Raw genomic sequence first — 845,663 nt, forward strand, 5'->3', positions numbered from 1 at the left:
CCACTACCTCGAGGTCGAGCTGGACCTGTCCGACGTGCTGTTCCTGGCCACGGCCAACGTGCTCGAGGCCATCCCCGGGCCGCTGCTCGACCGGATGGAGATCGTCACGCTCGACGGCTACACCGAGGACGAGAAGGTCGCGATCGCCCGCGACCACCTGCTGCCCAGGCAGCTGGAGCTGGCCGGGCTGAGCGCCGAGGAGGTCAAGGTCGAGGACGACGCGCTGCGCAAGCTGGCCGCCGAGTACACCCGCGAGGCGGGCGTCCGGTCGCTGGAGCGCTCGGTCGCCAGGATCCTGCGCAAGGTGGCGGCCAAGGACGAGCTGCCCGTCACGGTCGGCGAGGGCGACCTCGTGGGCTACCTCGGACGGCCGCGGTTCGTGCCGGAGTCGTCGCTGCCCGAGTCCACCCAGCGCACCTCGGTGCCGGGCGTGGCCACGGGCCTGGCGGTCACCGGAGCGGGCGGCGACGTCCTGTACGTCGAGGCGTCCATGGCCGACCCGGAGACCGGCGAGACCGGCCTCACGCTGACCGGCCAGCTGGGCGACGTGATGAAGGAGTCGGCCAGGATCGCGCTGTCCTACCTCCGCTCGCACGGGGCGGAGCTGGAGCTGCCGGTCACCGCGCTGAAGGACCGCTCGGTCCACGTCCACTTCCCGGCGGGCGCCGTGCCCAAGGACGGCCCCTCGGCCGGTGTGACGCTGACGACCGCGCTGGCCTCGCTCCTGTCGGGCCGTCTCGTACGCGGTGACGTGGCCATGACCGGCGAGATCTCCCTGACCGGGCGGGTCCTGCCGATCGGCGGCGTCAAGCAGAAGCTCCTGGCCGCGCACCGGGCGGGCATCACGACCGTCCTCATCCCGGCCCGCAACGAGCCGGACCTGGACGACGTGCCCGAGGAGGTTCGCAACGAGCTGACCATCCACGCGGTGAGCGACGTGCGCGAGGTCCTCGACATCGCGCTGACCCCGGCGCAGGTGGCCGCCACGGCCGCCGCCTAATTGGGGCATAAATGGGCGAATCATTCAGTCGTTTGACTGGATGATTCGCCCATGCTGTCATGAGGGCATGTTGTACGAGACCCCGGCGCTGGAGCCCGTGGACAAAGCAGTCCTCGAGGAGATCGAGGAGATGCGGCGCGACCTGAAGTACCGGCTCGCCGAGACGCACCGGTGGGACGGGCAGCTGCGCAGGCAGCTGCAGGCTCGGGCGATCCAGGGCTCCAACTCGATCGAGGGCTACCAGGCCGGCGTCGAGGACATCCAGTCGATCATGGCGGGGGAGGAGCCGCTGGAGACGTCGGCGCCGGTGGCCCAGGAGATCGCGGGATACCAGCAGGCGATGACCTACATCCAGGTGCTGTCGCGGGCGCCGGTGTTCCGCTACGACGCCGGGATGCTCAACGCGCTCAACTTCATGGTCATCGGTCACCATCGCAACAAGGGGCCGGGCGTCATCCGGCCGGGAGCCGTCTTCATCCGTGACTCCGACACGGGGGAGGTCGTCTACGAGGGGCCCGACGTCGAGCTGGTCCCCGGTGCGATGAACGAGCTGGTCACCTGGCTGAACGAGGGCGACCTCGACGTCCCCGGCTATGTCCGGGCGGCCATGGCCCACTTCAACCTCGTCAAGATCCACCCATGGCGTGACGGCAACGGCCGGATGTCCCGGGCGCTGCAGACGCTCGTCCTCGGCCGGGAGCAGATCCTTCTGCCCGAGTTCTGCTCCATCGAGGAGTGGCTCGGCCAGCAGCGCGTCACCCTCGACTACTACGACGTGCTGGGTGAGGTCGGAGGGCGGCGATGGGGCCCCCACGGGGACACGCTGCCGTGGGTGCGGTTCTGCTTGAGGGCGCATCACATGCAGGCTCAGCGGGTCCGCCAGCGCCTGGTCGAAGCCGGAGAGATCTGGATGCTCCTGGGGGAGCAGATCGACGCCGACGGGCTCAACAGCCGCACCGTCTCCGCGCTCTACGAGGTCTTCGTCAACAGGCGGCTGCGCAGGAGCCGCTACCAGTCCGACGAGGGCCTCAGCCAGGGGCAGGCCGCGCGTGACCTGCGCGATCTGGCCGCCAAGGGCTGGCTGCGGCCGTACGGCGAGACCAAGGGCCGCTTCTACGCCCCGGGGCCGCGCATGGAGCGGATCAAGGCCGACTTCGCCGAGCGCGTCACCCCGCTGCGCGACCCGTACCGCTAGGTCTGGAGCTGTTCGAGCAGGTCGGCGGCCACCGCCAGGATGCGGCACTCGGCGGGGGTGAGCTTGCCGGCCATGGCCTCGGCCAGCCACAGATCCGTGGTGCCGACCTGCCGGGTGAGCGCCGCCGTGCCCTCCTCCGTGAGGACGATGTGGTGCCTGCGGCGGTCGCTCTCGCCGCGCGAGCGGCGGATCAGGCCCTGCTCCTCCAGCGAGGCGAGCACGCGGGTGACGGACTGGGGCTGGAGATGCTCGGCGGCGGCCAGCTCGCCCGCCGTCATCGCGCCGCGCCGGTGCAGGTGGCCCAGCAGGGAGAGCGCCAGGCGGCCGAGGCCGTGCGCGGGGCGCTCGTCGCGCAGCCGCCGCGCCAGGCCGATGGTCGCCCGGCGGAGCGTCACGGCTGTCGCCCTCAGTTCCTCGTCGTCCATGATTATTACGATAACACTTACTAATTCATCGGCATTTAACGACAAAATTGCGAAACTTACTACGCAATGCGTAGGAAGGTGAGGTAGGCTCCCGCGTCGGGAGGTGCCGCGTGCGGATCGAGCTGCGACACATGGCCGCCGCCGGGCTGGGGCTCGGCGGGCCGGTCGCGTGGGGAGTCGTCTCCGGGCGGCCCGCGGTCGGCGCCCTGGCCGCCGTCGGAGCCCTCGCCGTGAGCGGCCTCTTCATGGGCGAGGTCCGGCCGGGCCTTCGCCGCATCCTGGTCCATGGAGCCGCCCCGGTTGCGGGCGGGCTCGCCGGGGTCCTGGTCGCCGGGCACGGGTGGCTCACCGCCGTCGCCGTCGTGCTGGTCGCGGGCCTGCTCGCGGTGGCCGGCGGGATCAGCCGCCCCATGGCCGAGCACAGCACCCGCTTCATCGTCTTCATGGTCATCGGCACCGGCGTGGCGAAGGGTGTCGAGCCGGTCGCCGCCGCCGTGCTGTTCGCCGAAGGGGCGGCCTGGGGCCTGCTGGTCACCGCGCTCTGCCTGCACGCCCGGAAGGCGCCCGCCGAGCCGGGGGAGCCCCGCCCGGCTCCCCCGGCGAGAGCGCTGCTGCGGCGCTGGTGGAGGACGCTGGGGAGCGCTCCCGGGTGGCAGTACCCCATCCGCCTGACCACCTGCCTCGCCGCCGCCGAGGCCGCCGGGCTCCTGTGGCCGCAGCCGACCGCGTCGTGGATCGCCGTCACCGTGGTGATCGTCGTCCGGCGCCGCCTGGACGGCGCGGCGCGGCGGACGGCCGAGCGGGCCGCCGGCACCGCCGCCGGGGTCGTCGCCGGATCCGCCGTGCTGCTGTGGGTGCCGCCGTCGTGGCTGTTCGTGCTGCTCGTCGCCGCGCTCGCCGCGGTCAGGCCGGCGCTCAAGGAGCACCACCACACCTTGTACGCGACCGTCATGACCCCGCTCGTCCTGCTGCTCATGGAGGGCGGCGCACGTGTGGCACCCGCCACGATCGGGTACCGGCTGGCGGACACGGCCATCGGCTGCGTACTGGCCCTGGGGCTCGGGTATCTGCCCTGGGTGGTACGCCGGGAAAGGAGCATTCGTGCCGTCGTGGGCTGAACATGCGATCTGGTGGCACGTCTACCCGCTCGGCTTCACCGGAGCCCCCGCCACGGCGGGCGACGCCGGCGGCGTGCGGCACCGGCTGCGCCGGCTCGAGTCGTGGCTGGACTACGCGGTCGAGCTGGGCTGTTCGGGCCTCCAGCTCGGTCCGATCTTCGCCGCCGAGTCCCACGGTTACGACACCGTCGACCACCTCAGGATCGACCCGCGCCTCGGCGACGATCGCGACTTCGACGCCCTCGTCGCCAAGGCGCGCGAGCGCGGGCTGCGCATCGTCCTCGACGGCGTGTTCAACCACGTGGGCCGCTCCTTCGCGGCCGGCGACGGGTGGTTCAAGCGCGGCCCCGGCGGCTACGAGGTCTTCGAGGGTCACCACGGGCTCGTCACGCTCGACCACGCCCTGCCCGCCGTCCAGCGGTACGTGGCCGGCGTGCTCGACCACTGGCTCGGCCGCGGCGCCTCGGGGTGGCGGCTCGACGCCGCGTACGCCGTGCCGGCGTGGTTCTGGCGGAAGGTCCTGCCGGAGGTACGCGAACGGCATCCGGAGGCGTGGTTCGGCGGCGAGGTGATCCACGGCGACTACGCCGGTTACGTCAGGGAGTCGGGGCTCGACTCGGTCACCCAGTACGAGCTGTGGAAGGCCATCTGGAGCTCGCTCAACGACCGCAACCTCTTCGAGCTCGCCTGGGCCCTCGACCGCCACGACCAGCTGCTCGACACGTTCGTGCCGCTCACGTTCGTCGGGAACCACGACGTCACCAGGCTCGCCACCCGGCTCGACGACCCCCGCCACCTGGGCCACGCGCTGGCCGTGCTGTTCACCGTCGCGGGCCTGCCCAGCGTCTATTACGGGGACGAGCAGGCGTTCCAGGGGCTGAAGGAGGAACGGGCGGGCGGCGACGACGCGATCAGACCGGCGTTCCCCGCGGAGCCGGGCGGCCTGGCGCCGTCCGGGACCGAGACGTACCGGCTACACCAGCGGCTCATCGGCTTCCGCAGGCGCCACCCATGGCTGCACCGGGCCCGGACCACCGCCGAACAGCTCACCAACACCACCGTCGCGCTCCGCAGCCGCGGGGGACCCGGCGAGGAGGTCGTCACGCTGCTGAACCTCGGCGACCAGCCGCACCGCTTCCACCTCGGCGAGGCCCGGCCCGCCTTCCAGGACGATCGGGGGGACCCGGCCGAGGTCCCCGCCCACGGCTGGCGCATCGTGACTCAGATCACCAAAGAAGTAGGGAATAAGGGGAGTCAAGGGATCCGTTGAATCGGGCGTGAACGAGGCATACGCGTACGACACGAGCGCCCACCGGGACGGCTCGTGTTGTCGTATGGGGCGAATGCCGAGCTGAAGCAGAGATCCGTCCGTTCCTCCGTGAAGGTCACCATGATCGCACCTTGTTTCGTGCTGCGCAGGCTGAGCCACCTGCCCTTCCACCCCGGCACCCGCTGACGCCGGCCCCCTTTCTTCCTGAATGTGATGTACGTTTCCGCGGCCCGCCGACGGGCCGCTCTCAGTCGTGGGGATATTCCGTGATCCAGGCTTCAGGCCTGCGCAAGCAGTACGGGGAGACCGTCGCGCTGGACGGCGTCGACCTGCACGTGCGCGAAGGCGAGATCTACGGCGTGCTCGGCCAGAGCGGCGCCGGCAAGAGCACGCTTCTGCGCTGCGTCAACCTGCTCGAACGCCCCACCGCGGGCACCGTCACCGTCGCCGGGCAGGACCTGACCGCGCTGCGCAGCGCCGAGCTCAACCGCGCCCGCCAGCGCATCGGCATGATCCACCAGCACTTCGCGCTGCTGAGCTCGCGCACGGTCGCGGGCAACGTCGCCTTCCCCCTGGAGATCATGGGGGTGCCCAGGGCCGAGCGCGACCGCCGCGTGGCCGAGCTGCTGGAGCTCGTCGGGCTCGCGGGGCGCGGCAAGGACCGCCCCAACCAGCTCTCCGGCGGCCAGAAGCAGCGGGTCGGCATCGCCAGGGCGCTCGCGGGCAACCCGTCCGTGCTGCTGTCGGACGAGGCCACCTCCGCGCTCGACCCGGCCACCACCCAGTCGATTCTCGCGCTGCTCAAGCGGCTCAACGCCGAGCTGGGCCTGACGATCCTGCTCATCACCCACGAGATGAACGTCGTCAAGAGCGTCTGCGACTCCGTCGCCATCATGGCGAACGGGCGCATCGAGGAGTCGGGCGCCATCGCGGACCTCATCCGTACCCCCGGATCCCGCTTGACCAGGGAGATCTTCCCGCTGCCCGAGCCCGCCCCGGCCGGCTCGGTGACGCTGACGTTCACCGGCGACCCGCGGCAGCCGGTCGTGTCGGAGGTGGTCAGGAAGTTCTCGGTGGACCTGAGCATCCTGGGCGGTTCGATCGAGGACCTCGCCGGCGGCTCGGTGGGCCGGCTGCGGGTCGCGCTCGACGGCGCCGAGAGCGCCGCGGCGCTGGCGTACCTGCGTGACGCGGGGCTGATCGTGGAGGTGGAGGGCATATGACCGAGCTTGTCGAGGTCATCGATAAGCACAGCACCTTGGTCATGAGACCGACGAAGGAGGGCTCATGACGTGGGATGAGATCCTGCCGCTGCTCGGTCCGGCGACGCTGGAGACGGCGCAGATGGTCGGCTGGTCGACGCTGTTCACGGCGCTGCTCGGGCTGCCGCTCGGCGTGGCGCTGGTGGTGTTCGACCGGAACGGGCTGCGGCCGGCGCCGGCGCTCAAGTCGGCCCTCGGGTTCGTGGTCAACATCGGGCGGTCGCTGCCGTTCATCGTGCTGATGATCGCCGTCATCCCGTTCACCCGGCTCGTCGTCGGCACCACCATCGGGACGGCCGCGTTCGTGGTGCCGCTCACCGTCGGCGCGGTGCCGTTCTTCGCCCGCCTCGTCGAGACGGCGCTCAGGGAGGTCGGCCCGGACGTGGTGCAGGCCGCGCAGGCCATGGGCGCGAGCCGGGCCACCATCGTGCGCAAGGTCCTGCTGCCCGAGGCTCTGCCCGGGCTGGTCGCGGGCCTGACCGTGACCGTCGTCGCGCTCATCGGCTACAGCGCCATGGCCGGCACGCTCGGCGGCGGCGGGCTGGGCGACCTGGCGGTCCGGTACGGCTACCAGCGGTTCGAGACGCTGCTGATGATCGTGACCGTCGTCCTGCTCCTCGTGATCGTGCAACTTCTGCAGAGCCTGGGCGACTGGGTCGCTCGGCGCCTATCTCACAAATAAGGAAAAATCATGAAATTTCGTTATATAGCGGGTGCTGTTGCGCTGGCCTTGTCGCTCGCCGCATGCGGATCGTCGCAGCCCGCGACGAAGGCCGCCGAGTCGGCCGACACCGTGCTGAAGGTGGGCGCGAGCCCGGTGCCGCACGCGGAGATCCTCAACTTCGTCAAGCAGAACCTGGCCCCGGCCGCCGGGCTCAAGCTCGAGATCGTGGAGTTCACCGACTACGTGCAGCCGAACGTGCAGCTCGACGAGGGCCAGCTGGGCGCGAACTTCTTCCAGCACAAGCCGTACCTGGACGACTTCAACGCCTCCAAGGGCACCAAGCTGACCTTCGTCACGCCGGTGCACCTGGAGCCGCTGGGCCTCTACTCCAAGAAGATCACCTCAGTGTCCGCGCTGGCCGGTGGCGCGACCGTGGCCGTGCCGAACGACGCCACCAACCTCGGCCGCGCGCTCAAGCTGCTCGCCGACAACGGCCTGGTCAAGCTCAAGGACGGCGTCGGCACCGCCGCCACCGAGCGCGACGTCGTGGACAACCCGAAGAAGCTGCAGTTCAAGCCGCTCGAAGCCGCTCAGCTCCCGCGCTCGCTCGAGGACGTGGACGCCGCCGTCATCAACGGCAACTACGCCATCGAGGCGGGGCTCAAGCCCGCGTCGCAGGCGCTGGTGCTGGAGAAGACCGAGGGCAACCCGTACGTGAACGGCCTCGTCGTCAAGGCCGGCCACGAGAAGGACGCCAACATCGTCACGCTCGGGAAGCTGCTGCAGGACCAGAAGGTCAAGGACTTCATCAAGCAGAAGTACGAGGGCTCCGTCATCCCGGCCGAGTGACCGCCGAGGGGCGGCGGGCCTCACCCCGCCGCCCCTCGGTGCTGGCGCGGGCGCGGGGCACCGAATAGTGTTCGGTCATGTATCCGGGAGCCATCGCAGCAGTCACCCCAGACAAGCCCGCTGTGATCATGGCGGGCTCCGGACGGATCATCACCTACCGCGAGCTGGACGAGGAGTCCAACCGGCTGGCCCACCTGCTCCGCGCCGCCGGGCTGCGCCCCGGTGACCACATCGCCTTCATGCTCGCCAACCACCCCCTCTTCCTGGCCGTCGCCTGGGCCGCGCAGCGCTCGGGGCTGTACTACACGCCGATCAGCTCCCGCCTGCAGACCGGCGAACTGGCCTACATCATCGGCAACTGCGGCGCCCGGGCGTTCATCTCCAGCGCCGACCTGGCCGCCGTCGCCACCTCGGTCACCGCCGTCACGCCCGGGGTCGAGACGCGGCTCATGCTGGACGGCACGGCCGAGGGCTTCGAGTCGTACGAGGAGGCGGTCGCCAAGCAGCCGGCCACCCCCATCGACGACGAGTGCATGGGCGTGGACATGCTCTACTCCTCGGGCACCACGGGACGGCCGAAGGGCGTCAAGATCCCCTCGGCGCACGGCCCGCTCACCGAGCCCGGCATGCTGCTCCAGCTCATCCAGGCGCTGTTCGCGCCGTCGGCGGACAGCGTCTACCTCTCGCCGGCCCCGCTCTACCACGCCGCCCCGCTGCGCTACAGCCTGACGTTCCAGCGGCTCGGGGCCACGGTGGTGGTGATGGAGCGCTTCGACCCCGAGCAGTTCCTGGCGCTGGTGGAGCGGTACGGGGTGACGCACGCGCAGCTCGTGCCCACGATGTTCATCAAGATGCTCAAACTGCCCGAAGAAACGCGGACAAAGTACGATATTTCCTCGCTCGCGTACGCGATCCACGCCGCCGCCCCCTGCCCCGTCCCCGTCAAGGAGCAGATGATCGACTGGTGGGGCCCGATCATCCACGAGTACTACGCGGGCACCGAGGGCAACGGCTTCCTCTACGTCAACTCCCAGGACTGGCTCCGGCACAAGGGCACGGTCGGCCGCTCCTTGCTCGGCGTCGTGCACGTCTGCGACGAGGACGGTAACGACCTGCCCCCGGGCGAGCACGGCACGATCTACTTCGAGAAGGGCGGCCGGTTCGAGTATCACGACGACCCGGACAAGACCCGCTCCGCGCAGGACCCTCAGGGCAGGGGCTGGACCACGCTCGGCGACATCGGCCGCCTGGACGCCGACGGCTTCCTCTACCTCACCGACCGCCGCTCGTACATGATCATCTCCGGCGGGGTGAACATCTACCCGCAGGAGGCCGAGAACGTCCTGTCGGTGCATCCGAAGGTGGCCGACGTGGCGGTGTTCGGGGTGCCGGACGAGGAGATGGGCGAGCAGGTCAAGGCCGTGGTCGAGCCGGTCTCCATGGCCGAGGCCGGCCCGGGGCTGGAGGCGGAGCTGATCGCGTACTGCCGCGAGCGGCTGGCCCACTACAAGTGCCCGAAGTCGGTGGACTTCCGCGAGCAGCTGCCCCGCCACCCGACGGGCAAGCTCTACAAGCGCCTGCTCAGGGACGAGTACTGGCCGGCTTCCGGGTAAATTTTCCGCATTTTCTCCTGGCTGTCGCCGGCGGTCCCACCTTGGCTGATAAGGCTTCCGTTCCCTCTTCTCATGAACCTCTGATCAGCCGCTTAACCAGCTCTTACGCGCCTCTTGGCACCCTTGAGTCATCGGTACTCGAGGGAGATGACAGATGAACGCGAACGAGCCTCACGAGCAGGGGACCGGTGGGTGGAGCCAGTTCGGCAGCACCCCGCCGGCCGCCGGGGGCTTTCCCCGGCGGGACACGCAGATCATGGAGCAGCCGGCCCCGCCTTCCTCGCCACCGAAGAAGCCCGGCTTCGTCACAGGCCGCAAGGCCGTTGCCGGGCTCGCCCTGGCGGCCACGGCCATCGGCGGCGGCGTCGTGGGGGCCGTCGTCGCCAACGCGTTCCAGCCGACGCAGCTGGCCAGCAGCGCCACGCCGAGCCCCGTCTTCAAGACGGCCTCCAACCAGCTCACCGTCGCGCAGGTGGCCGCCAAGGTGCAGCCGACCGTCGTGATGATCCAGGGGCAGAGCGGTGAGGGCTCCGGCGTCGTGCTGTCGGAGGACGGGCTCATCCTCACCAACAACCACGTGGTCGTGGGCGCGGGCCAGGGCGGCGGGCAGATGACCGTCAAGTTCAACGACGGCAAGACCGCCAAGGCCACCGTCGTCGGCACCGACCCCTCCACGGACCTGGCCGTCATCAGGGCGGAAGGCGTGTCGGGGCTGACCAAGGCCACGCTCGGCGACAGCGACATCGTCAAGGTCGGCGACCCCGTACTGGCCATCGGAAGCCCGCTCGGCCTCGACGGATCCGTCACCGCGGGCATCGTCAGCGCGCTCGACCGCACGCTCACCGTCGGCGGCGAGCAGCGCCAGCAGATCCCGCCCGGCTGGGGCTGGGGCCAGCAGGACCAGGGGAGCCAGACCACCACGATCGGCGGCGCCATCCAGACCGACGCCTCGATCAACCCCGGCAACTCCGGCGGCGCGCTGGTGAACGCCGCGGGCGAGCTCATCGGCATCAACACCGCGATCGCCTCGGACGCCGCGGGCGGCGGCGTCGGCTTCGCCATCCCGGTCAACACCGCCAAGCAGGTCTCCGAGCAGCTCATCAACAGCGGCAAGGTCAGCCACGCGTTCCTCGGCGTGAGCGTCACCGACGCGACCGGCGACGTGCCGGGAGCCCTCGTCAGGCAGGTCACCGACGGGAGCCCGGCGGCCACGGCGGGACTGCGGCAGGGTGACCTGATCACCAAGATCGGTGACAAGGCGGTTGACGGGGGAGATACTGTAGTTGGGCAGGTCAGAGGTTTTAAACCCGGCCAACAGGTCAAGATCACATACATGAGGGACGGCAAGACGTCCGACGTCACCGTGACCCTCCAAGAGAAGAAGTAACCAGGACCCCCTCCCGGACGGGTGTGCCGTTGAGATCGCTGCGGACTCGGCGGCACACCCCCCTCTCAGGAGAAGCGCCGGCCCTCGTCGCGGCGGTAGGCCCAGCCCGCGGCGAGGGCGAGGACGACCGTCCAGACGGCCAGCATGACGAGGGCGACCACGTTCGGGGCGCGGTCCGCGGTCACCGCCCAGAGCAGCTCCGCCGCACCCCGGGTCGGCACGTACGGGGAGACGCTTTCGATGAAGCCGGGCAGGACCTGGGGCGGCAGCAGCAGCCCGCCCAGCACCGCCAGCGGGAAGAACAGGATCTGCGAGACCGCGATGGCCGCCTTCGAGCTCAGCCGGAAGCCGATGAACAGGGCCAGCAGCATGAACGGGATCCCGCCGGCGACCAGCACGGCCAGCCCGAGCAGCAGCTTCACCGGCGTGATGGTGGCCTCCGTGAGGAACGCCGCCACCAGCAGCACGGGGATCACCGAGACCAGCATGACGGCCACCGTCGACAGGATCCGCCCGGCGAAGCGGGGGAACGGGCCCGCCGGGAGCGTGCGCAGGTAGGGGTTCCAGGGCTGCTCGCGGTCCTGGGCGACGGTGATGCTGAGCCCGATCAACGCCCCCGACATGGCCCCGAAGAACATCAGCGACGCCGTCGCCATCGTGGCCTGCTGCGGATCCCGCCCCGCGAACGGCACCACGAACGCCAGCATCGACACGGCCGGGAAGAACGCGCTCGCCAGGAGGCTGATGGGCACCCGGAGCTGCTCCAGCATGAGGTAGCGGGTGTGCGCGAGGACCAGGCTAGGCATGGGCCGTCTCCTTCGAGGTGATGGTGAGGAAGGCCTCCTCCAGGGTGGTCGGCCTGATCTCGAGGCCGGAGAACGGGGTGCCGCTGCGCACCAGCTCGACGACCAGCCGGTCGGGGTCGGTGGTCATCAGGTGGGTCCGGCCGTCCTCGTGCTCGGTGCCGATCACGCCGGGCAGCTCGGGCAGGCTCTCGGCGACGAGCGAGACGCGCCGCACGCCCACCATGTCACGTACGGCCCGCACCGTGTCGTCGGCCAGCACGCGGCCGTGGCCCACCACCACGACCCGCTCGGCCAGGGCCTCGATCTCCTCCAGGTAGTGGCTGGTCAGCAGGACGGTGCCGCCGCCCTCGTGGAAGGACCTGATGCCCTCCCACAGCGAGCGCCTGGCCTCGACGTCCAGGCCGGTCGTGGGCTCGTCCAGGAAGACCAGCCGCGGCTCGCCCGCGAAGGCCAGCGCCACGGCCAGCCGCCGCTTCTGCCCGCCGGACAGGCCGCCGACCTGCCGCCTGACCAGGTCGGCGAGGCCGAAGCGGGCCAGCAGCTCCCCTTTATCCACTTTTTTCGGGAAATGTGCGGAGACGAAGTCGACGATCTCGCCGACGCGTAACGACTCGGGCAGCCCGGTCTCCTGCGGGGTCACGCCGATCCCGCGCCGCATGACCGGGTCCTGCGGGGAGCCGCCGAGCAGCTCGACCGTGCCGGAGGTGGGCCGGCGCAGCCCCACGAACAGGTTGATCAGGGTGGACTTGCCCGCGCCGTTCGGGCCGAGCAGCCCGACGAGCTCGCCCGCCCGGATGTCGAGCGAGACGCGGTCGAGCGCCAGCACGTCGCCGTAGCGGCGGGTGGCCTCGATCGCTCTGGCGAGGATGGTCATGGCGTCACTCCAGCGTTGTCCAGCAAGGCGCGGATCGCCTTGGTGTAGTCGTCGAAGGCCAGCCGCCCGCGCTTGGTCAGCGCCACGAACGTGACCGGCGTGCGGCCCTTGTGCGTCTTGGTGATCTGGACGTATCCGGCGTCCTCCAGCTTGGTGAGGTGCACCGACAGGTTGCCCGCGGTCATCCCCAGCAGGTCCTTCAGCGCGGGGAAGGCCATCTCGCTCCCCTCGCCGAGCACGTTGAGCGCGGCGACCACCCGGAGCCTGGCCTGCGCGTGGATCACCGGGTCGAGCTCCGGCGGCGCCTTGTCCGCGGTCACCGGCAGCGCCGCCTGAGCCACAGGCCCGCGACGATGAAGCCGCCTCCGAGCAGCACCGCCGTCAGCAGCGCGTGCCAGCCGGCCCCGAGCAGCACGCCCACGGCGTCGACCCCCGCGACCCACGCCCCGATGAAGAACATCGGCCAGTTGAGCCAGATCGCGCCCCCGGCCATGTGCATGACCGCGACGACCATGAGTGACGCGCCTCCCCAGACCAGGCCGCTCTCGTCGGGCGGTAGCAGGGGACTCACCCTGGAGGCGATGACGACCACGAGCATCATCCCGGCGAACCACGCGTAGCCGTACATCGTGCCCCTGGCCGTGAGGTCGCCGCGGATGCCCTTGTTCATCCGCACGATCCCGAACGCGGCCACCGCCCCGGCCACCATCTGCGCGCCCATCAGCACCGCCAGCGCCTGCATCTGGGAGATCGGCGCGTACGGGCGGCCGTCGAGGCCGTAGTGCAGGAAGAACGCGGTGAAGCCGAGCAGCCAGGCGACGCCCCAAGGGGCGTAGAGCAGGAGCGGATCGCCGTGCAGCCACTTCGCGGTGGCGGCGCGCTGCTCCTCGATGACGCGCAGCATCTCCTCAGGGCTGGTCACCTGGTCGTCGTCGCTCATCATCGCAAACTCCTCGATACCTCAAACTGGTTTGTACTTTAAACCAGCTTGCCACGCCGACTCAATCCCCCTTTCGTCAGAAGGCTCAGCGCCTGGTCAGGACCTCGGATTCCCACAGATCGCGGTAGTAGCCGGGCACCGAGACGAGCTCGTCATGCCAGCCCCGCTGGATGACCCGGCCCTCTTCGAGCACCACGACCTCGTCCACGCTCTCCAGCCCCTTGAGCCGGTGCGTCACGAGGAGCGTGGTGCGGTCGCGGGTGACGTCGAGCAGGTCGCCCATCAGCCGGTCGGCCGTCTCCTCGTCGAGCGCCTCGGCGGGCTCGTCGAGCAGCAGCACCGGCGGGTCGTACAGCAGGGCCCTGGCCAGGGCCAGGCGCTGCAGCTGCCCGCCGGACACGGTCCTGCCGTCCTCGCCCAGCTCGGCGTCCCAACCGGTCCGCCCGACCCAGCCGTCGAGCCTGGCCTCGCGTACGGCCCGCTCGAGTTCCTCCTCACCGGCCTCCGGGCCCGCCAGGCGCAGGTTGTCCTTCAGGCTGGCGCGGAAGATGTACGGGTCCTGGGTGAGGCCGGTCATGAGCGTCCGCACGTCGTCGCCGTCGAGGTCGCGTACGTCCACGCCGTTGACGCGGATGCTGCCCGACTCCGGCTCGACCAGGCGCATCAGGGCGGCCAGCAGCGTGCTCTTCCCCGCCCCGCTGGGGCCCACGATCGCCACCCGCCTGCCGGGCGTGAGCGTCAGCGACACCCCGTCCAGGGCGGCCCGCGCGGACCCGTGGCGGACCACCAGGTCGTCGATCTCGACGGTCAGCGGGGCCTCGGGCCGGGGCGCGGGCCGGGCGGGCTCCGCGACGGCCGGGGTGGCGGAGCGGACCTCGCGCAGGCGGCGCAGCGCCGCCGTGATCCCTGCCAGGCGCTCGCCCGCCGCCGCCAGCGGCAGCACCGGCTCGAACGCCACCAGGGCGGTCAGCGCGAGCACGGCCGTCGCGACCGAGCCGGCGCCCGCGCCCTGCGCGAGCAGGACGACGGCCGCCACCGTCAGGCCCTGCACGAGGGTGCCCCCGGCCAGGGCGGCGGCGTGGACGAGGGCCTGGCGGCGTTCGAGCGCGGCCAGGGACTCGTCGGCGGCCTGCGCCTTGGCCAGCGCCTCCTCGTCGGCGCCGTAGGCGGCCAGGTCGGCGGAGCCGTGCACCAGATCGGCCACCCGGCCCGCCAGCGCCGCCCTGGCCGGGGCGATCCTGGCCGCCCAGCGCCGGGCCGCGGCGGCCGTGCCGGCGGGCAGCGCCACCCCGGCCAGGAGGAGCCCGGCCACCAGCACGAGCGCCGACACCGGCAGGATGGTCAGCCCGACGACGACGGCGGCCAGCCCCGCCAGCGCCGCCGCCGTGGCGGGGAGCAGGCAGCGCACGAGCAGGTCCTGGACGGCCTCGGTGTCGTCGACCATGCGGCTGAGCAGGTCGGCGCCGCCGTGCCGGGGCTGCTGGGGCGGGATGAGGGCCCGGTAGAGCTGCTCGCGGGTGCCCGCCTGGGCGCGGAGCGCGACGTCGTGGCCGGTGAGGCGTTCGGCGTAGCGGAAGACGCCCTTGCTCGTGGCGAACGCCCTGGTCGCCACGATGGCCACGCTCAGGGCGGCCAGGCCCGGCTGCTGCGCGGCCCTGGTGATCAGCCACGCGGCGGCGGCGATGAGCCCGAGCCCCGCCAGGTCCGCCGCCGCGCCCGCCAGCACGGCCCAGAGCAGCCGCGTCCCCATGCGCCGGTTCATCGCCCGCTCCCTTCGCCCGACCGCGCCGCGGGCTCGGCCTCGTGGTGCGTGCGGGTGGTGTCGGAGACGACCCGGCCCTCGTGCACGCGGATGACGCGGTCGGCCAGGTCGATCATGGCCGGGCGGTGCGCGACGATGACGGCCGTACGGCCCTGGGCCAGGTCCGAGGTGGCCGCCACCACGGCGGCCTCGCTCCGCCCGTCCAGGCGGGCCGTGGGCTCGTCGAGCAGCAGCACCGAGGCCGCGGGCCGGCAGAAGGCCCGCGCCAGCGCGATCCGCTGCCGCTGGCCGGCGGACAGGTTGGCGCCGCGCTCGCCCACCATCGTGTCGAACCCCTGTGGCAGCGCGTCCACGAAGTCGGCGTGCGCGGCGGCCGCGGCCCTGCGGACCTCCTCCGGGGAGGCCGCGGGAGCCCCGAGCCGGATGTTTCCGGCCACGGAGGTGGCGAACAGGTGGGGCCGCTGCGCCACGAACGCCAGCCGCGCCCGCCAGCTCCCCAGGTCGAGCTCGCGCAGGTCGGTGCCGTCGATGAGTACCCGGCCCTCCGACGGCCGGACGAACCCGAGGACGAGATGGAGCAGGGTGCTCTTGCCCCCGCCGCTCTCGCCGACCAGCGCCACGCGTTCGCCCGGGCCGATCGTGAGCGAGACGTCCTCCAGGGCCGCGACGTCCCGGCCGGGGTAGCGCACGGTCACGTTCTCCAGGCGGATCTCCGGCGTCCCGGACGGCGGCGCGCCCTGGCCTGCCCCGCGGATCGGCTCGGGCTCGCCTTCGCCGTCCAGCACGGCGAAGGCGGCGTCGGCCGCCGCCACCCCCTCCATCGAGGCGTGGAAGCGCGTCCCCATCGCCCGCAGCGGCAGGTACGCCTCCGGCGCCAGCAGCAGCACCAGCAGCGCCGTCGTCAGATCCAGCGACCCCCCGAGCAGCCGCAGCCCGATCGGCACCGCCACCAGCGCCAGCGACAGCGACGCGCACAGCTCCAGCACCAGCGACGACAGGAACGCCACCCGCAACGTCCGCATCGTCGCGCTCCGGTGCGCTTCCGCGACCTGCTGGATGACGCCGGCCTGGTACCGGGCCCGGCCGAAGGCCCGCAGGGTGGGCAGCCCGCGCACCACGTCGAGGAAGTGGCCGCCGAGCCGCGACAGGGCCAGGAACTGGCGCTCGGTGACGGCCTTGGTGGTCATGCCCACCAGGGCGCCGAAGACGGGGATCAGGGGCAGCGTGATCAGGACGATGAGGGCGCTGGCCAGGTCGGCGGCGAACAGGCGTACCAGCACCGCGAGCGGCACCACCCCGGCCACCGCGATCGACGGCAGGTAGCCGGTCAGGTAGGCGTCCAGGCCGTCCAGGCCGCGCCCCGTGAGCGTGACCAGCTCGCCCGAGCGGTGCTGCGTGAGCCGCCCGGGGCCCAGGTCGCGCAGCCGGGCCAGCAGCCGGTGGCGCAGCGCCGACTTCACGCCGGTGGCGGTGCGCCCGGCGAAGACGCCCTGCGTCCAGGCCAGCAGCGCCCGCACGCCCACCACCGCCGCCAGCCCCGCCAGGGCGACGGCGGTGAACCTGCCGGACAGCACCCCGGCCAGCAACTCGGCCTGCACCAGCACGAGCAGCCCCGCCAGCACCGCCGCGACCATGGTCACGGCCAGGTGGCGGCGGACCGACCGCTCGGCCCGCATGAGCCGTAGGAGATCCTTGTGCACGAGCCCTCAGAAGCCCTCAGAAGAACGACGGAAGCAGGACGGCGTCCTTCCCTGGGCGGAAAGTGCGCCACACCCATACTTGCGCGCCGAGGATGATGGGCGCGAACGGCAGCACCATGACACTGAGCACATTCAACGTGGCCGCCGGCGCGCTGTTCGCCAGCAGGTACGGCATCGCGCCCACGAGCACGCCCACCGCCGGGACCGCCGCCACGACCCCCGACACCGCCAAGGCCCGCCCCGACCGGGACGCCCCGAAGACCCCGGGCGCCCGCCACGCCAGGAACGTCCACCCGTGGAAGGCGAACAGCAGCGTCACGACCGCCCCCAGCATCACCCCCACCGGATGCACCACCGGGCCCGCGAACCCCGTGGCCGCCGCGTGGATCGCCATGCCCCACCCGAACGACAGCCCCAGAGACCCGAACGCGATCATCGCGTCCCAGAACCCCCGCCACCTGAACCCGTCCAGCCTGCGCCGGAACCACAGCCCCGCGTCCCGCAGGATCCAGCTCAGCAGCATGGCCACCACCAGCGGGTACAGCTTGAACAGCACCTCGCCTTCCAGCAGCGGATAGACGCCGAACATCGTCCCGGCGACGGCCACCAGCCACACCTCGTTGGCCAGCACGTACGGCGCCATCGCGGCCACCATGCGGTCACGGCCCTCGCGGGTCCTGCCCAGCAGCGGCAGCAGCAGCCCCACCCCCAGATCGAACCCCTCAAGGGCGAAATATCCGGCCAGCAGCACGGCGAAGAGAACGAACCAGATCACTTCCATGTCGGCACCTCACTCAGTAGCTCAGGGCGGGGGAGCGGCTCTCGCCGGCGGGGACGGCGCCCAGGGCCACGTCACGCGGCCCGCGCCGGACGATCCTGGCGATGAGCACGTAGTCGACGACCGCCAGCAGCCCCAGCACGCCCGCGAACCCGACGAGCGAGGCCGTGACCATGCCCGAGGTCAGCCCGGGGGACATGGCGTCGGCCACGGTGAGCTTCTCCCAGATCATCCACGGCTGCCGGCCGACCTCCCGCGCCAGCCAGCCCATGATCGCCAGCACGAACGGCAGCGGCGTCATCAGCATGAGCAGCGGATGCGTCCACCGCCACCGCGGCAGCACGGCGATCATCGGCAGCATCACGAACAGCACGACCAGCGCGAGCAGCTGCCCGAACTCGATCATCAACCCGAGCGGGAGCGCCGCGCCCACGTTGTCGTTGAACTTGCCCTCCTGGACCCCGGCGAACTGCGCGTACCCGAACCCGGTCGTGACGAAGATCCCGATCGCCGCCGCGACCACGCCGGTCCGCAGCGACCGGGTGAAGAACTCCACGTGCTCGGTACGGCGGCGCAGCTGGTACGCGCTCGCCCCCACCAGCACCATGGCCCCCGTGAACAGCCCCGCCCCGATGACGTGCGGGAAGGAGAAGACCAGGCTCTTGTTCGTGAGCAGGGCGCCGAAGTCGACCAGCTCCAGCCGGTCGCCGCGGGCGACGGAGCCGACCGGGTTCTGCAGGAACGAGTTGGCGAGCATGATGTAGAAGGCGCTCGCGTACGCGGTCAGCGTCACGAGCCAGATGCAGGCCAGGTGCGCCCACCTGGGCAGCCGTCCCCAGCCGAAGATCCACAGGCCCAGGAACGTGGACTCCAGGAAGAAGGCCACCAGGGTCTCCATGGCCAGCGGCGCGCCGAACACGTCGCCGGCGTAGTGGGACAGGCCGCTCCAGGCGAGGCCGAACTGGAACTCCATCACCAGCCCGGTCACGATGCCCAGCGCGTAGTTGACGACGTAGATCTGGCCCCAGAAGCGGGTCATGGCCTCGTGGAGCGGGTTGCCCGACATCGCCCAGCGCGTGTTCATGATCGCCACGAGTGGCGCCAGGCCCAGGGTGAGGACGACGAACAGGAAGTGGAGGCTTCCCGTCACGGCGAACTGTGTCCTGGCCAGTTCGAGTACATCCATCGCGAACTCCGTTGTTGTGTCTGTCTACATATAGACAGCCTACATGTAGACTAACTACATGAGCACACACGCCCGCACTCCGGCCGATGTCCCTCGGGCGGAAGGGGCGCGGCGGGCAGGGCATGCCGGGTCGCCTGTGCGGTGTCTAGGATCGGAATCATGAATCCGGACGCGCTGCGCGGGCATATGGACGCGCTCCTGCTCTCCGTGCTGGAGCGGGAGCCGCTGCACGGCTACGCCATCATCGAGGCGCTGCTGGAGCGCAGCGGCGGCGCGCTGAACGTGCCGACGGGCACCGTCTACCCGGCCCTGCGCAGGCTGGAGCGCATCGGCTACCTGTCCAGCGAGTGGGCCACGGTGGGCGGGCGCAAGCGGCGCACCTACCGGCTGACGGATTCGGGCAGGAAGCAGCTCCAAGGGGAGCGCTCGGCGTGGCAGGAGTTCGCCACCGTGATCGGCAGCGTGCTCCGCGCGGACGCCGTGGAGGCCGGGGAGGTCAGCGGCGCGCGAGGGGCGGCCGGCTGATGCGCAGGCAGCGCGTCGCGCCGTAGATCTGCAGCCCCCAGCAGGCCGACGTCACCGCGTTGGCCAGCATGCTGGGCAGGACGTCCAGATGGCTCGCCCCGTTGGAACCCAGGGTCAGCAGCATGCCCAGCAGCACGGTGACGGGCAGCATGCTCCAGACGACCACGCCCAGCGACCTGGTCACCAGCCGTGGCCGGCGGATCCAGCGGGCGCCCCGGCTCAGCGCGAACAGCGCGAGCCCGCCGTACAGCCCCACGCAGAGCTGCAGGACGTCGAGCAGGCGCGAGACGGGCCGGTACCACGCGGGAGCGAGCCGCCAGGCGGTGTCGTCGCCGGGATAGATGCGCCAGATCACCGACCACATCAGCGCGGTGATCGGCACGCTGATGAACAGCAGGAAGCCCAGCCGGCGCCCCGCCACGGCGGTCAGCTCGGACTGGTAGCCGGGGGCGACCTGCGCGACCTCCCCGAACTCCGCCACCGCGACCCGCTCGGCCTCCGCCCGTTCGAGCCCCTCGGCCTCCAGCGCGTCGGCGGTGTCGGTCAGGCTGTCGCGCGCCTCGACGACCAGGTCGCGCTTCGCCCCCTGCGGGCCGGCCAGGGCACGGTCGAGCTCCGCCACGTAGTCGTCGATACGCATGAACCCCAGTCTACGGAGGGCGATCTCGCTCTCCCATCGGGGAATTCCCCGATATTTTCCAGGACCCGGGTTGATGTGTAGGAAAATTCCTACGTATAGTGTCCGACATGCCGATATCCCAAATCCTCACCATCACCGTGCCCGTCGCCGACCAGGAGCGGGCGCTGGCCTTCTACACCGGCGTCCTCGACTTCGAGGTGCGCGCCGACAACCCGTTCCCGATGGGCCGCTGGCTCACCGTCGCCCCCAAGGGGGCCGGGACCGCGCTGCTGCTGGCCTCCTGGTTCCCGGGCATGGCCCCGATCGGCGGCCTGGTGGTGGCCGCGCCCGACCTCGACGCCCTGGCGGCGCGGCTGCGCGAGCACGGCGTCTCGTTCGAGGGGCCGAGCGACGAGCCATGGGGGCGTCAGCTGCTGTTCCAGGACCCGTTCGGCAACGGGTTCGTGGTCAGCCAGGCATGACGGCCGACCACGTGTTCACCGCGCTGGCCAGCCCGGCCAGGCGGGAGCTGCTGCGCCTGCTGCTCGACGAGGGCGCCCAGCCGGCCGGCCGGCTGGCCGAGCGGTTCGACATGAGCAGGCCCAGCGTGTCGGAGCACCTCAAGGTGCTCAGGGACGCCGGGCTGGTGGCCGAGACCCGCAAGGGGCGGGAGCGGCACTACCGGCTGGAGGCGGCGCCGCTCATGGAGATCCGCGACTGGCTCACCCCGTACGAACGGTTCTGGCGGGAGAAGCTGGCCGATCTCACGACCCTGCTGGACGAGATGGAGGACGACGACCATGCCCCGTGACACGGCGGCCGAGGACCTGCGCGCGATCAGGATCGACCAGTTCATCGCGCATCCCCCGAGGAAGGTGTGGCGGGCGCTCACCGAGCCCGAGCTGGTCGCCCGCTGGCTCATGCCCAACGACTTCAGGCCGGAGGTGGGGCATCGGTTCACCTTCACCACGGAGCCCAAGCCGCAGGTGGGCTTCGACGGGATCGTCTACTGCGAGGTGCTGGAGCTGGAGCCGGAGAAGCTGCTCAAGATCAGCTGGAGCGACCGCAAGCTGGCAGACTGGACGGTCACCTGGCGGCTGGAGCCCGAGGGCAGGGGCACCAGGCTGTTCCTCGACCATGAGGGCTTCGACCCGGACGACGAGCTGCAGCAGCTCTCGCGCCGCATCATGGGCGGCGGCTGGCGCTCGCGCCACTTCCGCGCCATCGCCGCCGTCGTGGACGAACTGGACGCCTAAGGATGTAACGCCGGGCTCGGCGGTTCCGCCTGGCGCTCGGCGTGCGAGGTGGACGTCCACATGACGGCGGCCGTGGTGATCGCCAGCAGCAGGGCGAACCAGCCCGCCGCCCGCCCCATGCGCATGCCGTAGCCGCACAGGAGCCAGGAGACCGACAGCCACCAGCGGTGACCGGCCTGGCGGCGCATCTCCATGGCCGCGAACGCGAAGTCGGCCGAGGTGGCGCGGTCGCTGGGCTGCAGCCCGGCGTAGAGGTCGGCCAGCCGGTCGGGGGTGGCGCCGGGGTCGCCCGGCGGGCCCCAGCCGCGCAGGGTGTGCTCGTCGGCCAGCGCGCGCCGGCGGGAGAACCAGCGCAGCATCGGCCAGCGCAGGCTCACCCGCAGGCCGCGCGGTGTGAGCGCGAACGTGCAGTCCTTGACCCGCACCCCCGACGGACGGGCCAGCCCGGCGAACCGGCACGCCGACAGGTCCAGCCCGTACAGCGCCAGGTCGGCCGCGTCCACCTGCCGCAGCGACGTCAGCGCGGACCTGCCCCGGCCGGTCACGGTGGCGGGGCCGCGCAGCACCGCGCCCTCCAGGTCGGCCTGGGAGTCGGTCAGCCGCAGCGTCGTCGTGCCCGCCACCTCGACGCCGCGCAGGTCCACGCCGCACCGGGACACCGTCACGTCCAGGAGCCCGTCGGCGCGGGCCCTGGCCGCCGACAGCCTGCCGGTGGCCGACAGGTAGGCGTCGGCGGCGAAGTGCGCGGCCTCGAACCCGGCGTGCCCGCTGACCTTGCGGAAGGACAGGGTACGGCCGAAGCGCGCCCCTCTGAAGGCGCCCCCGTCGCCCAGCCGGGCCCCGTCGAAGGTGGCGTACCCGTCGAACCTGGCCCCCTCGCACGACAGCCCGTGACCGAACACGGCCTGGCTGAACAGCGCGTCGCGGGACATCACGGCCCGGTCGAGGGAGACGTGCCCGCGCACGGTGACCCCGTGGAAGGACAGCTCGCGGGTGAACCTGGCGCCGGCCAGCGACACGTTGCCCTCGAAGCGGGCGCCGAAGAACGAGGCCAGCCGCTCGAACCTGGCCCCGTCGAGCGACACGTCGCCCGTGAACGTCACGCCGGACAGCCGTACGTCGCCGGTGAACCTGACCCGGTCGAGCCGGGCCCTGCCGGGCCTGCCGCCGGTGGCCTCGAGCACCAGGGACAGCAGCTCGCCGCTGACGGTGGTGCCGCGCAGGTCGAGCAGGCGGCCGGGGGACATCTCGTCGAGGGCCTGGGGGAGTTGGTCGGGTGCGAGGTGTGCGAGGCAGAAGCCGGTCGTCCGGCTGGCGATTCCGGTGCAGGCAGCCGAATACGCGCAGGTGACCCAGTCCATGAAGAGGTCATACCCGCCGGGGACGGTGTCAAGGTTCGATGTTTTAATGTTCTATCCCGTTTTATGTGGAAATATGCGCTCTAAATGGGCTCTAAAGTGCCGGGCATGCGCGCTTTATCCCGGGCATCCCGCGACCTCGGAGGGGCTGTTCGTGTTCGCCCGGGAGTCGGTCAAGGACGTCAAGGTCGGTGATCGGGTCCTGGTCACCGGCCGGGCGACCGAGTTCAACGGCTGGACCGAGCTGTCGCCGGTCACCGCCGTGGACGTGTGCGGCGCCGGGAGCGTGGCGGCCCAGCCGTACAAGCTGCCTATCGAGACCACGGGCGGCCTGGAGCGGGTCGAGAACGTGCTGCTCACGTTCCCGCAGCCGCTGACCGTCAGCGAGCACTACAACCTGGGCCGCTTCGGCGAGGTCACGCTCTCCTCGCAGGGCCGGCTGTTCCAGCCGACCGACCGGCCGGGCGTCGACGCGGCGCCGGACGCCCGCCGCTCGCTGCTCGTCGACGACGGCTCCACCAGGGAGAACCCGGCCACCCTGCCGCCCGTCGTGCGCACCGGCGACGTCGCGTCCGGCGTCACGGGCGTGCCCGGGTACGGCTTCGGCAAGTACCGGCTGCAGCCGACCGAGCCGATCGGCTACAGAACGCCAACCCGCGCCCGCCCAAGCCGGTCCCCGTGATCGGGAACGTCAGGTCTCGACGCCGACGCGGTCGCGCTCATGGAGGTCGAGAACAACGGCCAGACCGCGCCGCGGACGCTGGTGGACGCCGTGAACGCCGAGGTCGGCGCCGGTACGTACGCCGCGCTCACGCACCCGTACCCCGGCACGGACGCATCCAGGTCGCGCTGATCTACAAGCCCGGCCGGCTGACCCCGGTCGGCGAGCCGAGGGCGTCGCAGGACCCGGTGTTCAGCCGCCCGCCGCTGATCCAGACCTTCCGCCGCACGGGCGGCGGCCGGCCGTTCACGATGCTGGTCAACCACCTCAAGTCCCAAGGGCACCTGCCCGGCCGACGGCCCCGACGCCGACCAGGGCGACGGCCAGAGCTGCTGGAACGCCACCCGCGTCAGGCAGGCCCAGGCCCTGCTGGGCATCATCGCGGACCAGGACCTGCCCCGCCCGATCGTGCTCGGCGACCTCAACGCCTCCGGCGAGGAGGACCCGATCGACACCCTTGAGGCGGGCGGCCTGGCCGGCGTCACCAAGCGGTTCGTGCCCGCGCCGCTGCGCTACAGCTACCTGTTCGACGGCCTGGCCGGCGAGCTCGACCACGCCATGGTCGGGCGGCAGCTGCTCAAGCGGGTGACGAGCGCGCCGATCTGGCACATCAACGCCGACGAGCCGCGCATCCGCGACTACAACACGGAGTACAACCCGCCCGGCCTCTACCAGCCGGACGCCTACCGCTCCTCCGACCACGACCCCCTGGTCATCGGCCTGACCCTGCCGGGAGGCAAGGGATAGGTCCGGCGCCGGCCTGGACACTGGAATGCGGGTGAGAGGGTAGGGGTTCATACCCATGGACAGTTTTCAGAGAGGAACGAGGAGCCACTTGTGGCGACCATCGAAGTAACAGAGCAGAACTTCAACGACATCGCCGACAAGGGGATCGTCCTGCTCGACTTCTGGGCGGAGTGGTGCCCGCCGTGCAAGAAGTTCGGTCCGATCTTCGAGCAGGCGTCGGGGCTGCACGAGGACATCACGTTCGGCAAGATCGACACCGACGCCGAGCAGGGGCTCGCACAGGGCTTCGACATCACCTCGATCCCGACGCTCATGGCCATCCGCGACGGCATTGTGGTCTTCGCCCAGGCCGGCGCCATCCCGGCGCCCGCACTCGAGGACCTGATCAGGCAGGTGCGGGCGCTCGACATGGACGCCATCAGGGCCGAACTCGCCGAGGAGATGAAGCAGAACTGACCCTTCCCAGGGGGCTCAGGGCTTGCGGGCGACCCCGACGTACCCGAACGTGATCCCGTTGCCGGGCGCGTCCGGGTCGTCGGGCCGCCAGCCGTTCGGGTACGTCAGCCCGGGTTCCTCCAGTTCGTACCCCTCGAAGAAGCGCAGGATCTCCTTGTCCGTCCGCAGGCTCAGCGCGGCCGTGGCCCGCCGGTAGATCTCGACGGCCTGCGGGGTGGTGTCCGGCGTGGTGTCGATGGCATGGCTGATCACCAGCCGGCTCCCGGGCGCGCTCGCCGCACGCAGCTTGCTCACCATGTCGTACGCGACGTAGTCCGGGATGAAGTGCAGGATCGCCAGCATCAGGAACGCCACCGGCCGGTCGAAGTCGATCAGGTCGCCCAGCTTGTCCAGCAGCGCGTCGGTCTCGCGCACGTCCGCCTGCAGGAAGTCCACGTTCCCGGTCCTGGCCAGCAGCGCCCTGCCGTGCACACAGACGACGGGGTCGTTGTCCACGTAGACGACCCGCGCCTCAGGAGCGATCTCGTGCGTGTTCCCCTGGGTCGGCAGCCCGGCGCCGAGGTCGATGATCTGCCGCACCCCCGAATCGACCAGGTGCCGCACGGCACGGCGCAGGAACGCCCTGTTCGCGCGGGCGCCCTCCTTGGTGTTGGGGAACGTCTGCAGGATCTGCTCGGCGGCTGCCCGGTCGGCCGCGAAGTTGTCCTTGCCGTCGAGGAAGTAGTCGTACATCCGCGCGACGTTGGGGACGTTAGGGTCCACCCCCTCCGGGGCACTGTCCACGATTTCTCCTGAAATATCGCCCTTTTTGCGGGCGATCATAGCCGCGGTTTCCCCGATTTCCCCGGAATTTGGTTCTACTCGCGGTGCCAGTGAGACGTACATCACCCCCTTCCCTCACCCCCCGCTCCACCTCCCTCGCACCGCGTGACACACCACCCCCGAAAGCCGCCGACCACCCCCTGGGCTCCCACGGGGACCACACCGTCACGGACGGGTTTCCGCTACCGGGCGGGCGTCGCGGGCGGGTTACCGCCATCGGGCGGGCGTGGGGGCGGGGCGCTGCTCTTGGGCGCGCGTCGGGGCGGTCCGCTACTGCCGTGCGGGCGTCGCGGCCGGGCCGGTGCTATCGGGCGGGTGTCGCCGGGGGCGAGGCGTCCGGTCGGGTGCGGCTTTCAGCGGGCGGGGGCTCGTTGGCGAGGGGGTGTGGTGCTGGCGGCTCGCCCCGGCCCGGGCGTGAGTGACGAGCGTCCTCGTGCGCCTGCTCGCCTGCGGTCGCATGCCGCCGAACGCCGCCCCCGCCCCTCGCCCGCCGCCGCGCTATCGCCCCGCGCCAGCCCCCTCGCGCCTCGCCCCGCCCCGCAGGCGTGGGATGGCGTGCGGTGCCGCTCGCGCAGAGGTGGCGCCGAAGCCGGGCCTGCAGCGAAAGCCGGGCGCCGAAGCCGGGGGCGCGCCGAAGCCGGGCGGGCCGCTACCGCCGGGCGGGCGTCGCGGGCGGGCCGGTGCCTATCGGGCGGGCGTCGCCGGGGGCGAGGCGTCCGGCCGGGGCGGGCAGCAAAAGGGGACGCGTGCCTGATGAGGCGGGCGCGTCCCCTCGGGTGCGGTGGGGTCAGCCGCGGTAGAGCTCGGCGACGCGGAAGGCGAGGTCGAGGGACTGGCTGCGGTTGAGCCGCGGGTCGCAGGCCGTCTCGTAGCGGGTCGCGAGATCGTCCTCGACGATCTCGTGCCCCCCGCCGACGCACTCCGTCACGTCGTCACCGGTGAACTCGATGTGGATCCCGCCGGGATGCGTGCCCAGCGACCGGTGCACCTCGAAGAAGCCCGCCACCTCGTCCAGCACGTCGTCGAGCCGGCGGGTCTTGTGCCCGCTGGGCGCCTCGAAGGTGTTGCCGTGCATCGGGTCGCAGATCCAGGCGACCCGCGCCCCCGTGGCCGTGACCTCCTTGACCAGGGCCGGCAGGTGCTCGCGGATCTTGGAGGCGCCCATGCGGGTGATGAACGTGAGCCGCCCCGCCTCGTTGCCCGGGTTGAGCTTCTCGATGAGGCCGAGAGCCTCGTCCGGCGACGTGCTGGGCCCGAGCTTGACGCCGATCGGGTTGCGGATGCGGGCGAAGAAGTCGACGTGCGCCCCGTCGAGCTGGCGGGTGCGCTCGCCGATCCAGACCATGTGCGCCGACACGTCGTACGGCAGCCCCGTACGCGAGTCGATGCGCGTGAGCGCGCGGTCGTAGTCGAGGATGAGCGCCTCGTGCGAGGAGTAGAACTCGACGGTGTGGAACTCCTCGGGGTCGGCCCCGCAGGCCCGCATGAAGGCGAGTGCCTGGTCGATCTCCCTGGCCAGTTGCTCGTAGCGGCGCCCGGCGGGCGACTCGGCCACGAAGTCCTGGTTCCACGCGTGCACCTGGCGCAGGTCGGCGTAGCCGCCCTTGGTGAACGCGCGGGCGAGGTTGAGGGTCACGGCCGAGGAGTGGTAGGCCTTGAGCAGCCGCCACGGGTCGGGCCGGCGCGCCTCGGCGGTGAAGTCGAACCCGTTGACCATGTCGCCCCGGTAGGCGGGCAGCTCGATCCCGTCACGGACCTCGCTGCCCTTGGAGCGCGGCTTGGCGAACTGGCCCGCGACCCGGCCGATCTTCACGACCGGCACCTTGCCCGCGTACGTCAGCACGATCGCCATCTGCAGCAGCGTCTTGAGCTTGTTACGCACGTTGTCGGCGGTCGCGCCGGAGAAGGTCTCCGCGCAGTCGCCGCCCTGCAGGACGAAGGCCTCGCCCCGGGCGACTGCGGCCAGCTGCTCCTTGAGCTGGTCGCACTCGCCGGCGAAGACCAGTGGGGGCAGGCCGCCGAGCTCGGCGACGACCTTGTCGAGCTCGCCGCGGTCGGGCCAGTCAGGTTGCTGCGCCGCGGGGAGGGCTCGCCAGGAATCGAGATCCACGAGATTGCTGCTCACGAGATACGAGGGTAATCCACTGGCTCCGGGCCCACGGACCTCGTTGTCCACGTTGTGAGAATGCGCTTATACCTCTGGGGACTCGGAGGCGGTCAAAGTTCCTTTACGGACACGTGCTCGGGGCGCACCCCCAGCCCGATGAAACGCCGGGCCACCCGCTTGAGCAGGGGGATCCGCGTGAGGTCGCGGGGCATCCTGGACGGGTCGAGCCGGTTGCTGAGGGCCCGCTTGATCACCAGGTTCTGGAACACCCGCTGGACCGCCTGCGTGACCCGCGTGGGCGGCATCCGCCGCTTCTGCACCAGGCGCAGGGTGGACTCGGGGATCGGCGCGCCGGACCTGAGCGATCCGGCCAGCAGGTTGGCGGTGGCGACGGCGTCCTGGACGGCCAGGTTGATCCCCACCCCGAACACCGGCGACATGGCGTGCGCGGCGTCCCCGATGCACAGGAATCCGGGCCGGTGCCAGCGGCGCAGCCGGTTGAGCGCGACGGTCAGCACGCTGACGTCGTCGAAGCTCCCGATCTGCCCGACCCGGTCGGCCAGCCACGGCAGCAGCGCCGCGACCGGCTCGCGGAGCGCGTCGATCCCGGCGCGCACCAGCTCGTCGAACCCGCCCTTGGGGATCACGTACGCGAGTTGCCAATAACTTTGCCGGTTGATGGCCACCATCATGCGTCCGCCGGAGATCCGCAGGAACGTGTCGTCGCGGTCGGACGGGTGCCGGGGCAGCCGGAACCACACCACGTCCATCGGCGCGCCGAGCTCCTCCGGCACGAGCCCGGCGCGCTCGCGCAGGGTCGAGTGCCGCCCGTCGGCGGCGACGGTCAGGTCGGCCCTGATCTCGTGCTCGCCCGACTCGTCCCGGTAGCGCAGGCCGCGCACGGTCCGGCCCTCGCGGATCAGGTCGTACGCCTCGGCGTTCATCACCAGCCGGAAACTCGGGTAGCGGGCGGCGGCCGACGTGACGAGGTTGAGGAAATCCCATTGCGGTACGAACGCGATGTAGTCGTACTTGCCGGGCAGCCCGCGCAGGCTCGCCATCTTGGCGTCGCCGCGGTCGGTCACCATGGTGATCCCGTGCGCCTTGCGATGGGGGATCTTCAGGAACTCCTCGGCCAGCCCCAGCTCGTCGAGGACCTGCAGCGTGGACGGATGGATCGTGTCGCCCCGGAAGTCACGCAGGAAGTCGCCGTGCTTCTCCAGCAGCGTGACCTCGACGCCTGCCCTGGCCAGGAGCAGCGCCAGCACCGCGCCGGCGGGCCCGCCCCCTGCTATTACACAGCTCATAATTCATCACCCGATGAGATTGTCTCACGTCATGAGAAAAGAGCAAGCCCCGCAGCCATCCGACATGCCCGAGTCGCCGAAGTACATGCGTGAGCCGCCTCTCACAAAGGGAGTGGATGATGACGGACGACCTCCACGCCCTCTCCGGCGCCTACGCCGTGCACGCACTGCCGTACGCCGAGTGGGTGCTGTACGAGGAGCATCTGCCGGCGTGCTCGGCCTGCTGGATGGAGGTCCGGCGGCTGCGGGAGACGGCGGCCAGGCTCGCCGAGGCGGTGGCCGAGCCACCGCCCGCCCCGCTCCGGCAGCGCCTGCTCGACGCCGCCCACGACCAGCGGCGGCCCGACCAGCGGCCCGACCAGCGGCCCGAGCGGCGGCGGCCCGAGGAGCGGCCGGAGAGGGGGTCAGGAGCGGTGCCCGACGACGGCCCGACCATCTGGTGGCCCCCGGCGTCCCGCACGCCCGCAGCCCCGCCTGCGGCCCCGCCCGCGCCCCTCAGGCGCCGCCGGGCCAGGGTGACGGCGGGCCTGGCGGCCGTGGCCGCGGTGGCCGCGGTCGCGCTCGGCGCCGTCGCCGTGGACGCCCGCCGTGACCTGAGCGACCTGACCGCCAGGAACGACGAGGTGATCGCCGTGCTGGCCGCGCCCGACGCCGAGACGGTACGCAGGCCCGCCACCTCCGGCGGCACCGGCACGGTCGTGATCTCCAGGGCCAGGGGACGCCTGGTGTTCGCCTCGTCCGGCCTGGCCGAGCTGCCCCGGTCCAAGGGGTACGAGCTGTGGCTGATGGGCCCGGACGGCCCCCGCCCCGCCGGGATGCTCGACCGGGCCGGGGGCGGCCTGACCGCCCCCCTGCTGATCACGCCGGAGCGGGGGGAGGACCGCGTGGCGCTCACGGTCGAGCCGGCGGCCGGTTCCGGCAGGCCCACGACGCGGCCGATCCTCCTGGCCGAGCTCCCGGAGGCCTGACACGCAGTTAGGGGGTTGGTCACGGGCGTTTGATCGTAGATAGTGCTGGGCATGCGTATCTTCGCGGCCCTGGCGCTGGCCGCCGCACTGTTACCCGTGTTACCCGTGCCCGCGGCGGCCGCCGAGGCGGGCGCGGCCACCGTGGCGCCCGTCCAGGTCACGGGCTCTCCGGCCAGGCGATTCAACCTGATCATCATGGGCGACGGCTACACCGAGCCGGAGCAGGCGAAGTTCCGGGCGGACGTGGACCGGCACCTCAACGTGATGTGGTCGATCGAGCCGTTCAAGACGTATCGCAACTACATCAACGTCTACCGCGTCGACATCGTCTCCGGCGAGTCCGGCATCAGCTGCGACCCCGGACTGGACGCGCCGAGGAAGGTCACCCCGCTCGGCATGGGCTTCTGGGGCCGCTGCAACCCCGCCAGCGTCCAGCGCCTGATCACCATGGACAACGCCGCCGCCACCCGCTACGCCGACCTGGTCACCGGCACCTCCTCCGGCAACCGGCAGATCCTCGCGCTCGGCAACAGCGGCACGTACGGCGGCGCCGGCGGCTCGTACGCCACCGCCTCGGGCAGCAACAGCATGTCCGCCCTGATCAGCCCGCACGAGCTGGGCCACTCCCTGGGCGGCCTGCAGGACGAGTACGACTACTACCAGCGCGGCGTCCCCGGCGGCGCCTACCCGGGAGCCGAGCCGTCCAGCCCCCACCACACCCTGCTGACCGAGCAGCAGCTGAAGGACCAGCAGAAGAAGTGGTGGCGCTGGCTGGGCGAGCCCAGCGAGTCGGGCGGCCCCATCGGCCGCTACGAGGGCGGCCTGTACTACACGACCGGCGTCTGGCGGCCCAGCCGGCACTCGATGATGAAGACCCTCGGCTATTACTTCGACCAGGTCAGCCGCGAGGTCATGGTCCAGCGCATCACCGCCAAGACCATGGTCATCCAGGACGCCACACCCAACCAGCAGCCCGTCGGCGCCGACCGGGTGCTCTGGGTCGAGCCGATGCGCCCCGTCGGCCACTCGCTGACGACCACCTGGAACGTGGACGGCAAGGACCTCGCGAGCCACGACGACGCCCTCGACCTGCGCACCCTCGGCCTCAGCCCGGGCACGCACACCGTCACGGCCACCGTCTCGGACCCGACCGAGTTCGTCAGGGACCCGGCGATCAGGGCGGCCATCACCAAGTCCCGCACCTGGACGGTGGACACGTCGCTGACCACCCCGCCGGACGGCGCCGAGGCCGCGTTCGTCTCCTCCACCCCCACCGACCGGCCGCTGGGCCGCGCCGACGTCGTGTACGTGGAGACCACCCATCCGGCCGCGACCGTGCCCGAGGTGACGTGGACCGTGGACGGCCGCCCGGCGGGCGCCGGCACCGACCTCGACCTGGGCAAGCTGGACCTGCGACCGGGCACGCACACCCTGACCGCCGCCCTCGGCGGCCAGACCCTCAACTGGCAGATCGACGCGAGCCGGCCCGACACCCGCTACGAGCTGTCCGAGCCGCTCGCCGCGGCCGGCGACGCCTACGTCTACAACGGCCCGTTCTCCATGCGGCTGGCGGGCGAGGACGACCGCGGCGGCTACGTGGTCTCGGAGTCCAGGATGGACGGGGACGGCTGGTTCAACTACTTCGGCTGGCCCACCTCCTCGGAGCTGCCGTGGACGTTCAGCGAGGAGGGCACGGTCATCGACTCCCTCGTGTACGGGAAGCTGCCGCGCGGCCGGCACACGATCGAGTACCGCTCGATCGACGCCGCGGGCAACCAGGGGACGCCGAAGAGCTTCACCGTCACCACGATCGCCCCGCCGCCCGCCTGCACCCGCACGGTCACCGGCCTCCACCAGGGCGCCATCGTCGTCGCCGACGGCGTCACCTGCCTCGACGGCGCGCAGGTCAGCGGGCCCATCACGGTGCGGCCCGGAGCCTCGCTCGTGGTCAAGGGCGGCCGGATCGCCGGCACGCTGACCGCGGCGCAGCCCGCCGCCGTCCACCTGCTCAAGGCCTCCCTGACCGGCGCGCTCAACGTCAGCGGCGCCAAGGCGCTGGCCATCGTGGGCGCCGACCTGCGCGGCGCCGTCCTGCTGGCCGGCAACACGGCGCCGATCCTGTCGGGCAGCACGATCAGCGGCGCGCTGCTGTGCACGGGTGACAGGCCCGTCGACCTCGGCGTGCCCAACAAGGGCGCGCGATCGTGCGTCCGGCTAGCCGCGGCCGCCAGAGGAGGCGCTTACGAGGCGGTCGAGCACGGCGGCAAGTGAGCCGAACGAGGCCTCGCGGAGCCTGGCGTACTCCTCCTCCGGATACTGCCGGGGTCCGTTCTCCACCAGCAGGATCAGGTAGAGGTAGGCGCGGTAGAGGTCGATGCGGGTGCGCGCCGCCGGGGTGAGCTCCAGCGGCGTCACCTCGCGGTAGCCCGCCAGCAGCGGGTCGTCCTCCGCCAGCTCGCCGAAGATCGTCGGCGTGACGAACTCGGCGAGCGGGTCGCCCCAGAAGGCCCGTTCGTGGTCGATGATGGCCTGGATCCGGGGCGGGCCGCTGACGTCGAGGAAGACGTTGCCCGGCCAGACGTCGAAGTGCACCAGCCGCGGCGTCGTCACCTCGTCGAGCACCGGCGACGCGGCCTCGACCACCGCCATGATCTCGCCGGGGGAGCGCGGCAGCGGCGTCGGGTAGCGCTCGGTGTCGCCGACCAGCGCCCCCACCATCGCCAGGAACGCCTGCCGCCACGTGGCGCCGACGATCCCGGCGTGCGGGTAGCCGAAGACCTCGCCGCTCACCGCGTTGAACCTGGCCAGGTGGCGGCCCAGCTCCTGGCGCAGCGCCTGCTCGCCCTCCGGCTTGACGTCGTTCCACGAGACCCCGTCGAGCGCGTCGAGCAGCAGGTAGTCGCCGCCCAGCACCGGGTCGTCGAACCCGGCGCACAGCAGCGTGGCCACCGGCACGCCCGCCTGCGCCGCCAGCTCGTACGCGGCGGCCTCCATGCGCAGCAGGTTGCGCTCGTAGCTGAGCTGGTCGAGGTCGGGCGGCGGGGACAGCTTGAGCACCACCTCGCGCCCGTCGTCGAGCTTCAGCCGCCACACGGCGTTGGCGTAGCCGTCGGTCAGCTCGGTGACGGCCACGACGCCCGTGCCCAGCGCGCGGCGGAGCAGGGCGTCGAGCTCGGCGTCGGATAAGCGGCGCTTGGTTCTACTGTCCACGAGGGCCTTTCACGCTGACTGCCGGCGTACCAGGTGGGTGTCGAGGATCACGACGGGCTGGCGCAGCTCCTCGCCGTTGATGCGGGCCACCAGCAGCTGCGCCATCTGCCGGCCCATCTGCTCGGTCGGCTGGTGGACGGTGGTCAGCGGCGGGTCGGCGTGCAGCGCGGCCTTGGAGTCGTCGAACCCGATCACCGCCACGTCCTCCGGGATCGCCCGCCCCGCCGCCTTGAGCACGCGCATCGCGCCCAGGGCCATCGGGTCGGACGCGGCGAAGACCGCGTCGAGATCGGGATGGCTCGCCAGCAGCTGGGTCATCGCCGCAGAGCCGCTCTCCTCCGAGAAGTCGCCGTACACCACCAGCTCCGGCAGCCCGGCGGGCAACAGCGCGTCGCGATAGCCGGCCAGACGGTCGACGCCCACGCCCATGTCCTGGTGACCGGCGATGGTGGCGATGCGCGTGCGGCCGAGGCCCAGCAGGTGTTTGACCGCCTGCCGGGCCCCTGCCCTGTTGTCCATGTCGACGTAGCTGTAGGGGTCGAGCCCGACGGGGCGGCCGCCGAGCACGGTCGGCACGCCCATCTCCTCGAGCCGCCCCGGCAGCGGGTCGGCGCCGTGCAGCGACAGCAGCAGCACGCCGTCGACGTGCTGCCCGGTCAGGTACTGCTCCAGCCGGTCGTACTCCTCGGTGGTGCGGGCCATCGCCAGGATGAGCTGCAGCCCGGTCTCCGAGAGCGCCGAGCCGATGCCGCGGATGGTGCCCGCGAAGAACGGGTCGTCGAACACCCGCAGCTGTGACTCGGACACCACCAGGGCCACCGCGTCGGTGCGGCGCGTCACCAGGGCGCGCGCCGCGCGGTTGGGCACGTAGCCCAGCTCGCGGATGGCCAGCTCCACGGCCTCGCGGGCCTTGGAGCTGACGTTCGGCGAGCCGTTGATGACTCTAGACACCGTGCCCCGGCCTACACCGGCCCGAGCCGCGACTGCCTCAAGAGTCGGTCGGTTCATGGCGCCTATTCTGCCGGATGATCTCCGAGTACCAGAGCGCGCTGTCCTTGATCAGCCGTTCCTGGGTCTCGAAGTCCACGCGCACCAGGCCGAACCGCTTGCCATAGCCCCAGGCCCACTCGAAGTTGTCCATCAGTGACCAGGCGAAATAGCCCTCCAGGGGCACGCCCGCCTCGATGGCCTGCTTGCAGGCGCCCAGGTGCGCCTCCACGTACGCGCGCCGCTCGGCGTCGTGGATCCGGCCGTCCTCGAGCACGTCGTCGAAGGCGGCGCCGTTCTCGGAGACCACCATCGGGATCGGCGGGTACTCCCGCGCCACCCTCGTGAGGACCTCCACCAGGCCGCCCTCGTCGATCTCCCAGCCCATGGCCGTCACCGGCTGGCCACCGCTGACGAACGACACGTGCTCGCTGCCCACCCACGGAGACCCCGAGTCCGTGGGGGCGGCCGCCGCCGACTGCCTGCCGCCTGGTGCTCCCGAGACCGTGAAGCGGCTGTAGTAGTTGACGAGCAGCACGTCGATGGGCGCGTTGATGATCTTCAGGTCGCCCGGCTGGATGAAGTCGCCATCGCCCGGCACGTCCTCCAGCACGTCCTCCGGGTAGCGGCCCAGCAGCAGCGCGTCCAGGAAGAACCGGTTCTGCAGCCCGTCGATGCGCCGCGCGGCGTCCAGGTCCTCCGCGCTGTCGGTGGCGGGCGTGACCGCGTACAGGTTCACGCAGCCGCCGACGCGCCGGGCGTCCATCGCCTGGACGGCCAGCCCGTGCGCCAGGTTGAGGTGGTGCGCGCCCCTGATCGCGTTCTCCGGCTCGCGCCGGCCAGGGGCGTGCTCGCCCGAGGCGTAGCCGAGGAACGCGGCGCACCATGGCTCGTTGACGGTGCTGAAGGTGTGGATGTGGTCCTTCAGCGCCTCGTGGACCGTCGCCGCGTAGTCCGCGAAGCAGTACGCCACGTCGCGGTTCGGCCAGCCGCCCTTGTCCTCCAGCTCCTGCGGCAGGTCCCAGTGGTAGAGGGTCAGCCACGGGTCGATGCCGTGCCCGCGCAGCTCGTCGGCGAGCCGCTTGTAGAAGTCCAGCCCCTTCTGGTTGACCTTGCCGGATCCGGTCGGCTGGATGCGGGGCCAGGAGACCGAGAAACGGTAGGCCGACAGGCCCAGGTCCGCCATGATCCGGACGTCTTCCCGGTACCGGTGGTAGTGGTCGATGGCCACGTCCGCGTTGTGGCCGTTGAGAATCCGGCCCGGCGTCCTGGTGAAGGTGTCCCAGATGGAGACGCCGCGCCCGTCCTCCTCGACCGCGCCCTCGATCTGGTACGCCGAGGTCGCCGCGCCCCACGCGAAGCCCGCAGGGAAGCGCAGCCCGGCACGCGTCTGTTCCTCTTGTGTCGTCACGCCTTGACCGCACCTTCCATGAGGCCGCCGACGATCTGGCGGCCGAATGCGACGAATACTGCGATGAGCGGAATGATGGACAACGCCGTTCCCGCGAAGATCAACGTGTAGTTCGTGGAGAACCTGGCGTTGAGCGAGGTGATCGCGATCTGCACGGTCGGGTTGTCCGGGGTCAGCACGATCAGCGGCCACATGAAGTCGTTCCACATGAGCATGAACGTGTTGATGCCGAGCACCGCCATGCCCGGACGCACGGCGGGCAGGACGACGTTCCACCAGATCCGCAGCGTGGCGGCGCCGTCGACCCGGGCGGCCTCGACCAGCTCCATCGGCACGGCCTGGCGAGTGTACTGCGTCATCAGGAACACGCCGAACCCGTTGAGCAGGTACGGCAGGATGACCGCCTTGAGCGTGCCGGTCCACTCCAGGCTCACCATGAGCCGGTAGAGGGGCACCACGCCCATCTGCTGCAACGGCACCGCCATCGTCAGCAGCACGAGCACCAGCAGCAGGTTCCTGCCCTTGAAGCTCAGGTTCGCGAAGGCGAAGCCGGCCAGCGTGGAGATGATCACCACGGAGACGGTGACGATGCTCGACACGATGAACGAGTTCGTCAGGCCCAGCAGGAACTTGGCGTCCTCGTTGTTGAGCACCGCGACGATGTTGTCGCCCAGGTTCCCGCCCGGCAGGAACGGCGGCGGCACCGATACGGCGTCGGCGTTCGTACGGGAGGCGATGACGAGCATCCAGTACAGCGGGAACGCCGACAGCAGGACGGCCAGGGCCAGCATGAGCCGGGTGGCGAGGGTCGGGGAGAAGTTGTTCATCTGGTGCCCCCGATCCTGCGCACGAACAGGAAGTTGATCGCCGCTCCTATGAGGATGAGCAGGAACAGCAGCCAGGCGGCCGCCGCGGCGTAGCCGTAGTCGAACTCGCGGAAGCCCTGCTTGACGATGAACATGGCCACCGTCTGGAACTGTCCCTGCGAGCCGCCGTCGACGTTGCCGTTGTAGAACGTGGTCGGCTCGGAGAACAGCGTCAGGCCGCCGATCGTGGAGTTGAGCACCACGAAGATCATCGTCGGGCGCAGCATCGGCAGCGTGATCTGCCAGAACTGCCTGCGACGCGACGCGCCGTCGATCGCGGCGGCCTCGTACAGGTCGCGCGGGATCGTCTGCATGCCGGCCAGGAAGATGATCGCGTTGTAGCCCGTCCAGCGCCAGTCGACCATGGTGGCGATGGCGATCCACGACGGGATGCGCTCGGCCCGCCAGTTCGTCTTGTCGACACCGAGCCCGCTCAGGACCCAGTTGACCAGGCCCCAGTCGCGGGCGTACAGCTGCGTGAACACCACCGCGACCGCGACCACCGACGTGACCAGCGGCAGCAGCACGCTCATGCGGATGGCCAGGCGGAGCTTCAGGCGCTTGTTCAGCGCGTTGGCCAGGAGCAGCGCGAGGATCATCTGGGGGACGGTGGCGAGGATGAACATGCCCACCGTGTTGACCACGGCGTTCCAGAAGTCCTCGTCGCCGAGCAGGGCGGTGTAGTTGCCCAGCCCGGTCCACTCCACGGTCCCGGCCAGGTCGTAGTCGTAGAGCGAGTAGTACAGGGTGAAGGCCAACGGGAACAGCCCGAAGGCGGCGAAAAGCAGGAAATAAGGGGACACCAGGGCGTACGGCATCGCTTTGACGTCGAATCGTGAACGCCAGCGGTGGCCGGGCGGACGGGCGCGGCGATGGTTGTTCCGCGCCGCCCGCGGGAGGGTGTCGAGGCTCATGGCAGACCTTTCGGCGGCAACAAGCCCGGCCCGCTGCTCGCGGGCCGGGCGGGGAGACTAGCCCGCGGCCTTCACCGCGTCGTCGACCAGCTGCTGCCAGGCCTTGTCGTACGGGACGGAGCCGTCGTCCATGCCCTGGATGACGGACTCGATGGCGTTCTTGACCTGGGCGTGCTTCACGCCGAGGAAGACCGGCTGCAGGCTCGACGCGGACTTGGCGAAGATCTCACCGATGGGGGCGTCGTTGAAGAACTCGTTCTTCGCGCCCTGCACGGCCGGGTCCTGCTGGGCCTTCGTGTTGCTCGGCATGTTGCCGAAGTCGGCGAAGATGCTCGCCTCGGTCTGCGCGTTGGTCAGGTAGTCGGCGACCATCGCGGCTTCCTTCGGGTGCTTGGACTGCTTGGGCACGGCCAGCCAGGAGCCGCCCCAGTTGCCGCCGCCGCCCGGCACGCTGGCCACGTCCCACTTGCCCTTGCCGCCGTCGCCGGCGTTGCCGCTGACCACGCCGAGCATCCAGGACGGGCAGCCGACCGTGGCGAACGCGCCCTTCTGGGTGCCCGCCGCCCACTCGTCGGTGAAGTTGCGGAGCTTGGCGGTCAGGCCCTGCTGGCTCATCTTCGTGGCGAAGTCGAAGCCCGCCTTCACCGCCGGGTTCTTGTCGACGATGAGGTTGTTGTCCTTGTCGAAGTACGTCACGTTGCCGTTCTTGGCCGCCTCCTGGTAGAGGACGACCTGGTAGAGCGTGTTCGTGCCGTCGGTGAACTTGGTGTCCTTGACCTTCGACTGGAACGTCTTGGCGACGTTCATGAACTCGTCCCAGGTCGGCCAGAGCGCGCTGACCTTGTCACGCTCGGTCGGCAGCCCGGCCTTCTTGAACAGGTCCGCGCGGTAGCAGAGGCTCATGCCGCCGATGTCGGTGCCCAGGCCGAACAGCTTGCCGTCGGCCGTGACGCCGTTCTCCCACTTCCACGCCGGGAAGTCCGCCTTGCGGGACTCCAGCCCGAACTCCTTGAGATCGGCCCACCATTCGGGGTGCGCCTTGGCCAGGCCCATGCCGCCCTCGTCGATGCCCACCACGTCGCCCGCGCCGTTGCCGGCCTGCAACCACTGGATCATCTGCGGCCAGTACTGCTGCTCGAACTGGTCGGTCAGGTGCTCTTCCTTGATCTGGATGTCCTTGTGCTCGGCGTTCCACTTCGTGATGGCGTTCTTGTAGCCGAAGTTGGTGCCGCCGCCAAAAGTCTGAACGCGGATGGTGACCGGCTCAGCCGCCGCGGAGGAGGCGGGAGCGCTGCTGGACCCCGTCGCGGTGCCGCCGCCGGAGCTGCAGGACGCGACGGCCAGCGCCGCCGCGGCCAGGGCAGAGGCCGCGGCGAGACCGCCGCGACGCTTGCTGATCATCATGGGTGACCCCTTCTCGGGTGAATGTTGGGGGAGTGCACCGCGGCTCGCGCTCCGCCGCGGTGGGAGTCTTTGGGAGCGCTCCCACAAAGGGTGCACTTACGTGGTCTGCACGTCAATCCACCGAAACGCAACCGTTACCAATGAGGCGGTTTGTCACTCTAGAACGGGATTTTTGGCGTTATACCTCGCAAAGGGCGGCTTGGGAGCGCTCCCACCACAAGAGGCATCTTTTGTGTCGCATCAAGGGCATGTCACCCGCACCGACCACGCTTTCTCCCGGTCACACCACCAGTGAGAACCCCGGTCGGAGGGGCGGGAGCCGTCCCGTCCCCGACCGGGGTTCGTGGGCGTCGGAGGTCTGCCGGCCGTCCCGCCGGCGACCTCACCCGACGGAGACGAGCTCGGCCAGGTGGCGCAGCGAGTTGCTGAGATGCTCCGGGCCGAACGGCGGGAACCGGATGTGCTCCCGGAGGTACGGCGACACCGCCGACCAGTCATAGGAGAGCGTGACCTCGGTCTCGGACGGCCCGAGCGGCGCGAGGTCGTAACGCCAGATCCAGCCGCCGAACTCCAGCCGGCCGTCGTCCTTCTCCGACCCCGTCAGCCAGGCGATGGCGCGCGGCGGGTCGAGCACCTGGACCTTGTTGGCCACCCGGTAGTCGCCGTTCGGATGGTTGTCGTGATACATGTCCATCCGGAAGATCTGCCCCACCTCGGTCAGCGGCGCCCGGTTCACGGCCTTCTGGACCCAGCCGGTGCCGTCGATCGCCGCATGGGTCGCCGGGTCCGCCAGCACCGCGAACACCCTCGCGGCGGGCACGGCGACGGTCAGGCTGGCGCTCACGTTCTCCTGGTCCACGGTGTGCACGCTCCTCGTCATCTCATCGCGGGCCTCCCGCGGGCGCGGAAGGTCCCCCCATGCAGACGACGCGGCGAGGCGGAACTCATCGGTCGTAGGGCCGAATCTCACCCGGCCTCCCGGCAGGCGGTGGCGCGTTCCTGGAGTAGGGCGCGTTCGCGGGCGTTGCGGGTCATGTCCGCCGCTCTCTCGAACTCGGTGCGGGCCTCCTCCCTCCGGCCCAGCTTGAAGAGCAGGTCTCCTCGTACGCTCGGCAGCAGGTGGTAGTCCTTGAGTGAGGGCTCGCCGGCGATCTGGTCGAGGAGTTGGAGGCCGACCGCGGGGCCGTAGGCCATGGAGAGGGCGACGGCCCGGTTGAGCTCGACGATGGGGGAGCGGGACAGCTTGGCCAGCGCCTCGTACAGGCTCGCGATGCCTGCCCAGTCGGTGTCCTCCGGGTCGAGCGCTCGCGCGTGGCAGGCGGCGATGGCGGCCTGGAGGGTGTACGGGCCGGGCGCTCCGTCCCCCAGCTTCTCGGCCCGCTCCAGGGCGGTGAGGCCGCGGTGGATGAGAAGCCGGTCCCAGCGGGCGCGGTCCTGGTCGAGGAGGAGGACGGGCTCGCCGGACGGGCTCACGCGGGCCGCCGACCTGGAGGCCTGGATCTCCATGAGGGCGACCAGGCCGTGCACCTCCGGCTCCTCGGGCATCAGGCCGGCCAGGACCCGGCCCAGCCGGAGCGCGTCCTCGCACAGGGCGGGACGCATCCAGTCGTCGCCGGCCGTCGCCGAATAGCCCTCGTTGAAGATCAGATAGATGACCTCCAGGACCGATTCCAGGCGCGCGGACAGCTCGGCGGCCTGGGGGACCTCGAAGGGGATCTTCCTGTCGGCCAGGGTTCGCTTGGCGCGGACGATCCGCTGCGCCGCCGTGGACTCCGGGACCAGGAACGCGCGGGCGATCTCGTCGGTGGTCAGGCCGCCGAGCACGCGGAGCGTGAGGGCCACCCGGGCGTCCATGGAGAGCGTCGGGTGGCAGGCCGTGAACACCAGCCGCAGGAGGTCGTCTTCGATCTCGTCGACCTGGGGCAGGTCCTCCTCGGTGCCGAGCCGGTGGCCGAGCTCGATCAGGTTGCGTTCGAGGCGTTCGTTCCTGCGGATCAGGTCGATGGCGCGGCGCTTCGACACCGTCATCAGCCAGGCGCCGGGGTTGCGGGGCACGCCGGACTCCGGCCACTGCTCCAGGGCGGCGACCAGCGCGTCCTGGGCCAGCTCCTCGGCCAGGCCGACGTCGCGCACCAGCCGGGCGAGCCCGGCGATGAGCCGGGCCGCCTCGATCCGCCACACCGCCTCGATGGCCCGATGGGTCTCCGCCCCGCGGCGAGCGGGGGGCTGGTCGTCGGCGTCGGAAGCCATCACCGGCCCATGAGAGCAGCGCGAAGCCACCGATGGCAACCCGCGTCTCGTCATGCGCCCCGGCGGGTGATGGCCGGGGCCTTCGTGAAGGCGGCCTGGCAGTGCCGGCGGGCGGTGGCGGGGGCCTTCCTGGGCGCGGGCCCGGCAGTGCTGGCGGGTGGTGGCCGAGGCATTCCTGGGCGCGGGCCCGGCAGGCCGGCGCAGGCGTGTGGGTGGGTCAGGTGCCGGGCGTGTCGACGCCGAGGCGTTCGCGCAGGGCTTGTTCGCGTTCGCGCTCGTCCGCGGGCAGCGAGTCGTCCGGCACGTCCGAAGCGTCGAACACCCGCCACACGTCCAGCCCGATCCCGTCAGACCCCGGCGGCACCGGCACGCGCATCGCCCATTCGATCGCCTCTTCCCGGGACTTGACCTGGATCAGCCAGAAGCCGGCGATGAGCTCCTTGGCCTCGGCGAAGGGGCCGTCGATCACGGTCGCCTTGCCGCCGCTGTACGCGATCTGGGCCCCCTGCGAGCTCGGGTAGAGCCCTTCGGCCGCCAGCAGCACGCCCGCCTTGGCCAGCGCCTCGTTGTAGGCGTGCATGCTGTCCACGACCTCCTGGCTGGGCAGCGTCCCCGCCTCGGTCTCCGCGCCGCCCTTGCCGACGATCATGAATTTCATGGCTGTCTCTCTTTCATCCGGTTCCGGCTCTCGCAGAACGCGTCGAACGACGGCAGGCGGAATCGACACGTCCGCGAGAGATTCATCTCGCGGACAGCCGGCCCGCGATGCCGTCCAGTGACTCCCTGCGTGTAGGAGCTGACGTGTTGACGATGGCCATTTCGGTGTCGGCGTCCAGGCCCGCCGCGGCCATGGATCGCCCTCCTCTGGGGCAAGTCGGCGTACACGTGAATCTACAATGTAAAGGCGGCGAGCTGGTCGAGAAAAGCACGGGCGGTCGGGGCGCAGTCGTCCGCCGATGGAACAGCCAGGGCCAGCGAGCGGGTCATCTTCGGCTCCAGGGGCCGGGTGACGACGGTGCTCAGGTCGGCGGGCAGGCCGAGGGTGGGGACGATGCTGACGCCCAGCCCCGCGGCCACCATCTCCAGGATGGCGGCGGGCCCGCTGGCCTCGAAGGCGACGTCGAGCCGTACCTGGGCCGTCAGTGCCGCACCCATGATGAGGGGGCGGCAGCCGGCGGTGGTCAGGATGAACGGCCTGCCCGCCAAATCGGCGAGAGTGACGGCCGGGCGGGCGGTCAGAGGGTGGTCGGCGGGCAGCACGGCGACCATGTCGTGGGTGCTCAGGTGGACGGTGTGCAGGCCGGGCGCGGGGAGGGTGACGACGCCGACCTCGGCGGCGCCGCGCTGCAGCCATTCGCGGATGTCGTCGTCCATGCCCTCGAAGAGGCGTACGCGGACTTGCGGGTAGCGGTCGGTGAATGCGCGCAGCAGCTTGGCGACGAGCGTGCCGGTGGCGCTGGGGAGGCTGGCCAGGCGGAGTTCGCCGGTGATCTGGCCGCTGGCGGCGGCCACGTCGGCGCGGATGAGGTCGAAGTGGCGCAGGGTCTCGCGGGTGCGGGCGAGGGCTCGCCGGCCGGCCTCGGTGAGGGCGATGCCGTCGCGGTGGCGGACGAACAGGGCGGCGCCGAGCTCGCGTTCGAGGGCGGCGATGGCGCGGCTGACGGCGGGCTGGGACATGCCGGTGTGCTCGGCGGCGGCGGTGAAGCCGCCGTGTTCGGCGACTGCGACCAGGGCTCTGAGCTGCGCCAATGTCATACCGGCATACCTTAATTGGTATTTGACCGGGATACTTCCAGAACACGATGGTTATGTCCATGTTCGAGCGAATGACGATCGAAGTCGACGGCCGCGTGGCCAGTTATCTGACGGCGGGCGAGCGGGGCCCGGTGGTGTTGCTGTTGCACGGCACGTACTGGAGCCGGGTCTGGGCGCCGGTGATCGACGGGCTGGCTGCGGCGGGGCTGCGTCCTGTGGCGGTGGATCTGCCGGGGCTGGGGCGTTCCGGCGGGGAGCTGACGATGGAGACGGCGGCGGTTCCGGCGCTGGCGGCGTGGGTGGCCCGGTTCGCGGCCGCGGTCGGCGCGGGGGAGCGGCTCTCGGTGGCGGGCCACGACATCGGCGGTGCGGTTGCCCAGCAGCTGCTGGTGGAGGGGGAGCCGGAGGTGCGGCGGCTGGCGCTGGTCAACTCGGTCACATACGACTCCTGGCCGGTGCCCGGCGTGGCCCGTTACCGGGATCCGGCCGTGGTGGCGGCCACGACCGTGGAGGAACTGCTCGCCGCCCGCCGCAGGGCGGTCACCACCGCGCTCGCCCGGCCGGCCACCGAGGCGGAGCTGGCCGATTACCTCGATCCGTGGAACGACCCGCGGGTGGGCCGGTCGTGGATGGCGCTGGCGGGCGCGGCCGACAGCCGTTACACGCTGGACCTGGTGCCCGCGCTCAAGGCCGATCAGACGCCGAAGCTGCTGGTGTGGGGGGAGGACGACACGTTCCAGGAGGTCCGGTACGCCGAGCGCTTCGCCGCCGAGGTGCCGAACACGACGCTGGTGCGCGTTCCCGGGGCGGGGCACATCCCGATGGAGAACGATCCGGCCGGGGTCACGCGGGTCCTGGCGGAGTTCTTTCTCGGCTGAGACCGCCGCGGGCCATGAGGGCGGCGGTGGCGAGCAGGATCAGGGCGGCCGCCAGGGCGGGGGCCGGGCCGGTGGTGAGGTGGAAAGTGGCGCCGGCCAGGGCGCCGAGGAACATCGCGGCCACGGAGGCGACCCGGCGCAGGGCGGCCCGGCCCGGCGTGTCGGCGGCCAGGCCCGTGAGCGTCGTGGTGAGGACGTTGGTGACCAGGTCGGGTACGCCGAGCGCCCGTACGGACGCGTTCTGCAGGCCCATGCCGCAGGCCAGCAGCGTGATGAGGGCCGCCTGGGGCCAGGTCGCGCGGTGCCCGGCCGTGAGGGCGACGGCGAGGGCGGCGGCGACGAGGAGCGCGTGTACGGCGGTGGCGGCGGCGAACGCCCGTCGCGCGTTCGCGGTCCACCTGATCACCCGCCCGGCGCTCCAGGCGCCGGCTCCGAAGGCGGCGAGGGCCGCCGGCGAGGCCCATCTGGACATCTGGGCCTCCCCGGCCAGGGCGAAGCTGAGGAAGACGATGTTGCCGGTCATGTTGGCGACGAAGACGCGGCCCAGGCCGAGGAAGCTGACGGCGTCCACGAGGCCGGTGACGAAGGCCAGCAGGATCAGCAGGGCCGGCAGGACGCCGTGCGGGTTGGCGCCGCTCGGGAAGAGCCCGTCGGCGACCCACCGCAGCCCGCCGCGCACCAGCCGTCCTGGGCGTCTGCGCGCGGCTGGCATGGTGGGCGGCTCCTTGGCGAGGTCGCGGGCGGTTCGCCACGGGTCTTTCCCCGGTGGCGGGCCGCCGCACTCGCCGCACCGGGACCGCGGCCGAGAAGGAGCCGACGCGGGGGTGAACGCGACGAGCGCGCGTCCCGTTGCGGGACGCGCGCTCGTTCGGCGCCGGGCAGGAGGCGCCGAGGGGGAGGCTGGAGGCCTCGGGGGAGGTCCGGTCAGGAACGGTACTGCGGGTAGCCGTAGCCGACGACCTGGGACTTGGGACGGACGCGCTCCTCGACCTTGCCGTTGCCGGTGTTGCCCTCGACGGTCGAGATGGTGCCGTCGCCGTTGTCCTTCTCGACGAACCCGACGTGGTTGATGTCGTTGAGGTCCTTGCTGCCGCTCCAGGCGAAGAACACGACGGCGCCGGGCTTGGCCTCGGTGCCGAAGCGGTGGTTGGCCTGGAACCACTTGGCGTGGGCGACGGTCCAGGCGTCCCAGCCGATCTGCGGGCGGGCGCCGGTCTGCTCGCCGACCCAGGAGACGAACATCGCGCACCAGGCGGCGTTCAGGTAGTCGGCGCGGCTGCCGCCGTCACGGGCGATGGTCTCCGCGGCGCGCTGCGAGCTGGCGTACCACCGCTGGAACTTGGTGCCGCCGCCGGCCGCGTTCTCGGTGATGCCGACCTGGGACTTGGCGAGCGCCAGGACCTGGGCGGCGGTGACGCCGGCCTTGGCCTCGCGCGAGCGCTCGGCGTGGTCGGCGACGGTGGCGGTGTCGATCGGCTGCTTCTCCGCTGCGGTGGCGCTGGTCATGTGGGCGCCGAACGCGGTTCCGAGGATGGTTGCGCCGAGAAGGGCGCGGGCGATGTTGGTCTTCGCAGCAGAGGTAAAGCGGAAGGTGGCCATCGAGGGGGTTTGCTCCTTGCTTCCATGCCGCTTACCGGGTTAGCTGACGGGTTCGGGCGTGGAAGCTGCCCTACGGCACCGAAGTGCCGATTCACCCCAAAGGACGTGGGTCCCCGGTTCCGCCCGAGGGCGGATTCAGCGGTCACAGGACGGTCCTGTGATGTGTCTTGCGATGGTCGGACAAGTCCGGACAAACCGGACGTATGTCTCAAGAATGCCTTAAACGTAATGCATAAGGCAAGAGCGTTACAAATCGATAAAGGCCCAGCTAGACGACCTGCCTCCGGGCCTCGGCCAGAAGCCCCATCATGGCAAGGGATTCGTCGAGCGGCATGATCGAACTTTCGGTCCTGCCTTCGGCCGTCGCGGCCCGGACCTCGCGGAGCTCTCCGGCGTAGCCGTTGTCCGCCGGATCGAGGGTGTACTCCTCCGGCTTCATGGAAGGCCCGGACAGCCGAATCCGCGGCGTAGCCCAGAACGGCGCCTGGAGGTCCGCCCGCATCTGAGTCCCTACAACACTGGCCTGGTTCGGGTAATTCCCGAGCAACGAGGTCTCCACGAGAGCCTTCCTGCCACCCGGGTAGAGCAGGACGCCGCCGGCCTCCGCGTCGACGCCGTTGGGCGCCAGAGCGCCGGTGATCCGCAGGTCGGAGGGCATGCCGAGGAGCAGCTGGGCCAGCCCGAACGGGTAGATCCCGAGGTCCAGGAGCGCCCCGCCGCCGAGCTCCGGCGCCCACAGCCGGTGCTGCGGGTCGTAGGGCTTGGCGAAGCCGAAGGAGGCGTGCACCGAGCGCAGGTCGCCGAAGCGCTCGTCGGCCGCGATCTTCTGGATGAGCGGGTTGAACCTCATCCACATCGCTTCCATCAGGAACACGCCCGCCTCGCGTGCCAGGCGCACCATCTTCTCCGCGTCGTCCACGGTGGCGGCCAGCGGCTTCTCGCACAGCACGGCCTTGCCCGCGGCGATGGCGACCTCGGCCACCTCCAGGTGCTGGGCGTGCGGCGTCGCCACGTAGACGGCGTCCACGGCCGGGTCGGCGCAGAGCCGCTCATAGGAGTCGTACGCGGACTCCGCCCCCAGCGTGGCGGCCAGCGCCTGCGCCCGCCCCAGGTTCCTCGATCCGACGGCGGCCACCCGCATGCCGGGTTCGGCCGCGATGGCCTTCCCGACGGTCCGCGCGATATTCCCTGTCGCCGCTATGCCCCACGCAAAATCCCGCACGCGGGAGATCGTAGACGAATCAGGTCATGTTGAACGTGTCGGGGTCGGGTCCGATCCGCTGGCCCCTGCTCATCGCGCCGATGGCGGCCATGTCCTCGGCGTCGAGGATGAAGTCGAAGACGCCGATGTTCTCGGCGATGCGCGCCGGGGTGACCGACTTGGGGATGGCGACGTGGCCGAGCTGCAGGTGCCAGCGGAGCACGATCTGCGCGGGCGTCTTGCCGCACTTGTCCGACAGCTTGGCCAGCGCCGGGTCGTTCAGCAGGCCCTGGCCCTGGCCGAGCGGGCTCCACGCCTCGGTGAGGATGCCGTTGGCCTCGTGGAAGGCGCGCAGCTCGCGCTGCTGGAAGTAGGGGTGCAGCTCGATCTGGTTGATGGAGGGCACGAGGTCGGTCTCGTTCATGAGGCGGGTGAGGTGGGCGATGGTGAAGTTGGAGGTGCCGATGGCCTTGGCGCGCCCGTCACGGTAGATCTTCTCGATCGCCTTCCACGCCTGCACGTACTTGTCCTGCTGCGGCACCGGCCAGTGGATGAGGAAGAGGTCGATGTAGTCGAGGCCGAGCCGGGCCAGGGACTCGTCGAAGGCCGCCTCCGCGCGGCCGTGGTCGGCGTTCCACAGCTTGGTGGTCACGAACAGCTTGCGGCGCGGCAGCTCACTTTCGCGTACGGCCTGACCCACGCCCTCTTCGTTGCCGTACGCGGAGGCGGTGTCCACGTGCCGGTAACCGGCTTTGAGCGCGGTCGTGACGGCCTGCGCGGCCTCGTCGGCGGGGACCTGCCAGACGCCGTAGCCGAGCTGCGGGATCTGCACGCCGTCGGTGTTGAGCATGAGCGAGTTCATACCCTCCATTGTTCACGTCGCGTTTCTGGTGGCTTAAGGCGGCGGGGCTAGCTTGAAGCGGTCGTGAACGGGCCATCACCCGGCGGGGAGGACAGGAGTGGTCGAACAGGCGTCGGCCTGGGTGGAGTCACCGCTCCAGATGCTGTGCGCCGTCGAGGCCCATCACGCGGGCGTGCTCGGCCCCGAGACGGTGGTCGTGCCGCGCGCCGGTCTGCGGCCGCTGAAGGCCACGCGCCGGGAGCTGAGGTCTCTCGGGCTGCCCGACGGCCTGGAGCTGGCGGAGCCGCTCGAGCGCATGCCCAGACGCGTGCAGGCCGTCGGCGACGCCTTCTCCGGCAGGGTGCAGCTGCGCTGGCTCACCTCGCGTCCCGGACGCATCGTCATCGTGGACGACGGGCTGGCCACGCTCCGGCTGCTGGAGCTGCTGGCCGCGGGGCCGTACCGGCCGCTGCTGCGGGCCAGGGCCCAGCCGACGAAGCTGCGTTCCGCGCTGGGCCTGGCGGCCGCGCTGCGGCTGCGCCTGAGCGACGTGTCGGTCTTCACCGCCCTGCCCGTGGACGAGGCCCTGGTGGAGGGCGTACGGCGGGCCGGGATCAACCTGGTACGTCACCAGTTCGCCTGGTTGCGTGCCCAGCCGCCCAGCGCGGAGGGGCCCGCGGAGCGCACGGTCGTCCTCGGCACCTCGCTCGTCCGGAACGGGCTCGTGCACCGCGGCCACTACCTGCGCTGGCTGACGGAGCTGGCGGCCCAGGAGCCGCTCGCGTACTACCCGCACCGCCGCGAGGACCCCGTGGACGTGGCCCTGATCAGGGAGCGCCCCGGCATCACCGTGCACGACGTGGGCGCGCCGGCCGAGCTGACGCTGCGCGGCCTGGACGCGAGCCAGCGCGTGCTCAGCCTGCCCTCGACCGCGATCACCTCGCTGCGGGTGCTGCTCAGCCCGCGCGGTGTCACCGTGGAGCCCGTGGACGTTCCTGACGACTGGTGGACCAGCAGGGCGGCCCCCGCCCTTCGCTCGCATCTGACAGGAGTGTCCGGTTGAAAGTGTTGGCGGTCGCCGACTCCGACTCGTATCTGAAGTGGGCGGCCTGCCTGCTCGGCGACCTTCCCCCCGGCGGCACGGCGGAGCTCGTGGTGGTACGCACGCCGATCGCGCCCTCGCCGGAGCAGATCGCCGCCGCCGTGGGCGGTCTGGAGCCGCCGCCGGTGATCTCGGCGCGGTCCGTGCGGCGGCTGGCCGAGCGCACGCGTCCGGACGTGGTGCTGGTGGCCTGCACGGGCCCGGTGGTGGACGTGCTGGTGGCCGACGTGCTCGGCGACCTGCGGCCGCGGCCGGTGTTCGTGAGCGGGCTGCCGGGCATCTCGGTGCCGGCGACGGAGAAGGCGTGGCTGTTCCGCAGCGGGTGTGACCTGTTCGTGGTGCACAGCGAGCGTGAGGTGGCCGAGTTCTCCGAGATCGCCGGCCGGCTCGGCGGGGGAGGGGCGGTGGGGCTGGCCAGGCTGCCGTTCCTGCGCTCCGACGTGGTCGCCGGGGGCGGGAACCGGGTCGTGTTCGCCACCCAGGCCAAGGTGCCGCGCGAGCGCCCGGACCGCGAGCGGATCCTGCTGGCGCTGGCCGAGCTCGCCCGGCTGCGGCCGGAGCTGGACGTGGTGGTCAAGCTGCGGGCCCTTGAGGACGAGCGGCAGACGCACAACGAGCGCCACCACTACCAGCGGCTGTGGCGGGAGATGGGCGAGCCGGGGCGGGTGGAGTTCGCGGCGGGGTCGATGCACGACCAGCTCGAACGGGCGGCCGGGTTCGTCACGGTGAGCTCGACGGCGGCGCTGGAGGCGATCGCGCTGGGCGTGCCGTCGCTGGTGCTGGAGGACTTCGGCGTCAGCGCCGAGATGATCAACCTGGTGTTCGAGGGCAGCGGGCTGCTGGGCACGCTCGACGACCTGGCCGAGGGCGGTTTCCGGGCGGCCTCTCCGGAGTGGTGCGAGGCCAACTACTTCCACCCGCCGGCGCGCAACGACTGGGCCGGGCGGCTGGCCGGGCTGGTGGCGGGCGGGCCGCGCGTACCGGCCCGGTCGCTGCTGGACGGGCCGGAGCACGCGGCGGCGCGGCGGCGGGCCAGGCTGCGGGTGGAGGTGCATCCCTCGATGCTGCGGGCCGGCTACCGGGCCAAGCGCCGCGTGCGCCGCTACCTCAGGGCCCTCGGCTGACCGCCGCCTGAGGCGCGGCTCACCTGCGCCGGTTCCTCCAAGGGGCCGCCTGGGCGCGGCTCACGCGCGCTTGTTTTCCCGCAGGACCGCCTGGGGCGCGGCCGTTCGCGCTCCTTTCCGCCGAAAGGACCGCAACCCCGGACGGCGGGAGAGGGTCCCTCCCGTCGCCCGGGGTTGCGGTCCCACGGGAAGCGCGGCGGCGGGATCGGCCGGGGAAAGCGGTCGCCTGGGACGCGCGGTGGCCGGGCGGGCCGCGGTGGGTAGCCGGATCGGCCGGGGTCGCGGTCCCCGAGGAAGCGCGGGGGCCGGAGGTCTCGCCACCGGTCCCATGACGAAAGGCCGCAACCCCCGTCGTCGGGGTTGCGGCCTTGTCGTGGGCTGTCAGATCGCCGAGCGGATCTTCCGGCGCAGCCGGGTGAGCGCCGTGGGCCGGGCCACCAGGCCGAGGGTCTCCAGGCGCTTGCGCTTGAAGTAGCGGGCGTCGAACTCGATGCTCGCCGGCCGCAGCTCCGGATACGTCTCGGCCTGCATGCAGTAGCCCACCGCCCGGACGAGCCCGCGCAGGTCCACCGCCGTCGGGTGCTCGATGCCGCCGTCCGGCGACAGCCGGGGCAGCAGCGCGTCCACGATCGTGACCGGGATCCGGTTGCTGTTCTCGTACGGCGCCAGCCGGTCGAGCACCAACTCCGTGCCGTACGAGGCCACCTGCAGCCCGAAGTAGCGCTGCGCGGTCAGCAGCCCGGTCGAGAAGCAGCCCACGACCAGTTCGGGCCGCAGCGCCGCGAAGCACACCTCGGCGGGCACGCTCTCGGCGGCCACCGACAGCCGGACGCCCAGGGGTTCGGCCGCGGCCCGCAGTAGCTGGGCGTGGCGCCGCCCGGCGGCCGGGTGCGGCTTGAAGACGATGTCGGTGTAGCCGCGGGCGGCCAGGGCCTTGAGCATCGTCTCGTGCAGCGCCGCCTCCTCCTCCGGGGTGACGATCTCCAGCGCCGACAGGTACTGGCCGAGGATCATCGCCTGCCCGGGCCGCATGTCGGGGGCGGTGGCGGTGACCTCGTGCACGATCGACATGAACCGCTCGTCCGGCAGGATCGAGGGCGCGACGTCGTACTCGCTGAGCAGCAGCGGGGTCAGGCCCGGCACGAGGTCCAGGTGGAGCAGGCGGCCGATGCGGCGGTAGATCTCCGCCGGCAGCGGGTCGCGGGTGGGGCCGTAGCTCATCAGGCCGTCGGAGTAGACGGTGATCGGGCAGTCGCGCACCAGCCCGGCGATGGTCCGGGCCGGGGGCACCGCGATGGACTCCAGCACCAGCTCCTCGACCCCGTCCAGACCCCAGACCGAGCGGAGGAGGCGCTCCATCATCGGCACCTCGATGACGCGGGCGCGCCAGTCGGAGGGGTGCAGCGGCGCGATGAGGTCGTTCCACGAGTGCACGGCGTCGAAGCGCGAGCGCAGCACGGCGAAGCCGGGCGACTTGTCGAGCGGCGCCGTCACCTCGGGGATGGCCGCGTTGTTCGAGACGATCAGGACGCGGCGCCCGTCGCCGAAGCGGCCGTCGTCGATGGCCGCGGCCAGCGACATCGCGCCGAACAGCGTCGAGGCGTAGAAGACCTTCACTATGTCTCCTCCCGGTCGCGGCGGACCCGGACGTGCGGGCTGGGCGGCAGGTCGGGCACCAGGGCCCGCAGCGTGGTCTCGCGTTCGGCGGACATGCGCGCCACCGACTCCGACACCAGCTCGGCGGGCAGGGCGCGCACCATGTGGGCGCCGCGCTCCTCGAAGCGGGAGCGCAGCGCCGGGGTGAACCGGTCGGCGATCTCCAGGTGGTGGGCGAGCAGCGCGCAGAAGTTGCGCACCGCCTTGGGCAGGAACTCCGGCTCGAGATCCTTGAACACCAGGTCGAACGCGTCGAAGAAGTGCAGCTGGCGCTCGTCGCCGACCTGGGTCAGCGACCCGGACACCAGGCGGCGGTAGAACACCCCGGCCAGCGACACCACCGCGAACGTGGCGGCCTCCCGGTGCAGGCGCCAGATCCACGGCCGGTCCTCGGCGGTGTGCAGGGAGCCGGGGAAGTGCAGCAGGTCGCGCAGGGAGCGCCGGTAGATCCCGGCCCACGCGTACGGGTAGTCGACCATGGTCCGCACGCCGGCGGGCAGGATCGCCTCCCGTGGGTCGAGCACCACGCCCCTCCGCGCCATGGGGGCGCGGTGCACGACCCGTTTGCGGCCCTCGACCTGCACGTGGTCGGCGCGTACGAAGTCGCAGCCGAGCCCGTCGATCGCCTCGACGAGCCGTGCCAGGTAGCCCGGGGCGAGCCAGTCGTCGGCGTCCATGAACGTGACGTACCGGCCGGAGGCGGCCGACAGGCCCGTGTTGCGGGCGTCGGCCAGCCCGACGGGGGCCGGGTTGCGCAGCATGGTCAACCCGGGCAGGTCGCGCGTGAAGTCGTCGACGATGTCCCCGGTGGCATCCGTGGACCCGTCGTTCACGACGATGAACTCGAAGTCGTGCCGGGCGTTGCGGCAGAGCGACGACAGCGCGTCGGCGATGTACCGCTCGCCGTTCAGCACCGGCACGACGACCGAGAGAGTGATCAAGAGTGGATTCTCCAGAGTGCGGACGAGGTCAGACGGTCACCCGGCGCAGGCGGGCCTTGGGGGCCTCCTCGCCGGGGAAGACGCGCTTGACGCCGTCGCCCATGGCCTGCTCGATGATGCGGATGTCACGGACGAGGTGCTCGAGGCCGGCCGGCTCCAGGGAGGCGGCGTGGTCGGAGCCCCACATGGTCCGGTCGAGCGTGATGTGCCGCTCCACGGTGACCGCGCCGAGCGTGACCGCGGCCAGGGAGATCTGCAGGCCGCGCTCGTGGCCGGAGTAGCCGACGGGCACGCCGTAGCGCTCCTTGAGCGTGGTGATCGTGCGCAGGTTCGCCTCTTCCGGCGGCAGCGGGTAGGTGGACGTCGCGTGCATCATGATCAGCTTGTCGGTGCCGAGGATCTCGACGGCCGCGTCGATCTCCGACAGCGTGGACATGCCGGTGGACAGGATGATCGGCTTGCCGGTGGCGGCCAGGACCCGCAGCAGCTCGTGGTCGGCGACGCTGGCCGAGGCCACCTTGTGGACGAGGACGTCCATCTCCTCCAGGAACTCCACGGAGGGCACGTCCCACGGCGAGGCGAACCAGTGCAGGCCGCGCTCGTCGCAGTATTTCGCGATCTGCCGGTACTCGTCGTAGCCGAACTCGGTCCGCTCCTTGTACTCCAGGTACGTCATCTCGCCCCACGGCGTCTGCCTGATCTGGCCCTTCTGCTCCTCGGGCACGCAGATCGCGGGGGTGCGCTTCTGGAACTTGACCGCCTGGCAGCCGGCCTCGGCCGCCACGTCGATGAGGCGGCGGGCGATGTCGATGTCGCCGTTGTGGTTGATGCCGATCTCGCCGATCACGTACACGGGCTCGCCGTCGCCGACCAGGACGTCGCCGATCGCAACGTGCTCATGGTCGCGGCCGCTTCCGGGCTCGTTGGCTCGTCCCTCGCTCTCTCCCCCGGAGCTCCTCCGCTCCGGCCCGAGCCTGGGCCGCGTGCGGACCTCGGCGGCGGGCGGCTCGGGACGGGCGGCCACGACGCGGTCGCACAGCTCGCGCACGGCGCCGGACCCGCCGGCCCTGGTCAGCACGACCCTGGCGGCGGCGCGGACGCGCGGGTGGGCGTCGGGGGTGGCGACGGGCCAGCCGACCTCGGCCATCGGGCCCAGGTCGTTGACGTCGTTGCCGACGTAGGCGACGCGGGCCGGGTCGAGGCCCTCGATGGTCAGCCAGTCGCGCAGCACGGTCCGCTTCTCGGCCAGGCCCTGCAGCACGGGGACGCCGAGCTTGCGGGCGCGGGCGGCCACCACCGGGTTGTGCTCGGTGGACATGACCAGCACCTTCACCCCGGACCGCTTCAGCAGCGCGATGCCCATCCCGTCGGAGCGGCTGACGAGCACCATCTCGCGGCCGTCGGAGTCGACGTAGGCGCGGTCGTCGGTGTGCACGCCGTCGAAGTCGGTGATGACGGCGTCCACGTCGATCGGCTCGGGCTCGTCGATGAACGGGGCGAGCGCGCGCACCAGCTCGAGGTCGTCCGGGTTGTCGATCTCGACGCCGTGCTTGGGCGAGACCGGCTGGACGGCGACCTGGCCGAAGAAGCGGTGGCCGTGCTCGCGCAGGCCGGAGGTGCGCATGACGTAGAAGGCGCCGTTCTCGCGGAACTCGGGGTCGCGGTCCTGGCGGCGCTGCCGGATGGCCGGGTCGTGGTTGATGCCGGCCCCGGCGGCGGTCCACAGGAACTCGTGCGTCGGCAGCCCCGACACGACCGAGTCGGCCTCCCCGTCCAGCACCTTGCGCACCGCCTCGGAGAGGTTCTCCGGGTCGATGAACGCGCTGGTGCACTGCACCAGCACGACGACCTCGGGGTCCTCGCCGAGGGCGTCGAGCGCGTGCAGCACCGCCGACTCGCTGGAGGCGGTCGCGCCGCTCAGCTCCTCGGGGCGGTCCACGACGATGGCCCCCGCCTCGCGGGCGGTCTCGGCGATGCCCGCGTGGTCGGTGCTGACCACGACCTGGTCCACGAGCTCGGCCCGCAGGGCGGCCCGAACCGCTCGGGTGACCAGCGGGACGCCGCCGACCAGGGCGAGGTTCTTCAGGGGTACGCCCGCCGAACCTCCGCGGGCGGGAACTACGGCCAGGACTCGCAAGATCTGTCTCCTCAGTGCATCGGACTGCACCCAGAAGCTAGAGGCCCGGATTGAACGGCCAGCGTCACCATCATTAACTTTCCATGGGGATCCGGTAGAGGAGTTCTGGCCGGCCGACTCCTCCGTATTGCGGGATGCGGGCCGCCACCCCCAGCTCGACCAGGTATTCCAGGTAGCGGCGGGCCGTCACGCGGGACACCCCGATCGCGTCGGCGACGGCTTGGGCCGCCATGCCCTCGGGGCTGTCGCGCAGCTTCGCGGCGACCGTGTCGAGGGTGTCGCGCGCCATGCCCTTCGGCAGCTCCGAGCTGCCCCGCAGGGTGCCGAGGACCCGGTCCACGTCGCCCTGCCCGACGGCCAGGCCCGCCTCGTCCTTGAACCGGGCGTAACGCGTCAGCTTTTCGGAGAGTGTCGCGTAGGTGAACGGTTTGAGCAGGTACTGGGAGATGCCGAGCGAGACCGCCGAGCGCACCATGGCCAGGTCGCGGGCCGAGGTGACGGCGATCACGTCGCACATGAGCCCGCCCGCGCGGATCGCCCGGCACACCTCCAGCCCGTGCATGTCCGGCAGGTACAGGTCGAGCAGGACGAGGTCCACGGGCCTGCCGCGCAGGAACCGCAGGGCCTCGCCGCCGGTCCTGACCACCCCGGCCACCTCGAACCCGGGCGTGCGCTCGACGTAGATGCGGTTGGCCTCGGCCGTGATCTCCTCGTCCTCCACGACGAGCACGGAGATCTTCGCGCCCGATCCCGGCGCCGGGATGGTCATCGCACCCGCTCCGGCACCGGCAGCCGCACGGTGAACACCGAGCCCTTCACGTCGATGGTGCCGCCGAGCCGCCGCACCGCCTGCCCCACCAGCGCCAGGCCGAGCCCGCGCCCGTCGCCCTTGGTGGTCCAGCCCTTCTCGAACGCCTGCGGGTCGGCCGGCCCGGGGCCGTTGTCGGCGACCCTGATGAGCACCTCGCCGCCGCCCGCGCTGAGGTGGACCTCCACCCGGGAGGCCGCGTCGATGGCGTTGTCGATCAGGTTGCCCACGATCGTGACGAGCTCGCGCGGGTCGAGGCCCAGGTCGTCGAGCTCGCTGTCCTGGCTGATCACGAGCTCGGCGCCGCGTTCGGCCGCCTCGGCGCTCTTGCCCAGCAGCAGCGCGGCGAGCACCGGCTCGCGCACGGCGCCGACCACCCGGTCGGTCAGCTCCTGCGCGGCGCGCAGCTCCGCCGTGCCGAGCGCCACGGCCTGTTCGGTACGGCCCAGCTCCACCAGCGTGATGACGGTGTGCAGCCGGTTGGCGGCCTCGTGGGCGGCCGAGCGCAGCGAGTCGGCGAAGTCGCGCTCGGCGTCGAGCTGCCCGGTCAGCGCCTGGAGCTCGGTGTGGTCGCGCACGGTCACGACGGTGCCGAGCCGGCTGGCGGCGCTGTTGACCGCGAGGACGCGGTCGCCGACCAGGTGGACGCGCTCGTCGTCGTCGGCCAGCACCTCCGACAGGCCGAGCTCGTCCACGTGCCGCCCTTCGGCGTCGGCGGGCAGGCCGAGCAGCATCCGGGCGGCGTCGTTGCACAGCGTCAGCGTGCCGTCCTTGCCCACCAGTAGCAGGCCCTCCCGGACGGCGTGCAGGACGGCGTCGTGGTGCTCGTGGATGCGGCCCAGCTCCACCGGGCCGAGGCCGTGCGTCTGGCGGCGCAGCCGCGCGGTGACCAGCCACGTGCCGGCGGCGCCCAGCGAGAGCGCGAGCGCGACGATGAGGCCGCCCCAGGCGAGCTGGTCGCGGACCCTGGCGCTGATCTTGTTGATCGTGATGCCCGCGCTGACCAGCGCCCGCACCCGGCCGTCCGACATGACGGGGGTCACCACCCGCCTGGACTCGCCGAGGGTGCCGGTGTAGGTCTCGGTGAACGTCTCGCCCGCCAGCGCCCGCTCGGTGTGGCCGAGGTAGTGCTTGCCGATCTCGGCGGGGTTGGGGTGGGTGTAGCGGGTGCCGTCCGGTTTCATGATGGTGATGAAGTCCACGCCCGTCTGGTGGCGTACCCGCTCGGCGTACGGCTGCAGCCGTACGGACGGGTTCGGGTCGTCGAGGGCGGCCAGCACGCTGGGCGAGGCCGCCACGCTCACCGCGACGGCCCTGGCCTTGCTGCTGGCCTCGTCGGTGAGCAGCTCGTGCGCCTGCACGAGCGCGAGCACCGCCAGGCCCGCCACCGTGACGGCGACCACGAGCAGCTGCAGGACCAGCATCTGGCCCGCCAGGCTCCAGCGCCGCATCTGACATCTCCCCTGTGAACGAAACTTACTCAATCGTGACCTATGTCACTGTGAGGGGCATACTCGGGCGTCTAGAAGGTCATTCCATCACCGCTGGAGAGCCCCCCATGCGTGATCGCACTCGCTACCTCTATCTGGCCGTCATCGGGGCGGTCCTACTCGGCATCCTGGTCGGATTCGTCTGGCCGGACGTGGGCAAGGAGCTCAAACCGCTCGGCACCGGCTTCGTGGCGCTGATCCAGATGGTGATCGGGCCGATCATCTTCTGCACGATCGTGCTGGGCATCGGCTCGGTGCGCCAGGCGGCCAAGGTCGGCAAGGTCGGCGGCCTCGCGCTCGGCTACTTCATCGTCATGTCCACGGTAGCCCTGCTCATCGGCCTGCTGGTCGGCAACGTCATCGACCCGGGCTCGGGGCTGCACCTCAGCGACGCCGCCAAGCAGGCGGCCGAGGCGCAGGCGGCCAAGGGCGGCGAGTCCAGCACGGTCGACTTCCTGCTGGGCATCATCCCGAAGACGCTGGTGTCCTCGCTCACCGAAGGCTCGGTGCTGCAGGCGCTGCTCGTGGCGCTGCTGGCCGGGTTCGCGATCCAGGCCATGGGCGCCAAGGGCGAGCCGATCCTGCGCACCATCGAGCACTTCCAGCGGCTGACGTTCCGGATCCTCGCCATGATCATGTGGGCCGCGCCCGTCGGCGCGTTCGGCGCGATCGCGGCGGTCGTGGGGGAGACCGGGCTGGAGGCGCTCAAGAGCCTGGCGATCATCATGATCGCCTTCTACATCACCTGCCTGCTGTTCGTCGGCGTCGTGCTCGGCTCGATCCTGTGGCTGGTCGCCCGGATCAACCTGTGGTCGCTGCTGAAGTACCTGGGCCGCGAGTTCCTGCTCATCCTGTCCACCTCCTCCTCGGAGACGGCCCTGCCCAGGCTCATCGCGAAGATGGAGCACCTGGGCGTGAGCAAGACCGTGGCCGGCATCACCGTGCCGACCGGCTACTCCTTCAACCTCGACGGCACGGCGATCTACCTGACCATGGCCACGCTGTTCATCGCCGAGGCCACCGGGGCGCCGCTGCAGTTCGGCGAGCAGATCGCGCTGCTGCTGTTCATGATGATCGCCTCCAAGGGCGCCGCGGGCGTGACCGGGGCCGGGCTGGCCACGCTGGCCGGCGGGCTGCAGGCGCACCGTCCCGCGCTGGTCGACGGCGTCGGCCTCATCGTGGGCATCGACCGCTTCATGTCCGAGGCCAGGGCGCTGACGAACTTCGCCGGCAACTCCGTCGCCACCGTGCTGGTCGCCGTCTGGACCGGTGACTTCGACCGGGAGCGCGCGAACCAGGTGCTCGCCGGGAACGCGCCCTTCGACGAGGCCACGCTGCTGGACGAGGACGACGACAACGACGGCAACGGCCGTCCCGGGCCCGACGAGTCGGGCGACCGGGAACTGTCGAAGGTCTAGGGCTTGCGGGCGATGCCCGCGTAGCCCATCCGCGACATGTCCGCGTCGAGGAAGATCGGGACGTCGCGGTCGAGGTACGGCCATCCCAGCTCCGGCCCGATGCCGTTGGCGAGGTAGCCGGGCGGGATGAACTCGAAGTCACCGAAGAAGGCCGCGATCTCCTTGCCGGGTCGCGGCCTGAACGGCATGTTGGCCCGCTGGTAGAACTCGACCACCCGGTCCGTCAGCTCCGAGTGGGAGTCGCTGCCCACGTGCGAGATGGCCAGATAGCTGCCCGGCGCCATCGCCTCGCGGTAGGCGGCCACGAACGCGTTCGGGTCGTCCTCGTCGGGGATCAGGTGCAGGATGAACATCATCAGCACGGCCACCGGCCGCTCGAAGTCCAGGAGCGCGCGCACTTCGGGGTTGGCCAGGATCTCCTTCGGCCGCCGCACGTCGCCCAGCACCATGGCCACCCGGTCCGGGTCGGCCAGCAGGGCCCTGCCGTGCGTGGCCACCACCGGGTCGTTGTCCACGTAGACCACGCGGGCGTCGGGGGTGTGGCGGAGCGCGACCTCGTGCACGTTCTCCTGCCCCGGCAGGCCGGAGCCGAGGTCGAGGAACTGCGTGATGCCCTGCTCGCACAGGTAACGCACGAACCGGCCCACGAGTGCCCGGTTCTCCCTGGTGCCGTCGCGGGTCTCCGGAACCGCGCTCAGGACCAGTTCGGCCAGATCCCTGTCGGCTTGGAAATTGTCCTTGCCACCCAGGAAGTAGTCGTACATGCGCGCCGCGTTAGGGATGTGCGGGTCGACGCCCTGCGGCGCTTGTTCCGTCATGGCACCATGATCTATGACTTGAGCACCGGAAATCTACGAAAAGCGGTCAAACGGCGGGAAGTCTCAACACAAACCGCGCCCCGCCCACACGGTCCTCAACGGTGATCTGTCCCCCATGGGCCACCGCGACGTCGCGCGCGATGGCCAGGCCCAGCCCCGTTCCGCCGGCGTCGCGGCTGCGGGCGGCGTCCAGGCGGGTGAAGCGCTGGAAGATGCGCTCGCGATCCTCCTCGGCGATCTCCACGCCGTCGTTCTCGACCGCCAGCAGCGCCGTGTGCCCGCCCTCCCTGCGGACCTCGACCTGGACGGTGTGCTCGGCGTGGCGCTGGGCGTTGTCCAGCAGGTTCGTCAGCACCCTGGCGAGCTGGAGCCGTACGCCCTCGACCACCACCCCCTCGGCCAGATCCACGTGCACGGGCACCTTGTCGCAGCGCACGGACAGCTCCTGGCGCACCAGCTCGGCGAGGTCCACCCGCTCCTTGACCACGTCCACCCGGGAGCCGATCCTGGCCAGCAGCAGCAGGTCGGTGATGATGGCCTCCAGGCGGTCGGTGTCGCGCAGCGCGCTGTCCACCAGCGCCTCGACGTCGGTGTCGTCGGGATAGAGCTGGGCGCTCTCCAGCTGGGCGCGCAGTCCCGCGATGGGGGTGCGCAGCTCATGGGAGGCGTCGGAGGCGAACTGGCGCTGCTGCTGGGCCGAGCGCTCCAGCCGGGCCAGCGTGCCATTGACGGACCTGGCGAGCTGGGCCACCTCGTCCCCGCCCGGCGGCTGCGTGACGCGCCGGCTCAGGTCGCCCGCGTGGACGGCGTCCAGCTCGGCCCGCATGGTCGCCACCGGCCGCAGCGCGCGCCCCGTGACCAGCCACGTGGCCCACGACGCCAGCCCGATCAGCACCCCGACCTCGATGAACACCACCACTTCCAGGCCGCGGTTGGCCAGCAGGTCGGGCGTGCTGCGGCCCGCGTAGACCACGGGGGAGTCGGCGAACATGCTCACCCGGACGGCCGTGACGTGGACGCACTCGGTCGGCAGGCAGTTCATCACGCTGATGACCCGGTTCTCGGGCGTGGGGCGGATGTCGCTGAGCGGCGGCAGGTTCCTGGCCGCGTCGCTGCTGGCCAGGATCTGCCCGTTGGGGCCGACGACCTGGATCAGGTCCACCGACGGGTTGGGGACCGGGATGGCGGCGCCCATGGGCAGCGCGCCGCCGCGCATCTCGTATGCGATCCGCTCGGCGGTGTCCCTGGTGTCGCGGAACACGCTGGCCGTCATCAGCGACCTGGCGGTGATCACCCCGGCGACGGCCACGGGGATGAGCACGAGGGCGGCTACCGCCGTCGCGATGAGGGTGACGCGTCCGCGCAGGGATCTGGCCCACCAGGGTGGCACCCTGTGAGGTTACCGAGCGTGATTACCGGCATTTGCCGCGTTAAGGGAAAGATTCCCCCAACCTGGGGTCGGATCCGGTCAGCGCTGGATCCACACCGCGGTGTCCGGCGGGAGGGCCCCGTCCTCGGCCAGCGGGCCGCTGGACAGCAGCACCTCGCCGCCCAGGTCGAGCCGGACCGGCTCCTCGCCCGTGTTGAGCACCACGACCAGCCCCGGGTCACGCTCGATGGCCAGCACGTCCTTGGGGGAGTCGAGCCACGTCACGGTGCCGCCGCCGAGCGCCGGGTGCTGCTTGCGCAGCCTCAGCGCGGCGCGGTAGAGGTTCAGGGTGGAGGCGGGGTCGTGCTCCTGGGCCTCGGCCGACAGCGGCCCCCACGAGGCGGGGATCGGCAGCCACGGGTCACGCCAGCCGAAGTCGCCGGAGGCGGTCCACGGGATCGGCACCCGGCAGCCGTCGCGGCTCTCGCCGGTGCGCCGGAAGGCGGGGTCCTGGCGCAGCTCGTCCGGCAGGTCGAGCACCTCGGGCAGGCCCAGCTCCTCGCCGTTGTAGAGGTAGGCAGAGCCGGGCAGGGCCAGCATGAGCAGCGTGGCCGCCCGGGCGCGGGCCAGGCCGCCGTGGCGGGTGACGTGGCGGGGCTTGTCGTGGTTGGACAGCACCCATGTGGTGGGCGCGCCGACCAGCTCCGACTCCTTCAGCGCCTTCTCGATGACGGTACGGAACGACTTGGCGTGGAAGTCGGCCATCATGAACTCGAACGAGAACGCCTGGTGCAGCTCGTCGGGCCCGACGTAGCGGGCCAGCCGCTCGGGGGAGGACACCCACGCCTCGGCCACCGCCATCCGGCCGCCGGGGTAGGAGTCGAGGATCGGCCGCCACTCCCGGTAGATCTCGTGCACGCCGTCCTGGTCGAAGTACGGGAGCTGCTCGTCACCCAGCATCTCGGCCTGGCGACCCTCCTTCGGCCCCACGTCGGGCAGCCCGGCGGCCTTGATCATGCCGTGCGCCACGTCGACCCTGAAGCCGTCCACGCCCCGGTCGAGCCAGAAGCGCAGGATGTCGCGGAACTCGGCGCGCACGTCCGGGTTCTCCCAGTTGAGGTCCGGCTGCTCGGGGGCGAACAGGTGCAGGTACCACTGCCCGTCCGCCACCTGCGTCCAGGCGGGGCCGCCGAAGATCGACTCCCAGTCGTTGGGCTCGTCGCGGAAGATGTAGCGATCGCGCAGCCCGGCCTGGAACCACGGGTGCCGGTCGGAGGAGTGGTTCGGGACCAGGTCCACGATGACCCTGATGCCCTTGTCGTGGGCGTCGGCGACGAGGGCGTCGAAGTCGGCGAGCGTGCCGAACATGGGGTCCACGTCCCGGTAGTCGGCCACGTCGTAGCCGCCGTCGGCCATGGGGGAGGTGTAGAAGGGGCTCAGCCAGATGGCGTCCACGCCCAGTTCGGCGAGGTAGCCGAGGCGGTCGCGCACGCCGGCGAGGTCGCCCATGCCATCGCCGTTCGCGTCGGCGAAGCTGCGCGGGTAGACCTGGTACACGACGGCGTCACGCCACCAGTCGTCGTTGCCGAGCATGGCTGTCCTCCCTGGATGCCCGAGATGTCCTGCGATGTTCTGGTGAAGGATGTCGCGCTCGTTCGGGCACGGTCAAGCGCAACTTGCGGAAAGTTGCATAGGTCACCTTGACCCGCCCGTATTCGCCCCGAGCCCTCGTGCGGGAGGCGCTTTCGTCGGGTTCGGTGAGGATCACGTAACGCTCTTTCGCAAGTTCTTCCAATTCTTGCAAAGAGCCGCTAACGTCCCGGAAACGTTAGAGCTTTCTTCCGGCGGCGCTCGCGTGGCACCGCCGTTCCTGCGTGACCTCAGGAGGTCCCATGCGCATGCGGGCTCTGGGTGTGGCCGCTCTCGCGACCCTCGCGTTCGCCGCCACGGCGTGCGGCGAATCCCAGCCGGCTTCCCAGTCGGCGTCCCCGGCGGCACCCGGTGCGTCCGCCTCCGCCCCGGCGGCCAAGAGCGGCGGCACGCTCGTGATCTGGGCCGACCCCAGCCGCGTCAAGCCGCTCAAGCCGTTCGCCGACCAGTTCGGCACCGAGAACGGCGTGACCGTCGAGGTGAAGGAGATCAGCAAGGACAACCAGACGACCTTCCTCACCGCCTCCCAGCAGGGCAGCGGCCCGGACATCATGATCGGCGCGCACGACTGGATCGGCAACCTCGTGCAGAACGGCGCCATCGACCCCGTCACCCTGACCGACGAGCAGAAGGCCGCCTTCTCGGCCAAGGCGATGCAGGCCGTGACGTTCAACGGCCAGGTCTACGGCGCCCCCTACGCGGTGGAGAACATCGCCCTGATCCGCAACACCAAGCTCGCCCCCGACGCGCCCGCCTCGATCGAGGACATGGTCGCCAAGGGCAAGGAGCTCAAGGCGGCCGGCAAGGTCAAGGAGGTGCTCTGCATCCCCGTCGGCCAGAAGGGCGACGCCTTCCACGTCTACCCGATCTTCGCCTCGGCGGGCGGCGCGCTGTTCGGCGCCACCTCCACCGGCGACCCCGACCCCAAGCAGGTGCTGGTCGGCTCGCCCGACTCGGTCAAGGCGTTCGGCAAGCTCAAGGACCTGGGCGAGAAGGGCGACGGCGCGCTGCGCACGTCGATCACGAACGAGAACTACATCGTGAACTTCGCCGGCGGCAAGTGCGCCTACCTGATCTCCGGCCCGTGGGCGATGAGCGAGGTCAAGAAGGGCGGCATCACGTACGACATCACGGCCGTCCCGTCGTTCAAGGGCGGCAAGCCCGCCACCCCGTTCGTCGGCGTGCAGACGTTCTTCGTGGCCTCCAAGGGCAAGAACAAGGCCCTGGCCCAGGAGTTCGTCGCCAACTACGTGACCAACAAGGACGTCGCGAAGGCGCTGTACGAGGCCGACCCGCGGCCCCCGGCGCTGACCGCCGCCCTCCAGGAGGTCCAGGCGAGCGACCCGGACGCGGTCAAGTTCATGGAGGCGGGCAAGGACGGCCTGCCGATGCCGGCCATTCCTGAAATGGCGGCCATCTGGGAGCCGTTCGGCATCGCCGAGAACGCCGTCGTCAAGGGCGGCGACGCGGCCAAGGCCGCCGCGGCCGCGCAGAAGGCCATCGACGGCTCGCTCAAGCACTGATCATGGCGCTCGACGTGCGCGAGGTCCCGAGAAAAGGCGGGGGGCCCAAGGCGGCTCCGCGGCCCCGCCGGGAGATCACCACGGCGTTCGTGGTGAGCAGGATCGCGGTGCTGGCCGTGGCCGCCGCGATCCTGCTCTACGCCGTGCCGCCGCTGGTCGCCGCCGAATCGTGGGTCTCGCTCGCGCTGCTGGGCGCCGTCAGCGCGGCCATCGCCTACCTCTACCTGACCCGGCGCTTCATTCCGGCCAAGTATCTGGTCCCCGGCACCGTCTTCCTGATCGCGTTCCAGGTGTTCCCGGTCGTCTACACGGTCACCACCGCGTTCACGAACTTCGGCGACGGGCACCGCGGCGACAAGGCCGCCGCGGTCACCGCCATCGAGACCGGCTCGGTGCGTCAGACCCCCGGCTCGCCCGAGTACGCCATGACGGCCGCGCTGCGCGGCGACGAATTGGTGTTCCTGCTGGTCGACCCCAAGACCAAGCAGGTGCGGCTGGGCGACGCCAAGGGGCTGTCGCCGCTGGCGGGCGCCCAGGTCGGGACCACCGGCAAGGTGCTGGCGGCCCCCGGGCTGACCGTGCTCAAGGCGCCCGAGGCCGCCGCCCGCGGGCAGGAGATCTCCGCGCTGGCCGTGCCGGCCGGCGACGGCGTGATCAAGGCGAACGGGCTCAGCCGGGCCGTCGAGGGCAAGGCGGCTCTGGTGTACGACGCCGGGTGCGACTGCGTGCGCGGCAACGGCGACACCTGGATGGCCGACGAGAGCCAGGGCTTCTTCGTCAACGCCAAGGGCGAGCACCTGGCGCAGGGCTGGCAGGTCGGCGTCGGGCTGGACAACTTCGCTCGGGTGCTGACAAATCCGACTATTTCGGGATATTTCGCGGGGGTGTTCGGCTGGAACCTGGTCTTCGCCCTGGCCTCCGTGCTCGGCACGTTCGCGCTCGGCATGTCGGTCGCGCTGGCGCTGCACCACCCGAGGATGCGCGGCACCCGGTTCTACCGGATCGCGCTGATCCTGCCGTACGCGATGCCCGCCTTCGCCATGCTGCTGGTCTGGCGTGACATGTTCAACCGCGACTTCGGCCTGATCAACCAGCTCCTCGGCGCCAACGTCGACTGGCTGGGCGAGACGGCGACCGCCCGGTTCGGGGTGATCCTGGTCAACCTCTGGCTCGGCTTCCCGTACATGTTCCTCGTCACCACCGGCGCGCTGCAGGCCATCCCGCGCGAGCTGACCGAGGCGGCGGCCATCGACGGGGCCACGCCGTGGAAGGCGTTCCGGCGGGTGACGCTGCCGCTGCTGCTGGTGGCGCTCACGCCGCTGCTGATCTCGTCGTTCGCCTACAACTTCAACAACTTCAACGCGATCGCGCTCACCACCGAGGGCGGGCCGTTCCCGGCCGACAACCCGCAGGTGGGCGGCACCGACCTGCTGATCACCTACACCTTCAGGCTGGCGTTCGGCGCGGGCGGCGCGCAGTTCGGCTTCGCGGCGGCCGTCTCGGTGTTCATCTTCACGATCGTGGCCGTCATCTCGGCCGTGGCGTTCCGCCGTACCCGCAAGCAGGAGGAGGTCTACGCGTGAAGCTCGCCCTCAGGCACGTCTTCGTGCTGATCGTGTGCGCGTTCGCGCTCTTCCCGATCCTGTTCGTGGTCTCGGCCGCGATCAACCCCATGGGCACGCTGGCCTCCACCGACCTGCTGCCGACCGGGGCCAGCCTGGTCAACTTCGCCCACCTGCTGACCTCCGACAGCTACCCGTTCGGCCGATGGTTCTTCAACTCGGTGTTCATCGCGCTGGTGGCCTCGTTCGCGAGCCTGCTGCTGTCGATGCTCGCCGCGTACGCCTTCAGCCGCATGCGCTTCGCGGGCCGCCGGGTCGGGCTGCTGGCGCTGCTGCTCATCCAGATGTTCCCGCAGTTCCTGGCCATCGTGACGATCTTCATGATCTTCACCAGGGTGACCGAGCTGTACCCGGCCTTCGGGTTCAACACGGTGTGGGGGCTGATGCTGCTCTACCTCGGCGGCGCGCTCGGCGTGAACACCTGGCTGATGAAGGGCTTCCTCGACACCGTGCCGAAGGAGCTGGACGAGGCCGCCACCGTGGACGGGGCCACGCACGCGCAGATCTTCTGGCGGGTCATCATGCCGCTGGTCACGCCGATCCTCGCGGTCACGGCGCTGCTGGCGTTCATCGGCACGATGAGCGAGTTCCTCATGGCGAACGTGTTCCTGCGCGACCCCGAGAGCAAGACCCTCGCCGTCGGCATGTACGGGATGATCGCCGGCGACCACCGCAACGCGAACTTCGGCATGTTCGCCGCGGCGACGCTGCTTACCGCGATTCCGACGGTCAGTGTGTTCCTCTGGTTGCAGAAGTACATCGTCTCCGGGCTCACCGCCGGGGCTGTCAAGGGATAGGTGGATTTGCGCTTCATCGGGGAGCCGCATCACGACGGCTCAGCTCTGTACGTCTCCGAGCAGGAGCCCGCCCTCGGCTCGCGGGTGACGCTGTGGCTGCGGGCGCCGCTGGCCGCCGGGATCACGGGCGTGCACGTGCGTACCGTGCACGACGGCGAGCCGCGCTACGCCGAGGCGGCGCCGGACCCGTCGCGGCGGGAGGCCGGCAGGTACGGCGGCACGGACGTCTGGTGGCGGGCCGAGATCACCGCGGTCAACCCGGTGACCCCGTACCGGTTCCTGCTCGCCACGCGGGGCGGCCAGGCGTGGCTGACCGCGGCCGGGCTCGTCGCCCACGACGTGACCGACGCGGGCGACTTCCGCCTCGTGTGCCACCAGCCGCCGCCCTCCTGGATGTCGGACGCGATCGTCTACCAGATCTTCCCCGACCGCTTCGACCGCTCCCGGCCCATGCGCGACCTGCCCGACTGGGCGCTGCCGCGCGACTGGGACCGCGACCCGGTCATCCCCGCCGGCCCCGGCACCTCGGACCAGTTCTACGGCGGCGACCTCGACGGCGTCGCCCAGCGGCTCGACCACGTCCAGAGCCTCGGCGTGAACACCGTCTACCTGACGCCGATCTTCCCCGCCCGCTCCAACCACCGCTACAACGCCTCCACGTTCGAGCACGTCGATCCGCTGCTCGGCGGCGACGAGGCGCTGCACCGCCTGTCCGGCGCGCTGCACGCCCGCGGCATGCGCCTGCTCGGCGACATCACCACCAACCACTGCGGCGACACGCACGAATGGTTTACCGCGGCCGTCTCCGACGTGAACGCGGTCGAGCGCGAGATGTTCTACTTCGACCCCGACTCCGGCGACTACGAGTCCTGGTGGGGCGTCAAGACGCTGCCCAAGCTCAACTGGGGCAGCGAGCTCGTCCGCGCCCGCATGCGGGCCGTGCTGAAGAAGTGGCTGGGGCCGCTGGACGGCTGGCGCGTGGACGTGGCCAACATGACCGGCAGGCGCGCCGCCGACGACCACAACCACGAGGTCGCCGCCATGCTGCGGGCCGAGCTGGGCCCAGAGGCCGCGTTCATCGCCGAGCACAACCACGACGCCTCCTCCGACCTCGACCGCGACGGCTGGCACGGCACCATGAACTACGGCGGCTTCACCCGCCCCGTCTGGACCTGGCTGCGCGGGCCCGAGCTGGACCTCGACCACTTCCTCGGCGTGCCGGGCGGCGTGCCGTCGCGCGACGGGACGGCCACGCTGGCCACGTTCCGGTCGTTCGCGTCCCACATGTCGTGGCGCTCGCTCGTCCACTCCTGGCAGCTGCTCGACTCGCACGACTCGCCCCGCATCCGCACCGTCACCGGCTCGCGCGAGCGCCACCTGCTCGCCCTCGCCCTGCAGGCCACGCTGCCGGGCACGCCGATGGTGTTCGCGGGTAGCGAGTTCGGCCTGACCGGGGTGAACGGCGAGCACTCCCGCACGCCGATGCCCTGGAACCGGCCCGCCGACCAGGACCTGGCGACGCTGGCGGCCTACCGGGAGCTGTTCGGGCTGCGCCGCGCCGAGCCCGCGCTGCGCCACGGCGGCCTGCGCTGGCTGCACGCCGACGCCGACTGCCTGGTCTTCGCGCGGGAGACCTACGAGGAGTCGATCCTGGTGTGCGTGCGGCGGGCGCCCGGCACGCCGCTGCGCCTCGGCGTCCACGCCCGCGGCCTCTACAACGCCGAGGACGGGGATCTGCTGCCCGGCGACGGACCTTCGGTGCGTCTCTGGCGTCTCGCGCGCTGATCACGCTACCTTGAGCTACCCCCCCATCCGCTCCAACTCGATAGTGGTGTGCTCGAATGAGGTTGCTGCCCGTCGCCGTCATGGCGGCTCTCCTGCCCGGTTTCACTCCGGCGGCCCCCGCGTACGCGCTGGCGGGCACCACGTACTACGTGGACTCCAAGTCGGGCAACGACGACGCGGCGGGCACCAGCGCCACCGCGCCGTGGAAGTCCCTCGACAAGGTCAACTCCGCCGACCTCAAGCCGGGCGACGCGGTCAGCTTCAAGCGCGGCAGCTCCTTCACCGGGCCGCTCAAGCTGGAGGCCAACGGCACCGCGGCCAGGCCGATCGTCGTCCAGGCGTACGGCACGGGCCCGCTGGCCAAAATCAGCGGCATGGACGACGACTGCGTCGTGCTCAGCGGCGACCACTGGCGCGTCGGCGGCCTGCGGGCCTCCCGCTGCCGCTGGGCCGGCTTCCAGCTGGCCGGTGACAGCAACGAGCTGGCCGGCGTGCAGGCCGACGGCAACATCGCCGGCGTCTACGTCACCCCGTCCGGCTCCCACAACGTCATCCGCGACAGCGTCCTGACCGACAACAACCGGATGAGCGTCAACGACGAGGGCGGCGACAACGACTCCGGCGCCTTCGGCGTGCTGCTCAACGGCGACGACAACCTCGTGACCGGCAACACCATCACCGGCAGCTTCGCCAAGAGCGCCGACTACGGCACCGACGGGGCCGCCGTCGAGATCTTCGACGGCGACCGTAACCGCGTCACCCACAACATCTCCAGGAACAACGAGACGTTCACCGAGCTCGGCGCCAAGAAGGGCAAGACCGCCACCGGCAACGTGTTCGCCTTCAACGTCGTGACCTCCTCCCGCAGCCGCGGCTCGTTCCTCATCACCCGAGGCCCGCGCCACATCGTGGGGCCTGTCAAGGGCACGATCGCCGTCCACAACTCGGTCTACCTGCCGGCCAGGGACACCATCGGCTGGTCCTGCCACGACGGCTGCTCCCCGTCGATCCTGAAGCTGCGCAACAACGTGATCGTGGTGGGCGGCGAGGCCGGCTGGGAGGACGGCAAGGGGGCCGACGAGGGCGGCAGCGTCTACCGGGGGCGCGTGGACAAGTTCAAGCTGGGGCCGAAGTCGATCGTGGCCGACCCGAAGTTCGTCTCCCGTACCGACCTGCGGCTGCGGCCCGGCTCGCCGGCGCTCGGCCGCGGCCTGCCCCTCACGTCCAAGTGGTACGGCGGCAGCGCGCTCAGCAAGGACATGGCCGGCAAGCCCCTGGCCGGTGCCCCCGACGCGGGCGCCTACCAGCACTGACGCCGTTCCCCCGCACCAACGCCGCTCTCTGCGCTGGTGCGGGGCCTCGCCGCCGGAGCGGTGTAAAGATGCAGTGAGTGTAAGCTTGCCGCCTATGGAGGAGTCGCGGCGCGAGCGTAAGAAGCGGCAGACCAGGCAGTTGCTCGTCGGCACGGCGCTCAGGCTGTTCGCCGCGCAGGGATACGAGCAGACGACCGTCGCGCAGATCGCCGCCGCGGCCGACGTCGCCACCAAGACGTTCTTCAACTACTTCCCGACCAAGGAAGACGTGCTGTTCGCCGAGGTCGTGGAGTACATGGAGCAGATGGCCGGCGTGGTCGCCGAGCGCGAGCCGTCGGACCGCGTCGCCGACGTGCTGCTCAAGACCTACGACCGGGTCATCGCCCACTACCTGACCAAGGGCCCGGTGGCGGGCGACCCCGAGCTGGCGAAGGTCTACGAGCACCTGGTCGCCACCGTGCCCGCCATCCAGGCCAAGGCGCTGCACATGATGTTCGGGGTGCAGCGCGAGGTCGCCCGGCACCTGCTGGAGGCCTTCCCCGACGTGCTCGACCCGATCAGCGCCGCGGCGGTGGCGGGCGCGTTCGTGGGCGCGGTCCAGGGGGCGGGCGGCGCCGCCCGCGAGGCAGGCCAGTCCGATGAGGAGATCGTGGCCTCGATGGCCCGCGCCGCCGAGATCGCCATCGGCGGGCTGCGCCCGTTCTAGAGTGGACGGGTGCTTCCAGATCTTCGCCAGCCGCTGGTGCGGCAGCTCGCCGAGTCCGACGCCCCCCGGCGCTACTGGCACCTGGGCGACGACGACGGGCGGGCCTGGCTGTTCGAGAGCGTCGAGGGCGACGGCGCCGAACAGTGGGCGATCAGGCAGGTGCTGGTCGGCGCCGACCGGGCCGCCCGCCGCTACTGGTGGCGCCACCTGCAGGACGAGCACGGCTTCCTCACCGACCAGCCGCTGGAGGTCTGGGAGCTGACCGAGATCACGGAGCAGGCGTTCGAGGCCGTCTGGGAGGCGAGCGGCTGAGGCGTCAGCCGCCGGCGGCCAGCGCCGGGTAGAGGCGCTCCAGCTCGCCCGAGAGCCCGGCCTTCGACTGCCGGCTGAGGGCGTCGGCCAGCACCTCGTAGGCCCCGCTCTCCAGGGCGTCGAGGGTCTGCGCGACGACCTCCCCCGGAGCGATCTTGGGTCCGGTGACGTGGGCGGCCATGTCGGTGTCGATGTAGCCCGCGTGCACCCCCAGGACGTGGGTGCCCTGCTCCTTCAGCTCCAGCCGCAGGGCGTTGGTCAGGGACCACGCCGCCGCCTTCGACGCGGCGTACCCGCTCACCTGGGGCAGCGTGATGAACGACAGCACCGACAGGACGTTCACCAGCGCCCCGCCGCCGTTGCGGGCCAGGACGGGGGCGAAGGCGCGGCTCATGGACAGGGTGCCGAAGTAGTTGGTGTCCATCTCGGCGCGCGCCGAGTCCGGGTCCGAGCTTCCGGAGCGCGAGATGCCGGCGTTGTTGACGAGCAGGTCCACGTCGGCGCAGCGCTCGGCCGCGGCCGCGACGGCGGCCGGGTCGGTGACGTCGAGCTCGATCGGGGTGAGGTTCGTGCCGGTGATCGTGGCGGGGTTCCTGGCGGCCGCGTAGACCGTGCGGGCCCCCCGGTCCAGGAGGGCCTGGGCGAAGGCGGCGCCCAGGCCGCGGTTGGCGCCGGTGACGAGTGCGACGCTGCCGGAGATCTTCATGACGACTGCTCCCAAGGTGTGGTCAGGGACGTTCGAGGATGAGGGCGTTGGCGAGGCCGCCCGCCTCGCACATGGTCTGCAGGGCGTAGCGGGCGCCGCGCTCGGCCATCGCGTGGACCAGGGTCGTGGCGATGCGGGCGCCGCTGGCGCCCAGCGGGTGGCCGAGGGCGATGGCGCCGCCCTTGACGTTGACCTTGGCCGGGTCGGCGCCGGTCTCCTGGAGCCAGGCCAGCACGACGCTCGCGAACGCCTCGTTGACCTCGAACAGGTCGATGTCGGCCAGGCTCAGCCCCGCGCGGCGCAGGACCTTCTCCGTGGCCGGGATGACGCCGGTGAGCATGAGGATCGGGTCCGAGCCGACGACGGCGAAGCTGTGCAGGCGGGCCAGGGGCCGCAGGCCCAGGCGGGCCGCCGTCTCCGAGGTGGTGACCAGTACGGCCGCCGCCCCGTCGTTGATCGGGCTGCTGTTGCCCGCGGTCACCGACCAGTCGATCTGCGGGAACCGCTCGGCGTAACCGGGGTCGGTGAAGGCCGGCCTGAGCCCGGCCAGGATCTCCGGCGTCGTGCTCGGGCGTACCGACTCGTCCCGGTCGAGCCCGCCGACGGGCGCGAGCTCGCCGGCGAAGGAGGAGGCGGCGGCCTTGCGGTGCGAGCCGGCGGAGAACTCGTCGAGCTGCTCGCGGCCGAGCGACCACTTGGCCGCGATGAGCTCCGCGCTGATGCCCTGCGGCACCAGGCCGTCGGGGAAGCGCGCGGCCAGCGCCGGGCCGAACGGGTCGGCGCCCGCGGGCACGTTCGACCACATCGGCACCCGGCTCATCGACTCCACGCCGCAGGCCACCACCAGGTCGTACGCGCCCGACATCACCCCCTGTGCGGCGAAATGCACCGCCTGCTGTGACGAACCGCACTGCCGGTCCACCGTGACCGCGGGCACCGACTCCGGGAGCCCGGCCGCCAGCCAGGCGTTGCGGGTGGTGTTCATGGCCTGCTCGCCCACCTGGTCGACGCAGCCGCCGATCACGTCGTCCACCAGGGACGGGTCCACCCCGCTGCGCTCGATCAGGGCGCGCAGCGTGTGCGCGAGCAGGTCCACCGGGTGGATCGCGGACAGGCCGCCGCCCGGTTTGCCCTTGCCGATCGGAGTACGTACGGCTTGCACGATGACGGCATCACGCACAGCGCCCTCCTCATCAGTTGGAAAACTGAACCCACTCTAGACCCGGTGGGTTGGATTTTCCAACGGACCCCTCCGGGTCAGGAGGTGGCGCTCGCCAAACCGCCGATGATCAGCTGGATGGCCGCGTCGAACGTGCGGCCGATCTCCTCAGGATCGTCCGACATGTGTCCCTGGGTCTCGGCCAGGATGAAACCCGAGACGAACGCGTGCAGGATGTCGCTCGTCCGCCGCAGCTCCGGGTCCGGCACCCCCGCCAGTCGCAGGATGCGGTAGAGCGTCTGCCAGATGGGCAGCCGCCGGTCGGCGATGAGTCTCGGATGGGTGTGGAGATATCCCCAGATGGCGGGGTGTTCCTTCGCGTGCCGGTGGTAGGCCAGCGCCAGCGCCATGAGCTGCTCCTGCCACGGGGCGCCGTCGTCCGGCGGCATGTGCATGCGCTCGGCCGCCGTGGCGCAGATCAGTGCCAGCAGCGCGTCCTTGCTCTCCACGTGGTGGTAGAGCGACATCGGGTTGACGTTCAGCTCGGCTGCCAGCTTGCGCATGGACAGCCCCTCCACCCCGCTCGCCTCCATCAGGCGAACCGCCGTGGAGCTGATCTCGTCGAGGGTCAAAGGGGCACCTCTGCGCGCGCTCACTGCCATACACCGTATGGTAGCGTCAGCCATACGGTGTATGGCTACTCGAAGGGAGCAATCATGGCGGAGATCCCCGCCCCGCAGGGCCTGCCCATCCTCGGCAACACGCTGCAGATTCCCTCTCACTCGCCGATGGAGCACTTCGCCCAGGTCGCGTCCCGGTACGACGAGGGCATCTACCGGCTGGAGATCGTCGGCCGCACGGTCGTGCTGGTGTACGACCCCGACCTGGTCGCCGAGGTGTGCGACGAGAGCCGGTTCGTCAAGCGGATCAAGCCGCCGCTGACGATCGTGCGCGACTTCGCCGGTGACGGGCTGTTCACGGCCGACCCGGACGAGCCGGTGTGGGGGCACGCGCACCGCATCCTGATGCCGGCCTTCAGCCAGCGGGCCATGAAGGCGTACTACGGGCAGATGCTCGAGGTCGCCGAGCAGCTCGTCGAGTCGTGGGCAGCCCGCCAGGGGGAGGACCTGCCCGTCTCCGACGACATGACCAGGCTGACCCTGGACACGATCTCGCTCACCGGGTTCGGCTACCGGTTCAACTCCTTCGACTCGCCCGAGCTGCACCCGTTCCTACAGGCCATGGGCGGCGCGCTCACCGAGGCCATGCTGCGCAACCAGCAGCTGCCGTTCGTCACCAAGCTCAAGCGCGGGCGCGAGGAGGCCTACCGGCGCGACATCGCCACCATGCAGTCGCTGGTCGACGACGTGATCAGGCAGCGCCGCGCCGAGGGCGCCACCGGCTCCAAGGACCTGCTCGGCCTCATGCTGGAGGCGTCCGACCCGCAGAGCGGCGCCCGCCTTTCCGACGAGAACATCCGCAACCAGGTCCTCACCTTCCTCATCGCCGGCCACGAGACCACCAGCGGCCTGCTCTCCTTCGCGCTCTACAACCTGCTGCGCGAGCCGCACACCCTGGCCCGCGCCTACGAGGAGGTGGACCGGCTGCTGCCGGGCGACGAGCCGCCCACGTACGAGACGATCATGAAGCTCGACGTCATCGCGCGTGTCCTGGAGGAGACGCTGCGGCACTGGTCGCCGATCCCGGGGTTCAGCGTCAGCGCGCTCGAGGACACCACGATCGGCGGCTACCCCATCGCCAAGGACCAGGGCGTCCTCGTGCTGCTGCCGGTGCTGCACCGCAGCCCCAAGGTGTGGGAGCGGCCGGACGAGTTCGACATCGACCGCTGGCTGCCGGAGAACAAGAAGGACCACCACCCCGGGGCGTACAAGCCGTTCGGCAACGGCGAGCGGGCCTGCATCGGCCGCCAGTTCGCGCTGACCGAGGCCAGGCTGGCGCTGGCGATGATCCTGCGGCGGTTCGCGATCTCCGACCCGAACGTCTACCGCATGAAGATCAAGCAGACCCTCACCCTCAAGCCCGACGGGTTCACGCTCAGGGTCCGCGAGCGGCGGGCGCACGAGCGGGCCGTCGTCGTGGCCCAGGAGGTCGAGGAGAGCGCGCAGCAGGAGATCGCCGTCACCGGCGTGCCGCTCACCGTCGCCTACGGCTCCAACCTCGGCACCAGCTCCGACATCGCCGAGCGCCTGGCCGAGCGGGCCGGCCGCGCGGGCTTCGCCACGACGCTGACCTCGCTCGACGACATGACGCCGCCGAGCGAGGGCCTGCTGGTCGTGGTCGCCTCCTCCTACAACGGCAAGGCCCCCGACAACGCCCAGCGCTTCGACGCCCTGGAGGCGCTGCCCGACCTGTCCGGGGTCCGGCTGGCCGTGCTGGGCTGCGGGAACACGCAGTGGCCCACGTACCAGGAGTTCCCGAAGCGCGCGTACGAGAAGCTGACGGCCGCCGGAGCGGTGCCGCTGATCGAGCGCGGCGAGGCCGACGCGGACGGCGACTTCGACGGCGACGTGACCGCCTGGACGGCCGGGCTGTGGGCGGCGCTGGCCGAGGAGTACTCGACTCCCGCGAATCTGGGCACCGAGAGCGCCGGGCCGCGTTACGAGATGGAGGTGCTCAGCGAGGCCGAGGTCAGGCCCTCGGTCGTCTCCGCGCGCGCGTTCCCGCTGACCGTCGTCTCCAACGAGGAGCTGACCTCCGACCCGAGCGGCCTCTGGGACTTCTCGACCGAGGCGCCGCGCCCCGGCGTGCGCTCCATCGTGGCCCGGCTGCCCGAAGGCGTCACCTACTCGGCGGGCGACCACGTGGCCGTCTTCGCCAAGAACGACCCCGAGCTGGTGGAGTGGGCGCTGCGCTGCCTGCGCGTCCCCCGCGAGCAGGTGGTACGGCTGCGCGCCGCCGGATCCACCCACCTGCCCGTGGACACGGCGGTCACGGCGGGCCTGCTGCTGACCGAGTTCGCCGAGCTGCAGGAGGTGGCCACCAGGTCCGACCTGGAGGCGCTGGCCGCGCACACCGCCTGCCCCTGGACCAAGGGCCAGCTCGCCGAGCTGACCGCGAACTACGCCGACGAGATCCTCGCCAAGCGCGTCTCCCCGCTCACCCTGCTCGAACGCTTCCCCGCGATCGAGCTGCCGCTGCCGGTGTTCCTGGAGATGGCCGGGCCGATCAAGCCGCGCTACTACTCCGTCTCCTCCTCGCCGCTGGCCGACCCCTCGCTCGTGCGCCTCACCGTCGGCCTCGTCGAGGGCCCCGCCTGGTCCGGCTCGGGCACCTACCAGGGCATGTGCTCGGCCTACCTCGCCGGGCTGAAGGAGGGCGAGGTGTTCTACGGCTACATCCGCGTGCCCGCGCCGCCGTTCCGGCTGCCGGACGACCCGGCCACGCCGGTGATCCTCGTCGGCCCCGGCACCGGCTTCGCGCCGCTGCGCGGCTTCATCGAGGAGCGCCTGCTGACCGGGGCTCCCGGCCGCGCCGCCGTCTTCACCGGCAGCCGCCACCCCCGGCACGACGAGCTGTACGCGGGCGACCTGGCCCGCTGGGGCGTGCCCGCGCACGCCGCGTACTCCGCCGTGCCCGGGCACCCGTACCGGTTCGTCCAGGACGCCATCGCGGCGCACGCCGACGAGGTGTGGGAGCTGCTCTCCCAGGGGGCGTACGTGTACGTCTGCGGCGACGGGCTGCGGATGGCGCCCGCGGTGCGGCAGACGCTGCTGGACATCTACCGGTCACGGACGGGGGAGGACGGGGCCGGGTGGCTGGCCGAGCTGGAGTCCTCCGGCCGCTACCAGCAGGACGTCTTCGCCTGATCCCACCCGCCCGCAGCGCGCTCCCGGCCGGTCGGCCGCCACGGCGAGCCGCGGTGCGACGGAGGCCGCTCGCCCTGCGGAGATCACGGCGGCCGGCCTCCGGGCGCCGCGTCGGCGGGGCGGGGAGGGGCGTACCGTGACCTGCGGAAACCTGCGACAGCCCTTTATCGACATTCCGGACTTAACACTGCATGCTGGGATATAAGCGCAGCATGCGCGACATGTCCGTGGAACATGCTCGAAACTTTTCCACGGCACTGTGAGAGCCTCTGAAAGGGGGCGGCAATGCTGCTGCGACTGAGGGTGTCGCTGCCGGACCGGCCGGGCGGCCTTGGCCAGGTCGCCAAGTCTCTTGGAGCGCTGGGCGCGGACATCCTGCAGGTCACCGTGCTCGAACGCGAGGCCGGACGGGCCGTGGACGATTTCACTGTTTCCTGGCCGGGCCCGGTGACCGCCTCAGAGGCTCGCGAGCGATTGTCGGGCATACCGGGGGTACGGGTGGAGGGCGTCTGGGCGACCAAGGAGGTGCCGGGCTCGGCGCTGGACTACGACCTTCTCATGCACGTCGTGTCCCAGCCCGCCCGGGGATTCGCCGCGCTGGTGGACGCGTTGCCGGGATTGTGCGGGGCGGAGTGGTCGGTGGCGCTGGCCGACGGCGCCGTGCGGCACGCCTCGCTGGCCGCTCCCGCGACGTTCGAGCTGAACCTTCCGGAGCCCCCGCCGCGGGCCGCCACCATGGACGCCAACGAACTGCGCCTGATGTTGCTGCCGGTGGTGGCGCAGGGGCTGCACCTGGTGGTCGCCAGGGCGGACGGGCCGGTGTTCCACCGCGCCGAGCTGGAGCGCGCCTCCCGCATCGTGGACGTGGTCGCCAAGCTGGCCGCCCGCGCCCGGCCCGGGGCGGCTACCGGCTAGTCGTGGCCGGGCAGGCCGGACACCTCGTGGCCGGCGTGGAACAGCGCCTCCGCGATGAGAGCCCGTACGTGGGAGTCGCGTGCCCGGTAGAGCACGCGACGCCCGTCCCTGCGGGTGTCCACCAGTCCCGCCAGCCGGAGCTTGGCGAGGTGCTGCGACACGGACGGGCGGGGCACGCCGATGGCCTCGGCAAGCGAGTTCACATCCTTCTCGCCGGATGAGAGCAACCACATCAGCCTCAGCCGGGTGCCGTCGCTGAGCATGCGGAAGGCGTCCACGGCCGCGTTCACCTGGGCGGGAGTGGGTTGCTCCTGCGACTGTTTGGCACCTGAGACGTTGTCGCGTGCGTACATAACTACATATCCTGGTCAAAAGGGTCGAATTGCGCAAGCGAGGAATGCGATGACTGACCACAGGGACCATGAGGCACACGGGCACGGCCACGGGCATGGGCACTTCGGCGGGAGCCGGGGGTGGTTCGCCCGGGTGGCGCACGCGGTCGCGGCGCACAGTCCGCTCAGCGCCCACTCCCACGACAGCGCCGACAAGACCGACGCCGCCCTGGAGACCAGCAGCCGCGGCATGCGCGTGCTGGCCGTCTCGTTCGCCGTCCTCATGGTCACCGCCGCCGTTCAGGCGGTGATCGTCCTGGCCTCCGGGTCGGTCGCGCTGCTCGGCGACACCCTGCACAACGTGGCCGACGCGCTCACCGCCGTCCCGCTGGCGATCGCGTTCTCGCTCGGCCGCCGCGCCGCCACCCGGCGCTTCACCTACGGGTACGGCAGGGCCGAGGACCTCGCGGGCATCGTCATCGTCCTGCTGATCGCCGCCTCGGCGGCCCTGGCCGGGTACGAGGCCGTCACCCGCCTGCTGAACCCCCAGGATCTCCGGGCCGTCGCATGGGTGGCCGGGGCGGCCGTGGTGGGGTTCGCGGGGAACGAGTGGGTGGCCCGCTACCGGATCAAGGTGGGCCGGGAGATCGGCTCGGCCGCCCTGGTGGCCGACGGGCTGCACGCCAGGACCGACGGCTTCACCTCGCTGGCCGTCCTGCTGGGCGCGGGCGGCGCAGCGCTCGGCTTCCCCCTGGCGGACCCGATCGTGGGCCTGCTGATCACGTTCGCCATCTGCTTCGTGCTGCGGGACGCCGCCCGTGAGATCTACCACCGGCTCATGGACGCCGTGGACCCCGCCCTCGTGGACCAGGCCGAGCGCATCCTGGGCGGGGTGGCCGGGGTCCACCGCGTCGGCTCCGTACGCCTGCGCTGGATCGGCCACGCCCTGCACGCGGAGGTGGAGATCCTCGTAGATCACGACATGTCGGTGGTGGACGCCCACGCGGTGGCGGTGGAGGCCGAGCACCGGCTCATCCACGAGCTGCCGCGCCTGAGAGCCGCCACCGTCCACACCGACCCGCACGGCCCCGCGGGCGCCGACCACCACGCCAGCCTGTCAACCCACCGCTCGCGCTGAGACGCAACCGGCCACGGAACCCTGCCTTGACCGCACGCCGACCGTGAGGAACGCTGAAGCGGGAGACGATGCCGGGGGCATTACGCGTGAGGCGTCCATTCATCACCTTGTTGTCCGCCAACGCCCTGTCCGTCACCGGAAACGTGCTCTCCATGCTCGCCGTCCCCTGGTTCGTCCTGGAGACCACGGGAAGCGCCGCGCTCACGGGGCTGGCCGCCTTCGCCACCACCTTCCCCATCGTCATCTCCGCCGCGTTCGGCGGCACGCTGGTGGACTGGCTGGGGTTCCGCGCGGCGAGCGTGGTGTCCGACCTGGTCAGCGGGGTCGTCGTGCTCGCCGTTCCGGCGCTGTTCCTGACGACCGGGCTGTCCTATCCGCTCCTGCTGCTCCTGCTGTTCGTACGGTGGCTGGCCGCCACGCCGGGGGAGACCGCGCGCAAGGCCATGCTGCCCGACCTGTCGGCCCTCGGCCGCGTCCGCATCGAGCACGCGACGGCGGCCTACGACGGCGCCAGCCGCGGCGCGACCATGGTGGGCGCCCCGCTCGCCGGGGTCCTGATCCTCTGGGCGGGACCGAGCACGCTCCTCATCGTCGACGGCGTCACCTTCCTGCTGTCGGCGGCGCTCGTCGCCGGCGGAGTCCCGCGCATCGAGAACGCCGACCGCGAATCCGGCGGCTACCTGCGCGACCTGCGCGACGGCCTGGCCTTCCTCTGGCGCGACCGCCTGCAGCTGAGCGCCACCAGCATGATCGTGGTCGTCAACATGCTCGACACGGGCGTGACCCAGGTGCTGCTGGCCCTGTACGCCCGGGACGTGGCCGGCGACCCCCGCGCGTTCGGCCTGCTCACCGGCGCGCTCGGGGCGGGCGCCGTGGCGGGGACGATCGTGTACGGGGCCGCCGGCGAACGATTACCCATGAGGCTGACCTACGGAGTGTGCTTCCTCATCGCCGGCGTCCCGCGCGTGCTGGTCCTGGCGCTCGGCGCGCCGTTCCCCGTGGCGCTCGCCACGGCCGCGCTGTCCGGGTTCGCCGCCGGCGCGATCAACCCGATCCTCGGCATCCTGCAGTTCGGCCGCATCCCCGCCCCCATGAGAGCGCGGGCGCTCGGCACCATGACGGCCGCCGCGTACGCCGCCATGCCGGCCGGCGGGCTGCTGGCCGGCTCGCTCACCGAGCTGACCGGCCTGCGGACCACGCTCTACGCGTTCGCCGCCCTCTATCTGATCACGTCCATCCCGCCGTTCGTCTGCCGGGCCTGGCGGGAGCTGGATCAGCCGTCTACCGCGAAACCGTAGCCAACAGCGCGGACTCCGTGATGGGGGACTCGTGCGTGCCGGCGACCGTGCACGCGTGCGCGCCGGCCACCGCGCCCAGGCGTACGCACTCCTCCAGCGACCGGCCGCGCAAGGTGCCGTACAGGAAGCCGGAGACGAACGCGTCGCCCGCCCCGTTGCTGTCGGCCACCGGCCCGGGCAGCGGCGCGGCCGGGAAGGCGCGCACGCCGCGGTCGCGCGTCAGCACGAGGCAGCCGTCGGCCCCGCGCGTGCAGACGACGGTGTGGGCGCGGCCGCGCTCGAGGATGTCGCGCATCGTGGCGGCCGGGTCGGCCAGCGCGGTGGCCGACAGGAACACCAGGTCGGAGCGGTAGGCGAAGTCCTTGTGGTAGTCGTTGGCGCCGTCCCAGTCGTGCAGGTCGGTGGAGATCGGCGTGCCGTCGAGGTCGGGGTAGACGTGGCGGCAGAAGTCCATGATCGACAGGTGGACGTGCCTGGCGCGCGTGTTCGCGTACAGCTCGCGCGGCAGGCGCTCGTCCGGCGTGACCTTCGGGTCGTGGAGCGAGGTGCGGCGGCCGTCCGGCCCCACGAGCAGGACGCTGCGCCGGGTGCCCGCCGCGGCGGGCCCGAAGGAGCAGTCGACCTCGCGCAGCGCCTGGCGGACCAGCGCGCCCTGCGGGTCGTCGCCGATCAGGTCGGCGAAGGCGACGGCGAGGCCGAGCGCGTGGCAGCCCAGCGCCACGCCCGCGCCCGTGTTGCCGATCCGGTCGACGACCGGGGGCACGTGGTAGGTGTCCTGGTACGGCAGCGGCAGCTCCGGCACGTACACCGTCGTATCGACCCCGGCCCCTCCGAGGACCAAGATATCCGTATTCATGGCTTCCACTCCGTGGAGGCGGGCTCGGTCGCTGGGGAGCCGTCGCCTTCCCTCGTCGCTCTGGTCGCTGCGCTCCCGCCGCTCCTCAGTCCAGGCGACGGCGCTCCCTCGCCGGTCACCGGTTGACCAGCGGGCCGGAGCCGGTGGAGCCGCGGACGACGAGCTCTGGCTGGAAGATCAGCTCGACGTGCTTGGCGGGGGCGCTGTTGACCTCTTCGAGCAGCGTCTGCACGGCCGCCGAGGCCATCGCGCCGATCGGCTTGCGCACGGTGGTCAGCGGCGGGTCGGTGAACGCGATCAGCGGCGAGTCGTCGAAGCCCACCACGGACACCTCTCCCGGCACCGACAGCCCCTTCTCCCGGCAGGCGCGGATCGCGCCCAGCGCCATCAGGTCGCTCGCGCACACGATGCCGGTGCAGCCGCGGGCCAGCAGCTGCGCGGCGGCCGCCTGACCGCCCTCGACGGAGAACAGCGAGTGGGCGATCAGCTCGTCGACGTCGGTCGCGCCGAGCAGCTGCGCCATGGCCTGCTTGTAGCCGTCGATCTTCCTGATCACCGGCACGAACCTGCGCGGCCCCAGCGCGATCCCGATCCGCTCGTGGCCGAGGTCGACCAGGTGCTGCACGGACAGCCGGGCGGCCATGCGGTCGTCGGGCGAGATGAAGGGCGCGTCGATGTGCTCGCTGTAGCCGTCGACCAGCACGATCGGCAGCCCGCGGTCGGTCAGGCGGGTGTAGCGGTCCATGCGGGCGGTGCTGTCGGCGTGCAGCCCGGAGATGAACACGATGCCGCTCACCCCGCGGTCGACCAGCAGCTCGGTGAACTCGTCCTCCGGCGCGCCGCCGGGCAGCTGGGTGCACAGGACCGGCGTGTAGCCGTGCTGGGTCAGCGCCTTCTCGATGGCCTGCGCGAACGCGGGGAAGATCGGGTTGTCCAGCTCCGGCGTCACCAGGCCGACCAGCCCGTTGCTGCGCTGGCGCAGCCGGGGCGGGCGCTCGTAGCCCATGAGGTCGAGCGCGGTCATCACCGCCTGGCGGGTGGCGGCCGAGACGCCGGGTTTGCCGTTGAGCACCCTGCTGACCGTGGCCTCACTCACCCCGGCCTGGGCGGCGATGTCGGCTAGGCGAGCGTGACCGTTCATGCCACTCACTTTACTTTCCACCAGGCCGCCGAATCCCCTGCTCCAGGGACATCCGACGCGATCAGGAGCTCCCCGCCGATCCCGAAGTCCACCGGCGTCGCGGTGAGGTTGACGGCGCAGACGAACGGCCCCCTGGAGAACACGAGCGTGCCCTCGGGCGACTCGTGCCAGACGAGGTCCCCGCTCAGCGCGCGCCGCAGCCCCAGCGCCTCCCGGTACAGCTCCAGCGTCGAGCCGGGCACCCCTTCCTGCGCCTCCACGCTCAGCTCGGCCCACTCGGACGGGATCGGCAGCCACGGGTCCCGCCAGCCGGACTCGCGCGTCCACGGCAGCGGGACGCGGCAGCCGTCCCGGCCGCTGTCGGGGTCGCGCAGCCGCTGAGGGTCCTGGCACACCTCCTCCGGCAGGTCGAGCACCTCGGGCAGGCCCAGCTCCTCGCCCTGGTAGACGTAGACCGAGCCGGGCAGCGCGAGCGTCAGCAGCGCGGCCGCGCGGGCCCTGGCCAGGCCGCCGTAGCGGGTGACGTGCCGCTTGACGTCGTGGTTCGACAGCACCCAGGTGGTCGGGGCGCCCACGGAGCCGGCCGTGGCGAGAGAGGAGTCGATCACCGCCCTGAGCTCGGCGGCGTTCCACGGGGTGAACAGGTAGTGGAAGTTGAACGCCTGGTGCAGCTCGTCCGGGCGGACGTACATCGCCAGCCGCTCGGCCGTCGGCGCCCACGCCTCGGCCACGCCGATGCGCTGGCCGGGATAGGAGTCGAGCACGCGCCGCCACGCGCGGTGGATGTCGTGCACGCCGTCATTGTCGAAGTACGGCACCGGCTCCTTGCCGATCAGCCTGGTCTGGTCCGGGTGGCCGATGTCGGGCAGGTCGCGCGGCTTGACCATGCCGTGCGCCACGTCCACGCGGAAGCCGTCGACCCCCAGGTCGAGCCAGAAGCGCAGGATCGACTCGAACTCGCCGCGCACCTCGTCGTTGTCCCAGTTGAGGTCCGGCTGCGCGGGGTCGAACAGGTGGAGGTACCACTGCCCGTCCTCGACCCGCGTCCACGCCGGGCCGCCGAAGATCGACTCCCAGTCGTTCGGCCGGTCGCGGAAGATGTAGCGATCCCGGTGCTCGCCGCGCAGCGCCTCCTGGAACCAGGGGTGGGCCGAGGAGGTGTGGTTGGGGACGATGTCCACGATCACCCGCAGGCCGACGGCGTGCGCCTCGTCGATGAGCGCCTTGGCGTCCGCGAGCGTCCCGAACAGCGGGTCGACGTCCCGGTAGTCCGCGACGTCGTACCCGAAGTCGGCCATGGGGGAGGTGTAGAAGGGCGTCAGCCAGATGGCGTCGACGCCGAGCCCGGCCAGATAGGGCAGGCGATCGCGAACGCCGATCAGGTCGCCCACGCCGTCGCCGTCGCCGTCGGCGAAGCTGCGCACGTACACCTGGTAAATCGCGGCGTCTCGCCACCATGCGGTCATAGTCTCCCCTTGACGGTCCCGACTATGAAATCCCTTGCCGCAAGTTTACGCAAGCCCTTACATACCCCTCCAATACGGAAATTCCGGCGTAAGAACGCACAAAGCCCTCGACCGAAAGGCCTGCGCAGGAGATTCTTTATGTCAAGGGTGGACATCTAGCGTTAAGGCGCGATGTACTACCTCTTCAATCAGCCTCGTCACAGGTGACACGCGCGCAAGGTGTGGGCCCATGAGCTCGGTCGTTCTCGACAAAGTGACCAAGGTGTATCCGGGCGACTACCTCGCAGTCGACCGGTTGAGCCTGCGGGCCGAAGACGGCGAGTTCCTCGTCCTCCTCGGGCCCTCCGGCTGCGGCAAGTCCACGCTGCTCCGCATGATCGCGGGCCTGGAGGAGATCACCGACGGTGACCTGTGGCTGGACGGCGAGCTCGCCAACCATCTGGCCCCGCGCGATCGTGACGTCGCCATGGTGTTCCAGAACGGCGCGCTGTATCCGCACCGGACGGTGCGCGGGAACATCGCCTTCCCCCTGGAGATAGCCAAGTCGGACCCGGCGATGGTGCGCGAGCGGGTGACCGAGCTGTCGAAGGCGTTACACATCGACGAGACGCTGGACCGCCGCCCCGGCACGCTCTCCGGCGGCCAGCGGCAGCGCGTGGCCATGGGGCGGGCCATCGTCCGCCAGCCCAAGCTGTTCCTCATGGACGAGCCGCTGTCGAACCTGGACGCGGGCATGCGCACCGAGCTGCGCATGGAGATCTCGGCGCTGGTCAGGTCGCTCGGCGTCACCACGATCTACGTGACGCACGACCAGGTGGAGGCGCTCACGCTCGCCGACCGGATCGCCATCCTGAACCGAGGGGTGCTCCAGGACGTCGGCACCCCCGCCCAGATTTACAACGATCCAGCCACCGCGTTCGTGGCGGCGTTCCTCAACTCCCAGCAGTTGAACCTGTTGGCGGCCACTGTCAGGACGCCGCAGAACCAGTACGTCATGCTCGACTTCGGGCCGCACCAGCTCACGATGCCGTGGAGCGATCCGAGGGCGTACGCGATCTCGCAGCACACCGGCGGGCAGGTGCTGGTGGGCATGCGCCCGGACGGGCTGGCGCCGGTGCAGGAGTCGTACGACGGGCCGTCGTTCTTCGGGCGGGTGCGGGCGCTGGAGTACCACGGGCACGAGTGGCTGGCGTACCTGGAGTGCGGGGTGCCCGCCGTACCGGTGCCGGAGCCGCCGGACCCGCGCCAGCGGAGCAACGCGAACAAGAACGGCTCGGGGAAGCTGTCAGGACTGGTACGGCGGATCTTCTCCGCGCAGCGGGAGGAGGAGCACCAGGAGCAGGAGCAGGTCGGCCAGCACCCGAACAGCGGCATCCACCGCCGCTCCGACCTGATCGTCCGCCTGGGCAACCGCCCCGTCTGGCGCGCGGGCGACGCCGCCAAGGTCGCGATCGACCTTTCCCGCATCATGATCTTCACCCTCGACGGCGCCCGCATCGACCCCCCGCGCCGATAGCCCGCCGCCACCGCCCCGCGGTTCACTGCTGGAGGGTCTGGCTGCGTTCGATGAGGTCCAGCATTCCTTTCCGGATCTGGCGCAGGAAGACGAGGACCTCCTCGGCGGCCGCGGCGACGGCCTGGTCGCCGGGGGCGACGGCGGGTTCGAGCAGCCGGGCCACGGTGTCGGCGAGAACCTGGTCGGGATCGACGCCGAGGGCGGCGGTGGCCGGGTCGGACAGGGCGGCGCCGAACCCGGTGAGCACGGCGTGCACGGCGTAGGTCAGCTCGGGCAGCGGACGGTCGTGGCGGATCAGCCCGTGGCGGTGATGGATCGGCATGCCCGCCTCGCACAGGGCGCTGGGCGTGGTGCGGGCGAACAGCTCGCGGTCGCCCGCCTGCTGGGTGAGCAGCCGCAGCAGGTCGGCGTCGCCGCTCTGCACCCGGCGGGCCAGCGGGAACTTCAGCCCGGTGCGGACCAGCAGCGGGGCCAGGCGGTGCGGCAGCACGGTGGCGGGGTCGGCGCTGACGCGGGTGGTGATCTCGTCCAGGAAGGCCAGCAGTTCGCGGGCGAACAGCCCGAGGATGAGGTCCTCTTTGGCGGGCCAGTACAGGTAGACGGTGCCCTTGCCGACCCCCGCCGCGCGGGCGATCTCGCTGACCGTCACCTTGTGCACGCCGTGATCGAGCACCAGCTCCCGTGCGCTGTCCAGGATGCGGGCGGCTTTGCGCGAGTGGCGCTCGATCAGCTGGCTCACGTGGGCTGTCCTCTTTCGTGTGCTTCCGTGCCGGCGTCGGTCACACGGCGGCGACGTCGAAGGTCTTGTTCCTCATGTCCGGACCGTTCATTATCTTGCCCATGGCCGGCCCGATGACCGGCGCGCGCATGAGGCGCAGCATCGCGCCGCGCATGACCTGCTCCTTGCGGTCGTGCGGCGTGAAGATCCTGCGCATGATCAGCGCGCTGTCCTGCTCGGTCTGGATGAAGGGCCGCATCCGGGCCTCCCACGCCCGCAGCGCGCCGGGCAGGTCGCCGGGGTGGCGCTGCAGCATGGTGCCCAGTAGCTCGCCGCCGGCGATGCCGCTGGAGGCGCCCATGCCCGCGTACAAGGTCACGCACCAGGCGGCGTCGCCGACCAGGACCACCCGGCCGTGGTGCCAGCGCGGCATCTTGACCTGGTTCACCGAGTCGAACAGGAACTCCGGGGCCTGCTCGAACGCCGTGAACAGCTTCTCCAGGAGCGGTCCGGCGGGCTGCGGGCCGAACGCGGCGCGGATGGACTCGATCGGCGGGCGGGCGAACTCGGCGTCGATGTCGCCGGTGCGGTAGGAGAACAGCAGGCCCGGCGGGTGGTCGGAGAAGGGGAAGATCCACGCTGAGCGTCCCGGCTCGGCCAGGGTCAGGCCCTGCCCCTGGCCGAGGCCCTCGATCGGCTGGTCCAGCACGGTGGCGCCGATCATGTAGTTCAGCGGGTGCAGGTGCTCCTCGGGGCCGAAGGCCAGCCTGCGCACGGTCGAGCGCATCCCGTCGGCGCCCACCACCAGGTCGAAGCGCTCGGTGACGGTGGCGCCGGAGGCGGTGTCGCGCAGGGTGACCTCCGCCGCGGAGTCGTCCTGGGCGATGTGGGTGGGCACGGTGGAATAGCGGATCTCCACATCGGCCGGGAGCGCGGCGAACAGCGCCCGCTCGATGTCGCCGCGCAGCACCACCCGCGGCTTGCCGGGCAGGTTGGCCAGGCTCATGCCGGCGGTGTGGCGTCCGGCCCGGTTCACCTCGTACGGGGGAAACCGCGGGGTGCGGTCGCCGATCGCCTCCAGCACGCCCAGCCGCCCCGCGGAGGCGACACCGGTGCCGAACAGCAGGATGAAGTACCCGCCTGAGCGGCGTGCCGGAGCCCGCTCCACCAGCACCGGCTCCCAGCCCACCTGCCGCAGGCGCAGCGCGGTGGCGATGCCCGCGATCCCGAGCCCCACCACCAGCGCACGGCCACGCCCGACTGCGTCCTTCATACCGGACTCCCCTTCTGTCGTGTTGGTACGACTCTATTCGACGAACTGACCAGATTGGTTCTGTTGGTCAGTTCGCGCAGTCGTAGAGGGTGAGGCCGCCGGTCGTGGAACTTCCGCCATAGGCGGCGGCGGGGACTACGGCGCAGTTCGCTTTCATCCATTGCGAGCGGTTCGTGCTCGACCCGCCCATCCCGCCCCAGCCGGTGTCCAGGACGAAGCGCAGCTGCCCGGAATCCGTCCAGTCCTTCAGCTGCTGGACGGCCGGGGCGTCGTCGATGCCGATGAAGCCGCCCATGCCGATGACGGTGGCGTCGCTGCCGAGGATGAACGTGGAGGCGAACATGGCGCCACCCTCGACGGCGAGCTTGATCCGGGCGGAGCCGGAGTTCCTGACGGCATGGTCGAGGATCTTGCGCTGGTCGGCGGTGAGCTCGGCGCCGCCCCCGGGAAAGCCACCCGGGAAGCCGCCCGCGAGCCCGGACGGCATGCCGCCCGAGCTCCCACCGGGAAAGCCCTCGGGGAGCTCCATGCCGGGCGGGAGCTCCATACCTGGCGGGAGCTCCATACCGGGCGGGAGTTCCATGCCCGGTGGGAGCCGCATCCCTTCGGGGAGCCCGGAACCGGCCGGGGCCGAGCCGGGTCCGCCGCCGCGGCCGAAGGGCATGACCGGCGGCCCCGCGGTGGGGTTGGCGCCGCCCAGCACCGACGTGGCGCCGGGGACGCTCATCGCCCAGGCCGCGGGCGCCGCCAGCACCGCCAGGACCGCGACGCCGAGGGCCGCGGGCAGCAGCCGTCGCCGGCCGGCGGACAGCAGGAGCAGGACGACCGCCACCACTCCGGCCGCGCCCACGGGCCACACCAGCCAGCCGTTCCAGGACGGGACCCGCCCGATCATCGCGCAGGCCCAGACCGCGGTCACCGCGACGGTCCCGGCGCCCAGCGGAAGCGCCCAGCGAGCCCCCGCGCGATGGGCGCGGGCCAGCGTCGTGACGAAACCCGCGGTGACGGCGGCGATCGCCGGGGCGAGCTGCGTCGTGTAGTACGGGTGGAAGATCCCCTGCTGCGTGGCGAACACCAGCCCGCAGACCACCAGCCAGGTGCCCCACAGCACCCATCCGGCCGCGGCCAACGGCTCACCGGGGGTCGCGACCCCGCGCCGGCGCAGCACGGCGACGGCCAGGACCAGCGCCAGCGCCACCCCGCACAGCGGCAGGAGCCAGCTGATCTGCCCGCCGACCTGCTCGTTGAAGAGCCGCCCCGGACCGGCCGCCCCGCCGAAGGAGATGCCGAAGCCGCCCATGCCGCCGCCGCTCCCGCCGAAGACCCGGCCGAGGCCGTTGTAGCCGACGACCAGGTCCCAGGCGCCGCCGTCGGTGCTGCCGCCGACGTACGGCCGCTCTCCCGGCCAGAGCGCGACCATCGCGACCCACCACAGGGAGGACACCGCGAGGACGGCGCCGCCGGCCAGCAGCCTGGCGAGCCGGCCGGGCCAGGGGCCCCGGGCGCCGGCCAGCCAGGCCGCCGCGAAGGCGGGGATCACCATCCAGGCGGCCAGCATCTTCGTCAGGAAGCCGAGTCCGATCAGGAACCCGGCGACGCACAGCCACCGCAGGGCGGCCCGGCCGGAAGCCGTCCGCAAGGCCCGCGTGAGCGCGTACGCCGCCGCCACCAGCGTCAGCACCAGCAGCGTGTCGGGGTTGTTGTCGCGGTTGATCGCCACCGTGATCGGGGTCAGGGTCAGGACCAGCGCGGCCAGCAGCCCCGCCGCCTCGCCCGCCCACAGGCGTACGGTGCGGTGCAGGAGGAACACCGTGGCGACGCCCTCCAGCACCTGGGGGAGGATCAGCGCCCAGCCGTGCAGGCCGAAGACCTTGGTGCTGAGGACCTGCGGCCACAGCGCCGCCGGCGGCTTGTCGACGGTGATCACGCCGGCCGGGTCGTAGGCGCCGAACAGGAAGTTCGTCCAGCTCTGGCCCATCGACTTCACGGCGGCGGAGTAGTAGCTGTTGCCCCAGCCGAGGGAGCCCAGGGCCCAGCCGTACAGGCCGGCGGCCAGGAGCAGGATCGCCGCCAGCGCGGCCGGGGCCGCCCAGCCGGGCAGGTGACGGCCGGTGGCGCGTGGCGGCGACGGCAGTTCGGTGATGTCGGTCATCTGTGCTTCGCTTCTCCGAAGACGATCAGGGGGTGGTACGGCGGAAGACGGCCAGGCGTAGCGCCACGAAACGGACGGCGGTGACCAGGACGGACGAGGCGGTGAGGACGAGCGTCTCGGCCGCGGCCGACGCCTCGGGCTGGGCGTTGCGGAACAGCAGCACGGCGGCGGAGGTGACGACGTACCCGAGCACGAACAGGGCTCCAGCGCCCAGGTGCGCCCGCCCGGCCCCCGTGCCGGACCAGCGGAAGGTGAGACGGCGGTTGGCCTCGGTGTTGAGCACGGTGAGGACGAGCAGCGACACCAGGTTCGCGATCATGGGCGGCCACCACGCGCGCAGCAGCCAGTAGAGCAGGGCCTGACCGGCCGTCGAGAGCACGCCGATGGCCACGAAGCAGCCGACCTCCCAGGTGATGCGGGAGCGCGCCCCGGCGGGGGCCAGCACGGCGTCGGGATGCTCGGCGGCGGGGGCGGGGCGCCTCGGCAACGGGGCCCGCGCGGCGCCCGACGCCTTCATGCGGGCCACCCGCCACAGCCCGCGCAGGTCGTCCGCGGCGGTGCTGACGACGTCGACCCGGGTGTCCACGTCCTCGACCCAGTCGACCGGGACCTCGTGGATGCGCAGCCCGTTGTGCTCGGCGAGCAGCAGCAGCTCGGTGTCGAAGAACCAGGCGTCGTCCTGTGTCCTTTCGAGCAGCGGGCCGAGCACGTCCGTACGGGCGGCCTTGAAGCCGCACTGCGCGTCGCTGAAGCGGGCTCCGTGGGTGAGCCGGATGATCGCGTTGTAGCAGCGGGAGATCAGCTCGCGGCGCGGCCCGCGCACGGTGCGCGCGCCGGCGGCCAGCCTGCTGCCGATCGCGAGATCGGAGTGGCCGCTGGCCAGCGGGGCGATCAGCGGCAGCAGCCCGTCCAGGCGCGTGGACAGGTCGACGTCCATGTAGACGACGATGTCGGCCTCGCTCGCGCCCCACACCGTACGCAGCGCGAGCCCGCGCCCCTTCCTGTCGAGGTGGACCACGTTCGTGCCGGGCAGTTCGGCGGCCAGCTCCCGGGCCACCTCCAGCGTCCGGTCACGGCTCGCGTTGTCCGCCACGGTGATCCGCCAGGGGAACGGCATCCGCTCACGCAGGTGCGCGTGAAGGGTGCGCAGGCATCCGGGGAGCGCGCGCTCCTCGTTGTAGACGGGGATGACGATCTCGACCGTGGGGTTCGGCAGCTCCGCGCGCTGGAAGTCGCACAGGGCGCCCCGGCCGCGGATGGCGTCGGTCATCGCCGACCTCGCGGCGCGCGTGCTTCTTCAGTTCGCCGGTGTCCGGGGCGACGACCGACATCTGGGGGAACGACGGCAAGGGCAGCAGGCATCTTTCCACTTCTCTTCGCAGGGAGGTCAGACCGCACGGTGGGACGGCTCCGTCACCGGCGATCAGCACGACGCCGGGCGCGACCCTGCGCCGGGGCCGTCGTGGTTCACCCTTCAAGCCTCGTGGCCTCGCCCCGGGGGAACGTCCGCCTGGAGGAGGGTTCTGAACTGCGGCGATCGCAGTAGACGCGGGCGCCGGCTACCGCGCTCGCGGTTCCCGGCCGATCAGCGGGCCTGGGGACGGACCAGGCCGGTCTCGTAGGCGATGATCACCAGTTGGGCGCGGTCGTGCGCCTTCAGCTTGGTCATGGCCCGGTTGACGTGCGTCTTGGCGGTCACCCGGCTGATCCCCAGCTGGTCGGCGATCTCGTCGTTGGTACGCCCGCAGGCGACCAGGGTCATCACCTCTCGCTCGCGCTCGGTGAGCACGGCCAGGTCTTCGGGCACGTACTGGGCCGAGACGCCGGGGCCGGCCAGGAAGCGGGTGATCAGCCGTCTGGTCGCCGACGGCGACAGCAGCGCCTCGCCCCTGGCCACCACCCTGATGGCCTCCTGCAGCTCGCCGGCCTCCACCCCCTTGCCGAGGAAGCCGCTGGCGCCCGCCCGCAGCGCGGCGAAGACGTACTCGTCGATCTCGAACGTGGTCAGGACCAGCACCCGGACCCCGGACATGGCCACGTCGCCGGTGATCTCCCTCGTCGCGGCCAGGCCGTCCATCCCGGGCATGCGGACGTCCATCAGCACCACGTCGGCCATGGTCTCCCGCGCCAGCCGTACGGCGTCGTGACCGTTGGCGGCCTCGCCGACCACGTGCAGGTCGGGGGCCGAGTCGATCAGCACCCGGAACCCCGCGCGGACCAGCGCCTGGTCGTCGGCCAGCAGCACTCTGACGGTCATCGCCTGTTCTCCCTGGAGGTGGGCAGCACCGCGTGCACCCGGAACCCGCCGCCGTCCACGGGCCCGGCGAGGAACGCGCCGTCGACCGACAGGGCCCGCTCCCGCATGCCGATCAGCCCGTGACCGGACCCGGGGGAGATCCCGCCCGCACCACCCTGACCGTCGTCGGTCACGTTGACGGTCACCTTGTCGGCGGCGTACTCGATCCGCACGGTGGCGGTCGCCCGCGGCGCGTGCTTGCTCACGTTGGTCAGCGCCTCCTGGACGATCCGGAACGCGGCGAGGTCCACCGGGGCGGGCAACGGCCTCGGGTCGCCGTAGAGCAGCCAGCCGAGTCTCAGCCCGGCGGCGGTGAAGGATTCGACCAGTTCGGGCAGCCGATCCAGCCCCGGGGAGGGCTCGGTCAGGAGCTCGTCGCGGCTGCCCGGACGGCGCAGCAGCCCCACCGTCGTGCGCAGCTCGTCCAGCGCCTCCTTGCCGGCTTCGCGGACATGCCCCAGCGCCGTGCGGGCCTGCTCGGGTTCGCTCGCCAGCATGAACGAGGCCACCTGCGCCTGCACGTTGATCAGCGCGATGTGGTGGGCGAGCACGTCGTGCAGCTCCCGCGCGATGTGCAGCCGCTCCTCCATCACCCGGCGTTCGGCCTCCTCCTCGCGCGTCTCCTCGGCCCTGCGCGCCCGCTCCTCGATGGCGGCCACGTAGGCCCGGCGGCTGCGCAGGGAGTCCCCGACGGCGGTCGCCATGCCGATCGCCGCGATCGGCGCCAGCATCTCGGGCGCCAGCCACGCGCTGTCGCCGAACACGACCCTGGCCACGGCGACCACGAGCGCGGCGAGCCCGCCGTAGATCCAGGCGTGCCGGCGCGGGCATCGCGAGGCCAGCGTGTACATCGCGACCGCCGACGCCAGGTCCAGCGCGCTCCGCCCGCTGTCGAGCATGGCATGGGCGGTGAACCCGGTGAGCGTGACGGCGAGCACGGCGTGGGGCCATCGCCGCCGGAAGACCAGAGCGCCGCAGACGACCGCGGCCAGTGCGATGTCGTACGAGGTGAGAGGCCGCATCGGGTCGTGCCACTCCGCGCCCGGCGGCGGAGGTGCGCCCGGCGCCAGCAGCGTCATCGCATACACGCACACGGCCAGGGCCGTGTCGGCCACATAGGGCCGGGAAAGGAGCTCCCGTCTCAGCCAGGTCAGCGTACGCACCTCTCAAAGGGTAGGTCTGACCTGGGCGAAGTCCCTCATCCCCTGGTACCCATCCGCCCTACTGCGACCGCAGTACCAAGCCGCGTGCGACCCGCTTGACTAATCGGACCGCAGTCCGTATTTTCGTGGGCAGTAATCGGACCACGGTCCGGAAAGGATGGGAAACCATGAGCAGACTGCTGCACATCTCCGCCTCTCCCCGCGGGGGCGAGTCGATCTCGCTGGGCATCGCGCGGACGTTCGTCGAGGAGTACCGCGCCGCCCGGCCCGGCGCGACGGTCGACCACCTCGACCTGTGGGACGGCACGCTCCCCGAGTTCGGCCCCGCCGCCGCGGGCGCGAAGATGACCGTGTTCGGCGGTGGCACGCCCGAGGGGGAGCAGGCACGGGCGTGGGCGGCGGCCGTGCGGACGTTCGAGCGCTTCGACTCCTACGACCGTTACCTCTTCAGCGTGCCGATGTGGAACGGGGGCGTGCCGTACAAGCTGAAGCAGTTCATCGACGTGGTCAGCCAGCCGGCGATGGTCTTCGACGTGCACCCGGAGACCGGCTACCGCCCCCTCCTGACCGGCAAGCGCGCCGCCGTCGTCTACACCAGCGCCGTCTGGGGTCCCGGCCTGGGGCCGGAGTTCGGCAACGACTTCCAGTCGACGTACTTCGGCGACTGGCTCCGCTGGGCCGGCATCGCCGACGTCCAGGAGATCCGCCACCACCCCACGCTCACGGGCTCGTACGAGGCCGAACGCAAGCAGGCCGACGAACACGCCCGCCGGCTCGCCAGGACGTTCTAGCCCTGGGTCGTCGATCGCCGCCCGGTCAGCACGGCCGGGTCGAAGGACAAGGGGAAGGGCTGGTCGAGCGAGAGGACATTGCCCGCCTTCCCCTCCGCGACGAGCTCGTAGCCCTCGCCGCTCAGGTTGAAGACCTCGACGCGGGGTGCGTCGTCGCCCTCGAGGTCGACTCGGATGAAGACTGCTATCCCTGCTGCGGCGTACTTGGGCGGCTTGATCGTGTAGTCGCGGTCCCGGCTCACCTTGCCAGGGCTGACAACCTCAGCCACGCACACGGCATCGGACGCCGGGAGCGCGACAGGGCCTTCGAGTATCGCCTTGGCACGTCCAAGAACGACGTCGGGGATGAGGCCGTCCTCTCCGACCTTGAGGTTGCCCGCCCCGACCACCTCATAGTCCTGAGGACGCGCGTCATCCAGGATGCGGACCAGCCGACTCGCCACGAGCGCGTGGCCATAGGAGGGCAGGGGACTGACGACGAAACACCCGTCGATCAACTCGATCCGTTCCCCTGTTTCGGGCAGTTTGAGCCAGTCATCGAGCGTGTAGCCATCAGTGGTGAGCGGCAAGGCGAAAAGCCTGGCACGCCGTGGTGGCGGATGGGCAACCAGCCAACCTTCATCCGGCACAGCAGTCATCGCCTCATCACCTTCCACAGATGACAGAGGGCATTTGGGTGAGCACCTTGAGTGACGGGATCACGTTACCCCCCTTTTACCGATCCCGTCAGTGGATGTCTCAGGAGGCGCAGGTCCAGCGGGGCCCGTCCGGGGTGTCCTCCACGAGGATCCCGCCCTCCTGCATCGCCGCCCGCACCGCGTCCGCCACGTCGTAGCGCCCCTCCTCGCGCAGCCGGGAGCGGAGCACCAGCAGGGGCTCCACCAGGGAGGGGAGGCTCTGAGAGCGGAGGCGGGCGGTCGAGGCGAGCTCGCCGAGGCGGGCGATGAGCAGCCGCATCAGCTCCCTGGCCTGGTCGACCCCGCCGGCGTCCTCCTCCGTGTCGGCCGCCCACTTGACGATCTCGGCCTCCAGGTCGAGCACCGCCTGGGCCGCCGCCACCAGGTCCGGACGGGCCAGCGCCGCCTTGAACAGCTCCTCGCACGTGTGGATCGTCTCCTCCAGCGTCACCTCGGCGGGGGCGGGGTCCGCCGGGGGCGGCGGGGTGGCGGCGCCCGTGCCGGGGCCGCCCTCGGCCAGGCGGCGCAGCTCGGCCAGGTCGGTGTGGGTGCCCGTGGGCAGGACCGTCGCGGAGCCGGGCAGGCGGACGGTCAGGCCGCCCCGGCCCGCCACCCGCACCGACTCGGTCTCGAGGTCGATCATCAGGGCGGTGTGCTCGTCGAGGCCCAGGACGGCGGTGCCGGGCGGCAGCTCGCGCTCCATGCGTGACAGCCGGCGCTCGCCCAGATAGCAGTAGCGGGTGTCGTGGGTGCCGCCCTCGGCGTTGTCGAAATGGGGGATCAGCACCGCCCGCAGCCCGAGCGGCTCCAGCAGGTCGACGCCCTCGCGCCAATGGGGGTCCGCGCCCACCTTGTAGATCTCGTAGACCGGCACGGTGGCCAGGCCCGCCGTGCAGGCGGCGGCCGAGGCCAGCACCGTCACCCCCTCGCGCGCGCGGATCCGGGCACGCAGGTCGCCGGCCACGCCCGAGCCGGCCCACCGGTCGAGCGCGTACGTCGGGCTGCCGGGACCCGAGAAGACCCAGTCGGCGCCCGTGATCCCGGCCGCCACCTCGACCTCCAGGCCGACGCTGCGCGCGAAGTAGCGGCGGGCGCGGGCGGAGATGTCGGCGGAGTTTTCCTGGAAGGCGTAGGGAGTGTCGAGCAGCACGGCCCGCGCTCCGGCTCGCAGCGAACGCGCCGCCGCGCGGTGGATCTCGACCATGGTCGGGCTCGTCTCGCCCGACCCCATCAACACCAGCAAACCCGGCATGGCTGTCGGCCCCTCTCTCGCATGCCATCGACTACATCCGGGCCCGCCACGGCTTTCAAGAGCATCGAGACAATGCGTCTGGGACGTACTTGCATATGATTGGCAGTAAGTTGGTGGCGGTGACGGGAAGACACGTGATCCTGGTTGAGACGCTCATGCTACGGGTGGACACCGACAATCGCTGGTCCTACCGGCATGCCCTTACCCGGCAGCGGCGAGGGGAAAGCCCCGACGAGGCGGCCCGCCGGCTCGGCGGGGTCGAGCCCCAGGACCCTGACACCGTCGTGCACTCCACGAGCTGGCGCTACGAGCCGGACAGCGGGGTCGTCCTGACCTATGTGGTCTGCCCGGACCCGGCGCCGTGGCTGCCCGCGGTCGAGGCGCCCGAGCTGGAGATCGCCAGGGGCCGGGCGCCCGCGACCCCGTCACCTGAGCGCGTCGCCCTGGCCAACGTGGTCGCGCACGCGGTCCGGCACCTCGGCCTCCTCATGGCCGAGGACCCCGTCGTGTCGCGCGTCCTGTCCCGCCACCCCGCGATCGCCCTCGCCCTGGAGCCGGCGGGCGCGCCGGCCTGAGAGGCGGCGGCCCAGCGCCTGCATGGGCCGTTCGACGTATCTGTAGGTGAGCGCGCTGACGGCCAGCACCACGACCAGGGCCAGCGCCGCCATCATGAGCTGGTACGCCGGCTCCGCCCGCCGCAGGTCACCGGTGATCGCCACGAAATACTTCAGCAGCGGGTGGTGCACCAGGTAGAGCGAGTAGCTGATCAGCCCGAGCCAGGTCAGCACCCTGGGCAGCCGCCGTCCCCGCAGCGCCATCCCCGCCGCGAACGTGGCCCCGGCCAGCGCGAGCGTCGTCAGCCACACGTCTGCCCGCACCCACCACCAGCCGCCCTGGGCGGCCCACAGCGGCGCGATCCCCACCAGCGCCGCGGCCACCGCGACCGGCCACAGCCGCCCGCGGCCCCGCTCCCACCGGTGGATGGCCGTCCCCGCGAACATCACCGCCAGCACCGCCACCGCGAGCCACGGCACCCGGCTGCTCAGCGGCAGCAGCGCCAGCGCCATCAGCCCCAGCACGCAGGCCGCGGCCGTGCGCAGCCGCCCCCACACGACGCAGGCCAGCCCGGCCACGAACACCGCGGCGGAGACGTAGGCGGGCCACCCGCCCGTCAGCACCGCCCCCGACGCCACGAGCCCCACCACCACGGCCCCCGCCGCGAACGACACCGACAGCAGCCCGCTGCGCCCGTGCCCCCCGATCAGGAACAGCGCGGTGACCAGGAGGTAGAAGACCATCTCGTACGACAGCGTCCACATCGTGTCGGCCACGCCGCCCACGTTCACGACGTCGAGCAGCATGGTCGCGTGCGCCGCCACCGCGCTGGCGTCCCTGGGCACCTCCGGCCGCACCGGCACCCACCAGGCCAGGGCCAGCACGAGAACGGTCACGCCGAGATAGAGGGGATAGAGCCGGAAGAACCGGCTGATCCAGAACTTGCGCACGTCGCCGTGGCGTTCCAGGGACGTGGGGATGATGTAGCCGCTGACCAGGAAGAACACGACGATGCCGTAGATGCCGAGGCTGAACCAGTACGGCCTGAGCTGCGGCAGGAACCACGGCAGCAGGTGCTCGGCCACCACGGCCAGCGCGCCGATCCCCCGGAGCGCGTCCAGCCACGCGAGCCTGGCGGCGGCGGGGACGGGGGCGGTCACGGGCTGGGCGGCGACGGCGGACACCCGCCCCAACCTACCCACGAAGGCTGAAGAGATGCTGGCATCGGCGAACGTCGTGCTCGGGCATCACCGATACGCTGGTGATCCCGTGGCGAGAAGGAGGCCCCAGCATGACCGTCGCCGTCCATGTCGGACCCGAGCCGGTGCCCGTGCTCATCGAGGCGGTGCGCCGGGCGGGCGGCCGGGTCGTGCCGCTGGAGGAGGCCGAGGCGATCGTCTTCTTCGGCGGCGGCCCCGACGAGCTGCGGCCGATGCTCCACGAGGGCATCCGCTGGGTGCAACTGCCGAGCGCGGGCATCGAGCGGTTCGCCGACGCCGGGCTGATCTCCGAGCACCCGCTGTTCACCGCCGCCACCGGCTCCTACGGCCTGCCGGTGGCCGAGCACGCGGTGGCCCTGATGCTGGCGGCCGCGCGCCGGCTGTACCGGTCGGCCCGGGTCGAGTCGTGGGAGCCGAAGACGTCCAGGGAGTTCGCGGGCTCGACGGTCGCGATCGTCGGCTACGGCGGCATCGGGCGGGTGCTCATGCGGATGCTGGAGCCGTTCGGCTGCCGGGTCCTGGCGGTCACCGACAGCGGCGAGGCACCCGGCGCGGACCTCGTGCTGCCGCGCGCCCGCTACCGCGAGGTGCTGCCCGAGGCCGACTACGTGGTCGTCCTGGCGCCGGCCACGCCGGAGACCAGGGGGATGTTCGGCAAGCGGGAGTTCGAGCTCATGCGCGAGGACGCCTGGCTGGTCAACGTCGCCCGGGGCAGCCTGGTCGTGACCGACGAGCTGGTGGACGCGCTGCGCGCCGGCCGCATCGGCGGCGCGGCGCTGGACGTCACGGACCCGGAGCCGCTGCCCGACGGGCATCCGCTGTGGAGCCTGGACAACGTGCTCATCACGCCCCACTCGGCCAACCCGCCCTCCTCCTACTGGCGCGGCCTGACCGAGCGCGTCACCTCCAACGTGCGGCGCTTCGGCGACGGCGCCCCGCTGGAGGGCGTGGTCTCCCCGTCCGAGGGTTTCTGAGGCGCCCCCAGACGGCTCAGCCGAGGTTGAGGCGGGCCCCGTCGCTCAGCTCCGAGTCGTGCACCTCGAGCGCGGCCGGGGCGAGGTCCTTCGGCAGCTCGAACACCAGCGCCCCGGCGAACGACTGGCCCCCCTCGATGCGGATCGGCGTGATCTCCTTGCCGTCCTTGTCGAGCAGCTTCGTGCCGCCGTGTAACTCCTTGTCCTCGTCGACCAGCTTCTGCTGGCCCGGGTAGAGCACCCTGGCCTCCTGGCCGACGTTGCTGACCCGCACCCCGATCTGGCACGTGCGGGTCAGCGCGGACTTCGCGGGCTTGGGGCACTTCGTGCTGGTGACGGCGAAGCGCAGCTTGCCGTCCTGCACGGGCCCGTCCTCGCCGGCCGCCGAGGGCCGCAGCACCCAGACCAGCACGACGATCAGGCCCACCACCAGCACGAACGCGATGATCAAGGCGGTCATGCAGCCCGTGAGCACGCCTCGCTTGGGCTTGGCGGGCGGGTAGCCCGGCAACGGTCCCTGGCCGGTGGCGGCGTGGTGGGGCAGCGGCCCCTGCCCGGTCTGGTGGTGGGGGACCGGCCCGGTGAGATCCGGGTGCGGCCCCCGCGGCCCCATCCCGGTCTGCGGCACGGGGCCGGTGCGCTCGGCGGGCGGCGGCTGCATCATGCCGGGTTTGGGCCCGGTCCGCTCCGCGGGCGGCGGCTGCATCATGCCGGGCCTGGGCCCCGTGCGCTCGGCAGGCGGCACCTGACCCGGCTTGGGTCCCGTGCGCTCGGCGGGCGGCGGCTGCATCATGCCGGCCTTGGGCCCGGTGCGTTCGGCGGGCGGCGGCTGCATCATGCCGGGCTTGGGGCCGGTGCGCTCGGCGGGCGGCACGTGGCTCGCCGCCCCCGGCGTGGGGCCGGTGCGTTCGGCGAGTGGCGGAGGCTGCGGGCCGCGGGGCTCGGCATGCGGGGCCCGGCCGTCGGGGCGGCGGGGCGGATGACCCGCGCCCGGCGGCCGGCCCGTGCGGTCGGGCGGCATCGGGTGCGGCGGCCGCGGCATCATCGGGAAGTCCGACGGGTTCCACGAGTTGGTCAGGTGCTTGGTGGCGGCGAGCTGCGCCGCGGGCTCGTCGGCCGCTCCCACCAGCTCCAGCAGCAGCTGCCTGGCCGCCGGCCGGCGCGCCGGGTCGGGGTGGATGGCCGCGGCCACCAGCCGGTCCAGGGGCGCGGGCAGCCCCCGCAGGTCGGGCGGCGCGCTGCGGGCCCGGGCCGCCATCACGTACGCGTCGCCCTCGCCGAACGGATGCCCGCCCAGCCCCGCGTAGGCGATCAGCGACCCCCAGGCGAACACGTCGCCCGCCGGGCTGGTGCGCCCCTCGAAGACCTGCTCGGGAGCGATCCATCCGGGAGTGCCCATCACCATGCCGGCGTTGGTGTGCCGGGAGCTGACGTGCGTCGAGCGCGCCAGCCCGAAGTCGATCACCCGGGGCCCGGCCAGCGTCAGCATCACGTTGGCCGGCTTGAGGTCGCGGTGGACCAGCCCGGCCGCGTGGATCGCGGTCAGCGCGGCGGCCACGCCGACGGCCGCGGAGTGCAGCACCGACGGCGACAGCGCGCCGTGCTCGATCAGGTGGTCCTCGAGCGAGATGCCGTCGATGTACTCGGTGACGAGGTAGAGGACGCCGCGGTCCTCGCCGTGGTCGAGCACGCGCGCCGTGCAGAACGAGGCCACCTTGCGCGCGTTGGACACCTCTTCGTGGAAGCGCGCCCGGTAGACCGGGTCGGCCGTGTAGTCGCGCCGGATCGCCTTGAGCGCCACCCGCTGCCCGTCGGCGGCCTTGGCGAGGTAGACCACGCCCATGCCGCCGGTGCCGAGACGGCTGATCAGCTCATAGGGGCCGATCGCCGGCGGATCTTCCGGCTCCAGAGGAGTGCCTGCGGAGCGCCCCAACGTCGCCGTCCTCTCGCCGTCGTCATCCCGTCTCAACCCGAACCGTTCCTCCGCCCGGCACGTCGTTTTGTACCCAAGACTCTAACGGAGGAAGTGCCTGTCCGGTGGCGACTAGCTCTGAGCAGGCGAGGCAGCGCCGTGGATGCGCAAGGGGCGCATCGTCACCCGCAGGCGCGCGAGGTTGAGGGTGTGGGGGAGGGGGCGGTGCGGGGACAGCAGCCGCCCGACCGGCTTGGGGCGGGCGGCGCGGACGATGCCGGCCAGGAACGCGGTCCCGACCGCGAGCGAGAGGTGCACGCCGTCGCAGCCCGGGCCCTTGAACGACCGCGCCCACCACTCGTTCGCGGCGGTGCCGTCCAGCCAGATCTCGGGGGCGAAGGTGTTGGCGTACGGCAGGCGCGGGCTGCGCTGGTGCGCGGCGATCGGCACGAGCACGGTGGTGCCGGCGGGCAGGGTGGTGCCGTACCAGTCGGTCCTGGTGGCGGTGACCCGCGACAGCGCCGGCACCGGCGGCCACAGGCGCAGCCCCTCGCGCAGGCACGCCCGCAGGTAGTCGGCGTCGCGGCGGGCCGACTTGCGCTGGGCCGGGTGGGCGGCCAGCAGCGCCAGGGTCTGCATCAGCCCCGCCGACATCACGCCGAGGCCCATCAGCCAGAACGCCGCCTGCATGAGCCCGCGCGAGCGCGCCACCCCCGGCGTCTCGGCGATCAGGCCGGCCAGGCTGCCGGGTTCGGCGCGGTGCAGGTGGTCGAGGATGCGGGCGTCGTACCGGCCCGAGAGCAGGTCCTGGCGCCGCCTGGCGCGCCACCTGCCGGCCCGGGTGAGGTCCGCCAGCAGGCGGGTGAGCTCCACGTCGTCGGCGGCGCCGTCGCCGTAGACGCAGCGCCTGGCCACCCGCTGCCACCGGGCGTTGAGCCGGTCGTGGTCCACCACGCCGGAGGTGAGCTCCCCGGCCTCCTCCCGGGCGATGTCGATGAACGTCGGCCGCAGCACGTCCGTCGGCAGGCCGAAGGGGCGCTGCCCGACGCCCTGCGCGTATTCGTCGCTCTCCGACAGCACGCGCAGGGCGTCCCGCTTGGAGATGACCAGCAGCGCGGGGCCGCGCAGGCCGCGCACCAGGACGGGGCGGCCGCCGTACCTGGTCTCGAGCTCGGCCAGCAGCGCGCGGGAGCGCAGCGGGTCGCGCCCGGGCACCAGGTGCGGCACGCCCGGCGGGACGATCGTGGCGGCCAGGCGCAGGCTCTCCAGCACGGTGGCCCGGGGCAGGCCCCTAGGCACGCGCGGCCTTCCGTGTTCCGACCGGCGCCCGCGGGTCCGTGGCCATGCGGGCCCTGACCTCGCGGCCCGCGGGCGCCTCCTGGGTGGCCGGAGCAGGATGGAAGTCCATATGCCGATGTGATCTCCCGTGGCGCCGCGTCCGCAATCGGGGGTCTCGGCCACCGGAACACTTCCGGGTGGACACCGCGGAGATGTTCCGATGGCCGGAACGCTTTCAGGCGCCGAGGAGGGCGGCCGAGATGGCCTGGGCGGCGCCGCGCACGGAGATGCCGAGCTTGGCGAGCGGCGCCGCGCCCGCGGGGGCGGCCACGCCGAGGGACATGCAGATCCGGCCGCCCGGCCCGAACACCGGCGCGGCCACGCACGCCACGCCCTCGGTGAACTCCTCCTGCGAGTACGCCACGCCGTGCCGCCGGACCTGGGCCAGCTCGCGTTCGAGCCCGCCCAGCGTGGTGATCGTGCGGCGCGTCATCCGCTCGAACGAGCCGCGCGCCAGCAGCTCCTGGCGCAGCCTCGGGTCGAAGGCCAGCAGCGCCTTGCCGGTCGCCGTGCAGTGGAGCGGCGCGCGGTCCATGCCGTCGGAGCGGGAGTCGACGCGGTTGTGGCCGTAGAGGCGCTCGACGTAACGGGCCTCCAGGCCGGACGGGACCGCCAGGTTGACCGTCTGCCTGGTGGTCTCGCACAGGTAGAGCAGGTACGGCAGCACGACCTTGCGGCTGCCCGGCACGCGGGCCCGGGTGATGCCGGCCATCGTCTCCAGCAGCTCGCCCGGCAGGTAGCCGTTGCCCACCCGCCTGGCCAGCTCGCGCGAGCACAGCACGCCCAGGATGCGGTGGGCGGTCGACTTGGGCAGGCCCGTGCTGCGGCACAGCTGCGAGAGGCTGACCGGGTGGGAGGCGGAGTTGAGCGCCAGCAGGATGTCGATGCCCCGCTCCAGGCTGCCCGGCTGGGCCACGGGGCGGTCGTCCGCCATCCTCTGCACTTGGCGGACAAGTTCGGTCGGCATTGATGTCCTTTCGCTCTCCGGAGAGCGAAAGGGGCTTCCCGGGGGCTGCGGTTGTCCGTTCCTTGGCGTACCCGGCTGCCGCCCGTTAACGCAGGCCCCATTCAGCGCAGAGCCGCGGCCTCCGAGGCGAGCTTCTCCACGCGGCCCCAGTCGCCCGCGGCCAGCGCGTCGGCCGGGGTCAGCCAGGTGCCGCCGACGCAGCCCACGTTCGGGAGCGCGAGATAGTCGGCCGCCGTGTTCACCCGGATCCCGCCCGTCGGGCAGAAGCGCACGTCCGGGAGCGGCCCGGCCAGCGCCTTGAGGTAGGGGACGCCGCCCGCGGCCTCGGCGGGGAAGAACTTCAGCTCCTTGACCCCCCGCTCGACCAGCGCCATCACCTCGGACACGGTGGCCGCCCCCGGCAGGTACGGGACGCCGCTGGAGTCCATCGCCTCGACCAGCGACAGGGTCGTGCCGGGCGAGACCAGGAACCGCGCCCCGGCGGCCACCGACGCCGAGATATCCTCCGAGCTGCGGATGGTCCCCGCGCCCACGGTCGCCTCGGGCACCTCGGCCGCGATCCTGGCGATGGCCTCGCGCGCGACCGGGGTCCGCAGGGTCACCTCGATGACCGGCAGGCCGCCGGCGACCAGCGCCCTGGCCATCGGCACGGCGCTCTCCACGTCGTCGATCACCACGACGGGGATCACCGGGGCGAGATCGAGCAGGCTCATGGGTTCTTCTTCTCCTCGTCGGCCCGTTGACGGCCGTCTAGTCACGTACAGGTCCGCCCGGGCAGGTCCGCGCGGTCATCCCACCAGTTCCCGGCGGGCGCGCTGGGCCAGCCAGGCCGCCGCGCCCGTCAGCGCCGGTTGCGGGGCGACGATCAGCGCGGTGCCGATGGCCTCCAGGTAGTGGGACATATCCGGATTTTCGGTGAAGCGCGTCCGGAAGCTGCTGGTGCGCACCCGTTCCACGATACGGGGGAGCACTCCGCCGCCCAGATAGACCCCGCCCCTCGCGCCGAGGGTCAGGGCCACGTTCCCGGCGAAGCTGCCCAGCATGCCGCAGAACACCTCCACCGTCTCCGCGCACAGCGAGTCGTCCAGCCGGGCCACGATGTCCGAGGCGGTCAGGTCGGGGGCGGCGACGCCGTTCACCTGGGCGAGCGCCCGGTGCAGCCGGACCAGCCCAGGCCCGGACAGCACGTGCTCGGCCACCACGTGCGGCAGCCCCTGCGACTGCAGGACCTGGACGATCTCCAGCTCCCGCCGGTCCACCACGGGCACCGTGACGTGCCCGCCCTCGCCCGGGATCGGCGTCCAGCCGTGCTCGGCGGGCACCAGCCCGCCCACGCCGAGGCCGGTCCCCGGCCCCAGCACGGCCTTGACCCCGTGGCCCGGCTCGGGGCCGCCCAGCGAGACCAGGTCACCGCCCTCCAGGTGCGGCAGCGACACCGCCAGCGCCTCGAAGTCGTTGAGCAGCACCGCGTACGGCACGTCGAGATCCCGTACGGACCCGGCCCACGCGGAATTCGTGAGCCGGTAGCGGTCGCCGTCGATCGGCCCGGCCACGGCCAGGCACGCCGCCCCCGGTCGCACTCCGCCCGCGTGCTCCGCGAGATAGGCGGCTACGGCTTCGGGGAGGGTCGCGTAGTCGGACCCGGCCAGGACCGCGACGTTGGCCGGCCGCGCTCCCGACGAGGTGACGAGGCCGAACCGGGCGTTGGTCCCGCCGATGTCGGCGACCAGCCACGGAAGGTCAAAGGCACTCACGCATACCTCCGGCGTCCAGGGCGGCGTCAAGATCGCTCGCCGTATACCGAAGGATCCCACGAACGCTCACATCGCCCCAGAGCGGGCGATGAGCCATCGGACTCCGATCCGTCACCTCGCCAGCCCGGCGTGCTGGGCGCCGACCGGGGCGCCCGTCTCCAGGTGCGAGGCGCCGGCCTCGGCGAGGAAGCCCAGGCCGGGGCCGTGGTCGGGCGACTCGGCGCCGCTGACGCCGAAGATCCCGGCGCCCTGCTCCGCGTGACCCGCCATCCGGCGGAAGGCCGCGAACAGCTCGCGCCCGGTCCCCACCCACTGCGCGTCGCTCAGCGGGCGGCCCTGCGGCGCGCGGCGCGCCAGCTCCTCGGCGGGCACCCGCAGCTCCAGCGTCCCCGCCGCCGAGTCCAGCCTGATCGGGTCGCCGTCGCGCACCAGGGCGATCGGCCCGCCGTCGGCGGCCTCGGGCGACAGGTGGATGGCCGCGGGCACCTTCCCGGACGCGCCGGACATGCGGCCGTCCGTGACGATCGCGACCCGCTGCCCCCTGTCGAGGAGCACGGCCAGCGGCGGCGTGAGCTTGTGCAGCTCGGGCATGCCGTTCGCGCTCGGCCCCTGGTAGCGGATGACCGCCACGAAGTCCTGCCCGTCCAGCTCGCCCGCCTCGAACGCCCGCAGCAGCTCCAGCTGGTCGTCGAACACCTTCGCCGGGGCCTCGATCACCAGGTGCTCCGGCTTGACCGCCGAGACCTTGGAGACGGCCCGGCCCAGGTTGCCCGACAGCATGTGGATGCCGCCGTCCGGGGAGAACGGCGCCGCGACCGGCCGCAGCACGTCCAGGTCGGAGCTGCCGCCGGTGACCGGCGCCCACACCAGCTCGCCGTCCACCAGCTCGGGAGCCTCGCGGTAGCGGTCGAGGCCGGGCCCGGCCACGGTCATGACGTCCCCGTGCAGCAGGCCCTCGTCCAGCAGGTCGCCGATGAGGACCTGCATGCCGCCGGCGTCGCGGAAGTGGTTCACGTCCGCCTGGCCGTTCGGGTAGATCTTGGTGAGGGACGGCACGACCCCCGACAGGCGGGCGAAGTCGTCCCAGGTCAGCACGATGCCCGCGGCGGCGGCCATGGCGACCAGGTGGATCGTGTGGTTCGTGGACCCGCCGGTGGCCAGCAGGGCGACGCAGGCGTTCACGATGGCCTTCTCGTCGACCAGCTCGCCGATCGGCGTGTACTCCGAGCCGTGCGCGGTGATCTCCACCGCGCGGCGCCCGGCCGCCTCGGTCAGGGCGTGGCGCAGCTCGGTGTGCGGGTTGACGAAGGTCGAGCCGGGCAGGTGCAGGCCCATGACCTCCATCAGCGCCTGGTTGGAGTTGGCGGTGCCGTAGAAGGTGCAGGTGCCGGGGGAGTGGTACGACTTCGCCTCGGCGTCGAGCAGCTCCTGGCGGCCCACCTTGCCCTCGGCGAAGAGCTGGCGGGTGCGCGCCTTGACCTTGTTCGGCAGGCCCGAGGTCATCGGCCCGGCCGGGACGAAGATCGCGGGCAGGTGCCCGAAGTGCAGCGCCCCGATGAACAGGCCGGGCACGATCTTGTCGCACACGCCCAGCAGCAGCGACGCGTCGAACATGTCGTGCGACAGCGCGATCGCCGCGGCCATCGCGATCACGTCGCGGCTGTAGAGGGACAGCTCCATGCCGGGCCGCCCCTGCGTGATGCCGTCGCACATCGCGGGCACGCCGCCCGCCACCTGTGCCACGCCGCCGGCCTTGCGCACCGCGGCCTTCAGCTCCGGCGGGTACGTCTCGTACGGCTGGTGCGCCGAGAGCATGTCGTTGTAGCTCGTCACGATCGCCACGCCCGGCTTGGCAGCGTTGTTTCCAACGCCCCGCAGCACGAGCTTGTCGTCAGCGGGCGCGCCGGCGAAGCCGTGCGCCAGGTTCGCGCAGCCGAGGTGGGCGCGGGCCGGGCCCTTGGCCCTGGCGGCCTCGCCGTCGCGCCGGATGCGCGCCAGGTACGCGGCCCGGCTCGTGGCGCTCCGCTCGATGATGCGGTCGGTGACGTCCTGGATGACGGGGTTCACGGTGCCTCCTTCGTCGGGTCCATGAACCCGGAATCGATTGTTCACACGTCCTCCTCGTGCCATTCGCGACCGCTGCGGCCGAGCAGTTCGTGGGCTCCGGCGGGACCGGTGGTCCCGGCGGGGTAGGGCTCGGGCAGGTCGCCGGAGGACTCCCAGGTCGACAGGATCGGGTCGATCCAGCGCCAGGCCGCCTCCACCTCGTCACGCCGCATGAACAGCGTCGGGTTCCCGGCCAGCACGTCCGTCAGCAGCCGCTCGTACGCCTCCGGCACCCGCGCGGTGAACGTCTTGCCGAAGCTCAGCGACATCGGCACCGGCTTCAGCGTCACCTCGCCTGCGCCCGGCTCCTTGGCCATGATGTGCAGCTCGATGCCCTCTTCCGGCTGCAGGCGCAGCACCAGGCGGTTCGGCGTGCCGCCGGGGAAGATGGAGTGCGGCACGTCCTTGAACTGCACCACGATCTCCGACCTGCGGTACGGCATCCGCTTGCCGGTCCGCAGGTAGAACGGCACCCCCGCCCACCGCCAGTTCTTGATCTCGGCCCGGATCGCGGTGAACGTCTCCACCCGCCGCGAGGCCTCCGTCGGCGGCGTGGAGGCGGGCTCGTCGAGGTAACCCGGCATCCCGCCGGCCTCGGTGTACTGGCCCCGCACGGTGAAGCGGCCGACCTCCGTGCCCGTGATCGGGCGCAGCGCCTGAAGGACCTTGACCTTCTCGTCGCGGATGGCCTCGCGGTCGTTGCGGGCCGGCGGCTCCATCGCGGTCAGCGTGAGGAGCTGGAGCAGGTGGTTCTGCACCATGTCGCGCAGCGCGCCCGCGTGGTCGTAGTAGCCGCGCCGGCCCGGCGTGCCGACGGTCTCGGCGGCGGTGATCTGGACGTGGTCGATCCACAGGGAGTTCCAGATCGGCTCGAGGAAGGCGTTGGCGAAGCGCAGGACCAGCAGGTTCTGGACGGTCTCCTTGCCCAGGTAGTGGTCGATGCGGAAGATCTGGCGCTCGTCGAAGATGGCGCCGACCTCGTCGTTGATCCGCTGCGCGCTCGGCAGGTCGTGGCCCAGCGGCTTCTCCAGCACCACGCGCGAGCGCGGCGTCACCAGCCCGGCCTCCTCCAGCTCGCGGCAGAAGGGGCCGAACGTCCGGGGCGGGCTGGCCAGGTAGAAGACCCGGTCGCGCTGCTCGTGCCCGGCCAGCAGCCGGCTCAGCGCCCCCCAGCCCGATTTGTCGGCGCCTCCGACGTCGACCGACACGTGGTGCAGGCGGCCGAGGAAGCGCTGCCACGTGGCGGGGTCGTCGATCGGGACCTGGTCGCGTACCTCGGCGTCCACCTTGCCGCGGAAGTCGGCGTCGGTCAGGCCGCCCCTGGACATGGCGATGACGCGGGTCTCCGGGGAGAGCCGGCCGTCCCTGTCGCTGTGGTAGAGCGCCGGGAGCAGCTTGCGCATGGACAGGTCGCCGGTGCCGCCGAAGACGACGAGGTCGGCGGTGTGGGCGGGGCTGGTTGTCGACACGGGGGACACGGTTACGGGCTCCGATGATCTACCAAGCAGGGACAGAACGGACACTAACGAGAGTTTGGGTCTCACACAAGCGGAGTTTTGGCATTTGAGATAAAAAAGTCTGGACTTTTCATGACCTAACCCCATGTGATTCACTTAGCCGATGCCTCGACGTACCGCCGCGACCCTCGCCACCAGTGGCGAGGTGCTCCGCCTCATCCGCGCCGGAGAGGCCGTGACGCGCGCCGACCTGGGCCGGGTGACCGGCCTGTCGCGGCCCGCGGTGCAGCTGCGCGTGGGTGAGCTGCTGGAACGCGGCCTGGTCCTGGAGCGCGACGACGCCCCGTCCACGGGCGGGCGGCCGCCGGTCCGGCTGGAGTTCAACGCCTCGGGCGGCGTCGTGCTGGTGGCGGCGCTCGGCGCCAGCCGCACCCGGGTGGCCGTCTGCGACCTGGCCGGGCGGGAGCTGGCCGGGCGCGAGTTCGCGATGGACGTGGAGCAGGGGCCCGACGTCGTGCTCCCGGTGATCATGGATTCCTGGGACGAGCTGCTCGGCGACCGGCCCCGCTCGATGCTCAGGGGCGTCGGGATGGGCGTGCCGGCCACGGTCGAGTTCGCGCAGGGGCGCGCCGAGAGCGCCCGCGTGATGGCCTCGTGGACCGGCGTGGTGATCCCGCCGATCATCCGCGAGCGCTTCCCCGTCCCCGTGCTCGTGGACAACGACGTGAACGTGCTGGCCATCGGCGAGCACCGCGGCGCCTACCCCGACCTGGACGACCTGATGTTCGTGAAGATCTCGACGCGGATCGGCGCGGGCGTGATCGCCGGGGGCGGCATCCTGCGCGGCGCGCTGGGCGCGGCGGGCGAGATCGGGCACATCCCCGTGCTCGACGGCGGCGACGTGCTGTGCCGCTGCGGCAACACCGGCTGCGTCGACTCCGTGGCCAGCGGCACCGCGCTGCTGCGCGACCTGCGGGCGCAGGGCAAGGACGTCAAGACGATCGCGGACGTGACCGCGCTGGTGCGCGCGGGCGACGCCGAGACGATGGCGACCGTGCGCGAGGCCGGGCGCCGGATCGGCGAGGTGCTGGCGGGGGCGGTCAACATCCTCAACCCGTCGGTGGTGGTGCTGGGCGGCGACGTGGCCGAGGCGTTCGGCCCGCTGGTGTCGAGCATCCGCGAGGTCGTCTACCGCCGTTCCACTGCCCTGGCCACCCGGCGGCTGCGCATCGAGCCGAGCCGGCTGGGGGCGGGCGCGGGCATCAGCGGGTGCGCGGTGATGGTGCTGGACCACGTGCTCTCGCCGGAGGCCGTGGACGAGACCATGACGATCTCGTCCCTGCGCCGCGAGCGCGTCGCCGCCCCGTAGGGTCAGAGGTCCCAGCGGGGGACGTCGCTCTCCCGTACGAGCCCGTCCGCGCCGAAGACCAGATGGCGGTCGAGGTCGGCGGCGAACCAGCGGTCGTGCGTGACCGCCAGCACCGTCCCCTCGAAGCCCGCGAGCCCCTGCTGGAGCGCCTCCGCGCTGGCCAGGTCGAGGTTGTCCGTCGGCTCGTCGAGCAGCAGCAGCGTCGCCCCCGACAGCTCCAGCAGCAGGATCTGCAGCCGGGCCTGCTGCCCGCCCGACAGCGTCTCGAACGGCTGCCCGCCCGCCGGCGCCAGCTCGTAGCGGGCCAGCGCCGCCATCGCCTCGTTGCGGGTCAGCGCGTACTCGCGCATCACCACGTCGGCGGCGGCCCGCCCGACCAGGTCGGGCCGCACGTGGGTCTGGGTGAAGTGCCCGGCTGACACCCTGGCGCCCAGGCGGGCCACGCCGGTGTGCGCGATCGGCTCGCCCGCCAGCAGGCGCAGGAAGTGGGACTTGCCGGTGCCGTTCTGGCCCAGCACGCCGACCCGCTCGCCGTACCAGACCTCGGTGGAGAACGGCCGCAGCAGCCCGGTGAGCTCCAGGTCCTCGCAGGTCACCGCCCGCTTCCCGGTGCGCCCGCCGCGCAGCCGCATCCGGACGTTCTGCTCCTTCGGCGCGCGCCGCGGCGGCCCCGCCCGCTCGAAGCGCTCCAGCCTCGTGACCGCCGACTGGTACGCCCCCGCCAGCGCGTCGTTGTTCGCCGAGCGCTGGCGCAGCGTGTGGACCAGGCGGCGCAGCCTGGCCCGCTCGTCCTCCCAGCGCCGGCGCAGCTCTTCGAGGCGCTCCCTGCGCCGCCTGCGGGCCTCGGCGTACGTCGCGAACCCGCCGCCGTGCACCCACACCTCGCGCCCCTCCACCGTGATGATCCGGTCGGCGGCCTCGGCCAGCAGCTGCCGGTCGTGCGAGACCAGCAGCACCGTCTTGGCCGAGCCCCTGATCGCCCGCTCCAGCCACTGCTTGGCCCGCACGTCCAGGTAGTTGTCGGGCTCGTCCAGCAGCAGCACCTCGTCCGGCCCGCGCAGCAGCGCCTCCAGCATGAGCCGCTTCTGCTCCCCGCCCGACAGCGTGCCCAGCTCCCTGTCCTTCACCCGCTCGTACGGCAGCCCCAGGGCCTCGGTGGCGCACACGTCCCACACCACCTCCAGCTCGTAGCCGCCCGCGTCGGCGTAGTCGGCGATGGCCTGGGCGTAGGCGAGCTGGGCGGGCTCGTCGTCGCTGCGCGACATCGCCGCCTCGGCCGCCTCCAGCGCGGCGGCGGCGTCGCGCACGCGCCTCGGGGCGACGCCGATCAGCAGGTCGTGCACGGTGCCCGCGCCGAGGAACTGCCGCATCACCCCGATCCCGCCGCCGCTGGCCACGCGTCCGTCCGACGGGGCCAGCTCGCCCGCGATCAACCGCAGCAGCGTGGTCTTGCCCGCGCCGTTCGGCCCGACGAGCGCCGCCTTGGCGCCGGCGCCCACCTTGAAGGACGTCTCCAGCAGCAGCGGCCGCCCGTCCGGCAGCAGGTACGTCAGCCCGCTCACCTCGATGTGCCCCATGACGGCCACCTCCACTCGATCGTCGTTCGACTAACTAGACCATCGATCCGGTCTCTAGAACAACGTATTATCTCCAGGTGGAATCCGTGTGGTCGCGCCCCCAGAAGGCGCCGAGACAGACGCTGACGCTCGACCGGATCGTGGCCGAGGCGGTCGCGCTGCTCGACGAGGAAGGCGTGGGCCGGCTGACCATGCGCCGGCTGGCCGAGCGGCTCGACACCGGCTCGACCACGCTCTACTGGCACGTCAAGACCAAGGACGACGTCCTCGACCTGGCCCTGGACGCCGTCTTCGGGGAGGTGCGGCTGCCGGCGGGCGGCTCCGGGTGGCAGGCGGCCGTCCGCGAGCTCATCGGCGGCTGGCGCGCGGCCCTGCTGCGGCACCCGTGGTCGGCCACCATCCTCGACCGCCCGCTCATGGGCCCGAACGCGCTGGAGCGCACCGAGTTCCTCTACGCGACCCTGGCCGCCGCCGGCTTCGCCGCCCCCAAGCCCGCCGCCTACAGCCTGTCCAACTACGTCATGGGCTCGGTCGTCATGCAGGTGACCTGGCAGGACCGCGACGGGGACGACACCGGCGAGTTCCTCAGGGAGCGCGCCGAGCGCTACCCGGCCCTCGCCGAGCACGGCCTCGACCACGCGTGGGACGCCACGTTCGACGAGGGCCTCGGCTACCTGCTGGAGGGCATGGAGCAGTCCCGCGGACGCGAAGGCGGCCGGCTCGGGTGAGCCGGCCGCCTTCGGGGGGTCGTCAGTCCTCGCGGGCCTGCTTCGGGAGCATCAGGCCGACCGCGAACGTCAGGGCGATCATCCCGGCCGCCACCCACAGCGTGATCGCCACGCTCCCGGTGCCGAAGTAGAGGGTGCCCAGCAGGGCCAGGCCCAGCGCCCCGCCCACCTGCTGGAGCGCGGTCAGCGCGCCGGAGGCGGAGCCGGTCTCCTGGGGCTCGACGGCGGCCATCACGATGCTGAAGTACGGGCTCATGATCAGCCCGCTGCCCAGCCCGGACACCACCAGCGCCGGGGCGAGCTGCCAGGGCGAGACCCCGGGGGAGGCGACGGCGATCACCCCGATCACGCCGAGCCCCATGACGATCGCGCCGGCCAGCAGCACCTTGCGGCCGTGCCGCCGGGCGGCCTGCGCGACGCCCATGCCCGCGATCATGCCCAGCGACGAGGGCACGCCGGTCAGCGCCGCCTTGAGCGGGGAGTAGCCCAGGCCGAGCTGGGTGTAGAGGCCGATCACGAGGAAGAACCCGGTGAAGGCGGCGAAGTAGATCGTGCCGGTCGCCATGCCGGAGACGAACGCCCGCTTGCCGAACAGGCTGGGCGCCACCAGCGGGTCGCCGCCGCGCCTGGCCCTGCGCTTCTCGTAGGCCGCGAAGACCGCGAACACCGCCGCGGAGGCCGCCATCATCGCGAACGCCCACGCCGGCCAGCCGCTCTCGCGCCCCTGGACCAGCGGGAAGACCATGAGTACGGTGCCCGCGCAGGCCAGCAGGGCACCCGGCAGATCGAGCCGCACGCCCCTGACCGGGCGGGAGGCGGGCAGGAAGCGCAGGGCGGCCAGCGCGGCGGCGGCCCCGATCGGCAGGTTGATCAGGAAGATCAGCCGCCAGTCCACCCCGGTCAGCGCGCCCGCCAGGATCGGCCCGCCCACCGCCGACAGCCCCATGACCGGCCCGAACGTCCCCATCGCGACCGCCAGCTCCTTGGGCGGGAACATCTCCTTCATCAGCCCCATGCCCTGGGGGATCATCGCCGCCCCGAACAGCCCCTGCACGACCCTGGCCGCGATGATCGTCTCGGGGGAGGCGGCCAGGGCGCACAGCAGCGACCCGACGGTGAACCCGATGACGCCGATGAGGAACATGCGCTTGCGCCCCACGATGTCCCCGAGGCGTCCGCCGGTCAGCAGGCCCGCGGTCATGGCGAGGGTGTAGGCCGCGCCGAGCCACTGGATCAGGGAGGTGCCGCCGCCGAGGTCGGCCCGCATCGTGGGGCCCGCGACGGTGGTGACGGTCGCGTCGAGCAGCTCCATCACGGAACCGGCGAGGACCACCGCGAGCGCGGGCCAGCGCCACTTGTAGGGCGCGGGGGTGGCGGGTGCCTGCGCGGGGCGGGTGTCGAGGACGGTCATTCACGGCCTCCTGAATTGGAACGGCTTGTTCTGTTCCAGATTAGCAGAACGGAATGCTTCATTCCACAAGCTGGCCGAGGTTCTTTTCGCGGAGGCGGTCAAGAGTGCGCGTCGTCACGGCGAGCAGCCCGTGAGCCTTCACGGCCGGCCATGACGGACGGCCAGGGGCGTCGGCGCGTGCGGCCCACCGTGCGCAGCCGTAAAAAAGGGGGTTTTAGTGCTTTCTGGGGTGGCGCGTCTGGCCGGGCGGCACGTGCGTGCGGCCAGGGGGCGTGGCGTCGGTGGGAGGTGGCGCCACGGACGGGCGGGTCGGCTGCGCCGCCGGAGTGATCGTGGCCGGCGCCGGCGTGGGCGTGCGGGAAACCGGGGCCGGGGTCGGCCGTGTGGGGGTCGTCCGCCGCGCGGTCGGGCGCGCGGATAGCGCCTGCTTCGGGGTGGGGCGGTGCGCGACGGAGCGGGAGCGCGTCGGCGGCGCGGAGGGGCCGAGGCCGGTGGGAGTGGTGGTGGCAGCGGTGGACGCGGTGCGGAGGCGGGATTCGGCGGCGACCGGGACCGAGCTGTCGCGGGCGCCGGGGCCGGTGCCGTGCCAGTCGACCGCGTCCGGCCGCCTGGCGGTGGACGCCCCGCCCACCAGGATCCCCGCCGAGGCCAGCATGAGCGTGCCGATCAGCGCGCCGGCGATCATCAGGATCCGCCCCCGCCGCCCGCCCTCGTCGGCGAACCGGGTGGGCTCCGATGATCGCTCCGTGCCAGTCACCCCTCAAATGCTAGAGAGGTGCCGCCGACGCCAGGGCCGATCCGGACAAATGGGCGAGCCAATTGTGATCATCAACAGGAGCACAGCAGCCCGCGCAGCGCCGTCTCCAGGCACAGGCCGGAGTGGGCCGGCGTCGGCCACGGGAAGCGGATCAGCGACTCGTCCACCCGTACGGTCGCCCCGAACCGGTCCAGCTCCCACAGCCACACCTCGCCGGCCTCCTCGCCGAGCTGCCGGGACACGCCCGCGGTGAGCTGCGCCCGGTGCGAGGCGTTGACGTGCGCGAGCACCCGCTCGGCCGTCTCCGCCAGCGGGTCCGGCGCCGCGTCCAGGTAGTCGTCGGCGTCCAGCAGCCCCGACTCCTGCCCGGTCAGGTACACGACCTGCCCCACGTCCAGCCGCAGCAGCCGGGGCGCGGAGCGCTCCCCGAACCGTTCGAGCGCGTCGAACAGGCTCTCGTCGGCGCTGTGGGCGGCCACCGCGACCGCCGCGCCGCGCGCCTCGCTCTCCGGCACGGCCTCCGCCCACCCCTGCACCTCCAGCAGCCCGCGCGGATGGGTGGCGTCGCCCAGTTGCCGCATCGACGTCAGGTTCACCGCCACGACGGCGTCCTCGCGCAAGGGGTGCAGGGGCTCGCCGGGCAGCACCAGGAGCACGGGCCGGCCGCGCTCGTCCACGCCGCCCCGGGCCGGCGAGGGGGCTCCGTCCACGGACAGCTTGGCGACGTTCGCGCTCGCGGCGAGGGTGCGGACCCGCTCAGGGATCGGCAGCATGGGCTCTCCGTTCAATGATAGGTTAGGCTTCCCTAAGTAAGGGTTACCTAATCACATTGAGGTGAACGTGCGCTACACCGGCCCCAAGGTGCGACTGTCGCGTCGCGCGGGCGTCCCGCTGACCAGGAAAGCCGTCCGCTACTTCGAGCAGCGCCCCTATCCGCCGGGCGAGCACGGCCGCAAGACCAACCGCCGCAGCACCGGCGACTACGGGTTGCGGCTGATGGAGAAGCAGAAGCTGCGCTGGTACTACGACGTGTCGGAGCGGCAGCTGCGCCGCTACTGGGACCTCGCCCTCCGCAAGCCGGGCGCGTCCGGCGCCGAGCTGGTCACGCTGCTGGAGAGCCGCCTGGCCTCGCTCGTGCTGCGCGCCGGGCTGGCGCCGTCCATCTACGCGGCGCGGCAGTACGTCAACCACGGCCACATCGCCGTGGACGGCCGCAAGGTGGACATCCCCAGCTACCTGGTCAAGCCCGGCCAGGTGGTCACGGTGCGGGAGCGGTCGCGCGGGATGCAGCCGTTCGTGGCCGCCGCCGAAGGCGTGTACGCCGACGAGCGCCCCGCGCCCTACCTCTCCGTGGATCACGCCGACTTGACGTTCACGCTGGTGAACCGCCCCGAACGCGGGCAGATCGTGGTACCCGTGGAGGAGCAACTCGTCGTGGAGTTCTATTCTCGTTAGCCGTGAGCGAACCGGTGGAGCGTCATGCGAGTTGGTTAGAGCTGTTCTTCGACCTGGTGGTCGTCGTGGCCGTGGCGCAGCTGGCCCACCGGCTGGAGCATCCCACATGGGAGAACGTCGCGTTGTTCGCGGTGCTCTACTACGCCGTGTGGAGCGTGTGGACGACGCTGACGCTCTATTCCAACGCCGAGGCCGAGCGCACCCGCACCCGCGGCATCCTGATCGGCATGTTCGGCATCGCCGTGATGGCCGCGGCCGCGCCCGACGTGGCGCACGTGCTGGAGGCGACCGGCGACACGCATGACGGCTGGTTCATCGCCGCCTACATCACCTGCAGGATCGGCGCGTCGCAGACCCTGCAGCGCGCCGGCACGATCCTGACGGCGTGGCCGGCGGCCCAGCTCGGTGCGGGCCTGATCCCGTGGTTCGCCTCCATCGGCGTCCAGGGCCCGGCCCGCTACTTCTTGTGGGGGCTGGGCGCCGTACTCGACCTGATCTTCTCCGTGCTCCAGAGCCGCAGGCCGGAGCGCCTGATCAAGGAGCTGCAGCATCAGGCCCTGCGGCAGGCGCAGCGGCTGGAGCAGCGCGAGCGGCGCAGGGGCAACGTGCCGGCTCTGAGCCCGGCGGTGCGGGTCAAGGCCGCCGTGCTCGACCCGGCGCACCTCGGGGAACGGCTCGGCCTGTTCGTGATCATCGTGCTCGGCGAGGCCGTCATGCAGGTCGTGATGGCCTCCTCCGGGCAGTCCTGGGACCTGCAGCTCGGCCTGGCGGCGGTGGCCGGGTTCGGGCTGATCGTCTCGCTGTGGTGGCTGACCCTGCAGTACGGCGTGAGCGCGGTGCCGGGCGCGGCCGAGCGGGGGCTGCGCGCGTACGTGGCGCTGCCCGCGCACTTCGCGATGACCGCGGGCATCACCGCGACCGCGGCCGGGCTCGGCGCGGTCGCCGCGGACCCGGCCGCGCACCCGCACGGCGGCGTCGGCTGGGTGCTGGCCGCCGGTCTGGCCGTCTACTTCGCCGCCTCCACCGTGCTCGGCGTGGCGAGCGGCGCCGAGCGGCGGTGGATCTGGGGATGGGCGCTGCCGTCCGTGGCCGCGCCGCTGGCGGTGGGCGCGGTGTCCGGGTTCGTCGAGGGCTGGGCCGTGGTCGCGCTGCTGCTGGTCGTCGCCCTGTGGCGGGTGGCCTACCGGCACGGCGGCGGCACGGCCCAGCAGGGCTCAGTCCGGCCGGCGTAGCTCGGCGACCTCCTTGCGCAGCTCGGCCAGCTCGTCGAGGATCCGCTGGGTGTGCTCGCTGGTGTCCTCCAGCACCGCGCGCTCCTCGGCGCGTTCCTCGGCGCTCTCCTCGTCCATGGCGCTGACGACCACGGCCATGAAGAGGTTCAGGATCACGAACGTGCAGATCAGGATGAAGATGGTGAAGAAGACCCAGGCCGACGGATGGCGGGTCATCACCTCCCTGGCGATGTTGCCCCAGTCGTCGCCGGTCATCGTCTGGTAGAGGGTGAACAGCGAGGTCGGCAGGCTGCCGAAGCGCTCGGGGGAGGTGCTCCCGTAGAGCTTGGTGGCCATGACGGCGGCCACGTAGAGCACCAGGCCGAGCAGCACCACGATCGAGCTCATGCCCGGCATCGCGCGAAGCAGCGCCGAGACGACGCGGCGCAGGCTCGGCACGACCGACAGCAGCCGCAGGGCGCGCAGGATGCGCAGGGAGCGCAGCACGGACAGGCCGCCCGTGGCGGGCAGGAAGGCGATGGCGACGATGGTGGCGTCGAAGACGTTCCACGGGTCGCGTAAGAACCTGGAGCGCTCGACGTAGATCTTGGCGATCAGCTCGACGGCGAAGACGTACAGCGCGATGTGGTCGACCACGGTCAGCAGGTGGCCGAAGCGCGCGACCACCGCGGGGAAGGTCTCGAGACCCAGCGTGGCCGCGTTGAGCAGGATGACGCCGACGATGAACCGCTGGAAGCTTTCGCGGGCGAGGAAGGCGGCGGTGCGTTCACGCACGGGGGCAGGCTCCTAAGGGCTTGGTCATGTGCCCCACCATGATGGCGCAACATGATCAAGCCGGTGTCTGTGGTATAAAAACGCAGCTGAGCGACGAATGGTGAGGGCGCCGAGAGACTATGTCCTATCCCAACTACGGTCCCTCCTCTTACGGACCGCCACCCCAGAGCCACCCCCAGGGCACCACCATCCTGGTGCTGGGCATCCTGAGTCTGGTGGTCTGCTCGTTCATCGGCCCCTTCGCCTGGTCGATGGGCACCAGGGCGCTGCGCGAGATCGACGAGAGCGGCTACTACTACGAGAACCGCGGCATGGTGCAGGCCGGGCGCATCTGCGGCATCGTCAGCTCGGTCCTGATGATGATCGGCCTCGGCTTCGTCGTCCTAATGTTCGGGCTCATGCTGGTCACCGGCGCCCTTTCCCGATAGCAGCTCGCCGAAGCCCGACTCCAGCAGGTCGAACGCCTTGTCGGCCTGAACCCTGAGGTCGGGCTCGATGCTCTCCCACGGCTCGCCCGCCAGCTGCCTGCGCACCGAAGAGTGGGTGAGGATCCTCGTCGTGTTGAGGATGTGGGTGGCGACCAGGCGGGGCGTGAGGTCGTCGGCATCGGCCTCGAGCTCGTCGGCCAGCGCCCGCGTCAGCGCGTCCTCCCGCTTCTCGTGCATCTCACGCAGCTTGGCCACCAGCGAGGGTGCTTCACTGACGATCCGGGCGAACACGTCGGACCCCTGGCTGAGCCCGTAGCGCCAGTGGCGCGTGTCGAGCGCGTCGAAGAAGTCGCGGCGGAACGCCCCCACCACGCTCTCCCCGGGCTCGCGCTCGCGCAGCACCTGCGGCGCCAGGTCGATCGCCACGTCCTGCCGGTCGGCGAACAGGTCCTCCTTGGTGCCGAAGTAGTTGAACACCGTGTTGACCGACACGTCGGAGACCCGCGCGATCTCGGCCACGGTCACGTTGTCGAACCCCTTGGCCATGAACAGCCCCATCGCCATGTCCGCGATGCGCTGCCTGGTCTCGCGCTTCTTCCGCTCCCGCAGCCCCTCTTCCATGCCGTCATCGTACCAAGCTTGCAGTGACTCCAAAATTGTGGCTACTCTAATTTTGGAGGCGATGAAATGATTACTACTTCAGGTCTGAGCAAGACCTTCGACGGCGGCGTGGAGGCCGTCAAAGGCGTCGACCTGTCGGTCGGGCCCGGCGAGATCGTCGGGTTCCTCGGTCCGAACGGCGCCGGCAAGACCACGACCATGCGCATGCTGACCACGCTGCTGCGCCCCACCTCCGGCACCGCCACGGTGGCCGGCCACGACCTGCTCGGTGACGCGAGGCAGGTGCGCAGGCGCATCGGCTACGTCTCCCAGACCGGCGGGACGTCGCCGACCTCGCCGCTGATGGGCGAGCTCGTGCTCCAGGGCATGCTGTACGGCCTGAGCAGGGCGCAGGCGGAGGCCAGGACGCGGGAGGCGCTGGAGCGGCTCGAACTCACGGGCCTGGAGTCGAAGCCGGGCGCGGCGCTGTCCGGCGGCCAGCGCCGCCGCTTCGACATCGCGTTCGCCCTGCTGCACGACCCGGTCCTGCTCTTCCTCGACGAGCCCACGACGGGCCTCGACCCGCAGAGCCGGGCCAACCTGTGGGAGCACATCCGCTCGCTGCGCGGAGAGCGGGGCATGACGGTCTTCCTCACCACCCATTACCTGGACGAGGCCGACGCGCTCTGCGACCGGATAGTGATCATCGACCACGGCCGGATCGTGGCCGAGGGCGCCCCGGCCGAGCTGAAGACCGGCGGGCGCACACTCGACGAGGTGTTCCTGGACATCACCGGCAGGTCGCTGCGCGAGGAGAGCGTGCTCACCGGAAAGGGCGTCTGATGCTGCGCGACACCTGGGTGCTGTTCCGCCACGGCGTGCGCGTCACGCTCCAGCAGAAGGTCGGCATGGTCTTCGGCGCGATCCAGCCGCTGCTCTTCCTGGTGCTGTTCGGGCCCATCTTCACCACGTTCGGCACGTGGGAGACGCTCGTCCCCGGCCTCATCATCCAGCTCGGGCTCATGAGCATGGGGCTGGCGGGCTTCGGGGTGGTGTTCGAGAAGCGCTCCGGCGTGCTGGAGCGCATGCGCGTCACCCCGGCCAGCCGGCTGGCGCTGCTGCTCGGGCGCGTGCTCAACAACGCGCTCACCATGACGATCCAGACGCTGCTGCTGCTCGCGGTCGCCTTCGCCTTCGGCCTGCGGGCTCCCGCGCCGGGGCTGGCGGCCGGGTTCGTGCTGGTGATCGTGCTCGGGAGCAGCCTGGCCGCGCTGTCGTACGCCATCGCCCTGACCATGAACGAGCACCTGTTCGCGCCCGTGATGTCCACGGCGGTGATCCCGCTGGTCCTGCTGTCCGGCTCGTTCCTGCCGATGTCGATGGCGCCGGGCTGGCTCGACGCCATCTCGCACCTCAGCCCGTTCAGGTACACGCTGGAAGCGCTGCGCGACCTGTTCGCGGGGCGCTACCTGACGGGCACCGTGGGCCTGGGAGTGGCCGTGACCGTGGTGTTCGCCGCGGTCAGCCTCACGGTCGGGACCAGGGTCTTCAACCGGGAGAACGCCTGAGAGCGCCGTTCAGGCCGCGTTCCTGGCGCGCCGCCGCAGCGCGGCGATGATCCCCGCCGGGTCCACGTTCCCGTAGCCGTAGTCGTAGTCGAAGCCCACCTCGCTGCGGTCCTCGGCGGTGCGCCGCAGCAGCGCCCGCAGCTGGGTGGGCGACAGCCGGGTCGAGGGCCACAGGGTGCGGACGGCGGCGACGAGCCCGGCGGCCACCGGCGTCGCCGCGGAGGTGCCCGAGTCGGGCTCGTCGTCGCCGAACGCCTTCGACCCGGAGAAGTGGGTGTAGGCGCAGAAGTCGGGCTTTCGGGCGGTCAGCCGCCCGGGGCCCTGCGAGGAGTAGCCCACCCGCTCCCCGTTGATGTCGACGCCGCCGACGGACAGGGCCTTCGGGTGGGAGTTGGCGCCGACGATGGGCCGGTTGGGGTAGACGCACCGGCCGTCGGGGCACTGGGTGCCGCAGTTGCCCGCCGCGAACAGCACGTCCGCGCCGGCCCGGTCGAGCTCGGCCACCATCAGGTTGAACGGATGGGCGGCGTTGTCGGAGTAGTTGCCCGGATGCCCGACGGGGAAGTCCCACTCGGGGGAGAAGGAGCCCCACGAGTTGCTCACCACCAGCGCCCTGGACCCGGCGGGCTGGGCGGCGAGCACGGTGCGCAGGTGCGCGAACGCCGACACCGCGTCCGACAGCAGCCCGTCCAGCGCCGAGCCGCCGGGCCGGGTGGACAGCAGGACGGGGATGTCGATCAGCGACGCCTGGGGAGCGGCGATGAGCGTGTCGAAGGCGCACATCGTCCCGTGATCGACCTCGAACTCGCCCGCCTTGCCCGACACCCCCTGCGGGCTCCAGGACCGCTCGGCGTCCAGCGTGACGCCCCTGCCGAGCTGCCTGGCGGTGTGGGCCGCGTTGATCCCGGTGTCGAGCACGGCCAGCGCCACCCCGCTGCCGTCGAGGCCCTCGGCGCTCAGCCCCGGCACGTTCAGCAGCCGCTCCACGTCGTGCCAGGTGCCGACCGGCGGGTCGCCCCCGCAGGTGCGGGTGGTGCCGATCACCGGGTCGGCGTAGACGCCGACCACGTCGGGCCGCAACGCCGGCAGCAGCGTGACCCTGGAGGCCAGCTCGTCGTCCGAGATCGTGCCGCGCACCAGCACGGAGGCGTCCTCGGCGGCCAGCGAGAAGTCGAGCGGCTGGTTGAGCGAGAGGGGATCGCCCCCGGCGGCCGGGACGGGCCGCGCGACCGCCACGGGGACGTACGCGGTGTCGAGCTCGACCCCGGGCAGCCCGTCGGCCACGTCGGCCGTCGTGGCGCTCTGATCCGGGTCGGCGACCGCCGCGACCAGATCAGGGGAGGGGCGGAGCTGGATCAGGACCCGCATGTGTCACCACCGAATCTCGGGGAGGAAATGAACTCCCCAAGATTCCTCCATTCATCGCCCCGGCGTCCAGCGCCTTTCAGGGGTTTGACCTGCGCAAACACCGTAATTGGTGCGAACCGGATGACATTTCTTCCGGGCGTCAGGCTTCCGTGTTCCCGGTCTGTTCACTACGGTGTCGAATCATGACGCTCCAGGCGCAGAAGCCGGTCGACGACGGAGAAAGAGCTCACTGGCTGGCGGTGCGGCCGAGGCTCGTCCTCGCCAGCGCCTTCATGCTGTTCCTCGAGCTGGCGCTGATCCGGTGGACCGGGTCCAACATCGTCCACCTCAGCTATTTCACCAACTTCGTGCTGCTCGGCTCGTTCCTGGGCATCGGGCTCGGCTTCCTGCGCGTGGGGCGGTCGCGGCGGCAGCCGTACTACTCGCCCGTCGTGCTGGCCGCCCTGGTCGCCGTCGTCCTGACGTTCCCCGTGACCGTCGACAGGAACACCGAGGGCGTCCTGTACTGGACGAGCCTGTCCACCAGCGGGCCGCCCGCGTGGCTGATCCTGCCGGTGATCTTCGGCGCCGCCGCGCTGGTGCTCATGGGCCCCGCAGAGCTCGTCGGGCGCTGCTTCCCCGAGCTGCCGCGCCTGGAGGCCTACCGCTACGACCTCATCGGCAGCCTCAGCGGGATCGCGGCGTTCACGGCGCTGTCGTTCCTGAGCGCGCCGCCGGTGTTCTGGGGGCTGATCGCGGCCATCTGCTACGGGCTGCTGCTCACGCCCCGGCCGCGCTCGCTCTATCTCGGCCTGGTGACCGTGCCCTCGCTGGCCGTGGTGGGGCTGCTGCTGATGGAGACGCTGACCGCCGGGGCCATCTGGTCGCCGTACTACAAGGTGACCACGCGGCAGCTCACGCAGCTCGGCGTGCTCGTCACCGACATCGCCGTGAACGGCATCCCGCACCAGCAGGCCGTGCCCGCCGCCGCCCGGCTGCAGTGGGAGGCCCAGTACGGCCTGCCGTACGAGAGGACCAGCAAGCCGCCCAAGGACGTGCTCATCGTCGGCGCGGGCAGCGGCACCGACGTGGCCATCGCGCTGTCCAAGGGCGCGGGCCGGGTGGACGCCGTGGAGATCGACCCCAAGCTGCGCGAGCTGGGCGGCTCGGTCCACCCCGACAAGCCGTACGACGACCCGCGCGTCACCACCCACATCACCGACGGGCGCGCCTTCCTCGAGCGCACGGGCGACAAGTACGACCTCATCCTCTTCGCCCTGCCCGACTCGCTCACCCTCGTCTCCGGGGCGAGCTCGCTGCGCCTGGAGAGCTACCTGTTCACCGAGGAGGCCATGAAGGCCGCCCGCGCCCACCTCAAGCCGGGCGGCACCTTCTCGATGTACAACTACTACCGCGAGAGCTGGCTGGTCGACCGCCTCGCCTCGACCATGCAGCGCGCCTTCGGTCACAAGCCGTGCGTCGACGTCGTCAGCACCGCCGGCCAGCAGGCCGTCATCACGGCGGGCGTGACGGCCGACGCGCAGCGCTGCGCGTCGGAGTGGCCCGGCGCCGCCCCCGGCACCCCGCAGCCCGCCAACGACGACCGGCCGTTCCTCTACCTCAAGGACGCCACGATCCCGCCGATCTACATCATCACGCTCGGCCTCATCCTCGTCGTCAGCCTCCTCGCCGTCCGCGTCGTCGCCGGGCCCTACCAGCGGATGCGGCCGTACGCGGACCTGTTCCTGCTGGGCGTGGCGTTCATGCTGCTGGAGACCAAGAGCGTGACCGGGTTCGCGCTGCTGTTCGGCACCACGTGGGTGGTCAACGCGATCGTCTTCGCCGGCGTCCTGGTCGCGGTCCTCGCCGCCGTCGAGATCACCCGCCACTTCCGCACCCCGCCGCTGCCCGTCATGTACGGCGTGCTGCTCGCGGGGCTGTTGCTGGCCTGGCTGGTGCCGAACGCGTGGCTGCTGTCCCTGCCGGTGCCGCTGCGCGCGGTGGCGGCCGTGGTGGTGGCGTTCCTGCCGATCTTCGCCGCGAACGTCGTCTTCGCCAAGCGCTTCGCCGAGACGGCCGACGCGACCACCTCCTTCGGCGCCAACCTGCTGGGGGCCATGGTGGGCGGGTGCCTGGAGTACGCGGCGCTGGTGATCGGCTACAAGGGGCTGCTGATCGTGGCGGCGGTGCTCTACATCGGGGCGATGGTGCTGCTGCCCCGCAAGCCGGTCACCGCCTGACGGCCGGGCGGCGGGGTGTAACCCCGCCGCTCACAGGCCGCAGAGCTCGTCGAGGGACTTGGCGCCGCCGCCCTTCTGGGTGTTCCTGGTCGGCGTCTGCGTGGGCGTCAGCGGGCGCGTACGGGTCGGCGAGGCCGAGGACGTGACGCTCGGGGACGCGCTCACGTTGGCCGTCTGGGCCTGGCGGGCGGGCCGGTTGGAGTCGGCGATCGCCTTCCTGGAGGCCACGCGGATCTTCGCCCAGTCCGGCGAGCCCGGCCAGAACTCCGGCGGCACGAACTGCATGCTCGTGATCCGGGCGTCCTTGACCTTGACGGCCAGCTCCACCAGCGGCTGCACCAGGTGCTGGGGGATGTTGGTCTGGGCCAGCCGCTTGGCCGCCCCGGCGATCTTGGTGAAGTTGGTGAGGATCACGGTGGGGGTGGCCTGCTGGGCGAAGGCGCCGATGACGCAGCGCTGGCGGGCCATGCGGGAGAAGTCGTCGCTGTTGACGCGGGAGCGGCCGTACCAGAGGGCCTGCTCGCCCGTCAGCTTCCGGTAGCCCGCCTTGATGGTGCCCGCCGTGCCGAAGTGGCCGCCCCACTTGACGTCCTGCTCGACCCGGATCTTGAGGCCGCCGATGGCGTCGACGAGGTCCGCGAAGCCGTACATGTTCATCAGCATGTAGTAGTCGATCTTGAGGTTCAGCGTGTAGCCGATGGCGTCCATCAGCGCCCGGGGGCCCTTGTTCTTGCCGCCCATGAGCTGCGGGTTGTCGTTGGCGTACTGCCAGACCTCGTTGAGCAGGCCCCCGTTGGGGAGTTCGGCCATGAAGCCGTTCGGGAACTGCTTGTGCAGCGGCGAGCTCGGCGGGAAGCGCACGTGCTGCAGGTTGCGCGGCAGGCTGAACAGGACGGTGTTGCCCGTCTTGAGGTCGATGCTGGCCACGTTCATGCTGTCGGTGCGCACGCCGGTGCGGTTGCCGGCCGCGTCGCCGCCGATCAGCAGGAAGTTCACGCGGTCCTTGCCGCTCCACGGGTCCTCGCCCTCTTTGACCGGGGCGGCGACTTCGGGGTCGGACACCGAGGGGAAGATCTGCTTGATCGCGTCCCGCGCGGTCAGCACGTAGTTGGCGGTCAGGGCGAACGGCGACATCACCGCCACGCACAGCACCCCGACGACGATGCCGGTCAGCACCTGGCCCTGCTGGTTGAGGCGGTTGGGCCCGAGCGCGACGTACGAGGTCACCAGCACGGCGAACCACATCAGCGCGAGGACCGAGGCCACCACGACCACGGTGATCATCATCCCGTCGCCGGCGAACGCGGTGAGGTTCTGCAGGTTCCGGGTCAGCCCGTAGGCCAGGGCCGCCAGGAGCAGCACCGCGTACACGCTGAGGAGGATCAGCCCGGTACGGCGGCGCCCGGCGCGCAGATGTGCGGCGCCGGGCGCGATGGCGGACAATGCGGTCCACCCGAGTACGGATCCGGTTGTCAGGGGCTTGGCGAAGCGAGGGGATGAGGAGCCACCAGGGCGCGGCCGGCGAACAGGTCGCCGTTTCTTGCCCCCTGGCACGGTTTCTGCCCCATCGCGATTGCTCACACCCGGCTCCTTACACGCCTACCAGGCAAAACTGTCGTTGCCCCCCGTTGGGCACAAGATTGCCAGGATTCTAGTCCCCATATCTGGACATCAGAGACACGTGCCCAAGCTGAGATGAACACTACGTGCACGATGGGCCGCATTTAGAGGGTTTTGGGTAGGTCGTAACTTTTTTTCAGGAGACGGTCGAGGACGGCGCCATCCAGGTGTTGCACTGGTACGTCTTGTCCCGCTCCCAGCCCTGACGGAACCACCGGTTGTTGTTCGCGGGCGTGCCGTGGTCGCGCGGCCACCCCGGATAGTCGCCCACCTGGGCGTAGAACGAGAACAGGCGGCTGCGCAGGGACGTGTTCACCGGGTACGACGCCGCGACCGACCGCATCCACATGCCGCCGAAGCAGGTCGCCTGCAGCTCCAGCCGCCTGCTGAGCGCCAGCTTGCCGCTCTGGCTGGAGGAGTCGAGGGTGGCGCGCCACCAGGAGTCCATCAGGCCCGTGATGTTCTGGATGTGATGGCCGTACTCGTGGGCCATCATGCTGATGATGCCGCCGTGCCACTGGATGATCTGGCCGTACCCGCGGGCGTTGCCGTTGCCCCGGGCCATGGCCGAGGTGGAGGCGTAGATCGTGTTGTTGCGCGGGCAGTAGTACGGCACCATGCTCCCGGCCGACGGATAGTCGCCGCACGCGCCCCGGCCCCGCTTGGCGGCGATGGCGTAGTTGGGCGGGCTGAACTGGATGCCCTGCTTTTCCAGGATCGGCCCCCATGCCCGGTCCATGCACTTGCCGGTCTTCAGGATCAGCGCCTTGAGCTGGCCGTGGTTGAAGATGTTGGCGTTCCCGCCGGAGCAGCTCAGCCTGGGCAGCGAGCCCGCCCGGTACATGGTGTTGCTCTTCAGGCTCGTGTTCAGCGTCACCTGGGGAGGCTGCGTCGGGGTCGTCTCCGGCTCCTGGGTCTCCTCCTGGGTGGGCTGCCGCGTCGGCGAGTCGGACTCCGTCGGGGCCGGCCGGGAGCGGGTGGGGAACGGCTCGCTGGTGGCGCGCTCCGAAGGCTCGTACGTCGGGATCGCGACCGGTGTCGTCGTCTCCGACCTCGACGCGCTCTTGAGCAGCGCCGACGCGACGACGATCAGCACGAACAGCGCGGCGATCCCCCCGAGCACGCCGCCGATCACGCCGAAGACGCCCATGCCCGACTTCCTGCGCTGCGGCGGCCCCCACTGCGCCGGCGGCAAAGGCGGCGGCGGTGGGGGAGGAGGCGGGGGCGGCGGTTGCCGGTATTGCTGCTGCTGCCCGTAAGGTGGCGGCGGTGGCGGGTACTGCGGGCCGCCCTGGGGATAGGCCTGCTGCGGGTACGCCGGCCCCTGAGGGTAGGCCGGCGCCTGCTGGTACGGATTCCCCTGCTGAGGTGGCGGAGGCGGGGGAGGGGGCTGCGGAGGCGGTGGCGGCGTCGGGTACGGCTGCCGGCTCGGCGGCTGCGGCTGGCGGTAGTTGGGCGGCGGCCACGGCAACGAGGGTGGCCTCTGTGGCTGCCCTGGCCCTTGTGGCGGGGGTGGATATTGCCCGTTCCCTGTCACCGTGTCTCCCCGTTCGCCCGGTTGTCTGGAATGGAAGGCTTTGCGCCGCGACTTGCCGGACCCTTGCCAAATTTGGGGCAAAAGCATACTCATTTCTCACCCGTCACGGATGTAGCAGTGATCGGTTACGGTCCGAAATCATTCGAGGTGATCTCGGTTATCTCCCGGTCCGCGCGGCGGGCGTTGCCCTAGCTTTTCTGGCATGAATCTCCAGCAGCTCCGCTATGTGGTCGCGACTGCGGAGCACCGCACCATGACCGACGCGGCAAGATCGCTTTACATCGCGCAGCCTGCGCTGTCCCGCGCGATCCGCGATCTGGAGCGGGAGCTCGGCATGACGCTCTTCGCTCGTTCAGGCCGCGGCGTGGTCGTCACCGCGCAGGGCCGTCGCGTGGTCAAGCTGGCGAGGGAGGCACTCGACGCCGTTCACGAGATCGAGGGCCTGGCCAACCACAGCGGCGTCACGGAAGCGGAGCTCCGCATCGCGTCCACGCCCAGCCTCGAACCCGGCCTGGCCGGGAGGCTGCTCCCGGCTTACGCGGCCGAGCATCCGGGAGTACGCGTGCACATCGTCCGCTGCGACGGCAGAGACAGCGTCGTCAGCGCCATCAGAGATCAGCGGGCCGACCTCGGGCTCACCGATCTTCCGGTCCCCACGGACCTGATCACCCATCCGCTCGAGCGCCAGGAGATCGTGCTGATCTCCCCGCCCGGGCTCGACCTGCCCAACCCGGTGCCGATGGGCAAGCTGCACGGCATGCGCCTGGCGCTGCCGGCCCGCGGCAGCATGCGGCGCAGGGAGCTGGACGCGATGTTCGGCAAGTACTCGGTGAGCCCTGTGGTCGTGCTCGAAACCGACGAGCGCAACGGCTGGCTCAACGCGGTACGCGCGGGCCAGGCGTCGTTGCTCTGGTACCGCGGCCTGGCCGAACAGGCCAGTCGCGCGGGCCTGATCGTGCGCTCGCTCGAACCCGCCGTGCGGCGCGTCATCGCCGTCGTGCACGCCCGCCGCCGCCTGCCGCTGATCGCCCAGGACTTCCTGGCCACCGCAGAAAAGGGGACAGCGGCCTGACCCGATTAGGAACGATCCATGCTCATGGCCCCCACTCCGTGGGGGCGGGGTTCGGTCGCTGGGGAGCCGCCGCCTTCCCTCGTCGCTCCGGTCGCTACGCTCCCTGCGCTCCTCAGTCCAGGCGGCGGCGCTCCCTCACCCGGACCGCTACCGGGAGACCGGCAACCGCACCACGGCCCGCAGCCCAGGCGCGGCGTCCTCCAGGACGACCGTGCCGCCGTGCGCCCGCACGGTCTCTCGCACGATCGCCAGCCCCAGCCCGGCGCCGCCCTCATCACGGCTGCGCCCGGAGTCCAGCCTGGTGAAGCGGTTGAAGACGCGCTCGCGATCCTGTTCGGGAATGCCGGGCCCGTCGTCGGTCACCGTCAGCACTCCGTCCGCGGTCAAGGCCACCTCGACCTTGGAAGAGGTGTGGCGTACCGCGTTGTCCATCAGGTTCGTCAGCACCCGGCTCAGGTCGAGGGCGTCGCCGCGCACCACGACCGGGTCACACACCATCAGTCGCGCCTCGGCGTACCTGTCGACGGTCTGGCGGACCACCTCGTCCAGCTCGACGGGTTCCCGCCTGGCGGGCACGCCGCCGCGCTCGTCCAGCCTGGCCAGCGCCAGCAGGTCCTCGGCCAGCCTGGACAGCCGCATCGTGTCCTCCAGGACGCCCTCGGCGGTCTCCCGCCAGTCCTGACCCTCGGGATGCCCCAGCGCGACCTCGAGCTGCAGCCTGATGCTGGCCAGCGGGCTGCGCAGCTCGTGCGCGGCGTCGGAGACCAGCGCCCGCTGGCGCTGCTCGGCCTCCTCCAGCCTGGCCAGCATGCCGTTGAGCGTGGTGGCCAGCGAGTAGACCTCGTCACGCGACTGCGGCACCGGCAGCCGGCGCGACCTGGCCGTGTGCGTGATGTCCGCCGCGCCCCTGCGCAGGGCCGCGATCGGGCGCAGCGTGCGGCCGATCATGAGCCAGCTCGCCACCGCGAGCAGCACGATCAGCGCGGGCGTGCCCACCAGCAGCACCCGTCCGGCCGTGACCAGGCTGGTCTGGATCTCGCTGATCGGCCGGGCCGCGATGACGGTCTGCCCGCGGTCCGCGCTGAGCACGATCACCCGCAGGAACCCGGGCACCGCGTACGGCCGCCCGTCCAGGAGCGTGGCCTGCCCCCGCTGGAGCACCTTGGCCCGGGCCTTGGCGTCCAGCAGCGGGACCAGCCGGTCGGTGCCGTACGTCACGTGCGTGATGCGCCCGCCGGCGTCGATGACCTGCACGATCGTGCCGTCGTGCGTGCTGATCGGGCTGGTCAGCGTCCCTGCGTCGGCCGCCACGCGCACGGCCTGCGCCGTCTGCCTGGTGGACTCGTCCACGGTGTCCATCAGCGCCCGTTCGAGCACGCTGACCAGCACCGACGCCGACACGGCCAGCGCCAGCGCGAGCACCGCGGCGGCCGCCACCGTGAGCCTGAACCGCAGCCCCTGCCGCCGCCACCAGGCCAGCGGGGAGTCAGCCACCGTCGCCCGCCAGCCGGTAGCCCGCGCCGCGCACGGTCTGGAGCGCGTTCCTGCCGAACGGGGCGTCGATCTTGCGCCGCAGGTAGCCGACGTACACCTCGACCACGTTCGGGTCGGTGTCGAAGGTGTCCCAGACGTGCTCCAGGATCTCCGCCTTCGACACGACCTCGTCCCGCCGCCGGATCAGGTATTCCAGCAGCGCGAACTCCCTCGGCGTCAGCTCGATCGAGCTCCCGTCCCGCTCGACCCGGCGCCGGGCCGGGTCGAGCGACAGGTCGCCGGCCACCAGCACCGACGGCCGCCGCCCCGCGTCGCGCCGCAGCAGTGCCCGGAGCCTGGCCACCAGCACCACGTACGAGAACGGCTTGGTCAGGTAGTCGTCGGCGCCCAGGTCGAGCCCGTCGGCCATGTCGTATTCGCCGTCCTTGGCAGACAACATGAGGATCGGCACCCAGTTCTCCTCCGCGCGCAGTTGCTTGCACACGTTGTAGCCCGAGAGCCTGGGGAGCATGATGTCGAGCACCACGACGTCGTAGTCACCCTGTCTGGCCGCGTGCAGGCCCTCCTCGCCGTCGTGGGCGAGGTCCACGGCGAACCCCTCAGCCTGGAGCCCCCGCTGGAGCGCGGCGGCCATCCGCCGCTCGTCCTCGACGACAAGTACTCTCATGTGGCAATTCTCCTGTTCCCGCCCTGAGACAACGCTGAGAAGGCTGAGAGCCGTCTCAGACAGTCTCAGGTCCGCCTAAGGATGCATCACGCAGGCTCTGAACATCGACATACGGTTAAGGAGTGAGATGCGTAGAGGCACGTTCGTGAGGTGGGGAGTGCCGATCGCGGCGGCGGCCGTGATCGGAGCCGCGATCGGCGCCGGCCCCGTCATAGCCGCGGTGAGCGGCGAGCCCGTGCTGCCGGAGCGGTCGGCACAGCAGCTGCTGGCCGACGCCGTGGCGGCGACCGGCAAGGAAGGCGGCATCGCGCCGATGTCCGGCACGGTGCAGCAGACGGCCTCGCTCGGCCTGCCGGCGCTGCCGCAGACCGGCGAGGCGTCACCGCTGAGCCTGCTGTCCGGCTCGCACGAGGTGAAGGTCTGGTACGGCGGCGCCGACAAGGTCCGGGTGGCCCTGCCGACCCAGCTGAACGAGACCAACCTGATCGTGAACGGCGACACGGCCTGGTACTGGGAGAGCGCCACCAACACCGCCACCAAGCTGACCATCAAGGCGGAGGCGAGGCAGGACAAGCGCGCCCTGCCCACGCCGCGGCCGACCGACGTGACGCCGCAGCAGGTGGCCGAGCACCTGCTGGCCAACGTCGACCAGCACACGGCGGTCCGCGTGATCAACACCGCCCAGGTGGCGGGCCGGCCGGTCTACCAGCTCGTGCTGGCGCCCAAGGACGCGGGCTCGCTCGTCCAGGAGATCCGCATCGCGCTCGACGGCGAGACGTACGTCCCGCTGCAGGTGCAGGTCTACGCCAAGGGGTCGGCCGAACCGGCGTTCCAGGTCGGGTTCACGCAGGTGACGTTCACGCCGCCGGCGGACGAGAACTTCACCTTCACCCCGCCCGCGGGCGCCAAGGTGGAGGAGAAGACCCTCGGGGCCGGCATGGAGCAGGAGGTCGCGGCGGATCGCGCCGAGCACGCCAAGGACGTCGCGGAGCGGGCAAAGGTCGTGGGGCAGGGCTGGACGACCGTGGCGGTCGTGCCGTTCTCGCTGTCGGACCTGAAGACCGCGACGCCGTCGGACGGGCGCCAGGGCCGCGGTCCGGGCTCCGGCGCGGGCGCCGACCCGAGCGCGCTGATCGACAGCGTGCTGAAGTCCGCCACCCCGGTGAGCGGCACGTGGGGCTCCGGCAAGCTGATCAAGACCAAGCTCGTCACCGCCCTGCTGACCGACGACGGCCGCCTCCTGGTCGGCGCGGTCACCCCGGAGGAGATCACCAAGGCGGCGGGCACCAAGTGACCACCGTCACGCAGGAAGCAGGGGCGCCCTCCGGGGCGGCCCTGCCCCCGGGGGTGGACGCGGGGGAGTCCGCGATCGTCACGGAGGGGCTGACCAAGCGCTTCCGCGGCGGCCAGATCGCCGTGGACACGCTGGACCTGGCCGTGCCGCGCGGCTCGGTGTTCGGCTTCCTGGGGCCCAACGGCTCGGGCAAGACCACCACGATCCGCATGCTGCTCGGCCTGGTCGCGCCGACGTCGGGTGGATACTCCGTGCTCGGCCTGCCCCAGGCGCAGGCCCTGCCCAAGGTCGGGGCGCTGGTCGAGGGGCCGGCCTTCTACCCGTACCTGTCGGGCGCGGCCAACCTGATGCGCTTCGACTCCGCCGACCCGACCGCGCGCCGCGCGAGCGCGAAGCGGCGCATCGCCGAGGCGCTCGACCGCGTGGGCCTGTCGGCCGCGGCCGGCAAGCGCTTCCGCAACTACTCGCTCGGCATGCGCCAGCGCCTGGCCATCGCCGCCGCCCTGCTGGGGCCGCGCGAGCTGCTCATCCTGGACGAGCCCACCAACGGGCTCGACCCGCAGGGCACGCGCGAGGTCCGCGCGCTGGTCAAGGAGATCGCCGCCGACGGCACCACGGTCTTCGTCTCCTCCCACCTGCTGGCGGAGGTGGAGCAGATGTGCACGCACGCCGCGATCATGCGTACCGGCAAGCTCGTGGCGCAGGGCACGATCGCCTCGCTGAACGGCGGGCTCGTGACACGCATCCGGGTGGAGACGCCGGACGCGGCGGACGCCGCGCGGGTGCTCGGCACGCTCGGCCTCGCCGACGTGCTGACCGGGGACGGGGAGGTCACGGCCGAGCTGGGCGGCCACGCGCCGGAGCGCGTCAACGCCGCGCTGGTGGGGGAGGGCGTGGCCGTTCGCGGGCTGGCCGTGGTGCGGCCGAGCCTGGAGGACGTGTTCGTGGGACTGACAGGGGAGGGCTTCGATGTCGACGGCTGAGTCGATGGCTGGGACGGCGGGGACCTTGGGGTCCGCCGTCGGGACCACGGAGGCCGGGACCCAGGACGAGCGCCGCACGCCCGGGCTGGTGCCCGTCGCGGAGTCCCTGCGCTCCACCGAACGCCGCCCGCCGGAGCCGCCCGCCGAGGCCCCCGCCCCCGCGGCGGGAAGGGCGTGGGCGTTCTGGCGGCTGCTCGGCTCCGAGCTGGGCCTGACGTTCCGCAGGCCGCGCAACCTGACCATGCTGGCCGTGCTCGGCGTCGTGCCGATCGTCATCGGCGTGGCGCTGCGGCTCGTCGCCTCCGAGGAGGGGATGGGCGGGCTCGTCCAGGACGTCGTGGGCAACAGCCTGATGCTGACGTTCGTGTCGTTCTCGTTCCTGGTGCTGCTGCTGATGCCGGTCGCCGTCAGCGTCGTGGCCGGCGACTCGATCGCGGGCGAGGCCGGGGCGGGGACCCTGCGCTACCTGCTGGCCGCCCCGGCGGGGCGCACCCGGCTGCTGCTGGTCAAATACCTCAACGCGGTCGTCTTCGCGTACGCGGTCACCGCGGTGGTGGCCCTGACGGCGCTGCTGACGGGCCTGGTCCTCTTCCCGGCCGGGGACGTGACGCTGCTGTCCGGCACCACGATCTCGATGGCCGACGGGCTGCTGCGCATCCTCATCGCCGTCGGGTACGTCGGCGCCGGGATGGCCGCCCTGGCCGCGGTCGCGCTGGCGCTGTCGACGTTCACCGAGGTGTCCATCGGGGCCATCGCGGCCACCATGGTGCTGGTCATCGTCTGCCAGGTGCTCCGGGCGATCCCCGAGCTGGGCTCGATCACGCCCTACCTGCTGCCGTCCAAGTTCACGAACTTCGACGCCGTGCTGCGCAGCCCGATCGACTTCGGGAGCCTGCGGGACGGGCTGCTGGCGTTCGGGGCGTACATCGTGCTGTTCGGCTCGATCGCCTGGGCGCGCTTCTCCGGCAAGGACATCACCTCCTGACAGCGCGAGCGCCCCGACCGCGGACGGCCGGGGCGCGCCGTCGTGGACGTCAGGCGGCGGGGCGGCGGCGCAGGCCGAGCGCGCCGATCACGACGCCGATGACGCCCACCACGAGGCCGGCGCCGCCGAGCAGGCGGGCAGTGCCGTCGGAGGCCGACGTGGCCGCCGCCACCGGCGTCACCGAGGGAGCGGCGGCGGCCGGAGCGGCCGAGGCCGACGCTGAGGCCATGCCGTGCCCGTCGCCCCCGCTCGCGGGGACCAGCTTGAGCGTCGGGGCGGGGTGCTCCGCCTCGGTCCCGTCCGTCTTGGGCGCGTCCGCCCAGTCCACCACCTCACCCTTCGAGTACGTCTGCTTCGTCGGGAACACCAGCGCGTCCGTGTCCTTGGGCAACTGCCCCATGGACACCTCGAACTCCTGGAACTCGCCCGGGTTGATCTTGCCGCCGGACCACACGACCTTGGTCACGGCCTCTTCGAGGTCGCCGTACTCGGTCTTGACCGGCTTGGGCAGCTTGCCCTGCGTGACCTTGACGTCCCAGCCCGGCAGGGGCTTGACCGACACGAACGCCAGCGGATGGTCGACGGGGAAGGAGACCTCGACCTTGGTGGTCGAGGCGTCGTCGCGCTCGTTGGGCACCCGGAACGCGACCTTGGTGAATCCGCCCTGCTCGGCGGTGCCCGGCTGGATGGTGACGTGGGCCAGGGCCGGGATGGCGAGGCCGACGGTGAGGGCGGTGGCGGCGGCGAGCACGGTCGCCGCACGGCGTACGAAGGACATGGGGGAACTCCACTTGGTGAACGGGGATGAAAAAGGGGTGTCAGACGGTCAGGCGGGAAGTGGAGGACCACGCCTGGCCACGCAGAGCCGGAACTCCGGCTGGAGCGGGACGACCCTCGCCCGGACGATCGGCGCGGCGGGCCGCGTGAGCGGCGGCACGGCGAACGCCGGGAGCAGCATGAGACGGCGGCCGACCAGGCGCAGCAGCGACCAGAGCGCGACCTCGCCGCGCGCCAGCCACAGGCCCGTGATCAGCGTGGCCGTCACGTGCGTGAGCAGCATCCCGGTGTTGACCGCCAGGCCGCCCTGGCCGTGGCCGTGCGCCGCGGCCACCGGCTCGAACAGCCCGCGCACGGAGAAGTAGGCGGCGCCGTCGCCCGCGAACAGCTCGTGCAGCGCCAGCTGCGCCCCCACCAGCATGACGTTGATCGTCGCCGCGGAGCGCTCCCTGCCGCACAGCGCCAGCCCCAGCGCGGACACGCCCGCGAGCCCCAGGCCGGCGACCCACGGCGCGGGCGCCGAACCGCCGCCCAGCACGTGGGCGAAGGCGGCGAGAGCCACGCAGACGGCGGCGAAGGCGGCCGTCCGCGCGAGTCTGAGGGGAAGGTGCGCACGCATGGGTGTGCCCCATGCTCTCACGGGGCAGTGAGTCATGAGACCCGAAGTCCGAAGGTGCACATTGGCTGGTCCAAAACGGGCATTTAGGGCTAGGGTCGTGCCGACCGCGTTGACATCGAGGTGAGAACGTTGCGGCACTTAGGTGGTTTCCTCATCGGCTTGGTGGTGACGGCGGCCGTGCTGGCGGGCGGTGGCTGGGCCGTCCAGCAGGCCCTCGGTAACGCCGCGGCGACACCACCGGACAACCAGAAGATGTGGATCGCCCTGGGCGCGATGGCCGCCGTCGGGCTGGTCTTCGGACTGGTGGTGGCGGGCCGGATCTCGCCCATGGCGACGTTCGTGCCGTCGATGGTCCTGCTGGCCTGGACGGTCGTGTACGCGCTCGACGTCAACAGGGCGATCTCCCTCATCCCGAGCGCCCCGTCGGTCAACCAGATCATCCTGGACGCCGGCCTCGGCGCCAAGACCCTGCTCACGTCGGGCGTGTTCGCCCTGCTCGGCGTGGCGCTGTTCATCCCCGTGCTGATGCCGTCGCGCTGGTCGCGCCCGTACGACGACGACGTCGACGAGGACTACGAGGCCACGCCGGAGGGCAGCTACTACTGAGCTTGTCCCTGCTGGGCCGTACCTGTGTAGAGGCGGGTCACCACGTCCTCGATGCTCGACTGGCCGGGGGAGGTGGCCATCAGGTCGTCGAGCGTGCCGTCGAAGGCCAGCCGCCCGTGGTCGATCACCATGACCCGGCGGCACAGGCGCTCGATGTCGCCGAGGTCGTGCGTGGTCAGCAGCACGGTCGTGCCGCGCTCGGCGTTGACCCGCTGCAGGAACTCCCTGATGCCGGCCTTGCTGACCACGTCCAGCCCGATCGTCGGCTCGTCGAGCACCAGCACGTCGGGCGCGTGCAGCAGCGCCGCCGCGAGGTCGCCCCGCATGCGCTGGCCCAGGCTGAGCTGGCGCACCGGCGTGCGCATGAACTCGCCCAGGTCGAGCGTCTCGGTCAGCTCGCCGAGCCGTGATCTGAACGTGGCCCGGTCCACCCTGTACAGGTGGCGGATCAGCTCGAAGCTGTCGACGAGCGGCAGGTCCCACCACAGCGTCGTCCGCTGCCCGAACACCACCCCGATCCGCCGCGCCAGCGACGTGCGCCGCCGCGACGGGTCGAGCCCGGCCACCCGGACCCGGCCGGACGTCGGCGTGAGGATGCCGCAGAGCATCTTGATGGTGGTGGACTTGCCGGCCCCGTTGGGCCCGAGGTAGCCGACGAACTCTCCCGCCGACACGGTGAACGACAGGTCGCTCACGGCGTGGACGACCCTTCTCTTGATCTTGAACGAGCGTCCGGCCCGGTCAAGTTCGATCATCCTCAACTCCCCGTGGATCGGTAGTGCCTGATGCCCTGCCGCCAGGCCAGCGCGGCCAGCAGGGCGAGGACCAGCGCGGCGACCGGCGCGGCGAACCGCAGGAGCTCCGGCGTGCCGAACGGGTCGTCCCGGCCCAGCACGTACAGGCCGGGCTGCCAGTTGACGAAGGCCAGCGGGAGCACATATGTCACGCCCCTGACCAGGTCGCGGCCGTAGATGCTGAGCGGGTACTGGCTGAGCTGGTTGCTGCCGTAGGTGAAGGCGTTGGACACCTCGGGGGCGTCGGTCAGCACGAACTGGACCGCGCCGCCGAGCGTCCAGAGCGCCGCGAAGATGACGATCCCGGTGACCAGCATGACGGGGATCATCCAGGCGCGCCGCCAGTCGAGGTCGAGCGCGGCGACGCCGTAGCCGAGCACGACGCACGCCTGCAGGATCCGGCCCACCCTGGCGGGCACGAACCGGTCGGTGGCGAGCTGGATCCACGGGCTGACCGGCCTGATCAGGAACGTGTCGAGGGTGCCCGCCTTGATGTGCTGGCTGATCCGGTCGATGTTGCTGACGAACGTGTCGCAGATGGCGAACGACACGCCGGCGGCGCCGTACAGGAAGAGGACCTCCTCGCGGGAGAAGCCCGCGAGCGTGGTGGTGTTGGCGAAGACGATCAGGATCACGGCGACGTCGAGCCCGGAGGTGAGGACGCCGAACAGGGTCATCAGCGCGAACGACACCGGATACGCCGCCGCGGCCCTGGTCCAGGTCCACAGCAGCAGGAAGTAGGTCCTAACCACCCTGGATCACCACCTTGCGGCGGATCGCCATGGTGCCGAGCGCGCCCAGCCCGAGCAGGATCGCGGCCCAGAGCGCCTGGAACGCGAGCGTCTCCAGGATCGGGGCCCTGCCCAGGTAGAGGTCGGTCGGGAGCTGGACCATGGCCGCCCAGGGCATCGCCATGACCAGGTCGCCGAACCAGCCGGGGAACAGGTGCAGCGGCACCATCATCCCGGAGAAGAAGGTCGTCAGGAGCATCGACACCACCGCGACGCCGCGGTCGTCGAGGAGCCAGCAGGTCGACAGCGCCACCAGGTAGCGCCAGCCGAAGCTGACCACCACCGCGACGGCGAAGCCGGCCAGGAACGCCGACCACTGCCCCGGCCCGGCGGGGACCGTGATGCCGAACACCACCGCGCCGACCAGCATGGGCGGGACGCCGCGGACCAGGAACAGGTAGGCGGCCCTGCCCAGGTCCTCGGCCAGCGTCCAGAGCTGGAGCGAGGCGGGCCGGACCAGGTCGAGCGCGATGTCGCCGCTGCGGATGCGCTCGGGGAGGCCGAGTCCGCCCCCGAACAGCTGCATCGGGCCGATGAACGCCTGGGTGACGAAGCAGAACGTGACGGCGTCGGCCACGTCGTAGCCGGCCAGCCCGGGGCGGGCCTGCCAGAGCGCGATGAGGATGTAGGCGCGGAGGATGCCGAAGACGCTGTTGGTGAAAGCGCCGGCGATCGCGCCCCAGACGTAGGTGGCGTGCTTGCGGAAGCCGTACCGGACGAGCCGGGCATAGAGGGGTATGGTTTTGCACCTCCGGAGGGTGAGGACACGGTGACCGACCGTGTACGGACCCGCGCACGGGTCTGCCGATGGGAAGCATGGAATTATGCGTCGCGGGCCTGGCGCCCCGCAACGCAATTAATCGTTCGGCGGTCGGCGAGACGGTACAGGCCGCCGCTCTTCGCCGGCAGGGCCAGGGCGGATGGGAAAGCCTCGTGAAGGGCGGCCGAGTCGGGGCAGAAGACCAATATGACGTCGTCACCGCACCGAAATATCCAGGTAAGAGATGAGATACTTACTGGCCGGTAGAAGGATCTTCATCCGGGGAAGGAGATTCATCGGAGGGCCGATATGCAGATCGACCGGGACGTGGTCCCCGACTATCCCTTGAGCTGGCAAGCCCGCGCCCTGACCAGTCTGATGTGGGGCACCCTGAAGCCGGCGTCCAGCGTGCTGATGCGCCATCCGCTGGCCCTGGTCTGCGCGGCCCGGCTCGGGGACCTCGGCCGCCTGGTGCGCGTACCCCAGCCCGAGCACGTCATCATCGAGCCCGCGGAGTTCTCGGCCTGCGGGGGCGAGTGGGTGCGGGGCAGGCCGGGGCTCGACGAGGGCAAGGCGGTGCTCTACTTCCACGGCGGCGGCTACTTCTCGTGCTCGCCGCGTACCCATCGGTCCATCACCTGGCGGCTGTCGGTGGCGGCCCGGCGGCCCGTGCTGGCGCTCGACTACCGGCAGGGGCCCGTGCACAAGCTGTCGGACTCGCTGACCGACGCGCTGGACGCGTACGAGTGCCTGCTGCGGCGCGGCCACGCGCCCGGGGACGTCATCCTGGCGGGGGACTCCGCGGGTGGTCACCTCACGCTGGCCACGTTGCTGGCACTGCGGGACCGGGAGCTGCCGATGCCCGGCGCGGCGATCTGCCTGTCGCCGTGGGCCGACCTGACCGACATCCCGCGGACCGCCAACCGCTGGCAGGACCCCATGCTCCCGGCCGGGCGGGTGCGCTGGCTGGCCCGCCGGTGGACCTCGGGCCTCGACCCGAGCGATCCGCTGGTCTCCCCGGTGCTCGGGGACTTCACGGGGCTGCCGCCGCTCATGATCGTTACCGGCTCGACCGAGGTGCTGCGGGACGAGGCCAGACGGGTGGCCGAGCGGGCGCGGCAGGCCAAGGTGCCGGTACGGTACGAAGAGTGGAACCGGATGCCGCACGCCTTCCCGATCCTGGCGGACGTGCTGCCCGAGGCGCGGCTGGCCTTCCGGCACATGGCGTACTTCCTGCGGGCCGTGGCCGCCCGCCGCGCGTCCAGAGGGGACATCGCGGCGGCGTGAGTTTTCGGCACTGCCCTTTTTGTGGTTCCCGGCGTACGCTGACAGCTTGGAGAACGTGTAAGGTTAGGTATACCTAACCTGAAGTCAGGGGGCTGTGCATGACCGAGAAGCCCACGGATCACCATCGTGGCGTCGTCCTGCGGACCGAGTGGATCTCGCGGCACATGGTCCGCGTCGTGGTCGGGGGCGACGGGCTGGCCGACTTCGCCACCGCCGGACTGACGGACCACTACGTCAAGCTGGTCTTCCCCTACGAAGGCGTCGAATACCCCACCCCGTTCAGCGTGAAGACCTGCCGCGAGACGATGCCGCGCGAGTTCTGGCCGCGGCTGCGGACCTACACCGTACGCGCCTGGGACCCCGACAGCCGCGAGCTGACCCTCGACTTCGTGGTGCACGGCGACGAGGGCCTGGCCGGCCCGTGGGCCGCCCAGGCCCGTCCCGGTGACGTCGTGCTCATGCTCGGACCCGGCGGCGGCTACGCGCCCGACCCCGAGGCCGACTGGCACCTGTTGGTCGGCGACGAGAGCGCGCTGCCGGCCATCGCGGCCGCGCTGGAGGGCCTGCCGGAGGGCGCGCAGGCGCACGTGCTGGTCGAGGTGGACGCGCCCGAGGACGAGCAGAAGCTCGAGACGGCCGCCGACGCCCGGATCACGTGGCTCTACCGCGGCGGCCGTCCCGTCGGCGAGAAGCTCGTGGCGGCGGTGCGGACGCTGGAGTTCCCCGAGGGGGACGTGCACGCGTTCGTGCACGGCGAGGCCGGCTTCGTCAAGGAGCTCCGCCGTCACCTGCGCGTCGAGCGGGGCATCGGGCTGGACCGGCTGTCCATCTCCGGATACTGGCGCTCGGGGGCCGACGACGAGGCGTGGCGCGCGATGAAGCGCGACTGGAACCGTCAGGTCGAGGCCGAGGAGGAGTCCGCGATCGCCTCCTAGGCCCGCAGGGCACGCCAGGGTCGAAACACCACTTCAGACCACTCAACCCCAGCACTTACTGACCCCAGAGGAACGAACGCCTTACCTCCAATACCCCTTATGGCAGACATGCGGAAAGCCTCCGCGGATCCGGCCACAGTGTGCTTTGCCGAGTCCCGGATCAGAGAGGCGAAACCCGTATGGCGCGTGGTGCTGGCGACATGCCTCCTGGCGTGCGGCCGCTTACGGTGGGCGACCCGGTCATCATCGGCCGATATCTGCTCCTCGGCCGCCTCGGCACGGGCGGGATGGGAGTGGTGTATCTGGCCGAACACCCTCGGGGTGGCCTGGTCGCACTCAAGACGCCGCATGCGGTGCATCTCAACGATGCCACCTTACGCGCGCGCTTCGCCGAGGAAGTGACTTTCTCGCGAAGATTGGTGCCGTTCTGCACGGCGGCGGTCCTGGAGGACGGCACCGACAAGGACCGTCCGTACCTGGTCACCGAGTACATCCCGGGTCCGGCGCTCTCCCAGGTCGTCGCGGCCAAGGGGCCGCTCACGCCCGATCTCGCGTACGGCGCGGCGCTCGGCGTGGCCGCCGCCCTGGTGGCGGTCCACGAGGCGGGCCTGGTGCACCGGGACCTCAAGCCCGGCAACGTGCTGCTGTCCACGCGGGGGCCGCGCGTCATCGACTTCGGCATCGCCCGCGACGTCGACACGCTGGCCGCGCACACGCAGGCCGGACAGGTCATGGGGAGCCCCGGGTGGGTCGCTCCCGAGCGGCTGACGGGTGGCCCGGCGGTGCCCGCGTCGGACGTGTTCGCGTGGGGGTGCGTGGTGGCGTTCGCGGCCACGGGGCACCACCCGTTCGGGGGCGGGGAGGCGGATGTGCTGACCCGGCGCATCCTGTTCGACCCGCCGCGCGTCGGGGGCGTGCCCGCCATGCTGCGGCCCGCCGTCGAGGCGGCGCTGGCCAAGGATCCCGCCGGCCGTCCCACGTCCGCCGAGCTGCTCCGGGCGCTGCTGGCCGCCGGGGGCGTCGGCGAGCCGTGGGATCTGCGGCAGGCGGTGGCCGGGGTGCTGGAGGAGATCTGGACGCCCGTGCCCTATCCGCCCGGCGGCGGGCGGGTACGTCTCGCCTCTCCGACCGGCGAGTCCGGGACGCCGGGGGAGGGTGTGGAGCGTTCCCGTACGCGCGGGCGCAGGGCCAAGGCCGGGGCGCAGCTGTCGCACGCCAGCTTCGCCGCCCTGGCCACGGTGTCCATCGCGGCCCTCACGGTGATCGCGGCGGGCGGCGACGGCACGAGCGTCGGAGGCGGCTCGCTGCTGCCGGTCGACCCGCCGATCGTGCGCTCCTACGGCAGCGCGGACTCGACCGTCCGCCCCCCGTCCACGCCCGCCGCCACCCTCCCGCCGACCAAGGCCGCCGCCCCGCCCACACCGGCGGGCACGCCCACGACGCCCGTCCCGCGCACCCGTACCAAGGCGCCGCTGACGGTGCGCAGCCCCTCGCCCGGCCGGCAGGACACGTTCGGGCCGGCCAGCAGCAGCGGACCGGGCGGCGAGGACCCCGGCGACTGCGCGAGCCCGATGCGCAGGCGCGGCGGCGCGGTCAGGAGGGACTGCCCGCAGCCGTCGCAGTCGATCAGCACGATCCCGCAGGACGGGCCCGGCGAGTCGCCGGACCCGTCCGTGTCCGTCCCGGAGACGCCGACGGCTACCGGATCTTAGACAGGTCGATCAGGTAGAGGTCGTCCCCGAGCGTGTAGCTGAGGAGCCTGCCGGTCGGATCCGTGGACGGCATACTGATCCAGTCGCCCTTTGATGGGATGCCCAGGTCGCCCGACTTGTCGGTGTCCAGGTCGTAGAGTCCCACGCCCTCGATCTTCCCTTCGCCGAACGTCGAGAGGTAGAAGCGGTCCTGCGTCGGCAGGTTCGGCGAGTGCACGGAGCGGGGCACGTCCTTCTGCGACGAGCCGTCCCGATGACGGAAGAAGGCCACGCCTTCCGCGGTCCTGCCCTGGCAGATGGTCACGCCGCAGAAACGCAGCTCCTCGCCGGGGTTGGTGACGGCCGTGCGGGTCTCGCCGGTTTCCACGTTCTGGATCCGGGCGTACGGCAGGCCCTGGGGCTCGCCCCCGCGCCCCGGCGCGCCGATCCACGGCCAGTCCAGCAGATGCATCCCGGCACCGCCCTGGACCGGCTCCACCGTGCCGCCCCCGAGAGGGACGGTGAAGACCCCTCCGGTGTACAGAGAGAAAACGATCTTGCCGTTGACCACGGCGAGTCTGTCGATTCCGCTGCCGTCGTCGGCCGTGTCGAGACGCTGGTCGGCGACGATCTTCGGGGTACCGCCGTCCAGCGGCACCGTCCAGAGGTGCGCGACGGAGTCCTTCGTCCCGGACCACCAGGCCACCTGGCCGCCGCCCACGGCGAAGCCGTTCGCGAAGCCCACCGTGTCCTCGGAAGCCGGGACGTCGGCGATCTTGCGTGGTGTGCCGGAGTCGAGGTCGTAGGCGTAGACGGCGTTGATCGTTCCGGATTCGCCTCCCTGGGCCTCCATGAGCAGCGTACGGTCGTCGACGAACGTCCGCGGCCGCCACGGCACCCCGTCGGGGGACTTCGCCGAGACCTTCCGCACCGCCTCCGGCCAGACCTTGTCCACCTGTCCGGCCGGCGCCTCGGTGTCGCGCCCGCTGGCGGGGACGGCCGTGATGGTGTCGCCGCCGCGCAGCACGGCCGTGGCCCCGGCCCCGGCCAGCACGACCGCCGCGGCGGCCAGCGCGATCCGGGCGCGCTGCCTCCTGCGCCGGTGGATCCGCTCCAGCCGCTGGGACAGCAGCGGGGGCATTCCCGGCGCCTGCTCGGCGGCGTGGCCGAGCGTCCTGCGCAGGGTCTCCTCAACCTCGGTCATCGTACGTTCCCCCTGGTCATCGGCTCACTCGGGAGGGCCACGCGCAGCTTGTCCAGCGCGCGGGCGGCCTGGCTGCGTACCGTGCCGCGGGAGATCCCGAGCACGGCGGCGATCTCGGCGTCGTCGAGCTGCTCGTAGTAGCGCAGCACCAGCACCGCGCGCTGCTTGCGCGGCAGCCCGGCCAGCGCCTGCCACATCCTGCGCTCGTCGCCGCTGGGCAGCGGGTCGTGGTGCTCGCCTTCCGGCAGGTCCCAGGCGAGCAGCTCGCGCCTGCGTAACCGCCAGGTGGCGATGTGCAGCCTGGCCATGGTGGTGCGCGCGTAGCTCTCCGGGTTCTCCTTCAGCCGCAGCCGGGACCAGGCGCCGCGCAGCTTCAGCAGCGCCTCCTGGACCAGGTCGGCCGCGTCGTGCGGATTGCCGGCCAGCACATAGCCGTAGCGCAGCAGCGCGTCGCCGCGTTCGGCGACGAACTCCGCGAAACGGGGATCACCTTCCAACAGACCTCGCCCTTCGTCGTTCCTTCACCTCCGAGAGGAACAGAGCGCGAAAACTGTTGCACGCCGCGCCGGGGCCAGGGGCGACACGTACGGCGGGCTACGCTCGGAGATGGATCGACTCTTCTGTGAAAGAAGACCATCATGAGTACGAAAGCGTTCCCGCTCACGCTGCGCGTCACGGTGAGCGGAGCGACGCCGGACGAGATCAGGGAGAAGGCCGTGGCCCGGGCGCTCAGCTTCTTCGGCCTTGGCACCGAGCTGGACGTCATCAGCGCCGAAGCCGAGCCCGACGCGGAGGCGGAGGGCCGCTACCGCGCCACCGTGCTCTTCCGGAAGGTCGCCTGACGAGCCGGGGGCTCGTGATCCGGCGGCGGCGTACGTGCGGCCCGGCCGCCGGCGTTCCGGGGTGAAAGCGAGGTGTGCTCGGGCTAACGGCCGGTGGACCAGGGCATCAGCTCGGCGACCACGGTCTTGCTCCACGGCCGGGCGAGAGAGCGCAGCTCCTCGCAGCCCGCGGCGCCGAGCGCGGTGTACGGCGCCATGCCCATCCGGTCCGTCGCCTCCTCGATCTCCTCGCGCCTCCTGCGGCCCTCCTCGGTGAGAGCTCCCTCGACGAGCCAGCCACGCTCCTCCAGCCTCCGCACGGCGGCGGCCCAGTCGGCCTCGGGCCACCCGCGCGTGCCTCGGAGCACCTCGGCCGTGACGGCGCCGGTCGCCGCGTGGGTGACCAGCGCCTCGATGCCGCTCAGCCCGGCCGCCAGGAGGGCGGCGAGATGACCGTCGCCGCGATACTCGCGCAGCAGGGTCTGGGCGTGCCAGAGCACCAGGTGGGGAGCCTCGGGCCAGGGCAGTGCCGCGTGCGCGGCATAAAGAGGCCGCCCGCTGAGCTCGCCCGCGACGCTCTCCGCCGCCCGGCGGGCCAGCGCCGCCGCCCGTGACATCTCCGGGGAGTCCACGGCGTCGCCCAGCACGCGGCGCAGCGTGGCGCCGGCCGATTCGAGCCGGGCGGCCAGGATGTCGGCCGGCGAGGCGATCCGCCAGGCGGCCGGGATCGCCCGCCGTACCAGGTCGGGGTTGAAGTTGTAGAAGGTCGCGATCACCGCTTCGGCGGGCACCGGACCGAGAGCGGCGGCTCGGGAGGCGAAGTATCCCATCCGGCCGCTCAGCCCGAGGCTCTCGTAGGCGGCGCTCGCCTCGGGGGAGAAGTAGATCATGCCGTGCAGGGGCTCCAGAGTGCGCCAGGTCCGGCGTTCCAGCGTCATGCCGCCGAAGATACCGACCAGTCAGTATGGGTGTCCACAGCCTCCCATGTCAGCGAAGCCACGCGTACAAGGCTCCTGTCACCGAGATGGCGCAGGCGAGGATGAACATGATCAGGGAAATCGGCGTGGTGAACGTGCGGTGGGGATTGCGCCGCACGAGACGGAGCGAATCCAGGTCCAGGGTCGCGGCCAGCCGATCCTCGATCTCCGCCATCGGCTGCAAGGCCAGCCGGGCAAGACCGCGGGAGCGCCAGCCCGCAAGTGCCGCCGCGACGGAGACCAGCGCCGCCACGAGCCCGACGGCGCCGGCTACGGCGTCGAGTTTGGCCTGGAGAGCGGCGACGTAGGCGGCGGAATTCACGGCAGTCGACACGAGGTAGAAGTTGAGGACCTGGAGTCCTTGGCTCATGCGGTACTCGTACCAGCGGGTGGCATGTTCCAGGGCGGCCACGAGCGACTCATGATCATTTTTTCCGGGCGGCGGCGGAACTGAGGGTAACCACTGAGCGAGCGCGGTCCGGACAGAGGAGATCGTTCTGCGCACCAAACCCTCCGTTGAAGGTCAGCCACTCCTCCAATGAGAGCACACCACACCATGAAAGTGGGCCGCGCCAGTGCTGGGGGAGACTGGCGCGGCCCGTTTCGCCGGGGAACCGCCGCATGCCCGGAGGGCGGTCCCGGCAGATCAGTGGGCGAACTGCTCCTCCTCCGTCGATCCCCGCAGCGCGGTCGTCGAGGAGTCGGGCGCCACTGCCGTGCTGATCAGGTCGAAGTAGCCGGTGCCGACCTCGCGCTGGTGCCGGGTCGCGGTGTAGCCGCGCGACTCGGCGGCGAACTCGGCCTCCTGCAGCTCCACGTACGCCGTCATGCCGTCCGCGGCGTACCCCTGGGCCAGGTCGAACATGCCGTAGTTCAGCGAGTGGAACCCGGCGAGCGTGATGAACTGGAACTTGTACCCCATGTGTCCCAGTTCCCGCTGGAACTTGGCGATGGTGGAGTCGTCCAGGTGCTTCTTCCAGTTGAACGACGGTGAGCAGTTGTAGGCGAGCATCTTGTCCGGGTACGCCGCCTTGATGGCCTCGGCGAACTCGCGGGCCACGTCCAGGTCGGGCGTGCTGGTCTCCATCCAGAGCAGGTCCGAGTACGGCGCGTACGCCAGGCCGCGGGCGATGCACGCCCCCAGCCCATTCCTGACCTGGTAGAAGCCCTCCGGGGTGCGCTCGCCGGTGGTGAACGCCTGGTCGCGCGGGTCCACGTCGCTGGTCAGGAGCGTCGCGGCCTGTGCGTCGGTCCGCGCGATGATCAGCGTGGGGACTCCGGCGACGTCCGCGGCGAGGCGGGCGGCGGTCAGGGTCTTGATGTGCTGGCCGGTCGGGATGAGCACCTTGCCGCCCAGGTGGCCGCACTTCTTCTCGGAGGCGAGCTGGTCCTCCCAGTGCACGCCCGCGGCGCCGGCCGCGATCATGCCCTTCATCAGCTCGAACGCGTTCAGCACCCCGCCGAACCCGGCCTCGGCGTCCGCCACGATCGGCGCGAGCCAGTGCGGGGCGTCGGTGTCGCCCTCCGACCAGGTGATCTGGTCGGCGCGCAGCAGCGCGTTGTTGATGCGGCGCACGACGGCGGGCACGGAGTTGGCCGGGTACAGGCTCTGGTCCGGGTACGTCTGCCCGCCCAGGTTCGCGTCCGCGGCGACCTGCCAGCCGGACAGGTAGATCGCCTTCAGTCCCGCCTTCACCTGCTGGACGGCCTGGTTGCCGGTCAGTGCGCCGAGGGCGTTGACGTAGTCCTCGCTGTTCAGCAGGTCCCACAGCCGGCCGGCGCCGAGCCGGGCCAGCGTGTGCTCCTCCTGGACGCTGCCGCGCAATCTGATCACGTCTTCGGCGCCGTAGGTGCGCTCGACGCCCTCCCAGCGAGGGTCGTTGTCCCATTCGTCCTGCAGCTGCTCAGCAGCTCCCTTGAGGCGATCGATCATTGTTCACTCCCTTGTCGTCCCCTGGGGCTCACTGCCGAGTGTGTGCCCTGGGAGGGGCCGCCCATAGTCATGAGCAGAGAGAAGAACGGCGAAAGTTTCCAGACTCTGCATTACCGGCGGGTATTCAACAGTGAAGAAATCGATAGTTTTCCCGTTGGCCTAGACCAATCCGAGCGACACGGCGGCCGGGCCCGACCTGTTCAGGAGACTAGAAAATGAGCCGAATTTCTGTCTAAGATGCCGACATGGCGCCCTTGCTAGGTGAAGAACCGCTGTCTTTGACGCAGGAGCTTGATCTGATCGCGTTCGGGCAGCGCCTCCGGCACCTGCGCAAACAGCGCGGCCTCACCCTGTCCGACCTGGGCTCGCGCGTCGGCAGAGCCCCCAGCCAGCTGTCGCTGCTGGAGAACGGCAAGCGCGAGCCCAAGCTCTCGCTGCTCAAGGGGCTGGCCTCCGCGCTGGGCGTGCCCATCGAGGAACTGCTGCGCCGCCAGCCGCCCAACCGCCGCGCCCAGCTGGAGATCGCGCTGGAGGAGGCGCAGCGCGACCCCATCTACGCCGGGCTCGGGCTGCCCCGGCTCAAGGTCTCCGCCCGCGTCCCCAACGACGTGCTCGAACACCTCCTCGGCCTGTACGGCGAGCTGCGCGCCAGGCAGGCCCGCGGCACCGCCACCCCGGAGGAGGCCAGGGCCGCCAACGCCGAGCTGCGGCGCAGGCAGCGCGAGGTCGGCAACTACTTCGGGGAGATCGAGGAGGCCGCCGCCAAGGCGCTGGCCGCGGTCGGCTACCGTACGGGCGCGCTGTCGCAGAGCATGATCCAGAGCCTGGTCACGCACTTCGGCTACACCGTGCACACCGCGCAGGACCTGCCGCGATCCGTACGTTCCATCACCGACCTCCGCAACCGCCGCATCTACGTCAAGCACGAGCAGCTCGGCATGCACACCCCGCGCACGATCCTGCTCCAGACGCTCGGCCACCTCGCGCTCGGCCACGACAAGCCCCGCGACTTCGCCGACTTCCTGCGCCAGCGCACCGAGGCGAACTACTTCGCCGCCGCCGTCCTCGTCCCCGAGAAGGCCGCCGCGCTCTACCTCCAGGAGGCCAAGGCCGACCGGGCGCTGTCGGTGGAGGACCTGCGGGACGTCTTCGCGGTGTCGTACGAGATGGCCGCCCACCGCTTCACCAACCTCGCCACCCACCACCTGGGTCTCGTCTGCCACTTCGTGCGCAACGACGCCGGTGGCACCATCTACAAGGCGTACGAGAACGACGGCATCGTCTTCCCGGCCGACGAGCAGGGGGCCATCGAGGGGCAGCGGATGTGCCTGCAGTGGTCGGGACGGCAGGTGTTCGCCTCGCCCGACCGGTTCTCGGTGTACTACCAGTACTCCGACTCGCCCACCGGGACCTATTTCTGCGTGGCGCACGTGGATCCCTCGCGGGAGCGGGACTTCGCCATCACGCTGGGGGTGCCGTACAAGGAGTCGCGCTGGTTCAGGGGCCGGGAGACCACCAGCCGTACCAAGTCCAACTGCCCCAACGGCGACTGCTGCCGCCGCCCGCCCGCCGAGCTGTCCGAGCGCTGGGAGGGCTACGCCTGGCCGTCCGCCCGTGCCAACTCCCACGTCCTGGCCGCGCTGCCGCCGGGGTCGTTCCCCGGGGTGGACGAGGCGGACGTGTACACGTTCCTGGAGCGTCACGCCGCCACCGCATAATCTGAAATGTGGGATACGGGGGGAGGGGTCGCATGCTGCCTGAAGTGCGAGGATGGTTGCGGCACCGTACTTCGTCCGCCGCGGACTGGCCGCTCCGGGACCTGAAGGCCGCCAAGGGGGAGACCACGGTCAGCGTGGTGCTCCCCGCCCGCGACGAGCGGGAGACCGTGGGCCAGATCGTCGGGGTGATCCGGCGCGAGCTGGACGGGCTCGTCGACGAGATCGTGGTGATCGATTCGCGTTCCTCCGACGACACGGCGCTGGTGGCGCGCCGCGCGGGGGCCTGCGTGCACGCCCAGGACGAGATCCTGCCGCGGCTCAAGCCGATGGACGGCAAGGGCGAGGCGCTGTGGAAGTCCCTCGCCGTGACCTCGGGGGACGTGCTGGTGTTCGTGGACGCCGACATCCGGAAATTTCGTGCTTCTCTGGTATTCGGCCTGCTCGGACCGCTGTTCGCGGACCCCACCGTGGTCTACACGAAAGGGTGTTATGACCGCCCCTTGCACGGCACCGCCAACGGCGGCGGCCGCGTCACGGAGCTGGTGGCCCGCCCGCTCATCAACCTCCACTGGCCGCAACTGGCCGGTTTCGTCCAGCCCCTGGCCGGGGAGTACGCCGGCCGCCGCTCGGCCCTGGAACGCGTGCCGTTCCTGACCGGTTACGGCGTGGAGCTGGGGCTGCTGATCGACCTGCTCGAACTGGCCGGGCTGGACGCGTTCGCGCAGGTGGACCTGGGCTCGCGCGAGCACGCTCCGCAGTCGACCGAGGCGCTCGGGAGGATGGCGTCCCAGATCATGCTGGCCGCCTGGTCACGCCTGCTGCGTCAGGGCAAGATCGAGACCCGCCACGAGCCGTCCGTCCGGCTGGCACAGTTCCGGAGGGGGCTGGACGGGCACGACATCCTGCTCCGCGACATCGGGATCGGCGAACGCCCACCCATGATCACCGTGACGCCCTGAACCCGATCACCGTGACTCCTTGAACCCCGACGTGACGAACGCGGCGATCTGGTCGCGCATGGCCTCGTGGTCGTCGGCCGCCTCGCCCAGGATGATGCGCCCGAGCTGGCGCATCATCGATGGGAACAGCGCCAGCCCGGTCATCATGAACACCATCCGGGCCACCTCCGGCGACGGCTCCACGCCCAGGCCCTCCGCCAGCGAGGCCGTCTTGCGGCGGCAGCGCTCCACCCGCACCTCCTGCCCGGCCGGCAGCCCCTCCTGGTCCCGGTAGTTGAGCGCCTCCCACATCAGCAGCCGCACCAGCTCGGGATGCGAGTGGTAGTAGTCCGTCAGCCGGGCCACGTAGTCGCCGGGATCGGCACCGGGGAGGGAGATCTGCGTCGTCAGGTCGTCGAGCGCCTCCTTGATGACCTCGTCGAACAGCTTCTCCTTGCTGCCGAAATGCCCGTAGATGCGCTCCTTGTTGACGCCGGCGCGCTCGGCGATGCGATCCACGCGGGCGCCCGCCACGCCGTACGCGGCGAACTCCTCCCGCGCGGCCTCCAGCAGGGCGGTGCGCGTGGCGGTGGTCGAGACCTTGGGTGCCATGCCGCCCATGATAGCCACCAACCAGTTGGTTGTTATCCAACCGAACAGTTGACATCCAACTAGTTGGTTGGCTACCGTCCCGACACATGACGACCACCTTTTCCCCCGCGCCACACGGCCTGGCGGCGACCTTGCCGGCCGGCTTGCCGTACGGGCGCACGCTGGCGGCCCTCACCCTCACCGCCGTGCTGGTCAGTGGCCAGCTGTACATCGTGATCCCGCTCCTGCACGACATGGCCGCCGGCTGGGGCGTCTCGGCCGGCGGGCTGACCTGGCTGGTGACCGCGTTCGGCATCGGGTACGGAGCCGGTTTCCTGATCTTCGGCCCGCTGTCCGACCGGTACGGCCGCCGCCGGATGCTGATGATCGGACTGCCGCTGGCCGCGCTCACCTCGGCGGCGGTGGCGTTGAGCCCGAACCCCGAAGTGGCGCTGGCGTTGCGGGCGGTACAGGGGCTGGCGGTGGCGATGTTCCCGCCTGCGGCTCTGGCGTACCTGGCGGAACGGGTCGAGCCGCGCCGCCGGGTGGGCGCGATCGCGGCGATCACCGGCGCGTTCCTCGCCTCGGCCGTGCTGCTCCAGGTCGCCGCCCAGCTGCTGGTGGACGTGATCGGCTGGCGCGGGCTGTTCCTGCTGTCGGCGGCCGGGTTCGTGCTGGCGTTCCTGGGCGTGCGGGCCGTCACGCTGCCCGACCTGCCGCGCGCGGGCGGCGGCTCGCCGCTGTCGGTCTACCGGGCGGTGCCGGGCCTGCTCTTCCACCGCGTCCTCGGCCTCCGGTACGTGGCCACGGTCATGCTGATGGCGGGTTTCGTGGCCGTTTACACCGGTCTGCAGATCTACGGCGTGTCCTCGTCCTCCGAGCTCCTCGCGCTCCGCGCGGCGGGGCTCCCGTCGATCGTCCTGGTGCCGCTGCTCATGCCCTGGCTGGCCCGGATCCACGCGCCGATCAGGGCGGCGGCGTTCCTGGCGGCCGGAGCCCTCGCCCTCGCCGCCGTCGGCCTCACCGGGACGGCCGTGCTGGTGCTGCTGCTGGCCGCCTACGTCGCCGCCATCACCGGCGGCCTGCCCAGCCTGAACGAGGCGATCTCCGCCGACGCCGGACCCGCCCGGGGGACCGCGCTGTCGCTGTTCTCCTTCGCGCTCGCGGTCGGCGGCAGCGTCGGCCCGCAGCTGGCCGCCGCGTTCGGGGGATTCACCCCGCTCCTGTACGGTCTCGCGATCGGCATGGCGCTGGCGGCCCTGGCCACCCTGCTCTCCGGGGTATTCCACCGTGTAGCTACTGACCGGTAAGGTGTTCTGTTACCACTGGTAACATCGGGTCGAGGAGGGTGCGCACATGACCGGCTTCTGCCCGGAACCCAGCGACGACGTGGTCGAGGTACGCGACTGGGTGCACGCCTTCGCCCGCGACGTGATCCGCCCGGCGGGCGCCGAATGGGACGAACGCGAGGAGACCCCCTGGCCGGTCATCCAGGAGGCGGCCAAGATCGGCCTCTACTCCCTCGACTTCTTCGCCACCCAGTGGTTCGAGGAGAGCGGGCTCGCGCTGCCCGTGGCGTTCGAGGAGATCTTCTGGGGCGACGCGGGCATCGGCCTGGCCATCGTCGGCACCGGCCTGGCCGCCGCCGCCCTCGCCGCGAACGGCACCCCCGAGCAGATGGGGGAGTGGCTGCCGCAGATGTTCGGCACGGAGAACGACGTCAAGCTGGGCGCCTTCTGCGCCTCCGAGCCCGACGCCGGCTCCGACGTCGGCGCCATCCGCACCCGCGCCGTCCAGGACGGCGGCGACTGGGTGCTGGACGGCGTCAAGACCTGGGCCACCAACGGCGGCATCGCGAACGTCCACGTGGTCGTCGCCTCCGTCGACCCCTCACTCGGCACCCGGGGACAGGCGTCTTTCGTCATCCCGCCCGGCACGCCCGGCCTGTCCATGGGCCAGAAGTTCCGCAAGCACGGGATCCGCGCCTCCCACACGGCCGAGGTCATCCTGGACGGCGTGCGCGTACCGGGCTCCTGCCTGCTCGGCGGCCAGGAGAAGCTGGACGCCCGGCTGTCCCGGGTCCGCAACGGGGAGCGGGCGGGGGAGCAGGCGGCGATGCGCACGTTCGAGACCACCCGCCCGTCGGTCGCCGCCATGGCCGTCGGGATCGCGCGGGCCGCCTTCGAGTACGCCAGGGACTACGCCCGCGAGCGGGAGCAGTTCGGCCGCAAGATCGGCGAGAACCAGGCGATCGCCTTCCTCCTCGCCGAGATGGCGACCCGGGTGGACATGGCCCGCCTGCTGACCTGGCGGGCCGCCTGGATGGCCCGCAACGGCAGGCAGTTCTCCCAGGCGGAGGGGTCGATGTCGAAGCTGGTGGCGGGGGAGACGGCGGTGTGGGTGACGGAGCAGGCGATCCAGATCCTGGGCGGCGCCGGATACACCAGGGAGCACCCGGTGGAGCGCTTCCACCGGGACGCCAAGATCTACACGATTTTTGAGGGGACGTCGGAGATCCAGCGCCTGATCATCGGCCGCGCCGTCACCGGCCTGCAGGTTCGCTGAAAATGCGACGGAACGTCAGTCCGGCGGCGGAGGTTGTGCCGCAAATGGAGTGATCAAATTCCGCTGGGAACGACTCGGCCAGCGCGTTGTCCCAGCACTGACCGGTTCGACCGGCCGGCAACCGCACCCCCGGCCGTGCGGCCAGGGCGGTGTAGTCGGCGCTGGTGTACTGGCAGCCCTTGTCCGACTCGGTCGGTAGTTCCCGGGAACTAGACAGGTCAGTGCCCGTGGGCGATGTGGCGTCCACGGTCGGATTCCTAGGCTCAAGGCCGTGATCAAACGTCTGGCCCTGGCCCTGCTCGTGCTCGCGGCCCTGCTCGCCTGGCCGTCCCCCGCGACCGCGCACGGCAGGTCCGCCGAGGCCGACGTGCGTTTCGCGCAGACGATCGCCGGCATGGAACTCACTGTCGTGGTGCGGGCGAGCATCCGGGTGCCCGCGCCGCTGCAGGTGGACGTGGTCGCGCACGACCCTGGCCGGGGCGGTCCGGTCGAACTGGCCGTCCGCTCGGTCGAGGACGGAGCTTCGTCCGCGGCCTCGGTACGGATCGAGGCGGGGCGCCCCGGCATGTACCCGGCGATCCTGCGGGCCGGGCGGGTTGGGCCTCACGAGTTGGAGGTGCGGGCGGGTGCGGAACGGTCGGTGCTGCCGTTCACCCTGTCGGTCCCGCGCGCGCCGCTGTGGGAGGTGATCGTGTACGCGTCCTTCGCCTGCGCGGCGGTGGCGCTGATCGGCGCGCTGGTAGGAGCGGCGCTGCGGCGCAGGGCGGTCGCGTCGGGGTTCGCGGGGGCGTTCGCGGTCGCCATCGTGGTGGCGTTCACCACCGGAGCGCTTTCGCCCTGGTTCGCTCCGGAGGGGGCGCCTGATCCGCGGACGCTCACCCGTCCGAACGCACAACCGCTGGTGGAGGTGGCGCCGGGGCGGCCCGGGCTCGGGGCGGCCTTCCGGCTGCGGGTGACGCTGTTCGACGGCTCCACCGGAGGTCTGGCGGACGACCTGGCCGAACACCACGCCGCCCTGACGCACCTCGTTGTGACCAGTGACGACGGCCGCTTCTTCCGGCACGTGCACCCAATCAGAATCGCGCCGGGCGTCTACGAGGTGGGGCTGCGCGCCGAGCGGCCGGGAAGACACCACGCGTACGCCGAGTTCGAACGCACCGGCGCGGGCGGCCAGCTCGTGTCGGGCGCGTTCACCGTGGACGGCACCGGCCATCCCGGGCATGCCGGCCATCCGGCGCCCACCGGGGCCGCGCCGGTGACCGAACCCGCGCGGCCGGTCGCCGGGCGGCCGGTTCGCATCACGCTCGACACCGGCGCCACCGCCCTGCGGCCATGGCTCGGCATGGCCGGTCACCTGATCGTGCGCAGTCAGGACAGCGGTTACCTCGGCCACGTCCACGAGGCCCGGTCGATGGCCGACGCCACCGCCGTCCCGGCGCCGGACGAGTCAGTCGCCCGCTACGGGCCACGGCTGGAGTTCGTCTTCAGCTTCCCCCGGCCAGGCCGCTACTCGGCCTGGATCCAGTACGTCCGGGACTACCGGATCGTCACCGTGCCCCACGTCATCGAGGTGGCCGAGGAAGGGAGCGGGCGATGAGCCGGCGACGCGGGTATGTCGTCCTGCCCCTGCTGCTGATCGCGGCCGGGGTCGCCTGGCTCGTTCTCGGGGGTCCCGCCCCCGGCCCGGCCGAGCTGCACGGCAGAGGCACCCGCCACGCCGTCACGGTGCGCCTGGAACCCCGTCCCGGCCTCCTCGAAGCGCGCGTCGAGATCCACCCGGCCGCCCCCGCCGAGGTCTCGGTCTTCGCGGTGATGCCGCACATGGGGCACACCACGCCCGAGATCGCCGCCCGGGGCGACGGGCCGGGCCGCTACGTGGCCCGCGGCGAGCTGTTCACCATGACGGGCGTCTGGGAGATCGGCGTCCGGGTGCGGGACACCTCAGGTACCGAGGTCATCAAGGTCACCACACTGGTTGGAGAATAGGAGAGAATCCGAATGTCACCCGAACCTTCGCACTTACCCCGCCGGGAAGTCACCGGCGCCTGGTTCCTGCTCCTCGGCTATGCCACGTTGCTGACCGGCATGGTGTGGGACGGGCAGTGGCACGGCGACGTCGGTCCCGACAACTTCTGGACCGCCCCCCACCTGCTCCTCTACGCGGGCACCGGCGTCATCGGGCTCACCTGCCTGATCGTGGTGCTGCTGTCCACCTGGGGGCGTGGCCCGGCCACCGGCACGCCGTCGGTGACGGTGTTCCGCACGTTCCGGGCGCCGTGGCCGTTCCTCGTGGGCGGGCTCGGCGCCTCGGGCAACCTCCTGTACGCGGGCTCCGACCTGTGGTGGCACGAGGTGTACGGCTTCGACATCGCCGCCGGGCCCACCCCGTCGCATTTCGGGCTCGGCCTGTCCATCCAGGTCGAGATCTTCGCCATGATCATGGCATTCGCCGTGCTGCGGCGCACCCGCTCCGAACGGTGGGGTCTGGCACTGGCCGTCGGTCTGGCCACCCTCGGTTCGACGTCGGCGTTCGGCATGGTTTCCGAGCTGGTCTTCGAATGGCTGCCCGGGATCGCGCCGCGTGTGCTCGGGCTGGGCGCGGCCGCCGCGCTCATTCTGAGCCTGGTCGTCGGGCTTGCCCGATCCTGGCACTGGCCCGCCGCCACTGGGCTGACGTTCGTGCTCGTCCAGGGCGGGCTGTCGCTGTTCGCCCCGGCCGCCACCCGCTGGTACGCCGAGGCGATCGGCCAGCCGATGCGCGACTACGCCGCGAACCTGCCGCAGGCTCTGATCGGGTTCCCGGCCACGTACCCGCTCGTCGCGCTGCTGGCCGGCGCCATGACGGCCTGGGCGGTGCGGCGCGGCGTGCACCCGGGACGGATCGCGGTGGCGGCCGGCGCGCTGGCCGGCGTCAACACGGCTCTCTTCTACGGCGGGATCGGCATCATGGAGATGAACCTGCCGGTCACCCTGCTCGCGGCGACCGCCCTTGGCACGGTGATGGGCTCGCTGGGCTGGCAGTGCGCCGTTCTGCTGCGCCGCTTCGGCGAGCGCGCGGCCTCCGTCCCGCAGGTGGTGACGGCATGAAGCGCATCCTGGTGATCCCGGCGGTGGCCCTGGCAGTCCTGGCCGTCGCGGGCCCGGCCGCCGCCGCCCCGCTGCCGGGCGAGATCGTGCACACCGAGACCGTCTCCATGAGCGACGGCGCCCCGATCACCGTAGGGTTCACAAAGTGGCCGATCCGCTCCCTGCAGTCGCTCGACTTCACCTTCGAGCCGGCCGGCGGCATCGACGGGCGCACCGGCCTGCTCACGACCGTGTCGCCCAGCGGCGACCGCCGAGGGTTGAAGGGCATCGTCCTGCAGCGTCGTGGCGATGCCATCGTGCTACCGCGGCACCCCCGGGCGGATCAGGTCTGGGGGCTGGACGTCGTCTCACTGCCGGAGGAGGGCACATGGCGGTTCGAGTTCGCCGTGGAGAACGCGGGCAGGACCTCCAGCGGGGTCCTGCCGATCCAGGCGATCGAGCAGCCCGGCCCGCCGCTCGGGCTGAGCTGGACGATCGCGTTGCTGCCCTGGGCGCCGGTGGTGGCGTTGGCGGCGGCCGGCTGGATGCGCACGCGGGCGATCAGGCGCGGCGCGAAACCCGGATGGAGTGGCTGAGCGACGGCGTCCCGGCCCTGCTGCCGCCGCTGGTCGGCTGGCTGGTCGCGCCCGGTGCCGACCTGGGCCTGCAACTGGCCCTGACCGGCGCCCAGTCGGTGGCCCTGACGTGGTCACGCCGCTTCCCGCTCACCGTCCTGGGCGCGAGCGTCGCCCTGGAACTGATGCTGATCCTGGTCAAGATGCCCGTCCTGGTCGCTCCCCTCGTCGCCGCGTCCCGCCTCGGGGCGTGGGGCCGGGGAGCCCACAGGGTGATCGGCGTCGCGGCGGTGCTGGCGCTGCTGGGCATCGGTCTGCCGGTCACGCTGGTGTCCCTTGGCGATCCGGTGCGGGTCGTGGTGACGTACGCGGCGGCGGCGGTGCTCGTCGTCGGGTTCTGGGCCATGGGGCGGCTGGACGGGCGGCGGCGTGACCGCATCCACGAGTTGCAGGCCCGCTCGCGGCGGCTGGAGGCCGAGCGCGAGCTCGCCGAGCGGCGCGCGGCCGAACGCGAGCGGACGCTGCTGGCCAGGGAGCTGCACGACATCCTCAACCACTCGATCACCACCATGGTGGTGGACGCCGAAGCGGGCGCCGACACGCGTGACGACATGGAGGAGACGCTGCGGCGCGTGGCCCGCACCGGCCGGGAGTCGCTGGCCGAGCTGCGGCGGCTGCTCGGCGTGCTCAGACAGGCGCCGCCCGGCCACGACCCGCTCGCCCCGCCCCCACGGCTGGAACACCTCGACGCCCTTGTGGCGGCCATCCCACCGGGCGGGCCGCGGGCGACGCTGACCCGCTCGGGCGCCGTACGCCAGGTCGACACCAGCATCGAACTGGCCGCCTACCGCGTCGTCCAGGAAGCGCTGACCAACGTCGCCAAGCACGCCGGCCCCGTGGACGTGCGCGTGCTGCTGCACTACGACGCCACCCGCCTGACGGTCACGATCACCAACCCGGTGACGTCCAGGCCCATCGGCACGGCGGGCGGAGTGGGGCTGGTCGGCATGCGCGAACGCGTCGGACTGCTCGGCGGCTCGGTACAGGTGCGCGCGGGGCGCGAGACGTTCGAGGTGCGCGCGACGCTGCCGCTACGGGAAGTGCCATGACCGTCATCCGCGTCCTGGTCTGCGATGACGAGCAACTCCTGCGCGAGGCGCTGGTCCGCCTGGTCGGGGCCGCCGACGACCTGAGCGTGGTGGCCGCCGTGGGCGACGGCGCCACCGCCGTGGCCGCCGCCGCGGAGCTCCGGCCGGACGTGGTGCTCATGGATGTCCGGCTACCCGGAATGGACGGCATCGAGGCCACCCGCCGCATCGTCGGCGGGCCCAGCCGAGTCCTCATTCTCACGACGTACGACCTGGACAGCTACGTCTACGCCGGCCTGCAGGCCGGCGCCAGCGGGTTCCTGCTCAAGGACGCGCCGGGTGAGCGCATCCGCGACGGCATCAGGATCGTCGCCGCCGGCCAGTCGGTGCTGGCGCCGGAGGCGACGACCCGGATGATCGAGGCGTTGCAACCCGCGCTGCCCACCGAGGCCGACCGGGTCCTCCTGGCGGCGGCGGAGCGGCTCACCGACCGCGAGCGGCAGGTGTGCGAGCTGATCACCGAGGGCCTGTCCAACGACGAGATCGCCCGCCGGCTCGTCATCAGCCGCTACACCGTGAAGGTGCACGTGTCGAGCATCCTGACCAAGCTCGACCTTCCGGACCGGGTGCACGTGCTGCTGTCGTGGACGCGGCTGCGCGGTCTGCGCCTGCCATGAGGCCGATGCGCGGAACGCACGACTGGTCGGCCAGGCCAAGCACCGCAAGCTCGCCCCGGCCTGCTGGTTGGCCGGCACCGCCAGCCGTGGCGCTCAGAGCACCGTGGTGACCTTGAGCGCCCATTCGCGCTGTCTCCCTAGGGTGTCGTCCACCCAGGCGATCACCGGCCGCCCCCGGCCGTCCAGGGTCATGGTCAAGACGCTGCCGAGGCTGTTGCGGATCCTGGCCGCGACGGCGGTCTCGCACTTGCCGCCCGAGCAGGTGGCCAGCACGATCTGCCGGGCCTTGGGATCCTGGTAGGCCACCAGCGCCCGCCCGGCCTTGTCCACTGCCAGGGCCGGCAGCCAACGGGCGAGAGCCGGACCCGCCAGCGCGACCTTGTCGATCTGAGCGCAGGTCCGGTCCCGGCAGTCGAGCAGGCTGATCGAGCCGTCCATCACGTCGCGGCGTACGATGACCGGCCGCCCGTCTGCGCGCATGGCCATGGTCAAATGGCCGCGCTTGTCGCTGGCATACATGTACCTCAAAAAGTCGCCATCGGCATCTTCCTTGTCGCTGCCCTCCTCGGGCTTTGCCACCCGCGGGGTCGTGCAGGCCGCGTCGGCGCAGGCGATCACGAACATGGCGCCGGTCTTGGAGTCGGCACGCGCGGCCACCGGCCGATCGTCCGCGCCGACCACGAGCGCCAGGACGTCATCCTCGTAACTCCCGAAGTCCGCGTCCAGAGTGGCGGACATCCTGCGTTCGGGCCGGGAACAGATCGGGTCGTCGCAGTACGTAAACGAAACCGTCTCCGAATCCGGCTCGTCCCGGCTGCCCTCGTTCTCGCGCGTTTGCGCGATGACCAGGCCGCCGTTCGGCCGTACGGCGATGGCCACGGGGTCGGTGTTTCCGAATACGTAACCGTCGGGCTCGGAGAGCGGCTTGCCCCCCTCAGGGGACCTGCACCCTTCCCGGTCGCAGATCAGCAGGCCGAGCCGGACCATGGGGACGCGCCCGGGCGAGTCGCCGGGGTTCTTCGTCCAGACGGCCAGGACTAGGCGCCCGTCGGCCAGCCGCGCGCTGCCCACCACAGGTCCGAACTGGTTCGGCCCGCGTGGATACGTGAGGGTGTTGTCGCGGCAGTCGGCATCCTCGCAGGTGAGCACGCTGGTCCTGATCCCGCTGCGGTGGCTGAGTGTGTTGTTCATGACCATCGTCAGCGGCCGGTCAGTGCCGGAGTACAGGGCACGCAGGTCAACGGAGTAGGGGCCGAGGCCGCCGCCGCCCGAGCTTTCCGAGTCCCGCGTCCATCCCTCCGCCAGGGTCTTCTCCGTGACCTCCACCCAGCCGAGCGGGTTGATCAGGGCGACGCCGCCGTACAGCAGACCCGGCAGCGCCAGCGCCGCGACCACCCGGACGGGCCTGGCGGGAACGGGAGGACCGTGCGGGAGCAGGCGCAAGACCTCCTCGGACACCCTTTCCCGCTCGCTCTCGTCCGGCAGGAACAAGAACATCCTGGCCAGCACGACCGCCTGGAAGACAGTGGCCAGCACGCCCACCAGGCCGTACCCCACACCCGTGACGGCCGCCGCGATCGAGTCGGGCAACTGCGGCATGAGCCGGTCCAGTCCCTGCCAGGCGAGCGCGGGCACTCCCAGCACGCCCACGAGCAGCGTGACCCCGCCATACGCCAGCCGGTCGCCCAGGCGCCAACCGCGGCCGAGCGCCCGCCATCCCGAACGCCCTTCCAGGATCACGGCCGGCACGGCCAGCAGGAACGGCGCCGCGAGCGCCGCGAACCCCAGCATGACAAGGATCGCCAGCCACACCTGAGCGGTCACCCAGGCCACGCCGAGCCCGGCGGCCACGATCGCCACCCACCCGAGCAGCATGATCGCACCGGCCGCGAGCATGGCGGGCGCGCGCCGTAGCGCGGTCCGCAGCGCGACGGACGGCGACACGGAGCGGTCGAGCATCAGCCCCGCCGCCATCAGCACAGTCGCGGGCAGCACCACGGCGTGCGCGAGCATCGAGACGACCCCCATCGCGACCGTCCAGCCCACCAACGGTCCAGGGAGCGCGGACAGCAGCGCGAACTGCCCGTTGACCAGGCCGCCCGCATCCCCGACCAGCGGCATGGCTGCCAGGTACACCACGATGGCCGCCGGTAACGACGCGATGAGGGCGGGCCCTGCCAGGCGTGCCAGGTGCCGTCCCGTCCACCGAGCGCTCTGCAACAGGACACTGGTGCGCCATATATGTCCGACGGTGTCAGAGATGGTCATCCCGGAGATTCTCCCACCGAAGATCTTCGTCCGCGCGATGCCAGCTCACTCGGTCCTCACCCCGCGCCCGTGCCGACCTTGTCGGCGATCGCCTTGGCCGCGTCCAGCGCGCCTCTGGCCAGCCGGCCCTCGGGGTCCCCGGTGACTCTGCGGTCATACCTGACCTCGATCACCGCGTTGCTCAGCCGGACGCCCACGACCGCCGTGGTGGGCCCCCTGCCTGTGCCACCGGGCATCGTCCACCTCGTGACATAGGAATCATCCCCGATCGCCGGGTCGGCCTTGGCATATCCCCTGGGTATCAACTCCGCCTTGTACCGGCGCGCGATCAACTGCTCATGCGCCTTCGCCACCCCCTCGGGGAACACCTTGGCGTACACCTTCACAGTGAAGCTCATGTTGTCGGGAAGCGAGGTTCCGTACTCGGGCGTGGTGTTCCACTCGCACTCCTCCTTGTAGATCTGCGACTTCCTCGGGAAGAGGACGAGCTTGGCCAGCAGGTCCTCGGTGAGGAGGCCACACGGATCCAGCTCCTTGGTGAACTTCGCCTCCCCGGTCGGGACCGGCTCGCTCGTCGAGGGTTGCGCCTGGGGGACGTCTGTTGCCGGGGGACGGTCGGTCGCGCTGCGCACCGGAGCGGGGGCCGTCGTGGCCGCGGAGGCGGTCGGGACCTGCGGCCGCTCCCGCGTCAGGAGGAAGGCGATCGTGAACACCATCAGCACGAGCACCGCCATGGCCCCGCTGAGCAGGACTGGCGTCATCCGGATGCCGGGTCGTGGGGGACGGGGCTGGGTCGGTCGATCGTTCATCTCGTTCGCGGCGCGGAGATCCGGTTCTTCGGTAACCGGGCGAAACGCCACGTCTCCTCTCGGGGGCTCTGGGGAAGGTGCTCGGTTGTCTCGCCGATCTGTACGGGGCCCGTTGCCGGGGACACCGCCCGATCGCGCCCGCGTGGCCGGTGCCTGGCCATCCTCCCGTGGGTCGGGCGCATCAGCCGGTGTCCGTCGATGCGACCTCCGCCAGCGCGTCCGCCAGCGCGCGGGCCGCCTCGACCGCCCGGTCCTGCTGCCCGGGTCGCAGCTCGGAGCTGTCGTGGGCGGCAGAGTCGATCTCGACGACCAGGTTGCTGACGCGTACCCACACGATGCTGTGGGCCTGCGTGGACGTCGTGTCCCACCAGTTCTGGCCGAAGGCCTCGTTTCCGATGCCGGGCAGGTCACGCACAGCCTGACGGGTGATCGAGGACTCACTGCCCTTCATGGAGGCCTGCGCCTGTCTCCTGCCGGTGAAGATCTTTTGCGTCACCGCCACCTGCGCCGAGTGCGAGATCTTGATGCTGACGACGTCCTTGAGGGTTCCGACGACCCAGTCGCACTTGGTGGGGTCGAGCCTGACCTGCCGCCTGGACAGCCCAGGCATGATCTTCGACGCCCGCTCGTCGCTCACGAGCCGGCAGGCGTGCGGCGCCGTCGCGAAGGCGCCGTCTCCCCTCGGGGCCTGGGACGGAGCCGCGGTCGTCGTGGCCGTCGGCTGCGGGGCGGGCGACGACCGGGTGGCGGACTGGTCCGGCGGGAGCTCGGTCATCTGGGCAGGGGCGTTGACCAGCAGCACAGCCGTGACGGTGATCGAGGCGGCGACCGCCAGCCCGCCCAGCGCGAGGGGAAGCCTGCTCTTCCGCCGCGGCACCGGCGCAGTGGTCGGTGCCGTAACCGCCGACTGGCGCGTGGGCAGCGCAACCGCCACCGGCTGGAGAACCTCCCTGATCACTTGGGGATGCGGCCGCGTGGCCGGGTTCGCGTTCAGCAACGCCACCAGCAGCTCGCCGAACGGTCCCGCGTTGACGGCGGGCGGTGGCGGCTGGGTGAGCACTGCCGCGATGCTCGCCATGGGGGAGTCGCGCTGGTACGGCCCGCGCCCCTCCACCGCCGTGAACAGAGTGGCGGCCAGCGACCAGAGGTCGGAGGCCGGCCCGGCGGGCTCGCCACGCAGTCGCTCGGGAGCGATGTACCCCGGCGTGCCCGCCGTGCCCGGCCGCCCGGTCGCCGTGCCCGCCGGGGACGCGGCCGCGGTGTCGGTGATGTGCGTGGCGATGCCGAAGTCGGTGAGGATCGCCTCGCCGGAGTCGGTGACGATCACGTTGCCCGGCTTCACGTCGCGGTGCAGGATGCCGTGCCGGTGCGCCGCCTCCAGCGCGTCGAGCACCCGCAGCCCGATCGTGGCGACCTGACCGGCGGGGAGCCTGCCGTGTTCCTTGATCAGGTCGGCCAGCGACCGGCCGGCGAGCAGGTCCATGACGATCCACGGCTGGCCCGACTCGGCGATGACGTCGTGCACGGTGATGATCGCGGGGTGGTTCAGCGACGCCGCGGAGCGGGCCTCGCGCAGTGTGGCCGCGAGTGCCTGCTCCGTGAGGGCGAGGTCGGACGGCAGGCGTACCTGCTTGACGGCGACCTCGCGGTGCAGCACCGCGTCGTACGCCCGCCACACCGTGCCGGCGCCGCCGGCGCCCAACGGTGCGAGCAGGTGATAACGAGCAGCGACGACGTGCATGCCTCAGGCCTTGGCGTCGAGGTTCTCAGCGAGGTACTTGACCGCCTGAGCGGCCTTGTCCCGCAGTCCCGGCTCCTGCGTGACGTTGCGGGTGAAGCGGATCTGGCCCACGATGTTGCTGGTCCTGAAGACCGAGTAGACCGTGTGCTTCTTGGTGCTGAACGTGGTGTCCTGCACCTCCCAGGCGACTGCCCCGTCACCCGCGCCGGGGATGTCGAAGACCTCGCCCAGCTTGGTGCCGGTGCCGCCCCGGCCCGCCTCCGACTCGGCCTCGGCCTTGGCGCCTTGCACGTGATCCTCGGCGAGCCTGGTCTCGTAACCGTCGCCCTGCTGCGGGTACAAGTAGAGAGTGAGATACATCGTGAGTGCCTTGTCGTCGCGGACCCGGCTCCACGCGCAGACGACCGTGGGCTCGAGGGCGGTGGTCCGGTACGTGCCCACCACCTGCGTGGCCTGATCCCGGGTGAGCAGCTGGCATGGCCTGGGGATCGTGGTGAACTTGCCGGGCGTGCGGACGACCGGCGTTCCCGTACTCGACGGGGAGGCGGTCCCCGTGGCTGCGCCGGTCGGCGTCGCCGTGGCCGGCGGGGACTCTGCGCCCGTCGCGGCCGCAGGCGGGGAGGTGGATAAGGGGGCGGACGGTGACGAGGTGGCCAGAATGAGCGTGACCGACATGACGAAGGCGACGATCACGGCTGCCGCGAACCCGTACACCGGAAGCCGAGGCAGCACCCACGACGTCGCGCGCGAAGCGGGAACTGTGGCGGCGGTGCCTTGCGTGATGGAGTTCAGGGCCGCCCTGAGCGTCACCGTGTCCGGGCGCCGTGCCGGGTCCTTCTCCAGCAGCCGCATGAGCAGGGGCGCGAGCGGGCCCGACCGCTGCGGCGGTCTTGGTGGCTCGGTCATCACCGCACCGTGCGTAGCCAGGGCGGTCGGACGGGAGAACGGCGGCACGCCCTCGACGGCCGTGTAGATCGTCGCGCCGAGCGACCAGAGGTCGGAAGCGGGACCAGCGGCCCGGCCGGGCTCTTCGGTGAGCGCCTCGGGGGCGGTGAAGCCGGGCGTGCCCATCGGCGCGCCGCCCGGTTGCCCGCCGGCCCGCGTGGCGATGCCGAAGTCGGACAGCATGACGCGGCCGTCGTCGGCCAGCAGCACGTTGGCCGGTTTGACGTCGCGGTGCTGCAGACCGCGGCTGTGCGCGGAGGCCAGCGCGGACAGCACGAACAGCCCGATCGAAGCCGCCCACTCCGGCGACATCGGCCCGCCCGACCTTACGATCTGGTCGAGCGAGCGGCCCTTGACGAGCTCCATGACGATCCACGGTTCGGCGCCGTCCTCGACCACGTCGTGGATGGCGACCACGGAGGGGTGCCTGACGTGCGCTGCCGCCCGGGCCTCGTGCAGCGTACGCGCGCGCAGCCGCGCATGGTCGTCCGGGGACAGGTCCGGCGGAATATGCACCTGCTTGATCGCCACCTCGCGGCCGATCGCGGTGTCGTGGGCCTGCCACACCACCCCCATTCCGCCCCGGCCGATGGGCGCGAGCAACCGGTAACGCCCGCCCACGAGGCGTGGCTGGTTCATCACATCACTCCTGGCTTCCTAGCGCCGCCGCGACCCATCGGGCGGCGTCACGCGCGCCCTTGCGCAGGGCTTCGTCGTCCCCGACCTTGCTGAGGTCGACGTACTTGATCTCGATCACGACATTGCTGAGGCGGAAGACGACGTCGTGCCGTTCCACCTGGCCCTTGGGGTTGACGTACACGTAGCTGAACGCCTCGTCCCCGATGCCATCGACCTCCTGGGACGGGCTGCGCCCCTGCGTGATCATCTTCTCGAGGCCGATGTCCGGCCACTTCCAGGGGATCCTCGACCCGGACGCCGCACTGTTCAGTCTGTTGACGAACGCCTCCGAGGCCTCGTCCAGGCTGCGCCCCCAGGCGCTGTCCGCCTTCCCCGGCTTCAGCGGGGACACTCCTACGCCGTTGCCGCGCGCCGTCCAGTCGCAGCCCTCGCCGTCGCGCCGGCCCTCGGCGGCGGCCTTCGGGACCAGAAGGCGCACTTGCGTTGGCGTCATGAGCGCGCAGGGATTCACGGGGACGGTGAACCGCGCGACGGGCTCGGAGGTCGCCGCGATCGGCGTCGCCGGTGCCGTCGGCGTGCGGCCGGGGACGGAGGTGGCGGCTTGCGCGCCCGCGTCCGACGTGGGCCGCGTCGGGGCCGGCGCGGACGTGGGCAGGAGCGCGACGGTGACGACCACGGCGGCCACGGCCGCAGCCCCGGCGACGGCGAGGATCGGCCCGTGCCTGCGCCACCTGCGCGGTGCGGTCAGGGGCGCCGTGGCGTCCTGGCCCTGCGCCACCCGCTGCAGCAGGTGCGCCGCGGTCCGGGCATCAGGACGCTGGTGGGGTTCGCGCGCCATCATGTGGATGAGCACCGGGCCAAGGCTCCCGGCACGCGTGGGAGCCCGCGGCGGCAAGGTCAGCGCGTCACGCAGGACCGCCATGGGGGAGGTGCCGGCGTAGGGGGCCATGCCCTCCACCGCGGAGTACAGGGTGGCGGCCAGCGACCACAGGTCGGAGGCCGGGCCGCCGCGTTCGCCGCGGAGCCGTTCCGGTGCGATGTAGCCGGGGGAGCCGAGGAGCAGGCCCGACTCGGTGATCGTGGCCTGGTCCTCCAGCCGGGCGATGCCGAAGTCGGTGAGCACCACCCGGCCGTCGTCGGTCAGGAACACGTTGGCCGGTTTCACGTCACGGTGCTGGATGCCGTGGGCGTGCGCGGTGGACAGCGCATCGAGCACCTGGAGCCCCAGCATCGCCACACGCTGTGGGGCCCACGGCCCCTCGGCGGCCACCGCGTCCTTGAGGTCGCGGCCCGTCAGCAGTTCCATGACGATCCAGGGCATGCCGTTGTGGACGAGCACGTCATGAATCGTGATGATGTTCGGGTGCCGTAACTGCGCGGCGGCCATCGCCTCACGCATCGACCGCTGCACTGCCTCCTCGCGCTCGGAGGCGGGGAGCGACTCCGGTATGCGTAATTCCTTGATCGCGACTTGGCGGTCGAGGAGTTCGTCGTGGGCCAGCCATATCGTCCCCATGCCCCCTTGGCCGAGTGCTGTCAGCACGCGATAGCGGCCCGCCACCCTCTCTCCTCGAACATCAGCAGCCACAGGGGAAACAATATTGAGGGCCGGTTTCAGTTCGCTATATTTCATGCCTTGACCGGTCCAGACGTCCGAGCTCCGGAGCGAAGATGACCACTGCCCCTCCCGTTCCTCCCGCCTCCTACTGGCCGGACAACGGCAGTGAGCAGCCGTCGAGCTCGCCCCCCCCGGGCTGGGCGATGTGGATCATGGCGACGGCCGCAGCGGTCGCGGTGATCGGCGGCGGGCTCATCGCCGTACGGAACGCCGGCTCGCAGCCTCCTGCGGCGTTACCCTTCGACACGGGCAGCCAGGTGGAGCCGCCCGCCTCCCCGCCCTCGGGGCACCTGTCCCCGGACCCCACTTTCGATCGTTCCACAGAACCCACGGATGACCCGGCGGAACCGTCGGCCTCCCCGACCGTCACCTCCACCTTCCCGCCGTTGCAGGATGTGCCCGAGGTGTGCGACCTGCTGCCCGAGAGCTTGATCGCGCGGCTCGCCCCCAAGACCGCGTCGGGGCCGGGCGTCGCCAAGGACGGTTACGGCGCCAAGCGGAAGGACTGCGAGTGGAAGCCGAAGGGCTACGACATGAAGGGCGGCTACAACCAGACGCGCTCGATCAGCGTCAAGGTCAACGTCTTCCCCGACCACGAGAAAGCCATGCGCAACGCCGAATCCGACTGGCGTTTGATGCGTTACTTGTCCGGGAGGAGCGAGGGCGACCCGCCCATCATGAAATATGGGGAGATCAAGCAGATCTCCGGCCTGGGAGACGGGGCCAACGCGATCTACTCCGAGGGCACCCGCAGGCGCGAGGCGGTGGCCTGGATCTACGTCGTCCGGGGCAACGCCACGATCGAAATCCGGTTCCGAGGCTCTGACGACAAGGGACGCACGATGTTCCCGAACGAGGACAGCCGGCCGGTTCCCGAGGCGGAGCTCCTCGAAGGCGTGGAGGAGATCGCTGGAGAGGTGGTCAAGAACCTGGCGGGGTGAGGGCCCATACGCAGGATGAGGGCCTTGACCGCGGCAGCGGTGGATGGCCGTCCCGGACGGCCCAGCGGCGGTGCCCACGGTCGGGCGGTTGCTGCGTGAGAACGGGTTCAGCTTGCAGGGCAACGCCAAGACCTTGGAGGGGAAGCAGCACCCAGAGCGGGACGCGCAGTTCCGCTATATCAACGAACAGGTCAAGGACCATCAGGCCGCAGGCGAGCCAGCGATCAGCGTCGATACCAAGAAACGCGAGCAGCTGGGTCGGCTGCCCAACCCGGGCCGCGAGTGGCGGCCGAAGGGCGACCCGATCGAGGTTGAGGACTACAGCTTCTTCACTGGGCCGGAGGTCGAGCAGGCCATCCCGTATGGGATCTACGACATCAGCGCGAACACCGGCTGGGTGAACGTCGGCATCGACCATGACACCTCAACGTTCGCGGTCGCCTCGATCCGCCGCTGGTGGCAGGCCCGAGGCCGCCTGGACCATCCGGACGCTTCCCGGCTGTTGATCATCGCGGATGCGGGAGGCTCCAACGGCTACCGGTTCCGGGTCTGGAAGGCCGAGCTCGCCGCCCTGGCCGACTCCCGGCTGACCGGCATGACCGAAGCCCAACTGGACGACCTGACGCGCCGGCTCGCCCCCGCCCAGGCCGCTTGGGCCGAGCAGCGCAGGGCTTCGGGTCTTTCTTGAGCTCCGCTGACACAGCAAGGACGTGCCGACGTATCTCGGCTGACAGTGGGGTTCGCATGGATCAGGACGACTCATGTGATCATCGCCGACGTTCAGCCCGAGGCCGGAAGCGAAAACCCAGACAGAGCAGGCGTTGGTGAACGCCTGCGCCTACTCCACTTCGTCGCGTGGTGCGATGCTGGTGAGCAGGGCCGAGGTGCTGCGGCCCGCTGCCCCTTCGCGAGGGCCGGGGGCGGGGCGAGTCGGAAGGCGGCCCCAGCTTTTGGGCTGTCCCCATGGGCGGGCTCCGCCGCGCGGCCGACGCCCACGCCCACCGCCGGTGCGAACCCTGTCGGCCCGGCTGTGCCCCGATCAAGAAGAGCCTGTCCGGCATCTCCGGCAAGGGGCTCGGTACCGCCCTGGCCCAGATTCCGGAGCCGTCCATGCTGTCGCAGGCGGTCACGACGGCCGGCTGGCAGAAGAAGTTCAACGATGCCGCCCACCTCACGCTCTTCGCACCGGACAACCACGCCTTCCAGGCGATCCCGGTCAAGACCCGGGACAAGATCATGGCCAACAAGCAGGAACTGACCACGATCCTCGGCTACCACGCGGTCCAGGGCAGACTGACCCCGGCCGAGCTGAAAGCTCATCTGCGGCAACATCCAGGCCCGCAACGCCACCATCTACATCATCGACAAGGTGCTCATACCCCACTGAATCGCCACCGGCCTGGCAGTGGCCGGTCAGCTGGCGCCGGGGACGGTGACGGGCTGCTCCTTGATCTGGACGCCCGTTTTGGAGGCGTTGTGGACCAGGCCGTCCAGCGAGGCCTTGCCGGCGTCGAGGTCGGCCGGCGTGGCGGTGCCGCTCTTCAGCTTGCCGGTGAGGTTCGTGAACGCGCCGTGGACGGAGTCGAGACCCTTGCACAGCGTCGGGTTGGCCATGGCGAAACCCCTGGCGACCTTCACCTGGTGCAGGGCGAACGCACCCGCCACCGCCGCCTTCAGGAAGCTCCGCTTCCGCTTCTCCGCTCCGGCCTTGAAGCCGCCGCTGCGCAGGGGCTTGTAGATGTAGCGGTGGAAGGCACCCAGCGCGAGACCCGCGTGCAGCGCGAAGCGCGTCTTGGCGAGCCGCCTGTTATTGCCCGACGCCGGGCATGTGGCGCCGGGCGAGCTCGTGAAGCCCGGGGTCGGCGTGGCGAACGCCGCAGGGCCGGTCGCGACCGCGGCTTCGCGTGGCACGGTGGTGGTCGTGTTGCCGCCGCAACCAACGAGCAGCACCGCCGCCAGCAGAGCCGACGCCGCCTGCATGGCAACGGATCGAGTACTCCGTACAGCCACGTCTTCCCCCTATGAATGCCATGCGGCGCATCGGTCTGCGGTCTCGAGGCCGGCGGCGCACGCGTGACGCTGAGCACGATGCGAGCTTCGGATGGCGCCGCCGGGAGTACCCGTGAGTGAACTTGCCACCCTGAACGTGGAGTAAGCACTCCTTTGCCGCGCCCGAGCCGTTTCAGCACCCTGTTCAGCCGGACACTTTTGAGCGGGCTGACCATGACTCCGAACGTCATGCGGCGCAGTCTGCGGAAACCGCGGCGTGAAGGTTAGCGCCGCGTTAACCGAGTGATGAGCCGGCGTTGTGGCGTCCCTCCGTACCGTGCGTTCATGAGATCAGGCAGCAGACTGACGGTCCCGGTGCCGGTCTCCGCGGCGTTCCTGGGCCTGGGGGTGGTCGTCGGCTTCGCCGCGCGCACGCCGGCTTGGACCGCGGTGGACATGAGCCTGAGCCAGGCGGTGCAGTCGCTACGCGGCCCGTGGCTGACCGCCGTGGCGCAGGTCCTGAACGTGGGCTTCGGCACCATCGTGGGCGCGGTCCTGGCCGCCCTCCTCGTCGTGGGCGTCGCCGTATCGGGACGGACGCGCGCAGCCGGAGGCGTGCTGCTGGTGATCGCTGCCGGGTGGGGCGTGGGTGCTCTGGTCAAGCTCGTCGTCGCCCGGCCCCGGCCTCCGGCGGCGCACGCCCTCGTGCGGGAGTTCGGCCCCGACAGCTTTCCCAGCGGTCACGTGTGCCTGACCCTGTCGATCGTGGTCGCCGTGGCGCTGCTGGCCAGGAAGACCCGGTACTTCTGGCCCGCGGTGGCGGCGGGCGGCGTGCTCGTGGCCGGTCAGATGGCCGCGAGGATCTATCTCGGTGCGCACTATCCCACCGACACCCTGGGCTCGGTCATCCTGACCCCGGCCGCCATTCACCTCGTCGTCAATTCGCGACGGCTCGGCTTGTTCCTGCTGCGCGCGGACAACCGGCGCAGGGCGCGCCGGGCCGGCCCGCGCAGCACCCGGCAGGTGAAGATCCTTCTGCTGCACGCGCACGGCATGGGCGGCACCGTCAGGACCGCCTTCAACCTCGCGGGCACGCTGGTGGCCGATCACGACGTGGAGATCGTCAGCGTCATCAAGACCAGGGACAAGTCCTTCTTCGAGGTGCCGCAGGGCGTTCGCGTCACCTTCCTGGACGATCGCATGAACCGCCGGCCCCGCGGCGCCCTGCTCCGGAGCAGGCTCATCCCGCCGGAGGAGGCCGCGTACGACAGGTTCGACCTGCGTACCGACCTCGCCCTGCTGCGCTTCCTGCGCGGCCTGCGCACCGGCGTCCTGATCACCACACGGCCCGGACTCAACCTGGCCACCGCCCTGCTGGCTCCGCCCGGCGTGATCACGATCGGGCAGGAGCACACGGGCTTCGGCTCGCACAAGCCCTCCGTCAGGAAAATGATCACCCGCAGGTACGGCCGGCTCGACGCGCTCGTCACCCTGACCGAGGCCGATCTGAGCGCCTACCGCGCGGCCCTGGGTGCCCGCGCGCCGCGACACCTGCTGCGCATCCCCAACGCCACGCCGCCCCTCACCGGTGGGCCTTCGGCCCTGACCGCCAAGACCGTCGTCGCGATCGGCCGCCTGACCAAGGTCAAGGGCTTCGACCTGCTGCTGCACGCCTGGCGACAGGTCAACGGCGTACGTCCCGGCTGGACGCTGCGCATCGTCGGCTCAGGCCCCGAGCGCGCCCGCCTGCTCAAGCTGGTCGGCGAGCTCGGGCCGGCCTGCTCGGTCGAGCTTTCCGGCCCGTCGCGCGACATCGGCGCCGAACTCGACGACGCTTCGATCTTCGTGCTCAGCTCCCGCCGCGAGGGATTCCCGATGACCATCCTGGAAGCGCTGAGCAAGGGCGTGCCCGTGGTCGCCTTCGACTGCCCGTACGGTCCCGGCGAGATCATCACTCACGGCCACGATGGCCTCCTTGTCCCCCGACGGGACGTCGTCGCCCTGGCCGCAGCGCTCGGTCTCCTCATCGACGCCGAGACCGAGCGCCAACTGATGGGAAGGGCCGCGCTGACCACCTCGAAGCGGTACGACCCGGAGATCGTCGGCCGACGCTGGAGCGAGCTCCTGGCCGAGCTTGAGGCAGGCCGCTGACCGTCACAGGTCACGCAGCGCGGTCAAGGGCGGGCGACGCGCGGCCCGTACCGTAGCGGCTCCTGCGGCCAGCAGCGCCGCGACACCGAGAACCGCCAGCACGACCAGATACGCCCACGGCACGGCCAGCGCGTCGGGAGGCGGGTCGAACACCCCGCTGAGCACGGCCACCAGCATCCGCGACAGCGCCCACCCGCACAGCCCGCCCAGCACGGCCGCGGCCACCCCGACCAGCCCCACCTCAGCCCACACGAACGAGCCGAGCTGCCGTGGAGTGGCCCCCAGCACCCTGGCCAGCGCGTACGTGCGGCGCCGCTCGGCGAAGCCCAGCACCAGCAGCAGACCGGTGGCCAGGGCCGCCAGCGCCAGCGCGTAGCCCAGCTCGATGGCGGTCAGGCCGGACAGGTCCACGGCGGTGAGGCTGCTGCCGACGACCTGGCGCGTGGTCTCCACGTCGGTGACTTTCGCGGTCGGCCCCAGCCTGTGGCGCAGGTCGGCGGCGACCTGGTGGGGTGGGGTGCCGTCGGTGGTGATGAGATAGGTGGTGCCGGCGGGCATGTGGCGGGCCAGGTAGGCGGCGTTGGCGACGAGGAAGCTGTCGCGTGGCGCAGTGGGGAACTCGGTGATGATGCCCGCGTAGTGGAAGGGGACGGTGGTGCCGTTCTCGGTGCGCAGCCGGACCTGGTCGCCGAGGTGGAGCTGGAAGTCGTTGACGGTCTCCTGGCTGACCAGCAGCGCGTCCGGCTGCCGGGCGAGCCGGTCGAGGATCTCCCTGGCGGTGCCGCCGGAGACATAGGTGTCGTGCAGGCGCGTCGTGGCGGGGCGGATGCCGTACAGGTCCTGCAGGTCGGAGCCGACGTAGGCGAAGCGGTGTCGCAGCGGCTCGACCCCGGCGACGCCGGGCACGGCCGCGAGCTGCCCCTGCGTGGCGGTGGTCTGTGAGACGGTGACGTCGGCGCCGTTGGTCAGTTCGGCGTCCACCTGTGCCTGCTGGCGGTAGGTGGTGTCGAAGACGGACGTGGAGACGGCGAACGCGACGGCCAGCGCGGCCAGGGTGGCGGCGCGGGCCAGCGGGGCGCGCTGGCGGGTCAGCATGGCGGACACGGTGTTCGCCAGTCCTCCGGCCAGTGGCCGCACCGCCCAGGTGATCGGCAAGGTTCGGGTCAGGCGCCAGATGAGCAGGCCCGCGCCCGTCCACAGCAGCGCGGGCCCGGCGAAGGCCCAGTAGTCGACCGACAGCTGGGGCAGGCCCTCGGGGACGAGGACGAGCTGGTAGCCGTTCCCGCTGGTGATCCAGAAGATCACTGCGGCTCCGGCCAGCAGCCACAGGTCCAGCCCGTACCGCATCCAGGCGGGGGCACGGCGGCGCTCGCCGACGGGGCGGCGGGCCGCCGCCACAGGGCTGGCGTGCAGGGCGGGCAGCAGTACGGTGACGGCCGCTACCAGCAGGCCCAGCGTGGCCGCCCACCACGAGACGTTCGCCGAACCGAACAGCGCCCGGTCGGCCACGGCGGCCAGACCGAGGCCGGCCAGCACTCCGGCGACGCCCACCAGAGCGGTTTCGGCCAGTGCGAGCCGCACCAGCGTGCCTCTGGACGCGCCCCTGGTGCGCAGCAGCGCCTGCTCGGCCGTCCGCCGCGGCGCGCCGGCCCGCGTCACGAGGCCGGCCAGCAGGGCCGCGAGCACGACCGCCGGCGCACCCAGGAACAGGAACAGCACCTGTGAGTACAAGGCGTCCTCGCGGGCGGCGTCCAGAGCCGCGCCGAGGTTGTCGCCGACCAGGCCGCTGCCGGCCATCCGCTCCTCCAGGTTGCGCGCCTGCCCGGTGACCGCGGTGTAGGCCGCCGCCGGGTCGGGCGGCAGCCGGTGGCCGATGCGGACGTGGTACTGGGTGCGCACCCGGTCGCGGGGGATGCCGTCGAACAGCCGGTGCCAGTCGGCGGCAGGCAGCAGCAGCACGTTGTCGGGGGGCGCCTGGGGCTGCGCGCCCGGCGGTGCGCCGACGCGCTGGAACAGGGAGTCGGCGGCGGGCAGCTCCACCACGCCGGTGATCGCCACCGCGGCGTCCGGCAGCCCCGGGCGGCGCACGGTGACACGCGCGCCAGGCTGGGCGTGCAGGTTGGCGGCGGTCTGCTGGGCCAGCAGCGGCCCGTTCGCGTTCCCCGAGAGCAGGCGTAGCTCGCCGGGAAAGGTCGCGGCGTAGCCGGCGGGAAGGCCGAGGACCTGGCCCGCGCCGGTGGTCAGCGTCTGACCGGCCTGGCGGGACTCGAACCCGTCGATCCTGGCGAAGCTCACCTCGCGTGACGTGCCGGGCATCGGGACGGACACGGTCTGGCCGGGCTGCTGCTCCACCTGCCAGTCGACCGCGACCCGCTGGATCGAGCGGGCGGTCATGGTGGCCTTGGCGGTGGCGAGGAACGCGCCCAGCATGGCGGGAAGGGCCACGGCGAGCGCGATGCCCGCCGCGGCGGCGGCCAGTCGAGCCGTCCGGCGGGTCAGCAGACCGCGCAGCCAGATGAGGATCAGCATGCGAGTGCTCCGTCGCTCATGGTCCAGGTCTTCGGCAGCCGCGCCGCGACCCGCGGGTCGTGGGTGGCGACCACGAGGGCCGCGTCCAGCCGGCACGCCACCTGCGTGAGCAGGTCCACCACCTGGCGGGCGAGGTCGGAGTCGAGCTGGGCGGTGGGCTCGTCGGCGATGATCAGCCGAGGCTCGGCGGCCAGCACGCGGGCCACCGCGACGCGCTGGGCCTGCCCGCCCGACAGTTCTTCGGGCAAGGATCCGGCCAGGTCGGCCAGGCCGATGGCGCCGAGTGCGGCCAGTGCCCGCTCCTTGGCCTCGGTGTCTGTCAATCCCGCGATGAGCAGCGGCAGCGCCACGTTCTCGACGACGTTCAGCGGGGGCAGGAGGCTCGGTCCCTGGAAGACCACGCCGACGCGGCCACGTGGGCGGTCGTCGAACGCGGGCCAGCCGATCCGCCCGGCCGTGGGGCGGTCGAGCCCGGCCAGCAGGTGCAGCAACGTCGTCTTGCCCGACCCCGATGGTCCAGTGATCGCTACCTGGTCGCCCGGCCGCAGCTCGCAGCTGACCTCGTGCACGGCGACCAGGGCGTTCGTCCCGTGGCCGTAGACCCGGGCCAGTTGCCGGCAGGCGACCAGCGCGGTCACGTCGCCCGCCCGTCCTTCAGTTCGACCACGCGGTCGGCCAACCGCCGTACGGCCGGGCTGTGCGAGGCGATCACCACGGCGGTCCGCTCGCCGGCCTGCTCGCGGATCAGCCGCAGCACGGGCGCCTCGGTGTGCTGGTCGAGCTCGCCGGTGGGCTCGTCGGCCAGCAGCAGCGCGGGGCGGTTCGCCAGCGCGACGGCCAGCCCGGCGCGGGCCGACTCTCCTCCGGACAACTCGCTCGGCCACGCCCGTGCCCTGGCCGAGAGCCCCAGCCGGGCCAGCAACTCGTCGCGCAGACGCCGGTCCTGCCGGCCCGCCAGCCGCTGGGCCAGGTCGACGTTGGTCGCCACCGTCAGGTGCTCGATCAGGTTGCCGTTCTGGAACAGCACGCCGACCAGCCGGGCCCGCAGCGCGGCGCGCTCCGCCTCCGGACGGTGGCTGATGCGGTGCCCGTCCACCCTGACGATGCCGCCGTCGGGGTCGTCCAGCCCGCCCAGGCACGCCAGCAGCGTGGACTTGCCCGACCCGGACGGGCCGCTGACCAGCACGACCTCGCCCGCGGCGGCGTGGAGGCTGACGCCGCGCAGCGCCCGGGTCTCCTCCTCGCCCGACCGGTAGAAGCGGTAGAGCTCCTCGGCCTGCAGGATCACGGCGCCGTCGTCCATCGGAAGGAGTCGGAGACCGTGCGCCACGGATCCACGTTGTCGGCGCCGACCGGCCCGGACAGCGTCAGGATCGCCTCGTGTCCGGCGTGGTAGAAGACGTAGCGCTCGACCTCGTCCTTGACGGCCTTGCCGGTGACCGGATCGGGCTCGCTGTCGGCGCGGTAGACGATCCGCACCGCCTTGCCGCCGTTCCTGCTCACCGTGCCGAGCGTGCGGATGTCGCCGCTGTGCACCTGGTTCCGGACCGAGGCCTCGGTAGGCTGCGCGGTGGCGGGCTTGGTCTCGATGCGGATGCTGTTCAGCTTGTCGGTGAAGGCGGCCCCGGTGGGCAGGTCCGTGCGGGCCCACCCCTCGGGCACTTTCACCTCGTACGGCTGTCCGGGATGCCGGTAGCGCACGAAGACCGTACTGTCCGGAATGTCGCCCGGCGGATTCGACTCCGTGGGCTGCGGAGCCGGTGCTGGTGGCTGCGCCTGTGATTGCGTCTGTGATTGCGTCTGCGTCGTGGATTGGGCGGGCGCCGCAGCTGCGCAGCCCGCCGCCAGTCCTGCGATGGCCAGAGCCATGACGCTCTGCCGTACCTTCATGTTCTCCACGCTAGGAGCGGGCGGGGAAGCGTCCGCTGAGCATCGGGTTAGCGGGGCGTTTACCTTGCGTCTGCCACTCTGGAGGGGTGACAGCGCAGGGCGTGCCGCTGCGGCGGCGGGTGCTGGTGGTGATCGTGAGTGTGACCGCCCTGGCCGTCGCGCTCTTCCTGGTGCCGCTGGCGGTCGCGGTGAGCCTGCTCTTCCACGACCAGACAGTGGCGGCCCTGCAACGCGACGCCGCCTGGGTCGCCGCCGCCGTGCCCGACGAGCCGCGGACGCCGTTGAGACTGCCGACGGGCCTGCCGGGTGACCTGGCCATCGGCGGCTACGACGTGGCCGGCGCCCGGCTGTTCGGCGACGGTCCCGCCCACTCACGGCTGGCCGTCTCCAGCACGGACGGACGCGTCCACGACGCCGTCGAGGGCGGTTTCCTGGCCGTGTCCGCGCCGGTCCCGTCCGACGAGGGCACCGCCATGGTCATCCGGGTGGCGACACCGAACTCGCAGGTCGAGGAGCGCGTTCACGAGGCATGGTTGCTCCTGGGCGGACTCGCGCTGACCGTGATCGCGTTGGCCGCGGGCGCTGCCGTGCGGCAGTCGGCCAGGCTCGCCGCGCCGCTCGAACGGCTCACCACCGCCGCGCAGGCCCTCGGCGGCGGCGACTTCAGCGTCCGCGCCTCCCCTTCCGGCCTGCGCGAGACCGACCAGGCCGGGCAGGCCCTGGAGTCGACCGCCCGCCGCCTCGGGGCCGTGCTGTCGCGCGAGCGGGCCTTCAGCGCCGACGTCTCCCACCAGCTCCGCACGGGCCTGACCGGCCTGCTGCTCGGCCTGGAATCCGCCCTGTCCCGCCCCGGCGCGGACCTGGCCCAGGCGGTACGGGCCGCGTTGAGCAGGGGCGAGCGGCTGCAGGAGGTGATCGACGATCTCGTACGGCTCAGCCGCGACAGCCGCGTGCCGACCGAACACCTCGACGTCAGCGCCCTGATGGAGGAGGTCCGGCAGGAGTGGCACGGCCCGCTGGCCGAGCACGGCCGCCGCCTGACCATCACCGTGGAGCCGGAACTGCCGCCGGTGACGGCTCAGCCCGCGGCCGTCCGGCAGATCCTGCGCGTGCTGATCGACAACGCGGTACGTCACGGTCGCGGGGAGGTCGCGGTCACCGTCTCCGACGTCGGCCCCGGGCTGGCCATCGAGGTGGGCGACCACGGGACGGGCGTGGCCGAGGGCGTCGATCCGTTCGTCAGGTCCAGCGGCGACAGCCACGGCATCGGCCTCGCCCTGGCCCGCTCGCTGGCCGAGGCCGAAGGCGGCAGGCTGGTGCTCAGCCGGGCCGGGCCACCGCTGTTCAGCCTGCTGCTGCCCGGCCATGACACGTGACGGTCATGGCTCGTAGCGGTAGCCTCGCCCCCGCACCGTGACGATCCGCTCCATCCCCTCGCCGTGCTCGGCCAGCTTGCGGCGCAGCGCGAACACGTGCACGTCCAAGGTCTTGGTCGGGCCGAACCAGTTCTCGTCCCACACCTCGTCCATGAGCTGCTCGCGCGTGACCACCTCGCCCGCTCGGCTCACCAGCGCCGCCAGCAGATCGAACTCCTTGGGTCGCAGCGCCACCTCCTCCTTCCCGACGTAGGCGCGCCGGGCGGGCAGGTCGAGCCGCAGCCGCCCGGCGGTCAGCAGGCGTTCCCCCTGGGCCGGTCCGCGCCGCCGCAGGTGGGCGCGGATCCTGGCCATCAGCTCGGTCAACCGGAACGGCTTGGTCAGGTAGTCGTCGGCACCCGCGTCGAGCGCCACCACGACCTCGAACTCCTGGGTACGGGCCGTGAGTACGACGATCACCGTGTCCGGCACCGCCGACCGCAGCCGCCGGCACAGGGCCACCCCGTCCACGTCGGGCAGCCCCAGATCCAGCAGGACCAGATCCGGCTCGTGCCGCTCCGCCGCCTGCAGCGCCGCAGCGCCGTCCGCGGCCGGCTCCGCCTGGTAACCCTGGGCGGCCAGCGCCTCGACCAGCTCGGACCGGATGACCAGGTCGTCCTCCACGACCAGCACGCACGTCATGCGCCCGATGGTACGGGCTGCGCCGTCAAGGGAGGTCGAGTGGCCAAGAGACGCCGAAGCGGCCGTCGCCTGAGCCGGCCTTTGTGCTGCAGCCGTAGGAGCTCAGCGGTTGCGCCCTCGGAGAGCGCCGCCCTCCGCTGAGGCAGCGCCGATCCGAGTCAGGCGCCAGGCCCTTCGACGGCCGCCATGGCGCTTACCCCGGCCCGAGCGGAGTCCTCCGGCGAGCAGGCCCGAGAGTCGTTTTGGGTGCAGACCGCCGAGGCCGACAGCGTTGACCGCCACCTCCTGCAGACCGCTCCGGAAACGCCCGGACCATCGTGACACCATAGGCGTCGTGATCTCCGCTGATGAGCTTGTCAGCCGAAGGCTGCTCCAGGTGACGGTGTCGTGGCACACCCACCCCAGCGGCCAGGTCACCGTCGGTCCCGCCCCAGACGATTTTCTGATGAGCCGATTCATCGGCCAGTCGATCCGAGCCGTTCACCGCATCATCGACCACCGGATCGAGACGGAGATCGGCCTCCGGCTCGAACTCGATCACGGCGAGGTGCGCATCCTCAACCTGGGCGACGAACTGGTCATCACCGACACTGCTCTGCCGGACGCGCTCGAAGCCGCTCTCCGCTGACACTCTTCGCGACATCGGGCCTTGACGGCTGGCGCACATCCCCCTCAGCGACCTGCGGCGATCTTCTACCTTGTCCCCCAGTGACGCCGACCCGAGAACCGGGCCGGCATGGCGGTCGAGCTGTACAGGTGATCGCGATTTGACCTCGAGTTCGGTTGAGGTTGCATGCTGGGACCGACATCAGCTGAACAGGGGAGAGTGTTGTGCGTGCGGTGTGGCTGAAGGAGTTCGGCGGGCCCGAGGTGCTCGTACCTGGAGACGCCCCCGATCCGGTCCCGGGGCCGGGGCAGGTGTTGATCGACGTCGCCTACGCCAACATCACCTTTGTGGAGACCCAGTTCCGGTCGGGCGCCCCGTCGCCGTTCAAGTCGGAGCTGCCGATGATCCCGGGCAACGGCGTCGGGGGCATCGTCACGGCGGTCGGCGAGGGCGTCGACTCCGGCCTGGTCGGCCGTCGGGTGGTGACCTCCACGGGGGGCTCCGGCGGTTATGCCGAACGGGCCGCGGTGGATGCCTCCGGGCTCTTTACCGTCCCCGACGGCCTGGAACTGGACGACGCGGTCGCGGTCTTGGCCGACGGGCGTACCGCGACCATGATGATCCGGGCGACCGCGCCACAGCCCGGGGAACGGGTTCTGGTCGAGGCGGCGGCCGGCGGCGTGGGCTCGCTCCTCGTGCAGCTCGCCAAGTCGGCGGGCGCCACCGTCGTCGGAGCGGCCGGGGGCTCGCGCAAGACCGGTGTGGCCCGCGACCTGGGCGCCGACGAGGTGGTCGACTATATGGCTCCGAACTGGACCGACGAGGTCGACCCCGTCGACGTCGTTTTCGACGGGGTCGGCGGCGACATCGCTCGGGCCGCCTTCGAACTGCTCGGCCAGGGCGGGCGGATGGTCAGCTTCGGGCTGGCGAGCGGAGAGTGGGCCGCCATCGAGGCGGAGGCCGCTGTTGCGCGCGGCATCACACTCGTCCAGGCGAAGCCCACCCCGGAGACGATGCGCGAGTACACCGAGAGCGCCCTCGCCGAGGCCGCGGGCGGACGGCTGCGGCCGCTGATCGGGCAGCGCTTCCCCCTCGACCGGGCCGCCGACGCGCACGCCGCCATCGAGTCGCGCGCCAGCGTCGGCAAGACCCTGCTCGAGGTGCGCTGATGCTCAAGGTCGGCGTGAACCTACCGTCGTTCGGCGTGGACGAGACCGCCGGGGTGCGCGAGCATGCCCGGCACGCCGAGGAGCTCGGCCTGGAGTCGGTCTGGGTCGGCGACCATCTGATCCCGGTGCGGCCGTTCCTCGACGGCACCATCGTGCTGGCCACGGCCGCCGCCGTCACCGAGCGCGTCAAGATCGGCTTCGGGGTGATGGTCCTGGCGCTACGCCCGGTCGCCTGGGCCGCCAAGCAGATCGCCAGCCTGCAGCACCTGTCCGGCGGTCGGGTGCTGCTCGGCGTCGGCTCGGGCGGCAGCGTGCACGGCGACGCAGCCTGGCGGGCCGTCGGTATCCCCTACGCCGAACGCGCGCAGCGCACCGACGCCGCCCTGGAGATCCTGCCGAGCCTGGTCGAGGGCAAGCCCACGAACGTGAACGGCGAGGTGATCACTCTCTCGCCGGGCGCGACGATGCCGCCCGTCCTCATCGGCGCCGGCCCCATGCGCCGAGCCGCCCGTTTCGCCGACGAATGGTATCCGGCGTTCTCCACGCCGGCCGAGATCGCCGAACAGACCCGCCAACTGGCCGGCCTCGCCGCCGAATACGGCCGTCCGGCGCCGCGCGTCACGATCGGCCTCAGCATCGGTCTCGGCGACCTGCCCACGTCGGTGATCGACGCTCAGGCCCGGTCGCTGATGGAGTACGGGATGACCGAGGAGGAGGCCCGTGGCGGCCTGGTCACCGGCCCACCCGCCGCGGCCGCCGAACAGTTGGCCGCACTCGCCGAGGTCGGCGTGCACCGCGTCATCGCGATGCCGTTCCCCGCCGACCGCCTCCGCCAGAGCGAGCTGCTGGCCGAGACCAACCGCCTCCTGAACCCCTGAAGGTCTGGGCCTGCCGCTCGGGTCAGTGCCACCAGCCTCAAAGTTGCGCTGGCCACTGCGAGCGACGGCTGCGGTGCCCGATCCTCCGCCCAGAAGCAGTCCGGCGTACGTTCAGGGCGAGCGGATGCCCGTCGCCGCCGACGTCGCCGAGCGAGCTTGAGAGCTCAGGTGCAGCAGCCGCCGCCCCACGCCTCGCACCAGTCGATGCCGTGGGTGTCGCGCAGCTCCCAGTAGAACCTGGTTCTAGGCCTTCGTCGCGGGGCCAGCTCGTCCAGCGAGTAGGCGTCGTGGAGCCGCCCGTTGACCATCGTCATCGCCACGGTGGTGGAGTTGCCGATGTCGTCGAGAGGGTTCTCGCGCAGCACGATCAGGTCGGCGAGCTTGCCTGCTTCGAGCGAGCCGATCTGGTGATCCACCCCGAGGCTCTCGGCCACGTTGATGGTCGCGGTCCGCAGCACCCGATGCGCCGGCATCCCACCCGCGGCCAGCAGGGCCATCTCCCAGTGCATGGCCAGCCCCGGGATCTCGCCGTGCGAACCGGCGTTGATCCGCACGCCCGCCTGGTCGAGCCGGTTGACCGAGCGGGAGACGGCCAGGACGCCGATGTCGTACAGCTCGTCGGCCACGTGGATCGTGGTCATGGCCCGCGCGTAGGGCGGCGCCTCGTACGGCGTGTTCAACGGGCTGTAGCCGCTCAGGCAGGCCTGGACATACGTGCGGACCCGGGGGTCCTTCCACACCTCGGTCCGCTGGTACATGTAGTTCTCGCCGAACAACTCGCCGAACGCGACCACCAGCGTGGGCGTGTTGGACACGCCGGACAGGGCCATGAGCCGCACCACGTCGTCGTAGAGGGTCGCGACGGGCAGGTTGTGCTCGAGGTTGGTGTGGCCGTCCAGGATCATGCTGATGTTGTTGTAGAAGTGCGTCTCGCCTTCTACGACGATGTTGACGCCATGTTCCCGGGCGGCCTTGACCAGCATCTGCCGGTGCCGGCGCGCGGGCTGCTTGTAGCTCTTGACGCTCAGCGCGCCCAGGGCCTTCTTCCTGCCCAGCACGCCCGCGGCGTCCGCGTAGGTCTCGATCGGGCTGTAGAGGTGGAAGACGTTCTGCGGACGGCCGTGGATGGCCGAGCCGGTGCCGATCCAGCGGGGACCGACCGTCAGCCCGGCCTGCGTGGTCTCCGTGCTCTCGAAGCTCGGCAGCTCGGAGGGGAACGGGTCGAAGTTCGTGGTCACGCCGAAGGCCAGCGCGGCGAACCTGGCCGCCTGCTTCTGCGGGGTCAGGCCGTTCTCCGAGCCGCCGTCGATGTGCCCGTGGGCGTCGATGAGCCCCGGCATCACCGTCATGCCCGAGCAGTCGATGACGGTGGCGTCCTCCGGCACGGTGACCTGCCCGACCGCGACGATGCGGTTGCCCCGTACGACGACCGTGCCCTGGCGGTGGACCTCCTCGCCGCGCATCGTGATCACGGTGCCGCCGACCAGCGCCACGCACCCGTCGGGCACGTCGGCGTCCACGGTGAGCTTCACCGGCGAGGGCCGCTCGATCAGTGACCAGTCGCCGGTCTCCCGCACGTGCAGCTCCGGCCCGACCGCCCAGTGCACGCTGCGGCCGTCGGCTGCCCAGGCCAGCGCGTAGCCTCCGTGCTCGGTGAGCCGGTGGCAGGGCAGCTCGCGGGTTTCCGCCGTGACGAGCAGCTCGTGGCCGGTCTCGCGGTACGGGATGACGTGGTACTGGTCGGCGTTCCGAAACGCCAGCCACCCGCGGTCCGGGCTCAGCCGCAGCTCGTAGGTGTCGGGGTCGGCCGCGCGGGCGTGCACCCTGCGGTCGCCGCCGCGCAGGTCCACGCTGAAGAGCACCTCGACAGGCATGTCGCCGGAGGAGTCCACGGCGGTGGCGTAGACCCGGGAGCCGTCCGGGCCGAAGGCCGGGGCGTCGTCGGCCGGGCCCAGGTAGCGGGGTTCGCCGCCGCCGCTGCTCACCACGTACAGGCCGGGGCGGGCGGAGGAGCCGCCGAGCTGCACGTCGTGCTCCTGCAACCGGTACGCGATCAGTGTCCCGTCGGGGCTGAAGGCGGGCTGGCGCAGCACCCCGGACGACGCGGTCACCTCGAGAGCCTGGTCCCAGCGGTCCCGCCGGCACACTCGCAGCGTGCTGCCGCGTTCGTCGTCCCACTCGACGTAGGCGAGCCGGCGGCCGTCGCGGCTGTAGGCGGGCTCGACGGCGTGCAGCGTGTGGTCGCCGACGGGGACGACGGCGTCCTTGCCCCGGGTGGTGTGCCAGAGCCGGCCCAGCGCGGTGAAGGCCACGTCCTGCCCGCCGGGCGCGACGGCCAGGTGCCGCACCGCGCGCGCCACCACCTTGTCCGGCGCCAGGTCGTGCCGGACGCGGACCGGCTCGGTGACCGTGTGGCGGCACTCGGCGGTGAACGGGATCGGCGCGTGCTCGCCGCTGTCCATGTCGATCCGCCGCAGGCCGCCACCCGCCCAGATGGCGACATGGCGGCTGTCGGGGAACCAGGAGAACCTCGGGTAGTAGTTGCCCTGGAGCTCCCAGACCGCCTGATTGTCGCGGTCGAGGCCGTCGAAGACCGGGCGCTGCCTGCCGTCGCCGGTCAGGTCCAGGCAGAACAGCACGGTCTTGGCCATGACGCGGCGGATGAACGCGAGCCGCCTGCCGTCGGGGGAGAGGGCCGCCCGGATGGCGCCGCCGAAGCCGCCGACGACCGTGTCGGTGTGCCCGTCCTCCAGCCTGCGCCGCCGGATGGAGTAGGTGGCGTGGTTGGCGTCCACGTAGATCTTGGGGTTGACCAGGCGCTCGGTGTAGTAGAGCCAGGCGCCGTCCGGCGAGAGCGCGGGTTCCAGCACGTCGCGCCCGCTCGGCGGCACGTCCACGAGGAGCCGGCCCTGTCCGGGGCCCTCGAAGAGGCGGATCTGGGAGGAGAAGAGCTTGCGGTGCGCGCGGAAGATGGCCGGCGCGATCACGCTGCGCCCGTCCGGGCCCCAGATGGGGTCGGTCAGGAGCATGTCGGTGTCCCGCGTGAGCCGGCGCGGGTTCGAGCCGTCGATGCCGCAGACCCACAGGTTGTCGAACCCGTCGGCGTCGCTGAGGTAGAGGATCTCCGTCCCGTCCGGGCTGACGGACGGCATCCGGTGCATCGCCGGGCCGCCCAGCAGCAGGGTGGCCGTGCCGCCGCCGGCGGGAACGGAGTAGAGGTCGCCGAGCAGGTCGAAGACGATCGTCGTTCCGTCGGGGGTGACGGAGACGCTCATCCAGGTGCCCTCGGAGGTGGTGAACGAGATCTCCCGCGAGGGCTGTCCGGTCGCGGCGATGTCCCAGGTCATACGGCGACCTCCGTCCAGCCGTCCGCGGTGACCGCGCATGGGCCGCCCTCCTGCAGGACCAGGGTGCGGCGATCGAGGTCGAAGCTGATGAGCATCTTCGTCTCCCACCGGTCGGTCTCGGGAGCGCCGGGCCGGGGGTGCGCGCAGACCGGCGCGCCGTCCTCCCAGTGGTGGATGAGCCCCTTCGCCCATTCGGTACGGCTCTGCGCGGTCATGACGGACCTGCGCTCGCGCAGCACCTCCATGCGGGGCAGGGTGTCGTCGCCGATGGCCGCCAGCCGGTCGCCCCTGGCGAGGCCCGGGTCGAGGAAGTGGTTGGTGTGCAGCAGGAATCCCTCCTCGGGCGGGAGCACCACGACCTCCTCGGGCGAGGCCTCGATGACGGCGCCGTCCGCGCTTCGCCCGTCCCAGGTGAGCACCGTGAACGAGGCCGAGGCCGTGAGCGGGGCCGAGCGGACGATGTCCACGGCGTCCTGTACGGATCGCGCGGTGTCGAGCACCTGCCTGGCGACCGCGTGGATGGGCACACCTTCCCGCGTGCCGTCGGAGGTGTGGCAGAGCAGCGTGAACAGCAGCCCGAGCCCGGAGCTGTTGATGCCGGCCTTGCCGAGCACGCCGTTCTCGGCGAACGTGGCGACCGTCAGGTCCGCGGGCGAGGTGTGCTTCAGCACGGTGAAGTTGCCGACCGAGGGGATCCAGTCCCAGGTCTGCAACGCCCTGGGCGGCTCGCCCGGGGGCAGCCAGGCCGCCGCCGTGCACTCCTTGAGCCCGGCGATGGAGCCCCTGACCAGGATCTCGGTCCGGCAGTTGAGCGCCGCGACCTCCCACAGCTCCAGGCCCGTGCCCTGGGCCACGCCCTCCAGCTCGGTGGCGAGCCCGGGGGACCAGGCGCGCAGGTGCTCGTAGCCCTGCTCGGCGATGCGGCGCACGGTGTGCCGGTCGAGCTTGGCCGCGTCGAAGAGCCAGGCGTAGTCCTTGGCCGTGCCGTGGATCTGGGCCCGCCAGCGTTCCCCGATGCCGCGGCCGCGAGTGAGCGGGTCGCGTTCGTCCGAGAAGTGGTAGTTGATGGACATCGGCGCCTCAGAACCGCAGGTGGCGGCCGATGGGCACGACCATCGGGGTCTGCGAGACCGGGTCGGGGATCACCTTCGACTTCAGCCCGAAGACCGCCTCCACCAGCTCCTCGGTGACGATCGCGCCGGGCTCGCCCTGGGCCACGATCTCCCCCTTGCGCATGGCGATCAGGTGGTGGGCGTAGCGGCAGGCGAGGTTGAGATCGTGCAGTACGACGGCGATGGTCCGTCCCTCCTCGCGGTTGAGCTGTACCAGCAGGTCCAGCACGTCGACCTGGTGTTGTACGTCGAGATACGTCGTGGGTTCGTCGAGCATGAGGATGCCGGTCTCCTGGGCCAGGGCCATCGCGATCCAGACGCGCTGGCGTTGCCCGCCGGACAGCTCGTCCACGGACCGGCCCGCGATCTCGGCGGTGCCGGTGGCCTGCAGCGCCCAGGCGACGACCCGCTCGTCCTCGTCGGTCCACTGCCTGAACCACTTCTGGTGCGGGTAGCGGCCCCGGCACACCAGGTCGGCCACCGTGATCCCCTCGGGTGCGGTGGGCGTCTGCGGCAGGATGCCGATCTTGGTCGCGAGCTGCTTGGACGGCATCTCGTGGATCGCCTTGCCGTCGAGCGTCACGACGCCGCCGCGCGGCTTGAGCAGCCGGGCCAGCGCCCGCAACGTCGTGGACTTGCCGCAGGCGTTCGCGCCCACGAGGACGGTGATCTTGCCGGGTGGGATGTCGATGTCCAGGCCGCTGACGATGTCGGCACCGTCGTAGCCGAGCCTGAGCCGGCGGCCGCACAACTGCTGCTCCCGCTCCGGCGGTCCGGCGGGGGAGTCCAGGGTCACCGCGTGCGGCAGGTCGTCCGCTCGGAAGGATGGCATCGCCGTCAATCTCCTTGTCCTGAGCTGTTCGTGGTGGCCAGCAGCCAGAGCAGGTACGGGGCGCCGGCGATGCCGGTGATGATTCCGACGGAGACCTCGGTGCTGGCCAGCGCCGTACGGCCGACCAGGTCGGCCACGCACACCAGGACGGACCCGGTCAGAGCGGCCAGCAGCAGCGCGGGCCCCGGTGACCTGGCCAGCCGCCGGGCCACCGGAGCGGAGACGAACGCCACGAAGGCCACCGGCCCGGCCGCGCCGATCCCGGCGCCGGCCAGCGCCACCCCCGCGACCAGCAGGAGCAGCCTGGCCCGCTGGACGGGCACGCCGACGGCTGTCGCGGAATCGTCGCCGAGCTCCAGCACGTTGAGCTGCTTGCCGAGGGCCAGCGTGACCGGGATCAGCACCAGCAGCATCAGCACGACCGGTTCGATGTTCTCCCAGCCCCGCCCGTTGAGGCTGCCGCTCAGCCAGAGCGCGGCGGAGGCCGCGTCGTGCGTGTGGGCGCGGGTCCAGAAGAACTGCGTCAGCGCGGTGGCGACCGCCCCGACGCCGATGCCGATCAGGACCAGGCGGTAGCTCGACAGCCCGCGCCGGTAGGCGAAGCCGTAGATGAGGGCGGCGGTGAGCAGCGCGCCGATCGTCGCGGCGAGGGAGAGCGGCAGGCCGCTCAGCCCCAGCAGGGTGAGCCCCATCACCGCGGCCAGGCTGCCGCCCGCGGTGATGCCGAGGACGTCCGGGCTGGCCAGCGGGTTGCGCGCGAGCGACTGGAAGACCGCGCCGGACATGCCGAACGCGGCCCCGACCAGCACGGCGAGCAGCGCCCTCGGTAGGCGCAGCGACTGGATCACGAACACCTCGCCGCGCTCGCCCGACCCGAACGCCGCGGGCAGCACGCGCAGGAGCGAGATCGTGAAGTCGCCGACGGACAGGCTCAGGCAGAACGCCAGCAAGGCGGCCAGCGCCAGGCCGATGGTGACCGCGCGCTTGCGCCCGGCCACGCGGGCGCGCGTACGCGACACGTGGAGGAGGACGTCGTAGGTCGTCATAGGGAGGCCAGATTCTTGCGGCGGACGAGGGCGATGAACACCGGCGCGCCGAGCAGCGCGGTCACGATGCCGACCTGCAGCTCGGCCGGCGCCGCCACGAGCCGGCCGACCACGTCGGCGGCCAGCAGCAGCACGGGGGCCAGCACCGCGCTGTAGGGCAGGATCCAGCGGTAGTCGGGGCCGACGATCGCGCGGGCGATGTGCGGCACGGTCAGGCCGATGAAGACGATCGGCCCGGCCGCGGCGGTGGCGGCGCCCGCCAGGATCATGACCGCGACGCCGCAGACGATCCGAGCGCGGGTCACGTTCTCGCCGAGAGAGCGGGCCACGTCGTCGCCGAGCGCGAGCGTGTTGAGCACCCGGCCGCTGACCAGCGCCAGGACGGCTCCCACGGCGACGAAGGGCCACACCTGTGCGGCGATGTCGGCGCCGCGGCCCGCCAGCGATCCGGTGGACCAGGCCCGGTAGGCGTCCATGGTCCTGACGTCCAGGAGCTGGACGAGCGTGGTGAAGGAGGCCAGCAGGGCCGTGACCGCCGTGCCCGCCAGCGCGAGCTTGACGGGCGTGGCGCCGTCCCTGCCGATGCTGGAGATCAGGTACACGACCACCACCGCGACGCCGGCGCCGAAGAAGGCGAACCACACGTAGCCGAGCAGGGTCGTGACGCCGAAGAACTGCACGCCGGTCAGCACCGCGAGCGCGGCGCCCGCGTTGACGCCGAGGATGCCGGGCTCGGCGAGCGGGTTGCGGGACACGCCCTGCATCACGGCCCCGGCCAGCCCGAGCGCCAGCCCGGTGAGCAGTCCGATGGCCGTGCGCGGGAGGCGCAGGGAGCGGATGACGGTCTGCGCCTCGTCCGCGGGGTCGAAGCGCAGGAGCGCGTCGAACACCGACGACGCCGGCAGATGCCGGGAACCGAGCACCAGGCCGGCCAGGGCGACCGCGGCCAGCACCGCGATCGCGACGACCAGCCCGGCGGGGCGGCCCAGCCCGGTGACCAGGCCCTTGCGGGGCGCCGCCTGGCTCTGCCGGAAGGAGGTCCGTACGGTGGCGGCCATGCGGGCTACACGCTCCCCGAGCGCTTGAGCACGGCGGTGAGATCCTGGATCTGCTTGGTGTAGTCGGCGTAGTTGAGCGAGACCCGCACCCAGCTGCCGACCTGGCCCGCCTGCACGGCCTTCATGGCGTTCCAGGTCGGATACTTCTTCAGCGCCTCGTTGCCGAGGGTGTAGCCGCGGGCGTCCACCAGGACGACGCTCGGCTGGTACTTGGCGGCGTTCTCCCAGCTGACCGCCTCGTAGTAGGAGCTGACGAGCTTGCCCTTGGGAGTCATCACGTTGACCCCCCAGTCCTTAAGGTCGAGCAAGTCGGGGAACAGGTCGGGCACGGCGAAGTAGACCTGCTCCTGCGCCGGGGTCACGGCCAGCACGGTGAGGTTCGAGCGCTCCTTGGCGGTGCTCTTCAGCTCGTCGACCGCGCTCTGCCACGTGGTGCGGGCCTGCGCGATCGCGCCTGCGTCGACGTCCGCGCCCAGGGCCTTGGCCAGCTCGGAGAAGCGCTGGATGACGTGCGAGGACGGCTTGGTCGAGTCGACGGCCAGGATCGGGGCGATGGCCTTGGCGTCGTTCTGCATCTTCTCGGTCTGGAAGCCGTACACGCCGCCGGGGAACAGCACCCCGTCGCCCGTGTAGAAGGTCGAGACGATGACGTCCGGCCTGAGCGCCGCCAGCTTCTCCATCTTGACCTCGCCGAAGACCTCGCCGATCGACTCGACGCCGCTCAGGTCGAGCCCCTTGAGCATGGGATTGCCGGCGAAGGGCGCGCCGCCGAAGATGCCCACCGGTTTGATGCCGAGGTGCATCAGGGCGTTGGCGGCGTCCTCCTGGGCGACGACCCGGATGTCCTTCTTGTCGAGCCGAACCGTTTCGGCACGGTCGTCGGTGAAAGAGAACGAACCTGCCGCCGCGGATGCCTCCCTTGCCGGCTCGGGCTGTGACCCGCAACCGGTCACGACAAGCAACGCTGCGGTAACCAGAGCGATAAGACGAGGGCGAATGCTGAAACTGTCAGGCGATGTGGGGGGCGCGCTCATGTTGTTCCTCTCTCGGCGCCTGTCCGGTGCTCTCTCAGCCCGTTGACGTGCAGCGCTGGCGGCCGAAGCGTTCTATGCCTGAACGTTTCGGCACATACAACCACCGGCCATTGGCAGTGTCAACGGTCAATCAGGAAGCGAAGTCGCCGAGCTGATGACGGGCTGTCCGGAGACTGTTGCGTCTTTCGGGGGAGATGCCTATGGTTGCCGAAACGTTTCGGCATATGCGAGGCACGTGTGACGATCCACCTCCCCCCACGGACGGTCACGGACCGGCCCACGCTGGCCAACTGGCTGCGGGCGCCGTACAACCGCTGGTCGTTCCAGCACGTCAGAGAGATCACACCGACCGCGGCCATCGCGCGCGGCACGGGGCCCGTCATGGAGCTGCCGGAGGCGCCCCTGCCGCTCGGCGAGCGCGAGGTGACCTACACCTCGCATCCCGACGACGGCGGCGCGACCGGCTCGGAGCCGCTGGCCCGGCTGCTCGAGCGCACCTACACCGACGGTTTCCTGGTGCTGCACCGGGGCCGGCGGGTCTTCGAGCACTACGACAACGGCATGACCCCGGCGACGGTGCACCTGTGCATGTCGATCTCGAAGTCCATCACCGCCACGGCGGTCGGGCGCGCGGTCGCGGACGGGACACTGAGCCCCGAGGACCTCGTGGGCGACCTCGTCCCCGAACTGGCCGGCACCGGCTTCGCGGACGCGACCGTGCGCCACCTGCTCGACATGCGCACGGGCACCGCGCCGATGACGGCCGGGCAGGCCAGGACCGACATGGAGGCGACGCTGTGGGCGCCCATGTCGCGCCCGGGCGTGAACACCGACCTGACCTCGTACTTCGCCGAATGGCAGAACGACCGGCCACACGGCGGCGACTTCCAGTACCGCTCGGCGCTGACCTGCGTGCTGGCCCGGGTGGCCGAGCACGTGACCGGCACCCGGCTGCCCGAGCTGGTCTCGCGCGAGGTCTGGCAGCGGATCGGCGCGGAGCGCGAGGCCGAGATCTGCGTGGACGGCCACCGCAACGCTCTGGCGGACGTCGGGGTCTCGTGTACGTTGCGGGACCTGGCCCGCTTCGGGGAGGCCATGCGGCGCAACGGCTCCGTGGACGGCGTCGAGGTCGTCCCGCGCGCCTGGGTGGCGGACACGCTGGTCCCGGACGCTGACCAGCGGCCGGCGTTCGTCCGGCACGGCGCCCGCTACCTGCCCGGTCCCGGCGCCTACTACCGCAATCAGTGGTGGGTCGTCGAGTCCGGCCCGCAGGGCGCGATCTACATGGCGCTGGGCATCCACGGGCAACTGCTGCTGGTGCACGAACCGGCCGAGGTGGTCGTCGCGAAGTTCTCGACCTGGCCGCAGGGCTGGTCCACGCTGCTCGCCGAGGACACCATCAGCGCCTGCGTGTCCCTGGCCGCGTCGCTGGCGGACGGATGAGCGGGCGCGGCGCTCAGCGCCTGGTGGTCGATTCGCGTACCCGCAGCGCGGTCTCGATGACGACCGGGCCCGCGGCCTTCTCCCCGCTCACCCGCCTGGCCAGCAGGTCCACTGCCGCCCTGGCCATCTCCACGGGCCGCAGGTCCACGGCCGTGATGGCGGGCGAGGAGCCCTGCAGTATCTGCCCGTCCATGCCTCCGGCCAGCAGGATGTCGCCGGGCACCGAACGTCCGGACTCGACGATCGCGTCGAGCGCGCCGAGCGGGGTGCCGTACGGGATGGCGAAGATGGCGTCCGGCGGGTTCTTGAGGCGCAGCAGGCTGCGCACGCCCGCCGCCGCGGTCGCCCTGGGCCGCTCCACGTCGATCAGGCGCACCTGCGACTTGACGCCGTGCTCGGCGCACCAGCGCGCGTACGCCGCGGAGGTGTCCTCGAACCACGCCCACGGCGCGTCGGCCGTCACCAGCGCGATGCGCTCGGCGCCCTGGGCGGCGAGATGGTCGAGGACCTGCACGGTGCTGCCGGCGTTGTCGGTCTCCACCCACCAGCCGTCGGTGCGCTGGATGTCGCGGTCGATGGTCACCGCGGGCACGCCCGCGTTGTTGAGCACGGTGAGCGCCTGGTCGCCCTCGCGCGGATCGGCGATGATCACGCCGTCGACGTCGAGCCGGGCGAGATCCCTGACGTCCGTGGGCCGCGGGGCAACCAGGAGCTGCCGGTCGGAGTCGACGGTGGCCGCGGCGCAGGCGGCCACCAGTGCCATGTCGTACTCGGCGTTCACCAGCCACTCGCCCACGCCCACGTGGCCCACCGGCAGGCACATGGCGAACACGCCCGTGCGGCCCGAGCGCAGGGCGCGGGCCGAGCGCCGGGGACGCCACCCGACCTGCGAGACGGCGGTCAGCACCCGTTCGCGGGTCGCGGGATCCACCCGTCCCTTGCTGTTGACGACGTCGGAGACCGTCGTCATGGACACCCCCGCCTGGATCGCCACATCACGGATCGTGGGGCGGGCTCGCTTCGTGGCCATGCAGGGACTCCGTCTGTGTCGGGGGCCGCGCAGCGGCGAGGACAGGCCATTTGTAGCCGTGCCGAAAGGTTTCGTCAAAGGAGGAGAGAGCGGTGCCTGCTGAAGCGGTGACGTTGGAGAACTGGATGCGACCGCCGTACAACGTCGTGGGGTATCAGCGCATCAGGGAGCTGATACCCACCGCGGTCATCTCCCGAGGTGAGGGGCCCGCGTTCGACCTCGAAGGGGGCGGGAGCAGCCTGCTTCTCAGGGGCTTGGCCGACCGGACCCACACCGACGCCCTGGTCGTCCTGCACCGCGGCCGGGTGATCCACGAGCAGTACGAGAACGGCATGGGGCCCGGCACGCGGCATCTGTGCATGTCGGTCTCCAAGTCCATCACTGCCACGGCCGTCGGCTCGGTGATCGCCTCGGGGGCGCTGTCGCCCGATGACGAGGTCTGCGCGATCGTGCCGGAGTTCCGCGGCACCGGGCTGGAGGGGGCCACCGTCCGCCATGTGCTGGACATGCGTACGGGGACACGCGAGGACATCACCACCCTGGAGCTCCAGCGCGCCTACTACTCCACCTGCCTATGGGCTCCTCCGGCGAGCTTCCCCGAGTCACCGGGGGAGGAGGACTCGCGCAGCCACCTGTGGCGGCTGACCCAGGTGCGCCCGCACGGCGGCGACTTCGAGTACCGCTCGACCCTGACGTGCGTGCTGGCGATCCTGGCCGAGCGCGCGACGGGACTCCGGCTCCCCGAACTGGTCTCCCAGCACCTCTGGCAGCGGCTCGGCGCCGAGCACGACGCCGAGATCACGGTCGACCGCAACGGCAACGCGCTGGCGGACATCGGGATCTGCTGCACGGCACGCGACCTCGCCAGGCTCGGCGAGGTGCTGCGGCGGGGCGGCCGGCGCCCGGACGGGGCGCGGGTGGTGCCGGAGCCCTGGGTGGCCGACACCCTGAGCCCCGACGCCGGTCAGCCGGCGGCCTTCACCAGGCACGGCTCGGCGTACCTGGACCTGCCCGGCGCCTACTACCGCAACCAGTGGTGGGTCGCCGACAAGGGCGGGATCTACCTGGCGCTCGGCATCCACGGCCAGCTGCTCTTCGTGCACGAGAAGGCCGAGGTGGTCATCGCCAAGTTCTCCTCCTGGCCGGAGCCGTGGATCGAGGACCTGGCGCGGACGACTGTCGAGTTCTGCATGGACATATCAGCGGATATATGCGCAAACTAACGACTGTTACGTTTCTAACGCAACGGAAGGATGTGGGCCGATGAACGCGGCCGCATGGGGTCTTGGCGCGGCGGTGCTGCTGGCCTCGATCGTGGAGATGGTCGAAGCGCTCACGATCGTCATGGCGATGGGCATGACGCGGAGCTGGCGATCGACGCTCATGGGCGTGGCGGCGGCCCTCGTGGCCCTGACCGCCTTCACCGCCGCCGCCGGCTACGCCCTGGCGACCTGGCTGCCGGAGGCGGCGCTGCAGCTCGCGATCGGCGGCCTGCTGCTGATCTTCGGCCTGCAGTGGCTGCGCAAGGCGATCCTGAGATCGTCGGGGCGCAAGGCCATGCACGACGAGGACCAGATCTACGCCGAGGAGGTGGCCGCCGCCAGGAACGCGGGCGAGGTCAGCGCCAAGGGGCTCGACTGGTTCTCGTTCATGATCAGCTTCAAGGGCGTCTTCCTCGAAGGCGTCGAGGTCGTCTTCATCGTGATCACCTTCGGCCTGAGCGCCGGCAACCTGCCGGTGGCGATCGCGGCGGCCGTGGTCGGTGTGCTCCTCGTGCTCGTCGTGGGCATCGCCGTCAGGGGACCGCTGTCGAAGGTGCCGGAGAACACCCTCAAGTACGGCGTCGGGCTGCTGCTGGCCGGCTTCGGCACGTACTGGTCGGTCGAGGGGCTCGGCATCTTCACCGCGAGCCGCGAGAGCCTGGAGTGGCCGGGCGCCGACCTGGCGATCCTGGTGCTCATCGCCGCCTGGTACGGGCTGTCGCGCCTGATGGTCCGCGCGCTCAGACGGCCGTCGCCGGCTCAGGCCGGGGCTGTTTCCACCACGTCAGGGAGCTAGACATGGGGTTCATCCGAGGGTTCGGACAGTTCTGGTACGACCTGATCGTCGGCGACGACTGGAAGATCGCCGTCGCCGTCGTTGTCACGCTGGCGCTCGGCACGGTGGCGCTGCTGGGGTTCGCCGTGCCGACGGTGGTCCTCACGCCGGTGGTCGGTGTGGGCCTGATGGCGGCCTTCGCCATCGCGTTGCGGATCGACACACGCGACCGCTAGATCTCTCATGTCCCGTCGCCCCGACAGCGATCGGACCGCCAGGCTCGCCACCGCCTGGCGGTCCGCCGCCACGTCTCGCCGGGCTGCCGCAACAGCATCCGCCGCGCCCGCTTCTACAAGTGGCAGCGCCACTACCGGGACGGGGGGCGCCACGCCGCGTGTCCGTGCGGCTGGAGTAACCCCGCTGAGTGCGAACGCCCCGTCCGCCTCCGGGGCGGCGCCCGATGCCGATCGACCGCGTGCCCAGCGAGCCGACCAGGCTGCGGGCCGCGGTCTGGCGCAAGCTGTATGGATCGCCCACCTCCCGCTATCCGTGGTTGTCTTCCCCGTCCTGCGCATCAACACCGGGAGGCCAGAGAAGCGATTGGGCAAATGTCCGGCTTATGTCCGGGTAGCGCCCTGGTCGGCCGATGGTGTGATCTTCACAATCGTGCCGTGAACCTCCAGCGGATCATTCGGTCCTTACACATCACGGCCCTCTCCCTCCTGATGGTCGCCTCCTCAGCGGTGCTCTGGGCGGGGGCGACGCCGGCCCAGGCCGTCACGGGAGCCGGCCCGGTGGCCGACGGCACGTACGGTTTCGTAGCGAAGGTGAACGTCGGCGAGACGCATAGCTGCACCGGAGCCCTCGTCAGCCCGCAATGGGTGATCACCGCCACCAGTTGTTTCGCCTCCCCAGGGCAGTCCGTCACGAGCGGAGCGCCGAAGACGGCGACGACGGTGACGGTCGGCAGGACGGACCTGTCCGGTTCGGGCGGGCGGGTGCTGCCCGTGGAATGGATCCACCCGCACAGCGACCGGGACGTCGTGCTGGTCAAGCTGGCGCTGCGGGCCGTCGGCATCACGCCTGCCCTGGTCGGCTCCACCGTTCCTGCCGCGGGGGACGCGCTGCAGGTCGTGGGCTATGGACGAACGGCTGGGCAGTGGGCGCCCAACCGGGTGCATGCCGCGCCGATCGTGGCGGGGGCCGTGGCCGCCGGCTCGTTCGGCTGGACCGGAGCGAACGGCAGTGACGTGAGCGCCTGTCAAGGCGACGCGGGCGCGCCGGTGCTGCGCACGAGCGGGGACCGCACGGAGCTCGTCGGGCTCAGCTCCGGCGCGGGCCAGGGAGGCTGCCTGGGCGCCGCCGGCGACGGGGCGCGCGGGGGCGACGCGGCGCGGCTGGACGACCTGGCGAGCTGGATCCGCACGGTCGCGATCGAGCCCACCACGTCCTTCGCACAGTACGGCGGCAGCGTGACCGGTATCGGCGGCTATGACCTGAAGGACAACCGTGATCAGGCGGTGGCCTTCGATTACGACCATTCGGGAAAGCTGGATCACCTGCTGCTCTACCGCCCGGGCTCGCAGATCGTCTTCATCGTCAAGCGGAGGACGGACGGCACCTACGCCCCGGTCTTCTCCTCGACCACTGGTATCGGTGGCTATGACCTGAAGGACAATCGGGACCGCATCATCGCCTTTGACTACAAGGGTTCGGGAAAACTGGACCATCTGCTGCTCTACCGTCCGGGCGGGCATACGGCCTGGATTCTCGAGCACGGCGCGGGCAACACCTTCAAAGCCGTCTTCAACAGCTCGGCAGGCATCGGCGAATATGACCTGCAGGGCGCCGAGGACCAGATCATCGCCTACGACTACCAGCATTCGGGGAAGCTGGACCATCTGCTGTTGTACCGGCCGGGGACCGGTATGGCCCGCATTCTCCGGCACAACGGTAATGCCACGTTCACGACGGTCTTCGCCACGGCCGACGGTGGGATCGGCGGATACAACCTGAAGGATGTCAAGGACCGGATCATCGCCTTCGACTACACGGGTTCGGGGAAGCCGGATCACCTGGTGCTCTACCGTCCGGGCGGGCAGACGGCCTGGGTCCTCGAGCACGGTGCGGGGAGCACGTTCAGGGCCGTCTTCAACAGCTCGGCCGGCATCGGAGGTTATGACCTGAAGAGCACGGCGGATCAGATCATCGCCTACGACTACGAGCACACGGGCAGGCTGGATCATCTGCTGCTCTACCGTCCGGGCGGAAAGACGGCCTGGATCCTTCGGCACGGTGCGGGCAATTCGTTCGCGGCTGTGTTCCACAGTTCGACCGGCATCGGCGGTTACGACCTGGAGCTGGCGAAGGACCGCATCATCGCCTTCGATCTCACGAGCACGGGCGGGCAGAGCCATCTGTTCGCCTACCGTCCGGGTGACCAGATCGCCTATTTCGCGGGACGGGCTCTTCCTCCTGTACGGGTGGTTCCGGTCACCGTGACGCCCGTCATCGGCCCGGACTCCATCGTGGAGAGGTTCGCCTACCCCGCGCACTTCCCGCACGAATACGCGGGCACCTCCGGTCAGACCGATTGGGGTACGGAAAAGGCCGAGGAGAAGAACTTCGAGCTGATCTCCGGGAACGGCGGGATCATCTGGGTCTCGTGCAGCTCGTCCCCGGAGAACGGGGTCGGCGTGCTCAAGGTGTTCCCGGGCCTGCTGAACGGCGACACCGAGGTCGGCGAGCCGCACCTCGGCGTGACGGCGGTCTGCTTCAAGGTCCTCGGCTCCGGCGGATGGGTGAAGCTCCGGATCCCGAACGTCTTCGAGGTGCAGGGAGACAGCCGCTCGCCGGGCGCCGGCCACGACGTGGACGCGACAGTCGTCAACGTGGAGACCGGGACGGAGCGGACCAAGCGCGTCGAGCGGGACGAGAGCGAGCAGTTCGGACGTACGGATGTCACGTGTGACGAGAGTGACCCGGACTATCCCGAGAACTGCAGGGAGACCCTCCTGGAACTGCGGGTCGTCGGCTGAGTACGAGACGGCCGGTCGGGCGCATGAGCTCCGGCCGGCCGTTCCGCCCATTCATTGACCACATCGATGGAAATGGTGGAAGTGAATACGATTCGAGCGTTATGTGGTGGTGGCAGGACGGCAGGGGTCATCGGCACCGTGCTCTCGCTGCTTCTCGCAGGCAGCCCCATCACCGAGGCAAAAGCGGCGGCGAACCCGCCCCCGGCACCGGTGTGCGAACGTCAGGTGGTTCTGGAAGCGTGGGTGACGGGCGGCGTGAATGTGCGTCCGGCCGCCGAGAGGGCGCTGCTCGGGGACAGAGCGGCGGTCTGTGCCCTGCTCGCCGAGCTTCCCCGGCTCGTGGCGCAGGACGATCGTGAGCAGGTCGGCCGCATCAAGTCCCGGGGCGAGCCTGAGGTGGCCGCCGCTGCCAATGCCGCCCTGCTCTCGGACGACCCCGGCGCCGTGGCGAAGTTTCTCGACGGTGGCTGGGAGACCGCCCGGGAGATCGACCTGCGCGCCAGCGTGAACAAGATGAAGGCGGCCGGCGGACCGGAGGTCAAGGCCGCCGCGAACGCGGTGCTGCGCAACGGGTCCCGTGCGGACCTGGGGAAGTTCATCGACTCCGGCTGGCGGGTGCCGTACCGGATCGACCTGCGCGTGGTCGTCAACCGGGCGATGTCCGAAGGGGGCCCGCAGGTGCAGGCCGCGGCGAACCGGGCACTCCAGGACGGCAGCCTGGAGATGCTGGAGCGTTTCGCCCAGATCGACTGGGGTGTGGCCCAGGCCCGGGACAACGAGAACCAGACCTTGAACGATCTCCGGGCGAGCGCCACCGAGGCGACCCGCCGCGCGGCGTTCGAGACGATCTCCGCGGTCGCGCAGGCCGACCGTGCGAAAGCCGAGGCCGCGGCGGCCAAGAGCGACGCGGAAGAGGCGCAACGCCTCGCCTCGCTGGCCGGGCAGGAGTCGGCGGAGGCCAAGCGTCAGGCCCAACGCGCTGCTGAGGCCGCCGACCGTGCCGCGGCCGCGTCCCGGGTCGCCGTACAGGCCGCGCGGACAGCGGCGACGGCCGCGCGCGCAGCCTCAGGGGCCGCCGCACGCGCGGCGACCGCGGCGGCGCGGGCGCACACGAAGTCGGACGAGGCGTGGGCGGCCGCGACGGCGGCGGAGCTGGACGCGGCAGCCGCTGCCAAAGCGGAGCAGTACAACCGGGACATGCAGCGGATCGGCCCGGAGATCACCGCGTTGATCTCGCCCATCAATCAGATCATCATCGTGACCGAGCAGGCGCGCGCCGCGGTCGCCGCCGCCGATTCGGCCAGGGCGAACACCGAGGCCGCCGGACGCGCGGCCGAGGCCGCCGGGCGTTATGCGGGGCAGGCCAGCGCCGAGGCCCGGAACGCGTTCGCAGCGGCCGCGCGGGCGAAAGCGAGCGCGGACCAGGCGAGGCGCGCCACCGAGGAGACGGTACGTCAGGCCGACATCGCCAAGGACGCGGCCGGAAAGGCGCGCGACGCGGCGACGCGCGCCGTGACCTACGCGGAGCAGTCGGCGAGCGCCGCGGCGAGCGCTGCCCAGCACGCGGGCAGCGCCGTCAACGCGGCCGAGCTGGCGACGCAGCACGCGAACAACGCCTACCGCGCGGCGGAGGACGCGTTGCAGGCGGCTGAGACGGCCCAGATCGTTTACAAAGCGGCGCGTGAGGCGGACGCCGAACGACTCCAGAAGGAGCTGGAACTTGAGCTGTCCTTCGCCCGGTACATCAGCCAGAAGGCCGCCGAGGCCCGTTTGGGGGAGGCTCGCGGCTTCGATGTGCCAATGGGCCAGTACCACACCCCGCAGATCGACGCGCTGATCGCCGAGGTCGCCAACGCGCCGGAGACCGAGGCCGCGTCGGCGGCCCTCAAGGCGCGGGAGGTGGCCCGCTACTTCGCGACCGTGCCCGGCACGTGGACCAGTTCGGCGGCCATGAAGGCTCTCGGCGAGGACGATGACCTCCTTGTCATCGGGTTCGTCAAGAGCGGACTCGCGTCCGCCGAAGAGCAGGACGACCGCACGACGCTGACCGGCCTCATGATCACCGGCAGCGCGGCCATGAGAGCAGCCGCTCAGGACGCTCTCGACAGCGGATGGTCCGACGTCATCGAGTTCCTCAAGGACCCGGACTACCCCGAGCGAGCCGCCGAGAACCGGGAGGAGGTCAACGGCATCCTTGCTGACGCCCGCAGCACCGGCGACACCCACATCGAGGAAGCGGCGAACGTCGCCCTGCGTTCGGACGACCCCGACGCCCTCAAGAAGTTCCTCGACAAGGAGCACAACACCGCTTACGCGATCGACGTCCGGGCGAAGGTCGGCGCGATCGCCGGGGACGACTCTCACGGGACCGAGGTGCGCAACGGCGCCCAAATCGCGCTGGCCGGCACGACGGCGATGCAGGTCGAATTCCTGGAGGTGGAGCGGCACCGTGCGGCCCAGCGCGACTACGCGACCGCGACGCACAACTACATCGCCAGTTCCTTGATGATCGAGACCTCGCAGATCGCGCAGCAGGCCGTCGACTTCGCGCGCACCGCGCAGGCTGCGGCGGCGGAGGCCCGCGGTGCGGCGGAGGAGGCCATCGGTTACGCGAACGACGCCGGCAAGGCGGCCGAGGAGGCGAAGAAGTTCGCGACCGATGCCGTCGCCCACGCCCGCGACGCCGCCGCGTCCGCGGAACGGGCAGCGGCGGCCGTCCGCACCGCCGCCGCAGCGACCAAGCAGGCCCAGCAGTCGGCCAGATCGGCGTCCCTCTCGGCCCGCTGGGCCCGCGCCTCGGCCGTCTCGGCGGCAAAGGACGCGGCCAGCGCCTACGCCGCCTATGACACCGCGTACGCCGCGCAGATCGCGGCCGGCGAGAGCGCGTCCGTGGCGGCTCGCATCGCCGCGGAAGTGTTCGAGACCTATCGGCTGGAGGCCGAGGGACATCTGCGCGAGCTCAAGCGGGAATTGAAAGAGCACTGCGAGAACGCACCCGAACTCGGCAATCCTGGATACCACGACTGCGACGCACGCGCCGAAGAGATCCTGAACGACCCCAAGGGGCCGCTCCACGATCCGGACGGCTTCGCCAAGGACAACGTCGAGCACTGCAAGAGGCAGTTTGTCGGCAAAGCCCAGGACGCCTGCATGTCCATCGTCCTGAGCCCGATATTCTCCTTCGCGGCAAGGGAAATCGGCAACCGGGAGACCGACGCTCAGCGCCTCGCCGAAGAGTACATAGCCCTGACCGGCATGGACCTGATCAACGCCGCCTCCCAGTACGGCTTGGTCGGCGATTGCAAGAACGCCCTCAAGGGCGGTGTCGCGGATGCGGCGCAGTCGTTCACGGACTGCATCACTGGAGCCCTGGAACTGTCCGAAGATCCCGACTGGGACGAGTACGCGTCCCAGTGGAGGGGGACCTTCGTGGCGTCGCACGTCCCGGAGGAACTCCGGTTCGGCGAGTACAACTCGATCTGGGGAACGATGTACCTGCTCGCGCGCCAATCTGATCTGTCCATCCTCTGGGCGACCCGCGAGACCGAGCTGGCAACGTCGATACTGCGCACTGTTCCGATCGGATGCGTCCAGGAAGGCGGGCACTGCCCGTTCGAGGACGCGGCGCAGCAGCTCAAGGACGTGAGCGAGACCATCAAACGGCTCAACAACCAGGGCTACATCGTGGACGCGTCCGGGCGGGTGCTCGATGCGAACGGCCTGCCGATCGCGACCCTGCCACCGGTCACCGATCTGGAGAAGTGGGCCAACTACACCGTCGAGAGCGGTCTGCACGACGACCTCGCGGCCCTCGAACAACGTCTCAGCCTGCTGTACACGCAGCAGTTCGGCCTGCCCATGGCGCCCCCGGCCTGGCACCTCGAGACGCAGCTCGCCTACCGTGTCGCCACGCGGGAGGTGGCGCTGAAGGAGAACACGCTGCGGCTCGTCATGAACAACCGCGGCGGCGTCTGCGACGCGGTGCCGATCAGCGGCACTGGGCCCGATGCGCAGCGTCAGATCGTGGCCGGGTGTGTCCAGGCCATCAAACTGCTGCTGCCGGCCGGCACCACCATGATCATCTACTATCCGGATCCGGACAATCCGGCGGAACTGCTGGAGGTCACCGTGCGTGGGGTCGGCCGCTGGCTGGACTGATCCTGCGGGATGCGTACGGATGGAGGCGCGGTCGTCGAGGGACGCCGCGCCTTCATCCTGCGGCTCCTTCGCCTGGCCGCTCACCCCACACGCGCGAGCTTTGACGCCCTACAGCCGGCGCCGTTCCAAACAAGATCAACTCGGCAGGCCCTAAGGACGGGTCTGACCCGACAGTCGCTGCACGCCGCGTAGCAGCGCGGAGTGGTCGAGGGCGCCGTCGCCCGAGGCGTTCGCTGCCGCGACGAGCTGGGCGACCAGCGCCCCCAGCGGCAGTACGACGCCGGCCTCGCGGGCGGCCGAGGTGACGATGCCCATGTCCTTGTGGTGCAGGGCGATGCGGAACCCCGGTTCGAAGGAGTCGTGCAGCATCTTGTCGCGCTTCTGCGTCAGCACGGCGGAGCCGGCCAGCCCGCCGCCGAGCACCTCCAGAGCCGCCTCCAGGTCCACGCCGTACGCCCGCAGGAACACCACCGCCTCGGCCAACGCCTCGATGTTGGCGGCGACGATGAGCTGGTTGGCGGCCTTGACCGTCTGGCCGGAGCCGCTCGGGCCGACGTGCACGACCGTCTTGCCGACCGCTTCGAAGACGGGCCTGGCCGCCTCGAAGTCGGCGCTCTCTCCGCCCACCATGATCGACAGGGCGGCGTTCCTGGCGCCGGCCTCGCCGCCGGAGACGGGCGCGTCGAGGTAGCGCAGGCCGCGCCGGGCCGCCTCGTCGGCCAGCTCACGGGTGACGTCGGGGCGGATCGTGGAGAAATCGATGATCAGAGTGCCGGGAGCGGCGCCCGCGAACACGCCGTCCTGTCCGGTCAGCACCTCGCGCACGTCGGGCGAGTCGGGCAGCATGAGCGCGACCACCTCGGCGCCGCGCACCGCGTCGGCGACAGACGCGGCCGCCCGCCCACCGGCTTCGACCAGGGGTTTGGTCTTCTCCGGCGAGCGGTTGTAGCCGGCCACATCATGCCCGGCCTTGACCAGGTGGACGGCCATGGGGCTGCCCATGATGCCGAGTCCGATGAAGGCGATGGTGCTCACGTTGATCCTCCCGCGCGTTGCTCGCGTGGTAGCCGGCCGAAGGCGTCGGGGCCCTCGGAACGATATTCGAGACCGACGTGGCCGCGGTATCCGGCGGCGCGCACGTCGTCGCCGTTGACAGCCAGGTGGTGGAAGTCGGCGACCAGGCCCGCGTTGGGCGCCTGGCCGAGCCGGTCGAGCACGGCCACCGTGTCGTCGGCGGTCGGCAGCGGGTAGCGAGGCGCGCCGCTGACGGGTTCGAGCAGCACGGTGCCGTCGACGCCGCGCGCGCACGCCATCAGTTTCGTCACTCGGGAGCCTCTTCCGATCGTTCGCGACGGAGCTGGCCGAGCAGGCGCTCCTGAGCCTGGTCGAGGTGGTGGGCCAGGCAGCGCTCAGCGCGCTCGGGGTCGCCGTCGCCGATGGCCTTCAGGATGTCGTCGTGCTCGTGCACCACGTTCATCGGGTGGGTGGTGCGGTGGGCCTGGAACTGGCCCATCGTCAGGTGCACCTCACCCAGGATCACCTCGTGCATCCGCGACAGCCGGCGGCTGCCGACGGCGGCGACCAGCGCGGAGTGGAAGGCGATGTCGGCCTCGACCTGGCTGGCGAACTCCATGTCGCCGGCCGCGGCCTTCATCGCCGCCTGCGCGCGCACGGCCGTGGACGGCACGGTGGCCGAGCGGGCCAGCGCCGCGACGGCTGCCCGCTCGACGGTCTCGCGGCTGAAGTACAGGTCGCGGATCTCCTCCTCGTCAAGTCTGGGGACCACGGCGGTCTTGTGAGTGGTGCGGCGCAGCAACCCGAGAGTGGTCAGCCGCTCCAGGCACGCCTTGGCGGTCGGGCGCGCGACGTTGTATTCGCCGGCGATGCGGATCTCGGTGAGCTTCTCCCCCGGGGCGATCTCGCCGTTGACGATGCGCCTTCTGACCGACTCATAGAGCGCATCCGTCAGAGACGACGGGCCGAGAGAGAAGTCGGTCTGACCGTCCACGAAACTCCTCCCAGATCGCTGAAATCGTCAGACAAGTATACTAGGCCTCTCAGTATCCGGCGGCCTTGTCGACGATGTTCCGCAGCGGCTCGCCCCGCGCGAACCGGCCCACATTGTCCAGCATGATGTCGAGGCCGCGGCGGGCGGTCTCGGCGGTGGTGGCGCCGTTGTGCGGGGTGACGATGACGTTCGGCAGGGTCCAGAACGGGCTGTCGCGGGGGAGAGGTTCCACTCCATGGGCGTCCAGCCCGGCTCCGGCGATCTTCCCCTCGCGCAGCGCCTCGAGCAGGGCTCCGTCGTCGGCGATCCCGCCGCGCGAGACGCAGACGAAGAACGCCGCCGGCCGCATCGCCGCGAACGCCTCGCGGTCGAAGCGGCCCGCCGTGGCCGCGGTGAGCGGCGCGGTCACGACCACGAAGTCAGACTCGGCCAGGAAGCGCGGGAAGTCGTCCTGGCCGAACAGCTCGTCCACGCCAGGGGCGCAAGTGCCCGGCGACCTGCGCATGCCGAGCACCCGCAGGTGGAACGCCTTCGCCTTGGCGGCCAGGTCGAGGCCCGCGTGGCCCAGCCCGTACAGGCCGACGGTCTTGCCCGCCAGCTCGCCGTGGGCGTAGCGGTCCCAGCGGCGCTCGGACTGGGCGCGCAGCCAGCGCGGCGCGTCCCTGTCGAGCATGAGCATCAGCATCATCGCGTGCTCGGCCAGCGGGATCGCGCCGTTGCCCGTGGAGGAGGTGAGGATCACCTCGCTGGCCAGCAGCTTGTCCGACAGGACGGCGTCCACGCCGGCCGACGGGCTGTGCACCCAGCGCAGCCTGGGCGCCCTGGCCAGCAGCGGGTCCGGCACGTTGCCGACGACGGCGTCGGCGAGCTCGATGCCCTCCGCCGGGTCGGACGCGAACGCGACCTGCGCGTCCCCGGCGGCCCGGCGGATGCGCCGGCGGGTGACCTCGTCGTGGTGACCGATGACGGTGATTCTCATTTGAGCCCCGTGGTGGCGATGCCGCGGATGAGCTGTTTCTGGGCGACGGCGAAGAAGATGAGTACGGGCAGCAGCGACACGAGCGACATCGCGAACAGCATGCCCACGCCGGTCTGCGACTCGGAGTCGACCATGGAGTTGAGCGCGACCGGCACCGTGAACATCTTCGGCGAGGTGAGGTAGATCAGCGGGACGAAGAAGTCGTTCCAGGTCCAGATGAAGGTGAAGATCGTGGTGGTCACGAGAGCGGGCCGCATGAGCGGCAGGACCACCGACCAGAAGGTGCGGAACGGGCCGCATCCGTCGATCCAGGCCGCGCGGTCGAGGTCGCGCGGGATGGTCCTGATGAACTGCACCATCAGGTAGATGAAGAAGGCGTCGGTGGCCAGGAACTTGGGGAGGAGCAGCGGGAAGTAGGTGTTCACCAGGTCGAGCTGGGAGAAGAAGATGTACTGCGGGATCACCAGCACGTGCAGCGGCAGCATCACCGAGACCAGCGTGATGGCCAGGTAGACGTTGCGCATCCGGAACTCCAGCCGGGCCAGCGCGAACGCCGTCAGCGAGCAGGAGAACAGGTTGCCGATGATCGAGCCGACGGTGACGACCAGGGAGTTGACGAAGAAGACCGAGAACGGGCGGTTCAGCGCGTTCCAGCCTTCGACGAAGTTGTCGAAGGTGATCTCGCTGGGGATGAGGCCGGGTTCGGTCAGGATCAGGTGGTCGGGCTTGACCGAGCTGACGATCATCCAGACCAGCGGATAGAGCATCAGCAGCACGAAGGCGCCGAGGCCGAGGTGCTTGAGCAGGTCGCGGCGGCCGCGCCGCAGAACGGCCGTCCTGGAGCCGGCCCGCGCGGACTCGAACGAGGTGGTCGCGGTCGTCATCAGTCGTCTCCGTAGAAGACCCAGTACTTCGACAGGATGAAGTGCACGGCCGTCACCAGGCCGATCGCGGCCATCAGCACCCAGGCCAGGGCGGAGGCGTAGCCCATGTCGAAATTCGTGAATCCCTGCTGGTAGATGTAGAGCGTGTAGAACAGCGTCGAGTTGGCGGGGCCTCCGGTGCCGCCGCTGACGACCTGGGCCTGGGTGAAGGTCTGGAACGCGCCGATCGTCTGCAGGATGAGGTTGAAGAAGATGATCGGGGTGAGCAGCGGGATCGTGACGTGGGTGAACTGCCGGATCACACTGGCGCCGTCCACCCTGGCGGCCTCGTACAGCTCCTCGGGGATCTGGCGGAGCCCGGCCAGGAAGATGACCATCGGCGAGCCGAACGTCCACACGTTCAGGACGATCAGCGTCGACAGCGACAGGCTCGGGTTCTGCAGCCAGCTCCCGAGCTCGAGGCCGAACACCGACAGCGCGCGGTCGATGAGGCCGTCATCGCCGAAGAGCTGGCGCCACAGGATCGCCACGGCCACGCTGGTGCCCAGCAGCGAGGGCAGGTAGAAGGCGCTGCGGTAGAAGGCCAGCCCGCGCAGCCCGCGGTCGAGGATGAGCGCCAGCAGCAGCGCGAAGCCGAGCTGCAAGGGGATGGAGACCACGACGTAGACGATCGTCACCCGGACTGCGGCCCAGAAGTTCTCGTCCTTGAACATGCGCTCGAAGTTGGCCAGGCCGTTGAACTCCGGCGTGCTGAGGATGTTGTAGTCGGTGAAGGCCAGGTAGAGCGAGGCCAGCAGCGGTACGAGCGTGACCAGCACGAGCCCGAGCCACCATGGGATGAGGAAGACGTGCGCGGCGCCGCCCTGGCTTTGGAGGCTGCGTTTCGCCATGGCGGCCTCCTAGCGGGCCCGGGAGATGCCGGCCTGGATCTCGTCGAGCAGCCGTTTGGCGCCGTCGGCCGTGCTGAGCCGGCCGAGCGCGATCTCCTCGCCGACCTTGGACATGGCCGTACGCCAGGTGCTGGTGCCAGGGGGCGCCTCGAAGCGGGGGCGGCGTTCGGCCTCGCGACCGGCCTGTACGACGGTGAGCATCTCCTTCTCGTCCCCGCTGGCGCTCTGCAGGGACTGCTGGAAGACCTTGGGGTTGACGGGCGCGCCCATGGTCATGCCGACCGTTTTGATCATCGCGGGGTCGCCGGTGTTGTAGCTGACGAGCTTGCCGGCGGTCTCGACCTTGTCATCGTCGATGCCCTGATATATCGCCATCCGGGGGAAGTAGAGGAACGGGTGACCGGCCTGGGCGTCCTTGGCCGCGGGGATCGAGCGCAGCTTGAAGCGGTAGTCGGGGAACATCTTGGCGTCGTCGATGAGGTGGTTGGAGTTGCCCACCTTGGCCAGCACCTTCTTGCCGACCAGCGCCCAGTCGGGGCCCATGCCCTCCTGCTCGCTGAGCGTGGTCACGGCGCCGGCCTTGTACAGCTTGTCCCACCAGTCGAGCCAGGCGCGCAGGGTGTCGGCGGTGAACCCGGCCCTGCCGTCCTCGGTCCAGAGCTGCTCGCCGTGCTGGCGCAGCCAGGATTCGAAGCTCAGGTCGTGGTCGGGCTCGTACGGCATGCCCTTGCGCTTGTTCGGGTTGTCCTTGGCGTAGTCGATGAGGAAGGTCGCCCATGCGTCCCAGTCGGCGTCCTTCGGCGGGAGCTCGACGCCGTCCTGTTCGGCGAAGGTCTCGTTGTGGCGGATGACGGCGACGAAGATGCCGAACGGCATGGTGTTCAGCTGCCCGCCCAGCTTGAACGACTCCAGCTCCTCCTTGGAGTAGTCGGCCAGGTTGAGGGACGGGATGTCGTCGAGGCGGCGGTAGAGCTTGTTCTTGTGGTAGGTCATCACCTGGGGCGAGGCCACCCAGAAGATGTCGGCCACGTCGCGGGCGGCCATCTGGGTGGTCATGCGCTCCTGGAAGGCGGCGTACTCGGCGAACTCCGGCTCGACCTGGATGCCCGGATTCTTGGCGACGAACTCCTTGAGTGCCTTGGTGTAGTTCTGCTGCCGGACGTTGTTGCCCCAGAAGGCGTATCTCAGCGAAGTGGCGCCGCCCTCGGAGCCCGCGCCGCATGCCGACAGGCCCGCGCCCAGCGCTCCGGCCGCCGCCAGCTTCAGGAATCCTCGCCGATCGAGTCCGCTCATCGTGTTCTCCCGTCGTTCTCACAGGGGACCGGCTACCCCAGTGATGACCTAGTGTTTATTTGTCTGACGGGTACGTCAATAGGTCATGAATACTTGTGTGACAATCTGCCAGAACGATCACCTCGTACAGATCGATCCCGGGGAGCCGCACCCTGCGCGCGTCGATCTCCAGCTCCCGGCCCGCCCTCAGCGCGTACGCCCGCCACTCGCCCGGCCACGGGAGCTCCAGCCACGCCGGGGCGATCGGCACCGGGCGGCGGAAGCGCTGGTCGGCGTCGCCGGAGCGGTTGAGCAGGTGAATCACCTTGGCCTCGCCCGAGCGGGCGGGCACGATCTCCACCTGTTCCGGCAGCCCGGTCTCCAGACCGGGGCCCGCGTGGTCGGCGAACAGGTCGCGATGCGCGCTCAGCCCGCTCTCGCGGTAGCCTCGGCCGACCGTCCACGGCAACAGCACGCCCCGGCCTCTGCCGTAGGGCCTGCTCAGCCAGCCGGGGTGATCGGTTTCGTGGTGGCCATGGCATTTCTCCGGCGGGCCGTACCGGGCTCTGGACAGCGCGTACAGGCCCGTCTCGGCCTGCTCCGCAGGCTCGATCACATGGAAGGCGCCGATCACGGGCACCATGCCGCGCTCGCCGCGCAGGTGCAGCGAGCGCACCGACTCCTCGCTGTCCCAGCTCGCCAGACGACGGGCCGCGGGCAGGCAGGCGAGCTGGGGCCGGTCCACCTCGAATCCGCTCGAACCGGTCGCCAGCACGGTCCCGCCCGACTCGGCGTAGGCGTCCAGCACCTCGGGGCCGGCCAGCGGCCCGAGGTCGGGCAGCACGACCGTCCGATAGCGGGACAGGTCGCTCACCAGCAGCTTGTCCACCGGTAGCACATCGAAGGGGATATGCCGCTCCAGCAGCGCCAGGTACAGCCCCTGGAACTCGGCGGTGTCCCCCTCAGGACGGACGAGCAGCGTGCGCGCCTCGGAGACCAGGTCTCGGTACAGGCCGGCGTGGTCGCGGTGGAAGCGGGTGATCTCGCCCGCGATCCCCAGGCACTCGTACGGGCTGTCGTCGGGCGTCCCCATGATGTAGGTGGACGGGATCGCCCCACGGGAGATCGCCTGCAGCAGGTACTGGGCGAAGTGGTAGGGCTCCTCTCCCGCCATCCGGTACGGCATGTCCACGAACCCCACCGAGTTCACCAGCACCGGCACCTGCGGCCGGTACGACTTGGCCGCGCTGACGTGCTCGCTGGTGCGGTGGTGCCACAGGGGCCGGCCGACGGCGTTGTTGGCCTCGTGGAAGACGATGTCGGCGTGCTCGCCCAGGATCAGCGCCGCCTGTGGCCGCCGCCGGGCGATCTCGGCCCTGATCCGCGCGTTGAGGTCTTCGAGCGTGTCGCGGGCGAATTCCCGCCAGCGCCCATAGTTGGGCGAGTCCGGCCCTTCGGGCAGTTCCTCGCCGAACCGGCGGGCGCACGCCAGACACTGGCACACGCCCCAGTACCGGCGGCTGTAGTCGACTTCGTTGAACGACATCCAGTTGAGGAAGAAGCCGTCGATCTCGTACCTGTCGAGCACCTCGCCGATGACCTCGAACAGCTTGACCTGGTAGTAGTCGCCGCTCGGGCACACGCTGGTCAGCCCGTTGTAGACCTGGGGCTCGCCCGAGGGCGAGACGAAGCACCACTCGGGATGCGCCTCGGCCCGCCGGTGGTCGATCTTGGAGAAGTCCATGCGGGCCAGCACCCGCACGCCCCTGCGGCGCGCCGCCGCCACGGCGTCGCCGATCAGGTCGCCGGACGGCCGCTCGGCCAGATGTGGGTTGCGCGTCTGGAAGTCCAGATCGGTCGGGTAGTTGGACAGGATGCCGCCGACGCTGATCAGCCAGGCGTTCGCGCCGAACTCCTCCAGGTAGTCGAGCACCCGCTCGACATCGAGCCCGGCGTCCACCTCGCGGAGGTTGGTCTGGAACATCCGGAACGGCTCACGCCACCACTGCCTGCTCACAGCCGCTCCCAGGTCAGGTGCACGACCTCGACGAGTCCCGTGCCGATCAGCTCCACCTCGGCCCGGCCGTCGCGGACCGTGGCCGGGGCGTCGGCATCGGCGACCAGCAGCCGGGCCTTGGCTCCCCGGACGCCCGGCGGCAGGGCGACGGTGACCGTCTGCGGGGGTAGCGGGATGGTCTCCCTGATGGGGCCGCGCATGGTCATCGGGTTGGTGAGGTTCACGACGGTCACCGCGACGCCGTCGGCGTCCGCGCGTACGGCGAGATCGGCCAGGCCAGGGCCGCGCACGGTGGCCTCGGGCTCGGCGCCGAGCGCCCACCGCACCGCGTTGGCGATCAGGCGGCCATGGTCGGCCTGGAGCGACCCCCAGAAGACGGCACCGAGGTCGAACGGGAAGTAGACGACACGGCCCCCGCTCTCCCGGGTGATGACGGCCGGGGCATCGGGGGCCTGCCTGGCATACAGCTCCTCCATGGGCAGGTCGGGAAAGTCCGGGACGAAGCGGAACGGCACCCGCGTGTCTGTCCCGGCCGCGACCCGCAACAGCCGGGTGCCCCCGATGAGGCGCTTGGCGCCGCCGAAGCCGGCGTTCACCGGGTGGTCGCCGGTCAGGGCGATGTAGTTGTTCTTCACCGGCCCTCTGACCGGTTCGAGCAGGTCGGCGCCGAACACGTCGGCCAGGCCGAAGTTCTCGCGCGGCTCGCCGTGCTCGTCGTACAGAGAGGACTGGTGCGCGGCCACCAGGCCGCCGCCCGCGGCGACGTACTCGCGGATGACCTCGCACTGCGCCGCGCCGAGCTGCTCGGCGTTGGCCAGGACCAGCACCTTGTACGGCCGCAGCCGCTCGGCGCTCAGCGCCTGGTCGGCGAGGAGCTCGAACGGGATCCGCGCCTCGACCAGCGCCTGGTAGAAGCCGTCCTCGTCGGGGAAGGAGTGCGCCGCTCCGGGCACGAGCTTGCCCGACCTGCTGGGGTCGAGCAGCGCGACCTCGGCGGTGACCGGCATCGCCGACAGCACGGGCTCCAGCCGCGCGTGCAGCTGGAACGCCTCCACCACGGCCGGCACCCAGCGGGGGTCGGAGACGGTGGCGTTGAACTTGGTGAACCACGGGAACGCGCCCTGCGCGAACCCGTCCACGATCCAGGTCCGCACCTCCTCCGGCGGGGCCACCGAGTCCTTCCACCGGTGCTGGTGGTCCTCGGGGCCAACGGAGGTGATCAGCCCGATCGGCCGCTCGGGGAACAGGCCGCGGCTGCGCTTGGCCACCCGCCCGGCCACCCAGGGCGCCTCGATCCCCGAGCGTCCCTGCTTGTCGACCACGAACATCGGGTAGACCCGGTGGACCAGCTCGGGCTCCAGGTCGCGGGCGGCGAAGGCGCCCAGGTTGGGGATGAAGCGGGCGTGCGGCCGCAGGTCCTTGACTGCCGCGTCCCAGATCGCGACCAGCTCGCTCAGCTTGCGCCGGCGCCAGGCCACGTACGCGCGCCAGGCCGGGTCGGACTGGTCGTGCTCGCGTTTGGGCAGCTCGAACCCGGTCTCGTCGCGGAAGGAGCGCCGGGCAGCCTCGCTGTAGGAGATGCCGCCGTAGCCCTCCCATCGGTTGGCGAAGACGGCGTCCACGTCGTACTCCCGCACGATCTCGCGTGTCACCTCGGTGATGAACTCGCGGTGATAGCCGGTGAAAGCGCAGGTCAGCCAGATGTCCGGATACGACCAATGCTCGATGGGCGCCCCCTCCGGGTCGCACGCCAGCCACTCGGGGTGCGCCTTGGCCGCGTCGGCGTGCACGGCGTGCGGGTCCACCCTGGCCATGACGTGCATGCCCAGCCCCCTCGCCGCTTCGACCAGCGCGCCGAACGGGTCGGTGTCGCCCATGAAGGAGCTGCGGTGATGGAAGGGGATCCGGGTCGGATAGTAGGCGACGTAGCCGCCGGCGCTGATGCAGGCCGCGTTGGACCGGCTGTCGCGCATCACTTCGGTCCAGAAGGCGACGTCGAGATGCGCGGGGTCGTCTTCGGCCAACGTCAGTTGTGTCCAGCGGGTCGCCGTTTGTGGCCAGTCGGAAGTTCGCATCGTGACAGACCTCTCGTCAGGCTTTTGTCAGGCTAGAAATATTGTCATACAAGAGTTCAAGCCCGACAAGTCCCTGAGGGCTACCCGCGTCGGTCGCCGTCACTACCGGCAGCGGGCGGGCGGTCCAGCTCAGCACCGAGGGTGAGCCGGTGTCCCTGCCCGTGGTCGTGGACGCCACGGCCTGCCGGATCGTGCAAGAGTCGCTGACCAACTGCCTGCGGCACGCCTGGGCGGCCAAGGCCGAGGTCCGGGTGCGCTACGAGCGCGACCGGATCGGCATCACCGTCGCCGACGACGGCCGCGGCGCCGACCTGTCTCGCGAACCGGTCGGGCGCGGGATCACCGGGATGCGGGAGCGCGCCGCGCTGCTGGGCGGTCACCTGTCGGTGAGCTCGTTGCCCGGGGCCGGGTTCCGCGTCGAGGCGTCGCTGCCGCTGGAGACGCTGGCGGTCGCGGAGCGGCCTGACGTCGCCCTCGGTCACCCGACGCGTGCTGGCGGCTGTCGCCCACCGGCATCCTCCGCCTCGCGCGCAACTGCCTGCGGCGCTCACCGAACGTGAGCGGGAGCTGCTCGCTGAGATCGCCACCGGGCGCTCCAACGACGAGATCTCCCGGCGCCTGTTCCTCAGCCAGGCCACCACCCGCACGTATGTCAGCCGGCTGCTGACCAAGCTCGGCGTACGCGACCGGGCCCAGCTCGTACATCTCGCGTATGAGAGCGGCCTGGTCCAGCCGGGCGACGGTGACGGCTCCCCGGTGACCGGCCCTGCCGGGGACGCGCTCCGCTAGATCTTGCGCGGATGCACCAGGACACGGACGATCGCGCGGGCCCCGCTGTCGTGGGGCTGCCCGGCGTTTCGGGCGCGGCCGGCCCTGTGCCCCCGGGTGTGGCCGGGGGCCGAAAACGGTCAGTGGCGCTGGCGGAGTTCTTCGTTGATGCGCAGCGCCTCGGCGAGCTGGTCTTCCAAGATGATGATGCGGCAGGCGGCTTCGAGCTGGGTGCCGGCGTCGACGAGTTCGCGGGCGCGGGCGGCCAGGCGCAGCTGGTAGCGCGAGAAGCGGCGGTGCCCGCCCTCGCTGCGTAGCGGCTCGATCAGCTTGGCGGCGCCGAGGCTGCGCAGGAACGCCGGGGTGACGCCGAGGATCTCGGCGGCCCGGCCCATGCTGTAGGCGGGATAGTCCTCGTCATCGAGCCGCTGCCCGAGATTGCCGGCCGCTTCGACCGCCTGGACCGCGTGATCGGCTGGGTGAGCGCCGGTGGGGCGGGGCGGCTCCCGCCTGGAGACGGTGACCGTTGCCTGAGGTGCTTGATCCATTCAACCTTCCCGAATGCGAACAGGGGCCCCGGCGCCATGATGCGCCGGGGCCCAGAGGTTAACACCATCGACCGGCCCTGCCTGCGTGCTGCAGGGGCGGTTCACTTGTGCCGCACCAGCCGCCCGATGCGGGGGTGCGGGGATCGCGTAAGCGTGACCGTAGACCACCGTCCTGTTCGTGGAGCTGCGGTACCCGTGCGGCGACATGCGGCCGGCGACGGGCGATCCTGATGGCGTTCAACACTCCCTTCCAGTTATCCGTACCTCGGCACCCCGACCGCTGGTGCCGACTTCCTGCAAGCGGCAGCGCGTCCACCGCCCCGGCCCTCTTCCTCAACCACACTGGCCGCGGCAGTCCGACCTTCTGCCCTCTACCTCGTTCTGTACTGCTGTGTTCTGTACTGCTGTCCACGTCCGTCCGGGCAGCCCCATCGTGGTGCTCGTGCTGCGCTGCCCTCGTGGATCCGTCCCTTGCGATGTCAGGAACTCTAGCCGCCTACAGCGCGAATGTCTACCGTGGCGACTACAGATTTTCTTTCGCTTTTGAGGTAGGGCCGCCGCCTCGCCCGGTCCATCCGAGGCACCTCAACATCGTTCGGCAGCTTGCATCCATTCATGGGTGGAGTTAACATACAAACCAAGTTGGAGGTTCTTCTCGGAGAGCTCGCGAAGGGAGCTGGACATGCTGCTCACATCCGTCGACCCGTTCATCCAGGAGTTCGAGCGCCAGTTCGACCAGCTGGCCCGCCGGACCTTCGGCACCGGCACAGGCGCCCTCATGCCGATGGACGGCCTGCGTCGCGACGACGACGTGCTGCTGACGTTCGACCTGCCCGGCATCGACCCCGAGTCCATCGAGGTCACCGTCGACCGCGGAGTGCTGAGCGTCAGCGCTCGCCGCGAGGAGGAGATCCCCGAGGGCGAGCGGGTCTTCGTCCGCGAACGCCCCATGGGCACCTTCACCCGCCGCGTCTACCTGTCGGAGTACCTCGACAGCGACAAGATCGACGCCGGGTACGCCAACGGCGTGCTGAAGGTCCGCATCCCCGTGCTCGAGCGGGCCAAGCCCCGCAAGGTCGAGATCCAGCAGGGCGACGTCAGGGCCATCCGGGCCTGATACGCACGTCCATGGCAAGGGCGGGTGCCGACGGGCCCGCCCTTGCCATTCGAGAGGAGGTCCGGATGGCCGGCATGCCGTTCGACGACGAGCACGCCCCGCTGTACTCCCTGGGCCAGGTCGCGGAGATGCTGCAGGTGCAGCAGGCCTTCCTGCGCCGGCTCGACCAGCACGACGTGGTCAGCCCGCACCGCTCTCCCGGCGGGCAGCGCCGCTACTCCCGCCACGACATCGGGCTGCTGCAGCACGTCACCACGATGACCGGCCAGGGAATGACGCTCAACGCCATCCGCCGCATCCTCGAACTGGAGCAGGAAGTCCGCGAACTGCGCGCGGCCCTGAAGCGACTCACCTAGGAAGGATGCACCTGTCATGATCGAGACCGCTCCGGCGATCGCATCCGCGGCCGCGGGCGGCGACCGGCCGGTGGTCGGCTCCTACGACACCTGCGAACAGGCCCGTGAGGCGGTCGCCTTCCTGGCCGACAACGGTATTCCGGCACACCGAGTGGGCATCGTCGGGAAGAACTGGCGTCTGATGGAGGACGTTCTGGGCCGGATGACCACCCCCCGTGCGGCGGGCATGGGCGCTGCGCTCGGCGCCGGGTTCGGCCTGCCTTCCAGCCTGATGGTCCTGCTGGTCGCGGGCCCGTGGGCGGCGCTGCTGGCGGGGATGGCCTTCGGCGCGCTGCTCGGCGCCGCCTTCGGCGTGACCGCGTGCTGGGCCGCGCGCGGCCGAGGCGACCTGTTGACCAGCCAGTCGCCGGTAGCCGCCCGCTACGCTGTCGTGGCCGACGTGGCCATCGCCGACGATGCGCGCAACCTCTTGATCAAGCACGGCCGGCGCACCGGCTGAGCCGGCAGCGCCTCCCTGCCGATGTCCGTGCCTCATCGTACGCGGGAACAGCCCCGGACGGGGTCAGCCCGTTCCGGGCGGTTCCCGCGCAGCTGCACGACGTCCTCGACGTCGCAGGGATCGCGGACGTTCACGCGGTACGGCACCACGTCACGAACCTTTCTTCCGCACGCTGGCACCGCGTGGGCGGGGAATCGCCATGCACGAAGTCCGAGGGTGCCGGGCCGGTCCTGCCCGGCACCCGCCGAGGGCGGAGGCTTGGGGGCAGGCGGTGCTTACCAGGTGGAGTGTCAGCCCGACGGGATGCTCGACCGACTCGAATGAGGTAACGCTCTCCCGTGGAGTGTTGACGGTCCGTAACACCGGCCCGCACGTGCCCAAGGAACGTCTCGGCGATCTCTTCGAGCCCTTCCGGCGGCTGCGTAGGACCCCTGGACAGGGCGCCGGGCTCGGGTTGTCGATGCTCATCGTCGATGTCCGTCTCCCGGGCCCTGGGCCCGAGACCGGCGAACGGTCAAGGTGCATCGCGGGTGACGATCCCGTGTTCGTATGCGTAGATCGCCGCGTGTACGCGGGTCCGGAGGCCGAGTTTGGTGAGAATCCGGTTGACGTGGGTTTTGACCGTGCCCTCCTCGATCGTGCACGCGGTGGCGATCTCGCCGTTGCTCAGTCCTCGGGCCAGGAGGCGTAGCACGTGGTGTTCGCGCGGGGTCAGTAGGTCGAGTTCGGGGGTGGCGGGGCTCGGGGACAGCGCGGCGAAGCGGCTGATCAGGCGGCCGGTGACCTGCGGGTCGATCAACCCCCTGCCCTGGTGCAGCTCGCGGACCGCCGCGACGAGCACGTCGGGATCAGTGTCCTTCAGCAGGAAACCGGCCGCTCCTGCGCGCAGCGCGCCGAACAAGTACTCGTCGAGGTCGAACGTGGTCAGGGCGAGCACGCGGGGGCCGGATTCGGCGGCGGCGAGGCGGCCGATGGCGGCGATGCCATCCATGCCCGGCATCCGCAGATCCATCACCACCACGTCCGGCCGGCGCAACAGCGCTTGGTGCACCGCCTCGGCGCCGTCGGCGGCCGTCGCGATCACGTCGATGTCGGGTTCGCCGTCGAGGATGAGCCGCAGCGCCTCCCGCGCTGCCTCCTGATCGTCGGCGACCAGCACCCGGATCGTCACCACACGTTCCCTTCCCTGGGCAGGTCGGCGCGGACCCGCCAGCCGCCCGTTTCGACAGGTCCCACCGACAGGGTGCCGTCGAGCAGGCGCACCCGTTCGCGCATGCTGCGGATGCCCCGCCCCTCGGCCTGGGGCGCAGGGGCCGGGGCGCCGTTGTCGAAGACCTCGATGCGCAGACCGCGGTCATCCTGCCGCAGGTGGACGGTGACCTCGGTCGCGTCTGCATGCCGTACGGCGTTCGTCAGCGCCTCCTGGACCACCCGGTAGGCAGTGTGATCGACGGCTGGCGGCAGCGCGTCCCCGGTCCCGGAGCGGCATATGGTGATCGTCCGATCCGCGCAGGTGAGCCGTCCGGCCAGCCGCTCCAGGTCGGCGGTGCCGGGCTGGATGGCGGCCGGGTGCTCGTCGAGCGTCCGCAGCAGGCCGCGCACCTCGGTGAGCGCCGACTGCGACAGGTCCGAGATCGTCTGCAGGGCCTGCCTCGCATGCGCGTCGCCGGGCGCCCGCCGGCCCGCCGCGGCCTGCAGCCGGATCGCGGTCAGGTGGTGACCGACGCTGTCGTGCACGTTCCTGGCCAGCCAGGTACGCTCCTCGGCCAGCACGCGCTCCACCTCGGCCCGCTGCAATCGCAGCGACTGGTCGGCCCTATCCCGGTGCAGCCGCAGCGCGTAGCCGGTGGCCACGGGCGCGACGCTCATGATCACTATGCTGGTCGGCTCCGGGACGCCCTCGCCCCCCAGCACCGCCAGGGTCCCGAGAACCCAGCTCGAGGAGACCGCCAGCACCAGGCCCGGACGCCGGGGCCGGTGGTAGACGGCCGCGCAGAACAGAGCCATCGTGACGAGCATCCCCTCCCAGCAATGCAGCTGCGCCATCCCAGCCAGCGCGATCACCGCGGACGTCACCGCGGCGGCCAACGGCAGCAACCGCCGGACGAGCAGAGGGAGGCTGACGCCGACACTGAAGACGATCAGAAGCGGGACCCCGGCCGGGACCGGCCCTTTCAGTGCCGTCAGCAGCGCCGCAGCGGTCGCGGCGCCGGCGACGAGCAGAACCTCCCTCAACCACGGCATGTCACGATGATGCCGGACCACAGGTCGTGCCCGCGGGCGGGAGTTGCCCGGTGGTCAGGTATCGGTGAACGTGATCGCGGACGCAGGGATTGCCTGCCAGGTAGAGCGCGTGACCACCTTCGGCCGCCAGGTAGCGGGCGCTGTCGAGTTGTGCCGTGATCCGGCGGGCGGACGCGGGCGGTGCCACGTCGTCGTACAGGCCGGCGGCGACCAGGATCGGGGGCAGGCCGCGGGGGTGAACCGGATGGGGCGGGAAGGACGCCTTTTGCGGGAGTCCTGAACAGAAGTTGGCCAGCGGCCACGCCACGGTCCAGCCGATGCGCGGCGCCGCGTGCCTCAGCCGCTTTTCCAGAGCCTTGACCTCGCTGAATGCGGTCGGGTAAGGGAAGTCGGCGCAGTTCGCGATCCTGCTGAAATCCGGATCGGCCGCTCCGGTGGACGGCTTGGCGAACCGGGTGGCGTCGCCCGCGTACGCCTCGGCCAGGGACTTGGCCAGTTCGGGCCAGGTCGCGTCAAACGTGACAGTCGCGCGGGAGGCGATCAGGGTCGCGCTGGCCGCTGCTCCGGCTCCGGCACCGGGCGCGGGGATCGGCCGCTTGGCGGCGCGGTCCATGACCTCGTCCCACACCTTGAGCACGTCGCGGCCGTGGAGCGCGCAGCTCTGGTCGGTGGCGCACCACTCGGCGAAACGGCGCAGGTTGTCTTCCTTGACCTTCGCTCTGGGCAGGAGCCATTCGGTCCACGATCGGTTGGTGTGGTCAATCGGGCTGTCCAGGTACATGCGGCCGACGCGGGAGGGGAACTTCTCGGCGTAGGCCACGCCGAGGACGGTGCCGTAGGAGTTGCCGTAATAGTTGAGTCTCTGTTCGCCCAGCGCCACCCGGACGGCCTCCAGGTCGTGGGCCCCTTGACCGGAGTCCAGGTTGCCCGCGAGCGGGCCGGCGGCATCGGCGCAGCCGAGGCCGAAGCGACGGTTCTGCTCCGTGTACCGGGCATAGGTGGCGCGGTCGGGGAACACCCACTCCGCGTTCGCGGCCCACGGTGCCGGGTCGGGGCAGCGCACCCCGGTGCTCGCCTCGAATCCGCGCGGGTCGAAGACCACCACGTCGAACCATCGAGTCAGGTCGGCGAAGGCCTTCTTCGCCACGCGCAGGACCGAAATCTGCTGGGCGGGGCCACCCATGTTGAGGACAAGCGTCCCCTTCTTGGCAGCCGGGTCACTGGCGGGCAGCTTGGCGAGCCCCAGGGTGATCTGCTCGCTCTTGGGAGCGGCCCAGTCGGCGGGCACGGTGATCCGGCCGCATTGCAGGCCGTCGCCGCAGTCCTGCCAGGACAGCCCGGTATCCGCCGCCGCGGGCGTTGCCGCCGCTAGGGGGAGCAACATTGTGCCGAGCACGGCAATGATCGTCTTCTTCACGGCCCCCAGCTTTGCCGAGAAGACTGCCGCCGGTCGTCCACCTTTCGATAGATCCTTACGCGTGCGTATCGGCGATCACTTGCGGAAGGAGGGCTGGGGTGGGGAGCCGGGCTCTCTTGCACTCGTCTTCCTGTGGCCAGGCCGGGAACAGCACGCGTGGTTCGAGGTCGAGCCGGGTGGTGGGGTTCTGACCCGGCGGGGTCAGGTCGGGCGTCCAGTTGCCGAACCGGCGCACGGTGTGGGTGATGTGGGGCGGGACGTGGCCAGATCGTCGAGGTCGACGGGCCGACCTTCAGCGTCCCACCTGGCCTTCCTAGCCCGCCACTACCGTCGATCCCGGCATTCCAGCCATCAGCCCCGACCGCTGATCGGCGACACGTGCTCTGAGGCTCCTGGCCGGGGGCTGGGAGATCAGCGCCGAGGACGTCGCGCAGCTGTCGCCCTACCTGACCGCGCACATCAGCCGCTTCGGCCTGTATGCCACCGACGTGCTGCGACTGCGGCCTGATGACTCGACCTGCCCGAGATCGACTTCACCACCCTGGCCGAGGCGGCGTAGCGGATCCGAGCCCCCTGCTGATTCTGGTTCGCAGGGAGTGCAAGGCTTGCCGGAGTTCGGCCGGTTCGATGTCGGTGATGTCGGCGTCGAAGGTGAGGATCAGTCCTGCCAGTCCTGGCCATGACCATGCGCCGAGGGTGAGGCGGCACGTGGTCTCGGTGCGGTACTCGACTGTTGATCCGCCGGGGGCGAAGCGAGCGACGGTGGAGGCGGGCAGGGCGAGGACGGCTGAGCCGCGGCATGGCCATTCGGCAGCGGCGTCTCCGCGGTCGTGTGCGGTCATGACGAAGACGACGGGATCAACGTGCGGGATGTCACGCCGGTCGAAGGGGGTGTGCGTGGGCAGGTGCGCCTGGATGCGATCCACGCGCATCGCGCGCCATCGGTCCGCGTCCGGGTCGAAGGCGACCAGATACCAGCGTGCGGCCCACACCACGAGGTCGTGCGGCTCCAGCGTGAGCGTGACGGGTTCGCCGTCGCCGCTGTAGTCGACGCGTACGAGGTGCTGCCGGTTGATCGCGCTGCCCACGGCGCGCACGATATCGGCGTCGATCGGGGGCGCGGGGAACTCCCAGTAGTTGCGGGCCGGAAGGACGGTGAACGCTTCGGCGTGCAGGCGGCTACGCGCCGGCATCGCCTGGTGGAGAGTGGCCAGAGCGCGGGTCGCGTTCTCGCGGATGCCGGACAGGAGCGCCGGCACGGTCTGGAGCGCGACGGCGGCGGCGACGGCCTGGTCCTCGTCGAAGACGACCGGCGGCAGGCGGGTGGCACGACCGAGCCGATACCCTCCACCCGCTCCGCGGACGGCCTCGATCTCGTACCCGAGGTCCCTGAGCGTATCGATGTCGCGGCGCACGGTTCTCACCGACGCTCCGAGCCGGGTGGCCAGTTCCTCGGCGGTCAGGGTCGCACCGATCCCGAAGATGGACAGCAGCTTGAGCGTCCGCGCGGAGGTAGTGGCCATGATTCTCCGATTTTTGCACCGATAGCGGTCACTCGATGGCAACTATGCCCGACATGGTGGCCGCCATGACCGATTCACCGAGTACCCGAGAGGGCGCCCGCGAGGGCGCCGGCACCACTGAGGCTTCTCCGACACTCATCGCCGGCGGCGGCGGCGGCGCGACCGCGGCGCTGCTGGTGGTGCTCTTCGGTTCGTTCATGGACCTTCTCGACGCGACGATCGTCACCGTCGCGGCCCCGGCGATCGCGCAGGATCTGGGAGCAGGCGACGCTCAGATCCAGTGGACGATCGCCGCCTACACCCTCGCCCTGGGCGCCGGCCTGATCACCGGCGGACGGCTCGGCGATCAGTACGGCCGCAAGCGGCTGTTCATGATCGGGCTGGCCGGGTTCATGGTCACCTCGGCGCTGTGCGCGCTGGCCGCCGATCCGGCGATGCTCATCGGCATGCGGGCCGCGCAGGGACTGACCGCCGGGATCATGATCCCGCAGGTGTTCGGGATCATCCGGGCGTCGTTCGCCCCTGGCGAGCGTGCCAAGGCGTTCGGCGCCTACGGAGCGGTCCAGGGCCTCGCCTCGGTCGCCGGCCCGCTGCTGGGCGGGCTGCTCGTCGAGGCCGACCTGTTCGGCCTGGGATGGCGCACGATCTTCTGGATCAACGTGCCCGTCTCGATCCTGGCGCTCATCATCGGCGCCAAGGTCTTGCCGGAGTCCCGCTCCGCCTCGACCGCGCGACTGGACCTCCCAGGCGCGCTCCTCGCGGCCACAGGCATCCTTCTCCTGCTGCTGCCGATCATCCAGACCGAGGCATGGGGATGGACCTGGGGCAGCTATGCCCTCCTGGCGGCCGGGATCATCGTGCTCGCGATCTTCCTCGCCCACGAGCGACGTCTCATCGGGCGCGGGCATGAACCCGTCTTCGACCCGGCTCTGCTGAGGATCCGCGCCTTCGCCGTCGGCCTGGGCGCGTGCGTGCTCTTCTTCGGCGGCATCGGGTCGTACTTCCTCACCCTCTCCGTTTACCTCCAGAACGGAACCGGCCGGACCGCGTGGGAGACCGGCCTGGTGATCGTCCCGTACGCGCTCGGCTCGATCGTCACCTCCGGCCTCGGCGTCGCGCTCGCCGCCAAGGCGGGCAGAGCCCTGCTGATCGCCGGCTCGCTCACGATCGCGGCGTCGCAGCTCGTCCTGTGGTTCATCGTCAAGGACGGCGACGATCCCGGATACTGGCTCCTCGCCCTCCCCCTCTTCATCGGCGGTCTCGGGCTCGGTCTCGCCGCGCCCGTTCTCGTCAACGTCGTGCTCGCAGGCGTGCCCGGGCGCAACGCGGGCGCCGCGGGCGGCGTGCTCTCCACCGTCAACCAGATCGGCGGCGCCGCCGGCATCGCCGTGCTCGGCACGCTCTTCTTCACCTCCGTCACCGGTTCGGCCACCGGAGCACCGGCGCTGCCCGACTACGGTCACGCGCTCGGCATCGTCCTGATCGCCTCCGCCGCGCTCTACCTGATCACGGCGCTCGTGATGCTGGCACTCCCGAAAGCCGCGGTCGAGCACTCCGAGTAGAAGTGTCCCGTGCCGGCAGAACGTCCTCCGTCTACCTGGCGGTGAGACGACCGGTGGCGTCGCTGGACCTCCATCTCACAATCCCATGTGAGCCGAGGCCAGGCTGACCGGCTTTCCGTCGGTGCCGGATGGCAGGCTAGGCCAGCTGCCAAGATCGTATGACGGGAGGCCTTATGGCCAGTTGGCGTGAAGTCGTCGAGTCGGCGTCGGAGTTCGCCGCCCAGGTTCGGAGGTCGTTCGAGTCGCACAAGCACAAGACCATCGCGACCCTGCGCAAGGATGGTTCACCGCGAGTCAGCGGCATCGAGGCCTATATCGTCGCGGACGAACTGTGGTTCGGATCGATGCCTGGTGCTGTGAAAGCCCGTGATCTGCGGCGTGATCCGCGCTTCGCTCTGCATGGTCCTCCGGTTCTCCTCAGCGTTGACGGTTCTGCCACCTCAACGGGTGACACGAAGCTGTCCGGGTATGCGGTCGAGGTCACCGACCGGGACCAGATCACGCCGATGCTGGCCGCACGCGGCTTCGGCCCCGATGCCTTCCGTGAGTCCCATTTCTTCAAAGCCGACATCCGCGAAGTCGTATTGACTCGGTTTGAGGGATCTGCCATGGTGATCGACCTTTGGCGTCCTGGCCTGGGCCTCCACCGCCTCAAGGGTGCATAGGCCACCGTTAGTTCCCCTGGTGACGGCACCTACTTTTCTCGGCTTGGCCGCCGACGTCGGCCCTCAGCGACCAGGAGAAGCCCTCCCCGGGGCGGTGCGCGACTCCGGCACGTTATCCGGTACATCACCGCGGGCGTCGCGCGGCGGTCGCAGCGTGGGCTTGCGGAGCGGCCCGTCCTGGGCGTCAGGCTGTGGGCCGGCGTGCAGTTGGACACGACCAGCTGTCTACGCGCAGGCGCGGGCCGAACGGGGCATCTTCGGGTTGCTCGCCGAGCGGGCAAGGGCCAAGGATGGTGGCCATGAACGCCGATGACGACGACAGGCCCGGCGAGCGGTTCACCGTCTCGATCGGGCTGCACGAGGACTTCATCGTCGCGCGCGCCGCGGGTGAACTCGACTACACCTCTGCCGGACTGCTGCACCAGCAGCTCAAGGACGCCTGGGCGATGCAGCCGGGCGGGCTGGTGGTGGACATGGGCGGGCTGACGTTCTGCGATTCGAGGGGCGTCGGCGTCTTGGTGCTGCTGCTACGCCAGAGCCGGGAACAGCACAGCCCCCTGATCTTGTCGGCAATCCCGCCCCGTCTGGAGCGCATCTTGACCATCACGGGCCTGCGGACCGCCTTCCAGGTCGAGGCGTCGGTGGAGGAGGCCATCCAGGTCGTCCAGGCGGCGCCGAAGCCGGCGGCCACGCCGCAGCAACCCAGCGAGGCCGAGCCCGGCTGAGGCTGAGGAACTGGCCCGAGCCCTCCGACGAGAACGAACGCCAGGACCAGTGGTTCGGGCTCTGCTGGAAGACCAGAACACTGGTGGCATGGGCCGACCAGCGTCCGTTCGCCTGGGTCGACGACGAGATCACCGATGCCGATCGGGACTGGGTGTCCGGACACCATCCCGGCCGAGCCCTCCTCCATCACGTCCCGTCGCCCCAGGGCCTCACCAATGATGACTTCATAGCCCTCGATCGCCGGCTACGAGCAGTCTGATCCGCCGAAGATCCACAGGGATCGACAATTGCTCGGCCTCGCCGACCACCGATGAGTTCGACCGGCACGCCGAGTCGTACACAGCACAACGAACCTACGGAATGGACATCCAATGACCGAGCTGAACGCGGAACATGCCCGGCGAGCGATCGTCGAACACACCCGACGTCTGGCGGAATCAGCCGCTGCGGCCGGACCTGACGCCGCCGTGCCGACAGCCCCGGAATGGACCATCACTGACCTGGTCGAGCACGTGGGCCAGACCCAGAACTGGGTCGCGGAGATCATCGAGCGGCGCATCACCGACCCCGCACAGCTGCCCACGGAGATGGCCGTACTCCCCACCGACCCCCGCGAGTGGCAGGCGTGGCTGTCGGATTCCGCGCAGCGGGTCGCGAGCGCGTGCTCCGACGACGCGCTCGACGCGCCGGTGTTCAACCCCGCGGGGGACGAGCGGCCCGGGACGCGATTCTGGATGTCCAGCATGCTCAACGAAGCGGTCGTCCACGGCTTTGACGCAGCCGCCGCGGCGGGCCGACCGGCCGACATCGACGCCGACATCGCAGCCGCGCTCATCAGCAACCACCTCGCGATGCTCACCTCCCCCACCTGGGAGATGCAGCGGCCGAAGTCCGCCCACGCCATCCGGGGCACCGGGCAGACCCTGCAGTGGCTGGCCACCGACACCACCGACGACGCGGGCGCCTGGTTCATCGAACAGCGGCCTGACGGGGCGAGGTGGCAGCCCGCAACCAAGCAGGCCGATGTGACGGTGACCGGTCCGGCACGATCGCTGCTGCTGACCTTGACCCGACGACTCCCTCTCACCGACCACAAAGCCACCAACATCAACGTCGACGGCGACACCGACCTCGCCCAGCGCTGGCTCGACAACACCGCCCATGTCAGCGGCTGACCGGCACCGAGGCGTTCAACTTGTCTGACACGCCCGATCCACAGGTCTTGACCATTTCTCCACGCGCGGCACATGGAGGACGCCGAGCTGACGCGCCAGGAAGAGGAGCGGGCCCAGCAACTGCTCCCGGACGCCCACGCCCGTTTCCAGGCCGCCCTGCAGGCGCTGCCCGCCGATCAGACCGCCGGCCCGTCGGTGCAGCCGCGGGGCATGGCCAGTTGCGTGCGGCTGCCGACGTACAGGTGATGCAGCCTCTGGCGTCGATGCCGCGGCCTTGGTGATGGGGGCACTCTGTGCGCAGGGGGAAGTCACGGCTGTTGGCCGGCGGAGGTAGCCGACGAGGCGGTGGTCGGGCCAGAGCCGGTAGGCGCAGTTGTAGCAGTTGGTGTGCAGGTGCCAGTCCACCGTGGGGGCCATCACAGTGGCGTGGTCGGGGACCTCGGACCCGCACACGGTGCGCGAGCCGTCCAGGCTCACGTGAACCTTCAGCGCAACGCGCTGCCCGGTGTCGAGGTAGCGGTTGCCCTCGCGGCGTTGGCGGGGCCGGGTCCAGGTGACGATCGTCGCCGTCGCGGGTACCCGCCCAGCGGGCGCTTGCCGGTGCGGCGCGCGGCCGGGGCGGGGCAGCCTCGGTCTGGAGGGCGTCCGGCGGTGCGGCGCCTGCAGCGCGGCCGTGACAACGTCCAGGGCTCGCCTGACGCGCTCGGAGGCATCGGCCAGGCGGTCCCGGGCGTAGTCGTCCAAGGCCTGCTCGCGTAGCTGATGGGCCAGCAGTTCCAGATGGTCGGCCAACAGGACGCAAGCGCCGGCGGCAATCTCGACCGGATCGCTGGGCCTGAGGGGGTTCGGCACCGTCACGAGCGTGACGTTGTGCCAGCGCCCCACCCGTGCGCAGTGTCAATAACGAAACAGCGTAGGTGCCGTTCGTTGCCGAGACGCTGACCTGCGGCGCAGCTCGACACCACGGTGGCCGCAGACGCCGAGCTTGGTGTCAGTGCATGCCCGCTGACCTGCGGTAGCAGTTATTGACACGGCAGGGGGTTCGCCGTGCACGGGTACCACGAGAACTCGCCGTGGATGGAGCCGCTGGAGACGAGGGCCGCCGCCGGGGTGTGATCACTGCCGTTTGCGGGCCTGGCCTGCCACGACCAGGGCCAGCCACGCCCGGTCGGCCACACCTCTCCGGACCTGACCACCACCGGAGCGGGGCTCCAGGGACGTGTTCCCTGGAGCCCCGAACTTCACGAAGGCACGCGCCGGCGGCTAGTTGATCTGGACGCCCGCGCTACTTCCACTGGATCGTCTTCACGTCGATCCCGCACCACCATGCGCCGGTGGTCAATGCCCACCCTTCCATGGTCGTCTTGGTCGCTCCCCACCCGATGGAACTCAGCGTGTACCACGCCTGTCCCGCCGTGTCGTTACCGACGCTGGCACCGCTGACGCCGAAGGACTGCTTGTCGGCGGTGTCGGGGAGGGGAGAGTCGGTAGAGATCGTTACGCCTCCCAGGGCGGCGGTGCCGACCTGCTCGACTCTGAAATCGAGGCCGAAGCTGTAGTGCCCGTAGCTGTCCCCCCAGAGCCTGGCCTCGCCGCACGGGCCGGTGGACTTGCCGCTACCCGAGGCGTTCGCGCCGACCTGACCGCGAGCCGAAACGATCTTGGCCGCCTGGTCACGGGTGAGGCCGGGGTCGGCGGCCGCGGCGTGGCGCAGCGCCTTGGCCTGCGCGGGGGTGAGCTGGACGCCCTGGACCTCGACCTGCGCCGGTGAAGTATCCGAAGCGGCAGAGGTGGCGGAGACCGAGGCGGTGGTGCCGGCCAGCGCCGCCAGCGTGCTTGCCGCCACTACCAGAGGTGTGAGGAGTTTCCTCATGATGCGGATGCCTTTCCTTCGTTGGGCACCGACGGGTGGTCCCGTCCGTGCCGATCACTGCTTCCGCCCTCCACCACAGCCGTGCAATTGTTGATCAGCCAGTGGGCGGCCGGGTGCTGATCAATGACTGGTCACTGGCTGATCAAACGGACATTCCTCGCGGTGAGGGGCCTGCCCATGGCGCCTGCTCACCCAGGCGAAGGAGGTTGCGAGTGGGGCGGCGAGAGGAGCCCATCGATCCGGCCACCGGGCCGCTGGCGGCGTTCGCAGCTGACTTGCGCCGGTTGCGTGAGGCTGCCGGATCGCCGAGCTACCGGCAGTTGGCCCGTACGGCGCATTACTCCGCCAGTGCGCTGTCCAGTGCGTGCAGTGGCAAGAGCATGCCGAGCTGGAACGTCACCCGGGCCCTGGTGCAGGCGTGTGGGGGCGATGTCGGGCAGTGGCAGCCGCGATGGCAGCAGGTGGTGGCCGAGCTACAACGCGAGCTCGAGGCCGAGCCTGGTGACCAACAGGCGCAGGCCGGGCACGCTGTCATCGAGGAGAGCACATCGGCCTCATCCAGCGAGCACGGCCAGGACTCGGTGCCTGGGATCTCCTCGCCGGACGGCCAGAGGCGGACGCAACCGGCGAGGTGGCCGCGGGGTCGCGCGGCGGCGGTAGCAGTCATGGCCACTCTGGCCATGACTGTGCTGTTCGTGCTGGTCCGAGCGGGCGGCTATGCCGGCACGGCCCAGCCGGCAGCCGCGAGCAGTTCGGCACCGCAGGCGGTGACCACAACACCCTCCGGCAGCCGGGACGGGGCGGCCGCTCCTGCGCCCTCCGTCGTCACAAGCCACGACCCGGTGCCGCGCGTGAGGTCGTCACCTCCTGTAGGCGGTGTGGTGGTGGGACCCGGATGCCCTCTGGACAACCGACGCGACTACAGCATCAACGAGCAGCACGACGACGGCTGGCATCCAGCCACCGGCGGATGGACGGGCGATGGGTGTAACGGGCGCATCTTCTACACCGCTCTGGCCGACAACAAGCCCAGCCCGTACGCCTATCCGCTGCGGTGGAAGGAGTCGTTCGTGTGGCAGGCCACCACCGCGGTCGCCGGCCCGGCACGCTGCACGGTCGCCGTGCACGTGCCCGACTCCCCGTATGCCGACGCTGTCGCGATTTACCGGCTCCATCAGACGGCCGGCGCCGACAGCGACTCCATCATCGACATCCCGGTCGACCAGGCCGCACACCGTGGCGCCTGGGTCGTCCAGGACGTCACGGTTCCCGACGCGAGCGACCTGCTGGTCAAACTCGTGGACAGCGGTTCAGATGATCACACCATCGCCGCCGACGCGATCTCTATCAGCTGCCCCAACAACCGGACCCCCTCATAGGCGTCCTCCAGCACCCATGATCATTCTCGGCGCCAACGGCTGTTCCTGCCAGTCTCAACCCCGCAATTCCTCAGGCCCTTGCTCATGAGCGGAACTCCCGAGGCCGGGCCGTTGCGGCTGAACTGCGACGTGCTCATGGTGCCTGACGACGACCAGCAGGTCGTCTTGAGGGGTCCCCGAACGCCCGTGCCCTGCGCCACCTCCTGACCGCAGGCGGCCATCGGGCCGCTTTGAGCTGACGGTCGGCCTCGGACGCCGGCGGAAGGCGGGTCACGGTCGGATGGCGGCGGGCAGGGTCACGAGCGGCCATTGCTTGGGGTTCCGGGTTCCGGCCGGTCGTCCGCGGGCGTCGTCTCACGAGCCAGCCGATCGAGGAGTTCGATGTCGGGTGCCCGTACGAGGTTCTCCGGGGGGCTGAAGAGGCGGTCGCTGGTGATCACCGCCAGCGTCCTTCGTGCTCTGTCGGCGATGATCTGGTCCTCCGCCCTCGCGGCCCGGCGCAGAACTCGCTGCGCGGCACGTAAGTCGCCCAACTCGGCCAGTACCAGCCCGAGCACGAGCCCGACCACCGCACGCATGGCAGGAGCAGCCAGGCGAGCTGCCCTGCGGTAGGCGATGACCGCGCCGAGCATGTCACCTTGGGTGTACAGAGTGTTGCCGAGAAGCGTCAGCTCGCTCGCCGCGTGTGCCCGTTGCTCATGTCGCCGCATACGCCCACCATGCCGGACTCGCCATGACCTGCTCCATATGGTCGCCGAAGGTGCGGGTCCCTATCGTTTCCCGGACGCGGGCAGGACAATGACCATTATGACGCCGAGCACCGGGAGCACCGAGCGGGCCGCCCGCTACTTCCCGTTCCGCACCGGCCCGGACGCCGACCGCATCATTCGCGACGCACCGGACACGGATCGCGACCAGCAGTGCAGGGCGGTCCGGCTGACGTCTCGCCACACCCGGGCGATGGCCACGGCCCGCCCGCTGTGGCTGCCACCGCCGATCCTGATCGCGGTCTGCATCGGCACCGGCTTCTGGTGGATCGCCGCGCTGGGCACAGCCGTCTGTGCCTTGGCCTGCGTGATCCTCTACGGCATCGCGAAGCGAGCCCGCGACGACATCCGGCTGCTGGACGGCACCGTCGGCGTACCGATCCCGGACGACTTGGTCAAGAAGGTCATGACCACGGGCAAGGCGATGCACGCTCTTGCGGTGCTCCATCAAAGAGCTCCGATCGGTGGTGGCCTGGACGAAGGACTCAGTCATCACCGACGGGAGATCGTCACGCTCAACTCCCGCTATACCGACCACCTGCATCTGGCGCGCCGCCACTGGGTGCGCGGCGACATGCCCCGATGGCGCGACACCGCGCAGCGACTACCAGTGATCGCCAACGAGGTCTCCAAGCTGGTCGACTCCATCATCCTTTTCGCCGACCACGACTTCTGAGTGGGCGTCTGCAACGGGTGCTGCTCGTAGCCGGCGCCGAGCAGAGCGGACAGGTGTCACGCCTGCGCAGGCAGCATGCGGGCCTGGCCCGCCCGTGCGTCGGGGCGGTGCGGCCCCGGTGGTCCAGGGACGAACCGGCGAGGGCATTCGCACGGATGCCGTCGGCCCCGGAATCGACCTGCTCCGTCAGGCGTACGACGCGAGCACGAGGCTCGGCGACAGACATCCGCTGCGCCAGGACATCGCCAAGAACCTCGACCTAGCACTGCGTAACTCGGCATGGCGTCATACGCCCAGCCCGGCTCCATCACCGCTGCCGGGTTCCTGCTCGTGCTTTCGGCTCTGGCCTGGGCTCCGCTGGTCAACGACTTCCTGCTCCAGGTCATGGGCTTGTTGCTGCTGGTCTATGTTGTCTTCGCGTTGCTTGCCATCGGCGGCCGGCGCAAGGCCAGGTCTATCGTCACCATCGCGGCCACCCTGCTCATGGTGCAATTGCTTCCTTTTGCCTGGTGGGGCTTCACCAACTCGACCCCGTCGTCGGTAGGCCAGGACACCGCAGTGGTGGACATCCTCGCGATAGCCGCCTCCTGTGCTGGACTTCTGCTGCTGTACCTGCGGGGCAATGACGCCTATTTTCACAACTCCGAGGAACGACGCCGACTTCGCAGGGCATCGCGACGACGTTGACGCCTGCCTGGGTGCGCTTGCGTGTGCCCATGAGTTGCTCATGAGCACGGCGAGTGAAGTAGCTCTAGGTGTACTTGGTGTCAGGTATGGGACAACGGGCCGCTGACGCGCAACGCCATTCGAGATGTCATCGACCTGCTGTACCCGGCTGTGCGATTCTGATGATGAAGCCGGTGCCCAAGTACCTATGTCCCGGTGGTCCGGCTGGTCGCGCACATGGGCAGACCCGGTGACGGCGGACTGTACATACATGTCGGGCGGCCGCTCGAAAGAGGTCGGCACCTGATCGACGTGACCATTCAAGCAACCGATCCGCAGACGCGTCAGGGAATGGAGAAGAACTGCTGATTTGTACGGCATATCACGACCCACGTAAGATCCGTGGCCATGGCCGCTACACGCTGTGCATACCCCATCACCCCTCCGCCCCCATAAGCGCCCTGTCGTCATGAACGGCGGACGAGCACCCGCGACCACCGATCATCTGGATTCCATCCGCGTGCCATGGAACGCGGCAGAAGCCTGGGCCAAGGTCGTTTCCACCGGTACTCGGGCGTGATGGGGAGGACATGTACGGGGCAGGCGATGTGAGCAGGTCCGGCGACGCGGCGGGCGCGGCGCTGCGCGAGGTCGCCGGGCCCGAGCTCTACCGGCGTAACGCGTTCCGAATCACCGGGTTGTCGACGTACGCGGACCGGCGCGCCATCCGGCAGCGCAGGCAGCGGGTCAACACGGCGCTCCAGGTCGGCGCCGACGCCGATCTGGACCACGGCCTGCCGGTCGGGCCCGACGAGGTCCGCGCCGCCTTCGACCGCCTTCTCGACGACCCCCGCCGTCGCCTGGTCGACGAGCTGCTCTGGTTCTGGGACACCCCCGACGCCACCTGCTCCTGCGCCAAGGCCCTGCACCAGGACCACGACGCCGCCGTACGCGCCCACAGCGCCGCACTCGACCGGGAGATCGAGGGCACGATGACGGGCGACGACGAGCGCAGGACCTTATGGGAGGAGGCGGCGCGGCAGTGGCGGGGGGTCCTGCGCAAGGCCGCCTTCTGGGACCACGTCAGGAACCGCATCGACGCGCTCGACGACCGTCAGCTCGACGAGTCGGCCGTGGACGCGCTGCGCGATGCGCTCGCCGCGGCGCTGCTCAGGCCGCTGGCCGAGCTGGCCGGACAGCGCGGCACGACGGCGACCCAGAGCCGCCTGGCCGGCCTGGCCCGCCGCTGGCCCGCGCCGCGACGGGTCATCGACGACCAGCTCGAAGAGGTCGCCGCGCCGATGTACGAGTCGGTGCGCGCGGCCCTGTCGGAGTCGACCGGCCTGCTCGACGAGGGCGAGCCGAAGCGTGCCGCCTCCAACGTCTATGACAAGGCCCTGCCCGACCTCAACCGGCTGTCCGCGCTGGTGCCCCCCGAACGGCACCGCCGCACGGCGAAGCTGCGCAACGACACCGCCATCCTGTTCAACAACTGCGCCATGGCGCTCATCGACTCCGCCGGGCCCGCAGCGGCCGATCAGGCACGCAAGTGGTTCGGCGCGGCCCGGCGGCTGAGTCCCGACTCGCACACGTCGGAGGCCATCGGGGGGAACGAAGCCTCGCTGGACGAGCTCATCCTGGTCTTCACGACGATCGAGCAGGAGGCCAGTGCCCTGCTGGCCATAGGCCAGTACGACCAGGCAAACGTCTATCTGGCCACCCTCGAGCAGGAACTGGGCGACCTGCCGGGCCGATCGGAGCTCGACCGGATTCGCGCCAAACTGGGCCTGAACCGCTCCCGATACAGACCGGCACCGACCCGCATGGTGCCGACGCGTCCGGCGCCGGCCTACCGCCCCGCCGGTTACGGCGTCAGGCGGCGCCGCCGCGGGCTCAGGCTGCTCTTCTGGCTCGCGGTACTGGCCGCCCTGGGGTTCCTGCTGACCCAGTACGACGTCTTCGGCAACTCGACCGTCGCGTTGTTCGCCCCCAAGAAGGCGGACAACGCGCCCGTGGGGGAGTGCCTGGTCGAGCCCGTCGACTGGATCCAGCACGACATCGCCCACGTCCCGACGATCACGTGCGACGAGCCGCACTGGGGTGAGGTGCTGGGTTACGTGTCGCTCGGCGAGGTGCCTTCGACGTACCCGGGCGGCGACCAGGTCGCCGCACTGGCCGAGTTCGAGTGCAAAGTTCTTCAACTGCGTCAGAAGTTGCCGCTCGACGAGTATGAGACCGACACCGTGGTGCCGAGGGAGGAGGATTGGAACACCGGCGACGGCGAGTACGAGAACTATGCGCCCTGCCTGGTGAGCCGGAAAGACGGCAAGCCCATCCCGTCGGGCAGGCGCGTGGCCGATCCTCCGCCGGGGGCGGACAACGAGGCCGTGCGGATGGACGTTCTCTCCCCGGCCCTCTACGACAATCCGCCGGCGGACAGCTGCATTCAGTCGCAGTCACAGTGGGACAAGTCGCCGCACAGCGTCGACATCGTGAAGTGCGACCACCCGCACTGGGCGCAGATCGCGGCCTACGTCAAGCTGTACGGCGCCGCGGACAAGATCCCGGCTGACGACAAGGTCGAGGAGAAGGCCGAGGAGATGTGCGACCCCGCCACCGCGCACCTGGAGATCGGCGTGGGCACCCCCTACCGGGTGACGGTGCGGGTGCGCAAGGAACGCGCGATCCAGGAGAGCCTCATCTACGCCGTGTGCCTGGTCCACCGCGAGGACGACCGGCTCTTCAGCGGGATGCCGCGATGAGGCGTCCATCTGGTTTCCGCCTGGTTCCCATGGCCTGCGGCGGCACCTTCAGCGAGATTCGTACCAGCACGATCAGGAGGTTCAGGCAGTGGTTCGGGCGGTGACCTTGCGCATCAGCTCACCGGAGGGCGTGATGAGCGGCGTCGAGCTGGGCAGCGGGCCGATCACGGTGGGCCGCGCCTCGCCCGACCACGCCCCCGACGTGGAGCTGGGACCCGACCCGCAGCGCTGGGTGGGGCGGCTGCACTGCACGCTCGACTTCGCCGACGGCATGTGGTCGGTGACCGACAACGCCAGCGTCAACGGCACGCTGCTGCGGCACGGTGACGTCACCGAGCGGCTGCAGGGACGCAAGCGCGTTCAGCACGGCGACAAGCTGCTGATCCTCGGCGACATGACGGCCGACGGCGAACCCCTGTACTGGGAGCTGACCTTCCTGGACCCGCACACCACGCAGCCGGCGCCGTTCGGGCCGCCGTCCGAGGTCCGCCACACAGGGCCGGGACTGCGCTACGACTGGGTCGCCGCGCGCGCCTACCGCGTCGAGAACGGCGTGGAGACGCCCATCACCGGGCTGCGCCCGCAGGGTCACCAGCTCCTGCGGTACATGGCCGGCCGCGGCACCGGCGGCGAGTCCGTGGCCTGCGACCACGCGGCCCTGATCGCCGCTCTGTGGGGGCCGCCGGAGGAGTGGGCGCCGCACCGCTCGTACACCAGGTCCGACCTGGCCGGCGTGGTACGCGCCGTACGCCGCTGCATCGAGGTGGACCCTTCACGCCCGCGGATCCTGGAGACCGTCACGGGCATCGGCTACCGGCTCAACGTCAGCGGATCACCGGCGTGATCACGTACGCGTCCGGCACCCGGGCCGGCGGCCTGCACGAGGAGAACCAGGACCGGCTGGCGGCCGATCCGGCAGCGGGCACGTTCGTCGTGGCCGATGGCATCGGCGGCCTGGCCGACGCGGCCCTCACAGCGCGGGCGGTCGTCGAGCAGCTCCCCCTGCGGGTGTGCGAGCGCGTGACCGCCATCGGCGCCCCCGGGGCGGCCCGTGCCGCCGCCGAGGCCGCGGCCGAGCTCAACGACCGCGTCAGGGACACCGCCAGGAGCGGGCCGGGCACCACGGGCGCCGCCACGGCCCTGCTGCTGGTTCGCGGCGGCCTGGCGCTGGCAGTGCACCTGGGCGACAGCCGGATCTACCTGGCCCGCGACGGGCTGCTCGCCCGGCTCACCGACGACCATGTGCACGAAGGGCGGCTGACCAGGTTCGTGGGCATGCCGGGCCGCGCCGATCCGGACGTGTCGGTGCACGAGCTGAGCGCCGGCGACCGCGTCCTGTTGTGCACCGACGGGCTAGTCCACAGCGTCGGCGATGAGGAACTGCGGGCCATCCTGACCACGGCCGGCGACGTCGAGGGGGTGTGCGAGCGGTTGCTCGGCGCGGCCGCCGCGGGCGGGGCGATCGACGACGTGTCGGTGATCGCTGTGCAGTACGGCACGGGGAGGTGGGACGATGGCGCTGCTCAACAGCGGTGACCGGGTCACCGACACCCTCGTGATCGATCGGCTGCTCGGCGAGGGCGCGTTCGCCGAGGTGCACCGGGTACGGCACGCGTACCTGGGGTTGCAGGCGATGAAGCTGTTCAAGAAGGTCGCCTCGCTGGAGGAGACCCACCAGATGCTGGGCGAGGCCCGGCTGCTGTCCACGCTCGGGCACGCCAACATCGTGCGGCTCTTCGACGCCAACACCGTGCAGACGCCAGAAGGGCTGCGCGGCTTCTTCACGATGGAGTACGTCCCCGGCGGCAGCCTGGAGAGCCTGATGGCGGCCTACCCGCACGGCGTGCCGACCGACATCGCCGTGGAGGTGATGGGGCAGATCGCCGGCGGCCTCGCGGTCGCCCACGAGCAGGACCCGCCCATCGTGCACCGCGACGTCACGCTGGCCAACGTCCTGGTCGGCTACGACGGAAGCGTCATGCGGGTGCGCGTCAGCGACTTCGGCCTGGCCAAGCGGGCCGACCCGTTCACGCACATGGCCAGCGCGCGCGGCACCCTCGTCTTCATGGCGCCCGAGGTGGTCACCAACGGGGGTTATTCGTGCGCGAGCGACGTGTGGTCGGTGGGGACGATCGCGTACCTGCTGCTCACCGGCCACTTCCCGTACGACGACGGCGCCGGCCCCTTCGCCTCCTACTCCTTCGCCCGGTTCAACCGGCCGCTGCTGGCGCCCAGCAGGTACAACGACGAGGTCGATCCCCGGCTCGACGAGATCGTCATGGCCACGCTCGAGCGGGACCCGCGCAACCGCCCCGCCAACGCCGGCGTGCTGGCCGCCGCGCTGCGCGAGCGGCGCGAGCCCGCCGCCAGGCCGCCTGACGAGCACGCCCGGCGGCTGGCCGCCGAGGCGCTGCGCCTTTACCGCGTACCCGGCCAGCTCAGCCGGGCCACGGAGCTCATGGAGGAAGCCATCGCACTCTGGCCGTCACTACGCGAACAGCACCTGCCCAGGCTGCGGCTCTGGCGCAGGGGGGTGGTGATGTGAGGTTGCTGCCCCGGCTGCGGGAGGAGTTCCGGCAGCGCCGCCACCACCGGGCCTTCCGCATCCCGCCACCCCTCTGGGACGAGCCCGTCCAGGACCTGCTCGACCGGTTGCTCGCCGCCTCGGATTCCGCCGCCCCAGGCCCCGCCGCCCCAGAGTCCGCCTCGTCGCTGGACGAGAAGGCGCTGGCCACCGCGGCCACGAACCTGTGGCGGGCCGAGCGCAAGCTCGCCCAGCAGGGCAAGGATGCCACCAGCCGCCAGGCCGGGCGCTACCTGCGCACGACCCGGGGCGCACTCTCCGACGCCGGGCTGGTCGTCCAGGACCACGATGGCGAGACCTTCCACTCCGGCCGCGCCATCGAGGTCCTGCTGTTCCAGGACGACCCGTCGCTCAGCGTCGAGACGGTGCTGGAGACCGTACGACCGTCGATCTACCTGGGGGATCGGCACATCCAGATGGGCCAGGTGATCGTCGGCTGCCCACCCCGAGACCACGTGAGGAACGAGCATGCGTGACACCATCGACTTCGGGATCGACCTCGGCACCACCAACAGCGCGATCGCGGTGGCCGAGCAGGACACGGTCTCGGTGATCAAGAACAACGACGGGTGGGACACCACGCCGTCCGCCGTGTGGATGCCCAAGCCGGAGCTCATTCACGTCGGGCGCCGGGCCCGGGACCGGGTCGAGGTCGACCCCGAGAACGCCGCGGCCGAGTTCAAGCTGGAGATGGGGCTGGCCGACGCCCGCAAGAGGTTCGTCAAGGGCGGGGTGGAGCTGTCGCCGCAGGAGCTGTCGGCCGAGGTGCTCAAGGCGCTGCGGGCCGACGCGGCCCACCACACGGGCACGGCGCCGGACGCCGCGGTGATCACGGTGCCGGCGGCGTTCACGCTCAACCAGAACAAGGCCACCACCGACGCCGCCATGCTGGCGGGCTTCACCACGGCGTGCCCGCTGGTGCAGGAGCCGACGGCGGCGGCTTTCGCGTACGGGTTCCACGACGCCGACGAGCGGGCGTACTGGATGGTGTTCGACTTCGGCGGCGGCACCTTCGACGCGGCGGTGGTCAGCAAGCATGACGGCGACCTGCGCGTGCTCGACCACTCGGGAGACCCGTACCTGGGCGGCAAGCTCATCGACTGGGCGCTGGTGGAGCGGATCCTGGTCCCCGCCGTGGCCCGTGAGCTGGGCTTCGCCGAGTTCCGCAGGGACAACCCCCGGTGGAGCGTCAACTTCGCCAAGCTCAAGGCCGCCGCCGAAGAGGCCAAGATCCGGCTGTCGCGCTCCGACACGGCCGACATCACCGTTGATCTCGCGGGCGAGGACGGCGAGGTCGAGACCTTCGAGTACCTGTTGCGCCGCGGCGAACTCGACTCGATGGCCGAGCCGTTCTACGATCGGGCGATCAACCTGTGCCGGAACGCGCTGCAGCAGGCCTCGCTGAGCCCGTCCGACATCGACCGGCTGCTGCTGGTCGGCGGCGTCACCCTTTCGCCCGGGCTCAGGGAACGGCTCGCCGACCCGCGCCACGGCCTGGGCATCGAGCTCGACTCCAGCCTCGACCCCACCACCGTCGTCGCCCGCGGCGCGGCCATTTTCGCCAGCACGCTGCGGCGCCCGCGGAAACTGACCCGCGCCGAAGGAGAGTTCGTGGTCGACCTCGCCTACGAGCCCATCGTCACGAACCCCACGCCGACCGTCGCGGGACGGGTGAGCGGCCCGGCCGACGACCTGAGCGGCTACTCCGTCGTCCTCAGCAACCCCGAGGGACGGCCCCCGTTCACCACCGGCCGCGTCCCCCTCAACGCCACCGGCCGCTTCGTCACCGAGGTGGACCTCGACAAGGGCCGGACCTCCCGGTTCAGCGTCGAGCTGATCGACGAGCAGGGCGCGCCCCGGCCGCTGACGCCGGACTCCCTGTCGATCAAACTGGGCGAGGTCGAGTTCGGCGGAGTACGGCTGGCGCACTCGCTGGGCATCCAGCTCGCCGACCGCGCGTTCGCGCCCATGCTGCGCAAGGGCGCGACCCTGCCGGCCTCCGTACGCGAGGTGTTCCACACCTCCAGCGCCCTGCACCGCTCCGACAGCGAGGCCCTGATCAGCATCCCCATCCTGCAGGGCGAGCGCAGCCGGGGCGATCGTAACCGGGAGGTCGGCAAGCTGGAGATCAAGCCGAGGGACGTCACCATCGACCTGCCCGCGGGCACCGAGGTCGAGGTCACCTTCGAGGTCGACAACTCCAGCCTGGTCACGGTGGTGGCGGACGTACCGCTGGTGCAGACGCAGTTCGAGGCCGAGATCAACCTGACCGAGGTGCGCACGCCCGACGCGGACATGCTGGAGCGGCTGCTGGCCGAGGTCGAGCAGCGGCTGGCCGCACTGCGCGGCTCCTCCGCACCCGAGGCCGTGCGCCGCCTGGAGAAGATCGACCAGGAGGGCGGCCTCGAGGTGGCCCGCGCGCAGGTACGGGCGGCCAGGGTGGACGCGGGCGCGGCGGCCACGGCCGAGGAGCGGCTACGGGAGCTGCAGAGCGAGCTGGACGCCGTCGAGGACGCCGCGCAGTTGCCCGCGCTGGTGGAGGAGCTGGAAGGGCTGCTCGCCGAGGCGGACCGGCTGATCCTCGCGGCGGGCGACGCGGGGGATCGGCAGGAGCTGTCCGCGCTGCGCCAGCGCTCGCGCGACGCGATCCAGGCACAGGACTCCACGGCGATTCGCACCCAGATCGACCGGGCCTACTCGCTGTTGATGGACCTGGAACGGCGCCGGCCGGACTGGCCGGTCAAGGTGTTCCAGGCGCTGCGGGAGGCGCTGGCGTCCACGGGGCGGTCTCGCGACCTCATCCGGGAGGGCGAGCGGGCCATCACGCGTGGTGACCAGCAAGAGCTCGAAGGGGTGAACCAGCGCATGATCCGGATGCTGCCCAAGGAGGAACAGGACAAGATCATAGGGTTGATCAGGCGATGAGCGACACGCTGCGGGCGCAGCTCACCGTCAACCGGGCCCGCTCGGCCGCCCGTGCCGGAGACCTGGCCACTGCCACCCGCCTCCTGGAGGCCCTGGATGTACCCGACACTGCCGATACGGTGAGCACGGCTGGAGACGCCGCCGTGGCGGTGCTGGACCTGCGGGCCAGGCTGCACGCCCAGCGGGGGGAACTGGCCAAGGCCGACCAGTGCTGGGCCGCCGTACAGGCCCTGTCGCCGGACGACCCGGGGGCGGCGGCGGGGCGGCGCACGATCGAGGCGATCAACGCCGGCCGCCGCAGGAAGCGCCCGCTCGTCCACACCGGCTGGCTCGGGGTGGCCGCGGCGGCGGTGGCCGCCGTGGTTCTCACGGCGGGGATCGTCGTCCTCGTCCCTGGCGGTCAGGCCACGCGCCCGGGAGGCGGGGAGGCCGCCGCGACGTCGGCGACCGGCGAGGCCTCCGGGGCGGAGGAGGCGCGCAGGCGGTTGGCGGCCCTCGAGGCCGAACGCGCGGCCGCCGGCGAACGCCGGGCCGCGGCGGAGGCCCGCCGCGCCGAGGAAACCGCCCGCCGCAAGCGCGAGGTGGCCGCCATCGCGCGGAGGCTGACCATGCCGGGCGTGCTCGTCCATCGCCATCCCCAGTACGTACGGGTGCGGTTCGGCACAGGACTGTTCCCGGTGGACGACAAGGTCAGCGTCGCGGGCGCGGAGCTGCTGAAGGGACTTGGCCGCCGGATGGCGGGCATGGACGCGGAGATCACCGTGGTGGGGCACGCGGTGGCCGTGCCAGGCGGGCGGGCGCGCGACGGCTCCGTGCTCGCGCTGGCCCGCGCCGTCGTGGCCGCCGCCCATCTGGCCGAGGGCGGCGACCTGCCACGCACGTCGTTCAAGCTGGTCAGCGGGGACCAGCGCGCGCAACCCTTCCGTGACGACCGCCGCAATCGCACCGTCACCCTCCTGATCGCTCCCCGGCCATGAGAACGCCGGCCCGCCGAAGCGGCGGGCCGGCGCCGCGCGACGGCACTGTTCGCTCTCCTCAGGGTGCTGGTCCGCGCTGATCTGTCCATGGACGTCGAGCTGCTGGTGCTCCGTCACGAGAACCAGGTGCCCGCCTGCGGCTCGGTGGCCGGCCGCGGCCAAGCTCACGCCCCATCAAGTGCACCAGACCCACACACGTCGACGAGGGCGTCGAGCTGTGACTGGAGTTCCTGTACGAGGGTGGAGCAGTGTTTGTGAGAGCCGTACGTCACCCGGCGGGTTCGATACGGAGGACGGCGGCGGTGTCGCGGATCTTGACGACCTCCAGGCTCATGGCGTCGTTGATGGTCGCGACGGTTCCCCGGTCGCAGCTCAGCCGGACGCCGCCGCCACCCTCCGACGACACGCTGCCGCCACCGTTACAGCCCGAAATGCTGTAGCCCGACCCTGTCAGCGGCGCGACCATCTCAACGGCGCCGCCGGTGATCGCCGTCACCTCGATCGGCCCGAGGCCGTACATTTTCGGCACTATCACGACGTCCCCTACAGCGACCTTGATCTCGCACGTCCCGTCAGCGCACGGCCCGGTCGGCGATGGCGACGACGTGGCCGTCTTCATGGGAGTCGGCGTGGGGTCGGACGCCGGTGACCCGGGGCCGGACCTGCTGGGCTGGCCGTCCGCGGGGGATGCGTTCGGAGAATCCGAGGAACACGACGTGAGAGCGGCGAACACGACAGCGACCAAAACAGCGGCGGCGGCGGATGACCTTCTACGCATCATGGTCACCATGGAACCGCGCCCCGACCGGTAACGTCCATTTCTGAGAACGTCCATGCCTGGGGCCACTCGGCGTTTTCGGCGGCTCAGACCGGCGCGCTGGCCAGCAGGACCGTCGGGTCGGTGTCGTAGGTGGTGGGCGATGAGGACAGCCGCCACGCATGCCGCCAGCACCGACGCGACCACGAACGCTTCCGGCGACCAGATCTCGAGCTTGACCTCGCGTCCAGCGCGGCCCGAGGCGCCTTCGGCCCGACGTGTCATCCTGGTCGGCGGCCGGGCCTGTGGGTGACCTGGAGCTGGTTCACCGCCTCGACGACGGGCGCCGTGCCGTCCTCTGCCGAGACCCGGGCCGAAAGGGCCGGGGCCCCTGCCGGTAGGCCGAATCGGTGACCGCGGTGGTGAGGGCGGCGGCCAGGCGCGTCCGTGTGCTCGGCACCACTGTGCATCCGAGCGCGAACTGGGTCACCCGGGCGATAAGGAACCTCGTGATGGATCTGGACGATGCGGCCCGCCGGGCGCGCTTTCTGCGCCGAGATCGGGATGGGACGAGGCCCTCGCCGAGGCCGGTATCCAGACGGTGCTCACCGGTATTCGGATGCCGAGGATGAACGCTATCTTCGGCTCGCCCTGCGCGAGCACGAATGGTTCTACAACCAGCACCAAGCGCATCAAGCCCTGAACCAAGCAGCCCCGCTGTGGCTCCCTGCCCCGATCACAGACCCCTGGCGAATCGCCGGCGTGAACATACGTCGACGAGACCGGCTCGGTGGCGTCCTCCACGAGTACTCACATACCGCTTGAACTGCATGGATGGAATTTCCGGCAGGCGCATCCTTACCGTCCCGCGTCGTTCGGCGCTTCTTGCCGAGCCGAAGCGCCGATCGCCGTCTGTAATCGTTCTGCAGCGATGAGAGGGAACCTCTCCGCTTCTCTGTTCCGTCGCTGTTCCGTCAGGGGCGCTGGCCTGCAGGTTCGCTGATAAGGAAGAGGTTCCAGGTTGAAGTCCTGGTAGCCCCACAGAGTTTCACCAGTTCAGAGGGTAGATCCCGAGATCGCGGATCTGGCCTCTTGATCGTTTGAATGGCTCGTACGACTTGCGCTGTGGGGTGGACGGCGCCCACGCACCCACTCCCCGTCGGCCAACGTCGCCTCATGTAGCGGGATCGACACTGATCCGTGAGCATCACAGGGCCGCTTGACCACATGCAAACGCGAGTCAAGTGTCACTCCAGGGGTTCGGGCCAGAACTGGGCAGACTGGCTACGGTTCATCCGTTACGGGATCGATCCGTAGCCAGGAAGGCGCGCACGGCGCGGTCATAGCGGGCCCGGTCGACGTTCCACGCCTCGGTGTGCTCGCCCTGCGGGAACTCCTCGAATCTGATGTCCCAGCTCAGCCGCCTGCCCGTGGCCACCAGGCCGCGGGCCTCCTCGATCGGGTGCTCGGTGTCCGGACTGGTGTGGATCAGCAGCAAGGGCGGTCTGACCTTCGGCGGGTAGCGGCTCATGCTGAGCTGGTCTACGTCGACGCCGGTCCGCCACTCGACAACCAGATCCGACAGCGCGGCGATGAACGCGGGCAAGTGGTAGTTTCGCGCGCCTTGCTCGGACGTCGTCCGCACGTCGACCATCGGCGCATCCATGATCACCTTGTCGACCAGCCTGGCCAGGCCCGACCTGGCCAGGAACTGCCCGACGATCTGCCCGCCCATCGACGTCCCATACAGGACGAACCGAGTGGCCCCGAGCTGCTGCGCCCTGCGTAGCGCCGCCTCCAGGTCGCGCCACTCCGAGTCGCCCAGGTGCAGGAGCCCATCGGGGGAGCGCGGCGCGCCTTCGTCGTTGCGGTAGCTGATGTCCAGGTAGGGCAGGCCGAGCTCGTGCACCACCGGTAGGACCTTCAGCTCGGCCTTGCGCCGCCCATTCTGCCCGTGGACGGCCACGAACCACGTGGTCCCTTTGCCGGGCACGTGCCAGGCCGGGGCGGGGCCCAGCTCGGTCGGGATCATGACCTCAGAGAAGTCGATGCCCCAAGCCACCTTGGGATCGCCCGGTGGAACGTTGCCGAAATAGCCCGGCGTTCCCAGAGAGGGCGTGGACCCGAGCAGCACCCTGCGCGTCACCTTTCCCGGTGATCGCGACACGACGTCGCCGAGCATGGTGAACGAGCCCGTCCATTCGAGCCAATAGATGCCGGGTTTGGTCGTCTCGTGCGTTTCAGTCAGTGTGACCGTTCCGTCCCCCGTGGCGAGCACGTACGTGTTGCTCGTGCCGTAGTGGACGACCTGCACGCTGGCCTCGCTGCCGAACCAGGCGCCGCACCCGGCCGCGATCACCAGCAGCGCGAGGCCGGCGACCAGAGCCTTCCTAAGCATGGAGGCCATCGAGGATCCTCCGCACGTTCCGCTCGCACAGGTCCCGGAAGGCGGGCTCGTCCAACCCGATGCGCCCGCCCAGGTAGAGCTGGACCAGCCCTTGGGTGGAGGAGGTCAGCGCCAGCGCGGCCTCCAGCGGCACGTCTGCGCGCAGGATCCCGGCCGCCATGCCCTCCTCGACGATCGCCACGATCCGCTCGAACGCCGGCGAGCCGCCGCCCTTGAAGTCGTCAGGGAAGTGCCTGGCCTGCTCGCGCCGGTCGGTCATCAGGAACGTGTACAGGTGCGGGCTGCCCAGGGCGAAGTCGAGGAAGTCGTGCAGGAGGCCGAACACCCTGCTCTCCCAGGCGCCCTCGGGGACTCGGGTTCCCCAGCCGGCCGCCAGCTCGCGGAAGGTTGCATCGGCCACGCCCTGCAGCAGCGCCTGCCGGTTCGGATAGTGCTTGTAGATGGCCATCGCGGTGACGCCCACGGCGTCGGCCACCCGGCGCATGCTCACGGCCTCGGAGCCTTCGCGCACGAGGATATCCCGGGCCGCCTCGGCGATCTTCTCTGCAGTACTCATGTTTACACCGTACACTAGCCAGGTTAACGGCGTATACCGCCCGTCGTGGAAGGAGAGGGGTCGCGGCAGGGGAGCGCTATTACCTAATCACCCTTGAGGTGTTTCTGGCTTCCCTGGCCCCTCAAGCCGCGGGGCCGGCAGCGTGCGGTCGCCCGGCAGGACCGGGAAGGGATTGACATCGTGACCGCATTTCTCGCCGGACCGGCCTGCGACTACTGGGGCCGCCGCGGGCTGGCGTGTGCGCTCACGCTCGCCGCCACGGGACCGCCCTGCGTCCTGGCCTCCGAATGGCTCAGGTGGATGATGGCATGGTCGATGCCCACTCGCGACGAAAGGTCAGGCCGGTGCCGCCGCGCCGGGCCGAGCCAGCCGGTACGCGGTCAGGAGCGACGTCCATGCCATGACGAGCGCGATGGCGAGGGCGAAGGCGACATTGGCCACCCGGGAGCCCTGCATCGTGAAGATCGAGATCCAGGCCGCCAGGAAGAGCGCGCCGTTCACCATGCTGAAGGCAGCCCAGCCGCGGCGGCCGGTCGCCGCGAACCGCCGGCCGAACGCGAAACATGCGGCGATCAGCGCGAGAAAGGCGACCGCGGAGACGAGGAAGTGCACCATCCCGTGCGTGCTCATGCTCGTGGGCGGGCCGAGGGGTGTCCCCGGCGGGAAGCCGTCGGCAGGGTCCGCGGAGAAGAAGGCGGCGGCGACCATCCCGGCGCCGAAGACGCCGACCAGCCGCGGGCCCCAGGTGCCGCCCCGGCCCGCCGGACCGCGTGCCCGGTGCAGGCCGACCGCTCCCGCCATGAACAGCAGGCCGCTGACCGCGAAGTTGGCGATCTGAATCCAGCCCTGGTCACCGTTGCTCAGCATGCTGGCCGGGTACCGGCTGATGTCGAACCCGTCCCTGGTGAGCATCTGCAGCAGGACCACGACGATGTAGAGAGGGCCGGCGACGGCGCCGCACATCAGCAGCGTCCGCGTCGCCCCGCCGGCCGCTGTGGTGGTGAGGTTCTCGGTCATCCGGTCCACTCCTCTCATGAGAACGAGATGACTTACCGCGCGGCGGGTCATCTGTCGCCGTCCCTGCCGGTCTCCGGAGCGAAGTGCTGCACGGCGAACGCGACGGCCGCGGAGATGTCGTCGTCGCCGGTGCCCCAAGCGGCTTGGACCGCGCGTCCCCAGGCGTGGCAACCGGCGGTGACGAACTCTTTCGCCTCGGGTGTGTCCCCCCAGGTCGCGGGGTCGAACGTGACGCCGTGAAGGAACAGGTCGAGTCCGAGCAGCGTGAGGTCCCAGCCGACTCCGATGCCGATCGTGGCGCCGGGTCCGTACGTGCGCGCCATCTCGTCGACGATCTCGGCGGGTGCGGCGTGCTCCAACTCCAGGACGGTCCCACCGCCGCCGCCGGGCGCCAGGCGCACCTCGACCTCGGTCGGCATGCCCTCCCCCAATACCCAGGTCACTTTGATCAGACGGGGCTTCTCGCAGCGCAGGATCTCCCCGCCGGCGTTGTTCTTGAGCTGGAACGTGCCGCCGATCCGCAGGTCGCCGTCGATCGGGGTGAGCCATCGGCTGATCCGGTCGGGGTCGGTGCAGGCGCTCCACACGTCCTCGATCGAGGCGTCGTACGTGCGCCGCAGCAGCAGTGAGCGTCCCGCGCCGGCGGTGACCGGCTGGTTGCCGATCTCCCGCTGGGTGGCGTTGATCTGGTTGATGATGTCGATCATTCGTCTTCTTTCTCCTCGTTGTTCGAGCCTGGTCGTCCATCCGCGGACGGCGTCTCGTCAAGCGGATGGTGGCGCTCGCGCCGGGCGCGTGCGAGTTCGGCGCCCAGCGCGTCCAGGTGCCGGCTCCAGAACCGGCGAAAGCGCTCCAGCTGGATGCCGACCTCCCGGGTGGTACGGAGCCGACGCCGTACGGGCACCGGGGTGCCGGCCACGCCGCCGAGCACGTCGAGTGCGTGCACGGGGCCAACAATCCCACTCGCGACTTATATAAGTCAAGCCTTAGAAACATCGAGACGCGCCGCCGAAGCCGTCATCGCATTCGGCAACCAGATCGCATGACACCCACGCCGCCCCCATCCCATGAGTCAGGACGCCCTCTTCGACGTCGCCGGCCTCACCGAGATCATCACTGTCTGGTCGGTCATCGGCCTGCTCTGGGACCAGGAACGCCTGACCCTGGCTGATCCACTCGGCACGCTCATGCCCGACCTGAACGGCTACCAGCTGGCCCCCGTGACCGTGCACCAACTCCTCCCTCACACCGCAGGCGTCCCGCTCCCCGCCACCCTGATCGGCCAGGCGGCTCCCGCTGAATGCGACCTGGAATCGGGCGAACGGCTCAGGGGCGTCGCCCACGACTACTCGGCTCGGCTGCTGGGCGGGGTCTGCGGCATTGCCGGTGCTTTCTCCATCTTGGGAGATGTCGAGACGTTTCTGCAGCATCTGATCGCAGATAGCGGTGCAGCCGAGGCTGGCTTTGGGAGCAAAGCGAGGGCCTCTTCGTCCACTACGGGTTCACCGGAACCGCGATGTGGGTGAATCGTGAACAGGGTCGCTGGGCGGCGTTGCTGACCAACGAGCTGTACTACAGCCCAGAGCGGGAGGCGATCGCGCAGGTCCGCCACGCGTTCTGCGCCCTGGCCTTCAGCTGAAGGGCCGGGGTCCCGGAACCCAGGAACAGCCGTTGGCGGTGAGAATGATCTTGGGCGAAGTGTGACGTCGGGCTTCGCTGTGTGATCGCTCTCCGCCGGCCGGCGAAGTCAGGGGTGTACGTCGTCGTTCCCGAGGCCGTGTCGGACGGCGTCGTTGACGGCTAGGACACGCTGCAGCAGCGAGATGAGGGTCTCCCGCTCGGTCGCCGACAGTGCACTGAGGAATTGTCGCTGCGACTCCTGTGCCGCTGGCCGCAGCTTGTCCACGAGCGCTTTGCCCACGGGGGTCAGCGCCACCTGGTGCCGACGCCGGTCCACCCGATCTCTGGTTCGGGTGACGAGGTCGCGCTCCTCTAGATGGTCGATGCGACCCACGAGGTGGCTCTTGTCGAAGTCGAGCGAATCGGCCAACTGCTGCTGGGACAGCGGGCCGAAGTCGTCAAGGGCGGCCAGGACCGCGTGGTGTCCCAGCAGAAGGTGATGCTCGGCCAGTACCGCTTCCAGTTGCCGGTACCCGTACTTGGCCGCTTGTGAGGCTAGGTACGACGCCAGAGCGAGCAGCGACGGAGGTCGGGTACCAGCATCAGCCATGGGCTTACAGTAGCACAGCCCAACCGTCATTTGACGCAATAGTTGCGAGTGGCTACTGTTTCGGCGTCGTGCAAGGCATCGCTACTCGAAGCGGAGGGGGCACCTGCATGGACGTTGCGCCGGGAACCCATCGTCGTGTGGAGCGACATCGGCTGCCCCAAGGGGCATCTGGCGACGCTGGTCGCGGGCCGGGCGCGACGTGTCCCGCAGGACCAGATCGCCATCGCACGCACCGACGTCGTACGGGGAAGCCCGCACGTCTTCACGCCGGACGGCGGCCACGAGTACAACCCGGCGTCGACATGCACATGGTTCACGACTGGGGCGTCGGCTTCCCGATGATCGACAAGGACGACCCAGCGTCTACGAGGATCTGCTGCGGCGAGCCGTGGCCTGACACACCGGGCCGGCACCGCTGGACCGGCCCCGCAATTGGACACGTTCAGATTAAGGAATAGACGAGGGAGTTGTCCGACATGAAAGCTCTGGTCTCGCGCGAATACGGTCCTGTCGAGGATCTGGTCATCACCGATTTACCCACTCCTGTTCCCACCGCAGGGCAGATCCTGCTGAAGGTGCAGGCGGCCGCGCTCAACCCGCTGGATGTCAAGCTCTCCACAGGCGAGATGCGTGAGCACATGCCGGTGAAGCATCCGTTCCTGCTCGGGCTGGACGCGACCGGAATCGTCGAAGCGGTCGGACCGGGCGTCACGAACTTCGCCGTCGGCGACGAAGTGGTGGCGTTCACGTACGGCGCCGCCGGCGCGCTCGCCGAGTACACGCTGGCCAACGATGGGCCGAACGTCGTACGTCGCCCGGCTGGCCTGGATGCCGTACGGGCCGCGGCGCTGCCCGTGGCCGGGATGACCGCCCACGCGGTCCTGACCGCCGCCGCGGTGAACCCGGGAGACAGCGTGCTGGTCGTCGGCGCCACCGGCGGTGTCGGGTCGTTCGTCGTCCAGCTGGCCGCGCACGCCGGCGCCCAGGTACTGGCCACCGCCGGCCCATCGGAGGCCGACTACGTACGCGGCCTCGGCGCCCAGGAGATCATCGACTACACCTCGGGTGACACCGCAAAGCAGGCGCTGGCCCTGCGACCGGGTGGGGTCGACGTGGTTATCGACCTGGTCAACGCCGGTCCTGGCCTCGCGGCCACCGCGGCGGCCGCGAAGCCAGGCGGCCGGCTGGTCTCACCGCTCGGTGGCCAGCCCGAGTTCGACCGTGGCGTCGGCGCCGTCTATACAGGTGTGGAGGGCGGCTTTGGGAAGCTCCAGGATCTGGTCGACCGGGCCGCCGCCGGCACGTTCGAGGTCGAGGTCGGTGCCACCCACCCGTTCAGCAGCGCGGTCGATGCCGTCGGCGAGTTCGCGACCAAGCACACCCGCGGCAAGGTTGTCATCACCTTCTGAAACTAGGGCCAGCCGGACGTCCGGCTGGCCGACACTTTCCTGAGCTGGCGAAGGACGACAGATGAAGCAGCACACTCTTGGTCAGGGGCTACGCACGTCGGTGCTGGGCCTGGGCTGCATGGGGATGAGCGAGTTCTACGGCCCTGGCGATGACGCCGAGTCGATCGCCACCATCCACCGCGCCCTCGACCTCGGCATCAACTTCCTCGACACCGCGGATATGTACGGGCCGTTCACGAACGAGGAACTGATCGGCAGGGCCATCGCCGGTCGCCGTGACACGGTCATATTGGCCACCAAGTTCGGCGTCAAACGCCTCGCGGATGGTACGTGGCAGGGCATCAGCGGCCACCCCGCGCACGTCAGGAAGGCCTGCGACGCGTCGCTGGCGCGGCTCGGCGTGGACTACATCGACCTGTACTATCAGCACCGGGTCGACCCGACTGTACCGATCGAGGACACCTGGGGCGCGCTCAAGGAGCTGGTGGAAGCCGGCAAGGTCCGGCACCTCGGCATCTCGGAGGCCGAGCCGGCAATCGTACGGCGGGCGCACGCCGTGCACCCGATCACCGCGGGCCAGTACGAGTACTCCCTGTTTACCAGGGACATCGAGGACGAGCTACTGCCGGTGCTACGGGAGCTCGGAATCGGACTAGTGGCCTACAGCCCGCTCGGCCGGGGTTTCCTGACCGGCGCGTACCCCGATGTCGACCAGTTCGCCGCCGCCGACTTCCGACGCGGGAACCCACGCTGGCAGGGTGAGAACTTCACCACCAACAGAGCGCTTGCCGCCACCGTGGTAAACCTGGCCAGGGACCGTAACGTGGCCCCCGTCCAGGTCGCTCTGGCCTGGGTGATCGCCCGGGGAACGGACGTCGTACCGATCCCCGGCACCAAGCGCGTGCGTTACCTGGAGCAGAACGCGGCGGCCCTGGCTGTCGAGCTCACCGCGGACGACCACGCCGCCCTCGATGGACTCGCCCGGCAGGTCGTGGGCGAGCGCTACGCCCCGCGGGTCTGACCCGACTGTCCGCGCCGGCGTATCGGCGGAACGCTTACGCTTGGGCGATCGGTTCGGCAGGATCGTCTCAACGAGGAGGTACGCCGTGCCGAACGCCCGGGCACTTAAGATGGTGAACGCGGCGTCGAACGGGACCCTGTGTGCAAGGCTCAGGTAGCTGAGATAGCCGACGGCATCGAGGCTGACGCCGCGGCGCCGACGCTCGCCCTCGTGGACGTCCAGCCGGACCGGCAAAGGTTCGGCGAACCAGTCTTCCAACACCGGCCAGCGGGAGACGAAAACGTCGTAGGCTCGCCGACCTCGTGCGGAGACGTCGACCAGCGTCCGCTCGACCCATCTCGCCCCGCTCCCGGCAGACCTCATTCCACGCTGCGCCCCTACCGAGCACGACGACGAAACCGGCACATGCCTCAAAGGCAGCGCGCATGACTTCTCGGCACGAGTGCTCGGCGGAGTATGCGGAATCGCCGGCGCCTTCTCCACAGTGGCCGATCTGGCGAAGTTCCTGCAGCACCTGCTCGAACCAAGCGCCGGAAAAGCGTTCAGCCCCGCCTGGGTCCAGGAATCCCTGCAGATCCACACCGGTGGCCTCCAACCAGCGCGGGGCCTGTTCTGGCATCCGGCTTCCGGCACTGACTCATTGGACGGCCTGTATGAGCACTACGGCTTCACCGGGACAGGTATGTGGATCTCCCTCAAGCAAGAACGCTGGGCCGTCCTCCTGACCAACAAGCTCTACTACAGCCGCGATCGCCACCCATTGACTGAGATCCGCAACGCCTTCCGAGCCGGTCGGCGCCGTTGTCGCCGCAGACCCGCCGGCGGTACCAGCCATCGGCCCGCACCATGCCCTCGGCCAGGTTCACGCGGCCCGGATGGCTGGTGCGAGAGGAGGTCGTCACCGTGAGGTAGGCCAAGCGCAGAACGAGCGAACAGCATGCTGCTTGCACAGCGATCGAGGCGCTCACCTGAGGGACTGAATCATCCACCAGCCCTTGACTCGCGCGGATGAAGATCCAGCCCCCGCCCCTGCTCGCCGTCCCCCAACGAATCCTCAACAAGTTCTCAACACCGCCCGGCGCACCATGTGGATCGCCAGTTGGTCAACAGGACAAAGGGGGCAAGATGCGATTCTGGATCAAGGCGGTAGGAATGCTGGTTACGACCGGCGGGATCATGGCGGCGACACTCGTGAACGGGCCGGCCGCGTCGGCCACCCCGTCTCCGTGTTCCGTGTACGACGCCTCCATCTCCAACCTGGACGGCGGTTACGGCGTGATGAAGGGTTCCTACAACCTCAAGAAGGGGCCCTACGCGGATCGGTGCGGGAACGTGACCAGGCTCGGCAGGGGCCGGGTCATCTACTTTCACTGCTGGGTACGGAACGGTCGCGGCAACCTCTGGGCCTATGGCCGAGTGAAGGGGACGGCGAAGTACGGGTGGATGTCGATCGACAACTTCAGTTCCGTCCGTCACTCGAACTACGAGACGTGCAGGCCGAACGCCGATCGCGATCACACATAGAAGAACCCCTCGTGAGAGTCGAGAACCAGGGCCATCGCCTTCATCCTGGCGGTGGGTCTGCGACGTACCGAGGGCCACTGCGGAAAGCGGCACAGGTGTGCCTTCCCGACCGACGCTGTAACCTCGGCCTTTCCCGAAACCAGGCTGGAAAGCCTGATCTTCCCGGCCCCCCTCCTCGCCATCCCGGAACGCGAGGCCCAGCCCGACCGCGGCACCGCGATCCTGCCCCTCGCCTTCAAAGCCCAACAGAGCCGGAAGACATCACATGGATCACTGTCACTGGTGGGCCGGGCATCGTCACCATGATCAATAACGTCACCGTGGCCTCGGACAGCAACAGCGCTTGGTCGCGGTCGGAACCGGGAGGCTGTCGAACACGCTCTGCGGGGTCGGTCACGCGGTCGGCCAGTGGCGAGTGCGTCGCAGTCATCAGGGATTGATCGCGTTCGTACCGGGGGCAATGGGTGAGCACCGGTGCCAGATCCGCGACCTGTGCAGGTCGAAAGCCCCCCGGAGCCTTGCGGCGATCTCGGCGGTCGAACCGACCGATACGTTCTGCTGAATGGAGGATTCGTGTGAATCGGCCCAGGTGCGTGCTGGCCGCAGTGGTGGCTGCCGGCCTTCTCACCTCCTGCGGAGGAGGTGCGGGAAGAGATGTCTCGGGAGGGTCGCACGGGTCCCGGGCCGGCACGGGGACGCCGTCCTCGTCCGCCTCCCCTGAGCGTGTCGCGCCGAAAACGCAGCTGTCGGTGCCCAGCCTCTATGACACCTCCCGCGGCTGGGAGTCAGATCTGCCGGGAAACCAGATCCCGCTGCCGCATTCCGGGGCGGTCGCCGTCTTCCGGGAAGGCGGCAGGAACAACGGCACCTTCACTGTCCTGGACGTGACCAGCGGCAAAATCTCGTGGAAGACCGAGGTGAAGAGCCCCGGCATCGTGTCGGCATTCTCGGTCACCGTACAGGGAAAGGACTACCTGGTCGCCTCCGCGTCCGGTTTTCAGGGCGCCGACGTGGTCAGCAAGGGCCGGCAGGTCACGACGATCGACATCTTCCCGGCCCGTGCCGCTGGAGACGGTGTCAAGCCGGCTCACCATCTCGAACTGGACGGCGAGGGCGCGGTCACCAACGGCGGTGGCGGACTGCTGGTGAAGCTGGACAACGACGTGGTGATGACCGTGGATCCGGCCACAGGCGCGACGAAGACGTACGACCTGAGGAAGATGAAACCCCCAGCCAGCGAGTGCAAGCTGTGTTTCGCCTCGACCGAGGCCGTAGCGGTCACCCCTCGCGGGCCGCTGCTGGCCACCGACACCCAGCCCCGCCGCCACTACTGGGTGCCGGGAGGCTGGGCGGGCGGAACTCTCACCACCAACAGCGATCACAAGATCTTCATCGCCCCGGTCAAGGACTCCCTCGTCGCGCAGTGGCGCGACGAAGGCGCGCCCAACGACACGTGGGCCGTCCTGGACCCCGCCACGGGAAAGGTCCGCGCCAAGGTCGAATGCGCGCCGGATCAGCGCGTGACGGCCGACGACTCCAAGGGAGCCTCCCTGTCCGCCGCCGGACGCTATCTCGTCCGCAGCCACACGGCCTTCGACCTGGACAAAGGCACCGGCCACTGCTTCGAGGAGACCGACCAGGACAAGCCGGTCCATCTCAACGGTGTGACCGATGACGGCGTCGCCTTCGGTATCGGCGCCTCGACCGCCGACCAAGCCGACCCGCGGGTCACCATCGACCTCGCCACGGGTCAGGTCCAGCTCGGCAACTACGTGGTGGCTCCCTTCGGTGACTACTCCGGATACGGCCTGTTCTGGGACGACTCCACGAACACCATGGTCGCCTATCCACACGCCAAGTGATGTAGGTGTCCGGTCGTGCTCAGTGGTGCAGGCGGCCCCAGCGGGGGCGCGGCCCGTCTCCGGCACAGGTGATCCGTAGCACGGCCGGAGCGGAGCCGGTGGTCGGCTACCGCTTCTCCCACTCGAAGTCGAAGCAGACGGTCGCAGCAGTGGCGACGGCTGCTGCGGCACTGATAGAACAGTACGGAACCTCCTGGTCGCGACGGTGCGGATTGTGGTGATCGGCCTGTCCACCAGGAGTTCCTTCATGTCCCCGGCCCAAGACCGGCATCGCGATCATGCTGTGACCAGGGCACTTGCCGCGGAGCCTGAAAAGGTTCATTGAGCGCGTGCGGCTGACGCAGGATGGAGAGGCCTGATTCGGGTTCGATGAGGACGCCCCGGCCGACCATGCGTTCGAGCTTGGCGCGTACGCTCTCGGCGTGCTTGGGCTCCACGCCGATGTTCGGCATCCGGCAGATGTCCTTGACCTTCAGCCCATCCGGAGTTTCCCGAAATGGCACGCTCAATGGTTCCCCTCACCCCATCCGACCCGCGGCGTTTGGGTCGTTACTGGCTGGCCGGCCGGCTGGGCGCGGGTGGCCAGGGCGTCGTCTACGAGGGCTACGGGGAGGTGGGAGAGCGGGTCGCGATCAAGGTCCCCAGGTACGACAGCGCCGAATCACGCGCCAGACTCGCGAAGGAGGCGGCGGCGGCCCAGCGGGTGGCCTCGTTCTGCACCGCCAAGGTGATCGAGGCACAGGTCGATTCGGCGCCGCTGTACATCGTCAGCGAGTTCGTGCCAGGGCCGAGCCTGAGGCGGGTGGTGGCGGAGTCGGGGTCATACGAGAAGGACGCGCTGCGCCGGCTGGCGATCGGGGTGGCGACCGCGCTGACAGCCATCCACCAGGGCGGGATCGTGCATCGCGATCTCAAGCCGGACAACATCATCATGGGGCCGGACGGACCGCGCCTGATCGATTTCGGTGTGGCCCGTGAGGTGGGGCCGACGACGAGCGGGCCGATCATGGGCACGCCCGGATACATGCCGCCGGAGGCGTTCTCGGGGCGGGGCGCGAGCGAGGCGGCCGACCTGTGGGCATGGGCCATGGTGGTGCTGTTCGCAGCCCGGGGCAAGGACGTGATCGAGGCGCGGGATCCGGCCACCGTCATTGGGCGGGTGATGGAGTTGGAGCCGGACGTGTGCGGCCTGCCTGAACCCCTGGATGTGTTGGTGGCCGCAGCGCTTGCCCGGGATCCCACAAAGCGGCCGGCCGCCGGGGAGGTACTGCTGCGGCTGCTGGGCCATGGCGGTGAGGCGCTGCTCCGCCGCGGCGATGACCTGCTCGAACGCGGCCTTACGCAGGCGGGTGCCCTGACCGGACGGCCTGAGCCCGATCTCGGCGCGATCGCGGAGGAGCTCTACGGCGAGCTGACCGAGGCCGAGCGTGCGACCGCGCCCGAGGTGTTCCTGCGGATGATCGACGGCGACGAACTCCGGCCCGTAGGCAGGGACGAGCTGCCGGAATCCCAGGCCGTGGACGCGATGCTCACCGTGTTCGGCGCCGCGGGCCTGGTCACGCGGTCCGGTGCCACGTACGAACTGGCCACGCCCGGCCTCCTGCACGCCTGGCCCCGGCTGCGCGACTGGGTGGCGGGCAACCGCGAAGGGCTGCCCGTCCACCGGCGGCTCGCCGAGGCGGCCGCGCTGTGGAATGAGCACGGCAGAAGACCGGCCGACCTGCTGCACGGCTCGGCACTCGACCGGACGCTGCAGTGGGCCGCCACCGCGCACAAGGACCTCACGCTGGGACGGCGCGAACGCGAGTTCCTCGACGAGGCGGTGAGCCTGGCCCGTAAGAGGGCGAGGAGACGCCGTCTGGTCGCGGCGGCCCTGGCCGTACTGCTCGTGGTCGCGCTCGGCGGGCTCGGCACCGCTGAGTACCTGCGCAGGGAATCGAGCCGCCAGCGCGAGGACGCGCTGGCGCGGGAGCTCGCGCTGCGAGCCGCCGACCTGCGGCAGAGCGATCCTCAGGTCGCGAAGCTGCTGAGCGTGGCCGGCTGGCGGCTGCGCCCGGAGCTGCCCGAGACCCGCGGCGCGCTCTACGACTCGCTCTCTCAGACCGCGACCTCCGTCTTCCTCGACCCTGACTACACGGCCGCGACCGTGCAGAACCTCAGCCAGGACGGCCGCGTGCTCGTGTCCGTGGACGGCGGGACAGCCAGGATCTGGGACGTCGCCGGCCAACGGCGGATCGGCGTGCTGTCCGGGGTGAGCGCGGAGGTGTCCCAAGCCGCGCTCGCCCCCGACGGGCACACCCTGGCCCTCCTCGACCACGAGGGGGTACGGCTGTGGGACACGCGCACCGGAAGATCGCTCGGCGCCCCCATCGCCCGTCAAGGCAGGCGATCGGGCGGCGGCACGCTGAACTTCGACAGCTCGGGGCGCTACCTCGCCATCCCCTGGGGAGCGAAAGCCCTGCCCGAATGGTGGGACGTCGCCAAGCGTAAGCAGCTCACCGCTCCCTCGGGAGCCGCGCTCAACGCGATCAGCCGGGACGGCCGCTTCGGCTACGTGGTGAAGGGCCATGACGCGGAGTTGTGGGACCTGCGCCGGGGCAAGAGGACGCCGATCCCGCCTGAGCGGGACAAGGGCGTCATCAACCAGACCACCTTCAGCGACGACGGCAAGCTGATGATGACCACGGAGCTGGTGAATTCGAGAGAGACGAGCAGGATCCGTATGTTCGAGCTGCCGTCCGGTGAGGGGGTGATGGGCCAGGAGGGCGGGGCGGGCCCGGGGGGCGGGGTGGGCCCGGAGGCCGGTTTCGTCTTCGGCGACGCTTTCATCGCCAACTGGGGCGGCCGGGAGCGACTGACCTTGCAGCGGCGCTCCACCCCTGACACGGTGTTCAGCGAGGCCATGCCCGCCTTCTATGTCACGGTGTACAGCCAGGCCATGCCCGCCTTCGTCGGCGGGCTCCGCTTCGACCTCGCCGGCCGGGCCGTCCGCTATCTGGATGAACACGGCGCCGTCCATACCGAGGACGTCTCGATGGTGTTCGACCCGCCGATCAGCGGCGGCAGCGAGAGCGGGAACGTACGGCTGGCTCCCTCCACGCGCGTGCTGGCCGCGATCTGGGAGGACCGGGTGGAGGCCAGGGACGTGGCGACGGGCCGCGTTTTGATGAAACTGATCAGCCGGTCGGGCGGTGGCGGTGCGACCGCCTTCAGTCCCGACGGCCGCCGGCTCGCCCTGGCCGCCGACAACACGGTCCACATCGTGGATCTGACCGGGTCCAAGGCGCCGGCCCGGCTCAAGCTGGAGGGCGACCGCGAGCAGGGCACCCAGGCGCTGGCGTTCAGTCCGGACGGACGCACGCTGGCCGTGTCGCGCTACGGGGAGCACGGTCGCGTCGAACTGTGGGACCTCGAACACGGATCTCGACGAGCGGAGACCGGGACGGGCGCGAACAACCTCGCCTTCCGCCCCGACGGACGGCTGCTCGTGACCGGAAACCCGCTCCAGCTCATCGATCCGGAAAAGGGCGCCACCCGGCCTCCCGAACAGGGCACCGGGCAACTCGCCGGCGCCTTCGCCTTCAGCCCGGACGGCCGGCAGGTGGCCTTCTCCGGGCCCGGCCGGCTCACTCTGTGGGACGGCGACGTCAGGACCCGGATCGCCGAGTTCCCCGCGGTGCCGGGCAGCGAGGTCACCATGCTGGCCTGGTCGCCTGATGGGCGCACGATCGCGACGTACGAGAAGGGCTTGCGCGTCCGTCTGTGGGACGTGCCGAGCCGGCGACCGCTGGGCGTCGTCTTCGACGGCAAGCAGGCGGCGGACGGCGCCGACGGCGGGTGGGTGGCGTTCTCTGCGGACGGCACGAAACTTCACACCGCCGCCCCCGACGGCACGATCCGGGTGTTCGACGTGGACGAGCGGCACGTGGCCGCGACCCTGTGCGTGCGTGCCGGTCGTACGCTCACCGCCGGTGAATGGTCCCGCCACCTGCCTGGCATCGAACCGTTCACGATGTGCCCCTAGCCAGTAGGGCCTCGAGGTATGCCGGAGCGACCTGGTGCCTGGGTTCAGCCAGATGCCGGCCGGCTCGTCGAGGATGAGCTTGCCCGTGGCGATGGCCGAGCGGCCCGCGTAAAAGCTGTCGGCCTGAGTGACATGCCCCGGATGTGCTGGACGCGCCAGCCCCAAACTAGCCGAGAGCCCTTCGGGCTACTGCGGCGCTCACCGTGGTGCCGGTCTGTGCCTCAGCGGACCATCTTGAGCCCGGTGTGCCAGATGTACCCGTGCCCTCCGCCGTTCAGGTTCCAGACTTCGGTCCACTTCCAGACGGGTTTGTTGTCCCAGCAGTAGCCGTGGAACTTGGTGCCCTTCTTGGCCACCCGGTAGCCGGAGCTGAGGCTCTTGCGCTTGTGTACCTTGACCGCCCACTTCGCCTGGACGATGCAGGGCCACAGAGCGGCCGAGGACTTGGTGGCGCCTTCGGTGGCGCTGGCGGCGTGCGCTGAGGAGACCAGCACGCCGGAGGTGAGCGCGGCCGCGACGGCCAGTGTGGCGATCTTTCCTACGGATCTCATGTCCGGAAATGTAGGTTTACAAATGTTGAGGACATGTTGAGAAGCTGTCGAGCTCAGGGCCGACGAAGGAGGCCCCACAGCCGCGATGATCGCCCGCGGCCCCGTACGGCGGGCGCCGAAGTGAGGCGATCGTGAGCTCTCAGGCCGGTGCGGTCGCGCCTGGGCCGTGCGGCGCTCGGGCGCGGGGCTTGAGCAGCAACCGAACGACCAGTGGCGTTGGCGAGCTCGGGGGTGCGCAGCGTGCCGTCGGACATCAGTCCGGCGTGCGGCCGTCGCGGGTGAAGGCGAGCTCACTGATCTGTTCTGCCCCCTTGGTGACGGCCGCCTGGTACGGCAAGGCTCGTCAGCCGCCCGCCCGTTCGGCGTGGTGGCAGGCGGCGTAGTGGTCGCCGACCGCCTCCAGCACGGGCTCGACCTCGGCGCACCGCTCGGTCGCCTTCCAGCAGCGCGTGTGGAAGCGGCATCCGGGCGGCGGGGCGACAGGGCTCGGCGGGTCGCCCGCCAGCATGATCCGCTGCCGGCCGCGTAGCCGGGGCTTCGGTACGGGCGCCGCGGAGAGCAACGCCATCGTGTACGGATGCGCCGGCGCCCCGTACACCCCCGCCGCGGGCCCGACCTCGGCCAGCCGCCCGAGGTACATCACGCCGACCCGGTGCGACACGTGCCGCACCACGGCCAGGTCGTGCGCGATGAACACCAGCGCCACGCCGAGCGTGCGCTGCAACTCGGCGAAGAGGTTGACCACCTGCGCCTGCACCGACATGTCCAGCGCCGACACCGGCTCGTCGCACACGATCACGTCCGGCTCGGTGGCCAGCGCGCGGGCGATGCCGATCCGCTGCCGCTGCCCGCCGGAGAACTCGTGCGGGAACCGGTTCATCCGGTCGGGGGACAGGCCCACCAGCTCCAGCAGCTCGCCGACCCGCTCCCGCATGGCGCGCGCGTCCGGGCACAGCCGGTGCACCCGCAGCGGCTCGGCGACGATGTCATGCACCGTCATGCGGGGGTTCAGGGAGGTCAGCGGGTCCTGGAAGACCATCTGGACGCGCCGCCTGATGTCGCGCGGCACGCCGCCGCGGGCGAAGAACGGCCGGCCGCGGAAGGTGACCTCGCCCTGGTCGGGGCGTTCGAGGCCGACGAGCATGCGGGCCAGCGTGGACTTGCCGCAGCCCGACTCGCCGACGATGCCCAGAGTCTCGCCGGCGCGCAGCTCCAGGTCCACGCCCGCGACCGCGCGCACGGCGCCGCCCCTGGACAGCATCCCGCCGCGGTAGGTCTTGTGCAGCCCGACGGCCTGCAACACGGGCTGATCAGACGCGGGCTGGTCAGACGCGGGCTGGTCAGACGCGGGCTGGTCAGACGCGGGCGGCATCGAGCATCTCCTTCGAGTGGTGGCAGGCGGCGTGCCGGCCGGTGCCGGTCGGCAGCAACGTCAGTTCCGGGCGCGTGGTCGAGCACAGCTCGCTCGCCCGCGCGCAGCGCGGCGCGAACGAGCACCCGGGCGGTACGTCCGCCGGGCTCGGCGGCGCCCCGGGGATGGCGCGCAGCGACGCGGCCGGGCTGTCCAGGTCGGGGATGGCGGCCAGCAGCGCGTCGGTGTAGGGATGGGCCGGCAGGTCGTACAGCTCGCCGACCTCGCCGCTCTCCACGATGCGCCCGGCGTACATCACCGCCACCCGGTCGCTGACCTCGGCCGCCACCCCCAGGTCGTGGGTGATGAGCAGCACGGCGGTGCCCAGCTCGCGCCGCAGCCGGTCGATGAGCTCCAGGATCTGCGCCTGGACGGTCACGTCCAGCGCGGTCGTCGGCTCATCGGCGATGATCAGGTCGGGTTCGAGCGCCACGGCCATGGCCACGAGGATGCGCTGGCGCATGCCGCCGGAGAACTGGTGCGGGTAGTCGTTCACGCGCGTGGCGGCGGCCGGGATGCCCACCAGGTCGAGCAGTTCGACCGCGCGGGCCCTGGCCTGCTTGCGCGAGGCGCCCCGGTGCACCCGGAACAGCTCCCCGACCTGGTCGCCGACGCTGAGCACCGGATTGAGCGCGGACAGGGCGTCCTGGAAGACCAGCGTCATCGCGCTGCCGCGCAGGGCACGGCGCTCTTCGGCGGACATGGCCGTCAGGTCCCGGCCGCCGAGCCGGGCGGCCGCGGAGCGCACCCGGACGTTGGGGCCGTCGAGCAGTCCCATGACGGCTTTGGCGGTGACGGATTTGCCCGACCCAGACTCGCCCAGCAGCGCCAGTGTCTGGCCGCGTTCGATGGTCAGGTCCACGCCCCGCACCGCCGGGATCTCGCGTCCGTGGGCGGTGAAGGTGACGTGGAGGTCGCGGATGTCCAGGACGGGTGCCTCGCTCACTGCACCCCTTTCTCAGATGTGACGAAACTTGGCGTTGACTTAGCCGAAGTTGCCGAAAAACAACTCTCATATTGCCTTTCACGCCCGATCCTGGCAAGCTTCCTCGAAATCGGATGAAGGGGATTGCCAGTGCTGGAAGCCGCGAAGAGCTACAAGGGTTACCGTTCCTACGAGTACCTGGAAGCAGGCGTCGACTACCGGGAGTTCGAGCTGGCGCCCGAGTTCGGCAGGGTTCCGGCGTACCAGGGGCCCGAGCTCACCACCGAGCAGGCCGAGCGCGTCCGCCGCCTGCTCACCGACAGCCTGGTCGTCTCGCTGCACGACCACCCGTCGATCTTCCCCGACGACATCGGCCAGACCGTCGACTACAACCGCACCGCCCGCCACCACACCGGCTACGCCGGGCTGGCCCGCTCCGGCATGACGGTCGTCTTCGACAACCTCATGGACGGCACCTGCTGCATCACCAGCCAGGCGGGCTGGAAGTGGAACGACGTGATCGCCGACATCGGCATGCGCCTGTCGGACCTGGCCCACCAGGACTTCCTCATCAAGGTCGAGCGCCTGGCCGACGTGCGTGAGGCGCACGCCGGCGGCCGCATCGGCCTCGTGCTCGCCCTGGAGGCGGCCACGATGATCGAGAACGAGGTCGACAGGATCGACATGCTGTACGGCTTCGGCGTCCGCCAGATGGGCATCGCCTACAGCGAGGCCAACACCCTGGGCAGCGGCCTGAAGGAGCGCGGCGACGGCGGCCTGACCCTGTTCGGCGAGAAGGCCGTGCGCCGCATGAACAAGCTCGGCATCGCCATCGACGTCTCCCACTCGGGCGACCAGACCTCGCTCGACACGATCCGCCACTCCACCAAGCCGATCCTCATCACCCACGCGGGCGCCCGTTCGGTCTGGCCGACGAACAGGATGAAGCCGGACTCCGTCATCAAGGCGGCGGCCGAGCGCGGCGGCGTGATCGGCCTGGAGGCGGCCCCGCACACCACGCTCTCGCCCGGCCACCCCCGCCACAGCCTGGAGTCGGTCATGGACCACTTCACCTACTGCGTGGACCTCGTCGGCATCGACCACGTCGCCTTCGGCCCCGACACGCTGTTCGGCGACCACGTGGGGCTGCACGACACCTTCGCCGAGCACCTGTCGCTGAACGAGGCGCACGCGGGCACCCCGTACGAGAAGGTCGCCTACGTGGACGGCCTGGAGAACCCGGCCGAATGCTTCTGGAACATCATCTCGTGGCTCGTCGCCCACGACTACTCCGACGACGAGATCACCAAGGTCGTCGGCGGCAACGTCATGCGGGTGCTGGAAGAGGTCTGGTTCTGATGAGACGCTCCATTCTCGTCTTCGCCGCGCTGGCCATCGCCACGGCGGCCTGCGCCCCGAGCGTGCCGGGACAGTCGTCGTCCCAGAGCGCCGCGCCGGCCAACGCCGACCGGCTGACCATCGGCACGACCGCCGACGTGGTCAACTACAACCCCCTGGTCGGCAACAGCCGTACCGACTCGTGGGTCACCAACCTCATGTACCCGCACCTGACCCAGATGGACGAGTCGGGCAAGCGCGTCCCGTACCTGGCCACCGAGTGGTCCTACTCCGATGACGGCAAGAGCGCCACGGTGAAGCTGCGCGACGACATGAAGTGGTCCGACGGCAAGCCGGTCACCGCCGACGACGTGGTGTTCTCGGTGACGACGGTGCAGAAGGAGAAGTTCGGCGTGGTCGCCGGGCTCATCACCGCCCTGGACAAGGCCGAGGCCGTCTCGCCGACCGAGGTGCGATTCGCCCTCAAGCGCCCCGACGGCACGTTCCTCGACAACGTCGGCTTCTGGCTGCCGGTCGTGCCCAAGCACGTCTTCGAGAAGGCGCCCAGCGTGCAGAAGTTCGCCAACGACGCCGACTGGGTGAGCGCGGGGCCGTTCAAGCTCACCAAGGTCGAGCGCGGCCAGCGCTACATCATGCAGCGCGTGGACGACTTCGGCCCCGGCCGGCCCGCCGTCAAGGAGATCGTCTTCCGGGTCTTCCCCGACGTGAACACCGAGGTCCTCGCGCTGCGCAACGGCGAGATCGACCTGATCGGCAACGTGCTGCCGCCCGCCACCGCGACCGAGCTGAAGAACGACCCGAAGGTCACGTTGCAGCAGATCCCGTCGCTGGGCTGGGCGCACCTGCAGTACAACACCAAGCGCAAGCCGCTCGACGACGTCCGCGTCCGGCAGGCGCTCGCGCAGGCCGTCGACTACGAGGCCATCAGGAACATCGCGCTCAAGGGCTTCGCCAAGTCCTCCAACTCCAGCGTGCTCACCCCGTCGCTGCCCGACTACGTGGACCCCTCCTCGAAGGAGTACGTCTTCGACCCGGAGCAGTCCAAGAAGCTGCTGGCCGAGGCCGGGGTGAGCAACCTCAGCCTGAGCATGATCTACGACCAGGCCGACCCGAACATCGCCCGCTGGGCCCCCATGGTCCGCGACTCGGCGAAGAAGGCCGGGATCACGATCAAGCTGCAGGGCCTGGAGCGCAACACGTACCTGGACAAGACGCTCAAGCGCGACTTCGACATCTACGCCGGCTCATGGGCCGTCATGGACAATCCGCCCGCGAACCTCGGGCTGGCCTTCAAGACCGGCGGGTTCATCAACTACGCCCAGGTCAGCGACCCCAAGCTGGACGACCTGATCGACCAGGCACAGCGGGCGCTCAGCCCCGCCGACGCCAAGGCGCCGATCCAGGAGGCCGCGCGGATCATCCACGACCAGGTCTACGACAACGTCCTGTACGTGGAGACGTTCAACATCGCGCACTCCACGAAGTGGACCGGGTTCAAGCCGATGCCCAGCGAGCTGCTGTCCATCCTGAACCCGCTCTCCCTCGCCGCGGCCAAGCCGGCGGGCTGATCGCCATGCGGTTCATCGGCCTGCGGCTGGCCCGCGGCCTGCTCACCCTGTGGTTCGCGGTCACGGTCACGTTCTTCCTGGTGCGCCTGCTGCCCGGCGACCCGGTGCTGGCCGTCGCCGACCCGAACATGACCGAGGAGCTGCGCCAGAAGCTCCTGGCCGACTTCGGCCTGGACAAGCCGCTCGGCGCGCAGTACGTCGACTACCTCGGCCAGCTCCTGCACGGCAACCTCGGCATGTCGTTCCGCCAGTCGGTCCCCGTCACGACCGTGCTGATGGAGCGGCTGCCGTGGACGCTGATCCTGACGGTCTCGGCCATGGTGGTGACGATCGCGCTGGGCATCCCGCTCGGCGTGCTCGCCGCCACCAAGGCCAAGGGGTGGCTGGACCGCCTGATCCAGGTCACCGGTGTCACCGCGCAGTCCCTGTTCGTGCCGAGCGTCGGGATCTTCCTCATGTACGTCCTGGGGGTCTGGCTCGGCTGGTTCCCCATCGGCGGCGCGGTCGACCTCGACGCCACCGGCTTCGGCGCCACGCTCAGCATGCTGCACCACCTGGTGCTGCCGTGCCTGTCGCTGGTCCTCATCCAGCTCGGCGGCTACGTGCTCACCATGCGCACCACGCTCATCGACGCGCTCGGCGAGGACTACGTCGCACTGGCCAAGGCCAAGGGCGTCCGCCCGGGAAAGGTCGTGTGGAAGCACGCCCTGCGCAACGCGCTGCTGCCGACCACCACCATCGCCGGGCTCCAGCTCGGCACCCTGGTCGGCGGCGCGGTGCTGACCGAGACGATCTACGCCTACCCGGGCATCGGCCGCGCCATCTACGAGGCGGTCGGCCAGCTCGACTTCCCCGTCCTGCAGGGCGCGTTCGTGCTGCTCGCGGCGGCCGTCGTGGCCGCCAACCTGATCACCGACGTGGCCTACGGAATCCTCGATCCCAGGGTGCGCACCTCATGACCCTCGCCGCCATCGAGCTGACGCCCAGGCAGCGGACCTGGAGCGCGTTCCGCCGCAACCCGCTCGGCCTGGCCAGCGGCGCCGTGCTGGTGCTGCTGGCACTGGTCGCCGTCCTCGCCCCGCTGATCGCGCCCTTCCCCGAGGGGTACGGCGCCGACACCTCCCAGCCGCCGTCGGCCGCCCACTGGTTCGGCACCGACGACATCGGACAGGACGTGTTCGCCCAGGTCGTGTGGGGCACCCGGGTCAGCATGGCGGTCGGCGTCAGCGCCTCCGTGCTGGCCATCGTGATCGGCCTGCTCATCGGCGTCAGCGCCGCCTACTTCCGCCGCCTCGACACGCCGCTCGGCGTGCTGGTGGACCTGTCGCTGTCGCTGCCCGTGCTGCCGCTGATGATCCTGGTGGCGGCGCTGGCCGGGCCGAGCGTGCGCACGCTGGCTGTGGTCATCGCGCTGTTCAGCTGGCCCGAGGTGGCCCGCGTGGTCCGCTCGCAGGCGCTGGCGATCGTACCCATGCCGTTCGTGTCGGCGGCCAAGGTCGTCGGCGGCTCGTCGCTGTGGATCGTCCGCAAGCACCTGCTGCCCGGAGTCGCCCCCGTCGTCGGCGTGTCGGTCGTGCTGACCACCTCCCGCGCCGTGCTCGCCGAGGCCGGGCTCTCCTTCCTCGGTCTCGGCGACCCCAACAGCTGGTCGTGGGGGACGATCCTGCACAAGGCACAGCAGTCAGGCTCGCTCGCCTCCGCCTGGTGGACCACGCTCTTCCCGTCGCTGGCCATCTTGCTGCTCGTCCTGTCCACGACGCTGCTGTCCGTGGCCTACAACGACGCCCGCAACCACAGGAACGGCTCATGACCTTCACCCAGCGGCTCCCCGACGCCTTCTACGCCGGCGCGCTCGCCCGCGTCCGCGAGGAGATGGCCGCGGAGGACCTGTCGGCACTGCTGCTCGACGACCCGCTCGACGTCGCCTACCTCACCGGCTTCCACCACTTCCCGAACGAGCGCCCGGTCGCCTGCTGGCTGCCGCTCGACGGCGACCCGGTCCTGCTCGTTCCGGACCTCGAACGCGAGTACGCCCAGGACCAGCGGGCCCACGCCGAGATCGTGGCCTATCCCGAGTTCCCCGGCCGCCGCTCGCCGTTCGCGGTGCTCGCCGGCCACGTACGCCGGCCCGCGACCGCCGCGTACGCGGCCTCCACCAGCGTCGCCCGCGCCCGGGCCCTGGCCGAGGCGTTCCCGGGCACCCGCTGGAGCACCTGCGAGGCCGTCGGCCGCGTCCGGCTGCGCAAGACGCCCGAGGAGATCACGCTGCACGAGGAGGCCGCGCGCATCGCCGACGCCATGCTGGAGGCCGGCGTCGAGCTGGTCAGGGCGGCCGTCGAAGCCGGCGGCGAGCTGCCCGCCGAGACGGAGCTGGCCTCCCACGTCATCGCCCACGGCGCCCGCCTCATGTACGCCAGGCACCAGGACGTCGTCGTGGTCCCCATGCTCACCGGCGGCCTCGTCTACGGCGGACCCAACTCGGCGCAGCCGCACCGGCTGCCCGGCGGCGACCGGCTGCGGGCGGGGGAGACGTTCATGCTCTCGCTCGGCTGCGCGGTCGGCGGCCGGTTCGTCGAGAGCGAGCGCACGTTCGTCATCGGCGAACCCACCACGCGGCAGGCCCGCTACTACGAGAGCGTCCGCGAGGCCCAGGAGATCGGCACCGAGGCCCTGGTCGCGGGGCTGACCTGCGAGGAGGCCAACCGCCGCTGCCTGGCGGTGATCGAGGAGGCCGGGCTGGGCGCGTACATCCGCCACCGGCAGGGGCACGGCATCGGGCTCGGCTTCCACGAGCCGCCGTGGCTGTCCGACGGCGACACCACCGAGCTGGCCCCCGGCATGATCCTGTCCAGCGAGCCCGGCGTGTACGTGCCGGGGCACGCCGGCTACCGCATCTCCGACACCGTCCTGGTCACCGAGTCGGGGCCGCGCCGGCTCACGGCGTACCCGCGCGAGCTCACCGACGTCATCATCTGAAAGGCAGACACGTGTTCGTCGACATCAACGGCAACCCCCTGAACGTCGAGGTCCTCGGCAACGGCGAGGAGACGATCATCGCCCACCACGGCGCCCCGGGGCTCGGCTCGCTCACCGAGCCCAAGGCCAGCTTCGGCCGGCTCGCCGATGCCTACCGGGTGGTCGTCTTCGACGCCAGGGGATCGGGCAAGAGCGGACAGAACGGGCCGTTCACGCACGAGCAGTGGGCCGCCGACGTCGAGGGCCTGCGCGAATGGCTCGGCGCCGAGCGCATCGTGATCGCCGGCGGCTCGTACGGCGGCTTCATCGCCATGGAGTACGCAGCCCGCCACCCTGACCGCGTCAGCGCCGTCGTGCTGCGCGACACCTCGGCCGACAACGCCAACCAGGAGCTCGCCACCCGCAACGCCGCCGCCTCGTCCCGGGTGCGGATCGACCCGGCCAAGCTGGAGCGGATCATGTCCGGCACCGTCCGCGACGACGCGGACCTGAAGGACTGCTGGCGGGAGATCCTGCCGCTCTACGACCACGACTACGACCCGGCCAAGGTCGAGCAGCGCGTGGCCGCCACTCCGTACCACTACCTCACCCACAACTACGCCTTCGCCGTCAACCAGCCGAACTACGACATCAAGCACCTGCTGCCCGGCATCACGGCCCCGGTCCTGGTGACCGTCGGCAGGCACGACTGGATCACGCCGGTCGAGTGCAGCGAGACCATCGCCCGCCTCATTCCCCAGGCTGAGCTGCGGGTATTCGAGAAGTCCGGCCACTCGCCGCAGGTCGAGGAGGCCGAGCTGTGGGAGGCGACCGTCCGCGACTTCCTCGACAAGGTGCGCGAGCGGCGCTGAACACGCGATGATGCCCCCGATGGAAGATCTCGACGACCTCGACAGGAAGATCCTCGCCGCGCTCCACGTGAACGGCCGGGCGAGCTGGACCGACATCGCCCAGTTGCTGGGCATCTCCACCACCACGGTGGCGCGGCGGGCCCAGCACCTGTTCGCCGCGGGCCTGGCCCGCGTGGCGGTGCTGCCGCACCTGGAGCACGACGGGCCCGTGCACGTGTTCATCGTGCGGCTGTCCTGCGCGCCCGGCAGCCAGCTCAGGGTCGCCGGGTTGCTGGCCAAGAACCCCGACATCCGGTACGTCTCCATCGTCACCGGCGGCTACGACATCGTCTTCGAGCTCGTCGCGCCCAAGGAACGCGACCTGTACTCGATGCTGGTCGACGCCGTGCACGCCATCCCCGGCACCCAGCAGAGCGTCGCCGACCTCGTGCTGCACACCTACAAGCGCAGCTACGACTGGAGCGTCCCCGTGGTCGGGGAGCAGGCGGCGCCGTTCGCACTGGAGCCGCCCCTGCACACCTGCGAGCGCGGGCACCTCGACGACGTCGACCGCGCCGTGCTGGCGGCGATGCGCGAGGACGGGCGGGCCAGCTTCCAGTCGGTCGGCAACCGGCTGGGCATCAGCGAGAGCACGGCCAGGCGGCGCTTCGAGGCCATGATCGAGCGCGGCTGCGCCATCACGGCCACGTTCATCCCGGCCGCCGCACTCGGCTACGAGGCGGAGCTGCTCTTCTGGCTGTCGGTCGAACCCAGCATGCAGGATGCCGTCGCCGAGCGGCTGGCGAACGAGCGCGGCGTGCGGATGATCGCCTCCCTGCTGGGCCAGACGTCGCTGATCTGCGAGGTGATCGTGCCGACCACGGCCGACATCCACCACTTCACCTCGCGCACGCTGGCCTCCGTGCCCGGCATCCAGTCGTGGACGGCGGGCGTGCAGGTGCTGACGGTCAAACGCGGCTTCCTCATGGTGCCCTGGGCGGAGGATCGGATCGCCGCGGCGCTGGCCGTCTGACCGTCACGCCAACGCGCGTACGACCAGGAGAACCACCACCGACGCCAGCACCAGGACGTCCATGGCTATCATCGCCGCCGGGTCGGACACCCGGATCCGGCTGATGATCGCACCCGCCATCAGCATGACCAGCCCGATCGACGCGGCCACGCCGAGCGACGGCACCGCGAGCCCGGCGAGCAGCCCCACACCCCCGGCCGACTCGCACACGCCGATCAACTGCCACAACCTCGGCTGGAGTCCGAGATGATCGCGAATCGCCAGCGATCGCGGCAGACCCAGCACCTTGATCCCGCCGGTCCAGGCGAACAGCAGGCCGAGGAGGATCGACAACACGACAACGACAGTGCTCATCGGTGGCAACTCCAAACTGCCAGATCACGATGAGTATGCCAGCCGTGCCCGTCGCGTCCCCGACGGGATGGGAATCGTCACCGCGTGAACACCAGGGCGGATGCACGGCGGCACCGCCCTGGTGCCCGGGGACAAGGCCGTCAGCGGAAGTCGGAGATGCGCAGTACCGCCAGCATGTCCGTCGCACGGGAGCCGGTCGAGAAGGACGCCTCAGCGCCGACCCAGCCGCGGAAGGCCCCGGTGTCGTCGATGATCTGCATGAGCGGTTTGACGTGGGAGTTGCCGGTGTAGCAGAACTCGTCGCGCTCCATCGCCAGGCAGGTGCACCAGTGCCACAGCGTGTCGCGGCGGTCGGACTTGGAGATCATCGTGAGGTAGTACTGGATGGAGGTGATGTTGGCGCTCGTTCCGCCGCCGTACTTGGGGCAGCCGCCCTCCTTCTTGCAGGCGCTGTTCGAGGAGGGCTGCAGGTAGGTCAGGCAGGAGGTGGTGCCGGAGCAGGCGCGAAAGGAGGACAGGCCGAACGGCTGGTCGTCGGCGGTGACGAGCTTGCCGCCCGCCCAGCTCGTCAGGTCCTGCCTGAGCGAGCCGGGGAACGCCTTCACCGAGCTCATCGCGCGGCGGGTGCTGATCGCGGCGTTGCTGCCGTAGCCGTACCCGTTCGTGGCCAAGGTGCTCTGCTTGAGGTCCAGGCGGGCCAGCTTGCCGTCAGGCGAGGTCTGTACGTACCACTGCTCCGTCCACGTCTGGGCGATCTTCCACCGGATGGTGAGCACGTTCCCTGACATCGTGTACGTCCCGGTGCGGCTCTCGTCGGGGGCCCCGGTGAAGCCCCCGGCGGTCAGCACCTCGCAGGTGCGAGGCCGCGACTGCTTGCCACCCGCCTTGGTGGTGCAGCTCGAGTCGGGGACGGTGCCGGTGCGCTGCCTGGCCTGGGGATGACGCTGCCACCACAGGTACATGGAGGCGCTCACCGTGCCGTTCGCGGCGAAGCGGTAGTTGCCCAGGCGTAGCCAGTTCTGCTGGGAGGCGGCTTTCAGGTGCCCCTGTGAGATGACGAAGGTGGTCTTGCCGCCCGGCAATGAGGCGGCCGTGGCGGGTTGTACGGGCAGGATGGAGATGGCGAGTATGAAGGACAGAATTGCCGCTGCGGTACGCATGTAGAAGCTCCGGAATGCTTACGGGCTTGGCCGGTCGTCAACGGGCCACCATATTCGGCCGTGACCGAAAAAGTCTTCAAAACCGAACATAGAGTTACCGAACGTACGGTCGCCGGTCGCGGTGACGGCAAGCTACCGGAGCCCAGGAAGGTCAGGGCGGGGGCCGTTCCGTCACCGTTGATCGGCGTGTTCCTGCTCGGCGGCCGCTTCCTGCTCGGCGGCCGTGCCGTAGGTGGCGTCGAGGCCCCAGTTGCCGAGGGCGTAAGTAGCGGCGGTCGCCGAAGATGACGTCGCGCAGCACGAGCTTCGATGCAGGTCTCCCTCGACCTGCGGATCGAGCAAGTTCCTGGGGACAACGGCGCCGGCGAGTGGCTGCGCATCGACGAGGAGCCGCACCGCGAGTGCAACGCGCTGACGCGGGCGTTAGCGCTCATGGTCCACGGCCGGGTCTACTACGAGGTCATGGAGGAGTACCAGCCACGGGCGCGCGAGGACGCGTCGCCGCCGGACGTCCTGCGGGCCGGCACCGACGGCAGCGTCAGCGTGGGCGGCGCGGCGCTCGCGACGCAGCTGCTCCGGGCGGGACTGCTTGACGAGTTGCTGCTCTTCACCCATCCCGCGATCCTCGGCTTCGGCAGGCCGCTGTTCGACGACTACGACGTGCCGATCGACCTCGACCTGCTCGAGCAGCGATCGTTCAAGCAGGGCGTCACGACGCATCGCTACGCCATCCGGGACGCGAAGGAGACGGGCTCGTGCTGAGGCAGGTCGCGGAGGGCGTGCTGGTCCACGAGAGCGAGTTCGTGCAGAGCAACGCCGTTGTGGTGCGGGGCCGGGCCGGCGCGCTGCGCGGCCACCGTCCGGGATCAGCTGTCGGACGCGGATGCGAAGGCCCGCGTCGCAGGTCGGGGCCGGTGGTGGCGCGGGCGCGTCGAGCCGGGTGGCCAAGGACTGCCGGACGGTAGGCCGGAGAGCAACCGTCGTCACGTTGGCGCTAGGCGGGAGCGTGCGGCGCGTTGCCATCGGTTGAAGTGTCGTCTCCGGCTGCGGAGGCTTCTCCGGTGAAGTGGCGCAACTGCGGGCTGAGCGCGGCTGCAGCGGCGGTCAGGCAGAGCAGCCCGCCCAGCACGATGAGTGCCGCCGCGCCGCCCAGCGCCGCAGCCGCCGCACCGCCGAGGACCGGCCCGAGGGGCTTGAGCGCCATCCCGCCCATGCTCAAGACCGCGCCCATCCGGCCGAGCATCGCTTCAGGCACCATTCGTGCGACCACCACGTTCATCACCACGTTCAGTGAGGGCGTCGACAAGGTGATGAACACCAACGGAACCATCGGCCACCACGCCCCCCAGGGCAGTGCCGTGGCCGCCAGCGCGACACCGAAGACCGTCACGACGGCCAGCAGGAGCCTGCCGGGAGGCAGGAGCCTGCTGATACGGCCCGACAGCAGCGCGCCGGCCAGCCCGCCGATACCGAGACCGGCCAGGACCGTGCCGGTGATCCGGGCATCACCGCCGCGTTCGCCGACGAGCACGATCAGCGGGATGAGGAACGCACCGCCCAGCAGGTTGAGCACCATCACCGCCGCGGTGACCTCTCGCAGGCCAGGCCGGCGCCACAGCCATGCGATGGCCTCAGCCGCTTCCCGGCGCATGCTGCGCCGGATCGGCCGCGGCTCCTCGCCATCATCTCGTACAGAGGCTTGCGGCTCGTCCGCCGGGCGGCGCGGCACCTTCGCGCAAGCGTAGAAAACCGTGGCGGCAAGGAAAGTGATGGTGTCGACGACGAAGGGCACTGCCCGCCCCACGCCGTACAGCAGGCCACCGAGCGGAGGGCCGATCAGCCCGGCCGCGTGGGTACGGGCCTCCTCCTGCGCATAGGCACTGTGCAGCTGGCCCGAGGGGACGATGCCGCGGATCGCCGTTTCCCGGACGGGACCGACGAACGCGGCGCACAGCCCGTCCAGCACTGCCAGTGCGACGAACTGCCAGACCTGTACATGACCGGTGATGATCAGCACCGTCAGCAGCGCGGAGACAGCAGCCTGGAGACCCTGAGCAGTGATGAGCGTGCGGCGGCGGTCCCACCGGTCCACCCAGACGCCGGCCGGCATCTGGACCGCGAGGAAGGCGACGGTGCGGGCTCCGGCGACGATGCCCGCTGCTCCGGGCGAGCCGGTGAGCGCCAGCACCAGCAGTGGCATGGCGAGCCTGGTGAGCTCCGACCCCAGCTGGGAGACCGCACTGCCGACCCACAGCAGTTGAAAACGCGCGTTCTCGCGCAGCGGGACGATGTCGGTCACGAAGCGTCTTCCTTGGATGCGGGACCCGGAGAAGATACCTACCGGAGATGACGCTGTCCAACTTTCACCACCGAGTGGTCTGCACGCCCGCTCTGGCGAACGTGCAGACCACTTCGCACATCCGTGCGACGACTTCGGAAACTGACAGGGTGACTGGTAATCAATGGAGTACGACAGTTCCTACGAAGGGCCGTAGAGCGCGGCGATGTCCTTGGAGGAGGCCCATCGGCTGTAGGTGGGCGACTGCGGCCAGCCGTCAGGCGAGTCCTGCCACTCCTCCTGCCGCCCGTACGGCAGCAGGTCGATCAGCGCGAAGGTGTGGGTGAGCTGCTCGGTGCCCCGGCCGTTGGTGTGCCAGGTGCGGTAGACGGTGTCGCCATCGCGCAGGAACACGTTGACGGCGAAGCCTTCGCCGGGCGGTGCGCCGACGTCGGTGCCGAACGGGCTGTTCGCGGTGGAGTACCAGGCCATCGTGTTCCCGACCCGCCGCTTGTAGGCGAGCGCCTCGTCGATCGGGCCCTGGGTGACGATGACGAACCGGGCATCGTAGTCGTCCAGGAACTCCAGCCGGGTGAACTGCGAGGTGAACCCCGTGCAGCCCGGGCACTGCCACTCCTTGCCCGCGAACCACATGTGGTTGTAGACGATCAGCTGCCTCTTGCCTTCGAAGACGTCCGCCAGCCGAACCGGTCCGTGCTCGCCTTCGAGGGTGTAGTCCGGCATCCGCACCATGGGCAGGCGGCGGCGCTGGGCGGCGATGGCGTCGAGTTCCCGGGTCGCGGCCTTCTCCCGGGCGCGCAGTGCGTCGAGCTGACGCTGCCAGGTCTCGGCGTCGACGACGGGCGGTAGTGCGTTTGTGCTCATGGTCCCTCACTGATCATGTGCGCGGCTTGCAGGTGCGTAGGTATGGACCTGGCCCGGTCGCCGAATTCATCGGTGGCAGGCTGATTCGAGCGGAAAAGCCACGGAACGAAGGCACAGCAGAGGGTCCAGGGCGAACAGCCGTTCACTCGGGCGTCCGGCCGCGGTCAGCGTACGGACTTGACGCGCAGCACGATCACGCCGCCTGCCACCGTGAAGGCGGCCGCGACGAGATACAGCAGCGTGTAGTTCTTCTCCCCCGGTCGCACCCGCGCCCACCGCGAGGAAGAGCGGGGCCACGAGCGGGGCGAGCGCCTGCGGGACGGAGGTGGCGAACCCGAAGATGCCCATGAAACGACCCGCGGAGGTCTCCCGCTCGGGCAGCACGTCGAGCGCCAGAGCCTGGTCCACGGCGGAGAACATGCCCAGCCCCACCGAGCAGATCAGGGACCCGGTGAACAGCAGCGGCACGCTCGACGAAGTGGCCATCACCACGGTGCCCACGCCATAGATGCAGCCGGAGGACAGGACGAAGACGCGGCGGCTGCGGAGCCTGTCGGACAGGAACCCGCCGCCCAAGGCGCCGCCCGCAGTGGCCAGCACGCCGATGCCGGAGACCGTCGCGAGGGTTCCCGCCACCTCCTCGACCGTGGCCCCGAGGCGGGAGGCGAAGAAGAACGCGGTGAAGGTGGTGTTCAGCGTGAGGCCGAAGTAGAAGGCGAAGCGGCCCAGCCAGTTCCACGAGAAGTCGGGGTACTTGCGCGGGTCGACCACGTACTTCGAAGCGAGCGACCGGGCGGTCAGCGGCTCGGCGACGGCCAGGCCGCGGCTGTCCTTCTCCCACACCAGCCAGGCGAAGAGCGTCACCAGCACCGCGCCGACGACGCCCGGCACCATGAACAGCAGCAGGTTGTCACCGGCCAGGGCGCCGGCGGCGACGACGCCGATCACCGGCGCGATCAGGGTGGCGAAACCGCACAGCCCCGCGACCTTGCCCCGCTGCTCCTCGGGCAGCCGGTCGGCCTGCGAGTTCATCAGCGCGCCCAGGGCCGAGCCCCATCCGAGCTGGGCGAGGACCCAGCCGGCGCCGAGCAGGAGAACGCCGGGGGCCAGTGCCATCACGATCAGTGAGACGAGGCCGAGCAGCGTCCCGCCGATCATGTACGGCGTGCGACGCCCGAGCCGGGTGCGGGTGCGGTCGCTGAGGACCCCGATCAGGGGCCCGGACAGGACGGAGACGGCGGCGCCCGCCCCGGTGATGTAGCCGAGGGACTCCTCGTGTCCGGGGGCGAGCTGGGAGAGCCTGATCGACAGGGAGATCGCCACCGGCGTGATGAAGGCGAGGAATACGCCGAACTGGGCCAGCACCATCAGCCAGATGTAGCGGGGGCCGACCTTCGGCAGCGGCTCTGCCGTGTCCGCCGGGGGCGGGGGAGTGTCGAGGTTCATGGGGCTCCGTCCCAGGTAGCACGCTCGACGGGTGAGCGCAGGGGGTGTGGACGGATGTTACGCAGCGATTACTGACACGTGCAAGTAGCCAGGCGCGGAAATTACACGTGTCAGTGGCCGCGTGCCGGCGTCGGCCTCGGGACGCTCTACCGGCTTTCCTCAGCAGGGCGGCTCTCGCTCGGGCCGGCGCTCGCGCTTGGCCCCGTCAGGCGGATTCTCGGACGATCAGGCGCTCGGCCGTCTCTTCCACGCCGGGCACGGGAAGGCCCTTGATCTGTGCGGCCAGATGGGCCGCCAGGGTGCGGCCGTGCGCCGGAGCGTCGATACCGACGGTGGTCAGCGCCGGGTAGGCCAGTTTGGCCATCGGGCCGTCATCCACGCCGATGACGGCCACGTCGTCGGGTACGGCAAGGCCCAGAGAACGCGCCCCGGCCAGCAGCGCGATGGCGACGTCGTCGTTGTACGCGCAGATCGCGGTAGGGGAGCCGGGTTCGGTCCGCCAGGCCGTGACGGTGGCGGTGGCCGCGGAGGGCTCCAGCGGGAGCCGGCGGGCTGTCGGCGGCTGGAGGCCGTGCTCGGCGCAGGCGGCCGCCACCTGTGCCAGGCGGGCTCGGGCGATGCCGTACAGCCGGGGATGCTCGGGCAGCGCGTACCCCAGCCGAGTGTGTCCCTGTTCGATCAGATAGTGGGCTTGTATCCGGCCCGGGGAGCCCATCCAGGACAGCGCCTCCGGCGTGCCGGCGTCCGCGCCGGGGAAGATGATCTCCACGCCGGCCCGGCGCAGTTCGGCGTCCTCCTCCTCGGTGAAGGGGACCACCCCGGCCACGGCGGCCGGCGAGATGGCCGCGCACATGCGGGCCATCGGCGCGAAATGCGATGTCGCGCTGTGATGGGTCAGGAGCGTCAGACCGAGGTCGGCCAGGGCATCGGTCGCCGCCTCCACCATGTCGATCATGGTGGAGCCCTGCGGCCAGTCCGGCAGGAGCATCAGAACCAAGTCGCTGCGACCGCTGCGCAACGCGCGGGCGGGGGCGCTGGGCGTGTAGCCGAGTTTCCGGGCGACGGCCAGCACGCGCTGGCGGGTCGGTTCCGGGATGGACTGGCCGGGGGTGTCGTTGAGGACATAGCTGACCGTGGCTCGCGAGAGCCCCGCTTCGCGGGCCACGTCGACGCTGGTCACTCGACGACGGCGGGAATCGGTCAAAGCTGAGCCTCTTCTGCGCACCTTCTGGCGATGACACGTGCAAGTAGCAATTCTAGCGCGATCAAGGCGGCTTTTCGGTGCCGGTTGAACAGGCGCCCATCTGGGCGGACGGCAATGACGGACCGGCCCGAACGGCCCGACGCCAAAAGCTAGTAACACTCGGTTTTAGTGTTAGTGTCTCCCTCGTTCCAAGACCGGCGAACGGGTCGGCGAACCCGGCTCAACCCCTGGAGCTGCCCATGTCCGTCCCCACCAGCCTGCGCGTCGAGCATCTCGACGTCCCCCTGGGCATCCACGTGTCACGTCCACGCCTGTCGTGGACGCTGCCGGCGGGCAGCGAGGTCCAGCTCGCGTACAGGATCCGCGCCGGCGGATGGGACTCGGGACGCGTGGAGTCCGACCAGTCGGTGCTGGTGCCTTACGGCGGCCCCGCCACCCGGTCCGGAGAGCGCGTGGAGTGGCAGGTCAAGGTCTGGACCGACGCGGGGGAGAGCGACTGGTCGGCGCCGTCATGGTGGGAGGCGGGCTTGCTGGAGCCCGCCGACTGGACCGCACGGTGGATCGAACCGTCCGAGCCGCAGCCGGGAGAGCCGGGACAACGCCCGGCGCACCTGCTGCGCCGGACGTTCGCGGTGCCCGCCGCGGTGAAACGGGCACGGCTGTACGCGACGGCGCACGGCATCTACGAGGCCTTCCTGAACGGACGCCGGGTCGGCGATCTGGAGCTGACCCCCGGCTTCACCGCGTACCGCCAGAACCTGCACGTCCAGACCTACGACGTCACCGCCCTGCTCACCGAGGGAGCAGCGGTGCTCGCGGCGGTGCTGTCGGACGGCTGGTTCCGCGGCCGGACCGGCGCGATGCGGATGGCCGACGGCTTCGGCCCGCGCACCGCGCTGCTGGCTCAGCTCCGGATCGAGCACGCCGACGGCTCGCTGACCGTCGTGGGCACCGACGGCGAGTGGCTCTCGACGACGGCGGAGATCACCGCGGCGGACCTGATGGACGGCGAGCGCCACGACCTGCGGCTGGCGCTGCCCGGATGGTCGGCTCCCGGCTTCGACGCGACCGGCTGGAGCAAGGCCGAGGAGGCCACCGGAGACCTGTACGCGGACTTCGCCCGGCTGACCGCCTCTCCCGCCCCGCCGGTGCGCGTCGTCGAGGAGATCAGACCGATCGAGGTCACGCCCCTGCCTTCCGGCGCTCACCTCGTCGACCTCGGTCAGAACATCAACGGCCGGCTCCGCCTGAGGCTGCCCGTCCAGAACGGCGAGCTGACGCTCACCCACGGCGAGGCCCTCGACGGCGACGGCGACCTCACCACCGAGCACCTGCGGGGCATCGACTTCTTCACCGGCGACAAGCTGCCCGCGGGCCAGGTCGACACCGTCATCCCGTCCGGCCGCGAGGGCGAGACGTTCGAGCCCCGGCACACCACCCACGGCTTCCGGTACGTCCGCGTCGAGGGCGCCGCCGGCCCCCTGACAACGGCCGATGCGACCGGCGTGGTGGTCCACACCGACCTGCGCCGCACCGGTGCCTTCTCGTGCTCCGACGAGCGGCTCGACCGGCTGCACGACATCGCCGTGTGGTCCTTCCGAGGGAACGCCTGCGACATCCCCACCGACTGCCCGCAGCGCGAGCGGGCCGGATGGACCGGCGACTGGATGCTCTACGTGCCCACGGCCGCCCTGCTGTACGACGTGGCCGGGTTCTCCGTGAAGTGGCTGCGCGACCTGGCCGCCGACCAATGGGACGACGGCTGCCTGAACAACTTCGCCCCCGACCCCGGCGGCACGGCGGCGCAGCACCTGCCCGCGGAGCTGCTCGACCGCTTCGCCGGCTCCTCCGGCTGGGGCGACGCCTGTGTCATCGTCCCCTGGGACCTCTACCGCGCCTACGGCGACCTCGACCTCCTGCACGAGTTCCGGCCGATGATGGTCCGCTGGGTCGAGTTCGCCGCCGAGCGCGCCCGCACCCGCCGCCACCCCGGCCGTGTCGAACGCCGCCCCGAGCCCGCCCCCCACGAGCGATACCTGTGGGACGGCGGCTTCCACTGGGGCGAGTGGACCGAGCCCGGCGTCGACCCTGAGGCCTTCCGCACCGCCGACCAGGGCGCGGTCGCCACCGCCTACCTGTACCGCTCCGCCTGCCTGCTCGCACGGATCAGCGAACTGACCGGTCACCACGAGGACTCCGCGCGCTACACGGACCTGGCCGCGCACGTGCTGGACGCCTGGCGTACCGAGTTCCTCGCCGCCGACGGCTCGCTCACCCCCGCCACCCAGGCCACCTACGTCCGTGCCCTGGCCTTCGGCCTGGTCCCCGATCACTTGCGAGCCGCCACCTCCGAGCGCCTGGCGGCTCTGATCCGGGAGGCGGGCACGCATGTGGGCACCGGGTTCCTGGCCACGCCGTACCTCCTCCCCGTCCTGGCTGACCACGGCCATCTCGACCTCGCCTACCAGCTGCTGCTGCGCGACGGCGAACCGTCCTGGATGACCATGCTGGAGCGCGGGGCGACCACCATCTGGGAGCACTGGAACGGCATCGACGCCGACGGCCGTCCGGACGCCTCGCTCAACCACTACAGCAAGGGCGCGGTCATCAGCTTCCTGCACACGCACACCGCCGGTCTGCGTTCCGTCGAAGACCCCGGCCCGGACAGCGCCGGATACCGCCGCTTCACCGTCCGCCCCCTTCCAGGAGGAGGGCTGACCCGGGCGGAGACGACCCTCGACACCCCGTACGGCACTGCCCGTTCCGCCTGGCGCGTCGACGCCGACGGAGGCTTCGAGCTGACCGTCACCGTCCCCGCCGGCACCGAGGCCGAGGTCGTCCTGCCCGACGGCCGCGCCTTCCACGCCCGTCCCGGGACGCACGTCTACCGCTGACCGGCGCCGGAGAACCCCCGCCGACCTCGCAACTCCTCAGAAAGGCTCCCTCCGGGAGGAGCCGGCAAGCGTCCAAGACCGAGAGCCCTCTGGAGTACCGTTCTTCGGTGAGCACCCAGCGCAAACCCCGTGGCCCCTACCGCAAGGGCATCCAGCGGCGCGCACAGATCCTCGACGCGGCTCTGGAGGTCTTCGCCGAACAGGGCGATCGCGGCTCCTCACTCCAGGAGATCGCCGACCGGGTCGGGCTCTCCATTCCGGGCCTCCTGCACTACTTCGGTTCCCGCGAGGAACTGCTCCTGGCCGTCCTGGAGCGGCGCGACACGCTCGAAACCGACCACCTCACCACCGATGGCGAAGGCAAGATCACCAGCGCGGGCGAGGCGGTCGTCCGTACCATCCGCCACAACATGGACCAGCCCGGCCTGGTGAAGCTGTTCGTGGCGCTGTCCGCCGCCGCCACCGAGCCGGACCACCACGCGCACGCCTTCTTCGCCGACCGCTACCGGCGCCTCACCGAGACCACGAAGGCGGGCATGGAGTCCGGCCAGGCGAACGGCACAACCCGCACTGGCGTGAACCCCGAGCACCTGGCCCGCCTTCTCCTGGCAGTCTCCGACGGTCTCCAGGTCCAATGGCTCATGGACCCCACCGTCGACATGGCGGCCATCGTCGAGACATTCAACCGCCTCTGTGAATCCGAGTAACGCTTCGCCTCATAGTCAGCGGTTTGCAGTGCGTCGTCGAGGCCCGCCCGCTCTGGTCGGCGACGGGCGCGGGATGCCGCTGGCCCCCGGCGCCGAGCCCCGTGAGCTCCTTCGCCCTGGCGGCCGAGGAGACCGCCGGGCGGCCGTCTTCTCAGCCCTGCGCGGCGAGGGAGACGTGCTCCCAGTCGGCCCAGGTCCGCAGGCGCTGCCCGTACAGGGCCTTCACCAGCTGGGTGGGCTGCTCGCCGAAGAGCACCCGCAGCGGCGGTTCGTCGGCGTCGACGATCGTGAGGAGGGCGGAGCCGGCGGTCGCGGGATTGCCGGGGCTGCCGGCGCCTCTTCGGGCAGCCATGGCGGCCCTGACGCCGTCGTAGGCGGGGTCAGGTTCGGCGTGGACGGCGGAGGAGCCGGCCCAGTCGGTGCTGAAGCCGCCGGGTTCGACGAGGGTGACCTTGATGCCGAAGCCGGCGACCTCCTGGGCCAGCGATTCGGTGAGGCCTTCGAGGGCCCACTTGGAGGCGTGGTAGCCGCCGAGGGCGGGGAAGGCGCCGATGCCACCGATCGTGGAGATCTGGATGATGTGCCCTGAGCCTTGCGCGCGCAGGTAGGGCAGGACCGCCTGGGTGACCCAGACGGCGCCGAAGAAGTTGGTCTCCATCTGGTCGCGCAGACGCTGCTCGTCCAGCTCCTCGACCGCGCCGAACAGGCCGTAGCCGGCGTTGTTCACGACGACGTCGATCCGGCCGAAGTGGTCGTGTGCCGCCTCGACGGCCTTGGCGACGGCGCTCTTGTCGGTCACGTCGAGCGGCAGAGGAAGGACGAGGCCGCCGAACCGTTCCACGAGGTCGTCGAGCGTCTGGACGTCGCGGGCCGTCGCCGCCACGCGGTCGCCTCGCTGGAGTGCGGCCTCGACGAACGACCGGCCCAGGCCGCGGGACGCACCGGTGACGAACCAGATCTTGTCCATGGATGTCTCCTTTCATCGCCGACTCGGGCGCAGGTCCCGACTCGCGCGGAAGTCCTGACCAGGGCTGCTGCCGTACGTCCGGACCGCTGCCCTGGGCACTCACCATACTGCGATTCTTAGACTGAGTCTAATTCTAGATGTAGTCCAGGGTGGTGTAGACTGTTCGCGTGACCGCCGACTCTCCCGACTCGCCCCGGGCGCCGCATGGGCTGCGAGAGCGCAAGAAGTGGCGAGCGCGCCGCGCCATCCGGGAGGCGGCGTTGCAGCTGTTCGCCGAGCACGGCTACGAGTCGGTGACCGTCGAGCAGATCGCCGCGGCCGCGGAGGTGTCGCGGGCCACGTTCTTCAACTACTTCGCCGGCAAGGAAGCCACGATCACCGAGCCGGACCCCGACGAGATCGCCGCCTGGGCGGAGATCCGTGCGCGCCGTCCCGCCGATGAGCCCCTGTGGCCCGCCCTCACCGCCGTGATCATTGAGAGTTTCCGGTCCAGCGAGCGATCACTGGCGGCCCAGAAGCGCATCAAGGCCGCCTCGCCGGACCTGGCCGGCACCTTCATCCGCTCGAGCCAGTGGATCGCGCGAGACCTGCGCGAGTGGGTCGACCAGCGGACCCCGGCGGAGCAACGTCCGTGGGCCCGCCTGCAGCTCAACGTCGCCATGGCGGCGCTGGTGACCGCCTACGAGGAGTGGCAGGCCGACCAGCCCTTCGAGCAGTTCGTCGAGACCGCGCACGCCTACCTTCAGCGACTCGCGGACGGCGTTCACCCGTCCGGCCGATAACGCGCGCGCCGGCTGTGCAACCCTTCTTCAGATCGCCGTGAAGGCGGCTGCCACTTCTTCCCGGTGCTCGGCACACCACGCCAGCAGTCGCTCCGTCGGGACGATCAGCTCGGCGGCGCCGTGGTTGCCCCGGGTGTAGTGGAAGTCCAACTGCCAGAAGCTCGTCATCCGTCTCCACCACAACCGGTCGAGAGCGTCCGCCGCGTCCTCCGGCCGCAGCAGTATGAGACGGCGGTAGCCGGCGACGAACGCGCCGACACGTTCCAGATCCAAGAGGCCTTCCTTGGACATGAACTGGACCATCGCCGTGCGGGTGAGTTCTTCGGCGAACGTCCGGACCTGGATGCGGTCCCAGTCCAGCACTGCTGCGATCTCCCCGTCGTGCCACAGAAGGTTGCGGTACTGCAGGTCGCCGTGGGTCCACCCGGCGGGTCCGGCAGGTGAGTCACTGGCGGGCCGTCGCTCGCCGTACTCCTGGAGCAGCATCTTCCGCTGCTCCAGGAGCTCGGCCACGGTCACGTCGAACGGCAGCCGGACCTCAAGGGAGGAGATGAGCCGCAGGTAGCGGTCCGCTTCGGCGATGGCGGCACCCTGGTCGGCGACCTTGGAACGTGGAGCGGCGGTCATCCGGGCCAGGCCGGATCCTGGCGGGAGGCTGTTCAGCCGGTGGTGGATGTGCCCGGCCAGCTCGCCCAATCGGCCGGCCTGCTCCAGCGACAGCTCCGGGCCCCGCAGATGGGAGCCCTCGGCCCAAGGGAGGAGAACGTACGCGACTGCCGTGCAATGAGTTCCGCGGAAGGAGGCCAGGTCGAGCACCACCGGGACAGAGTCGTCGGCGCCCTTGACCTGCGCGGACCTCATGAGGCCGGCGGCGAGGGACAGGAGCTGGGTGGTCTTGCCCCCACCCGGAGCTCCCAGCAGGAGGAGCGACCGGCTCGCCGCCTCGAACGAAGTCAGCACCCGGTCCGGAGCCTCCGCCTGCTCGGCCGCCACGGTGAGCTCGTCCGGAGGCCGCACTCGCTCAGGGGCGTCCTGCAGGTCGATGCCGGCCCAGGCGGCCGGCTGATAGGCCAGCCTCGCGTCCAGCGCAGAACGTGCTTTGCGCAGTGCCCTGTCTCGGAATCCGGTGGGGAAGGTGCCGGGCGGCGACGCCCTGCGGTCGGCGCGGTATTGCGCGGAAGCGAGCCACGTGGCCACCGCTCCCAGGAGGTGCACCGCCGGTATCGCCCACGGGGGCCAGGGCCGATTTCAGACTGTACGCTCGCCGATCGGCGGGAATTCAGCAATACCTCCGACCCGGGGGATCGAGCCGGCCGTGCACCATGACCAGCCCATCCGGTCCCAGACGGCGGGGTGATGGGCCGGCCTCGCCCGGTATCCCGCCCCCCGCCGGACCGCCAAGCCACCTCCGCCGTCTTGGCGTACGGGCCCCTGCGCCGCGCCCGTCCTTCCCTTCTTCGTGCAACAGGGGTGACGGCCGGAAATACCACCGTGGCACCCTTTTCAAAGTCGTGGGCCGAGCCGAGCAGCAAACCGAGCAGCCGAACGTCTCTGGAATGTGAAAGTCGAACTGCTCTCCGAAGGAGAGCCCTTGGCGCGAGAACGCGTGGATGTCGCGGCGATCTTCGCCGCCCATCATGTGGGTCTTGTCCGGCTGGCGCTGATCATGCTGGGTGATCAGGCGACCGCCGAGGACGTGGTCCAGGAGACGTTCGCGCGCGTCCACGCGGGAAGGTCCAGGATTCAGGACCCTGACCGCGCGCTCGCCTACATCAGATCGGGTGTGCTCAACGGCTGTCGATCGGCGCTCAGACGCCGGGCGCTGATGCTCCGGCGAGCCGTACCGTACGATCCGCCGGCCGGGTCCGCCGAAAGCGCCGCGCTGGTGAGCGAGGACCGCCGGATGGTGCTGGCGGCACTGCGCCGGTTGCCCCGAAGGCAGCGGGAGGCGCTGACGCTGCGCTACTACTTCGACCTCTCCGACCAGGAGGTCGCCGAGACCATGCGGATCAGCGCGAGCACGGCGCGGTCCACGATCGCCCGGGGGATCAAGGCCCTCGGCCGTGTACTCGAGGAGGACGCGTGAACAGTTCCGTGGAGACCCGGCTGCGGGACGCCCTGGCCGCGGTCGGAGACACCGTCGACCGGGCGAGCGTGCGGCCGCTGATGCCGCCTCGGCGGCGCAGGTTCCGCGTGCGAGCCCGGTTCGCGGTCATCGGTGCCGGGCTGGCGATGGCGGGGGCCGCCGGCGCCGTCACCCTGGCGCCGGCCGACCGGCAGCCGGTCGTGCTGGCGGCAGGTGTGTCGCCGTTCATGGCGGGAGACTGGACGGAGGGCAAGCCGGAGATCGCTGTCTTCCTGTGCAAGGCAGGATCGGAGTCCCCCTCGTGCGGGGCGGTCGTCGAATCCAGGCAGGGCGCCGTCGCTTCAGAGATCATCGCCGAGGGGAAGGGCATCACGGTCGCTCAGCAGGCCGATCTCGAACGAGTCCTGCGGGCCAGACCGGAGCTCGCGTCGGTCACTTTCGAGGACCGGCGCGCGGCCTACACGAAGTTCCGGCAGGAGCTGCGGCAGCGCGGCGACACCAAGCTGGCCGCCGCCCTTTCCGTCAACGACATGCCGAGCTCCTTCCGGTTGAAGATGAAGCCGGACGCTGACTGGAGCGCGGTGGCCGAAGCGGTGAAGGGCATGCCGGGGGTGGACGCCGTCATCAACCAGAAGTGCGTCGACGAGCGTGACGGGTCGGTCCCCACGGAGTGCGTCGTCAGGTAGCCGAGGCGAAGAGGTCTCCGGACGCGACACCACCAGTGACGTGACGGAGACCCTTCGAGCGGGACAGCCTCAGTCGTGCAGCAGGGCGCACAGCTCGTCTGTCGCGTCGTCGAGCGAACCGGTGCCGTCGACCACCAGGTCGGCGTGCTCCGGCGGCTCGTACGCCTGCCCGAGGCCGGTCAGGTTCGGCAGCGTGCCGGCCTTCGCCTGGGCGTACAGGCCCTTCGGGTCCCGGCGCGCGCACACCTCGGCCGGGGTGTCCACCCAGACCTCGGCGAAGTCGCCCGGCTGGAACAGGCTCTTGGCCACCGCCCGGTCCGTCCGGAACGGCGAGACCAGCGCGACGATCACGATCAGCCCGGCGTCCAGCAGGATGCGCGTCAGCTCGGCGACCCGGCGCACGTTCTCCGCGCGATCCTCCGGGGTGAACCCGAGGTCCTTGTTCAGCCCGCTCCGGACGTTGTCGCCGTCGAGCACGTACGTGTGCAGCCCCATGGCGTGGAGCCGCCGCTCCAGCGCGTTGGCGATCGTCGACTTGCCGGCGCCCGGCAGGCCGGTCAGCCACAGCACCTTGGCCCGCTGCCCCTTCAGCCGCTGCCTGGCGTCGCGGTCGACGGTGTAGGCGTGCGGAACGACGTTGCGGCCGCGCCGCAGCGCGTGCCGGACCATGCCGGCCGCCACGGTCTCCTTGCTGACCCGGTCCACGAGCAGGAAGCTGCCCGTCTCCCGGCACGTCCGGTAGCCGTCCAGGCAGATCGGGGTGTCGGTGGTCAGCTCGACCGTGCCGATGTCGTTGAGGCCGAGCGTACGCGCGGCGAACTGCTTGCCGGAGACCACGTCCATCCGGCCGCGCACGCTCGTGACCACGGCGGGCACGCTTCGCGACCCGGCCAGCAGCAGGTAGGAGCGGCCGTGCCGCAGCGGCTCCTCGGCGGTCCAGACCAGCGTGGCGGAGTACGCCGTCGCCGGGGAGAGCCCGTTGCCGAGGGCGCCCGGTGTGGTCAGCAGGTCACCGCGACGGACGTCGACGTCGTCGGCCAGCGTCACCGTCACGGGGGTGCCGGGGCCGGCGTGGTCGAGGTCGCCGCCGCCGGGGCCGAGCAGCCGCTCGATCCTCGACTCCACGCCGCCGCCGGCGACCGCGACGCTGTCGCCCGGCCGGACCGGGCCGCCGACCACCGTGCCCGCGAAACCGCGGAAGTCATCCGCCCGGATCACGTACTGGACGGGCAGCCGGTAGTCGCCTTGCGGCCGGTCGGGCGGCTCCCAGGCCGACAGCGCGCCGAGCAGCGTCGGCCCGTCGTACCAGGGCAGGTTCGGCGAGGGGTCGACGACGTTGTCCCCGCTGAGCGCGCTGGCCGGGATCACGCTCGCCACCTGGTCGAGGTCGTCGGCCGCCGACAGCACCTCGCTCGCGAGCTTCTCGAACACCGCCTGGTCGTAGTCCACCGCGTCGAGCTTGTTGACCACGGCGATGACGGCCCGCACGCCCATCAGCGCGCAGATCGCCAGGTGACGGTGGGTCTGCTCGCGGACCCCTTTGGTGGCGTCAACGAGTAACACGGCGACGTCCGCGGTGGAGGCCGCGACCGCCATGTTGCGGGTGTACTGCTCGTGTCCCGGCGCGTCGGCGATGATCACCCGGTGCCCGGACGGCAGGTCCAGGAAGAGGTGGGCGACGTCGATGGTGATGCCCTGCTCGTGCTCTGCCTCCAGGCCGTCGGTCAGCAGCGAGTAGTCGACCTCTCCGGCAGGAATCGTGGAACCGCCGCGCCTGGTGTTCCGCGCGTAGTCGAGCTGGTCCTCGGTGGCGCTGCCGGTGTTGGCGAGCAGCCGACCGATGAGGGTGGACTTGCCGTCGTCGACCGAGCCGCAGGCGATCACTCGAAGCACCGGAATCATCAGAAGTACCCCTCCGACTTCTTGCTCTCAATGGATGTGCCGCCCTCGCCGTCGATGAGCCGGCCGGCGCGTTCGGACCTGCGGTCGAGCCGCATCTCGTCGATGATCTCGTCGAGGGTCTCGGCCTTCGACTCGACGGCCGCGGTCAGCGGGTAGCAGCCGAGCGTGCGGAACCGCACCTGGCGCAGCAGCGGCCGCTCGCCGGGCGACAGCGGGAAGCGCTCGTCGTCCACCATGATCAGCGAGCCGTTCCGCTCGACGACCGGGCGGGGTGCGCTGAAGTACAGCGGCACCACGGGGATGCCCTCCCGCCTGATGTAGCGCCAGACGTCCAGCTCCGTCCAGTTGGACAGCGGGAACACGCGCATCGACTGGCCTTCGGCCAGCTCGGTGTTCGCCCACCACCAGAACTCCGGACGCTGCGAGCGCGGCTCCCAGCGGTGGCCGGGCTCGCGCAGCGAGAAGATCCTCTCCTTGGCCCGCGACCGCTCCTCGTCGCGCCGCGCGCCGCCGATCGCCGCGTCGAACCCGCCCTCGTCGAGCGCCTGGCGCAGCGCGACGGTCTTCATGATCCGCGTGTGCTCGTGCGCGCCGTGGGTGAACGGTGTCACCCGCTCGGGGTTGGTGTGCACCCGCAGGTCGAGCCCCAGCCGCCGGGCCGTGTCGTCCCGGAAGGCGATCATCTCGCGGAACTTCCAGAGGGTGTCGATGTGCAGCACCGGGAACGGCATCCGGCCGGGCGCGAACGCCTTGATCGCCAGGTGCAGCAGCACCGAGGAGTCCTTGCCGATCGAATAGAGCAGCACCGGCCGGCGAAAGGCGCCGGCGACCTCGCGCATCACGTGGATCGCCTCGGCTTCGAGCATGTCCAGGACGTCTTCTTCGGCCACGTATCGGCCCTCCGTCGTCGCTAACGGTTCTTCGTGGTCCAGCCGCCGGCCGCGGTGTCGAGCGACCTGAAGGGCGGCGGGCGGGTCGGTCCCCCTGATCCCCGCGGCCATGCTCCTCTATAGTAACCTATAAAAGCCTTATAACGGTTATTCGCGTCAGATTGGCGGTGCGGCGATGAATGCGACGGCATCCGGCTCCCTGACTGTCAAGGAGCTGTCCAAGAAGACCTGGAGCGACTTCGAGGCCGTTCTAGGAACGAACGGAGGCGCCCGCGGGTGCTGGTGCATGCACTGGCGGCTGTCCATCGCGGAGTGGACGGAGGGAAAGGGCGAGGGAAACAAGCGGGCCATGAGCCGCCTCGCCCAGCGCGATCCGGCGCCCGGCGTCGTCGTCTACGAGAACGACACGCCGGTGGCGTGGTGCTCGCTCGGGCCGCGTTCCTCGTTTCCCAGACTTGAGCGTTCGCCGCTGCTGGCGAACATCGACGACGAGCCGGTCTGCGCGATCACGTGCGTCTTCGTGCAGAAGAAGCGTCGCGGCTCCGGGCTGCTGCCGGCCATTCTCGAAGCCGTCTGCGAGTACGCGGCCTCCGCGGGCTACCCGGCCGCCGAGGGCTATCCGATCGAACCTCGCGCCGGGAAGCGCGCGGGCGCGGACACGGCGATGACCGGGATAGCCAGCGCCTTCCTCGACGCCGGATTCTCCGAGGTGGCCCGCCCGCGTGCCGATCGGCCGATCATGCGGCGCAAGCTCCGTGCCGCCCGATGACGCGGGTCAGCGGTGCGTCCGGCCGATCGCGCGTCGCCGGGTGACGCGAGCGGCGATCAGCGGTGCGTCCGCCCCTGACGGTGGCGGCGCGCCTTCTCGCGATTGCCGCAGATGTTCATGCTGCACCAGCGGCGGCGCCCGCCCCGAGAGGAGTCCAGGAACAGCCAACCGCATCTCCCGCACGCCCTGATCCGGTCGCGCGGAAGGGTGAACAGCGCCTGGACCACCAGCAGTGACAGGGCCGCGGGGATCGCCCCCGGCGCCGTCCAGTCCACGGTGAAGCGGTCGAGCGCGGGATCGATCTGCTGGACCTGCTCGGCCCGCACGCCCGCCCCGGCCCGTTCGAGAAGCGCCCCGAAAGGTCCGGCCGGCACCGCCTCGCCGTGCGCGACGGCGCTGAACACGGCCCACGCCTGCTCGCGGACGGCCTGAACCTCCGGCACGAGGCCGCTCGCGGAGGTCTCCGTCAAGGACGGCACCTCCTCGAACAGCCCCGCGGACGCGCACCACGTCAGGACGTCCGAGGGTGCCTTCAACAGCTCGCCCTCCTCGGCCGGGTGGGTGCGGTCGAAGACGGTGTTCGTGAGGTCCAGGACCGGGTGGCCGCCGATGAAGTGGGCGTCCTGCCAGGGTGACCGGGCCTTGGTAGCAAGAGTAACCATTATAAGCAGTATATATGGTTCTCGGCCGTAGGCCAGGGCGCAGGCGCATCGGGAGTATCGGGAGCCCGGGCTACGCGATCTCTCCCTGGAAACGTCTCCGGAGAAGGACGGTCGTGATGACCGCCGCGACCGCGAACCCGACCGAGCACCACAGAGACCAGCGCCAGCCCGCGAGGACGGCGTCGGCCCCACCGGTGACCCTGGCGAAGTGGGCCGCCACCGACGTCACGACTCCGACGCCCACGGCCAGCCCCAGCTGCTGGGAGACGTTGATCAGAGCGCCGGCCGTGGCCCGTCGCCCCTCGTCGGCGCCGTTGGTGCCGGCGATGCTGGTCGTGATCAGCGCGAGGATGTGGCCGAAGGCGTTCACGGAGGTGCCGATCAGGATGAGGGCGAGGCCGTAACTCTCCGGCAGGCCCACCATGATCAGGATGCCGATCGTCTCGATGACGATCCCGGTAAGGAGGACTCGGTAAAGCCCGAAGCGCTCGACGAGTTTGCCCGCGTAGATCCCGGTGACGATCGCGATCGCGCCCGAGACCGCGAACGTCAGGCCGGTCGTGAGCGCGCCCAGGCCGAGATGCGTCTGCAGGTAGAGGGTGAGAATGAACAGCATTCCGCCGTAGGAGCAGATCAGCAGGACGTTGACCAGGTTGGCCGCGCCGATGGCGGCGGTGCGGAAGATGGAGATCGGCACGAGGGCGTTGTCCTTGCGGGACTCCACCCAGACGAACAGGGCCACGGCGGGCACCGCGATCCCGGCGGCGAGCAGGATCGGAGCCGACACCCAGCCGTACTTCTCCCCGTCGGTGAGGGCGAACACCAGCGCGACCATGCCCGTGGTCGCCAGGGCGACGCCGATGAGGTCCAGGTGGCGGGAGGCGTGCGTGTCCCGGCTCTCATCGAGATAGGCCCTCGCGAGCAGGCCGGCGACCAGGACGATGGGCACGTTGATCAGGAAGACGGACCGCCAGCCGGCGTACTCGGTGAGAATGCCCCCGAGCACCATGCCGGAGACGAACCCCGCCGACAGCGCCGACCCGTAGATGCCGAGCGCGCGTTCGCGCTGCGCTCCTTCCGGGACGGCCGCCTGGAGCAGCCCCAGACCCGCCGGGGCGATGAACGCGGCGGCGACCCCCTGCAGGGCGCGGCCCGCGATGAGAGCCGCCGGCGACCAGGCGAGGCCCGCGAGGAGCGAAGCGAGGACGAAGCCGGCCATGCTCCAGATGAACACCCGCTTTCTCCCGAACAGATCGGCGACCCTTCCCCCGAGGAGGAGGAAGCCGCAGAAGGCAAGGGGATAGGCGGAGAGCACCCACGCGATGCCGCCCCCGGTGAATCCCATGCCCTCGCGAATGCTCGGGGCGGCGACGTTGATGATCGAATAGTCGAGGGCGACCAGGAACTGGGTGCCGCAGATGACGGTGAGCTGCCAGAACTGCCGTGACTGGAATCTGCTCTCCACCCTTCCAGTCGCGTGCGACGATGCTTCGCTCATTTCACATCCTTTTCGCGGGTGTCGGGTCGAGGAACGTCCGGTGAAGGTGCGTCACGGCGTCGAGTACGTCGTGTTCGGCGCAGGTGATGGAGATTCGCCGGGCCTGGACGGTCAGGTCCCCCACGATGACGCCGCGGGCCTTGAGCGTGTCCAGCAGGAGGTGCACCTGGGGATGGCGGGTACGGAACCCGCGGCCCACCAACGACACCTTCCCCACGGGCCCGGACCAGTGGCGGCTGGTGAAGGCACCGGTCGCGCGCAGGTCGGCGAGCACCCCGTCGACCTGGTCCCGGTCCGCGGCGTTCACGACGAACCGCAGCGAGCAGGGCGGGCCGGCGGCCAGGCGGCCGAGCATGTCCACGTGCAGCAGCGGATCGGACAGCGCGGCGGCGACCGCGGCCAGGGCGGTGGGGGCGACCCCGTCGAGTCGGCAGCGGAGCTGACCGGTCCGGTGGGCGACCCCCACGGCGGTGAACCGCTCGCCGTCGAGCGGCGCGGCCGGGCGGAGGCCGGTCACCCAGGTGCCGGCCGTCTCGGTCGTGCTGGATCGCACATGTACGGGAACGCGATGGGTGCTGGCGTACTCCACGCTGGAGTGTGCGAGCACCGTGGCGCCGCCGGCGGCCAGCTCGGCCATGTCCTCGTAGGAGAGCTCGTCCAGCTTGCGGGCTTCGGCGATGAGCCGTGGGTCGGCGGTGAACACGCCCTCGACGTCGGTGAATATCTCGCACGCCTCGGCCCGCAGCGCCGCGGCCAGGGCGACGGCGGTGGTGTCGGAGCCGCCCCGGCTCAGCGTGGTGAGCTCGCCGCTGTCCGCGGCGATGCCCTGGAAGCCGGTCACCACAGGGACATGGCCGGTCGCGACGCATTCGCGGATCCGTGCCGGGTCGACGCTGACGATACGCGCGCAGCCATGCACTCCGTCGGTGATGATGCCGCCGTCGCGGGCGCTGAACGAGCGGGCCGGCACGCCCAGTTCGTGCAGCGCCAGCGCGAGGGCGGCCGCGGAGGCCTGCTCACCGGTGCTGAGCAGGAGGTCCAGTTCCCGGGCGTGTGGCCTGGCCGTGAGGTTGCGGGCCAGGTCGAGCATGGTGTCGGTGGCACCGCCCATCGCGGAGACCACGGCGACCACCGACCCGTCCGCGGCGGCTATGCGCTTGGCCGCGTGACTGATCCTGCTCACGTCACCCAGTGATGTTCCGCCGTACTTCTGTATCACCAGGTCCATCGGTCTACTCCTGCGCCACGTCGTCTTCCGCAGGCTTCCCGGCCGCCGTCATCACGTCCCCCAGCTTTCGCGGCGCAGCCGGGACGGGGTGCCGAGCCGCACCGACTCGGCCGCCGCCCGCCTGTAGTACAACTGCGCGTCGTTGTCGGAGCGCATGCCCGCGGCACCGTGGACCTGCATGGTCCGCGTCGTGACGGTGCGGGCCAGGTCCGACGCCGCCGCGAGGTTGGCCGCCGCGTGCGCGGCCGCGTCGCGGTCGTTCACCAGCAGGCGCGTCGCGTCGATGTGCATCGACAGCTCGCTGAGCCGGAACGCCAGGCCCTGGAACTTGCCGATGGGCTGGCCGAACTGGCGGCGCGTCTTGGCGTGGTCGACGGCGTGATCGAGCGCCGCCTGGGCGAGGCCCACCAGGTACGCCGCCTGGCGCACCCGCGCGTTGGCCAGCGCCGCCTCCCACTCGGCGGAGGAGCCGGCCCAGGCGGTCACGGGCGTGCCCGCGAACTCGACCTCGTACGCCTCGCCGCGGCTCGTCTCCTCGTGCCGCCGCATCGTGATGGACGGATGGTCCGCGCTCACGAGCGCCAGGCGCATTCCGGCGCCCTCGTCGACGCCGCCCACGACGAAGTGGTCCACCTCCGCCGCGAACCCGACGAAGGCCCGCCGCGCGGAGATCGCCCCGTCCTGGCCGGACCATGGCTCGGCCGCGACCGCCAGCGCCACCGGCGCCTGGCCGAGGTCGTGGTCCGGCAGCAGCTCCCGGGCGGTGAGGGTGTCGAGCAGCGGCCCCTGGTACAGCACCGAACCGAGCAGCTCGGCCAGCCGTACGGTGTCGGAGGCGCGGAGCGCGCCGAGCCCGACCAGCCCCTCCCACACCATCGCGCGGATCTCGCGGCTGTCCTCGCCGCCGCCCTCGGCGCGCGGCCGGTCGGCCATCCGCCGCACCAGCGGCGCCAGATCCTCGTCGAAGAAGTCGGCGATCGCCGTGGTCTCCACTGCGGTCATGACGGCAACCCCAATTTCGATGTGGCGACAAAGAACAGCATGATCTCCGAGGAGCCCTGCGCGAGCGTGAGCCCCGGGGCCTCCCGGAGCGCGGCGTCGAAGACGCCCTCGGCGATCGCCTCGGGATCGCGTGCGTCCAGCAGCGCCCGCGGTCCGAGCAGTTCGACCGCGGCCACCGACACTTCCTTGGCCGTCTCCGACGTGTACCACTTGGCGGTCGCCGAGTGCACCTCGTCGGGCCGTCCCTCGTGCAGGTTGGTCACGCACCGCCAGGCCAGCAGCCGCGCCGCGCGCACGCGCGTCTCCAGCTGCACCAGCCGCTGCTCGCACCCGGGCGGCGCGTGCTCGCGCAGCGCGGCCAGCGTGCGCTCCGCCTTGGCGGAGTGGTCGAGCCCGGTGCGCTCCAGCGGGAGCACCTTGCCCAGCACCTGCCAGCCGTCGTCGACCTCGCCGAGCACGTCCTCGGGCCCGACCCGGATCCCGTCCAGCGTCACCAGGTCGAAGCGCTCCTCGGACAGGTTCCACACCGGTTCGATGACCACGCCCATGCTCTGCAGCGGCACCAGGAACAGCGTGATCCCGAAGAAGTTCACCGGGCCGGTCGAGGTGCGGGCGGCGCACAGCGCGAAATCACTGTGCTGCGCCTTCATGTTGTAGATCTTCCGGCCGTACAGGCGCCAGCCGTCGCCGTCCGGCTCGGCGCGCGTGGTCAGCGACGCCAGGTCGGATCCGACATCCGGCTCGCTGAACAGCACGTTGGCCGTGATCTCGCCGCGCGCCAGGCGCGGCAGGAACCGCTCCTTCTGCTCCTGCGTGCCGAACAGGTGGATGGCCATCCCGACGATGTCGATGCCCAGGGAGTGCACGTTCTCGGGCACGCCGTGGCGGATCATCTCCTCGGTGAGGATCGCCTTCTCCACGATCGTGGCGTCCGCGCCGCCGTAACGCTCGGGCCAGTTGACCGCGAGCCAGCCGAGCTTGCCCAGCCGCTGGTGCACGTCGAGCAGCCCGCTCTCCTGTCCGTACGGCATCCGCCGGGACTGTGCGATCTCCGCGCGCACCGCGTCCTCGCACAGCAGCCTGCAGACCTCTTCCCGGAAGCCGTCCTGTTCCGGCGTGAAGGCCGGCATCATCGGACACTCACCTCGCCTAGTCTGTCGCGCATCGCTTCCGCCAGCGCTTCGATGTGTGGGGATTGGAGCATGGTGTAGTGGTCGCCCCGCACCACCTCGATCTCGTCGGCGTAGGCACGCCATCGGTCGAGCCGTCCGGGCTCCGAGCCCTCGGCGCACAGCAGCACCACGCGGCTGTCCACGCGCGACGGACGGAACGCCAGGAGCGCTCGCACGTTCGCGGCGAACACCGGGAACCGTTCGGCCAGCTCGGCCTGGCCCGGCTCGGCGCCCATCGCCGCGACGTCGGCGGCGAACCAGGCGCTCAGCTCGTCGTCGCCGGGGCGGGGTGGCGCGTCGTCCGGGATGGCGGTGTCGAGCACGAACGTCAACGCCACCTCGCCGTCCTGACGCGCCATTTCGAGCGCCACCGCTCCGCCGACCGACCAGCCGCCGACCTGCAGCGGCCCGTCGGGCCGGACCTCGCGGACCGCGGCCAGATAGTCGGCCGCGAGGGCGGGCAGCCGCCGTTCCCCGATCGCGGCGCCGTGCAGGCCCGGATCCTCCAGCGCGTAGACGGGCTGGTCGTCGCCCAGCAGCGTGGCCAGCACGGCGTAGGGCGCCACCGATCCGCCCGCCGCGTGCACGAGGAACAGCGGTGGCTTCGTGCCCGCGGGGCTGAGCGGCACCAGCGGAGAGACCGTCCGCTGGTCCCGTCCCTCCGGCGGCGCGGAAGCGACCCGGGCGAGGGCCTCCTCCCGTTTGTGCCGCAACCGCCGCTGCAGCAGCGCGCGTCGTTTCTCCTCCACCGTGGAGGCAGGCGAACCGGCCATCAGCCCGACTCCTTCAGCAGCCGATCGAGCTCGTCCTCAGAGAGGTCGGCGACCTGGGCCTCCAGCTGCGCCACCTCGTCCTCGCCCAGCAGGGCGCGCTGCGCGTCGTCGATCTGGGCGGCGAACTGGCTGAGCAGCGGGTAGCTGAACAGCCGCCGCGGGTCGAGCGTCACCTGGAAGGCGTCGCGCACCCGCGAGATCATCTGCGTCACCTGCAGGGAGTTGCCGCCGAGGACGAAGAAGTTGTCCTGCGCGCCGATGCTGCCGGCGTCGAGGCTCAGCAGGCCCTGCCAGATCTCGGCCAGCCGGCGCTGCGTCTCGGTGGTCAGCTCGACCTGTCCCGTCTCGCCGTCGGGGCGAGGATCGGGCAACCGCGCGTGGTCCACCTTTCCGGTCGAGGTCAGCGGGAGCTGCTCCAGCTGTACGTAGTCGGTGGGCACCATGTGCAGCGGCAGCAGCCCGGCCAGGTGTTCGCGCAGCGCGTCCGGCTCGAACTCGCCGACCACGTAGGCGGCCAGCCAGGCCGACGTCGTGCCCGCGTCGCGCACGGTCACGACGCACTGCCGCACGCCGGTGAAGCTCTCGATGGCGTGCTCGATCTCGCCGAGCTCCACGCGCAGCCCGCGCAGCTTCACCTGGCGGTCGACCCGGCCCAGGAACTCCAGCTGGCCGTCGGAGTTCCAGCGCACCAGGTCGCCGGTGGCGTACATGCGCTCGCCCGGCGTGGCGGCGAACGGGTCGGGCAGGAACTTCTCGGCGGTCTGGTCGGGCCGGCCGAGGTAGCCGATGGCCAGACCGGCGCCGGCCATAAAGAGCTCCCCGGGAACGCCGACCGGCACGGGCCGCAGCGCCTTGTCCAGGACGTAGGCCCGCTGATTGGCCATCGCCCGGCCGATCGGCGGCGGCCCGTCCAGCGGCTCCGGCGGGCACAGGTAGTCCACGCACGTGACCGTGACCTCCGTGGGCCCGTACCCGTTGTGGAACTCGCGCCCCGGCTTGCTCCACCGGTTGACCAGATCGGGGCCGAACGGCTCCATGCCGATGAAGCAGACCCTCAGATCGTCCAGAGCGGACGGGTCGAGCAGCCCCAGCACCGCGGGCGGGATGTCCACCATCGTCACCCGCTCGCGGGCCAGCAGCCGCTGCAGCGCTTCGGGGTCGAGCAGCTCGGAGCGCGGCGCGCCCACGATGGTCCCGCCGGCGGTCAGCGTCGAGAACACGTCCGACACGCTCACGTCGAAGGCGGGGTTGGAGAACTGCAGGATCCTGTCGTCCGGCGTCACCGAGAACATCTGCTGGAAGGTGGTGCAGAAGTTGACCACCGCCCGGTGGGGGACCAGGACCCCCTTGGGGGTGCCGGTCGAGCCGGAGGTGTAGATGACGTAGGCCGTGTCCTCCCGTGCCACGCGCACCGAAGGCGGCGAAGCGGGCCTCCCGTCGAGCGCGTCCGTGTCCAGCAGGATCCGCCCCACGTCCGCGGGCACGCGGTCGGCGAGATCCGACGTCGTCACCACCGCCGCCACGTCGGCGTCGCCGAGCTGGTAGGCCAGCCGCTCCGGCGGGTACTGCGGGTCGAGCGGCAGCCACGCCCCGCCCGCCTTGAGCACGCCGAGCTCGGCGGCCGGCAGGTCGAAGCCGCGTTCGAGCAGCACCCCGACCACGCGCCCTGGCGTCACCTTGAACTCCTCGACGAGCGCGTGCGCCAGCCGGCTGGACCGCTCGTCCAGCTGCGCGTAGGTCAGGTCCTCGTCCCCGAACCGCATCGCGACCGCGTCGGGCGCCTCGGCCACGCGCGCCGCGAACAGCTCGTGCAGCAGGCGCTCGTCGGGCTCGCCGGGCGTGGGATTCCACTCGGTGAGTACGCGCAGATATTCGCTGTTGGACATGACGTCCAGCGCGTCCACCCGGGCGTCCGGCCTGGACAGCGCGTCGGCCATGACGGTGGCGAAGTGTTCCACCAGCCGCTCGATGCGCTCGTGGTCGAACAGCTCGGAGGAGTACTCGATCCACACGCCCAGCCCGCCGTCCGGCAGGTCGTTGATCTGGAACGTGATGTCGAACCGGGTCGTCTCCGGCTGCGGGGTCAGCATCTCGACCTCTACGCCGGGCAGGCGCCAGCGCGCGATCATCGGCTCGGGCAGCAGCGTGAACAGGTGCGCGACCAGCGGATTCCGCCCCGGCAGCCGCTCCGGCTTGAGCTCCTCCACCAGGCGGCCGAACGGCACGTCCTGGTGGGCCATCGCCTCGAGGATGTTGTCGTTGGCGGCGTGCACCAGGTCGCGGAACACGGGGTTGCCCTCGAGATTGCCGCGGACCACCACCGTGTTGGCGAAGAACCCCATCATGGGTTCGATCTCCGAGCGCGTCCGCCCGGAAAGGACCGAGCCGAGCGCGATGTCCTGCTGGCCGGTGTAGCGGTTCACCAGGACCTGGTATCCGGCCATCGTCAGGGCGAGCAGGGAGACGCCCTCGGCCTTGGCCAGCTCGCGGATCCCGCGTGCGAGGTCGTCGGGCAGGCGGGTCTCGTAGATCCGGCCGGCGCCGGTGGGCGCCGACGGGCGCTGCCGGTCGGTACGCCACTCCAGCGGTTCCATCCCGTCCGCCACGGAGTGCCAGTACTCGATCTGCTTGGCCGGCTCCTCGCTGAGCAGCCAGAGCCGCTGCCACGCCGCGAAGTCGGCGGGCTGAAGGGTCAGCTCGGGGAACTCCGCGCCCTCCGGATCCGTGTAGCGGGCGGTCAGTTCCTCGGCGAACTGGCGCGAGGACCATCCGTCGATGACGATGTGATGCCAGACGATGGACAGCACGTGGTCCTCGGGGCCCAGGCGCAGCAGGGCGAACCGGTACGGCGGGCTGTTGCGCAGGTCGAACTCCTCGCGCACCTGCCCGTCGATCCAGTCCTGGATGGACTCCTCGCTCCCGTCGGTGACCGGCAGGTTCCACGTCTCGGGCGGCGGATCGACGGTCTGGAAGGGCACGCCGTGCTCGTCGCCGAACCGGGTGCGCAGGCTCTCGTGCCGCGCGACTATCCCGCGCAGCGCCGCCGAGAGTGCGGCCACGTCGAGCGGCCCGCGCAGGCGCATCGCGAACGGCACGTTGTAGACCGGCGCGCCCGCGACCATCTGGTGCAGGAACCACAGGAACCGCTGCTGCTCGGCGATGGCCATCTTGCCCGTACGCGGGACGGCGACGATCCGCTCCCGCTCGGCCTTCTCCGCCACGCGCTGGCGGACCTTCATCTCCAGCAAGGCACGCCTGATGTCGGCGACGTTGCGTTCTTTCGGGGCAGTCATGATCTCGGGTTCCTCCTTCACCGTCGCACGCTCAGCGGGCGCAGATCGGTCCACACCTGCGCGATGTGTGCCAGGCACTCGCTCTTGTCGCCCTCGGCTCCGGCCTCGCGCCAGCCGGTCGGAATCTCCCGGCCGGCGGGCCAGATCGAGTACTGCTCCTCGTGGTTGATCACCACGACGAATTTCTCTTCCATTGCGCCTACCTTTCTTGCGGTACGAAGGCGGGAATGTCGGTCAGCTCACCGAGGTAGCGGTCGAGCGTCCTGAGCCCGTCCGCCACCGGCCGCGCCAGCGAGGCCGCGTGCCGGCTGAACCGCCGGGCGTCGAAGTGCCGGGAGCCGTCGGTGAACAGCTGGTCGAACTCGGCCGGCGCCGCGTCGCAGTCGCCGGTCGGAGGCGGCAACAACAGGCGCAGCCCGGCCAGCCTCTCGTCGGGCTCGGCGATGGCCTCCAGGCGATCGTGAAACTGCGCGTAGCCGACCCGGTCGAGCCCGCACCGGTCGGCGAGCACGCCGAACGCCTCGGCGAAGCGCAGCCGCGCCGGCCACAGCACGTGCATCGCGCCGTCGGGCACCTTGATGTCGCCGGTCGCCGCGCGCGCCACGAACTGGCCGACCACGTCCACCGGCGTCACGTCGGTCTCGGCCTCGGTCGGGAACACGCAGCCGGTGCGGGCGCACGCGTACAACAGGTTGTGCGCCAGCGAGTCCGGGTTGGCCACGCCTGTCGCCTGGTGCGGCCAGACCTCGCCGAGGCGGTACACCACCGAGCTGACGCCCTGCCGGCGCGCGTCGGCGAGCAGGCTCTCCGCGACGTACTTCGATCTGTTGTAGCCGTCCGCGGCGACCTGGTCCGCCTCCGGGAGCTGGTCCTCGGTGATGCGCGGGGCGGCCCGTCCGGCGGGCGGGAAGATGCTCAAGGTGGACAGGGCGTGCACGCGGGCGCCGCCCGAGGCGAGTTTGATGAGCTCCTGCACGCCGAGCACATTGGCCGGGCGGTGGTCCAGGTAGCCGGACAGGAAGTTCACCGCACCCGCGGCGTTGACGACCCCGGACACGGCCGACGCGATCGCGTCGAACCGCCACTGCGGCAGGCCGAGCAGCTCGCTGCCCAGGTCGCCGGGGACCACCTCGACCCGGCCGGTCTTGAGCGCCATGGGCAGCAGCTGCCAGGCGGACGTCAGCCCGTACTGTTCGAGGACCTCGGTCAGCCGCCGGGCGCCGTCAGGCGGGTCGGAGCACCGAACCAGGCAGATCAGCTCGGCGTTGGAGTGCATCAGCAACTCGGCGAAGATGTGCGCCCCGACGAACCCGGTCGCCCCGGTGAGCAGCAGCGTCTGCGGCGGGCGCCAGGCCAGGTCGTGCTTGATGTAGGCCAGTTCGGCGCTGTCGTCGTCGATGCCCTTGGTCAGCCGCGCCGCCTGCGCGCGCACGGTCGAGGCGACGAGCAGATCCCTGGGACGCACCGGCCTTCCGAGCCGCCGGCTGACCGCGGTGGTGAGCCGGTAGGCGATCAGCGAGGTGCCCCCGTAGTCGGAGAACGGGACGACCACCGAGACCTGCTCCCGTTCGAGCACTTCGCGCCAGGCCGAGCAGACCAGCTCCTCCATCGGGTTGGCCGGCGGCTCGATGTGCTCGTCCGGCTCCTCCTGCCACGCGGACTCGGTCACGATGAGCGCGGCCAGCGCTTTGCGGTCCGCTTTGCCGTTGCGATTGAGTGGAAGCGCTTCCAGTGCCACGATTTTATGCGGGACCTGCTCGGCGGGCAGTTTTTCGGCCGCGTACGCGCGAAGCTGCTCCGCGGACGGCGGGTCGTCCGGCGAGCGCGGCGTGACGCAGCAGACCAGAGTGGACGCGGGCGCCTCACCGAGCACGACCGCCACCGCGCTGCCCACGAGCGGATGGTCGGCCAGGGCCGACGCGACATCGCCGAGCTCCACCCGCACCCCGCCGAGCTTGACCTGCTCGTCGAGCCGGCCGATGAAGTACAGCAGCCCGTCTTCGCCGACCCGCGCCAGGTCGCCCGTCCGGTACAGTTGCTCGCCCGGGATCTGGGGGAACGGGTTGGCCACGAACACCCGCGCCGTGCGCTCGGGATCGTTGAGGTAGCCCGCGCCGATGCACTCGCCGCCGAGATACAGCTCGCCGGGCGTGTTCACCGGGACCGGCCGGAGGTCGTCGTCGAGCACGATCGCGGCGGTGTTGTCGATGGGGCGCCCGAGGGGGATCCGGTCCAGGTCGGCGTCCGTGACGTCGTGGAACACCGAGCCGATCGAACACTCCGTCGGCCCGAACGTGTTGGTGACCTTGAGGCCGGGCAGCAGCGCGCGCAGCCGGTGCACCACGCCGGGGCCGGCCGCCTCCCCGCCGATCAGCATGCGGCGCAGGCTCGACGCCGCCTCCCGCAGGTCCTCGCGCGCCTCCAGCAGCGACACGAACGCCGCGAGCACGGACGGCACGAAGTCGGTCATCGTGACGCCGTAGCGGCCGATGGTCATCGCGGTCTCCTCAAGGTCGAGGATCCCGTCGCGGTGCGGCAGCACGACCTGCCCGCCGGACACCAGAGGCCACAACACCTGCCACATCGAGGAGTCGAACGTGGAGCGGCTGTTCTGCAGCGTCACGTGGCCGGCCCCGTCACCGAACCGGCGCGACATCGTGGTCAACCTGTTGACCAGGCCGCGGTGGTGGTTGAGCGCGCATTTGGGCGTGCCGGTGGAGCCGGAGGTGTAGAAGCCGTAGATCAGGTCTTCGGGGCCGGGCGCACGGTCGGCCGGCGCGGGTGTGCGGTCAGCCGGATCGTACGGCTGCTCCGCGCAGTCGACGATCACCGTCGGGAGGACCGAATCGAGTTCGGTGATGGTCTCCACGGTCGCCGGCGACGCCACGATGGCGGGCGGCGACAGCTCGGCCAGGATCGCGCCGAGCCGGTCGATCGGCCAGGCCGGATCCAGCGGCACGAAGGCCGAGCCTGTTTTCAGCACCCCGAAGAGGGCGGTGGGAAATTCGGGCCCGTCCGCGGCCAGCACGGGTATCAATTGCCGGGGCGGCACGCCGGCGCGGATCAGCCGATTGGCCGTCACGTCGGCCGCGGCATCGAGCTCGGCATAGCTCATCGTGGTGTCCCGGTAGCGGACGGCGGGACGGTCCGGTGCGTTCTCTTTTTGTGCGCGGAACAGGTCGAGGACCGTGCTTTGCCGGGGGAACGCATTCTGCGGTCCCAGAGATAAGTGAATGGCGGTCAGGGCAGGTTCGCTCAGGTGCGTCTGCTGATGGCGTGGCATCATGCTCCCATAGTCTCGGCCGGCAACAGATCCTCGTGTCAGGCAGATCGGTCACTATTCAAGTCTGCGAGTTCCAGGTAGCAAGGGCCGGCCCGCGGCGAGAAGTGTTCGCCGTTTTTCGGCGGCCGTTAATGGGTGGCTACGTATCGCGCAAAATTGCCGGGCTCGGGCGAATGCGCGCTGATATTTCTTCGCATTACCGCGGCAGCGGCTTCGCCGGCATCGGCCGGCTGATCAGGTGTCGGAACCGGCTGTCTCGGTCTTGACGACATGCGCGGCGATCCGCGGCCCGGACCGCACCGGCGCCGTCACGCCCGCCGGTGATGGCTTCGAAAAAGCGGCGACTCCTTGGCGATCAGCTCGCCGACGTGCCGAAACATGGGTGCTGAGCTGGGGCATCGTGAAGCCGGGTGAACACGTGATCCTCCCTTCGGTGGACATCCGAGGGCTACCGGATAACCGGTATTAGGCGTCTAACGGGTTACTCACATACTGGAACACGTGGCGCGGATTCGCAACCCCGGGTGCCGCCACAGCCGGTGCGGCCCGGCGCGCAGGGCGTTATGGCCTGCGGAAATGAGGGATTGCCTGCGGCGCGAAAAGGCTTCGGCGGCGGCCTGTCAAACGGCGGGTCAGGCGAGCGCGGCACGGAGCGGGCCAGAGAGGCATACCCGGCCATACCCGAGCCGGCACCCGCCAATCATGGAAGCGTTCTCCACGACCGGCCGCGACATTCTTCGATGACATATCCGCTGGCTGCATGAGTATGGCAGGCCAAATTCTAGATCATTGGCAGATTGGGTGTGAATGCGCGCGGTCCGTGGGTAGGGCGGTGGCGGTCGGCATATGGAGTGCCGACATCGCCCCCGTCCACCAGTGTTAGGGGAAGGCTGTGCGGCAGGCCAATGGCAACGCACGTGTCGGATTATTTCAATCGGGCGGACTTTCCGCCCTCGCCGTCGGGGTCTGGCTACACGAACGGTCCACTCCGGTGCGGCACTATATCGCCGACATTGGTCAATCGGAGCGCGCGGAGATGGACGCGCTCGCTTCTTCGCTGCGCGGATCCGGGGACGAGGTCGTCGTCATTGATCTACGGCCGTCGATGGCCGCCGTGGCGTCGGATCTGCTGCGGTACCGGGCCCGCCACGACGGCGGCTACTGGAACACGACCGGTGCGGCCCGCTTCGTGCTCGTCAGCGAGCTCGCGCCGCTGATGCGGGCCGACGGCTGCCAGACGCTCGCGCACGGCTGCGTCGGCGGGGGCAACGACCAGCGCCGCTTCGCGCGTTACGGCGGCCAGGTCGCACCGGGGCTGTCCGTCATCGAGCCGTGGACGGATCCGCAGGCGCTCGAACGCTTCCCCGATCGCGAGGCCATGCTCGCGGCCGTCACGGAGCGCGGGCTGCCGCTCGACCCGGGCAGCGGCGCCGAGTGGTCCACCGACGCCAACCTCGCCGGCATCTCGCACGAGTCGGCCGAGCTGGAAGACCTCGAAACGCCGGTCACCCGGCTCCGGCCGCGATGGAGCAACTGGCCCGGGCAGGGCCCGGCCGAGCCCGAGACCGTCACGGTCACCTTCCTCGACGGACGGGTCGCCGACGTCAACGGCAGCGGCCCCGAGCCGCTCGCGTGGATGACGCTGGCCAACGAGATCGGCGCACGGCACGGCGTCTGGCTGCGCGACGTGGTCGAGCGGCGCATCATCGGCACGGTCTGCCGGGGCATCTACGAGGCGCCCGGCCTGGAGCTGCTCGAACGCGCGTGGACCCGCATCCTGCAGGCCAGCCTCGATGCGGCGGGCCGCGAACTCTACGATCGGCTGGCCGCCGTCCTGGGCGCCGCGATGTACGAGGCGCGCTGGCTCGAACCCGCCGCGCACGCCGCGCGGCACGGGATCGACCGGCTCGTCGGCGACGTCGGCGGCAGCGTGACCCTGTCCGTCCACCGGGGCCTCGTCCAGGTCGAGCGGATGAAGGTCGCCGGTCCTGTGGTGCAGCAGACCCGGTTCGGCTCGGGCGGAAACCGTTGGAGCTAAACAGTCGCCGTTCAGGCGCGAAAGGAGGAAGTGATGCATGAACGTCGATTCGGCCGGTTGGGCTGGATGGTCGGCGACGTGGGTTGCGGGATGTGGGGCATAGCCGGCGGCGAGGGCGGATGGACCGGCGCCGACGACGAGACCGGTGACACCGCGCTGGACGAAGCCGTGCGGCTCGGGTGCGACTATTTCGACACCGCCTGGATCTACGGCCGCGGACACAGCGAAAGGATGCTCGGGCAGCTGGTGAAGCGGCACCCGGATCGCCGCCTCTACCTCGCGACCAAGCCCCCGCCGAAGGACCGCGCCTGGCCGTCCACCCGCGACTCCAAACTGTCGGAGGTGTACCCGCCCGATCATCTCTGGGAATACCTGCACCGCAGCCTCGAAGGGCTGGGCACCCGGTCCGTCGACCTGTTCCAGTTCCACGTCTGGGAGGACGCCTGGGCACACGACGCGGCCTGGCAGGACGCCGTCATCGAGATGAAGGAACGCGGGCTGATCAAGGGCGTCGGCATCAGCGTCAACCGATGGGAACCCTGGAACGTCCTGGAGACCCTGAAGACCGGGCTGATCGACGCCGTACAGGTCATCTACAACATCTTCGACCAGGCACCCGAGGACGAGCTGTTCCCGGCCTGTCGCGAGCTGGACGTCGCGGTGATCGCACGGGTGCCCTTCGACGAAGGCACGCTGACCGGCACCCTCACCCGCGAGACCCGCTGGCCCGAAGGCGACTGGCGCAACACCTACTTCGTGCCGGAGAACCTCGTGGCGAGCGTGGAGCGCGCCGAACGGCTGGCGCGGATCGTGCCCGAGGGCATGACCATGCCCGAACTCGCGCTGCGCTTCATCCTCCAGAACCCCGACGTCACCACCGTGATCCCCGGCATGCGCAAGCCGGCACACGTACGGGCCAACCTCGCCGCCAGCGACGCCGAACCACTGAGCGAAGAGCTGATGGCGCAGTTGCGCGAACATCGCTGGGACCGCCGGCCCACGGAGTGGTCGCAATGAGCGCCGCGCCGAAGCCCATCCTGCTGTGGGCCGTGCCCCGGTCGCGCTCCACCGCGTTCCTGCGCATCATGCTCGAACGCGGCGATCTCGAAGTGGTCCACGAGCCGTTCTCCTACCTCCAGGTGGACGGCCACTTCGAGCTCACGGGCCGGCGCGCCACGTCGGCGGTCGAACTGCTCGGCATGATGCTCGAGGTCAACGCCGACGGGCGCCGGGTGTTCGCCAAGGACACCTCCGACTACACGTACACGCCGCTGCTCGAGGACGAGCGCCTGTTCACCGACGTCATCAACACCTTCATGATCCGGGAGCCGCGCAGCGCGATAGCCTCGCACTACGCCATGAACCCCGAGGCCACCCTGGACGAGTACGGCTTCGAATACCTGCACGCCATCTTCGACGCCGTGCGGTCGGCCACCGGCGAGGTCCCCCTAGTGATCGACGGTGACGATCTCGTGGCCAACCCGGAGGCGACGGTCCGGGCCTACTGCGAGCGGGTCGGGCTCGAGTTCGTGCCCGAGGCGATGCGCTGGGATCCCGGTCAGCAAACGAACTGGCAGCGTACGGACCGGTGGCACGCGGAGGTGGCCGAGAGCAGCGGGCTGGTGGCCAAGGCGTCCGGGCACCGCGAGACGCCCGACACCAACGAGCACCTGCGCCGCGTCGCCGAGCACCACCAGCCGTTCTACGACGCGCTCGCGCGCCACCGCCTCTGTCCCGGCTGACCGGCGGGGTTGTACGACCATGCCCGAAGGCCCGATCGCGTAGCCTGCCCGAGGGCGGGTGTGCCCGCCTCACGCTGACGCTTTGCGCGCGGTTCCGGGGAGGGCGATGTCCGCCGAGCTCCTGGCCCGGGTCCAGGTGCTGCTGCGGGGGAGGCAGGCGACGCCGCGGGCCTCCGTGCTGCGACATGGCGACCTCGTACTGGACGAGATCGTCTACCAGGCGTGGCGCGGCGAGCGGCGGCTGGAGGTGACCCCGGCGGAATCGGCCCGGCATCGCTCTCCATCACCGGCACCGACCTCCTCATCGACGGCGGCCAGGCCGCCTGGCTGCGCTGGCACCGGCCCAGGTAACCGCCCTGCGCGGTGCGTGCGGCGACTCGGCTGGGACGCCCACCTCAGCTCCTGCTCATGTTGGTCACCGGCGACGGGAACCTCGTCAGGAACGTGCCCAAGCCCCTCCTCAAGGTGCCGCATGACGCTACGGTCCAGGCCGGCGCGGGCCTCTGACCTCCTTCCCGGAGTCAGGGACTCTGCCGCCCGGCCGGGCCGCCGAGCTGAGCATGAGCGGCCGATCGGCTACGCCGCCGGTACTCGGTGGGCGTCAGCCCGACCAGCGCCCGGAAGCGGCGGGCGAAGTACGTCGGGTCGTCCCAGCCGACGGCGGCGCCGACCCGGGCAGTCGGCAGGGTCGAGTGCGCCAGTAACGTGGCGGCGCGCTCGGCCCGCAGCCGGGCCAGGAAGCCGAGCGGCGTCAGCCCGACGTACTGCCTGAACAGCCGCCCGAGATAGGCGGGATCCAGGTTGACCGACCGGGCGAGCTCGTCCAGCCGCCACGGATCGGCGGGCGCGGCCTCCAGCCGGGCGATGACGGCGGCGACGGCGGGGTGGATGGCGGACTCGGGCGTCTGCCACTCGGAATCGCGGCCGTCGGCCAGGACGCCGAGCACGGTGACCAGCCGGCCCAGCACCCGGCCCGGCCGGCTCCGATCGGCGGCCAGGTCCCGTTCGAGCAGGCCGATCTCCGCGATGGCCTCGTCGGCGGCGGCCGGATCGACGGTCGTGACCGCCACGCCGTGCGTACCGGAGGCCACCGGATCGGTCCACAGCATCCGGCGCAGCATCGGGATGTCGTACAGCGCCGCCAGTTCGCCCCGCAGTGCCTGGGCGGACAGGCAGCAGTTCGCGACGGTCAGGCCGGTGCAGTCGCGGAACCCGTGCCAGGCGCCGGGACGGAGCACGATGACCTGCCCCTGCCGCAGCGGGCGCGCGCCCTGGCTGGTCAGGTGCCGGCCGTCGCCGGCTCCGATCACGGCGATCTCGAGGAAGTCGTGCGCGTGCGGCTCGATGTCGGGGTTCAGGTGGTGGACACCTGCCAGGACCGGGCCCCCGGCGAACAGCGCGTGCTCGTGCAGCATGGCAGGCATGTCGGGATCGTACGGCTAATCGCCGGGATCGGCCTAGTCCTGAACGGCACCTCTCGACGAGGCTTGCGGTATCCCAACAGCAAGAACCCTGGAGGTCAGCGATGGCAACGCCCACGACCGAGCAGTTCGTCAGCGACGTCGGCGCCGATGGCCGGGTGCCGGACGAGCTGGTGGCGGCCTACCGCGAACACGGTTTCGTCCGAGTACGTGGCGTGCTCGAGCCCGGCCAGGTCGAGCGATTCCGGGCCGGCGCCCAGGCGTTCCTGGAGGCGCACCGCGCGGAGAGCCTGGAGAAGCAGGGCACCTTCAGCCAGCTCGTCAACGTCTGGCAACGCGACCAGACGCTGCGGGAGCTCACGTTCGACCCGCGGATCGGCCGGATCGCCGAACAGCTGGCCGGGTTCTCGCTGCGGCTCTGGCACGACCAGATGCTGGTCAAGGAGCCGCACAACAACGCCGCCACGGAGTTCCACCAGGATCGTCCGTACTGGCCGCACACGGGGGACCGGCTCCCGCTGTCGGCGTGGATAGCGCTGGTCGACGTTCCCCCGGAGCGGGGCTGCATGACCTTCCTCCCCGGCACCCAGGACCGCACCGGCCTGCGTCCGCAGGACCTTCACGAAGAGGATGACCTGTTCGAGGTGGACCCGTCCCTGCGCTGGATCCCCCGCGTCACCGTGCCGCTCCGCGCGGGCGACTGCACGTTCCACAGCGGCTTCACCGGCCACATGGCGCTGCCCAACCGCACCGACCTGGCCCGGCTCGCGCACGTCACCATCTACATGGACGAGGCGACCCGCTACAGCGGGGACGGGCACGTCGTGACGGATCCTCTCGGACTCGCCGCAGGCGACAGGTTGGACGGCGACACCTTCCCCCGCCCCTGGGCTTAGCGGGCCGGCGCCGGCGCGATCCCGGGCGCGCGGCACCTGGCGCCGAAGCCCAGCGAAACCGGTGCCGGTGGGCGGGGTGTGGTGCCTCGCGCTGATGCCCGTCGGGACGGGTGTCGTTGGTCCGGGTGAGGCACCTCGCGCTGATGCCCGTCGGGGCCGGCGCCGTTGGTCCGAGCGCGGCACATCGCGCCGAAGCCTGCCGGGACGGGTGCCGGTGGTCGGGGTGTGGGGCCGCTGCACCGGTGCGGCGCCCGGGATTGCGCTTCGGTCACCGGGCGTCACACTGGTCGTCATGATGCGATCTTGCGCGGTCATGGTCCTCCTGGGACTGGTGGCCGGTACCGCAGTGATCTCCTTCATCGTGTGGCCGGGCTGGGCGACGGTGCTGCCGCTCGCCGTGATCATCGGCCTCGGCCGGCTCCTGCCGCCGATCTGGAAGTGGTGGCGGATACGCAAGCTCGCCACCACGGCCGACTCCCTGCGCACCCGCTCCCAGGCCGACCCTGAGCGCCACCTCCCTCAGCTGGCCGCCGCCCTGGACCAGCACGCCAGGGCCCTGCTCGGCACGGGCCGGGTCGAACAGGCGCTGAAGGTGAGCGCCGAACGGATCGGGCATCATCGCAGCCTGCTGGACAGGGCCCCCGACCGCCGCCGCGAGCACCTCGACGACTTCGCCGACGCACTCGACGCGCACCAGGTCATGCTCCAGCTGGCCGGACGGCCCCAGGAGGCCCTCGAGGTGAACGCCGAGGCTCTGCGGATCCGCAAGGAGGGCCTCGGACAGTGGCGCGGAGGTCCCGACCACGAGCGTGACGTGGCCATGACCCTCGCCACCCGAGCCGGCCTGCTCACCGTCGCCGAGCGGCACGACGAGGCCCTGGCCACGAGCCAGGAGGCCCTGGCGGCGTTACGTACGATCAGCGCGCGCGACGACCACCGCCACCTGCCCGCCCTGGCCGGCGTCCTGGACATCCGCGCCACCTGCGAGCTCGCCGCCGGTCGAGAGCAGGACGCGCTCATGGACGCGCAGGAGGCGGTCGAGTGCTGCGAGCGGCTGATCAACCTGTACCGGGGTGAGTATCTTCACCTCCTGGCACGCGTCACCGGCACCCGCGCGAAGATTCTGTGCCGGACGGATCCCGACGAGGCGATCTCCAGCAGTGGTCGGATGGTCCAGGTGACGCAGTCAGCGGCCAGGCAGGACGCCCTGGCCTACACCCCGGCGCTGCTCTCGGCGCTCACGGCACACGCGCTCGTGCTGAGCGCCGCCGGTCGGACGCGCGACGGCCGCCGCTTCGCGCGCAAGGCGATCTCCCTGTCCCGCCGTACGGTTCCCGAGCTGCTCGTCCAGACGCGCCAGCAGCTGACCGGCCCTGGAGAGCTCGCCGCGTGATCGTGCACCGCCCGTTCCTGAAGCCGGCGTAGGCCGGCGAGACAACGAAACGATCAACGTCGAGTCGGGCGGCAAGAGCGATCGATAGGCTCCCCCGGTCCGCGCCTGGCCGCCGGTGGAGTGACGGGGGTCCGGTCCGATGGTCCTGGAACGGGAGCGCCAAATGAGCTGGACCTACGCGGGGCACTACCGGAATCACCCGGCCGATGCCGAGTCTCCCACCACCTTCGTCGGCCGCGCCGTCGTCGATTTCGGCGGCGACGAACCGGCTGACCGGCAGTCCGACGAAGCCGTGGCCTGGAGGATCAGCATCGGCCCCCAGGCGGATGACGATGCGGGCGAAGAATGGGAGGTGCTGGCAGAGTTCGAGGGCGATCGTACTCATCCGATCTTCCGGGCGGTTTTCGAGGGCTTCCTCGACACGGTGCCGCCCGCCTCCGTCGAGGCGCTGGTGGTCGGGCGCTGGGGGCCTGAGCTGGAGGAGGACGAGGCGCCGATCCAGATCCTGTGCGAGGCGGCCGAACGGTTGACCGGGCTGAAGGCGATGTTCGTCGGCGAGCAAGCCGGCATCGACCAGTGGTACGACGCCCACGTGGAGGAACTGCTCGCCGCGTATCCAGGGCTTGCGACATTACGGGTGCGCGGCGGCATGGGCGACAGCACGGGCCTTCGCCACCCGCTCACGCATGCGTCCCTGCGACATCTGGCGATCGAGTCCGGCGCCCTGTCGCGCGACACGTTGGTCGCGATCGCCGAATCGGACCTTCCGGCTCTGGAGCACCTCGAGCTGTGGCTGGGCGACGAGCTCCAGGACGGGCCGACGATCGCCGATCTCGCGCCGATCCTCTCGGGCGCGGTGGCCGCGGCTGCGGCATCTGGGCCTGCGCAACGCCGAACTCGCAGATGAGATAGCCGCGGCGCTGGCGACAGCGCCGGTGGTCGCCAGGCTGGAGACGCTGGACCTGTCGCTGGGCACGCTCAGCGACACCGGCGCGGAGGCGTTGCTGACCGGTCAGCCGCTGACCCACCTGCACGAACTCGACCTGCATCATCATTTCCTGTCTCCGGCGGCGCAGACCCGCCTGACCAGTGAACTGCCCGGCATCGTGGACGTCTCCGACGGGCAGGGCGACGACGCGCCGCACCGATACACAGCGGGCAACCGCCTCTGAGACCGACCTGGCCCCCGGGCGCCCGAGCGGGCCCGGGCCGGGCAGCAGGCGCCTGGCGCGACGTCAGGCACGGCTGACCCTGATGTCAGGCATGGCTGATCGTGATCTCAGGCTCGGCTGATCCCGATGTCACACACGGCTGATCGCGACGTCAGGCACGGCTGATCGTGATGTCGCCGTCGTGGCTGCGGGCGCGGATCTCCACCGTCTCGTCGAACCCCTCCGGGCCCTCGCGGACGTCGAGGGAGTTGAGCAGCCTGCCGTTGGCCGTGCTCACGTCGAGGAACGCCGCCGTGCCCTGTCGGATGCCGACCTCGAGATCGCCGGTGGTGCTCGTCAGGACGACCGAGCCGCGCGCGACCTCGCCGATCCGCACGCTGCCATGCACGTTCTTCGCCTCGACGCCGCCGTGGGCGCGCTCGACCTGCATGTCGCCGGTGGTGCCGATCAGCCGCAGGTCGCCCGTCACCTCGCCGATGTAGCACTCGCCGTCGTCGTTCCTGATCGAGGCGGAGCCGTCCACCTCCTGGATCCTGATCTCGCCGGACGCGCTGGAGATCTCGGCCCGGCCGGTGGCGCGCTCGACGCCGATCTCGCCGCTGTCGCTGGTCAGCTGGATCGAGCCGGCCTCGTCGAGCCGGATGTCGCCGTGGTCGGTCTGCAGCCGGCAGTCTCCCAACCGGCCCGTGCAGTGGAACTCGCCCGACACCGTCGAGCCCTGCACGTGCGAGCCCGACGGCAGCTCGATCGTCACGCGGACCGACTCCCCCCAGTCGCCGAACAGGCCGGCCAACGCCGACAGGCCCCACCCCTGGCGCCGCGCGCCCGCTCCGGCGCCCGCGTACCGGGACTGGACGGACTCCTGCTGTGCGCCCTTGACGACCAGCTTGCCGGCCGCGTAGCCGATCTGGACTGCGGCCGCCCCTCCCTCACCGTCGTCAGGCCGGGCGTCGACCACCGTGGTGGTGCGGTCGCTCGCGATGATCCTCACCTCGGCGCCGGGCAGGTCGATGCTGACCGAGATCGGCTCGGGTGTGTCGAATGTCGGCATGAAACCCTCCTCGTGGTTGCGTACGTCCGGGCCTCAGCCGGCCCAGCCGGTGTAGCTGCGCCCGCTCGCCGAGCCGCGCCCCGCCGACCGGCGGCCGCCGGGATCCAACGTGGCCGCGACGGCGCGGACCAGCCAAGTGTTGACCGACAGGCCCTCCCGGCGCGCGGCCTCCTCGACCTGGACCTTCAGGTGCTCAGGGAGCCGGAGGCTGAAGCGGGCCGTGCCGCCCTCCTGGATCTCCACGGGCTGGACGTCCGCGCCGGACGGCCCGCCGCCGTCATCGGGGGCGTCCGGGTCGAACGGGTGCTGCGCCGGAGACCGGGTCAGGACGAAGTCGGGATCGCCGCGGCGCAGGCGGACCTCCACCGAACCGGGCGCCAGCTCGCGCGTGATCTCGTCGGCGGCCGCCGACAGGACCTCCAGCAGGATCAGCCGGACGGAGGACTCGAGAGGTGAGACAAGTCGCTCGGCGAGGGCGCGCGCGTCCTCGCCGCCTGCTTGCGCGGCGACCGCGAGGTCCCTGTGAAGCCTGTCGACGTACGGCTTGAGATCCATGGCGCCATTATGGCGTCAAAATGACGCCAGCGCCAGCATCGCCGCGGCGTGTCCTGACAGGAGCGCTCCCGAGAGCGTTGCGCAGTTTGTTCGAGCCGGTGCGGGACAGGTCGTCCACGGTGTCGAGGTAGGCGGGGAGCTCGTACCTGGCCGGCCGCTAGGCCCGGAACGCCCGCAACTCGCCGATGGTCAGACCGCACCCCGGAACGGTGATCACGAATGCCCGGCCGACCTCTCCCCACGTGGCGTCCGGTACGCCGATCACCGCGATCTCGGCGACCGCGGGGTGCTCGTAGACCGCCGTCTTGACCTCGGGGCCACCCCGGTCTCCCTCGCGCAACTGCCCGGCCGCCCGGGTGGTGCGGTCGAACACCTCCGCGTACGTCATCACGCGGGTCGCGGAAGACGAACGCGGTGCGGCCCGCCTGCCCGGCCACCCGCCGAGCCCTGCGTTCGACAGCGTCCCGTCACCCCTCAGGCGTAGTGGCGGTAAACGGCACGGGCCACGCAGGCGGGCTTGCCGACGCCGTCGATCTCGACGGTGAAGTCGCAGAGCATCTGTACGCCGTCGCCGGGCACGTCCTCGACCTCGGCGACCTTCGCGGCCAGTCGGACCTTGGCGCCCACGCGCACCGGGCTCGGGAAGCGGACCTTCTCCAGCCCGTAGTTGATGCTCATCTGCACGCCCCGGATGTCGAGCACCTCGTTGAACAGCGGGATGACCAGCGCCAGGGTGAGGTAGCCGTGGGCGATGGTGCCGCCGAAGGGGCCCTCGGCGGCCCGCCGGGTGTCGACATGGATCCATTGGTGGTCGTTCGTGGCGTTCGCGAAGGTGTCGACCCGCTCCTGGGTGACCTCCAGCCAGGAGCTGTGGCCCAGGTCGCGGCCGGCCAGGGCCTTGATCTCCGCGAGTCCGTCAACCGTGATCATGAGGTCTCCTTGTCGAGGCCGAGCAGTCGGGCGGCGTTGTCCTTGAGGATCTTGGGGCGGACCTCAGGCTTGATGTCGAGCTTGGCGAAGTCGGCCAGCCAGCGGTCCGGGGTGATGACGGGATAGTCGGAGCCGAAGAGCACCTTGTCCTTGAGCAGGCTGTTGGCGTACCGGACGAGCTGGGGCGGGAAGTACTTCGGCGACCATCCGGACAGGTCGATGTGGACGTACGGCTTGTGCGTGGCGACGGCGAGCGCCTCGTCCTGCCAGGGGAACGACGGGTGGGCCAGGATGACGCGCAGCTCGGGGAAGTCCACGGCCACGTCGTCGACCAGCATCGGGTTGGAGTACTTGAGCCGGATGCCGCCCCCGCCGGGCACGCCCGCGCCGATGCCGGTCTGCCCGGTGTGGAAGAGGGCGGGCACGCCGAGCTCCTCGATGACCTCGTACAGGGGGTAGGCCATCGGGTCGTTCGGCGCGAACCCCTGGATGCTGGGGTGGAACTTGAAGCCGCGCACCCCGTGCCGCTCCACCAGGCGGCGGGCCTCCCGCGCCCCCGCCCTGCCCTTGTGCGGGTCGACGCTGGCGAAGGGGATCAGCACGTCGGCGTGTTCGGCGCAGCTCTCGGCGATCTCCTCGTTGGCGATGCGCGGGTGGCCGGTGGCGTGCTCGGCGTCCACGGTGAACACCACCGCGGCCATCTTCCGCTCCCGGTAGTAGGCCGCCATCTGGGGGATGGTGGGGCGCTCGTGCGAGCCGAAGTACTCCTCGGACGCGCCGAACAGCACCGGGCTCAGCGAGCCGTGGCCGTCCTTGGAGACCTCGGCATGGGTGTGGACGTCGATCGCGACCAGCTCGTCGAGGTTCACCGTCAGGCTCCCTTGGGGGCGGGGATGCCGTAGGTCTCGGGTTCGGCGCCGACGCCCGTGTGCCACTGCCCGGCGATCGCCTCGGCGCTCCAGCCGCCGTCGGCGTACGCCACCGCCTTCTCCTTCGGGTGCGCCCACAGGGCCAGCCGGTCCCCGCCGACGCCGATCGCCTGCCCGGTGACGCCCTTGGAGTCGTCCGAGGCCAGGTACGTGATCAGCCCCGTGACGTCCTCGACCGTGCCCAGCCCCTCGTCCCTGCGCAACCATGCGGGCAGCGGCTGCCCGGTGCGCTCGGACTCCTCGATGACCGGTGCGAACGCCGGGATGGTCTTGGTCATCTCGGTGGCCGCCACCGGGATCACCGCGTTGACCGTGATGCCGGCCTTGGCCAGCTCCATCGCCCAGGTCCTGGCCATCGCGACGATGCCGGCCTTGGCCGCGGCGTAGTTGGTCTGGCCGAAGTTGCCGCGCTGGCCGGCCGGCGAGCCGACGAGGATCAGCCGCCCGCCGGTGCCCTGCTCACGCATCCGCACCGCCGCCGCGCGGGCGCAGGTGAACGTGCCCCGCAAGTGCACGTTGACGACGTCGTCGAAGTCCTCGTCGGACATCTTCCACAGCACCCGGTCGCGCAGGATGCCCGCGTTCGTGATCAGCACGTCGAGGCGCCCGAACTCCCGTACGCTCGCCCCGATCAAATGATCGGCCGCCGCCGTTGCGCCGACCGCGGCGACCACACCGACGGCCCGGCCGCCCGCCGCGGTAATCTTCGCCACCGCGGCGTCCACCGCCTCCTGGGCGACGTCGTTCACCACCACCGCGGCGCCCGCCGCGGCCAGGGCCTCGGCGTAGGCCAGGCCGAGACCGCGCCCGCTGCCGGTGACGATCGCCACTTTGCCGGTCAGATCCATGTGGGACACCTCTCAGAACGTGATCACGGGGTCGATCGCCTTGCCCTGCGCGGCGCGATCGACGTCGTCGAACGGGTGGCTGACCAGTTTCCGCATCGGCAGCCGACCGGCGCGGACCAACCTGACCAGGTCGGGAACCGCGATCGGCGTCTCGGCCGCCCGTGCGGTTGGTTGGCGCGGATGAGCGGGACCGGGCCGGCATCTCGGCGGCGCCGGTGGCCGGTTGACGAGGACGAGCAGGACCGGAGCGGGAGTCGCGGTCGGCGTTTCGGCCGCACCGGCGGCGCGGTCGAGCGGGACCGGGCCGGCGTCTCGGCGGCGTGGACGAGCGGGACACGGGCGGGGTGCCGCGGCCCGCGTTTCGGCTGCACCGGGCGTCGGAAGAGCTGGCCGCCGCTGAGGATCGGGCCGGTCAGGCGCCTGTCCCTGCGGCATGGCGGCCGCGCGGCCAACGCGCGGGCGCGTTCGGGCCGCGCGGCCAACGCGCGGGCGCGTTCGGGCCGGGCGCGCTTCGACGTCGAGGGCCCACGCGGTGCCGACCGGCGGCGCGCAGACCAGGGCGAGCGCGCGGCGGGCGGCCGTCACGGTCTCGTCCGCGGCGGGCACGGTGGGAGCCACCTGACCGGCGGACGGGTCGATCACGTCGGTACGGCCGCCCTCGGTCGCGTCGACGCTGGTCTGACCTGCACCTCTGGCAGCGTTGACGCTGGTCTGACCTGCACCTCTGGCAGCGTCGACGCTGGTCTCACCTGCGCCCCTGGCAGCGTTGACGCTGGTCTCACCCGTGTCCTTGGCCGCGTCGACACAGGTCTCACCGGCCGCGGCCACGGCGGCGGCCACTTGGCCATGGCAGCGCTGGGTCGCCTCCCGCCACTGGCCTTCCTCGAACTCGGGTTCCCTCATGGTCGCGCTTCTCTCTCACGGATTCCGTCCGTGGCAGGGCCCCGGAGTGGCCCCGGCCACACGGCGGAAATACCGGGTACGCCGAGGACAAGCTGCCTTCAATTGACAGGAAACCTGTCGATGGGCAGTCTTGTTGCCAACAGGTTTCCTGTCAATGGCCTAGCCTGGATCTCCCCGAAGACGACCCAGGAGCACGTGATGACCGCAACGGCGGAACAGCAGGCGGGAGCGGCCCCGGACAAGGCGCCGCCGTCGCTGCTCTACATGGTCAAACAGGTGGAGCTCGTCGTCCGCGCACGCCTCGACGAGCTGGTGCGGCCGGCCGGCATCACGGTGACGCAGTACACCGCGCTCACCGTGCTGGAGCGGCACGACGGGCTGTCGGCCGCGCAGCTGGCCCGCGACTCGTTCGTCACCGCCCAGTCCGTGGCCGACCTGGTGCGCGCCCTGGAGGAGCGCGGGCTCATCCGGCGCGAGCGCAACCCGGCCAACCGCCGAGAGCTGCACATCCTCCTCACCGGCGCGGGCCGCGAACTCCTGGCCGGCCTCGCCGGGCCCGTACGCGAGCTCGAGGAGCTCATGATCGCCGACCTGTCCGCGCGCCAGATCGGCCAGCTCCGCCACGCCCTCTCCAAGGCATGGCGGGCTCTTTTGTGAAGCCCTTCGACGACGGTCACCCGACGGCGATGGCGATGGCGATGGCGTCAACCGTAGGTCGGACCTGAAAGCCAGACCCCAGGTGGACGCGGTGCGAGGCACACCTCCTCAACAATGGCCGGGTGACGTTGGGCATGTCGTTCCCGGAGATCGTCGTGGTGCTGGGCGCCGCGCTGCTGGTGGTCGCTCGCCGGCTCCCGTCCCGTGCCCGCCGGCCGGCCACGATGGGCGCGGCGGCGGTTGTGCTGCTGTCCGCGACGGCGCTGGTCCTGGCCGGGGTGCGCTGGCAGTTCGTGCCGGTTCTCGCGGGAGCCGCCATGCTGCTGTCGTTCACCCTCCCCACGCTGCTGCGCCGGTCCGCAAGCCGGCCCGCGTGGCGGTCCGCAAGCCGGCCCGCGTGGCGGTCCGTGTGGTGGCTCGGGTGGCGGCCCACGCGTCGGCCCGTGTGGTGGCTCGGGTGGCGGTCCGCGAGTCGGCCCGCGTGGTGGCTCGGGCACCGGCCCGGGCACCGGCCCGCGCACCGGCCCGCGTGGCGGGCTCCGTGGTGGCTGGCGTTGCCCGGGTGGGCGGCGTGCGCGGGCCTCGTCGCCGCGGGTCCGGTGGCGGCGTGGGCGTTTCCGGTGCCCGATTTCCCCGAGCCGTCGGGCCGGTTCCCGGTCGGCACCCTTGTGATGGAGTGGACCGATCCGGCGCGTCCGGAGCCCGCGACCTCCGCCCCCGATGACCGGCGCACGGTGGTCGTCCAGTTCTGGTACCCGGCGCGGGGGAGCGCCACAGGCACCACGCGGTCTCAGTATCTCGGACGTACGGTGCGGGAGGCGCGCGTCGTCTCCCACGCCGCGGCCGACTACCTCGGAGTGCCTGGCTTCCTGTTCGACGGAGCCTCGACCGCCCGCACCCGCTCGGTGCCGGGTGCCGCCGTGGCCGGGGCGGGAGGACGGTTCCCCGTGGTGCTGTTCTCTCCGGGACTCGGGGGAGTGCGCACCCAGAACACCGCCTGGGCGGAGGAGCTGGCCAGTCTCGGCTACGTCGTGGTGGCCCTCGACCACCCGTACGACTCCGCCGCCGTCGTCCTCACCGGCGGCCGGACGATCCGCACCAGGGTCGCCGCGACCGGGGACGAGCGGGAGGACGAGCGGCGGGCGGCCGGCTGGACGGCGGTGCGCGCCGACGACCTCGGTTTCGTCCTCACCCAGCTGGGCCGCCTCGACCGAGGTGAGATCGCAGGCCCGCTGAGCGGTCGCCTCGACACCGCTCGGGCCGCGGTGACCGGCCACTCGATCGGTGGGGCCGCCGCGTTGGTGGCGGCCCGTCAGGATCCCCGGTTCGCGGCGGTCATCGACCTGGACGGCGCTCCCCACGACCCCGAGCCGCGGCCCTTCCGCCAACCGGTGCTCGCGCTCACCCACCCGGTAGACCCGGCGGACAACCCGACCTACATCCCCCGCCTCACGCAGGTGCTCGACCTCAGCACCGCCACGAGTTACCGGCTCACCGTTCCGGGGACGTCGCATCTGACGTTCACGGACGCGCCGCTCTACCTTCCGCCCGTGCCCGCGCTGGCCGGGTCGCTGGGCCGTACCGAAGGGCTGCGCATCACGGCCGCCACCAGCGCCGCGTTCCTCGACGCGACGTTACGCGGCAAGCCAGGCGATCTCGCCGCGCGGCTGTCACCGTACGGCGACCTCACCGTCCACCACGCGGACAGCGAGGTACGATCCGACGGGTGAACGGGCAGCGCTGGACCGACTACCTCTACGAGCGACACCCGCCGGCCCGGCTGCACGCGTGGGCGCGCGAGCTGGCCTACTTCCGCTTCTGCCGCGCGTACGGCGGGCACGCCAACGACGGCGACCAACTGCTGGCCGGGCTGCGCGTCGAGACGCAGAACGACCTCGTGCGGACGCTGTCCACGCTCGGCGTGCCCGTGACATGGCTCGACCCCGACACCCCTCGGCCGGTCCCCGGCGTCGCCTACGCCGCGGCCGAGTTCGCCCGCTTCCCGGCCGCCATGCCGCGCTTCCCCGGGATCGGGCAACCGGGGCACGTGGAGATCGCCGGGCAACGCGCCCACGTCTGGTCGCACGGGGATCGGCTGGACCTCAGCGTGGCCGACACCGTCGATCCCTACAACGTCAGCGATGCCGCGGTCGCTTCAGCCAAGGCGATCGAGGCGCTGCTGGCTCCGATCGCGGGCCAGGTCGTGGACCCGCCGCAGGATGACAGGAACTGCGTATGTCCTCGCTATTACCCGGATCTCTGGTCCGATCGGCGAGGGTGACGCGACGGCGAGGCGCGCCCGCGCTGCCGGGCCGATCGGTTGGCGATCCTGCTCGTGCTGCCGGATCGGTCAGCTGGCGATCTGGGTCGCGCCGGTGGGTGGGTCGGTTGGCGGTGTGGGTCGCGCCGGGCGGTCAGCTGGCGGTTCGGAGGCGCGCCGTTGGGCCGGTCGATTGGTGGTGGGGGTCGTGTCGTCGGGGTGGTCAGCTGGCGATGCGGGTCGTGCCTGCCCGTTCGTGGAATGTTCGGCGGTAGGCGGTGGGGGATACCCCGACGATCCGGGCGAAGTGTGCTCGCAGGCTGGCCGGGCCGCCGAACCCGCAGCTGTCGGCGATCCATCCGATCGGCCGGTCACTGGTCTCCAGGAATTGCTGGGCACGGCGTACCCGTTGCTGCAGCAGCCAGCGCAGCGGCGACATCCCGAGCGCCTCGGCGAACCGGCGTTCGACGGTGCGCACGCTGACATTGGCCTGGGCGGCCAGGTCGGCGATGGACAGCGGCAGATGCAGATGCTCGGTGGCCCAGTCCAGCAGGGCCGCCAGCCAGTCGTCTCGGACCACGGGCGAGGCAGGGCGGTGGTACTGGGCCTGCCCGCCGTCCCGGTGCGGCGGGGTGACCAGGCGGCGGGCCAGTTCGGCGGCCACTGCGGCGCCGTGGTCGACCCGTACGACGTGCAGGCAGGCGTCGATCCCGGCCACCGTCCCCGCGGAGGTGATCACGTTGGCGTCCTCCACGTAGAGCACGGACGGGTCGACCCGGACGGCGGGATAGCGGCGGCTCAGCTCCTCCGCGTGCAGCCAGTGGGTGGTCGCCCGGCGCCCGTCGAGCACTCCGGCGGCGGCCAGGACGAAGGCGCCGGAACAGATGGACAGGATCCGGATCCCCCGCCGGTACGCCTCCCGGACGACGTCCACCAACTCCGCCGGCGGGTCGTCGTGCACATTGGTGCAGGCCGGGATGACGAGGGTGTCCGTCGAGTCCAGATTCCACCCGCCGCTCACCGGGGCGAGGGTGAATCCGGGGCTCAGCCGCACCGGCGCGTCCCCGACCGGGACCGCCGAGAACTGGTACCACGGATCGGCCAGGTGCGGCCGGTCGACGCCGAAGACCTGACACGGGACGGCTGCTTCGAAGATCGGCATGTCGTCGGTGACGGCCATGACGACGCGATGGGCGCGCATGTCGCGAATCTAGCGCACGTTGACGTATGCGACGGTGGCCCCCGGCGACACCGTTCAGCAAGATCGGAAGGAGCCCTTGAACAGCTGAAGGAGATCTGATGACGGAGTTCGCCGGCCGGTCCGGACGCGGAAGCGTGAAGCCGGTGGTGGCGGTGTTCGGCGCCTACGGGCACACCGCCCGGTTCGTGACGGCGGAGCTGCTGGAGCGTGGTTGGACGCCGGTGCTGTCCGGGCGGGACGCGGTGAAGCTGGAAGCTGCCGCCGCCCACCCCGGCGTGGAGTGGAGGATCGCCTCGGTCGACGACCCGGCCTCGCTCGACCGCGCGATCGCCGGCACGGCAGCGGTGATCAACTGTGCCGGGCCGTTCGGCGACACCGCGCCGCCGTTGATCGAGGCCGCGCTGCGCGCCGGGATCCACTACCTGGACGTCACCGGAGAGACCCTGGTCGCGATGAGCACTTTCGACACCTACCGGGATGACCCGCGGGTGAAGGAGGCGGGCATCGTGGTGGCGCCGGTGATGGCGTTCTACGGCGCGCTGGGGGACCTGCTCGCGACCGTCGCGATGGGTGACTGGCCGGCGGCCGACGAGATCTCGATCGCGGTGGCCCTGGACAGCTGGCACCCGACCCGGGGCACCGTGCTGGCCGGGCAGCGCCGGGCCGGGCGGCGCGTGGTCTTCTCCGACCACCACCTGCAGGTCGTCGCGGGCGACGAGCCGCAGCCGAAGGGGACCTGGACCTTCGCCGAACCGTTCGGGACCCAGGACGTCGTGGGGCAGTTCTCCAACGCCGACGTGATCACCGTCTCCCGCCACCTGGACACCCCGCGGATCGACGCCTTCCTGAACGTCGCCCCGCTGAAGGACCTCGGCGACCCGGAGACCAAGGGACCGCAGGCGGCCGACGCCGACGGGCGATCGGCCCAGGTCTTCCTGGTCGAGGTCGTCGTCCGCCGGGGGGAGGAGCGGCGGCGGGTGGCGGCGCGTGGACGTGACATCTACGCCATCACCGCGCCGATCGTGGTGGAGGCCGCCGAACGCATCCTGACCGGCCGCGGCCGGGCGACCGGGGTCGTCACCGCCGGGGAGATCTTCGACGCCGAGGACTTCCTGCGGTCCCTCCCGCTGGACGAACTGTCGCTGGGCGGTGAATGAAATGCCACGCCCCTCTTGAGATCGACGTGCGCGGATGCCGACGGATTCTCCCCAGTGTCGTGAGTCGTAAGAACGCCTGAGATTGCCGCCGCCTATGACCAGCAGGTTGCTGCGGTCCTGGCCCTGCGGCATGCGGGCGAACGGCATGCGGGCGAACGGCATGCGGGCGAACGGCATGCGGGCGAACGGCATGCGGGCCAACGGCATGCGGGCCAACGGCATGCGCCGGACCAGCAACCGGTCGCCGGGCTCGTGTGTCGGTTTCGGGCTGGGATCGTTCACGGCCGCGAGCGGAAGGTGCGGGCTCGAGTGTCGGTTTCGGGCTGGGGGCCGTTCAGGGCTGCGGACGGTGGGTCCGGGGTCGTGTGTCGGTTTGGCTGGATTGTTCACGGCCGCGAGCGGGGGGATCCGGAGTGGTGTGCCGGCTTCGTGCTCGGACCGCTCACAGTCACGAGCGCGAGATCCGGGCCGTTGGTACGAGTCTGCTCGTCTCCCACCGGCTCGGCTTCGTACGCGATGCGGATCCTATCGTGGTCCTCTCCGGCGGCGTGATCATCGGATGCCGACGGCACACGGACCCGACGGGACCTGCCGCCGCCTGTTCACTCCAGGTATCCGGCCACGCGGCGGCTCAGTACAGCCAGCGATAGGAGCGGACCACGTCCGCCGCGTCGCGGTCGGCTGCCCGGGCGGCGTCCGAGACGCGTACCGCGCGGAAGGCGTCGGCCAGTTCCTCGCCCAGCGCGGACCGGATGCGCTCGTTGGTCAGCAGCGCGCCGAGCTGCTCCTCGACGGTGGTGGGCAGCCGGCGGATGCCGCGTTCGGCCCGCCGTTCGTCGGTCCAGGTGCCGGGGTCCTCCTGCACCGGGTCTGGGGGTGTGAGACCGTCCTCGATGCCGGCGAGGCCCGCGGCGATCACGGTGGCGAGCGCGAGGTACGGGTTGGCCGAGGCGTCCGACGGCTTGAGCTCGATGTTGGCGTGCCCGGCGCCGAGCAGGGGAGTGGCCGGTACGAGCCGCAGCGCCGCCTCCCGGTTCTCCACGCCCCAGAACGTGTACGCGCCGGACCAGTAACCGGGCCGCAGCCGCTGCAGCGAGGACAGGCTGGGCGCGGTGACGGCCACGACGGCGGGCAGGTCGCGCAGCAGGCCGGCCAGGTAGGCGCCGCCGTCGGCGGTCATGCCCGCGGGTCCGTCGCCGCCGGACAGCAGGTTCGTCCCGGCGCGGTACAGCGAGGTGTGCAGATGCCAGCCGTTGCCCACCTGCCCGAGGGTGACCAAGGGGGCGAAGCTCGCCCGCAGGCCATGGGCGCGGGCGGCCGCGTGTACGGTCTGCCGGGCCAGCAGTTGCCGGTCGGCGGCGGTCACCGGGTCGGCGGGCGCGATGTTGAACTCGAACTGCCCCGGGCCGTACTCCCCGTGGAACTGGCCGACGGGCACGCCGTTGCGGTCGAGGTCCCGCAGCAGCTGCTCGGCGAAGGCGTCGACGGCCAGCATCTTGGCCGGCCCGTAGGAAGGCCCCTCGTAGACGGGGCGTACGTCGTCGCCGTCGCCCCCCTCCGCCCGGCTGAGGTGGAACTCCATCTCGTAGCCGGCCAGGAAGTCCAGCCCGAGAGCCGCAGCCCGGGAGACCTGGCGCTCCAGCACGCCGCGCTGGTCGTACGGCCACGCCGAACCATCTGCCCCGACCTGCCGTCCCGGCACCCACGCGAACCCGGGCTGACCGGCGAGCCGGACCAGCCGGTCGGCGACCGGTATCAGCCGGATGTCGCCCGAGGGGGTGCCCAGCGGGGGATGCCCGAAGGTGATGCCGTCGTGGGAGTCGAACACCGCGAACAGCGGCGTGACACCCACCCCCCGCTCGACGGCCGCGCCGAACTGACCGACGGGCACCGTGCGCGACCTGGGGATGCCGTTGTTGTCGGCCCAGACGATCGTGACGCCGACGACACCAGCTTCGGTCAGGTCCAGATCGTCCGTGCCGGCCTGTGGCTCGCCGGCGGTCATCTGGTCGAGCATCGGCATCCCCTCACGATCGGCCCCACTCCACGACCACACCCGAGTGTGTCCCGTTTCGGGGGATAACGCCTGGTCAGAGCGTCGGACGCCGTGCCGTTCGACGCGCGGGTCACTTTATAGACAGCGGACCCACGGTCGGCGACGCCACGCCCAAGACCCGCGCGGCGTCCACCCCGATCCGGGCGGCCCTCAGGCGAGCGTGCGGACGAGGTGCTCGGCGAGCGCGACGACCGGGAGGTTCGTGGTGGCGCGCGGGATCACCGGCATGATCGAGGCATCGATGACCCACAGGTTGTCGCTGCCGTGCACGCGTCCGGTGCCGTCCACCCCGACGCCCGCCGCCGGGTCGGAGCCGAGCGCGCAGGTGCCCACCGGGTGCCAGTAGTGGGCGGCGGCCGCGCATCGCGGCTCGCGGGCCGGCACTGAACTCGTCCAGCGCCGGCCCGCTGAACTCGTCCAGCGTTGCCTGAGCAGCGACGCTCCGAGCAGTGACGCTCCGAGCAGTGACGCTCCGAGCAGTGACGCTCCGAGCAGTGACGCTCCGAGCAGTGACGCTCCGAGCAGTGACGCTCCGAGCAGTGACGCTCCGAGCAGGGGGCGCCGTCGCCGGGAAAGCGGTCATGCTCCGGCGCAGGCCGATGCTGTGGCGCAGTGCCGGCAGGTCGCTGTCGTTCGCCAGGTGGGCGTGCTCGGTGACGGGTTTGGCGCTGGGGCCGGGGGAGGAGAGCCGGAGGGTGGCGCTGGGAGCGCGGGGTGAGGCAGGCGGCGGGGAGCACGCAGGTCCAGTCGTTGTCGGTGCGGGTGGTCTGCGGGAGGAGGGGCAGGTCGTACAGGGCATGGCCGCCGGTCGAGCGGGTCTTGCCGATGACCTGCTCGACCGGCACCGGCCGCAGCCTTCCGTACGCGGTGAGCTGGCGCGCCAGCTCGTCGCTCGCCGCGAAGCGCAGATCGAGGGTGGGATGGTCGGGCAGGTTGCGGCCGACGCCGGGGAGATCGAGGCAGGGGCGCACGCCGAACGCTGCGCAGCTCGTCGGCCGGGCCGATCCCTGCGTCAGCAGCACCCCCGGGCTGCCGTAGGCGCCCCCGCAGAGCATGAGCCGGTTGGTCTGGACAAAATCGATGGTATTTGTTCGGAGATGCGCTGAATGTCCTGACGGTGGGGGTGTGCTCTGGCAGCATGGCGGCGTGCATGTCGGCCATCCCGCGATCCGCGCGCTGCGCGCGGCGGTGTTCGCGGCTGGCTGCGTGCTGGCCTCCGCCGCCCTGCACGTGCTGGTGGGCGGAGGCGGGATGCGGCCGGGCGGGCTCGCGGCGGCGACGGCGGCGATCTGGGCCGGTGCCTACCTCTTGGCCGGTCGCCGGCGTGAATGGCCGGAGCTGCTGGCCCTGTGCGCGGTGTGCCAGTACGGCCTGCACCAGCTCTTCTCGGGCGCTTCTCCGGTGAGCCCCGTCTTCTCCTCCGGCCACGAGCACGGCCCTGGGCTCGCCATGCCGATGATCCACCTGGCCGCGGCGATGTGCTCGAGCTGGTGACTGGCGCGTGGCGAGCTGGCCCTGGCGATGCTGCTGCACCTGAACGCCGTGTGCGCGGCAGGCGTGCGTACCCTGCTCGCGGCCGCGATCACCGTCCTGGCGCCGCTCGCGGTCATCGGGCGTTCCCGGTCCGCGCCGGTGCGGCGGGAGCCGGTCACTCGCGTCCCCGCCCTGCTCGCCGTCGTCGTGCCGCGTCGCGGACCGCCCGCCTTCCCGGCGGCGCGCGGCTGCCCCGTCTTTCCGGCAGCTCGCGGCTGACCGGCCTTCCCGGTGGCGCACGGCTGACCCGTCTTCCCGGCGGCCTGTGGCTGACCGGCCTTGCCGGCGGCGCACGGCTGACCCGTCTTCCTGGCGGCCTGTGGCTGACCGGCCTTGCCGGCGGCGCACGGCTGACCCGTCTTCCCGGCAGCCTGTGGCTGACCGGCCTTCCCGGCGGCCTGTGGCTGACCTGCGGGCCCGCGAACGCCTGATCCGGCCCCTCCCCGACAAACGCCTGATCCGGTGCCTCTCCGACAGGCGCCATGACCTTCTCCGGCGTGCAGCCGGGACCCGTGACTTCGGAGTTCACCCATGACCTTCCTTCGGCGTGCCCTCGTTCCGGCCGTCGGCGCCGTACTCGTGCTGCTCCTGACCTCCCCCGCCGCCCTGGCCCACGACCGTCTCAAGGCCAGCAACCCGACCGACCGGGCCGAGCTGAAGAGCCTGGAGACGATCGAGCTCGAATTCACCTCGCACATGCAGCTGCCCACCATCGTGCTCGACGGTCCCGGCGGTAAGCCGGTCCCGCTCAACAAGCCACGCGTTCAGGGCAACAAGGTCTTCGCCCGGCCCACCGACGCGTTGCCGGAGGGCCGCTACCGGATCGCCTGGCGCGTGGTCTCCTCCGACGGCCACCCGATCCAGGGCGAGCTCGCCTTCACCATCACCGCCCCGGCCCCCTCGCCCAGCCCCTCGGAGGAGACGCCCACCGAGACGCATACTGAGACGCCCACCCCGGCGAGCTCTCCCGAGCCGCAGCCCGCCTCCGCCCAGCCCGCCTCCGCCCAGCCCGCCTCCGCCCAGCCCGCCTCATCCCAGCTCGCCTCCTCCTCCTCCTCCTCCTCGCCGGCGGCGGCCACCCGGGCCGGCGGCACGTCGGGGCTGCCCGGATGGCTGTGGGCGGCGCTGGCGGTGGTCCTCGCAGGCGGCGCCGCCGTCCTGTTCGCCGCGCGTCGCAAGCCCCACCCCGACCGCGGCTGATCGCCGTGGATCGGCGTGCCCGCACCGTTGGCGGCACGCCGATCCGTCGGCGATGATGATCGCTGAAGGAGGCATTTTGCGCCGTGATATGACCCGGGACCTCGCCGGCGAAAGGGACTTCCGGCGCCTGTGGGCGGGGACGACGGTGAGCCAGCTGGGCTCGGCGGTGAGCATGGTCGCACTGCCCGTGGTCGCCATCACCGTGCTGGACGCCTCGGCTTTCCAGGTCGCCCTGTTGTCGGTGATTCAGGCGGTCACAATTGTCTTCGTCGCATTTCCCGCCGGGCGGTATATCGAATTCCGGGCCAAACGCCCGGTCATGATCTGGTCAGATATCGGCAGATGTATTTTGCTGTTCAGCATTCCGCTCGCGGCGTTCTCCGGGCTGCTGACATTCGCGCACCTCTGCGTCGCCGCTCTGGGCAACGCCGCCGGCCAGATCGCCTCGTCCGGGGCGGCGCAGGCGCATCTCAAGGCTCTCGTCCCCGCCGAGAGGCTCATGAGCGCCAACAGCCGCCTGGAATCGACCCGCTGGCTGAGCGTGCTGGTCGGCCCGTCCCTGGCGGGTCCGCTCATCGGCGTCCTGTCGGCGGCCGGCGCGCTGATCGTCGACGCCGTGTCGTTCGTCCTGAGCGCCTGGTCGATCCGGTCGCTGCGCACGCCCGAGCCGCCGCCGCCCGCGCGCGAGCCGAGCCCCTCCCGGCGCGCGGAGCTGTTCGCCGGGTGGAGCTTCGTACGCGGGCATCCGGTGCTGCGGCGCATGTTCGCGAGCTGGCTCGTCTTCGCCGGCGCGAGTGCGATGGCGACGCCGCTGAGCTCGCTGTTCTACCTGCGCGACCTGGGGTTCACCCCCTGGCAGTACGGCCTGCTCATGGGGCTCCCTTCGCTCGGCGGCCTCCTCGGCGCGCGGCTCGCGCCGAGGGTGAGCAGGCGGGTCGGCCTGGTCCGCGGCCTGTGGTGGGTGAGCCTGTGGCGCGGCCCCTGGTACGCGCTCATCCCGCTGGCCTCACCCGGCACCGCCGGCCTGCTCCTTTGCGGGTTCGGCTTCGCGGGCGTGCTGTTCTTCTCCGGCCTGGCGAACTCCACCATGACGACCTACCGCCAGCTCGGCACCCCGGACCACCTGCTGGCCAGGGTGTCGACGCTCTGGATCTTCGCCACCAACGTCACCCAGCCGCTCTTCATCGCCTTCGGCGGCCTGGTCGCGAGCGCGCTCGGCACGCGGGCGGGCCTGTTCCTGGTCGCGGTCTTGATGTGCGGGTCCGGCCTGTTCCTGCCCTGGCGCTCGAAGGATCACGACTGAGAGCCCAGCCGGGCGCGCAGCCCGAGCAGGACGTCGATCACCAGGAACGCCGCCAGCGAGATGCCCATCAGCGGCAGGAAGACCCCGACGGCCACGGCCAGCAGAGCGAGCGGCGCCAGCAGGGCCCAGGACACGTTCCGCCAGCCGCCCCGGGCGTACGGCTTGCCGAAGCCGCGGGTGGGCCGGCGCCGCCACCACATGCGGTAGCCGAGCACGATCAGCGCGATCAGCCCGATGGCCAGGAGCGCCAGGAGGACCTGGTTGACCAGGCCGAACAGCAGCCCCATGTGTCCGTCGATGCCCCACCGGGCGAGCTTGGCGGCCGGCGAGTAGTCGGCGAAGCGCAGCTCGGCGGTCACCTGGCCGGAGGTGGCGTCGACGGCGACCTGGTCCAGGCGGGTGGGCGCGGTCTTGTCGATCTCCTTCACCAGGTAGGGCGCGCCGGCCTTGGCGGGCCAGGTGATCTCCAGCGGGCCGGACAGCCCCTTGGCGGCGGCCGCCTGGGCGACGCGGTCCACCCCGACGTCGGCCCCACCGGCATGGTGTCCCGCGGTCGCGGTGTGCGCGGCGTGGTCGCCGCCCGAGACGTCGATCGACGGCGTCGTCCAGTCGAGCGCCGCGCGCAGCTCGTCGACGTTGGCTCCGGCGTACTTGGACCAGGTCAGGCCGGTGGCGGACAGGAACAGCAGGCCGAGCACCGCCCACAGGCCGATCGAGCCGTGCCACGACAGCGTGCGGCGCAGCCCGCTCGCGGCGCGGTCGGGGACGATGAGGTGGCGTCGGTTGCGGCGGCGCCGGGCCACCCAGAGGGCCAGGCCGCCGAGCGCGACCACCCACAGCCAGCTGGCGGCCAGCTCGCTGTAGATCCGTCCGGGCTCGCCCAGGTGGAGCTGGCGGTGGAGGGTGGAGATCCAGGCGCGTACGGGCAGCGCTCCGGAGCTGCCGTAACTTTCCAGCGTGCCGCGCACCTGGCCGGTGGAGGGGTCCACGAAGACCGCCAGCTGGGTGCTCTCGGCCAGCCCCGGCTCGTTGATCAGCACGCGGGTGGTCTCTCCCGGCTCGGCGCCGGGCCGGACCGCCGCGACGGTGCCCTGGGGGTGGACCGCGCGGGCCGCCGCGACCTGCGCGCTGAGGGGCAGGCTGGTCTGGCTGGCGGGCGCGGTGAGCTCGTGCTGGTAGACGACCTGCTCGATCTGGTACGAGGCGGCGTACATCAGTCCGGTGCACGCGGCCACGAGCAGGAAGGGGGCGATGAGGACGCCCGCGTAGAAGTGCAGCCGCAGCACCAGCGGGCGCAGCGCGGCCCAGGCGGTCCGCTCACGGGACGGCGGCGGGGCGTGATCGACGGTGTTGCTGACGTCGGCGGTCGAGGTCATCAGGCGTTTCTCCACTCACAGCGCGACGCGACACGGGCGCGCGCGCTCTCGGCAAAGGTTCGAGGTCCGCCAGGCCGTACACAGGGCGTGGCGGAACACGGGCCGCAGGCCCGAAAAGGGATCAGCTGAGGGAGAGACGCGCCGGCGGGCCCCGCCGGAAGTTCGCCGCCGCGAACAGGCGCTGGAGGAAGACGTCGTGGTAGCCCCACGCCGCGGGCCGGCCACCGTACGGGCCCGGCTCGACCGGCCCGCCCGTCAGGACCGACAGGACGCCCCACCAGCGGCCGACGGAGGCGACGGCGAGATGGAGCAGCGCGGCCAGCGCGGACTCGCCCCGCGCCAGCCACCAGGCCGAGATGACCGCCGTCATGGCGTGCACCAGGAACATGCCCACGCCCGAAGCGTGCTCATGAGGCGGCGGCACGTCGGCGCGGCCCGCGCCGAACAGGAGATGCATGCCGTACTGGGCGGCGAAGCAGGCCGCGAGCAGCACCTCCATGCCGCGCTGGCGGCCGGCGAGCAGGAACGCGCCCGTCCAGGTCAGGGCGAGCGCGCCGAGCAACGTGCCCGCGCGCACCGGATCGCCGCCGGCCAGTCCGTGCAGGGCAGCCGAAACCAGCACGCAGACCGCCGCGAACACCGCGGCGCGTATTGCGCGCAAGAAGGGCCGGCCGACATGCACCCGGTCATAGTGCCATGTGAGCGTGCATTCGTATATGCGGAATTTGGATCATAAAAATATTGCGTGTCGTTTGAACCCGGCGGCCGGAACCCGCGTATCTCCCCTAAAGGCGAGCCATGAGCGCGTCTGGTGGTTTACGGGAAAGGTTCGCGCCAATGACCCTGTCCGTTGCGGTTACGGGAATGAGCTGTGGCTGCAGTGCCTCGACCATCCGGGCGCAGGTCCTGCCACTGCGGGGCGTCGAGCGGGTGGAGGTGGACGTGCTGGGGGGCCGCGTCACCGTGAGCGGAGGCCCGCTGCTGGAGGAGTCGCAGGTGCGCGCGGCGATCGTCGAGGCGGGATACAAGGTGGCCTCCTGACCGTCCGCGGCGAGAGGCGGCTGATCTGAAGACGGCGGCTGATCCGAAGACGATGGCTGATCTGAAGACGGCGGCTGATCTGAGGACGGCGGCTGATCTGAGGACGGCGGCGCAGGTGTGCGAAGATCTGTCCGCGATGGGTCCGTTGTCGGTGGTGCGGTGGGTGCGCGCGGCGAGCTTCGCCGCCACGTGCGCCGCCCTGGCCATGCTCGGGCACCTGGCGGGCGGGGGCTACTTCGACGCGGTGTCGACACTGGGCGGCTTTCTGCTCCTGCTGCCGGTCGCGCTGGCCCTGACCGGGCGTGAGCGCAGCCTGGGCGCCATCCTGCCCGCGACGGCCCTGTCGCAGGTCGTCCTGCACGTCCTGCTGAGTCAGGGCGCCGCCCACCACGCGATGGCCTCCCTCGGGGCCGTCCCGGGCGTGGCGCAGCTCCATCACGGAGGCTCCACGAGCTTCGGGATGCTGGTCATGCACGCGCTGGGCGTGCTGGTGACCTCCGCCTGGTTGCGGTGGGTCGAGTCGGGCCTGTGCGCCCTGGTCCGGCAGGTGGCCGGACGGGTGCTGCGCCCGCTGCTGGTCCTGGTTTTCACGGTGGCCGGGTGTACGGCCACCGGACCGAAGCCGATCGCGTACGCGGGTGAGGACGAGACCCCGCCGATTCGCGCCTTCCTCCGGTATGCCCTCGCGGGGCGGGCACCTCCTGGAGCGCACGCAGGGATCGCCTGACCCGGCGCCGGCCGTCTGAGCCGGCCGTCTGTGCCGGTCGTCTGTGCCGGTCGTCTGTGCCGGTCGTCTGTGTCGGCCATCTGTGTCGGCCATCTGTGTCGGCCGTGCCGGCCGTCTGTGCCGGTTCCGGGCGCCGTTCCCCGTTCCCTTTTTTCCCGACACCGGGCGTGCCGTGGCGCCGCCCGGTTGCCGCGATGCGCCGGTCACCGTCGTGACCGGCGCCGGTCTCGCGTGCCTTCAGACTCGACCTCGAAGAGAGCATCATCGATGAACCCTTGTCATGTACGCCGCCCGCTGGCCGCAGCGCTCTGCGCCCTGGTGGCCCTGACCGCGGCCGGTTGCGGCGACCCCGGCGGCCCGCAGAGCGCGGCCGCCGCCGTCCCCACCACGTCCGGCTACCCCCTGACCTTCGACAACTGCGGCACGAAGGTCACCTTCCAGCGCCCGCCGCAGCGCGTGCTGATCCTCAACGGCACCAGCGTGGCCGAGGTGGAGAGCTTCATCATGCTCGGCCTGGACAAGAGCGTCCTGGCCAACGCCCAGAGCTACGGCGTCTCTGACGACCCCTCGATGATCGGCAGGATCAAGGCGCTGCCGACCGGCGGGCTGACGATGAACAAGAACTTCGACGTCCCCGCCGAGCAGGTGCTCAAGCTCAAGCCGGACCTGGTGGTGTCCACCTGGTCCGGCGGGTTCGACGCCAAGAACGGCTTCGCCACCCGCGAGCAGCTCGCCGCCGCCGGGATCACCTCGCTGGTCAACCCGGTCAACTGTGCGATGGGCAAGCCCGAGGCCACGGAGGAGGAGAAGCGCGCCTACCGCAACCAGTCGATCAACTCCTCGCTGGAGTTCATCGCGCTGCTGGGGCGCGTCTTCGACGTCGAGGACCGCGCCCTCGACCTGATCGGCAAGCTGCGCGCCCGCGTCGAGGCCGTACGGGCGCGGGTCGCGGGCCGGCCCGCCAAGAAGGTCCTCATCGCCTATCCCGGCATGGCCATGATGAACGCCAACGGGCTGCCCGCCGTGATGACCGGCGGCATCTACGACGATGTGATCAAGGCCGCCGGCGGCGTCAACGCCTTCGCCGGGCAGAGCTCGGACACCACCCGCACCCTCAACACCGAGCAGCTCGCCACCGCCCAGGTGGACGTGCTCGTGGTCGGGCAGTTCACGCCGGACGAGCGGCCCGAGGCGGAGGCGGCCAAGCTGTTCGCCGCCTACCCGCACTGGGCCGCGTCGAAGTCCAGGACGTACGCGGTGGTCTCCGACGGGGTGTATCTCGGCCCGCTCAACGCCGTGGCCGTGGAGAAGCTCTCCAAGGTGGTCCACCCCGGTGACTGACACCCTCACACCCGCACCGGTCACCAGGGCCGCGCCGTCGCGGCGCCCGCACCTCGTCTCCGGGCCCGCCACCGGGCTGCTGCTGGCCGCCCTGGTCGTCGCGCTGGTCGCGGCCCTGGTGGCAGGCATCTCCGTCGGCTCGGTGAACCTTTCGCTCGGCCAGGTCTGGGGCGTGGTCTGGGCCCACCTGACCGGGCGCGGCGGGCAGGCCGATCCGCTGCTCAGCCAGGTCGTCTGGGACCTGCGCACCCCTCGGGCGCTGCTGGCGGCGCTCGCCGGGGCCGGCCTGTCGGTGGCCGGGGTCGCGCTGCAGTCCCTGGTGCAACCCGCTCGCCGACCCGTACGTGCTGGGCGTGTCGTCGGCCGCCTCGCTCGGGGCCGTGCTGGTCCCCGCGCTGGGCAGCGCCGTACTCGCCGGCACGCTCGGAATCACTGGGGCCGCCTTCGCCGCCGCCCTGCTGTCGGCGCTGCTGGTGTACGTGCTGGCGCAGCGCGCGGGCCGGCTGCTGGACTCCTGGCTGGTGCTGACCGGCGTCGCCGTCGGCTACCTGTGCGCGGCGGCCACCACGTTCGTGCAGCTCCAGCTCAACCCGACCGAGCTGCAGGGCATGATGTTCTGGCTGATGGGCAGCGTCGCCGGCGCGTCCTGGGCCGACCTGGGCGTGCCCGCCCTGATCGTCGTCTGCTGCCTGGCCTGGCTGTCCCTGCAGGCCCGCGCGCTGAACGCGCTGCTGGCCGGCGAGGAGGCCGCCATCGCCGTCGGCGTGCCGGTGGCGGTGCTGCGGATCGGGCTGCTCGTGGCCGGCTCGCTGCTGACGGCCACCGTGGTCAGCGTGGTCGGCGGCATCGGGTTCATCGGGCTGATGATCCCGCACATGGCCAGGTTCGTCGTGGGGGCCGACCACCGTCGCGTGCTACCCGTGTCGCTGCTGGCCGGGGCGCTGTTCCTGGTGCTGGTGGACCTGGCGGCGCGGATCGCCGACCGGCCGAACGAGCTGCCGGTGGGCATCTTCACCACCGGGCTCGGCGTGCCGTTCTTCCTGTGGCTGCTGCGCCGCCGATCGAGTGGAGGCACCGATGCGGCTTGACCTGGCCGGCGTCAGCGCCCGCATCGACGCCCGCCCCATCGTCGAGGACGTGAGCCTGACGGCGGGGCCGGGCGAGTTCGTCGCGCTCATCGGGCCGAACGGCAGCGGCAAGTCCACCCTGCTGCGCACCGTCTACCGGTCGCTGCGCCCGTCCGGCGGCGTGGTCCGGCTCGACGGGCAGGACCTGTGGGGGATGCGGCCCCGCCAGGCCGCCCGCCACCGCGCCGTGCTGCCCCAGCACAGCCAGGTCGCCGACGGGCTGTCCGCCGCCGACGTCGTCGCCACCGGCCGTCACAGCCACCAGCGGCTGCTCGACCGGGAGAACGCCGCCGACCGCGCGGCCGTCGCCACCGCGCTGGAACGGGTCGGCATGGCCTGGGCGGCCGACCGGCTGATGACGACGCTGTCGGGCGGGGAGCGGCAACGCGTGCTGCTCGCCCGCGCGCTGGCCCAGCAGGCGCCGCTCCTGGTGCTCGACGAACCCACCAACCATCTGGACGTCGGCTCCCAGCTCCTGCTGCTGGACCTGATCCGCTCGCTCGGCCTGACCCTGCTGGCCGCCCTGCACGACCTCGACCAGGCCGCCGCCTACGCCGACCAGGTCGTCGTCCTGCGCGACGGCCGGGTCGCCGGGCACGGCCCGCCCCTGGAGGTGCTGACCCCGGCGTTCATCGAGGAGGTCTTCGGCGTGCGCGCGCACATCAGCCCGCACCCGATCACCGGCCGCCCGCACATCGCCGTGGCGTCACCGGCACCATGAAACCGCGCCGGCCGGCCCCGTCAACGGCACCGTGAAAGCGCGCCGGCCGGCCCCGTCACCGGCACCGTGAAAGCGTGCCGGCCGGCCTCAGGGCCGGCCGGCGCCCAGGTCAGTGGCCCGCGTGCTGATGAGGCTTGGCCGCGACCCACTCCCTGGCCGCCTCGGCACGGTCGCGCAGCGCGGCGAGGAGCTCGGCCAGGTTCTCGTGGTCCATGTACGACGTCTTGCCGATGTCGTCGATGTGGGTGGTCACCTGGCCGGACAGACCGGTCACCTCGCTGAGTGATGCGATGATTTCGCGGGTCTCCGCAGCGTTCAGATCGCACATGGCCTCACCGTACGCATCGCGGGACCGGTCGCACATAGGCGGGCGGGCGAGGATTCCCGAGCCGGCAGGCAAGAAAGAGGCACTTTCCCACGCGCTGCTTTATCGATAAATTAGCCGCCGCCGCTTACCGAGAAAAGGTGTGAACCATGAGTGACACTGTCGTGTCCGCCGTGCTCAACGTTGACGTCAAGGGCCCCGTGATCAACCGGCACGTGTACGGCCACTTCGCCGAGCACCTGGGCCGGTGCATCTACGGCGGCTTCTACGTGGGTGAGGACAGCGACGTCCCGAACGAGGGCGGGATCCGGCTGGACGTCGTCGAAGCGCTGCGGGCCTTGAACATCCCGAACCTGCGCTGGCCGGGTGGCTGCTTCGCCGACGAGTACCACTGGATGGACGGCATCGGCCCGAAGAAGCAGCGCCCGGCGATGGTGAACACGCACTGGGGCAACGTCGAGGAGAACAACCACTTCGGCACCCACGAGTTCATGGCCCTGTGCGAGCTGCTCGGCGCCGAGCCGTACATCAGCGGCAACGTCGGCTCGGGCACGGTCAAGGAGATGAGCGACTGGGTCGAGTACCTCACCCGCGACGGCGACTCCCCGATGGTCCGCCTGCGCAAGGCCAACGGCCGCGAGGAGCCGTGGCGGGTGCGCTTCTGGGGCCTGGGCAACGAGGCGTGGGGGTGCGGCGGGCACATGAGCGCCCAGCAGTACGCCGCCGAGGCGCGCCGGTACGGCACCTACTGCCGCGACCACGGCGACAACCGGCTGTACCGCATCGCCGCCGGCGCCAACAGCGACGACTACACCTGGACCGAGACGCTCATGAAGCAGCTCGGCGACCTGGGCTGCGCCTACCGGCCCCAGGCCTTCTACCAGGCGCTGTCGCTGCACTACTACACGATTCCGGGCACGTGGCAGGACAAGGGCGACGCCACGGTGTTCGACACCGACGAGTACTACCGGACCATGGTCAAGGCCGCCCACATCGACGAGCTCCTCACCGGCCACTCCAACGTCATGGACTGCTACGACCCCGGCAAGAACGTGGGCCTGGTGCTGGACGAGTGGGGCACGTGGTGGAACGTCGAGCCGGGCACCAACCCCGGCTTCCTCTACCAGCAGAACACCCTGCGCGACGCGCTGGTGGCGAGCGTGCACTTCGACATCTTCCACCGCCACGCCGACCGGCTGGTGATGGCCAACATCGCCCAGACGGTGAACGTGCTCCAGGCCATGATCCTGACCGACCCGGACTCCGGGGCGCTCGTGCTCACCCCGACGTACCACGTGTTCGAGATGAACAAGGGGCACCAGGACGCCGCGTCACTGCGGGTCGATCTCCTGTCGGGGGTGCCCACCCGCGAGGTGGGGCCGGACGCGCTGGCGACCGTCTCGCTGTCGGCGAGCCGCAAGGACGACAAGGTGCTCGTCTCGCTGTCCAACCTGGACGCGGCCGGCGCGGCCGACGTCGAGCTCGACCTGCGCGGCGGCAGCGTCGGCGGGGTCGTCTCGCGGATCCTCACCGCCGGGGCGCCGCAGACCCACAACACGCCCGACGCGCCCGCCGCCGTCGCCCCGCGCTCCCACGAGCAGGTCACGGTCACCGGTACGCGGGTGCGGGTCCACCTGCCCGCCCACTCCTTCGTCACCGTGCAGGTCGACGTCGCATAACCGGCGCCCTCGCGGGGCGCAGTAGGCTCGAACCAGCGGCGGCCACAGTCGGAAGCGGCCGGATCGGATCCGGCCGAGGGCAGGACCTGAGGAGTGGCATGGTCACCATGGGCGACGTCGCCAAGTTGTCCGGGGTGTCGAAGATGACGGTCTCCAACGTCATCAACGACCGCGCCGGAGTCAGCGACGAGGTCCGCCGCCGCGTGCTCGAAGCGATCCGCCAGTCGGGCTACCGCGTCAACCTCTCCGCCCGGACCCTCAGATCCGGGCGGACCGGCGTCATCGGGCTGGCCGTCCCCGAGATCGACCGGCCCTACTTCGGCCAGCTCGCCGCCCACGTGATCGCCGAGGCGCGGGGGCGCGGCTTCCACGTCGCGATCGAGCAGACCGGCGCGGCCGCGGCCGGGGAGATCGACGCGATCTCCCATTCGTACACCATGCAGTTCGACGGGCTGATCCTCAGCGCGGTCGGGATCGACCCCCAGGACTCGCGGCTGACCGGCGGCGGCTACCCGATCGTGATGCTCGGCGAGCAGGACTTCGCCGCGCGGTTCGACCACGTCGCCATGCCCAATGAGGAAGGCGCGAAGGCGGCGACCACGCACCTGATCGACCGCGGCTGCCGCCGGATCGCGATGGTCACCGGCGACTCCCTCGACGGCGTCAACGTGGTGACGCGCCGCCACCGGGGCTACCTCGCCGGGCTCGCCGAACGGGGCCTCGACCCCGATCCGGCGCTGCTGTTCCCCGTCAGCGGGATGACGCTCGAATCGGGCCGCGAGGCGGCCTACCGGCTCGTCGACTCCGGCCGCGAGGTGGACGGCGTGGTCGCGGTGAGCGACACCGTCGCCCAGGGGGTCTTCCGGGGCCTGGCCGACCGCGGTGTCCGGGTGCCCGGCGACATCCGACTCGTCGGGTACGACGACATCCCGGAAGCGGCGTACATGGTGCCCTCGCTGTCCACCGTGGCCCCCGACCACCGGTGGATGGCCGCGAAGGCGGTCGAGCTGGTGACCGCCCGCATCCAGGACCCGTCACGCCCGGCCGGCGAGCACACCGCGCCCTTCGAGCTGATGGTCCGCGAATCCACCCGCTGACGCCCCCCGGTCGCCGCCCGGCGGTGGGTCACGTCGAAGGCGTGGGGGCGGCGGGCGGCGGCCGGGCCGCGGTCTGAGGCGGGCGTCCACCCGATCTCGTACGGTGGTCAGCGCGGGACGTCCCCGGTGGGCGCGAAGGTCTGCCGGTAGTGTTCGGCCGCCTGCGCCATGTCGGTGCTGATGAGCTCGAAGAAGCGGCTCGCGGTCGCGAGCCGGACGCCCGCCGGGGTGTCGGCGCCGAGAATGTCGACACCCTCCCGGACCGTCTCGGTCCAGAGCATCATCGACCGGGTGCCCAGCAGCCACGCCCGGTACCAGACCTCGGCGTCGATGATGTAGCGCTCGCGCCGGTTGTCCCGCTCGCGCCTGACGAGCCCCACCTGTTCGAGCCAGCCGACGCCCTTGGAGATCGAGGCGGGGCTGACCCGCAGCCGCTCGGTCAGCTCGGCGACGGTGAGATTGCCGGTGTCGCTGGTGAACAGGCAGGCCATCACCCTGGCCGCCATCGTCGGCACGCCCCCGAACGTCGCCGTGAGCCGCTCCTCGAACTCCCGCACCGCCTGGGGGTCGCGCCTGACCGCGCCCCCCGCGGCCGTGCTCGCCGGCGCGGCGGGCCGGCGGCGGGCGCGCCATCCGGTCGCCTGCTGCGCCCGGCCCGCGTGGTAGCCGTGCGGGCCGCCGTTGCGCGCGATCTCGCGGCCGATGGTCGACCTCGGCCGCCCCAGGCGACGGGCGATCTCCGCGTAGGTGAGCCCTTCCGCCAGCCCCTCCGAGATCTTGCGGCGGTCGTCGTACGTCAGGTGGCCTCCTGGCATGCGCCCTCCCGGCACGTCATCGTCACGCGCAAGTATCGCCTCCGGCGCACCTGATTGCGACACCGCGTCGGGGATTGTTGCATTTGACGACACTGTCGTTGCGCCAATTGCTCCGCTCTGACCTGCGGAAACGATGTTCGCAACTTGCCGAATCCGCGAACGCATTCGTAGCTTTTCCCCGTGCGTGAACATCAAGGAGACCCTGGCATGGTTGCCAAAGTATGCCTCGTGACCGGCGCCTCGTCCGGCATCGGCCACGCCACCGCGCTCGAGCTCCTGCACGCCGGCCACTTCGTGTACGGCGCGGCGCGGCGGGTGGGCAGGATGGCGGCGCTGCGCGACGCGGGAGGCCGCACGCTGCCGATGGACGTGACCAAGGAAGAAGACCTGAAGCGGGCCGTCGACACCGTCCTGGACGAACACGGACGGATCGACGTCCTGGTCAACAACGCGGGAGCCGTCGTCCACGGCGCCGTCGAGGACACGCCGCTGGCGCTGGCGCGAGACCTGTTCGAGGTCAACGTCTTCGCCGCGGCCCGGCTGGCCCAGCTCGTCCTGCCGGGGATGCGGGAGCGGGGCTCGGGCACGATCGTCAACGTCTCCTCGGTCGGCGGCGAGCTGGCCTTCCCGCTCGGCGCCTGGTACTACGCCTCCAAGCACGCCCTGGAGGCCTTCTCCGACTCGCTGCGCATGGAGACCGCGCAGTTCGGCGTGGACGTCGTCGTCATCCAGCCCGGCATCATCAAGACCGATTTCGAGGCCGGGACCGCGCGGCAACTGCGGGAGATCTCCGGGAACGGGGCCTACCGGCAGATGGCCGAGGCCATGGCGGGCGCCGCCGAGGCGCCGGTGGGCCACCAGAGCGACCAGGCCACCGACCCCGCCGTCGTCGGGGCGACGATCCGGGAGGCCGTCGAGTCGGACCGGCCGGAGACCCGTTACGTCGTGGGCTGGCAGGCCGAAGCCCTCCTGCGGCTCAGCAGATCCCTCCCGGACCGCGAATTCGACGCGCGCATCACCGGCTCGCTCCGATGACCGAGCCGCCGGCTCAACCAGACCTGCAATCCGGAGAAACCCATGACCCCAGCCATCGCCGTTTCCGGCCTCGTCAAGGCCTACGGGCCGGCGCGCGCCCTCGACGGGCTCGACCTCACCGTGAACCCCGGAGAGGTGCACGGCTATCTCGGCCCGAACGGAGCGGGCAAGAGCACCACCATCCGCATCCTGCTGGGCCTGATCCGGGCCACCTCCGGCAGCGCCAGGCTGCTGGGCGGTGACCCCTGGGCCGACGCCGTCGAGCTGCACCGGCGGCTGGCGTACGTGCCGGGCGACGTCGAGCTGTGGCCCAACCTCACCGGAGGCGAGGCCATCGACGTGCTCGGCCGGCTGCGGGGCGGGCTCGACGAGCGGCGCAGGAACGAGCTGATCGAGCGGTTCGAGCTCGACCCGAAGAAGAAGGCGCGGACCTACTCCAAGGGCAACCGCCAGAAGGTCGCCCTCGTCGCCGCCCTCTCCGCGGACGTGGACCTGCTGATCCTCGACGAGCCCACGAGCGGGCTGGACCCGCTGATGGAGGCGGTGTTCCAGCAGGTCGTCGCCGAGGTCAAGGCCGCCGGCCGGACCATCCTGCTGTCCAGCCACATCCTCGCCCAGGTCGAGACCCTCGCCGACCGGGTCACCATCATCCGGGACGGAAAGGTCGTGGAGTCGGGGACGCTGGCGCAGCTGCGGCACCTGACCCGGACGACGGTCGTGGCCGGGACCGCCACCCCGGTGACCGGCCTCGACCGGCTGCCCGGCGTACACGACGTGAAGACCGAGGGCGGGAACGTGCGGTTCGGCGTGGACGCCGAACACCTCGACGCCGCCATCCGGCACCTCACCACGTTCGGCATCGACTCGCTGGTCAGCCACCCGCCGACGCTGGAGGAGCTCATGCTCCGGCACTACGCGCACAAGGAGGCGGCATGACCACGACGGTGACGCGGGCGCGCGGCCGTACCGGATCGAGGGCGGCGAGCAGCCACCTGACCGGCACCGGCGCGATGGTACGGCTGGCGCTGCGCCGCGACCGCATCAAGCTGACCCTCTGGCTGGTCGCCATCACGGCCCTCGTCCCGCGCTTCTACTACGCCGCCGTCAACGCGGTCGTCCCGACGCCCGAGGCCCTGGCCGAGGCCTCGCAGATGATCCGCGTCTCCTTCATGAGGGTGCTCGGCGGGCCCCTGTTCGGCGAGGTCAGCACGCAGAGCTACTTCCTGGCCGCCTACTGGGTCGAGTTCCTGCTGGCCGCCGCGATCATGAACATGATGCTCATGACCCGGCACACCCGGGCGGAGGAGCAGACCGGCCGGGCCGAGCTCATCAGGGCGGCCGTCGTGGGCCGGCACGCCCAGCTGACCGCGGCGCTGATCGTCGCCGTGATCAGCAACGCCGCGCTCGCGGCCCTGACCACCGCCGCGACGATCAGCATCGGGTTCCCCGCCGGCAGCGCCCTGCTGTTCGGCGCCTCCCTGGCCGCGACCGGGCTGCTGTTCGCCGGGGTCACCGCGGTCACCGCCCAGGTCACCGAGCACCCCCGGGGCGCGAACGGGCTGGCGGGCCTCGTGCTCTTCACGGCGTGGCTGCTGCGCGGCGCGGGGGCGCTGCAGAGCCGGGAGGGCGGCCCGCTGTTCTGGCTGTCGCCGATCGGCTGGTCGCAGCAGACCCGGGTGCTGGGCGAGGAGCGCTGGTGGCCGCTCGGCCTCTCGGCCGTTCTCGCCGGGCTGCTCGTCGCGGGCGCCTACTCGCTGGCGAGCCGCAGGGATCTCGGCGCCGCCTTGGTGGCCCCGCGCCCCGGCCGGGCGTCGGCGCCCTCCTGGCTGCGCTCGCCGTTCACGCTCGCGCTGCGGCTCCAGAAGGCGGCCATCCTCGCGTGGGGAGCCGCGTTCCTCGCCGTCGGCCTCGTCCTGGGCGCCATGACCGGGGGCATGGCGGAAACCGACCTCCCCATCTTCTCCGGCGCGGACTTCGGGCGGGCCTGGATCAGCCTCATGGTGTTCACGGGGTCCCTCTACACCGGCGTCTTCGCGGTCCTGTCGGTCATCCGGCTGCGGGCGGAGGAGGTGCGCGGCCGGATCGCTCCCGTGCTGGCCGGGCCGACCGGCAGATCGACGTGGTATTGGTCGTCCCTGCTGGTCACCGCGCTCGCCGCGGTCGTCCTGCCGGTGGTGTACGGCGCCGCGCTCGGCGTCGGCGCCGCCCTGTCGACCGGCGAGATCGGCCTCGTGGGGGAGGTCGCCTGGGCGAGCCTGATCCGCGCCCCCGAGGTGCTGGTGCTGCTCGCCGTCCCGGCCGCGCTGCTCGGGCTCGCCCCGCGGGCCGTGAACGCGGCCTGGGCGGTGCTCGTCTACAGCGGGTTCATGCAGGTGCTGGGGTCCTACATGAACCTGCCGGACTGGCTGGTGAACACGTCGGTGCTGTCCCACCTGCCCTGGCACCCGCTGGGGTCCTTCGCCCCGGTGGCCACGGTGGTGCTGACCGTGCTCGCCGCGGCGCTGGCGATGCTCGGCCTGTACGGGCTGCGCCGCCGCGACCTCGCCGCGGGCTGACGGGGGACCTGCCCGGGAGCGGCGGTTCCCGGGCAGGTCCACCCCGCGGCGCGGCCCCTTGCGGCGAAGCCCTGCCGCCGGCGCGGCCGCTGTGTAAGTCTGTAAGCATGACCGAGCCCCCCATCGTCATCGAGCACCGCGAGCACGTGTGGTACCTGCTCGTCCAGGCCTCGCAGCTCGAGCACATGATCATGTGCCAGTACCTCTTCGCCGAGTTCAGCCTCAAGACCGATGGCCTGACCGAAGAGCAGCAGGCCGCGGTGGATCGCTGGCGCCAGGAGCTCCACGGCATCGCCGTACAGGAGATGCTCCATCTGGCCCTGGTGGCCAACCTCATGTCGTCCATCGGCGCCGCCCCCACCTTCGGCAGACCGAACTTCCCGCAGTCCTCCGGCGCGTTCCCGCCCTCGATCCAGCTGCGGCTGCTGCCCTTCGGCGAGGCCGCCCTGGCCCATTTCCTCTACCTCGAACGGCCCGAGGGCATGGACCGGCACGACGCCGCCGAGTTCATCTCCTGCGACCCGCCGCCCGAGCCCGTCGCCACCGGCGAGATCTTCCCCCGCGCGCAGGAGTTCGCCACGGTCGGCCACCTCTACCGCGGCATCAAGGACGGCCTGACCGCGCTGGTCGCCAAGTACGGCGAGGAGCAGGTGTTCTGCGGTTCGCCCCGGGCCCAGGCCACTCCGGAGCTGTTCCGCTGGCCCGAGATGGTGGCGGTGACCGACCTCGCGTCGGCGTGCGCCGCCATCGAGGAGATCATCGAGCAGGGCGAGGGAGCGCAGGGCGCCTGGCAGGACGCCCATTACGGGCGCTTCCTGAAGATCTGGGAGGAGTACCACGCGCTGCGGGCCGCCGACCCGGCCTTCGAGCCCGCCCACCCCGCGCTCGGCGCCTTCACCCGCCAGCCCTTCGACGTGCGGGAGCCGCAGCCGCTCATCGGCGACCCGCGGACGCTGGCGCTGGCCGAGCTCTGCAACCTCGCCTACGAGGCGATCCTGTGGCTGCTCACCCGCTACTTCACGCACACCGACGAGAGCGAGGAAGAGCTCGACGTGCTGATCAGCGCGGCGATCACGACGATGGCCGCCGTGCTGCGGCCGCTCGGCACCGAGCTGTGCCGGCGGCCCGCCGGCCCCGCCCATCCGGGACGCACGGCCGGGCCGGCCTTCGAGATGTACTACCTGATGGACAACGTGGTCCCCTGGCGCGAGGCCGCCTGGACGGTGCTGGTCGAACGGCTGCGCCAGATCGCCGAGCGCTGCGCCTCCCACGCCGCCGCGGACCCGGTGATCGCGCAGGCTTCGGAGCAGGTCACGGCGGTGGCCGACGCGCTCGACGCCGTCCGGGCCAAGGCCGCCTCCGGCATCACGACCCCCGGTGGGACAGCGTGACTCGCAGCGCGCAGGCCGCCCCGGCCACGAGGAGGGCGGCGACGGCGGCGACGACCCGCAGGAGACCTTCGGCTGAGGAGGGGGCCGCGAAGTAGACGGTGCCGAGCCCGGCGACGGCCGTCACCCCGGTCAGCGTCGGGCCGGTGGAGTTGAGCGCCGAGATCGCCGAGGCGAGCCGCGGCTCCACCAGGTACGTGATCCGCGCGATCAGCGGGCTGTAGCCGGCGGCGTGCCCGGCCCCCGCGAGCAGCAGCAGCGCTACGGTGCCGTACGGATGCCACTGGTCGCGACAGAGGAGCACCAGCAGGCCCGCCCCGATCGCGAAGGCGATCGGCCCGGCCACCGGCAGCGCGTTGCGCAGCCACCGGGGGTAGCGGTTCCAGGTCAGGCTGAGCATGCCGAAGCCGACGGCGTACGGGACGAACGCGAGCCCCGCCTGGAGCGGGGAGAAGCGCAGCGTGGACTGCAGATGCAGGGTCAGGGTCAGCAGGAAGACGGTGTAGCAGCCCATGACGATCCAGCAGGCCACCAGCCCCGGCTTCACCCCGCGGGGCCGCAGTGCCGCCAGGTCCAGCAGCGGGTGCCGCGCCCGGGTCTCGTAGCGGACGAACGCCACCAGCAGGGCGGCTCCGCAGGCGAGCGAGACCCATGTCCAGGCGGGCCAGCCCTGGTCCCGGCCGAAGATGAGCGGCATCGTGAACGCGGCCATGGCGACGGTCAGGAGAGCTGTTCCGGCCGGGTCGAGGCGTACCCGCTCGTCCGGGCTGGAGCTCAGCAGGACGCGCGGTCCGACCGCCAGCAGTACCGCGCCGATCGGCACGTTGATCAGGAACACCGGGCGCCAGGAGAGGCCGAACAGGTCGGCGCCCGCGACCAGCCCGCCGATGACCTGCCCCAGCGCGACTCCGAGGGCGAGCACCAGACTGTAGAGGCCGATCGCCCGGCGGCGGGCCGGTCCGTCCCAGTGCCGCTGGATGAGCGAGAAGACCTGCGGCATCAGCAACGCCGCCCCCGCGGCCTGGGCGACGCGGGTCAGCACCAGCAGGGGCGCGTTCGGGGCCAGCCCGCACAGCAGCGACGCCACGGTGAACCAGCCCAGCCCGACGAGGAACGCGCGCCGGTGCCCGACGATGTCGCCGATCCGCGCGCAGGTGACCAGGAGCACGCCGGTGGTCAGCAGGTAGCCCGACACGACCAGCTGGATCGCGGTGCTGCCGGCGTCCAGTCCGTCACGGATGGTCTGCGCCGCCACGGACACGATCGAGCCGTCCATGGACGCCATGGCCTGGCCGGTGAGCAGCACGGCCAGCATCGGGCCGCGGCGGGCGACGGTGACGGCGGGAGGAACGAGGGCGGTCATGCGGCCGAGTATCGGCCGAGCGCGACCGGCCGGTCTTGAAGATATTTGCACGCCGGACGCCGGCGCGGTCCTCGCCGGATCGGTGGTGCCGGGCGGTGGCCACGACGGATCCGTCCGGCGGTGACGCTTTCAGGCCCGCTTTCAGGCAGGGGCGGGGCCGACCGACTGGCCCGGCACCAGCGTGCAGGGGATGAGGATGTTCGGAGGGGCGTCCGGCACCCCTTCGAGCTGGTCGATCAGCGCGTTCACGCCGAGGCGGCCCAGCTCGGTGGCCGGCGCCGTCATGACGGTCAGGGACGGCTCGATCATCTCGCCGAGCTCGGCCGTGGTGGCCGCGGAGATGATCGACAGGTCGTCCGGCACGCTGCGCCCGAGCGCCCGCGATTCCTTGACCAGCCCGGCCGAGGCGCCCTCGTTCACCACGACGACGCCCGTCACCTCCGGGAAGTCCTCGCTGAGCCGGCGCGCCGCCTTCCGCCCCCCGGCCGACGTGCCCTCCACGGCGATGACGGTGGGCGGCTCGCCGGCGGCCGCCATCGCGCCGCGGTACGCGGACTTGACCCGCATGATCCAGCCGGGCTCGTTCCCGGTCGAGGCCCTCATCCGCAGGGTGACGAGCGCGATGCGCCGGTGGCCGAACGAGCGGAGATGCCCGACGGCCTGCTCGATCGTGGTGGTGAAGTCCATGTCGACGAACGGCAGGTCTTCGTCCTCGGTCCGGCCGATCAGCGCGAAGGGGAGCCCGGAGGCGATCAGCCGGTCCACGCGGGGGTCGCGGAGCTGCACCTCCATGAGCAGCGCGCCGTCCACGAGACCGCCGGCGAGCAGGTGGGACATCTGCTCGTCGTCGTTGACGGGCCACAGCACGAGGTCGTAACCGCGCTCGCGGGCGCCGTGGGCGGCGCTCATGAGGAACTGGTTGGCCGTGGCGATCGGCCGTGCCTCGAGGTAGGGGTGCAGCAGCGCGAGGATGCGCGTGCGCGAGCTGGCCAGCGCGCGGGCCACGACGTTACGCCGGTAGCCGAGCTCCCGGATGGCCGCCTCGATGCGGGTCCGGGTCTCCGGAGCGACCCGCTTGGTGCCGTTGATGACGAAGGAGACCGTGGCGATGGAGACGTTCGCTCGCTCGGCGACATCGCGCATCGTGACCATGGATTGTCCCGCCTCCCACCTCGTGAGGACGCGCGAGCACTCTATCGCGGCGTCATCGGTAAATCGCTTAACTAGTTATTGACATCACAATGCGATGAGCGCAACATACTTCACAAGCAAGCGCGGTTAAGCGCTTTACCGACGATGTCCAAGTGCCCAGGAAAGGTCGATCGTGACCGCCGCGCTCTTCACCTTCCTCCGGGCGTGGAGCGACTTCCTGTTCGCGCTCACCCTGACCAGCACCCCCGAGGTCCGGCCCATCACCCTCGGCATCTACGACTACATCAACGCCAACCGCGAGGACTGGTCGGCCGTGATGGCCACCGCGGTGCTCGCCTCCATCCCGGCGGCCCTGCTGCTGATCTTCGCCCAGCGCTACATCGCCTCCGGCGCCATCAACGGCGCGATCAAATGAGAAAGGAACACGTGTGAAGACCCACGTCACCGTATGGGGCGAGAACCGCCACGAGCAGCTCGAACCCCGGGTCGCCGAGATCTACCCGGACGGCATGCACAACGCCATCCGCCGGGGGATCGAGGGCTGGCTGGGTGACAGCGCGACCGTCGCCACGGCCACGCTGGACGATCCCGAGCACGGCCTGACCGAGGAGGTGCTCGCCAACACCGACGTGCTCATCTGGTGGGGTCACGCCGCCCACGCGGAGGTGGCCGACGAGGTGGTGGAGCGGGTGCACCGGCACGTCCTGTCGGGCATGGGGCTGGTGGTGCTGCACTCCGGCCACTGGTCGAAGATCTTCACCAAGCTCATGGGCACCACGTGCACGCTGCGCTGGCGCAGCGACAACGACCGCGAGCTGGTCTGGACGGTCAACCCGACCCACCCCATCGCCCGCGGCATCCCGCACCCCATCGAGATCCCCGCCCAGGAGATGTACGGCGAGCAGTTCGACATCCCCACGCCCGACGAGCTGATCTTCATCAGCTCCTTCAGCGGCGGGGAGGTCTTCCGCAGCGGCTGCACCTTCCGGCGCGGCAACGGCAAGATCTTCTACTTCAGCCCCGGCGACCAGGACTATCCCGTCTACCACCACCCGGACGTCCTGCACGTCATCGCCAACGGCGCCGAGTGGGCGGCCGGCGACCGGTCGCGGCGCGAGCTGCCGATCCTGCTCCGCTACGAGACGGGCGACTTCTTCAACGGGCACGGCTACCGCGGCGCCCTGCACAACAAGGAGAACGCCGAGTGAACCGCTCCGGCGCGCGCCCGCTCCGCGTCGTGCAGGTCGGGGCGGGCGCGATGGGCCTCGCCTGGACGCGGACCCTGGCCGCGTCCGGCGACGTCGAGCTGGTCGGGGTGGCCGACCTCGACACCGACCGGGCGGCGCAGGCCGTACGGGCCGTCGGCGTGGACGCCGAGGTCGGCGCCTCGCTCGGCGAGCTCCTGGCGACCGAGCCGGACGCCGTCGTCAACGTCACGATCCCGGCGGCCCACACCGCGGTGAACGTCGAGGCGCTGTTCGCCGGGCTGCCGGTGCTGTGCGAGAAGCCGGCCGCGCCGACCCTCGCCGAGGCGCTCGTCCAGGCCGCCGCCGCCGAGGCGACCGGGCGGTTACTGATGATCAGCCAGTCGCGCCGGTACTTCGCCGCCCTGGAGGCGTACCGGAGCCGGATCGCCGAGCTCGGCCCGATCGGGCTGCTCACCACCGGGTTCTACCGCGCCCCGCGCTTCGGCGGCTTCCGTGACGAGATGGAGCAGCCGCTCCTGGTGGACATGGCCATCCACGCCTTCGACGCCGCCCGACACCTGCTCGGCGCGGAGCCGGTCTCGGTCGGCTGCGAGAGCTGGAACCCGCCGTGGAGCTGGTACCGGGGCGACGCGGCGGCGACGGCGACCTTCCTGTTCGAGGAGGGCACCCGTTACGTGTTCACCGGTAGCTGGTGCGCGGAGGGGGCGGGGACGTCCTGGAACGGGGAGTGGCTGGCCAGCGGCGCCAAGGGCACCGCCACCTGGGACGGCGAGGACCGCGTCACGTCCAGCGCGGGCGGCGCCGCTGACGTGCCGCGGGGCGACCGGGAGCAGATCGCCGGGGCGCTGGCGGAGTTCGTGGCGGCGCTGCGGGCGGGGGTGGAGCCGCCGGGGGCGATCGCGGGCAACGTCCGCAGCCTCGCGATGGTCGAGGCGGCGGTCCGCTCCGCCGAGTCCGGCCAGCGCGTCGAGATCGACGCGCTGCTGGAGCGGGCCTACCGGGACGCGCTGTCGCACCCCGTACGAGAGGAGATCCGTACGCGGCTCGAGTCCTGGGGAACGGCGACGGCGGCGCTGCCGAGACAGCGGGCCGTCACGAGCTGAGGTGACTACGGAGTCAGGGCGGGCGGGAAGAGGAGCCGGACCGCCTTGACGACGGCGGCCCGGCGGGCCTGCGTGCCGGGGTCGCGCGCCTGCCGGGCGGACAGCTGAGCCACCTCGGGCTGCCCGACCCAGGACATGGTGATCTGGCTGACGAGCGAGAGGATGTCGACCGGGTCCCATGCCGGGTCGAGGTGGCCGGCCCGCTGGGCTTCGCGGAGCTGTTCGAGCTTGCGGGTCATGGCCGCCCAGGTGGGGCCCTCGGCGTCGGGCGTCTCGCTCAGCTCCAGCCGGCCCCACGCGAGCAGCCGGTAGTGCTCCGGGTGGCCGGTGAAGTAGTCGAAGACCCGCCCGGCATAGCCGGGCAGGTCGGTGGGGTCCATGCGGGTGGCCTCGGCCATGACCGTCAGCTCCTGTCCCGCGACGAACGCGTAGAGCGCCTCCTTGCTGCGGAAATACGCGTAGACGCGCTCCTTGCTGGTCCGGGCCTCCCTGGCGATCCGGTCCACCCGCGCCCCGGCGATCCCATGCCGGGAGAACTCGGCCTTCGCCGCGGTGACGATCCTGTCGCGCGTCGAGTCGGCGGGGCCCCGGTCGGTCATGGACCAAGCGTAGTCAACCGAACCGTTTGGTTTGGCACTTGTCCCTTCCTCGGAGTAGCTTCAAACCAAACAGTTTGGTTTGACCCTATGCAGGAGGGCACCGATGCAGCACAGGACACTCGGCCGGCAGGGACTGCGCGTCTCCGCGCTCGGCCTGGGCACCATGGGCATGTCCATCGCCTACGGTCCCGCCGACGACGAGGAGGGCATCGCCACCATCCGCCGCGCCCACGAGCTGGGCGTGACCTTTTTTGACACCGCCGAGCTCTACGGGGGCGGCGCCAACGAGGCCCTCCTCGGCAGGGCCGTCAAGGGCTTCCGCGACGAGGTCGTGCTGGCCACCAAGTTCGGCTTCGACCTCACCAAGGAGCCGGTCGGCCTCAACAGCCGTCCCGACAACATCCGCAAGGTCGCCGAGAACAGCCTCAGATTGCTCCAGACCGACCACCTCGACGTGCTCTACCAGCACCGTCCGGACCCGGACGTGCCCATCGAGGACGTGGCCGGCACCGTCGGCGAGCTCATCGCGGCCGGCAAGGTCCGGTACTTCGGGCTCAGCGAGGCGGGCGAGGACACCATCCGCCGCGCCCACGCCGTCACCCCCGTGTCGGTGCTGCAGACCGAGTACTCGCTCTTCGAGCGGGACGTCGAGGACAAGATCCTGCCCGTCGTGCGGGAGCTGGGCATCGGCTTCGTCCCCTACTCCCCGCTGGGCCGCGGCTTCCTCACCGGCGCGGTCAAGCCCGGCCACGAGTACGCCGAGGGCGACATGCGCCGCTGGGACGAGCGCTGGCAGGGCGACAACTACGCCTACAACCTGCGCGCCACCCAGCGGCTGACCGAGCTGGCCGCCGCCAAGGGCATCACCGTCGCCCAGCTCGCGCTGGCCTGGCTGCTCGCCCAGGGCGAGGACATCGTCCCCATCCCCGGTACCCGCAGCCCCCGGCGCATCGAGGAGAACGTGGCCGCCGCCGACGTGGACCTCAGCCCTGCCGACCTGCGGAGCGTCGTCGAGATCCTCCCGCACGGCTCGGCCGGCGGCCGCTATCCCGCCGCCTACATGCCCACCGACTGGTAAGGCGCTCAGGGCGCCGGCGGTGGTCCAGATCGGGCCGCCCCCTCTGGCCGGACGGGACCGCGCGGCGCGTACAGTCCTGCGGGTGGAGGTGCGGTGATGCCGGAATGGCTGGAGGCTGGGCTGTGGGGTTCGGTGGCCGGCGGGGCCCTGGTCGTGGGGGCCGCGGTCGCCTGGTGGGTGAAGGTCCCGGCGCGCTGGATCGCCATGATCATGGCCTTCGGGGCGGGTGTCCTGATCTCGGCGCTGTCGTTCGAGCTGATGGACGAGGCCGAGCGCGCCGGCGGGCTCTTACCGGCCGCCGCCGGCTTCCTCGCCGGCGCCTGCGCCTACGTGGCGGCCAACGCGCTGCTGGCCCGCTACGGCGCGCGGCACCGCAAGCGTTCGGGTGACCAGCAGCCGAGCGAGGCCGACGTCCAGGGGAGCGGCGCGGCGATCGCCATCGGCGCCCTGCTGGACGGCGTGCCCGAGTCCGTGGTGCTCGGCCTGTCCCTCGTGGGCGGAGGGAAGATCGGGCTCGCGGTGCTCGCCGCGGTGTTCATCTCGAACGTCCCCGAAGGGCTCTCCAGCGCCGCCGGGATGAAGCGCGCGGGCCGCGGCGCCCGCTACGTGTTCGGCATCTGGGGCGGGATCGCGCTGGCCAGCGGCCTGGCGGCGCTGCTCGGCAATCTGACCATGCAGTCCGCCTCGCCCGCGGTCACCGCGGTGATCATGGGGGTGGCGGCGGGCGCGATCCTCGCCATGGTGGCCGACACGATGATCCCCGAAGCCTTCGAGCGCGCGCACACCCTCACGGGGCTCGTCACCACGATCGGGTTCCTGGCGGCCTTCGCCGTCGAGCGCCTGGCCGAGTGAGCCTCACCGGCTGAGCCACCGGCGCGAAACGCGGATCCGCAGCCGGCCGTAGGGGATCGTCCCGGTGACCAGAACGTGCGGAGCGCCGGGACGCGGCCGGCCCGGCGCCTCGCAGGTCACGCGGCCCCATTCGGTGCGCACCCCGTCGGCGTTCGCGCTCGCGCCGCGCGGCAGGACGATCGTGGCGGACCCGTAGCCGAGCCGGAGGCCGATCTCGATCTCGGCATGCGCGATGACGGCGCGGGACAGATCCAGCCGTACCTGGCCGTACTCGGAGTCGATCCGCAACCGGCGCGGGACCTGCCAGTCGCCCGCCCGCCTGATGCGGCCACCGGCGGAGCTCAGCTCCACCGTCTCGTCCGGGAGCTCCGGCAGGTCGGCGGTGACCGCCACCAGGTCGCCGTGGGAGGTGGCGGTGAGCGCGCGTTCGAGCCGCTCCTCCATCTCGGCGGAGCCGAGCCGGCCGTCGGCGAAGGCCTGCTGAAGTCGCTGAACGGCCATGTCGCGGTCGCCGTCGGAGACCCGCGTCCGGAGTTTCATGGGTGCCTTCCTGTTCGGTCGTGGCGGCTGGCCGGTCAGAGGTCGAGGTCTTCCACGACGGGGCGTTCGGCGATCCTGGCGATCCGGTCGTGGAACTCGGCGGGGATCCTGCCGCGCAGCTCCTCCATCGTGCCGACGACCTCCACGGTGGCCTCGCCCGGTACGAAGCCCCAGGCCTGGGTGAGACGAAGCCGGTCGCCGGACTCCGAACCGCTCACCCACTCGGGCGACCGATCGACGTGCAGGACGAACGTGCCCTGGCCCGAGCGGTACACCCGGAACGTCTCCACCCGCCCGCTGCGGCCGGCGCGGCCCCACTCGCCGAGCAGCACCCCCGGGAAGCGCCGCTCGTCGCCGGCGACCTGGATGACGATCTCGTCGTAGCCCTGCCGGCGGCCCTCCTCCGCCTCGACGTAGCGCCTCGCTGATCGCCGCCGCCGGCGTGCCGCCCGCCAGGTCCTGCGCCCGCTCCAGCAGCGGAAGGTCCTCGTCCGGGATCTCGATCGTCGTGTCGCGCGCCATGGTCGCCCTCCTCGTGTATACGTATAAGCCTACGTATAAGAGGGAGTGGTGGCAACAGGCTTCAGAACAGGCCCGGCTGCTCGCTCGGCCGGTGCGGTGGCCGTTTGGGCGCGAGGCCGCCGACGGCGTCGAGGTCGTACAGGGACCTCCAGCGCGTGCGGCCCCCCTCGGCCAGCAGGCGCCGCAGCAGCAGCGCCGTCACCTCGGCGTCCGGCAGGGCCCGGTGACGACCGGCCGGGCGGGGGATGCCCAGGTGCGCGAGCAGCGTGTCCAGGCTGTGGGAGGGCAGCCGCGGATACAGGTGACGGGCCAGCCGTACCGTGTCGAGCAGGGGGACGGCGGCCAGCCGCGGGCACCACGACCGCAGCCCGGCGATCAGGGCCGCCTCGGTCGCGGCGTGATGGGCGACGAGCCGGTACGGCGGCTCCGTCAGGCGCTCGTCGAGAGCGGCGATGACCTGCCCGGCCGGCGGGGCGGTGGCGAGCATCGCGTCGGTGATGCCGGTCTGCCGCACGTCCCACGGGGTGACGGACACGCCCGCCGGCGGTGCCATCAGCGACTCGAACCGCCACACCTCGGCCAGGTCGCCGCCGCTCGCCTTGACGGCGCACGCGCCCACCTCGACCGGCACCAGGGGACGGCCCTGCGGCGTCAGGCCCTCGAAGTCGATGACGACCAGGGTGTGGCGGGTGAAGACGGCGTCGCCGTACAAGGCGATCCGTGCCGCGGGCGCATCCACGCGGTGACGGTACCCCGTCGCCCGTCCGGGACACCGCGCTCAGGAGGTCGCGGGCTCAGAAGGTGAGGAGGGAGTGGCAGTGATGTGCCACGAACGCGGCCAGACCGGGCACCAGCGCCACCGCCGCGGGCCCGCTCAGCAGCAGGGCCACGCTCGCCACCCCGGTCAGGCGCTCCACGCGCCGGAGCGGGGAGGCGGGGTTGAGCATGCGGCGTACGCGCAGGAGCGCGGTGTCGCCGCCGGCGCCGAGCGCGAACGCGGGCGCCCGCCCGGTGGCCAGGCCGACGAGCGCGGCGGCGATCTGCACCCGGGGATGGCGCCGCGCCGCGACATCGTCGGCCAGCAGCTCGATCAGCCGGGCGATCTCCGCCCTGGCCGCCCCGAACACGGGCACCTTCGGAAACGCCCTGGCCAGCGTGTGGGCCGCGGCGAGCGCCAGGTGATGTCTGCCGCGCAGGTGGGCGCGCTCGTGCGCCAGGACGGCGGCGACCTGCTCGGGAGTGAGGCTGCGCAGGGCGCCGGTGGTGATGACGGTCTGGGCGCGCCTGCCCGGCAGGCAGTAGGCCAGCCGCTCGTCGTGGTCGAGCACGATCGCGTCGAGGTCGCGGTCGCGCCGGCCGAGCAGGCCGAGCATCTCCGCGTGCGTGCGCCGTTCCCTGCTCGTCCTGGCCAGGACGGCCGCGCCGCACGAGAGCAGGCGCGCCAGCACCGCGCCCGCGGCCAGCAGCGCGCCCGCGCCGGCCACGGTCAGGCCCTGGCCGTCCGACAACATCGCCGCGCAGATCTCGAACAGCCCGGCCAGCCCGTGGCCCACGACGTCGGCGGGCACGGCGAAGGCGAACGCGGCCAGGACGGCGGAGGCGACCACGGAGGCGCCGGCCGCCTGCCACATCGCGATCGCCAGCCGGGGCGCCCGGTCGGCCCAGCGCGCGGTCCGCATCAGCCGCGGCAGCCAGATCGCGGCGGCCACCGTGTAGAGCGCCAGGACGGCGGCTGCGATCACGCCTGCCCGCCCTTGGGCGGGAACACCTGCAGGGCCGCCTCCAGGGCGGTCGCCTCCTCGGGGGTGAGGCGTTCGAGGAAGTGCACCAGCGTGGCGGCCTGGTTGCCGCTGCCGGCCAGCGCGGCCCGCATCAGGTCGGCCGTGTAGGCCTCCTTGGAGGCGACCGGCTCGTAGATGTAGGCGCGGCGGACGGGCTCGCGTTTGAGCAGGCCCTTGGTGTGCAGCTTGTCCATCACGGTCATGACCGTCGTGTAGGCGATGGTGCGCTCCTGCTGCAGTTCTTCCAGCACGTCCCGGACGGAGGCAGGCTGCCGCCGGGCCCACATGCGCTCCATGATGGTGGATTCGAGCTCTCCTAGGCCGCGCATCATGGCACGAATGCTATCCGCGGTCGTAGTCCCCGGAACAGCGCTCATACGGAGGGAGGGTATAGTCGGCCCGGTAAGCCGTACATAGGTGTACGAGTTAGAGGGGTTTTCGGATGCCATCCATACAGGTCTGCTTGTCGGTGAACGGCCGCCGGCACGAGCTGGAGCTCGACACCCGCGTCAGCCTGCTCGACTGCCTGCGCGAACACCTCGCCCTGACCGGGACGAAGAAGGGGTGCGACCAGGGCGCCTGCGGCGCCTGCACGGTGCTGGTGGACGGCGAGCGGGTCAACTCCTGCCTCGTGCTCGCCGCCCAGTGCCAGGAGGCGGAGATCGCGACCATCGAGGGGCTCGGCGAGCCGGGGCGGGCGATGCGGGAGGCGTTCGTGCGCCACGACGGCCTGCAGTGCGGCTACTGCACGCCGGGGCAGATCTGCTCGGCGGTCGCCATGCTCGCCGAGTACGACGCGGGGGTGCCGAGCGCCGTCGGGGCGGCCGGCCTGACGGACGCCGAGATCAGGGAGCGCCTGGCCGGGAACCTGTGCCGGTGCGGCGCGTACAACGGGATCCTCGCGGCCGTGCGGGAGGCCGGCCGGTGAACCCGTTCTCCTACGTCACCGCCACCGACCCGGCGGCGGCCCGCGCCCTCGCCGCCGAGGGGGCGAAATACCTGGCGGGCGGCACCAACCTCGTCGACCTGATGCGCGAGGGCATCGAGACGCCGGAACGGCTGGTGGACATCGGCCGGCTGCCGCTGGCCGGGATCGAGGACCTGCCCGGCGGCGGGCTGCGGATCGGCGCCCTGGCCCGCAACACGCGCGTGGCCGCCGACCGGCGGGTCCGCGACCGCTACCCGCTGCTGTCCCAGGCCATCGTGAACGGCGCCTCGCCCCAGCTCCGCAACCGGGCGACGGTGGGCGGCAACCTCCTGCAGCGCACCCGCTGCGGCTACTTCTACGACCGCCACTCGGCCTGCGGCAAGCGCGAGCCGGGCGCCGGCTGCGACGCCCTCGACGGCTTCAACCGCATGCACGCCGTCCTCGGCGCGGGGGAGAGCTGCATCGCCGTACACCCGTCGGACATGTGCGTGGCCCTGGCCGCCCTCGACGCCGTCGTCAACATCGCCGGCCGCGACCCCGTGCCGCTGGTGGACTTCCACCTCCTGCCCGGGGACACCCCCCACGTGGAGACGGTGCTCCGGCCGGGCGAGCTGGTCACGTCGATCGACCTGCCGCCCGTCCCGCCCGGCCACTCGGCCTATCTGAAGGTCCGCGACCGGGCCAGTTACGCCTTCGCGCTGGTGAGCGTGGCCGTGGCCACCCACCTGGAGGACGGGCGGGCGAGCCGGGTGCGCGTCGCGCTGGGCGGGGTCGCGCCCAAGCCGTGGCGCGCGTACGAGGCCGAACGGCTCCTCACCGGCACCTCGCTCGACGACCACCTCATCGACCGGGCCGCCGAGCTGGCCCTGGCGGACGCGCGGCCGCGCGAGCACAACGCGTTCAAGCCCGAGCTGGCCCGGCGGCTGATCCGCCGAGCCCTGAAGGGAGCCCTCTCATGACCCTCGCATCGCGCGGGTTCGCGCTGGCGAGCAAGGCGATGACCAGGCTGGGCAGGCTCCTCCCGGACGGCAGGCCCGACCCCCTGGCCCACCGGCGCGCCGAACTGGGCCGCCCCGCCGACCGGCTGGACGGCCCCGCCAAGGCCGCGGGCGCCGTCCGCTACACGGCCGAGCACCGGCTCCCCGGCCTCGTCCACGCCGTCGTGGTGGGCAGCACCATCGCCAGAGGCCGCGTCACCGCCATCCACGTGCCGCCCGCGCCCGGCGTGCTGCTCGTGATGACCCACCACAACGCGCCCGCGATGAAGCGCACCGCCGCCTACGCCACCCTCCGTGGCCCGCTGGGCGCCGCCGCGACGAGCCTGCCCGTGCTCAACACCGACGAGATCTTCTGGTACGGCCAGCCCATCGCGGTGGTCGTCGCCGAGTCCCTGGAAGAGGCCAGGTACGCGGCGTCCCTGATCCACGCCGACTACCAGCGCCGGCCCGCCGCCCTGTCGATGAGCGGGCAGCGGCCCTTCACGCCCGCGCACGCCGTACTGGAGGAACCGGTGACCAGGGTCGGCGATCGCCGCACCGCCCGGGCGGCGGTCACCGTCGAGGCCGAGTACGCCACCCCGCTCGAGTACCACAACGCGATGGAGCCGCACGCCACCGTGGCCCACTGGGAGGGCGACCGGCTCACCGTCCACGACACCTCGCAATACCCCTACGGAGTCAAGGAGATGCTGGCCAGGAAGTTCTCCCTGGCCGAGGAGAACGTGCGCGTGCTCGCGCCGTTCATCGGCGGCGGCTTCGGCGGCAAGACCGTCGCCTGGCCGCACGTCTGGCTCGCCGTGGCCGCGGCCAGGCTCTCCGGCCGGCCGGTCAAGCTCGTCCTGTCGCGCGCCGACCTGTTCGCCATGACCGGCGGCCGGGCCCCGACCCGCAGCCGCGTCTCGCTCGGCGCCGACGACTCCGGGCGGCTCACCGCGCTGGAGCACCACGCCCTGTCCTCGTGCAGCGCCGACGAGTTCGCCGAGGCCGCGGTCATCGCCTCCCGGCATCTGTACGCCTGCCCCAACCTGCACAGCGCCCAGCAGGTGGTACGCCTGGACCGCATCCAGAACGCCTTCTTCCGCGGCCCCGGCGTCGCACCCGGCTCCTTCGCCCTGGAGTCGGCCATGGACGAACTGGCCGGGCGGCTCGGCCTGGACCCGCTCGAACTGCGCCTGCGCAACGAGCCGGACCGCGACCCGGCCACGGGCAACCGGTTCACCAGCCGTCACCTGCGCGAGGCGTACCTGCTCGGCGCCGACGCGTTCGGCTGGTCGCGGCGCCCGCCCGCGCCCCGCGCGACCCGCGACGGCCGCTGGCTCGTCGGGTACGGGATGGCCGCCGCGATCAACCCCGACGCCGTGCTCATCGCCGGGGTCAGGCTGCGCCTGTCCGCCGACGGCACGGTCACCGTGCGCAGCAGCACCAACGAACTGGGCGCCGGCACCTCCACCGCGCAGAGCCAGGCCACCGCCGACCGGCTCGGCCTGCCCCTCGACCGGGTCCGCTTCCACCAGGGCGACTCCGACGTGGCCAGGACCCGCATCCCCGGCGCCTCGGCCGCCACCACGACGCTCGCCTCCGCCATCTGGTCGGCCCGCGACAACCTCGTCCGCGAGCTGCTGAAGCTGGCGCGCGGCACCGGTTCGCCGCTGGCCGGCCTGTCGCCCGGCGAGGCGGAGACCCGCGACGGCGGCCTGTTCGGCCCGCGGGGAGGCGAGACCTACGAGCGCATCCTGGCCAGGGCCGGGCTGGACGCGGTGGAGGTGGAGGGCAGGTCGGCGCTGCCGTACCAGACGATCAAGCGCGGCACCTACTCCTACGGCGCGCACTTCTGCGAGGTGCGGGTGGACGAGGACACCGGCGAGACGCGCGTCACGCGCTGGGCCGGGGCGTTCGACGGCGGCCGGATCGTCAACCCCAAGCAGGCCGCCGGCCAGATGCGCGGCGGGATCATCATGGGCATCGGCATGGCGCTGACCGAGGAGGCGCTGCTCGACGAGCGCACGGGCCTGATCGTCAACCACGGCCTGGCCGACTACCACGTGCCCACGCACGCCGACGTGCCCGACATCGACATCCGCTTCGTCGACCGGCCGGACCCGCAGACCCCGCTGGGCGCCAAGGGCATCGGCGAGCTCGGCATCGTGGGCGTGGCGGCCGCCGTCGCCAACGCCGTCCACCACGCGACCGGCGTACGCGTCCGATCCCTGCCCATCACCCCGGACAAGCTCATGTTTTGAATACGGTAGGGGGGTATGGTACGTTGCAGGGGTCGGAAGGGGGAGACATGGTCGGATACAGCGGCAGCAAGCAGGACCAGCTGCGCCGACTGCGCCGGATCGAGGGTCAGGTGCGGGGGCTGCAGCGGATGGTCGAGGACGACAAGTACTGCATCGACATCCTCACGCAGGTGTCGGCGGCCACCAGCGCCCTGCAGTCGGTCGCCATCTCCCTGCTGGAGGATCACCTGGCCCACTGTGTCGCCGAGGCCGCCGCCCAGGGCGGGCCGGAGGCCCAGGCGAAGGTCAAAGAGGCTTCCGACGCCATCGCGAGACTTGTTCGTTCCTGACATGCATCACCGGAGAGGGCTGATCGATATGGCTACCGCTACCTACACCGTCAAGGGCATGACCTGCGGCCACTGCGTGAGCTCGGTGAAGGAGGAGGTCGGTGAGGTCTCCGGGGTCACCTCGGTGGAGGTGGACCTGGCCAGCGGCCTACTGACCGTGGAGAGCGACAGCCCCGTGGACGCGGCGGAGATCGTCGCCGCCGTGGAGGAGGCGGGCTACGAGGTGGCGGGCCAGTCATGAACGCGGCGACCAGGCTGGGCGCCGTCGCAAAGGGCCGCTTCACGTAGGGACGGCTCAGCCGCAGGCCACGCCGAGGACTTGGCGCTGGCCGTTGTATCCGGTTTCGGGGCCGGTGTGGTCGCCGTGCAGGGCGTGGATGTACATGCACAGGTTCTTCCCGTAGACCCGCACGGGGCCCGCGTAGTACTTGAAGCGCCCGCTGTCGGAATCCTTGTTGTTCTTCACGTTGTCGTCGGTCAGGCGCGAGTTCCACAGGTGGATGGCCATCGGCGTACGCTCTCCGTACCGCGCCTGGCCCGGCCGCTTGGCGAGGACGGCGCAGTTCCAGCCGGTGCTCGCGTCGTAGAAGAGCTTGATGTCGCTGCGGTAGTAGGTACCCCCGGTCACCAGGTCCCGCAGAGGCACGGCCCAGCTGCCCACCTGCGACCCCGAACAGCCGTAAGCGCCGGCGCTCGCCGGTGCGGACGCGACCGCCTGCGACGCCGTGACGACGACTACCGGCAGCATGATCGACAGAACTCTGCGGAACATCCGACTCCCCTTGCGACGGCTCTGGACCACCAGGATGGCAATGCCATGGCCGGAGTGTCGTTGGCGGAGCGTCCACAATCCCTTGACGATGAGTGCCCTGAGGAGAGATCACATGCGACGGCTCGCCGCGCTCGACCCCGCCGAAGCCCCGGAGAAGTCCCGGGAGCTGCTGAACGACATCATCGGCCGCACCGGCTCGGTCGGTGAGATGGTCTCCACCATGGCGCACTCCCCGGCGACGCTCCAGGGCTACCTGGACCTGTCGCGGGCCATGAAACGCAGCAAGCTGCCCCGCGCCCTCAGCGAGAAGATCTCGCTGGCCCTGCAGGAGTGGATCGGCTGCGGGCTCTGCCTCGACGCGCACGCGGCGGGCGCCCGGGCGGCGGGGCTGAGCGAGACGGACATCGCCCTCGCCCGCCAGGGCACCTCCACCGACGCCCGGGAGGCGGCGCTGATCGCGGTGGCCACCCGGGTGCTGGCCGAGCCGTCGTCGCTGAAGGACGAGGACGTGGCCGAGTTGCGGGCTCACGGCTGGAGCGAGCGGATCATCGCGGAGCTCCCCGGCCTGGTCGCCCTCAACCTGCTCACCGGCGCCTTCAACCTGCTGGCCGGCCTGGAGCCGGCCGAGAAGGCTACGTGAGCGGGCAGAAGTGGCTCTCCAGGAGCGTGCCGAAGGTCGTGAGGAAGTCGTTCCAGTCGCCGTTCAGGTTGGCGACCAGCGTCTGGGCGCCCTGACGGTCGCCCATCGCGTACGTCGTCGAGCCCTGGATGAAGCCGCCCCCGCCCCAGAGCGTGACCCCGCAGGAAAGGCGCTGGGAGTAGACGCCGAGGCCGTACCTGGTGTTCGGGACCCAGTCCGCGCCCTCCGTCGAGACGGTGGTGAACATCTCCTCCTGCTGCGCCGGCGCGAGCAGGCGGCCGCGCAGCAGGGCCCGCAGGAAGCGGTGCAGGTCGGAAGTGGTCGAGACCATCCCGCCGGCGGCCCCGGCCCAGCTCAGGTCCGCGTGCGTCACGTCGTGGACCTCCGCGGGCCGGCCGGCCTCGTCGAACTTCGAGTAGTGCCGGGCGTGCGGGTCGCGGACGGTGTTGTCGGCGCCGGGCAGGTACGTGCCCGTCAGCCCCAGCGGGCGGGCGATGCGGCGGTCGATCTCGTCGGCGAGGGTCGAACCCGTCGCCGACTCGACGATCATCCCCGCGAGGTTGTAGTTGACCTTGGAGTAGATGAAGCGCCTGCCGGGCTCCTCGGGGCGCGGGGTCTCCTGGCCGGGGAGGGCGTCGGGGAGCCCGCTGGTGTGGTTGAGCAACTGCCTGACAGTGATCTTGGTCCCGTCCCCGCCGAGGTGCTCCTCCACCACGCCGGGCAGCCACTTCGCCACCGTGTCGTCCAGGCTCAGCTTGCCGTCGGCCGCCACCTGCAGGACCACCGTGCCCACGAACGCCTTGGTGAAGCTGCCGATGCGGAAGTGCTCGCCCGGCCGGCGGTGGCGTCCGGTCTCCAGGTCGGCCACCCCCGCCGTCCCGAACCACGGCGCCGCGTCGCCGTCCCTGAGCTCGGCGACGATGCCGGGGCCGCCGCCGTCGGCCACGGCCTGGTCGAGCGCGCGCCGGAGCCTGGCGTGGCCACGGTCGGCCGCGGCGGCGGGGATCGTCATCGTGGTGGCCGTCGCGGCCAGGGCGGCGACGAGCAGGCCGGCACGGAGCATGGACATGGAGCCTCCATGGAGGTCGGAAAAGGGCGTGGTCATCCGCCGGGCAGAGGCGCCGGCAGTGACAAGCAACGCTAGTTGACTAATCCGGGCTTAGTCAACATGAGTTGCTTGTCCGCTCTCTCTGGCCCCGGGCTCACGAGGGGCCGCTGACGTGACGGCCTCGTCCTCGCGAGCGAACAGTGGGACCGCCCGCCCCGGGCGAAGGTCCCTCTGTCGGCCCAGCTCGGCGCGGCCATGCGGTCACCAGGGTCCGTGGTAGGCCAGGTTCACGGCCAGGGCGGCCACCGCCAGGGAGGAGAACGCGGCCCACGGGCCGAAGTGGTGGTCGCGGGCCCGCAGGTGCACGGCGAACGCCCCGATGAAGTACAGCACCAGGCCGGCGGCGGCGAGCGTGCCCAGCACCGGCAGGGCGAACCCGGCCAGCAGCCCCAGCGAGCCCGCCCCCAGCAGCAGGCCCAACGGGAGCATCCAGGAGCGGGGGACGCCCATGCTGTCCGCCTGGCGCTTGGGGTAGTCGTGGCCGACGAGGTTGGCGACGGCGGCCAAGCCGATGATCGCCGAGGCGAGGAGGGTGATGACGAGGTAAACGGCGAACACGGAGGTCTCCTTCTCTGTGAGAACGGTCGCCTCACGGACGGGGCAGCGCCCCGGGGAGTGACAACGTGCGCGTGTGACATAGGTCATGGCGCCACGCCGGCGAGCTTCTCCGGGTTGCTGACCACGTGCACCGTCTTGATCGCCCCGTCCAGCAGGTGCAACGTGATCGCCAGCACCGGCGTGCGTCCCGAGCGGACGACGATCCCCGGGGCGCCGTTGACCTGGAGCACCTGGGCGTGCGAGCCGGCGGGCATGCGCCTGGAGAGGATGACGATCGCGCGGGCCACGTACTCGTGTCCGTGGATCGGCTTGCGGGGCGCGCCGGTGAGGCCGCCGCCGTCGCTCACCATCGTCACGTCCGGCGCCAGCACCGCCAGCAGGCTCTCCAGGTCGCCGCCGAGGCAGGCGGCCAGGAACCGCTCGGTGGCCTGCTGCCTGGTCACCGGGTCGGTGTCGTAGCGGTGGCGCCGTTCCTCGACCGCCTTCCTGGCGCGGTGCGCGATCTGCCGCACCGTTGCGGGGCTGCGCCCGACGAAGTGCGCTATCTCGGCGTTGCTGTAGCCGAAGGCCTCGCTCAGCACGAACACCGCGCGCTCCGTCGGCGAGAGGATCTCCAGCACGAGCAGCATCGCGGTCGACACCGAGTCGGCGAGCACCACGTTCTCGGCGACGTCCGGAAGGGTGAGCATCGGCTCGGGCAGCCACGGCCCGACGTAGGACTCGCGCCGCACCCGCGCGCTGCGCAGCCGGTCGATCGCCAGCCGGGTGGCCACCCGCACCAGGTAGCCTTCGGCGTCCGCGACGGCGGCCACGTCGACGCGGCTCCAGCGCAGCCAGGCGTCCTGCACCACGTCCTCGGCCTCGGTGACGCTGCCCAGCACCCGGTACGCCACGGCGTGCAGCAGGCCCCGGTGCTCGGTGAACTTCCGCTCGGCCTCAAGCATTCGCGTCATGAGGAAGGGCTTACCAGGTGAGCCCATGGACGGAGCTCCCGCCCCCGCCACGGGCGGCCACAAGCGGGCCGCATCTCTTGTCAAGGTGTGGTGTCAGGGCTACGATCACACCGACCTTTAGGAAACTTTCCTAAATAAGGAGTGGGGTCCGTGGTCCGTCCCCGTCGTCGCGGGATCCTGTCGTCGCTCGCCATCGCTCTGGCGATCCCCCTGATCACCGCCGTCCTGTCCCCGCCCGCCGCCGTGGCCCGGACGGCGCCGGCCGCCTTCGCGCATCCCGGCGTGCTCGTCAGCAAGGCCCAGCTCGACTTCGTCCGCGCCAAGGTCAACGCCGGGGCCCAGCCGTGGAAGGGCGCCTACGACCAGATGATCGCGAGTCCGCTCGCGTCGTTGTCGCGGACCCCGAAGCCGCGGGCCGTCGTGGAGTGCGGCCCGTACTCCAACCCCAACAACGGCTGCACGGACGAGCGCCAGGACGCGCTGGCCGCCTACACCGACGCGCTGGCCTGGTACATCTCGGGAGACAGCCGGTACGCGCAGAAGGCGATCCAGATCATGGACGCCTGGTCCGCCGTGATCGCCGACCACACCAACAGCAACGCGCCGCTCCAGACCGGTTGGGCGGGATCGTCCTGGCCCAGGGCGGCCGAGATCATCCGCTACACCTACACCGGATGGTCCGCCACGGGCGTCAACCGCTTCACGACCATGCTCCGCGACGTCTACCTTCCCGAGATCATCAACGGCAGCGCCCGCACGAACGGCAACTGGGAGCTGACGATGATGGACGCGTCGATCGGGATCGCGGTGTTCCTGCAGGACAAGGCCGCCTATGACAAGGCCGTGAGCACGTTCCGGGCCCGCGTGCCCGCCTACATCTACCTCACCACCGACGGCGCCTTCCCCAAGGGCCCGGCGGGCAGCGGCATCGACACGCGGGCCGAGGTCGTCGACTACTGGCAGGGCCAGGACACCTTCGTCGACGGGCTCTCCCAGGAGACGTGCCGCGACTTCACCCACACCGGGTACGGCCTGGCGGCGATCGCGCACATCGCCGAGACGGCCCGGATCCAGGGGCAGGACCTCTACCCCGAGATCGCCGACCGGCTGCGGCACGCGCTCGGCCTGCACGCCAAGTACCAGCTCGGCACGGCCGTGCCGGCGTGGCTGTGCGGCGGGAGCCTCACCCTGGGCCTCGGGCCGGTCACCGAGGTCGGCTTCAACGCCCTGCACAACCGCATGGGCATCGCGATGAGCAACACGCAAACCCTCACCGAGCAGCAGCGCCCGGCGGGCACCAACAACCTCTTCGTCGCCTGGGAGACCCTCACCCACGCCGGCAATCCCAACTAACTAGCTGCTACATATGTCTTTCGCATCGCTGTGAATGTGTGGCAAGTTGAGTATCTGTGAGCGTACGGGGCATGGCCGCGTCCAGCGCGTCGGCGCTCCGCATACAGGAGCTCGCCACACTCGACTCAGTCGTGAAGCAACGGCAAATCAGCGTAGAGAGAGCAGCGATGAGCACCGACTCCCGTACCGGCGCCGCCCCCCTGCCCGGCGGCCCGCTCAGCCGCGTGGACTACAGCGAGCGCATCCCCAACAACGTCGACCTCGCGGGCGACCGCCGCCTGCAGCGGGCGCTGGAGGGCTGGCAGCCGAAGTTCCTGGACTGGTGGAAGCAGCTCGGCCCGGCCCTGCCGACGAAGGACGTCTACCTGCGCACGGCGGTGGCCGTGGGCCGCGACGGCTGGGCGCACTTCGAGCACGTCCCCATGGAGGAGTACCGCTGGGGGATCTTCCTGGCCGAGCGCGACCCCGACCGCAAGGTCGGCTTCGGCAAGCACAAGGGCGAGCCCGCCTGGCAGGAGGTGCCAGGCGAGCATCGCGCCGACCTGATGCGGCTGATCGTCGTGCAGGGCGACACCGAGCCCGCCAGCGTCGAGCAGCAGCGCGTCCTCGGCAACACCGCGCCCAGCATCTACGACCTGCGCAACCTCTTCCAGGTCAACGTGGAGGAGGGCCGCCACCTGTGGGCCATGGTCTACCTCCTGCACGCCTACTTCGGCAGGGAGGGCCGCGAGGAGGCCGAGCAGCTGCTCAAGCGCAACTCCGGCGACCTGGACGCGCCCCGCATCCTGGGCGCGTTCAACGAGGAGACCACCGACTGGCTGCAGTTCTTCATGTTCACGTACTTCACCGACCGCGACGGCAAGTACCAGCTCGGCACGCTCAAGGAGTCGGCGTTCGACCCGCTGGCGCGCACCTGCCAGTTCATGCTCAAGGAGGAGGCCCACCACATGTTCGTGGGCACCACCGGGGTCCAGCGCACGGTGGAGCGCACGGCCGAGCTGATGAGGGCGCACGGCACGGCCGACGTCCTGCCGCACGGCGGCATCCCGCTGGACATCATCCAGAAGTACCTGAACTTCCAGTTCTCGGTCTCGATGGACCTGTTCGGCTCCGAGCAGTCGACCAACGCCGGCAACTACTACACCTCCGGGCTGAAGGGCCGCTGGATGGAGACCCGGCGAAAGGATGACCACGTGCTGCTGGAGGCCACCCGCGAGCTGTGCCACGTCGAGGGCGGCGAGATCAGGACCAGGACGGTGCCGCTGCTCAGCGCGCTCAACCTCGACCTGCGCGACGAGTACGCGGCCGACTGCGCCCACGGCGTGCGCCGCTGGAACCAGGCCCTGGAGGAGGCCGGGCTGGACGAGCGGCTGTACCTGCCGCACGAGGGCTTCAACCGCAAGGTCGGCGTCTATGCCGGCCACCACGTCAGCCCGCACGGCGAGGTCCTCGGCGAGGCCGCCTGGCAGGCCCGCGCCCACGAGTGGCTGCCCACGCCCGAGGACCGCGAGAAGGTGGCCGCGCTCATGGTCCCCGAGTACGAGTACGGCAAGTTCGCCGGCTGGATCGCCCCGCCGAAGACCGGCATCAACGACCAGCCGGTGGAGTTCGACTACGTGCACCTGGCCGACGAGGGCCTCCTCTAGTGCCGGGCGGCGGCCTCTTCGTCCATGAGGTCCCATTCGGCCTGCGCGCGCCGGTGCCAGCGGTTGTGCAGGTCGTGGAAGACGGCCGCCGCCCGGGGCCCCGGCCAGGCGTGGTCGAGCAGCTCGGCCGGCAGGTCGGGGTCGAGGAACGGGAACCGGCGCCACTCCTGGATGAGCAGCACCTGGTTGACGAACGCCTCCCGGCCGGAGGCGACCGCGCGGCCCTCGAACTGCTCGATGAAGCTCACGTACCGCTTCTCCACGTCGTCGAGGTCCCACGCGGCCGAGATGAGCTTGGCGGTGTCGCCGATGGCCGCCGACGGCCCGGTCCAGGCGTAGGCCCGGTCGGTCAGGTCCAGCTCGCGGATGACCTCGCGTACCGCGGCCTCCTTGGAGGCGTCGGGGATCACCCAGAGCGCGGGGGAGGGGGAGCCGAGCCCGAGCCAGGTCAGCTTGGTCCGCAGCCGGTGGCGGAGCCGGCGCTGGGTCTCCGGCACGCCCGCGGTGAGCACGAGCCAGCGGCCGTCCCACTGGTGGGGGGCGCGCATGAAGCCGTAGATGCGCTCGGTGCCCTCGCGCAGCAGCCGGTCGCCGGCCTCGGTCAGCCTCCAGCGCACCTTGCGGCCGTGACGTTCGGACTCCAGCAGCTCCTCGGCGGCGGTGCGGGCCAGGGCCTGGCGTGCGGACTTCTCCTCCACGCCGAGCGCGCCGAGCGCGGCCACCAGTGTGCGCGTCCACACCTCGCCCCCGCGCGGCAGGACGAACTCGCCCAGGACCGTCAGCAGCGTCGACCGTGCGCTGGCGGACGCCTTCTCGCGCGGGCGCTCCACGGACTCGGCCGGCAACGGTTGCCCTCCTGTCGTTCGACACGCTCGTGACGCGCATTCTGCCAGGTCGGGCGCCCTCGTGAATGCGCAGGCAGGCGGAAGCACTACAAACACTTGACGCCTCTAATGATAGACGTCGAGTATTTAAAGCAAGGCCCCACGCCTCTCCGGAGCACGCATTGACTGTCACCTTCGCGACCTCCCCGGACCGCTACCGCCACTGGACCCTCGCGGTGGACGGGCCGGTGGCCACCGTCACGCTGCGCGTGGACGAGCACGGCGGCCTCGTCCCCGGCTACGAGCTGAAGCTGAACTCCTACGACCTCGGCGTCGACATCGAGCTGTACGACCTCGTCCAGCGCCTGCGCTTCGAGCACCCCGGGGTCAGGGCGGTCGTGCTCACCGGCGGCCTGGACCGGATGTTCTGCGCCGGAGCCAACATCCGGATGCTGGCCCAGTCCACGCACGCGTGGAAGGTCAACTTCTGCAAGTTCACCAACGAGACCCGCAACGGCATCGAGGACGCCACCGAGCACTCCGGCCAGACCTGGATCGCCGCGCTCAACGGCACCGCCGCCGGCGGCGGCTACGAGCTCGCGCTGGCCTGCGACCAGATCGTCCTGGTCGACGACGGCTCCTCGGCCGTCTCCCTGCCCGAGGTGGCGCTGCTCGGCGTGCTGCCGGGCACCGGCGGCCTGACCCGCGTGGTGGACAAGCGGCACGTGCGCAAGGACCGCGCCGACCTGTTCGCCACCAGGGCCGAGGGCTTCCGCGGCCGCACGGCCATGGAGTGCGGGCTGGTGGACGCCGCCGTGCCGCGCCGCTCGTTCGAGGAGGAGGTGGCCAGGCGGGCGGACGCGGCGGTGGCGGCCTCCGCCCGGCCCTCGGACGCCACGGGCGTGGCCCTGACGCCGCTCGACCGCAAGGACGACGGCGACGCCATCACGTACCCGTACGTGAGCGCCCGGATCGACCGGGCCGGCCGCCGGGTCGAGATCACCGTGGACGGCCCCCGCGACGCCCCGCCCGCCGAGCCCGCGGAGCAGGGCGCCGGCTACTGGCCGCTGGCCGTGACCCGCGCGCTGGACGACCTGATCCTGCACCTGCGCACCAACGAGCCGGAGCTCGGCATCTGGGTGCTGCGCGCGGCCGGCGACCCCGGCCGGGTGCTGGCCTACGACGCCCAGCTCCGCGAGCAGGCCGGACACTGGTTCGTCAACGAGGTGCGCCACTACTACAAACGCACCCTCAAACGCCTCGACGTCACCAGCCGCAGCCTCATCGCCGTCATCGAGCCGGGCACGGCCTTCGCGGGCCTGCTGGCCGAGCTGGCCCTGGCCGCCGACCGGCAGTACATGCTGGAGGGCGTCTACGAGGACCGCGACGAGGCCGCCGTCCCCGCCACCCTCGTCCTCACCCCGTCCAACGACGGCCTCTTCCCGATGGGCAACGGCCTGTCCCGCCTGCACTCCCGCTTCTGGGGCAACGACCGGGACCTGGAGGCCGCCCGCGCCCGGTTCGGCGAGCCGCTGGAGGCGGGCGCCGCGATGGAGCTCGGGCTGGTCACCCTCGCCCTGGACGACATCGACTTCGAGGACGAGCTGCGCATCGTGCTGGAGGAGCGCGCCTCGCTCTCACCCGACGCGCTGACCGGCATGGAGGCCAACCACCGCTTCGCCGGCCCGGAGACGCTGGAGACCAAGATCTTCGGCCGCCTCACCGCCTGGCAGAACTGGATCTTCGTCCGGCCCAACGCCTCCGGCCCCGACGGCGCGCTGCGCCGCTACGGCACCGGCCGCAAGGGCGACTACGACCCCGGGCGGGTCTGACCATGCCCGGGTTCGACGCCGGCGACCGGCTCGTCCGGGTGGACACCCCCATGGTCGCGGGCAGGTAAGGAGCATGATCGACGGCATGCCCCTCATCGACGCGCACGTCCACGTGCCGCTGCTCGGCACCCTGAAGCCCGCCTGGCTGCGCTGGGCCCGCGACTTCGGCGAGCACGGCGTGCTGGAGGACGTCTGGGACCGCGCGGGCCGGCCGCGCCCGGACCGCCTGGACGAGCTCTTCGCCGCCCAGGGCGTGGACGTCGCGCTGCTGTTCTGCGAGTACAGCCCCAAGGCGACCGGCACGCAGGCGTTCGAGGACCTGCTGCCGATCGTCGAGCACAACCCGGTCCGCTTCCGGCCGGTCGCCAACGTCAACCCGCACCTGCACTTCCCGCTCGCCGAGGAGCTGCGCCGCCAGCTCGACCTCGGCGCCGCCGCGCTCAAGCTGCACCCCGTGCACGGCGGGTTCCGCTGCGACGACGCCGCCCTCTACCCCGCCTACCACGTGCTGGAGGAGCGCGGCGTCCCGCTCGTCGTCCACTGCGGCACCAGCTCCTTCCCGGGCGCGGCCAACGAGAACGCCGACCCCGGCTTCCTCATCCCGGTCATCCGCGACTTCCCCGGCCTCAACGTGGTGCTCGCGCACGGCGGGCGCGGCTGGTGGTACGACACCGCCGCCTTCCTCGCCCTGTCCAACGACACCGTGTGGCTGGAGCTGTCCGGCCTGCCGCCCAAGCGGCTGCCCGAGTACTACGCCAGGTACGACCTCACGCGGCTCGGCCGCAAATGGATCTTCGGCACCGACTGGCCCGGCGTCCCCGGCACCGCCGCCAACGCCCGGGCCGTCGCGGGACTCCTGCCGGACGAGGTGGCCAGGGCCGTGCTCGCCGGGAACGCGGCCAAGGTGTACGCCGGCCTGCGCGCGGGGGAGTGACCCGCGTCAGGGGCGCTCGCCGGGCCGGGGCCAGCGGGCCTTCAGCTCGAGCTCGGCCTTGGCCATGGCGGCCTGCAGCTGGTCGGGGCTGCCGGCCTCGAGGACGGTGCAGCGCAGGGGGTCGCGGCATTCGAAGGCGGTGTAGGCCTGCCGCCAGGCTCCCCAGGTGATGACCCAGCCCGGCCACCGTGCCTGCAGGGCGTCGAGGTTGCGATCGATGGCGGCCGACGAGTCGGGGGTGCCGGCGTCCTGCCGCGGAGGTGGCTGGGCGGGGCCACCGCGCGAGCGTCGATGGCGGGGTCGCTGCGGTCTGTCTACGGGGTCTTCCCGGGAGGGCTCCTCCCGGTCGGGCGGTGGGGCGGGCGGCGTGGGTGCCGGCATCAAGATCTCCATCGAGGGGGTAGATCGTGGTGCGTGCGAGGGCTAATCCTTCCCACTCGTCATTCCCCGATGCAAGTACGTCTGCACATGCATTCCAAGAAAATTGCATATGCACGTGCACGGGCCGCGCGTTGAAAGGAAGAAAGGGATGGCGAGTCCCATTTACAATGACGTGTCGGCTTCTGTGTTGTATGGGGTGAAGTGTGCGGCGCGAATATCGATGCATGGTCGGAAGGAGCATGAAACAGTAGGTAACGTAAGGAACAATGAGTCCTCGCCCGGCAAAAGGATCGATGATGATCGTTGCAGAGCCTGACGGAGACGGCGTCCCCGCCGGCGTCTTACGTGGTGCCCGAAGCGGGCCGACCGCGTTGCGGATCATGGTGGGTACGCAGCTGCGCCGGCTGCGCGAGGCCAAGGGCATCACCGGCGAGAAGGCCGCGGAGACGATCCGCGCCAGCCACTCCAAGATCAGCCGGATGGAGCTGGGCCGCAGCCCCTTCAAGCAGCGTGACGTGGCCGATCTGCTCACCTTGTACGGCATCACCGCCCCCGGCGACCGGGAGAAGGTGCTGGAGCTGGCCCGCCAGGCCAGCGCTCCGGGATGGTGGCACCAGTACAGCGACGTGCTCCCCGGTTGGTTCGAGCCCTACCTCGGGCTGGAGCAGGCGGCGCGCACGATCCGCAACTACGAGGCGCAGTTCGTGCACGGCCTGCTGCAGTGCGAGCCGTACGCGCGGGCCTTCATCGGCATCCGGCACGGCGACGCCGACCCCGACGACCTCGAGCGCCGGGTGGCGATGCGGATGCGCCGCCAGGACCTGCTCACCGACGGCGACGCGCCCACCCTGTGGGCGATCATGGACGAGGCCGTGCTGACCCGGCCGATCGGCGGCCGCGACGTCCAGCGGGCCCAGCTGGAGCACCTGCTCGCGGTCTGCGACCTGCCGAACGTCACCCTGCAGATCATGCCCTTCCACATCGGCGGGCACGCGGCGGTGGGCGGCCCGTTCACGCTCTTGCGCTTCGACGCCCCCGACCTGCCCGACGTGGTCTATCTGGAGCACCTCACCAGCGCGATGTACCTGGACAAGCCCACCGACATCGACGACTACAGCAAGGTGATGAACACCTTGACCATCCAGGCCGCTCCGAAGGAGGCGACCCCGGCGCTGCTCAAGGGCATGCTCGACGAGCTCTGAGCGGCTAGCGTGCCACGTCGCGGGCGGCCGTGTGCCAGCTCGTCGACCTGCGCGCCAGAGCGCCGAAGCCGAGGAAGACGGCCAGCCCGAGCAGAGACGCCAGAGCGACCGCCGCGAACAGCTGCTCGGACTGCAGCCGGGACCGGTAGAGATCGATGAGCGTGCCGAGGCCCGGCTCGCCCTGCCGGAAGAAGAAGTCCCCGACCACCGCGCCGATGACCGACAGGCCGGCGGAGACGCGCAGGCCGGTGAGGATGTGGGGCAGCGCCGCCGGCAGCTGGAGCTTCCACAGCCGGGCCGCCCACCCGGCCCGCGCCAGCGTGAACAGGTCGTGGTGGGCCTCCTCGACCGACCGCAGCCCGAACAGCGTGTCCGTCACGATGGGGAACAGCGCGATCAGCGCGCAGACCAGGACGCGGGTGAAGAACCCGAAGCCGAACCAGAACCCGAACAGCGGCACCAGCGCCAGGATCGGGATCGTCTGCAGGATCACGAGGTACGGGTGCAGCGACCGCTCCAGCCAGCTCGCCCGTGCCATGGCGATCGCGCACCCGACGCCGGTCACGGCAGCGATCGCCAGGCCCAGCAGCGCGACCTGGCCCGACAGCAGCAGGCCGGCGAGCAGCTCGGCGCGGTTGACGGGGTCGAGGAGCCCCACCCGCACGACGGCGTCCGGCGGGGGCAGCAGGAACCGCCGGTCCGGGGTCAGCAGCACGTACGTGACCGCGTACCACAGGGCGATCACCAGGACGAAGACGATCAGCGGCGGAACCCACCGCGGCCACCTCATGCGGCCGTCCCCCGCAGCCAGGCCGACACCTGGCCCGCGATCCGCGCGAAGCCGGGGCTGAAGCGCAGCTCGGGCGGGCGCGGGTAGGGGAAGGGCACGTCGCAGGCGCCGACGATCCGCCCCGGCCGTTCCGACAGCACGATGATCCTGGTGGCCAGGAAGACGGCCTCGCCGACGGAGTGGGTGACGAACACCGCGGCGAAGCCGCGTAAGCCGAACAGCCGCAGCAGCTCCGACTGCAGCCGCTCGCGCGTGATCTCGTCCAGCGTGCCGAACGGCTCGTCGAGCAGGAGCAGGTCGGGCCGGACGGCGAGCGCGCGGGCCAGCGACACCCTCATCCGCATCCCGCCCGACAGGGTCCGGGGACGGTGGTGGGCGAAGCCGGCCAGCCCCACCAGCTCGATCGCCTCGTCCGCGCGCCGCCGCCGCTCCGCCCTGGGCAGGCCGCCCAGCTCGCCGAGCAGCTCCACGTTGGCGCGGGCGGTCCGCCACGGCAGCAGGGCATGGTCCTGGAAGACGTAGCCCACGGAGGTGGTGTCCCGGCGCACCGAGCCCTCGGTGGCGTCGGTCAGCCCCGCGGCCAGGCGCAGGAGGGTGCTCTTGCCGCACCCGGAAGGGCCGACCACCGCGACGAACTCGCCGGGGGCGACGGCCAGATCGACCTGGTCCAGCGCCCGCGTGCCGTCGTCGTAGCGCTTGCCCGCGCCGGAGAACGACAGCAAGGAAGTGGCGGCCTGACCGGGCACCCGGCCACTAGACCACATCGGACAGGACACGGGCAACACGCCGATCGGTCAGCCGGCGCGGTAGCCGATCTTCGGGTCGACGAAGTCGTTGGTGACCACGTCGGAGGGCTGAAGGCCGTCCTTCACCGGCTTGTTCTGCTTGGCGAAGATCGGCCTGGTGATGTCGATCAGCCGCTGCACGCGGGCGGTGTCGAAGTTGCCGACGGTGTCGTCGGGGCCGTTGCCGGCCAGCTTGAGTGTCTTCATCTGCTGGACCGAGAACTCCGAGCTCGGCCTGGTGTACTGGGTGGCGACCTTGTACGCCTGGTTGAGCCGCAGGGTGAGATCGATCGTGGGGCCCGGCTCGGCCAGCACGTCGACCTGCGCCTGCTGGAAGATGGGAATGAGCTTGCGCAGGCACGGCGCGAGCTTCTGCTTGTCAGCCGGGCGGATCACCAGCGGGGGACCGTAGTTGGGGTAGCCGGCGTCGTAGACCAGCTGATACTTCACCGGTTTGCCCCACTGCGGCACGTCCTTCTCGTAGATGTACGGCTCGGCGTTGGCATAGCCGGCCACCGCCGCCTTGCCTCCGGCGGCCACGAAATGGGACGGCGAGCCGTCGTAGGATCCGTCCACCTGGCCGCGCTTCAGCAGCCCCGCCCCCACCAGATACTCCATGTAGGTGTTGCCGCCGAAGTAGAGCACCTTCGTGTCCGTCCGGCCGATGTCCTTGATGGTGTTGAAGGTGGGGTACGTGGCCGGGTCCCACAGGATGATCTGCGGGTGGATCTCCAGCAACGCCATGACCGCGAGGGTCGGCTGGGTGGCCGACATCTGGATGCCCTCGTCCATGCCGCCCAGCACGCCGAGGGTGATGCCGGGGTCGGTGTACAGCTGCGCCGACGACTGGGTGAAGCCGATCGCCGGCCCGCCCGCCCGCAGCTCCAGCGTGACCCCGGTGTCCTTGCCCCGGACGACCAGCGGCGCGCTCACCCGCTTCCTGCCGGCGTCGATGGCGGGGTTCGCGCCGAGCAGGTGGTACATCCCGCCTTCGACGGTGATGTGCGGCGTCCACTGGGTCTGCACCACGACGGTGGCCGGGCAGACGCCGCGCAGGTCGGTCGGGTCGCCGGGGTTTCCCGACGCCGCCGCCGGTTTCGGCTGGGGCGGCTGTTGCGTGCCGGTGCACGCCGCGAGCAGGAGGAACAGCCCGGCTATCGCCGTGGTCCTCGCCGTGTTACGTCCCGCATGCCGTGGCCGGCGCACGCGCATGGTGCCATCCTTCCGATGGGCGGCGATTGAATATTCGCGGCAGAAACCATGTCAAGCGCTGTTCCGATATTCCTGGTCCTGCGCGAGCGGAAGACAATTCCCGGAACTTACCATGCTTTCTCGGGCAGACGGCATTTCAGATGAGGGCCTATGACGCCTCTGTGGGTGGTTTGTCCAGTCGTGTGAGATTTAGATTCGGGAGAAGTTCACTAACGGCGACTTCCGTGGCAAATGGGTATGATCACCTTGCGGGTGCGTCGCCGCCGGGGACCTTATGCTCAAGCCTGGAGACCTCTGAATGACAGCAGACAACTCGACCACGGACCGGTGGCCGCCGGAGATCGACACGACCGTGGCACACTCGGCGCGGGTCTGGAACTACTGGCTGGGCGGCAAGGACCACTACGCGGTGGACCGGGAAGTCGGCGACCGGTTGAGCCGGATAAATCCGGACATCGCCTTGACGGCCCGTGCCGACCGCGCCTTTCTCCACCGCTCCGTGCGCCATCTGGTGGCCGAGGCGGGGGTACGGCAGTTCCTGGACATCGGCACCGGGCTGCCCACGGCGGGCAACACGCACGAGATCGCCCAGAGTCTGGCTCCGGAGACGCGCGTCGTCTACGTCGACAACGACCCCGTCGTCCTCGCCCACGCCAAGGCCCTGCTCGTGGGCACGCCGCAGGGCCGGACCAACTACATCCAGGCCGACCTCCACGACCCGGACACCATCCTGAGAGCGGCCGCCGACACGCTCGACTTCACCCAGCCGGTCGCGATCATGCTGCTGGGGATCGTCCACTTCATCAACGACGACGAGGAGGCGTACACGATCATCAAACGCCTGCTCGACGCCGTCCCCGCCGGCAGCCACCTGGCGCTCGTCCACATCACCGCGTTCTTCAACCCGGAGGCGAAGCGCGAGGAGGTACGCCACTGGAACGAGCACGGCACGCCCAAGCTGACCATCCGCACGCCCGAGCAGATCGGGCGCTTCTTCGAAGGTCTGGAGGTCCTGCCCCCCGGCATCGTCTCCACCACGCGTTGGCGCCCCGACATCGACGACGTCCCGGAAGTGGACGGATTCTGCGGGGTCGGCAGGAAGTAGGACCGTCCTGAAACTTTCACCGAGGGGAATCGGCGGCCGGCGCGCTCCGGCCACCCCATAACCGCCGGTGAGCGGAGAGGCCGGCCCCCTTATCAGCCGGGCGTTCGGCCTGGTTAGCGCGCGCCCGATTCCGGCCCGACGAATCCTCTGGTGGACGGCTCGGCGGTCTCCGGCGCAGGGTGATGCCGACGCCACGTCAGACAGAAGGGGACGGGAATTGTTATCCGACATCCTGCGACGCCGCACGACGAGGCTCCTGACCGTCGTTCTCACGCTGCTGGCCGCGGTCGCCCTGCCGGTCGCTCCGGCCCACTCGGCCACCGCCCAGGTGCCGATCTTCCTGGAGGTACGCGGGGACAACAGCCAGAAGCTGGCCGGCATCTACGGCTGGATCGAGTTCAACGACGGCACGACGTACACCTACCAGTTCTACCTGTGCCGCGAGTCGAGCTACAGCGCCGCCGGCGGGTACGTCCTGATCAACGACCGCGCCACCCTGCGCGCCTCGTACAGCCTGAACTGGGGCGACACGCCGATAGCCGAGTGCAAGTATCCGGCCCAGCTGTACGGCACGACGGACGCCGCCGGCGGCACCGTCAGGAACGTCACGGTCGAGGTGGAGGGCGTCAACTTCAACGGCCAGAACCAGGCCACCTGGAAGAGGAGGTCGTCCACCTACGACAACCCCTTCAACTGACGATCCTCTCGCCCACCGATCCGCGCACCACGATGTGCGTGCCCAGGATGACGTGCTGCGGCCGGCCGAGGTCCAGGGCCAGCCGCACGGCGGCGCGGCCCAGCTCCTCGGTGGGAATGTGCACCGTGGTGAGCCCGGGGACCAGGTCGGCGGCCAGCGGGATGTCGTCGTAGCCGGCGACCGACACGTCCTCGGGCACCCGCAGGCCCGCCTCGCGCAGCGCGGCCAGCACGCCGGCGGCGACCATGTCGGTGCCGGCGAAGATGGCGGTGAACTCCGTCCCCGCCGCCAGCAGCCGCCTGGTCCCCTCGTAACCGGCGGCGCGGGAGAAGTCGCCGGGCAGGACCAGGCCCGGATCGCAGGGGATCCCGAAGTCCTCGTGCGCGCGGCGGAAGCCGGTCACGCGGTCGATCTTGGTGGTGCTCTGGTCGTCGGCGGTGGCGGCGCCGAGGTAGACGATCCGGCGGTGGCCGCGCGAGAGCAGGTGGCCGGTCATGGCGTACGCGCCGGCCTCGTTGTCGTACTCGACGACGGTCGTCGGCACGTCGTCGCCGAGCGGCGGGCGCCCGCACAGCACGAGCCGGGAGCCCGCCTTGTCCAGGGCGTGCGCGAAGTGCGACATGCGCGCGCGGTAGGCGTCGTCGGCCGAGCCGCCGCCGACCAGGATCACCGCGTCGGCGCGCTGCTCGCGCATGGCCTCGACGACCGCCAGCTCGCGCGCCGGGTCGCCGTGCGTGGCGCACACCAGGCAGAGCCGGCCCTCCTCGGTGGCCTGCTGCTCGACGCCCTTGGCGACGTAGGCGAAGGAGGGCCCGGTGACGTCGTCGAGCACGAAGGCGACCATCTTGGTGCCGGCCCCGGACAGGGCGCGGGCGTGCACGTTGAGGACGTAGTCCAGCTCGCGCATGGCCCGCAGCACGCGGGCGCGGGTGGCCTGCGCGACCGGATAGTCCCCTTTGAGCACCCGGGAGACCGTGGACGCGGAGACCCCGGCGCGGGCGGCGACGTCGCGGATGGTGGCCCGCTCCAGGTCATCCACAGGCGCGGCGGGGTCCGGCTTCGGGGACGTCAGCTTTCGTGGCAAGGCGCACCTTTCGTCAGGCGGAGCAGCGCCGCGGAGTACGGCTCGGGCAGCACGACGCCGAGCGTGCCCGCCTGCCAGCCGGCCTCGGTCGCGGACGGGAAGAGCGGGGTCACCTCGTAACCGGCGGGCCAGGGGAGCTCGATCTTCGCGGACGGCCCGCCCCTGCGCCACACGGCGAGGTAGGCGGTGTCCCCGCAGTCCACGGCCAGGGCGAGGCGGTCGTCCCGCCAGCCGGGCAGCCCGAGCGGCCAGCGCGGCAGGCCGTGCGCCAGCTCGCCGCGGTAGGTCTTGTAGACGCCGATCGCCTCGGCGACCTCGGCCAGCCGCTCCGGGGCCAGCAGGTCGAGCCGGCCGCTGAGGTGGATGCGGCCGAGCATCGCGGTGACCATGGACCAGGCGACCCGCTCGGCGGGGTAGGCCCACATCGCGCCCTGCTCCGGCGGCACCGCGGCGGGCGCGGCGGCGGCGATGGCGGGCAGCAGCAGCTCGTCCTGCTGGTCGGTGAGCGAGGCGATGGAGTGCCTGGCCAGGGTGGCGCCGTCCAGCCGCATGCCGCCGGCCGCGCAGGACTCGATCACCAGACCGGGGTGGCGCTCCAGCAGGTGCTCGACCCAGGCGAGGTAGGCGCGGTTGTGTTCGAGCAGCCGATCGGCCGGGCCGACGTCGATGTTGTAGTCGAACTTGAAGTAGCCGATGCCGTGCTCGCGGACCAGCCGGTCGATCACGGCGTCGAGGTGGGCGACGGCGGCCGGATGGCTGAGGTCGAGCTGGTGGCGGCCCCACTCGGCCAGCCTGGTTCCGGCCCGTCGCAGGAACGCCTCGCCGGGCAGGACGACCCCGCTGCGTACGCCGATGACCTCGGGCTCCAGCCACAGCCCCGGGACCATGCCGTGACCCTTGATCGCGTCGATGACCTCGCCGATTCCCCCGGGGAAGCGCACGGTGGACGGCTCCCACGCGCCGACCGTGTCCCACCAGCCCGGCACGCCGCCGTCACCGGGCCCGGCCAGCGAGTCGTCGTACCAGCCGGCGTCGACGCAGAAGTACTCCGCGCCCGCCCGGGCGGCCGCCTCGACCAGCGGCAGCAGGCGCTCGGTCGAGGGATCGCCCATCAGGCAGTTCATGAAGTCGTTGAAGACCACCGGCAGCTCGGCGTTGTCGCGGTGCGGCCGGCGCACGGCCCGGCGGTAGGCGGTCAGGGCGGCGACGGGGTCGCCGGCCACGGTGAACGCGGCGGTCGCGGTGGTGAAGCTCTCGCCCGGCGCCAGCCGGGCCGACCAGCCGTGCTCGCGCTGGGACGGGCCCGACAGCGCCAGGTAGACGTCGTCGAACCGGTCGGCCAGCTCGGCGTGCCAGGGGCCGTTGTGCTCGATCTGCCAGGCGAGCGTGCCGCCGTCGCACTCCAGCCACCCGGTCGGCAGGTGCTCGGAGGAGGGCCACGAGCCGGTGCTGGTGAGCGCGACGCGGTTCTTCGTCCCGGTCTGGCCGAACCGCGTCATGCCGACGTCGTGCAGCTCCAGTGGCCGGCCCGACCAGCGGAACTCGCCGCTCCACGGGTTGCGGGCGCTCCACACCGTCAGATCCCAGGGCAGCCCGGCGAACGCGAAGCTCGACACGTGCTCCAGGACCAGCTCCTCCGTCGCGGTCACCGTCGACCAGCACCGGACGACCTGTCCGATCACTGGGCCGATCACTGGGCCGGTCGCTGGGCCGGTCGCTGGGCCGATCACTGGGCTGGCCGCTGGGCTGGCCGTTGGGCCGGTCGCTGGGCCGACCGCTGGGCCGACCGCCTGGAAGACGGTCGTCACGCGGACGCCGTCGCCGCCGGAGCGGATCGTCAGCCGGTCGTCCTCGGCGCGGTGGCTCTCGTAGCGCAGCTTCAGCCCGTCCACGTGCCGCTTGCCCGCCGTGCCGCTCCTGCCCCGGCCGGTCACCTCGATCTGCACCACCGGCAGCGCCGAGCGGCCGTTGCCCCGGAACGGGCCGATCGCCAGCAGCCGGGGCGGAGCGCCGGCGGTCAGGTCGAGGACGAGGTCGCGCCAGGTCACCTCCATCAGGCCACCCGGTCCAGGTCCTCGTGCGTCACCTGGTGCGCCAGCGGCAGCCCGGCGACCAGCCGTTCCAGCTCGTCCAGGGCGACGGCGCCCATCCGGGACAGCTCGTTGCCGTGCGAGCCGGCGATGTGCGGGGTGAGGAAAACGTTGGGCAGGTCGAACAGGGGCGAGTCGGGCTGCAGCGGTTCGGGCTCGGTGACGTCGAGGATCGCCGACAGCCGGCCGGCCTTCAGCTCGCTGATCAGCGCGCCGGTGTCGACGAGCGACCCGCGCGCGGTGTTGATCAGCACCGCGCCGTCCGGCATCAGCGCCAGCCGCGCCCGGTCGAGCATGTGCTCGGTCTCGGGGGTGGCGGGGGCGTGCAGGCTGACGATGTCGCTGCGGCGCAGCAGCTCCTCCAGCGAGACCTGCCGTACGCCGGGAACCCGGGTGTAGGGGTCGTACAGGCACAGGTCCAGGTCGTACGGCGCCAGCAGGTCGAGCACCTTGCGGCCGATGCGGGAGGCGCCCACGACGCCGACCGTGCGGCCGTTGTTGCCGATGCCGGGCTCGATCTTGCCCAGGGTGAAGGAGCGCTCGCGCCGGTAGCGCCGGTTGAGGGCGAAGACCCCCTTGCCGGCCAGCAGGATCGCGCCGACGGTGTACTCGGCCACCGGGACGGCGTTGGCCTCCGCGGCCGAGGAGACCAGCAGGCCGCGTTCCCACCAGGCGGGGCTGATCATGCCCTTCACCGAGCCGGCCGCGTGCAGGACGGCGCGCAGGCGGGGGGCGGCGGCCAGCAGCGCCTCGTCGATCGGCGGGCAGCCCCAGCCGGTGATGAGGACCTCGACGCCGGTCAGGTCCAGGCGCGGATCGTCGAACCGCTCGGCGACCACGGCGACGTCGATGTCGGCCAGCGTGTCCAGCCGCCGCAGCAAGGGCGCGGGGAAGAGCAGAGCGAGATGTTCCTCGCGCATGGCGAACAGCGCCTTCGGGCGTGGGGACACGGGGGAAGCCCTCCATTCGATAGAGACCGGTTTCTAAAGTAGGAGCGCGGCCCTTCGCGGTCAACGGGCAATCCCTGATTAACCTCTAGGGTGCGTCTTACCTGGATCTGTCGGTTGTCCTGCGCCGATCTGTAACGTCTCTGTAACGCAGCCTTGAACGTGCTGGCCGCTCGGACGTAGCGTTCGCAGCGACCGGTTTCTATCAACCTTGAGAGCCAGCCTGCTGCCGCCTCAGACGGGACTTCGGTGATGAGCACGCTACAGACGAGGCCAGAGCCTCAGACGAGACCGCCTTCCGGGGCGCCGGACCGGCGCCGCGTCCGACGCAGGGCGGTCCGTACGAACTGGACGATCGGGCTGCTCGCACTGCCGGCCGTCGTCTTCTTCCTTGTCTTCAGCTACCTGCCGATGTCCGGCCTGGTGGTGGCGTTCAAGGAGTTCGACGTCAACCTGGGGATCTTCGGCAGCCCGTGGAACGGGCTGGAGAACTTCACCTACTTCCTGGAGTCCGGGGACGCGGCGAGGATCCTGTTCAACACCCTCTTCCTCAACATCCTGTTCCTGGGCGCGACGCTGGCCGCCGGGATGGTTCTGGCGATCATGCTGAACGAGATCCGCAGCACCTTCTTCAAGCGGGTCTCCCAGTCCGTCGTCTTCTTCCCCTACTTCGTCTCCCCGGTCGTGATCAGCATCATCCTCCAGGTGCTGCTGGCCGGGGCCTCCGGCGGGGGCGGGGCGGTCAACGACGCCCTCGGGGGCCTCGGGTTCCCCGCCGTCGACTGGTACACGGAGCCGGGACCGTGGCCGTGGATCCTCACCGTGGTGAAGATCTGGCAGCTCGGCGGCTACCTGAGCGTCATCTTCCTGGCCGCGATCACCGGCATCCCCGAGGAGGTCTACGAGGCCGGGACGATCGACGGGGCCTCGCGGGCCCAGATGGCCTGGCGCATCACCCTCCCGCTGCTGAAGCCCACCGCGGCGGTCCTGCTGGTGCTGGGCGTCGGCCGCATCTTCTACGGCGACTTCGGCACCATCTACGCGATCGTCGGGGACAACGGCACCCTGTTCGACAGCACGGACGTCATCGACACCTACGTCTTCCGCGCCCTGCGCCAGCTCGGCGACTTCGGCACCACGGCCGCGATCGGCCTGTTCCAGTCGGTGGTGGGTTTCGTCCTCGTGGTGATCGCGGTGCTGATCCAGCGCAAGTACTCGAAGGAGACCAGCGTCCTATGAGCGGCAAGAAGCTGGAACCGTTCACGATCGTCAGCATCATCGGCGTCTCCTTCGCCGTGCTGGCCTGCGCGATCCCGTTCTGGATGATCATCTCGGGGTCCCTCACCAGCGAGTCCGAGCTCGCCACGACGGGCTACAGCCTGTTCCCCGCCGCCTTCGACCTCACCGCGTACAAGATGATCTTCACGGGCCCGGCGGTGCTCGACGCCTACTTCGCCAGCGTCTTCATCACGGTCGTGGGCACGGCGCTGTCCCTGGCGGTGACCTCGGGGCTGAGCTGGGTGATCGCCCGCAGGCTGCCCGGCATCAGCCGGCCGCTGACCGTCTTCTCCTACCTGCCGATGCTGTTCTCCGGCGGCCTGGTGCCCCTCTACCTGCTGGTCACGCAGTACCTGAAGCTGCAGAACAGCTACTTCTCGGTGATCCTGCCGCTGCTGGTCATGCCGTTCCTGGTCTTCGTCCAGGTCAGCGCGTTCCGCCAGCTGCCGGAGTCGATCTTCGAGTCGGCCAAGATCGACGGCGCGGGGGAGCTGCGCATCTTCTTCACGATCGCGATCCCGCTGTCCAAGCCGATCCTGGCCGTCGTCGGCCTGTTCTACGCCGTGCACTACTGGAACGACTGGTTCATGGCGCTGCTGTTCATCGACGACGTGCACAAGTTCCCGCTGCCCCTCGTGCTGCAGAACCTCATCTCCAACATCTCGTTCACGCAGATGCTGCCGCAGCTGGCCGAGGCGGCCACCCCCGTCTACCAGCTCCGCCTGGCTCTCACGACCGTCGCCATCGGCCCGATCCTGCTCGCCTACCCCTTCGCCCAGCGCTACTTCGTCAAGGGCATCACCCTCGGTGCCACCAAGGGCTGATCCCGCTCCCCCCACCTCAGGAGTTACCGTGTCCCACCACCTCATGTCGCGGCGCCGCCTGCTGGCCACCGGCGGCGGTCTGTCCCTGGCCGCCCTCCTCGCCGCCTGCTCGGACGACTCCCCGAAGTCGCAGGCCACCGGCGGCGCCCAGAGCGCCGGCGCGCTCGCGCTGAGCCTGCTGCTCCCCGGCGACGTCCCGGCCGGCTGGGACGCCGTCCTGGCCGAGGTCAACAAGAAACTCCAGGCGGACCTGGGCTTCACCATCAAGCCGCAGTTCATCCCGTGGACCAGCTACGGCCAGCAGGCACTGCTGAAGTTCACCGCGGGGGAGAAGTTCGACACCGCGCTGCAGGCGCGCTGGCTCAACATGACCCAGCTCGCGGCCAGCGGCTCGATCGTCGAGCTGAGCAGCCTGCTGTCGAGCGGCAAGTACCCCAACCTGACCGCCACGATCGACCCGAAGATCATCGAGCTCAACCGGTGGAGCGGCAAGCTCTACGGCCTGCCCCAGATCAACTCGGTCGCCCGCTTCCACCACTTCAGCATCCGCCAGGACTTGGCGGACAAGCTCGGCATGAGCGACATCACGGACTTCGCCGGGCTGGAGAAGTTCTGGTACGACGTCAAGCAGAAGAACAAGGACATCATCCCGATCGGCGTCAGCTCCCGGATGCCCAAGCTGCTGGTGGCCTGGAACCCGGTCGGCTGGCTCAACCCCTACATGTGGGACAACCCCACCATGAGCATCGCCTCCTTCACCGGCGACTCGCTCAACTTCGTCCTGGCCGCCGACGGCAAGCAGACCGGCTCGTCCAACCCGATCCCGTGGTGGGAGGCCCCGGGCATGGTGGACGCGCTGCGCAAGATCCGCAAGTACTACCAGGACGGGCTGATCAACAAGAACGCCCTCACCCTGGACTCCAAGGCGCTGGACTCCCAGTTCAAGGCCGGCCGCGTCGCCACCGGCTGGGCCATGACCGACGGCCTGTCCTCCACGGGGCTGCCCGAGCTGACCAAGAACGTGCCGGGCGCGATGATCGCGAACGTGATGCCGCTCAAGGGCGGCGAGAGCGCCAAGCCGTACCAGACCTTCCAGAGCGACAACTTCGTCGTGCTCAACGCCAAGGGCGAGAGCAACGAGAAGGCCATGCAGCTGCAGGACTGGGTGTCGATCAAGGAGAACCACGACCTGCTCAACTACGGCCTCCCCGGCAAGGACTGGAACCCCGTCGGCGACGACAAGTACGAGCAGCTGTCCACCTACGCCTTCCCCGGCTTCGCCCTCTCCTGGCGGGCCAAGCTGGAGCGCCGGGTCAAGGGCATGACCGAGTCCGAGGCCAAGTGGTTCGACTGGGCGCAGGACATCGACAACTTCACCGTCGACCCCTACGCCGGCTTCGTCCCCGATCCGGAGCCGATCAAGCGGGAGAACACCCAGGTCACCGCGGCCATGACGCAGTTCGCCAACCCGCTGTTCATCGGCGCCGTGGACGTCGACCAGGGGCTCGACAAGCTGAAGAAGGCGTTGGAGCGGGCGGGCCTGGCCAAGGTCCAGGCCGAGATGGCCAAGCAGGCCGACGCCTACCTGAAGGGCCAGTGACGATGGCGCTCCCCATCAGCCGGAGGACCGCGCTTGCGTCCTCCGGCACGCCGGCCGCCGCCACCTGGTCATGGAACGGCGAGGCCGCCGCCACGAAGGGCCGTGCCGCACGGCACCAGGTCCCGTGACCTCGTGACCGGCCGCCGCGTCCGCCTGGGAGCCCCGACCGAGGTCGCGCCCCTCAGCACCGTGGTGCTCTTCCTGGAGGACTGATGCACTCCTCGCCCGGGCCGTCGCGCCCCCTGGGCCGACGGCGTCCGGGCCGGGAGCATCTCGCTGATCGACCAGACCGTTACCGTTGTTCACCGTGCCTCGGGCCTGCGCCGAATAGTTGAGCTGTCCGCTGGAAAGAGTGTGGAGATCGTATGATCCGCAATCCCGTCCTGCCCGGTTTCGACCCCGACCCCTCGATCGTGCGGGTGGGAGAGGATTACTACCTGGCCACCTCGACCTTCGAGTGGTGTCCGGGCGTCCGCGTGCACCACTCCCGTGACCTGGTGAACTGGCGCCCGCTGGGCGGCGTCCTGACCGAGCGCAGGCTGCTCGACCTGTCCGGCGTGCCCGACTCGGGGGGCGTCTGGGCGCCCGACCTGACCTATCACGACGGGCTGTTCCACCTGGTCTACGGCGTGATGGACAACTACGCCCTCGGCTACAAGGACATCGCCAACTACCTGATCACCGCACCCTCGATCGAGGGGCCGTGGTCCGACCCGGTCCGGCTGCCGGGCCGCGGCTTCGACGCCTCCCTCTACCACGAGGACGGCCGGAGCTGGCTGCTCAACATGGTCTTCGACTCCCGGCCGGGCCGCGGGTTCGCCGGGATCGAGCTGCAGCCCCTCGACGGTGGCAAACCCGAGCTGATCCTGCCCAACCGCAGCGTCACCGAGGGCCCGCACCTCTACAAGATCGACGGCTGGTACTACCTGATGGTGGCCGAGGGCGGCACCGGCTACGAGCACGGGGTCACGGTGCTGCGCTCCCGCTCGATGTCGGGGCCGTACGAGGAGGACCCGGCGGGGCCCATGCTCACCTCCCGTCACGACCGCAGCCTGGAGCTGCAGAAGGCCGGGCACGGCTGCCTCGTGCGGACGCAGACGGGGGAGTGGTACCTGTCCCACCTGATGGCCCGGCCGTACCACAACGGCCGGTGCGTGCTCGGGCGCGAGACCGCGCTGCAGCGCGTGACCTGGGAGGACGGCTGGCCGCGCGTGGCGGGCGGCGTGCCCGCCGTCGAGGTGGCCGCGCCCGAGCTGCCCGCGCACCCGTGGCCGGCGAGCGAGGGCTGGAACGGCTCGCCGTCCGCCGGCGGGCTCGGCCCGGACTGGAGCACGCTGCGGCGGCCCGCCTCGCCCGACTGGCTCTCCGCCGACCAGGGCGGGCTCACCGTCCAGGGCGGTCAGTCCCCGTACGGCCTGCGCACCCCGAGCCTGGTCGCCCGCCGGGTCACGGACCGCACGTGCTCCCTGGAGACGGTCATGCGGTTCGAGCCGGACAGCGTCCACCAGTGGGCGGGCATCGTCGCCTACTACAACTCGCGCAACTGGCACTACCTGGCCGTGACCGCCGACGGCCTGGTGCTGACCACCAGCGACCAGGGGACCCGCACCGAGCGCCTGCTCGGTCCCGCGGGAGGCCCCGCGGGAGGCCCTACGGGAGGAGAGGTCGAGCTGCGCGTGGAGTTCGACGGGCCGGTCGTGCGCTTCAACCACGGCCCGGACCTGGACGCCACGATCCTTTCGGACGAGCACGCCGACGAGTTCATCGACGGGAAGGTGCGGGCCTTCGGCTTCACCGGCGCGTTCGTGGGGTTCTGGGTGCAGGACCTGGCGGGGGAGGGCTGCTCGGCGCGCTTCGAGCGGATCAGCTACCGCACATGAGCAACAGCATCTCAAATGTGCACGTCGAGACCTGGGGCAGCGGCGGCCCGCCGCTGCTCCTGGTGCACGGCTGGGGCGGCGACCACCGGCTGTGGCGCGCCCTGGACTTCGGGGGCCGCCGGGTGATCGCCCCCGACCTGCGCGGCCACGGCCGCTCCCCGGTTCCGGCGACCGGGTACCGGCCCGTCGACCTGGCCCGCGACCTGGTGCCGCTGCTCGACGAGCCGGTGCTGGCCGTCGGGCACTCCATGGGCGCCCAGGTGGTCACCGCGCTGGCGGTCGAGCACCCGGAGCTGGTCAGCGGGCTGGTCGTCGTCGCTCCCGCCTACGGCGCCGACGAGGAGGAGGAACGGCTCATCCCCGGGCGCCTGGCGGCGTTGCGCGCCGACGGCGTGGCCGCCGCGCTGCGGCAGCTCGGGCCGCTGCCCGCGCCGATCACCGGGCAACTGCTGGCCACGCCCGGTCACGTGCTGGCCGAGTGCTACGCCGGGATGTACACCGTGCCGGGCGCGTTCGGGGTGCGCCGGGAGTCCGAGCGGTATCTGGCCGGACGCGCCTGCCCGGTGCTCGCCGTGCACAATGTGCCGGAGGCCGCGCGGTGGGAGGCGGGCCTGACCGGCCACCCGCGCTCCAGGACCGTGGTGTGGCCGCAGGCCGGGCATTTCCTGCATGTGGAGCGTCCGGCGGAGTTCGTGGAACTGGTGGCCGGCTGGGGCGGGTGAGTCTCCTGGGGCCGGTGCCTCGCCCCTGACTGTGGCCTTCACAACTCGGGTTCGGCAAACGTGAAGACCATCACATACACTCTGACCAGCGGTTACGCGGTGGCCGTTCGTGCCGCCGCCCGGCCTCAGCGCAGCGGCCGGGCGGTCACGGGTGCGTGTGTAGCGCGCCCGCCGCCCGCGTCGGTGCCCTTTCGCAGCAGGGCTGAGCCCAACGAGAAGAAGAATCATGCGAAGTCTCGCGTTCGTCATAGCCGGGGTCGCGCTGGGCGCGGCCGCCTGCGGTGCGTCCGCCAGCAGCGAGTCTGCGGCGGATCTCACCATCGGCCTGTCGGTCTCGACGATGAGCAACCCGTACTTCGTCCAGTTCCGCGACGGGGCGGAGGCGGCCGCTCAGCGTTTCGGGGCCAAGCTGTCCGTCTCCGACGCGCAGAACGACGCCTCGCGGCAGGCGGCGCAGGTCCAGGGCTTCACCAGCCGGAGGATGAGGGCGGTCATCATCAACCCGGTCGACTCCAACGCGCTCGCCACGCAGGTCAAGGCGGCCAACCTGGCCGGCATCCCGGTGATCGCGGCCGACCGCGCCATCAACCACGCCTGGGTGGCGGAGACCCTGACCTCGGACAACGCCGCCGGGGGCCGGCTCGGCGCGCAGGAGCTGGCCAAGCAGATCGACGGGAAGGGCGACGTGGTCGTGCTCCGCGGCACGGCCGGCACCTCCGCCTCCCGGGACCGCAGCAAGGGCTTCGACGACGGTCTCGCCGCGTACCCGAAGATCAAGGTCGTGGCCACGCAGCGGGCCGACTTCGACCGGGCCAAGGGCCAGAACGTCATGACGGGCCTCATCCGGTCGCATCCCGGCCTCGACGGGGTGTTCGCGGAGAACGACGAGATGGCGCTGGGCGCGATCCAGGCCCTGGGGCCGAAGGCGGGCCACCGCGTCAAGGTCGTCGGCTTCGACGGCACGCCGGACGGGATCAAGGCGGTGCGGGCGGGCACCATGGCCGCCACGGTCACCCAGCAGCCGCGGCTGATCGGCTGGCAGGCGGTGCAGGACGCCATCAAGGCGGCCAGGGGTCAGACGGTCGCCAAGACGGTGGCGGTCCCGGTGAAGCTGGCGACCAAGGAGAACGCGCACGAGTTCTGGACCTTCTGAGCCAGAGAGCGTAGTTACCGGTTCCTATCAGAGTGCGCTCAGCGTAAATGCGGACCGGCGGGGCAGCAAGAGGGGGAAAGCGCATTCCGATCTGCGCGATCGTCAATCATGCGTGTGAGCAGGTAAAACGTTCGGCCTGAGTTGATCGCCTGTGTAACGCCTGGGTAACGGGTGCTTGTCGGGCCTCTCGCTGCGGCCTAATCTCCGGGGAGAACGTTTTCTATCGGGAGATCCGCCATGCTCATACGGCACCGGTTAGGCGGCCCGCTCGCCGCGATCCTGCTGCTGCCCTTCCTCGCCGCGCCCCCCGCGATGGCCGCCCCCTTGCCCGCCGGATACGTGGACGTGGTCACGTTCGGCGACACCGACTCCGAGAGCGCGCACGCGCTGCAGGCGGCCTCCACCGCGGTGGTCGAAGGGGCGCTGGGGGAGCCCGCCCGCGTCGCCAAGCCGACCTCCCCGGCCACCGTCAAGGGCGGTGAGCTGCGGTTCAGGGTCGCGGTCGATCCGGTCGCGCAGAACTACTTCACGCTGAAGTTCTGGGGGAGCGACGCCTCGCCCTACAAGACGATCGCCTACGTCAACGGCGAGCAGATCGGCTACCGGCGCTCGGGCGACTACGAGGCGATCAACCTCGGATCGAGCAGGGCGCTGCCGGGCCGGTTCTACTACAACACGATCATGCTGCCGCTCGGCCACACCCTGGGCCGGCGGGTCGTGGAGATGACCGTCCGGACGTACGACGCCGGGTTCGCCCAGCCCGTGACCGCCGACTCGCGCGGCTACTACCGGGCCTACACGCACACCACCGCGTACCTGGACGTCTCCGGCGAGAAGCAGGGGACGGTCACCCCGGACACCACGCCCGCGCCCGGGCCGTCCGACGCCGAGAAGCAGGCGATGGTCGACCGCTACAGGAAGAGCCAGATCGACCTGTTCAACCAGTACAGCGCGCAACTCGACGCCTCGCCGGCGGCGAAGCTGTCGATCGTCCGCTACCAGGACGACCTGCGCTTCTACGCCTCGGCGCTGCTGGAGCCGTGGGCGCCGGCGAACACGCCCGAGCTGAGGAAGGCGGCGCTGGGACGCCTGTTCAAGGCGATCGACAACCACGTCAAGGACTACTACGCCGACACCCGGCTGCTGCTGCGGGGCGGCCACCAGGGCGACTGGGGCGGCTACTACGGGGCCCTGGGCGAGGCGCTGTACATCGTGGAGAACCTGATCCCCGAGGTGTACGGCGCGCAGGAGTTCGAGGCGTTCCTGGACGAGCCCTTCGTCACCGGCACGCAGGACGGGCCGTCCTCGCTCAAGGGCGTGGACTGGGACGGCGGGGAGCTGTCCCGGCGCGAGGCGTACGAGCGGGTGCTGAAGGCCAACTTCGACTTCGCCCGCGCGCGGCTGTCCTACATCTACAACCAGGTGATGTACACCTACGAGGGCGCGTGGGAGGCGCACGAGGGTCTGCGGGTGATCGGGTCGCGCTTCTACGAGGGCAAGGCCAGGAGCCACCGGATCCTGCTGGAGGCGCTCGGCGTCGAGCCCTTCCTCGGCGAAGAGGTGCTGGTGGGGCCCGACGGCAAGGACCTGGACCTCTACCACTCGCTCTTCTACCACGACACCACCGCCCGCTTCACCGACGACTTCGCGCAGATCGTGGGCAAGGGCCTGGCCAGGAGCAAGCTCGGCCCCGACGGGGGCGTGGTGCGCCGCCTGCCGTACGGCGAGCACTACACCGGCATCACCAAGGCCGGGCTGACCAGGGAGAACACCTTCGTCGCCAACTACGGCGAGGCCACCAACTACCTGCCGGAGTACTTCTTCCGCACCTGGGGCCACAAGGGCGACGAGAAGCTCAACGACGAGATCCTCAAGCTGGCGCTGAAGAACCTGCACGCGCGCGGCTTCACCCGCTACACCGGCACGGACGACAACGGCAAGCGGGTGGCCCTGGCGGAGATGGCCGTGGACGAGCGCAACGCGACCTACCCGGGCTGGCCCGCCTACGCCCTGCGCAACACCGAGGGCCGCACGATGGAGTACGTCACGCTGGACAAGCACCTGGCCGAGCACGCCGAGCGCTACGCGGGCCCGGAGTGGGAGCCGTACCGGCGCTACGCGAACGAGGCGGCCGGGTTCGTCCAGCAGCAGCTCGCCGACAACCAGTACTTCAACACCTTCTCCTCCGTGGAGGCGAAGCGGAAGTACGACATGTGGCTACCCGAGACCTACGCCTACCTGCGCGCCCGTCCGGCGGCCGGGGCCGTGCTCCCGCAGACGGACTTCGCCGCGTACACGCCCGCGGAGCTCGCCGCCCTGGGCGTCGACCCGGCCCGCTACGAGCGGTTCGCGTTCGCGGACGTGGACGACATGTTCGTCTCCGTCCGCGACGGCGACACCCGGATCTTCGGCTCGCTGTACGAACGGCAGCGCGGCGTGGCCGGCAACGGGCGGCTGCACGTCCTGGCCAAGGACCACCACAACGTCGTGCAGCTCGCCACGGACACGCAGTTCGCCTACCGCGACTACAACCTGCGGATGGACAACATCGACGTCGACTTCATGGAGGACCAGCAGAAGGGCGACGGCGGCCTGCCGCAGGCGCTGGCCGGTGAGATCCTGCCCGCCGCCCACCAGCCGGGCGTGGGCACCGTGCGGCGGGAGAACTACGAGTTCGACACCCCCTACTCCGGGTACGCCGACTTCCTGACCGCCCGCTACGGCGACTACGTCTTCGCCTTCAACACCACCCGGGACGAGTATGGCAACAAGCGCTCGTTCTCGCTGGACGTGCCCGGCGACGCGGTGGACCTGGTGTCGGGCAGGCGCGTGGCCGGGGGCGCGGTGAGCGTGCCGCCCGAGACCGCGATGGTGCTGAGGCTGGACGGCGGCGTGGCCGAGCGGCCGATCCCGCACCACGTGGACTTCGTCCAGGCGCTGCGGGACCGCGACGGCGTCACCCTCACCTGGAAGCCCGCCGCCGGCGCCGAGTCGTACACGATCAGGCGCGACGGCAGGGTGATCGCCGCCGGGGTCCGCGGCACGACGTACGAGGCCGGCAGGCAGTCCGGCGCGTACACCGTGACCGGCGTGAACCGCCACGGCTCCGGCTGGGCCTCGCAGGCCGTCCGGCCGCCCGCCGCGCCGGTGGACCGCGTCGGCGAGGTCGCGGGCCGCGTCAAGGCGGACGGGCACCGCGTCGAGCTCACCGGGGGCGACGGCAAGGGCCTCGGCGACGGCGACGACTACTACCTGGACAAGCGTGACATCAAGGACAGCCTGCTGTTCTCGAACGAGGTGCTCACCGGCAGCGGCTCGGTCAGCGCCCGGATCGAGCAGGCGCGGGGCCCGGCCAGTGGCGTGATGCTCCGGGCCGACGCCCGCTACATCTACTTCGGCGCGGACGCCTCGGGCCGGCTCGTCCTGCGCAACCGCACCCGAGACTCCCGCCACGACTGGCAGGACGACCGGCGCAGCCCGATCGACGCCGGCATCCAGGGATACACCGCGGCCGAGTACCCGTTCGTCAAGCTCGTACGGGACGCCGACGCCCAGATCGTGCGGGCGTGGGCGAGCAAGGACGGCCGGTCGTGGTCGTACGTGGCGGAGCTGTTCACGCCCTTCCCCGAAGGCGTGTACGCCGGGGTCGCGGCGGCCACGGCGGCCACGTTCACCCACGTCACGGTGTCGCCCGACCGCGAGGGGACGCTGTACGCCCGGGTGGAGCGGGCCCGCGACCGCGTGACGCTGCGCTGGAGCAAGCCGGACGCCGCCACCCGGTTCACCGTCTACCGCAAGGACGGCGCGGGCGCCCCCTGGCGCCCGGTCCTGTCGAGCGCGCTGACCTTCGACTTCACCGACGAACCGCTGCGGCACGGCACCCGCTTCTACCGGATCGCGGCGATCGGCGCGGACGGCGCCGAAGGGCCGGGCTCGGGCCTGCTGATGGCGGCGGCCGAACCGCTCGCCACCGTGATCGCCGAGACGGAGAAGCTGCCCGCGGCCGACTACACCAAGGGCAGCTACCACCTGCTGACCCGGGCGCTCGCCGAGGCGCGGGCGGGCGGCGACGAGGACGCGCTGATCGACCGGATCTACGCCGCCGTCGAGCAGCTCGTGCCGGTCGGCACGCTGCTGAAGAAGGTGACCGTCGAGCCGTCCATGGTGGAGGCGTCCACCGAGGCGTGGGGAGGCGGCGGCACCAAGGCCCAGAACGGCTGGCGCGCCTTCGACGGCGACCCGGCCACCGCCACCGACACCACCACCTCGGCGGGCTGGATCGACGTGCGCCTGCCGGCGGCGGTGGCGCTGGACGCCATCCGCTACCACCCGCGCTCCACCCACGTCACGCGGCTGAACGGCGCCGTGTTCAGGGGATCCGCCGACGGCGGCGCCACCTGGACCGACCTGCACACGGTCAGCGGGGTCGACACGGCGCGGTGGTACTCCGCCGCGCTCGCGCGGAGCGCGGCCTACCCGTGGCTGCGCGTCGCCTTCCCGTCGGGCAACGCGAACGTGGCCGAGATCGAGTTCCTGTCCATGGGCGACGACCGTACCCTGCTCGACCTGCTCATCGAGGAGGCCGAGGCCGTCGACCCGAGCCGCCGCACCCCCGAGCTGACCGCCGCGCTGGAACACGCCCGCTCCGAGCTGAGCGGTCAGGAGCAGATCGACGCCGCGGCCGAGCGGCTGCGCGTCGCCCTCGCGAGCCTGTGACCCCCCGCGGTACGGCTCGCACCCGTCCGGTGCGAGCCGTACCGCACCTCCAACACCCCCTAAGGAGAGGTCATGTCCGCACGCACCCCCGCCGTCACCCGTCGCGGCGCCCTCAAGGCCGTGCTGGCGGCCGGCGCCGGCGCGGCCCTGCTGGGCCGCGCCGACCCGGCCGCCGCGGCCAGCCACCCCGGCCTGCTGCACACGCAGGCCGACTTCGACCGCATGCGATCGATGGTCAACGCCGGAGCCCAGCCCTGGAAGGCGGGCTGGGACCGGCTCGTGGCCAACTCCCACTCCCAGAGCACCTGGACGCCCAACCCGCAGGCGACCATCGTCCGCGGCGGCGACGGCCAGAACTACGGGATCCTCTACAACGACATCCACGCCGCCTACCAGAACGCGCTGCGCTGGAAGGTCAGCGGCAGCACCGCGCACGGCGACAAGGCCCGCGACATCCTCAACGCCTGGTCCGGCACGCTCACCACGGTCACCGGCAACGCCGACCGGTTCCTGGCCGCGGGCATCTACGGCTACCAGTTCGCCAACGTCGCCGAGATCATGCGCGGCTACGGCGGCTTCGACCTGGCCCGCTTCCAGCGGATGATGCTCAACGTCTTCCACCCGCTCAACGAGAGCTTCCTGACCAACCACAACGACGCCTGCATCACCAACTACTGGGCCAACTGGGATCTGTGCACCATGAACTCGATCCTGGCCATCGGCGTGCTCTGCGACCGGCAGGACCTCATCGACCGCGCCGTCACCTACTTCAGGACCGGCGCGGGCAACGGCTCGATCATGCACGCCATCCCGTTCCTGCACGGCGGCGGGCTCGCGCAGTGGCAGGAGAGCGGGCGCGACCAGGGCCACACCATGATGGGCGTCGGCCAGATGGGGGCCTTCTGCGAGATGGCCTGGAACCAGGGCATCGACCTGTACGGCTACGACGGCAACCGGTTCGCCAAGGCGTGCGAGTACATCGCGAAGTACAACCTGGGCGAGGACGTCCCGTTCACCGCCTACACCTGGGGCACCGGCCAGAACTGCGCCCAGCAGACGCACACCGCGATCGCGGCGGCGAGCCGCGGCGAGGTGCGGCCCGTCTGGGAGACCGTCTACAACCACTACGCCGTCAGGCGCGGCCTGGCGATGCCGTACTCGGCCGCGTTCGTCGCCAAGGTGCGGCCAGAGGGCGGCGGCGGCGACTACGGGCCCAACAGCGGCGGCTTCGACCAGCTCGGGTTCGGCACGCTCACGCACGCCAGGGTCAGGTGAGCGTGTCCAGCGACGCCCAGACCTGCCTTCACGGCCTGGGCCTGACCCCGTACCCCCGCCTTCACTGAAGGTGATCATGTCCTTTCTTTCCGGTTGTTTCCGGGAGATCGCCGGATCTTCACCGCTACGATCCGGCTTTTCCGGAAGTAAAACCGAGAGAAAGAGAGACGGACCCCTATGTGGATCGCACTGGGCGTGATCGTCGCACTGGTCGCGGGCGTGGCCCTGTGGTGGAGGTTCCGAGATCCGCTCAGAGGCGAGGACTTCTACAAGTTCCACGTCGAACGCAAGTGGGCCTGGGAGCTCGTTCTCGATGACGAGCAGGAGCGGGCGTTCATGGCCGGGCTGGAGGCGTACGACGCGGAGAGCACCGTCTTCCCGCACCGGGAGGCCGGCGCCCTGCGCGTCTACCACCCGTCCATGATGATCTCCCTGTTCCTGCTCGCCGAGCAGTTCGCCGAGCTGGGGCCGCAGGCCCTGGCCGACCCGGCGGGCGCCGTACGCCACCTGATCGACCGCGCCGCGCAGAGCGAGACCGGCGGCGTGCTGCACCTCGACGACGACTGGATGGCCGAGCCGGTCGACGGCATGGACAAGTACGACTTCACCAGCGCGATGATGAGCGCCACGCACGCCCAGGGCGTGGACGGCGGCGTCGGCGGCTACGGCGACGAGGACGGCGGCTACGGCATGCTCACCGTGCTCGCGGAGATGCCGCGGCACGTGGCGCGCATGTACGACGACGCCCACAGCCACGCCGCCCCCGGCGAGATCCGCAACCGGCTCGACGTCTACAAGGCCGTGATCGAGGAGCCGGAGCCCGAGTTCGTGGCGGGGCTGGAGAGCGCCGACGCCGAGCGCAGCCGCTTCACGAACACGCTGATGTACGACTACGGCCGGGTGCTCGCCGGATACCGGTCGATGCGCCCGCGGCTGCCGCACGCGCAGCCGTCCGACGTCCTGTCCATGGTCATGGCGCGCATGCTCTCGGACAGCCTGCCCGGCATGACCTGGACCCGGCAGCCGTCGACCGAGCAGTACCAGCGCGCTCTGGAGCTGATCTCAACGAGAGGCTGACCCGCCGCGGGCGAACCGGCCCGCGAAGCTCCGCACGTCCGCCGACCTGCCGGCCAGGTCGGCCGCCCACTTGACCGCCGTTTTCAGCGACGGCTCCGGGGCGTGGTAGGACCTGTCGACCGACCACCACCAGGCCCGCTCCCGGGGCGGCTCGGCGGCCAGCTCGGCCGCCGCCAGCCCCGGCGGGTGGCCCGCCCGCTCCCAGAGCTCCTCCCACTGCGCGCGGCGCAGGCGCAGGTAGAGCAGGTTCTTGAGGTCGGCGAGCACGCCGAGGTCGTTGACGGTGGCCTCGGACAGGTCCAGCCCGTACAGGCGCGGGCACGACACGAGCGGCGCCAGGTCGACGGGGTGCGCGGTGCGCAGCGTCAGCAGGCGCAGCGTGGCGTGGCCCGCCAGCGGCCACAGGTTGATCGTGTCCATGGCCAGGTCCAGCAGCTCCACCGGCGTGTCGCGGAGCGGGCCCAGGTCCGCTCCGGGCACGTTCTCCACGGTGATCTGCCACAGCGTCGGCGTCCCGCGCAGGGGCCGGAAGTCGGCCAAGGGGGCGTTGAGCACCGTCAGGCGTTCGATCCCGGGGCGCATGCCGCGCATGGAGGCCGCGTCGGCGCCGGCGACGACCAGCGCGCGGGGCTCCTCCTCCGGCTCCTCGACGTCGATCCACAGCTCGCCGTCCTCGACCCGGTACGCGCCCGCCCGCAGCGCGGCGACGTGCCGCCGCAGCAGGCCGGTCACCGAGTCGGCGACGTAGGCCGGGCCGTCGTGGTGGTGCGCGCCGATGCGGATGACCTGGCCGGAGCGCCCGCCGGGGCCCGGCGCGAGGTCCACGGCCAGGAAGTCGCCGCCGGTGCTGGTGGCGAACGGGATCCAGCCCGGGTGGTCCGACGCCCGGCGCACCGCCAGCCGCGGGCCGGCGCTGGTGATCAACGGGTTGCGCAGGTGGTCACGCCAGGCGCGGCCCGTGGCCCACCAGCGGTTCTCCGGGCGGCTCTGGCTCACCAGCCTTTCCAGGCCGAACCAGGGGTACCGCTCCAGCAGCCCCTCGCCGCCGTCGCCGTCGATGTGCGCGTACAGGGCGCGCAGGTCGTCGGGGAGCCCCATGGCGAGCTCGGCCCGGCGCGCCTCGGGCAGCGCGGGCGGCGGCGCGTACGTGTCCCGCCCCAGGATCCGGTCCCGCTCGCGCAAATAGGCGCCGAGCAGGGCGACCGCCTCCCGCGGGTCGCCCGCCTGCGTGGACTCCACCGGGCCCGGCTGGAACGCGGCCGGCTCGGCCGGGAGCGCGTGCCGATCGAGCACGTACAGGAAGCCGCCGTCGGGGGCCCGCTCCAGCGACTCGCTGACCACCGCCTCGAACCGCCCCTTGGCCTCGACGACCAGCTCGACGGTCAGATGATCGCCGGCCGGCGCGGCCAGCGTGTGGACGGCGCACAGCTCGGCGTGCAGATCGACGTCACCGCCGCCGGCGCCGCGCTCGTACGTCAGGCCGCTGTGCCCGGACCCGCCGCCGCCGGTCGCGAACCCCCGAAACTCGGCCCTGCGCCACTTCGGGGGCGCCGCCGCCGCGATCTTCTCGGCCATGGAACGCAGTACGTCGTCGATCACGCGGCCTTTCCCACCCGACTCGATCTTGTGAACCGCTTTGTCGGTGATGATCTCTAATCTCCCGCCCATGACACAAGTGAGCCCCCCTCACCTGTCTGGCCGACCACGTGATCACGCTGGACGAGGCCGAGTGCCCCCGATGCGGCACGACGCCCGATCGGCCTCGGACGCCCGGCCTTCGCATCAGCCTGGAGCGGGAACGGAGACGCATTTGCCTCCTGACGCCGGATACTGAACCGGATAAGCTTGGGTAGTGATCCTTGATCAAATCCTGATTTATCCGCTGAAATCGGGTCAGGGTTGGGCGCGGTCCGAGGCGGTCGTTCACCCTTGGGGCCTGGACGGGGACCGGCGGTGGGCGGTCGTCGACGAGCAGGGCGACAATCTGTGGCTGGGCGAGTACCCGCGCCTGGCGTCCGTGGCCGCGCACCCCACCGACGAGGACGGTCTCCGGCTCGCGGCACGCGGCATGGAGCCCCTGACCGTGCCGCCCGCCACCGGCGCGGCCACGCCGGTCGGTTTCACCGGCCTGGACAAGGCGGTGCTCGCCGACGACGCCGCGCACGCCTGGTTCAGCGAGCTGCTGGGACGTCCGGCCCGGCTGGTGTGGCTGGACGACCCCCTGGGGCGGTCGATCGACCCGGCGCACGGTGGGTTGCCGGGTGAGGTGGTGAGCTTCGCGTGGGACGCGCCGCTGCTGCTCGTCTCGGAGTCGTCCGCGCTCGCCCTGGACGGCTGGCTGGCCGAGGAGGCCGCCAGGCACGGGGAGGAGCCGCCCGGGCCGTTGTCGCGGGTACGGTTCCGTCCCAGCGCGATCGTCGCGGGCGCGGAGCCCTTCGCGGAGGACGGCTGGCGCGAGGTGCGGATAGGCGCCGTCCCCTTCCGGGTCTCGGAGATCTGCGACCGTTGCGCGGTGACGACGATCGATCCGGAGACCCAGGAGAAGGGCAAGGAGCCGCTGCGGACGCTGGCCCGGCACCGCAAGTGGGACGGCAGGACCTGGTTCGGCATCCGCCTCGTCCCCCTCGACCTGGGCACGATCCGGGTGGGCGATCCGGTCAGCGCCCGCTGACCGGACCGGAAGCGCGGGTCCGCGCGGACCGAGGCGCTGTCCGGCCGCTGCCGACTGCCGGCGGCGCGTCAAGACGCTGCCGGTGACGTTCGAGCGCGCGGAGTGGCGGACGCCCGTTAGGGCTCACTCGGGCTTGTTGCCGGCCGGGCCGCCGACGGTGAAGCGGGTGGTTACCCCCTCGTACATCAGATGGGCCGTGAGCCCTTCGGAGGCGTGGGGCAGGTTGTGGCAGTGGTCCATCCAGACGCCGGGGTTGTCGGCGACGAACGCGATCTCGTACGTCTGGCCGATCCCGACCTCGAGGGAGTCCACCCACCACGGGCTGCCGGTGGCGGCCACGCCGTCGCGCGTGAGCACCACCGCGTGGTGGCCGTGCAGGTGCATGGGATGCGCCTCGCCGCTGTTGTTGGAGATGCGCATCCGCACCACGTCACCCTCGCTCACGTGGAACATGGGCACGTCGGGATAGAGGTGGCCGTTGATCGTCCACCACACGCCGGGGACCCCGTCGAGGAAGCCGGGGCGGCGGCCCACGTCGTAGTCGAAGCGCCGGTCGGCCTCGGCCGGGTCGAACCCGAGCGGCGCCCGGGTGCCGTAGGTGAGCGGGTCGAGCGTCGCCGCCGGTCGCGGCACCGGGGGCGCGTCGTACGACGTCGAGCCGAGCACGACGCCGGCGGGGCCGCCGAGGTGGATCCGCACGGGGGAGCCGTCCGCGGGCATGGTGACCTCCAGGTCGGCGCGTCCGCCTGCGGCCACCGCGACCGCCTGGTCCCGCACCGGTGCGGGCCCGCTGACCTCGGTGCCGTCCACGGCCACGAGCCGGTACGGCGCGCCGCTCACCCAGGCCGGCATGACGCCGTACTCGGTGTTGATCACCCGCACCCTTGTCCGCGCGCCGGGCGCCGCCTCGACATGGAGGTCGCCCTCGCGCCCGTTGACGGTGCGGACGCCTCCGTACAGGTGCACCAGTGCCACGACGTCCTTCGCCTGCTCCTTGCTGCCCGGTGCGACGACCAGCGCTCCGAGCAGGCCGCCGCGGACCTGTTCGTGCGACATCTGGTGCGAGTGGTACCAGAAGGTGCCCGCGCGGTCGGCGACGAACCGGTAGGTGAACTCCTTGCCGATGCCGACCGCGTCCTGGGTGACGCCCGCGACGCCGTCCGCGGCGTTGGGCACGTCGACGCCGTGCCAGTGCAGCGTGATGCCGCCCGGCACCGACTCGTTGACCAGCCGGACCTGGACCAGCTGGCCCTGGACGGCCTTGATGACCGGGCCGGGCGACTGCCCGTTGAGCGTGTAGCCGTCGAAGGCGCGGCCGGAGGCCAGCCGGAAGCGCTGCTTGCGGGCCACCACGGTCACCGTGACGTCGGCCGGGCGGTCCGCGTCGGCGACCAGTTCCGTCACGTCCCGCCCGCCGTGATGGGCCGCGGCGCCGCCCGTCGGACGTGCCCCGTGGTGGGCCGCGGCGCCGCCCGTCGAATGGGCCGCGGCGCCGCCCGTCGAGTGCGACCCGTGGGAGCCTTGAGGCCCGCCGCCGTAGTCCGCGTACCCCATGTCCATGACGGAGTACGCGGACGGCAGCAGGCTGGCCTGCCAGAGCCAGATCAGCGGCCCGAGCACGGCCGCCGTCGCGGCGCACGCGACGGCGGTGCGGACCCGGCCGCGACCCGGGCGGTTGCGACGCACGGGACGCTCCGTCAGCCGCGGGCCGCGTGCTGCGACCCCGGCACGGCGGCCGGGCTCACGGCAGGATTCACGGCAGGGCCCCGGCGCGCCGCGTAGAGCGCCGCGGTGAACAGCAGCAGCGCGTTGAGGCCGTGGACGAGGCCCACCATCGGGATGCTGTGGCCGACGAGGCCGAAGGCGATCTGCAGGACGACCAGCAGCAGCACCAGCCCGGCCGCCTTCACGGCCCCGGGGAGCTTCGCCCAGAACGAGGAGATCAGCAGGAGCAGCGCGAGGACCGGGATGACGAAGATCCCGTTCATGCCGTGGACCATGAGCCCGAGGCCCTCGGCGAACGGCGGCTCGCCGCTCTCCATGAGCGTCTTGTCGACCACGCCGCCCCCTTCGACCCACAGGCCGAGCCCGGCGTCGGCCCAGACCACCATCGACGCCTGCACGGCGACCTCGATCGCCACCAGGTAGGCCAAGACCTTGTAGACGTGTTTCATCGCACCCTCCCTGTCCGGTGTTGTCGCGAGTCACGTTAGGGAGGGTGACTTGGGGCGGAATGGTGGCAGACTTGGGACGGACTGAGAAGAGGTCAGACCGGTCGTGCCAGTCGATACTGGGTGGGCGTGACGCCGTACGAGCGGGTGAACCAGCGGGTGAGATGCGCCTGGTCGGTGAACCCGGCCTCGACGGCCACCCGGGCCGCCGGATGGCCCTGGGCGAGCAGGCGGCGGGCGGCGCGCAGCCGCAGCTGGCGCTGATACTCGCTGGGCGCGAGCCCGTAGGCCGTGCGGAAGGCCCGGTAGACGGCGTACCGGCTGGAGCCGGTCCAGGCCGCGAGGTCGTCGGCGCTGATCGGTTCGGTGTGGCGGTCGTGGATCAGCTCGCGCGCCCTGGCGGCCAGCCAGGTGGCGGCGGGCGCGCCGAGGGCGGCGGGCGGTCTGGGCGGCGTGCGCGCGGCCAGGTGTACGAGGGCGGCGACGGTGGAGGAGAGCAGCTCGTCGCGCTCGAGCGGGCCGGCGCCGTGCTGCAGCGCGGTGTGCAGCCGGCGCAGCCGCTCAGCGAGCACGGGTGAGCCGAGGACCGGCGCGGCGAACAGGGGCAGCCCGGCGGGGCGCCCGGTCAGGTCCTGGAGCACGTCGGTGATCAGGTCCTGGCCGATGTGCACGATCCGGTAGGTGAAGCCCAGCTCGTGGGCCGCGTGCCCGTCGTGCACCTCGTCCGGGTTGAACGCCATCACCATCCCGGCCGCGCTCGTGTGCCCGGCGCCACGGCAGGTGAAGGTCTGCGCGCCGTGCTCGGTGACGCCGAAGGAGAAGGTCTCGTGGCTGTGCCGGTGGTAGCGGTGGCGCAGGAAGCTCGCGTACATGGCCTCCAGCGGCATCCCGTCCGCGCGCCAGTAGCTGGCCCACTCCTTGCGGCCCTTTCCGGTCATCGCCTCACCATCCGGTCGCCGCCGCGCACGAGCGTACAAGACCGGCATCGCGCCCCGGGCGCAGGCTGGATCGCCGCCGCCGCGCCCGTCTCCTCTGTTGTCCGGCGCGGACCGGCGTGTTGCGGAGGTGAACCCATGGCAAGCACTGTAACGAGCGGCACCCGGCCGTACCTTCTGCTGGTCACCACGATGCTGCTGTGGGGGAGTGGCTTCAGCGCCTCCAAGGTGATCGTCGACCACCTGCCCCACTCGGTGGTCGCGACCCTGCGCTTCGGCGGTGGAGCCCTGGCGCTGCTGGTCGCCCTGCGGCTCTCCCGGCAGCCCGGCGGCCGCCGGCGGCCGCCCCTGCGCGACTGGGCGCGGGCGGCCGGCGCGGGCGTGCTGGGCGTCTTCGTCTACAACGTGCTGTTCTTCTGGGGGCTGTCGCTGGCTCCGGCGATCGACGGGAGCACCATCGTCCCGGTCATGAGCCCGGTGCTGACCACGTCGTTCCTGCTGGTCATGGGCCAGGAGCGGGCGTCGGCGGCGCGGGTGGCGGGGCTGGCGATCGGCGCGGCCGGCGCCGTGGTCTTCTTCGTGGGCTCGGGCGGGGAGGCGGGCGCGGGCCAGGGCCGGCTCGCCGGGGACCTGCTCTTCCTGCTGAGCGCCTGCTGCTGGGCGGCGTTCACGCTGACCGGCCGCCGCGTGCTCGCGGGCATCGACCCGCTCAAGGCGACGACGTACGCGACGGTGAGCGGGGCGGTGCTCCTGGCGATCTACAGCGCGCCGTCGGCCGCCGAGGTCGCCTGGCAGGACGTGCCCGCCTACGTCTGGCTGAACGTGGTCTTCGTGGCGCTCGGCCCGACCGCGGTGGCGAACCTGCTGTACTACCGGGGCATCCGCGACGTGGGGCCGGCGTCGGCGTCGATCATGATGTTCGTCGTGCCCGTCGTCGGGACCGCGTGCTCCGCCCTGTTCCTGGGCGAGTCGTTCGGCACCGTGCAGGCGGTGGGCGCGGCCGTGCTGCTCGTCGGCGCCGTCCTCGCCGTCACCCAGGGCAGGCTCCCGGCACGGCGGCGGGCCGTCGCTCCAGAACCCGGGCCCGAACGTCGAGGCGGGCACCTGGCATGATTGGGGGCCTATGACCATTTACCGGCTGCCTGCCAACACGCCCCGCTCGTTCTACCGGGGTGAGGGCCGCATCGGCAGGTTCCGCGGCGTCCGTCCCGCCGATGATCCGTACTATCCGGAGGACTGGATCGCCTCGACCACGAGCCGGTTCGGCGCGGCGCCCGCGGGGCTGACCACGCTGCCCGACGGCCGGTCGCTGGCCGAGGCGATCGCCACCGATCCGGTGTGGTGGTTGGGGGAGCGGCACGTCGCGGAGCACGGCGCCGACCCGGCGATCCTGGTGAAGCTGCTCGACGCGGGCGAACGCCTGCCCCTGCACGTGCATCCCGACCGCCGGTTCGCCGCCTCCCATCTGGCCTCGCCGTACGGGAAGACCGAGGCATGGGTGATCGTCTCGGCCGAGCCGGGGGCGGCGGTGCACCTCGGCTTCGCCAGGGACGTCGAGCCGGGCGAGCTGGCCGGTTGGGTCGCGGACCAGCGGATCGACCGGATGCTCGACGCCACCAACCGGGTGCCGGTGCGGGCCGGCGACGCCATCCTCTGCCCCGCGGGCCTGCCGCACGCCATCGGGGCCGGGGTCCTCATGGTCGAGGTGCAGGAGCCGACCGACTTCTCCGTGCTGCTGGAGTGGGCGGGCTTCGACGTCGACGGCCCGGCCGCCGGGCACCTCGGGCTCGGCTACGACCAGGCGCTCGCCTGCGTCGACAGGAGCGGCTGGGGCGGCGAACGGCTCGCCGAGCTGGGCCGCGACCGCCGCCAGGCGGCCGACGCCCGGCCGGGGGTCCGGCGGCTGTTCGCCGAGCTCGCCGACGAGTTCTTCGCGGCCGAGCGGCTGCGTCCCGATCCGGTCAGCGTGCTGGAGCCGGCTTACTCGGTCGTCGTGATCACGGCCGGTGCCGGCACCGTCGAGTGCGAGCACGGCGAGCCGGTCCCGGTCGCCGCAGGGGACACGCTGCTCGTCCCGTACGCGGCCGGGCGGTGCACGCTGCGCGGCGACGTCTCGGCGGTGCGCTGCAAGGCGGCGTGAACGAGGCCGCCCCAGGACGCCACGTCGGCACCGGGGCGGCACCGGGGATCGGGGCCAGGTGACCCGGGGCCGGTGGACGGCACCGGGGGCCGGAGTCAGGCGATCCGGGGGAGGTCGGTGAGGCGGACCTGGCCGTGCAGCGGCCGTCCCGTGACGAACCGTTCGACCTCGCCCACCGCGTACTCTCCCAGCGCGCGCAGCTCCCTGCCCCGCGCGCCGCTGACGTGCGGGGTCACCCAGACCCCGGGCGCGGACAGCAGGGGATGGCCCGCCGGCAGCGGCTCGGGGTCGGTGACGTCGAGGATCGCGTTGAGCCTGCCGGACACGCACTCGCCGGTGAGCGCCTCGGTGTCGACGAGCGTGCCGCGAGCGGTGTTGATCAGCGTGGCGCCGTCCGGCAGCAGGCCGAGGCGGCGCTTGTCCAGCAGCCGGTACGTCTCGGGCAGCGCGGGCGCGTGTACCGTCACCAGGTCGGCGCGGCGGCACAGGTCGTCGAGCCCGACCGGCTCGCAGCCGAGCTCGCGGGCCTGGCGGGCGTCCAGGTAGGGGTCGTTGAGCAGCGGGGTCACCCCGTACGGTCTGAGCCGCTCGATCACCAGGCGGCCGACGCGTGAGGCGCCGATGACGCCGACGGTGGCGGCGCCGAGCCCCGCGCGCTCGCCGGGAGCCGGCACGCCGCCGGGGCGGGGACCGTCCGGCCAGCCGCCCGTCGCGTAGGCGTGGATCCGGCGCGGCACCGACTTGGCGGCCAGGACCAGCATCGAGATCGTGTAGTCGGCCACGGGCACCGCGTTGGCCGCGGCGGCCGACGACACGACGATGCCCCGCCGGAACACCTCGGCGGTGACGTGCCCCTTGACGCTGCCGGCGGCGTGCGCGATGGCCCGCAGCCTGGGCGCGCGCTCCAGAACGGCCGCGTCGATGCGGGGGCACCCCCAGCCGGTGATCAGCACCTCCACGTCGGCGAGCGCCCCCCCGAGGTGGGGCAGCACGGCGTCGGGGGCCTCGACCAGCCCGTCCAGCCGTTCGCGCACGTCATCGGGGAAGATCTCGCCGAACAACGCGCCGTGCATCGCGAAGGCGGCTCTCACCGCACGCTCCGCAGGCGCCCCACCGAGCTCCTGACCACGATGTGGGTGCCGAGCGTGATCGGCGGCTCGGCCAGCGGGTCCTTGCCGGACAGAGCGAGGCGTACGGCGGCCCGGCCCAGCTCCGCGTGCGGCAGGTGGACGGTGGTCAGCCCGATGTCCTCGGCCGGGGGCACGTCGTCGTAGCCGACGACGGAGACGTCCTCGGGGATGCGCAGGCCGTGCTCGTGGATCGCCTGGACGGCCCCGGCGGCGATCACGTCGGTGGCGGCGAAGACCGCGGTGAAGTCGTCGTGCCCGGCGGCGAGCCGCCGCTTCATGGCCGCGTACCCGGCAGCCCGGTCGAAGTCGCAGGGCACCTCGAGCGCCGGGTCGTGGCCGAGCCCGTGGTCGGCGAGAGCAGCGCGGTAACCAGCCACGCGGCTGTCGGACGTGGTGTGCCCGGGGCGCAGCCCCAGGTAGAGGATGCGCCGGTGCCCGGCCGACAGCAGGTGGGCGGTGACCGCGTGGGCTCCGCCCCTGTTGTCGAACCCGACGGTGAGCGCCGGGACCCCCTCGCCGAGCGGCGGCCGGCCGCACAGCACCAGGCGCGAGCCCGAGGAGGCCAGCGCGTGGGCGTAGCGCGTCATGCGTTCGCGGTAGTCGTCGTCCAGGATCACGCTGCCCACCAGGATCACCGCCTCGGCCCGCTGCTCGCGCATCATCTGGACGATGCTGAGCTCGCGCTCCATGTCGCCGCCGGTGGTGCAGATGAGCGACAGGCGCCCCTCGGCGGCGGCCTGCTCCTCCACGCCCTGGGCGATGAAGGCGTAGTAGGGCACGGACACCGAGTTGACGACGATCGCCACGGCTCCGGGCGAGGCCACGGACAGCGCCCTGGCCTGGGCGTTCGGCACGTAGTCCAGCTCGCGCACCGCGCGCAGCACCTTGTGCCGGGTGCTCGGCTGCACCGGGTAGTCGCCGGCCAGGGTGCGCGAGACGGTCGCCACCGAGACCCCGGCGTGCTTGGCGACGTCGCGGATGGTGACGCGTTTAGCCGGTCCAGACAACGCGCTCCCCCACGGGTCCGTTGCGGGTGTAGCCGGGCTCGCGGCCGAGCGCGACCGTGACCCTTGATCCAGCGGCATCATTCCACGAGACCTGGTCGCCCTTCACATGGATATCCGGCGCCTGCGCGGAGGAGCCGCGGCCCAGCCGCACCGCCGAGACGTAGACCGCGGCGCCGCCCGGGTGGGCGCCGACCAGGTACGGCGTGGCGGAGTGCGGGCCGAACGCGTTCTCGTCCTGGCGCAGCGCCGCCTGCGCGGTGCGCCAGCCGTGCAGCCCGGCGATCTCGCTCACCAGGCCGGTCTCCAGGTCGTTCGCCAAGTCGCTCACACGGCCGCGCACCAGGCCGGTCGCCACGGACGCGGTGGGCCCGGCCAGGGTGACCGCGCAGGGCTCGCCGGAGGCGAGGGCGTGGCCGCCGTCGCGGACCACGCTGCCCGCCGGCGCGGTCACGCGGTGCACGCGTACCTCCCACGGGCCGTCGAGCACGGAGGCGGTCTCCACGACGACCTCGCCGTCGGCGTAGCGGGAGGCGGCGAAGCCGTGGGCGATGCCGATGCGCTCGATGCGGCGGCGGCGGGTGGCGCGCCCGTCGGGGAGGAGCACGGCGAGGTGGTTGTCGACGTTCTCGGCCCGGCCGCCGGGGCCGGTCTCGGGCGCGGTGTGCGTGGAGTAGCCGAGTTTGGCGTAGTGCGGGTCGTCCTTGGCGCTGTCGGGGTCGTTGCCGTCGCTGCCGTGGTTGACCAGGCGGGTGACCCCGTCGGTGCGGTGCAGGAGCCAGCCGGGCGCGGGCAGGGCCAGCGCGAGGTCGCCGTCGCCGGGCGCGGTGGCCGGGGCCGTCCAGACCGGGTGCTCCGGGCCGAGCAGCAGGCCCAGGAAGCCCTTGCTCGCCCAGTACGGCGACGCCGGGCCCGAGTAGCCCTGGGTCGTCGGCAGGTGCGGCCGGTGCCACCCCAGGCTGAGCAGGCCGCGCTCGTCGGGCACGCCATGGGCGGCGAAGTGGTCGAGCGTGCGGCCCGCCATCAGGCGCGTGGTCCCCGGCTCGACGGGGGAGGCGTCGAAGATCGCGCCGAGCCAGAGCGGGGCCAGGCTCGCCATCCGGTACGTGAGCGACCTGCCCTGGTGCATGGGTGCGCCGTCGGGGGCGAAGAAGTGCCGGTAGCCGGCCAGGAACGTGCGCAGCCGCTCCTTGTGGACCGTGGCGTCGGCGCCCGACATCCTCGCCCACCACAGCGTGTAGAGGTGGATCGCCCAGCCGCAGTAGTAGTCGTAGTTCTGCCCGGCGCCGTCGGTGTACCAGCCGTCGCCGGCGTACCAGCGCTCCACGTCCGCGAGGTGCCCGTCGATCTCGGCCTGGTCGTACGGCCCGCCGGCCCCGGCCAGGAACTGCTCGACGATCACCTTGAACAGCACCCAGTTGCACGGCCAGGCGCGCTTGCCCACGATCCCGCCCAGCCAGGACACCACCCGCTCCCGGACGCCGGGGTCGAGCCGGTCGAACAGCAGCGGCCGGGTCTCGTGCAGCGCGATCGCGATCGAGGCGGCCTCCACGATCGTCTGGTTGAGATCGGTGATGGCCGGCCAGGCATGCTCGTGGCCGGGGTCCGTGCCGTGCGCGAGCCCGTCGGCGTAGCGCTCCAGCAGGCCGGCGGGCGCGCCGGCCGGGTCGCCGGCGAGGCGGAACGCGGCGAGCAGGAAGGTGCGCGCGAACCCTTCGAGCCCGTCGGAGCCGGGCCCCGACCAGCTCGTCCGGCCCGGCAGCCGGTACTGCGCGAAACCGGGGGAGGCGTACGGCACCACGGCGTCGAGCAGCCCGTCCGCCACCTTCACCCAGTGCTCGCGAGGACGGTCAGCGCGCACGACTACCTCCAGGTAATCGGTTACTAGTCGGCTCGGGCCGAACATACGCACGCGCCACAATCGCCGTCAAGGGCCGTCACGGCCGAAGGTAACGAGATGCTAACAACTCCACCGGGCCGTGTGGTGAACCCGCTGCTAAGTCGGGCATTTCCGGAATCGGAGTTCAAGGGACGGGTCTTGACGACCGTGTCAACGGCTTTAACGTTCAGCGCAACTTGTCGAGTAACCGGTTACCAAGCCCTTCGCCCCCAGCCGTTCTTGGAGTCTCGACATGGCCTATCGACCCGATCCCCCCAGCCTCAGCCGTCGCGACCTGATCAGGCTCGGCGGCGGCGCCCTCCTCGTCACCACCTCGCTGTCGGCGTGCACCAGCGGCGGATCACAGGGCGGCGCGCAGCCGTCGAAGAGCGCGCCCCCGGCCGGCCGCCCGCTGGAGGCCCCGATGCTCGCCGAGCAGGTCAAGGCGGGCAAGCTCCCCGCGCTCGCCGAACGGCTGCCCGAGGTGGCCGACCGCCTGGTCGTGGACGGGCCCGAGGGCCTGGGCGGCTTCGGCGGCACGTACCACGGCGCCTGCCTCGGCGAGGGCGACGACCCGTGGCTGGAGCGCCTGATCGCCTACGAGCCGATGCTGCGCGTGGACCCGGCCGGCAAGGCGACGCTGCCGGGCACGTTCAAGGAGGTCAGCGCCAACGCCGACGGCACCGAGTACACCCTCCACATGCGCAAGGGCATGCGCTGGTCGGACGGCGAGCCGTTCACCGCGGACGACGTGATGTTCGCGATCGAGGACGTCTACTTCAACGAGCAGGTCACCCCCGGGGGCGTGCCGCCGCTGCTGCACGTGGACGGCGAGCGCGCCAAGGCGAAGAAGGTCGACGACCACACGGTCAAGCTCACCTTCGCCAAGCCCAAGGGCGACTTCGTCGACGGCTGCCGCATCGCCACGTGGACCGGGACCAACTTCGGCTTCTTCCCCAAGCACTACCTGAAGGACTTCCACCCGGCGTACAACAAGGACGTCGAGAAGGACATGAAGAAGAAGGGGTTCGGCGAGTTCCCCGCCTACTGGGAGAACCGGATCAAGTGGTGGAACAACCCCGAACGCCCCACCCTGCACGCGTGGGTGGTGACCGACCCGCTCAACACCGGCGACCGGGCGGTGGCCGAGCGCAACCCGTACTACTGGAAGGTCGACTCCGGCGGCGCGCAGCTGCCCTACATCGACAGGCTGGAGTTCGCGATCATCCAGGAAGCAGAGGTGATGCTGCTCCAGGGCGTGGACGGCAAGCTCGACTTCCACGCCCGGCACATCAACTCCGACGTGAACAAGCCGGTGCTGGCCGAGGGACGCCAGAAGGGCGGCTACCACTTCACCAAGGTGGAGCCGACCACCATGAACCGGATGATCATCTCCCTGAACCTGTGCCACAAGAACAAGGAGCTGCGCGAGGTCTTCAGGAACAAGGACTTCCGCGTCGGCCTGTCCCACGCCATCGACCGCCAGAACATCATCAACACCGCCTACCAGCGCCAGGGCGAGCCCTGGCAGGCGGCGCCGCACCGCAACTCGGAGTTCTTCGACGAGCAGATGGCCAAGCAGTACACGCAGTACGACGTCAACCTGGCCAACCAGCACCTCGACAAGGCGGGGCTGACCCAGAAGGACGGCGAGGGCTTCCGCCTGCTGCCGGGCGGCGACCGGCTGCGCTTCTCCCTCGACCTGATCACGCTGTTCCCCGAGTGGGCCAACGCGGCCGAGATGGTACGCCAGAACTGGGCGGCGGTCGGCGTCGAGATGAAGGTCAACCCGATCGAGCGCACCCTGTTCTACGACCGCAAGTCGGCCAAGGCCAACGACCACGACGCGAATGTCTGGGCCGGGGACGGCGGCCTGCGCATCGAGATCGACGAGCCGCGCTGGTGGTTCCCCAACGGCGAGGAGTCCAACTACGCCACCCGCTGGGGCATGTACTTCCAGACCCGCGGCAAGAGCGAGGACGGGGAGAAGCCGCCCGCGCAGACGCTGCGCCAGATGGAGCTCTACTGGCAGATGCAGACCGAGCCGGACCAGGCCAGGCGCAAGGAGCTGTTCCGGCAGATCCTCGCGATCGCCAAGGAGCAGTTCTACGCCATCGGAATCGTGCTGCCCACCGACGGCTACGCGATCGTCAGCAACAAGCTGAAGAACGTGCCGGCGAGCTACCCCGACGCCTTCCAGTTCCTCTCTCCCGGGCCCGTCAACGTGCCGACCTGGTACTTCGGGGCCTGAGACGATGCTGCGCTACCTCGGCAGGCGCGTCCTCGTCCTCATCCCGACGCTGGTCGCCATCTCCGTCGTCACGTTCGTGGTGATCCAGCTCCCGCCGGGCGACTACCTGACCACGCTGACCGCGCAGCGGGCCGCCCAGGGCGACGCCGTGCCCACGGGCGAGCTGGCCCGGCTGACCGAGCGTTACGGCCTGGACCAGCCGGTCATCGTGCAGTACTGGCAGTGGATCTCCAACATCCTGTTCCACGGCGACTTCGGCGAGTCCTTCGACTACGCCCGGCCGGTCACCTCGCTGCTCGCCGAACGGCTGCCGCTGACGATCACACTGTCGCTGGTCACGCTCGTCTTCATCTGGGCGGTGTCGTTCCCCATCGGCGTCTACTCCGCGATCCGGCAGTACTCCGCTGGCGACTACACCTTCACCTTCCTCGGCTATCTCGGGCTCGCCGTACCCAACTTCCTGATCGCGCTGGTGCTGATGTGGATCGGGCTCAAGTTCTTCGGCCTGAACGCGGGCGGGATCCTGTCGCCGGAGTACCGCGACGCCCCGTGGAGCCTGGCCAAGGTGGGCGATCTGGTGGCCCATCTGTGGATCCCGATCGTCATCTGGGGCACGGCCGGCACCGCGGGCAACATCCGCGTGCTGCGCGCCAACCTGCTGGACGAGCTGCGCAAGCCGTACGTGGTCGCGGCCAGGGCACGCGGCATGCCCGAACGGAAGATGACGATCATGTATCCGGTGCGGGTGGCGATGAACCCGTTCTTCTCCACCATCGGCTGGGTGCTGCCCGGCCTCATCGCGGCGGACGCGATCACCTCCAAGGTGCTCAACCTGCAGACCACCGGCCCGCTGATGCTGCGCGCGCTGCTCGCCCAGGACATGTACCTGGCCGGAGCGATCCTGCTGATCAGCGCCGTGCTGGTGGTGGTCGGCACGCTGGTCTCCGACGTCGCGCTCGGCTGGCTGGACCCGCGCGTCCGGCTCAGGTACTAGGAGGGGCCGATCGTGAAGGATGAGACCCTCGCCGTCGCCTCGCAGTGGAAGCTCGTCTGGTGGGGCTTCAAGCGCCACCGGGTCGCGCTGGTCTGCGGCTTCGTCACCGTCGCCATCTACCTGGTGGCGGTCTTCGCGCCGTTCCTCGCCCCCGGCTCCGGCCAGAGGACCAACGCCGACTACACCTACGCCCCGCCGCAGGCGCTGCGCTTCGACACCGATACGGGCCTGTACGTCCACCCGTACACCTTCAAACAGGACCCGGAGACGCTGGCGCTGTCGTTCGAGGCCGACGAGGGCAAGAAGGTGCCGGTCGGGTTCTTCGTCAAGGGCGAGCCGTACGAGCTGCTCGGGTTCATCCCCTGGGACCGGCACCTGATCGGCCCTTCGGGCGGGGGGAACATGTACCTGCTGGGCACCGACTCGGTCGGCCGCGACCTGCTGTCCAGGATCATCCAGGGCACCACGGTCTCCATGTCGATCGGGCTGGTCGGCGTGCTGCTCTCGCTGGTGCTGGGCGTCGTGCTCGGCGGCGTCTCCGGGTACGTGGGCGGCCGGACCGACACGGTGATCCAGCGCGTCATCGAGATCATCATGTCGATCCCGACGATCCCGCTGTGGATGGCGCTGTTCGCGGCCGTGCCGGCCTCGTGGAGCCAGCTCGAACGCTACTTCGCGCTCACCGTCGTCATCTCGCTGGTCGGCTGGACCGGCATGGCCAGGGAGGTGCGGGGCAAGTTCTTCGCCGTGCGCGGCGAGGAGTACGTCATGGCCGCGACCGCCGACGGCGCCGGGCGCCTGCGCATCATGTTCCGGCACATGCTGCCGTCGTTCACCAGCCACATCATCGCCAACCTGTCGCTGTCGATCCCGTCGGTGATCCTGGCCGAGACCGCGCTGTCGTTCATCGGGCTCGGCCTGCAGACCCCGATGATCAGCTGGGGCGTGCTGCTGCAGGAGGCGCAGAACATCCGGGCGGTGTCCACCGCGCCCTGGATGCTGATCCCCGGCATCGCGGTCGTGGTGACCGTGCTGGCCATGAACTTCTTCGGCGACGGCCTGCGTGACGCGGCCGACCCGTACAAGCACTGACGCCCCTTTTCGGGAGGATCTCGTGGCAGAGCCGCTGCTCGGCATCGAAGGGCTGCGCACCCACTTCTTCACCTCGGAAGGCGTGCTCAAGGCCGTGGACGGGGTGGACCTGTCGGTGCCGGCGGGCAGGACCGTCTGCCTGGTCGGCGAGTCGGGGTGCGGCAAGTCCGTCACCGCCCGCTCGATCCTGCAGCTCGTGGACCGGCCGGGCCGGATCGTCGAGGGCTCGATCCGCTGGAAGGGCGCGACCGACCTGGCCGGGCTCGACCCGGCCGGGGAGGAGCTCCGGCGGGTGCGCGGCGGCGAGATCGGCATGATCTTCCAGGAGCCGATGGCGTCCCTGTCGCCCATGTACACCGTGGGCGCGCAGCTCTCCCAGGCCCTGCGGCTGCATCGCGACCTGACCAGGCAGGAGGCCCGGGAGGAAGGCGTCGCGCTGCTGCGCAAGGTCGGCATCCCCGACGCCGGGCGGCGCTTCGACGCCTACCCGTTCCAGCTGTCGGGCGGCATGTGCCAGCGCGTCATGATCGCGATCGCACTGTGCTGCGACCCGGCGCTGCTGATCGCCGACGAGCCGACCACCGCGCTCGACGTCACCACCCAGGCGCGCATCCTCGACCTGATGATGGACCTACGCGCGCAGAACGACATGGCGATCCTGTTCATCACCCACGACCTCGGCGTGGTCGCGGAGATCGCCGACGAGGTCGCCGTGATGTACCTCGGCAAGGTCGTCGAGCACGGCACCGTGGAGCAGATCTTCTCCGACCCCCGCCACCCGTACACGCGCGCCCTGCTCCGCTCGATCCCGGAGCTGCGGGGCAGCGGGGCCCGCCGGCGGCTGACCGCGATCCGCGGCATGGTGCCGTCGCTGCACCGGGTGCCGGACGGGTGCCCGTTCCACACCCGCTGCGACCACGCGATCGACGGGCTCTGCGACACCACGCCGCCCCCGCTCAAGAGGTACGGCGAGGCGCACGTCGCCTCCTGCCACCTCGACGAGGTCCCGGCCGAGCCCCCCGCCAAGTCCCTCGCTGTGGCGCTCCAGGTCGCCGAGCGGGCCGCCCCCGCCGCCGGGACGGCCGGACCCCTGCTCAGGGTCGAGGGGCTGGCCAAGCACTACCCGATCGGCGGCGGCCTGTTCCGCCGGCCGACGGGCGTCGTCCGCGCCGTGGACGGGGTCGATCTGACGATCCAGCCCGGCCGGACGCTCGGCCTGGTCGGGGAGTCGGGCTGCGGGAAGACCACGCTCGGCCGCTGCGTCGCGCGGCTGGCCGACCCGACCGCGGGGCGGATCCTCTACCGGACCGCGTCGGGGGAGGAGGTCGATCTCGCCACGGTGACCGGGGCGCGGCTGAAGGAGTTCAGGAGGGAGATCCGGGTGATCTTCCAGGACCCGTTCTCCTCGCTCAACCCCCGGATGACGCTCAAGCAGATCGTCGGCGAACCCCTCAAGACGCACGGCCTCGCCTCCGGCGGCGAGCTGACGGACCGGGTGGCGGACATGCTGGCCCGCGTCGGGCTCCGCCCGGAGTACATGCGGCGCTACCCGCACGCGTTCTCCGGCGGGCAGCGGCAGCGCATCAACATCGCCCGTGCCCTGATCACCGGGCCCCGGCTCGTGGTGGCCGACGAACCGGTCTCCGCGCTGGACGTGTCCGTCCGCGCCCAGATCCTGAACCTGCTCACCGACCTGCAGGAGGAGCTCGGGCTGACGTACCTGTTCATCTCGCACGACCTGTCCGTGGTGGAGCACATCAGCGACCGGGTCACCGTCATGTACCTGGGCAAGGTCGTGGAGGACGCCGACACGGCCGGCCTCTACCGGGAGCCGCGCCACCCGTACACGGAGGCGTTGCTGCACGCCGTGCCGGTGCCCGACCCGGGGCGGCGGCGGGAGCGGCACGCGTACGAGATCGCCGACGACCTGCCCGACCCGGCCGCGCCGCCGCCCGGGTGCCGCTTCCACACCCGGTGCGCGCACGTCCGCGACGGGCTGTGCCGCACTGACGTGCCCGACCTGCGGGCCTACGGCGAGGGGCGGCGGGCGGCCTGCCACCACGCGGCCGAGCTCACCCTCGCCGGGGTCGGGTCAATGGCACGTGAAGCGGAGGTCGACGGCCCGATGGCCGGGCGGGACGCGTAGCCGCAGGCGGTGGACGGTGTCGGGGCGGCCGTGATGGTCGCGGGTGGCGAGCGTCTCGACCGTCGCCGCGAACCCGGGATGGTCGAGGGTGACCAGGCCGTCCCAGCTCACCCGGCCGCCGCGCGCCTCGGGGCGGATCCGGCTGATGAACACCTCCTCGACCGGCACGTCGCCGGTGAACTCGTCACGCAGGTCGAGCCGGCCGTCGCGGTGCCAGCGGAAGCGGCGGACCACGCGCGACGGGTAGGCGGAGCTGAGGTCGAGCGCGAAGGTCAGGCCGCCGGGCGTCTCGGCGTACTCCAGCACCTCGGCGCGCCCGCCGCGCTGGGGGACGCCGCCGACGACCGGGAGCGAGTGGCCCTCCGCCGAGGGGTGCAGGAAGGCGTGGCGCCGGTCGCCGAAGTAGTCCCGCGTGTACTCGCCGGCCCCCAGGTCGTCCAGCACGTTGCGGCCGCCGGCCCGCAGGACGAAGTGGCCCAGGTCGTCGTGGTTGTGCGGCTCGTCGTTGTGCCCGCCCTTGGCCGCGAAGCCGTGGCCGTGCTCTCCCCGGTCCACCACCCAGGCCAGGTCGGGCAGGTAGCTGGTGGTCTCCACCGGCCGCGACCGCACCGGGCGGGACCAGGCGAGCGTCCTGGACAGGTGGCCCCACCGGTAGCAGTGGTCGGCGTGGAAGGAGGGCACGCCGTCCGGCCCGGGGGTGCCGAACCGCTCGGCCAGCCTGGTGAGCAGGCCGGCCGGGAGGAACGGGTCGTCCGTCGTGTCCGAGAACGGCACGTGCCCGCCGTCGGCGAAGCGCACCCGGTGCGGGAACGCGGCCATCGCGGCCACCTTGGGATGGTCGAGCAGATCCTCCCCGGTGCGCTCGCGCAGCGCCTCGGCGAAGTAGACGAAGTAGCCGAACCCGTAGACCCAGTACGCGACGCCTTCGACGCAGCCGCCGTCGTCCCCGTACCCGTCGAGGAAGCGCCGCATCGCGGCCCGGCACCGCGCCAGCACCGGCTCGGGGTCGTCCAGCACGGCGAGCGCCGCCATCCCGGCGGCGCCCCCGCACACCGCCTCCCAGTTGTTGCCGAACCCCTCCCACTCCATGGGGCGCGGGTCCAGGAAGCGATCGAGGACCCGTTTCCCGACCTCGGCGCGGGCCCGCTCGCCGACCACCGGGTCCACCCGCCCGGCGAGCTCGGCCAGCGTGTGGGCGGTCTCGCAGGCGAACAGGTCGACGGGCATCGACTGGTGGGCGGGCAGCACCCACGTGTACTCGTCGCAGGTCGCCCACACCACGTCGTCGAGCGCGTCCCCCGGAGCGTCGAGCAGGCCCAGGGCCGCGAGCCTGGCGCGGCGGCCGAAGTAGCGCCGCTCGTAGCCCAGCCGCTCTCCCGTGCGCCCGAACTCGCGCAAGGCCGTGTACGGCAGCGCGGGCAGCGGTTCGTCGCTCGCCGCGACCTCGCGGATCTCGCGTTCCAGAGCGGACAGCACAAATCCGATCATAAGGAACGGGCGGCCCGCGGCATCCCGCCGGGCCGCCCGCGCTGCGCGGGGTCAGCCGCTGGTGAGCGTGAAGCCCTGCTCGGTGCCGAAGGCGGTGATGCGGTCCTGCCACGCCTTCAGCGCGCCGGCCAGGTCGCCGCCGCCGTCGATGGCCTGGCCCACGGTGTCCTTGAAGACGCTGTTGGCGTACACCTGGAACGGCAGGTACTGCCAGCCGGGGTTGACGGCGGCCGAGGCGTCGCCCAGGACCTGGTTGATCTTCTGCCCGCCGAAGAAGTCCTGCGGCGCGTCACGGAAGGCCGGGTCGTCGAGCAGCGCCTTCGTGGCGGGGAACAGCCCGGCCTCGGAGTTCAGCGACTTGACGGCCTCCGGGTCGGAGTTGAGCCACTCGGCGAAGGCGACGGCGGCCGGGATGTTCTTGCTCTGCGGGATGACCGCCACCGACGAGCCGCCGTTCTCGGAGTTCATCGGCTTGGCCGCGTCGAACTGCGGCATCGGGGCGACCGCCCACTTGCCCTTCGTCTTGGGGATGGAGTTGATGATGCCGTTCGGGGCCCAGGCGCCGGTCAGCCAGGCCGCGTACTTGCCGGAGCCCATGCCCTTCCACCACTCGTCCGTCCAGCCGGGCTGCGGGTCGACCAGCTTCTCGCCGAGCAGGGCGCTCCAGGTGCCGACCCACTGCTTGACGCCGGGGTCGGAGGCCAGCGTGACACTGACCGAGCTCTCGCCCGAGGTCTGGAACGGCGCGCCGCCCGCCTGCCAGATCATGCTGTCCACGCCGCCGGCGTCACCGGGGTCGATGGTCGTGATGAAGTTGTCGGGGTTGTCGGCCTTGATCTTCTTGGCCACGTCCACGAACTCGGCCCACGTGGTCGGGGGCTTGAGCTTCAGCTTGTCGAAGATGTCCTTGCGGTAGAACATCGCCATCGGGCCGGTGTCCTGCGGGATGCCGTAGACGCCGCCGTTGATCGCCACCTGGCCCCACGCCGCGGGGGCGAACCTGTCCTTCAACGCGGCGGCGCCGTAGTCGGCCAGGTTGACGACCTGCTTGGCCAGCGCGAACTGGGGGAGCGCGAAATACTCGACCTGCGCCACGTCCGGCGCGCCGGAGCCGGCCTTGATCGCGGTCTGCAACTTGGTGTACTGGTCGGCGGACTGCCCCGCGTTCACCACGTTGACCTTGATGTTGGGATATTTCGCCTGGAAGCGGGCGACGGTCTTCTCGATCCCCGTGACCCAGGTCCAGAACGTCAGCTCGGCCGGCTTGCTCAGCGCGTCCTGGACGGCCGCCGACGCGCTCGGGGCGGCGGCCGGTGCGGTGGCGCCCCCTCCAGAGCCACCACCGCACGCGGCCAGTGCCAGCGACAGGGCCGCGGCGACACCGGCTGTCATCGCATGTCTTCTCATGATGTTTCCTCACTCACGGGGGTTACTGCTTGACGCTTCCGGTGGCCAGGCCCGACTGCCAGTACCGCTGGAGCACCAGGAAGGCGACGATCAACGGCACGATGGACAGCAGGCTGCCCGTCAGGATGAGCTGGTAGCTGGCGTCGCCGGCGCCCGAGGTGCCGCTGTTGGCCTGGGCGTTCCACTGGTTCAGCCCGACGGTGAGCGGGAACCAGTCCGGCGTGTTCAGCACGATCAGCGGCAGGAAGTAGTTGTTCCAGGTCGCGACCAGCGCGAAGAGCAGCACCGTGACGAACCCCGGGGCCAGCAGCCGCAGGGCGATGGTGCGGAAGATCCTGAACTCGCCCGCGCCGTCGATGCGGGCCGACTCCAGGATCGAGTCGGGCACGGCGTCGGCCGCGTAGACCCGCATCAGGTAGAGGCCGAACGGGCTGCACAGCGCCGGGATGAGCACCGCCCACGGGGTGTCGACGATCCCGGCCTGGCTGAAGAGCAGGTACGTCGGCACCGCCAGCGCCGTGCCCGGGATGGAGATCGCGCCGAGCACCATCGCGAACAGCAGCTTGCGGCCCGGGAAGTCGTACTTCGCCAGGGCGTACCCGCCGAGGGTGGCCAGCAGGGCGGCGCCGCCCGCGCCCACCACGGCGTAGAGCACGGTGTTGCCGAACCAGCGCAGGAAGATGCCGTTCTGGTAGCTCAGGGTGTCGCCGATGTTGGCGAACAGGTGGAAGTCCCCGCCGAACCAGAGGCCGAAGGTCGAGAACAGGTCGGCGCCGCTCTTGCTGGCGTTGGCCAGCAGCCAGAACAGCGGGAGCACCGCGTACCCGAACATCACCAGCATGATCACGGTGAGGGTGACGCTCTTCCTGCGGCGCCTGGCGGTGGGGGATCGGGGCGTGGCGACGCCGATCACAGGGCCGGTCACAGGGCCGGTCACAGGGGCGGTCACAGGGTCTGCTCCCTTCTCGCCGTGATGAGTTGCACGGCGTAGGCGACCACGACGGTCACGAGGCCGAGGACCACGGCGACGGCGGCCGAGTAGTTGATCTGCTGGCCGTTGAAGGCGAGGTTGTAGGCGTACATGTTGGGCGTGTAGCCGGTCGAGATCACCGCGGGCGCGAGCTTCTGCAGGATGTTCGGCTCGTTGAAGAGCTGGAAGCTGCCGATGACGGAGAAGATCGTCGCCACGAGCAGCGCGGGGCGCAGGGCGGGCAGCTTGATGCTCCAGGCGATGCGGATGGCGCCCGCGCCGTCCATCTCGGCGGCCTCGTAGAGCTCCTCGGGGATGGCCCGCAGCGCGGCGTACAGGATGATCATGTTGTAGCCGACGTACTCCCAGGTCACCATGTTGCCGATGGAGGTCAGCATCCAGGGGCGCGACAGCAGGTCGGGGGCCGTGACGCCGAGCGCGTCGCCGAGCTGGCCGACCAGGCCGAACTGGTCGCCGTACATGTAGCCCCACAAGAGGGCCGCCACCACGGCCGGCACCGCGTACGGCATGAAGATCGTGATGCGGAACAGCGACGGCCAGCGCAGCCGCCCGCTGTCGATGGCGAGCGCGCAGCCCAGGGCGATGAGCAGCATGACGGGCACCTGCACGACCAGGAAGAGCGCCACGCGGAGCAGGCCCGCCCCGAACAGCGCGTCGCCCAGGGCGCGGGTGTAGTTGGCCAGCCCGGAGAAGACCGTGCCGCCGATGAGGCGGTCCTGGAAGAAGCTGAGGTAGATCGCGTACGCCAGCGGCGCGACCACCGTGACCAGGAAGACCACGAAGAACGGCAGGAAGAAGGCGTAGCCGGCGACCCGCAGGCGCAGGAGTGGCCGGCCGAGGCCGGGCCGCGCGGCCCGCGCGGTCATGTCGCGCTCCTCTGCGATGTTCGCGCTGCCACGAATACTGGCACTGAGCTCTCCTTGTCGGGGGCCGTCTGCGGCGGATGAGCCACGCTGCTACCTGCGCCACCGTGCGGCCTGCTCGCTGCGGTAGCTGCGATGATCGTGTGTTTACGTAAACATGAAGAAGGTGTCCCGTAGTCTGGATCCGCCGCAGGATCATGTCAATAGGTAACCGTCGGTTAACAGATGCGGCGATTTGGTGGTCTTTTGTGACGACCTCTCGCGCCCATTGACGACTGGGGCATGTTTACGTAAACATCTGGCGAGAGCATCGGACGATCAGAGGTGGCAGTTGGACGGGACGACCCGGGAATCACCGGCGGGACGGCGCTCGCACAGGCGGCCGTCCATGGCCGACGTCGCCGCGATGGCCGGGGTCTCCAGCCAGACGGTCTCCCGGGTGGTCAACAACCGCAGCAACGTCGAGGAGGAGACCCGCCGGCGCGTGCTGTCGGCCATGCGGGTCCTCGGCTACCGGCCCAACACCGCGGCGCGCGCCCTGGTCACCGGCCAGTTCCGCACCCTGGGCCTGATCAGCTTCGGCCTGTCCAGCTTCGGCAACGCCCGCACCGTCGACGCCGTCACCCGGGCGGCGCAGCGCGCCGGCTACACCGTCAACATGATCGCCGTCGAGTCGCAGACCGAGCAGGCCGTGCACGAGGCGTTCGACCAGCTCACGCTGCAGGCGGTGGACGGCATCGTGCTCATCGAGGCGCAGATCCTCGACACCCCGTCGCTCCGGCTGCCGCCGGGCGTCCCGGTCGTGATGGCCGACGGCGACGTCAGCCACCGCCACCCCATGGTGGACACCGACCAGGCCCTCGGCGCCCGGCTCGTCACCCGCCACCTGCTCGACCTCGGTCACGAGACCGTCTGGCACGTCGCCGGGCCGGAAGACTCCTACGCCGCGCGGCGCCGGGCCGAGTCCTGGCACGCCACCCTCAAGGAGGCGGGGGCCGCCACTCCCCGGTTACTGTTCGGCGACTGGAGCGCGGCCAGTGGATACAAGGCGGGACGCGAGCTGGCGCGGCGGTCCGGCGTGACGGCCGTCTTCGCCGCCAACGACCAGATGGCACTCGGCGTGATGCGCGCGATGATCGAGGCGGGTCACCGCGTCCCCGAGGACGTCAGCATCGCCGGCTTCGACGACCTCGACGAGTCGGCCTACCTCTCCCCGCCGCTCACCACCGTCCGCCAGGACTTCGACGTGGTGGCCGAGAAGATCGTGTCGCTCATGATCGGCCAGATCGAGACCGGGGCGGCCCCGTCCGCCACCGCGTTCGTCGCGCCCGAGCTGGTCGTCCGGCAGAGCACCGGCGCGCCGCCCCGATCGTGATCAGAAAGCGTTGGTGACCAGAAAGCGTTGGTGACCAGAAAGCGTTCGTGACCAGGAAGAAGGGAGGAGCGGCGGCCTCGCCCGGCCAGACCGCCGCGCCGACGATGAACGCCCTACCCCGCGATGTCAGCCCGGTCTCCGGGAGCGCCGGCGCCCCGTCACCGGCCGACCGGCTCCGGCGCCGGCTCGGCGGCGTGGCCTTCGGCGGCGACTACAACCCCGAGCAGTGGCCGGCCGAGACCAGGGCGGAGGACCTGCGCCTCATGGCCGAGGCCCGGGTCAACCTCGTCACCGTCGGGGTGTTCGGCTGGGCCCGCGTGGAGCCGGCGCGCGGCGCGTACGACTTCTCCCTCTTCGACCAGGTCCTGGATGACCTGCACGCGCACGGGATCACCGCCGACCTCGCCACCATGACGGCCTCGCCGCCGCCCTGGCTGGTCCACGAGCACCCCGAGATCCTGCCGGTCACCGCCGACGGGACCGTGCTCGGCCCCGGCGGGCGGCAGCACTTCTGCCCGTCCAGCCCGGTCTACCGCGAACGCGCCGCGCTGCTGGCGGAGCGGCTGGCCGAGCACTATCGCGACCACCCGGCCCTGGGCCTGTGGCACGTCGGCAACGAGTACGGCTGCCACATCCCCGCCTGCTACTGCGAGGTGTCGGCGGACGACTTCCGCCGCTGGCTGCGCGAACGGTACGGCGACGACGTCGAGGCGCTGAACGACGCCTGGTCGACGGACTTCTGGGCGCAGCGCTACGCCACCTTCGACCACGTCCGGCCGCCCCGCGTGGCTCCGACGTACCCCAATCCGGCCCAGCAGCTCGACTACCTGCGCTTCAGCAACGAGGCGCTGCGCGCCTGCTACGACCTGGAGGCCGGCATCCTGCGGCGCGTCACCCCCGACGTGCCGATCACCACGAACTTCCTGGCCGGCCTGAAGGCCGTGGACGTCTTCGGCTGGGCGCCCGGGGTGGACGTGGTCGCGGTCGACTCCTACCCCGACCCCCACGACGAGCGGCCGCACCTAGGCCCCGGCCTGGTGTACGACACGATGCGCGGCGCCGGCGGCGGCGATCCGTGGATCCTCATGGAGCAGGCGCCGAGCGCGGTGAACTGGCGGGCCAGGAACGCCGCCAAGCAGCCGCGCCAGATGCGGCTGTGGAGCTGGCAGGCGGTCGCGCAGGGCGCCGACGCGGTCCTCTACTTCCAGTGGCGGCAGTCACGGGGCGGGGCCGAGAAGTTCCACTCCGGCATGGTGCCGCACGCGGGGGCCGACAGCAGGGTCTACCGCGAGATCGTGGCGCTCGGCAGGGAGCTGGCCTCGGTACCCGACCTGGCCGGCACGCGGGTGCGCAACCAGGTGGCGATCCTGCTCGACTGGAACAGCTGGTGGGCGCTCGAGCTCGACTCCCACCCCTCCGACGGCGTACACCAGCAGGAGCGCCTGCTCGACCACTACGGACCCCTGTTCGAGCTGGGCGCGGGCGTGGACGTGGTGCCGCCGTCGGCCGAGCTGACCGGCTACCGGCTCGTCGTCGTGCCCAACCTGTACCTGCTGGCGGGCGAGGACGCGCGGCGCGTCTCGGCGTACGTCTCCGGTGGCGGCGCGCTGGTCGTCTCGTTCTTCAGCGGGATCGTGGACGAGCACGACCGCGTCCACCTGGGCGGCTATCCCGCGCCGCTGCGCGAGGTGCTCGGGGTGCGGGTCGAGGAGTTCTGGCCGGCGGCCGAGCACGAGACGTTCCCCGTACGGGGCCGCGGGGCGCTGGCGCACCTCGAGGGGACGGCCGACCTGTGGCGCGAGGACCTGCGGCTCACCGGGGCCGAGCCCGAGGTCGTCTTCGACGGTCCCGACGGCCGCCCGGCCGTGACCAGGCACGACTTCGGCGCGGGAACCGCCCGCTACCTGTCGACCCGCCTCGACGAGGCCGCCATGCGGGCGGTCCTCGCGCGGGCGCTCGCCGAGGCTGGCGTCACGCCCGCCGTCGAAGGGCTGCCTCCGGGGGTCCAGGCGAGCGTGCGCGCCGGAGCCGGTCGCCGCTTCCTGATCCTGCTCAACCACACCGGCGAGAAGCACGACGTCACCCCCGGCGGCGCGTGGACCGACGCCCTCTCGGGCGAGGACGTCGAGTCCGTCACGCTGCCGCCCTCGGGCGTCGCCGTGCTGCGATCCGTGGCGGGTCAGTAGACGAAGGGCCAGCCCGCGCTGTCGTACCCGAGGAGGTTGATGCCCAGCAGGGGCGCGCCGTTGTCGGCGTAGTAATGGTAGTAGAGCACCTCGGCGTCGCTGTCGGGGACCACCGCCTGGTGGCCCGGCCCGTGCACGCTCCCGTGCCCGGCCAGGACCTGGGTCCCGCCGCCCGAGGTCATGGCGAGGCCGTTGCGGTCCACGTACGGGCCGGTGACGCTGGTCGAACGGCCGACCATGACGCGGTAGGTGCTGCTCGCCCCCTGGCAGCAGGCGTCGAACGACACCCACAGGTAGTAGTACGAGCCGTGCCGGAAGATGAACGGCGCCTCGATCGCGGTCGTGCTTCCCGTGCGCTGGGCCAGGCCGGTGATCGAGGTGCCGAGGCGCTTGCCGGTGGCGGGGTCGAGCTGGATGAGCTTGATCCCGGTCCAGAACGACCCGAAGGACAGCCACCAGCGGCCCTGGGCGTCCACGACGAGGTTCGGGTCGATGGCGTTGTAGTTGCTCGACGAGGTGGTGGAGATGATCAGGCCCTGGTTCGCCCAGGATCCTGACGCGCCCGTGGTGCTGGTGGCCAGGAAGATCGCCGAATTGCGCGAGCCGAACGTCGACGCCGAGTAGTAGAGGTAGTAGCGCCCGTTGCGGTAGGAGATGTCGGGCGCCCACAGGCTGGCGCCGCCGCCGGTGTACGACGTGGTCCACGGCGCGCCGCCGGGGAATACCACTCCGGCGTTGTGCCAGGCGGTCCGGTCGGTCGAGGTCTTGATCGTGAGGTTGTCGCCGGTGTGCACCAGCAGGTAGGAGCCGTCGGGCCGCTTGACCACGCTCGGGTCGTGCACCCCGATGTCGCCCGTCACCCGCCCGGGGTTGGGATAGGCCGCCGGGGGAGTGGTCGGCGTGGCCAGGGGCACGGGCACGGGCTCGGGCCGCACCGCGGCGGCGCCGAGCAGGAGGGCGACGAGAGCTCGTTTCCACATGACGTGACCTCCTCACTGCGACCGTCAGGGTTACCGTTCACCTGAGGGGTGTCAAGCACGCCTGCCGCCGTCGCAGGTCGGGCGCCTGAAACTTTCACACCCGGGTTCGCGGCCCCGCCAAATGGCCTGAAGGCCGAAAGTACTACCTCGCCGGCGGCCGAAAGGCGGAGCGAGCACGAGCCCTTCCGCCGATGAACCGGCCCCGCCCCCGTTGCCACCATCGAGCCATGACCCCCACGAAGGCGGCCCGGCTCATCCCCGCCGGACTGCTCGTCCTCAGCGCCGTCCCCGTGATCGCCGGCGCCGTCCGCGCGGCCGAGCTGACCGGCGGCGCCGCCATCACCCCCGACAACGCCCGCTTCTTCGCCGCCCCCGCGCCCGTGCTGCTGCACATCGCCGGCGTCACCGTCTACAGCGTCCTGGGCGCCTTCCAGTTCGCGCCCGGCTTCCGCCGCCGCAGGCCCGCCTGGCACCGGGCGGCCGGGCGGGTGCTGGTGCCGGCCGGCCTGGTCGCGGCGCTCGCCGGCCTGTGGATGACGCTGTTCTCCGACCTTCCGGCCGGCGACACCGGGCTCCTGACCGTCTTCCGCCTCGCGGCCGGCTCGGCCATGGCCGGCTCCCTCGTCCTCGGCCTCGCCGCGATCCTGCGCCGCGACGTCGCCCGGCACCGCGCCTGGATGATCCGCGCGTACGCGCTCGGCATGGGCGCGGGCACGCAGGCGGTGGTCCTGTCCGCCTGGTACGCGGCAACGGGCGCCGATGCCCACGCCGTCACCAGGGCACTGCTCCAGGGCCTGGCCTGGGGCGTCAACCTCGCCGTGGCCGAATGGGCCATCCGCAGGACGGCCCGGCGTCAGCCGGTCGGTGGGGCGGATCAGCCGTTCGGCGGGGTGGAGCGCTCAGCCGCCGATTCATGACATGGGTTGATGTGTGGCTCGCTGCCCGATTGAGACGCTGACGGTCCGTCAGTCAGAAGGAGCGAGAACACATGCCAGAAGCGAGCGAGGAAAGCACGAGCCCGGGGGTGAGCCGCCGTGGGGTGCTCGCCGGCGCGGGCGCCGCCGCGGTCACCCTGCTGGGCACCGGCGACGCCGAGGCACAGGCCGCGCCGGAGGCGTTCGGGCCGGTGACCGTGCGTCCGGGCGACCTCCGCTACGACAACCTGCTGCGCGGCAACAACTTCCGCTTCGCCGGCCGCCCGGACGAGATCCGCGTGGTCGGGTCGACCGGGCAGGTGGTGCGCGCGGTGCAGGACGCGGTGCGGACCGGACGGCGGGTCGCGGTGCGCAGCGGCGGGCACTGCTTCGAGAACCTCACCGCCGACCCGGCGGTGCGGATGCTGCTGGACCTGTCACCGATGGACGCGGTCGGCTACGACGCCGGCCGGCGGGCGTTCTCCGTGCAACCCGGAGCCACCCTAGGTCACGTGTACCGGACGCTGCTCACCGGCTGGGGCGTGACGATCCCCGGCGGCAGTTGCCCGGAGGTGGGCGCCGGTGGGCACTTCGCGGGCGGCGGGTACGGGGCGCTGTCCCGGAGGTACGGCTCGGTGGTGGATCACCTGTACGGCGTGGAGGTCGTGGTGGTCGACCGCGACGGCACCGCCCGCGCGGTGGTCGCCACCCGCGAGCCGGACGACCCCAACCGCGAGCTGTGGTGGGCGCACACCGGCGGGGGCGGCGGCAACTTCGGCGTGGTCACCCGGTACTGGTTGCGCTCGCCCGGCGCCACCGGCACCGACCCGTCCCGGCTGCTGCCCCCGGCGCCGGGGCGGATGCTGCAGCACGTGGCCATCTGGTCCTGGGAGCACATGACCGAGCAGGCGCTCACCGGGCTGATGCGCAACTTCGGGCACTGGCACGAGCGCAACAGCGCGCCCGGCTCCCCGCACGCCGGGTTGTACGGGATCCTCCTGATCTCGCACCGCGCCGGCGGGACCGTCACGCTGGTCTCGCAGATCGACGCGGACCTCCCCGGCGCCGACGCCATGGTGACCGGCTTCGTGTCCGAGGTGACCGCAGGCGTCGGCCTCACCCCGGCGCTCGACCTGCGGCGGACGATGCCGTGGCTGCACCGGATGACCTGGCCGGGCAGCGGCGAGCCGGGCGACGTGATCAACCGGCGCTACAAGATCAAGGCCGCCTACCTGCGGCGCTCGCTCACCGACAGCCAGCTCGCGGCCGTCTACCGCAACCTGACCAACTCCACCGGCGGGCCGGACTCCGGCATGCTGCTCGTCGGCTACGGAGGCCAGGTCCGCGCGGTGGCGCCAGGGGCCACCGCGACAGCCCAGCGGGACGTGGTCATGAAGGCCGTCTACCAGACGATCTGGCGCGACGAGGCGGACGACGCGGCCAACCTCACCTGGGTCCGCGAGTTCTACCGCGACGTGTACGCCGGCACCGGCGGCGTGCCCGTGCCCGGCGAGGTCGACGACGGCTCCTACATCAACTACGCGGACGCCGACCTGGCCGACCCGGCGTGGAACACCTCGGGCGTGCCCGCGCACACGCTCTACTACAAGGACAACTACCCGCGCCTGCAGCGGGTGAAGGCCCGGTGGGACCCGCGCAACGTCTTCCGGCACGCCCTGTCCATCGAGCCTCCCCAGGCCGGTTGACCGGCATCCGGGCTAGATTGTCGGCCGGGGGAAGTGCCGGGGGAAGTGCCGGGGAGGAGGACGCGGATGGGCGATCCGGCGGCACGGTGGCCCGTGGCGTTGACCGCCGGGCCGTACGCGCTGCTGGCGCTGCTGACCGGCGTCACCGTGGCCGTCAAGCGCTCGGACGGCGCGTCCCTGATCGTCGACCTGGTCCTGTGCGGGCTGACGGCGGCGTGGATGCTCGGCGTCTTCACGCTCCGTCCCGCCTGGCGGCGGCGGGCGCCGGTGATGGCGGTGTTCTGCGCGGTGCTGATCCTGCTCTCGGCGATCCTGGCGGTCAGGGACCCGTGGTTCGGCTGCTTCACCCCCGTCGGGTACTTCTACGCCTTCCGGCTCCTGCGCTGGCCGTGGCAGCCGGTCGGCGTCGGCGCGATGGCGGTGGTGGCGGGCACGGCGCAGGCGTACGACGTGGACAAGAGCACGGCCGCCGGCCTGGTCACCTACGGCGCCGTCGTGGCCGCGAACGCCGTCCCCATGTGCGCCTTCGCCTGGTTCGCCCGGCGCGCCGCCCGGCAGAACGAGGAGCGGGAGCGCGCGCTCCAGGAGGCCCGCGAGGCGAACCGCAGGCTGGCGGCCTCGCTGGCGGAGAACGCCGCCCTGCACGAACGGCTGCTGGCGCAGGCGCGCGACGCCGGCGTGCAGGGCGAGCGGCAGCGCATGGCGCGGGAGATCCACGACACCCTGGCGCAGGGGCTGACCGGCATCGTCAGCCAGCTGCGCGCGGCCGAGCACGCCGGCGACGACCCGGCGGCCTGGCGCCGGCACGTCGCCGCCGCGACCAAGCTGGCCAGGGAGAGCCTGTCGGAGGCGCGGCGGTCGGTGCACGCGCTGCGTCCCGAGCCGCTGCGCTCGGCCATGCTGAGCGAGGCGCTGGCGGGCGTCGCCGAGCGCTGGTCGGCGCTGCACGAGATCCCCGTCCAGGTCACGACGACCGGTACGGCGCGGCCGATCCGGCCGGAGGCGGAGGCCGCGCTGCTCAGGATCGCGCAGGAGGCCCTGGCCAACGTGGCCAAGCACGCGCGGGCGACCCGCGTGGGGGTGACGCTGTCGTACCTGGAGCACGAGGCGGCCCTGGACGTCCGCGACGACGGCGGCGGCTTCGACCTGGCGCTGCTGGACGCCGCCGCCGGCTTCCGGCCCGATCGCGGCGGGTTCGGCCTGATCGCGATGCGGCAGCGGATGGAGAGCCTGTCGGGCACCCTGCAGGTCGAGTCGGAGCCGGGCGCCGGCACGGGCATCTCGGCCCGCGTCCCCGCCGAGCGGGCGGAGGTGGGCGTGTGAGCAGCCCCGCCGGCCCGATCGGGCTGCTGATCGTGGATGATCACCCGGTGGTCAGGGACGGGCTCGCCGCCATGTTCGCCCGCGACCCGGAGTTCGAGGTGCTCGGCGAGGCCGCCGACGGGGCAGAGGCGGTCCGGCTGGCCCAGGCCCTGCGCCCGGACGTGATCCTCATGGACCTGCGGATGCCCGGCATGGACGGGGTGAGCGCGACCAGGCAGCTCGCCGAGCGGGGGAGCCGGGCCCGCGTGCTGGTGCTGACCACGTACGACACCGACAGCCACGTGCTCCCCGCGATCGAGGCCGGCGCCACCGGCTACCTCCTCAAGGACGCTCCCCGCGACGAGCTGCTGCGCGCGGTCCGGGCGGCGGCCCGGGGCGAGGCGGTGCTCGCGCCGTCGGTGGCGGCCCTGCTGATGAGCCGGGTACGCCGGCCCGCCCCGGGGCCGCTCAGCCCGCGCGAGATCGAGGTGCTGCAACTGGTGGCGGCCGGTGCCACGAACCGGGAGGCGGCGGCCAAGCTGTTCCTCACCGAGGCCACCGTCAAGTCCCACATGCTCAACATCTACGCCAAGCTCGGGGTGAACGACCGCGCCGCCGCCGTCACCGAGGCGTTCAACCGAGGGCTGCTCGTCCCGCGGAATCCCGGGTCCTGACGGGGCATCGCCGGATACGGTCGGATCATGCGCGTTCATCGACCTGGATTCGCGGCACTCGCCGTACTGGCCGCGTTGTCCGGTGGATGCGGTGGCGCCGCGCCGGCTCCCGGCGGGGCCGGCCTGCCGGCGCCGCCGGGCACGGGCAAGGGGCCGCTGGCGGGCAAGGTCGTGGTGCTCGACCCCGGGCACAACGGCGGGAACGCCGCGCACCCCGAGCAGGTCGACCGCCAGGTCGACATCATCACCAAGAGCAAGGCCTGCAACGCCGTCGGCTTCAGGACCGCCGACGGGTACGAGGAGAACGCCTTCGCCTGGAGCGTCACCCAGCACCTGAGGCCGCTCCTGGAGACGATGGGCGCCCAGGTCGTGCTTACCCGGAGCAACGACGAGGGCATCGGCCCCTGCGTCACCGAGCGGGCGGCCATCGGCAACGAGGCCAGGGCGGACGCGGTGGTGTCCATCCACGGCGACAGCGGCAAGCCGAGCGGGCACGGGTTCCACGTGATCGTCCCCGGGCTGATCGCCGGGCGCAACGACGAGGTCATCGAGCCGTCCCGCAAACTCGGGCTGGCGATCCGCGACGCGTACCGGGCCGGCACCGGCATGCCGTACGCGGACTACCGAGGCGAGGACGGCCTGCGGTCCCGCACCGACCTGGGCGGGCTCAACCTCTCGACGCGGCCGGTCGTGTTCATCGAGTGCGGCAACATGCGCAACGCGGGCGACGCGGCCAAGATGACCGACGTCGCCTTCCGCAAGCGCATCGCCGAATCGCTGGCCAACGGGATCAAGAACTACCTCACCGGCGCCTGAGGCCAGCTCGACGCGGGCGGCTGGGTGGTCAGGCCGCCGGTCACGGCGAACGGGACGGACGTGACGCTCGCGGTGGCGGCGGTCAGACCGGTGGCGGTGGCGCGCAGGGTGATGGCGCCCGGCGTGCGGGAGGGGCCCGGACGCGGACGTCCCGGAGCGCGCCCCGCACGAAGCTCTCGTCGCCGGAGGCGGCCAGGTAGAAGCCCGCGCGGCAGACGCTGCCCGAGACGGTGTGGCGCGGGTCGAGGGCGACGGACGCCCGGCCCTGCCGTTCGCAGTCGGGGACCGGGGCCAGCACGAGCATGCGGCGGCTCAGCCCGCCGAGCCACAGCTGCGGTCCGACGAGAACGCCGTCACGGATCTCGCCGGGGGGCGACAGGCGCAGCGGCCCTCTGGCCGACAGGGTGAGGAAGCCGTCGGGGGTGAGCGTGCCGCGCAGGTTCTCCGCCCAGGCCAGGCGCTGCTCGAAGGTCATCCCGGCCCGCTCGTCCTGCAGCGCGATCCGCCAGTCGCCGAACGCGAAGAGCAGGACCGGGCCGGCGGTGTCCACCCCGAGCGGGCCGGGCCAGAGCGTGACGCCGCCGGTCAGGTGGCGGATCATCGGCCGGCCGGCGGCGGTCTCGGCCTCGCCGTACAGCGGGGCGGTCAGGACGCGGAACACCCCGCCCTTGCCGTTGGCCGCGAGGGTGCCGCCGGTGTACGGCCGGGCGCCCAGCGAGGCCAGGTTGAGGCCGGCCGGGTAGGTGAGCTCCGCCCGCGACCCGTCGGGGAACGTGACCCGCAACGTCCTGGTCCCGCCCGTCCCGCTCGCCTCCGGGTAGACGGCGTTGGGTTTCACGGTGACCGCCTCGCGCACCGGCACCGGCACCGGCTCCGGCTCATGCTCCGGCGCGGGGCGGCTCGTGTCCCGGCTCGGGAGAAGCCCGATGAGCAGCCCCACCAGCGAGACGGCCGCGAGCGCGACCAGCGCCGCGATCCCTGCCCGGCGAGGCCCGCGCGGGCCCTGCTCGATGATGTCGACCCGGCCGGCGGTCATCGGCCTTCCTCTGTCGTGCGGCTGTCCCACCCAGTTCAGACCATCGGCGGGTACGACGCCATGCCGGGCACGGGAATGTGATCCAGCGCACTGTTCCCGTTAACTTCTCTGACGGGCGAATGTCGGTTTGGCCGACATACTGTCGGCGAGGCCGCACCCCCTCAAGGAGGTTTCGTCGATGGAACGCCGCAATTTCCTGCGCGCGACGGTGCTCGGTGCGAGCACCGTCGCCTTCTCCGGCAGTCTGTGGCAGGGCGCCGCCCTGGCCGCACCGGCGCAGAACGCCCCCGGCCCCTACGGCCCGCTGCAGGCCGCCGACGCCAACGGCATCCAGTTGCCGGCCGGCTTCACCAGCCAGGTGATCGCCCGCTCCGGCCAGTCCGTCCCGGGCACGTCCTACACCTGGCACAACGCCCCTGACGGAGGCGCCTGCTTCGCCGACGGCAGCGGCTGGATCTACGTCTCCAACTCCGAGATCAACCCCGGCGGCGGCGCCTCGGCCATCCGTTTCGACTCCGGCGGAGCCGTCACCTCGGCGAACCGGATCCTGTCCGGCACCCGGCAGAACTGCGCGGGAGGGAAGACGCCCTGGAACACGTGGCTGTCGTGCGAGGAGGTCAGCCTGGGCTTCGTCTACGAGACCTACCCGTTCGGCGGCACCGCCGTGCAGCGGCCCGCGATGGGCCGCTTCAAGCACGAGGCCGCCGCCGCCGACCCCGTGCGGAAGGTGATCTACCTCACCGAGGACGAGACCAACGGGCGCTTCTACCGGTTCGTCCCCACGACGTGGGGCGATCTGTCCTCCGGCACCCTCCAGGTGCTGGTGGCGGGGTCCGCCACGTCGGGCTCGTTCACCTGGGCGAACGTCCCCGACCCGGACGGCTCGCCGACGGCGACGCGCAGCCAGGTGTCCGGCTCCAAGTCGTTCAACGGAGGCGAGGGCTGCCACTACGCCGACGACACGGTCTGGTTCACCACGAAGGGCGACAACCGGGTGTGGCAGGTCAACCTGGCCGGTAACACCTACGAGCTCGCCTACGACGACAGCCTCGTCAGCCCCGGCACCGCGCCGCTCACCGGCGTCGACAACGTCACCGGCTCCACCTACGGCGACCTGTACGTGGCCGAGGACGGCGGCAACATGGAGATCTGCCTGATCACGCCCGACGACAAGATCTCCGCGTTCCTGCGGATCAACGGCCAGAGCTCGTCCGAGATCACCGGCCCGGCCTTCAACCCCGCGGGCAACCGGCTGTACTTCTCCTCCCAGCGCGGCACCTCGGGGTCGTCGTCCGGCGGCATCACCTACTGCGTGACCGGCCCGTTCCGGACCTGATCCGACCCGGCAGGGCGCCCGTCACGGCTCGCGCGTGACGGGCGCCAGCCACATCCCGACGAGCGCGTCGATCAGCCCGGTCGCGGCGTCGTGCCAGGTGGCGCGGGGTGTGGGGGCGCCTTCGGCGAGCGCGCGCTCCCGGTCGGCGCACGTGTGCACGATCAGCTGGCGGGCCATGTCGCCGCGCTCGGCCCGCACCTCGGCGGGCAGCTCGGGCAGGCACCGGTTGAACCCCTCGACGGTATGCCGCAGCGAGGCGGAGGAGCGGGTCTCGTCATCCATGATCGCGCGCAGCGCGGGATCGGTCATCACCTGGGCGACGAAGCGGGCGTACCACGTGGGGGAGCCGAGGTCCGCCAGATGCTCGGTGACCGGGCGCACCATGCAGGCGACCCAGTCGCGCACGTCGGCGGAGTCGCCGAGCTCGGCCACCATCCGCTCGCGGATCCGCTCGATCGGCTCGGCGTGTTTGCGGGCGATCGCGCGTACGAGATGGGTCTTGGTGCCGAAGTGGTAGCCGACGGCGGCGTTGTTGCCCTGCCCGGCGGCCTCGCTGACCTGACGGTTGGAGACGGCGAGCACGCCGTGCTCGGCGAACAGCTGCTCCGCCGCCGCGAGGATCCGCTCGCGGGTCACTCCGGCGCGCTCGGCGCGTACGGTCCTGCCGGTCATCGGCACCACCGTACCGGAACGTCACGCCTGCTCACGAGGGCCTCCTTCGGGGACCTGACCGTCGGTTGTGCTCAGTAAATAGACGCTGTTAGCCTTAAGTCAAGCGACTGATTTACTAATACCTCGTCGTTTACTTCCCCCGATCCCCGTAACGGAGACCTCGCATGGCCAACATCCCCGCCCGCCGCGCCCACGCGGCCGACCCCCCGCGGGCGAGCACCTTCGTGGTGGTGCTCGCCTTCGCCGGGATCGTGGTGTCGTTGATGCAGACCCTGGTGATCCCGCTGGTTCCCGAGCTGCCCAAGCTCCTGGGCGCTCCGGCGTCCGACACCACCTGGGCGATCACCGCCACGCTGCTCGCCAGCGCGGTCGCCACACCGGTGGTGGGACGGCTGGGCGACATGTTCGGCAAGCGGCGCATGCTGCTGCTCAGCCTGATCCTGCTGGTCGCCGGGTCGGTCGTGTGCGCCCTCAGCGACTCCCTGACGCCGATGATCGTCGGGCGGGCCCTGCAGGGCCTGGCCTCCGGCGTGATCCCGCTCGGCATCAGCATCATGCGCGACGAGCTGCCCGCCGAACGGCTCGGCTCCGCGACCGCGCTCATGAGCGCCTCGCTCGGCGTGGGCGGCGCCCTGGGCCTGCCCGCCGCCGCCCTCATCGCCGAGAACGCCGACTGGCACGCGCTGTTCTGGACCGCGGCCGGGCTCGGCGCCGTGGCCCTGGTCCTGGTGCTGGCCCTCGTGCCCGAGTCCGCGGTGCGCAGCGGCGGGCGCTTCGACCTGGTCGGCGCCGCCGGGCTGTCGGCCGCGCTGGTGTGCCTGCTCCTGGCGATCTCCAAGGGCGCAAGCTGGGGCTGGGGCGACCCGCTCACGATCGGCCTGTTCGCCGCGGCGGTCGTGGTGCTGCTGCTGTGGGGCTGGTGGGAGCTGAGCACCCGGGAGCCGATGGTGGACCTGCGCACCACCGCGCGGCGTCAGGTGCTGTTCACCAACCTCGCCTCCACCATGATGGGCTTCTCGATGTTCGCCATGTCCCTGGTGCTGCCGCAGCTGCTGCAGCTGCCGGAGGCCACCGGCTACGGGCTGGGCCAGTCGATGCTGGCGGTGGGCCTGGTGATGGCGCCGTCCGGCCTGGTGATGATGGTGCTGGCGCCGCTGTCGGCGCGCCTGTCCGCGGCCAAGGGACCCAAGGTCACTCTGATGATCGGCGCCCTGATCGTCGCCGCCGGTTACGCGCTCAACATCGGGCTGATGTCCGAGATCTGGCACCTTGTCCTGGTCTCCTGCATCATCGGGGCCGGCATCGGATTCGCCTACGCCTCGATGCCCGCGCTCGTCATGGGGGCCGTGCCGGTGTCCGAGACGGCCGCCGCCAACAGCCTCAACACCCTCATGCGCGCGGTCGGCACCTCCGTCTCCAGCGCCGTCGCGGGCGTCGTCCTGGCCGAGATGACCACCACGTTCGGTCCCGTCGCCCTCCCCTCCGAGGACGGCTTCCGCGTCGTCATGGGCATCGGCGCCGGCGCCGCCCTCCTCGCCTTCGTCCTGGCCGCCTTCCTCCCGCGCCGCAGCGCCGCCGCCCCGGCCACGGCCCACGCGGCCGCTCCGGCCACGGCCCACGCGGCCGCTCCGGCCACGGCGCACGCGGCCGCTCCGGCCACGGCGCACGCGGCCGCCCCCGCCACGGCGCACGCGGCCGCTCCGGTGCCTTCCGCGCCCCTGAACGAGCCTGTGGAGGACTTCTGGGCGGGGGCGCCGGACGGCGGCGTCGAGATCCGCGGCATGGTCAGCGGCGACGACGGCCGGGCGGTCGGCCACGCCACGCTGACGCTGATCGACTCGCGCGGCCACCAGCTCTCCCGGGCCGTGACCCTGGCCGACGGCGCGTACGCCATCTGGACGCCCGGCATGGGCACCTACGTCCTGATCGCCTCGGCCGCCGAACGCGACCCGCAGGTGGCCACCCTCGTCGTGGGCGACCAGCCGGTCGACTTCAACCTGATCCTCACCGGCTCGAACAAGCTGGCCGGGGTGGTCCGCGACCTGGAGGGCAAGCCGGTGCCCGGGGCGGTCGTCGTGCTGACCGACGTCCGCGGCGAGGTCGTCACCACGGGCACGACCGACGCGGAGGGCTCCTACAGCCTGTCCGGCGTGACCTCGGGCGGCTACACGCTCGCGGTCAGCGCGGACTCCTTCCGCCCGGCCGCCGTCCCGGTCGAGGTCACGGGCGCCGGCCAGACCAGGCAGGACGTCGAGCTGCGGCCCGGCGCCCGGATCCGCGGCACCGTACGGGTGCGCGACGGCGGCCCGCTGAACGACGCGCGGGTGACGCTGCTGGACGCGGCCGGGAACGTGGTCGGCACCACGACGACCGGCGAGGACGGCGCGTACGCCTTCGCCGACCTGACCGGCGGCCAGTACACGCTCATCGCCACCGGATACCCGCCCGTGGCCGACACCGTGAGCATCAACGGCCGCGACGACGACGACCGCGACCTGTGGCTGGTCCACTCCGACTGACACCGACACCGCGACGACTGCTCCGAAGGGAGGAGCAGGGAGAGCAGGAGCACCATGTACACCAGCCAAGAGCAGGCCGGGCGGAGCCCCGCGGCCGGCCGGCCCCCGCAGCAGAGCGCCCCGGCCGGTGGCCGGGGCCTGCACGCCCTGATCCGCACCAAGGACGGGTGGGCCGTGCAGCACGCGATCGTCACGGTGACCGACCTGACCGGGCAGCAGGTCGCGCGGGCCGAGGCCGACGCCGAGGGCGTCGTGTCGACCGGCCCGCTGGCGCCCGGCGTCTACACGGCCGTCGCCACCGCGGCCGGATACACGCCGGCCGCGATGACGGCCATCGCGACCGGCTCAGGCACCGCCGAGCTGGGCACGGTGACGCTGGCCCGGCAGGGCGGCGTCGACCTTCCCCCGCCCGGGATCTGGACGCTCGACCCGGCCCACTGCACGATCGCGGCGACCGCCCAGCACCTGGGGCTCAGCACCGTACGGGGACGGTTCACCCAGTTCGCCGGGCGGATCGAGGTCGGCCCGGACCCGGAGACCTCGTCGGTGGCCGCCGACGTCGTGGCCGCCTCGATCGACACGGGGAACGGCACCCGCGACGCCCATCTCCGCTCGGCCGACTTCCTGAACGCCGACGCGTACCGGATGATCTCCTACCGCAGCACCGGGCTCACGCCCGCGGGCCCCGACCGGTGGATCGTGCACGGGACGCTGACGCTCGCCGGGGTGCAGCGGCCCGTCGACCTCGACCTGGCCTACCTCGGGACCGGCCCCGACCCGTGGGGCGGCCTGCGGGCGGCGTTCCGGGCCGAGACGGAGCTGCGCCGCGAGGACTTCGCGATGACGTACAACCAGGTCGTGCGGGCCGGGGTCAACCTCATCGGGTCCACGGTGAAGATCGAGCTGGACATCCAGGCCGTGCAGGGGGCGTCCCTGCCCTAGCGGGGCCGCCGCAGGCCCACGAGCAGCGTCCACGCGGGGAACATCGTCCAGACGACGGCGCCCGGGATCCCGCCGGCCACCGACGGCCCGTGCAGCCGGAGCAGGTCTGTCTTCACCGGTGTCCCCCTTCACTCTCGTGAGTTGCCCGCCGGGCCGCCGATGCGGAACGGGGTCGTGACGTTCTCGTACATGAGGTGGACGAGCAGCCCCTCACGCGCGTGCGGCAGGTTGTGGCAGTGGTCGACCCAGATGCCGGGGTTGTCGGCGAGGAAGGCGATGTCGTAGGACTCGCCGTTCTCGACGTTCAGGGAGTCGACCCACCAGGGGCTCCCGGTGGCGGGGACGCCGTCGCGGGCCAGTACGACCGCGCGATGGCCGTGCAGGTGCATGGGGTGGACCTCGCCGCTGCCGTTGACGATCGTCATGCGCACGACGTCGCCGTCGGCGACCGTGAACATCGGCACGTCCGGGTACAGGTGGCCGTTGACGGTCCAGTAGAGCCCGGGGACCCCGTCGAGGAAGCCCGGCCGGCGGCCCATCTCGTAGCGGAAGGCGCGGTCGGGGCGCGCCGGGTCGAAGCCGAGGGGCGCGGGGCTGCCGTAGGTCAGCAGGTCCAGGGTGGCGGCCGGGCGGGCGCTCGGCGGCACGCCGGACGGGTGGCCGAGCACCACCGACAGCGGCCCGCCGATCTGCACCCGTACGGAGCCGCCGCCGGACGGCATGGTCACCTCGAGGTCGGCCCGGCCGCCCGCCGTCACGAGGACGGCGGCGCGCTCGACCGCCGTGGGGCCGTGCAGCTCGGTGCCGTCCACGGCGACCAGGCGCCACGCGGCCCCGGTGACCCACACCGGCGTGGGGCCGTTGTCGGTGTTGACCACGCGTACCCGCGCCGTGGCGCCGGGCGGGGCCGGGACGGTGACATCGGATTCGGACCCGTTGACGGTGCGGATCCCGTGGTAGAGGTGCGCCAGGGCGACGACGTCGAGCGCGGCCGGCGGGCGCGCGGGCCGCACGACCAGGGCGCCGAAGAGGCCGCCCGCGACCTGCTCGTGCGACAGCTGGTGGGAGTGGTACCAGAACGTCCCGGCCCTGCGCACGATGAACCGGTAGACGAAGTCCCGGCCGATCCGGACCGCGTCCTGGGTGACCCCCGCGACGCCGTCCTCGCCGCCCGGGACGTCCACGCCGTGCCAGTGCAGGGTGACCCCGCCGGGCACCGACTCGTTGACCAGCCGAACCTGTACGAGCTGGCCCGCCACGGCCGTGATCTGCGGGCCGGGGGAGCGGCCGTTGAAGGTGTACCCGTCGATCTCCCGGCCCGACGCCAGCCGCAGCCGCTGCTCGCGCGCGGTCAGCGTCACCTCGACGTCCGGCCTGCGCGCCGGGTCGGCGACCAGGGTGGTGATGTCCCGGGTGGCGGCGTTCTGGTGGTGGTGCGGCCCGCCCGCCTGCCGGCCGCCGTCGGCGTACCCCATGTCCATGACGGAGTACGCCCGCGGCAGCCGGCTCGCCTGCCACAGCCAGCCCAGCGGGACGACGACGGCCAGCGTCGCGGCGCAGGCCGCGACCAGCCGCACGCGACGGGTGAGGATCATGACCCTCACACCGCCGCCGAGGCGGGCGCCTCGGCGGCGACGGGCCGGGCGCGCCGGGCGGCGTGCAGGGCGACGGCGAACAGCGCCATCGCGTTCAGCCCGTGCAGCGCGCCCGCCCACGGCAGGTCGTGGCCCGTGTAGCCGAGCATCGCCTGGACGGCGACGAGGACCAGCACGAACGCGGCGAACTTGACCCCGCCGGGGATCCGGGCGAAGAACGAGACGATCAGGAGGAGGAGGGCGATGACGGGAATGACCATCCCGCCGTTGATGCCGTGCACGATGATGCCGACGATCTCCGGGAAGGGCAGGTCGTCGCTCTCCATGACGGCCTTGTCGAACACGTTGCCGTCCGAGACCCACTTGCCGAGCCCCGCGATGGCCAGGACGATCGCCGCCGCCTGGACGGCGACCTCGACGGCGACGGCGTACGCCAGGACCTTGTAGACGATTCTCATGGTGCCTGTCCTTTCGACGGGGAGCGGAGCGCCTTGACGAGCAGGGCGGCGCCGAGGGGGCCGGCGCCGAGGACGTAGGGGGCGGCGAGGTCGCCGGTGAGCGCGCCGAGCAGGGCGGCCGCCGCCGCGATCCTGCCGGCGACCGGGTGCGCCAGCCCGGCCCGGGCCGCCACGTACGACAGCCCCGCGAGAGCGCAGGCCGCGCCGGCGGCCAGCGTGGGCGGCAGGACCGGGCCGGCGACGTGGAGCGCCGCCTCGACCGTCGCCGCCGAGGCGACGACTCCCAGCAGGGCCAGCACCACGGCGGCCGGCGCGCGGCCGGCGTGGCGGGCCCGCGGCGCGGACAGGTCGCGGTAGACCAGCGCGACGGCCACGACGGCGAGCCACGCACCGGTGCCGCGGACGAGCCCGAGGGCCGGCCCTGTGCCCGCCAGCTGCCTGGCCGGGCACAGGGCCGGCTCACCCGCCAGGCACCCGGCCAGGCAGAGCGCCGACGACGCCAGCAGGCACAGCCCGCCGGCCACCCGCGTCCTCATGACGCCAGGGTCGGCGCGCCCGCGTCCCGTCGTCACGGGGCAGCTGTCCCTGCCGGACCGGGAGGCCGCACCGGGAACCTGCGCCCGGGAGTCTCCGTCTGGGAGTCTCCGTCTGGGAGTCTCCGTCTGGGAGTCTCCGCCCGGGAGTCAGGGCCGGGCGGCCGGGCCGGGGGTGCGGCCCGGGGGTGCGGCCCGGGGTGCCTGGGGCCGGATTATCCGGGTTCGCCGCCGAGTCCCGCCTCGCGGGCCCGGACGATGGCCGCCGACCGGTCGGTGACGTGCAGCTTCGTCAGGACGTTCGAGACGTAGTTGCGCACGGTCTTTCCGCTCACGCCGAGCCGCTGGGCGATCGCCGTGTTGTCCAGGCCACGGGCGACGAGCCCCAGGACCTCGTGCTCGCGCTCGGTGAGCTGCGGGAACGGCGACGCCACCGCGACGCGGGCGAAATGGGCCAGCATGCGCGCGGCCACGCCGGCGCCGAAGACCGCCTCGCCGCGGGCGACCGCGCGCACCGCGGCCACGATCTCCTCCGGCCCGGCGCCCTTGAGCGCGTACCCGTGGGCGCCCGCGCGCAGGGCGGCCAGGACGTTCTCGTCGTCGTACATGGTAAGGATCAGCGAACGGGTGGGCAGGCCGGCGGTGCGCATCCGCGCGGTGACCGTGAGCCCGTCGCCGCCGGGCATGTTCACGTCGAGCACGGCGACGTCGGGCCGGTGCTCGACGGCCAGGCGCAGGGCGTCCGCGCCGGTGGCGGCGACGGCCAGCACGGTCATCCCGGCCTCGGCGTCGAGCAGCGCCCGCAGGCCCGACACGAAGACGGGATGGTCATCGGCGAGGATCAGCCTGATCATGGTCCCCTCCCAGGCTCGTCGGCAGAAAGGCGCGGATGTGGGTGCCGCCGCCGGGCGGGGAGCGCATCGACCAGACCCCGCCCACCTCGGCGGCCCGTTCCCGCATGGAGCGGATCCCCACGCCCGCCGTGTGATCGGGGCCGAGCCCGCGGCCGTTGTCCCGCACCGTCACCTCCACGCCGCCGTCCGACGGCGTGAGCGTCGCGGTGCAGTGGGTCGCCTCGCTGTGGCGGGCCGCGTTCGTGATCGCCTCGACGGCGATCCGGTAGGCCGCCGTCTCGACCGCGGCCGGCAGCGCCGGCAGCCGCTCCGCGCCGACGACCTCGATGGACATGGTGCCCGACAGGGCCGCCGCCCGCGCCCGGATCGCGCCGATGACGCCGAGTTCGTCCAGCGCGGGCGGGCGCAGCGCCTCGACCAGGCGCCGCACGTCGGTCAGCGACGCGGCGGCCTCCGCGGAGATCTCGTCGAGCTGCTGCCGCGCCGCCGAGCCGGGCGGTACGTCCCGCGCGGCGAGGCCGGCCTTGATCCGGATCGCGGCCAGGGTCGGGCCGAGACCGTCGTGCAGGTCGCGGCGTAAGCGGCGGCGCTCGTCCTCGCGCGAGGCCACGACCTCGGCGCGGGACCTGACCAGGTCGTCATGCAGCCGCACCGCCTGCACCGCGGTGCCCACCTGCTGCGCCAGGGAGGCGATCAGGCCGAGGTCGACGGGGTCGAGCGGATCGTCGCTGCCGCGGGCCGAGACGCGCAGGTGCCCGATGAGCGTCCCGTGGTAGCGCAGCGGCTCGACGTGCACCTCGCCGGCGGGGACGCCGTACTGCGTGGCCAGGTGACCGGTGCCGGAGCCGTCCACCAGCTCGATCGCCGCGTGCGGGACGCGCAGCGACCGGGCCACGGTCTCGACGATGGCGGGCAGCACGTCGGCGGGCAGCAGCACCGCCTGTAACCGGGTGCCGAGGCGGGTCAGCGCCGCGGACGGGTCGTGGCGGTCGCCGTACATCACCCGGTTGACCGTGCCCTGCGCCAGCGCGCGCAGCGGGGCCAGCGCGAGCGCCGCACCGGCCGCGGTGAGCGCGGCGGCCACCGGCTGCGACAACCCCAGCCCGCTGACCAGCAGTGCCACGACGGCCGCGTACCCGGCGACCAGGATCGCGACCACGCTGGCGTACACGAGCGACCGGTTCGCCAGCCGCTCGATGTCGAACAGGCGATGGCGGCGCAGCGCCACCCCGATCCCGGCCACGAACGGCAGCGCCGACAGCCCGAGGGCGCCCGCCGGCAGGGGACGCGCCCCGGCGAGCAGCTCGGGAAGGTGCCAGCCGGCCAGGCTCAGCAGCGTCGCGGCCGCGCCGCCCGCCATCAGCCAGCGCATCCTGGCGCGCGTCAGCGGATCGGGGTTGCGGCGGTAGCCGGCGAAGCCCCACACCGTGCTGGTGACCAGGGTGGCCGCCACGACCGCCGTCTGACCGCTGTGCACCAGCCCGAGCCAGCCGAGCGCGTTGGGCGCGAGCGGCGCGGCGATGGCGCTCCAGAGCGCCATCGCGGCCGGCGGCGTGGCGTACGCGACGGCCATGCCCCGGCGGCTGCGGGCCGGCAGCGGCCGGGGCGCGGTGAACGCGACCGTGAAGGCCAGCAGCCCTCCCCAGGAGATCGAGTAGGCCACGATCGTGTTGAGGTGGAACAGCCACAGCTGGGCGCCGCCGGTGGCCAGGGCCAGGACGGGCAGCCCGACGGTGACGGTGAGCGTGCTGCCCAGCAGGCCCGCCGCGAGCACGAGCAGCGGCGCGGTCGCGGGCTCCTCGGGCCGCCGCAGGTACAGCGCGACGGCCAGCCCGGCCAGCGCGAGCACGAAGACGAGATCGCCCCAGCCCGCCACGAGCAGCGGGTACGGATCGGGGCGGCCGACCCTGACCGCCACCGTCACCGGCCGCTCCCGGACCACGTCGTAGACCAGGGTCGTGCCCGGGCGCGGACGGGGGACGACGCCCAGGCCGTCGGCGAGCCGATGCCCGCCCACGCCGGTCACCAGATCACCGGTCCGCAGCCCCGCCCCACCGGACGCGCCCGGGACGTCCACCGCCACGCCGCCGGCGTGCCAGCCCAGCGGCACCACGCTGCCGTCCGACGGCGCGTCCAGCCCGGCGGCGGTCGCCACCACGCCCAGCACCACCAGGACGATCGCCACTCCCGCCGGAATCCGGCGCGACCGCCCTATCTGGCGCGACCCCCTTGACGAGGCCGGCCACAGTCGCCACATGGACACGCACACATCGTGACCGACACCCCGCCGGGAAAACCATCACCCGGACGCCTACGGTTTGGAGGGAAAAGCGTGTCAACGGCCGGGCAGGGGCCGGCCCTACTTCCCGGACAGCGTGAGGGCCCAGGCGAGCAGGCCGAACGCGGTCGTGGAGGCGACCACGCGGACCAGGTTCCAGCTCCGCCACCGCATCTCGCCGAACGCCTCCCGGACCGCGGCCACGTCGATGTGGCCCGGATCCCCCGCCGCCTTCATCGCGTCGTTGAGCGGCACGTTGACCGCCAGGGTGATGACGACGGTGATCGCGTACAGGACGAGCGCGGCGACGATCCACGGCAGGGCCGGGCGGCCGAGGTAGGCCACCGCCGCGAGGATCGTGAACAGCAGGGCGCCGAGGAAGCCGCCTCCCATGAACCACGGATTGATGATCGCCCGGTCGAGCGCCTGGAACGCGCCCACGAAGGTGCGGTCGTCGGTCCGCCCGAGGCCCGGCATGATCGTGTGCGCGTACAGGCCGAAGACCCCCGCCACGAGGCCCATCGACAGCGTGGCCGCCATCAGTGCCGCGATCCGCATGCCTTCCACAGAGTCCTCCCAGCGGGCTCAGCGATGTCGTCCGGCTCTCATGATCCCATCGGCTCCTTTCGCGGACCTGTCCTGGACCTGTCGCGCCGCCCTCGCGCGCTCGGCCCCTCCCCGCGATGATCAGGGCGCTTCGCGCTCCCACTGCCGGTAGGCGGCGACGGCGGTCGGGAGGGTGGGGAAGAGCCGCTGCTCGCCGACCGTGGCGGTCAGGCCGTAGGCGTCCAGGTACGTGCGCAGGTCCTGCTTGACCCTGGCCATGGCGAAGACGACGCCGCGCCGCTCCAGCTCCTGGCGCAGGGAGTCGACGGCGTCCAGGGCGGTGATGTCCACCTCGACGTTGGCCTCGGCGTTCAGGACGAACCAGCGGACGGGCGTGTCCTGCTGGTCGACGGAGGCCAGGGCGCGGCGGCGGACTTCGTGGGCGTTGGCGAAGAACAGCGGCGAGTCGTAGCGGTAGATCACCAGGCCGGGGATGGTGCGAGCGGCCGGATAGTCGTCGACGTCGTGCATGCCCGCCAGGCCCGGCACCACGCCCAGGATCGCGTCATGCGGGCGGGCCACCCGGGCGAGCATCTCGGCGACCGACAGGGCCACGGCGAGCAGGATGCCGTACAGGATGTCGAAGATCAGGACCCCCGCGAAGGCGCCGAGGGCGAGCATGAGCTCGGCGCGGCGGAAGCGGGCAAGCCGCACGAAGTCGGGCAGGGAGACGAGCCTGGTGGCGGCGTACACGACGATCGCGCCGAGGGCGGCGGTGGGGAAGTCGGCCAGCAGCGGCCCGGCGAACATGAGCACCGCGACGACGGCGGCCAGGCAGACGATCGAGTACAGCTGGGTGCGGGCGCCGGCCGCGTCGGCGAGGGCGGTGCGGCTGCCGCTGCTGCTGACCGGGAAGCCGTGCAGCGCGCCCGCGCCCAGGTTGGCCGCGCCCAGCGCGAGGAGCTCCTGGTTGGCGTCGACGTCCTGGCGGTGGCGGGCGGCGAAGGAGCGGGCGGTCAGCATGTTGTCGCTGTAGCCGACGAGGAAGACGCCGACGGCGGGCAGCAGCAGGTTCTCCGGCGGGGGCAGCGAGGGGGCGGGCAGCCCGGCGGGGATCGCGCCGACCACCTTGATACCCCGCGCCTCCAGGTGGAACACCGCCACGCTCAACGTGGCCAGCAGCACGGCGAGCAGGGGCGCCGGGACCGCGGGCAGCCGCCAGTGCAGCAGGAACAGGAAGGCGAGCACGGCGGCCGCCATGACGACGGTGCCGGGATGGGCGCGGGGCGTCAGGCGGACGAACGACGACACCTGGTCGATGAGGGACTCGCCCGACACCGGGACGCCGGTGAGCTTGCCGAGCTGGCCCACGATCATGATGACGGCCACGCCGGCGAGGTAGCCGACCAGGATCGGTCTGGACAGCAGGTCCGCGACGAAGCCCAGCCGCAGCAGCCGGCAGCCCAGGCAGAGCAGCCCGACGAGGATGGCCAGCCAGGCGGCCAGGGAGGCATATCTGGCCGGGTCCCCGGCGGCCAGGGGGCCGATGGCGGTGGCGGTCATCAGCGCGGTGGTCGACTCGGGCCCGACCGACAGCTGGCGGGAGGAGCCCAGCAGGGCGTACAGGGCCAGCGGGGCCAGGATCGCCCACAGCCCGGCCACCGGCGGCAGCCCGGCCACGGTGGCGTAGGCCATGACTTGGGGGACGAGGTAGGCGGCCACGGTCAGCCCGGCGAGCAGGTCGCCGCGCAGCCATTCGCGCCGGTAGGCGCTCAGGGGAGCCAGGCCGGGCAGAAAACGGAGCACGCCCGAGGATGGCGCATGATGGCACGCGGGCGCCAGCATCACGCGCCCTGACCGGTGGAAGGAGTCCCAGGCATGAGCCCTGACAGGTTGCGGCGCAAGCCATACGAGAAGCGGTTGCTCCAGTTGCAGGGCGAGCTGGTGAAGCTGCAGGAGTGGGTGAAGGCCGAGGGGCAGCGGGTCGTCGTGATCTTCGAGGGGAGGGACGCGGCGGGCAAAGGGGGCACGATCAAGCGGGTCGCCGAATACCTCAACCCCCGCGTGGCCAGGATCGCGGCGCTGCCCGCGCCCACCGAGCGGGAGCGGACGCAGTGGTACTTCCAGCGGTACGTGGAGCACCTGCCGGCCGCGGGGCAGATCATCCTGTTCGACCGGAGCTGGTACAACCGGGCCGGAGTGGAGCGGGTCATGGGGTTCTGCACGCAGGAGGAGTACACCCGCTTCCTGCACCAGTGCCCGATCTTCGAGCGGTTGCTGGTGGAGGACGGGATCCTGCTGCGCAAATACTGGTTCTCGGTGAGCGACGACGAGCAGGAGCGGCGGTTCCGGTCGCGGCTGGAGGATCCGATGCGGCGGTGGAAGCTGTCGCAGATGGACCTGGAGTCGATCACGCGGTGGGAGGAGTACTCGCGGGCCAAGGACGAGATGATGATCCACACGCACATCCCCGAGGCGCCGTGGTACGAGGTCGAGAGCCAGGACAAGCGGCGGGCCAGGATCAACATGATCTCGCACCTGCTGTCCACGGTCCCGTACACGGAGGTGCGGCGGGCGCCGCTGGAGATCCCGTCGCGGCCCGCCCCCAGCGGCTACCGGAGGCTGCCGCGGGTGGAGACGCCGGTCCCGGACGTGACCGGAGACCTCACCTGAAGCCCGCTCAGGGGCCGGGTTCGCGCCCGGCCGCCCTGGAGCGGAACCGCGACGGCGAGACGCCGGCCCACGCCACGAACGCCTGCCGGAAGGACTCGGCGGAGGTGAACCCGCACCGGCGGGCGATGGCCGCGACCGGCTCGCGCGACCCGGTGAGCAGCTGGGAGGCCGCCTCCAGCCGCGCGTCGCGCACCAGCCGCGACGGGGTCCGGCCCACGTGCTCGACGAACAGCCTGCTCAGATGCCGCTCGCTCACCCCGGCGAGCGCGGCCAGCCGGGGGATGCTCAGGTCGTCGTCGAGGTTGCTGATCACGTGGTCGATGACCCGCCGGACCAGGGCCTGGTCGGAGCGCGGGATCCGGTTGAACAGGCTCACCTGCGCCTGGTTGCCGGGGCGCTTGAGGTAGGCGACCATGCCCATGGCCACGCGGCGGGCGAGCTCGGCCCCGTGGTCCTCCTCGATGAAGGCCAGCGTGAGGTCGAGGGCGGCGGTGACCCCGCCCGACGTCGCGACCGCGCCGTCCCGGACGAAGATCGGCGCCGGGTCGACGTTGACCCGCGGGTAGCGCGCGGCGAGCTGCCCCGCGTAGTACCAGTGCGTGGTGGCCCGGCGGTGGTCGAGCAGCCCGGCGGCGGCCAGCACGCTCGCGCCGGTGCACACCGACGCGACCCGCCGCGACAGACCGGCGAGCCGCAGGACCTGGCTGACGAACCGGGGGTTGGCGGCGGCGGCCGCGTGTCCCCGCCCGCCGGAGATGACCAGGGTGTCGATCGGGCCGTCCATCCCGTCGATCCGGTGCTGCGCCGACAGCTCGAGCCCGGAGTCGCAGCGCACGGGCCGGCCCATCGGGGTCGCGAACGCGACCTCGTACGCCGGGTCGGCCCCCTGCTGGTTGGCATGGTCGAACCCGGTCGTCACGGACGCCACGTCCACGAGCTCGATGCCGTCGTAACCGATCATGACGATCAGCCGTGCCACCATGGCCACATCGTACGGGTGCGCCGCCCGACACGGCGATCCCCGGCCTCGCCGGCGCGGGCGCCGCGGCCCACTACGATGATCAATAACTGTGGTCGTCACCTGGGGGCGGTAGAAGTTGTCAGGGCCAGAACGCGTTCGTGTCGTCCTGGAGAGCAAGCTCGTGCAGCGGGCCGTCATCGCCGTGATCGTCATCAACGCGATCACCATCGGATGCGAGACGAGCGCGTACCTGATGGAGCAGGTCGGCGGGCTGCTGCACGCCGTCGACCGGATCGCGCTGACGATCTTCACGGTGGAGATCGCCGCCCGCCTGTACGCCTACCGCAGGTCGTTCTTCACCGACCCGTGGAACTGGTTCGACGCCGCCATCGTGACCATCGCGCTCGTCCCGGCCTCCGGGCCCACGTCGGTGCTGCGGTCGCTGCGCATCCTGCGGGCGCTGCGGCTGGTCTCGGCGGTGCCGAGCATGCGGCGCGTCGTGGGCGCGCTGCTGACCGCCATGCCCGGGATGGCCTCCATCATCGGCCTGCTGGTGCTGATGATCTACATCGCGGCGGTGATCTCCACGAAGCTCTTTGGGGAGCTCGTGCCCGACCGCTTCGCCGACCTGCCGCGCTCGCTGTTCACCCTGTTCCAGATCATGACCGGCGACGACTGGGGCAACGTCGCGCAGGAGGTGATGGAGCACAAGCCGTGGGCCTGGGTCTTCTTCATCGTCTACATCCTGATGTCCACCTTCGTCGCGCTGAACCTGTTCATCGCGGTGGTGGTCAACGCCATGCACGAGACGGAGCCGTCCCCGGCGGAGACCCGCGCGCAGGCGGAGCTGGAAGAGGTGAAGCAGGAGCTGGCGGCGGTCAACGCCAAGCTCGATCAGCTGCTCACACGCGAGCCCGAGCCCGCGAAGGGCCCCTGACGGGGGCGGCCGCCGCCGCTACCCTCGCCGCTTGCCGCCGTAGAGGCCGACCGTCAGCGAGACGCCGAGGGCCGCCAGGGCGACCTGGATGGCGAGCTCGATCCAGTCGATGCCCCTGGTGTCGGCGACGCCCAGAACGCCGGCGATCGCGGTGCCGATGAGCGCCGCGACGACGCCGATCACGATCGTGAGCCAGATGGGGATGCGCTGCCGCCCCGGGATGACCAGCCGCCCGAGGGCGCCGATCACGATGCCGATGATGAGTCCTGAAATGATGCCGGTGATCGCCATGCTGAACTCCCCGACGCTCGGTGGTCCCTCTGCCCCGCACAACGAACGCGCTCCAGGGCTGGTTCCTGTTGGCGCTCGCCCACATGAGACACGGTAGCAACGGGCGCTCCCGGGGAACATATGGCCAGGTCAGCCCCGCGTAGACGGCTTGGGCTGGCTTGCTGAAATCGGGGGGTTCAGCGGCGATGACCACAAAATCAGCGGCAGTGCACGGCGTCTCACTGGCCACGTCCTTGGCGGTGGGGGCGTTCGTCCTCGCCGCCTGCGGCAGTAGTCCGGCGCGGCGGGACACGACCATGATGTCCGGAGCCGCGCCGGTCGCGACGGCGAGCGCTCAGTCGAAACCCGCTTTCGACGAGGCCGACGTGATGTTCGCGCAGATGATGATCGCGCACCACCAGGAAGCCATCGAGATGGCTGAGCTGGCCACGGGGCGGGCGACGTACGAGGAGACCAAAGAACTGGCGGAGAAGATCAAGTCCGGGGAGCAGCCGCAGATCGAGACCCTGCAGGGCTGGTTGAAGGAGTGGGGCAGGACCACGCCGATCAGCGAGGCGGGGAACGACCGGCCGACCGGCATAGCCGACGCGAACGTCAAGACGCTGCTGGACTCCCGGGGCCCGGCCTTCGACAAGGGGTTCCTCACGATGATGATCGATCATCACGAGGAGGCGATCGCGATGGCGCGGGTCGAGCGGAAGCAGGGGCAGAACTCGAAGGCCAAGAAGCTGGCCGACCGGATCATGAAGGAACAGCAGGCCCAGGTGGCGCAGATGAAGAAGCTCCTCGCCCGGATTCCATGACGCGAGGGTCCCGGCCGGGCGGGAGGTCACGGGGGTGACCGGCCTCGCGTCCGGGCGGGGACGCCGTTCGGGGCGCGCGACGGGGGAGTCTCCCGTCGGTCGCGCCCTGACTGTTGTGAGATCGCAGACCTCAGCAGCGCGGTCACGGCGGGATGTCCGGATATGGCCGGACCTGAGGCTGCGGTGCGGAAGATCCTTTGGTGTCCGTAGACGCACCACGCCTTCTTGAGGAGATCCGCATGACGCCGACCACGCTCACGCAGGCCGCCCGGTTCAGAGACCTGCACCAGGGCACCGTCCTCGTGCTGCCCAACGCCTGGGACGCCGCCTCCGCCGCCCTGATCGAGGCCGCGGGCGCGCGGGCGATCGCGACGACGAGCGCCGGCGTGTCCTGGGCCAACGGGGCGCCGGACGCGGAAGGGCTCGGCAGGCAGCGCATGGTGGCCGCCGTCTCCGCCATCGTGGCGGCCGTGACGGTGCCGGTCACCGCCGACATCGAGGGCGGGTACGGCGACGTCGCGGGCACCGTGCGCGCGGTGATCGAGGCGGGCGCGGTCGGCGTCAACCTCGAGGATTCCCCCGGTCTCGACGGCGCGCCGCTGCTGTCACCCGCGGACCAGGCCCGGCGCATCGCCGCGGCGCGGGCGGCGGCCGACGCCGCGGGGGTCGAGCTGTTCGTCAACGCCCGCACCGACGTCTACCTGGCCGGCGTGCCGGGGGACCGGATCGCCGAGGTCGAGGAGCGGGCGCGGGTCTACGCCGAGGCCGGGGCCGACGGGCTGTTCGTGCCGGGCCTGCTGGACCTGGACGCCATCGCCCGCCTGGCCGCCGGGCCGCTGCCGCTGAACGTGATGGCCGGGCCCGGCGCCCCGCCGGTGGAGCGGCTGGCGGCGGCCGGGGTCGCGCGGGTCAGCGTCGGCTCGGCGATCGCCCAGGCCGCCTACGCGTGCGCCGCGCGGGCGGCGGCCGAACTGCTCGGGGGCGGCACGTACGCGACGCTCGCCGACGGCCTCGACTACGGCGGCCTCAACGCCCTTCTCCGCCGATGACGACGACCTCCCCGGCCCGCCGGCGTCGCGGCCTGAGCGTCACTTCTCGCAGGTGAGGCGGGGTTCGGGGTCGTAGACGGTGTGGAAGCGCTGCTTGCGCACGACCTTGCCGTCCTTCTTGAAGATGCGCCACACGTCGATGGCGAAGCCCTCCGAGCCGCCCATCGGGATGCAGTCCTCCCCCTTCTCGGTGATGGTCTCGACGGGCTTGACGTTGTAGCGGTCCGAGCTCTGCGACTCGATCTCGTAGCGCTTGGTGCTCCAGAACTGCACGGTGACCGAGGTGCTCGTGTACGAGGTCTTGATCAGGACGCCGTAGCGGGAGTCGTTGCGCCAGCGGAAGTCCGGCTGGGGATAGGAGACCGTGGACTCGCGCCCCGCCGGGTAGCGGGTGATGTAGTACTGGTGGGCCCGGTGCTGGACGTCCTGGAAGCCGCCGAAGAAGACGGCGTTGAACATGGTGGTGGCGAACTGGGAGACCCCGCCGCCGACGTCGTTGACGAACCGGTTGTTGAGGATCATCGGCGCTTCGACGAAGCCGCGGGCCTTGTCGCGCTTGCCGACCACGTCGTTGAGGGAGAACGTCTCCCCGGGCTGCACCACGTAGCCGTCCACGATGTCGGCGATGGTGTGGATGTTGGTCACGCGGGGCGCGCAGCACGGATACTGCGTGGTGAACGAGCTGACCTGCTCCTTGACGCCGAGCTCGGCCGCCTCGGCGGTGGTCACCCGGGGCTGCCGCGCCGTGGCGGGCAGGTCGACGCGGCGGCTGCCCGCCGCCACGGCCCCGGCGATGGCCGGGCCGAGCGCCTTGATGTCGGCGCCGTGGCCGGTCTTGGAGGGGACGACCTTCGGCTTGCCCTTGACGATCGTGAAGGAGGCGTCCTTGGGCGGCGTGATCAGCAGCGACTTGGCCATGTCCGCGGCGATCTTCCCGGCGTCGTACGACGGGCGCAGGCCGCCCTTGCCGTCGGCGACGAAGCGGAGACCGGCGGCCAGCTGCTCCCTGGACACGGTGGCCTGCTTGCCGCCGCTGGCCAGCGTGAGCGGGGAGGCCACCGCGGTGCGCGCCGTGGAGGTGGCGACCTCCTTGACCTGGGCGGCGGTGAGGGCGGGAGGCGCCACCTGGAGCTTCAGCTCGACGGAGTCGCGCCCGGCCGCGAAGGCCGCCCGCACCGCCTGGGCCGCCGCGTCGCGGTCCAGCGCGCGTCCGGGCTTGGGCAGGACCGCGCGCGGCTCCAGCCCCTGGTAGCGGACGCCGCCCTGCACCGGCTTGGTGTCCACGCTCTTGGCCAGGCCGGCGAGCCCGGTGGCCAGGCGCTGCTCGTCCACGATGACCCGGGGCGGGAGCTGCCGGCTGCCGAAGAGGGAGCGGACGATGCCGGCGGGGGTGGCGGCCCCGGCCATCGCGGCCTCGACGGTGGCCCGGGCGTCGAAGTCGAGCCCCAGCTCGGCGGGGGAGAGCTGGACCCGCTTGCCGCCCGCGACCAGCATCATCGGCCGCCGTACGCGCTGGGCCAGCTGCCGGTCGAGGTGGGAGCGGGCGCTCTCGGGCGCCAGCCCGCCGATGTCCACGCCGTCCACGCGCGTGCCCGGGGGGACCTTGCCGGAGAGCGCGATGGCGGGCACGGCGTAGCCGAGCACCGCGACCAGGACGACGGCGGCGGTGACGATGAGCACGCGCCGCGAGCGAGGGGCGCTCACGACGGCGCCCGGGTGTGCATGAGGCCCGGGTGCGGGCCGCCGGCCGGGAGGGTCCCGGAGCCGGTAACTGTGATGTCCATTTGGTCTTGGATACGGCTGGCGACCCGTTCAGAGTTCTCCGCCGACCTGACCTGCGATGATGCCCGGGGGTCGCGCATAGTGACGGAGTGTACTAGCAGATGTAGTAGGAACGTCACCGCCGGACGACGGGGACCGGCTGGTCACGGCGGGCGGCCTCCGCCCTGACCCGCCTGCGCAGCTCCTTCGCGTGCCGCAGGAACGACCACGTACGGCCCACCGGACCGCCGGCCAGGCTCCAGTCGTTCAGCGCCCGCTCCACCTCGACCTCCAACAGGTCGCCCGAGCCCGTCGTCGATCCCAGCAGCACGACGTTCTGCTGCCCTCCGGTCCCCGAGGACCGGTGGAACGTCAGGCACACCGGCCCCGGCGCACCCGTCACCCCGGCGGGCAGCAGCACGTCGAACCCGCGCCCGGTCCGGACGACCGAGCGGGCACGCACCGTCACCGGCAGGCCGCCGGCCACCATCGACACGACGGGGGCGCCCAGCCCCATCGCCCGCGCGGCGTAGGGCCGCCAGTCCACCGGCGGCGCCGACCGGCTCGGCAGCCGGGGCCCCGACGGCGCCAGGTCGGACCGGGCGAACGTCGTCCCGCTTGGGCAGGTCCAGGCGCGGGGCGCGGCGGACAGGTCGCCCTCCGGCCACCAGGTGACGCGCTCGGGGGTCACCTCCACGTAGACGCGGGCGAAATACCAGGTCAGCCCCCTGAGCAGGAACAGCGGCGCGCCGGCGAGCCCGCTCCCGGCCTTGGCCAGGGCCTCGCGGACGTACCGGTCGGTGTTGGCCTGCAGGTCGGCGTCGCGTACGGCGGCCCGCCCCTGGACGAGCACCACGGGCGGCCGGTTGAGGCCGCTCCCCGCCGGGTCGGAGTACAGCAGCGCCACCCGCGGGTCGCGGCGGGCGCGTTCGGCCTTGTCGGGGTAGGACAGGCCGGTCGTGACGTCGAGCGTCCCGCCCTCGCCGACGTACGGCGTGACCGGCCAGGTCACCGGGCGGCCGGCCCGGGTCAGCGAGGTGTACTCGCACACGGACGCGCGCTCGAACACCTGCCGCACCTCCGCCGGCAGGACGCCGCCCTCGGCGGCTGTGGTCGTGAAGCCTCTGATCATCGCCTGTCTCCCTTCCGTCCTCCGGAGACAGTGTGCGGAAGGCTCCTGCTGAACCTCTTGGCGCGCACTTGCGGACGTCTTGGACCCCGGCCCGACGCCGTCGAGCCGGGGAGCGGGTCAGGCTAGGGGGTCCATCTGATGCCGGGGTTGACGCCGCCGGTCCAGTTGAAGGTGGCCATGTTGTCCCACTGGTCGCCGGTGCCGTTGATGTTGGCCGGGTCCCAGCCGTTGCCCTGGATGGCGTACCAGGTCGGCTCCCAGTAGAAGACGCCGATCGCCCCCGCGCCGCGCGCGGTGTTCTGGACGGCGGTGAAGTTGCTCGCCTGTCCCGCCCAGGTGGCCGGGTAGCCGGAGCACGGCGCCGAGCCGTTGATCGCGTTCGGCTCGCTGTCGGCGTTGTTCGCGGTGAACGGGTAGGCGGTCTCCGCCACGATGACGGGCTTGCCGTAACGGGTCCGCGTGTCGCTGATCACGCTGGACAGGGTGGACAGCGAGCCGTGCCACATGCAGTAGTACGACAGGGCGGTGATGTCCCACGGCACGCCCTTGGCGCGGATGCCGTCGTAGAACCAGCGGGCGTTCGCGAGGCTGTCGGCGTCCGCGGTGTGGATGATCACCTGGGTGCCGCTGTTGCACGCCTTGGTCGCGTTGTAACCGGCTTTCAGCAGCAGGCTGAGGTTGGTGAAGTCGTTGTTGACGACCTTGCCGTCGTTCCAGAGCATGCCGACGTTGATCTCGTTGCCGATCTGCACGCTGTCCGGGGTGGTGCCCTGCGCCTTGAGGCTGGTGCAGATGTCGTACGTGTAGTTGTAGACGTCCGTCTGGAGCTGGGCGATGCCGTGACTGGCCCAGGCCGCCGGCTTGAACTGCTTGCCCGGGTCGGCCCACGTGTCCGAGTAGTGGAAGTCGATCATCAGACCGAGGCCCTTGGCCTTGACCGTCCTGGCGTAGGCCAGCACCTTCGCCTTGTTGTTGTAGCCGCTCGCCGGGTTGTTCCAGATGCGCAGCCGGGCGTAGTTGACTCCGGCGCCGATGAGGATGTCCAGCGGGTCGGCGGCCGTCCCGGAGGCGTTGTAGTACTTGGCCCCCAGGTCCAGGCTCCGCTGGAGCGAGGAGACGTCGGCGCCGCGCATGCTCAGCGTGGCGGCCTGGGCGGGCGTCGCCGGCGCGAGGGCGATCAGCGCCGCGAGTGTCAGCAGGAGGGTGACCCGGATCTTTCGTAAGTGGTACGTGGTCATGGTCGGTCCCGTTGATAGAGCCGAAATCCGGACTGTGTGCACGTTCACGGACGCATGTGGCGACGAGCTACCCGAAAAATGCGCCTTTGGAGGGCGAAATCGGCCTTATGCATACTGTGAACGTTCACAGACTGCTTGAGCATGAGGATAAAGAAGAATCCGGCACTCGGGAAGAGCGAGTTTTCCGGCATCCGGGAATCGTTGTTCCGCGGTCAGGGCGGCCGAGCCACCATCGTTCCCACCGGCCGCCGCACCACGAAGGAGTCGCCGTGTCGAGCATCCCCCGCGATCAGTGGTACGTCGCCGCATACGGGCGAGAGATCGGCCAGGAGCTGTTCACCCGCACCATATGCGGCGAGTCCATCCTGTTCTGGCGCACCCGCGCCGGGACCGTCACCGCCATGTCCGACCGGTGCGTGCACCGCCGCTTCCCGCTGTCGCAGCCGCCCAGCCGGCTCGTCGAGGACCAGGTGGTCTGCGGCTACCACGGCTTCACCTACGGCGCCGACGGCGGCTGCGTCGCCGTCCCCGGCCAGACCAGGGTGCCGCGCACCGCGCGGCTGAAGAGCTACCCGGTCGTCGAGCTGGACTCCTTCGTCTGGGTCTGGATCGGCGACCCGGCCCTGGCCGACGCGGCCCGCATCCCGCGCGCGCCCTGGCTGGACTCGCCCGCGTACACGACGGTGTCGGGCATGGAGCCGCTCCAGGCGCGGTTCGGGCTGCTGGTGGACAACCTCATGGACCTGTCGCACGAGACGTACCTGCACGGCGGGTACATCGGCACCCCCGAGGTGGCCGCCACCCCGATCACCACCACGGTGGACGAGGAGGCCGGGATCGTCCACGTCAGCCGCCACATGGACGACGCCGAATGCCCGCCGTTCTACGCCAAGTCCACCGGGCTGACCGGCCGCATCATGCGCTGGCAGGACATCGAGTACACCCCGCCGTGCCTGTACAAGCTGCACTCGCGCATCGCCCCGCTCGGCGTGCTGCCCGGCGCCGACGGCGGCGACCCGGACGCCTTCCACGTCGAGGTCGTGTACGCGATCACGCCCGAGACCGAGCACTCCACGCACGACTTCTGGGCGGTGGCCCGCGACTTCGCCCTGGACGACCAGGGCGTGTCCGACTTCCTGGCCGAGCAGAACCGCACGGTCGTGCTGCAGGACGTGGCCGCGCTCGACGTGCTGGAACGGGTGATCGCGACCGAGCCGGCGGGCTACCAGGAGCTGTCGATCAACATCGACACGGGCGGGCTGGCGGCGCGGCGCATGCTGGCCGGACTGGCGGGGCAGGGCGCCCCGGCCCGGCAGGCGTGACGGGCATGGAGCCCGGACGCGGGCCCGCGCTGCTCCGCGTGGTGTGGCTGCCGGGGAGCGACCTGCTCCGGGGCACGTGCCACTGCGGCGCCGTACACGTCGCAGAAGGGCCCGTCGAGGTCTGGGAATGGCTCCTCGGCCACCCGGCCGGCCACGACACCCCCACCGACCCGACACCCCCCGGCCTTCCCGCCGGGACGGCAAGCGCGGACGCCGCCATCCACCCGGCGCCCCCCACCGACCCGGCGCCGCCCACTGATGCCCTGCCGGGGACGGGAGCCGTCCGATGAGCACGGAGCGCAAGCTGGTCGTGCGGGCTCGCGAGCCGGTCGCCGACGGGGTCGTCGCCCTCGACCTGCGCGACCCGGCAGGCGCCGAGCTGCCCGCGTGGGAGCCCGGCGCGCACATCGACCTGGTGCTCGGCGGCGACCGCGTCCGCCAGTACTCGCTGTGCGGCGACCCGGCCGACCGCACGACCTGGCGCGTGGCCGTGCTGCGCGAGCCGGACGGCCGGGGCGGCTCGGCGTACGTGCACGAGGACCTCCACCCGGGCACGGCGGTCCTCGCCCGAGGCCCGCGCAACCACTTCCCGCTCCATCCGGCGCCCCGCTACCTGTTCGTCGCCGGGGGCATCGGCATCACGCCCATCCTGCCGATGGTGCGGGCCGCCGACGCGGCGGGCGCCCGGTGGCACCTGGCTTACGGCGGCCGTACGGCGGCCTCGATGGCGTTCGCCCGCGACCTCGAAGCCGCGTACGCGGATCGGGTGGAGCTGCGCCCGCAGGACGAGCACGGCCTGCTCGACCTCGACGCCCTCCTGGCGCGGGCCACGCCCGGCACCCTCGTGTACTGCTGCGGCCCCGCCCCGCTGCTGGCGGCCGTCGAGCGCCGCTGCGCGGACCGGCCGCCCGGCACGCTGCACGTGGAGCGCTTCGAGCCCAAAGAGGCGGCCGATCCCGTACGGGCGGAGTCGTTCGAGGTCGAACTGGCCGTCACCGGCGTCACCCTCACCGTGCCCCCGGACCGCTCGATCCTCGACGTCGTGCTGGAGGCCGGCGTTCAGGTCCTATCCTCGTGCCATGAGGGGACCTGCGGCACCTGCGAGACCGCGGTGCTGGCCGGCGCGGTCGACCACCGCGACTCCCTCCTCACCTCGGAGGAGCGGGCGGTGAACGACACCATGTTCGTCTGCGTCTCCCGCGCCGCCTGCCCCAAGCTGGTCCTCGAACTCTGACCAGGGAGCCGCCGATGCAGATCCCAGCCCCCAGGCAAACGGCCGAACGCACCGGCCCGGTCGTGGCCCGCGCGCTGCAGATCCTCGGCGCGTTCACGCCCGACCGGCGCTCGCTCACCCTCAGCGAGCTGTCCCGGCACGCCCGCCTGCCGGTCTCCACGGTGCACCGGCTGGCCGCGGAGCTGCTGGCCTGGGGCGCGCTCGAACGGGATCCGGCCGGGTGCTACCACATCGGCCTGCGCCTGTGGGAGATCGGCTCGCTCGCACCCCGCGGGCTGGGCCTGCGCGAGGCCGCGCTGCCGTACCTGGAGGACCTGTCCCAGGTCACCCGCGAGAACGTGCAGCTGGCCGTCCGGGCGGGCACCGAGGTGGTGTTCGTCGAACGGATCGCCGGGAGCAAGGCCGTCCCCGTGCTGACCCGGGTCGGCGGCCGCTTCGCGCTCACGGCCACGGGCGTCGGGCTCGTGCTGCTCGCGTACGCGCCCGCCGAGGTGCAGGAGCAGGTCGTGGCCGGCCCCATGACCCGCTACACCGAACGGACCATGACCACCCCGCGGCAGATCCGGGCCGCGCTCGCCGACACCCGCGCCCGCGGCTACGCCGTCAGCGACCGGCAGGTCACCATGGACGCCCTGTCGGTCGCGGCGCCGATCCACGACGCCCGGGGCGAGGTCGTGGCCGCGGTGTCCCTCGTGGTCCACCACGGCAGCACGTCGCCCCAGGCGCTCGCCCCACTCCTGCGCACCAGCGCCCGCGCCATCTCCCGCGCGCTCCCGCCGGTCAGCCGAGGCGGGCCAGCTCCTCCTCGCTGAGCTCCAGGTCGGCCGCGCCGACGGAGTCGACGATCGACTCCGGCCGGCTCGCCCCGGGGATGGGGATGACGACCGGACTGCGGGCCAGCTCCCAGGCGAGGCAGACCCGCTGGGGGGACACGCCGCGCGCCTCGGCGATCTCGATGAAGGCGTCCCGCTGGCTCAGCTCCCCGGTACGGCCGATGCCGCCCAGCGGCGACCAGGGCAGGAACGCCAGGCCCAGCTCGGCGCAGACGTCGATCTCGGGCTCGCTGGAGCGGAAGCGCGGAGAATACTCGTTCTGCACGCTCACCAGGCGCTCACCCAGGATGTCGTGGGCGAGCCTGATCTGCTCGGGGTCGGCGTTCGAGATGCCGGCCATCTGGATCTTGCCGGCGTCGTGCAGGTCCTTCAGCGCGCCGATGGTCTCCGCGTACGGCACCTTCGGGTCGGGCCGGTGGTGCTGGTAGAGGCCGATGCTCTCCACGCCGAGGGCCTTGAGCGAGCGCTCGCAGGCCTCCTTGAGGTAGGACGGGTCGCCGTTCACGGACCAGCCGCCGCCGGGCGTGCGGGTGTGGCCGCCCTTGGTCGCGACCAGCACCGTGTCGGCGTCGCCGCCCCAGCGGGCCAGGGCGCGGGCGACCAGGCGCTCGTTGTGGCCGACGTCGTCGTGCGAAGGTGTGTAGGCGTCCGCCGTGTCGATCAGCGTGACACCGGCGTCCAGGGCCGCGAGAAGGGTGCGGAGCGACTGGTCCTCGTCGGGCATGTGCCCGGCCACCGACATGGGCATGGCGCCGAGCCCGACGGCCCCGACCTGGCGGTTTCCGATGGTGCGCGTTCGCGTGGCGTTGTGCATGGGTCCACCCTGCCCGCTGGAGCGCACTCCAGGTCAACTTTCCCGCGCCGGCGTCCAGCGCATGGCCAGCAGCAGGGTGTCGTCGCTGTGCAGCACCTCGCGGCGCATCACCCGTACGAGGGTGTCGGTCAGCTCGTCCACCGGCAGGTCCCGGTGCCGGCCCGCCAGCTCGGCCAGCTCGTCCAGCCCCGCGTTGAGGTCGCGCCGGGCCTCCACCAGCCCGTCGGTGTAGAACAGCACCAGCGTGCCGGGCCCCAGCCGCCGCTCGGCCACGTGGTCGCTGCCCGGATCCGGGTAGCCGAGGCCGCGCCCCCACGCCTCCAGGTACGTCGCCGGCTCGCCGGGCGCCACGATCAGCGGTGGCGGATGGCCGCCGGTGGCCACCCGGAGCACTCCGGTACGGGGGTCGAAGCGGGCGACCAGCACGGTGCCCGCCAGATCGGGATAGACCGGCTGCAGGATGGCCGCGGCGCGCTCCACGACGTTCTCCAGCGGCAGCCCGGCCAGGGAGAGCACGCGGACGGCGTGGATGATGTTGAGCGCGGCCCGGGTGCTCGCCACGCCGTGGCCGGCCGCGTCCACCACGACGACGTGCAGCTCGCCGCCCGGCATGATCACCACGTCGTAGAGGTCGCCGCCGGTCGGCGCGTCGTCCTCGGAGGAGGAGTAGTAGACCGCCAGCCGGGCCTGCTCCACGTGCGGGATCGGCGGGCGCAGGGCGTCCTCCAGCTCGCGGAAGATCGCCCGGTGGGCCCGCCTGAGCCGTACGTCGCGCTCCTCCAGCTCCGCGACCAGGGCCAGCACGTCCTGCCGGGCGTCGGCCAGCTCGCCCTCCAGCTTGCGGATCCGCCGCAGCGGCTCATCGGGGACGGACATCACACCGCCCCCCGTCCATGCCGGGACGGCGGTACGCGCTGCTCGACCACCAGCCCCCCTGTCGCCTCCGTGTCCGTAGCAGTCGCGGGCCAGCTCGCTCACCGCCGCGATCAGCTTAGACCGGGAGGCCGGGCCGAGGCCGTCTTCCAGGGCCGCGGCGCGTACGGCGTGCCGCGCGGCGAAGCAGACGGCTGGCGACATTACGGCGATAAGCGCATTTGTCAGGGCGCATCCGCCCTATGATCCTGATGATCGACTCCGTGAGGAAGGGCACCTGTGGGCGAGAAGTCGGATGAGTGGAAGAGCGCGATCGACACGACCAGGCCCAGCATCGCCAGGGCCTATGACGTCGTCCTGCACGGCAAGGACAACTTCGAGGTCGATCGCGCTTTCGTCGCGGAGATCGTCAAGGTCATCCCGGAGATCTACGACGTGGCGGCCTACAACCGCCAGATCCTGGACCGCGGCGTCCGTTTCATGATCGACCAGGGCATCACGCAGTTCATCGACCTCGGCTCGGGGCTGCCGACCGTGGAGAACACCCACCAGGTCGCGCAGCGCGCGGACCCGGAGGCCCGCGTGGTCTACGTCGACAACGACCCGATGGTGCTGGCCCACGGCAGGGCGCTCCTGGCCGAGAACGAGCGCACCGCGGTGGTCACCTCGGACCTGCGCGACCCGGCGGCGATCCTCGGCGACGAGGCCGTCCAGCGGCTCATCGACTTCGACCGCCCGGTCGGCGTGATGCTGGTCGGCATCCTGCACCACCTGCACGACGACGAGGACCCGCAGGGGATCGTCGACGCGTACATGGCCGCCGTCCCGCCGGGCAGCTACCTGTTCATCACCCACTTCTGCGACTCGAGCCAGGAGTCCCGCGACGCGGAGAAGCAGTACCTCGCGCTCCTCGGCACCGGCCGGTTCCGCACCGTAGAGGAGATCACCGGCTTCTTCCAGGGGTTCGAGCTGGTGGAGCCGGGCGTCGTGCCGCTGCCGTTGTGGCGGCCGGAGGCGGCCGTCCCCGAGGAGCTGACGGTGGGCCAGCGCCTCATGTTCGGCGGCATCGCCCGCAAGCCCTGATCGTGGCCTCCCGCCGGGGCGCCGGGCCGAGCCGGGCGGCCCTGGACCGGGCCCGGCGGCAGGGCGCGGCTCCTGAGCTGGTGTACGTGGTGGACCTGCCCGGGTACGAAGTGGCCGAGCAGTCGGTCGGCGTGATCAACGACGACGGTTTCGGCGCGGTCTACACCTCGCCCGGCGGCGAGCGGGTGGAGCTGCGGATCGACCGCGGGCCGTACGTCCCCACGGGCACGTACGAGCGCGACGGCGGCGGCTGGTACGCCGTGAACGACGGCCACCAGGAGTACGTCGCCGTGCGCAAGGACCACCACATCCGGCTGATCTGCCCGGTCGGCCAGGTGGACCGGGCGGTGCTGAAGCAGGCCGCCCAGGGCGCCCGCCCGGCGACCGGAACGGGCCCGCCCGCTCCCTCGCCGCCGGCCCCGGTGGAGCGCGGCGATCTGCCCGGCCCGCGTACCGGGCCCGGCGGCTGAGAGCGGGGGCCCAGGGCCCCCGCTCCCGCGCTCACTTCACGAGGTAGGCGTCGGAGAGGATCTGCTGGACGGAGTTGCCGTCCCTGTCCTGCGCCTCGACCTTGATCGAGATGCTGCCGGGCCCCTTGGGGTTGAGCACCAGCACCTTGTCGCCGGGCAGCACCGCGGCCCGGGTCCAGTGCGCGCCCTTGTCACCGGAGATCCAGACCGCCCGCAGCGACGATGAGCGGCCGCCCTCGGTCCTGACGGTGAAGGTGAACGGCCGGCCGCCCTGGACCGTGTCGTCCTGCGGCAGGCCGAGCTCGTAGCGCAGCCGGATCAGCGGCACCTGGGCGCAGGGCTGCTTGTCCTCCCACAGCACGGAGTCCAGGCAGGGGTAGGGGTTGCTGTCGCCCGTGGGGCGGGCGGAGCGGAACGTCCAGGTGGTCTCGACACCGGTGCCGGCGTGCTTGCCGGGGAAGGCGTCCTTCCACGAGCTCGTCAGCCGGTAGGCGCCGGACCCGGCGGGGACGCCGTAGTAGGGCACGCCCAGGTCGTCGTACTGCGGCTCGATCTCGGTGGCGCCGCTGAACAGGCGGAGCTCCTCGGTCCCCGGCGCGCCCTGGTACATGTGGGTCGGGTCGGAGGCGTCGGAGTAGTAGCCGAAGCCGATCGGGCTGAGCGCGCGCAGCCGCAGCCGGTCGCCCTGGCGGCAGCCGTCGCAGTAGATGGTGGGGTCGATCCAGTCCGGCAGGCCGGGGCCGGGCGCGAACTGCGAGGGCGTGACGGCCTCGTTCCAGTCCTCCCGCTCCTTGGTGGCGTGGGTGAAGCCGCGGGCGGAGGTGGCGAAGCGCGCGCCGCCCGAGGCGGGGTCGAAGAAGACGAACTCGCGCTCCCACAGCACGTCCCGGCCGGGGGAGTTGTAGTACTCGGTCCTGGCCGTCGGCCCGGCGAAGCCGTGCGAGCCGCGGACGCTGAGGCGCTGCTCGGGGGTGTAGGTGTGGTTGACCTCGGTGAAGTTCGTGTACGGGCCCCACGTGCCGGGCTGGGGGCCGAACCGGGCGTGGTAGGTGGTGTCGATCTCGGTGAGGTCGCGTGCCTTCGGGGCGAAGCTCAGCCGGCCCGCCGTGGTGCCCTTCACGTAGTAGGCCAGCTTGTACTCGAACGGGGTGGTCGGCGTGACGCGCAGGGCGGCGCTCGGGTACGGCTTGCGGGCCAGGGCCTTGCCGAGCCGGTCCGCCTCGCCGCTGTCGATCCAGAGCACCGGGATCTTGTTGTGGTCCGCGAAGTTCGAGGCGCTGAGCAGCCAGGCGAACCGGTCGCTGGTGACCACGCCCGCGGCCCCCGCCTTGATGGCCAGGTCCAGGTCGGCCAGGAAGAGATCGAGCGAGTCCCGGGCCGGGAGGTGGACGAGCTTGCCGCGGGCGTCCGCGCCGCCGCGCAGGTCGTCGCCCGTGGTCAGGCTCAGGCGCCGGTCGGCGGCGAACTTCGGCACCAGCGGGTCGTGCTCGCTGACGTAGTGCGGGTCGAGCCGGAGCCCCGGCACGGCCAGCTCGACCTCCGGCGCGCGGCGGATCTGGTCGAACAGCACCGTGGAGGTGCCCACCGTGGGCGCCTTGCGCACCCGCGAGACCCAGTACCCGCCCCTGTTGACCGGCTCGTAGCTCAGCAGCGACGCGCCCGCGTACATCTGGCCCGAGGCGGTCGTGCGGGCGACCATCACGTTCATGAACACCGGCTCCGACGTGCGCGGCGTGCTCACCTGGATCGGCTCGACGTCGGTCGCGTCCAGGGTCACCGTGGTGTCACCGTCGAGCTTGACCTCAGGGGCGAGCAGCGCGGCGTACTGGAGCTGCCGGTCCGGCTCGGTGTACCACCAGGGCATGTCGCCGATGGAGTAGACGCCGCCGTGGGCGAGCTTGAGCTCGGTCTCCACCGTGCCGGGCGTGTCGGTGGCCCGCCAGTTCCCGGTGGCCGTGGTCATCGGCTCGCCCTGGAGGAGCGGGTCGGTGTCGCTCACCCGCAGGGCGGTCAGGATCCCGGGGTTGAGCGTCCATTCCGGCTTCCCGACCAGCCTGACGCGTACGGTGTCCAGCTTGGCGCCCTTGTGCAGGGCGATCGGCGCGGTCAACCGGGTCGTGCCCGCGGTGGCGGTCAGGCGGCCCTCGTACCAGCCGGGGTCGCCGAGCGTGGGCTCGATGGTGAGGTCCGCGCTCGCGGTGCCGCCCGCGGGGACGGTCAGCGACGACGGGGTGAGCGTGGCCATCCCGGCGGGCGGCTGGGCGTCACCGCGCTTCAGCGTCATCGACAGGGCCAGCGTGACGGGGTCCTTGCCGGTGTTGCGGAAGGTCACCTTCCTGCTCAGCGTCTGGCCGGTGTACGGGTCGGTGAACCCCGCGTGCACCGTCGCCAGGTCGTCGAAGACCTGCTGGGTGACGGCCTGCCCGATGTCCAGCCGCCCCGCGCCCTGGTCGTAGACCGTGGCGTCGATCGGCTTCGCGGTGCCCGTCAGGGCGGTCTTGAGCTGCTCGGGCGTCCAGTCGGGGTGCTGGGCGGCCAGGATTCCCGCGGAGGCGGCCACGTGCGGGGCGGCCATCGAGGTGCCGGACGCCGCGGTGTAGTTGTCGTCGATCGGGCCGCCGCCCGGGACGCTGCTGCCCTCGCCCAGCGAGGTGCCCGCCGCGCGCGCGGCGACGATGTTCACGCCGGGCGCGGCGATCTCCGGCTTGATCGCGAAGTCCTCGCTCAGGCGCGGGCCGCGGCTGGAGAAGGAGGCGATCTTGTCGGCCGAGTCCACCGCGCCGACGGTGAGCGCCGAGGACGCCGCGCCGGGGGAGGCGATGGTGTACCGGCCGGGGCCCGAGTTGCCGGCCGCGACCACGAACAGCGTGCCGTACTCGGCGGTCAGCTCGTTGGCCGCCTGGCTCAGCGGGTCGGTGCCGTCGGTCGGGTTCTGGCTGCCCAGGCTCATGTTGACCACCCGGACGCGCTCGGTGGCCGCCTGCCACTGCATCGCCGCGATGATCTCGGAGTTGTTGCCGCTGCCCGTGTCGTCCAGGGCCTTGGCGATGGTCAGCCTGGCGCCGGAGGCGACGCCCTTGTACTTGCCGCCGGAGGCGGCGCCGCTGCCGGCGATGATGGACGCCACGTGGGTGCCGTGACCGACCCGGTCGGTGACCTCGTCGGGGTTGCCGCCGCCCGGCATGCCGGCCGGGACGAAGTTGCGGGACGCGACGACCCTGCCCTGCAGGTCGGGGTGCGCCAGGTCGATGCCGCTGTCGATGACGCCGACCTTGGCGCCCGTGCCGTCGTAGCCGGCCGCCCAGGCCGCGGGGGCGCCGATCTGCGGGTTGCTGACGTCGTCGAGCGCCTTGACCTTGCCGTCGAGCCACACCTTGCGCAGGCCGCTCGTCAGGGCCCTGGCGTCGTTCCGGCCCCCGCCCAGGGACTGCCAGAACGCGCCGGCCTGCTTCTTGTCCACCTTGATCGCGGCGCCGTCGATGCTCTCCAGCACCATCGGCTCCGTGCCGCCCTTCAGCGACCTGGCCTTGCCCGCCAGGTCGGCGGCCTTGGTCCGCGGCTGGTACTGGACGATGAGCGGCAGTTGCGCGGTCTTCGCGTCGGCGTAGCCGTTGGCCGCCAGGTAGTCGACGTTGAACAGCTCCTTGTCCAGCAGGCCGCCGCTGACGTAAGGCGCGGCGTCAGCGGGGATCACGTAGTAGCCGTGGTCGTCCTGCTGGGCCTGGTACGTGCGCGCCTCCTCGCCCTCGACGGGCTCCAGCGTGGCCGAGGCGCGGCCCGCGGCGTCCTTGGAGTAGGTGACGGTGTCCCCGGTGATCAGCGTGATCTTGACCGGCGGCAGGCCGGTCACCGGCGCGTTCGCCCTCGTGGCCGCGGTCGTGGCCGCGGTCGTGACGGTCGCCGCGGTGGCCGTCTCCGGCACCGCGGCGAGCGGCACCGCGAGTAAGGACGCGAATAAGGCCACGAGTCCGCGGCGCCGGGGGGTGGACAGCATACGCACACCTTTCTCCAGACCTTGGGAAACGCCGGAGATCGTTTCCTCGCTGACCTAATCTGGGAATGAGTCAGGGCACAAGCCCGCCGAACGGGCCAAAACCCGCCAGGTGGCGGTAACCCGCCATCCGCATGCGGGAGGAAGGGCGTCGCCGATGCTCAAAGCGATCGGCCTGTCACCGGCCGAGAGCCGCCTGTACGCGACGCTCGTCGAGAACCCGCGATCCTCCGCCGCCGAACTCGCCACGCACTGCGGCGTCTCGACGCCCCTGGCGGCCCGGACGCTGGCGGCCTTCGCGCGGCGCGGCCTGGCCAGCAGGTTGCCGGGCCGCCGCGCCCGTTACGTCGCCGTCGCCCCCGACATCGCCTTCAGGCCGCTGCTCACCCGCCAGGAGGAGGAGCTCCACCAGGTGCGCACGGCCATCCACGAGCTCACCACGTCGTTCCACCTGGCCTCCCGTTACGCGGCGCACCCGGCCGAGCAGGTCGAGGTCGTCACGGGGACCGACAACATCATCAGCAGGGCGTACGCGCTCCAGGACAGCGCGCAGACCATGTTCCGCAACATCGACAAGCCCCCGTACGTCATGCGCGGCCACGCCGACAACGTCGAGCGCGAGCGGCGCATGCTCAGGTCGGGCATCGACTACCGCAGCGTGTACGACCTGGAGTCGCTGGCGCTGCCCGGCAAACTGCGGCTCGTCCAGGACTCCGTGGCCCACGGCGAGAAGGCCCGCGTGGTGGCCGGGGCGGCGGCCAAGATGTGGATCGCCGACGACGCGCTCGCGCTGATCCCCATCCGCAACGGGGCGTACTCCATCGACGCGGCGTTCATCCTGCACCGCTCCGCCCTGCTCGACGCGCTGATCGCGCTGTTCGAGCTCGAGTGGGGGCGCGGGTTCCCGCTGCGCGGGGCGCCCCGTCCCGCCGCCGGCCCCGGCGAGCCCGACGAGCCGACCCGGGAGCTGCTCGCGCTGCTCGCGGGCGGCCTGACGGACGAGGCCATCGCGCGGGCGCTGGGCCTCGGGCTGCGCACCGTTCAGCGCCGCATCCACGCCGTCATGCAGGAGCTGAACGCCATCACCCGCTTCCAGGCGGGGCTGGCGGCCCGCGAGCGCGGCTGGATCCAGCCGGGGGACCCGGTCATCAAACGTCCGGCCGGGTCAGGGTGAAGACCGACGCCCGCGACTGCGGGTAGAAGCCGGCCGGCAGCGGGCCCGCCTCCCGCCACCCGAGCCTGCGGTAGAGGCCGGCGGCGGGCGCGCCGGGGTCGGTGATGAGCCAGGCGGAGGGCCGGTCGGCGGTCATCCCGTCGAGCAGTCGCGCGCCGATCCCCTGGCCCTGGTGGCCGGGGTGGACGAAGAGCTCGACGACCTCGAAGGCGCCGCGGGTCAGCGCGGTCGCCGCGGGCAGGCCGAAGGCCGTGACGAGGGCGTCATAGACGCGGTTGCCGCTCAGCTCGTCCGGGGTCGGCCAGCCGTAGCAGACGCCGGTGAGCCGGTCGGCGTCGTCGGTAGTGGTCAGCGCGCTGAAACCCGGTTTGGCGACGCCCGCGGCGAGCTTGGCGGGGTAGCGGCCGAGCTGCTCGGGAGTCTCCGACCACGGCGGGGCGGCGTAGCAACGCTGGTAGAGGTCGATGATCTGGGCGGATATCGCGGTGATGCCAGGTCCGTCGAGACGCATACGCGAAGCCTAATTGCGAATAGTTCGCAAGAGCAATAGTCATGCATTATGTCATCGGGCCGCGCACACGTCCTGGTACGGCACGTCCTCGAGGTAGCGGTCCCATTCGGCGGGAGTGAGCGTGCGCCCGGCCCGCGCGCACACCTTCCCGATCATCAGCGCGTCGCCGACGGGCACCTCGCGCACGGCCCCGGCCGTCATGCCGTCCTGCATGCCGACGTACAGCACGCTCCCGTCAGGGCTGAAGGCCATGGACGAGGGGTCGAACTCCCCGACCCGGTACGAGCTGCCGAGCCGACGCCTGGACCGGACGTCCCAGAGCTCGAGCACACCCTGGTCGGTGGCCGTGGCGAGGATCCTGCCGTCCGGCGAGAAGACCATGCTGGAGCTGGCGCCGGCGGCGCGGGGCAGGACGGGGCGCAGCGGGGTGGGGCCCTTGACGTCCCAGAGCCCGATCCGGTGGGTGGCGGCCTCCTGGACGGCCAGGAGCCCGTCATGGCTGACGGCCAGCGCACCGGCGTCGCCGAGCCCGGAGCCGACGGCCTTGCCGGTCATCACGTCGACGAGCCTGCCGTCGGCCGAGACGAACACCTGCCGTCCCGGAAGGAAAGGGCCGACGCTCAGCCGGGTCTGGTACGAGGCCACCACGCGGCCGTCGGCGGCGTCCAGCACGACCATGCTCATCAACGGACTCTCGCCCAGCAGGAGGGTGACGGCGATCCTGCGCCCGTCGGGGGTGAAGTCGACGTACGCCGGCTGGTAGTCGCCGTCCCCCACCCGCTTGGACCAGAGCTTCCTCCTGGTCGCCAAATCCCACAGGGTGATCGTGCGGTCCATGTCGCCGACGGCCAGCCGGGTGCCGGCGTCGTCCATGCCCAGGATGGACCCTTCCTCCCTGACCTGGATGCGGCCTGTCTCCTTACGCGCCCGCAGGTCGAACACGCTCAGCTCGGCACCCTTCGTCCAGGACACCGCCCAGTGCGCGTCGGGGCTGAGCCTCGGGGTGTCGGGCAGGGCGACGGACGGGGTGCGCGGCGCGAGGTCCACGCTGATGACGGTGTCGTCGACGAGGTAGCGCAGCGTCCTGCCGTCGGGGTCGAAGCGGACGTCGCCGAACTCGCCCTCGGCGCGGTAGCGCAGGACGGTCCGCTGGTCGCTGATCCGCATGACCTCCAGGTCGCGGCCGTAGAAGCCGGCGAGGTAGCGCCCGTCGGCGCTGAACCGCAGCCGCGCGGAGTCGTGGCAGATCCCGCAGTTCAGCGTCTCCTTCAGCTTGCGCTCGCGCCCGGTGACGGCGTCCACGAGGACGATGTCGCCCGCGACGTCGGAGCAGGCCAGCGTCTTTCCGTCCTGGCTGTACGCCGCCAGCACGTGGCTCTTCACGCAGGCGGGGAAGGGGCGCTCGACGGTCCAGCCGGGCAGGGCGATCTGGTCGAACCGGTAGCCGGGCAAGAGCAGGTGCCTGCCCGTCGGGTCCACGAGCGGCGCGGGGGTCTGCGCCATCGTCCGGTCCGCGTAGACCATCCGGCCGAACTGCTTTCCGGTGGTCACGTCGATGAGGAAAGGGACGTCGTCGGCCATGGTGACCACGAGTGTCGTCTCGTGCTCGCCGAACACGACGCCGTAGCCGCCGTTCCCGGTCGGCTCGAGCGATCTCCTCACCAGCGTCTTGCCCGTCCTCAGGTCCCAGACGCCGAGCTCGTCCGTGGTGGTCTGGGCGAGCAGGCGTCCGCTGCGGCTGAGCGCGGGGCCCTGGATGATCGTCCCGCGCAGGGTCATGCCGGGCCAGCTCGCCGTCCGCCTGCCGGTGCGCACGTCGTAGACGTTGACGCCGCCCTCGCTGAAGCTGACCAGCGTGCGCCCGTCGCGGCTCAGCGCCCGCCGGCCCATGCCCTTGACCGGCGGGTCGCGGAAGGCGGCCGTCTCCTGCTGCTGGAGCGAGCCCATCAGGCTGGAGCGGGCCTCCGGCTGCGGCGAGACCCGGTACGCGGCCACGCTGAGCAGCATCGCGAGGGCCGGGTCGGTGGTGCGCATGCGGTCGGCCTCGGCCGCCACCTGCTTGGCGGTCAGGATGTCGAGCCGCTCGACGGCCTGCCGGCGCTGCCACACGGCCAGTCCGCCCGCCACCAGGGCCACCGCCAGCAGCCCGGCCAGCGCCGACGTGACCAGCGTCCTGCGCCGGGTGCGCCTCCTGGTCAGCTCGGTGCCCGCCCGCAGGAAATCGCGCTCGAACGGGGTCAGCGTCAGGTGCCTGCGGCCGGTCGCCGCCCAGCTCAGCGCCTGCTCCAGGCGGCTGCCCTGCAGCACGTCGCCGTCGCGCCGGCCGTGCTCCTCCCAGTGCCGCGCCGCCGCGTTGATCTGGTCCAGCATCGCCAGCCCGGCGCGCTCGGCCTCCATCCACGTGCGCAGGCGCGGCCAGGCCCGCAGCAGGCCGGGACGCGCCACCACCACGGACCCGTCCCTGGTGGCGACCACGTACGAGAACGCCTCCAGGATCCGCTGGACGGCCGCCGCCTCGTGGTCCGGCCGGCCGGCGAACAGCTCCTCGTGGCCGGCCCGCCGCAGCGTCTCCTGGCCCTCGGCGTTCACCGCGACCAGCCGCAGGAACACCTCGGCCGCCAGGTCGCGCGCCTCCGGGCCGAGCGAGCCGTAGGCGTCCTCGGCGATCGCGCCCAGCTCGGGGTCGTCCCGGTCGGGCGCCCGCATCCCGCCGGCGCGGCGGCTGCCGGCCGCCAGCAGCCCGCCCACGTCGGACCCGTCGCCGCTGACCAGCGCCAGCAGCAGGTCGCGGGCGGACGGCCGGGCCCGCGGGTCCTTCTCCAGCGCGGCCTCGATCAGCGTGGCCAGCCCCGGGGGCAGCGCGCTCAGGTCGGGGTGGTGCGTCAGCACGCGGTGCATGACGCCGCCCAGGTTCTCGCCGCCGAACGGGTCCTGCCCGGTGGCCGCGAACACCATGATCGCGCCCCACGCGAAGACGTCTGCCGCCGTCCCCGCCCGCTGCCCGGTCAGCACCTCGGGCGCCATGTAACCGGGCGTTCCCGCCAGCTCGCCGGTCCTGGTCAGCGACATCTCCGCCGTCCTGGCGATGCCGAAGTCGATCACGCGCGGCCCGTCCGGGCCGAGCAGCACGTTGTCCGGCTTCAGGTCGCGGTGGACGACGCCCGCCTCGTGGATCGCGGTGAGCGCCGTGGCCACCGCCGTCGCCAGCCGGTGCAGGTCGTCGCCGGTGAAGCGCCGCCCCTCCCGCACGGCCTCGCGCAGGCTCGGGCCCGGCACGTACTCCGAGACCAGGTACGGTTTGCCGCCGTCGAGATCGGCCGCCAGCAGCCGGGCGGTGCAGAACGAGGCCACCCGCTCCGCCGCGGCCGCCTCCTTGGCGAAGCGCCCGCGGTCGCCCGCCGCGTGCAGCACCTTCACCGCCACCCGCCGCCCGTCGGGGTCGTAGGCGTCGTACACGACCCCCTGACCTCCCGCGCCGAGCCGCCCGGCCAGCCAGTAGTCCCCGATCCGCTGCGGATCCCCCGCGATCAGCGCCTCCACGGCGGGTTAGACGCCCCGGGCCGCGCCAAAGTTGCGGCGGACCTGGCCTGAAGCTGCGCGTATCGTCGGTCCGGTGAGTTTGCTGTGGGTCGCCGACGCCGTACCGGCGCTGGCCGCGGTCTCGTCGGCGGGGGTCGCGTCGTTCCTGCCGCGGCTCAGGGCGCGCCTGCCCGCGCTGACGCTCCTGGCCGCCGCCGGCTCCCTGGCCGTCACGCTCGCCCACGTCGCGGGCGGGCTGGAGGCGGCGCCGGGCGCCGACCTGCTGGGGATGGCCGAGGGCCTGGCGTTCGCGGCGCTGGCCGGCCTGGTCGTCCGGTACGCGCCGCCCCGGCGGGCGGCGCCCGCGGCGTCGGCGGCGGGCCTGGCCGGTGCCGTCTGGCTGCTGCGCTTCTTCTTCCCGGTGTCGTTGCTGGAAGCGGTGGGCGCGTGCGCGTTCTGGGGCCTGGGCGTGCTCCTGGCCGCCGCCGTGGGCGGCTACCTGCGCTTCCTCGACGTACGGCAGGAGCGCGCGGCGGCCGACGCCCGGACCGCGCTGCGGCTGCGGCTGGCCCGGGACCTGCACGACTTCGTCGCCCACGACATCAGCGAGATGCTGGCGCACGCCCAGGCGGGCATGGTGGCGGGCGATCCGCTGGACGCCCTCGAACGCGTCGAGGCGGCCGGGCAGCGCGCCCTGTCGATGCTGGACCGGACCCTGGACACGCTCCACCGCGACCTGCCGCTCACCCCGGCGGGCGACCTCGACGGCATCCGCGCCGCCGCCGAGCGCTTCTCCGAGGCGGGGCCCGCCGAGGTCCGCCTGCGCATGGACGCGTCGCCGGCGGTTCCCGCCGACACCGGGGCCCTGGCTTACCGGATCGTGATCGAGGGGCTGACCAACGTGCGGCGGCACGCCCCGCGGGCGACCCGGGTAGACCTGGCCGTGACCGCCGGGGCCGGCGCGCTCGAGATCACCCTGACCAACGACGGCGTGGCGGGAACGCGGGGCGGCCGGCGAGGCGGGTCCGGCCTGCCCGCGCTGGCCGCGCTCGTCCGGGAGCAGGGCGGCGACCTGGTGGCGCGGGCCGTACCGGACGGGTGGTCGCTGGCCGCCCGCCTGCCGCTGGCACAATCGCCGGGGTGGCCATCCGCATCCTCATCGCCGACGACCAGGAAGGCATCCGCGCCGCCTTCCGGCTGATCCTCGACGCCCAGCCCGACATGACCGTCGTGGCCGAGGCCGCCGACGGCCGGGCCGCGATCGAGACCGCCAGGGCGATCGGGCCCGACGTGGTGCTCGCCGACATCCGCATGCCCGGGGCCGACGGCATCGAGGTGGCCCGCGCCCTGGCCGGCACCGGCGTCCACGTCGTGATCGTCACCACGTTCGGGCTGGACGAGTACGTCGACGCGGCGCTGCGGAACGGCGCCTCCGGGTTCGTCCTCAAGCGCTCCGGCCCCACGCTGCTCGTCGAGGCCGTCCGGGCCGCGATGAACGGCGACATGCTCATCAGCCCCCAGCTCACCGTCCGGCTGCTGCGCCAGCGCGCCCTGCCAGAAACAGCCCCCGGGGCGCCGCACGTCGTCCTCACCGAGCGCGAGGACGAGATCGTGGCGATGGTGGCGCAGGGCAGGACGAACGCCGAGATCGCGGCGGAGCTCTTCCTCGCGCCGGGCACGGTCAAGAACCACATCGCCGCCATCCAGCGCAAGATCGAGGCCAGGAACCGGGTCGCCATCGCCGCGTGGGCCTGGGCCACCGGCAGGGCCGAGCCGTGATCTCCGCGCTCGGGGGTCAGGGGAGGGGGAGCAGGGTCCGGTATTCGCCGGGCAGCCGGCCCGCCACGTCGGCGTACTCCTCGCCGGCGATCGACTCGCGCAGCATGGCGAAGACCGCCCTGGCGTGCTCGCGGGCCCGCTCAGGAGAGACGCCCTCGCGCGTGGCGATCCGGCGGACGAACTCCTCCAGCGGGACCTGCCCGCCGGGACCCGCGCCCACCCCGCGCTTCAGCGGCGCGTGCAGCTGGACGGGCAGCTGGCCGACCAGGTCCTCGACCTTGCCGGGGGCGATGCGCTCGGCGAGCGTCTCCAGCGCCGCCTCGGTGGCCCGGCGCGCGCCCGCGTAGTCGAGCCCGGCCCGTTCCGCGACCCCGGCCAGGAACTCCCTGGCCGGCATGATCTCGACGTAGCGGCGCTCGGCCTCCGCGACCAGGGTCTCGAAGTCGTCCGGGAGATCGGCCGCCATGTCGGCGAACTCCTCGGGGCTGACGGCCTGCCCCATCGCCCAGAAGACCGCGCGGGTGTGCCGCCCGGCCGTCTCGACGTCGACCCCGGCGCGCTCGGCCACCCGCCGCAGGAACTCCTCGACGCCGAAGGTCTCGGGGTCCCGCTCGGTGTAGAGCCAGGGCATCGCCTCCGGGGGCAGCTCCCTGAGCAGGTCGCGGCTCTCGTCCTTGGGGAGCCGTTCGGAGAGCGTACGGAGCGTGGCCTGCACGGCGCGTTCGGCGGCCTGGGGCCCCGCCCCGGTCTGCTGCTCCACGATCTTGAGCAACTGGTCGTAGTACATCCCCGCTCCCCGCGCCGAGCCTGTCGCGTTCCGCCTGCTCAGCTACCCGGGAAAGGGGGAGCGTCACCCCTCAGGCGGTGCCGCCGCGCAGCAGCTCCTTGGAATCGTGTTCCACCAGCACCGGGATGAAATCGCGCACCGGGCTGTCGGTGAATCGGCCATAGGCCGTCCGCACCGCCGCCTCGACCTGCTCGGCCGAACGGGTGCCGGTGAATCTGGCGACCAGCCTGGTCACCACGTCCTGGATCGCCTCACGTTCGAGGCGCTCGTCGTACGCCATGACCTTGTCATAGCACGTTCCAAAGCCCGCTCCATAGAGCACTTTTTCGGTATAAATCAGTCACCATGGGCGGGTGGCCCATGCCCCATATCAGGCGACCTCCGACGCGGCGTGCGCCTTGATCGCCACGCTGGTCAGCGCCAGCAGCAGATCGAGGTCCGGCTCGGCCTCGACCCTCAGGATCACCCACGCGTGGTCGGCGCCCATCTGGACCTGGTCACAGTCGCCCAGGTACGGCTCCAGCCGCTCGATCGCGGGCTCCGTCAGGCACAGGCGGACCTCGTCCGCGCCGGTCAGGCGCAGGATCTCGGTGCCTCGGACGGTGAAGGCCATGCCACGCCTGGTGTCGCTCAGCTCCAGGGCCGGCCAGGACAACAGCTGGGCCACCGCTCGGGCCACGTACGGCCCCCGGCGCCCGGTCGATCGCCGCCTGGCGGAAATGACTGTCACGTTTCCATGCTGATGCACCGCACCACCGACCCGCCATCGTCCGTTCTTCAACTGTTATCCGCGTCGTGAGAATTTCGGACCCCTCCCCGATCTTCGGGGCGGCGGGCGGGACCGGTTGTTCATCAGGCGTTCATCATGCGGACTGCGGGCGGCGCGGCGGCCGTCTCCGTGACATCGTTGGGTCAGCTGGTGTAAAAGCGTCCAGACGCTAGAGGAGATGTCCCGTGTCCTCCCCCGTACCCCCTCCTTCGCTTCCCCGTCGTTCCTTCCTCGGCCGCGCCGCGGCCGGCAGCCTCGGCATCGCGTTGGCCGGCAGCATCGAGACCATCGCGGGCCCGGCCGCGCTCGCCGCCACCCGGCCCCCGCTCGGCTACGGTCCGCTGGTCCCCGACCCGGCCGGCATCCTGGCCCTGCCCGCCGGGTTCTCCTACCGCGTCATCGCGGAGGCGGGGGTGACGCTGCTGGAGAGCGGCGAGCCGACCCCGAGCGACGCCGACGGCACCGCGGCCTTCTCGCACGGCCGGGGCGCCACGCTGGTCAACAACCACGAGATCGGAGGCAGCGAGCCCTACCGGGTGCCGGCGCTGCCCGGCCTCACCTACGACCCCGGCGCCGGGGGCGGCACCACCAACATCGACGTGGACGCGCGCGGCGAGCGGATCCGCGAATATGTCAGCCTGGCCGGCACCCACAACAACTGCGCCGGCGGCAAGACCCCCTGGAACACCTGGCTGACCTGCGAGGAGACCGAGCAGCGCGCCGGCGGGGCCTACCAGAAGGACCACGGTTACGTCTTCGAGGTCGACCCGTTCGACCGCGAGGCCAACCAGGACCCGGTGCCGCTGAAGTTCCTCGGCCGCTACTCGCACGAGGCCGTCGCCGTCGACCCGAGGACGTCGGCGATCTACCTGACCGAGGACGCCGGCGGGCCGAACGGGCTCTACTACCGGTGGACCCCGCCGAGGAAGTTCCACGGCCGCAAGGGCGCGCTGCGGGCGCTGGCGCTGTCCGAGGGCGGTGACACCGCGGGCAAGCTGGAGGCGCTGAGCTGCTACCGGGACGACACGCACGTCGCCGACCTGTCGGAGGCGACCGAGCCGGGCACGCGCTTCAAGGCCCGGTGGGTGGAGGTGCCCGACCGCGACGCGAAGACCCAGTCGGTACGCCTCCAGTTCGCCAACGACCAGGTCACCCGCAGCCGCAAGCTGGAGGGCGCCTGGTGGGGCGACGGCGGCGCGTACTTCGTGGCCAGCTTCGCCCGGCACACCGACGGCAGCGCCAACGAGCACGACGGCCAGGTGTGGTTCTACGACCCGCGCACCGAGACGGTCACGCTCAAGGTCATCTTCGGGGTCAACCCCGACCCGAGCCAGGACACCGACTACGACGGGCCCGACAACATCACGGTCTCCCCGTACGGCGGGGTGATCCTCGCCGAGGACGGCGAGGGCATCCAGCACCTGGTGGGCGTCAGCGCGCAGGGCAAGTCCTACCCGATGGCGCGCAACGACCTCAACGACAGCGAGTTCACCGGCCCGACCTTCAGCGCCGACGGCCGCATCCTGTTCGCCAACATCCAGTCGCCCGGCCACGTCTTCGCCATCACCGGCCCGTGGCGGCGCTCCGGGCACGCCGCCGGCTGACGCCGGTCCGCCCTCCCGGCGCGCGAGCCGTGCGCCGGGAGGGCCCCGGTCGCGTGGAAAACCGCTCGACGGCCCTGGGCGTCACCCGCCACCATGGGTCGTGATGTACCGAGCGTAGAAGCACCTCGATCACAGCAGGGGATGGCCCCGAGTCGCGGCCATCGCCGCTGTTCAGGCTGTTCGTCATCGGCGGCGCCCCGGGCGCCGCCCACTGCCACATGTGATCGAGGACGCCAGAAAGAGGCTCTTCATGGAGCTCCACGAATACGCAAGGTACGACGCCGTCGGGATCCGCGACCTGATCAGGTCGGGCGAGGTCACCGCCGGCGAGGTCGAGGCCACCGCCAGGCGGGCCCTGGCGCAGGCGGACGCGCAGGTCAACGGCCTGGCCCTGCCGGTCTTCAGCCAGGCCCTCGGCCATGCCGGGGACGGGCCGTTCGCCGGGGTGCCGTTCCTGATCAAGGATCACGGGCCGGTGGCCGAGGGGGTGCCGTTCACCCTCGGCAGCCGGGCCCTGCCGGGCGTCGTCGCCGGGCGCGACACCGAGCTGATGGCCCGCTTCCGGGCCGCCGGCCTGGTCACGCTGGGCCTGACCACCGTCCCGGAGCTGTGCCTCAGCTTCGCCACCGAATCGCTCAGGTACGGCCCCACCCGCAACCCCTGGGACCTGGACAGGGGCGCGGGCGGGTCGAGCGGCGGCGCGGCCGCCCTGGTCGCCGCCGGCGCCGTGCCCGTCGCGCACGCCAGCGACGGAGCCGGGTCGATCCGCGTCCCGGCCTCCTGCTGCGGGCTGGTCGGGCTCAAGCCGAGCCGCGGCCGGATCACCTGCGGGCCCGACGCGGGGGAGGCGATGCTCGGCATGTCGTACGAGTTCGCGCTCACGCGCACGGTCCGCGACGCCGCGCACCTCCTGGACGCCGTCCAGGGGCCCGGCGTCGGCGACAAGTACACCGCGCCGCCCCCACGGCGCCCGTACGCCGACGAGGTCGGGGCCGATCCCGGCCGGCTGAGGGTGGCGGTGACCACCAAGGCCTGGTCGGGCACCGAGGTGGACGGCCGGGTGGCCGAGGCGGCGCTCCGGGTGGGCCACGCGCTGGAGCGGGCCGGGCACGACGTCATCGAGGCCGGCCCGGCCGTGGACCAGGAGGCGGTCAGGCGCAGCCTGGTGGCCGAGAGCGTGGCGATCGCCTCCACGCTGCTCATGGCCCCCAGGCGGCCCGACCCGGCCCGGATGGAGGCCGTCTCCCGGCAGGCCCTGCGGGCGGCGCGGGAGTACACCGGGCTCGACCTGCTGGCCGCCTTCGACGCCCAGAACCGGGTCACCCGTTCGGCGGGCGCGTTCTTCACCGAGCACGACCTGCTCGTCACCCCGACGCTGGCCCGCCTGCCCGCGCCGCACGGCACGCTGCGCTACGACGATCCCGAGCACACGCTGACGAGCTGGCTGGACTCGCTCGACGGCTACGGGCCGTTCACGGTGCTGTTCAACATCACCGGGCAGCCCGCGATCAGCCTGCCGCTCGGCCACGCCGACGGGCTGCCCGTGGGGGTGCAGATCGTCGCGCCTCACGGCCGTGAGGACCTGCTGTTCCGGATCGCCGCCCACCTGGAACTGGCGATGCCCTGGAAGGACCGGACTCCTCCGGTCTTCGTGGGCAACCGTTCCTAGGTGCCGAACGGCACGGTCGCCGGGGTCAAGAGGTGCCGAACGGCACCTGGCCCCGGCGACCGGGCCGCCGGGAGGCTGGATCGCATGGAAACCCTCACTTCCGGCCGGCGCGGCTACGCGGCGGCGCTGTGGGCGCTGGGCTACGGCCTGCTCGGGGCGGCGTGGGCGCTGGGGACGCCCGGCTTCCCCTGGGGCGCCTCGGACCCCGACCCGGACGGGGCGCTGTCCGTCCTGGCCGGCACGACGCCGGGCTTCGGCTGGTGGATCGCCGCCTTCGCGCTGCTCGCCCTGGTGGCGGCGCTGGCGCTGGCCCGCGGGAACGCCGGCCGCGCTCCGCTCTACCTGGCCTGGCCGATCGCCGCGCTGCTGATCCTGGTCGTCCCCGACTCGCGGCTCATGATGGGCCTGGCCTACACGCCCCTCCTGCTGGTCGCGCCGCTGTTCGGCTGGAGCCTGGGCGGCGCCACCCTCGCCGACGCCTGGCCGTGGCCGGTGCTCAACCAGCTCGTCTGCGTGCTCGGCGGGCTGCTCCTGGCCGCCGCGGCTCTGGCCCACGGCCGCGGCGTCCTGGGCTGGTTCACCCCAGAACGGGGACGCCGGGCCGTGTACGTGGCGGTCGCGGTGCCGCTGGTCTACTGCCTGACCCGGTGGGCCTGGGCCCTGGGCATCCCGCTCGGCGTGAGCCCGGAGTTCCTCGCCCAGGGCGAGGACGGCCTGTGGCTGGCCGGCGCGTACCTGGCGACCTTCGGCGCGTTCGGCGGCGTGCTCACGCTCGGGCTGACCCAGCGATGGGGCGAGGTCTTCCCGCGCTGGATCCCGGGCCTGCGCGGCAGGCGGGTGCCGCCCCTGCTGGCGGTCATCCCCGCCGGGTTCGTCTCGATCGTCGTCACCGTGGCCGGGCTGACCTACATCAGGGCCACGATCGCCGGCCGGTTCACCCTGGACGAGTGGGGCGCCTGGCTCCCGGAGTGCTTCTGGCCGATCTGGGGCGCCGCCCTGGCCACCGCCACGATCTGCTACCTCCGGCGCCGCTCGGGTCACTGACGGGGAGTAACCGGGCGCGCTCGTGACCCGCTCTTGGTGTCCGTCTCAGTACGCTCCCGTGCGTGATGGAAGACAAGAGCCGGAGCAGGCGGCGGATCAGCATCGACGGAGCGGGCATCGAGAGGCGCAGGACGGCGATCCAGGCGCTGGTGGATCAGGCGCCGCCGCCGGCGGCAGAGCGCGTCCCGATGCCCCGCCCCATCTTCAGCGCGCGCTCGGACGGGCAGGAAGCGCCGCGACCGCCGATGACTGGGCAGCTCCGGGAAGGGTGACGTACTTGCCGAGGAACTTCCGCGCCGAGGCGGAGTCCAGGCGGTAGTCGTAGTTGGTCTTCTTGCAGGCGTCGTCCGCACCGGAGATCGTCGTGGCGATGAGGAGGTGCGAGGTGAGCCCGCCCAGGAAGTTCGGGCCGCCCGAGTCGCCGAAGCAGGTGCTCCCGTCGCCCTTGGCGGACAGCGAGAGGTTGAGCCATCTCGGGGTCATGCTCTTGTAGGAGATGGTCGCCTGGTGGCGCGTGTCGGTGTAGTGGAAGCGCTGGCCGCGCGGCTTCTTCTTGGTGGGCTGGAGCGAGCCGTACCCGACGGGGGTGAAGCGCGCGGACTCCAGCTTGTTCTCGGCCTTGAGGACGTCGAGCAGGCCCGCGCCCGGCAGCTGGGCGGGCGTGATGTTCGTGACGGGCTTGTCGAACAGGACGACGGCCATGTCGTGGAGGTCGGACTTCTTCGAGAAGCGCGGGTCCGGGACGTACCGGCCGGTGTAGACCTGGGCCCCGCGTTTGTAGTGGTCGGCGAAGGAGACCGTGGCCGTCTTCTGCTTCGGCTCACCGCAGTGGGCGGCGGTGAGGAAGACGGTCGGTGAGATGAGCGTTCCGGTGCAGTACGCCCACGTGCCGTCGGGATTCTGCTCATCGGAGATGAGAGCCCCTACTTCCGGGTGCATGTCGCCGTCGGCGAAGCCGTTGGTGATGGCCGCTGCGGGAGTCGCGGTGTACGCCAGCATCCCGGCGACAACCAGGACAAAAGGGACATAACGCATTCCAGAAGTTTAGGTGTCAGAGGGTGGCGAATGACACATCTAGGCAAAAGATCTACCCGTTTTCCGGGGGTGGTCGGTTTGGCCGCGCATTTCCCGGAGTGGGAGGCATCGCGTATATAAGATCCCCTCGTGAATGCTCAGGCCCTGGCGCTCGGCGCGGTCGCCGGGCTGCCGGACGGGTTACGGGAGCTCCGGGTGCGGGTCAGGCGGTTCCTCGAGGACGAGATCGCGGCCGGCGGCTTCGCCCCCGAGGTCGACGCCTGGATGTCGGGCGTCGATCCGGCCTTCAGCGGCCGCCTGGCCGGGCGCGGGTGGGTGGGGATGACCATCCCCGTGGCGTACGGCGGGCACGGGCGGACCGCGCTGGAGCGCTATGTGGTGACCGAGGAACTGCTGGCCGCCGGGGCGCCCGTGGCCGCCCATTGGATAGCCGACCGGCAGATCGCGCCCAGCATCCTGCGTAACGGCACAGAACAACAGAAACACCGGTATCTTCCGCAGATTGCCCGCGCCCAGAGTTTCTTCGCGATCGGTATGTCCGAGCCCGATTCGGGTTCGGACCTGGCCTCGGTCCGGACCCGGGCCGTCGAGGTCGAGGACGGCTGGCGGCTGACGGGCACCAAGGTGTGGACCAGCGTGGCGCACCTCGCCACGGCGGTGGTCGTCCTGGCGCGCACCGACGACGCCGGGGACCGGCACGCCGGGCTCTCCCAGTTCATCGTGGACCTGCCCCACCCGGCGGTCACGATCCGGCCGATCATCACGATCGACGGGGCGCACCACTTCAACGAGGTGGTCCTCGACGACGCGGTGATCCCGGCGAGCGGACTGCTGGGCCGCCGGGGGGACGGCTGGCGCCAGGTCACCGCGGAGCTGGGCAACGAACGCTCCGGCCCCGAGCGCATCCTCAGCACGCTGCCGCTGCTGCGCGAGTGGGCCCGCCCGGAGAACCTGGGAGACGACCCGGTCGCGCACGCCGAGCTGGGCCGGCTGGTCTCCCGGCTGGTGGCGCTGCGCCGGCTGTCCCTGTCGGTCGCCGAGCGGCTGGCCGAGGGAGAGAGCCCGGCCGTGGCGGCGGCCCTGGTCAAGGACCTGGGCACGGAGTTCGAGGGCGACGTCGTGGACGCCGTACGGCGGCACGTCGCCCCGGATCCGGGCGGCCGGGGGCTCGCGGCCATGCTGGCCAAGGCCGTCCTGCACGTCCCGGCCTTCACCCTGCGCGGCGGCGCCAGCGAGATCCTGCGCTCGATCGTGGCCAAGGAGCTGTCCTCGTGACCACCGACCATCCCCGCGACCCGGCCGAGGGTCCTGCCTTCGTGACCACCGACCATCTCCGCGACCCGGCCGAGGGTCCTGCCTTCGTGACCGGCGACCATCTGCGCGACCTGGCCGAGGCGGTGCGGGCCCTGCTGGGCGCGCGGCCCGACGCGCTCTGGGCCCGGCTGGAGGAGCTGGGTTTCACCTCGCTCACGGTTCCCGAGCGCCAGGGCGGGAGCGGTGGCACGCTCACCGACGCCGCCGTGGTGGTCCGCGAAGCCGGCGCGGCCGGGGCGGCGCTGCCCCTGTCCGAGGCCCTGTTCATCGCCGGCCCGCTGCTCGCCGCGTCGGGAGCCGCGCTGCCGGCCGGGACGGTGACCGCGTACGTCGGCGATCTGGTGGCGCAGCCGGGCCCCGGCGGCCGGTGGCGGGTCACCGGCCCGCTGGTCCGCGTGCCCTGGCTGCGATCCGCCGATCACCTGGTGGCCCTGGTCGGCACCCCGGACGGGCCGGGAACCGCCGTGCTGCCCGCCCCCGCCGGGCTCACCCCCGGCGAGAACCTGGCGGGGGAGGAGCGCGACAGCGCCGTGCTCGACGGCGCCGAGGCGGCGGTCACGCCCCTGCCGCCCGGCCCGTGGCGCCACGAGCTGGAGCTGCACGGGGCCGCGGCGCGGGCGCTGCAGCTGGCCGGCGCCGCCCGCGCCGTACTGACGCTCACCGCGCGGCACGTCGCCGACCGGGTGCAGTTCGGGCGGCCGCTGGCCCGGTTCCAGGCGGTCCAGCACCGGCTCGCGCGGCTGGCGGCCGACGTGGTCACCGTCGAGGTGACGGCGGACGCGGCGGTCGCGGCGCTGCGGGACGGCGCCCAGGACCGGGAGCTCGCTGTGGCCTCGGCCAAGGCCGAGGCGTCCGCGCTGGCCCGGTCGGTGGCCGCCGCGGGTCACCAGCTGCACGGCGCGATCGGGTTCACGATGGAGCACCGGCTCGGCGCCTGCACCAGGAGGCTGTGGGCCTGGCGCGAGGAACACGGCAACGAGCTCCACTGGCAGCGCAGGTGCGCCGACCTGGCGAGAGGATCGGGCGACGTGTGGGAGCTCGTCACCGGCGAGCCGGGGTCGAGGCCCCTTTGACGACAGGAGCAGCACCATGACCGCCGAACCACCCGCCCTCACCACCGTCGGCGACGGGATCGCCCGGCTCACCCTGAACAACCCCCGGCGCAAGAACGCCATCACGCTGGAGATGGCCGCCCTCATCGAGGAATTCTGCGCCCGCGTCCACGGCGACGACACCATCGGGGCCCCTCGTGGACGGCGCGGGCGGCTACTTCTGCAGCGGCGCCGACACCCGCGACCTGGCCGCCTCCTCCGCCGATCCCGCCGCGCCCGAGTCGGTCGCGCGGACCTCCGCCGTGTACGCGGCGTTCGTACAGGTCGGGCGGCTCCCGGTGCCCAGCGTGTCCCTGGTGACCGGCGGCGCGGTCGGCGCCGGGCTCAACCTCGTCCTGGCCACCGACCTGATGCTGGTCAGCCATGACGCGGTGCTCGACAGCGGGTTCGTGGCGCGCGGCATCCACCCGGGCGGCGGTCACCTGGCCCTGCTCGGCCGCGCGGCCGGCTATCAGCACGCCATCGCGCTCGGAGCCCTGGGCGCGGCGTTGTCCGGCGCCGAGGCCGTGCGCCGCGGCCTGGCCTGGGACGTGACCGAGCCGCACGCCATGCTGGACACCGCCACCCGGCTCGTGGCCAAGGCCGCCGCCGACCCGCAGCTGGCCCGGCGGATCAAGCAGAGCGCCACCCTCGAACTCGGCCCGCCCGCGGTGTCCTGGCCGTCGGCGCTGGAGATCGAACGCGGGATGCAGATGTGGTCGCTGGGCCGCAAGGGCAGCCAGGGGTGGGACCGGAAGCCGCCCAAGCCGCCCAAGCCGCCCGTGGAGTCCTGAATGTTCAGCCTTGCCCGAGCGAGCGGGCCTCCTTCCACCGCGGGCTGTCGAGGAAGTGGTTGTCGTACAGCTCCTGTGAGTTCAGCAGCTCCTCGAGGGTGGCCTCGCCGGTGCGCAGGCGGGCCAGCAGGCGGAAATACTCGAAGCGCTCCACGCCCGGCGTGATGACGATCAGCAGGTCCGCCTCGGAGCCGGGGGCGGCGGCGAAGGCGTGGGCGACGTTCGGCGGCACCACGGCCATGTCGCCCTCCTCCAGGGTGAGCACCTCGTCGCCCGCCAGCACCTGGGCGGCGCCGCCGAGGACGTAGAACAGCTCGCTGGAGGAGGTGTGCAGGTGGGGCACCGCGCCGTCGGCGCCCGGGGTGAGGGTCATGCGCAGGCTGCTCAGGGCGCCGCCGGTGGAGCTGGAGTCGAGCAGGAGCCGGCCGGTGGCCGGGGCGTCGCCGCCGCCGATGACCTCGGCGTCGGCCGCGCGTACGACTGCGGTTTCGGGCGTGATGAACGACATGGTGCGAAGTCCTTCCAGGGGAGTCAGAGGGCGCCGTCGAGGGCGGCGGCGACCAGGCGTTCGGCGTAGGCGCGATCCACCGGGTCGCCGGTGATCAGGACGCGGTAGTACAGGGCCCCGGCGAGCTGCTCCAGCAGCGTCATGGGGTCGACGTCGGGGCGGAGCCGGCCCTCGTCGCGGGCGCGTTCGATGAGGCGGCAGGCCAGCGCGTTGCGGCGGGCGTAGACGCCGCGCTCCAGCTCGCCGACGTCGTCGTGGCGCGCGGCGGCGGCGACCAGCTCGGCCACCGTCCCCGCCGAGCGGCTGTCCTGGCCGGGCGGCAGGCCCGCGACCCGCATCCGGTTGAGCCCGGCGGCGACCTTCTCCATGTAGTCGGTGAGGTCGCGCCGGATGTCGCCGGTGTCGGTGATCTCGTCGTGGTCCTGCAGCCTGGCCACGACGGCCAGGGCGAGGTGGTCCTTGGTGGGCCAGCGGCGGTACAGCGTGGTCTTGGCGATGCCGGCCCGCTCGGCCACCTCGTCGGTGGACAGCCCGCCGTACCCGCGCCGCAGCAGCAGCTCGGTGGCCGCCTGCAGGACGCGCTCGTCGACCTCGGTGTCACGCGGCCGGCCCCGTGGACTCATGTGGACCTCCTCCATTTCGCTACTTGGGTAGCGAAATTCAAGGTACACCGGGGCCGCTCTTTACGCAACCTTAGTTTCGTATATACCCTCGGACCGCCTGGCCGGTGCTGTCGCCACCGTCCGATGACCTTGTGGAACAAGGCCAGCGCTCCGCCGGCGGTGAAGTCCTGGACTGACGATCCGCGCCAGGGCTGGTGCTGCCACAAGCTGTCGACGTCGACCCACTGGACCAGTTGCTGCCCGGCCTGTACCAGGTCCAGGAGTCTCCTGGCCACAGTCGTCTTGCCGACGCCAGGAGCGCCGCCCAACATCACCGCTCGCACCGAGGCACAGTAGTCGCCGCGTGATCACCATCGCCAACGCTTTTCGCAGCACATTTGCGTCAGCCGGAGATCTTCCAGGCCGCAGCGCGATATGTCGCGGCCGAACCGTGCGGAACCGTCCGTCCACCCGGAAGGACCTGTCCATCCACCTAGCTGTCAGACGGTGAACTCGACCCCCTGGGCCAGCGGCAGCTCGCCGGAGTAGTTGATCGTGTTCGTCGCCCGGCGCATGTAGCCGCGCCAGGCGTCCGAGCCCGACTCGCGCCCGCCGCCCGTCTCCTTCTCGCCGCCGAACGCGCCCCCGATCTCGGCCCCGGAGGTGCCGATGTTCACGTTGACGATCCCGCAGTCGGAGCCCTCGGCCGAGACGAACAGCTCGGCCTCGGCCTGGTCGCGGGTGAAGATGCTGGACGACAGGCCCTGGGGGACCGCGTTGTTGAGCGCGATGGCCTGCTCCAGGGTGTCGTACGGCATGACGTAGAGGATCGGCGCGAACGTCTCCTGGGCCACGATCGGGGTCTGCTCCCCGATCCGCACCAGCGCGGGCTCGGCGTAGTAGGCGTCCGGGGCCTGGTCGGCGAGCCGGCGCCCGCCGCCGGCCACCAGCGTGCCGCCCTGCTCCACGGCGGCCTCCAGCGCGGCGCGCATGGCGGCGTGCGCGCGGCCGTTGACGAGCGGCCCGACCAGGGTGCCCGGCGCCATCGGGTTGCCGATCGGCAGCCGCGCGTAGGCGTCGGTGAGCCGCTCGACCAGCGCGTCCGCGACGTCGGCGTGGACGATGACGCGGCGCATGGTCGTGCACCGCTGGCCCGCCGTCCCGGCGGCCGAGAACACGATGCCGCGCGTGGCCAGGCCGAGGTTCGCGGACGGGCACACCACGGCCGCGTTGTTGCCGCCGAGCTCCAGCAGCGACCGCCCGAACCTGGCGGCGACCCGCGGCCCCACGGCGCGGCCCATGCGGGTCGAGCCGGTGGCGCTGACCAGGGCGACCCCGGGGTGGTCCACCAGCGCCTCGCCGACCTCGGGACCGCCGACGAGAACCTGGCTCAGGTACGCGGGCGCGCCGTGCTCGGCGGCGGCCCGGTCGAGCAGGGCCGCGCAGGCCAGGGCGGTCAGCGGCGCCAGCTCCGACGGCTTCCAGACGACCGGGTCGCCGCACACCAGGGCGATGGCCGTGTTCCACGACCAGACGGCGGCCGGGAAGTTGAACGCGCTGATCACGCCGACGACGCCGAGGGGGTGCCAGGTCTCCATGAGCCGGTGGCCGGGCCGCTCGGAGCTGATCGTGCGCCCGTACAGCTGGCGGGACAGGCCCACCGCGTAGTCGCAGATGTCGATCATCTCCTGGACCTCGCCGAGCGCCTCGGAGGTGATCTTCCCGACCTCCAGGCTGATCAGCGTGGCGAGGTCCGCCTTGTGCGCGGCCAGCAGCTCGCCCAGCCGCTTGACCAGCGCGCCCCGGGCCGGCGCCGGCACGGTCCGCCAGGCCAGGAACGCCTGCCTGGCCCGCTCCACGGCGGTGTCGACGGCGCCCGGGTCCACCCGGTCGACGGCGGACAGCGGGCCGCCGTTGATCGGCGAGGTCGTCGTGACGCCGCCGCCGAGCGCGTCCACGTCCACACCGCAGCGCTTGGCGGTCTCTCGTGCCGTCGCGGCCAGCTCGTCGGCGCCGGGCAGCGTGGTCACCATGAGGATCTCCTTGTCAGACGATGTTGATCTCGGGCCTGGCCCCGGAAAGGGCGAAGCGGCCCGCGTCGAAGCCGGTGACGTCCACGAACGGCGTCCGGCCCAGGTAGAGGTCGCGGACCACCTCGCCGACGGCCGGGCTCATCAGGAAGCCGTGGCCGGAGAAGCCGGTGGCGTAGATGAACCGGTCGACGCCGCGGGCGGTGCCGATGAGCGCGTTGTGGTCCGGCGTCACCTCGTAGAGCCCGGCCCAGCCGGTGGCGATGCCGGTCTCCATCAGCGCCGGGGCGCGGCGGGCCATGGCCTCGCCGAGCCTGGGCAGCCAGGCGTCGGAGCGGTCGAGCTTGAACCCCGGCGTCTCGTCCGGGTCGGACATGCCGAGGAGCAGCCCGGGGCCCTCGCGGTGGAAGTAGAACGTGGTGCCGAAGTCGATGGTGAACGCCATCGGCGGCAGATCCGCGACCGGCTCGGTGACCAGGATCTGCCGGCGCAGCGGGGTCACCGGCAGGTCGACCCCCGCCCACTCGCCGACCGGGCGTGACCAGGCGCCCGCCGCGCAGATCACCGTGTCGGTCTCGATGCGGCCGGCCTCCGTCCGGACGGCGACGATGCGGCCGTCCACGACCTCGATGCCGGTCGCGGCGCAGTTCGGCAGCAGCCGCGCGCCCAGCCGCCGGGCCGCGCCCGCGTAGCCGAGCACCACGGACTCGGGCGTGCAGTGGCCGTCGGTGGGGGAGTAGGCGGCGGCCAGCAGCCCGTCGGTGTCGATCAGCGGCGACAGCTCCTTGGCTTCCCGGACCGGGATCATCCGGCTGGGGACGCCGAGGTCGTTCTGGATCGCCACGTTCTTCTCGAACTCCGCGACCGACTCGGGGGAGTCGAGCAGGAACAGGTAGCCCGGCTTGTGCAGGTCGATCTCCTGCCCGAAGCGCTCGGCGAAGGTCTCGAACGTCTCCAGGCTGCGTACGGCGAGCTCGATGTTGACCCGGTCGGAGAACTGCGCGCGCACGCCGCCGGCCGCCTTGGAGGTCGAGCCGGAGCCCAGCGGCCCCTTGTCGACGAGGACCACGTCGCGCACGCCGGCCGCGGCCAGCGCGTACGCCGAGCTGACGCCCATGGCGCCGCCTCCGATGATGACCACCGACGCCCGCCCGGGCAGGTCACGTCCCATAGATCGGCTTCCTTCCTCACGTACCGCCTTCAGGATCGGGGATCGGACAGAGCCGGAGGAAGCGGTCAAGCCTCGGCATCTGTGGGTGCGGCGTAAGAAGTTCTTATGCTGCCGGGGAGGTCGTCCTCCAGCCGGGCCGCGGCCAGCCGCAGGGAGCACACGGCGCCGGTCACGGCCGGGTTGGCGCTGGCGGTCCGGTGTACGGCGGCGATGCGCCGGCGGGCCTCGACGCCGTCGAGCCTGGTCGCGACCACGCCCTCGCCGGGCAGGTGCGCCAGCGCCGGGACGAGCGCCACGCCGAGACCGGAGCGCACGAACCCGTGGATCACGCCGTAGTCGTTGCTGCGGTAGTCGACCTGCGGTTCGTAGCCCGCCCGCGCGCACAGCCGGCGCAGGCAGGAGGCCCCGGAGGTGCCCTTCCTGGTGGACACCCACGTCTCGTGCTTGAGGTCGTCGAGCGCGACCGCCCCTGCGGTGGCCAGCGAGTGCCCCCCGGGCAGCAGGAGCAGCAGCTCCTCCGCCAGCAGCGGGAGCTCCCGCAGGTCGCGCGGCCAGGCGCGGGGCACCAGGTCGTAGCGGTAGACCAGGGCCAGGTCGAGCTCGCCCGCCCGGACCAGCGGGATCAGCTCGTCGGGCTCCCCCTCGTCGAGCAGGGTCTCCACCGCCGGATGCGTCTGCGCGTACGCGGCCAGGGCGATCGGCAGCAGCCGCTGGCTCGCGGTGGGGAAGCTGCCCAGCCGCAGCCGCCCGATCGTCCCCTCGGACATGCCGCGGACGTCCTCCTCCAGCGCGTCCAGCGCGGCCAGCGCCTCGTACGCCCGCAGCACCAGATACCGGGCGGCCGGCGTCGGCGTGATCGTCTGGGCGCCGCGCTCGAACAGCGGCATCCTGACCGCCCGCTCCAGCGCCGCGATCTGCTGCGAGACCGCGGACCCCGTGTAGCCGAGCCGCCGGGCCGCGGCGGCGAACGAGCCCGCGTTCAGCACGGCGGTCAGCGTCCGCAGGTGGAGCGGGTTGAGCATAAGCAGACCTTACGGCAGCCGGTCGGCGAGGAGCTGGGCCAGGTGGGTGCCCCGCCGGGCCGACAGATCGGCGATCTGGGTGCGGCAGGAGAACCCGTCGGCGAGCACCGCCGTCCCCGGCGCGGCCTCCCGGATCGCCGGGAGCAACTGGTGCTCGGCCACCGCCACGGACACGTCGTAGTGCCCCTTCTCGACGCCGAAGTTGCCCGCCAGCCCGCAGCACCCGCCCAGCCGGCTCACCTGGGCGCCCGCCTCCCGCAGCAGCCGCAGGTCCTGCTCCCAGCCCATGACGGCGTGGTGGTGGCAGTGCGGCTGGGCCACCACCGTCACCCCGTCGAGCGCGGGCGGCCGCCAGCCGGGCGTGCCGGACAGCAGCTCGGCCAGCGTGCGGGTCATGCGCGCCACCGGCCCGGCCACCGCCTCGTCCAGGAGCTCCAGCGCGTCCGAGCGCAGCACCGCCGTGCACGACGGCTCCATCCCCACGATCGGCACGCCCTGCCCGGCGGCCTCGGCCAGCTCGGCGACCGTGCGGCCCAGGATGGCCCGGGCCGCGTCCAGCTGGCCGGTGGAGATCCACGTGAGGGCGCAGCACTGGCGGCGCTCGCTGATCCGCGGCCGGTAGCCGGCGGCCTCCAGCACCTTCACGGTCGCCCGGCCGATCTCCGGCGCGAAATGGTCGGTGAAGGTGTCGACGAACAACATCACCGGCCTGCCCTCCTCCTCCCTCCGCCCGCCGTCCGTCGACCCCCGCCTGCCCTTCGCCGGCCGCCGCCGCTCGAACCAGGCCCGGAACGTCTCCGGCGCGAACTCCGGGAGCCCGCGCCGCCGGTCCACCCCGGCCAGCGCCGGCAGCCCCGGCACCCGCATGAGCGCGTTCGCCGCCCGCGGCATCCTGCTCGCCAGCCGCGCCCAGCGCGGCAGCCGCCCCAGGGAGTAGTGCGTGAGCGGGCGGACACGGCCCTTGTAGGTCTGGTGGAGCACCTCGGACTTGTACGCGGCCATGTCGATCCCCGTCGGGCAGTCCGAGGCGCAGCCCTTGCAGGACAGGCAGAGGTCGAGCGCCTCGTGGACCTCGGGCGAGCGCCAGCCGCCGGTGACGTCCGAGCCGTTGATCATCTCCTGGAGCACCCGGGCGCGGCCCCGGGTGGAGTCCTTCTCCTCCCTGGTGGCCAGGTAGGAGGGGCACATCACCCCGCCGGCCGCGGTGTTGTCGGCCCGGCACTTGCCCACGCCCGTGCAGCGGTGCACGGCCTGCCCGAAGTCGCCGCCGTCGTGGCGGTAGGCCAGCGCCAGGCCCGCGCGCACCGGGCGGGCGGCCGGGACGCGCAGGTCGGCGTCGAGGGGGCGGGGCCGTACGAGCACGCCGGGGTTGAGCACGTCGCCCGGGTCGAAGATCGCCTTGACCCCGGCGAACAGGTCGATCGCCGCCGGCGAGTACATGAGCGGCAGCAGCTCGCTCCGGGCGCGGCCGTCGCCGTGCTCGCCGGACAGCGAGCCGCCGTAGCCGGCGACCAGCGTGGCCGCGGTCACCAGGAAGTCCCTGAACCGCTCGCGCCCGCCCGGCCGGTCCAGCGGCACGTCGAGCCGGATGTGCAGGCAGCCGTCGCCGAAGTGCCCGTACGGCAGGCCGGTCAGGCCGTGCCCGGCCAGCAGCGCCTCGAAGTCGCGCAGGTAGCGGCCCAGCATCTCGGGCGGCACGGCGGCGTCCTCCCAGCCCGCGTGCGCCGGCCGCCCGGCGGGGCTGCGCCCCGACAGGCCCGCGCCGTCCTCACGGATGCGCCAGAGCGCCGCGGCCTCGGCCGGGTCGGTGACGATCAGGGCGTCCTCGCCGCCGGCCGCCACCCGGGTGGCCCGCTCCAGCACCTCGGCCCGGTCGTCGCCCGCGACCTCGACGAACAGCCAGGCGGCGCCGCGCGGCAGCGGCGGCACCGCGCCGGGGCCCCGCCTCAGGCGCACCACGTCGACGATGCGCGCGTCGATGCCCTCGCAGGCCGTCGGCCGGTGCTCCAGCACCGCCGGCGCGGCGTCCCCGGCGGCGGCGATGTCGGAGTAGCCGAGCACGACCAGGGCGCGGTGCGCCGGATCGGTCACCAGCCGCACCGTCGCCTCCGTGAGCACCGCCAGCGTGCCCTCGCTGCCCACCAGCAGGCGGGCCACGTCGAACCCCCGCTCCGGCAGCAGGTGCTCCAGCGCGTATCCCGACATCTGCCGCCCGAACCGGCCGAACTCGGTCCTGATCGTGGCCAGGTCGGCCATCACCAGGTCCCGCAACGCGGCCGGGATGCCCTGAGCGGGCAGGCCCGGCGCGGCGGAGGCACCCGGGGTGGGCAGGCTCATGGCGGCGGGAGCGCCCTGGCCGGGCAGGCCCAGTGCGGTGGGGGCGGCCTGCGCGGGCAGGTCCAGCGCGGTCCCGTCGCCGGCCACGGCCTTGAGACCGGCGACGTTGTCGGACGTGCGCCCGTAGCCGAGCGTCCTGGAGCCGCAGGCGTTGTTGCCGATCATGCCGCCGATCGTGCAGCGGGTGTGGGTGGACGGGTCGGGGCCGAACCTCAGCCCGTACGGGGCCGCCGCCCGCTGCAGGGCCGCCTGGACCACGCCCGGCTGCACCACCGCCGTGCGGGCCTCGGGGTCGACCCGCAGCACCTGGTTCAGGTGGCGGCTGAAGTCCAGCACCAGACCGGGGCCGACGGCGTTCCCGGCGACCGACGTGCCGCCGCCGCGCGCGGTGAGGGGGATCTCGTGGCGCGCGCACAGCTCGACCGCCGTCGCCACGTCCTCGGCGGATCTGGGCCGGGCCACCAGCAGCGGCGGCACCCGGTAGAGGGAGGCGTCGGAGGAGTGGAGGGCCCGCGACGTGGAGTCGTCCAGCACGTCGGTGATCCCGCGGCGGCGGAGGTCGGTCGCTAGAGCGGCTGCGCGGTCCATGAGTAGCATGCTACATGCGACTCATGTAGCATGCTACTCGCTTCCGGCGGCGAGGAGGGAAGGCACGATGGTCGACGCGACCGCACTCCGGGCGGCTTTCGCCCGGCGCCTGTCAGCGATGTACGGCACCGAGGTCCCCGCGTACAACACGCTCGTCGACGTCGCGCAGGAGGTGAACCGCGAGGTGCTGGCCCGGATGGGCGCCGGCGCCGAGCGCCTCGGCTCCATCGGCCGCGTCACCGCCGAGCGGCACGGCGCGATCCGCGTCGGCACCCCGGCCGAGCTGGCGCAGGTCGCGCGGATCTTCGGCGCGATGGGCATGTACCCCGTCGGCTACTACGACCTGCGAGAGGCGGCCAGCAGCTCCGTGCCCGTCGTCTCCACGGCCTTCCGCCCCGTGGACGAGGCCGAGCTGGCCGCCAACCCCTTCCGCGTGTTCACCTCCATGCTGGTGACGGGCGACCGGCGCTTCTTCGGCGCGGACCTGGAGCGCCGGCTCGGCGAGTTCCTGGGTGCGCGCCGGCTGTTCCCGCCGCGCCTGCTCGACCTGGCCGACCGCGCCGAGGCCGAGGGCGGCCTGGACGAGGAGGCGGCCGAGGAGTTCCTGACGCTCGCCACGCGGGCGTTCGAGCTGTCCGCGGAGCCGGTCTCCCGCAGCTGGTACGCCGAGCTCGAACGCGTGTCCGCCGTGGCCGCCGACATCGGCGGCGTGGCCTCCACGCACGTCAACCACCTGACTCCGCGCGTGCTCGACATCGACGCCCTCTACGCCCGCATGAGCGAGCGTGGCATCACCATGATCGACGCCATCCAGGGGCCGCCCCGCTGGGACGGCCCCGACCTCCTGCTGCGCCAGACCTCCTTCCGCGCGCTGGCCGAGCCGCGGCTGTTCAGGGAGGACGACGGCCGGGTCGTCCAGGACGACCTGCGGGTGCGGTTCGGGGAGGTGGAGGCGCGCGGCATCGCCGTGACGCCCGCCGGCCGCGCGCTCTACGACGAGCTGTCGGCCGAGCTGGACGCGGCGCTCGCCGGGCAGCAGGTCACCGCGGAGGAGCGCAACGCCGCCGGGGCCAAGCTGTGGGCGGACCGGGTGCCGCGCGGCGAGGCAGAGCTGGTCGCGGGCGATCTCGCGTACTTCACCTTCCACGTCCTCGACGCCCGCCCCGGCGGCGCCGCGCCCGCCGACCTCGCGACGCTCCTGGCGGGCGGGTGGGTCGGCGCCCGGCCCATCGTGTACGAGGACTTCCTGCCGCGCTCGGCCGCCGGCATCTTCCAGTCCAACCTGACCTCCGACGGCGCCAAGGACGTGACGGCGGCGGGCGCGGACTTCGGCCCCGAGGCGCTGGCCGGGGTGCTCGGACGCCCGCTGCACGACCCCTATGAGCTGTACGCGTCGATCCGGGCGGCGTCGCTGGCCCGCGTCCGCGACGAGCTCGGCCTGGCCACGGAGATCACCCTGCCCTCGGCCCGTTAGCCCGGCTGCGGCTCTTCGACGATGGACGCCCACAACGCGTCCACGTCGACCGGCTCGCCCTGGGCCCTGGCCGCCTGGCGGGCCAGGATGAGGCCGGTGTTGGTCAGGTGGGCCCGCATCGCCCGCACCGCGCCTTCGGCGTCCGCCGCCGCGACGGCCGCCACGATCGGCTCGTGCTCCTCGTGCACCTGCCGCAGCGTGCGGGAGCGGTCGTCCGTGGACGTGCCGAGGATGCGCATGGTGTCGCGCAGCCCGCCCACGATCGCGCGGGCCCTGCCGTTGCCCGCCGCGACCAGAAGGCGGTCGTGCAGCGCCTGGTCGAGCTGGAAGAACAGCGCCTCGTCGCCCGCCTCGACCGCCGCCGCCATCTCCTCCATGGTCGCCCGCAGCGCCGCGCCGAGCCCGGCGGCGTCGCCCCCGGCGGCCCGCCGCACGGCGGGCAGCTCCAGCGCCAGCCGCACCCCGAAGATCTCGACGATCTCGCGGGGGTGCGGCAGTACGACGCGGAACCCGCGGTTGCGCTCGACCTGCACCAGCCCCGCCTCGGCCAGGCGCAGCATCGCCTCGCGGACCGGGCTCCTGGAGACGTTGAGCTGCTCGGCCACCTGGTAGACGGAGTAGAGCCGGCCGGGGACCATCGCGCCCGTGTGCACCGCCCGGCGCACCTCGGAGATCACCTGCTCGGCCAGCGACCGGCCCGCGTGCGGCAACGGCTGCAGCTTCAGCTCGGCGTGTTCGCGGGTCGGCGGCATGTCGGCATGTTACCCGTACGGGACCGGCGGCGATCATGCGCAGCCCGGCGGGCGTTTCAGCGCCGTTTCAGTGCCGCTTCAGCCGCCGCTGCCAGGGTTGGGGCCGGAGGAAGAGCGTTTCGGGCGCCGGCGGCCGCATGGGGGGGTGGTCGCCGGCGCCGAGACCGGCGGGCGGGAGGCGTTCGTGATGGCCGCGGTCACCGTGCTCCGGCGCGGGTCACGTGGCTCCGTGGTCCCGTTCGGTGGGTAGGTCGCGGGGCTCCGGCCCCCGGTCGGTGGGGAGGTCGCGGGGCTCCGGCCCCCGGTAGGCGGGGAGCAGCGGGGGCGGTATGGGGCCTTTGATGCGGCGGCCCTCCCCGTGCTCCTCCCACGCGTGCGCCAGGACCCCGACCGCGCGTGACAGGACGAACAGGCCCCTGCCCAGCTCGGGCGCGAAGCCGAGCTCGCTGTAGACGATGGCGGTGGCGCCGTCGACGTTCATCGGCACCGGCGCCAGCTGCCGCTCGATCTCCAGCCCGATCCGCAGGTACGCGCCCTCGACGACGCCGTCGCGGACCGCGTCCTCGACCGCCCGCAGGAGCGGGTCGCGGCGGGGATCGCGCGGGTGGAAGCGGTGGCCGAACCCGGGGAAGTACCGCTTGGCACCCCGATACCCGGCCAGCACCCCCGAGACCACCTCCACCAGCTCGGTCCCCGCCACGCCGGTCCCCGCCACGCCGGTCCCCGCCACGCCGGTCCCCGCCACGCCGGTCCCCGCCACGCCGGTCCCCGCCACGCCGGTCCCCGCCACGCCGGTCCCCGCCACGCCGGTCCCCGCCACGCCGGTCCCCGCCACGCCGGTCTCCGTCGGGTCGGCCCCCGCCAAGCCAGTTCCCGCCAGGCCACTTCCCGCCAGGCCGGTTCCCGTTGGGTCGACCCCTGCCGGGGCTGGGGCGGCTCGCTCTCGGATGTCGGCGAGCACCGCCATGCACTCCTGGCCCGCGCCGCCGTGCACGTCCCCGAGCAGCCCGACGCCCGTGGCCACGGCGGTGTTGAGACCGACGCCGCAGGTGGCGGCCATGCGGGCGGCGGCGATCGAGGGCGCCTGCGGCCCGTGGTCGACCCCGGACACCAGCGCGGCCTCGAACAGCGCGGACTGGCCGGGAGAGGGCACCTCGCCGCGCAGCATCAGCCAGATCGTGTCGGCGAACGACAGCCGGCCGATGAGCTGCTCGACGGGATAGCCGTGCAGCCGGATGACGCCGGGGGAGATGTCGGATATGGCGGTGGCCCACCATCCGGTCACCTGCTCTGTCGTCGTGCTCATATGGCTCCTTCCTGGTGCAGGCGGGCGATGTCGGCGTCGGAGTAGCCGAGGGTGCGCAGCACCGCGTGGGTGTGCTCGCCGAGCCTCGGCGGCGGGCCGGTGGGGGCCAGCGGGCGGCCGTCCACGTGGGCGGCACCGCCCAGCAGTACGAGCTCGCCGCCCCCGGAGGCGGGGGAGGGCAGGCGGTGCAGCAGGCCGCGGTGCTCGACCTGCGGCGAGCGCAGCGCCTGCGGGACGGTGACCACCGGCGCCGCGGGTACGCCGGTCGGCAGCAGGATCTCGTCCCACTCGGCCGCCGGCCTGGTCTTGAGCGTCTTCTCCAGCTCCTCGCGCAGGGCGTCGCGGTGGATCTTGCGGTCGTCCCTGGTGCGGAAGCGGGGGTCGCTCATGAGCTCCGGCCGGCCCAGCACCCGGCAGAGGGTCTCGAACTGCTCCTGCTTGTTGGCGGCGATGTTGAGCTGGCCGTCGGCGGTCTCGAAGGTGCCCGACGGCGCCGACGTACGGTTCTCGTTGGCCATGGCCACCGGCTCCCGCCCGGCGACGAGGTAGTCGGAGACCACCCAGCCCATCCCCGTGAGCGCGGCGTCCAGCATGGACACGTCCAGGTGGGCGCCCTGGCCGGTGCGGAGCTTGCGGTGCAGGGCGGCGGCCACGGCGAAGGCGGCGGTGATGCCCCCGGCGCTGTCGCACACCGGGTAGCCCACCCGCACGGGCGCGGTGTCGGGGGTGCCGGTGACGCTCATGATGCCCGCCAGGCCCTGGATCACCTGGTCGTAGGCGGGGCGCTCGCGCATGGGCCCGGTGGCGCCGAAGCCGGACAGCGCGCAGTAGACCAGGCCGGGGTTGATCTCGCGCAGCCGTTCCCAGCCGAAGCCGAGCTTGTCCAGCACGCCGGGGCGGAAGTTCTCCAGCAGCACGTCCGCCTCGCCCAGCAGCCTGGTGAAGACCTCGCGGCCGGAGGCGTGCTTGAGGTTGACCGTGACCGAGCGCTTGCCCGCGTTCTGCGCCAGGAAGGAGACGCCGAGGTTCTCGCCGCTGAGGCGGGGGTCGGCGCCGAGCTGGCGGGCCAGGTCTCCGGTGCCGGGGATCTCCAGCTTGATCACGTCGGCGCCCATGAGGGCGAGCTGGTAGCCGGCGTACGGGCCGGACAGGACGTTCGTCATGTCGAGCACGCGTACGCCGTCGAGCAGCCGCGGTGATGAGTTGTCGGTCATCGAACCCCTGTCCGTACCGCTATGTGGTCCAAAAATACCGTACAGCGGTTCAGGCTGACGTGTCGACGATCCGGCCGCATGCTTGACACGCCCAGGTGACGGCCATAGCGTCGCCATTGAATTGGATGGCTCCGTCCAAAAAGCGATCGCCTCCGGGGGAGCGTGATGCGAGCTCAAGCCGCGGTCCTGCGCGACCCGGGCAAGCCGTTCACCGTCGAGGACGTCTCGCTCGCCGCGCCCGGCCCCGGCGAGGCGCTGGTCCGCGTGGCGGGCGTGGGCATGTGCCACACCGACGTGCTGTTCCGGGGGCTGGCGGAGCTGCCGATGCCGATGGTCTTCGGGCACGAGGGGTCGGGCGTCGTCGAGGCGGTCGGCCCCGGGGTGACCCGCGTGGCGCCCGGCGACCACGTCGTGATGAGCTACGACTCCTGCGGCTGGTGCGGGCGGTGCGTGACCGGCGCGGCCTCGTACTGCGACGAGTTCATGGCGCGCAACCTCAGCGGGGTGCGCGCGGACGGGTCGGCCGGGGCCACCGGGACCGGCGGCGAGCCGGTCGCGGCCCGCTGGTTCGGCCAGTCCTCCTTCGCCACCCACGCCGTCGCCACCGAGCGCAACCTGGTCGCCGTCGACAGGTCGCTGCCGCTGGAGCTGCTCGGACCGCTGGGCTGCGGCCTGCAGACCGGGGCGGGCTCGGTGCTCATCGCCCTCAACGTCCGCCCGGCCGAGGCCATCGCCGTGTTCGGCGCCGGGGCGGTCGGCCTCGCGGCGGTCATGGCCGCCAAGGTCGCGGGCGCCGGCGAGATCGTCGCGGTGGACCTGCACGCCTCGAGGCGCGAGCTGGCCCTGGAGCTCGGCGCGACCCGGGCGCTCGACGGCGCCGACCCCGGCCTGGCGGGCGCCGTCGGCGAGGTGGACCACTCCTTCGACACCACCGGCGTGCCCGAGGTGATCCGCACCGCGATCACCGTGCTGCGCCCCGGCGGGACGTGCGGCCTGGTCGGCGCGGGCGGCGGCGAGGTCACGCTGCGGCCGGCCGCGCTCGCCGGGCGCACCGTCCGCTTCATCCTGGAGGGCGACGCCGTGCCCCAGCAGTTCATCCCGATGCTGATCGGGCTGTGGCGGCAGGGCCGCTTCCCCTTCGACCGGCTGATCCGCACGTACCCGCTGGGCGGCATCAACGACGCCGAACGCGACTCGGCGAGCGGCGCCACGGTCAAGCCCGTCCTGCTGCCGGCCTCATGACGGCCTCGGCGTCGAAAATGGACGGCTACACCGAGCCCCGAGTCCTGGTAAGGAGTGAGTCATGAACATGACCATCGAGCAGGCGGGGCTCATGCTGGCCGACCCCCTCGCCTACGCCGACGAGCCGCGGCTGCACCAGGCGCTCACCCTGCTGCGCCGGGAGGCCCCGGTCCATCTCGTGGAGGCGCCCGAGTACACGCCCTTCTACGCCGTCACCCGGCACGCCGACATCATGCAGGTCGAGCGCGACAACGCCCTCTGGCTCAGCGCGCCACGCCCGGTCCTGGGCAAGAAGGTGTTCGAGGAGCACGCCAGGCAGCAGGCGGCGCAGGGCGTCCAGTTGAAGACGCTCGTCCACATGGACGACCCCGACCACCGCGTGGTCCGGGCGATCGGCGCCGACTGGTTCCGCCCCAAGGCCATGCGCGCCATGGAGAGCCGGATCCAGGAGCTCGCCCGCCGCTACGTGGACCGGCTGGCCGACTACGGCGGCGAATGCGACTTCGCCACCCAGGTCGCGGTGCACTACCCGCTGTACGTGATCCTCTCCCTGCTCGGGCTGCCCGAGTCCGACTTCCCCCGCATGCTCAAGCTCACCCAGGAGCTGTTCGGCGGCGCGGACGCGGAGACCAGGCGCGGAGACACCGCCGAGGACCAGTTCGCGGTGCTGCTCGACTTCTTCGCCTACTTCCAGCAGCTCACCGCCGCCCGCCGCGCCCACCCCACCGAGGACCTGGCCTCCGCCATCGCCAACGCCCAGGTGGACGGCAAGCCGCTCAACGACATGGAGACGGCCTCCTACTACGTCATCATCGCCTCCGCCGGCCACGACACCACCAGCTCCACCGTCGCCGGCGGCCTGCACGCCCTCATCGAACACCCCGGCCAGCTGGCCCGGCTGCGCGAGGACCCCGGCCTGCTGCCGCTGGCGGTCGACGAGATGATCCGCTGGGTCACCCCGGTCAAGGAGTTCATGCGCACGGCCTCGGCCGACACCACCCTCAACGGCGTGGACATCAGGGCGGGCGAGTCGGTGCTGCTGTCGTACCCGTCGGCCAACCGCGACGAGGAGGTGTTCACCGACCCGTTCACCTTCGACGCCGGCCGCGACCCCAACCGCCACCTGGCCTTCGGGTTCGGCGTGCACTACTGCCTCGGCGCGGCCCTGGCCCGCATGGAGCTGAAGGCGCTGTTCGCCGAGCTGCTGCCGCGCCTGGAGAGCGTTGAGCTCGCCGGCCGGCCCGAATGGACCGCCACGACCTTCGTCGGCGGCATCAAGCACCTGCCCATCCGGTACAAACTCCGCCGCTGATCACATGTCGCCGGACCTCAGGAAGGCGGGCTGGGCCCGGCGCCACTCCGGGGCGTCCAGCGCGTCGAGCGCCGCGACGATCCGTTTCTCCTCGTAGACGAAGTGCGTCTCCATCAGCGCGGCGAGGCTGTCCAGCTCGCCGCGCACCCGGACCGGGTCGTGGCCCCGGCCGAGCCCGTCGAGGAGCGCCTGCAACCGCCGCAGGGAGTCCTCCACCAGCCGGTGGTCGCGGCGCAGCTCCTCCAGCACGGGGCGCAGCTCGGGGAAGCTCCGGGCGAGCGCGGGGAAGGCCACGCCGTCCTCGCCGGTGTGGTGCCGCTCCAGCGCGGAGCAGAAGGTCAGGCAGTGGGTACGCAGCTCGCGGGGGAGCGCGCCGCCCGCGAGATGGGCCTCGACGTCCTCGCGCAGCGCGTCGAGCTGCTCGCGGAGCCAGAGGTGCACGTCGATCAACTGATTGCCGAACGCCGTCAGGCGCCCGTCGGGTGTCTCCATGGTGATCCCATGTTCCGGCGCCTCCATGCCCTCGGCGATCTCCTTGCCGGGTGCACCGCGACGCTGACAGCGAACCCCATCATCCTTCCGGCGATCGGTCAAATAGGGTGAAGAATCGTGGACCCCGGGACTCCTGACCGCCGAAGCGCCGCAAGATACCTGTGGTGGCTGGTCAGGAGCCAGCCCGGCCGCATCGCCGCCGGCGCGTTGCTGGGCTCCGCCTGGACGGTCTGCCTGACGCTGCCGCCGTACTTCCTGGCCCGCGCCATCGACGACGGCCTGGCCCCGGGGGACAGGCCCGCGCTGGCCGGCTGGACCGCCGCCGTGCTCGGCGTCGGGGCGCTGAACGCCTGGCTGGCCATCATGCGCCACCGCACGATGACCAGGGTCCGGATGGACGCCGCGTTCCGCACCGTACAGGTGGTGGTGCTGCACGCGACGCGGCTGGGCGCGGCGCTCCCGCGCAAGGTCACGGCCGGGGAGGTGGTGACGATCGGGTTCGGCGACGCCGCCGTGATCGCCCACGCGCTGACCATCACCGGCCCCGGCGTCGGCGCGGTGCTCGCCTACGTCGTCGTGGCCGGGCTGCTGCTGGCCGTCTCGCCGCTGCTGGCCGCGGTGGTGCTGGTGGGTGTGCCGTTGCTGGTCGTGCTGGTCGGGCCGCTGCTGGGACGGCTGCGCGGCGCCGAGACGGCATACCGGCTGCGGCAGGGCGAGCTCGCCGCCCGGTTCGGGGACATCGCGGGAGGGCTGCGGGTCCTGAACGGCATCGGCGGCAAGGACGTGTACGCCGAGCGTTACCGGCGCGGGTCCCAGGAGCTGCGGGAGAAGGGCTACCAGGTGGGCGCGGTCACGAGCTGGATCCACGCGCTGGGGGTCGGCCTGCCCACGGTGTTCCTCGGCGCCGTGACGTGGGTGGCGGCCCGGATGGCCGCGCAGGGCGACATCACCACCGGCGAGCTGGTCGCGGTGTACGGCTACGCCGGCGTCCTGGTGGTGCCGGTCACGTCCCTGATCGAGTGCGGCTACGGCCTCAGCCGAGGTCTCGTGGCCGCCCGCCGGGTCATCCACTTCCTCACCCTCGAACCGGACGCCACCGGCGGCGACGCCGACCCGCCCGCGCCGCCCGCGGCGCTGCGCGACCCGGCCTCGGGCGTCGAGATCGCCCCGGGCAGGCTGACCGCGCTGGTCAGCGCCCGCCCGGGCGACTCGGCCGCGGTGCTCGACCGGCTGGGCGGGTTCACCGCGTCCGCCGTGACCTGGGGCGGGATCCGGCTCGACACCATCGACCCGGTACGGGTCCGCGAGCGGATCCTGCTGGCCGACAACGAGGCGGACCTGTTCGCCGGCACGCTGCGGGACGTCGTCGCCGGCAGGCACGACCCCGGCGACGAGGCCATGGGCCGGGCGGTCCACGCGGCCATGGCCGAGGACGTCGTCCGGGGGCTGCCCGACGGGCTGGACTCCGCCGTCGACCCCCAGGCCCGCAACCTGTCCGGCGGGCAGCGCCAGCGCGTCCGCCTGGCCCGGGCCCTGCTGGCCGACCCCGAGATCCTGCTGGCGGCCGAGCCCACCTCCGCCGTGGACGCCCACACCGAGGCGACCATCGCCGCCCGCCTGCGCGAGGCGCGAAGGGGCCGCGCCACGGTGGTCACGACGACCTCGCCTCTGCTGCTGGACCGGGCGGACACGGTGTACTACCTCGTGGACGGCTCGGTAGCGGCGGCCGGCGACCATCGCGACCTGCTGCGCGAGCACCCCGGCTACCGCCTGCTGGTGTCACGCGACGACGAGCCCAGCACACCGCCCGAGCGGGCCGCCCGATGACCGGATCCCCACCCGCCACCTCGCCCGAGAGGGCCGCGACAACTGGATCCCCACCCGCCACCTCGCCCGAGAGGGCCGCGACAACTGGATCCCCGCCCGGCTCCTCGCCCGAGGGGGCCGTCCGATGACCCGATCCGTTCCCGCCACCTCGCCCGACGGGGCCGCGATGCCCGGGGTCCTGCCCGTCGCCGAGCCGGCCCGGGTGCGGCGGGCGGCGTCGCGCCTGATCCGCCTGGACGGCCGCGCCTTCGCGGGCATGATCGCCCTCAACGCCCTGGCCGCCGTCGCGGGACTCGCCGGGCCGTGGCTGCTCGGCCGGATCATCGACGCGGTCAAGTCCGGCGCAGGGGCCGCCGCCGTGGACCGGCTGGCCCCGGCCATCCTGGCCGCCGCCCTGCTCCAGCTCGTCCTGTCCCGCTACGCGGGCCTCGTCGGCCACCGCTTCGGCGAGCGCACGCTGGCCCGCATCCGTGAGCGGTTCACCGAGCGCGCCCTCGACCTGCCCGTCTCGGTGGTCGAGCGGGCCGGCACGGGCGACCTGACCACCCGGGGGACGACCGACGTGGCCGCGCTCGGCGCCACGCTGCGCGACGCCGGTCCCGACGTCCTCATCGCCGCGGTCCAGGCGGCGTTCATCCTGGCCGCGGTGTTCGTGCTCGATCCGCTCCTGGGCGCCTGCGGGGTGCTCGGCCTGCTGGGCATCTGGTTGGCCGCCCGCTGGTATCTGCGCCGCGCGGTCCCGGCGTACCTGGCCGAGGGCGCGGCCAACTCCGCGCTCGCCGAGCAGCTCGCCGCCACCACCGCCGGCGCCCGCACCGTCGCGGCGCTCCGCCTCGAACACCGCCGCATCGCGGCCTGCCAGGCGGCGATCGGCGAGTGCCGCCGGACCCGCGTCCGGACCCTGTTCCTGCGCAGCGTCCTCTTCCCCGTCGTGGACGTCTCGTACGCGATCCCGGTCGCCGGCGTGCTGCTGGTCGGCGGCTTCACGGCGAACGGCTCCATGACCCTCGGAACGGTCGTCGCCGCCGCCCTCTACCTGCGCCAGCTCGGCCAGCCCCTGGACACGATCCTCCTGCACCTGGAGGGCATGCAGAGCAGCGGCGCCTCGTTCGCCAGGGTCGAGGGGCTGGCCCTGGTCCCGCGCCCGGCCCCGGCCGCCGGGCCGGAGCCCGTACCGGACGGCGACCGGCTCGTGGCCGCCGGCGTGCGTTACGCCTACGACGGCGGCCCCGACGTCCTGCGCGGGGTGGACCTGACCGTGCGTCCCGGCGAGTGCCTGGCGATCGTCGGGCCCTCGGGCGCGGGCAAGACCACGCTGGGCAGGCTGCTGGCGGGCGTGGACGCCCCGCGCACGGGCACCGTCACCGTGGGCGGCGTCCCGGTCGCCGCCCTGGACCCCGTCCGCCTGCGCGAACGCGTCGTCCTGGTCACCCAGGAACACCACGTGTTCCTCGGCACCGTACGCGACAACCTGCGCATCGCCGCCCCTTCCGCCACCGACGCCGAGCTGCGCGCGGCCCTCGCCACCGTCGGCGCCGACTGGATCGACGACCTCCCGGACGGCCTCGGCACCGATCTGGGCCCCGGGGGCCACCGGCCCGACGGCGCGCAGGCCCAGCAGCTGGCCCTGGCCCGCGTCGTGCTGGCCGATCCCCACACGCTGATCCTCGACGAGGCCACCGCGCTCCTGGATCCGAGGACCGCCCGCCACACCGAGCGCGCCCTGGCCGCCGTGCTCGACGGTCGTACCGTCATCGCCATCGCCCACCGCCTCCAGACGGCCCACGACGCCGACCGGGTGGCGGTCATGCAGGACGGCCGCCTCACCGAGCTCGGCACGCACCACGACCTGGTCGCGGCCGGCGGCACGTACGCCGAGCTCTGGCGCTCGTGGCACGGCGAGTGAACGCTCAGTGCCCCTGGTGGTACTGGTGCGTCACCGCGTGGCCCTTGCCCCGTGAGATGAGCCACTTGTTCACCGGCGTCGTCAGCACGAAGGCCACCAGCAAAGAACCGGCCAGCGCCGTCCAGAACAGCCAGTTCGACAGGCCCGCGTCCATGGCGCCGGGCACGATCAGCATCACTCCGTTGTCCAGGATCTCCATCATCGCGATGGAGATGGTGTCGGCGGCCAGCGCCACCCTCAGCGCGGTACGGAAGTCGACACCGGCCCGCAGCACGCCCCGCATGGTCAGCGCGTAGCCGAACACGAAGGCCAGCGCCACGGACAACACCACGGTGGCCAGGTTGGACAGGCCGGCGGCGGTGCCGATGACCATGCCCAGCACCTCGCCGATGGCGCAACCGGTCAGGCAGTGCAGGGTCGCCTGCGCGGCCATTCCCCACGTGGCCGCGGGCGGGGCCTCATGGTGGGCATGGTGGTGCTCGCCGTGGTCCATACGATGCTCCTTAGTAGAGGGGAGAAACATTGTAGGGGTATGGGGTATATCGACCGCTGGGGGCGGGTGCCGGCGTGGATAAGCTTGCAGCTCATCGCCGACATGTCCCGCTTGATCCGTAGCCGAGGAGAACCTTGAGCCCTACCCAGCCGCCCGGCGCCCACCGCCTCCTGGCAGCCCCGCTCGCCGGAGGCGTCCGGTGACCGGCGCGCAGCTGATCGAGCGCGTACGCGGGCTGGCCGCGTCCGGCGAGCGCGTCGTGGTGGGCATCGCGGGCTGCCCGGGCGCGGGCAAGTCCACGCTGGCCGGCTGGCTGGCCGAGCACCTCACCTCCGCCGGGCTGCCGGCGGTATGGGTGCCGATGGACGGCTTCCACCTGGCCGACGTCGAGCTCGAACGCCTCGGGCGGCTGCGCCGCAAGGGCGCCATGGACACCTTCGACGCCCACGGCTACCTGGCGCTGCTCCACCGCCTGCGCGCCGAGACCGGCACCGTCGTCTACGCCCCGTCCTTCGACCGCGAGATCGAACAGCCGATCGCCGGCGCCATCCCGGTGCCGCCGGCCGCGCGGGTCGTGGTCAGCGAGGGCAACTACCTCCTCGCCGACGACGGCGCGTGGCGGCGGGTGCGGGGGGCCATGACCGAGGTCTGGTACGCCGAGATCGACGACCGCCTCCGCCTGGACCGCCTCACCAGGCGGCACGTCCAGTTCGGCAAGACCCCCTCCCAGGCCGCCCGCTGGGTGGCCGAGGTCGACGAGCCCAACGCCGCCGCCATCCGCACCACCCGCGACCGCGCCGACCTCCTGATCAACCCCGACACCCTCTCCCCGTCCCCCCGCCCCTGACCCGCCCGCAGCCCCGGAGCGCCCGGCCGGGCGCTGTCCGCGGTGCGCCGACCCCCGCCGCCCCCTCCACCCCCCTCAGAGCTCGCCGAGGCGGCGGGTGAGGAAGCGGCGCTCGGCCTCCGTCGTGGCCAGCTCGAGGGCCCTGCGGTACGCGGCCCGCGCCCCCGCGGTGTCGTCCAGGCGTCGCAGCAGCTCGGCCCGGGTGGAGTGGAAGTACCGGTAGCCGTCGAGGCCGAGCCCGTCCACGATCGCCAGCGCCGCCCGCGGACCCTCGACCTCGGCGACCGCCACCGCGCGGTTGAGCTCGACCACGGCCGAGCCCGTCAGCTCCCGCAGCCGGTCATAGAGCGCGGCGACGGCCGGCCAGTCGATCGGCTCCTCGGTCTGCAGCGCCGCGATGGCCGCCTGCACCACGTAGGCGCCGCGGGCACCGCGCGCGAGGGCGCGGTCGAGCAGCGCCTGACCCTCCTCGATCCGGCCGGTATCCCACAGGTCGCGGTCCTGCTCGTGCAGCAGGACGATCTCGCCGTCGCGGACCCGGGCGGCGCGCCGCGAGTCGTGCAGCAGCATCAGCGCCAGCAGCCCGGCGGCCTCGGGCTCGCCGGGCGCCAGCTCGACCAGGATCCGGGTCAACCGGACGGCCTCGGCCGCCAGGTCGGCGCGGCCGTCGCCGTACCCCTGGTTGAAGATGAGGTAGAGCACGGAGAGCACCGCCTCCAGGCGGGCCGGCAGCAGGTGCTCCCGGGGGATCCCGAACGGGATGCCGGCGGCCCGGATCTTGTCGCGCGCCCGGGTGAGCCGCCGCTTCATCGTCTCCTCGCTCACCAGGAACGCGCGGGCGATCTCCGGGGTGGACAGGCCGCCCAGGGCCCGCAGGGTGAGCGCGACCTGGGCCTCGTCCGCCAGCGCCGGATGGCAGCACAGGAAGAACAGTTCGAGCCGTTCGTCGGGGAGCGCCGACTCGTCCATCGTCACCTCCTCGCCCGGCTCCGGCCGGTCCAGCAGGCGGAGCTTGTCCGCATGCGTACGGTCCCGGCGGAGGCGGTCGATCGCCCGGTGCCGCCCGGTCACCACGAGCCAGGCCCCCGGATTGTCCGGGACCCCGTCGCGGGCCCAGCGCTCGGCCGCGACGGCGAACGCCTCCTGCGCGGCCTCCTCCGCCACGTCGACGTCGCCGGTGTAGCTCACCAGGGCGGCGAACACGCGGGCCCACTGGTCGCGGAAGATCTCCTCGAGCACCGGCTACCGCTCCACCAGCGGCCGCACCTCCACCGACCCGCCGAGGCGGGCGGCGGGGACGCGGGCGGCCAGCTCCAGCGCGTCGTCGAGGTCCTCCGCCTCGACGATGTAGAACCCGCCGAAGATCTCCTTGGTGTCGGCGAACGGCCCGTCGGTCATCAGCGTCCGGCCGCCCTGGATCCGGACGGTGGTCGCGGTCTCGGCCGGCTGGAGCCGCTCGCCCCCGATCATGCGCTCGTCCTTCATCAGCGCGACGTACTCGGCGGTGATGGCGGCGCGCTCGTCGGCGGTCAGCCCGTCGTACGCTCCGGGCCGCTCGTTGATCAGCAGTGCGTATCTCACGGTGGTCTCCTTCACGCCGCCGTGTCGCGGCCGTAGACGAGGCGGACGGCCTGACCCACGCGTTCGGCTGACTCGAGAGCCAGGCCGATGGGCTGGTCGAACAGTCGGCGGCCCCGGCCCAGCACGGTCGGGAACACCAGCAGCCGATACTGGTCGACCAGGTCGTGCGCCCGCAGCGCGGCGACGACGCTGCCGCTGCCGGCGACCACGATATCCCGTTCCCGCCTGAGCCCGGCCACCTCCTCGATCAGGTCGCCGCGCAGGAGGGAGGAGTTGCTCCACGCCTCGACATCGGCCGGCGATCGCGAGGCGACGAGCTTGGGGATGGCGTTCATCTTCCGCGAGAACTCGTCGTCCCTGCCGGGCCAGATGCGGGAGAAGCGCTGCCAGGTGGCGCGGCCCAGCAGCATGGCGCCGGTGTCCAGCAGCTCGCCGAGCGCGAACTTGTCGCCGGCCACCGACTCGGGCCCGTACCGGAAGGCCCAGCCTCCCCACGGCGTCCCGTCCGCCCCGTCGGGGTCCTCGACGACCATGTCGAGGGAGACGAACTCGATGACGATCAGCTTGCCCATGACCTTGAACCTTCCTCGTAGCCGGTTGCTCGGCAGGAGGACGGACGGGGCGGGCACCGGGGGACAGGGCATCGATGTGACCCTCGTCACACCGGAGCGGCCTTTACCCGGGAGCGGCTGCCCCCATGTTTAAGCAGACGGTAACGTGTCAACTACTGTGCGTATAAGATGCCTGGTTGGACGGTCAAGGTTTCGCACCGGTTCCCCCCGATCCGGGGCACCCCTCCATGCCCCGGGGCCGGTGCGGGCGCGCCTGGCCGCTCCAGCGCTGACGGTGAAAGGTTCGGTGAAACTCCGTCATGCACATCGAGCACGAAGACCACGTCTACGGCCTCCCGATCCCGCACGGCCACGCCGTCGGCGACGGCTTCGTCACCGTGCCGGCCCAGGCCGCCGGCCCCGGCCAGCTCACGCTGCTGACCCCCACCGCCGTGCACCACCAGGTCTTCACCGTGGTCCGGTTGCGGGCCGGCTACGACCTGGCCGAGGTGGACGCGTTCCTGTCCACCGTGGAGACCACGATCAGCCTGCTCTGGCAGGACAACGCCCACCTGCGCGAGCGGCTCGCCGCCGCCACCCCGGCCCCGGCCGACATGCTGGCCGCCGCGGAGGAGAGCGCGCGGGAGACCATCGAGGCCGCCAGACAGGAGTCGCGGGAGGCTGTCGAGGCCGCCGCGCGGGAGGCGCAGGAGACCGTCGGGGCCGCGCGGCAGGAGGCGCAGGAGACCGTCGAGGCCGCCAGGCGGGAGGCGCACGAGCTCCTGGCCGAGGCGCGGGCCGGCGCCGAGCGGGTGCGGCTCGATGCCGCCGCCGCGGCCGAGGCGCTGACCAGGACCGCCCGCCTGGCCTATCAGGAGGCCATCGAGGAGCAGTTCAGCCAGTTCGACGCCGTCCTCGCCGACCACGGCCGGCAACTGCGGGACAGCCTGAACACCCAGCTCGGCCGGTTGCGCACGGTCCTGGAGGACGTCGCGACGCCCGGCCACGGCACGCGCGTCGGCCCTCTCGCGGCTCAGTGATCGATCACCGCACACCAGCCAGAAAGGCCGTCACATGTTCTTGCCGCTCGGGGGGCCGAACCTGCAGTCGCCGGCGTACGACGCGGCCATGGGCGCCGCCATGCCGGTCTGGACGGTCTGGGCCGCCGTGGGCCTGGTGGCCCTGTCCACGCTGGCCGGCGCCCATCTGGCGCAGCGCAAGGCCGACAGGATCAGCGTCTGGCTGGCCGTCGCCTCGGCGCTCATGCTCATCACCGCCCTGACCGACGTGATGCCCGACGCCTGGCGGGAGGCCGTCGCGACCCATGTGCCCGTGTGGCTGGTGGTGCTTGCCGGGCTGTTCGGGTACGTCGTCATCACGCACTTCACCCGCCACGGGCATGCGCACCAGCACGACGTGGGGCGGCGCGCCCGGCACGCCCCCGGCATGCACCGGCGGGTCGAGCAGGCCGTCAGCGCCGCCGTGTACGGGGGAGTGGGCACCGCCGTCGCGCTGAGCCTGCACCGCATGATCGAGGGCGCCACCCTGGTGCTGGCCGCCTCGATCATCGTCGTGGCCGCGCTCATGATCCACTCGGCCGGTGAGGGGGTGGCCCTGACGGCCATGCTCGACCTGGCCCGCAAGCCGCTGGCCCCCTGGCTGGCGCTGGCCTGCCTCAGCCCGGCGGCCGGCGTCGTGCTGGCCAGCGTGGCGCCGCTCCCGCCGCAGAGCGTGCCGATCCTGCTGGGCGTGCTCACCGGCGTGCTGCTGCGTACCGCGATGGTCGGGCTGCAGATGACCCGCGCCAGCGGGCGGCTGCCGCGCCGCCAGGTCGTCGTCGTGGCGACCGGCGTGCTGGCCGTGGGCGGCCTGCTGGTCGTCGCCCAGACCACGCTCGTCGACGAGCTGCCCGCCCCGGCCGTGCCCGTCGCCGCCGCCCGCCAGGTGGGCAGGCCCTCCACCCCGAAGCCGCGCCCGCCCACCCCGCAGTCGCGCCCGCCGTCCCCCCGGCCCAAGCCCTCGACCGTACCCGAACCGATGACGGCCGGCGAGCTGCGCGCCGCCGTCGCGGCCGGGCGGCTCGGCCTGGAGGCCCTGCTGTCGCGCACCGACCTGGCCACCATCGGGGCCGACGTGGAAACGGTGCTGCGGGCCCTGCCCGGGCGCAGCGCCAACGAGATCACCCGCGTGCTGCGCAGGGGCAGGATCGTCAGCGGCGCCAGCATCGGGGACCTCACCCTGCGCCAGCGCCAGTACCTCCTCCTCGCCTTCGGCGCCGTCCCGTCGGCCCCGCTGGGATGAGCCACTGGCGTGATGTACGGCGGCGCTGTGGTGCGGCTTCCGGGAGGGGCGCCCGTCAGGGGGCCCGGCCGGTGAGGTGGCGCTGCAGGGCCGGCGCCATCCAGGCGATGAGCTCGTCGGGCGGGGACGAGACCAGCGCGTCCACCCGTACGGCGTAGCGGGTGATGGCCAGCCCCACGAGCTGGCCGGCCGCGAGTGCCGCGCGCAGCTCGGGCTGGTCCACGCCGAGCTTCCTGGTGACCTTGCCGAGCATGTCGTTGGCGAGGAACTCCCTGATCAGGGCGGCCGCGTGCGCGTTCGTGGCGGCCGAGCGCATCAGGCCCAGCACCGGGCCCGGCCGGTCCACCGCGCCGAGCAGGCCGAGGACGTATCCGGCCAGCCGCTCCCCGAGCTTGCCGCGGGGCCCGTCCAGCAGCATGGCCACGGCCTGCTCGGGCTGGAACACCGACGTCACGACCGCGCTGAACAGCTGCTCCTTGCCGCCGAAGAACCGGCGCACGAGCGCCGGGTCCACGCCGGCGTCCGCGGCCACCTGGCGCATGCTGGTGGCCTCGTAGCCGCCCGCGCTGAAGGCGATGGCCGCCGCCGCGACGATCTCTTCCCGGGTGGTCGAGGTCCCCGGCCGCCGCCCGGTCCTGCCTGTGCGTGGCTCCACGGCCGCCAAGCTATATCCCCGTACAGGGACTTGGAACCCCTATAAATGAGATGCTGACGGTTGCAGTGCTCTGTTAGCGTCAGCATCGTGACGACTGACGAGTTCCCGATCCTCGGGACGGAGCCTCTCGCGGTGGAGCTGGCCAACACGCTCTACGGCGCGGGGGAGTCGCGGATCGACTTCCTGCCGGACGCCCGGCGGGTCGGCGAGTGGTTCGCCCAGGTCTCCGGGCGCCATGGGGTCGCGGTCCCGATGGGTCCGCACGTGGCCCGGGTGCGGAGGCTGCGCGACTGTGTGCACGCCCTGCTGTCGGCCGCCGTCGAGGGCCGCGTCCCCGACGCGGCGCTGGTCCGGCGGGTCAACGACTTCACGGCGGCGGCGCCGACGTACCTGCGGCTCGACTGGAGCGGCGGCGCGCCGGCCTCGCGCCGGGCCGACACCGTCCCCGGCCCGGCCGCCGTGCTCGGGAGCATCGCCACCTGCTGCGTCGAGCTGCTGACCGGCCCCCAGGCGGATCGGGTACGCCGCTGTCAGGGCCCCGGCTGCTCCCTGTTCTTCGTCCAGACCCACTCCCGCCGGCGCTGGTGCCACCCCTCGTGCGGTCACCGCGACCGCCAGGCCCGCTACTACCGCCGGCAGCACACCCCCGGAGCGTTCTGATGATCACATGGCGTCGGCTCGGCCAGGAGGACTTCCCCCTGCTGCGCACCTGGCTGGAGCAGCCGCACGTGGCGCTGTGGTGGAACCACGAGACCTCGATGGAGGCGGTGACCCGAGACTTCGGCCCCGCCGCCCGCGGGGAGGAGCCGTCGGAGGACCTGCTCGTGTTCCTCGACGGCCGGCCGCTCGGCCTGGTTCAGCGGTCGCGGTACGCGGACTATCCCGCCTACCTGGACGAACTGTCGGCGCTCACTCCCGTGCCCGACGGCGCGGTGAGCATCGACTACCTGATCGGCGATCCCGGCCAGGTCGGCCGGGGTCTGGGCCCGGAGATGATCCGCTCGGTGATCGAGCGGACCTGGGTGGAGGTCCCCGGCTCGTCCTGCGTGCTGGTGCCCGTCTCGGCGGCCAACCGGGCGTCGTGGCGGGCGCTGGAGAAGGCCGGGATGCGCCGGGTGGCCGAGGGCGAGCTCGAACCCGACAACCCGATCCACGGGCGCGCCCACTACGTCTACCGGATCGACCGGCCGACCGAGTAGACCAATCGCTTGGTTGGGAAGTATCCTTGGCCCCCGTCAGCAGCGCAACGAGGACATGAGGGCACCGTGGTTGAGCAGCAGCAGTCCAGCGGCGGTTTCATGGCACGCGTCAGCACCGCGCTCCGCCCGTTCTTCCAGTGGCTCGCGGGCACGAGGGGCTTCGCGCGGGTCGCCCCCAAGATCGTTCCGCCTCTTGATCGTTTCGTCAACCGGGTGACCGGCGGCCGCGTGCTCATGGGGGACCAGATGATCCCCCACCTGCTGCTCACCACCACCGGCAGCAAGTCCGGGCAGCAGCGCCAGAGCCCGCTGGCCTGCCTGCCCGAGGACGGCGGCACGTTCCTGGTGGTCGGCAGCAACTTCGGCAGGGAGCACCACCCGGCCTGGAGCGGCAACCTGCTCAAGACCCCGCAGGCCACCGTGACCTTCCGCGGGCGGGTCATCCCCGTCACGGCCACCCTGCTCGCCGGAGCCGACCGCGAGCGGGCTTGGCAGGCGCTGACCGGCTTCTGGCCGCTGTACGACGGCTACACCGAGCGCTCCGGCCGCGAGCTGCGCGTCTTCCGCCTGTCGCCGCGCCCCTGACCGCCCGGTCACCGGCCGCCGGCCACGTCGCCGGCCCCCGGCTCGGCCCCCTCGCGGAGCCGGCCCGCTCCGCCGGCTTCCATGCGCGTGGCCTTCGCGGCGGGCGATCGGCTGCTCGCCGAGATCGCGATGCCCGGCACCCGGGGCGCCACGCGTGGACGACCGTCGCCGCGGATCTGGACGCGGCACTGGAAGGCGTTCACGACCTGCGGATCAGCCTGCGCGGGGACGCCAGGCTCGCCGCGTTCCACTTCGGCTCCTGAACTTCGCCTCAGCCGTAAGACCGGCTCGTCACTACGATCAGCCTCAGAGCGGACCTGAGGACGGCGATGACGAAGCGTGTGACGATCAATGATGTGGCCCAGGCTGCTGGGGTTTCCCGGCAGACCGTGACCCGCGCGATCAACGGAATGGGAGAGATCAACGAGCAGACGAAACAGCGTGTCCTGGAGGCGTGCGAGCGCCTCGGCTACCGGCCCAGCCGGTTCGCCCGCAATCTCGTCGCCAGGAAGAAGACCCGCGCGATCGGCTATCTGGTCGCGTCGTTCCGCAACCCGTATTACACCGAGATCGCCGGGGACCTGCTCAACGCAGCCGCGGCTCGGGGCTGGCACGTGCTGATGGCCTCGACGGAGACGGAGGAGGAGTCGGCGGCCATGGAGATGCTGGCGGGAGAGGTGGACCTGTTCATGGGCCACTTCTTCCTGCCGGACGACGACCTCGCGCAGGTCTGCCGGGGAGTTCCGCTGGTCATGGTGGATCGCCTGATGGACCGGCCCGGCATGCACTCGGTGGAGATCGATCTGCGTGAGGGTGTACGGCATGCGATCGAGGCGCTGCGAGCCAGGGGCGTACGGCACCTCGGGATGATCGATTCCGACTTCACCATGCGGGACTCGCCGACCTACCATCCCTCGTTCCGGCGGGAGTGGTTCGAGGAGTTGGCGGGCGCCGAGTCGGCACGAATGATCACGGTAGGGGAGGAGTCGCTGGCCGGTGGCGGGAGGGCCTTCGCCGAGCTCGTGGCCGCCCATCCGGAGGTGGATGCCGTGCTCGTCTACAACGACCTCATGGCCATCGGCGCCGTGCAGGCCTCGCACGCGCTGGGCATCGAGGTGCCCGGGAGGGTCAGGATCTGCGGTATAGACGGGCTGAGCCTGGGCGAGGCGGTACACCCACGCCTGACGACGTTGTCGATGGGGCGTGAGGCCGTGGTGAACGCCGCGCTGGACATCGCCGAAGAGCTCGCCGCGGCCGACTTCGCCCCGCTTCCGCCCATGCGACGGGTTGTCAACCCGTGTCTGATCTGGCGCGAATCCGCCTGACGAAGTTCCCCCATTGACATGGAGCCGTCCCGCTCCGTAGCGTGACGTTTCCAACAGATGTCGTGAACGTTCACGGCCGTGTCGTGAACGTTCACGATCCCTTCTCTCCGAGAGCGCGCCATCGTGCCTTCCACCTGCAAGAGCCTGATCAACCGGTCATGGAAGTTCACCTACGGAGACCCGTCCGGCGCCACCGAGCCCGGCTATGACGACAGCGACTGGTACGACGTCGGCCTGCCGCACTCCTTCGGCCAGCCGTACTTCATGGAAGCCGGCTTTTATGTGGGTCGTGGCGTCTACCGGCGGGACTTCGTCGTCGAGCACCCGGACAAGCGCGTCGCCCTGGAGTTCCAGGGCGTGTTCCAGGACGCCGAGGTCTACGTCAACGGCCACCACGTCGGCCGGCACCTGGGCGGCTACACCGCTTTCGAGATGGACGTCTCCGAGGCGGTCCGGCCCGGGATCAACCAGCTCACCGTACGGGTGGGCAACGAGTGGAACCCGCGCCTGGCGCCGCGGGCGGGAGAGCACGTCTTCAACGGCGGGATCTACCGCGACGTGTCGCTGATCGTCAGTGAGAAGGTCCGCTTCGCCTGGTACGGCACGGCGGTCACCACCGACGGCAACCGCGTCGAGATCGCCACCGAACTCGTCAACGACGGGGACACCCCCTTCGAGGGGCAGCTCGACGCCGTGGTGAGCCTGGACGACGTCGAGCTAGCGACTGTTAGCGCTCACATCAGCCTGGAAGCGGGCGAGGCCACTACCCACCGGACGCAGCTGCTGCTCGACGAAGTCCGGCAGTGGCACCCTGCCACCCCGGTCCTCTACCAGCTCGAGCAGCGGCTGAGCAACGGCGAGCAGGCGAGCACGACCTTCGGGTTCAGGACCGTCGAGTTCACCACCGACGGCGGCTTCTTCCTCAACGGCGAGCACTACCTCATCAACGGCGCCAACGTCCACCAGGACCACGCCGGCTGGAGCGACGCGGTCAGCCACGCCGGCATCCGCCGCGACGTCGCGATGATCAAGGAGTGCGGCATGAACTTCATCCGCGGCTCCCACTACCCGCACCACGAGCAGTTCGCCGCCGAATGCGACCGGCAGGGCCTGCTGTTCTGGTCGGAGCTGCACTTCTGGGGCGTGGGCGGCCACGACGCGGAGGGCTACTGGAACGCCAGCGCCTACCCGCCGCACGAGGAGGACCGCGCCGAGTTCGAGGAGAGCTGCCTGCGCGCGCTCACCGAGATGATCCGCGTCAACCGCAACCACCCCAGCATCATCGTGTGGAGCGTCAGCAACGAGCCCTTCTTCACAGACGCGCAGGTGATGCCCGAGGCCAAGAAGCTCATCACTCGCCTGGTGGACCTGGCCCACCAGCTCGACCCGACCAGGCCCGCCGCGGTCGGCGGCGCGCAGCGGGGCGGCTTCGACGAGCTCGGCGACCTGGCCGGCTACAACGGCGACGGCGCCGCACTCTTCCACCAGCCGCCCTGGCCCAGCCTGGTCTCCGAGTACGGCAGCACGATCGAGGACCGGCCCGGCGTCTACGGCCCGCGCTACACCGACGGCGTCGAGATCGAGCACCCCTGGCGGGCCGGGATCGCGCTGTGGTGCGCCTTCCACCACGGCAGCATCATCACCGACATGAGCCGGATGGGCTTCATCGACTACTTCCGCGTGCCGCTGCGCTCCTACTACTGGTATCGCAACAAGCTGCGCGGCATCGAGCCCCCCGTCTGGCCGAGCGAGGGCACCGCGCGAGCCTTACGGCTGAGCTCCGACACCGAGACGATCGGCACGGACGGCACCGACGACGCCCACCTCCGGGTCGAACTCGTCGACAAAAGCGGCGCGGTCATCTCCGGCGAACGCACGGTGACCATCGAGGTCCTGGAAGGTGGGGGCCTCTTCCCGACCGGCACCTCGATCGAGCTGCCCGTCGTGGACGGGATCGGGGCGATCGAGTTCCGCTCCCACTATGCCGGGGTCAACGTCCTGCGCGCGAGCGCCGAGGGTCTGGAGCCCGCCACCCTCACGATCCTGGCGACCGGTGGCCCCGAGTGGACCGGTCAGCCGCGCAAACTGCCCTCTGGGCCGCCGAGCCTGCGCTACCGGCCCGGCAGCGAGCGGCTGCTGTCGGCCAACCGGCCGGTGTTCAGCAGCGGATCACCCGCTCATGACGTCACCGACTACAGCACCGAGCACGGCTGGAGCGGCGGGTGGGTCCGCGTCGACCTGGAGGGCGCGTGGCGGCTACGGCGGATCGAAGTCCGGTTCGGTGAGGGGGCCGACGTACCGTTCGCCATCGAAACCGACGACGGCGCCCAGGTGGCGGCCGGTCTGACCGGAGGCGGCGCGGCCCGCGTGGAGCTGGACGCCCTGCTCGCCCACGAGGTGTGGGTGCGCTTCCCCGCCGGGCCGGCGGAACTGATCGAGGTGAGGGTGTATGGCCACTAGCCCGCGCCTGCGGCGCATTCGCCGGAACTGGCAGCTCTACCTGCTCGTCGCGGTGCCTGTGGCCTATTTCGCGATCTTCAAGTACATCCCGATGGCCAACGCGGTCATCGCCTTCAAGGACTACAGCGTCCTGGACGGCATCTGGGGCAGCGAGTGGGTCGGCTTCCGGCACTTCCGCGCCTTCTTCGACAACCCGGTCTTCTGGACGCTGGTCAGCAACACCTTCATCCTGTCGGCCTACTTCCTCCTCGCCAGCTTCCCGATCCCGATCATCCTGGCGCTGGCGCTCAACGAGGTCCGGCGCGGGTTCTTCCAGCGGACCGTGCAGCTGGTCACCTACGCGCCGTACTTCATCTCGACGGTCGTGGTCGTCTCCATGACGATCCTCATCCTGTCGCCCAGTGTCGGGCTCGCCAATGACGCGCTGGGGCTGTTCGGCATCCCCTCGATCGACTTCCTCGGCAATCCTGACTACTTCCGGCACATCTACGTGTGGAGCGACATCTGGCAGACCGCCGGTTACTCCGCCGTCGTCTACATGGCCGCGCTGTCCGGAGTCGATCCCGGGCTGTACGAAGCCGCCCGGGTGGACGGCGCCTCCCGCCTGCAGAAGATCATCCACGTCGACCTGCCGGGCATCATGCCGACCGCGGCCATCATCCTGATCCTCGGCGTCGGCAACATCATGGCGGTCGGCTTCGAGAAGGCGTTCCTGCTGCAGAACCCGCTGAACCTGAGCAAGTCGGAGATCATCGCCACCTACACCTACAAGACCGGCCTGCTCAACGCCGACTTCAGCCAGGCCACCGCGGTCGGCCTGTTCAACTCCGCCGTCAACCTCGTCCTGCTCATCGTCGTGAACAGGGTCGCCAAGCGCGTCTCCGGATCGGGGCTCTGGTAACCATGGTCAGGGAATCGCGGACGGACCGGCTGTTCATGGTGGCCGTCTACGTGCTGCTCGCCACCTTCCTGGCGGTCGTGCTGCTGCCGCTGCTCTACATCCTGGCCAGTTCCCTCAGCGATCCGAACGCGGTCAGCTCCGGCCGGGTCACCTTCTGGCCGGTGGACTTCACCCTGCGCGGCTTCCAGGTGGCACTGTCCGATCCGCAGATCCTCGTCGGTTTCGGCAACTCGCTCTTCTACACGGCCGTGGGAACGTTCGTCAGCGTCAGCCTCACGCTCATGCTGGCCTATCCGCTGTCCCGCAGGGATTTCGTCGGAGGCGGGCTCCTCACCCGGATGATCGTCTTCACGATGCTGTTCGGCGGCGGCCTCATCCCCACCTACCTGGTCGTCAAGTCTCTCGGCATGATCGACACGCGGTGGGCGCTGATCGTCCCCAACGCGATCGCCGTCTGGCAGGTGATCATCGCGCGCACCTACCTGCGCCACTCCATCCCTCGCGAGCTGTTCGAGGCCGCCGAGATCGACGGCGCGAGCCACTTCCGGGTTCTCTGGTCGATCGTGCTGCCCCTGGCCAAGCCCATGATCGCGGTGATCGCGCTGGTCTACGCGATCAGCCAGTGGAACTCCTACTTCGACGCCCTGCTCTATCTCAAGAGCGACGACCTCTACCCGTTGCAGCTCGTGCTCCGCAACATCCTCGTCCTCAACACCCAGAGCAACGGCATGGACGTCGCCACCGCCATGGAGCGCCAGCAACTCGCCGATCTGCTCAAATACTCGCTCATCGTGATCTCGACCGTACCCGTGCTCCTCATCTACCCCTTTGTCGCCCGGCACTTCACCAAGGGCCTCATGATCGGCTCCGTCAAGGGCTGACACACCCCCCATCCACAGACATCGAGGTATCACCGTGTCCGTCAGAGTCGTCGCAGCACTCACCGCCGGTTTCCTGGCCCTGGCCGCCTGCTCCGCCGAGGAGCCCAAGCAGGAGCAGAAGGCCGGCACCATCAGGATCTTCGCCCAGCAGAACGCCGACCAGCACCTGAGCAACAGCCCGTTCACCAAGCACGTGCAGCAGAAGCTCGGGGTGACCCTCACCTTCGAGACCACCACCTGGGACAGCGCCGCGGCCAAGGAGAAGCGCCAGATCTCGCTGGCCAGCGGCGATCTCCCCGACGTCTACATGCTCATCCCGTGGGTCGACGCGTTCTCCCCGGCCGAGCTGATCCGCATGGGCAAGCAGGGCGTGCTCGTGCCGCTCAACGACCTGATCGACAAGTACGCCCCCAACGTCAAGAAGGCGCTGGAGTCGACGCCCGACTTCAAGCGGCTGGCGACCGCGCCCGACGGGAAGATCTACGGCATGCCGCAGTGGAACGACTGCTTCCACTGCTCCTATCCCTCCAAGTTCTGGATGAACTCCGCCTGGCTGAAGAAGCTCGGACTCAAGCAGCCCACCACCCCCGACGAGCTGCGCGAGGTGCTGAAGGCGTTCAAGGCCAAGGATCCCAACGGCAACGGCAAGGCCGATGAGATCCCGCTGAGCGCGAACACCGCCAACCCGCTCCTGCCGTACCTCATGGACGCCTTCGTCTACGACCCGCAGGCCACCGGCGCGTACGGCTCCACGCTGGCGGTCAACGCCGGCAAGGTGCAACTGCAGGCCGTGCAACCCGGCTGGCGCGAGGGCCTGCGCTACATCGCGGTGCTGTACAAGGACGGCCTGATCGACCAGGCGGCCTTCACCCAGAACGGGGACGCGCTGAAGGCCAAGGGCGACAAGGCCGGGGCGAGCGTCGTCGGCTCGGCGACGGTACACCACCCGGCCCAGCTGGTCACCCTGGGCCAGAAGGACGGCCGCGACAAGGACTACGACGCCGTGGCCCCGCTGACCGGCCCGTCCGGCGCGCAGTATGCCACCTACATCCTGCCCAGCCTACCCGGCGCCTCCTTCGTCATCACCTCCAAGGCGAGCGAGGCGACCCAGATCGCCGCGATCAAGCTGCTGGACTACCTGTTCACCGACGAGGGACACGTCCTGGGCCAGGTCGGCGAGGAGGGCAAGGACTGGGCCAAGGCGGGCCCCGGCGACGTCGCGCTCGACGAGAGCCTCAAGCCGTCGTTCAAGACGCTGACGCAGCCCGAGGACGCGCCGAAGAGGGAGGGCGCCTGGGGGCCGATGGCGGAGTACGACAACACCAAGGAGTTCCGCAACGCCCGGGTGACATCGACCGACATCTACGACCAGGCGGGCTACGAGCGCCGCCTCTTCAAGGCCACCGAGCTGTACGCGGGCAAGGAGCCCAAGGACCAGATCTTCCCGATCTGGCACACCAAGATCGCGCCGGAGGAGGCGGGCGAGCTGGCCACCCTGCAGACCAACATCGACAACTACGTCAACCAGTCCAGCCTGCAGTTCGTCACGGGCCAGAAGAACATCGACGACGACTCCGCCTGGCAGGCTTACCTCGACGGGCTCAACGGCCTGGGCCTGACCCGCTACCTCCAGATCCAGCAGAAGGCACACGACGCGCTGTGACGACACGACATCTCCTCCGGCTGCACGCACCCGCCGCCCACTTTCACGACGGCTTCCCACTCGGCAACGGCCGGCTCGGCGCGATGGCGTACGGCAGGCCGGAGGTGGAGCGTTTCGACCTCAATCTCGACACCTTCTGGTCGGGCGGCCCCCTGCCGCCCGAGCAGGGCCCCTCGCCCGCCGCTCTGCTGCCGGAACTGCGTGCGGCGATCGCCGCACGCGACTTCGAGCGCGCGGACCGGCTCGGCCGCCGCATGCAGTCAAGCGGCTGGACCCAGGCCTACCAGCCGCTGGGGTTCATCGAATGGCGCCACACCTCCGGCGGGGAGCCCTCCCACTACCGCCGCGAGCTCGATCTCGCCCGGGCGGTGAGCACCGTCAGCCACGACGGCGGGCAGCTGATCAGCTTCGTCTCCGCTCCCGCCGGCGTGCTGGTCGCCTCGGCTCGCGGGCCGCTCGAACTGCCCGCATTCACCTCACCGCACCCGGTCGAGGTGATCCGTGACGGCGAATGGCTCACGATCACCGGCCGGGCGCCCGCGAACGTGCTGCCCGATTACGTCGACCGGGAGCCCGCCGTCGTCTACGACGCCGACGCACCCGACCGCGACGGCACGGTGGCCGCCGGCATGGGCTTCGCCGTCGTCATCGCCGTCCAGAGCGCCGGATCCGGCGAGGTCCGGATGGTCGCCGCGGCCGCCGACGGTTTCCGCGGCCATGCCGTACGGCCCAGCGCCGACACCGCCGAGCTGGCCCGGCAGGCGCGCCGGCAGGTCGAGGCCGCACTGTCCAGGAGCACGGCGGAGTTGCTCGCCGAGCACGAGGCCGACCACCGCGGCTACTTCGACCGGGTCGACCTGTCGGTGCCCGACGAGCGCGCCGAGCTCTACTACCACTTCGGCCGCTACCTGCTGATCTCCAGCTCCCGTCCCGGCACCCAGCCCGCCAACCTGCAGGGCATCTGGAACGCCGACGTGCGGCCCGGCTGGAGCAGCAACTACACCACCAACATCAACCTCCCGATGAACTACTGGCCCGCCGAGCCCGCCGGCCTGTCCGAGCTGCACCAACCGCTGTTCGAGCTGATCGGCGGCCTGCTCGATACCGGCCAGGACGCGGCCCTGCACCACTACGGCGCCGCCGGAGCCACCACTCACCACAACACCGACCTGTGGCGCTTCAGCGCCCCGGTCAACGGCGATCCGCAGTGGGCCAACTGGTCCTCCGGCCTGCTCTGGCTCACTGCCCACCTCTGGGACCACCTCGAGTACGGCGGAGCACCCGAGCTGCTCCTGCCCGCTCTGCGCAGCGTCACCTCCTTCGCGCTGGACTTGCTGGTTCCCGACGCCCACGGCAAGCTGGTGATGAGCCCCTCGACCTCGCCGGAACACCATTTCCTCACCGAGGCAGGCAATCCGGCGGCCATCTCGGCCGGCGCGGCCATGGACCAGGAGCTCGTCCGCGAGGTCCTGACCCGTTACCGCTCGCTGGCCGACGACGAGCTCGCCGTACGCGCGGGGAAGGCGCTGTCACAGCTGCGTCCGGTCGCGATCGACGGCGAACTGCTGGAGTGGTATGACCGGCGGCCCTCCCAGGAGCCCGGCCACCGCCACCTGTCCCACCTCTACGGCCTCTACCCCGGCACCCGGATCACCGAGTCGGGGACGCCGGACGACTTCGAGGCGGTACGGCAGGCGCTGGCCACCCGGCTGCACCACGGCAGTGGACACACCGGCTGGAGCCAGGCGTGGATCCTGTGCCTGGCCGCCCGGCTGCGCGACCCGGAACTGGCCGAGCGCTCGATCGCGATCCTGCTCGACCAGCTGGGCTCCGTCTCTCTGCTGGACCTGCATCCCCACGGCGGCCGGCCGTCGGGCTACATCTTCCAGATCGACGGCAACTTCGGCGCTGTCGCGGGGATGACCGAGTTGCTCGTGCAGAGCCACGAAGGCGCGGTCAGCCTGCTGAAGACGCTGCCGGGGAGCTGGGACACGGGGTCGGTGCGCGGCATCCGCTGCCGCGGCGGGCACACCGCCTCCGTGGCCTGGTCCGCGGGCATGCTCACGTCGGCGGCGATCACCGCCGGGTCGGACGGACGGCTCGTCGTCGAGGTACCCGGCGACACTCCGCCGCTGACCGTCACTTGCGGCGAGCGAGCGGTCCCGGCCCGGGAGGTCTCCGGCGCGCTCGCGGGGCGCCGGCGCATGACCTGGGACGCGACCGCGCTCACCCGCTACACGCTCGTCCCCGAGGGTTCCCCGTGAACGCGCGCGCGATCGCGATGCCGGCGGCATACGCCGCCGTGCTCGCCTCCCGCCGCCAAGGGCTGGGCCTCGGCACGTCAGCCGAGGCCCAGCCGGCCGGCAGTCATGATCAGGCGTAGGGATCCTGGGCAACCGTAGATGCGGCGGATGTTGGCCAGTTGCTGCTCGCGCGGGCTGGTCGGGTTCACCCGCCCGGGGCCCCCAGCGGGCGCCTGGCGACCTCGCGGCGTGGCCTCGCTTGACCTTGACACTGTGACAAGGTCTTCACTGGTGCCAAGGAGGTGGTCCCGATGGCTATGCCGAAACAGGACACGGATGCGTTCCCAGCTTTGCAGGGGCTGGAGGCCGGCGACTCGTCAGTGCGGCTGCGGGCGGCGCTGGCGCTCGGCACGAGCCCTGACCCGCGGTTCATCGACAAGCTCATCGAACGCTGCGCGATCGAGCCCGAATTCGCTGTGCGTGACATGCTGACGTGGGCGCTCACGCGCCACCCGGCGTCAATGACGGTCCCGGCGCTTGTCGAAGAAGTTCGCTCGGAGCATGCGCAGGCACGAAGCCAGGCTTTGCACACGCTGTCCAAGATCGGGGATCGGCTTGCGTGGCCGGCGATCACACGGGCGCTTCTGCGCGACGCCGACGATGAGGTGGCGCGGAGCGCTTGGCGGGCGGCGGTCGTGCTCGTGCCCGACGGTGAAGTGCCCGAGTTGGCCGCGGTGTTGTCGACGCAGCTCGGGCGTGGCGGGCGTGAGATGTGGCTGAGCCTCAGCAGGGCGCTGGTCGCGCTCGGTGAGGTGATCGTGCCAGCGCTGCGCGCCGCGATGACGGATCCCGACCCACGGGTACGCGCGCACGCGATCGCCACGGAGAAGCTTTTGCGCGACCCGGATGCCGGGGTGGCGTTCGCGATAGAGGAGGCCAAGCGTGTGGTGGCCCTCGGTGGCACCGGCGAGGAGGAGTGACGGGCCGTGTTGATCGGTGATGTGGCACGGCGGTCCGGGGTCAGCGCCCGCATGCTCCGGCATTACGACTCGCTCGGCCTGGTGCGGCCGACGGGTCGCAGCGACGGCGGCTATCGAGAGTACTCCAGCGAGGACATCCAGCGGATCTTTCATATCGAGAGCCTGCGGTCGTTGGGACTGTCGCTGCGTGAAGTCGGGCGCGCACTGGATGATCCTGACTTCAGGCCCGCAGAACTCGTCGACGACCTCATCCGCCAGACGCGAGAGCGCATCGCGGCTGAGACGCAGTTGCTCACGCGACTGCGCCGGATCGGCGTTGCCGAACCATCGGGCTGGCAGGACGTCCTCCAGGTCGTCGCGCTCCTGCAGGCGCTGGGGTCGAAGAGCGCCGGTAGGCGCCAGCGCGCGGCCCTGTCCTCTGTCGAAGAGGGCCCGGTGCCGGTGGAAGCGCTGGTCGAGGCAGTGCTGAGCGAGACGGACCCGAACGTCGCCGGAGCCCTTCGATGGGCGCTGGCGCAATCGGGCGACGGCGGATTGGCGCTGCTTGCGGAGGGTCTCGGCTCACCGGTGGCCGAGGTGCGCAAGCGTGCCGTCCAGTCCATCGCCGAGATTTCGGACGGTACGGCGACCGCGCTGCTGCAGGAGGCCCTCACGAGCTCCGACATCGTGGTCCGCAAGTACGCGGCTCTGGCGCTGGGGGCCCGTGGCGTAGCCGAAGCCGTTCCGACGCTCATCGACATGGTTGTCGAGGGGACGAATGACGTCGATGCGGCCGATGCCCTGAGCGCGCTGGCGAGTCGTCCCGCGTCGGCGGACCGGATCGCTTCCATGCTCGTCGATCGCCTCGCCCACGACACCGCCGAATCGTCGGCACGCCGACGGCTGACACAGGCGCTCGCGGACATCCCTGGAACCACAGCGTCACGAGCCCTCGCGGATCTGTCACATGACGACGACCGCGCCGTTGCCCTTACCGCGACATACATCCTCGGGATACGCGAGCAGACATGATGACCATGATCTACAAGTCCGAAGCCGGTGAACGCGAGCTCCTCGAGCACTACCGGCAGGCGCTGGAGGCCTGGCCGGTTCCCGCCGAGCAGCTACGGGTGCCGACCCGTCAGGGCGAGACCTTCGTCCTCGTCTCCGGCCCGCACGACGCGCCGCCCCTGGTGCTGCTGCACGGTTCGGGCGCGAACGCGTCGATGTGGCGAGGAGATGTCGCCACCTGGTCTCAGAACTTCCGCACATACGCCGTCGACCTCGTCGGCGAGCCGGGTCTGAGCGCGCCCTCGCGCCCCGCCCTGGACTCCGACGCCGTGGCACTCTGGCTGGACGACGTGCTGGAAGGGCTCGGGATCATCGACGCAGCGTTCGTCGCCACGTCCCTCGGCGGCTGGACGGCCCTGGACTACGCCATTCGCCGTCCGGAACGGGTGACCCGCCTGGCGTTGATGTGCCCAGGCGGCGTGGGACGGCAGAAGATCGGCTGGATGCTCAAGGCCCTGCTGACCCGCCTGTTCCGGCGCGGCGGACTACGAGAGTCGGCGATGGCGATCGCAGGACTGGACGGGGACAGGCACCAGCAGGCGCTCGACACCGTCGTCCTGACGTTCACGCACTTCAACCCGCGCAGGGAGAGGCTCCCGGTGTTCCCCGACGAGGCGTTGCGCGCTCTCACCATGCACGTCCTCGTCATCGTCGGCGGCCGTGACGCGATGTTCGACTCCCACCAGACCGCGCGGCGCGTGCGTGAGTGCATCCCGCACGCGACCGTGCATCTGCTGCCCGAGGTGGGTCACGCTGTCTTCGGCCAGGCCGAGCCGATCGCCGCGTTCCTCCGGGCCTGAGGGCCGCTCGAGGGGATCTCACCCTCGGGCTCCGGGGTTGACCGGTGGAGTCGTTGATCAAGTGGTCCGTATCCGAGCCAGTACGGCCTCCGGGCACCTTCCGCTCCCGAAGGTATCCCCAATCGTGCTGCCCGCGCCGGCGCTCGCGGACACGGTGGACGGCGTCGTCGCCCGGCCCATCGCCGAGGAGTCCCTCGTACGCTTCCTGTACTGCTGCCGGATCGGCACGGCCGGGGCGCCGGCCATCGTCACCCGGCTGGAGAGGTGCCTGACCGAGGCCGCCGCCGGCCTCCCACCCCCAGCGTGACGGGCGTTTTCGAGCCCCGGCCGCCCCGCCGCCCCGGCCGCTCCTTCGGCGCGCCGCTCACCGCGTAGGCCGCGGCCCGCTGCGGCCCCAGCCGCGAGCCCTGGCGGAACGCCGTCGCGAACGCCGACCGGCCCAGCGCCGCGCGGGCCAGCCGCGTGCAGCGCTCGTGCCAGGTCGCGTGGTAGCTGATCCACTCGGGCGAGGTCCCCACCGCCTGCCACATCGCGTGCGCCGCCCCCAGCAGCGCGGCGGCCCGGTCGTGCTCGTCCCGCGCGCCCGCGAGCCAGGCCAGCACCTCCAGGCACTGGGTCAGGCACCACCGGTCGTTGATCCCCCCGGTGAACTCGGTGGCCGCCGTCAGCAGCGCCTCCGCGCGCCGGCGCTCGCCCAGATTCCAGTGCGCGACCCCGAGCGCGAGCTGCGCGTACGCGCGGAAGACCAGGGCGCGCCGGCTCTCGCACAGGGCAAGGAGCCGCTCGCCGCACTCGGTCGCCTGGCGGGGCGTCTCGGTCGAGCCGTACGCGGCCCCGATGTAGAGGTCGAACATGATGCCGTCCATGTCGCCCGTGGCCTCGTGGAAGGCGAGGGAGTCCCGGATCAGCGCCAGGCCGCGCTGGGCGTCGCCGCTGAGGAACGCCGCGACGCCCGAGCTGCGGATGCCGCGCGCCACGAGGTTCTCGTCGCCCTCCCTGCGCGCGAAGGCGAGGAATTCCTCCAGCCCCCGCACGGCCGCCGCCGGCCGGCCCTGGCGCACGGCGAGCAGGCTGTCCGCCCAGAGCCCCACCGCATGGCACCGGCTCTGCTCCGGCACCCGTTCCAGGCCGCGTCCCAGCCAGTAGCGGCCCTCCGCGAACGACCCGGTCAGCAGCCAGAAGCACCACATCGCCGAGGCGGCCTCCAGCTCCGTCGGCGCCAGCGCCGGATCGCTCAGGCACATCTCCAGGGCGACCCGGATGTTGGGCAGCTCCCGCTGCAGGAGCAGGTAGCGGTCCAGCTGCTCGGGGACCATCCGGTCGATGCGGTGCTCCTCGACCAGGTCCCGGTAGTGCTCGACGTAACGCCGGCGCAGCCGCCGCTCCTCGGGAGGCGGCAGCTGCTCGCACCCGTACGCGCGCAGGGCCTCCGGCATGCGGTAGCGGGGACCGTCCCTGACCAGGACCGACTTGTCCACCAGCCCGGTCAGGTGGTCGAGCACGTCGAGCCGGTCGATGCCGTCGCCGGAGCAGACCGCCTCGGCGGTCTCCAGGTCCGCCCCGGAGGGGAACAGCCCCAGCCGCGCCCACAGCCGCCGCTCCCCGGCCGAGCAGAGGCGGAAGCTCCACTCCATGGTCGCGCGCATCGTCTGGTGGCGGGGCAGGGCGGCGGGCGCCTTTGCGACCAGCACGTCGAAGCGCTCCTCCAGCTCCCGCGCCAGGCGTTCGAGCGGCATGGACCGCAGCCGGACCGCCGCCAGCTCGATCGCCAGCGGGATGCCCTCCAGGCGGCGCACCAGCTCCGCCACGGGCGCCACGTTGCGCGCGTTGAGCCGGAAGCCGGGCACGGCGCCCGCCGCGCGCTCCACGAACAGCCGGACGGAGTCGTGGCGGCCGACCTCCCGGACCGTGTGGCCGCAGCCCGGGCCGGGATCGGGAGTGGACAGCGGGGCGACGGTCAGCACCTGCTCGCCGGAGACCCGCAGGGTCTGCCTGCTGGTCGCCAGGACCTGCAGCCGGGGCGCGGAGCGCAGCAGCCGGTCCACGAACCGGGCGCAGACCCCGCTCAGGTGCTCGCAGTTGTCCAGGACCAGCAGCATCCGCTTGCGGGAGAGGTGGTCCACCAGCACGCCCATGGGATCGCGGCGCACGTCGCGCAGCCCCAGCGCCATGGCGACCTCCGACTCCAGCAGGTCGCCCGTCTCCAGGGTGGCCAGCTCGACCACCTCGACCCCGTCCTGGTACGCGTCCCGCAGCAGCTCCGCGGCCCTGAGCGCCAGCCGGGTCTTGCCGACGCCGCCCGCGCCCGTCAAGGTGAGCAGCCGGGACCTGCCCAGCATCTTCCGCATCGTGGACAGCTCCTGGGCCCGCCCGACGAAGGTGGACTTGTCGGTCAGGACGCCGGAGCCGGACCTCATGGGGCGCCCCCGGGGAGCCGGCCCTGCTCGCCGACCCAGGCCGCGATCTGGGAGCGCGAGTTGAACCCGAGCTTGGTCAGGATGTGCTCGACGTGCCCCTCGGCCGTTCGCTGGGCGATCACCAGCGTGGAGGCGATGGCCTTGTTGGTCATGCCCTGGGCGACGAGCCGGGCGATCTCCATCTCCCGCCGGGTGAGCGGCGAGGGCTGGGCCGCCGCCGCGGGCTTGGCCGGTTTCACGTCCTCGCACATCGCGTACGCGAGCGCGTCGGCCGGGGTGAGCTCGGTGCCCCTGCGGAAGGCGGCCTCGAACGCCTCCTCGCCGAGGCGCTCGCGCGCCAGCGCCTCGGAGGTGTCGTGGTGGCCGGACAGGTAGCCGAACGGGGGAGCGCCGAACGACCGCCAGCGCTCCTGCGAGGCCCCGAACAGCACGGCGGCGCGCTCGGGCGTGCCGTCGGCGGCCATCCAGGCCAGCGCCTCGATGCACAGGGCGGTGCCCAGGCGGTCGTCGAAGGGCTCCTTGTGCCGGATGGCCTCGCGCTCCATCTCGACCGCCCTGGCCACGTCGCCCTCCCGCCACACCTCGATCCCGTACACCCACAGCGTGTACGACCTGAACCAGTGGTCCTCGCGGGCCTGGCAGGTCTCCAGGCCCTCGGTGAAGCGCGTGACGGCCTCGCCGGGATGGCCGAGCAGCGAGTGGGCGGTGGCCAGGTACAGCAGCGCGTTCACCACCCCCATCGGGGCGTCCGCCTCGCGGTAGCCCGCCACCGCCTCCTCCAGCAGGTCCGCCGCGCCGGCGATGTCGCGCTGGAGCAGGGTCGCCAGGCCGCGGACGTAGGAGATCTCGGCGAGGATCGCCGCGCTGTCGAGCTGTTTGGCCAGCCCGCGGGCCTCCTCCAGCATGTCCGCCGCCAGCGCGAAGTCGCTCTGCAGCACCGCCAGCCGCGCGTTGACACACAGCGCGTTGGCGCGGGCGGTCGCCGCGGCGTCACCCTCGGCGTCATTGGACGCGAGCAGGCGGTCGAGCCAGTCACGCGGCTCCCGCAGCGACCCGGTCGCGATCCAGTAGAACCGCAGCGACGTGGCGATGGCCAGGCCGCGCACCGCCTCGCCCGGCGTGGTGAGGCAGTAGTCGAGGGCGCTGCGGATGTTGCCGTGCTCGGCGCGCAGGCGGTTGAACCAGGCCACCTGGTCGGGGCCGAACCACTCCCGCTGCCCGCGGCTGGCGAGGTCCTCGAACCAGTCGCGGTGCCGGGCCCGCAGCGCCGCCTCGTCGCCCGACTCGCGCAGCCGGTCGCGGCCGTACTGGCGGATGGTCTCCAGCAGCCGGTAGCGCACCGTGGTCTGGTCGCCCTCGCGGGCCAGCACCGACTTGCCCACCAGGCCGACGACCAGATCGACGACCTCGTCGGGCTCGATGCCGTCGCCGGCGCACACGTGCTCGGCCGCCTCCAGGTCCAGACCGCCGGAGAACACCGACAGCCGGCCCCAGAGCAGCCGCTCCTGCTCGGTGCAGAGAGCGTAGCTCCAGTCGATCAGCGCCCGCAGCGTCTGCTGGCGGGGCAACGCGGTGCGCGCCCCCATCGTGAGCAGCCGGAACCGGTCGTCCAGCCGGGCCAGCAGCTGCTCCACGGAGATCGCCCGCAGCCGGACCGCCGCCAGCTCGATCGCCAGCGGGATGCCGTCCAGCCGCCGGACGATCCGCGCCACGCTGTCCTGGTTGTCCTCGGTGATCTCGAACCCCGGCAGCACGGACTGGGACCGGTCGGCGAACAGCCGGATCGCGTCGAACTGCTTCAGCGAATCCGTGGACGACCGCGCGAGGTCGAAGTCCGGCATGGGCAGCGGCGGGACGGCCATCGTCTGCTCGCCCACGACGCCGAGCGTCTGCCGGCTGGTGGCCAGGATCCGCAGGCCGGGCGCGGCGCGCATGAGCGTCTCGGCCACCGTGGCGCATTCGTCGAGCAGATGCTCGCAGTTGTCCAGGATGAGGAGCATTCTCTTGTCACGCAGATGATCCGTGAGCACCTCGATGGAGGGCCGCACTGAACGGTCCTGGATTTCCAGGCATTCCATCACCGTCTGCACCAGCAATTCGGGGCTCTCCAGCGCCGCGAGCTCGACCAGCCACACTCCGTCGGGGTAGCTGCGCCGCAGGTCGAAACCGACCCGCATGGCGAGGCGGGTCTTGCCGACGCCGCCGACGCCGATCAGGGTCACCAGCCTGGCATCGGACAGCAGCCGCTTGACCTCGGCGATCTCGTGCCGCCTGCCGATGAAGCTGTTGAGCTCAGAGGGCAGGTGGCAGGAAACGATCGGTGCGGTCATGGTCATGAATGCTCCAACGGCTCCGGCGCCCGGGGCACCGCGCCGCCAGTGCCCCAGTCTCCACTCCCAGATTATTCGGTGAAGGTACCCCTCGCACTTTGTCGTTTCCGCGCGGGTGACGTCGGCCAAGCAAATCCCCATTTTCCGGAAAAATTGGGAAAAGGGGGAGACTTAATGGCGGCGCACTTTGCCGATGCGTGGACATAGCTTTGCCCGGCGGGATTTTGTCTTTAGACATTTCGGGCATGGGTGCAGACGGCGACCGGGAGTTTCAACTCGCCGGGAAGGAGACGATCATGGCGACGTCAACGTCACCGTTCGCATTCCACCGTGGTGGCTACTCGGGCTGGCTCGGATTCGCCGGGACCCTCTCGATGGTGCTGGGCATCTTCAACATCATCGAGGGCGTCATAGCCCTGTTCAAGACGTACTTCTTCGTCACGCCCGGCGGCCACCTGCTGGTGTGGAACTACACCGCCTGGGGCGTGATCTGGCTGGCGATCGGCGTCCTGCAGTTCCTGGTGGGGCTCGGCGTGCTGGCCGGACAGACCTGGGCCCGCTGGACCGGGGTCGTGCTGGCCGGCCTGGCGATGATCGGCCACTTCGCCTTCATGGTGGCCTTCCCGATCTGGTCGATGATCGCGATCGCGCTCTGCATCCTGGTCATGTACGGCCTCATCGCGCCGCCCAAGGGCGCGACCGGCGTTCCCGGGTCCGGGTGACGCGTCAGTCGAAGGATGTACGCCGACCTCCTCAGCGGGCAGGAAGCCTTGCGGTCCAGGCCGTCCTAGCGTTATGGGAAACGGCCCCGATCGAAAGAGGTCCCCATGGCTCCTGCCCGCAAGACGTTCCTCACCGGACTGACGGTCTTCGTCATCGGGCTCGCGCTGTGGCTGTTCGGGACCGACGTCGAGATCGTCGTGTTCGTCCCGTCGAAGATCGGCCTGGTCATGATGGTGCTCGGCGCCATCGAGGCCGCGTACGGGCTCTACCGGATGGCCAGGAGCGAGCGTGCCTGACGGCCGGTCAGAGCCAGCCGGCCTCGGTGGCGATGCGGACCGCGTCCAGCCGGTTGCGGGCGTCGAGCTTGGTGACGATCGCCCCCAGGTAGTTGCGTACCGTGCCCCTGGTCAGGTGGAGCGCGGCGGCGATCTCCGGGAGGTCGTCGCCGCCGGCGGCCCGGCGCAGCACCTCCACCTCGCGCGGTGACAGCGGGTTCGCCCGGGCCGCGATGGTGGCCGCGGCGAGGGCCGGGTCGACCACCGTCTCGCCCGCGTGGACGCGGCGCACGGCCGCCGCGAGGTCGGCCGGCGGCGCGTCCTTCAGCATGAACCCCTGGACGCCGGCCGCCAGCGCCCTGCGCAGCACCTCCGGCCGGCCCAGCTGGGTGAGGACGAGCACCCGGCAGCCCGGGACCCGGTCGCGGAGCACGGCGGCGGCCTCGATGCCGTCGATCCCGGGCATCTGCACGTCCAGCACGGCCACGTCGGGCCGGTGCGCCAGCGCCGCGGGCAGCACCGCGTCCCCGTCCGCCGCCTCGGCGACGACCTCGATGTCCGGCTCCAGGCCCAGGAGCGAGGCGAGCGCCCCGCGGATGAGATGCAGGTCCTCGGCCAGCAGCACCCGGATCACTCTCGACTCCCCCCGAAGCGTGGGGACCATGATAGTTCCGATGTCCGGTTCGTGCGTTTCACATGCCGGATCGAGGTGCCTGGCACTGGTCCGGGACCGGCCGGGTTCGCGATCTTGGGAGGCATGCAGAAAGTCCTGTTCCTCGGCCTGACGACCGCGCTGCTGGTGTGCGGCCTGTCCGGCAGAGCCGTAGCCTCGACCGACCTGGAGGACGTCGGAACGCTGGTCGACCAGGTGGTGCCCGCGCAGCTCGCCGCGCACGACATCCCCGGCGCGGCGGTCACGGTGGTGTCGGGCGGCCGGCAGGTCTTCTCCCGCGGGTACGGCTACGCCGACCTGGCCGGGCGCGTGCCGGTGGACGCGGCCCGCACGGGGTTCTTCACCGCCTCGACGGCCAAGACGTTCACCGCGATCGCCGCGCTCCAGCTCGTCCAGGAGGGCAAGCTCGACCTGCGCGCCGACGTCAACACCTACCTGAAGACCTTCAAGATCGAGAACACCTTCCCCGGGCGGCCGGTCACCCTGGAGCACCTGCTGACCCATACGGCCGGCTTCGCGGACAACGTGCTCGGCTCGTCCTGGGAGGACCCCGCCGCCGCCGAGTCCCTGGCCGAGGTGGTCAAGAACGGCCGGCCGGAGCGGGTGCGCCCGCCGGGGACCGTCCTCGCCTACGACAACTACGCCTACAACCTCGCGGGCTACCTGGTGGAGGTGGCCTCGGGGCGGCCGTTCGCCGAGTACGTGCGCTCGCGCGTCCTGGCGCCGCTGGGCATGGAGGGCACGTCGTTCGAGGCGCCGCTGCCCGCCGCCCTGGTGGGCACCCTGGCCCAGGGATACAACGGAGACGTTCCGTACAAGCGTTACTACGGGTCGCCCGCGTCCGGGGCCGGGCCCGTCACCACCGCCGCCGACATGGGACGCCTGATGATCGCTCTGCTCGGCGACGACCCCCGCCTGGGCAGGAACGTCGGCACGACCATGATGAGCCGCCACTACACGCAGGACGCCCGGCTCCCCGGCATGGGGTACGGCCTGGAGGAAAGGGTCAGGAACGGGCGCCGGATCTTCTCCAAGGGCGGCGACATCAACGGCTTCCACCACGTCCTGGCCCTGCTGCCCGACCAGCGGACCGGCGTGTACGTCGTCTTCAACGGCGAGGACTCCGCGGCCTCGGCCGGCGAGCTGGTCGACCGGATCGTCGACCGCTACTTCCCCGGGAAGCAGGAGGCGCCGCGGCCGGTGCGCGGGGACACCTCGGCGTACGCGGGCACGTACACCCCGACCCGGATCCGCGGCGACCTGCTGAGGGCCGGCGCGCTGTTCGGCAACGTGACCGTGGAGGCGGCGGGGGACGGGACGATCACCACGACGGGCCTGTCCCGCGATCCCGCCAGACCCGTGCAGACGTGGCAGCTCGTCGGGCCGGGGCTGTTCGCCGAGCGGGGCGGCCAGGAGCGCATCGCCTTCGACGGCCACGGCCTGCTCGCGGGCGGCCACCAGGAGGAGGCGGCCACGTTCGAACGCTCGGCCGCCGGCCTGCACGTGTGGCTGGTCTACGCGGGCCTGGCCGCGTTCGCGCTCGCCGGGCTCGGGATGCCGGTCGCGGCGCTCGTCCGCAGGCTCCGGGGCAGGCCCGCCCGGCACCGGAGCGCGTGGTGGCTCGCCTGGCTGACCAGCGTGCTCGTCCTGGTCTTCGCCTACGGCTTCGCCGTCACGATCGCCGTCGCGCCCACCGACGCCGTCTTCCTCGGGTCCCCGCTGCTCACGGCCGCCCTGATCGCCTCGTCCACGGCGTTCGTGCTCACCGGCGGGGTCCTGGCCTGCTCGGCGGGCGCCTGGTGGAAGGGCTGGTGGGGCCCGGCCGGGCGGATCTCCTACACGGCCTTCGCGCTCGTCTCGGCGGGCTTCATGGCCGTCGCGTACGCGTACGGCATGGTCGGGGGCGTGTTCGGCTGATCCCCGCCGGGGACCCGGACCCGGGCCGTGGGATGCTTGGCCGCGAAACGGTGAAGGTCGTCTCGCGGTGGGGATCGAGTGTCCACCCTCATCATCCTGGTCGTGCTCCTCCTGCTGGTGATCCCCCCGGCGGCGGGACTCCCGGGCGTGCCGGCGCTGCTCTCCCTCGGCCTGCAGCTGCTGTGCTCGCTGCCGGCGACCCGGCGGCTGCGGGGCTGGTGGCTGGTGGCCGGCCAGGCGGCGCTGTTCGCCTGGATGGGGCCGGTGCCGTTCGGCGGGCCGTCGGCGTTCTTCACCGCCTCCGTCCTGCTGGTCGCCCGGGGGCCGCTGCGGTGGGTGCTCTTCGGCGGCGTGACGGCCGCCGCGGGCGTCGTGAACCTCGGCGCCGACGCCTACGTCTGGGTCAACGCGGTGGGCAACACGGCCACCCAGGGGCTGGTCGTGTTCGCCCTCACCCGGCTCAGCGACCTGCGCGACGAGCTCCACGCCACCCGGGCCGAGCTGGCCGCGCGGTCGGTGGCCGAGGAGCGCGAGCGGGCCGGCCACGACCTGGACGCGGTGCTCGGGTCCACGCTGTCACGCGTCATCGGGCTGGCCGCAGCCGGGCGGGCCCGGGAGATCCCGCCGCTGACCCGGCGGGCGGCGCAGCAGGTCAGGCAGCGCCCCGAGCCGCCGCCGCTCCCGCCGCCCGGCGACCTGACCCCGCGGCTCGCGCTGCCCATCCTGACGGTCGTCTACCTGTGGGTCCCGGTCGCCGCGATCATCGTCGTCGCCCGCGCGCCGGTGCCGGCCGGGCTGCGGGTGGCGTACTGGGTCGCGGTCATCGCGGTGGTCGCGCTGCAGGCCTACCACGCGCTGCCGCGGCCTCCCGGCGCCCGGCCGAGGCACGCCGCCTGGACGCTGCCCGCGCAGCTGCTGCTCGCGTGGCTGCCGCTGCTCGAACCGGACCGCCCCTACTACCAGCTCGTCGGCTGGGCCGCCGCCGCCCTGCTGATCGTGGTCCCCGCGCCGCGCCTGGCCTGGGCGCTGTACGCGGCGGTGGTGGCGAGCGTGCCCGCGGTGCTCCTGGCCCGGTCCGGCTCGGCCGCGGGCATCCCGGCGGCCCTGGTGGAGGTGGTCGGCATGTCGGCGATGTTCTACGGGCTGACCGCCGTGACGCGGCTGGTCTACCAGGTACGCGAGTCGCGGCTGGCGCTCGCCGGGCTGGCCGCGGCCCGGGAGCGGCGCAGGATCGCCCAGGACGTCCACGACCTGATCGGGTACGGCCTGTCCGCGATCACCGTCAAGGCCGAGCTGGCCGCCCGCGACCCCGCCCGCGCCGAGGCCGAGCTGGCCGGCGTCGTCACCGTGGCCCGCACCGCGCTCGCCGACCTGCGCGCCATCCCCGGGGACGGCGAACCCGGACTCAGCCTGCCCGCCGAGCTGGCCTCGGCCCGCGAGGTCCTCGAGGCCACCGGCGCGGTCGTAGAGATCGACCACGATCACGCCCGCCTGCCCGACGGCCTCGACGCCGTGCTCGCCGTCGTGGTCCGCGAGGCGGCCACCAACGTGCTCCGCCACAGCGAGGCCCGCCACGTGACGATCACCCTGTCCACCGGCGACGACCTCGTACGGCTGCGCGTGGACAACGACGGCGTCACCGGCCGCCCCGCCGAGCCCGGCCAGGGCGTCGCCAACCTCACCGCCCGCCTCGCCGCCCGGGGCGGCCGCCTCACGACCGCCTCCCGGGACCACCGCTTCCGGCTCGACGCGACCCTGCCCGCGCGGCGCTGACCCGGTTGTCACATTCGCGGCGGCCAGTACGTCTTATCTGCGTAGACGCGCCTTACCTGACAGCGAGGTGAGCCCCTTGATCCCCTATACCGATCCCGACGCCTGGCGGATCGCCATGGACGCCAGCGAGGTGACGCTCTCGGCCGGTCTCGGCAGCGGCGACTTCGACGGCTCCTTCTACCTGAGCCCGGCCGGGTCGCTGGCGGGCTTCACGCTGCGGCTCTGCCTGCCCGGGATGCCCGAGCTCCTGTGGGAGTCGGTGAGCCTGGCGGGCGGTCCCGAGGTCCGGGGGAGCAGCCGGCTGCTGCTGGACGGGCGGGTGGCCCGCGCCGACGTGTCGGGGCTCTGCGCGCGGGTGCCCGTGGGGCGGGCCGGGAGCTCGTACCTGAAGATCGTCCTGACCGCGGCGTTCTCGCCCCTGCGGCTGCGCCGGCCCAGGTGGCGGCTGCGGCCGGTGACGCTGCGCCTGTTCACCGAGATCCGCCCCGCCGAGTCCGGGTGACTCCGGACGCTTCGTAAATGTACGAAGCGTCACGGCACAACCGGCGATCCCGGCTAACCTGCCGTCTCATGATGTACGGCCCCCAGCAGCAGCCACCGCAGCAGTACAACGCCCCCTACCCCCCACAGCAGCAGCCCGCCTTCGCACCGCCTCCCGTGGTGATCGACGTCGGCCGCGACGCCAAGGTGAAGGCGCTGATCGGCGGCTCCGTCGCGGGGGTCATCGGGCTCATGGCGGTCTTCTCGGCGCTCGCCGGGCAGACGACGGGCGGCGCGGGCTCCGCGGTCGCCGTCCTGGTCCTCGGGCTGATCTTCCTGTTCATCGGGTTGCTGCCGATCATCACCTGGCGCAAGCTCAGCCGGCCGCGCAAGCTCGTCTTCGACGCCTACGGCGTGCGCTGGGACGACCCCCAGGGCCGCCCGTGGGCGGCCCCGTGGGCCGAGCTGTCCGGCGTGGGCATCTCGCGCACGCAGCAGCGCCGCGTCAAACTGGCCGACTACATCATGCGCAAGACGATGGTCCGCCTCGACCTCTTCCCGGCCGACCCGGGCTTCCGCGGGCGCCATCCCGACCTGGAGCACCTGTGGGAGTTCCACACGGTCAAGAACGGCTACCGGCTCCCGCTGGGCTCGAACCCCAAGTACATCCCGGTCATCGAGCACGCCATGCGCCAGTACCGCCCGGCCATCTACCTGGGCATCCGCGACGAGGGCTTCATGGTGGGCCTGGTCTGAGGCGATCAGCCGAAGTCCAGGAAGACGGTCTCCTCGTCGCCCTGCAGGTGGATGTCGAACCGGTAGACGCCCGCCCGCTCCTCCACGGGCACCAGCGTCCGCCCGCGCTCGGGGGGCAGCGAGCCGAGGAAGGCGTCCGGGACGAAGTAGATGCGCGTGTAGAGATGGTGGAGCAGGCCGCGGGCGAACACGCAGACGCTGATGTAGCCGTTGCCGGGCGGGAGCGTGCGCAGGGCCCAGCCGCCGTCGGCGTCGGTGGCCACCCGGCCGAACCCGGTGAAGCCGACGCCGCTCCTGCCCAGCAGCGCGCCGCTGACCTGGTCGCGCCGGAGCGTGCCCGGCGCGCCCGCGAGGCTGCCGGACGGGTCGGCCTGCCAGAACTCCAGCAGCGCGTCGGGCACCGGCTCGCCCGCGCCGTCGTAGACGTGACCGTGGACGACGATGCCGCCTTCGGCGAGGTCTCCGCCGCGCGGGATCGGCAGCGCGTAGCCGTAGAACGGGCCCACGGTCTGCGAGGGGGTGGGGTTCATCGGCCCTCCTCCATCCAGGTCGCGGCGGGGCCGTCCAGCACGATGTCCCACCGGTAGCCCAGCGACCACTCCGGCACGGACAGGTCGTGGTCGTAGGCCGAGACCAGCCGCTGCCTGGCCCGCTCGTCGGTCACGGAGTTGAGCACGGGGTCGTAGGGGAACAGCGGGTCGTTCGGGAAGTACATCTGGGTCACCAGCCGCTGCGTGAAGGCCGTCCCGAACACCGAGAAGTGGATGTGCGCGGGCCGCCAGGCGTTGACGTGGTTGCGCCACGGGTACGCGCCGGGCTTGATCGTGGTGAAGGCGTAGCGGCCCTCGTCGTCGGTCAGGCAGCGGCCCACGCCGGAGAAGTTGGGGTCGAGCGGCGCGGGATGGTCGTCCCGCTGGTGCGGGTAGCGGCCCGAGGCGTTGGCCTGCCAGATCTCCACGAGCTGGCCGCGTACCGGGCGGCCGTCGCGGTCCAGCACCCGCCCCTGCACGGTGATCCGCTCGCCGAGCGGCTCGCCGGCGTGCTGCCTGGTCAGGTCCGCGTCGAACGGCGCGACGTCGGCGACGCCGAAGACCGGCCCGGCCAGCTCGGCCGCCTCCGGGTCCTTCAGCGCGACGAGCGGCTGTTTGGGGTGGCGCAGCACGCTGCTGCGGTAGGGGGCGAAGTCGCGGTCGGGATGGTTCGCCCGCTCGCCCGCGCGGGCCTGGTGGACCTCGGCGATCTCGCGGTCGATGTCGGCCTGGGTGAGGGGTGGGGTCATCTGCGGCTACCTTTCCAGGACGACGGCCAGGCCCTGGCCGACGCCGATACAGAGGGACGCGAGCCCGGTGCCGGAGCCGGCGGCGGCGAGCCGGTGGGCCAGGGTGCCGGTGATGCGGGCGCCGGAGGCCCCGAGCGGGTGGCCCAGGGCGATGGCGCCGCCGTCGGGGTTGACGATGGCGGGGTCGAGGTCGGGCAGCTCGGCCAGGCAGCCGAGCACCTGCGCGGCGAACGCCTCGTTCAGCTCGGCCGACGTCAGGTCGCCGAACCCCTTGCCCGCCCTGGCCAGGGCTTTGCGCGACGCCTCGACGGGGCCGAGCCCGAAGTAGCGGGGTTCGAGCGCACTGGCCGCGCCGGCGACGATCCTGGCCAGGGGCTCGCGGCCGCGCAGCCCCGCCTCGTCGGTCAGCAGCAGGGCGGCCGCGCCGTCGTTGAGCGGCGAGGAGTTGCCCGCGGTGACCGTGCCGCCGTCCTTTCTGAACACCGGTTTGAGCCGGGCGAGCTGGTCCAGGCCGGTGTCCTCGCGGATGCCCTCGTCCCTGGTCAGCCCGCCGATGGGGACGATCTCCCGCTCGAACGACGCCTTGGCCGCCCTCTGGTGGCTGGCCAGCGCGTACGCGTCCTGCTCCGCCCTGGCGATGCCGTGCCGGTCGGCGATCAACTCGGCGCCCTCGCCCAGCGGCACGGTGTGCTCGGCGGGCATCCTCGGGTTGACCAGCCGCCAGCCGAGCGTCGTGGAGACCAGCTCCTGCCCGCCGGCCGGGAACGCCCTGTCCGGCTTGGGCAGCACCCACGGCGCGCGGGTCATCGACTCCACGCCGCCGGCGATCACGGTGGAGGCGTCGCCGAGGGCGATCATGCGGTACGCCTGGATGACGGCCTCCATGCCGGAGCCGCACAGCCGGTTGACGGTCACGCCCGGGGTGGTCACGGGCAGGCCGGCGAGCAGCGCGGCCATGCGGGCGACGTTGCGGTTCTCCTCGCCGGCGCCGTTGGCGTTGCCGAGGATCACCTCGTCGGGGGCCTGCACGTCGTTGCGCTCGGCGACGGCCCTGACGACGTGGGCGGCCAGGTCGTCGGGGCGGATGCCGGCCAGCGCCCCGCCGTGGCGGCCGAAGGGCGTGCGGACGGCGTCCACGACATAGACGGTGTTCATACCGCCACCTCCGCTTCCGTGCGGTCGCGCAGGTCGGCCACGCTCACGCCGGGCGCGGTCTCGACCAGCCTCAGCCCGTCGCCGGTCACGTCGAGGACGCCGAGGTCGGTGATGATCCGGTGGACGCACTCCTTCCCCGTCAGGGGCAGCGAGCACTCCTTGACGATCTTCGGCGTGCCGTCCTTGGCGGTGTGATCCATGATCACGATAACCCGGCCCGCGCCGTGGACCAGGTCCATGGCCCCGCCCATGCCCTTGACCAGCTTCCCCGGCACCATCCAGTTGGCCAGGTCGCCCCGCGCCGAGACCTGCATCGCGCCCAGCACCGCCACGTCGATGTGGCCGCCCCGGATCATGCCGAACGACAGCGACGAGTCGAAGAACGACGCCCCCGGGAGCACGGTCACGGTCTCCTTGCCGGCGTTGATCAGGTCGGGGTCCAGCGCGTCGGGGGCGGGGTAGGGGCCGACGCCGAGGACGCCGTTCTCCGAGTGCAGGATCACGTCCACGTCGGGCGGCAGGAACGACGGGATGCGGGTGGGCAGCCCGATGCCGAGGTTGACGTAGTCGCCGTCGCGCAGCTCGGCCGCCGCCCGCGCGACCATCTCGTCCCTGGTCCAGCTCATGAGGTGGTCCTCCTCTCGATGCCCTTGTCGGCGGCCTGCTCGGGGGTCAGGACGAGCACGCGCTGGACGAACACCCCGGGCAGGTGCACCTCGTCCGGCTCCAGCTCGGTCAGCTCCTCGACCTCGGCGACCGTGACCCGGCCGGCCATCGCGGCGAGCGGGTTGAAGTTGCGGGCGGCCTTGTTGAAGACCAGGTTGCCGAAGCGGTCACCCTTGGCGGCCCGCACCAGCGCGAAGTCGGTGGTGATGCTGCGCTCCAGCACGTAGGAGCGGCCGTCGAACTCGCGGACCTCCTTCGGCGGCGAGGCCACCGCGATCGAACCGTCCGGGTTGTGGCGCAGGGGCAGGCCGCCGTCGGCGACCGGCGTGCCGACCCCGGCGGGGGTGTAGAAGGCGGGGACGCCGGCGCCGCCCGCCCGCAGACGCTCGGCCAGGCTGCCCTGCGGGGTCAGCTCCACCTCCAGCTCCCCGGCGAGGTACTGGCGGGCGAACTCCTTGTTGTCGCCGATGTAGGAGGCCGTCACGCGGGCGATGCGCCCGGCCGCCAGCAGGATGCCGAGGCCGCCGCCGTCCACCCCGCAGTTGTTCGACACCACGCCGATCCCCGTCACGCCGGTGTCGTAGAGGGCCCGGATCAGGACGTTGGGGATGCCGCTGAGTCCGAAGCCGCCGACCGCGAACGACGCGCCGTCCGACACGCCGGCCAGCGCCTCCTCCGCGGTCGCGACCACTTTGTCTCTCCGCACGACGCTCCATTCATGGGGAGTGTTCGCATAGTGAACTTTAGTTCACTATTGTGATGTCGAGTATGCGTACGTGACCGCGCCCGTGTCAAAGGAGTGCCGATGGAGCCTGCGGGGACCCTGGAACGCGGCCTGGCCGTGCTTCGGGCGCTGACGGCGGATCCCGCCGGGCGCTCGCGCCCCGTGCGGGTGCGCGCCACCGACCTCGTGCGCGCCACCGGCCTGGCCAGGTCCACGGTCGACCGCGTGCTGGCCACGCTGGTCCACCTCGGCTACGTCCGCGCGGAGGGGCGTGACCTGCTGCCCGCGCCGCGTCTGATGGAGCTGGGCGAGGCGTACCTCGCCTGCGGCGGCCTGCGCGACCCCCTCGCGCCGCCGGCCGAGCGGCTCGCGGAGGAGCTGGACGAGTCCGTGTCGCTGGCCGTCGCGGACGGCGACGGGGTGCGCTTCATCGGCCAGTTCACCCGCAGGCGCACCATGTCGGTCGCCTTCCGGGTCGGCGACCTGCTGCCCGCCGACCGCTGCGCGGCGGGCCTGGCCCTGCGCGACCCCGCCGCGCCGTGGGCCGAGGACGACCAGCTCATCGAGCCGGGCCTGGTCGCGGTCGCGGTGCCCGTACGCGACCCGCGGGGGCAGGCGGTCTGCGCGGTGAGCGTCGTCAGCCACACCAGCCGGCACACCGCCGCCAGCCTGCGCGACTACGCGCTGCCCCGGCTGCGCGAGACGGTCGCGGCCATGGAGTCGGCCCTGGCCGAGCCGGCGTCCCGGCCGCCTCTGTCGCCGGGCGACCGAGCCCGCCTCAACGGAGTTGAGGCCATCAACACAGATCTCTCGCGCGCTCTGAAGGAGGAGTTGGGTAGCGGGTACCTGCAGTCGCTGGCCCGTGGCCTGGCCGTGCTGGTGGCGCTCGGCTCGGCCCGCGGCGGCCTGAGCCTGGCCGACGCCGCCAAGACCACCGGGCTCCCGCGCGCCACCGTGCGGCGATCGCTGCAGGTGCTGGCGCGGCTGGGGTACGTGACCAGCGACGACTCCCGCTTCGCGGTGCTCCCCAAGGTGATGGAGCTGGGCTACGCCGCCCTGTCCGAGCGCACCTTCGGCGAGGTCGTCCAGCCGCACCTGGCCGACCTGGTGGCCCGCGTCCACGAGTCCGCCTCGGTCGGGGTGCTGTCGGGCGACGACGTCCTGTACGTGGCGCGGGTGCCCACCGTGAGCATCATGACCGTCAACATCACGGTCGGCACCCGCTTCCCCGCGTACGCCACCTCGATGGGCCGGGTGCTCCTGGCCGACCAGTCCGAGGAACGGCTGGCCGCCATCGCGCCCGAGCCGCTGACCCGCCACACCATCACGTCGCCCGAGCGGCTGAGGGCCGCCGTCCGGCAGGCCGCCGACGACGGGTACGCGCTGGTGGACCAGGAGCTGGAGGAGGGGGTCCGGTCCATCGCGGTGCCGGTCAGGGGCCGGGACGGGCGGGTGGTCGCGGCCGTCAACGTCGCCACCCACGCCAGCCGGGCCACCCGCGCCGATCTGCTCCGCGACGTCCTGCCCGCCCTGACCGAGACGGCCGCAAGAATGTCCGCCGACCTGCGCCACGTCCCCGCGACCCCCTGAGCCGCCAGGGCTGGACCCTAGCGGACCTCCACCTCCGTGATGCGGGTGTAGTCGTTGGCGCCGTTCGAGGCCAGGGCGACGATGCGGACCGCGTCCGCCGTGACCGCGGCGAAGTCCGAGCGGACGCTGCCCGCGGTGTTGCCGCGGACCTGCGCGACCGTCTGCCACTGGCCGTTCAGCCCCGCCTGGACGTCCCAGTCGCGCAGCCCGACGCTCGAGGACGGGTAGCGCTCGGTGTTCAGGGTGTAGAGGTCGACGCGGGAGATCTGCTTGGGGCCGCCCAGCGCGATCGACACCGTGTCCGGCCAGGCCCTGGCCGTGGCGTCGTTCCAGCCGTTGCCCCCGGCCCAGCCGTTCGAGCCGGCGTCGCCGTCGGCGATGCTGCACGGCGGGTAGTTCGCGTTGGTGTGCTGGGACGAGGCGGTGACGGGGCGGCGCAGGGCGAGGTTGCCGCCGTTGTCGAGCTGGTCCAGGGTGACGACCTGGACGGGGACCGACAGGGTGCGGTCCGGCGTCTTCAGGCGCAGCGCGTACTCGCCCTGCGGCGTGGCGGGCGGCACGGCGATCAGCAGCTTCGCGCCGAGCTCGTAGCCGGGCGGCAGGTAGCTGGTCAGCATCGAGCGGGAGGCGGACAGCGGCGCCGTCACCTCGACGGACATGGTCGCGTACGACGGCTTCCTGGCGTCGCTGCGCATGCCGATCTCGAGCTTGGCCGGGCAGGCCGGGTCCACGCCGAGCGGGGCCACGACCCGGTCGGCGCCCGCGATGGGCGTGAGCTTGCCGGTGCCCTTGGAAGCGCCCGACCTGACGGTGAGCGACGGGTTCGACGGTGGCTCGGAGGGGTCCTGCGCCACGGCGGCGGCCGGGGTGGTCAGGACGACGGCGGTGGCGGCCAGCGCGGCGGTGAGGAATCGCATGATCGGTCCTTCCTGTCAGAGCGCGTGCAGGCCGGGCACGCCGTCGAGGGTCACGAGGCTGGCCCTGGTGGAGACCGGCGCGCCGGGCCGGTCCACGTACGGCACCGTCTTGAAGTCCGCCCGCCACTGGCTCCTGGTGACCTCGCAGGAGACGTAGCCGCGCTGGTAGCTGGAGAAGCGGAGATGCGGGTTGACCGGGTCGGTGCCGCCGGGCGGCAGGCCGGTGTTCGGGTTGCCGTTGCCGCCGCTGCTGACGGAGGTGCCGACGAACTCCACGCCGATCGTGCGCGAGGAGGGGTCGTCGAAGTCGGCCTTGAGCTCCCCGGCCAGGTTGTAGTGGATGTCGCCGGTCAGCACGACGGGGTTGCTGACCTGCCGCTCCACCATGCCGTTCAGCACGCGGTCCTTGGCGGCCTTGTAGCCGTCCCAGAGGTCCATACTGAGCTTCTGCGCGGGCCCGGCGTCGTAGTCGAGCTGGATCATGGCGATCTGCTGGGCCAGCACGTTCCACTTGGCGCGGGACTCGCCCAGGCCGTCGAGCAGCCACTTCTCCTGCTCGGCCCCGAGCATCTGGCGGGCCGGGTCGAGCCGCTCGGCGCAGTCGATCTGCTGCCCGTCGCCGCAGACCTGGTCGTCGCGGTACTGCCGGGTGTCGAGCACGTTGAACTCGGCCAGGTCGCCGAAGGAGAACCTGCGGTAGATCCGGGCGTCGGGCCCCTGCACGGCGGGCACCCTGATGGGCAGGTTCTCCCAGTACGCGCGGAAGGCGTTGGCGCGGATGACGAGGTAGTCCTGCTCGGACACCTCGCCGCCGGGACCGAAGCGGCCCGCCCAGTTGTCGAGCACCTCGTGGTCGTCCCAGGTGACGATCCACGGCGCCGCCTGGTGCGCGGCCTGCAGGTCGGGGTCGCTCTTGTAGAGGCCGTACTGGACGCGGTAGCGGTCGAGCGTGTCGCACTGCACCCGGAACTGCTCGGGCACCGGCGTGTTGCGGTTCCCGCCCGAGGGCACGATGCCGTACTCGTAGATGTAGTCGCCGAGGTGGAAGACGACGTCGGGATTCTCCTCGGCGAGGTGGCGGTAGGCGGCGTAGTAGCCGTCCTGCCACGACGCGCACGAGGCGAAGGCCAGCCGCAGCGACTCGGGGCTGCTGCGCGGCGCGGGCGCCGTCCTGGTCCTGCCGACCGGGCTGAGCTCGCCGCCGGTGCGGAAGCGGTAGAAGTAGTCGCGGCCGGGGCGCAGACCCTTGGCGTCCACGTGGACGGAGTGGCCGTACTCGGGGGCGGCCCACGTGGAGCCGTGCCCCGCGCGCCGGGTGAACGCCTCGTCCTCGGCGATCTCCCACTCCACCTTGATCTTGTTGTACGGCAGCCCGCCCAGCGGTTCGAGCGGCCTGACCGCCAGCCGGGTCCAGAGGATCACCCGGTCGGGCAGCGGGTCACCGGACGCGACACCGAGCTGGAAGGGATAGTCGCCGCTCACCGTGGCGGCGGCGGTCCACGGGTCGGCGAGGTCGGTGCTGAACGCCAGGGCTAAGGCGCTGAGACCGAGGAACGAACGGCGCGTGTGCATGCTGCTTCCTCAGATGGGGGGCGAAAGCCCTCACTTTGTAGCAAGCAGGCAAGCTCGTAACAAGCCTGAAGTTAAAAATCACACACCAAAGTGTTACAACTCGGCGACCTCCACCCGGCGGTGCCGGTCGCGCAGGCGTTGCAGCATCTCAGCGGGGGCGTTGGAGTCGACCACGATGACGTCGAAGTCGTCGAGCGGGGCCACCCGGTGCAGCGCCACCCTGGCCAGCTTCGAGCCGTCCACGGCCAGGATCCGGCGGGTGCCCGAGCCCAGCATCGCCCGCTTGACCAGCACGATCTCCTGCTCCTGGTGGAAGGCGTACTGGTCGGAGACGGCGGAGGTGGAGACCACGACCACGTCCGTGCTGACCGCCTCGACCGCGTCCACGCAGCCGAGCCCGAGGAAGGAGTCGTGCGTGGAGTGGTACTCGCCGCCGAGCGCGATCAGCCGGATGTCGGGGGTGGCCGCGAGCAGCCTGATCGCCTCGAGGAAGTTCGTCAGCACGGTCAGCGGCGCGAGCTCGCCCAGCTGGCGGGCCACGGCCAGGGCCGTGGTGGAGTCGTCGAGCATCACGGAGCTGCCCGGTTCGATGAGCCCGGCGACCACCCTGGCGATCGCGTCCTTCTCCGCGGTGTGCGCCATGAGCCGGTAGGCGATGTTGCTCTCCCAGACGTTGGAGGCCTGGGCGGTGGCGCCGCCGCGGACCTTGCGCACCATGCCCTGGCGCTCCAGCTCGTCGAGGTCGCGGTGCACGGTCATCACGCTCACGTCGAAGCTCTCCGCCAGCTCCGTCACCGTGGCCGAGCCACGTCGTACGATGTGCTCGGCCATGTCCCGCCACCGGGCGGACTTGCCGGAGGTGTGCTGCCGCGAATTCACCCTGAGCCCTCACCCTCGCCTGGACGGTTGCGGATCCTACTCTTGACACCCTTCTCGGGCGACTCGTACCCTCCCGACATCCCACATTTTTAACAAAATCCGCTGTTAACTTAACAGGCCCGTCATTAAAACGTTCGTATCGGCTCGGCAGTGCCGGCGAGGAGACATGACATGACCGATCTGCGTGACGCCCGGGTGAGCCGGGCCCAGTTCTTCCGCATGATGGGTGGCCTCGCCGTGGCGGCCGCTGCCACGGCCTGCTCGACCAAGCCGGAGACCACGGCCACCACGGGCGGCGGGTCCGCCGCCGGGGTCGACCTGAAGTTCCTCGGCGTGGCCGACCAGAAGGCGCCGATGGACGAGCTGCTCGCCGCCTACAAGAAGGCGAAGCCGGAAGTGCGGCTCACCGCCTCCTTCGCCCCCACCGACCAGGTGCAGACCTCGGTCCGGACCCAGCTCGGCGCGGGCAACGCGCCCGACCTGCACGTCGTCTACCCGGGCAACGGCAGCGCGATGTCCATGACCCAGATCGCCAAGGCCGGGCTGCTGGCCGACCTGTCCGCCCAGCCGTGGACCCAGTCGATCCCCACCGGGTTCAAGCCCGCCTTCCAGCTCGACGGCAAGACCTACATCTACTCCGCGGGCTCGTCGGTCATCGGCGCCGTCTACAACAAGAAGGCGTTCGAGAAGGCCGGCGTGGACGCGCCGCCGACCACGTGGACGGAGTTCCTCGCGGTCTGCGACAAGCTGAAGAAGGCCGGCATCACGCCGATCGCGCTGGGCGCGCAGACGCCGTGGGTCACCCAGCTCATCACGTACGCGCTGGTGCCCTCCACCGTCTACGCCAAGGACCCGACGTTCGACGACAAGCAGCTCGCCGGGCAGACCTCCTTCGCCCAGTCGGGCTGGCGCCAGGCCATGGAGATGTACCTGGAGCTGCAGAAGCGCGGCTTCTTCAACGACAAGCCGAACGGCACCACGTTCGAGCAGCAGATCTCCATGGTGGCCACCGGCAAGGCCGGCATGGCGGTCCAGGTGTCGGCCGTGCTGCCCGACTTCCGCAAGGCGGCCTCCTCGCCCGACGACCTGTCCATGTTCCCCGTGCCGGGCGCGGACGACGCCAACCAGGTGTGGATCCCCGCCGGCGTGGTCGTCGGCCTCGGCGCCAGCGCCAAGGGCCAGCACGTCGAGGAGGCCAAGGCGTTCATCGACTTCCTCGGCAAGCAGGAGAGCATCAACGCCTGGGCCAAGGCCATCGCCGCCATCCCGCTCACCCAGGACTCCTCCTCGACCATCGACCCGGCCGTCCAGTCGTTCCTGCCGTTCACCAAGGACCGCGCGGTGCCGTTCATGGACCAGCGCTGGCCCAACGCCGAGGTGCAGCCGGTGCACTTCGCCGTGATCCAGGAGCTGCTGGCCGGCAAGTCGACCGTCGACGAGGCACTGAAGAAGATGGACGAGGCGTACAAGAAGTGACTTCCCTGACTGTCCAGCGGCGTTCGGCCGTCTCGCGGCGCAGGCGGCGCTTCAGCGCCAACTCGCCGTCCTGGCTGTTCGCCGCGCCCGCCCTCGTCGTCTACGCGCTGGTCGTGCTCTACCCGGCCGCGGCCGGCGTCGTGTACGCCTTCACGGACTGGAGCGGCATCGGCCAGGACATGTCCTTCGTCGGCCTGGCCAACTTCGGCGCGCTCCTGGGCGACGAGCAGGCCATGGGCTCGATCGGCAACACGCTGCTGCTCACCGTGGCCATCGTGGCCGTCCAGAACGGCGTCGGCCTGCTGCTGGCCCTGGGCGTCAACGCCAAGCTGAAGAGCCGGGCGCTGCTGCGGGTGATCTTCTTCGCGCCCGTGGTCGTCAGCCCGGTCATGGTGGCGTTCCTGTGGAAGTACGTCTACAACCCCGACCCGTCGGCGGGCCTGAACGGGCTGCTCGGCCTCAGCGTGGACTGGCTGGGCGACCCGTCGGTGGCGCTGTGGTCGATCGCCGGCATGGTCGTGTGGCAGTACGCCGGATACTCCATGGTCATCTTCCTGGCCGGGCTCGAAGGCGTGCCCAAGGAGCTGCACGAGGCGGCCATGATCGACGGGGCGGGCACCTTCCAGCGCTTCCGCTACGTCACCTGGCCGCTGCTGGCCCCCGCGGTGACGATCAACCTCATGCTCTCCACGATCGGCGGGCTCAAGCTCTTCGACCAGATCTTCGCCGCCACCAACGGCGGACCCGGCTACGCCACGGAGACCCTGTCCACGGTGCTCTACAAGCAGGCGTTCGTGTTCGGCAAGTTCGGCTACAGCACCGCGATCGCGCTGGTGCTCGCCCTGTTCGTGGCGGCCGTCTCCCTCGTCCAGGTCTACTACCTGCGCAACCGGGAGGTGTCCGCATGAGAAGGACGTTCCTGCTGGAGATCGTGATGATCGCGGCGGCGGTGGCGTTCCTGTTCCCCGTCTACACGCTGATCTCGCTGTCGCTGAAGGATCCGGCGCAGATCTCCCAGACGCCGCTGGCGCTGCCCGACCCGCCCACGCTGGACAACTTCGGCAAGGCGTGGTCGGCCGCCGCGCTCGGCCCGTCGCTGGTCAACAGCACGGTGATCACCGTGGCCAGCCTGGTCCTGCTGATCGCGCTCGGCTCGTTCGCCTCCTACTTCCTGGCCCGCGTGCACAGCAGGCTCGGCTACGGCCTGTACGTCCTCTTCCTGCTGGGCATCGTGCTGCCGTTCCAGCTCGGCATGATCCCGCTCTACGAGCTGGTGACCGACCTGGGGCTGATCGGCACGCACGCCGGGATGATCCTCTTCTACACCGGCATCCAGCTGCCCTTCACGGTCTTCCTCTACACCGGCTTCATCCGCGCGCTGCCCCGCGAGTACGCCAGCGCCGCCCAGATCGACGGCGCCTCCCACCTGACGGCGTTCACCCGGGTGGTCTTCCCGCTGCTGCGGCCCATCACCGGCACCGTGCTGATCCTCAACGCCGTCTTCATCTGGAACGACTTCTTCACCCCGCTGCTCTACCTGGGCGGCTCCGGGTTCGAGACGGTCCCGGTCAGCGTCTTCGCCTTCGTCGGCCAGTACGTCTCCGACCACGGCCTCGTCTTCGCCGGGCTCGTCCTCGGGGCGCTGCCGATCGTGCTGGTCTTCCTGGTGCTGCAGCGCTACGTCATCAAGGGCTTCTCCAGCGGGCTCAAGGGATGACCGTTCACGACGTGCTGCGCGAGCCACCGCGGGAGTTCTCCCCGGCGGCGATCTGGTGGTGGAGCGGCGAGCCGCTGCGCCGCGACCGGCTGCGCTGGCAGATGGAGCGGCTCGTCGCCGGGGGAGTGCGCAACCTCGTCATCCTCAACCTGGCGCCGTCGGGGCCGCTGTTCGGGTCCGACGCCGACGACCCGCCGTTCCTGTCGGAGGCGTGGTGGGAGCTGCTGGACGGCGTCTGCGCCGACGCCTGCGAGCTGGGCGCGTACCTGTGGTTCTACGACCAGCTCGGCTTCTCCGGCGCAGACCTGCAGGCCCGTCTCGTCCAGGAACGCCCGGAGTTCGCCGGGCAGTGGCTGGCCCCCGACGGGACGGTCTCGACGCGCGGCTTCGACTACCTGTCCCGTGAGGCGTGCGCGGTGCTGCTCGACCGGGTGCACGGCGAGTTCGAGCGGCGGGTCGGCCACTGGTTCGGCAAGGTGATCGCCGGGTCGTTCCAGGACGAGCTGCCGACCGTGCCCACCTGGTCGGCGACCTTCGCCGAGGAGTACGCGGCCCGGCGCGGCCGGCCGTTCACCCTCGACGCGCCCGACTGGTACGCCTACCAGGAGACCCGGGCCGAGCTGGCCGAGGAGGCGTTCTTCCGGCCGCTGGCCGCCTGGCACGAGCGCCACGGCCTGCTCAACGGCTGCGACCAGCAGGACCCGGCCCGCGCCGGGCTTCCCGTGGACGGGGTCCGGCTCTACGCCGACTACGCGCGCACCCATCGCTGGTTCGGCGCGCCCGGCTCCGACCACCACGGCGACGCGCGCCTGCACTCCTCCCTCGCCCACCTGTACGGCCGGCCGCGCACCTGGATCGAGGCGTTCCACTCCAGCGGCTGGGGCGGCACCCTGGAGGAGACCTTCGACTGGCTGCTGCCCTGGTTGCGCGCCGGTGCCAACCTCTACAACCCGCACGCCGTCTACTACACGACCCGGCGCGGCTGGTGGGAGTGGGCGCCGCCGTCCACCGACTGGCGCCAACCCTACTGGCGGCACCACCGGGTCTTCGCTGACGCGGTGACCCGCCTGTGCGCGGCCCTGTCCCTGGGCCGCCACGCCTGCGACGTCGCGGTGCTCCTGCCCACCGCGACGTCGCAGGCCGGAACCGGGCTGGACGGCGTCGGCGCGCAGGCCGCGCGGGCGCAGGAGGTCTACCGGGAGGTCGTGGGCGACATGGCGTGGTTCGCGACCGCGCCGGGGGCGCTCGACCGGCTCGGCCTCGACGCCGACGTGATCGACGAGGACTCGGTGCGGCGCGCGGACGTGCGCGACGGGCGGCTGGCCGTCTCCACCGAGGCGTACCGGGCCGTCGTGCTGCCCGCCGTGACCGTGCTCGACGAGGACGTGGCCGCGCGGCTGAAGGAGTTCGCCGCCGGTGGCGGGCTGCTGGTCGCGGTGGGGGCGGTCCCCGACGGGCTCTCCGACGGGCTCCCTGTCGTGTTCGCGGAGAGCGCCGAAGGGCTCGGGGCGGCGCTGGCCGGGCTCGAACGGCGGGTCGAGGCGCCGGTGCCGCCGCTGGTGCGCGAGGTCGGCGAGACCACGCTGGTGTTCCTGACCGCCGCGTTCCCCATGGCCAGCAGGATCGGCGTGGGGCGGCCCGAGGAGCGCGGCGTCGAGCTGGGCTGGCTGGACGCCGCCATCGACTTCGACCCGTCCCGGTACGCCGGCGAGATGCGGGTGAAGGTGCGCGGCGTCTCCGGGACGCCGCTGCTGGCGAGCCCGTTCGGCGGGGAGCCCCGGGCGCTGCCGTGCACCGTGGACGGGGACGCCGTGGAGGTCGTCGTGCCCTTCGACGACGGGCCCGCCGCACTGCTGATCTTCGACGGGACCTCCCGGGCCCCGGCGCCGCGCCCGAGCTTCGGGCACGAGGTGGAGCTGGGCGAGGAGTGGGACGTCGAGCTCGTGCCGACGCTGGACGACACCTGGTCCGACTTCGGCAGCAGCGCCGTCGTCGAGCGCTGGACGCTGCGCACGCCGGACGGGAAGCCGGTGCACGCGACGTTCGAGCCCCGGGGCGAGCAGCGGGTCGGGTCCGGGCCGTGGACGCTCTCGGTGTGGTCGCCGTCGCGCGGCCTGCGCAAGGACCCGATCCACCGGGAGACCCTCGGCCCCAAGGGGCACGTGCCCGTGGAGTTCCTGGCGTTCGGGACGGTCGGGGCGGGGGAGGAGGCCCGCTTCCGCAGCCTGCTCACCGTGCCCGAGGGCGGCCGGCTGGCGATCGGGGCGGGCGCGGCCAAGACCGCCTGGCTGGACGGCGAGGAGCTGCCGCTGGACGACGCGGGATACGCGGCGGTCTCTCGCGCGCCCCTCGCGCCCGGCGTCCACCTCCTGGAGCTGCGGTTCGTCCCCGACGAGGAGCTCGACCTGCGGGCCTACGCCTGCCTGGTCGCCGACCCCCGCGACGCCGTGCTGCCCGAGTGGATCGGCGGGGCCATGGAGACCATTGTGCGGGTCGGCGAACCGCCGTACGAGCTGCTGCAGGTGGCCTCGACCGCGTACTGCCGGGTGCTGGTGAACGGGGCGGAGGCGGGCCGGCAGGGCGGGTTCGACCCGTACGAGGAGGCGGACATCCCCCGGGTGCGCCGCTACGACGTGTCCGGCCTGCTCCGGCCGGGCGGCAACACGATCAGCGTGGAGTCGGACGGCTGGGTGCTGGTGGACGGGCTCGCGGTCTCCGGTCCCGGCTGGACCTCGCGGCCCCGCGTACGGCGGCGCCAGCAGGGCGACCCCGCCGCGCTCCACCTGCGGCCCCGGCCGCATCCGCTGCCCGGGGCGGGCTGGCTCGACGGGCGCGTGACCGCGCTGCCCGCCGAGTTCGCGGTCCCGGGCGGGCACTCCGGCCCCCGACGCCTCCTGCTGGACCCGCCGCCCGGCGTGACCGGGATCGAGGTGGACGCGACGGGTCCCGTACGGATCCTCGGAACGGAGCTGGAGGTCACCGGGTCGCTGACCGGCCCGGTCCGCTTCACCTGCGGCCCCGGCCGGATGCGGCTCGGCGACTGGGAGGAACGCGGCCTGTCCGGCTACAGCGGCGGCGTCCGCTACCGGACCACGATCACCGCCGCCGCCGGGCCCGGCCTGCTCGACCTCGGCAGGGTGCGCGGCACGGCCGAGGTCACCGTCAACGGCCGGCCCTGCGGGATTCGGGTGTGCTCGCCCTACACCTTCGACGTGCGGCTGGACGAGGGCGAGAACACGGTCGAGATCCTCGTCCTGGGCACCCTCGGCCCGTTCATGGACGAGGTCAGCCCCACCCACTTCGTCTTCCCCGGCCAGCGCAGCACCGGCCTGTTCGGCCCCGTCCGCCTGCGCACGCCCTGACAGCGTGTCGCCGGCGGACGGTGCTGGACGCCCGGCGTCACTACACGTAGGCCCACAGGTCGTAGGTGGGATATTGCGGGTTCTGCGGCTGGGTGGTGCTGCACCACCAGGTGCTCCACCGGCCGTTCTGCTGGCCGGACTGGCCGAAGGAGATGCAGATGTCGTAGGGCAGGCTGGAGTAGACCTTCTGCAGGGTCAGGTCGGCGTGCGCGGGCGTGGCCGCGGCCACGGCCGGGACGAGGGCGGTGGCCGCGAGAAGCGACAGGGCGGCGAGTCGGTGACGCACCAGGTCTCCCATCTCGAAGAGGGCGGATCACCGTAAATTGCACGACGCGGTGATCCACCGCCGCAACGGCGCCGCCCCCGCCCCTCCGGCGACCAGCGCGAACGCCCGTCGCCGCGGTGAAATTTTCAGCGGGCGTCCGGTGACCTCGCGCCGGTCCGCCCGGCGGACGGCCGGCGACCCGACGCGGCTCAGCCGGCGAACAGGTAGTTGCGCCGGTGCGTGCTCACCCGGTCCACCCGGTTCCAGCGGCCCCGGTGCCAGACGTGCATGCGGTACCCGCGCGCGATCAGTGAGCCCGCCACCTCGGCGGAGTCCCTGCCGTACCTGCCGAGGTGGCGGTCCTCGATCTCCAGCAGCAGAGCGGGCCGGTGCCGCTCGATGGTCCACTCCGCGCCCTTCAGCACTTCCGGCTCGCACCCCTCGACGTCCATCTTGATGAAGTCGACGCGGGGGATCTCCCGCAGCTCGCACACGCGGTCCACGGTGTACACGGGGACCTCGAGCGTCCTGGTGGCGGCGAAGGGGCCGGGATGCTTCAACCCCTCCTCCAGGTGCGCCCAGCCGTGGACGGGCAGGCCGAACCGGTACGGCAGCCGCAGCCGCCGGTATCCGGTGGACGAGCTCAGCGCGGCGTTGGTCACCCGCACGTTGCGCGCCCCGCTCGCCCGCCGCCCGACCTCCAGGATCCGGTACGGCACCGGCAGCGGCTCGAAGCTGTGCACCTGCCCGGCCGGCCCGGCGAGCCTGGCCAGCGGGTAGGTGTACATCCCGTAGGCGGCCCCGATGTCGAAGCAGACCGCGCCCGGCCGGACGAACTCGGCCAGGCCCCGCAGTTCCGGCTCGCTGAGCGACACCCCCGCCCCCGCCCGCAGCATCGCGGCCACGGCTTTCACTCTCATCATGCCGGTGACGGTAGAGACGGGGTGGGGAGCGGCGAATCCCTCTCAGGAGCGCAGTCGCGAGTCCCGGCGTGCCGCTGGAGAGGGATTGCCGGGTACGACCAGACCGCTCTCGTAGGCGAGCATCACCGCCTGAGCCCGATCGCGCAGGCCCAGTTTGGTGAAGATCCGGCCGACGTGTGACTTCACGGTCTCCTCCGCGATCGTCAGCTCTCCGGCGATCTCGGCGTTGGCCAGCCCGGCCGCCACCAGCCTGAGCACGTCCAGCTCGCGCGGGGTCAGCGCGTTCAGCCGCAGCGCCTCCCGCTCGTCGATGGGCTGCCGGGTCGCGAACTCCTCGATGAGCCTGCGGGTGACGGAGGGCGCGAGCAGCGCCTCGCCGGCGGCGATCACGCGTACGGCGGTGATGAGGTCGGCCGGCGGCGCGTCCTTGAGCAGGAAGCCGCTGGCCCCGCCACGCAGCGCGGCGTAGACGTAGTCGTCGATGTCGAAGGTGGTGAGGATGAGCACCTTCGAGCCGCCCGCTCCGGCGATGCGCCGGGTGGCCTCCAGACCGTCGAGGTGGGGCATGCGCACGTCCATGAGCACGACGTCCGGTCGCAGATCGCGCGCCGCCGTCACCGCCTCCAGACCGTCCGCGGCCTCTCCCACCACCTGCAGGTCGGGCTGCGCGGAGATCAGGGCCGCGAACCCGGCCCTGATCATCGCCTGGTCGTCGGCGACCAGCACCGTGATCATCCAGCGCCTCCTTCGGCGACGTCGCGGAACGTTCGTCTTCGCCCTGCGGCGACCTCGTGGTTCACCCGGCCGCCCGCCGCGGCAGCCGCGCTCGGACGGCGAAGCCGCCCGCGTCCGTCGCCGCCGCGGTGAGGTCGCCGCCGAGCACCGCCACGCGCTCGCGCATCCCGATCAACCCGAGTCGCGAGCCTGGCTGCGTCGTGCCGGACACATGCCGGGGAGGCTCGTTGTCCACGGCGAGCGACACCGCGTCCACCTCGGCGCGGACGGACACGGTGGTACTGGCTCCGGGCGCGTGCCGGACGACGTTGCTCAGCGCCTCCTGGACGATCCGGTAGACGGTGACGGACTCCACCGGAGAGAGTGACGGGGCGGGGCCGGAGACGGTGAGCTGGACGGGCACGCCCGCCCGGCGCACCGATTCGGCCAGTGCGCCGAGATCCTCCAGCCCGGGCTGCGGCGCGGTCCCCGGTCCGTCGTCGGAGCCCCGCAGCGCGCCGAGCAGGTGCCGCATGTCGCGCAGGGACTCGCGGGCGGCCGCGTTGATGGCCGTGAACTCCTCTGCGACCTCCTCGCTCACTCCTCCGCCGATCCGGTAGGGCGCGCTGGCGGCCTGTACGGCGATCACCGACATGTGGTGGGCCACCACGTCGTGCAGTTCCCTGGCGATCCGCGCCCGTTCCTCGAGGATTCGGCGCCGCCCCAGCTCGTCGGCGACGCGTAAGGTGGCCAGCCGCCTCATGCGCCTCGCATGGCCGAGGACCACGGCCAGCAGCAGGGCCAGTGTCCAGGCCAGCAGCCCTCTGGACAGGCGGTCCGGCGCCATGTCCTGCGGCACGCTCATGGCGATCCCGGCAGCGAGCGTGACGGCGACGGCGACGATCGTCACGCGCCGGGCCGATGACAGCGCCAGCACGTACATGACGGGGAGCTGGGCCAGCGTCTGGTTGAGCAGCCACGGCTGCGGCACGACCGAGCTGCCCAGCGCCAGCCCGAGGCCGGTGAGCAGGGGCATGGCCACCACCATGGCCGACCAGGCAGGCAGCGGCCGGTGCCACGCCATGAGCACGGGTCCGGCGAGCAGGACGGCGGCCGGGGCGGCGAGCACCCCGAACCCGGCGTCCACCGCGTAGAACAGCAGGTTGAAGATCAGGACCGCCGCGGCCAGCGCGGCGAACGGCAGGCGGGGGAGCATCGGCCGGTCTGTGCCCGGCGCCGGAGGCACTCGGACGTACCACCCATCCCTGAGCACCCCCATGAATCCCACCTTATGGGCTGCAAGCCGACGAAGCCGTGGCCGCGGTCCGCCCGCCTGGGTCTCAGAACTCCATGCCGCCGGCGATCGGCGGGTTGAGCCGGGCGAAACCCTCCTGACGCCGGTACGGGAAGTAGGGGTACGCCGCCGTGGTGACGCTGGCCGCGTCCAGCCGGGCCACCTGGTCCGGCGTCAGCTCCCACCCGATCGCCCCCAGGTTCTCCTGGAGCTGCGACTCGTCGCGGGCGCCGACGATGACGGAGGAGACGGTCGGGCGGCGCAGCAGCCAGTTGAGCGCGACCTGGGGGACCGACCTGCCGGTCTCTTCGGCGATCCCGTCCAGGGCGTCCACCACCGCGTACAGCAGCTCGTCGGCCACCGGCGGCCCGAAGGCGGCGGTCCTGTGCAGCCGGCTGCCCTCGGGAAGAGGCTGACCCCGGCGGATGCGGCCGGTGAGGCGCCCCCAGCCGAGCGGGCTCCACACCACCGCGCCGACGCCCTGGTCGCGGCCGAGCGGCATCAGCTCCCACTCGTAATCGCGCCCGACCAGGGAGTAGTAGACCTGGTGCGCCACGTAGCGCGGGTAGCCGTAGCGCTCGGCGGTCGCCAGCGACTTCATGAGGTGCCAGCCGGAGAAGTTGGAGACGCCCACGTAGCGCAGCTTGCCCGCCCTGACCAGGTCGTCGAGCGTGGACAGCACCTCCTCCACCGGGGTCGCCGCGTCGAAGGCGTGCAGCTGGAACAGGTCGATGTGGCCGGTGCCGAGGCGGCGCAGCGCGTCGTCGACCGACCTGATCAGCCGGTGCCGGGAGGTGCCCGCGTCGCCGGGGCCGTCGCCCATGGGCAGCCCGGCCTTGGTGGAGATGAGCGCCCGGTCGCGCCGCCCCTTGAGCGCCTGGCCCAGCACCTCCTCCGACGCGCCGTCGGAGTAGACGTCGGCCGTGTCGAACATCGTCACCCCCGCGTCGAGGCAGATGTCCACCAGCCGCCGGGCCTGCGCCACGTCGGTGTCGCCCCACGCGCCGAACAGCTCGCCCTTCCCGGCGAACGTGCCTGCGCCGAAGCTCAACGCCGGAACCTTGAGCCCGGACGCCCCCAACTGCCGATATTCCATGAAAAATCACTCCTTAACGGGTCTTTCGTCCCCTTAAGGTAGCACGCTAACGGGAAAGCTGTTTCATTATGGATGGGCGGCGTCGATGGAAGGAGAGGGAGGCGAGACAGAGCAGCACGGCCCACACCGCGCAGTAGCCACCGAAGAGAGCGCCACCGCGCTCGGCGAACAGGGCGCCGGCGGTCATGCCGATCGCGCCCGCCGCGGCCATCGCCGCGCACGACCACAGCAGCGCCGCCATGGTCCGGCGCGGCAGCGGCCGCCGGAAAGGAATGAGGGAGGCCAGCACGACGGCGGCCACGAGCAGGCCCGCGGCGGCGTTGGCCCACTGGGCCCGCGCGATCTCGCCGGGCCCGTACTCCAGATAGGTCTCCGGGGCCACGCGCGGGCCGCCGGTCACGCCGATGCGCTCGGCGAGGGCGAAGTGAATCTTGGACGCGACGTAGAGCAGCGTCCAGGAGGCCGCTGCCCAGACGGCCCATCGGCCGGTCCAGGTGATCATGTCACGATCGTGCCGGTCGTCCGGGCAGCGGCGGATCCCCGTGACGAGCGAGCGCCCTCACTCTCACGGGGGAGACGGCTCCTTACGCCTCGATACCGGCCTCCTTGGCGGCGCGGTCGATGGCGGCCAGCTCGTCGTCGCTGAAGTCCAGCCGGTCGACGGCGGCCACGTTCGCCTCGAGCTGCTCGGGGCTGGAGGCGCCGACCAGCACCGACGTGACGCGCGGGTCCCTGAGCGCCCAGGCCAGGGAGAGCTGCGCCACCGTCTGCCCGCGGGAGGCGGCCAGCTCCGACAGCGACCGCACGAACGCCAGCACCTCGGGCGTCACCCGGTCGGGGGTGAGGAAGCGCGCCTCGGCGGCCCGCGAGTCGGCGGGGATGCCGTCGAGGTAGCGGTCGGTGAGCAGGCCCTGCGCCAGCGGCGAGTAGACCACGCAGCCGACGCCCTCCTGCTCCAGCACGCCCAGCAGGCCGTGCTCGATCTTCCGGTTGAGCAGCGAGTAGGACGGCTGGTGGATCAGCAGCGGCGTGCCCAGCTCGCGCAGCAGCCGGGCGGCCTCGGCCGTGCGCTCCGGCGAGAAGTTCGACACGCCCACGTAGAGGGTGCGCCCCGTGCGGACCATGTAGTCCAGCGTGGCGACCTGCTCCTCCAGCGGCGTCCCCTCGTCGTCGCGGTGCAGGTAGAAGATGTCCACGAAGTCGAGGCCGAGCCGGGCCAGCGAGCGGTCGAGCGTGGCGAGCAGGTGCTTGCGCGAGTTGCCCTTGCCGTACGGGCCGTCCCACATGGGGTTGCTGCCCTTGGTGGTGACGACCACCTCGTCACGCAGCGACCGCGGCAGCAGCCGGTTGAACGTCGCCTCGGCGGCGCCGAACGGCGGGCCGTAACGGTCGGCGATGTCGAAGTGGGTGATGCCGAGATCGAGCGCCTTGTTGAAGATGGCGCGCTGGCTGTCGAGGGATTTGCCCCCGCCGAAGTTGTGCCACAGGCCGAGCGACACGGCGGGGAGGAGGAGACCGCTGCGGCCGCACCTGCGGTACGGCTGGCGTTCGTAGTCCAAGGATTACCTTCCTGCGATTCCGGTGAGCGTGACGCCCCGGATGAACGTCTTCTGCGCCAGGAAAAAGATGACGAGGATGGGCAGCATCGACACTAGCGCGACAGCCATCATCTGGTTGTACTGGGTGACGTACTGACCGTTGAACATGCCGAGCCCCTGGGCGAGGGTGATCTTCTCCATCGAGCGCAGGTAGATGGAGTTCTCCAGATACTGGTTCCAGTTGCCCACGAAGGAGAACAGGCAGATCGCCGCGATGGCGGGCCTGGCCAGCGGCAGCATGACGCTCCACAGGATGCGCAGCTCCGAGGCCCCGTCGATGCGGGCCGCGTCGATGAGCTCCTGCGGGATCGTGGTGAAGAACTGGCGCAGCAGGAAGATGTAGAGCGCGACGCCGAAGAACTCCGGCACGACCAGCGGCAGATACGTGTCGACCCAGCCGAGCTTGGAGAACATCACGAACTTCGGCACCAGCGTGATCTCGCGCGGGATCATCATGGTCGCCAGCAGCGCCGCGAACATGAAGCCCGCCGCCCGCGCCCGCAGCCGGGCGAACGCGTACGCCGGCAGGATGCACGAGACGAGGTTGCCCGCCATGGACAGCGCGGTGATCACGATCGTGTTCAGCAGGAACCTGGTGAACGGCAGCGAGCCGGACCAGCCCTTGGCGTAGTTGTCAAAGTTGAAGGAGTCGGGCAGCCACTGCGGCGGGAAGGCCAGGTTCTCCGCGTCCGACTTGAGCGAGGTCGTCACCATCCACAGGAACGGCAGCAGGAACACCGCTGAGCTGATGGCCAGCAGGATGTACGCGCCGGAGCGCCGGATCCGCCTGACGCGCTCGGCCTGCTCCGAGCTCAGGGGCTTGCCGCCCGGCCTGGTGGGGCGCGCGGGCTTGACCGCGGTCTCGACGAGCATCGGCGACCTCATTTGAACTCGTAGTGCACCCAGCGCCTGGCCAGGCCGAACTGGATCGCGGTCACGGCGATGACCAGCGCGAACATCGCCCACGACAGCGTGGCCGCGTATCCCATGTCGAAGTAGACGAACGCGTGCCGGTAGATGTAGAGCCCCAGCACCATCGTGGCGTTGCCGGGCCCGCCCTCGGTCATCACCAGGATGAGCACGTAGCTCTGCAGCGCCGCGATGAACCCGGTCACCACGTTGAAGAAGATGACCGGCGACATCATCGGCACGGTCACGCTCCAGAACCGGCGCCACCACCCGGCCCCGTCGATCTCGGCGGCCTCGTAGAGCGTCTTCGGGATGCCCTGCAGCCCGGCCAGGTAGATGACGATCGTGTTGCCCGCGCCCCACACGCTCATCAGCACGAGCCCGGGGATGGCCCACTCCTGCGAGGCCAGCCAGCCCGGCCCCTCGATGCCGAAGGACGCCAGCACCTTGTTGATCAGCCCGTAGTCGGGGTGCAGGATGTTCAGCCACAGCAGGGCCGTGGCCAGGCCCGACACCACCGACGGCAGGTACATCACGGTGCGGAACAGCCCCTGGAAGCGCAGCGGCTGGTTGAGCAGCAGCGCCAGCAGGAACGTGAACGACACGCCGAGCGCCACCGAGCCGAGGCCGTACTGCACGGTGTTCTCGATCGACTCCCAGAACTCGGGGTCGGTGAACATGCGCTCGTAGTTGGCGAAGCCCACCCACGTCGGCGGCCTCAGCAGGTTCCAGTCCATGAAGCTCAGCACGACGGCGCCGAGGATCGGGCCCGCGCTGAAGAGCACGAACCCGATCACCCACGGCGAGACGAACAGGTGGAAGCGCCGCGCCTCGCGGCGCGCCAGCGTGCTGCGGGCGCTGACGGCGGTCATGCGATCTTGTTCTCGGCCAGTACGGGCGTGACCTTGTCGGCGATCTCCTTCAGCGCGTCGTCGACGCTGATCTTGCCGAGCATCGCGCGCTCCCAGATGGGCTTGGCCGTGTCGACGACCTTCTTGTTGGCCGGCAGCCGCAGCACGCCGTCGTCGGAGGCGTAGTCGGCCAGGACCTCCTTGACCAGCTTCGCCGTCTCGTCGGGGATGCCGACCGCCTTGGCGTTGGCGTCCCAGGCGGACTGCCGGGCGGGCGCGGTGATCTGGCGGAACTTGTAGCCGGAGGACGACAGGAACTCGTGCATGTAGATCCAGGCGGCGTCCTTGTTCTGGGAGGAGGCCGTCATCACCAGCGCGCTGCCCACGGCCGGGGTGAAGCGGCCGGCCGGGCCCTTGGGGATGTGCGTGGCGCCCCACTTGAACGCCGTCTGCTTGGACAGCTCCAGCATCAGCCAGGCGCCGTTGATGAGCATGGCCGCGTGCCCGGTCTTGAACGGGTCGACCTTCTCCAGCAGCTGCAGCTCGGCCAGGCTGGGCACCGCCTTGTCCTTGACCAGCAGGTCCAGCCAGCGCCCCATGGCCTCCCTGGCCTTGGGCTCGTTGATCATCACCTTCGACTCGGCGGCGTCGAGGAAGCGGGCGCCGAACGGCATCAGGAAGACGGCGCTGAGGTCGGGGGCCGGGGTCGGCATGGGGGAGAAGCCGTAGACCTTCTCCGCGCCCGACCCGCTGGTCATCTTCTTCGCCGTCTCGAAGAGCTGGTCGAACGTCCAGCTCTCGTCCGGATAGTCGATCCCGGCCTTGTCGAACAGGTCCTTGTTGTAGAAGAGCAGCTTGGGCGCCATGTCGGTGGGCAGGCCGTACAGCTTGCCGTCGCGCTTGAAGTAGCCGAGCCCGCTCTGCGGGATGTCGTCCAGGTCGAACTCGGGCGTCTTGGCGATGTACTCGTCCACCGGATGCAGCACCTGGTTGGAGATGAGGTTCTGCGTCCAGGAGTAGTGGTTGTAGAGCACGTCGGGCAGCGTGCCGCCGGCGGCCTGCGTCATGTACTTCGTCAGGAACTGGTCGAAGGGCGACGACTCGCGCTTGATCTCGATGTTCGGGTGGCGCTTCTTGAAGAAGAAGTCGAACTGGGCGTTGCGCACCTCGGTGACCGCGTCCGTGGTCATCGCCACCGTGATCGTCACCTTGGACGCCGGGTCGGCCACGTTCGTCTTCGGCCACGTCAGCGAGTTGTTGAGCTGCTCGGCCGCCTCGAACGGCCAGGCGTCGCTGCCCGGCCGGTCGGGGTCGATCAGCTGCGCGCCGGACTTGACCGGAGCCGCGGCCTGCTTCTGCTGCCTGGTGTCCGCGCAGGCGGACAGCACGGGCGCGGTCGCGGCCGCCACCGCCAGGGCCAGCATCCGGCGACGGTTCATCTCCATGGTGGGCCTCTCAAAGGATGAGCTCGATAGAGGTCGGATGTATAAGCGCGCTGATGAGCTGGTCTTGCGGCAGCCCGTGAGGCATGGCCGTACCGTAGACCCGGTAATTAACTTCGTCAAGAATTGAATTGAAAGCGCTTGCAACCTAGGCTCTAGCGCACTGTGAGGAGATCCGGACGCCTTGACCGGCGGCCGTGCCGAGTGTGGGGACGGCTGGTGAGCCGCGATCGACTCCTCCTATCTCTGCATTTTCCTGGAGGGCACGTGCCAAGCTGGACGTTCAGTGACGAGGACCTGGAAGCGGGGCTGACCCTCTCCACCGAGGGCGTGCTCACGCTGGAGGTGCGCCACCGCGGGCGGACGGTGCTGGAGCCGTCCAGGCTGGGGGTCAGGGCCGCCCACGCCGACCTGAGCAAGGGGCTCGCGCTGTCCGGGATGTCCGAACGGCGGGTCGAGGAGACCTACCGGACGGTCACCGGCAAGCGGCGCGAGCACCGCTACGAGGCCGGCGAGTGGACGCTGTCGTTCACCAAGGACGGCCACCGGCTCGACGTGCAGGTCCGCGTCGGCGGGCACGGCGTGGCCTATCGGTACGTGGTGCCGTGGACGGGCCCGGTCACCGTCGTGGAGGAGGCCTCCGAGTACGTCCTGCCGCGCGAGGCCCGCGCGGTCCTGCTCCCGTACGAGAACGGCCGCTGCGACTACGAGGAGATCCACCGGCACGGCAGCGTCGCCGACGCCGAGCCCATCCTGTACGGCTACCCCTCGCTCTTCGAGACCGGCGGCTCCTGGATGTTCGTCACCGAGTCGAACCTGGACAGCGGCTACGCCGGCTCCCGCCTGCTCCTCGACGGGCACACGTTCCGGCTCGACCTGCCCGACCCGTACGTGACCGCCGCCAGCCCGCTCACCACCCCCTGGCGCACGATGATCGTCGGCGACCTGGCCACGATCGTGGAGAGCGACCTGGTCACCAGCCTCGCGGAGCCGTCCAGGGTCGAGGACACCTCCTGGATCAGGCCCGGGGCCGCCGCCTGGTCGTGGTGGTCCGACGGGCCCTCGACGCGCGACCTCGACGCCCAGAAGCGCTGGGTCGACTTCGCCGCCGCGAACGGCTGGCCGTACGTGCTGGCCGACGCCGGCTGGAACAAGGAGTGGATGCCCGAGCTGATCGCCTACGCCGAGGAGAAGGGCGTCGGCGTCTGGCTCTGGTCGCACTGGCAGCACGTGGACACCGAGCTGGAGCACCGCGAGAAGCTCGCGCTCTGGAAGGAGTGGGGCGCCGTCGGCGTGAAGATCGACTTCACCGAGTCCGACGGCCAGGACCGGATGCGCTGGTTCGACTCCATCCTGGCCGCCACCGCCCGGCTCGAACTCATGGTGGTCTTCCACGGCGGCACGATCCCGCGCGGCACCGAGCGGACGTGGCCGCAGTTCATGACCGCCGAAGCCGTCAAGGGCGCCGAGTGGATCAAGCCGAAGCCCGGCAAGCAGCCGCTCTACCAGCCCACGCACTACCTGTCGCTGGCCTTCACCCGCAACGTGCAGGGCCCGATGGACTTCACGCCGTGCACGTTCACCGGCGTGCGCACGATCTCGGCCGGGTTCGAGCTCGCGCTGTCGGTGATCTTCGAGTCCGGCGTCCAGCACTTCGCCGACGGCATCGAGGCCTACGAAGCCCGGCCGGAGGCCCTGCGGCTGCTCTCGGCCGTCCCCACCGCGTGGGACGAGACGCGGCTGCTGTCCGGCGACCCCGCCGACCACATCCTGCTGGCCAGGAGGAACGGCGGCGAGTGGTACGTCGGCGCGGGCGTGTCGGGCGAGGCCCGCACGCTCACCGTGCCGCTCGACTTCCTCGACCAGGGGGAATGGGCGGCCGAGATCTACCGGGACGCCCCGGGCGACCGGATCCTCGCCGAGACGGTCACCGTCTCCGCCGGGGGCAAGCTCGACCTCGCCGTCCCCCCCAACGGCGGGTTCACGCTTCACCTGAGGAGAGAAGACCAATGAACAAGCGCATCGGCGGCGTCTTAGCCGCCCTGGCACTCACCGCCGCCGCCGCACTGCCCGCCGCCACCCCCGCCGCGGCGGCCGCCTGGACGCTGCGCTGGAGCCCGGATCCGGCGGACGACACCGTCGCCGAGGCGTTCGAGGGCATCGAGGACGACCGCTCCGACTCGCACTCCGGCGTCACGCACATCTACGTCTCCGGCGGCGCGTACCGCTTCGACATGCACACCCAGGACCGCGACGGCGACGACCGCCAGCGCAACGAGGTCAAGGGCATGCGGACCGGCGGCAGCTCGTACCTCAAGATCCTCGAGAACGAGACCTGGCGCATCGGTTACCAGCTGTACATCCCGACCTCGCTGGACGCGACCAGCAGCTTCACCCACATCGCGCAGATGAAGGTGCCCGGCTCCGGCGCGCCCCTCTACACGATGTCGCTGCCCATCTCGGGCGGGACCCCCAAGATCAACGTCCGCTACTGGGACGAGGCCGAGCAGACCCACGAGGTCGGTAACACTAACCTGGAGCCGATCCAGGGCAAGTGGCTGGACACGACGTTCGAGTTCAAGGCCTCCGACAGCGGCTACCTGCGCTGGACGCTCAAGGACGGCTCCACCACGCTCGTCGACAAGCGCCTGGACAACACCGACCTGTGGCGGGGCGACGACGAGTACCTGCGGCCCAAGTGGGGCATCTACCGCAGCATCAACAGCTCCGGCCTGCAGAACACCTACCTCCTGGTCCGCAACCTGCAGGCCTACCAGCTCACCGGCGGCGGCAGCACCGACCCGTCCGCGTACGAGGCCGAGCAGGGCTCCTTCAGCGGCACCGCCCGCACCGCGTCCTGCTCCGGCTGCTCGGGCGGCACCAAGGTCGGCTGGATCGGCGGCGGCTCCGGCAACGCGGTCACGCTGAACGTGCAGTCCTCCGCCGCCGGCGCCCGGCAGCTCACGGTGCACGGCCTGGTGAGCGGCACGCGCAGTTTCCAGGTCAGCGTGAACGGCGGCGCCGCCCAGACCGTCTCGCTGACCGGCACGGACTGGAACACGCCCGTCTCCAAGACGGTCTCCGTGCAGCTCGGCGCGGGCGCCAACAGCGTCCGCTTCTTCAACGACGGCGCCAGCGCGCCCGACCTCGACAGGGTGACGATTCAGTGAGAAGGCACCTGGTGGGAGCCCTGGCGGCGATGGCGCTGCTCCTGCAGACGGCACCCGCCCACGCCGTCGGGGCTCCCCGGTGGGAGACCCGGTGGAACCCCAGCCCGTGGCGCGACGGCGTCAACGCGTTCGAGGCCCTGGAGGACGACCGGCGCGGCTCCCATCCCGAGGGCCTGCCGCACGTGCGCGCCGAGAAGGGCGTGTGGCGGTTCGACGCCCACCTGGAGGACCGCGACGGCTCCGACCGCATGCGCAACGAGGTGCGCGGCATGCGGGCCGCCGGCGGCACCCCGTTGGAGATCCGCAAGGACGAGACCTGGCGGATCACGTACCAGATGTACATCCCGGACACGCTCGACGCGACCACGAACTTCACCCACATCTGGCAGCTGAAGAACTCCGACGTCGGCACGCCGATCGCGCAGATCTCGCTGCCGGTCGTGAACGGCGTGCAGAAGATCGCGGCCCGCTACTGGACGCTGGAGGACAACAAGTCGCACGACTTCGCCACGGCCGACCTGGAGCCGATCCAGAACAAGTGGGTCACGACCACCATCGAGTTCAAGTCCGGCGACGCCGGATACATGCGGTGGGCCTTGCGTGACGGCTCGCGGACGATCGTGGACCAGAAGGTCGACGACATCGACCTGTGGTGGACGCAGGAGCAGTACAACCGGCCCAAGTGGGGCATCTACCGCAGCATCAAGAGCGCCGGGCTGCAGGAGACGTACCTGCTGGTCAAGGACCTGAAGGCGGAGCAGCTCGGGCCGGCGACGCCGCCGGTGAAGCTGCCGCCGCCGGATCGCGGCCCGGGGACGTACGAGGCCGAGCGGGCCGGCAACGTCTTCGAGGGCGCCGCCGAGCCCGCCTACTGCGCCGTCTGCTCCGGCGGGCGGAAGGTCATCCTCATCGGCGGCAACGTCTACGACTACGCCGTGGTCAGGGGCGTGCTGTCGGAGACCACCGGGACGCGGCAGCTGACCGTGCACGCGCTGGTGGACGGCTCCCAGTCGTTCTCGGTCAGCGTGAACGGCGGCGACGCGATCCAGGTGCCGATGACCGGCACCAAGGACACGGTGACCACGGCGACGGTGCCGGTGGACCTGGTGGCCGGGGTCAACACGATCCGCTTCTTCGGCCTGACCGCCCGCGGACCCGAACTCGACAAGATCGTCATCAGGTAGGTGGACCATGGCACATGACCTCAGCAGGCGGGCCGTGCTCGCGGCGGGCGGCGCGCTGGCGCTGTCGGCCGCGGGTGCGATACCCGCGGGCGCCTCGACGATCTGGCAGTCCCGCCTGGTGCGCTACGACCGGTGGGGGCGGCTGGCGTACGAGCAGGACGCGGAGGGCAACCGCGTCCCCGACTTCAGCCACGCCGGCTACCGCAACGGCGAGCGGCCGATCCCGCACGTGCCCGTCGTCAAGACGATCCGCCCGATCGAGGGCGACAACACCGCCCACGTCCAGGCGGCGCTCGACGAGGTGGCCGCGCTGCCCCGCGCGCGGCGCGGCGCCCTGCTCCTGCTGCCCGGCCTCTACCCGGTGGCGGGCACCCTGTACGTACGGGCGAGCGGCACGGTCCTGCGCGGCTCCGGCGACGGCGAGGACCCGGCGGCCAACACGATCATCAAGGCCACCGGGAACAACCCGAAGGACCGCGACGTGATCGTGGCCGGCGGCGCGGCGGGCGGCGGCTGGACGGGCGAGGTCCCCGGCACCCGCACCGACATCACCACCGACTTCGTGCAGGTGGGCGCGCGCGAGTTCGCGGTGGCCGACCCGGGCCCGCTGCGGCCCGGCGACAACATCGTGATCACCCATCCCTGCACCGAGGAGTGGCTGAAGGCGATCGACTACGGCGGCCACGACGTGGGGCCGCCGTGGAAGGTGGGCGAGCACCCCCTCATCTACAACCGTTACGTACGCGAAGTATCCGGAAATGTCGTGAAAATCGATGTCCCGGTCTTCAACCACCTCGACCGCGCCCTGTCCCCGTCGTTCCTCTACCAGTGGGACCGGGCCGGGCTGGTCACCCAGGTGGGCGTGGAGCGGCTGCGCGTCGACATCGAGTACCACGGCGACCCGGAGCAGGACGAGGACCACGCCTACAACGCGATCGTCCTGCTGCGCACCGAGGACTCGTGGGTGCGCGACTGCACGATGCTCCACTTCACCCAGGCCGGGGTGGCCACCCAGGAGACCACCCGCGCCACGGTCGAGAACTGCCGGGCCGTCGATCCGGTCAGCATCGTGACGGGGAGCAGGCGCTACAACTTCAACACCTACGTCTACTCGCAGCAGGTGCTCTTCCGCGACTGCTACGCGTACAAGGCCAGGCACGCGTTCGTCTCCAACGGCCACAGCACGGTCTCGGGCGTGGTGTTCCTGCGCGGCACCTCCGAGTACGCGCTCAACTCCAGCGAGGGCCACCGCCGGTGGTCGCAGGGGCTGCTGTTCGACGGTCACAAGGACGTCGACCCGCACTACGACTACACGCTCGGGCTGTACAACCGCGGCCGGTACGGCACCTCGCACGGGTGGTCGGCGGCCCACTCGGTGGCCTGGAACTGCGACGTGTCCACCAGCAGGCTCATCGTGCAGAAACCGCCGACCGCCCAGAACTACGCGATCGGCTGCCACGGCACGATCACCGGCGACGGGCCGTTCGCGCAGCCGGCCGGCTACATCGAGGGCGCCAACCAGCCCGGCCTCCTGCCGCCCTCGCTCTACCAGGCGCAGCTGCTGGACCGCCTGCGCCGGTGACGAAGACCGGGCGCAGCCGCCGACTGTCCGGGCGCTTGAGCGGCTGCGCCTGCCACCTCACGACTGGCGGGCGCTCGAGCGGTTGCGCCTGCCACTTCACGACTGGCGGGCCAGGCGGAGCAGGCCGCCCTCCGGGACGTCGATCTGGGCGATGCCGGGGCGCAGGGGCAGGTCGCCCTCGGTGACGGTCCGGCCGCGGCAGTCGAGGATCGTGGCGTGGGCCGTACCCGAGCCGGGCACCCGCAGCAGCACGTCGGTGGAGGCGTCGCCGTTGGCCAGCCAGAGCGTGCCGGTGGCGGGCACGGCCACCGGCATCGGCGCGTAGCGGGCCGTGATCACCGTGTCGCCCGAGCGGGCCGTGACCTGCGGGTAGCCCAGGTCGGGCCGGGCGGGCTCGAAGGAACCGCGCTGCAGCGCCTCGGCGTGCTCCCGGAAGAAGCCCAGCCAGAACCGCAGCACCTCGCGCTGCCCGGGCGTCTGCGCGGTCAGGTCCACCGAGATCTGCGGCACCGCGAAGAGCACGTTGAGGAGCTGCGTGGCGACGTGCTCGGGCCGCTCGTCCGGGTGCCACATCAGCATGTCCGCGTGGACGGCCAGAGGGCCCGCGATCAGCCGCAGGTCCACCGTGCGCTGCCGGTTGTGGGCCGGGCTGAGCGGGCAGTCGGAGGCGCGCACCATCGTGGCGTACGGCCACAGGCCCGGGCTCACGTACGGCTGCCGCAGCTCGACCAGGCAGTCGCGGGGCAGCTGCGCCAGGAGCCGGCGCACGCCCTCGTTCACCGTCCGGCAGTCGGCCTCGGGGCCGGGCTCGGGCGGGTCCTCCACGGCGAACTGGTCGATGAAGTCGATCTTTAGGCCGTCCATGCCCCACTCCGTGACCGCCCGGGTGAGGTGGCCGGCGATCAGGTCGCGGACGTGCGGGTAGCGGGGGTCGACGACGGCGGCGTTCATGTGCTCCTTGTACGCCAGCGTGTACCCCCACACGCGCTCCCAGAGCGCCGTGTGGCGGCCGACGAACGGCAGGGCGTACCAGAGCAGGTAGGCCAGCCCCTCGCCCCGCACCGTGGCCACGTGTCCCGAAATATCGGGGAATGCGGTGGGGGACGGCTCCCACTCGCCGACATAGCCGTACCCGCGCCCCCGGTCGTCGCTGTGCCAGCCGTCGTCCACGATGATCGCCTCGCAGCCCAGCCCGGCCGCCGGCCCCGCCTGCCGCTCCACGCTCTCGGCGCTGACGTGCTGCTGCATGGCGTACCAGGTCGAGTACGCGGGCATCCGCGCCGCCCGCGGCACGTCGGCGACCGGGCCGTGCAGCGCGCGCCACCAGCCGGCCACCTCGGCCAGCGTGGTCGCGAAGTGCCGCCGGGTCAGGTCGAGCCGCAGCACGAGCCCCGTGTCCGGCTCGGCCTCGTGCTCCACCCAGAACCCGAACTCGCCGGTCTCCTCCACCACCCCCGTACGCGTCCGCACGGGCCTGACCACCTCGCCCGCGGCGAAGGTGCACAGCGCCACGTCACCGGCGCCCACCAGGCAGCCGACGGGCGCGTTCTTCTCCAGCGCCGCCGTGCGCGGGCGGCGCCAGAACGGCGGCAGCCCCCGGTGCTCGCCGCCGTCGGCGGCCCAGAACGCGGTCGCGTCCACGCACGGCACCCGCCAGGCCACCCGCACGTCCGCGCTCCGGTCGGGGACGACGCGCAGCTCCAGGACGCCCGGGGACGGCTCGGCGGCCGTCCAGGTGAGCACGGCCGCCGCCGAGCACTCGAACTCCAGCCCCGCCGCCTCGACGCGCACCTCCTCCGGCTGCTCGAACGCTCGATCGTGCGGCTGCCAAATCCCGGGCGCTGCGGTCACTCAATCCCCCTGTTCATGGCCTCACTTCGTGAGGCGTCTCGGTCGCTGGGACCCGCTGCCTTCCCTCGTCGCTCCGGTCGCTTCGCTCCCTGCGCTCCTCAGTCCAGGCAGCGGCGCTCCCTCGAGCGTGAAGTGCTGCTGGATGGCGACCGCGGCGGCGCCGCGGGCCCACTGCTCGAACGATCGCGGGCGCAGCAGCAGGCGGCAGTCGGCCGCCGCGCCGAACGCCTGGGCCGCGAACGACCGGTTGAGCTGCTCCTCGAACAGGCCGTACGAGGCCAGCCCCGGCACGTCCCCAGTCACGATGATCCGCTCCGGCCCGAACAGGTTGGCCATCGCGGCCATGGCCAGCCCGATCGCGTGCCCCGCGCGGGCGAACACCTCGCGCACCGCCGGATCGCCCGCGTGGGCGGCGTCGATGGCCGCGTCCACCGTCAGGGACGCGTCGCCGGACGCCGCGCGCGCGGCCGCCAGCAGGGGCGCCGTGCCGGCGATGGCCTCCACGCAGCCGCGCCCGCCGCAGTGGCACTCGGGCTCGTCACCCCCGACGGGAATGTGGCCGATCTCCCCGGCCACCCCGTGCGCGCCGGCCACCACCCGGTCGTTGACGACCAGCCCGCACCCTATCCCCACCCCCACCGTGACCAGGGCGAACGACGACGTGCCCACCCCGTCGCCGAACCACTGCTCGGCCACGGTGAGCGACTTGACGTCGTTGTCGATCGTGACGGTCAGGCCGGTGGCCTCGGCGGCCAGCCGCGCCAGCGGCACCTGGTGCCACTGCAGGAAAGGGGAGTAGCGCACCACCCCGTGGGCCTTGTCCACGTCGCCCGACACGGCCAGGCCCAGCGCGTGGCAGCGCTCGCCGTAGGCCGGGTCGGCGGCCAGCAGCTCGGCGACCAGCCCGGCCAGCGCCGCGACCACGCCCTCGGCCGACGTCGTGGCCAGCGGGTGGTGCGCCGAGACCAGCGGCTGCGCGCGCAGGTCGGTGACCACGCCGATGAGCTCCTCGTGGGTGATCTTCACCCCGCAGAAGAACTCCCGCTCCGGCCTGATGGACAGCGGGCTGGCCGGGCGGCCCGCGCCCGGCGCCGTACGCTCGGTGGCCTCCAGCTCCTCCAGGTAGCCCGCCTCGATGAACGGCCGGGCGGCCTTGGTGACGGCCGCGGACGACAGCCCGCTCCGCTTGGCGATCTCCACCCGGGAGACCGGCCCCTGCGTCAGCACCATGGTGAACACGGTGGCCGCCGCGGGAGTCGAGGTGAGCCGAGGGTGCATGAGTGCAATAGTAGCAGTAATTAACTTCGTCAAGAATTGAATTCGAGCGGGGTCGTCCCTAGGCTCCCGGTCATGCGATCAGTGACCTTCGACGCCTCCAGCCGCAGGTGGCTGCTGCGTACCCCGGGCACGAGCTACGTCGTCGCCCTCGCGGACGACGACGCCCCCCGCTGCCTGCACTGGGGCCCCGCGCTGACCGCCGAGCAGGCCGCCAGCCTCCCCGGCCCCGCCGCGTCCGGGGCCAGCAGCTTCGACAGCACGGCGGGCGAGGAGGAGCTGGTCTCCGAGGTGGGGGCGCGGTTCGAGACGCCGTCGCTGCAGGTGGTCCTGCCCGGCGGCGACCGGGGGATCGAGTGGCGGCACGACGGCCACGACGTGGATGGGGGCCACCTGACGCTGCGCTTCTCCGACCGCCGCCATCCGCTCCAGGTCGAGCTGCACTACCGGGTGCGCGAGGACAGCGACGTGATCGAGCGCTGGACCGTGCTGCGGCCGCGGGTGCCGGTGACCGTGCTGCGGTGCGACTCGGCGGCCTGGAGCGTTCCGGCGCTGGACGGCTACCGGCTAAGCCACGTCACGGGCGGCTGGAGCTCGGAGCACGCGCTGAGCCGTACCGAACTGGCCGTGGGGGAGACGATGCTGACCAGTCGGCGCGGGCTGAGCAGCCACCACGCCAACCCCTGGCTCATGATCGACGGCGGCGACGCGGGCGAGCGGCACGGCGAGGTGTGGAGCTGCGCCCTGGCCTGGAGCGGGAGCTGGCGCGTCACGCTCACCCGCACGCCCTCCGGGCGGGCGAGCTGGACCGGCGGGTTCGGCCACGAGGGCCTCACCTGGCGGCTGGAGCCGGGCGAGGAGTGGGTGACGCCGGTGTTCGCCGGCGTGTACGCGCCCGACGGGTACGGCGAGGCCAGCCGGCGCTGGCACGACCACATCGCCAGGCACGTGCTGCCCCGGCCGGACGAGCCGCGCCCGGTCGTCTACAACGCCTGGGAGGCCGTCGGGTTCGACGTGAACGAGGCCAACCAGCGCGACCTCGCGCGGCTGGCCGCCCGGGCGGGCGCGGAGCTGTTCGTGATGGACGACGCCTGGTTCGGCGGGCGCACCGGCGACAGCGCGGGGCTCGGCGACTGGTGGGTCAACGAGGAGCGCTTCCCCGACGGGCTGGGCCCGCTCATCGACGAGGTGCACCGGCTCGGCATGCGCTTCGGCCTGTGGGTCGAGCCCGAGATGGTCAACCCCGACAGCGACCTCTACCGCGCCAACCCCGACTGGGTCCTGCACATGCCGGGCCGCTCCCGCACGCTGCTGCGCAACCAGCTCGTGCTGAACTTCGCCCGGCCCGACGTCGCCGACTGGGCGCACAAATGGCTGCACAAGCTGGTCTCCGAGCACGCCGTCGACTTCCTGAAGTGGGACTTCAACCGCGCCTTCACCGAGGCCGGCCGGCCCGGCGACCCGGACCAGGACCGGCTCTGGATCGACCACGTCAGGGCCGTCTACTCGATCATGGACCGGCTCCGCGCCGACCACCCGCACCTGCGCATCGAGGCGTGCGCGGGCGGCGGCGGCCGTACCGACCTGGGCATCCTGGCCCGCACCGACCAGGTGTGGACCTCCGACAACACCGACGCCCACGACCGCATCGCGATCCAGCGCGGATTCAGCCAGGTGTACCCGGCCCGGGCCATGGCCGCCTGGGTGACCGACAGCCCCAACCCGCTCACCGGGCGGGCCGTCCCGCTCCGCTTCCGTTTCCACGTGGCGATGGCCGGGGCGCTCGGGCTCGGCGGCGACCTGGCCCGCTGGAGCGAGGCCGAGCTGTCGGAGGCGGCCGAGCTGGTGGCCGTCTACAAGGACATCCGGCCCGTCGTGCAGTTCGGGCGGTTGTGGCGGCTTCCGTACGGGGTGCAGTACGTACACGGGGACCGGGTGGTGGTGCTCGCCTGGCACGGGCCGGTCGCGTTCGGCACGCCGATCGCCCCGCTGCGCCTGGCCGGGCTCGACCCGGACGGCCGCTACCGGGACGAGGACACCGGTGCGGTGCACCACGGCGCGGTGCTGATGTCGCGCGGCCTGCCCCCGCTGGCCCCCGGGGGCGGCTACACCAGCGCCCTCCTGCGCCTGCGCGCCTGCTGATCCCGCCGGATCATCGGGCGACCTCTCGCCGCAGCTCGTCGAGGGCCTCCTCCATCAGGCGCGGGAGCCGGTCGCCGTGCGCGAGCGCGGCGGACAGGACGCAGGAGACGACGACGGTCGTGTCGCTGTGGACCATCGACACGACCCCTCCGCCGGTGTCGTACGTGGGCGGGACGGCGAAGCAGCCGTCCAGGGGCAGGCTCACCCCGATGACGCTCACCGTCATCCGGCCCGGGAACGCCTTCGGCACGAGCCACCTGACCAGCCGGAACACCGCCGCCGGGGCCCTGACGGGATAGCGGTCGCGCCGGTAGACGGCCATCCGCTCGAAGCTCGTCTGCTCCATGACCCCGCGCAGCCGCTCGCGCGCGGCAGGCTCGGCGCAGGGCAGGACGACCGGCATGGTGGTCACCCCGTTGCCCAGGCCGCCGTCGCGCAGGCGGCCGTTCAGGTTGAGCGGGAAGGAGACGGTCGTGCCCCGGCGGCCCGCCTTCCGCCAGTGGGCCGGGTTCCAGGCCCGCAGGGCGCCGGCCAGCACGGCCAGGCCGACCTGCGGGACGCTCGCGCCGGTCGCGGCGGCGATCTCGCGGAAGGCGGCGAGGTCGAGCCGCAGGAAGAACGTCCGCACGCCCGCCCGCGCCCCGCCGGTCCTCCCCGGAGGCGGCCTGAGCCGCGCCGACGGAGCCGCCAGCCGGGCCGCCGTGGCCAGCAGCCGCATCCGTGCCCTGGCCGGCGCCCGCACCGCCACGTCCTGATCGGGCGCCGGGACGGTCCTGCCCAGCAGCACGGCGCGCGTCGCGATCCGGGCCGCCCCCATGCCGTCCTGGAAGGCGTGGTGTACGCGGTAGCACAGGAGGTGCTCGTCCGGGGCGTACCCGTGCACGACCATCAGGCTCCACAGCGGGTGCTCGGGCAGCAGCCGGTTGGCCCTGACGGCGTCCACCACGGCCGCGCCCACGTCACGCCCCGGCGCCACCCGGTACTCCACGACGTGGCAGGCCGGGTCGAAGGCCGGATCCGGCTCCCACCCCCCGCGGGCCAGCCGGTAGGTCAGGACCGGCGCCCGCGCGGCCGACTCGGCGACCAGCCGCCGCAACTCGCCGGAGTCGGGCGCCGGGCCGGGCCGCCGCGCCGCGAGGGCGAGGTGCAGCCGGTGGTCGCGGGCGGAGCCGACCTCGCCGAGAAAGAGGCGGTCCGGCCCTGTCAGCGGTACCGCCATGGGCTAGCCGGCCGTGTGCCGCGCGAGGTACGAACGGTGCGCCAGCCGGGCGACGTCGCCGACCGTCATCTCCATCGTGAAGTCGGACGGGTCGATGTCCAGCCCGTGGCCGCCCAGCGCCGCCCGCAGTTCGAGCAGGCTCATGCTGTCGGACTCGAGATCGTCCACGAGCGTCGTCCGCGGGGTGACGGTCGCCGGGTCGACGACGTAGATCTCGGCGCAGTACCGGCGTACGAGCCGCAGGATGTCTTCCTCGGACAAGAGCCTCGCCTTTCCGTGGGGGGTCCGTCGGGGGTCCCAGCATGTCGGCGAGGGGGAGGCCGGGGCGGCGGCGGAGTCCTCGTGTCCGGTCAAGAACGGCCCTGGACTGGTCGATCGGCGCGCTGAGCCGGGCGGCGCCCGGCCCGCGCATGAGCGCGACCCGGCCGATGCCTCGGGCAAGGCCGGGAGCAGGTAAAACGGGGGTGTGCGATTCGGCGTGCGGCAGTTTGAGCTGTCCCTGATGCACCGGATGCGCGATCTCAACCCCGACCGGGTCGAGGACGCGCTCCGGGTCATGGGCGCGACCAGGGCGGAGCTGCGGGCCGCGCACGCCCAGTGGACGCGGATGCTCCACTCGCCGAGGGCGCCGAAGACGCTCCGGCCGCTGCTCGGCCGCCCCGCGTACGAGGGCACGACCGCCGTGGGCAGCCTGACCTGCGGCGTGTCCCGCTGGGCCCTGCCGTCCTGGCCCGGCCTGGAGTTCGAGGTCCTGTACGGCCCCGGCGGCGAGACGTGGAACCAGTGGTTCGTCCGCCCCGGGGACCCCAGAATGCTGTCCTTCGCCGAGCTGGCGCCCTGGAGCTGCGTGGTCGCCGACGTCGCCGCGAGCTTCCCCGGCGCCGTCCACCAGGAGGGCCAGGCCCCGCACCATTGGGCGGTCGACTTCGGCCACGGCGGCGCCGCCTACCGCGCCCGGTTCGTCTACGGCCTCTGCCAGCGGATCGACGCCGTGCGGCCCGAAGATCCGGCTGGAAAGCTCCGATGATCGATCGCATGATGAGGGTCCGGGTTTCCTGAGGAAGAAAAGGTGACAGAACATGCTCCGTGCCCTCGCCGTGTCCGTGGCCGCCGGGATCCTCTCGTTGGGAGGACCGTCCCCGGCTGAGGCGAGCGTCACCTGCCCGCCGGAGGGGGCCGTCTGCCAGGAGGTCCGCGGGGTGCCCGGTGACCACTACTACTGGTTCACGATCGAGCCCGCGCCGACCACGGCCGCCTTCACCTTCACCGTCAACGGCTCTCTCACCCCCGGCTCCCTCACGACGACCGTCGCCGGCACCACGCTGGAAGGCGACTTCCGGCCCGCCCTGGTGCTGGTCAGAGGGGACCGGGTGTGCATGCGCGCCGGCAGCCTGAGCGGCGAGTACTGCGCCACCACGCCCTAGCCCGGACGTTCTTTACTGGTCTGTACAAAATCCGGTAGCCTCCTCCCATGGGCAGGCCACGGGAGTTCAGTGATCGGGCGGTCGTCGACGCCGCCATGGAGGTCTTCTGGGAGAAGGGGTACGAGGCGACCTCCACCCAGGACCTGTGCGAGCGCACCGGGCTCGGGCGCGGCAGCCTCTACAACGCCTTCGGCAGCAAGCACCGCCTCTATGAGGAGGCGATCCGCCGCTACGCCGAGACCAGGGCCGAGGCGCAGCTGGCGATGCTGGCCGAGCAGGGGTCGGTGCGCGCCCGGCTCAGGGACCTCATGCTCGGCGTGATCGACGCCGACATGGCGGACCCGGGCCGGCGCGGCTGCCTGGCGCTCAACGCCGCCTCCGAGTCCAGCGGGCGCACCGAGGCGGTCGCGGGGCTGGTGCGGCGGCAGTTCACCGACCTGGAGCAGGCGCTCCAGCGGCTGGTCGAGATCGGCCAGAGCACGGGCGAGCTGTCGTCGGACCGGCCGCCGCGGCAGGTGGCGCGGGCGTTCCAGAGCGCCTACTACGGCCTGCGCGTGCTCGCCAAGGTCACCGACGACCGGGCCGCCCTCCTCGACGTCGTCGAGGGGGCCGTCGCCGCCCTGTAGCAGACCCGGCCGCGGTCCATGGAGCCGCGGCCTTTTTGCCGCCCAGATTTTGTACTGATCTGTAAAGAAGGAGAGCGAAGCTCGATGAGACTCAGTGTGCCGTCGCTGATGTGGTGCGTGTTCGGGATAACGACCGGCGAGTTCGTCATCGCCGGCATCCTGCCCGGCATCGCCACCGACCTGGCCGTCTCGATCCCGGCCGCCGGGCTGCTGGTGACGGCGTACGCCATCGGGATGATCGTCGGCGGGCCCGTGCTGACGGCCCTCACCGCCCGTTTCCCGCGCAAGCCGCTCATCCTGGTGCTGCTCGCGATCACGATCGCCGGGAACCTGGCCTCCGCGCTCGCCCCCTCGTACGGCGTGCTCTTCGCCGCCCGGATCGTCACGTCGCTGGTGACCTCCACGTTCTTCGCCAACGCGATCGTCATCGCGGTCTCCACCGCCGCGCCGGGCAAGCAGGCGTCCACCGTCTCCAAGCTCGTCTTCGGCATGAACCTGTCGATGATCCTGGGCGCGCCGATCGGCACGTTCATCGGCGACGACCACGGCTGGCGGGCCACGTTCCTGGTGGTCGCGGCGTGCTGCGCGGCCGGGTTCGCGCTGGTCGCCCGGCTGGTGCCGGACGTGCGCGAGCCGTCCGGCGAGGGCTCGGCCCTGAGCGAGCTGCGCGTCCTGCGCGAGCGGGACGTGCGGCTGGCCATCGCGGTCACGGCCGTGGGCAACGCGGGGCTGCTCATGGTGTTCACCTTCTTCGCGCCCCTGGTCACGGACGTCAGCGGCTTCGCCGGCGGCGCCGTGGCGGCCCTGCTGCTGGTGTACGGGGTGGGCGCGGCCGTGGGCAACCTCCTCGGCGGCCGGCTGTCGGACCGGGCGCCGATGGCCGCGCAGCTCGGGCTGCTGGGCGTGCTCGCGGCGGTGCTCGTCCTCATGTGGGCGGGCAGCGGCAGCACGGCGATGACGGCGGTCATGGTGTTCGTGCTGGGCGCGGCGGGGTTCGCGGTCATCCCCGGCATGCAGGCGCGCGTCCTGGCCACCGCCTCGGCCGCGCCCACCCTGGCCATGGCGGTGAACGCCTCCGCCTACCAGCTGGCCGCCGCCTTCGCCGCCTGGCTCGGCGGCCGCGTCATCGACGGCGGGCTCGGGCTGCGCTCCCTCTACGTCGTGGGCGCCGCGGTCACGATGGCGGGCATCGCGGTCAGCGCGTACGCCTGGCGTCGCTCCCGCGTCCCGGCCTGAACCCCGCGAAGGCGGCGTGGACCGCGTCGGCGATCTGGCGCTGGATCGGGTCGGCCTCCGGCCCGAACAGCAGGTCGTCCACCCGGGACACCACGCCGGTGGCCGCCTCGAGCAGGCGCGCGCCCTCGGGCGTCAGCTCGATCGTCGACGCCGACCCGGCGCGGGCCGTGCTGTCGCGTGCCAGCCCCGCCGCGACCAGCGCCTTCACCGCGGTGTGCACGCTCTGGACCGTCGTGCCCGACATCCGCGCCAGCTCGCTGAACGACACCCCGGGCACGCCGGATATGTGACCGAGCAGGCCCAGCCGGCTGACCGTGAGGTCGAGTGGGGCCAGGGCGGCGGCCAGCTCGGTCTCGATCCGGCGCGCCAGCGTGAGCAGGACGATCGAGGGGCTGGTCACGGGAGGACCGGGGCGATCGGCGTTCTCGGTGGTCACCCCACCAGTCTCCCGCACCGGCGGCGACGGCCGCGAGCGCACCCGCGGGAGTGGGAATCACCCGGAGGGACGGTACTGGGCGGACGCGCGGGAGGGTGCGATGACCGATTCGGCGATGGTGCGGTTCTACCAGGACAACGGCTACCTGCTGGTCAAAGGGCTGCTCGGTGCGGCGGAGGCGCGGGCCTACCGGGAGGAGTGCCACGCGGTGCTCGGGCGGCTGCGCCCGAGCGACCCCACGTGGGGGAGCGCGCGGGAGATCGGCGGGGCGGGGACCGAGCTGCGGCACTGCCACGACGCGCAGTTCCACTCGGCCGCCTTCGCCCGGCTCATGGTGGACCCGCGCTTCACCGACGTGGCGGCGGCCCTGATGGGCTCGGAGAACGTGCAGCTCCACCACACCAAGATCTTCGTCAAGCCCGCCGAGAAGGGCTCGCCGTTCCCCATGCACCAGGACGCCGCGCACTTCCCGCACACCCGCCACACGGTCGGCGCGGCGATCTTCCACTTCGACGCCGCGCCCGAGGAGAAGGGGTGCGTGCGCGTGGTGCCGGGCAGCCACAGGAACGGGCCGCTGCCGCACCTGGAGGAGGGCGGGTGGCACCTGCCGCTCCGGGAGTGGCCGCTGGAGGCCGCGGTCCCGGTCGAGGCGGAGGCGGGGGACGTGCTGTTCCTCAGCTATCTCACCGTGCACGGGTCCGGGGTCAACCGGGCGGACGAGGCGCGTACGACCCTGCTCATCCAGTACCGCGACCCCGAGGACCAGCCCGCCGACGACGTCCACCGCTCGCGGGGCCAGGGGATGATGCTCCGCGGCATCGACCCGACCGGCTGATCGCCCGCTATTGCAATCTTCTTGCAACAGCTAGTCTTTCGCTCTAAGGTCGCCTGCATGAGGCGGAGATTGGCACTGTTTGCGGCGATTGTCGTTGGATTAGCGGGATGTTCGGTCCCCTCACAGCCCTCGCAGTCCGCGCAGGACACGGTCGTGCTCGGGCTGGGGTCCGAGCCCGACTCGCTCAACCCCGTCCTCGGTTACGCGCCGGACGGCGGGGCGCTGATGTTCGACGGCCTGGTGCGGCGCACGCCCGACCTGAAACTGGAGCCCGCGCTGGCCGAGTCCCTGCCCGAGGTGGAGGGGAAGCGGGTCACCTTCACCCTGCGCCAGGGGGTCACCTTCCACGACGGCAAGGCGCTGACCAGCGCGGATGTGGCCTACACCTATGAGCAGGTGCTGAAGGTCGCCAACAACTCGCCGATCCGGGGCGACTACGCCGCCGTCGAGAAGGTGGAGGCCCCCGGCCCGCGGACAGTCGTCTTCCGCCTCAGGTACCCGTACGCGCCCATCCTGCAGCGGGCCACGCTCGGCATCGTCCCCGAGGGGTCCGACGTGTCCGGCACGCCCGCCGGCACCGGCCCGTACGCGCTCGTGTCCTGGAGCAAGGGCGACAAGATCACGCTCAGGGCCAACGACCGCTATTGGGGCGCGGCGCCGGAGATCAAGAAGCTGGTGCTCGCGTACACCTCCGACGACAACGCGCGGGCGACCAGGATGGCCGCGGGCGAGTTCACCGCCACCGAGCTGCCGCCCAAGGCGGTCGCCCGGTTCAAGGGCCAGCCGGGCATGACGGTCCACGAGGTGCCGACCGCCGACTACCGGGGCGTGATGTTCCCCCTCGACCAGCCCGTGACCGGCGACCTGGCCATCCGCAAGGCGCTCGGCCTGGTCGTGGACCGCGCCGCCATGGTGTCCGCGATCCTGGCGGGCTCGGGCGGCCCCGCGTTCGGGCCGGTCGCGCCCGGCACCGACTGGCACAACCCCGCCGTGAACGGCTCCGCCGCCCCCGACCGGGCCAAGGCGGTGGCGACGCTGGAGGCCGCCGGCTGGAAGGCCGGCGCGGACGGCATCAGGGCCAAGGGCGGCACCCCGGCCGCCTTCACGCTCATGTACCCGGCGGGCGACTCGCTGCGCAAGGAGCTCGCGCTGGCCGTCGCCTCCGACGCCAAGCAGGTCGGCATCGACGTGCGCCTGGCCGGGCTCGACTGGGACGCCATCGACCGGCGCATGTCGAAGGACGCGCTCATCATGGGCTTCGGCAGCCCGTACGACCCCGACTACACCAACTACGAGCTGTTCCACTCGTCCTTCGCCGGCCAGGGCTACTTCAACCCCGGCCGCTACCGCAACCCCGACGTGGACCGGCTGCTCGACGCGGGCCGCGGCACCTCCGACCGGGCCGCCCGCAAGAAGGCCTACGACGAGGTGCAGCGGCGCATCAGCGACGACGCCGTCTGGCTGTACCTGGTCTACCTCAAGCACACCTACGTCGTACGCGGGGACTGGAGCGGCCTCACCCCGGGCGTCGAGGCGCACGAGCACGCCACCGGCGGCCTGCTCGGCACGGTCGTGAACTGGAAGCCCGCCTCGTGACCTGGGTCAGGATCGTGGCCTGGCGGCTGGCGTTCGCCGTGCCGCTGCTGCTGGCGGTGACGTTCGGGATGTTCGCGCTGGCCAAGGCGTCCCCCTTCGACCCGGTACGGCAGTACCTGGGCGAGCGGGCGATGGTCGCCAGCCCGCAGATCATGGCCGAGATCAGGGCGAACTGGGGCCTGGACCGGCCCCTCGCCGAGCAGTACGCCACCTGGCTCGGCAATCTGCTCACCGGCGACCTGGGCGAGTCCAGGTCGCTGCGGCTGCCGGTCGCCCAGGTGATCGGCGAGCGGCTGGGCTGGACGCTGCTCGTCGTCGGCTGCGCGCTCGTCCTGATGCTGGTGGCCGGGCTGGCCGCGGGCACGCTGGCCGCGTGGCGGCGCGACTCGTGGCTGGACCGGCTCGTCACCGGCACGGCGTACACCAACGAGGCGGCCCCGGTCTTCTGGGTGGGCCTGCTGGCCATCTGGGTGTTCTCCGTGACGCTGGGCCTGCTGCCCGCGGGCGGCCTCACCGACGCGGCCTCCGCCACGGTGACGCTGCCCGACCTGCTGCGCCACCTGGTGCTGCCGGTGGCGGTGCTGGCGTTCTCGCAGTCGTCGTGGCTGCTGCTGTTCGTGCGGGAGTCGGTCATCGGCGTGCTGCGGGAGGACTTCGTGACCGGGGCCAGGGCGCGGGGGCTGCGCGAGCGCACCGTGCTGCTGCGGCACGCGCTGCGGTCGGCGCTGCTGCCGTTCGTCACGATCATGGGGGCGCGGGTGCCCGAGCTGGTGACGGGGGCGATCCTGGTGGAGGCGGTGTTCTCCTGGCCGGGCGTGGCGGGCACCACGATCAAGGCGGCGCTGGCGGTGGACTTCCCGCTGCTGGCGGCGCTCACGCTGCTGGCCACGGTCGCCGTGGTGGCCGGCAACCTGCTGGCCGACCTGGCGTACACGCTGGCCGACCCGCGCGTGCGCGTGCTCGGGGTGAGCTGATGACGCGCAACCGCCTGTCGGCGGCGACGCTCGCCGTGCTGGTCCTCGCGGCGGTGCTGGTGCCGATCGCCGTACGGCTCGACCAGCAGCTGGTGGACCTGCGGGCCGCGGGGCTGCCGCCCGCCTGGGCCCATCCGTTCGGCACCGACGAGGTCGGCAGGGACGTGCTGATCCGCTCGATCTACGGGCTGCGCGTCTCGCTCCTGGTGGGACTGGTGGCCGCGGCGGTCAGCGTGACCATCGGCGGCCTGGTCGGGCTCGTGGCGGGCGCCGCCGGCGGGCTCGCGGACCGGGTGCTGATGCGGGTCGTGGACGGCTTCAACTCGCTGCCGCACCTGCTGTTCGGCATCTTCGTCGTGGCCTTGTTCGCGCCGAGCGCCACCGCGGTGGTGGTGTCCGTCGCCGTCACCCACTGGACGACCGCCGCCCGGATCGTGCGCTCCGAGGTGCTCTCGCTGCGCGGCCGGCCGTTCGTGGACGCGGCGATCTCCGGCGGGTCGAGCCGGCTGCGGATCGTGGTCCGGCACTTCCTGCCGAACCTGGCGCCGCAGCTGCTCCTGGCGGCCGTGCTGATGATCCCGCACGCGATCTGGCACGAGACGGCGCTCAGCTTCCTCGGGCTGGGCCTGCCCGCCCACCTGGCCTCGCTCGGGAACATGATCAACGACGGGCAGCGGTCGCTGCTGGCGGGCGACTGGTGGTCCAGCCTCTTCCCCGGGCTGCTGATCCTGCTGCCCACGCTGGCGGTGTCGGGGCTGGCCCAGTACGTACGGGACCGCGCGAACCCGCGCTGGAGATCGGAGCTGGCCCTATGAGATCCGACGCTGCGAGATCCGACGCTGTGAGACTCCGCGTGGACGGGCTGTCGGTACGCTTCCGCATCCCCGGCGCGGTCGTGCACGCCGTCACGGACGCCCGTTTCGAGCTGCCCGCGGGCCGCTGCCTGGCCCTGGTCGGCGAGTCCGGGTGCGGCAAGTCCGTGATGGCGCACGCCCTGCTCGGCCTGCTCCCCGGCAACGCCGCCGTCACGGGCCACGCCTGGCTCGACGTGCCGGGGCAGGACCCGCTGGACCTGGTGGCCGCGTCCGAGAAGACGCTCGCCCGGCGGGTGCGCGGGCGCCTGATCGGCCTCGTCCCGCAGAGCCCGGCCGCCCACCTCACCCCGGTGCGCACGGCCCGCGCCCAGCTCGCCGAGGCCCTGCGCGAGCTCGGCCGCGCCGAGACCCCCGACGCGCTCGCCGAACGCGCGGGCCTGCGCCCGCAGGACCTCGACCGCTACCCGCACCAGCTCTCGGGCGGCATGGCGCAGCGCGTCGCCAACGCCCTCGCCCTGGCCGGCGACCCGCCGCTGATCCTGGCCGACGAACCCACCACCGGCCTGGACCGGCCCCTCGTGGACGCGACCATGGCCGAGCTGCGCCGCCTGTGCGACGAGGGCCGCGCGGTGCTGGTCATCACGCACGACCTGCGCGCCGCCGAGCGGGTGGCCGACGACATCGCGGTCATGTACGCCAGCCGCGTCGTGGAGCGCTCGGAGGCGGGCGCGTTCTTCGCCGGGCCGCGGCACCCGTACGCGCGGGGGCTGCTGGACGCGCTGCCGTCGCGGCGGTTCGTCCCGATCCCGGGCCTGCCGCCCGAGCTGACCCGGCTCCCGGACGGCTGCGCCTTCCGGCCCCGCTGCGCGCTGGCCACGGCCGCCTGCTCGGACCTGCCCGCCACCGACGCGAAAGGGGTGGCCTGCCATCATGCTTGACGCCACCGGGATCACGGTCACCTTCGGCCGTCGCCGCGTGCTCGACGGGGTGTCGCTGTCCGTACGGCCCGGCGAGGTCCTCGGGCTGGCCGGGCCCAGCGGGTGCGGCAAGTCGACCCTGGCCCGCGTACTGGCCCTGCTGCTGCGCCCGTCGGCGGGCACCGTCACCCTCGACGGCGAGCCGGTGACGCGGTGGCGGCACCGGGCCCCGCGGCGCACCTCGATCGGCCTGGTCTTCCAGCAGCCCCGGCTCGCCGTCGACCCCCGCTTCACGCTGCTGGAGGTGATCACCGAGCCGCTGCGCGCCGCACGGCTCCCGCCGGCGCGGGCACACCGGCTGGCCGAGGAGCTGGGGCTGACGCCCGAGCTGTACGGGCGGCGGCCGCACGAGGTGTCGGACGGGCAGCTCCAGCGGGCCTGCGTGGCGCGGGCGCTGGCCCTCGAACCGCGTTACCTGATCTGCGACGAGATGACCACCATGCTCGACGCCTCGACCCAAGCGCACCTGGTCGCCCGGATCGAGGCGTACCGGGAGCGCACGGGAGCGGGGGTGCTGGCCGTCAGCCACGACGCCGAGCTGCTCGACCGCTGGACGGGCGGCAACGTCCGCGAGTGGCGGCCGGAGCCCGCCCGGGTGGAGCGTTCCTAGGAGGCCAGGGCGGCGGTGATGGCCTCCTCGACCGTGTCGTGCACGGGCACGTGGGCCATGATGCCGGTCAGCTCGAAGAGCCGGGCGGGCATGCGCTGGACGGCGGCCAGGTGGACCGCGCCGCCGTCCTTGAGACAGTTGGTGGCGCAGGTCAGCAGGACGTGCAGGCCCGAGCTGTCCATGAACGGCACCTCCGACAGGTCGAACACCAGCCTCCCCGCGGGCGCCGGCTGGACCTGCGCGATGTACGCCTCGAGCTGGGCGCGGTTGCCGGCGTCCATCTCACCGATCACGGCGATCACGGTCACGCCGGGCAGTTGCTGGTGCGCCAGCCTCAGTCGCGGCATCTATGCCTTCACCGCTCTCGCCCGGCTTAAGTTGACCATCAATGAAGGATAATGCGCCGGAGTCGTTGGCGATATCCCGGGTTTTCCCGGACGGCGGCAGCCCTGCCCCCGTCAGTGCCCCCGTCAGTGCCCCCGTCAGTGCCCGTGGCCGTGACCGACGAACGCCGCGGCCGGCCGGCCCGGCGGCACCAGCCCCAGCGAGACGGCCGCCGCGACCCCCGCGACGACGGCGCACAGCGTGAGCCCCGCGACGAAACCTCCGACGCCTCCCGCCGGGCCGGGCACCAGGCTCGACGCGGCGACCGTCGAGACGACCGCCACGCCGATCGAGCCGCCGAGCTCGTGGAAGGTGTTGATGACGCCGGAGGCCACGCCGTTCTCGCCGGGCGGGATGTTCGCCATGGTCGTCGTGGTGGCCGTCACGAACGCCGGCCCGATGCCCAGCGCCGCCAGGACGAAGCCGGGCAGCAGCGTGGTGTACGCGCTCGCGTCCGGCGAGATGCGCGTCATCAGCGCCGCGCCCGCCGCGGTCAGCACGAAGGACGCCACCGCCACGGGCCGCCCGCCGAGCCTGCCGAGGAGATGCCCGCCGGCCTGCGCCCCGACGGTGATCGCGATCGCCACGGGCAGGAAGAGCAGGCCCGTCTCCAGCGCGCTGAACCTCAGCACGTGCTGGAGGTAGAGCGAGCTGAGGAAGAACAGCCCCAGCATCAGCCCCGTCGCCACCAGCATGACGAACGTCCCCGAGATCACCGGCCGCCTGGCCAGGGTCTCGGCGCGCATCAGCGGTGAGCGTACCGACCGCTCGACCACCACGAACAGGACGTACAGCAGCACCGACCCGGCCAGCGGCAGCACCGTGCCCGCCGCGCCCCAGCCGGCGTCGCCCGCCGTCACCAACCCGTAGATCAGCAGCGCCGTCGCCAGCGTGACCACCAGCGCGCCGGGCACGTCGACCCGCTCGCCCCGCCCGCGCGCGGGCGGCACCAGGGCGGGCACGGCCGCCAGCACCACCAGCCCGATCGGGACGTTGACGAAGAACACCCACGCCCATCCCGGCCCGGCGGTCAGCACGCCGCCGACCAGCACGCCCAGCGCCGCCCCGGTGCCGCCGATGGCGGCCCAGACGCCGAGCGCCCGGCCGCGCCGCTCGCCCGTGAAGGTGGTGGTGATCACGGCCAGTGCGGCGGGGGAGAGCAGCGACGCGCCGACCCCCTGCAGCGCCCGCCCGGCGATGAGCGCGGCGCCGCTGCCGGCCAGCCCGCACAGCAGCGAGGCCGCCGTGAACAGCCCCAGGCCCGCCAGCAGCGTGCGGCGGGCGCCCAGCGCGTCCGCGAGCCGCCCGCCGAGCACCATCAGCCCGCCGAAGCAGAGCGTGTACGTGGTCACGACCCAGGTGAGGGACTCGCGGCCGAGCGCGAGGTCCGCGCCGATGGTCGGCAGGGCCACCTGCACGACGGTGATGTCCACGATCAGCATGAACTGGGCCAGGCACAGCAGCACCAGCACACCCCACCCGCCGGTGCGCCGCCCGGCGGGAGCCGTATCAAGGCTCATCGGATATCCTCCTTAACTCGAACACTGATGTTCAAGTTAGCACGCAGAAACCATACGTGGGTAGGGCATGCTGAGGACGCGAGAACCCGTGCGCTGGGCGGGTGGGACTACGGCCGGGCGGGCCTCTCGGCGGGGGCGAGCAGCGAGAGCATCGTCTTGACCAGCACCTGCTCGACCTCCTCGGGCGCGAGCCGCCCCGCCTCCCGCTCCTGCGCGGCGCTGTGGATGATCGAGAAGAACGTCGTCACCAGCCACCCCGGCGACAGGTCCGTACGGAAGACGCCCGCGCGCTGCCCGCGCACGACGAGCCGCTCCACCCGCCGCAGCGGCCTCTCGTGGTGCTCCCTGATCCGCTCGGTGGCCAGCACCCGGTCGGCGGCCAGGAACAGCCGGCGGTGCCGGTCGAGCACCTCCCACGACGAGCGCAGCAGCCGCGCCATGGCCTCGGGCGCGGGCGCCGTGTCGAGCGAGTCGTCGGCCAGCACCGCGTCCGCCACCTCGACCGCGTGGTCGAGCACCGCGTCCACGAGCGCCTCGCGCGAGGGGAAGTGGCCGTAGAGCGTCACCCTGCCCACGCCGGCGGCCTTGGCGATGTCCGCCACGCTGGCCGCGGGGTCGGCGCTGAGCAACCTGGTGCCGGCTTCGAGGATCGCGGCGATGTTGCGCTCGGCGTCCGCACGCCGGGTGGGTACGGGCTGTCGCGCCGCGCTCTTGGCCATGCGACCACCCTACGACGCCGCGGGGGTCACACCTCCAGCACGTGGTCCAGCAGCGACTGCAGCGTGACCGCGCCCACCAGCCGGCCCCCGTCGACCACGGCGACCAGCGGGCTGCGCGTGCGCGCCATCAGCGCCGCCAGCTCCAGCACCGTGGCCTTCAGGTCGGCCACCGGCAGCTCCTTCGGCTGCTCGGGCAGGCACTCCCGCACGGTCTTGCCGCCGAGCCGCCGCAGGAACAGGTCGGCGTGGGCCTCGTCCACCACCCGGGCCAGCGCCGGGTCGTCCTGGCAGTAGGCGGGCACCGCCAGCCGCAGCACCTGGGTGCCGGGCAGGATGCTGAGGGGTCGCCCGTCGGGGTCGACGAGGATGAGCCCCGGCAGGTCGTGCTCCGCCAGGAGCTTCGCGGCTTCCAGCGCCGGGGTGTCCAGAGTGGCCGTCGGGAAGTCGACGGCGAGATCGCGTGCGCGCATCAGTGGCCTCCGGCGCCCAGCCTACGTCGCCGCCGCCTCCCGCGTCGGGCCGTCAAGAAAGCGTGCGATCGGCGTCAAGGACGCGTAAGTGCGCCGGCGTCACCCGGGCCTGTTACGGTAGTGCGCGGTGCGCCGGGAAGTCTGGTCGGCTGGGATGCAGGCTGGGGTTCGACGGGGGAGGCGCTCTCGATGCGTGACCTGTGTTGCGGGGCCAGGTGATGAGCATGATGCCGTCGTTCTTGACCCGTTTCCGGCACCCCGCGCAGGTCGTGGCCGCCGGGTTCGGGGTGGCCATCGCGCTCGGCACCGTGCTGCTGACCCTCCCGATCGCCACCACCGAGCGAGCGCCCGCCGACTGGGTCGTGGCCCTGTTCACCGCCACCTCGGCCGTCTGCGTCACCGGGCTGGTGATCGTGGACACCGAGTCGCACTGGTCGGTGTTCGGGGAGGTGGTGATCGCGGGGCTCGTGCAGGTGGGCGGGCTGGGGATCATGACGATGGCCACCCTGTTCACCCTGCTCGTCTCCGGCCGGCTCGGGCTGCGGGCCAGGATCGCGGCGCAGGCGGAGACCAAGACGCTGAGCATGAGCGACGTGCGCCGCCTGGTGCTCAAGGTGGTCCTGTTCAGCCTCGTCTGCGAGGCCCTCGCCGCCGTCGTGCTCACCGCCCGGTTCGTCATCGGCTACGGCGAGCCGCTGGGCCGGGCCGCCTACCTGGGCGCCTTCCACTCGGTCATGGCCTTCAACAACGCCGGGTTCGCGCTCTGGCCGGACAGCCTCATGCGGTTCGTCGCCGACCCGTGGATCTGCCTGACCGTCGCGCTCGTGGTCATCGTCGGCGGGCTCGGCTTCCCCGTGGTGTTCGAGCTGGCCCGCTCCTGGCGCCACCCGCGCAGGTGGAGCGTGCTGACCCGGGTCACCGTGGGCGTGAGCGTCACCCTGCTGGTGCTGGGCACCCTGGTCTTCCTGATGACCGAGTGGCGCAACCCCCGCACGCTGGGCGCGCTCGACGACCCCGGCAAGCTGCTGGCCGCGTTCTTCGCCGCGGTCATGCCGCGCTCGGCCGGGTTCAACACCCTCGACATCTCCCAGATGTACCCGTCGAGCTGGCTGGCCACCGACGTGCTGATGTTCATCGGCGGCGGCAGCGCGGGCACGGCGGGCGGGCTCAAGGTGACCACGTTCGGGCTGCTGGCGTTCGTCGTCTGGGCCGAGGTGCGCGGCGAGAGCCGGGTCAACATCGGCCATCGCAGGCTCCCCGAGGCCACGCAGCGCCAGGCCGTCACGATCACGGTGCTGGGCGTCACGCTGGTCGCCGCGTCCACGTACGTGCTGCTCGCCCTCACCCCGCACGGCCTCGACCAGGTGCTGTTCGAGGTGGTCGCGGCGTTCGGCACGGCGGGGCTGAGCACCGGCATCACCCCGAGCCTGGGCACGGCCGGTCACCTGCTGCTGACGGTGCTGATGTTCATCGGCAGGATCGGCCCGCTCACCATGGGCTCCGCGCTGGCGCTCAACCGGCGCTCCCGACATTACGAGCTACCCGAGGAGCGAGTCATCGTTGGCTGACAACAACCCCGTCGTGGTCATCGGCCTCGGCCGGTTCGGCACGTCGCTGGCGCTGGAGCTGACCCGGCGCGGCACCGAGGTCCTGGCCATCGACAACCGGCCCAAGGTCACGCAGAGCCTGGCCGGGCGGATCACGCAGATCGCGACCGCGGACGCCACCGACCTGGAGGCGCTGCGCCAGCTCGGCGTGCCCGACTTCTACCAGGCGGTGGTGGGCGTCGGCAGCGACATCGAGGCCAGCATCCTCACCACCTCGCTGCTGGTCGAGCTGGAGATCAACGACATCTGGGCCAAGGCGATCAGCACCCAGCACGGCCGGATCCTGAGCCGCATCGGCGCCCACCACGTCGTCTTCCCCGAGCACGACATGGGCGAGCGGGTGGCCCACCTGGTGAGCGGGCGCATGCTCGACTACATGCAGGTGGACGAGGACTTCGCGCTGGCCAAGACCACCCCGCCCAAGGAATACGTCGGCGTCCCCCTCGGCCGCTCCAACCTGCGCCGCAAATATGGTGTCACCATCGTGGCGGTCAAGGCGCCGGGCGAGGAGTTCACCTACGCCACCGCCGAGACCGAGCTGTCCTACGGCGACGTCGTCCTCGTCTCCGGCCGGACCGAGCAGATCGAGCGCTTCGCCGAGCTGCCCTAGCGCAGCCCGCGGAAAAACTCGCGCAGGTCCGTCACCAGCAGGTCCGGGGTCTCCAGGGCGGCGAAGTGGCCCCCGCGGCCGAACTCCGTCCAGCGCACCACGTTGTGCACCCGGTCGGCCAGCGGGCGCACCGAGAAGTCCGTCGGGAAGACGGCCGCCGCGGTGGGCACCGTGCCCCGCTCCTTGGGCGCCCACGCGCCGACGTCGTTGAACCGCTCGTAGTACGTGTGCGCCGTCGACCCCGCCGTCCGCGTGAACCAGTAGATGCTGACGTCGGTGAGGATCCGGTCGCGGTCCACGGCGTCCTCGGGCAGCTTGGCCGCGGGATCCGTCCAGTCCTTGAACTTCTCCACGATCCAGGCGAGCTGCCCGGCCGGGGAGTCGTGCAGCGCGGCGGCGAGGGTCTGCGGCCGGGTGCCCTGCAACCGCATGTACGCCCCGAGCTGGTCCTGCCACTCCCGCATCCCGGCCATCCGCGCCTGCTCGGCCTCGTTCAGCGAGCCCATCACCGCCGGGTCGGGGAAGGTGAGCAGCCCGTTGACGTGCACGCCGATGACGTGATCCGGCGCGGCCCTCCCCATCAGGGGAGCGATGAAGGCGCTCACGTCGCCGCCCTGGACGCCGTAGCGCTCGTACCCGATCCGGGACATCAGCTCCACGAGCGCGGCCGCCGTGCGGCCGTCCGTCCAGCCGGTGCCGGGCAGCGGGCCGGAGAAGCCGTAGCCGGGCAGCGACGGGACGACCACGTGGAAGGCGTCGGCGGCGGCGCCGCCGTGCGCGACCGGGTCGGTGAGCGGGCCGATGACGTCGAGGAACTCGACGACCGAGCCCGGCCAGCCGTGCAGGAGCAGCAGCGGGGTGGCCCCCGGCTCGACGGAGCGGACGTGCAGGAAGTGCACGTCCGCGCCGTCGACCGTGGTCGTGAACTGCGGGTACGCGTTCAGCGCCGACTCCTGGGCGCGCCAGTCGAAGCCGTCGGCCCAGTAGCCGGCCAGGTCGCGCAGGTAGCCGGTGGGCACGCCGCGCTCCCAGCCGGCGCCGGGCAGCTCGGGCGCCCAGCGCGTACGCCGCAGGCGCTCGCGCAGGTCGTCGAGGTCGGCCTGCGGGATGTCGATGCGATAGGGGGACAGGTCGCTGTTCGTCATGTCCGCGACAGTAGAAGGAATTGGTGACAGGTTCTGGCACCGATGTCCGGCAGAATCACCCTCATGTTGGAGACCTCGGCGCGATTGCTCCGCCTGCTGTCCCTGCTCCAGTCGCGCACCGATTGGAGCGGCGCCGAGCTGGCCGGACGGCTGGAGGTCGGCCTGCGCACCGTGCGGCGCGACATCGAGCGGCTGCGCGAGCTCGGCTATCCCGTGGCCGCCACCCCCGGCGTGGCCGGCGGCTACCGGCTCGGCAGGGGCGCCGCGCTGCCGCCGCTGCTGCTGGACGACGAGGAGGCGGTGGCCGTGGCGATCAGCCTGCGGACGGCCGCGACCGGCAGCGTCGCCGGGCTGGAGGAGGTCGCGCTGCGGGCGCTGGCCAAGCTCCACCAGGTGCTGCCGTCGCGGCTGCGGCACCGGGTGAGCGCGTTCCAGGCGGCGACGGTGCCGCTGGCGGGCGCGGCGGCCCCGGAGGTGAACGCCGACGTGCTGGCCGGCCTCGCCGCCGCCTGCCGCGACCACCGGCGCCTGCGGCTGCACCACCGGGGGCGGGACGGCGTCACGGCGCGCGAGGTGGAGCCGCACCGGCTCGTGCACACGCCGCGCCGCTGGTACCTGCTCGCGTGGGACGTGGCCAAGGAGGACTGGCGGACGTTCCGGGTGGACCGGATCGAGGGTCCCCTGGGGGAGCCGGGGGCCCGGTTCACGCCGCGTGCGATGCCCCAGGAGGACGCGGCCGCGTACGTCTCGCGCGCCATCACCTCCGCGCCCTACCGCCACCGGGCGCGCGTCCTCTTCCACGCGCCCATGGAGGCGGTCGCGCCGCGCACCTCGCCGGGGGCCGGGCGGCTGTCGGCGGTGGACGCGCGCACGTGCCTGTTCGAGGCCGGCTCCGACTCGCTGGAGGAGCTGGCGATCCACGTCGCGGCCAAGGGCTTCGACTTCGAGGTGCTCGACCCGCCCGAGCTGGTGCCGGTGCTGCGCGAGATCGCCGAGCGCCTCATGAGAGCGGGCTCGCGAGCGTAAGGTATGGGGACATGTCCGACGAACTTCCCATGACCGTGGACGAGGCCATCGCCGCCGAGCGGTCCGGCCGGCACGTCAAATACCTGTACTTCTGGGGCCACCAGCCCGCCCGCGACGGCGGCGTCGGACCGGGCTGCCTCAGCCAGTGGTGGCCGGTCACCTTCATGGAGGACGGCCACACCTACGCCTCGGCCGAGCACTACATGATGGCGCACAAGGCGTGGCTGTTCGGCGACGGGGAGAGCGCGGACAAGATCCTCGAGGCCGCCCACCCGGGCGAGGCCAAGGCGCTGGGCCGGACCGTGCGGGGTTTCGACGAGCCCACGTGGGACGCCCACCGCTTCGGCATCGTGGTGCGCGGCAACCTCGCCAAGTTCGGGGCGCACGACGACCTGGCGGAGTTCCTGCTCGGCACGTCGGGCCGGGTCCTGGTGGAGGCGAGCCCGCTGGACCGGGTGTGGGGCATCGGGCTGGCGGCCTCGGACGAGCGGGCCGCGTCACCGGCCGCGTGGCAGGGCGCCAACCTGCTCGGCTTCGCGCTCATGGCCGCCCGCGACACCCTGCACGCCCGGCGGCAGAGCTGACGGCCGCCCGCGACACTTTGCGCGCACGCCGGCAGAGCTGACGGCCGCCCGCGACGCCCCGCGCGCCCGCCGTCAGGAGGGGAAGCGCAGGTAGCCGGTCGGCACGTGGTCGGCCAGCCACACCCCGTTGGCGCTGACCCGGAACTCGTGCCCGTCGGCGTGCATCGCCCCGGCCGCGACCACCAGCACCACGGGCACGCCCCGCCGGGCCCCCACCCGCGTCGCCGTCTCCCGGTCGGGTGACAGGTGTACGTGGTGCCGGTTCATGGGCCGCAGCCCCTCCGCCTCGATCGCCGCCAGGAACCGGCCCACGGTGCCGTGATAGAGCACCTCGGGCGGGCACACGGCGGGCAGGTCGAGATCCACCGGCACCGAGTGGCCCTGGTTCGCCCGGATCCGGCCGTCCTCGATCGCGTAGCGCCGCTTGTCGTTGGCCTCGACGACCTTCCACAGCTCGGCGGCGGTGATCGGGAACCCGTGCTCGGCCGCCGCCCGCAGCAGGGTGTCCACCGGCACCCACCCGCCCGGGTCCAGCGCCAGGCCGATGCGCCCCGGGTCGTGCCGCAGGTGCCTGGCCAGGTATTTGGAAACGCGTATCAAGCGTCGTTCGTCCATCACCGCCATGATCCCGCGCCCGTCAACCGGGTTTCGACGCGTCCGTCCCCGGGTGTCGCAGCCCGCCTGCGACGTCCCGCAAAGTTACCTTTGACCTGGGGGAACTCCTTTTCCCGGGGGAAGGACAGGACAGACATGAGCCACACCGACGACTTCGTGCTGGACGTCACCAGGATCCGTGACCAGGTGCGGCAGAAGATGGACGAGGGGCCGATCACCGGCACCTTCGGGCGCGACCCGCAGAAGGTCATCAACATCCTCAACGACGTCATCGCGACCGAGGTGGTGTGCTGGCTCAGGTACACCAGGCACGCCATCTCGGCCAAGGGCATCGACCGGGCGCAGGTGTCGGCGGAGTTCACCGAGCACGCCCAGGAGGAGCTGCAGCACGCGCTGCGCGCCGCCGAACGCGTGAGCCAGCTCGGCGGGGAGCCGGACTTCGACCCCGCCAGCCTCGTGCAGCGCTCGCACACGGACTACCAGGTCCCCGACGACACCGACCTGCGCGGCCTGCTGGAGGCGAACCTCTGGGCCGAGCGCATCGTCATCTCCACCTACCAGGAGATCATCCGCTGGCTGGGCGAGGGAGATCCGACGACGCGGCGGCTCATGGAGTCGATCCTCGAAGAGGAAGAGGAGCACGCCGACGACCTCACCGATCTGCTCGGCGTCTAGGGCGGGGCGGCGGACGATGGCGGGCGAAGCCATGGACAGTCTGGTCAGGACACCGGCCGCGCGCCCGCGCCGGCCGCGCGAGATCGACGTGGAGCCGCTGCGGCGGCGGCTGGAGGAGACGGTCGACGGCGAGATCCGGTTCGACACCGGCAGCCGCGCCGTCTACGCGCGGGACGGCTCCAACTACCGGCAGGTGCCCATCGGCGTGGTGGTGCCCTACACGCTCGACGCCGGGGTGGCGGCGGTGGCCGCGTGCCGGGCCCGCGACGTGCCGGTGCTGTCGCGGGGCGGCGGCACCAGCCTGGCCGGGCAGTGCTGCAACGAGGCCGTGGTGATCGACTGGTCCAAGCACTGCGGCGCGGTCGAGTCCGTGGACGTCGCGGGCAGGCGGATCACGGTGCAGGCCGGCGCGGTGCTGGACGCGGTCGACCATGCGCTGGAGCCGGAGGGACTGATGGTCGGGCCCCGGCCGTCCAGCCATCCGACCTGCACCATCGGCGGCATGATCGGCAACAACTCGTGCGGGGCGTCCGCGCAGGCGTACGGCAAGATGTCGGAGTCGGTGCTGCGGCTGGAGATCCTCACCTACGACGGCGTGCGCATGTGGGTCGGGCCGACCGACGACGACGAGTACGCCAGGATCCAGGCCGAGGGCGGGCGGCCCGCCCAGATCTACCGGCAGCTGCGCGAGCTGCGCGACGACACCATGGAGCTGGTGCGCGCCCGCTTCCCCAAGCTGGAGCGGCGCATCTCCGGCTACAACCTCGACCAGCTCCTGCCCGAGAACGGCTTCAACCTGGCCCGCGCCCTCGTCGGCAGCGAGGGCACGCTGGTGACCGTGCTGCGCGCCGAGCTGGCCGTGGTGCCGAGGCCGGCCGCGCGGTCGCTGGCGGTGCTCGGCTTCGAGGACATCTTCGCGGCGGCCGACGCCGTCCCCGCCGTGGCCGGGCACCGGCCGCTCGCGCTGGAGGCCATGGACGAGCGGATGTGCCGGCTCGCCCGCCAGGAGCGCCCCGACGATCCCGCGCTGCGCGACCTGCCGGAGGGGCGGGGGTGGCTGCTGGTGCAGTTCGGCGGCGACACCGCCGAGGAGGCGCTCGAACGGGCCCACGGGCTGATGCGCGACGTGGGGGAGCACGCGACCCACACCTTCCTCGGCGACCCGGCCAAGGAGGACGAGCTGTGGCGCTGGCGCGAGGCCAGCCTGGGCGTGGAGGCGTACCCGCCGGAGGGGCGGGAGACGTACGAGGGCTGGTCGGACGCGGCCGTGCCGCCCGAGCGGCTGGGCACGTACCTGCGCGACTACGAGCAGCTGCTGCGCCGCCACGGTTACGCGGAGTCGGCGCTGTACGGGCACTTCGGACAGGGCTGCGTACACGGGAGGCTCCCGCTCGACCTGCACACCGACGACGGGATCGCCCGATACCGGGCGTTCGCGGAGGAGGCGGCCGACCTGGTGGCCGCCTACGGCGGCTCGCTGTCGGGGGAGCACGGCGACGGGCAGGCGCTGGCCGAGCTGCTGCCGCGCATGTACGGCGACGAGGTGGTGGAGGCGTTCGGCCGGTTCAAGGCCGTCTTCGACCCGCGCAACCGGATGAACCCCGGCAAGCTCGTCCACCCCAACCGCCTCGACCAGGACCTCGCCCAGCGGCACTTCTACCCGCTGGAGCCCCGGCAGAAGTCCTTCGACTACCAGGGGGACCACGGCCGGTTCGGGCACGCCGCCACCCGGTGCGTCGGGATCGGCAAGTGCCGCCAGGACACCTTCGAGGGCGGGGTGATGTGCCCCAGCTACCGGGTGACGCGCGAGGAGGAGCACTCCACGCGGGGGCGGGCCCGGCTGCTGGGGGAGATGGTGCGCGGCGAGCTGATCGCGGACGGCTGGCGCTCGGCCGCCGTGCGCGACGCGCTCGACCTGTGCCTGGCCTGCAAGGGTTGCCGGTCCGAATGCCCGGTGAACGTCGACATGGCCACGTACAAGGCCGAGTTCCTGTCCCACCACTACCGGCGCCGCATCCGGCCCCGCGAGCACTACTCCATGGGCTGGCTGCCGCTGTGGGCGGCGCTCGCCTCCACCATGCCCGGCCCGCTCAACGCCCTGGCGCACGCGCCCGGCCTGTCGCGGCTGGTCAAGGCAGTCGGAGGGGTCGCGCCCGAGCGGGAGCTGCCCCGCTTCGCGAAGGAGCGCTTCACCGACTGGTTCAAGCGGCGGGGCCCGGCGCGGCCCGGCACGCGAGGCAAGGTCGTGCTGTGGGCGGACACGTTCACGAACAACTTCGACCCGCACATCGGGCAGGCGGCGGTGAGCGTGCTGGAGGCGGCCGGGTTCGAGGTGCACGTGCCGCCGGTGGCGCTGTGCTGCGGGCTGACCTGGATCTCCACGGGACAGCTCGGGGTCGCGCGGCGGGTGCTGGCCCGCAGCGTGCGCGCGCTGCGGCCGTGGGCGGAGTCCGGGGCGACGGTGGTGGGGCTGGAGCCGAGCTGCACCGCCGTGTTCCGCGCCGACGGGCCGGAGCTGCTCAACACGCCGGACACGCGGCTGCTGTCGGAGCGCACGTTGACGCTCGCCGAGCTGCTGGAGTCGCGCGCGCCCGACTGGCGCCCGGCCTCCTCGGGCGGGGAGGCGGTGGCGCAGGTGCACTGCCACCAGAGCGCCGTCATGGGCTACGACGCCGACCGCGCCGTTCTCGACCGCTTCGGGATCCGCACGCAGGTCCTGGACGCGGGCTGCTGCGGCCTGGCCGGGAACTTCGGGTTCGAGCGCTCGCACTACGACGTCTCGGTGGCCTGCGCGGAGGAGTCGGTCTGGCCCGCGGTCCGGGCGGCGGGTCCTGACCAGGCGATCCTGGCGGACGGCTTCTCCTGCCGCACCCAGATCGCCGCCTCCCGCACCGGCCGCCAGGCCCGCCACCTGGCCGAGCTCCTCGCCACGTCGCTGTCCCGGCCGGACCGCGGCTGAGCCGCCCTTCCGTTGTGCTTCCTGCGGGCAGAGCGAGCACGCCGCCCGCAGGAAGCACAACGGAAGCAATCCGGTAGCGCCTTGCGCCACGGTCGGGTCTGTCCTTTAAAGATCCTTTATACGAGGTCGCGTCGAATGTCCACATACTTACGCCGGGCGTCAGCCCGTGCCAGAACCCTGTCGGCGCTGGCTCTGCTCACCGTCCTGGCCTCGCTGCTCACCGCGCCCGCCGCGTCCGCCACCGCGGCGGGCGCGCCGATGCTGCCCCTGTTCGTCCGCAGGGCGAGCGACGGCCACCTGCTCGCCTACGAGCCCAAGGGCACCGGCGGTCTCCAGACCCCCGTCGACCTCGGCGGCGGCTTCTCCGCGGCGACCGCGATCCTGCGCGCCACCACCTCGGCGAACGGCACCGGCAACGACCTGTTCTTCCGCCTGGGCGGCGAGCTCTACTACACCGCCGAACGCGGCGCCTCGACCATGCCGGTCGCCTCGAACATGGACCAGTACAACCTGATCATGACCCCGGGCGACATGGGCAGCAGCGCCTCGCCCGAGATCATCGCGCGGGACGCGGCCGGCGCCCTGTGGCTCTACCCGGGCCGCTCCGACGGGGGTCTCGCCGCCCGGGTCCAGGCCGGGACCGCCGGCTGGAACGGCATGGACGCCCTGGCCGGATACGGCGACTACACCGGCGACGGCAAGAACGACCTGCTGGCCAGGACCACCGCCGGCACCCTCTACATCTATCCGGGGACGGGCGGCGTCACCGCCAACCAGATCCTGGGCGCCCGCGTCAGCGCGGGCGCCGGCTGGGACGCCTACACCGCCCTGGTCTCGACCGGCGACAACAGCGGGGACGGCAAGGCCGACCTGATCGCCCGCGACTCCGCCGGCGCGCTCTGGCTCTTCAAGGGCACCGGGGTCGCCTCGGCCCCCTTCGCGGCCAAGGAGAAGATCGGCAACGCGGGCTGGAACGCCTTCAACGCCTTCTTCTGAGCCCCTCCCATCCCATTCACGGCTGAAAGCTGACCATGCTCACCACCACATCACGGCGCCCTTTATCGGGTTGGCTGCGCGCCGCCGCCGCGACCCTCGCCTCCATCGCCGTCCTGTCCTCGCAGGTGGTGCCCCTGCCCGGCGTCCGCCCGGCGGCCGCCTTCGCCGCCGCCGAGGACGACCTCGCGCACGCCGCGTCGGTCCGCGCGGCCCAGTGCCTGCTCACCACCGCGCAACGCAGGGGCGGCCAGGAGCTGAAGGCCGTCGCCCGCGCCGGGCTGGGCGGCACCGACGACGTGCTGCTGCGCAACGCCGCCGACGAGTACTGGTCCGACCCGCCGACCCCGCTGCACACCGCCTTCGACCAGGACGAGGAGCGGACCGGGGCCAAGCTGGACGAGCTCAACGACCGGCACTACGTCTGGGAGGACTCGCTCGCCGTCCCGCCCCCGAAGGGGTACACGGACGCCGCGTTCCAGACGATCGAGGCGAAGGACAACCCGTTCAGCAAGGCGGGTCTGCTCAGCTGGATCTCCAACCAGTACTGGCAGACAGAGGACGACTTCTACGCCGACCAGACCCCGCGGGCCGCCAAGGAGTCCGTGGACGCGGTCAACAAGATCGCCGAGGAGCGTTACCCCGCCGGCGGCGACGACGAGGAGGGGCGGCAGGCGTGGAAGGACCTGACCGCCGACCACCCCATGTACGCCGACGACGCCCGGGCGTTCCTGGAGCGCGGCGGCTTCCCGACCGCCGCGCCCGATCCGGACAGCATGGAGTTCCGGGTCGACGTCGAGAACCTCAAGGCCCGCTACGCCTCCTGCACCACCGCCAACCCGCCGGACCCGCACGGGGTGCTGGGCGCCGAGTTCGCCACGGCGTCGGCGGAGTGGCGGCAGGAGGTCGACGGCCAGCGCGCCCAGCGTGACTCCATTTTGAAGGAGGAGGCCGAGGCCGCCGCCGACCTCCAGGTCGCCTCCCAGGCCCTGGGCGAGGCGCTGGGCCAGTCGATCATCGCCAGCCGGCTGACCGAATGGCAGGCGTACTGGCTCAAGCAGTCGCCGGACGACCTGTCCTACCCGAGCGCGGCGCAGTTCGCCAAGGTCAAGAACGACATCGTCAAGGCCCAGGCCATGGCGCTGGGCCGGGTGTTCGTCGCCTCGCGGGCCGCGCAGTCGGCCCAGCGGCACGCCGCCGCGGCGGTGACCGCCCAGCAGGCCGCCTACGCCCTGGCCGACGCGGCCGGGCTGCCACGGGGGCGCGGCCTGCTCTACGGACAGCAGGCCGTCCAGGTGGCCCGCGCCTCGGCGGCCGCCACGCAGGCCGTCTCCAAGGCGACCGAGACGGCGGGCAACGCCACCCGTGCCTCGGCCGCCGACAGCAAGACGCTGATGGCGCTGGCCGAGACGCAGGCGCACGCCTCGCGGGCGGAGTTCCGGCGGATGGCCGCCGAGGAGGCCGCCGCGCAGGCCAAGGCCGCCGCCGAGGGCGCCGCCACGCAAGCGGCCCTCGCGGCCGAGAACGCGACCAAGGCCAAGAACGCCCAGGCCAGGGCCGAGGCTGCCGAGCAGACGGCGAAGGCGGCGGCCGACGACGCCCGCGCCAAGCGGGAGATCGCCGAGGCCGAGCGCGACAACGCGGAGCGGCAGAAGAACATCGCCGCCGAGCAGCGCGCCAACGCCGCCGCCGCGGAACAGCGGGCCCAGTCCGAACGGCAGACGGCCGCCGACGCGCTGAGCGCCGCCCAGGGAGCCGGCAACACGGCAGCCGAGAAGAAGGAGGTGGCGCTGGAGGCCGAGCGCAAGGCGGCCGCGGCCCGTACCACCGCCCTGGAGGCCGAGAGCACCCGGGACACCCTGCAGGCCAAGGCCTCCGCCCGCGAGGCGTACGCCGCGGCCGCCGAGGGCACCGACGCCGCCGAGGGGGCCAGGACCGCCGCCACCCAGGCGCGTTCCGCGGCCGACCGGGCGACCACCGCCGCGACCAACGCCCGCGCCGCCGCCGACCAGGCCACCGCGGCCGCGGCCGCCGCCCGCGAGGCGGCCACGCGGGCCGAGGCCTCCGCGGTCCGCGCCAGATCCGCCTCCGACGCGGCCCAGCGCGACGTGGCGATCACCAACGCGCAGGTCACGAAGGCCCACGCCGCGGCGGCCGACGCCATCCAGGCGTCGTGGGACGCCTCCATCAACGTCCGCGACGCCGAGGAGTACGCGAAGACCGCCGTGGCCAACGCGGTCAGAGCCAGGGCCGACGCCATCGCCGCGCGCAAGGAGGCCGACGCCGCGCACGTCAGCGCGGTCAAGACCGCCGGGTTCGCCTACGCCACCGCCCAGGCGGCGCTGGCCGCCCGCGACTCCTCCGTCCAGGTCATCAAACCGGCCAACGACGCCATCGAGCTCGGCTCCCCCTACAAGGAGACCGACGCCTCGGCGGGCCTGGCCGTGCTGACCGCCCAGGCGTCCAAGACGCTGGCCGCCCAGCAGGCCGCCGTCGCCCAGGCCAAGGCCACCCAGGCGAAGAAGGCCGCCGCCGAGGCCGCGGCGCTGGCGGCCCAGGCTGATGCCGACGCCAAGGCGGCCGCCACCGCGGCGGCCGACGCGGCCGAATCCGCGGCCCAGGCCGTGGTCTCCCTTGCCCAGGCGCGGGCCTCGGCGGCCGAGGCGGCAGCGGCGGCCAAGGCGGCGGTGAAGGCCGAGGCCAACACCGTCGAGTACGACCGCCGCGCCACCGCCGACGCCGCGGCCGCCGACAAGGCCGCCACCGCCGCCGAAGGCTACGCCGGCGACGCCCGCGACTCGGCCGACGAGGCCGAACGGGACGCCGCCTCGGCCCGCGACGCCGCCAGCGCCGCGGAACGGGACGCCGCCACCGCCCGCGACGTCGCCTCCAAGGCGGAAGCCGACGCGAGCGCCGCGGAGGAAGCCGCCAAGAACGCGCGGCAGAGCGCCGAGGAGGCGCAGGCCGCGGCGATCAGGGCCGAGGCGCAGGCACACCAGCAGACCAAGGACAGCCAGCGCATCGCCACCTGGGACGGCGGCTTCGCGCTGACGGAGGTGGCGACCGACCTGACCGTGGACTCCTGGAGCGGGTCGTGCACCACCGGCTGGGGCGGCGACGGGACCTGCGACATCGACATCCCGCTGCACATCCACGGGACGGTGTACTACAACCTCGCGACGTGCCAGATGACGAGCGCGACCGAAGCGGAGTGCACCCGCTACAACCTGCTCGCCAAGGACGTCGACTTCATCGAGCACCGCACGCTGCACATGGACGTGCGGAAGGTGATCCAGGAGTCGTTCAACAACCTGGTGCACGCCGTGCTCGGCGACTTCATCGACTGCGCCAACTTCAAGGCCTCGGGCTGCGCCTGGGTGGCCGGCGAGATCCTGGGCCCGGTGGTCATCGGCAGGATCGCGAAGAGCGTGTTCGCCTTCCGCAACTCCATGCGCACGGGAGTCGGCGCCGAGGAGGCCGTGGCGGGCCTGGAGGCCGAGGCCGGCCTCGACCAGGCGACCGTGCTCGGGCTCGAAGCCCAGGCGGTGCGCGAGCTCGAGGCGCTCGAGGGCGCCAAGGTCTCGCTCGGCAGTCTCAGGGCCGAGTTCGTGGAGTTGGTACGCCGCAGGGCGCTAGGTTGGGACGCGGCGCAGAAGGGATTCAGGAAAGCCGAGATGGAAACCGCACTCCGCATCGAGTCCGAGCGCGGGGTGCGGCTCACCCGGTCCAACGGCACCAGCGAGGACTGGTTCGACCAGTACGGGCGGTCCTACGACGCGGTGGGCAGCGGTCTCAGCGCGGAGTTCTTCGAGCGGAGCTGGCCGGGCCTGCAGAGCCAGATCCAGTCGCATCTGGGGAAGGCGCAGTTCGTGCCGGTCGACGTCTCTCTGCTCTCGCCCGCCCAGATCGCGACGGTGAGGGCGTTCATCGAACCGCTGGGACGCAACGTCTTCATCGTGGGTGGCTGATGGCGAACGACATCTTCGTCTCCGACGAGTACGCGTGGACCGCGTCGTTCGGGGTGTTCGAGTGGGTGGTCGGATTCCTGCTGGAAGCCGTCGAGGACGCGGCCACCAGAGAACACCTGGAGCTGGTCCTCAGCGCCGGTCTCGGAGCCGTCGACCTGCGAAGGCTGCCGGAGGCCGGGCGCGCGCAGATCATGCGAGCCCTGCGCGGGCCACTGGTCCCGGCGGCCGAGTCGAGCCTCGCGCTCACCCAGCCCGAAGGTGCCCGGCGTTTCACCATCGGCCACGTAAAAGTCCTGGCCCTCATGGCCGAGGACGTGGCCGGAAAGGGAGCCATCTGAGCTGAGCCCGGCGGCCGTCCCCGTCCCGGACGAGGACGGCCGCCGGGCTAGCCTTCCAGGGCGAGGGTCAGGCGGCGGGCCAGGCCGGTGTTGCGCCGGTGGCCGATCCGGTGGACGGCCAGCTCCAGCGCCTCCCGCTGGCCCACCAGCACCACCCACGCCTTCGCCCTGGTCACCAGCGTGTAGAGGAGCTTGCGGCGCAGCATGATCCCGCCCGACTCGGCCACGATGGGCGCCACCACGAACGGGTATTCGCTGCCCTGCGAGCGGTGCACGCTGATCGCGTAGGCGTGGGTCAGGTCGTCGAGCTCGTCGAAGCCGTAGCGCACCCGCTCACCGTCGTCGGTCAGGATCTCGATCGTGCGCTCCTCCTGCACGACCGCCGTCACCGTGGCGGTCTCCCCGTTGAAGACGCCCTTGTCGTAGTTGTTGCGGATCGGCATGACCCGGTCGCCCACCCGGAACACCGACGCGCCCGACCAGTGCTCCGGCTTGTCGTCGGCGGCCGGGTTGAGCTGGTCCTGGATCAGGCGGCCGAGCGCCGTGGCGCCCGTCTCGCCCTTGCGCATCGGGCACAGCACCTGCACCTGGTCGGGCTCGACGTTCTGCTTGCGCGGGATCGCCACCATCGCCAGGTGGGCCACCCGCCGCGCCACCTGGGCGGGGTCGTCGAGCTCCTCGAACCAGAACCCGCCGCCGGCCGTCCTGACCGGGAGCCGGCCGGCGCGGATGCGGTGGGCGGCGTCGATGATGCCGCTGCCGCCCGCCTGCCGGAAGACGTGGGTGAGCTGCACCCGCGGGACCGCCTCCACGCGCAGCAGGTCGGCGAGCACGTCGCCGGGCCCGATGCTGGGCAGTTGGTCGCCGTCGCCGATGAGCAGCAGATGGCTCCCGGACGGCACGGCTGCCGTCAGCCGGGTGGCCAGGTGGAGGTCGAGCATGGACGCCTCGTCCACCACGATCAGGTCGGCCTGCGACGGCGTCTCGTCGAACAGCGTCTCCGGGTCGGGATCGGGCTGGCGGGCGAGCATGCGGTGGATGGTCATCGCCGGCAGCCCGGTCAGCTCCGACAGGCGCTTGGCCGCCTTGCCCGTGGGCGCGGTGAGCGTGACCGTGCCGCCCGCCGCCCTGACCGTGGTGGCGATGGCCTTGACCGTGTGGCTCTTGCCGCACCCGGGGCCGCCCGTGATGATGGAGACGGTGCTGGTCAGGGCCATGTTGACGGCGGCCTGCTGGTCCTCGTGGAGCCCGGGGTCGTCGGGGAAGGAGCGCAGGGGGAGCGTCGAGCGGGCCCGCATGAGCCGGGCGATCTGCTCGGTCAGCGCCGCCTCCCTGCCGTGCACGTGCTTGGCGTACGCCACCGCCTGACCCGGCTGGCCGGGCGCGGCCTCCACGACCACCCGGCGGTCGGCCACGAGCGCGTCGATCGCCGGGCGCACCAGCTCCTGGTCCTGCTCGATGAGCTCCGCCGTCTCCCGCACCAGCGCGGGCACCGGCACGAAGCAGTGCCCGTCGCGGCTGCCCGCCGCCTCCAGCCGGTCGAGCAGCGCCGCCTTGACCCGCTGCGGGCTGCGCTCGGGCACCCCCGACTGCAGCGCGATCTTGTCGGCGATGCGGAACGCGATCCCCCGCACCCGCCCGATCAGCCGGTAGGGGTCCGTGGCCAGCACCTCGTCGGCGTCCTGCCCGAACACCTGGTAGATCTTGGCCGCCAGCAGCGGGCTGACCCCGAGCCCCTGCAGCGTCACCATCAGCGCGGCGATCGCCTTCTGCTCCTGCCACGCCTGGACGATCTGCCCCTGCCGCAGCGGCCCGATGTTGACGACCTCGGTGAGCCGCTCGGGCTCGCTGTCGATCACCTTGAGCGTGGCCTCGCCGAAGTGGTCGACGATCGCGTACGCCAGCCGCGGCCCGATGCCCCTGATCAGCCCCGACCCCAGGTAGATCCGGATGGCCCGGACCGACGAGGGCACGATGCGCTCGCACCCGCTGACCGCGAAGCGCCGCCCGTAGCGGGGATGGCGGCCCCACTCGCCGAAGATCCGCAGCGTCTCGCCGGGCTGCACCCCCGCCAGCGCCCGCCCGGTGGCCACGAAGTCGGGCTCGCCGTCGGCGCTCATGCGCGCGACGGTGTATTCGTCCTCCCGGACGTAGACGAGCTGCTCGACCGACGCCTCCACACCGCAGATCCAACCACCTGGCACCGACAAAGGTCACATGGCGGTCGGGTATGTCTCCGGTTCCGCGTCGCCCCACGGCTCGCCGTGCAGCGGGTGCAGCGCCCTGGTCTCGTCCAGCCAGATGAACGCGTCGTAGCGGCCGCCCACCACCGTGGGCACGTAGTTACCCCTGAGCTCCCGCTCGGGGTGGTACACGACGCCGACCGCCCGGTGCCCCATCGGCTCGTCGTACCAGGAGGGCCTGGTCCACTTGGGCGGGACCACGAACAGGACCTCGGGCTCGACGACGGCCTCGTGCAGCAGCGCCTCCAGCGACGCGGGCCGCGCCGGCGGCACCCGCATGACGTGGTGCTGCGAGCCCCAGGCGGTCGCGGCCACCACGGACCCGCGATGGGTGCCGAACCCCACCAGCACCGCGTCGTCTCCGTAGCGCTCCCGGGCCAGCTGCCCGAGGCTGGTCATGCCGGCGGCGGCCATGTCGGTGGCGCGGGCGTCGCCCACGTGGGTGTTGTGCGCCCACACCACGCCCTTGGCGTTGGAGAAGTCCGCGAGCCGGGCCATGGTGTCGGCCATGTGGACGTCCCGGACGTTCCAGGACTCGGGGCCGCCGCGCATCATGGAGCGGTAGTAGCGTTCGGCCCCGGCCACGACCTCGGCGTTCTGGCGCGCGCTGAAGCCCTGCTCGTCGCCGGGCGCGGCGCGGACCACGGCCTGGAGCAGCTGCACGACCTCGTCCTCGCAGCCCTCCGGGACCAGCCGGGTGGCCAGGCCGTACTGCTGCGGGTCGTGGCCGTAGGACTCGAAGCAGTACAACGCGTCGATGACCGGCTCCATCTCGTGCGGCAGCCGGGCGGCGGCGTAGCGGCGCACGGCGCGCAGCGAGTCCCACAGGCTGTAGACGTCCAGGCCGTGGAAGCCGCAGCGCTCCTCGCGCGGCAGCCCGGCGTTGTGGCGCCGCAGCCACCGGCAGAACTGCACGACCTCCTCGTTGGCCCACATGAACGTCGGCCAGCGCTCGAACGTGTAGAGAGCCTCGAAGGGATCGGTGTCGCCGGTCACGGCCCGATGCACCCGTTCGCAGTCGGGCCAGTCGCCCTCGACCCCGACGAAACCGAATCCCTTCTCGGCGATCAAGCGGCGGGTCAGCTCCGCCCGCCAGGTGTAGAAGTCGTGCGTCCCGTGGGTGGCCTCGCCGATCAGCACGAACCGTGCCTCGCCGACGCGCTCCATCAGCGGGTCGAGGTCCCCCGGGCCGGTCAGCGGCAGCGCCGAGCGGCGTACCTCGTCGAGAACCGTCATTCGTCCTCCTCCGCGAGCACGCGCAGGCATTCGCGGGCCAGCTGGAGCTCCTCGCGCACCTGCACCACCATGACGGGCACGGCCGCGTCGTACGCGCTGACCGGCCCGTCGTCGTGGCGGTTGCCGAGCACGGGAGGCTCGATGCCGAGCAGCCCGAGGCGGGCGCAGACGGCCTCGCGCACCTCGGGCTGGTCCCAGCCGATCTCCCCGGTGAACACCAGCGCGTCGATCCGCCGCAGCGAGGTGGCCGCGGCGGCGATCTCCCTGGCCACCCGGTGGCTGAACACCTCCAGCGCCAGCTCCGCCGCCGAGTCGCCCTCCCGCGCGGCCGCCACCAGCTCGCGCGTGTCCCCCGAGAAGCCGCCCGACAGCCCCAGCAGGCCGGAGCGGCGCTCCAGCCCCTCGCTCAGCTCCGCCACCGAAAGACGGCCCGACCCCAGCAGCCACATCAGCATCCCGGGATCCACGCTGCCCGAGCGCCTGGACATGGGCAGCCCCTCCAGCGGGGTGAAGCCCATCGAGGTGTCCAGGCTGCGCCCGCCCGACACCGCGCACACCGAGCAGCCGCCGCCCAGGTGCGTCAGCACGAGGTCCAGCTCCGCGAGCGGCCGGCCGAGCAGCTCGGCCACCCGGTCGGCCGCCCACGCGTACGACAGGCCGTGGAAGCCGTAGCGGCGCAGCCCGTACCGCTCCCGCCAGGACAGCGGCAGCGCGTAGACCGCGGCCTCCTCCGGCAGGCCCGCGTGGAAGGCGGTGTCCGGGCAGAGCACGTGCGGCAGGGCGGGCAGCTCCGCGCGGGCCGCGTCCAGCAGGGCCAGCGCCGGCGGCAGGTGCAGCGGCGCCAGGCTCGTCAGGCCGCGCAGCCCGTCGGCCGTCTCGTCGTCGGCCACGGCCGGGGCGCGGACGAGATCGCCGCCGTGCACGAGGCGGTGCGCCACGGCGCGGATGTCGCGCCCGAAGTGCCCGCCGAGGAACGACGACAGCTCCCGCCTGGCCGAGCCGGGATCGACCGCGCGCTCGGTGCGCACGCGGTCCAGCACGCAACCGCCCTCCACCAGGTCCAGGCGGAAGCTCGACGACCCCGCGTTGACGGTGAGTATCGCCGCCGACTCCGTCACCTGCTCGTCGATCGACACCCCCATGTCCGCTCGGCTACCCCTCAGCTCAGCTACAAAACGGACACCACTCGCTGGACCGCGCTTTACCCCCTCCGAGGTTGGCTCCTGGGAGGTCGGGTAGGCGTGCGCCATGGACATCACCCTGAAGGTGAACGGATCGTCACACTCTGTGCCGGTGGACCCCCGGATGTCGCTGCTCGACCTGCTCCGAGAACGGCTGGGCCTGATCGGCGCCAAGAAGGGCTGCGACCACGGCCAGTGCGGGGCCTGCACGGTCCTGATCGACGGGCGGCGGGCCAACTCCTGCCTGGCGCTGGCGGTGGCGACGGACGGCTCGGAGATCGTCACCGTCGAGGGGCTGATGGACGGTGACGAGCTGCATCCGCTGCAGGCCGCGTTCATCGAGCACGACGCCTTCCAGTGCGGCTACTGCACGCCGGGGCAGCTCTGCTCGGCGATGGGGATGCTGGGCGAGCCGGGCCCGAGCGCGATCACCGGCGATCTCCGCGAGGATCCCGGCCTGACGCCCGAGGAGATCAGGGAGCGCATGAGCGGCAACCTGTGCCGGTGCGGCGCCTATGTCAACATCGTCAGCGCCATCGCCGAGGTCGCGCCGTGAAACTCTTCGAATACACCCGGGCGGGCAGCGCGGCGGACGCGGTGCGCAGCTTCGGGCCGGGGACCATGTACCTGGGCGGCGGCACCAACCTGGTGGACCTCATGCGGCTGGGCGTGGCCGAGCCGGACCGCCTGGTGGACGTCGGCAAGCTGCCGCTCGACGCCATCGAGGAGGCCGGGGGCCGGCTCCGCGTCGGCGCCGCCGTGCGCAACAGCGATCTCGCGGCCCACCCCCTGGTGCGCTCCCGCTACCCGATGCTGGCCCGGGCGGTGCTGTCCGGCGCCTCCGGCCAGGTGCGCAACATGGCCACGACGGCCGGCAACCTGCTGCAGCGCACCCGCTGCCCGTACTTCCAGGACGTGACCCGGCCGTGCAACAAGCGCCAGCCCGGCTCCGGCTGCCCGGCCATCGAGGGCGACCACACGAACCTGGCGATCCTCGGCACCTCGCACGCCTGCGTGGCCACGCATCCGTCGGACCTGGCGGTCGCGCTGGCCGCGCTGGAGGCCGAGGTGCACGTCACCGGCCCGGGCGGTGACAAGATCGTGCCGATGCCGGGGCTGCACCGGCTGCCGGGCGACGCCCCCGAGCGGGACACCGTGCTGGAGGAGGGCGACCTGATCACCGCCGTGGAGCTGCCCGCGCCTCCGCCGGGCGCCTCGCTCTACCGCAAAGTACGCGAGCGGGCGTCGTTCGCCTTCGCCCTCGTGTCCATCGCCGCCGTGCTCGACGTCCGCGACGGCACCGTCGCCGGCTGCCGCATCGCGCTCGGCGGCGTGGCCCACGCGCCCTGGCGGGCCGAGCACGCCGAGCAGGTGCTCGTCGGCGGCCCGGCGACCGGCGAGGCGTTCCGCACCGCCGCCGAGGCCGAGCTGGAACGGGCCCGTCCGCTCCCGCGCAACGACTTCAAGGTGCCGCTGGCCCGCAATCTGATCGTCCGCACGCTTGAGGAGCTGGCGCCGTGAACCGCGTCGAAGGCCGCGTCAAGGTCGCCGGGCTGGCCACGTACGCCGCCGAATACCCGGTCGAGGGCGTCACCTACGCCTATCCCGTGCAGTCGCGCATCGCCAAGGGCCGCATCAGGCGCATCGACGCCCGCGACGCGCTCGCCATGCCCGGCGTGCTGGCCGTGCTGTCCAGCGAGGACCCGCCCCGGCTGGGCCCGGGCGCCGAGGGCGAGCTGGCGCTGTTCCAGAGCCGGGAGGTCGCCTACCGCGGCCAGTTCGTGGCCGCCGCCGTGGCCGACACCTACGAGAACGCCCGCGCCGCCGCCGACGCGATCGTCGTCGAGTACGAGCAGGACCTCCACGACGTGGCCCTGCGCGCCGACCACCCCAACCTCTACCGGCCGGAGAAAGTCAACCCCGGCTTCCCGTCCGACACCGTGAAGGGCGACGTCGAAGCCGGGCTCAACGCGGCCGAGACCGTCGTCGACGTGACCTACACGACCCCCGTCCTGCACAACAACCCGATGGAGCCGCACGCCGCCCTCGCGCTGTGGGACGACGAGGGCAGGCTGCTGGTGTACGACACCACGCAGGGCACGTCCTCGAGCCGCGACCTCATCGCCCAGACCCTCGGCCTGTCCGGTGAGCAGGTGCGGGTGGTGTCCCGGCACGTCGGCGGCGGCTTCGGCTCGAAAGGCACCTCCCGGCCGCAGGCCGTGCTGGCCGCCCTGGCCGCCAGGGCCGTCGGCCGGCCCGTCAAGATCGTGCTGACCCGGCAGCAGATGTTCGACGTCACCGGCTACCGCACGCCCACGATCCAGCGGCTGCGGCTGGGCGCGGACGCCGACGGCCGGCTCACGGCGCTGGAGCACGTGGCCTACGAGCAGAGCTCGACGCTGGTGGAGTTCGCCGAGCAGACCGCGACCCCGACCCGCGTCATGTACGCCACGCCCGCGCTGCGCACCGCGCACCGGCTCGTCCGGCTGGACGTCGCCACCCCGTCGTGGATGCGCGCCCCCGGCGAGTGCCCCGGCATGTACGCGCTGGAGTCCGCCATGGACGAGCTGGCCTGCGCCGCCGGCATCGACCCGATCGAGCTGCGCGTCCTCAACGAGCCGGAGACGGAGCCGGACAGCGGCCTGCCGTTCAGCTCCCGCAACCTGGTCGCCTGCCTGCGCGAGGGCGCCCGCCGCTTCGGCTGGGACCGGCGCGACCCCGAGCCGGGGCGCCACCGGGAGGGCGAGTGGCTGATCGGCACCGGCGTGGCCTCCTCCACCTACCCGGCCAAGCGCCGGCCGTCGAAGGCCGTCGTCACCATGCGGGAGGGCGACTTCCTCGTCCAGGTGGCTGCCGCCGACATCGGCACGGGCGCGCGTACCGCGCTGACCGGGATCGCGGCCGGCGCGCTGGGCGTCGCGCCCGACCGGGTACACGTCGAGCTGGGCGACAGCGACCTGCCGGACGCCCCGCTCGCGGGCGGCTCCATGGGCACGGCCTCGTGGGGCTCGGCGGTCGTACGCGCCTGCGAGCACCTCAAGGTCAACGGCTCGGTGGGCCGCGCCGACACCACCGAGGAGGTCGCGCGGGACGCGGAGCTGGCCAGGCACGCCTTCGGCGCCCAGTTCGCCGAGGTGCGGGTCAACTCCGTGACGGGCGAGGTACGCGTGTCGCGCCTGCTCGGCGTCTTCGCCGCGGGCCGCATCCTGGACGCCGCGCTGGCCAGGTCGCAGTTCATCGGGGGCATGACGATGGGCATGGGGATGGCGTTGATGGAGGAGACGTACACCGACGAGGAGTTCGGCGGCTTCCTGCGGCGCGACCTGGCCCAGTACCACGTGCCCGCCTGCGCCGACGCGGAGCGGATCGAGGCGGTCTGGCTGGAGGAGGAGGACGGCGACCTCAACCCCATGGGCAGCAAGGGCATCGGCGAGATCGGCATCGTCGGCACGGCCGCCGCCATCGGCAACGCCGTGCACCACGCCATCGGCCACCGCGTGCGCGATCTGCCCATCACCCCGCCCAAGATCCTGCGGACGATGTTTTAGCGCGCCCCGTCAAGGAAGGAGAAGTCTCTCGTTTGCAAGGCGGGAGGCGGCGTGAAGAACGAGTCGGATCAGGAGCGCGCGGACCGGAACTTCGTGGAGCTCTTACAGGGCGCGCGCGTGGCGGTGACCGGGGTGCAGGTGCTGTTCGCGTTCCTGCTCACCGTGCCTTTTTCGACCGGTTTCGGCAAGCTGGACCAGCCCGACCGGTGGCTGTTCTACCTGGCGCTGGTCAGCGCGGCGGTCGCGTCCATCTGCTACATCGCGCCGACCGCCCAGCACCGCGTGCTGTTCCGGCAGGGGCGTAAGGAGACCCTGGTACGGCGCTCCAACCTCTATGGCATCGTGGGCGCGCTCGCGCTGGCCGTGTCCATGGCGACGGCCACCATGCTGGTGATCGACTACCTGTTCGGCCCCGCGCTGGGCTGGACCACCGGCGGGATCCTGGCCGCGCTGGCCCTGTGGACCTGGTTCGGCCAGGCGGCGCTCAACCGCTCGGACGATCAGTCCTCCGAGGGGAGCTCGGTGTCGTCGTCCGCGCGCTCGCGCGAGTAGGCGCCCCGCGCCACCATGTACGCCGCGACCGACACGGTGATCACCTGCGAGATGCCGGCCAGCAGCAGCGGCCCGGCGTTGGCCCAGGTGGGCCGGTGCAGCCACATGGCCAGCAGCACCAGCAGCACGCCGAGCACCTGCGGTTTGGTGCCCGCGTGCATGCGGTCCAGCGTGGTGCGGAACCGGACGAGCCCCGCCCCGGCCGACAGCGCCAGCGCCGCGCCCAGCAGCAGGCAGGCCGCCGCCGCGATGTCGAGCCACACGTCGAGCCGGCTCATCGGGACCTCCCCGCGAAGAAGCGGGCCAGCGACACCGACCCGACGAAGCCCAGCAGCGACAGCACCAGCAGGATCGGCAGGTCCGAATAGTCGTCCCTGACCACGGCGAACGCCCCGACGCCGCACATGCACAGCGACGTCATCACATCGACCGCGACCGCCCGGTCCAGCATCGTGGGACCGCGCGCCACCCGGTAGAGCGTGGCCGCCGCCGCGCATCCGAGCAGCCCGAGCGTCACGAGGTAGACCACGGTCACGGCAGCTCCTCCCGGTCCCGCAGGGTGCCGAACGCCGCCACGATGCGCGACTCCAGCGCGGCCACGTCCGCCCGCACCGCCTCGGTGACGTCTCCCGGCCGCCCCAGCACGTGCAGGACCAGCTCGCGCTGCTCGGGGTAGGCCTCCACGACGAGGCTGCCGGGCACGGTCGAGATCGCGACCATGATCATCACGGTCATGGACTCCGAGGACGTGCGCAGCCGTACCCGGACGATCTGGGTGGGCGGCACGCCGGGCCGCACCACCCAGAGCACCACCCGCGCGGTCGAGATCACCAGGTCCAGGCCGAACCAGAGCAGGAAGTCCACCAGCGCCACCGGATGGATCCTGATGCCGGGATCGAGGACGGGCAGCGGCAGCAGCCACGTCACCACCAGCGCGACCGCCAGGCCGCCCACCGCGTTGCCCGCCGACAGCTCGCCCTGCAACGTCACCCACACCACCGCCAGCCAGGCGATCAGTGCCAGCCGCGGCTTCACGGCCGCCCCCCGAGCACGGCCGTGACGTACGGCTCGCGGGCCATCAGCTCGGCGGCGGCCCGGTGCGCGAACGCCGACAGCGGCCCGGCCAGCACCGTGAACGACAGCCCCATCGCGACCAGCGCCGCCACCGACGCCGTCAGCGCCGCCGGGACGGCCGTCGTCGTGACGGTCGGGTCCTCGCCGGTGTACTCCTCGCTCTCCACGACCGTGCCCGCCCGCACGGCCCGCGGGCCGCGCCAGAACGCCTTGCTCCACGTCTGGGCCACGGCGTAGAGGGTGAGCAGGCTCGTCACCAGCCCCCCGGCCACGAGGGCGACGGGCAGCGGGCGGCCGTCGGCCAGGCCCGCCTGCACCAGCATCAGCTTGCCGAGGAAGCCGGACATGGGCGGGATGCCCGACAGGTTCATGGCGGGCACGAAGAACAGCACGGCCAGCAGCGGCGCGGTCGTCATCAGGCCGCCGAGGCCGTTCACCGAGGTGGTGCCGGTGCGCCGCTCCACCAGCCCGGTCACCAGGAACAGGGTCGTCTGCACGGTGATGTGGTGCACCACGTAGAAGATCGCCCCGGCCAGCCCGGCCACCGAGGACAGGCCGACGCCGAACACCATGTAGCCGATGTGGCTGACCAGCGTGAACGAGAGCATGCGCTTGAGGTCGGTCTGCGCGACCGCGCCCAGCACGCCCGCCAGCATCGTGGCCAGCGCCACCCACATGAGCAGCGTCGACACCGGCCCGCCCGGGAACAGCAGCGCCTCCAGGCGGATGATCGAGTAGACGCCGACCTTGGTCAGCAGGCCGGCGAACACGGCCGTGGCCGGGGCGGGCGCGGTGGGATAGGAGTCCGGCAGCCAGGCCGACATGGGGAAGATCGCCGCCTTGATGCCGAACGCCAGCAGCAGCGTCAGCTCCACCAGCAGCGCCACCTGCACCGGCAACGTGGCGAACCGCTCGGCGAGCTGGGCCATCGACAGCGTCCCGGTGGCCGCGTACGTGACTCCCAGCGCGATCAGGAACAGCATCGACGAGGCCAGGGCCATCAGCGTGTACGTGGCGCCCGCCCGGATCCTGGACTCGGTGCCGCCGAAGGTGAGCAGCACGTACGAGCCGCTCAGCAGCAGCTCGAACGCCACGTACAGGTTGAACAGGTCACCCGACAGGAACGCGTCCGCCACGCCGGCCACCATGACCAGGAACGCCGGATGGAAGATCGCCATGGGGGCGTCGTGCTCCTGCGCGGAGTAGGCGTTGGCGACCGAGTACACCATGACGCAGAACGTCACCGCCGACGACACCAGCAGCACCAGCGTGGACAGGCGGTCGGCCACCAGGCAGATGCCGACGGGCGCAGGCCAGCCGCCCAGCTCGGTGACCAGCGGGCCGCGGGTGTCGGCGGCGACCAGCAGCAGCGCCGAGACGACGACCGAGACGGCGAGGGTGACCAGGCTGATGAGCGACTGCAGCCGGCGCAGCCGCCCCCCGATCGCCAGCTTCACGCCGGCGGCCAGGAGCGGCAGCAGCACGGGCACGCAGATCAGCCTCTCCACCGGGATCAGCCCTCGCCTTCCGGTCGGGGCACGCGGCTCTCCACGGTCAGTCCTCGCTTTCCGATCCGGGCGCGCGGCATGGTCAGTCCTCGCCTTCCAGCTCGGGATCCTGCGCGAGGGCCTGCCGCTCCCGCTCCTCCCTGATGGCCGCCCGCATCTGCCTGCGCGCCTCCCGCTGCCGTGCCTTGAGCCTTCGCCGCATCGCCCGCTCCCTGGCCGCCTGCTCCTCCCGGCCCCGCGCGTGCTGCTCGCGCAGCTGCTCGATGCGCTCGGCGTTGTCCAGGGCGGCCGCGTCCTCGCGCCGCCCGGCCTCCTCGAAGCGCAGATGTACTTCCTCCTCCGTCAGCCCCTCCCGCAGCCGCTCGTGCATCCACCGTTCGAGCTCGTCGTGCACCCTGGAGATGCGCTGCTCCAGGTCGGCCTCCTGCAGCCGCTCGCGCTCGGCCTGCTCGGCCGCGAGCTTGGCCAGCTCGGCGCGCTGCTCGGCGACCAGCCGCCGGTAGGCGTCCCGCCGGGCGCGCACGGCGTCGCTCAGCTCGCCGCGCCGGGCGCGCAGCCGTACGCGGCGGTCCTCGGTGTCGTCCTGGACCTCGTCGCTCCCGGACAGCTGCCACGTCCGGTGCGCCAGGGCCAGCAGGAACGCCGTAACCCCCAGGGTGATCACGATCGCGGTGAGCACCATGGCCTGCGGCAGCGGGTCGGCCCGCCCCCGGACGTCCACGAAGGGCGGCCCGCCCGGGTCGCCGCCCGCGGTGACGATCAGCAGGTTGACGCCGTTGCCGAGGAGGACGACGCCGGCCAGCACCCGCACCAGGCTCCGCTCCAGCAGGAGCGTGACCCCGGTGGCGACCATCGCGAAGCAGGCCAGGAAGGGCAGCAGGGTGACGGTCACGTGCTCTCCTGCCGGTCCAGCTCGGCGCCGAGGGAGCGCAGGATGTCCTGGACCATGCCGACGACGGACACGTACACGCCGAGGTCGAACAGCAGCCCCGTGGACACGTGCAGGTGCCCGGCCAGGGGCACGTTCACGTCCACGGCCAGGAGGTCCAGCGCCGCCCGGCCGAACAGCAGCCCGATCAGCGCCGTGCCCGCCGACAGCGTGATCCCGGCGCCCATGAGCACCCCGGCGTGCACCGGTAGCGCGGCGGCCAGCTCGTTCCGCCCGCCCGCCAGGTAGCGCACCGTGATCGCCAGCCCGGCCACGATGCCGCCGGCGAACCCGCCGCCGACCTCGCTGTGCCCGATGAACAGCAGGAACACCGAGAGCACCAGCACGGTGTGGAACGTCAGCCGGGCCACCACCTCGAACGCCAGCGCCCGCTGCCCGCGCGGCAGCGTGGCCGACAGCCAGCGGGAGCGCTCGGCGGGCGGCGTCGTGACCGGCTCGATGTGGTACGACCTGCGCCGCAGGAACACCAGGCTCGTCACGCCCAGGGTCAGCACGACGAGCACCGTGCTCTCGCCCATGGTGTCCCAGGCGCGGACGTCGACGATGAGGGCGCTGACGATGTTCCTGGCGCCGGCCTGCGCGGCGGCCGCCTCCATGCGCGCGCCGATCGGCTCGGCGGTCCGCGCGCCCATCGCCAGCATGGCCGCGCCCGTGACCACCACCCCCACGGCCAGCCCGAGCGCCATCCTGAACGGGAACGGCAGCCGCCCCCTGACCGGGCCGAGCGGCAGCCGCCGCAGCACCAGCGCGAACATGACCAGGCTCACCGTCTCGGCCAGGAACTGGGTGAGCGCCAGGTCGGGGGAGCCGTGCGCGAGGAACAGCAGCGCCGTGCCGTACCCGGTGAGGCCGACGACCAGGGCCAGCAGGATGAACGCGCGGGCGAACAGCGCCAGCACGGCCGCCGCCACCGTCAGGACGGCGACGACGGGCTGCTCGGGGCGCTGCCAGAGGACGACGGGCACGCCGAGGTGGGGCGGGCCGCCGGAGGCGAGGGCGAAGACGCCGACGCCGACCGCGGCCAGCAGGGTGAGCGTCAGGTAGTCCGGCAGGGATCCGCGCTGGATGAAGCCGGTGAGCTGGATGGCGAAGCGGTCGAGCCGCTGCATGAGCGCCCAGAAGACCCGCCCGGAGTCGACCACGTGCAGCGCCGCCCCCGCCCTGGCCACGGGCTCCCTCGCCAGGAACAGCGCCACTCCGGCCGCCACCGACACCGCCGACAGCAGGAGCGGCAGGGTGAAGCCGCCCCACGCCGCCAGATGGACTTCATGCCCTCTAATGCGAAATGTCCCGATATATCCGGAAAAGGTGGAGGCGAACCGTCCGGCGAACGGCGTCAGGACCAGTCCGAGCAGCGACAGCAGCGCGGCAGGCCCGGTCATGGCCGCGGGCATGCGATGCACCTCCCGCTCCGCCACCCCCGGCTTGTCGCAGAACGCGCCCCACAGGAACCGCAGCGTGTACGCCGCCGTCAACGCCGACCCGGCCACCACGCCCGCCAGCACGACCGGCGCGCCCATGAGCGCCTCCAGCGCGGCCTCCTTGCCCGCGAACCCCGCCAGCGGCGGCAGCCCCGCCATGGACGCTCCCGCCAGCACCGCGACCCCGCACACCCACGGCATCGACCGGCCGACCCCGCTCAGCTCGCGCAGGTCCCGGGTGCCGGCCGCGTGATCGACGATGCCCACCACCAGGAACAGCGCGGCCTTGAACAGCGCGTGCGCCAGCAACATGCCCGCACCGGCCAGCGCCGCGCCCCCGTCGCCCGAGCCGAACAGCACCGTGAGGAAGCCGAGCTGGCCGACCGTGCCGTAGGCGAGCAGCCGCTTGAGATCCGTCTCGCGCAGCGCCCGCCACCCGCCCAGCACCATCGTGACCAGGCCGAGCGGCACCGCCACCGCCCGCCAGACCGTCAGGTCCCCGAGCGCGGGGCCGAGCCTGGCCAGCAGGTACACGCCGGCCTTCACCATGGCGGCCGCGTGCAGGTAGGCCGAGACGGGGGTGGGGGCGGCCATGGCGGGCGGCAGCCACATGCTGAACGGGAAGATCGCCGACTTCGACAGCGCGCCGGCCAGGATGAGCACGACGGCGACGGGGGCCACGCGGGGCGGGTGCGCGACGACGTCCGAGACGCGGTACGTGCCCGCGGCCTGCCCGAGCAGGACGAACCCCGCCAGCATGGACAGGCCGCCGAACGTGGTGACCATCAGCGCCTTCATGGCGGCCTGCCTGCTCAGCCTGCTCTCGGGGTCGTACCCGATGAGCAGGTAGGAGAAGACGGTGGTCAGCTCCCAGAAGACGTACAGCAGGAGCAGGTCGTCTGCCGCCACCAGCCCCAGCATCGACCCGGCGAAGCCCGTCATGAAGCAGCCGTAGCGCCCGAGCCCCGGGTCGTCCCGGGAGAAGTAGCGGGAACTGTAGATCATGACCAGCGTGCCCACGCCGGTGACCAGCGACATCATCAGCACGGCGAGCGCGTCGGCGCGGAAGGACAGCTCCAGCCCCAGCACGGGCGCCCACGCCGCGCTCTCGCGCGGGGGCAGCCACAGCAGCACGGCGAGGAAGGCGATGCCCGGGGGAAGGGCGAGCACGGCCAGGGACGTGCGCCTGACCAGCCAGGGAGCGCACACCGCCGCCACCGCGTGCAGGACCAGCAGCGACTCCATGGGCTCCTCGGGAGGGACTTTTCCGGCTACGTCCGCCAATCTCTCCCGGCACGGCACGCGCGCCTCGCAGGCGCGACCGTGGTTGACCCGAACGACACCAGTCCCACACCGTGGTGTGGGACTGGGGGAGCAGGGGGCTCAGGCTTTGCCCGAGCAGGCCCCGGGCCGCGGCGGGACGACCGTGATCAGGTAGCGGTCGATCTGCCTCTCCACGCAGCTCGAACCGCCGCTGTACGCGGTGTGCCCGTCGGCGTCGTTGGTCAGCAGCACGCCCTTCGACAGCTGGGACGCCAGCGCCTTCGCCAGGCCGTACGGCGTGGCCGGGTCGCGGGTCGTGCCCACCACGACGATCGGCGGCGAGCCCTGCGCCCGCACCTTCTTGGTGAACCTGGTGCCCTTGACCGGCCAGTACGGGCAGCGCGACTCGGGGTGGTCGAGGCAGTTGATCGCCATGAGCGCCTCGTACCGGTTGTCGTAGGTGCCGTCGGCCCGCCGGCCGTTGTAGTCGTCGGCGAGCAGCAGCAGCTTCGTGCCGTCGCCCTTGAACGCCTCCGCCAGCGCGACCCGCAGCGTCGGCCAGTAGGCCACCGCGTAGAGGGCGTTCATGACGCCGGTCCGCGCGACGGCCTCGCTGACCTGCCGGCCGTCGTAGGTGTTGCGCAGCGGCGCCCGGTCGGCCCGCTTGTACAGCGCGTCCAGCCGCTTCCAGGCCGCGCCGACGGAGTGCTGCTTGAACGGGCAGTCCTTGGCCTTGAAGCAGTCGCGCATGAACGACTCGGTCGCCACCTGGAAGCCCTTGGCCTGCGACCGGGCGAACTCGACGCCGGTCTGGCCGGGGTTCTCGGCGCCGTCGAGCACCATGGCGCGGATCCTCGTGGGGAACAGGTCGGCGTACCTGGCGCCGAGGTAGGTGCCGTACGACCAGCCCAGGTACGTCAGCCGCCGCTCGCCCAGCGCGGCCCGCATCACGTCCATGTCCCTGGCGGCCTCGCCGGTGCCGACGTGCGCGAGGAGCTGCTTGCCCGCGTTCTTCGCGCAGGCGCCGGCGAACGCCTTGGCCCACTGCTCGGCCTGCTTGACCTCGGTGCGGTTGTCGGGCGTCGGGTCGGTGGCGAACAGCGCGTCGAGGCCGAGCGTGCCGAGGCAGCGCACGGGAGCCGAGGCGCCCACGCCGCGCGGGTCGAAGCTGACCACGTCGAACCGCTGCCTGAGAGAAGGGGACACCATGGTCTTGGCGGCCTTCAACGAATCGACACCGGAGATGCCCGGGCCGCCGAAATTGAGCACGATCGACCCGATCTTCTTTCCGGTGGCGCGCAACCGGACCAGGCTGATCCTGATCTGCCGGCCACCGGGCTTCGAATAGTCGAGCGGGACCCGCAATTTCCCGCATTCATATCCGTTGCCGCAGGAGGACCAGGCCACCCGCTGGCCGTAATAGGCGTCGAGCCCGCCGGGCCCGGTCGCCCGCGCCGGCCCGGCGAGGCCGGCGGCGGCGATCAAGCCGGCGATGGCGGGCGAAATGATGGTGATTAGACGTCGCATGAATAAAACGTGAATGTGAAAGCTTGCGACGGCCTTTAAGGGCGCTGGAATAGATCGTCTGCAAGCGCGAAATCGGCTTGGTCAGGGACTGCCGCCCTGGCCCGGGCCGAGAAACCGCATCACCCATTCCAGCAGCGCGTTCACCCCCTTGCCCCCGCCCCCGACGCTCACCTTGAGATCGAGCTCGCGGTTCTGGCCCTTCTTGACCCTGCGCAGCGTGAGCTGCGGCCGCAGCAGCGCGGCCGACGCGGCGATCACCAGGATGTCCGTCGCGACGTCCGACAGCGGCAGGGTCTGCGACCGGCGGACCTGCGCCACGGCGTCGCCGACCGCCTCGCGCGTCTCCGGCACCGCCTCCAGGATCAGGTCGAGCAGGTCGGCGAGCCGCGCCTCCCGCTCTCCGGAAGCCTCCACCCCGGCCTCCTCGGCCGCCTCCACCAGGAAGTCCCGGTCGCGCGCCACCCGGTCCGCGACCTCCTCCTCGGTGATCGCCGGCTCCTCGGTGTCGTACCGGCTGACCAGGTGCTGCAGCACCTGGGCGAGCTGGGCCTCGCTGAGCCCCTCGAACGTCATCTCATACTCCCGTCAGTTTGAACGCCGCCCAGTGATACATGTGCCTCCAGGCATCCGGACCCTCGGCACGCCACATGTCACGCTGCGCCTCGGCGAAGGCCAGCGCCTTGTCCTGCCCGTCGATGAGCCAACGGATGTAGAAGGTCTCCAGCAGGCGGGTCGACGACTCCAGGTCGACGTCCCACATGGGGGCGAGCACGCTGTCGGCGCCGCTCAGCAGCGCCGCCCTGGTCGGCCCCCAGATGTCGTCGCTCATGGAGGTCACCACCCTGCCGACCGAGCAGGCCTGGAAGGTGAGGTGCGCGGCGGACAGGTGCCCGGACAGCAGCGCGGAGCCGGACAGCACGCCGCCGGACAGCGCCAGCCCCGACTCCATCACCTCGGCGCCCTCCCGGTGGGAGCCGTGGGCCAGGGTGTGGAGCAGGTCCACGCGGGTGGCCGTGGACAGCGCCTCCTCCGGGGTGGCGTCCCGCCCGAACACCCCTTCGGCGCGCGTGGCCGCCCGGCCCAGCACGCCGGTGATCCGCCGGTGGCAGGCCAGGAACGTCTCGTGCTCCTCCTCGCCGCCCGGCACCGTGAGCATCGCGGCCGGCCCGGTGCGCGCCGGTCGCCGGGCCGCGCGCCGGACCAGGTCCTCGGCCACGCCGAGGCTGGGCACGTACGACCAGGCGGGGCAGCGCCCGGTCTCCCACACCAGGGGCAGGACCAGCGCGTGGATCGGGATGTTGTGCCAGGCGCGGTGGGGGGCGACCAGCACGAGCGGGGCGTCGCGCAGCAGCGGCGCGAGCGGGTGCAGGTGCCAGCCCAGCGCCCGCACGGGCTCGATGAGCCGTTCGTCCAGGTCGTAGGGGTGGGCGGGGTCGATGCGGCCGTACAGGCCCGTGCCGGAGAATCCCGCCTGGAGCGCCAGCACGGCCCGGTTGAGCGCGCGGGCCGGGATGGGCAGCCGCATGGTGAGGCTGCGCTCGGGGGTGAGGCAGGTGAGGTAGGTGTGCTCGGCGGTGAGGTAGAACGACACCAGCGCGGCGCCCTCGGGCAGGCGGCGGCGCAGGTCGCCGGTGTGGCCCTCGGGGAAGGCCTCGGCGACGGCCGGCCGCCCGGCGGCCCGGCGCCCGTCCGCGGTGAAGCGGGCCCGCCCGCCGCGCCCGATCGTCCACCGGCGCCTGCGCTCAGGGGGCGCGGGCGGGCGCCGGACCAGCCGCGAGGCCCGCAGGAGCAGCTCGTCGAACTCCTCGGCCGGATACGTCATCGGCTGGTAGGTCACGCTGCCGTCGGGGCGGGTCTCCAGCCCGCTGAGCAGATCGCGGCGGAACCACCGGCTCTTGGCGCTCTCCACCGCCGAGAAGCAGAGCCGGTGGAACATCCTGGCGTCCTCGGAGGCGTTGCCCATCCGGTGGCAGATCTCGTTCAGCCGGGCGGGCACGTCGATCGCCATCCAGCCGGCGTGCGACTCGCCGGGGGCGGGCACGGCGACCCGGCGCTTCTCGGCCAGGAGCTGGACGTTGAGCGCGTGGACCGCCCAGCTCAGGGCCTCGCCGAACGACCCCAGCTCGGTCAGCCTGTCGGCCCTGAGCACTTCGGCGACGCAGGCGCGGTCGCCCGGCCACTGCCGCTCGCCGGCGGCCGCCTCGGCCAGGCAGGCGTCGTACCGCGCGGCCCAGACCTCGTCGAGGCCGGCCAGCTTCCGCAGCGCCGCCAGCCGGAACACGTGCGCGGTGGCCAGCAGCCTCGGCTGGGCCGCCAGGTCCTGACCCGCTATCAGGCGGTCGAGCCGTTCGACCGCCTCGGCGTGCTCTCCCAGGAGGTCGCCGATCCGCGGGCGATACACCTGGACGGCGAGCCGGGCCCACCGGCTGGTCTCCTCCGGCTCCTCCCGCACGAGCAGCTCCGCCGCCTCCAGGTGCAGCCGCGCGGCGGCCACGAGGCGGGCGGCCCGCCCGTCGAGCCCGTCCCGGTAGAGCCCCTCCGGCTCGTGGTCGGCCAGGAGGCTCACGCTGGTGGTGACGTAGTCGAGGTGGAGGTTGCGCCGGGTGACGGACAGCCGGCGCATCTCGCGTTCGACGGGGCCGGCCGGGGCGTCGGCGGGGATGTCCAGCGCCTGGTCGTAGCACCGTAGGGCCGCGTCGAGCAGGCCCTGCGCCTCGTACGCGATCGCGGCCTCGCGCAGCATCTCGCGCTGGACGGTCGGCAGCTCGAAGCGGCCGGCCAGCACGGCGCAGCGCTCCGCCACCCACGCGCTCAGGTCGGGGTGGCCGTTGCGGAGCAGGGCGTCCAGCACGGTGTCGCCGCAGTGCATGCTCGCCATGGCCTGCTCGACGGAGGCGGGCTTGACCAGCCTGATGTGCAGGGAGAAGGCGTGGAAGGCGTCGATGAGCCGGTCCTCGCGGACCGCGGTGAGCGCGTCGGTGCCGTAGTTGCCCGCGTACCACTGCTGGGACCACTCCCAGGCCTCGTCCTTCGCGGTCGCCGCGTCCTCGCCGGGCGGCCAGTCGCGCAGCTCGCCGACGGTCCACGGCTCGCTGTCGTCCGCGCGGTACTGGACGCTGTGCGCGAGCAGGTCGCCCGGCGAGACCCAGTGGTAGGTGAGATCTCCGTGCCGGTACGTGGTCGCCATGGTGAGCACCAGCCGGCCGAACTCCGACGGCGTGAGCGCGGCGGGTCCGCCGGCCGGCAGCGACTCCGGGACCGTGATCCGGTCGTGCAACGGCAGCGGGCTGTCGTTGACCCAGCTCGTCGCGTCGGCGCCGCTCTCGTACATCATGGTGTGGAACAGCTCGACCAGGGCCTCCTCGTCCTGGGCGGTCCGGATCCAGTGGCCGGGACGCGAGGTGACCACGCCGAGCCTGCGCGGGCCCCACGCGAAGTGGCCGGAGATGACGAAGGCCGTCAGGTCGGTCCACTCGACCCGGTACGGCCCGCGCAGCTCGGGCGGATGCCGCGTGTACGCCAGCACCTCGGCGGCCAGCGCCTCGGGACCGGGCGGATCCCCGTCCGGCAGGGGGTAACCGGTGGTGAGGTAGCCGTCGTCCGCCTTCGACAGGATCAGCAGATCGGCGTCCGTCTCCACCTGGTCCCACGCGCCCAGGAAGAACACGGCGTCGGGCCGCTCGGCGGACGGCGGGAGCACCAGGGGCGCGCCAGGCTCGCAGACGATCACGAGGTGCCTGGTCCGGCCCGCGTGCGTGCCGCTCATCACGAAGGCGAGCCGGTCGTCGCCGGGAGGGGCGGTGGCCTCGTGTACGCGTACGTTCGCCTCGTGCAGCCGGATCCGCCCGGCCAGCCGCGTCAGCTCGGGCGAGGAGGCGTCGCCGGTCGCGCGCATCGCCGCGGCGGCCCCGGCCAGGTCGCTCTCCGCGCCGAACGCCTCATAGCGGGCGAAGAGGGTCCAGGCGCGCCAGGCCTGCGCGTTGTCGCGGTCGGGCCCCGGCGAGGCGAGGGCGGCCAGCCGTTCGTGGACCTCGACCGCGTGGTCGAAGTCCGCCCGTCCGGCGTCCGCGTGGTCGCCGTCCGCCTGGCCGGCGTTCGCGGCCAGGAGCAGGCGCAGGTCACTGGCGAGGTTGGCGAGGAACAGCGGATGGTCGCGGTGCTCCTCCGGGGTCGCGGCGAGCGCCCGCTCGTGCAGGCCGATGGCGCTGAGCAGGTCCGCGCGGTCGTCCTGGCGCAGGTAGCGCAGCCGTAACGTGAGGCCGAAGTGGTTGAGCAGGCGGGGCGTCCCGCCGTCCGGGCGGCCGGCGAGGGCCCGTTCCTGCAGCTCGACGGATCGGTCCAGGTCGGCGGGATCGCTCCCGGCCATGGAGCGCAGCCGCAGGGCGTTGCCGAGGTTGGCCAGGAAACCGGGATCGTCCTCGCGGGCCGCGAGCGCCTCCTCGTGCAGCTCGATCGCCCGGTCCAGGTCGGCGCGTTCCTGGGAGAAGCCGTACCTGTCCTGGTAGGCGGTGCCGAGATTGCTCACGTAGTCGGCGCGGTGACGGTGGCCCGGACCCGCGGCCTCCAGCGCCCGGCGCAGGACCCGCAGCGAACGCTCGGCGTCGCCGGTGTCCCCGGTGCTCTCGTAACGCCTGCGCAGGGCATGGCCCACGCCGGTGAGGTAGTGCGGGCGCTCGGCGTGAGAGCGGCCACCCGCGTCGGCCGCGCGCTGCCAGGCGGCGATCGCCTCGTCCAGCGCCAGCGGGTCCCGCGTGCGGGTGTACCTGTCCTCGAGGAGTCTGGCGAGGTCGCGCAGGAGGCCGGGCCGCCACTCGTGGGAGCGCGGCAGCCGGGTCACCGCCTCGGCCAGCAGGGACTCGGCCCGCTCCAGGTCCGCCGGATCCCGTGGCGCCTGCCTGAGGATCGTGGCGAGGACCGCGCGGGCCTCGGGGTCGTCCAGGGCCGCCTCGGCGGCGGCCCGCGCCCGGTCCAGGTCGGCGTCCTCGCCCTCGGCCTGATGGCGCAGGTACAGGGTGGAGGCCAGCTCCCGCTGGACGCGTACGTCGCCGGCCGGGGCCCGCTCCAGCGCCGCCACCGCCCGGTCGAGGTCGGCGGGGTCCCGGGTGATCCGCACGGCGCGCTCGCGCCAGGCGACGCCCACGTTGCGCGACCTCTTGGCGTCGCGGGCCAGGCCGAGAAGCCTGTCGGCGACGGACGCCGCCGGGTCAGGGGCGCCTTCCACCACGTGGACGGCGGCGTCGAGCGCGTCAGGGTCGCCTTCCACCACGTGGACGGCGGCGTCGAGCGCGTCGGGGTCGCTCTCCACCAGGCGGACGGCGGCGTCGAGGGCGTCAGGGTCGCCCTTCCTGACCACGCGGGACAGCAGGCCGGCGAGCCTCGGATCATCCGGCACGCGTCCACCTCCATTTGCGGGGCCCGCGACCCCGGCCGGGCGGCGGGGGGTGCTCGGGCCGCTCGGGGTCATCGGGCGCGGCCTCCACCACGGTGGCGTGCGCCAGTTCGTCCAGGCGGGCCCGCACCAGGGGCAGGTACGGGTTGTCGTCGGCGGCGCCTTCCAGCACGGCCGCCAGCGCCCGCTCGGCCTCGGCCAGGGCCGCCGGATCCCCGGTGCGGTCGAAGCACAGCCCGAGCGCGGCGGCCAGCGAGAGGGCGTGCAGCGGCGCGGCCCGGCGAGCGGGATCGGTGGTGCGGACCGCCTCCCGGCCCGCCTCCAGGGCCTGTGCCAGGACGGACGGCTCGGGCGCGAGCTCGTAGCGGCTCAGCAGCGCGATGACGAGGTTGTGCAGGCAGCCGGGCCGGGCGGGGTCGCCGTCGCCGCAGGCCCGCACCGCGGCGCGGCCGGCCTGCTCGGAGGCCGTCAGCTCGGCCTCGTCGCCGTCGCGGTTGTAACGTTCCCACCGGAACAGGCCGAGCCTCGACAGCAGGACGGCGCGGCCCGGCCAGTCGTCCGCCATGACCGCGGCGGCCCGGCCGGCCGCCTCGATCGCGGCGTCCAGGGCGCCGTCGTGGCCGTCGCCGTGGAGCAGGTGGTGGACGCTCGCCAGGGCCGACAGCACGGGCGCGCATCCGGGATGGCGGTCGGGCAGCATGGCGGCGGCCACGCGTAACGGCAGGACCAGGGACTGCGCCAGGCCGTGGCCGGCGGCCGCCTCGGCCACCTCCGCGATCTCCGCGGCCGGCGTCTCGAGGAGGTTGAGCCGGCCCGCCTCCTCGGTCGGCCCGGCGAGCCGGCTCCAGACCACCTCGGGGACGAGCGACCTGTCCGCCCGGAACGGCCGGACGAACAGGAGGAGGGCGGCCTCGTCGTGGACCGTGTCCGAGGGCGGGACCGTGAGATGCCGCTTCCAGTGCAGCCGCCCGGCCGCGGCGAGCGCGGTGTCGTCCCACGCGCCGGCCAGGCCGGCCGCGGTGCGCTCGCGCACCGCGTCGATCAGGAGGGCGGCCTCCTCGGTGGCGGCGTCGGAGAAGACGCCGGAGGGGTCGCCGGTGTCCTCGAAGGCGGCCAGGCGCGACCGGAGGGAGTCGAGGACATGATCGAGCCCGGGTTCGCCCATGCGCCGCCCTTCACAAGGTAATCGCATGGTAGCGCTCAGACGCCGGATCGCGCCGATCTCGCGTCAGGCGCGGGGACGTGTCATACCGAACCCGGCCATCCCGGCTCCCGTTCCCCTGCGAGCGCCGTCCCCTCGGTGATCTGCGCGCAAACCGGGGCCGGGTCGCGGGGGCTTCCCGCTACGGTTGCGCGCGTGGGAATCGTGCGGCGAGGGGAGCGGGGCGATGGCTGAGCCGCCACGGGTGCCGCCGGAGATGTTCAGGTTCGCCACCACCGATCGGGCAGACCTGAACACCGCGGTCCTGTACGCCTTCGGCGAGGCCGGCGAGCGGCTGGAGACGGCGCTCACCGTGGAGGCGGTGCGGGAGCGGCTGCGGGCGGTGGGCTGGTACGCGCCGGTCGGAGAGCAGGAGCTGACCGCGACGCTCAGGCAGCTCGCGGGGTGGGGGCTGCTCGACGTCATCTTCAATCACGCCGGGAGCTTCGCCACCGCCGAGGAGTACGAGCGCAAGAACCTGCAGTACGCGCTGACCAGGCGGGGCGAGGCGGCCTTCGCCGGCGTGCAGCACGCGACGGCGGTGCTGGCCTCCGGCGGCGCGCTCCAGACCGCGGTGCTCGACGCCATCGCCCACCGGCTGAAGGAGCTGGAGTCGCTGCTGCGCGACCCGGACCCCGGGCGCAACCGGCGGATCTTCGCGAGCCTGCGGGAGCTCGAAGGCCACCTCGACGGGCTGCGTGACAACACCAGGCAGTTCAACGGCGAGCTGCAGCGGCTGCTGCGCGTCGAAGGGTCCGACCTCACCACGTTCCACGAGGTCAAGGGCGCCACCGTGGCCTACCTGCAAGAGTTCGTGAGCAATCTGGAGCAGCGCGGCGACACCATCGCCGCCGCCCTGCGCGCGGTGGCCGGGCACGGGGTCGCCGTGCTGCACGCGCGGGCGCTCGACGGGGCCGGCCTGCCGAAGATGCCGGGCGCGGATCACGCCACGCCGTGGCTGGCGGCGCGGGCGGCCAGGTGGGAGGCCCTGTGCCGGTGGTTCGCGCCCGAGGACGGGCCGGACGGCAGGCTGGGCGACGGGCCGGAAGGCAGGCTGGGCGACGGGTTGGGCGACGGGCTGGGCGGCGGGCTGGATGACGGGCTGGGCGGCGGGCTGGTTGACGGCGGGCTGGGCGACGGCGGGGTGCCGCGGATCCGCCGGCTCCATGACGTGGCGCGGCGGGCCATCGTCTCGCTGCTGCAGGTGCTCGACCGGATCACCGACTCCCGCCGCCGCTCCTCCAGCGCCGCCGCCGACTTCCGCACGCTGGCCCGCTGGTTCGCCGGCGCCCCGAGCGAGGACGACGCCCACCGGTTGTGGGACGCGGCGTTCGGGCTGGGCCCCGCCCGGCACGCGCACCTGGGGCACGCGGACGCGGAGCTGATCCCGGCCGGGGTGCCGTGGCGGGAGGCCGAGCCCGTGGAGGTGTCGGCGCTGTTGCGCTCGCGCGGGCGCACCGAGCGGATGGGCCGCACCGGCAAGGTGCGCGACGTCGTCGCCCTGCGGGCCGAACGCCAGGAGCGGGCCGGGAAGGAGCGGGCCGAGCTGGAGGCCGCCTGGTCGGCGCTGGCCACCGCCGGGGCGACCCGGCTGTCGCAGCTGGGGGAGCTCGACCACGACACGTTCGGGCGCCTGCTCGACCTGCTCGGCAGGGCCCTGGCCGAGCTGCCCGACTCGACCGGGTTCCGGCGGGCCGTGACCTCGGACGGGCGGGTGGAGATCGTGCTGCGGGCCCCGGAGGACGGCGCGGTGGCGGTGCTGCGCACGTCGGAGGGCTGGTTCCGCGGCCCCGACTACCTCATCGACGTGCGCTCGCCGGGGCTCGCCCGGCCCTGTCCCAACGGCGGCGCGGGCGGTGCCCCCGTCTACCACGAGCGGGCGGCGGGCGAATGAGCAGCCTGGCCAACCAGCTCGTCAGGGCCGAGAAGGAGGAGATCGCGCGGGCGATCAGGACCCTGCTCGGCCGGCCGCTCGTGTCCCTGCACGACGACGCCGCCGCCTTCGACCTGATCAGGAAGCGGCGGCAGCCGCTGATCCAGTGGTTCGACTACTTCTGCGGCTGGCGGCTGGTGGTGGAGCCGCGCCAGGGCTACGCCCGCCTCGTCAAGGTCAGATCCGAGGCGAGCGCCACCCGGCCCGCCCGGCGCCGCCGCACCACCAGGGCCCCGTTCGACCGCCGCCGCTACACGCTGCTCTGCCTCTGCGCCGCCGAGCTGCTCACCTCGCCGGTCACCACGATCGGCATGCTCGCCCAGCGCGTGGTCCAGGCCGCCGCCGTGGAGGCGGGGGTGCCCGCGTTCGACCCGGTCAGGAGCGAGGAACGGGCCGCGTTCGTGGACGTGCTCAAACAGCTGGAGCACTACGGCGCGATCACGGCCATGGACGGCGCGACCGACTCCTACCTCGACGACGAGGACGCCAAGGTGCTCTACCGCGTCGACACCACCCGCGTGATCAGGCTCCTCGCCGCCCCTGTGCCCCCGTCCCGCATCGCCGCCGACGAGCCGATGGAGCGGGTGCTCGGCACGCTCACCTCCGAGCCGCGCTACGGCGGCGACGAGCCGACCGAGACCCAGCGCAACCTGTGGGCCAGGCACTCCCTCATCCGCCGCCTCCTCGACGAGCCCGTCGTCTACCGCGACGAGCTGACCCCCGAGCAGTCGGCCTACGCCGCCTCCCTCGCCGGTCGCCAGATCATCCGCCGCGCGGCGGAGGAGGCCGGGTTCGTGCTGGAGGAGCGGGCCGAGGGCTTCCTGCTCATCGACGCCGACGCCACCGCCACGGACACCAAGTTCCCCGACGACGGCAGCCACGCCAAGGTGGCCGCCCTGCTCATGCTCGACCTGCTCGTCTCCGCCGGCCCCGTCCGGGCCGCCCGGGTCGACGCCGAGGCCGCGGAGCTGCTGCGCCGCTTCCCGCAGTGGGCCAAGGCGTACCAGTCCGACGGCGGCGGGCCGCGGCTGGCCGCCGACGCGCTGGAGGTGCTCGAACTGTTCGGGCTGGCCCGCCGCACGGGTGACCGGGTCGCCGCCCTGCCTGCCGCGGCCCGCTACCGGGTCGACCGCGGCACGGCCGTCCAGGAGGATTCATGACAGTCACGGAGCTCACCGCCGCACTCACCACCGGCACGCGTGCCGCGCAGGGCATGGACGCCCGCTGGGTCCCCGTACGCGCGGGGATCCTGAACGTGTGGCGCTACTACGACGAGGTGTTCGAGTTCCACCGGGGCAGGCTGCTGCTGCGCGGGCCCAACGGCAGCGGCAAGTCCAAGGTGCTGGAGCTGCTGCTCCCGTACGTGCTCGACGCCAGCCTCAAGCCGAGCAGGCTGTCCACGTTCGGCGGCACCGAGCGCACCATGCACTGGAACCTCATGGGCGACGGCGCCAGCGGCACCACCCGGGTCGGCTACGTGTGGCTGGAATTCCGGCACGCCGACGGGCGCTGGTTCACCTGCGGCGCCCGGCTCCAGGCCACCGTCCACACCAAGAACGTCACCGCCGCGTACTTCACGACCGAGGCCCGCGTCGACGCCCCCGACGGCATCCGGCTCACCGGCGAGAGCGGCCAGCCCCTGACCAGGGCCCAGCTCGCCGAGGAGCTCGGCACGTCGGGCCGGGTCCACGAGTCCGCCGACGCCTACCGCGCCGTCGTGCGCCAGACGCTCTACCGGGCGCTCAACGAGCAGCGCTACGACTCGCTCCTCACCGCCCTGCGCCAGCTGCGCACCCCCAAGCTCTCCGAACGCCTCGACCCGGGCCTGCTGTCCGACCTGCTGTCGAGCGCCCTGCCACCGCTCGGCGAGGGGGAGATCCACGAGATCGCCGAGGGGTTCGAGCGGCTCGACCGGCAGCGCGAGGAGCTGCGCCTGCTCGACCGCGACGTGGAGGAGGCCGACCGGCTGGCCGGCCGCCAGCGCGGCTACGCGCAGCGCGTCCTGCGCGCCGCCGCGGCTGCCGTGATCTCCGCGGGCCACACCCTCGACTCGCTGGCGGCCGAGGCCAAGGCCAAGCGCGAGGCGCTCAAGGAGGTCGAGGGAGAGCTGAACGCCACGACCGTGCGGCTCGGGGAGGAGGAGGCGCAGGAGCTGGCGCTGGCGGCGCAGATCGAGGGGCTCAAGGAGAGCGAGGCGTACCGGGCGGGGTCCGAGCTGCACCGGCTCCGCATGGAGGCGCAGGCCGCCCACGAGACGGCCGCCCTGCTCCGCGACCAGGCGGGGGCGGCGGCCCGCTCGGCCGCCACCAGGCAGGAGCTGTCGGCGCTGGCCGAGGCCGCCGCCCGCACCGCCGCCGCGCTCTCGGAACGTTCCAGGACGGAGGCCCGCCACGCGGCCGAACGCGCCGGGCTGCTGGCCGCCCACGAGGAGTCCGAGCGGGCCGGATCTGACTGGGCCGGATCCGGCCAGGAGCCGGACGAGGGCGACCAGGGCGACTCGGGCCTCCGCGGCGCCGACGGCGCGCACGCCGTCCACCGGGCGCGGGAGCTGCTGCGGGCCGCCGTCACCAGCCGCGCCGCCCAGATCCGGGAGGTGCGCGCCGGAGCCGTCGAGCACCAGGAGGCCATCAACCGCCGCACGGCGGCCGAGCAGGACCGCGACCGCGCCCGCGACGACCTGGCCGCCGCCCAGGCCGCCCACGACGAGGCCGAGCGCCTGCGCGACGAGCGGGCCGCCAACCTGGCCGCCGCCCTGTCCGAATGGGCGGCCGGCTGCGCGCAGCTCAAGCTCGACGCGGCCGGCCTGGCGGGCCTGGCGGAGCGGTTCGAGCAGGCCGACGAGCTGGTGGTCGCCGCCCGTACGACGGCGGCCGTCAAGCTGGCCGCCCGCGAGCAGCACCTGACCGGCCTGCGCGACAAGCTGCTGGCCGAGCGCGGCGAGCTGACCCGCGAACGCGAACGCCTCAACGACCGGACCGTCCTCGAACCGCCCGCCACGCGCGCCCGCGACATGGCCGCCAGGAAGAGCCGCCCGGGAGCCCCGTTGTGGCGGGCCGTGGCGTTCAGGTCGGGCCTCGACCCCGTCGCGCAGGCGGGCGTCGAGGCGGCGCTGGAGGCGGCGGGCCTGCTGGACCTGTGGCTGCGCCCGGACGGCGGGTTCGACGCGGGGGAGCACGACGCGTACGCCGTGGCCGCGCTGGCCAGGCCCGCGCCCGGCTACAGCCTGGCCCACGTGCTGCTCACGGAGGCGGACTCCCCGGTCAAGGCCGACACGGTGCTGGCGGGCATCGCGTTCGCGCCCAGCGCGATCGGCGTCGACCACCCCGCGGTCGTCGGCGCCGACGGCACCTGGCGGCTCGGACCCGCCGCGGGCCGCTGGGTCAAGCCCGAGCCCTCCTACATCGGCGCCACCGCCCGCGAGCGCGCCAGGCGCCGCCGCGTCGCCGAGCTGGACGACCGGCTCGGCGAGCTCGCGGGCACGGTCGCCGAGTGCGACCACCTGCTCGCCGTGGTCGACGCCGACCGCGACACGCTGGCCGCCGAGCTGCGGCGCCGGCCCGACCGGCGGCCGTACGCGGACGCGCTCGACGCGCTCGACGGGGCGGTGAAGAAGGTCGCGCTGCTGGAGGACCAGCTCCGGGCCTACGAGCAGCGCCTGCACGAGCGGGAGAGGGAGGTCGGCAGGACGCTGCGGCGGCTCACCGAGCTGGCGGCCGGCCACGCCCTGCCCACCGCGCCGCCCGCGCTCGACAACCTCGAGGAGGCCCTGCGCACCGCCGAGACGACCGGCACCGCCTGGCACGACCGGCGCGCCGACGCCCGCGCCGCCGCGGAGCGCGCCCGGCACGCCGCCGAGACCGCCGCCGAATACCAGGACCTCGCCGTCAGGGCCGTCGAACGCGCCGAGGACGCCGCGGCGGGCGCCGTCACGCTGGCGGAGAAGCTCGCGGCCGTCGAGTCCACGGTCGGCGCCGAGCACCTGCGCGTGCTGGAGCGGCTGCAGGAGACGCAGGCCGCGTACCAGACCTGCCGCCGCCTCATCCGCTCGGTCAACGACGACCTGGCCCGGCTGCACGCCCGGCTCGGCGAGCTCAGGGGCGAGCTCGGCACGGCCGAGGACAAGCACGCCGAGGCGGGGCGGGTGCGGGACGAGGTGTCCGAACGCTTCCGCGCCCTGGCGGCCGGGCACCTGGCGGCGGACGCGCGGGTGACGGCCGAGCTGGCGCGCGACGCCGGGGCGCGGGCCGTGCTGGTCTCGGCCAGGGCCGTCGCCGAGCAGCTCGCGGCGGTGCCGTACGAGCAGAAGAACGTCAAGGAGGCGGAGGCGCGGCTGCTGGACGCCTTCCACCACGCCAGGGAGGTCCTCGCCGACCGGGCGGACCTGGAGCTGACGCCCGACGAGGACGTCCAGCTGCTGACCGCGACCGTGGCCGGTGTCCGGGCGGGGGCCTCCGCGCTCAGCGAGGCGCTGCGCGAGGAGCGCGACGAGCGGCGCTCGGACATCACGGAGGCGGAGCGGGACCTGTTCGACCGGACGCTGGCCGGTGACACGCGGCGGCATCTCGCCGACCGGATCAGGCAGGCGACCGCGCTGGTGGAGGGCATGAACCAGCGCCTCGAACGCGTCCGCACCGCCTCCCGGGTGGCCGTCCGGCTGGTGTGGCAGGTCGATCCGACGCAGTCGCCCGGCACCCGGGCCGCCCGCGACCTGCTGCTGCGCGACCCGGCCGGGCTGGACGAGGCCGACAGGGAGGCCCTGTACGCCTTCTTCAGGGACCGGGTGGAGGAGGCGCGGGCCGACAACTCCTCGGCGAGCTGGGAGGACCAGCTCATGAAGGTGCTCGACTACACGGCCTGGCACCGGTTCGTGGTCAGGCTGGACCGCGGCGACGGGCAGGGCTGGCAGGACCTCACCAGGAAGCTGCACGGGGCGCTGTCCGGAGGGGAGAAGGCGATCGCGCTGCACCTGCCGCTGTTCGCCGCGGTGGCCGCGCACTACCAGAGCGACCCGGGCTGTCCCCGGTTCATCCTGCTGGACGAGGTGTTCGTGGGGGTGGACAGGACGAACCGGGGGCAGGTGTTCGACCTGCTGGTGAACCTGGGGCTGGACCTGGTGCTCACGTCCGACCACGAGTGGTGCGAATACCGCGAGCTCGACGGGATCGCCGTCCACCAGCTCATCACCGGCGACGGGGACGACGCGGTGACGACCGCCCGCTTCGTCTGGAACGGCTACCGGACGCTCCCGGCGGAATGATCACACGCTCCAGGGCGGGTTGGCGCCCGCGACCGAGCACGTCAGCGCCGCCACCCTGACCGCGAACTCGGCCGCCTCGACCGCCGTCCCGAGATCCAGGCCGTCCAGGCGACCGCCCAGGAGGTCCTTGGCGGCGAGGCTGTGCAGCAGGCCCGCCGTGAAGGAGTCGCCCGCGCCGACCGTGTCCACCACGTCCACCTCCGGCGCCGGCACCGACGCCCGCTCGCCGTCCAGGGAGACCAGCGCGCCCGCCGCGCCCCTCGTGACGACGATCAGCCGGGCTCCGGCGGCGTGCCAGGTGTCGCAGGCGCGTTCGATGGGCACGCCGGGCAGCAGGAAGTCGAGGTCGTCCGCGCTGAGCTTGAGGATGTCGGTCCACTCGCACCAGCGCGACACCGGGTAGTCGGCCAGGGAGGCGAGGCTGGGGCGGACGTTCGGGTCGATCGAGATCGTGGCGCGGCCGGCGGCCTCCCGCGCGAACGCCTCCACCGCCGCCCGGCCCGGCTCCCTGGCCAGGGCCAGCGATCCGGTGTGCAGGCAGGCGACCGGCCCGAGGCGGTCCAGGTCCAGCTCGTACGGGGTCCACTGCCAGTCGGCGGTGCCCTCGGCGTAGAAGGTGTACTCGGCCTGGCCGCGCGCGTCGAGGGCGGCGACGGCGAGCGTGCCGGCCTCCTTGGCGTCGACGGAGGCCGAGAGGTCCACGCCCGAGGAGGCGAGGTGGCGGCGGAACAGCTCGCCGAACACGTCGCCGGACAGGCGGCCGAGGAAGCGCGTGGGGGTCCCGAGCCGGGCCAGCGCCACCGCCGTGTTCGCGGGCCCGCCACCCGGCAGCACCCGCAACCCCAGCTCCACCGCCTCCCCGCCGTTCTCGGCCTGGGGGCGGTCGGCGGGGGAGCGGGTGGTGAAGCCGTCGGCGACGCACTCACCCAGGACAGCGATCATCGAGCTTGCCTTTCAGGCACGTTGCCGATTTGTTACGGCAGGGGGGCATTGACGTTTCTCGGATGGGAGTCCATCATCGCAGCACAGCGGATGTCAACGTTGACATATGTCAACGATGACATCGGATCCCCCCTGATAGGAACCGCCCATGAATGCAAAGATTTCGGCCGGACTCCTGGTCACCGCCCTTCTCGTCACCGGATGTGGCGGCGGGGGCGGAGGCGGGCAGAGCTCCTCCGCGACGCCCAAGGTCGGCCTCATCACCAAGACCGAGACGAACCCGTTCTTCGTGAAGATGAAGGAGGGCGCCCAGAAGTCGGCCCAGGCCAACGGCATGGAGCTGATGACCGCCGCCGGCAAGTTCGACGGAGACAACGCCTCCCAGATCACCGCGATCGAGAACATGGTCGCCGCCGGTGTGAAGGGCATCCTCATCACGCCGAGCGACACCAAGGCCATCGTGCCCGCCATCAAGAAGGCCCGCGACGCGGGCGTGCTCGTCATCGCCCTGGACACGCCGACGGAGCCGCAGGACGCCACGGACGCGCTGTTCGCCACCGACAACCTCAAGGCCGGCGAGCTGATCGGCCAGTACGCCAAGGCCGCCATGGCCGGCAAGCCCGCCAAGATCGCCACCCTCGACCTGGCCCCCGGCATCACCGTCGGCCAGCTCCGGCACGACGGCTTCCTGAAGGGGTACGGGATCGCGGAGGGCGACCCGTCCGTCGTCTGCAGTCAGGACACCAGGGGCGATCAGGCCAAGGGACAGACCGCCATGGAGAACTGCCTGCAGAAGGCCCCCGACATCAACCTCGTCTACACGATCAACGAGCCCGCGGCCCTGGGCGCGTACACGGCGCTGAAGGCCAAGGGCCGCGAGAAGGACGTGCTGATCGTCTCCGTGGACGGCGGCTGCACCGGCACCAAGGCCGTGAAGTCGGGCGAGATCGCCGCCACGAGCCAGCAGTACCCGCTGAAGATGGCCGAGGACGGCGTCAAGGCGGTGTCGGAGTTCGCCAAGACCGGCAAGAAGACCTCCGGCTACACCGACACCGGCGTCACCTTGATCACCGACAAGTCCGTCTCCGGCGTCGAGGCCAAGGACACGGCCTTCGGCCTGGCCAACTGCTGGGGCTGACATGGCCGTCATGGAAGCGACGCTGCCGCGCCGCCTGATCTCGACGCCCGTCGCGGGCCCGCTGGCCGCGCTCGTCCTGGCCTGCGCGTTCTTCGCGCTCAGGACCGACCAGTTCCTCACCGGCCCGAACTTCTCGCTGATCATCCAGCAGGTCATGGTGGTCGGCACGCTGGCCATCGGCCAGACGCTGATCATCCTGACCGCGGGCATCGACCTGTCCAACGGCGCCATCATGGCGTTCGGCGGCATCGTGATGACCAAGCTGGCCGTGGACAGCGGCCTGCCGCCGGTCCTCGCCATCGTCGCCGGGCTCGCCGTGTGCTCGGGGTTCGGGCTGGTCAACGGGTTGCTGGTGACACGGATCTCGTTGCCGCCGTTCATCGTGACGCTCGGCATGCTGAACGTGGTCTTCGCCCTGACCCACATCTACTCCAACGAGCAGACGGTCACGGACCTGCCGCCGGTGCTGACGTTCCTCGGCCAGACGTTCCAGGTCGGGCAGACGAACGTCACCTACGGCTCGCTGCTGACGATCCTGCTGTTCCTGCTGTTCGCGTACCTGCTCGGCTCCACGGCGTGGGGCCGCCACGTGTACGCGCTCGGCAACAGCCCCGAGGTGGCCCGCCTGACCGGCATCAGGACGCGCCGGCTGACCATCGGCGTCTACACGCTGGCAGGCTTCGTGTACGGCATCGCCGCCCTGCTGCTGGTCTCGCGTACCGGAGTGGGCGACCCGCAGGCCGGGCAGACCGACAACCTGGACAGCATCACCGCGGTCGTCCTGGGCGGGACGAGCCTGTTCGGCGGCCGCGGCCTGGTGATCGGCACGCTGGTCGGAGCGCTCATCGTCGGGGTGTTCCGCAACGGGCTGCAGCTGATGGGCGTACCGTCGATCTACCAGACGCTCATCACCGGCATCCTGGTGATCCTCGCCGTCGCCGTCGACCAGCTCTCCCGCAGGAGGAACCGATGACGACCCCCGTACTCCAGGCCCGCGGCCTGGTCAAGCGCTACGGTCACGTGACCGCGCTCGACGGCGCCGACTTCGAGCTGATGCCCGGCGAGGTGCTCGCCGTCATCGGCGACAACGGCGCCGGCAAGACCAGCCTCATCAAGGCGCTCACGGGCGCGCTCCAGCCCGACACCGGCGAGATCCTGCTCGACGGCAAGCCGGTGCGCTTCCGCGACCCGCTGGAGGCGCGCAGGCAGGGCATCGAGACCGTCTACCAGGACCTCGCGGTGGCGGCCTCCCTCGACATCGCCACGAACATGTTCCTCGGCCGCGAGCTCCGCAAGCCCGGCCTCCTCGGCAGCGTCTTCCGCATGCTCGACAAGAAGCGCATGCGCGAGGAGTCCGCCCGGCACATGGCCGAGCTCAAGATCGGGCTGCGCTCGCTCACCCAGCCGGTCGAGTCGCTGTCCGGCGGCCAGCGGCAGGGCGTGGCCGTGGCCAGGGCGGTGGCGTGGGCCACGCACGTCGTGGTCATGGACGAGCCCACCGCCGCGCTCGGCGTCAAGGAGTCCGGCCAGGTGCTCGACATGATCAAGCGGGTCCGCGACGGGGGCACGCCGGTCGTGCTGATCAGCCACAACATGCCGCACGTGTTCGAGATCGCCGACCGCATCCACGTGCAGCGCCTCGGCCGCCGGGTCGCCCAGATCAAGCCGGGCGACCACAGCATGGCCGAGGTGGTGGCCATCATGACCGGCGCCCTCCAGGTCTCGGAAGGCAAGGCGGTGGTGGCGGACCAGGGCGCGGCGGAGGCTATCGGGTTGTCCTGATGAGCGGCCACTAACATGGGCGCAATGCGGCGTCCGACGATGACAGATGTGGCGCGTGAGGTCGGCGTCACGGCGAAGACGGTCTCGCGGGTGCTCAACGACGACGGCCCGGTCGCCGTCGAGACCCGCGAGCGCGTCATGGAGGCCGTCAGGAAGCTGGGCTACCAGCCCAACCTGATGGCCCGCAACATGCGGGTCGGCGCGCGCGACGCCGCGATCGGCCTGGTCATCCCCGAGATGGGCAACCCGTTCTTCGGCACGGTCGCGGGCGGCATCGAGAGCGCCGTCCGCGCCCGCGGACTCACCCTCATCGTCGGCAACTCCAGCGAGACCGCCGACCTGGAGCAGTCGCTGATCGCGACGTTCCTGGCCCGCAGGGTGAGCGCGCTCATGGTGGTCCCCTCGGCCACCAGCGACCACCGCCACCTGCGCAACGAACGCGTGGCGGGCCTGCCCATCGTCTTCCTCGACCGGCCGGCCGTCGGCCTGACCGCCGACAGCGTGGTCAGCGCCAACCGGGAGGGCGCCAGGGCCGGCGTCGCCCACCTGATCGCCCACGGCCACCGCAGGATCGGCTTCGTCGGCGACGTGCCCGCCACCCTCTACACCCGCCGCGAGCGCTTCCAGGGCTACCGCGACGCGCTCGAAGGCGCGGGGCTGCCGTTCGACCGGGGCCTGGTGGAGACCGGCCACGACCAGGAGGCCGCGGCCCGGGCCACGATGCGGCTCTTAGCCCTCGACGATCCGCCGACCGCCCTGTTCGCGGGCAACAACCTGGCCTCCACGGGCGCGGTGGTGGCGCTGTCGCGGGCCCGCCGCAAGGACGTGGCGCTGGTGGGCTTCGACGACCTGCCCCTGGCCGAGTGCCTGGACCCGCCGCTGACGGTCGTGGCCCAGGACCCGGCGCGGATGGGGGCGGCGGCGGCCGAGCAGGTGCTGGCGCGGCTGGACGGCGACCGCTCCAAGGCCCGCAGGACGCTGGTGCCCACCCGGCTCGTCGTCCGGGGCTCGGGCGAGCTGCCCGCTCCCGGGTAGCTAGCGGGGGTAGGCGCCGCCGTCCAGGCTGAGGACCTGGCTGGTCAGATAGCCGTTGCGCAGGACGGCCAGGGCCAGGTCGGCGACCTCCTCCGGACGCCCGAAGCGGCCGACCGGAAGGTGGCTCGGGCTCGCCGTGGCCGGGAGCATCGCGGTGTCCTCGATCAGGGCGGGCGCCAGCGCGTTGACCGTCACGCCGTGCGAGGCCACGCGGGCGGCCAGGAAGTGGAGCATGCCGTGCAGGGCCGCCTTGGAGGCGGCGTAGTGCGGGCCGACGATGCCGCCGGTGAAGGCCGCGATCGACGACATGAACAGCACCCGCCCGTACCCCCGCGCCGCCATCCCCGGCAGCGACTGCTGCGCCAGCAGGAACGGTGCGCGCAGGTTGACCGCCATCGTGCGGTCCCACGTCACCGCGTCCACCGCCGTGTACTCCTGCTGGATGGCATAGCCGGCGTTGGAGATCAGCAGGTCGACGGGCCCGAGCGCGTCGGCCGTGGCGCGCAGCAGGGCGACCGGGACCTGCGGGTCGGCCAGGTCGCCCGGGAGCGCGACCGCGTCCACGCCCGCGGCCCGTGCCCGCGCCACCAGGTCGTCGGCGTGCTCGGAGCGGGTGCCGTACGTGAAGGCGGTCCTGACTCCCGCGGCGATGAGGCGGCGTCCGATCGCCTGCCCGATGCCCCCCGACGCGCCGGTCAGCAGGGCCACGCGGCCAGTGAGTTGGGTCATGCCAGCCAGTCTTCCCCGTGACACAGGCGTTGACGGCACGTTGGAATGGGGCGTTTCCGTACGTCTTCCACTGTGTGCTCACGCGTAACTCGCGGTCCACCTGGGCGGTCTACGGTGCGCGCATGAGAATGCGCAGGTTACTCGCGAGTGTGCTGGCCGCGACCGTCGCCGGCGGTACCGTCGCCGTCGTGCTGACCCAGACGACTCCCGCCACGGCCGACCGCCGCGGCCACGCACCCATCGTGATCGGCCACCGGGGCGCGAGCGCCCACCGGCCCGAGCACACGCTCCTGTCGTACGAGACCGCCATCGCCATGGGCGCCGACTACATCGAGCCCGACCTCGTCTCGACCAAGGATCACGTGCTGGTCGCCAGGCACGAGAACGAGATCTCCGGCACGACGGACGTGTCCGCGCACCCGGAGTTCGCCGACCGGCGCACCACCAAGACCGTCGACGGCCGGCCGGTCACCGGCTGGTTCACCGAGGACTTCACGCTGGCCGAGCTGAAGACGCTGCGCGCCAAGGAGCGCGTCCCCGACCTGCGGCCGGACAACACCGCGTTCGACGGGCTGCCGGAGATCCCGACGTTCGAGGAGGTCGTGAAGCTGGCGCAGGAGCACGGCGTCGGCGTCTACCCCGAGACCAAGCACCCGACGTACTTCGACTCCATCGGCCTGTCGCTGGAGGAGCCGCTGCTGGACGTGCTCAACCGGTATCACGTGCGCAAGGCGTACATCCAGTCCTTCGAGACCGCGAACCTGCGCGAGCTGCGCGCCAAGACCCGCCTGCCGCTGATCCAGCTGATCACGTCCGGGGGCGCGCCGTACGACTGGGTCGCCTCCGGGAGCACCCGCACCTACGACGACATGGTCAAGCCGGACGGGCTGCGCGAGGTGGCCTCCTACGCGAACGGGATCGGGGTGGACACCCGGCGCGTGGTGCCCCAGGACGCCTCGGGCAAGACTCTCGAACCGACCACGCTGGTCGCCGACGCGCACCGGCGCCGGCTGGACGTGCACGTCTGGACGGTACGGAACGAGAACTCGCAGCTGCCCGCCGACTACCGGCTCGGCAACCCGGCCAGCCCCGTCTACCCCCGGGCCACCGGGAACGTGATGGGGTGGCTGTCGAAGCTGGTCGACCTGGGCATCGACGGCGCCTTCTGCGACGACCCCGCCATGGGCAGGGCCGTGGTGAGCGGGCGGCAGGCGTAAGGACGCGTGCGGCGCCGCCCCTATTCCCCACCGGATCAGTGGGTACATTGGTCCGGTGAGGAACGACCAGCACGGCCTGGCGATGACCGGGGCCGGCGCCGCCGCGGCGCGGCACTACGACCGCGCGATCGACGAACTGCTGCACCTGCGGGTGGAGGTCGCCACCGAGACCAGGGCGGCGCTGGCCGAATCGCCGGACTTCCCGATGGGCAACGTCCTGAGCGCCTACCTCGGGCTGCTCACCACCGAGGCCGATGACGCGCGGAAGGCGCGGGCGCGGTTCGGGGCGTTCCAGGACAGGATCGACGAGTCGTCGCTGCTGCCCCGCGAGCGCGCCCACGTGGCGGCCGTGCGGGCGCTGCTCGACGGCGACTGGCTGACGTGCGGGCGGCTGCTCGGCGAGATCACCGTGGAGCACCCGCGCGACGCCCTGGCGCTGGCGGCCGGGCACCAGGTCGACTTCTTCACCGGCGACGCGCGCTCGCTGCGCGACCGGATCGGCGGGGCACTGAACGCCTGGCGGGAGGACGACCCGCACTTCGGCCACGTGCTGGGGATGTACGCCTTCGGCCTGGAGGAGGCGGGGCACTACGACCGGTCGGAGGAGGCCGGGCTGCGGGCGGTCGAGCTGAACGCGCGCGACGTGTGGGGCATCCACGCGGTCGTGCACACCTACGAGATGCAGGGGCGGTTCGGGGAGGGGCTGCGTTACTTCGACGCGCGGCTCCCGGACTGGTCCACCGGAACGTTCTTCAACATTCACAACTGGTGGCACTACTGCCTGTACGCGCTGGAGGCGGGTGACGAGGCGCGGGCGCTGGCGATCTACGACTCGGTGCTCGCGGGCGGGGAGACCTGCATGGAGCTGCTGGACGCCGCCGCCCTGCTCTGGCGGCTCCACCTGGAGGGCTCCGAGCAGCACGAGCGCTGGCGCGCCCTGGCCGACGCGTGGCCGGGCAGGGTGGCCGAGCCGTTCTACGCCTTCAACGACATGCACGCGGTCATGTCGTACGTGGGCGCCGGGCGGGTCGGGGAGGCGGAGAAGCTGATCGCGACGCGCGAGGCGTACGTGCTGGAGCCGCGTCCCGGCGTCACCAACCGGGACATGACGCTCCGGGTGGGCCTGCCGGTGTGCCGCTCGCTGGTGGCCTTCGGGCGGGGCGACTACGACGCGGTCGTGGACCTGCTCTATCCGATCAGGCACCGGGTCAACGAGTTCGGTGGCAGCCACGCGCAGCGGGACGCCGTGCAGAAGACCCTGCTGGAGGCGGCCCTGCGGGCGGGGCGGCGGGACATCGCGCGGGTGCTGGTGAGCGAGCGCGTCAGCGTCCGGCCGTGCAGCCCGTACAACTGGCTCAAGCAGGCCGCCCTCGCCGACGAGCTGGGGGAGCGGGGCGCCGCCGCGGCCGCCCGCCTGCGCGCCGGCGAACTGGCCCGCACCGGCGGCCGTCCCTAGCCCGGGAACTGTCGGAGGCGGCGGGTAGTGTTTGCGGCCATGGAACGGCAACTCACCCTGATGGTCGTACACGCACACCCCGACGACGAGTGCCTGAGCACCGGCGGCATCCTGGCCCGCTACACCGACGAGGGCATCCGCACGGTCCTGGTCACCTGCACCAACGGTGAGCAGGGCGACGGCCAGGGCGGTGTGAAGCCGGGCGAGGAGGGCCACGACGACGCCGCGGTGGCCGAGCTGCGGCTGGCCGAGCTGCGCGAGTCGGTGTCCCACCTGGGCATCGACCACCTGGAGCTGCTCGGCTACCGCGACTCCGGCATGGAGGGCTGGGACGCCAACGCCCACCCCGACGCGTTCGCCAACGTGCCGGTCGAGACGGCCGCCGCCAAGCTGGCCGCGTTGATGGAGCACTACCGGCCCCAGGTCGTGGTGACCTATGACGAGACCGGCGGTGGCGGTTACGGCCATCCCGATCACGTCCAGGCCCACCGCATCACGGTGGCGGCCGTCGAGCAGACCGGCATTCCCGACAAGTTCTACTACACGGCCATGCCTCGCTCCGGCATCAAGCAGATGTTCGAGATGATGCGGGCCAACGGGATCGACCTCGGCGGCTTCGAGCCGTCCGACGACTTCGGCACCCCCGACGAGCGGGTCACCAGCGTCGTCGACATCGCGCCGTTCGTCGAGCGCAAGCTCAAGGCGCTCAGGGCGCACGAGAGCCAGGGCGAGAACATCTTCCTGCTGCGCATGCCCGAGGAGGTGCAGCAGCAGGCGTTCTCGCACGAGGCGTTCGAGCGGAAGCTGTGCAAGGTGGACGCGCCCGACCACGAGGAGGACCTGTTCGCGGGACTGCGTGACGGCTAGCCTCCAGAACATTATTCTAAGCCCTATGGGCTCACTCGTCAGCTATCAACTGAAGGACGCCGTCGCCACCATCACCATGGACGACGGCAAGGTGAACGCGGTCTCGCTCCAGCTGCTGGCCGAGCTCGGCGCCGCCCTCGACCGGGCGGCCGCCGACTCGGCGGTCGTGCTGCTGGAAGGCCGGGAGGGGGTCTTCTCGGCCGGGTTCGACCTGAAGGCGCTCGCGGCGGGCGGCGAGGAGGCCCTGACGCTGGTGCGGGGCGGGTTCGAGCTGGCCGAGCGGCTGCTGTCGTTCCCGACGCCGGTGGTGGCCGCCTGCACGGGGCACGCGGTGGCGATGGGCGCGTTCCTGCTGCTGTCGGCCGACTACCGGGTGGGCGCGGCCGGGCCGTACCGGCTGGTGGCCAACGAGGTGGCGCTGGGCATCACGATGCCGCACGCGGCGGTGGAGATCCTCCGGCAGCGGCTGACGCCCGCGTGCTTCACGCGGGCGGTGCTGCTGGCCGAGACGTTCTCACCCGACGACGGCGTGGCGGCCGGATTCCTGGACCGGGTGGTGGAGCCGGCCCGGGTGTCCGACGTGGCCCGCGAGACGGCCGAGGCGCTGACCGCCCTGAACATGAGGGCGCACGCGGCGACCAAGGCGCGGGCGCGGCGGCGGACGCTGGAGGCGATGCGGGCGGGGATCGCCGGGGAGCTCGGCCCGGGGGCGAGCTGGCCTCCGGCGTAACCGGGGACCCTCTGCTGGGGTAGTCCTTGTCGGCGTGGGCAGGCCGGCTGGGTGATCAGCGCGCAGTCTCGGAGGTCACGGCGCGGCCGAGGAAGGCGAGGAGCCGCTGGTGGGCGGTGGCCCCCGACGGGCCGGCGGTGCTACGCCTGGTCATCGCCCTGTCCACGGCGGGGCAGGACGGCCTGCGGCGCGCGACGCGTTCCTCGCCGCGCTGGTCGACCGCCTCCTGTCCCACAAGTGACCACGATCGTGATGGCTCGACGGACAGACGATTCCTACCGGCGCGTGCCCGTACAGCAGCCGCGACCGCGGGCCGAAATGTGATATGATCATTTTGTCATGGATAGTCATGACAAACTTCAGCCTCAGATGCTTCTCGCCGGAGCCCCCGACGGCCCCGCGGCCGGCTTCGTCGCGGCCATGAACGCCGGTGATCCCCAGGCGATCGACCACGTCTACGAGGACGGTGCCGTCCTCGTACCGGTGCCCGGCCATCCCGTCACCGGCCCCGCGCGCCTCGCCGCCAACCAGCACCTGCAGAGCTTCGGGCTGCCGATCGAGGCTCGTCCGAGGCACTCGTACGTGGCCGGCGACATCGCCCTGCTCATCGTCGACTGGTCCATGCGCGGCACGGCACGCGACGGCACCGAGATCGACATGAGCGGCACCGCGACCGACGTCGTCCGCCGCGGCCCCGACGGCCGATGGCGCTACGTCATCGACAACCCCCACGGCACCGCCTGACCAGCTCAGCCGCCGAAAATCGGCGACATGGTCCCGCGCCCACGAGCCCATACGGCTGAAATGCGCGCCAGGAATTCGTCGGTCTGCGCGGGGCCAGAGCTGGTCCGGTTCTACAGAAAGGGATATCTATGATCACCCATATCAACGTCGCCGTCATGTACGTGGCCGATCAGCAGCAGTCGGTGGATTTTTACGTCGACAAGCTCGGCTTCACCAAGACCGTCGACGCCGAGATGTGGCCAGGCGCGCGCTGGGTGGAGGTCAAGCCACCGAATGGACAGACCTCGATCACCTTGCACAGCGCGGAGGCGTTCGGTAAGAAGCCAGGCGAGGGTGCCTATCTCACCTTCGCCTGCGATGACATCGACGGGACGGTGCGTCAGTTGCGCGAGGTCGGCGTCACCGTGACCGACCCGGTGGAGGAGGCCTGGGGCACCTACATCAAGGCCACCGACCCGGACGGCCACGAGGTCATGATCTCCAAGAAGTGACAGGCGAGGGGCAGATCCCAAGGAGGTGTTCTGCGAAGGCCGCCGCCACCCGATCGTCCCGTGCCGGCACCTGTGGCCTCCCAGCCAACGCACCATCCCCGCCCAGGCCCTGCTGAACGCACACCACGACCCCGCCCGGCACGTCCGGCGGGGTCTTTCACGCGGCTCCATCACCATTGTGAACGTCGCGTTCAGTCAGGTCCGGCGGAGGAGAGCGGAGGCCGCGTCGGCGCTCGTGACGAGGTCGAGCCGGCCCCAGCGGACGGGCCAGGAGAAGCGGCGGCCGACGGTCCAGGCCAGGACGGCGTCGAGGTCGTCCGGGGAGTTCAGGCGGTCCTCGTCGGCGATCACCAGGGCCGCGGCGGGACCGACGGCGGGGTCGGCGATGGCGCACCACGAGGAGTCCGCCAGGGGCGTCAGGGGAAAGGCGTCCGCCCGGAACATCCCGTGCAGGGTCGCGCAATCGTCGTCGAGCGGACTCCGTTCCGGGTCGAAGTAACGGCCGAACACGAAGTCGCCCAGCACGGCGCCGGTGAAGGCGCCGACGAAGCGGAGCGTCTGCGCGCCGATCAGCGCGAGCACCCCGTCCGCGCCCCACAGCACCGCCTCCGTCCCGTCCGGCGTCTCGATCGACCCGACCAGGGCCGGTTCGCCGCCCAGCGACCAGACCTCCGCCCGCCCGTCGGCGGTCAGGCACGCGCCGAAGTCCCCGGCGCTCTCCCAGGCCCAGGGGCGCTCCTGGCCGTCGTGGAAGTACCGGCCGATGCGCCTCGTGGTGGCGATGGGCAGGTGGTACCGGTGCCGGCCGTACGCGTCGAGGACGTCGACACCGCCGCCGTCCTCCACCACGACCGCCAGCCGGGCCTCGGCCCCGCGCATGCCCCAGTGCAGCGACCCCTCGGCCTGGGCCACGGGGTCGCCCACCGGCCGCCCGGTGCCGGCGTCGAAGACGGTCAGCCGGCGCGGGCGGCCGGGCGTGAGCGCCGCCGCGTACCGGTCGTCCGGGCTCCACGCGACCGGGCCGGCGGTCAGCGCCAGCCAGCGCATCCGCCCGCCCGGGAGATCGACCACGGCGGCCCACGTGTCGTCGTCCCCGAGCAGCCGCCCGCCGTCACGGGACCAGCGCACCCGGCGGAAGGAGAAGTAGTCGTCCTTGAGCCGCTCCTTCGCCTCCTCCGGCAGCGGTTCGGTCAGCATGGCCGGCTCGGGGCCCGTGTTGTGGTGGCGGTAGTCGTTGTAGAAGACCTTGCCCTGGTCCAGCGCCGCGACGCAGCCCATCATCTCGTGCTCGCTGCTCATCGAGATGTAGGCCCGGCGGCCGTCGGGGGCCAGGGCGAAGACGGCCGCGGCGTCGTACCCGTCCGTCACGTCCGCGCTCCCGTACGGGTTCGTACGCGCGCCGAACGGGTCCCACACTCCGACGTTGTTCGTGCAGAACGCCAGCGCGACCCGGGTGCCGTCCGCCGACCACTGCACGGTGTCGCGGCGGCCGGGCCAGCCGACCCCGTACATGACGTCGATCGTGTTGACGACGCGCCCCGTGGCCATCTCCCACACCTGCAGCGGACCGGTGCCGTCGTAGTCGTCCTTCGTGAGGCCTCGGCCCGTGGCGAGGTAGCGCCCGCACGGGCTGAGCGCGTAGTCCTGGAAGCCGCCCCCGAACCTGGTGTACGGGTGCCGCAGCCGCGCCCCGCGCTCGCGCAGGCGCTCGGTGGCCAGCAGGTGCGCGCCGGTGACCCCGTGCCGCTCCTCCACACCGGCCAGGAGGTCACGCAGCGGGAGCAGGTCCCGCTCCGGCTCGAACGCCGACCAGTCGGTGTCCTCCAGGAGGTCGAGCAGGGCCGCGGGATCGTCCCGCACCGCTTCCAGATCGGGGAAATCCCCTGAACCCGTACGCCCGGCCGGCGCCAGCAGTTCCGTCACCGGCAACACCGGCACGCCCAGCCGCTCCGCCGCGCGGACGCGCTCGTTCGGGTAGCTGCCGTCGTACCCGTCGAACACGATGTCCACCGAGCGCGACACCTCGTCCACGACGCTCGCCCCGGCCTTTTGGAGCCGCGCCTTCAGCTTCGCGGCGGACTCGGTACGGAAGCTGCCCGCCACGACGACGGTCCTGCCTCGAAGATCCATAGCTGGGGAGGATAGACGAAGCCGGCCCCAGCCTCGAAGCGCAGCAGATCGCCGTACCACTGCGGGACACCGCCTACGGTGGGTGCATGCGCCTGACCGCCTTCACCGACATCTCCCTGCGCATCGTGATGCGGCTGGCCGTGGCGGATCCGCACGACCTGCTGACCACGCGGGTCGCGGCCGACCTGCTCGCCGTCCCCTACACCCACGCCGCCAAGGCCGTGGCGAGGCTGAGCGAGCTGGGCGTGGTGGAGGCCAGGCGCGGGCGGGGCGGCGGGTTGCAGCTCACCGCGGCCGGGCGCGAGGCGACGGTCGGGGGCCTGCGCCGCATCACGGTCAAGCGGGCCGGCGACGGCGAGGTGTCCAGCCTCCTGCACGCCACCGCCGGGGAGGGTGTCGAACTGACCCTGTCCGCGCCGTTCGGCGACGTGGCGCTCGACGGCGGCGAAGCCCCGCTCGTGCTCGTCTCGGCGGGCATCGGCTGCACCCCGATCACCGCGATGCTGGAGCACCTGGCGCTCACCGGCGACCCTCGGCGGGTCCTGGTGCTGCACGCCGACCGTTCCCCGGCCGCCCACGCCCTGCGCGCGGACATGGAACGCCTGGCCGACGCCCTGCCGGGCGGGGAGCGGATCTTCTGGTACGAGGAGGGCCACCCCCGTACGGGGAGGATGTCCCTGGAGGAGGTGGACATCCCGGCGGGCGCGGTCGTCTACATGTGCGGGCCCGTGCCGTTCATGCGGGCGGCGCGCGGCGAGCTCATCGCGGCCGGGGTCGCGCCGCGCGACATCCACTACGAGGTGTTCGGCCCGGATCTGTGGCTCGGCGCGGCCTGAAGGCAGGTCTGAAGGTAAGCGGCAGCCGCTGATCACGAAATCGCGGCATTGCGTGACCGGCGCGAACAGGAGTGTCCGGGGCAGGGTCTTAGGAGATGTGCGCCGACTCACGCTCCTCGTCCTGGCATCGCTGCTCACGCTCACCGCGTGCACCGCCGACCCGGCCGTACGGGACGCGCAGGATCATCTCGACCAGGTCGCCGACCAGCTGAAGGCTTTCGACCCGTGGGTTCCTGAGGACGTCGGCTACTACCTCACGCAGGACGAGGAATATCTCACGGTTTACGACGTCTCCGGCGATGGCCGCGATGACCCGGGACGCGTGCGGATCAAAGTCCGCGGAAGAGACCGCACCCCCCGGGGCCCCATGGCTCCAGCAGATGTTGTGCCGCCCGGGGCGTCGGTGTCCCTGTGCTTCGACTTGGAGGTGATGCTCCAGCACCCCGTACGGAACGATGCCAGGGTCACCGAAGCCGACCGAAGGGTGAACGTCACCGAGATCGACTGCCCTGAAGGCAAGCCCGGCGTCTTCCGCCCACCGGCTGGGCTGCCGGCCCAGACCTATCCGTGGCTGCAGAAGCACCTGCCCACGACTCTCGATCTCGAGGCCGCCCGCCGTGCGGTGCGTGCCCTGAACCTTGATCCACGGATCCGCCAGGACGTGGCCGTGTTCGACGGCAAGATCGGCATCGCCCTGCGGGAGCCGGACGGGGACTGCCTGTTCGCCCGGGTGTGGCCTTCGACCGTGCAGGTCTGGAGCCCGTGGCGGTCGTGGGCGGCTCCCATGTCGCCCTCCGAGCGCGCCTGCAGCGCCGCCCAGGCGGCGAGCGGCTACTCCTACTGATCAGTGGCCGACGCTCTGATAGTGGTCGAGCTGACGCCGCCAGACAAGGTATGCCAGCACGATCAGCATCACTCCCACCAGCGGGGCGGCCAGCGCACCGATGGTTGCCGAGCTCGACCAGGACGACGCTCGCCGGCGCGTACGCCACGAATTGGTTTCATGGCCCCGGCGGGGCCTAGCTGGAGGTGGCCGAGACCCAGATGGTCCACCCCTGGCGGCAGGTGTCGGAGGGGAACTTGTTGTCGCAGCCCATGACGCTGAAGCTGACCCGCTTCCCCGCGCCGGGGTAGACCACGAGACGGCCGCGCGTACGCGGCTGGTCCTTCAGTTTCAGCTCGCCCTTCAGCCCGCCGCTGAGCGTCACCCTGTAGTAGTCGTAGTTGAAGGGAGTGCTCGGCCCCCAGCGGAAGACCAGGCCGTTCCTGCCGTTGACCTTGGCGGAGTAGGCCGCGACGATCATTTTCGGGCCCTGGTCCGGCGACCAGGCGATCTGGCCGTCGTCGAAGTTCTGCCGGCGGCCGTTGCGGTTCGGCACGCCCCGCTCCTCGTCGGTGGCGCAGCCGATGATGGCGTTCTCCCCGCCGAGCGAGCGCCAGTAGTCGCCGATCAGCCCGTACGGCTGGATCTGGCACGAGCTCGCGGAGGCCGGCTGGGCCACGAGGGCCGACCCGGCCACGACCATCGCGGCGGTCGCCGCGATGCGAAGTGTCTTGTTCATGTCTTCCTGCCCTTCGGGAACGATCTCTGCCTCGAAAGTAGGCAGGATCGGGCGGGGCGGCATGAGTAGGGCCTACTCATTTCCCGAGGGAGGCCGCACCGGTGGGTACGACGCGTAATCGGGTTGCGGGGGACCTGTCTGATCGTTTTACCTGGACGCCGTGACCATGCCGACCGTGGACTCGTACTTCGTCTGCGCCACCCCGCGCACCGGCAGTTCCCTGCTCCTCGGGCTGCTGGCGTCCACCGGGGTGGCGGGCAGGCCGCAGGCGTACTTCCGGGAGCCCGACGAGCAGCTCTGGGCCGGACGCTGGGGGCTCACGGCCGCCGCCGGCTACGGCGAGTTCGTGCGGGCGGCGCTGGCCGCGGGCCGGACGGAGAACGGCGTGTTCGGCGCGAAGCTCATGTGGGGGACGCTGGACCACGTGGTCGGCAGGCTCGGCCCGGTCCACCCCGGCCTGGCGGGTCAGGACGTGCGGCTGCTGGAGCGGGCCTTCGGCCGCACGCGGTTCGTCTACCTGCGGCGCGACGACGTCCTGGCTCAGGCGGTGTCCTGGTCGCGCGCCGAGCAGACCGGCGCCTGGTACGTCGGCGGCTCCGGCGAGATCGGCGGCGCCGAGCCGAGCGGGCGGGAGCCCGGCTACGACGCCGTCGAGATCGGGGCGCTGATCGAGCGGATCGATGAGCACAACGCCGCGTGGGAGCGGTGGTTCGCCTCGTGCGGGGTGCGGCCTCACCGGGTGCGGTACGAGGACCTCGACGCGGACCCGGCGGGGGTGACCCGGGAGATCCTCGGCTTTTTGGGCCTCGACCTGCCCCCAGGACGCGCGATCGTGGCCGGCCATCGGCGCCAGGCCGACGAGCTGAACGCCGCCTGGATCGAGCGCTACCGCCGGGAGTCGGCCCGATCCTGAACGCCCCGCAACCCCGGGCGCAGGCAGGAGGGCGTCGGCGCCCGCCGGGCCGCCGGGGTCGGGAGCCGGCCCGGGTGCTGGGCCTGCTCAAGAGCACGGTGCGGCGCTCGCTGAGGATGTTGCACGAGGCCGGGTGGATCGGGTCCGGCGCCGCTGCCCGAGCTCGCGCCGTACGCGGACACGACGATCATCGACCCCGGGGCGCTGGGCGCCGAGCCGGTGGCGGTCCGGGAGCGGGGCTGCGCGGAGAGTACGGCACGTTGGTCATCCGGGCGGCCCGCACTCTGACGGAGTCCCTGACCTGAGCGTGGCCGGACGGCAACTTGTCATCTGAGCACCCGGAAACTTTCTGGAAATGCCAGCGTCGAACGCAGGCCCGACCCTGCGGTGATCAGCGCAAATATAACAGTTTGCACCCTCTTGACACGCCGAAAGCCGGACCCATAAGTTGCCGCAATATTAACGGGAATTCCTCGAAAGTTTCGGCAGCAAGCCGGCCAAGAGCCGAAAGGGTGGCATGAGGGGCCAGGTACCAATCGACAAGTGGCGGGACAAGCGGCTGACCGCCGCCGAGCGGGCCGAAGTGCTCATCCCGCTCATGACGCTGGAGGAGAAGATCGCCCAGCTCGTCGGCGTCTGGGTCGGCGCCGACGCGTCAGGGGGAGGCGTCGCCCCGCACCAGGCCGACATGGCGGGGGTGGAGTGGAGCGACGTCATCGCCCACGGGCTGGGCCAGCTGACCCGCCCGTTCGGCACGGCGCCGGTCGATCCCGTCGCCGGCGCGCGCTCGCTGGCCGCCTCGCAGGCCCAGATCGTGGCCGCCAGCAGGTTCGGGATCCCGGCCCAGGTCCACGAGGAGTGCCTGACCGGCTTCGCCGCCTGGCGGGCGACGGTGTACCCGACGCCGCTGAGCTGGGGCGCCTCCTTCGACCCCGAGCTGATCGAGGAGGTGGCCGGGCGGATCGGCCGGTCCATGCGGGCCGCCGGCGTCCACCAGGGCCTGGCCCCGGTCCTCGACGTCACCCGCGACTACCGCTGGGGCCGCACCGAGGAGACGATCGGCGAGGACCCCTACCTGGTCGGGACGGTCGGCGCGGCCTACGTGCGCGGGATCGAGGGGGCGGGCCTCGTCGCCACCCTGAAGCACTTCGCCGGCTACTCCGCCTCCCGGGGCGGCCGCAACCTCGCCCCCGCCCACATGGGAGGCAGGGAACTGGCGGACGTGATCCTGCCGCCGTTCGAGATGGCCCTGCGCCTGGGCGGCGCCCGGTCGGTGATGAACTCCTACGCCGAGATCGACGGCGTCCCCGTCGCGGCCGACGAGGACCTGCTGACCCGGCTGCTGCGCGAGGAGTGGGGGTTCGCGGGCACGGTGGTCGCCGACTACTTCTCCATCCGGTTCCTGCACAAGCTGCACGGCGTCGCCGCGGAGGCCGCGGACGCGGCCGGGCTCGCGCTGCGGGCCGGGATCGACGTCGAGCTGCCCACGGTGGACACCTTCGGCGCCCCGCTGATCGAGGCCGTGAAGGCGGGACAGGTCGACGAGGCGCTCATCGACCGCGCGCTGGCCCGGGTGCTGGCGCAGAAGGCCGAGCTGGGGCTGCTCGACGAGGACTGGCGGCCGCTGCCCGGCGACGCCGCCGACGTGCGGCTCGACGACGAGGAGAGCCAGGAGCTCGCCCTGCGCCTGGCGCGCGAGTCCATCGTGCTGGTGCGCAACGACGGCGGCGTCCTGCCGCTCGCCCCGGGCCGTCGGGTGGCGCTCGTGGGCCCGGTGGCCGACGACCCGATGGCGATGCTCGGCTGCTACGCCTTCCCCGCGCACGTGGGCCCGCACCCGGAGCACGGGCTCGGCATCGACATTCCGTCGCTGCGGGAGGCGCTCGGCACGCTGATCCCCGATCTGACGTATGTTCCGGGCTGCGGCATCACCGGCGACGACACCTCCGGCATCGCGGCGGCCGTCGCCGCGGCCGAGGAGAGCGACGTGTGCGTGCTCGCCGTCGGCGACCGGGCGGGGCTGTTCGGGCGCGGCACCTCGGGCGAGGGCTGCGACGCCGCCGACCTGCGCCTGCCGGGCGTGCAGTCCGAGCTGGTCCGGGCGGTGCTCGCGACCGGCACCCCGGTGGTCCTGGTGCTGCTGGCCGGGCGGCCGTACGCGCTGGGCCCGGAGTTCGACGCGGCCGCGGCCGTCGTCTACGGCTTCTTCCCCGGCCAGCGGGGCGGCCAGGCGCTGGCGGAGGTGCTCACCGGCGCCGTCAACCCGACCGGCCGCCTGCCGGTCAGCGTGCCGCGCGACGCCGGCGGCCTGCCCGCCACCTACCTGTCGCCGTGGCTCGGGCGCCGTACGCAGGTGTCGTCGGTGGACCCGACGCCCGCCTACTCGTTCGGGCACGGGCTGAGCTACACCACGTTCGAGTGGGAGCCCCTCGACACGGGCGCGGCCGAGTGGCCGGTGGACGGCGAGGTCACCGTCGGGGTGAGCGTCCGCAACACCGGATCGCGGGCCGGCGCCGAGGTCGTCCAGCTCTACCTGCACGACCCGGTCGCGCAGACCACCAGGCCGGTGGTGCGGCTGGTCGGCTACGCCCGCGTCCCGCTGGAGGCCGGGCAGGCCGCCCGCGTGGAGTTCACCGTCCCGGCCGACGCCGCGTCGTTCACCGGCGTGCGCGGCCGGCGCATCGTCGAGCCCGGCGACGTCGAGCTGCGCTTCGCGCGCTCCAGCGCGGACGCCATGACCGAATCGGTGGCGGCCGTGCCGCTGCGCCTGACCGGCGCCGAGCGCGAGCTGGGGCACGACCGGAACCTGCTGGTCACGGCTCGGATCACACGGGAAGGAGCGGGATGAGCACAACGTCGTTGGACAATCCGCCGCGAGACGTGGGGGCGGCGGCGCCGGCGCCCGGCCGGCGCAGACGGGCCAAACCCGGCACCTGGCGGCACGCGATCCGCCGCGACTGGCAGCTGTACTCGCTGGCGATCCTGCCGCTGCTGTTCTTCGCGATCTTCCGGTACCTCCCGATGCTCGGCAACGTGATCGCCTTCCGCAAGTTCGAGCCCGGCGGCAGCATCTTCGGCGAAAGCTGGGTGGGCCTGCGGTACGTGAAGATGTTCCTGAACGACCCGTCGTTCTGGACGGTCTTCACCAACACGCTCGTCCTCGGCGCGCTGACCCTGCTGTTCTGCTTCCCGCTGCCGATCGTGCTGGCGCTGCTGCTCAACGAGGTGCGCAACCGGCGCGTGAAGCGGTTCCTGCAGTCGGTGTCCTACCTGCCGCACTTCCTGTCGATGGTCATCGTGGCCGGCATCGTCATGCAGATGCTGGCCATCGACGGGCCGGTGAACCAGATCGTCAAGGTGTTCGGCGGGGAGCCCACCGCGTTCCTGCAGAAACCGGAGTGGTTCCGTACGATCTTCGTCTCGTCGGAGGTCTGGCAGACCGTCGGCTGGGGCACCATCCTCTACCTGGCCGCGCTGACCACCATCGACGAGCAGCTCTACGAGGCGGCCCGGATGGACGGCGCCGGCCGGTGGCGGCAGATCTGGCACGTCACGCTGCCGGGCATCCGGCCGACGGCGATCACGCTGCTGATCCTCAACATCGGCACGTTCATGGCCGTGGGCTTCGAGAAGGTCCTGCTGCTGTACAACCCGCTGACCTATCCCACCGCGGACGTGATCTCCACGTACCTGTACCGGATGGGTGTGGAGTCCAGCAACCTGAGCTACGCCGCCGCGATCGGCCTGTTCGAGGCCCTGGTCGGCGTGGTGCTGATCCTCTCGGCGAACCTGATCTCCCGCCGCACAGTAGGGACGAGCCTGTGGTGACCTTCGAGAAGACCCGTGGCTACCGCGCCTTCCAGGTGGTCAACGCCGTCATCCTGACCGGCGTCGTGGTCGTCACGCTCTATCCCTTCCTCAACATCCTCGCCCGCTCCTTCAGCGAGGAGCGCTACATCGTCGGCGGGCAGGTCAACCTCATCCCGCGCGGGTTCAACATCACGACCTACAAGCTCGTGGTGTCGGACTCGATGTTCTGGACGAACTACGGCAACACGATTGTCTACACCGTCGTGGCCACGGCGATCGCCATGCTGCTGACGACGTGCTACGCGTACGTGCTGTCCAAGAAGCACCTCAAGGGCCGCACGTTCCTGATCTGGGTCGCCGTCTTCACCATGATCTTCTCCGGCGGCCTGATCCCCAACTACGTGCTGGTCAACGGCCTCGGGCTGACCAACTCCATCTGGGCCATCGTCCTGCCCAACGCCATCAGCGTCTTCAACCTCCTGGTCATGAAGGCGTTCTTCGAGGGCCTGCCGCAGGAGCTGGAGGAGGCCGCCGCGATCGACGGCCTGAACACCTACGGCGTGCTGTGGCGGGTGGTGCTGCCGCTGTCGAAGGCGGTCATCGCCACGATGGTGCTGTTCTACGCGGTCTCGTTCTGGAACTCGTGGTTCACCGCGTTCCTCTACCTGAACAAGACCGACATGTTCCCGGTGACCATCTACCTGCGCAACCTCATCGCGGGCGCCACCGGGGCCGAGTCGGCGGGCGCGTCGCTCAGCGAGGCGTCGGCGGCGGCGGCCAACATCCAGTCGGTGACGATCATGCTCACCGTCCTCCCCATCCTGGCGGTCTACCCCTTCGTGCAGAGGTACTTCGTCTCGGGCGTCATGCTCGGCGCGGTCAAGGGTTAACCACTGTCCATCCGAAAGGATCCCCCCATGCAGCACATCTCCCGCCGTCAGGCACTCCTCGGGCTGGGTGCGCTCACTCTTGCCGTCGCCGGCTGCGGCGAGGACGAGGCTCCGAAGAAGGCCGCCGACGTGTCCGCGAACAAGGCGGCCGCGATGGCCAACTACGGCGTCAACCAGCAGTTCAAGGCCACCGAGCCGATCTCGTTCGACGTGCTCTACAACAACCACCCGTTCTACCCGGACAAGAGCGACTGGCTGTTCTGGCAGGAGCTGACCAAGCGGACCAACGTGACGCTCAAGCCGGTGGAGGTGCCGCTCAGCGACTACGACAAGAAGCGCGGCCTGCTGGTGGGCTCCGGGCAGGCCCCGCTGATCATCCCGAAGACCTACCACCCGGCCGAGGAGGCGTTCGTCTCCTCCGGCGCCATCCTGCCGGTCAGCGACTACTTCGACCTGATGCCCAACTTCAAGGACAAGGTCGCCAAGTGGAAGATGGAGCCGGAGCTGGACACGCTGCGCCAGGCCGACGGCCGCATCTACCTGCTCCCCGGCCTCCACGAGGAGGTCTGGGCCGACTACTCCCTCGCGGTGCGGACCGACATCCTGGAGAAGCACAAGCTGGCGGTCCCGAAGACCTGGGACGAGCTGTACGAGGTGCTCAAGGCGCTGAAGAAGGAGTACCCGGACCTCTACCCGATGACCGACCGGTTCGGCGTCCCCACGCCCGGCGGCAACCTGTTCAAGCTCGTCGCCCAGGCCTACGGCGCCAAGGGCGGCTGGGAGTACCAGCACGCGACCTTCGACGCCACGGCCGGCAAGTTCGTCTACACCGGCGCGATGCCGCAGTACAAGCAGATGCTGGAGTACCTGGCCAAGCTGGTGAAGGAGAAGCTGCTCGACCCGGAGAGCTTCACCCAGCAGGACGAGCAGGCCAAGCAGAAGTTCAACTCCGGCAAGTCGTTCGTGATCAGCGCGAACGCGCAGTCGATCGTCAACGACTACCGCCCGACGCTGAGCAAGCTCGTCCCCGGCGCGAAGGTCGCCAAGATCCCGGTGCTCATGGGCCCGGTCGGCGACTACAAGATCGGCACCCGGCTCGAGAACGGCGTCATGATCTCCAAGAAGGCGCTGGAGAACAAGAACTTCGTCGCCATGATGCAGTTCATCGACTGGCTCTGGTACTCCGACCAGGGCGAGGAGTTCGCCAAGTGGGGCGTCGAGGGCACCACGTACACCAAGGACGCCTCGGGCAACTACAAGATCGCCAAGGACATCGACTTCGTCGGCCTCAACCCCGGCGCGCCCAAGCACCTGCAGAAGGACTTCGGCTTCTCCAACGGCGTGTTCGCCTACGGCGGCACCACCAAGCTGCTGAACTCCACCTTCTCCGAGGAGGAGGTGGCCTTCCAGGACGTGATGAACGCCAGGAAGCCCTGGCCGGTCGAGCCGCCGCACCCGTTCAACGACGAGGAGCGCGAGCAGGCCACGCTGTGGGAGACGCCGCTGAAGGACTACGTCACCCAGCAGACGCTCAAGTTCGTCCTCGGCGAGCGTGACCTGAGCGAGTGGGACGCCTACGTCAAGGAGCTGGAGGCCAAGAACACGACCTCTTACATGAACCTCGTCAACACCGCCTACGAGCGCTTCAAGAAGGACCACGGCTGATGCGCGTGCCCTCGGAGGCCTCAGGGCGGCTGTCCGACGCCTGGCGGTTCTGTGTCGGCACCGGCCGCTTCGAGCTGGCGCTGCGCCGCGACTACCAGGACTCGCTGGCGCTGATCCAGCGGGAGATCGGCTTCCGGCACATCCGGGGGCACGGGCTGCTCAGCGATGGGGCAGGCGTCCACCAGCCGTACGAGTACGCGGGCGCGCGGCACGTGCGCCACTCGTTCACGTACGTGGACCAGGTGATCGACGCCTACCTCGAGCTCGGCATCCGCCCTTTCGTGGAGCTGGGGTTCATGCCCTCCGGGCTGGCCTCCGGCGACCAGACCGTGTTCTGGTGGCAGGGCAACGTCACGCCGCCCAGCTCCTGGCGGGAGTGGGCGGAGCTGGTGCGGGCCACGGTGGCGCACCTCGTCGACCGGTACGGGCTCGACGAGGTGCGCACCTGGCCGATCGAGGTGTGGAACGAGCCCAACCTCAAGGACTTCTGGCAGGACGCCGACCAGGACGCCTACCACCGCCTCTATGAGGTGAGCGCGCACGCGGTCAAGGAGGTGGACGCCTCGCTCCAGGTCGGCGGCCCGGCCATCTCGCCCGGCTCCGACGAGTTCCTCGCGCGCTTCGCCGACTTCGTGGCCGGGCGCTCGCTGCCCATCGACTTCGTCAGCCGGCACGCGTACACCTCGGGCCCGGCCCAGCACGTGCCGTTCGGCGTGCACCAGACGCTGGCGCCGGCGTCGAAGCTGCTGGAGCAGTTCGCCACGCCGCGGCGGCAGCTCGCGGGCGGGCCGCTGGAGGGGCTGCCCGTGCACATCACGGAGTTCAACTCCTCCTACCGGCCCGACAACCCCGTCCACGACACGGCCTTCCACGCCGCCTACCTCGCGCCGGTGCTGGCGGCCGGGGGAGAGCTGGTCGACTCCTTCTCCTACTGGACCTTCAGCGACATGTTCGAGGAGCAGGGGATCCCGACCTCGATCTTCCACGGCGGCTTCGGCCTGCTGACCCACCGGCAGATCAAGAAGCCCACCTACCACCTGTACGCGTTCATGGCCCGGATGGGCGAGCAGATCCTGGCGCGCGGGGAGGACCACCTGGTCACCCGGGACGGCGACGGCCGGGTCACCGTGCTGGCCTGGGCGCCTGCGGACGTGACCGGCGCGCCTGCGGTGGACGGGCACACCGTACGGCTGTCGATCCCCATCGGCGAGGCCGCCTCGGCGTTCGAGCTGCGCTCGTCGGTGAGCGAGGAGAAGGGCAACGCGTGGGCGGCGTGGCGCGAGCTGGGCCGCCCGAGCTCGCCGCGGCCCAGGGAGCTCGACGTGCTGCGGGAGGCGGCCGAGCCCGCGCGTTCCCACCGCGGCCTGCCCGTCGAGGACGGGCGGGTGGACCTGGATCTCCGGCTCGACCGCCACGAGGTTACGCTGGTCGAGCTCACACCGGTGGTGGACCGGACGCCGCCGTGGTGGGACGACAGGCGGCTGCTCGGCCTGGGAGAGGAGAGCCGATGAGCGAGGTGTCGGCGCGGCGGCGGTTCGGCGAGGGCCCGCTCTCGCGCGCGGCCACGCTGATCTACAGCCTGCTGGTGGTCGAGGGGCTGTTCCTGGTCGCGACCGCGCCCGGCCTGATCGCGCTGACCCTGCTCGGCGGCGACGCCGCCAACGTGCCGCTGGTGGCGGCCTGCGCGCTGCCGCTCGGCCCCGCGCTGTCCGCCGCCCTCTACGCGCTGCGCCACCGCGGCCGGGACCTGACCGACCTGCATCCGGCGGCGGCGTTCTGGCGCGGCTACAAGGCCAACGTGGGCGGCGTGCTGAAGATCTGGGTCCCGTGGCTCGTCGCGCTGGCCGTCGTCGGGACGAACCTGGCGAACTTCGCCGTCGCCGGCGTCCCGGGGTGGTGGGCGGTGCTGCTCGTGCTCGTCGCGCTGGCGGCGCTGCTGTGGGCCGCCAACGCCCTGGTGATCACGTCGCTGTTCGCGTTCCGGGCGGTGGACGTGGCGCGGCTGGCGTCGTACTTCCTCGTGCGCCACCCGAAGGCGGCCCTCGCCAACGCGTCCCTGCTGGTCGTGGCGGGCGGCCTGACGATGGTCGCCACCGAGCTGGCGCCCGCCCTGCTGGCCTCGGCGTTCGCCGCGGCGCTGCTGTGGAACAGCCGCCCGATGATCGCCGAGGTCCGGGAGCGCTTCACCGCCTAGCCAGTTGCTGTCTCTTCTGTCCCAGATTTCCAAAGATCAACAGATGGTTGTACTTTTCGGACGGTGAGACCTTTACGTGTCCGATCGCTCGCAGCCGTCGCACTGGTCGCCGCGAGCCTCCTCGTAGCGGCTCCGGCCGATGCGGCGTCCACACCCTCCGCAGAAGTGCTCTTCGACGGAGGCAACGAGGCCTACGTCAGCGGCGCCTACCGGGTCGACTACCACTCCTTCCGCGCGCCGGCCGTGATCCGTACCAAGGGAAACACGGTCATCGCCTTCGCCGAAGGCCGGGTCGGCGACAACGACGACTACGGCAACATCGACCTCATCTACAAGACCTCCAGGGACTCCGGAAAACCCGGCACCTGGTCCGGGATCAAGGCGGTGGCCACCGGGTGGCCGGACGCCGTCGGCAACCCCACCGCGGTCTTCGACGGGCAGACCGTCTACCTGTTCTTCAACCGGATGGCGGCCGGCTGGAAGAGCGTCGGCGACTTCGACAGCTGGGACGACCGCGAGGTGTGGCTGGCCTCGTCGGCCACCGACGCCAACGGCCTGCCCACGGGCGGCTGGACCCTCACCGAGAAGACCGACACGCTCAAACCGCACAAGGACCCGAGCGATCCGTTGAACAGGAAATGGTTCAACGACTCGATCGGCCCCGGCGCCGGCATCAAGATGACCGACGGAACCCTGGTCATCCCGGCCAAGTGGCGCAACATCTACAAGCGGCCAGGGGATACTGACTGGCGCTACCAGGAGCTGACGAACACCGGCGTCACCAAGACCGACGAGGCCACGATCCTGCAGCGGTTCAGCGGCGACCTCTATCGCAACGATCGTGCCAGGTTCGCCAACGCCGGCGATCCGCCGCTGCTCAAGCGGCTGGTCGCCACCGGCACCCTCGACGGCGGCTTCTCCGGCTACGCCGATCACCTCGAGCCGGACGGCCGGGTCCTGCCCGATCCCGACTGCCAGGCCTCGACGCTGCGCTTCGCCGGGTCGCCGAACCGGATCCTGTTCCTCGGCCCCCACCCGGGCGGCGACTCCCGAAGCCGGACCCCCATGCGCGTCTGGATGAGCTATGACGACGGCGTCGGCTGGCCGTACACCCGCCTGCTCGGAGACTTTCCCGCGCCCCAGCCGAAGGGACGGGACGGCAGGCCGAACGTGAACGGGGTCGAAGGGGGCTACTCCAGCATGCTGCAGACCGCCGACAATCAGGTCGGCGCGGCCATCGAGTGGGGCGAGCAGAACAGCTCGGGCAGCGACAAGAACATGAGCATCATCTTCCGCCGTTTCCACCCCGCCTGGATCGCCAACGGCCGCCCGGAACCGCCGCCGGGATAGCCGCCCCCCGGGCGCTCCGCCATCTCAAACACCTCGCAACGCCCCAGCAACCCACGACACGCTGACCTGACAGAGCACTGCTAGGGGATGTGCCGTCCGTGCGCGTCGGGCACGCCCGACTTGCGGAAGAAATAGGCGTTGATCTGGTCGCGCCACTCCTCGGCGCAGCGGACCTGCTCGTCGAGCCGCTCCTTGACCCGGGCGTACAGGTCCGGGTCCACCGCGCCGGTATCGGCGAGCTTCTCCCAGTGCAGCCGCGTCTCGGCCGCCTCCTCCGCGCCCGCGAAGTGCGTGTCGTAGATGTGCTGGATGACCGTCGAGCCGCTGTGCAGCACGTGCCCGTACGGGACGTGGTGGAAGAACAGCAGCAGCTCGTCGGGGCAGCGCTCGAGCGACTCGTAGACGTCCGACCACGGCTGCGGGTACTGGCCGGTGAAGCCGGTGCCGGTGGCGCGCGTGCGGTCCACGCCCACGCCGTCGCGGTCGGCGAAGTGGTACGTGCCCCACGGCGTGTACTCGTAGCCGTCCACGTCCGGGCCGTAGTGATGGCCGGGGCGCACCATGAAGCCGACGCCGAGCGGCGCGGTGTAGCGCTCGTACGTGCGCCACGACCCGTCCATCATGGCGTGCAGGGTGCGCCGCAGCGACTCGCCGGGCCGGGCGAAGGTGAGGTCGATCCACTCGTCGAGGACTGCGGCCGGGTCGAGGGCCGGGTCCCAGGCGAGGCGGCCGAACGCGTACAGGTTGGCCTGCGCGAGCGGGTGGCCGGTCCAGTAGCGGTCGTCGCCTGCGTTGGAGACCGCGACCAGGTCGCCCGCCTCGGCGACGTTCTCGAACGCGAGGATCTCGCTCCACATGGGGGCCAGGTAGCAGACGTGCCGCTGCTGGCCGGTGTACTCCTGCGTCACCTGCAGCTCAACCGCCAGGCGGGTCCCCCGCATCTCCAGGATCACCGGGGAGACCGGCTCGCGCGTCTGGAAGTCCATGGGGCCGTGCTTGACCTGGAGGATCGCGTTGTCCAGGAACTGGCCGTCGAGCGGGGCGAAGTGGTCGTAGGCGGCGCGGGCGCGGTCGGTGGAGCGGTCGCGCCAGTCCTGGCGGTGGTTGTAGACGAAGGCCCGCCAGTGGACGACCCCGCCGAAGGGGGCCAGGGCCTCGGCGAGCATGTTCGCGCCGTCGGCGTGGGTGCGCCCATACGCGAACGGGCCCGGCTGGCCCTCCGAGTCAGCTTTCACGACATATCCGCCGAAGTCAGGAATAGTTGCGTAGACCTGCTCCGTGGTCTCCGCCCACCACCTGCGTACGTCCGCGTCGAGCGGGTCCGCGGTGGACAGGCCGCCCAGCGCGATGGGGGAGGCGAAGTTGACGGACAGGTGCACCCGGATCCCGTACGGGCGGAACTCGGCGGCGATGGCGGCCACCTCGCCGAGCCGGTCGGTCAGCAGGTGGGCCTCGGTGGCGTGCACGTTCACGTTGTTGATCGCGACCGCGTTGACGCCGGAGGCGGCCAGCAGCCGCGCGTAGGCCCGCACCCTGGTCAGGTCCGGGCGCAGGGCGCCGTCCGCCCAGAAGATCGACCCGCCCGCGTAGCCGCGCTCGACCTGGCCCATCACCGGGTGCACGTCGATGTTGTCCCAGTGGTCGAGCATGCGCCGCCGCATCGCGGGCCGGTGGTGCTCGACCGGCCGCTCGCCCTCGAACGCCGCCTCGCCCAGCCGTACGACGTGGAAGAACCCGTAGAGCAGCCCGGCGGGATCGCCGCCGGCCACGGTCGTGACGCCGTCCCGCCGCGAGATCGCGTACCCGTCCTCGCCCTCGGCGTCGGACAGGGTCAGCACGAGGTCGGACGGCCCTCCGTCGGTGACGCCGCCGCCGTGGCGGGCGGCGGCCTGCGCGACCTCCTCCCGCACGGTCTCGGCGAGCGGCCCGTCCGCCCGCACGACGGTACGGCGCGAGCCGATCGCCCTGAACGCCTCGGGCGGCAGCCACGCCGGATGGACGTCGGTCAGTTCGGGAATGCTCACGGGGCTCCTTCGATACGGCACCGAGGGATGAATTTACCGAAACGACCCCCGCCGCGAGCGGTCAGGGGGCCGCATCCGTCAGGCGCCGCGCGGTGCCGACAAGGTGCCGGAGAGCTTGGCCACGCGGCCGAGCGGGTCGAACTCGACGAGCGCCTCGAAGCCGGGTCCCGCGAGGGTGAGCTGATCGGCGTCCTGGCCGGGAGCGACGCCGAGGCCGCGGCGCACGGCGTAGCTGTGCACGGCGCGCCGGTGGTCCGTCAGCAGCGGCAGGGTGAGCGCCTGCTGCAGGACGCGCATGAGGCGAGCGGGCTCCGGCGGCGGCAGCCGGAAGTCGGGATGCTCGATGAGGAACGCGGCCCGGGTGCCGCCGCCCGCGTCGCCGTTGTAGGCGCTCCAGCGGCCCGTCACGGCCTTGGCGGCCTCGGTGAGGATCGCCGCGGCGAAGTGCGGCTCGGCGGGGGAGCCGGGCAGCGCGCCGAACGGGACCTCGGCGGAGGCGAGCTCCGCGATGTCGTACTGCTGCCCGAAGTCCCGCAGCGTCGCGGAGAGCGCCGTCAGCGCCTCCGGGAAGCCGGACGGATTCGCCCAGGCCCACAGCCACGAGTCCGGTCCCGGGGCGGCGGTGCCGAGCAGGTGGAAGCCGGTGCAGCTGATCGTGCGGCTCCCGGTGAACTCGAAGCGCTGCTCCCTTAGGTTGACGCTCCAGTCGTGCTCGCCGAGCACCTCCTCGAGGTGGAGCTGGTGCTCGAGCGAGAGGATCGCGGCGTCGTCAAGGAGGTTGGCGAGGGTGAGTGGTTCCGGCATCCGGGCAGATTAGCGGTTTTCCGGCGAGCCGGTGCCGAAGGCCGACGCGGCCAGGGGATCGTGTAGTTCGATCGTGCTGCAACTGCCATAGGTCGCGAAAGGCCCGCACGTTCGACCTGGCCACGCTCGCGTGGCTGCTCCAGCGTCAGGACCGGCCGGCCGTCAGGTGGTGGCCTTGGGGCAGGAGGTGCCCCGCGCGGGGAGGCGCAGGTTGATCAGGTAGCGGTTGACGTGGGAGATGATGCAGGAGTTGCCGGAGTTGTAGAGGGCGTGGCCGAACCCCTGGTACTGGACCGTGGCCGAGCCGGGCACCCGCCGTGCGATGTCCGCGGACCCGTCGAAGTCCGCCCAGGCGCCGACGCCCAGGTAGGGCGGCAGTCCCTTGACAGGCAGCGGCGCGGGCGGATTGGTGGCGGGGGTCGGCCAGCCGACACAGCCGAGCTGGTGCCAGATCTCGGTTCCGGCGACATTCGGCAGCAGGCGCTCGCCCTCGCGGCGCTTCTTGCGGTATTCCGCGTAGTCGCGGAATCCCTTACCGTCGAGGCAGTGGGTCATGTTCATCCCGACACCCGCGGGGAGCTTCGGGCTTTTCATGCTCTGCCGGACGTAGTCGGCGAACCCTGAGGCGTCACCGCCGTCGGCACGCTTGATCGCCTCGGCGAGTTGCGTCCATCGGGGGAACTCGGGCTCCGCGCCCGGAGAGATGATGCTGGCACTGGCGGCTTCCTTGATGTCGAACCCGCTGTAGGCGGCCTGCGGTGATTCGCCCCTGACCGGCACCGGGACACGGTCGGCCCGCGCTATCAGCGCCTGCCAGACCTCGCCGACGTCCTGGCCGTGCAGCGCGCAGGTGGTGGTCGCCGCGCACCAGGCGGCGAAGCGGGTGAAGGCCTCCTCTTGGTGGAGCCAGCTCTTCGCGCGGTCGATGTACGGGCTGTCCGCGCCGTCGAACACCATCGCGCGCACCCGGCTGGGGAACAGCCGGGAATATTCGATGCCGGGTCTGCCGCCGTAGGAGTTGGCGATGAAGCTCAGTCTCTCCTCGCCCAGCGCGACGCGGATCGCCTCCATGTCCCGCGCCACGGAGGCCGAATCCATGTGGTCGAAGGCCTCGGGGTCGGCGGCGCGGCAGCGTTCGGCGGCCGCCCGGTTGCGCCGGCCCAGTTCGGCGTACTCGGCGCGGGTGCCGGGCCAGGTGAGCCATGGGCCGGTCATGAGACAGTCGGTCGACAGCATGCCCTTGTCGATGGTGTTGCGGGGCTCGACACTGACCACGTCGAAACGATTGCGCAACTCGGCGAAGCTGCCCGCGCTCTCGCTCAGCGCTTTGACGCCCGAGTAGCCTGGTCCGCCGGGGATCGCGAACACGGTTCCCATCCGGCGCTGGGCACCGGTGGCCGGCAGCAGGCCGACGGTCAGGTCGATCTTCCGGCCAGACGGCCTGGCCCAGTTCACGGGCACCTTGATCGAGGCGCAGCGCATCTCCTTGAACAGGGTCTTGTCCGCGCAGTCCGCCCAGGCCGGCGTCGATGCGGGGGCCGGCGAACCGGCCGCGGCGGCGGGCACCGCCGACACCAGGACAGCCGCAGCCGCCCCGACCGCCAGCACCTTGATCCGGCGCCCGGCCAACGCGATCACGGTCGCGCCCGCCGTCAGCGCGGCGATGACGTACCCGATCAGCAGTCCTGCCGCGGCGGCAGGCGGCAGAGTCCCGCCGCCGACCCCGGCGATCTGCGACGGCAGGTTCTCGATCATGAACGAGCCGGCCTGCGCGCGCAGCGGCATGGGCAGCGTCTTGGCCACCACCGGCAACACCACGATGATCACGGCCATCACGACCAGGGCGCCGGGGGTGGAGCGGACTGCGGCTCCGACACCGAGCCCGATCAGCGCGATCGCGGCCATCGACAGCCCGGCGGCGACCACCGAGGCGAGCACGCCCGGCTCCGACAGCGACGTGCCCAGCGTCTGACCCTCACGCAGCAACTGGTCGGCCCGGTCGCCGAGCACCGCCATGGACGCCGCGTGCATGACGAACGCCAGAACCTGACCCGCCACCAGCGCGACTGCGGCCAGAGGCGGCACCTTGGCCAGCAGCAGCACCTGCCGGCGCGGCACCGCCACCAGACTCGCCTGGATCATCGTGGTGCCATACTCGGAAGTGATCGCCAGGGCGCCCAGCACGGCGAACACGAAGTAGGCGACCGCGATCCCGTTGCCGACGCCGTCCCCGTTGCCGGGGAAGGCCATCCGCTCCTCCATCGTCTGGTCGTCGAAGCCGCGGCCGATCAGGAACGCGATCCCGGCGCAGGCCACGATGGCCGACACCGAGCAGGCCAGCAGGTAGACGTTCGAACGCAGCGAGCGGAGCTTCATCCACTCGGAAGCGATCACGTCGATCATCGCACAGCCTCCTTCGGCGTGGTCCGGTACTCGGTGCTGTCCGCGGTGAGCCGCATGAATGCCTCCTCCAGAGACGCGCCGCGCGGAGACAACTCCGCCAGCGCGATCCCCGCGGCCAGCGCGAGCACGCCGATCTCGGCCGCGTCCCGATCACGCACGGACAGGGCGCCGTCGTCCTCGACCGCCACCGTCGCCCCGTGCGCGCGCAGGATGTCGGTCAGCCGCTCCGGATGGGGCGTGCGGACCAGCACGTCGCCCTGAAAGTGCCCGGCCAGGGCGGTCATGGCGGTGTCGGCGATCAGTCGGCCCTGCCCGATGACGACGACGTGGTCGGCGCTGAGCGCCATCTCGTTCATCAGGTGGCTGGACAGCAGCACGGTACGGCCCTCGGCCGCCAGTGACCGCAGCAGGTCGCGCAGCCAGCGGATGCCCTCGGGGTCCAGCCCGTTCAGCGGCTCGTCGAGCATCAGCACCCCTGGATCGCCGAGGAGCGCCGCGCCGATCCCCAGACGCTGCCGCATGCCGAGCGAGAAGCCGCCGATCCGCTTGCCGGCCACGTCCGTCAGGCCGACCTGGTCGAGCACGGCGGCCACGCGGGCGCGCCCGATGCCGTTGCTGCGGGCCAGGCAGGCGAGGTGCGCGAACGCGCTGCGGCCCCCGTGCACCGCCCCGGCGTCGAGCAGCGCCCCCATCGACCGCATGGGCCGGGGTATCGACGTGTACGGGCGGCCGTTCACCAGCGCCTTGCCCGCGGTGGGCACTTCCAAGCCGAGGACGGCGCGCATGGTGGTGGACTTGCCCGCGCCGTTCGGGCCAAGAAAGCCGGTCACCAGCCCCGGTTTCACGGTGAACGACAGGTCGTCCACAGCGACCTTGTCCCCGTATCTCATGGTCAGTTCGTTCACTTCGATCACGGTCGTCAGCCTCGTCGCCCGGGCGGCCGAGCTCGATGGGGGTGCGCCCACCGCGCCGGACGTATTTCCCCACCTTTGTCGGTAGGCCTAGGCCTACCGTCTGGACGCTGTCGGTCCGGCAGACTGCTGTCGTGATCGTGATTCGCCGAGCGTTCGCCGTGGTCGGCGGGCTGCTGCTGAACGCCGCCACGGGTGTGGCCGCGCTCGTGCTGACGGCCCTGCTGCTGGTGGGCGTCGTGCTGGTCCCGCTGGCCGGGATCGGCCTGCCGCTGCTGGGCCGCGTGCTCGCGCTCGTCCGGTCCCTGGCCCGGCTCCAGCGGTCCTGGGCGATCGGGGTGCTCGACCCGGACAGCCCGTGGCGGGCCGGCAGCCCGGATACGCGAGCCGGTGGTCTGGACGCGCGGTCCCGGCTGCTTCCCGCGTTGCGCGATTCCGGCACCCGGCGGGAGCTGGCCTGGCTGGCCGTGCACGCCTGCACCTGGCCGGCCCCCACGCTCGTCATCTGGGCGCTGCTGGCGGCCTTCGACTACATCTTCTTCCGGGTGCGGGTGGTCAACGTGGCCATGCTGACCGTGCTCTCCTTCAGCATCTCCCTCATCGCCATCGCGGCGCTCACCTTGATGGCCCTGCCCCTGCTCAGGACCGGACAGGCGCGGCTGTCCGCGATGTTGCTCCTGCCGGACGCGACCCCGGCCGCGCGGATCAGGCAGCTCACCGAGTCGCGGGCCGAGGTGGTCGACGCGCAGGCGGCGGAGCTGCGCCGGATCGAACGCGACCTGCACGACGGGGCGCAGGCCAAGCTGGTCGCGATCCGGATGAACCTGGGTCTGGCCCGCAGCGCCCGCGATCCGGCCCAGGTCAAGCTGATGGTCGACGAGGCCAGGCAGGTCGCCGCCGAGGCCCTGACCGACCTGCGCGACCTGGTCCGCGGCATCCATCCTCCGGTGCTGACCGACCGCGGCCTGGCCGGCGCGCTCGAGGCCGCCGCGCTGCTGTGCCCGCTGCCGGTCGAGGTCGAGATCGACCTGCCGGGCCGCCTGGAGGCACCGGTCGAGTCCGCGGTCTACTTCGCCGTCGCCGAGGCGCTGACCAACGTGACCAAGCACAGCGGCGCCTCCCGTGGGTGGCTGCGCGTCGCCCACGCGGGCGGCATCCTCCGCGTGACGGTACGCGACGACGGCCGCGGTGGGGCCGACCGAGCCGCCGGCACCGGCCTCCGCGGCATCGACAAGCGCCTGTCGGCCTTCGACGGCCTCCTCATCCTGCGCAGCCCTTCCGGCGGCCCGACCGAACTCACCATGGAGCTCCCGTGCGCATTGTCATAGCCGAAGACCTCGCCCTCCTTCGCGACGGCCTGATCCGCCTGCTGTCGGCGAACGGCTTCGAGGTCGTCGCGGCGGTCGACAACGGCCCGATGCTGCTGGACGCGCTCACCCGCGAACGCCCGGACGCGGCCGTGGTCGACGTACGACTGCCGCCCGGCTACACCGACGAGGGGCTGCGCGCCGCGCTGGAGGCTCGCCGCCTGGTGCCGGGCCTGCCGGCGCTGATCCTGTCCCAGTACGTGGAGCAGCTGTACGCCCGCGAGCTGCTCTCCAGCCGGTCCGGCGGGGTCGGTTATCTGCTCAAGGACCGGGTCGGCGACATCGACAGGTTCGTGGACGCGGTGCGCCAGGTGGCTTCCGGCGGCACCGTGATGGACCCCGAAGTGATCGCCCAACTGCTCACCCGCCGCAGCCGTGACGAGCCGCTGGGGGAGCTGACGGTGAGGGAGCGGGAGGTGCTGGCGCTGATGGCGGAGGGCCTGTCCAACCTCGCGATCGCGGCCCGCTTCCAGGTCACGGACAAGGCGGTCGCCAAGCACACGAACAACATCTTCGCCAAGCTCGGCCTGCCGCCGTCCGACGACCACAACCGGCGGGTGATGGCGGTGCTCACCTACCTGCAGTCCACCCCGCACCGCCGCCCCGAACCCTGACGCCGCCGATCGGGTGGCCGCCCGCCCCTGGGGCGGGCGGCCGACCTTTCAGCGGACTCTCACCTGCGAGGCCGCCGTGCCGCCGCCGGGCGCCTCCCAGCCCGCCACCACCGCCGGGTGGGCGGCCAGGGCGCGGGTCAGGGGCACCGTGACGGTCGTGACGCCCTTGCGGGAGACCGTGACGACGCGGCTGCCCGCCGTCCCCTGGTCGTCGCGGACGAACAGGTGCGCCTTACCGGGCGCGTTAGCCCGCAGCGTCACCTTCACCTCCTGCTGGCCGGTGGTGGCGGAGACGGCCTGGCCGCTCTCCGCCTCCTTGGCCGCCGGGCCGCCCGCGAGCGGGACGTGCACCCGGACCGCCTGCTCCAGCGACTGCGGCGAGTCCAGGCTGGACAGGGCCGTGTCGGGGATCACCGGGTCGGGGACCGGCCGGTCCGCGGGCGGCCGGTAGCCGGTCAGGGCCGCGACGCCCCACCGGTACGGGTCGCCCTGCACGCCGCCCCACGTCGACCAGCCGATCCGGGTCTGGCCGGTCTTGTCCTGGGTGTCGGAGTCGTACACGAGGATGTTCAGCCCGAGATGGGCGGGGTCCACGGAGCCGGGCAGGAGCTCCAGGGGGATCGACATCTCCACGGTGTATCCGCCCGGGGCGACCTTCGAGGCCACCCGCATGCCGGGAGCGGTCTGCTCGCCCGGGCCCTGGCGGTTGTCGGCGTCGCGCAGGAAGCACGGCGGGCCTTCGGCGGTCACCGGCAGCACGGCCGCCTTGAAGGTTGTGGAGGTGTTCTCGGACGTGCCACGCGGGTCGAGCGTGACCTCCACCGCGTCGGTACGCCAGTGCCGCTTGCAGTCGGCGGCGGCCAGCCGGGTGCCGAGCACGTCGTCCTGCACCTGGACCAGCAGGTAGAGGGTGTCGTCGTGCCACGCGAGCCGGGCCGTGCCGGAGCAGTCGGCCGGGGAGGAGCAGGCCGTGCCCTCCCACAGCCGCGAGATGTCGAGCGCGGGTCCCGGATACTCGCCGTCGCCCGCCACGCCGTCCACGGTGGGTGACGCCTGCGGCACGGAGGCCGCCGGGACCAGTTCGAGCGCCGGCTTGCTCGCGACCGCGCCGTCCACGCTGATGGTGTAGGCGTAGTCGCCGCCCTGGTTGGACGTCTTCAACGAGGGGTCGGAGTTCGTGACGGTGAACGGCACCGTCGTCGAGGCCCCGGCGGCCAGGTCGCTGTAGGGCGCCTCCGCGCGGTCCGCGGTGAACCCGGCGGGCAGGTCCACGCGCACGGTCCCCGACCTGGCCGCGTCGCTGACGTTGGTCACGACGACGCCGACCTGCCGGGAGCCGCCGGAGGGCAGGGTGAGCACGGGGGTGACGATGCCGCGCAGCTGCGGCACGCCGACCTCGGAGGTCCACTTCTCGTACTGGGCGACCTGGGGGAGGAGCTGCTGCCCGGCCCGTACGGGCGGGCTGATCTCGACCTGCCGGTCGGTGTAGCCGCGGCCCCGCTCGGTGGTCAGCGTGGCCGACACGCGCGCCCGCCCGGTGCCCGTGGTGGGGATGACGGTGAAGGTCGCCGTGCCGGTGCGCCCGGCGGAGAGCCCGCCCAGCTCGCCCGAGCCGCTGACCTGCCAGCCCGCGGGCACGCCGAGCTTCACCGACGAGCGGCCCAGCGGTTCGCGGGACGGCGCGGTCGCGCTGACCTTGACGGTGAACGGCGTGCCGGGCCGGACGTCGAACGTGCTGGCGCGCAGCCCGAACAGGGTGCCCAGCGGGACCGCCCCGCTCGCCCTGGTCAGCGCGCCGTCGAGGATGGCCGTCGGCGCGGCCGCCGCCGCGCTGCCGGGCTCGGGGAACGGCACCCGCGAATCCACCTGCGTGAAGAAGTCGCAGCCGAGCTGGTTCGGGTCCGACGGCATGTCGGGGAAGACGGCCCAGCCCTGGGAGGCGTACGTGCGCTGGGCGTCGCGCTCGATCGCGGCCCACGTCTTGCCCTGGGCCTGGGAGGGGCGTCCGCTCCACACGCCGTACACGTTCTGCGCGGGGTTGTTCGGGCGGAAGGTCGAGGCGCAGGACGGGCCGTTCTGGGAGGTGCCGCGCCCGCCGCCGAGCAGCAGCCGGGCCGGCGCGAACGGGCGCAGGCCCTCGCGGGTGATCTGCTCGGGGAACACCTTGGGGTCGGCCGCCGCGTAGAACGCCTGCACGGCCAGCCGCGCCGCCTGCTGGTGGTTGCCGTGGTTGCCGGGGGAGGGCGCCGGGTCCATGGTCAGGATGACCTCGGGCCTGGTCTGGCGGACCACCCGCACGACCTTCTCCAGGGTGTCCGCGCCCCAGATCTGGTCGGTCAGCGGGGCGCTCACGGTGTAGTAGAAGTCGACGTCGTCGAGGTTGAACACCTCGCGCACGCCCGCCTTGCCGACCGCCGCCCGCTCCTCGGACTCGCGCAGCAGCCCGAGCGCCGGGCCCTCCTCGGGTCCGACGGCGTTGCCGCCGCCCTCGCCGCGGGTGACGGTGACGACGCCGGTGCGGACGCGGTGGTCCTCGTTCCACTGGCCGAGCGTGGACAGGCTGAACGCCTCGTCGTCGGGATGGGCCCCGACGAACAGCGCGTCCAGGTCCACGGGAGCCGCAGAGGAGGCTGTGGAGGCTACGGAGGGAACGGCGGGTGAGAGGGCGAGCGCGACCATGGTGGCCAGCACCAGGGACAGGCGTTTACGCATGGAACCTCCGGAACAGTTACTCGCGGACCGCCCCTTGGAGCAGGCCGCGGACGAAGTGACGCTGGAGGAACAAGTAGAAGATCACGACCGGGGTCGCGACGATGACGGAGCCGGCGGCCAGCAGGGTGAAGCCGGAGGTGTACTGGCCCTGGAAGAAGGCCAGCCCCAGCGGCGCGGTCCGCAGCGACTCGCTGGTGACCATGATCAGCGGGATGAGGAACTCGTTCCACGTCCACATGAAGACCAGCACGGTCAGCGTGACGACCGCGGGCCGGGCCGGCGGCACCAGCACCTGCCACAGGATGCGCCACGTCGAGGCGCCGTCGATGCGGGCGGCCTCCACGATGGCCCGGTTGGAGGCCCGGAAGTAGGCCCGCATCCAGAACGTGCCGAACGCCACCGACAGCGCCACCTGCGGCAGCGCCACCGACCAGAACGTGTCGATCAGGCCGAGCGAGCGCAGGTCGAAGTAGAGCGGCACCGCGATGGCCTCGCTCGGCATCATGATCCCGAGCATGAACAGGTAGAACAACACCGACTGGCCGCGAAAGCGCATGGTGCCGAACGCGTACCCGCTCAGGATCGACAGCACCACGCTCACGACCACGACGAACGACGACACCGCCAGGCTGGTGCGCAGGTACGTGTCGAACCGCCCGATCTCCCACGCCGCCGCGAAGTTCCCCAGCCCGGACGTCCCCCCGCTGTCGGCGGGGCCGAGCGCGGCGCCCAGGATCGTCACGATGGGGAAGAGCGTGAAGGCGGCGAACACCGACAAAATCACGTAGTTGGCCACCCGCTCGCCCCGCGAGATCACGACACCCTCCTGTCGGCGAACCGGTTGATCCCGAACGAGATCACGAAGATGACCACGGTGAGCGTGACGCCGATGGCCGCGGCCGAGCCGATCTGGCTGAGCCCGAAGGCCCGGTGGTAGACCTCGTACGACGGCACCGACGTCGAGTCGCCGGGCCCGCCGCGCGTCGTGACGTACACCAGGTCGAACGTGCGCAGCGCGGCGATCACGGTCAGCGTCAGCGCGACGGCGATCTCCCCGCGCACCGACGGCAGCGTGACCGCGAAGAACTCCCTGACCGCGCCCGCCCCGTCCAGCCGCGCCGCCTCGTACAGCTCGCCCGGGATGCGGCTCATCCCGGCCAGCAGCAGCACGGTCACCAGCCCGCTCTCGAACCACGTGCCCACCACCCCGACCGCCGGCAGCGCGAACGTGTAGTCGCCCAGCCAGCCCCGCGTCAGCGAGTCGAGCCCGAGCGCGCCGAGCAGCGTGTTGAGCGTGCCGTCGGGCGCGTAGACCCGCCGCCAGGCCACGGCCACCACGACCATGGCCACCACCTGCGGCAGGAACACGACCGTGCGGAAGAAGCCGAGGCCGCGCACCTTGGCGTGGTTGAGGATCGCGGCCAGCCCCAGCCCGATGGCCAGCGGCGCGGCCGCGTAGAACACGACCAGCACCAGCGCGTGGCCGAAGGCCGCCCGCAGCCCCTCGTCGGCGACGATCGCGAGGTAGTTGTCCAGGCCGACCCAGCGGCCGAGCGACAGGCCGTCCCAGTCGTACAGCGAAAGCTGCACCGCGCGCCCGATCGGGTAGAGCAGGAACACGGCATAGACGGCGAAGGCCGGCAGCAGGTAGAGGTAGGCGACGCGGCGAGGCTCTCCCGGAGGCCGGCCCCCGGACATCGGTGAGCTCACCCGTTGCTCTCGACGAAGGTCTTGTAGTCCTTCTCCAGCGTGGCCAGGAACTCCTGCGGGGTCTGCTTCTTGGCCAGCAGGTCCTGCAGCGCCGCGCCCAGCGTGTCGGCGAACGTCGGGGTGGCGTAGTCGAGGTACGGCACCAGCCCGTCCTTCGCCGTGACCGTGCCGAACGCGGTGAAGACGTCCTGCTGCGGCCCCGCGGGGACGCTCTGCTGCGCGGTGTCGGCGACCGGCAGGTTGCCGGTGGTGGTGAGCACCTTCATCGCGTCGGCGTTGGTGATGAAGTCGATGTAGGCCGCCGCCGCGTCGGGGTTGGGGCTCTTGGCCGTGATCGCGAACGGCAGCCCGGTCCCGCCGGTGGCGACGGGCGGCGCGCCGGCCGCGGTGCCCGGCGGCAGCATGAAGCCCAGGTCCTTGCCCAGCGCCTTCTGCAGGTCGGCGAGCAGCCAGGTGCCTCCGATGAGGAAGACGCCCTCGCCCTTGCCGAACGCCTGCCACGCCGGGTCATAGCCCTGGCCGTTGAAGCCCTTGTTGAAGTAGCCCTTGTCGACCCAGCCGACGAGCTCCTCGGCGGCCTTGGTGTTCTCCGGCGTGTTCCACGAGGCGCCCTTGCGGCCGAAGGCCAGCGCGCTGATCTGGTCGGCGGGCACGCCGCGGCTCTGCACCGTGCCGAACACGTGGATGGCCGGCCACTTGTCGAGGTTGCCCAGCTGCATCGGCACCTCGCCGGCGGTTTTGGCCTTGGCCAGCGCGGCGTCGAAGTCGGCCCACGTCGCGGGCTGCTGCAGGCCGAGCTTGGCCAGCTTGGCCTTGTTGTAGAAGACGCCGACGACCTCGCCGACCTGCGGCAGGCCGTACAGGTTGCCGTCGCCGAAGGTCTTGCCGTCGGCGCTGTAGCTCGAATAGCGCAGCACCGACTGCGGGTAGCGCTTCTTCCATCCGTACGCCTCGGCGTAGGCGTCCAGCGGGCGCAGCTGCCCGGCCTTGACGAACGCGCCCATCGACGAGCGGCCGTTGTTGGCCTCCACGATGTCGGGCGGCTCGTTGCCGCTCAGGGCCAGGCGCAGGGTCGTGTTGAGGTCGTCGAAGGAGCGGCTCACCCGGTTGATCTTGATGTTCGGGTACTTCGCCTGGAAGGCGTCGTTGAGCTGCTTCATCTGGGCGGCCTGGCCGCCGCGTACCTCCTGGTCCCAGATCGTCAGGGTGACGTTGCCGAGCGCCGCGGCGTCGGTGCGCACCGACGAGGCGGAGGGCTGCGCGGAGGTGGCCGCGGGCGGGGCGGAGGATCCGGGCGCGCACGCCGTCATGGCGAGGGCGCTGGCGGCGAGCACGGCGAGCGCTCGGAGCGGGGGGTTCATGGTGTTACTCCTTTTGCGCGGGCACGCGAGGCGTGTCGGGGCCCTCGTCCTCGGGTGGGTTCGGCCGCGTGGTGGGAACCTTGGGGCCGACGTCGGCGTACCGGGCGATGGTCGCGGCCGCGCGGCGCACGGCGCCCACCGGCACGGCGGGCACCAGCTTGTCGAGGAAGGCGTAGCGGCGGGCCAGCGAGTTGCCGTAGGCGCCGCTGTGGTCGGCCGAGTCGCGGACCTCGTGCCACCAGTCGGCGATGTCGCCCCAGCCGGGCGCCGCGAGCGAGCCGCCGAACTGCTGCACCGCCAGCGCCGCGCACAGCTGCGCGAACGCCAGGCGGTCGGCCAGCGGCCAGCGCGACAGCGTGCCGAGCACGAACCCCGCGCCGAAGACGTCGCCCGCGCCGGTCGGGTCGAGCGCCGTCACCCGCGGAGCGGGCACGAACGCCTCCTCGCCGTTGACGGAGTCGATGGCCATGGCGCCGTTGGCCCCGTCGGTCACCACGGCCACCGGGACCTTGTCGGCGATCGCGTAGAGCGCGTCGCGCGGGGTGTCGGCGCCGGTGTAGGCCATCGCCTCGACCGCGTTGGGCATGAACGCGTGGCAGAGCGCGAGCTGATCCAGCAGGGACGCCGACCAGGAGCCCGACGGGTCCCAGCCCACGTCGGCGAAGATGAGCGAGCCGTCGCGGCGCGCCAGCTCCGCCCAGTTGCACGGGCTGTCCGGCGAGTCGAGCGGATCGTCGGTGGACAGCGACACGATCACCGCCTTGGACTGAGGCGGCATGCCGATCATCTCCGAGGCCGGCAGGGGCGAGGGGTGGCCGTGGGTCACCATGCTGCGGTCGCGGTCGACCGCCATGGAGACCGTCACCGGCGAGTGCCAGTGCTCGAACCGCCGCGACCTGGACAGGTCCACCGACTCCTGCTCCTCGAGCGTGCGCCAGCAGAAGTCGCCGTAGTCGTCGTCGCCGAACGCGGCGGCCAGCGAGGTGCGCAGGCCCAGCCGGCTGGTCGCGATGGCGAGGTTGGCGATGCCGCCGGGGCACGAGCCCATGCCCTCGGCCCAGATCTCGGTTCCGGCCGCGGGCATCGCGGGCAGACCGGTGAAGATGATGTCCAGAAAGACCGTGCCCGCCAGGAAGACGTCGAACTGCGGCCCCTCCGGGCTGCGCTCGGCGGCGAGAGGGTCGTACACCTGATTAGACACGGGAATGAGTCCTCCCCGACACGTATACAGCTCTGCGCAATCTTGCACGTTTGCTCACGCACTTCAAGTCTTCTTCTGGGAGTTTTTGGCTGAAGCTGCATACTCCTGCGCGATTTTGACTGATACACTCGCGCCGTGCTTCAGCGCCTCAGGCATGCCGAGATCATGCGCCGGGTCCGACTCTCAGGCGCCACCAGTGTCAGCGATCTCGCCAGCCAGCTCGGCGTGAGCCCGTCCACCATCCGCAGGGACCTCGAGGTGCTCGACCGCGACGGCACGCTGCGGCGCGTGCGGGGTGGAGCCCTGATCCTCGACGGCGAGGTCACCGTCGACGCCGACGCCGACCGGCCGTTCGCCGAGGTGGCCGAGGTGGACGAGCAGGACAAGGAGGCGGTCGCGGTCCGCGCCGCCGAGCTGGTCCGCGACGGCGACGTGGTCCTGCTCGACATCGGCACGACGACGATGCGGCTGGCCCGGCGGCTGCGCGGGCGCCGCGTCACCGTGGTCACCTCCAGCCTCGCCGTGCTCGACGTGCTGCGCACCGACCCGGAGGTCGAGCTGCTGCTGCTCGGCGGCGCGCTGCGGCGGCCGTACCACTCGCTGGTCGGGGTGCTGACCGAGGCGGCCCTGAGCCAGGTGGTCGCCGACCGCGTGTTCCTGGGCGCCAGCGGCGTGCGGCCCGACGGGCAGCTCGTGGACACCACGCTCGCCGAGGTGCCGCTGAAGCGCGCCATGATCGCGGCGGCGGGCCAGGTGGTGCTGCTCGTCGACCGGCACAAGTTTCCCGGCACCGGTGCGCTGCGGGTGTGCGGGCCCGACGACATCGACGTGATCGTCACCAACCAGGGCGCCGACGAGGCGACGCTGCGCAACTGCGCCGCCGCCGGCGCCGAGGTCCTGCTCACCTGAAAGGGTATCGATGAGACTGGCCGTTCTCGGAGGCGGCGGCTTCCGGGTCCCGCTCGTGTACGGCGCGCTGCTGCGCGAGACCGCCAAGCCGCGCGTGGAGCAGGTGGTCCTGTACGACGTGTCGCAGGACCGGCTGGAGGCCATCCGGCACGTGCTCGGCCAGCTCGCCGCCGGGCACGACGACCCGCCGGAGGTCCTGACCACCACCGACCTGGACACCGCGCTGCGCGACAGCGCGTTCGTCTTCTCCGCCATCCGGGTCGGCGGCCTGGCCGGGCGCACCGCCGACGAGCGGGTCGCGCTCGACCTGGGCCTGCTCGGCCAGGAGACGACCGGCCCCGGCGGCATCTCCTACGGCCTGCGCACCATCCCGGTCGCGCTCCACGTGGCCGAGCGGGTGGCCGCGCTCGCGCCCCAGGCGTGGGTCATCAACTTCACCAACCCCGCAGGCATGATCACCGAGGCCATGCGGCACGTGCTCGGCGACCGCGTGATCGGCATCTGCGACTCCCCGATCGGCCTGATCCGCCGGGCCGCCGTCGCGCTCGGGCTCGACCCTTCGCGCGTGTCGCCCGACTACGTGGGCCTCAACCACCTCGGCTGGCTGCGCGGCCTCACCTATCAAGGACGCGACGTGCTGCCCGGGCTGCTGGCCGACGACGCGGCGCTGCGGCAGGTCGAGGAGGCGCGCATCTTCGGCACCGACTGGGTGCGCACGCTGGGCGCGCTGCCCAACGAATACCTGTACTACTACTACTTCACCCGGGAGTCCGTGGCCGCGATCTCCGGGCAGACCCGCGGGGAGTCGCTGGTCCGGCAGCAGGACGACTTCTACGCCGCCGTGCGGGCGCGTCCCGAGGAGGCGCTGGCGGAGTGGGTCAGGGCGCGCAGGCTGCGCGACGAGTCGTACATGGCCGAGGCCCGCGAACCCACCTCCGCGGGCGCGCGCGACGCCGCCGACCTGGAGGCCGGCGGGTACGAGGGCATCGCCCTGGCCCTCATGGCCGCCATCGCCCGCGGCGAGCCCACGTCCATGATCCTCAACGTGCGCAACGGGGCCGCGGTGCCCGGCCTGCCCGCGGACGCGGTCGTCGAGATCCCGTGCGCGGTGGACGGGGCCGGCGTCCGGCCGCTGGCCACCCGCCCCTTGCCTGGCCGCTTCCTCGGTCTCATGCAGCAGGTGAAGGGTGTCGAGCAGGCCGCCATCGAGGCCGCCAGGTCCGGCTCGGCCCGGTTGGCGGTCGAGGCGTTCGCGCTGCACCCGCTGGTCGACTCGGTCGCGACGGCCCGCAAGCTGCTCGACGGCTACCGGGCGCGCATCCCCGAGCTGGCCGCCGCCATCCCGGGCTCCTCCGACGCGGGCGGGCGCACGACCCTCTAGCGCGCCCTCCTCGGGGGCGCTTCCACGCCGCGGCCTCGGCAGGGCGCCGCGTCCACGCCGCGCCCCCGCAGGAGCGCCGCTTTCACACCATGCCGGCCGCTTGGAAGAGCCGCAGCTCGCGTCCGGGGCGGCACACGAGCTGCAGCCCCACCGGCAGCCCGTCCACCGTGCCCGCAGGCACGGTCAGCGCGGGCAGGCCCAGCACGTTCCACAGGCTCGTCATCGCCAGCAGCGCGGGCCGCACGGCGACGGTCCGGCCGTCCACCTCCGTCTCGCGCTGCTGGAGCAGCGGGGCGGTGATCGGCACGGTGGGCAGCGCCAGCACGTCGTGCCGCTCGAACAGCGCCGCCGCGGCCTCGGCGAGCCGGGAGCGCGCCGCCACCGCCGCGACGTACCGCCAGCCGGGTACCTCGGCCGCCGTGCGGAGGCGTTCGAGCAGCTCGGGGTCGAACAGCTCGGGCGCCTGCGCCATCCGGGCCGCGTGCACGGCCACGGCCTCACAGCTCTGGATCACCGTGTACGTCTCGCGGAACTCCTCGCCCAGCCCCGCCCGCAGCCGCACCTCGTCCAGTCCCGAGCGGGCCAGGCGGGACTCCGCGGCCGCGCGCACCGCGTCCACCACGCGCGGATCCCCGTCGAACAGCTCCGACGGATCCAGCCAGGCCACCCGCGAGGGACCGGGGTCCTCGCGCAGCTGGGCGGAGGCCAGGCAGCGGTAGGCGAGCAGGCAGTCCTGCTCGTCACCGGCCAGGACGCCGACGTGGTCGAAACTGCGCGCCAGGGGGAAGACGCCTTCAGCCGAGATCGCCCCATAGCTCGGCTTGAACCCGGCGATCCCGCACAGAGCCGCCGGGATGCGGACGGATCCGCCCGTGTCGGTGCCGAGCGCGAGCGGCACCAGCCCCGCCGCCACGGCCGCCGCGCTGCCCCCGCTGGAGCCGCCCGACATGCGCTCCGGGTCCCACGGGTTGCGCGAGGGGCCGTTGGCCGAGCGGTCGCCCGTGGGACCGTACGCGAACTCGTGGGTGGTCGTCTTGCCCACGACGACGGCGCCCGCGCGGCGCAGCAGGGTCACCGACTCGGCGTCGGAGTCCGCGACGTACCCGGCGAAATGCCGCGAACCCATCGTCGCGGGCAGCCCCGCGACCATGAAGAGGTCCTTCACCCCCACCGGCACGCCGTGCAGCGGACCCCGGTAGGTGCCCGTGTCCAGCTCGGCGTCCGCCCGCCGCGCCGCCGCCAGCGCCCCGTCGGCGTCCACGGTGACGAACGCGCCGAGCTCGGGGTCGCGCTCGGCGATGGCCTCGAGCGCCTGCTCGGCGAGCTCGACGGCGGTGGTCCGGCCTTCGCGCAGGTCCTGGGCGAGGCTCGTGATGGTACGGCCGGTGAAGGGGCCGGGGGAGAGCGGCATGGGATCCTTTTCGACGGTCGTCGGCTGAGTGTCCCACTGAACACCATGCACATCGGACTTTCCACGGCAGGGCTCCCACTTGCGGGGCTAAGATCATCGGATGTCCCAGCCGCCGTCAGCCGCCCGCCGGGCATGGGGCTGGGCGCGGCTGCTCCTCGCCGTCGTGGTGAGCGCGTGCGCGCTGGCCGGCGTCGTACGGCTGACCGTGCCCGCGACCGCGGGCACGGCGGGGGAGCCGCCCGGGGTGCGGCGGCAGTTGGCGTTCCTGCGCGCGGCCCTGGACGCGGGCGCGGGTGACGAGGCGCAGGCGCTCTTCCCCGAGGGGTATTTCTTCCTGCACGCCCTGTACGGGCTGAGCTGGGTCGAGCTCGGCATGCGCGAGCCGGCGGACGGACGGTCACGGGCGCTGCGCGAGGCGCGCTGGGCGTTGAGCCGGCTGGATGCGCCCGCCGGGCGGGCCCCGTTCAGCCCCGGCCTCATCCCGCCCTACGGCGTCTTCTACCGGGGGTGGTCCAACTGGCTGCGCGGCGGGGTGCTGAGCCTGGAGCCGGCCGGACGGCGCGATCCGGCCGAGGTGCGCCGGTTCGCGGAGGACTCCGCCGCGCTCGGGGCCGCGTTCGACGCGTCGTTCGACGCCGGGGGCTCGCCGTACCTGGCGGCGTACCCGGGGCAGGCCTGGCCGGTGGACTCGACCGTGGCGGTGGCGTCGCTGCGGCTGCACGACGCGATCCTGCCGGCCCGGTTCGGCGGGACCGTCGAACGCTGGCTGCGGGAGGTCAGGCGGCGGCTCGACCCGCGTACCGGGCTGCTCCCGCACCGCGCCGACCCCGGTGGTGGCGCGCCGGCCGAGGTGGCGCGGGGCAGCTCGCAGAGCATGATCCAGCGGTTCCTGGTGGACGTGGATCCGGCCTTCGCCGCCGAGCAGTACGCGCGCTTCCGCGAGCTGTACGTCGTCACCCCGCTCGGGCTCGGGCCCGCCGTGCGCGAGTACCCGCAGGGCGTGGACGGGCCGGCCGACGTGGACTCCGGGCCGCTGCCGCTCGGGGTGAGCCTGTCGGCGACCGTGGTCACCCTCGGTGCGGCGCAGGCGCACTCCGACGCTCCGCTGGCCTCGGCGCTGGCCGGCTACGGGGAGCTGGCGGGGCTGCCCGTGGACACCCCCTGGACCAAGCGGTACGCCTTCGGGCTGCTGCCCATCGGCGACGCGTTCCTGGCCTGGGCGAAGACGGCCCGGCCGTGGGTGGCCAGGCCGCCGTCGGCGCCGGCCGCGACCGTCTCGTGGTGGTGGCGGACGCCGCTGCTGATCCTGCTCACCGCCCTCGCCGCGGCCCCCTGGCTGCCGGTCCTACGCCGCCGCCTCCGCCCCTGAGTTCCCCTCGGAAGGGAGCGGGTTGCGCCTGAGGACCCGTGGCTCGTGATGGACCGCGGCCCGGACGGTGGTCCACCGTCCGGGCCGCGGGTTCCTGGTGAGGCCGGGCCTGGTGGTGGGCTCGGCGGGTGGTGCCGGGGCCGGTGAGGCGGATCGGCGTACCGCGCCCGGCCGTGGGTGTGCCGGGTGTGGTGGGCGCCCGGTGCTTCGCCGGTGGGCGAGGCGCGACGGGCGCGGGCCGGGCACGGCGAGGGGGTGGGCCGTGCGGGGGGCCGACTGAAGGGGCGGGCCGGTTTGAAGCGGCGGGCCAGGGGAGCGGCCGGCAGGCGGGTCAGCGAGTGGTGCCGAGGCGGGTGGAGAGGCGGGTGGCGAGGCGGTCGAGGGAGAAGTTGATCAGGATGAAGATGGCCGCGATGAGGATCGCCGCCGGGATCGTGTTCTTGAAGTTGGCGGCGATCCCGTTCAACCCCCGGTTCACCAGCTCGTCGAAGCCCACGATGAGCCCCAGCGCCGAGTCCTTCAGCAGCACCACGAACTGGCTGACGATGGCGGGCATCATGGTCCGGAACGCCTGCGGCAGCAGGACGAGGCGCATCACCTGCCCCTTGCGCATGCCGATGGCCTGAGCCGCCTCGGACTGGCCGCGCGGCAGGCTCTGCACCCCGGCCCGGATGATCTCCGCGATCACCGAGCCGTTGTAGAGCGTGAGCCCGAAGACGACGGCGGCGAAGGCCGAGATGTTCACGCCGATCAGCATGTACGAGCCGAAGAAGGCGAAGAAGATCAGCAGCAGCAGCGGCACGGACCTGAAGAACTCCACCACCGCGGCCGCGGGCACCCGGATCCACCGGTGGTCCGACAGCCGGGCGGTGGCGAAGAGGAGGCCGAACAGGCCCGCCAGCACCACCCCCACCACGGCCGCGCCGATGGTCCCGGCCAGCCCCGGCAGGATGAACGTGGCCCAGACGTCGCCGCGCAGCAGCGGCGTCCACTTGTCGGCCGCCCACTGGTCCTTGGCGTCGAAGCGCACGTAGACCACGTACGCCAGCCCCAGCAGCACGAGCGCGACGACCGCCGCCAGCACCCGGTTGCGCCGGATCCCGCGCGGCCCGGGCGGCTCGTAGAGGTTCGCGTAGCTCATCGGGCCACCGCCATCCGCCGCGACAGCCAGCCGAACAGCAGCCCCATCGGCAGGCACAGCAGCACGAACCCGGCGGCGAAGCCGAGGAAGATCTCAAGGACCTGGTCCCCGTACGTCTCGATCATCTCCCGCATCCGAACGGACGCCTCACCCACGCCGACCACGAGGGCGATCGTGGTGTTCTTGGTCAGCGCGATCATGATGCTGCCCAGCGGCGCCACCACGGCGCGGAACGCCTGCGGCAGCGTGATCAGCCCCAGCGTCTTCGTGAAGCCCAGCCCGAGCGACCGGGCCGCCTCCGCCTGCCCGACCGGCACCGTGTTGAGCCCCGACCGCAGGGCCTCGCAGACGAACGCCGAGGTGTAGGCGGTCAGCCCGATGACGGCGAGCCAGAAGTTGTTGGTCGCGATGTCGTCCGACAGCTCCACGCCGAGCTGCGCGCCGACCCCGAGGCCGGTGAACATCAGCACCAGCGTGAGCGGCGTGTTGCGCATCATGGTCACGTAAGTGTTGGCCGCGCCGCGCAGGGAGGCCAGCGGGGCCACCCGCATGGCGGTCAGCAGCGTCCCCAGCACGAGAGAGCCGAGCGCGCTGACCGCCGTCAGCCGTATCGTCATCCAGAACGCGGCGAAGATCGTGTCGCGTTCGAACAGCAGCGCTTCCATGGATCAGTAGCGCTCCAGCGCCGGGGCCTGCGGGAGGGTGAAGCCGGAGGCGCCGACGCTGGCCTGCAGCGCCTTCGTCCAGCTGCCGTCGGAGAACATCTTCTCCAGCGCGTCGTTGACCGCCTTGCGCCCGGTCGTGTCGTCCTTCTTCAGCCCGATGCCGTACTTCTCGGTGCTGAACGTCTTGCCGACCACCTTGAGCTTGCCGCCGTACTGGGCGGCGTAGCCGGCGAGGATGACGTTGTCGGTGGTGAGCGCGTCGAGCTGGCCGCCGAGGACGCGGTCCACGCACGCCGAGTACGTCCGCTCCTCCTGCAGCTGCACCTCCTTGGCGTACTCCGCCTTGACCTTCTGCGCCGGGGTCGAGCCGGCGACCGAGCAGAGCTTCTTGCCGTTCAGCGTCTCGGGCCCGGTCAGCGCGGTGTCGTCGGCCCTGACCAGCAGGTCCTGCCCGGCCACGAAGTACGGCCCGGCGAAGGACACCTTCTGCTTCCTGGCGTCGGTGATCGAGTACGTCGCCACCACCATGTCCACCTGGCCCTGCTCGATGAACGCCTCGCGGTTGGCCGACACGGTCTCCTTGAACGTGATGTCCTTGGCCTCGACGCCGAGCTGCTTGGCCACGTACTTGGCGACCTCGATGTCGAAGCCGGCGAAACTGCCGTCGGGCGTGCGCAGGCCGAGCCCCGGCTGGTCGGCCTTGACGCCGATGACCAGCTTCTTGTCGTTCTTGGCCTTGTCGACGATGGAGGCGTTGGTGGCCTCGGCGCTGCCGCAGGCCGTGGCGGTGGTGGCGAGCGCGACCACTGCGAAGGTCGCGTAAAGGGACCTGCCGAACATATGACGGCTCCTTAGTGAGTGAGGATCTTGGCGAGGAAGGACTGGGCGCGCTCGCTGTTCGGGGCTCCGAAGAACGCGTCGGGGGTGTTCTGCTCGACGATCTCGCCCTCGGCCATGAAGACGACCCGGTCGGCCGCCCGCCGGGCGAAGCCCATCTCGTGGGTGACGACCACCATGGTCATGCCCTCGCGGGCCAGCGAGGTCATGACGTCGAGCACCTCGTTGACCATCTCGGGGTCGAGCGCCGAGGTGGGCTCGTCGAACAGGATCGCCTTGGGGTCCATGGCCAGCGCTCGGGCGATGGCCACCCGCTGCTGCTGCCCGCCGGAGAGCTGGGCGGGGAACTTGGCGGCCTGGCCGCCGATGCCGACCCGGTCGAGCAGTTCCTGGGCCTTGCGCACGGCCTCCGCCTTCGGCCGCTTCAGCACGTGGACCTGCCCGAGGACGACGTTGTCCAGGACGGTCTTGTGCGCGAAGAGGTTGAAGGACTGGAACACCATGCCCACCTCGGCCCGGAGTTTGGCCAGCGCCTTGCCCTCGGCGGGCAGCGGCGTACCGTCCAGGGTGATCGTGCCGGAGTCGATCGTCTCCAGGCGGTTGATCGCCCGGCAGAGGGTCGACTTCCCGGCGCCGGACGGGCCGATGATCACGACGACCTCGCCCTGCCTGACTTTCAGGTTGACGTCCCTGAGCACATGGTGGTCGCCGTAGCGCTTGTTGACCTGGTCCAGGACGATCAGGTCGGCCTCGGTCATGCGTCACGCTCCTTGTCTCGGTCAGCGATGGCGTAACCGTAGGAGCCGTATGTGTCACCGAAAGGCTTGTGCGCGTTCTGCTCAGGGATTGATCGATCTGAGATCGATCAGGGTCAGGGGGTGGCGGGCCTGGAGGAGTCGGACGTCACGCCGGACACGCCGATGGTGTCCTTGTAGGCGCGGTCCCACTGCCCGTCGCGCAGCCAGCGGGCGATCAGCCCGTTGAGGTAGTCGCGGAAGACGGTGTCCTCCTTGCGCACCCCCATGCCGTACGGCTCGCGCCCGAAGGGCTTGAGCACCAGCCGGAACATGTCCGGATGCTGGTCGAGCAGGCCGAGCAGGATCGTGTCGTCGGTGCTGATGGCGTCGACCCGCCCGTTCGTGAGCGCGGGCACGCAGATGCTGTAGGCGTCGACGATCTCCAGGGTGGCGCGGGGCACCAGGGAACGCAGCCGGTCGACGGACGTCGAGCCCGTGGCGGTGCAGACGGTCTTGCCGCTGAGGTCCGACACGTCCTGGATGGTGGTGTCGGCGATCCTGACCAGCAGGTCCTGCCCGGCGTAGTAGTACGGGTCGGTGAAGGCGACGAGCCGCGCGCGGGCCGGAGTGATCGAGTACGTGGCGATGACGAGATCCACCACGCCCTGCGAGATGAAGTTCTCCCGCTCGCGCGAGACGGTCTCGACGAAGCGGATGTTGCGCTCGCTGCCGGTGAGGTCCTTCGCGATGAGCCTGGCGATCTCGGCGTCGAAGCCGGTGATCCGCCCGCCGGTGGGGTCCTTGTAGCCGAACATCGGCTGGTCGAACTTGGTGCCCACGACGAGGACGCCCCGCTCCCTGATCCGCGCCATCGTGGAGCCCTCGGGGAAGGGGTTGTCGCTCCCGCATCCGGCGGCGGCCAGGCAGAGCAGGACGGCGAGCAGCGCCCTGAGCCCTCTCATCGCACTCGATAACGGTGCTGGGGGCGCCCGGTCGGCCCGTACTTCGGCCGGCCTTCGAGCAGCCCGCGATCGGCCAGATGCTCCAGGTAGCGGCGGGCGGTGGCGCGGCTGACGCCGATCATCCCGGCCAGCTCGTGCGCCGACACGTCCTCCGGGACGGCGGCCAGCGCGTCCAGCACGGCCTGCTCGGTCGCCGCCGAGATGCTCTTCGGCCGGACGCCCTGGTCGAGGTGGAGCGTGCGGAAGATGCGGTCGATCTCCTGCTGCTCGGCGAACCGGTCGCCCGACTCCAGCTGCTCGGCCGTGGCCGCGTAGCGCAGCAGCGTCTGTTCGAGCGTGCCCGCCCTGGTCGGCTTGACCAGGTAGTAGAGGGCGCCGCGCTGCATGGCGGCGCGTACCGTGGCCGACTCCTTGCGCCCGGAGATCACGATGATGTCGATGGGCGGCTGCTCGGGCCGCCGCAGCCGGTGCGCCACCTCCAGCCCCGGCAGGTCGGGCAGGTGCAGGTCCAGCAGCACCAGCCGGGGCGCGAAGCGGCCGGCGGCGGCGAGCGCCGCCTGCCCGGTGTGCGCGATCCCGACCACCCTGAACCCGAGTACTCTGTTCACCTGCGCGTGCAGGGCCGCCGTGACGACCGGGTCGTCGTCCACGATGAGAACGGTGATGTCCCGTGGCTCAGGCACCGCCACTCCTCGTCCAGGTGCAGTTTTTACAAATCAGAGTGAGCTTAGGCAGGTTTTGTTACAAACGCTCAAGTTTTGCGCGTTCTGCTCACCATGATCCGCCGCCGATGCCCTCTTCCTCTTAATCTGTAGCCGAACAGACAGGGGGGAGGACGGACGCCGGTGAGATGGGTGCTCGCGGTGACTGCCCTGTGGACGTTGCTCGGCCTGCTGCCCCTGGCGCTGCTGACCTCCTCCAGTATCTCCCTGTCGGAGAACGCCGTGCGCGACGAGGTCGACGACCGGGTCAGGCTCACCGCCTCGGTGAGCCGGGTCGTGGTCGAGCAGCAGATGGGCTCCCTGGCGCAGGTCGTCACCGCGTTCGCGCAGCGGCCCGGCGTGCGCGACACGGTGGAGCGCGCCACCCCCGAGGCCATGCGCGCGCACCTCGGGGAGCTCAAGGAACTGCGTGACGGCATCAGCGGGCTGATCCTGGTCTCGTCGGACGGCCGCATGCTCGGCGCGGAGCCGAAGACCGTGCTGCCCCAGGACCTCACCGCCACCGACTGGTACCGCGCCGTGCGCGACCGGCGGGCGGCCCACATCTCCCAGGCGTACACGCCCACGATGATCGACGTGTCCAGGGCGGTCGCGGTGGCCGCGCCGATCCCCAGCGCCGACGGCAAGCGCATGCTCGGCATCCTCGCCGTCGTCTACAGCCTGGACGCCATCCAGGAATTCGCCAAGGAGGCCGCCGAGGCCCAGGACATCAGGCTGCTGATCACCGACCGGGCGGGCGTGCTCGTGGCCGACCCCGGCAGGAAGCTGCTCGCGCTCACCTCCCTGCGCGAGGACCCCCGGGTGGACGCCGCGCTCGCCGGGCGCACCTGGAACGGCATGTTCAGCGGCGTCGACGGCACGGTGCTGTCGGCGTCCGAGCCGATCCCGGGCATCGGCTGGACGGTCACCGCCGAGGTGTCCGCCGCCGAGGCGCTGGCCTCGGCCGAGCGGCTCAGGGCGAACGTCATGACCGTCGCGGCCCTGCTGGCCCTGCTCATCCTCATCGGCCTGGGCCTGCAGATCCACACCACGCGTGGCCGCCGCCGCGCGCAGGCCACGCTGGCCAGGTACGCGGCCGAGCTGGCCGCCGCCAGGGACGAGGCGGTCAGCGCCTCCAGCGCCAAGTCCGAGTTCCTGGCCAAGATCAGCCACGAGATCCGCACCCCGATCAACGGCGTGCTCGGCATGAACTCCCTGCTCATGGGCACCCGGCTGGACGACGAGCAGCGCCACTACGCGACCACGGCCCAGGAGTCGGCCCAGAACGTGCTGCGCCTGCTCGACGACTTCCTCGACCTGTCCAGGATCGAGGCGGGCCACCTCCAGGTCGACGCCGTGCCGTTCGACCTGCCGCGGTTGTGCGACGAGGTGGTCGCGCCGTTCGCGCCGCACGCGTACGAGCAGGGGCTCTGGCTCACGTTGCGGCTCGACGACGGCGTGCCCCGGCAGGTGACGGGCGATCCGGCGCGGCTGCGCCAGATCCTGACGAACCTGGTGGGCAACGCGCTGAAGTTCACCGTCCAGGGCGGGGTGGACCTGCACGTCGCCCTTGAGGAGGGCGAGCCCGGGGACGCGCGGGCGGTGCTCAGGTTCTCGGTCGCCGACACCGGGATCGGGGTGGGGCCCGACGACCGGGAGCGGGTGTTCGGGGTCTTCCGGCAGGTCGACTCGCCGATCACGCGCAGGACCGGCGGGAGCGGCCTGGGGCTGGCCATCGGCCGGCAGCTCACCGAGCTCATGGGCGGGGAGATCGGGCTCGACAGCGTGGAGGGCGTGGGCAGCCGGTTCTGGGTGCGCCTGCCGGTCGACGTGCTGACCTGGTCGGAGCCGTCGGTCGAGGCCCTGCAGGGCAGGCGCGCGCTCGTCGCCGACCCGCGGCCCGAGGACCGCGCGCTGGCCGTGCGGTTCCTGGCGGGCGCCGGGCTCGACGTGGAGGAGAGCACGGACTCCACCCTGGAGCTGCTGCGGGCCGCGGCGGCGGGCGGGCGGCCGTACGAGCTCGCGGTCGTCGCCCTCGACCTCGGCACCGACGCCGAGTCGACCGCGCACGTGATCCTCACGGATCCGCTGCTCCAGGCCACCAGCGTGGTCGTGGTCGTCACCCCCGGGCGGTCGGGCTTCGCCTGGCCCGGCGCCGTGGGGGAGCGGGCCGTGCAGTCGATCACCCGGCCGCTGAGCCGCCGCCGCCTGCTGGCCGCCGTGGAGAACGCCCTGGTCACCGCCGAGTGCCCCGGCGAGCCGCGCGAAGGCGTGGAGCTCGCGGGCCTGGACGGCGGCGCGCGGATCCTGGTGGCGGAGGACGACGAGGTCAGCCGCCAGGTCGCGATGCTCGTGCTGCGCCAGGCCGGGCACGAGGTCGAGGTGGTGGACGACGGCGAGCAGGCCGTGCGCGCCGTGCTGGCCGGGGCCTACGACCTGGTGTTCATGGACTGCCAGCTGCCCGTGCTCGACGGGCTGGCCGCGACCGAGGAGATCAGGCGGCGCGAGGACGCGCACACCCCGATCATCGCGATGACCGCGGCGGCGATGCCGGACGACCGGATCCGCTGCCTGGCGGCCGGGATGGACGACCACCTGGCCAAGCCGGTGGACTGGTCGCGCGTGCTCGCCATGATCCCGGAGTGGGCCGCCTACTCCGGGCTCCCGCCCGAGCTGGTGGGCCTGTCGCCGGAGGCGCTCGCCGACGTGGCGGAGGCGTACCTGGCGACCGCGACGCGGACGTACGAGGAGCTGCGGCTGGCGGCGCGGACCGGTGACGTGGCGGAGGTGGCCGCGCTGGCCCACCGGCTCAAGGGCAGCTGCGCGACCGTCGGGGCGGCCCGCGAGGCGGAGTTGTGCCGGCGCGTCGAGGATCGGGCGCGTACGGGCACCGTCGACAGCGAGCCGCTCGACGAGCTGGGCGAGCTGCTCAAAGTGGCGCCGGCGTGGATGAACAATCCGTAGCCACTTGTTAACATCTGGGAAATTTGTCAACGTTAGTGTCGCATGTTACTCGTCGTGTTTGTTTGTAGTGATTGGAGGGTTGATGGCTGATTCGTCTGGTGAGCCGGGTCCAACGACCACCCCCAGCCCGACGTCCTCCCCGACGCCGACCGCGTCCCCGACCGCGTCCCCAACCGCGTCCCCGACGGGCACCCCGTCCCCGACCGGCACCGCGTCCCCGACCGGCACCCCGTCCCCCACCGGCACCCCGGCTCCCACGCCCACGGGGTCACCGAGCCCGACGCCGTCCCCCACGGGCACCCCGAAGCCGACCCCGGCTCCTTCGGGCACGCCCACCCCCGGGCCGACCCCCACCCCCACGCCCACCTGGGTGCCCGTTCCGGCGCCCACCTGGTCGGCCACCCCTCCGGCGCAGGAGCCCTCCCCGCGCCCGGCCCCCACCCAGGAGCCGGTCCAGCCGCCGAACGCCCCCAGCGGCGGCCTGGAGATCCACTGGACCTCGATCCGCCGCCTGGCCAAGCTCTTCGACAAGACCGGCGACGACGTCGTGGCGCTGCACCGCGGCTCCACCTCGCTGGCCACCACCTCCGACCTGGTCGGCGGCGACGAGGACGGCCGCGCGTTCGCCGAGTGGTACAGCGACGGCTACGACTCGCTCACCGAGGCGATGCGGGGCATCGCCGACAAGAACTTCAGCTCGGCGGGGAACTTCCGCGACTTCGAGAAGTTCTGGGACTTCCTGGAGCAGCAGATCATCAGCACGCTGCCCAAGATCCCCGACCTTCCCGCGCCGCCGATCCCGCAGGCCCCGCCGCGCAAGGAAGGCGCCTGATGTTCGACCCCTTCCAGGCGCTGGCCTGGTTCGCCGACGTGCACGTGCCGGTGGCCGACGTGAGCAACCTGCGGGACCGTGCCAAGGCGCTGCGCGCGCTGGCCGAGTCCATCGGGAAGGTCGCCCACAAGACCGACGCCGGTGTCGCCGAGGCGCGCAGGGCGAACGACAGCCGCATCGTGGACCGCTTCGCCGACGTGTGGCCGAAGGAGCTCGCCCCCCGCTACGCCGCGCTCCAGGAGGAGCTGCTGGACCTGGCGGCGGGCTGCGAGGAGTACGCCGACGCCGTGGAGGAGCACCGCGAACAGCTCCGGATCATCGGCACCTACCTCGCCGCCATGGCCTTCACGATGATGTTCGGCTTCGTCTACCCCGCGGCCAGGGTCGCGGCCGAGAAGGCGTTCAGATGGCTGGTGTCGAGGGCCAAGCTGGAGCGCACGCTCTTCCAGAAGATCACCAAGATGATCCTGGAGGCGCGGATGGGCAAGCGCCGCGTCGGCAACTACTTCGTCCGCGAGGGGCTCGACGCGCTGGCCGACTCCGTGCTGTGGACCGCGCTCAAGACCGGCGTGCACGCGGGCAGCTCGGCCGCCACGGGACAGCCGATGGGCAACCTCTGGGAGTACGCGGGCAAGCACTTCGCCGCCGAGATGGCCTACAACGGCGGCATCAAGGCGCTGAGCGACGTGCGCAGGTTCTTCCCCGCCACGAAGGTCACCGAGACGCTGCTGGGCTCGGACCCCGCGGGCAAGTTCTTCCGCCGCACGCTCTCGGCCGCCACCATCTACCCCCTGGTCGCCGGTGGGTCGATGTCGGAGCAGGGCGCGCTCCGCTCGGCGCTGGCGCACGCGCCCAGGGCCTTCATCTTCAAGCGTTGAGTGAGTGAGGAACACCGATGACCACACCCCGTACCGGAGACCCGGAGCTGGACCGCGCGCTGGCCGAGATGGCGGCGCGGACGGCCGAGCTGGAGGAGGTGAGCCGCCTGCTGGAGGAGACCCGGGGGCGTGGCGAGAGCGCCGGCGGGCAGGTCGTCGTCGAGCTCAAGCCCACCGGCTCGCTGGCCGGGCTGCGCATCGACCCGCGGGCGATGCGGCTGGGCTCGCAGGCGCTGGCGGACGCCATCGTGGAGGCGTTCCGGCGGGCCGAGGACGACGTGGCCGGACAGTCGTACGACCTGGCGAGGACGGTCTTCGGCACCTGACCGCCGCGCGTACCTGGCCGCCGCGCGTACCTGACCGCCGCGCGTACCTGGCCGCCGCGAGCATCTGACCGCCGCGCGCGCCTGGCCGCCGCCGCGCAGGTGTTGGACGCCGCGATCACGGCCCCCGTCTTGCGGATCCAGCCGGGCCGCTCGTACGATGCCCGGAACGCCCGCTCCACCGCCCGGCGCACCTCGGTGCCGAGCAGCGTGTCCACCAGGTGGCGATCCCGGAACTCCACCTCCCGCAGCGCCAGGGTGAGGCCGCGGGCGGCGTCGTTGCCCGGCCGCCCGGCGAGCACCGCCGCGCCCGCCTCCCACCGCGCCGCCAGCCGCCGCCGGGCCACTCCGGAGAAGGGCCCGAGAGCGGCATCGCCGTCGGCGACCTGGTCGCGGAGCTTGCCCGCGCCCAGGGCCAGCGACACCGCCGCCGCCAGCCGCGCCCCGGACGCCCGCGCGTCCACCACCTCGGCGGCGCGGAACCCGCGTAACGCGCACGGTCAGGCACAGCCCGCACAGGTGCGCCCGCCAGGCCGCACGCAGCGACGGGCACCCGTGCTCACCACAGGGACGGATGATGCCGAACATGTGAGGAATCGTAGGGCTTTTACGGTTTCCCGCCATCGAAGTCGGCGGGTCGCCCCCATACCCGCCGGGCCCGGCGCCACCTAGCGTGAGGCGGCGTGATCAGTCTGAAGGCTTTGAGCAAGAGGTACGGCGACCGCCCGGCGGTCGACGACCTGACACTGGAGCTGAGACCGGGCACGGTGACGGGGTTCCTCGGCCCGAACGGAGCCGGGAAGTCGACCACGATGCGCCTGATCCTCGGCCTCGACCGGCCCACCTCCGGCACCGCGCTGATCGGCGGCGTGCCGTACCACCGGATCATCAACCCGCTGCGCACGGTCGGCGCGCTCCTCGACGCCCGCGCGCTGCACCCGGGCCGCAGCGGCCACGCGCACCTGGTCGCGCTGGCCCGCGCCAACGGCATCCCCCGGCGGCGCGTGGACGAGGTGCTGGAGACGGTCGGCATGGCCGCGGCGGCGCGCAAGCGGGCCGGGGCGCTGTCGCTCGGCATGAGCCAGCGGCTCGGCATCGCGGCGGCGCTGCTGGGGGATCCGGAGGTGCTGATGTTCGACGAACCCGTCAACGGGCTCGACCCGGACGGGGTGCGCTGGGGGCGCGGGCTCATGCGCTCGCTGGCCGCCGAGGGCCGGACGGTGTTCGTCTCCAGCCACCTCATGACCGAGATGCAGCTCACCGCCGACCACCTGGTCGTGATCGGCAAGGGCCGGCTCATCGCGGACGCGCCGCTGTCCGAGGTCATCGCGGGCAGCTCCCTGACGGCCGTGCTCGTCCGCACCCCGCACGCCGGCGATCTCGCGGTACGGCTGCGCGCCGCCGGGATCGCGGTGGACCGGTACGGCGAGAACGAGCTGGAGGCCACCGGCGCCACCCTCGAAACGGTCGGCGACCTGGCCTACGAGGCCGGGATCCGGCTGCACGAGCTGCGCACCCGGGAGGCCTCGCTCGAACAGGCCTACCAGGAGCTGACCGCGGGAAGCGTCGAGTACGGGGCGGGATCGTGAGGACGTTGTGGCAGGCGATCGGGTCCGAGTGGGCGAAGCTGTGGTCGGTCAGGTCCACGTGGTGGTGCCTGGCCGGCGCGGCGGCGCTCATGGTGGTGACCGCGCTCACCCTGGGCGGCGCGAGCGCCACCGACGCCCTGCGCGAGGGCCGGGCCGGCGCGCGGGTGACGGCCAGTGAGGCGGTGGTGTCGGCGACGTCGTATGTCCAGTTCGCGCTCGTGGCGCTGGCGATGCTGGCGATCACCTCGGAGTACTCGTCCGGGAGCATCCGGGCCACGTTGCAGGCCACGCCCGCCCGCGGGGTGGTGCTGGCGGCCAAGGCGCTGGTCGTGGCGCCGGTGATGGCCGTGGCGGGCGTGCTGTCGGGGGCCGTCGCGACGGTGGTCGTCCAGGTCGTGCTGTCCGGCGCCCTGTTCGGCGGGCTCGTCGTGTCGCCGATCGGCGAGGTCGTGCCGGACCTGCTCGGGGTCGGGGCGTTCTTCGCTCTGGTGTCGGTGATGACGCTCGGCGTCGGCGCCGCGATGCGCAGCGCGGCGGGCACGCTGACCGTGGTGTTCATGCTGCTCATGGGGGTGCCGCTGATGTTGCTGACGACGGGGAGCCAGGCGGCGCTGGACGCCTCCTTGCGGATGCCGACGTTCGCCGGGCTGGCGTTCATGGGGAGCGCGGACAACCTGACCGGCGGGCCGATGCCGTACTCGGCGGGGGAGGGTCTGGCCTGGCTCCTCGCCTGGACGGCGGCGGCCCTGGCGGCGGGCCACGCGGTGCTGCGCCGCCGCGACGCCTGACGCGGCGGCCGCGATGCGTGGAGCGGTACGTGTCATCAGGGGATCGCGCCTAGAATTCACGCCCGTGTCAGGCAGCAGGGCAGCCCGGGTGCTGGCCGGGGTCGTCCTCGGGACGGCTCTCGGCCTCGTCGAGCTGGTCTTCCTGTGCGTGGCGTGGCCCGCCTGCCTGGTCCCCGCCGCCCGGCCCGCCGTCGTGCGAGGGCTGGACAGGCTGATGGCCCTGGAGCGGGCCAGGCTGTCCCGCTGGCTCGGGCACGAGGTGGTGCGGCGGGACGGCGGTTACGGCTTCCTCGCCGCGCGCGCCGTCCTGGGGGTCCTGGGCGGCTACCTGTTCGCGATGGTCCTCTTCCTCGGCGGGCTCCTGCTGGTCGGCGGCCTGTGGGATCTCACCTGGGGGCAGGCCGAGCCGGTGCCGGTGAACCTGCCCGGCGTCAGGATCGTCACCAGCAGCGGCATGTTCGGCCTGACCGGCGGCGCCGTGCTGCTCGCCCTGGCCGCCCTCATGACCCTGGCCGTCGGATCGCTCGAACGGCGGCTGGCCGACCACTTCCTCGGCCCCGGCAGCCACGAGCTGATGCGCCGGCGGATCGCCGAGCTGACCGCCACCCGCTCCGGCATCGTCCGGGCCGTGGACGACGAGCGGCGCAGGATCGAACGCGACCTCCACGACGGCGTTCAGCAGCGCGGCGTCGCGCTCGCCATGCTGCTGGGCCGCGCCCGGCACAGCGCCGACCCCGGGGCGACCACCGAGCTGGTCGCCCAGGCGTACACCGAGTCGCGCCAGCTCCTCGACGAGCTGCGCAGCGTGGCCTGGCGCATCTACCCGACGGCGCTCGACGAGCTGGGGTTGCGCGCCGCGCTGGCGGGCGTCGCCGAGCGGTCGAGCGTGCCGGTGACCGTGCACGACGGGCTGGCCGGGCGGCCCGTGTCGGAGGTGGAGACCGCGCTCTACTTCGTGGCCAGGGAGGCGATCACCAACGCGATCAAGCATGCCGGGGCGCGTGACATCCTGGTCGTGCTGACGGAGGACGAGCGGGCGGTGAGCGTGGTGATCTCGGACGACGGCACGGGCGGGGCCGATCCGACGGGCGGCGGGCTGTCGGGGCTGGGCCGGCGGGTGCTGGCGCTGGACGGGGAGTTCACGGTCCAGAGCCCGCCGGGCGGGCCCACCAAGATCGCCGCCACCCTCCCGAAGACACCGCCAGGCGGCTCCCCGGAGGGCGTCTCCGGGCCGTCCGGGGGCATTTCGGGGCCGTCCGCGGGCGTTTCCGGGGCGGAGGCGGGCTCGTCGTGCGCGTGATCCTGGCCGACGACTCCGTGCTGCTGCGCGAAGGGCTCACCCGGCTGCTCGGCGACGCCGGTCACGAGGTGGTCGCCGCCGTCGGCGACGCCCCCGCGCTGCTCGCCGCCGTCGAGCACCACCGCCCCGACGTGGCCGTGGTCGACGTCCGCATGCCGCCCGGCCACAAGGACGACGGCCTGCGGGCGGCCCTGGAGATCCGCGACCGCCACCCCGGCGTCGGCGTGCTGGTCCTGTCGCAGTACGTCGAGCCGCACTACGCGGCCAGGCTGATGGCCGGCTCCACGCGCGGCCTCGGCTACCTCCTCAAGGACCGGGTCTCGGAGGTGGCCGACTTCCTCGACTCGCTCGAACGCGTACGCGCCGGCGGAGCCGCGTTCGACCCCGAGGTGGTGCGGCAGCTCCTGGCCCGCACCACCCACGCCGACCCGCTGAGCAGCCTGAGCCCGCGCGAGGGCGAGGTGCTGCGGCACCTCGCCCAGGGCTTCGTGAACGCGGCCATCGCCGAGCGCCTGCACGTCTCGCTCAGCACGGTCGAGAAGCACGTCAACGCCATCGTGGACAAGCTCGACCTGCCCCGCGACCCCGACTACAGCCGCCGCGTCCTGGCCATCCTCCGCTACCTGGACACGTGAGAACGCACGCATGTTCAGGTGCGGGAACGGCTAGAACGCCAGGTGGGCCAGCCAGTGCTCCAGCAGCGCACGGTCCCCGGACACCGCCACCCGGGGGTCGCCGAGCGGCAGGCGGCGCGAGCACACCAGCATGAGGTCCGCGACGGCCCCCGACACCACCGCGTCCCCCTCCACCGGCCCACGCTCCCACCACAACCCCCCGGGACTCCTGACGACCACCCAGCCGTCGCCCGTGTCCGGCCGCACCCCCAGCCGCTCGCCCCGGCCGCGCAGCCCCACCAGGCTCGGCTTCAGCGACTCCGAACCTGGAGAGGCCAGCAGCTCCATGCCCTCGGTGATCACATCGGCCGCGAGGTCGCCGGCGATCCCGAACGCGGCCCCCGTCGTGGCCGCCGCGTCGTAGTGGTGGACGGCGGTGTCGCACATCATCCTGCGCAGCCAGAACGCCGCGGGCCGCGGCCCCAGGAACGTCCACACCTCGGTGTCCGCCCCCACCTGCCCGATCGCGCCGATCAGCTCCTCGGCGCCGTCCCGCAGCCACCGCTCCCACCCCGCCGGCGCGCCCGGAGCGGCCTGCCCCGGGTCGGGCACCGCGAGCGGCTCGCCCTTGCGCAACATCTCGGCCGCCCACCGGTGCGCCTGCCCGATGTGCCCCACGAGCGTACGCAGCGGCCATTCCGGGCAGGTCGGGACCACCGCCTCCGGATCCCCTCCGGCCGCCGCCCGGGCGAACCCGGCCGTCTGCTCCCGCAGCCCCTCGACCATCCGCGCGGTGTCCAGCGTCGTCATGACGAATCTCCTCTCGATCTCTTCCGCCGGTACGGTAGAAACTCCAGTCCAGTGGAGGTTCAAGTGCCTGAGACGGATCCGCGGCGAAGCGAGGACATCCGTCTCAGGATGCCGGGCGGAGCTCGGCCGAAGACGCTGCGCGAGCAGACGCTGGGGATCGGGGACCTGGCGGCGCTGACCGGCGTTCCGGTGCGGACCATCCGCTACTACTGCGACGAGGGCATCATCGAGTCGGTCCGCAGCGCCGGCGGGCACCGCAGGTTCGACCGGGCGGCGGTGGAGCGGCTCGGGCTGGTCAGGCGGCTGCGCGGGCTCGGGCTGGGACTGCCCGCCATCACCGGGGTGCTCAGCGGCGAGCGTTCCATGGCCGAGGCCGTCGCGGCCGAGCGGGCGGCGCTCGACGTGCGGCTCGCCGACCTCGCCTGGCGGCGGGCGTCCCTGCGGGCGGTCGAGGAGGCGAGCCCTGACGAGCGGGCGGCCCGGCTGGACCTGCTGGCCGCGGTGGAACGCGGCCACGCGGCCCGCGACGCGCTGGTCGACTTCTGGCGGCGCACGATGGTGGCGCCGGTGTCGGAGGAGATGTTCGCCGGGTTCGTGGCGATGGCGGTGCCCCAGCCGCCCGCCGACCCGACGCCGCCGCAGGTGGTCGCGTACGCCGAGCTGGTCGGCCTGGTCGGCGACCGGTCCCTGCTGCGCGACCTGCTGGCCAGGGCGCGGGTCAACGTCGAGCTGATCGCCGACGAGGACGAGCTGATGAACGGGGTCGCCGAGGCGTGCGCGCTGGCCCTGCCCCCGGTGCTGGCGGGCGAGGAGCCGCGGGTGGGGCCGGAGCTCGACCGGTTCGTGGCGGCGCACGCGTCGGTGCGGGGCGGCGGCGACACCCCGGCGTTCCGCCGGGAACTGCTGGCGAACGTGGCGGCGGACAGCGACCCGCGGATTTGGCGCTACTGGCGGCTCGTGGGCGAGGTGAGCGAGGAGGCGGCCACGCTGGGCGCCACGCACCTGTGGCTGACCGACTCCCTCGAACGCTCGATCCGCTCCGCCTCCTGAACCACCCTCTCCTGGGCGGAGATCGGGGGGATCCTCACCTTGAGCGGCGGGTCATGAGGACGGCGAGGACCGCCAGCGCCAGCCAGGCCGACGTGAGCCCGATCAGCCAGGCCCAGCCCGCGTGCCCGTACACGACGCCGCCGGCCGTGCCGCCGAGGCCGCTGCCCAGGTAGTAGCAGAGGGTGTAGACGCCGGCCGCGCGGCCCCGGGCGCTCGGGGGCGCCTCGGCGGCGACCCAGGCGTTGGCGATGGCGTGCGCGGCGAAGAACCCGGCGGTCAGTACGGCGAACCCGGTCGCGATGAGCGGCAGCGACGGGTGCGCGGTGAGCACGGCGCCCGCCACCGTCACGGCAAGGGCCGTGACCAGCGCCTTCGTCCAGCCCAGCCGGGCCGCCAGGCGCCCGGCGGCGGCCGAGGAGGCGGTGCCCATGGCGTAGGAGAGGAAGACGAGGGAGGCGGCGGCGGGGGCGAGCGACAGGGGAGGGGCGGCCAGACGGAAGCCGGCGGCGTTGTAGAGCGCCACGAACGCCCCCGTGGCCAGCGCTCCGACGGCGAACGGCCCGGCCAGCCCGACCAGCCCGGCCCCGAGCCGAGCCCTCCGGACGGGCCCGGCATCCGGTGACCCGCGCCCCAGGATCTCCGATCCGGGCTCGGGACCCCTGGATCCGGTGGGCTCCGGGGCCTCGTCGTGCGGGAGCGTGAGGGCCGCGAACAGCGCGCACACCAGGGACAGCACCGCCACCACCAGCAGCGAGCCGTGCCACCCCATCGGCCCGGCGGCGAACCCGGCGCCGAGCCGGCCCAGCATCCCGCCGACCGAGTTCCCCGCGATCATCGCCCCCACCGCGGCGGGCAGCCGTGCCGTACCGACCGCATCGGCCAGGTACGCCGCCGCGACCCCGGCGAACCCCGCGACCGCCACCCCCTGCACCGCCCGCATCGCCAGCAGCACGGAGAAGGACGGGGCCAGCGGCAGCAGCAGCCCGATGATCGCGGTGGCCAGCACGGACCAGACGATCACCCTGCGCCGCCCCACCCGCCCGGCGAGCCACGCCACCGGCAGCACGGCCACGGCCAGCGCTCCGGTGGCCACGCCGATGGTCAGCGAGGCGCTGCCCGGATCCAGCCCGAACCCGGCGGCGAGCTGCGGCAGCACGGGCTGCGGCGCGTACAGCAGGGCGAACGACGACACCCCGGCCGCGGCCACCGCCGCACTGACCCGCCGGGTGTCACGAACCGGAGGAGCCTCGAGAACCACCACACCTGCAACGCTAAGCAAGGCTAATAAATACGTCTAATGCAGGAATATGCGATAATTCATACTGTGATGGATGAATCGGCGGATGAGCGGCTGGCGGCTCGGCTGGCGCCCGCGCCGGCTCTGCTGGCCGCCGTGGGTGAGACGGGTCACGTGACGCGCGCCGCCGAGCTGCTCGGCATCCCGCAGCCCACCGCCAGCCGCCGCCTCGCCGCCCTCGCGGACCTGGTCGGCGCCCCGCTCGTCGTGCCCTCCGGCCGCGGCATCCGCCTCACCCGGGCGGGCCGCACCCTGGCCTCCGCCTCCGCCCGCGCCCTCGCCACGATGGCCGCCGCCGCCCGCGAGGTCCGCGAGGAGATCGACCCGGCCTCGGGCCGCATCGTCCTGGGCTTCCTCCACCTGCTGGGCCGCACCCTCGTGCCGTCCCTCATCGGCGGCTTCCGCGAGCACCACCCCGGCATCCGCTTCAGCCTGGTGCAGGGCTCGCGCCACGACATGATCGAGGAGCTCCGCGAGGGCCGCATCGACCTGGTGTTCGTCGCGCCCATGCCCGTGGACGCCCCCGACCTCGACGGTGCTCCCCTCGCCGACCAGGAGCTGGTGCTGTCCGTGCCCCCGTCCCACCGGCTCGCGGCGCGGGCGCGGGTGCGGGCGGCGGAGCTGGCGGGGGAGGAGCTGGTGACGCTGGAGCCGGGGTACGGCCTGCGCCAGATCACCGACGACCTGTGCGCGGCGGCCGGGTTCGAGCCGAGGATCGCGTTCGAGGGCCAGGAGACGGAGACCGTACGCGGACTGGTGGCGGCCGGGCTCGGCGTGGCCGTCCTGCCCCGCTCCACCCATCCCGCGGCGGACCCGACCGCGGCCGGCGTGGTGGAGATCCCGCTGTCCCCGCCGCTGCACCGGACCATCGGGGTGAGCTGGCTGCGGGACACGCGCCTTCCCCCGGCCGTGCGGGCCTTCCGGGACCACGCCCGCGCCGGCACCACCGACCTGGGCCCGGGCTTCCGCCCCGCCACCCCCTGAACCCCGCCAGACTGGTGGCCATGAATCACGATGGAGATGCCGGCGTGCCGGGTTCGCTGGCGAGGGTGCTCGCGGACGTGACCGCCGAGCGGGTGGCCCAGGACGTGCGGTGGGGCATGCAGCTCCTGCCCGACGGCACCGGGCACGAGGGGGCGCTGGCCGAGTCCGGCCGGGCCAGGTCCGAGACGGAGGCGGCGGACGAGGCCGGGACGCTGACGTGGCGGCACATCCTGGCGGAGGAGGTGCTGGAGGCGTTCGCGGAGTCGGATCCGGAGCGGTTGCGCGCCGAGCTGATCCAGGTGGCCGCCGTCGCCGTCAAATGGGCCCAGGCCCTCGACCGCCGCCCACCCCTCACCCCGGCCCGGGCGCTGCCGAGGGAACGCTTCCGGGCGATCGTCGACGTCCACGTCCTCCTCCTCCGGGACTCCACGGTGCTGCTCGGCCGGCGGGCCGGCACCGGGTACGGCGATGGGCTGTGGCACCTGCCCTCAGGCCACCTCGAAGCGGGCGAATCGGCGACCGAGGCGGCCGTCAGGGAGGCGGGCGAGGAGGTCGGCGTGACGATCGACCCGGCGGACCTCAGGTTCGCCCACGTCATGCACCGGGCTCCGGAACGCGTCGGCCTCTTCTTCGCCGCCGACACGTGGACCGGGGAGCCCTACAACGCCGAACCGGACAAATGCTCCGAGATCGCCTGGTGGCCCTTGGACGGCCTGCCCCGCGACATGGTCGGCTATCCGGCGGCGGCCATCGCCAACGTCGTGAACAGCGTGCCCTACGCCCTGCACGAATGGCCTTCGCATCGGTGATGCGCCGCGGCTGCGAGCCCGGCAAGATCGCGGCCTGGGGGCGCCGCCCCGCAACAGTATCGACGGCCGTCCGTTCGACCACGAGTACGTCCACCTGTGACGGGGCCCTCGAAAGCGGATCTTGCGGGAGCGGGGGCGTGACCTGGCCCACAGGGTGTTATCTTGCCTGCGTGGCGGGCGTGGATGGGGAGGACGGGCTGACAGAGGCCTTTCTGCGCGAGCCGCGGCGCTATACCAGCCACCAGGTGGCCTACATGGCAGGGGTGCCGGTCTACCGCGCGCGGCGCTACTGGCGTGCCCTGGGGTTCGCGAACGTGTCCGACGACGCGGTCGAGTTCACCGACTCCGACGTGGAGGCGCTCAGGACGATGCTCGCGCTCGTCAGCTCGGGCGTCTACGACGAGGAGCACATGCTGCTGGTCGCGCGCTCGATCGGCAGCGCGACGGCCCGGCTGGCCGAGTCGCAGGCCGAGCTGGGCGTCGAGGCGCTCGACCAGGCCGGCGTGCCGCTGGCCGAACGCCCGCGGGCCTGGCGCCGGCGGGCCGAGCGGGTGGTGCCCGACCTGGCCCGCCTCCTGGTCTACGCCTGGCAGCGCCAGCTCGCCGCCGCCGCGGGGCGCATCGCCGAGCAGGACATGAGCGCCGTACGCCTGGCCGTCGGCTTCGCCGACCTGGTCGCGTTCACCCGGCTGAGCAGGCAGATCACGGGGAGCGAGCTGTCCAGGCTGATCGACAGGTTCGAGGGGCGCTCGGCCGACATCGTGACCTCCACCGGCGGGCGGGTGATCAAGACGCTGGGCGACTCCGTGCTGTTCGTGGCTGACCGGTCGCACGTCGTGGCCGAGATCGCGCTGCGGCTGGTGGAGACGCACGCGAAGATCAAGGACATGCCGGAGCTGCGGGTGGGGCTGGCGGCGGGGCCGGTGATCTGGCGCATGGGGGACGTCTTCGGCACCACGGTCAACCTCGCCAGCCGGCTCACGGCGCTGTCGCTGCCGGGGACGATCCTGGCGGATCCGCAGTTCGCCGAGGAACTGGAGGGGGACCGGGCGTTCCGGCTGCGGCCCGTCAACCGGCTGTCGGTCCGCGGCCTGGGCGAGCTGGCCCCGTTCACGGTCACCCGCGCCGGCTCCTGACCCCCCACCCGCCGCCTGCCGTTGTCGAGGGTGCGCTCGCCCCGCTGTTGTCAGTCGTGGGCAACCTGGGGTTGCGGTCGATGCGTCACTACCGGCAGCAGACTCTCACGAGAGGCATATCACGTTGGCGGATAGGGCGATATTTCAAGACTTCGTGGTGGCGAGGTCGGATCGGCTGTTACGCACGGCGTACCTGCTGACCCACGACTGGGCCACCGCGGAGGACCTGCTGCAGGAGGCGCTGGCCAAGGCGTGGTTCGCCTGGCCGGGCATCGACGAGCCCGAGGCGTACGTGCGCCGGACCCTGGTGAACACGTACACCTCCTGGTGGCGCCGCCGGTGGCGCAGGGAGCTGCCCAGCGGGGACCTGCCGGAGGAGCCCGCGCACGACGACGCGGGCCGGCGCGAGGAGCTGTGGCAGGCGGTCGGGCGGCTGCCCGCCAGGCAGCGCGCGGTGATCGTGCTGCGCTTCTACGAGGACCTGCCGGTGGCCGAGGTGGCCGCGATCCTGGGCTGCCAGGAGGGCACGGTCAAGAGCCAGACCGCCAAGGCGCTGGCCAAGCTGCGAGTGGACGAGTCGATCGTGAAGGAGCTGCACCGATGACCGTGCAAGACCTGCGTGACGTCCTGCGCGAGCGGGCCGAGGCCCCCTCGCCGGGCAACCCGAACCGGCACGACCAGGTCAGCGCCCGCATCCGCAGGACCCGCCTGCGCAGGCGGGCGACGGCGGGCGCGGGAGCGGCGGCGGCGGCCTTCGTGGCGAGCGCCGTGGTGGGCGTCCTGCTCCTCCCTGGTACGGCGCCCGAGGTGATCTCCGCGGCCCGGGTTGTACAGGAGATGCCCGCCGGGCTGCCCGAGAAGTTCACCGCCGGCGACGGCACCGCGTACCGCCGCCTGGCCGTCGGCACGATCAAGAAGGAGGGGGCGAAGAAGGTCTCGCTCACGGTGCCGGTCTCCGGCAAGCCGCTGGACGTGGCCATGACGTGCGACGGAGAGGACTTCGTCAACACGCCCCGCGTCTCCGTGAACGGCAACGCCGACACCGGGGCCCAGGTCCTGCCGTGCGGGAAGGCGATGGAGCTGCGCCCGCTGTCCCTGGTCCGGCGCGGCGCGACGGAGGCCACGGTCACGTTCGACACGACCGTCGTCGGCCGGGGCTGCGTCCAGCGGAAGAAGGACGGGCCGTGCGTGACTCCCGAGCCGAAGGTGGCCACCTGGAACGTGGCCGTCTATGAGTGGACGCCGCCCGCCCGGCGGGTCGAGCCCGAGCCGGTCAAGGACTTCCCCGACCGGGTGGACGGGTGGAAGCTGGCCCGTTCGGCGGCGGGCGTGTCGGATCGGGACTCGTCCTTCACCCTCGTGGTCAAGAGCGCGAGCGGAAAGATCGGCATGGACCAGCTCTGCACGGGTGATCTGGCCGCGCGGATGTGGTTCAAGATCCGGGTCAACGGCACCGACGCCCCGATGGTCGGCGGCTGCAACGTCTGGAAGAGCGGTGACTACCCCATGGCCCTGAGCGAGTACGACGTCCCCAAGGGCAGCCGGGTGACGATCACCGGAAAGATCGGCTTCTGGGGCGAGTACACCCACCGCCCGGTGCGCTGGTCGGCGGGCGTGTACGTAAAGTAGATCGCGTGACGGAACGCGCAGCCTTCGAGGGCAGGCTGGTGGACGCCGACGCGCGCCTCATGTGGCAGGCGCGCTACGGCCACTTCACCTCCATGCAGGTCAGGGATCGCCGGGTACGCGGGCTCGACCTGCACGTGGCCCGGCTGGAAGCGGCCAACGCCGAGCTGTTCGGGGTCCCGGTCGACCGCGCCGCCGTGCTCGGCTCCATCGCGGCCGTGCTCGGCGACGACGTGCGGGACGCGAGCGTACGCGTGTCCGTGGTGGAGTTCGCCGACGGCCCGCGCGTCATCGCCGTGGCCGCCCCGCCCCACGAGCCGCCCACCGGTCCGGTGAGCGTCAAGTCGGTCGTCGGCCAGCGCTACCTGCCGCACATCAAGCAGGCGTCCGGCATGATGCAGACCCACATCGGGCGGCAGGCCGAGCGCGAGGGCTTCGACGAGGCGCTGCTCACCACCGGTGACGGCCTGATCAGCGAGGGCTCGATCACCAACGTGGGCGGCTTCGCCGGCGGGCGCCTGGTCTGGCCGGACGCGCCGATGCTGCGCGGGATCACGATGCAACTGCTGGAGCGGATGGACGTCCCGCAGGAGCGGCGGCCGTTGAAGGTCGCCGATTTGCAGGGGTTCGACCAGGTCTTCCTCTGCAACTCCTGGGGCGTCTGGCCGGTCGGCGGAGTGGACGGCATCCCGCTGCCCCAGGACGACACGCTGATGGCGAGCGTTCTCGAGCATTACGACCGTATTGCGTGGGATCCACTGGACTGACCCCTTTGTCAGGTACGATCGCCGATCATCGTTCTGCGATCGCAAGGGAAGTCCGCATGACGACTCGCCGGCACGCCATTGGTGATCTCCTCCGTCGCTCGGCCGCCCGCTATCCGGCCAAGACCGCCGTCGTCTACGGCGACCTGCGGCAGAGCTACGCCGACCTCGACCTGGCGGTGAACCGCACGGCCAACGCCCTGGCCGCGCGCGGCGTCGGCAAGGGCGACCGGTTCGCCGTCTTCAGCCACAACAACCACGCGTTCGTGGTGGCGTACTTCGCGCTGGCGCGGCTGGGCGCGATCTCCGTGCCGATCAACTTCATGCTGGGCACGGCGGAGGTCGCGTACATCCTTGAGCATTCCGGGGCGACCGGGATCCTCGTGGAGGAGGCGCTGCTGCCGGTGGCCGCGGCGGCGGCCGGGCCGCAGGTCCGGGTGCGCGGCGTGATCGGGACGGCCGACGGCTGGGAGTCGTTCAAGGAGTGGGCGGCCTTCGACGACGCGTCGGAGCCGCAGGTGGAGATCGCCGACGACGACCCGATCCAGCTCATGTACACCAGCGGCACCGAGTCGCGGCCCAAGGGCGCCACGCTGTCGAGCCGCAGCCTGATCGCCCAGTACGTCACCTGCGTCGTGGACGGCGAGATGAGCCACCACGACGTCGAGATCCACGCCCTCCCGCTCTACCACTGCGCCCAGCTGCACTGCTTCCTGACGCCCGGCGTCTACCTCGGCGCCACCAACATCATCCTGCCCGGCGCCACCCCCGCGTCGATCCTGGCCACCATCGAGGGCGAGCGCGCCACGAAGCTCTTCTGCCCACCCACCGTCTGGATCGGCCTGCTGCGCCACCCCGACTTCGACCGCCGCGACCTGTCGTCCCTGCGCAAGGGCTACTACGGCGCCTCCATCATGCCCGTCGAGGTGCTGAAGGAGATCGCCGCTCGCCTGCCGGACGTGCGCCTGTTCAACTTCTACGGCCAGACGGAGATGGCCCCGGTCGCCACCATCCTGGGCCCGGACGAGCAGCTCACCCGCCTCGGCTCGGCCGGCAGGCCCGCCCTCAACGTCGAGACCAGGGTCGTCGACGACCAGGACAGGCCCGTGCCGCCCGGCGTGGTCGGCGAGATCGTCCACCGCAGCCCGCACGCCATGCTCGGCTACTGGAACGACCCGGACAAGACCGCCGAGGCGTTCAGGGGCGGCTGGTTCCACAGCGGCGACCTGGGCGTCATGGACGCCGACGGCTACCTGTCCGTGGTGGACAGGAAGAAGGACATGATCAAGTCGGGCGGCGAGAACGTCGCGAGCCGCGAGGTGGAGGAGGCCATCTACCAGCATCCGGACGTGGCGGAGGCGGCCGTGTTCGGGGTGCCGGACGACACGTGGATCGAGGCGGTCACGGCCGCGGTGGTGCTGCGCGAAGGGGGCGGGGTGACGGAGCAGGAGCTGATCGCGTTCCTGCGGGAGCGGCTGGCGGCGTTCAAGACGCCCAAGCGGGTGGTGTTCGTGGACGCCCTGCCCAAGAACGCCTCCGGCAAGGTGCTCAAGCGGGAGCTGCGCGACGCGTTCTGATCGCACAGCTGAGTCAGGTCGGCGATTAGCGGGCATTCACTCTCGGTGACGACTTCCCCTTCAGACCCTGGGCGTCTCGACCGAGAGAGGCCGCATGCCGAGCCTGCCGGAGATCCTGCACCGTACGTTCTTCCGTGCCCTGTCCCTGCCGGCTCCGGCGGGGCAGGCGGTGCTCCTGAGCTACGTCTTCGACTGGCTGCACCGGACCCCTGACCCGTGGAAGCTCGCCACGGACAGTTACGAACAGGACAAGTACCGCACCACGCTCAAGCACCTGCCCGCCCGGCCGTACCGGCGGATCATCGACGTCGGCTGCAGCGAGGGCGTGTTCACGCACGTCCTCGCGGCGACCTACCCGGACGCGGAGGTCATCGGGGTGGACGTGTCGGAGCGGGCCCTGGCGCGGGCGCGCGAGCGGGCGCCGCAGGACGGGCGGGTGCGCTTCATCCGCGCGGACATCCTCACCCACCGCTCCGACCAGCGCTTCGACCTGGTGATCTGCTCCGAGACCCTCTACTACCTGGGCCGCCACGAGCGGCTGCGGCGGGCGTCGGCGCAGCTCAGCGAGCTGCTGGTGCCCGACGGGGTGCTCGTGGCGGTCCACCCGTGGCCCGAGGCCGACCGGCTGCACCACTACCTGAACTCGCACGCGGCGCTCTCACGCCTGACCGAGCAGGTCTACACGGCCACGTCGCGCCCGTTCGCCGTCACCGTCTACGGGACGAAACCGGCCACGCCGCCCTCCTAGCCGGCGGCCTTGCCCAGGAGGTCGGCGGCGATCTGGCGGATCACCACGCGCTGGATCTTGCCGGTCGCCGTCTTCGGCAGCTCGTCCAGCACCAGGACCTCGCGCGGCCGCTTGAAGGAGGCCAGGCCCTCCCGGCAGAAGCCGATCAGCTCGCCGGCGTCCACCGTGCGGCCCGGGGCGGACACCACGCAGGCCACCGGCTTCTCCAGCCCGTCCTCGTCGATGTACGCCACGACGGCGCACTCGCCCACCGACTCGTGCTGGAGCAGCCGGGACTCGACCTCCATCGGCGACACCCAGATGCCGCCCGCCTTGATCATGTCGTTGGAGCGGCCGAGGCACTGGTAGAAGCCGTCCTCGTCTCTGATGTAGGTGTCGCCGGTACGCAGCCACTCGCCCTGGAACACCTGGCGGGTGGTCGCCGTGCGGCACCAGTAGCCGGTGGCCACCGAGTCGCCCCGGACGTACAGGTGGCCCGGCTCCCCGTCCTTGACGGGCGCGCCGGAGTCGTCGAGCAGCCTGGCCTCGTAGCCCGGCACGACGGTGCCCGAGCTGCCCGGGCGTACCCGGCCGGGGTGGTTGGAGATGAAGATGTGCAGCGCCTCCGTCGAGCCGAGGCCGTCGATGATGTCCACCCCGAAGCGCTCGGTGAAGCGGCGGTGGATCTCGGCGGGCAGCGCCTCGCCCGCCGAGACGGCCAGCCGTACGGACTGGAAGGCGCCGGCGGGGAGGTCGGCGGCGAGCAGCGCCGCGAAGAACGTCGGGCCCGCGAAGAACAGCGTCGGCCGCTCCTCGATCACCCTGGCGACCACGCCCCCGGGGGCGGGCCGCGCCGGGTCGAGGACCGCCGTGGCGCCCGCGGCCAGGGGGAAGAACAGGGAGTTGCCGATGCCGTACGCGAAGAACAGCCGCGCGACCGAGAAGCACCGGTCGTCGGGGCGGATGCCGAGGACCTGCCGCCCGTACCCCTCGTAGACGTCCTGGACGGCGCCGTGCCGGTGCATGGCCGCCTTGGGGGCGCCGGTGGTGCCGGAGGTGTAGAGCCAGAGGGCGGGGGAGTCGCGCCAGGAGTCGTAGGGCAGGCCCGCCGCCCTGCCCGACTCCAGGACGTCGGACCACAGGCACACCGGCGTCTCCCCCTCCGCCGGCGGCGGGTCGATGAGGACGAGCACCGCCACGTCGGTCGCGCTCCGCACCGCCTCGCGCACGGCCGGCGCGAACTCGGGGGTGGCCACGACGACCCTCGCCCGCGAGTCCCGGACCAGGGTGGCGAGCTCGGCGGGGTTGTACATGGTGGAGACCGGCACGGCGACCGCGCCCATGCGCATGACGGCCAGGATGGTGATCGCGGTCTCGGGGCGGTCGGACATGACCAGCAGGACCCGCTCCTCGGGGCGGACGCCCATCGTGCGTAACCCGGCCGCGAACCTGGACACGTGGCCGGCCAGCTGGGCGTAGGTCAGCGTGCCCGCGGGGCCGGTGATGGCGATGCGGTCGCCGTGGCCCGCTTCGACCTGGCGGTCCACGAGAAAGACGCTGGCGTTGAACGACTCGGACGACATGGGCGTCCCCATCCGCAGGCGCGTGTACGTAGGGAAATCTTCTACATAAGAGAGGTGTGGCGTCAATGACGTGTAGTACGGGGGAGGCGTGCGGAGAGCGGGGGATCAGTCGAGGAGGGCGGTGAGGGTGGGGTGTTCGGCGGCGGGGATGTAGCCGGCGTAATAGTCGTACATCGCCTTCCTCGACAGGCGGGCGGCCAGCGGGCCGTCGCCGGCGCGCATGGCGGCCAGCACCTCCTCGTGGTGCCGGATGCTCTGCCGCATCAGCGCCTCCCGGTCGGGCGCGTCAGCGATCTTCTCGGAGATCAGCTTGAGCACGATCGAGCGGACCACGTCCGTGCAGATCTGGATGAGCTTGTTGCCGCTCGCCCGCGCCACCACGTCGTGGAAGGCCACGTCGGCCTCGCCGAACGAATCCTGCCCCGTCTCCACGGCGGCCCGCATGCGCGCGACGGCCGACTCCATCTCGGCGAACTGCGCGTCGGTGCGCAGCCGGGCCGCCAGCAGGATCGCCGAGGAGTCGAGCACCATCCTGAACTGCACCAGCTCGGCCAGCGACAGCTCCTCCACCCTGGCCAGCGTGGTCATCGACTTGTGCAGCGTGGCGGGCGAGAACGGCAGCACCTCCGCCCCGTTGGGGTCGCCGGGCCGCGAGCGCACCAGGCCGCGCGCCTGCAGCACCCGCAGCGCCTCGCGCACGGTGGACCGGCTGACCGAGAACTGCACCATGAGCTCCCGCTCGCTCGGCAGCCGCTCGCCCGGTGAGAGGGAGCCGCTCTCGATGGCCTCCTCGACCTGCTCCACCACCCGCTCATAAGCGCGTACGGCACGCACCGGCTCGAACCTCGGACCACCCATGAAAGCCCCCTTGACCCGAGCCGCCGTCGACTGGCAATGTGCGTAGCCTACTGGTCCGACCAGTGCACTAGCCAGGAGGCAGTAACACATGAGGCGAATCGGAATCTGGATCGCCGCCGGCGGTCTCCTGCTGGGCACGGCCGCCTGCGGCGGCACCTCCAGCGGCGGCGGCGGTGGGGGCACCCCCAAGTCCCAGGCCCTGTCGGTGGGATTCGTGGCCGAGCCCGCGAACCTCGACTTCACCTCGACGGAGGGCGCCGCCATCCCGCAGGCGCTGCTCGTCAACGTCTACGAGGGCCTGGTCAAGCTCGACCAGGACGGCAAGATCGTGCCGCTGCTCGCCGAGAAGTGGGACGTCTCGCCCGACCGCAAGACCTACACGTTCAATCTGCGCAAGGACGTGAAGTTCAGCAGCGGGGCGCCGTTCACGGCCGACGACGTGGTGTTCTCGCTCGACCGGGTCAAGTCGGACTGGAAGCTCAAGATCAAGGCGCAGCTCGACGTCGTCGACAAGGTGGAGAAGAAGGACGACTCCACCGCCGTCGTCACGCTCAAGAAGCCGAGCAACGGCTTCCTCTACTCGATGGCCACCAGGCTCGGCGCCATGTTCAGCCGCACCGGGGTCGCCGACCTGGCCAACAAGCCCGTCGGCACCGGACCGTACACGCTCGGCTCCTGGCGGCGCGGCGACTCCATCCAGCTCAACGCGAACGCCTCCTACTGGGGCACCAAGCCGCCGCTGTCGTCCATCACGCTGAAGTACTTCAAGGACGCCACGGCGATGAACAACGCGCTGCTGACCGGCGGCATCGACGTCATCTCCGCCGTGCAGGCGCCCGAGTCGCTGCAGCAGTTCGCCGACCCCAACCGCTTCCAGACGGTCGAGGGCACCACGAACGGCGAGGTCGTGCTGTCCATGAACAACAGCCGCCCGCCGTTCGACGACAAGAAGGCCAGGCAGGCCGTCCGCTACGCGATCGACCACAAGGCGCTGCTGGAGACCGCCTGGGCCGGGCGCGGCCAGCTGATCGGCTCGATGGTGCCGCCCACCGACCCCTGGTACGAGGACCGCACCGGCGACTACCCGTACGACCCGGCCAAGGCCAAGGAACTGCTCGGCGGCAAGACGCTCAACGTCAAGATGCGCATCCCCAACCTGCCGTACGCGGTGGCCAGCGCGCAGGTCGTCAAGTCGCAGCTCGCGCAGGTGGGCATCACCGCCGACATCGAGCCCCTGGAGTTCCCGGCCCGCTGGCTGGACGTGGTGTTCAAGCAGGGCGACTACGACCTGTCCATCATCAACCACGTCGAGCCCCGCGACATGGGCATATTCGCCGACAAGTCGTATTACTTCCGCTACGACAACCCCGAGTTCGGCAAGCTCCTGGCCTCCGCCGACGAGGGCACCGAGCAGCAGCAGAGCGACGACCTGAAGAAGGCCGCCAAGCTGCTGTCCGACGACGCGGCCGCCGACTGGCTCTTCCTCTTCCCCAACCTGATCGTGGCGAAGAAGGGCGTCACCGGGCTGCCGAAGAACGCCATCGCGGAGTCCTTCGACTTCACCGCGCTCTCCAAGCAGCAGTGACGCTTTACCTGATCAAACGCCTGGCGGTGCTCGTCGCGAGCACCGCCGTGGCGGGCGTGGTGGTGTTCGCGTTCATGGCGCTGCTGCCCGGCGACCCGGCGGAGGTCGCGCTCGGGGTCAACGCCACGCCCGACGCGGTGGCGGCGCTGCGCAAGCAGTTCGGCACCGACCGGCCGCCGGTCGTGCAGTTCTTCGACTGGTTCGGCGGGCTCCTGCAGGGCGACTTCGGCACCTCGTACGTGACCAGCTCGCCCATCGGCCCGCAGATCAGCGACCGGCTCGGCGTCACGGCCGTGCTGGTGCTCGGCGGGATGCTGGTGGCGCTGGTCATCGCGGTGCCGCTCGGCACGTTCGCGGCCGTGCACCACCGCAACCCGCTCGGCGCGGCCATCAGCGCGCTCAGCCAGGTCGGCATCGCGATCCCGGCGTTCCTGGCGGGCATCCTGCTGGTGTTCGTGTTCGCGGTGCAGGCCCAGGCGCTGCCGTCCGGCGGCTACGTGCCGATCGCCGAGGACCCGGCGCAGTGGCTGCTCGGCCTGCTGCTGCCGTGGCTGTCACTCGGCCTCGTGCAGGGCGCGGTCCTGACCCGGTACGTGCGCAGCGCCGTGCTCGACGTCATGCGCGAGGACTACCTGCGCACGGCCCGCGCCAAGGGCCGGGGAAGCACCGGCGCCCTGTGGCGGCACGGCCTGCGCAACGCCTCGATCCCCGTCGTCACCGTGCTCGGCCTGCAACTGGCCACGCTGCTGATCGGCGCGGTCGTGGTCGAGCGGGTCTTCGTCATCCCCGGGCTCGGCGACCTGCTGCTCAACGGCGTCGCCGGGCGTGACCTGCTGCTCGTCCAAGGTGTGGTGATGGTGCTGGTGGCGGCCGTCCTGCTGATCAACTTCGTGGTGGACGTGGCCTACCGCGTGCTCGATCCGAGGCTGCGATGAGGGGCCGGATGAACGCCGGGCTGCTGGTCGGCGGCGTGCTCGTCGGGCTCGTGGCCCTGGCGGCGGTGGTGTCGTTCTTCTGGACGCCGCACGACCCGACGCTCGTGGACGCGGCGCGCAAGCTGCGGCAACCGGGCGGCGGTTACCTGCTGGGGGCCGACAAGTTCGGCCGTGACACCTTCAGCCAGATCATGGTCGGCGCCCGGACCACGCTCTACGTGGGCGTCGTGGCCGTCGGCATCGCCGCCGTCATCGGCACGCCGCTCGGCATGATCGCCGGGATGACGCCGCGCGGCTGGCTCTCCGAGCTGATCATGCGGGTCAACGACCTGGTGTTCGCGTTCCCTGCGCTGCTGCTGGCCGTCATGCTCGGCGCGGTCTACGGGCCGGGCACGCTCACCGCGATGATCGCGATCGGCGTGGCCACCGTGCCCGCGTTCGCCCGGGTGGCCCGCGCCGCCACGCTCCAGGTCATGGTGACCGACTACATCCTGGCCGCCAGGGCCGCCGGACGGCGCCGCCCGGCCATCGCGATGCGCCACGTCCTGCCGAACATCGGCTCCGTGCTCATCGTGCAGGCGTCGGTGTCGTTCGCGATCGCGATCCTGGCCGAGGCGGCGCTGTCGTTCCTCGGCTTCGGCACCCGCCCGCCCACCCCGTCGTGGGGGCGGATGCTGCAGGAGTCGCAGGAGCTGCTGTTCTCGACCCCGCGCCTGGCGCTCTGGCCCGGCCTGGCGATCGCGCTCGCGGTGCTCGGCTTCAACCTCCTCGGGGACGGCCTGCGCGACTACCTCGACCCAAAGCTGAGGAGGGTCCGTGCTGAGAGTTGAGAGACTGACCGTACGGGCCGACTCCCTCGAATTGGTGCACGAGGTGTCGTTTGCGATCGGGCCCGGCGAGCGGGTCGGGCTGATCGGCGAGTCCGGGTCCGGCAAGTCGCTGACCGCACTGTCGCTCATGGGCCTGCTCCCCGAGGGCGTCACCGCCTCGGGCAAGGCCACGATGGGCGGCAACGACCTGGTCGGCATGCCCGAGAGCAGGCTGAAGCGGCTGCGCGGCCAGGACGTCTCCATGGTCTTCCAGGAGCCCATGACCGCGCTCAACCCGCTCATGCGCATCGGCGCCCAGGTCACCGAGGTCATGACCCTGCACGGCACGCCGCGCGCGCAGGCCCGGGAGAAGGCGCTCGACCTGCTGGAACGCGTACGCCTGCCCGAACCGGCGCAGATCGCCCGCGCGTACCCGCACCAGCTCTCCGGCGGCCAGCGCCAGCGCGTCATGCTCGCCATCGCCCTGGCCAACCAGCCGAGCCTGCTCATCTGCGACGAGCCCACCACGGCGCTCGACGTCACCGTGCAGAAGCAGATGCTGGAGCTGATCGCCGAGGTCGCGCCCGCGCTGCTGTTCATCACCCACGACCTGGCCGTCGTGGCGTCGGTGTGCGAGCGGGTCCTGGTCATGTACGGGGGACGCGTCGTCGAGAGCGGCCCCATCCGCGAGGTCTTCACCCGGCCCCGCCACCGCTACACCGAGGGCCTGCTGGCCGCCTCCAGGCTCACCCCGCGCGGCACCCGGCTGCCCACCATCAAGGGCAGCGTGCCGCCGGCCGGGCAGTTCCCCGGCGGCTGCGTCTTCCGCAACCGCTGCCCGCACGCCACCCCCGAGTGCGAGACCGTACCCGCGCTGACAGGAGACGGCCATGCCCACGCATGCTGGCACCCCGCTGATTGAGGCCCGCGACGTCAGCCGCGTCTACCACCGGCCCCGCACCTCGCTCACCAGGCCGGGCGCCGCCGTGCACGCGCTCAAGGACGTGTCGCTCACTGTCGGCCGGGGGGAGCGGTACGGCATCGTCGGCGAGTCCGGCTCCGGCAAGTCGACGCTGCTGCGCCTGCTGTGCGGGCTCGACCAGCCGACCGGCGGGTCCATCCGGTTCGACGGGCAGGAGATCGCCGGCCGGCCGGAGCGGCGGCTGCGCTTCCTGCGCGAGAACCTGCAGATCGTCTTCCAGGACCCGATGAGCTCGCTCGACCCCCGCATGCGCGTCCGGGACCTGGTCGCCGAGCCGCTCGTCGCGCTCGGCCTGCCGGCCGGCGACCGCGTGAGCGAGCTGCTGGAGGCGGTCGGGCTGCCCGCCTCGTCCGCCGAACGGTACCCGCACCAGTTCTCCGGCGGGCAGCGCCAGCGCATCGCCATCGCCCGCGCGCTCGCGCCCCGGCCGAAGGTGCTGGTGGCCGACGAGCCGGTGAGCGCCCTGGACGTGTCCGTGCGCGGGCAGATACTCAACCTGCTGGCCGACCTCGTGGACGAGCTGGGGCTCACGCTCGTGTTCGTCTCGCACGACCTGTCCGTGGTGCGGCACGTGTGCGAGACGGTCGCGGTCATGAGCCGTGGGGAGATCGTGGAGAGCGGGCCGGTGGACGAGGTCTGGGCCGCGCCCGCCCACGCCTACACGCGTACGTTGCTGCAGGCCGTACCGACTCTGGAGGGATTGTTTTGATCGACGTCGATGCCGACGGAGTGGTGGGGTTCACCCAGGAGCTGGTGCGGATCCCCAGCACCAACGACCCCGGGCGGCGCGAGCGGGCCGCCGCCGAGCTGGTGGCCGCCAAGATGCGGGAGTGGGGCTGGGAGCCCACCGTGTACGAGGTGGAGCCGGACCGGCCCAACGTGGTGGCCGTGGTCGAGGGCGGCGGCGGTGCCGGGCCGACCCTGATGTTCGAGGGCCACACGGACGTGGTGACCGAGGGCGACCTGTCCACCTGGACCGTCGACCCGTTCGGCGGGGAGATCCGCGACGGGAGGCTGTGGGGGCGGGGCAGCGCCGACATGAAGTCCGGCCTGGCCGCCACCCTCTACGCCACCCGCGCCCTGCAGCTGGCTGGACCGTTCCCCGGGCGGATCAAGGTGTGCGCGCTGGCCGACGAGGAAGGTCTCATGATCGGCGCGCACCACTTCGTCTCCGAGGGGCTGACCGCCGACGTGGACGGCGCGATCGTCGCCGAGCCCGAGGCGGGCGAGATCTGCGCGGTGGCCAAGGGCGCGCTGCGGCTGCGCGTCGACTTCGCCGGCAAGATGGCGCACGGCGCCATGCCGCAGCACGGCCGCAACCCCCTCCCCGCCGTGGGCTCGCTGCTGGTGGGCCTGGGGTCGCTGCAGGAGGAGCTGCAGGGGCGGCACCCGGCGCACGAGCACCTCGGCGAGGTGTACGTGACGCCGACCGTGCTGCGGGCCGGCTCCGAGGAGCAGGTGAACGTGATCCCGGCGGCCGCCTCGGTGTTCGTGGACGTGCGGACGATCCCCGGGGTCGAGCACAAGCTGATCGCCGACCGGGTGGCCGCGCTCGCCTCCTACGACGGGGTCGCCGCCGAGGTGTCGGTGCTGGTGGACCGGCCGCCGGTGGACGTGCCCGTGTCCGACCCGGTGGTGGCCGCCCTGGCCGCCGCCCACCGTGCCGTCACCGGCGCGGAGCCCGTCTACGGCGGGGTGCCGGGGTCGACGGACGGGACCGTGCTGACGCACTGGGGCGGGATCCCGTCCGTGGTGTACGGGCCCGGCGGGAAGTGGATCGCGCACCAGGCGGACGAGTTCGTGGAGGTGGCCCAGATCGTCCAGTGCACCCGCGTCTTCGCCGAGGCGGCCCGGCGCTTCCTCAGCGGGGACTTCTGATGCGCGCCGGGCCTTCCAATTCGCTGACGGACGTGGCGGGGCTCCGGGTCGGCCACGCGCAGCGGGTGGGCGGCGGTTACCGGACGGGCACCACCGTCGTCCTGGCCCCTCCTTCGGGGGCCGTGGCGGGGGTGGACGTGCGGGGCGCCGCTCCCGGGACCCGCGAGACCGAGCTGCTGGATCCGCGCAACCTGGTGTCGCGCGTGCACGCCGTGGTGCTGACGGGCGGGAGCGCGTACGGGCTGTCGGCGGCGTGCGGGGTGGTGGAGCGGCTGGCGGACGCGGGCATCGGGTATCCGGTGGCCGGCGGGGTGGTGCCCATCGTGCCGACGGCGGTCATCTTCGACCTGGGGCGCGGTGGCACGTTCCGCGCCGTCCCGGACGCCGCCTTCGGCACCGCCGCCTACGACGCCGCCACCCCGAACGCCGCCACCCCAAATGCCGCCACCCCGAACGGCGCCTCACCGGACGGCGCCGGCCCCTCCGTCGGAGTCCCCGCCCGAGGGACCGTAACCTCCGACGGCGGGGTGGCCGCTTCCCCGCCGTCCGTGGCGGGGGTCCCTTGGCGGAGAAGCGGGGCGGGTGCGCCGGACGGCGTCGTCCCCTCCACCGGAGCGTCGGCCCAAGGGACCGTCACCCCCGACGGCGGTGCTCCGTTCACCGGCGCCTCCCTCCAAGGGACCGTCACGCCCGACGGCGGGGCGGGCGCGCACGGCGGGGCGCTCGACGGTGGGGCGGCGAGTGGGTCGGTCGGGGCCGGGGCCGGGGCGCGGGCCGGTGGGCTGGCCGGAGGGGTGGGGACGGCGAGCGTCGTCCTGCCCGGCGGCGCCACCGTGGCGGCCCTGGTCGTCGCCAACCCCGTGGGCTCGGTCCTCGACCCCCGCGACGGCACCCTCGCCGGCGCGAGGTACGGCCTGCCGGGCGAGTTCGACCACCTCCAGCCCCCGCTCCAGGCGGAGATCGACGCCTGGCGCCCCCAGAACGCCCCCTCCTTCAACACCACCATCGGCGTGGTGGCCACCGACCTCACCCTCACCAAAGCCCAGTGCGGCAAGCTCGCCGCCGTCGCCCACGACGGCCTGGCCAGGGCGATCAGGCCGGCCCACACCATGACCGACGGCGACACGATCTTCGGGCTGGCCACCTGCGCCGGCCCCGAGCCCGACCACGACACCCTGCGGGAGGTCCTGGCAGCGGGGGCCGACGTGTTCAGCCGCGCCATCGCGCACGCCGTCCTCGCCGCCACCGGCCACGAGGACGCGCCCGCCTACCTCGACGTGTTCCCCAGCGCCCAACGGAAGCGAGCATGAGCATCGACACCGCATGGCCGTCCGGCCTGCCCATCGGCGACGGATGGGTGGAGACGGCGCAGACCGACGACGTCACCTTCCCGTACGACGGCTCCCTCGTGGCCGCGGCCCCGAGAGGCGACGCCGGCCTCGCCCGGCGGGCCGTGGACGCGGCCCTGGCCGTGGCGCCCGCCATGGCGGCGCTCCCGTCGCACGCCCGCCGCGCCGCCCTCATGAAGGCCCACGACGCGCTCGCCGCCAACCGGGAGGAGTTCGAGCGGCTGCTCGTCCTCGAGACCGGCAAACCCCTGGCCGACTGCAAGGTCGAGGTCGCCAGGACGCTCGTCACGCTGGTCACGGCCGCCGAGGAGGTCGCCCGGCTGCACGGCGAGACCGTGCCGCTCGACCTGCTGCCCTCGGGGGAAGGGCTGGTCGGGTTCTGGACGCGCCGCCCGATCGGCGTGGTCGTCGGGATCACCGGCTTCAACTACCCGCTGCTCCTCGCCGCCCACAAGATCGCGCCGGCCGTGGCCGCGGGCTGCCCCGTGATCGTCAAGCCCGCGCCCGCGACCCCGCTGGCCACGCTCTGGCTGGTGCACCTCATTCGGTCGGCCGACGCGCTCCCCCCGGCCGCCGTGCAGCTCGTCACCGGGGACGTCGAGGTCGGCAGGACGCTGGTGGAGGACCGCCGGATCGGCGCGGTCTCGTTCACCGGCTCGGCCGCCGCCGGGCACGCCATCGCCCGCAACGCCGCCCCCACCAAGGTCCTGCTGGAGCTGGGGTCGAACGCCGCGCTCGTCGTGGCGGCCGACGCCGACCTGGAGGCCGCCGCCGACGCCGTCGTGCGCGGCGGTTACTACGCCTCCGGCCAGGCGTGCATCTCCGTCCAGCGGGTGCTGGTCGAGGAGCCCGTACGCGAGCGGTTCGTGTCCTTGCTGGCCGACCGCGTCAAGAACGTCACGGTCGGCGACCCCCGCCTGCCGGAGACCCGCGTCGCCCCGCTCATCGACGAGGCCGCCACGGACCGCGTGCTGGAGTGGATCGCGGAGTCGGGGGGCGAGGTGGTCACGGGCGGGCACCGCGACGGCCGGGCCATCGCGCCGACCGTGCTCGCGGGCGTCGGCGACGGGGCCGCCGCCTGGGACGAGGAGATCTTCGGGCCGGTGGTGTGCGTGCGCCCGGTGCCCGACCTCGACGCCGCCTTCGCCGCCGTCAACGAGTCGCGGTACGGCCTGCACGCCTCGGTGTTCACCCGGTCGCTGGCCACGGCGTTCGCGGCCATCGAGCGGATCGAGGCCGGGGGAGTGGTGGTCAACGAGGTGCCGGGCTTCCGGGCGGACAACATGCCGTACGGCGGCGTGAAGGACTCCGGGATCGGGCGCGAGGGGCCCCGCTTCGCCATCGAGGAGCTGACCGTCACCAGGATGGCGATCATCCGGCCCGCCTAGCCGGTGGTCATGGCGACCGGGCCGCGGAACCCGGTCGCCGGCTCCTTCTTAGTTGGGCGGGTCGAAGCGGCCGTCCACGGCCGTCCAGCCGCCGTCCACGTACAGGACCGACCCGGTCACGAAGCTGGCCGCGTCGCCGGCCAGGTAGACCACCGCGCCGGCCATCTCCGGCGCCGTCGCCCACCGGCCGAGCGCGCTCTTGTTCGCGTACGCGGCGTACCAGTCGGGGTTGTCCTTGATCTGCCTGGTCAGCGGCGTCTCCACCACGCCGGGCGCGATGGCGTTCACCCGCACCCCGTGCGGCCCGAACTCGGCCGCCGCCGTCCGCAGCAGCTGCACCAGCCCCGCCTTCGTGGCCGAGTAGACGCCCTGCCCCGGCTCGGTCACGGACGCGCGGATCGAGGCGAACCCGATGATCGACCCGCGCCCCCGCTCGACCATGCCCGCCCCGAAGGCGCGCACCACGTCGAACGAGGCCCGCAGGTTCAGTCCCACCACCCGGTCGAACTCCTCGCCGGAGTAGTCGAGCAGCCGCTTGCGGACGTTCGTGGCGGCCGTGAACACCAGCACGTCGGCGGGCTCCTCCCCGGCGGCCCTGCGCACCTCGGCGGCGTCCAGCACGTCGAGCAGCCGGGCGTGGCCGCCGCACGCGGCGGCGGTCTCCTCGGCCGAGGTCAGGTCGCGGTCGGCGCACACCACGGAGGCCCCGTGGGCGGCCAGCGCCAGCGCCGCCTCCCGGCCGATCCCGCTCCCGGCCCCGATCACCACGGCCCGCCGCCCATCCAGGCGGAACAGCGCGTCATATCCCATACGAGGCACCCTAGCGACTGGTCCGACCAGTGCACCAGGTCGGGGTCAGCGTGTCAGCGCGCCTCCCATTCGGCGCGCGTCAGCTCGTACTCCACCTCGCCGTGCTCGGTCCCCGGCAGCGGGTCCTCCCACTCCGGATGGAACGTGCGGGCGAAGCGCAGCCCGCACTTCTCCATGACCCGCCGCGAGCGCACGTTGACGGCCATGGTCTGGGCGAAGACCCGGCGCGCGCCCAGCTCGCGGAACGCCTTGTCGATCAGCGCGAGCGAGCCCTCGGTCGCGTACCCCTTGCCCCAGGCCGACTTGTGCAGCCGGTAGCCCAGCTCCGGCTCGTCGTCCGGCACGTCCTTGGGCGCGCGCAGGTGGAACCAGCCGAGGAACGCCCCGGACGGCTTCTCGAGGGCCGCGAAGAAACCCGAGTCGATGAACCTGGGCAGCGTCTCCCGGACGATCACCTCGCGCGGCGTGGGCTTGCCGCCGTTGAGGAACTCCATGACCTCGGGGTCGTTGTGGAGGGCGAAGAGGTGGTCGGCGTCGGACTCGGTGAAGCGGCGCAGGATCAGCCGCGGGGTCTCCAGATAGATGTGCACCGGCAAACGCTAGTGAGCCGGTGGCCGCCCCTTCGACAGGTTTTCCGACAGCTCGCGCAGCCGGGCCCGCGCCCCGGCGTCGTACGCCTGCTCCAGCGCCTGCGAGGGCCGCAGGCCGTCGAAGAAGCGCCCGGACACCTCGTCCAGCTCGGGGTCGGTGACCAGCCGCGATGTGGCCTCCACGCCCTCCCGCAGGTCGCTGACCGGCGTGGCGACCATCTTGGTCGGCATGTACGTGGCCGGGTGCAGGGCGTTGGCGGTGACCCCGGTGCCCGCCAGCTCCTCGGCCAGGTCCACGGTGAACATCACCTGCGCGAGCTTGCTCTGGCAGTACGCGCGCACCCCGCTGTAGCCGGCCGCGAGCATGACGTCGCCGAAGTCGATCGGGGCCTGGCCGAGGCTGCTGACGTTGACGATCCTGGACGGGGCCGACTCGCGCAGCACCGGCAGCAGGAGCCGGGTGAGCAGGTAGCCGGCCAGGTAGTTGACCGCGAAGCGCAGCTCGTGGCCGTCCGCGCTCTCCTGGCGCACCCCGCCGCCCGGCACGGTCGTGCCGATCCCCGCGTTGTTCACCAGCGTGTCGAGGTCCTTGTGGTCGGCCGAGACGGCCTGCGCGAGCTCGCGCACCTCGTCGAGCGAGGCCAGGTCGGCGCGGTACCAGTGCAGCCGGGCGGCGGGGACGGCGGCCCGGATCTCCGCCAGCGTTTCGTGGCCGCGCCGGTCGTCGCGGCCGTGCACGAGGACGGTCGCGCCGCGTGCGGCCAGGTCGGCCGCCAGCGCCCGGCCGAGCCCGTCGGTCGCGCCGGTGACGAGGATCGTCCGCTGCTCCATGGGACGCATGGCCACCACCGTACCAAGGCGGAATTTCGTTCTCTGCTACTCTGCCGCCATGGAACGCAATTCCCTCCCGGCGACCGTGCGGGCCAGGCTCTCCGGGCTGCACGACGCCGAGGCGCGGGTCGCGCAGGTGGTGCTCGACCAGGGCGCCGGGCTCGTCCACCTGAGCGTGAGCGACGTGGCGCGGCTGGCCGGCACGTCGGCGTCCACCGTCGTACGGGCGTGCCGGCGGCTCGGGTTCGGCGGCTACCAGGAGCTGAAGATCGCCTCGGCCCGCGAGGCGCCACGGGCGCCCGAGCCCGAGGACGACCGCGACCCGCTGGCCGCGACCGTGCGGGCGGCGCGGGAGGCGCTCGGCGGGCTGGGCGCCACGCTGTCGCGCGACGACCTGAGCGCCGCCGCCGAGGCGCTCAACGGGGCCGCCCGGGTGCTGTTCGCCGCCACCGGCCTGTCCGGAGCGGTCGCCGTCGACGCCGCCTACCGGCTGCGGGCCCTCGGCCTGCCGGTGGACCTGCCGCCCGACCCGCTCACCGCGCACCTGGCCGCCGAGCTGCTGCCGGAGCCGTCGGTCTGCCTGGCGATCAGCCACAGCGGGGCCACCCGCTCCACCGTCGACACCGCCCGCCGCGCCCGCGCCGCCGGGGCGCGGGTCGTGGCGATCACCAGCTACGCCAGCTCGCCGCTGGCCGAGGAGAGCACCTGGGTGCTCGTCGGCGGCGGGCAGGACCTCGTCTTCGGGATGGAGGCGGTCGCCAGCCGCCTCGCCCACCTCACCATCGTCGACACGCTGTCCATGATCGTGCTGGCGCTGCGCGGCGGCGCGGCCGAGCGGGCGGTGTCGGCCTCCGCCGACGTCACGGCGAGCCACAGCTACTGAGAGGGCACAGTGATCAGTCAGAGTTTCGACATCGCCGGCGAGCTGCGGGTCAACCGGCTCGGGTACGGCACCGGCATGCTCACCGGCCCCGGCTACTGGGGGCCGCGCCTCGACCCGGACGAGGCCGTCGCCATCCTGCGCCGCGCCGTGGAACGCGGGGTGACGCTCGTCGACACGGCCGACAACTACGGGCCCGACCTCGCCGAGGAGCTGGTGGCGCGGGCGCTGCACCCGTACCCGGACGATCTGGTGGTGGCGACCAAGGGCGGCGTCGTCCGCACGGGCCCCAACGTCTGGCACGTCTCCGGGCGGCCCGAGCGGCTGCGCGCCATGTGCGAGGCGAGCCTGCGCCGGCTCAAGACCGACACCGTCGACCTCTACCAGCTCCACCGGATCGACCCGGAGGTGCCGCTGGCCGACCAGCTCGGCACCCTCGCCGAGCTGCGGCAGGAGGGCAAGATCCGGCACGTCGGCCTCGACACGGTCACCGTGGAGGAGCTGGAGCGGGCGCTGGAGATCACGCAGATCGCCTCGGTGCAGAACCGCTTCAACCTGCTGGACCGCGAGTCCGCGCCGGTGCTGCGGGCGTGCGAGGAGCGCGGGCTGGCGTTCTTGCCGTGGTTCCCCCTGGGCAACGGCTCGCTGGCCCGCGACGGCGTGCCGGAGGTGGCGCGGCGGCACGGGGCGAGCGCCGGTCAGGTGGCGCTGGCGTGGCTGCTGCACCACTCGCCCGTCATCCTGCCCACGCCGGGCACCGGGTCGCTCGCCCACCTGGAGGAGAACCTGGACGCGGCCGCCGTCGAGCTCACCCCCGACGACCTGGCCGCCCTGGACGGCCTCCTGCCTTAGCAGCCGCGACCAGCTCAGGCATGCTCTCGACGCAGGGCTCGGACGGGACACCGGTGTCGTCGCTGCGGAACAGCACGGCACGCATCCCCAGCGAGCGCGCCGGGACCAGGTTGACCGGCCGGTCGTCCACGAACAGCATCTGCTCGGCGGGCACGCCCAGCTCGCCGAGCACCGCCTCGTAGGCGGCCGGGTCGGGCTTGCGGGCCCCGAGGTCCGAGCTGACGAACCAGCGCCGGACGCGCCGGTCCAGGCCGAAGCGGCGGCGCAGGATCGCCGACCACGCCGCCGCGTCGTTGCTCAGGCACGCCAGCTCGAACCCGTCGCCCGCCAGCTCGTCCAGGGCCTCGCGGGTGCCGTCGGTGAGCTGGTGTTCCCCGCAGTAGTGCTGATCCCGCGCCGTCAGGCCGAGTGCCGGCCAGAACTCGTCCGTGGTCATCCGCCCGAGCGTCACCGACCGGTACGCCGCGCGGATCTCCTCCTCCGGCGCCGCGCAGCCCTGGGCCCGCAGGTACGGGATGAGCACCCGGCCCTGGACGTTGCCGTACCGGTACAGGACGCCCATCGCATCGAAGACGATCACCTTCACGAAGATCTCCTCCTGACTCGACATGAGAAAGGCATGCCCTTTGCGGGGCAGCTCCGCGGGGACAAGGTGGGAAGGAACCTCGAAGTTGCCCAAGACCGGCTGAGAGGAGCCCATCATGCGCGCGAACGTCGGTGACCACCTGATCGTCCATGGCAAAGTCGTCGGCCAGAGAGACCGGATAGGCGAGATCGTCGAGATCCGGGGCGAGAACGGCACGCCGCCGTTCCGGGTGCGATTCGAGGACGGGCACGAGCAGCTCGTCTTCCCGGGGCCCGACGCGGTGGTCCAGCCCGCCGGCTCCGCCTGATCTCACGAGGCGGCGGACGGCTCACTCCAGGCGGGCGCGCAGGGCCTCGGTGAACCAGTCGAGGGCGGGGGTCAGCGGGTCCGGGGCGGCCCAGCCGTTGATCACCGCCAGCAGCTCCAGGTAGCGCTCCCTGCGCGGGTCGTTCGCCTCCTCCAGCCGCTCCAGCAGCCGCCGCCGGAGGGCGGGGCCGTCCGGGAGGCCGCGGTCGCGCGCGTACGCGGCCACGACCGCCGCCACCACGGGGTCCGCCTCGGGGGCGGTGGGGGCGAGGCCCGCCGCCAGGGCCGGGCGGGCGTGGTCGCGGGCCAGCGCGGCCGGATCGGGGCGCGGTGGCTCGCCGGCGTGCCCTGCCTCGTCCCGTTCGGCCGCGTACCGGGCGGCCGTACGCCGGACGGCGGCCCGGAAGTCCGCGTCCTGCGCGAGCCCGGCCAGCTCCACCCACGCCTCCACCTGCTCGGGCGAGGGGTCGTCGGGCAGCTCGGGCGTCATCGAGCGCATGGGCCCGGCGAACCCCGGAAGGGTGTCCAGGCCGTCGAAGGCGGCCGCCAGGAAGTCGTCGACGAGACGGCGGCGTTCGTCCTCGGAGAGTCTTGCCAGTTTGTGCATGAGATCCATTTCCTCGGGGCTGGAGCCGCGCCTGGCCACCGCCGTGAGCACCGCGCGCCGCAGCCGGAGCGTGCGGATCTGCACGGCCAGCGCTTCGGCGTGCGCCGCGGCGACCTCGGGGAGCGAGACCTCGCGCTCCACGACCCGTCGGATCGTGGGCAGGTCCACTCCCAGGTCGCGCAGCGTCCGTACGAGCTCCAGGCGTGCGACGGCGTCGACGTCGTAAAGGCGGTAGCCGGTGGGGCCGCGGTCGGCAGGCGGCACGATCCCCCGATCGGAGTAGAACCGGATGGTCTTGACCGTCAGCCCGGTGCGCCGGGCCAGGTCACCGATGGAGTAGAGCGCCATGCCCCCACCTTCCCGCCTCCCCTAGGTGGAGACTCAACCCGGCCGAAAATTGGGGTCCCATGTCCAGGCGGGTTTGACTACCTGTGAGGAGATGTGGTCGCATCGTGACCTATGTTTCTGATGGGATGAATTAGACCGGTCCGGGGGAGAACGTTTCATGCCGCACGCCCTTGCGCGCGTGCTCGCTTCGACGTCCATCGCAAGCGCCACAGTCCTGGTGGCCCTGCCACCGAGTGCCGAAGCCCAGACGCAGGCCCACACCCAGGTGAGGGTCCAGCCCGTGCCCGCCGTGCAGGAGCCGCCGGCCGCCGCGGTCAGCGTTCCCACCCGGCCCTCGCTCGCCGTCAGGCCCGCGGGCACCGGGCGGGTGGGGCCCGACGAGCCCGAGGTGACCACGCCCGCCGGGCCGCGACTCGTCGACGAGGTCACCGCCGAGGCCGCCTCCGTCCAGGAGGAACAGGGTTTCGGCAGGCAGGCGCCCGACGTCCGCAGCGTGCTGCCCGACACCGCGGACGCCGAGCCGCTGACGCTGATCAAGCCGCTGGCGCCGATCCTCAAGGCCTTCGACGGGCTGAGCGAGCTGGGCAAGGCCGTGCCGGGGCTGACGTACCGGCTCTGCGTCCAGAGCGAGGCCGTGCCGGTCTCCTGCTCGATCTCGCAGCCGGTCGCCACGCCGGCCGTCGCCGACGTCACCGGCGACGGCAGGCCCGACCTGGCCGCCGACCTCGTGCCCACGGCCGACCCCGTGGCGGGGTCGGCCGGGCTGGGGTTCGCGGTCAAGCGGCTGTCGCAGGCGAAGGTCAAGGCGCTGGTCTGGGCCGAGTACGACGGCAAGGTGTCGGTCGGGTTCGACGGCCTGCGGCACGGCGCGTCGCTGTCGGCCTTCGACTGGGGGACGTTCGGCGTCGACCTGACGGGCAGGCAGGTCAAGGCCAGCGTGAAGCGTACCGATCCCGGGAGGTCCGCGGCCCTGGTCGCGGGGCTGACCGGCCGCAGCGTGGTGAGCCTGCGCCAGACGCCCGCCACCGAGAAGCTCAGCGTGACCGCCGCGCTCGACTCGCCCTCCCTGGACGTCCACGCCTCCGCGCCCGCCAAGCTGGAGGCGCTGGCGGTGACCGGCCGCCAGTTCACCCAGGCCGTGCTCGACCGCATGCCCGCCCGCGCCGCGGTGCGGCTGTCGGACGGCGAGGTCCGCTTCACCAGCCCGTCCTCGATCGCCCGCGCCCGGCTGCACAGCTTCACCTACCGTGACGGCAAGCTGGCCAGGGTGCTGAGCGCCCAGGTCAGGAAGGTGCCGCCGACCCTGACCGCCAAGTACGCGGCCGCGGACGGCAAGCAGACCCTGACCGTCGAGTCCGCCAAGGGCCGGGCCGGGGCGGCCTCCCTGCTCTTCTTCGACCGGGCCGCGGCCAAGACCGTGCTGAAGACCGAGCTGAGCGACCTGCCGGCCACGGTGCGCCTGGTCAACGACCTGGCCGAGCACCGCGTCACGCACACGACCAGCTCGCCCATCGGCCGCTTCGCCGTGGTGCTCCAGCGCAACGAGGGCGCCGTCTCCACCCCGCGCGGCGGCCACGTCACCATGATCAAGAAGGGTGACGCGGTGGGGGTGTCGGGGCTGCTGTCGGGGCTGTCCGGGTTCGACGTCACGTACGGGGCCGTGCCGCACGCCCACCTGGAGGTGGGCTCCAGCGGGCGCTCGTTCGTGGGGGCGGCCAGCATCGACGGCACCCACGTGGCCCGCCTGGAGATCTCCAACACGCCCTCCACCGTGGACGTCACCCTCGACCCCGCGGGCCGCAAGGCCGAATACCAGGCCAGCGGCGTGATCCGGACCATCCGCGCCGCCTACGCCAACCTCGAGACGGGCCCCACCATCGACGGCACCGTCCTGGGCGTGCGCGACGACGTCAAGGCGTCGTGGGAGCTGGGCGAGCGCTCGACCGTCAAGGTCGCCACGTCCGACAAGATTGACCAGATCAGGATTTATGCCAATAAAGCGCACGTGACCTCGCCGTCCGGGGAGGACCTGGAGGCGACCGTCGAGGGCGTGCGCAAGAGCGTCGAGCTGGTCGCCGACACGGGCGCCCGGAGCCTCACCTGGACCGCGGACGCGCCGGTGACCAAGGTCTCGGCCCTGGCCAGGGCCAAGCTCGGCGACCGGTACGCCAGGGCCGCCGCCGAGGTGAGCGGCGTGCCGGCCCGCTTCGACGCCTCGTGGGACCCGGCGTCGTACCGCTTCCGCGGCCTGTCCGGGCCGGTCGGGTCGGCGGAGCTGGCGTTCACCAACCACGACGGCGCCAAGGCGCCCACCGGGCCGCACCTGTCGGCGCACTACAGCCAGGCCACCGGCGACCTGGACGCCAGCGTGCTGGTCAAGGGGCTCAAGCAGGTCGGGTTCACCCCGGCGGCGCAGGGGTTCAACGCGGACTTCAGCTCGGCCCGGCAGAGGCTGGCCGTGGACGCCGACGTCACGCAGGGTGACGCCCGCTTCGGCCTGATCGGCACGCTCGGGCCCGTGCCCGGCCGCCTGTCGGTCACCTCCGACGGGGGCAAGCTCACCTACGCCGGCTCGCGCCTGGACGTGCGCGCCCGCGCCTGGCTCGGCAAGGCCGGGGCGCTCGACCGCATGCGGGCCGCGCCCGCCGTGCCCGGCGGCGTGTCCCTCGTGGACGGCGGCTGCGCGGCCGGATCCGCGGGCTGCTCCCAGGGGCCGTTCTGCACACCGGATCGCGGCTGCTTCGGGCTGCAGGGATACCTGGACGTGAGCGGCCTGCCGGACCAGGTGACCGTGGACCTGCCGGGTAAGACGTTCGCGTTCTCGGGGTTCAGCCCGCGGCGCAAGAGCCTCGGCGTCTATCTCGCCAGCAGCGTCCTGTCACCCGTGCCCGTCAAGGCCAGGGCCACCCTGACCGGGCTGCCCTCCCGGATCACCAGCATGTCGCTGGGGCCGTTCGGCGTGGCGCAGGGCAACGCCGTGCAGGCCGCGTACCGCATCGAGCCCGCCGCCACGCTCGGCGCGCTCGACGTGCAGGCCGAGGCCGGTGACCTGCGCGGGCACGTGTCGATCGACCCCGTGCCGGCCTCGGTGTCCGTCCAGGGCACCTACGGCGCCCAGACCCGCATCCGCGTGAACAACTCCGCGGCCGTCAAGCGCCTGGACGCCAAGGTCACCCTGGCCGGGAAGGGCACCGGCGAGCTGCGCTTCGCGGACGTGCCGGCCGTGTTCGGGGTGGACGCCGACGCCTCGGCCGCCGGGCTGAGCGTGCCGGCGCTCACGTACAAGTCGAACGTCAGCACCCTCGACGGCTACCTCGGCGTGGAGGGCGGCCTCGTGGACCCGCAGGGCAGGCTCGGGGACGTGTCGTTCGCGGTCAAGGACCTGGCCGCCGACACCACGATCCGCATGAACCCCGACCAGTCGCTCGACCTCGTCTCCCGCCCCGTCCCCACGGGCCGCCTGTCGCTGCACGCGGGGCTGCGGATGGACGCCGTCGCGCCGCAGCAGATCTCCGTGAGCAAGGAGGTCCCGTACACGACGGGCTTCCTCACCTACAGCGTCGGCGGGAAGTTCGGGCTGGCGGCGAGCGCGGTCAAGGACCTGTCGCTGGACGCGCAGCGCGTGTCGTGGCTGCGGATCCGGCCCGGCAAGGTCCCGTTCGGGCTGAAGGCGCCCCCGGCCCTCGGGTACGTCGCCCCCGGCTTCGAGGGGAACTACGGGTGGCTCAAGGTGGCCGCCAAGGGGGTGGACCTGCGGCCCGAGGTCTCCCTGGACGTGCGGCTGAGCAGGGAGGTCGGCAGCGACGTCTTCCACGACTCGGTGCGGCTGGCCCCCACCGACTCGCTCGCGCTGCGCCGCTACGACCAGCGGATGCGGCGGATCGGGGCCAAGCAGGAGATCAAGGCGGCGGGGATCAGCCTGGCGTGCGTGACGGTGGACGCCAAGCCCGGCTTCGCGGCCGGGGACGGGTCCAGCTCCATCACGCTGCGTGGCGCCGACGGGCCCCAGATGGTGTCGCTGCTGGATCCCGGGGACCAGGTGCCGGACTACGCGGTGGACCTGCTGACGCACTTCATGAGCCCGTTCCCCGGGGCGGAGTGGAAGGTCGCGGGCACCAAGGCGGGCGGCTGCGACGCCGAGCGCCGCCCGTCCTCCCGCTGACCCCGGGCCTCCCGAGCCGACCGCCGCGCCCGGCGCGGCGGTCAGCTCGGGCCGCGGTAGCCGGGCGGCGGGCGCTCGCCCTCGTACGCCCGCACCGGGCGGCCGTCCAGGAACGCCCGCAGGACCCCGAGGTACGCCTGGCTCGCATAGGCGTCCGTGGAGACCTCGTCGCCGAGGTAGGCGAGCGTGGCCGACGGCAGCGCCCGCCGGTAGTCCATGGCCGACGTCCAGCCCTGCTCGTCACACGGGCTTTTGACGATCAGCACCGGGGCCTTCGCCTCGGACAGGCTCAACGGGAGCGAGGACGGCGCCGTCCGCCCGGTCAGGCCGACGTAGCCCCCGGAGCCGGTCGCGGCGGCGGCCGGGCACGGGTGCGGCGCCCCCTGCCGGACGAGGCCGAGGTAGGCGTCCAGCTCCCGGTCGCCCGCGAAGTCGTGCGCCGCCCGCGGGTCCACCCGCAGCAGCGTGGAGACGGCCAGCAGGCGCGGGTCCGGCGAGCCGCCCCGCCCGAACATCGCCGCCAGCTCCACCTCGCCGTCCGGCTTCCGCTCCGGCGGCAGCCCGGTGGGGGAGGCCAGCACGGCCTTGGCGACCCGGTCGGGGTGCGCGGCCAGGTAGGCGGTGGCGAGCTGGGCGCCGTAGTCGTGGGCGACGAGGTTGAGCCGGTCGGCGCCCACGGTCTGCCTGATGGCCTCCAGGTCCTCCACGTCGCGCGTCAGGCCGTACTCGCCGGGGTCCCGCAGCCGGGCCGAGCGCCCGGCCCCGAGCTGGTCGTAGACGTAGACCTGGTAGCCGTCCGCCGTCAGCTTCCCGAAGAAGGCCGAGGCGGCCGCCAGGTCGGCCACGCCGGGCCCGCCGTGCAGGAACACCACGGGGTCGGGGCGCGTGACCCGCTTCGGCGCGAACCGGACGTACGCCAGCTCCGAGCCCGTCGGCAGCCGCCACTCGCGTTGCCCCGCCACCGGCGCCGGGGGAGCGGGGGGCTGCGGCGGGCGCAGCGTGGCGAGAGCGACCGGCCACACGACGGCCGCCTCCACCCCGAGGATCACCAGCGCCCGCAACCAGCGCCCCCACGCCGCCCTCGGCCTGGGCACGCAGAGCAGCAGCCCCAGGAAGAACACCGACGCGAAGACCGCCAGCCCCGTCACCGTGAACGTGGTCGCCTGCGCGCCCACCATCGCCATCCCGGCCAAAGTGGCCAGCCCGAGGACCGGCGACAGGGCCAGCACCCCGGCGCCCGCCACTGCCCGCCCGGCCAGTCTGGCGAAAGAAGCCACAAGGGGACGTTAGTGCACGCCACGGGTTTCGGTCAGGGGGATGGGATTCCGGGCGCGGGGTGAGATAGCGCTTTCCGACGCGATGAGGTGAAATATCAGCGTACCTCTACAAGGCTGGAGATTCCGTGCCACTGTTCGACCTGCCGCTTGAGCAACTCCGCAGCTACCTCCCCGAACGCGACGAGCCCGCCGACTTCGACGCGTTCTGGTCACGCACCCTGGGCGAGGCCAGGGAGTTCGACCTGAGCGCCGAGTACGTCCCGTACGACCTGCCCCTCGCCACCGTCGACGTGTTCGACGTGTCCTTCGCGGGCTGGGGCGGGCACCGGATCAACGGGTGGTTCCTGGTGCCGCGCGGCGTGGAGGGCCCGGTGCCGTGCGTGATGCACTACATCGGCTACAGCGGCGGGCGCGGGTTCCCCAAGGACCACCTGTTCTGGCCCTCGGCCGGGTACGCGGTGTTCGTGATGGAGACGCGTGGCCACGGCGGCGCGAACACCGGCAGTCCCGGCGCGACCGGGGACCCGCACGGCAGCGCCTCGCCGCAGGCGCCGGGCATGATGACCCGGGGCATCCTCGACCCGGACGACTACTACTACCGGCGCGTCTTCACCGACGCCGTCAGAGCCGTGGACGCGGCACTTGAGCACCCGGCGGTGGACGCGAGCCGGGTCGTGGTCTCGGGCGGCAGCCAGGGCGGCGGCATCGCGCAGGCCACGGCCGCGCTGCACCCGGCGGTCAAGGCGGCGCTGATCGACGTGCCGTTCCTGACCCACTTCCGGCGGGCGGTCGAGATCACCGGGAGGGACCCGTACCAGGAGCTGGTGCGGTTCCTGTCCACCCGCAGGGACACCGCCGACCAGGTCTTCCGCACGCTGTCATACTTCGACGGGCTCAACTTCGCCGCCCGCGGCCAGGTGCCCGCGCTCTACTCGGTGGCGCTGATGGACGACGTCTGCCCGCCGTCGACGGTGTTCGCCGGTTACAACCATTGGCAGGGCCCGAAGGAGATCTCCGTGTGGCCCTGGAACGGCCACGAGGGCGGCGGCGGCTTCCAGACGGAGGAGCAGCTGCGCTACCTCCACAAGCTTCTCAGCGACGGCTGACGGGCGCGCCCGCCGTGCCGGTGCGGCACGGCGGGCGCCCATGTCACGCCGTCTGTTCCTTGACCAGGAACGACACGCTTCCCTGGTCGTCGGCTCCGGCGTCCAGTGACTTGTCCTCCAATACGGTGGCGGCCACGGGGTCGAGGTAAACGCGCGCCCCCTCGGCCTCGACGACCTCGTCCGCCGGCTCCGGAGCGGTGGCCAGCGTAAGGGTGAGCGAACTCGCGCCCTCTCCCTGAGACGAGATGCGGATCCCGCTCTGAGAAGGTTCGGGCGCAGACGAGGTCAGATCGCGGATCGCCTGGGCTGCGTTGGCTGTCAGGGTGAGCACTACGGCTCCTCCTCACGGTCGACGTTCAGGAGTTGCCTGCCCTTCCCCCAACTTTCCAGCTCAACCCTTCCTGACTGTTTCTTTACCCAGATTTCCTGGAGCTCCCTGTGGAGAATGGGGGCCATGGACTTCGCTGAGCACAGGCAGGCCATGGTGGCGCACCTGCGGGAACGCCGGCACATCAGCGATCCCGTGGCCGCCGCGCTGCTGGCGGTGCCGCGCCACCTCTTCGTGCCCGGCGTCGACCCCGTGGACGCCTACCGCGACGAGCCCATCGTCACCAAACGTGACGACGCGGGCCGGCCGATCAGCTCGTCCTCGCAGCCCGCGATCATGGCCACGATGCTCGACCAGCTCGGCGTGGAGCCGGGGCACCGGGTGCTGGAGATCGGCGCGGGCACCGGCTACAACGCGGCCCTGCTCGCCCACCTCGCCGGGCCCGCCGGGCACGTGGTGAGCGTCGACATCGACGAGGACATCGTTGCGCGGGCCGCACGGCACCTGTCCGCCGCCGGGGCGGCGCGGGTGGAGGCGGTGTGCGCGGACGGCGCCCAGGGGTACGCGGAGCGGGCCCCGTACGACCGCGTGATCGCCACGGTCGGCGTGTGGGACCTGGCCCCGGCGTGGCTGGAGCAGCTGGGCGCGGGCGGGCGGCTGGTGGCGCCGCTCGACCTGCGGGGCGTGCAGGTGTCCGTGGCCCTCGAACGCGCCGGTGACCACTGGGCCAGCGGGTCGGTGGCGCCGTGCGGGTTCATGCGGCTGCGCGGGGCGTTCGCCGGGCCGGAGGCGACCGTGGTGCTGCGCCAGGAGCCCGAGCTCATGCTGGGCCTGCCCGAGTGGCGCGAGATCGGCGACGTGCTGGCCGCGCTCGACGCCGAACCGGCCGAGGTCGCCGTCGGCGGGGGCGAGGCGGTGGCGTACGGGCCGGGCGTCACGCTGTGGCTGGCCCTGCGCGACCCCCGGTGCTGCGTCCTGACCGGCAAGCTGGGGCACGGGTACGGCATGAGCGCCGGCCTCGTGGACGGTGACGCCATCGCGCTGCTCGGAGGGCAGGGCGCGCACGTGGCCCGCGGCCGTGGACCCACCGGCCCCGGCCTGGCGGCCCACGGCCACGGGCCAGGCGGTGCCGCGCTGGCGGCCGACCTGGCCGGGCACGTGCGGGCGTGGCACGAGGCGGGCCGCCCGGAGGTGGGCGACCTGCGCATCCGCGCCTACCCCGGGCTCGCCCGCGACGACGGGAAGGCGACGATCATCCCGAAACGCCACACCACCCTGGCGGTCACCTTCGGCTGACCGCCCGCCCGCCGTCGGCGATCTTCAGACGCCCGTCCACCCGCCGTCGCGGATCTTCAGACGACGGTCCACTCGCTGTCGCGGATGAGGTCGCGCCCGCGCAGCTCGTTCGCCTCGCGCCAGGCCTGCAGCCGCACCGGCGTGATGCGGAAGTAGTGGTACGACTCGGGCTCCGTGCGCGGGTCGAAGCCCGTCTTCGCCGCGAACGCGTCGCCGACCTCCGCCGGGATCTCGGCTTCGGGGATGGCCTCGGCCGTGCCCTCGACGAGGACGACGTCGCGCACCAGCCCCACGCCCACGCGCAGCCGCCCGGAGGCCAGCAGGTTGCGGGCGGTCCGGCTGGTGCTGACGGTGGAGATCAGCAGGGTCGCGCCGTCCCAGAGGAACGACAACGGCACCAGGTACGGCACCCCGCCCTCGTCCGCCGTGGCCACCCAGGCGTCCACGTCGTTCTCGAGCCGGTCGAGGGTGTCCCGCTTGCGCTGGTGCGGCGGGCGGGGGTCTGGCTGGGTCATCCGGGCTCCGGTCACGTCGGTCTCGTGGTCGTGGTCATTATCGACGACGGCCCACGCGGCCGGTCGGCTCGGTGTCCGGGATGTGGGGTGGTGGACGCGCCCGGAGGTGGGATGCCGGGTTTTGGGGGAAGGGATGATTACGCTCTGTATTGGATCCATTTCACCATGTCATAGGAAATGCTCATGCGCACACTGTTGCTGGCCGCCCTGGCCCTGGCCGCTCTCGGGGGCTGTGCCGACGTGCCGACGGACACCGCGGGCCTGGTGCCGCGTACCGACACCCAGCCGTCCGAGCAGGACAAGGCCTGGATGCGGGGCATCCACGAGGGCAACCTGGCCGAGGTCCAGGCGGGGCAGCTCGCGGTGGGCAAGGGCCGCTCGGCGCGGATCAAGTCGATCGGCAAGATGCTCGTCGTGGACCACACCAAGCTCGACACCAAGGTGACCGACGCGGCCACGCGGCTCCACATCCCGCTGCCCATGTCCCCGAGCGCCGACCAGCGCGCCATGCTGGCCACGCTGCAGGACTCGCCGGCCGACGAGTTCGACCAGGACTTCACGGCCGCCATGATCAACGCGCACCAGGAGGCGCTGGCGGCCACGAAGTTCGAGATCTCCCACGGGACCTCGCCGACGGTCGTGGCGCTGGCCAGGATGGCCGAGCCGGCGCTGACGGCGCACCTGACCGCGCTGCGGCAGGGCGGGGGCGGCCCGGGCACGCAGACACCGACAGGCTCGCCCACCGGGACGCCCACCGGGTCGTCCATCGGCACGCCCACGGAGACGACCCCGGGACCGGAGACGCCTCACGGCGAGTAGAGCTCGATCTCGTTGAGCATGCTGCACGTCCGGCCGAGCTCAGGCTCGCAGTCGGAGCCCGGCTCGGTGACGATCTTGATGTGCCGGCCCGTGCGGTCGATCTCCTCGTACCGCATCGCGTAGTCCGTCCGGTCCTTGATCGTGACGACGGGCTCGCCCCACGAGCGGCCGTCCTTGGAGACGTAGACACGGGCCCCGGCCGGATGGCCCGGGCGCAGGCTGAGGCCGATCCGGGTCAGCGCGTACTGGCGGTCCAGGTGCAGCACGTACCGGCCGCGGCCCTGGCCGACGGCGCTCGACCAGTAGCCGGTGCTGCCGTCGAAGGCCCCGCCGGGGCGGCTCCTGGGGCGGCCGGTCCAGCGCATGGTGGTCTCGACGCTCAACCGGCCGCTCCGGCGCATCGCGGCCAGGTCCAGCAGGCCGGGGCCGGGAGGGTCGATCGTGAACAGCTGCCGCTTGATCGCGTACCAGCCGCGGTTCTCGAAGCGCCCGTGCGCCGGGCAGGCGGTCTCGTCCAGCAGGCCGTCGGGGCGCACCCCGGGCAGCTTGCAGTTGTCGAACACCTGGATCAGCCGGTGCGGGCCGAGGGCCGCGATCCCGGTGTAGCCGGACGAGCCGTGGACGGGCCAGATGCCGTCGCGGTTGTGGTACGTCACCCGCGGCTCCAGCCACTCCTCGCCGAGCCCGTCGGGGGAGGCGGCCAGCCAGTTGTCCGGGCGCCCGGCGCTGAGCACGAGGACCCCGTCCGGCATCAGCAGCAGCCGTGGCGCCACGCCGCGCACCACGCAGTCCTGGCCCGCGAAGCGCAGCTCGCCGACCGGCGACCAGGTGCGCCCGCCGTCGGTGGAGCGGCTCTGGTGCAGCGTGGAGAACCGGCCGCCGTCGCGGCGCAGCACCGCCAGCAGGCTGCCGTCCATCGTCTGCGCGACGCTCGCCTCGTTGTAGACGAACCCGTCGGACGGCGGCGCGATCACGCCGCGCCGCTCGAACGTCCGGCCGCCGTCCCGGCTGGCGTACAGCTCGGCCTGGTACGTCCCCGTGTCGCGGTACTGGGCGTACATCGTGATCAGGATCGTGCCGTCGGCGAGCTGCACCGGCAGCCCGTGCGTGGCCCCGCCGGGCAGCAGCTCGCCGGGCGTGGTCACCGCCGCCTCCGAGCGCACCCAGCTCTCCCCGTCCTCCAGCGACGAGGTGGTGAGCACGCCCAGCGTGCCGGTGTGCGGGCCGGTGACCTGCAGGTAGTACTCGGTGGCGAAGTACCGGCCGTCGAGCAGCTGGATGGGGGCCTCGCGCAGCGGCGTCAGGTTCGCCGGACCGAAGGTGAGCCCGCCGTCGTCGGAGACCGCGAGCGAGTTGGTGAGGGTGACGATCTGGTCCACGTTCGTGGTGAAGGTGCTGATCACCTTCTGCCGGGGCGCCCCGCCGGGGCCCGCGACGTCGAGGACCGAGACGTTCGGGAAGCCCGCGAAGTCGAGCCGTTCGGACTCCGTCGGCTCGCGGTCGACGGGCGGCGGATTGGGATGAATCCAGTCTGGTGAGGAAGCAGTATCGATCAGGTAAGCCTCGTCCGGGATGGACGGCTGGGAGTGATCCGGTAGCTGACAGTAACCGGCCGCCGCCTGCGTCGCGTCAGGCGGCGCGGGCAGTCCCACGGCCACCGACAAGGCCACGACCACGGATCTTGGCACCCACACCGGCTCGCTCCCCGCGTGTCTCCCGAACTGACCGAACCGTTCGGACTCTAGATGATCCACGCTCCGTAACACCGGATTCACCTGCGGGAAGTCGCGGGTTCACGGCTGCCGGCGATCTGGCGGCGCGTGATCCATGCCGGTTTTGTTAAGTACCAGTTGACAGGAAACCCCTCTCTGACGACGATCGGGACGGCACTATTAAGTGTCAATTTACGTAGGTCGTGGGTCGGGAGGTGGCCCCCAGATGAGCATCGAGCCGAGGGCGAGAGTGGCCCCAGAGCGAGTGCTGCCAGGCCCGGTGCCCCTTGCGCCGGAGACAGCCGCCCAGCAACGGGTGGTTCAGCGGATCTGCGCCAGAGTGGCGCCCGCCGGCGTGGACGTCGGCGTAGACGAAGTACCCCCGGGCGGCCTGCAGGTGTGGATCGACACCCCGGTGCCGGTGGCCGCGCAGGAATCCTGGGTGCTCTACCACCGCATGGCGCGCGAGGTCGCGCTCGTCGGCTGGCACTGCGAGGCCGACGCCGACCGGCTGCTGGTCCTCGGGTGGAGCGCCGCCTGCCTGCACAACCGCGTACGCCTGCTCCAGAGCGGACTGCGCAGGCTGACCGACTTCGAGTCGACCGCGCAGCGGGCCGTGCAGCTCGAAGGCCGGCGCCCGGACGAGCCCGCCACGGAGATCGTCGCCGCCGTGAACGCCGCGATCGAACGGCGGCTGCGCTGGCCCGAGCGGCTGGCCGAGCTCGACGGGTTCGAGCGCAGCTCGGGACTGTCCCACCTGCAGCTGCTCCTCGCCCAGGTCATCGGGCTGGAGGCGAAGGTCTCGGCCGCCTGCGCGGAGCACCTCGTCATGGCGCGGGTGCTCGCGCGGGCCGTCTGCGAGCAGTACGCCCGCCACTCGAACCTGTCGCGCGCCCAGCGCGACGTGCTGCTGGAGTCGCGCCGATGGGTGCACGCCAGCTCCATGATCCGAGGCTCGGCCGGCGCCCGGCCGAGCACCGGTGGCACCGCCGGCCGTCCCCACATGGGGCTGGCGGAGCGCCGCATCGCCGCGAGCGTCATCAACCACGGCGTGCCGCGGGCGACCCCCGCGGCCGTCACTCCGGTGGTCGACCACCTCGACCACAGGGAGGGCGCACGCTGACCCAGATCCGCTCAACGGCGAGCGGTCGCCCGGAAAAACCCCATCGAGTCCGGTAGGAGAGCTCCCGTCATGCGAACCCCCCCGCACCTGCCCGCCAGAACCATCCGCGACACCCGGGACACCGACACCGTCCGGCCCCGCCGGCACCCCTACGGACTGCACGAGGTCCCCGTGCAGTCGGCGCCGCTCGGAACCCTCGACCTCGCTGACCCGGCCGCCGAGCCCGACGAGTACGTCGAGCAGCGGCTGCTCGGCATCAGGGAGATGTCCAACCAGGCCATCGGCTCCATCGACGACCTGCTCCAGCACACCGCGTGAGCCGAAAGAGGAGAGTCATGCAGGACCTTGAGCGACTGGAGCTGAAGTCGCACGACGTCGGGGGTCACCAACCGCGTTCCGTGGCGGGCGTCGACGCGCCGCGCAGCCTCGACGAGGTACGCGCGCTCGTACGGCAGTCCATGAGGACCGGCCGCCGCCTCTACCCGATCAGCACCGGCAGGAACTGGGGCATGGGCTCGGCCGTACCGGTCACCGACGACAACCTGGTCGTCAACCTGAGCGGCATGAACCGCATCCGCAGCCTCGACCTGGAGGCCGGCTACGCGGTCATCGAGCCCGGGGTGACCCAGGCCCAGCTCGCCGCGGTGCTGCACGACACCCCCTGGATGCTGAACGTCACCAACTCCTGCGCCGACACCTCCGTCGTCGGCAACGCCCTGGACCGCGGCGACGGCACCTTCCGCTCCCGGGTGCACGACGTGGCCGGGCTGGAGGCCGTGCTGGCCGACGGCAGCGTGGTCACCACCGGCGGGCTGGACCCGGCGGGGCGCTACCACGGCCGGGTCGCGGGGCCCGACCTGACGTCCGCCTTCGTCCAGCACAACCTGGGCATCGTCACCGCCATGGCCGTCGCCCTCGTGCCGCGTCCGCAGACCGTCGGCCTCGTTTACGGCCGCATGCCGCGCGACCAGGTCGGCGTCGCGCTCGACGCGATGGCCGGGTTCCTGCGCCGCGGCAACCCCGCCGACGGGATGCTGCGCGTGCGCGAGCTGGCGCTCGTCCCGAGCCACGGCGACTGGTTCCTGCCCAAGGGCGTCGACCCCGGCCTGTTCACCGTCATGGGGCCGCTGCTCGGCAGCGACGCCACCGTGGAGCTGGCCGAGGAGCTGCTGCGCAAGGCGCTCATCGAGGTCGAGGGCGCCGAGGCGCTGCGCGTGGTCGACGCGGCCGAGGTGGGCCCCGACGACCCGCTCTACCCGAGGGCGCTCATGTCCCAGGGCATCCCCACCTGCCTGGGCGTGCGCAACGCCCTCCGCGTCAGCTCCTGCGACCAGATCGACGCGGGTGAGACCGGCTTCCTGGCGCTGATGCCGCTGATGCCGACCCACGCCCGCAGGACCGAACACATCCTGGCCGCCCTCCAGACGGCCGTGGACGCGCACACCACCGCGCTCATGGTCGAGTGGAACCTCGTCAGCCGGCACATGGCCAACGGCGTCATCCAGATCTTCTTCGAGCGGGGCGTGCCGGACGCCTCCTACCGCGCCCACCAGCTCCGCAACGACGGCAACTGCCTGCTGCGCGGCCACGGGTGCGCCATCTACCGCTCCGACATCGACCACGCGGCGGCCGACGTGTGGTCGGAGACCAGCACCGCCAGCCTGGGCATGCTCCACCGGCTCAAGACCGCCCTCGACCCGGACGGCATGCTCTCGCCCGGCCGCTACGGCGCATAACCGAACGACCCACCTCCGCCGGTCGCACAACCGGAGTGTGCCGGTCGGCGGAGACCACTCATAGCTTGGAGGTGACCACGTGCGTTCGTCACCAGCGCGGGGGACGAGCACCATCGACCGTCGTCACGCCGTGATGCTGCGGCTGGTCGGTGCGGGTGTCATGTTGACGGTGATGGCCGACACCACGGCCACCACCCTGGCAGTCGGAGTCCTGCGGTACACACCCGCCGGGGCCGGCATGCCGCTGGGCGACCTGGTCTGGCTGACCAGCGCGGCGTTCATCCCGATCGCGGCGCTGCTGGCCAGCGCGGGCCGCTGGGCGGACCTGTTCGGCCGCCGGCGGGTCCTGGCCGTCGGGCTCGTGGTGTTCGTCCTGGGCGGTGTCGCCACCGTCCTGGTGGACTCCTGGTCGTACGTCCTGGCGGCACGGGCCGTCCAGGGCGCCGGCGCCGCGGCGATGATCCCGGCCAGCCTCGGGCTGCTGCTCGGAGAGCTGCCGGAGTCGCAGCGGCGCGGTGCGATCGCTCTGTGGAGCTCCGCCTCCGGGCTGGGCTGCCTGCTCATGCAGGCGGGCGGCGGCTGGCTGGTCGTCTCCGTCGGCTGGCGGGCCCTGTTCGTTCCCGACGTCGTCATCGGCGTCGCGCTCCTGATCGCCTGCGCCGCGCTTCCGCCGGGTAAGCGCGCCGGCGCCAGGGGCCTGCCGGACGTCCTCGGCGCGTGGCTGCTCGCCGCGGGCATCGCGGTCATCGTGCTGGCCATCTCCAAGGCGATGGCCTGGGGCATGGACGTGGTGTGGCTGGCGCTGGCCGCGCTGGCCCTGCTGGGCGGCGCGTTCGCGCAGGCCAAGCACCACCGCCTGCCCGCGATCGACCTGGCCCTGTGGCGGCGTCCCAGGTTCGTCTGGGGCTGGCTCGCGACCTGGGGCTTCGGCGCTCTGTCGTACGGGCTGCTGACCGTGCAGCCGCTCTACCTGCTCCACCTGGGCTACCCCATGCTCGAGGTGGCCATGTGGCTGACACCCACGTCGGTGGCGGTCGTCGTGACGAGCTTCCTGGCCGGGCGGATCGTCAAGCGGGTCGGCGCGTACGGGCTGATCTACGCCGGCTCGCTGCTGTGCGGCGGCGCCTGCGTGCTCGTGCTGACGCAGGCCGGGCCCACCGTGTGGGGCCTGATCGCCAGCGTCGTGGTCGGCATCGGCGTCGGCGCGCTCGCGCCGGGCACCTCCGTCGCCACCACCCTGGCCGCCCGTCCCCACCAGTACGCCTCCGCCGTCGGCGCGGCCACCATGGCGCGCATGGTCGGCGGGGCCGTCGGCGTCGCGGTCGTGTCGGTCGTCATCGACCACCCGTTCATGACCGGTCCCTTCGCGGGGCTGGCCGGCGCGCTCGCGCTGTGCGTGGCCATCTCCGTGCTGATCGGCGCACTGGCCCTCACCAAGATCACCCGGCTGCGGACCGACCCCGGCGACGTCATGATCAAGGTTCCGCGCCGGATGCTGCTGGAGCTGCGCATGACTCTCGCCACCGTGGCGGCGGAGGCCGACGCGTTGCTGCCTGCCGAGACCCGCACACCCCCCACGGACCACATCCCGCGGCCGCGGGCGGCCGAGCCAGGCCCGCTCGCCGGTTCCCGCGGGAACCCGAACTAGTTCAACCATTCGAAAGGGCTCTCGTCATGGCAACCACATCGTGCGACGTAGCGATCGTCGGCGCCGGGCTCGGCGGCTGCTTCCTCGCCTTGCTGCTGGGTCGCCGCGGACAGCGCGTCGTCGTCATCGAGCAGGGACCGTCGATCCCCAGTGCCGGCGCGGACTTCCTCAAGCCCCCCGGGCTCCGGGTGCTGGCCCGGCACGGGCTGGCCGACCTCGTCGGGCGCCATGGCCTCAGGCGCGACACCGTCCGCTACTACCACGACGGCGACCCCATCCAGGAGTGCCGCTTCCCGGAGGGAGGCTTCCTCGTCCGCCCCTACCGGGAGCTGGTCGAGCTCATCTACACGAGCTGCGTCATGGAGGGCGTCGAGTTCTGGTTCGACGCCGGCATCGACGAGATCGCGGTCGGCGACGGGCGCGTGGAGGAGCTGACGCTCTCCAACGGGCGCAGGCTGCGGGCCGGCGTCGTGATCGGCGCCGACGGCACCAGGTCGGCCGTACGGCAGGCGCTCGACATCGAGCAGCGCACGCTGCCGTACGACCGGCTGCTGATGCGGGTGGCCACCGTCCCGCTGACCGCCAGCGTCGCCCAGCTCAACCGGCTGTACTTCAGCTCGGAAGGCTGGTTCGCCTACCTCTATCCGATCAACCGGGACCAGGCCAGGGTGTTCGTCGGCCTGCCCCCCGAGGACGACAAGGAGATCTTCCAGGACGGCATCCCCGCGCTGCTCGACGAGCTGAAGAAGTTCGTCACCGACAGCTCGGACGCCTTCAACGTCCTGCAGCCCGCGACCTGGCAGCCGATCAAGGTCTCCTCGATGCGGGTGGCGGAGTACCACAAGGGCAACGCGGCGCTGCTGGGCTCGGCCGCGTTCGCCTGCCACCCCATGACCGGGATGGGCATGAGCTACACGCTGCACGACGCCGAGCTCCTGGCCGACGTCATCTGCGCGGCCGGCGGCGACGCGGACCTGCTGGAGCGGCTGCTGTCCGCCCGCTACGAGCCCCGCAGGGAAGCCCACAGGCAGCTGATCGACTACGGGGACGCCCTGGCCTCGACCTTCCACGACCGGGGCGCCTACCTCGCGGCCTTCCGGCCGGAGCTGCACATCTACGGCGACGCCGCGGCCCTGCAGCCGATCTGAGCCGGTGTCCCCGCCGCCCGCCATTCCCCATCAGGTGAGGTCGTCCAGTGCCACGCTGAGTGCGATGGACCGGCCCTGTCCCCAGGCGGCGGGGGCGCCCATCGGGCGCCCCCGATGGTAGGGCGTGCCCTACCAAGAGAACGGGTGATAGCGGGGGTCCGCCGGACCGCCGTCTCTCGCGATGCTGATGAGTGATCGCATACGACTCGTCAGCATCGGAGAGAAATGTGGGGACTGTGAGGACCGCCGCCGTTCAGCGCGGCAGCGACTTCGCGAGGCTGTCACGCCGCATCGCCGAGGCGGGGCTGCTGGACAAGCGGCCAGGCTACTACGTGGCCAGGATCGGGCTGGTAGCCGGCCTGTTCGCCGGAAGCTGGGCGCTGTTCGCCCTGGTCGGGGACTCCTGGTGGCAGCTCCCGGTCGCGGTGCTGCTGGCCGTGGCCTTCGCGCAGGTGACGCTCCTGGCCCACGATCTGGCGCACGGGCAGATCTCCCGGTCGCGGCGCACCAGCAGGATCGCCGGGCTGCTGGTGGGCAACCTGGCCGTCGGGCTCAGCTACGGCTGGTGGATGGACAAGCACACGCGTCACCACGCCAACCCCAACCACGAGGAGCACGACCCCGACGTCGCGCCCGACATCCTGATCTGGTCGCAGAAGCAGGCCGAGGAGGCGCGCGGGCTGCCCCGGTTCATCGGGCGCTGGCAGGCGTTCCTGTTCTTCCCGCTGCTCACCCTCGAAGGCCTGAACCTGAAGCTGTCGAGCTTCCGCGCGCTGCGCCGCCCCTCCCTCAAGAGCAGAAGGCTCGAAGGGGCGCTGCTGAGCGCGCACGTGCTCGCCTACCTGGGGGCGGTCTTCCTGGTGCTGCCCTTCGGCATGGCGCTGCTGTTCGTGGTCGTGCACCAGGCCTGCTACGGCGTCTACCTCGGCTGCACGTTCGCGCCCAACCACAAGGGCATGCCGGTCCTGACCGCCGAGGACGAGCTGGACTTCCTCCGCCGCCAGGTCCTGACCTCCCGCAACGTACGCGGCGGGCGCCTGGTCAACGCCGCGCTCGGCGGCCTGAACTACCAGATCGAGCACCACCTGTTCCCCAGCATGCCGACCGCGAACCTGCGCAGGGCGCAGCCCATCGTCCGCGAGTACTGCGAGCAGTTGGGCGTCGACTACGTCGAATGCGGCCTGTTCGCGTCGTGGGGCCAGGCAATGCGGCACTTGCACGAGGCCGGACGCCCGCTCCGCGCGGCGGCATCGAGGGCGACCGAGCCCGCCGCTGCGGAGCAGAGGCCATAAGCAGGTGTTGGTAGGGTTTAGTCGCAAATAGGCGGATCTGAACGGGTGGGGATAGGTGGAGGTCGAACAGACAGCGCTGCCGGGAATCGGGCTACGGCATGACTTCACCACCCGTAAAGGGCAGCGGGTCGGCGTCGTGTCCCATCGCACCGGCCGCCGGGACCTGGTGATCTACGACGCGGACGACCCCGACGCCGTCTGCCACGTGGTCAAGCTCAACGACGAGGAGGCCGACGCCCTGGCCGAGCTCCTCGGCGCCCCGCGCATCGTGCAGCGGCTCAACCAGCTGCACGAGCAGGTCGAGGGCCTGGTCAGCGTGCAGATGCCCGTCCCGGACGGCTCCCCCTACGCCGGGCGTCCCATGGGCGACGCCCGCGTGCGGACCCGTACCAGCGCCTCCATCGTGGCAGTCGTGCGCAGCGGGCGGGTCTTCGCCAGCCCCGGCCCCGACTTCGTGTTCGCCGCGGGCGACGTCGTGGTCGTCGTGGGCAGCGAGGACACCACCGCCGAGGTGGCCGGCATCCTGGCGGACGGGTAGGACCGCGGGTGCATCACACCGCGATCCTCTTTCTCGAGTTCGGTGCCATTGTCCTCGCCCTGGGAATCCTGGGCGCCCTCGCGCTGCGCGTGGGCATCTCTCCCATCCCGCTCTACCTGATCGCCGGCCTGGCGTTCGGTACCGGCGGGGTGCTGCCGCTGGCGACCAGCGACGACTTCGTCGGCGTCGGCGCGGAGCTGGGCGTCGTCCTGCTGCTGCTGACGCTCGGCCTGGAGTACAACGCCGACGAACTGGTCACCAGCCTGACCGGCAACATCCGCGCGGGCATCGTCGACCTGGTGCTGAACGCCGCCCCCGGCGCGATCTGCGCGCTGCTGCTGGGCTGGGGCCCGGTCGCGGCCGTGGCCATGGCCGGCGTCACGTACGCCACCTCCTCCGGCATCACCGCCAAGGTGCTGTCCGACCTGGGGTGGATCGGTAACCGGGAGACGCCGACGGTGCTGTCGCTGCTGGTCTTCGAAGACCTGACGATGGCCGTCTACCTGCCGATCCTGACGACCATCCTGGCCGGGCTGAGCCTGGCCAGCGGGGCGGTCGCCGTCGGCGTTGCTCTGCTGACCGTGAGCGCGGTGCTGGTCGTGGCGCTCAAGTTCGGGCGCTTCATCGAGTCGTTCGTGTCCAGCCCCAACAACGAGGTGCTGCTGCTCAAGGTGGTCGGGCTCGCCCTGCTCGTGGCCGGGCTCGCCCAGCAGCTGAACGTGTCGGCGGCGGTCGGCGCGTTCCTGGTCGGCATCGCGCTGTCCGGCGAACTCGCCGAGGACGCGCAGGCGCTGCTGGCGCCGCTGCGCGACCTGTTCGCGGCGGTGTTCTTCGTCTTCTTCGGTCTCCAGACCGATCCGGCGAAGATCCTGCCGGTGGCGGGGCTGGCCGCGCTGCTCGCGGTGGTCAGCATGGTCACCAAGCTGCTGACCGGCGCGTACGCGGCCAGGCGGGCGGGCATCGGCAAGGCCGGCCAGGCGCGGGCGGGCATCGCGCTCATCCCGCGCGGTGAGTTCAACATCGTCATCGCGGGCCTGGCGGTGGGCGCGGGCGCCCATCCCGACCTGGGCGCGCTGGCGGCGGCGTACGTCCTCATCCTGGCGGCCTTCGGGCCCCTGGCGGCCAAGCTCGTGCAACCGCTCATCACCTCCATCGCCAAGCGGTCCTGATCCGCTAGTTTGTTCGCATGACCCAGCCCACCGAGAAGACGATCTGGTCCACCGACTGGGACAGCGTGGAGATCTCCGGCGAGAGCCATCGCCGGGTGCTGTTCCAGGACGTGGACATGACCGAGCTGGTCGACCACGGCTCCTCCTTCGAGGAGTGCCACTTCAGCAACGTGCGCTTCAACGTGTCGGTCCACGACGACGCCCGCTTCGTCAACTGCGCGTTCACGCGCTGCTCGTTCTTCGACGCGACGTTCGACGGGTGCAAGCTGACCGGCAGCGTGTTCGACGGGTGCACGTACGGGCTGCTCAAGGTCGAGGGCGGCGACTGGTCCTACGCCGGCCTGGCCGGCGCCGACCTGCGGGGCAGCGTCTTCCGCGGCACCCGGCTGCGCGAGGCCGACCTGTCGGGCGCCCGGCTGGAGGGCGCCCAGCTGCTGCGGGCCGACCTGTCGGGGGCGTCGCTGCGCGGCGCCGACCTGACGCGGTGTGATTTGCGCGGCAGCGACTTGAGCACGCTCGACCCGCTCACCGTCACGCTCAAGAACGCGATCATCGACCCCTTCCAGGCGACGGTCGTGGCCGGCGCCCTGGGGCTCGACGTGCGCGAGTAGTCGGCCCCCGCGATCGGCTGCGGATCCCGGGCGGACGGCCCCAGTATGTCCGTGTGAAAATCACCGATCTCCTCCCGGCCGAGCGGGCCGTGGCCGAAGCCCTGCCCCACGGCGGGCAGGTCGACCTGCGCTCGGGCGACCTCGACCCGGCGGTGCGCGCGCAGGCCCTGGCCGAGGTGCTCCTCGGCGAGCACCACGGGCCCAAGCCCGCCCTGCGCCTCATCGGCGCCCGGATCACCGGCCTGCTCCACCTGGCCTTCGCCGAGATCGGCTTCCCGATCACCCTTGAGCAGTGCGCCTTCGACGAGGCGCCCGACCTGTACCAGGCGCGCACCCGGTTCCTCAGCCTGAGCGGCTCCACGCTGCCCGGCCTGATCGCCTCCAACATCCAGGTGGACGGCAACCTGCGCCTGGCCGGCTGCCACGTCACCGGCGAGCTGCGCCTGTCCGGCGCGCGCGTCAGCGGCAACCTCAACCTCAACCGCGCCCACCTGGACAACCCGGGCGGGACCGTCGTCAACGGCGAGCACCTCGACATCGGGGGCAACCTGGCGGCCCAGGACGGCTTCAGCAGCCACGGCGAGATCTTCTTCACGGCGGCGCGGATCGGCGCCGCCGTCAACCTCGACGACGCCCGCCTGCACGCGCCCGGCGGCATGGCCTTCGGCGCGTCCAACCTGACCGCCCAGGCGGGCCTGTTCGCGCGGGGGGTGACCGCCGACGGGGAGATCTCCGTGCGCTTCGCCCGCGTCGGCGGGCCGATCACGCTGCGCGGCTCGCGCCTGCGCAACCCGGGCGGCCTCGCCGTGCGCGGGGGCGGGCTCAACGCCGAGGGCGGCCTGTCCCTGTCCCTGGTCGAGGCCGAGGGCCAGGTACGCCTGGAGAGCGCCGCCGTCGCCCGTTCGCTCAACCTCGACGGCGCCACCCTCCGCAACCCGGGCGGCGTGGCCCTGTTCGGAGACGGCCTCACGGTGGACGGCGCCCTGCACGCCCGCGAGGGGATGAGCGTGGAGGGCGAGATCAGCCTGCTCGACGCCTCCGTCACCGGCCCCGCCCACTTCGAGGGCGCCCGGCTGGCCAACCCCGGCGGCTCGGCCCTGACCGCCAACGGCATCACGGTCGGCAAGGTCCTCAACCTCTGCGCCGGCTTCTCGGCGCAGGGCCGGGTCCGGCTGACCAACGCCCAGGTCGGCAGCCGCCTGTGCTTCGACGACGCCACGCTGGAGGCCCCCGGCCAGGTGGCGCTCAAATGCTGGCGGGTGGAGGCGCGCGAGCTGGCCCTGCGCACCGCCGTCCCCGTCCGGGGCACGGTGGAGCTGCGCCACGCGCGCATCGGCGTCCTGCGCGACGACCCCGGCGTCTGGCCGGACGCGATGCGCATGGACGGGCTCGCGTACGAGGTGCTCGACCCCATGCTGCCCGCCGCCGGACGGCTCGGCTGGCTGAGCAGGGATCCCGAGGGCTACCTGCCGCACGCGTACGAGCAGCTCGCCGCCATGTACCGGCGGCTGGGCCGCGACGCCGACGCCCGCGACACGCTCCTGGCCGGCCAGCAGCGGCGGCGCGCCACCCTCCCGTGGTACGCCGGGCTCTGGGGCCACCTCCAGGACGTCACCGTCGGGTACGGCTTCCGCCCCTTACGCGCGGCCGCCTGGCTGCTGGCGCTCCTGGCCGTGGGCACGACCGTGTTCGGCCTGGCCGCGCCGCCGCCGCTGAAGGCGGGGGAGGCGCCGCCGTTCCACCCGCTCGTCTACACGCTGGACCTGCTGCTGCCGATCGTCGACTTCGGGCAGGAGAAGGCGTTCAACCCGCTCGGCGGGACGCAGTGGCTCGCGTACGGGCTGATCGCCGCCGGCTGGGTGCTGGCCACCACGATCGCCGCGGGCCTGACCAGGTCGCTGCGCCGCGCGTAGCGGCGCTCAGCCGCTGACGGCGCGCAGGGCGCCCGGGAGGCGGCCGGTCAGGCGGTCGAGCGCGGCCGAGGTGGCGGCGTCGGCCGGCAGGTAGACGACCACCCGCTGGTCGTCGTAGGAGAGCTCCAGCTGCTCGCGCTGGAGCCGCAGCTCCCCGGCCACCGGATGCGCCAGCCGTTGCACGGGGGCCGGCGCCAGCGGGACGGGCGGCCGGGCCAGTCGCCCGCTGAACGCCTCGCCCGCCGCGAACGACAGCTCCGCGACCAGCTCCTCCGTGAACGGGTCGGCCTTGGTGGCCGCCAGCTTGAGCGCGGCCGCGTGCTCGTCGGCCACGCGGTCCCAGTCGGGGTAGGCGGCCCTGGCCCGCGCGTCGGCGAACACGTACCTGACCAGGTTGGGCGGATCGCCGTCGAGCAGCCCCACCGGGCCGTACAGCCGCTCGAACCCCGAGGTGCGGGCGAGCACCTCGCTCACCCGGTTGAGCAGCACGGCAGGCGCGGGCTCGAGCCGGTCGAGCACCGCTCGCACCGTCGGGCGCACCCTGCGGGCCGGAGCCTGGGCCGCGCCCGGGCACAGCCGCACGTCGCCGCTGGCCACCTTGGCCAGCTGACGCACGTGGACGCGCTCCTCCTGCGTCAGCCGCAGCGCCTCGGCCAGCGTGATGAGCACCTGCGTGGACGGGTTGCGGTCGCGGCCCTGCTCCAGCCTGGTCAGGTATTCGACGCTCAGGCCCGCCAGAGTGGCCAGCTCGGACCTGCGCAGCCCCGGCGTGCGCCGCCGCGGGCCGCCGGGCAGCCCGACGTCCTCGGGCTTGACGGCCTCCCGGCGGGAGCGCAGGAACGCCCCCAGTTCGTTGTCACCCACGGTCCACGAGTCTAGGCCCGCAGCCCGGCCCGTATCGTGGCCCCGCGAGGGCCAGTCTCAGCCCGGCCTCCCTCGCCTGCCCGGCGTCCACGAGCCTGTGACGCATGGAGAACATGACATTGGCAGTGATCACCGGCAGCGTTCGCGAAGGGCGGTTCGGCCCCAGGATCACCGAGTGGCTCACGGAGCGGGCGCGCACGCACGGGCTGTTCGACCTCGACGTGATCGACCTGGCGCTGACGCCGCTGCCCGCGGTGATGCCCGCCACCCCCGAGGAACTGGCCGACGTGGAGTCCCGCCCGGCGGCGCTCAGGCGGCTGGCCGCGCGGCTGGCGGCGGCGGACGCGTTCGCGGTGGTGACGCCGGAGTACAACCACAGTTTCCCGGCCTCGCTCAAGAGCGCCATCGACTGGCACTTCACGGCCTGGATGGCCAAGCCGGTCGCGCTCGTCTCCTACGGCGGGTTCGGCGGCGGGGTGCGGGCGGCCGAGCACCTGCGGCCGGTCTTCGCCGAGGTGCACGCCGTGACGATCCGCAACACGATCAGCTTCGACCAGCACTGGAGCCGGTTCGGCCCCGACGGCGAGCTGCTGGACCCGGAGGGGCCCGACGTCGCCGCCAAGGCGCTGCTCGATCAGCTCGGCTGGTGGAGCAGGGTGCTGCGGGACGCCCGCCGGACCACCCCCTACGTGGCCTGAGGCCCTAACACAGGGCCATCGCGGTCTGCCACACGCCGGGCAGCGCCGCCAGGACCAGGTCCCCCTTGCGGCGCCGGTCCCGGCGCGTCTCCGCCCCCAGGTCGGCCAGCAGCTCGCGGAAGCCGTCCTCGTACCCGTGCTCGCCCGCCGCGGCCCGCTTGGCCAGGCAGCGGGCGTAGGTGGCCACCAGCCAGAAGACCGCCTCCCGGTGCAGGCCGCGCCGGATGAGCTCGCGGGTGCCGTCGATGGCGATGGGCCGCGCCGGCGGGGTGATGTCCGAGTCGAACGGGTAGGAGGGGACGCGGACGGCCGCCGCGGCGTCGAACACCTTCTCCAGCACGGCCAGGTGCCGCTCGACCCGGGCCGCGCTCAGGTGGGCGGCGCCCAGGAGTTCGAGCAGGCTCTCGTGGAAGTCCAGCCGGCCGTGCTCGGCGAGCAGCTCGCGCACAGCCACGTAGCGGCGCCGGATCGTGGGGTTGCGCAGCGCCGCCACCAGCAGCACGTGGGTGGTCACCCCGGTGCCGAACAGCCACGAGTTGACCTGGTCGGGCAGGGGCGCCCGCTCGTCGATGCCGTTGATGAACCCGCGCACCCGGTCCATGGCGTTGGTGCACCGGGCCAGGATCCACGGCCGCTCGGCGAAGTCGCGCGAGACCACCCGCTGGATCTCGGTCAGCCGCCCGGACGGGTCGGCCAGCACGCAGGGCAGGTGGAAGCTGCCGGCCAGGTGGTAGTCGCTCAGCACCTCGTGCGTGGAGCCCACCTCGGAGACGGAGGAGACCTCCAGCAGGACCCCGCGGTAGGCGAACTTGCCCAGCCGGGCGGGCTGGTCCGCGATCACGACGACGTCCACGTCCGAGGTCGCGGCCAGCTCGGCGGCCGGGTCGGCCCACAGGGCCGACCCGGTCAGGAAGGCCCCGTCGAAGCCCGGCAGCGCGGCGCCTTCCTCCAGCACCCACTGCCGAGCGATCTGTCTGGCTTCCTCAATCCGCATCAACTTCCTCCCGATCTGGGCCGCGGCGCGCGGTCCGGATCAGAACGAACGCGCCCAGCACGACAAGCACCGCCAGCCCGCCCCAGATCCAGCCGGGAACCCCCGCGGAGGCCGCGGGCCGCTCGCCGGCCGCCGCGGCGGACCCGACCGCCTGGGGCGGCGTGCTCGCCGTCGGCCCCCCGCCGATGGACGAGGGCGAAGCCGATGGAGAAGGTGATCCTTTCACGCTGAAGGGGATTTCGCCCTCAATGGGATGCCCGTCGGACGAAACGACCCGCCAGGCGATGACGTACGGGCCCGGCGGGAGCGGCTGCGGGACGTCGGTGAGCACTTTCGGCCCGTCGAGCACCGGCTTGCCGAGCAGGACCTCCTTGCCCGCCGCGTCGTGCAGCACGACGAACGGGAACTTCACGCTCGCGCTGTATTCGAGCTCGATCTCGTCGACCGAGCCGACCTGGGAGTTCTTGGCAGGCGAGCTGCTCTTGAGCGCGTCGTGCGCGAACGCCGGCGACGCCGGGAATATCAGGATGAGGGCGCACGCGAGCGCCGCCCCGATGATGTGCCGTGGCAGGAACGCCATGATGGGTCTCCAGAACGATCTCCCGGACGCGCGCGCGGCGCCGTCCGGACACAGGCAAGGGTACGCGCCCCGCCGGGCGCGCCAAGGGACTTGTGGGTCAGCCGAAGCGCCCGGGCCCGTGGGGTGGGCCTCGCCTGAGGATCGCGCCGGAAACGGTCCTTCCCGCGTACGCGGTCAGGTAGGGGGTGACCGGCCGCCACGAGGGCCGGCCGGCCTCGACCGGGACGGCGGCGGGCAGCGCGACGATCGGCCGCGGCGCGCCGTACAGGCGGATCATGAGCCACAGCGCGCGCTCGCCCCGGTGCAGCCACCAGGCCGTCAGCGCCGCCATCGTGAGATGGACCAGCGCCATGCCGGGCGCGGGATGCCCGTGCGCCGGACCGGCGTCGGCGGCGGGCGTGAGCCGCTCGAAGAGCTGGTGCATCAGCATCTGGGTGCTCACGGTCGCCACCAGCACCGCCGCGGGGCCGCGTTCGCGCCCGTCGACCAGGTACGCCAGCCCGAGCGCGGCCAGCACCCCGGCCAGATAGACCTGGAACGGCACCGGGCCGCCGCCCGCCAGCGCGTGCCCGCCCGCCGACACCGCGCCGCAGACCGTCGCGAACACGACGGCCCGCACAAGGCGCAGCACTGACGACGCGGAGGACACAGCCGATATTCTCCTGGAAGGTCGGGAGAAATTCTCAGATTTCCATCGGGAATTACCCATTTGGCCGGTCCGGGCGGCCCCGCGATCGGCGTCGTAGCAGGTCATCCAGCTCTTGTCCGACGCTTCGGGACAAGGGCCCCGCGACGCCGGAACAGCGCGATGTGCGTTTGTGAAAGAGACGGCCTGCTATTGACACTTTTTCACCGGCGCTTTCCCAGCATGGGATATTCGCCTGCGGCGTGGCGTTGAAGAGCGCCTCGCCGCAACTGTAACCATCGTACCGATCTTGTCGGCCCGCTCGGCGGGCGGCACAGCCGGACCCTGGCCTGACGCATCCCGAAAGGTACGGTACATGTCCACTCCCAATTCACGGACAATTGCCCCAGCCAATTCCACCCGGACCAAGGCGCGTCACGCGATGAGATGGGCGATGAGCGGCTCACTTTCGATGGCCCTGGTCGCCGCCCTGGTGCCGGCGGCGAGAGCGCAAGACGATCCCGAGAGCATCGAGCGCACCGCCGAATCCGGCGAAGCCGCCGGCACCGCCGAAACCGCCCCCGCCGCCACCACCCCCGGAACCGCCGACAACCTCGACCGCCGTCGCCGCCACCGCCGCTTCCCTCTCATCCACGGTGACAGATGCAGCCCGCACCTGTTCTTCAAGGTGCACACGCTCTCTCCGCGGAACTTCTTCCTGCCCCGCACCAACTACGTGGACGGCCCCGGCGGCACGGTCACGGCGTCGGTCACCCGGGAGCACGAGGTCCGCGCGTTCCTGGAGACCGAGAACGAGCGGGCGTTCGACATCGAGACCGAGCGGCCGGAGGGCGTCAACGCCGCCAACCTGGTCCGCCAGCTCCGCCACTTCCGCCGGATGGGCCTTCCGCACCTCGAAGAGCGTCACATGGTCTTCACCGGCCACGAATACAGCCGGGAGATCACCAAGGGGATGTACGGCCATCTGTGGTACCGGGTCTTCGGCTACCGCGTCGGCTGGTCGGCCTGGCGGGTGATGGGCACGTGCCGCGACGTCAGGGTCGCCAGCGGATACGCCAACATCCCCGCCAGGGTCGAGGGCTGGCGCTACTGGGAGACCAAGTACCCGACCTTCAAGCACCGCCGCCTGCCCTGGAAGCCGTGAGCGTACGGCGCCGTTGGCCACGGGCGCGGGCCGTGGGACACTGCTCATGGCGCCGGGCAGGCGTGCGCCCCGTGCGGGCCGGGAGACCGCGGACAGAGGCAGACATGGCGACTCCCCCTTCGATCCGGGTGGTTCTCGTGGAGGACCACGCCATGGTCGCCGAGGCCATCGGGCTGGCGCTGGAGCGGGTGCCCGACATCGAGGTGGTGGCCCAGACCGGCAGCGTCGCCGGGGCGGTGGCCGAGACCGGCAGGTTCCAGCCGGACGTCGTCGTGCTCGACCGGCGGCTGCCCGACGGCGACGGGATCGCGGCCATCGGGCGGCTGGCGGCGGCGGCGCCCAGGGCGCGGGTGCTGGTGCTGACCGGCGAGGCGACCGTTTCCGTGGCGGCCCGGGCGGTGGCGGCCGGTGGCGCCGGGCTGGTGGTGAAGTCGTCCCGGCTGGGGGAGCTGGAATCGGCGGTGCGGGAGGTGGCGGCCGGCGGGGTGGTGTTCGCGCCCGGGCTGCTGCCCGGGGTGCTGGACCGGCTGACCGGTCGCGCGGGGCGCGTGGGGTCCGCGCTGACGGGTCGCGAGCGGGAGACGCTGCTGCTCCTGGCCGAGGGCATGGGCGCGCGCGAGATCGGCGAACGGCTCGGCGTGGCCCGCAACACGGCGCGCAACCACGTGCAGCACGTGCTGGAGAAGTTGGGCGCGAGGTCCAAGCTGGAGGCGGTCGCGCTGGCGCGCAGGGAAGGGCTGCTCGACTGACGCATTTGCACCATCTCGCGTCCCACAGGTGTACCAGGCGCCTTGGGGCGGATGCGTCTCGTGATCGGATAATGGCTCCCCGAAAGTAGAGGGGTGGTCAGCGAGAAGACCGGGCAGTACCAGGTGGACACGCCTCTGCCGAAGGAGATGGACAGCATCACGGCGGCGCGCCGGATCGTGCGCCGGGCCCTGGCCGAGTGCGGCTACCGGGGCCACCACGAGGACGTCCTGCTCGTGGTGTCGGAGCTGGTGACGAACGCGCTCGTGCACGGCGAGGGCCCGCCGTCCCTGAGGATGCGGGGCAGCGCGGTACGGGTGCGGATCGAGGTGGGCGACGCGGGGGAGCGGCTGCCCGAGCCGCGCGAGCCCGGTCCGTCGAACGGCTGGGGGCTGCACGTCGTCCGGCTCCTGTCCATCGGCTGGGGGATCACGCCCGCCGACGGAGAGGAGGGCGGAAAGGTGGTGTGGTGCGAGCTGGCGCCCCGCCTCGCCCCGCTCCAGGCCCGCGCTACCGACAGCTGAACCTGGCGGGCAGGTTTGGGCCATCGGGCCACGTCGTGAAAAGCTGCAGTATGGCCGTGGATAACCTTCCACAAGCGGATATGGAGCTACTTGTCCAGAGCATCCGCGATTACGCCATCTTCATGCTCGACCCCCGCGGCAGGATCGTGAGCTGGAACGCCGGAGCCCAGCACATCAAGGGATACACGGCCGAGGAGATCATCGGCAGCCACTTCTCCGTCTTCTACCCGCACGAGGACGTCGCGGCCGGCAAGCCGTTCAGGGGGCTGGAGGCGGCCGCCGCGGACGGCCGCTGGGAGGAGGAGGGATGGCGGGTCCGCAAGGACGGCACCAGGTTCTGGGCCAGCGTGGTCATCACCGCGCTGCGCGACGGGCGCGGCGAGCTGCGCGGGTTCGGCAAGGTGACGCGTGACCTGACCGAGCGGCGCAGCATGGCCAGGGCGCTGGACGAGCGCGGCCTGCTGCTCGCCCGCCTGGTCCAGGCCCAGGAGCGCGAGCGCCGCCGCATCGCCTCCGACGTGCACGACGACACCATCCAGTCCATGGTCGCCGTCGGGATGCGGCTGCGGGCGATGGAGGACGGCCTGCCCGAGGAGCACGCGGCCGGCGTCCGCGCGCTCGGCGACGCCGTCGAGGCCGCCGTGGGGCGCCTGCGCGACCTGGCCTTCCGCTTACGCCTGCCCGGTGAGGGGCTGGCGGAGGGGGTCGCCTCGTACCTGGAGCGGGAGATGGCAGGGGTGGCGTACGAGCTGGTGAACCGCCTGGACGGCGAGCCGCCCGCCGAGACCGCGATCACCGTCTTCCGCATCTGCCAGGAGGCCCTGACGAACGTCCGCAAGCACGCCGGGGCCGTGGCCGTCGCCGTGGAGCTGGCCTCGCTCGACGGGGGCGTCCACGTCCGCGTGCGCGACGACGGGGTCGGGATCACCCGCCGCGACGGCAGGGACGGCCACTTCGGGCTGATCGAGATGCGCGAGCGGGCCGAGACGGCCGGCGGCTGGTGGAGCATCCGCGGCGCGCCCGGCGCGGGCACGACGGTGGACTTCTGGGTGCCGGCCGTCGCGCGCCGGCGGTCATGATCCCCGCGTGATCAGCGCGAGGGCCTGGCGGGCGATCTCCCACTCCTCGTCCGTCGGGATGACGAGCACGGCCACCTCCGCGCCCGACGGCGAGACCGCCCGTTCCCGCGCCGATTCCGCCTGGTTGAGCGTGGGGTCCACGGTGACGCCGAGGCGGTCGAGCCCGGACAGGGACTCGGCGCGGGTGGCCGCGTCGTGCTCCCCGACCCCGCCGGTGAACACGATCGCGTCCACCCGCCCGAGCAGCGCGTAGTAGGCGCCGACGTACTTGCGGATGCGCCGCGTGTAGACCGCCAGGGCCAGCCGGGCCTCGGCGTCGTCGCGGGCGCGCACCTCGCGCATGTCGCCCGTCCCGGCCAGCGCCAGCAGGCCGCCGTGGCGGTCGAGCCCGCTCTCCACCTGCCGCGCGTCCATCCCGTTCACGCGCGCCAGGTAGCCGGTGAGCGCGGGGTCGACGTCGCCCGAGCGGGTGCCCATGACCAGCCCCTCCAGGGGCGTCAGGCCCATGGAGGTGTCGACGCTGCGCCCGCCGGAGATCGCGGTCGCGCTGGCGCCGTTGCCCAGGTGCAGCACGATGAGGTTGAGGGTGGCCGGATCGCGGCCCAGGAAGGCGGCGGCGCGGCGGGAGACGTACGCGCAGGAGGTGCCGTGGAAGCCGAAGCGCCGCACGCCGAGCCGCTCGCGCCAGTCGCGCGGCACCGCGTACGTGTACGCCTCGGGCGGCAGCGCCAACTGGAACGCGGTGTCGAACACCGCCACCTGCGGCACCCCCGGGAAGGCGCCGCGCGCCACCCGGATCCCGGTGAGGCTGACCGGATTGTGCAGGGGCGCGAGCGGCGCCAGCTCCTCGATCGCCCCGATCACGCCGTCGTCGACGAGCACCGCCTCGGTGAACCGGGTCCCGCCGTGCACGACGCGGTGCCCGACCGCGACCGGGTCCAGCTCCGGCCCCGCCGCCTCGAACGCCTTCATGACCGCGGTCAGCCCCGCCTCGTGCCCGGGGAACGGCTCCTCCGACACGTAAGGAGGCCGGCCCGCGGCGTGGTGGGTCAGCCGCCCGCCCTCCTCGCCGATGCGCTCCACCAGCCCCCTGGCCGGGCGCTCTCGGGTGTGGACGTCGACGAGCTCGTACTTGATGGACGACGAGCCCGTGTTCAGTACGAGGATGCGCCCGGCCACGTCCACGACCTGATCTCGGGGGTGTCCTCGCCGGTCTCCCGCGTGTGGGCGCGGGCCCGCAGCCGCTCGTCACTCATGCGCTGGCGCAGGTGCGCCGCCGTGGTGCCGAGCCCGGGCACCCGGTCGATGACGTCCATGACCAGGTGGAAGCGGTCGATGTCGTTCATCATGGCCATGTCGAACGGCGTCGTCGTGGTGCCCTCCTCCTTGTAGCCGCGCACGTGGATGTTGTCGTGGCCGTTGCGGCGGTAGGTGAGCTGGTGGATCAGCGACGGGTAGCCGTGGAAGTCGAACACGACCGGCTTGTCGGCGGTGAAGAGGGCGTCGAACTCGGCGTCCGACATGCCGTGCGGGTGCTCCGTGGGTGGCTGGAGGCGCATGAGGTCCACCACGTTGACGACCCGTACTCTCAGCTCGGGCAGGTGCTCGCGCAGGATCGCGGCGGCGGCGAGCGTCTCCTGGGTGGGCACGTCGCCCGCGCAGGCCAGCACCACGTCCGGCGCGACGCCCTCGTCGGTGGAGGCCCACGGCAGGATGCCCAGGCCGCGCGTGTTGTGCGCGATGGCCTCCTCCATCGTGAACAGGTCCAGCACCGGCTGCTTGCCCGCCACGATCACGTTGACGTAGTCGCGCGAGCGCAGGCAGTGGTCGGCGACCGACAGCAGCGTGTTGGCGTCCGGCGGCAGGTAGACCCGCACCACGGACGCCTTCTTGTTGATCACCACGTCGAGGAAGCCCGGGTCTTGGTGGCTGAAGCCGTTGTGGTCCTGCCGCCACACGTGGGAGGACAGCAGGTAGTTGAGCGAGGCGACGGGCCGCCGCCAGGAGATCTTCTGCGAGGACTCCAGCCATTTCGCGTGCTGGTTGAACATGGCGTCCACGATGTGGATGAACGCCTCGTAGCAGTTGAACAGCCCGTGCCTGCCGGTCAGCAGGTAGCCCTCCAGCCAGCCCTGGCACAGGTGCTCGCTCAGCACCTCCATCACCCGGCCGCCGGGGGCCAGGTGCTCGTCCGTCGGCAGCACCTCGGCGTTCCACGCCCGGTCGGTGGCCTCGAACACGGCCGAGAGCCGGTTCGACGCGGTCTCGTCCGGCCCCATCAGCCGGAACGTCCGCGGGTTGGCGATGATCACATCGCGCAGGAACCCGCCCAGCACCCGCGTCGGCTCGCTCGACTGCCCGGCGGGCGCCTTGACCTCGACCGCGAGCCGGCGGAAGTCCGGCAGCCGCAGCGGCTCCAGCAGTTCGCCGCCGTTGGCGTGCGGGTTGGCGCTCATCCGGCGGTTGCCGCGCGGCACGGTCTCCAGGACCTCCCGCACGGGGGCGCCGCCGGAGTCGAACAGCTCCTCCGGCCGGTACGAGCGCATCCACTGCTCGAGCATGGCCAGGTGGGCGGCGTTCTCGCGGACGTTGGGCAGCGGCACCTGGTGCGCCCGCCAGGTGCCCTCGACCTGCTTGCCGTCCACCTCGCGCGGCCCCGTCCAGCCCTTCGGCGTCCGCAGGACGATCATCGGCAGCCGGTCGGCCCTGCCCTGCTTGTAGGCGGCCATCCGGTCGAAGACCGTGTCCAGGGTGCGGGCCATCTCCTGGTGATCCGGCCCCACCACGTGCGGGCTGTAGCCGTAGCCCTCCATGAGCTTGAGCAGCTCGGTTTCCGGTATGCGGGCGAGCACGGTGGGGTTGGCGATCTTGTAGCCGTTCAGGTGCAGGATGGGCAGCACGATGCCGTCGCGGTCGCGGTCGGTGAACTTGTTGGAGTGCCAGCTCGCCGCGAGCGGGCCCGTCTCGGCCTCGCCGTCGCCGATGACGCAGGCCACGACCAGGTCGGGGTTGTCGAATGCGGCCCCGTACGCGTGCGCGAGCGAATATCCCAGCTCCCCGCCCTCGTGGATCGACCCCGGCGTCTCGGGCGCCACGTGGCTCGGGATCCCGCCGGGGAAGGAGAACTGGCGGAACAGCCGCCGCATGCCCTCCACGTCCTGCGAGACGTCCGGATAACGCTCCGAGTAGGTGCCCTCCAGCCACGCGTGCGCCACCGCGGCGGGGCCGCCGTGCCCGGGACCGGCGATGTAGATCATGTCCTGGTCCCGCTCCCGGATCACCCGGTTGAGGTGGGCGAAGCAGAAGTTCAGCCCCGGCGTGGTGCCCCAGTGGCCGAGCAGGCGCGGCTTGATGTGCTCGGGCCGCAGCGGCTCGCTCAGCAGCGGATTGTCCAGCAGGTAGATCTGCCCGACCGACAGGTAGTTCGCCGCCCGCCAGTACGCGTCGATATGGTCCATCCTCTGCTGCTTCCTCCACAGAACGTGCTGAATCCCCTATACGCCGGATAAGGTGCCGAATATGGCATTCAGGAGTTCGCGCTGGTATTCGGGTGACGACCGCAACTCCTACATCCACCGGGCATGGATGCGGCGCGGCCTGCCCCGCGAGGCGTTCGAGGGCGGCAAGCCGCACATCGCGATCGCCAACACCGCCTCCGACCTCACCCCCTGCAACTCCCACCTGGACGAGGTCGCCGGGAGCGTCGCCAACGGCGTCTGGGAGGCCGGCGGTGTGCCGCTCAACCTGCCGGTCGTCTCCTTGGGCGAGACCAACGTGCGCCCCACCGCCATGCTCTGGCGCAACCTGGCCGCCATGGCCACCGAGGAGATGCTGCGCGCCAACCCCATCGACGGCGTGGTGCTGCTCGGCGGCTGCGACAAGACCATCCCGTCGCTGCTCATGGCCGCCTCCTCCGTGGACCTGCCCGCCGTCGTGATGCCCGGCGGCCCCATGCTGACGGGGCACTTCCGCGGCGCGCCGCTCGGCTGCGGCACCGACGTGTGGCGCCTCAGCGAGGAGGTACGCGCGGGCACGCTGTCGCGCGAGGCGTTCCTGCGCTCCGAGTCGTCCATGATCCGCAGCCGCGGCCACTGCAACACGATGGGCACCGCCTCCACCATGGCCTGCATGGCCGAGGCCCTGGGCATGACGATCCCCGGCACCGCGGGCACCCCCGCCCCCGACAGCCGCCTGCTCGAACGCTCCCACGAGACCGGCCGCCTGGCCGTGGACCTCGTCCTTCAGGGCCGCCGCCCCAGCCAGGTCATGACCAGGGCCTCGTTCCTCAACGCCATCGTGACCCTGGCCGCCGTCGGCGGCTCCACCAACGCCGTCGTCCACCTGCTGGCCGTCGCCGGCCGGCTCGGCGTGGACCTCACCCTGGACGACTTCGACCGCACCGGCGCCGGGGTGCCGCTGCTCGTGGACCTCCAGCCCGCCGGACGCCACCTGATGGACGACCTGTTCCGGGCGGGCGGCCTGGCGGCCGTGCTCAAGGAGGTCGAGGACCTGCTCGACCCGGAGGCGATCACCGTCACGGGCCGCCCCCTCGTCGAGCACCTCGCCGGGGCGGAGATCTGGGACGAGAGCGTCATCAGGCGCCGCTCCGACCCGCTGCTGCCCGACGCCGGCATCGCCGTCCTGCGCGGCAACCTCGCCCCCGGCGGCGCGGTGATCAAGCCCGCCGCCGCCTCGCCCGAGCTGCTGCGCCACCGCGGCCGGGCCGTCGTCTTCGACAGCATCGAGGACGTGTACGCCCGCCTCGACTCGCCCGACCTCGACATCGACGAGACCTCGGTGCTCGTGCTGCGCGGCTGCGGCCCCAAGGGCTACCCCGGCATGCCCGAGGTGGGCAACCTGCCGCTGCCCGCCAAGCTGCTGGAGAAGGGCGTGCGCGACATGGTGCGCATCAGCGACGCCCGCATGAGCGGCACCGCGTACGGCACGGTCGTCCTGCACGCCGCGCCCGAGGCGGCGGCCGGCGGTCCGCTGGCGAAGGTGCGCACCGGCGACCCGATCGTGCTCGACGTGGCCGCCCGGCGGCTCGACGTGGACCTCCCCGACGCCGAGCTGGCCGCCAGAGAGCCGGTGAAGATCGGGCACGCCCGGCCCGTACGCGGCTGGGAGCGCCTCTACGTGGAGCACGTCACCCAGGCCGACCGCGGCGCCGACCTCGACTTCCTCATCGGCTCCAGCGGCGACCACGTGGGCCGCGAATCCCACTGAGCCCCAAAAACTCCGCTCCGCCGTGCGCGGAATGAACCCCCGTGGGTAAGCGGTTCCCATGGCAGATCTGCGAAGCTGGCTGACGCCCGGTCCTAACGAAGCACGACACTCGTGCGTCGGTCAGACGAGCGGGTTCCCCGTCGGCGGGGACAATGGTGATCCGGTTTGGCGACACGAGGAGGAAGCGTGAACGGCGACATCACCCAGAGCCAGGAGTGGGCGGCTCTCGGCAAGCACCATGAGGAGCTGGCGGGCAGGCAGCTGCGGGAGCTGTTCGCGGAGGACCCGGGCCGCGCCGGGCGCATGACCGTGACCGCCGGCGACCTCTTCCTCGACTACGCCAAGCAGCGCGCCACCGGCGAGACGATCGACCTGCTGGTGGCCCTGGCCGAGCGGGTGGGGCTGCGCGAGCGGATCGCCGCGATGTTCGGCGGCGAGCACATCAACGTCAGCGAGGACCGCGCCGTCCTGCACGTCGCGCTCCGCCTGCCGCGCTCCGCCGAGCTGGTCGTCGACGGGCAGGACGTCGTCGCCGACGTGCACGCCGTGCTCGAGAAGATGAGCGCCTTCGCCGATCGGGTCAGGTCCAAGGAGTGGAAGGGCGCCACCGGCAAGCCCATCGAGACCGTGGTCAACATCGGCATCGGCGGCTCCGACCTCGGCCCCGCCATGGCCTACGAGGCGCTGCGCGACTACGCCGACGCGGGCGTGGCGGCCAGGTTCGTCTCCAACATCGACCCCGCCGACATCACCGGCAACCTCGCCGGCCTCGACCCCGCGACCACGCTGTTCGTGGTCAGCTCCAAGACCTTCACCACGCTCGAGACGCTCACCAACGCCCGCGTCGCCCGCGCCTGGCTGGTCGAGGCGCTGGGCGAGGACGCGGTGTCCAAGCACTTCGTGGCCGTCTCCACCAACGCCGCCAAGGTCGCCGAGTTCGGCATCGACACCGACAACATGTTCGGCTTCTGGGACTGGGTCGGCGGCCGCTACTCCTACGACGGCGCCATCGGCCTCTCCCTGATGATCGCGATCGGCCCCGAGCGGTTCCGCGAGATGCTGGCCGGTTTCCACACCATCGACGAGCACTTCCGCACCGCCCCGTTCGAGGCCAACATGCCGGTGCTGATGGGCCTGCTGGGCATCTGGTATAACGACTTCTTCGGCGCCGAGACCCGCGCCGTGCTGCCCTACAGCCAGCGGCTGCACCGCTTCCCCGCCTACCTGCAGCAGCTCACGATGGAGTCCAACGGCAAGTCCGTGCGCGCCGACGGCACCCCCGTCCCGGTCGCCACCGGCGAGATCTTCTGGGGCGAGCCGGGCACCAACGGGCAGCACGCCTTCTACCAGCTCCTCCACCAGGGCACCCGGCTCGTGCCCGCCGACTTCATCGGCTTCGCCGAGCCGTTCGAGGACCGCGAGGGCATGCACGACCAGCTCACCGCCAACCTCCTCGCCCAGACCTCGGCGCTGGCCTTCGGCAAGACGGCCGACGAGATCGCCGCCGAGGGCACGCCGCCCGAGATCGTGCCGCACAAGGTGATGCCCGGCAACCGGCCCACCTCCACGATCCTCGCGCCCAAGCTGACCCCCTCGACGCTGGGCCAGCTCGTGGCGCTCTACGAGCACATCGTGTTCGTCGAGGGCACGATCTGGGGCATCGACTCCTTCGACCAGTGGGGCGTCGAGCTGGGCAAGAAGATGGCGCTCGACCTGGCGCCCGCGCTCACCTCCGAGGACCCGCCCACCGGGCTCCCCGACGCCTCCACCGAACAGCTCGTGCGCAGATACCGCGAGCTGCGCGGAAGGCGGGCCTGACATGCGCCACGCGTCCGCCAACGAGCACAGGCGGGGGGTGGAGCGGGCGGGGGCGCTGGTGCTGTTCGGCGTCACCGGCGACCTCGCGCGCAAGATGATCCTGCCCGCCCTCTACCGCCTGACCGCCGACAACCGGCTCGACCTGCCCATCATCTGCGTGGCCAAGACCGACCTCGGCCTCGACGGGCTGCGCGAGCACGCCCGCCAGGCCGTCGGCGGCGTGCACGACGCGGCCTTCGACAAGCTCGCCGGCAACCTGCGGCTGGTCGCGGGCGACTACCGCGACCCCGAGACGTTCGCCAGGCTCCGCGAGGAGACGGCGGGCAAGGGCTTCCTCGTCCACTACCTCGCGGTGCCGCCGGCGCTGTTCGCCACGGTCGCCGAGGGGCTGGCCGGGGCCGGGCTCAACCACGACGCCCGGCTCGTCGTGGAGAAGCCGTTCGGCCACGACCTCGCCTCGGCCCGCGAGCTCAACGAGGAGCTGCTCAAGCACTTCGACGAGGACCACGTGCGGCGGGTCGACCACTTCCTGGCCAAGGAGCCGGTCGAGGACCTCATGGTGTTCCGGTTCGCCAACACGCTGCTGGAGCCCATCTGGAACCGCAGCCACATCCGCAGCGTCCAGATCACCATGGCCGAGGACTTCGACGTGCGCGACCGCGGAGCCTTCTACGACGCCAACGGCACGATCCGCGACGTGGTGCAGAACCACCTGCTGCAGCTGCTGGCCATCCTCGCCATGGACCCGCCGCCGTCCACCGACGCCCGTGCCCAGCTCGACGAGAAGTGGCGGGTGCTGCGCGCCGTGCAGGCCATCGACCCCGCCGACGTCGTACGTGGCCAATACTCCGGCTACCTCGACACCGGCGGCGTGCGGCCCGGCTCCACCACCGAGACGTTCGTCGCCCTGCGCGCCTACATCGACAACTGGCGCTGGGCCGGCGTGCCGTGGTGCATCCGCTCCGGCAAGGGGCTGCCGACCACCGACCTGGAGATCGTCGCCGAGCTGCGCAAGCCGCCGGTGACGATGTTCCACGGAGGCGACGCGCCCCCCGGGCCCAACCTCATCAGGTTCCGGCTCCAGCCGGACGCGGGGGTCACCTTCGACCTGCTGGCCAAGGAGCCGGGCAAGCAGCACACCAGGCCGGTGCCGGTCAGCGTCGACTTCACCAAGGTGCTCGGGCCGATGGAGGCCGCCTACGAGCGCGTGCTGGCCGACGCCGTCAGCGGCGACCCGCGGCGCTTCGCCAGGTTCGACCTGGTGGAGGAGTCGTGGCGGATCGTCCGGCGGGTGCTGGACCTGCCGGAGCGGCCGCTGCCGTACGAGCGGGGCTCCTGGGGGCCCGAGGCGGCCGCGAAGATCGCGCCGGGCGGCTGGCACGAGATCTCGACGACGTTCGACTGACGCCGGAGCGACCCCGGTGGCGAGAGGGGCGAGCCGTGGTTGACGATGGTGGGATGGACATCATGAAGGTGGTCGAGCAGGCGAAGGACGCCGCGACCGTCAAGCGCGTCTTCGGTGAGCCCGTCCAGCAGGGCGACGTCGTCGTCATCCCGGTCGCCCGGATCGTCCAAGGGGGCGGCGGCGGGGACGGCCGGGGCAAGGGGGAGAGCGGCGAGGGCGGGGGCAGCGGCGGCGGCTTCGGCTTTAGCGCCACGCCCGCGGGCGTCTACGTGCTGAAGGACGGCGAGGTCAGCTGGCGGCCCGCCGTCGACGTCAACCGCATCGTGCTCGGCGGCCAGATCGTGCTGATCGTGGCGGCGCTGACCGTCCGCTCCATTCTCAAGAAGCGGCGGCGCAGGCGCTGACGTGCTGATCGACCTGCTCGACGCGGAGCTGCCCACCCGGGACTTCCTGATCCCGGGCTCCAACCTGCCGGTGCGCCAGACCCGGCTGGACGGCATGTCCTCGCTCGTCCGCTTCCCGCCCGGCTGGGCCCGGCCCCGGCGCGGCCACTACCTGGCGGGGGAGGAGTTCGTGCTGCTGGAGGGCGAGCTGTGCGTCTCCGGCATCACGTACGCGGCCGGGCAGCACGGCTGGCTGCCCGCCGGGACGCTGCGCCACTCCGGCGCGGCGCCCGGCGGCGCGCTGGCGTTCACGGCCTTCGCCGGTGAGGACACCTGGGTGCCCAGCGACCTGGACGAGCCGGACGGCCCGAGCCTGCGCACGCCCCTGGAGAGCGTCGTCATCCCCGAGGGCGGGCTGCGGCTCACCCCGCACTCCGTCCTGCTGGACACGCCCGTCGCCATCCCCGGCCCCGCCGAGATGATCACCGTGCCGACCTGGACGTGGGAGCGGTCGGCCTTGGTCCCCGAGGGCCGGGTCCTCGTGAGGCGGGCGCCTCTGTGACGGAGTTCGCGGCCTTCGGGTGATCGGTGCCGCCCGGTCCCAATTCCGCGGTTGCCGTCCGCCGCCCCGCTGCCTCCGTCCGCCGCCTCTCCGCGTCCGTCCGCCGCCTCGCCGTCTCCGGGCGCCGCGCCACCTGCCGGCGGGCCGGGGCGCCGGATCCGGCGGGCTAGGGTGCCGGATCCGATGGGCGAGGCGGTCCGATGGGCGAGGCGGTCCGATCGGCCGAGCCGACGGCACTCGGCGTCCGGCGGTCCGGCAGCCCGCGCCTCTCAGCCGCCTGCTGGGGCCGCGCCGTCCAGGGCCATCCCGGCTGCTGCGGGCCAGGAGTGCCGGAGGCGGCGGGCGTCATGACGGCTCGGCCACCGTCCGCACCGGGTGACAGCCCGCGCCCACCCGATCCGGCCTCCGCCCCCTCGGTCCGCCCCCTCGGCCGCCGTCGACGCGGCGCCTGCGCGGGTGCGAGGCCCCGTGGTCAGGCGGCGCTCGGTGCCCGGTGATCTGGGAGGGCCGATCAGGAGATGGCGGGCGTCCGATGGTTCGGGAGGGTCGATCAGGAGATGGCGGGCGTCCGATGGTTCGGGAGGGTCGATCAGGTGGTGGCCGGCGTCCGGTGGTCCGGGAGGGCCGGTTCGGTGGTGGCCGGCGTTCCGCGGTTCGGGAGGGCCGAGCCGGCCAGCAGGACGGCGAGTCCGGCCAGGGTGATCCCGGCGCCGACCCAGAGAGGTGAGACGAACCCGAACCCGGCCCCCAGGGCCAGCCCGCTCAGCCAGGCGCCCAGCGCGTTGCCGACGTTGAAGGCCGCGATGTTGGCGCCGGAGGCCATCGTGGGCGCGTCCTGGGCGTACCGCATGATCCGCAGCTGCAGCCCGGGCGCGGTGGCCAGGCCGACCGCGCCCATCAGCAGCAGCGAGACGACCGTCATGACCTGGCTCTGCGCGGTCAGCGCGAACACCGCGAGCACCGCGGTGAGCAGCGCCAGGATCGCGGCCAGCGACGTGTTCAGCGCCCGGTCGGCGAGCTTGCCGCCGACGAAGTTCCCCGCGAACGTGCCGGTCCCGAACAGCACCAGCAGCCAGGGCACCGTGGCGGCGGCGAAGCCGCTGACCTCGGTGAGCGTGAAGGCGATGTAGGTGAACGCGCCGAACATGCCGCCGAAGGCGAGCACGGTGACCGCGGTGGAGACCCAGACCTGCGGCCGGCGGAACGCGGCCAGCTCGCCGCGCAGGCTCGTCCTGGCGGGCGCCGGCGTCGGCGGGACCAGCAGCCGGATCCCGGCCAGCGCGACCAGGCCGATGACCGTGATCGCCCAGAACGTCGAGCGCCAGCCGAGCTGCTGGCCGAGCAGCGTGCCCAGCGGCACCCCGAGCACGTTGGCCGCGGTCAGCCCGGCGAACATCAGCGCGATGGCGCCGGCCCGCCGGTTCGGCGCGACCATGTCGGCGGCGACCACCGATCCGACGCCGAAGAACGCGCCGTGGCACAGCGCCGCGACGACCCGGCCCGCCATCAGCACCGGGTAGACCGGTGCGATCGCGGAGATCAGGTTGCCCGCGGCGAACAGCACCATCAGCGCCAGCAGCACCTTCTTGCGGTCGAACCGGGCGATGGCCGCGGTGAGTCCGATGGCGCCGACGGCCACGCTCAGCGCGTAACCAGAGACCAGATATCCGGCGACCGGCTCGCTGACGCCGAAGTCCGCCGCGACCTCCGGCAGCAGACCGATGATCCCGAACTCGGTGAGCCCGATGCCGAAGCCCCCGAGTGCCAGGGCGAGAAGCCCGACAGGCATGACAAAACCCTCCATTGCAGTGCGTCCGCGTTTATGCGGCGTCTGCAATTATTGCCAGCGCTGCCTGACCGTCACCAGTGGCCGGTGAGCCACTATCCGAAAAAATCCGGCCATCTCAGGACTTCGTCGCGCCGGCCGTGAGGCCGGTGACGAGGTGGCGCTGGACGAGGAGGAAGACGGCGCCCGCCGGGATGGCGATGAGCACGGCCGAGGCGGTCATCAGCCCCCAGTCGGACCAGTGCTGGCCGACGAACTGCTGCAGCCCGACCCCCAGGGTGCGCTTGTCCTCCTGGGACATGAACACGGTGGCGTAGCCGACCTCGCCCCAGGCGGTCATGAAGCAGTAGAACGCGGTCACCGCGATCCCCGGCCGCGCCAGCGGCAGCGCCACCCGCCAGAACGTGCCGAACGGGGTCAGCCCGTCCACCATCGCGGCCTGGTCGATCTCCACCGGCACGGTGTCGAAGTAGCTCTTCATCATCCAGGCGCAGAACGGCACGGAGATCGTCATGTACGCGATCACCAGCCCGGGGATCTGGTTGAGCAGCCCCAGTCCGGCCATCAGGTTGTAGAGCGGCACGATGAGGATGGCGACCGGGAACATCTGGGTGATCAGCAGCAGCCACATCACGGAGCGGTGCCCGGGGAAGCGGAAGCGGCTGACGGCGTACCCGGTGGTCGCGGCCAGGAACACCCCGCCCAGCATGGTCAGACCGGCGGCGAGCACGCTGTTGAGCAGCCACCGCGGGAACTCGGTCGCGCTCAGCACACGGACGTAGTTGTCGAGCGAGGAGTGGTCGAAGAGCCGCAGCTCCGCCGACAGCCAGCTGTCGCGCGGCTTGAGCGAGGTCAGCACCAGCCAAACGACCGGGAACAGCGAGACGGCCACGGCGAGCAGCAGGCCCGCGTGCAGGCCGATCGAGGCCAGCGGGCCTCGCTCGCCGCGCCCCCGCCCCTGCCCCCGCCCCTGCCCGCGCTCGCGCCCCCGCCCTGGCCCGTGCGTGCGCGTCGTCGTGCTCACCAGGGATCTCCTTGACTACGCAACGTGCGGCGGTAGCCGATCGCCAGCACCACCAGCATGAGGAGGATGATCACGCCCCAGGCGGCCGAGCCCGCGTAGTTCCGCACGCCGGTGAAGGCCTCGCGGAAGGCGTAGGTGACCAGGATCTCGGTCTCGCTTCCGGGGCCGCCCCGCGTCACCAGGAAGATGATCGGGAACATGTTGAACGTCCAGATCGTGCCGAGCAGGATCACCGTGGACGACACCTGGCGCAGCCCCGGGAGGGTGATCGCCCGGAACCGTTGCCACGCGTTCGCCCCGTCCACCTCGGCGGCCTCGTACAGCTCGGCCGGGATCGACTGCAGGCCGCCGAGCATGGCGACCATCATGAACGGCACCCCGATCCACACGTTCACCGCGATCACCGCGATCTTGGCCGTGGTCGGGTCGTCCAGCCAGCCCACCGCGGGCAGCCCGGCCGCCTTCAGCAAGCCGTTGATCACGCCGTAGTCGCTGTTGTAGAGGTAGCGCCAGACGAAGGCGGCCACGAAGGCGGGCACCGCCCAGGGCAGGATCAGCAGCACGCGGTAGACGGAGCGGAAGCGCAGCCGGCGGTTGAGCATCACGGCCAGGCCGAGGCCGATGCCGTAGTGCAGGCCCACGCAGACCACCGTCCACACGACGGTCCAGGCGAGCTTGTCCCAGAACAGGCCGGAGGTCAGGATCCGCAGGTAGTTGTCCAGGCCGACGAACTCGTAGGTGGCCGGGATGACGTTCACGCCGATGGTCCGGCCGATGTTCGCCTCGGTGGCGTCCGTCAGCGACAGGTAGACCCCGCGCGCCAGCGGCCAGCCGATCAGCACCGCCATCACGACCACCACCGGCGCGATCATCGCCCACGCGTACCAGTGGGCCGACAGCGCGCGCCGTAACCGCCCTGGCCTGTCGTGACGGCCACGAGCCCCCTCGCCCGCGGCCGCCACGCGTCCGGTCGAGACCGCCACCGGTCAGCCCCAGTCCTTCATGATCCCGCGGTACTGCTCGTCGACCTTCTTGAGCACGTCGGCGGGCGCGGACTTGCCGCCGACGAGCGCCTGGTAGCCCTCCAGCAGCGGCTGGAACAGCTGCCCGCCCTCCGGGATCCAGGGCCGCGGCACGGCGGTGTCCATGATCGGCTTGAAGACCACGACGTCGGAGTTGCCCTGCACGTCGGGATCGGCATAGGCGGAGGTACGGGTCGGCAGCAGGCTGATCTCCTTGGCGATCTTCGCCTGGGCCTCCGCCGTGGTCATGAAGCGGACGAACTCGTAGGCGGCCGGGATGTTCTTCGAGCCCGCGTAGATCGCCAGGTTCCACCCGCCCGTCGGGGCCCCGGCCTTGACCGAGCCGGCCGGGACCGGCGCGATGCCCAGGTTCTTCCGGTCCTTGAACTCCTTGCCCTGGTAGATCTCCGACAACGACCACGGCCCGTTGTAGATCATCGCCGCCTTGCCCTCCTTGAGGGCGGTCATCGCGTTGGCGTAGCTCTCCGTCGTGGCGGGCTTGGGTGCGGCGCCCGAGCTGATCAGGTCGGCCACGGTCTGGATGGCCCGCACGTTCGCCGGCGAGTTCACCACGATCTTCTTGTTGGCCACGTCGAGGAGGTCGCCGCCCTCGCCGTAGATGAACGGCAGCAGGAAGTAGGAGTCGACGTTGAGCGCCAGCCCCTCGGCGCCGGTCTTGGCCTGGACGTCGAGCGCGGTCTGCTTCAGCTCGGCGATCGTCTTCGGCGCCGCCTCGTGCCCCGCCTGCTTCAGCAGCCGCTTGTTGTAGAGCAGGGCGAGGGTGTCGGTGACCTGCGGCACGGCGTACGTCTTGCCGTTGTACTTGGTGCTGCTCAGCGGCCCCGGCAGGAAGCCGGCCTCGTCGTCCACCGCCCGCGTGCCGTCCAGCGGCTGCAGGTAGCCCAGCGACGCGAACTGCGAGGTCCAGGCCACCTCCGAGCGGATCACGTCCGGCGCGCCCGCCCCCGCCTGCGCGGCGGTCTGGAACTGCCCCTGCGCCTGGTCGGAGGGCACATTCACGTACTTGACCTTGACCTGGGGATATTTCGCCTCGAACGCCTTGATCAACGCCTGGAACGTCGGCCCCTCGCTGTCCGGCCGCGTCGTGTCCCACCACGTGATCTCGCCGCTGACCTTCGACGGATCGGAGACGGTCGTGGCCGGGGGTGCCGTAGTCCCGCCGCCGCAGGCGGAGACCGCCAGGGCGAGTGCCGCAACGACCGCTGCGGCGGGTAAGAGTCGTCGCATGTCCTTCTCCTCATCTTCCGGAGGGGGAACACGCCGGACGTTACGCCGAGGTGACGCTCCTTGAAAGATGGGTACGTAAGGTTTTGCAAGTTGTTACCTTGATCCACGGATCCGGCGGATCGGCCGCCGCACCGCGGGTTCCCCGACGTTTTCGCAGGTGATCTCCTATGGTGGAGCCCTGCCGGCCGCGCGCCCGCCGGCCCTCCGGTCGGGGAGCGGTCCCAGCGGTTTCAGAAATTTCCAGAAAGGGTTGCAAAGCGTCGTGATCCGCGAGGGCGAGGCGAGGGCCCACTGGATCGACCGCGACACGGTCGCGTGGCAGGTCGACCCGTCGTTCGAGCACACCCTGGCGTGCGGCGAGCGGGTCATCCGGCTCTCGCCCGGGACGCTGAGCGACGAGCAGCGCGGCGCCTGGCCGCACCTGGCGTCGTACACCGCGCTGAAGGTGGACCCGCGCGACGCCGATCTCGTCCGCGAGGCGCTGCGCGAGCGGGTCCTGGCCCTGGCGCGGGACGGCTCGGGCGAGCTCGTGGCGGCGACGGGCGTGCAGCTCCCCGGCGTGCTCGACGACCTCTACGCCGGGGCCGCCGCCGCGCCGCTCGGCCCCAGGGGACGGGTGATCCCGAGGCTGTCGCTGTGGGCGCCGACCGCCCGCAAGGTCGAGCTGGCCCTGTACGGCCCCGGCCGGAGCGTCCACCCGATGCGGCGCGACGACGAGACCGGCGTCTGGTCGGTCCGCGGGCTGCCGGCCTGGTGGGGTCGCGAGTACACGTTCCTGGTCACCCTCCACTCGGGGACGAACGAGGTCACGGACCCGTACGGCCTGGCGGTGACCCCGGACGGCGGGCGCAGCAGGCTCGTCGACCTCGACAGCCCCGCGCTCAAGCCGCCCGGCTGGGACCGGCTCGCCAAGCCCCCGGCCGTCCCCCTGCACCGGGCGACGATCTACGAGCTGCACGTGCGCGACTTCTCGGCCTCCGACGCCACCGTCCCGGCCGGGCTGCGCGGCACGTACGCGGCCTTCGGCCTCGACTCCGCCGGGACGCGGGAGCTGCGGGCGCTGGCGGCGGACGGGCTGACGCACGTGCACCTGCTGCCGGTGTTCGACTTCGCCACGGTGCCCGAGCGCCGGGCCGACAGGACCGAGCCCGCCTGTGACCCGGACTGTGACTTCGCCGCGCTGCCGCCCGACTCGCGGCGGCAGCAGGAGTGCGTGGCGCGCACGGCCGCGACCGACTCCTTCAACTGGGGCTACGACCCGCTGCACTACACCGTGCCCGAGGGCTCGTACGCGACGGACCCCGACGAGCGGACCAAGGAGTTCCGCGCCATGGTCGCCGCGCTCAACGGGGCCGGGCTGCGCGTGGTGATGGACGTGGTCTACAACCACACCCACTCCACCGGCGTGCTCGACCCGATCGTGCCCGGCTACTACCACCGCCTGCTGGCGGACGGCGCGGTCGCCGACTCCACCTGCTGCCCCAACACCGCGCCCGAGCACACGATGATGGGCCGGCTGGTGGTCGACTCGGTCGTCACCTGGGCCCGCCAGTACAAGATCGACGGCTTCCGCTTCGACCTCATGGGCCACCACCCGAAGGCCAACCTCCTCGCCGTCCGCCGCGCCCTCGACGAGCTGACCGTGGAGCGGGACGGCGTGGACGGCAGGTCGATCATCCTTTACGGCGAGGGCTGGAACTTCGGCGAGGTGGCCGACGGGGCCAGGTTCGAGCAGGCCACGCAGGCCAACCTGGCCGGGACCGGCATCGGCACGTTCAACGACCGGCTGCGGGACGCGGTGCGCGGCGGCGCCCCGTTCGACGCCGACCCGCGCGTGCAGGGGTTCGGCTCGGGCCTGGCGGGCGCGCCGAACGGCGCCCCGGCCAACGGCACGGCCGAGCAGCAGCGGGCCCGGCTGGCCGGCTACACCGACCTGATCAAGCTGGGGCTGGCCGGGAACCTGCGCGACTACGTGCTGCCCTCCGGGAAGAAGGGCTCGGAGATCGACTTCAACGGCGCGCCCGCCGGGTACGCGGCCGAGCCGGGCGAGACGGTGTCGTACGTGGACGCGCACGACAACGAGACGCTGTTCGACGCGCTGGCCTACAAGCTGCCGCAGCCGACGCCGATGGCCGACCGGGTGCGGATGCAGGTGCTGTCGCTGGCCACCGTGCTGCTGGCGCAGGGGGCGGCGTTCGTGCACGCGGGCAGCGAGCGGCTGCGCTCGAAGTCCCTCGACCGCAACTCCTTCGACTCCGGCGACTGGTTCAACCGGCTGCTGTGGGACTGCTCGCTGGGCAACGGGTTCGGCGGCGGGCTGCCGCCCAAGGCCGACAACGAGTCCAGATGGCCCTACGCCGGGCCGCTGCTGGCGGATCCGGCCCTGCTCCCGGGGTGCGCGGCGATCGGCGAGTGCCGGGCCGGGTTCGGGGAGCTGCTGCGGATCCGGGCCTCGTCGCCGGCGTTCGCGCTGGGATCGCAGGTGCGCGAGCGGCTGACGTTCGCTGACGCGGCGGACGGCGTGATCGCGATGCACGTGGACACGTCCGGGCTGGACCCGCGCTGGTCGTCGGTGACCGTGGTCTTCAACGCCACCCCGGCCGCGCAGGCCCAGCCGATGGAGCGGCTGGCGGGGCGGGCGGTGGCGCTGCACCCCGTGCAGGCCGCCTCAGGGGATCCGGTCGTCCGGGAGTCCGCCTTCGACCCGGACACCGGCACGCTCACGGTCCCGGCCCGCACGGTGGCGGTGTTCGTCGCCAAAACCCACCCGGGATAGAGGTGGGACGGCTTGGGTAGGGGGAACATTCAGGACGAAGAACGTACATCACTGGCGTTGGCGATCGCGACAGCGCAAACTGGATGGACGGCGATCGCGTGGAGCAGTGGAGCACCCGTGGACAATCACCTTGATCACATGCCGGTCCTGTCCCGCGGCAGACATCGCAATCCGAAACGCGGTGCCTGTTTCATGGAACTGGCCTCCTACCTGGCCGGAGAGCGGTGGAGCGACCACCCGGCCTGCACCCACCCGTTGCTGGCCGCACTCGCCCGCCTGGTCAACGACAACACCAGCGACGAAAGCCGCGCCCAGCTCGTCCACCTCGTCCCGACCATCATCGGCCTGACCAGCGACGACCTGAGGGTGGACGCCCGCATCGCGCTGCGCTGCGCCACGACGGCCCTGCCGGTGGCGGCGGCCGAGCGCCAGCTCGCGCTGGCGGTGTCGGTGCTCGCGGCCGAGGAGATGATCGCCAGGCTCGAAGGGGCCCCGCCGGGGCAGCTCGGCGAGCGCAGCCGCCGGGCGATGGAGGAGGTGCCGCACGCGGCCGAGCAGGCCCGGCGCTTCAGCCGCGCGGCCCGGATCACGGAGAAGGGCTTCCGCCGGTACGCGGCGCCGAACGCGGTGCAGCTCTCGGTGGTGGGCATCGTCCAGGCCTGCATCCCGGACCCGGACACGCTGCTGCGCCGCCTGCTGGAAGAGGCCATCGACGACTGCGTCAGCCTCATCCGCGCCCCGGAGCGCACCGCTCCGGCCCCAGCTCACGCCTGACCGGTTCACGACGGCGCCCGGCACCCGGGCGCCGCCCGTGAGGGGGCTTCTTCGCAGGTCAGGGAAGCCTCTCCTTCGTTGCGGATCTTGATGATCTATGCCTACATTTCCAATGAAATATGGGAATGGAGGCACTTTCGTGACTATTGAGCTGACTCAGCCTTATTCGCCGGAGAAGCACCACAGTCACCGTGACGTCACCGGCGGGTGGTTGCGGCCCGCCGTCTTCGGGGCGATGGACGGGCTGGTGTCCAACCTCGCGTTGATCGCCGGAGTCGTGGGCGCGGCCGGCGCCGGGCGCGGCGCGGTGGTGGCCGGGGTCGCGGGGCTGATCGCGGGCGCCTGCTCCATGGCGGCCGGCGAGTACACCTCGGTGAAGTCCCAGACCGAGCTGATGCGGGCGGAGATCGCGGTCGAGCGGCGGGAGCTGGCCCGCAACCCCGAGGGGGAGCAGGCGGAGCTGGCGGCGATGTACCGGGCGAAGGGGCTCGACGAGGACCTCGCGCGGAAGGTGGCCGAGGGGCTGTCGGCCGATCCCGAGCAGGCCCTGCGGGTCCACGTGCGGGAGGAGCTGGGCGTGGACCCCGACGACCTGCCCTCGCCGTACGTGGCCGCCGCGTCGTCGTTCTGCGCCTTCGCCGCCGGGGCGCTGGTGCCGCTCGTGCCGTTCCTGTTCGGGGCGTCCGGGCTGGTGGTCGCCATGATCGTGAGCGTGCTGGCGCTGTTCGGGTTCGGGGCGGTGGTGGCGCGCATGACCGCGCGGCCGTGGTGGCTGGGCGGGCTGCGCCAGCTCGCGCTGGGCGCGGGGGCCGCCGCCGTGACGTTCGGGCTCGGGCACCTTCTCGGCGTCACCGTCTCGTGAGGCCACACCCTGGACGTGTGACATTCTCGTGACTGTACGTGATGAACACCCGGGCGGACCATGTCGGCATGGACGGATTCCTCGACGAGACCCGCTCGGGAGTGACCGAGCTGCGCGTCCACGGCGTCTCCGGCACACCCCCCGAGGGCATGCTGAACCACCCCCACCCCTGGATCGTCGCGGGCGACGGCACCACCGGGTTCTACCGGCGCTGGTGGACCGACGGGCCGCCGGACGGCGAGCACGCGGACGTGCCGGACTCCCGCCACCGGGAGGCGTACGCGTGGGGCGGCCTCACCTCCGGCGGTAAGACGATCGCCCTGTGGCTGCTCCTGCTGCTCTTCGCGCTGGCCAACCTGTCCTACTCGCTGCGCCGCCTGTACGCCGCCTTCTTCCCCGCCTACTTCGGCGCCGGCGGGCTGTCGGCCGTACGCGCCGCCGTCCCCTGGTACAACCTCTACCGGCTGAGCGACCCCATCGGCGGGCCCGTCTTCGGCCGCGTCGACCCCCTGGCCCCCCGATCATTCCCGAACGGCGTGGACGTGTTCTGCTGGGACCCGCACCGGCCCGCCCCCGGCGAGCCCCTGCCCGAGGCCCGCTGGCACTCGGACTACTGGCTCGACCCGGAGTACGACGCGGCGCTGAGCCGATTGATCGTCGTGAAGCCCTTCGCCTGAGCCCCCGGACCGGTAGGGTTTCGGGCGTTTCCAACAAGAGCGGGGGTTGGTCGGTGAGGTGGGTGCTGTTGCTCCTGGTGTCGTCCGCCCTGTGGTGGGCCGCCCCGCCCGCCCAGGCGGCCTCGTCCCAGGCGGGGCAGGAGGACGCCGGAGGGCCGGTGGCGTTCATCGGGGTGCCGGGGCTGATGTGGGACGATCTCGACCCGGCGGACACGCCCCGCCTGTGGCGGCTGGCCGGGCAGAGCGGGATCGGGTCCCTGTCGGTCAAGGCCGTGGGCACCGTGACCTGCGCGTACGACGGGTGGCTGACCGTCGCGTCAGGCGTGCGGTCGGCGGTCGGGCGCCGGTGCGGGATGCCGCCCGAGCCGGTCGCGCAAGGGTCCGGGGCCGTGGTCTCCGAGGTCCCCGGGCTGCTGCAGCTGCGCGACGGGACCTACGCGGGCACGCTCGGGACCGCCGTGCACGCCGCCGGGCAGTGCACGGCCGCCGTCGGGCCCGGCGCGGCGCTGGCCCTGGCCGACCGGACGGGCAAGGTCGACCTGTACGCCGCCGAGCCCGCCGGGCTGGCCGACTGGACGCGCTGCCGGATGCTGGCCGTGGACGTCGACGTGCTGGTCAAGCCGTACATCGTGGACGGCAAGCTGCCGCTGGAGCCCGAGCTGCTCGCGCCGGAGCGGCGGCGCGCCCTGGTCCGCGAGGCCGACGCCAAGGTCGGCGCGGCGCTGGACAAGCTGCCCCCGGACACCGAGATCGTGCTGGCCGGGATCGGCGACCACGGATCGGTGCCGCACCTGCGCGTGGCGATGTGGAAGCGCCCGGGCCTGGCGGCCGCGCCGGACGGCCAGGTCGCGGGGCCGTCGGTGGGGGCCAACTCCACCCGGCGGGCGGACATCGTCGTGCTGCCCGACATCACGCCCACGCTCCTCGACGCGATGGGCATCGCCCCGCCCGCCACCATGATCGGGCTGCCGTGGCAGCTGGGCGAGCGGACCACGATCGACGACCTGCGCAGGGCCGACCTCAAGGGCACCGCCGTACGCGGCACGACCGGCGTCTTCTTCACCGCCTTCGCCATCGTCCAGGTCGCCTTCTACGGCCTCGCCTACTTCCTGCTGTCCCGGCGCAGGCGGCTGGGCGCGGTCGGCGTGGCCGCCATCGTGCTGGCCTCCGTCCCCGTCTCCACGTACGCGGTCAACCTGGTGCCGTGGGAGCGCAGCCCGTACCCGGTGCCGACGCTGATCGGCGGGGTGCTGGCGAGCACGGCGATCATCGCGGCCGTCGCGCTGGGCGGCCCGTGGCGGCGCCACCCGCTGGGCCCGCCCGCGGCCGTCGCGGCGACCACCGCCGCCGTGCTCGTGGGAGACCTGCTGACCGGGACGACGCTGCAGTTCAACAGCCTGATGGGCTACACCGCCGTGGTCGGCGGCCGCTACTACGGGCTGGCGAACATCCCGTTCGCGCTGCTGGCCACGGCCGTGCTGATGGTCACCGCCGTGGCCGCCGAGCACTTCGTCCGCGTCGGCCGCAAGCGGCTGGCCGTGGCCGGGGTGACGGGGCTCGGCGTGGGGGCGATGCTGCTGGCCGGCTGGCCCGGCGTGGGCAGCGACTTCGGCGGCGTGATCGCGTTCGTGCCGGGCATCGCGGTGACCGCGCTGCTGGTCGCGGGCAAGCGGGTGTCGGTGGTGAAGCTGGCCGCGTTCTGCGCGCTGGGCGGGGTGGCGGTGTCGATCATCGCGGTGCTCGACCACCTGCGCCCGCCCGCCTCGCAGACCCACCTGGGGCGGTTCGTGGGGCAGGTGATCGACGGGACGTTCCTGCCCATGATCGGGCGCAAGCTCGGGGCCATGCTCAACACCATGCTCTCCCCGAACCTCATGCCGATCGTGCTGGCCGGCCTGGCGTTCCTGATCTTCGCGGTGCTGCGGCCCGGTCAGATCAGCGCGGGCATCGTGCCGAAGGCGTTCGCGCGGGCGCCCATGCTGCGGGCCGGGCTCGTCGGGGCGCTGGTCAGCGGCGTGGTCGGCATGCTGGTCAACGACTCGGGCACGGCCGTGCTGTCCATGGCGGTCGCGCTGGCCGTGCCGCTGGTGCTGCACGCGGGCGTGCGCTCGGCGGAGGAGCCGGACTCACCAGCGGAGGTGGAGCTCCTCGGGGGACCGGTGGATGAGCGTGGCCGCCATGACGACGTCCTCGCGGGCGAGACGTAGGCCGGGCAGCTCGCGTACGAGCAGCTCGAGGGTGACCTTGAGCTGCTCGCGGGCCAGCAGCGCGCCCGGGCAGCCGTGCACGCCGTGCCCGAACGACAGGTGCCGCGCCGGCTCCCGCGCGATGTCGAACTCGTCCGGCCGCTCGAACACCGCCTCGTCCCGCCCGGCCGAGCCGAACGACACGAACACCGTCTCGCCCTTGCCGAGCGCGGTTCCCGCCAGCTCCAGCGGCCTGGTGACGGTGCGGCGGAAGCCCTGCACGGGAGCCTCGTACCGGGCCGCCTCCTCGATCGCCGCGCCCGCCAGCTCCGGCCGCCCGCACAGCAGCTCCCACTGGCCGCGCTCGCGCAGCAGGCGGTGCACGACGGTGCCGAGCAGGGCGGTCGTGGTCAGGTGGCCGGCCAGCATGACGTTCTGGGTGTTGGCCACGATCTCGTCGCGCTGCTCCGGCGTCGGCTCGCCGGGGCCGGGGGCCAGGCCGCGCGACAGCTCGCCGGTCAGGCTCTCGGCGCTCCTCGACCTGGCCGCGTGCGCCGCGAACAGGTGCCGCAGCGCGGCCACCTCGCGGGCCGCGGCGACCTGGTCGTCCGGCGACATCGGCGTGAACAGCAGGTCCTCGGCCCGGCCGCCGGCACGGATCGCGGCGGGCACGTCGGCCGGGTCGAGGCCGAGCAGGTGGCCGATCACGGTGGCCGGCAGCGGCCTGGCGTACGCGGACATCCATTCCACGTGCCCCGCCTTGGCGAACGACGCGACCAAGTCGCCCGCGGTCGCCCGGACGAACGGCAGCGCCGCCGCCACCTTGGCGGGGGACAGGCCGCGGGTGAGCGGCCGGCGGTAGCGGGCGTGCGCCTCGCCGTCCGTGCTCAGCACCACCGGGGCGCCGCCGGGCGCGCCCGCCAGCTCCGCGAACGCCCGCGGGTCCGGGATGACGTCGGGCCGCAGCGCGCCCTTGGAGGAGAAGTCGTCCGGGCGCCCGAGCACCTCGCGCACGTCGGCGTGCCGGGCCACCAGCCAGGCGTCCAGCTCCTCGACGAAGGTCAGCCCCGGCGCGGCGCGGGCCCGGGCGTAGACGGGATACGGGTCGCGGTAGAGCGCCTCTCGATCCACGCGTACCATCCTGCAAGCCCTGATGGAGGGCCGACAAGATCTGAAATTTTCTTTTAGTTCACTCTCAAGTCTTGAAAGTTATATCCACGAGCGATTGAGTTCGGTCGTGCAGTCCCTCAGAATCCTCACAGCCGCGGCGCTCGCGTTAGGCCCGCTCGCCCTGGCCGCGGCCCCGGCGCAGGCCGATCCCGCGCCCCCCGTAGAGGACGCGCTCAAGGCGTCGTCCTACCCGCCGCCCTCCACGCTGCTCGCCCAGGACGCCGGGCAGCGGCTGGAGACGGCCAAGAGGACCCGGCCGGTCGCGCCGGGCATCTCGCTCACCTCGTTCGACACCTACGACGCGCTCGGCTGGCTGCGCGCGGACGCGGTCACCGCCGACCTCGGCGGCGCGAAGGCCGACTACCTGTACTCCGGCGAGGTGTCCAAGACCGAGCCGCTGTCCGGGCCCGCCAAGCGCGCGCACGCCGTCGCGGCCGTCAACGGCGACTTCTTCGACATCAACAACTCCGGCGCCGCCCAGGGCATCGGCGTGCAGGACGGCTCCCTGGTGCAGTCGCCCGTCACGGGCCACGAGAACGCGGTCGCGATCACCGGCGACGGTCTCGGCCGCGTGCTCAAGATGTACTTCGAGGGCACCGCCACCCCGGCCGGCGGCTCGCCCATCGCGCTCACCCAGTTCAACCAGATCGTGAAGAGCGGCGGCGTCGGCCTGTTCACGCCGCTGTGGGGCTCGTTCAACCGGGCCCGCGCCGTCGAGGGCGCCACCTCCGTCGCCGAGGTCGTCCTGGTGGACGGGGTGGTCACCGAGGTACGCGCGTCCGCCGGCACCGGCCCCATCCCCGCCGGGACCACGATCCTGCTGGGCCGCGACGCCGGGGCCACCGCCCTGTCCGCCCTGAAGGCCGGCGACCGCGTGGACGTCAAGTACCAGCCGAAGTCGTCGGACGGCAGCCAGGTCAAGGCCGCCGTGGGCGGCAACTGGGTGCTGGTCAAGGACGGGGTCGTGCAGAACTCCACCGACCCCGCCGCGCACCCCCGCACCGCCGTCGGGTTCTCGGCCGACGGCAGGAAGATGTACCTGCTGACCGTGGACGGCCGCCAGGTCGACAGCCGCGGCGTCACGCTCAACGAGCTCGCCGCCATGATGGTCGATCTCGGCGCCGCCAACGCCCTCAACCTCGACGGCGGCGGCTCCTCCACCATGCTCGCCCGCGAGCCCGGCTCCGCCGACGTCCAGGTGGAGAACAGCCCCTCCGACGGTGGCGAGCGCCACGTGCCCAACGGCCTCGCGCTCTACGCGCCCGAGGGCAGCGGCAAGCTCAAGGGCTTCTGGCTGGAGACCGCGAGCGACCCCGCCAAGGCGCCCGGCGTCGGCCCGGTCGCGGGCGGCCGCCCCGACCGCGTCTTCCCCGGCCTCACCCGGCGGCTGACCGCCGCCGGATACGACGAGACGTACGGCCCGGCCGCCGGCACGCCGTCGTGGCGGGCCAACCCGGCCGTGCACGGCGTCGTCCGCGACGGGAGGTTCCACGCCCTGGTGCCCGGCCAGACCACCGTCACCGCCTCCCGCAGCGGCGCCAAGGGCACCATCGACCTGACCGTCCTGCAGCCGCTCCAGCGGCTCGGCGCCACCGCCGACCGGCTCGGCCTGGCGGGGGCGGACGGTGTTGCCACCTTCGGTGTGGTCGGCTACGACCGCAACGGCAACTCCGCGCCCGTCGAGCCCTCCGACCTCACGCTCGACTACGACAAGAGCCTGTTCGAGGTCACCGCGGCCGAGCAGGGCTACTTCACCGTCAAGGCCAGGAAGGCCGTCGGGTCCGGCCTGATCACCGCCAAGGTCGGCAAGATCGGCACGGCGGTGCCGGTGACCGTCGGGTTCGAGGAGAAGCCGGTCGCCGACTTCGAGGACGCGGCGAAGTGGACGTTCGCCGCCGCCCGCGCCACCGGCTCGCTGTCGGCCGCGCCCGGTCAGAGCGGGGGAGGGCTGAAGCTCTCCTACGACTTCACCACCTCGACCGCGACCCGGGCCGCGTACGCCAGCCCGCCGCAGCAGATCGTGGTGGACGGCCAGCCGCAGGCGTTCGGGCTCTGGATCAACTCCACCGGCAAGGGCGAGTGGCCCAGCCTGGAGTTCTACGACGCGCTCGGCCAGTCGCAGATCCTGCGCGGGCCGTACATGACGTGGACCGGATGGAAGTACGTCGAGTTCGCCGTGCCCCCGGGCGTGAACTACCCGCTCAAGCTGCGGCGCTTCTACGTGGCCGAGACCAAGGCGGACGCGAAGTACACCAACGAGATCCTCATCGACGGCCTGGTGGCCAAGGTGCCGCCGTCGATCTCCGCCCCCGCCGCGCCGAAGGTCGCCGATCCGGTGGTCAAGGCCGACGTGGGCCGGATGCCGTGGCGGTTCGCGGTCATGTCGGACGCGCAGTTCGTGGCGCGCGACCCGGACAGCGACATCGTCAAGAACGCGCGCCGCACGCTGCGGGAGATCAAGGCGGCCAAGCCGGACTTCCTGCTGATCAACGGTGACCTGGTGGACGAGGCGTCGCCGGAGGACTTCGCGCTGGCCAAGAAGATCCTCGACGAAGAGCTCGGCGGAACCGTGGAATATCACTACATTCCCGGTAACCACGAGGTCATGGGCGGCAAGATCGACAACTTCAAGGCCGTCTTCGGCGACACGTACGGCACCTTCGACCACAAGGGCACCCGCTTCGTCACCCTGGACACCTCGCGCCTGAACCTGCGCGGCGGCGGCTACGACCAGGTGGCCATGCTCCGCTCCGAGCTGGACAAGGCCGCCGGCGACGCGTCGGTGGGCTCGGTCGCGGTGCTGTTCCACGTGCCGCCGCGCGACCCGACGCCCGGAAAGGGCAGCCAGCTCGGCGACCGCAAGGAGGCGGCCCTGGTGGAGGGCTGGCTGGCGGACTTCCAGCGCACCACCGGCAAGGGGGCCGCCTACATCGGGGCGCACGTGGGGACGTTCCACGCCTCGCACGTGGACGCGGTGCCGTACTTCATCAACGGCAACTCCGGCAAGAACCCGGCGACCGCGCCCGACGACGGCGGGTTCACCGGCTGGTCGCTGTGGGGCGTCGACCCGGTGACGCGGGCCGAGGCCGAGCACGTGCGGCGGAACTGGTTCGCCGACGCGCCCGACTGGATCGGCACGCAGGTCCGGCCGCACCTGGACGACCTCGTGCTCACCGCCCCCGCGACCGTAGCGATCGGCGCGCCCGGCGCGGTGACGGCGGCGGTCAAGCAGGGCAGCCGTACGGTCCCCGCGGCCTACCCGGTCTCGGCGGCGTGGTCCGGCTCGCCCAACCTGTACGTCGGCGACCGCGACGGCGTCAAGCCGTGGCACGTGGCCTACCTCGACCCCTCGACGGGGACGCTGACGGCGCTGCGGCGCGGGCAGGTGACGGTCGCCGTCACGGTGAGCGGCGTCACCCGCCAGGCCACCGTGGCGCTGATGGCCAAGGCCGCCGCCTGACCCACGACCGGGCGGGCCGCCGCGGCGGCCCGCCCGGTCGTACCATGAAGATCCACTCATGACAGCGAGCCGCCGTCTCCTCCCGGGCGAGCACCGCCGCGGATCCCGCCACCCGTGTCCTCGGCCTGCGTTCCGCCCTGGCGCGATGGTGCGGCCTGCCGCCGGAGCCGTCCGTGCCCCACGTGACGGCCTGACCTGCGTCGAGTGGTCTCCCGGCCGCCCCGGCCTCGCTCCGCACCGCCACTCTGGGCCGGCCTTCGGCTACGTGATCGAGGGGGCGATCCGGTTCGAGCTCGAAGGCGAGCCGGAGCGCGTGGTCGAGGCCGGTGAGACGTTCTGGGAGCCGGGCGGCGACGTGATCCACTACCAGGACGGCAACGCCCGGCCGGGCTCGCAAGGCGCTTGAAAGCGTACGTCGTTCGGTGGCAAGTCAGCTGAAATCGACTTATCGCACATTGTCGTCATCTCGCCAAGAAAGGACGACCCCCGATGACGATCTCCCGCATCCTCACCGGCCTGACCATCGCCGCCACCGCCACCATCGCCGCCGTCGCGACCGTCGCGACCGTCGCCCCGGCCGCCCAGGCCGCGACCGCGGCGGACTCGGCCGCGTGGGGCCCGTACTACGCGCCGGGGCGCGCCGCCCACGCCGTGGGCACTCTGACGGCCACGGGGGAGGACCACGCCGACCTGCCGACGGCCGACGTCGTCCGGGTCTCGGGCAAGGTGTACGACCACACGCGGCCCGCCGCCACCTGCGGCTGGGCGGTCTTCCGCATCACCTACCGCTCCGGGAGCAACCTGCCGTTCCGGCAGCACGCGGTGCGCGACTGCTCCTACCGCACCCCGAAGCGCTTCTCGTTCTCCTACCAGGACGTCTACCAGGTCGAGCTCAAGGTCTGCGCCGAGGGCAAGTCCGCCAAGCCGTCCCTCGTCTGCCAGTACGCGGGCACCTGGAAGACCCTCTACCTGTCGAAGTAGGCGCCCTCAGATCTCGGAGATGATCTGCCGGCGTTTGGCGGCGTACTCGTCGTCCGTGATCGCCCCCGTCGTCCGGAGCGCCTCCAGCTCCTCCAGGCGCTGGGCGGCGGACCGCTCGGACGGCGGGAACACCGGCGAGGCGGCGCCGGCCGCCGGCTGAGCGGCGGCCCGGCGCACCACGTCCTGGATCTGCCGGCGCAGCTCCGGCTTGGAGCGCACGTCCATCATGCCGTTCAGCGGGATGCCGTTGGCCTTGAGGAGCTGCAGGATCTCCATCAGCGGTCCGGCCTGGCCGCTCAGGTCATAGGTCCTGTTCTCCTCGGCCAGGTTGAACGTCGCCGGCATCAGCCCGTTCACCAGGGCGCTGCGCTCCCAGTCGATCTGGTGCTCGTGCGTGGCCGGATCGACGAGTACGACGAGCCTGCGCGCGGTGAAGTTGCCCGCCCGCGTCACGCCGGCCAGCACGCGGTCCTGGGTGTCGAACCCGAACCCCGGCCCCTCGATGCGCAGCCCGAGCTTGATCAGCGGCTGGTCGTTGATCCTGGTGCCGGTCTCCGACATGCCCGTGATCCGGGCGAGCGTCAGCACTCCGGACCGCTCCAGGGCGGCGGTCCTGGCGGCCGCCTTCGCGCCGTGTCGGGCCAGAGCCACCGCGACCAGCACGTCGGACACCGTGATCAGCAGGCCGACGTAGAACATCCACTGGATCTCCTCGCGTTCGGCCGGGCCGAGCGCGAGGTAGACGACCACGAAGATCGGGCCGACCAGCCCTCCGCAGAGCAGGACGACCAGCTGCGATTTCAGATAACGCCAGAACATCGGCCTGCTCCCGTCGGTGGGGCGGTGGATCGGGTGCCAGAGTAATGAGCGGTGATCTCGGTCAGGGATCCGTTCGAGGAAGAATCGGACCGTTCCATCGAGGCTTGGAGACGGCCCTGGACGGGAAATATGCGGATTGTTAGCCTTTCAGGAGGTTCTCCTGGTGCTCGAGAGACTCAATGGACAAACTCTCTGACGACGACCTGGCGCTGTTACTGCTGATCCGATCCTTCGAGCTGAAGCTGCTCGCGCTCTTCGAGCGCGGCGAGCTCAACGGCACCACCCACACCTGCCTCGGCCAGGAGTACGTCCCCGTCTCCCTGCGGACGCTCCTGCGCGAGAGCGACTGGATCTTCAGCAACCACCGGGGCCATGGCCACTATCTGGCCAGGTTCGAGGACCCGGAGGGGCTGCTGGCCGAGATCATGGGCAGGAAGGGGGCGATCTGCGACGGCGTCGGCGGCAGCCAGCACCTGAAGCGCGACCGCTACCTGTCCACCGGCGTGCAGGGCCAGAGCCTACCCGTGGCGGCCGGGGTCGCGCTGCGGCTGAAACGGTACGAGCCGGGCGCGCTGGCGTGCGTCTACATCGGCGACGGCACCTGGGGCGAGGGCGCCGTGTACGAGGCGCTCAACCTGGCCCAGCTCTGGCGGCTCCCGCTCCTGGTCGTGGTCGAGCACAACGGCATCGCCCAGTCCACGCCGACGGGGCTGCAGATGGCGGGCACGGTGGAGGGGCGGGCGCACGCGTTCGGCGTGGCGCACCACCGGGTGGACATCGTGGACATTCACGAGATCCGCGCCCAGCTCGCGCCTCTCGTCGACCGGGTACGGGCGGAGTCGTGCCCGCTGGTCGTGGAGTTCGCCACCCACCGCCTCGGCCCCCACAGCAAGGGCGACGACACCCGGCCGCCCGGCTTCCCGCGCTTCGACTGGTACGCCGCCTACCAGGCCGCGCACCCCGTACAGTCCGCCGGGATCGAGGCGGAGGCCCGTACCCGGATCGACCGGATCGCGGCCGAGGTCGCCGCCCGGCCGCCGTCCGTCTGGCGGGCGGCGTGACGGTCGGCGGGGCGGCCGCGGGCCGGGCGCGCGTCGGCGAGAACCTCAACCGCGCGCTGCACGGCCTCCTCGAGGACGACCCCTCCGTGTACGTCCTGGGCGAGGACCTCCTCGACCCCTACGGCGGCGCCTTCAAGATCACCAAGGGCCTGTCCACCCGCTTCCCCGGCCGCGTGCTCACCACCCCGCTCAGCGAGGGCGCCATCGTCGGTGCGGCCTCGGGGCTGGCGCTGGCGGGCGGCAAGGCGGTCGTGGAGATCATGTTCGCCGACTTCGCGGCGCTCGCCTTCGACCAGATCCTCAACTTCGCCGGCAAATCCGTCTCCATGTACGGGCACCGCGTGCCCCTCCCGCTGGTGATCCGGTGCCCGTCCGGCGGCCACCGCGGCTACGGCCCCACCCACAGCCAGAGCCCGCAGAAGCACTTCATCGGGATCCCCGGGCTGTCGCTGTTCGAGATGTCGCCCTTCCACGACAACCGGGCCGTGCTCGACCGCATGCTGGCGCTGGGCGAGCCGTGCCTGCTGTTCGAGGACAAGGTGCTCTACACGCGGCGGATGTACGAGGTGGACGAGCTGTTCACGTGGGAACTGGTGGGCGACGTGGCGGTGGTCCGCCTCGACACCGGTGGACCCGGCGGCCTTGAGATCCCCTCCGGCGACCTCGACTACGTGCTCATCACCCCCGGCGGGGTCGCCCATCGCGCGCTGGCCGCCATGCGAACCCTGCTGCTCGACCACGACCTGACCGGCGTCCTGATGGTCCCCTCGCGCTTATACCCCCTCGACCTGTCGGACCTGCTGCCGCTGCTCGGGCGGGCGCCGCTGGTGTGCGTGGCCGAGGACGGCAGCGCGGGCGGCACCTGGGGCGACCACGTGGCCGCCGACCTGCACACCCGCCTCTGGGGCCGCCTGCGGCGCCCGGTCCGGCTGGTCAGCTCGGCGGACAGCGTGATCCCCACGGCCGCCCACCTGGAGCGCGAGGTGCTCGTCCAGGACTCCACGATCCGCCGTGCCGTGCTGGAGGGGCTGGATGGCTGAGATCCGGGTGCCGAAGCTGAACACCAACGACTCGGCGTACGTGCTGCTGGAATGGCTGGTTGCGGACGGCGCGCCGGTGCGGGGCGATGACGTGGTGGCGTCGGTGGAGACGTCCAAGACGGTGGAGGAGCTGGTCAGCGGGCACGACGGGATCCTCGTCCACCTCGTCCCGGCGGGCGCCGACTGCACCCCGGGCCAGCCCATCGCCCGCATCACCTCCCATCCCGCACCGGTCGCGGCGGGCTCCGGTGAGGCCCTGCCCTCCACGGCGCCGCTGATCACGGCGCCCGCGCAGGCGCTCATCGACGAGCTGGGCATCGACCCCGCCCGCGTGCGCGCCCTGCCCGTGAAGGTGGTGCGGCGCGCCGACGTCGAGCGCCTGGCCGCAACGGGCGCACCCCCGCCGGCGCCGCCTGCCACTCAAGGACTCGCGCTGTCCGCGGAGGCTGCCGTCCCGGAGACACCCCCATCGCCCCTGCCCACCGCGCTGTCGCCCGCAGTCACGCCACCCGGCGAGACGCCGCCCGCCGTCGTCCCGCCCGCCGCCGTTGCGCCGAGTATCGTGCCCGCCCCCGCCACGTCGGCCGCTGTCGCGTCACCCGGTGCCGCGCCTGACTCCGGCGTGCCGGCCGGGGAGAGCGTGCAGCGGCTGAGCGGGAATCAGCGGGCCGTCGGAAGGACGGTGAGCCTTTCGCATCGGACGATCCCCGCCGCCTACACCGCCATAAAAGTCGACGTAGGCAAGGCCACCGCAGCCGCCCGCGACCTCACCAAGCGCCTGCGCAAGCTCGTCGGCCTGCCCGACCTCCTCATCGCCGCCGTCGCCCGCCTGCACCAGGACTTCCCGCTGTGCTTCGCCACCCTCCTGGACGAGGACACGGCCGCCGTCCCCGACGCCCCCGACGTGGGCGTAACGATCGATCTCGGCACCGGCCTGTACGTGCCGGTCATCCGGGACGCGCACGACAAGGGGATCGAGGAGATCGCCGGGGAGCTGGCCGGCTTCCGGAGGCTGGCCCAGCGCGGCGGGTTCAGGCAGGAGCACCTGGACGGCGGCAACATCGTCGTCACCCTGCACCACGACCGTGACATCGTCATGGCCGTCCCCATCGTCTTCCCGGGCCAGGCGTGCGCCCTCGCGCTCACCTCGCCGCAGCGGGAGGGCGAGCGCACCGTGGCGGTGATCGGGCTGGCCTACGACCACCGGCTGGTCAACGGCAGGGACGCCGTCCTGTTCCTCCAGGCGCTCAAGGAAGGGCTAGAGGCGGCGTCGTTCGAGGGACTGTAGGCCGACCAGGTCGTCGGGCGCGGCGTCGGCGGCGTCGTCCACCAGGGACGGCAGCCGGGACCGGAGCGCCACGACCGCCAGCACCGCCATCGCGACCGCGAACAGGACGTACATCAACCCCACCCCCCGCCCCGCCCCCGTTCCGATCAGCGCGCCGACGGTGGAGGCGAGCGGCCCGTCCGGGGCGAGCAGCGGGTCGAACACCGCCGCCCCGTACGGCGCCACGAGCCCGAACCCCAGCGGCAGCGTCGACCAGGCGATCAGCGTGTTCAGCGCGAACACCCGCCCGTGGAAGCGCTGCGGCACCTTCACCTGCACGATCGTGGCGTAGACCCCGTTGAGCAGCGTCACCCACAACGACATCCCGAACGCCCCGATCCCGATCGTCACCAGATCCGGCCGCAACCCCGTGACCAGGCAGAACACGGCCAGCGCGAGCGTGCACCAGAGCACCGCCCGCATCCGCCGGTGGCCCGGCCCGCCCCACACCGTCATCGCCAGGCCGCCGAGCAGCACCCCGAGCCCCGACAGGAACGAGATCCGCCCCACGTCCTGCAGCCCCGCGAACGACAGCACCAGCGGCGAGATCATCAGGAAGAGCGGCGACAGGAACACGTTCAGGACCGCGAAGAACAGCAGCATCCGCCGGAAGCCGAGCTGCCCCCACGAATACCGGAACCCGGCCACCAGCTCCGTCATGACCGGCTCCTTGCGCCGCCAGGCCATCGCCCGGGGGAAGCGCACCAGCAGCGTCACGGCGATCGCGAACACGTAGCTGACCACGTCCAGGACCAGGATGCCCCCGAGCCCGACGACCGCCATCAGCCCGGCGGCCGCCAGCGGCACGATGAGCTGCGTCATCCCCCCGGCCATCTGCACGATGCCGTTCGCGTGGCCGAGGTGCCGCTTGGGCACGAGCTGCGGCACGGCCGAGCTGTAGGCGAGGCGCTGGAACGTGAGCGCCACCGACAGCAGCGCGAGCAGCGGGTAGACGTGCCAGGTCTGCAGGTTGCCGGTCCACAGCAGCACGCCGAGCAGGAGCTGCGTCCCGAGTGCGGCGAAGTCGCCGCCGAGCATCACGGTACGGCGGTCGCTGCGGTCCACGATGGCGCCCGCCAGCGGGGCCACCACCATCCCCGGCACCAGGCCGAGCACGGCGAGCAGGGCGAACTGGGCCAGGGAGCCCGTGGTGAGATAGATCCAGATCGGAATGGCGAACTCGGTCAGTGCCGAGCCCATGATCGACAGCAGCTGGCCCCCGGCCACGGCCAGGAACCGCCGCATGCTGGGTTGCGGCCCGGCGAGCGATCCCCGAGCCGGGGCCGGCCGTGCGGATGGGATGAGGTGGGAGGTGTCGTGCAGGCGCCAGTTCGGGCCCGACGCCGGCTCGCCCGTCTCCAGGGCGAGGTGGGTGCGGGTCACGATCTCGGCCAGCTCCTGCGCCCGATATTTCAGGAAAAAGTGTCCGGCCTCATCCAGCTCCACCACCGCGGCCGTCGGACTCAGGAAGTGCCACTCGCGATACCGCTCCTCGAAGTACTCGGTAGCCGGATCCCGCTCGCCCGCCACACTGATCACCGGCGCCCGCAACGGCTCCACCGCGCTCTCGAACAGCCCGGTGAAATACTCCTCCGCGGCCTCCGTGTCCTCGCGCATGTTCCTGATGATGTGCCGCGCCTGTCCCGGATCGAGCTCGCTCATGTCGAGCCCCATCGAGGTCAGCCAGTTGGCGTAGCTGCGGTCGCTGCGCAGGTACTCCCGCCGCGCCACCCGGGACAGCGCCGCCAGAACCCGGTTCCCCGGCCGGGCGAACGGGAAGATCGCCCCGATGTAGACCGCTTCGAGCCGCCGCCCCGCCGCCTCCAGCCGCCGCGCGATGGCGACCGTCAGCGCCGACCCGACCCCGCAGTGCCCGTACAGCGCGAGCGGCCCCCGTACCTTCTCCAGGATCTCCCGCACGCACCGGTCGGCCACCTCCTCCAGAGGCAGCCGGTCATCCTCCAGCCCCACGTCGTGCCCGGGGATCGCGACCGCCCACAGCGCGTGCGTGGCGGGCAGCGCGTCGGCCAGCGGCTGATAGGCCACCGCGGCGCCCCCGCCGTACGGGACGCACACGTACGTGAGCTCGGCACGGGCGCGGCGCGGCGTCAGCTCGTGCAGCAGCCCGCGCGGCCCGGCGGCGCCCCCGTCGGCGAACGCGGCCAGCTCGCGCACCGTCGGATGCTTGAACAGGTCCACCACCGCGACCGGCGACGGGAGCCGCCTGCGCAGGCGCGCCACGACCTTGATGGCCAGCAGCGAGTGCCCGCCGACGTCGAAGAAGTCGTCGTCGACGCCGAAGTCCGCCCCGTCGAGCACCTCCGCCCAGACGGCGCTCACCAGGCGTTCGGTGTCGGTCTCCGGCCGGGTGCGCGTTCCTGCCGGAGCGGCGGAGGGGGCGGGGAGGCGGCGGCGGTCCACCTTGCCGTTGGACGTGAGGGGCAGGCTCGGGAGGGCGACGAAACGGGCGGGGATCATGTACGCGGGCAGCGTCTCGGCGAGGTGGGCGCGCAGCCGCACCGGGTCCAGGCGCGGCGTGACCACGTACGCGACGAGCTGCGCCCCCGTGCCCCGCCCGTCGGTCGTGACCACGCACTCGGTCACGTCGGGGTGGCGGGCGAGATGGGTCTCGATCTCGCCCAGCTCGATCCGGTAGCCGCGGATCTTGACCTGGGCGTCGGCCCGGCCGAGGAACTCGATGACGCCGTCGGCGGCGTACCGGCCGAGGTCGCCCGTGCGGTAGAGGCGCTCGCCGGTGCGGGGGTGGGTGCGGAAGGAGGCGGCCGTCCGCTCGGGGTCGCGCCAGTAGCCGGTGGCGACGCCCGCGCCGCCGATGTACAGGTCGCCGGGCACGCCGACGGGCATGTCCCGCAGCCCGGGGCCGAGGACGTGGAACGTCTGGTTGGCCAGGGGGCGGCCGTACGGGATGGAGGTCCAGGCCGGGTCCACCCGGCCGATCGGGTACGAGATGGACCAGATCGACCCCTCGGTGGCGCCGCCCAGGCTGATGACCTCGGCGTCCGGGGCGAGGGCGCGGATGCGGTCGGGGAGCGTCAGCGGGATCCAGTCGCCCGACAGCAGGACCAGGCGCAGCGAGCCGAGGTCGGCGCCCTCGTGCTCGGCGTGGTCCACCAGGAGCTCCATGAGGGCGGGCACGGAGTTCCAGACGGTGACGCGTTCCCGCTCCACCAGGCGGGCCCAGGCGGCCGGGTCCTTGTCGGCGGCCGGGTCGCCTATGACGAGGGTCGCCCCGACGGCCAGCGCGCCGTAGACGTCGTACACGGACAGGTCGAAGCTCAGGGCCGACAGCGCGAGGAAGCGGTCGGCGGGGCCGACGCGGAAGCGCTGGTTGAGGTCGCGGACGGTGTTCAGGGCGGCCCGGTGCTCGATCATCACCCCCTTGGGGGCGCCGGTGGAGCCGGAGGTGAAGATCACGTACGCGAGGTCGGCGGGGGAGGCGGGACAGTCGAAGGGCGGGGCGTCGGCGTCCGGGAGCACCGCGAGCCGGGTCACCCCGGCGGGCCAGGACAGCTCCAGCCAGGGCTGGGTGACGGCGATCGCGCATCCGCCGCGCTCGATCAGCTCGAAGCGCCGCTGGTCGGGCAGGTCGGCGTCGATCGGCAGGTACGCCGCCCCGGCCGCGTTGACCGCCAGCACCGCGACGACCTGCTCCCAGCCCCGCTCCATCACGACGGCCACCAACCGGCCCGGCCCGGCCCCAGCCGCCCTGAGCTCGGCGGCCAGCGACCGCACCCGGCGGCGCAGCTCCCCGTACGTGATCTCGCCCCCGGGATGCCGCACCGCCACGGCCCCGCTGTCCGCGCCGGACATGACCGGCTCGTGCAGCAGGCCGGGCGGGCCGAGGTCGACGGCGGTGTCGTTCCAGCGCCGCCGCTCGTCCAGCTCGCGCGGCGTCAGCAGCTCCAGCTCCGACACCGGCGCCGCCGGATCGGCCGCCACCCCTTCCAGCAGCGTGACCAGGTGCCCGGCCATGCGCTCGATCCGCTCGGCGGAGAACAGCGCGGTGTTGTAGACGAACAGGAACGCCCCGCCGCCCCCGGTGTAGAGCTCCAGGTCGAAGCGGGTCGCCCACACTCCCGGCTCGAACCCCTCCAGCGTCAGCGGCCCCGGCTCCGGCTCGCCGCCGTAGTTCTGCATGGCGAGGAGGACCTGGAACACCGGCGACCTGGACGGCTCCCGCGCCACGTTCAGCTCCGACACCAGCCGCTCGAACGGCACCTCCTGGTGCGAGTACGCGTCCGTGGCCAGCTCCCGCACCCGGTCCAGCAGCTCCTCGAACGACGGATCCCCGGACAGGTCCACCCGCATCGCCAGCAGGTTGACGAAGCACCCGACCAGGTTGTCCAGCTCGGGCAGCGCCCGCCCGGCCACCGGCGAGCCGATCGCCACGTCGTCCTGCCCCGCGTACCGCCCGAGCAGCACCGCGAAGGCCGCCAGCAGCACCATGTACGGCGTCGCGCGATGCTCCCCGCCCAGCCGGTCCAGCCGCTCGGCCAGCTCGGGGGCGATCGCGAAGTGGTGCGCCGCCCCGGCGTAGGTCAGCTCGGGCGGCCGCGGCGCGTCGGCCGGCAGCTCCAGGGGCTGCAGCCCGGCCAGCCGGTCGCGCCAGTAGCCGACGTCGCCGTCCGCGCGTTCGCGCTGCCAGGCGGCGAAGTCCCCGTACGTGATCGGCAGCTCGGGCGCGGTCCCGCCGGTGCAGAACGCCAGGATCTCGCGCAGCAGGAGGTTCGCCGACCAGCCGTCGGCCGCGATGTGGTGCACGGCCAGCGCCAGCACGTGGTCGTCGGGCGCCAGCCGTACCAGCAGGGCTCTCATGACCGGGCCCGCCACCAGGTCGAACGGCTCCGCCAGGAACGGCCCCACCAACTCCCTGGCCTCCTCCGCCGACCCGGCCGCGGCGACGGTCAGCGGGACCTCGGACTCGTCCGACACCAGCACGTCCGGCTGCCCGTCCGCGCCCGCCGGGAAGCGGGTGCGCAGCGGCTGGTGGCGTTCGCAGACCCTGCGCAGCGCCGCCGCCAGCGCGTCGGCCCGGAGCGGCCCGCGCACCCGCCGCACCAGCGGGATCGTGTAGGCGGCGTTCCCCGGGGCGTACTGCTCCATGAACCACAGCCGCTCCTGCGCGTACGACAGGGGCGGCGGCCGGTCGGCGGGCAGCGCGGGGATGGCCGGCCGCGATCCGCCGCGCCTGCGCAGCCGCTGGGTGAGCAGCGCCCGCTGGGCCTGCGTCAACTCGGTCATGGGCCCTCCTCCGCCAGTCTCATGACCTGCTCGTCGGACAGCCCCGCTATCTCGGCCACCAGCGCCTCCTCGACAGCCTGCGCCAGCGCCGCGACGGTACGGCGGTCGAACAGCGTACGGATCGGCAGGTCCACCCCCGCCAGGGCGCGCAACCGGGCGGCCACCCGGATGGCGAGCAGCGAGTGGCCGCCGAGGGCGAAGAAGTCGTCGAACGCGCCGATCTTGTCCGCGCCCAGCACCTCCGCCCAGACGTCGGCCACCAGCTCCTCGGCGTCGGTCCTGGGCGGCGTGCCGTCGCTCCCAACGGGGGCGTCCGGCTCGGGGAGCGCGGCCCGGTCGAGCTTGCCGTTGCGGGTGAGGGGCAGCGCGTCGAGCAGCACCCAGCGCGCGGGCACGAGGTACGGCGGCAGCGCCCGCGCCACGTGCTCGGCCAGGCCCGCCACACCGCTCTCCCCACGCGGCACCACGTAGGCCACCAGGTCGCCCTCCCGCGCGAGCACGGCCGCCTGCCGGACGGCGGGATGGGCGAGCAGGCAGTGCTCGACCTCGCCCGGCTCGACGCGGAACCCGCGCACCTTCACCTGGTCGTCCAGACGGCCGAGGAACTCCAACCGGCCGTCGCGCCGCAGCCGCACCCGGTCGCCCGTCCGGAAGTAGCGGCCCTCCGGCAGGGTCACGAACGGCGTATCGGGGGCGTTGAGGTAGCCGCGGGCCACGCCCGGCCCGCCGACGTACAGCTCGCCGGGCGCGCCCGGCGGGGTCGGCGCCCCGTGGCGGTCGAGAACCTGGACCGGGGTCGCCCCCACCGGGCGGCCGATCGGCGGATGCGGGTCCCCGCCCGCCAGCTCCGCGCACGTGGCGATGATCGTCGTCTCCGTGGGGCCGTAGGTGTTGAGCAGCCGCACCCGGTCGCCGAAGCGTTCGCGCCAGCGGGCCACGGCCTGCGCGCGCACCTGCTCGCCGCCGAGGATCACCAGGCGCAGCCGGTCCGGCCACGGGATCTCGTCGATCAGGTCCACCAGGTGGTGGAAGTAGGCGGTGGGCAGGTCGAGCACGGTGACGTCGGCCCGCCGGGCGAGCAGGTCCGGCAGGGTGGCGCCGCCGCCGGGCAGCAGCTCGACCGTGGCGCCCGCGGCCAGCGCCGGGAAGATCTCCTCGGCGTGGGTGTCGAAGCTCAGCGAGGCGAGCTGGACGACGCGGTCGCCGGGGCGCAGGCCGTACGCGGAGCGCATCCACCGGACCCGCTCGGCCAGCCCGGCGTGCTCGACGGCGACCCCCTTGGGGGTGCCGGTGGAGCCCGAGGTGTAGATCACGTACGCCAGGCCGGGCCTGCGTTCCGCGGGGCCCGCCCCCGGCTCGATCCCCGCCGCGACGATGAGGGACGTCCCCGCGGCCATGGCGCGCAGGCGCCCCGGCGGGTACCCGGGGTCCAGGGGCACGTAGGCGGCGCCCACCCGCCAGATCGCCAGCATGGCCACCACCGCCTCGACCGAGCGGCCCGCCCGGAGCCCGACCAGGTCCCCCTCGCCCGCGCCCCGCCCGGCCAGCTCCCCTGCCAGCCGCGCCACCCGCCGCTCCAGCTCGGCGTACGTCACGGCCTCGGCGCCGCAACTCACGGCCACCTCGCCGGCGTGCGCCGCCACCGACTCGGCGATGAGCCCTCCGACGGTCCCCACGCTGCCCATCGGAGGGCCCATCGGAGGGCCCATCGGAGGGCCCGCCGCAGGGCGGTCCAGCGACGCGAGCAGGGCCTCGTCGGACGGCGTCAGTACGGGCAGGCGCGACAGGGGCACCCGCCGGTTGCCCGGGTCGGCCACCCCCCGCAGCACCACCGCGAACCGCTCCGCCAGCTCCGCCACCGTCTCCGCGTCGAACAACCCCGCGTCGTATCCGAACGCCACCCGCAGCCGCCCGGGCGACCGCCACGCCTCCACGGTCAGGTCGAACTTGGCCTGCCGGTACCCGTCGTCGAAGAACGACATCCGCACCGGGCCGAGGTGGTCGCGTTCGCCGTCGGCGGTCTGGCTGTTCAGGGTGAACAGGGTCTGGAACATCGGCTTCCTGGCCAGGTCCCGTTCCACGTCCAGCTCGGCCAGCAGCTGCTCGAACGGCACGTCATGATGGGCCATCGCGTCCAGGACGGTCTTTCGTGTCCTGGCCAGCAGCTCCTCCAGCGCCGGGTCGCCCGACAGGTCGCCGCGCAGGACGAGCGTGGTGCTCAGGTAGCCGATGAGGGGCTCCAGCTCCACCCGGTCCCGCCCCGCCGTCGGCGACCCGACCAGCACGTCGTCCTGCCCGGTGTGCCGCGACAGCAGGATCTGGTACGCCGACAGCAGCACCATGAAGAGCGTCACCCGATGCCGGCGAGCCGTCGACTCCAGCCGGGCGAGCAGCTCGCCCGGCACCTCCAGCAGGTGGAAGTCGCCACGCGTCGCCCCGGCGCGGTGCGGCCGGTCCGTGTGCAGGTCGAGGGTGGGCGGGTCGGCGAGCCGGGCGCGCCAGTAGTGGAGGGCCGCGCCGCGGTCCTGCTCCCGCCGCCACCCGGCGACGTCCCCGTGCTGCACGGCCAGCGGCGCGAGCTCGGCGGAGGCGTACAGGGCGGCCAGGTCGTCCAGGAAGACGGTGATCGACCAGCCGTCGGCCACGATGTGGTGCAGGACGACGCAGAGCACGTGGTCGTCCGGACCGATCCGGACCAGCGTGACGCGCAGCGGCGGCGCTGCGCCCAGGTCGAGCGGGGCGTTCGTGCGGGCGGCGACGAGCGCGCGCGCTTCGGCCTCGTCGCGGGCCTCCAGCCGCTCGATCCTGGCGGGTGCGGGCCGCTCGACCACGGCCACCGGCCGCCCGTCCACCTCGGGGAAGCGGGTCCGCAACGACTCGTGCCTGGCGATCAGCCCGGTCAGCGCCCGCTCCAGCGCCGCCTCGTCGAGCGGCCCTTGGAGCCTGCGCACGATGTACATGTTGTACGAGGCGTCGGAGGGATCCAGGCGGTGCAGGAACCACAGGCGTTCCTGGGCGGGGGAGAGCGGCGGCAGCGTGCCGGCCGGGCGCGGCACGAGGGGGCTGCCCGGCTCGCCCGCCGGCTCGTCCAGCGTCGCGGCGAACCCGGCGACCGTGGGATGCGTGAACAGCTCCCGCAGCGGCGCCGCCGTGCCCGCCGCCGCGAGCCTGGCGATGACCCGGGTGGCCAGCAGCGAGTGGCCGCCGAGCGCGAAGAAGTCGTCGTCCGCGCCGAGGTCGCCGGTGCCCAGCACCTCGGCGAAGATCCGCGCCACCTGCCGCTCCCTGGCGGTCACCGGCGCGCCGCCCCGGCCGGCCGCCGGCCGCGCGGGCTCGGGCAGCGCCCGCCGGTCCACCTTCCCGTTGGGGGTCAGCGGCAGGTCCTCCAGGGGCACGACGACCGAGGGCAGCATGTACGGGGGCAGCCACTCGGCCGCCCGCTCCAGCAGATCGTCCGGGACGGCGGGCACCACGTAGGCCACCAGGTCGCCGCCCCGCACCACCACGGCGGCCCGGCGCACCCCGGGGTGCCGCTCCAGGGTGGCCTCGATCTCGCCCGGCTCGACCCGGTGCCCCCGCAGCTTGACCTGGCCGTCCCCGCGCCCCAGGAACTCCAGCGTGCCGTCGGCCAGCCACCGCACCCGGTCGCCCGTGCGGTACCACCCGCCCGGGAACGCCTCGGGCGGCTCCCCCGGCGAGCGCAGGTAGCCGAGCGCCACCCCGGCGCCGCCGATGACCAGCTCCCCGGGGACGCCGACGGGCGCGGGGGAGCCGGAGCGGTCGAGGACCCGTACCGTGGTGTTCGCGAGCGGCCGCCCAATGCTCACCCGGTCGGGGGAGGGCGGCACCTCCCAGGCGGTGGACCAGATCGTGGTCTCGGTCGGCCCGTACATGTTGAGCAGCCGCTCCACCCGCCTGCGCAGCCGCCGGGCCAGCGCGAGCGGCAGCGCCTCGCCCCCGGCCAGCGCCACCAGCCCCGACGGGTCCAGCCCGGCGGACAGCAGCATGCTCCACCCGGACGGCGTGGCCTGCACGTGGGTGACCCCGGACGCGCCGATCAGCCGGGCCAGCGCCACCCCGTCGCGCACGGCGTCGTCACCGGCCAGCACCAGCCGCCCGCCCGTCACCAGCGGCAGGTACAGCTCCAGCCCGGCGATGTCGAACGACAGCGCCGTGCTGCCCAGCCACACGTCCTCCGGGCGGGAGCCGAGCAGCCGTTCCATCCCGGCCAGCAGGTTGACCAGCGCGGAGTGCGGCACCGCCACGCCCTTCGGCGTGCCGGTGGAGCCCGAGGTGTGCAGCACGTACGCCGGGGCCCCGGCGTACGCCGCGTTCGAAGGGCCGGACGCCGCGTCCAAAAGGCCGGACGCCGCGTTCAAGGGGCCCGACGCCGCGTCCAGAAGGCCGGACGCCTCGGGCGCCGGGGCGATCCGTTCGACGTTCCCGGGCAGGGGCGCCGACGGGCCGGCCAGCGCGACCCGCACGCCCGCCTGGGCGAGCATGGCCGCGACGCGCCCGGCGGGCAGCGCCGGGTCCACCGGCAGGTACGCGGCCCCCGCCATCATGACGCCCAGCAGCGTCCCTGGCAGCTCGGCCGAGCGCGGCAGGCACACCGCCACCACGGACCCGGGCCCCGCCCCGCGCGCCCGCAGCCCCGCCGCGACGAGCCGGGCCCGGCCGGCCACCTCGGCATAGGTGCGCGCCTGCCCGGAGCACTCCACCGCCACGGCGTCCGGCCGCAGCTCCGCCTGCCGCAGGAACAGGTCCACGACCGTGCCGGACGGGACATCGGTCGCGGTGTCGTTCCAGGAGTCCAGCAGCCGGCGCTCCTGGGGCGGCAGCACCTCCAGCTCCGACACCCGCGCGCCGGGACGGCGGACGACGGAGCCCAGCAGCGTCAGGAACCGCGTCGCCAGCCGCTCCACCGTGCCCCGGGAGAACAGCTCGGCGCTGTAGACGAACGCGCCGCGCAGCCCGCCGCCGTCCGGCCACAGGTCCACGCGCAGGTCCACCATCGCGGGCGGCGTCCCGTGCGGGAACGGCTCGCTGGCCAGCCCGGCGAACGTGGCGGCCTCGCCGTACCCGACCGCCGCGTTGTGCAGCCCGAACATGGTCTGGAAGAGCGGCGTGCGGCTGAGGTCGCGTTCGATGTCGAGCGCCGACAGCACCCGCTCGACGGGCGTCTCGCCGTGCGCCATCGCCTCCAGCACGGTCCGTCGGGTGCGCCGCAGCAGCTCCGTGAACGCCGGATCGCCCGACAGGTCGCCCCGCAGCACCAGCGTCGAGGCGAACAGCCCGACCATCGGCTCCAGCTCGGGCCGGCTCCGCCCGGCCGTGGGCGTGCCGACCACGATGTCGTCCTGCCCGGTGTGGCGGGCCAGCAGCGCCTGGTACGCGGCCAGCAGCACCATGAACAGCGTGCACCGCTCCGCCCGGGCGAGCCGCGCCAGCGAGGCCACCAGTTCCGGATCGAGGTCGAACCAGGTCTCCCCGCCCGCGCTGCCGCGCCGGGCCGGGCGCGGCCGGTCCACCGGCAGGTCCAGCGGCGCGGCCCCGCCGAGCCTGGCCGTCCAGTGGTCGAGGTCCCTTTCCGCGTCCGCGTCCGCGTCGGCCTCGCGCTGCGCGTCGGCGTACTCGGCGTAGGTCGTGGCCAGCTCCGGCAGCCCGGCCGGGGTGCCGTCCAGGCGGGCCGCGTAGCACGTGGCCAGGTCGTCCATGAGCACGTTCAGCGACCAGCCGTCGCCGATGATGTGGTGCAGCACGACGCACAGCACGTGGTCGGAGGGGGAGAGCCGGACCAGGGTGACGCGCAGGGGCGGCGCGGAGCCCAGCTCGAAAGGGGTGTTCGCGCGCTCTTCGAGCAGCCGCGCGGCCTGCTCGGGGGTGTCGAGGTCGACGCGCTCGACCGGCACGGGACCCGGCGGCTCCACGATCGCGACCGGCTGCCCGTCGTGGTCGGGGAAGCGGGTGCGCAGCGACTCGTGCCGCGCCACCACGTCGCCGAACGCGCCGGTCAGGGCGTCGGCGTCGAGCGGGCCGGAGATCCGGCGCACGACGGCCACCCGGTAGGCGGGGTCGGCCGGGTCGAGCCGGTGCAGGAACCAGAGCCGCTCCTGGCCCAGGGAGATCATGCGCGCAGCTCGCTGACCGCCGCCGCCACCCCGGCGACCGTCGGATCGTCGAGGAACACGTCGAACGGCACCTCGACGCCGAGCCGTTTCCTGATCCTGGCGCTGATCTGGGTGATGGTCAGCGAGTGGCCGCCGAGGTCGTACAGGTCCTCGTCGGGGGCGAGCTCCTCGATCCGCAGGACCTCCATCCAGATCTGCCGTACCTGCTCGACCAGCTCGCCGTCCGCCGTGGGGGCCTCGCCCGGCGCGGACGTCGGCACTGGCTCGGACGCCGTCGTCGGCGTCGGTGTGGCGGTGGGCAGGGGCAGGTCGGCGAGCCGGAGGCCGGGGTCGGCGGCCAGCACGGCCCGCAGGTGCTCCCCGGCCCGCTCGACGTGCTCGCGCCCGATGACGTCGGGGCTGTGGTGCAGGGTGAGCCGCAGCCCGTCGTCGCCGTCCACGGCCTGCAGGTGCAGGACGTTCCTGACCATGTGGTTGGACATCTTCCACTCGGCCACCAGGCCCAGGCCCGGGAAGACCACGTCGGCCGCGCGCCGCCGGAAGCTGATCGACACCGGCGCCAGCGCCGGGCGCGGCCGGATGCCGCCCGCCGCCCTGGCCGCGGGGATGTCGCGGAAGCGGTTGAGGTCGCGCAGCCGCGCCCGCAGGTCGTGGGCCAGCTCCGCGAGCGTGGTGTCCGGCGTGGGCGCGGAGTAGAGGGGTAACTCGGTGGCGAACAGGCCGATGTGCTCCCTGGTCTCCGGCCGCCGGGTGGACATGGCGACCGCGACCGCCGGCTCGGCGTTGCCGTAGCGGAAGAGCAGGGCGTGCACCGCCGCCAGGAACAGCTCGAACCGCGTGACCCCCACCCCCTCCCATCCGGACATCTCATCCGTCAGGTCGAGCAGGACCGTCTCGCCCCGGCCGGCCGTCCGCGCGGTCCCGGCCACCCCGTCGATGACCACCGTCGAGCGGTCGCGCCAGTGCTCGTGCCAGTACGCCGTGGCCTCGGGCGGGGTCGCGGCGGCGCTCCCGTACGGCATGGGCAGCGGCGGCAGGGGCCCGCCCGAGTACGCCGCCGCCAGGTCGCGCACCAGCAGGTCCTTCGACATGCCGTCGAACACCAGGTGGTGCCCCACGAACAGCAGCAGATGCCGCGACGCCCCCACCTCCGCCAGCGTGAACCGCGCCAGCGGCCCCCGCCCCAGGTCGAACGGCCGCGCGATCTCCTCGCGCACCAGGCCGTCCACGTCCGCCGCCCGTACGAACCCGATCGGCGGCCGGTCGGCGGCGGGCACCAGGTGCAGCTCCCCGTCGCGGTCCTCGAACGCGCACCCCAGCACCGGGTGGCGGGCGAGCACCGACTCGCACGCCTTCAGCATCGCCCCCCGGTCCAGCGGGCCGTCGAACCACATGGCGAACGGCATGTGGTACGCGGTGCCGCCGCCGTGCATCATCTCGGTGATCCACATGCCGTGCTGGGCCTGCGATGCCAGGACCATCGTCACTCCTCTGCCATACGGCGCAGTTCCCGCTTGATGACCTTGCCCGCGGCGTTCCTGGGCAGGGTGTCCAGGGTGAGCAGCACCGTGGGCAGCTCGTGCCCGGCCAGCCGGGTGCTCAGGAAGGCCCGTACGTCGCTGAGCGCCAGCGGCCCGGTGGCCACCACGGCGGCGGCCACCGCCGTGCCCATCACCGGGTGCGGCACCCCGAACACCGACGCGTCCGCCACGGCCGGGTGCTCGTGCAGCGCCGACTCGACCTGGATCGTCGAGACCTTGAACGCGCCCGACTTGATCACGTCGCTCTCCCGGTCGACGAGGTACAGGTAGCCCTCGTCGTCGAGACGGCCCAGGTCGCCCATGCGCACCCAGCCGCCCTGGAACGCCCCGTCCTCGCCGGTGTTGTAGTAGGCGCGGGGATGGGCGGCGGCGCGCAGCCACACCTCGCCCGTCTCGCCGGGCGCCACGGGGGTGCCGTCCGCGTTCGCGATCCTGAGCCGGGAGCCGCCCGCCGCGCGGCCGAGCGAGCCGGGCCGGTCCGGGTCGTAGATCATGATGGTCTGCGCCGGGGCGGCCTCGGTGGAGGTGTAGTAGTTCGCGACGGTCGCGTTCGGGAACGCGGCGGTCAGGCCGGCGGCGACCGACGGGGGCAGCGCGGCGGCGGCCGAGCCGAGCAGCAGCACGCTGGACAGGTCGTGGCGGTCCTGCACGCGAGCGTTGAGGAGCTCGGCGGCCATCGCGGGGACGACGAAGACGGTGCCGGCCGCGTACTCCTCGATCAGGGCGGCGAAGCGGGCCGGGGTGAAGAGCGGGAGCGTCACCACCGCCGGGGCGGCGGTGAGGGCGTGGAGCAGCATCACCTGGCCGGCGTTCGTGCCGATGGGGAAGGCGTGCACCAGATGCCGGGAATGGGCGAACGGGCGGCGCTTGGGGTGGACGGGCGGGGAGGCCAGGTTCGCGTGGGTGGCGGCGACGCCCTTGGGGCGGCCGGTCGTGCCGGAGGTGTAGAGGATCTGGGCGAGCGAGAGCGGATCCAGGGCCACCGTCTCCTCGCGGTCGGCCGTTCCCGGCAGGAGCTCCGTCAGCGGGACGGCGGCCGGTCCCGGCAGGAGCTCTGCCAGCGGGACGGCGGCCGTTCCCGGAGGGAGCACCGGCTCCGCGCCGCCGTGGACGACCGTGGTCGCCCCGCAGTCCTCGATCATGTACGCCAGCTCCGGCGGGGCGAGCCGGTCCGAGAGCGGCACCGCCACGCCGCCCGCCTTCAGCACGGCCATCCAGCTCACCGCGTAGTCCAGCCATTCGCGGGCGCCGAAGACCAGCGCGACCCGATCGCCCTTGAGCGGCCCCGGGAGCGCGCGGGCGGCGGCGGTGGAGCGCTCGTCCCACTCCGCCAGGGTCAGGCTGCCCTGGCCGGCGACGATCAGCGCGGTGTGGTCGGGATCGGTGGCGGCTCGGGACGTCAGGAGATCGGGCACTGGAAGGGCCGACGGAACCACCCCCAGAATTTTTTTCGTCGTGCCGCTTGACGCTAGAAAAAATGCACACATGCGTCAAGCCCTTACCTACAGGCGCTTGCCGACGTCTGGCACCGCGTGACACACTCGCCCCGGATTCCCCGACGAGGGAGGGTTCACCAGGTGCTGATGGATGGGGAGCTTCACGAACGGCTCGCCGGCATGATCGCCAAGGCCGCCGACGGGGCGGTCGATCCGGCCGAGGTGCTGTCCGGGCAGTCCCGGCTGAGCGATCTCGGCGTCACGTCACTGGCCTACTTACGACTGATCGACGCGGTGGAGGCCGAGTTCGGGGTGGAGCTCGACCCCACGGCCATCGACAGCCTGGACGCGCTGGTGGACTACGTCCGGCTCCATGGCTGACCCCGGTGCGCCGGCGGGCCGGGACGGGCCGCTGACCTGGGGGCAGCAGGACATCTGGCGGGCGGTCGTCGCCGCCGCGCCACAGGAGCGCTACCTCAACATCGCCCGGGTCTTCGCCGCGCCCAAACGTCCGGTGACCGTGGAGCGCGCCGCGCTGGCCCTCGAACGGCTGGTGGCCCGGCACGAGTCACTCCGCACCCGGCTCACCGGACCACCCGACGCACCGCTCCAGCGGATCTGGCCGACGGCGTGCCCGCCGTACGAGGTGGTGGAGTCGGGGCAGGCCGGTTCAGAGGCGGTCGGGTCGCTTCTGGCCGAGGAGGTGGGCGAGCGGCTGGCGGCCGAGCCGTTCGCGTACTGGGAGGAGTGGCCGCTGCGGGTGGCGTTCGTGGTGGCCGGGGGATATGTCCGGCATATCGTCCTGGTGCTCTGCCATCTCGCCGCCGACGGCCACGCGGCCGAACTCGTGGTCAAGGACTTCCGCCTGCTCCTGCTCCGCGACTCCCTGCCGCCCCTGCGCGGCGCCACACCCCGGGAGCTCGCCGCCTGGCAGCACTCGCCCGAGGGCAGGCGCGTGTCGGGGGAGGCGATCGGGTTCTGGCTGGAGGAGTACGCCCGGATGGACCCCGTGCCGCCGTCCTCGCACGTACCGGGGGAGCCGCGTTTCGTGGAGGCCACGATGCGCTCGCCCGCGCTGGCCGCCGCCGCTCAGGCGGTCGCCGCCCGCAACCGGGTCAGCTCCTCGACGGTGCTGCTCGCGGGCGCGATGCGGCTGGCCGGGGGGCTGACCGGGCAGCGGTTCTGCGGGATGCGGGTGATCGTGAACAACCGCTTCGCGGCCGCGCGGCGCGACGTGGTGTCCACGATCTCGCAGGAGGCGCTGGTGGTGCTGGACCTGCGTACGGAGTCCTTCGACGCGCTGGTGCGCCAGGCGTGGGGGACGGCGCTGCGGGCGTACCGGCAGGCGCAGTACGACCCGTACGCGATGGAGGAGGCGGTCACCCGGGTGGGGCCGGGGATCCGGCCGTTCGGCTGCTTCAACGACCAGCGGCTCGTCCAGGAGGACGGCCAGGTCGCCGCCCTGGAGGGCAAGACCGAGGTGGCCAGGACGGACGCGATGGACCGCAACATCTGCGACTTCCGCCTGCACGTCGGCGGCGAGCCCGGCCGCATGGAGATCTCCTGCTACGCCGACACCGCCCTGCTGCCCCCGCCGGGCATCGAACAGTACTTGCTGGACCTGGAAGGCCTGATCGTGGAGGCGGCCCGTACATGAGCCTGTACGCGGAGGCGACGTCGTGCGCGCAGGGGGAGCAGCTCCGCTTCCATCTCCTCGGCACCGGCGACGGCGGCCCGATCGTGGTGGAGGACGTGCCGTCGGGCCGGGCCGTCATGGAGGACGTGCCGTCAGGCGGGGCGAGCCTGGATGAATCCGGCGGGCAGCTCTGGACCCTGAAGATCGGCGACGACTGGCCCAGCTCCCTCTATCGAGCCATTTACCGCGACACCAGCGCATATTTCGTCGTACGTAGCGCGGTGCCCGCCTCGCCCATCATCGTCTCGATCCCGTTCCCCACCTGGGAGGCGTACAACCGGCCCGGCGTCCCCGGCGAGGGCCTCTACCAGTCGGAGCAGCCCGACCGCGCCGTCAAGGTCACCTTCGACCGGCCGGGCGCGGGGCCGCAGATCGAGGAGTGGGAGCTCGGCCTGCTCCGCTGGCTCGGCCCGGCGGGCTACACCGTCGACTACTGCTCGGGCCTGGACCTGCACGGCGGCCTCGACCTCCTCTCCCGCTACCGGCTGCTGGTCATCAACGGGCATGACGAGTACTGGTCGTGGGAGATGCGGGACGCGGTGGAGGCATTTGCCCGCCGTGGCGGAAATATCGCCATATTCTCCGGCAATACCTGCTGGTGGCAGGTCCGCTTCGAGGACGACCTCCGTACCATGGTCTGCTACCGCGACGCCACCGCCGACCCCATGGCCGCCACCGACTCCGGCAGGGTCACGGTCGAGTGGCCGAGCGACCCCGTCAACCGTCCCGAGAACACCCTCACCGGCCTCTCCTTCAGGAACGGCGCCGGCTGCTGGGTGGACTCGCGCGTCATGTCCCTGGAGTCCTACACCGCGAGATTCGCCGGCCACTGGGTCTTCGAGGGGACGGGGCTCGCGGACGGCGACACGTTCGGGAGAGGCGCGATCGGCTACGAGACGGACGCGGCCGACCTGGAATGGGTGGCCGGCGTCCCCCGGGCGACCGGCCGCGACGGCACGCCACCGTCCTTCGTCGTCCTCGCCACCGCCGACCTGTCCCACTGGCGCCGCTACGGCAAGGGCGGGGCCGCCACGATGGGCCTCCACCGCCTCGGCGCGGGCACCGTCTTCAACGCCGGCACCATCAACTGGGGCAACACCCTCGACGACCCGGCCCTGGCCACCATCACCCGCAACGTCCTCAACCGCCTCTCCCACCCACCCACCACCCCGACCTGGGACTTCATCGGCCCCACCCCCACACCCGCTTCCCCACCCCCGCCGCCCTCCGCCGCGTCGACTTCTCCAGTCGGCGGCCTCGCCCCCTTGCCGGACGTCGAGCCGAGGGGTGCCGTCGTCGTGCGGGCGCTTGTGTGCTGCGAGAACCGCCTCTACGCCGCCTGCTCCGACGGGAGCCTCGCCGTCAGGGACGTATGCGGCCAGAACCTCCCATGGCAGACGATCGACGAGACCGACGCGATCGCATTCGCCGCACCCCGGGAGGCGCACGGCGGCCCGCCCGCCGGGCTGTACGGGGTCGCCCCGGACGGCACCATCCGTTACCGCGACCCCGTGCCGGCCCCGAAGCCGTGGCGGGACGTCAGCCGGGCACCCGAGGGCACCATCGCCCTGGCCGCCGTGGACGAAGGGCTGTTCGCCGTCACCTCCGGGGACGAGCTGTGGCACCTGCCCATCCGGCAGCTCGGCACCCACGACTGGAGGATCGTCGGTCCGGCCGCCGGCGCAGTGAGCCTGACCGCGATGAACGGCCGATTGTTCGCCATCTCGGCCGACCGGATCCTCGTGCGGACGGCCGAGCGGCATGAGGCCGGCTGGAGCGACCTGGGCCCCGCCGAAGGGCACACCGTCCTGGCCGCCAATGCGGGACGGCTCATCGGCGCCGCACCCGAGGGCGCCCTCCGCTGGCGGTCATTGTCGTAGAGCAGACACCGGCCACCGTCACCGAGCCCGCCTGCGAGCGGTCCCTTCGCCGTTGCTCAACCCACCTGGGCGTGGTCGCTCTCGCGCCGTAGCTCAGCCCGGCTACGAGCGGTCGCTCTCGTAGGCCAGCCACTGTGCGAACGTGTGCAGCCCGTAGTCCAGCGTCACACCCTCCCGCCACCCCAGCTCGACCCTCGCCCGCTCGACGTTCACCAGCGGCCCGGGAGGCTCGTCGGACGTCTCGACGTCCATCGGCCGCACCGCCTGGGACACCGCCTCGACCAGCTCGCCCATGCGCAGCCGCTTCCGGTTGGCGACGTTGTACACGCGCCCCGCGACCCCCCGTTCCAGCGCGGCCAGCACCGCCCCGGCGACGTCCTGTACGTGCACCAGCTGCACCGGCCGCCCGCAGATGGGCGCGGGACGGTTGAGCGACGACCGCAGCACCAGGTCCGCCACCGGCCCCCGCTGCGGCATGCCGGGCCCGTACGGCTCGCCCAGCCGCAGCACCACGGCTCCCGGCGCGGCCGCCTCCACCTGGAGCAGGGCCCGCGACAACGGCGGGTCGGCGGGCGACACGGGTGTCTCCTCGTCCACCCACTTCCGTTCCGGATAGACGCGGACCGAGCTGAGCAGCACCCCGCCCCGCCCGCCCGCGAAGGCCGCCCGCGCGAGCCGCAGCTCCTCCTCCGGGTCGGCGCCGGGGGACCAGCCGAGGGCGCACACGTGCACCACCGGCACGCCGGAGTCCACGGTGGCGAGGGTGAGGCCCCGGTCGGTGAGTGCGTGCGCCAAGTGCTCCCGAACGAACGTCTCGGCACCGCTCACGGCCACCGCCCCGGACGATCCCGGGGCCGCGATCAAGGGGACCGGAGACGGCGAAGTCGCGGTGCGTGGCGGGCGATCCGCCGGGGACGGCGAAGTCGCGGTGCGTGGCGGGCGATCCGCCGGGGACGGCGAGGTCACGGCGCGCGGCGGATCATCGGCCGGGGACGGCGAGGTCACGGCGTGAGACGGGCGATCCGACGGGAGCGTCTCCAGAGCTGTCCCCAGGCCCGTCTCCGGATCCGGCCGCGCCGCGTCGTGCAGGCCCGCTTCCAGGCCGGCCCGCGCCACCTCGTGCAGCTCCGCCGACAGTCGCCCCAGCTCCCGCCCCGAGAGCTCGTGGCACAACCCGCCCGGCCCCATCGTGGCCAGCGCCTCGTCCACGACCCGAGCGTCTCCCAGCCCCCGGCCTCCGTGCACGACCCCCATCGTGTACGCCGTCAGCCACAGCCCCCCATACGCCCCCGCACCCGCCCGAGCCACCACCGCGCCCGCGTCGATCCCGAGCCCCGCCAGATAGTCCTCGCACCGCAGGTCCCGCCACCGCCCCGACCCCGGCACCCGTACGGCGCACTGCGCGACACCCCGCTTGAAGAACGGGATGACCGGCAGATCGTCCAGCACGACGTCCTCGCCCACCCCCGCCAGCGGGTCGTCGGCGAAGAAGCACGGTGAGCGGCGCACCCCCTGGAAGTCGTTGTCCACCAGGCTCGCCAGGTCCTCGTGCTCGGCCAGGCTGGGCACCGCCACGAACACCGGCACCCCGGCCTGGCGCAGGTACCGCCCCATGAGCACGTCGTCGGGCCACGTGTCGCCCCGCCCCGCGGCCCACTCCACGTACCCCTCGGCGACCTCCTTGGGCAGCAGCAGGGCGGCCACCGGCGTGTACTCGCCCGCCCCCGCCACCCACCGCGCCCCGGCCAGCGCCCCCTGGCGGACGGCGGCGCCGTTGCGCGAGTTCCAGAACGCGAACAGGGCGAGCGCGGCGTGCGGCATCGCGCGGGCGGCGCGCTCGGCCCGCTGGAAGAACGTGCTGGAGAGCACCATGTCGTCGTGCAGCAGGAAGTGGTGGGTGGAGTCGCCGGGGATGCTCGACCAGGCCAGCAGCGAGGTGCGGAACGCCGAGGGCCGGCCGCCCGGATCGGGGTCGGTGACGACGTCGAGCACGCCCCCGGCCAGCCGCGCCGCCGCCTCCATGCGCCGGGGATGCGCCATCACGGCCCCGCTCAGCCGCACGCCCCGCTTCACGTGCCCAGGCATGCGCCTACCGTGAGCTCGCCCGACTCGACGAGGTCCAGGGCGTCGCGCCGGTCCCCGCCCTCCCACTGCACCTCGCGCACCACCAGCAGTCCGGACCCGCAGGCCACCAGCACCCCGCCGGTCCCGGTGGACCACACGGGGGCGAGCACGGTCCCGGCCGGCTCCGTGCCGCCGTGCTCGATGAGGTCTGCGCTGTGCACGTACAGTCGCCGCCCGGAGACGGACGTGAACGCCCCCGGATAGGGCGAGGCCAGCGCGCGTACCCAGTCGTAGAGGTCGGAGGCGGGCCGCGACCAGTCGATCAGCCCGTCCTCGGGCCGCCGCTTTTCCCACCACGACCCGCCGGGCCCCTGCGGGCGCGCCACCACGCGGCCCTCCAGCAGCAGCGGGATGTACGTCGCCAGCAGGTCCACGTTGATCTCGGTGACCTTGCGGTAGACGGCGCCGACGTCGTCGCGCCGGCTGACCGTGAACTCGCGCTGCGCGATCAGGTCCCCGGTGTCGGCCCCCTCGTCCAGGAAGAACAGGCTGACCGCGCTCGTCTCCAGCCGCTTGATGATCGTCCACGGCAGCGCGGCCCGACCCCGCCCCTCGGGCAGCCGCGTGGGATGCAGCCCGATGGACCCCAGGGGACACGCCGACAGCAGGGGCTCGCGCACCAGCTGCGACCACCCCGCGATGACGAACAGGTCCATGTCCTTGACCAGCTCGTACGCCCGCCCGTCGTTGATGTCGGACGTCTCCAGCAGCGGGATGCCGTGCTTCTCGGACGCCTCCCGCAGCGGCGCGAACCCGGAGCGGTGCTGCAGCGCGGGCGGGTAGCCGATCAGCAGCGCCGGCGGGGTGCCCTGCGCCACCAGCACGTCCACGGCCGGCGCGGCGAACTCCATCCCGGTGGCGAACGCGAACGTCTTCACAGGACCTCCCTCAGCACCCCGAACGCCTCCGCGTGAGCGACGCCGATCTCCGCTCCGCGTAACGTGGCCAGCGCCGTCACCGAATCGTCGCTCCTGATGTGGGGCGAGGGCCGGTGCTGGCTCGCATACGCCCGCAGCGCCTCCAGCTTCCGCCCCATATAAGTGGAAATATCGCAGTAAGCCGTCGAGCGGGGCATCGGCTCGGACGCCCACTGGATCTTCGACATCTCGTACATGAAGACGTTCGGCACCAGCCACTTGCCGAACTGCTGCGCGATCGGCCGGGCGGCGGCGAACCCGGCGTCGAAGACCGCGCAGTGGTCCTGGTCGTAGTCGGCGAAGCTGGGCAGCAGCAGCAGGTCGGGCCGCCGCTCGTTCAGGGCGTGCTCGAACAGGTCCACCAGCTCCCGGCGCGGCAGCGTGTCGAGCCGCTCGGTCAGCCCGCGGTCCCCGTACGCGATCTCGAAGGTGAAGCCGAGCAGGCCCCGCACGGCCTCGATCTCGTCCAGCCGCTGCTGGTAGGTCGTGGCCCCGGCCAGCCCGTAGTGGCGCATGCCGTCCACCGCCAGATACAGGACGTGCACCTCGGCGCCGAGCTCGGCCTGCGCGGCCATCAGGCCGGCGCAGCCCAGGACCTCGTCGTCGGCGTGGGGGGAGATCACCAGGACGCGGTCAAAGCGGCGCATTCACTGCCCTTCGGTCCTCGCGGGCGCGGTAGTAGTCGGCGGTGGCCATGATGAGCTCGTCGAGGGTGACGCGGGGCCGCCAGCCCAGATCGGTGGCCGCCCTGAGCGCCGGGATCTTGTGGAAGGACTCAGCCTCGGCGTAGTGCGGCCCGTGTACGCTCCGGCCGTCCACGCCGACGATGGGGGAGGGGCTGCCGAGCAGGGCCTTGACGCGTTCGGCGAGCTCCATGACGGTGACGGCGTTGGCCGGGTTGCCGACGTTGATGATGACGTCGTCGCCGTCCAGGGCCGCGTCCATGAAGCCGATGAGGAACGCCGTCAGGTCGCTGGCCGCGATGAACGCCCTGACCTGCTCCCCGCCCGCGAACACCGTGATCGGCCGCCCGGCCAGGGCCTGCTGCACGAACGTGGGCATCACGAACCCGCCCGCCCGCGACTGCCGCGCGCCCGCCACGTTGAAGGGGCGGATGACGATGCCGCGTAACCCGTGCCGGCGGCTGTTGCAGACCATGGCCTCGGCCAGCGTCTTGGCGACGGCGTACTCGATGCGCGTGTTGTACTGGGTCGGCACGACGATGTCGTCCTTCTCGTCGAGCACGCCGCTGCGCCCGTACACCTCGGCCGAGCTGAACATGCACAGCGGCACCCCGGCGGCGGCGCACGCCTCGATGACCGGCGCGGTGCTGCCGATGATGTCGTGCCCGAGCCGGCCCGAGCGCGACAGGATGCTGGCCGGGCCCACGTAGGAGGCCGCGTGGATGACGCGGTCCACGCCCGCGAAGTCGCCGCCGGAGGCCAGGTGGTCCTCCACGCGCTGCCTGATGACCGTGCAGCGCGGGTCGGTGTCGTAGTCCTCGCCGTCCACGACCGCCCCGGCGTTCGAGTCGATGATCCGTACGCGATGGCCCGCCGCGAGGTAGGCGTCCACCAGATGTGAGCCGATGAAACCGAGACCGCCGGTGATGACTACTTCGCCACCTGGTGCTCGCACGGACCCCGCCTTTCCCGCTCGAGGAAAACGGTCATTCTGGGACCTAGGCGGGATTAAAACAGTTTTCGTCTGTCTTGTCACCCATGGCCACAACTTTTCACGGCGGCGCGTGAACCTCTCCTGACCCGGGTAGCTCCCTATCCTGACCGGGTACGCAGACCTGGGGAGACGCGGCCGATGTCCGGTGAGCTCGACCTCATGCCCGCCGGCTTCGTGCGGGCCATCGAGGAGATGGCGCTGGTGGACCACCACGTGCACGGCGTCACGTCCCACGACCTGTCGCGCCGCGCGTTCGAGGAGCTGATCACCGAGTCGGACCGGCCGGTGCCGTCGTGGATGACCCCGTTCGACTCCCAGGTGGGCCACGCCATCCTGCGGCACTGCGCGCCGGTGCTCGGGCTCGACCCGTACTGCGCGCCGGAGGAGTACCTGGCCAGGCGCGCCCGGCTCGGCGCCGACGAGACCAACCGGCTGCTGCTCGGGGCGAGCGGCATCGGGCACTACCTGGTCGAGACCGGCTACCGGGGCGAGGAGCTGCTCGGGCCCTCCGGCATGGCCGAGGTCACCGGGGTGCCCGCCGACGAGGTGGTGCGGCTGGAGAGGGTGGCCGAGCAGGTGGCCGCCGGCGGGTGCGGGGCTGGCGCGTTCGCCGACCGGTTCGCCGAGGCGCTGTGGGAGCGCACGCGTACGGCGCGCGGGCTCAAGACCGTCGCCGCCTACCGCTGCGGGCTCGACTTCGACCCCGCGCCGCCCACTCGCGAGGAGGTCACCGAGGCCGCCGGGCGCTGGTTGTCCGCCGGGGGCGGGCGGCTGTCCGACCCTGTGCTGCTGCGCCACCTCATCTGGACGGGGCTGGAACGGGGCCTGCCGCTGCAGTTCCACATCGGGTTCGGGGACCCGGACGTCGACCTGCGCCGGTCCGACCCGCTGCTGCTGCGCGGGCTCATCGAGCTGGCCGAGCCGACCGGGGTGCCGCTGCTGTTGCTGCACTGCTACCCGTACCAGCGGCACGCCGGGCTGCTGGCGCACGCGTACCCCAACGTGTTCTTCGACGTGGGGCTGGGCGTGAGCTACACCGGCGCGCGCAGCGTGGCGCTGGTGGCCGAGAGCCTGGAGGTGGCGCCGTTCGCAAAGCTGCTGTTCTCCTCCGACGGCTTCGGCCCGGCCGAGCTGCACCATCTCGGGGCGCTGCTGTGGCGGCGGGCGATGGCGCGGGTGCTGGGCGGGTTCGTGGCCGAGGGGGAGTGGTCGGTGGAGCAGGCGATGCGGGTGGCCTGGATGGTGGGCGCGGAGAACGCCCACCGCGTCTACGAGCTCGGAGGGTGAAGGAGAACGATGTTCCGCCCATGTGTGGACAGAAAACTCATCGATGACGAAACCATCTCTAACCTCTAGGCTCGACCGCGATGGATCTCGAAACTTTCTCCCCCGGTTCGGGACTGCTCGAACCCCGGGCAGCACTCCGCTCTGACGCGCCCGCCCTCGACCTCAACGGCACGTGGCGCTTCCGCCTCTCACCCACCGCGAACGTCCCGGACGACTTCGCCCAGCCGGCCTTCGACGACGCCGGCTGGGACGAGCTCCCGGTGCCGTCCCACTGGAACCTGCACGGGCACGGCGCGCCCGCCTACACCAACGTCGACTTCCCGATCCCCGTCGACCCGCCCCGGGTCCCGGACGAGAACCCGACGGGCGACTACCGCCGCGTGTTCGACCTGCCGGAGGGGTGGACGGGCGGCCGGCTGCGGTTCGAGGGCGCCGACTCCTTCGCCCGGGTCTGGCTCAACGGCCACGAGCTGGGCTTCTGGACCGGCAGCAGGCTGCCCGCCGAGTTCGACGCGGGCCCGTACCTGCGGCCGGGGCGCAACGTGCTGGCCGTCCGCGTGCACCAGTGGTCGGCCGCCAGCTACCTCGAGGACCAGGACATGTGGTGGCTGCCGGGCATCTTCCGCGACGTCACCCTCACCCGCTCCACCGCCGACGTCTTCGTACGCGCCTCCTACGCCGACGGGCGCGGCACGCTGAGCTTCGAGGGCTCGGGCACGCTGAGCGTCCCCGAGCTGGGCGTCGCCGACCTCGCGCCCGGGGCCGAGGTGACGCTGGAAGCGGAGCCGTGGACGGCCGAGACGCCCCGCCTGTACGACGCCGTCCTCACCCTCCCCGAGGAGACGGTACGGCTGCGCGTCGGCTTCCGCACGATCTCCATCGTGGACGGCGTGCTCCTGGCCAACGGCCGCCCGCTGCTGTTCAAGGGCGTGAACCGGCACGAGTTCCATCCGGAGAGCGGTCGCACGCTGACGTACGAGACGATGCGCGAGGACGTGCTGCTGATGAAGCGGCACAACGTCAACGCCGTCAGGACCAGCCACTACCCGCCCCACCCCGACTTCCTCGACCTGTGCGACGAGCTGGGCCTGTGGGTCATCGACGAGTGCGACCTCGAGACCCACGGCTTCGGCATGATCGGCTGGCGCGGCAACCCCACCGACGACCCCCGCTACGCCGACGCGCTGCTCGACCGCATGCGCCGCATGGTCGAACGCGACAAGAACCACCCCAGCGTCATCATGTGGTCGCTCGGCAACGAGGCCGGCGTCGGCCGGAACCTGGCCGTCATGTCCGACTGGACCCGCGAACGCGACCCGTCCCGCCCGATCCACTACGAGGGCGACCGGTCCTGCGCGCACACCGACGTCTACTCCCGCATGTACGCCTCGCACGCCGAGGTCGAGCTCATCGGGCGGCAGGAGGAGGCGCCGCTGGACGACCCCGAGCTGGACGCGCGGCGGCGGGGCATGCCGTTCATGCAGTGCGAGTACGCCCACGCCATGGGCAACGGGCCCGGCGGGCTGGCCGAGTACCAGGAGCTGTTCGAGAAGTACCCGCGGCTGGCCGGCGGGTTCATCTGGGAGTGGATCGACCACGGGCTCGCGCATCCGGAGTACGAGTACGCCTACGGCGGCGACTACGGCGAGCCCGTACACGACTCGAACTTCGTCATCGACGGCCTCGTCTTCCCCGACCGCACGCCGTCGCCGGGTCTGATCGACCTGAAGAAGGTGTACGAGCCGGTGCGGTTCGAGTTCGGGGACGGCGTGGTGCGCGTCGTCAACGGCCACGGCTTCGCGGACCTGTCGCACCTGGAGTTCCTGGCCACGGTGGAGGCGGACGGGGAGACGGTCGCCGAACACCGGCTGACCGTGCCCGCCGAGGGCGGCGAGGTCAAGCTGCCCGCCGGCTCGGGCCCCGGAGAGGTGTGGCTCACCGTACGCGCGGTGCTGGCGGCCGACCAGCCGTGGGCCGGGGCGGGCCACGAGGTGGCCTGGGGCCAGGCGCTCCTGTCGCCGCTCATCGGCGAAGCCGTCGAGGGCGCGCCCGCGACGTGGACCGCCGGGCTGGTCCGCGACGGCGGCGAGATCTCCGTGGGTTCCGCAGGGGATTCGGCCTTCGACCTGGAGACCGGACGCCTGATCAGGCTGTTCGGCGTCGAGGTGGAGGGGCCGCGGCTCGGCCTGTGGCGGGCGCCCACCGACAACGACACCTACGGCGGGCTGGCCGGCAAGTGGCGCGGGCTCGGCCTGCACCGCCTCACCCACCGCGTGGACGAGGTCGAGATCGGCGACGCGCTGACCGTGCGCACCCGGGTCGCGCCGGCCGCCACCGACCTCGGCCTGCGCGCCACCTACACCTGGACGGCCTCGGACGGCGGCCTGGAGCTGACGCTGGACGTCGAGCCGGAAGGCGACTGGGCCGACCCCATCCCGCGCCTCGGGCTGGACATGACGCTGCCCGCGGGTGCGGTCGAGCACGTCACCTGGTTCGGCAGGGGGCCGGGGGAGGCGTACCCGGACACCGGCATGGCCGCCAGGGTCGGCCGCTGGCGGGCGAGCCTCGACGAGTTCCAGACGCCGTACGTGTTCCCGCAGGAGAACGGCCACCGGGCCGACGTGCGCTGGGCCGACTTGGGCGCCTTCAAGGTGCGCGGGTTCCCGGTGTTCGGGCTGACCGCGCGGCCGTGGAGCGCCTTCGATCTGGACCGGGCGCGGCACCGGCCGGACCTGGTGCCGGGCGGGCGCGTACACCTCGGCCTCGACCTGGCCCAGCAGGGCATCGGCACCGCCACCTGCGGGCCCGGCGCCCTTCCCGTCTACGACCTCAGGGCCGGGCGGACGACGTTCAGGCTCCGCTTCGAGCCCAGCTGACCGACGGATCTGATCATGCGCGGCCCCTGTTCCGGGCCGCGCAGCCTTCGTGCTGACCGTTCACTGACGTTCAACGGGAGGAATGTGATGGATGCCAAGGAGTACCTGGCCGGTGTGTTCGACCGCGCGTCCGGTACGTACGAGCAGGTGGGGGTGCCGTTCTTCGCGCCCGTGGCCGCCGAGCTGGTACGCCAGGCCGCACCCGGGCCGGGTGACCGCGTCCTGGACGCCGGCTGCGGGACGGGCGCCTCGCTCGTGCCCGCCGCCCAGGCCGTCGGCCCCACGGGGCGGGTGGTCGGGCTGGACCTCGCGCCCGGCATGGTCGCCGCCGCCACGGCCGAGGTCGAGCGGCACGGCCTGAGCCACGCGACCGTCCTGCTGGGCGACGCGGAACGGGCCGAGGAACTGCTGCCCGGCGAGCGGTTCGACGTCGTGCTGGCCGGGATGATGCTGTACTTCCTGCCCGACCCGCTGGCCGCCGTACGTTCCATGACCGGGCTGCTGCGGTCCGGGGGCCGGTTGTCGGCCAGCCTGCTGGTCCGGTCGAGCCCGGTCGAGGTCGAGTTGCTCGACCTGGTCGGGCGGGCGCTGGAGCCGTACACCTCGGGGGCGGGCGGCGCCCCGTTCAGCCACACGCTGGGTACGGCCGAAGAGCTGACCGGGCTGTTCGAGGCGGGCGGGCTGACCGGGGTACGGCACGAGGACGTGGTGTTCGAGGTGGTCGTCGAGGCGGGGCAGGTGTGGGACTGGCTCTGGTCGGCCGCCCGCAGGGCCCCGCTGGAGGCGATCCCGGAACACCTGCGCGAGGAGGCCCGGGCGGCCCTGGAGGCGGCGCTGCCCCAGGACCGCTTCGTGCTTCCCCGCACGGTCCGCTTCGCAACAGGCTCCCGCCCCTGACCGGACGCGCCCGGCCCCGGCTCTTTCCGGGGCCGGGCGCGCCTGTTCCCCTCTTTCTGGGGAGCCGTCTGGGGGAGCCGTCTGGGGGGCCGGTCAGTCGTCGGGCACGGTGAGGATCGTGCCCGCGCCGACCGTCAGCCCGCCCTCGCGGATGGCGAAGCCGAGCCCGGGCTCCAACGCGACCGCCTTGCCCAGCTCGACCGCCACGTCCACCGTGTCACCCGGCTGAGCGACGACGGCGGCAGCGCTGAGCGTGAGCTCCCCGGGCACGTCCGTCGTCCGCAGGTAGAACTGCGGCCGGTAGCCGGACGCGATCGGCCTGCGCCGCCCGCCCTCCTCCGCGGTCAGGAGGTAGACGCGGGCGGTGAAGGACTGGTGGGCGCGCTGGCTGCCGGGCGCCGCCAGCACCATGCCGCGCCGTACCTGCTCGCGGCGGACCCCGCGCAGCAGCACGGCCGCGTTGTCACCGGCCTCGCCCCGCTCCATCGTCTTGCCGAACGTCTCCACGCCCGTGACGACGGCGCCGAACGCCTCACCGAACCCGACCGCCTCCACCGTGTCACCGACCCGGACGGTGCCGCGCTCGATGGCCCCGGTCACAACCGTGCCCCGGCCGGTGACCGTGAGCACGTTCTCGACCGGCATGAGGAACGGCGCGTCCACGTACCGCACCGGCACGGGGATGTGCTCGTCCACCGCCTGGAGCAGCGCCTCGATCGACGCGATCCAGACCGGGTCGCCCTCCAGCGCCCGCAGCCCGGACACCCGCACCATCGGGACGCCGTCGTAGCCGTGCTCGGCCAGCAGCTCCTGCAGCTCCAGCTCGACCAGGTCGGTCAGCTCCGGGTCCGCGCCGTCGGCCTTGTTGACGGCCACGACCAGGTGCTCGACACCGACCCGCTTGGCGAGCAGCACGTGCTCCCGGGTCTGCGGCATGATCCCGTCGTGCGCGGACACGACGAGGATCGCGCCGTCCAGCTGCGCCGCCCCCGTGATCATGTTCTTCACGTAGTCGGCGTGCCCCGGCATGTCCACGTGCGCGTAGTGGCGGGTGGCGGTCTCGTACTCGACGTGCGAGATGTTGATCGTGATCCCGCGCCGCGCCTCCTCGGGCGTGCGGTCGATCCGCTCGAACGGCGTGTACGTGGCCTGCCCGCGCTGCGCCAGCACCTTCGTGATGGCGGCGGTCAGCGTGGTCTTGCCGTGGTCGACGTGCCCCATCGTGCCGATGTTGAGATGCGGCTTGTTCCGTACGTAGGCCTGCTTGGCCATGGTTCCTTCCTTTGAGACCTGGTTTCCGTGTGACCCGTGCTCGGGGCCGACAACCTCCCCCCGCCGGGTCACCTCAGGACTCACGGGAAGAGGTCAACGCTCCAGGCCGTCGCAGGCACGCTCAAGCACACCCGGCACGGCGGGCGTGGCAAGGAGAGCGTGCAGGAACATGAGGAACATAGTGGAGTCGTCAGCAAGCGACCGCAACCGAATATTCCCGGCGGTAGGTGGACCGATGCCACCCACCCGTTGCCCTGCTGGACGGTGGGCCTGCTGACACCCCGCCCCGAGCCAAAGGTCTTCCCCAGGGGCGCTTCGCGCGAAGAGCTCAGGCGCTCTTATCCAGGCGCCTGACGGCGCACCCCCCCCGCGCCTCCGGCGCCATCGCGCGCCCACCCGTTGACCGTCGAAGCGGTGGGCCGACTGACACCCACCCCGGACCGGCATGCCTTTCGGGCCTTCTGGAAGCCGAACCGGAAAGGGAGATCGCCCTACCAAGCCCCCCAGAGCGACTGACAAGCGGGCTGACGATACATATCGCGTCCTTGCCAAGCGCGGGACCCAAGTCACCTCTACGCTACAGCCCATGGCGGACATCGGTTACCTGGACGCCCTGCAGATGTGGTTGTCGGGCAATCCCGCACTTCAAGACGCCACCCTCTACGGCATGAGCATGCTGTGGTGGGGCCGCTTCGGAAAGATCCTCGCCTTCCTTGGCGGCATGACAGTCGTGTTGGACATCCTCGGCCCCGACCGAATCCGCGAATACGGCGGCCGTCTTCGGGCCATCCCGAAGTCGCCGACGAACAGATCCTCAGTATGGGCCGCTGCCCTCACGGCTCTCGTAACATGCGCGGCTGCCATCATGGGTGCGGTCGTTGACGTCGCCACCGGCCCGGGCCGCGAGCGCCTCGCGCTGATCGTGCTCGTCATCGGCATCGTCTTCGCCGTGGTGTGGGTGACTCTCGCTGTCACCAGAAGCAAGTTGTTCGAGAGCACCTTCAACGGCATAGCGTGGGTGCTTGAGCATCGCAAGGCTCTGATCTGGTGGCGCGTCGTCAGCTTCTTCGCACTTGTGATCGGCTTCCACTTCGACTTACTCGCCTCGTAGCTGGCGCTTGCCTCCGCAGTTGTCGTCGAGGCGCAGTGCGCGGGCCGGCGTTGCGCGCACTGAAGCGGACGTTCGGACACGGCCCTGCCCCAGCCACGCGTAGCAGTCGACGCTGATCGCGGCGAGCTGGGCGACCTCCTCGCTTTCCCGGCACCTCGGCCCAGATGCCGCGTTCGGCAGCGCGGACCAGGCCACCTTTCGGGCTATTTTCAGGCTGGTGCACAAATACATTCTTCGGGATGGCGATAGACGCCAGGCGCGGCCGGGTCAGTGCCATCAGGCACCGTCGACAGCATGCCAGTAGTTCACAATGAGCGAGATTTCCGAGCCGGGTCACCCTGGGTAAGGAGATCGCCGCTCAATGGAATAGGATCCGGTTGCTCAATCGATGGAGTATTGGTAGCGGAAATACCAGCCTGGCAGGAGCTTGTAGCCGGGCACGCCGCTTTCGGAGTAGAAGCAGGGAGAACTGTAGACGTCTGGCGGATCGTTCAGCGCGGCGCTGTATGCGTTGCAGGTGGTGTCGGCGCTGAAGGGCCCCTGGTAGGTGACCCGGTATGTACGACCGGCGGACGCGTCCGCGACGCCGCCGGATGCCACCAACATGCTGACGACGCCCATCGTCAACGCCGCCAGGCGTACTCGATGTTCAGCCATTTAATGCTCCTTTTCTGCACCCTGCACATGGCTGAGAACCCAGGTCATTCTGACATGAATTACTCATAGCGCATAGGCGTCGAAGACGCCGCCAGCCCCGGGGCGCGTAAACCGATGCTCGTCCTGCGGATCCCGTCAGGCGTCGGAAGAATCGCCAGGTGAATGGCGATCGAACTTGCCGGATCGCTCTGGCCGGGCGATTGGCGTCGCTGACGGACGTTTCGCCACTCGCGGCGCTCCTCGTGCCGCCGGCCACCGACTACGGAGCAGCCTGCTGGGTGTGGTGGTTGTCCCCGGGGCCGTCGATCACGGGGTGGAACGCAGGTCCTCGCGGGCGGCCCGGCGGCCGGTGGCGAGCAGGAGGAGGTCGGCCGCCGCGCCGCGCACCTCGCGCGGTCCCTCGCCCGCCGACCAGTCGGCGTCCGTGGCGATCAACCGCGTGGTGCGCAGGAGCTCCCGGCCGCCGTAGAACCTGCTGGCCACCACGTGGTCGAGCGCCGCGACCACCGGTCCGGCGGGCATCTCGCGCGTACGGCCCAGCGGGCGGGCCATGTCCTGGCCGTGGACGAGCGCGTCGACCAGCGGGTCGAGCGGGCTCGCGCCCGGAGCGCGGCGTGCCGAGCCGGCCGTTTCACGCAATTGCGCGATGAGCTCCGGCGGCTGGAAGCGGGCCGCCCGCTCCCGGGCGAGGTCGGCGACCATGCGGTTGAAGTCGCCCCGCGCCCGGATCGCGCCCTTGATCGCCACGAACAGGGTGGTACGCGTTGAGAGCGTCAAATGAGCGGCCACGTCCCGGACCGTCCAGCCTTCACAGAGGGAGGCGGCGTCCCACTCGTGGGCGTCCAGGTCTTCCAGGAAGGCGGCGAGACTCAGCCGCTCCGCCTTCGTCCAGGCGAGTATGTCGTCGTGCCCCATGTCGGATCTCCTCGATCGATGGTTCCGAGCCGTTGCCCCGTACGGCATGACCACGAACGGGGTGCGGCCGGATGGACAGCCGCCCGCGAAATTTCTCAGGTCTCCTCGACGGAGGCCAGGCGACGTCGCAGGTGGGCGCGCTCCGGCTCGCTCCCGGCCACTTCCAGGGCCGCGCGATAGGCCGCGGCGGCCTCGGGGAGGCGGCCGAGGCGGTGGAGCAGGTCGGCGCGGGCCACCAGGTACGGGTGGTAGCCGCGCAGCCGTGGCTCGCCGGCCAGCTCGTCCAGCAGCGCCAGGCCCGTCTCCGGCCCGTCGCGCATGGCCACGGCCGCCGCCCGGTTGAGCGCGACCACCGGGGACGGGTCGAGCGCGAGCAGCACGTCGTACAGGGCCACGACCTGCGGCCAGTCGGTCGTGGCCAGGTCCGCCGCCTCGTCGTGGAGGGCGGCGATGGCGGCCTGCACGCCGTACACGCCGGGCGGGCCGCCGCTCAGTGCGGTCACCACCAGCGCCGAGCCCTCCTCGATGAGGTCCCGGTCCCAGCGGCCACGGTCCTGCTCGTCCAGCAGCACCGGCTCGCCGTCGGGGCCGGTACGGGCGTCGCGGCGCGCGTGAACCAGCAGCATCAACGCCAGCAGCCCGGCCACCTCCCGCTCGGCGGGCAGCAGCCGGCGCAGGATCCGGGCCAGCCGGATCGCCTCCTCGGCCAGGTCCAGGCGCTGCAGGTCGGGACCGGAGCTGGCCGCGTACCCCTCGGTGAAGATCGAGTAGATCACCTGGAGCACCCCGGGCAGCCGCTCCGGCAGCTCGTCCGCGCCGGGCACGCGGAACGGGATGCGGGCCTCGCGGATCTTCTTCTTCGCCCGGACGATCCGCTTGGCCATCGTCTGCACCGGCACCAGGTAGGCCCGCGCCACCTCCGGCGTGGTGAGCCCCGCCAGGCAGCGCAACGTCAGCGCCCCGCGGTCCTCGGCGGGCAGCGCGGGGTGGGCGCAGGTGAAGAACAGCTGCAGCCGCTCGTCCGGCAGCTCGCCGCCCTCGGCGTCGGCCGGCGGGGCGGGCGCCGCCCGCTCCGCCTCCACCTGCAGGATGGCCAGCCGCGCGGCGAAGGCCTGGTCGCGCCGGAGCCGGTCGACCGCCTTGCGCCGCGCCGTCGTCATCAGCCACGCGCCCGGCTTGGGCGGCACGCCCTCGACCGGCCAGTGCCGCAGCGCCGCCTCGATGGCGTCCGAGGTCACCTCCTCGGCGAGGTCGAGGTCGCCGAACCGGCGTACGAGCGCGGCCAGCAGCCTGCCGCGCTCCTCCCGGAAGACCGCCTCGACCTCACGGACGCCAGACATCTCACGCACTGAAGTCGGCGACCGGGCGTACGACCACCGACCCGCCGCCGCGCGCGCCCGGGCAGCGGGCCGCCCAGTCGAGCGCCACGTCGAGGTCCGGTACGTCGATCACGTAGAAGCCGCCCAGCACCTCCCGGGTCTCGGCGTACGGCCCGTCGGTCACGGTCCGCCTGCCGTCCCTGTCCACCTGCACGGTCGTGGCGGTCACCAGATCGGCCAGCGACTCGCCCGACACCCAGATCCCCGCCTCGCGCACGGCCTTGTCGTAGGCCATCCAGTCCTCGACGGTGCACGGGTCGTCCTGCTCGTCGGTGGTGGCGGCGTTGATCAGCATCATGTACTTCACGGTGTCCCCTTCGCGGGTGAGTTCGGCGTACAGCGGGCCCGCTGTACAGAATCACCACGAACGGCCCCCCGCCAAATGGACAACCTCTTGTCACGGAAATGTTGCGGTCTCCAGAGAGCGGGTCAGCCGCACTCCTTCTTCGAGATAGCCCAGCGCGGCGTAGAACCGCCGGGCGGCCGTGTTGGCCGCCCCCGTCTCCAGGGTCAGATGGCGCAGACCCTGCTGCCGGGCCCAGTCCTCGGCGGCGGCCATCAACTGCCGGCCCACTCCCGTACGGACGGCTCGCGGATGGACGGCCAGTTCGCCGACATAGGCGTCCATCGCGCCGGTGAAGTGCCGCTGGCACTGGACGGACACCACGCCGACCACCTGCGAGTCCTCGCCGTCCACCGCGACGAACACCGCTCCCCGCTGGGTCTTGGCCGCGTCGAGGGATCCGGTGAGCCACTGCCGCGCCGCCCGCTCGGCACCCTCGGGATCACGCCACGCCGCCACTCCTTCGGCGAGCCGGGGAGCCAGCGCCAGGACGCCTTCAAGATCGTCGTCGACTGCGGGCCGAATCCGGACCTCGTTCATGAACGGCAGCATGCCAGGGGGAGGTTCTCCGAAAAAACCCTTTCAGCCCGACAGGTTCGTGACGAAGACCCAGTCCAGGCCGTCCTCGCCGCAGGTGTCGCGGTGTTCGGCCCGCACCAGACCGGCGCGCATGGCCACCCGCTGAGAAGCGACATTGGCCGGCCGGGCCCGGGCGATGATGGGCAGGTCGCGCGGTCGGCAGGTCTTCACGGTCGTTCACCGGTCATCGTCCACCGCTACGTGGCGGCCGGCTGCAGCGGACGTCAGCAGGTGTCGGCCCCGTCGAAGGTGCGGACACCCCTGGCGACCTTGGAGGAGATGGTTTCGCCGGGCCGGACGGTGTAGCACTCGCCGTCGGTGCCGCGCGCCCACACGATGTTCAGCCGGAGAGTCCGGCCGCAGTCGTTGCGTGCGTATCCGGTCTTGGTGATCCTGCCCGTGGTTTGCCAGACGGTCACGCATGTGGGCGCGTTGCCCGCTGGGGCCGCGGCCTGGGCCGGGAGGGCGGGAGCGAGAACGCACCACGTGAGGGTGAAGGCGGTGAGAGCTGCCTTGGCGGATTCGCGCACAGGTGTTGGTCCCTTCTGCACGTTGCATCTGCAAACGGGGTGGGTGGGTTGCCTCAGCAGCCGTCAAGAAGGTGACGCTGAGTATTCGATCATATACGCATTGCTCGGTCCGGTCGACCTCGTGGGTCCTGACGACACGCTGGTGACCGCCGCGCCACGTGTTTGGCACCGGGACAGGAGCCCCTTCGGCAGGCCGTCACCCAGGGCGATCACTCTGGCGATCGTCGCCAGGACCTGCCGGTTCCGGGCACTGTCCCGAGGGCGCGGGGAGGTTCTTCAGCGGGGCCTGGTGAGCGACCACAAAGATGCGGCCATGAGGAGGGCGGTCAGCCCGCCGCAGATCATCGCCGTCGAGACCGAGAAAGCGTCCACCACCTGGCCCCCGGCCAGCGCCCCGAGGGCGAAGGTCGCCTGGAAGGACGAGGTGAAGACGACCGTGGCGGCCTCCGGCGTCCCGGGGGCGGCGTTCATGAACCAGGTCTGGGAGCAGACCGGGACGCCCCCGTAGGCCAGCCCCCACACCACCACCAGCACGACGGCGCCGGCGGTGGAGGTGCCGGTCGCGGGCAGCAGGAGCGTGGCGAGGGCGATCAGGCCGCCGCAGGCCAGGAAGGCCGCTCGTGGGGCGGTCGCGATCGCCTTGCTCGCCAGGAAGTTCCCGGCCGTCCCGGCGATGCCGTAGGCCAGGAGGGTGGCGCTGACGGCGGCCGGGTCGAGGTGGGTGACGTGCTGGAGGAAGGGGGTGACGTAGGTGTAGGTGCCGAAGTGCGCCAGGACGATGAGGAACGTGGCCAGCAGGGCGATCCTGGTTCCCCGTCCGCGCAGGAGGCCGAGCAGGACGCGCCCGCTGGTGACCTCGCGGGCGGGGAGCGGCGGCAGGAGCACCAGCAGGGCGATCAGTACGAGGACCGACAGCGCGGTCAGGACGAGGAAGGCGGTTCGCCAGCCGGCGAGGTGGCCGATGAAGGTGCCGGCCGGCACGCCGAGCACCGAGCCCAGGGGGACGGCGGAGAAGATCAGCGCGGTGGCGGTGCCGACCGAGCGCGGCGGCACGAGGCGGGCGGACAGCCCCGCGCCGATCGACCAGAAGCCGCCGATGGTGAGGCCGACCAGCACCCTGGAGACCAGCATGAGCCAGTACGAGGTCGCCACCGCCGCCAGGACGTCGGCGAGCGCGAGCACCGCCATGAGCGCGCACAGCATCACCCGGCGGTCCAGGCGGGCGGTGGCGAGCGTAACGACAGGTGCGGCGACGGCGGCGACGATGCCGGGCAGGGTCATGGTCAGCCCGGTGGTGCCATCGGAGATGCCGAAATCGGCGCCGATGTCGGTCAGCAGGCCGATGGGCAGGATCTCGCTCGTGACGATGGCGAAGATGCCCAGCGTGAGCGAGGTGACCGCCAGCCAGCTGACGAGCGGTGAGCGCGGCCGGGCGTGGGTGATCGTGGACATGGTTCCGTTCAGGTTGGGACTGATGGGTACGGAACCAGCCAAGCAATGGTGGTAGGGCGGATACCGGCAGGTTTCAGACCACACCATGCCGTGACGACATCAGCGCCACGTGCCGACTTCATCCGATCGCCACTTCAGCAGCGCGGCACCGGCGAGGCCGGTGAGGATGAGCACGCGGGGGGACGTGTGGCGAGAGCGTCGCCGATCGCACTTCAACCTTCCTGACGGCGCGACACGCACGGTCAAGGCGGGCACTCCTCCGGTATGGACCGCACGCATTGCCGCCGGCGACGGCGCACCCGCGAGATCGCCATCTGGCGTCAGCCCGGGCCGCCGCCGAAGCTGATCTCATTGCCGTCCGTGTCCCGGTAGGTCACCTTGGTCGCGCCATCGTCGTACCTCTCGCGCTTCGCGGGCTCGATGCCTCGCCGCGCGATCTCGGCGACCCGTCCGTCGAGGTCGTCGACGAACGACAACACCAGCGCGTTCCCCGCCCGTTGCGGATCTTGCACGATGTAGACGTACCGGTGCTCGGCCACCTCCCACACGGCCTCGATGTCGTTCGGCAGGAACGACGGCGGCCCACCGAAGAACTGCTCGTACCACGGCAGCGCCGCGGCATAGTCGGTGACGGGTACGCCTGCGAACAGGTCCAGTGTCATGTCGTCGTCCCTACGTCGTCGATGTGTCGCCGATACTGACCTCGGCAGCGTCGGAAACTCATCGTCGTCCGCCTCGCGATGACCCGCCATTGCCCACCAAGCTCATGACCGGGTCCGTCTAGCGGAGGAGCACTGGCAGCGTCGTGGGCCCCTCGGTGATGAGTGACGAGGTGTACGGGAGCTCGCCGGGCTCGACCGCCAACCGGAGATCGGGGAACCGGCCGAACAACGACGCCAGCGCGATGCGTGCCTCGAGCCTGGCCAGCGGCGCCCCCAGGCAGAAGTGCGGACCACGGCCGAATCCGAGGTGCGCGTCCGGCTCCCGTACCGCGTCGAACCGCTGCGCCTCCCCGCCGAACCTGGCCCTGTCCGTCCCGGTGCTGGAGATGCCGATCATGATGGGCTGGCCCGCCCCGACTGTCACCCCGCCGAGCCGCACGTCCCGCAGCGGATATCGGAACATGACGCTGACCACGGAGTTCCTGCTGCGAAGCGCCTCCTCCACCACCTGCTCCCAGGCGTTCTTGGCGCGCGCGAAGACCAGCTGCTCCGGGTCTGAGCACAGCGCGACGACCGTGTTGGCGATCAGGTGGACCGTGGTCTCGTGACCGGCGATGAGCACCAGCCACAGGATCCACATCATCTCGCTGTCGGACAGGCGGTCGCCGTCGTCCTCCTGCGCACGTATCAGCCCCGTGGTGAGGTCGTCGCCCGAGTCGTCACGCTTGCGCTCGATGAAGGCGGCCAGATACCCGAGCAACCCGGCGTTGGCGGCGAGCATCTCCTCCGGCGAGGTGGTGTGCTGCAGCAGAGTGTGGCTCCAGTCGCGGATCTGCTGCTGCTCGCCCTGCGGCACCCCGAACAGCTCGCATATCACCATGACCGGCAGCGGCTCGGTGAAGAGGCGCACGAGGTCCACCGCGCCGCTCTGGCCGGCCATCCGGTCCAGCAGTCCGTCGGTGATTCGCTGGATGCGCGGGGCCAGTCCTTGTACGCGGGCGGGGGTGAAGGCCCGGTTGATGAGTCCCCGCAGTCTCCGGTGGTCCGCGCCGTCCTGGATCAGCAGGTGCTCTCCCTCGATGAGCTGGCGCAGCGGCCAGTCGGCCGGGATGGTGCCGTCGTTCAGCGCCGTGAAGTTCGCCGGGTTCTTGGCGAACAGCGTGTCGTCGTTCGTCAGGACCTCGTTGACCAGTTCGTACGAGGTCACGAGCCAGGCGGGCACCTGGCCCGGCAGCTCGACGCGCAAGATCGGCCCGTCCTGGTCGTGGTAACGGCGGATGGTCGCGGACGTCCGTTCCGACGGCACGGGGATCTGGAGAGGAGTGGCCATGGAAATTCCCCACTATGGGATGAATGTCCCCCTCACTTTCCGCGCTGGGTTTGACCGGGCCAAGTCGTGAACGTTGTCACTGCAGAGCCCTCAACCTCTGCCGCTTCCGCCATTGCGGAACGTGAAAGTCTGCTCGGAAGTCCGTGGCGGACCTGCCCAGGGCCGCGCTGGGCGGCATGCCGCGGAGCCGTTCGAAGGGGAAGCCGCCGGCGGCGATGGTCATCCGCCACTCCGCGAGATAGCGCAGGGGCTGCTGCCCGACCAGGTCAGGGCGGCCGCCGCCGCGGGAGCCTGGGGCCGCTGAGCCGAGGTCCGGCGTGCCCCGGGCCTTCCTGTACGATAACGCGAGACGATACGTTTCGTCTCGCATTATCGTCGGTTCGAACCCCACCCATGAGGAGTGAGCCATGGCCCGAGTGACCGGCCCGCAGACCGGTGGATTTCGCCACGCTGAGACCTTCGTCGAGGTCGCGGCCGGTTATCGGCTCTGGGTGGAGATGACCGGCGATCCGGAGCGTCCCGCCCTGTTACTGGTGATGGGAGCCAACGCGAGCGGGCTGACCTGGCCAGACGAGTTGGTCGAGCTGCTGTCCCGCGACCACTTCGTCGTCCGCTACGACCACCGTGACACCGGACGCTCCACCCATGCCTTCCATGAGCGTCCCTACCCGATCCGGGCGCTGGCCGACGACGCGATCGCGGTCCTCGACGCGCTGCGGATCGCACGTGCTCACGTGGTCGGGATGTCGATGGGCGGCACCCTGGTCCAGTTGCTCCTCCTCGACCACGCGGACCGCCTGATGAGCGCCACGATCTTCGGCTCCACGCTGATCGGCGGGGCGGCCCCCGACCCCGGCATCTCCGACGACGACCTGCCCGGGCCCGATCCCCGGCTGCTCGCTCTGTGGGCGGAGCTCGGACAAGGACGCGACCCGGAGGCGGAGCTGCGGTGGCGCGTCGAGCACTGGAGGGTCCTCAACGGCGACGTCCTGCCCTTCGCCGCCGAGGAGTTCGCCGATCTCGAACGCCGGATCGCCGCCCACAGCGGCACCTGGCGCAGCTCCGCCGCCCATGCCCTGGCCGACCAGTCGGGCCTGGAGCGCGGGGCCGAACTCGCGAACGTCTCGGTGCCCACCCTGGTGATCGACGCGCCGGAGGATCCCGTCACCCCGCCGCCGCACGCCGCCCGGCTGGCGCGCGCCATCCCCGGCGCCGCTCTCGTCACAGTGCCCGGTCTCGGCCATGCGCTGCCCCGCGCGGTCGTGCCGTCCCTCGCGGCAACGATCACCACCCACACCGGTGGGCGGCCCTGACACAAGAGAGCCGTTCACCGGCGTCGGCGGGTTCAGGCGGCGTAGTCGGCCAGGGCGGCCTCCAGCAGATCGAACGCCTGGGTGGCTTCGGCGCCGATAGTGCGGGCGATCTCGTCGTTGGAGTGTCCGGCCAGGGTGAGGTCCTGGATGCGCCGGGCGGCGATCCTGCCCTCCGACCGTGCCGTCCGCGGGCGACGCGAGCCCCGTGTCGCCCGCGACGTCCCCCGCCGCCGCGGCTACTGACCCGCGTCGGCACCTCACGCCTCCGTCCCGGCCCTGACCCGACAGGGAGACCTTCTTGCAGATCATCGCGTCCGCCGTCTCGCTCACGATCGACGACGTCGCCGCCTCACAGGCGTTCTTCACCACTCACCTGGGCTACACCGTTCGGGCCGCCGCCGACGGCTTCGCCTCCCTCACCCGCCCCGACGCGATGGACGTCGTCCTACTCGCCCGCGGCATCGAGGTCCTGCCGCCCGAGCAGCGCGACCAGCACGCCACCGGGCTGATCCTGGCCCTCACCGTCGCCACCGGGCTGCAGGACGAGGAGAAGCGGCTGCGCGACGCCGGAGTCGAGATCGCCATGCCACTGCGCGAAGAGCCTTGAGGTGAACGCCTGTTCCAGATCACTGACCCGAACGGCGTGATCATCCAGTTCGTCGAATGGGCCATGCCCGACAACGGCTGAGGACGCCGTCGCCAGGCGGCGCGTCCCCTGCTCGGCCGCCCGGCCCGTGTCGCGCTGCACGGGCTCGGCCTGCCCGGGCTCGACCGGAGCCGTCCGCTCAGGCGGGTAGTACCGAGGCAACGCACCTAAGATGATCGTCGCCGGAAGTAGTGCACGGTCAGGACGCCGAGCAGCGGGCCCCAGGCGGCCAGCGGCGCGTAGGTGACCCAGAAGGCGACGGTCTGCCAGCCGTGCACGATCAACCCCCCAGGGCTCCCGTTGATCATCCGGCCGAAGGCGAACATGACCAGTGCGTACGGGAAGACCAGCAGCACCGCCGCACCCAGGCCGGCGGGGACGACGGCCGCCAGGACCGGCACCCGGCGGCCGCCCAGCCCGGGGATCCAGCGCGGCCACACCTCACCCCACCGGGCGACCAGTCCGACGGTGAGGAACGCCGCCGCCTCGCTGACCACGCTGAGCGTGACGATGTACCACCACCCGGCGTCGATCAACATCGGCCCGTGGCCGGGCGGGGGCGCCGCGCCGTACTCCAGCAGCGGCGCGCCGAAGATGAAGGCCGCGATCCGCCAGATGCCGGAGGGCAGCGGGGCCAGGGTGGTGGCGTAGGCGGCCCACACGGCCCAGCGGGGCACGCCCGCCGCCGTCCGGCCGTGCAGCTTCGCCAGGATGACCGGAAGCCGTCCGGTCCGTGGGGTTTCGCCGAGGGTGGTGGTCATGCGGGGGCCTCCGGTCGGGCAGGTGGTGTTCGCTTGGCGCGTTCCGATGCTCGCGGGCGCGGCGTCCGTGAGCATCCCCCGCGTGGGGGACCCGCGTGAGGCAGGGCAGCTGTGCCGGACAGCGCGTACGAGGAGAGGACCTTAGGTGTCCAGGCGTCCATGCGTCCCAAGGCCCGCCGTCGTCACGGACTACGGTGACACCAGGCCTGGCGGCCTTCGGCCGGATCCGCGCCGGAGCCGGAGCCGTGACCGCCGGACGTGGGCCGTGGTGGAGCTCGGCCTGCCCACACTGTCGCAAGTCTGGCACCGGGCCGCGCTCACCCAGGGGCAGATGAGACCGGCCTGGTCCGGAACGTCCGGCCCGTCCTGGGTGAGGCCGCGATCAGCGTGAGGTTCAGTGTCCGATCTGCCGCGAAGCCGGGGACGAGTCGAGGATGTGGTGCGACCGGTTGGAAGGGGGCGGGAGCTCGTCGTCCGACGGCCGCAGGCTGGACAGCAGCAGCGCCAGGTAGCGCCGGAGATCGCCGCATTCGGGGTCGCCGGAATGCATGGTGGCCAGCGCCATCACCAGGATGGCGGCCAGGTCGCGGACGATCAGGTCGCGGCGTATCGTGCCCTGCCGCTGGGCCCTGGCCAGCACGACGCCCAGCGGCCCCATGAACCGTACGGCGATGTCGACGGTGAACGCCCCCGACATGCGCGCCGCCCGCAGCAGCGCGCGGTGCGCCGCGAGAGTCTCGACCGAGGCGGTCAGCGCCTCGGTCAGCGCCCGTCCGGCGTCGTCGGCGTCGCGGGCGGCCAGGACCAGCGGCTCGACCTCTTCGGCGAAGTAGGTCTGGAAGGCCGCCCTGATCACGCCGTCGCGGTCGCCGAACCTGCGGTAGACGGTGGCGCTGCCGATGCCGGCGTGCCGGGCGATCTCCTCGAGTGACACGTCCGGGCCGTGCTCGCGCAGACTCGCGATGGCGGCCCGGACGATCTTGTCCGCGTTACGCAGCGCGTCGGCTCGCTGTCGCTGCTCGTGCACACGTGAACGCTAGCAGCCGACGCGCCCCGGGCTCACCAGGCGACTTCGAAGCTGGTCAGTCCGAAGACGATGTGGAAGGAGCGGAACTCGGCGGGGGTGCCGCTCTCGCGCAGGCCGGGGAAGCGCTCGAACAGGGCGGGGAAGGCGATGCGCAGCTCCATCCTGGCCAGCGGCGCGCCCAGGCAGTGGTGCACGCCGTGGCCGAAGGCGACGTGGCCCATCTCGCCGCGGGTGATGTCGAGCCTGTCGGGGTCGGCGATGTAGGCCGGGTCACGGTTGGCCGAGGGCAGCGACAGCATCACCAGATCGCCCGCCGGGATGTGCTGTCCCGCGATCTCCACGTCGGTGGTGGTCACCTTGGCCACGCCCGAGTGCACGATGCTGAGCCAGCGCAGCAGCTCCTCCACCGTGGCGCCGATCCGCTCGGGCTCCTTCATGAGCAGTTCGAGCTGGTCGGGGTGGCGCAGCAGGGCCAGGGTGCCGAGCCCGAGCATGTTGGAGGTCGTCTCGTGGCCGGCCAGGAGCAGCAGGCTGGAGATGCCGGCGAGCTCGTCGTGCGACAGGTCGTCGCCGTGCTCGCGCACCAGCATGCCGAGCATGTCCTCGCCCGGCTCGGCCTTGGCCCGGGCGACCAGCTCGGACATGTAGGCGCGCGACTCCAGCGAGGCCGCCGTGCGCTCCTCGGCGGACCTGGAGATGTCGAGCAGCGCGTTGGTACGCCGCTGGAAGTCTTCGCGGTGCTCGTACGGGACGCCGAGCAGCTCGCAGATCACCAGCGAGGGGATGGGCAGCGCGAAGGTCTTGATCAGGTCGACCGGCGAGCCCGCGCGCTCCATCGCGTCGAGGTGGTCGTTGACGATGTCGTGGATGCGGGGCTCCAGCCGGCGCATGCGGCGCATGGTGAACTCCGGCGTCAGCATCTTGCGCAGCCGGGTGTGCTCGGGCGGGTCGAACAGCAGCAGGTTGCCCGCTTGCATCTTCGCGACCTGCTCGGGGGTCAGGCCCTGCGTGCCGGGGGCCGGGAGGTGCGGCGGGCGTCTGTTGCTGAACCGCTCGGCGTCTCCGAGGATCTCCTTGACGTCGGCGAAGCGGGTGACGAGCCAGGCTTCGAGCCCGAACGGCGTGGGCACCCGCTCGATGCCCACGCCGTCGCGCAGTTTCGCGAGCTCGGGAACGGGGTCGAACGCGGTGCGCCGCATATGCAGGGGCAAAGTCACAGGATCGCTCATGTCATCTCCTGGAGAGGCCGATGTTCCGGAAACGCCCTTCGAAAATGATAGTAGTCCATCACTTGGCGGGGCGAGCGGCGATCATCCACCCTCTCACTGATCGGCGGGGATCCGGCCGGTGAGCTCGTCGGCGGGCGGCTCGCCGCCGGTGACGACGGCCAGGCGCGCGCGGTGGAGCAGCCCGCCGTACGCGTGCAGCTCGCGGCCGAACCTCGGCCAGCAGGGCGGCTCCTCGTCGCCGCGATAGCCGTCGCCGGCCCTGGTGACCAGCGAGACCGCCGCGACGGGCAGGCCGGGCCGGGCCCGGCGCAGCTCGCGCAGCACGCCGAGCCGGTCGAGGACGGTCAGCGTGTCGCCGGCGCTGGTCCTGGATGGGATGAGGCCGCCGTGCACCAGCGTCTCCACGCAGACCACCGAGGCGTCGACGTCCTGGTAGAGCAGCCGGTCGCCGAGCGGCCCGGCCTTGCCGGGGTCCGCATCGACGGCGGCAGCCCGGCATCGGGCAGTCTGAGCCGGGCGCCGGCGATGGCCGCGACGTCGGCGGGCAGGCGGGTGTTGACCGGGCGCTCGTCGAGGGGCAGCAGGGCGATGTGCGTGGCGGTGGGACTTTTTACTGGGGGTCGCGGTAGATCGTGAGCTGGTAGGAGTAGCGATCTCCCCGGTAGAGCGAGTCGGCGCGCTCGACGGCCCGGCCGCGGGCGTCGAAGCCGGTGCGTTGCACCAGGAAGGCGGGGGAGAACGGCGGCGCGCCGAGGGCCTGCGCGTCGTCCGGATCGAGCACGGTGGCCTTGATCGTCTGCTCCGCCCGGTGCAGGGTCAGCCCGTAGCGGGCCGACAGCGCCTCGTACAGCGAGCCGTGCAGCTCCTCCGGCCCCAGGTCGTCGGGCACGAGCTCGCCGGGCAGGTAGCAGTGCTCCAGGCACATGGGCTCGTCGTCGGCGGTGCGGACCCGGCGGATGTGCAGGACCTGCGACGACGGGCTGATCTGCAGCGCGTAGCCGATGTCGGCGCCCGCCGGGATCCGCTCGGAGCCGACCTCGAGCGACCCGGGACGCAGGCCGCGCGAGCGCATGTCCTCGCTGAAGGAGGTCAGCTCGACGGACTTGTGGATGCGCGGCTCGCTCGCGAACGTGCCGGACCCCTGGACCCGGTAGACGCGCCCCTCCCGCTCGAGCTGGTCGAGCACCCGGCGCACGGTGAGCCGGCTGACCGAGAACTCCTCGGCCAGGCTCCGCTCGGTGGGCAGGCGCTCGTGCGGGGTCAGCCCGCCGAGCAGGAGGTCCACCAGGTGCTGACGGAGTTGCTCAGACTTGGCCGGGGGGCGTTCCGTCTTCATGGCCCAGGAGTTTAACCCAGAATTGGTGTACTCCAATATCTTGACCATCTCCCGTCGGCTGGCCTATACCGATCACAGCAAATACGGCATTTTACGTGGAGCGAGAGATGGAGATCGCCAAAGTGGGCATGCCCTTAGTGCTCGTTGCCGCGCTGGCGGCCTGCTCCGGCGACGCCGCCGAATCCGGTGGCAGGACGACGATCACGTTCTCCTGCCTCTGGTCCGGGCCGGAGGGCGAGGCGATCGAGCCGGACTTCCTCAACCCGCTCATCTACCTCAACGACAGCGAGAAGTACACCTTGTCCATCGGTCTGTACGCCTTCTTCGCCGAGCACGACGTCGCCTGGGGGCCGCTGATGGCCGCCTGCGTCATGTTCACGATCCCCGCCCTGCTGATCTTCATCGCCGGTCAGCGCTACTTCGTGGGCGGCGTCTCCACGGGGGCGCTCAAATGAACGAGCTGCGCGGCGGGCTGGTCGTCTCCTGCCAGGCTCCGGCCGGGCATCCGTTACGCGATCCCGAGGTGATCGCCCGGCTGGCCGAGTGCGCCGTGCTCGGCGGGGCCGCCGGGCTGCGGGTCAACTCCGCCGAGGACGTCGCGGCGGTGCGCCGCCGTACGACCTCGCCGGTGATCGGCCTGCACAAGGTCAGGCACGGCCACCGGTACGTGATCACGCCGACGCTGGAGCTGGCGGCCGGGCTCGCCGAGGCCGGCGCGGACATGATCGCCGTGGACCTCACGCCGGAGACACCCGGGCCGGGGCCGAAGCTGATCGAGGAGATCCACGCGCTGGGCCTGCCCGTCATGGGGGACGTCTCGACCCTCGACGAGGGCCTGGACGCCTGGGAGGCGGGCGCGGACGTCGTCGGCACCACGCTGTCCGGCTACACCGCCCGCCAGCTGCCCACGCCGCACGACCCCGACCTGCACCTGGTCGGCGCGCTCGCCTCGCGCGGGGTGCGGGTGATCGCCGAGGGCCGCTACCGCACCGAGCACCAGGTACGGCAGGCGTTCGCGGCAGGCGCGTGGGCCGTCGTGGTCGGCGGCGCGATCACCGATCCCATCTCCATCACGCGGCGCCTGGCCGCCGCGGCCTCGCGATGACGCGCCCCGACGGCGGGGTGCCGCTCGCGCTGGCCGTGGACATCGGCGGGACCAAGATCGCGGCCGGGCTCGTGGCAGCGGACGGCACACTCGCCGAGCACCGCAGGATGGCCACCCCCGCCGGTCCGGAGATCCTCGAGACCGTCTTCGAGCTCGCCCGGCCGCTGGTGGGGCGGGCCGCGGTCTGCGGGATCGGCACCGCCGGCACCGTCGATCCGCGGGGGCGCATCGCCTCGGCGACCGACCTGCTCACCGGCTGGGCGGGCACCGACGTCAAGGGCGCGGCCGAGCGCACGCTCGCGCTCCCCACGGTCGTCCTGAACGACTGCCACGCCGCCGGAGCCGCCGAGGCGCGGGCCGGGGCCGCCCGCGACGCCCGTACGGCGCTGGTCGTCGCCATCGGAACGGGCATCGGCGGCGCGGTGTGCGTCGAGGGCCGGGTCCGGACGGGGGTCTCGGGGACCGCGGGCAGCATCGGCCACCTCCCCGCGCCGACGACGGCGGGCGCGCGCTGCTCGTGCGGGGCGCTCGACCACGTCGAGGCGCACGCGTCAGGACCCGCGATCGAACGCGCCTACCGGGAGCAGACCGGTCGGGCGCTCCCGCTCGCCGAGATCGGCCGGCTCGGCTCCCGCGTGATCACCGACGCGGCGACGCTCCTGGGCCGCGTCTTGGCCGGCGCCGCCAACCTGATCGACCCCGACGCGATCGTCATCGCGGGCGGGGTCTCGATGCTCGGCCCGGCGCTGCTCCGGCCGATGGAGGCCGCCTACCGCGCCGAGACCCTGCCGGGCCCGTCCGCCGCACCGATACTCCCGGCCGCGCTCGGCGCGGACGCGGGGCTGGTCGGCGCGGGCCTGGAAGCCCTGTCCCATCTCGAGAACGGATCGTCATGCGCCGCGTTCTAGCCGTCTTGTCCCTCGTCATGGGGCCTGCCGGCCGTCGCGGGCCCCGCCGGTGCGGCCACGTGCGCCGCCACTCCGCGTTTCGCCGGGTCGTTCCTGCAGCCCGGCCTCGGCGACACCTGGACCCCGGCCGCCTGGGACCAGGAGCTCGGATACCTCGAACGGGCCTGCATGGACCAGCTCGTCCTGCAGTGGACGGCCGACAGCCAGGCCCGGACTGCCGTCTACCCGTCCGCGCTCTACGGCCAGTCCACGACGACCGACGTGGTGGGGCCGCCCTCTCCGCCGCCGACCACCTGCACGCCCTCAGCCCCGGCAAGCCCGTCGTGATCTCCCCGTTCCTCAACACCGCCGGCGGGCTCACCACCGCGCAGTGGCAGAGCATGTGGACCACGATCCTGGCCACGAGCCCGATCGACGTGATCGCCCCGCAGGACGGCGTCGGCGCGGGACACGCCACCGCGAGCCGGCTCGCCGCCTGGTTCGCGGCCACCAAGAACGCGATCACCGCCGCCCGGCCCGCCACTCGGCTCCGGGCCGACAGGGCACGCTGGTCAAGACGTTGTACGGCACGGCCACCACCTTCACAGACGCGGGGCTCGACCCGTCCACGGCCTGCACCTACACGCTGCGGGCCTTCGACGCGGCCGGCAACCAGTCGGCCGCGAGCGGCCCGGCCTCCGCCACGACCCCGGCCGCGCCGGGCAACCCGGTCAACCTCGCGGCGGGCCGGCCGTACACGGTGTCGCAGGCCGCCTCCCCGTCCTATCCCGACAGCGGTGGCGAGCTGATCGACGGCGCGTACGGCACGGCGTCGTACGGCGACGCCGCCTGGCAGGGCCGCAACACCGGCGCCGGCTATTCGATCACCGTGGACCTCGGCGCGCAGAAGACCGTCAAGGAGCTGCGCAGCGACTGGCTGCGGACCAGGAGCGTCTGCATCTTCCTGCCGAAGAAGGTGACCTACGAGGTGTCGGCCGACGGATCGTCGTACACGGCGGCCGGCTCCGTGGCCGCCCCCGCGGCCGGGGACGCCGACCAGGCCCGCGCGTACCGCCTCCTCGGGCTGAACACCACCGCCCGCTACGTCCGGATCACCGTCGAGCCGGCCGGCAGCGCCTGGTCGTTCACCGACGAGGTGGAGGTGCGCACCACCTGGCCGGCCCGGCCGGCGAGCTGCCGGAGCCGAGGCCCCGGCTCCGGCAGCGGTCCTGCCATCAGGCGGAGCGGGTCACCTTCCCTGGCGGGCGGCCTTGCCGCCGGAGCCGAAGAAGAAGACGGCCGCGGCCAGCCCCAGTACGGCCACGAGCACGTCGGCGACCAGCGTGAGGGTGGGCAGGGTGATGAACAGGCCCACCACCTTGAACAGCACGGAGAAGATCACGATGATGGTGGCGAAGACCCGGACGGCGCCGCCGCCGCGCAGCGCCAGCCAGGCGAGCAGGATGAGCACGAGCGACCAGAAGATCGTGTTGTAGGCGAGCCCGGAGTAGATCATCTGGAGCCCCTCGAACCGGTCGCTCTGGATGTCGACGTCGTCGGGGCTGATGGGGCCAGAGCCCATGTCCGCGTTCGCGGCGATCTGTTCCTTGATCGCCTGTGTGCCGGAGACGATGATCCCGATGGAGCTGATCACGTTGAGCGTCGCGGCGGCGATGGCCGTGTACGCCGCTCGGGTTAAGTTCGCCGGCCTCTGCGGGGCCTCGGCGGCGCGCCCGTCTTGGAAGTGGGCGGGTGCCTGCGGCTCGTACATGGACATGCGGACCTCTTTCCGGAACGTTGGGCTTCTCGACGATGCGGTGATTGTCGCGATCGTTAATGCCACACGCATTTCGCGCGGCCCTGAGAGGTATAGCAGATTCGCTCGGTCTTCGAGTGTGACGGCTAATTCTGAAGCCGCTCACGATAGCGATCCGCTCCATTGAATCGGCGGAGGAAAGCGGCTTCCCGGGCGGTAATAACGCTGCTCACCTGGGACGGAAGAAGAGCGGAAGAAAAATGGAAGAGCGGCACTCTAACGTCCTGCGACATCAGCCGGGCTTGCCTCGCCGACCGCGAAAAAGCCATCGGGGCGGCACCGGATATTTCTCGCCCAGCTTCCGGAAGAATGGCCTGCGATAAATGTCGCTCAGACCTTGCGAATCGCGGACGACGGCAGCCCCTGGCCGGCCCGCGACGCCGGTGAAGGCCGCCGTCGGCGCTGGGGTCTCGCCGGCCGGCCGTCGCGTCGGCAAGCCGCAGAGGGCATGGAAAAGGACGCCGACGTCGTCTACCTCGACCCGGGCGACGTCGGCGTGGCCTGCTGATCAGCGTGGGCGGCTGAGGGCGGCCTCGGCCAGATCCGTCCACGTCTCGGCCGAGGAGTGGGGCACGACCACCCAGTCCTTGACCACCCTGCCCCGCCCCGAGGGGTCGAACAGGGACGCCCCGGCCAGCTGGAGCGCGGCTGTGTGTTCGGGGGTGTCCCTGACCAGCCGGAACACCATCGCGCCGTCGCGCTGCAGGCTCGCGAACACCTTCCCCGCCTGATCTTTGAGCGCGGGACGCCCCATCATCCTGGAGATCTGTACGCCCAGGTCGGCCAGCTCGGCGCCGACCTGCTTGAAATCCTCTTCCGCGCTCATCGTCAGTCAGTCAGTCCCCAGCTCCATGGCCCCGGCCTTCCGGCAGCAGGCGATCAGGCTAGTCGTCCTGTCGGCGCCGATCAAGGTCGGCAGCGGGCGCCACTTCCTTATCCGGGTGCGCGGAGCAGCCGGACGGCGTCGGCGATGACCACGCCGTTCGCGTCGTCGCTCAGCTCGACCCTGCCCACCCCCTCGCTGATGCGGTACGTGCCGAGCGAGACCCAGGAACCGCCGCGCGGCTCCGTCGCTCCGCTCCTGCGCTGGTCGACGCGCACGAGCGTTGTCCCACTGGCGTGACGGACCCTGAAGGGCGCGTTGCTGGCGCGGTTGGCGTGCGCGGTGTAGGAGACCTGTACCTCGTAGTCGCCGGTGAGCGGGACCACCGGCCGCCACCGGACGACGCGTCCGCCCGTGCCGGCGGGGGCGTACTGGTAGTCGCCGCCCCGGTAGCCGGGCACGCCCGTGCCGGCCGTCCAGGTGCCGCTGATGATTTCGTAGCCGAGTTCGTCGTTGTCGACCACCGCCTCTTCCCGTACGTCGGGCTGGGAGGGCGCGTCGATCAGGCTCAGCGTGTCCAGAGAGACCAGCCTGCCGCCGCCGCGGCCCACCCCGGAAGCGGTGAACCGGATCTTGTGCGAGCCGGCCGTCAGATCGAGGCTGCCGAGTTGCGCGACGTCGTAGCCGTCAGCCCGGTCGGCGGTGGTGTCCACCAGCGCGGCCCGGGGTTTGACGCCGTCGGCCGAGACGGTGACCAGACCTCCGTCGGCGCTGCGGAAGTAGCGCAGCAGCAGCTCGTAGGTTCCCGCTGCCGGGACGTTCACGGTGTATTCGAAGTACGTGCCGGTCTGGGACGTGGTGAACACCACCCGTTTCCCGCCCCGGGCCACGGGGTCCTGGACGGCGGACATGGTGCCGCCGGACGTGGCGGCGCCGGTGGTGAGGTCGATGAGTCGTTCGGTGTGGCCGGGGCCGCCGGACAGGCTGTCCCGGCCGCCGCTCAGCCATTCGAGCGAGAACCGGCTCATGACCACGCGGCGGGGGAAGCTCGGGTCGTCGCCGTCGCGGCCGTAGAGGAGCAGGATCCGGCCGTCGGGGAGGCGGCCGAGCTCGGAGTAGTACGAGGGACCCTCGTTGATCACCTTGCTGTAGCGGAAGGAGCGCGCGTCGTCGTAGCTGATCGACACGGTCAGGTTGGTGCGGACGGGGGAGTCGGGCCGGCTGAACAGCACCCGGCTCACCTCGGACGTGCCCGGCCCGCCCGTGTAGCGCAGCAGGCTGGCGTCCACGGCGTTGAACGTGCCGGTGGCCCCGTCGAGCCGCGGCGGCGACCAGGTGAGCCCGCGATCGGCGCTGACCGACACGATCCGCTGCCGGTTGCCGCCCGCCGCGGCCCGGCCGTTGATCAGCACCGTGCCGTCGGACCGCTGGATCAGCCTGGCCTCGTTGATGGGATAGGCGGTGGAGACGGGCACCTCCCCGGTGGCCTGCCAGGTCTGGCCGTGGTCGTCGCTGTAGATCGACGCCACGCCGTAGCGGCGTTCGGGGACGGTGTTGCCGGTGACCTCGCGGCGGTGCGCGCAGTTGAGCAGCAGCCGGCCGTTGTCGAGCTGGATGCCGTGTCCGGGGCCGGGGCCGTGCAGCGTCCAGGCGTAGGGGAACCGGTCGAACAGGCCCGACATCCCGCGCGGCGCGCTCCAGGTGCGACCGCCGTCCTCGCTGGAGATCATGAAGAGGTCGCCCTTGTCGCCGGAGCAGCCGGTGTTCTCCGGCAGCCGGGTGGAGAGCATGTAGAACAGGAAGATGCCGCCGGTGAGCCGGTCGACCACGAAGGCCGGGTTCCCCCACGACTGGCCTCCGGCCGAGGCGACCAGCGTCCGGGTCGGCTCCCAGGTGTTGCCGCCGTCGGGGCTACGGCGCATGAGCAGGTCTCGGGGGCCCGCATCGCAGACCTCGTGGCGGCCTTCCGTGACGACCAGGACGGTGCCGTCCGGCAGCACGGCCAGCCCGTGGACGTGGTAGCTCTCCAGCGGATCCACGGTGTTGTCCCACAGCGTCGTCTCGTCGAAGGTCGTGTCGCCGGACGGTGCCGCCGTCCGCCGGGGCGTCGTCGCGTCCGCGGGTAGGGCGGGACCGAGTGCGACGGTCAACGAGGCCGCGGCGACTCCGAGGCCGAAGGCTCTGCGCCCGATCAGGGGCCGATGGGGATCTGGCTGTGGCATGTGCTGCCTCCGGAGTGGGGGGTGATCCTTCAGGAGCAGGTGCGGGGCGCGAGTCCGAGGTTCGCCGCCCGTCCGCGGAGATCATCTCACCCTGCGGCGCTGTGCAGCTTCAAGGTCATCAAGCGGCGTCAGGCGAGTAGGCTGACCGCGGTTGCCCGCGAAGACGAAGGAGCCGCCCATGACCGCCGACCCAACGATGACCCGGATCGGCCAGGGAGTGGAGTTGAATCACCACCAAGGTCAGCCCGAAGCCGCTCGCGACCTGTTCGCGCAGATCTGGGATGACATCGGCGGCGAGCAGGGCGATCCGCTGCACGTCTGCGTCCTCGCCCACTCGATGGCCGACGTACAGGACGACGTGCACGAGGAGCTGATGTGGGATCTGCGGGCGCTCGCCGCCGCCGATCGGGTCACCGATGAGCAGGTGGCGCAGGCAGGGGTGGCGCTTCCGGTGGCGGGCCTGTACCCATCGCTGCACCTGAACCTGAGCGAGTGCTATCGCAAGCTGGGCGACCTCGATCGCGCCCGTGAGCACCTCCAGCAGGCGCGGGCCGGGATCGGCGCGCTGGGCGACGACGAGTACGGGCAGCTCATCAAGGGCGGCCTGGAGCGGCTGGCCGAGCAGCTGGGCGAGCCCGTCTGACTCCGAACCCGGCGTGACGTACGTCAGCCGCCTTCCGCCTCCGACGGTCTCAGGGCTTCCTGCGAGCCGGTGAGCAGCGCCCTGGCGGACTTGCGGAACGCCGGCACCAGGCGGTTGCGGTCGCCGGCCCGGGTCGCCAGCATGACGTGACTCGGCTCGACCCCCTCCAGGGGGATCGAGACGAGGTCCGGGCGGAGGTTGACGAAGATCGGGCCGGCCGCGATGGCCACCGCCTCCCCGGCGGCGACCAGCTCGAACTTGTCCTCGATGCTGGCGATGAGCGGGCCGTCGGGGGCCGGGCGGCCGCCGGGCCTGGGATCGATGCGCCAGTACGCCTCCCAGGCCGGGTCCGGGTCGGCCAGCCGGGGCAGCGGCTCGTCGGCGATGTCGTCCAGCGTCACGGACGCCCTGCCCGCCAGGCGGTGGTCGCGCGGGAGCAGCAGCATGCGCGGCTCGTCGTACAGGATCGTCACGTCGAGCCCGTCAGTCGCGAACGGCAGCCGGGTCACCACCGCGTCAACCCGGTAGTCGAGCAGGGCGGGGCGCGGCTCGTTCCAGGCCACGTGCGAGGTGCGCACGTCGGCGTCCGGGTGCAGCCGGCGCAGCTCGCGCACGGCCGGCGTCACGATGAGGCCCGCCGTGTACCCGATCGTGATCCGGCTGGGCCGGGCGGCGGCGCGGGTCTGCGCCGCCGCCTGGGCGGCCGAGCGCAGCAGCGTCTTCGCGCGGGGCAGGAAGACCTCGCCCGCCTCGGTGAGCCGCGTGCCCTGCGGGGTGCGGTCGAGCAGGCGGGCGCCCAGTTGCCGTTCGAGGCCGCGGATCTGCCGGCTCAGCGACGGCTGGGTGATGTGCAGGGCCTCGGCGGCGCGGCCGAAGTGCCGGTGCTCGGCGACGGCCGTGAAGTAGCGCACGAGCCGCAGATCGAGATCGGGCGAGTCGGGCATATCCCGCAGCCTACTGCGGTGATGCCTGAAACGTATCGCCCGATGAGGAACAGGCTTTGGACGCCGTACGGCACCGGCTCCGACGATGGGAACACCGCTGAAGAAGGAGATCATCATGCGTGTTTTCGTCACCGGCGCCACGGGTTTCGTGGGTTCCGCCGTCGTTCGTGAGCTCATCGGGGCCGGGCACCGGGTGACCGGCCTGGCCCGTACGGACGAGGCCGCCGCCGCGCTGAGGGCCGCGGGAGCAGAGCCCCACCCCGGCTCGCTCGACGACCTCGCCGGCCTGCGCGACGGGGCCGCCGCCGCGGACGGCGTCATCCACCTGGCCTTCGTGCACGACTTCGCGAACTTCGAGGCCGCCAACCAGACCGACCGGCGGGCCATCGCGGCGCTCGGCGAGGCGCTGGCGGGGTCCGACCGGCCGTTCGTGGTCACCTCGGGCACCGGCCTGCTCCCGCCCGGCCGCGTCGGCACCGAGGAGGACGAGCCGGGGACGCATTCGCCCCGGGGGGCCGCCGAGCAGGTGGCGCTGTCGTTCGTGGAGCGCGGGGTGCGGGTCTCGCTGGTGCGGCTGCCGCTGGTGCACGGGGAGGGCGACCCGGGGTTCGTCGCGGCCGCGATCGGCATCGCCCGGGCGAAGGGCGTCGCCGCGTACGTGGGCGACGGCGGCCACCGCTGGCCGAGCGTGCACCGGCTGGACGCCGCCCGCGTGTACCGGCTGGCCCTGGAGGAGGCTCCCGGGGGCGCGCGGCTGCACGCCGTCGCCGAGGAGGGCGTGCCGGTACGCGACGTCGCCGCCGTCATCGGGCACGGGCTCGGCGTGCCGGTGACCTCGATCACCGCGGGGGAGGCGGGCGAGCACTTCGGCTGGCTGACCCCCTTCGTCACGCTGGACATGCCGGCCTCCTCCGCCCTGACCCAGAAGCTGCTGGACTGGCGTCCCGGCCGGCCGGGGCTCATCGCCGACCTGAACGCGGGACACTACTTCAAGGTCTGAGCCCGCGGTCCGGCGCCCGGCCCGCCTTGCCCACCGGGCCCAGGGTCAGAGCGTGATCCACTCCGTGCTCGTGGTCACCGCGTCGAGCACCTCCGGGATCGGGTCCACGCCCAGGCCCGGCCCCGCGGGCACCTCCAGGTGGCCGTCGGACAGCTCGAACGGCCGGGTGATGTCGGTGGAGTAGTAGCGCCGCGAGCCCGAGGTGTCGCCCGGCAGCGTGAAGCCCGGCAGGGCGGCCAGGGCCACGTTCGCCGCCCGGCCGAGGCCGGTCTCCAGCATGCCGCCGCACCACACCGCGATCCCGTTCGCCCGGCACAGGTCGTGGATGCGCCGGGCCTCCAGGTAGCCGCCGATCCGGCCGGGCTTGATGTTGACGATCGAGCAGGAGCCGAGCGCGATGGCGGCGGCCGCGTGCTCGGCCGACTCGATCGACTCGTCCAGGCAGATCGGCGTCCTGAGCTGCTTGGCCAGCCGGGCGTGCTGCACGAGGTCGTCGTTGGCCAGCGGCTGCTCGATCAGCAGCAGGTCGAACGCGTCGAGCCGGGCCAGGCGGCGGGCGTCGCTCAGCGAGTAGGCGGCGTTCGCGTCGACCTGGAGGAGCAGGTCGTCGCCGAACCGCTCGCGCACGGCCCGGACCGGCTCCAGGTCCCAGCCGGGCTCGATCTTGAGCTTGATGCGGACGTACCCCTCGTCGAGGTAGCCGCCCACGGCGTCGAGCAGCTGCGGGATCGAGTCCATGATGCCGACCGACACCCCGCACGGCACCCGCGTGCGGGAGGCGCCGAGGAAGCGGGCGAACGACTCGCCCGCCGTCCTGAGCTGCGCGTCCAGCACCGCCGTCTCCAGCGCGGCCTTCGCCATCCGGTGGCCCTTGACGGGCTCCAGCGCGCGGCCGACGTCGTGCACGTCCAGCGTCTTCGGCAGCGCGGGCAGCAGGAAGCGCCGGATCACCTCGGCCGCGCCGTCGGTGTACTCGGAGGAGTAGAGCGGCTCGCCCATGGCCACGCACTCGCCCCACCCCTCGGCGTCCGGCGTCACCACCCTGACCAGCAGGACGTCGCGGGCCGTCTCCGTGCCGAACGACGTGCGGAACGGCGCCACCAGCGGCATCGCGATCCGCCGCAGCTCGACTCCAGTGATCTTCACAGTCTCTCCACTACGTAGTAGGACTTCCCGCAGAACCCCGTGACCGCGCGGCCCTCGGCCATCAGGCCGCCCAGCACGTCGCGTACGGCGTGCCGCCACGCCTTGGCCGTTCCCGGGTCGGCGTCGCGCAACCCCGCGATGTCCGCGGGCACGGCCACCAGCACCGTTCCGGCGTCCACCGGACCGGCCACCGGCCGCCCGCCCACGTCGGCGAGCGCGACCACGGTGCCCGGCGGCAGGCCGTCCGGCGGGACGCCGTCCGGCCCGCGCGGCTCCCGCCGCGCCGACGCCCCCACGTGCGGCTCCCGCCGCGCCAACGCCTCCACGCGCGGGTCGGACAGCGGCCAGACGGTCAGGAGCCGGTCGGACTCGTCGCCCCGGTTGATCGCGTCGTCCATGACCCCGTAGAAGCAGGGCAGGTACTCGCTGGGCCGGGCGCCCAGCTTGGCCAGGTTGAAGTGGGCGTTGCGGCGCATCAGCGGATCGTACGTCCAGGTGATCCGCTCCAGCCCGCGCTCCAGGGCCCACCGGCGCTGGTGCAGCTTGAGCGCGAACCCGATGCCGCGCCCGGCCGCCGTCCCCGTGACGTGGGAGTGCAGGGCGTTGCCGACGGCCAGGAACCCGACCGAGCCGCCGACCAGGCGGCCGCGCTCGAAAGCGCCCGCCACGTAGCCGCCCGCGTGCGCCAGGGCCCGCATCAGCTCGATCGTGATGGGCGGGGCGCTGGTCCCGAAGTGCCAGATGTCGTCGAACACCGCCCCCACCTGCTCGAACTCCGCCATCTCATGGAGCTCCCTGACCTCGACCAACCTGCCGCTCCTCGTCTCGGACGTTCCCAGGCGACGGTATTCGATGGCGGGGCGGCCGCGATTCGTCCGGGTTCACCAAGCCGGGGCCGGGCTTTGGTGGAAGCGGCTAACAGGGCGTGATGAGGAGCCTGCTGGGGGCCTCCTGGCTGAGGCGTACCGACTCCAGGGGGACGGTCCCGGCCAGGCAGGCGCGCGCGGCCTCCGCCCGTACGTCACCGTCGAGCGAGCTGCGGCCGTCGCGGCAGATCTGCACCGAGCAGGGCCCCGGCTGCGCGGCCATGACGAGCCCCGCGACGGTCGCCCCGGCCAGCGCGCCCGGATCGTTCCCGGTCCAGCCGTAGTGCCACATGCCCGCCCCTACGACGGGTGCGGCGGGGGAGCAGCCCGGCGCGGTCGCCACCACGTCGATCCCCTGGGACAGGGCCTCGGCGATCTCCTCCGCGCACGTCGCCGCGAGGGCGCCCACCCGCAGTCCGGGAAAGTCGGGCATCGGGCCGCCCACCCCGTAGATGAGCTTGATGCCCGTTTCGAGGGGCCCGGGGCCGCCGTCGTGCCAGCCGCAGACCACCACGTCGAGCGACCCGGCGGACCTCCAGGTGCCGATGCGCAGCATGATTCTGGACTACCCTTCGCGGTGGATCATCACACACCGTCACGGCACGGGAGAGGCCGCCAGGCCGCCTCAGCGGTCGAACACGTGGAGGGCGTGCGGGTACGCGCCCAGCGGCACCGGCCCGTCGTCCGCGCACACCACCACGTCCGCGACCCGGGCCCCGAACAGGTCGGGCACGTAGATGGCGGGCTCCAGGCAGAAGACCATCCCCGGCTCGAACACGGCGTCCTCGCCCGGCCACGGCCCCTCGTCGTGCCCCAGTCCGACGCCCCGGCCCACGTGCGCCGCCGCGAAGCGCCCGTACCCGCTGCCGTCGATCACCTCGCCCACGGCCCTGGCCACCTCGTCCACCGGCACGCCGGGCCGCACGGCCGCGAGCCCGGCCCGGTGGGCGGCCAGCACCACCGAGTACATCGCCTCGAAGTCGTCCGGCGGCTCGGCCACGGCGAACACCCTGGACACCTCGGCGCAGTAGCCGCCCCACCGCCCGCACACCGACACGCCCAGCGCGTCCCCGGGGTTGATCACGCGCTCCCCTGGCACGTGCGCGGGGAACGCCGTGTGCTCCCCGGCCGCCACCCGCAGCGACAGCAGCTCCTCGCACCCCGACTCGGCCAGCAGCACCCGCAGCCGGTAGGCCATCGCCCGCTCGGTCGCCCCGAACCAGGCCAGCTCCAGCGCCTGCCCCAGCACCCCCTCCGCCGCGGCCACCGCGCGCCCGACGGCCTCGACCTCGTACGGCTCCTTGCGCAGCCGCAGCGGCCACAGCACCGAGGAGGCGGGCACGAGCTCCGCCTCGATCGCCAGCCCGAACAGCTCCCGCACCCGCATCTCCGGATCCACCCCGACCCGGCGCGCCCCCGCGGGCACCGCCCCGGCCGGATCGCCGGTCTCGGCCACCACGTCCTGCGTGACCACCAGGAACCTGCCCTGACCACCCCCGAGAAAGCTCCCGAGGAAGCGGGCGTCCGGCGAGGGCCGCAGCACGAGGGCGTCCACCCCGGCCTCGCCCATGGCCGCCCGCACCGCCGCCAGCCGCGCCGCGGCCGCCCGCGGGGCAGGGGCGGCGTCGGGGACGGGCGTCACTTCGGCTCGTGCAGCCAGCAGGCGACCGGCCCGAAGTCCGGCTCCTTCACGCGGCACACGTCCATCACGGACGGGCAGCGCGGGTTGAACCGGCAGCCTCCCGGCGGGTTCGCCGGGTCCGGCACGTCACCGGCCAGCTCGGCGGGCAGCACCCCCATCCCGTCCGGCTTGGGGATGGCCTGGAGCAGCGCCTTCGTGTACGGGTGCCGCGGATCGGCCCACACCTCGGCCGTGTCGCCCACCTCGACGATCTTGCCGAGGTACATGACGGCGATCCGGTCGGCGATCAGCCGCACCACGGACAGGTCGTGGCTGATGAACAGCAGCCCCGCGCCCGAGTCCACCGCCAGGTCCCGCATCAGCCTGGCCACCTGCGACTGCGCCGAGGCGTCCAGCGCCGAGATGGGCTCGTCGCCGATCAGCAGCCGCGGCCGGGCCGCCAGCGCCCTGGCGATGGCGATGCGCTGCCGCTGCCCGCCCGAGAACTCGTGCGGGTGCCTGCCGGCGAAGTCCCGCGGCAGGCCGACGCGTTCCAGCAGGTCGGCGGGCGAGGTGGTGGTGTCGCCCGAGGTGCGCAGCCCGTCGGTGATCTGGTCGCCGACCCGCCGCCTGGGGTTGAGTGAGGCGTACGGGTCCTGGAAGACCATCTGGATCCCGGTCAGCTTCCTGCGCCGCAGGCCGAGCGGCGTGACCGGCTGCCCGTCGAACGCGATCGAGCCCGCGGTGATCGGGTTCAGCCCGCAGACGGCGCGGGCCAGCGTCGACTTGCCGCACCCGGACTCGCCGACCAGCCCGACGACCTCGCCGGGGTTGACCGTCAGGCTGGCCCCCGCCACGGCCCGCACGGCGGGACGCCCGGGGGTGCGGTGCTCGACGACCAGGTCGTCGATGGCCAACAGAGTCATTGCGCCTCCGCGTCGGGTAGGGACTCCAGCAGGGAACGCGTGTAGGCGTGCTCGGGCTCCCGCAGCACCTGTCCGCGCGGCCCCGACTCCACGACGAGGCCGTCCTTCATCACGCTCACCTCGTCCGCCACCGCCGACATCACCCCCAGGTCGTGGGTGACCAGCAGCACCGCCAGCCCCAGCTCGTCGCAGAGCCCGCGCAGCAGCCGCAGCACGCCGGCCTGCACGGTCACGTCGAGCGCGGTGGTCGGCTCGTCGGCGATCAGCACCTTGGGGGAGCAGGCCAGCGCGATGGCGATGGCGATGCGCTGGCGCATCCCGCCGGAGAACTGGTGCGGGTAGCGCCCGTACGCCTCCTCGGCGCCCGGGATGCGCACCTTGCCCAGCAGCTCCACCGCCCGGGCCCGCGCCTCGCGCTTGTCCAGCCGCAGGTGGTGGCGCATGTGCTCGGTGAGCTGCCTGCCGATGGTCAGCATCGGGTGCAGGCTGGTCGCCGGGTCCTGGAACACCATGGCGACCTCGCCGCCGCGCACCCGGTTGAGCTCCTTGGGCGGCAGGGTGAGCAGGTCGCGCTCGCCGAGCCGGATCGCGCCCGACACGCGGGCGCCGTGCGGCAGCAGCCCGAGCACGGCCAGCCCCGTCATCGTCTTGCCCGAGCCGCTCTCCCCGGCCAGCCCGTGTACGCGGCCGGGCTCCAGCGCGAGATCGACGCCGCGCAGGATCTCCTTGCCGCCGATCGACATCTTCAGACCCGCGATGTCCAGCGTCGTCACAGGTCCTCCTTCGTCGGACCTGCGACCAGGTCGCTGTGCTGTCTTGTTCCCTCGCTTCGCTCGGTCACAGTGCACGCTCCTTGATCGCGCGAGCCGTACGCGGGTCGAGCGCGTCCCGCAGGGTGTCGCCGAGGAAGTTGAACGCCAGCACCACCGTCAGGATCGCCAGCCCCGGGAACGTCGCCACCCACCAGCTGTCGAACACCTCCACGCCCGAGGCCACCATCGCCCCCCACTCGGGGGAGGGCGGCTTGGCGCCGAGGCCCAGGAACGACAGCCCGGACAGCAGCAGCAGCGCGGTGCCGATGTCCAGCGTCGCCAGCACGAGGACGGGGCCGGTCACGTTCGGCAGCACGTCCACGCGCAGCGACCGCCACACCGAGAAGCCCAGCAGCCGCCCGCTCAGCACGAACTCCCGCTCGCGCACGCCCAGCACCAGCCCCCGGGTGACGCGGGCGTACGCGGGCCAGGCCACCACCAGCACGGCCAGCACCGCGTTCGTCAGGCTGGCGCCCAGCGCGGCGGCCACCACCATGGCCAGGATCACGGTCGGGAACGCGAACACCAGGTCCGCCAGCCGCATGATCGTCTCGTCCACCCACCGGCCGAAGTACCCGGCGCAGGCGCCGAGCAGGCCGCCGATCAGCACCGAGAGCACGACCAGCAGCAGCGTCAGCGGGATCGACACCCGCGCCCCGTACATGACGCGGCTCAGGATGTCGCGGCCGAGCTGGTCGGTGCCGAACCAGTGCCCGGGCCCCGGCGGCGCGAGCCGCGGCAGGTCCTGGGCGAGGGGGTCGTGCGGCGCCAGCAGCGGGGCGGCCAGCGCGACGACCAGCCAGGCCACCGCCAGCACGGCGCCGACCACGGCCAGCGGCTGCCGCCACGCCTCGGGCAGCCGGGCGAGCAGACCCTTGCGGGCCAGGGGGTCCCGCCGTCTCATTGCAGCCTCACTCGGGGATCGATGACGCCGTACAGGACGTCCACGATCAGGTTGATGACCAGGTAGACGACGCCGACGACCAGGCCGACGCCCATGACGGCGGGCAGGTCGAGGGTGGTGGCGCTCTTGTACGCGTACTGGCCGACGCCGGGCCAGGCGAAGATCGCCTCGACCAGCACGGTGCCGGACAGCAGGCTGCCGAACGCCAGGCCCGCCACGGTGATGATCGGCACCAGGGCCGAACGCAGCACGTACCGGAAGAGGATCACCCGGCCGGGCAGGCCCTTGGCCCTGGCGGCGCGCACGTAGTCCTGCCCCAGCACCTCCAGCACCGCCGAGCGGGTGAAGCGGGTGAGCAGGCCGATCGTGTAGAGCGCCAGCACCAGCGCGGGCGTCACGAGGTGCCCGACCGCGGAGGAGAACACGTCCCACCGGCCCGCCAGCAGCGCGTCCACGGTCTGCAGCCCGCTCACGGCCGGGACCGCGCCGTTGAGCGCCGCGTCCACCCGGCCGCTGCCCGGGGTGAGCTGCAGCCGGTAGAAGAACACGTAGAACGCCACCAGCGCCAGCCAGAACGTCGGGACCGAGATGCCGATGAGGCTCAGCACGCGCAGCGCGTGGTCCGACAGCCGGTCCCGGCGCAGCGCGGCGATCACCCCGAACGCCACGCCCAGCACCAGCGACACCAGGATCGCCGCCCCGGCCAGCTCCAGCGTCGCCGGGACGAACTCGGCCAGGTCCTGGCTGACCGGCCGGTGACTCTGCTGGCTGGTGCCGAGGTCGCCGTGGACCAGGCCCTGGAGGTGGAGCACGTACTGCTCCCAGAGCGGCTTGTCCAGGCCGTGCTCGGCCCGCCACTGGGCCACGATCGCCGGATCGCCCAGCGCCCGCTGGCCGAGGTTCGCGGCCACGGGGTCGCCGGGCACCAGGTTCGTCAGGACGAACGTGACGAGCGTGATGCCCCAGGCCATCAGGACCGCGAGCAGGATGCGCCGGATCAGGAAGCGTACGAGCGGATGGGTCCGTCTCGTCCGGCCCCGGCGGGCTTCGCCCGGGATGTCGGACACCTGTGAGGCTCCCTTACTTCACGCCGAGGTCGGCCACGTCCACCGTCCACACCGGGTGGTACTCGAGGCCGGTCACCGACGCCGCCGTCACGATGTTCTGGCCGGGCTGGATCAGCGGGACGAACGGGCCGGAGGCGTTCAGCTTGGTCTGCACGTCCACGTACGCGGCCTTGCGGGCGTCGTCGCCGATCGCCGTGGCGGCTTTGTCACCGGCGGCCTCGATCTCCTTGGCCGCCCCCGCCTTCCAGCCGGCCCGCAGGCCCACCGTCTTGCCCGGCAGGAACGCCAGGTAGTCGCTCGGGTCGGGGTAGTCCGGGCCCCAGTACCACAGGCCCATCTCCTCCTTGCCGTTGCGGTAGTTGTCCAGGGCCGTGGTGACCGGCGCGGGCTGCAGGTCGACCGTGATGCCGACCTCCTTGAGGTTGGCCTGGATGCGCTCGGCCAGCGGCTGGAAGGACAGGCCGTTGACGGTCAGCTCGCTCGGGTACTCCAGCTTGACGGTCGGGTTCGACACGCCGCTGGCGGCCAGCGCCGCCTTGGCGCCCTCGACGTCCCGCTTGGCCGCCTGGTCGGCGGGCAGCGCGCCGAGCAGCTGCGACGGGATGACGCCCGGCGCCTGCGCCGAGCCCTCGCCGGCCAGCTCCAGCAGCCCCGCGTAGTCGACGCCCTTGCGGACCGCCTCCACGAACTTGGGGTTGGTCGTCGTCTTGCTGATCGCCGAGTCCTGGTTGGCCAGCAGGAAGATGACGTTCGCCGAGGCGGTCTTCTTGACCTGCAGGGTCGCGGGCATGCCGGTGACCTGGTCGCCCGACAGGTTGAGGGCGATCTGGCTGTCGCCGCGCTGGACGTTCAGCTTCTGCGTGGCGGCCTCGACGTTGCGGATGACGACCTTGTCGTAGGCGGGCTTGGTGCCGTAGTACTTGGGGTTCGCCTTGAGCGTGACCTGGCTGCTCACGTTGAACGACTCGATCATGTACGGGCCGGAGCCGGCGGAGGCCGAGTTCAGGTACTGCTCGGCCTTGTCCTGGGCGTCCGTGGTGGCGCCGTGCTCCTTGGCGACCTTGCTGTTGAGGATGCCGAGGGCCGGGTTGGGCAGGATGTAGGGCAGCGCCGGGTTGGGCGCCTTCGACGTCAGCGTGATCGTCGAGTCGTCGGTCTTGGCCACCTCGACGCCGTCCAGCAGGAACGACGGCGTGCCCTTCATGTCCCGCACGCGCGTCAGCGAGAACACCACGTCGTCCGCCGTCAGCGGCGACCCGTCCGCGAACGTGGCGCCCTTCTTCAGCTTGAGCGTCAGGATCTTGCCGTCCTTGCTCAGCTCGTACGACTCGGCGAGCGCGGGCACCGGCTTGGTCACGTCGGCGCCGTCGAACGTGAGCAACGTCTCATAGACGGCCTTGCCGACGATCAGCCCCGTCGGCTCGTACGTGCGGCCCGGGTCGGCCGTCTTGAGGTCGAAGGACGTGTCGATGACGAGGGTCTTGCCCCCACCGCCGGACGCGGCGGGTGTCTGGGAGCCGCCGCCGCTACCGCAGGCGGCCAGGGCGAGTGCACCGGCGAGCAGCACAGCCGCCGTCTGCGAGCGGGTCGCCATGATGGGTCCTCCAAGATTTGGACGTTCGGCAGGAAGATGTCGAGGATTGTGCGGCAGAACGTCCAGGCACTGTGCGGTCGGTAAGACGTATATAAAGGTCGATGAGGTAATGATGAGTGAAATTTCCAGAAATGGTGTCGGCGGCGGCGGTCAGCCTGGACGGATCGGCATCGGTCTCGAGCTTGACGACATCCACATGAAGATCCTCGAGGTCCTGCGCGAGAACGGCAGGATCTCGGTGGCCGCGCTGGCCGATCGGGTGGGCATCTCCCGGGCGAACGCCTACACGCGCTTCGAGGCGCTGCGCGCCGACGGCGCGATCAAGCGCTTCACCGCGGAGATCGACCACGTGCGGGCCGGGCTCGGCATCACCGCCCTGATCTTCGTGACCGTACGCCAGCAGATGTGGAAGCAGTTCCGGGCCGAGCTGGCCCGGATGCCGGAGGTGGAGTACTGCGCGATCACCACCGGGCAGCACGACGCCATGATCCAGGTACGCGTGTCCGACGTGGCCGCCGTGCACACCATGGTGACCGACCGGCTGGCCAACATCCCGGCCGTCAAGGCGACGGAGACCGTGTTCATCCTGGACGAGGTGCTCAGGCGGCCGTACGTGCTGCCCAGCGACCGCGACCGTGATCGCGACCGGGCCCGCCCGGCCCGGCGGCCCGCCCAGGAAGGGGCGCAGGGCGGCGTGCCGCTCGGCAAGATGCGCTTCGTCGGCGCCGCCGAGGGCCGCGCCGCCCTCCGCAAGGACGACTGAGTGATCAGCCGACCTCCCTGCACACGCTCACGTGCACCGTGTCGTCCCCGTCGAAGCTGAACTCCTCCACCAGGCGCAGTAGCCCGTCGTCCCCCTCCTCGATGCGGCTGCTGCTCTGGCCGCCCGCCTTCCCGCCGGCCTTCAGCGCGTGCGCGTACGAGATCGCCACCTGGGCGCCGTCGCGCATGCCCACGAAACGCCCGTGGGTCACGGTGTCGCCGGAGTAACTGCCCCACACCACCCCGTCAGCCTCCTGGTACAGGAACTCCGTCGGGCTGTCCGGGTCGACTGCGCTCGCGGTCGAGCTCACCATCACGAATTTGCGGCCGTTGAGATTCACGCCCGCCATCGTGACCCACATTCCCGAAATTTCAGCATCCGTCTGGACGGATCGTGAGGAGACCGGTCAATGATCGACAATCCGTCCAGTCAGGTCCGCCGCCCGGAGGTCCGCCGGCGCAACGTCGACGAGCGCGGCGTCCGCGTCCTGGCGGGGCCGGAGCGCACGGCCGTCCGGATGACCGTGCGCTCCGGCCCACCTCGTCCTCAAAGCCTGGCAAACCCGCTCTGACCAGGTTCGACGGCCGGTGGACAGGAAAGGGTGCGCGAGAGAGGGCCTCTCTGCGAGGCCGCTGCTTCCGTAAGAAGAGGAGACGGCATGTCTTCTTCCGCCACGCACCGTGCCGTACAGGTCACCGAGCCCGGCGGCGACCTGTCCCTGGTCCGGGTGGATGCCCGGGAGCCGGGCCCGGGCCAGGTGCGCGTCACCGTCGAGGCGTGCGGGGTGTGCCACTCCGACCAGCTGATCACCGCCGGACACCTCCCGGGCGCCACCTTCCCCGTCACGCCGGGGCACGAGATCGCGGGACGCATCGACGCGATCGGCGGCGACGTCGCCGGCTGGTCCGTCGGTGACCGCGTGGCGGTCGGCTGGTACGGCGGCAGCTGCGGCCACTGCGACGCCTGCAGGGAGGGCGACGGCATCCTCTGCCCCGAGCTTCAGGTGCCGGGCGTCGCGTACGCCGGCGGGTTCGCCGACTCCGTCGTGGTGCCCGCCGTGGCCCTGGCCGCGGTCCCGGACGAGCTCACGGCGGTGGAGGCCGCGCCCCTGGCCTGCGCCGGCGTGACCGTGTACAACGCGCTGCGCCGCAGCTCGGCGCGACCGGGCGACACCGTCGCGATCCTCGGTCTGGGCGGCCTGGGGCACCTGGGCGTGCAGTTCGCCGCCAAGATGGGCTTCGACACCGTCGCCATGGCCCGCGGCCCCGAGAAGGCGTCGCTGGCCCACCAGCTCGGCGCCGCCCGCTACATCGACACCGCCGCCGAGAACATGGCCGGCGCGCTCCAGGCCCAGGGCGGAGCCAAGGTGGTGCTGGCGACGGTGACCAACGCCACGGCGATGTCCCGGACGATCGACGGGCTGGGCCGGCGCGGCGAGCTCATCGTCGTCGGCGTCGACATGGAGGCGCTGGACATCACGCCCCTGCAGCTCGTGGGCGCGGCCAGGCGGGTGCGTGGGCACGCTTCCGGCATCGCGGTCGACACCCAGGACACCATGAGGTTCGCCGCCCGGAACGGCGTCCGGGCGTGGACCGAGGAGGTCCCGCTGGAGGAGGCTGAGGCGGCGTTCCAGAAGATGCTCTCCGGCCGCGCCCGCTTCCGCATGGTCCTGACCACCGGCAACTGACGATCCCGACAGCCGCGATCGGCTGCCCGGGCTTGAGCATCAGGCCCGCTTTGTCACGGCTGCCGGTGCTTTCTATGCTCGGCGTGTGCTGGGGAGAGACGACGAGAGCGAACTGCTGGAGTCGTTGCTGCGGCACGCCGCCGAGGGGCGCGGCGGCGGAGCGATCCTCCACGGTGAGCCCGGGATCGGGAAGACCGCCCTCCTGGCACACGCCTCGGAACAGGCGGCCGGGTTCCGGGTGCTGCGCGCGGTGGGTGTCGAGCCGGAGGCCGATCTCGCGTACGCGACGCTGCACCAGCTCCTACTCCCCGTGCTCGGACGGGTCCACGAGCTGCCGGACCCGCAGGCGCGGGCATTGCGCGTCCTGTTCGGGCGCGCGCACGGCGCGCCGCCCGATCCGTTCATGGTGGGGCTGTCGACCTTGTCGCTGCTGTCCCTGGCGGCCGGCGAGAGGCCGGTGCTGTGCGTGGTCGACGACGCGCACTGGGCCGACCGGCCGACGCTGAAGACCCTGGCGTTCGTCGCCCGCCGGCTGGACGACGAGCCCGTCGCGGTGGTGCTGGCCGCACGCGCCGACGAGGGCCACAGCACCGACCTGCCCGACCTGCGCCGCATCCCGCTCGCGGGCCTGCGACCCGAAGCGGCCAGGGCCCTGCTCGCCGGACGCGCAGGCGAGCCGGGCCTGAGCGAGGGCGCGCAGGATCGGCTGCTGGCGGTCACGGGGGGCAATCCCCTGGCCCTGCTCGAGCTCGCCGGAACGACGATCCCGCCGGAGGGGACGCATGAGCCGCCGGCCATGACCGATCGGCTACGGCGCTCGTTCCTGGCCAGGATCCGAGCGCGGCACGTCGAGTCGTTGCCGCTGCTCCAGCTGATCGCCGCCGACGGCTCGGGCGGCGTCGAGACCATCGACAGGGCGGCCGCCTCCATGGGGATCGCCACCGACGTGCTGCACCGCGCCGAGCTGGACGACGTGCTGACCCACGACGGGACGCGGTTGGTGTTCCGGCATCCGCTGATCCGATCCGCGATCTACCACAGCGCCACGGCCAACCGGCGCGTCGCGATCCATCGTGCCCTCGCCGCGGCCTTCGACGCCCCGGCCGACCAGCACCGCCATGCCTGGCACCTCGGGCAGGCCGCGGTCGGGCACGACGAGCACGCCGCCGACCAGCTCGAGCACTCGGCCGAACAGGCGGCCCTGCGCGGGGGCCCGGCCGCGGCCATGGCCTCGCTGTCGCGGGCGGCCGAGCTCACGGTTGACGGCCCGCGCAGGGGACGGCGGCTGTGGACCGCCGCGCACGCCGCCGCCCAGGGCGGGTTCACCGCTGCGGCCGCCGAGCTGCTCGATCGGGCCGAGCGCGAGCCTTCCCTGGACGAGACGGACCGGATCTCCGTGGCCGTCATGCGAGCGGTCGTGGCGGAGTTCGCCGGCTCCCCGGCGGAGGCGATGGACCTCATCAAGCCCTGGCTCCCACGCGCGCTGCGGATCGACCGGCGCCGCTTCACCCCGACCGCCGCGATGTACGGCAACCTCGGCGTCCGCGCCAACCGGCCACAGGCCTGGTCGGACCTCGCCGAATGGCTGGACGGGAGCACGCTGGCGCCGGACGACCCGCAGGACGCGGTGCTGCTGCTGCTTCGGGACGCCGGCCGGGCACGGACGGGCCGCGATCCAGGAGCGGCCGTGCGCGACCGCGCAGCGGTCGAGTCGCTCACCGATCCGATCACGATGACCCTGGCCGGGTCGATCGCCCGCGAGCTCGGCGACCGCGAGCTGAGCGGGCGCCTGTATCGCAACGCGGGGAAGCTGGCACGCAACAGCGGCGCGCTCGGCGCGCTCGCGTGGAACCTCGGCTACCAGGCCGCCGATGAGATCTCGCGCGGCAGGCTGGGGCTCGCGGAGGCCCACGCCGAGGAGGGCTGCCAGTTCGCCGCCGAGGTCGGCCAGCCGAACACGGGCTGCCGCAACCGAGGGCTGCTCGCGCTGTGCGCCGCCATCCGGGGCCGGGCGGACGCCGGCGAGCTGGCCGTCGGCGTGCTGGCCGAGGCGAGCGGTCGCGACCTGGCCGACGCCGTGTTCCACGCCAGGCGGGCGCTCGGGCTCATCGAGCTGGTCGCGGGCAGGCATCGCGAAGCCGTACGGCACTTCGAGGCGGTCGCCGGCCGGGACGCCGGCGCGCCCCCTGACCTGGGCATGGGAATCGTCCCCGACCTCGTCGAGGCCCTGGTCCGCGCCGGCGAGCGGGATCGGGCCGCCGCGGCCACGGCCCGCTACGCACAGTGGACCGAACGTATCGCCTCGCCGGAGCTGGGCGCGCTCACGGCCCGCTGCCGGGCACTGGTCCGCGCCGACGGCGGCGCCGACGTCCACTACGCCGAAAGCCTGCGGCTGCACGCCAGGTGCGACGCCCCGCTGGAGCAGGCCCGTACGGAGCTGCTGTTCGGCGAGCGACTGCGGCGTGACCGGCGACGCTCCGAGGCTCAGGAACACCTGCGCGCCGCGGCGGAGACCTTCCGCCGCATCGGCGCCCTCCCCTGGGCCGAGCGCGCGCTGGAGGAGCTGCGCGCCACCGGGGAGTCGGCCCGGACCCGCGCGCCCGAGGCGGACACGCTGAGCACGCTCACCCCGCAGGAGCTGCGAATCACGCTGGCCGTCGCGGAGGGGGCGACCAACCGGGAGATCGCCGCGCAACTGTTCCTGAGCCCGCGCACCGTGGACTACCACCTGCGCAAGGTCTTCCAGAAGGCCGGCATCACCTCGCGGGCCGAGCTCATCCGGCTCGTCCTCGCCGAGCGGTCCGCCTGAGACCGGCGATTTCACTGATTCGACGGCCGCCCGGGTCTTTCTAGCGTTGGGACGTCAATTCCCTCGCGGCTCTTCTCTGAAGGAACACGTTCATGTCATCCCCGGATATCGACGACGGCCGGCGCGCCGGTCCCAAGCAGTGGTTCGGCCTGGTGGTGCTGGTCCTGCCCGCCATGTTGCTGTTCATGATGCTCACCATCCTGTTCCTGGCCATTCCCCAGCTGGCCGAGGAGCTCCGGCCGACCAGCACCCAGACGTTGTGGATCATCGACATCTACGGCTTCCTGATGGCGGGGCTGCTGGTCACCATGGGCACGCTGGGCGACAGGATCGGCCATCGCCGATTGCTGATCGCCGGCGCCGTCGTCTTCGCCGTGGTCTCGCTGGTGGCCGCGAACACCTCCGACCCGGCTCTGCTGATCCTGTGGCGGGCCGTCCTGGGAGTCGCGGCCGCCACCCAGATGCCCGCCACCCTGGGCCTGATCTTCGCCACGTTCGCCGACGCGCGGCAGCGGGGCGTCGCCGTCGGCGTCTGGTCGGGCGGCATCTCGGTGGGCACCGGCCTCGGCCCGGTGCTCGGCGGGGCGCTGCTGGACACGTTCTCCTGGCGGGCGGCCTTCCTGGTGGCCGTGCCGGTCATGGTGGCGGTGGCCATCGGCGCCCTCCTGCTGCTGCCCGACAACCGCAACCCGGCGGCGGGCCGGCCCGATCTGTTCAGCGTGGCGCTGTCGCTGGCGACGCTGCTGCCCATCGTCTACGGCGTCAAAGAGCTGGGCAAGGCCGGCACGCTCGCGACGGCGCTGGTGAGCGTCGTGGCCGGGGTGGGGTTCGGCGTGTGGTTCGTGCTGCGCCAGCTGCGGCTGCCGGAGCCGCTGCTGGACGTGCGGCTGTTCGCCCACCGCGCGGTCAGCGGTGCGCTGGGTGTTTTCCTGCTGGCCGCCGTCGCGCTCGGCGGCGTGTACCTGCTGGTCACGCAGTATCTCCAGCTGGTGGAGGGGCTCTCCCCGCTGCAGGCGGGGCTGTGGGTGCTGCCGGGGGCGGCCCTGCTGGTGCTGGTCTCGACGGTCTCCCCGATCCTGGTACGGCGTGTCCGCCCGGGCCATCTCATCGCGGCCGGGCTGGCCGTCCAGGTGATCGGCTACCTGATGCTCACCCAGGTCGGCGCTGTCGGCGGGCTGCCGCTGCTGGTCGCGGGCTTCATGGTGCTCTATCCGGCGGTCGCGCCGTCCATGGCGCTGACCACCAACCTCGTCGTGGGCTCGGTGCCGCCGCAGAAGGCGGGCGCGGCCTCCGGACTCGCCACGACCTGCAGCGACCTGGGCATCTCGCTCGGCATCGCCGTCATCGGCAGCATCGGCGCCGCCGTCTACCGCACCCGGATCAGCGGCGAACTGCCCGGCGGCCTGCCACCAGAAGCCGTCGCGGCCAGTGGCGACAGCCTCGACGGCGCGGTCTCGGCGGCGCGGGGGTTGCCGGGCGAGCTGGCCGCGCAGGTCCTCGCCCCCGCTCGGGAGGCCTTCGCCGGCGGACTCAACGTGGCGGCCGGCATCGCGGCGGTCATCGCGGGCGGCGCGGCGATTCTCGCGCTCCTCCGGTTGCGCCACATCCCGCCCGGCGGCTGAGAAGCGACTCAGTGGGGGACCACTCCGTTCGCCAGGACCCGGCGGTAGGCGGTCACGCGGTCCTCGATGCTGTCCAGGCAGCAGCTGGAGCACTTCACCGCCTCGTCGGAGGTGTAGTAGAGGCAGCACGTGTTGCGCAGGTAGAACAGCCCTTCGCGATCCCCCTCTCGCAGCCTGATCACTTCGCCGAGCTTCTCCAGGCCGCCGGTGGAGGCGGCGAGGAACTCCTCGTAGGCCCGTTGCAGCAGATCGACGTCGCCGCCGCGTCGGCTGGCGATGCAGAATGCCGCCGCGCACCCGTGCGCCACTCCGCCATGGAGCTGGCGCAAGCCCGCCCGGGTGCGCGTCCGCATGGCGTGCGCGAGCGGGAGAAGATGCTCGTCGAGCACCCAGGAGACGAGCGTGCCGACGGGCGCCTCCACGGCGCTCGGCTCGCGTAGGGCGACCGCCTCGAACCCGTGGTGCTCGGACAGCCGGATGGCGACGTTGTGCGGTCGCATGTCCACGACCACCCGGTCGAGTGCCCATGCCAGCAACGCGGACGCGGTCACGGTGCCCGCGTACACGGCCATGACGGTCAGCGCGGTGGCATGATCCGACTTCTGGCCGCTGGCCGCGCGCTCCGCCTCCAGCACGCGGGAGAGCTCCGCCGATGAGGGGTCGAGCAGCCGGTCGCAGGCGATCCAGCCGTCGTGCGGCGTCAGGCCACGTTCAAGCCGGAAGCGCTCCCCGAACGATTCCAGCCGGGAAAAGACGTCCATCACAGCAGGACCGAACTACGTATCTCCATAGTAGTGAATGATACCCTGAACGGGTATAGGGTAGGAAGTCTCATGTGGAGGCCCGGAGGAGCCGGGTCGTGTAGGCGTGGGACGGGGATCGGGCCAGGTCTTCGGCCGGGCCGTGCTCAACGACCCGGCCTGCCTGGAGGACCAGGATGCGGTCGCACGACTGGACGGCCTCGCCCAGGTCGTGGGTGACGAGCAGGACGGCGAGGCCGCGCTCGCCGGCCAGGGACCGCAGCGTGGTGGCGATCCCCGCGCGAGTGGAGACGTCCAGCATGGAGGTGGCCTCGTCCGCGATGAGCAGCGCGGGGCTGCCGGCGAGAGCTCGGGCGATGGACACCCGCTGGCGCTGGCCGCCGGACAGCTGTCCGGGGAAGCGGGCGAGGAACTCCGGATCGTCCGGCAGCCCGGCGGCCCTCAGCGACTCCCGGACGCGGCCGAGTCGCTCGCCGCGAGGCACTCCGGCCACGGCCATCGGTTCGGCCACCAGCGCCGCGACCCGCATGCCAGGGTGGAGGGAGTCGTAGGGGTCCTGGTGGACGAAGCCGATCCGTCGTCGCAGGCGGCGCAGCGCGCGGCCGGCCGTCAGCTCCTGGCCTTCGAGGGTCACGCGACCGGCGGTCGGCTTGATGAGACCGAGCAGGATCCGGGCGAGCGTACTCTTGCCCGATCCGCTCTCGCCCACGAGACCGACGATCTCGCCCGCGCTGATCTCGAGGTCGACGTCGCGCAGCGCGTCCACGACACGTGAGCGGGCCCGGTAGGTGTGCCGGATGCCCGACGCGCTGACCACGGTGCTTCCCGGCGGGCTGTCGACGCGGGGCACGTTCGGGTAGGAGGGGAGGTCCGGCTCGTCGTGACGGTGGCAGGCGACCTGCGCCTGTCCGTGTGCGACCAGGGACGGCGTCTCCTCGTGGCAACGCTCGACGGCCAGCGGGCAGCGGGCCGCGAACGCGCAGCCGGGCAGGGCGTGCCCGAGTGCGGGTGCGGAGCCGGGGATGCTGCCCCACGCGACCTGCCGGTCGGCGACGGGGGTCGCGGTGAGCAGCCCCGCCGTGTAGGGGTGGGCGGAAGACGGGGACAGCGCGCGAGCCGGGCGGACCTCGGCGAGGCGGCCCGCGTACATGACGGCGACGCGGTCGGCGTACGGCAGCAGTCCGGACAGGTCGTGCGAGACGATCAGCATGCTGGTGCCCAGCTCGGCCAGAAGGGCGAGGACCTGCCGCTGGGTGATGGCGTCCAGGCCGGTGGTGGGTTCGTCCGCGACCAGCAGGTCCGGCTCGCCGGCCAGGGCGAGCGCGATGGCCACCCGCTGGCGTTGCCCGCCGGACAGCTCGTGCGGATATGACCTGAGCATCATCGGCTGGAGCCCGACGCGGTCGAGCAGGTCGGCGGGCCGGGCCGTGCCGCCGTGCAGGGCGAGCATCTCGGCGAGCTGGGCGCCGATGCGGTGCACGGGGCTGAGCCCGGTCATCGCGCCCTGCGGCACGGTGGCGACGCGGGTGCCGCGCACACCTGTCCAGTCGGTCCGTCCGACGAGTTCGTGCTCGCCCAGCAGCGCGGAGCCGCCGGCCCGCGCCGTGGCGGGGAGCAGGCCGAGCAGGGTGCGGGCCAGCGAGGTCTTGCCGCAGCCGCTCTCGCCGACCAGCGCCAGGATCTCGCCGTCGGCGATGTCGAGGCTGACGTGCGAGACGGCGGCCAGGCCGCCGTACCGGACGGTCAGGTCACGCACTTTCAAGGTCATCGGGCAGCCTCCCGCAGGGCAGGGTTGAGCCGTTCCTCCACCGCGACGCCGATCAGGGCGAGGCAGAGCACTGTGAGCGTGATGGCGGCGCCGGGCGGCAGCGCCCACCACAGCCAGGCGTCGGACAGGAAGACGCCGTTGGTCTGCACCCAGTAGAGCGTGGTGCCCCAGCTCGGGGAGGTCGGGTCGCCGAGGCCGAGGAAGGACAGGGTGGCGTCGTAGATGATGGCGACCTTCGCGGTGCGGACGAAGACCGGGATGAGCAGCGGCCCGATGAGGTACGTGCCGTGGCGGGCCAGCAACCACCAGGCCGGCGCGCCCATGGCCCGCGACACCTCCAGATGGCCCCGGGACCAGGCGGTGAGCACCCCCGCCCGGAGCACCCGTGCGGGGACCGGCCACAGGATGAGCGCCAGGATCGCCGCCCGGACGCCGAAGGACTGGCCGAGGAACGCGGCCGCCAGGATGTAGAGGATCAGCTCGGGCAGGATCAGCAGGACGTCCGCGCCGCGCATCAGCGAGACCGACAGCCAGCGCGGACCGATCCCGGCGGCGCCGCCGACGATCGCGGCGAGCAGGGTGGTGCAGACGGCGACGATGAACGCCAGGCTCAGGGACGTGCCGGCGCCCACGACGAGCTGGTCGAGCAGGTCCCGGCCGAGATCGTCGGAGCCCAGCGGCAAGCCCGCCCGTGGCGGCGCGTACGGTTCGGCCACCCGCTCGCGCCCCGCGCCGTCGGGCAGGGTGACTCCGTACACCGCGATGGCGACGATCGCGGCGAGGACGCCCACGCCGATCACTCCTTGCGCGCCGAGCAGGTTCCGGCGCGGCGCCTTGAGGAACATCATTGCCGGCCTCCGGTTCTGGCGCGGGGATCCAGCAGCGGGTACGTCGCGTCGGCCAGCGCGTTCATGAGCACCACCATGACGGTGAGCACCAGGAACGCCCCCTGCATGAGCGGGTAGTCGCGGGCGGTGATCGCGTCGAAGGTGAGCCGCCCGAGCCCGGGATAGGCGAAGACGGTCTCGACCACGATCGCCCCGGCGGCCAGGAAGCCGATCTCCAGCATGAGGATCGTGTGCACGGGCAGCAGCGCCGGGCGCAGGGCGTGCCTGCGCACGAGCCTGCCGTACGGCACTCCGCGGGCGTGGGCATGCTGCACCGGCTCGCTGGTCAGCACGGTGAGCAGGGACGAGCGGGTGTAGAGGAACAGATATCCCATGCCGGTGACGGTCAGCGTCGCGACCGGAAGGACCAGGTGCTGCAGGACCCCGCCGGCCGTCACCCCTTCCGGCCCGGACACGCCGTAGGTGGGCAGCAGCCGCAGCTTCACCCCGAACAGGACGATCAGCAGCATGCCCAGCCAGAACTGCGGGACCGAGTCGGCGACCACGGCCGCGCCGAGCAGCCCGGAGCCCTTGCCCCGGCGGCGGCGCAGGGCGCCCGCGACGCCCAGCGTCACCCCCAGGACGGCGGTCACCGCGGTGCTGGTGCCCACGAGGAGCAGTGTCCACGGCAGCGCGTCCGCCAGCGCCTGGATGACGGGGCGGCCGTCCGACAGCGAGGTGCCGAGGTCCAGGGTGAACACGCCGGTCAGGTAGTCGAGGAACTGCTGGGGGAGCGGCCGGCCGAAGCCGTACTGCGTGGCGATCTGCGCGCGCTCGTCGGCGGTCAGCCTGGCCAGCGCCTCCGGGCTGCCGAACAGCTTGAGCGGGCCGCCCGGGAGCGCCCGGGGGAGCGCGAAGTTGAGCGTGAGCGCGACCAGCAGGACCGAGAGGTATTCGGCCAGCCTGCCGGCGAGGTAGCGGGGGTAGCCGCGGCGGACGGCTTGGACGGCCGTCATCCGAGGCGATAGTCGACGAGGGAGAACTTGTTCACCGCGCCGGCGCCGTTCTGCCAGGTCCAGCCGCTGTAGACGTCCTTGCGGAAGGCGTAGGCGCCGTTGCGGTAGTACAGGGTGAGGAACGGCATCTGCTCTGCTATCTGGGCCTGGAGCTTCTTGGCCGCCTCCGTTCTGGCCTCCATCGTGGGCGCGGCCGTCATGGTGGCGATCGTCTCGTCGACGGCCGGGCTCTTGAAGCCGACGACGTTGAGGCTGCCGTCGTCCGGGTCGGAGGCCAGGAGCTGGGCGATGGTGCCGCTGCTGAGCATGACGGGAGCGGACCAGCCCCACATGGACATGTCGTAGTTGCGGCCCTTGCGGACGTCGTAGTCGGGCCAGACCTTGGCGTCGAGGGAGTCGGAGTCGAGCGAGGTGACCTTCACCGCGACGCCGACGTTCTTGAGCATGTCGCGGATCAGCTCGGCGCTGCGCAGCCGGTCCGTCGAGGTGCTCTGCACCAGCAGTTCGTACGCCATGGGCCTGCCGTCCAGCACCCGGATGCCATCCGGTCCCGGCTTGGCGCCGAGAGCGTCGAGCTCCCGCCCGGCCGCTTCGGCGTCGAAGATCGGCGGGAGCGGGTCGCCCTTGATGGGTGATTCGGCGTGGATGAAGCCGGGGTTGCCCGGGGTGCCCTGACCGAGCAGCGCCGTCTTGACCAGATCCGCTGTGTCGACGGCCTTGGCCAGGGCCCGTCGTACCTCGGGGCGGTCGAACGGCGCTCTGGTCGTGTTGAACGCCAGCAGCGTCGAGGCGAACTCGGTGCCCTTGACCACGCCGATGTCCGGCTGCCTTTCCAGCGTGGCGAGCTGCTGCGGGGGCACGATGCGCGCGGACATGTGCACCTCTCCGGTGCGCAGGGCGGCGAACTGGGTGGACTCCTCCGGGATCACGGCCACCTTGATCGAATCCACTCTGGGCTTGCCCAGGGCATAGGTCGGGTTGGCGGTGAGGGTGTAGCCGCGGGCGTTGTCGTACTTGGCCAGCTTGTACGGCCCGCTGCCGACGGCTTTGTCCACCCCCGCCGTGCTCACCTTCTGCACCGACTCCCAAAGGTGCTTGGGAAGGATCGCCATGTCGGCCAGGATCCGGCGCGGAAACTCGGGGTCGGGCGCCTTGAGCGTCATGGTCACGGTGTCGCCGTCGGCGCTGACCTTCGCGATCGGGCGGACGTCGATCGACGAGTCGCCCTCCATGTTCTTGCGGTAGAACTCGACGCTGAACACCACGTCGTCGGCGGTGAGCGGCTTGCCGTCGTGCCAGGTGACGCCCGGCCGGAGCGGCAGGGCGAACGTCTTGTTGTCGGAGGTCCTGATCTCTTTTGCCAGGAGCGGCGAGACGCCGTCGCCCCGCACGATCACCAGCGTGTCGAAGAGCAGCTTCACCAGGTTGTTGCCCGGGTAGCCGGTCTGGTTGGTGAACGGCGTGAGCGTGCCCTCGTCAGAGGAGATGGCGACGGTGATGCTCTTCGCCTGCTGGGTGCCGGGGGTGGTGGGTGTCGTGCTGGCGCTGGATCCGCAGGCCGTGAGGAGCGCGAGGGAGAGCAGGGCGGCCGTGGTTCGGTACAACTAAACCTCCGGGGGGTATGAGAGGTGCAGATGACCCCATCGGGGAGGGCGTGCGTTGCACGTGACTCTATAGGTCCGCTCCGTAGATGCAAGAGTCCATTGTGTAAACACCGTAATTCGCGTTGAGCTGCAATGACGGCTCCGCCCTGGTTGTGCCTTCGGGTGGAGCTGACGCGTGATCTACTATGCCGACTAATAGTCGTGCCGGCTGTCAGCCCCGATCGCCCATCTGGGCTTCGCCTCGGCGGGGCAGGGGCGGTGGCGATCTGGCGAACCTGCGGGCGAGCTGCTCTTTCGTGGGCGCGGACGATGAATGAGCTCGGAAAACCCTCGGATTGGAATACGGTAGGGGGGTATGGTACGTTGCAGGAGTCGACAGGCATCACCGGAGAGGGTTGATCGATATGGCTACTGCTACCTACACCGTCAAGGGCATGACCTGCGGCCACTGCGTGAGCTCGGTGAAGGAGGAGGTCGGTGAGGTCTCTGGGGTCACCTCCGTGGAGGTCGATCTGGCCAGTGGCCTGCTGACCGTGGAGAGTGACGGCCCCGTGGACGCGGCGGAGATCGTCGCGGCCGTGGAGGAGGCCGGCTACGAGGTGGCGAACCAGTCATGAACGCGGCGACCAAACTGGGTGCGTACGTCCTGGGGCTGGCCGTCGTCTTCGGCGGCGCCCTGGGGGTCGGCAGCGCGGTGGGGGAGGTCGGCCCCGCCCCGGCGAAGCCGGAACACGGGACGACCCATTCGGCTCCCGCCGCCGACAGTCATGGCGGTCATGCGGAGGCCACTACGGCAGCGAAGGATGATACCCCTGGGGGGCTCCAAGTGTCCGAGAGTGGTTACACCCTGAACCCGTTGACCACCGTCAAGCCGGGCGAGCCGACCGATTTCCGTTTCACGGTGACGGGCCCCGATGGCAGGCCGGTGACGGACTATCAGGTCGAGCATGACAAGAAGCTGCATTTCATCGTGGTGTCGCGGGATCTGGGGAGCTTCCAGCATGTGCATCCGGACCTGGGTGCCGATGGCGTGTGGTCGGTGAAGCTGACGCTGGAGGACCCGGGCGCTTACCGGGCCTTCGCCGACTTCGCCCCCACCGGCGGGAGCGGTCTGACTCTTGGCGCGGATCTGCTGGTGGCAGGGGATTACGCGCCGCAGCCCCTTCCCCAGGTGACTCGTACGGCGACGGTGGATGGTTACACGGTCTCCCTGGCGGGTGATCTCGTGCCCGGCCAGGCGAGCAAGCTGACGCTGAGCGTGAGCAAGGACGGCAGGCCGGTGACCGACCTGCAGCGGTATCTGGGGGCATACGGGCATCTGGTGGCGTTGCGGGCCGGGGATCTGGCCTACCTGCACGTGCATCCGGAGGAGAGCGTCAAGGCGGGGCCGGAGATCACCTTCTACGCGGAGGTGCCCAGCGGCGGCGACTACCGGTTGTTCCTGGACTTCCAGCATGACGGCAAGGTCCGCACCGCGGACTTCACCGCTCAGGCCGGTGCCGGACAGCCCAAACCCGCGGCGGAGCCGAGCGCAAGCCCTTCTCATGGCGGCAACCACCCGCATTGATCGCAGGACACGAAGAAAGGAGACGTGATGTCCTCCCTGACTGAAGGCAGGGCCGTCGAGCTGTCGATCGGTGGCATGACCTGCGCGTCCTGCGCCAACCGGATCGAGCGCAAGCTGAACAAGCTCGAAGGCGTGAGCGCGACGGTGAACTACGCGACGGAGAAGGCGAAGGTCACCTTCCCCGCGGAGGTGGATCCGCAGCAGCTGATCGCCGAGGTCGAGAAGGCCGGTTACACGGCCGCGCTGCCCGCCCCGCCCGCCGAGTCCGGGACCGCGGCCGAGCAGGAGCCTCAGGACGAGCTGAAGCCGCTGCGGCAACGGTTGATCACCGCTGTCGTGCTGAGCGTGCCGGTGGTCGCGATGGCGATGATCCCGGCGTTGCAGTTCACGAACTGGCAGTGGTTGTCGCTGGTGCTGGCGGCGCCGGTGGTCGTGTACGCGGGCTGGCCGTTGCACAAGGCGGCCTGGACGAACCTGCGGCACGGCGCGGCGACGATGGACACGCTGATCTCGGTCGGCACGCTGGCCGCTTTCGGCTGGTCGCTGTGGGCGCTGTTCTTCGGCAGTGCGGGCACGCCGGGCATGACGCACCCGTTCTCCTTCGCCATCGAGCGCACCGACGGCTCGGGCAACATCTATCTGGAGACCGCGGCGGCGGTGACCGCGTTCATCCTGGCCGGCCGCTACTTCGAGTCCCGCTCCAAGCGGCGTGCGGGGGCGGCGTTGCGGGCGCTGCTGGAGCTGGGGGCCAAGGAGGTGGAGCTGGCCGACGGCCGGCGCATCCCCACCGACCAGCTCGAGGTCGGCGACACCTTCGTGGTGCGGCCCGGTGAGAAGATCGCCACCGACGGCGTCATCCTCGAAGGCAGCTCTGCGGTGGACGCCTCGATGCTGACCGGCGAGTCGGTGCCGGTGGAGGTGCGGCCGGGGGATCCGGTGACCGGGGCGACGGTGAACGCGGGCGGCCGCCTGATCGTCCGCGCCACGCGGGTGGGCGCGGACACGCAGCTGGCGCAGATGGCCAAGCTGGTGGAGGAGGCGCAGACCGGTAAGGCGGCGGTGCAGCGGCTGGCCGACCGGATCTCGGGGATCTTCGTGCCGATCGTGATCGCGCTCGCGGTGGGGACGCTGGGGTTCTGGCTCGGCAGCGGGAGCGGGGTGGCGGCGGCGTTCACGGCGGCGGTGGCGGTGCTGATCATCGCCTGCCCGTGCGCGCTGGGTCTGGCCACGCCGACCGCGTTGCTGGTGGGCACCGGCCGGGGCGCTCAGCTGGGCATTCTGATCAAGGGGCCGGAGGTGCTGGAGTCCACCCGGAAGGTGGACACGGTCGTGCTGGACAAGACCGGCACGGTCACCGAGGGCAAGATGACCCTGGTCGCGGTGCACCTGGCCGAGGGGCAGGACCGGGAGGAGGTGCTGCGGCTGGCCGGCGCGCTGGAGCACGCCTCGGAGCATCCGATCGCCCAGGCCATCGCCCGCGCGGCCCAGTCGGACGCGACGGTGGAGGATTTCGCCAACGTGGAAGGGCTGGGCGTGCAGGGGATCGTGGACGGCCACGCGGTGCTGGTCGGCCGGCCCAAGCTGCTGGCGGAATGGTCCCAGCACCTGCCCGTCGAGTTGGAGCGCAAGCTGGCCGAAGAGCAGGCCAAGGGCCGCACCGCCGTGGCGGTCGGCTGGGACGGACAGGCCCGTGCCGTCCTCGTGGTGGCCGACGTCATCAAGCCGACCAGCCGGCAGGCGATCGAGCAGCTCAGGGCGCTCGGCCTGCGGCCGGTGCTGCTGACCGGCGACAACGAGGCGGTGGCGCGGACGGTGGCGGCCGAGGTGGGCATCGAGGAGGTGATCGCCGAGGTGCTGCCCGCCGACAAGGTCGAGGTGGTCAAGAAGCTGCAGGCCGAGGGCAGGGTCGTGGCCATGGTGGGCGACGGGGTCAACGACGCCGCCGCACTCGCGCAGGCCGATCTGGGGCTGGCGATGGGCACCGGCACGGACGCCGCGATCGAGGCCTCGGACCTGACCCTGGTCCGCGGCGATCTGCGGGTGGCCGCCGATGCGCTCCGGCTGTCCCGCCGCACGCTGAAGACGATCAAGGGGAACCTGTTCTGGGCGTTCGCCTACAACGTGGCCGCGTTGCCGCTGGCCGCGCTGGGCCTGCTCAACCCGATGATCGCGGGCGCGGCGATGGCGTTCTCAAGCGTGTTCGTGGTGAGCAACAGCCTGCG

The 845,663-nt window shown here is 71.9% G+C and carries 750 protein-coding genes, 9 pseudogenes and 1 riboswitch (1 of these 760 only partly in view); of the genes and pseudogenes, 390 read left to right on the forward strand and 369 right to left on the reverse strand.

The window, feature by feature from the left end:
• Both lon and H4W80_RS56200 read left to right on the forward strand, forming a co-directional pair.
• Positions 1 to 1,000, forward strand: the final stretch of a protein-coding gene (lon, locus tag H4W80_RS56195; RefSeq protein ID WP_192792515.1) for an endopeptidase La. It extends 1,358 nt beyond the left edge of the window; 1,000 of the gene's 2,358 nt are visible here — the last part of the coding sequence; its start codon lies beyond the left edge, outside the window; the stop codon is at positions 998 to 1,000.
• Positions 1,001 to 1,067: 67 nt separating this feature from the next.
• Positions 1,068 to 2,195, forward strand: a complete 1,128-nt coding sequence (locus H4W80_RS56200) for a Fic family protein (protein WP_192792516.1) — start codon at positions 1,068 to 1,070, stop codon at positions 2,193 to 2,195.
• Here H4W80_RS56200 and H4W80_RS56205 read toward each other — a convergent pair.
• Positions 2,192 to 2,620 (reverse strand): MarR family winged helix-turn-helix transcriptional regulator, encoded by a 429-nt coding sequence (locus H4W80_RS56205; RefSeq protein WP_192792517.1) that lies wholly within the window; start codon positions 2,618 to 2,620, stop codon positions 2,192 to 2,194. The two genes, H4W80_RS56200 and H4W80_RS56205, sit on opposite strands and share 4 nt — an antisense overlap.
• Before the next feature lie 110 nt (positions 2,621 to 2,730).
• Here H4W80_RS56205 and H4W80_RS56210 point away from each other — a divergent pair, with 110 nt between their 5' ends.
• The 7 genes from H4W80_RS56210 to H4W80_RS56240 all read left to right on the forward strand — a co-directional run bounded on the left by H4W80_RS56210 (position 2,731) and on the right by H4W80_RS56240 (position 10,783).
• Positions 2,731 to 3,738 (forward strand): FUSC family protein, encoded by a 1,008-nt coding sequence (locus H4W80_RS56210; RefSeq protein ID WP_192792518.1) that lies wholly within the window; start codon positions 2,731 to 2,733, stop codon positions 3,736 to 3,738.
• Positions 3,722 to 5,008: an alpha-amylase family glycosyl hydrolase gene (locus H4W80_RS56215; protein ID WP_192792519.1), complete on the forward strand. Its 1,287-nt coding sequence runs from the start codon at positions 3,722 to 3,724 to the stop codon at positions 5,006 to 5,008. Before H4W80_RS56210 ends, H4W80_RS56215 begins: the two co-directional genes overlap by 17 nt.
• A 266-nt stretch (positions 5,009 to 5,274) precedes the next feature.
• Positions 5,275 to 6,231 (forward strand): methionine ABC transporter ATP-binding protein, encoded by a 957-nt coding sequence (locus tag H4W80_RS56220; RefSeq protein ID WP_192792520.1) that lies wholly within the window; start codon positions 5,275 to 5,277, stop codon positions 6,229 to 6,231.
• A 64-nt stretch (positions 6,232 to 6,295) separates the two neighbouring features.
• Positions 6,296 to 6,952, forward strand: a complete 657-nt coding sequence (locus tag H4W80_RS56225; protein WP_192792521.1) for a methionine ABC transporter permease — start codon at positions 6,296 to 6,298, stop codon at positions 6,950 to 6,952.
• 9 nt (positions 6,953 to 6,961) lie between these two features.
• Positions 6,962 to 7,783, forward strand: coding sequence for a MetQ/NlpA family ABC transporter substrate-binding protein (locus tag H4W80_RS56230; protein WP_192792522.1), 822 nt, complete (start codon positions 6,962 to 6,964; stop codon positions 7,781 to 7,783).
• A 77-nt stretch (positions 7,784 to 7,860) separates the two neighbouring features.
• A complete protein-coding gene (locus H4W80_RS56235; RefSeq protein ID WP_192792523.1) occupies positions 7,861 to 9,396 on the forward strand; it encodes an AMP-binding protein in 1,536 nt (511 codons plus the stop codon).
• A 154-nt stretch (positions 9,397 to 9,550) separates the two neighbouring features.
• On the forward strand, positions 9,551 to 10,783 hold the full coding sequence (locus tag H4W80_RS56240; RefSeq protein ID WP_192792524.1) for a S1C family serine protease: 1,233 nt from the start codon (positions 9,551 to 9,553) through the stop codon (positions 10,781 to 10,783).
• Positions 10,784 to 10,848: 65 nt separating this feature from the next.
• Here the strand turns inward: H4W80_RS56240 and H4W80_RS56245 are convergent, their stop codons facing one another.
• From H4W80_RS56245 to H4W80_RS56280, 8 genes are all read right to left on the reverse strand, one after another.
• Positions 10,849 to 11,589 carry an ABC transporter permease gene (locus H4W80_RS56245; protein WP_192792525.1) on the reverse strand — a complete coding sequence of 247 codons (741 nt, stop codon included), beginning with the start codon at positions 11,587 to 11,589 and terminating at the stop codon, positions 10,849 to 10,851.
• Complete coding sequence (locus tag H4W80_RS56250) at positions 11,582 to 12,463, reverse strand: ABC transporter ATP-binding protein (RefSeq protein WP_192792526.1); 882 nt, start codon at positions 12,461 to 12,463, stop codon at positions 11,582 to 11,584. Before H4W80_RS56250 ends, H4W80_RS56245 begins: the two co-directional genes overlap by 8 nt.
• The gene (locus H4W80_RS56255) at positions 12,460 to 12,804 is read right to left on the reverse strand and encodes a transcriptional regulator (protein WP_192792527.1); all 345 of its coding nucleotides are present in this window, start codon (positions 12,802 to 12,804) and stop codon (positions 12,460 to 12,462) included. The genes H4W80_RS56250 and H4W80_RS56255 overlap by 4 nt, the downstream gene beginning before the upstream one ends.
• Positions 12,780 to 13,406 carry a transporter gene (locus H4W80_RS56260; protein ID WP_192792528.1) on the reverse strand — a complete coding sequence of 209 codons (627 nt, stop codon included), beginning with the start codon at positions 13,404 to 13,406 and terminating at the stop codon, positions 12,780 to 12,782. Before H4W80_RS56260 ends, H4W80_RS56255 begins: the two co-directional genes overlap by 25 nt.
• A gap of 82 nt (positions 13,407 to 13,488) precedes the next feature.
• Positions 13,489 to 15,165, reverse strand: coding sequence for a thiol reductant ABC exporter subunit CydC (gene cydC, locus H4W80_RS56265; protein WP_225964237.1), 1,677 nt, complete (start codon positions 15,163 to 15,165; stop codon positions 13,489 to 13,491).
• On the reverse strand, positions 15,162 to 16,865 hold the full coding sequence (gene cydD, locus H4W80_RS56270) for a thiol reductant ABC exporter subunit CydD (protein ID WP_192792529.1): 1,704 nt from the start codon (positions 16,863 to 16,865) through the stop codon (positions 15,162 to 15,164). Before cydD ends, cydC begins: the two co-directional genes overlap by 4 nt.
• 16 nt (positions 16,866 to 16,881) lie before the next feature.
• Positions 16,882 to 17,646 carry a cytochrome d ubiquinol oxidase subunit II gene (locus H4W80_RS56275; RefSeq protein ID WP_192792530.1) on the reverse strand — a complete coding sequence of 255 codons (765 nt, stop codon included), beginning with the start codon at positions 17,644 to 17,646 and terminating at the stop codon, positions 16,882 to 16,884.
• A gap of 13 nt (positions 17,647 to 17,659) precedes the next feature.
• Positions 17,660 to 18,829 (reverse strand): cytochrome ubiquinol oxidase subunit I, encoded by a 1,170-nt coding sequence (locus H4W80_RS56280; RefSeq protein WP_192792531.1) that lies wholly within the window; start codon positions 18,827 to 18,829, stop codon positions 17,660 to 17,662.
• 159 nt (positions 18,830 to 18,988) lie between these two features.
• Here H4W80_RS56280 and H4W80_RS56285 point away from each other — a divergent pair, with 159 nt between their 5' ends.
• On the forward strand, positions 18,989 to 19,354 hold the full coding sequence (locus tag H4W80_RS56285) for a PadR family transcriptional regulator (RefSeq protein ID WP_192792532.1): 366 nt from the start codon (positions 18,989 to 18,991) through the stop codon (positions 19,352 to 19,354).
• On the opposite strand, the gene H4W80_RS56290 is transcribed toward H4W80_RS56285, so the two are convergent.
• Positions 19,326 to 19,994 (reverse strand): permease prefix domain 1-containing protein, encoded by a 669-nt coding sequence (locus H4W80_RS56290; RefSeq protein ID WP_192792533.1) that lies wholly within the window; start codon positions 19,992 to 19,994, stop codon positions 19,326 to 19,328. The two genes, H4W80_RS56285 and H4W80_RS56290, sit on opposite strands and share 29 nt — an antisense overlap.
• Positions 19,995 to 20,101: 107 nt before the next feature.
• Between H4W80_RS56290 and H4W80_RS56295 the strand changes: the two genes are divergently transcribed.
• The 3 genes from H4W80_RS56295 to H4W80_RS56305 are packed head-to-tail and all read left to right on the forward strand — an operon-like array spanning position 20,102 to position 21,229.
• A complete protein-coding gene (locus H4W80_RS56295) occupies positions 20,102 to 20,455 on the forward strand; it encodes a VOC family protein (protein WP_192792534.1) in 354 nt (117 codons plus the stop codon).
• Positions 20,452 to 20,784, forward strand: a complete 333-nt coding sequence (locus H4W80_RS56300) for an ArsR/SmtB family transcription factor (protein ID WP_192792535.1) — start codon at positions 20,452 to 20,454, stop codon at positions 20,782 to 20,784. Before H4W80_RS56295 ends, H4W80_RS56300 begins: the two co-directional genes overlap by 4 nt.
• On the forward strand, positions 20,774 to 21,229 hold the full coding sequence (locus tag H4W80_RS56305) for an SRPBCC family protein (RefSeq protein WP_192792536.1): 456 nt from the start codon (positions 20,774 to 20,776) through the stop codon (positions 21,227 to 21,229). The genes H4W80_RS56300 and H4W80_RS56305 overlap by 11 nt, the downstream gene beginning before the upstream one ends.
• On the opposite strand, the gene H4W80_RS56310 is transcribed toward H4W80_RS56305, so the two are convergent.
• Positions 21,226 to 22,590 carry a pentapeptide repeat-containing protein gene (locus H4W80_RS56310; protein ID WP_192792537.1) on the reverse strand — a complete coding sequence of 455 codons (1,365 nt, stop codon included), beginning with the start codon at positions 22,588 to 22,590 and terminating at the stop codon, positions 21,226 to 21,228. The genes H4W80_RS56305 and H4W80_RS56310 overlap by 4 nt on opposite strands.
• A 151-nt stretch (positions 22,591 to 22,741) precedes the next feature.
• On the opposite strand from H4W80_RS56310, the gene H4W80_RS56315 reads away from it, so the two are divergent.
• Both H4W80_RS56315 and H4W80_RS63225 read left to right on the forward strand, forming a co-directional pair.
• A complete protein-coding gene (locus H4W80_RS56315) occupies positions 22,742 to 23,269 on the forward strand; it encodes a hypothetical protein (protein WP_192792538.1) in 528 nt (175 codons plus the stop codon).
• A 39-nt stretch (positions 23,270 to 23,308) separates the two neighbouring features.
• The gene (locus H4W80_RS63225) at positions 23,309 to 23,440 is read left to right on the forward strand and encodes a hypothetical protein (RefSeq protein ID WP_264086040.1); all 132 of its coding nucleotides are present in this window, start codon (positions 23,309 to 23,311) and stop codon (positions 23,438 to 23,440) included.
• A 1-nt stretch (position 23,441) separates the two neighbouring features.
• On the opposite strand, the gene H4W80_RS63230 is transcribed toward H4W80_RS63225, so the two are convergent.
• Positions 23,442 to 23,570, reverse strand: coding sequence for a hypothetical protein (locus tag H4W80_RS63230; protein WP_264086041.1), 129 nt, complete (start codon positions 23,568 to 23,570; stop codon positions 23,442 to 23,444).
• Positions 23,571 to 23,716: 146 nt separating this feature from the next.
• Here H4W80_RS63230 and H4W80_RS56320 point away from each other — a divergent pair, with 146 nt between their 5' ends.
• The gene (locus H4W80_RS56320; protein WP_192792539.1) at positions 23,717 to 24,055 is read left to right on the forward strand and encodes a hypothetical protein; all 339 of its coding nucleotides are present in this window, start codon (positions 23,717 to 23,719) and stop codon (positions 24,053 to 24,055) included.
• 90 nt (positions 24,056 to 24,145) lie between these two features.
• Positions 24,146 to 24,511 (forward strand): thioredoxin family protein, encoded by a 366-nt coding sequence (locus H4W80_RS56325; RefSeq protein WP_192792540.1) that lies wholly within the window; start codon positions 24,146 to 24,148, stop codon positions 24,509 to 24,511.
• Between the two features lie 15 nt (positions 24,512 to 24,526).
• On the opposite strand, the gene H4W80_RS56330 is transcribed toward H4W80_RS56325, so the two are convergent.
• From H4W80_RS56330 to H4W80_RS56340, 3 genes are all read right to left on the reverse strand, one after another.
• On the reverse strand, positions 24,527 to 25,294 hold the full coding sequence (locus H4W80_RS56330; protein ID WP_192792541.1) for an SAM-dependent methyltransferase: 768 nt from the start codon (positions 25,292 to 25,294) through the stop codon (positions 24,527 to 24,529).
• A gap of 826 nt (positions 25,295 to 26,120) precedes the next feature.
• Entirely contained in the window at positions 26,121 to 27,458 is a 1,338-nt protein-coding gene (locus H4W80_RS56335; protein WP_192792542.1) for a class II 3-deoxy-7-phosphoheptulonate synthase, read from the reverse strand.
• Between the two features lie 92 nt (positions 27,459 to 27,550).
• Positions 27,551 to 28,747, reverse strand: coding sequence for an FAD-dependent oxidoreductase (locus tag H4W80_RS56340; RefSeq protein WP_192792543.1), 1,197 nt, complete (start codon positions 28,745 to 28,747; stop codon positions 27,551 to 27,553).
• A 116-nt stretch (positions 28,748 to 28,863) separates the two neighbouring features.
• On the opposite strand from H4W80_RS56340, the gene H4W80_RS56345 reads away from it, so the two are divergent.
• Together H4W80_RS56345 and H4W80_RS56350 are read left to right on the forward strand one after the other, a co-directional pair.
• Positions 28,864 to 29,715 (forward strand): anti-sigma factor, encoded by an 852-nt coding sequence (locus H4W80_RS56345; RefSeq protein WP_192792544.1) that lies wholly within the window; start codon positions 28,864 to 28,866, stop codon positions 29,713 to 29,715.
• A gap of 51 nt (positions 29,716 to 29,766) precedes the next feature.
• The gene (locus tag H4W80_RS56350; protein WP_192792545.1) at positions 29,767 to 31,986 is read left to right on the forward strand and encodes a M64 family metallopeptidase; all 2,220 of its coding nucleotides are present in this window, start codon (positions 29,767 to 29,769) and stop codon (positions 31,984 to 31,986) included.
• Here H4W80_RS56350 and H4W80_RS56355 read toward each other — a convergent pair.
• The 10 genes from H4W80_RS56355 to H4W80_RS56400 all read right to left on the reverse strand — a co-directional run bounded on the left by H4W80_RS56355 (position 31,930) and on the right by H4W80_RS56400 (position 42,512).
• Entirely contained in the window at positions 31,930 to 32,925 is a 996-nt protein-coding gene (locus tag H4W80_RS56355) for a phosphotransferase family protein (RefSeq protein WP_192792546.1), read from the reverse strand. The genes H4W80_RS56350 and H4W80_RS56355 overlap by 57 nt on opposite strands.
• Before the next feature lie 9 nt (positions 32,926 to 32,934).
• A complete protein-coding gene (locus tag H4W80_RS56360; RefSeq protein ID WP_192792547.1) occupies positions 32,935 to 33,933 on the reverse strand; it encodes a LacI family DNA-binding transcriptional regulator in 999 nt (332 codons plus the stop codon).
• Positions 33,914 to 35,323, reverse strand: coding sequence for a GH1 family beta-glucosidase (locus tag H4W80_RS56365; protein ID WP_192792548.1), 1,410 nt, complete (start codon positions 35,321 to 35,323; stop codon positions 33,914 to 33,916). Before H4W80_RS56365 ends, H4W80_RS56360 begins: the two co-directional genes overlap by 20 nt.
• The gene (locus H4W80_RS56370; RefSeq protein WP_192792549.1) at positions 35,320 to 36,150 is read right to left on the reverse strand and encodes a carbohydrate ABC transporter permease; all 831 of its coding nucleotides are present in this window, start codon (positions 36,148 to 36,150) and stop codon (positions 35,320 to 35,322) included. Before H4W80_RS56370 ends, H4W80_RS56365 begins: the two co-directional genes overlap by 4 nt.
• Positions 36,147 to 37,103, reverse strand: coding sequence for a carbohydrate ABC transporter permease (locus H4W80_RS56375; RefSeq protein WP_192792550.1), 957 nt, complete (start codon positions 37,101 to 37,103; stop codon positions 36,147 to 36,149). Before H4W80_RS56375 ends, H4W80_RS56370 begins: the two co-directional genes overlap by 4 nt.
• Before the next feature lie 57 nt (positions 37,104 to 37,160).
• Positions 37,161 to 38,507, reverse strand: coding sequence for an ABC transporter substrate-binding protein (locus tag H4W80_RS56380; RefSeq protein WP_192792551.1), 1,347 nt, complete (start codon positions 38,505 to 38,507; stop codon positions 37,161 to 37,163).
• A gap of 382 nt (positions 38,508 to 38,889) precedes the next feature.
• Entirely contained in the window at positions 38,890 to 39,387 is a 498-nt protein-coding gene (locus H4W80_RS56385; RefSeq protein WP_225964238.1) for an SRPBCC family protein, read from the reverse strand.
• Positions 39,388 to 39,473: 86 nt separating this feature from the next.
• On the reverse strand, positions 39,474 to 40,757 hold the full coding sequence (locus H4W80_RS56390; RefSeq protein ID WP_192794355.1) for an RNA polymerase sigma factor: 1,284 nt from the start codon (positions 40,755 to 40,757) through the stop codon (positions 39,474 to 39,476).
• A 217-nt stretch (positions 40,758 to 40,974) separates the two neighbouring features.
• Entirely contained in the window at positions 40,975 to 41,415 is a 441-nt protein-coding gene (locus tag H4W80_RS56395) for a YciI family protein (RefSeq protein WP_192792552.1), read from the reverse strand.
• A 233-nt stretch (positions 41,416 to 41,648) separates the two neighbouring features.
• The gene (locus H4W80_RS56400) at positions 41,649 to 42,512 is read right to left on the reverse strand and encodes a LysR family transcriptional regulator (protein WP_192792553.1); all 864 of its coding nucleotides are present in this window, start codon (positions 42,510 to 42,512) and stop codon (positions 41,649 to 41,651) included.
• A gap of 71 nt (positions 42,513 to 42,583) precedes the next feature.
• On the opposite strand from H4W80_RS56400, the gene H4W80_RS56405 reads away from it, so the two are divergent.
• Positions 42,584 to 43,390 carry an alpha/beta fold hydrolase gene (locus tag H4W80_RS56405; protein WP_225964239.1) on the forward strand — a complete coding sequence of 269 codons (807 nt, stop codon included), beginning with the start codon at positions 42,584 to 42,586 and terminating at the stop codon, positions 43,388 to 43,390.
• On the opposite strand, the gene H4W80_RS56410 is transcribed toward H4W80_RS56405, so the two are convergent.
• From H4W80_RS56410 to H4W80_RS56425, 4 genes are all read right to left on the reverse strand, one after another.
• Positions 43,356 to 44,102 carry a YoaK family protein gene (locus H4W80_RS56410; RefSeq protein WP_192792555.1) on the reverse strand — a complete coding sequence of 249 codons (747 nt, stop codon included), beginning with the start codon at positions 44,100 to 44,102 and terminating at the stop codon, positions 43,356 to 43,358. The two genes, H4W80_RS56405 and H4W80_RS56410, sit on opposite strands and share 35 nt — an antisense overlap.
• A gap of 212 nt (positions 44,103 to 44,314) precedes the next feature.
• Positions 44,315 to 44,989 carry a CHAP domain-containing protein gene (locus tag H4W80_RS56415; RefSeq protein WP_192792556.1) on the reverse strand — a complete coding sequence of 225 codons (675 nt, stop codon included), beginning with the start codon at positions 44,987 to 44,989 and terminating at the stop codon, positions 44,315 to 44,317.
• A 13-nt stretch (positions 44,990 to 45,002) separates the two neighbouring features.
• A riboswitch (cyclic di-AMP (ydaO/yuaA leader) is annotated at positions 45,003 to 45,140 on the reverse strand.
• A gap of 117 nt (positions 45,141 to 45,257) precedes the next feature.
• Positions 45,258 to 46,211: a Gfo/Idh/MocA family protein gene (locus H4W80_RS56420; protein ID WP_318787543.1), complete on the reverse strand. Its 954-nt coding sequence runs from the start codon at positions 46,209 to 46,211 to the stop codon at positions 45,258 to 45,260.
• 19 nt (positions 46,212 to 46,230) lie between these two features.
• A complete protein-coding gene (locus H4W80_RS56425; protein WP_225964240.1) occupies positions 46,231 to 47,052 on the reverse strand; it encodes an aldo/keto reductase in 822 nt (273 codons plus the stop codon).
• A 97-nt stretch (positions 47,053 to 47,149) separates the two neighbouring features.
• Here H4W80_RS56425 and H4W80_RS56430 point away from each other — a divergent pair, with 97 nt between their 5' ends.
• Together H4W80_RS56430 and H4W80_RS56435 are read left to right on the forward strand one after the other, a co-directional pair.
• Positions 47,150 to 48,094, forward strand: coding sequence for a hypothetical protein (locus H4W80_RS56430; protein ID WP_192792558.1), 945 nt, complete (start codon positions 47,150 to 47,152; stop codon positions 48,092 to 48,094).
• Positions 48,095 to 48,096: 2 nt separating this feature from the next.
• A complete protein-coding gene (locus tag H4W80_RS56435) occupies positions 48,097 to 49,257 on the forward strand; it encodes a DUF6716 putative glycosyltransferase (protein WP_318787656.1) in 1,161 nt (386 codons plus the stop codon).
• Between the two features lie 381 nt (positions 49,258 to 49,638).
• Here the strand turns inward: H4W80_RS56435 and H4W80_RS56440 are convergent, their stop codons facing one another.
• From H4W80_RS56440 to H4W80_RS56460, 5 genes are all read right to left on the reverse strand, one after another.
• Positions 49,639 to 50,874: a polysialyltransferase family glycosyltransferase gene (locus H4W80_RS56440; RefSeq protein WP_318787544.1), complete on the reverse strand. Its 1,236-nt coding sequence runs from the start codon at positions 50,872 to 50,874 to the stop codon at positions 49,639 to 49,641.
• Positions 50,874 to 51,854 (reverse strand): glycosyltransferase family 2 protein, encoded by a 981-nt coding sequence (locus H4W80_RS56445; protein WP_192792560.1) that lies wholly within the window; start codon positions 51,852 to 51,854, stop codon positions 50,874 to 50,876. The genes H4W80_RS56440 and H4W80_RS56445 overlap by 1 nt, the downstream gene beginning before the upstream one ends.
• 28 nt (positions 51,855 to 51,882) lie before the next feature.
• On the reverse strand, positions 51,883 to 53,991 hold the full coding sequence (locus H4W80_RS56450; RefSeq protein WP_192792561.1) for an N-acetylneuraminate synthase family protein: 2,109 nt from the start codon (positions 53,989 to 53,991) through the stop codon (positions 51,883 to 51,885).
• Between the two features lie 73 nt (positions 53,992 to 54,064).
• Positions 54,065 to 54,760: a response regulator gene (locus tag H4W80_RS56455; protein WP_192792562.1), complete on the reverse strand. Its 696-nt coding sequence runs from the start codon at positions 54,758 to 54,760 to the stop codon at positions 54,065 to 54,067.
• Positions 54,757 to 56,250 carry an ATP-binding protein gene (locus tag H4W80_RS56460; protein ID WP_192792563.1) on the reverse strand — a complete coding sequence of 498 codons (1,494 nt, stop codon included), beginning with the start codon at positions 56,248 to 56,250 and terminating at the stop codon, positions 54,757 to 54,759. The genes H4W80_RS56455 and H4W80_RS56460 overlap by 4 nt, the downstream gene beginning before the upstream one ends.
• A 107-nt stretch (positions 56,251 to 56,357) precedes the next feature.
• Between H4W80_RS56460 and H4W80_RS56465 the strand changes: the two genes are divergently transcribed.
• Positions 56,358 to 57,707 carry a cation:dicarboxylate symporter family transporter gene (locus H4W80_RS56465; RefSeq protein WP_192792564.1) on the forward strand — a complete coding sequence of 450 codons (1,350 nt, stop codon included), beginning with the start codon at positions 56,358 to 56,360 and terminating at the stop codon, positions 57,705 to 57,707.
• On the opposite strand, the gene H4W80_RS56470 is transcribed toward H4W80_RS56465, so the two are convergent.
• From H4W80_RS56470 to H4W80_RS56480, 3 genes are all read right to left on the reverse strand, one after another.
• Positions 57,704 to 58,525, reverse strand: a complete 822-nt coding sequence (locus tag H4W80_RS56470) for an SAM-dependent methyltransferase (protein ID WP_192792565.1) — start codon at positions 58,523 to 58,525, stop codon at positions 57,704 to 57,706. The two genes, H4W80_RS56465 and H4W80_RS56470, sit on opposite strands and share 4 nt — an antisense overlap.
• 46 nt (positions 58,526 to 58,571) lie before the next feature.
• Positions 58,572 to 59,915: a sensor histidine kinase gene (locus tag H4W80_RS56475; protein ID WP_192792566.1), complete on the reverse strand. Its 1,344-nt coding sequence runs from the start codon at positions 59,913 to 59,915 to the stop codon at positions 58,572 to 58,574.
• A gap of 78 nt (positions 59,916 to 59,993) precedes the next feature.
• Positions 59,994 to 61,487 carry a glycoside hydrolase family 13 protein gene (locus tag H4W80_RS56480; protein WP_192792567.1) on the reverse strand — a complete coding sequence of 498 codons (1,494 nt, stop codon included), beginning with the start codon at positions 61,485 to 61,487 and terminating at the stop codon, positions 59,994 to 59,996.
• 299 nt (positions 61,488 to 61,786) lie between these two features.
• On the opposite strand from H4W80_RS56480, the gene H4W80_RS56485 reads away from it, so the two are divergent.
• From H4W80_RS56485 to H4W80_RS56515, 7 genes are all read left to right on the forward strand, one after another.
• Positions 61,787 to 63,067 (forward strand): sugar ABC transporter substrate-binding protein, encoded by a 1,281-nt coding sequence (locus tag H4W80_RS56485; RefSeq protein WP_192792568.1) that lies wholly within the window; start codon positions 61,787 to 61,789, stop codon positions 63,065 to 63,067.
• Positions 63,068 to 63,069: 2 nt separating this feature from the next.
• The gene (locus tag H4W80_RS56490) at positions 63,070 to 64,650 is read left to right on the forward strand and encodes an ABC transporter permease subunit (protein ID WP_192792569.1); all 1,581 of its coding nucleotides are present in this window, start codon (positions 63,070 to 63,072) and stop codon (positions 64,648 to 64,650) included.
• A complete protein-coding gene (locus tag H4W80_RS56495; protein ID WP_318787545.1) occupies positions 64,647 to 65,486 on the forward strand; it encodes a sugar ABC transporter permease in 840 nt (279 codons plus the stop codon). The genes H4W80_RS56490 and H4W80_RS56495 overlap by 4 nt, the downstream gene beginning before the upstream one ends.
• A complete protein-coding gene (locus H4W80_RS56500) occupies positions 65,487 to 67,271 on the forward strand; it encodes a glycoside hydrolase family 13 protein (RefSeq protein WP_318787546.1) in 1,785 nt (594 codons plus the stop codon).
• Between the two features lie 56 nt (positions 67,272 to 67,327).
• Positions 67,328 to 68,584, forward strand: a complete 1,257-nt coding sequence (locus H4W80_RS56505; protein WP_225964241.1) for a right-handed parallel beta-helix repeat-containing protein — start codon at positions 67,328 to 67,330, stop codon at positions 68,582 to 68,584.
• Between the two features lie 94 nt (positions 68,585 to 68,678).
• Positions 68,679 to 69,290: a TetR family transcriptional regulator gene (locus tag H4W80_RS56510; RefSeq protein ID WP_192792570.1), complete on the forward strand. Its 612-nt coding sequence runs from the start codon at positions 68,679 to 68,681 to the stop codon at positions 69,288 to 69,290.
• A 9-nt stretch (positions 69,291 to 69,299) separates the two neighbouring features.
• Positions 69,300 to 69,602, forward strand: a complete 303-nt coding sequence (locus H4W80_RS56515; protein WP_192792571.1) for a hypothetical protein — start codon at positions 69,300 to 69,302, stop codon at positions 69,600 to 69,602.
• 4 nt (positions 69,603 to 69,606) lie between these two features.
• Here H4W80_RS56515 and H4W80_RS56520 read toward each other — a convergent pair whose 3' ends face one another.
• From H4W80_RS56520 to H4W80_RS56530, 3 genes are all read right to left on the reverse strand, one after another.
• Positions 69,607 to 70,308 (reverse strand): SDR family oxidoreductase, encoded by a 702-nt coding sequence (locus tag H4W80_RS56520; RefSeq protein WP_192792572.1) that lies wholly within the window; start codon positions 70,306 to 70,308, stop codon positions 69,607 to 69,609.
• 22 nt (positions 70,309 to 70,330) lie between these two features.
• A complete protein-coding gene (locus tag H4W80_RS56525; protein ID WP_192792573.1) occupies positions 70,331 to 71,488 on the reverse strand; it encodes a thiolase family protein in 1,158 nt (385 codons plus the stop codon).
• A 77-nt stretch (positions 71,489 to 71,565) separates the two neighbouring features.
• Positions 71,566 to 72,099 carry a TetR/AcrR family transcriptional regulator gene (locus H4W80_RS56530; RefSeq protein ID WP_225964242.1) on the reverse strand — a complete coding sequence of 178 codons (534 nt, stop codon included), beginning with the start codon at positions 72,097 to 72,099 and terminating at the stop codon, positions 71,566 to 71,568.
• A gap of 84 nt (positions 72,100 to 72,183) precedes the next feature.
• Here H4W80_RS56530 and H4W80_RS56535 point away from each other — a divergent pair, with 84 nt between their 5' ends.
• A complete protein-coding gene (locus tag H4W80_RS56535) occupies positions 72,184 to 75,294 on the forward strand; it encodes a bifunctional cytochrome P450/NADPH--P450 reductase (protein ID WP_192792575.1) in 3,111 nt (1,036 codons plus the stop codon).
• A 285-nt stretch (positions 75,295 to 75,579) separates the two neighbouring features.
• The gene (locus H4W80_RS56540; protein ID WP_192792576.1) at positions 75,580 to 76,209 is read left to right on the forward strand and encodes an ACT domain-containing protein; all 630 of its coding nucleotides are present in this window, start codon (positions 75,580 to 75,582) and stop codon (positions 76,207 to 76,209) included.
• Here H4W80_RS56540 and H4W80_RS56545 read toward each other — a convergent pair.
• Complete coding sequence (locus H4W80_RS56545; protein WP_192792577.1) at positions 76,206 to 76,562, reverse strand: ArsR/SmtB family transcription factor; 357 nt, start codon at positions 76,560 to 76,562, stop codon at positions 76,206 to 76,208. The genes H4W80_RS56540 and H4W80_RS56545 overlap by 4 nt on opposite strands.
• A 49-nt stretch (positions 76,563 to 76,611) precedes the next feature.
• On the opposite strand from H4W80_RS56545, the gene H4W80_RS56550 reads away from it, so the two are divergent.
• Positions 76,612 to 77,679, forward strand: coding sequence for a cation diffusion facilitator family transporter (locus tag H4W80_RS56550; protein WP_192792578.1), 1,068 nt, complete (start codon positions 76,612 to 76,614; stop codon positions 77,677 to 77,679).
• A gap of 86 nt (positions 77,680 to 77,765) precedes the next feature.
• Positions 77,766 to 78,977 carry an MFS transporter gene (locus H4W80_RS56555; protein ID WP_192792579.1) on the forward strand — a complete coding sequence of 404 codons (1,212 nt, stop codon included), beginning with the start codon at positions 77,766 to 77,768 and terminating at the stop codon, positions 78,975 to 78,977.
• On the opposite strand, the gene H4W80_RS56560 is transcribed toward H4W80_RS56555, so the two are convergent.
• The 3 genes from H4W80_RS56560 to H4W80_RS56570 form a co-directional block, all read right to left on the reverse strand.
• Positions 78,961 to 79,833 (reverse strand): carbohydrate kinase family protein, encoded by an 873-nt coding sequence (locus H4W80_RS56560; protein ID WP_192792580.1) that lies wholly within the window; start codon positions 79,831 to 79,833, stop codon positions 78,961 to 78,963. The two genes, H4W80_RS56555 and H4W80_RS56560, sit on opposite strands and share 17 nt — an antisense overlap.
• 115 nt (positions 79,834 to 79,948) lie before the next feature.
• On the reverse strand, positions 79,949 to 80,974 hold the full coding sequence (locus tag H4W80_RS56565) for a LacI family DNA-binding transcriptional regulator (protein WP_192792581.1): 1,026 nt from the start codon (positions 80,972 to 80,974) through the stop codon (positions 79,949 to 79,951).
• A 5-nt stretch (positions 80,975 to 80,979) separates the two neighbouring features.
• On the reverse strand, positions 80,980 to 82,440 hold the full coding sequence (locus H4W80_RS56570; protein WP_192792582.1) for a glycoside hydrolase family 13 protein: 1,461 nt from the start codon (positions 82,438 to 82,440) through the stop codon (positions 80,980 to 80,982).
• Between the two features lie 229 nt (positions 82,441 to 82,669).
• Here H4W80_RS56570 and H4W80_RS56575 point away from each other — a divergent pair, with 229 nt between their 5' ends.
• Complete coding sequence (locus tag H4W80_RS56575) at positions 82,670 to 83,956, forward strand: ABC transporter ATP-binding protein (protein ID WP_192792583.1); 1,287 nt, start codon at positions 82,670 to 82,672, stop codon at positions 83,954 to 83,956.
• A gap of 22 nt (positions 83,957 to 83,978) precedes the next feature.
• On the opposite strand, the gene H4W80_RS56580 is transcribed toward H4W80_RS56575, so the two are convergent.
• From H4W80_RS56580 to H4W80_RS56605, 6 genes are all read right to left on the reverse strand, one after another.
• Complete coding sequence (locus H4W80_RS56580) at positions 83,979 to 84,695, reverse strand: TetR/AcrR family transcriptional regulator (protein WP_192792584.1); 717 nt, start codon at positions 84,693 to 84,695, stop codon at positions 83,979 to 83,981.
• A 40-nt stretch (positions 84,696 to 84,735) separates the two neighbouring features.
• Positions 84,736 to 85,947 carry an FAD-dependent monooxygenase gene (locus H4W80_RS56585; RefSeq protein WP_192792585.1) on the reverse strand — a complete coding sequence of 404 codons (1,212 nt, stop codon included), beginning with the start codon at positions 85,945 to 85,947 and terminating at the stop codon, positions 84,736 to 84,738.
• A 67-nt stretch (positions 85,948 to 86,014) separates the two neighbouring features.
• Positions 86,015 to 88,099 (reverse strand): ArnT family glycosyltransferase, encoded by a 2,085-nt coding sequence (locus H4W80_RS56590; protein ID WP_192792586.1) that lies wholly within the window; start codon positions 88,097 to 88,099, stop codon positions 86,015 to 86,017.
• 25 nt (positions 88,100 to 88,124) lie between these two features.
• Entirely contained in the window at positions 88,125 to 89,369 is a 1,245-nt protein-coding gene (locus H4W80_RS63235) for a bifunctional glycosyltransferase family 2/GtrA family protein (RefSeq protein WP_192792587.1), read from the reverse strand.
• Positions 89,370 to 89,684: 315 nt separating this feature from the next.
• Entirely contained in the window at positions 89,685 to 90,356 is a 672-nt protein-coding gene (locus H4W80_RS56600; protein ID WP_192792588.1) for a response regulator transcription factor, read from the reverse strand.
• Positions 90,353 to 91,558, reverse strand: a complete 1,206-nt coding sequence (locus tag H4W80_RS56605; protein ID WP_192792589.1) for a sensor histidine kinase — start codon at positions 91,556 to 91,558, stop codon at positions 90,353 to 90,355. The genes H4W80_RS56600 and H4W80_RS56605 overlap by 4 nt, the downstream gene beginning before the upstream one ends.
• 167 nt (positions 91,559 to 91,725) lie before the next feature.
• On the opposite strand from H4W80_RS56605, the gene H4W80_RS56610 reads away from it, so the two are divergent.
• Positions 91,726 to 92,349 (forward strand): FMN-dependent NADH-azoreductase, encoded by a 624-nt coding sequence (locus H4W80_RS56610; protein WP_192792590.1) that lies wholly within the window; start codon positions 91,726 to 91,728, stop codon positions 92,347 to 92,349.
• On the opposite strand, the gene H4W80_RS56615 is transcribed toward H4W80_RS56610, so the two are convergent.
• The 3 genes from H4W80_RS56615 to H4W80_RS56625 form a co-directional block, all read right to left on the reverse strand.
• Positions 92,346 to 92,987 (reverse strand): Uma2 family endonuclease, encoded by a 642-nt coding sequence (locus H4W80_RS56615; RefSeq protein ID WP_192792591.1) that lies wholly within the window; start codon positions 92,985 to 92,987, stop codon positions 92,346 to 92,348. The two genes, H4W80_RS56610 and H4W80_RS56615, sit on opposite strands and share 4 nt — an antisense overlap.
• Before the next feature lie 100 nt (positions 92,988 to 93,087).
• A complete protein-coding gene (locus tag H4W80_RS56620; RefSeq protein WP_192792592.1) occupies positions 93,088 to 94,278 on the reverse strand; it encodes a hypothetical protein in 1,191 nt (396 codons plus the stop codon).
• Between the two features lie 425 nt (positions 94,279 to 94,703).
• On the reverse strand, positions 94,704 to 96,017 hold the full coding sequence (locus H4W80_RS56625; protein ID WP_192792593.1) for an acyltransferase family protein: 1,314 nt from the start codon (positions 96,015 to 96,017) through the stop codon (positions 94,704 to 94,706).
• A 107-nt stretch (positions 96,018 to 96,124) separates the two neighbouring features.
• On the opposite strand from H4W80_RS56625, the gene H4W80_RS56630 reads away from it, so the two are divergent.
• Positions 96,125 to 97,027, forward strand: a complete 903-nt coding sequence (locus tag H4W80_RS56630; RefSeq protein WP_192792594.1) for a D-isomer specific 2-hydroxyacid dehydrogenase family protein — start codon at positions 96,125 to 96,127, stop codon at positions 97,025 to 97,027.
• 16 nt (positions 97,028 to 97,043) lie between these two features.
• On the opposite strand, the gene H4W80_RS56635 is transcribed toward H4W80_RS56630, so the two are convergent.
• From H4W80_RS56635 to zwf (H4W80_RS56665), 7 genes are all read right to left on the reverse strand, one after another.
• Positions 97,044 to 98,960 (reverse strand): serine/threonine-protein kinase, encoded by a 1,917-nt coding sequence (locus H4W80_RS56635; RefSeq protein WP_192792595.1) that lies wholly within the window; start codon positions 98,958 to 98,960, stop codon positions 97,044 to 97,046.
• 111 nt (positions 98,961 to 99,071) lie between these two features.
• On the reverse strand, positions 99,072 to 100,238 hold the full coding sequence (locus H4W80_RS64215; RefSeq protein ID WP_192792596.1) for a cytochrome P450: 1,167 nt from the start codon (positions 100,236 to 100,238) through the stop codon (positions 99,072 to 99,074).
• A gap of 214 nt (positions 100,239 to 100,452) precedes the next feature.
• The gene (locus tag H4W80_RS56645) at positions 100,453 to 101,211 is read right to left on the reverse strand and encodes an IclR family transcriptional regulator (protein WP_192792597.1); all 759 of its coding nucleotides are present in this window, start codon (positions 101,209 to 101,211) and stop codon (positions 100,453 to 100,455) included.
• Positions 101,212 to 101,345: 134 nt separating this feature from the next.
• Positions 101,346 to 101,957 carry a bifunctional 4-hydroxy-2-oxoglutarate aldolase/2-dehydro-3-deoxy-phosphogluconate aldolase gene (eda, locus tag H4W80_RS56650; RefSeq protein WP_192792598.1) on the reverse strand — a complete coding sequence of 204 codons (612 nt, stop codon included), beginning with the start codon at positions 101,955 to 101,957 and terminating at the stop codon, positions 101,346 to 101,348.
• Between the two features lie 75 nt (positions 101,958 to 102,032).
• Positions 102,033 to 102,998 (reverse strand): glucokinase, encoded by a 966-nt coding sequence (glk, locus tag H4W80_RS56655; protein ID WP_192792599.1) that lies wholly within the window; start codon positions 102,996 to 102,998, stop codon positions 102,033 to 102,035.
• A 111-nt stretch (positions 102,999 to 103,109) separates the two neighbouring features.
• The gene (edd, locus tag H4W80_RS56660; RefSeq protein ID WP_225964244.1) at positions 103,110 to 105,128 is read right to left on the reverse strand and encodes a phosphogluconate dehydratase; all 2,019 of its coding nucleotides are present in this window, start codon (positions 105,126 to 105,128) and stop codon (positions 103,110 to 103,112) included.
• Entirely contained in the window at positions 105,107 to 106,573 is a 1,467-nt protein-coding gene (gene zwf, locus H4W80_RS56665; protein WP_192792601.1) for a glucose-6-phosphate dehydrogenase, read from the reverse strand. The genes edd and zwf (H4W80_RS56665) overlap by 22 nt, the downstream gene beginning before the upstream one ends.
• Positions 106,574 to 106,724: 151 nt before the next feature.
• Between zwf (H4W80_RS56665) and H4W80_RS56670 the strand changes: the two genes are divergently transcribed.
• The gene (locus H4W80_RS56670) at positions 106,725 to 107,930 is read left to right on the forward strand and encodes an ROK family transcriptional regulator (RefSeq protein WP_192792602.1); all 1,206 of its coding nucleotides are present in this window, start codon (positions 106,725 to 106,727) and stop codon (positions 107,928 to 107,930) included.
• A 2-nt stretch (positions 107,931 to 107,932) separates the two neighbouring features.
• Here H4W80_RS56670 and H4W80_RS56675 read toward each other — a convergent pair whose 3' ends face one another.
• Positions 107,933 to 109,507, reverse strand: coding sequence for an ABC-F family ATP-binding cassette domain-containing protein (locus tag H4W80_RS56675; protein ID WP_192792603.1), 1,575 nt, complete (start codon positions 109,505 to 109,507; stop codon positions 107,933 to 107,935).
• Between the two features lie 77 nt (positions 109,508 to 109,584).
• Here H4W80_RS56675 and H4W80_RS56680 point away from each other — a divergent pair, with 77 nt between their 5' ends.
• Positions 109,585 to 110,235 carry a TetR/AcrR family transcriptional regulator gene (locus H4W80_RS56680; RefSeq protein WP_192792604.1) on the forward strand — a complete coding sequence of 217 codons (651 nt, stop codon included), beginning with the start codon at positions 109,585 to 109,587 and terminating at the stop codon, positions 110,233 to 110,235.
• Between the two features lie 22 nt (positions 110,236 to 110,257).
• Here H4W80_RS56680 and H4W80_RS56685 read toward each other — a convergent pair whose 3' ends face one another.
• The 3 genes from H4W80_RS56685 to H4W80_RS56695 all read right to left on the reverse strand — a co-directional run bounded on the left by H4W80_RS56685 (position 110,258) and on the right by H4W80_RS56695 (position 113,176).
• Positions 110,258 to 111,646: an MFS transporter gene (locus H4W80_RS56685; RefSeq protein WP_192792605.1), complete on the reverse strand. Its 1,389-nt coding sequence runs from the start codon at positions 111,644 to 111,646 to the stop codon at positions 110,258 to 110,260.
• Positions 111,647 to 111,860: 214 nt separating this feature from the next.
• Positions 111,861 to 112,403: a hypothetical protein gene (locus H4W80_RS56690; protein ID WP_192792606.1), complete on the reverse strand. Its 543-nt coding sequence runs from the start codon at positions 112,401 to 112,403 to the stop codon at positions 111,861 to 111,863.
• Positions 112,404 to 112,474: 71 nt separating this feature from the next.
• Complete coding sequence (locus H4W80_RS56695) at positions 112,475 to 113,176, reverse strand: DUF2470 domain-containing protein (protein ID WP_192792607.1); 702 nt, start codon at positions 113,174 to 113,176, stop codon at positions 112,475 to 112,477.
• A gap of 67 nt (positions 113,177 to 113,243) precedes the next feature.
• Between H4W80_RS56695 and rpsD the strand changes: the two genes are divergently transcribed.
• Complete coding sequence (gene rpsD / locus H4W80_RS56700; RefSeq protein WP_192794361.1) at positions 113,244 to 113,858, forward strand: 30S ribosomal protein S4; 615 nt, start codon at positions 113,244 to 113,246, stop codon at positions 113,856 to 113,858.
• A gap of 2 nt (positions 113,859 to 113,860) precedes the next feature.
• Positions 113,861 to 115,090 (forward strand): low temperature requirement protein A, encoded by a 1,230-nt coding sequence (locus H4W80_RS56705; protein WP_192792608.1) that lies wholly within the window; start codon positions 113,861 to 113,863, stop codon positions 115,088 to 115,090.
• Here the strand turns inward: H4W80_RS56705 and H4W80_RS56710 are convergent.
• Positions 115,073 to 115,864 (reverse strand): ion transporter, encoded by a 792-nt coding sequence (locus tag H4W80_RS56710; RefSeq protein WP_192792609.1) that lies wholly within the window; start codon positions 115,862 to 115,864, stop codon positions 115,073 to 115,075. The genes H4W80_RS56705 and H4W80_RS56710 overlap by 18 nt on opposite strands.
• Positions 115,865 to 115,983: 119 nt before the next feature.
• On the opposite strand from H4W80_RS56710, the gene H4W80_RS56715 reads away from it, so the two are divergent.
• Entirely contained in the window at positions 115,984 to 116,292 is a 309-nt protein-coding gene (locus tag H4W80_RS56715; RefSeq protein WP_192792610.1) for a DUF4190 domain-containing protein, read from the forward strand.
• On the opposite strand, the gene H4W80_RS56720 is transcribed toward H4W80_RS56715, so the two are convergent.
• Entirely contained in the window at positions 116,248 to 116,913 is a 666-nt protein-coding gene (locus tag H4W80_RS56720; protein WP_192792611.1) for a TetR/AcrR family transcriptional regulator, read from the reverse strand. The two genes, H4W80_RS56715 and H4W80_RS56720, sit on opposite strands and share 45 nt — an antisense overlap.
• 66 nt (positions 116,914 to 116,979) lie before the next feature.
• Between H4W80_RS56720 and H4W80_RS56725 the strand changes: the two genes are divergently transcribed.
• Positions 116,980 to 117,735, forward strand: coding sequence for an ABC transporter ATP-binding protein (locus tag H4W80_RS56725; protein ID WP_192792612.1), 756 nt, complete (start codon positions 116,980 to 116,982; stop codon positions 117,733 to 117,735).
• A complete protein-coding gene (locus tag H4W80_RS56730; RefSeq protein ID WP_192792613.1) occupies positions 117,735 to 118,460 on the forward strand; it encodes an ABC transporter permease in 726 nt (241 codons plus the stop codon). The genes H4W80_RS56725 and H4W80_RS56730 overlap by 1 nt, the downstream gene beginning before the upstream one ends.
• 9 nt (positions 118,461 to 118,469) lie before the next feature.
• On the opposite strand, the gene H4W80_RS56735 is transcribed toward H4W80_RS56730, so the two are convergent.
• Complete coding sequence (locus tag H4W80_RS56735) at positions 118,470 to 119,828, reverse strand: S8 family serine peptidase (RefSeq protein WP_192792614.1); 1,359 nt, start codon at positions 119,826 to 119,828, stop codon at positions 118,470 to 118,472.
• A 182-nt stretch (positions 119,829 to 120,010) separates the two neighbouring features.
• Between H4W80_RS56735 and H4W80_RS56740 the strand changes: the two genes are divergently transcribed.
• Positions 120,011 to 122,047, forward strand: a complete 2,037-nt coding sequence (locus H4W80_RS56740) for a spermine/spermidine synthase domain-containing protein (RefSeq protein ID WP_192792615.1) — start codon at positions 120,011 to 120,013, stop codon at positions 122,045 to 122,047.
• 30 nt (positions 122,048 to 122,077) lie between these two features.
• Here the strand turns inward: H4W80_RS56740 and H4W80_RS56745 are convergent, their stop codons facing one another.
• Positions 122,078 to 123,490, reverse strand: a complete 1,413-nt coding sequence (locus tag H4W80_RS56745; protein WP_225964245.1) for an LCP family protein — start codon at positions 123,488 to 123,490, stop codon at positions 122,078 to 122,080.
• Positions 123,491 to 123,803: 313 nt separating this feature from the next.
• A complete protein-coding gene (locus H4W80_RS56750; RefSeq protein ID WP_225964246.1) occupies positions 123,804 to 124,817 on the reverse strand; it encodes a neutral zinc metallopeptidase in 1,014 nt (337 codons plus the stop codon).
• A 589-nt stretch (positions 124,818 to 125,406) separates the two neighbouring features.
• Here H4W80_RS56750 and H4W80_RS56755 point away from each other — a divergent pair.
• The gene (locus tag H4W80_RS56755) at positions 125,407 to 126,276 is read left to right on the forward strand and encodes a LysR family transcriptional regulator (protein ID WP_192792618.1); all 870 of its coding nucleotides are present in this window, start codon (positions 125,407 to 125,409) and stop codon (positions 126,274 to 126,276) included.
• Between the two features lie 147 nt (positions 126,277 to 126,423).
• On the opposite strand, the gene H4W80_RS56760 is transcribed toward H4W80_RS56755, so the two are convergent.
• Positions 126,424 to 127,770: a sensor histidine kinase gene (locus tag H4W80_RS56760; RefSeq protein WP_192792619.1), complete on the reverse strand. Its 1,347-nt coding sequence runs from the start codon at positions 127,768 to 127,770 to the stop codon at positions 126,424 to 126,426.
• Positions 127,763 to 128,437 carry a response regulator transcription factor gene (locus H4W80_RS56765; RefSeq protein WP_185073479.1) on the reverse strand — a complete coding sequence of 225 codons (675 nt, stop codon included), beginning with the start codon at positions 128,435 to 128,437 and terminating at the stop codon, positions 127,763 to 127,765. The genes H4W80_RS56760 and H4W80_RS56765 overlap by 8 nt, the downstream gene beginning before the upstream one ends.
• A gap of 127 nt (positions 128,438 to 128,564) precedes the next feature.
• On the opposite strand from H4W80_RS56765, the gene H4W80_RS56770 reads away from it, so the two are divergent.
• The 3 genes from H4W80_RS56770 to H4W80_RS56780 are packed head-to-tail and all read left to right on the forward strand — an operon-like array spanning position 128,565 to position 131,699.
• On the forward strand, positions 128,565 to 129,731 hold the full coding sequence (locus H4W80_RS56770) for a LolA family protein (protein ID WP_192792620.1): 1,167 nt from the start codon (positions 128,565 to 128,567) through the stop codon (positions 129,729 to 129,731).
• Positions 129,728 to 130,714, forward strand: coding sequence for an ABC transporter ATP-binding protein (locus H4W80_RS56775; protein WP_192792621.1), 987 nt, complete (start codon positions 129,728 to 129,730; stop codon positions 130,712 to 130,714). The genes H4W80_RS56770 and H4W80_RS56775 overlap by 4 nt, the downstream gene beginning before the upstream one ends.
• The gene (locus tag H4W80_RS56780) at positions 130,701 to 131,699 is read left to right on the forward strand and encodes an ABC transporter permease (protein ID WP_225964247.1); all 999 of its coding nucleotides are present in this window, start codon (positions 130,701 to 130,703) and stop codon (positions 131,697 to 131,699) included. Before H4W80_RS56775 ends, H4W80_RS56780 begins: the two co-directional genes overlap by 14 nt.
• Positions 131,700 to 131,748: 49 nt before the next feature.
• Here the strand turns inward: H4W80_RS56780 and H4W80_RS56785 are convergent, their stop codons facing one another.
• Positions 131,749 to 132,477 (reverse strand): YcnI family copper-binding membrane protein, encoded by a 729-nt coding sequence (locus H4W80_RS56785; RefSeq protein ID WP_192792622.1) that lies wholly within the window; start codon positions 132,475 to 132,477, stop codon positions 131,749 to 131,751.
• A 48-nt stretch (positions 132,478 to 132,525) separates the two neighbouring features.
• Positions 132,526 to 133,095: an MFS transporter gene (locus H4W80_RS56790; protein ID WP_192792623.1), complete on the reverse strand. Its 570-nt coding sequence runs from the start codon at positions 133,093 to 133,095 to the stop codon at positions 132,526 to 132,528.
• Between the two features lie 120 nt (positions 133,096 to 133,215).
• On the opposite strand from H4W80_RS56790, the gene H4W80_RS56795 reads away from it, so the two are divergent.
• Complete coding sequence (locus H4W80_RS56795; RefSeq protein ID WP_378525908.1) at positions 133,216 to 133,701, forward strand: hypothetical protein; 486 nt, start codon at positions 133,216 to 133,218, stop codon at positions 133,699 to 133,701.
• On the opposite strand, the gene H4W80_RS56800 is transcribed toward H4W80_RS56795, so the two are convergent.
• The 3 genes from H4W80_RS56800 to H4W80_RS56810 are packed head-to-tail and all read right to left on the reverse strand — an operon-like array spanning position 133,695 to position 136,142.
• The gene (locus H4W80_RS56800) at positions 133,695 to 134,456 is read right to left on the reverse strand and encodes an ABC transporter ATP-binding protein (RefSeq protein ID WP_192792624.1); all 762 of its coding nucleotides are present in this window, start codon (positions 134,454 to 134,456) and stop codon (positions 133,695 to 133,697) included. The two genes, H4W80_RS56795 and H4W80_RS56800, sit on opposite strands and share 7 nt — an antisense overlap.
• 2 nt (positions 134,457 to 134,458) lie before the next feature.
• Positions 134,459 to 135,247, reverse strand: coding sequence for an ABC transporter permease (locus H4W80_RS56805; protein ID WP_192792625.1), 789 nt, complete (start codon positions 135,245 to 135,247; stop codon positions 134,459 to 134,461).
• Positions 135,240 to 136,142 carry an ABC transporter permease gene (locus tag H4W80_RS56810; protein ID WP_225964249.1) on the reverse strand — a complete coding sequence of 301 codons (903 nt, stop codon included), beginning with the start codon at positions 136,140 to 136,142 and terminating at the stop codon, positions 135,240 to 135,242. Before H4W80_RS56810 ends, H4W80_RS56805 begins: the two co-directional genes overlap by 8 nt.
• 213 nt (positions 136,143 to 136,355) lie before the next feature.
• Between H4W80_RS56810 and H4W80_RS56815 the strand changes: the two genes are divergently transcribed.
• The 3 genes from H4W80_RS56815 to H4W80_RS56825 all read left to right on the forward strand — a co-directional run bounded on the left by H4W80_RS56815 (position 136,356) and on the right by H4W80_RS56825 (position 139,980).
• Positions 136,356 to 137,333 carry an alpha/beta hydrolase gene (locus H4W80_RS56815; protein ID WP_225964250.1) on the forward strand — a complete coding sequence of 326 codons (978 nt, stop codon included), beginning with the start codon at positions 136,356 to 136,358 and terminating at the stop codon, positions 137,331 to 137,333.
• A gap of 98 nt (positions 137,334 to 137,431) precedes the next feature.
• Positions 137,432 to 138,268, forward strand: coding sequence for a siderophore-interacting protein (locus H4W80_RS56820; RefSeq protein ID WP_192792626.1), 837 nt, complete (start codon positions 137,432 to 137,434; stop codon positions 138,266 to 138,268).
• 212 nt (positions 138,269 to 138,480) lie between these two features.
• Complete coding sequence (locus tag H4W80_RS56825) at positions 138,481 to 139,980, forward strand: protein kinase domain-containing protein (RefSeq protein WP_192792627.1); 1,500 nt, start codon at positions 138,481 to 138,483, stop codon at positions 139,978 to 139,980.
• On the opposite strand, the gene H4W80_RS56830 is transcribed toward H4W80_RS56825, so the two are convergent.
• Positions 139,967 to 141,163 (reverse strand): TolB-like translocation protein, encoded by a 1,197-nt coding sequence (locus H4W80_RS56830; RefSeq protein WP_192792628.1) that lies wholly within the window; start codon positions 141,161 to 141,163, stop codon positions 139,967 to 139,969. The two genes, H4W80_RS56825 and H4W80_RS56830, sit on opposite strands and share 14 nt — an antisense overlap.
• Positions 141,160 to 141,660, reverse strand: a complete 501-nt coding sequence (locus tag H4W80_RS56835; RefSeq protein WP_192792629.1) for a SigE family RNA polymerase sigma factor — start codon at positions 141,658 to 141,660, stop codon at positions 141,160 to 141,162. The genes H4W80_RS56830 and H4W80_RS56835 overlap by 4 nt, the downstream gene beginning before the upstream one ends.
• Before the next feature lie 141 nt (positions 141,661 to 141,801).
• Here H4W80_RS56835 and H4W80_RS56840 point away from each other — a divergent pair, with 141 nt between their 5' ends.
• Positions 141,802 to 142,005, forward strand: a complete 204-nt coding sequence (locus H4W80_RS56840; protein WP_192792630.1) for a hypothetical protein — start codon at positions 141,802 to 141,804, stop codon at positions 142,003 to 142,005.
• Between the two features lie 83 nt (positions 142,006 to 142,088).
• On the opposite strand, the gene H4W80_RS56845 is transcribed toward H4W80_RS56840, so the two are convergent.
• The 3 genes from H4W80_RS56845 to aceA form a co-directional block, all read right to left on the reverse strand.
• Entirely contained in the window at positions 142,089 to 142,922 is an 834-nt protein-coding gene (locus tag H4W80_RS56845) for an SCO6745 family protein (RefSeq protein WP_192792631.1), read from the reverse strand.
• 49 nt (positions 142,923 to 142,971) lie between these two features.
• Positions 142,972 to 143,373, reverse strand: a complete 402-nt coding sequence (locus H4W80_RS56850; protein ID WP_192792632.1) for a hypothetical protein — start codon at positions 143,371 to 143,373, stop codon at positions 142,972 to 142,974.
• Between the two features lie 234 nt (positions 143,374 to 143,607).
• Positions 143,608 to 144,894 carry an isocitrate lyase gene (gene aceA, locus H4W80_RS56855; protein ID WP_192792633.1) on the reverse strand — a complete coding sequence of 429 codons (1,287 nt, stop codon included), beginning with the start codon at positions 144,892 to 144,894 and terminating at the stop codon, positions 143,608 to 143,610.
• Between the two features lie 278 nt (positions 144,895 to 145,172).
• On the opposite strand from aceA, the gene H4W80_RS56860 reads away from it, so the two are divergent.
• Together H4W80_RS56860 and H4W80_RS56865 are read left to right on the forward strand one after the other, a co-directional pair.
• The gene (locus H4W80_RS56860; RefSeq protein WP_192794366.1) at positions 145,173 to 146,612 is read left to right on the forward strand and encodes a helix-turn-helix transcriptional regulator; all 1,440 of its coding nucleotides are present in this window, start codon (positions 145,173 to 145,175) and stop codon (positions 146,610 to 146,612) included.
• Between the two features lie 32 nt (positions 146,613 to 146,644).
• Positions 146,645 to 147,571, forward strand: a complete 927-nt coding sequence (locus H4W80_RS56865; protein ID WP_192792634.1) for a glucosyl-3-phosphoglycerate synthase — start codon at positions 146,645 to 146,647, stop codon at positions 147,569 to 147,571.
• Between the two features lie 6 nt (positions 147,572 to 147,577).
• Here H4W80_RS56865 and H4W80_RS56870 read toward each other — a convergent pair whose 3' ends face one another.
• Positions 147,578 to 148,162: a TetR/AcrR family transcriptional regulator gene (locus H4W80_RS56870; protein ID WP_192792635.1), complete on the reverse strand. Its 585-nt coding sequence runs from the start codon at positions 148,160 to 148,162 to the stop codon at positions 147,578 to 147,580.
• Between the two features lie 86 nt (positions 148,163 to 148,248).
• Between H4W80_RS56870 and H4W80_RS56875 the strand changes: the two genes are divergently transcribed.
• The 8 genes from H4W80_RS56875 (at position 148,249) to H4W80_RS56910 (ending at position 156,112) form a co-directional block, all read left to right on the forward strand.
• Positions 148,249 to 149,451 (forward strand): MFS transporter, encoded by a 1,203-nt coding sequence (locus tag H4W80_RS56875; protein WP_192792636.1) that lies wholly within the window; start codon positions 148,249 to 148,251, stop codon positions 149,449 to 149,451.
• Positions 149,452 to 149,497: 46 nt separating this feature from the next.
• Entirely contained in the window at positions 149,498 to 150,706 is a 1,209-nt protein-coding gene (locus tag H4W80_RS56880) for an acyl-CoA dehydrogenase family protein (protein WP_192792637.1), read from the forward strand.
• Positions 150,707 to 150,977: 271 nt separating this feature from the next.
• Complete coding sequence (locus H4W80_RS56885; RefSeq protein ID WP_192792638.1) at positions 150,978 to 152,303, forward strand: hypothetical protein; 1,326 nt, start codon at positions 150,978 to 150,980, stop codon at positions 152,301 to 152,303.
• Positions 152,300 to 152,692, forward strand: a complete 393-nt coding sequence (locus H4W80_RS56890; protein ID WP_192792639.1) for a hypothetical protein — start codon at positions 152,300 to 152,302, stop codon at positions 152,690 to 152,692. Before H4W80_RS56885 ends, H4W80_RS56890 begins: the two co-directional genes overlap by 4 nt.
• Positions 152,693 to 152,704: 12 nt before the next feature.
• The gene (locus H4W80_RS56895) at positions 152,705 to 153,793 is read left to right on the forward strand and encodes a hypothetical protein (RefSeq protein ID WP_192792640.1); all 1,089 of its coding nucleotides are present in this window, start codon (positions 152,705 to 152,707) and stop codon (positions 153,791 to 153,793) included.
• Complete coding sequence (locus H4W80_RS56900) at positions 153,790 to 154,368, forward strand: hypothetical protein (protein ID WP_225964252.1); 579 nt, start codon at positions 153,790 to 153,792, stop codon at positions 154,366 to 154,368. Before H4W80_RS56895 ends, H4W80_RS56900 begins: the two co-directional genes overlap by 4 nt.
• The gene (locus H4W80_RS56905) at positions 154,356 to 155,456 is read left to right on the forward strand and encodes a sensor histidine kinase (protein ID WP_192792641.1); all 1,101 of its coding nucleotides are present in this window, start codon (positions 154,356 to 154,358) and stop codon (positions 155,454 to 155,456) included. The genes H4W80_RS56900 and H4W80_RS56905 overlap by 13 nt, the downstream gene beginning before the upstream one ends.
• Positions 155,453 to 156,112 carry a response regulator gene (locus tag H4W80_RS56910; RefSeq protein WP_192792642.1) on the forward strand — a complete coding sequence of 220 codons (660 nt, stop codon included), beginning with the start codon at positions 155,453 to 155,455 and terminating at the stop codon, positions 156,110 to 156,112. Before H4W80_RS56905 ends, H4W80_RS56910 begins: the two co-directional genes overlap by 4 nt.
• A gap of 93 nt (positions 156,113 to 156,205) precedes the next feature.
• Here the strand turns inward: H4W80_RS56910 and H4W80_RS56915 are convergent, their stop codons facing one another.
• From H4W80_RS56915 to H4W80_RS56935, 5 genes are all read right to left on the reverse strand, one after another.
• A complete protein-coding gene (locus H4W80_RS56915) occupies positions 156,206 to 158,380 on the reverse strand; it encodes a hypothetical protein (protein ID WP_192792643.1) in 2,175 nt (724 codons plus the stop codon).
• 56 nt (positions 158,381 to 158,436) lie between these two features.
• A complete protein-coding gene (locus tag H4W80_RS56920; protein WP_192792644.1) occupies positions 158,437 to 159,141 on the reverse strand; it encodes a hypothetical protein in 705 nt (234 codons plus the stop codon).
• Between the two features lie 229 nt (positions 159,142 to 159,370).
• Positions 159,371 to 160,930, reverse strand: a complete 1,560-nt coding sequence (locus H4W80_RS56925) for a serine/threonine-protein kinase (RefSeq protein WP_192792645.1) — start codon at positions 160,928 to 160,930, stop codon at positions 159,371 to 159,373.
• 3 nt (positions 160,931 to 160,933) lie between these two features.
• Positions 160,934 to 162,514, reverse strand: coding sequence for a serine/threonine-protein kinase (locus H4W80_RS56930; RefSeq protein WP_192792646.1), 1,581 nt, complete (start codon positions 162,512 to 162,514; stop codon positions 160,934 to 160,936).
• A 4-nt stretch (positions 162,515 to 162,518) separates the two neighbouring features.
• A complete protein-coding gene (locus tag H4W80_RS56935) occupies positions 162,519 to 164,147 on the reverse strand; it encodes a serine/threonine-protein kinase (protein ID WP_225964253.1) in 1,629 nt (542 codons plus the stop codon).
• A 38-nt stretch (positions 164,148 to 164,185) separates the two neighbouring features.
• Here H4W80_RS56935 and H4W80_RS56940 point away from each other — a divergent pair, with 38 nt between their 5' ends.
• The 3 genes and pseudogenes from H4W80_RS56940 to H4W80_RS64880 all read left to right on the forward strand — a co-directional run.
• Positions 164,186 to 165,073 (forward strand): hypothetical protein, encoded by an 888-nt coding sequence (locus H4W80_RS56940; RefSeq protein WP_192792648.1) that lies wholly within the window; start codon positions 164,186 to 164,188, stop codon positions 165,071 to 165,073.
• A 64-nt stretch (positions 165,074 to 165,137) separates the two neighbouring features.
• A pseudogene (locus tag H4W80_RS56945) lies at positions 165,138 to 165,650 on the forward strand (ISAzo13 family transposase); the annotation flags it as partial.
• A gap of 533 nt (positions 165,651 to 166,183) precedes the next feature.
• Positions 166,184 to 166,393: pseudogene (locus H4W80_RS64880) on the forward strand (fasciclin domain-containing protein); the annotation flags it as partial.
• Between the two features lie 93 nt (positions 166,394 to 166,486).
• On the opposite strand, the gene H4W80_RS62240 reads toward H4W80_RS64880, so the two are convergent.
• Entirely contained in the window at positions 166,487 to 167,053 is a 567-nt protein-coding gene (locus tag H4W80_RS62240) for a hypothetical protein (protein ID WP_225964254.1), read from the reverse strand.
• A gap of 354 nt (positions 167,054 to 167,407) precedes the next feature.
• Here H4W80_RS62240 and H4W80_RS56955 point away from each other — a divergent pair, with 354 nt between their 5' ends.
• Positions 167,408 to 169,213 (forward strand): glycosyltransferase, encoded by a 1,806-nt coding sequence (locus H4W80_RS56955; protein ID WP_225964255.1) that lies wholly within the window; start codon positions 167,408 to 167,410, stop codon positions 169,211 to 169,213.
• Positions 169,214 to 169,216: 3 nt separating this feature from the next.
• Here H4W80_RS56955 and H4W80_RS63240 read toward each other — a convergent pair whose 3' ends face one another.
• Genes H4W80_RS63240 through H4W80_RS56975 form a run of 4 tightly spaced genes read right to left on the reverse strand, consistent with a single transcriptional unit; the run spans position 169,217 to position 173,632 of the window.
• The gene (locus H4W80_RS63240; protein WP_264086043.1) at positions 169,217 to 171,742 is read right to left on the reverse strand and encodes an FtsX-like permease family protein; all 2,526 of its coding nucleotides are present in this window, start codon (positions 171,740 to 171,742) and stop codon (positions 169,217 to 169,219) included.
• Complete coding sequence (locus H4W80_RS56965; RefSeq protein ID WP_192792650.1) at positions 171,736 to 172,380, reverse strand: ABC transporter ATP-binding protein; 645 nt, start codon at positions 172,378 to 172,380, stop codon at positions 171,736 to 171,738. Before H4W80_RS56965 ends, H4W80_RS63240 begins: the two co-directional genes overlap by 7 nt.
• Entirely contained in the window at positions 172,377 to 173,045 is a 669-nt protein-coding gene (locus H4W80_RS56970; protein WP_192792651.1) for an ABC transporter ATP-binding protein, read from the reverse strand. The genes H4W80_RS56965 and H4W80_RS56970 overlap by 4 nt, the downstream gene beginning before the upstream one ends.
• Entirely contained in the window at positions 173,027 to 173,632 is a 606-nt protein-coding gene (locus tag H4W80_RS56975; RefSeq protein ID WP_192792652.1) for a hypothetical protein, read from the reverse strand. Before H4W80_RS56975 ends, H4W80_RS56970 begins: the two co-directional genes overlap by 19 nt.
• A gap of 86 nt (positions 173,633 to 173,718) precedes the next feature.
• On the opposite strand from H4W80_RS56975, the gene H4W80_RS56980 reads away from it, so the two are divergent.
• Positions 173,719 to 175,008: a sensor histidine kinase gene (locus H4W80_RS56980; protein WP_192792653.1), complete on the forward strand. Its 1,290-nt coding sequence runs from the start codon at positions 173,719 to 173,721 to the stop codon at positions 175,006 to 175,008.
• A 3-nt stretch (positions 175,009 to 175,011) separates the two neighbouring features.
• On the opposite strand, the gene H4W80_RS56985 is transcribed toward H4W80_RS56980, so the two are convergent.
• Positions 175,012 to 175,689, reverse strand: a complete 678-nt coding sequence (locus H4W80_RS56985; protein ID WP_192792654.1) for a response regulator transcription factor — start codon at positions 175,687 to 175,689, stop codon at positions 175,012 to 175,014.
• A 376-nt stretch (positions 175,690 to 176,065) separates the two neighbouring features.
• Between H4W80_RS56985 and H4W80_RS56990 the strand changes: the two genes are divergently transcribed.
• From H4W80_RS56990 to H4W80_RS57000, 3 genes are all read left to right on the forward strand, one after another.
• Complete coding sequence (locus H4W80_RS56990) at positions 176,066 to 176,317, forward strand: hypothetical protein (protein ID WP_192792655.1); 252 nt, start codon at positions 176,066 to 176,068, stop codon at positions 176,315 to 176,317.
• Between the two features lie 203 nt (positions 176,318 to 176,520).
• Complete coding sequence (locus H4W80_RS56995) at positions 176,521 to 177,465, forward strand: zinc-binding dehydrogenase (protein WP_192792656.1); 945 nt, start codon at positions 176,521 to 176,523, stop codon at positions 177,463 to 177,465.
• Positions 177,465 to 178,343 carry an LLM class flavin-dependent oxidoreductase gene (locus tag H4W80_RS57000; RefSeq protein WP_192792657.1) on the forward strand — a complete coding sequence of 293 codons (879 nt, stop codon included), beginning with the start codon at positions 177,465 to 177,467 and terminating at the stop codon, positions 178,341 to 178,343. The genes H4W80_RS56995 and H4W80_RS57000 overlap by 1 nt, the downstream gene beginning before the upstream one ends.
• A gap of 164 nt (positions 178,344 to 178,507) precedes the next feature.
• Here the strand turns inward: H4W80_RS57000 and H4W80_RS57005 are convergent, their stop codons facing one another.
• The 6 genes from H4W80_RS57005 to H4W80_RS57030 are packed head-to-tail and all read right to left on the reverse strand — an operon-like array spanning position 178,508 to position 186,691.
• A complete protein-coding gene (locus tag H4W80_RS57005; RefSeq protein ID WP_192792658.1) occupies positions 178,508 to 181,690 on the reverse strand; it encodes an amidohydrolase family protein in 3,183 nt (1,060 codons plus the stop codon).
• On the reverse strand, positions 181,687 to 182,763 hold the full coding sequence (locus H4W80_RS57010; protein WP_192792659.1) for a C45 family autoproteolytic acyltransferase/hydrolase: 1,077 nt from the start codon (positions 182,761 to 182,763) through the stop codon (positions 181,687 to 181,689). Before H4W80_RS57010 ends, H4W80_RS57005 begins: the two co-directional genes overlap by 4 nt.
• Positions 182,764 to 182,770: 7 nt before the next feature.
• A complete protein-coding gene (locus H4W80_RS57015; RefSeq protein ID WP_192792660.1) occupies positions 182,771 to 183,634 on the reverse strand; it encodes an ABC transporter ATP-binding protein in 864 nt (287 codons plus the stop codon).
• 5 nt (positions 183,635 to 183,639) lie between these two features.
• Positions 183,640 to 184,680 carry a FecCD family ABC transporter permease gene (locus H4W80_RS57020; protein ID WP_192792661.1) on the reverse strand — a complete coding sequence of 347 codons (1,041 nt, stop codon included), beginning with the start codon at positions 184,678 to 184,680 and terminating at the stop codon, positions 183,640 to 183,642.
• The gene (locus H4W80_RS57025) at positions 184,677 to 185,738 is read right to left on the reverse strand and encodes a FecCD family ABC transporter permease (protein WP_192792662.1); all 1,062 of its coding nucleotides are present in this window, start codon (positions 185,736 to 185,738) and stop codon (positions 184,677 to 184,679) included. Before H4W80_RS57025 ends, H4W80_RS57020 begins: the two co-directional genes overlap by 4 nt.
• Before the next feature lie 5 nt (positions 185,739 to 185,743).
• Entirely contained in the window at positions 185,744 to 186,691 is a 948-nt protein-coding gene (locus H4W80_RS57030) for an ABC transporter substrate-binding protein (RefSeq protein ID WP_192792663.1), read from the reverse strand.
• 318 nt (positions 186,692 to 187,009) lie between these two features.
• Between H4W80_RS57030 and H4W80_RS57035 the strand changes: the two genes are divergently transcribed.
• Positions 187,010 to 188,215, forward strand: coding sequence for a serine hydrolase domain-containing protein (locus tag H4W80_RS57035; protein WP_192792664.1), 1,206 nt, complete (start codon positions 187,010 to 187,012; stop codon positions 188,213 to 188,215).
• 13 nt (positions 188,216 to 188,228) lie between these two features.
• On the opposite strand, the gene H4W80_RS57040 is transcribed toward H4W80_RS57035, so the two are convergent.
• Entirely contained in the window at positions 188,229 to 189,245 is a 1,017-nt protein-coding gene (locus tag H4W80_RS57040) for a LacI family DNA-binding transcriptional regulator (RefSeq protein WP_192792665.1), read from the reverse strand.
• A gap of 92 nt (positions 189,246 to 189,337) precedes the next feature.
• Here H4W80_RS57040 and H4W80_RS57045 point away from each other — a divergent pair, with 92 nt between their 5' ends.
• The 5 genes from H4W80_RS57045 (at position 189,338) to H4W80_RS57065 (ending at position 198,478) form a co-directional block, all read left to right on the forward strand.
• Positions 189,338 to 190,468: a serine hydrolase domain-containing protein gene (locus H4W80_RS57045; protein WP_192792666.1), complete on the forward strand. Its 1,131-nt coding sequence runs from the start codon at positions 189,338 to 189,340 to the stop codon at positions 190,466 to 190,468.
• 40 nt (positions 190,469 to 190,508) lie between these two features.
• Positions 190,509 to 191,303 (forward strand): COG4280 domain-containing protein, encoded by a 795-nt coding sequence (locus tag H4W80_RS57050; protein WP_192792667.1) that lies wholly within the window; start codon positions 190,509 to 190,511, stop codon positions 191,301 to 191,303.
• A gap of 2 nt (positions 191,304 to 191,305) precedes the next feature.
• Positions 191,306 to 191,518, forward strand: a complete 213-nt coding sequence (locus H4W80_RS57055) for a hypothetical protein (RefSeq protein WP_192792668.1) — start codon at positions 191,306 to 191,308, stop codon at positions 191,516 to 191,518.
• Positions 191,519 to 191,953: 435 nt separating this feature from the next.
• Entirely contained in the window at positions 191,954 to 194,320 is a 2,367-nt protein-coding gene (locus H4W80_RS57060) for a S1 family peptidase (RefSeq protein WP_192792669.1), read from the forward strand.
• Between the two features lie 66 nt (positions 194,321 to 194,386).
• Positions 194,387 to 198,478: a DddA-like double-stranded DNA deaminase toxin gene (locus tag H4W80_RS57065; protein WP_192792670.1), complete on the forward strand. Its 4,092-nt coding sequence runs from the start codon at positions 194,387 to 194,389 to the stop codon at positions 198,476 to 198,478.
• Positions 198,479 to 198,628: 150 nt separating this feature from the next.
• Here the strand turns inward: H4W80_RS57065 and H4W80_RS57070 are convergent, their stop codons facing one another.
• Genes H4W80_RS57070 through H4W80_RS57110 form a run of 9 tightly spaced genes read right to left on the reverse strand, consistent with a single transcriptional unit; the run spans position 198,629 to position 208,552 of the window.
• Entirely contained in the window at positions 198,629 to 199,519 is an 891-nt protein-coding gene (locus H4W80_RS57070) for a 2-hydroxy-3-oxopropionate reductase (RefSeq protein ID WP_318787657.1), read from the reverse strand.
• Positions 199,510 to 199,803, reverse strand: coding sequence for a hypothetical protein (locus H4W80_RS57075; protein ID WP_192792672.1), 294 nt, complete (start codon positions 199,801 to 199,803; stop codon positions 199,510 to 199,512). The genes H4W80_RS57070 and H4W80_RS57075 overlap by 10 nt, the downstream gene beginning before the upstream one ends.
• The gene (locus H4W80_RS57080; protein ID WP_192792673.1) at positions 199,800 to 200,486 is read right to left on the reverse strand and encodes a GntR family transcriptional regulator; all 687 of its coding nucleotides are present in this window, start codon (positions 200,484 to 200,486) and stop codon (positions 199,800 to 199,802) included. The genes H4W80_RS57075 and H4W80_RS57080 overlap by 4 nt, the downstream gene beginning before the upstream one ends.
• Before the next feature lie 49 nt (positions 200,487 to 200,535).
• On the reverse strand, positions 200,536 to 201,465 hold the full coding sequence (locus tag H4W80_RS57085; RefSeq protein ID WP_192792674.1) for a D-2-hydroxyacid dehydrogenase: 930 nt from the start codon (positions 201,463 to 201,465) through the stop codon (positions 200,536 to 200,538).
• A complete protein-coding gene (locus tag H4W80_RS57090; protein ID WP_192792675.1) occupies positions 201,462 to 202,349 on the reverse strand; it encodes a carbohydrate ABC transporter permease in 888 nt (295 codons plus the stop codon). The genes H4W80_RS57085 and H4W80_RS57090 overlap by 4 nt, the downstream gene beginning before the upstream one ends.
• A complete protein-coding gene (locus H4W80_RS57095; RefSeq protein WP_192792676.1) occupies positions 202,349 to 203,239 on the reverse strand; it encodes a carbohydrate ABC transporter permease in 891 nt (296 codons plus the stop codon). Before H4W80_RS57095 ends, H4W80_RS57090 begins: the two co-directional genes overlap by 1 nt.
• Before the next feature lie 9 nt (positions 203,240 to 203,248).
• Positions 203,249 to 204,532, reverse strand: a complete 1,284-nt coding sequence (locus H4W80_RS57100; protein WP_192792677.1) for an ABC transporter substrate-binding protein — start codon at positions 204,530 to 204,532, stop codon at positions 203,249 to 203,251.
• Between the two features lie 55 nt (positions 204,533 to 204,587).
• On the reverse strand, positions 204,588 to 206,528 hold the full coding sequence (locus H4W80_RS57105; RefSeq protein WP_192792678.1) for a beta-galactosidase trimerization domain-containing protein: 1,941 nt from the start codon (positions 206,526 to 206,528) through the stop codon (positions 204,588 to 204,590).
• Positions 206,525 to 208,552: a family 10 glycosylhydrolase gene (locus tag H4W80_RS57110; RefSeq protein WP_225964256.1), complete on the reverse strand. Its 2,028-nt coding sequence runs from the start codon at positions 208,550 to 208,552 to the stop codon at positions 206,525 to 206,527. Before H4W80_RS57110 ends, H4W80_RS57105 begins: the two co-directional genes overlap by 4 nt.
• Before the next feature lie 242 nt (positions 208,553 to 208,794).
• Here H4W80_RS57110 and H4W80_RS57115 point away from each other — a divergent pair, with 242 nt between their 5' ends.
• Positions 208,795 to 209,163: an ATP-binding protein gene (locus tag H4W80_RS57115; protein WP_378525976.1), complete on the forward strand. Its 369-nt coding sequence runs from the start codon at positions 208,795 to 208,797 to the stop codon at positions 209,161 to 209,163.
• Positions 209,066 to 209,392 (forward strand): annotated as a pseudogene (locus H4W80_RS57120) (response regulator transcription factor); the annotation flags it as partial. The gene H4W80_RS57115 and the pseudogene H4W80_RS57120, both read left to right, overlap by 98 nt.
• A 119-nt stretch (positions 209,393 to 209,511) precedes the next feature.
• On the opposite strand, the gene H4W80_RS62250 reads toward H4W80_RS57120, so the two are convergent.
• On the reverse strand, positions 209,512 to 209,766 hold the full coding sequence (locus H4W80_RS62250; protein WP_225966405.1) for a MerR family transcriptional regulator: 255 nt from the start codon (positions 209,764 to 209,766) through the stop codon (positions 209,512 to 209,514).
• Between the two features lie 835 nt (positions 209,767 to 210,601).
• Between H4W80_RS62250 and H4W80_RS57130 the strand changes: the two genes are divergently transcribed.
• From H4W80_RS57130 to H4W80_RS64300, 4 genes and pseudogenes are all read left to right on the forward strand, one after another.
• Positions 210,602 to 211,036, forward strand: a complete 435-nt coding sequence (locus tag H4W80_RS57130; RefSeq protein WP_192792682.1) for an Hsp20/alpha crystallin family protein — start codon at positions 210,602 to 210,604, stop codon at positions 211,034 to 211,036.
• Between the two features lie 65 nt (positions 211,037 to 211,101).
• Complete coding sequence (locus H4W80_RS57135) at positions 211,102 to 211,392, forward strand: MerR family transcriptional regulator (protein ID WP_192792683.1); 291 nt, start codon at positions 211,102 to 211,104, stop codon at positions 211,390 to 211,392.
• A 16-nt stretch (positions 211,393 to 211,408) separates the two neighbouring features.
• Entirely contained in the window at positions 211,409 to 211,891 is a 483-nt protein-coding gene (locus H4W80_RS57140) for a general stress protein (protein WP_192792684.1), read from the forward strand.
• A 199-nt stretch (positions 211,892 to 212,090) separates the two neighbouring features.
• A pseudogene (locus H4W80_RS64300) lies at positions 212,091 to 212,342 on the forward strand (ATP-binding protein); the annotation flags it as partial.
• A gap of 63 nt (positions 212,343 to 212,405) precedes the next feature.
• Here H4W80_RS64300 and H4W80_RS57145 read toward each other — a convergent pair.
• The 4 genes from H4W80_RS57145 to H4W80_RS57160 all read right to left on the reverse strand — a co-directional run bounded on the left by H4W80_RS57145 (position 212,406) and on the right by H4W80_RS57160 (position 217,075).
• A complete protein-coding gene (locus H4W80_RS57145; protein WP_318787548.1) occupies positions 212,406 to 213,050 on the reverse strand; it encodes a response regulator transcription factor in 645 nt (214 codons plus the stop codon).
• An 8-nt stretch (positions 213,051 to 213,058) separates the two neighbouring features.
• Entirely contained in the window at positions 213,059 to 214,135 is a 1,077-nt protein-coding gene (locus tag H4W80_RS57150) for a sensor histidine kinase (protein ID WP_192792686.1), read from the reverse strand.
• 1 nt (position 214,136) lies between these two features.
• A complete protein-coding gene (locus tag H4W80_RS57155) occupies positions 214,137 to 215,552 on the reverse strand; it encodes an alpha/beta hydrolase (protein ID WP_318787549.1) in 1,416 nt (471 codons plus the stop codon).
• A gap of 533 nt (positions 215,553 to 216,085) precedes the next feature.
• Entirely contained in the window at positions 216,086 to 217,075 is a 990-nt protein-coding gene (locus H4W80_RS57160; protein WP_192792687.1) for a helix-turn-helix transcriptional regulator, read from the reverse strand.
• Between the two features lie 65 nt (positions 217,076 to 217,140).
• Between H4W80_RS57160 and H4W80_RS57165 the strand changes: the two genes are divergently transcribed.
• From H4W80_RS57165 to H4W80_RS57180, 4 genes are all read left to right on the forward strand, one after another.
• Positions 217,141 to 218,637, forward strand: coding sequence for an MFS transporter (locus tag H4W80_RS57165; protein WP_192792688.1), 1,497 nt, complete (start codon positions 217,141 to 217,143; stop codon positions 218,635 to 218,637).
• A gap of 173 nt (positions 218,638 to 218,810) precedes the next feature.
• On the forward strand, positions 218,811 to 219,302 hold the full coding sequence (locus H4W80_RS57170; protein WP_192792689.1) for a pyridoxamine 5'-phosphate oxidase family protein: 492 nt from the start codon (positions 218,811 to 218,813) through the stop codon (positions 219,300 to 219,302).
• A gap of 299 nt (positions 219,303 to 219,601) precedes the next feature.
• Positions 219,602 to 220,027 carry an STAS domain-containing protein gene (locus H4W80_RS57175; RefSeq protein WP_192792690.1) on the forward strand — a complete coding sequence of 142 codons (426 nt, stop codon included), beginning with the start codon at positions 219,602 to 219,604 and terminating at the stop codon, positions 220,025 to 220,027.
• 372 nt (positions 220,028 to 220,399) lie between these two features.
• Positions 220,400 to 221,203: a maleylpyruvate isomerase family mycothiol-dependent enzyme gene (locus H4W80_RS57180; RefSeq protein ID WP_192792691.1), complete on the forward strand. Its 804-nt coding sequence runs from the start codon at positions 220,400 to 220,402 to the stop codon at positions 221,201 to 221,203.
• A 15-nt stretch (positions 221,204 to 221,218) separates the two neighbouring features.
• On the opposite strand, the gene H4W80_RS57185 is transcribed toward H4W80_RS57180, so the two are convergent.
• Together H4W80_RS57185 and H4W80_RS57190 are read right to left on the reverse strand one after the other, a co-directional pair.
• Entirely contained in the window at positions 221,219 to 222,088 is an 870-nt protein-coding gene (locus H4W80_RS57185) for a hypothetical protein (RefSeq protein ID WP_192792692.1), read from the reverse strand.
• Positions 222,089 to 222,488: 400 nt separating this feature from the next.
• Positions 222,489 to 223,076 (reverse strand): hypothetical protein, encoded by a 588-nt coding sequence (locus H4W80_RS57190; protein WP_192792693.1) that lies wholly within the window; start codon positions 223,074 to 223,076, stop codon positions 222,489 to 222,491.
• 212 nt (positions 223,077 to 223,288) lie between these two features.
• On the opposite strand from H4W80_RS57190, the gene H4W80_RS57195 reads away from it, so the two are divergent.
• Complete coding sequence (locus H4W80_RS57195; protein WP_192792694.1) at positions 223,289 to 224,455, forward strand: helix-turn-helix domain-containing protein; 1,167 nt, start codon at positions 223,289 to 223,291, stop codon at positions 224,453 to 224,455.
• Between the two features lie 296 nt (positions 224,456 to 224,751).
• On the opposite strand, the gene H4W80_RS57200 is transcribed toward H4W80_RS57195, so the two are convergent.
• On the reverse strand, positions 224,752 to 225,165 hold the full coding sequence (locus H4W80_RS57200) for a hypothetical protein (protein ID WP_192792695.1): 414 nt from the start codon (positions 225,163 to 225,165) through the stop codon (positions 224,752 to 224,754).
• A 37-nt stretch (positions 225,166 to 225,202) separates the two neighbouring features.
• Between H4W80_RS57200 and H4W80_RS57205 the strand changes: the two genes are divergently transcribed.
• The 9 genes from H4W80_RS57205 (at position 225,203) to H4W80_RS57245 (ending at position 235,812) form a co-directional block, all read left to right on the forward strand.
• Positions 225,203 to 225,898, forward strand: a complete 696-nt coding sequence (locus tag H4W80_RS57205; protein WP_192792696.1) for a hypothetical protein — start codon at positions 225,203 to 225,205, stop codon at positions 225,896 to 225,898.
• Positions 225,899 to 226,177: 279 nt separating this feature from the next.
• Positions 226,178 to 226,585, forward strand: a complete 408-nt coding sequence (locus H4W80_RS57210) for a hypothetical protein (RefSeq protein ID WP_192792697.1) — start codon at positions 226,178 to 226,180, stop codon at positions 226,583 to 226,585.
• A 569-nt stretch (positions 226,586 to 227,154) separates the two neighbouring features.
• Positions 227,155 to 229,326, forward strand: a complete 2,172-nt coding sequence (locus H4W80_RS57215) for a septum formation family protein (RefSeq protein ID WP_192792698.1) — start codon at positions 227,155 to 227,157, stop codon at positions 229,324 to 229,326.
• A gap of 100 nt (positions 229,327 to 229,426) precedes the next feature.
• Positions 229,427 to 230,170, forward strand: coding sequence for an FHA domain-containing protein (locus tag H4W80_RS57220; RefSeq protein WP_192792699.1), 744 nt, complete (start codon positions 229,427 to 229,429; stop codon positions 230,168 to 230,170).
• On the forward strand, positions 230,167 to 230,862 hold the full coding sequence (locus H4W80_RS57225) for a PP2C family protein-serine/threonine phosphatase (RefSeq protein ID WP_192792700.1): 696 nt from the start codon (positions 230,167 to 230,169) through the stop codon (positions 230,860 to 230,862). Before H4W80_RS57220 ends, H4W80_RS57225 begins: the two co-directional genes overlap by 4 nt.
• Complete coding sequence (locus H4W80_RS57230; protein WP_192792701.1) at positions 230,840 to 231,871, forward strand: serine/threonine-protein kinase; 1,032 nt, start codon at positions 230,840 to 230,842, stop codon at positions 231,869 to 231,871. The genes H4W80_RS57225 and H4W80_RS57230 overlap by 23 nt, the downstream gene beginning before the upstream one ends.
• Positions 231,868 to 232,386: a hypothetical protein gene (locus H4W80_RS57235; protein WP_192792702.1), complete on the forward strand. Its 519-nt coding sequence runs from the start codon at positions 231,868 to 231,870 to the stop codon at positions 232,384 to 232,386. Before H4W80_RS57230 ends, H4W80_RS57235 begins: the two co-directional genes overlap by 4 nt.
• Positions 232,379 to 234,835, forward strand: coding sequence for an Hsp70 family protein (locus H4W80_RS57240; protein ID WP_192792703.1), 2,457 nt, complete (start codon positions 232,379 to 232,381; stop codon positions 234,833 to 234,835). The genes H4W80_RS57235 and H4W80_RS57240 overlap by 8 nt, the downstream gene beginning before the upstream one ends.
• The gene (locus H4W80_RS57245; RefSeq protein WP_192792704.1) at positions 234,832 to 235,812 is read left to right on the forward strand and encodes a hypothetical protein; all 981 of its coding nucleotides are present in this window, start codon (positions 234,832 to 234,834) and stop codon (positions 235,810 to 235,812) included. The genes H4W80_RS57240 and H4W80_RS57245 overlap by 4 nt, the downstream gene beginning before the upstream one ends.
• Before the next feature lie 268 nt (positions 235,813 to 236,080).
• Here the strand turns inward: H4W80_RS57245 and H4W80_RS57250 are convergent, their stop codons facing one another.
• The 6 genes from H4W80_RS57250 to H4W80_RS62255 all read right to left on the reverse strand — a co-directional run bounded on the left by H4W80_RS57250 (position 236,081) and on the right by H4W80_RS62255 (position 241,495).
• Positions 236,081 to 236,431 (reverse strand): hypothetical protein, encoded by a 351-nt coding sequence (locus H4W80_RS57250; protein WP_225964257.1) that lies wholly within the window; start codon positions 236,429 to 236,431, stop codon positions 236,081 to 236,083.
• Between the two features lie 1,429 nt (positions 236,432 to 237,860).
• Complete coding sequence (locus H4W80_RS57255; protein WP_192792705.1) at positions 237,861 to 238,976, reverse strand: alpha/beta hydrolase family protein; 1,116 nt, start codon at positions 238,974 to 238,976, stop codon at positions 237,861 to 237,863.
• Positions 238,960 to 239,532: a TetR/AcrR family transcriptional regulator gene (locus tag H4W80_RS57260; protein WP_192792706.1), complete on the reverse strand. Its 573-nt coding sequence runs from the start codon at positions 239,530 to 239,532 to the stop codon at positions 238,960 to 238,962. Before H4W80_RS57260 ends, H4W80_RS57255 begins: the two co-directional genes overlap by 17 nt.
• Positions 239,533 to 239,868: 336 nt before the next feature.
• Positions 239,869 to 240,549 (reverse strand): DUF998 domain-containing protein, encoded by a 681-nt coding sequence (locus H4W80_RS57265; RefSeq protein ID WP_192792707.1) that lies wholly within the window; start codon positions 240,547 to 240,549, stop codon positions 239,869 to 239,871.
• 47 nt (positions 240,550 to 240,596) lie between these two features.
• Positions 240,597 to 241,256, reverse strand: a complete 660-nt coding sequence (locus H4W80_RS57270; RefSeq protein WP_192792708.1) for an SRPBCC family protein — start codon at positions 241,254 to 241,256, stop codon at positions 240,597 to 240,599.
• Entirely contained in the window at positions 241,253 to 241,495 is a 243-nt protein-coding gene (locus H4W80_RS62255; protein ID WP_225964258.1) for a hypothetical protein, read from the reverse strand. Before H4W80_RS62255 ends, H4W80_RS57270 begins: the two co-directional genes overlap by 4 nt.
• 121 nt (positions 241,496 to 241,616) lie before the next feature.
• Here H4W80_RS62255 and H4W80_RS57280 point away from each other — a divergent pair, with 121 nt between their 5' ends.
• A complete protein-coding gene (locus H4W80_RS57280; RefSeq protein ID WP_192792709.1) occupies positions 241,617 to 242,075 on the forward strand; it encodes a serine hydrolase in 459 nt (152 codons plus the stop codon).
• Positions 242,076 to 242,296: 221 nt separating this feature from the next.
• On the opposite strand, the gene H4W80_RS57285 is transcribed toward H4W80_RS57280, so the two are convergent.
• On the reverse strand, positions 242,297 to 242,779 hold the full coding sequence (locus H4W80_RS57285; protein ID WP_192792710.1) for a MarR family winged helix-turn-helix transcriptional regulator: 483 nt from the start codon (positions 242,777 to 242,779) through the stop codon (positions 242,297 to 242,299).
• 476 nt (positions 242,780 to 243,255) lie between these two features.
• Here H4W80_RS57285 and H4W80_RS57290 point away from each other — a divergent pair, with 476 nt between their 5' ends.
• The 5 genes from H4W80_RS57290 (at position 243,256) to H4W80_RS57310 (ending at position 248,595) form a co-directional block, all read left to right on the forward strand.
• Positions 243,256 to 244,188: an NADP-dependent oxidoreductase gene (locus H4W80_RS57290; protein WP_192792711.1), complete on the forward strand. Its 933-nt coding sequence runs from the start codon at positions 243,256 to 243,258 to the stop codon at positions 244,186 to 244,188.
• Between the two features lie 61 nt (positions 244,189 to 244,249).
• Positions 244,250 to 245,209 (forward strand): aldo/keto reductase, encoded by a 960-nt coding sequence (locus H4W80_RS57295; protein WP_192792712.1) that lies wholly within the window; start codon positions 244,250 to 244,252, stop codon positions 245,207 to 245,209.
• 361 nt (positions 245,210 to 245,570) lie between these two features.
• Complete coding sequence (locus tag H4W80_RS64885; RefSeq protein WP_192794372.1) at positions 245,571 to 246,116, forward strand: serine hydrolase; 546 nt, start codon at positions 245,571 to 245,573, stop codon at positions 246,114 to 246,116.
• 218 nt (positions 246,117 to 246,334) lie between these two features.
• Positions 246,335 to 246,733, forward strand: coding sequence for a hypothetical protein (locus H4W80_RS57305; RefSeq protein WP_192792713.1), 399 nt, complete (start codon positions 246,335 to 246,337; stop codon positions 246,731 to 246,733).
• A gap of 749 nt (positions 246,734 to 247,482) precedes the next feature.
• A complete protein-coding gene (locus tag H4W80_RS57310) occupies positions 247,483 to 248,595 on the forward strand; it encodes a hypothetical protein (protein WP_192792714.1) in 1,113 nt (370 codons plus the stop codon).
• 245 nt (positions 248,596 to 248,840) lie between these two features.
• Here H4W80_RS57310 and H4W80_RS57315 read toward each other — a convergent pair whose 3' ends face one another.
• Positions 248,841 to 249,047, reverse strand: a complete 207-nt coding sequence (locus H4W80_RS57315) for a hypothetical protein (protein ID WP_225964259.1) — start codon at positions 249,045 to 249,047, stop codon at positions 248,841 to 248,843.
• Between the two features lie 89 nt (positions 249,048 to 249,136).
• Here H4W80_RS57315 and H4W80_RS57320 point away from each other — a divergent pair, with 89 nt between their 5' ends.
• A complete protein-coding gene (locus H4W80_RS57320) occupies positions 249,137 to 252,619 on the forward strand; it encodes a WD40 repeat domain-containing serine/threonine-protein kinase (RefSeq protein WP_192792716.1) in 3,483 nt (1,160 codons plus the stop codon).
• A gap of 221 nt (positions 252,620 to 252,840) precedes the next feature.
• Here H4W80_RS57320 and H4W80_RS57325 read toward each other — a convergent pair whose 3' ends face one another.
• The 3 genes from H4W80_RS57325 to H4W80_RS57335 form a co-directional block, all read right to left on the reverse strand.
• Positions 252,841 to 253,170, reverse strand: a complete 330-nt coding sequence (locus H4W80_RS57325) for a hypothetical protein (RefSeq protein ID WP_192792717.1) — start codon at positions 253,168 to 253,170, stop codon at positions 252,841 to 252,843.
• Positions 253,171 to 253,513: 343 nt separating this feature from the next.
• On the reverse strand, positions 253,514 to 254,473 hold the full coding sequence (locus H4W80_RS57330) for an ABC transporter ATP-binding protein (RefSeq protein ID WP_465263721.1): 960 nt from the start codon (positions 254,471 to 254,473) through the stop codon (positions 253,514 to 253,516).
• 52 nt (positions 254,474 to 254,525) lie between these two features.
• Positions 254,526 to 255,527 (reverse strand): ABC transporter ATP-binding protein, encoded by a 1,002-nt coding sequence (locus H4W80_RS57335; protein ID WP_192792718.1) that lies wholly within the window; start codon positions 255,525 to 255,527, stop codon positions 254,526 to 254,528.
• A 129-nt stretch (positions 255,528 to 255,656) separates the two neighbouring features.
• On the opposite strand from H4W80_RS57335, the gene H4W80_RS57340 reads away from it, so the two are divergent.
• The 7 genes from H4W80_RS57340 to H4W80_RS57370 are packed head-to-tail and all read left to right on the forward strand — an operon-like array spanning position 255,657 to position 263,272.
• A complete protein-coding gene (locus tag H4W80_RS57340) occupies positions 255,657 to 256,865 on the forward strand; it encodes a dipeptidase (protein WP_192792719.1) in 1,209 nt (402 codons plus the stop codon).
• The gene (locus H4W80_RS57345) at positions 256,865 to 258,433 is read left to right on the forward strand and encodes an ABC transporter substrate-binding protein (protein ID WP_192792720.1); all 1,569 of its coding nucleotides are present in this window, start codon (positions 256,865 to 256,867) and stop codon (positions 258,431 to 258,433) included. Before H4W80_RS57340 ends, H4W80_RS57345 begins: the two co-directional genes overlap by 1 nt.
• Positions 258,434 to 258,438: 5 nt before the next feature.
• Positions 258,439 to 259,392, forward strand: a complete 954-nt coding sequence (locus H4W80_RS57350; RefSeq protein WP_192792721.1) for an ABC transporter permease — start codon at positions 258,439 to 258,441, stop codon at positions 259,390 to 259,392.
• Positions 259,389 to 260,243 carry an ABC transporter permease gene (locus H4W80_RS57355; protein ID WP_192792722.1) on the forward strand — a complete coding sequence of 285 codons (855 nt, stop codon included), beginning with the start codon at positions 259,389 to 259,391 and terminating at the stop codon, positions 260,241 to 260,243. Before H4W80_RS57350 ends, H4W80_RS57355 begins: the two co-directional genes overlap by 4 nt.
• Positions 260,240 to 261,409, forward strand: a complete 1,170-nt coding sequence (locus H4W80_RS57360) for a M24 family metallopeptidase (RefSeq protein WP_192792723.1) — start codon at positions 260,240 to 260,242, stop codon at positions 261,407 to 261,409. Before H4W80_RS57355 ends, H4W80_RS57360 begins: the two co-directional genes overlap by 4 nt.
• Before the next feature lie 11 nt (positions 261,410 to 261,420).
• Positions 261,421 to 262,260, forward strand: a complete 840-nt coding sequence (locus H4W80_RS57365) for an alpha/beta fold hydrolase (protein WP_192792724.1) — start codon at positions 261,421 to 261,423, stop codon at positions 262,258 to 262,260.
• A 19-nt stretch (positions 262,261 to 262,279) separates the two neighbouring features.
• Positions 262,280 to 263,272, forward strand: coding sequence for an Lrp/AsnC family transcriptional regulator (locus H4W80_RS57370; protein WP_192792725.1), 993 nt, complete (start codon positions 262,280 to 262,282; stop codon positions 263,270 to 263,272).
• A gap of 3 nt (positions 263,273 to 263,275) precedes the next feature.
• Here H4W80_RS57370 and H4W80_RS57375 read toward each other — a convergent pair whose 3' ends face one another.
• Together H4W80_RS57375 and H4W80_RS57380 are read right to left on the reverse strand one after the other, a co-directional pair.
• Positions 263,276 to 263,626, reverse strand: a complete 351-nt coding sequence (locus tag H4W80_RS57375) for a DoxX family protein (protein ID WP_192792726.1) — start codon at positions 263,624 to 263,626, stop codon at positions 263,276 to 263,278.
• A 140-nt stretch (positions 263,627 to 263,766) separates the two neighbouring features.
• The gene (locus H4W80_RS57380) at positions 263,767 to 264,786 is read right to left on the reverse strand and encodes a hypothetical protein (RefSeq protein WP_192792727.1); all 1,020 of its coding nucleotides are present in this window, start codon (positions 264,784 to 264,786) and stop codon (positions 263,767 to 263,769) included.
• Positions 264,787 to 264,846: 60 nt separating this feature from the next.
• Between H4W80_RS57380 and H4W80_RS57385 the strand changes: the two genes are divergently transcribed.
• Both H4W80_RS57385 and H4W80_RS57390 read left to right on the forward strand, forming a co-directional pair.
• Positions 264,847 to 265,074 carry a hypothetical protein gene (locus H4W80_RS57385; RefSeq protein ID WP_192792728.1) on the forward strand — a complete coding sequence of 76 codons (228 nt, stop codon included), beginning with the start codon at positions 264,847 to 264,849 and terminating at the stop codon, positions 265,072 to 265,074.
• 21 nt (positions 265,075 to 265,095) lie between these two features.
• Complete coding sequence (locus H4W80_RS57390; RefSeq protein WP_192792729.1) at positions 265,096 to 265,548, forward strand: dihydrofolate reductase family protein; 453 nt, start codon at positions 265,096 to 265,098, stop codon at positions 265,546 to 265,548.
• A 232-nt stretch (positions 265,549 to 265,780) separates the two neighbouring features.
• On the opposite strand, the gene H4W80_RS57395 is transcribed toward H4W80_RS57390, so the two are convergent.
• The 4 genes from H4W80_RS57395 to H4W80_RS57410 all read right to left on the reverse strand — a co-directional run bounded on the left by H4W80_RS57395 (position 265,781) and on the right by H4W80_RS57410 (position 270,575).
• A complete protein-coding gene (locus H4W80_RS57395; protein WP_318787550.1) occupies positions 265,781 to 267,085 on the reverse strand; it encodes an MFS transporter in 1,305 nt (434 codons plus the stop codon).
• A gap of 180 nt (positions 267,086 to 267,265) precedes the next feature.
• Positions 267,266 to 267,949 carry a DUF899 domain-containing protein gene (locus H4W80_RS57400; RefSeq protein ID WP_192792730.1) on the reverse strand — a complete coding sequence of 228 codons (684 nt, stop codon included), beginning with the start codon at positions 267,947 to 267,949 and terminating at the stop codon, positions 267,266 to 267,268.
• 66 nt (positions 267,950 to 268,015) lie between these two features.
• Complete coding sequence (locus H4W80_RS57405) at positions 268,016 to 269,395, reverse strand: MFS transporter (protein WP_225964260.1); 1,380 nt, start codon at positions 269,393 to 269,395, stop codon at positions 268,016 to 268,018.
• A gap of 205 nt (positions 269,396 to 269,600) precedes the next feature.
• The gene (locus tag H4W80_RS57410; RefSeq protein WP_318787551.1) at positions 269,601 to 270,575 is read right to left on the reverse strand and encodes a LacI family DNA-binding transcriptional regulator; all 975 of its coding nucleotides are present in this window, start codon (positions 270,573 to 270,575) and stop codon (positions 269,601 to 269,603) included.
• 263 nt (positions 270,576 to 270,838) lie between these two features.
• On the opposite strand from H4W80_RS57410, the gene H4W80_RS57415 reads away from it, so the two are divergent.
• Together H4W80_RS57415 and H4W80_RS57420 are read left to right on the forward strand one after the other, a co-directional pair.
• Positions 270,839 to 273,493 carry a family 78 glycoside hydrolase catalytic domain gene (locus H4W80_RS57415; RefSeq protein ID WP_192792732.1) on the forward strand — a complete coding sequence of 885 codons (2,655 nt, stop codon included), beginning with the start codon at positions 270,839 to 270,841 and terminating at the stop codon, positions 273,491 to 273,493.
• A 107-nt stretch (positions 273,494 to 273,600) separates the two neighbouring features.
• On the forward strand, positions 273,601 to 274,200 hold the full coding sequence (locus H4W80_RS57420) for a TetR/AcrR family transcriptional regulator (protein WP_192792733.1): 600 nt from the start codon (positions 273,601 to 273,603) through the stop codon (positions 274,198 to 274,200).
• 151 nt (positions 274,201 to 274,351) lie between these two features.
• On the opposite strand, the gene H4W80_RS57425 is transcribed toward H4W80_RS57420, so the two are convergent.
• Positions 274,352 to 275,167: an SDR family oxidoreductase gene (locus H4W80_RS57425; RefSeq protein ID WP_192792734.1), complete on the reverse strand. Its 816-nt coding sequence runs from the start codon at positions 275,165 to 275,167 to the stop codon at positions 274,352 to 274,354.
• A 167-nt stretch (positions 275,168 to 275,334) separates the two neighbouring features.
• Between H4W80_RS57425 and H4W80_RS57430 the strand changes: the two genes are divergently transcribed.
• Positions 275,335 to 275,949: a TetR/AcrR family transcriptional regulator gene (locus tag H4W80_RS57430; RefSeq protein ID WP_192792735.1), complete on the forward strand. Its 615-nt coding sequence runs from the start codon at positions 275,335 to 275,337 to the stop codon at positions 275,947 to 275,949.
• Between the two features lie 27 nt (positions 275,950 to 275,976).
• On the opposite strand, the gene H4W80_RS57435 is transcribed toward H4W80_RS57430, so the two are convergent.
• The gene (locus H4W80_RS57435; RefSeq protein WP_192792736.1) at positions 275,977 to 277,164 is read right to left on the reverse strand and encodes a phosphotransferase; all 1,188 of its coding nucleotides are present in this window, start codon (positions 277,162 to 277,164) and stop codon (positions 275,977 to 275,979) included.
• Between the two features lie 376 nt (positions 277,165 to 277,540).
• Here H4W80_RS57435 and H4W80_RS57440 point away from each other — a divergent pair, with 376 nt between their 5' ends.
• A complete protein-coding gene (locus H4W80_RS57440; RefSeq protein WP_225964261.1) occupies positions 277,541 to 278,035 on the forward strand; it encodes a sigma-70 family RNA polymerase sigma factor in 495 nt (164 codons plus the stop codon).
• Positions 278,032 to 278,721, forward strand: a complete 690-nt coding sequence (locus H4W80_RS57445; protein WP_192792737.1) for a cell division protein FtsX — start codon at positions 278,032 to 278,034, stop codon at positions 278,719 to 278,721. Before H4W80_RS57440 ends, H4W80_RS57445 begins: the two co-directional genes overlap by 4 nt.
• A gap of 69 nt (positions 278,722 to 278,790) precedes the next feature.
• Here the strand turns inward: H4W80_RS57445 and cysC are convergent, their stop codons facing one another.
• Both cysC and cysD read right to left on the reverse strand, forming a co-directional pair.
• Complete coding sequence (gene cysC, locus H4W80_RS57450; protein WP_192792738.1) at positions 278,791 to 280,614, reverse strand: adenylyl-sulfate kinase; 1,824 nt, start codon at positions 280,612 to 280,614, stop codon at positions 278,791 to 278,793.
• Positions 280,615 to 280,622: 8 nt separating this feature from the next.
• Entirely contained in the window at positions 280,623 to 281,513 is an 891-nt protein-coding gene (gene cysD / locus H4W80_RS57455) for a sulfate adenylyltransferase subunit CysD (RefSeq protein WP_318787552.1), read from the reverse strand.
• Between the two features lie 175 nt (positions 281,514 to 281,688).
• On the opposite strand from cysD, the gene H4W80_RS57460 reads away from it, so the two are divergent.
• Entirely contained in the window at positions 281,689 to 282,282 is a 594-nt protein-coding gene (locus H4W80_RS57460) for a GNAT family N-acetyltransferase (RefSeq protein WP_192792740.1), read from the forward strand.
• Positions 282,283 to 282,338: 56 nt separating this feature from the next.
• On the opposite strand, the gene H4W80_RS57465 is transcribed toward H4W80_RS57460, so the two are convergent.
• From H4W80_RS57465 to H4W80_RS57505, 9 genes are all read right to left on the reverse strand, one after another.
• Positions 282,339 to 282,944 carry a CGNR zinc finger domain-containing protein gene (locus H4W80_RS57465; protein WP_192792741.1) on the reverse strand — a complete coding sequence of 202 codons (606 nt, stop codon included), beginning with the start codon at positions 282,942 to 282,944 and terminating at the stop codon, positions 282,339 to 282,341.
• Positions 282,945 to 283,014: 70 nt separating this feature from the next.
• Positions 283,015 to 284,442 (reverse strand): MFS transporter, encoded by a 1,428-nt coding sequence (locus H4W80_RS57470; protein ID WP_192792742.1) that lies wholly within the window; start codon positions 284,440 to 284,442, stop codon positions 283,015 to 283,017.
• Between the two features lies 1 nt (position 284,443).
• Positions 284,444 to 285,670: an aspartate kinase gene (locus tag H4W80_RS57475; protein WP_192792743.1), complete on the reverse strand. Its 1,227-nt coding sequence runs from the start codon at positions 285,668 to 285,670 to the stop codon at positions 284,444 to 284,446.
• Between the two features lie 51 nt (positions 285,671 to 285,721).
• Positions 285,722 to 286,672, reverse strand: coding sequence for an acyl-CoA dehydrogenase family protein (locus tag H4W80_RS57480; protein ID WP_192792744.1), 951 nt, complete (start codon positions 286,670 to 286,672; stop codon positions 285,722 to 285,724).
• Complete coding sequence (locus tag H4W80_RS57485; protein ID WP_192792745.1) at positions 286,669 to 287,805, reverse strand: acyl-CoA dehydrogenase family protein; 1,137 nt, start codon at positions 287,803 to 287,805, stop codon at positions 286,669 to 286,671. Before H4W80_RS57485 ends, H4W80_RS57480 begins: the two co-directional genes overlap by 4 nt.
• Entirely contained in the window at positions 287,802 to 288,617 is an 816-nt protein-coding gene (locus H4W80_RS57490) for a thioesterase domain-containing protein (protein WP_192792746.1), read from the reverse strand. Before H4W80_RS57490 ends, H4W80_RS57485 begins: the two co-directional genes overlap by 4 nt.
• Positions 288,617 to 291,910, reverse strand: coding sequence for a non-ribosomal peptide synthetase (locus tag H4W80_RS57495; RefSeq protein WP_192792747.1), 3,294 nt, complete (start codon positions 291,908 to 291,910; stop codon positions 288,617 to 288,619). The genes H4W80_RS57490 and H4W80_RS57495 overlap by 1 nt, the downstream gene beginning before the upstream one ends.
• 17 nt (positions 291,911 to 291,927) lie before the next feature.
• On the reverse strand, positions 291,928 to 292,104 hold the full coding sequence (locus tag H4W80_RS57500) for an MbtH family protein (protein ID WP_192792748.1): 177 nt from the start codon (positions 292,102 to 292,104) through the stop codon (positions 291,928 to 291,930).
• Between the two features lie 5 nt (positions 292,105 to 292,109).
• On the reverse strand, positions 292,110 to 295,196 hold the full coding sequence (locus tag H4W80_RS57505) for a non-ribosomal peptide synthetase (RefSeq protein WP_318787553.1): 3,087 nt from the start codon (positions 295,194 to 295,196) through the stop codon (positions 292,110 to 292,112).
• A gap of 889 nt (positions 295,197 to 296,085) precedes the next feature.
• Here H4W80_RS57505 and H4W80_RS57510 point away from each other — a divergent pair.
• From H4W80_RS57510 to H4W80_RS63245, 4 genes are all read left to right on the forward strand, one after another.
• Complete coding sequence (locus tag H4W80_RS57510; RefSeq protein WP_192792750.1) at positions 296,086 to 297,231, forward strand: argininosuccinate synthase domain-containing protein; 1,146 nt, start codon at positions 296,086 to 296,088, stop codon at positions 297,229 to 297,231.
• A gap of 33 nt (positions 297,232 to 297,264) precedes the next feature.
• Positions 297,265 to 298,248: an aldo/keto reductase gene (locus H4W80_RS57515; protein ID WP_192792751.1), complete on the forward strand. Its 984-nt coding sequence runs from the start codon at positions 297,265 to 297,267 to the stop codon at positions 298,246 to 298,248.
• Positions 298,245 to 298,973 (forward strand): sulfotransferase-like domain-containing protein, encoded by a 729-nt coding sequence (locus H4W80_RS57520; protein ID WP_192792752.1) that lies wholly within the window; start codon positions 298,245 to 298,247, stop codon positions 298,971 to 298,973. The genes H4W80_RS57515 and H4W80_RS57520 overlap by 4 nt, the downstream gene beginning before the upstream one ends.
• A gap of 222 nt (positions 298,974 to 299,195) precedes the next feature.
• A complete protein-coding gene (locus H4W80_RS63245) occupies positions 299,196 to 299,324 on the forward strand; it encodes a hypothetical protein (protein ID WP_264086044.1) in 129 nt (42 codons plus the stop codon).
• Positions 299,325 to 299,494: 170 nt separating this feature from the next.
• Here the strand turns inward: H4W80_RS63245 and H4W80_RS57525 are convergent, their stop codons facing one another.
• A complete protein-coding gene (locus H4W80_RS57525; protein ID WP_192792753.1) occupies positions 299,495 to 300,397 on the reverse strand; it encodes a helix-turn-helix domain-containing protein in 903 nt (300 codons plus the stop codon).
• A gap of 101 nt (positions 300,398 to 300,498) precedes the next feature.
• Here H4W80_RS57525 and H4W80_RS57530 point away from each other — a divergent pair, with 101 nt between their 5' ends.
• From H4W80_RS57530 to H4W80_RS62260, 4 genes are all read left to right on the forward strand, one after another.
• Entirely contained in the window at positions 300,499 to 301,290 is a 792-nt protein-coding gene (locus H4W80_RS57530) for a phytanoyl-CoA dioxygenase family protein (protein WP_192792754.1), read from the forward strand.
• A gap of 292 nt (positions 301,291 to 301,582) precedes the next feature.
• Positions 301,583 to 302,683 carry a tetratricopeptide repeat protein gene (locus H4W80_RS57535; protein WP_192792755.1) on the forward strand — a complete coding sequence of 367 codons (1,101 nt, stop codon included), beginning with the start codon at positions 301,583 to 301,585 and terminating at the stop codon, positions 302,681 to 302,683.
• 163 nt (positions 302,684 to 302,846) lie between these two features.
• Positions 302,847 to 303,590, forward strand: a complete 744-nt coding sequence (locus H4W80_RS57540; protein WP_225964263.1) for a hypothetical protein — start codon at positions 302,847 to 302,849, stop codon at positions 303,588 to 303,590.
• A gap of 28 nt (positions 303,591 to 303,618) precedes the next feature.
• Positions 303,619 to 303,855, forward strand: a complete 237-nt coding sequence (locus H4W80_RS62260; protein ID WP_225964264.1) for a hypothetical protein — start codon at positions 303,619 to 303,621, stop codon at positions 303,853 to 303,855.
• 151 nt (positions 303,856 to 304,006) lie between these two features.
• On the opposite strand, the gene H4W80_RS57545 is transcribed toward H4W80_RS62260, so the two are convergent.
• The 7 genes from H4W80_RS57545 to H4W80_RS57575 form a co-directional block, all read right to left on the reverse strand.
• Complete coding sequence (locus tag H4W80_RS57545; RefSeq protein WP_192792756.1) at positions 304,007 to 304,906, reverse strand: DUF4097 family beta strand repeat-containing protein; 900 nt, start codon at positions 304,904 to 304,906, stop codon at positions 304,007 to 304,009.
• 33 nt (positions 304,907 to 304,939) lie between these two features.
• Positions 304,940 to 305,461 carry a hypothetical protein gene (locus tag H4W80_RS57550; RefSeq protein ID WP_192792757.1) on the reverse strand — a complete coding sequence of 174 codons (522 nt, stop codon included), beginning with the start codon at positions 305,459 to 305,461 and terminating at the stop codon, positions 304,940 to 304,942.
• A gap of 157 nt (positions 305,462 to 305,618) precedes the next feature.
• Entirely contained in the window at positions 305,619 to 305,849 is a 231-nt protein-coding gene (locus tag H4W80_RS63250) for an AMP-binding enzyme (RefSeq protein ID WP_192794376.1), read from the reverse strand.
• 86 nt (positions 305,850 to 305,935) lie between these two features.
• Positions 305,936 to 306,391, reverse strand: coding sequence for a MaoC family dehydratase (locus H4W80_RS57560; protein ID WP_192792758.1), 456 nt, complete (start codon positions 306,389 to 306,391; stop codon positions 305,936 to 305,938).
• Positions 306,388 to 307,260, reverse strand: coding sequence for an amidohydrolase family protein (locus tag H4W80_RS57565; protein WP_192792759.1), 873 nt, complete (start codon positions 307,258 to 307,260; stop codon positions 306,388 to 306,390). Before H4W80_RS57565 ends, H4W80_RS57560 begins: the two co-directional genes overlap by 4 nt.
• Positions 307,261 to 307,262: 2 nt before the next feature.
• Complete coding sequence (locus tag H4W80_RS57570; protein ID WP_192792760.1) at positions 307,263 to 308,168, reverse strand: SDR family oxidoreductase; 906 nt, start codon at positions 308,166 to 308,168, stop codon at positions 307,263 to 307,265.
• A gap of 12 nt (positions 308,169 to 308,180) precedes the next feature.
• Positions 308,181 to 309,071 carry a hypothetical protein gene (locus tag H4W80_RS57575; protein WP_192792761.1) on the reverse strand — a complete coding sequence of 297 codons (891 nt, stop codon included), beginning with the start codon at positions 309,069 to 309,071 and terminating at the stop codon, positions 308,181 to 308,183.
• A 198-nt stretch (positions 309,072 to 309,269) separates the two neighbouring features.
• Between H4W80_RS57575 and H4W80_RS57580 the strand changes: the two genes are divergently transcribed.
• From H4W80_RS57580 to H4W80_RS57590, 3 genes are all read left to right on the forward strand, one after another.
• Entirely contained in the window at positions 309,270 to 309,728 is a 459-nt protein-coding gene (locus H4W80_RS57580) for a MarR family winged helix-turn-helix transcriptional regulator (protein WP_225964265.1), read from the forward strand.
• Positions 309,729 to 309,850: 122 nt separating this feature from the next.
• Positions 309,851 to 311,458, forward strand: coding sequence for an alpha/beta hydrolase (locus H4W80_RS57585; protein WP_318787554.1), 1,608 nt, complete (start codon positions 309,851 to 309,853; stop codon positions 311,456 to 311,458).
• Positions 311,455 to 312,009, forward strand: a complete 555-nt coding sequence (locus H4W80_RS57590) for a hypothetical protein (protein ID WP_192792762.1) — start codon at positions 311,455 to 311,457, stop codon at positions 312,007 to 312,009. The genes H4W80_RS57585 and H4W80_RS57590 overlap by 4 nt, the downstream gene beginning before the upstream one ends.
• Positions 312,010 to 312,211: 202 nt before the next feature.
• On the opposite strand, the gene H4W80_RS57595 is transcribed toward H4W80_RS57590, so the two are convergent.
• Positions 312,212 to 313,189, reverse strand: coding sequence for a helix-turn-helix domain-containing protein (locus H4W80_RS57595; RefSeq protein ID WP_192792763.1), 978 nt, complete (start codon positions 313,187 to 313,189; stop codon positions 312,212 to 312,214).
• A gap of 98 nt (positions 313,190 to 313,287) precedes the next feature.
• Here H4W80_RS57595 and H4W80_RS57600 point away from each other — a divergent pair, with 98 nt between their 5' ends.
• On the forward strand, positions 313,288 to 314,346 hold the full coding sequence (locus H4W80_RS57600; RefSeq protein ID WP_192792764.1) for a saccharopine dehydrogenase family protein: 1,059 nt from the start codon (positions 313,288 to 313,290) through the stop codon (positions 314,344 to 314,346).
• A gap of 631 nt (positions 314,347 to 314,977) precedes the next feature.
• Here H4W80_RS57600 and H4W80_RS57605 read toward each other — a convergent pair.
• Together H4W80_RS57605 and H4W80_RS57610 are read right to left on the reverse strand one after the other, a co-directional pair.
• The gene (locus H4W80_RS57605) at positions 314,978 to 316,369 is read right to left on the reverse strand and encodes a glutamine synthetase family protein (RefSeq protein WP_225964266.1); all 1,392 of its coding nucleotides are present in this window, start codon (positions 316,367 to 316,369) and stop codon (positions 314,978 to 314,980) included.
• Positions 316,370 to 316,552: 183 nt separating this feature from the next.
• On the reverse strand, positions 316,553 to 316,786 hold the full coding sequence (locus H4W80_RS57610; protein ID WP_318787555.1) for a GMC family oxidoreductase: 234 nt from the start codon (positions 316,784 to 316,786) through the stop codon (positions 316,553 to 316,555).
• 741 nt (positions 316,787 to 317,527) lie between these two features.
• Between H4W80_RS57610 and H4W80_RS57615 the strand changes: the two genes are divergently transcribed.
• The 4 genes from H4W80_RS57615 (at position 317,528) to H4W80_RS57630 (ending at position 320,438) form a co-directional block, all read left to right on the forward strand.
• The gene (locus H4W80_RS57615) at positions 317,528 to 317,896 is read left to right on the forward strand and encodes a hypothetical protein (protein ID WP_192792765.1); all 369 of its coding nucleotides are present in this window, start codon (positions 317,528 to 317,530) and stop codon (positions 317,894 to 317,896) included.
• Between the two features lie 27 nt (positions 317,897 to 317,923).
• Positions 317,924 to 318,154 (forward strand): hypothetical protein, encoded by a 231-nt coding sequence (locus H4W80_RS57620; protein ID WP_192792766.1) that lies wholly within the window; start codon positions 317,924 to 317,926, stop codon positions 318,152 to 318,154.
• 312 nt (positions 318,155 to 318,466) lie between these two features.
• Complete coding sequence (locus H4W80_RS57625; protein ID WP_192792767.1) at positions 318,467 to 319,135, forward strand: copper resistance CopC family protein; 669 nt, start codon at positions 318,467 to 318,469, stop codon at positions 319,133 to 319,135.
• Positions 319,136 to 319,211: 76 nt separating this feature from the next.
• Entirely contained in the window at positions 319,212 to 320,438 is a 1,227-nt protein-coding gene (locus H4W80_RS57630; RefSeq protein ID WP_225964267.1) for an MFS transporter, read from the forward strand.
• Here H4W80_RS57630 and H4W80_RS57635 read toward each other — a convergent pair.
• Positions 320,429 to 321,814: a PepSY-associated TM helix domain-containing protein gene (locus H4W80_RS57635; protein WP_192792768.1), complete on the reverse strand. Its 1,386-nt coding sequence runs from the start codon at positions 321,812 to 321,814 to the stop codon at positions 320,429 to 320,431. The genes H4W80_RS57630 and H4W80_RS57635 overlap by 10 nt on opposite strands.
• A 121-nt stretch (positions 321,815 to 321,935) precedes the next feature.
• The gene (locus H4W80_RS57640) at positions 321,936 to 322,475 is read right to left on the reverse strand and encodes a hypothetical protein (RefSeq protein WP_192792769.1); all 540 of its coding nucleotides are present in this window, start codon (positions 322,473 to 322,475) and stop codon (positions 321,936 to 321,938) included.
• Between the two features lie 176 nt (positions 322,476 to 322,651).
• On the opposite strand from H4W80_RS57640, the gene H4W80_RS57645 reads away from it, so the two are divergent.
• From H4W80_RS57645 to H4W80_RS57665, 6 genes and pseudogenes are all read left to right on the forward strand, one after another.
• Positions 322,652 to 322,855, forward strand: coding sequence for a heavy-metal-associated domain-containing protein (locus tag H4W80_RS57645; protein ID WP_185073602.1), 204 nt, complete (start codon positions 322,652 to 322,654; stop codon positions 322,853 to 322,855).
• 52 nt (positions 322,856 to 322,907) lie between these two features.
• On the forward strand, positions 322,908 to 323,582 hold the full coding sequence (locus H4W80_RS57650; RefSeq protein WP_192792770.1) for a hypothetical protein: 675 nt from the start codon (positions 322,908 to 322,910) through the stop codon (positions 323,580 to 323,582).
• Between the two features lie 267 nt (positions 323,583 to 323,849).
• Entirely contained in the window at positions 323,850 to 324,923 is a 1,074-nt protein-coding gene (locus H4W80_RS57655; RefSeq protein ID WP_192792771.1) for an ABC transporter substrate-binding protein, read from the forward strand.
• Positions 324,924 to 325,065: 142 nt separating this feature from the next.
• A pseudogene (locus H4W80_RS64890) lies at positions 325,066 to 325,185 on the forward strand (iron ABC transporter permease); the annotation flags it as partial.
• A gap of 91 nt (positions 325,186 to 325,276) precedes the next feature.
• Positions 325,277 to 326,011, forward strand: a complete 735-nt coding sequence (locus tag H4W80_RS57660; protein WP_378525921.1) for a FecCD family ABC transporter permease — start codon at positions 325,277 to 325,279, stop codon at positions 326,009 to 326,011.
• Positions 326,001 to 326,771 carry an ABC transporter ATP-binding protein gene (locus H4W80_RS57665; protein WP_192792772.1) on the forward strand — a complete coding sequence of 257 codons (771 nt, stop codon included), beginning with the start codon at positions 326,001 to 326,003 and terminating at the stop codon, positions 326,769 to 326,771. Before H4W80_RS57660 ends, H4W80_RS57665 begins: the two co-directional genes overlap by 11 nt.
• A 109-nt stretch (positions 326,772 to 326,880) precedes the next feature.
• Here the strand turns inward: H4W80_RS57665 and H4W80_RS57670 are convergent, their stop codons facing one another.
• Positions 326,881 to 327,099, reverse strand: coding sequence for a hypothetical protein (locus tag H4W80_RS57670; RefSeq protein ID WP_192792773.1), 219 nt, complete (start codon positions 327,097 to 327,099; stop codon positions 326,881 to 326,883).
• A gap of 146 nt (positions 327,100 to 327,245) precedes the next feature.
• On the opposite strand from H4W80_RS57670, the gene H4W80_RS57675 reads away from it, so the two are divergent.
• Positions 327,246 to 328,775: an alpha-N-arabinofuranosidase gene (locus H4W80_RS57675; protein ID WP_192792774.1), complete on the forward strand. Its 1,530-nt coding sequence runs from the start codon at positions 327,246 to 327,248 to the stop codon at positions 328,773 to 328,775.
• 98 nt (positions 328,776 to 328,873) lie between these two features.
• The gene (locus H4W80_RS57680; RefSeq protein WP_225964268.1) at positions 328,874 to 329,872 is read left to right on the forward strand and encodes a LacI family DNA-binding transcriptional regulator; all 999 of its coding nucleotides are present in this window, start codon (positions 328,874 to 328,876) and stop codon (positions 329,870 to 329,872) included.
• 107 nt (positions 329,873 to 329,979) lie between these two features.
• Here the strand turns inward: H4W80_RS57680 and H4W80_RS57685 are convergent, their stop codons facing one another.
• Positions 329,980 to 330,687, reverse strand: a complete 708-nt coding sequence (locus tag H4W80_RS57685; RefSeq protein ID WP_192792775.1) for a helix-turn-helix domain-containing protein — start codon at positions 330,685 to 330,687, stop codon at positions 329,980 to 329,982.
• Between the two features lie 207 nt (positions 330,688 to 330,894).
• Here H4W80_RS57685 and H4W80_RS57690 point away from each other — a divergent pair, with 207 nt between their 5' ends.
• From H4W80_RS57690 to H4W80_RS57705, 4 genes are all read left to right on the forward strand, one after another.
• The gene (locus tag H4W80_RS57690; RefSeq protein ID WP_192792776.1) at positions 330,895 to 331,722 is read left to right on the forward strand and encodes an oxidoreductase; all 828 of its coding nucleotides are present in this window, start codon (positions 330,895 to 330,897) and stop codon (positions 331,720 to 331,722) included.
• 42 nt (positions 331,723 to 331,764) lie between these two features.
• Positions 331,765 to 332,658 (forward strand): ABC transporter ATP-binding protein, encoded by an 894-nt coding sequence (locus H4W80_RS57695; protein ID WP_192792777.1) that lies wholly within the window; start codon positions 331,765 to 331,767, stop codon positions 332,656 to 332,658.
• Positions 332,655 to 334,277, forward strand: a complete 1,623-nt coding sequence (locus H4W80_RS57700) for an ABC transporter permease (protein ID WP_192792778.1) — start codon at positions 332,655 to 332,657, stop codon at positions 334,275 to 334,277. The genes H4W80_RS57695 and H4W80_RS57700 overlap by 4 nt, the downstream gene beginning before the upstream one ends.
• A 107-nt stretch (positions 334,278 to 334,384) precedes the next feature.
• Complete coding sequence (locus tag H4W80_RS57705) at positions 334,385 to 335,668, forward strand: ferritin-like domain-containing protein (protein ID WP_192792779.1); 1,284 nt, start codon at positions 334,385 to 334,387, stop codon at positions 335,666 to 335,668.
• Here the strand turns inward: H4W80_RS57705 and H4W80_RS57710 are convergent.
• Together H4W80_RS57710 and H4W80_RS57715 are read right to left on the reverse strand one after the other, a co-directional pair.
• Positions 335,643 to 337,028, reverse strand: coding sequence for an MFS transporter (locus H4W80_RS57710; protein ID WP_192792780.1), 1,386 nt, complete (start codon positions 337,026 to 337,028; stop codon positions 335,643 to 335,645). The genes H4W80_RS57705 and H4W80_RS57710 overlap by 26 nt on opposite strands.
• A gap of 141 nt (positions 337,029 to 337,169) precedes the next feature.
• Positions 337,170 to 338,180, reverse strand: coding sequence for a LacI family DNA-binding transcriptional regulator (locus H4W80_RS57715; RefSeq protein ID WP_192792781.1), 1,011 nt, complete (start codon positions 338,178 to 338,180; stop codon positions 337,170 to 337,172).
• A 172-nt stretch (positions 338,181 to 338,352) separates the two neighbouring features.
• Between H4W80_RS57715 and H4W80_RS57720 the strand changes: the two genes are divergently transcribed.
• Genes H4W80_RS57720 through H4W80_RS57730 form a run of 3 tightly spaced genes read left to right on the forward strand, consistent with a single transcriptional unit; the run spans position 338,353 to position 340,491 of the window.
• Entirely contained in the window at positions 338,353 to 338,595 is a 243-nt protein-coding gene (locus H4W80_RS57720; protein ID WP_192792782.1) for a carbohydrate ABC transporter permease, read from the forward strand.
• 13 nt (positions 338,596 to 338,608) lie between these two features.
• Positions 338,609 to 339,388, forward strand: a complete 780-nt coding sequence (locus H4W80_RS57725; RefSeq protein ID WP_192792783.1) for a ThuA domain-containing protein — start codon at positions 338,609 to 338,611, stop codon at positions 339,386 to 339,388.
• Entirely contained in the window at positions 339,385 to 340,491 is a 1,107-nt protein-coding gene (locus H4W80_RS57730) for a Gfo/Idh/MocA family protein (protein ID WP_318787556.1), read from the forward strand. Before H4W80_RS57725 ends, H4W80_RS57730 begins: the two co-directional genes overlap by 4 nt.
• Positions 340,492 to 340,496: 5 nt before the next feature.
• On the opposite strand, the gene H4W80_RS57735 is transcribed toward H4W80_RS57730, so the two are convergent.
• Positions 340,497 to 341,090: a TetR/AcrR family transcriptional regulator gene (locus H4W80_RS57735; protein ID WP_192792784.1), complete on the reverse strand. Its 594-nt coding sequence runs from the start codon at positions 341,088 to 341,090 to the stop codon at positions 340,497 to 340,499.
• 103 nt (positions 341,091 to 341,193) lie between these two features.
• Here H4W80_RS57735 and H4W80_RS57740 point away from each other — a divergent pair, with 103 nt between their 5' ends.
• Positions 341,194 to 342,168, forward strand: a complete 975-nt coding sequence (locus tag H4W80_RS57740) for an aldo/keto reductase (protein WP_192792785.1) — start codon at positions 341,194 to 341,196, stop codon at positions 342,166 to 342,168.
• 96 nt (positions 342,169 to 342,264) lie between these two features.
• On the forward strand, positions 342,265 to 343,020 hold the full coding sequence (locus tag H4W80_RS57745; protein ID WP_192792786.1) for a ZIP family metal transporter: 756 nt from the start codon (positions 342,265 to 342,267) through the stop codon (positions 343,018 to 343,020).
• A 3-nt stretch (positions 343,021 to 343,023) separates the two neighbouring features.
• Here H4W80_RS57745 and H4W80_RS57750 read toward each other — a convergent pair whose 3' ends face one another.
• The 5 genes from H4W80_RS57750 to H4W80_RS57770 all read right to left on the reverse strand — a co-directional run bounded on the left by H4W80_RS57750 (position 343,024) and on the right by H4W80_RS57770 (position 346,195).
• Complete coding sequence (locus H4W80_RS57750; protein ID WP_192792787.1) at positions 343,024 to 343,560, reverse strand: DUF1707 SHOCT-like domain-containing protein; 537 nt, start codon at positions 343,558 to 343,560, stop codon at positions 343,024 to 343,026.
• A gap of 35 nt (positions 343,561 to 343,595) precedes the next feature.
• Positions 343,596 to 343,934, reverse strand: coding sequence for an EXLDI protein (locus H4W80_RS57755; RefSeq protein WP_192794384.1), 339 nt, complete (start codon positions 343,932 to 343,934; stop codon positions 343,596 to 343,598).
• A gap of 209 nt (positions 343,935 to 344,143) precedes the next feature.
• Positions 344,144 to 344,821, reverse strand: a complete 678-nt coding sequence (locus H4W80_RS57760; protein ID WP_318787557.1) for a 3'-5' exonuclease — start codon at positions 344,819 to 344,821, stop codon at positions 344,144 to 344,146.
• 55 nt (positions 344,822 to 344,876) lie between these two features.
• Positions 344,877 to 345,824: a M56 family metallopeptidase gene (locus H4W80_RS64220; RefSeq protein ID WP_192792788.1), complete on the reverse strand. Its 948-nt coding sequence runs from the start codon at positions 345,822 to 345,824 to the stop codon at positions 344,877 to 344,879.
• Positions 345,821 to 346,195: a BlaI/MecI/CopY family transcriptional regulator gene (locus H4W80_RS57770; protein ID WP_225964269.1), complete on the reverse strand. Its 375-nt coding sequence runs from the start codon at positions 346,193 to 346,195 to the stop codon at positions 345,821 to 345,823. The genes H4W80_RS64220 and H4W80_RS57770 overlap by 4 nt, the downstream gene beginning before the upstream one ends.
• 110 nt (positions 346,196 to 346,305) lie before the next feature.
• Between H4W80_RS57770 and H4W80_RS57775 the strand changes: the two genes are divergently transcribed.
• The 5 genes from H4W80_RS57775 to H4W80_RS57795 are packed head-to-tail and all read left to right on the forward strand — an operon-like array spanning position 346,306 to position 350,599.
• Entirely contained in the window at positions 346,306 to 346,791 is a 486-nt protein-coding gene (locus tag H4W80_RS57775) for a 2Fe-2S iron-sulfur cluster-binding protein (RefSeq protein WP_192792789.1), read from the forward strand.
• The gene (locus H4W80_RS57780; RefSeq protein WP_192792790.1) at positions 346,788 to 347,750 is read left to right on the forward strand and encodes an FAD binding domain-containing protein; all 963 of its coding nucleotides are present in this window, start codon (positions 346,788 to 346,790) and stop codon (positions 347,748 to 347,750) included. Before H4W80_RS57775 ends, H4W80_RS57780 begins: the two co-directional genes overlap by 4 nt.
• Complete coding sequence (locus H4W80_RS57785; protein WP_225964270.1) at positions 347,747 to 350,029, forward strand: xanthine dehydrogenase family protein molybdopterin-binding subunit; 2,283 nt, start codon at positions 347,747 to 347,749, stop codon at positions 350,027 to 350,029. The genes H4W80_RS57780 and H4W80_RS57785 overlap by 4 nt, the downstream gene beginning before the upstream one ends.
• Positions 350,030 to 350,076: 47 nt before the next feature.
• Positions 350,077 to 350,358: a metal-sensitive transcriptional regulator gene (locus H4W80_RS57790; RefSeq protein ID WP_192792791.1), complete on the forward strand. Its 282-nt coding sequence runs from the start codon at positions 350,077 to 350,079 to the stop codon at positions 350,356 to 350,358.
• A gap of 28 nt (positions 350,359 to 350,386) precedes the next feature.
• A complete protein-coding gene (locus H4W80_RS57795; protein WP_192792792.1) occupies positions 350,387 to 350,599 on the forward strand; it encodes a heavy-metal-associated domain-containing protein in 213 nt (70 codons plus the stop codon).
• Between the two features lie 54 nt (positions 350,600 to 350,653).
• On the opposite strand, the gene H4W80_RS57800 is transcribed toward H4W80_RS57795, so the two are convergent.
• Positions 350,654 to 351,130 carry a hypothetical protein gene (locus H4W80_RS57800; RefSeq protein WP_192792793.1) on the reverse strand — a complete coding sequence of 159 codons (477 nt, stop codon included), beginning with the start codon at positions 351,128 to 351,130 and terminating at the stop codon, positions 350,654 to 350,656.
• 112 nt (positions 351,131 to 351,242) lie between these two features.
• Between H4W80_RS57800 and H4W80_RS57805 the strand changes: the two genes are divergently transcribed.
• The gene (locus tag H4W80_RS57805; protein ID WP_192792794.1) at positions 351,243 to 351,770 is read left to right on the forward strand and encodes a carboxymuconolactone decarboxylase family protein; all 528 of its coding nucleotides are present in this window, start codon (positions 351,243 to 351,245) and stop codon (positions 351,768 to 351,770) included.
• On the opposite strand, the gene H4W80_RS57810 is transcribed toward H4W80_RS57805, so the two are convergent.
• From H4W80_RS57810 to H4W80_RS57820, 3 genes are all read right to left on the reverse strand, one after another.
• A complete protein-coding gene (locus tag H4W80_RS57810) occupies positions 351,763 to 352,839 on the reverse strand; it encodes a serine hydrolase domain-containing protein (RefSeq protein WP_192792795.1) in 1,077 nt (358 codons plus the stop codon). The two genes, H4W80_RS57805 and H4W80_RS57810, sit on opposite strands and share 8 nt — an antisense overlap.
• Positions 352,840 to 353,079: 240 nt before the next feature.
• The gene (locus H4W80_RS57815) at positions 353,080 to 353,436 is read right to left on the reverse strand and encodes a DoxX family protein (protein WP_192792796.1); all 357 of its coding nucleotides are present in this window, start codon (positions 353,434 to 353,436) and stop codon (positions 353,080 to 353,082) included.
• An 83-nt stretch (positions 353,437 to 353,519) separates the two neighbouring features.
• Complete coding sequence (locus tag H4W80_RS57820) at positions 353,520 to 354,389, reverse strand: RNA polymerase sigma-70 factor (protein ID WP_192792797.1); 870 nt, start codon at positions 354,387 to 354,389, stop codon at positions 353,520 to 353,522.
• A 150-nt stretch (positions 354,390 to 354,539) separates the two neighbouring features.
• On the opposite strand from H4W80_RS57820, the gene H4W80_RS57825 reads away from it, so the two are divergent.
• Complete coding sequence (locus H4W80_RS57825; protein WP_318787558.1) at positions 354,540 to 355,742, forward strand: alginate lyase family protein; 1,203 nt, start codon at positions 354,540 to 354,542, stop codon at positions 355,740 to 355,742.
• A 167-nt stretch (positions 355,743 to 355,909) separates the two neighbouring features.
• A complete protein-coding gene (gene boxB, locus H4W80_RS57830; RefSeq protein ID WP_192792799.1) occupies positions 355,910 to 357,388 on the forward strand; it encodes a benzoyl-CoA 2,3-epoxidase subunit BoxB in 1,479 nt (492 codons plus the stop codon).
• Here boxB and H4W80_RS57835 read toward each other — a convergent pair.
• Entirely contained in the window at positions 357,385 to 358,233 is an 849-nt protein-coding gene (locus H4W80_RS57835) for a PaaX family transcriptional regulator (protein ID WP_192792800.1), read from the reverse strand. The genes boxB and H4W80_RS57835 overlap by 4 nt on opposite strands.
• A 161-nt stretch (positions 358,234 to 358,394) precedes the next feature.
• Here H4W80_RS57835 and boxC point away from each other — a divergent pair, with 161 nt between their 5' ends.
• Together boxC and H4W80_RS57845 are read left to right on the forward strand one after the other, a co-directional pair.
• Positions 358,395 to 360,044 (forward strand): 2,3-epoxybenzoyl-CoA dihydrolase, encoded by a 1,650-nt coding sequence (gene boxC / locus H4W80_RS57840; protein WP_225964272.1) that lies wholly within the window; start codon positions 358,395 to 358,397, stop codon positions 360,042 to 360,044.
• An 85-nt stretch (positions 360,045 to 360,129) separates the two neighbouring features.
• Positions 360,130 to 360,978 (forward strand): amidohydrolase family protein, encoded by an 849-nt coding sequence (locus H4W80_RS57845; protein WP_225964273.1) that lies wholly within the window; start codon positions 360,130 to 360,132, stop codon positions 360,976 to 360,978.
• Positions 360,979 to 360,984: 6 nt separating this feature from the next.
• On the opposite strand, the gene H4W80_RS57850 is transcribed toward H4W80_RS57845, so the two are convergent.
• Positions 360,985 to 361,359 (reverse strand): hypothetical protein, encoded by a 375-nt coding sequence (locus tag H4W80_RS57850; RefSeq protein WP_192792803.1) that lies wholly within the window; start codon positions 361,357 to 361,359, stop codon positions 360,985 to 360,987.
• A 380-nt stretch (positions 361,360 to 361,739) separates the two neighbouring features.
• Here H4W80_RS57850 and H4W80_RS57855 point away from each other — a divergent pair, with 380 nt between their 5' ends.
• Positions 361,740 to 362,561 (forward strand): helix-turn-helix domain-containing protein, encoded by an 822-nt coding sequence (locus H4W80_RS57855; protein WP_225964274.1) that lies wholly within the window; start codon positions 361,740 to 361,742, stop codon positions 362,559 to 362,561.
• A gap of 4 nt (positions 362,562 to 362,565) precedes the next feature.
• Here H4W80_RS57855 and H4W80_RS57860 read toward each other — a convergent pair whose 3' ends face one another.
• Genes H4W80_RS57860 through H4W80_RS57870 form a run of 3 tightly spaced genes read right to left on the reverse strand, consistent with a single transcriptional unit; the run spans position 362,566 to position 365,348 of the window.
• On the reverse strand, positions 362,566 to 363,351 hold the full coding sequence (locus H4W80_RS57860) for an ABC transporter permease (protein WP_192792804.1): 786 nt from the start codon (positions 363,349 to 363,351) through the stop codon (positions 362,566 to 362,568).
• A complete protein-coding gene (locus H4W80_RS57865; protein WP_318787559.1) occupies positions 363,348 to 364,097 on the reverse strand; it encodes an ABC transporter ATP-binding protein in 750 nt (249 codons plus the stop codon). Before H4W80_RS57865 ends, H4W80_RS57860 begins: the two co-directional genes overlap by 4 nt.
• Before the next feature lie 48 nt (positions 364,098 to 364,145).
• Complete coding sequence (locus tag H4W80_RS57870; RefSeq protein ID WP_192792805.1) at positions 364,146 to 365,348, reverse strand: hypothetical protein; 1,203 nt, start codon at positions 365,346 to 365,348, stop codon at positions 364,146 to 364,148.
• 298 nt (positions 365,349 to 365,646) lie between these two features.
• Here H4W80_RS57870 and H4W80_RS57875 point away from each other — a divergent pair, with 298 nt between their 5' ends.
• Together H4W80_RS57875 and H4W80_RS57880 are read left to right on the forward strand one after the other, a co-directional pair.
• The gene (locus H4W80_RS57875; protein ID WP_192792806.1) at positions 365,647 to 366,453 is read left to right on the forward strand and encodes an SAM-dependent methyltransferase; all 807 of its coding nucleotides are present in this window, start codon (positions 365,647 to 365,649) and stop codon (positions 366,451 to 366,453) included.
• 217 nt (positions 366,454 to 366,670) lie between these two features.
• Entirely contained in the window at positions 366,671 to 367,150 is a 480-nt protein-coding gene (locus H4W80_RS57880; RefSeq protein WP_192792807.1) for a hypothetical protein, read from the forward strand.
• Here the strand turns inward: H4W80_RS57880 and H4W80_RS57885 are convergent.
• The 3 genes from H4W80_RS57885 to H4W80_RS57895 are packed head-to-tail and all read right to left on the reverse strand — an operon-like array spanning position 367,143 to position 371,274.
• A complete protein-coding gene (locus H4W80_RS57885) occupies positions 367,143 to 368,234 on the reverse strand; it encodes a LacI family DNA-binding transcriptional regulator (RefSeq protein WP_225964275.1) in 1,092 nt (363 codons plus the stop codon). The genes H4W80_RS57880 and H4W80_RS57885 overlap by 8 nt on opposite strands.
• Positions 368,219 to 370,288 carry a glycoside hydrolase family 36 protein gene (locus H4W80_RS57890; RefSeq protein WP_192792808.1) on the reverse strand — a complete coding sequence of 690 codons (2,070 nt, stop codon included), beginning with the start codon at positions 370,286 to 370,288 and terminating at the stop codon, positions 368,219 to 368,221. The genes H4W80_RS57885 and H4W80_RS57890 overlap by 16 nt, the downstream gene beginning before the upstream one ends.
• Positions 370,288 to 371,274 (reverse strand): hydroxyacid dehydrogenase, encoded by a 987-nt coding sequence (locus H4W80_RS57895; RefSeq protein WP_318787560.1) that lies wholly within the window; start codon positions 371,272 to 371,274, stop codon positions 370,288 to 370,290. The genes H4W80_RS57890 and H4W80_RS57895 overlap by 1 nt, the downstream gene beginning before the upstream one ends.
• A 249-nt stretch (positions 371,275 to 371,523) precedes the next feature.
• Between H4W80_RS57895 and H4W80_RS57900 the strand changes: the two genes are divergently transcribed.
• From H4W80_RS57900 to H4W80_RS57940, 9 genes are all read left to right on the forward strand, one after another.
• The gene (locus H4W80_RS57900; protein WP_192792809.1) at positions 371,524 to 372,510 is read left to right on the forward strand and encodes an ABC transporter permease; all 987 of its coding nucleotides are present in this window, start codon (positions 371,524 to 371,526) and stop codon (positions 372,508 to 372,510) included.
• The gene (locus H4W80_RS57905; protein ID WP_192792810.1) at positions 372,507 to 373,373 is read left to right on the forward strand and encodes a carbohydrate ABC transporter permease; all 867 of its coding nucleotides are present in this window, start codon (positions 372,507 to 372,509) and stop codon (positions 373,371 to 373,373) included. The genes H4W80_RS57900 and H4W80_RS57905 overlap by 4 nt, the downstream gene beginning before the upstream one ends.
• Before the next feature lie 28 nt (positions 373,374 to 373,401).
• Positions 373,402 to 374,973, forward strand: a complete 1,572-nt coding sequence (locus tag H4W80_RS57910) for a DUF3502 domain-containing protein (protein ID WP_192792811.1) — start codon at positions 373,402 to 373,404, stop codon at positions 374,971 to 374,973.
• 365 nt (positions 374,974 to 375,338) lie between these two features.
• Positions 375,339 to 376,853, forward strand: a complete 1,515-nt coding sequence (locus H4W80_RS57915; protein ID WP_192792812.1) for a glycoside hydrolase family 43 protein — start codon at positions 375,339 to 375,341, stop codon at positions 376,851 to 376,853.
• The gene (locus H4W80_RS57920) at positions 376,850 to 377,575 is read left to right on the forward strand and encodes an alpha/beta fold hydrolase (RefSeq protein ID WP_192792813.1); all 726 of its coding nucleotides are present in this window, start codon (positions 376,850 to 376,852) and stop codon (positions 377,573 to 377,575) included. The genes H4W80_RS57915 and H4W80_RS57920 overlap by 4 nt, the downstream gene beginning before the upstream one ends.
• 226 nt (positions 377,576 to 377,801) lie before the next feature.
• The gene (locus H4W80_RS57925; RefSeq protein ID WP_192792814.1) at positions 377,802 to 378,728 is read left to right on the forward strand and encodes a substrate-binding domain-containing protein; all 927 of its coding nucleotides are present in this window, start codon (positions 377,802 to 377,804) and stop codon (positions 378,726 to 378,728) included.
• A gap of 237 nt (positions 378,729 to 378,965) precedes the next feature.
• Positions 378,966 to 383,444 (forward strand): Tat pathway signal protein, encoded by a 4,479-nt coding sequence (locus H4W80_RS57930; protein WP_192792815.1) that lies wholly within the window; start codon positions 378,966 to 378,968, stop codon positions 383,442 to 383,444.
• 72 nt (positions 383,445 to 383,516) lie between these two features.
• Complete coding sequence (locus H4W80_RS57935) at positions 383,517 to 384,719, forward strand: alginate lyase family protein (RefSeq protein ID WP_192792816.1); 1,203 nt, start codon at positions 383,517 to 383,519, stop codon at positions 384,717 to 384,719.
• A gap of 177 nt (positions 384,720 to 384,896) precedes the next feature.
• Positions 384,897 to 385,796, forward strand: coding sequence for a hypothetical protein (locus H4W80_RS57940; RefSeq protein ID WP_192792817.1), 900 nt, complete (start codon positions 384,897 to 384,899; stop codon positions 385,794 to 385,796).
• Here the strand turns inward: H4W80_RS57940 and H4W80_RS57945 are convergent.
• Complete coding sequence (locus H4W80_RS57945) at positions 385,782 to 387,395, reverse strand: SMI1/KNR4 family protein (RefSeq protein WP_192792818.1); 1,614 nt, start codon at positions 387,393 to 387,395, stop codon at positions 385,782 to 385,784. The genes H4W80_RS57940 and H4W80_RS57945 overlap by 15 nt on opposite strands.
• Positions 387,396 to 387,648: 253 nt before the next feature.
• Here H4W80_RS57945 and H4W80_RS57950 point away from each other — a divergent pair, with 253 nt between their 5' ends.
• On the forward strand, positions 387,649 to 388,467 hold the full coding sequence (locus tag H4W80_RS57950; protein WP_192792819.1) for an MOSC domain-containing protein: 819 nt from the start codon (positions 387,649 to 387,651) through the stop codon (positions 388,465 to 388,467).
• 123 nt (positions 388,468 to 388,590) lie between these two features.
• On the opposite strand, the gene H4W80_RS57955 is transcribed toward H4W80_RS57950, so the two are convergent.
• From H4W80_RS57955 to H4W80_RS57965, 3 genes are all read right to left on the reverse strand, one after another.
• On the reverse strand, positions 388,591 to 390,153 hold the full coding sequence (locus H4W80_RS57955) for a multicopper oxidase family protein (protein WP_192792820.1): 1,563 nt from the start codon (positions 390,151 to 390,153) through the stop codon (positions 388,591 to 388,593).
• Between the two features lie 11 nt (positions 390,154 to 390,164).
• Positions 390,165 to 390,641, reverse strand: a complete 477-nt coding sequence (locus H4W80_RS57960) for a hypothetical protein (RefSeq protein ID WP_192792821.1) — start codon at positions 390,639 to 390,641, stop codon at positions 390,165 to 390,167.
• 92 nt (positions 390,642 to 390,733) lie between these two features.
• Positions 390,734 to 391,576 carry an AraC family transcriptional regulator gene (locus H4W80_RS57965; protein ID WP_192792822.1) on the reverse strand — a complete coding sequence of 281 codons (843 nt, stop codon included), beginning with the start codon at positions 391,574 to 391,576 and terminating at the stop codon, positions 390,734 to 390,736.
• A 135-nt stretch (positions 391,577 to 391,711) separates the two neighbouring features.
• Here H4W80_RS57965 and H4W80_RS57970 point away from each other — a divergent pair, with 135 nt between their 5' ends.
• Positions 391,712 to 392,686, forward strand: a complete 975-nt coding sequence (locus H4W80_RS57970; protein ID WP_192792823.1) for a DMT family transporter — start codon at positions 391,712 to 391,714, stop codon at positions 392,684 to 392,686.
• Positions 392,687 to 392,696: 10 nt separating this feature from the next.
• A complete protein-coding gene (locus H4W80_RS57975) occupies positions 392,697 to 393,713 on the forward strand; it encodes a class I mannose-6-phosphate isomerase (RefSeq protein ID WP_192792824.1) in 1,017 nt (338 codons plus the stop codon).
• A 95-nt stretch (positions 393,714 to 393,808) separates the two neighbouring features.
• Here H4W80_RS57975 and H4W80_RS57980 read toward each other — a convergent pair whose 3' ends face one another.
• Genes H4W80_RS57980 through H4W80_RS57990 form a run of 3 tightly spaced genes read right to left on the reverse strand, consistent with a single transcriptional unit; the run spans position 393,809 to position 397,708 of the window.
• Positions 393,809 to 394,804: a hydroxyacid dehydrogenase gene (locus H4W80_RS57980; protein WP_318787561.1), complete on the reverse strand. Its 996-nt coding sequence runs from the start codon at positions 394,802 to 394,804 to the stop codon at positions 393,809 to 393,811.
• Positions 394,801 to 395,850, reverse strand: a complete 1,050-nt coding sequence (locus H4W80_RS57985; RefSeq protein WP_225964276.1) for a LacI family DNA-binding transcriptional regulator — start codon at positions 395,848 to 395,850, stop codon at positions 394,801 to 394,803. The genes H4W80_RS57980 and H4W80_RS57985 overlap by 4 nt, the downstream gene beginning before the upstream one ends.
• The gene (locus tag H4W80_RS57990; RefSeq protein WP_318787562.1) at positions 395,834 to 397,708 is read right to left on the reverse strand and encodes a DUF2264 domain-containing protein; all 1,875 of its coding nucleotides are present in this window, start codon (positions 397,706 to 397,708) and stop codon (positions 395,834 to 395,836) included. Before H4W80_RS57990 ends, H4W80_RS57985 begins: the two co-directional genes overlap by 17 nt.
• Positions 397,709 to 397,979: 271 nt before the next feature.
• Between H4W80_RS57990 and H4W80_RS57995 the strand changes: the two genes are divergently transcribed.
• Genes H4W80_RS57995 through H4W80_RS64225 form a run of 4 tightly spaced genes read left to right on the forward strand, consistent with a single transcriptional unit; the run spans position 397,980 to position 404,209 of the window.
• Complete coding sequence (locus H4W80_RS57995) at positions 397,980 to 399,977, forward strand: ABC transporter substrate-binding protein (RefSeq protein WP_192792825.1); 1,998 nt, start codon at positions 397,980 to 397,982, stop codon at positions 399,975 to 399,977.
• 4 nt (positions 399,978 to 399,981) lie between these two features.
• Positions 399,982 to 400,971: an ABC transporter permease gene (locus H4W80_RS58000; protein ID WP_192792826.1), complete on the forward strand. Its 990-nt coding sequence runs from the start codon at positions 399,982 to 399,984 to the stop codon at positions 400,969 to 400,971.
• 12 nt (positions 400,972 to 400,983) lie between these two features.
• Positions 400,984 to 402,063 (forward strand): ABC transporter permease, encoded by a 1,080-nt coding sequence (locus H4W80_RS58005; protein ID WP_318787563.1) that lies wholly within the window; start codon positions 400,984 to 400,986, stop codon positions 402,061 to 402,063.
• 22 nt (positions 402,064 to 402,085) lie between these two features.
• Positions 402,086 to 404,209 (forward strand): ABC transporter ATP-binding protein, encoded by a 2,124-nt coding sequence (locus tag H4W80_RS64225; protein WP_318787564.1) that lies wholly within the window; start codon positions 402,086 to 402,088, stop codon positions 404,207 to 404,209.
• Here the strand turns inward: H4W80_RS64225 and H4W80_RS58015 are convergent.
• The 4 genes from H4W80_RS58015 to H4W80_RS58030 form a co-directional block, all read right to left on the reverse strand.
• Positions 404,156 to 405,685 carry a heparinase II/III family protein gene (locus tag H4W80_RS58015; RefSeq protein ID WP_192792828.1) on the reverse strand — a complete coding sequence of 510 codons (1,530 nt, stop codon included), beginning with the start codon at positions 405,683 to 405,685 and terminating at the stop codon, positions 404,156 to 404,158. The genes H4W80_RS64225 and H4W80_RS58015 overlap by 54 nt on opposite strands.
• A gap of 63 nt (positions 405,686 to 405,748) precedes the next feature.
• Positions 405,749 to 407,089 carry an ABC transporter substrate-binding protein gene (locus H4W80_RS58020; RefSeq protein WP_192792829.1) on the reverse strand — a complete coding sequence of 447 codons (1,341 nt, stop codon included), beginning with the start codon at positions 407,087 to 407,089 and terminating at the stop codon, positions 405,749 to 405,751.
• Between the two features lie 37 nt (positions 407,090 to 407,126).
• The gene (locus H4W80_RS58025; RefSeq protein ID WP_318787565.1) at positions 407,127 to 408,053 is read right to left on the reverse strand and encodes a carbohydrate ABC transporter permease; all 927 of its coding nucleotides are present in this window, start codon (positions 408,051 to 408,053) and stop codon (positions 407,127 to 407,129) included.
• Complete coding sequence (locus H4W80_RS58030; protein WP_192792830.1) at positions 408,050 to 408,961, reverse strand: carbohydrate ABC transporter permease; 912 nt, start codon at positions 408,959 to 408,961, stop codon at positions 408,050 to 408,052. The genes H4W80_RS58025 and H4W80_RS58030 overlap by 4 nt, the downstream gene beginning before the upstream one ends.
• A 385-nt stretch (positions 408,962 to 409,346) precedes the next feature.
• Here H4W80_RS58030 and H4W80_RS58035 point away from each other — a divergent pair, with 385 nt between their 5' ends.
• Positions 409,347 to 410,333: a LacI family DNA-binding transcriptional regulator gene (locus H4W80_RS58035; protein ID WP_192792831.1), complete on the forward strand. Its 987-nt coding sequence runs from the start codon at positions 409,347 to 409,349 to the stop codon at positions 410,331 to 410,333.
• A gap of 47 nt (positions 410,334 to 410,380) precedes the next feature.
• A complete protein-coding gene (locus H4W80_RS58040) occupies positions 410,381 to 412,519 on the forward strand; it encodes a beta-galactosidase (protein ID WP_318787566.1) in 2,139 nt (712 codons plus the stop codon).
• Here H4W80_RS58040 and H4W80_RS58045 read toward each other — a convergent pair.
• The gene (locus tag H4W80_RS58045) at positions 412,513 to 413,499 is read right to left on the reverse strand and encodes an arabinan endo-1,5-alpha-L-arabinosidase (protein ID WP_192792832.1); all 987 of its coding nucleotides are present in this window, start codon (positions 413,497 to 413,499) and stop codon (positions 412,513 to 412,515) included. The genes H4W80_RS58040 and H4W80_RS58045 overlap by 7 nt on opposite strands.
• 227 nt (positions 413,500 to 413,726) lie before the next feature.
• Between H4W80_RS58045 and H4W80_RS58050 the strand changes: the two genes are divergently transcribed.
• The 5 genes from H4W80_RS58050 to H4W80_RS58070 all read left to right on the forward strand — a co-directional run bounded on the left by H4W80_RS58050 (position 413,727) and on the right by H4W80_RS58070 (position 418,911).
• Positions 413,727 to 414,416, forward strand: coding sequence for a DUF2306 domain-containing protein (locus H4W80_RS58050; RefSeq protein ID WP_192792833.1), 690 nt, complete (start codon positions 413,727 to 413,729; stop codon positions 414,414 to 414,416).
• A 71-nt stretch (positions 414,417 to 414,487) separates the two neighbouring features.
• Complete coding sequence (locus H4W80_RS58055; RefSeq protein ID WP_192792834.1) at positions 414,488 to 416,119, forward strand: FAD-binding oxidoreductase; 1,632 nt, start codon at positions 414,488 to 414,490, stop codon at positions 416,117 to 416,119.
• A gap of 66 nt (positions 416,120 to 416,185) precedes the next feature.
• The gene (locus H4W80_RS58060) at positions 416,186 to 417,442 is read left to right on the forward strand and encodes a sensor histidine kinase (RefSeq protein ID WP_192792835.1); all 1,257 of its coding nucleotides are present in this window, start codon (positions 416,186 to 416,188) and stop codon (positions 417,440 to 417,442) included.
• Complete coding sequence (locus H4W80_RS58065) at positions 417,439 to 418,095, forward strand: response regulator (RefSeq protein ID WP_192792836.1); 657 nt, start codon at positions 417,439 to 417,441, stop codon at positions 418,093 to 418,095. The genes H4W80_RS58060 and H4W80_RS58065 overlap by 4 nt, the downstream gene beginning before the upstream one ends.
• Positions 418,096 to 418,122: 27 nt before the next feature.
• On the forward strand, positions 418,123 to 418,911 hold the full coding sequence (locus tag H4W80_RS58070) for an N-acetylmuramoyl-L-alanine amidase (protein ID WP_192792837.1): 789 nt from the start codon (positions 418,123 to 418,125) through the stop codon (positions 418,909 to 418,911).
• Between the two features lie 82 nt (positions 418,912 to 418,993).
• On the opposite strand, the gene H4W80_RS58075 is transcribed toward H4W80_RS58070, so the two are convergent.
• A complete protein-coding gene (locus H4W80_RS58075) occupies positions 418,994 to 419,947 on the reverse strand; it encodes a hypothetical protein (RefSeq protein WP_192792838.1) in 954 nt (317 codons plus the stop codon).
• A 178-nt stretch (positions 419,948 to 420,125) separates the two neighbouring features.
• Between H4W80_RS58075 and H4W80_RS58080 the strand changes: the two genes are divergently transcribed.
• Positions 420,126 to 421,283, forward strand: a complete 1,158-nt coding sequence (locus tag H4W80_RS58080; protein ID WP_192792839.1) for an alkaline phosphatase PhoX — start codon at positions 420,126 to 420,128, stop codon at positions 421,281 to 421,283.
• Between the two features lie 21 nt (positions 421,284 to 421,304).
• Here the strand turns inward: H4W80_RS58080 and H4W80_RS58085 are convergent, their stop codons facing one another.
• Positions 421,305 to 421,955, reverse strand: a complete 651-nt coding sequence (locus H4W80_RS58085) for a TetR/AcrR family transcriptional regulator (protein ID WP_192792840.1) — start codon at positions 421,953 to 421,955, stop codon at positions 421,305 to 421,307.
• Between the two features lie 164 nt (positions 421,956 to 422,119).
• On the opposite strand from H4W80_RS58085, the pseudogene H4W80_RS62295 reads away from it, so the two are divergent.
• The 3 genes and pseudogenes from H4W80_RS62295 to H4W80_RS58095 all read left to right on the forward strand — a co-directional run.
• Positions 422,120 to 423,565 (forward strand): annotated as a pseudogene (locus H4W80_RS62295) (MFS transporter); the annotation flags it as partial.
• Positions 423,566 to 423,862: 297 nt separating this feature from the next.
• Complete coding sequence (locus H4W80_RS62300) at positions 423,863 to 424,474, forward strand: MSCRAMM family protein (RefSeq protein ID WP_225966440.1); 612 nt, start codon at positions 423,863 to 423,865, stop codon at positions 424,472 to 424,474.
• A 54-nt stretch (positions 424,475 to 424,528) separates the two neighbouring features.
• Positions 424,529 to 425,416, forward strand: a complete 888-nt coding sequence (locus H4W80_RS58095) for a YceI family protein (RefSeq protein ID WP_192792842.1) — start codon at positions 424,529 to 424,531, stop codon at positions 425,414 to 425,416.
• 128 nt (positions 425,417 to 425,544) lie between these two features.
• On the opposite strand, the gene H4W80_RS58100 is transcribed toward H4W80_RS58095, so the two are convergent.
• The 7 genes from H4W80_RS58100 to H4W80_RS58130 form a co-directional block, all read right to left on the reverse strand.
• Entirely contained in the window at positions 425,545 to 427,011 is a 1,467-nt protein-coding gene (locus H4W80_RS58100; protein WP_192792843.1) for a multicopper oxidase family protein, read from the reverse strand.
• A gap of 5 nt (positions 427,012 to 427,016) precedes the next feature.
• A complete protein-coding gene (locus tag H4W80_RS58105) occupies positions 427,017 to 427,469 on the reverse strand; it encodes a COX15/CtaA family protein (protein ID WP_192792844.1) in 453 nt (150 codons plus the stop codon).
• Complete coding sequence (locus tag H4W80_RS58110) at positions 427,466 to 428,005, reverse strand: hypothetical protein (protein ID WP_192792845.1); 540 nt, start codon at positions 428,003 to 428,005, stop codon at positions 427,466 to 427,468. The genes H4W80_RS58105 and H4W80_RS58110 overlap by 4 nt, the downstream gene beginning before the upstream one ends.
• A 212-nt stretch (positions 428,006 to 428,217) precedes the next feature.
• Positions 428,218 to 428,856, reverse strand: coding sequence for a response regulator (locus tag H4W80_RS58115; protein WP_192792846.1), 639 nt, complete (start codon positions 428,854 to 428,856; stop codon positions 428,218 to 428,220).
• Positions 428,831 to 431,041, reverse strand: coding sequence for a sensor histidine kinase (locus tag H4W80_RS64230; protein WP_192792847.1), 2,211 nt, complete (start codon positions 431,039 to 431,041; stop codon positions 428,831 to 428,833). Before H4W80_RS64230 ends, H4W80_RS58115 begins: the two co-directional genes overlap by 26 nt.
• Positions 431,042 to 431,215: 174 nt before the next feature.
• Positions 431,216 to 431,692: an anthrone oxygenase family protein gene (locus H4W80_RS58125; RefSeq protein ID WP_192794397.1), complete on the reverse strand. Its 477-nt coding sequence runs from the start codon at positions 431,690 to 431,692 to the stop codon at positions 431,216 to 431,218.
• A 129-nt stretch (positions 431,693 to 431,821) separates the two neighbouring features.
• Entirely contained in the window at positions 431,822 to 433,486 is a 1,665-nt protein-coding gene (locus tag H4W80_RS58130; RefSeq protein WP_318787567.1) for a SulP family inorganic anion transporter, read from the reverse strand.
• A 72-nt stretch (positions 433,487 to 433,558) separates the two neighbouring features.
• On the opposite strand from H4W80_RS58130, the gene ppk2 reads away from it, so the two are divergent.
• Positions 433,559 to 434,353 (forward strand): polyphosphate kinase 2, encoded by a 795-nt coding sequence (ppk2, locus tag H4W80_RS58135; RefSeq protein WP_192792849.1) that lies wholly within the window; start codon positions 433,559 to 433,561, stop codon positions 434,351 to 434,353.
• A 7-nt stretch (positions 434,354 to 434,360) separates the two neighbouring features.
• On the opposite strand, the gene H4W80_RS58140 is transcribed toward ppk2, so the two are convergent.
• Entirely contained in the window at positions 434,361 to 435,335 is a 975-nt protein-coding gene (locus H4W80_RS58140; RefSeq protein ID WP_192792850.1) for a GlxA family transcriptional regulator, read from the reverse strand.
• A 115-nt stretch (positions 435,336 to 435,450) separates the two neighbouring features.
• Here H4W80_RS58140 and H4W80_RS58145 point away from each other — a divergent pair, with 115 nt between their 5' ends.
• Positions 435,451 to 436,251 (forward strand): ion transporter, encoded by an 801-nt coding sequence (locus H4W80_RS58145; protein WP_192792851.1) that lies wholly within the window; start codon positions 435,451 to 435,453, stop codon positions 436,249 to 436,251.
• Positions 436,252 to 436,269: 18 nt separating this feature from the next.
• Here H4W80_RS58145 and H4W80_RS58150 read toward each other — a convergent pair whose 3' ends face one another.
• Positions 436,270 to 436,542 (reverse strand): GlsB/YeaQ/YmgE family stress response membrane protein, encoded by a 273-nt coding sequence (locus tag H4W80_RS58150; RefSeq protein WP_192792852.1) that lies wholly within the window; start codon positions 436,540 to 436,542, stop codon positions 436,270 to 436,272.
• A 206-nt stretch (positions 436,543 to 436,748) separates the two neighbouring features.
• Here H4W80_RS58150 and H4W80_RS58155 point away from each other — a divergent pair, with 206 nt between their 5' ends.
• Together H4W80_RS58155 and H4W80_RS58160 are read left to right on the forward strand one after the other, a co-directional pair.
• Positions 436,749 to 437,345: a DUF305 domain-containing protein gene (locus H4W80_RS58155; RefSeq protein ID WP_192792853.1), complete on the forward strand. Its 597-nt coding sequence runs from the start codon at positions 436,749 to 436,751 to the stop codon at positions 437,343 to 437,345.
• A gap of 239 nt (positions 437,346 to 437,584) precedes the next feature.
• Positions 437,585 to 438,394 (forward strand): isocitrate lyase/PEP mutase family protein, encoded by an 810-nt coding sequence (locus tag H4W80_RS58160; RefSeq protein WP_192792854.1) that lies wholly within the window; start codon positions 437,585 to 437,587, stop codon positions 438,392 to 438,394.
• A 39-nt stretch (positions 438,395 to 438,433) separates the two neighbouring features.
• Here H4W80_RS58160 and H4W80_RS58165 read toward each other — a convergent pair whose 3' ends face one another.
• The 3 genes from H4W80_RS58165 to H4W80_RS58175 form a co-directional block, all read right to left on the reverse strand.
• Complete coding sequence (locus tag H4W80_RS58165) at positions 438,434 to 440,098, reverse strand: VanW family protein (protein WP_192792855.1); 1,665 nt, start codon at positions 440,096 to 440,098, stop codon at positions 438,434 to 438,436.
• 193 nt (positions 440,099 to 440,291) lie between these two features.
• A complete protein-coding gene (locus H4W80_RS58170) occupies positions 440,292 to 441,287 on the reverse strand; it encodes a pyridoxamine 5'-phosphate oxidase family protein (protein WP_225964277.1) in 996 nt (331 codons plus the stop codon).
• Between the two features lie 122 nt (positions 441,288 to 441,409).
• Complete coding sequence (locus H4W80_RS58175) at positions 441,410 to 442,525, reverse strand: glycoside hydrolase family 53 protein (RefSeq protein WP_192792856.1); 1,116 nt, start codon at positions 442,523 to 442,525, stop codon at positions 441,410 to 441,412.
• Between the two features lie 269 nt (positions 442,526 to 442,794).
• On the opposite strand from H4W80_RS58175, the gene H4W80_RS58180 reads away from it, so the two are divergent.
• From H4W80_RS58180 to H4W80_RS58195, 4 genes are read left to right on the forward strand one after another with little or no spacing between them, the layout of a single operon-like run.
• Complete coding sequence (locus H4W80_RS58180; RefSeq protein WP_192792857.1) at positions 442,795 to 443,847, forward strand: Rieske 2Fe-2S domain-containing protein; 1,053 nt, start codon at positions 442,795 to 442,797, stop codon at positions 443,845 to 443,847.
• A gap of 5 nt (positions 443,848 to 443,852) precedes the next feature.
• Positions 443,853 to 444,137, forward strand: a complete 285-nt coding sequence (locus tag H4W80_RS58185) for a hypothetical protein (RefSeq protein ID WP_192794461.1) — start codon at positions 443,853 to 443,855, stop codon at positions 444,135 to 444,137.
• On the forward strand, positions 444,134 to 445,081 hold the full coding sequence (locus H4W80_RS58190) for a PDR/VanB family oxidoreductase (protein ID WP_192792858.1): 948 nt from the start codon (positions 444,134 to 444,136) through the stop codon (positions 445,079 to 445,081). The genes H4W80_RS58185 and H4W80_RS58190 overlap by 4 nt, the downstream gene beginning before the upstream one ends.
• 14 nt (positions 445,082 to 445,095) lie before the next feature.
• On the forward strand, positions 445,096 to 445,893 hold the full coding sequence (locus H4W80_RS58195) for an IclR family transcriptional regulator (protein ID WP_192792859.1): 798 nt from the start codon (positions 445,096 to 445,098) through the stop codon (positions 445,891 to 445,893).
• On the opposite strand, the gene H4W80_RS58200 is transcribed toward H4W80_RS58195, so the two are convergent.
• Both H4W80_RS58200 and H4W80_RS58205 read right to left on the reverse strand, forming a co-directional pair.
• Positions 445,862 to 446,728, reverse strand: coding sequence for an aldo/keto reductase (locus tag H4W80_RS58200; protein ID WP_192792860.1), 867 nt, complete (start codon positions 446,726 to 446,728; stop codon positions 445,862 to 445,864). The genes H4W80_RS58195 and H4W80_RS58200 overlap by 32 nt on opposite strands.
• A gap of 33 nt (positions 446,729 to 446,761) precedes the next feature.
• The gene (locus tag H4W80_RS58205) at positions 446,762 to 447,604 is read right to left on the reverse strand and encodes a PP2C family protein-serine/threonine phosphatase (RefSeq protein ID WP_192792861.1); all 843 of its coding nucleotides are present in this window, start codon (positions 447,602 to 447,604) and stop codon (positions 446,762 to 446,764) included.
• Positions 447,605 to 447,880: 276 nt separating this feature from the next.
• Here H4W80_RS58205 and H4W80_RS58210 point away from each other — a divergent pair, with 276 nt between their 5' ends.
• Positions 447,881 to 448,684: an SAM-dependent methyltransferase gene (locus H4W80_RS58210; protein ID WP_192792862.1), complete on the forward strand. Its 804-nt coding sequence runs from the start codon at positions 447,881 to 447,883 to the stop codon at positions 448,682 to 448,684.
• Between the two features lie 2 nt (positions 448,685 to 448,686).
• A complete protein-coding gene (locus H4W80_RS58215; protein ID WP_192792863.1) occupies positions 448,687 to 449,154 on the forward strand; it encodes a hypothetical protein in 468 nt (155 codons plus the stop codon).
• Between the two features lie 31 nt (positions 449,155 to 449,185).
• Here the strand turns inward: H4W80_RS58215 and H4W80_RS58220 are convergent, their stop codons facing one another.
• Entirely contained in the window at positions 449,186 to 453,148 is a 3,963-nt protein-coding gene (locus tag H4W80_RS58220; RefSeq protein ID WP_192792864.1) for a S8 family peptidase, read from the reverse strand.
• A gap of 154 nt (positions 453,149 to 453,302) precedes the next feature.
• Here H4W80_RS58220 and H4W80_RS58225 point away from each other — a divergent pair, with 154 nt between their 5' ends.
• Positions 453,303 to 454,319: a helix-turn-helix domain-containing protein gene (locus H4W80_RS58225; RefSeq protein ID WP_192792865.1), complete on the forward strand. Its 1,017-nt coding sequence runs from the start codon at positions 453,303 to 453,305 to the stop codon at positions 454,317 to 454,319.
• Here H4W80_RS58225 and H4W80_RS58230 read toward each other — a convergent pair.
• Together H4W80_RS58230 and H4W80_RS58235 are read right to left on the reverse strand one after the other, a co-directional pair.
• Positions 454,294 to 454,830, reverse strand: coding sequence for a GNAT family N-acetyltransferase (locus H4W80_RS58230; RefSeq protein WP_192792866.1), 537 nt, complete (start codon positions 454,828 to 454,830; stop codon positions 454,294 to 454,296). The two genes, H4W80_RS58225 and H4W80_RS58230, sit on opposite strands and share 26 nt — an antisense overlap.
• A 51-nt stretch (positions 454,831 to 454,881) precedes the next feature.
• On the reverse strand, positions 454,882 to 458,370 hold the full coding sequence (locus H4W80_RS58235; protein WP_192792867.1) for a protein kinase domain-containing protein: 3,489 nt from the start codon (positions 458,368 to 458,370) through the stop codon (positions 454,882 to 454,884).
• Positions 458,371 to 458,443: 73 nt separating this feature from the next.
• Here H4W80_RS58235 and H4W80_RS58240 point away from each other — a divergent pair, with 73 nt between their 5' ends.
• On the forward strand, positions 458,444 to 459,550 hold the full coding sequence (locus H4W80_RS58240; RefSeq protein WP_192792868.1) for a sensor histidine kinase: 1,107 nt from the start codon (positions 458,444 to 458,446) through the stop codon (positions 459,548 to 459,550).
• Positions 459,490 to 460,128, forward strand: a complete 639-nt coding sequence (locus H4W80_RS58245) for a response regulator (protein ID WP_192792869.1) — start codon at positions 459,490 to 459,492, stop codon at positions 460,126 to 460,128. The genes H4W80_RS58240 and H4W80_RS58245 overlap by 61 nt, the downstream gene beginning before the upstream one ends.
• Positions 460,129 to 460,144: 16 nt before the next feature.
• Here H4W80_RS58245 and H4W80_RS58250 read toward each other — a convergent pair whose 3' ends face one another.
• The 3 genes from H4W80_RS58250 to H4W80_RS58260 form a co-directional block, all read right to left on the reverse strand.
• Positions 460,145 to 460,915 carry a DUF2267 domain-containing protein gene (locus H4W80_RS58250; protein ID WP_192792870.1) on the reverse strand — a complete coding sequence of 257 codons (771 nt, stop codon included), beginning with the start codon at positions 460,913 to 460,915 and terminating at the stop codon, positions 460,145 to 460,147.
• 70 nt (positions 460,916 to 460,985) lie between these two features.
• Complete coding sequence (locus H4W80_RS58255) at positions 460,986 to 461,195, reverse strand: three-helix bundle dimerization domain-containing protein (protein WP_192792871.1); 210 nt, start codon at positions 461,193 to 461,195, stop codon at positions 460,986 to 460,988.
• Between the two features lie 90 nt (positions 461,196 to 461,285).
• Positions 461,286 to 461,645 carry a luciferase domain-containing protein gene (locus H4W80_RS58260; RefSeq protein WP_192792872.1) on the reverse strand — a complete coding sequence of 120 codons (360 nt, stop codon included), beginning with the start codon at positions 461,643 to 461,645 and terminating at the stop codon, positions 461,286 to 461,288.
• Between the two features lie 224 nt (positions 461,646 to 461,869).
• Between H4W80_RS58260 and H4W80_RS58265 the strand changes: the two genes are divergently transcribed.
• The 3 genes from H4W80_RS58265 to H4W80_RS58275 all read left to right on the forward strand — a co-directional run bounded on the left by H4W80_RS58265 (position 461,870) and on the right by H4W80_RS58275 (position 466,001).
• Complete coding sequence (locus tag H4W80_RS58265) at positions 461,870 to 463,288, forward strand: alkaline phosphatase PhoX (RefSeq protein ID WP_192792873.1); 1,419 nt, start codon at positions 461,870 to 461,872, stop codon at positions 463,286 to 463,288.
• A 250-nt stretch (positions 463,289 to 463,538) separates the two neighbouring features.
• Positions 463,539 to 464,957 carry an amidase gene (locus tag H4W80_RS58270; protein WP_192792874.1) on the forward strand — a complete coding sequence of 473 codons (1,419 nt, stop codon included), beginning with the start codon at positions 463,539 to 463,541 and terminating at the stop codon, positions 464,955 to 464,957.
• A gap of 84 nt (positions 464,958 to 465,041) precedes the next feature.
• Positions 465,042 to 466,001, forward strand: a complete 960-nt coding sequence (locus H4W80_RS58275) for a hypothetical protein (protein ID WP_192792875.1) — start codon at positions 465,042 to 465,044, stop codon at positions 465,999 to 466,001.
• A gap of 204 nt (positions 466,002 to 466,205) precedes the next feature.
• On the opposite strand, the gene H4W80_RS58280 is transcribed toward H4W80_RS58275, so the two are convergent.
• Entirely contained in the window at positions 466,206 to 467,036 is an 831-nt protein-coding gene (locus H4W80_RS58280; protein ID WP_192792876.1) for a trypsin-like serine protease, read from the reverse strand.
• A gap of 129 nt (positions 467,037 to 467,165) precedes the next feature.
• Between H4W80_RS58280 and H4W80_RS58285 the strand changes: the two genes are divergently transcribed.
• The 3 genes from H4W80_RS58285 to H4W80_RS58295 all read left to right on the forward strand — a co-directional run bounded on the left by H4W80_RS58285 (position 467,166) and on the right by H4W80_RS58295 (position 470,235).
• Positions 467,166 to 468,311, forward strand: coding sequence for an acyl-CoA dehydrogenase family protein (locus H4W80_RS58285; RefSeq protein WP_318787568.1), 1,146 nt, complete (start codon positions 467,166 to 467,168; stop codon positions 468,309 to 468,311).
• Entirely contained in the window at positions 468,308 to 469,423 is a 1,116-nt protein-coding gene (locus H4W80_RS58290; RefSeq protein WP_192792877.1) for an acyl-CoA dehydrogenase family protein, read from the forward strand. The genes H4W80_RS58285 and H4W80_RS58290 overlap by 4 nt, the downstream gene beginning before the upstream one ends.
• Positions 469,424 to 469,599: 176 nt before the next feature.
• Complete coding sequence (locus H4W80_RS58295; RefSeq protein ID WP_318787569.1) at positions 469,600 to 470,235, forward strand: enoyl-CoA hydratase-related protein; 636 nt, start codon at positions 469,600 to 469,602, stop codon at positions 470,233 to 470,235.
• A gap of 4 nt (positions 470,236 to 470,239) precedes the next feature.
• On the opposite strand, the gene H4W80_RS58300 is transcribed toward H4W80_RS58295, so the two are convergent.
• From H4W80_RS58300 to H4W80_RS58325, 6 genes are all read right to left on the reverse strand, one after another.
• Positions 470,240 to 470,743: a cupin domain-containing protein gene (locus tag H4W80_RS58300; RefSeq protein ID WP_192792878.1), complete on the reverse strand. Its 504-nt coding sequence runs from the start codon at positions 470,741 to 470,743 to the stop codon at positions 470,240 to 470,242.
• A gap of 23 nt (positions 470,744 to 470,766) precedes the next feature.
• Complete coding sequence (locus H4W80_RS58305; RefSeq protein WP_192792879.1) at positions 470,767 to 471,366, reverse strand: TetR/AcrR family transcriptional regulator; 600 nt, start codon at positions 471,364 to 471,366, stop codon at positions 470,767 to 470,769.
• A gap of 479 nt (positions 471,367 to 471,845) precedes the next feature.
• A complete protein-coding gene (gene amaB / locus H4W80_RS58310) occupies positions 471,846 to 473,378 on the reverse strand; it encodes an L-piperidine-6-carboxylate dehydrogenase (protein ID WP_192792880.1) in 1,533 nt (510 codons plus the stop codon).
• Positions 473,379 to 473,391: 13 nt separating this feature from the next.
• Positions 473,392 to 474,546, reverse strand: a complete 1,155-nt coding sequence (locus H4W80_RS58315; protein WP_192792881.1) for an NAD(P)/FAD-dependent oxidoreductase — start codon at positions 474,544 to 474,546, stop codon at positions 473,392 to 473,394.
• Between the two features lie 65 nt (positions 474,547 to 474,611).
• On the reverse strand, positions 474,612 to 475,568 hold the full coding sequence (locus H4W80_RS58320) for a LysR family transcriptional regulator (protein ID WP_192792882.1): 957 nt from the start codon (positions 475,566 to 475,568) through the stop codon (positions 474,612 to 474,614).
• Between the two features lie 9 nt (positions 475,569 to 475,577).
• The gene (locus H4W80_RS58325) at positions 475,578 to 478,493 is read right to left on the reverse strand and encodes an FAD-binding and (Fe-S)-binding domain-containing protein (protein ID WP_225964280.1); all 2,916 of its coding nucleotides are present in this window, start codon (positions 478,491 to 478,493) and stop codon (positions 475,578 to 475,580) included.
• A 67-nt stretch (positions 478,494 to 478,560) separates the two neighbouring features.
• Between H4W80_RS58325 and hglS the strand changes: the two genes are divergently transcribed.
• Positions 478,561 to 479,967: a 2-oxoadipate dioxygenase/decarboxylase gene (hglS, locus tag H4W80_RS58330; protein WP_192792884.1), complete on the forward strand. Its 1,407-nt coding sequence runs from the start codon at positions 478,561 to 478,563 to the stop codon at positions 479,965 to 479,967.
• Here the strand turns inward: hglS and H4W80_RS58335 are convergent.
• From H4W80_RS58335 to H4W80_RS58345, 3 genes are all read right to left on the reverse strand, one after another.
• A complete protein-coding gene (locus H4W80_RS58335; protein ID WP_192792885.1) occupies positions 479,964 to 480,719 on the reverse strand; it encodes a GntR family transcriptional regulator in 756 nt (251 codons plus the stop codon). The genes hglS and H4W80_RS58335 overlap by 4 nt on opposite strands.
• A gap of 217 nt (positions 480,720 to 480,936) precedes the next feature.
• Entirely contained in the window at positions 480,937 to 482,025 is a 1,089-nt protein-coding gene (locus tag H4W80_RS58340) for a citrate/2-methylcitrate synthase (RefSeq protein WP_192792886.1), read from the reverse strand.
• The gene (locus H4W80_RS58345; protein ID WP_192792887.1) at positions 482,022 to 483,239 is read right to left on the reverse strand and encodes a CaiB/BaiF CoA transferase family protein; all 1,218 of its coding nucleotides are present in this window, start codon (positions 483,237 to 483,239) and stop codon (positions 482,022 to 482,024) included. The genes H4W80_RS58340 and H4W80_RS58345 overlap by 4 nt, the downstream gene beginning before the upstream one ends.
• Before the next feature lie 165 nt (positions 483,240 to 483,404).
• Here H4W80_RS58345 and H4W80_RS58350 point away from each other — a divergent pair, with 165 nt between their 5' ends.
• Positions 483,405 to 484,481 carry an NAD(P)-dependent alcohol dehydrogenase gene (locus H4W80_RS58350; protein WP_192792888.1) on the forward strand — a complete coding sequence of 359 codons (1,077 nt, stop codon included), beginning with the start codon at positions 483,405 to 483,407 and terminating at the stop codon, positions 484,479 to 484,481.
• 61 nt (positions 484,482 to 484,542) lie between these two features.
• Positions 484,543 to 485,793, forward strand: a complete 1,251-nt coding sequence (locus tag H4W80_RS58355; RefSeq protein ID WP_192792889.1) for a cytochrome P450 — start codon at positions 484,543 to 484,545, stop codon at positions 485,791 to 485,793.
• Here H4W80_RS58355 and H4W80_RS58360 read toward each other — a convergent pair whose 3' ends face one another.
• Entirely contained in the window at positions 485,794 to 486,312 is a 519-nt protein-coding gene (locus H4W80_RS58360; RefSeq protein ID WP_225964281.1) for a hemerythrin domain-containing protein, read from the reverse strand.
• Positions 486,313 to 486,402: 90 nt separating this feature from the next.
• Here H4W80_RS58360 and H4W80_RS58365 point away from each other — a divergent pair, with 90 nt between their 5' ends.
• Together H4W80_RS58365 and H4W80_RS58370 are read left to right on the forward strand one after the other, a co-directional pair.
• Entirely contained in the window at positions 486,403 to 488,112 is a 1,710-nt protein-coding gene (locus H4W80_RS58365; RefSeq protein WP_318787570.1) for an ABC transporter ATP-binding protein, read from the forward strand.
• Between the two features lie 124 nt (positions 488,113 to 488,236).
• Complete coding sequence (locus tag H4W80_RS58370; RefSeq protein ID WP_225964282.1) at positions 488,237 to 490,018, forward strand: ABC transporter ATP-binding protein; 1,782 nt, start codon at positions 488,237 to 488,239, stop codon at positions 490,016 to 490,018.
• Positions 490,019 to 490,022: 4 nt separating this feature from the next.
• Here H4W80_RS58370 and H4W80_RS58375 read toward each other — a convergent pair whose 3' ends face one another.
• Positions 490,023 to 490,511, reverse strand: coding sequence for a DUF4396 domain-containing protein (locus tag H4W80_RS58375; RefSeq protein WP_192792890.1), 489 nt, complete (start codon positions 490,509 to 490,511; stop codon positions 490,023 to 490,025).
• A 199-nt stretch (positions 490,512 to 490,710) separates the two neighbouring features.
• Here H4W80_RS58375 and H4W80_RS58380 point away from each other — a divergent pair, with 199 nt between their 5' ends.
• Positions 490,711 to 491,358: a nucleoside/nucleotide kinase family protein gene (locus tag H4W80_RS58380; protein WP_192792891.1), complete on the forward strand. Its 648-nt coding sequence runs from the start codon at positions 490,711 to 490,713 to the stop codon at positions 491,356 to 491,358.
• A gap of 75 nt (positions 491,359 to 491,433) precedes the next feature.
• On the opposite strand, the gene H4W80_RS58385 is transcribed toward H4W80_RS58380, so the two are convergent.
• The 3 genes from H4W80_RS58385 to H4W80_RS58395 are packed head-to-tail and all read right to left on the reverse strand — an operon-like array spanning position 491,434 to position 493,583.
• On the reverse strand, positions 491,434 to 492,597 hold the full coding sequence (locus H4W80_RS58385) for an RNA polymerase sigma factor (protein WP_192792892.1): 1,164 nt from the start codon (positions 492,595 to 492,597) through the stop codon (positions 491,434 to 491,436).
• A gap of 3 nt (positions 492,598 to 492,600) precedes the next feature.
• The gene (locus tag H4W80_RS58390; protein WP_192792893.1) at positions 492,601 to 492,939 is read right to left on the reverse strand and encodes a YciI family protein; all 339 of its coding nucleotides are present in this window, start codon (positions 492,937 to 492,939) and stop codon (positions 492,601 to 492,603) included.
• Positions 492,940 to 492,950: 11 nt separating this feature from the next.
• Positions 492,951 to 493,583 (reverse strand): dihydrofolate reductase family protein, encoded by a 633-nt coding sequence (locus tag H4W80_RS58395; protein WP_225964283.1) that lies wholly within the window; start codon positions 493,581 to 493,583, stop codon positions 492,951 to 492,953.
• A 227-nt stretch (positions 493,584 to 493,810) separates the two neighbouring features.
• Here H4W80_RS58395 and H4W80_RS58400 point away from each other — a divergent pair, with 227 nt between their 5' ends.
• Positions 493,811 to 494,530 carry a DivIVA domain-containing protein gene (locus H4W80_RS58400; RefSeq protein ID WP_192792895.1) on the forward strand — a complete coding sequence of 240 codons (720 nt, stop codon included), beginning with the start codon at positions 493,811 to 493,813 and terminating at the stop codon, positions 494,528 to 494,530.
• Between the two features lie 34 nt (positions 494,531 to 494,564).
• Complete coding sequence (locus tag H4W80_RS58405) at positions 494,565 to 495,791, forward strand: ZIP family metal transporter (RefSeq protein WP_192792896.1); 1,227 nt, start codon at positions 494,565 to 494,567, stop codon at positions 495,789 to 495,791.
• 55 nt (positions 495,792 to 495,846) lie between these two features.
• Here the strand turns inward: H4W80_RS58405 and H4W80_RS58410 are convergent, their stop codons facing one another.
• A complete protein-coding gene (locus H4W80_RS58410; RefSeq protein WP_192792897.1) occupies positions 495,847 to 496,446 on the reverse strand; it encodes a TetR/AcrR family transcriptional regulator in 600 nt (199 codons plus the stop codon).
• A gap of 87 nt (positions 496,447 to 496,533) precedes the next feature.
• On the opposite strand from H4W80_RS58410, the gene H4W80_RS58415 reads away from it, so the two are divergent.
• From H4W80_RS58415 to H4W80_RS58425, 3 genes are all read left to right on the forward strand, one after another.
• Positions 496,534 to 497,106, forward strand: a complete 573-nt coding sequence (locus H4W80_RS58415; protein ID WP_192792898.1) for a CGNR zinc finger domain-containing protein — start codon at positions 496,534 to 496,536, stop codon at positions 497,104 to 497,106.
• Positions 497,106 to 497,645 (forward strand): GNAT family N-acetyltransferase, encoded by a 540-nt coding sequence (locus H4W80_RS58420; RefSeq protein WP_192792899.1) that lies wholly within the window; start codon positions 497,106 to 497,108, stop codon positions 497,643 to 497,645. The genes H4W80_RS58415 and H4W80_RS58420 overlap by 1 nt, the downstream gene beginning before the upstream one ends.
• 66 nt (positions 497,646 to 497,711) lie before the next feature.
• On the forward strand, positions 497,712 to 498,230 hold the full coding sequence (locus tag H4W80_RS58425) for a nitroreductase family deazaflavin-dependent oxidoreductase (protein ID WP_318787571.1): 519 nt from the start codon (positions 497,712 to 497,714) through the stop codon (positions 498,228 to 498,230).
• Between the two features lie 8 nt (positions 498,231 to 498,238).
• Here the strand turns inward: H4W80_RS58425 and H4W80_RS58430 are convergent, their stop codons facing one another.
• Positions 498,239 to 498,481, reverse strand: a complete 243-nt coding sequence (locus H4W80_RS58430; protein ID WP_192792900.1) for a hypothetical protein — start codon at positions 498,479 to 498,481, stop codon at positions 498,239 to 498,241.
• Between the two features lie 78 nt (positions 498,482 to 498,559).
• Here H4W80_RS58430 and H4W80_RS58435 point away from each other — a divergent pair, with 78 nt between their 5' ends.
• The 10 genes from H4W80_RS58435 to H4W80_RS58480 all read left to right on the forward strand — a co-directional run bounded on the left by H4W80_RS58435 (position 498,560) and on the right by H4W80_RS58480 (position 510,840).
• Positions 498,560 to 499,555, forward strand: coding sequence for a LacI family DNA-binding transcriptional regulator (locus H4W80_RS58435; protein WP_192792901.1), 996 nt, complete (start codon positions 498,560 to 498,562; stop codon positions 499,553 to 499,555).
• Positions 499,556 to 499,678: 123 nt separating this feature from the next.
• On the forward strand, positions 499,679 to 502,015 hold the full coding sequence (locus tag H4W80_RS58440) for a glycoside hydrolase family 2 protein (protein WP_192792902.1): 2,337 nt from the start codon (positions 499,679 to 499,681) through the stop codon (positions 502,013 to 502,015).
• A complete protein-coding gene (locus tag H4W80_RS58445) occupies positions 502,005 to 502,916 on the forward strand; it encodes an ABC transporter permease (protein ID WP_192792903.1) in 912 nt (303 codons plus the stop codon). Before H4W80_RS58440 ends, H4W80_RS58445 begins: the two co-directional genes overlap by 11 nt.
• Before the next feature lie 2 nt (positions 502,917 to 502,918).
• Entirely contained in the window at positions 502,919 to 503,797 is an 879-nt protein-coding gene (locus H4W80_RS58450; RefSeq protein ID WP_192792904.1) for a carbohydrate ABC transporter permease, read from the forward strand.
• A 34-nt stretch (positions 503,798 to 503,831) separates the two neighbouring features.
• Positions 503,832 to 505,460: a type 2 periplasmic-binding domain-containing protein gene (locus H4W80_RS58455; protein WP_318787572.1), complete on the forward strand. Its 1,629-nt coding sequence runs from the start codon at positions 503,832 to 503,834 to the stop codon at positions 505,458 to 505,460.
• Positions 505,457 to 507,724: a glycoside hydrolase family 95 protein gene (locus tag H4W80_RS58460; protein WP_192792905.1), complete on the forward strand. Its 2,268-nt coding sequence runs from the start codon at positions 505,457 to 505,459 to the stop codon at positions 507,722 to 507,724. The genes H4W80_RS58455 and H4W80_RS58460 overlap by 4 nt, the downstream gene beginning before the upstream one ends.
• Positions 507,725 to 508,014: 290 nt before the next feature.
• Complete coding sequence (locus tag H4W80_RS58465) at positions 508,015 to 508,683, forward strand: HEAT repeat domain-containing protein (RefSeq protein WP_192792906.1); 669 nt, start codon at positions 508,015 to 508,017, stop codon at positions 508,681 to 508,683.
• A 6-nt stretch (positions 508,684 to 508,689) separates the two neighbouring features.
• Entirely contained in the window at positions 508,690 to 509,694 is a 1,005-nt protein-coding gene (locus tag H4W80_RS58470) for a HEAT repeat domain-containing protein (protein ID WP_192792907.1), read from the forward strand.
• Positions 509,691 to 510,533, forward strand: coding sequence for an alpha/beta fold hydrolase (locus H4W80_RS58475; protein WP_318787573.1), 843 nt, complete (start codon positions 509,691 to 509,693; stop codon positions 510,531 to 510,533). The genes H4W80_RS58470 and H4W80_RS58475 overlap by 4 nt, the downstream gene beginning before the upstream one ends.
• Positions 510,534 to 510,657: 124 nt before the next feature.
• Positions 510,658 to 510,840, forward strand: a complete 183-nt coding sequence (locus tag H4W80_RS58480; protein WP_192792908.1) for a hypothetical protein — start codon at positions 510,658 to 510,660, stop codon at positions 510,838 to 510,840.
• Here H4W80_RS58480 and H4W80_RS58485 read toward each other — a convergent pair.
• Positions 510,782 to 512,950 carry an ATP-binding protein gene (locus H4W80_RS58485; protein WP_192792909.1) on the reverse strand — a complete coding sequence of 723 codons (2,169 nt, stop codon included), beginning with the start codon at positions 512,948 to 512,950 and terminating at the stop codon, positions 510,782 to 510,784. The genes H4W80_RS58480 and H4W80_RS58485 overlap by 59 nt on opposite strands.
• Positions 512,947 to 515,286 carry an ATP-binding protein gene (locus H4W80_RS58490; protein ID WP_192792910.1) on the reverse strand — a complete coding sequence of 780 codons (2,340 nt, stop codon included), beginning with the start codon at positions 515,284 to 515,286 and terminating at the stop codon, positions 512,947 to 512,949. Before H4W80_RS58490 ends, H4W80_RS58485 begins: the two co-directional genes overlap by 4 nt.
• 290 nt (positions 515,287 to 515,576) lie before the next feature.
• Between H4W80_RS58490 and H4W80_RS58495 the strand changes: the two genes are divergently transcribed.
• Both H4W80_RS58495 and H4W80_RS58500 read left to right on the forward strand, forming a co-directional pair.
• Complete coding sequence (locus tag H4W80_RS58495) at positions 515,577 to 516,002, forward strand: DUF7144 family membrane protein (RefSeq protein WP_192792911.1); 426 nt, start codon at positions 515,577 to 515,579, stop codon at positions 516,000 to 516,002.
• Between the two features lie 105 nt (positions 516,003 to 516,107).
• Positions 516,108 to 516,299 carry a DUF5708 family protein gene (locus H4W80_RS58500; protein ID WP_192792912.1) on the forward strand — a complete coding sequence of 64 codons (192 nt, stop codon included), beginning with the start codon at positions 516,108 to 516,110 and terminating at the stop codon, positions 516,297 to 516,299.
• Positions 516,300 to 516,306: 7 nt separating this feature from the next.
• Here H4W80_RS58500 and H4W80_RS58505 read toward each other — a convergent pair whose 3' ends face one another.
• Positions 516,307 to 516,912, reverse strand: a complete 606-nt coding sequence (locus tag H4W80_RS58505) for a response regulator transcription factor (RefSeq protein WP_192792913.1) — start codon at positions 516,910 to 516,912, stop codon at positions 516,307 to 516,309.
• 123 nt (positions 516,913 to 517,035) lie between these two features.
• Here H4W80_RS58505 and H4W80_RS58510 point away from each other — a divergent pair, with 123 nt between their 5' ends.
• The 4 genes from H4W80_RS58510 (at position 517,036) to H4W80_RS58525 (ending at position 521,877) form a co-directional block, all read left to right on the forward strand.
• Positions 517,036 to 518,868: a serine hydrolase domain-containing protein gene (locus tag H4W80_RS58510; protein ID WP_192792914.1), complete on the forward strand. Its 1,833-nt coding sequence runs from the start codon at positions 517,036 to 517,038 to the stop codon at positions 518,866 to 518,868.
• Positions 518,869 to 518,946: 78 nt separating this feature from the next.
• Positions 518,947 to 520,641: a sensor histidine kinase gene (locus H4W80_RS64235; RefSeq protein WP_192792915.1), complete on the forward strand. Its 1,695-nt coding sequence runs from the start codon at positions 518,947 to 518,949 to the stop codon at positions 520,639 to 520,641.
• A 76-nt stretch (positions 520,642 to 520,717) separates the two neighbouring features.
• On the forward strand, positions 520,718 to 521,143 hold the full coding sequence (locus tag H4W80_RS58520) for a hypothetical protein (protein ID WP_192792916.1): 426 nt from the start codon (positions 520,718 to 520,720) through the stop codon (positions 521,141 to 521,143).
• 68 nt (positions 521,144 to 521,211) lie between these two features.
• Positions 521,212 to 521,877, forward strand: a complete 666-nt coding sequence (locus tag H4W80_RS58525) for a hypothetical protein (protein ID WP_225964286.1) — start codon at positions 521,212 to 521,214, stop codon at positions 521,875 to 521,877.
• A gap of 5 nt (positions 521,878 to 521,882) precedes the next feature.
• On the opposite strand, the gene pcaG is transcribed toward H4W80_RS58525, so the two are convergent.
• From pcaG to H4W80_RS58550, 5 genes are read right to left on the reverse strand one after another with little or no spacing between them, the layout of a single operon-like run.
• The gene (gene pcaG / locus H4W80_RS58530) at positions 521,883 to 522,407 is read right to left on the reverse strand and encodes a protocatechuate 3,4-dioxygenase subunit alpha (RefSeq protein ID WP_192792917.1); all 525 of its coding nucleotides are present in this window, start codon (positions 522,405 to 522,407) and stop codon (positions 521,883 to 521,885) included.
• Complete coding sequence (gene pcaH, locus H4W80_RS58535; protein ID WP_192792918.1) at positions 522,404 to 523,156, reverse strand: protocatechuate 3,4-dioxygenase subunit beta; 753 nt, start codon at positions 523,154 to 523,156, stop codon at positions 522,404 to 522,406. Before pcaH ends, pcaG begins: the two co-directional genes overlap by 4 nt.
• A gap of 6 nt (positions 523,157 to 523,162) precedes the next feature.
• The gene (locus tag H4W80_RS58540) at positions 523,163 to 524,311 is read right to left on the reverse strand and encodes a thiolase family protein (RefSeq protein ID WP_192792919.1); all 1,149 of its coding nucleotides are present in this window, start codon (positions 524,309 to 524,311) and stop codon (positions 523,163 to 523,165) included.
• Positions 524,308 to 524,937 (reverse strand): CoA transferase subunit B, encoded by a 630-nt coding sequence (locus H4W80_RS58545; protein WP_192792920.1) that lies wholly within the window; start codon positions 524,935 to 524,937, stop codon positions 524,308 to 524,310. Before H4W80_RS58545 ends, H4W80_RS58540 begins: the two co-directional genes overlap by 4 nt.
• A complete protein-coding gene (locus H4W80_RS58550; RefSeq protein WP_192792921.1) occupies positions 524,934 to 525,683 on the reverse strand; it encodes a CoA transferase subunit A in 750 nt (249 codons plus the stop codon). The genes H4W80_RS58545 and H4W80_RS58550 overlap by 4 nt, the downstream gene beginning before the upstream one ends.
• Before the next feature lie 99 nt (positions 525,684 to 525,782).
• Between H4W80_RS58550 and H4W80_RS64240 the strand changes: the two genes are divergently transcribed.
• Entirely contained in the window at positions 525,783 to 527,291 is a 1,509-nt protein-coding gene (locus H4W80_RS64240) for an IclR family transcriptional regulator domain-containing protein (RefSeq protein ID WP_192792922.1), read from the forward strand.
• A 17-nt stretch (positions 527,292 to 527,308) separates the two neighbouring features.
• Here the strand turns inward: H4W80_RS64240 and H4W80_RS58560 are convergent, their stop codons facing one another.
• From H4W80_RS58560 to H4W80_RS58570, 3 genes are all read right to left on the reverse strand, one after another.
• Entirely contained in the window at positions 527,309 to 528,208 is a 900-nt protein-coding gene (locus H4W80_RS58560; protein ID WP_192792923.1) for a discoidin domain-containing protein, read from the reverse strand.
• A gap of 15 nt (positions 528,209 to 528,223) precedes the next feature.
• Positions 528,224 to 529,780, reverse strand: coding sequence for an alkaline phosphatase D family protein (locus H4W80_RS58565; RefSeq protein WP_192792924.1), 1,557 nt, complete (start codon positions 529,778 to 529,780; stop codon positions 528,224 to 528,226).
• A 93-nt stretch (positions 529,781 to 529,873) separates the two neighbouring features.
• The gene (locus H4W80_RS58570) at positions 529,874 to 530,659 is read right to left on the reverse strand and encodes a DeoR/GlpR family DNA-binding transcription regulator (protein ID WP_318787574.1); all 786 of its coding nucleotides are present in this window, start codon (positions 530,657 to 530,659) and stop codon (positions 529,874 to 529,876) included.
• Between the two features lie 171 nt (positions 530,660 to 530,830).
• Here H4W80_RS58570 and H4W80_RS58575 point away from each other — a divergent pair, with 171 nt between their 5' ends.
• The 4 genes from H4W80_RS58575 to H4W80_RS58590 are packed head-to-tail and all read left to right on the forward strand — an operon-like array spanning position 530,831 to position 537,214.
• On the forward strand, positions 530,831 to 532,135 hold the full coding sequence (locus H4W80_RS58575; protein ID WP_192792925.1) for an extracellular solute-binding protein: 1,305 nt from the start codon (positions 530,831 to 530,833) through the stop codon (positions 532,133 to 532,135).
• Positions 532,132 to 533,043, forward strand: a complete 912-nt coding sequence (locus tag H4W80_RS58580) for a carbohydrate ABC transporter permease (protein WP_192792926.1) — start codon at positions 532,132 to 532,134, stop codon at positions 533,041 to 533,043. Before H4W80_RS58575 ends, H4W80_RS58580 begins: the two co-directional genes overlap by 4 nt.
• Positions 533,040 to 533,852, forward strand: coding sequence for a carbohydrate ABC transporter permease (locus tag H4W80_RS58585; RefSeq protein WP_192792927.1), 813 nt, complete (start codon positions 533,040 to 533,042; stop codon positions 533,850 to 533,852). Before H4W80_RS58580 ends, H4W80_RS58585 begins: the two co-directional genes overlap by 4 nt.
• Positions 533,849 to 537,214: a hypothetical protein gene (locus H4W80_RS58590; RefSeq protein ID WP_192792928.1), complete on the forward strand. Its 3,366-nt coding sequence runs from the start codon at positions 533,849 to 533,851 to the stop codon at positions 537,212 to 537,214. The genes H4W80_RS58585 and H4W80_RS58590 overlap by 4 nt, the downstream gene beginning before the upstream one ends.
• 40 nt (positions 537,215 to 537,254) lie before the next feature.
• Here the strand turns inward: H4W80_RS58590 and H4W80_RS58595 are convergent, their stop codons facing one another.
• The 10 genes from H4W80_RS58595 to H4W80_RS58640 all read right to left on the reverse strand — a co-directional run bounded on the left by H4W80_RS58595 (position 537,255) and on the right by H4W80_RS58640 (position 546,309).
• Positions 537,255 to 537,500, reverse strand: coding sequence for a hypothetical protein (locus H4W80_RS58595; protein ID WP_192792929.1), 246 nt, complete (start codon positions 537,498 to 537,500; stop codon positions 537,255 to 537,257).
• 188 nt (positions 537,501 to 537,688) lie between these two features.
• Positions 537,689 to 538,402, reverse strand: coding sequence for an FkbM family methyltransferase (locus tag H4W80_RS58600; RefSeq protein ID WP_225964287.1), 714 nt, complete (start codon positions 538,400 to 538,402; stop codon positions 537,689 to 537,691).
• A gap of 42 nt (positions 538,403 to 538,444) precedes the next feature.
• Positions 538,445 to 539,137, reverse strand: coding sequence for a response regulator (locus H4W80_RS58605; protein WP_192792930.1), 693 nt, complete (start codon positions 539,135 to 539,137; stop codon positions 538,445 to 538,447).
• Between the two features lie 61 nt (positions 539,138 to 539,198).
• The gene (locus H4W80_RS58610; RefSeq protein WP_192792931.1) at positions 539,199 to 540,332 is read right to left on the reverse strand and encodes a sensor histidine kinase; all 1,134 of its coding nucleotides are present in this window, start codon (positions 540,330 to 540,332) and stop codon (positions 539,199 to 539,201) included.
• A gap of 124 nt (positions 540,333 to 540,456) precedes the next feature.
• Positions 540,457 to 541,506, reverse strand: coding sequence for an aldo/keto reductase (locus H4W80_RS58615; protein ID WP_192792932.1), 1,050 nt, complete (start codon positions 541,504 to 541,506; stop codon positions 540,457 to 540,459).
• A gap of 46 nt (positions 541,507 to 541,552) precedes the next feature.
• Positions 541,553 to 542,008 carry a hypothetical protein gene (locus H4W80_RS58620; protein WP_192792933.1) on the reverse strand — a complete coding sequence of 152 codons (456 nt, stop codon included), beginning with the start codon at positions 542,006 to 542,008 and terminating at the stop codon, positions 541,553 to 541,555.
• Positions 542,009 to 542,090: 82 nt separating this feature from the next.
• The gene (locus H4W80_RS58625) at positions 542,091 to 543,065 is read right to left on the reverse strand and encodes an aldo/keto reductase (protein ID WP_192792934.1); all 975 of its coding nucleotides are present in this window, start codon (positions 543,063 to 543,065) and stop codon (positions 542,091 to 542,093) included.
• Between the two features lie 3 nt (positions 543,066 to 543,068).
• Positions 543,069 to 543,977: a carbohydrate ABC transporter permease gene (locus tag H4W80_RS58630; RefSeq protein WP_192792935.1), complete on the reverse strand. Its 909-nt coding sequence runs from the start codon at positions 543,975 to 543,977 to the stop codon at positions 543,069 to 543,071.
• Positions 543,978 to 543,985: 8 nt separating this feature from the next.
• Positions 543,986 to 544,885 carry a carbohydrate ABC transporter permease gene (locus tag H4W80_RS58635; RefSeq protein ID WP_192792936.1) on the reverse strand — a complete coding sequence of 300 codons (900 nt, stop codon included), beginning with the start codon at positions 544,883 to 544,885 and terminating at the stop codon, positions 543,986 to 543,988.
• Positions 544,882 to 546,309, reverse strand: a complete 1,428-nt coding sequence (locus tag H4W80_RS58640; protein WP_192792937.1) for an ABC transporter substrate-binding protein — start codon at positions 546,307 to 546,309, stop codon at positions 544,882 to 544,884. Before H4W80_RS58640 ends, H4W80_RS58635 begins: the two co-directional genes overlap by 4 nt.
• A 264-nt stretch (positions 546,310 to 546,573) precedes the next feature.
• On the opposite strand from H4W80_RS58640, the gene H4W80_RS58645 reads away from it, so the two are divergent.
• The 4 genes from H4W80_RS58645 to H4W80_RS58660 are packed head-to-tail and all read left to right on the forward strand — an operon-like array spanning position 546,574 to position 552,242.
• Positions 546,574 to 548,319, forward strand: a complete 1,746-nt coding sequence (locus H4W80_RS58645) for a glycoside hydrolase family 97 protein (RefSeq protein ID WP_192792938.1) — start codon at positions 546,574 to 546,576, stop codon at positions 548,317 to 548,319.
• Entirely contained in the window at positions 548,316 to 549,476 is a 1,161-nt protein-coding gene (locus H4W80_RS58650) for a CBM35 domain-containing protein (RefSeq protein ID WP_192792939.1), read from the forward strand. The genes H4W80_RS58645 and H4W80_RS58650 overlap by 4 nt, the downstream gene beginning before the upstream one ends.
• Positions 549,473 to 550,660, forward strand: coding sequence for a carbohydrate-binding protein (locus tag H4W80_RS58655; protein ID WP_192792940.1), 1,188 nt, complete (start codon positions 549,473 to 549,475; stop codon positions 550,658 to 550,660). The genes H4W80_RS58650 and H4W80_RS58655 overlap by 4 nt, the downstream gene beginning before the upstream one ends.
• A gap of 7 nt (positions 550,661 to 550,667) precedes the next feature.
• Positions 550,668 to 552,242: a peptidoglycan-binding protein gene (locus H4W80_RS58660; protein WP_192792941.1), complete on the forward strand. Its 1,575-nt coding sequence runs from the start codon at positions 550,668 to 550,670 to the stop codon at positions 552,240 to 552,242.
• 96 nt (positions 552,243 to 552,338) lie between these two features.
• Here H4W80_RS58660 and H4W80_RS58665 read toward each other — a convergent pair whose 3' ends face one another.
• A complete protein-coding gene (locus H4W80_RS58665) occupies positions 552,339 to 554,093 on the reverse strand; it encodes a glycoside hydrolase family 36 protein (RefSeq protein WP_192792942.1) in 1,755 nt (584 codons plus the stop codon).
• A 21-nt stretch (positions 554,094 to 554,114) separates the two neighbouring features.
• Entirely contained in the window at positions 554,115 to 555,371 is a 1,257-nt protein-coding gene (locus tag H4W80_RS58670) for an ROK family protein (RefSeq protein ID WP_225964288.1), read from the reverse strand.
• 72 nt (positions 555,372 to 555,443) lie between these two features.
• Here H4W80_RS58670 and H4W80_RS58675 point away from each other — a divergent pair, with 72 nt between their 5' ends.
• Positions 555,444 to 557,510, forward strand: a complete 2,067-nt coding sequence (locus H4W80_RS58675) for an alpha-galactosidase (RefSeq protein ID WP_192792943.1) — start codon at positions 555,444 to 555,446, stop codon at positions 557,508 to 557,510.
• Between the two features lie 10 nt (positions 557,511 to 557,520).
• Here H4W80_RS58675 and H4W80_RS58680 read toward each other — a convergent pair whose 3' ends face one another.
• Both H4W80_RS58680 and H4W80_RS58685 read right to left on the reverse strand, forming a co-directional pair.
• The gene (locus H4W80_RS58680) at positions 557,521 to 558,729 is read right to left on the reverse strand and encodes a wax ester/triacylglycerol synthase domain-containing protein (protein ID WP_192792944.1); all 1,209 of its coding nucleotides are present in this window, start codon (positions 558,727 to 558,729) and stop codon (positions 557,521 to 557,523) included.
• 3 nt (positions 558,730 to 558,732) lie between these two features.
• Positions 558,733 to 558,990, reverse strand: coding sequence for an acyl carrier protein (locus H4W80_RS58685; protein WP_192792945.1), 258 nt, complete (start codon positions 558,988 to 558,990; stop codon positions 558,733 to 558,735).
• Positions 558,991 to 559,207: 217 nt separating this feature from the next.
• Here H4W80_RS58685 and H4W80_RS58690 point away from each other — a divergent pair, with 217 nt between their 5' ends.
• The 4 genes from H4W80_RS58690 to H4W80_RS58705 all read left to right on the forward strand — a co-directional run bounded on the left by H4W80_RS58690 (position 559,208) and on the right by H4W80_RS58705 (position 562,015).
• Positions 559,208 to 559,756, forward strand: a complete 549-nt coding sequence (locus H4W80_RS58690) for a hypothetical protein (RefSeq protein ID WP_192792946.1) — start codon at positions 559,208 to 559,210, stop codon at positions 559,754 to 559,756.
• 52 nt (positions 559,757 to 559,808) lie between these two features.
• Positions 559,809 to 560,153, forward strand: coding sequence for a hypothetical protein (locus H4W80_RS58695; protein WP_192792947.1), 345 nt, complete (start codon positions 559,809 to 559,811; stop codon positions 560,151 to 560,153).
• Positions 560,154 to 560,200: 47 nt separating this feature from the next.
• Positions 560,201 to 560,779, forward strand: coding sequence for a TetR/AcrR family transcriptional regulator (locus H4W80_RS58700; protein WP_192792948.1), 579 nt, complete (start codon positions 560,201 to 560,203; stop codon positions 560,777 to 560,779).
• Positions 560,780 to 560,863: 84 nt separating this feature from the next.
• Positions 560,864 to 562,015, forward strand: a complete 1,152-nt coding sequence (locus tag H4W80_RS58705) for an MFS transporter (RefSeq protein ID WP_192792949.1) — start codon at positions 560,864 to 560,866, stop codon at positions 562,013 to 562,015.
• On the opposite strand, the gene H4W80_RS58710 is transcribed toward H4W80_RS58705, so the two are convergent.
• Positions 561,975 to 562,451: a MarR family winged helix-turn-helix transcriptional regulator gene (locus H4W80_RS58710; RefSeq protein ID WP_192792950.1), complete on the reverse strand. Its 477-nt coding sequence runs from the start codon at positions 562,449 to 562,451 to the stop codon at positions 561,975 to 561,977. The genes H4W80_RS58705 and H4W80_RS58710 overlap by 41 nt on opposite strands.
• 100 nt (positions 562,452 to 562,551) lie before the next feature.
• On the opposite strand from H4W80_RS58710, the gene H4W80_RS58715 reads away from it, so the two are divergent.
• The 6 genes from H4W80_RS58715 (at position 562,552) to H4W80_RS58740 (ending at position 568,258) form a co-directional block, all read left to right on the forward strand.
• On the forward strand, positions 562,552 to 563,286 hold the full coding sequence (locus H4W80_RS58715; protein ID WP_192792951.1) for a phytanoyl-CoA dioxygenase family protein: 735 nt from the start codon (positions 562,552 to 562,554) through the stop codon (positions 563,284 to 563,286).
• Positions 563,287 to 563,439: 153 nt separating this feature from the next.
• A complete protein-coding gene (locus H4W80_RS58720; RefSeq protein ID WP_318787575.1) occupies positions 563,440 to 564,882 on the forward strand; it encodes an ABC transporter substrate-binding protein in 1,443 nt (480 codons plus the stop codon).
• Positions 564,879 to 565,856, forward strand: a complete 978-nt coding sequence (locus H4W80_RS58725; protein ID WP_318787576.1) for an ABC transporter permease — start codon at positions 564,879 to 564,881, stop codon at positions 565,854 to 565,856. Before H4W80_RS58720 ends, H4W80_RS58725 begins: the two co-directional genes overlap by 4 nt.
• Positions 565,856 to 566,671 (forward strand): ABC transporter permease, encoded by an 816-nt coding sequence (locus tag H4W80_RS58730; protein ID WP_192792953.1) that lies wholly within the window; start codon positions 565,856 to 565,858, stop codon positions 566,669 to 566,671. The genes H4W80_RS58725 and H4W80_RS58730 overlap by 1 nt, the downstream gene beginning before the upstream one ends.
• Positions 566,672 to 566,697: 26 nt before the next feature.
• Positions 566,698 to 567,609, forward strand: a complete 912-nt coding sequence (locus H4W80_RS58735) for an ABC transporter ATP-binding protein (RefSeq protein ID WP_318787577.1) — start codon at positions 566,698 to 566,700, stop codon at positions 567,607 to 567,609.
• Positions 567,602 to 568,258, forward strand: a complete 657-nt coding sequence (locus H4W80_RS58740) for an ABC transporter ATP-binding protein (protein WP_192792955.1) — start codon at positions 567,602 to 567,604, stop codon at positions 568,256 to 568,258. Before H4W80_RS58735 ends, H4W80_RS58740 begins: the two co-directional genes overlap by 8 nt.
• On the opposite strand, the gene H4W80_RS58745 is transcribed toward H4W80_RS58740, so the two are convergent.
• The 4 genes from H4W80_RS58745 to H4W80_RS58760 all read right to left on the reverse strand — a co-directional run bounded on the left by H4W80_RS58745 (position 568,255) and on the right by H4W80_RS58760 (position 571,351).
• Positions 568,255 to 568,605 (reverse strand): STAS domain-containing protein, encoded by a 351-nt coding sequence (locus H4W80_RS58745; RefSeq protein WP_192792956.1) that lies wholly within the window; start codon positions 568,603 to 568,605, stop codon positions 568,255 to 568,257. The genes H4W80_RS58740 and H4W80_RS58745 overlap by 4 nt on opposite strands.
• 135 nt (positions 568,606 to 568,740) lie before the next feature.
• Positions 568,741 to 570,162 carry an MFS transporter gene (locus H4W80_RS58750; protein ID WP_192792957.1) on the reverse strand — a complete coding sequence of 474 codons (1,422 nt, stop codon included), beginning with the start codon at positions 570,160 to 570,162 and terminating at the stop codon, positions 568,741 to 568,743.
• A 107-nt stretch (positions 570,163 to 570,269) separates the two neighbouring features.
• Positions 570,270 to 570,881: a TetR/AcrR family transcriptional regulator gene (locus tag H4W80_RS63255; protein WP_192792958.1), complete on the reverse strand. Its 612-nt coding sequence runs from the start codon at positions 570,879 to 570,881 to the stop codon at positions 570,270 to 570,272.
• Positions 570,882 to 570,907: 26 nt separating this feature from the next.
• Positions 570,908 to 571,351: a CBS domain-containing protein gene (locus tag H4W80_RS58760; protein ID WP_192792959.1), complete on the reverse strand. Its 444-nt coding sequence runs from the start codon at positions 571,349 to 571,351 to the stop codon at positions 570,908 to 570,910.
• 227 nt (positions 571,352 to 571,578) lie between these two features.
• On the opposite strand from H4W80_RS58760, the gene H4W80_RS58765 reads away from it, so the two are divergent.
• On the forward strand, positions 571,579 to 572,919 hold the full coding sequence (locus H4W80_RS58765) for a TrkH family potassium uptake protein (protein WP_192794411.1): 1,341 nt from the start codon (positions 571,579 to 571,581) through the stop codon (positions 572,917 to 572,919).
• Positions 572,912 to 573,568 carry a potassium channel family protein gene (locus tag H4W80_RS58770; protein WP_192792960.1) on the forward strand — a complete coding sequence of 219 codons (657 nt, stop codon included), beginning with the start codon at positions 572,912 to 572,914 and terminating at the stop codon, positions 573,566 to 573,568. The genes H4W80_RS58765 and H4W80_RS58770 overlap by 8 nt, the downstream gene beginning before the upstream one ends.
• On the opposite strand, the gene H4W80_RS58775 is transcribed toward H4W80_RS58770, so the two are convergent.
• A complete protein-coding gene (locus H4W80_RS58775) occupies positions 573,565 to 574,713 on the reverse strand; it encodes an epoxide hydrolase family protein (RefSeq protein WP_192792961.1) in 1,149 nt (382 codons plus the stop codon). The genes H4W80_RS58770 and H4W80_RS58775 overlap by 4 nt on opposite strands.
• A 63-nt stretch (positions 574,714 to 574,776) precedes the next feature.
• Between H4W80_RS58775 and H4W80_RS58780 the strand changes: the two genes are divergently transcribed.
• Both H4W80_RS58780 and H4W80_RS58785 read left to right on the forward strand, forming a co-directional pair.
• Positions 574,777 to 575,739 carry a helix-turn-helix transcriptional regulator gene (locus tag H4W80_RS58780; protein ID WP_192792962.1) on the forward strand — a complete coding sequence of 321 codons (963 nt, stop codon included), beginning with the start codon at positions 574,777 to 574,779 and terminating at the stop codon, positions 575,737 to 575,739.
• Positions 575,740 to 575,750: 11 nt separating this feature from the next.
• Complete coding sequence (locus H4W80_RS58785) at positions 575,751 to 576,323, forward strand: NADAR family protein (protein WP_192792963.1); 573 nt, start codon at positions 575,751 to 575,753, stop codon at positions 576,321 to 576,323.
• 72 nt (positions 576,324 to 576,395) lie between these two features.
• Here the strand turns inward: H4W80_RS58785 and H4W80_RS58790 are convergent, their stop codons facing one another.
• On the reverse strand, positions 576,396 to 576,938 hold the full coding sequence (locus tag H4W80_RS58790; protein ID WP_192792964.1) for an RNA 2'-phosphotransferase: 543 nt from the start codon (positions 576,936 to 576,938) through the stop codon (positions 576,396 to 576,398).
• A gap of 135 nt (positions 576,939 to 577,073) precedes the next feature.
• Between H4W80_RS58790 and H4W80_RS58795 the strand changes: the two genes are divergently transcribed.
• From H4W80_RS58795 to H4W80_RS58815, 5 genes are all read left to right on the forward strand, one after another.
• The gene (locus tag H4W80_RS58795) at positions 577,074 to 577,613 is read left to right on the forward strand and encodes a DUF892 family protein (protein WP_192792965.1); all 540 of its coding nucleotides are present in this window, start codon (positions 577,074 to 577,076) and stop codon (positions 577,611 to 577,613) included.
• A 31-nt stretch (positions 577,614 to 577,644) separates the two neighbouring features.
• Positions 577,645 to 580,572 carry an FAD-binding and (Fe-S)-binding domain-containing protein gene (locus H4W80_RS58800; protein ID WP_192792966.1) on the forward strand — a complete coding sequence of 976 codons (2,928 nt, stop codon included), beginning with the start codon at positions 577,645 to 577,647 and terminating at the stop codon, positions 580,570 to 580,572.
• A 135-nt stretch (positions 580,573 to 580,707) separates the two neighbouring features.
• The gene (locus H4W80_RS58805; RefSeq protein ID WP_192792967.1) at positions 580,708 to 581,568 is read left to right on the forward strand and encodes a VCBS repeat-containing protein; all 861 of its coding nucleotides are present in this window, start codon (positions 580,708 to 580,710) and stop codon (positions 581,566 to 581,568) included.
• A 35-nt stretch (positions 581,569 to 581,603) separates the two neighbouring features.
• The gene (locus tag H4W80_RS58810) at positions 581,604 to 585,533 is read left to right on the forward strand and encodes a hypothetical protein (RefSeq protein WP_192792968.1); all 3,930 of its coding nucleotides are present in this window, start codon (positions 581,604 to 581,606) and stop codon (positions 585,531 to 585,533) included.
• Complete coding sequence (locus H4W80_RS58815) at positions 585,533 to 585,871, forward strand: hypothetical protein (RefSeq protein ID WP_192792969.1); 339 nt, start codon at positions 585,533 to 585,535, stop codon at positions 585,869 to 585,871. The genes H4W80_RS58810 and H4W80_RS58815 overlap by 1 nt, the downstream gene beginning before the upstream one ends.
• Before the next feature lie 47 nt (positions 585,872 to 585,918).
• Here the strand turns inward: H4W80_RS58815 and recD2 are convergent, their stop codons facing one another.
• Genes recD2 through H4W80_RS58830 form a run of 3 tightly spaced genes read right to left on the reverse strand, consistent with a single transcriptional unit; the run spans position 585,919 to position 590,492 of the window.
• Positions 585,919 to 588,051, reverse strand: coding sequence for an SF1B family DNA helicase RecD2 (gene recD2 / locus H4W80_RS58820; protein ID WP_318787578.1), 2,133 nt, complete (start codon positions 588,049 to 588,051; stop codon positions 585,919 to 585,921).
• A gap of 33 nt (positions 588,052 to 588,084) precedes the next feature.
• Entirely contained in the window at positions 588,085 to 589,350 is a 1,266-nt protein-coding gene (locus H4W80_RS58825; RefSeq protein WP_192792970.1) for an erythromycin esterase family protein, read from the reverse strand.
• Entirely contained in the window at positions 589,347 to 590,492 is a 1,146-nt protein-coding gene (locus H4W80_RS58830; protein ID WP_192792971.1) for an acetate/propionate family kinase, read from the reverse strand. Before H4W80_RS58830 ends, H4W80_RS58825 begins: the two co-directional genes overlap by 4 nt.
• A gap of 106 nt (positions 590,493 to 590,598) precedes the next feature.
• On the opposite strand from H4W80_RS58830, the gene H4W80_RS58835 reads away from it, so the two are divergent.
• From H4W80_RS58835 to H4W80_RS58850, 4 genes are read left to right on the forward strand one after another with little or no spacing between them, the layout of a single operon-like run.
• Positions 590,599 to 591,087, forward strand: a complete 489-nt coding sequence (locus H4W80_RS58835) for a (2Fe-2S)-binding protein (protein WP_192792972.1) — start codon at positions 590,599 to 590,601, stop codon at positions 591,085 to 591,087.
• Positions 591,084 to 592,052 carry an FAD binding domain-containing protein gene (locus H4W80_RS58840; protein ID WP_192792973.1) on the forward strand — a complete coding sequence of 323 codons (969 nt, stop codon included), beginning with the start codon at positions 591,084 to 591,086 and terminating at the stop codon, positions 592,050 to 592,052. Before H4W80_RS58835 ends, H4W80_RS58840 begins: the two co-directional genes overlap by 4 nt.
• Positions 592,049 to 594,079 (forward strand): xanthine dehydrogenase family protein molybdopterin-binding subunit, encoded by a 2,031-nt coding sequence (locus H4W80_RS58845; RefSeq protein ID WP_192792974.1) that lies wholly within the window; start codon positions 592,049 to 592,051, stop codon positions 594,077 to 594,079. Before H4W80_RS58840 ends, H4W80_RS58845 begins: the two co-directional genes overlap by 4 nt.
• Before the next feature lie 51 nt (positions 594,080 to 594,130).
• Positions 594,131 to 594,631 (forward strand): DUF6328 family protein, encoded by a 501-nt coding sequence (locus H4W80_RS58850; RefSeq protein WP_192792975.1) that lies wholly within the window; start codon positions 594,131 to 594,133, stop codon positions 594,629 to 594,631.
• Here H4W80_RS58850 and H4W80_RS58855 read toward each other — a convergent pair.
• The 10 genes from H4W80_RS58855 to H4W80_RS58900 form a co-directional block, all read right to left on the reverse strand.
• On the reverse strand, positions 594,580 to 594,909 hold the full coding sequence (locus tag H4W80_RS58855; RefSeq protein WP_192792976.1) for a cation:proton antiporter: 330 nt from the start codon (positions 594,907 to 594,909) through the stop codon (positions 594,580 to 594,582). The two genes, H4W80_RS58850 and H4W80_RS58855, sit on opposite strands and share 52 nt — an antisense overlap.
• On the reverse strand, positions 594,906 to 595,166 hold the full coding sequence (locus tag H4W80_RS58860; RefSeq protein WP_192792977.1) for an MrpF/PhaF family protein: 261 nt from the start codon (positions 595,164 to 595,166) through the stop codon (positions 594,906 to 594,908). Before H4W80_RS58860 ends, H4W80_RS58855 begins: the two co-directional genes overlap by 4 nt.
• Positions 595,163 to 595,666 carry a Na+/H+ antiporter subunit E gene (locus H4W80_RS58865; protein ID WP_192792978.1) on the reverse strand — a complete coding sequence of 168 codons (504 nt, stop codon included), beginning with the start codon at positions 595,664 to 595,666 and terminating at the stop codon, positions 595,163 to 595,165. The genes H4W80_RS58860 and H4W80_RS58865 overlap by 4 nt, the downstream gene beginning before the upstream one ends.
• The gene (locus tag H4W80_RS58870) at positions 595,663 to 597,213 is read right to left on the reverse strand and encodes a Na+/H+ antiporter subunit D (protein WP_318787579.1); all 1,551 of its coding nucleotides are present in this window, start codon (positions 597,211 to 597,213) and stop codon (positions 595,663 to 595,665) included. The genes H4W80_RS58865 and H4W80_RS58870 overlap by 4 nt, the downstream gene beginning before the upstream one ends.
• Before the next feature lie 82 nt (positions 597,214 to 597,295).
• Entirely contained in the window at positions 597,296 to 598,105 is an 810-nt protein-coding gene (locus H4W80_RS58875) for a Na(+)/H(+) antiporter subunit C (RefSeq protein WP_192792979.1), read from the reverse strand.
• Entirely contained in the window at positions 598,102 to 600,828 is a 2,727-nt protein-coding gene (locus tag H4W80_RS58880; protein ID WP_192792980.1) for a Na+/H+ antiporter subunit A, read from the reverse strand. The genes H4W80_RS58875 and H4W80_RS58880 overlap by 4 nt, the downstream gene beginning before the upstream one ends.
• Positions 600,829 to 600,966: 138 nt before the next feature.
• On the reverse strand, positions 600,967 to 602,373 hold the full coding sequence (locus H4W80_RS58885) for an alpha/beta hydrolase (RefSeq protein ID WP_192792981.1): 1,407 nt from the start codon (positions 602,371 to 602,373) through the stop codon (positions 600,967 to 600,969).
• An 81-nt stretch (positions 602,374 to 602,454) separates the two neighbouring features.
• Entirely contained in the window at positions 602,455 to 602,946 is a 492-nt protein-coding gene (locus tag H4W80_RS58890) for a hypothetical protein (RefSeq protein WP_192792982.1), read from the reverse strand.
• 1 nt (position 602,947) lies between these two features.
• Complete coding sequence (locus tag H4W80_RS64245) at positions 602,948 to 607,765, reverse strand: CHAT domain-containing protein (protein WP_192792983.1); 4,818 nt, start codon at positions 607,763 to 607,765, stop codon at positions 602,948 to 602,950.
• Complete coding sequence (locus H4W80_RS58900; RefSeq protein ID WP_192792984.1) at positions 607,755 to 608,927, reverse strand: hypothetical protein; 1,173 nt, start codon at positions 608,925 to 608,927, stop codon at positions 607,755 to 607,757. The genes H4W80_RS64245 and H4W80_RS58900 overlap by 11 nt, the downstream gene beginning before the upstream one ends.
• Before the next feature lie 223 nt (positions 608,928 to 609,150).
• Between H4W80_RS58900 and H4W80_RS62335 the strand changes: the two genes are divergently transcribed.
• The 3 genes from H4W80_RS62335 to H4W80_RS58915 are packed head-to-tail and all read left to right on the forward strand — an operon-like array spanning position 609,151 to position 616,153.
• A complete protein-coding gene (locus H4W80_RS62335) occupies positions 609,151 to 610,857 on the forward strand; it encodes a TIGR02677 family protein (RefSeq protein WP_225964289.1) in 1,707 nt (568 codons plus the stop codon).
• Positions 610,854 to 612,056, forward strand: coding sequence for a TIGR02678 family protein (locus tag H4W80_RS58910; RefSeq protein WP_192792985.1), 1,203 nt, complete (start codon positions 610,854 to 610,856; stop codon positions 612,054 to 612,056). Before H4W80_RS62335 ends, H4W80_RS58910 begins: the two co-directional genes overlap by 4 nt.
• Positions 612,053 to 616,153, forward strand: coding sequence for a TIGR02680 family protein (locus H4W80_RS58915; protein WP_192792986.1), 4,101 nt, complete (start codon positions 612,053 to 612,055; stop codon positions 616,151 to 616,153). The genes H4W80_RS58910 and H4W80_RS58915 overlap by 4 nt, the downstream gene beginning before the upstream one ends.
• Here H4W80_RS58915 and H4W80_RS58920 read toward each other — a convergent pair whose 3' ends face one another.
• On the reverse strand, positions 616,154 to 617,095 hold the full coding sequence (locus tag H4W80_RS58920) for a carbohydrate kinase family protein (protein WP_192792987.1): 942 nt from the start codon (positions 617,093 to 617,095) through the stop codon (positions 616,154 to 616,156).
• A 148-nt stretch (positions 617,096 to 617,243) separates the two neighbouring features.
• On the opposite strand from H4W80_RS58920, the gene H4W80_RS58925 reads away from it, so the two are divergent.
• Genes H4W80_RS58925 through H4W80_RS58940 form a run of 4 tightly spaced genes read left to right on the forward strand, consistent with a single transcriptional unit; the run spans position 617,244 to position 621,050 of the window.
• A complete protein-coding gene (locus H4W80_RS58925) occupies positions 617,244 to 618,233 on the forward strand; it encodes a sugar ABC transporter substrate-binding protein (RefSeq protein WP_192792988.1) in 990 nt (329 codons plus the stop codon).
• 10 nt (positions 618,234 to 618,243) lie between these two features.
• Positions 618,244 to 619,206 (forward strand): ABC transporter permease, encoded by a 963-nt coding sequence (locus H4W80_RS58930; protein WP_225964290.1) that lies wholly within the window; start codon positions 618,244 to 618,246, stop codon positions 619,204 to 619,206.
• A complete protein-coding gene (locus H4W80_RS58935; protein ID WP_192792990.1) occupies positions 619,203 to 620,015 on the forward strand; it encodes an ATP-binding cassette domain-containing protein in 813 nt (270 codons plus the stop codon). Before H4W80_RS58930 ends, H4W80_RS58935 begins: the two co-directional genes overlap by 4 nt.
• Positions 620,016 to 620,039: 24 nt before the next feature.
• Positions 620,040 to 621,050: a LacI family DNA-binding transcriptional regulator gene (locus tag H4W80_RS58940; protein WP_225964291.1), complete on the forward strand. Its 1,011-nt coding sequence runs from the start codon at positions 620,040 to 620,042 to the stop codon at positions 621,048 to 621,050.
• Here H4W80_RS58940 and H4W80_RS58945 read toward each other — a convergent pair whose 3' ends face one another.
• Positions 621,051 to 621,779 carry an SDR family NAD(P)-dependent oxidoreductase gene (locus tag H4W80_RS58945; RefSeq protein ID WP_192792992.1) on the reverse strand — a complete coding sequence of 243 codons (729 nt, stop codon included), beginning with the start codon at positions 621,777 to 621,779 and terminating at the stop codon, positions 621,051 to 621,053.
• Between the two features lie 122 nt (positions 621,780 to 621,901).
• Here H4W80_RS58945 and H4W80_RS58950 point away from each other — a divergent pair, with 122 nt between their 5' ends.
• From H4W80_RS58950 to H4W80_RS58965, 4 genes are read left to right on the forward strand one after another with little or no spacing between them, the layout of a single operon-like run.
• The gene (locus tag H4W80_RS58950; protein ID WP_192792993.1) at positions 621,902 to 622,996 is read left to right on the forward strand and encodes a glycerophosphodiester phosphodiesterase; all 1,095 of its coding nucleotides are present in this window, start codon (positions 621,902 to 621,904) and stop codon (positions 622,994 to 622,996) included.
• A gap of 55 nt (positions 622,997 to 623,051) precedes the next feature.
• Entirely contained in the window at positions 623,052 to 624,452 is a 1,401-nt protein-coding gene (locus H4W80_RS58955; RefSeq protein ID WP_192792994.1) for a tetratricopeptide repeat protein, read from the forward strand.
• A 39-nt stretch (positions 624,453 to 624,491) separates the two neighbouring features.
• Positions 624,492 to 625,319 (forward strand): PIG-L family deacetylase, encoded by an 828-nt coding sequence (locus H4W80_RS58960; protein WP_192792995.1) that lies wholly within the window; start codon positions 624,492 to 624,494, stop codon positions 625,317 to 625,319.
• Between the two features lie 25 nt (positions 625,320 to 625,344).
• The gene (locus H4W80_RS58965; protein WP_192792996.1) at positions 625,345 to 626,049 is read left to right on the forward strand and encodes a crotonase/enoyl-CoA hydratase family protein; all 705 of its coding nucleotides are present in this window, start codon (positions 625,345 to 625,347) and stop codon (positions 626,047 to 626,049) included.
• A gap of 55 nt (positions 626,050 to 626,104) precedes the next feature.
• Here the strand turns inward: H4W80_RS58965 and H4W80_RS58970 are convergent, their stop codons facing one another.
• The gene (locus H4W80_RS58970) at positions 626,105 to 626,284 is read right to left on the reverse strand and encodes a hypothetical protein (protein ID WP_192792997.1); all 180 of its coding nucleotides are present in this window, start codon (positions 626,282 to 626,284) and stop codon (positions 626,105 to 626,107) included.
• Between the two features lie 134 nt (positions 626,285 to 626,418).
• On the opposite strand from H4W80_RS58970, the gene H4W80_RS58975 reads away from it, so the two are divergent.
• Together H4W80_RS58975 and H4W80_RS58980 are read left to right on the forward strand one after the other, a co-directional pair.
• Positions 626,419 to 626,793: a YybH family protein gene (locus H4W80_RS58975; RefSeq protein WP_225964292.1), complete on the forward strand. Its 375-nt coding sequence runs from the start codon at positions 626,419 to 626,421 to the stop codon at positions 626,791 to 626,793.
• Between the two features lie 128 nt (positions 626,794 to 626,921).
• Complete coding sequence (locus H4W80_RS58980) at positions 626,922 to 627,284, forward strand: VOC family protein (protein ID WP_192792999.1); 363 nt, start codon at positions 626,922 to 626,924, stop codon at positions 627,282 to 627,284.
• Positions 627,285 to 627,479: 195 nt separating this feature from the next.
• Here H4W80_RS58980 and H4W80_RS58985 read toward each other — a convergent pair whose 3' ends face one another.
• Entirely contained in the window at positions 627,480 to 629,414 is a 1,935-nt protein-coding gene (locus H4W80_RS58985) for a hypothetical protein (protein WP_192793000.1), read from the reverse strand.
• 86 nt (positions 629,415 to 629,500) lie between these two features.
• On the opposite strand from H4W80_RS58985, the pseudogene H4W80_RS63260 reads away from it, so the two are divergent.
• The 3 genes and pseudogenes from H4W80_RS63260 to H4W80_RS58995 all read left to right on the forward strand — a co-directional run.
• A pseudogene (locus tag H4W80_RS63260) lies at positions 629,501 to 629,767 on the forward strand (Rrf2 family transcriptional regulator); the annotation flags it as partial.
• Between the two features lie 120 nt (positions 629,768 to 629,887).
• Positions 629,888 to 630,250 (forward strand): annotated as a pseudogene (locus H4W80_RS58990) (ferredoxin reductase domain-containing protein); the annotation flags it as partial.
• Between the two features lie 97 nt (positions 630,251 to 630,347).
• On the forward strand, positions 630,348 to 631,094 hold the full coding sequence (locus tag H4W80_RS58995) for a hypothetical protein (protein WP_192793002.1): 747 nt from the start codon (positions 630,348 to 630,350) through the stop codon (positions 631,092 to 631,094).
• Between the two features lie 175 nt (positions 631,095 to 631,269).
• On the opposite strand, the gene H4W80_RS59000 is transcribed toward H4W80_RS58995, so the two are convergent.
• Positions 631,270 to 631,812, reverse strand: a complete 543-nt coding sequence (locus tag H4W80_RS59000; RefSeq protein ID WP_192793003.1) for an LGFP repeat-containing protein — start codon at positions 631,810 to 631,812, stop codon at positions 631,270 to 631,272.
• A 166-nt stretch (positions 631,813 to 631,978) separates the two neighbouring features.
• Between H4W80_RS59000 and H4W80_RS59005 the strand changes: the two genes are divergently transcribed.
• From H4W80_RS59005 to H4W80_RS59040, 8 genes are all read left to right on the forward strand, one after another.
• Positions 631,979 to 632,725, forward strand: coding sequence for a Stf0 family sulfotransferase (locus tag H4W80_RS59005; protein WP_225966477.1), 747 nt, complete (start codon positions 631,979 to 631,981; stop codon positions 632,723 to 632,725).
• A gap of 517 nt (positions 632,726 to 633,242) precedes the next feature.
• The gene (locus H4W80_RS59010; protein ID WP_192793005.1) at positions 633,243 to 635,573 is read left to right on the forward strand and encodes a beta-xylosidase/alpha-l-arabinosidase; all 2,331 of its coding nucleotides are present in this window, start codon (positions 633,243 to 633,245) and stop codon (positions 635,571 to 635,573) included.
• A complete protein-coding gene (locus H4W80_RS59015) occupies positions 635,570 to 636,553 on the forward strand; it encodes an ABC transporter permease (RefSeq protein ID WP_192793006.1) in 984 nt (327 codons plus the stop codon). The genes H4W80_RS59010 and H4W80_RS59015 overlap by 4 nt, the downstream gene beginning before the upstream one ends.
• Positions 636,550 to 637,425, forward strand: coding sequence for a carbohydrate ABC transporter permease (locus H4W80_RS59020; protein ID WP_318787580.1), 876 nt, complete (start codon positions 636,550 to 636,552; stop codon positions 637,423 to 637,425). The genes H4W80_RS59015 and H4W80_RS59020 overlap by 4 nt, the downstream gene beginning before the upstream one ends.
• A 27-nt stretch (positions 637,426 to 637,452) precedes the next feature.
• Positions 637,453 to 639,090, forward strand: a complete 1,638-nt coding sequence (locus H4W80_RS59025; RefSeq protein WP_192793008.1) for an ABC transporter substrate-binding protein — start codon at positions 637,453 to 637,455, stop codon at positions 639,088 to 639,090.
• A complete protein-coding gene (locus H4W80_RS59030; RefSeq protein ID WP_225964293.1) occupies positions 639,090 to 640,601 on the forward strand; it encodes a GH39 family glycosyl hydrolase in 1,512 nt (503 codons plus the stop codon). Before H4W80_RS59025 ends, H4W80_RS59030 begins: the two co-directional genes overlap by 1 nt.
• Positions 640,598 to 641,284: a YesL family protein gene (locus H4W80_RS59035; RefSeq protein ID WP_192793009.1), complete on the forward strand. Its 687-nt coding sequence runs from the start codon at positions 640,598 to 640,600 to the stop codon at positions 641,282 to 641,284. Before H4W80_RS59030 ends, H4W80_RS59035 begins: the two co-directional genes overlap by 4 nt.
• Before the next feature lie 165 nt (positions 641,285 to 641,449).
• Positions 641,450 to 642,634, forward strand: coding sequence for a sialidase family protein (locus H4W80_RS59040; protein WP_192793010.1), 1,185 nt, complete (start codon positions 641,450 to 641,452; stop codon positions 642,632 to 642,634).
• Between the two features lie 80 nt (positions 642,635 to 642,714).
• On the opposite strand, the gene H4W80_RS59045 is transcribed toward H4W80_RS59040, so the two are convergent.
• From H4W80_RS59045 to H4W80_RS59060, 4 genes are all read right to left on the reverse strand, one after another.
• A complete protein-coding gene (locus H4W80_RS59045) occupies positions 642,715 to 644,658 on the reverse strand; it encodes an alpha-glucuronidase (RefSeq protein WP_318787581.1) in 1,944 nt (647 codons plus the stop codon).
• A gap of 78 nt (positions 644,659 to 644,736) precedes the next feature.
• Positions 644,737 to 645,462 carry a DUF6882 domain-containing protein gene (locus H4W80_RS59050; protein ID WP_192793011.1) on the reverse strand — a complete coding sequence of 242 codons (726 nt, stop codon included), beginning with the start codon at positions 645,460 to 645,462 and terminating at the stop codon, positions 644,737 to 644,739.
• A gap of 162 nt (positions 645,463 to 645,624) precedes the next feature.
• Entirely contained in the window at positions 645,625 to 647,865 is a 2,241-nt protein-coding gene (locus H4W80_RS59055; protein ID WP_192793012.1) for an alpha/beta fold hydrolase, read from the reverse strand.
• Positions 647,862 to 648,779 (reverse strand): ATP-binding cassette domain-containing protein, encoded by a 918-nt coding sequence (locus tag H4W80_RS59060; protein WP_192793013.1) that lies wholly within the window; start codon positions 648,777 to 648,779, stop codon positions 647,862 to 647,864. Before H4W80_RS59060 ends, H4W80_RS59055 begins: the two co-directional genes overlap by 4 nt.
• Positions 648,780 to 648,910: 131 nt before the next feature.
• On the opposite strand from H4W80_RS59060, the gene H4W80_RS59065 reads away from it, so the two are divergent.
• Both H4W80_RS59065 and H4W80_RS59070 read left to right on the forward strand, forming a co-directional pair.
• A complete protein-coding gene (locus tag H4W80_RS59065) occupies positions 648,911 to 650,104 on the forward strand; it encodes a sensor histidine kinase (RefSeq protein ID WP_318787582.1) in 1,194 nt (397 codons plus the stop codon).
• The gene (locus H4W80_RS59070; RefSeq protein ID WP_192793015.1) at positions 650,089 to 650,757 is read left to right on the forward strand and encodes a response regulator transcription factor; all 669 of its coding nucleotides are present in this window, start codon (positions 650,089 to 650,091) and stop codon (positions 650,755 to 650,757) included. Before H4W80_RS59065 ends, H4W80_RS59070 begins: the two co-directional genes overlap by 16 nt.
• A gap of 48 nt (positions 650,758 to 650,805) precedes the next feature.
• Here the strand turns inward: H4W80_RS59070 and H4W80_RS59075 are convergent, their stop codons facing one another.
• Genes H4W80_RS59075 through H4W80_RS59095 form a run of 5 tightly spaced genes read right to left on the reverse strand, consistent with a single transcriptional unit; the run spans position 650,806 to position 657,741 of the window.
• Positions 650,806 to 653,469, reverse strand: a complete 2,664-nt coding sequence (locus tag H4W80_RS59075) for a sugar-binding protein (RefSeq protein ID WP_225964294.1) — start codon at positions 653,467 to 653,469, stop codon at positions 650,806 to 650,808.
• A gap of 16 nt (positions 653,470 to 653,485) precedes the next feature.
• Entirely contained in the window at positions 653,486 to 654,286 is an 801-nt protein-coding gene (locus tag H4W80_RS59080; protein ID WP_192793016.1) for a carbohydrate ABC transporter permease, read from the reverse strand.
• Entirely contained in the window at positions 654,283 to 655,167 is an 885-nt protein-coding gene (locus H4W80_RS59085; protein WP_192793017.1) for a carbohydrate ABC transporter permease, read from the reverse strand. The genes H4W80_RS59080 and H4W80_RS59085 overlap by 4 nt, the downstream gene beginning before the upstream one ends.
• 8 nt (positions 655,168 to 655,175) lie before the next feature.
• Positions 655,176 to 656,540 carry an ABC transporter substrate-binding protein gene (locus H4W80_RS59090; protein WP_192793018.1) on the reverse strand — a complete coding sequence of 455 codons (1,365 nt, stop codon included), beginning with the start codon at positions 656,538 to 656,540 and terminating at the stop codon, positions 655,176 to 655,178.
• Positions 656,541 to 656,544: 4 nt separating this feature from the next.
• Positions 656,545 to 657,741: a carbohydrate kinase family protein gene (locus H4W80_RS59095; RefSeq protein ID WP_192793019.1), complete on the reverse strand. Its 1,197-nt coding sequence runs from the start codon at positions 657,739 to 657,741 to the stop codon at positions 656,545 to 656,547.
• 135 nt (positions 657,742 to 657,876) lie between these two features.
• Between H4W80_RS59095 and H4W80_RS59100 the strand changes: the two genes are divergently transcribed.
• The gene (locus H4W80_RS59100) at positions 657,877 to 658,650 is read left to right on the forward strand and encodes a DeoR/GlpR family DNA-binding transcription regulator (protein WP_192793020.1); all 774 of its coding nucleotides are present in this window, start codon (positions 657,877 to 657,879) and stop codon (positions 658,648 to 658,650) included.
• Between the two features lie 10 nt (positions 658,651 to 658,660).
• Entirely contained in the window at positions 658,661 to 660,031 is a 1,371-nt protein-coding gene (locus tag H4W80_RS59105) for a 6-phospho-beta-glucosidase (RefSeq protein WP_192793021.1), read from the forward strand.
• Between the two features lie 82 nt (positions 660,032 to 660,113).
• On the opposite strand, the gene H4W80_RS59110 is transcribed toward H4W80_RS59105, so the two are convergent.
• Positions 660,114 to 661,442 (reverse strand): amidase, encoded by a 1,329-nt coding sequence (locus H4W80_RS59110; protein ID WP_192793022.1) that lies wholly within the window; start codon positions 661,440 to 661,442, stop codon positions 660,114 to 660,116.
• 100 nt (positions 661,443 to 661,542) lie between these two features.
• Between H4W80_RS59110 and H4W80_RS59115 the strand changes: the two genes are divergently transcribed.
• Entirely contained in the window at positions 661,543 to 662,811 is a 1,269-nt protein-coding gene (locus H4W80_RS59115; protein WP_192793023.1) for a hypothetical protein, read from the forward strand.
• A 331-nt stretch (positions 662,812 to 663,142) separates the two neighbouring features.
• On the opposite strand, the gene H4W80_RS59120 is transcribed toward H4W80_RS59115, so the two are convergent.
• The 6 genes from H4W80_RS59120 to H4W80_RS64250 all read right to left on the reverse strand — a co-directional run bounded on the left by H4W80_RS59120 (position 663,143) and on the right by H4W80_RS64250 (position 667,836).
• Positions 663,143 to 663,952, reverse strand: a complete 810-nt coding sequence (locus tag H4W80_RS59120) for an amino acid ABC transporter permease (RefSeq protein WP_192793024.1) — start codon at positions 663,950 to 663,952, stop codon at positions 663,143 to 663,145.
• Positions 663,949 to 664,617 carry an amino acid ABC transporter permease gene (locus tag H4W80_RS59125; protein WP_192793025.1) on the reverse strand — a complete coding sequence of 223 codons (669 nt, stop codon included), beginning with the start codon at positions 664,615 to 664,617 and terminating at the stop codon, positions 663,949 to 663,951. Before H4W80_RS59125 ends, H4W80_RS59120 begins: the two co-directional genes overlap by 4 nt.
• Positions 664,618 to 664,620: 3 nt before the next feature.
• Entirely contained in the window at positions 664,621 to 665,457 is an 837-nt protein-coding gene (locus H4W80_RS59130; protein WP_192793026.1) for a glutamate ABC transporter substrate-binding protein, read from the reverse strand.
• Positions 665,458 to 665,468: 11 nt separating this feature from the next.
• The gene (locus H4W80_RS59135) at positions 665,469 to 666,212 is read right to left on the reverse strand and encodes an amino acid ABC transporter ATP-binding protein (RefSeq protein WP_318787583.1); all 744 of its coding nucleotides are present in this window, start codon (positions 666,210 to 666,212) and stop codon (positions 665,469 to 665,471) included.
• 113 nt (positions 666,213 to 666,325) lie between these two features.
• On the reverse strand, positions 666,326 to 667,153 hold the full coding sequence (locus H4W80_RS59140) for a glutamate ABC transporter substrate-binding protein (protein ID WP_225964295.1): 828 nt from the start codon (positions 667,151 to 667,153) through the stop codon (positions 666,326 to 666,328).
• Entirely contained in the window at positions 667,150 to 667,836 is a 687-nt protein-coding gene (locus tag H4W80_RS64250) for a response regulator (RefSeq protein WP_192793027.1), read from the reverse strand. The genes H4W80_RS59140 and H4W80_RS64250 overlap by 4 nt, the downstream gene beginning before the upstream one ends.
• Before the next feature lie 162 nt (positions 667,837 to 667,998).
• On the opposite strand from H4W80_RS64250, the gene H4W80_RS59150 reads away from it, so the two are divergent.
• Positions 667,999 to 670,818 carry a hybrid sensor histidine kinase/response regulator gene (locus H4W80_RS59150; protein ID WP_192793028.1) on the forward strand — a complete coding sequence of 940 codons (2,820 nt, stop codon included), beginning with the start codon at positions 667,999 to 668,001 and terminating at the stop codon, positions 670,816 to 670,818.
• Positions 670,819 to 670,863: 45 nt separating this feature from the next.
• Here H4W80_RS59150 and H4W80_RS59155 read toward each other — a convergent pair whose 3' ends face one another.
• Complete coding sequence (locus tag H4W80_RS59155) at positions 670,864 to 671,208, reverse strand: hypothetical protein (RefSeq protein ID WP_192793029.1); 345 nt, start codon at positions 671,206 to 671,208, stop codon at positions 670,864 to 670,866.
• Between H4W80_RS59155 and H4W80_RS59160 the strand changes: the two genes are divergently transcribed.
• From H4W80_RS59160 to H4W80_RS59195, 8 genes are all read left to right on the forward strand, one after another.
• Positions 671,189 to 671,650 (forward strand): hypothetical protein, encoded by a 462-nt coding sequence (locus H4W80_RS59160; protein ID WP_192793030.1) that lies wholly within the window; start codon positions 671,189 to 671,191, stop codon positions 671,648 to 671,650. The genes H4W80_RS59155 and H4W80_RS59160 overlap by 20 nt on opposite strands.
• A complete protein-coding gene (locus H4W80_RS59165) occupies positions 671,650 to 672,528 on the forward strand; it encodes a WXG100-like domain-containing protein (protein WP_192793031.1) in 879 nt (292 codons plus the stop codon). The genes H4W80_RS59160 and H4W80_RS59165 overlap by 1 nt, the downstream gene beginning before the upstream one ends.
• A 17-nt stretch (positions 672,529 to 672,545) precedes the next feature.
• Positions 672,546 to 672,854: a YbaB/EbfC family nucleoid-associated protein gene (locus H4W80_RS59170; RefSeq protein WP_192793032.1), complete on the forward strand. Its 309-nt coding sequence runs from the start codon at positions 672,546 to 672,548 to the stop codon at positions 672,852 to 672,854.
• A 218-nt stretch (positions 672,855 to 673,072) separates the two neighbouring features.
• The gene (locus H4W80_RS64255; protein WP_192793033.1) at positions 673,073 to 673,342 is read left to right on the forward strand and encodes a hypothetical protein; all 270 of its coding nucleotides are present in this window, start codon (positions 673,073 to 673,075) and stop codon (positions 673,340 to 673,342) included.
• A gap of 192 nt (positions 673,343 to 673,534) precedes the next feature.
• A complete protein-coding gene (locus H4W80_RS59180; RefSeq protein ID WP_192793034.1) occupies positions 673,535 to 674,440 on the forward strand; it encodes an ATP-binding cassette domain-containing protein in 906 nt (301 codons plus the stop codon).
• Positions 674,437 to 675,228: an ABC transporter permease subunit gene (locus tag H4W80_RS59185; RefSeq protein WP_192793035.1), complete on the forward strand. Its 792-nt coding sequence runs from the start codon at positions 674,437 to 674,439 to the stop codon at positions 675,226 to 675,228. Before H4W80_RS59180 ends, H4W80_RS59185 begins: the two co-directional genes overlap by 4 nt.
• Positions 675,229 to 675,292: 64 nt before the next feature.
• Positions 675,293 to 676,528 (forward strand): sensor histidine kinase, encoded by a 1,236-nt coding sequence (locus tag H4W80_RS59190; RefSeq protein ID WP_318787584.1) that lies wholly within the window; start codon positions 675,293 to 675,295, stop codon positions 676,526 to 676,528.
• Positions 676,519 to 677,163, forward strand: coding sequence for a response regulator transcription factor (locus tag H4W80_RS59195; RefSeq protein WP_192793037.1), 645 nt, complete (start codon positions 676,519 to 676,521; stop codon positions 677,161 to 677,163). Before H4W80_RS59190 ends, H4W80_RS59195 begins: the two co-directional genes overlap by 10 nt.
• A gap of 30 nt (positions 677,164 to 677,193) precedes the next feature.
• On the opposite strand, the gene H4W80_RS59200 is transcribed toward H4W80_RS59195, so the two are convergent.
• Positions 677,194 to 677,952 (reverse strand): maleylpyruvate isomerase family mycothiol-dependent enzyme, encoded by a 759-nt coding sequence (locus H4W80_RS59200; RefSeq protein ID WP_192793038.1) that lies wholly within the window; start codon positions 677,950 to 677,952, stop codon positions 677,194 to 677,196.
• Between the two features lie 108 nt (positions 677,953 to 678,060).
• Here H4W80_RS59200 and H4W80_RS59205 point away from each other — a divergent pair, with 108 nt between their 5' ends.
• Positions 678,061 to 679,002: a MerR family transcriptional regulator gene (locus tag H4W80_RS59205; RefSeq protein WP_192793039.1), complete on the forward strand. Its 942-nt coding sequence runs from the start codon at positions 678,061 to 678,063 to the stop codon at positions 679,000 to 679,002.
• A 34-nt stretch (positions 679,003 to 679,036) separates the two neighbouring features.
• Here the strand turns inward: H4W80_RS59205 and H4W80_RS59210 are convergent, their stop codons facing one another.
• Positions 679,037 to 680,263: an MFS transporter gene (locus H4W80_RS59210; RefSeq protein ID WP_318787585.1), complete on the reverse strand. Its 1,227-nt coding sequence runs from the start codon at positions 680,261 to 680,263 to the stop codon at positions 679,037 to 679,039.
• A gap of 66 nt (positions 680,264 to 680,329) precedes the next feature.
• Between H4W80_RS59210 and H4W80_RS59215 the strand changes: the two genes are divergently transcribed.
• The 8 genes from H4W80_RS59215 (at position 680,330) to H4W80_RS59250 (ending at position 687,943) form a co-directional block, all read left to right on the forward strand.
• A complete protein-coding gene (locus H4W80_RS59215; protein WP_192794421.1) occupies positions 680,330 to 681,283 on the forward strand; it encodes a LysR family transcriptional regulator in 954 nt (317 codons plus the stop codon).
• 20 nt (positions 681,284 to 681,303) lie between these two features.
• The gene (locus tag H4W80_RS59220; protein ID WP_225964297.1) at positions 681,304 to 682,092 is read left to right on the forward strand and encodes an NUDIX hydrolase; all 789 of its coding nucleotides are present in this window, start codon (positions 681,304 to 681,306) and stop codon (positions 682,090 to 682,092) included.
• 170 nt (positions 682,093 to 682,262) lie between these two features.
• Positions 682,263 to 683,228 carry an adenylate/guanylate cyclase domain-containing protein gene (locus tag H4W80_RS59225; protein ID WP_192793040.1) on the forward strand — a complete coding sequence of 322 codons (966 nt, stop codon included), beginning with the start codon at positions 682,263 to 682,265 and terminating at the stop codon, positions 683,226 to 683,228.
• Positions 683,229 to 683,352: 124 nt separating this feature from the next.
• Entirely contained in the window at positions 683,353 to 683,832 is a 480-nt protein-coding gene (locus tag H4W80_RS59230) for a SigE family RNA polymerase sigma factor (protein ID WP_192793041.1), read from the forward strand.
• Positions 683,829 to 684,857: a hypothetical protein gene (locus H4W80_RS59235; RefSeq protein ID WP_192793042.1), complete on the forward strand. Its 1,029-nt coding sequence runs from the start codon at positions 683,829 to 683,831 to the stop codon at positions 684,855 to 684,857. Before H4W80_RS59230 ends, H4W80_RS59235 begins: the two co-directional genes overlap by 4 nt.
• Positions 684,858 to 684,862: 5 nt before the next feature.
• Complete coding sequence (locus tag H4W80_RS59240) at positions 684,863 to 685,621, forward strand: aminotransferase class IV (protein WP_192793043.1); 759 nt, start codon at positions 684,863 to 684,865, stop codon at positions 685,619 to 685,621.
• Between the two features lie 56 nt (positions 685,622 to 685,677).
• Entirely contained in the window at positions 685,678 to 687,195 is a 1,518-nt protein-coding gene (locus H4W80_RS59245; RefSeq protein WP_192793044.1) for an acyl-CoA synthetase, read from the forward strand.
• Between the two features lie 94 nt (positions 687,196 to 687,289).
• Positions 687,290 to 687,943 (forward strand): class I SAM-dependent methyltransferase, encoded by a 654-nt coding sequence (locus tag H4W80_RS59250; RefSeq protein ID WP_192793045.1) that lies wholly within the window; start codon positions 687,290 to 687,292, stop codon positions 687,941 to 687,943.
• Here H4W80_RS59250 and H4W80_RS59255 read toward each other — a convergent pair.
• Together H4W80_RS59255 and H4W80_RS59260 are read right to left on the reverse strand one after the other, a co-directional pair.
• A complete protein-coding gene (locus H4W80_RS59255; protein ID WP_192793046.1) occupies positions 687,940 to 689,505 on the reverse strand; it encodes a benzoate-CoA ligase family protein in 1,566 nt (521 codons plus the stop codon). The genes H4W80_RS59250 and H4W80_RS59255 overlap by 4 nt on opposite strands.
• A 105-nt stretch (positions 689,506 to 689,610) precedes the next feature.
• The gene (locus H4W80_RS59260; protein ID WP_192793047.1) at positions 689,611 to 690,363 is read right to left on the reverse strand and encodes a FadR/GntR family transcriptional regulator; all 753 of its coding nucleotides are present in this window, start codon (positions 690,361 to 690,363) and stop codon (positions 689,611 to 689,613) included.
• An 88-nt stretch (positions 690,364 to 690,451) separates the two neighbouring features.
• On the opposite strand from H4W80_RS59260, the gene H4W80_RS59265 reads away from it, so the two are divergent.
• The 8 genes from H4W80_RS59265 to H4W80_RS59305 are packed head-to-tail and all read left to right on the forward strand — an operon-like array spanning position 690,452 to position 699,289.
• Complete coding sequence (locus H4W80_RS59265; RefSeq protein ID WP_192793048.1) at positions 690,452 to 691,948, forward strand: ABC transporter substrate-binding protein; 1,497 nt, start codon at positions 690,452 to 690,454, stop codon at positions 691,946 to 691,948.
• Positions 691,945 to 692,883: an ABC transporter permease gene (locus H4W80_RS59270; protein WP_192793049.1), complete on the forward strand. Its 939-nt coding sequence runs from the start codon at positions 691,945 to 691,947 to the stop codon at positions 692,881 to 692,883. Before H4W80_RS59265 ends, H4W80_RS59270 begins: the two co-directional genes overlap by 4 nt.
• 8 nt (positions 692,884 to 692,891) lie before the next feature.
• Entirely contained in the window at positions 692,892 to 693,713 is an 822-nt protein-coding gene (locus H4W80_RS59275; RefSeq protein WP_225964298.1) for an ABC transporter permease, read from the forward strand.
• A complete protein-coding gene (locus H4W80_RS59280) occupies positions 693,700 to 694,614 on the forward strand; it encodes an ABC transporter ATP-binding protein (RefSeq protein WP_192793051.1) in 915 nt (304 codons plus the stop codon). The genes H4W80_RS59275 and H4W80_RS59280 overlap by 14 nt, the downstream gene beginning before the upstream one ends.
• Entirely contained in the window at positions 694,583 to 695,383 is an 801-nt protein-coding gene (locus H4W80_RS59285) for an ATP-binding cassette domain-containing protein (RefSeq protein ID WP_192793052.1), read from the forward strand. The genes H4W80_RS59280 and H4W80_RS59285 overlap by 32 nt, the downstream gene beginning before the upstream one ends.
• Positions 695,380 to 696,552 (forward strand): M20 family metallopeptidase, encoded by a 1,173-nt coding sequence (locus H4W80_RS59290; protein ID WP_225964299.1) that lies wholly within the window; start codon positions 695,380 to 695,382, stop codon positions 696,550 to 696,552. Before H4W80_RS59285 ends, H4W80_RS59290 begins: the two co-directional genes overlap by 4 nt.
• Positions 696,552 to 697,862 carry a P1 family peptidase gene (locus H4W80_RS62345; RefSeq protein ID WP_225964300.1) on the forward strand — a complete coding sequence of 437 codons (1,311 nt, stop codon included), beginning with the start codon at positions 696,552 to 696,554 and terminating at the stop codon, positions 697,860 to 697,862. Before H4W80_RS59290 ends, H4W80_RS62345 begins: the two co-directional genes overlap by 1 nt.
• Positions 697,859 to 699,289, forward strand: coding sequence for an aldehyde dehydrogenase family protein (locus H4W80_RS59305; RefSeq protein ID WP_192793053.1), 1,431 nt, complete (start codon positions 697,859 to 697,861; stop codon positions 699,287 to 699,289). The genes H4W80_RS62345 and H4W80_RS59305 overlap by 4 nt, the downstream gene beginning before the upstream one ends.
• A gap of 48 nt (positions 699,290 to 699,337) precedes the next feature.
• Here H4W80_RS59305 and H4W80_RS59310 read toward each other — a convergent pair whose 3' ends face one another.
• From H4W80_RS59310 to H4W80_RS59320, 3 genes are read right to left on the reverse strand one after another with little or no spacing between them, the layout of a single operon-like run.
• A complete protein-coding gene (locus tag H4W80_RS59310) occupies positions 699,338 to 700,099 on the reverse strand; it encodes an SDR family NAD(P)-dependent oxidoreductase (protein ID WP_192793054.1) in 762 nt (253 codons plus the stop codon).
• A gap of 53 nt (positions 700,100 to 700,152) precedes the next feature.
• On the reverse strand, positions 700,153 to 700,689 hold the full coding sequence (locus H4W80_RS59315) for a GNAT family N-acetyltransferase (RefSeq protein WP_192793055.1): 537 nt from the start codon (positions 700,687 to 700,689) through the stop codon (positions 700,153 to 700,155).
• A gap of 9 nt (positions 700,690 to 700,698) precedes the next feature.
• Positions 700,699 to 701,529: an SDR family NAD(P)-dependent oxidoreductase gene (locus H4W80_RS59320; protein ID WP_192793056.1), complete on the reverse strand. Its 831-nt coding sequence runs from the start codon at positions 701,527 to 701,529 to the stop codon at positions 700,699 to 700,701.
• A 49-nt stretch (positions 701,530 to 701,578) separates the two neighbouring features.
• On the opposite strand from H4W80_RS59320, the gene H4W80_RS59325 reads away from it, so the two are divergent.
• Positions 701,579 to 702,403, forward strand: coding sequence for a MurR/RpiR family transcriptional regulator (locus H4W80_RS59325; protein WP_192793057.1), 825 nt, complete (start codon positions 701,579 to 701,581; stop codon positions 702,401 to 702,403).
• Positions 702,404 to 702,478: 75 nt separating this feature from the next.
• Complete coding sequence (locus H4W80_RS59330; protein WP_264086235.1) at positions 702,479 to 703,252, forward strand: aldo/keto reductase; 774 nt, start codon at positions 702,479 to 702,481, stop codon at positions 703,250 to 703,252.
• On the opposite strand, the gene H4W80_RS59335 is transcribed toward H4W80_RS59330, so the two are convergent.
• Complete coding sequence (locus tag H4W80_RS59335) at positions 703,209 to 703,862, reverse strand: HAD family hydrolase (protein ID WP_192793059.1); 654 nt, start codon at positions 703,860 to 703,862, stop codon at positions 703,209 to 703,211. The genes H4W80_RS59330 and H4W80_RS59335 overlap by 44 nt on opposite strands.
• Positions 703,863 to 703,953: 91 nt before the next feature.
• On the opposite strand from H4W80_RS59335, the gene H4W80_RS59340 reads away from it, so the two are divergent.
• Positions 703,954 to 704,145 carry a DUF1918 domain-containing protein gene (locus tag H4W80_RS59340; protein ID WP_192793060.1) on the forward strand — a complete coding sequence of 64 codons (192 nt, stop codon included), beginning with the start codon at positions 703,954 to 703,956 and terminating at the stop codon, positions 704,143 to 704,145.
• 21 nt (positions 704,146 to 704,166) lie between these two features.
• Here the strand turns inward: H4W80_RS59340 and H4W80_RS59345 are convergent, their stop codons facing one another.
• Entirely contained in the window at positions 704,167 to 705,099 is a 933-nt protein-coding gene (locus tag H4W80_RS59345; RefSeq protein WP_192793061.1) for a MerR family transcriptional regulator, read from the reverse strand.
• A gap of 157 nt (positions 705,100 to 705,256) precedes the next feature.
• On the opposite strand from H4W80_RS59345, the gene H4W80_RS59350 reads away from it, so the two are divergent.
• Complete coding sequence (locus tag H4W80_RS59350) at positions 705,257 to 709,261, forward strand: hypothetical protein (protein WP_192793062.1); 4,005 nt, start codon at positions 705,257 to 705,259, stop codon at positions 709,259 to 709,261.
• A gap of 41 nt (positions 709,262 to 709,302) precedes the next feature.
• Here H4W80_RS59350 and H4W80_RS59355 read toward each other — a convergent pair whose 3' ends face one another.
• On the reverse strand, positions 709,303 to 710,538 hold the full coding sequence (locus H4W80_RS59355) for an alpha/beta hydrolase (protein WP_192793063.1): 1,236 nt from the start codon (positions 710,536 to 710,538) through the stop codon (positions 709,303 to 709,305).
• Positions 710,539 to 710,663: 125 nt separating this feature from the next.
• Here H4W80_RS59355 and H4W80_RS59360 point away from each other — a divergent pair, with 125 nt between their 5' ends.
• Positions 710,664 to 711,644: an acetylxylan esterase gene (locus H4W80_RS59360; RefSeq protein WP_192793064.1), complete on the forward strand. Its 981-nt coding sequence runs from the start codon at positions 710,664 to 710,666 to the stop codon at positions 711,642 to 711,644.
• Positions 711,645 to 711,687: 43 nt separating this feature from the next.
• Here H4W80_RS59360 and H4W80_RS59365 read toward each other — a convergent pair whose 3' ends face one another.
• Complete coding sequence (locus tag H4W80_RS59365; protein ID WP_192793065.1) at positions 711,688 to 711,975, reverse strand: HesB/IscA family protein; 288 nt, start codon at positions 711,973 to 711,975, stop codon at positions 711,688 to 711,690.
• A gap of 123 nt (positions 711,976 to 712,098) precedes the next feature.
• On the opposite strand from H4W80_RS59365, the gene fxlM reads away from it, so the two are divergent.
• Entirely contained in the window at positions 712,099 to 713,268 is a 1,170-nt protein-coding gene (gene fxlM, locus H4W80_RS59370) for a methyltransferase, FxLD system (protein ID WP_192793066.1), read from the forward strand.
• Between the two features lie 56 nt (positions 713,269 to 713,324).
• On the opposite strand, the gene H4W80_RS59375 is transcribed toward fxlM, so the two are convergent.
• Positions 713,325 to 713,783 carry a pyridoxamine 5'-phosphate oxidase family protein gene (locus tag H4W80_RS59375; protein ID WP_192793067.1) on the reverse strand — a complete coding sequence of 153 codons (459 nt, stop codon included), beginning with the start codon at positions 713,781 to 713,783 and terminating at the stop codon, positions 713,325 to 713,327.
• A gap of 183 nt (positions 713,784 to 713,966) precedes the next feature.
• Between H4W80_RS59375 and H4W80_RS59380 the strand changes: the two genes are divergently transcribed.
• Positions 713,967 to 714,602, forward strand: coding sequence for a DUF4142 domain-containing protein (locus tag H4W80_RS59380; RefSeq protein WP_192793068.1), 636 nt, complete (start codon positions 713,967 to 713,969; stop codon positions 714,600 to 714,602).
• Here H4W80_RS59380 and H4W80_RS59385 read toward each other — a convergent pair.
• Positions 714,590 to 716,272, reverse strand: a complete 1,683-nt coding sequence (locus H4W80_RS59385) for a sialidase family protein (RefSeq protein WP_318787586.1) — start codon at positions 716,270 to 716,272, stop codon at positions 714,590 to 714,592. The genes H4W80_RS59380 and H4W80_RS59385 overlap by 13 nt on opposite strands.
• Before the next feature lie 397 nt (positions 716,273 to 716,669).
• Here H4W80_RS59385 and H4W80_RS59390 point away from each other — a divergent pair, with 397 nt between their 5' ends.
• From H4W80_RS59390 to H4W80_RS59435, 10 genes are all read left to right on the forward strand, one after another.
• Positions 716,670 to 717,437 (forward strand): hypothetical protein, encoded by a 768-nt coding sequence (locus H4W80_RS59390; protein ID WP_192793070.1) that lies wholly within the window; start codon positions 716,670 to 716,672, stop codon positions 717,435 to 717,437.
• A 69-nt stretch (positions 717,438 to 717,506) separates the two neighbouring features.
• A complete protein-coding gene (locus tag H4W80_RS59395) occupies positions 717,507 to 717,755 on the forward strand; it encodes a hypothetical protein (protein WP_192793071.1) in 249 nt (82 codons plus the stop codon).
• Between the two features lie 17 nt (positions 717,756 to 717,772).
• Positions 717,773 to 719,173: an FAD-binding oxidoreductase gene (locus H4W80_RS59400; protein ID WP_192793072.1), complete on the forward strand. Its 1,401-nt coding sequence runs from the start codon at positions 717,773 to 717,775 to the stop codon at positions 719,171 to 719,173.
• A gap of 79 nt (positions 719,174 to 719,252) precedes the next feature.
• Positions 719,253 to 720,821, forward strand: coding sequence for an MFS transporter (locus tag H4W80_RS59405; RefSeq protein WP_192793073.1), 1,569 nt, complete (start codon positions 719,253 to 719,255; stop codon positions 720,819 to 720,821).
• A 26-nt stretch (positions 720,822 to 720,847) separates the two neighbouring features.
• Positions 720,848 to 721,969: an FAD-dependent monooxygenase gene (locus tag H4W80_RS59410; RefSeq protein WP_192793074.1), complete on the forward strand. Its 1,122-nt coding sequence runs from the start codon at positions 720,848 to 720,850 to the stop codon at positions 721,967 to 721,969.
• A gap of 236 nt (positions 721,970 to 722,205) precedes the next feature.
• Complete coding sequence (locus H4W80_RS59415; RefSeq protein ID WP_192793075.1) at positions 722,206 to 723,261, forward strand: fatty acid desaturase family protein; 1,056 nt, start codon at positions 722,206 to 722,208, stop codon at positions 723,259 to 723,261.
• Positions 723,262 to 723,316: 55 nt separating this feature from the next.
• Positions 723,317 to 723,799: a cation:proton antiporter regulatory subunit gene (locus H4W80_RS59420; RefSeq protein ID WP_192793076.1), complete on the forward strand. Its 483-nt coding sequence runs from the start codon at positions 723,317 to 723,319 to the stop codon at positions 723,797 to 723,799.
• Between the two features lie 8 nt (positions 723,800 to 723,807).
• Complete coding sequence (locus tag H4W80_RS59425) at positions 723,808 to 724,968, forward strand: cation:proton antiporter (protein ID WP_192793077.1); 1,161 nt, start codon at positions 723,808 to 723,810, stop codon at positions 724,966 to 724,968.
• A 17-nt stretch (positions 724,969 to 724,985) separates the two neighbouring features.
• On the forward strand, positions 724,986 to 725,579 hold the full coding sequence (locus H4W80_RS59430; protein ID WP_192793078.1) for a pentapeptide repeat-containing protein: 594 nt from the start codon (positions 724,986 to 724,988) through the stop codon (positions 725,577 to 725,579).
• A 53-nt stretch (positions 725,580 to 725,632) separates the two neighbouring features.
• Positions 725,633 to 727,492 (forward strand): translocation/assembly module TamB domain-containing protein, encoded by a 1,860-nt coding sequence (locus tag H4W80_RS59435; protein ID WP_192793079.1) that lies wholly within the window; start codon positions 725,633 to 725,635, stop codon positions 727,490 to 727,492.
• Between the two features lie 6 nt (positions 727,493 to 727,498).
• Here the strand turns inward: H4W80_RS59435 and H4W80_RS59440 are convergent, their stop codons facing one another.
• Positions 727,499 to 728,356 (reverse strand): helix-turn-helix domain-containing protein, encoded by an 858-nt coding sequence (locus H4W80_RS59440; protein WP_192793080.1) that lies wholly within the window; start codon positions 728,354 to 728,356, stop codon positions 727,499 to 727,501.
• Between the two features lie 113 nt (positions 728,357 to 728,469).
• Between H4W80_RS59440 and H4W80_RS59445 the strand changes: the two genes are divergently transcribed.
• Positions 728,470 to 729,054, forward strand: a complete 585-nt coding sequence (locus H4W80_RS59445) for an NADPH-dependent FMN reductase (protein ID WP_318787587.1) — start codon at positions 728,470 to 728,472, stop codon at positions 729,052 to 729,054.
• 4 nt (positions 729,055 to 729,058) lie between these two features.
• Here the strand turns inward: H4W80_RS59445 and H4W80_RS59450 are convergent, their stop codons facing one another.
• From H4W80_RS59450 to H4W80_RS59460, 3 genes are all read right to left on the reverse strand, one after another.
• Entirely contained in the window at positions 729,059 to 730,048 is a 990-nt protein-coding gene (locus H4W80_RS59450; RefSeq protein ID WP_192793082.1) for a hypothetical protein, read from the reverse strand.
• Entirely contained in the window at positions 730,038 to 730,628 is a 591-nt protein-coding gene (locus tag H4W80_RS59455) for a copper resistance CopC family protein (protein WP_192793083.1), read from the reverse strand. The genes H4W80_RS59450 and H4W80_RS59455 overlap by 11 nt, the downstream gene beginning before the upstream one ends.
• A 97-nt stretch (positions 730,629 to 730,725) precedes the next feature.
• Complete coding sequence (locus H4W80_RS59460) at positions 730,726 to 731,277, reverse strand: hypothetical protein (RefSeq protein ID WP_192793084.1); 552 nt, start codon at positions 731,275 to 731,277, stop codon at positions 730,726 to 730,728.
• A 430-nt stretch (positions 731,278 to 731,707) separates the two neighbouring features.
• Here H4W80_RS59460 and H4W80_RS59465 point away from each other — a divergent pair, with 430 nt between their 5' ends.
• The 4 genes from H4W80_RS59465 to H4W80_RS59480 all read left to right on the forward strand — a co-directional run bounded on the left by H4W80_RS59465 (position 731,708) and on the right by H4W80_RS59480 (position 734,768).
• A complete protein-coding gene (locus H4W80_RS59465; RefSeq protein ID WP_192793085.1) occupies positions 731,708 to 732,418 on the forward strand; it encodes a hypothetical protein in 711 nt (236 codons plus the stop codon).
• A gap of 104 nt (positions 732,419 to 732,522) precedes the next feature.
• Positions 732,523 to 733,167 (forward strand): response regulator transcription factor, encoded by a 645-nt coding sequence (locus H4W80_RS59470; RefSeq protein WP_192793086.1) that lies wholly within the window; start codon positions 732,523 to 732,525, stop codon positions 733,165 to 733,167.
• A 93-nt stretch (positions 733,168 to 733,260) separates the two neighbouring features.
• Positions 733,261 to 733,689 carry an ATP-binding protein gene (locus tag H4W80_RS59475; RefSeq protein ID WP_192793087.1) on the forward strand — a complete coding sequence of 143 codons (429 nt, stop codon included), beginning with the start codon at positions 733,261 to 733,263 and terminating at the stop codon, positions 733,687 to 733,689.
• 80 nt (positions 733,690 to 733,769) lie between these two features.
• On the forward strand, positions 733,770 to 734,768 hold the full coding sequence (locus tag H4W80_RS59480) for a PAS domain-containing sensor histidine kinase (RefSeq protein WP_225964302.1): 999 nt from the start codon (positions 733,770 to 733,772) through the stop codon (positions 734,766 to 734,768).
• Here H4W80_RS59480 and H4W80_RS59485 read toward each other — a convergent pair.
• Together H4W80_RS59485 and H4W80_RS59490 are read right to left on the reverse strand one after the other, a co-directional pair.
• Entirely contained in the window at positions 734,763 to 735,947 is a 1,185-nt protein-coding gene (locus H4W80_RS59485) for an acetate/propionate family kinase (protein WP_192793089.1), read from the reverse strand. The genes H4W80_RS59480 and H4W80_RS59485 overlap by 6 nt on opposite strands.
• Complete coding sequence (locus H4W80_RS59490) at positions 735,923 to 738,226, reverse strand: phosphoketolase family protein (protein WP_192793090.1); 2,304 nt, start codon at positions 738,224 to 738,226, stop codon at positions 735,923 to 735,925. Before H4W80_RS59490 ends, H4W80_RS59485 begins: the two co-directional genes overlap by 25 nt.
• Before the next feature lie 61 nt (positions 738,227 to 738,287).
• Here H4W80_RS59490 and H4W80_RS59495 point away from each other — a divergent pair, with 61 nt between their 5' ends.
• From H4W80_RS59495 to H4W80_RS59515, 5 genes are all read left to right on the forward strand, one after another.
• On the forward strand, positions 738,288 to 739,994 hold the full coding sequence (locus tag H4W80_RS59495; RefSeq protein ID WP_192793091.1) for a dihydroxy-acid dehydratase: 1,707 nt from the start codon (positions 738,288 to 738,290) through the stop codon (positions 739,992 to 739,994).
• A 186-nt stretch (positions 739,995 to 740,180) separates the two neighbouring features.
• Positions 740,181 to 741,812, forward strand: a complete 1,632-nt coding sequence (pgi, locus tag H4W80_RS59500) for a glucose-6-phosphate isomerase (protein ID WP_192793092.1) — start codon at positions 740,181 to 740,183, stop codon at positions 741,810 to 741,812.
• Position 741,813: 1 nt separating this feature from the next.
• Positions 741,814 to 743,217 (forward strand): glucose-6-phosphate dehydrogenase, encoded by a 1,404-nt coding sequence (gene zwf, locus H4W80_RS59505; RefSeq protein WP_192793093.1) that lies wholly within the window; start codon positions 741,814 to 741,816, stop codon positions 743,215 to 743,217.
• 53 nt (positions 743,218 to 743,270) lie between these two features.
• Positions 743,271 to 743,621: a spore germination protein GerW family protein gene (locus H4W80_RS59510; protein ID WP_192793094.1), complete on the forward strand. Its 351-nt coding sequence runs from the start codon at positions 743,271 to 743,273 to the stop codon at positions 743,619 to 743,621.
• A 1-nt stretch (position 743,622) separates the two neighbouring features.
• Positions 743,623 to 744,162: a cupin domain-containing protein gene (locus H4W80_RS59515; RefSeq protein ID WP_192793095.1), complete on the forward strand. Its 540-nt coding sequence runs from the start codon at positions 743,623 to 743,625 to the stop codon at positions 744,160 to 744,162.
• Positions 744,163 to 744,751: 589 nt separating this feature from the next.
• Here H4W80_RS59515 and H4W80_RS59520 read toward each other — a convergent pair.
• The 4 genes from H4W80_RS59520 to H4W80_RS59535 form a co-directional block, all read right to left on the reverse strand.
• Complete coding sequence (locus H4W80_RS59520) at positions 744,752 to 745,951, reverse strand: MFS transporter (RefSeq protein ID WP_192793096.1); 1,200 nt, start codon at positions 745,949 to 745,951, stop codon at positions 744,752 to 744,754.
• A 115-nt stretch (positions 745,952 to 746,066) separates the two neighbouring features.
• Positions 746,067 to 746,972 (reverse strand): sugar ABC transporter permease, encoded by a 906-nt coding sequence (locus H4W80_RS59525; protein WP_318787588.1) that lies wholly within the window; start codon positions 746,970 to 746,972, stop codon positions 746,067 to 746,069.
• Entirely contained in the window at positions 746,969 to 747,955 is a 987-nt protein-coding gene (locus tag H4W80_RS59530; protein WP_192793097.1) for a carbohydrate ABC transporter permease, read from the reverse strand. Before H4W80_RS59530 ends, H4W80_RS59525 begins: the two co-directional genes overlap by 4 nt.
• Before the next feature lie 3 nt (positions 747,956 to 747,958).
• Positions 747,959 to 749,242 (reverse strand): extracellular solute-binding protein, encoded by a 1,284-nt coding sequence (locus H4W80_RS59535; protein WP_192793098.1) that lies wholly within the window; start codon positions 749,240 to 749,242, stop codon positions 747,959 to 747,961.
• Positions 749,243 to 749,504: 262 nt separating this feature from the next.
• Between H4W80_RS59535 and pulA the strand changes: the two genes are divergently transcribed.
• The 5 genes from pulA (at position 749,505) to H4W80_RS59560 (ending at position 756,538) form a co-directional block, all read left to right on the forward strand.
• Positions 749,505 to 752,018 (forward strand): pullulanase-type alpha-1,6-glucosidase, encoded by a 2,514-nt coding sequence (pulA, locus tag H4W80_RS59540; RefSeq protein ID WP_318787589.1) that lies wholly within the window; start codon positions 749,505 to 749,507, stop codon positions 752,016 to 752,018.
• A 192-nt stretch (positions 752,019 to 752,210) separates the two neighbouring features.
• A complete protein-coding gene (locus tag H4W80_RS59545; RefSeq protein ID WP_192793099.1) occupies positions 752,211 to 752,792 on the forward strand; it encodes a hypothetical protein in 582 nt (193 codons plus the stop codon).
• Positions 752,793 to 752,931: 139 nt separating this feature from the next.
• Positions 752,932 to 753,654 carry a VIT1/CCC1 transporter family protein gene (locus tag H4W80_RS59550; RefSeq protein ID WP_318787590.1) on the forward strand — a complete coding sequence of 241 codons (723 nt, stop codon included), beginning with the start codon at positions 752,932 to 752,934 and terminating at the stop codon, positions 753,652 to 753,654.
• Between the two features lie 68 nt (positions 753,655 to 753,722).
• Positions 753,723 to 754,331 carry a hypothetical protein gene (locus H4W80_RS59555; RefSeq protein WP_192793101.1) on the forward strand — a complete coding sequence of 203 codons (609 nt, stop codon included), beginning with the start codon at positions 753,723 to 753,725 and terminating at the stop codon, positions 754,329 to 754,331.
• 62 nt (positions 754,332 to 754,393) lie between these two features.
• Positions 754,394 to 756,538, forward strand: a complete 2,145-nt coding sequence (locus tag H4W80_RS59560; RefSeq protein ID WP_192793102.1) for an alkaline phosphatase family protein — start codon at positions 754,394 to 754,396, stop codon at positions 756,536 to 756,538.
• Here H4W80_RS59560 and H4W80_RS64260 read toward each other — a convergent pair.
• A complete protein-coding gene (locus tag H4W80_RS64260; RefSeq protein ID WP_318787591.1) occupies positions 756,458 to 757,648 on the reverse strand; it encodes a cytochrome P450 in 1,191 nt (396 codons plus the stop codon). The genes H4W80_RS59560 and H4W80_RS64260 overlap by 81 nt on opposite strands.
• A gap of 106 nt (positions 757,649 to 757,754) precedes the next feature.
• Between H4W80_RS64260 and H4W80_RS59570 the strand changes: the two genes are divergently transcribed.
• The 3 genes from H4W80_RS59570 (at position 757,755) to H4W80_RS59580 (ending at position 762,128) form a co-directional block, all read left to right on the forward strand.
• Complete coding sequence (locus H4W80_RS59570) at positions 757,755 to 761,147, forward strand: phosphodiester glycosidase family protein (RefSeq protein ID WP_318787592.1); 3,393 nt, start codon at positions 757,755 to 757,757, stop codon at positions 761,145 to 761,147.
• A gap of 145 nt (positions 761,148 to 761,292) precedes the next feature.
• Positions 761,293 to 761,553 carry a cupin domain-containing protein gene (locus tag H4W80_RS59575; RefSeq protein ID WP_225964305.1) on the forward strand — a complete coding sequence of 87 codons (261 nt, stop codon included), beginning with the start codon at positions 761,293 to 761,295 and terminating at the stop codon, positions 761,551 to 761,553.
• Between the two features lie 83 nt (positions 761,554 to 761,636).
• Positions 761,637 to 762,128: a hypothetical protein gene (locus H4W80_RS59580; RefSeq protein ID WP_192793105.1), complete on the forward strand. Its 492-nt coding sequence runs from the start codon at positions 761,637 to 761,639 to the stop codon at positions 762,126 to 762,128.
• A gap of 6 nt (positions 762,129 to 762,134) precedes the next feature.
• Here H4W80_RS59580 and H4W80_RS59585 read toward each other — a convergent pair whose 3' ends face one another.
• Entirely contained in the window at positions 762,135 to 762,947 is an 813-nt protein-coding gene (locus H4W80_RS59585; protein ID WP_192793106.1) for an SHOCT domain-containing protein, read from the reverse strand.
• 179 nt (positions 762,948 to 763,126) lie between these two features.
• Here H4W80_RS59585 and H4W80_RS59590 point away from each other — a divergent pair, with 179 nt between their 5' ends.
• From H4W80_RS59590 to H4W80_RS59600, 3 genes are read left to right on the forward strand one after another with little or no spacing between them, the layout of a single operon-like run.
• A complete protein-coding gene (locus H4W80_RS59590) occupies positions 763,127 to 764,008 on the forward strand; it encodes a thiamine pyrophosphate-dependent dehydrogenase E1 component subunit alpha (protein ID WP_192793107.1) in 882 nt (293 codons plus the stop codon).
• Positions 764,005 to 765,048: an alpha-ketoacid dehydrogenase subunit beta gene (locus H4W80_RS59595; RefSeq protein ID WP_192793108.1), complete on the forward strand. Its 1,044-nt coding sequence runs from the start codon at positions 764,005 to 764,007 to the stop codon at positions 765,046 to 765,048. The genes H4W80_RS59590 and H4W80_RS59595 overlap by 4 nt, the downstream gene beginning before the upstream one ends.
• Complete coding sequence (locus H4W80_RS59600; protein ID WP_192793109.1) at positions 765,041 to 766,336, forward strand: 2-oxo acid dehydrogenase subunit E2; 1,296 nt, start codon at positions 765,041 to 765,043, stop codon at positions 766,334 to 766,336. Before H4W80_RS59595 ends, H4W80_RS59600 begins: the two co-directional genes overlap by 8 nt.
• Here H4W80_RS59600 and H4W80_RS59605 read toward each other — a convergent pair.
• From H4W80_RS59605 to H4W80_RS59620, 4 genes are read right to left on the reverse strand one after another with little or no spacing between them, the layout of a single operon-like run.
• Positions 766,307 to 771,637, reverse strand: coding sequence for a non-ribosomal peptide synthetase/MFS transporter (locus H4W80_RS59605; RefSeq protein ID WP_192793110.1), 5,331 nt, complete (start codon positions 771,635 to 771,637; stop codon positions 766,307 to 766,309). The two genes, H4W80_RS59600 and H4W80_RS59605, sit on opposite strands and share 30 nt — an antisense overlap.
• Entirely contained in the window at positions 771,634 to 777,768 is a 6,135-nt protein-coding gene (locus H4W80_RS59610) for a non-ribosomal peptide synthetase (protein ID WP_192793111.1), read from the reverse strand. The genes H4W80_RS59605 and H4W80_RS59610 overlap by 4 nt, the downstream gene beginning before the upstream one ends.
• Positions 777,765 to 779,249: a condensation domain-containing protein gene (locus tag H4W80_RS59615; protein WP_192793112.1), complete on the reverse strand. Its 1,485-nt coding sequence runs from the start codon at positions 779,247 to 779,249 to the stop codon at positions 777,765 to 777,767. The genes H4W80_RS59610 and H4W80_RS59615 overlap by 4 nt, the downstream gene beginning before the upstream one ends.
• A gap of 2 nt (positions 779,250 to 779,251) precedes the next feature.
• Positions 779,252 to 780,724 (reverse strand): class I adenylate-forming enzyme family protein, encoded by a 1,473-nt coding sequence (locus H4W80_RS59620; protein WP_318787593.1) that lies wholly within the window; start codon positions 780,722 to 780,724, stop codon positions 779,252 to 779,254.
• A 168-nt stretch (positions 780,725 to 780,892) separates the two neighbouring features.
• Between H4W80_RS59620 and H4W80_RS59625 the strand changes: the two genes are divergently transcribed.
• The 3 genes from H4W80_RS59625 to H4W80_RS59635 are packed head-to-tail and all read left to right on the forward strand — an operon-like array spanning position 780,893 to position 784,321.
• Positions 780,893 to 781,126, forward strand: a complete 234-nt coding sequence (locus H4W80_RS59625; RefSeq protein WP_192793114.1) for an acyl carrier protein — start codon at positions 780,893 to 780,895, stop codon at positions 781,124 to 781,126.
• Entirely contained in the window at positions 781,119 to 782,402 is a 1,284-nt protein-coding gene (locus H4W80_RS59630) for a condensation domain-containing protein (protein ID WP_192793115.1), read from the forward strand. The genes H4W80_RS59625 and H4W80_RS59630 overlap by 8 nt, the downstream gene beginning before the upstream one ends.
• Positions 782,399 to 784,321, forward strand: coding sequence for a N,N-dimethylformamidase beta subunit family domain-containing protein (locus H4W80_RS59635; protein ID WP_192793116.1), 1,923 nt, complete (start codon positions 782,399 to 782,401; stop codon positions 784,319 to 784,321). The genes H4W80_RS59630 and H4W80_RS59635 overlap by 4 nt, the downstream gene beginning before the upstream one ends.
• Before the next feature lie 102 nt (positions 784,322 to 784,423).
• Here the strand turns inward: H4W80_RS59635 and H4W80_RS59640 are convergent, their stop codons facing one another.
• From H4W80_RS59640 to H4W80_RS59655, 4 genes are read right to left on the reverse strand one after another with little or no spacing between them, the layout of a single operon-like run.
• Entirely contained in the window at positions 784,424 to 786,406 is a 1,983-nt protein-coding gene (locus H4W80_RS59640; RefSeq protein ID WP_192793117.1) for an NAD-dependent epimerase/dehydratase family protein, read from the reverse strand.
• Positions 786,391 to 787,323 carry a methionyl-tRNA formyltransferase gene (locus H4W80_RS59645; RefSeq protein ID WP_192793118.1) on the reverse strand — a complete coding sequence of 311 codons (933 nt, stop codon included), beginning with the start codon at positions 787,321 to 787,323 and terminating at the stop codon, positions 786,391 to 786,393. The genes H4W80_RS59640 and H4W80_RS59645 overlap by 16 nt, the downstream gene beginning before the upstream one ends.
• Positions 787,320 to 788,009, reverse strand: a complete 690-nt coding sequence (locus H4W80_RS59650; protein ID WP_192793119.1) for a PIG-L deacetylase family protein — start codon at positions 788,007 to 788,009, stop codon at positions 787,320 to 787,322. Before H4W80_RS59650 ends, H4W80_RS59645 begins: the two co-directional genes overlap by 4 nt.
• A complete protein-coding gene (locus tag H4W80_RS59655) occupies positions 787,996 to 789,000 on the reverse strand; it encodes an NAD-dependent epimerase/dehydratase family protein (RefSeq protein ID WP_192793120.1) in 1,005 nt (334 codons plus the stop codon). The genes H4W80_RS59650 and H4W80_RS59655 overlap by 14 nt, the downstream gene beginning before the upstream one ends.
• Positions 789,001 to 789,177: 177 nt before the next feature.
• Here H4W80_RS59655 and H4W80_RS59660 point away from each other — a divergent pair, with 177 nt between their 5' ends.
• The 3 genes from H4W80_RS59660 to H4W80_RS59670 all read left to right on the forward strand — a co-directional run bounded on the left by H4W80_RS59660 (position 789,178) and on the right by H4W80_RS59670 (position 794,099).
• A complete protein-coding gene (locus H4W80_RS59660; protein ID WP_225964307.1) occupies positions 789,178 to 790,326 on the forward strand; it encodes an amidohydrolase family protein in 1,149 nt (382 codons plus the stop codon).
• Between the two features lie 80 nt (positions 790,327 to 790,406).
• Complete coding sequence (locus tag H4W80_RS59665) at positions 790,407 to 793,202, forward strand: glycoside hydrolase family 2 TIM barrel-domain containing protein (RefSeq protein ID WP_192793121.1); 2,796 nt, start codon at positions 790,407 to 790,409, stop codon at positions 793,200 to 793,202.
• A gap of 87 nt (positions 793,203 to 793,289) precedes the next feature.
• A complete protein-coding gene (locus tag H4W80_RS59670; protein ID WP_192793122.1) occupies positions 793,290 to 794,099 on the forward strand; it encodes a class I SAM-dependent methyltransferase in 810 nt (269 codons plus the stop codon).
• 93 nt (positions 794,100 to 794,192) lie between these two features.
• Here H4W80_RS59670 and tuf read toward each other — a convergent pair whose 3' ends face one another.
• Complete coding sequence (tuf, locus tag H4W80_RS59675; protein ID WP_192793123.1) at positions 794,193 to 795,371, reverse strand: elongation factor Tu; 1,179 nt, start codon at positions 795,369 to 795,371, stop codon at positions 794,193 to 794,195.
• A 586-nt stretch (positions 795,372 to 795,957) separates the two neighbouring features.
• On the opposite strand from tuf, the gene H4W80_RS59680 reads away from it, so the two are divergent.
• Positions 795,958 to 796,482 (forward strand): hypothetical protein, encoded by a 525-nt coding sequence (locus H4W80_RS59680; protein WP_192793124.1) that lies wholly within the window; start codon positions 795,958 to 795,960, stop codon positions 796,480 to 796,482.
• Between the two features lie 381 nt (positions 796,483 to 796,863).
• On the opposite strand, the gene H4W80_RS59685 is transcribed toward H4W80_RS59680, so the two are convergent.
• From H4W80_RS59685 to H4W80_RS59730, 10 genes are all read right to left on the reverse strand, one after another.
• Entirely contained in the window at positions 796,864 to 797,139 is a 276-nt protein-coding gene (locus tag H4W80_RS59685; protein ID WP_192793125.1) for a hypothetical protein, read from the reverse strand.
• Positions 797,140 to 797,445: 306 nt separating this feature from the next.
• Positions 797,446 to 798,054: a maleylpyruvate isomerase family mycothiol-dependent enzyme gene (locus H4W80_RS59690; RefSeq protein ID WP_192793126.1), complete on the reverse strand. Its 609-nt coding sequence runs from the start codon at positions 798,052 to 798,054 to the stop codon at positions 797,446 to 797,448.
• A 95-nt stretch (positions 798,055 to 798,149) separates the two neighbouring features.
• The gene (locus H4W80_RS59695; RefSeq protein WP_192793127.1) at positions 798,150 to 799,394 is read right to left on the reverse strand and encodes an RNA polymerase sigma factor; all 1,245 of its coding nucleotides are present in this window, start codon (positions 799,392 to 799,394) and stop codon (positions 798,150 to 798,152) included.
• A gap of 1 nt (position 799,395) precedes the next feature.
• Complete coding sequence (locus H4W80_RS59700; RefSeq protein ID WP_225966513.1) at positions 799,396 to 799,731, reverse strand: YciI family protein; 336 nt, start codon at positions 799,729 to 799,731, stop codon at positions 799,396 to 799,398.
• Between the two features lie 99 nt (positions 799,732 to 799,830).
• Positions 799,831 to 800,316 carry a GNAT family N-acetyltransferase gene (locus H4W80_RS59705; protein ID WP_192793129.1) on the reverse strand — a complete coding sequence of 162 codons (486 nt, stop codon included), beginning with the start codon at positions 800,314 to 800,316 and terminating at the stop codon, positions 799,831 to 799,833.
• A 42-nt stretch (positions 800,317 to 800,358) separates the two neighbouring features.
• Positions 800,359 to 800,526, reverse strand: a complete 168-nt coding sequence (locus H4W80_RS59710) for a GNAT family N-acetyltransferase (protein WP_225964308.1) — start codon at positions 800,524 to 800,526, stop codon at positions 800,359 to 800,361.
• Between the two features lie 53 nt (positions 800,527 to 800,579).
• On the reverse strand, positions 800,580 to 800,774 hold the full coding sequence (locus H4W80_RS64265) for a hypothetical protein (RefSeq protein WP_192793130.1): 195 nt from the start codon (positions 800,772 to 800,774) through the stop codon (positions 800,580 to 800,582).
• Positions 800,775 to 801,161: 387 nt separating this feature from the next.
• Complete coding sequence (locus H4W80_RS59720) at positions 801,162 to 802,337, reverse strand: MFS transporter (protein ID WP_192793131.1); 1,176 nt, start codon at positions 802,335 to 802,337, stop codon at positions 801,162 to 801,164.
• 320 nt (positions 802,338 to 802,657) lie between these two features.
• Positions 802,658 to 802,999: a VOC family protein gene (locus tag H4W80_RS59725; RefSeq protein ID WP_192793132.1), complete on the reverse strand. Its 342-nt coding sequence runs from the start codon at positions 802,997 to 802,999 to the stop codon at positions 802,658 to 802,660.
• Positions 803,000 to 803,117: 118 nt separating this feature from the next.
• On the reverse strand, positions 803,118 to 804,329 hold the full coding sequence (locus H4W80_RS59730) for a cytochrome P450 family protein (protein WP_192793133.1): 1,212 nt from the start codon (positions 804,327 to 804,329) through the stop codon (positions 803,118 to 803,120).
• A 407-nt stretch (positions 804,330 to 804,736) separates the two neighbouring features.
• Here H4W80_RS59730 and H4W80_RS59735 point away from each other — a divergent pair, with 407 nt between their 5' ends.
• Together H4W80_RS59735 and H4W80_RS59740 are read left to right on the forward strand one after the other, a co-directional pair.
• Positions 804,737 to 805,642 (forward strand): alpha/beta fold hydrolase, encoded by a 906-nt coding sequence (locus H4W80_RS59735; RefSeq protein WP_192793134.1) that lies wholly within the window; start codon positions 804,737 to 804,739, stop codon positions 805,640 to 805,642.
• 298 nt (positions 805,643 to 805,940) lie between these two features.
• Positions 805,941 to 806,249: a VOC family protein gene (locus H4W80_RS59740; RefSeq protein ID WP_225964309.1), complete on the forward strand. Its 309-nt coding sequence runs from the start codon at positions 805,941 to 805,943 to the stop codon at positions 806,247 to 806,249.
• Positions 806,250 to 806,455: 206 nt separating this feature from the next.
• Here the strand turns inward: H4W80_RS59740 and H4W80_RS59745 are convergent, their stop codons facing one another.
• The 5 genes from H4W80_RS59745 to H4W80_RS59770 all read right to left on the reverse strand — a co-directional run bounded on the left by H4W80_RS59745 (position 806,456) and on the right by H4W80_RS59770 (position 810,641).
• Positions 806,456 to 807,049: a hypothetical protein gene (locus tag H4W80_RS59745; protein WP_192793135.1), complete on the reverse strand. Its 594-nt coding sequence runs from the start codon at positions 807,047 to 807,049 to the stop codon at positions 806,456 to 806,458.
• A 394-nt stretch (positions 807,050 to 807,443) separates the two neighbouring features.
• The gene (locus H4W80_RS59750) at positions 807,444 to 808,076 is read right to left on the reverse strand and encodes a TetR/AcrR family transcriptional regulator (protein WP_192793136.1); all 633 of its coding nucleotides are present in this window, start codon (positions 808,074 to 808,076) and stop codon (positions 807,444 to 807,446) included.
• Between the two features lie 32 nt (positions 808,077 to 808,108).
• Positions 808,109 to 809,305 (reverse strand): cytochrome P450, encoded by a 1,197-nt coding sequence (locus H4W80_RS59755; RefSeq protein WP_192793137.1) that lies wholly within the window; start codon positions 809,303 to 809,305, stop codon positions 808,109 to 808,111.
• Positions 809,306 to 809,398: 93 nt separating this feature from the next.
• The gene (locus tag H4W80_RS64270) at positions 809,399 to 809,959 is read right to left on the reverse strand and encodes a DUF4127 family protein (RefSeq protein WP_318787660.1); all 561 of its coding nucleotides are present in this window, start codon (positions 809,957 to 809,959) and stop codon (positions 809,399 to 809,401) included.
• Positions 809,916 to 810,641 carry a GntR family transcriptional regulator gene (locus H4W80_RS59770; protein ID WP_192793139.1) on the reverse strand — a complete coding sequence of 242 codons (726 nt, stop codon included), beginning with the start codon at positions 810,639 to 810,641 and terminating at the stop codon, positions 809,916 to 809,918. Before H4W80_RS59770 ends, H4W80_RS64270 begins: the two co-directional genes overlap by 44 nt.
• Positions 810,642 to 810,748: 107 nt before the next feature.
• Between H4W80_RS59770 and H4W80_RS59775 the strand changes: the two genes are divergently transcribed.
• The 6 genes and pseudogenes from H4W80_RS59775 to H4W80_RS64900 form a co-directional block, all read left to right on the forward strand.
• Positions 810,749 to 811,096 (forward strand): carbohydrate ABC transporter permease, encoded by a 348-nt coding sequence (locus H4W80_RS59775; RefSeq protein ID WP_192793140.1) that lies wholly within the window; start codon positions 810,749 to 810,751, stop codon positions 811,094 to 811,096.
• Positions 811,093 to 811,746 (forward strand): N-acetylmannosamine-6-phosphate 2-epimerase, encoded by a 654-nt coding sequence (locus H4W80_RS59780; RefSeq protein WP_192793141.1) that lies wholly within the window; start codon positions 811,093 to 811,095, stop codon positions 811,744 to 811,746. The genes H4W80_RS59775 and H4W80_RS59780 overlap by 4 nt, the downstream gene beginning before the upstream one ends.
• Positions 811,743 to 812,654, forward strand: coding sequence for an ROK family protein (locus H4W80_RS59785; RefSeq protein ID WP_192793142.1), 912 nt, complete (start codon positions 811,743 to 811,745; stop codon positions 812,652 to 812,654). The genes H4W80_RS59780 and H4W80_RS59785 overlap by 4 nt, the downstream gene beginning before the upstream one ends.
• Positions 812,655 to 812,822: 168 nt before the next feature.
• On the forward strand, positions 812,823 to 812,981 hold the full coding sequence (locus H4W80_RS59790; RefSeq protein WP_192793143.1) for a hypothetical protein: 159 nt from the start codon (positions 812,823 to 812,825) through the stop codon (positions 812,979 to 812,981).
• Positions 812,978 to 813,442 (forward strand): DUF4434 domain-containing protein, encoded by a 465-nt coding sequence (locus H4W80_RS64895; RefSeq protein ID WP_378525963.1) that lies wholly within the window; start codon positions 812,978 to 812,980, stop codon positions 813,440 to 813,442. The genes H4W80_RS59790 and H4W80_RS64895 overlap by 4 nt, the downstream gene beginning before the upstream one ends.
• Positions 813,394 to 813,714 (forward strand): annotated as a pseudogene (locus H4W80_RS64900) (hypothetical protein); the annotation flags it as partial. The gene H4W80_RS64895 and the pseudogene H4W80_RS64900, both read left to right, overlap by 49 nt.
• A gap of 20 nt (positions 813,715 to 813,734) precedes the next feature.
• Here H4W80_RS64900 and H4W80_RS63280 read toward each other — a convergent pair.
• The 4 genes from H4W80_RS63280 to H4W80_RS59805 all read right to left on the reverse strand — a co-directional run bounded on the left by H4W80_RS63280 (position 813,735) and on the right by H4W80_RS59805 (position 817,422).
• The gene (locus tag H4W80_RS63280) at positions 813,735 to 813,869 is read right to left on the reverse strand and encodes a hypothetical protein (protein WP_264086239.1); all 135 of its coding nucleotides are present in this window, start codon (positions 813,867 to 813,869) and stop codon (positions 813,735 to 813,737) included.
• 13 nt (positions 813,870 to 813,882) lie between these two features.
• The gene (locus tag H4W80_RS62370) at positions 813,883 to 814,410 is read right to left on the reverse strand and encodes a hypothetical protein (RefSeq protein WP_225966534.1); all 528 of its coding nucleotides are present in this window, start codon (positions 814,408 to 814,410) and stop codon (positions 813,883 to 813,885) included.
• Between the two features lie 547 nt (positions 814,411 to 814,957).
• Positions 814,958 to 815,275 (reverse strand): hypothetical protein, encoded by a 318-nt coding sequence (locus H4W80_RS59800; protein ID WP_192793145.1) that lies wholly within the window; start codon positions 815,273 to 815,275, stop codon positions 814,958 to 814,960.
• A gap of 107 nt (positions 815,276 to 815,382) precedes the next feature.
• The gene (locus H4W80_RS59805) at positions 815,383 to 817,422 is read right to left on the reverse strand and encodes a golvesin C-terminal-like domain-containing protein (RefSeq protein ID WP_192793146.1); all 2,040 of its coding nucleotides are present in this window, start codon (positions 817,420 to 817,422) and stop codon (positions 815,383 to 815,385) included.
• Between the two features lie 250 nt (positions 817,423 to 817,672).
• Here H4W80_RS59805 and H4W80_RS59810 point away from each other — a divergent pair, with 250 nt between their 5' ends.
• Entirely contained in the window at positions 817,673 to 818,137 is a 465-nt protein-coding gene (locus tag H4W80_RS59810) for a tetratricopeptide repeat protein (RefSeq protein WP_192793147.1), read from the forward strand.
• Positions 818,138 to 818,160: 23 nt separating this feature from the next.
• Here H4W80_RS59810 and H4W80_RS59815 read toward each other — a convergent pair whose 3' ends face one another.
• Positions 818,161 to 819,081 (reverse strand): LysR family transcriptional regulator, encoded by a 921-nt coding sequence (locus H4W80_RS59815; protein ID WP_192793148.1) that lies wholly within the window; start codon positions 819,079 to 819,081, stop codon positions 818,161 to 818,163.
• Positions 819,082 to 819,196: 115 nt separating this feature from the next.
• Between H4W80_RS59815 and H4W80_RS59820 the strand changes: the two genes are divergently transcribed.
• Complete coding sequence (locus H4W80_RS59820; protein ID WP_192793149.1) at positions 819,197 to 820,081, forward strand: SDR family oxidoreductase; 885 nt, start codon at positions 819,197 to 819,199, stop codon at positions 820,079 to 820,081.
• 45 nt (positions 820,082 to 820,126) lie between these two features.
• Here H4W80_RS59820 and menC read toward each other — a convergent pair whose 3' ends face one another.
• The 9 genes from menC to H4W80_RS59865 all read right to left on the reverse strand — a co-directional run bounded on the left by menC (position 820,127) and on the right by H4W80_RS59865 (position 829,017).
• Positions 820,127 to 821,227: an o-succinylbenzoate synthase gene (menC, locus tag H4W80_RS59825; RefSeq protein ID WP_192793150.1), complete on the reverse strand. Its 1,101-nt coding sequence runs from the start codon at positions 821,225 to 821,227 to the stop codon at positions 820,127 to 820,129.
• Positions 821,224 to 822,036 (reverse strand): GNAT family N-acetyltransferase, encoded by an 813-nt coding sequence (locus H4W80_RS59830; RefSeq protein WP_192793151.1) that lies wholly within the window; start codon positions 822,034 to 822,036, stop codon positions 821,224 to 821,226. The genes menC and H4W80_RS59830 overlap by 4 nt, the downstream gene beginning before the upstream one ends.
• 106 nt (positions 822,037 to 822,142) lie before the next feature.
• Entirely contained in the window at positions 822,143 to 822,649 is a 507-nt protein-coding gene (locus H4W80_RS59835; protein WP_192793152.1) for an acyclic terpene utilization AtuA family protein, read from the reverse strand.
• A gap of 69 nt (positions 822,650 to 822,718) precedes the next feature.
• Positions 822,719 to 823,735: a M24 family metallopeptidase gene (locus H4W80_RS59840; protein ID WP_318787594.1), complete on the reverse strand. Its 1,017-nt coding sequence runs from the start codon at positions 823,733 to 823,735 to the stop codon at positions 822,719 to 822,721.
• On the reverse strand, positions 823,732 to 824,640 hold the full coding sequence (locus H4W80_RS59845) for an ABC transporter ATP-binding protein (RefSeq protein WP_192793153.1): 909 nt from the start codon (positions 824,638 to 824,640) through the stop codon (positions 823,732 to 823,734). The genes H4W80_RS59840 and H4W80_RS59845 overlap by 4 nt, the downstream gene beginning before the upstream one ends.
• Positions 824,637 to 825,413: an ABC transporter ATP-binding protein gene (locus H4W80_RS59850; RefSeq protein WP_192793154.1), complete on the reverse strand. Its 777-nt coding sequence runs from the start codon at positions 825,411 to 825,413 to the stop codon at positions 824,637 to 824,639. Before H4W80_RS59850 ends, H4W80_RS59845 begins: the two co-directional genes overlap by 4 nt.
• 64 nt (positions 825,414 to 825,477) lie before the next feature.
• Positions 825,478 to 826,356 carry an ABC transporter permease gene (locus tag H4W80_RS59855; RefSeq protein WP_192793155.1) on the reverse strand — a complete coding sequence of 293 codons (879 nt, stop codon included), beginning with the start codon at positions 826,354 to 826,356 and terminating at the stop codon, positions 825,478 to 825,480.
• Entirely contained in the window at positions 826,353 to 827,423 is a 1,071-nt protein-coding gene (locus tag H4W80_RS59860; protein WP_318787595.1) for an ABC transporter permease, read from the reverse strand. Before H4W80_RS59860 ends, H4W80_RS59855 begins: the two co-directional genes overlap by 4 nt.
• A 13-nt stretch (positions 827,424 to 827,436) precedes the next feature.
• Positions 827,437 to 829,017 carry an ABC transporter substrate-binding protein gene (locus H4W80_RS59865; protein ID WP_192793156.1) on the reverse strand — a complete coding sequence of 527 codons (1,581 nt, stop codon included), beginning with the start codon at positions 829,015 to 829,017 and terminating at the stop codon, positions 827,437 to 827,439.
• 112 nt (positions 829,018 to 829,129) lie between these two features.
• Here H4W80_RS59865 and H4W80_RS59870 point away from each other — a divergent pair, with 112 nt between their 5' ends.
• On the forward strand, positions 829,130 to 829,780 hold the full coding sequence (locus tag H4W80_RS59870; RefSeq protein WP_192794430.1) for an Lrp/AsnC family transcriptional regulator: 651 nt from the start codon (positions 829,130 to 829,132) through the stop codon (positions 829,778 to 829,780).
• 4 nt (positions 829,781 to 829,784) lie between these two features.
• Here H4W80_RS59870 and H4W80_RS59875 read toward each other — a convergent pair whose 3' ends face one another.
• Positions 829,785 to 830,120, reverse strand: coding sequence for an avidin-fold protein (locus H4W80_RS59875; protein WP_318787596.1), 336 nt, complete (start codon positions 830,118 to 830,120; stop codon positions 829,785 to 829,787).
• Between the two features lie 69 nt (positions 830,121 to 830,189).
• On the opposite strand from H4W80_RS59875, the gene H4W80_RS59880 reads away from it, so the two are divergent.
• The 4 genes from H4W80_RS59880 (at position 830,190) to H4W80_RS59895 (ending at position 835,898) form a co-directional block, all read left to right on the forward strand.
• On the forward strand, positions 830,190 to 830,351 hold the full coding sequence (locus tag H4W80_RS59880; protein WP_192793157.1) for a hypothetical protein: 162 nt from the start codon (positions 830,190 to 830,192) through the stop codon (positions 830,349 to 830,351).
• A gap of 87 nt (positions 830,352 to 830,438) precedes the next feature.
• Entirely contained in the window at positions 830,439 to 831,467 is a 1,029-nt protein-coding gene (locus H4W80_RS59885) for an alcohol dehydrogenase catalytic domain-containing protein (RefSeq protein ID WP_192793158.1), read from the forward strand.
• Positions 831,468 to 831,552: 85 nt separating this feature from the next.
• Positions 831,553 to 834,276 carry an AAA family ATPase gene (locus tag H4W80_RS59890; RefSeq protein ID WP_192793159.1) on the forward strand — a complete coding sequence of 908 codons (2,724 nt, stop codon included), beginning with the start codon at positions 831,553 to 831,555 and terminating at the stop codon, positions 834,274 to 834,276.
• A 92-nt stretch (positions 834,277 to 834,368) separates the two neighbouring features.
• Entirely contained in the window at positions 834,369 to 835,898 is a 1,530-nt protein-coding gene (locus tag H4W80_RS59895; protein WP_192793160.1) for an MFS transporter, read from the forward strand.
• A gap of 8 nt (positions 835,899 to 835,906) precedes the next feature.
• Here the strand turns inward: H4W80_RS59895 and H4W80_RS59900 are convergent, their stop codons facing one another.
• The 5 genes from H4W80_RS59900 to H4W80_RS59920 all read right to left on the reverse strand — a co-directional run bounded on the left by H4W80_RS59900 (position 835,907) and on the right by H4W80_RS59920 (position 841,874).
• A complete protein-coding gene (locus H4W80_RS59900; protein WP_192793161.1) occupies positions 835,907 to 836,659 on the reverse strand; it encodes a (2Fe-2S)-binding protein in 753 nt (250 codons plus the stop codon).
• Positions 836,660 to 836,729: 70 nt separating this feature from the next.
• A complete protein-coding gene (locus tag H4W80_RS59905) occupies positions 836,730 to 838,427 on the reverse strand; it encodes an ABC transporter ATP-binding protein (protein ID WP_192793162.1) in 1,698 nt (565 codons plus the stop codon).
• On the reverse strand, positions 838,424 to 839,275 hold the full coding sequence (locus H4W80_RS59910; protein ID WP_192793163.1) for an ABC transporter permease: 852 nt from the start codon (positions 839,273 to 839,275) through the stop codon (positions 838,424 to 838,426). Before H4W80_RS59910 ends, H4W80_RS59905 begins: the two co-directional genes overlap by 4 nt.
• Positions 839,272 to 840,270 (reverse strand): ABC transporter permease, encoded by a 999-nt coding sequence (locus H4W80_RS59915; RefSeq protein ID WP_192793164.1) that lies wholly within the window; start codon positions 840,268 to 840,270, stop codon positions 839,272 to 839,274. Before H4W80_RS59915 ends, H4W80_RS59910 begins: the two co-directional genes overlap by 4 nt.
• Positions 840,267 to 841,874, reverse strand: coding sequence for an ABC transporter substrate-binding protein (locus tag H4W80_RS59920; protein ID WP_192793165.1), 1,608 nt, complete (start codon positions 841,872 to 841,874; stop codon positions 840,267 to 840,269). Before H4W80_RS59920 ends, H4W80_RS59915 begins: the two co-directional genes overlap by 4 nt.
• Before the next feature lie 404 nt (positions 841,875 to 842,278).
• Between H4W80_RS59920 and H4W80_RS59925 the strand changes: the two genes are divergently transcribed.
• From H4W80_RS59925 to H4W80_RS59935, 3 genes are all read left to right on the forward strand, one after another.
• Positions 842,279 to 842,491 (forward strand): heavy-metal-associated domain-containing protein, encoded by a 213-nt coding sequence (locus H4W80_RS59925; protein ID WP_192793166.1) that lies wholly within the window; start codon positions 842,279 to 842,281, stop codon positions 842,489 to 842,491.
• Positions 842,488 to 843,441 carry a hypothetical protein gene (locus H4W80_RS59930; protein WP_192793167.1) on the forward strand — a complete coding sequence of 318 codons (954 nt, stop codon included), beginning with the start codon at positions 842,488 to 842,490 and terminating at the stop codon, positions 843,439 to 843,441. The genes H4W80_RS59925 and H4W80_RS59930 overlap by 4 nt, the downstream gene beginning before the upstream one ends.
• A gap of 27 nt (positions 843,442 to 843,468) precedes the next feature.
• The coding region (locus H4W80_RS59935; RefSeq protein WP_192793168.1) for a heavy metal translocating P-type ATPase at positions 843,469 to 845,663 on the forward strand (2,195 nt) is incomplete at its 3' end.

This window comes from Nonomuraea angiospora, assembly GCF_014873145.1.
GTDB lineage: Bacteria > Actinomycetota > Actinomycetes > Streptosporangiales > Streptosporangiaceae > Nonomuraea > Nonomuraea angiospora.

What these genes read in the sequence shown, in the direction of transcription:
- H4W80_RS56200 (WP_192792516.1), top strand. Translation starts at nt 1,068, where the DNA reads ATGTTGTACGAGACCCCGGCGCTGGAGCCCGTGGACAAAGCAGTCCTC.
- H4W80_RS56205 (WP_192792517.1), bottom strand. Translation starts at nt 2,620, where the DNA reads ATGGACGACGAGGAACTGAGGGCGACAGCCGTGACGCTCCGCCGGGCG.
- H4W80_RS56225 (WP_192792521.1), top strand. Translation starts at nt 6,296, where the DNA reads ATGACGTGGGATGAGATCCTGCCGCTGCTCGGTCCGGCGACGCTGGAG.
- H4W80_RS56230 (WP_192792522.1), top strand. Translation starts at nt 6,962, where the DNA reads ATGAAATTTCGTTATATAGCGGGTGCTGTTGCGCTGGCCTTGTCGCTC.
- H4W80_RS56235 (WP_192792523.1), top strand. Translation starts at nt 7,861, where the DNA reads ATGTATCCGGGAGCCATCGCAGCAGTCACCCCAGACAAGCCCGCTGTG.
- H4W80_RS56240 (WP_192792524.1), top strand. Translation starts at nt 9,551, where the DNA reads ATGAACGCGAACGAGCCTCACGAGCAGGGGACCGGTGGGTGGAGCCAG.
- H4W80_RS56245 (WP_192792525.1), bottom strand. Translation starts at nt 11,589, where the DNA reads ATGCCTAGCCTGGTCCTCGCGCACACCCGCTACCTCATGCTGGAGCAG.
- H4W80_RS56250 (WP_192792526.1), bottom strand. Translation starts at nt 12,463, where the DNA reads ATGACCATCCTCGCCAGAGCGATCGAGGCCACCCGCCGCTACGGCGAC.
- H4W80_RS56260 (WP_192792528.1), bottom strand. Translation starts at nt 13,406, where the DNA reads ATGATGAGCGACGACGACCAGGTGACCAGCCCTGAGGAGATGCTGCGC.
- cydC (WP_225964237.1), bottom strand. Translation starts at nt 15,165, where the DNA reads ATGAACCGGCGCATGGGGACGCGGCTGCTCTGGGCCGTGCTGGCGGGC.
- H4W80_RS56275 (WP_192792530.1), bottom strand. Translation starts at nt 17,646, where the DNA reads ATGGAAGTGATCTGGTTCGTTCTCTTCGCCGTGCTGCTGGCCGGATAT.
- H4W80_RS56280 (WP_192792531.1), bottom strand. Translation starts at nt 18,829, where the DNA reads ATGGATGTACTCGAACTGGCCAGGACACAGTTCGCCGTGACGGGAAGC.
- H4W80_RS56285 (WP_192792532.1), top strand. Translation starts at nt 18,989, where the DNA reads ATGAATCCGGACGCGCTGCGCGGGCATATGGACGCGCTCCTGCTCTCC.
- H4W80_RS56290 (WP_192792533.1), bottom strand. Translation starts at nt 19,994, where the DNA reads ATGCGTATCGACGACTACGTGGCGGAGCTCGACCGTGCCCTGGCCGGC.
- H4W80_RS56295 (WP_192792534.1), top strand. Translation starts at nt 20,102, where the DNA reads ATGCCGATATCCCAAATCCTCACCATCACCGTGCCCGTCGCCGACCAG.
- H4W80_RS56300 (WP_192792535.1), top strand. Translation starts at nt 20,452, where the DNA reads ATGACGGCCGACCACGTGTTCACCGCGCTGGCCAGCCCGGCCAGGCGG.
- H4W80_RS56305 (WP_192792536.1), top strand. Translation starts at nt 20,774, where the DNA reads ATGCCCCGTGACACGGCGGCCGAGGACCTGCGCGCGATCAGGATCGAC.
- H4W80_RS56310 (WP_192792537.1), bottom strand. Translation starts at nt 22,590, where the DNA reads ATGGACTGGGTCACCTGCGCGTATTCGGCTGCCTGCACCGGAATCGCC.
- H4W80_RS63225 (WP_264086040.1), top strand. Translation starts at nt 23,309, where the DNA reads ATGGAGGTCGAGAACAACGGCCAGACCGCGCCGCGGACGCTGGTGGAC.
- H4W80_RS56340 (WP_192792543.1), bottom strand. Translation starts at nt 28,747, where the DNA reads ATGAGCTGTGTAATAGCAGGGGGCGGGCCCGCCGGCGCGGTGCTGGCG.
- H4W80_RS56345 (WP_192792544.1), top strand. Translation starts at nt 28,864, where the DNA reads ATGATGACGGACGACCTCCACGCCCTCTCCGGCGCCTACGCCGTGCAC.
- H4W80_RS56350 (WP_192792545.1), top strand. Translation starts at nt 29,767, where the DNA reads ATGCGTATCTTCGCGGCCCTGGCGCTGGCCGCCGCACTGTTACCCGTG.
- H4W80_RS56360 (WP_192792547.1), bottom strand. Translation starts at nt 33,933, where the DNA reads ATGAACCGACCGACTCTTGAGGCAGTCGCGGCTCGGGCCGGTGTAGGC.
- H4W80_RS56370 (WP_192792549.1), bottom strand. Translation starts at nt 36,150, where the DNA reads ATGAACAACTTCTCCCCGACCCTCGCCACCCGGCTCATGCTGGCCCTG.
- H4W80_RS56375 (WP_192792550.1), bottom strand. Translation starts at nt 37,103, where the DNA reads ATGAGCCTCGACACCCTCCCGCGGGCGGCGCGGAACAACCATCGCCGC.
- H4W80_RS56380 (WP_192792551.1), bottom strand. Translation starts at nt 38,507, where the DNA reads ATGATGATCAGCAAGCGTCGCGGCGGTCTCGCCGCGGCCTCTGCCCTG.
- H4W80_RS56385 (WP_225964238.1), bottom strand. Translation starts at nt 39,387, where the DNA reads ATGACGAGGAGCGTGCACACCGTGGACCAGGAGAACGTGAGCGCCAGC.
- H4W80_RS56390 (WP_192794355.1), bottom strand. Translation starts at nt 40,757, where the DNA reads ATGGCTTCCGACGCCGACGACCAGCCCCCCGCTCGCCGCGGGGCGGAG.
- H4W80_RS56395 (WP_192792552.1), bottom strand. Translation starts at nt 41,415, where the DNA reads ATGAAATTCATGATCGTCGGCAAGGGCGGCGCGGAGACCGAGGCGGGG.
- H4W80_RS56400 (WP_192792553.1), bottom strand. Translation starts at nt 42,512, where the DNA reads ATGACATTGGCGCAGCTCAGAGCCCTGGTCGCAGTCGCCGAACACGGC.
- H4W80_RS56405 (WP_225964239.1), top strand. Translation starts at nt 42,584, where the DNA reads ATGACGATCGAAGTCGACGGCCGCGTGGCCAGTTATCTGACGGCGGGC.
- H4W80_RS56410 (WP_192792555.1), bottom strand. Translation starts at nt 44,102, where the DNA reads ATGCCAGCCGCGCGCAGACGCCCAGGACGGCTGGTGCGCGGCGGGCTG.
- H4W80_RS56415 (WP_192792556.1), bottom strand. Translation starts at nt 44,989, where the DNA reads ATGGCCACCTTCCGCTTTACCTCTGCTGCGAAGACCAACATCGCCCGC.
- H4W80_RS56425 (WP_225964240.1), bottom strand. Translation starts at nt 47,052, where the DNA reads ATGAACTCGCTCATGCTCAACACCGACGGCGTGCAGATCCCGCAGCTC.
- H4W80_RS56455 (WP_192792562.1), bottom strand. Translation starts at nt 54,760, where the DNA reads ATGACCATCCCGGCGCCGGGATCGGGCGCGAAGATCTCCGTGCTCGTC.
- H4W80_RS56460 (WP_192792563.1), bottom strand. Translation starts at nt 56,250, where the DNA reads ATGCGGCGCTGGAGCCTGGCGGGCCAGATGCTGGTCCTGCAGCTGCTC.
- H4W80_RS56465 (WP_192792564.1), top strand. Translation starts at nt 56,358, where the DNA reads ATGCGTGATCGCACTCGCTACCTCTATCTGGCCGTCATCGGGGCGGTC.
- H4W80_RS56470 (WP_192792565.1), bottom strand. Translation starts at nt 58,525, where the DNA reads ATGACGGAACAAGCGCCGCAGGGCGTCGACCCGCACATCCCTAACGCG.
- H4W80_RS56480 (WP_192792567.1), bottom strand. Translation starts at nt 61,487, where the DNA reads ATGCTCGGCAACGACGACTGGTGGCGTGACGCCGTCGTGTACCAGGTC.
- H4W80_RS56485 (WP_192792568.1), top strand. Translation starts at nt 61,787, where the DNA reads ATGCGCATGCGGGCTCTGGGTGTGGCCGCTCTCGCGACCCTCGCGTTC.
- H4W80_RS56490 (WP_192792569.1), top strand. Translation starts at nt 63,070, where the DNA reads ATGGCGCTCGACGTGCGCGAGGTCCCGAGAAAAGGCGGGGGGCCCAAG.
- H4W80_RS56505 (WP_225964241.1), top strand. Translation starts at nt 67,328, where the DNA reads ATGAGGTTGCTGCCCGTCGCCGTCATGGCGGCTCTCCTGCCCGGTTTC.
- H4W80_RS56510 (WP_192792570.1), top strand. Translation starts at nt 68,679, where the DNA reads ATGGAGGAGTCGCGGCGCGAGCGTAAGAAGCGGCAGACCAGGCAGTTG.
- H4W80_RS56520 (WP_192792572.1), bottom strand. Translation starts at nt 70,308, where the DNA reads ATGAAGATCTCCGGCAGCGTCGCACTCGTCACCGGCGCCAACCGCGGC.
- H4W80_RS56535 (WP_192792575.1), top strand. Translation starts at nt 72,184, where the DNA reads ATGGCGGAGATCCCCGCCCCGCAGGGCCTGCCCATCCTCGGCAACACG.
- H4W80_RS56540 (WP_192792576.1), top strand. Translation starts at nt 75,580, where the DNA reads ATGCTGCTGCGACTGAGGGTGTCGCTGCCGGACCGGCCGGGCGGCCTT.
- H4W80_RS56545 (WP_192792577.1), bottom strand. Translation starts at nt 76,562, where the DNA reads ATGTACGCACGCGACAACGTCTCAGGTGCCAAACAGTCGCAGGAGCAA.
- H4W80_RS56550 (WP_192792578.1), top strand. Translation starts at nt 76,612, where the DNA reads ATGACTGACCACAGGGACCATGAGGCACACGGGCACGGCCACGGGCAT.
- H4W80_RS56560 (WP_192792580.1), bottom strand. Translation starts at nt 79,833, where the DNA reads ATGAATACGGATATCTTGGTCCTCGGAGGGGCCGGGGTCGATACGACG.
- H4W80_RS56565 (WP_192792581.1), bottom strand. Translation starts at nt 80,974, where the DNA reads ATGAACGGTCACGCTCGCCTAGCCGACATCGCCGCCCAGGCCGGGGTG.
- H4W80_RS56570 (WP_192792582.1), bottom strand. Translation starts at nt 82,440, where the DNA reads ATGACCGCATGGTGGCGAGACGCCGCGATTTACCAGGTGTACGTGCGC.
- H4W80_RS56575 (WP_192792583.1), top strand. Translation starts at nt 82,670, where the DNA reads ATGAGCTCGGTCGTTCTCGACAAAGTGACCAAGGTGTATCCGGGCGAC.
- H4W80_RS56585 (WP_192792585.1), bottom strand. Translation starts at nt 85,947, where the DNA reads ATGAAGGACGCAGTCGGGCGTGGCCGTGCGCTGGTGGTGGGGCTCGGG.
- H4W80_RS56590 (WP_192792586.1), bottom strand. Translation starts at nt 88,099, where the DNA reads ATGACCGACATCACCGAACTGCCGTCGCCGCCACGCGCCACCGGCCGT.
- H4W80_RS63235 (WP_192792587.1), bottom strand. Translation starts at nt 89,369, where the DNA reads ATGACCGACGCCATCCGCGGCCGGGGCGCCCTGTGCGACTTCCAGCGC.
- H4W80_RS56600 (WP_192792588.1), bottom strand. Translation starts at nt 90,356, where the DNA reads ATGACCGTCAGAGTGCTGCTGGCCGACGACCAGGCGCTGGTCCGCGCG.
- H4W80_RS56610 (WP_192792590.1), top strand. Translation starts at nt 91,726, where the DNA reads ATGAGCAGACTGCTGCACATCTCCGCCTCTCCCCGCGGGGGCGAGTCG.
- H4W80_RS56615 (WP_192792591.1), bottom strand. Translation starts at nt 92,987, where the DNA reads ATGACTGCTGTGCCGGATGAAGGTTGGCTGGTTGCCCATCCGCCACCA.
- H4W80_RS56620 (WP_192792592.1), bottom strand. Translation starts at nt 94,278, where the DNA reads ATGCCGGGTTTGCTGGTGTTGATGGGGTCGGGCGAGACGAGCCCGACC.
- H4W80_RS56630 (WP_192792594.1), top strand. Translation starts at nt 96,125, where the DNA reads ATGACCGTCGCCGTCCATGTCGGACCCGAGCCGGTGCCCGTGCTCATC.
- H4W80_RS56645 (WP_192792597.1), bottom strand. Translation starts at nt 101,211, where the DNA reads ATGGCGGACGACCGCCCCGTGGCCCAGCCGGGCAGCCTGGAGCGGGGC.
- eda (WP_192792598.1), bottom strand. Translation starts at nt 101,957, where the DNA reads ATGAGCCTGCTCGATCTCGCCCCGGTGATCCCCGTCGTGGTGATCGAC.
- edd (WP_225964244.1), bottom strand. Translation starts at nt 105,128, where the DNA reads ATGGCACGAGGAGGACGTGTGAACAATCGATTCCGGGTTCATGGACCC.
- H4W80_RS56670 (WP_192792602.1), top strand. Translation starts at nt 106,725, where the DNA reads ATGCCTCGACGTACCGCCGCGACCCTCGCCACCAGTGGCGAGGTGCTC.
- H4W80_RS56675 (WP_192792603.1), bottom strand. Translation starts at nt 109,507, where the DNA reads ATGGGGCACATCGAGGTGAGCGGGCTGACGTACCTGCTGCCGGACGGG.
- H4W80_RS56685 (WP_192792605.1), bottom strand. Translation starts at nt 111,646, where the DNA reads ATGACCGTCCTCGACACCCGCCCCGCGCAGGCACCCGCCACCCCCGCG.
- H4W80_RS56695 (WP_192792607.1), bottom strand. Translation starts at nt 113,176, where the DNA reads ATGCTGCCGATCCCTGAGCGGGTCCGCACCCTCGCCGCGAGCGCGAAC.
- H4W80_RS56715 (WP_192792610.1), top strand. Translation starts at nt 115,984, where the DNA reads ATGTCCTATCCCAACTACGGTCCCTCCTCTTACGGACCGCCACCCCAG.
- H4W80_RS56720 (WP_192792611.1), bottom strand. Translation starts at nt 116,913, where the DNA reads ATGGAAGAGGGGCTGCGGGAGCGGAAGAAGCGCGAGACCAGGCAGCGC.
- H4W80_RS56725 (WP_192792612.1), top strand. Translation starts at nt 116,980, where the DNA reads ATGATTACTACTTCAGGTCTGAGCAAGACCTTCGACGGCGGCGTGGAG.
- H4W80_RS56730 (WP_192792613.1), top strand. Translation starts at nt 117,735, where the DNA reads ATGCTGCGCGACACCTGGGTGCTGTTCCGCCACGGCGTGCGCGTCACG.
- H4W80_RS56735 (WP_192792614.1), bottom strand. Translation starts at nt 119,828, where the DNA reads ATGCGGGTCCTGATCCAGCTCCGCCCCTCCCCTGATCTGGTCGCGGCG.
- H4W80_RS56740 (WP_192792615.1), top strand. Translation starts at nt 120,011, where the DNA reads ATGACGCTCCAGGCGCAGAAGCCGGTCGACGACGGAGAAAGAGCTCAC.
- H4W80_RS56750 (WP_225964246.1), bottom strand. Translation starts at nt 124,817, where the DNA reads ATGGGCGTCTTCGGCGTGATCGGCGGCGTGCTCGGGGGGATCGCCGCG.
- H4W80_RS56755 (WP_192792618.1), top strand. Translation starts at nt 125,407, where the DNA reads ATGAATCTCCAGCAGCTCCGCTATGTGGTCGCGACTGCGGAGCACCGC.
- H4W80_RS56765 (WP_185073479.1), bottom strand. Translation starts at nt 128,437, where the DNA reads ATGAGAGTACTTGTCGTCGAGGACGAGCGGCGGATGGCCGCCGCGCTC.
- H4W80_RS56770 (WP_192792620.1), top strand. Translation starts at nt 128,565, where the DNA reads ATGCGTAGAGGCACGTTCGTGAGGTGGGGAGTGCCGATCGCGGCGGCG.
- H4W80_RS56780 (WP_225964247.1), top strand. Translation starts at nt 130,701, where the DNA reads ATGTCGACGGCTGAGTCGATGGCTGGGACGGCGGGGACCTTGGGGTCC.
- H4W80_RS56785 (WP_192792622.1), bottom strand. Translation starts at nt 132,477, where the DNA reads ATGTCCTTCGTACGCCGTGCGGCGACCGTGCTCGCCGCCGCCACCGCC.
- H4W80_RS56790 (WP_192792623.1), bottom strand. Translation starts at nt 133,095, where the DNA reads ATGCGTGCGCACCTTCCCCTCAGACTCGCGCGGACGGCCGCCTTCGCC.
- H4W80_RS56800 (WP_192792624.1), bottom strand. Translation starts at nt 134,456, where the DNA reads ATGATCGAACTTGACCGGGCCGGACGCTCGTTCAAGATCAAGAGAAGG.
- H4W80_RS56815 (WP_225964250.1), top strand. Translation starts at nt 136,356, where the DNA reads ATGCAGATCGACCGGGACGTGGTCCCCGACTATCCCTTGAGCTGGCAA.
- H4W80_RS56820 (WP_192792626.1), top strand. Translation starts at nt 137,432, where the DNA reads ATGACCGAGAAGCCCACGGATCACCATCGTGGCGTCGTCCTGCGGACC.
- H4W80_RS56830 (WP_192792628.1), bottom strand. Translation starts at nt 141,163, where the DNA reads ATGACCGAGGTTGAGGAGACCCTGCGCAGGACGCTCGGCCACGCCGCC.
- H4W80_RS56840 (WP_192792630.1), top strand. Translation starts at nt 141,802, where the DNA reads ATGAGTACGAAAGCGTTCCCGCTCACGCTGCGCGTCACGGTGAGCGGA.
- H4W80_RS56845 (WP_192792631.1), bottom strand. Translation starts at nt 142,922, where the DNA reads ATGACGCTGGAACGCCGGACCTGGCGCACTCTGGAGCCCCTGCACGGC.
- aceA (WP_192792633.1), bottom strand. Translation starts at nt 144,894, where the DNA reads ATGATCGATCGCCTCAAGGGAGCTGCTGAGCAGCTGCAGGACGAATGG.
- H4W80_RS56865 (WP_192792634.1), top strand. Translation starts at nt 146,645, where the DNA reads ATGCTGCCTGAAGTGCGAGGATGGTTGCGGCACCGTACTTCGTCCGCC.
- H4W80_RS56870 (WP_192792635.1), bottom strand. Translation starts at nt 148,162, where the DNA reads ATGGCACCCAAGGTCTCGACCACCGCCACGCGCACCGCCCTGCTGGAG.
- H4W80_RS56875 (WP_192792636.1), top strand. Translation starts at nt 148,249, where the DNA reads ATGACGACCACCTTTTCCCCCGCGCCACACGGCCTGGCGGCGACCTTG.
- H4W80_RS56880 (WP_192792637.1), top strand. Translation starts at nt 149,498, where the DNA reads ATGACCGGCTTCTGCCCGGAACCCAGCGACGACGTGGTCGAGGTACGC.
- H4W80_RS56890 (WP_192792639.1), top strand. Translation starts at nt 152,300, where the DNA reads ATGAGCCGGCGACGCGGGTATGTCGTCCTGCCCCTGCTGCTGATCGCG.
- H4W80_RS56895 (WP_192792640.1), top strand. Translation starts at nt 152,705, where the DNA reads ATGTCACCCGAACCTTCGCACTTACCCCGCCGGGAAGTCACCGGCGCC.
- H4W80_RS56900 (WP_225964252.1), top strand. Translation starts at nt 153,790, where the DNA reads ATGAAGCGCATCCTGGTGATCCCGGCGGTGGCCCTGGCAGTCCTGGCC.
- H4W80_RS56905 (WP_192792641.1), top strand. Translation starts at nt 154,356, where the DNA reads ATGGAGTGGCTGAGCGACGGCGTCCCGGCCCTGCTGCCGCCGCTGGTC.
- H4W80_RS56910 (WP_192792642.1), top strand. Translation starts at nt 155,453, where the DNA reads ATGACCGTCATCCGCGTCCTGGTCTGCGATGACGAGCAACTCCTGCGC.
- H4W80_RS56915 (WP_192792643.1), bottom strand. Translation starts at nt 158,380, where the DNA reads ATGACCATCTCTGACACCGTCGGACATATATGGCGCACCAGTGTCCTG.
- H4W80_RS56920 (WP_192792644.1), bottom strand. Translation starts at nt 159,141, where the DNA reads ATGACGCCAGTCCTGCTCAGCGGGGCCATGGCGGTGCTCGTGCTGATG.
- H4W80_RS56925 (WP_192792645.1), bottom strand. Translation starts at nt 160,930, where the DNA reads ATGCACGTCGTCGCTGCTCGTTATCACCTGCTCGCACCGTTGGGCGCC.
- H4W80_RS56930 (WP_192792646.1), bottom strand. Translation starts at nt 162,514, where the DNA reads ATGAACCAGCCACGCCTCGTGGGCGGGCGTTACCGGTTGCTCGCGCCC.
- H4W80_RS56935 (WP_225964253.1), bottom strand. Translation starts at nt 164,147, where the DNA reads ATGAAATATAGCGAACTGAAACCGGCCCTCAATATTGTTTCCCCTGTG.
- H4W80_RS56940 (WP_192792648.1), top strand. Translation starts at nt 164,186, where the DNA reads ATGACCACTGCCCCTCCCGTTCCTCCCGCCTCCTACTGGCCGGACAAC.
- H4W80_RS62240 (WP_225964254.1), bottom strand. Translation starts at nt 167,053, where the DNA reads ATGCAGGCGGCGTCGGCTCTGCTGGCGGCGGTGCTGCTCGTTGGTTGC.
- H4W80_RS56955 (WP_225964255.1), top strand. Translation starts at nt 167,408, where the DNA reads ATGAGATCAGGCAGCAGACTGACGGTCCCGGTGCCGGTCTCCGCGGCG.
- H4W80_RS63240 (WP_264086043.1), bottom strand. Translation starts at nt 171,742, where the DNA reads ATGCTGATCCTCATCTGGCTGCGCGGTCTGCTGACCCGCCGGACGGCT.
- H4W80_RS56970 (WP_192792651.1), bottom strand. Translation starts at nt 173,045, where the DNA reads ATGGACGACGGCGCCGTGATCCTGCAGGCCGAGGAGCTCTACCGCTTC.
- H4W80_RS56975 (WP_192792652.1), bottom strand. Translation starts at nt 173,632, where the DNA reads ATGAAGGTACGGCAGAGCGTCATGGCTCTGGCCATCGCAGGACTGGCG.
- H4W80_RS56985 (WP_192792654.1), bottom strand. Translation starts at nt 175,689, where the DNA reads ATGACGTGCGTGCTGGTCGTGGAGGACGACCTGGTCATCCGGTCCGAG.
- H4W80_RS57000 (WP_192792657.1), top strand. Translation starts at nt 177,465, where the DNA reads ATGCTCAAGGTCGGCGTGAACCTACCGTCGTTCGGCGTGGACGAGACC.
- H4W80_RS57005 (WP_192792658.1), bottom strand. Translation starts at nt 181,690, where the DNA reads ATGACCTGGGACATCGCCGCGACCGGACAGCCCTCGCGGGAGATCTCG.
- H4W80_RS57010 (WP_192792659.1), bottom strand. Translation starts at nt 182,763, where the DNA reads ATGTCCATCAACTACCACTTCTCGGACGAACGCGACCCGCTCACTCGC.
- H4W80_RS57015 (WP_192792660.1), bottom strand. Translation starts at nt 183,634, where the DNA reads ATGCCATCCTTCCGAGCGGACGACCTGCCGCACGCGGTGACCCTGGAC.
- H4W80_RS57020 (WP_192792661.1), bottom strand. Translation starts at nt 184,680, where the DNA reads ATGACGACCTACGACGTCCTCCTCCACGTGTCGCGTACGCGCGCCCGC.
- H4W80_RS57025 (WP_192792662.1), bottom strand. Translation starts at nt 185,738, where the DNA reads ATGGCCGCCACCGTACGGACCTCCTTCCGGCAGAGCCAGGCGGCGCCC.
- H4W80_RS57040 (WP_192792665.1), bottom strand. Translation starts at nt 189,245, where the DNA reads ATGGCCACGAAGCGAGCCCGCCCCACGATCCGTGATGTGGCGATCCAG.
- H4W80_RS57050 (WP_192792667.1), top strand. Translation starts at nt 190,509, where the DNA reads ATGAACGCGGCCGCATGGGGTCTTGGCGCGGCGGTGCTGCTGGCCTCG.
- H4W80_RS57055 (WP_192792668.1), top strand. Translation starts at nt 191,306, where the DNA reads ATGGGGTTCATCCGAGGGTTCGGACAGTTCTGGTACGACCTGATCGTC.
- H4W80_RS57065 (WP_192792670.1), top strand. Translation starts at nt 194,387, where the DNA reads ATGGAAATGGTGGAAGTGAATACGATTCGAGCGTTATGTGGTGGTGGC.
- H4W80_RS57085 (WP_192792674.1), bottom strand. Translation starts at nt 201,465, where the DNA reads ATGAGAATCACCGTCATCGGTCACCACGACGAGGTCACCCGCCGGCGC.
- H4W80_RS57090 (WP_192792675.1), bottom strand. Translation starts at nt 202,349, where the DNA reads ATGACGACCGCGACCACCTCGTTCGAGTCCGCGCGGGCCGGCTCCAGG.
- H4W80_RS57095 (WP_192792676.1), bottom strand. Translation starts at nt 203,239, where the DNA reads ATGGCGAAACGCAGCCTCCAAAGCCAGGGCGGCGCCGCGCACGTCTTC.
- H4W80_RS57100 (WP_192792677.1), bottom strand. Translation starts at nt 204,532, where the DNA reads ATGAGCGGACTCGATCGGCGAGGATTCCTGAAGCTGGCGGCGGCCGGA.
- H4W80_RS62250 (WP_225966405.1), bottom strand. Translation starts at nt 209,766, where the DNA reads ATGGGCCGGGCCGCCGAGATCCTCGGCGTCACCCCGGCGTTCCTGCGC.
- H4W80_RS57130 (WP_192792682.1), top strand. Translation starts at nt 210,602, where the DNA reads ATGCTGCTCACATCCGTCGACCCGTTCATCCAGGAGTTCGAGCGCCAG.
- H4W80_RS57135 (WP_192792683.1), top strand. Translation starts at nt 211,102, where the DNA reads ATGGCCGGCATGCCGTTCGACGACGAGCACGCCCCGCTGTACTCCCTG.
- H4W80_RS57140 (WP_192792684.1), top strand. Translation starts at nt 211,409, where the DNA reads ATGATCGAGACCGCTCCGGCGATCGCATCCGCGGCCGCGGGCGGCGAC.
- H4W80_RS57150 (WP_192792686.1), bottom strand. Translation starts at nt 214,135, where the DNA reads ATGCCGTGGTTGAGGGAGGTTCTGCTCGTCGCCGGCGCCGCGACCGCT.
- H4W80_RS57160 (WP_192792687.1), bottom strand. Translation starts at nt 217,075, where the DNA reads ATGGCCACTACCTCCGCGCGGACGCTCAAGCTGCTGTCCATCTTCGGG.
- H4W80_RS57165 (WP_192792688.1), top strand. Translation starts at nt 217,141, where the DNA reads ATGACCGATTCACCGAGTACCCGAGAGGGCGCCCGCGAGGGCGCCGGC.
- H4W80_RS57170 (WP_192792689.1), top strand. Translation starts at nt 218,811, where the DNA reads ATGGCCAGTTGGCGTGAAGTCGTCGAGTCGGCGTCGGAGTTCGCCGCC.
- H4W80_RS57175 (WP_192792690.1), top strand. Translation starts at nt 219,602, where the DNA reads ATGAACGCCGATGACGACGACAGGCCCGGCGAGCGGTTCACCGTCTCG.
- H4W80_RS57180 (WP_192792691.1), top strand. Translation starts at nt 220,400, where the DNA reads ATGACCGAGCTGAACGCGGAACATGCCCGGCGAGCGATCGTCGAACAC.
- H4W80_RS57190 (WP_192792693.1), bottom strand. Translation starts at nt 223,076, where the DNA reads ATGAGGAAACTCCTCACACCTCTGGTAGTGGCGGCAAGCACGCTGGCG.
- H4W80_RS57200 (WP_192792695.1), bottom strand. Translation starts at nt 225,165, where the DNA reads ATGCGGCGACATGAGCAACGGGCACACGCGGCGAGCGAGCTGACGCTT.
- H4W80_RS57205 (WP_192792696.1), top strand. Translation starts at nt 225,203, where the DNA reads ATGGTCGCCGAAGGTGCGGGTCCCTATCGTTTCCCGGACGCGGGCAGG.
- H4W80_RS57210 (WP_192792697.1), top strand. Translation starts at nt 226,178, where the DNA reads ATGGCGTCATACGCCCAGCCCGGCTCCATCACCGCTGCCGGGTTCCTG.
- H4W80_RS57215 (WP_192792698.1), top strand. Translation starts at nt 227,155, where the DNA reads ATGTACGGGGCAGGCGATGTGAGCAGGTCCGGCGACGCGGCGGGCGCG.
- H4W80_RS57230 (WP_192792701.1), top strand. Translation starts at nt 230,840, where the DNA reads ATGGCGCTGCTCAACAGCGGTGACCGGGTCACCGACACCCTCGTGATC.
- H4W80_RS57240 (WP_192792703.1), top strand. Translation starts at nt 232,379, where the DNA reads ATGCGTGACACCATCGACTTCGGGATCGACCTCGGCACCACCAACAGC.
- H4W80_RS57245 (WP_192792704.1), top strand. Translation starts at nt 234,832, where the DNA reads ATGAGCGACACGCTGCGGGCGCAGCTCACCGTCAACCGGGCCCGCTCG.
- H4W80_RS57250 (WP_225964257.1), bottom strand. Translation starts at nt 236,431, where the DNA reads ATGAAGACGGCCACGTCGTCGCCATCGCCGACCGGGCCGTGCGCTGAC.
- H4W80_RS57255 (WP_192792705.1), bottom strand. Translation starts at nt 238,976, where the DNA reads ATGGCCTCCATGCTTAGGAAGGCTCTGGTCGCCGGCCTCGCGCTGCTG.
- H4W80_RS57260 (WP_192792706.1), bottom strand. Translation starts at nt 239,532, where the DNA reads ATGAGTACTGCAGAGAAGATCGCCGAGGCGGCCCGGGATATCCTCGTG.
- H4W80_RS57265 (WP_192792707.1), bottom strand. Translation starts at nt 240,549, where the DNA reads ATGACCGAGAACCTCACCACCACAGCGGCCGGCGGGGCGACGCGGACG.
- H4W80_RS57270 (WP_192792708.1), bottom strand. Translation starts at nt 241,256, where the DNA reads ATGATCGACATCATCAACCAGATCAACGCCACCCAGCGGGAGATCGGC.
- H4W80_RS57280 (WP_192792709.1), top strand. Translation starts at nt 241,617, where the DNA reads ATGAGTCAGGACGCCCTCTTCGACGTCGCCGGCCTCACCGAGATCATC.
- H4W80_RS57285 (WP_192792710.1), bottom strand. Translation starts at nt 242,779, where the DNA reads ATGGCTGATGCTGGTACCCGACCTCCGTCGCTGCTCGCTCTGGCGTCG.
- H4W80_RS57290 (WP_192792711.1), top strand. Translation starts at nt 243,256, where the DNA reads ATGAAAGCTCTGGTCTCGCGCGAATACGGTCCTGTCGAGGATCTGGTC.
- H4W80_RS57295 (WP_192792712.1), top strand. Translation starts at nt 244,250, where the DNA reads ATGAAGCAGCACACTCTTGGTCAGGGGCTACGCACGTCGGTGCTGGGC.
- H4W80_RS57305 (WP_192792713.1), top strand. Translation starts at nt 246,335, where the DNA reads ATGCGATTCTGGATCAAGGCGGTAGGAATGCTGGTTACGACCGGCGGG.
- H4W80_RS57315 (WP_225964259.1), bottom strand. Translation starts at nt 249,047, where the DNA reads ATGCCGAACATCGGCGTGGAGCCCAAGCACGCCGAGAGCGTACGCGCC.
- H4W80_RS57325 (WP_192792717.1), bottom strand. Translation starts at nt 253,170, where the DNA reads ATGAGATCCGTAGGAAAGATCGCCACACTGGCCGTCGCGGCCGCGCTC.
- H4W80_RS57345 (WP_192792720.1), top strand. Translation starts at nt 256,865, where the DNA reads ATGAGACGCTCCATTCTCGTCTTCGCCGCGCTGGCCATCGCCACGGCG.
- H4W80_RS57350 (WP_192792721.1), top strand. Translation starts at nt 258,439, where the DNA reads ATGCGGTTCATCGGCCTGCGGCTGGCCCGCGGCCTGCTCACCCTGTGG.
- H4W80_RS57355 (WP_192792722.1), top strand. Translation starts at nt 259,389, where the DNA reads ATGACCCTCGCCGCCATCGAGCTGACGCCCAGGCAGCGGACCTGGAGC.
- H4W80_RS57360 (WP_192792723.1), top strand. Translation starts at nt 260,240, where the DNA reads ATGACCTTCACCCAGCGGCTCCCCGACGCCTTCTACGCCGGCGCGCTC.
- H4W80_RS57370 (WP_192792725.1), top strand. Translation starts at nt 262,280, where the DNA reads ATGGAAGATCTCGACGACCTCGACAGGAAGATCCTCGCCGCGCTCCAC.
- H4W80_RS57375 (WP_192792726.1), bottom strand. Translation starts at nt 263,626, where the DNA reads ATGAGCACTGTCGTTGTCGTGTTGTCGATCCTCCTCGGCCTGCTGTTC.
- H4W80_RS57380 (WP_192792727.1), bottom strand. Translation starts at nt 264,786, where the DNA reads ATGCGTACCGCAGCGGCAATTCTGTCCTTCATACTCGCCATCTCCATC.
- H4W80_RS57390 (WP_192792729.1), top strand. Translation starts at nt 265,096, where the DNA reads ATGCAGGTCTCCCTCGACCTGCGGATCGAGCAAGTTCCTGGGGACAAC.
- H4W80_RS57400 (WP_192792730.1), bottom strand. Translation starts at nt 267,949, where the DNA reads ATGAGCACAAACGCACTACCGCCCGTCGTCGACGCCGAGACCTGGCAG.
- H4W80_RS57405 (WP_225964260.1), bottom strand. Translation starts at nt 269,395, where the DNA reads ATGAACCTCGACACTCCCCCGCCCCCGGCGGACACGGCAGAGCCGCTG.
- H4W80_RS57415 (WP_192792732.1), top strand. Translation starts at nt 270,839, where the DNA reads ATGTCCGTCCCCACCAGCCTGCGCGTCGAGCATCTCGACGTCCCCCTG.
- H4W80_RS57425 (WP_192792734.1), bottom strand. Translation starts at nt 275,167, where the DNA reads ATGGACAAGATCTGGTTCGTCACCGGTGCGTCCCGCGGCCTGGGCCGG.
- H4W80_RS57460 (WP_192792740.1), top strand. Translation starts at nt 281,689, where the DNA reads ATGAATGCGACGGCATCCGGCTCCCTGACTGTCAAGGAGCTGTCCAAG.
- H4W80_RS57465 (WP_192792741.1), bottom strand. Translation starts at nt 282,944, where the DNA reads ATGGTTACTCTTGCTACCAAGGCCCGGTCACCCTGGCAGGACGCCCAC.
- H4W80_RS57470 (WP_192792742.1), bottom strand. Translation starts at nt 284,442, where the DNA reads ATGAGCGAAGCATCGTCGCACGCGACTGGAAGGGTGGAGAGCAGATTC.
- H4W80_RS57475 (WP_192792743.1), bottom strand. Translation starts at nt 285,670, where the DNA reads ATGGACCTGGTGATACAGAAGTACGGCGGAACATCACTGGGTGACGTG.
- H4W80_RS57480 (WP_192792744.1), bottom strand. Translation starts at nt 286,672, where the DNA reads ATGACCGCAGTGGAGACCACGGCGATCGCCGACTTCTTCGACGAGGAT.
- H4W80_RS57485 (WP_192792745.1), bottom strand. Translation starts at nt 287,805, where the DNA reads ATGATGCCGGCCTTCACGCCGGAACAGGACGGCTTCCGGGAAGAGGTC.
- H4W80_RS57490 (WP_192792746.1), bottom strand. Translation starts at nt 288,617, where the DNA reads ATGGCCGGTTCGCCTGCCTCCACGGTGGAGGAGAAACGACGCGCGCTG.
- H4W80_RS57495 (WP_192792747.1), bottom strand. Translation starts at nt 291,910, where the DNA reads ATGACTGCCCCGAAAGAACGCAACGTCGCCGACATCAGGCGTGCCTTG.
- H4W80_RS57500 (WP_192792748.1), bottom strand. Translation starts at nt 292,104, where the DNA reads ATGGAAGAGAAATTCGTCGTGGTGATCAACCACGAGGAGCAGTACTCG.
- H4W80_RS57505 (WP_318787553.1), bottom strand. Translation starts at nt 295,196, where the DNA reads ATGATGCCACGCCATCAGCAGACGCACCTGAGCGAACCTGCCCTGACC.
- H4W80_RS57515 (WP_192792751.1), top strand. Translation starts at nt 297,265, where the DNA reads ATGCATGAACGTCGATTCGGCCGGTTGGGCTGGATGGTCGGCGACGTG.
- H4W80_RS57520 (WP_192792752.1), top strand. Translation starts at nt 298,245, where the DNA reads ATGAGCGCCGCGCCGAAGCCCATCCTGCTGTGGGCCGTGCCCCGGTCG.
- H4W80_RS57525 (WP_192792753.1), bottom strand. Translation starts at nt 300,397, where the DNA reads ATGCCTGCCATGCTGCACGAGCACGCGCTGTTCGCCGGGGGCCCGGTC.
- H4W80_RS57530 (WP_192792754.1), top strand. Translation starts at nt 300,499, where the DNA reads ATGGCAACGCCCACGACCGAGCAGTTCGTCAGCGACGTCGGCGCCGAT.
- H4W80_RS57535 (WP_192792755.1), top strand. Translation starts at nt 301,583, where the DNA reads ATGATGCGATCTTGCGCGGTCATGGTCCTCCTGGGACTGGTGGCCGGT.
- H4W80_RS57540 (WP_225964263.1), top strand. Translation starts at nt 302,847, where the DNA reads ATGAGCTGGACCTACGCGGGGCACTACCGGAATCACCCGGCCGATGCC.
- H4W80_RS57545 (WP_192792756.1), bottom strand. Translation starts at nt 304,906, where the DNA reads ATGCCGACATTCGACACACCCGAGCCGATCTCGGTCAGCATCGACCTG.
- H4W80_RS57550 (WP_192792757.1), bottom strand. Translation starts at nt 305,461, where the DNA reads ATGGATCTCAAGCCGTACGTCGACAGGCTTCACAGGGACCTCGCGGTC.
- H4W80_RS63250 (WP_192794376.1), bottom strand. Translation starts at nt 305,849, where the DNA reads ATGACGTACGCGGAGGTGTTCGACCGCACCACCCGGGCGGCCGGGCAG.
- H4W80_RS57560 (WP_192792758.1), bottom strand. Translation starts at nt 306,391, where the DNA reads ATGATCACGGTTGACGGACTCGCGGAGATCAAGGCCCTGGCCGGCCGC.
- H4W80_RS57570 (WP_192792760.1), bottom strand. Translation starts at nt 308,168, where the DNA reads ATGGATCTGACCGGCAAAGTGGCGATCGTCACCGGCAGCGGGCGCGGT.
- H4W80_RS57575 (WP_192792761.1), bottom strand. Translation starts at nt 309,071, where the DNA reads ATGAGGGAACCCGAGTTCGAGGAAGGCCAGTGGCGGGAGGCGACCCAG.
- H4W80_RS57580 (WP_225964265.1), top strand. Translation starts at nt 309,270, where the DNA reads ATGACCGCAACGGCGGAACAGCAGGCGGGAGCGGCCCCGGACAAGGCG.
- H4W80_RS57595 (WP_192792763.1), bottom strand. Translation starts at nt 313,189, where the DNA reads ATGCGCGCCCATCGCGTCGTCATGGCCGTCACCGACGACATGCCGATC.
- H4W80_RS57600 (WP_192792764.1), top strand. Translation starts at nt 313,288, where the DNA reads ATGACGGAGTTCGCCGGCCGGTCCGGACGCGGAAGCGTGAAGCCGGTG.
- H4W80_RS57605 (WP_225964266.1), bottom strand. Translation starts at nt 316,369, where the DNA reads ATGCCGATGCTCGACCAGATGACCGCCGGCGAGCCACAGGCCGGCACG.
- H4W80_RS57620 (WP_192792766.1), top strand. Translation starts at nt 317,924, where the DNA reads ATGCTGCTGCACCTGAACGCCGTGTGCGCGGCAGGCGTGCGTACCCTG.
- H4W80_RS57625 (WP_192792767.1), top strand. Translation starts at nt 318,467, where the DNA reads ATGACCTTCCTTCGGCGTGCCCTCGTTCCGGCCGTCGGCGCCGTACTC.
- H4W80_RS57635 (WP_192792768.1), bottom strand. Translation starts at nt 321,814, where the DNA reads ATGACCTCGACCGCCGACGTCAGCAACACCGTCGATCACGCCCCGCCG.
- H4W80_RS57645 (WP_185073602.1), top strand. Translation starts at nt 322,652, where the DNA reads ATGACCCTGTCCGTTGCGGTTACGGGAATGAGCTGTGGCTGCAGTGCC.
- H4W80_RS57650 (WP_192792770.1), top strand. Translation starts at nt 322,908, where the DNA reads ATGGCTGATCTGAAGACGGCGGCTGATCTGAGGACGGCGGCTGATCTG.
- H4W80_RS57655 (WP_192792771.1), top strand. Translation starts at nt 323,850, where the DNA reads ATGAACCCTTGTCATGTACGCCGCCCGCTGGCCGCAGCGCTCTGCGCC.
- H4W80_RS57665 (WP_192792772.1), top strand. Translation starts at nt 326,001, where the DNA reads ATGCGGCTTGACCTGGCCGGCGTCAGCGCCCGCATCGACGCCCGCCCC.
- H4W80_RS57670 (WP_192792773.1), bottom strand. Translation starts at nt 327,099, where the DNA reads ATGTGCGATCTGAACGCTGCGGAGACCCGCGAAATCATCGCATCACTC.
- H4W80_RS57675 (WP_192792774.1), top strand. Translation starts at nt 327,246, where the DNA reads ATGAGTGACACTGTCGTGTCCGCCGTGCTCAACGTTGACGTCAAGGGC.
- H4W80_RS57680 (WP_225964268.1), top strand. Translation starts at nt 328,874, where the DNA reads ATGGTCACCATGGGCGACGTCGCCAAGTTGTCCGGGGTGTCGAAGATG.
- H4W80_RS57685 (WP_192792775.1), bottom strand. Translation starts at nt 330,687, where the DNA reads ATGCCAGGAGGCCACCTGACGTACGACGACCGCCGCAAGATCTCGGAG.
- H4W80_RS57690 (WP_192792776.1), top strand. Translation starts at nt 330,895, where the DNA reads ATGGTTGCCAAAGTATGCCTCGTGACCGGCGCCTCGTCCGGCATCGGC.
- H4W80_RS57695 (WP_192792777.1), top strand. Translation starts at nt 331,765, where the DNA reads ATGACCCCAGCCATCGCCGTTTCCGGCCTCGTCAAGGCCTACGGGCCG.
- H4W80_RS57700 (WP_192792778.1), top strand. Translation starts at nt 332,655, where the DNA reads ATGACCACGACGGTGACGCGGGCGCGCGGCCGTACCGGATCGAGGGCG.
- H4W80_RS57705 (WP_192792779.1), top strand. Translation starts at nt 334,385, where the DNA reads ATGACCGAGCCCCCCATCGTCATCGAGCACCGCGAGCACGTGTGGTAC.
- H4W80_RS57710 (WP_192792780.1), bottom strand. Translation starts at nt 337,028, where the DNA reads ATGACCGCCCTCGTTCCTCCCGCCGTCACCGTCGCCCGCCGCGGCCCG.
- H4W80_RS57715 (WP_192792781.1), bottom strand. Translation starts at nt 338,180, where the DNA reads ATGGTCACGATGCGCGATGTCGCCGAGCGAGCGAACGTCTCCATCGCC.
- H4W80_RS57735 (WP_192792784.1), bottom strand. Translation starts at nt 341,090, where the DNA reads ATGACCGACCGGGGCCCCGCCGACTCGACGCGCGACAGGATCGTCACC.
- H4W80_RS57740 (WP_192792785.1), top strand. Translation starts at nt 341,194, where the DNA reads ATGCAGCACAGGACACTCGGCCGGCAGGGACTGCGCGTCTCCGCGCTC.
- H4W80_RS57745 (WP_192792786.1), top strand. Translation starts at nt 342,265, where the DNA reads ATGCCGGAATGGCTGGAGGCTGGGCTGTGGGGTTCGGTGGCCGGCGGG.
- H4W80_RS57750 (WP_192792787.1), bottom strand. Translation starts at nt 343,560, where the DNA reads ATGAAACTCCGGACGCGGGTCTCCGACGGCGACCGCGACATGGCCGTT.
- H4W80_RS57770 (WP_225964269.1), bottom strand. Translation starts at nt 346,195, where the DNA reads ATGATGCGCGGCCTAGGAGAGCTCGAATCCACCATCATGGAGCGCATG.
- H4W80_RS57775 (WP_192792789.1), top strand. Translation starts at nt 346,306, where the DNA reads ATGCCATCCATACAGGTCTGCTTGTCGGTGAACGGCCGCCGGCACGAG.
- H4W80_RS57785 (WP_225964270.1), top strand. Translation starts at nt 347,747, where the DNA reads ATGACCCTCGCATCGCGCGGGTTCGCGCTGGCGAGCAAGGCGATGACC.
- H4W80_RS57790 (WP_192792791.1), top strand. Translation starts at nt 350,077, where the DNA reads ATGGTCGGATACAGCGGCAGCAAGCAGGACCAGCTGCGCCGACTGCGC.
- H4W80_RS57795 (WP_192792792.1), top strand. Translation starts at nt 350,387, where the DNA reads ATGGCTACCGCTACCTACACCGTCAAGGGCATGACCTGCGGCCACTGC.
- H4W80_RS57800 (WP_192792793.1), bottom strand. Translation starts at nt 351,130, where the DNA reads ATGTTCCGCAGAGTTCTGTCGATCATGCTGCCGGTAGTCGTCGTCACG.
- H4W80_RS57805 (WP_192792794.1), top strand. Translation starts at nt 351,243, where the DNA reads ATGCGACGGCTCGCCGCGCTCGACCCCGCCGAAGCCCCGGAGAAGTCC.
- H4W80_RS57810 (WP_192792795.1), bottom strand. Translation starts at nt 352,839, where the DNA reads ATGTCCATGCTCCGTGCCGGCCTGCTCGTCGCCGCCCTGGCCGCGACG.
- H4W80_RS57820 (WP_192792797.1), bottom strand. Translation starts at nt 354,389, where the DNA reads ATGACGCGAATGCTTGAGGCCGAGCGGAAGTTCACCGAGCACCGGGGC.
- boxB (WP_192792799.1), top strand. Translation starts at nt 355,910, where the DNA reads ATGAGCACCGACTCCCGTACCGGCGCCGCCCCCCTGCCCGGCGGCCCG.
- H4W80_RS57845 (WP_225964273.1), top strand. Translation starts at nt 360,130, where the DNA reads ATGCCCCTCATCGACGCGCACGTCCACGTGCCGCTGCTCGGCACCCTG.
- H4W80_RS57850 (WP_192792803.1), bottom strand. Translation starts at nt 361,359, where the DNA reads ATGCCGGCACCCACGCCGCCCGCCCCACCGCCCGACCGGGAGGAGCCC.
- H4W80_RS57855 (WP_225964274.1), top strand. Translation starts at nt 361,740, where the DNA reads ATGGTGGGTACGCAGCTGCGCCGGCTGCGCGAGGCCAAGGGCATCACC.
- H4W80_RS57860 (WP_192792804.1), bottom strand. Translation starts at nt 363,351, where the DNA reads ATGAGGTGGCCGCGGTGGGTTCCGCCGCTGATCGTCTTCGTCCTGGTG.
- H4W80_RS57870 (WP_192792805.1), bottom strand. Translation starts at nt 365,348, where the DNA reads ATGCGCGTGCGCCGGCCACGGCATGCGGGACGTAACACGGCGAGGACC.
- H4W80_RS57875 (WP_192792806.1), top strand. Translation starts at nt 365,647, where the DNA reads ATGACAGCAGACAACTCGACCACGGACCGGTGGCCGCCGGAGATCGAC.
- H4W80_RS57890 (WP_192792808.1), bottom strand. Translation starts at nt 370,288, where the DNA reads ATGGAGGTGACCTGGCGCGACCTCGTCCTCGACCTGACCGCCGGCGCT.
- H4W80_RS57900 (WP_192792809.1), top strand. Translation starts at nt 371,524, where the DNA reads ATGAGCACGCTACAGACGAGGCCAGAGCCTCAGACGAGACCGCCTTCC.
- H4W80_RS57905 (WP_192792810.1), top strand. Translation starts at nt 372,507, where the DNA reads ATGAGCGGCAAGAAGCTGGAACCGTTCACGATCGTCAGCATCATCGGC.
- H4W80_RS57915 (WP_192792812.1), top strand. Translation starts at nt 375,339, where the DNA reads ATGATCCGCAATCCCGTCCTGCCCGGTTTCGACCCCGACCCCTCGATC.
- H4W80_RS57920 (WP_192792813.1), top strand. Translation starts at nt 376,850, where the DNA reads ATGAGCAACAGCATCTCAAATGTGCACGTCGAGACCTGGGGCAGCGGC.
- H4W80_RS57925 (WP_192792814.1), top strand. Translation starts at nt 377,802, where the DNA reads ATGCGAAGTCTCGCGTTCGTCATAGCCGGGGTCGCGCTGGGCGCGGCC.
- H4W80_RS57930 (WP_192792815.1), top strand. Translation starts at nt 378,966, where the DNA reads ATGCTCATACGGCACCGGTTAGGCGGCCCGCTCGCCGCGATCCTGCTG.
- H4W80_RS57935 (WP_192792816.1), top strand. Translation starts at nt 383,517, where the DNA reads ATGTCCGCACGCACCCCCGCCGTCACCCGTCGCGGCGCCCTCAAGGCC.
- H4W80_RS57940 (WP_192792817.1), top strand. Translation starts at nt 384,897, where the DNA reads ATGTGGATCGCACTGGGCGTGATCGTCGCACTGGTCGCGGGCGTGGCC.
- H4W80_RS57960 (WP_192792821.1), bottom strand. Translation starts at nt 390,641, where the DNA reads ATGAAACACGTCTACAAGGTCTTGGCCTACCTGGTGGCGATCGAGGTC.
- H4W80_RS57965 (WP_192792822.1), bottom strand. Translation starts at nt 391,576, where the DNA reads ATGACCGGAAAGGGCCGCAAGGAGTGGGCCAGCTACTGGCGCGCGGAC.
- H4W80_RS57970 (WP_192792823.1), top strand. Translation starts at nt 391,712, where the DNA reads ATGGCAAGCACTGTAACGAGCGGCACCCGGCCGTACCTTCTGCTGGTC.
- H4W80_RS57975 (WP_192792824.1), top strand. Translation starts at nt 392,697, where the DNA reads ATGACCATTTACCGGCTGCCTGCCAACACGCCCCGCTCGTTCTACCGG.
- H4W80_RS57995 (WP_192792825.1), top strand. Translation starts at nt 397,980, where the DNA reads ATGGCCTATCGACCCGATCCCCCCAGCCTCAGCCGTCGCGACCTGATC.
- H4W80_RS58000 (WP_192792826.1), top strand. Translation starts at nt 399,982, where the DNA reads ATGCTGCGCTACCTCGGCAGGCGCGTCCTCGTCCTCATCCCGACGCTG.
- H4W80_RS58020 (WP_192792829.1), bottom strand. Translation starts at nt 407,089, where the DNA reads ATGACAGCCGGTGTCGCCGCGGCCCTGTCGCTGGCACTGGCCGCGTGC.
- H4W80_RS58030 (WP_192792830.1), bottom strand. Translation starts at nt 408,961, where the DNA reads ATGACCGCGCGGGCCGCGCGGCCCGGCCTCGGCCGGCCACTCCTGCGC.
- H4W80_RS58035 (WP_192792831.1), top strand. Translation starts at nt 409,347, where the DNA reads ATGGCCGACGTCGCCGCGATGGCCGGGGTCTCCAGCCAGACGGTCTCC.
- H4W80_RS58045 (WP_192792832.1), bottom strand. Translation starts at nt 413,499, where the DNA reads ATGTGGAAACGAGCTCTCGTCGCCCTCCTGCTCGGCGCCGCCGCGGTG.
- H4W80_RS58050 (WP_192792833.1), top strand. Translation starts at nt 413,727, where the DNA reads ATGACCCCCACGAAGGCGGCCCGGCTCATCCCCGCCGGACTGCTCGTC.
- H4W80_RS58055 (WP_192792834.1), top strand. Translation starts at nt 414,488, where the DNA reads ATGCCAGAAGCGAGCGAGGAAAGCACGAGCCCGGGGGTGAGCCGCCGT.
- H4W80_RS58060 (WP_192792835.1), top strand. Translation starts at nt 416,186, where the DNA reads ATGGGCGATCCGGCGGCACGGTGGCCCGTGGCGTTGACCGCCGGGCCG.
- H4W80_RS58070 (WP_192792837.1), top strand. Translation starts at nt 418,123, where the DNA reads ATGCGCGTTCATCGACCTGGATTCGCGGCACTCGCCGTACTGGCCGCG.
- H4W80_RS58075 (WP_192792838.1), bottom strand. Translation starts at nt 419,947, where the DNA reads ATGACCGCCGGCCGGGTCGACATCATCGAGCAGGGCCCGCGCGGGCCT.
- H4W80_RS58080 (WP_192792839.1), top strand. Translation starts at nt 420,126, where the DNA reads ATGGAACGCCGCAATTTCCTGCGCGCGACGGTGCTCGGTGCGAGCACC.
- H4W80_RS58085 (WP_192792840.1), bottom strand. Translation starts at nt 421,955, where the DNA reads ATGACCGGCAGGACCGTACGCGCCGAGCGCGCCGGAGTGACCCGCGAG.
- H4W80_RS62300 (WP_225966440.1), top strand. Translation starts at nt 423,863, where the DNA reads ATGGGCACCTACGTCCTGATCGCCTCGGCCGCCGAACGCGACCCGCAG.
- H4W80_RS58095 (WP_192792842.1), top strand. Translation starts at nt 424,529, where the DNA reads ATGTACACCAGCCAAGAGCAGGCCGGGCGGAGCCCCGCGGCCGGCCGG.
- H4W80_RS58100 (WP_192792843.1), bottom strand. Translation starts at nt 427,011, where the DNA reads ATGATCCTCACCCGTCGCGTGCGGCTGGTCGCGGCCTGCGCCGCGACG.
- H4W80_RS58105 (WP_192792844.1), bottom strand. Translation starts at nt 427,469, where the DNA reads ATGAGAATCGTCTACAAGGTCCTGGCGTACGCCGTCGCCGTCGAGGTC.
- H4W80_RS58110 (WP_192792845.1), bottom strand. Translation starts at nt 428,005, where the DNA reads ATGAGGACGCGGGTGGCCGGCGGGCTGTGCCTGCTGGCGTCGTCGGCG.
- H4W80_RS58115 (WP_192792846.1), bottom strand. Translation starts at nt 428,856, where the DNA reads ATGATCAGGCTGATCCTCGCCGATGACCATCCCGTCTTCGTGTCGGGC.
- H4W80_RS58125 (WP_192794397.1), bottom strand. Translation starts at nt 431,692, where the DNA reads ATGCGGATCGCGGCACTGATGGCGGCCACGCTGTCGATGGGCCTCGTG.
- ppk2 (WP_192792849.1), top strand. Translation starts at nt 433,559, where the DNA reads ATGAGCCCTGACAGGTTGCGGCGCAAGCCATACGAGAAGCGGTTGCTC.
- H4W80_RS58140 (WP_192792850.1), bottom strand. Translation starts at nt 435,335, where the DNA reads ATGGTGGCACGGCTGATCGTCATGATCGGTTACGACGGCATCGAGCTC.
- H4W80_RS58150 (WP_192792852.1), bottom strand. Translation starts at nt 436,542, where the DNA reads ATGGCGATCACCGGCATCATTTCAGGACTCATCATCGGCATCGTGATC.
- H4W80_RS58160 (WP_192792854.1), top strand. Translation starts at nt 437,585, where the DNA reads ATGACGCCGACCACGCTCACGCAGGCCGCCCGGTTCAGAGACCTGCAC.
- H4W80_RS58170 (WP_225964277.1), bottom strand. Translation starts at nt 441,287, where the DNA reads ATGATCAGAGGCTTCACGACCACAGCCGCCGAGGGCGGCGTCCTGCCG.
- H4W80_RS58175 (WP_192792856.1), bottom strand. Translation starts at nt 442,525, where the DNA reads ATGACCACGTACCACTTACGAAAGATCCGGGTCACCCTCCTGCTGACA.
- H4W80_RS58185 (WP_192794461.1), top strand. Translation starts at nt 443,853, where the DNA reads ATGGAGCCCGGACGCGGGCCCGCGCTGCTCCGCGTGGTGTGGCTGCCG.
- H4W80_RS58190 (WP_192792858.1), top strand. Translation starts at nt 444,134, where the DNA reads ATGAGCACGGAGCGCAAGCTGGTCGTGCGGGCTCGCGAGCCGGTCGCC.
- H4W80_RS58195 (WP_192792859.1), top strand. Translation starts at nt 445,096, where the DNA reads ATGCAGATCCCAGCCCCCAGGCAAACGGCCGAACGCACCGGCCCGGTC.
- H4W80_RS58200 (WP_192792860.1), bottom strand. Translation starts at nt 446,728, where the DNA reads ATGCACAACGCCACGCGAACGCGCACCATCGGAAACCGCCAGGTCGGG.
- H4W80_RS58205 (WP_192792861.1), bottom strand. Translation starts at nt 447,604, where the DNA reads ATGTCCGTCCCCGATGAGCCGCTGCGGCGGATCCGCAAGCTGGAGGGC.
- H4W80_RS58220 (WP_192792864.1), bottom strand. Translation starts at nt 453,148, where the DNA reads ATGCTGTCCACCCCCCGGCGCCGCGGACTCGTGGCCTTATTCGCGTCC.
- H4W80_RS58225 (WP_192792865.1), top strand. Translation starts at nt 453,303, where the DNA reads ATGCTCAAAGCGATCGGCCTGTCACCGGCCGAGAGCCGCCTGTACGCG.
- H4W80_RS58230 (WP_192792866.1), bottom strand. Translation starts at nt 454,830, where the DNA reads ATGCGTCTCGACGGACCTGGCATCACCGCGATATCCGCCCAGATCATC.
- H4W80_RS58250 (WP_192792870.1), bottom strand. Translation starts at nt 460,915, where the DNA reads ATGTACTACGACCAGTTGCTCAAGATCGTGGAGCAGCAGACCGGGGCG.
- H4W80_RS58255 (WP_192792871.1), bottom strand. Translation starts at nt 461,195, where the DNA reads ATGGCGTACGACGAGCGCCTCGAACGTGAGGCGATCCAGGACGTGGTG.
- H4W80_RS58270 (WP_192792874.1), top strand. Translation starts at nt 463,539, where the DNA reads ATGGAGCTCCACGAATACGCAAGGTACGACGCCGTCGGGATCCGCGAC.
- H4W80_RS58275 (WP_192792875.1), top strand. Translation starts at nt 465,042, where the DNA reads ATGGAAACCCTCACTTCCGGCCGGCGCGGCTACGCGGCGGCGCTGTGG.
- H4W80_RS58280 (WP_192792876.1), bottom strand. Translation starts at nt 467,036, where the DNA reads ATGCGTTATGTCCCTTTTGTCCTGGTTGTCGCCGGGATGCTGGCGTAC.
- H4W80_RS58300 (WP_192792878.1), bottom strand. Translation starts at nt 470,743, where the DNA reads ATGTCGTTCATCACGCCCGAAACCGCAGTCGTACGCGCGGCCGACGCC.
- H4W80_RS58305 (WP_192792879.1), bottom strand. Translation starts at nt 471,366, where the DNA reads ATGAGTCCACGGGGCCGGCCGCGTGACACCGAGGTCGACGAGCGCGTC.
- amaB (WP_192792880.1), bottom strand. Translation starts at nt 473,378, where the DNA reads ATGGTGACCACGCTGCCCGGCGCCGACGAGCTGGCCGCGACGGCACGA.
- H4W80_RS58315 (WP_192792881.1), bottom strand. Translation starts at nt 474,546, where the DNA reads ATGGGACGTGACCTGCCCGGGCGGGCGTCGGTGGTCATCATCGGAGGC.
- H4W80_RS58320 (WP_192792882.1), bottom strand. Translation starts at nt 475,568, where the DNA reads ATGCTCAACCCGCTCCACCTGCGGACGCTGACCGCCGTGCTGAACGCG.
- H4W80_RS58325 (WP_225964280.1), bottom strand. Translation starts at nt 478,493, where the DNA reads ATGGACCGCGCAGCCGCTCTAGCGACCGACCTCCGCCGCCGCGGGATC.
- hglS (WP_192792884.1), top strand. Translation starts at nt 478,561, where the DNA reads ATGGTCGACGCGACCGCACTCCGGGCGGCTTTCGCCCGGCGCCTGTCA.
- H4W80_RS58335 (WP_192792885.1), bottom strand. Translation starts at nt 480,719, where the DNA reads ATGCCGCCGACCCGCGAACACGCCGAGCTGAAGCTGCAGCCGTTGCCG.
- H4W80_RS58340 (WP_192792886.1), bottom strand. Translation starts at nt 482,025, where the DNA reads ATGAGCACGACGACAGAGCAGGTGACCGGATGGTGGGCCACCGCCATA.
- H4W80_RS58345 (WP_192792887.1), bottom strand. Translation starts at nt 483,239, where the DNA reads ATGACCGACAACTCATCACCGCGGCTGCTCGACGGCGTACGCGTGCTC.
- H4W80_RS58350 (WP_192792888.1), top strand. Translation starts at nt 483,405, where the DNA reads ATGCGAGCTCAAGCCGCGGTCCTGCGCGACCCGGGCAAGCCGTTCACC.
- H4W80_RS58355 (WP_192792889.1), top strand. Translation starts at nt 484,543, where the DNA reads ATGAACATGACCATCGAGCAGGCGGGGCTCATGCTGGCCGACCCCCTC.
- H4W80_RS58360 (WP_225964281.1), bottom strand. Translation starts at nt 486,312, where the DNA reads ATGGAGGCGCCGGAACATGGGATCACCATGGAGACACCCGACGGGCGC.
- H4W80_RS58370 (WP_225964282.1), top strand. Translation starts at nt 488,237, where the DNA reads ATGACCCGATCCGTTCCCGCCACCTCGCCCGACGGGGCCGCGATGCCC.
- H4W80_RS58375 (WP_192792890.1), bottom strand. Translation starts at nt 490,511, where the DNA reads ATGGACCACGGCGAGCACCACCATGCCCACCATGAGGCCCCGCCCGCG.
- H4W80_RS58395 (WP_225964283.1), bottom strand. Translation starts at nt 493,583, where the DNA reads ATGCCCTGTCCCCCGGTGCCCGCCCCGTCCGTCCTCCTGCCGAGCAAC.
- H4W80_RS58400 (WP_192792895.1), top strand. Translation starts at nt 493,811, where the DNA reads ATGCACATCGAGCACGAAGACCACGTCTACGGCCTCCCGATCCCGCAC.
- H4W80_RS58405 (WP_192792896.1), top strand. Translation starts at nt 494,565, where the DNA reads ATGTTCTTGCCGCTCGGGGGGCCGAACCTGCAGTCGCCGGCGTACGAC.
- H4W80_RS58420 (WP_192792899.1), top strand. Translation starts at nt 497,106, where the DNA reads ATGATCACATGGCGTCGGCTCGGCCAGGAGGACTTCCCCCTGCTGCGC.
- H4W80_RS58435 (WP_192792901.1), top strand. Translation starts at nt 498,560, where the DNA reads ATGACGAAGCGTGTGACGATCAATGATGTGGCCCAGGCTGCTGGGGTT.
- H4W80_RS58445 (WP_192792903.1), top strand. Translation starts at nt 502,005, where the DNA reads ATGGCCACTAGCCCGCGCCTGCGGCGCATTCGCCGGAACTGGCAGCTC.
- H4W80_RS58450 (WP_192792904.1), top strand. Translation starts at nt 502,919, where the DNA reads ATGGTCAGGGAATCGCGGACGGACCGGCTGTTCATGGTGGCCGTCTAC.
- H4W80_RS58465 (WP_192792906.1), top strand. Translation starts at nt 508,015, where the DNA reads ATGGCTATGCCGAAACAGGACACGGATGCGTTCCCAGCTTTGCAGGGG.
- H4W80_RS58475 (WP_318787573.1), top strand. Translation starts at nt 509,691, where the DNA reads ATGATGACCATGATCTACAAGTCCGAAGCCGGTGAACGCGAGCTCCTC.
- H4W80_RS58485 (WP_192792909.1), bottom strand. Translation starts at nt 512,950, where the DNA reads ATGAGGTCCGGCTCCGGCGTCCTGACCGACAAGTCCACCTTCGTCGGG.
- H4W80_RS58490 (WP_192792910.1), bottom strand. Translation starts at nt 515,286, where the DNA reads ATGACCATGACCGCACCGATCGTTTCCTGCCACCTGCCCTCTGAGCTC.
- H4W80_RS58495 (WP_192792911.1), top strand. Translation starts at nt 515,577, where the DNA reads ATGGCGACGTCAACGTCACCGTTCGCATTCCACCGTGGTGGCTACTCG.
- H4W80_RS58500 (WP_192792912.1), top strand. Translation starts at nt 516,108, where the DNA reads ATGGCTCCTGCCCGCAAGACGTTCCTCACCGGACTGACGGTCTTCGTC.
- H4W80_RS58510 (WP_192792914.1), top strand. Translation starts at nt 517,036, where the DNA reads ATGCAGAAAGTCCTGTTCCTCGGCCTGACGACCGCGCTGCTGGTGTGC.
- H4W80_RS58525 (WP_225964286.1), top strand. Translation starts at nt 521,212, where the DNA reads ATGATGTACGGCCCCCAGCAGCAGCCACCGCAGCAGTACAACGCCCCC.
- pcaG (WP_192792917.1), bottom strand. Translation starts at nt 522,407, where the DNA reads ATGAACCCCACCCCCTCGCAGACCGTGGGCCCGTTCTACGGCTACGCG.
- pcaH (WP_192792918.1), bottom strand. Translation starts at nt 523,156, where the DNA reads ATGACCCCACCCCTCACCCAGGCCGACATCGACCGCGAGATCGCCGAG.
- H4W80_RS58540 (WP_192792919.1), bottom strand. Translation starts at nt 524,311, where the DNA reads ATGAACACCGTCTATGTCGTGGACGCCGTCCGCACGCCCTTCGGCCGC.
- H4W80_RS58545 (WP_192792920.1), bottom strand. Translation starts at nt 524,937, where the DNA reads ATGAGCTGGACCAGGGACGAGATGGTCGCGCGGGCGGCGGCCGAGCTG.
- H4W80_RS64240 (WP_192792922.1), top strand. Translation starts at nt 525,783, where the DNA reads ATGGAGCCTGCGGGGACCCTGGAACGCGGCCTGGCCGTGCTTCGGGCG.
- H4W80_RS58560 (WP_192792923.1), bottom strand. Translation starts at nt 528,208, where the DNA reads ATGCGATTCCTCACCGCCGCGCTGGCCGCCACCGCCGTCGTCCTGACC.
- H4W80_RS58565 (WP_192792924.1), bottom strand. Translation starts at nt 529,780, where the DNA reads ATGCACACGCGCCGTTCGTTCCTCGGTCTCAGCGCCTTAGCCCTGGCG.
- H4W80_RS58575 (WP_192792925.1), top strand. Translation starts at nt 530,831, where the DNA reads ATGACCGATCTGCGTGACGCCCGGGTGAGCCGGGCCCAGTTCTTCCGC.
- H4W80_RS58585 (WP_192792927.1), top strand. Translation starts at nt 533,040, where the DNA reads ATGAGAAGGACGTTCCTGCTGGAGATCGTGATGATCGCGGCGGCGGTG.
- H4W80_RS58590 (WP_192792928.1), top strand. Translation starts at nt 533,849, where the DNA reads ATGACCGTTCACGACGTGCTGCGCGAGCCACCGCGGGAGTTCTCCCCG.
- H4W80_RS58600 (WP_225964287.1), bottom strand. Translation starts at nt 538,402, where the DNA reads ATGATGAGAGTGAAAGCCGTGGCCGCGATGCTGCGGGCGGGGGCGGGG.
- H4W80_RS58605 (WP_192792930.1), bottom strand. Translation starts at nt 539,137, where the DNA reads ATGATCACGGTGCTGGTCGCCGACGACCAGGCGATGATCAGGGCCGGG.
- H4W80_RS58610 (WP_192792931.1), bottom strand. Translation starts at nt 540,332, where the DNA reads ATGCTCCCCCGCCTGCCGTTCGCCGCGCTGGCCGCGGCGGTCCTGATC.
- H4W80_RS58615 (WP_192792932.1), bottom strand. Translation starts at nt 541,506, where the DNA reads ATGGAATATCGGCAGTTGGGGGCGTCCGGGCTCAAGGTTCCGGCGTTG.
- H4W80_RS58620 (WP_192792933.1), bottom strand. Translation starts at nt 542,008, where the DNA reads ATGATCACCTGGACCGGCCGATGGGCCGTCTGGGCAGCGGCCTCCTGG.
- H4W80_RS58630 (WP_192792935.1), bottom strand. Translation starts at nt 543,977, where the DNA reads ATGCTCGTCGAGACCGCGGTCAAGCCCGCGCGCCCCACCAGGCCGGGC.
- H4W80_RS58635 (WP_192792936.1), bottom strand. Translation starts at nt 544,885, where the DNA reads ATGACCGCCGTCAGCGCCCGCAGCACGCTGGCGCGCCGCGAGGCGCGG.
- H4W80_RS58640 (WP_192792937.1), bottom strand. Translation starts at nt 546,309, where the DNA reads ATGGAGATGAACCGTCGCCGGATGCTGGCCCTGGCGGTGGCGGCCGCG.
- H4W80_RS58650 (WP_192792939.1), top strand. Translation starts at nt 548,316, where the DNA reads ATGAACAAGCGCATCGGCGGCGTCTTAGCCGCCCTGGCACTCACCGCC.
- H4W80_RS58660 (WP_192792941.1), top strand. Translation starts at nt 550,668, where the DNA reads ATGGCACATGACCTCAGCAGGCGGGCCGTGCTCGCGGCGGGCGGCGCG.
- H4W80_RS58670 (WP_225964288.1), bottom strand. Translation starts at nt 555,371, where the DNA reads ATGCACCCTCGGCTCACCTCGACTCCCGCGGCGGCCACCGTGTTCACC.
- H4W80_RS58675 (WP_192792943.1), top strand. Translation starts at nt 555,444, where the DNA reads ATGCGATCAGTGACCTTCGACGCCTCCAGCCGCAGGTGGCTGCTGCGT.
- H4W80_RS58680 (WP_192792944.1), bottom strand. Translation starts at nt 558,729, where the DNA reads ATGGCGGTACCGCTGACAGGGCCGGACCGCCTCTTTCTCGGCGAGGTC.
- H4W80_RS58695 (WP_192792947.1), top strand. Translation starts at nt 559,809, where the DNA reads ATGCTCCGTGCCCTCGCCGTGTCCGTGGCCGCCGGGATCCTCTCGTTG.
- H4W80_RS58700 (WP_192792948.1), top strand. Translation starts at nt 560,201, where the DNA reads ATGGGCAGGCCACGGGAGTTCAGTGATCGGGCGGTCGTCGACGCCGCC.
- H4W80_RS58705 (WP_192792949.1), top strand. Translation starts at nt 560,864, where the DNA reads ATGAGACTCAGTGTGCCGTCGCTGATGTGGTGCGTGTTCGGGATAACG.
- H4W80_RS58715 (WP_192792951.1), top strand. Translation starts at nt 562,552, where the DNA reads ATGACCGATTCGGCGATGGTGCGGTTCTACCAGGACAACGGCTACCTG.
- H4W80_RS58730 (WP_192792953.1), top strand. Translation starts at nt 565,856, where the DNA reads ATGACGCGCAACCGCCTGTCGGCGGCGACGCTCGCCGTGCTGGTCCTC.
- H4W80_RS58740 (WP_192792955.1), top strand. Translation starts at nt 567,602, where the DNA reads ATGCTTGACGCCACCGGGATCACGGTCACCTTCGGCCGTCGCCGCGTG.
- H4W80_RS58745 (WP_192792956.1), bottom strand. Translation starts at nt 568,605, where the DNA reads ATGCCGCGACTGAGGCTGGCGCACCAGCAACTGCCCGGCGTGACCGTG.
- H4W80_RS58750 (WP_192792957.1), bottom strand. Translation starts at nt 570,162, where the DNA reads ATGAGCCTTGATACGGCTCCCGCCGGGCGGCGCACCGGCGGGTGGGGT.
- H4W80_RS63255 (WP_192792958.1), bottom strand. Translation starts at nt 570,881, where the DNA reads ATGGCCAAGAGCGCGGCGCGACAGCCCGTACCCACCCGGCGTGCGGAC.
- H4W80_RS58760 (WP_192792959.1), bottom strand. Translation starts at nt 571,351, where the DNA reads ATGCGCGCACGCGATCTCGCCGTCGACTTCCCGACGGCCACTCTGGAC.
- H4W80_RS58765 (WP_192794411.1), top strand. Translation starts at nt 571,579, where the DNA reads ATGCCGTCGTTCTTGACCCGTTTCCGGCACCCCGCGCAGGTCGTGGCC.
- H4W80_RS58775 (WP_192792961.1), bottom strand. Translation starts at nt 574,713, where the DNA reads ATGACGAACAGCGACCTGTCCCCCTATCGCATCGACATCCCGCAGGCC.
- H4W80_RS58780 (WP_192792962.1), top strand. Translation starts at nt 574,777, where the DNA reads ATGTTGGAGACCTCGGCGCGATTGCTCCGCCTGCTGTCCCTGCTCCAG.
- H4W80_RS58785 (WP_192792963.1), top strand. Translation starts at nt 575,751, where the DNA reads ATGTCCGACGAACTTCCCATGACCGTGGACGAGGCCATCGCCGCCGAG.
- H4W80_RS58790 (WP_192792964.1), bottom strand. Translation starts at nt 576,938, where the DNA reads ATGGACGAACGACGCTTGATACGCGTTTCCAAATACCTGGCCAGGCAC.
- H4W80_RS58795 (WP_192792965.1), top strand. Translation starts at nt 577,074, where the DNA reads ATGAGCCACACCGACGACTTCGTGCTGGACGTCACCAGGATCCGTGAC.
- H4W80_RS58800 (WP_192792966.1), top strand. Translation starts at nt 577,645, where the DNA reads ATGGACAGTCTGGTCAGGACACCGGCCGCGCGCCCGCGCCGGCCGCGC.
- H4W80_RS58805 (WP_192792967.1), top strand. Translation starts at nt 580,708, where the DNA reads ATGTCCACATACTTACGCCGGGCGTCAGCCCGTGCCAGAACCCTGTCG.
- H4W80_RS58810 (WP_192792968.1), top strand. Translation starts at nt 581,604, where the DNA reads ATGCTCACCACCACATCACGGCGCCCTTTATCGGGTTGGCTGCGCGCC.
- H4W80_RS58815 (WP_192792969.1), top strand. Translation starts at nt 585,533, where the DNA reads ATGGCGAACGACATCTTCGTCTCCGACGAGTACGCGTGGACCGCGTCG.
- H4W80_RS58825 (WP_192792970.1), bottom strand. Translation starts at nt 589,350, where the DNA reads ATGACGGTTCTCGACGAGGTACGCCGCTCGGCGCTGCCGCTGACCGGC.
- H4W80_RS58830 (WP_192792971.1), bottom strand. Translation starts at nt 590,492, where the DNA reads ATGGGGGTGTCGATCGACGAGCAGGTGACGGAGTCGGCGGCGATACTC.
- H4W80_RS58835 (WP_192792972.1), top strand. Translation starts at nt 590,599, where the DNA reads ATGGACATCACCCTGAAGGTGAACGGATCGTCACACTCTGTGCCGGTG.
- H4W80_RS58855 (WP_192792976.1), bottom strand. Translation starts at nt 594,909, where the DNA reads ATGAGCCGGCTCGACGTGTGGCTCGACATCGCGGCGGCGGCCTGCCTG.
- H4W80_RS58880 (WP_192792980.1), bottom strand. Translation starts at nt 600,828, where the DNA reads ATGGAGTCGCTGCTGGTCCTGCACGCGGTGGCGGCGGTGTGCGCTCCC.
- H4W80_RS58885 (WP_192792981.1), bottom strand. Translation starts at nt 602,373, where the DNA reads ATGCGACGTCTAATCACCATCATTTCGCCCGCCATCGCCGGCTTGATC.
- H4W80_RS58890 (WP_192792982.1), bottom strand. Translation starts at nt 602,946, where the DNA reads ATGACGTTCGAGGGGCTCAGCGAGGCCCAGCTCGCCCAGGTGCTGCAG.
- H4W80_RS58900 (WP_192792984.1), bottom strand. Translation starts at nt 608,927, where the DNA reads ATGGGCGAACCCGGGCTCGATCATGTCCTCGACTCCCTCCGGTCGCGC.
- H4W80_RS62335 (WP_225964289.1), top strand. Translation starts at nt 609,151, where the DNA reads ATGGCTGAGCCGCCACGGGTGCCGCCGGAGATGTTCAGGTTCGCCACC.
- H4W80_RS58910 (WP_192792985.1), top strand. Translation starts at nt 610,854, where the DNA reads ATGAGCAGCCTGGCCAACCAGCTCGTCAGGGCCGAGAAGGAGGAGATC.
- H4W80_RS58915 (WP_192792986.1), top strand. Translation starts at nt 612,053, where the DNA reads ATGACAGTCACGGAGCTCACCGCCGCACTCACCACCGGCACGCGTGCC.
- H4W80_RS58920 (WP_192792987.1), bottom strand. Translation starts at nt 617,095, where the DNA reads ATGATCGCTGTCCTGGGTGAGTGCGTCGCCGACGGCTTCACCACCCGC.
- H4W80_RS58925 (WP_192792988.1), top strand. Translation starts at nt 617,244, where the DNA reads ATGAATGCAAAGATTTCGGCCGGACTCCTGGTCACCGCCCTTCTCGTC.
- H4W80_RS58930 (WP_225964290.1), top strand. Translation starts at nt 618,244, where the DNA reads ATGGAAGCGACGCTGCCGCGCCGCCTGATCTCGACGCCCGTCGCGGGC.
- H4W80_RS58935 (WP_192792990.1), top strand. Translation starts at nt 619,203, where the DNA reads ATGACGACCCCCGTACTCCAGGCCCGCGGCCTGGTCAAGCGCTACGGT.
- H4W80_RS58940 (WP_225964291.1), top strand. Translation starts at nt 620,040, where the DNA reads ATGCGGCGTCCGACGATGACAGATGTGGCGCGTGAGGTCGGCGTCACG.
- H4W80_RS58945 (WP_192792992.1), bottom strand. Translation starts at nt 621,779, where the DNA reads ATGACCCAACTCACTGGCCGCGTGGCCCTGCTGACCGGCGCGTCGGGG.
- H4W80_RS58950 (WP_192792993.1), top strand. Translation starts at nt 621,902, where the DNA reads ATGAGAATGCGCAGGTTACTCGCGAGTGTGCTGGCCGCGACCGTCGCC.
- H4W80_RS58960 (WP_192792995.1), top strand. Translation starts at nt 624,492, where the DNA reads ATGGAACGGCAACTCACCCTGATGGTCGTACACGCACACCCCGACGAC.
- H4W80_RS58965 (WP_192792996.1), top strand. Translation starts at nt 625,345, where the DNA reads ATGGGCTCACTCGTCAGCTATCAACTGAAGGACGCCGTCGCCACCATC.
- H4W80_RS58975 (WP_225964292.1), top strand. Translation starts at nt 626,419, where the DNA reads ATGCTTCTCGCCGGAGCCCCCGACGGCCCCGCGGCCGGCTTCGTCGCG.
- H4W80_RS58980 (WP_192792999.1), top strand. Translation starts at nt 626,922, where the DNA reads ATGATCACCCATATCAACGTCGCCGTCATGTACGTGGCCGATCAGCAG.
- H4W80_RS58985 (WP_192793000.1), bottom strand. Translation starts at nt 629,414, where the DNA reads ATGGATCTTCGAGGCAGGACCGTCGTCGTGGCGGGCAGCTTCCGTACC.
- H4W80_RS59000 (WP_192793003.1), bottom strand. Translation starts at nt 631,812, where the DNA reads ATGAACAAGACACTTCGCATCGCGGCGACCGCCGCGATGGTCGTGGCC.
- H4W80_RS59005 (WP_225966477.1), top strand. Translation starts at nt 631,979, where the DNA reads ATGCCGACCGTGGACTCGTACTTCGTCTGCGCCACCCCGCGCACCGGC.
- H4W80_RS59010 (WP_192793005.1), top strand. Translation starts at nt 633,243, where the DNA reads ATGAGGGGCCAGGTACCAATCGACAAGTGGCGGGACAAGCGGCTGACC.
- H4W80_RS59015 (WP_192793006.1), top strand. Translation starts at nt 635,570, where the DNA reads ATGAGCACAACGTCGTTGGACAATCCGCCGCGAGACGTGGGGGCGGCG.
- H4W80_RS59025 (WP_192793008.1), top strand. Translation starts at nt 637,453, where the DNA reads ATGCAGCACATCTCCCGCCGTCAGGCACTCCTCGGGCTGGGTGCGCTC.
- H4W80_RS59030 (WP_225964293.1), top strand. Translation starts at nt 639,090, where the DNA reads ATGCGCGTGCCCTCGGAGGCCTCAGGGCGGCTGTCCGACGCCTGGCGG.
- H4W80_RS59035 (WP_192793009.1), top strand. Translation starts at nt 640,598, where the DNA reads ATGAGCGAGGTGTCGGCGCGGCGGCGGTTCGGCGAGGGCCCGCTCTCG.
- H4W80_RS59050 (WP_192793011.1), bottom strand. Translation starts at nt 645,462, where the DNA reads ATGCCGGAACCACTCACCCTCGCCAACCTCCTTGACGACGCCGCGATC.
- H4W80_RS59055 (WP_192793012.1), bottom strand. Translation starts at nt 647,865, where the DNA reads ATGATCGACGTGATCGCTTCCGAGTGGATGAAGCTCCGCTCGCTGCGT.
- H4W80_RS59075 (WP_225964294.1), bottom strand. Translation starts at nt 653,469, where the DNA reads ATGCGTAAACGCCTGTCCCTGGTGCTGGCCACCATGGTCGCGCTCGCC.
- H4W80_RS59085 (WP_192793017.1), bottom strand. Translation starts at nt 655,167, where the DNA reads ATGTCCGGGGGCCGGCCTCCGGGAGAGCCTCGCCGCGTCGCCTACCTC.
- H4W80_RS59090 (WP_192793018.1), bottom strand. Translation starts at nt 656,540, where the DNA reads ATGAACCCCCCGCTCCGAGCGCTCGCCGTGCTCGCCGCCAGCGCCCTC.
- H4W80_RS59105 (WP_192793021.1), top strand. Translation starts at nt 658,661, where the DNA reads ATGAGACTGGCCGTTCTCGGAGGCGGCGGCTTCCGGGTCCCGCTCGTG.
- H4W80_RS59110 (WP_192793022.1), bottom strand. Translation starts at nt 661,442, where the DNA reads ATGCCGCTCTCCCCCGGCCCCTTCACCGGCCGTACCATCACGAGCCTC.
- H4W80_RS59115 (WP_192793023.1), top strand. Translation starts at nt 661,543, where the DNA reads ATGTCCCAGCCGCCGTCAGCCGCCCGCCGGGCATGGGGCTGGGCGCGG.
- H4W80_RS59120 (WP_192793024.1), bottom strand. Translation starts at nt 663,952, where the DNA reads ATGAGCTACGCGAACCTCTACGAGCCGCCCGGGCCGCGCGGGATCCGG.
- H4W80_RS59125 (WP_192793025.1), bottom strand. Translation starts at nt 664,617, where the DNA reads ATGGAAGCGCTGCTGTTCGAACGCGACACGATCTTCGCCGCGTTCTGG.
- H4W80_RS59130 (WP_192793026.1), bottom strand. Translation starts at nt 665,457, where the DNA reads ATGTTCGGCAGGTCCCTTTACGCGACCTTCGCAGTGGTCGCGCTCGCC.
- H4W80_RS59135 (WP_318787583.1), bottom strand. Translation starts at nt 666,212, where the DNA reads ATGACCGAGGCCGACCTGATCGTCCTGGACCAGGTCAACAAGCGCTAC.
- H4W80_RS59140 (WP_225964295.1), bottom strand. Translation starts at nt 667,153, where the DNA reads ATGAGAGGGCTCAGGGCGCTGCTCGCCGTCCTGCTCTGCCTGGCCGCC.
- H4W80_RS59165 (WP_192793031.1), top strand. Translation starts at nt 671,650, where the DNA reads ATGTTCGACCCCTTCCAGGCGCTGGCCTGGTTCGCCGACGTGCACGTG.
- H4W80_RS59170 (WP_192793032.1), top strand. Translation starts at nt 672,546, where the DNA reads ATGACCACACCCCGTACCGGAGACCCGGAGCTGGACCGCGCGCTGGCC.
- H4W80_RS59200 (WP_192793038.1), bottom strand. Translation starts at nt 677,952, where the DNA reads ATGACGACGCTGGACACCGCGCGGATGGTCGAGGGGCTGCGGGAGCAG.
- H4W80_RS59205 (WP_192793039.1), top strand. Translation starts at nt 678,061, where the DNA reads ATGCCGGGCGGAGCTCGGCCGAAGACGCTGCGCGAGCAGACGCTGGGG.
- H4W80_RS59215 (WP_192794421.1), top strand. Translation starts at nt 680,330, where the DNA reads ATGGATGAATCGGCGGATGAGCGGCTGGCGGCTCGGCTGGCGCCCGCG.
- H4W80_RS59220 (WP_225964297.1), top strand. Translation starts at nt 681,304, where the DNA reads ATGAATCACGATGGAGATGCCGGCGTGCCGGGTTCGCTGGCGAGGGTG.
- H4W80_RS59235 (WP_192793042.1), top strand. Translation starts at nt 683,829, where the DNA reads ATGACCGTGCAAGACCTGCGTGACGTCCTGCGCGAGCGGGCCGAGGCC.
- H4W80_RS59245 (WP_192793044.1), top strand. Translation starts at nt 685,678, where the DNA reads ATGACGACTCGCCGGCACGCCATTGGTGATCTCCTCCGTCGCTCGGCC.
- H4W80_RS59250 (WP_192793045.1), top strand. Translation starts at nt 687,290, where the DNA reads ATGCCGAGCCTGCCGGAGATCCTGCACCGTACGTTCTTCCGTGCCCTG.
- H4W80_RS59255 (WP_192793046.1), bottom strand. Translation starts at nt 689,505, where the DNA reads ATGTCGTCCGAGTCGTTCAACGCCAGCGTCTTTCTCGTGGACCGCCAG.
- H4W80_RS59260 (WP_192793047.1), bottom strand. Translation starts at nt 690,363, where the DNA reads ATGGGTGGTCCGAGGTTCGAGCCGGTGCGTGCCGTACGCGCTTATGAG.
- H4W80_RS59265 (WP_192793048.1), top strand. Translation starts at nt 690,452, where the DNA reads ATGAGGCGAATCGGAATCTGGATCGCCGCCGGCGGTCTCCTGCTGGGC.
- H4W80_RS59275 (WP_225964298.1), top strand. Translation starts at nt 692,892, where the DNA reads ATGAACGCCGGGCTGCTGGTCGGCGGCGTGCTCGTCGGGCTCGTGGCC.
- H4W80_RS59285 (WP_192793052.1), top strand. Translation starts at nt 694,583, where the DNA reads ATGCCCACGCATGCTGGCACCCCGCTGATTGAGGCCCGCGACGTCAGC.
- H4W80_RS62345 (WP_225964300.1), top strand. Translation starts at nt 696,552, where the DNA reads ATGCGCGCCGGGCCTTCCAATTCGCTGACGGACGTGGCGGGGCTCCGG.
- H4W80_RS59305 (WP_192793053.1), top strand. Translation starts at nt 697,859, where the DNA reads ATGAGCATCGACACCGCATGGCCGTCCGGCCTGCCCATCGGCGACGGA.
- H4W80_RS59310 (WP_192793054.1), bottom strand. Translation starts at nt 700,099, where the DNA reads ATGGGATATGACGCGCTGTTCCGCCTGGATGGGCGGCGGGCCGTGGTG.
- H4W80_RS59320 (WP_192793056.1), bottom strand. Translation starts at nt 701,529, where the DNA reads ATGCGTCCCATGGAGCAGCGGACGATCCTCGTCACCGGCGCGACCGAC.
- H4W80_RS59325 (WP_192793057.1), top strand. Translation starts at nt 701,579, where the DNA reads ATGGAACGCAATTCCCTCCCGGCGACCGTGCGGGCCAGGCTCTCCGGG.
- H4W80_RS59330 (WP_264086235.1), top strand. Translation starts at nt 702,479, where the DNA reads ATGCTCACCGGCCCCGGCTACTGGGGGCCGCGCCTCGACCCGGACGAG.
- H4W80_RS59335 (WP_192793059.1), bottom strand. Translation starts at nt 703,862, where the DNA reads ATGTCGAGTCAGGAGGAGATCTTCGTGAAGGTGATCGTCTTCGATGCG.
- H4W80_RS59340 (WP_192793060.1), top strand. Translation starts at nt 703,954, where the DNA reads ATGCGCGCGAACGTCGGTGACCACCTGATCGTCCATGGCAAAGTCGTC.
- H4W80_RS59345 (WP_192793061.1), bottom strand. Translation starts at nt 705,099, where the DNA reads ATGGCGCTCTACTCCATCGGTGACCTGGCCCGGCGCACCGGGCTGACG.
- H4W80_RS59350 (WP_192793062.1), top strand. Translation starts at nt 705,257, where the DNA reads ATGCCGCACGCCCTTGCGCGCGTGCTCGCTTCGACGTCCATCGCAAGC.
- fxlM (WP_192793066.1), top strand. Translation starts at nt 712,099, where the DNA reads ATGGACTTCGCTGAGCACAGGCAGGCCATGGTGGCGCACCTGCGGGAA.
- H4W80_RS59375 (WP_192793067.1), bottom strand. Translation starts at nt 713,783, where the DNA reads ATGACCCAGCCAGACCCCCGCCCGCCGCACCAGCGCAAGCGGGACACC.
- H4W80_RS59380 (WP_192793068.1), top strand. Translation starts at nt 713,967, where the DNA reads ATGCGCACACTGTTGCTGGCCGCCCTGGCCCTGGCCGCTCTCGGGGGC.
- H4W80_RS59395 (WP_192793071.1), top strand. Translation starts at nt 717,507, where the DNA reads ATGCGAACCCCCCCGCACCTGCCCGCCAGAACCATCCGCGACACCCGG.
- H4W80_RS59400 (WP_192793072.1), top strand. Translation starts at nt 717,773, where the DNA reads ATGCAGGACCTTGAGCGACTGGAGCTGAAGTCGCACGACGTCGGGGGT.
- H4W80_RS59410 (WP_192793074.1), top strand. Translation starts at nt 720,848, where the DNA reads ATGGCAACCACATCGTGCGACGTAGCGATCGTCGGCGCCGGGCTCGGC.
- H4W80_RS59430 (WP_192793078.1), top strand. Translation starts at nt 724,986, where the DNA reads ATGACCCAGCCCACCGAGAAGACGATCTGGTCCACCGACTGGGACAGC.
- H4W80_RS59445 (WP_318787587.1), top strand. Translation starts at nt 728,470, where the DNA reads ATGACATTGGCAGTGATCACCGGCAGCGTTCGCGAAGGGCGGTTCGGC.
- H4W80_RS59450 (WP_192793082.1), bottom strand. Translation starts at nt 730,048, where the DNA reads ATGCGGATTGAGGAAGCCAGACAGATCGCTCGGCAGTGGGTGCTGGAG.
- H4W80_RS59455 (WP_192793083.1), bottom strand. Translation starts at nt 730,628, where the DNA reads ATGGCGTTCCTGCCACGGCACATCATCGGGGCGGCGCTCGCGTGCGCC.
- H4W80_RS59465 (WP_192793085.1), top strand. Translation starts at nt 731,708, where the DNA reads ATGAGCGGCTCACTTTCGATGGCCCTGGTCGCCGCCCTGGTGCCGGCG.
- H4W80_RS59470 (WP_192793086.1), top strand. Translation starts at nt 732,523, where the DNA reads ATGGCGACTCCCCCTTCGATCCGGGTGGTTCTCGTGGAGGACCACGCC.
- H4W80_RS59480 (WP_225964302.1), top strand. Translation starts at nt 733,770, where the DNA reads ATGGAGCTACTTGTCCAGAGCATCCGCGATTACGCCATCTTCATGCTC.
- H4W80_RS59490 (WP_192793090.1), bottom strand. Translation starts at nt 738,226, where the DNA reads ATGGACCATATCGACGCGTACTGGCGGGCGGCGAACTACCTGTCGGTC.
- H4W80_RS59495 (WP_192793091.1), top strand. Translation starts at nt 738,288, where the DNA reads ATGGCATTCAGGAGTTCGCGCTGGTATTCGGGTGACGACCGCAACTCC.
- zwf (WP_192793093.1), top strand. Translation starts at nt 741,814, where the DNA reads ATGCGCCACGCGTCCGCCAACGAGCACAGGCGGGGGGTGGAGCGGGCG.
- H4W80_RS59510 (WP_192793094.1), top strand. Translation starts at nt 743,271, where the DNA reads ATGGACATCATGAAGGTGGTCGAGCAGGCGAAGGACGCCGCGACCGTC.
- H4W80_RS59520 (WP_192793096.1), bottom strand. Translation starts at nt 745,951, where the DNA reads ATGCCTGTCGGGCTTCTCGCCCTGGCACTCGGGGGCTTCGGCATCGGG.
- H4W80_RS59535 (WP_192793098.1), bottom strand. Translation starts at nt 749,242, where the DNA reads ATGCGACGACTCTTACCCGCCGCAGCGGTCGTTGCGGCACTCGCCCTG.
- H4W80_RS59545 (WP_192793099.1), top strand. Translation starts at nt 752,211, where the DNA reads ATGGAACTGGCCTCCTACCTGGCCGGAGAGCGGTGGAGCGACCACCCG.
- H4W80_RS59555 (WP_192793101.1), top strand. Translation starts at nt 753,723, where the DNA reads ATGGACGGATTCCTCGACGAGACCCGCTCGGGAGTGACCGAGCTGCGC.
- H4W80_RS59575 (WP_225964305.1), top strand. Translation starts at nt 761,293, where the DNA reads ATGGTGCGGCCTGCCGCCGGAGCCGTCCGTGCCCCACGTGACGGCCTG.
- H4W80_RS59580 (WP_192793105.1), top strand. Translation starts at nt 761,637, where the DNA reads ATGACGATCTCCCGCATCCTCACCGGCCTGACCATCGCCGCCACCGCC.
- H4W80_RS59585 (WP_192793106.1), bottom strand. Translation starts at nt 762,947, where the DNA reads ATGTTCTGGCGTTATCTGAAATCGCAGCTGGTCGTCCTGCTCTGCGGA.
- H4W80_RS59590 (WP_192793107.1), top strand. Translation starts at nt 763,127, where the DNA reads ATGGACAAACTCTCTGACGACGACCTGGCGCTGTTACTGCTGATCCGA.
- H4W80_RS59600 (WP_192793109.1), top strand. Translation starts at nt 765,041, where the DNA reads ATGGCTGAGATCCGGGTGCCGAAGCTGAACACCAACGACTCGGCGTAC.
- H4W80_RS59605 (WP_192793110.1), bottom strand. Translation starts at nt 771,637, where the DNA reads ATGACCGAGTTGACGCAGGCCCAGCGGGCGCTGCTCACCCAGCGGCTG.
- H4W80_RS59610 (WP_192793111.1), bottom strand. Translation starts at nt 777,768, where the DNA reads ATGATCTCCCTGGGCCAGGAGCGGCTCTGGTTCCTGCACCGGCTCGAC.
- H4W80_RS59615 (WP_192793112.1), bottom strand. Translation starts at nt 779,249, where the DNA reads ATGGTCCTGGCATCGCAGGCCCAGCACGGCATGTGGATCACCGAGATG.
- H4W80_RS59625 (WP_192793114.1), top strand. Translation starts at nt 780,893, where the DNA reads ATGGATGGGGAGCTTCACGAACGGCTCGCCGGCATGATCGCCAAGGCC.
- H4W80_RS59630 (WP_192793115.1), top strand. Translation starts at nt 781,119, where the DNA reads ATGGCTGACCCCGGTGCGCCGGCGGGCCGGGACGGGCCGCTGACCTGG.
- H4W80_RS59635 (WP_192793116.1), top strand. Translation starts at nt 782,399, where the DNA reads ATGAGCCTGTACGCGGAGGCGACGTCGTGCGCGCAGGGGGAGCAGCTC.
- H4W80_RS59640 (WP_192793117.1), bottom strand. Translation starts at nt 786,406, where the DNA reads ATGCCTGGGCACGTGAAGCGGGGCGTGCGGCTGAGCGGGGCCGTGATG.
- H4W80_RS59650 (WP_192793119.1), bottom strand. Translation starts at nt 788,009, where the DNA reads ATGCGCCGCTTTGACCGCGTCCTGGTGATCTCCCCCCACGCCGACGAC.
- H4W80_RS59660 (WP_225964307.1), top strand. Translation starts at nt 789,178, where the DNA reads ATGTCCGGTGAGCTCGACCTCATGCCCGCCGGCTTCGTGCGGGCCATC.
- H4W80_RS59665 (WP_192793121.1), top strand. Translation starts at nt 790,407, where the DNA reads ATGGATCTCGAAACTTTCTCCCCCGGTTCGGGACTGCTCGAACCCCGG.
- H4W80_RS59670 (WP_192793122.1), top strand. Translation starts at nt 793,290, where the DNA reads ATGGATGCCAAGGAGTACCTGGCCGGTGTGTTCGACCGCGCGTCCGGT.
- tuf (WP_192793123.1), bottom strand. Translation starts at nt 795,371, where the DNA reads ATGGCCAAGCAGGCCTACGTACGGAACAAGCCGCATCTCAACATCGGC.
- H4W80_RS59680 (WP_192793124.1), top strand. Translation starts at nt 795,958, where the DNA reads ATGGCGGACATCGGTTACCTGGACGCCCTGCAGATGTGGTTGTCGGGC.
- H4W80_RS59685 (WP_192793125.1), bottom strand. Translation starts at nt 797,139, where the DNA reads ATGGCTGAACATCGAGTACGCCTGGCGGCGTTGACGATGGGCGTCGTC.
- H4W80_RS59690 (WP_192793126.1), bottom strand. Translation starts at nt 798,054, where the DNA reads ATGGGGCACGACGACATACTCGCCTGGACGAAGGCGGAGCGGCTGAGT.
- H4W80_RS59695 (WP_192793127.1), bottom strand. Translation starts at nt 799,394, where the DNA reads ATGTCTGGCGTCCGTGAGGTCGAGGCGGTCTTCCGGGAGGAGCGCGGC.
- H4W80_RS59700 (WP_225966513.1), bottom strand. Translation starts at nt 799,731, where the DNA reads ATGATGCTGATCAACGCCGCCACCACCGACGAGCAGGACGACCCGTGC.
- H4W80_RS59705 (WP_192793129.1), bottom strand. Translation starts at nt 800,316, where the DNA reads ATGAACGAGGTCCGGATTCGGCCCGCAGTCGACGACGATCTTGAAGGC.
- H4W80_RS59720 (WP_192793131.1), bottom strand. Translation starts at nt 802,337, where the DNA reads ATGTCCACGATCACCCACGCCCGGCCGCGCTCACCGCTCGTCAGCTGG.
- H4W80_RS59725 (WP_192793132.1), bottom strand. Translation starts at nt 802,999, where the DNA reads ATGACACTGGACCTGTTCGCAGGCGTACCCGTCACCGACTATGCCGCG.
- H4W80_RS59730 (WP_192793133.1), bottom strand. Translation starts at nt 804,329, where the DNA reads ATGGCCACTCCTCTCCAGATCCCCGTGCCGTCGGAACGGACGTCCGCG.
- H4W80_RS59735 (WP_192793134.1), top strand. Translation starts at nt 804,737, where the DNA reads ATGGCCCGAGTGACCGGCCCGCAGACCGGTGGATTTCGCCACGCTGAG.
- H4W80_RS59745 (WP_192793135.1), bottom strand. Translation starts at nt 807,049, where the DNA reads ATGACCACCACCCTCGGCGAAACCCCACGGACCGGACGGCTTCCGGTC.
- H4W80_RS59755 (WP_192793137.1), bottom strand. Translation starts at nt 809,305, where the DNA reads ATGAGCGATCCTGTGACTTTGCCCCTGCATATGCGGCGCACCGCGTTC.
- H4W80_RS59770 (WP_192793139.1), bottom strand. Translation starts at nt 810,641, where the DNA reads ATGAAGACGGAACGCCCCCCGGCCAAGTCTGAGCAACTCCGTCAGCAC.
- H4W80_RS59775 (WP_192793140.1), top strand. Translation starts at nt 810,749, where the DNA reads ATGGAGATCGCCAAAGTGGGCATGCCCTTAGTGCTCGTTGCCGCGCTG.
- H4W80_RS59780 (WP_192793141.1), top strand. Translation starts at nt 811,093, where the DNA reads ATGAACGAGCTGCGCGGCGGGCTGGTCGTCTCCTGCCAGGCTCCGGCC.
- H4W80_RS59785 (WP_192793142.1), top strand. Translation starts at nt 811,743, where the DNA reads ATGACGCGCCCCGACGGCGGGGTGCCGCTCGCGCTGGCCGTGGACATC.
- H4W80_RS59790 (WP_192793143.1), top strand. Translation starts at nt 812,823, where the DNA reads ATGGACCAGCTCGTCCTGCAGTGGACGGCCGACAGCCAGGCCCGGACT.
- H4W80_RS63280 (WP_264086239.1), bottom strand. Translation starts at nt 813,869, where the DNA reads ATGGCAGGACCGCTGCCGGAGCCGGGGCCTCGGCTCCGGCAGCTCGCC.
- H4W80_RS62370 (WP_225966534.1), bottom strand. Translation starts at nt 814,410, where the DNA reads ATGTCCATGTACGAGCCGCAGGCACCCGCCCACTTCCAAGACGGGCGC.
- H4W80_RS59800 (WP_192793145.1), bottom strand. Translation starts at nt 815,275, where the DNA reads ATGAGCGCGGAAGAGGATTTCAAGCAGGTCGGCGCCGAGCTGGCCGAC.
- H4W80_RS59810 (WP_192793147.1), top strand. Translation starts at nt 817,673, where the DNA reads ATGACCGCCGACCCAACGATGACCCGGATCGGCCAGGGAGTGGAGTTG.
- H4W80_RS59815 (WP_192793148.1), bottom strand. Translation starts at nt 819,081, where the DNA reads ATGCCCGACTCGCCCGATCTCGATCTGCGGCTCGTGCGCTACTTCACG.
- H4W80_RS59820 (WP_192793149.1), top strand. Translation starts at nt 819,197, where the DNA reads ATGCGTGTTTTCGTCACCGGCGCCACGGGTTTCGTGGGTTCCGCCGTC.
- H4W80_RS59835 (WP_192793152.1), bottom strand. Translation starts at nt 822,649, where the DNA reads ATGCTGCGCATCGGCACCTGGAGGTCCGCCGGGTCGCTCGACGTGGTG.
- H4W80_RS59845 (WP_192793153.1), bottom strand. Translation starts at nt 824,640, where the DNA reads ATGACTCTGTTGGCCATCGACGACCTGGTCGTCGAGCACCGCACCCCC.
- H4W80_RS59855 (WP_192793155.1), bottom strand. Translation starts at nt 826,356, where the DNA reads ATGAGACGGCGGGACCCCCTGGCCCGCAAGGGTCTGCTCGCCCGGCTG.
- H4W80_RS59865 (WP_192793156.1), bottom strand. Translation starts at nt 829,017, where the DNA reads ATGGCGACCCGCTCGCAGACGGCGGCTGTGCTGCTCGCCGGTGCACTC.
- H4W80_RS59870 (WP_192794430.1), top strand. Translation starts at nt 829,130, where the DNA reads ATGAGTGAAATTTCCAGAAATGGTGTCGGCGGCGGCGGTCAGCCTGGA.
- H4W80_RS59880 (WP_192793157.1), top strand. Translation starts at nt 830,190, where the DNA reads ATGATCGACAATCCGTCCAGTCAGGTCCGCCGCCCGGAGGTCCGCCGG.
- H4W80_RS59885 (WP_192793158.1), top strand. Translation starts at nt 830,439, where the DNA reads ATGTCTTCTTCCGCCACGCACCGTGCCGTACAGGTCACCGAGCCCGGC.
- H4W80_RS59895 (WP_192793160.1), top strand. Translation starts at nt 834,369, where the DNA reads ATGTCATCCCCGGATATCGACGACGGCCGGCGCGCCGGTCCCAAGCAG.
- H4W80_RS59900 (WP_192793161.1), bottom strand. Translation starts at nt 836,659, where the DNA reads ATGGACGTCTTTTCCCGGCTGGAATCGTTCGGGGAGCGCTTCCGGCTT.
- H4W80_RS59905 (WP_192793162.1), bottom strand. Translation starts at nt 838,427, where the DNA reads ATGACCTTGAAAGTGCGTGACCTGACCGTCCGGTACGGCGGCCTGGCC.
- H4W80_RS59910 (WP_192793163.1), bottom strand. Translation starts at nt 839,275, where the DNA reads ATGATGTTCCTCAAGGCGCCGCGCCGGAACCTGCTCGGCGCGCAAGGA.
- H4W80_RS59915 (WP_192793164.1), bottom strand. Translation starts at nt 840,270, where the DNA reads ATGACGGCCGTCCAAGCCGTCCGCCGCGGCTACCCCCGCTACCTCGCC.
- H4W80_RS59925 (WP_192793166.1), top strand. Translation starts at nt 842,279, where the DNA reads ATGGCTACTGCTACCTACACCGTCAAGGGCATGACCTGCGGCCACTGC.
- H4W80_RS59930 (WP_192793167.1), top strand. Translation starts at nt 842,488, where the DNA reads ATGAACGCGGCGACCAAACTGGGTGCGTACGTCCTGGGGCTGGCCGTC.